Below are 912,557 nucleotides of genomic sequence, written 5' to 3'. Positions count from 1 at the left end.
CTCGACCCGCAGACGCAGAAGTCCGTCCAGAAGTCGATCACCGACCACGTCTACCAGTCCGACCCGGTGGCCACCGCGATCTCGATCGTGCAGCCCGGCACCGGCAAGGTGCTCGGCATGGGCCAGTCGCGCCCGTACGGCTTCGGCGACCACCAGACGCAGATCAACCTCTCGGCCGACAAGAACCGGGGCGGGTCGAACTTCGGCTTCCAGACCGGCTCCACCTTCAAGCCGATCCTGGCGGCGGCCGCCCTGGAAGAGGGCATCTCGCCCAACAAGTCGTACTCGTCGCCCTACCAGATGGCCTACCCGGACGCCGTGGACACGTGCACCGGCACCTGGAAGAACTCCGGCGGCGAGACCGTCAGCAACGAGAACCGGAGCGAGGTCGGCCCGTACGGGATGCGGGAGGCGACCGCCAAGTCGGTCAACACCTACTTCATCCAGATGATCGGTGACATCGGCACCTGCCCGGTGACGAAGATGGCCGCGAAGCTCGGCCTCAAGCCGGCTTCCGGCGCCGACATGGACCAGGTGCCGTCGATCGCGCTCGGTACGCAGGGCATGTCCCCGCTCACCATGGCCGCCGCCTACGCGGCCTTCGCCAACGGCGGCACGTACTGCACGCCCGTCCTGATCAACGCGGCCACCGGTCCGAACGGCAAGAGCCTGCCGGTCCCGAAGAGCAAGTGCTCGCGCGCCATGTCCGAGCAGACCGCCGACACGGTCAACACGCTCCTCAAGGGCGTCGTCGAGGACGGTACGGGCAAGGAGGCCGGTCTGGACGGGCGCGACAGCGCAGGCAAGACCGGCACGACGGACGGCCGCAAGGCCGCCTGGTTCGTCGGCTACACGCCCAACATGGCCGGTGCGGTCTGGGTCGGCGGCCCGGGCAAGGACGTCGAGATGGAGAACATCACCATCGGCGGCCAGTACCACGACAAGGTCTACGGCGGCGACACCCCCGGCCCGATCTGGCGCGACGCGATGTCGGGCGCCCTGGAGGGCAAGGAGGCCCCGACCTTCGACACTGTGGCGGTCGGCGGTGGCGGCGAGCGCGGCGACGGCGGCAAGGGCAGCGGCGGCGGGCGCAAGACCAAGCCGGGCACCGGCGGCAACAAGCAGGGCGGCGGAAACAGCAAGCCGGGCGGCACGGGTAAGACCGGTGGCACCACCGGGCGGCACAGCCAGCCGGGGACGGGCCAGGACGGCGGCCGATGAGCTGCCGGGCAGCATAGGAAGCGCATGAGAAGGGGCGCCCGGACCGAAACGGTCCGGGCGCCCCTTCGTCGTGTTCTCGGCGTCTCCGTGGACGTACCGGCGATCAGCCGGCGAGGAGCCGCTTGACCTCCTTGGCGACGCGGCTGCCCTCGGCCCGGCCGGCGACCTTGGGGTTCACGACCTTCATGACGGCACCCATGGCCTTCGGCCCCTCGGCACCGCCGGCCTTGGCCTCGGCCACGGCCTCGGCGACGATCGCGGCGAGCTCCTCGTCCGACAGCTGCTTCGGCAGGTAGGCGGCGAGCACCTCGCCCTCCGCGCGCTCGCGCTCGGCCTGCTCGGGGCGGCCTCCCTTGTCGAACGCGTCCGCGGCCTCCCGGCGCTTCTTCGCCTCACGGGTGATCACCTTCAGCACCTCGTCGTCGGAGAGCTCACGGGCGGACTTGCCCGCGGTCTCCTCGTAGGCGACGGCGGAGAGGGTGAGCCGGAGGGTGGAGGAGCGCAGCTCGTCACGCGCCTTGATGGCAGCGGTGAGGTCGTCGTGCAGCGTGGACTTGAGCGTGGTCATGCCGCAATCTTCGCATTCGGCGGCGGATGGCGCCCCGCATTAAGGCCGCGGTGCGGCGGGGCAGGCGCAACTCCCGCGGGGCGCCCGCGACATCGGCTCGCGACACGGCCCGCGACACGACCTTCGATACGACCCGCGTCACCGGCGCGGCACCGGTCCGGGTCCGGCCCGAGTGCGGCCCGCATGCCGGCCCGAGCCGCCCGGAAGATATCCACAGCCCGTGACGGGGCGAGGCCGTCGGTCTGCGACCATGTATCCCATGCGCGCTCGATACGGAGTACCTCTGGGAATCGCGGCGGTCGGCGCAGCCGGCCTCGCCTACGCCGCCGGCTTCGAGGTCCGGTCCTTCCGGCTGCGGCGGGTGACGGTGCCCGTGCTGCTGGCCGGGATGCGGCCGCTGCGGGTGCTCCAGGTCTCCGATATCCACATGGTCTCCGGGCAGCGCAAGAAGCAGCGCTGGCTGCAGTCCCTCGCCGGGCTCCGCCCGGACTTCGTGATCAACACCGGTGACAACCTCTCCGACCCGGAGGGCGTGCCCGAGACGCTCGACGCCCTGGGCCCGCTGATGGAGTTCCCTGGCGCCTACGTCTTCGGCTCGAACGACTACTACGGCCCCAAGCTGCGCAACCCCGCCCGCTATCTGCTGGAGCGGGCGAGCGGCAAGCACGGCCTGAACGGCAACGCCCCGGTGGTCGGCGCGATCCACAACCCCTGGGAGGAGCTGCGCGACGGCTTCGACTCGGCGGGCTGGGTCAACCTCACCAACACCCGCGGCGCCCTCAAGGTCGCCGGCTACGACATCGCCCTCACCGGCCTCGACGACCCGCACATCAAGCGCGACCGGTACGCGGAGGTGACCGGCGGCCCCCGCGAGGACGCCGACTTCTCCCTGGCCGTCGTCCACGCCCCCTACCTGCGGGTCCTCGACGCCTTCACCGCCGACCGCTATCCGCTGATCCTCGCCGGGCACACGCACGGCGGCCAGCTGTGCATCCCCTTCTACGGGGCGCTGGTCACCAACTGCGACATCGACCCCGGACGGGTCAAGGGCCTCTCCACCCACAAGGCCGGCGGCCACCGCTCCTACCTGCACGTTTCCGCAGGCTGCGGCACGAACCGCTACACCCCGGTCCGCTTCGCCTGCCCCCCCGAGGCCACCCTCCTCACCCTGACCCCGCGCGCCTGACACCCCCGGGCGGCCCCCTCCGGGCCGCCCACCTGCGGCTCCCCCGGAATCGGATTTCACCTCTGGGCTCCGGTCCGCTAAAGTAGAGCTCGTTGCTCCGGGGGCCTGCGAAAAGCAAGAACCGGTCGCACATCGGGGTGTAGCGCAGCTTGGCAGCGCGCTTCGTTCGGGACGAAGAGGTCGTGGGTTCAAATCCCGCCACCCCGACTGGTGAAACACCAGGTCAGAGCCTTGATCGGCTTAGTCGATCAAGGCTCTGACTCGTTTCCGAGGGCACCTTGGGAGCCGTTTGGGAGCCGATTTCGAAGTCGGCTCCCAAAGAGAACCCCTAGGCAGTACACCCGGCAACCAATTGCGTGACCTCCGACACAGAGAACGGGCTCGGCGGCAGTCCAGCGGCTGTCCGCATGAGGCGCTTGCGCATGCCGGGGCGCGCCGAGAGCGAGCCGTCGATGTGGCCCCTGCGCTCCAGCTCGTAGAGAGCCGCGAACAGACGGCCACCCCCTCGGCACACCGGCCGCCCCCCTTCGGTGAACTCCGCGCCGCCACGCCGCCCATGAGAAGGTTTCGGCCACCCGGGCCTCGAAGTCCGGATCATGCCCCCCACGGAGACACATGATGACCTTTTCGCTCGGGACGCGGCGCACGCGCGTCGCGGCTCCCGTAATCGTCCTGTCCGCCTTGCTCGCCCTGCTCGCCTTGCCGGCCCTGGTCCTCGTCCCCGCCGACCCCGCTCATGGGTCCAACGGAAGCACCTCGGCATGTGCGCTCCAAGGGACGACCGGCTACACCGACGAGGGCCAGCAAACCGACTACACCCGCTTCCAGAAACCGGTGGGCACCAAGCGCGTGGGCGTGATCTATGTGGACTTCCCCGACGCCACCGGGACGTCCCTGCCACTCACGCCCTACTACAACCAGATATCCGGCGCCGCCGACTGGATGTGGAAGGCATCCAACGGCAAGACCTGGCTGGACCTGAGGGCCCCGCACGGCAACTGGGTGCGCATGCCGAAGAACTCCACCGACTACAACTGGGCGCGCGGGTTCTCCTGGGACACGCACCGGGTATATGTGAAGGACGCGCTCACCGGTGCCGCCGACGCAGGCGTCAACATCGCCGACTACGACATGTTCTACATCGTGCCGACCAGCACCGCGGCAGCGATCTCTCACACCCCCACCTGGGTCCAGAACCCCGCCGACCCGACCTGGGTCTGGAACAAGGAGACGAACGCCTGGGTGGCGATCAAGTGGGCGGTGACCTTCGGACAGGACATGTGGCACTGGGGCTACAAGGTCGCCGATCACGAGACCGGCCACACCTTCGGCCTGCCCGACCTCTACGCCTTCAGTGGCGATCAGCACCAGTACGTCGGCGGCTGGGACGTCATGGGCAAGGTCAGCGGCCGGGCCCCGCAGTTCCTCGGCTGGCACTCGTGGAAGTTCGGATGGATCAACGACAGCCAGGTCTCCTGTCTGTCCGCGGCAAAGACGTACTCCACCACCTTGAACGGAGTGGAGTACGGGGGCAGCGGCTACAAGCTGGCAGTGATCAAGACCAGCGCCACTACGGCCTACGTCGCCGAGTCCCGCAAGGCCGCCAACAACGACTCCAACGCCTGCGCCACCGGCGTACTGATCTACAAGGTCGACACCTCCGCCGCCACCGGCAACGGACCGATCCGCGTGGTGAGCAACCCCGACGCCGCCGCACCCACCGGGAACTGCACCACGCTGGACATGCAGACCTGGAAACCCGGCCAGACGTTCCAAGACGACACTGCCCGCATCCGGATCCACGTGAACAGCTCCGACGCGTACAACGACACCGTCTGGACGTACAAGTGGTGACCGCTTAGCACGGGTTGTTTCCGGTCAACGGGCGAGGCCGTTCTCCTCTTATAAAGAGAACGGCCCCGTCCCTCGTGCGTACGTATCCCGGTCTCAGCCGTATCCCGGTCTCAGCTGCCCACGGCCGCGAAGGGGCGGGGCTCCGGGGTGTTGACCGCGTCCGGGACCGGGGTGCCCGTCAGGGCCTGGATTACTGATCTTGCTACCTGGGTTCCCGCCTTTTCCTGGGCCTCGTGGGTGGAGGCGCCCAGGTGGGGGGTGGCGACCACGTTGTCCAGGGCGAGGAGGGGGGAGTCCACGGGGGGCTCGGTCTCGAAGACGTCCAGGGCCGCGCCCGCGATGCGGCCGGCGCGGAGGGCGTCGGCCAGGGCGGTCTCGTCGATGATCCCGCCGCGGGCGACGTTGACGAAGTAGGCGGTGGGCTTGGCCTTCGCCAGTTCCTCCTTGCCGATGAGGCCGATCGTCTCGGGCGTCCTGGGCAGGTGGACGGTGACGAAGTCGGCGCGGGTGAGGAGGTCGTCGAGGCCGGTCGTCTCGATGCCGAGCTCTGCCGCGCGCGCGGGTGTGACGTAGGGGTCGTAGGCGATGATCTCCATGCCGAACGCCGTCATTCGCTCGGCCACCAAGGCGCCGATGCGGCCCAGGCCCACGATGCCGAGCACCTTCCCCGAGAGCTCGGTGCCCGTGAAGCGGCTGCGCTCCCAGGAGCCCTGCTTCAGGGAGTGGCCGGCCTGCGGGACGTTGCGGGCGGCCGCCAGGAGCAGCGCGCAGGTCAGCTCGGCGGCGCTGACGATGTTGGCGGTGGGCGTGTTGACCACGAGGACGCCGGCGCTGGTCGCCGCGCCGACGTCGACGTTGTCGAGGCCGACGCCCGCCCGGCCGATGACCTTGAGACGGGTTCCGGCCGCGATGACCTCGGCGTCGGCGCGGGTGCCGCTGCGGACGAGCAGGGCGTCGGCGTCCCGGACGGCCGCCAGGAGGGCGGCGCGGTCCGTACCGTCGCAGTGGCGGATCTCGACCCCTTCGCCCAGGGCGTCGACTGCTGCGGGTGAGAGCTGGTCGGCTATCAGCACAACGGGGTGGGTCATGAGCGTTCTTTCTGTCGGGTTCTCTCGGGTCTCATTGCCAGAGGACTGCGATGACTCCCGTCGTGAGGAACACGAGGGCGTGCACGGAGAGCACCGTGCGCAGGACCCACCGGGTGTCCACGGGGCGGTCGGCGTCCGTGTCCGTATCCGCGTTTACGGCGGTCTGCACCACCGGGGTGGTCATCGTCCCGGTCGCCGTTCCCGAAGGTGAGGAGGAGGGTGCGGACGTTCCGGCAGGCTCCGGTGCCTTGGGCGGCGCCGCCGGGCCCGGGGCGTTCTGCGCCAGCTGTGCGGCCAGGACCACGCGGGCGCTGGAGGCGCCCGAGGCCAGGGCCGCGCTGACGTTCTGCACGGCGACGAGGTGCCCGGTGGAGTAGCCGAGCGCCTCGGCGGTGTTGGCCTGGCTGGCGGCGAACATCGCGTTGGCGCCGGTGTTGGAGCCGGCGAGGAAGCCGCCGACGGCGCCGATCCAGGGGGCGAGCACGAGGTAGGAGGAGCCGATCGTGGCGCAGGCCTCGGCGAGCTCCCGGCTCATGCCGGTCACGGTGAGCACGGTGCCCAGGGTGAGGAAGACGACGGTCGTCAGGGTCACCTGCCACCAGCGGCCGATGGCGGCGACGGCGGCCGGGCCCAGGACGGGCTCCCCGGCGCCGAGCAGCTTCGGCGTGAGGGCGGCGGTCACCAGGAGCCAGCCGCCGGGGCCGGCGACGACCGTCCACCAGCCTTCCTTGACGCCCGCCGACTCCAGGATCAGCCGGCTCACCAGGAGGCCGGCGACGAGGAAGGCGTACGGGGAGAGCGTGCGGCCGATGGGCTCGCGCTTGCCCTCCGCGCCGTCCCGCTCCAGCATCCGGGAGACCACCAGCAGGACGACCATGGTGACGAGTCCGCCGAGGACGCCGGCGAGCGGCACGCCGATGAAGGTGTTGACGGCCCAGACGGTGCCCCAGAGCGCCGCCACGGCCAGCAGCAGGTCGCCGGCCGAGGCCAGCGCCCGGCGTGCGCCGAGGGCGACGACCAGCGTCGCGGCACCGCAGATGAGGAAGACGGGCGCGGACAGCAGGGCGGAGTCGATGCCCAGCTGCTGGAAGTCGACGTCACCGAGTTCGGCGGCGACGAGGCTGCCCGGTGCCAGGGAGCCCCACGGCACGGTGACCAGGCCCAGCAGGCCGACCACGGCGGCCTTCGCCGGCGGCAGGCCCAGCTGGCGCAGGAGCGGGATGGCGACGATGACGCCGATGCCGAAGCCGGTGAGCGATTCGGCGAACGGCGTCACTCCGAGCATCACCAGCAGTACCGCCCGGCTGGGGGAACTGCAGGCGCTGCCTATCCAGTTGCCCATGCGGGACTGGGCGCCGGTACGGGTCATCAGCTCGCTGAGCAGGATGCCTCCGAAGAGGATCGCGCCCAGTTCGACGATGGTCGGCAGCATGTGCAGCTGGGCGTCGCCGAGATCGCCCAGCGGGGTGCGGAACGAGGTGGCCGTGAGGACCAGTGCGGTCGCCAGGGCCGCCAGGCTTGCGTACAGGGCACGCACGCTCAGGGCGAGGAGCCCCAGCGTGACGAGGATGGGGAGGGTTGCGAGAGCAGCGTTCACGTAGCCACCTTTGCAGATGCCATCTCTGCAGTCGTCAGGGGCAGTTCGGACAGGCTCTGCGCTGCTTCGAGCATGGCGGTGACACTGCGGTGGGCGTCCATCAGGGCCCGTGAGAAGCCGCCCGGCGACGGCACGTAGTGGTTGTAGAAGGTGGTGCCTTCGGACAGCGGGCCGAGCACCCACATGCGCTCGTCCGGCTCGCCGTCGCGGCCGACCGGGTGCAGGCCGCGGGTGAGGTCGACGCCCCGGCTGCTGGCAACGGCGGGACGGTGCCTGCGGATGGTGCCGTTGCGGACCAGGTCCGCGAGCAGCCTGCTGCCGGTGCGCTCGACGTCGGGCTGGCCGGAGGTGGCGTGGCACAGCCAGTCGGCGGTGGCGGTGTACGGCGTGCCCAGCCGCGTGGAGGACAGCCGCCAGCGCTCCTCCTGCGCGTCCCAGGCGAGCTCCGGCTCGGGGCCGAAGGGGACGGCGACGGCGCCTGCCCGGAGCAGGGCGAGCAGTTCCTGGTGGCGGTCCAGCTGCGGACCGGTCACCGACCGGTTCAGGACGGCGGTGAAGGAACCGTAGAACTCCTCGTGGGACTTCTCGTCCAGGCCCGCGAAGTCCACGGCACGGCGGAGCAGTTCGCGACGGTCGCGCAGCACTTCCAGCGCCGCCTTGAGCGGGCTGCCGGACAGGCCCAGCTCCGCCTGCTCCAGGTCTTCGGCGATGCGCCCGGCGTACCAGGCCTGGTAGGCGCCGCTGTCGGGGAGTTCGCCCGTCTCGGGGAAGAGCAGCGCCTCGGGGTCCAGGACGCCGAAGTCCTCCCGGTGCGCGTCGTCGAGCCGGTCCAGCTCGGTCTCCAGCCGTCCTGCCGCGAGGGCCTCGCGCAGGGTGCCGGCCGTCCGCGTCTCGGCCTCGTCGCCGCCGAGCAGCCCGGCGCAGCGCAGGTGGAACGCGATGCGCATCTCGGTGCGGACCAGCGGCAGCAGGTCGCCGTGGAGGCTCATTCCCTCCCCCGGCCCGTCGGCCCGCAGGCGGTCGACGGCCTCCGGGGTGAGCACCAGGGACGTGTACAGCGGGCCCTGGCGGTTGGCCCTGGGGCGGGCGCGGAACGGCAGCCCGGTGCGGGAGTACAGCAGGATGCGGGGCTCCGAGCCGCTGGGGACGTACTGCAGGGTCCCGTCGACGGTGGTGTAGCGACCGCCCCGGCCGAGGGTGAGCGCGGCGAGGGCGTCCATGCCGGACAGTCCCGTACCCCCGAGGGCGACGGTTTGTCCGGGCAGGATGTCCGCGAAACGGTTCTTCGGCGGGTAGATGTCCCGGACCCTGCGGTGCTCCCCCGGGGACCGCTCCGGCGTGGGCGGGGCGGTCGGCGGGGTGTGGCCGGTGGTGAGGAAGACGAACGGTGCCGTCAGTACGCCGCCGTCGTCGAGGACGATGCGGCGGTTGCCGTCGGGCAGGACGGTCAGCTCGGTGGCCTCGCCCGCGTGGAAGCGGATCTCCAGGTGGTCGGGGGCACGGTCCACGACCCGCCGCAGGAACCAGGAGAGGTACTCGCCGAGTATGCGGCGGGGAAGGTAGTCGTCCTCGCGTATCTCGCGGCCTACGGGGCCGAGCGTGTAGCCGTCCTCGGCCAGCCGCAGCCCCCGTTCGCGGACCCACTCGTAGAGGGTGGGTCCGCGGTCGCCGACGGTGTCGCCGACGGTGGCCTCCTCCGGGAACGGCGAGACCTGGTTGCAGGTGGTGTTGAGCAACAGGTAATCGGGCTGGGCCGGATCGTGGATGCCCGTGGCGTCGCACAGCGGGTCGACGACGTCGACCGTGAACGGCCGCTCGCCCCAGGCGGGGGCCGAGGTCAGGGTGACGATCCGCTCCAGGACGCCCAGGCCGCGGGAGCCGAAGCCGATGATGCAGGCACCGAGGTCCATGGCGGCGGGGGCGGGGGCCGAGGCGGAGGTGGAGGATGACGTGGACAAGGTCGGCACAGGAGACGTCACGGCGGAAGCAGAAGAAGAGGGCGAGGAAGGAGGAGAGGTAGGAGGCAGTGTCATCGTCACCACCGCCGGGTCTCGCCGAAGAAGTCCGGGACGTCGACGGTCTCGCCGCTCTCCCGCGCCGTGCGGTAGACGTGCATGCCGACGGCCAGGTCGAGGACGCCCAGACCGAACGGGGAGAAGATCACCGGACGGTCGCGGTCGGGCCGGACCTCGCCGAGGATGACCTCCGCGAGCGTGCCGTCGATGAAGTCGCGGTGCCCGTACTTCTGCTCGGCCAGGTGCGGGGAGGTGTTGGCCGTCATGCAGTGGCCGATGTCGTCGAGGATGTTCTGCGCACCGAGGATGATCTCCGGGCCGATGTCGCGCAGCGAGACGTTCAGCACGACCTGGCCGGCGGTGAAGGTGGCGGCGTCCGTGACGTAGGGCTCGCCGGCCGTCGTGGCGAAGACGATCAGGTCGGAGCCGGTCAGGGCGGCCGTCAGGTCGTCCTCGGTCGTGGTCCGGTAGCCCAGGGACGAGCCGGCGTACTCGGCGAAGGCCTTGCTGTACTCGGGCAGCCGGTCGTGGATGACCAGCTCCTCAACGGCCCACTCCTGGGCGGTGAAGAACTCCAGGATGTTGCGGGCGATGATGCCGGCGCCGACGATGGTCAGCCGCCGGGCGGTGCGCCCGCCGGTCAGCTGCTCCGCGGCCAGGACCGCGGAGGCGGCGGTGCGGGCGGCGCTGATCTGGGAGGCCTCGAGGCAGGCGAAGGGGTAGCCGGTCTCGTAGTCGTTGAGCAGCAGGGCGGCCGAAGCGCGCGGGAAGCTCTTGTTGATGTTGCCCGGGAAGCTGCTGATCCACTTGATGCCGGCCACGTCCGTCTTGCCGCCCAGGTAGGCGGGCAGGGCGATGATGCGGCTGTCGGGCTTGTCGGGGAAGCGCAGGAAGTAGCTGTTGGGGTTGACCGACTCGCCCGCGTGGTGGGTCAGATAGGTCTCGCGCACCTCCGTGACGATCTGCTGCCGCGTGCGGCCGATGATGTCGCGGGCGGTCTTTCCGCCGATGACGCTGAACTCGAACATTGTTATCCCTTCAGGGCCGGCACGCCGGTGCCGGGAATCGGATTCGGTGTGGTGGCAGAGTGACCGCGCTGGTTCGGCACCGTGACGTCGGCGCCGAACCGTTCCTGGACCCATGTGTCGTCGTAGATGGTGCTGAGGTACCGGTCGCCGAAGTCGGGCGCGATGGCCACGACGCGGGCGCCGGCGGGGATCTCGTCCCGCCGGCTTTCGACGGCGGCCAGTACCGACCCGGTCGAGCCGCCCGCCACGATGCCCCTCTGGGCGGCGAGGCGGCGGCACATGCGCACGGCCTCGGCCTCGGGAACCATGACGGTGTGCTCGATCTGCTCCGGGTCGAAGATCTCGGGCCGGCGGCTGGTGCCCAGCCCCGGTATGTACCGCCTGCCGGGCGGGTTCCCGAAGGTGACCGAGCCGACGGTGTCGACGGCGATCACGCGGGTGTGCGGGGAGTGCTCCCGGAAGTACGCGACGCAGCCCATCAGCGTCCCGGTGGTCCCGGCGCCGACGAAGAGGTAGTCGACGTCCAGCCCCTGCTTGACGATGGCGGCCGCCGTGCGCTCGTAGTGCGCCTTGGGGTTGGCGGGGTTCGCGTACTGGTTGGGCCAGACCAGCGCGGGGTCCTCGGCGAGCCGCCGGTGGATGTAGTCGATGCGGGACTGCAGGAAGCCGCCGTTGGCGTCCCGCTGGTCGACCGAGACGACCTGCGCGCCGAAGGCCTTCATCAGCGCGATGCTGAGGGCGGACGTATTGGGGTCGACGACGCAGGTGAAGCGGTAGCCGCGGGCCGCGCACACCGAGCTCAGCGCAATTCCCAGATTGCCGGAGGAGGATTCGATGACGTGGCCTCCGGGGCGCAGGACCCCGCGGCTCTCCGCGTCCTCGAGAAGGCCGACCGCAGCCTTCATCTTGATGGATCCGGCCGGATTGAAGCCCTCCAGCTTGAGCAGGACATCGACCCCCGATATGAAACCGGACAGGTCGAGGAAGACGTCGTCCAGGATCATCTCGTGCGTGCTCTGATAGATCATTGATTGATCGCCTCGTATTTCCGCGGGTGGGCACGGGAAACGACGGCACCCCGACAACTTTCCGGAGCCTTTCCCTTGGGCGCTCGGGGGAAGGGGGTTTCGCGGTGGCAGGCCGGGCCGCCACTCCCTGAGTCCAACTCTGCCCGGGCAGGACTTTGTTGACCATGAGATGTCCATGGCGAGAAGTCGTCGGCGACTTGTCGTCACCCCCGTCGGGCCTGTTTGGTCCTGACAGGGGGCCGGCGGGGGGTGTCAGCGGGCCGGCGGGGGGGCCGACAGGTCAGCGCCGTGGGAGCAGTGCGCTACGAAAATGACCGGCCGCCCAGTGTCTGGCGGCCGGTCACTTCGCTGTGAGCGGCTGGGGTGTGTACGAGAGGGGGGTGCGGGGCCGGTCTGCGTCAGCGTGCAAATCCTGGCGGTGGGCGGCGAGATCGGCGGGTACCTCCGTAGGGATGGTACGGGCATCAAGTCCGAAGGGGAGGTGGAACTCGCGCACCGACGCGGCGGGAGAATGCGCATTGCCGGTAATTCGGCGCAGGGGCGCCCCCGCTTTTCGTTACGGCACGCAGAAACCCGCCCGGCGCGGAGCCGGGCGGGTTTCTGCGGCCGGGAGGCCGGGTTCCGGAAGCGTCCGGGTTCAGGGGCTAGCCGAGCGATCCCTTGACCGGCTCGTGGGTGTGCGACTCGATGTCGCGGGCCGCGTTGTCGAGCAGCTTGTTGGTGAGATCGGAAAGGGCGCGGGCCGCCGCGAGTTCGTCGCCTATGGCGGGGTCGTTCTGGTCGGCCGGATTACACCGGGCGACGCCATGACCCACCAGCCGCCGCTCCCCGCCCTTACCGATCAGCGTGGCATCGGCGGTGACCTTACGGCCCTCTTCGGTGATGTCGATCTGGGCGTTCCACGCCGTTTTGGTCGTCATGGCAAACCTCCTGTACCAGAGCGCAGAGCACACACCTGGGCCCACTGTCCACGCTGGCACCGGTACAGCCCCGCCGCATCTCAGGGCCCTACTCGACCCGCAGATGTTACCCCCTGCTCTCGCCTGGGCACCCTGTGTTTCATGAGTCAACTCTGGTCACGCACGCCGGTGACGCCGGGAGGCAGGCTCGGCCCGGCGGCGCAGCACCCGGGGCGGTGCGACAGCCGGTACCTGCAGCGGCGGAAGATCCTGGTGGAGCGGGCCCGCGGCCACCGCGTGGGCGACCCGTCGCCGACGGTGGACTACACCGAGGACGAGCACGCGACGTGGCGCACGGTCCACGGCGCTCTGGGCAAGGCGCACCGGGCGCACGCCTGCCGGGAGGTGCTGGACGCCGCGGAGGCGGCCCCCGTGCCGGCCGACCACGTACCGCAGCACGCGGAGGTCGGGGCGCGACTGAAGCCGCTGACGGGGTTCGAGTTCACTCTCGCGGGCGGGTTCGTGGAGAACCGGCGCTTCCTCGGCTCGATGGCGCGCGGCTACTTCCACGCCGTGCAGTTCGTCCGCCACCCGTCGGTGCCGCTGTACACGCCCGAACCGGATGTGATCCACGACGTGTTCGGCCACGGCATCCACCTGGCGGCACCCGGGTTCGCCGAGCTCTACCGCATGTTCGGCCGCACGGCGACGCGTCTGACCACGCCCGAGGCCCTCGACGTCATCAGCCGCGTGTACTGGTTCACGCTGGAGTTCGGCGTGATGGCGGAGAAGGGGACCGGGAGCGGGACGGGGGGCGGGACGGGGGGCGGGGTCAAGGCATACGGCGCGGCGCTGCTGTCCTCGTACGGGGAGCTGGAGCGACTGGGCTCGTGCGAGGTCCGGGAGCTGGACGTCCGGGCCATGGTCGCCACGCCCTACCGGGTCTCGGGCTACCAGCCGGTGCTGTTCGGCGCGCGGTGCATGAACCACCTCGCCGACACGCTCGCCGGATTCCTGGAGGACTTCGACGACGAGACGGCCGACCGGCTGGGCCTGCGCCCGGTGCCGGGCGACCGGTCCTGAGCCCGCGCCCGGGCGGAATGGCCTCATCCGGAACGGAGTTATCCACAGGCTGAGGCCGCCCTCGGCACGATGTCCCCGCTCCGGCGCAGAATGGGGCCATGACTGAGAGCAACGGGTCCGAGCAGAAGTCCGGGCAGAAGGACGAGGGGCCCGCCGTCGCCCCGCAGGGCACGGCGGCGGCCATGCCCGATTGGGAGAAGCGCTTCCGGGCGCCGCGCGTCGGGCTGCCGAGATGGGCGAAGGACGCCCCCGACCGCGCACTGTTCGTGTCGAACGTGACGGGCACCTTCGAGGTGTACGCGTGGGACCGCGCCACGGGCGCGCAGCGCCAGGTGACCGACCGGCCGAACGGCACGACGGGCGGGGTGCTGCCGCCCGACGGCGAGTGGATCTGGTGGTTCGCCGACAAGGACGGGGACGAGTTCGGCGTGTGGATGCGCCAGCCCTTCCACGGCGGCGCCGACGAGCCCGCCGTGCCCGGCCTCGAGCCCTCCTACCCGGCAGGCCTGGCCCTGGGCCGGGACGGCACGGCCGTGGTCGGCCGCTCCACGGACGAGGGCGGGTCGACGGTCCACGTGGCGCGGCCCGGCGCCGGGCCCGTGGAGATCTACCGGCACGCCGAGTCCGCGGGGGTCGGCGGCATGTCGTACGACGGCACGCTGATCGCGATCGAGCACACCGAGCACGGCGATGCGATGCACTCGGCGGTCCGCATCGTGCGGCCGGACGGCAGCACCGTCGCCGAGCTGGACGACACCCGCGGCGGCACCGAGGAGCTGGGCCTGGCGGTCATGGGCTTCGCGCCGGTGCCCGGGGACTGCCGGCTGCTCGTGGGGCACCAGCGGCGGGGCCGCTGGGAGCCGATGCTGTGGGACGCCTCCACGGGCGAGGAGACGGCTCTCGCCGTCGACCTGCCGGGCGACCTGGACGCCGGCTGGTATCCGGACGGCTCCGCGCTGCTCATCGAGCACAGCCACCAGGCCCGCAGCGAGCTGTGGCGCTACGACCTGGCCGATGCCTCGCTGACCCGCCTGGACACCCCCGTGGGCACGGTGTCGGGCGCTCTGCCGCGGCCGGACGGCAGTGTGGAGTTCCTGTGGTCCTCGGCGGCCGAGCCGTCGGTCGTGCGGTCCACGAGCGGGCAGGTCGTGCTGGATCCGCCTGCGCTGCCGGGCGGGGTCGGCCGGGCCCCGCGGTCCGTGCCGGTCCGGGACGTCTGGGTGGACGGGCCGGGCGGCAAGGTGCACGCCCTGATCCAGGTGCCGGAGGGCACCGGTCCCTTCCCCGCGGTCTTCGACGTCCACGGCGGACCGACCTGGCACGACAGCGACGCCTTCGCCGCAGGCCCCGCCGCCTGGGTCGACCACGGCTACGCGGTCGTCCGGATCAACTACCGGGGCTCGACGGGCTACGGCCGCGCCTGGACGGACGCGCTCAAGCACCGGGTGGGTCTCATCGAGCTGGAGGACATCGCGGCGGTCCGGGACTGGACGGTCTCCGCGGGCATCGCCGACCCCGAGCGGCTGGTGCTGGCCGGCGGGTCGTGGGGCGGCTATCTGACGCTGCTCGGCCTGGGCACCCAGCCGGACGCCTGGGCGCTGGGCCTGGCCGGCGTGCCCGTCGCGGACTACGTGACGGCCTATCACGACGAGATGGAGGCCCTGAAGGCCCTGGACCGCACGCTGCTGGGCGGCACCCCGGAGGAGGTGCCGGAGCGCTACGCGGCGTCCTCCCCGCTGACGTACGTCGACGAGGTGCGGGCGCCGGTCTACATCTCCGCCGGCATGAACGACCCGCGGTGCCCGATCCGGCAGATCGAGAACTACGTGGAGCGGCTGGAGGGCCGCGGCCACCCCCTGGAGGTCTACCGCTACGACGCCGGGCACGGCTCCCTGGTGGTGGAGGAGCGGATCAAGCAGCTCCGGCTGGAGATCGCTTTTGCTGAGCGTCATCTGGGCCGTCCCGCCCCGGACCTTCCGGAGCCTGTCCCGGGCCGTCCGGAGCCTGCTCCGGAGTGATGCCGAGGGCCAGGTCGCGCGCGGCCTCCGCCTCCCGGCGGAAGAGCCTGGCCCACATGAAGAGCACGAAGCCGGCGAAGACGAACCACTCACCGGTGTAGCCGAGGTTCTGGAAGGCCTTGAGGTCCAGGCCGCTGCCCGGGGCGGCGGCCGGGGGCACCGGGGTCATGGCCCCGTCCGCCTCGGTGGCGGTGATCCACGCGTCGTACACCCCGTACGGCACGAGGTTGACCAGTGAGGCGGCGCTGATCACGCCGACCTGGCCCTCGGGCAGGCCGCCGCCCGAGTGCACGCCCTTGGAGCCGGGGCTCTCCGAGGACTGCAGGGCGCCGGTGACCGTCACGCGGCCGGCCGGCGGGGCGGGCACCCCGGCGGTGTCGGCCTTGGAGTCCGCGTCGCCGGGCAGCCAGCCCCGGACGACAGGGAGGGCCTTGCCGTCGTCGGTGCGCAGCAGGGTCAGCACGTAGAAGCCCTGGCGATCGTCCAGGCTCCGCTCCGGCACGAGCAGCTGGTGCCCGGTGTCGTAGCGGCCGGAGGCCGTCGCCCGGCGACCGGAGGTCTCCGTCGTCACCGGGAGGAGGTCGCGCAGGGGCTCGGCCTCGGCCTTCCGGGCGTCGTCGGCATGCGTCTGCTGCTCGCGGTGCGAGTCGACGCGCGTTTCGAAGCGGCCGAGCTGCCAGCTGCCCATGAAGAGACAGAAGGGGATGGCCACCACGGTGAAGACGTTGATCGCCCACCAGCGGGGAGTCAGCAGGAACCGATACACACCACCACGGTACGGGCACGCCCGCGGGGGCGGTCACCGCCCCCTGCCGGGGGCACCGCCACCACCGCCACCACCGTCGGCACAGGCGTCACGGCAGGCGTCACAGCAGGCGTCGGACCGGCCTTCACGGCAAGCATCAGGCAAGTGGTCACAGCAGGCATCAGGCGGGTCGTCACGGCAGCCGTCAGGACGGTCGTCACAGCGGCCGTTACGGCCCGCCCCGGCGCCGTCAGCTCGCGGTGGCGATCGGGCCCGTCCGGTAGACGGTGCCGGCACACGCGTCGTCGATCTTGGCGTCGGCTATGGCCGGCTCGCCGACGTCGGGGGTGTGGCTGAGCACGACGCTCGGCGGCGGCGTGGGCGGGGGCGAATCCGGCACGCTCGGCTGCTGGGCGGCGGCCGCGGTGCCGGTGGCCGGGGAGGCACTGGCCCCGCCGCCCGCGGAAGGCTCCGGAGAGGCCCCGCCGGTGTTCTTGGCGCAGCTGTTGCGCGCGCCGTCGGCCGTCGGGATCCAGGCGAACTTCACCTCGTACGCCTGCCCGGGCTGGAGGATGACCTCGCTGGGCTCGGTCGTGGGGTCGGGCAGGCCGGTCGCGGCGTCGCCCGGCGTGTGGTCGACGACGGAGACGCGCCCGCTCTCGGCGCTGCCCCGCGGGCTCGCGGCGACGGTCCCGGGCCCGCCCACCGTACAGACGGCGCGGGAGACGTTGACCACGCGGAAGGCGCCGTAGACGCGGCCGTCCCGGTCGGCGGGGCCGATGGAGCCGCTGCCCTTGCCGAGCTGGTCGCGGTCACAGATCGGGGAGACGGCGGCGAAGGTGTTCGTGGGCGCGGGGAGGCTGCCCGCGGGGGAGGACGCGGCGGGCTTGGGCTCGTTGCCCTTGCTCCCCTCGTTCTTGCGCTGCTCCCGCTTCTCGTCGTGGTTCCGGGCCTCGCCCTCCTCGGGCCGGCCCCCGCCGTCGCCCACCCCGCCGGACTCGGCGCCCGGCTCCTCGGGGGTGTGCTGGGAGCTGGCCGTATTGGTGTGGCGGTCCTCGACCTCGTCACCGGTGGTGGCGACGTGGACGACCGCGGGCAGGGCCGTACCACCGAGGATCAGCGCGGCCGCGGCGCCCACGAGGGCATGCCTGCGGCGGGTACGCCGGGCCGGCACGGCGCGCCGGATGTGCTCCAGCGCGTCGGGAGCGGGCTCGATGTCCTCGACAGCGCCCTGCAGCAGCTGCCGGAGCGTCTGTTCGTCCATGCCGCCGCCACGCTCGTCGTCGGGACCGGGCCCGTCGTAGGGGGGGCGGGTCATGCCGGAGCCTCCATGGCGACGCGGAGCGCCGCGATCCCCCGCGACCCGTACGCCTTGACCGAGCCGAGCGAGAGGCCCAGGGTCTCGGCGACCTGGGCCTCGGTCATATCGGCGAAGTAGCGGAGGACGAGGACTTCACGCTGCCGGCGTTGCAGTCCGCGCATCGCTTTGATCAATTGGTCGCGCTCCAGCTGTTCGTACGCTCCCTCTTCGGCGCTCGCCATGTCGGGCATCGGCTTGGAGAGCAGCTTCAGCCCGAGGATGCGGCGGCGGAGCGCCGAGCGGGACAGATTGACGACAGTCTGCCTCAGATAGGCGAGGGTCTTCTCCGGGTCCCTGACCCGGCCGCGCGCGGAGTGCACCCGTATGAAGGCCTCCTGGACCACGTCCTCGCAGGAGGCGGTGTCGTCGAGGAGCAGCGCGGCAAGGCCGAGCAGGGAGCGGTAGTGGGCCCTGTAGGTCTCGGTGAGGTGATCGACTGTGGTGCCCGCTGCCATTGCTTCGTCAGCGTCCCCCCGCTGGGGCGGGAGCTGGGCGGCGGTGCGGGCGGCCGGCCAGGGAGCGATCACCGGCATGCCGCCCGACGGGTGGGAACGCGGACGCAGTGCGCTGCCGCCGCGCCTCGGGGCGGTTGCGATGCTGATGACCTCTGCCACGCCTGTTGGACACGCTTCCCCCCGTCAGGGTTGTACACGCGAGGCGCCGCGTCTGACGATGCGCCGCGTGACGATGCGTCATATGCCCTCATGCGTACCAGCTCTTCCTCAATGCCCCGGTTCTGTTGCCGCCCTGAGAGACGGCAGCAAAGACGCCCCCCGGCCGCCGGCGGTTGCAGTGGGCGGGGAGCGCATCGTCGAACACTTCATCTGCCCAGTTCAAGAGGTCTGGACCAACGACTTGATCACAGGACCTTCAAGACCTTCACCAGTTCTCCAGATTAGGGAGTGCTCAGCTCCGCCGCCACGCATTCGGCGACCTGAGCCGTGTTCAACGCCGCTCCCTTGCGCAGATTGTCACCGCATACGAAGAAGTCGAGCGCCTTCGGATCGTCCATCGACCGGCGCACCCGTCCCACCCAGGTCGGGTCCGTGCCCACCGCGTCGGCGGGCGTGGGGAACTCCCCCTCGGCCGGGTCGTCCACCAGCACGACCCCCGGCGCGCTCGCCAGGATCTCGTGCGCCTGCCCGACCGTGACCTCGTTCTCGAAGCGCGCGTGCACGGCCAGCGAGTGCGTGGTGATCACGGGGACCCGTACGCACGTCGCCGCCACCCGCAGGTCCGGCAGCCCCAGGATCTTGCGGGACTCGTCGCGGATCTTGAGCTCCTCGGAGGACCAGCCGTCCTCCCGCAGCGAGCCGGCCCACGGCACCACGTTCAGCGCGAGGGGGGCCGGGAAGGGGCCCAGCGCGTCCCCGACCGCCCGGCGCACGTCGCCGGGCTGCGCCCCGAGGGAGGAGCCGGCCACGGCGGCCAGCTGCGCCCGCAGCGTGTCGACGCCCGCCTTGCCCGCCCCGGAAGCCGCCTGGTACGAGGAGACGACCAGCTCGCCGAGCCCGAACTCGGCGTGCAGCGCGGCCACCGCGACGATCATCGACAGCGTGGTGCAGTTGGGCGTGGCGACGATGCCGCGCGGGCGCACCCGCGCCGCGTGCGCGTTCACCTCGGGCACCACCAGCGGCACGTCCGGATCCATCCGGAAGGCGGCGGAATTGTCGACGACAACCGTGCCCTTGGCCGCCGCGATCGGCGCCCACCGGGCGGAGACCTCGTCCGGCACGTCGAACATGGCGACGTCGACGCCGTCGAAGACCTCCTCGCTCAGCGCGACGACCTCGGTCTCCTCGCCGCGCACGGTCAGCCGGCGCCCGGCCGAGCGCGGGGAGGCGACGAGACGGATCTCGCCCCACACGTCCGCACGCTGCGAAAGGATCTCCAGCATGACCGTGCCGACGGCACCGGTGGCGCCGATGACGGCGAGCACCGGCTTACGGCCCGTACCGGCACCCGGGCGGGTGGCGGTACGGGCCGCGGGGCCGGCGGTCATCGCCCGGTGCCTCCGTAGACGACGGCCTCGTCGTTCTCGCTGTCCAGGCCGAAGGCGGAGTGCACCGCCCGGACGGCCTCGTTCACGTCGTCGGCGCGGGTGACGACCGAGATGCGGATCTCGGAGGTCGAGATCAGCTCGATGTTCACCCCGGCGTTCGACAGGGCCTCGAAGAACGTCGCCGTGACGCCCGGGTTGGTCTTCATCCCGGCGCCGACCAGCGAGATCTTCGCGATCTGGTCGTCGTAGCGCAGCGAGTCGAAGCCCACGCGCTCCTTCGTCCGCTCCAGCGCCTCGACGGCCTTGCGGCCCTCGGTCTTCGGGAGGGTGAAGGAGATGTCGGTCAGGCCGGTGGACGCCGCGGAGACGTTCTGCACGACCATGTCGATGTTGATCTCGGCGTCCGCGATCGCCCGGAAGATCGTCGCGGCCTCACCCGGCTTGTCCGGCACACCGACGACCGTGACCTTGGCCTCGGAGGTGTCGTGCGCGACGCCCGAGATGATCGCCTGCTCCATCGGCTGGTCCCCTTGCGGTTCGTTGCTGACCCAGGTGCCCTGGAGCCCCGAGAAGGACGAGCGCACGTGGATCGGGATGTTGTAACGGCGTGCGTACTCGACGCAGCGGTGCAGCAGCACCTTGGAACCGGAGCTCGCGAGCTCCAGCATGTCCTCGAACGAGATCCAGTCGATCTTGCGGGCCTTCTTCACCACCCGCGGGTCGGCCGTGAAGACCCCGTCGACATCGGTGTAGATCTCGCAGACCTCGGCGTTCAGCGCGGCGGCCAGGGCGACGGCGGTGGTGTCCGAGCCGCCGCGGCCCAGGGTCGTGATGTCCTTGCTGTCCTGGGACACGCCCTGGAAACCGGCCACGATCGCGATGTTGCCGGAGTCCACGGACTGCTGGATGCGGCCCGGCGTGACGTCGATGATGCGCGCCTTGCCGTGGACCGCGTCCGTGATGACACCGGCCTGGCTGCCCGTGAAGGACTGCGCCTCGTGGCCGAGGTTTTTGATCGCCATCGCCAGCAGCGCCATGGAGATCCGCTCTCCGGCGGTCAGCAGCATGTCGAACTCACGACCGGCAGGCATCGGCGAAACCTGCTCGGCGAGATCGATCAACTCGTCCGTCGTGTCACCCATCGCGGAAACCACGACGACCACCTGGTGGCCGTTCTTCTTGGCTTCCACGATTCGCTTGGCAACCCGCTTGATGCCTTCGGCATCGGCAACGGAGGAGCCTCCGTACTTCTGCACGACAAGGCCCACGTGCGCTCCTCGCAGCTCTGTGTAATGCGGTCGGCTCAGTCTAACGAGCGGTCGGAATCAGCCATGCCGATATCGCATGGTGAGACGTGTCGACCGCGCCGTTGATCGCGGACGGTGCTCCGTCGGACCGTCCGCGGTCGCTTCTTCCCTCTGCGGCCCGAGCCACTCACTTTGTGAGCTGCACCATACGGGGGTCCGCGCCGCGATGCGCGCCGGCCCCGGCCCTGGTGGCGGGGCGGGCGGCCGCGACGCAGACAGCGCGTGTCGAGCAGGCGGGCGGGCCGTCTCGATGTTCCAGGCCCGCCACGGCGCGCCGGGTGGTGGATGGCCTCCCCGGCAGGGGCTACAGGGACTAGACCGCCGCCGCCTCGATGATCGAGGCGAAGGCCTCCGTGGCGATGACGCGGTTCACCCGGAACCCCGCCTCGCCGAGCAACGCGCGGAACTCCTCCTCCGTACGCTCCCGGCCCCTCAGGCAGGCCAGCATGATGAGGTCCAGCCCCTTGGCGAAGTGCGGGTCGTTGCCCGGCGGCAGGATCGCGTCCACCGCCAGCAGCGTGCCGCCGGGGGCGATCGCCGCGCGGATCGCGCGCAGGATGCGCAGGCAGTCCTCGTCGTTCCAGTCGTGCAGGATGTGCTTCAGCAGGTAGACGTCACCGCCGGGCGTCACCGCCTCGAAGAAGCTCCCGGCGTCCGCACGCCAGCGGCCCGCGGTCTCCTTGACGTCCAAGAGGTGCGCGGCGACGGTCTGTTCCTGGTCGAACAGGACGCCCGACAGCCCGGGGTTGCGGGTGAGCACGGCCCGCAGGAGGCCGCCCCGGCCGCCGCCGACGTCCACCACCGTGCCGGTGGCCGGAAACGTATACGCCTCGGCGACGGCCTCGTCCTCCGGGCCGGACATGGCGGCCATGCCCGTGTCGAACCGGGTCTGCGCCTCCGCGTCGGTGTGCAGGTAGTCGAAGAACGGCATGCCGTACGCCGCGTCGAACGGCGTCTCGCCCGTCCGCAGGGCGTCCTCCAGACCCGCTGCCGAGCGCAGGAAGACCTCCTCGGTGAGCCAGATCATCCCGCTGTGCACCGAGCCGGGCACGTCCGTACGGAGCAGCTCGGCGGACGGGGTGAGGCCGAAGGCGCCGTCCCCGTCCTCCTGGAAGACGCCGCGCGTGGCCAGCAGCCGCAGTAACCGGCGCAGCGTCGGCCCGTGCAGGCCCGCGCGGCGGGCGAGCTCGTCGGGCTGCAGCGGGCCGCCGGCGAGGTGGTCGGCGACGCGGTGGATGGTCACGGCGCGCAGTGCGGAGGCGTGGAAGAGGCCGAAGGCGACCTCGCTCAACTGGCCTGTCAGGTCCGGGCGATTCGTGCCGGGGTGGTCGGCGCCGGGATGGCCGGTGCTGGGAGTGACGTCCATGTCCTCATCCCCTCGTATCGGGTCTGCCCTTGCAGGCTACGAGGGGAGGGAGGACGGGGACGTCAAATTCTCAACTATGGCCGAAGTGCGCTGCGCACAGCCCACTTCGGGTGCCGTGCCGGTGCTGGTGCTGGTGCTGGTGCCGGCGCGTGGCCTGTGCCGTGCCGGTCAGGCGCCGCGCAGGCCCAGCGGGCCCGCGATCTCCGCCTCCATGACGCGGCCCGCCTCCTCGGCGAGCTGCTCCTCCGTGGCCGCGGAGTCCGTGTCGAGGTCACCCAGCTCGTCCAGCGGCTGGTCCAGGCGGACGTGGGCGACCAGGGACTGCAGGGCGCGGAGGGCGGCAGAGGCCGTCGGCCCCCAGTTGGACAGGTAGGAGAACTGCCACCACCACAGGGCCTCGCTGACCCGGCCGTCGCGGTAGTGGGCCATGCCGTGCCGCAGGTCGGTGATGATGTCGGCCAGGTCGTCGGAGATCCGGCAGGCGACGGGGGCGGTGCGCGGCACGTACGGGTCGAAGACCTCCGAGTAGACGTCCACGGGGTCGAGGAGCCGCGCGAAGCGCTCCCGCAGCTCGTCGAGGTCCGGCTCGGGGCCCACGTCGGGCTCGTACCGCTCGTCGGGGAGGAAGTCCTCGTGCGCGCCGAGCCTGCCGCCGGTGAGGAGGAGCTGGGAGACCTCCAGCAGCAGGAAGGGAACGGCGCTGTCGGGCTCATCGCCGCGCGACACCTCGGCGACGGCGACGATGAAGCTCTCGATGGAGTCCGCGACCGAGACCGCGAAGTCGTCGGGGTCGCGCTTGGCGTCGTGCAGCGTTGCGTCAGACATCGAGAAGTCGTCTCCCTTCGAAGGCACGCCCGAGCGTGACCTCGTCGGCATATTCAAGGTCTCCCCCCACGGGGAGGCCGCTGGCCAGCCGCGTGACCTTGAGCCCCATGGGCTTCACCATGCGGGCGAGGTACGTGGCGGTGGCCTCACCTTCCAGATTGGGGTCGGTGGCCAGAATCAGCTCGGTGACGGTGCCGTCCGCGAGCCGGGCGAGCAGCTCGCGGATGCGCAGATCGTCGGGACCGATGCCCTCGATGGGGCTGATCGCCCCGCCGAGCACGTGGTAGCGGCCGCGGAACTCTCTCGTCCGCTCGATGGCGACGACGTCCTTGGACTCCTCCACGACGCAGATCACCGAGGCGTCGCGGCGCGGGTCCTGGCAGACCCGGCACCGCTCCTCCTGGGCGACGTTGCCGCAGACCGCGCAGAAGCGGACCTTGGCCTTGACCTCGGTCAGGGCGTGGGCGAGCCGGCGGACGTCGGCCGGCTCGGCCTGGAGGATGTGGAAGGCGATCCGCTGCGCGCTCTTGGGACCGACGCCGGGCAGCCTGCCCAGCTCGTCGATGAGGTCCTGGACCACGCCTTCATACACGGATCGAATGCTCCTTCTCGGTCTTCTTCAGCTGTGGTGGGTGCGGCGGGTGCGGCCGGGCTGCCGGGCCGCCGGGCCGCCGGGCTGCCGTCGGATGTGGCGGGGGGCCGTCGCCGTCAGAACGGCAGGCCCGGGATGCCGCTGCCGCCGCCCAGGCCCTGGGCGAGCGGGCCGAGCTTCTGCTGCTGCAGCTGCTGCGCGGCGGCGTTGGCGTCACGGACGGCGGCGACGACGAGGTCCGCGAGGGTCTCGGTGTCCTCGGGGTCGACGGCCTTGGGGTCGATCACCAGGGCCTGGAGCTCTCCGGCGCCGGTGACCGTGGCCTTCACCAGGCCGCCGCCCGAGGAGCCCTCGACGGGCGTACGGGCGAGCTCTTCCTGCGCCGCGGCGAGATCCTGCTGCATCTTCTGCGCCTGCTGGAGGAGCTGCTGCATGTTGGGCTGGCCACCACCGGGAATCACGGGTTCGCTCCTGGCTCTCGACGACGTTTGTCTCGGTAGCCCGAGCCTACGTGCTCGCCGCCTCCGGCGCTCCATGCCGGGCGAAGAAGAACGGGGGGCGCCCTGGGGCGCATGCGGCGCACCCAGGGGTTCCCGCCCTGCGCGCTCTACCTGCTCTGCCCGTCCTGCCTACCTGCCCTGCCCTGCCCGTCCTGCCTGTCCTGCTCGCTCTACTCGTCCTACTCGTTCGCGATCTCTTCGATGACCGTAGCGCCCAGTTCGCGGACGATCAGGTCGTGGCCGGTCAGGGCCGTGTCGTCGAGGTCGGGGTCGTCCTCGGCGGGCATGTCGTCCTCGGGGGCGACGGGCGGAGGCTCGGGCTCGCGGTACGCATGGGCCGCCGGAGGCGGCGGAGGCGTGGGCGAAGCGGGCGCCTGCGCCTGGTAGGACTGCTGCGGCTGCTGCGGGGCGGCCGGGGCGGGGGCCGCGGCCGGCCGGGCGGCGGGGGCCGCCGCGGAGGGGGCGTAGCCGCTGCTACTGCCGCCGCCGAAACCACTCCCTCCGCCGAAGCCGCTGCCGCCGCCGTAACCGCCTGCGGGCGCGCCGGGGCCGGTGCCGGTGCCGCCCGCACCGCCTCCGCCGCCTCCCCCGCCGACGACGAGCTCGATCTTCCACTGGACCTGGCCCTGGTAGACGTCGCCGATCGCCTGGCGCAGGACCTCCTCGCTGCCGCTGTTGGCGAAGCTGTCGCGCGCGCCGGCGTTGGCGAAGCCGACCTGGAGGGTGGTGCCGTCGAAGCCGACGACCTCGGCGTTCTGGCTGAGGACGATCCAGGTGAAGCGGCGGCGGTTCTTGACCGCGTCCAGGATGGCAGGCCACATCTGGCGGACCTGGGTGGGGTCGCCGACGGATCCGGCCCCGGACCCGGATCCGGCCCCGGGCCCGCCGGAGGCGGCCGGGGCGGCGGCTGCAGGTGCAGGGGCGGGCGCGGCGGGGGCCGGAGCCGGGGCGGCCGGGCCTCCGCCCGGGGCCGCGGCAGTCGGCCAGGCGCCGGGGCGGGAGGCTGCGGGGGCCTGGCCGCCCGTGGGTGCGCCCTGGGCAGGGGTGCCCTGGCCGGGCGCGGCAGCGGTCGGCCACGCACCGGCGGGGCGTGCGGCGGGGGCTTCCGGGGCGGGGGCCGGAGGGGCCTGCGGAGCCGGAGGGGCCTGATGTGTCGGCGGGGCCGGCTGGGCAACCGGGGCCGGCTGGGCGACCGGGGCGGCAGGGACGGCCGGGGCGGGGGCGGCAGCGGGTGCAGGAGCCCCGGAGACCGCCGCGCGGGCGGCCGCCGGACCCGACAGCCCGGGGGCGGGCGCGGGCTGCCCGTACGCCTGGTCAGGGGCGTGCGCGCCGGGACCCGGCACGTAGCCCGCTGCGGGCGCCATGGGAGCCGTCACGAGCGCGGCCGCACCGCGCTCCAGCTTGTCGAGCCGGGCCCGTACGGACCGCTCGTCGTCGTACGCGGCGGGCAGCAGCACGCGCGCGCAGATCAGCTCCAGCTGCAGCCGCGGCGAGGTCGCCCCGCGCATCTCGGTCAGGCCCTCGTTGACCAGGTCGGCGGCGCGGCTGAGCTCGCCCGGCCCGAAGACGCCGGCCTGGGCCTGCATGCGCTCGACGAGATCGGCGGGGGCGTCCAGGAGGCCCTTCTCGACCGCGTCGGGCACGGCGGCGAGGATCACCAGGTCACGCAGGCGCTCGAGGAGGTCGGCCACGAAGCGGCGGGGGTCGTTGCCGCCCTCGATCACGCGGTCGACGACCTCGAAGGCCGCGGCGCCGTCGTTCGCCGCGAAGGCGTCGACGACGGCATCGAGCAGCGAACCGTCTGTGTAGCCCAGGAGGGACGTCGCCATGGCATACGTCACACCGTCCTCGGCGGCGCCGGCGAGGAGCTGGTCCATCACGGACATGGAGTCACGCACGGAACCGGCACCGGCACGCACGACGAGCGGCAGCACGCCGTCCTCGACGGGGATCTTCTCCTGCTCGCAGACCTCGCCCAGGTAGTCACGCAGTGTGCCGGGCGGGACGAGCCGGAACGGGTAGTGGTGCGTGCGCGACCGGATGGTGCCGATGACCTTCTCGGGCTCCGTGGTCGCGAAGATGAACTTGAGGTGCTCCGGCGGCTCCTCGACCACCTTCAGCAGGGCGTTGAAGCCCGCCGAGGTGACCATGTGGGCCTCATCGATGATGTAGATCTTGTAGCGGCTGGAGGCGGGCCCGAAGAAGGCCTTCTCCCGCAGCTCACGGGCGTCGTCCACACCACCGTGGGAGGCGGCGTCGATCTCGATCACGTCGATCGAACCGCGCCCGTTGCGCGCGAGGTCCTGGCACGACTGGCACTCCCCGCACGGGGTGGGCGTCGGCCCTTGCTCGCAGTTCAGACAGCGGGCGAGGATGCGCGCGCTCGTCGTCTTGCCGCAGCCGCGTGGTCCGCTGAACAGATACGCGTGATTGACCCTGTTGTTCCGCAGCGCCTGCTGCAACGGGGTGGTGACATGCTCCTGCCCGATGACCTCGGCGAAGGACTCGGGACGGTAACGGCGGTAGAGCGCGAGGGACGACACACGTACGACGATATCGGGCCGCACTGACAAGTGGTCTCGATCACATCCACAGACCCCCGCAACACCCGGCACGCCCCCTGGCATGGACTCCGGTGCGGACCCCGGAAAACACAAGGGCCCCCCACGCACCCGCCAGAGCCCACTTACCCTTGCTGCCTTCCGGCCCTGGGGGAGTTCGATGAGATAGCGCCACGTGAGGGGCTTGCCCCCAGCCTAGCGGATCCCGGGCAGTGCCCGTACCCGCTCCCCCACCTCCGGACCAGGCGTTCGCGAGCACCCCTCCGCGTCTTGTATTGTTTGCGGCGGAGGATTCGCCTAGAGGCCTAGGGCGCACGCTTGGAAAGCGTGTTGGGGGCAACCCCTCACGAGTTCGAATCTCGTATCCTCCGCCAGTGCCTCACCGGGCACGAACCGAAGGCCCCGACCGGGAAACCGGCCGGGGCCTTCGGCGTTCCGTGGTTGCAGTTTTGGTTGCAGTTGCCGCTAGCGGCCGTTCAAGACGGCGCGGCAGACGCTGCAGAACATGGCTGCGTCACGCCCGTACCGCCGCCGCGCGGCGGAGGCCGCAGCACGCTCGACCGGCGTGATCAACAGCGGACACGTGACGCCCGGCACGGCCGCCGCCTCGGTTCGGCGCGTAGACCGGCACGCTGTCCCCCGTCGCGCTCGACAGCACCAGGTCTTCCAGCTGCACCGCTTCTTCTCGGGGTGACAGAGCGCGGGCGGGAACCACTCGGAGTGAAGCTGCTCACAATGGCCGGCATCGTCGGTGACGGAACAGACGCGAGGGCTGCTGGGGACGCCCTTCCACGTCTGGAGGTATCGAGACATCGTCTCCGTCACACGCTGACGTGCAGGCTTGCGAAGCAGCGAAGCGCTCCGTCCTCGCGGCGGCGGGGAGGAGCTGCGAGGGTCAGGCCGGGAAGCTCACGGCGCAGCCGGGTGAGAAGGGTGGCCATTTCGATCTTGGCGAGGCCCGCTCCGAGGCAATAGTGGGGGCCGTGGCCGAAGGTGACGGGGGCAGCGTTCTCGGTGCGGCCGGGCAGGAAGCGGTGGGGTTCGGCAAATGCCTCGGGGTCGCGGTTGGCCGCACCGACAAGGACCCGCACGTCGGCCTCGGGTGGTACGAGCACGCCGCTGAGCTCGACGGGCCGGCTGGGCATCCGGGGGGTGCCGGTGGACGAGACAGGGGGGTCATGGCGGAGGCACTCGGTGACGAACGCGTCGGCCTCCTGTGGGGTGCCGTCCAGGAATCGCGCCTGGTCGTGGTGGGTGAGCATGGCGAGTACGCCGGTGTCGATGCCGCCGACGGTGCTTTCGTAGCCGGCCGTCCACAGGATCCACAGGGCCGAGACGGCGTCGCGTTCGGACAGTTGGCCGGCCAGACAGGAGGCCAGGTCCTGCTCCGGGTCACATGCCGGGTCGCCCCGGCGGTGTGCGAGGAGTGCGGCGAAGTACGTCTCGAGCTGAGCGCTGGCGTCGTCGGCCTGCTGAAGCTGCTGTTCGCCGGTGCCCGGGTTGACGGCGGCGATGGCGGGCAGGGCGCAGGCGGCCAGGGCGGGGCGATCGGCCGCCGGGACGCCCACGACGTCGGAGATGACGTTCCAGCTGAAGGGGTAGACCAGGTCGGCGTGGAGGTCGACCGTTTCCCCGTCGCGCAACCGCTCGGCCAGTGGCGGCAGGAGCCGGTCGCAGTGGCGCTCACAGATGGCCCGGAAGTGCTGTGTCCTGCGGGGAGAGAGGTACTGGCTCGTGGCCTTGCGCAGCCGGGTGTGTTCCGGCGGGTTGGTCACGACCATGCTGTCCAGGAAGGACCGCAGTGCCCGGGACGTGCGGTAGCGGGGGAAGCGCTCGACGAGTTCGGCGTGGCTCGGGGCGCGGAACAGCGGGTCGCGCAGCACACGCAGGGCGTCGGCGTGCCGGCTGACGAACCACACTCCGCCGGTGGGGTTGCGGTGGACCGGGGACTGTTCCCGCACACGGTCGAGAAAGGGGTACGGATCCTGCTTGATGACGGGGTCGGTGATCGCGGCGAGCACGTCGGTCTCGCCGGGCCGGATGACGCGCTCGGTGACCGGGGTGTTCATGCGGCTCCTGGGTGATAGGGCGACCAGTAGTACTGGCGGTAGAAGCACTCGGCCAGCTCGACCCACTCGCGAAGCCGTGCCGGACTGTCGAGGAAATACGGGAGACTGACCAGCAGCCAGCTCTGCACCGCCTGGCTGTCCCGGCAGCCGCCGCAGTCCCCGGAGGTGCAGCAGAACTGCACCGTCTCCAGGTCCGGCCGGTATGCGGCGAAACCGGGAAGGACGGGATTGCCGTTGGCCAGCCGATCCGCGTGGGCGGGGTACCGCTCGCTGACCGTGGCGCAGACGTCGTAGCCGAATTCCGCCCAGTGGGACCGGCCGGTGATGGCCGTGCGGATGTAGTACGGATGGCTGGCCACAGTCCCGGGATACTGCTGCCGGACACGTAGCGCCTCGGCCAGCAGGGCATCGCGGCGGTCGGATTCCGGAGGCAGGGGTGTGTCGGTGCCGTAGGCGCTGTAGAAGCTGAAGGTGACCTGGTTGCCGTTGTCGTGGATCCGGTGGACGGTCTTCTCGATGTAGTCGGTGCCGTCTTCGGAGAGCGCGTAGATGAACACCGCACGCGGGTCGTCACGGTAGTTGCTCAGGGCGCTGTCGAACAGCCCACTGAAGCGCGTGCCGTTGGGACGAATGCCGCGCAACTGGTCGTCCAGTGGCCCGCCTCCGAAGACGGAGACGGCGATGTTGACCCGCTCGAACCCCTCGTCTCGGGGCAGCGGACGCAGTCCGTTGGTAACCACGGTGACGTACTCGATGTGCCGTGTGAAGGCGCGGATACGGTCGGGAACCAGCGTGGGTTCGCCGCCGAGGAGCATGGCGTGGCTGATACCGCTGTCGGCGAGCTGCCGGGCGAAGGCGTCGGCGGTGTCCTGTCCGCCCTCGCCGGAGACCTCCGTGACGCCCTGATCCATCTGGTGCCCGAAGTACCAGCAGCCCTCGCAGCGGATGTTGCACGCCTTCGTCAAGAACACCACGTTGGTGCGAACCGTGCGGGAGAAGCGCTGCAGGCATTGCAGGCGCCGCGCCAGCTCGGGGTCCGTGGCTCTGATGTCGCGCAGCCGGTCCCGGATGTAGCGCGCGGTCGGCCGTACCTCTACGGGGACGGTCGGCATGGATCGGTCCTTTCGTCAGCGCGTTCTTCGGAGCCGTCGTGAGCGATGCGACCGAGGGCCCCGCAGTGGCGGACACGGCACACCAGGTCGCCGACCAGTGCCTCGAACCTGCCTGCCGGAGCCGTCAGATCGCACCACATGAGGCGGGTCACCTCTCCGTACAGCGGGTACGGACGCTCCTGGCCCAGATCCCGGCAGCCGTAGTGGGCGAGGAAACGGTCCTGCCCCCGGCCGGTGGCGACGAAGCCCCAGGCACGGCCGCTGCCCAGGGCACGGCCGACCGCGAGGGACAGCGCGACGAGGACGGAGGCAACCGGCCCTCCCCGGCGGTCCGGCGCGACGGCCAGCTTGCCCAGCTCCACACCCGCGCCGCGCGCCGGCTGGCCCATCCGGCACAGCACGTCGGCCCGGGACGCGGCGTCGAGTCCGGCCAGGACCGGACTGGAGGCCGCCACGGCCACCGGAGTGACACGCGCACAGCCGAGCAGTTGTCCCTCTGCGCCTCTGGCCAGACAGTGCCAGGCGGCCCTGTCGTACCGCTCGTCCTCCCCGGCGTCGTCATGGCCGCCGTCGGCCCCGCGGAACCATGGCCGGGCCACCGGTTCGTACCACGCCCTGCCCCGGAACGCCCGGATCTCCGCCACCGCCGCCGCCTGTTCCACGGTGAGCGGCCCAGCAGGGACCCAGCGCAACGACAGTGCGACCTGCGAGACGACGCCGACGGGGACCTCTCCACGCCCCGGGCTCACCCGAAGGTCTGCGAGCTCTGCCGATCCGGGCTCCAGACGGCGACCGCCGCCCCTTGAAGAGTCCGGCTCAGGTCGAGGATCACAGCTCCCTGCGGACTGGTGCACACGTAGCGGTCCGTGTACCGCGAACCATGGTCGGCCACAGCTACCAGCAGTCCCTGCCCCACACACCCGGCATTCACCAGGGGCGGTGCGGTGGCCGCGGCGGCATCAGCGGATCCCGCGAGGAGACCGGTCACCAACGCGACCGCACCCGTCAGGAGAAACGCCGCGCGCCTAGCCACGGTTGACGAAGACGTCACGGTCGACGCTGTGGGGGCTCACGATCCGGGACGCGATGCCCTGCCGCACGTTCGCGGAGTCGAGCAGCACCGCCCCTGTACCGTCGTTGACGAACTTGCGCTCCTGGACGGAGCCGGGGCTCAGGTAAGTACCGGTCCTCCCCTGCATCAAGTTCTTCGTACTGACCAGCGGCTTGCCCCCGTGATCGTCCGCCATCACCGGGGAAGCACCCGCCACCGCCATCCCGGCGACGGCCGCCACCGTGATCAGACGAAGAGGCAGGACACACAGACCGCGCTTCATTACGGCACCTTCCTCGGGAAACGTCGAGAACTCACCCACCCAACCGGCCCAACCAAGATCTGGATGTCGTTTCTGATGAGCATTCGCCTATTCGTGGGATGCGCCGAATCCGGATGACGCGGGCGGCGAGGTGTCGGCGCAAGACGCCAAGCCGACACCGGGAAGGAAGATCGCCGTCCGTGATGGACCGCGGCGACGGGCCCCGCAGGTCACCGGCCTGGTCGCAGTTCTGGTTGCATTCGCCCCTGCCCGGCGCCGTCCACAGCCCGGCCCTCAAGCTGCCTCACCCAGGTCAGAACCACCCCGCACCCACCCGTACCCAAGACGAACAGTTGGAAAGCGTGTTGGGGGCCACCCCTCACGAGTTCGAATCAGTCCGGTCGGGAGGTGGAGTCGATCCGAGCTCGCAGCCGTTCGGCAAACGTGCGCGCCGCCTCCAGGTCAGCGGCGTCGGGGCGCCCCTTCCTGATACCGCCGACAGGCCTGAACGGGAGCCAGGTGTCCCACGCGCGACACGAGAAGGTGTTGACCACCTCGAAGCCCTTCCGCTCGAGAAGGCGCACAAGGGGCCGGGTGAAAGGCCGGAAGCGCGCTTCGGGGAGCCCACTGGTGGCAAACACGAATGCCCTGCGTCGTTCCCCCTCGGGGAGGGACTCGATGAACTGACGCAGCCGTGGATGGAAGGCCGTCGAGAAGACCCCCGAGCCGAATCCCACGAGGTCGCAGGTGGAGAGCTCTGCCATGTCGACCTGCTCAGGGTCGACAACAGGGGCATCCAGGACGTGGCTCATGGCGTCGGCGATCTTCTTCGTGTTGCCGTGCGATACGGAGACACACACGATCAGGGCCTTCATGGCGATGCTCCTTTTTCTACGGGTACCCGTAGGACACCGCCCGCCCCGCGACCGTGACACTGATCGACTATGGCCTCCGCCACTTGTCGGCCGCGGCACCCCGCTCTCCTCCCCCTCTCCCGCATTCACGGCGTCATGTCTGCGTAGCCAAAGGCGGTGGAGAACTCGCGCCCTGTTCGGCGAGGCGCTACTACGATCACCGGTCATGGACTGGCTTGAGCGCACCGCGAAGCTGAGGCAGTGGACCAGAGGCGGGACCCGTGCTCCGCACAAGCCGCTGCTGTTCCTGTACGCGCTCGGCCGGTTTCAGCGGGATGCCGACGGCGAACTGCGATACAGCGCTGTGGAGGAAGACCTGAAGCGGCTGCTGGCCGAGTTCGGTCCGCCCAACAAGACGACACCCGCCTACCCCTTCCACCATCTGGTGAGCGATGGGGTGTGGGAAGTCCGCACCGATCGCGGGACGGGCAGCCCGGGAAGCGGGGTGCGGGAGCTACGAGCGGCCGGTGCCAGCGGACGGCTTACGCCTGAACTGCGGGCGGCGCTGCGGCGAGAGCCATCGCTGCTCGGCCGGATGGCACGGGTACTGCTCGACCTGAACTTCCCGTCCTCGCTCCACGGCGAACTGTGCGAAGCCGTCGGCCTTGAGCTGGAGGCGGCCGAGGCCGGCCGGCTCTCGGCCCTGCGGAGATCACGGGACCCGTGGATGCGGGAGCAGGTGCTGACGGCCTACGAGTACCAGTGCGCCTTCTGCGGCTACGACGGCAGGGTCGGCACGGTGCCGGTCGGGCTGGAGGCCGCGCACGTGCGCTGGTGGGCGTTCGGCGGCCCCGACGACCTCGACAACGGACTGTGCCTCTGCTCGCTGCACCACAAGCTCTTCGACAAAGGCGTCCTCGGGCTCGGCGACGGCCACCGCATCCTGGTCTCGCAGCGCTTCGTCGGCCGCAGCCCCGCCGCCCGAGAACATGTCATAGCGCTCGCGGGCAGGCCGCTCATCGGCCCTCAGCCGGGTGCCCGCCCCGTCGCGGAAGCCCACCGTTCCTGGCACACCAGTCAGGTCTTCCACGGCAGCCCACGCCCCGCAACGGCCGCGTGATCGCCGGATCGTCGATCCCCGAGGATCCGGCAGACGTGGACGACCTGGAGCGGCTGGTCCCGGACTCGATCGTCGTCAAGAAGGTATGACTCGGCACTCCAGTCGAAGGGCCCCACCGTTCGCGGTGGGGCCCTTCGCGTGTCTCCGTTTCCGTTCCGTTTTCGTTCCGTTTCCGTCTCAGGCTGCGGGGGCCGGGTCGGCCGGTGGCGATGGCAGGTCGCGGAGGCGGCGCACGGGGGACAGGACGAGCGTGATCAGTACGGCGGCGGATCCGATCGCCGCCACGGTCAGTGCGTCCTCGGCTCCGATCCGGCCGGACAGCAGGCCCGCGAACAGGCCGCCGAGTGCGCCGCCGCCGAACAGCAGGGTGCGGAAGACCGCCGTCATCCGGCCCATCATCGACTGCGGGGTACTGGCCTGGCGCAGGCTGACGATGATGACGCCGGCGACGCCGAGCCCGAGGTAGGTGGTGAAGAAGGAGAGGACGAACATCCCCACCATCACCGGCCGGGGGCCGGCGGCCAGGGCGATCAGCGTCGGGCCGATGAGAAGGGTCGACTGGGCGACCAGGTAGACGAGACCGAGCCGGAAGCGCCGGATGACCCTGCGGGAGATCGCCGCGCCGATCAGTCCGCCCACGGAGGCGGTGGCGAAGATGCCGCCGAGGGTCGTCGAGGCCAGGTGCAGGTCGCGTGATCCGTACAGCAGGAACATGGTCCACACGCTGATCATGGAGAAGTTGCAGCAGAACCCGATCAGCGCAAGGGACCGCAGGACCGGGTTCTTCAGGACCCAGCGCAGGCCGTCTCGGAGTTCGGTCGGCACGTGGCGTCGTACGGCCGGGGGTCGAGGGCGGGGCTCGGGGGTGCGGATGAGCAGCAGCGAGACCAGGGACACCAGATAGGAGAACGCGTCCACGATCAGCGCCACGGGTGCGGTCAGGGCGCCGATCAGGACACCGGCGAGCCCGGGTCCCGCCACATCGGACGCCGAGGAGCTCACCCCCATCTTGGCGCCGGCTTCGACGTAGTGCTTGGGGTCGCGTACGAGAGTGGGTACGTACGACATCCAGCTCACGTCGAACAGCACGGATGCGACGCCGACGGCACAGGCGATCACCAGCAGCGAGGCCATGCTGAGCGCGTCCGTCCAGTACAGGACGGGCACGAGGGCCAGCAGGAGCATCCGGACGAGGTTGGCGCCGAGCATGATCCGCCGGCGCCGGGCGCGGTCCGCCCACACCCCGAAGACCAGGGCGAGTCCGAGGTACGGGACGAGTTGCAGGAAGCGCAGGACACCGACCTGCTCGTCGGTGGCGTTGAAGGCGGTGATCGCGGTCAGCGGCAGGGCGAGGTTCGTGACCTGGGTGCCGAGGAGCGAGAGCGTTTCGCCGAGCCAGAACCTGAGGAAGTCTCCGTTGCGCCACAGGCTTTCCGGGCGATCCGGCTCCGGAGCCGGGACCGGGTCCGAGGCCGGATCCGGCTCCGGGTCCGGGTCCGGCCCCGTGGCGCGTGTCTGCGCGGCTGTCATCGCCGACCCCGGCCGGCGAGGTCCGCGACCGCGTCGGCGACGTGGTCCACCTCCTCCTCGGTGTTGTAGTAGTGCGGCGACAGGCGCAGACACCAGTCGACGTCCTTGTCCGCGAAGTCGAACTGCGCGAACTCGCGGAAGCTCAGTGCCGAGTTGATGCCGCGGGCGTCCATGGCCGCCTTGAAGGGATGCGGCTGCCAGCCCTGCACGCCGAAGGTGACGAGCGCGGCAAGACGCGGGCCGCGGTCGAGTACGCGCACCCCGGGTACGGGTTCGAGCCGGTCGCGCAGCCGGGCTGCGAGCGCCGGTGTGCGCTGCTCGACGGCCTCGATGCCGACCTCGCGCGCATAGCGCGTCGCGGCGGCGCTGCCGAGCACCGTGGCGTAGGGGAACTCCCACTCCTCGAACCGGGCCGCCGTCCCGACGGGCTCGTAGCCGCCCGGCTCGGTCCAGCGGGCGCCGTGCATGTCGATGAACAGCGGTTCGTAGCCCGCGCGCAGCACGCGATCGGAGACGTAGAGGAACCCGGAGCCGCGCGGGCCACGGAGGAATTTGCGGCAGGTGGCGGTGAGGAGGTCGCAGCCGATCTCTTCCACGTCGATGACGAACTGGCCCACCGACTGGCAGGCGTCGACCAGGTAGAGCAGGTCCATCTCACGGCAGTGGCGGCCGATTTCAGCAATCGGCGAGACGAGCCCCGAGTTGGTGGGGACATGGGTGGCGGACACCAGGCGCGGGCGGTGGGTCCGCATCAGCGCGGCCATCGCCTCCACATCGACCCCGCCCTCGGGTGTGTCGGGCGCGTGGACGATGCGTACGCCGAATCGCTTGCGCAGGGACAGGAAGGCGATCTGGTTGGAGACGAAGTCGTCGCGGGTGGTGAGGATGACGTCGCCTGCCTCGAACGGGATCGACGACAGGGCGTTGGCGTAGGCGTGGGTGGCGCTGCCCGCGAAGGCGATGTTCTCGGGCGTGGTGTTGATGAGGGCGGCGATCTCCGTGTAGAACTCGCGGACTTCGGCCGCTTGGGCGGCCGACGCCTCGTAACCACCGATCCGCGCCTCAAGGTTCAGATGGCTGACCATCGCGTCGAGGACCGGGGCTGCCAGCAGCCCACAGCCCGCGTTGTTGAAGTGGATGACCCGCCGGCACCCGGGGGTGTCGGCCCGCAGAGCGGCGACGTCCAGCCGAAGTGCTTCCGGGGCAAATACAGAAGCGCTACCATGATCTCTCATGAATAACGGTAGCACTTCTGGTGAGTTGGCCGACAGACTTCGTACGCTGCTCTCCCGCCTGTCGCCCGGCGACCGGCTGCCGAGCAGCCGGGACCTGATCAAGGAGTACCGGGTCGGCCCTGCGACCGTCGCGCGGGCCATCGCCGCACTGGCCGCCGAGGGCGCGGTGGTGACCCGTCCGGGCAGTGGGACGTACGTGGCGCAGCGCGCCCGACCGCACGGCGGAGCCACTGCGCCTGACACGGCCTGGCAGACGGTCGCCCTCACCGACCGAGCCGTCGACACCCACTTGGTCGCCGACCCGCTCGGACCGCCACCGGCCGGGACGATCACGATGGACGGCGGCTACGCGCACCGCTCGCTCCAGCCCACCCGGGTCCTGAGCGCCGCGCTGGCTCGGGCGGCGCGTCGTCCGGACGCCTGGGACCGCGCCCCGGCCGGCGGTCTGATGGCGCTGCGCACCGTGTTCGCCCAGGTCGTCGGCGGCAGTGTGGCACCGGAGGACGTGCTCGTCACCGCGGGTGGGCAGAGCGCGCTGTCGATCGCGTTCCGGGCCATCGCCGGGCCCGGCAGCCCGGTCCTGGTGGAATCCCCCACCTATCCCCGGGCGTTGGCCGCAGCCCGCGCCGCGGGACTGCGGCCGGTGCCGGTCCCGCTCGACGCCGACGGCCTGCGGCCCGACCTGCTGGCCGACGCGTTCGCGATGACCGGTGCACGGCTGCTGTACTGCCAGCCGACCTACCAGAACCCGACCGGCGCTGTGCTGGCGCCCGAACGCCGCGGCCAGGTCCTCGACGTGGCGCGCGCTTCGGGCGCGTTCGTGATCGAGGACGATTTCGCGCGGCACCTGGGACACGGCGGCCCGGTGCCGCGGCCACTGGTGGCCGACGACTCCGACGGCACAGTCGTCTACGTGACCTCACTGACCAAGCCCGCGGCACCGAGCCTGCGGATCGGGGCGCTGGTGGCCCGAGGGCCGGTGATGGAGCGCATGCGGGCGGTGCGCCTGGTCGACGACTTCTTCGTCACCCGCCCGCTCCAGGAGGCCGCGCTGGAGGTGCTCAGTTCTCCGTCCTGGGACCGGCACGTCCGGTCTCTCGGCGCGGCACTCAGGGAGCGGTGCGCCGTGCTGACCGCCGCGGTCACCCGGGAGCTCCCCGGCGCGGCCTTGGCCGCGCCGCCGCCTACAGGCGGACTGCACCAGTGGGTTCGCCTGCCGCCCGGCGTGGATGACACCGTCCTGACGAGCGCCGCCCGGCAACGGGGCGTCGCCGTGAGCGCCGGCAGCCGCTGCTTCGCCACCGAGCCGTCCGCGGCTCACCTGCGTATCGGGTTCGCTGCCACGGCTGACCTCGCCGAGCTGACCGAAGGTGTGCGCCGGCTGGGCGCCGCGCTTGCGGATCTCGGCCCTGGGCGGGAGTGACAGGCCGTCTAAATGACAGGCCGTCTATCCGCGGTCTGAATGCGGCTCTGAATGCGGCTTGGTGGTGGCGCCTGGGGTTGTTTCGGGCTTCGTGTGGAGGATGTCGCGGGCCTGTTCTGCGGCGCGGACGATGCTCTCGGAGACGAAGTCGACGAAGCGGGCGATGTTTTCGAGGCGGGCGGCGGCCTGGGTGTCGGGGCCGAGGATGCCGACGCCCTGCCGTGCGATCTCGACGAGCTGGGCGGTGGCGCGGGCGCTGGCCATCATCGATTGGTACCAGACATCGTCGTCGACGACGTAGCGCTCGCGGCGGCGTTCGTCGCGTTCCCTGCGGACGAGGCCCTGGCTCTCGAGGAACGTGATCGCTTTGGAGATGGACGCCGGGCTGACCTGGAGGCGCTGGACGAGTTCGGACGCGGTGAGGCTGCCGGCGTCGGTGAGGGTGAGGCAGGTCAGCACCCGGGACATCATCTTGGGCACACCTGAGGCCATGAGGATGGTGGTGAACGTCTCCTCGTACTCGCGCACGGCCTCGGCGTCGCGTCCGTGGGCCTGCGGGGGCATCTCCGGCCCCTGGGGCGCGGCCTGCTTGCGCCGGTGGGTGCGGCGTTCGGTGGCGCGGTGGGCAAGGTCGGCGCGGTAGGCGGTGGGACCGCCGTTGCGCATCACCTCACGCGTGATCGTCGAGGTCGGACGGTCGAGGCGTCTGGCGATCTCCGCGTAGGCGAGGCCGTCGGCCAGGCCCAGCGCGATCTGCTGGCGGTCCTGCTGAGTGAGCCTGCCTCCCGGCATCGCGGTCTCCTTCGTTCTTGTCGGTGCCTGCCTCCAGAATAGCGTTCACTCTCAATTCATTGCAACGAGTGAGGTCCCTGTCGTTGCGTTAAATTCAGAAGCGTTGCAACGATCTCCTTGCTTCGACCTGCATTTATGGCGTTTTTGCGCAACGGACTTGTTGCGGCGCCTTGGAAAGCAACGTAGCGTTTCCATTGTTCGAAACAATGAGTCGCAGGAGATCATCATGCAGAAGTTCGCCACCCCCGCCCCCGTCGCCGCCGTCCTCGACATCCCCGCCGGACGCATCCGGCTCATCGCCGCCGACCGCACCGACACCACCGTCGAGATCCTCCCCGCGAACACCGCAAAGAGCCGCGACGTGAAGGCGGCCGAGCAGACCACCGTCACGTACGACGACGGCGTCCTGCGGGTCGAAGCCCCGGCGGCCAAGCGGACCCTCGGCAACCCCGGATCCGTCGAGGTGACCATCCAGCTGCCCGCCGGCTCCCGCATCGAGGCGAAGACGGCCAGCGCCGAGTTCCGCGGCGTCGGACGCCTCGGCGACGTCACCCTCGACAGCGCCCACGGCACGGTCAAGCTCGACGAGACCGCAAACGCCCACCTCACCCTCGCCGCCGGCGACATCACCGTCGGCCGCCTCGGCGGCCCCGCGGAGATCAGCACCCAAAAGGGCGACCTCGACATCACCGAGGCCATGCGCGGGACCGTCACCCTGCGCACCGAGGCCGGCGACATCTCGGTCGGCGCCGCCCGCGGAGTCTCCGCCTCCCTCGACGCCGGCACCTCCTACGGCCGGATCCACAACGCCCTCCAGAACACCGAAGGCGCCACCGCCGCCCTGAACATCCACGCCACCACCGCCTACGGCGACATCACCGCCCGCAGCCTCTGACCACAGCCTTTGCCCCGCAACCTCTGAGGAGCAGCATCATGACGAACATGACCCCCGAGATCACCGGGCAGGATCGCCCGGAGCTGCAGAAGGCCATCCAGGAGGTCGTCGATTCCGGTTTCGCCGGGATGCAGCTGCGCGTGCACGATGAGCGGGGTGAGTGGGTCGGCAGCGCCGGGGTGCGCGAGCTGGGCGAGAGCGCCGCGCCACCGGCCGACGGGCGGGTCCGGATCGGCAGCAACACCAAGACCTTCATCGCGACCCTGATGCTGCAGCTGGTGGCCGAGGGAAAGATCGGGCTGGACGACCCGGTGGCCGGCTACCTGCCCGAGTTCGGGCTGGACCGGCGGATCACGGTACGGATGCTGCTGCAGCACACCAGCGGGGTGTTCAACTTCACCGGCGAGTACTACGAGGACGGGACGGTCGCGCCCGGGATCCCCTGGCAGGGCCGGGAGTGGGTGGACAACCGGTTCAAGAACTACCGGCCGGAGGAGCTGGTACGGCTGGCGTTGTCCAAGCCGGCGCGGTTCGAGCCGGGGACGGACTGGAGCTACTCCAACACCAACTACGTGCTGGCCGGACTGCTGATCGAGAAGGTCACCGGCCGCGCGCTCGCCGAGGAGATGCAGCGGCTGATCCTGGGGCCGCTCGGGCTCTCGGGCACCGTGGTGCCGGATACCCGGCAGGAGATCCCCGAGCCGCACGCCCACGCCTACTACCGGTACGAGGACGCCGGGCGGCAGAAGACGGTCGACGTCACCCGCCAGAACCCCTCCTGGATCTCCAGCGGCGGGGACATGATCTCGACCACCCAGGACCTCCACACGTTCATCTCCGCGCTCGTGGGCGGCAAGCTCCTGCCGGCCGCACTGCTGGCCGAGATGTGCAAGCCGCATCCCAAGGCCGGCTACGGCCTGGGGGTGTTCGTGCAGGAGACGGACTGCGGCGGCACCGTCATCACCCACAACGGCGGCATCGCGGGCCATGCGGCGCTGATGTACAGCACGCCCGACGGCAGCAGGACCCTGACCGCCTCGCTGAACTATGTGGACGACGCGGCGATGTCCCTGGCCGAGGCGTTCCAGAAGGCGACGCAGAGGCTCGTCATGGAGGTGTTCTGCGGCGGGCGGGGTGAGGCGGCTGACGAGCCGGCCGACAAAGCCGCTGCCGAGGCGGCTGGCGGGCTCGGGCGGTGAAGCGTGCAGGGCCCGGGTGGGCGGGTGCGGCTCTAGGCGGACGTCCTGGCGTAGGTGAGGACGACGTTCCCGCGCTCGAAGACGCGGCTGTCGGTGAGCCTGAAGGTGCACGGCGAGAAGCCGGCGCGGAAGAGCGGGACGCCGGAACCGGCCACGACCGGGCACTGCTTGACGATCAGTTCGTCGATCTCGGGCAGGAGCCGGCCGGCCAGGTCGCCGCCGCCGCAGAGCCAGATGCCGAGCCCGTCCTCCTGCTTGAGCCGGCGGACCAGCTCCACCGGATCCTCCGTGGTGACCTCGACGGCCGGGTCCGGGCTGGTGGTGAGCGAGCTGGAGAAGACGATCTGCCGCAGGTGGGCGTACGGGCTGGTGAGGCCTTCAGCCTGCCCCGGGGCGTACGTGCCACGGCCCATGAGCACGGTGTCGAAGCGAGTGTTGGGGGCGTCCGCGACTCCGAAAGCGGCACGGGCCGGGGTCGGGAGCGCGTCCGCGTACTCGGCGGCCAGGTGCGGCACGAAGTCCTCGGTGACGTGCGCCATGAGGAAGTCGAAGCCACCGTCAGGGTCGGCGATGAAGCCGTCGATGGAGGCGCCGACGAAGTAGGTGAGCTTGCGCAATGCCAGTCCCTCAGTTCAGACGAATTTTATGACAGACGTAACTTTACGCACAGGCGACTTAGATGATCAAGAGCAATTTTGCCGCAGGGGAAGTTTTTTCTCCGCGGACGCAGCGGAAGGGGACGCCACAGAAGAGGACGCCGCGGCCGGGACCGGATGGCGCCCGTCCTCGGCCGGCGCCCTACCTCAGCGCCCGTCTGAGTACCCCCCTCGTCCTCCCCGCCAGCGCTGTCGCCACGTAGCGGTCCACGCCCGGCAGGCGGGCGGCGCGTAGGGCCAAGCGGCGCGCCCGTAGTTCCGTCTCTGAGCCGGGGAGGAACCAGCGCACGCCCCGCCGGGCCGCCCGCTGCTTCTCCTCGACCACCGGCCGCCACCTCTCCTCGTACCGCCGCAGCGCCGTCCCGACCGACGGCGCCCCGGCCAGCTGCTCGGCGAGCAGGTAGGCGCCGGCCATGCCGAGCGAGGCGCCCTGACCGGCGAGCAGGGACACCGCGTAGCAGGCGTCGCCGACGAGGGTCACCCGCCCCTGGCTCCAGCACGGCACCTCGACCTGGGCGACCAGGTCGTAGTACACCTCGTCGCCGGGCGGGCAGGCGCGCAGCGCCCGCGGGACGACCCAGCCGAGGCCGGCGTATTCGCGGCGCAGCGTCTCCCGCGGGTCGTCCGGCAGCGCGGGGTCGGCGGAGCGGTGGACGGCGAACGCCGCCACGCGGCCGTCGCGCAGGCTGTAGAAGCCCATCTGGCGGTCGGTCGTGTCGGTGAGGACGAAGTTCCTCCGGCCGATGGCGTGGATCTCCGGGTCCTCGAAGACGAACGCCGCGGTGTGGAAGCCGAGGCGGCGCACGTAGCGCTCGTCGTCGCCGAAGGCGAGCCCGCGGACGGCCGAGTGCACGCCGTCCGCGCCGACGACGACGTCCGCCGCGACCTCCGTGCCGTCGGTCAGCGTCGCGGCCGCGCCGTCCGGGTGGTGGGTGACCGCGGTGAGCCCCGTCCCGAACCGCACGTCGACCTTGCCGGGCAGGCTCTCGTACAGCGCCCGTTCGAGGTCCGGCCGCATGATGCTGATCAGGCGTCCGCCGGCGGCCCGGCCGAAGCGCTCGTAGCTCAGACCGGCCCGCGTGCGCCCCTCGCCGTCCACGTAGCGGAGGGCGTCCACCGCGTAGCCGAGCTCCTGCAGCCGGGGCAGCAGGCCCATCTCGCGGGCGGCCGTGTAGCCGGGGCCGAAGAAGTCGATCATGTAGCCCTGGGTGCGGAGGCCGTCGGCCTTCTCCAGGACGACCACCTCCCAGCCGTGGTCGCCGAGGCACCGCGCGAGGGCGAGCCCCGCGATCCCACCGCCGCAGATCAAGGCCTTCATCGCGTGCAGCCTCCCACTCGCGTCGTCCGCCGCCCCCGGAACCCGACATGTGCCCGCGCCGACCGCCGCCACACGTCCGCCGAGCGTCCTCCCACCCCCGTCCCCCGCCCGGCTCACCCGGCCGGGCGTACCGCCCGGTTGTCCCCGGCAGTGACGTCATGGGGTATCCCGTCATGGCGCAGGGCTCGCAGGCCGACCGCGACGCGATGAACGGATGAACGGATGAACGGCAGGTCGCCGGGGGCGGGAGGCGTGCTGAGCAGCACGGGGCCGGGAGGAGTTCCGGGTAACGGGGGAGGGGGACGCGGCTCCTCCCGGCCTCGGCCAGTTTCGCCGGTGACGTGGCGTGGCGGCAGGGCCGTGCGGGCCCCTTTCCCAGGGCCGGGCGGCCCTGTCGTACGCTGCTGGACAGGTACCTGGCCCGGGGAGCAGTCATGACCGAAACCGCAGATCAGACCGGTGATCACATGGCCGGCGGGTTACCGTCGGCCAATCGGATGCGCGGACTCCTCGACGCCGTGATGAGCCTCGGACACGGGCTGGAGCTCCCCCAGGTCCTGCACGGGATCGTCGAGGCCGCGGTCACGCTCACCGATGCCGAGTACGGTGCCCTCGGGATCGTCGGTGACGGGGGGACGCTGTCGGAGTTCCTGCCCGTCGGCATGTCCGAGGAGCTCACCGCGCGCATCGGCCGCACCCCCTGCGGCCGCGGCATCCTCGGGGAGCTCATCCACAACCCCGCCCCGCTCCGGCTCACCGACCTCAACCGGCACCCGCGCAGCTACGGCTTCCCCGAGCACCATCCGCCCATGCGCACCTTCCTGGGCGTGCCGGTGCGCGTCCGCGACGAGGTCTTCGGCAACCTCTACCTCACCGAGAAGCGGGGCGGCGCCGCCTTCGACGCCGACGACGAGGCCGTCCTCACCACGCTCTCCATCGCCGCGGGCGTGGCCATCGACAACGCCCGCATGTACCACGAGAGCCGTCGCCGCGAGCGCTGGCTGCAGGCGCTCGGCGAGATCACCCGCAGCCTGCTGTCCGGCACGGACGCGGACGAGGCGCTCAAGCTGATCGCCGAGCGGGCGCGGGAGGTCGCGGACGCGGACGGCGCCGCCGTCGTGCACGACGGCCAGGACGCCGTCGACTCCGCGCCCGGCGACGGGCCGACCGTCGTCGTCCCCCTGCCGTCCGGCCCCGGCGCGTGCGGCGCGCTGCGGCTGCACCGGCGGCCCGGGCGGCCCCCGTTCGACGACACCGAGGTGAAGCTGATCTCCGGCTTCGCCGACCAGGCCGCGATCGCCCTCGAACTCGCCCAGCGGCGCGCCGAGTCCGAGGAGCTGGCCGTCCTCCACGACCGCGACCGGATCGCCCGCGACCTGCACGACCTGGCCATCCAGCGGCTCTTCGCGACCGGCATGACCCTGCAGAGCGCCACCCGGCTGATCGACCGGCCCGAAGCCGCCGAGCGCGTCGGCCGGGCCGTCGACGACCTCGACACCACGATCCAGATCATCCGGTCGACCATCTTCGGCCTGCGGACGGCCGGCGACGGCCGCGGCGGCGGGCCCAGCCTGCGGCGCGGCATGGCCGAGGCCGTGCAGGCCGCCACGCGGACACTGGGCTTCGCACCCGCCCTGCGCATCGAGGGCCCCGCCGACACCGACGTCCCCGGCGAACTCGCCGAGCACATCCTCGCGGTGGCCGTGGAAGCGCTGAGCAACGCGGCCCGCCACGCCCGCGCCCGCCGCGTGGACGTCGCCCTGGCCGTGGACGCCTCGTCGGCCACGCTGACCGTCACGGACGACGGCGTCGGCGTCGGCTCCGCACCCCGGCGCGGCGGGCTGGCCAACATGAGGTCCCGGGCCGAACTGCACGGCGGGCACCTGTCCGTGGAGTCGCCCGAGGGCGGGGGGACGCAGATCGTGTGGGGCGTGCCGCTGCCGGAGTGAGGGCGGGGCCGGGCCGGGGCGGGGCCGGGGCCGGGGCGGGACCGGGGCGGGACCGGGCCTGGGGCGGGGCCTCGCCGACGCCGTCCGTCCCCTCAGCCGTTCCGCGCCTTCCCCGCGATCACCGCCGCCTGCACCCTCCTCCCCACCCCCAGCTTCGCCAGGATCGACGAGATCCGGTTCTTGACCGTCTTCTCGGCGAGGAACAGCCGGTCCGCGATCTGCCGGTTCGTCAGGCCCTCGCCGATGAGATCGAGGATCTCCCGCTCGCGCGGCGAGAGGCGGTCGAGTTCCGATGCCTCCGGCACCTCCGGCTCGCTCGGCTCGCGCAGGCGGGCCATCACCCGGGACGCCGTGCGCGGGTCGAGCGTCGACTTCCCCGTGGCCACCGTCCGCACCGCGGACACCAGCTCCGAGCCGTTGATCTGCTTGAGGACGTAGCCCGCGGCGCCCGCCATGATGGCGTCGAAGAGGGCCTCGTCGTCGTCGAAGGACGTGAGCATCAGGCAGGCCAGCCCCGGCATCCGGGCGCGCAGTTCGCGGCACACCTCGATGCCGCCGTGGTCTCCGCCCTCCTCGCCCCGCTCGCCGAGGCGTACGTCGAGGACGGCGACGTGCGGGCGGGACGCGGGCACCCGCGAGAGGGCCTCGCGGCCCGTGGCCGCCTCCCCCACGACCTCGATGTCCGGCTCCGCTTCGAGGAGGTCGCGGACGCCGCGGCGGACCACCTCGTGGTCGTCGAGGATGAAGACCCTCAAGGGGTCTGTTTCCGAGGTGACTTGCGGGGCGGTGTCCGTCTCAGTGTCCGTATCGGTGTCCGTATCGGTCCGTTCCATACGAGGCAGTATGTCCGGGCCGGGCGGAGGCGCCACGTCCGGGCCCGGCGGGGGCGCAACGCACGGTGCGGGCGCCCCCGCCGGGGCCCGTTCGCACAGACCCCGCAACCAGCTCACACCGCGCCGCCACCGCCCGGATAGGGCCGAACGGCCCTGCGGACCGGGGCCGGGCGGTCCCGCCGGCCCGTTGCCATACTGGCGCGTCCCAGCCCGCGTGAGGAGCTCAAGGAGCTGCCGACCCGTGAACACCGTCAACGACTCCTACCACTCCCTGCTCGCCCGGCACGACGCGATGCGGCTGCGCCGGCAGTTGCTGTCCCCGGGTGCGCGGCAGGCGGCGGAAGGGTCCGGCGCGCGGGCCGGGGCGCCGCCGCAGCGGCCCTACGACGAGGCCGCCGGCGCCGCCGACCAGCGCGTGATCACCGACCACCTCGAACTCGTCACGCCCTTCAGCGACTTGATCACGCACCTCTATGACGCGATGTTCGCGCACTGGCCCTATCTGCGGCGCCTCTTCCCGGACTCGATGGAGTTCCAGCGCAGGCACCTCGAAGGGATCTTCTGGTACCTGATCGAGAACCTGCACGACCCGGACGAGGTGGCGTCCGTCTTCACCCGGCTCGGCCGCGACCACCGCAAGCTGGGCGTACGGCCCGCGCACTACCGGGCGTTCGAGGCCGCGCTGTGCGAGGCGCTGCGCCGGACGGCGGGCCCGCGGTGGAACGAGGCCATGGAGCAGGCGTGGGTGCGGATGCTGCGGTTCGCGGTGGCGGCCATGGTCCGGGGCGCGGAGGCCGCACTCGGCGAGCCGCCCGCCTGGCAGGCCACGGTCACCGGGCACGAGCTGCGCCGCCCGGACCTGGCCGTCCTGCGCGTGCGGACGCACGAGCCGTACCCGTACCGGGCCGGGCAGCACGCGGCGGTGGCCTCGCCGCTGCTGCCGCAGGCGTGGCGGCAGTACTCGCTGGCCTGCGCGCCGCGGCCGGACGGCGAGCTGGAGTTCCACGTGCGGCTGACCGGCCGCGGCGGGGTCAGCGAGGCCCTCGTGGCCCGCACCCGCCCCGGCGACACGCTGCGGCTCGGCCCGGCGAGCGGGACGATGACGCTCGACGACGACCTCGCGCACGACCTGCTGCTCGTCGCGAGCGGCACGGGGTGGGCGGCGGCGAAGGCGCTGCTGCAGGAGCTGGCCGCCCGCCGCGCCGCCCGCCGGGGCGCGCACCGCGCCGCGCACCTCTTCCTCGGGGTCCGGCACCCGTCCGCGCTCTACGACACCGAGGCGCCGGACGAACTGCGGCGCCGCTACCCGTGGCTGCAGGTCACCCAGGTGGTCGGGGAGGGGCCGGGGCCCGGTGAGCACCACGCGCTGGCGGAGGTCGTCGCGGGGCACGGGGGCTGGGCCCGGCACCTCGCCTACGTCAGCGGGCCGCCGTCCATGGTCGGCACGCTCGTGGCCCGGCTCACGGCGGGCCCGTCGCCGGCGCTCCCGGCCGCCCGCATCCGGCACGATCCGCTGCCGGACCGGGCCTAAGGCCTGTCCGACGGGACTTCGGCTCTGGTTCCGTCGTTGCCGCCTGCGGCGGCGAGCGCCCTGCGGGGGCGTCCTCAAGCGCCGGACGGGCTGATATCGGCTGAGCTCCAGCCAACCAGCCCGTCCGGTGCTTGAAGACATCGCCGCACAGCGGTGGTGCGCGCCCGTGATCCGCCGGACACCCCCTAGGGGCACCCGGGGGCCGGAGGCCGGCCCTGACCCGTCCTGGCCCGCCCTCGCCCAGGGCCGAACGGCCCCTGGTACGCGGTGATCTGCTCGCCTGTACTGGTGGGGTGAGCGACGCCACCGCACCTCCCCGTCACCGGGTCGAACTCAGCCGCGCCGAGTCTCTCCGGCTCCTGGGCAGCGTCTCCCTGGGCCGGGTCGTCTTCACCCGCCGCGCCCTGCCCGCCATCCGGCCGGTCAACCACGTCGTGGACGGCGGAAACGTCGTCATCCGCACCCACGAGGGCGCCGCCCTCGCCGGGCTCGCGGCGCCTCCGGAGCAGACGGGCATCGGCAGCCGCGGCCGGGCGGCCGGGCGGCCCGGCCGGGGTGAGGGTGGCGATGCGGGCCAGGGCGTGGTGGTCGCCTACGAGGCCGACGCCATCGACCCCGAAACCCACCTCGGCTGGAGCGTCGTGGTCACCGGCTACTGCACGCTCGTCACCGACCCGGACGAGCTCGCCCGCTACGAGGCCCTGCTGGAGCCGTGGTGGGACGAGCGGATGGACTGCGCGGTGCGGATTCGTCCGTCGCTCGTCACGGGTGTCCGGCTGACGAACGGACGCGGCGCGGCGCCGACGGCAGCCACCTGACGGCCGTTCCCTGACGGCCGTGCCCCGGTGACGGCCGACCCCCTGACGGCCGTCACCGTGACGGCCGTCCCCCTGACGAACGGCCTCCAGGCGGACAGCCTCCCGGCGGGAGGGCTCCCGGCGGGTGGCCGACTCCTGGCGCACGGCCCCCGGATACACGGCCGTCCCCTAGAGCACGACTCCCAGACGCACGGCCGTCCCCTAGCGCACGGCTCCCGGACACACGGCCGCCTCCCAGCGAGCGGGCTCCGGGCGGGCTCCCGGCAGGCGGCCGGGCTCCTGGCACACAGCCCCCGGATCCACAGCTACCTCCAGCACACGGCCCCCGGACACGGCCGTCGCCTAGCGCACGACTCCCAGACGCACGACCGTCCCCTAGCGCACGGCTCCCGGACACACAGCCGCCTCCCAGCACACGGCCCCCGGACACACAGCCGCCCCCTAGCGCACGACTCCCAGGCGCACGGCCACCTCCTGGCGCACGGCACCCGGACGCACCGCCACCTCCCAGCACACGGCCCCCGGACACACAGCCGTCCCCCAGCACACGACTCCCAGACCCACGGCCACCTCTGGCACAAGGCCCCCGGACACACGGCCGCCTGACGACCGGTTTCCCGTCAGGCGGCCCCACTACGACGCCTCGCGTACGGCCCCCTGCTGCGCGGCCTCCCGCCGTACGGATTCCCACCGTACGGATTCCCGGCGCACCGCCTCCTCGTACCGGCGTACGACGAGCCGTGCTACGGCCTCGTGCGGGCCGAGGGGGGCCGAGACGAGTCGGGGACCGGCCTCCCTGCGTACCGCCTCGCTGAAGTGGCCGGGCGCCGTCAGGTAGGTGGCGACGGACACGTCCTCGTGCCCCTCCGCCCGTAGGGCCGCCACGGCGTCCGCAGGTCTCGTGCCGTACCCGGCCGCGTGCGCGGGCACCACGCGCGTTCCCAGCCTCAGGGCGAGCAGCCGCGCCATGCGGGCGGTGTCCGCCCCCGCCGCGGGGTCGGAGGAGCCCGCGGCGGCGAGTACGACCGGCGCCGGGGACCGCTCCGGCCGGCCCGCCTCGGCCAGTCGCCCGGCGAGCGCCTCGGCGAGCAGCGGGTGCGGGCCGAGCGCGGGGGCGGTGCGGCAGTGCAGCCACGGCGCGGCCGCCACGGCGGCGGGCACGTCGGAGCGCAGGTGGTGGCCGGTGCCGAGGAGCAGCGGTACGAGCACGGCCGCGCCGTCGAGCCCGGCCAGGACCGACTCCAGCGACGGCGACGCGAGGCCGAGGTAGCCGACCCGCACGTCCAGCCCGGGCCGCAGCGCGCGCACGCGCCGCACCAGCGCCTCGGTCACCGCGACCCCGGCCGGGCTGCGGGTGCCGTGGGCGACGGCGACGAGGGCGGGGGCGGGGGCGGGGACTGGCGTAGCCGACCGGAACGAGACCATCCCTCACACCCCTTCCAGCCGGTTCCGGCCCGGCCGGAGGTAGACCGCCCACGTGAGCGCCGCACACAGGGCGTACGTGGCCAGGAAGGCCAGGTACGCCGCGTCGCCGTTGTGCGTGCCCAGGAAGGACTGGCGGAAGGCGAGGTTGACCAGGACGCCGCCGAAGGCGCCCACCGCGCCGGCGACCCCGATCAGCGCCGAGGCGCGGCGGCGGGAGGCCCGTTCGGCATCGTCCGGGTCCGCGCCGACCGCCACCGCGGCCCGCGCCTGCGCGCGGAAGATCGCCGGGATCATCTTGTACGTCGAGCCGTTGCCGATGCCGCTGAAGACGAACAGCGCCACGAACCCGGTGACGAACAGCGGCAGGGAGCCCTGCCGCGACGCCGCCAGGACGGTCACCGCGCCCGCGGCCATCGCCCCGTAGTTCCACAGCGTCACCCGCGCCCCGCCCCAGCGGTCTGCGAGCAGCCCGCCGTACGGGCGTACCAGCGAGCCGAGCAGCGGGCCGAGGAACGTCAGGCCCGCGGCCGCGACCGGCGTCCCGAAGTCCTCCTGGAACTGCACCTGCAGCACCTGTCCGAAGGCGAAGCCGAAGCCGATGAAGGAGCCGAACGTGCCGACGTAGAGCACGGACATGACCCAGGTGTGCGGCTCCCGGCAGATCTCGCGCAGGGCGCGCCTGTCGTTGCGCAGGGCGGTGAGGTTGTCCATGCGCAGCGCGGAGCCGAGGGCCGCGAGGGCGATCAGCGGGATGTAGATCAGCGGCAGCAGGCGCGGGTGGCCGCTGCCCGCGGTGGCGAGGACCAGCAGGCCGAGGAGCTGGACGGCGGGCACGCCGAGGTTGCCGCCGCCGGCGTTGACCCCGAGGGCCCGGCCCTTGAGGTGCTGCGGGTAGAAGGCGTTGATGTTGGCCATGGAGGAGGCGAAGTTGCCGCCGCCGACCCCGGCGACGCAGGCGACGGCGAGCAGGGTCCCGTAGGAGACGCCGGGTTCGAGGACGATGCCCGCCAGCACGGTCGGGACGAGCAGCAGGAGGGCGCTGAACACCGTCCAGTTGCGGCCGCCGAAGCGGGCCACGGCGACGGTGTACGGGAGCCGCAGCACGGCGCCGAGCGCCGTCGGCAGGGCGGTGAGCAGGAACTTCCCGGCGGGGTCGATGCCGTACTCGGGCCCGAGGAAGAGGACCAGGACGGACCACAGGCTCCACACGGAGAAGCCGATGTGCTCGGAGAGCACGGAGAAGACCAGGTTGCGGCGGGCGACGCGGGCGCCCGTCTCCTTCCAGAAGACGGGGTCCTCGGGGCGCCAGTCGGCGATGTCGTGGGGGCGGCGTGGTGGAGGGGGTGGCTGCGCGTCGGCCGGTGCCGCGGGGGCTGACGCGGGTGCCACGGGGGCTGACGCGGGTGCCACGGGTGCCACGGGGGCCGACACGAGGGCCGCGGGGGCCGCGGAGGCCGCAGCAGCTGACGCGGCGCCTGCCCCCGGCAGGCCGTTCCCCCGCCGCACCGGCCACACCCGTACCGTCGCCTCGCTGCCGTCCGGCGCGACCGGCTCGTCCAGGCAGGTGCCCGTCCGCAGGTCGAAGGCCTGCTTGTACATGGGCGAGGCCACCACCGGCACGCCGTCCCGGCTGCCGAGGATGCCGCGCGAGAGGACGTACGCGCCGCTGAACGGGTCGCGGTTGCCGACGGCGTACACCTCCCCGGCCCGGTCGCGGAAGACCGCCACCTGCTGGTCGCCGAGCAGGACGGCGACGCCGCGCCCGGGAACGAGCGCCTCCCAGTCGCACACGGGCTGCCAGCCCGTTCCGTCGTGGATCTCCACGGTCGTCGTCATCGTGCACGCACCTCCAGCCGGGCACCGGCGATCACCGGCGTCGTACGGGCCTGCTCGCGCTCACTCGCACGCTCGTGCTCGTGCTCACGTTCACGTTCACGTTCACGCTCGTGCTCGTGCTCGTGCGGCAGGGCGGGTCGGAACTGGCCCCGTTCGGGGACGAAGCGGATGGTCGGGTCGGGGGTGCCGGGGGCGTTGGCGAAGGAGGCGAAGCGGCGCAGCCGTTCGGGGTCGGCGAGGGTGGCGGCCCACTCGTCCTCGTAGGTCTCGATGTGGCGGCCCATCAGCTCGTCCAGGTCGGCGCAGATGCCGAGGGCGTCGTCCATGACGACGGCGCGCAGGTGGTCGAGGCCGCCTTCGAGGCGTTCGAGCCAGGGGGCGGTGCGCTCCAGCCGGTCGGCGGTGCGGATGTAGAACATCAGGAAGCGGTCGATCGTCCGGATCAGGGTGGGGCGGTCGAGGCCGGAGGCGAGCAGGTCGGCGTGGCGCGGGGTCGCGCCGCCGTTGCCGCCGACGTAGAGGTTCCAGCCGTCGGAGGTGGCGATGACGCCGAAGTCCTTGCTCTGCGCCTCGGCGCACTCGCGGGCGCAGCCGGACACCGCGGCCTTCAGCTTGTGCGGGGCGCGCAGCCCGCGGTAGCGCAGCTCCAGTTCGATGGCGAGGCCTACGGAGTCCTGCACGCCGTAGCGGCACCAGGTCTCCCCCACACAGGACTTCACGGTGCGCAGGGCCTTGCCGTAGGCGTGCCCGGATTCGAAGCCCGCGTCGACGAGCCGCCGCCAGATCTCCGGGAGCTGGTCGACACCGGCGCCGAAGAGGTCGATCCGCTGCCCTCCGGTGATCTTCGTGTAGAGCCCGAAGTCGCGGGCGATCTCGCCGATGACGATGAGGCCCTCGGGGGTGATCTCCCCGCCGGGGACGCGCGGGACGACGGAGTAGGAGCCGTTGCGCTGCAGGTTGGCCAGGAAGTGGTCGTTGGTGTCCTGGAGGGCGGCCTGTTCGCCGTCGAGGATGTGCCCGTTGCCGAGGCTGGCGAGGATCGAGGCGACGACGGGCTTGCAGACGTCGCAGCCCTCGCCGGACCGCCGCGGGTCGGTGCCGTGTTCGTCGACGAGCCGCGAGAAGCTGTCGATGCCCTTGACGCGGATGATCTCGTAGAGCTCGGCGCGGGTGCGGTCGAAGTGCTCGCACAGGCCGCGGGCGACCTCGGCGCCGGTCGCGGCGAGCTCGTCGTTGACGATGGTGCCGAGCATCTTGACGCAACTGCCGCAGCCCGTACCGGCCCTGGTGCACTTCTTGACGTCGGGCACGCTCGTGCAGCCCGTGTCCCGTACCGCCTCCCTGACCGCGCCTTTGGTGACGTGGTGGCAGGAGCACACGACCGCCTCGTCGGGCAGGGCGACCGGCCCGGCGGGCGCCCCGGCGGAGGTGGGCAGCACGAGCTGCTCGGGCGGGGCGGGCAGCGGCGTGCCGCTCGCGGCGAGGGGGCGCAGCAGGCCGTACGCCTCCGCGTCGCCGACCAGGACGCCGCCCAGCAGCGCGCCGTCGGCGCCGATGACCAGCTTCTTGTACACGCCGTCGCGGCTGCTGGAGTACAGCACGTCGAGGGCGCCCGGGGTGGTGCCGTGCGCGTCGCCGAAGCTCGCGACCTCCACGCCGAGGAGCTTGAGTTTGGTGGAGGTGTCGGCGCCGGTGAAGGTGCCCTCGCCGCCGGAGAGGTGGCGCGCGGCGGTCTCCGCCATGGCGTAGCCGGGCGCGACGAGCCCGTACACGCGGCCGTCGGAGGCGAGCGCGCACTCGCCGATGGCGAGGACGGCGGGGTCGGCCGTGCGGCAGCGGTCGTCGACGACGATGCCGCCGCGCTCGCCGACGGGCAGGCCGCAGTCGCGGGCCAGCTGGTCGCGCGGGCGCACCCCGGCGGAGAAGATCACCAGGTCGGCGGCGAGCGCGGTGCCGTCGGAGAGGGTGAGGCCGCGGGTGCGGCCGTCGTCGTCCGTGTCGACCTGCTGGGCTCCGGCGCCGGTGTGCACGGCGACGCCGAGCTCCTCGATCTTCCGGCGCAGGACGGCGCCCCCGCCGTCGTCGACCTGGAGCGCCATCAGCCGGGGCGCGAACTCGACGACGTGGGTCTCCAGCCCCATGGCCTGCAGCGCGCCCGCGGCCTCCAGGCCGAGGAGCCCGCCGCCGATGACCGCACCGGTCCGGGCCGTGCGGGCGCCTTCCCGGATGGCCTCCAGGTCCTCGATGGTGCGGTAGACGTGGCAGCCCGGGGCGTCGTGCCCGGGGACGGGCGGCACGAAGGGGTACGAGCCGGTGGCCAGCACCAGGGCGTCGTAGGGGAAGGTGCGGCCGGAGGCGGTGGTGACGGTCCGCGCGTCCCGGTCGACGGCGGTGGCCGGGTCGCCGAGCCGCAGGTCGATGCCGTGCTCCGCCAGGAACCCCGCGCTGCACAGGGAGAGCTCCTCGGCGGAGGTGCCGGAGAACCAGGAGGTCAGGTGGACGCGGTCGTACGCGGGCCGCGGCTCCTCGGCCAGGACGGTCACCTGCCACTCCGAGGTGCGCTCGGTCAGGGCTTCCAGGAAGCGCTGGCCGACCATGCCGTGGCCGATCAGGACCAGGTGTTTCACCGTCATCAGGAGGCTCCTCGGGCCGTGGGCAGGTGCAGGGGTGGTGCCGTGAGCGGGTGCAGGGGTGGGGGTGAGGGTGCCGTGAGCAGGGCCAGGGGTGGTGGTGCCGTGAGCAGGTCCAGGGGGTCGCCGGGCACGGGCTCGTCGCGCTCGTAGGCGCGGACCAGGGCGGCGGCCGCCGCCGGGTCGCCGAGGAGGATCCCGCCGACGATCCGGTCGCCGCGCAGCAGGAGCTTCTTGTACGAGCCGCGGGTCGCGTCGGCGAGCCGCAGGACGTCGACCCCGGGGGTCTCGGGCCCGGGCGCCTCGGGTCCGCTCTCGCCGAACGCCGCGTACGCCAGGGGCCCGGCCGTCAGCCGGGTGTACGGGCGCGAGCCCGGGTACACGGCGTCCGGGGCGGCGCCGGAGAGCCGGGCGGCCAGCACGTCGGCCTGGTCCCAGGCGGTGCCGGCCGTGCCGTGCGCGGTGCCGCGGTGCTCGGCGCAGTCGCCGATCGCGTACGCGTCGGGGGCGCAGGAGAGCCGGTCGTCGACGACGATCCCGGTGCGGACGGGGAGACCGGCGGCGCGGGCGAGCGCGGTGCGGGGCACGACGCCGCAGGCGATGACGACGAGGCCGGCGTCCAGCACGGAGCCGTCGGCGAGGCGGACGGCGGTGACGCGGCGCGGGGCGCGGGCGCGGGCGCGGGCGGTCAGGGCTGTACGGGACGGTCCGCTCCCGCCCGTACGCCGCCCGCCGCCCGTACGCCCGGCGCCGTCCGTCCACCCGGCACCGTCCGTCCACCCGGCACCGTCCCCGGCGCCCGCTCGGACCGGCTGCTGCGCCACGGTCTCCGGGGCCTCCGTCAGTACCTCTTCCAGCACCTCCTCCGCCACGCTGTCCGTGAGGACTTCGACGCCCAGCTCCATAAGGCCCCGGCGCAGGATGCCGCCCGCCGGGCCGTCCAGGTCGCGTTCGACGAGGTGGCCGGCCCGGTGGACGAGCGTCACCGGCAGGCCCCGCGCCGCCAGGGCGCGGGCCGCGCTCACCCCGAGCACCCCGCCGCCGACCACCACCGCGCGGCGGGCGTGCGCCGCCGCGCCGGTCAGGCCGCGGCAGTCGGCGGCGGTGCGCAGCACGTGCACCCCGGGCCGCGGCCGCCCGTCGGCGCCGCACAGTCCGTCGACGGGCGGCAGGACCGGCTCGGCGCCGGTGGCGAGCACGAGCTCGTCGTAGGGGACGTGCGCGCCGTCCTCCAGCTGCAGGGTGTGCGCGACGGTGTCGAGCCCCGTCACCGCGCAGCCCGTCCGCAGCCGCGCGTCGCCGGACGGCAGCGTGAGGTCGTCCGCGGCGTAGCGCCCCGTGAGGGCGTCGGCGAGCAGAGCCCGGTTGTACGGGGCGCAGGGCTCGGCTCCGTACAGCGTCACTTCCGCGTCCCCGCCGAGGGCCTGGAACCGGTCGGCGAACCGGGCGGCGGCCATGCCCGCGCCCACGACGGCGATCCGGCGCGTCACCGTTCCGCCTCCGTAGCGGCGGAGGCGGAAACGGAGGAGGCCCGCTCGACGCGCACCGCGCACACCTTGAACTCGGGCATGCGCGAGACGGGGTCGAGGGCCGGGTTCGTCAGCGAGTTGGCGCGGCCCGCGCCGCCCCAGTGGAAGGGCATGAAGACGGTGTCGGGCCGGACGGTGTCGGTGACGCGGGCCGGGGCGACCGCCCGCCCGCGCCTGCTGCTGACGGCCAGCAGCTCGCCCTCCTCGACCCCGAGCCGACGGGCGAGGGCGGGGTGGAGCTCTACGAAGGGGCCCGGCGCGGCCTTGTTGAGCTCGTCGACGCGGCGGGTCTGGGCTCCGCTCTGGTACTGGGAGACGACGCGGCCCGTCGTCAGGAACAGCGGGTAGTCGCCGTCCGGCTCCTCCGCGGCGGGCCGGTGCGACACCGCGGCGAACCGCGCCCGCCCGTCGGGGGTGGCGAAGCGGTCCAGGAAGAGGCGGGGCGTGCCGGGGTGGTCCTCGCCGGGGCACGGCCAGAAGACGCCGTCCTCGTCGCGGATGCGGTCGTAGCTGATGCCCGCGTAGTCCGCCTGCCCGCCCGCCGAGGCGCGCCGCAGCTCCTCGAAGACCTCCTCGGGGTCCTCGGGGAACCCCTCGGGCACGCCGAGCCGGGCGGCGAGTCCGTGCAGGACGGCGAGGTCGCTGCGGACGCCCTCCGGGGCGTCGACGGCCTTGCGGCGCAGGATCACCCGCCCCTCCAGGTTCGTCGTCGTGCCGGTCTCCTCCGCCCACTGGGTGGCGGGCAGGACCACGTCGGCGAGCCGGGCCGTCTCGGAGAGGACCACGTCGCTCACGGCGAGGAAGTCCAGCGCGCGGATCCGTTCGGTGACGTGGGCGGCGCGGGGCGCCGAGACCACCGGGTTCGAGCCCATGAGCAGCAGCGCGCGGACGCCGCCGTCGCGGCCGAGGACGTCGAGGAGCTCGTACGCGCTGCGGCCCGGCCCGGGCAGGGCGGCGGGGTCGACGCCCCAGACCGCGGCCACGTGGGCGCGGGCCGCGGGGTCGGTGATCGAGCGGTAGCCGGGCAGCTGGTCCGCCTTCTGGCCGTGTTCCCGGCCGCCCTGGCCGTTGCCCTGGCCGGTGAGGCAGCCGTAGCCGGACCCGGGGCGCCCCGCCTTGCCGGCCGCCAGGCACAGGTTGATCCAGGCGCTGACCGTGTCCGTGCCCTTGCTCTGCTGCTCGGGGCCGCGCGCGGTCAGCACCATGCCCTGCCCGGCCCCGCCGAACATCGCCGCCGCCGCGGACAGTTGCGCCACGGGCACGCCCGTCAGCCGCTCCACGCGCTCCGGCCAGTGCGCCATGGCGGCGGCGCGGGCCTGCGCGAAGCCCGTCGTGCGGCGCGCGATGAAGTCCTCGTCCAGGTGGCCGTCGGCGATCAGCAGGTGCAGCAGCCCGAGCGCGAGCGCGAGGTCCGTTCCGGGGAGCGGCTGCAGGTGCAGGTCGGCCTGCTCGGCGGTGCGCGTGCGGCGCGGGTCGACGACGATCAGCCGGCCGCCGTTCTCGCGCAGCTCACGGAAGTAGCGCAGCGCCGGCGGCATCGTCTCCGCCGGGTTCGCGCCGACCAGGATCACGCAGTCCGTACGGGCGATGTCCGCCACCGGGAACGGCAGGCCGCGGTCGATGCCGAACGCCCGCCGGTGCGCGGCCGCCGCGGACGACATGCAGAAGCGGCCGTTGTAGTCGATGTTCGCGGTGCGCAGGGCGACCCGCGCGAACTTGCCCAGCAGGTACGCCTTCTCGTTCGTCAGCCCGCCGCCGCCGAAGACGCCGACGGCGTCCCGCCCGTACTGCCGCCGGGCCGCCGTCAGGCCGGCGGCCACCCGGTCGAGGGCCTCGTCCCAGGAGGCCGGGCGCAGCGGGCCGCCCCGGGCGTCACGGACCAGGGGCCCGGTCAGCCGGGCACCGGGGCGCAGCACGGCCGCGGCGGAACGGCCCTTGCCGCACAGGGCGCCGAGGTTGACGGGGAAGTCCGGCCGCTCCAGGACCTCGACCGGCTCCGGGCCGCCGGCCGGCAGCGGGCGCAGCCGCATGCCGCACTGCAGGGCGCAGTAGGGGCAGTGGCTGTCGGTGGCCCTGGCGGGGGCGGTGCCGGTCGTCGTCATGGCACCGAGAATCACGCCGCGGCGTTACGCCTCCGCGTCGGCGATGTTGCCCGTGCGGTACATGCTGTTCACACGGCCGCGCAGGCGGCGTCGGGCGTACGACATGCGCCGTAACCTGCCGGACGCCTTCCCTTACCCCTGCGTGACGGGCACGCAACGACCCCGAAACGCCGCCGACCGAACATGCGCAGCATGGGAACCGGCACCTCTCCCCGCACACCCCCCGTCCCCGGCCCGCTCCTCGGCTACGTCGTCGGCGTCACCGCCGACCGGCGGCGCGACGAACTCACGGCCCTGCTCAGGCGCAGGGGCGCCCGCGTCGTCGAAGCGCCGACGATGCGGATCGTCCCGCTCGACGACGACGTGGCCCTGCGCCGCGCCACCGAACGCTGCCTCACCGGCCCCCTCGACTACGTCGTCGCCACCACCGGCGTCGGCTGGCGCGGCTGGATGAGCGCCGCCGAGGGCTGGGGGCACGGCGCCGGGCTCGCCGGGGCCTGCCGGGGCGCGGAAGTCCTCAGCCGGGGCCCCAAGGCGACCGGGGCCGTACGCGCCAGCGGCCTGGCCGAGGCGTACTCGCCCGGCTCCGAAGCGTGCGACGAACTCCTGGCCTGGCTCCTCGCCCGCGACATCGCCGGCCGCCGCATCGCCGTCCAGGAGCACGGTGCGCCCCTGCCGGGCTTCGCGGACGCCCTGCGCCAGCGCGGGGCCGAGGTCATCGAAGTGCCGGTCTACCGCTGGACGCAGCCCGAGGACCCGGGCGCCGCCCGGCGCCTCGTCGAGCAGACCGTACGCCGCGAAGTCCACGCCCTCACCTTCACCAGCGCCCCGGCCATCGACTTCTTCCTGGCCTGCGCGCGCGAGGCCGGCCTGTTTGCGCAGGTCCTCGACGCCCTCCGGGGCCCCGTCTTGCCCGTGTGCGTCGGCTCCGTCTGCGCCCGCCCCCTGGAAGACGCCGGCGTCCCCACCGTCCAGCCCGAACGCGGCCGCCTCGGCGCCCTCGTCCGCACCCTCACCCAGATCCTCCCCACCCGCGACCGCCGCACCCTCCGCAACGGCCCCCGCCCCCTGGTCCTCCAGGGCAACGCCCTCATAGCCGACGACGAAGCCCTCTGGCTCCCCCCGCTCCCCGCCGCGATCCTCCGCACCCTCGCCGAACACCCCGGCTGGGTCCTCAGCCGGGGTGAACTCCTGCGCCGCGTCTGGGCCGACGCCCAGACGGACGAACACGCGGTCGAGGCGGCGGTGGGCCGCCTGCGCAGCGCACTGGGGTCACACGCGGGGTTGATCAGGACGGTGCCGAAGAGGGGGTACCGGTTGGCGGTGGAGGGGTGACGGGCGGGTTGGTGAGCGGGCCGGGTGCGAGGGGGAACGCCGGGTGGGCACGGTAAGTGGTCACTGATGCGCCTCACTGACGTGCTGACGCTGCCGGGCGTCGATCTCCTTGACCGCGCCCGGCCCCTGCCGCAGCGCCGCGGCACGCCTGACCACCAGCACCGTGCATTTCAAGCACGATGTCTGCGAGGACTTGCTTCCCGCCTGCTCGGACTGAGCGGTCACAGCCCACCGCCTGAGGAACGGCGATTGGCGTCGGCAACGCGTGCTGACAGGAGAGACCCGTCGGCGGCGGTCCCACCTGCGAGCAGTTTTCCGATCAGGACATGGAATTCCGCCGCTTCGACGCTACTCAACACGAGTTCGAGCGGACCCTGTTGTCGGTCCAGAAAGAAGAGGGCAAGCGGAACACGAATCTCGCCGGTATGACCGTCGCGCGTCGCCGTGGCCCCTTTCCGAAGAGACGCGTGGCACTGGTCCAAGTCGTGCATGAAAGCCCCTTACTGCAGGTCGCCGGGTAACAGTCGGTGACCATAGGGCGGTCGCCAGGGGGTGAGGGGGACAATCTGTCCCCCTCACAGGGGCCGGCCCTCTAGAGCGCGGCTGTTACGCCGACCGCCTCCGCCAAGCGACCGGCCTCCCCACGCAGAGCACGTGGCGCCGTACGCCACAGGTCTGCCGCGATGCCGCGGGCGGAGGGGGTGTACGCCACCGTCTCGGAGGCGATCCCGTGGGCGAGCTTCATGACGTGCAGAGCCGCTGTCCGGTCACCGCGCAGGAGGTGTCCGCGGGCCACTTCCACCCACAGGCGCGCGCGCCGCTCCATGGACGGCATCACGTCGGGGTCGATGTCATCCGCCAACGACAGCGCTTCCCCGGACGCCCGAAGGTCCGTGGCCACGGAAACGGCGTGGAAATCCACATTGGCCCGTCCGAATACCGTGCTCGGGTGCACGTAGGCAGCGGGCAGCGACTTGGCGATCTGGTCCCCGCGATCCCAGTACCGCCAGGCGTCTCCCTTGCGGCCTTCACGGGCACAGGTCACCGCGGCATGCAACTGCAGCGCTCCGTAGATCCCCCGCCAGTCGTCGGGAGATCCCTCGAGGTGGGGCCGGATGAGGTCCGCGGCCTCTGTTACGACCCTCAGCGCCTCCTCCGGGTACGAGGTCTCACGGAGAATGTTGCCCATGTTCCAGGCCGCGGCGGCGATGGCGGCAGGGTCATCGGCCCGCTGAGCTGCGCCCAGTGCGCGGTCGGCGACGACCCAGGCGAGTTCGGCCGGTGCTACGTAGGCCGTCGCCTGTCCGGTCAGCCGGTACACGTCGGAGAGGGCGACGAGAGCGGTTCGTCGTTGTGCCCCTTCCAGAGTGCGGGCGGCGGTTTCGGCGTCCCGGATGAGCGCGGGCAGCAGCGCTCCCACTTCGGTGCGGTTGCGCCCTGACGTGTGCCACAGACGCCATGTCTGCTCCACCCGGCCCTGCAGACCGTGCACACCTTGCAGGCCCTGCACGTCGACTGCGGCGCTCAGTGGCGCGAGGCTGCGGCTCATCACAGCGGCCCAGATGGCAGGCATGGTGGGGTGGTCGAATCGTCCCAGAGGGACCGGCTGGACGACCTCAGGAGTACCACCGGTCAGGAGCGACAGGTCGGGGATCTGCAGAGCGGCAGCCAGCCTGAGCAGGAGCGAGTGCGAATTGAGCTCCCGCTCTCCCTTCTCGATCTTCTTGAGCCAGTCCGCCTTCCGGGCGCACAGACCTGCGAGGACTTCGCGGCTCATCCCGCGGGATTCCCTGAGAATCCGGATCCGTTCGCCAGTGCTCAACTCTGCAGGAAAGTCCAGGGTGTCCACCGAACCGCCTCCGTACGCCGACGTGTACGGGCAGCGTACGGGCAGCCGACATCGACGGGCAGGGGTCGCCGGCTGCGCGTGGTAGGGGGCGGCCTTCCGGGTCCGGAAATCAACCGCTCAGGGGCAGGGCGCGGCGGCGTACCGTGCAGAAGACGTCCTGCTGCACGCGATCGACGGGAGAGACGTATGGCCGCCGCTCGGTCGCTCTTCGTCCGGTGTGCGGCGGCTCGCAGCCGCCGCACACCGGCCCTCAGACCTCAGACCTCAGACCTCAGTCCGCTCCACCGGGATCCACAGCTCCGCGTCCGCCCGTGTCGCGTCCTGGGACAGGCGGGTGCGGAGGATTTCGGGGCCCGGGCGGCTGCGGTACGGGTTGGACGGGAACCACTGGGTGAAGACGTCCCGCCACAGGTGCTGCAGCGCCTGCGGGAACGGCCCGGAGCTCTCGAAGACGGCCCATGTGCCCGCCGGGACGGTGAGTGCGTCCATGTCCTCGGGGACGGCGGCGGATCCGGTCACCACGCCGTGGTAGTAGTCGAGTTCGGTCCCCTCGGCCCGGCTCGGGTCGAGGTCGTCGCTCACTCCTACGATGCCCTCCGGCTGCTGATCGGACAGGGCGGCGATGCGCCGTATCGTCTCCTGGCCGATGCCCCGGATGAAGTCGGCGATAGCCGGGTTCACCCCCTCGTGGACCAGCGGGACACGGACCTTCCTGCCGACCACGCGGAACTGCTCCTTCTCCACGACCCGGTATCGCATGCTGCTGCTCCCTTCGACGACGAGACGGAAGGACATCCGGGGCTGGGAGTGCAGAGCCGCACCGGCCCGCCGGGCCTCGCCCGGTCCCACGCCGTGCACGGCCCGGAACGCACGCGCGAACGCCTCCCCCGAGCCGTAGCCGTAGCGCACCGCGATCTCCAGCAGCGTCCGCTCCCCGGCGAGCACCTCGGCGCCCGCGACGGTGAGCCGCCTGCGCCGGATGTACTCCGACAGCGGGATCCCCGCCAGCGCGGAGAACATCCGGCGGAAGTGGTACTCCGACGTCACCGCGATCCGGGCCAGCTCGGTCACCTCGATGCGCTGATCGAGGTGCGACTCGATGTGTTCCAGCGCCTTGTTCAGCCGCTCCAGCACCTCGGTCTCCTTCCTTTACGTCCCTCACGTTAGGAAGGCTGCACCCTGTCGGGCCCGACATCCTGTGCCCGGTCCGATCGGGTAGCGGAGCGCCGGGTTCTGGAACAACCCATATGCGGATCTCGCCCAAGGGTGCAAGCATCGCTGGGCCACGTGGAAGGAGACTGACTTGAGTGAGCCCGCGGTTCGGCCGAACGAGACGACGGTGCCCTTGATGCCGTGCGCGTCAGTGGAGGAGACCCTGACGTTCTATGAGGCGCTGGGGTTCGAGGTGACCTACAAGCAGAGCAAGCCCTATGTGTCCCTGATGCTGCGGTGGAGCGGATTCCAGTTGTGTTTCGGCCCGGCACCCAAGGGCCTGGATCCGACCCGGGAGGAGTCCGGATGCTGCCTGATCATGGTCGACGCCGTGGCGCCGTATCACGCGGCGTTCGTCGCGGCGATGCGGCGGGTCTACGGGAAGGTGCTCGGTTCCGGCCTTCCGCGGATCACCCGTTACCGGCCCGGTGCGTCCCGGTTCACGCTGATCGATCCGTCCGGGAATTCGATCATATTCATCCAGCGCGACGAGCCCATGGAACTGGAATACGGCGGCTCGAAGGAGCTGACGGGCTTGGCCAAGGCGCTCGACAACGCCCGGATCCTGCGCGAGTTCAAAAACGATGACCTGCAGGCCTTCCGTGCGCTCAAGTCCGCGGTGCGCAGGCACGGCACGGACTCCTCGGTGGGGGAGCGGGCCATCGCCCTGTGCCACCTTGTCGACTTGGCCATGGTGCTCGATGAGCCCACCGATCCCTGGCTCGCCGATCTGCGTGGTCTGGAGCTCACCGCCGACGACAGGCAGCGCATCGAGTCGGAACTCGGGCATCTCGACGGACTCCAGGAGTGGCTCCCCCACATGTGAAGCGACCGACGGCGGCCTCACCGCTCGTCCGTCAGCTCCGGCATCGTGCCCTTCGTCGTGTTCAGGTCGATGACGGCGAAGGCCGCGCCCTGGGAGTCGGTCAGGGCTGCGAAGCGGCCGAAGGGGCTGTCCATCGGGCCGAAGTGGAGTGCGCCGCCGTGGTCCCTGGCCTTGGCCACTGCCGCGTCGCAGTCGCCCACCGCGAAGAAGATCTGGATGTAGGGAGGGAGCTCCGGCGGGAATTCCTCGCCCATCGCCATGCGGCCGAGCACCGTCTCGCCTCCGAGGCTGAAGAGCTTGAAGTCGATCTGCTCGTCGCCGGCGTCCGCCTCGCCCTCCATGTGCTGCAGCCCGTAGGGGAAGACGGCGGGGAAGAAGGCGTCAGCCTTGCCGGGTTCGCGGGTGAAGACTTCGGCCCAGCAGTACGCGCCGGGCTCGCCGCGCTTCTGGAAGCCCTCGTGGGTGCCGGCCTGCCAGACGCCGAAGGTGACGCCGGAGGGGTCGCGGGCGAGGACCATGGTGCCGAAGTCGCCGACCGTCATCGGTTCCATCAGCAGCTCGCCGCCGGCCTCGCGGATCTTCCCCGCGGTGGCGGCGGCGTCGGGCGAGGCGAAGTACAGGCACCAGGCGGATTTGCCCTCCTGGCCCGGCATGGGGGGTACGACGGCGGCCACGGCTTTTCCGTCGGAGTACGCCTCCGTGTAGTTACCGAACTCCGTCGCGCTCTCGCCGAACGTCCATCCCAGGACGTCACCGTAGAACTCCTTGGCCTTCTCGATGTCCGTGAACATCGCGTCGGCCCAGCACGGCGTGCCCTCTGCTTGCGCGGCCATGGTCCCGGCTCCTTCCCGGCGATCAGCGAGCGATCAGCAAGCGATCCCCAGCGTTCCCCGAGCATTTCCCGAGCGTTCCCCCGATGCCACGCTAGCCACCCGCGACCGCGCCCGCACGGGGAGCGCGCAGCGCGATCAGCCCGACGATCACCGCCGCCGCCACCGCGACGAGCCCGCACGCCAGGATTCCGGCCCTCGCCCCGTAGTGCTGGACCGCCCAGCCCACGACCGGGCCGCCGATGGGCGTCCCGCCCGTGTACACGAGCATGTACAGGCCCATGACGCGGCCACGCATCGCGGGATCGGTGTGGAGCTGGACCAGGGAGTTGGCCGTCGTGGAGAACGTCACACTCAGTAGGCCCACCAGCACCATCAGTGCCCCGAAGAGCCAGACGGACGGTGCGAGCGCCGTCACCGCCTCCAGGACACCGAAGGCGGCCGCCGTGCCGACCAGCACCACCGTGCGGCTGCTGCGCCGCCGCGCCGACATCAGGGCCCCGGCCAGCGCGCCCAGGCCGACCGCGGTCGTGAGGAAGCCGAACTCCTTCGCGCCGCCGTCGAAGACGTTGTACGCGAAGCCCGAGAGCAGGGTGGGGAAGTTGAAGCCGAAGGTGCAGACGAAGCCGACCAGGACGATGGGACGGACGAGCTCGGGATGCTCGCGCACGTGCCGCAGACCCGCCCTGATCTGGCCCTTCTCGCGCCGCTGCGGCGCCGCCGGCCGTAGCTCCGAGGCCCGTACGGCCAGCAGTGAGGCGATCACCGCGACGTAGGACAGCGCGTTGAGGGCGAACGCCCAGCCGCTTCCGATGACGACGATCAGCGGCCCGGCGGCGGCGGGGCCGAGCAGCCGGGCGCTCTGGAAGTTCACCGCGCCCAGGCTGACCGCGTTGGCCACGCGCTCGGGGCCCACCATCTCGGGGACGAACGTCTGGATCGCCGGATTGGCGAAGACGTTCATGAGGCCGAGCAGGAACGCGAAGACGTAGACGTGGGCGACCACGACGACGTCGGTCAGCGTCAGTACGGCGAGCGCCGCGGCGAACAGGCCCATGGCGCCCTGCGTGGTGAGCAGGATCCGCCGCTTCGGGTACCGGTCGGCCACCACGCCGCCGAACAGGCCGAACAGCAGCACCGGCAGGAACTGCAGAGCCGTGGTGACGCCCACCGCGAACGTGCTGCCGGTGAGGTGGAAGACCAGCCAGTCCTGGGCGACGAACTGCATCCACGTACCGGAGTTCGAGATGAACTGGCCGAAGAAGAAGTAGCGGTAGTTGCGGACGGCGAGCGAGGCGAACATGCGGCCGCCCGGCTTCGCGGACGCCGGTGCGGGGGCGGCCGCGGCGGGGCCCCCTCGGGACGGAGCGGTCATCGGAACCAGGCCTTCGGGTACGGGTTACGCGTCGCGGCGGGCAAGGACCAGCAGGTAGGCGAGGCCCGGCAGCTCTCTGCGCACCGTCCGCACGGCGGTCACCGTGAAGCCGGCCCCGGCCAGCAGTTCCGTCGCCTCCCGCTCGTTGAACCACCGCGACAGGCGGCCGTCCTCGGCGCGGTTCAGAACGCCCTCGGCGAGCTCCTCCGCGGTGGTGAAGAGGCTGACGGCCAGCAGCCCGCCGGGGCGCAGCCGCTGCCGCACGTTCGCCAGGTAGGGCGCGTAGTCCTCCGGTGCCTGGTGGTGAAGCACGCCGTTGTCGACGGCGGCGTCGAAGACGCGGTCATCCGCCAGGTCGGCGAAGTTACCGACCTCGAAGGCGGCCGCGGCGCCGTACCGGCGGGCGATGTCCTCCCAGTCGGGCAGCCGTACGAGGTCGACGGCGGTGACCCGGTGGCCCTGGGCGAGCAGGAGCTCCATGTCCCGGCCGCGGCCCGCCCCGATGTCGATGACGGAGCTGCCCGGCGCGAGTTCCGTGCAGAGCAGCGGCACCAGCTCCCGCATGGCCGGCTCCTCGCTCCAAGAGTCCGCGCCGTCCTCGTAGCGCCGGACGAACGCCTCGCGCAGCAGCTCGCGGTAGCCCGTCTGCTCCCCGACATTCGTGTTCGTGTTCGTGTCCGTGCCAGTGCCAGTGCCCGTGCTCACAGACCGCCTCGCTTCCTCTTCGCCGTGGCCTTCGCTGTCACGTTCGCCGCCGTCACGTCCGCCGCCGCTTCCGTGCCGGCCGCCCGCACCACGGCGGGCTTGCCCCTCGGGTGGACCTCGCTCTTCGGCGCCCACACCCTGCTTCCGGCCGGAACGTCGGCCGTCACCAGCGCGTGCGCCCCGACGAGGCTGTCGTCTCCGATGCGCACGGGGCCGAGGACGGAGGCGCCCGCCCCCACCACGACGCGGTCGCCGAGGGTGGGGTGGCGCCGCTCGCCCGGCAGCCGGTGGCGGTCCCGCCACCAGCCGATCGCCCCGATCGTGACCTGGTGGTAGAGGGTGACGTCGTCGCCGATCACGGCGTCCTCGCCGATGATCACGGCCGCGCCGTGGTCGATGAACAGCCGCCGCCCGACGCGCGCACCCGGGTGGATGTCGACCCCGCCGGACAGGAAACGGCCGACGAGCGAGAGCACGCGGGCCGCCACCCGGTGGCCCCGCGCGTGCAGCCCGCTCGCGGACCGGTGCAGCCACAGGGCCGGCAGGAAGGGGGCGAGGAGCGCCTCGCCGCGGCTGCGCACGGCGGGGTCGCGGTCCGCGACGACCTCCAGGTCCTCGCGCAGGAGGCGCAGACAGCGGGGCAGGAGGGACGGGGCCGGGGGCAGGGGCGGGGTCATGCCGCCACCTCCGCGGTGTCCTCCGCGGAGGTGGCGGCAGCGGCCTCGGCGGTGTCCTCGGCAATCGTGCTGCTGTCAGCCGTACCCCGCCGCATCGCCCGCGTGAACGCCGCGAGCTGGTCCGCGAGTTCCACGCAGCGCGCGTGCACCGGGCCCGTCACGTCCAGCCCCCGCTGCCCTCCGGCCGAGGGCGCGAAGTCCGCGGAGACCGTGCTGACCTGCATCGGCACCGCCCAGCCGCCGAGCGCCTTCACGACCTGGCGGAGCTGCTCGCAGGCGGTGGCCGAGCCGCGCGGCCCGCTGGCGTGGGAGACCAGGCCGACCGCCTTGCCCGCGAAGGCGTCGGACGGCAGGAGGTCCACGGCGCTCTTCAGCAGCCCGGAGTACCCGGAGTGGTAGACGGGCGTGCCGAGGACCAGCGCGTCACTGGCGAGCACCGCCTCGATGAACTCGCGCGCCTGGACCACCGGGTGGGGAGCCTCGCTCCAGTAGTGGTCGGGGTGGCTGCGCGGGAGGTCGAGCACGGCGAGGTCGGCGAGCCCGCTGCCGAAGCCGCGCTGTTCCAGGAGGCCGCCGATGTGCCCGACGAGGGCTCGGGTGTGGGAACCGGCGCTCGGGCTCCCGGCGACGCACAGCACGCGCAGGCGGACGGTCACGACGCGTCCTCCGCGGAACCGTGACCCTGGCCGTCGGCGTCGTCGGCGTCGTCGCCGTTCACCGTCACCCTTACGAGGCCGTGCGCCTCTTCCGCCGCCTTGCGCGCCTCGGCGGCCGTCGCCGCCGTGGTGATGAGGAAGCCGAGCCGGTCGAAGTTGTTCCGGGCGGGGCGCACCTCCTGCCCGGGCATGGCCTGCAGCATCACCTCGGCCGTGCCGGGGGCCTGCCGCGCCGCGTCCGCATCGATGCCGGTGAGCACGCCGGACACGGGTGCGGTGATCGCCCGGATGCAGCCCACGCCGTGCACGGGTGAGGGTGACGGGCTGCCGCCGAGGGCGAGTTCGACGACGTCGTGGTAGATGTTCCGCTCCAGGACGTAGTTGATCATCGTGGGGACGTAGCCGCCGATGAGCCGGCCGTTGATCTCGATGATCTGCGGCCCGTCCGGCCCGAGGACCACCTCGGTGTGGGTGTGCGCGCGGCGGATACCGACGGCGGCGAGCGCGTCGGCGCACACGCGCACGACGGCCTCGCGTACGTCGTCGGCCAGCTCGGCGGGGAAGCAGCCGCCCAGCTCGACCGGGTGGGGCGCGGGGGCCAGCATGCGGTCCACGCAGCCGTACGGGGTGCTGACGCCGTCGACGGTCACCATCTCGCAGCTGACGACGGGGCCGGGCACGTACGCCTCCAGCAGCACCACTCCGCTGCCGGCGACCCCGCGCCCGTAGGAGCGCGTGCCGGCGACGGCCTCCGCCAGTGCGGCGACCTCGACGGCGTCGTTCGCGACGCCGACGTGGAGCGAGCCGAAGCCGTCGGCGGGCTTGACCACGACCGGGTAACCGAGCTCCCCGGCCGCGGCGACGGCCTCCGCGACCGTCAGGGCCCGCCGGAAGGCCGGCTGCGGGACGCCCGCGGCGCCCAGGAGCTCGCGCACGGCGTGCTTGTCGCGCAGGCGCCGCATCACCACGGTGCTCTCGAAGGGCAGGCCGAGGGCTTCGGCGACCTCCGCGGTGGCGGGCAGGTGCCCCTCGCTGAGGGCGAGCACGCCGTGCACGGGGTGCTTGCGGTGGAGCGAGCCGATGACGTCGAGGAGGCCGTCCGGGTCCGTGGTGGGGACTCCGGTGAGCAGCCGGGTCGGGGCCTTCAGCGCCTCCTCGCCGCCCTCCGCGGCGAGGTAGGGGTCGAGGGAGTGGGCCACGAAGGTCACTTCGTGGCCGAGCGCGACGGCCTCGCTCACGACCTTGAATCCGGCCGTCGGGGTCGTCTCGACCAGGACGAGGTGAGCCATCTCAGCGCCCCCCGGAAGTCGTTGCGCCTGCTGTGGCGGTCACATTCGTTGCGGCGGCGTGGCGCGTCATCGTCCGAGCTGCTCCCACTCCTCGGGCGTCCCTGCGTCGGGGAGCACGGTGACGACCGTCGCCGAGGGCGGCAGCGCGGCGGCCGTCTCCTTCGCGGCGAGCCAGTTGGCGGCGGCCGAGCTGCCGATGCGCAGACCGGTGAGGTCGTGGAACTCCCCCATGGCGGCGAAGGCGCGCGGATAGGTCACCGTGCGGTGCTCGACCTCGTCGTCGTGGAGCGTTACGAACGGCTGCCGGATGCCGTGCCCCATGCCGCCGGAACCGGCGTACTTCCGCTGCCCGTTGGGCGGCTGCTCGCTTCCGTACGGCAGCTCGGCGGGGGTGACGCCGACGGCCCGGACGGCGGGGAAGCGTGCACGCAGCGCCCGCAGGACGCCGACGAGGGTCCCGCCGGTCCCGATGGAGGCCACCCAGGCGTCCGGGACGCGCCCGCCGAGCTGCGCGGCGAGCTCGGCACCGGTGGTGCGCTCCTGCAGCAGAACGTTGGCGGGGTTGCGGTGCTGGTAGAGCAGGGTCCACTCGGGTTCCTCGGCGGCGATGCGCAGGGCCTCGCGCACCACGTCGAGGAAGCCGCGCTCCTTGTCGACGAGGTCGACGCGCGCGCCGCGCCCGGCGAGGGTGTCGAGGAGGCTGCGGGGGCTGGCCGAGGACAGGACGAAGCGGGAGCGGATGCCCAGTTCCGCGCAGAGGTGGGAGAGGGCGTTCGCGAGATTTCCGCCGGAGTACTCCAGGACGCGGAGCTCGTCGAGCGGGCGGTCGCCGTGCCGCTGCAGGGCGCTGCCGAGCAGGGCGTAGGCGACGCGGTCCTTGATGGAACCGGCCGGGTTCTCCCACTCGCACTTGGCGAGCACGGTCGCGCCGCCCTCCGGGCCCGGCAGTTCGATCAGGGGCGTGTTCCCGAGTTCCTGCCCGAACTTCGCGTAGACCGGGTACCGGTCCTCCAGGGCCGCGTGGTCCACCGTGGCCCCGTCCAGACTGCCGGGCGGGTAGGGCGCTTCCAGTGGTTCGGGACGGGCGGAGAGCAGCAGGGAAGGGGGTGAGGGGGATGAGGGGGGTGCGGGGTTGTTGATGTCGCCGGCCTTATCCACCGTCAGCCTCCCTGAGCGATTAACAAGTAAAGCAATCCACAGTGCAGTTCATTCATAAGCACTTCAGTTCTGCAGCACTGCAGTACTTCAGCACTCCACCGGGCAGCGCGATCACCCTAGGCGGGATGGCGACTTACGCCACGAGGATTGTGATTGCCGTCACATTCACAGGGAAAAGATGGCCGGTTGCTTTCCCCGGGTACGACGGGTAGCAGCAGGTGGCACAGCGAATCGGATGCTCAAGTTCCGCTTCACGTAAGGGCGTTGCGCACACCACCGACTCGGGCGGCAGGCGCCCCCCGAGCGTGATTTCCGGCCACCTTCGGCGCATTCCCATGTTTAGGCCCCGGGTAAGGATCCGAACGATTCAGCCCGCGAAAACCGGCTGATCAGCCGCTTTATGCCCGGCCCGGAACGCGCTCGGGCTCACCCCCCGGACCCGCTTGAACGCCGTGCTGAATCCGAATGGATCGGCATAGCCCACCCGGCGGGCGACGGACGCCAGCGTGGCCCCCGGCTCGCCGAGCAGGTCCACGGCGAGCGTCATCCGCCACTCCGTGAGGTACGCCAGCGGCGGCTCCCCGAGCAGCTCGTGGAAGCGCTTGGCGAACGTGGAGCGCGACACGCCCGCGACCGCCGCCAGCGAGGCCAGCGTCCACGCCCGGTGCGGCGCCTCGTGCATCGCGCGCAGGACGGGGCCCACGACCTCGTCCCCCAGCGCCCGGTACCAGGCGGGCGACGCCGCCTCGGGCCGGTCGAACCAGTCCCGCAGCGTGCACACCAGCAGCCAGTCCAGCAGCCGGTCCACCACGATCTGCCGCCCGGGCAGGCCCGCGGTCAGCTGCGACTCCAGATACCCGCGCATCGACGTGCAGTCGTGGTCGTCCGGGACGACGAGCACGGGCGGCAGCACCTGCAGCAGCCGGCGCGGCACCTCCCCCGGTACGCGGTAGGCGCCCGCCATGAGCACCGTCCGCCCGTCCACGCCGCCGGCCGCGTCCGGGCCGCCGCCCTCCGGCCCGCCGCAGGACACCTCGCGCACCGGGCCGGGGGCGGCACCCTCCGTCGAGGCCGGGTCGTCCGTGAAGACGAACGGCTCCGGGCCGCGCACGATCGCCGTCTCGCCCGCGGCCAGCCGCCGCGGCCCGCCCTCCGCCGGGACGAGCCAGCCCTCGCCGCGCAGCGGTGCGCACAAGGTCAGGAAGGCGCCGTCGGTGAAGCGCAGCGCCCACGGCGGCGACAGCACCGACCCTCCGAAGACGGCGCCGTTGGCACGCACACCCCGCAACAGATCATCGAAAGGGTCCATGGACGGCACGATATGCGGCGCGCCGGACGGCATGCTCAGGCGGCTCGTACGCCCGGACATGCACCCCGGACTGTCGCCCATGGTGGGTGCCGCGGCAGGCGGATTGGCTGTACCCATGACGAACACGGCTTCCAAGAACACCGCCACGAAGACCGCAACACCCCACCACGACATCCTCGTCCTCGGCGGCACCGGCAAGACCGGCCGCCGGGTCGTCCGCGACCTCCGTGCCGCGGGTGTCTCCGTCCGGGCCGCATCCCGCTCCGGCGAGGTCCGCTTCGACTGGACCGAACCCACCACCTGGGCCGCCGCCCTCGAAGGGGCCTCGGCCGTCTACCTCATCGCCCCGGACGAGGGGTACGAGGCCGTTCCCGTCTTCGTCCGGCAGGCCGTCGAGGCGGGCGTGCGCCGCTTCGTGGTCCTCTCCGGCCGCGGGATCGAGCACGTCGGGCCGGACTTCGGGCAGGGCATGGCCGTCGCCGAGGAGGCCGTCCGCGGCTCCGGCGCCGAGTGGGCGATCGTCCGGGCGAGCAACTTCAACCAGAACTTCAGCGAGGACCTGTGGTGGCAGCCGGTCCGCGAGGGGCGTCTCGGGCTGCCCATGGGGGACGTGCCCGAGCCGTTCGTCGACGCGGACGACATCGCCGAGGTGGCGGCGACGCTGCTCACGCGCAGCAGCGCCGAGCACACCGACGACGTGTACGAGGTCTCCGGGCCGCGCGGGCTGACCTTCGGCGAGGCCGTCGCGACGATCGCCCGCGCCGCGGGGCGGGAGATCGCCTACGTGGAGCTGACGCCGGAGGAGTACCGGGCCGAACTGTTCGCGGCGGGCCTGCCCGAGGCGGCGGTGAAGATGTTCGACGCGCTCTTCGCCCTGCACCGCGCGGGCCACACGGCCGAGCCCGCCGACGGGGTGCGGCGCGTCCTGGGCCGCGACGCCGCCGACTTCGGTGCGTACGCCACGAAAATCGCCGCCACGGGGGCGTGGGCCCGGGTTGAATGACCGTGATCACCGGCGGTGGGCGGGGCCACGGTCCGGCCGGCCGCCGGCACCCCACACTCCCGGAGGAGTCGCATGGTCAGCACGCAGGCGCTGGTGGGCATCGCCGCCGTAGAACTCGGCATGGTCCTCACCCCCGGCCCCAACATGATCTACCTGGTGTCCCGTTCGATCACGCAGGGGCGGCGGGCCGGGCTCGTCTCCCTGCTGGGCGTCGCGGTGGGCTTCTTCGTCTACCTGCTGGCCGCCGTCGCCGGCCTCGCCACGCTCTTCAGTCTTGTGCCCGCCGTCTACACGGCCCTCAAACTGGCCGGCGCCGCCTACCTGGCCTACCTCGCGTGGAAGACCCTCAAGCCCGGCGGGGTCTCCGCGTTCGACCCGAAGCCGCTGCCGCCGGACCCGGCGCGCAAGCTCTTCACGATGGGCCTGGTCACCAACCTCCTCAACCCGAAGATCGCCATCCTCTTCATCTCCGTGCTGCCGCAGTTCATCGACCCCGACCGGGGCTCCGTGGCCGGGCAGAGCCTCGTCCTCGGCCTCACCCTGATCGCCGTCGCCGTCACCGGCAACGGCCTGATCGCCATGAGCGCCGGGGCCATAGCCGGCTTCCTGCGCAGCCGGCCGCGGTGGCTGCGGATGCAGCGCTACGTGATGGGCACGGTCCTGGCGGGCATTTCGGTACGGGTCGCGACGACATGACCCGCCCGGCCTGACGGCCTGACCCGGCCTGCCTGCCCGCAGCGCGGGTACCCGGCCACCCCCGCGTGTGGAGACCGTTCACCACCCACGGCCCGAAGTGTGTGCATGCGTCCCCTCCTCCACGGTGGCCCCGCGGCGGCATCGTGACAGTGCAGCCGGCTGCGGCTGCCGTGGTGCGAGGCATAAGGGGGAGTGCCGTGAACAAGGCGGCGATGGTGACGGGGCTGCGGCACGGGGGGCTGTTCCCGGCTGTGGGCGGGGCGGGGGCCGGGCCGATGGCGGGTCCGGGGCCGGGGCCGGGGCCGGGGGTCCCCGACGACCTCGTCGCCGAGATGGCCGAGGTGCTGTTCCGGTCGCTGCGCCGCAGCGACCAGCGCAGCAAGGGCGAGCAGTACCTGCACGGGCTGCTCACCGCGAGCGGCCGCAAGACCATCCAGAACATCGCGGGCGCCGTCGGCGCGCCCGGCGGCCAGCAGAGCCTGCACCACTTCATCTGCAGCTCCACCTGGCGCTGGAACCCCCTGCGCGAGGCCCTCGGCCGCTACGTGGAGAGCATCGCGCCCGCCCGCGCCTGGGTCGTACGGCAGCTGATCATCCCCAAGCGGGGCGAGCACTCGGTCGGCGTGCGCCGGCAGTTCGACCCCGAGCTGGGCGAGACGGTCAACGCGCAGCGCGCGTTCGGGGTGTGGCTGGCCTCCGGCGCGATGACCGTGCCGGTGCACTGGCGGCTCTTCCTGCCCGACGGGGCCGACGGGGCCGACGGGACCGACGAGCAGGGCGCCGGTATCCCGGCGTCGGCGCTGCGCGAGGAGACCGCGGACGAGAGCGCGACGGGCGCGGTCCTCGACGACATGCGGAAGTGGAAGCTGCCGCGCCGCCCCGTCGTGCTGGACGTGCCCACGACGCGGGTCGGGCCCGCGGTGCGGCGCTTCGCCGAGGCGGGCCTGCCGGTGCTGGCCCGCGTGTGCGGCACGGCGCGCCTGGTCGTGGCCGACCCGGCGCTGCCGGGCCACGGCCTGGGGCCGGTTCCCGCCCTGCGGATCCTGCAGGGCGTACGGGGCCTGCGCCGCCGGATCGCGGGGGGCGGGCTGGTGGCGGCGGTCCCGGTGGCGCTGCCCGTGGGGCACGGACGGCTGTCGGCGGGCGGGCAGCGGCCGGGGCTGCTGCTGGGCGAGTGGCGCGACCCGGAGGGGGCGCCCGAGCGGATCTGGCTGACGGACATGGTCCGCATGCCCGTCGGCGAACTGGCGCGGCTGGCCCGCCTCGCCCACGACACGGCGGCGGACTGCGAGGAGGTCGGCGCGCGCGTGGGCCTCCGCGACTTCAAGGGCCGCTCCTTCCCCGGCTGGCACCGCCACATGACCCTGTCCTCGGCGGCGTACGCAGTCGCATCCTTGACCTCGGCCTACGCCCTCACGGGCGAGGCGCTGTACGCCTGACGACGCACACCCCTGCAACGGCGCTCCCCCCCCGGGGTCGGGCGCCGTGCGCCGCCTACGAGTCGTCCGGGCGTCGGCTCAGCAAGTGGCGCGTGCGCTGCAGGCGCAGTGCCAGCTGGATTTCCAGGGCGCGGTCCGGTTTCTGCCAGGTGGGGCCCAGGAGTTCCGTGATGCGTTCCAGGCGCCGGTAGACGGTGTTGGGGTGGACGTGGAGGACGTCCGCGGCGGCCGTCGCGCTGCTGCCGGAGGCGAAGTAGACCTCCAGCGTGTGGGTGAGCTCGGTCAGGCGGAGCATGTCGTACTCGAGGACGGGGCCGAGCGCGGACTGGACGAAGCCGTCGACGTCGTGGTCCTCGGCGAGCAGCACGCCGAGGAAGCCGAGTTCGCCGGGCGAGGCGTAGCCTCCGGTGTCGCCGAGGGCGGTCAGGGCGTCCACGCAGCGCAGGGCTTCCTGGTAGGCCTGGTGGACCGCGCCGTCCCCCGTCACGGGCCCCGCGGCCCCGACCGTCACCGGGTGGTGCAGGAGCGGGGTGAGCTCTTCGGAGACGGCCTTGGCGATGGCACCGGCGTCGCTGCCGGGCAGCAGGAGCACGATGCTGCCGTCGAGCGCGCTCTTGAGGCCGGACATCCGGTAGGCGTACGAGGAGGCCCAGACGACGGCCCGGCCCTGGGGCCCGCCTTCGGGCCGGGCGACAACCACGACGTGCGGCTGGGTGAGGTCGACGGTGAGCCGCCGGGCGCGGTCGGCGAGCCGTGCGGAGAGCCTGCGGCCGGAGAGGAGTTCGTCGAAGAGCTCGTCGCGGACCTGGCCCTCCACGAGGGCGGTGTTGCGCTGGATGAGCAGGAGGGTCGCACAGACCTGGGCGGTCGAGTGCAGCAGCCGCACTTCCTTGTCGGTGGGCGGCTGCGCGGGGACGAGGACGAGTGCGCCGAGGGCCTCGGACCCGGCCGCGGCGGAGGCGACCCAGGCGCGCTCCCCGGCCCGGACGGGTGCCCGCCCGGCGTGGGCGTCGAGGACGGCCTTGGCGATGTCGGCCTCGTCGAGCGCGGACGGGGGCGGGTCGCCGGCGACGGCGAGGGTGCGCCCGTCGGCGTCGCGGACGATCAGCGCGCCGTCGAGGACGGCCGCGGCCTCGGCGGCGACGGTGGGCAGGTCGCAGCCGTCGAGCACGAGGTCGATGAGCCGGCTGCGGACGTCCGCGAGGCGGCGTTCGGTGGTCAGGTAGGTGCGGGCGCGGGAGCTGTCCAGCTCCAGCTCGGTGACCTCGGCGCGGGCGCTGTCGAGGAGCCGTGCCTTCTCGATGGCGACGGCCGCGAGGTCGGCGAGCGAGCGCATCAGCCCGATCTCGTCGGGCGCGAAGTGCCGGATCTTGCGGTTGGCGCCGTAGAGCGTGCCGAAGACGGAGTCGCCGTGCTGCAGGGGCACGGACATGATGGCGTGCAGGCCTTCGGCCCGGACGACCTCGTCGATCTCCTCGGAGTGGGGGATGCGGTCGTCGCCGAGGTAGTCGGCGGTCCAGGAGGGCGCGGCCTTCCCGTGGACGACGCCGCCGAGGCCGAGGCCGCCGGCCACGCGCAGGCCCACGTTGAGGGCGGTGGTGTCGCCGTCGGAGGCGCGGATGCAGGAGCTTTCGCCGTCGGGGTCGAGGAGGCCGATGTAGGCCATGTCGAAGTTGAGGAGGCGGCGCGCCCGGCGCGAGATGACCTTGAGGAGGGTGTCCAGGTCGTAGGGGAGGGTGAGGTCGCGGGCGGTGTCGACGAGGGCGGTGAGCCCGGCCTCGCGCTGCTCGTGCCGGCCGAAGAGCGAGTGGACGCCGAGGGCGAGCTCCGTGGCCTGTTCGAGCTCGGCGAGGGCGGGGCCGGTGAGGCCGCTGCGGCGGGCGTCGCGGACGAGGGCCTCGAAGCGGCTGGGCGCGGCTTCTTCGGCCAGCAGTCTGAGCACGGTCATCGCACTTGCCGTGGTGGAGTGCACGGCGCGAGTCATCTCCGTACCCCCAGAGTTCCCCAGAGTCGTCTCTCAGGACCCCTCAGGCGAAGCGTCCCCCCGCGAGTGAACGTAAGCGGATTGGACTGGACCAGTCAACTTTGCCCGCACTTGGGTGTACACCGTCCACAACCCTCACCATCTCACGCGGTGATCCGTCCACCTTCCCCTGACCTGCGGATTCGGTAAGGGTTGACAACGCGTGGCGCGCGCCGCAGCGAGCGCGCGCCGTTCAACTGGGGGGACGAAATGCAGGAATCAGGGCAGGCGAGACAGGCGCAACTACAGAGTTACACGCGATCGCTCCGGCGCAGCGCGGAGTCGCTGCACCGGCCGGACCGGCCGGACGTCTTCGCCCTGGGCGGCCGGGAGTGGGACCTGCTGGACGGCGTGTTCGCGCCGCCGTTCTCCGCGTCGACGGGCGTGGCCATGGAACTGCTCGCGGCGGAGCAGCTCGCCGCGGCGGGCGCGGCAAGGCAGGCGAGCCAGGGGGGCCAGGCGAGCCAGGGAAGGCAGCGGTCCCTGCTGGAGATCGGCTGCGGCACCGGCGTCATCGCCGTGACCGCCGCCCTGACGGGCCACGACCGGGTGGTCGCCTCCGACATCAGCCCGCAGGCCGCCCGCAACACCGCCCTGAACGCCGCCCGGCACGGGGTCGCCGACCGCGTCCGCACGCTCTGCGGCGACCTGTTCGCCCCGCTCGGCGAACTCGGCGAGGACGAGCGCTTCGACACCGTCTACTGGCACTCCAACTTCGTCAAGGCGCCGGAGCACTACGTCTACGGGTCGATGCACGAGCGCGCCTACGTCGACGCCGGGTACACGGCCCACCGCCGCTACCTGGCCGGCGCGCACGACCACCTGGCGCCGGGCGGACGGGTCCTGCTGCACTTCAGCGACCGCGGGGACGTGCTCGGCCTGCGCCGGACGGCCCGCGAGTGCGGGCGGGGGCTGCGGGTCCTGCGCAGCCGGAGGGTCCGGGAGGGGCGGGAGACGGTCGAGCACATGCTCCTCGAAGTGACCGCGGCGCGAGCGGCCCTCAGACCCGCCGCCTGAGCACCGCGACCTCACCCCGGCACTCTCTTCACGGACTTCATTGTGCGCACTCTGCTCATCGACAACTACGACTCCTTCACCTATAACCTGTTCCACTACCTGGCCCGCGTGAACGGGCGGCCGCCGGAGGTCGTCCGCAACGACGACCCGGACTGGCACCCCGACCGCCTCGCGGAATTCGACAACGTCGTCCTCTCCCCCGGGCCCGGCACCCCGCTGCGCGAGGCCGACTTCGGGATCTGCCGCGCGATCGCCGAGCGCACCGACCTGCCGCTGCTGGGCGTGTGCCTGGGGCACCAGGGCATCGGGATGCTGCACGGCGCGACCGTGGGCCGGGCCCCGCGCCCGCACCACGGCCGCACCTCCCCCGTCCTGCACGACGGCACCGGCCTCTTCGCCGGCCTGCCCTCGCCCTTCGAGGTCGTGCGCTACCACTCCCTCGCCGTCACCGACCTGCCCGGCGTGCTGAAGGCGACGGCCTGGACGCCCGACGGGGTGCTGATGGGCCTGGAGCACCGGGAGCGGCCGCAGTGGGGCGTGCAGTTCCACCCCGAGTCGGCGGGCAGCCACTACGGCATCGAGCTGCTGGCCAACTTCCGCAGGCTGTCGGAGGAGCGCCTGCCCGCGCACCGGCCCTCGGTCGCACTCACCCGGCCGCAGCAGGCACCCCCGGCCCGGCAACCGGCACCACCGGCCGCCGCCCACCCCCGCCGCAGCCTGCGCGTCCTCGCCGAGCAGCTGCCCACTCGCTGGGACGACGAGACCGTCCACGCCCGCCTCTTCGGCGGCGGCGATCCGCACGATCCGCACACGTTCTGGCTGGACAGCAGCCGCCGTGACGGCGAGCTGGGCCGCTTCTCCTTCATGGGGGACGCCTCGGGGCCGCTCGCCCGCGTCGCGAAGGCCGACGTGTGGAGCTCGACGGTCACGGTGCACTCCGCCGGCGGCACGGTCACCGACATCGTCTCGGGCGCGTTCCTGGAGTGGCTCGACCGCGACCTCGCCGCCACCGGCGCGAGCGTCCCGGAGCTGCCGTTCGACTTCGCGCTCGGCTGGGTGGGCTACCTGGGCTACGAGCTGAAGGCCGAGTGCGGCAGCCGGGCCGTGCACCGCTCGGAGGAGCCGGACGCGTACATGGTCTTCGCCGACCGGGCCGTCGTCCTCGACCACGCGACCGGCACCACCTACCTGCTGGCCCTGGCCGAGGACGGGGTGGAGGACGGACGCGGGAACGAGCGCGACGCCCGCGCCTGGCTGGCCGCGACCGCCCGCCGGCTCGACGCCGCGGCCGGCGAGGAGACCCCGTACACCGGTCCCCCGGCGCTCCTGTCGCAGGCCCGCCTGCGCCACGACCGCTCCGCCTACCTGGGCCTGATCGACGAGTGCCTGGAGGAGATCGCGGCGGGCGAGACCTACGAGGTGTGCCTGACGAACATGGCCGAGGCGCACGGCGACCTCGACCCCTGGCAGGGCTACCGGCACCTGCGCCGCTTCAGCCCGGCCCCGTTCGGCGCGCTGCTGCGCTTCGGCGACCTGTCGGTGCTGAGCACCTCGCCCGAGCGGTTCCTGCGCGTCGGCGCGGACGGCACGGCCGAGTCGCGGCCCATCAAGGGCACCCGCCCGCGCGGGGCCACGGAGCAGGAGGACGCGGCGCTGCGCGCCGATCTGCTCGGCCACGAGAAGGACCGCGCCGAGAACCTGATGATCGTCGACCTGGTCCGCAACGACCTGGGCCGCTGCGCCGAGACCGGCAGCGTGGACGCGTCCGGCAGCTTCCGGGTGGAGACGTACGCGACGGTGCACCAGCTGGTGAGCACCGTGCGGGCCGCGCTCCGCCCGGACGTCTCGGCCGTGGACTGCGTCCGCACCGCCTTCCCCGGCGGCTCGATGACCGGCGCACCGAAGCTGCGCACCATGCGCATCATCGACCACCTGGAGAACGGGCCGCGCGGCGTCTACTCGGGCGCCCTCGGGTACTTCTCCCTGACGGGGGCCGCCGACCTGAGCATCGTCATCCGCACGGCCGTGGTCACCCCCGGCCGGGTCCGCTACGGGGTGGGCGGCGCGATCGTCGACCTCTCCGACGCGGCGGAGGAGTTCGAGGAGACCGTGGTGAAGGCGGCACCGCTGCTGGCGCTGACGGCGCCGAGCAGCTCGCTCCAGCGCAGGGACCGCAGCCGCGCGGCGCGCTCGGCGAGCTCGCGCGTGGTGTGCTCGTAGCCGGCGCCCAGGATCTCCAGGGAGTCCAGGACCCGGGCGGCGGCGCGGCCCCGGCCGGTGACGGCGTCGCCGCGCGGGTTGCCGCGCTCGGCGACGGCCTCCAGGGTCGCCGGGCTCATGGTGGTGATGGTGTCCCAGGCGACGAGCTCGTCCACGTAGCGGGTGTCGGGGACGCCCGGGGTCCGTACGGCGGTGTCCGTCCAGCGCATCCGGTGCGGGCGGGCGCCGTGGGAGGCGAGCTCGCGCCAGGCGCGCCCGGCCAGCAGCTGCTCGTGGCGGTGGAAGACGAGCCGCGCCGAGGCCAGCGCGGCCTCCCCGCGCATCACCTGCGCCGCCTCGGACGAGGAGCGGCACAGCTGCTCGTCGAAGGCGGCGTCCACGGGCGCGAGCGGCACCGAGACGACGGCCTGCAGCGCGGAGAGGTCGCGGCCCGCGCGGCGGGCGCGGCGCAGGCCGTCCAGCCAGGCGGCGGACGCCAGGTCGTAGTGCCCGGGCGAGAGCACGGGGCCGACGTCCACGCCGATGCCCTCGGCCAGGCAGTCGGCGGCCGCGGCCAGCCCCTCGGGGCCGGCGGGCAGGGCGACCAGGGCGTTGGGCCGGTCCACGGCCCGCCACAGGCGCAGCGCCGTGGCCGTGTCCGCGGCGGGGCCGACCTCCACCGCGACGTGCCCGTCGCGGCCGCCGGTGCGCTCGTGGACGGGCAGCAGCACGTCGCAGGCGCGCCGGGCCTCGGCGGCGAGCAGCGCCTCGGCGGCCGGACCGGCCTCGCGCAGGGGGCGGCCCGGCCACGGGGTGCGGGTGCGCCGGCGCAGGGAGCGGGTGAGCGGCTCGGGCCCCAGCGCCAGCCCGGTGATCAGCCCGTCGTCGACGAGCCGGGCCAGCCGGCGCGGGTTGGGCTCGTGCCACCCGGCACCGTCCAGCCAGCGCGAGACGCCCTCGTCCGCCAGCAGGCTGATGACGCCTGCGCCGCACACCTTGTCACTCCTTGCCCTGCCGGATTCCCGGCATCATCACATTTCCCGCAGCATCACATTCCCGGCAGCATTCGTGCGAGACCGCGCCGCTCGATGCACGCCGCGGAATCCTCGGCGGAAATGCCGTACCAGTCAAGGAAGCTGAGGGTGCGTCGCGCGTCCTCGTGGCGCAGGTCATCCGGGCCGCCGCCCGCGGGCCCGGCCGGGGTTACCGCCTGCAGCCCGCCGAGCGCACCGAGTGCGTCCTCGGGCACGGCGACGGTCGCGCCCGGTGCCGCGAGTTCCGCGAGCCCGGAGAGAATGTCACTTTCGCCGGAGCGGACGGGCGGACCGCCGAGGGACCAGACAGGGCGGGGCTCCCGCGCACCGGCCGCGGCCAGGGCGCGCCAGCGCGGCGACGCGAGGAAGTCGCGGTGCGCACGGCCGACGAGGCGGGCGGTGGCGAGCCCGGCCCGGCCGCGCAGCGCCGCCGTCTCGTGCCCGCCGACCGCGTCCAGCCGGGCGTCGACGACGGCGTCGATCCGGCGCACGGGCACCGAGGCGGCGGTGTGCAGGCGGGAGAGGTCCAGCCCGGCGGCGCGGGCGCGCTCCAGGCCGGCGCGGAAGGCGTCGAGGACGCGCCCGTAGCGGGCGGCCGAGCCGATCCAGGCCACGTGCACGCCGATGCCCTCGGCCAGCATGTCCGCCACGGCGGGCAGCGCCCGGGGCGCGGCCGGCACGCACACCAGCAGGTCGGGGCGGGCGACGAGCCCGTGCAGGACGCGCGCCTCGCCCAGCAGCTCGGCGGCGTCGCCGGCGCCGCGCACGGTGAGCTCGGCGGAGACCGGGCCGCCGTCCGCGGCGGCCAGCGCGGCGCAGGCCCGGCGCAGCTCCTCCGTGGTGACGTGCGGGCCGCAGGCGAGGCCGGTGACCTGCCGGTCGTGGACGAGCCGCCGCAGCGCGTCGGGGGTGAGCCGGGCTCGGCCGGCGTCCTCGATCCATACGGACACGGCCGGGCGGGCCGGCGCGCCACTGCGGACCGTTCGGTCGAGGGTCGCGGTCAGGGGTCCTGTCATGGACCGGAACTCTGCGGCGCACGCAGCGTCCCCGGCAATTCCGGGGCGCGCAATCGTCAGGAATTCGCGGGAGTGTCACCTTCCCCAATTGCCCTACCTGACAACTCCTTTGCTATCTGACAGCAACGCGATACGGGCTTGGCCGCGCCGCCCGCCGCCTTCCACGATCACTTCCCGAATCACCGCGGAACCGATTCACCGCAAGGACCGAATCACCGCAGGACCGAATCACCGCGGGACCGATTCGCAGCAGGACCGAATCACCGCAGGACACCGAACCCTCGGGGGAGAGAACGTGATGGAAACGCCCATGACGACGCCGGGTCTCGTGACGCGGAGCGACCGCGTGGACGCCTGGAAGGTCAGCGCGTCGATGCCCGTGCACTACGAGATCCAGGTGTGCGCCGACGCCTTCGGCCTCGACAACACCGCGCTGCTCGGCCACGCGGGGCAGCGCCCCGAGCGGATCCGCCGCTTCGTCGTCGTCGACGCCAACGTCCTCGCGCTGCACGGCGACCGCATCCGCAGCTACTTCGAGCACCACGGCGTCGAGTACGCGCTGCACGCCGTACAGGCGGACGAGACCGTCAAGAGCCTGGACACCGCCACGGAGATCGTGCGCGCCCTGGACGCCTTCGGCATCGACCGCCGGCGCGAGCCGATCGTCGTGATCGGCGGCGGCGTGCTCATGGACATCGTGGGCCTGGTCGCCAACCTCTACCGCCGCGGCACGCCCGTCGTCCGCGTCCCCACCACGCTCATCGGCCTCGTGGACGCCGGTGTCGGGGTCAAGACCGGCGTGAACTTCAACAACCACAAGAACCGGCTGGGCACCTACTTCGCGTCCTCCCTCACCCTCCTGGACCGCTCCTTCCTGGTCACCGTCGACCGCCGGCACATCGCCAACGGCCTCGCCGAGATCCTCAAGATGGCCCTGATCAAGGACGCGCGCCTGTTCGACCTGCTGGAGGAGTACGGCCCGCGGCTGCTGGACGAGAAGTTCCAGGGCACCACCCCCGCCCTGGAGCGCGCCGCGACCGAGGTCGTCCAGCGCGCCATCCACGGGATGCTGGAGGAGCTCCAGCCCAACCTGTGGGAGACCGAGCTGGAGCGCGTCGTCGACTACGGCCACACCTTCAGCCCCACCGTCGAGATGCACGCCCTGCCCGCCCTGCTGCACGGCGAGGCGGTGTGCGTCGACATGGCGCTGACGACCGTCCTCGGCTGGCGCCGCGGCCTGGTCGGCACCGGGCAGCGCGACCGCATCCTGGCCGTCATGCAGTCTCTCGAACTGCCCAGCTGGAACGCCCTGCTGGAGCCGGGTCTGCTGGCCGAGGCGCTGGCCGACACCGTGCGCCACCGCGACGGGCAGCAGCGGCTGCCGCTCCCGGCCGGCATCGGCGAGGCGGTCTTCGTCAACGACGTCACCGAGGACGAGCTCGCGGTCGCCGTCGAGGACCTGCGCCGCCTCGGCAGCGCGCAGGAGGCCGTCCGTGTCTGAGGTCACCGCGGCCCCCGCACCCGCATCCGGGGCCGACGTGCCCGCGCCCGCCGCACTCGTCGCCGACGTCTCCGGCGCCGCCGACATCCACGGCGTGCACGGCGCGGCCGGCCTCACCCACTGGAAGTGCCTGGCGACCCGCCGCGACCTGCGCGGCGACTGGGAAGCCGTGGAGTGGGCCAGCATCCCGCCCGGCGGCGTGAGCGGCGAACACCGGCACACCCGTACCGAGGAGATCTACTTCATCCTCTCCGGCCGCGGTGAGTTCCTGCTGAACGGCACCGCGCACCCCGCCCGCCCCGGCTCCCTCCTGCTCACCGGGACCGGCGCCGTGCACGGCCTGCGGAACACCGGCGAGGACCACCTGGACTGGCTCGTCATCGAAATGCTCGCACCCCCCACGGCCGACGCGCTGCGGGGCGACACGCCGCGCGCGGCGGAGGAGAAGACTGTGAACGCCGAACTGCACGACCTGCGCGCCGAGGGCTCGGTCGACCCGGCCCGGGTCTTCACCGGCCCGCTGCGCATCGTCGAGATCGACGCGCTGGAGCCGAGCGCGACGCGCACGCTGCACTCGCACGGCGCCGAGCACACGGTCTTCGTTCTCTCCGGCTCCGGCTGGGCCGCCTCGGGCGGCACGACCGTCGAGCTCACTCCCGGCACCGCCCTGACGCTGCCGCTGGGCACCACCGCCGAGATCGCCGCCAACCACGACGGCATGGAGTTCTTCCACGCCGAACTCGCCGTACCGGCCGCGGCCGCGGCCGCCGGGGAGGCGCGGTGATCGTCCAGCGCGCGGACGCCTCCGCCCGCTTCCTGAACGCCGCGGGCCCCTCGGCCGAGTGGGCCTGCCTGGCCCGGCGCGGCATGCTCCACAGCGAGTGCGAGGCCGTCGACCTGCTGCGGCTCGGCCCGGGCGCGACCGTCACCCACCGCCCCTCCGAGGGCGTCGAGCAGGCCCTGTACGTCCTCGCCGGCGGGGGCGAGGCCGTCTCGGGCGGCACCGTCCGCCCCGTGGGCCCGGGCGAACTGCTGCTCGCGCCGCACGACTGTCACCTGACCGTACGCGCCGCAGAGGCCGGCCTGGAGCTGCTGACCGTACGCGTCCTGCCCGCGCAGACCACCGGCCGGCTGCCCGCGCGGATCCCCGAACTGCCGCAGGAGCAACGGATGGAGTGCGTCCGTTGACCGGCACCGGCACCGGCACCGGCAGCCACACCGACACCGACACCGACAAGAGGAGCGGGAACGTCATGAGCAAGGTGAGCCGGCGGGGCTTCCTCGCCCGGACCGGTGGAGCGGCCGGCGCGGCGGTCGGCGCCGCGGCCGTCCCGGGCCTGCTCGGCAGCGCCACGGCCGTGGCGGCCGACAAGGGCGCGGTGGGCCGCCTGTCCCTGGGCACCGACCTCGTCACCGTCAAGCGCGGCGAGGCCCGCTACGGCGACCTGATCACCGGCTTCAACCAGCGCTGGGTCGGCAAGCCGGACGCCGTGCGGCTGCCCACGACCACCGAGCACGTCGTCAAGGCCGTCCAGGAAGCGGTCGACGGCAAGAAGACGCTCACCGTGCGCGGCGGCGGCCACGGCTTCGAGGACTTCGTCTTCCGGCCCGACGTCGAGGTCGTCCTCGACATGACCCTGATGGACGCCGTCTACTTCGACACCGACCGCAAGGCGTTCGCCGTCGAGGCGGGCGCGACCCTGCTGGACGTCTACGAGACGCTCTACGAGGGCTGGGGCGTCGTCATCCCGGGCGGCGTCTGCTACGCCGTGGGCATCGGCGGGCACGCCTCGGGCGGCGGCTACGGCATGCTCTCCCGCAAGCACGGCCTGGTCGTGGACCACCTGTACGCGGTCGAGGTCGTCACCGTGGACGCCGCGGGCAAGGCCAAGGCGGTCATCGCGACGCGCGAGGAGAACGACCCCGACCGCGACCTGTGGTGGGGCTACTCGGGCGGCGGCGGGGGCAACTTCGGCGTCATCACCCGCTACTGGTTCCGCTCCCCCGGCGCCACCGGCTCCGACCCCTCGAAGCTGCTGCCGAACCCGCCGGCCGAGGTGCTCGTCACGGCCGCCTCCTGGCCCTGGGAGAAGGTCACCCAGCGCGGCTTCACCGACTTCGTGAAGTTCTACGGCGAGTGGCACGAGAAGAACAGCGGCGCGAACTCGCCCTACGCGGGCCTGTGCAGCTGGCTGTTCCTCAACCACAAGTCCTCGGGCGCCCTCGGCATGCTGCTGCAGATGGACGGCAGCGTGCCGGACGCCGAGAAGCTCGTCAACGACTTCCTCAACGGCCTGAACAAGGCCCTCGGCGTCGCGCACCAGGAGCTCGGCGAGCAGGTCGGCGAGCTGCGCGCCATGCCGGAGTTCGCCAGCACCAAGCGGCTCCCGTGGCTCAAGGCCACCCGCTACATCGGCACCAGCAGCGAGCTGCAGACCAACCCCACCTTCCGCGGCGAGCACAAGTCCGCGTACATGAAGAAGGGCTTCCCGGAGAACCAGATCGCCGCGATCTGGAAGCACCTCACCCGCGGCGACTACGCCAACAAGTACGGCGGCCTGGTCGCCACGTCCTTCGGCGGCCGCATCAACGAGGTCGCCCCCGACGCGACCCCCGTCGCCCAGCGCAGCTCGATCCTCAAGCTGCTCTACCAGACGTACTGGACCGACCCGGCGGACGACGCGAAGAACCAGGCGTGGCTGCGCGAGTTCTACCGCGACATGTACGCGGAGACCGGTGGCGTGCCCGTGCCGAACGCGGTCACGGACGGCTGCTACGTCAACTACGCGGACAGCGACATCAGCGATCCGAAGCTCAACACCTCGGACGTCCCCTGGTCCCGCCTCTACTACAAGGACAACTACGCCCGCCTGCAGAAGGTGAAGGCGAAGTACGACCCGAAGAACGTCTTCCGGCACCGCCAGTCGGTCCAGCTCCCCTCCTGATAGGGCATCTCCGTGTCGCAGAAGCCGCACAGCTCCGCGAGCCCACCGGGCTCCCCGTCCGAAACTCCCGGAACCTCCAGACTCCCCTCCCTGACGGGCATGCGGTTCATCGCCGCGATCCTCGTCTTCGTCACCCACGCCGCCGTCGCGAAGCTGTTCGCCGACGACTCCCTCAACGACGTGGTCGTGCAGTACACCAGCCGCGCCGGCTACCTCGGCGTCGGGTTCTTCTTCGTTCTCAGCGGCTTCGTCCTGACCTGGTCGGCGAAGTCCGGGGACAGCCCGCGGCGGTTCTACCGGCGCCGGCTGGCGAAGATCTACCCCAACCACTTCGTGACCTGGCTCGCCGGCATGCTGCTGATGATCTGGGCGGGGACGGCGGTGACGGCCGGCAACACCGTGCCGAGCCTCTTCCTCGTCCAGAGCTGGGTGCCGCAGCTGGACATCCTCGCGGGCACCAACGGCCCCAGCTGGTCGCTCTCCTGCGAGCTGCTGTTCTACCTGTCGTTCCCGCTGCTGCACGGCCTGATCCGCAAGATCCGGCCCGAGCGGCTGTGGATGTGGGTGGGCATCGTGATCGCCGCGTTCGTGGCGGTGCCGCTCGTCGCGCAGCTGCTCCCCGGCAGCCCCGACTCCCCGTGGCAGCCCGTCTCGTGGTGGCGGTACTGGTTCGTCTACTTCCTGCCCGCCACCCGCGTGCTGGACTTCGCCCTCGGCATCCTGATGGCCCGCGTCGTGATGACCGGCCGCTGGATCGGCATGAAGCAGCTGCCCGCCCTGGCCCTCCTGGCCGCCGGTTACGCGCTGATGGTGTTCCTGCCGGACGCGTGGGGACTCGTGGCGCCGACGGCGCTGCCGATCGCCCTGCTGATCGCCGCCGCGGCGGTGGCCGACACCAAGGGCGAGCGGTCGCCGTTCGCGACCCGGCCGATGATCTGGCTGGGCGAGGTGTCCTTCGCCTTCTACATCGTGCACTTCCTGGTGTTCCAGTACGGCCCGATGGGGCTCGCCGCGACCGACTCGTCGGCCGGCAAGACGTGGGACACGCCGGGCGCCCTCGGCATCATGGCCCTGACGTTCGCGCTGGCCCTGCTCTTCGGATGGCTGCTGTACGTGCTGGTGGAGCGGCCCGCGATGCGGCGCTTCGGCCGCCCGCGCCGCCGGCCGGAGTCCGCCGGGCCCGCCGCCGGGCCTGCCGGACCTGCCGGGCCCGCCGGACCTGCCGCGCCCGACTCGCGGCAGCCGGTGGGAGCTGATCAGCGGTGACCGTACAGCCCGGCGTAGAGGTACGGGAGGCCGCCGCCCCGGCGGCCTCCCCGGCCCCCGCCGCCTCTCCCGCCACCGCCCCTCTCTCCCGCTCGCGCCTTCCGTCCCTGACGGGCATGCGGTTCATCGCCGCCCTGCTGGTGTTCCTGTACCACGCGTCGCTGCCGCACGTGGCGACCGATCTGTTCGCCGACGGCGGCGCGGCGGAGACGTACCGGCAGGTGCTGAGCCGGGCGGGCTGGGTGGGGGTGTCGTTCTTCTTCGTCCTCAGCGGCTTCGTGATGACGTGGTCGGCGCGCCCCGGCGACCGCGCGGCCTCCTTCTGGCGCCGCCGCTTCTTCAAGATCTTCCCCAACCACGCGGTGATGTGGGTCCTGGGCCTGCTGCTGATCGCGGCCTCCACCACCGGGGCGGCGCAGGCGGTGCCGAACCTGCTGCTGGTGCAGTCCTGGTTCCACGACATCGACGTGTACTTCAGCGTCAACCCGCCCAGCTGGTCGCTCTCGTGCGAGCTGCTGTTCTATCTGACGTTCCCGTTCTGGGTGCGGCTGGTGCGGCGGATCCGTGCGGACCGGCTGTGGTGGTACGCGGGCGGCACCGTGGCCGCCGTCGCGGCCGTCGCGCTCGCCGCCGACCTGTTCGTCCCCGGCTCGCCGGTGATCGAGGTGCCGTACGCGGTCTCCGAGCCGCAGTTCTGGCTGGTCTACATCCTGCCCGCCACCCGCCTGCTGGACTTCGTGCTCGGCATCCTCATGGCGCGCATCGTCCTCGAAGGCCGCTGGATCCCCCTGGGCCTGCTGCCGGCCGGCCTGCTGACCGTGGCGGCGTACGGCGTCTCCCTGCTCGTCCCGCCGCCGTACGCGATCAACGCGATCACGATCGCGCCGTTCGCCCTGCTGATCCCGGCCGCCGCCGTGGCCGACGTGAACGGCACGCGGTCGCCCTTCCGCGGGCGGGTGATGCTGTGGCTGGGCGAGGTGTCCTTCGCCTTCTACATGGTTCAGCAGGTGCTGCTGGAGTTCGCGCGCGGCCGCATGGGCGCCCGCTGGGCCCTGCCCACGCCGCTCGCCCTGGCCGTCCTCGCCCTGGAGGCCGGCGCCGCCCTGCTCTGCGCCTGGCTGCTCTACGTCTGCGTCGAACGCCCGGCCATGCGCTTCGCGAGGCCGCGGAAACGAACCTGACAAACAGGTCCGGCAGCGTCGCGGGCCTCGCCCGAGCCGCCTAGATTTTTACTTGAAAGTTCAAACGCTCCTGATCGGGGGCAGAGAGGAAGTCCGACGATGCGCACCACCACGCTGGGGAAGAACGGCCCGGAGGTCGGCCGGATCGGTCTGGGGACGATGGGCATGTCCTTCGCCTACGACCCGCAGAACCGGAACGACGACGCCTCCGTCAAGGTCATCCACCGCGCGATCGACCTGGGCGTCACGCTGCTGGACACCGCCGACGTCTACGGCCCGTTCACCAACGAGGAGCTGGTCGGCAAGGCCCTCGCCGGGCGCCGCGACCAGGTCGTGCTCGCCACCAAGGGCGGTCTGGTCCTCGACGAGAACGGCCTGTCCCTCAACGGCCGCCCCGACTACCTGAAGTCGGCCCTGGAGGCGAGCCTCAAGCGCCTCGGCACCGACCACGTCGACGTCTACATGCTGCACCGCATCGACCCGGGCGTCCCGGTCGAGGAGAGCTGGGGCGCGCTCGCCGAGCTCGTCGCCGCCGGCAAGGTCGGCGCGATCGGCCTGTCCGAGGTCGCGCTGGAGGACGTCAAGCGCGCCCAGGCCGTGCACCCGGTGGCCGTCGTCGAGTCCGAGGCGTCGCTGTTCACCCGCGACTCCTTCGGTGAGGTCCTCCCCTACTGCAACGAGCAGGGCATCGCCTTCCTGCCCTACTCGCCGCTGGGCCGCGGCCTGCTCACCGGCCGCTTCAGCAACCCGGCCGACCTCACCGAGGACGACTGGCGCCGCGCCATGCCCCGCTTCACCGAGGAGGCCATGGCCGCCAACAAGGCCATCGTGGACACCGTCGCCACGATCGCCGACCGCCACGGCGTCACCCTCTCGCAGGTCGCCCTGGCGTGGCTCGTGGCCCAGGGCGAGCACGTCGTGCCGATCCCGGGCACCAAGACGCTCACCTACCTGGAGCAGAACGCCGCGGCCGCCGACGTCGAGCTGACCGCCGCCGAGATCGCCGAGCTCGACGCCCTCCCCGCCCCCGTCGGCGCCCGCGAGTAGCGGCCGCCCTCGGCACCCGGACCCGGGCCGGCGGCGCGTGGATCCCCCGCCACGCACCGCCGGCCCGTACTCCTTGCCCCAGCCGCCCCGGTTGCCCCAGCCGCCCCGGCACGTCCCCCGGAGAACCATGCCCCTGCCCATCCTGGCCATGATGCTGTGCACCTTCAGCATCGGCACCGCGGAATCCGTCATCGCGGGCATCCTGCCGCGCATCGCGGACGACCTCGGGGTCTCGCTGTCCGCGGCGGGACTGCTGGTGAGCGTGTACGCGGCCGTCGTGGTCGTCGTCGGCCCGCTGATGACGCTGGCCACCGGCCGGCTGCCGCGCAAGCCCCTCCTCCTGGGCATGCTGGCGCTCTTCACCCTCGGCAACGTGATCGCCGCACTCGCCGCCCCCGCCGGCTCGTACGCCCTCCTCGTCACCGGACGCCTCGTCAGCGCCTTCGCCCACTCCACGGTCTTCGCCCTCTGCCTGACCTCCGCCGGCGAACTCGCCCCGCCCGGCCAGCGCGCCTCCGCCGGCGCCAAAATCACCCTCGGCTTCGGCCTCGCCATGGTCCTCGGCGTGCCGCTGGGCACCTTCGTCGGCCAGCACTTCGGCTGGAGCGCGACCTTCTGGACCATCACGGCCATGAGCCTGGGCTGCCTCGCCCTGCTGGCCCGCTGCTTCCCTTCCGGGCCGCAGCTGCCCGCCGCGGACGGTGGTGCGGCGGGCGGTGGTGCGGCGGGCGGCGGGAGCGCCCTCGCCGAACTGCGCGTCCTGGCCCGCCCCCGGGTCCTGCGCGCCATCGCCATCACCGTCTTCTGCAGCGCCGGCGTCTTCACCGCCTTCACCTACGCGGTGCCCCTGCTCACGGACGTCAGCGGCTTCAGCGAAGAGGCCGTCACGGCGCTGCTGCTCCTCTACGGCGCGGGCGGCGTCGCCGGGAACGCGCTCGGCGGCAAGGCGGCCGACCGCTCCCTCGTACCGTCCCTCACCGTGATCCTCGCCGCCGTGACGGGCGCGCTGCTCCTGCTGGCCGCGGTGGCCTCCGTCCCCTGGCTCACCGCGGGCGCCCTCCTGCTGCTGGGCCTGGCCTACTTCGGCACCGTGCCCGGCCTCAACACGATCATCGTCACCTCCGCCGAGGTCGGCTCACCGACGCTCGCGCTGTCCGTCAACAGCTCGGCCTTCAACATCGGCATCGCCGCGGGCGGCCTGCTCGGCGGCGCGGCGGTCCAGTCCGGCGCGGGCCTGCGCGCGGCGCCGGTCGTGGGCGCGGCCGTCGTGGCCGCAGGACTCGCCGTGTGCGCGTACGAACTGAGGACCCGCCGCCGCCCGGCACCGGCTCGCGCGCTCGCCACCTCGTCCGCAGGAAAGGACTGACCCGTCATGACACACGCCCCGGCCCCCGCCCCGGCCCCCGGCGCCGCAGACAGCAACGCCAACGCCTTCAACCAGCGCATCATCGAGGAGTTCCGCGCCCACGCGGGCCGCGTGGGCGGTGACTTCGAGGGCGTCCCGCTGATCCTCCTCACCACCACCGGCCGCCGCAGCGGCCTCCCCCGCACCACCCCGGCGACATACCTGCGCGACGGCGGCGACTGGGTCGTCTTCGCCGCCAACGGAGGCGACGGCACCGACCCCGCCTGGTGCCGCAACCTGCGCGCGAACCCCGTCGCCACCGTGGAGCACGAGGGCCGCACCCACCACGTGGAGGCCGTCTTCACCGAAGCGGCCGAACGCGACCGCCTCTACGCCGAGCAGGTCGCGATATCGCCGCAGTTCGCGGACTTCGAGAAGCGCACGGACCGGGTCATCCCGGTGGTACGCCTACGCCCCACCGGCACCGCCCGTACCGCCCGCACCGCCTACCGACTCGACCACCACGCCTTCACGGTGACCGACCTCGACGGGGCCGTCGCCTTCTTCACCGACGCCCTCGGCGCGCAACTCCTCTACGAGGAAGGCCCCATCGCCCACGCCAAGGGCGACTGGATGCGCCGCAAGCTCGGCGTCCACCCGCGCGCCGTCGCCCGGATCGCGATGCTGCGCCTCGGCCCGGTCACCCGCATCGAGCTCTTCCAGTACACGGACCCCGATCAGAACCCCACCCCGCCGCCGGCCGGCACCGCGGGCCACCACCGCCTGGCCGTACGCGTCGGCGACCCGGATGCCGCCGCGCGGCACCTGGCCGGCGTCCCCGGCGTCACAGCGGGCGACTTCCACACTCCCTGGGGCCTGACACTGCGCCTGCTGCAGCTCCCGCCGGACGGCCCCGCGGAACCCCACGTGGACCACGTCGCCCACACGGTCGCCGACGTGGACGCCGCCGTCGCCTTCTTCACGGACGTCCTGGGCGCCGAGGAGACCCACCGGACCCCCGAGGGCGACGCCGTCCTGCGCTTCGGCCCCGCCGACCGCATCGTGCTCTCCCCCGGCACCCCGGCCGCCCCGCCGCGCAACAGCGACATCGGCGGCCGGCACCTCGCCTTCGACGTCGACGACGTGGACACCGCCGCCGCACACCTGACCACGGCCCCGGGCGTCACCCTCCTCGGCACCCCGGAGACCATCACGGAAGGCCCCCTGACAGGCGACCGCTGGCTCTACTTCACGACCCCCACCGGAATCCCGATGGAAATCAGACACTGACCACCCACCCCGAAGGCCCCCGGAACCCGTCCGGGAAAAGCAGAACACCCCTCCGTCCGTGTTTCCACGGGCGAAGGGGTGTCGCTGGCGGTAGCGGTGGGATTTGAACCCACGGTGGAGTTGCCCCCACACACGCTTTCGAGGCGTGCTCCTTAGGCCGCTCGGACACGCTACCGAGAGAGAGCTTAGCGGACGGTGGGCCGTGCTCTGAAATCGGTTCGGGGGCGAAGGGGTGTGACGCTCCTCATCAGGGGCGCCGGGGCGCTCAGCGGCCGCGGAAGAAGTCGGTCAGGAGCCCCGCGCACTCCCCCGCGAGGACGCCCTGGATCACCTCGGGGCGGTGGTTGAGCCGGCGGTCGCGCAGGACGTCCCACAGGGAGCCGGCCGCACCGGCCTTCTCGTCGACGGCGCCGTAGACGACGCGGTCGACGCGGGAGAGGACGATCGCGCCCGCACACATCGTGCACGGCTCCAGCGTCACCACCAGCGTGCACCCCGCCAGGCGCCACTCGCCCACGGCCCGCGCCGCCTCGCGCAGGGCGAGGACCTCGGCGTGGGCGGTGGGGTCGCCGGTGGCCTCGCGCTCGTTGCGGCCGCGGCCGATGACGGAGCCGTCCGGACCCAGCACGACGGCGCCGACCGGCACGTCGCCGGTGGCGGGGGCCCGTACGGCCTCGGCCAGTGCGGCCCGCATGGGGCCGAGCCACGGTGCGCGTACGGGGTCGTGCTCCTCCCCGGCCGGAGCGGCGCGGGAGGTACCTGGGTCGCGGACGGCTTCGTTCATGGCACCAGTGTGAGCGAATCAGCCCGGGCGGGCGTCAGCGCACGGCCTCCAGGACGTCCGTGCAGCCGAGGGCGTCGGCGATCTCGCTGAGGGCGTCCCCTTCGAGGGCGAGCAGCTCCTTCCCGCCCACGCCGAGGTCGGAGAGGAGCTCATGGTCACCGAGCGGGCCGTCCGGGCGCGGCTCCGCAGCGTCCGCCCCCTCGGCCTCGTCCTCCACGGGGTCGGGCTCGCCGTCCTCCGTGCCGTCCAGGTCGAGGTCGTCGAGCTCGTCGGCGTCGGTGTCGTCGCGGCCGATCAGCTCGTCGACGAGCATCGCGCCGTACGAGCTGCGGCCCGCGACGACGGCGTTCGAGACGAAGACGCGCGGATCGTCCTCACCGTCGACGCGGACGACGCCGAACCAGGCGCCCTCCTGCTCGATGAGGGCGAGGACCGTGTCGTCCTCGAAGGAGGCCTCCCGGGCCAGGTCGGCGAGGTCGGCCAGGGTTTCCACGTTGTCGAGTTCTGTGTCGCTCGCTTCCCATCCGTCGTCGGTGCGCGCGAGCAGTGCGGCGAAGTACACCGTGACTCTCCCACTGGTCATAGGCGGTGCCGGGCCGGACGGGGACCACCCCGCCCACTCGGAATCGTGGCAGAAACCTCGCCGCTGCGAGAGGTCTTCCGCGCTGCGTCGTGCAGCAGTCCGAAGAGATGTGCCTCACGTGGCGCTGCGGGCACCGCCGTCCGGGCGGCCGCGTCACCAGCGGAAGGTCCTCATCCGCATCTGCTGGCGCATCCGGGCGGCCCGCGCCCGGCGCGGCTGGACGCGGTCTCGGAGCTCTTTCGCCTCGTTGAGCTCGCGCAGGAACTGGGCGCGTCTGCGGCGGCGGTCCGCCTCCTCCTCGTCCCCGGGGCCGGATTCGGCGCCGGCCGGGGGTTCGGGCGCCGGTGCGCCACGCGTCGTGTCGGGCTTCTCGGGGGCGTCTTCAGCCATGGCAGGACCACCTCGTGCCGAGTGCTTCGCCGGCCACGCCCGGAGCGACAGACCGGGCGTACGTGCCCACTTTCCCCCTAAGTGGTGGTTTGATGCCAGTGCGGCGACAGACCGCCGCAGACCTGCGGCGGACGGTCGAACGCCGCACGGCGGCGGCTCGGGGCCGAAAGCTCGGTTAATGTCGATGTCATGCGGATCCACGTCGTCGACCACCCCCTGGTGGCGCACAAGCTCACCACCCTGCGCGACAAGCGCACCGATTCCCCCACCTTCCGGCGTCTCGCCGACGAGCTGGTCACCCTGCTCGCCTACGAGGCCACGCGCGACGTGCGCACCGAGCAGGTGGACATCGAGTCCCCGGTGACGGCGACCACCGGCGTCAAGCTCTCCCACCCGCGCCCGCTCGTGGTGCCGATCCTGCGCGCCGGTCTCGGCATGCTCGACGGCATGGTCCGGCTGCTGCCGACCGCCGAGGTCGGCTTCCTGGGCATGATCCGCAACGAGGAGACCCTCAAGGCGGAGACCTACGCCACGCGCATGCCCGACGACCTCTCGGGCCGCCAGGTCTACGTCCTGGACCCGATGCTGGCGACCGGCGGCACGCTGGTCGCGGCGATCAACGAGCTGATCGAGCGCGGCGCCGACGACGTCACCGCGATCTGCCTGCTGGCCGCCCCGGAGGGCGTCGAGATCATGGAGCGCGAGCTCGCGGGCGCCCCGGTCACCGTGGTCACCGCCTCGGTCGACGAGCGCCTCAACGAGAACGGCTACATCGTCCCGGGCCTGGGCGACGCGGGCGACCGCATGTACGGCACGGCGGGCTAGCCGCCGGCTCCGACGCCCGCGCGGGCCGTCACCGCGCATTCCGCCGGTCTTCCACGACGTGGAAGACCGGCGGTGTCATGCCGGGCCGCAGGTCTCATCCCCTCAGCACTTCGAGGGCTTCGGCGCAGGTGACGCCGCCTTCGAGGGCGACGGAGGCCCCGAGGAAGGCGACTCCGAGGGCGCCTCGCCCGGTTCGACGCCCATGTCGGTCAGGGCCCGGTCGGCGTCCTGCCGCCCCGTGAGCTCCTTGTACTCGTTGCCGATGACCAGGTCGACCTCCTCGTCGACCGTGCGCTGGTCGTTCTTGACCTCGGCCCCGGCCATCTGGGTGCCGACGACTCTCAGCGCCCCCTCCGCGGCCGTCGGGGCACCGATCAGCAGGCCCACCTGCTCGACCTTCTTGTCGTAGAGGGCGGGCGCATTGCCCACCTTGCCGATCTTGAAGCCGCGGCTCTTGAGTTCATCCGCGGTGATCTTGGCGAGCCCGCCGCGCGGAGTCGCGTTGTAGACGTTGACGGTGATGTCGGAGGGCCGTGGCAGCGGTTTCGACTCCTCGCCCTCGTCCGCCGCCTTGCAGTCGCCGTCCTCAGCCCCCTTCCCGCCCTTCGCGCCCGCGCCGTGGGCCCGGGTCTCGCTCGGGCCCCCGGTGAAGACGTCGACGAGCTGGAAGGTCCCCCATCCGGCCAGGGCGAACGCGGCGGTTGAGGTGACTGCGGCGAGCACGATCCTGCGGCGGTTTCTGGGGCGGCGCATGTGCGGGAATCGCTTGCCCGTAATGCGGTACTTCCTGCCCATGCCGGGAGGGGTGAGCATGCTCATGGGCGCAGCGTAGTGCGGGGCAGGGCCGCTGCCTACTAAATGATCAATGGGTTCGCGCGCCCCAACCCGAAAGGCCGAACAACGGCCGGAAACAGCCTCCGAACGGCCCCGGCTAGCCCAGTTCGAGCACGCGGGCGTGCAGCACCTGGCGCTGCTGGAGCGCGGCACGCACGGCGCGGTGCAGGCCGTCCTCGAGGTAGAGGTCGCCGTGCCACTTGACGACGTGGGCGAAGAGGTCGCCGTAGAAGGTCGAGTCCTCGGCCAGCAGGGTTTCCAGGTCGAGCTGCTGCTTGGTGGTCACCAGCTGGTCGAGCCGCACCGGGCGCGGGGCGACGTCCGCCCACTGCCGGGTGCTCTCCCGGCCGTGGTCGGGGTACGGCCGCCCGTTTCCGATGCGCTTGAAGATCACACGGAAAGCCTACCGGGCGACAGGCTCCCGGCGCAGCCACGGCACGGGAGCGCGAAGGCGACAATCGGCCGCATACCAGGAGCAGCGGGGACCCGTCGGCGCGCCGTCCGGGACATTGCCCACAGCCTGTGGACACAGCCGGAGCGCTCCGGCCGTCCACGCGGGGTCAGCCGTGCGGCGGTACGAGCACCACCCCGGAGTACTCGACTTCCGACTCCGTACGGTTCGCGTAGGAGTGGGGGTGATCGCCCGCCATGCGGAGACCGTACCCCTGCGGAAGGACGACCTCCTGTCCGCCGGCGGTGACGGCGAGGGTGCCGCGCAGGACATGGATGAGTTCCACGGTGCCGAGCACGTGGGCCTCGCTGCGGTGCTCCTCGCCGGGGGCGAGCCGCCAGTGCCACAGCTCGGCGCCCACGGGCGGGGCGGCTCCGGTGACGAGCAGCCCCTTGCCGCCGTCCGGGCCGCTCCACAGGACCGGCTGGCCGTCGGGGGCGGTGGGCTGCAGCAGCGGCGCCGCGGGCTGCTGCAGCAGCTCGGTCAGGGGGACGCCGAAGGCGTCGCAGAGGCGGACCAGGGTGGCGAGGTTGGGGTTGGAGCGGGCGTTCTCCAGGGCGACGAGCATGCCCTTGCTGACCCGGGCCCGGGCGGCGAGGGTGTCCAGGCTCCAGCCCCGGTCCTTGCGCAGGGCCCGCACGCGGGCGGCGACGGCCTCCATGACGGACCTGTCGCCGCCGGGCTCGCCCGCGTCCGCCGTTGCTTCGCTGTTCCCGCTCATGCCGGTCATCTTCGCGCCTCCCGGGATCCGGTCGTTTGATGCTACCGTCGAGCGTATTGAAATGACCGACATGAAACGACTGCAGGACGACTGCAGGAGGGTGGCCCGTCCATGTCCCTGGACCCGGATCTCGAAGCGGCGGCGGCGAGCGTGCACGTCGAGGAGGCCGTCCGCGCGCTGCGGCCCGACTTCGCCGTGCTGGTGATCGCGGCGGACGGGCTGCCCGCCGGCCCCAGCGACCCCTGGTCGCTGGGGCAGCTCGCCGACGCCGCCGCGACCGCCGAGGGCCTCGACGTCACCGCGGAGCCCCACATCGCCGCCTGGCGCTCGGCTTACAGCGCGTTCGGCGCCAAGCCGGGCCGTACGCGCAACAGCGCCGAGGCCCTGATCCGCCGCGCCCCCGCGGGCCTGCCCGAGGTCAACCTCCTGGTCGACGTCTACAACGCCGTGTCCGTCGCGCACCGCCTCCCGGTCGGCGGCGAGGACCTGGCCGCGTACGCCGGCCCGCCGCGCCTGGTGCGGGCCACCGGCAGCGAGCCGTTCGACACGGTGTCCGGCGGCGCGCCGGCGGTCGAGCACCCCGAGCCCGGCGAGGTGATCTGGCGCGACGGCCTCGGCGTCACCTGCCGCCGCTGGAACCACCGCCAGTGCGTCCGCACGCGCATCACCGAGAAGTCCACGAGCGCCCTGTTCCTGCTGGAGCGGCTCGACCCCATGCCGCTCGAGGCGCTGCACGCCGCAGCCGACGACCTCCTCGCCCGGCTGCGCGAGCGCGCGCCGGACCTGCGCGCCGTCTCCCGCCTGATCTGACCGGGAGCGGTCCTGCCGGGAGGCCGGGAGAGGGCGGGCCGGGACAGGCCAGGGTCAGCCCTGCTTCGTCTGCCGCGGGGTCCTCCGGGCGGGCCGGACGGTCGCCTTCTTGGCCGCCCCCTCCTTGGCGGCGCGCTTCATCTCCTGCTTGTGCTCCCGCACCTTGGCCAGCGACTCGGGCCCGGTGATGTCCGCGACCGAACGGTAGGAGCCCTCCTCCCCGTAGGCGCCGGCCGCCTCCCGCCAGCCCTCCGGCGCGACCCCGAGCTGCTTGCCCAGCAGCGCGAGGAAGATGCGGGCCTTCTGCTCGCCGAAGCCGGGCAGCTCCTTGAGCCGCCGGAACAGCTCCTCCCCGGTCGCGACGCCCTCCCACACCGCGCTCGCCTCGCCGCCGTAGTGCTCGACCAGGTACTGGCACAGCTGCTGGACGCGCTTGGCCATCGCGCCCGGGTAGCGGTGCACGGCCGGCTTCTCCGACAGCAGCGCCGCGAACGCCTCCGGGTCGTAGGCGGCGATCTCGTACGCGTCGAGGTCGTCGCGGCCCATCCGCCGGGTGATGGCGTACGGACCGGCGAACGCCCACTCCATGGGGATCTGCTGATCCAGCAGCATCCCCGTCAGCGCGGCGAGCGGGCTGCGGCCGAGCAGGGCGTCGGCCTCGGGCTGCTGGGCGAGGTGAAGGGTCTTGTCCATGCGTCGATGATCGCCCCGTATCGCCCGCGCGGGAGGGAGCCGGGATCCCGGGGTGTCACCCTTTCCCGCCCACTGTACGAACGGGTGAACCAGGAAGAGGCGGTCTTGCGGACGGTGCGCCGCGGCGGCTGTCATGGACGGACGGACTGCGGCCGGACCCACCGGGGTGCCCGAGTGGCACGTCCGAGCGAGGGAGGCCCGGCATGGCGCGAGTCCGCGTGCGCGGCGCAGAGCTCTTCCACGAGGTCGTGGGCGAGGGCGAGCCGCTGGTGCTCGTCCACGGCGGGCTGACCGACCACTACACCTGGCAGGCGGTCGTCCCGCCCCTCGCGGAGTCCTTCCGCGTCCTCGTCTACGACCGGCGCGGGCACAGCGCCAGCACCAGCGGTGCCGGCCGCGGCACCCGCAGGGAGCACGAGGACGACCTCGCCGCGCTGCTGCAGACGCTCGGCTTCGCCCCGGCCCACGTCGTCGGCAACTCCTTCGGCGCGTCCACCGCCCTGGGCCTGGCCGTCCGCCGCCCCGACCTCCTGCGTACCGTCATCGCCCACGAGCCCCCGCTGCTGGGCGTCATCCGCGGCGACGATCCCGTCCACGTGCTGATGCGGGCCGCGCAGAACGGCATCGACGCGGCGGTGGCCTTGATCCTCGCCGGGGAGGCGGGCGAGGGGGTGCGCCGCTTCACGGAGGAGGTCGCCCTCGGCCCGGGCTCCTGGGAGGCCCTGCCCGACCGGGTGCGCGCGACCCTCGTCGCCAACAGCCGCGCGTTCGCGGCCGAGCAGTCCGATCCGGGCTGGGCGAGCCTCGACCTCACCCGGCTGTCCGCCTGCACCGGGTCGGCGCTGCTGACGTACGGGACGGAGAGCCCGCCGTGGCTGCCGCCGGTCACGGTCGAGCTCTCGCGGACGATGCGGAGGGCGGAGCTGAGGGGTCTGCAAGGTGTGGGCCACATTCCGCATGTGTCGCACCCGGAGGTGTTCGCGCAGATGGTGCGGAGATTCATCGAGGCGGCATGACGCGGCGTGACCGCCGTCCGGGCGCGCACCCCGGTACCTGAGCGTCCGCGCGCCGCGCGCCCCTGCACCCGCTCCGGGGCGCCGCTCCAGCGCGTCAGCACCCTCTGTGCGGGAGCGGCGGGAGTGCCCGACCGTGGAGGGGTCGGACACAGTGCCCTGCGGAAAGAGGGACCGCAATGGAGAGCACGCACGCCACCGACCGGCCGGTGCCGGAGGACCCGCCCGCGGCCAAGCGCCCCTACGTGGAGCCGCGGATCGACGAGCTCGGCACAGTCGAACAGCTGACCGCCCATGGCGGGTTCCCCGCAACTGAAGCCCTTCTCTGAGCAGCGAACGTCAGCAGCGAGCGTCGTCGGAAGGCCGCAGGCGGCAGGACGGCCGTCTGAAGGCCCGGAACCCCGGAAGCCACGGAAGGCCCGGAAGGGAAGCCATGGAGCCCGTCGCTGTACCCGTCGGTGACTACCTGGGCTGCTACGGACGCGTCCCGTTCGGCGGCGGCCCGTCCCGCATCTCGTACGTGACCGCCGCCTTCGGGCGGCGCCCGGCCTGGTCCGACCCCGGGCGCCACCTCGTCCAGTGGGCGGCGCCGGGGACGCCCAGGGTGCCGTTCCCCTCCGAGCGGGAGAGACTCCTGCTGACCGGCGTCGTCCGCGGCCCGGTCACGCCCGCGTGGGTCGGGCGGCTCGTGTCCGCCCTCAAGGAGGGCCGCCACGCGGAACTGGCCCGCATGCCCGGCGAACTGGCCGGTGCGCTGGTCACCGACCACCGGGTGTTCCTCTTCCGCAGCGCCGCGGGCGAGGAGGGCCTGCACTACCGGGCCTCCGCGGACCTGCTGCGGTTCTCCACCGACCCGGCCGACCTGCTCGACGGCCCCGGGGAGTTCGACCCGGAGGCCGTCCGGCGCTCCTGCCGCGGCGAGGCGGTCTTCGTCTACCCCGGCCTCACCCCCGTCCCGCCCGGCCGGATCGTCACCGTCGAGCGCGGGGCGGTGACCACGGCCGTGTACGACCCGGTGACCCCGCTGGAGCTGCCCGCGCGCACCACGATGGCGGAGTACGCCGAGACCGCCTGGGACCTCCTGCTGGAATCCGTACGGCCGTACGCCGGCCGCGGCCGCACCGGCATCCTGCTCAGCGGCGGCCTGGACTCCGCGGCCGTGCTCGCGGCCCTGGCGGCGGCCGGCGCCGACGTCGTCGCCTACCACCGGGCCACCCGGGACCCCCTCGCGGACGAGTCCGGATACGCCCGGGCGGTCTGCGACCACCTGGGGGTGCCGTTCGTGCCGGTCGTGACGGACCACGGCGCCGGATACCTGGACGAGCGGTGGGAGTTCCCCCACCCGTACAACCACACGGCCTACCGGTGGCTGGAACAGACCGCCGAGCGCGTCGCCCGGGACGGGATCACCTTCCTCGCCTGGGGCCGCGAGGGCGACCGGATCTTCGGCCCGGCGCGCTACGGGCTGCACGGCGTGCTCACCGGCGACCTGCCCGCGCGCGAGAAGGCCGTCCTGTGCCGGGGACTGCTCACCTCGCGCTGGGAGCTCCCCCGCATCCTGCGCAGCGCCTCGCCCGGCTCCTCCCTGCTCGACGACGGCGCGCCCGGATACGGCGGTGCGCGGCCCGCGGACTTCCTCACTCCGTTCGCCGCCGACCGGGACGGCGCTCCCGCCGCCGCGGGCGCCCCGCAGGAGCACCCCGGTCTCACACCGCAGGAGCACTGCGCGAACCTGACCCTCTGGCGGCCCCGCGGCATCCAGCTGTGCAACCCCCTGGGCAGCAAGAGCCTGCGGCGGCTCTCCGCCCGCATGCCGGACGCCTACCGGCTCCTGCCGCACCAGGGACGGCTGATCACCAAGCCGGTGCTCCGGCTGATGCTCTCCAGCCGGTTCCCCGCGGCCGTCTGGCGGCGGCACGGCCGGCTGTGGCCCGGCTCCCCGCACAAGGACTACGTCCTCGGCCACCGCCACGTCCTCGCCGCCCTCATCGGCGGGCCGGAGGCGCACCTCGTCCGCATGGGCATCGTCGACCCGCTCCGGCTCGCGGACGTCCTGGCCGAGCCGGCGCGGCTGCGCCTCAACGCGGACACCCTGCTCTGCACCGCCATGACCGAGCTGTTCCTGCGCAGCGACGCGCGGCGCACGCCCGCGAACCGGAGGGGATTCACCCGATGCCTCTGATCGGCCTGGCCGAGCACGCCGTCTTCGACGACACCGACGACGCCGGCCTCATCCTCGACACCCGCCGCGGTGTCTGCCTGACCCTCAACTCCACGGCCACCTACATGCTGCGCACCGCCCTGGCGTGCGACTCGGTGCCGGCGGCCGTCGCCCGGCTGCGCGAGGACTTCGACGCGGACGACGCGACGCTGGCCGCCGGGCTGGCCGGGCTCGCCGACCGGCTGGGCGAGCGGTCGCTGCTGCTCGGGGGCGGCGGGTGCCCGCCGCGCAGGCGCCGCCTGCGGAGGGCGGAGCGGTGACCGCGGACTGGGAGTTCTTCCTGGACGGCCCCCGGGAGGGCCCGCCACCGCCGGCGGTCCCGCTTCGCCTGCGGGCCGTCGCCGTCGCCCGCACGGCCCGGGCCCTGTGGCTGTACCGGCGGCGCGGCTGGCGCGGGGCGTACCCCTACCTGTGCCGGGCCCGGCCCGCCCGGGGCTCGGCGGCCCTGTCCGGCCTGTCCCCGGGCACGGCGGTGCGGCTGGCCCGCCGGGAGATCCTCGGCGCCCAGCTGGTGCTCCGGGCGATACTGCCCAACGGCCCGTGTCTGCCGCGGTCGTTGGCCCTGACCACCTATCTGTGCACGCTCGGCCTGCCCGCACGCATGACGGTGGCCCGAGGCCGCGCCGCGCCCTCCCCGGCCCAGGCCTTCCACTCGTGGGCCGAACTCCACGACACGGTCCTGACCGACAACCCGGACGTCCGGCTGGGCTACACGGTGCTGCAACGGGTCCCGTAGCGAAGGCCCTTGCCGCGGGCGATCACTTGTTCTAGCGTGATGCGAACAAGGTGCACGATCTTGGTGGCGTCCGGGAGATCGGGGACAGCGGCATGAACGGCGGCATGAACGGCGGTACGAACAGCAGGGGCGCGCAAGGCGGCCAGGGGGCGGAGACGGCGGCCTGGAGCCGTACGGTCGTGGCGGGCTGGATGGTGGCACTGGGGGCGGTGTCCGCCGTGGCGTTCGTGGCGGTCGCCGTTCTGGCGCCCGGCCTGCGGTCCGTCTTCCTGATCCTGCTGACGGCTTCGGCGGCCCTGCTGGCCACGGGCGCCGTCCGGGTCACGGTCACGCCCCACGGGGTGGCCGTCCGCTCCGTTCTCCTCCCTTTCCTGCAGCGCCGGATACGGCTGTCCCGGATCCGGCATGCGTCGGCGAGACCGACCCGGCCGGGCGAGCTCGGCGGGTGGGGATACCGCTGGCTGCCCGGGCAGACCGCGGTCTCGCTGCGGGCGGGCGACGCCCTGTGGCTGGAGCTGACGTCCGGGAAGCACTTCGTCGTCACCGTCGACGACGCCGCCAACGCGGCGGCGCGGGTGAACAGTTCCCTGGCCGCGGTGAAAGAGTGACGGGAGAGGCCAGGACGACGGACGACGACAGGAGCGCACCGGCATGACCGTGGAGACCGGCGTGACACGGACCCTCGCCCGCACCGCGACCGGCAAGGCCGTGGACGTCTACGCAAGGCCCGGTGCCGGGAGCGCACCCGCCGTCCTGCTCTGGCACGGCATGGGGCCGGACGAGCGGGAGATCGTGCGGCCCGTCGCGGAGGCGGCGGCAGCGCAGGGCGTCGTGGTCTTCGCCGCGGACTGGCGTTCCGACGCTCCCGACCGCGGCATGGCGCACCTGCTGGACTCCCTGTCGTTCGTACGGGAGCGCGCGGCGGAGTCCGGCGGCGACCCGGGCCGGGTGGTGGTCGCGGGGTGGTCGGCCGGCGCGGGGGCGGCGGTGGCCACCGCGCTGCGAGCGGAGCTGTTCGGCGGTTGGCGCCCGGCCGCCGTCGTGGGCCTGGCCGGCCGCTACGACGTGCCCGCCCGCACCACCGCCTCGGTCCCCCTGAAGGACCTCGCGGACCTCCCGGACCTCCCGGACCTCCCGGCCGGGGCCGCCCCCGTGCCGGTGCGGCTCGTGCACGGCACGGTGGACGACCAGGTGGACATCCGCTTCTCGCGGGAGTGCGCCGCCGCGCTCCAGGGGCACGGGTGGCCGGTGCGGCTCGACGAGCCGCGGACGGACCACGCCGGGGTCCTCGGAAGCGAGTTCGACCCGGCGCTGGGCCGCCTCCGCCCGAGCACGGCCGAACACGCCCTGGAGGGCTGCCGGATCACGGCCCGCGCCCTGGTGGAGGCGGCGGGGATCACGGCCTGACGAGCCGGCGCGGGGCGGCGCGGGGCGGCGCGGGGGCGGCAGGGCGCGCGCCGAGCACGCGCCGGCGCGCCGCCGGGGCCGGCCCGCGTCCGCGGCTGCGCCCCCGGCCGTGTCGCCGACCGCGCCCCCGGCTGTGTCACCGCTCAGGCGACGCTGCCGTCCTGCGGACCCGCCTCCTCCGTCCGTACGGACGGAAACGCGTCCACGATGGTGAAGGCGCCCTCCACTCCGGCCACGCGCATCACCCGCGACACGCGCGCCACGCCCCGCACCACCCGCAGCCGGCCACCGCGGCAGAGCATGCGGTGCCGGGCTCTGATCAGCAGCCGGAGTCCGCTCGCGTCCAGGAACGTCACGCGACGGAGGTCGATCACGATGTCGGCGCGGCCTCGTTCGGTCAGCGCGTCCATGCGCGGGCCGAGCTCCTGTTCCGCCAAGATGTCCATCTCACCGTGCAGTTCAATGATGATCGCCCCGCACGCCACGCGCTCCCGCATGGCGAAGGCGGGCTCTTCCGCGCCCATGTCGCCCCTCACCGACCTCCCTCGGCCCCTCACCTCCGGCACCGGCGATCCGCCGGCTGCCGGATACCTTTCTGGTGCCCCCGCAGTACGTGAATCTCACCTTTGTCGCAAAGCTGTGATCGCGCCTCCGGATTCGCCCGCGCCGGAGCGCGCGCGGGCGCGGGCGCGGAACGCACGGAAGCCCCGGCTCCGGACCCGGGCGCGATACGGGTCCGGGGCCGGGGCTCCGGAAAAGCAGGTCGGGGGAAGCGGCATCGGGGGGACAGCCGCTTCCCCCGTCGGGGTCACGGCCTCCAAGTCCGGGCCGCAGTCGGGGGGAAGCTCGCGGCCCTGACCCCGCAGTGAGGCCATGTCCCTGGCCCTCCGGATTCCTGCCAGATCCGGTACGGGCTCCCCCTATCCTCCGCCCCGGCGCACGGGCCCCCGTACGGCGAAGGGCCCGGCTTGGCAGGCCTTTGGTCCTTAAAGGTGGCGTGAAGGCGGCATGAAGGCGGCGCGCGGAGAGGGGAAACCACGGGCTCGGTCACATGTGCGGATAGACTCCGCCACCGTAGGAGGCGATCACGGGGGTCGCGGTCGCAGGGATCACCGGGGGAGGAGTGCCTCGTGGCGCAAGCGAAGAAGATCGCGCTCTGGGCTGCCGTCATTTTCGTGTCGTACACGATCATCCACTCCCCCAAGCGGTCGGCGGAGCTCGTCCAGATAGGGTTCGAGGGCATCTCGGACGCCGCCAAGAGCGTCGGCGAGTTTATGACCCAACTGATCAGCTGACAGGCCGCGCCGCCGAGCCGGAGCGGTCCGGTCCGCCCGGCGTGGAGGCAGTGCCGTGATTCGTCACCTCGTCCTGTTCAAGCTCAATGAGGGCGTCCGGCGCGACGACCCGCGCGTCGTCGCCGGGGTACAGGCGTTCGAGGCGCTCGGCGACGCCATTCCGGAGGTGCGCTTCTGGGAGTGCGCCTGGAACATCTCGGACCGGCCGATCGCCTACGACTTCGCCATCAACTCCGCCGTCGACGACGCCGAGGCGCTGCAGCGCTACCTGGACCACCCCGCGCATCAGGCGGGTGTCGCGCAGTGGCGTGAATTCGCCACTTGGGTGATCGCCGACTACCCCTTCTGAGCGCCCGCTGCGCACGGCCCCTCGCCACCTGGGCGAGGGGCCGTTTTTATGGTCAACACGATGTTATGGGGTTCTTGCACACAGTGCACATGTCTTGTGATGCTATGACCGCTTTTGCCGGATGAGTTGACCATGAAGGGTGGCAGAACCGTGTCGGCCCGAACCGTCCCCGAAGCCCCCCTCCAGGAAGCCCCTCCCCAGCGCGACCAGCCGCCCGCGGGTGCCACCGCGCGCCCCCTCGGACCCGACGCCGACCCCGGCGGCACCGGCGGCCCCGAGCTCCTCGAGAACCCCGGCCGGGGCGCCGGTCAGGACGCCGGCACGGCCACCCCCGCCAAGACCGCCGCGAAGGCTGCCGCGGCCCCCGCCGCGGGCACCACCGGGAACGCCGGCACCGGCACCGGCACCGGCACCCGCACCGACGCCGACCCCGACGCCGATCCCAACGGCGACCCCGACGGCGATCCCGACGACGCCGACACCGATCACCCGAGGAGCCGCGGCGCCGACGCCAGGGCCCTCACGCAGGTGCTCTTCAAGGAATTCATCACCCTGGAGCCCGGCACCCCCGAGCACGCCCGTGTGCGGGCCGCCCTCATCGAGGCGAACCTCCCCCTCGTCCGCTACGCCGCCGCCCGCTTCCGCAGCCGCAACGAGCCCATGGAGGACGTGATCCAGGTCGGCACGATCGGCCTGATCAACGCCATCGACCGGTTCGACCCGGACCGCGGGGTGCAGTTCCCGACCTTCGCGATGCCGACCGTGGTCGGCGAGATCAAGCGCTACTTCCGCGACAACGTACGCACCGTGCACGTCCCGCGCCGGCTGCACGAGCTGTGGGTGCAGGTCAACGGCGCCAGCGAGGACCTCACCGTGCTGCACGGCCGCACGCCCACCACCGCCGAGATCGCCGAGCGGCTGCGTATCCCCGAGGACGAGGTGCTGGCCTGCATCGAGGCCGGGCGCTCGTACCACGCCACCTCGCTGGAGGCCGCGCAGGAGGGCGACGGGCTGCCCGGCCTGCTGGACCGGCTGGGCTACGAGGACCCGGCACTCGCCGGGGTCGAACACCGTGACCTCGTGCGCCACCTGCTCGTGCAGCTGCCGGAGCGCGAGCAGCGCATTCTGCTGCTGCGCTATTACAGCAATCTGACGCAGTCCCAGATCAGCGCGGAGCTGGGCGTCTCGCAGATGCACGTATCCCGGCTGCTCTCGCGCAGCTTCGCGCGGCTGCGTTCCGCAAATCGAATCGAAGCCTAACCCTCACGAGTGACCCCCTCCTCATACGAGGCAGCAGATATGTCGACTTGACGCTACAGCGTGTTGCCGACATGTGACATTCTGCAGGAACTGCGTTTGCCACAGCGCGGCCTCCGGTATTCAGGTGGGGGCCGAACCCCTCGTGCGAGGGGCACCGCTGTGACCCGTCCGCGACCTCAAGGGGGTGGCATGTCCGTAGACCTGGGCAGCGCGAAGGTGCTCGCCACCGACGCACCACACGCCGTGCTCGACGACTGCGAATCCATCGACACCCGCACCCTCTCCCGTTCACTCTTCATGCGCCTGGCCGCCCTCGACCGGGACAGCGCGGAGCGTGCCTACGTCCGCGACACCCTGATCGAGCTCAACCTCCCCCTCGTGCGCTACGCGGCCGCCCGCTTCCGCAGCCGCAACGAGCCCATGGAGGACATCGTCCAGGTCGGCACGATCGGTCTGATCAAGGCGATCGACCGGTTCGACTGCGAACGGGGCGTGGAGTTCCCCACCTTCGCGATGCCGACGGTCGTGGGCGAGATCAAGCGGTTCTTCCGGGACACGAGTTGGTCGGTGCGCGTGCCGCGCCGGCTGCAGGAGCTGCGCCTCGCCCTCACCAAGGCCAGCGACGAGCTCGCACAGAAGCTCGACCGCTCGCCCACGGTGCCCGAACTGGCCCTGTGCCTGGGCGTCTCCGAGGACGACGTCGTCGACGGCCTGGCCGTCGGCAATGCCTACACCGCGAGTTCCCTCGACTCCCCCTCCCCGGAGGACGACGGCGGCGAGGGCTCCCTCGCGGACCGGCTCGGCTATGAGGACAGTGCGCTGGAGGGCGTCGAGTACCGTGAGTCCCTCAAACCCCTCCTGGCTAAACTGCCCCCCAGGGAACGGCAGATCATCATGCTGCGCTTCTTCGCCAATATGACGCAGTCGCAGATCGGCGAGGAGGTCGGCATCTCGCAGATGCACGTCTCCCGGCTCCTGACCAGGACGCTTTCGCAGCTCCGCGAGGGCCTCATCGCGGACTAGACGCACCGCCACGGGGGAATCTCACGGGGGAACATCCACCATACGGCGAGTCGCACGGGGGATCGCCGGCCTGTACTTTCCACCTCTGTACTCCTGACTGACCGTCAGCCACACTGGGCCGATGCGACGGAAGACGATCGTCTCCGCATCCGCCTCAGCCGCGGCGGCCGCACTCGCCCTGGGAAGCGTTCTCGCAGGTTGCGGCGGCACCGACCGCGACGCCTACGTCGCCTCCGAGGCGGCAGGCCCCGGCTCGTCCTCCCACCCGGTGGGCGGAGCCGTTCCGCCCGACGAGGGCGTCGAGTTCCACCCCTTGCCCGCAGCGCCGCCTTCCGGCCGCTCTCCGGGCCGGTCACCAGGCTCTTCGGTCCCCGGCTCTTCCCGGCCGCCGGCCTCTTCGCGACCACAGCCACCACAGTCGCCGCAGCCGCCACCGTCGCCACTGCCGCCCTCCAGCGGGATCAGCAGCCCACAGGGCGCCGGAAGCCCTCCGCGCACCGCGAGCCCCGCATCCCCTGCGAAACCGTCGCCGCCGTCGTCACCCTCGCCGCCCTCACGACCCGGGCAGCCCTCGCACACACCCGAAGCGGCCCGGCTGGAGACCGGCGAGCCGCACCGGTCCGCGGACGACGAAGGGCGGCGCTGGTGCGAGAAGGTCACCGTGCCGCTCGCCAACTCCGGTGGCAGCCCCGTCACCACGGGCACCGTCACCTTCGGCAGCCACGTGATCGACCTGCTCGGCCTGGACTGGTCCACGATCACCTCGTCGCAGCCGCTCCCGGTGCCGATCGAGGCGGGCGCGACGGTCGAGGGGGCGTGGACGGTGTGCGTCGACGCCTGGCGCGTGCCGTGGGGCATGCACGTCGAGACGCGCGACGTGAAGGTGGAGTGGGGTTAGCCCGAGCCCGGGCTCAGCCGAACGCGAGCCACACCACGGCCGCGACGACCGCGATGCCCACGATCACGCCGGCGATCAGGCCGACGCGGGGACCGGACGACCGGGCGGGGGCGGGCGCCGCCGCGCGCCTGCCCGAGGGGGCGCCCTGGCCCTCGTCGACGAAGGCGCGGAACATCTGGGTGCTGCCCGCGGGGTCGTAGCTCTCGGGGTTCTGCTGATGGGGGTTGGCCATAGGCCAGGACCCTAGCGAAGGAGGGCCGGATGGCGCGCAGCGCCCCGCTCTACTGAGGCGCTCCGTCCGTTTCCGTTCCGACCTGCGGCTTTACACCCCTCTAGAAATCCTTGGCCCTACCTTTACCCATGGAAACCCCATTTCACTTGCCTGTAGCAACCAACTCCTGGTTACATCGTTGCCCTAAGCAACTGAAGTGGGGAGGGGCGGCGCGTGGCCGAGCAGGAGCAGTACGAAGAGCTCGCCCGGCAGCTCAGCGCCGTCGCCGCCGTCCGGCGCGACCTCGCCCGCGTCCTCCCGGCGGACTGCTCGCCGGCCGCAGCCGTCGTGCTGACGATGCTGCGGCAGTACGGCGAGATGCGCATGGGCAAGCTGGCCGAACTGCTGCTGATCGACATGTCGGTGACCAGCCGGCACGTCGCCTACGCGGAGGCCCGGGGCTGGCTCGAACGGCACCCGGACCCCGCGGACCGGCGGTCCCGGCTGCTGCGCATCAGCCCTGCCGGCGAGGCCCTGCTCCGGCAGGTCTCCGGGCGCTACACCGAGGCGCTCGCGACCTGCCTGCGGGACTGGTCGTCGGAGGACGTCGGCCGGCTGATCGAGCTGCTCGGACGCTTCCGCGAGAGCTTCGACGGCTGCCGGACGACCCGCACCGCGTAGCTCCGCAGGACCGGCAAGACCCGTAGGACCCGCAAAACCCTCAGACGTACACCTCAAGCCACACTCGCACCGCAAAGGAATTTCATGGCTTCGACCGCACCGGCCGGTGTGGGGGGCGGCCACGCCAAGCACGGCGGCCAGGACGCCGGCGCCCCCATGACTCACCGGCAGATCATGGAGGCGCTGTCCGGGCTGCTGCTCGGCATGTTCGTCGCCATCCTGTCCTCGACGATCGTCTCCAACGCACTGCCCGAGATCATCTCCGATCTGCACGGCAGCCAGTCCTCCTACACCTGGGTCGTCACGGCCTCGCTCCTGGCGATGACCGCGTCCACCCCGCTGTGGGGCAAGCTCTCCGACCTGTTCAGCAAGAAGCTGCTGGTCCAGATAGCCCTGATCGTCTACGTCGCGGGCTCGGTCGTGGCCGGCCTCTCGCAGAACACCGGCACGCTCATCGCCTGCCGGGCCGTGCAGGGCATCGGCGTCGGCGGTCTGTCCGCCCTGGCGCAGATCATCATGGCGGCGATGATCTCCCCGCGCGAGCGCGGCCGTTACAGCGGCTACCTCGGTGCGACCTTCGCCGTCGCGACGGTCGGCGGCCCGCTGCTCGGTGGCGTCATCACCGACACCGACTGGCTCGGCTGGCGCTGGTGCTTCTACGTCGGCGTGCCCTTCGCCGTGATCGCGCTGATCGTGCTGCAGAAGACGCTGAAGCTGCCCGTGGTGAAGCGGGACGTGAAGGTCGACTGGCTGGGCGCGTTCTTCATCAGCGCCTCGGTGACGCTGCTGCTGGTGTGGGTGACCCTGGCGGGCAAGAACTACGACTGGATCTCGTGGCAGACCTACGCCATGGTCGGCGGCTCGATCCTGCTCGGTGCGATCTTCGTCTACGTCGAGTCCAAGGCGTCCGAACCGATCATTCCGCTGCGGCTGTTCCGCAATAAGACGATCACCCTGTCGTCGGCGGCGAGCCTCTTCGTCGGTGTCGCGATGTTCAGCGGCACGGTCTTCTTCTCGCAGTACTTCCAGCTGGCGCGCGGCAAGTCGCCGACGATGTCCGGCGTGATGACGATCCCGATGATCGCCGGCCTGTTCCTGTCGTCGACGATCTCCGGGCAGATCATCACCAAGACCGGCCGCTGGAAGGCCTGGCTGGTCAGCGGTGGCGTGCTGCTCACCGCGGGCCTCGGGCTGCTCGGCACCATGCGCTACGACACGCCGTACTGGCACCTGGCCGTCTACATGGCCCTCGTCGGCCTCGGCATGGGCATGATGATGCAGAACCTGGTGCTCTGCACGCAGAACCAGGTCGCACCCAAGGACCTCGGCGCCGCCAGCTCCGTCGTCACCTTCTTCCGCTCCCTCGGCGGCGCGGTGGGCGTCTCCGCGCTCGGCGCGGTGCTCGGCAACCGGGTGACGGACTACGTCAAGGACGGCATCGCCGCGCTCGGCCCGCAGGCCGCGGCCGCCGCGGCCAAGAGCGGCGGCTCCGGCGGCGGCATCCCCAAGCTGGACGCGATGCCCGCGCCGCTGCGGACGGTCGTCGAGAGCGCCTACGGGCACGGGGTGGGCGACGTGTTCCTCTACGCCGCGCCGTGCGCGCTGCTGGCCTTCGTCCTGACCCTGTTCATCAAGGAGGTCGCCCTGCAGGGACGGCCCGGGGCGCCGGCGGCGGGCGCCGGGGAACACAGCGCACAGAACGCAGCACCCGCCCGGCAGGGCGGCTGACAGACCCCGTCGGCCGGGGCGCGGAATCGAGCGGAGACGCGCCCCCGGCGGACGGAGAACCGGGACCGGAACGGCATGAGGGTCCCGGAGACGGGCCCCGGGTGGTGGCGCGCGCACAGGCAGGGGACGGCCTGCGCGCCACCGGCCGGGGCCTTCAGTCGTCGGAGCGGCGGTCCCGCATGACCTCGATGCCGGCGATCACCGTGTCGAGGGCGTACGCGAAGTCGCGCTGCCGCATCTCCGCGACGCTCCCCGCCTTCCCCCAGGTCTCGGCGACCTCGGCGGCCTCCCGGTAGGTCTCCGCCCACTCGGGGGTCGCGGAGACCACGTTCATGACGTCCCGGAAGTACTCGTTCTCGGTGACGCCGGCCGCCCGGCAGCGCTCCTTGTACAGGCCCTCGATCGTGCAGAAGCCGTGGACGAACTGGAAGAGGGCGGCGAGCGCGCCGGTGACGCGCTCCCGGGGAATGCCGCTGCGGCACATCGCGGCGATGGTGGCGTTCGAGAACGCCATGGAGCGGGGGCCGAGGTTGAGGTACCGGCCCACCAGGTGGGAGACCCACGGGTGGGCGGAGAGGCACCTGCGGTAGGCCTCGGCCAGGCTGCGGAGCTGGTCGCGCCAGTCGGCGCCGTCGTCGGACGGGTCCGGGAGGGCCACCTCGGCCCAGATCTCGTCGAGGGCGTACTCGAGGAGGTCGTCCTTGTTGTCGACGTACCAGTAGACCGACATCGCGGTCACACCCAGCTCGGCGGCGAGGCGCCGCATGGAGAACTTCTCCAGGCCCTCGGCGTCGAGCAGGCGGATCGTGGCGGCGACGATGCGCCGCCGGTCGAGGCCCGCGCCCTGGTCGCCCTCGCGCCGTGGGGCGGGGTCGGGCCTCCCGGCCAGCCACACACTGGCCCGCGGACCGCTCGCCGCGCGCTTACCGCCGCCCGCCATCCTGCGCCTCCCTCTCATTTCCCATCCGCACCAAATGCTAGGCCCTGCCCCACAACCCCCGCCCCCCTCCAGAACCCCACGCCCCCACGGATCCGATGGGCCACGCCCATCCCCCCGCCGCGGCGGATCCAGCGGCCGCGAGGCTAATGGCCCGGCCAGGCCCATCAATCCCGCCGCAACGGCGAGCAACCACACCCCACCTGCCCGGCGGTGCCGGACCCACCTCAGCCCGGAACGGCACCGCCGAAACCCACCACGACGGCTCAGCACCGCTGCGGCGGAATACAGGGACCCAGGCCGCCTGCAACCCCACGCCCCCGAAGGCCCGATGGGCCGCGCCCATCGCCCCCGCCCCCACGGGCCCGCCCCGCGAGGGAAGCGTTACTGCGGTGACTCCGAGCGTTCCGCCCTGCGCAGCAGGAGCGCTGCGACCAGGCCGCCCGCCAGGACCGCCGCCGCACCCACCAGCTGACTGGTGTGCACCCCGGTGGCGAACGCGTCCGCGATCGCCACACGGTCCCCGTCCGTGCGGGCCTCCGCCAGCGCCGCCGGAAGGGACCCCGCCCCCGCGGCCACCGCAGGGACCAGCGCCGCGAAGCGCGAGTTCAGCACCGCGCCGAGTACGGCCACGCCGAGCCCGTTGCCGCACTCCTGCAGCGTGCCGTTGAGCCCCGCGCCGACGCCCGCCTTCTCCGGCGGGATCGCGGACATGATCGCCGTGGCCATGGCCGGCATGGACAGTGCGATGCCGGTGCCCATCAGCACGAGCCCGAAGAGCATCCCGCCGTACCCGTCCGCACCGAGGACCGCGATCGCCGCGAGCCCCGCCGCCAGCAGCCCCATGCCGCCCGCGATCGAGACGGGCGTGCCGATCTTCGGCAGGAGCCGCGCCCCGACACCCGTCAGGTTGAGGACGATGATGACCAGCGCCAGCGGCGACATCCGCAGGCCGGTCTGCAGCGGGTCGTAGCCGAGCACGAGCTGCAGGTGCTGCGTGAGCAGGAAGAAGGACCCGCCCATGCCGAAGGCGACGAGGATCGAGCCGGAGACCGCGCCCACGAACCGCCGGTTGCGGAAGAAGTGCATGTCGAGCATCGGGTACGGAGCCCGCCGCTCCCACACGGCGAACGCCGCCAGCACCACCACGCCCACCGCGCCCGAGACGAGCACCCGCGCGGACGTCCACCCGTGCCCGGGCCCGGAGATGATCGCGAAGGTGACGCCGGTCATGCCGATCGTGGACAGCAGCGCACCGAGCAGGTCGGGCCGCTCACCGGCCGGGTTCTTGGACTCCGGCACCCACTTGAGGACGGCCAGCAGGCCGAGCACCGCCACCGGCAGGTTGATCAGGAAGATCGAGCCCCACCAGAAGTGGTTGAGGAGCGCCCCGCCGATCAGCGGCCCGGCGGCGAAGCCGAGCGAGCTGACCGCGCCCCACAGCCCGATCGCCTTGGTGCGCTCCTCCTCGTCGAAGACCTGGACGATCACGGCGAGCGTGGTGGTCATCAGCAGCGCTCCGCCGACGCCCATGCCGGCGCGGGCGGCGATCAGCTGACCGGTGGTCTCCGACAGGCCCGCCGCGAGCGATCCGATGCCGAAGAGGGCGAGGCCGGCGGCGAGCAGCTTCTTGCGCCCGTAGCGGTCGGCGGCGCTGCCCGCGGTGAGCAGCAGTCCGGCCTGGACCAGCGAATAGGCGTTGATCATCCACTGGACGTCGGACGTCGCGGCCCCCATCTCCTCCGTGAGGGAGGGGATGGCGACCGTGAGGACCGTGTTGTCGAGCAGGACCGTGAGCTGGGCGAGGCAGATCACGGCAAGCACCACCCACCGGGTGGGATTGCGCTCCGGCCGCGAGCCGGCGGCGGCGCTTGGTGATTCCGTGGTCGGCGCGGACATGTGAGATCCCCCTTGTACAGCGTATGACTGGGCTGGCGGCGTACACCGTACAAGAGCTCCTCTACGCCGTACAAGGCATTATTTCCGCACCGGCGTCGTCGGGTCGCAGAGCGTCGCCCCACCCACCGTGACCTTGCTGAAGCGCGCCCCCCGCGCGCCGACGCACCGTCCCGCCCGGTCGCGCGGATCGTCACCGAAGGGGCGGCGCAGCCGGTCCAGCGGCAGCGCCTCCGTGGCGAGGGCACGCCCCACGCGCCGCACGCCGCGCAGGTCGTCCACCGGCACCTCGTGGATCCGCAGGCCCGCCCGCTCGGCAACAGGACGTTGTAGGCGCGGGAGATGAACTCCCGCCCGGGCCCGCGCACCACGCGCGAACCACCCGCCGGCCGGGTCCCTATGGCCAGGTCGGAGTGGCCGGACGGCGGTCACGACAGGTGGGTCAGGGCGCCCGATCGCAGGTCCCTACGGTTGCGTAATCCGGTCGCGCAGCCAGGATTCGACGCCGCTCAGCGCCGTCCCGGCCATTGCCGTGGGGTGGCCCGTGAAGCCGTGGGGTGACTCGGGGTAGACCCGGACCTCGACGTCATTGCCGGCGGCTGACAACCGGCCCGCCAACGCCAGGTTGTCCTCCAGCAACACGTCTGCGCTTCCGACGATCAGCAGCGTCGGGGGAAGCCCGCCAAGGTCGCCGTAGATGGGGGAGATATCGGGAAGAGTGCGGTCTTCCACATGGCCGGCGTACGCCTGGATGAAGTATTCGTCCGCGATGGAGCGACCGGCCGGAGTTCGTGCGCTCAAGTCGTAGGTGCCGAATTGGAGTGCAGCACCGGCGAATCGGCCGGCGGCACCTCTGTCTCTCAGCCGGAGCAGGGTCACCAGGGCGAGTGTGGCTCCCGCGGAGCTCCCGCCGATCGCAAGCCGGGACGTTCCGAAGCGAGCATCGGCTTCCTCGGCGAGCCAGAGCGCCGCTGCTTCACAGTCGTCGGGTGCCGCCGGCCAGGGGTGCTCGGGCGCCAGCCGGTAGTCGACGCTGACAACGGCGAGCTGCAGGGCGTCTGCGAGCCCGCGGTTGCGTTCGTCTCCTCGCGCTGCGGAGTCCATGTAGAAGCCGCCGCCGTGTATGTCCAGGTAGACGCCCCGCGGCGGACCGTCGACAGGCGTGAAGATCCTGACAGGGACGCGCGCTTCCGCGGCTTCGACCGTCTCTTCGACGGCAGGCGGCTCGGCGGCACGAGGAGCGGTCCTCCTCGCCCGTGCCTCCTTGAGCTCCTCCGGTGTGCTGGGGCCACGGCCTGCCGCCCTCGACTTGTAGAAGTCACGAGCTTCATCGACCTGCTCCGCGGGCACATCAGCGAACAGTGCGTCCAGCGCGAATCGCACGCGCCCTCCTCATCACTCGGGCCTCGACTCCACGCTATCGCCGGGCGATGACTACCACTCCTGCTGGGCGGCGTCTGCCGCCGCCTGCGCCTCGTACTGCTGCTGGGCAGCGTGCCGGGCGGCATCTGCTGCGGCCTGCTCGTACTGCTGCCGGGCCGCCTCCTCCGCCTCCCTCTTCCGTCGGCGAGCGAATGCGTCGTCGTTGTCGCTCAACTTGCCGGACATAGCAGCTCCTTCGCGGTTGTCGGTTGCATTCCGGGCCGGCATGCTGACACCCATTCATGAACGCCATACCACCGCGGCGGGGTATCAGCGGTGCGGAACCGGCAGCTCCACCGACGGCGACCAGCCGCACGGACGGGAAGCGGACGGGCAGAAAGCAGCCGCGCGGCGCGGCCCCGCAGGCGGCTTACGCCGGCGTGGCCGGCTTGATGAGGTAGCCGACGCCGCGCCGCGTGTGGATCATCGGCGGCCGCCCGGCGTCGATCTTCCGCCGCAGGTAGGAGATGTAGAGCTCCACGACGTTGGCCCGGCCGCCGAAGTCGTACGACCACACCCGGTCGAGGATCAGCGGCTTGCTCAGCACGCGCCGCGGATTGCGCATGAGGAAGCGCAGCAGCTCGAACTCGGTGGCGGTGAGGTGGATGTCCGTGCCGCCGCGGGAGACCTCGTGGCTGTCCTCGTCCAGGACCAGGTCGCCCACGGTGAGGACGGAGCCGGGGCGCGGTGCGGCGGTGCGGGCCCGGCGCAGCAGCCCGCGCAGCCGCGCGACGGCCTCCTCCAGGCTGAAGGGCTTGGTGACGTAGTCGTCGCCGCCGGCGGTGAGGCCGGCGATGCGGTCCTCGACGGCGTCCTTGGCGGTGAGGAAGAGCACCGGCAGCTCGGCGCGTTCGCGGCGCAGCCGCCCCAGCACGGTCAGCCCGTCCATGTCGGGCAGCATCACGTCGAGGACGACGGCGTCCGGCCGGAAGTCCCGCGCGACGCGCACGGCCTCGGCGCCGCCGGCCGCGGTGCGCACGTCCCAGCCCTCGTAGTGCAGGGCGAGCCGCAGCAGCTCGGCCAGGGAGGCCTCGTCGTCCACGACGAGAACCCTGATGGGGCCGCCGTCGTCCCGCAGGAGGGGGGCGGTGGCGGGGGCGGCGGCGGGTGCTGGGGTGAGCGAGGAGTCGGCCGTCATGGGACGAGGGTGCGAGCGGCGCGTGAGAGGTGTCTTTCGGCTCTCTGTGATTCTCCTGAGAATCGCGCGCCCGAGCGGGACGGACGGCTCCGGATACGCCGAAGGCCCGGTACCTGAGGTACCGGGCCTTCGGTCTTAGTAGCGGGGACAGGATTTGAACCTGCGACCTCTGGGTTATGAGCCCAGCGAGCTACCGAGCTGCTCCACCCCGCGACGAACGGGAGAAAAACTCCCGTCAGTGCGCTCGGCAGGATTCGAACCTGCAACCTCTTGATCCGTAGTCAAGTGCTCTATCCGTTAAGCTACGAGCGCTCGGCTTCCCGGCGTTTTCTTGCCGGTCGGCGTTGCGTGGACAACATTACATGAACTCCGCCGCCACGCGAAATCCATTCCCCGCACCCGCTCCGGCCTGCGAAAACGGCCTCCCGAAGCACTTCCGGAGGGCCTCCGGAGCGGCCTCGGCGCGGCCCCGGAGCGACTCCGGCGCCCCCCTGCGGACAAGATCGTCCGACGGCATCGCCGACAGCGCCGACAGCGCCGTCCAGCAACACCGCCCGGCAAATCGCCCGGCAACGCGAAAGCCCCGGCCGTCTCGGGGACGACCGGGGCTTCCGGTGACTGCGGAGGCGGAGGGATTTGAACCCTCGATGGGCTTTAAGACCCAAACCGCATTAGCAGTGCGGCGCCATAGACCGGACTAGGCGACGCCTCCAGCCCACCCACGCATGCGCGAGTGGTGCGATGCAGATGATGGCACAACCTCGCGGCCGCTCACCAATCGCACCCCTACGGTACCGGGCTTTCACCGGCCGGGGCAAAGACGTTTTCCGGAGCGCAACGCGTTGCCGCCCGGCGCGTTAGACGGGTGAAGGGATCGGCCGGGCCCTGCGCGCCCCCCGGTCCGCCTCGCCTGCCCCCTGGACCCTGGAGTCCCGCATGCTGCTCCGCCGCCTCGCCCTCGCCGCCGCCGCGCTCGCTCCGGCGGCCCTGCTCACCCTCCCGTCCGCCTCGGCCGCCGGGCTCCCCATGCCCCCGGCCAACCCCGAGAGCAACGACCACCTCACGGTGACCGTCAGCGACACCGGGAAGTTCGGCACCGGCCTCACCGGCGTACGGACCTTCGAGCTGTACTGCCACCCGGCCGGGGGCACGCACCCGCGCGTCAGAGAGGCGTGCGGCCAGATCGACGGCCAGACGACCTGGGGCAAGGACCCGTTCGCCCCCGTCCCCAAGGATTCGGTGTGCACGATGATCTACGGCGGACCGCAGCGGGCCACGGTCACCGGCCGCTGGGCCGGCCGCCCCGTGAAGGCCGAGTTCACGCGGAAGAACGGGTGCGAGATCGACCGCTGGGACCGCTTCTCCAGCCTGCTCGGCGCGCCCGCGGGTACCCCCCACGTCCACCACAAGGGCTGACACGTAAGACATGTCGGGCCTGCGGCAGGACGCCCCACGGCGCCCGTCCGGCGCGCCTCGCCGCACGCCTCGTCCGCCGCCGCGCCCGCCCCGGCAGCCCGTAGACTGCGCTCCAGTGACACGCCACGGCGCGGCGGACCGCCCGCCCGGCGAGGTCGGCAAGGTGCGGTAACCAGGGAGGAAGCGTCGTCGTGAGCAGCAGGCCATCCCGAGGCGCTGCTCGCCTCGCAGCCATACTCGACGCCCTCCCCGACGCCCTGTTGCTCGTCAACTGCAACGGCACGGTCGTCAACGCCAACCACATAGCTCTCGAGACCTTCGAGGTTCCCGGCACGGGGCTGGTCGGGCGCGGGCTGCTCTCCCTGCTGCCCGACTTCGACTCGCGCCGCATCCCCGGCTCCATGCGCCTGCCCGACAGCGACGACGGCCGCACCAAGCCGACGCGCATGATCGCCCGGCGCACGGACGGTTCGGAGTTCCCCGTCGAGGTGACGAGCGCGAACCTGGAGGACGGCCGCACCCCGTACGCCGACCACCAGCCCTACACGGGCGACGAGCTGCTCATGCTCGTCGTCCGCGACCTGACCGGCACGCTCGACACCGAGGCCGAACTCGCCCGGCAGCAGCGGCAGACCGAGATGATCCTGCGCGCCGCCGCGGAGGGCGTCGTCGGCGTCGACACCGCGGGCAAGGTCGTGCTGGTCAACCCCTCCGCCGCACAGATCCTCGGCTACCGCGCCAGCGACCTCGGCGGCCGGGAGCTCCACCCGCTGATCCACCACTCCCGGCCGGACGGCACGCCGTTCCCGTACGAGGAGTCCCCGATCGCCGACACGCTGCGCTCGGGGCGCAAGCACCGGGTGCGCGGGCAGGCGCTGTGGGCCAAGGACGGCCGGGCGGTCCCCGTCGACCTCACCACCGCGCCCGTGCGCGACGGCGACCAGCTCGTCGGCGCGGTGATGACCTTCACCGACCGCCGGGCGTACGACGCGCTCGCCGCGCGCCACGCCCAGCTGCAGGCCGTCCTGCAGGAGTCCCTGCGCGGCCCGCTGGAGCAACTGCGCGCCGAGCTCGGCACCCTGGCCGCCGACCCGGCCGGCCAGCTGTGGCCCGAGGCCAACCAGATCCTGCACCACCTGTCCGCCGGGTACGCCCGGATGACGACGCTTGTCGACAATGTCCTCGCCTATCAGCAGCTGGACGCCGGCGAGGCCAAGCTGGAGCGGGAGACCGTCCCGCTCGACGAGGTCGTGGCCGCGGGCGTCGAGGGCGCGGTCGAGCTGATCGGCCCCGGGCGGGCACAGTTCGCGGTGCACGCACCCGCCATCGAGGCCGAGGTCGACCCCGAGCGGTTCGCCCACGCCCTGGCGCACCTGATCGCGGACGTCGCGGGCGTCGACGCCACGGGCAACGCGCCCGCGGGCGGCGCGCCGACCGGCGACTCCACGATCGTCGTCGCGGCGGCACAGCGCGGCGAGGTCGTACGGATCGAGGTGCGCGGCCCCTACGCGGGGGGCGACCCCGTCCACGGGCCCCTCGTGCGCGGCATCGTGCGGGCGCACGGCGGCGTGCTGCAGACCCACGACGTGCCGGGCGCGTCGGGCGGCAGCGCGTACGTCCTGGAGGTGCCCGTCTCCGCGAAGGGCGGGCCCGTCAGCCCCGCCGCCACGGAGCGGCGCTCCGCCACGGACACGATGACGGACGCGATGAACGCCACCACCGTCATGCCGGTGCCGTCCCAGCGGGCGCGCGGCACGGCGGAGGCACCCGCGTCCGGTGGCGCCGACGCCTCCGCTGCGGCGGGCGGCGGGCGGCGGGCGCGCCGGGGCGCGGACGGCGACACCACGGGCGACGGCGCCGCGCAGCCGGCGCCGCCCGCGCAGAACGACGACACCCCGCCCACCGGGCGGCGGCGCGCCAAGCCGCGCACCGACGAGGCCCGGCCGCCGGTGCCTGCGGCGGCGGCCGAGAGCGACGGCGCTGCCGCGGGCCGGGCCGCCCGGCACGGGCGCGGCGGGCCCGAAGACGCCTCCGGTACGGGTCAGGGCGGCGGGTCCGGCCCCGGCTCGGCGCCGGGGGCGGAGCCGAAGCCGGCCGGTGACGGCGACGCGAGCGGCCTCGTACCGCCGCAGGGCTCGCCGGCCGGGCCGACGGGCCGGCGCGCGCGCCGGGAACAGCCGCAGCAGGCCGAGGCGCCGCGCACGGCGTTCGCCCTGCCTCCGGCCGAGGCCGACCGCACGCCCGAGTCCGCCGCCGCGGCCGCCCCCACCGGGCGCCGGGCACGCCGGGCCCTCGCGGAGTCCCCCGAGCGCCCGATCCCCGGCCAGACCGCCGCGGAACCGTCCGTCCCGCGCGCGGCCTTCGCCCTTCCCCCGGCCGACGCCGACCGCTCCCGCGAGCCCGGCGGCCTGCCGGGAGCCCCCCGCAAGCCCGCCGACGACGAGGGCCCTGCGGTCCACCCGGACAAGGGCCGCGACCGGAGCGGCGCCGGGCACGGCGAGGGGGAGAACGCGGCCCGGTTCCCGGGCCAGGCCCAGGCGGGACGGGGCGGCACGTCGGCCTTCCTGGACACGAACGGCCCCGCCCCCGCCGGCCCGGGGAACGCCCCCGCGCCCTTCCCGGGCCAGACCGGCCCCTCACCCGCCGACGCGCGGGCGCCCCAGGCACCGTTCCCCGCCCCGAGCGGCGCGGACGGCCCCGGACAGGGCGGCACGTCCGCCTTCCTCGGGACGAACGGCCCCGCCCCCGCCGGCCCGGGGAACACTCCCGCGCCGTTCCCGGGCCAGACCGGGCGCGCCGACGCGAGGACACCCCAGGCACCGCTCCCCGGCCCGGCCGGCACGGACCCTGGGCAGGGCGGCACGTCCGCCTTCCTCGGAACGAACGGCCCCGCCCCCGCCGGTCCGAGGAACGCCCCCGCGCCCTTCCCGGGCCAGACCGGGCCCGCGCGCGCCGACGCGCGGGCGCCCCAAGCAGCGTTCCCCGCCCCGAGCGGCACGGACAGCCCTGGCCAGGGCGGCGGCACGTCCGCCTTCCTGGGCACGAACGGCCCCGCCCCCGCCGGCCCGGGGAACGCCCCCGCGCCCTTCCCGGGCCAGACCGGCCCCTCACCCGCCGACGCGCGGGCGCCCCAGGCACCGTTCCCCGCGCCCGTGGACAAGGGAAGCGCCCCGGCGCCGTTCCCGGGCCAGGGCGGCCCCGACGCCCAGGCCGGGCGAGGCGGCACGTCCGCCTTCCTGGGGACGAACGGCCCCGCACCCACCGGCAGGGGAGGCGCCCCCGCGCCCTTCCCCGGCACCGACGGACCCGCGCCCGCACCCACCGGCCCGGACAACCCCGGGCAGGGCGGCCCGTCCACCTTCCTCGGGTCGAACGGCCCCACCCCCGCGGAGGCGGGAAGCGCACCCGCGCCCTTCCCCGGCGCGGACAGTGCCCACCCCGGACGCGGCGGCGCTCCGGTCCCGTTCCCGGGCCGGAGCGGGCCCGCGCCCGCCGGTGCGGAGAACGCCCCCGCGCCGAACAGTCCCGCACCCGCGGAAGCGGGAAGCGCACCCGCGCCCTTCCCCGGCCCGGGCGGGAGCCCGGCTGCCGAGGCCGTCCACGGCGGGCACGGCCGGACCGCTCCGAGCGGCGGCGGCGCAGCGCCGTTCGCCGGCGGGCCCGCGCCGGAAGGCGCCCCCGCGTCGTACGGCGCCACGGGCGTGCGCGAGACCGACCCGTCCCGCTCGGGCGACCCCGCTGCCGGCACGGAGCAGCAGGCCGCAGCCACCCCCGCCCCGACGGGCCGCCGCCGCGCGCGCCGCGCCCTGGCGGAGGAGCCCGGCGCGGCCGCAGCCGCCGCGGCGCCCGGCACGGACACCTCGGGGCGCCCGATCAGCGTGCGCGCCCTGGGCCAGGCCACGCCGTTCGCCCAGCAGCCCGGCCAGGAGCCGGCGCCGGGCGGTTCGGGCCGCCGCCGGCGGCTCGGAAACCCGGCCGAGGGCGAGCGCGAGCGCGAGCCGCAGGCACCCCCTCAAAGCCAGCCGCAGGCACCGGCGCAGCCGGCGCCGCGCCCGCCCCTGCTCGACGCCCCGTCAGGTCGTGCCTTCGCCATAGGAGCTCCGGACGAGGGTTCGGAGGGGCCCGAGCCCCTCGACGGCCCCAACGGTGCGGTGGAAGTCGTGAACGCGCCGCGCCCGCCGATGGACGACGAGCTGCCCCCCGAGCCGCTGGACAACCCGCGCCGGCTCCTCGTATGGCCCGCTCCGGACGCGTCCACGGAGGCGGCGCTGACCGAGCGCGGCTACCGGCCGGTGCTCGTGCACTCGCGCGAGGAGGTCGACGCGCAGACGTCGGCGTACCCGGCGGCGCTGTTCGTGGACCCGCTGACGGGGCCGATCACGCGCACGGCGCTGCAGTCGCTGCGCGAGGCGGCCGTCGCGGCCGGGGTCCCGGTCCTGGTGACGGCCGGGCTGGGGCAGGCGACGCGGGAGGCGGCCTACGGGGCGGACCCGGCGGTACTGCTGAAGGCACTGGCGCCCCGCGACAGCGAGATGCACCCGCCGCGCGTGCTGCTGATCGAGGAGCACGAGCCGATCGCGAACGCCCTGACGGAGACGTTGGAGCAGCGCGGCATGCAGGTGGGCCGCGCGGCGACGGACGCCGAGGCGGTGACGCTGGCGACGCAGATGCGCCCGAACCTGGTGGTGATGGACCTGATGCAGGTGCGCCGCCGCCGCGCGGGCATCGTCGACTGGCTGCGCGGCAACGGCCTGCTCAAGCGCACGCCGCTGGTCGTCTACACCTCGCCCGAGATCGTCGACCCGACGCAGTTCTCGCGGCTGGCCAACGGGGAGACGGCGCTCTTCCTGGCGGAGCGGTCGACGAGCGCGGAGGTGCAGGGCCGGATCGTGGACCTGCTGTCGAAGGTGGGCACGGACTGACCGGATCAGCCTCGGCTATGCGCCCGGCTGAGTGATCCTGCACGCCGCCGTCCGCACGGACTCGCGCAGCGAGTCCAGGTCCCCGTCCTCCCCGCCGACGAGCAGCCGGCGGAACTGCGGCACGGCCGTGGCCCACCCGGCGAGTGCACTGATCAGGAAGACGAGGTGCCGCGGCGGCAGCCCGGCGTCGACCGTGCCCTTCTCCTGGGCGACGGCGAAGGCCGCGGCCTTGGCGTCGTAGCGGGCGCGCCGCTCGGCCTCGTGCGGGATCTCGCCCTCGCCGTATTCGAGCCCTTCCCACAGGAGCAGCCGCAGCAGCTCGGGGTGGGCCTTGTGGTACTCCATCAGGCGGTCGACGTAGCAGTCGGGGTCGTCGGCGTCGACGGGCACGGCGGAGGCGAGTTCGAGCAGGGCCCGCTGGAGGACCTGGGAGAACAGCTCCGCCTTGTCGCCGAAATAGGCGTAGATGAGCTGCTTGTTCGCCTTGGCTTCGCGGGCGATGCGGTCGATGCGCGCACCGGCGATGCCGTGGGCGGCGAATTCGGCGGTGGCCGCCGCGAAGATGCGCGCCTTGGTGGCTTCTGGATCCCTTACGACTGCCATGCACCCAGAGTAACCAACTATTCGGTTGACAGCATGTTCCGTTTCACGTGAAACTTATAACCAACCAGTTGGTTACGACAGATGACATGCACCGTCCCCGGGGGAGCCCAACCACTCATGCCGACGCCCACGCCGTCACCCACAGCCGTAACCGGACCCGCACCCGCTCCCACCCCAACCCCAACCACCGCCCCCACCCCCGCCCGCGGCGGCAACACCGTCCTCCTCGCGGTCATCGCCCTCTGCACCGCCGTCACCGCCGCCAACATCTACCTCGCGGCCCCGCTCCTCGGCCTCATCGCGCAGGACTTCGGCGCCGCGCCCTCCGCGGCCGGCTGGATCGCCTCCGTGGCCCAGCTCGGTTACGCCCTCGGCCTGCTGGCGTTCGCCCCGCTCGGGGACACCGCCGACCGCCGCCGCCTGGTGGCCGTGCTGTCCGCGGTCGCCGGCGTGGCGCTGGTCGCGGCGGCCCTCGCGCCGGGCCTGCCCGCGCTGGCCGCGGCCGTCCTCGTGGCCTGCGCCGCGACGGTCGTGCCGCAGCTGCTGGTCCCGCTGGTCGCCGAGCGGGCGCCCGCCGACCGGCGCGGGCGGCACGTGGCCGCGGTCGTGGCCGGGCTGTTCACCGGCATCGTCGCGGCCCGCGTCCTCGGCTCCCTGGCCGGGCAGGCGTACGGCTGGCGCGCCGTCTTCTTCGGCGCCGCCGCGCTCACCGTCGCGATCGGCCTGCTGACCGCCGTACTGCTTCCGGCCGAGACCCGGCCGCGCCGCGCCGCCCAGCCGCTCAAGGCCATTGCGGGGCTGCCGGGACTGCTGCGCCGCTCCCCCGAGCTGCGGGCCGCGTGCCTGCGCCAGGCCGGTCTCTTCGGCGCCTGGAGCTCTCTGTGGACGACGCTCGCCCTGCTGCTGACCGCGGACGAGCCGTTCCACATGTCGACGGCGACCGCGGGTCTCTTCGGCCTGTTCGGCCTCGTCTCGACCGCCGTCGCCCCCGTCTCGGGGTCGCTCATCGACCGCTTCGGCGCGACCCGGGTCGTCACCACGTCCTACGTGCTCACGGCGCTCTCCCTCCCGCTGTTCTGGCTCGGCGGGCACCGGCTGTGGGCGCTGTGCGCGGCGGCCGTGCTGATCCACGCGGGCCTGATGGCCGGTCAGGTCGCCAACCAAACGCGGGCACTGGCTTCGACCGGCACGCCCGCCGCGGCCAACACCGCCTACGTCGTCACCGCGTTCGTCGGCGGCGCGAGCGCGTCCGCCCTCGCGGGCCCGGCGTACGCCCACTGGGGCTGGAACGGCGTCTGCGCGATCGCGGCGGCCGCCGTGGCGGTGGGCTGGGCCGGCAGCGCGCTGGTGGGCGGCGAGCGCAAGCGCTGACGGAGCACTGCAGCGGACGGACACCGGCGCCGCGGCGCGACGCCGGGCACACATGCCGACGCCGCGCACACATGCCGACGCCAGGCACACATGCCGACGCCGGGCAGGGGCCCTCATCGGCGGCCCCCTGCCCGGCGTTCCGTGTCATCCGCCCGCGGCGGGTCAGCCGCCCAGGACAGTGACCTCCAGCTCGCCCTCCGCGTACTGCTTGCGGAGCACCTTCTTGTCGAACTTGCCCACCGACGTCTTCGGTACGGTCGCGATCCGCGCCCACCGCTCGGGCAGCTGCCAGCGCGCCACCCGCTCGCCGAGGAACGCCCGCAGCGCCTCGTAGTCGGCGGGCTCGCCGTCCTTGAGGACCACGGCGGCGAGCGGGCGCTCGCCCCACTTGTCGTCCGGGACGGCCACGACGGCCGCCTCCGCGACGTCCGGGTGGGCCATCAGGTGGTTCTCCAGCTCGACGGAGGAGATCCACTCGCCGCCCGACTTGATCACGTCCTTGGCGCGGTCGGTGAGGGTGAGGAAGCCGTCGGACGTGATCGTGCCGACGTCGCCCGTACGCAGCCAGCCGTCGGAGCTGAACTTGTCCTCGGGCCGGACCGGCTCCCCGGCCGCGCCGCCGTAGTACGCGCCCGCGATCCAGGGCCCGCGCACCTCCAGTTCACCGGCCGACCGGCCGTCCCACGGCAGGATCTCCCCACCGGGACCGGCGAGCCGGGCCTCGACGGAGGAGGGCAGCCGGCCCTGGGTGAGGCGGTAGGGCCACTCCTCCTCCTCGCTCAGACCGGCCGGCGGGTAGGCGACCGAGCCCAGCGGCGAGGTCTCCGTCATCCCCCACGCCTGCACGAGCCGCACGCCGTGACGCTCGTAGAAGCCCCGCATCATGGCGGGCGGCGCGGCCGAGCCGCCGCTGATGACCGTACGCAGCGAGGACAGGTCCCGCGGCCGCGCATCGAGCTCGGCGAGCAGGCCCGCCCAGATCGTGGGGACACCGGCGGACACCGTGGGCCGCTCGGTGGCGATCATCTCGGCGAGCGGCGCGGGCTGCAGGAAACGGTCGGGCATCAGCAGGGACGTCCCGGCCATGAAGGCGGCGTGCGGCAGGCCCCAGGCGTTCACGTGAAACATCGGCACGACGGGCAGGCAGGTGTCGGCAGGGGTCAGGCCGAAAGCCGATGCGGCGTTGACCTCCATGGCGTGGAGGTAGACCGAGCGGTGGCTGTAGAGGACGCCCTTGGGCTCGCCGGTGGTGCCGGAGGTGTAGCAGAGGGCGGCGGCCTGCCGTTCGTCGAGCTCCGGCCAGTCGAAGCCGGCCACGGGGCGGCCCGCGAGCAGTTCCTCGTACTCGTGCACACGCGGCCGGCAGCCCTCCAGCGCGGAACGGTCGCCCGGGCCCGAGACGATCACGTGCTCGACGCAGCCGAGGTGCGGCAGGAGCGGGGCGAGCAGCGGCAGCAGCGAGCCGTTGACGATGATCACGCGGTCGGCGGCGTGGTTGACGATCCAGGCGAGCTGCTCGACGGGCAGCCGCAGGTTGAGCGTGTGCAGGACGGCGCCCATGGAGGGGATCGCGAGGTACGCCTCCAGGTGGTCGCTGTTGTTCCACATGAGCGTGGCGACGCGCTGATCGCCGACCACCCCGAGCTCGTCGCGGAGCGCGTGGGCCAGCTGCACGGACCGCTCGGCGACCTCCCGGAAACTGCGCCGCAGCGGCTCACCGTCCCCGGTCCAGGTGGTCACCGTGGCGCCCCCGTGCACGCGCGCCCCATGGGCGAGGATGCGGGTGACGGTGAGCGGTACGTCCTGCATCGTGCTCAGCACGGGGTCCTCCCGAAGACCTGTACGGCGGGTGGTCGTCCGCTGATTGTGCTGGGGTATCTCGCGGTAAGTCACTACCTCGGGGCCCCCGCGGTGAGCACTTTCCGTCACGTCGCCCACGGGCCGCCGGTCACACTCCCGTCACGCGCGCGTCACGCGGCGCAGGAGAGCTCCGGGTCCTCGCGGAGCTTGCCGAGCGCCCGGGAGACGGCACTCTTGACCGTGCCGACGGAGACTCCGAGCAGCTCGGCCGTCTGCACCTCGGTCAGGTCCTCGTAATACCTGAGGACGACCATGGCCCGCTGCCGCACCGGCAGCCGCAGCACGGCCCGCCACATCGCGTCGCGCAGCGCCTGCTGCTCGGCGGGGTCCGCCGAGGGGGCGGCCTCGCGCTCGGGCAGCTCGTCGTAGGGGAACTCCTCGACCTTGCGCTTGCGCCACTGCGAGGTGCGGGTGTTGACCAGGGCCCGGCGCACATAGCCGTCCAGGGCCCGGTGGTCCTCTATCCGCTCCCACGCCAGGTACGTCTTGGTCAGCGCGGTCTGCAGCAGGTCCTCCGCGTCGCACGGGTTCGAGGTCAGAGAGCGGGCGGTGCGCTGCAGCACCGGACCGCGTGCCCGTACGTAGGAGGAGAACGACGGGTACACGGCGGTGGATGCGCTGGTGCACACAGACGTCGTGGTTGCTGTCATGCTTCAACGCTAGGAGCGCACCTGTACCCGGCGGATCGCCCGCAGGTGCCGAAGGACGGTCCGCCTCAGGTCGTACAGGTGGGGCTGGCCCCACCTCCCGGAGGGGGAGAGGAATGGGGGACCCTCCTCCGCGTACGGGCCCGGACCGGGCCCTCAGTCGATGATCGCCACGGGCGCGTCCACCAGATTACGGTCGATGGTCAGCTTCCGTCCCCCGTGCGACTCGGCGACGTTGCCCTGGTACTGGTGGATGCGGCGGTGCGGCTGCCAGGCCGTCCGGCCGATCGACGGCTCGCCGTCCGTCGTGGCCGCGACCCGCCAGCGGGCGAACCAGAGCACGTCGGGCAGCCCGGTCGTGCCCGAGCGGCGGGCCCGGTCCATGTGCCGCACCCCCGACTCGGCGCTGCTGTAGAAGCCCGGCAGGTAGCCGGCGCTGCGCACGGCCGCGCCCCAGCCACGGATGAAGGACAGCGTCGTACGGGCGCAGTCGCCGTCCTTGTCGTCGTACGCCTCCATGTCGAGGTAGAGGGCGCTGCGGGAGACGATGCCGAGCGCGGAGGCCCGGGAGACGGCCTCCTCGCCCTCCGACTGGCCCTGGTCGTAGGGGTAGGACCCGATCAGGAAGCCGCGCTTGTTGCTCGCCCGCACGCAAGGCGACTGCGAGCCCACGTAGATCGGCAGGACGCGCCAGCCCAAGTCGTCGGCGCCCTCCAGCCAGCGCTCGCTGAGGTAGGTCTGGCGCGGGCAGGCGCGGGCCCGCCCCGCGAAGTAGACGCCGACGGCCCGGTAGTCGGACGACTTCCACGCGCTCAGCGTGGTCAGCGCCGGGGCCTGGCAGGTGTCCATGCCCCAGCCCCTGAAGACGGAAGCCCCCTCGTCCCTCGGGTCACCCCGGTCCCCGGCGCCCGCCGGCTCGGCGCCCATCAGCTGGGCCGCCACCGCCATCAGGGCGAGGAGATATCCGATGATCTTCCTTCGTCGGTCCATACCCGGAGTCAAAGGCGCCACCGACCGGCGCCCTTCCGTGACACGCCCTCCGTTCATCCGTCTGCCCCGAGAAGCAGCCCGGACGTGGGAACTCCGGTACCGGCGGTGACCAGCGCCCGGGAGGCGTCCTGCACCTGGTTCACAGCGGTGCCGCGCAGCTGCCGCACCGCCTCGGCGACGCCGTTCATGCCATGCAGGTACGCCTCGCCCAGCTGCCCGCCGTGGGTGTTCAGCGGCAGCGCGTCCGACGCCACGAACGCCGCCCCCTCGCCGGGCCCGCAGAAGCCGAACTCCTCCAGCTGCATCAGCACGTACGGCGTGAAGTGGTCGTAGAGGACGGCCACGTCGACGTCCGCGGGGCCCAGTCCGCTGCCCGCCCACAGCTGCCGGGCGACGACGCCCATTTCGGGGAGGCCGTCGATGTCGTCCCGGTAGTAGCTGGTCATCTGCTCCTGTGCGCGGCCTGCGCCCTGGGCCGCGGCGATGATCACGGCGGGCGGGTGGCGCAGCGTGCGGGCCCGCTCGAGGGAGGTGACGACCAGGGCCTGGCCGCCGTCCGTCTCCTGGCAGCAGTCGAGCAGCCGCAGCGGCTCGGCGATCCAGCGGGAGGCGGCGTGGTCGGCGAGGGTGATCGGGCGGCCGTGGAAGTACGCGGCCGGGTTGGTCGCGGCGTGGCGCCGGTCGGTGACGGCGACGTGCCCGAAGACCTCGGGCTCCAGGCCGTAGGAGTGCAGGTAGCGGCGGGCGCCCATGGCCGCCCAGGACGCCGGCGTGAGCAGCCCGTACGGCAGCCCCCAGCCGAGCGCCACGCCCTCCGCCGACGGCTCGCGCCCCTGCACCCCGGCGCCGAACCGGCGGCCGGAGCGCTCGTTGAAGGCCCGGTAGCAGACGACGACGTCGGCGATGCCGGCCGTGACGGCGAGGGCGGCCTGCTGGACGGTGGCGCAGGCGGCGCCGCCGCCGTAGTGGACGCGGGAGAAGAACGTCAGCTCGCCGATGCCGGCCGCCTGGGCGACGGTGATCTCGGGGCTGGTGTCCATGGTGAAGGTGACCATGCCGTCCACGTCGCCGGGGCCGAGCCCGGCGTCGTCGAGGGCCGCGCGCACGGCCTCCGCGGCCAGGGCGAGCTCGCTGCGGCCGGAGTCCTTGGTGAAGGCGGTGGCGCCGATACCGACGACGGCGGCGGTGCCGCCGATCATCCGTCGGCCCGGGCGCGGAAGGGGTCGGCGGGGCGGGCGGGGTGGACGGGGTGGACGGTCACGACCCGGCCGGTGACATGGCGGCCGAGGCGGTTCGTCCCGACCACGGAGATCTCGGTGGTGCGCTCGTTCACGGAAAGGATCCTTCCGGTCAGCACCAGAACGTCGCCCGGATAACTGGGCACCCCGAGCCGGATCGAAACCTTGCGGAGGACGGCCTCCGGGCCGAGGTGGTCGGTGACGTAACGGCCCACCAGACCATTGGTGGTGAGGATGTTCATGAAGATGTCAGGAGAGCCCTTCGCACGGGCCGCCTCGGCGTCGTGGTGCACATCCTGGTAGTCGCGCGAGACGATGGCACCCGCGATGACGAGCGTACGGGTGATGGGAACGGTGAGGGGCGGGAGTTCGTCGCCGGGCCTCATGCGTCCGCTCCCGCCGCCCGGTCCGCGTGGGCGCGAAACACCGGAAGTTCCCACTCCGCGTCCACTCGTATGAATTCCAGCTCGACGGGCATGCCGATGCGCACGCGGTCGTGCGGGACACCGGTGATGCTGCTGATCATCCGTACGCCTTCGGCCAGTTCGACCAGCGCGACGGCGTAGGGCGGGTCGAAGGCCGGGAACGGCGGGTGGTGCACGACCACGTACGAATGGACCGTGCCGGAACCGGCCGCTTCGACCGTCCCCCACTCGGGAGAACCGCAGCGGCCGCAGCCCGGCAGCCAGGGGAAGCGGAGCGTGCCGCAGGCGGCGCAGCGCTGGATGAGCAGCTTGTGCGCGGCGACGCCTTCCCAGAAGGGGGCGTTGTCACGGTTGATCACGGGGCGGGGGCGGGGGCGTGGGTGGGGGCGGGGGTGCACCGGGGCCGAGCTCGCGGGCGTCGCGGGCGTCGCGGCAGGGGCGTACTTGAGGATCCGGAAACGGTGGGTTCCGACCAGCTCGCCGGCCACCCGCAGCCGCATCATCGTGGTGATGAAGTAGCCCGTCCCGAGCCTGGTGGTCTTGCGGGGGGAGACGGTCTCGATGACCGAATCGAACGTGATCTCGTCGCCGGGCCGCAGCGGGCGTACGTACTCCTGCTCGCAGTCGGTGGCGACGACCGCGGTGTATCCGGCGCCGTCGAGCAGGGCGAAGAGCTCGTCGTGGGCCGGAGCGCGCCGGGCGCGGGCCGTGGAGAGGCCGGGCAGGGTCCACGCCTGGAGCATGGTGGGCGGGGCGATCGGGTCGTCCCCGGCGTAGGCGGGGTTCGTGTCCCCCAGGGCCTCGCACCAGTGCCTGATCATCGGGGCGTTGACGGGGTCCGCGGCGGGTGCGGAGACGGCTGCGGGCCTGCCTTCGAAGGGCTTGAGCAGGTGGTGCACGTCGCCGGGCGGGAGACCGGGCGAAGGGCTGGGCAAGGGCGTGCCGGTGGGAGGTGTGGGCACGGGCACGCGGACCCCTCCTCGCAAGTTTTTCTGACTGTCCGTCAGATTTGCGGAAGGTGTCAAGGGGCCGGACATGGCTGCGCGACGGCACCCGAGTGCCGTCGCGCCACCATCACCAGCCCCAGTCCACGAAAAGCCGGTCACACCGGCAGGCAGCGTCGGTCGGCCGCGTCAGTCGGCCGGCTGTGCCGCCCCACCCCCAGGGGCTACCACATGTTGGTGAAGACCACCGAAACGTTGTCCTGGCGGATGACCGTGCGGGCAGGCCCGCTCACGCTCGCGGTGTTGCTCTGGTTCGAGGCACCGGTGCCGGTGGCCTGCTGCTGGCCCGTCGTGGAGTTCCCGTGGTTGGAGCCCCCGACGCCGCTCCCCACGACCGCCGCAGCAGCCGCGTTGGAACCGCGGTTGGCCACCTGGTTGCCGTTGCCGTCGTCATCGGCGTGGGCGACGCCGGAGAGGAGGACCGCCGCCACAGGCAGAGCGGCAGCAGTGGTGAGGACGCGAGCAGTGCGGGTGCTTGCCATTTCTATTCCTCCAGAACGAGAACGCTGAGCGGAACTACTGCCAGTAGACAGAACTACTGCACAGTGCCGAGCAGTTGGCCGACCGCCCGGCGAGGTTTTCGACGTCGCGCTCCGAGATTTGCCCACCGAATCCCCGGCGAACCACCCGTCCCTTCCTATTCCCTCGCAAGCATGACCACTCCCGAATAAACCCCCGCCACGCCTGCCAGCCCCCGGCCCGCGCCCCTCACAGAGCCCTTAGGACCCATGCACCACATGGGCAGAACCGTTCCGGCGAAATTCGGCCAATTCCGTAAACATGACCAAGCAGCGAACACCACAGAGGGCGTAAACGTGCAGGCAGCCGTCGCGCGGCGGGGCCGGCGGCCGGCAGGCGTGGCGGGGGCCGGGGCCGCGGTCAGCGGCCGCGGTCGGCCGGGGCGCGGTCGGCGGCGCGGTCGGCCGGGGCGCGGGCGGCCGGGTGGGCGCACGCCGCGTCGAGGAGGACTTCCGCCGCAGCCCGCGCATCGTGCCCGGCTGCAGGGTCCCCGTCGATCGCCGTGATCGTCGTGGCGCCCTCGATCAGGATCAGCAGGTGCCGGGCGAGGACCGCCGGCCGCCCGGCCCCCGCCCCGGCGAGCAGTTCCTCGAGCAGTTCGCGGTAGCGCGTCAGGTGGGCGCGGGGCAGCTGCCGCACCGGGCCGTCGAGGTGGCGCGTCTCCACGGCCGCGTTGATCACGGCGCAGCCGCAGTAGCCGTCGCGCGCGTACCAGCGGGTGAGCAGGTCGAAGAGGGCGAGCACGCGCTCGCGGCCGGCGGGCACGCCCTCCAGGTGGGTGGCCAGCCACCGGTGGATGTGCTCGCTGCGGTACTCCAGCACGGCCTCGACGAGGCCTTCCTTGGACCCGAAGTTGCGGTAGATCGTCAGCTTCGAGGCGCCCGCGTGCTGGGCGATCTCGTCCACCCCGACGGTGTGCACCCCGCGCTCGTAGAACAGCTGGACGGCACTGGCCAGCACGCGGGCCCGGGTCGCACGCGGGTCGATGGTCGCTCCCGGCTTCACTGGCATGCCGTCAGTCTAGGGCCGGCGGGCAGGAGACGGTACCGTACGGTACCGTCTCGTTCATGACGCCTCAACTCCGCTTCGCCGTTCCACGGTTAGGGGCCGCCGCATGACGTCCGCACCGCGCATACGTACGTTCCACGAGGGTGAGCGGGCCGTGCAGCGGACCGCCGGGGCCGACGACAGGGCGGCCCGGGTCGCGGGGATCCTCGGCGACCAGCTCTCCCCCGTCGCCGGGCTCTTCCTCTCCACCGTCTCGTGCGTGGCCCTGGGCACGGCCGACGCGGACGGCCGCATGTGGGCCACGGTCCTGACCGGTGAGGCCGGGTTCGTACAGACGGGGCCGAAGGCCGTACGCATCTGCGCCGCGCGCCCCGAAGGCGACCCCTGCGTGCCGGCGGGCCCGCTCGACCAGGTCGCCCTGATCGCCATGGACTTCGTACGCCGCCGCAGGTTCAGGGTCAACGGCCGCGTCCGCCGCTGGGACCCGTCCGTGATCGAAATGGACGTGGACGAGGCGTACGGAAACTGCCCGCGCCACATCCGGCAGCGCCTGGTGGACCCCGCCCCGTTCTCCCAGGGCCCGAAGACCACCCGGCTCACCCGGCTGACCGACTGGGAACACCGGTTCATCGCCCGCAGGGACACCCTGTTCATCGCCACCCGGCACCCCGAGGCCGGAGCCGACGTCTCCCACCGCGGCGGACCGGCGGGCTTCCTCCGGGTGACCGGCCCGGGGCGGGTCGAGCTGCCGGACTACTCGGGCAACGCCCTGTTCAACACGCTCGGCAACCTGTGGAGCCATCCCGGGGTCGGGCTGGTGCTGCCCGACTTCGCGACCGGGCAGACCGTACAGATCAGCGGCCGCGCGACCATCGACCACCGGCCGCCGCCGGAGCGGTGGGGACCGGAGGTCGAGAGGGTGGTGGGGATCGACGTGGAGCGGGTGGTCCGTACGACGACGGACCACCTGGGTTGAGCCGGCTCCCCGCGGGCGGCTTACAGGCTGAGTACGGCGCCGGCCCGCTCGCGCGCGGCCCCGACGCGCGCCGCTCCGGGGGCCTGCTCGGCCTCGGCGTGCGCGGCCCCGGTACGTACGGCCTCAGCGTGCGCGGCCCCGGCATGCGTGATCCGTGCCCGTCCGTCGCCCCCGGGCCTGGTCCCGACGACGACGGTCGCATCCAGCTCGTCGCACTCGACGACCCGCGTCACCAGCCCGCTCCCCACGAACGTCTCGACCGTCCGCGAGGCCTGCCGCTCACTCGTCTCGACCAGCAGGTGGCCGCCCGGCGCGAGCCAGGACGACGCTGCAGCGGCGACCCGCCGCTGTACGTCGAGCCCGTCCGAGCCGCCGTCCAGCGCGACCCGCGCCTCGTGGTCGCGGGCCTCGGTCGGCAGCAGGGCGATGGCTTCGGTGGGCACGTAGGGCGCGTTGGCGACGAGCACGTCTATGCGTCCGCGCAGCTCACCGGGGAGGGGCTCGTAGAGGTCTCCCTCGTAGACGACGCCGCTCGCGCCGATGTTCCGGCGGGCGCACTCCACGGCCGCGGGGTCGATGTCGGCGGCGTAGAGCTCGATGTCCTCCACCGCCGACGCCAGCGCGGCGCCCACCGCCCCGGAGCCGCAGCACAGGTCGACGACGACGGCGCGCGGAGAGCTGAGCGCGAGGGCCTGCCCGACGAGGAACTCCGTACGCCGCCGCGGTACGAAGACGCCTGCGTCCACGGCTATCCGCAGTCCGTAGAACTCCGCCCAGCCGACGACGTGTTCGAGAGGGAGGCCGGATGCGCGCTGCGCCACCATGCCGTCGAGCTCGTCGGCGTTGCGCGCCGCGGAGAGGATGAGCTCGGCCTCGTCCTCGGCGAAGACACAGCCGGCGGCCCGGAGCCTGGAAACGACGAGGGGAAAGGAGGCGGAGAAAGAGAAAGAAGAGGAAGAAGAGAAAGAGTCGTCGAACATGGAGAAGCCTTCCGGATCACCGAAGGGCGCTCTCGCGGCCGGCTAGAGAGAGGAAGCGACCGTACAACCAGGAGAAGAGAGCACCCAGCCTGCAACAGCGGTAATGGGTCTCACCTCCTAGGACGGTTTCCTGCCAACTGCGGCAACAGTACATGATCCGCAGGAGGCCGGGCGGTCCCTGACACCGGCCCTGACATCGGCCCTGACATCGGCCCGGACATCGGCCCGGACATCGGCCCGGACGCCGGGCGGGCTGCCGCGGGGGCAATGGCTCCGTTTTCGGACGTACTGCCGGTAGCGCTTGCGTTCCGGGGGATCGCGCGTGGTGGGATATGGCGATGCGAACCCCCACACGCATACCCTCCCGTCCCCCCAACCCCTATGACGAACTCGCGTCACTGGCCGACCCGGAGCCGGCCCCTGAACCGGCCTCTGATCCGACCTATGCTCCGGCCTCTGGTCCGCTCACCGAAGCGGGCTCCGAAGCAGTCTCCGACGGCCCCTCGCTGACGGACACACAGCCCCTCACGGTCCTGCCCCTCCAGCTCATCCACGGGGATTCCGACGAGGACGAGCCCTGGTCGCCGCCGAACCACCGCCGCGGAAAGCGCGGTCACCGCCGCCGCCGGAGCCCCCTTTCCGCCGCGCCCCGCACCGTCAAGCTGCTGATCACCCTCTCCCTCTGCGCCGGGATCCTGGTCCTGGCGGACCGCTGCGCACAGATGTACGCGGAGAAGAAGGCGCAGCAGAAGCTTCAGCAGGAGCTCCACTTGGCGGCCGCTCCCCAGGTGGACATCCACGGGTTCCCGTTCCTCACCCAGGTCCTGGAGAAGCGCCTCCAGCGCGTGGACGTCACCGTTCCGCACGTGGCCGCCGACCGCGTGTCGCTCGCGAAGGTCCACGCCAGCAGCCGCGACATCCAGCTGACCGGCAGCCTGCCGAGCGACATACGCGGCGCCGTCATCGGCGACCTGGAAGGCGAAGTCCTGCTGTCCTTCGCCGACATGAACCGCGAACTCGCCGCCTCGCAGATCACCTTCACCCGCCGCGCCGACCATACGATCGGCGCCGACGGAAAGCTGACCGTGGGCGGCCGGGAGCTGCGCGTACGGGCTCAGGTGCAGCTGCAGCTGAACGGAAGCCGCGGCCTGTCCACGGAGGTGGACGACATGAGCCTCGACGTGCCGGGCATCGCCACGTACCGCCCCGGCAAGGGCCGAGGGCTGACTCTGCACCGCGAGACGGCCGAGCGCATCAGCCGCGACGCGGCACGGGCGAAGGCGCTGTTCTCGGTTCCGGCGCTGGCGGAGCGGCTGGGCGTGTCGAAGCAGGACGCCGAGGCGGCCCTCAGGAACGAGGAGAAACTGCACCGCCTGACGGGCACCCCCCGCTTCGTCGAGAAGCTGACGCACGTCAATCTCATCGATGCGGCGATGGACAACCCGTGGCTGCTGAAGAAGCTCGGCATCGACCCGAAGCTGATCGGCGGCCTGATCCACATGCGTCCGCCGGAGCTCTCCGACCGGCTGACCTTCTCATTCTCCCTCCCCAAGGAAGCGCGCGACCTTCAACTCCGCGACGTGAGAGTCGAGAAGGACGGAATCCGGGCCACGCTGAGGGGCATGGAACTGCCGCTGGGCCGCACGCTGTAGAGCCGCATCAGCCACACCGGACCCACTCTTCCCGGTGCCCACAGGCTGGTTGACCAGCTGGCGATACAATCCCCGCCCGACGCAAGACAATTGCTCTCCCCGCGCGCTAGGCTTCCTGACGTAACACCCCTCCCAGGCTCCTACCTGGCCCGACCCGGGCCGGCAGCCCCGCCCGCCGGGGCTGAAGTTCCATCCAGGGAGGGTGGGAGTGGAAGAGCGCTCGCCGCCGGCCGGCGGCTTACGCCGATCCAGGATCCGCAGTACGGGGAGAAGTCTGAGGGCGGCTCATCGGGGCGCCCGCAGGTGGTTGGTCTCGCCTTCGGGCAGACGTGCACTCAGGTTCACCGGCGAGCTCTTGAAGTGGTACGCACGCTTCAAGGGGATCGACGTGGAGCTCTGGTGACGATCCCCTTGCAGCGGTGACATCCACACGGCCCGCCCCGACAGATTCCACCCTGGGGGCGGGTTCGTGCTGTTTGCCCGACACACTACGCCCGGGTCCCTCGACCGTCATGCTGCCTGTTTCGTTTCCGAAACAACGCTGGACAGACGGGTCAATGCGACTGCTGGTGTGAGACATTGGGCATTGTCTCGCGGGTTGGGGGGATTATGCCGGAGGAGCCGCGCCGGGCCGGACGCCGCGGCCGTCCATGGGGCCCGCTGCAGGGGGGTACCGCCGAGATCAACGAACTGGCCCGGCTGCTGCGCCACAGGCTCGATGCGGCGGGAGTGACCCTCGGCGAGCTCTACGACCAGCTCACCCCGGACCACTTCTCGATCGGGCACGCTCCACCCGCACGCTCCACGCTGGCCCGTCGGCTGTCCGGTGACGGCCTGGAGCGCGACTGGGAGATCGTCGAAGCGATCATCGACGTCACGTCGAACACCGCGGCGGAGATTGAGGTCGCCCGCCGGCAGGCCCAGCAGCTCTGGGAGGCGGCCCGGCGCAATCCGGCTCCGGCGCCACCGGACGCGGACGCCACCACGAAGGCGGCGGCGGGCGACGAGGTGGATGCACCGGCGGCCGCACCCGTCTCCTTCCAGGGCGCGACGTTCCACGGCGACGTTCACATCACCAACAACCACTACACCGGGGAAGAGACCCGGCAGCAGCAGCCGGACGGCGAAGCGCTCATCGAAGCACAGCGACAAGTCATCGACCTGCAGCGGGAACTGCTCGCATCGCACCGTCGCCTCCTCGAAGTGGCGGACCGGCTGAACCACTCCCACCTCGCGCTCGCCACGGTCATGCGCGTACTCGACGAGGCACCGTCGAGCCGGGTGGTGGACGGGCTGCGCAGGGAGGTGGCGGAGGCCCTGCAGCAATCCGCTCCCGAGGAAGCAGCATCCGCTTTGGAGGCGCTGCACCGAACGGGTGAACAGCCGGCGGGACCGGGCTCGTAGCCCCGGCCGGTGGAGCAGCATTCCGCCATGAACGCTGGTCGGAACGGCCCTCCTCTGGTCAGGTGCCCGCACTGCCGCAACCCCATGTGGTGGGACGTGACGTACCCGTACAAGCCCGCGTGGTACTGCTCGGTGTGCACGTACCCCCCGGACCGGCAGCGAAGTGCCCACGCCGCGCCGCCCCGCTGTCCGGAGGGCTGTGCCAGTGCCGTGATCCAGACCGGGGACGACGGCGCCAAGACGTTCGTCTGCCACCGCAAATAAAAAGTTCGCCCCGTCCGTCACACTCCCCCGTCGCCATCCGTCAGTGCAGTGAAAAGCGATGGTGAAGTCCTAAGGGAGGCAACGATGGAAGCACGTGCGATCACCGCTGAGGTTCCGGCGAGCCCGCGGATGGCCGTGGACCCCCTGGAGCTCGTCCCCGAGCTGGCCGAGGTGTCGGCGGCTCTGTTCAAGGCCACCGGCAACCGCTCGGTGCCGCGGACCACGATCAGCCTGCTCCAGCTGCGTGCCGGCCAGATCGTCGGCAACACGTACCTGACCGTCCTGCACACGGGTTTCCTGCGCAAGGCCGGGGAGTCGGAGGAGCGGATCACCGCGGTGGCGTCCTGGCAGGACGCGCCCTGCTTCACCGCTGCCGAGCGCGCCGCGCTGGCTCTGGTGGAGGCCGTCCTCCAGCCCTCCGCACACGGCGAGCGGGTCTCCGACGAGCTCTACGCCCAAGTGGCCGAGCACTACGAGCCCAAGGCGCTCGCCACCCTGATGATCGCGATCGGCCAGGTCAACTTCTTCATCCCCGTGGCCCTCATCGCCAAGCCCGTCCCCGGCCGGGCGTTCAACGAGCCGTGGAACTGAGGCGGGTCGTGGAACTGAGACGGGCCTGAGGCAGGCCGTGGAACTCAGGCGGGCCGACTAGGCGCGGCCGGGCGTGGCCGATTCCCCATGGCCACGCCCCACCACCCCTATAGTTTGTCCCGTTTCGATCCGCCCCTGCCCACAAGGAAGTCGGCGTCATGCACGTCCTGTTCGTCACCAGCGGCTCCACAGGTGATGTCGCGCCGTTCACCGGCCTCGGGGTCCGTCTGCAGCAGGCGGGCCATGCCGTGACCGTGGCCACCCACGAGCGCTTCGCCGGCCTGATCCGCGCCTGCGGGCTGGGCTTCCGCCGCCTCCCCCTGGACCCCAGGGAGATGCACGAAGCGTGCGCGCAGAGGCTGTCCGGCCGCACGGACGGCCCCCTGGGTACGCTCATGGTCGCCAAACAGGGAACCGCTTACACGGCCGACCTCGCACACGGCATCCTCCAGGCGGTACGGCAGGGCGCGGACGTCGTCGTCGCCTCCGGGCAGACGGCGCTGCTGGCCAAGGCGGTGGCCGACTGCCTGGGCATGCCCAGTACGGGTGCGCTGCTGCAACCCGTCGCCCCGACCGGAGCCTTCGCACCGATGGCGCTCGGGCGTCGCTCCGCCGGGCGCATCGGCAACCGTCTCATCTCCGGTGCTCTCTGGCGGGCGTTCCACCATCAAGCCGCGTCGACCGCCCGGTGGGTGAGGGCGGAGCTCGGACTGCCGCCGCTGAGCCGGACCGCGCGCCGGCGCCCGGCCGGGAACTGGCCGATCTGGTACGGCTTCAGCCCGCACGTCGTCCCGCGCCCGGGCGACTGGTCCCCCGAGCACCGGGTGGCGGGCTACTGGTGGCCCGAAGAGACCAGCGTCTGGCAGCCGGACCCGCGGCTGGCCGACTTCCTCGCCGCCGGGCCGCCGCCGGTCTTCATCGGTTTCGGCAGCACGCCTTCGCCGGACAGCGAGCAACTGTCGGCCGTGTGCACCGAGGCGCTGCGCCGGGCCGGGGTCCGGGGCGTGGTGCAGGCCGGGTGGTCAGGGCTGGCGGCCGAAAGCGACGACATCCTGACCGTGGGAGAGGTGTCCCACCGGTGGCTCTTTCCCCGCACCGCGGCCGTGGTGCACCACGCCGGTGGCGGCACCACGGCGGCCGGCCTGCGCGCCGGCGTGCCGGCGGTCCCGGTGCCCGCCTTCTACGACCAGCCCTTCTGGTCCGCCCGGCTCCGCTCCCTCGGCGTCGCGCCCGGAGTCCTGCCGATGGCGGACCTGACGGCGGACGGCCTCGCAGCCCTCATCACCCGCGCGGTCCGCGAACCGGCCTGGCGCTCGCGGGCCGCCGAACTGCGCACCGCACTCGCCGCCGAGGACGGCACGGCCCCCGTCGTCGAAGCCGTCGAAGCACTGGCCGCCCGGTAAACCCGGCCGGCGCCTCCTCCGGATCTCAGGTCACTCCACGGGCGGCGGCCCGGCTGCCGGGAGGCGCAGCGCCAAGCCGTCGAGCATGGCCTCCAGCCCGTAGACGAACTTTTCGTCGCGCATGCCGACCGGGTCGAACCCCTCGGCTGCGGCTCCGACGGCTCCGACGGCTTCGGCGGTTTCGGCGTAGGCCTCGGTCAGGTTGTCGTGGGCCGCGGCGGCCTGCTGGGCGTCGGGCATGAGGCGGGCGATGAGGCCGGCCTCCGTCTCTCCGGACCGGGCCACCGTGGTCAGCCAGGCCGCCTCGGCGCTGCTCATGCCCATCACGTACGCGATGAGGGTGTCGATCGCCCGGGTGGGTTCGGGGAAGCCCGCCTTGATGAACAGGGCCGCCAGCCGGTTGGAGAAGGACATCAGGTTGGGGCCCAGGTAGGCCAGGCCGGCCTGGCCCAGCACCGAGGACAGCCACGGGTGGCGCAGGGCCGTCGCGCGGAAGGACGCGGCGGCCCGGGCGGCCGCCGTCCGCCAGTCTGCGGAATCGGCGGAGTCGGCGGGCGGTACGACCATCTCCCCGAAGACCTCGTCCACGGCGAGCTCCATCAGCTCGTCCTTGGTGGCGACATGGCGGTACAGGGAGGTCGCCCCGGCGTTCAGCCGGGCGGCCAGCTTCCGCATGCTCAGGGCCTCGATGCCGTCGGCGTCCAGCATCACGATCGCCTCCCGGACGATCGCCTCCTGGGACAGCCCGGGCTGTTCCGCGGTGCGCGGTCGGCGGGTCCAGACGGAGGGAATGGGCTGCGGCTTCTTGTCAGCGGCCATCGGCTCGCTCCTTTGCGTACGTCGTGCGCATTCAGCGTACAGGGTTCATGGGTTGCGAACGGTGTACGCATCAGCGTACGGTGTGCGCAACGCACGGAACAGTGTGCGCATCGCCGGAACGGCGTGCGCAACCCGAAAGGAAAGCCCGATGGCAGCCGCAGTCGCAGGGGCCGAGACCCGTAGTCCGCATCGCTGGTGGATCCTGATCGTGCTGTGCCTCAGCACGCTGGTCCTGGTGGTCGACAGCATGGCGCTGACCGTCGCCGTGCCGGCCATGACCGAGGACCTCGGGGCGAGCCCCCAGCAGATCCAGTGGATCCTCGACTCCTACGTGCTGGTCTTCGCCGGCCTGCTGCTGACCTCGGGAAGCCTCGGTGACCGCTTCGGCCGCCGGAAGGTGATGATCATCGGTCTGCTGCTCTTCGGGGCGGCGTCGCTGGCCGCGGTGTTCTGCACCACTCCGGGTGAGGTCATAGCCGTCCGCGTGGCCATGGGCGTCGGCGGTGCGCTGATCATGCCGTCCACGCTGTCGATCCTGATCACGGTCTTCGACGAGGAGGAGCGCCCTAAGGCGATGGCGGCCTGGGGCTCGGTGTCGATGCTCGGCCTGGTCGGCAGCCCGGTCCTCGGCGGTGTCCTGATCGACCGCTTCTCCTGGCACTCGATCTTCTTCATCAACGTCCCGGTCGTCGTCCTGGCCGTGGTGGCCGCTCTGCTGCTGATGCCCGAGTCCAAGGCCCCCTGGCAGAAGCCCGACCCGCTGGGCGCCGTCCTCTCCGCCGTCGGCATGACCGCCCTGGTCTGGTGGATCGTCGAGATCCCGCAGCACGGCGCCTTCGAGGGCCGCGGGCTGGTCACCCTCGCCGTCGCCGTCGCCTCCCTGGCCGGCTTCGTGGTCTGGGAGAACACCACCGCCTCGCCGATGGTCCCGCTGGTCCTCTTCAAGCACCGCAACTTCACCGGCGGTTCGATCTCACTGGCCCTGGTCCAGATCGGCAACGGCGGCCTGCTCCTGGTCCTCACCCAGTACCTCCAGTCGGTCCTCGGCTACTCCCCGGTCAAGGCCGGCCTGGCGTTCACCCCGCTGGCCGTGGCCGCGCTGATCGGCAACGGCGCCGGCGCCAAGCTCGCCACCAAGGTCGGTTACCGCTGGCTGATCCTGGCCGGCATGCTCCTGATGGCGGCCTCCTTCGGCCTGCTGACCACCGTCACCACCGACAGCGGCTTCACCGTCCCGTCGGTCGCCCTCGGCCTGCTCGGTCTCGGCGCCGGTATGGCCATGCCGGCTGCCGTGGGCGCCCTGATGGCGACCATCCCGGCCGACAAGGCGGGCGTCGGCTCCGCTCTGAACGACACCATCCAGCAGGCCGGCACCGCCCTCGGCATCGCCATCCTCGGCTCGCTGCTCACCAGCACCTTCTCCGCGGAGATGCCGGCGGGCGCCCCCGAACAGGCCAAGCAGTCGATCAACGGTGCGCTGTCCGTCGCTCAGGGCGACGCGGGCCTGGTCCAGGCCGCCAAGGACGCCTTCACCGCCTCGATGTCCACCACTCTCACCTTCAGCGCGATCGGCGTCCTGGCCGCCGCACTGCTCGCCGTGGTGGTCATGCGCAACGACAAGGCCGGGACCCCGGCCGAGGACGCCACCGCCCCCGAGAAGGAAACCGCCCCGGCCGCCTGACCGAACCGCTTCCCCGCCCCTGCACCCCCTGCACGCTGCTGCACACCGCTCCGCGCCACGAGGCCGGCACCCTTTGCGGGTGCCGGCCTGAGCCGCTTCCGCCCCGGTTGCGGCCGGAGCCGAGCAACCGCCATGCGGCTAGGCCCTGTCCGGCGGATCACGTGACCGTTCCAGGCTCGGCTCGTTGGCATGGACATGGGGCGGGGGGATCTGTCGAACTCGGAATGGGCGCGGCTACGCCCGCATCTGCCCTTTGCGGCCGTCCTGTCCGACGCCGACTCGGAGGGCCGTATCGACTGGTCGATGTGAGCGTGGACTCCACCTCCTGCCGGGCCCACCAGCATGCGGCCGGAGCGCGCAGGAGATCGCCGCGGGTGCTGGGAAAAGAGCAACGCCCCGGCAGCACCGCCCCGACGAGGGGCTGGGACGCTCCCGGGGCGGCCTGACCTGCAAGATCCACCTTGCCGGGGAAGGCGGACGCCGGCCCCTGGCACTGCTGGTCACTCCGGGCCAGTGGGGCGATGCCCCGCAGCTCATCCCTGTCATGGAGCGCATCCGGTCGGCCGGGTCGGTGGTGCCATCCCCGAGCCGAAGAGCCGGCGGGCCAACCGCAAGCGCCGCGGCAGCCATGGCGGGCGGCCCACCGGCTTCGACAAGACGATCTACAAGCGCAGGAACGAAGTGGAGCGGACGATCAACGCCCTCAAGTACTTCCGGGCCGTGGCCACGAGATTCGACAAGCGTGCCTACGTCTTCCAGGGCACCGTGACCGTCGCAGCGATCCGGCTCCGGCTCCGGGCATAAATCCATTATCCGGGTCCGGAGAGGCGCCTGTCACCGTTCTCCGGAATGATCTTTACACCTTATTTGCGCCTTTAGGGTTGCGGTCGACGAGCACAACGCACCGACGCAACCAGGAAGTCGAGAGTGGAGCACGACGTTGCCGCACTGGCGGTGGAACTCGCCGACATGGCCGTGGCAGATCACCAGTCCGCAGTCCGCGCGAACAGCGATGACCCGGCCGAGCAGCTGGCGTGGCGGCGGCTGACCGCACGGCACGGCGACCGGCTCGGCGAGATCATGGACGAGTACGGCTGGCCGACGGCAGAAATGGTCGGCGAGGAAGCCGCACGCGCGGCGTGGCTGATCGCCCAGCACGCCGACCGGCAGCTCGACGTCCAGCGGCGCGCCCTCCAGCTGATGGAGCAGGCGGTGTCGGCAGGCTCGGCCAGCCCGCGCGAGCTGGCCTTTCTGCGCGACCGTACGCTGGTCAATGAGGGCCGCAAGCAGGTCTACGGCACTCAGATCGCCGGCGTGAAGGACGGGTCACCCATTCCGTGGCCTTGTGAAGAGCCCGAGCGCATGGACGCACTCCGTGCGGAAGTCGGCATCGAGCCCTTTGACGAGTACGTCGCCAAGTTCGCGATGACCTGACAGCCAATCCCCAGTCGCGGCCGCGGAATCAAACAAGGCTGACCTGCCGTGACAATGATCCGCCGGACAGGCTCTAGGGACTCCTGCGACCCGTCGGACATGGCGGAGATGGAGAAGATGTCCGCGAGGACGCTCGCTGCGAGGAGATCAGGGTCCAGTCCCGGCTGGCACTGATCAAGTACCGGCGGCTCCAGGTGGCGTGCGTGGCCTCGGCCGGAGCTGCGTTTCTGCTTCTCGCGGCGGACCATCTCGCCGCATTGAGCTGACACCCGGCCGGAGACACTCACCGCGACACGTCTGTCACCTCAATCTAGGCTCGAAGGGCATTTCCCCCACGCAAGGAGGAATCGATGGGACTTGTACTCGACCCGAAGATCGTCCACAAGGATGGGCACCTCATCGAGCATGCCGCGCCGGACAAGCACGCCAACGCCCTGAGCGTCCAGGAGGCGTGGGCGGCCTTCACCGCGGCGGTCTCCAAGCTGCCACCGCCGGAGCAGGAGCAGCTCGCCAGCAAGGTGGCGATGAGTGTCCTGGTTTACCTCGGCGGTGTCACGGACAAGGAGAGCTGACCATGCCGATCGCGAAGGCAGGAAATGTCTCGTATTTCGTTCCGGACAGCGTGGCCAAGGACCTGGGCTACAACGACCCCCACCAAGGCGCCGGCAGCGACAACGGCAGCATGAAGGAAGCAGTGGGGCTGTTCAACGCCATCGCCAAGGCGCTTGGCGCGGAGACGATCAAGATGCCGACTCTGGCGGACCTCGCGAGACTCAACCCCATGGGCGAGTCAAGCAAAACGAGTCCGACGTGAGCTCGATCGTGTGAACGTCATGGTCGGGTGACGTACGAGGTCGGGACAGGCCGGAAGGAGAACCATGCGGTCGGCATCCGTCCGTTGTGACCAAATTCGAAGGCGCGGACAGAGCAACCGTTTTACTCCGCACGGGCCTGATCACATACCGAGCTGAAGCGTGTTCCGTGAACCGGTATCGACCCATCGGACACGCCCTAAGTCCTGTCCGGTGGATCATGTGACTGTCTCGCGTTCGGGGCGTTAGGCCCTGCGTGGGGCGGGGTGAATTGACGAATGACGAGTGGGCCCGGCTGCAGCCGCATCTGCCGAAGTCCGGGCAGCGAGGCGGACGCTGGGCCAGCCACCGCAAGGTGATCAACGGGATCCTCTTCCGTGAGCGGGCTGGTGTCCCGTGGCGGGATCTACCGACACGTTTCGGAAGCTGGAAAACCGTCTATGAGCGGCACAGACGCTGGTCGGCGGACGGGACGTGGGACCGGATCCTGCGGGCCGTCCAGAGCGACGCCGACGCGGAAGGCCGGATCGACTGGAGCATGGTGAGCGTGGACTCGACATCCTGCCGTCCGCTGGCCCTCCTGATCACCCCGGGCCAGTGGGGCGATGCCCCGCAGCTCATCCCGGTCATGGAACGCGTCCGCGTCGCCCGTCCCGCTGGCGGGCATCCGCGGACCCGGCCGGACCACCTGGGCGGCGACAAGGCATACAGCTCCCGCCGAAACCGCCGCTACCTGCGCAGACGTCAGATCAAGCACACCATCCCGGAGCCGTAGGACCAGCGGGCCAACCGCAAGCGTCGCGGCAGCAAGGGAGGCCGACCCGCCGGATTCGACAAGGACATGCACAAATGCCGCAATGAAGTCGAGTGGACGATCAACCGCCTCAAGAACTTCCGGGCCGTCGCGACACGCTATGACAAACGCGCCTACGTCTTCCACGGAACCGTCACCGTCGCAGCGAATCCGACTCTGGCTCCGGACATGACCCGCAGGACAGCCTAAGGGACTTCCCTCAGGTAAAGGGCGGCGCAAGAGTGACAGAACGGCTCGCCTTTCGCGGTGCCCCAGGCATCGGATGGCTGAGTGGCGGAGGATGGGTCGAGATCACGGCCGCACATAGCCTCCGTCCCACCCAGCCGGACCATGTGCCAGACCTTCACCGGGGCGTCTGGCTGCCCAGGCGAGAGGCCCTCTGGATATTCAGCCCGCATCTCGTGTTCCATGGCGTTACATCCCCTACTCCCATGACCTGTCTGTCGCCGCCCGGCAGGCTCTGATGCACCATCCGGCTATCCGGGCAGCAAGTAGACCAGACGAACACTCACCTGCCGACGAGAAGCGTTGCGGGCAATGCCCTCAAACCACACGTTCGGTCGACCACGGCGTCGTGATCCGCCGGACAGGACTTAGCAGCCCCGGGACGGCGCGACGGTCAGCCCGTGTGGTGCCGGACGTACTGCCGCCAGGCATGCGCGAGCGTCCGGTATCGGTCGCCGTCCAGCTCGCCCCGCGTGACTCGCTCGGAGATCCGGTCCATGTACGTCCGAATCGTCGGCGCCCGCCACGGCTCCGGCACCACAATGCTGCTCACCCCGCGCTGATAGGTGGTGCCTCGCATGGCGACACGTCCGTCGAGTGACGACATCAGGAACTCGCCGCAGGCCGACCCTTCGCCCATCAGGTCCCACGCGTCGAGCAGCCGTACCCGCCGCCACTCGGTACCGTCTTCCCCGGACGGCAGGGCCAGGAGGAACTCGCGTTCCGGACCGAACACCCCGTGCTCGCAAGCGAGCGCGAACCACCCCGCGTTGGCCGCTTCCACGACCCCAGGGTTCTCTTCGTCCACCCAGCCGTCCACCCAAGCGTCCCGCCGGCCGTCTGCCGGACCACACGATGCGAGCAGACCCACGACGCTCATCGGTGGCGTGCCCGGGGACACACCCCCCGGAAGCACCAACAACCCTGCCCGACGCAACCGCTCCACGGCTCCCAGCTCAACCACCCGCACGAACTCCCCTCCGCCGAACGCGCCGTCAGCGCACAGTGATCTTGCATCACGCGCGCGTGCTCCCACCTTCCGATAAGTGCCGGGGAGCAGGCGGTACGGGGTGAGACAGGCCCCAACACGAAGAGGGTCAGTGAGGGATGCCCTCGATGATGTCCCGGGCGCCTTGCCGCAGCAGCTCGGCGCAGACGCGGGTGCCGAGGGTGGCGGGGTCGTTGTCGCTCTCGCCCCAGATGTGAGCGTGGACGAACTTGGAGCCGTCGCGTGAGAAGACCATCCCGCGCAGGGACAACTGTCCGTCAGGGTCGGTGATGCAGTGACCGGCGATGGGGCTGTTGCAGTGCCCGCGCAGGCCGTGCAGCATCACGCGCTCAGCGGTGATCTCGGTCATGGTCTGCTCGTCGTTGAGCCGGGCCAGCAGTGCCGCCACTGCCGCATCGTCCCGGCGGCACTCCAGCCCGAGCGTGCCAGCGCCCACCGCGGGAAGCATCTCGTCCACGCTGAATACCTGCCGCCCCCGGTGGGCAATCCCGAGCCGCTCCAGCCCGGAGGTGGCGAGGACCATCGCGTCGAGCTTGGCATCCACCTTCCGCTTGCCGTCGAGCTTCTCGACCCGGGAGCCGACCGCTCCACGGACCCGTACGACGCTGAGGTCGGGCCGTACCCGGTTGATCTGTGCCTTGCGCCGCACTGCGGACGTGGCCACGGCGGCACCAGGAGGAAGGTCGGCAAGGGTCTGCCGCTCGGACCCCTCGGGGAAAAGCAGGACGTCCCGTACGTCGTCCCTGTCCAGGTAGGCGGCGAAGATCAGCCCCTGCGGTAGGGGCCGGTCGCCGGGGACGTCTTTGACACAGTGCACGGCCATGTCGACGTCACCGCGCTGGAGCATGGTGTCGATCTCTTTGACGTAGAGCCCTTTGCCGCCGAGCTGGGCCAGGTCGCCCTGCCACTTGTCGGCCTCGGTCGTCACGGGCACCACCTCGATCTTCAGCTCCGGCTCATGCTTCCGCAGCAGAGTGGAGACCTGGTCGACCTGGGCAAGCGCCATCGGGGAACTGCGGGTGCCGATCCGAAGGGTGCGCTCAGGGAAGTCGGTCATGGTGTCGGCTCCTCGGTCCTGGATTCCAGATAGCTGGCGGGCTGGGCCCGGTGGGTACGTAAAGCACGCCCGACGCGTTCGGACATGCGCGGGTGGAGAAGTCCGAGTGCGGAGCCGGTGTACTCCCAGCGCCACGCGTCGACCTCGTCCTGCTGCAGGACAATGCGGCTCTCATCGCCGGAGTACAGCCGCGGACTGGTGAACAAGAACGCCAGACGGTCACGACGCCCCGGGCCGGTGGCCTGCAGCCACTCGACCGCGAGGAAGCGCCACAGGTGGGCGTCGAAGGTGAGGCCGAGTTCTTCACGGACTTCCCGCCGGGCAGCGTCGAGAGGCGATTCCCCCGGTTCAACGATCCCGCCCGGCAGATGCCACGGGGCACCACGCTTCGCCGGGTGAACCAGCAGCAGACGCCCCAGACGGTCCGCGATCAGCACATGTGCCGTGACCGGGAACCCATGCGCCACCGTCACACCCCCGGCGCGCTCGCCGCGCTCCCGGCCGTGCTCGCCGTCCTGGTCCTGGTCGACGTCGGCGTAATCGGTGAAGGTCCGCCGGAACGGCCGGTGACCGGTGTCCCGAGCATGCTCGAACATCCACGTCTCGGCATCGCCGCGGTCCACAAACCGCCCGGAGTGCGCCGCGCACTCCTCCTCGTCACCGGCTACACACTCAGCTGTGTACTCAGGGCACACCGCCGCGTCCTGCGTGATCGTGTACGGCACGAACCGAAAGACCCGGCTCACCGGTGTCCCTCCGCGTGCCTGCGCATCCGGATATCGCAGTCCGTAACGGTCGTATAGTCACCCGCCGTCCGGGCGCCCAACCGGGTGATCGCCAATCTCGCGCAGTCCCCGCAGCCGGGGACCGGATCCGGCCGCTCAAAGGTCGGCAACCCCAAGTGGGGAGCTGGTGACATGGTCGTCCTACGAGTGCTCATCCCCGCTCCTCGCGTCGTCCGAATGACGACACGCTAGGAGCACGAGAGTCCGACCCCCTAGCAAGTTCTACGTTGTTGCACGCGAGTTCTTCACCGGAGCGAGTCGAGTGCTGCAGTCACCACAGCTCGGGCTGACGCCCCGTACACAGCCAGGTCGCGCAGCTCGGAGAACGCTTTGACGTACATCGCGACCTCACCCGGTGCCGTGACGGTCACCTGGGCTGTCAGCAGCTCCACGTGGACCCGCTCGTCATCGAAGATGTTGAAGCCCTCCAGGGTCCACATGCCGCGGCTCTGCGCCGTAAACGGGATGACCCCGACCGAGACAGCGGGGAGCGACATGACCGACAGCAGGTGTCCCAACTGGCCAGCCATCGTCTCGGCATCGCCGATCTGGTACCTCAGTACCGACTCCTCAATCAGCAGGGTGAACCGATGCCCCGCTTCCTGGAGAACGCGCGCCCGAGCCATGCGGGCTTCAACGGCCTCGACCGTGTCGTCCGGGGTGCCATGGAACCGGCGGATGACCGACAGCAACGCGGACGCATAGGCGGGCGTCTGGAACAAGCCTGGCACGACATGTGACGCATAGCCTCGGTGAAGCTTCGTACGCTCGTAGAGCGGGATACGAGATTCCTGCAGGCGCCGCAGGCCAGTGCGCTGCAGACGCCTCCACTCCAGGTACATGGAGTCGGCAGTACGCGACGCCGCAATGATGTCCGCCGCCTCGTCGCCGGCATCACATGCAGCGCACCATGCCCGAATATCCGCATCTGACGGGGGCGTACGCGCATTCTCAATGCGTGAGGACTTGGACTTGTTCCACCCGCAGAGTACGGCCAGCTCATGCCCTGTCAGCCCGGCGTCGAGTCGGACCTCACGCAGCTTCGCCGCCACGGCCTTGCGGGCTGTTTCGACGCTCGATGACTGATACTTGGGCATGAGCTGGCTCGTCCGCTGACGTCGTCAGACAGCGAACTCCGCGTGGGTGGTTGCGCGCTGCCAGACCGCATCGAACGCCTCAGCGCACCGCTTGATCACTGCCGGGTCGTCGCACAGCTCATGCCCCGCGGATGCGCCGTCGCCGCTGAAGTGGCCGAAGCGGATCAGTCGGTCGTCGAACAGCCAGAAGTCCGCACCGGGCAGAGCCAGCGTGGCTGCGTCCCTTCGGGGCAGCCAACGGACCGTCTCCCCGGCCTCGACGTTCAGATGCGTACCGGCGTACTCGTAACGGATGTACTCACTGACAGGCACTGAGACCACCCGAGCTCGACGAATCTCCACACCGCGCGCTACCGCGCTCCGTACCAAGTCGAGCCAGGGACGACGCCGCTCAACCGAATCAGGCGTGATCTCTCCGCAGGCTTGCCACTCGGCGAAGTCGTCGGTCTCCGAAGCGACGCTGTACGTATCCCGCAGCTCCAGGTGAACGGCCGATCGGTGGCACTGCTTGATCAGGTCACTAAACGGTGGAACGCTGTTCGGCCTCATCGCACGCCTTCCTGATCAGCGGCACCATACGCGCCGGAATCCGGATCACTGCTTCCGTGTCGGGGATGTGGCCCACCGTACGGCACTCTTCTTCGGTCTCGTTGTCGGCCTTCCACCCCTGGAACACGAGATCGGCGCTCTTGCCATCCACCCATACCGTCGGGCAGTCATCGCCGTTGGTGTTCGGGTCCTTGCCGAAGAACAGTAGAGCCATGGCCTTGACCCCTGCCTACTCGGTTGCGTCTGGTTGCACAGACGATGGCCGCGCCAGCCCTCCCCGTCAAGGTGCCGTGGTGTTCCCCGGAGCTCCCCGGAGCCCGCAGGCGGCAACACACAGTAGGAGAGCGCAGGATGGGCCGCGGTGTGGAGTCCTGTGCCACAGAAAGTCAGCCACGACGGCGGGGCGGCCGAACGATCGTCCGCCACGTGTGCCACCTATGCCCCTTCCCGGCATCAGCCACTATGCCGATGCTTTCCCCTCGTCACGGCCTGAGCCGCCCACGGGTCAGCGGCGCTAGTGCTGGTACACCTCCCGCAGACGAACGCGGTGCCGCACGCGAAGCGTTCTGCACCACAGAGCATCGGCCCACCACTGGCCTTCGCGGGCGCCGGGAGCCTCGGACAGCGTCCGGTCGGGCCGGGGACGTGGTCCTGATGGTGGTGCTGCTCGAACCCTTCACAATGGTCGGTCGCGGAGTGCTGGCTGTTGTTCGGGGTGCTGGTGCTGTTCCGGGCGGTGCGCGACAGCGGTAATGCGCGCTGAGCGGCCGGGGCCGCCGTGTAGCGGGGCGGAGACAACAGGAGCGGGCGAGCGAGGGCAAGTGGCAGCCGCACACTGAGGTAGAAGAACCGCCCAAGGACGTCACGGCGGCCTTGGCCTGGATGGCGAAGAAGTCCGTCAAGGTGACCGCTCTCAGCAGCCCCGTGCACGTCCGCGCGGCCTTGGAGTCCCTGCAACTGAAGCTGAACGGCGAACTGGCCGCGGCGAACACGGTGAAGCGGAAGGAGACCGTGTTCACCAACGCGCTCCGGTTCGCCATCGAATGCGAACTCCTCCCCACCCTCCCGACGACCAAAGTCGACTGGGAAGCGCCCGAGGCAGACGACGAAGTCGACTTTCGTTTCGTCGCGGGTCCCCGCCTGTCCAGACGGATCACCACCGCCACTGGCGACCAGGGCGACCGCGGACGCCACCTCCTCGCCTTCTTCGGCTGCCTCTACTACGCCGCCGCTCGCCCCGCAGAAATCACCGCGCTGACCCGGGCCGACTGCAACCTGCCCGAGACAGGGTGGGGCGAACTCCTCCTCTCGAAGAGCGCACCCCGCATCGGCTCCGCCTGGACGAACACCGGAGAGTCATTCGACTCCCGCGGGCTGAAGCGGAGGGCACACAACGCCACCCACTCCGTGCCCATCCCACCTGCCCTCGTCCGCATGCTCCTGGACCACATCGCAGAATTCGGCGTCGCCGAGGACGGCCGACTCTTCCGGGCCGCCCGCGGCGGCCACCTGCTCTCCAAGGAGTACGGCGAGATCTGGAAGGCCGCCCGCCTAGCGGTCCTGTCCAGGCCGAGGCCACTGCGCCACTCGCGGCCAAACCGTACTCACTGCGCCACGCGGGCGTCTCCCTCTGGCTGAAGTCAGGCGTTGCCCCCGCCGAAGTCGCCCGCCGTGCCGGGCACAGCATCGCCGTCTTCTTCCGCTTCTACGTCAAGGTCATCCACGGCAGCCAGACGCGTTCCAACGAGCAGATCGAGCGCGCTCTGATGGACGACGACGAGTAGCGCCACAGCGCCAAGAAGCCCTACCCGCCTACAGGCAGGTAGGGCTTTCTGCTGTTCAGAGGGCCGGAGCAACGATCCGTCACGGCCTGGTGGTCCACGGAATCTGGGCCACAAATGGGCCACAGACACTGGTCAACGCCGGGAAGCAGGCGCTACAGGGTGAGACAGCGCCCGCCTATGCGCAAGGGGTGCCCCCGGATCGGGTGCACCCCTTCTGACCTGCGTCAATGCAGGTGTGGCGGAGGCTGAGGGATTTGAACCCTCGGTGACATCGCTGCCACGACGGTTTTCAAGACCGTTCCCTTAGGCCGCTCGGGCAAGCCTCCCCGCACCGCCTGTGCGGCGGCGCGGGGGCCAGCCTATCGCTTCAGCTGTCGCCCTTGCGTTCGCCCAATGTGATCTCTGCCGTGGACTGCTTGCCGTCGCGGGTGTAGGTCACGGTCACCTTGTCGCCCGGCTTGTGGGTCCAGATCTCGCTGATGAGGGTGGGGCCGCTGTCGATGGCGGTGTCGTCGAGCTTGGTGATGACGTCGCCCGGCTTGAGGCCGGCCTTGTCGGCCGGGCCGCCCGGGGCCACGGCCGGGCTGTTGTTGTCACCGGTGGGGGCGATCTTGGCGCCCGCGCCGGCGTCCTTCATGTTCACCGAGGCGGAGATGACCGGGTAGACCGGCTTGCCGGTCTTGATGAGCTGGTCGGCGACGTTCTTCGCCTGGTTGATCGGGATGGCGAAGCCGAGGCCGATGCTGCCGGCCTGCTGCTGGGCGCCGCCGAAGCCACCGCCGTTGTTCGCGGACTGGATGGCGGAGTTGATGCCGATGACCGCGCCCTGGGCGTTGAGGAGCGGGCCGCCGGAGTTGCCCGGGTTGATCGACGCGTCCGTCTGGAGGGCGCTCATGTACGAGGCCTTGCCCATGCCGCCGCCGTCGCTGGAGGCCACGGGGCGCTTCTTGGCGCTGACGATGCCCGTGGTGACCGTGCCGGACAGCCCGAAAGGCGCGCCGATCGCGATCGTGGCGTCACCCACCGCCGTCCTGTCGGAGTTCCCCAGCGGGAGGGGGTTGAGCTTCGTGCCGGAAGGGTTCTTCAGCTTGATGACGGCGACGTCGTAGCCCTGTGCCCGGCCCACGACCTCGGCGTCGTACTGCTTGCCGTCCGAGAACGTGGCCATGAGCTTGCCACCGCCCTGTGCGGCCGAGGCGACGACGTGGTTGTTGGTGAGGATGTGGCCCTGGGTGTCGTAGACGAAGCCGGTGCCCGTACCGCCCTCGCCGCCGCCGCTCTGCGCCTCGATGGTGACGACGCTCGGCAGCGCCTTGTTGGCGATGTCCGCGACGGAACCGGGGGCGCGGCTCTCGGTCTTCGGGTCGCCGGACGACGAGATGGTCGTCGAGCTGCCGGCGTCGTCACGGCTGGCCGCCCAGTAGCCGATCCCGCCGCCGACGCCGCCCGCGACGAGGGTCGCCGCCAGCGCCATCGCCACGAGCCCGCCGCCGCGCTTGCGAGCGGGCGGGTACGCGTCGGGGCCGCCGGCCCACACCCCGGTCGGGCCCACCGGGCCGCCGCCCGCCGGTGCGCCGTACGGGTACGGCCCCGCCTGGGGCTGAGCCTGCGGCGGCTGGTGGGGGTGCTGGGGCTGCTGCTGAGGCTGCTGGGGGTGCTGGGGGTGCTGGGCCTGCGCGTCGTACCAGCCGCCGGCACCCCGGCCCTGCGCCCCCGGCTGGTGCCCGTACCCCGGCTGCGGCGGGGCCGCCGGCGGTACCGGAGCCTGGGGCGGAGCGGCCGGGGCAGCCGGTGCGGCCGGAACAGCCGGAGCGCCCGGAACGGCGCCGGAAGCAGGGTCGACAGGGGCAGCGGGGTCAGCAGGGGCAGCAGCGGGCGCAGCGGCCGCAGGCGTCTCCGTGCGGGCCTGCGAGCCGGGTGCGTCCGCACCAGCCGCACCCGTCGCACCAGCCGCACCCGTCACCGCGGCCCCGGCCGCCTCCGCGCCGTCGCCCTTCTCCATCGAAATGCCCGACGAGCCGCCCGGAACATCCGGAACGCCCTCCGCAGGCGCGACGGCGGCGCCCTCGTTCTCGGTGCTCACAGTTCTCTCCTCATCAGGTGCCACATCAGTTCCTACATGGTGCCTACGCCATGCGCGGTGTGGTGTCCACGTCATCCGCAGGATCCATGCCGCCGGCGTCGTTCCCGCCACCCACGACCAGCCCGGGACAAGCTTTTCCCACCGCACGTCAGACCACCGTAAGCGGACCCTGTGCCCCCACGGCGGCAACGCTGCGCTCCAGGCACTCCATAACAAAAGGGACCGCATGCACGATGGTGCCGGGCGATGGCACGATAACGCGGTGACCAATGCGCACCCGGCCCGGGACCTCCGCCCCGAGCGGCACCCGCTCTCCGTCGTCGCCCACCGCGGGGCCTCCGAGGACGCTCCGGAACACACCCTGGCCGCGTACCGCAAGGCGATCGAGGACGGTGCCGACGCGCTCGAGTGCGATATCCGGCTCACCGCCGACGGCCACCTCGTCTGCGTGCACGACCGCCGCGTCAACCGCACCTCCAACGGCCGCGGCGCCGTCTCCTCCCTGGAGCTCGCCGACCTCGCCACTCTCGACTTCGGCTCCTGGAAGGCCGACGTCTCCGACATGGAGGCCCCGGACCTCGACACGACGTCCGTGCTCACCCTGGAGCGGCTGCTGGAGCTCGTGGCCGACGCGGGGAGGCGCGTCGAGCTCGCCATCGAGACCAAGCACCCGACCCGCTGGGCGGGCCAGGTGGAACAGAAGCTGCTCGAACTCCTGGGCCGCTTCGGACTCGCCGGGCCGCCCGCGGACGACGGCCCCTCGCCGGTACGGGTCATGAGCTTCTCCGCCCGCTCCCTGCACCGCGTCCAGCTGGCCGCGCCGGCGCTGCCGACCGTCTACCTGATGCAGTTCGTCTCGCCCCGTCACCGCGACGGGCGGCTGCCCGCGGGGGTCCGCATCGCCGGCCCGAGCATCCGCATCATCCGCAAGGACCCCGGCTACGTGGCCCGGCTGCACGAAGCGGGCAATGAGGTGCACGTCTGGACGGTGAACGAGCCCGAGGACGTCGAGCTCTGCGCGCGCCTCGGCGTGGACGCGCTGATCACGAACCGGCCCAGGCGGGTGCTCACCCAGCTCGGCCGGTCGTAGTTCCCCTGTATCCAGCCGCGTCCAGCCGCGGGACGCAGCTGCATCAGCTGCATCCAGCCACGTATCCCCATGACGCCCACGCCGTAGTCCCATTACAAGGAGTGCACCGGCGCGTTCGGTGCGTGTTCGAGTCGGTCGAGTGCCCCCGGCGGGTCTCGGATGGCCGGTTTCCGGTCCAGTCCATTGGGGCATCCATCCCCTGACGTGGGGCAAAGGAGGTCTCGGGGGTGGCGTTGGTGGTGGCACAGGAGGTGCCCACGTCGTCGATCATGGCCGTACCCCATGGTCCAACCGGTGTGGGCCAGGCAAGACACCGGATGCGCAAGGATCTGCGCATCATCGGGGTACCGGATTCGGTCATCGACGACGCCGTACTGATCCTTTCGGAGCTGCTCAGCAACGCGTACCGGCACGGACGCCCGCTGAGCCCGGAGGGGGACGGTCGCAGAGACGGGGACGAGGGGGACAAGGACGGGGGGATACGTGCCGCATGGAGAGTGGACGCCCACGGCCGGCTCACGGTCGAGGTGACGGACGGCGGAGGCCCGACCCGGCCGGTTCCGGCCACGCCTTCGGTGACCGCCCGCGGAGGCCGCGGGCTGAACATCATCAGCGCCCTCTCCCAGGACTGGGGGGTCCGTGACACATCGGGCGAGATGACCGTCTGGGCCGCGCTCTCGGTGCACGACAGCTTCGCTACGCGCGTCGCCGCAGGCCCCAGACCCGCATTCGCAGATATCGACGAACTGACATGACGACGGCGTGACGCGCGTAGATCCAGCCGCGAGACGTCGACGAAGCATTCCCGTACGAACCAAGAGAACGAAGAGCAAGCACGCCCGTGCACGGCCGGTGGGCCCCGCACCCGGAGCGCCCGCCAGGGAACACGCTCCGCGGAGAGCGGCACCCCGCCACCGGCCGAGGACCCGCCGACCCGCCTACGCCGAAGCCGAAGCCGAAGCCGACCGACAGCCTCCCCGCACGCCTTCGTACGCGCCTTCGTACACGCCTTCCGCGTGCCTCCCGCCGTCCCCTCCTCCCGACGCCCCCGCGCGTGCCCGTCCCGGCCGCCGCGGCGAGCGCTAGGCTCGCGCCCGTACAAGCCGTACGAGCCGTACGCGCCACGTCGTACGGACCGGACCGTGTCGTACGCAGACCCGTACGCACACCGCCGTGCCCGCCGCGCCGTACGCACCTGCACCGATCGGGAGACACGCACGCCATGGCCAAGAAGCGCCGCCCCCAGACCAAGGGGCCCCAGACGAAGGCCTCATCGCCGCAGGCCGTCGACGGTCGGATCCCCGTCGTCGGCGCCCGCGAGTCCTGCCCGTGCGGCTCGGGCCGGCGCTACAAGGCCTGCCACGGCCGCGCGGCCGTGCAGGCGGCCACCGAGCTCGTCCAGCGGCCCTTCGAGGGCCTGCCCGGCGAGGCGGACTGGGTCGCGCTGCGCGAGCTGGTGCCCGCGGCGACGGTCGAGCTCGCCCTCAAGGGCGGGCTGCCGGAGGGCGTGCCGTCGGTGACACTGGCCACCGTGCTGCCGATGGCCTGGCCCGCCCTGCGCCGCGACAACGGCGCCGTGCTGCTGGGCCTGCAGAACGACACCGCCTCCGGCGACCTCAGCCGCGACCTCGCCGACACCCTTCGGCGCGCGCTGGAGGCCGCCCCGGGCACCCCGGTGACCGCCGGCCGCGCCGAGACCGACGGGCCGCGCCTGCAGGACCTGCTGGACCCTGAGGCTCCGTTCGAGCCGGACGTCCACACCGGCTTCGAGTTCTGGGTCGAGAACGCCGAGAACGCGACCGGCGAGGTCGCCGCCTCCCTGGACCGGGCCAACGCCGCCGCCATCCCCACGGCCCGCCTCTCCGGCGTCGAGGCCGCGTACTGGTGCGAGACCCCCGAGAAGAATCACCTCCGCTGGGTCATGACCCACCCCGAGGAGCAGCTTCTGGACGCTCTGGCCCGGCTGCACGCCGCGGGCACCTCCTCGCTCGGCGAAGGCACCCGCCTGGTCGGGTCGTTCCGGGCGCACGGCCTCACCGTGCCCGTCTGGGACCTGCCGAGCGACATGCGCGCGGAGGACACCGAGAAGCCGGCCGCGGCCTTCGCGGAGCGGCTGGCCACGGCACTCGCCGACACCTCTCCCCTGACGCCCGACGAGCGGCGGGCACGCAGCGGCCTCACCAGTCGTCAGATCACCCTGAACTGAGGCGGGTCCGCCCCCGGAGCGGCCGGGCGTAACGGGTCCCGGGGGCGGACTGTTGGATTCCAGGCAGCGGAGTAGTTGATTCCGGCGGCAAAATGGCCGCCATTCACGTGACTCCTGTCACAACTCCCGCTGTCAGCCCGGAAATACGCGTCCGGAAATCCACGATCGAATTTGCGAACGGCCGATCTCTTGTTACCGTTCTAGGAGCCCGGTCGCTGGTGCATCCCCCGTCGCCAGCGACCGGGCGTTTCCATGCCCGGGAACGCGGATGCGGGCACGGGCACGGGCGCAGGCACGGACGTCGACACGGACCGCCGGCTAATCCCCTCGGTCCTCCGCCGAGTTGCTTCCCGAGCGCAGCAGCAGCTTCCCGTCCGCCGATGCGATCTCCGCGACCGCCTCGTACGGATCTCCGCCGAGCTCGCCTCCGGCAGCATCCCCGGCCCCGGCCCCCGCCGCATTCCCGCCCCCAGCAGCCCTTCCGCTCCCTGCCGCCTGCCCGCTCCCCGCCCCGACCGTCCGCGCGCGAGGCGTCTCGCACCCGTCGGGGTCGTCGGAGGCGGTCGTACGGCAGTGCACCTGGACGGTCCGGCCGTCGGGGCCCATGAGGGTCAGAACGGCCCGCAGAGGGGCGCCTGTCGCGTTGCGGTAGTACGTACGGGCCCAGGTCTCGTTCCCCTGCTCCAGGACGCACGTCTGGGCCTCCACGCCTTCGGGCGAGGTGAGTTCAGGGCCGCAGCGGGCGGACGCCGAGACCGCCGGCCCGGCGGGGCCCGTCAGCGGCGGCGAGGCCGCGGGCCAGCCGCCGTCCGTGCCGCGCCCGCCGCGGGCCGCGTCCCGGCCCGCACCCGGGCCTGGACGCCCTCCCACGCCGAGCCCCTCGCCCAGGTCCTCTCCGAGGTCCGGGCCGAGGCCCCTGCCGAGGTCCTTGCCGAAGTTTTTACCCGGGCCTCCCAGCCCTGCCGACTCGCCACGCAGCCCGTCGCCGGCCCCCGGGTGCTTCCCCGGATGCTCGCCCCGCGCCGACTCCGGGCCCGGCAGGCCCACGGGACCGGCGGTGGCGGCGGCCAAGGGCAGCACGACGGCCAGCGCCACGGCGCTCGCCAGCGCGACCATACGGAGGTTGGCGCCCCGCGGCTCACCGCTCCGGCCGGACTCCGCGGGGGTCCCGCCGGGCTCCGCGAGGGTCTCGTCGGGCTCCACGAAGGTCCCATCGGTCTCCGCAAGGATTCCGTCGGGCTCCGCGGGCACCCTCGACCCACCGGACATCCCGGATGCACCGGACACTTCGGGCACACCGGATGCAGACGCACGCTCCATGGGGACCACCTGAGACTCGCCGCGCGGACGCTGAATGGATCGCGGGGACGGCTGGGACGGGCTCGGGACACCCCGGCCTCGGTTCGACCGGGCCCGGCCGGCATCGCCCGGCACAGGCCCTCACCCCTGAACATAGCGGTCAGGACAAGGCTCGCCCCGGGGCCGCGCGGTGGAATCCCGCAGAACTCGGACGGGCTTACACCCGTACGAGTGAGAGCGCGTGCGTCTCCCGTCCGTACGCGCTCTCCGTGTGCTCGTACCGGCGCTTCTCAAGGCCCTTCAAAGCCCCTCAAGACTCTTCGAGCTCCTCAAGGCTCTTACGAGCCCTCATGGCCGTCTCGAAGCTTCTCGAAGCTTCTCGAGGCCCCTCATGGCCTCTCATGGCTTCTCATGGCCTCTCAAGAGCGCCCTGCCGCATCCCTGCGGTCAGTAGGCCAGCCGGCTGCCGCCGCCCGGCGTGCCCGCGCTCTCCTCGACGAGGACGTCGACCAGAGCGGACACGTCCGGCAGCCACGGCGCGGTGGACCGGGTCGTACCTTCCCTACGCTCCGCGCGCTCGCTTCGATCCCCGCGGAACGTACGGATCCCGCCACCCGAGGCGCCGTTGACAGATCCGGCCGGGCCACTCCGGCCGCCGGGCAGCGGCGCCCGCTCCCAGCGCACCCTGCCCGCCCCCGTGGGCGACGGAGGCAGGGCCACGAAACCGCCCTCCCCGTGGAAGAGCAGCGAACCGGGCACCCAGTCCTGGCGGTGGAGCAGCTCGCCCAGGACCTCCAGCGAGTAGGGCGCCACGAGCAGGGCCCAGCGGGTGGGGGTGGCGACCACGGGGCCCAGGCGGATGCCCGCGCGGTCGAAGGCCGCAAGGGCGCGCGCGCCGGCTACCGCGGGCAGGCTCACCGCGCAGGGCGCACGGCCGCCCGTGGCGAGCACGACGGGTGCGTCGGGCCGGTTGGTCCACCACCAGCGGACCATACGGGCGTCCGTGGTGGCCGCCAGCAGCCCCGGGTCGAAGGGGTGGGCGCCGGGGGCCGCGCAGTCGGGCTGCGGGCAGCCGCACCGGCGTACGCGCCCGCCGTCGGGCCGCAGGCCCACGCCGGGCAGCACGGGCCACTGCCATTCGGTGGCATAGGCCAGGGCCGCGGTGAGCACCGCGGACCGGTCGCCTCGCCTGAGCGAGAGCTTGCGTCGCCTTCCGAGGATCTCGCGCATGAGCGCTCGTTCCTTTCCGTAAACGCCGAAGTCGGGACCCCCGCCGGTGGCAGGGGCCGGATCACGCTGATGGACTGCATGCATGCACTTCTGAACTGCCTTGCGCTGCCTTACGACCGCCTTACGACCGCCTTGCGACCTCCTGGCGACCACCTTGTGACTACCTCACCACTGCCTTGCGACTGCCTGGCGACTGCTCAGCGACTGCCTAGCGGTTTTGCACGGCCGTACGGGTGGTACGGATGGAACTCGCTGCACTGCTGCGCCGAACGGGTCCGCCGGCGCGCCGGAGCAGCCGGCCTGCGCACCGGCGTGCCGCGGAAACCCGTAAGGCGCTGCAGGGTCCTGCACGACCCTGCACAGCCCTGCGCGGTCATTGCACGGCACTGCGGGACTGCCTACTGGAACTGCACCTGAACTGCACTCGGGCCGCGTCCGAACTCCATGGCACTACGGCCCGACATGGCGCGCCGCTCAACACGCCGTGGCTCTTTCCAAGCCGACACACCACGTGGATCACTAGCCACTGCTTGTACAACGCAGCGCATCACGCCACGGGCCGAGCGTGAAACATGGCGGGGGGTGGCGCGCGTATGGCGCTTCGTGCCGAGCCTGTCGCCCCTCGCCTGCGGCATGGGTTTCCCCATCGCCCTCGGGTGCGGGCGCGGCCGTCGCCGGTTAAGACGCTCGGGCCCGCCGCCGGGTTCCGGGGCGGCCCCAACTGCCCCTGCCCTTCTTCGTGTACGTACCCACCGGTGTGGATATGACGCGCTGTCGAGCAACGTCAGTCGACCGCAAATCCATGGCCTCTGGACCATTTTCCGGCCAACTTTGAAACCCCATAGACACCACGAATCCCACCGGTTCAATGCTGGACATCTCCTTGCCCGGGCGTGTACATGTGGAGCACCGATAGCGCGCAACGCGACAGGGGGTTTGCGATGCTATTCATGAGAAAACACAGGTCAAGACGGTGGTCAAGAGGGAGCGGCGAAGCGCCGCGGGCCCTGGTGCACACGAGCGCCCGGCGCACCCCGCCCCCACCCGGTCCGGGTAGCCGACCATGACCACGCCCCACCTGCCGAAAGTGGCCGGAATCAACCCTCCGCTCCCCGCTCCCGCGCAGACTCCCGCCCCCGCATCTGCCGCCTCCTCCGCAGATTCCCTCTCCCCCGCTGCTTCCGGAGCGTCCGGCGCAGATGCATCAGCAGACGCAGGCACCGGCGACGCCGCGGACCCGTCCGCCGCTGCCGCCTCCTCCGGTCCCTCCGGCGCCTCCGGCTCCTCCGGCCCGGCGCTTCTCCCCGGCCCTTCCCTCCCCGCCCCCAACGCCCTCGTCCAGGACCGCCTCGCGGGCTGGATCTCCGACCTCACCACGCTCCAGGAGCTGACCGAGCGGCTCACCCGCACCACCACCCTCGACGCCGCCCTGCACGAGGCTCTGCGGGCGGGCGCGACGCTCGTGGGCGCCCGCCGCGGCCTGGTCACGCTGCACCCGGCCACGGGCCCCGGCCGCGACCACCCCGTCACCGTCGGCTTCGGGCTGGACCAGGCGGACCTCGGCCACATCGAGACCATCCCGCAGGCCGGGGCGGGGTCCGAGGCGTCCGAGGCGTCCGAGGCGTCCGAGGCGACCAAGCCGGCCAAGGCGGCCAAGCCGTCCGGGGCCTCTGAAGACTCCGGACCATCCGGACCATCCGGACCCTCCAGGACCTCCGGGACCTCCAGGCTCCCCGGAACCTCCGGAGCCTCGGGAGCGGAGGCCCCGCAGGAGGCCGCCCCAGGCCCCTTCGGCCGGTTGTTCGACGACCTGCCCCCGACGGGCTCCCGTACGGGCACCGCCCACCCCGACGTCGCCTCCGACGAGGGCCTCGACCCCCGATATCGCGAGGTCGCCGCCCGCCTCGGCTACGGCGCGAGCTACGCCGTCCCCCTGGAGACCGACCACGCGGGCCGGATCGGCGCTGCCGTCTGGCTGTACGACGAACCGGCCGAACCCACCGAGCGACAGCGCCACCTCGTCGGCCTCTACCGCGACCACGCCACCGAACACCTCGCCCGCCAGCTCGAACTGGCCGAGGCCCGGGAGACCGTGGCGACGCTCCGCGAAGAGCTGCTGCCGAGCAGGCTGCCCCGGACGCCTGGCATCCGGCTGGCCGTCCGGCACCGCACCGGTCCGCTCGGCGGCGGCGACTGGTACGACGCGCTGCCGCTGCCCGAGGGCGCGCTCGGCCTGGCCGTGGGCGGGGTAAGCGGTTCCGGTCCCAGCGCCGTGGCGGCCATGGGCCGGCTGCGGGCCTCCCTACGGGCGTACGCCGTCATGGAAGGGGAGGATCCGGTCGCGGTCCTCTCCGACCTCGAGCTCCTGCTGCGACTCACCGAGCCGGCCCGCGCCGCGACGGCGCTCTTCGCGTACTGCGAGCCGGCCGACCGCAAGGTCCTCCTGGCGGGAGCGGGCCACTGCCCGCCGCTGATCATCGGCGACCACCGCGTCGAGTTCGTCGAGACGTCGCTGTCCGCGCCGCTCGGGATGCTCGCCTGCTGGGAAGCGCCCAGCGTCGAGATCGAGCCAGCCCCCGGAGAAACGCTCCTCTTCTACAGCGACGGTCTGCTGCACCGGACCGGACGGCCGATGGACCGGGCCTTCGCGCGGCTGCGCACCGCGGCGGCGGGTGTGCCGAAGGCCGCGCGCCGGGACCCGGAGGCCCTGGTGGAGCACGTGCTGCGCACGATGCTGCCGCAGGAGAGCCACAGCGCCCGGGACGGGAGCGAGGACGTCGTCCTGCTGGCGGCCCACTTCGAGTGACCGGCTCCGTCCGTACGGCCGGCTTCCGTACGGCCAGCCCGCGACGCCCCGGACCGCTCCCCTCCGACCCCGTCCCCTTCCTCGGATTTTCCTCATAGTTTCCTCGCATTTCGGTCGCACATACGATGGAAAGCGCCCCGTCCGAGGAGGAAAGCAGTGACCGAGCAGCAGCCCGCGCCCGAGAACCCCGAAGGCGACGAGCCGATCAAGCAGCGGAAGAACGGCCTTTACCCCGCCGTCTCCGACGAGCTGGCCGCAAACATGAAGACCGGCTGGGCCGACACCGAGCTGCGCGACCTGCAGCCCGTCGAGCAGGCGCCGCACACGGCCCGCCGCCGCGCCGAGCTTTCCGCGCGCTTCCCCGGGGAGCGCCTGGTGATCCCGGCGGGGAACCTCAAGACCCGCTCGAACGACACCGAGTACAGCTTCCGCGCCTCCACGGAGTACGTGTACCTCACCGGTGACCAGACCGGGGACGGCGTGCTCGTCCTGGAGCCGACCGGCGCCGAGGGCCACCGGGCGACGATCTACCTGCTGCCCCGCTCCGACCGCGAGAACGGCGAGTTCTGGCTCGACGGCCAGGGCGAGCTGTGGGTCGGCCGCCGGCACAGCCTCACCGAGGCCGAGCAGCTGCTGGGCCTGCCGGCCAAGGACGTCCGCGAGCTCGCCGACGCCCTGCGCGCGGCCACCGGCCCGGTCCGCGCCGTCCGCGGCCACGACGCCGGCATCGAGGAGGCCCTGGCCGACAAGGTCACCGCCGAGCGCGACGAGGAGCTGCGCGTCTTCATCAGCGAGCAGCGGCTCGTGAAGGACGCCTTCGAGATCGGCGAGCTGCAGAAGGCCGTCGACTCCACCGTGCGCGGCTTCGAGGACGTCGTGAAGGTGCTCGACAAGGCCGAGGCCACCTCGGAGCGCTACATCGAGGGCACGTTCTTCCTGCGCGCCCGCGTCGAGGGCAACGACATCGGCTACGGCTCGATCTGCGCCGCCGGCCCGCACGCCACGACCCTGCACTGGGTGCGCAACGACGGCGCGGTCCGCTCCGGCGAGCTGCTCCTGCTGGACGCGGGCGTGGAGACGCACAGCCTCTACACCGCCGACGTCACCCGCACGCTGCCGATCAACGGCACGTACGACGACCTGCAGCGCAAGATCTACGACGCGGTGTACGAGGCGCAGGAGGCCGGCATCGCGGCGGTCAGGCCGGGCGCGAAGTACCGCGACTTCCACGACGCGGCGCAGCGCGTGCTGGCCGAGAAGCTGGTGGAGTGGGGCCTGGTCGAGGGTCCGGTGGAGCGCGTCCTGGAGCTCGGGCTGCAGCGCCGCTGGACCCTGCACGGCACCGGCCACATGCTCGGCCTGGATGTGCACGACTGCGCGGTCGCCCGTACCGAGACGTACGTGGACGGCGTCCTGGAGCCCGGCATGGTCCTGACCGTCGAGCCCGGCCTGTACTTCCAGGCGGACGACACCACCGTGCCCGAGGAGTACCGCGGCATCGGCGTCCGTATCGAGGACGACATCCTGGTGACCGAGGACGGCAACCGGAACCTGTCGGCGGCGCTGCCCCGGACGTCCGCGGACGTCGAGGCGTGGATGGCGTCCCTGAAGGGCTGAGAAACACCGCCCCCGACGGGGCGGGGAACCGCCGTGCGCGCGAGCCGCAGCCTCCCGGGCTGCGGCTCGCCGCGTTCCTGCGGTGGTCCGCCGCGGCCCCTGGGCGCATCATGGCCACATAGGGCGCACCCAGGGAGGTGTGGGAGCCATGAGCAAGTACATGGACGTCCATCACGGCATGAAGGGCATCACTGCCGAGCAGCTTCAGGAAGCGCACCGCAGGGATCTGGCCATCGAGTCGGAGGAGGGCGTGCACTTCGAGCGGGCCTGGGCGGACCCGAAGTCGGGCACCGTCTACTGCCTGTCCGAAGCGCCCTCGGCGGACGCGGTCAAGCGCGTCCACTCCCAGGCCGGGCACCCGGTCACGGAGGTCCACCCGGTACCACTGACGATCGAGTGACGGCCGGACCATCATCCTGAGTGATCACTGGCGCTCGGCTCAACGGTTGAGCACCCAGTGGACGAGGAGGGCTGCCGCAGAAGAGCCCACCGACCCGGCAGCCCCGTACATCACTCTCACGAGCACACGTCGGCTCACGCATCGCCACGGGGGACGGCCGCACCCCGGTCCTGCCGGCCCTTCCGACCCCTCCATCCCTTCCGCCCCTTCACCACAGTGGCAGCACGAGCGCGGCGGTTCCTCTACGACGTTGATGGCTTCTCCCAGCGATAGGGCTGTGCGCGACGATCAAAACCCTCTGTCGAACAAAACCCTCCGCCGAAGCCCACCTGTTGCGGAAGCAACCACAGTGCTGTCGTTCTCCATGGCAACTCCTCGGCACCTCACTCCCGGCCACCACACGAGTGCGTCACTGTTGCCGGATCACCCGGCAACACGCGATTCGGCCTCTCAAACATGCATCGGAGGCCATAGTGATGCTGGGGCGGGCGGGCGGCCGCCTTCCGTCAATCGTCATCGAGGGGCAAGAGTGCGGGACAAAGGCGTGGCCGGAGCACTGGCTCCGCTCGGCGAGGAGCTCTCCCTCGAGAAGCGAGCCCTCGCGGAAGCGTTACGGAAGCTGTTCCTCGGCCTGGAGACCAGCGTTCGCCGCTACGCAGTACGTCGTCATCGCGATCCGGGCACGCTGTCGCGCTATCTCAACGGCAGCCGCACCCCGCCCTGGGAGTTCGTCACCGATCTCATCACGGACCTCAACGAGCGGGGCCGGCCGATCACTCCCGACGTGGAACAGCTCCTCCGGACGCTCCACCGTGAGGCCCTTTCGTCGACTCCTCACGCCCATGAGCTGCAGAAACTGCAGGATGAGCTGGCCGAGGCCGACAAGGCCTCTCGCCAGGCGGACGTACAGCAGCAAGCTCTGACCGAGCTGCTCCAGGACAGGGAGCGCCGACTCGCCGATCTCCAGAACCAGCTACGCCTCGCCGAGCGGGTACGAGAGGAGGACCGCATCTCCTACGCAGCCTCCCTGACCCACCATCAGGACACCTGTGCGAGGCTGCAGGCGCAGCGCGATCAGCTGCTGGACGAGGTCTGCGGCCTCCGGGAAGCGCTGCACACCGCGAAACTGGCCGCCGATGCAGCCGAACACCGTTGCGACGAGCTGGAGAACGCCCTCAAGTCCGCCGAAAACCAGCTCGGTGAGGCCTCCGCGCCGTACTCCTTGGTGGAAGCGCTGGAAACAGCCGACCGCACCGCCACGGTCCCGCAGCTGATCGATCTGGTGAACCGCCTCGGAACGCCCGCAAGGAGGGCCATGGCCACGGAGCTCGTGGCAGCGGCGGCCAGGGAGCGGCCGGCGCAGGAGGCCGCCGCGCTGATCGAAGCTCTGTACGCGGTCGAACAGCACCAGCACGCGCAGGTGGCATTACAGGCCATGGTGCTCGTACGGCCCATCCACGAGACGGCAGCGCTCCTCGCGGAATTCGCCAGGGCCAGGCTGGACCCCGCCGCAGCGGTCGTCCTGCAGACGGCACTCGACGCCCACTCTCCATACGACATCGCCGTCATAGCCGCGGACCTCCACGCGCGCGGTGTGCCGGAGCTGAAGGAGCACATCACCGTCGTACTGGGGTCCGCCCTGACGATCAAGCCCTTCGACTACGCCGTCGAACTACTGAAGGCACTCGATGCATCGGGTGCCCTCCATCTCGCCGAGCCCGCGGTGGCCGTTTGCGGCCTGCGGCGCTCGGTCTGGGACCTGGCGGAACTGATCAGCATTCTCACGGTGGGCGGTTTCGCCCACCTGGCGAACATCGTCCGGGACTCGGCAGCGGCCCGCCCCGCCAAGGAAGTCGTCGATCTTGTCGACGCGCTGCGCCGGGAAGAGATGGTGTCTCAGGCCGAGCACGTGCTGTCACTGAGCGCGGAGAACGGGGAAACCGGACACGTGGCAGCGCTGGTCGCGGCCCTCAGCACAGAGAACCTGCAGGATCTGGCCGGGCAGGTGCTCTCCCGCGCGATCCGCGAATGGCCCGTGGGCGACATCGCGGAGTTGATCGCCGACTTCTGGCGGGCCGGCGAGGCGGGCCACGCGGTCATCACCCTCTCCGACACCGTGCACATCCTGCCGACCGAGGACTTCTGCACCCTGTTCAAAGCGCTGGATTTCACCACCGCAGGCAACGCGGACACCATCCTCGCCCATGCCTGCGCGGTGGCTCCGCACAACGATCTGGCGGCCCTGATCACCGCCCTGGACAGATCTCAGTTCCACGGCCATGCGGACCGCGCTTTCTGGATGAGCATCGGAAACCGCACGACGGGGCACGCGGCGCTGCTGATCTCGTCGCTGCGCGGCTCGGACTCCCGGCACGTCTCCCAGGACGCACTGCGGGCATACGGAGACACCCGCCCCATCAGCGACGTCGCCGCCCTCAGCGTCGCTCTGGATGCCACGGGGCTGCGCCACGATGTGCACACCTGCGTCTTGGGCGCGGGCCCGCAGGCGCGATTTCGCATACTCACTCTCCTGCCCGCTCTCGACGGGAGGCCGGGCGGCCCGCACCTCGCCGACGATCTCCTGCGGGAGCTCGCGGAACGCTGCTCGACCGAGGAGAACATCGAACTGGCGCTGGCTCTGGACTCGCTGCCGCTCAGGGGCGAGGGGTACCGACGGGTCTTCCACGACGCCGCCTGCGGCGCCGGTGGGCATCTCGGCAGCAAGAAGGATTTCCCCAAAGAGTTGAGAAGGCGCAAAAAGGCGCTGCGCAAGGCGGCGCTGAAGAGCGCGAAACAGAGCCGGGGAAGCCGGAGGAGGACCGTCGACGTCTGACACTCACGACTGACACCCGGTCTGCGGCACCCCCGCCGAGCACGACCGGGCCCTGCTGGACCGCGCGGGCATAGCTGGGCTCGGTGCGGTGCGGGACCGGCGACCGGTGAGCCGGCTGCTCCAGGCGGCCGTGCACCGAGTCGTTCCGCAGCAGGTGAGCCAGGAGGGCGGGGTCGGTGAGGTCGTTAACGGCCGCATTTTCCACGTCTGGCTGGCCTCGGAGACGGGAAGGTCAGGAAGCGGCGGCCCGCTGCTTCGCGGCCCGCCAAGAGGACAGCGCCAGCAGGGCGCCGGCGAAGAACGCCGCGGAGGCGATGACGGCCGCGGTGTGCAGGCCGGGCACGAGGTCGCCCGAGGTCGCGGTGAGGATACTGAAGAGGGCCACGCCCACGGCGTTGCCGATCTGCCGCGCCACGTTGAACACCGCCGACGCCACACCGGCGCTCTCGTCCGGGGCGGCCTGCACGATGGCGGCGGTCGCGGCCGGGACTGTGGTCGGGGTGGCCAGACCGGTGGCGACCAGGGCGAACAGCAGCATCCAGTACGGGGTGTCCGGGCCCGCCGGCAGCCAGCCGAGGAAGCCGACGGCACCGAGCAGCAGGGCTGCGGTCATGGGGACGTACGGTCCGTACCGCGCGGTGAGGCGACCGGAGAGGGGGGCCGCGACGACGGCCATGCACACGGTCGGCAGCAGGGCGATGCCGGCCCCCAGGGCGTCGTACCCGCGCTCGTTCTGCAGGTACAGCGTGGACAGGTAGAGCATGCCGTAGTAACCGAGGTTCAGCAGGACGCCTACGGCCGCAGAGGAGGAGAAGCCGGGGGAGCGGAAGAGCGAGGGGGGCAGCAGCGGGGCCTTCCCGTCCTCGGCGCGGGTCTCGAGACGGCGCTCGACCAGCAGGAACAGGCCCAGCGCGACGACACTGACGGCCAGGGCGCCCAGCACGACCGGCGAGGACCAGCCCTTGGTACCCGCCTCGTTGAGCATGGCGGCCAGCGCAGTCAGGCCAACGATGCCCAGCACCTGGCCGAGCGGGTCCAGGCCACGCACGCCGGTGCGCGTCTTGGGCTTGGGGGCCGGCACGTACTTCAGAGTCAGCCACATGCCGAGGAAGGCGATCGGCACGTTGATCCAGAAGGCGGCGCGCCAGTTCAGGCCGCCCACGAGCAGGCCGCCGACCAGCGGTCCGGCAGCGAAGGCGACACCGGCGACACCGCCCCAGACGCCGATGACCTTGGCGCGCGCGGCCCGCTCCGGGTACGCCGCGGCCAGCAGCGCCAGGGAGGTGGGCACCAGCAGGGCGCCGCCGGCGCCCTGCAGCAGCCGGGAGGCGATCAGCGTGGCGGCGTCGGCGGCCACGCCGCAGCCGACGGAGGCCACGGTGAAGACGCCAAGGCCGGTGAGGAACACCTTGCGGTGGCCCAGGCGATCGCCGAGCCCGCCGCCGAGGAGCAGCAGACCGGCGAAGACGGTGCTGTAGCCGTCCACGACCCAGGCCATGGCGGAGGTGCCGGCTCCGACGGACTCCCGGATGGTGGGAACGGCGACCGTGACGACGGTGACGTCGAGCATCACCAGGAAGTAGCCGAGGCTGAGCGCGATGAGAGGCGGCCAGGACAGCCGCTCCTGCGCGGCCGGCGCGACCGCGACCGGGTCTGTCGTAGTACTCATGGCGACGATGCTCGGCGCCGAATGCTTAGTAACTTGTCAAAGTGTGGACGTAAGCTCCTGATCATGAAGGAAGTGATGCGCGAGCCGGACCTGGCACGGGCCGCCCGGTTGTTCTCCAGCGCCTCCCGGGCCCGGATGCTCAAGGCACTGTGCGATGGCCGTCCGCTGGCAGCGAGCGTGCTGGCGGCCGAGGCCGGCGTCAGCGTGGCGACCGCGAGCGTCCACCTCGGGCAGCTCGTCGAGGCAGGACTCGTCCTGGTCAAACACTCCGGGCGGCACCGCTACTACCGCCTGGCGAGCCCGGAAGTGGCCGTAGCCATGGAAGCGCTTGCCGTCATCGCGCCGACCGACGCGACCCCCGTCACATCCTTGCGCGTCAGCAGCCGGGAGAACGCCCTGCGCCGCTCGCGTACCTGCTACGACCACCTGGCCGGTTCGCTGGGCGTGACACTCATGGGGGCATTCCTCGACCAGGGGCTGCTGACCGGCCGCACGACGGATACAGCTCCGCGCGTCATCGCCGACCGGCCCGCGTCCTACGGTAAGGACGTCGAGTACCGGCTGACCGCGGACGGCGCGGAGCGTTTCCGTGCCTTCGGGGTCGACGTCGACGGGCTGTCCGGCGCCCGGCGCCCGGCGGTGCGGTACTGCGTGGATTGGAGCGAGCAGCGCCATCACCTCGCCGGCGCCCTGGGCGCCGCGGTGACCGCGCGCTTCTTCACGCTGGGCTGGCTGCGCTACGGCGTTTCCCCGCGCGTGGTCCACCTCACTGACAAGGGACGGCGCGGGCTGGTCGAGTCCTTCGCGGTCACCGTGGCCGACTGACGCCCCCGTACGCCGCCGGTACGCACGCGAACGGGGCCCCGTCGCACGACGGGGCCCCGTTGGTGGGAAGCCCGGAAAAGCGGGGAGCCGGGGTCAGGCGGTCTCGCGGGAGACGGTGGGGCGGGGCACATGCCGGAGGCCGCCGTGCCTTCGGGGCTTGCGGGCACCGGCCGGTGCAGAGCGGCGCAGGCTGCCGCACGCCCGCGCCCATGAGACTCGTTTTCGCAGGTCAGGACAACTTATTTGCGCTCAAGACGCCCGCAGCAGCGCCGCAGCTGGAGACCCGCCCTCTCTCCACTTGAGGATCTTGTCGAAGGTGACCACGGCCCCCTGGCGGCCCGGGCGGTTGCGTACGCGGACGTGGTCGGTGAGCGACTCGATAAGGAAGAGGCCCCTGCCGTGCTCGTCCTCGGCGGGGGCCAGGGGGCGCGGCGGCTGCGGGCGCTGCCGGCGGCGTTCGTGCGGGCGGGGCTGCTCCGGGAAGCCCGGGCCGGAATCGGTGACCTCGATCCGGCAGGTGTCGCCGTCGATGAACGCGGTCACGAGATAGCCCGTGGAGGAATCGCCTCCGTGCTCGACGGCGTTCGCACACGCCTCGCTCAGGGCGAGCGAAAGATCATAGGAGATATCGGGGTCGACGCCGGCCGTCTCCATCGCGCCGATCAGCAACCGCCGCGCGAGCGGAACGCTCGCGGCCTCCCGCCGCAGATGGAGTGACCACCAAATGCTCATGCTCAGCCTCCTGGCCGCGGCTCGACATACCGATACGTATAGCCAGCACTGACGCCCCGTAAGCCTCCGGAGCGTGTGAGACCGCTCATTCGGACGACGCGCCCGGCGGGTGCATCGGTGTATGGCAGTGGACGGGAGTGCGCCGGTGCGCCCCCGCCGGGTGGAGATCGAGCGCCCCCTGCTGTAGGGGAGGAGTAAGCCCGGTGGGATGATGGCGCAGCCATGTCTCACCCCGTCGCGCGCGTCGGCGCCGATCTGCGACTGATCCGGGCCGCGGTGTTCACCGCGGTCTGCGTTCTGCTGTCCGCGGGCGGGCACGTACTGGCGTCGTGCGCGAAGGTGCCGCTGTGGACCCTCGCGGCCGGCTTCGTGGCGGTGTTCGCCGTGGCCGTGCCGCTGGCGGGGCGGGAGCGTTCGCTGCCGTCGATCGCCGCGGGTCTGGCGGCCGGGCAGCTCGCACTGCACACGCTCTTCGGCATCGGCCAGCAGGGCGCCGCAGTGGCGGCGCGGCAGACGGCCACCGAAGGCCGGCTGATCACCTTCGCTTCGAAGCTGGTCTGCAACCAGCCGCACCTCATGTCCGCATCCGACGCCCGCCGCGTCATCACCGACGCGGGCCTCGACCCGGCCGTGCATCCCCTGCAGCAGTCGGGGGCGGCGGTCACCGGCGCGGGCTCCGGAATGCACTCCGGGATGCCCTCCGGCTCGCTGCTCGACGCGCTCCCCCTCTCGCTGCCGATGCTGCTCGGCCACCTGCTCGCGGCGCTCGCCGCGGGCTGGCTGCTGCGGCGTGGCGAGGTGGCGCTGTGGCGAGTGGTCGCGCTCTCGGAGCGGTCCGCGCGCGAGGTCGCGGAGACCTCTCTCGTACGGGCGCTGCGCACCGCATTCGCGCTCGTGGGCACCTTGAGGGAGACGGCCGCCGGGCAGCCGCCGGTCGCCGGTCCGCGTTCGTCCGGGGACGAGGAGCGGCCCGCGACGGAGCCGGTGCTCCAGCACTTCGTGATCAGGCGGGGCCCGCCGGCCTTCGCCCTCGCGGCCTGACGACGCGACACCCTTCCCCTCCCCCCTTCCCCCGAGCAGCCGAGCGCCTCCCGCTCTGCAGCGCGCTCGCGCACGCCCGTACACAGGGCGCATCCCGGGCAGGAGGGCGGGTCGCACGGTCGTCGCCGCCGCACGCGTGCCACCCCCCTTCACCGATCCCTCCTGCCCTGGAGTGTCCCCATGAACGCCAAGACCGCTCGCCGCCGCCTCCCCGTCATCGGCGCCGTCGCCGCCGGCACCGTCCTGCTCCTCGCCGGCCCCGCCGCCGCGCACGTGAGCGTGCAGCCCGGCACCGCCGAGAAGGGCGGCTACAGCACCATCGCCTTCAAGGTGCCGAACGAGAAGGACAACGCCTCGACCGTGAAGCTCGAGGTCACCCTCGACCCGAAGCACCCGCTCTCCTCGGTGATGCCCCAGCCGGTCCCCGGCTGGGAGGTGAAGGTCGAGAAGACCAAGCTGGAGAAGCCGCTGCAGACGCACGGCAAGACGATCGAGGAAGCCGTCAGCAAGATCACCTGGACCGGCGGCAAGATCGAGCCGGGCCAGTTCCAGCAGTTCCCGCTGTCCGTCGGCAAGCTGCCCGAGGACGCCGACGAGCTGGTCTTCAAGGCGCTCCAGACGTACTCCGACGACGACGTCGTCCGCTGGATCGACCCGTCCAAGCCGGGCGGCGCCGAGGCCGAGCACCCCGCGCCCACCCTGAAGCTCGTCGCCAAGGCCGCCGCCGACGGCAAGAAGGCGGGCTCCAAGGACGGTACCGGGGACACCGCCAAGGGCGATGACAAGGCCGAGAACGCGTCCGAGAAGTCGGACAAGGGCGACGGCGGTTCCGACACCACCGCCCGCACGCTCGGCATCGTCGGCATCGTCGTGGGCGCGGCGGGCGTCGCCTTCGGCGTGCTCGCCGGGCGCCGCCGCTCGGCGGCCTGACACACGGACCGGCCGGGGCGCCGGGCCCCTCACGGAGGCCGGCGCCCTGCCCCGCACCACCGACCCCTCTCTGGAGAAGAGCTCCATGCGCACCCGCATTCTGGGCGCGGCCCTGGCCACGGCCGCCGCGCTCACGCTGACCGCCTGCGGCGGCGGCTCGGACGACGACGGCGGCGACAAGCCCCTGGCCGACGTCTCCGCGGCGCCGAAGAAGGCCGCGATCACCCTCGACACCCCGAAGACCAAGCCGGACCTGGTCCTCACCGACACGAACGACAAGAAGTACGAGCTGGTCAACGCGACCAAGGGGCGCCCGCTCCTCCTCTACTTCGGCTACACCTACTGCCCCGACGTGTGCTCCACGGTCGTCGCCGACATCGCGGCGGCCGAGAAGACGCTGTCCAAGGAGGACCAGGACAAGCTCCAGGTCGTCTTCGTCACCACCGACCCGGAGCGCGACACGCCCAAGCGCATGCGCGAGTGGCTGGACGCCCAGGGCGGCCAGGACATAGTCGGCCTCACCGGTGACTTCGCCACCATCCAGGCGGCGGCGAAGAGCGTCGGCATCTTCGTGGAGAAGCCGAAGAAGGAGAAGGACGGCTCCATCACCGTCAGCCACGGAGCCGAGGTGGTCGGCTTCTCGCCGAAGGACAACGGCGGGCACTGGATATACACCACCGAAACCAGCAAGGACCAGTACTCCAAGGATCTCCCGAAGATCATCAAGGGGGAGAACCCGTAATGCGCAAGACCACCGCCGCCACCGCCGCCGCCCTGCCGCTCGTCCTCGCCGGAGGGCTCCTGCTGCTCACCGGCTGCCAGTCCGAGAAGAACGCCCTGGCGTCCGACAAGCCGCAGCTCTCGGTCAGCGGCGCCTATCTGCCGCAGCCCGCGATGACCGACATGGCCGCCGCCTACCTCACCGTCAGCAACGACGGCGGCAAGGCCGACCGGCTCACCAAGGTCACCAGCCCGCTCTCCGGTGACATCACCATGCACACCACCGAGGGCTCGCAGATGAAGCACGCGGCCGCGCTCGACGTGCCGGCCAAGGGCGAGCTGAAGCTCGCCCGCGGCGGCACGCACCTGATGCTCGGCAAGCTCGACCACAAGCCGAAGGTCGGCGAGAAGATCGAGTTCACGCTGCACTTCGCCACCGCCGGACCGGTCAAGGTCAAGGTGCCGGTGGAGTCCACGACGTTCCGTCCCAAGGACTGACGTGCGATGAAGACCCTGACCGCCGGACGGCTGCTGCCGGTCCTCGGCACGCTGCTCGCCGCGCTGCTCTGCGCGCTCGGGCCCGGGGCGGGCAGCGCCTCGGCGCACGCCGCGCTGACCTCGACCGACCCGGCCTCCGGGTCGGTGGTGCCCGTCGCGCCCGAGAAGGTGAAGCTCACCTTCTCCGAAGGCGTCCTGCTCAGCGCCGACTCGGTGCGGGTCCTCGACCCGCAGGGCAAGCGCGTCGACGAGGGCAAGCCGGCGCACGTGGACGGCAAGTCGAACACCGCGTCCGTCGGGCTCGCCGGCGGGATCGCCGACGGCACCTACACGGTGGCTTGGCAGGCCGTCTCCGCGGACAGCCACCCGGTGGCCGGGGCCTTCACCTTCTCCATAGGCGCGCCGTCGAAGACGGCGGCGAAAGTGACGACGGCCAAGGCCGACCCGGTCGTCGACGCTCTCTACACCACAGGGCGCTATGCGGCCTATGCCGGTTACCTCCTCCTCGTCGGCGGCTGCGTGTTCGCAGGCGTGTGCCGCTCCTCGCGGCCGGTGCAGCGCATCGCGGTCGGCGGCTGGATCACCCTCTTCGCCGCGACCTCGGCGCTCCTGCTGCTGCGCGGCCCGTACACGGGCGGCAAGGGCCTCGGCGCCGCCTTCGACCTGACCCTCCTCGGTGACGTCCTGGCCACCAAGCCGGGCGCGGCGCTGCTGTCCCGACTGCTGCTGCTGAGCGCCGCCGCGGTCTTCCTCGCCGTCCTGTTCGGCTCGTACGCCCGCGAGGACGGCGACCGCACGGGCATGGAGCGCCGCGACGTCGCCTACGGGCTCGCGATCGGCGGCGCGGTCGTCGCCGCCGGGCTCGCGGCGACCTGGGCCATGGCCGAGCACGCCTCTGCGGGCCTGCAGCCCTGGCTCGCGATGCCGGTCGACGTCCTGCACCTGCTGGGCGTCGCGGTGTGGCTGGGCGGTCTGGCCTCCCTCCTGGCCGTGCTGTGGACGGGAGCGCCCATCCGGCGGGCGGACGTGCAGCGTTTCTCCCGGCTCGCCTTCACCTCGGTGTGCGTGCTGGTGGCGACCGGCCTCTACCAGTCCTGGCGGCAGGTCGGCTCGTGGGGCGCGCTCACCGGCACGGAGTACGGCCGCTGGCTCCTCCTCAAGGTCGCGCTCGTGACGGGCATGCTCGGCCTCGCGTACTTCTCGCGGCGCTGGACGGACCGGCTCACGGACCGGCTCACGGACCGCCGCCCGGCGGCGAAGAAGGCTGCCCCGTCCGCGAAGGCGGTCCAGGCCAAGCCGGTCCAGGCCAAGGCGGCCGGGCAGGCCCGTGGCGCCAAGGCGGCGAGCCCCTCCCCGGAGGACAAGGACACCTCTCCCGAGCGGGCCGCCCAGCTCGCACGCCAGCGGGAGGCCTTGGAGAAGGCCGCGGGGCAGCGGCGGCGCGACGCCGACGAAGGCCGCAGCGGACTGCGGCGCTCCGTCCTCGCCGAGGCCGGGGTCGCCGTCGCCGTGCTCGCCGTCACCACGCTCCTCACCGGCACCCAGCCCGGGCGGGCCGAGACCGAACAGCGGCAGGCCGCCTCTTCCGGCGGCGCCCGGACCACCGCGCCGGACGCCTCCGGCCCGGCCGAGGTGAAGATCCCGTACGACACCGGTGGCACGAACGGGCGGGGCACGGCCGTCGTTCGTATCGACCCGGCGCGCTCGGGCGACAACACCCTCGGCGTCTCCGTGACCGACCCGGCAGGCAAGGCCGTCGACGTACCGGAACTGGAGGTCTCCTTCACCGAGACGCGGAAGAACATCGGCCCGCTGCGCACGTCCCTCAAGCGCGGCCCGGCCGGCCGCTGGCAGGCCTCCGGCTTCCAGCTGCCCATGGCCGGCGAGTGGCAGCTCACCCTGACCGTACGGACCTCCGACATCGACCAGATCACGGAGATCAGGAACGTGAAGATCAACTGATGACTGAACGATCCCAGGACGAAGAGAAGACCTCCCAGGGCCCACAGGCCGGGAAGGCCCCGCAGGCCGCCAAGATCGTGGAGGAAGCCAAGGCCTCCTCCAGGGCGGCGGGAACCGCGGCGGCCACCAAGCCGGCGGGAGGCGCCGGGGCCGCGAAGTCGGGCCCCGGCCGGGGCGATCAGCCCGGCCGGCCCGTGCAGGCCCGCGGCACGAACGGCGTCAGCCGCCGCCGGCTGCTCGGCACGGCCGGCGCCGCGGGCGCGGCCGGGCTCGTCGCGGGCGGCGCGGCCGGAGCGGTCGCCGCCGAGACCGTACGGAAGGACCCGGCCCCGCTGAACGGTGTCGGATCCGCGAGCAGACCCTTCCACGGCGTGCACCAGGCCGGAATCGCCGATCCCGCGCAGACATGCGGCCACATGGCTGCCTTCGACCTCGCGCCGGGCGCCGACCGCAAGGCCGCGGCCGCGCTGCTGCGGCGGTGGTCGGCGACCGCCGCCGACCTCATGGCCGGGCGGACGCCCAAGGGCGACGACTCCGGGGTCGCGCTCGACGCGGGCCCCTGCTCGCTGACCGTCACCTTCGGCTTCGGCCGGACGTTCTTCGACCGGACCGGGCTCGCCTCGAAGCGGCCCGCCGCCCTGGAGCCGCTGCCCGCCTTCACCGCCGACGCGCTCGACCCCAAGCGCAGCGAGGGCGACCTGTGGGTGCAGATCGGCGCCGACGACGCGCTCGTCGCCTTCCATGCGCTGCGGCTGCTCCAGCAGCAGGCCGGGAGCGCGGCACGGCTGCGCTGGCAGATGAACGGCTTCAACCGGACGCCGGGGGCGACAGCGCAGCCGATGACGGCCCGGAATCTGATGGGTCAGGTCGACGGCACCAACAACCCCCGGCCGTCGGACCCCCGCTTCGCGGCCCACGTCTATGTGCCGGAGGACCGCAGCGGCGCGGACGCCTGGATGGCGGGCGGCTCGTACGCGGTGGTGCGGCGCATCCGCATGCTGCTCGACAGCTGGGACCACCTCTCCCTGGAGCGCCAGGAGAAGGTGATCGGCCGCCGCAAGTCGGACGGGGCGCCGCTGTCCGGCGGCACGGAGACGACGCCGGTGGACCTCAACAAGTTCCGCGAGGACGGGTCGCTGGCGATCGCGGGTGATGCGCACATCCGCGTCGCGTCGCCGGCGTCCAACCGGGGCGCGACGATGCTGCGGCGGGCGTTCTCCTACCATGACGGCTTCCTTGATGACGGGGCTCCGGACGCGGGCCTGCTGTTCGTCGCCTGGCAGGCGGACCCGCTGAAGGGTTTCGTGCCGGTGCAGCGGAAGCTGGACCGCGGTGACGGTCTCTCCCGCTTCCTGCGGCACGAGTCGAGCGGCCTCTACGCGGTGCCGGGCGGCTGCGCGCCGGGCGAGTACGTGGGGCAGCGGCTGCTGGAGGGCTGAGGACGGCCGGAGGACTGAGGACCGCAGGGCCCGGCCGTGCTCCTCACCCGCGGGGACGGACCGGGCCTGCGCTCAGTGCGCAGGGCCCGCCACCGGGGCGCTCGGTATCGTGGCGAGCCCCCAGACGATCGAGGAGCCCGCGTGATGTCGGCCAGCCGCTACACCTATCTCGGCCCCGAGGGCACATTCACCGAGGCCGCGCTGCGGACACTGCCGGAGGCGGCGACGCGGGAGCTGGTGCCGATGGTGTCCGTGCCGGCGGCGCTGGACGCCGTGCGGAACGGCGAGGCGGCGGCCGCGCTCGTGCCCATCGAGAACTCGGTGGAGGGCGGAGTCACCGCGACGCTCGACCAGCTCGCCACCGGTGCTCCGCTGATGATCTACCGCGAGGTGCTGCTGCAGATCACCTTCGCGCTGCTCGTGCGCCCCGGGACCGGGCTGGCGGACATCAAGACGGTGACCGGCCATCCCGTGGCGCAGCCGCAGGTGCGCAAGTGGCTCGCCACGCATCTGCCGGACGCGCTCTGGGAGTCGGCGGCCTCCAACGCGGACGGCGCGCGCCTGGTGCAGGAGGGGCGCTTCGACGCCGCGTTCGCCGGGGAGTTCGCGGCGGCCACGTACGGGCTGGAGCCGCTGGTCACCGACATCCACGACGCGCAGAACGCGCAGACCCGGTTCGTGCTGGTGGGCCGCCCGGCGCGGCCCGCGGCGCGGACGGGCGCGGACAAGACGTCCGTCGTGGTGTGGCTGCGCGACGACCACCCCGGCGCTCTGCTGGAGCTGCTGCAGGAGTTCGCGACGCGTGGGGTGAACCTGATGCTCATCCAGTCCCGCCCGACGGGCGAGGGCATCGGCAACTACTGCTTCGCGATCGACGCGGAGGGGCACATCACCGACCGGCGCGTGGGCGAGGCGCTGATGGGTCTGAAGCGGATCTGCCCGCAGGTGCGGTTCCTCGGCTCGTATCCCCGGGCGGGCGTGGAGCCGGCGGAGGTCGGTCCGGCGCGCTACGGCACGTCGGACGAGGAGTTCGTGACGGCGGCGGACTGGCTGGTGCGCTGCCAGGACGGCCGGGCCTGAGCAGGCCGCAACCGGGCCGGCCGCGCGTAAGCGTAAGCGGGAGTCGTTGATGTCCACGTATCGACGGTAGCCGTCGGCGCGGACATCCCCAGAGTTATCCACAGGGGGTTCTCGACCTGGGGATAAGTCGACAGAGCGAGGCGCCTGCACCGCCCTGCGAATCGGTCAAGGTCGACAAATCGCTCTAGCCACAGGGCCGTCATCCACAGCACCTAGGTTCGCTCGATCGGGCTGCGCACAGCCCGCCCGTCAGCGGAATGTCTGTGAATAACCCTTTGGAGCGAGGCAATACCACCCGAATGAGTGGCCGAGCGAGGTTTGACCAAGGAATACAGGGCGCAGGACAGAAGCGGACGGAACGTTCGATTCCGGCGTCCACAGATTTCACGCACAGCCTGTGGACAAAGAAAGCGGAGGGGCACCCTCCTGTGGACAAGGAGCGGGCCAACTCCCGCCGCCCGCAAGCAGATCAGCCGCCCGCACCACCGCTATGCCCCCTTTTCGGCAAAAGCGCAGCCATTCCCCAGGGGTCCGCTCCGACGGCTTTTCAGTGCCTTTCCGATCACCCGCAGCCCTGATTATTCACAGCCTTTTCCAGGCACCCAAAATGGGACAAAACATCACCAAGAGGAATATGCCGTCGAGTGATCGCGTCCGCAACGGTAGCCTGGAGGGGTGATTGACCTTCGCCTGCTTCGTGAGGACCCCGACCGTGTGCGCGCCTCCCAGCGCGCCCGTGGAGAGGATGTCGACGTCGTCGACGCACTGCTCTCCGCCGACGAACGGCGCAGGTCGTCCAGCGTCCGCTTCGACGAACTCCGCTCCGAGCAGAAGGCGCTCGGCAAGCTCATCCCCAAGGCCGCCGGCGACGAGAAGGCCGCGCTGCTGAAGAAGGCGGGCGAGCTGTCCGCCGCCGTCAAGGCCGCCGACGCCGAGCAGGACGAGGCCGCCGCCGAGGCGCAGCGCCTGCTGCTGCAGATCGGCAATCTGGTCCACCCGGACGTGCCGCGCGGCGGCGAGGACGACTTCGTCGTCCTGGACACCGTCGGCACCCCGCGCGACTTCGCCGCGGAGGGCTTCGAGCCCAGGGACCACCTGGAGCTCGGCCAGCTGCTCGGCGCGATCGACGTCGAGCGCGGCGCCAAGGTCTCCGGCTCGCGCTTCTACTACCTGACGGGCGTCGGCGCCCTGCTGGAGCTCGCGCTCGTCAACGCCGCCATCGCCCAGGCCACGGCCGCCGGCTTCACCCCGATGCTGACGCCCGCCCTGGTCAAGCCGCGCGCCATGGAGGGCACGGGCTTCCTCGGCCAGGCCGCGCAGGACGTCTATCACCTGGAGAAGGACGACTTCTACCTGGTGGGCACGTCCGAAGTGCCGCTCGCGGCGTACCACATGGACGAGATCGTCGAGGCCTCGCAGCTCCCGCTGCGCTACGCCGGCTTCTCGCCGTGCTTCCGCCGCGAGGCCGGCACGTACGGCAAGGACACCCGCGGCATCTTCCGCGTCCACCAGTTCGACAAGGTCGAGATGTTCTCGTACGTCGCGCCGGAGGACGCCGAGGCCGAGCACGCGCGCCTGCTGGAGTGGGAGAAGCAGTGGCTGAACAGCCTTGAGCTGCCCTACCAGGTGATCGACGTCGCCACGGGTGACCTGGGCGCGTCCGCCTCGCGCAAGTTCGACTGCGAGGCGTGGATCCCCACCCAGGGCAAGTACCGCGAGCTCACCTCGACCTCCAACTGCGACGAGTTCCAGTCGCGGCGGCTGTCCATCCGCCTGCGCGACGGCAAGACCGTCAAGCCGCTGGCCACCCTCAACGGCACGCTGTGCGCGGTGCCGCGCACGATCGTGGCGCTGCTGGAGAACCACCAGCAGGCTGACGGTTCGGTGCGCGTGCCCGAGGTGCTCCGTCCGTACCTGGGCGGGCGCGAGGTGCTGGAGCCTGTCGCCAAGTGAGTGACGGCAACGGCACCGCCTCCCCGCTGCCCTACCGCCTCGTCGCGACCGACCTCGACGGCACCCTGCTGCGCTCCGACGAGACCGTCTCGGAGCGCACCCGGTCCGCCCTGAAGCTGGCCACGGAGGCGGGTGCCGCGCATATCGTCGTGACCGGCCGGGCCGTCCCGTGGACGCGCCACATCCTTCAGGAGCTGGACTACCAGGGCCTGGCGGTGTGTGCGCAGGGCGCGCAGGTCTACCACGCGGGCGAGCACCGGCTGCTGACGTCGGTGACGCTGGACCGCCGGCTCGCCGGGCTGGCCATCGCCAAGATCGAGGCCGAGACCGGCCCGCTGCACCTCGCCGCGGGCCGCGACGGCCTCGACGGCGAGGTGCTCGTCACCCCCGGCTACCGCATCCAGGAGGGCCCCCTGCCGGCCGTCCCGGCCCACGACCGGGACGAGCTCCTGGCCGAGCCGCTCAACAAGCTCTACCTGCAGCACCCGGAGCTCGACGACGACGCCCTGGCCGAGGCCGCGCGGGCGGCCGCGGGCGACCTGGTCGGCGTGACGATGGCGGGTGCGGGCATCGTCGAGCTGCTGCCCCTGGGGCTGAGCAAGGCCACCGGCCTGTCCCTGGCCGCGCGCCGGCTCGGGATGAAGCCCGCCGACACGATCGCCTTCGGCGACATGCCCAACGACATACCGATGTTCGGCTGGGCGGCCCACGGCGTGGCCATGGCCAACGCCCATCCGGAGCTGCGGGCCGTCGCCGACGAGGTCACCGGGTCGAACGAGGACGACGGGATCGCTACGGTCCTGGAGCGTCTCTTCGGCTGACCGGGCCCGACGTCACGGCCGCGGCCGCCTGTCGCAGGGCTTCGGGCACGCGCGCGAAGTCCCATGCCGGGCGGTCGTGCGTGAACTGCCGGAAGCCCAGGCCGATGGCCACGGCTATCGCGTGCCCCGCGTCGGTGAAGGTGCCGCCCGTGGCGAGCGGGAGGCCGAAGAAGAGCACCACTCCGGCGAGGTAGAGCCACCGCCACGGCCGCGGCATCCGGTAGGTGAGGATCCCGGCGGCGGCCGCGAGCCCGTACGAGACGCCGATGTCGACGACTCTCTTCATCGACCGCGGCAGTGAGTGGTCCTCTATCGACATCAGCACGATCTCCTGGCTGATGAGCGTCGCCGCGATGTGCGCGAAGCCGACGGTGAAGAGCCACCGGGCGGTGCCGATCCAGCGCTCCACGTTCGCGTGCAGCGCCTCGAAGAGCGCGGCGTAGAGCAGGAACGACGAGGGGTTCTCGATCCAGAACCCGCTGATCAGGAGCGACTGCAGCGGGTGCTTGGTGAGCTGGTGGATGTTGCTGCTGGTGCGGTGCAGCAGGAACGTCTCCAGGTCCTGGCTCGCCGCGGCGATGACGAGGCTGGTGATGCCGATGACGAGCAGCCATATGTGCGTCCCCGGCGAGGAGCGGACCCAGGAACGGACGCCGGAGCGGGCCAGGGAAGCGGCGCGGGCGGCGACGGCCGGCCACCGGCCGGGCGTGCCGGAGCCGCGGCACCCTTTCCGTCCACGCACCATTCGACGGTAGCCATCCGGCACCCTGGCCGCCCTTTCGGCGGAGTTGTAGGATGACTGGGCAATCGGGTGAATCATGCGCGGCCGAGGCCGGGACCGGAGGACGAATGGCACTGCGGGCAGCGGGACGGCAGTCCCTCGTGGACACCGTCGTGGATCAGTTGCGCGCCCAGGTCACGGCCGGCGAGTGGAAGATCGGCAGCCGCATCCCGACCGAGCACGCGCTGGCCGAGCAGCTCCAGGTCGGCCGCAACACCGTCCGCGAGGCCGTCCGCGTCCTCGTGCACGCCGGAATGCTGCGCTCGCGGCAGGGCGAGGGCACGTTCGTGGTGTCCATGGCCGACCCGGCCGAGATCATGCGCGGCGTGCAGCGCGCCGGAGTGCGCGACGTACTGGAGCTGCGCATCGCGCTGGAGGCCGAGGCCGCGCGCCTCGCGGCCCTGCGCCACGAGCCCGCCGACCTCGCCCGGATGAAGGCCGCCCTGGAGGCCCAGACGGCGTTCGAGGACCCCGAGGGCCAGCCCGACTCCGGCAACCTGGAGCTCTACGCCGACCACGACGTCGAGTTCCACCGCGCCGTCGTGGAGGCCGCGCACAACAGCGCGCTGACCGCGACCTACGCCTGGTTCAGCAGCTCCGTCCGCGAGGCGCTGGTCACCGCGCTCGGCGACCGCGACATGCCGCGCATCATCCACGGCGACCACCACGCCCTGATGGACGCCATCGCCTCCGGCGACCCCGAGGCCGCGGCGCGGGCCGCCCGGGCCCTCCTGGATCGCCCGAAGCAGGCCGTGGAGAGCCTCCTCTCCGAGAGCTGACCCGCACCACCCCTCACCACCTCACCGCACGTCCCTGGAAAGGCACCCCCATGTCGGAAACGAGGCCGGACACACTCGACCCCCTGATAGACGCGGAAGAGAACCTGGCCCCCACGCCCCCGGTGGCCGCCGCGCGCCGCACCCTGCGCGCCCACCCCGCGCTCGTCATGACCGGCATCGTCCTCGCCTCGCTCAACATGCGGGCCGCACTCGCCGGCGTCTCGCCCCTCATCGGTGAGATCGGTGACCACTTCCACCTGGCGGCCGCGGCGAGCAGCCTTGTGACCACCATCCCGCTGGTCTTCATGGGCCTGGGCTCGATCGTCGCCCCGAAACTCGCCCGGCGCTGGGGCACGGAGAGCGTGTTGTGCGGTGCCCTCCTGCTGCTGTGCGGCGGCATCCTGCTGCGCGTCGCGCCCCCGGTCGTCGCCCTCTTCGTCGGCTGTGCACTCGTCGGCACGGCGATCGCCCTGCTCAACGTGCTGATGCCCGGCCTGGTGAAGCGGGACTTCCCCGACCGCGCCGCAAGCATGACCGCCCTGTACTCGACCACGCTGATCCTCGGCGCCACCGGCTCGGCCGCCCTGTCCGTACCCCTGGAGAACGCCCTGGGCGGCTGGCAGGGCTCCCTCGCCTCCTGGGCGCTGCTCGCCGCCGTGGCGGCCGTCGTGTGGGTCCCGCAGGCCCTCCTCGCGCGGCGCGGCACCCGGCACGGCCGGGCGGCCGCCACGCCCGTACAGACGGCGCAGAGCGGGCCGAAGCTGACCCGGTCGCCCATCGCCTGGCAGGTCACGCTGATGATGGGCACCCAGTCGCTGATCGCCTACGTGTGCATCGCCTGGATGCCGACGGTGTTCACCGACGGCGGCATGAGCAAGAACGAGGCCGGCATGGTCTACGCCTTCTACACGCTGGTGCAGATGGCCGGTTCGTTCGTCGTGCCCATGGTCGCCGGCCGGATGCGCGACCAGCGCCTGCTCGGCGCCGGGGTCGTCGTCCTCATGGCCGCCGGGGTCACCGGCCTGCTGACCGCTCCCGTGGCGGGCGCGTGGGTCTGGGCGACGCTGATGGGCGTCGCGCAGGGCGGTCTGCTCGGCCTCGCCCTGACGCTCATGGTGCTGCGCACGCGCGACGCCCACACCGCGTCCCGCCTGTCGGGCATGGCCCAGACGTGGGGTTACCTGCTCGCCTCCGTCGGCCCGTTCGCGATCGGTGCCGTCCACCAGGCGACCGACAGTTGGACGCTTCCTGTCGCCCTGCTGCTCGTCGCCTGCGCGGCACTGCTGCTTCTCGCCATGGGCGCCGGGCGCGATCGGAAGATCTGAGACGTTGGGTGAACAGGAGGCCCTCCGGGGCCTCCCCACCCGTAGTGAGGAGACCGTCGCCCATGCACGCCGCTCACCGCATCACCGTCCCGGCGGAACTCGCCGGCTTCCACGAGGACTTCGACGGGGAGGCCGGCCGCTCCTGGATCGCCGCGCTGCCGGAGCTCGCCGCCCGCTTCCTCGACCGCTGGGGCCTGCGGATCGACGGGCCGGCCTCGCACGGCATGGTCGCCCTCGTCCTGCCCGTGCTGCGGGAGGACGGCACCCCGGCGGCGCTCAAGCTCCAGCCGGTCACCGACGAGAGCGCCGGGGAGCCGGCCGCGCTGCGTGCCTGGAACGGTGATGCGGCGGTCGCGCTCCTCGACCACGACGCCGCGAGCGGCACGATGCTGCTGGAACGGTTGGACGCCGACCGTTCACTCTTGTCCATACCGGATGCCGAAGCTTCACTGCAGACACTCGCCGAACTGCTGGGGCGTCTCCTGAAGGCTCCCGTGCCCGCCGGACTGCGCTCCCTCGGGGACGTCGCCGGGGCGATGCTGAAGGACGTCCCCACGGCGCTGCCGGAGCTGCGCGACCCGTCGGAGCGCCGCCTGGTCGAGGCGTGCGCCGAGGCCGTCCGGGAGGTCGTCGGCGAGCCGGGCGGCCTGCTGCTGCACTGGGACCTCCACTACGCCAACGTCCTCTCCCCCGTGCCAGGCTCCGCGCGCGAGCCGTGGCTCGCCATCGATCCCAAGCCGCTCGTGGGCGACGCCGGCTTCGAACTGCTGCCCGCTCTGCACGACCGGTGGGACGACATCACCGCGACCGGTGACGTGCAACGGGCGGTGCTGCGCCGCTTCGACCTGATGACCGATGTCCTGGGGCTGGACCGGCGGCGGGCGGCTCGCTGGACGCTGGGCAGGGTGCTGCAGAACGCCCTGTGGGACGTTGAGGACGGCGACGACGCGCTCGCGCCCGAGCAGGTGGAGATCGCCCGGGCGCTGCAGCGTTATGCCGTACGGGATTGACGTTCGGAGGACGAGGCTGAGGGGGAGCCCCGGGAGTGAGCCTCAGGGGACGGGGCTCACTCCTCCCCGGCGAGCGTCAGGGAGCGCAGCTTCTGGCCCGCGAACCACGTCGCTGCCACCGTCACACCGGCGAGCAGGGACAGGGCCAGCGGCAGGCCCACGTCCGAGGAGACGGCGCCCTCCGCACCGATGCGCTGGGCGAGGGCGAGCGACCACTGCTGGACGCTCAGCGTGCGTGCGCCGGGGACGAGGCTGCCGAAGAGCGACTCCCACACCAGGGCGTAGACCAGGCCGGCCACGACGGCGTGCCGGGTGAGGGTGCCCAGCAGCAGGAACATCGCGCTGTAGGCGATGGAAGCGACGACCGCGGCGACGGCGTAGGCGACCGCGATCTGCTGGCTGTTGCCGTTGAGTACGAAGCCGGCGATGAGCGTGGGGACGGCCGAGAAGACGGCGGTGACGCCGATCGCGACGACCAGCTTGGTGAAGATGATCGTGGGGCGCTTGACCGGCTTGGACAGCAGGTAGACCACGGAGCCGTCGTCGATCTCCGGGCCGATCGCGCCGGTGCCGGCGACGACGCCGATGAGCGGGACCATGGTGGCCAGTGCGAGGCCGCCCAGCACGCTGCCCGCGGTGCCGTCGTCGGCGCCGACGAGGATCCGGACCACGACGGAGACGCCGATCAGGAGGGCGGGCAGCCCGAAGAGGATGAAGGCACGGCGGCGGCCCAGGAGGCCCCGGTAGGTGAGCCGTGCGACGGTGGCGTTGTACATGGCGCTGGGCTCCTTTCAGGCCGCGACGAGGTACGAGAAGACCGATTCCAGGGACTCGTCCGAGGGCGAGACCGTCAGGAGCCGGATGCCGTGCTCCCGGGCGACCCGGGGCAGCAGGGCGGTGAAGCGCCCGAAGTCGACGGCCTGGATGCGCAGGGCGCTCTCCTGGACGTCCACTTCGATGCCCGCCGTCGACGGGTCGGCGATCAGGGCGGCGGCGAGCGCGCGGTCGTCGCTGGAGCGCACGAGATAGCGGTGCGGGCGGTCGGTCATCAGCCGGCGGATCTTGCGGAAGTCGCCGGAGGCGGCGTGCCGGCCCGCGACGACGACCTCGATGTGGGTGGCCAGCTGCTCGACCTCCTCCAGGATGTGCGAGGAGAAGAGCACGGTGCGGCCCTCGGCGCCCATCCTGCGCAGGAGCTCCATCAGCTGCATGCGCTGGCGCGGGTCCATGCCGTTGAAGGGCTCGTCCAGCAGCAGCACGGAGGGGTCGTGGACGAGCGCGGAGGCCATCTTCACGCGCTGCCGCATGCCCTTGCTGTACGTGCTGATCGCGCGGTCCTGCGCGTACTCCATCTCGACGGTGGCGAGCGCCCGCTGTGCCTCGGAGGCGCCCAGTCCGTGCAGTTCGGCGTTGGCGCGGACGAACTCCAGGCCGGTGAGGAAGTCGTACATCGCCTCGCGCTCGGGGACGATGCCGATGTGGCGGTAGATCTGCTCGTTGCGCCAGATGGGTGCGTCGTCGAGGGTGACGGTGCCGGTGGAGGGGGCGAGGAAGCCGCCCATCATGTTGATGAGGGTGGACTTGCCGGCGCCGTTGGGGCCCAGGAGGCCGGTGACGCCGGGGCCGACGGTCATGGAGACGTCGTTGACGGCGACGACGTTGCCGAACCAGCGGGAGACGTTGTCGATGCGGATCGAAGTCACAGCCCGACCTTTCGGTAGCGGCTCATCAGCACCCCGTAGGAGCCGGCGATCAGGGCGGCGAGGACGAGCAGGTAGACGAAGCCCGCCGCGGTGCTCGGCCCGTGGCCGTCGGGGAAGGCGGAGGTGGCGGAGAGGAACGCCGTCTGCACGCCGTCGACGAGGGTGATGGGCGAGAACAGGCCCATCCAGCCGATCGCATCGGTGTTGTCGCGCTGCAGGGCGATGCCCTGGACGGTGCTCACCACCCCGTAGGAGATGGTCAGGACGGCGATGACGGCGGCGACGCCGAAGCCACGGCGCGGTGTGAGCGCGGCGACCACCAGGCCGATGCCGGCGAAGAGCAGGGAGAGCAGTGCCACGGAGACCAGTCCTTGGGCGAAGCCCTTCGTCTGCTCCGCGAAGTCGAGCTTGGCGAGCAGGGCGCCGACGTAGAGGATCAGCAGGGGCGTCGCGGTGAGGATGAACAGGGCGGAGAACATCGCGGCGAACTTCGCGGTCACGTAGTCGACGCGTTCGATGGGGCGCGAGAAGTACAGCGGCACGGTCCTGAAGCGCAGGTCGCGCGAGACGGACTGCGGGGCCTGTGCCGCGACGTAGAGGCCGATGACGACCTGCATGATGATCGCGTAGCGCGTGTACTCCACCGGCAGCTTGTTGAGCTTGGTGGCGACCGTGACGGCCACCATGATGGCGGCGGGCAGGCACATCACGCCGAACAGGATCATCGGCAGCACCTTGGACTTCGCCGACCGGCCGAGGCCGTACGCGCCGCGCAGGCTCTGCGAGAAGAGCGAGCGGCGGGCGTAGGAGCGGCCGAGGCGGGCGCCGGAGTAGTTGCGGTAGCCGATGTTGTGGATGACGTCCTGCGCGGGCGCGGAGGCGGTCTCAGGCGGCATCGGTGCTGCCCCTTTCGTGTGCGCTCTGGAAGACCTCCGCGATGCGGTGGCGGCGCTGCTCCATGCGGATGAGGCCGAGGCCGAGGCCGGCGACCGCGTCGCGCACGGTGTCGTAGGTGTCGTCGCCGGTGACGTCCACAAGGAGGACGTGGCCGGACCCGGCCGCCGCGAACTCCCCGCCCTGGCCGACGGGCTGGACGGCGAGGCCGGCCGCGGTGAGCGCGGCGGCGAGGGCCGCCGTGCCGTCCGGGTGGGTGTCGGAGTCGGTGACCTCGACCGCGAGGGAGGCCGTGGCCTGGGTGAAGTCGCTGGTGGAGGAGGAGCGCAGCAGCTTGCCGCCGTCGATGACGACGACGTGGTCGCAGGTGCGCTCCAGCTCGCCGAGCAGGTGTGAGGTGACCAGCACCGAAATGCCGAAGTCGGTGTGGATGCGGCGGATCAGGCCGAGCATCTCGTCGCGGCCCACGGGGTCCAGGCCGTTGGTGGGCTCGTCCAGGAAGACCAGCTGGGGGTCGTGGACGAGGGCCTGGGCCAGCTTGACCCGCTGTTTCATGCCCGTCGAGTAGCCGCCCATGGGGCGGTAGCGCTCCTCGTAGAGGCCCACGTGGCGCAGCGTGTCGGCGGTGCGCTCGCGGGCTGCGGTGACGGGCAGGCCCGACATCCGCGCCATGTGGACGACGAACTCGGTGGCCGACACGTCGGGCGGCAGGCAGTCGTGCTCGGGCATGTACCCGACCCGCTCGCGGATGGCCGCGCCCTCGGTCGCGATGTCGAGGCCGAGCACGCTGGCGCGGCCCTCGGTGGCGGGGGACAACCCGAGCAGGATCTTGATCAGCGTGGACTTGCCGGCTCCGTTGGCGCCCACCAGGCCGGTCACGCCCGGCGTGATGTCGACGGACAGCCGGTCAAGAGCGGTCACCCGGGGGAACCGCTTGCTGAGGCTTTCGGTAGCGATCACAGTCACACCTTCGAAGGTAGTGGCGCGTGCCACACCAGGCGTCAGACCAGATGGCTGGTTCCGTGTAGTCCTCGGGTCTGACGTGCCCGTAGGGGAACGGTCCGGAGGGAGGGGTGGGGCGGGTGCGGCACCCGGAGGAGGGTGCGGGGCGGCGAAGAGGTTTTCCACAGGCCGTGCACGACCCTTGACGCAGCCGCCGGCCATTGTCACATTCGTCAGTGTCACGTTACGGACGCGTACCGGAGTCGGCTCACGGGACGGACGAATGGCCATGACCTCAGCAGTGCCTCGGGAACTCACCGGCGAGTTGCGGGGCTTCAGGGAAGTCCAGCGGCTGGCCTACGACTGCGCGGAGGCGGTGGCCGCACAGCTCGGGCCGGGCGTCACCGAGCGCGAGGCGGCCCGGATGCAGCGGGAGTGGCTGCAGCGGCGCGGCGTGCGGGACTGGTTCCATCTGCCCTTCGCCTGGTTCGGGGACCGCACGGCGTTCGCGGGCTTCCGGGTGCCCCTGCAGTTCTTCCCGACCGGCCGGCGGCTGGAGGCGGGGATGCCCTTCATCCTCGACATGGCCCCGGTCCACCGCGGCTTCACGGCCGACATCGGCTACTCCGGCTGTCTGGGCCCCCATCCGCTGCACGACCGCCTGATGGCCGATCTCGCGGAGCACCGGGAGCTCGTCCTGCGCGAGGTGCGCGAGCGCCGCCCCCTGCGCGAGATATACGAGGACGTGGACCGGCTCATGGTCCGCCAGGGCTATGCCAACCGGCACCGCGCCTATCCGTTCGGGGTGATCGCGCACAAGGTGGGCCGGGTCAGGGAACGCCGCTGGTCGCCGCATGTGTTCGGGTTCGGCACCCAGGCGCTCAAGGGGCTCGCCTCCGACGCCCTCCGCGGGCACCGGGAGGGCTGGTCCCCGCTGTGGAGCCCGCACCGGTTCTCCGACCACCCGCCCCGGCCGGGCCTGTGGGCGGTCGAGCCCCACCTCGGCTTCCGGGGGACGGCCGCGAAGTTCGAGGAGCTCCTGGTGGTCACCGACTCCCGGGACCCCGAGGAGAGCGCGTTCTGGCTGGACGACGATCTGCCGCATGTGCGGCGCACGCAGGAGGAGAGGGCCGCATGAGCGAGAACGCCGGCAACAGCGCGGGGCTCGAGGGCGCGCGGGAGCGCCGGATCCGTACGGGCGGGGTCGAGCTGTGCGTGGCGGAGCTGGGCGATGCCTCGCTGCCCACGATGGTGCTCGTGCACGGCTATCCGGACAGCAAGGAGGTCTGGTCCGAGGTCGCCGAGCGGCTGCGCGACCGCTTCCACGTCGTGCTGTACGACGTGCGCGGCCACGGCCGGTCCTCGGCGCCGAAGCCGCTGCGCGGGGGCTTCACCCTGGAGAAGCTCACGGACGACTTCCTGGCCGTCGCGGATGCGGTGAGCCCGGACGCGCCGGTGCACCTGGTCGGGCACGACTGGGGGTCGGTGCAGGCGTGGGAGTTCGCCACCGTCGCCCGCACCGAGGGGCGCATCGCCTCCTTCACCTCCATCTCCGGCCCCTCCCTCGACCACCTCGCGATGTGGTTCCGCAAGCGCGCGGCGCGGCCCACCCCGCGGCGGACGGCCCAGATCCTCGGCCAGAGCGCCCGGTCCTGGTATGTGTACGCGCTGCACGCCCCCGGGCTGCCGGAGGCCGTCTGGCGCGGACCCCTGGGCAAGCAGTGGCCCAAGTTGATGGCGCGCCTGGAGAAGCTCCCGGTGTCCGGCTATCCGACGCCCTCCCTGCCGTCGGACGCCGCACACGGCGCCTGGCTCTACCGCGACAACATCCGCGCCCGGCTGCGCCGCCCGCGCACCGATGCCTACGCCCACGCGCCCGTGCAGCTGATCACCCCCACCGGCGACGCCTATCTCTCCGAGCGGCTCTACGACGACCTGGAGCAGTGGGCGCCCGGCCTGGTGCGGCGCAATCTGGCCGCCAAGCACTGGGTTCCGCGCACCCGGCCCGATCAAGTGGCGGCGTGGATCGCCGAGTTCGCGCTGTCCCGGCAGGAGAGCGGGCGGCCTGCGGAGACCGCGCCCACCGGCCCGTACGCGCGCTGGTTCGCCGGACGGCTGGTGCTGGTCACGGGGGCGGCCAGCGGCATCGGACGGGCCACCGCGTTCGCGTTCGCCGAGGCGGGCGCCCGGGTCGTCGCCGTGGACCGGGACCCGGAGGGCGCGTCCCGTACGGCCGACATGGCCCGGCTGATCGGCTCCCCCGGCGCCTGGGGCGAGTGCGCCGACGTCTCGGACGAAGCGGCGATGGAGAAGCTGGCCGCGAAGGTCGCCGCCGAGTACGGCGTGGTGGACGTGCTGGTCAACAACGCCGGTATCGGGTTCGCCGGATCCTTCATGGACACCTCGGCCGAGGACTGGCGCAAGGTGCTCGACGTCAATCTGTGGGGCGTCATCCACGGCTGCCGCCTCTTCGGCAAGCAGATGGCCGAGCGCGGCCAGGGCGGCCACATCGTCAACACGGCCTCGGCCGCAGCCTTCCAGCCGTCCAGGACCCTTCCCGCCTACAGCACGTCCAAGGCGGCGGTGCTGATGCTGAGCGAGTGCCTGCGCGCCGAGCTGGCCGGGCAGGGCATCGGCGTCTCCGCCATCTGCCCCGGCATCGTCAACACGCCGATCACCGGCGCCACGCGCTTCGCCGGGGTCTCCGAGGAGGAGCAGCGGCGCATGCGCACCAAGGCGGGCCGGGCCTACGGCCGACGCAACTACCCGCCGGAGAAGGTCGCGGAGGCCGTCCTGCGGGCGGTGATCCGCAATCAGGCGGTCGTGCCGGTCACCCCCGAGGCCCACGGCCTTCAGTTCATGTCCCGCTTCGCACCGTGGGCGCAGCGGGCCCTCGCCCGGATCGAGCCGCCGCTGTAGCGGACGGCGGAGGAGCAGAAATGACCGACGGCCACGCGGGCGGGCACACGATAGCCCCCCGCCGCGTCTCCTTCGACTGGGACGCGACACCCCTGCACTGGATACCCGACGAGCCCACCGCCACTCACGTCATCAACGTCCTGCACCTGCTGCTGCCCGCCGGGGAGCGGTGGTTCGTCAAGGTGTTCAAGGAGGCCCTCCCGCTGGTCGGGGACCCGGCCCTGCTCAAGGACGTCAAGGGGTTCATGGGCCAGGAGGCCACGCACAGCGTGCAGCACGCGTACGTGCTGGGCCACCTCGCCGCACAGGGCCTGGACACCAGCCCGTACACCCGCCACGTCGACTACCTCTTCGACGTCCTGCTCGGTGAGCGGCCGCCGTTCGGCCTGCCGGTGACGGCGCAGGAATGGCTGCGCTTCCGGCTCTCGCTGATCGCCGCCATCGAGCAGTTCACGGCCGTGCTGGGCAATTGGGTGCTGGGGGCCGAGGGCCTCGACCGGACCGCGCCCGACCCGGTGATGCTGGACCTGCTGCGCTGGCACGGCGCCGAGGAGGTCGAACACCGCTCGGTCGCCTTCGACATGTACGAGCACTGCGGCGGGGACGACCCGGGGCGCTATGCCCGCCGCGTCCTGGGCATGGCCGTGACGGCGCCCGTGCTGTTCTACCTGTGGGGTTACGGTGCCCGGTTCCTGATCCGCAACGACCCTCGGCTCGTGGGGCGGATGCGCTATTCGCTGCGCGCGCACAACCGGGCCGTGGAGAAGGATCTGCTGCCGAGCTGGCGGGAGTTGGGCTCGGCGGTGCCCCGCTACCTCCGGCGGTCGTACCATCCCTCGAAGGAGGGGTCGCTGCGCAGGGCCGTTGACTATCTGGCGACCTCACCCGCGGCACGGACCGCGGCGGGCGCGATAGGCCGCGCGGCCCTCTCGTAAGGAGCGACCCACTTGTCCGAGCATCCCGGGCGACCCGAGCCGCCCCGCGAATACCGCATCGAGGACCTCGCCCACCGCAGCGGCGCCACGGTCCGCACGATCCGGGCCTACCAGGACCGCGGGCTGCTGCCCAAGCCGGAGCGGCGCGGGCGCGCCAACGTCTACCGGGACGCGCACCTGGCGCGGCTGCACCAGGTCGCGGGGCTCCTCGACCGCGGTTACACCCTGGCCAGCATCAAGGAGCTGCTGGACGCCTGGGACACCGGCCGCGGCCTGGGCGGGGTCCTCGGGCTGGTCGCCGAGGTGGACGGACCGTGGACGGACGAGGAGACGGGCCGGATCACCCGCGCGGAGCTCGACGCCCGCTTCGGCGGCATCCCCGACGACGACGCCGTGGAGGAGGCCGTGCAGCTCGGTGTCCTCGTGCGCGTACCGGGCTCGCCCGGGGAGTTCCTCGTCCCGAGCCCGCAGGAACTGGCCGTCGCCGCGGAGCTCCACGCCGCGGGGGTGCCCCTGCCCGCCATCACCGGCCACCTGCGCGAACTGCGCACGAGGGTCGAGCACATAGCGGGCCGGTTCCTGGACTTCACCACCGAATACGTCTTCCGGCAGTACTTGGACCACGCGCCCACCGACGAGGAGGCCGCCGAGGCCGCCGCACTGGTGCGCCGTCTGCGCCCCCTGGCCCAGCAGACGGTCGACGCCGAACTCGCCCGTGCCATGCGCGCCATGGCCACGCGCTACCTCCGCGACCATCTGGACGGCGAGGCCGCCGTGGGCGCGGCTTCCGAGGGTGGCGACGCGAGTGCCCCCACCGGAGGGCCTGCGGGCAGCACGGCGGATCCGGTCGGCGGTACGGCGGGCGCTGCTGCAGCCGCTGCCGGCTCGCCGGCGGCCGCCCGCGGAGCGGTCCGGCTCCCCGAGGGGACCGTCCGGGCCGTGGCGGCTCTCGTGGGGCCGGGGAACGTCGCCGCCTTCATCGCCGCTGCCGCGGAGCGCGAGGTCCGGGCCCGCACCATGGATGCGCTGGTCACCCGCCCGGAGACCGAATAGCCCTCGGCGATCGGTTCGGTGATCGGGCCGGGCCGGCGGCGCGGTCGTCGTCATGGCGCGGACCTCCTGTGCGGTGAAGGGGTTTACCGGGCTGCCAGGGCGTAGCGGGCGCGGACGCGCTCGGGATAGCGGGCGGTGAAGACGGCGGGCAGGGCGAAACCCGCGACCTGGACCGGGACGGACACCGCGCTGCCGAGGCCGGCGGCGCTCACGGCGGCCAGCGCGACGGCCGTCACGGTGAAGGCGAGGGCCCAGGCGGAGGTGATCACGACATTGATGCGGAGGAAGACCGGGGTGTCCCACACCTCGGGCGGTGCCTGCGTCTTGGCGATGCCGGTCGTGAACGGACGGCCGGCGGCCAGCGTGGCCCAGGCGGTGAGCGCGAGCCATCCCAGGGACAGGGCACCGCCGAAGTGCCGCAGCCCGCTGTGCGGGAAGGCGAAGGCCGCGACGGTGAGCGCAGCGAAGAAGCAGACCGTGCTGACCTCCAGGATCAGCGCATCCCCCTCGGTACCGGCCTTGCGCTCCTTGACCAGCAGGCCGGCCCCGGCGACGAGCCCGGCCACCGCGCCCCACTGCCAACCGACGGAAGAGACAAGCGCGAAGGCGATCCAGGGAATGAAGCCGCGCACATAGCTCATCGAAGTCTCCTCGGCGGGGGCCGGCCTTCCCGCCGACATTCCAACTCTGACACGTCAAAGATAGAAGCTCCTCACTCGACATGTCAACAGTGGAAGGTAGAGTGAAGGGCATGAGCCTGAGACACGCGATGCTGGGCCTGCTGGCCGACCAGCCCGCCAGCGGGTACGACCTGATGAAGCGGTTCGAGACCTCGCTGAGCAACGCCTGGCCCGCGACCCAGAGCCAGGTCTACGGCGAGCTGGGCAAGCTCACGAAGGCCGGCCTGCTGGAGGTCGCGGCGGAGGGCCCGCGCGGCCGCAAGGAGTACGCGATCACGGACGAGGGCCGCGCCGAGCTGCACCACTGGCTCACCGAGACCCCGCCCGGCACCGTCCGCCGCAGCGAAGCCCTCCTGCGGGTCTTCTTCCTCAACCACCTCACGCCTGTGGAAGCCACCGCCTATCTCATGGGCGAGGCCGAGCGCGCCGCGGGCCGTCACAAGGCGCTGGAAGAAGTCGGGCGTAATGTCGACTGGGGCGACGACGCGCTGTCCGTGAACGGCCGGCTGGCGCTCGAGTACGGTCTGCGCTTCACCGCCATGCGCGAGGAATGGGCCCGCTGGGCCGCCGGGGAACTGAGGAAGGCCCGGGAGCGGTGATGGACGCCCGGCGCGCGACGCGCATCTCGAAGTACCTGGCCAAGCACCTGCGCCACGAGCCGGACCGGATCGGCATCACCCTGGACGCCCAGGGGTGGACGCCCGTGGACGACCTGCTGGCGGCGAGTGCGGCGCACGGCTTCCCCTTCAGCCGGGCCGAGTTGGAAGAGGTCGTCGCCGCAAGCGACAAGCAGCGCTATGCGCTCGACGGCGACCTTATCCGGGCCAACCAGGGCCACTCCGTGCCCGTCGAACTCGGCCTGCCGGTGACCGAACCACCGGCCGTGCTCTTCCACGGCACGGTGTCGCGCTCGGTCGCCGCGATCCGGGCCGGGGGCCTGCTCCCCATGGCCCGGCACGCCGTCCACCTGTCCCCCGACCGCGAGACCGCGACGCGCGTGGGCGCCCGGCGCGGCAAGGCGGTCGTGCTGACCGTGGACGCCCAGGGGATGCACCGCGCAGGGCACGTCTTCCGCGTCAGCGAGAACGGCGTGTGGCTGGTCGAGCGCGTACCGGCCGAGTTCCTGCGCTTCCCCGGCTGAACCCGCGCCCCGGTCGCCGATCCCGGATCGGTGATCCCGGACCACCCGCCCGGACCGCCCATGGGCCCGCCCGCCCCGCTCACAGGCCGGGCGCGCCCCACACGGGGAACCAGCGGGCCAGGTCCTCCTCGACCCGCAGGTCGTCCGCCAGCAGCGCCCGCACCTGCAGTTCCAGGCCGTTGTCCCGCTTGTCCTGCGCCCCCGCCGCCGGCGCGAACGGGTAGAACGTGCCGCGCTTGTAGAGGTAGACCAGGGCCAGCGAGCGCCCGCCGGCGTCGCGGAAGCCCATCAGCGAGCAGAGCAGCTGCGGCCCGAACCCGCCGTCCTGCAGCAGCGTGTTCACCGCGTGCAGGTCATTCACCAGCGCGGCCGTGTCCTCCGGCGGCTGCCGCGCGAGCAGCCAGGTGTAGCCGTACGCGTCCCGGCTGAACTCCACGGGCACTCCGCCGCGCTCCGTGTCGGCGTCCAGCAGGGCCCGTACGTCCTGCTGCAGCTGTTCGAAGGCCCCGCCCTCCACGCTCGCGAAGCAGACCGAGCCCAGCCCGGTCGGGGTGAAGCCCGCGCCCGCCTGGAGGGTGATCGCGGCGGAGGGCAGGGCGAAGAGTTGGTCGAGGTCGGGGCGGACCGGCTTGCTGCGGCCGAGGATGGCGTCCAGGAAGCCCACGGGCGCACGCTCCTTCTGGGCGGGGACGGCGGTCGGGCGTCAGGCGCGGCCGAGCCGGGCCGAGATCCGGCCGAGTTGCTCCAGCCGCTGTTCCAGCGTCGGGTGGGAGGCGAGCAGGCGCCCGAAGCTCTCCTTGGAGAGGGCGGGCGCGAAGTAGAAGGTGTTGAAGGGCTCGGCCTGCCGCAGGTCGCGGGTGGGTATCCGGGCCATCTCACCGGTGATCTTGGTCAGGGCGGCGGCCAGGGCGGAGGGCCGGCCGGTCAGCAGGGCTCCGGCGCGGTCCGCCGACAGCTCCCGGTAGCGCGACAGCAGGCGGGTGAGCAGGAAGCTGATCGCGTAGACGACGGCGCTGATCAGCGGGATCAGCACGACCAGGATGGCCGTATTGCTGTCCCGCCCGCCCACGCGGCGGAAGCCGCCCCACAGGCCGACGCGGGTGATGACCCCGGCCAGGACGCCCAGGAAGGAGGCGATCGTCATGACGGCGACGTCACGGTGGGCCACGTGGGAGAGCTCGTGGGCGAGGACGCCCTCCAGCTCCTCCGGCTCCAGCCTGCGTAGCAGCCCGGTCGTCGCGCAGACCAGCGAGTTCTTCCGGTTGCGCCCGGTGGCGAAGGCGTTGGGCACATCGCTGTCGGCGATCGCCACGCGCGGCTTCGGCATGTCCGCGAGCGCGCACAGGCGGTCGACGGCGCCGTGCAGCTCGGGCGCCTGCTCGGGGGTGACCTCACGCGCGCCCATGCTGAAGGCGGCGATCCGGTCGCTGAACCAGAACTGCGCGACGAACAGGCCGCCCGCGAGGAGCAGGATGACCGGCCAGGCTCCGCGCAGGAGCGCCAGCAGCACGCCCACGAAGACCACGTAGAGCAACCCGATGAAGAACATCGTGCTCACCATGCGGGCGGTGAGCCCCCGGTCGGGGGCGAACCTGGTGCTCGACGAGGGGTGCGAGGAGTGCGAGGAGTGCATGGGGAACCTCCAAGGCCGGCTCTCTGTGGAACGCGCCCCCCGTAGGTGCCTATGCCCCGATTCTCCCTCTCCACCGTCCGCGCCGGAATCCCACAGAAACCGGGCCGGGAGGCCGGCAGCCGCCGGGCCCCGTATCCGTATCCCCGGGTCAGCATCCCCCGGTCAGCGCGAGAGCTGTGCGAGCCCGTCCGTGGCGATCTTCTCGAAGACGGCGACGTCCGCCGCGAAGACCGAGTCCGCGATGGGCCAGTGCACCACGATCTCGTCGATGCCGAGCTCCGCATGCGAACCGGCGAAGTCGACGAAGGCGTCCACGGAGGCCAGCGGCCGGTCCGGGCTGAAGCCCGTCAGCATCGTCTTGCCGAGCTCCGAGACGTCCCGGCCCAGCTCGGCACAGGCTGTGCCCAGCCGCTCGATCTGGCCCGCGATCGCCGCCCGGGACTGCTCGGGCGTGCCGGTCTCGAAGAGCTTCGGGTCGCCCGTGGTCACCCACGCCTGCCCGTGGCGGGCGGCGAGCCGCAGACCGCGCGGGCCCGTGGCCGCGACCGCGAAGGGCAGCCGGGGGCGCTGGACGCAGCCGGGGATGTTGCGCACCTCGAAGGCGGAGTAGTGCTCGCCCTCGTGCGTGACGACACCCTCCGTGAGCAGGCGGTCCAGCAGCGGCACGAACTCGCCGAAGCGGTCGGCCCGCTCCCGCGGCGTCCACGGCTCCTGGCCGGCCTTCAGCAGGGCGGTGGCGTCGAAGCCGGAGCCCCCGGCGCCGATGCCGAGCGTGATGCGGCCGCCCGAGATGTCGTCCAGGGAGATGAGCTCCTTGGCCAGCGTGACGGGGTGCCGGAAGTTCGGGGAGGTGACGAGCGTGCCGAGGCGTATCCGGGAGGTGGCGGCCGCGGCTGCGGTCAGCGTGGGGATCGCGCCGAACCACGGCCCGTCGCGGAAGGTCCGCCACGACAGGTGGTCGTAGGTGTAGGCGGCGTGGAAGCCCAGCTCCTCGGCACGCTGCCAGGCGGCCCGGCCGCCCTCGGACCAGCGGCGGTCGGGAAGGATCACGGTGCTCAGTCGCATGCCACCGAGCCTAAGCGGTGGGACCGGCATGCCCGGGGTGACGACGGGCACACCGGCTTGAAGGCATACGCGGCCTTACGTACACCTGTGCGCCGCATATGCCCGTGGCCCAGAATGGAACCCGTGACTTCAGCTACCGAGCAGCCCGAGACCCCCGCCGCGCAGCGGCCCGCCGCCATGCCCCGGCTGATCGCCACCGACCTGGACGGCACGCTCCTGCGGGACGACAAGACGGTCTCCGAGCGCACTGTGGCGGCGCTCGCCGCGGCCGAGGCGGCGGGCATCGAGGTCTTCTTCGTCACCGGCCGCCCGGCCCGCTGGATGGATGTGGTCAGCGACCACGTGCAGGGTCACGGCCTGGCGATATGCGCCAACGGCGCCGCCGTCGTCGACCTGCGCGACGGCGCCCGCTTCGTCGAGGTCCGCCCGCTGGAGCGCGCCGACGCCCTCGCCGTCGTGCACGCCGTCCGCGCCGCGGCCCCGGGCTCCTCGTTCGCCGTCGAGCGCACCGCCGGCATCCACTACGAGCCCGAGTACCCGCCGTTCTTCCTCGACCCGGGAGCGGTCGTCGCCCCCGCGGAGAAGCTGCTGGCCGAGGACAGCGGATACACCGAGCCGATCCTCAAGCTGCTGGCCAGCCACCCCGACCTGGGGCCGGACGAATTCCTCGCCATCGCCCGCGAGGCGGCCGGCGCGCACGGCTCCTTCACCCGGTCCAGCCCCACCGCCCTGCTGGAGATCAGCGGGCCGGGCGTCAGCAAGGCCAGCACCCTGGCCCGGTGCTGCGCGGAGCGCGGCATCTCCCCCGAGGAGGTCGTGGCGTTCGGCGACATGCCCAACGACTTGGAGATGCTCGACTGGGCCGGCACCGCGTACGCGATGGCCAACGCCCACCCCGAGGTGCTGGCGGTCACCACGCGCCACACCGTCGCCAACACGGAGGACGGCGTCGCGGCCGTCATCGAGCGGATCCTGCGCACCGGCACCGCCTAGCGGTCCGCTCGGCGGCTCGTTCCGACGAACCCATTCCGACGACCCGTTCCGACGACCCGGCCGCCGGTCCGCACGCCTACAGCCGTACGCCGCGGGCGTTCAGCCAGGGCACCGGGTCGATCGCCGACCCGAACTCGGGCGAGGTGCGGATCTCGAAGTGCAGGTGCGGTCCGGTGGAGTTGCCGGTGGTCCCGGACAGTCCGATCCACTGCCCGGCGCGCACCTGCTGCCCGGGCGTCACGAACGTCGCCGCGAGGTGCGCGTACTGCGAGTACCAGCCGTCGTCGTGCTGCACGACGAGGCTGATGCCGAACGCCCCTCCGCACCCGGCCGCGACCACCGTCCCGGCGCCGATCGACCGCACCGGGGTGCCGGAGGGCACCGCGAAGTCCTGACCGCTGTGCGTGCTCGCCCAGTTGGCGCCCACTCCCCCGAAGCCTGCGGTCAGCTGGTACGAGGTGACCGGACGTGTCCAGCGCCCGGGCGCCTGTGCCGCGGCGTTCTCCGCACCCGTTCCCCCGCCGGAGGCGGCGCGCCGGAGCGGGGCGCAGCGACCGTTGTCGACCGCCGCCTGCGCCAAGGTGTTGAGGTCCTCCCGGGCCTCCACCAGGCGGGCCTCGAGCGCGCGCACCTGCTCCCGCAGCCGCTCGCTGTCCTTGTCGAGCGCGGGCCGGGAGAGGGCGAGCTCCTCGCCCTCGGCGACCAGCCTCCGGCTCTTGCGGTCGTCCTCGTCCAGCATCCGTGCGAGGCGCGCCCGGCGGCGGGCGTCGGGCACCTGCAGGGCCATCAGCTCGAAGGGGTCTTCGGCGGCCGATTCGTCGGCGGGGACGGCGGTGAAGCCGCCGGTGCGGTACTGCTCGCGGGCAGCCGACCCCACATCCTCGCGCAGCGTGTCGGCTACGACCCTCCGGCCCTGCAACAGACGGTCTATCTCCCGGGACCGCGCCTTTTTCTCCTTGGCCGCACGCTGCGCCTGCTCGTACTGCCTCCGGGTCTCCTCCGCCTCCTGCCTCAGCCGGAGCACCTCGGAGGTGACCCGGGTCGCGCGGTCCGGCGCGCGGACCGTCTCGGGAGGGGCGGAGGGGAGTGACGGGAAGCCCAGTGCGCACACGGCGCACAGCACGCAGATGACGGAGACGACCGCGGCGCCGGCCCTCGGCAGCAGGCGCGGTCCGCGTATCGGGCGGTACAGGCGTCGCATGGACGCGATCTTGTCGTGTGTCCTGCCCGGGCGCGCCCGCTGAGGTCCGTTCGGAGGAACCGCTGCGGCCGGCCGGGCGATCCGGACGGGGCCGGGTGAGGCCTCCGGGCCCGGCCTGCCGGCTCAGCCTTACGAAGCGGCCTCCACCTGCCGCCTTCCGGCGCGTCTAGAGGGGCGCGTCTAGAGCGGCGCTTCTAGAGAGGCGCTTCCCACACCACCTTGGTGCCGCCCCCGTCCTCCCCGAGCCCGGGCCCGTACGAGCTGGAGCCGCCCAGCGACTCGGCGCGCTTGGCGAGGTTCTTCAGGCCGCTGCGGCGCCCGCCCTCCGGGATGCCGACCCCGTCGTCCGCGACGGTCAGCCGCACCGCCGGCCTGCCGTCCGGGAGATGCACCGTTGCGTCGACGACCACCTCCATGCGCGACGCCCGGGCGTGCCGGAAGGCGTTCGAGAGCGCTTCGCGCAGCGCCGCGATGAGGTTCTTGCCGGTGAGCTCCCCGACCTTCGCGTCGACGGGGCCGATGAAGCTCGCGGAGGGCTGGAAGCCCAGCGGAACGGCGGCCGTGCCCAGCTCGCGCAGGACGCGCGTACGCAACCCCGCGGGCGCCTCGGCGGGCCCCTGCTGCAGCGCGAAGATGGCCGTACGGATCTCCTGGATCGTCACGTCCAGCTCGTCGACGGCCTGGCCGACCTTGAGCTTCACATCGGGCACGACGGCGTTGCGCTGCGCGCTCTCCAGCATCAGCCCGGTGGCGAACAGCCGCTGGATGACCAGGTCGTGCAGGTCGCGGGCGATCCGGTCGCGGTCCTCGAAGACGGCCAGCCGCTCGCGGTCGCGCTGCGCCTCGGCCATCACGAGCGCGAGGGCGGCCTGGGCGGCGAACTGGGCGGCGAGCGTGCGCTCGGCGGGCGTGAACCTGCGGGCGCCGCGCGCCCGCGGGGTCGCGAGCGTCCCCAGCACCCGGTCGCCGCTCTTGAGCGGCAGCAGCATGCTCGGCCCGAAGCGCGGGGCCACCCCCGTGATCATGCGCGGGTCGGTGGCGGAGTCGTCGACGAAGACCGGCTCCCCGGCCAGCAGGTCCGCGACGACCGGGCTGTGCGCCGGCATCACCGTCCCCAGCAGGCCGGCGGGGTCGTCGGCCGAGACGGCCACCATCTCCAGCCCCCCGTCGTCGTCCGGCAGCAGCACGATGCCGGCGGCGGAGTCCGCGAGACGGCGCGCCTGTTCGGCGACGACGGACAGGGCGTCCTCGGCGCCGCCGCGCGACAACAGGGCCGTCGTGACGGCCACAGAGCCGTCGATCCAGCGCATCCGCTGGCGCTCTTCTTCGTGCACGCGCGCGTTGCCGATCGCGATGCCCGCCTCGGTGGCGAGGATCTTCACCATGTTCAGGTCGGCCAGGCTGAACTCGCCGCCGCCGCGCTTCTCGGTGAGGTAGAGGTTGCCGAAGATCTCGGCCCCGACGCGGATGGGCACGCCCAGGAAGGTCCGCATCGGGGGGTGCCCCGGCGGGAACCCGGACGAGCGCGGGTCGGAGGCCAGGTCGGTGAGCATCACGGGCGCGGGCTGGGTGATGAGCGCGCCGAGCAGCCCGTGGCGGCCGTCGGGCAGCGCACCGATGCGCTCGTGCTGCTCCTTGGTCACCCCGTACGTGATGAAGTCGGCCAGCCCCTCGCCGGTGGAGTCGATGATGCCGATGGCGGCGTAGCGGGCGTCGGCGAGCTCGGCGGCGGTCCGGGCGATGCGGTCGAGGGTGGTGTGCAGCTCCAGGCCGGTGCCGACCGAGCGCATCGCCTCCAGCAGCTGCGGCACGCGCGCGGTGAGCTCCGTGGACATGCCCTGGAGGCTGCGGGTGGCTTCCGTGGCGATGGCCAGGGGGTCCATCGGGCCCGGTCCTCTCTTGGACGCCCCTGCGCCCCCTGCGCCCCCGGGGCCGGCGGTGTCCCCGGGGCCCGCGGTGTCCCGCGGGCTGGAGTCGTCTGCCGTGGCTGCCATACCCAAGAGCCTAGTAAGCACCATTTGTCAGGGAAAGGGCTTCAAGGCCGGTGTCCGCCGCCTCTTCGCGCTCCAGCATCCGCCGGAAGGGCCCGTCTGCGGCCGCCAGCGCCTCGTACGAGCCCCTCTGCACCGTCCGGCCCCGCTCCAGCACAATCACTTCGTCGACCGCTTCCAGGCCCGTCAGCCGGTGCGTGATCAGCACGGTCGTACGGCCCTCCGTGGCCGCCAGCAGGTCGGCGGTCAGGGCGTCGGCGGTCGGCAGGTCGAGGTGCTCGGCGGGCTCGTCCAGCACCAGCACGGGGAAGTCGGCGAGCAGCGCACGGGCGAGCGCGAGCCGCTGCCGCTGGCCGCCGGACAGCCGCGCCCCGTGCTCCCCGACCAGGGTGTCGAGCCCCTGCGGGAGCCCGTCGACCCACTCCAGCAGCCGCGCCGACCGCAGGGCGTCCCGCAGGGCGGCCTCACTCGCGTCCGGCCGGGCCAGGCGCAGGTTCTCGCGCAGCGAGCTGTCGAAGATGTGCGCGTCCTGCGCGCACAGGCCGACCAGCCCGCGCACCGCGTCGCCCGCCATCGGCACGGTGTTCCGGCCGGCGAGGGTGTACGTGCCGGCCTCCGCGTCGAGGAAGCGCAGGAGCACCTGGGCGAGCGTCGTCTTGCCCGCGCCGGACCGGCCCACCACGGCCACCCTGCGCCCCGCCGCCAGCTCCAGCCCGAACCCCTCCAGGGCGGGGACGGGCTGTCCGGGGTAGCGCGCCGTCAGGTCCGTCAGCCGCAGCGGGAAGGGCGTTCCGGGCGCGTCGGCCGTCCCTTCCTTCACGGGCAGGGGCGCGTCCAGCACCTCGTACACGCGCTCCGCGGACTTCCGTACGCGCTGCCGGTACTGCACCGCGAGCGGCAGCCCCGACACGGCTTCGAACGCCGCCAGGGGCGTCAGCACGACGACCGCCAGCCACAGCCCGTCCAGCCGACCGTCGTGCACGGCCGTCACTCCCGTCCAGGCGGCAGCGGCCACCGTCAGGCCGCACGCGAGGGCGGACAGGCCGGATCCGAGCGCCGTGGCCGCGGCGGCGCGCCGGGCGATCCGGGTGAGCCTGCCGTCCGCCGCACGCAGCCCGGTCAGCCTCGCCGGCAGGGCACCCGCGACGGTCAACTCGTCGGTACCGGCGAGGACGTCGACCACCTGGACCGACAACTCGCCCCGAGCAGGGGCGATCTGCCGTTCCGCCCGCCGGGCGACCGCACCGGACAGCACCGGCACCGCCGCCCCGGCCACCAGCAGCCCGGCGGCGAGCACCAGGCCGGCCTCCGGGAGCAGCCACGCCGTGAAGCCGACGGCCGCGCCGCCGACGAGGACGGCCGAGCCGAGCGGGAGCAGCCAGCGCAGGAAGTAGTCCTGCAGCGCGTCCACGTCCGCCACCAGCCGGGACAGCAGGTCGCCCCGGTGGGTGTCGCGCAGCCCGGCGGGCGCCAGGCGCTCCAGCCTCCCGTACACGCCCGCCCGCAGGCCCGCAAGGGTCCGCAGGGCGGCATCGTGGGAGACCAGGCGCTCGGCGTAGCGGAAGACGGCGCGCCCGATGCCGAACGCGCGGGTCGCAGTGACGGCGACCATCAGATAGAGCACCGGCGGCTGCTGCGAAGCCCGCGAGATCAGCCAGCCGGACACGGCCATCAGCCCGACGGCACTGCCGAGGGCCAGGGCGCCCAGCAGCAGCGCCAGGGCGAACCGGCCGCGCAGGGGGCGGGCCGCGGCCCGCACGCGCCCGAGGACACCGGTGCCTCCGGGGCCACCGGGTACATCAGATGCACCAGAAACATCGGAAGGCTGAGCTTCAACAGCGGTCGCGGCCGCGGCTGCCTGCCCCTGCGCCTGCGCCTCCGTTCCCGCCGCCGCTTTCGCCTCCGACTCCGCATCCGCCTCCACTCCCCGCCGGGCCGGCATCGCATCGGCGCTGGAAACCGGTCCGGCGAGCCGCACCGTCCGGTCGGCCACGGCCAGGAGCGCGAGCCGGTGCACCACCATGATCACGGTGCGTCCCGCGGCCAGCCGCCGGACCGCCTCGACGACCGACGCCTCGGTCTCGCCGTCCAGGTTCGCCGTCGGCTCGTCCAGGAGAAGAACCGGCCGGTCGGCGAGGAACGCCCGTGCCAACGCGAGGCGTTGGCGCTGTCCTGCGGAGAGCCCGGCTCCGTTCTCGCCGAGGCGAGTGTCAGTGCCGTGGGGCAGCATGGACACGAAGTCGAGCGCACCGGCCGCGTGCAGTGCTTCCCGCACCTGCGCGTCCGTGGCGCCGGGCCGTGCCAGTCGTACGTTCTCTGCGACTGTCCCGGCGAAGAGACGGGGTCGTTGCGGGACCCAGGCCACCTGGTCCCGCCAGCTTTCGGGGGAGAGCGATGCCAGGTCCGTACCGTCCACGAGCACCCGGCCCGCGTCCGGGCGGGCGAAGCCGAGGAGCACGTTCAGCAGAGTCGTCTTGCCGCAGCCGCTCGGCCCCACGAGTGCGACCGTCTCCCCGGGCCGGACCTCGAACGAGGTCTCGGGCAGGGAGGGTTCGGCCCGCCCCGCGTGCCGCACCACCAGCCGGTCGACGGTCAGGGCCGCCTGCCGCGCGTCGGGGGCGGGCGCGGTCCCGGCCGGTGCGGGTTCGGTCTCCAGTACGGCGAAGACCTCGTCGGCAGCGGACAGTCCCTCGGCCGCAGCGTGGTACTGCGCACCCACCTGCCGCAGCGGCAGATAGGCCTCGGGCGCGAGCACCAGGATCATCAGCCCGGTGCAGAGGTCCAGTTCGCCGTGGACGAGCCGCATGCCGATGCCGACGGCGACCAGCGCCACCGACACGGTCGCGAGCAGTTCGAGGGCGAAGGAGGAGAGGAAGGCGAGGCGCAGGGTCCGCAGAGTGGCCCGCCGGTAGTCGGCGGTGATCGCGCGGATCGACTCGGCCTGGGCCTTGGCCCGCCCGAAGACCTTGAGCGTGGGCAGCCCCGCGACGACGTCGAGGAAGTGCCCGGAAAGCCGTGCCAGCAGCCGCCATTGGCGGTCCATCCGCGACTGGGTGGCCCAGCCGATGAGCACCATGAAGAGGGGGATGAGCGGCAGCGTGAGGACGATGATCAGCGCGGAGATCCAGTCCGCGGAGACGATACGGGCGAGGACGGCGACGGGGACGACGACCGCGAGGCCGAGCTGGGGCAGATAGCGGGCGAAGTAGTCGTCCAGCGCGTCGACGCCCCGCGTGGCGAGCGTGGTGAGCTCGCCCGTCCTGCGCGCGTCCAGCAGGCCGGGGCCGAGCCGGGTGGCGTGCGTCAGCAGGCGGTCCCGCAGCTCGGACTTGACCGCCGCACTCGCACGGTGGGCCGCGAGTTCGGTGAGCCAGGAGACGGCGGCGCGGCCGGCGGCGACGGCCGCCAGCAGCGCCAGGGACGGGCCCAGCCCGCCCGCCGTCCGCCCGTGCTGGAAGGCGCCGGTGACGATCTCCGCGATGAGCATCGCCTGGGCGATGACGAGACCGGCGCCCGCCAACCCCAGCACGACGGAGGCGGCGAGGAAGAAGCGTGTCGCGGTGGCGTACCGGAGCAGCCGGGGGTCGACGGGCTTCATGGCGGTCCGTCCTATCCGTCCTGAGGGGCCGGTGTCTTGAGGGCAAGCGTCCTGAGGACAGCTGTCCTCAGGAGCCGGCGGCCCGAAGGGCCTAGTGAGCAGCGGGGGCAGGGATGTGCTGGGTGCCGATCCGCTTGCGGAAGACCCAGTACGTCCACGCCTGGTAGGCGATGATCAGGGGCGTCATGGGCACCGCGACCCACGTCATGATCTTCAGCGTGTACGGGCTGGAGGCGGCGTCCGCGGCGGTCAGGCTCCAGGACGGGTTGGCCGAGGAGGGCATGACGTCCGGGAAGAGCGCGAGGAAGACCAGCGCGAACACCGCCGCGACCGCCACGCCCGAGCAGGCGAAGGCCCAGCCCTCGCGCCCGAAGTGGTTCACGACCAGCGCGGCGGCCAGGGCCACGACGGCGACGATCAGGGCGGCCAGGCTGCGCCCGTTGCCCGACTCGGCCTGCGTCCAGCCGAGGAAGGCCACGGCGAGCACGCCCGAGGTCATCCCCAGCACGGTGGCGCGGGAGCGGGCACGGGAGCGGATGTCGCCCACCGTCTTCAGCGCCGCGAAGACCGCGCCGTGGAAGGTGAAGAGCACGAGGGTCAGGAGGCCGCCCAGGAGCGCGTACGGGCCGAAGAGGTCGGCGAGGGTGCCGGTGAAGTTCTTGTCCGGCCCGATCGGGACCCCGCGGACGATGTTCGCGAAGACGACGCCCCACAGGAAGGCGGGCAGCAGCGAGCACCAGAAGATCGCGTGTTCCCAGTTGCGCTGCCAGCGCTCCCCGCTGCGCTTGTGGCGGTACTCGAAGGCGACGCCGCGCACGATCAGGCACACCAGGATCGCCAGGAGGGGCAGGTAGAAGCCGCTGAAGAGGGTCGCGTACCAGTCGGGGAAGGCCGCGAAGGTGGCACCGGCCGCAGTGATCAGCCAGACCTCGTTGCCGTCCCAGACGGGGCCGATCGTATTGATCAGCACCCGGCGCTCGGTACGGTCCCGGGCGAGCAGCTTGGTCAGCACGCCTATGCCGAAGTCGAACCCTTCGAGGAAGAAGTAGCCCGTCCACAGGACGGCGATCAGCAGGAACCAGAAGTCGTGGAGGTGCATGGTCGGTTCTCCGTTCCGCCGCTTACGCGGGTGAGCGCGTCAGTAGGCGAAGGTCAGCGGCTTGTCGGCGTCCTCGGGGCTCTCGCCCGCGCCGCCGGAGGGCAGCCGCAGCCGGGGGTCCTTCGCGGGCGGCTTCTCGTCGGTGTCCGGTCCGGCCTTGGCGTACTTCACGAGCAGCTTGACCTCGACGACGGCGAGCACCCCGTACAGCAGGGTGAAGACGCCCATGGAGGTGAGCACCTCGCCCTGGCTGACACCGGGCGACACCGCGTCGGCGGTCTTCATCAGGCCGTAGACGCCCCAGGGCTGGCGGCCCATCTCGGTGAAGATCCAGCCGAAGGAGTTGGCGATCAGCGGGAAGCCCATGGTGAGGACGCCGATCCGCCAGGACCAGGCGGTGAAGAAGGGGCTCATCTCGCGGGTCCGGGTCAGCATCAGCCGCGGGACCTCGTTCTCGCCGGTGCGGAACTCGGGCGCGAGCCAGAACTTCTTGCGGGTGGTCCACAGCCCGATCAGTGCGGCGACGAAGGAGGTCATCCCGAAGCCGATCATGAGCCGGAAGCCCCAGAAGGTCATGAAGATGCTGGGGATGTAGTCCTCGGGATCGCCGCCGTAGAGCGCGGCCTCCCGGGCGGCGATGTCGTTGATGCCGGGGACGGCCTCGGTGAAGTTGTTGTGGGCGAGGAAGGAGAGCAGGCCCGGGATCTCTATCTCGACGCTGTTGTGGCCCTTGGAGACGTCGCCGACGGCGAAGACCGAGAACGGCGCCGGCGCCTTGGTCTCCCACAGCGCCTCGGCCGCGGCCATCTTCATCGGCTGCTGCTCGAACATCACCTTGCCGAGCTCGTCGCCGCTGATCGCGGTGCCCAGGCCGGCGATCACCGCGACCGTCAGCCCGACGCGCAGCGAGGCGCGCATCGCACCGACCTGGCTGCGCTGCTTCTCCCCGAGCTCCTCGCCGCGCAGCTGCTTGCGCTTGGCGCGCCACAGGTGGAAGGAGGCGATGCCGACGATGAAGGCGCCGCCGGTGAGGAAGGCCGCGGTGAGGGTGTGGAAGACGACGACGAGCGTGGTGTTCTGGGTCAGCACGGCCCAGATGTCGGTCAGGTGCGCCTTGCCGGTCGCCTTGTCGACGGCGTAGCCGACGGGGTGCTGCATCCAGGAGTTCGCGGCGAGGATGAAGTACGAGGACAGCAGCGTGCCGACGGCGACGATCCAGATGCACGCGCAGTGGATCTTCTTCGGCAGCTTGTCCCAGCCGAAGATCCATAGCCCTATGAAGGTCGACTCGAAGAAGAAGGCCAGCAGGGCCTCCATCGCGAGCGGGGCCCCGAAGACGTCACCGACGAAGCGGGAGTAGTCCGACCAGTTCATGCCGAACTGGAACTCCTGCACGATGCCGGTGACCACGCCCATCGCGATGTTGATGAGGAAGAGCTTTCCCCAGAACTTCGTGGCGTGGAAGTACTTCTCCTTGCCCGTGCGGACCCAGGCGGTCTCCAGCCCGGCGGTGATCGCGGCAAGGCTGATCGTGAGCGGGACGAAGAGAAAGTGGTAGACGGTCGTGATGCCGAACTGCCAGCGGGCCAGCGTCTCAGGAGCCAAAGCCAGATTCACTCGGTCTCTCCTTGCCTCTCGCGTCGCCGGCAACACGGGTCGTCGGCGTTATGCACCTGTATGCCCCAGGTAAAGCAGGACATTAGGGAATGCTTGTGAACGCGTTCACATTCACAAGCATTATGACGCACCGCCTTTTCGGACAAGTGAGGGGGGTACCCCCTTCGGCCCTAGCGCCGGACCGCCCGGACCGCCGGGCGCAGCGCCGGACCCCATGCCCCCACCCCCTCGGACACGCGAACGCCGCGCACCCCGGATCGGGGTGCGCGGCGTCGGAGAAAGACGGTGCCGGAGACAGACGGCACCGGAGACGACCGGGCCGGAAGGCCTCCTCGCTCAGAGCTCCTTGCGGAACTCCTCCGCCACGCGCACGAAGATGTCGTTCGCCTCGGTCTCGCCGATCGTCACCCGCACGCCCTCCCCGGTGAACGGCCGCACGATCACACCGGCCCGCTCGCACGCCGCCGCGAAGTCGAGCGTCCGGTCCCCGAGCCGCAGCCAGACGAAGTTCGCCTGCGTCCGCGCCACCGTCCAGCCCTGGCCGGCCAGCGCCTCGACGACCCGCGCCCGCTCGGCCACCAGCGCGTCCACCCGCTCGCGCAGGGCGTCCTCGCTGCGCAGCGAGGCGACGGCCGCCTCCTGGGCGATCTGGCTCACGCCGAACGGGACGGCCGTCTTGCGCAGCGCCGCCGCCACCGGCTCGTGGGCCACCGCGAAGCCCACCCGGAGGCCCGCCAGGCCGTACGCCTTGGAGAACGTCCGCAGCACGCAGACGTTCGGCCGGTCGCGGTAGAGCTCGAGTCCGTCCGGGAACTCCGGGTCGCGGACGAACTCGATGTACGCCTCGTCGAGCACCACCAGGATGTCGGAGGGCACCCGGTCCAGGAAGGACACCAGCTCGGCCCGGTGCACCACGGTGCCGGTGGGGTTGTTGGGGTTGCAGACGAAGATCAGCCGGGTCCGGTCGGTGATCGCCGCCAGCATCGCCTCCAGGTCGTGGACGTCGTCACCGGTAAGCGGGACCTGCACCGGCGTGGCGCCGGAGACCTGGGTGATGATCGGGTACGCCTCGAAGGACCGCCAGGCGTAGATCACCTCGTCGCCGGGGCCCGCCGTGGCCTGCACCAGCTGCTGGGCCACGCCCACCGAACCGGTGCCGGTGGCCAGGTGGGAGACCGGCACCGAGAAGCGCTCGGCCAGCTCGGCCATCAGGCCGGAGCAGGCCATGTCGGGGTAGCGATTGAAGGAGCCCGCCACGGCGACCGCCTGCTCCAGCACGCCCGGCAGCGGCGGATACGGGTTCTCGTTGGAGGACAGCTTGTACGCGACCGGACCGCCGGCAGCGGCGGGCTTGCCCGGCTTGTAGGTGGGCACGCCGTCCAGCGCGGCGCGCAGCTTCGGGGTCTTCTCGGTCACCGCAGGTCCTCCTCAGACGTCCCGTGCGCTCGCTGCCGTACGGGACGAGCCTCACACGAATAGCGGACATGAATACTGCACACCTTAAGAGGATTCACCGGGTCGGCGTCCAGAGTAGGGGGAGCGCTTCCACAAATGGCGTGCGCCGGTGGCGGGCGCCGTGGCGCGCATCCCCCATGAAGGTGAGTTGAGACCTCTTCGAGACCTGGACCATTCACCAGGTCCGGATATGCCACAGGCCTCCCGCACCCTGCCGTAGCCCGCAACTGGCTGCGTTTCCATGGTCATTGAAGGGAATTCCTCTTGCAGAAACGTGCCTGTCAACAGTCAAATATGCCGCCCTGCCAACGGACCACCCGAGCCCTACTATCGGCTCGCCATGACAGCAGCAGGGAAGCATCAGGTGAGCCGGACGGAACCATCCCGCAGGGGCAGCCGGCATGGACGTGCGGGCATCCGCGACGTGGCCGCCGCCGCCGGGGTTTCGATCACGACCGTCTCCGACGCGCTCAACGGCAAGGGCCGGCTACCGGACGCGACCCGCCGCCATGTCCGCGAGGTCGCCGACCGGCTGGGCTATCGCCCGTCCGCCGCGGCCCGCACCCTCCGTACGGGCAAGTCCGGCCTCATCGGCCTGACGGTGACCACGTACGGGGATGAACCTTTCACCTTCACCGAATTCGCCTACTTCGCCGAAATGGCCCGGGCAGCCACCTCCGCCGCGCTGGCCCGCGGCTACGCCCTGGTCATCCTCCCCGCCACCTCCCGCCACGACGTGTGGTCCAACGTGGCCCTCGACGGCACCGTCGTGATCGACCCCTCCGACCACGACCCCGTGGTCTCCGACCTCGTCCGCCAGGGCATCCCGGTCGTCTCCGACGGGCGCCCCGCCGGCACCCTCCCCGTGACCGCGTGGGTGGACAACGACCACGAGGCCGCCGTCCTCGGCATCCTCGACCACCTCGCCGCCGCCGGAGCCCGCCGCATCGGCCTGCTGACGGGCACCAGCACCGACACGTACACCCGGCTCTCCACCCACGCCTACCTGCACTGGTGCGAGCGGGTCGGCCAGGACCCGGTCTACGAGAAGTACCCCGCCCACGACCCCTGCGCCGGCGCCGTCGCGGCCGACCGGCTGCTCGCCCGCCCGGACCGGCCCGACGCGGTGTACGGCCTGTTCGACCCCAACGGCACCGACCTGCTGGCCGCCGCCCGGCGCTACGGGCTGCGCGTCCCGGACGACCTGCTGCTCGTCTGCTGCAGCGAATCCACGGTCTACGCCACCACCGAGCCGCCCATCACCACGCTCTCACTCAAGCCGCGGCGCATCGGCACCGCGGTGGTCCAGCTCCTCATCGACGCCATCGAGGGGCTGGACAGCGGCCGGCCGGTCGAGCAGGTGATACCGACCGAGCTGATCGTCCGCACCTCCTCGCAGCGCCGTCCGCCCCGCACCACGGTCAGCCCGCCGCGCGGCCCCGCCGGCTGATCCGGAAGCTCCGCATCCGCCACCCGGGCGACATCGGTTCCGGCGGTGGCGGATGCCGGACGGCGGCGGCCGGGACACCCCCGGCCGCCGCCGTCCGCGTCCCGGTCAACGCACCGTTCCCCGTCTCCACCGCCTTCACCGGACCGCCGGGAGGGCGCTCGGGGGGCGCACGGGCCCTGGGCGAATGGCTCAATTGGGGAGAAAAACCCGTCGTGCGCACTCTCCTGCACCGATTCGCGGCCCCTGGTGCGTCACAAGCCGCGACGGTCATTCCTATGATGGGCGCACGACACCACGGACCGCCGTCGACCAGGCAAGGTCCACAAGGTGCACGGCGGCGCGATGGTGGAGGGGTCGATGACTCAGGGGGCCGGTCAAGGACCCGCGGCACGTCACACGGCGGGCATCCCGCCCTTCCCCGGCTACGCCGCGCCTCCTGCGCCTCCCGTGGCCCCGGGCCCCATGGCGCCGTACGCACAGTCCGCGCCCCCCGTGCAGCCGCCCATGGACGCCCCCGACGGCTACACCCCCACCGCGCGGGACCTCCCGGTGATCGGCCGTGGCGCCCCCCAGAGGCCCCCTCAGGACGTCCCGACGGTCGAGCTGACCCCGCTCACCGACCCGCACCCCCCGGCCCCGCAGCACCCCGGCCTGGGCCCGCTCTACGTCGTGGGCGACGTCCACGGCTATCTGGACGAGCTCTACGAGGCGCTGGCCGCGGAGGGCCTGATCGACGCGGCGGGCCACTGGGCCGCGGGCAACGCCCGCCTGTGGTTCCTCGGCGACTTCACCGACCGCGGCCCGGACGGCGTCGGCGTGATCGACCTCGTCATGCGGCTGTCGGCCGAGGCAGCGGCCGCGGGCGGCTACTGCAAGGCCCTCATGGGCAACCACGAGCTGCTGATCATCGGCGCGAAGCGGTTCGCCGACACGCCGGTCAACTCGGGCGCCGGCACGGCCTCCTTCCAGGCGGCCTGGCTGCTCAACGGCGGCCAGCGCAGCGACATGGAGCGCCTGGAGGACCACCACCTGCAGTGGATGTCCCGGCTCGACGCCATGGCGGCGGAGGACGGGCACCTGCTGGTGCACTCCGACACCACCGCCTACCTGGAGTTCGGCGACTCCATCGAGGACGTCAACGACGCGATCACCGAGGCCCTGCAGCGCAACGACCCGGACGAGGTCTGGGACCTCTTCCGGAAGTTCACCAAGCGCTTCGCCTTCCGCGACGAGGACGCCGGCCCGGTGGCCGTGCGCGAGCTGCTGAGCACCTACGGCGGTGGCCGGATCGTGCACGGTCACAGCCCCATCCCGTACCTCCTGGGAGAGGTCGGCACGGAGGAGCCGGACGCCGAGGACGACGGAGCGCCGCTGGTGGACGGCCCGCACCTGTACGCCGGCGGGCTCGCCCTCGCCATGGACGGCGGCGTCACGATGGCCGGAAAACTGCTGGTCGTGCAACTTCCTCTGGCTGACTGAGGGTTCAGCGGGCAGACGGACGGGCAGGTAGGGAGTTCCACCGCCGCGGGGGTAATTCGGGAAACACACTGTCACCGCGCGCCGGTACGGCTCTACCATCGGCTTATCCGTAGCAGGCTCTCCTCCGTTTCCGCCCACTGCCCGGTGTAAGCCGGCACCACGGCCCTACGGAGCATCGGGGGATGCACATGAACAGCGCTCCGCATCTGCTGGCCGAGGACCACCCGGAATTCGAGCGGGTTCTCGACCAGGCGCTGCGTACCGCGAACCATGACCCGGAACTTGCCGCCGCGATAGGACAGCGGCTCAATACAGAACAGCTGCGCGAGATGGCGCTCGACGCCATGCCCGCCATCTCGGCTTGCGCAACGGCCGAATACCAGAACTACGTAAGGGCGCGCGATGCACTGCGCGCGCTCTCCGCGACGGCACGCCCCCAAACCGTAGGCGCCGGGGGCGCATCCGATTCCGAAAGCGCTCCCTCCGGCGCGGCCGCCCCCGCTGCCGCGGACGGAGAGCCGGAGGAGTCCTCGGGTGCGGGTGCCGGAGCGGTGCTCGCCGTCCTGGCCCCGGTCCTCGCCGGCATCGCCGCCCTGATCTTCCTGGCCATCGGCTACGTCCTGCGGTCCGTCGGCTCCAACACGGCCGTCGCGGACCCGATGGTCAACGTCGGCTGGTGGTTCGCGGGCCTCACGGCCGCCGGTGTGTTCATCGCCATGGTCGGCATCCTGCTCACGGCCCTGCGCAACGGCTCCGCCGATGGGAGTGATGCGCGAGGGATGCGCATGAAAGAGGACGCCGACCGGGCCGGAGAGGCGTGGCGGCAGGCCCTGATCCACCGCGGCCTGCTGCCCTTCGTCCGCGAGGCCCTGGCCAACGCCCCCGCCGGTCCCGGCGGGGGCGCCGGGCGGTCCGCCCCGGCCGTCCCCAGGCGCCGCGAGGGCCACGGCCGCACGCCCCACCTGGGGTACTCCCGGCCCGGCTTCACCAGCCCGGACAGCGACTCCGGTTCCGGCACCCGCGCCGGTTACACCAGCCCGGACTTCACCAGCCCCGACTACGGCGGCCCGGACCACCGCCCGGAGTGACTCCGGGCGGTGGTCCGGGTCAGTCCGCGATCGGCAGATAGACGCGGTTGCCCGCCGCCGCGAACTCCTTCGACTTCTCCGCCATCCCGGCCTCGGGGTCGACGGCGAGATCGCCGCCGTGCTCGCGCCGGATGTCCTGCGAGATCTTCATGCTGCAGAACTTCGGACCGCACATCGAACAGAAATGCGCTGTCTTCGCCGGCTCGGCGGGCAGCGTCTCGTCGTGGAAGGCCCGTGCCGTCTCCGGGTCGAGGGCCAGGTTGAACTGATCCTCCCAGCGGAATTCGAACCGGGCGTCCGAGAGCGCGTCGTCCCACTCCTGCGCCCCCGGGTGGCCCTTGGCGAGGTCCGCGGCATGGGCGGCGATCTTGTAGGTGATCACACCGGTCTTGACGTCGTCGCGGTCCGGCAGGCCCAGGTGCTCCTTCGGCGTGACGTAGCAGAGCATGGCCGTGCCCCACCACGCGATCATCGCGGCACCGATGCCGGAGGTGATGTGGTCGTACGCGGGTGCGACGTCCGTCGTCAGCGGGCCGAGGGTGTAGAACGGGGCCTCCTCGCAGATCTCCTGCTGGAGGTCGATGTTCTCCTTGATCTTGTGCATCGGGACGTGGCCCGGGCCCTCGATCATCGTCTGGACGTTGTGGCGCTTGGCGATGGTGTTGAGCTCGCCGAGGGTCTTCAGCTCGGCGAACTGCGCCTCGTCGTTGGCGTCCGCGATGGAGCCGGGGCGCAGGCCGTCGCCGAGCGAGTACGTCACGTCGTAGGCCGCGAGGATCTCGCAGAGCTCCTCGAAGTTCTCGTAGAGGAACGACTCCTTGTGGTGCGCCAGGCACCACGCGGCCATGATCGAACCACCGCGCGAGACGATGCCGGTCTTGCGGCGGGCGGTCAGCGGGACGTAGCGCAGCAGCACGCCCGCGTGCACGGTCATGTAGTCGACGCCCTGTTCGGCCTGCTCGATGACCGTGTCCTTGTAGATCTCCCAGGTGAGCTCCTCGGCCCTGCCGTCGACCTTCTCGAGGGCCTGGTAGAGCGGCACGGTGCCGATCGGCACCGGGGAGTTGCGCAGCACCCACTCGCGCGTGGTGTGGATGTTGCGGCCGGTGGAGAGGTCCATGACGGTGTCGGCGCCCCAGCGGGTGGCCCACGTCATCTTCTCGACCTCCTCCTCGATGGAGGAGGTGACCGCGGAGTTGCCGATGTTGGCGTTGACCTTCACCAGGAACTTCTTGCCGATGATCATCGGCTCGATCTCCGGGTGGTTCACATTGGCCGGGAGGACCGCCCGGCCCGCCGCGATCTCCTCGCGGACGGTCTCGGGAGAGACGTTCTCCCGCAGGGCCACGTACTCCATCTCCTCGGTGATCTCACCGCGGCGGGCGTACGCGAGCTGGGTGACGGCCTGTCCGCCGCGGCCCCGGCGGGGCTGGCGCGGACGGCCCGGGAAGACCGCGTCGAGGTTCTTCAGCCCCCCGCGCGGCGAGGTGTGCTTGATGCCGTCGTCCTCCGGGCGCATCGGGCGCCCGGCGTACTCCTCGGTGTCACCACGGCCGATGATCCAGTTCTCCCGGAGCGGCCGGAGGCCGCGCCGGACGTCCGTCTCGATCGCCGGGTCGGTGTACGGGCCGGAGGTGTCGTACAGCTGGACGTCCTGCCCGTTGGTGAGGTGGACCCGCCGAACCGGCACCCGAAGGTCCGGACGCGAGCCGGTCACGTAGTCCTTGTGCCAGCCGATCTCCCGGCCGGTTTCGGACGTGCGTGCATCCTGCGAGGTCATGAGACCAGAACTCCCTACGCCGGCATTACCCGGTAACAGGTTCGGCGGTCGACGCAGCGGTCATCCGTACGAATCTCCGTACGGAGGTCAGCGCCCTCTCAGCCCGGTGCTCCGAGCTCCCGCGATTGCAAAGGTGCCACCACGCTAGCGCCTCTCCCGTCCGGAGGACCAGGGGGGCTTGCGATGATGCGGGCGTGACCCCCACGGACCATGAATTCCCAGCCCACCCCCACGACCACGGGCGCTCCTCCGCCCAGGACCGGCCCCAAGGCCACGCGCACGCCCAAGACCACGGGCCCGCCGCCCCTGGCCACGGCCACGGCCACAGTCATGGGCACAGCCACTCCCACGGCCCCGCCTCCCCCGTCTCCGCGCACCTGCGCAAGGTGATCGCCGTGGTCCTCATCCCCTTCGCGGCCGCCGTGCTCACCGGCCTGGCCGTGCTGTGGCCCGGCGGTGCACCCCCGCACGAGCACTCCGGGCTCGGCCTCGACCAGAAGACGGAGTCGGGCCGGGTGGTCAAGATCGAGGAGGTCGACTGCACGAAGGGCGGCGCCCAGCCGCAGCAGCAGCCCCCGCCCGGCCAGCAGGGCGGTCCGGGCGGCCCCGGCGGGCCCGCCAAGCCGAAGGGCCCCTGCGAGAAGTCGGAGATCGAGGTGACGTCGGGCCCGGACAAGGGCCGGACGTTCACCGAGCTCGTCCAGCCGAGCGCCTCCCGCCGCTACACGGTCGGCCAGGGGGTCGTCCTCGCGTACGCCCCCAAGGCGCCGAAGAACCTGCAGTACTCGGTCAGCGACGTGGACCGGACGCTGCCCATGGCGATACTGGCGGCGGTGTTCGCGCTGGCCGTCGTGCTCGTCGGCCGGCTGCGCGGGGTCTTCGCCCTGATCGCACTGGTGATCAGCTTCGGGGTGCTGACGATGTTCATCCTCCCCGCGATCCTCCAGGGTTCCGATCCGCTGGTCGTGGCCGTCATCGGTGGCAGCGCGATCATGCTGATCGCGCTGTACATGTGCCACGGCCTGTCCGCCCGCACCTCCGTGGCGGTCATCGGAACGCTCACCTCACTGCTTCTGATCGGCCTGCTCGGCACGCTCTTCACCGGCTGGGCCCATCTGACGGGCAACACCGACGACCAGACCGGGCTCGTGCACAGCCTCTATCCGGAGATCGAAATCCGCGGACTGCTCCTCGCGGGGATCATCATCGGCTCGCTCGGCGTGCTCGACGACGTCACGGTGACGCAGACGTCGGCGGTGTGGGAGCTGAAGGACGCCGATCCGACTGCGAGTTGGCGGAAGCTCTACGGGGCGGCGATGCGCATCGGCCGGGATCACATCGCATCGGTCGTGAACACCCTGGTGCTGGCCTACGCAGGTGCCTCGCTGCCGTTGCTGCTGCTGTTCTCCATCGCCGACAGCGGCGTCGGAACGGTCGCGACCAGCGAAATCGTGGCCGAGGAGATCGTGCGGACGCTCGTGGGCAGCATCGGGTTGGTGGCGTCCGTGCCCGTGACGACCGCGCTGGCGGCCCTCGTTGTCAGTGCCGACCGGCACAATGCGAGTACGGGGCGGGGTGCCGGCCCGGGGACCGGTTCGCGGGCCGGGGGGCGTGCCAGGTCGAAGGGTGGCCGTCGCCGCCGGGCCAAGTGAGCGCACGAGGGGGGAGCTGCCGGTGGTCGGGGAGCAGGGCAGGGTGACGGGCACGGTCGGCCCGGGGCTGGTCGGCGAGGTGATGGTGCGGGTCCGGGGCGGAGCCGAGGCCTTCCTGGCCTATGCGGTGGAGCCGGGCGAGCGCATCGAGCGCGGGACGGTGGTGGTGGTCATGGAGTACCAGCCGCCGCGCACGGTGTACGTGACGGCTGCTTATGCCTGATCCGGTTATGCATGGTCCGGCTGCTTACGGGTGATACGGCCGGGGCAGAAGGGATTTGAGGGGCCCCGTCGTGGGGTCCCGAAGGGGGGCTGCACACATGCTCATCGGCATCGTGGCGGGGATCGTCCTCGTCGCCGTGGCCGTCGTGGTCGGGCTGTTCAAACTGATGTGGCGGGTGGCCGAGCCCAATGAGGCGCTCGTCATCTCCGGTTCCAAGCACCGGACCGAGGGCCTGGAGGAGGGGATGGGGTTCCGGATCGTCACGGGGCGCGGGACCCTTGTGCTGCCCGGGGTGCAGGTGGTCCGGAAGCTGTCGCTCGACCTCAATGAGGCCGATCTCCACGTGGATTGCGTGACCAAGCAGGGCATCCCGCTCCAGGTCCACGGCGTGGTCATATTCAAGGTCGGCGACGACTTCGTGTCGATCGCCAACGCCGCGCGACGCTTCCTGGACCAGCAGAAGTTCATGGGCGACCGGGTGCACAACGTCTTCGCGGGCCATCTGCGCTCGATCGTCGGCGGGCTCACCGTGGAGGACATGATCCGTGACCGCGAGCGGCTGACGGGGGAGACCCGGGCCGCCTCGGGCACCGAGATGGAGAAGCTCGGTCTGATCATCGACTCGCTGCAGATCCACGAGATCCAGGACCCCACGGGCTACATCAAGAACCTGTCGGCGCCGCACGCGGCAGCGGTGCAGCGGGACGCCCGGATCGCCCAGGCCGAGGCCGACCGGCTGGCGACCGAGGCGGAGCAGCAGGCCGCGGCCAGGATGTCGCAGGCGCAGCGCGACTCCGAGATCCTGCAGGCCGGCTATCAGGCGGAGCGGGACAGTGCGGCGGCGAAGGCGCGGCAGGCCGGTCCGCTGGCGGAGGCGGCGGCCCAGCAGGAGGTCGTGGTCCAGGAGACGCGGGTAGCGGAGCTGGCGGCGCACCGGCGGGAGCAGCAGCTCCAGGCGGACGTGCGCAAGCCTGCGGACGCGGCGGCCTACGAGAAGCGCACCCTGGCCGAGGCGGAGCGCGATGCCCGTATCTCCGCGGCGCAGGCGCGGGCCCGGGAGACGGAGCTGGCGGCGGCCGCCGAGGCGACGCGGGTGAAGGCGGCCGCCGGCGCCGAGGCGGAGGCCACCAAGGCGCGCGGCGCCGCGGCGGCCGAGGCGACCCGGGCGACCGGTGAGGCGGAGGCGGCGGCCTCACGGGCGAAGGGACTGGCGACGGCCGAGGCCGCCAAGGCGCGGGGTCTGGCGGAAGCGGAGGCGATCAAGGCACGGGCGGCGGCCCTGGCGGAGAACCAGGAGGCGGTGGTCGCGCAACAACTGGCCGAAAAGTGGCCCGAGATCGTACGTGCTGGGGCTGAAGCCTTCGGAAACGTTGACCACATGGTGCTGCTCAACGGGGCGGACGGGATGTCCGAGATGTTTGCGAAGGCGCTGACGATGGGGGGCACGGGTCTGGGCCTGGCGCGGCAGCTGCTCTCCGCCATGGGCACGGCGGGCACGGCGAGCACAGCGGGCGCGGCGGACGGGTCGGGCGGGAACGGGGCCGGTTCCCCGGGCGCTGCGGGGACCGGCGGGACGCCGGACTCCGGAGAAAACGCCAGCTCAGGGGCGCTGGGGGCCGGGACGGCGCCAAAGGGCGCGCCCCCGCGCACTGAGCGGGTGCCGGTCCGGGACGAGGGCGTGGCCGGCGGAGGCACGCCGGGCCGCTAACCGGCGTTCTGCCCCTCGGTGTTGCCGGCGAGGATGTTGTCGAGCGCGGCGGCGAGGTCGTAGTCGAAGTCGGCGACCGAGCGCTCCTCGCCGAGGGGGGCGATGCGATCGGTCCGGTCGAGGAACGCCACGAGGGGCGCCGCGCCGGCCCGGAACAGGGCCCCTTCGGAGCCCACTTGCAGCCGGATGAAGACGTCCGAGAGGTGCTCGGCGGAGGCGGGGGCGATGTGGACATCGCCCTCGCCGGAGGGCTGGCTGAGCCCGTCGAGCAGCAACTCCCGCGCGAAGGCCCAGGTCACAGGCGCATCGCCGGGAAGGTGAAAGGTGAACTTCACCGCGTAGGGATCGCTGCTGTCGTAGTCCAGTCCCACCGGGATCCGGAAGGACAGCTCCTCGGAGACGAGGAAGGTCATGATCACTTCTGCCTGAACCGTTTCACGCATCGCCCAATGCCCCGTATTCGTCGTTTTGGCCCGGGATTGGCTCCTCGCGCCCCATAGACACCACCGCTCGACGGCATCCATAGATCACCAGGAGTGATTCTTCAGCTACCGATAGAGATCGAGACTGAGCTTACGAGCTCTATGACTCTGGAGCGTAGCGACTCGACTACGGGGCGGAGTCGTTCCGGGGGATTCAGGGCAGAGAAATTGCCAGAGCCGTCAACACCGGTCCCGGCGGCGACCGGCCGGGCGGCTACCAGTCGCCCTTCGACGACGAGGACGACGACGTGAACTTCTTGACGACGAAGATCAGCCCGGCGATGAGCGCGACCAGCAGCAGGGCCTTGAAGACCAGCGCTATGACGAAGCCGAGCACGCTCATGATCAGACTGCCGAACACCACGAGGACGAGGACCGGCACGGCGATCCACCTCACCCACCACGGGAGTCCTGCGAAAATCCCCTTCTCAGCCATGTCGTTCGTCCCTGCTTTCCGCTTCGTGGTCCCGGAGCGCGGGTGCTCCGGCCTTGCTTTCGATGCTAGGGCGGGCAGGGGGTCCGGCGGGGCCTGCGCAGCCCCCGTCGACCCCTGAGCGTCCCCCTACGGGTCGCCGGGGCGGACCCTCAGCTCTCAGGGGGAGAGAAGACCACCAGAACCCTCAGGGCCTCGCTGATGTGGTGGAAGCGGTGGGTCACACCGGCCGGCACGTAGACCACGCTCCCGCGGCCCACCTGGGTCGTCTCCTCCCCCACGGTGATCGACGCGCGGCCGCTCATCACCACGTAGACCTCGTCCTGGGCGTGCGGGGTCTGCGGGTCCATCTGCCCGGCGTCCAGCGCGTAGAGCCCGACCGACATGTTCCGCTCGCCCAGGAACTGCAGGTAGGCGCCGTCGTTCGCGAGGCGCTCCCCTTCCAGTTCATCCAGCCGGAAGGCCTTCATCCGCCGTCCACCCCTTGCCGCTCCTCGGTCGTGGTCCGTCCACATGCTGCGTCTGCAACGATCTCACCATGAAGAATTTCGTAGTCAAGACGATCGCCAACGCGGCGGCCCTGGCGGTCGCCATCTGGCTGCTCAAGGGCATCACGCTCTCCGGTGAGAACACGCTGCGCAAGGTGCTCACGCTGATCCTCGTCGCGCTCGTCTTCGGCGTGGTCAACTTCATCGTCAAGCCCGTGGTGAAGCTGCTGTCCTTCCCGTTGTTCATCCTCACCCTCGGCCTCATCACGCTCGTGATCAACGCGCTGATGCTGTTGCTGACGTCGTTCCTCGCGAAGGAGCTGGGGCTGGCCTTCCACGTCGACGGCTTCTGGAACGCCCTGGTCGGCGGCGTGATCATCTCGGTGGTGGCCTGGGCGATGCACATGATCCTGCCGGACGACAAGGACTGAGAAGGGGCTGAAGAAGAGCCGACAACGACCGAGGAGGTCCGCGCATGACGGGAGACGGCACCCGGGCCGTACGGGCGGGCCTGCCGGAGCCGCGGGCGAACGAGCCCGCGCTCCCCGGCCCGGCCTTCGCCGCCCACTACCACCTGCCGGGCGAGGTCTCCGGCCCGTACACCTACGGGCGCGAGGCCAACCCCACATGGGTCGCCCTGGAGACGGCGATCGCCGCGCTGGAGGCCCCCGGCGACCCCGGCCCGGCGGCGGAGGCCGTCACCTTCCCCTCCGGGATGGCCGCGATCTCCGCCGTGTTCCTCTCGCAGCTGCGGCCCGGCGACACGGCGGTCCTGCCCTCGGACGGGTATCAGCTGCTGCCCGCGCTGCGCGAGCGCCTGGAGGCGTTCGGCATCGCCGTGCGCACCGCTCCGACCGCCGGGGACGCCCAGCTCGCGGCGCTGGAAGGCGCCCGCCTGCTGTGGATCGAATCACCCTCCAACCCGGGCCTCGACGTGTGCGACATCCGCCGCCTCGCCGACGCCGCCCACCGCCGCGGCGCGCTCGTCGCGGTCGACAACACCCTCGCCACACCGCTCGGCCAGCGCCCCCTGGAGCTGGGCGCGGACTTCTCCGTGGCCAGCGGCACCAAGGCCCTCACCGGCCACGGCGATCTCCTCCTGGGCTACGTGGCAGCACGCGACCCACGGCTCACCGCGGCCGTGCGCAACTGGCGCAAGGTCGCCGGCGCGATCCCCGGCCCCATGGAGGCCTGGCTGGCCCACCGCTCCCTGGCGACGCTGCAGCTGCGCGTGGACCGGCAGGCGGCCGGTGCGCTCGCACTCGCCGAGGCCCTGCGCGACCGGCCCGACGTGACCGGGCTGCGCCACCCCGGGCTGCCCTCCGACCCCGCCCACGACCTCGCCCGGCGGCAGATGCGCGGCGGGCGTTTCGGCTGCGTGGTCTCCTTCGTGCTGCCGGACCGGGCGCATGCCGAGCGCTTCCTGGCCGGACTGCGCATCGTCGACGAGGCGACCAGCTTCGGCGGCGTGCGCTCCACGGCCGAGCGGCGCGGGCGGTGGGGAGGCGACGCCGTGCCGGAGGGATTCATCCGCTTCTCGGTGGGCGTCGAGGACACCGAGGATCTCGTCGCGGACGTCCTCGCGGCGCTCGACGGCGCGGCCCGCCCGTAAGGACGGCTCGAGTCTCCCCCCTCTTGACTCGAGCCGTCGTGGCCGGACGCACGAACCACGCACGAATGACCACCCGGTCCAGGCTAGTTGACTCTGCGTCAGTGTCCAATCACACCGGCGACACAGCCCTATCGACTTATTTATAGTTCCCCTACGGCCGGGAGGCACCGAGTCAGGGAGACAGCATGGATCTGGCCCTGTTGCGCACGTTCGTCACGGTGCACCGGGCCGGGTCCTTCACCCGGGCCGCGGCCCTGCTCGGCCTGTCGCAGCCCGCCGTCACCAGCCAGATCCGCACGCTGGAGACGCAGTTGGGCCGCCCCCTCTTCCTGCGCCTGGCCCGCGGGGTGCGCCCCACCACCACCGGCGAGGAGCTCGCCCACAAGATCGCGCCGCACGTCGACGCCCTGCTGGAGATCACCGAAGCCGGCATGGACGACGAGGGATCCCGGAACCGGACCCTCCACCTCGCCGGGCCCCCGGAGTTCACCGACCTGCGCGCGCTCCCGGCTCTCGCTCCCCTCATCGCCCGGGGCCTGGCCGTGCGCGCCGCCCACGGAGCCGCGGACGACCTCTTCGAGAGCCTCGCCGCCGGCCACCACGACCTCGCCATCACCACCTCGCGCCCGCGCGGACGCCTCCTGACCGCCACCCCGCTCTGCGACGAGGAGCACGTGCTCGTCGCGGCGCCGCGCTGGGCGGCCCGCCTGGGCGGCCCGGCCGTCGTGCGCGACAAGGGCGTCGGGGCCCTGGAACACCTGCCCGTGGTCGAGGTCCACGAGACCCTGCCGCTCGTCACGCGCTACTGGAGCGCCGTCTTCGACACCGAGCCCGTCGCCTCCGGCAGCGTCATCGCCCCCGACCTGCGCGCCGTCCTCTCCTGCGTCATCGCGGGCGCCGGGCTCGGCGTGCTGCCCCGCTACCTGTGCGCGGACGCCCTCGACACCGGGGAGCTCGTGGCCCTCCTCGACCCGCCGGTCCCCCCGCTGCGCACCTATTTCCTCGTCGTACGAACCGGAACGCTGGCCCACCCGCACCTCGCACGGGCACACGAGTGGCTCCTGCGCGCCGCCGTTTCCTGGTGAGAAAGGGTTGCCGCCAGGGTTTCACCGGCCGTCCCGCGCGGCAGATGTCCCCTATGACCGAACGTCCAGTGGTCAAGCGCACCGCACGTGCCATCCTGCTCGACAGCGGGGGCGACCCCGGCCCCCACGCCGCCTTCGAGATGGTCCTGATCAAGCGCACCAAGCCCGGCGAGGCACCGTACTGGATCACCCCGGGCGGCGGCATGGAGCCGGAGGACAGCACCGTGGTCGCCGCGCTCCACCGCGAGGTCGACGAGGAGCTCGGCGCCAAGGTCTTCGACGTCGTCCCCGCCTTCGTCGACACCGTCTCCCACTCACTCCACCACGCCGCCCACGGCGTGAAGGTGCAGCACTTCTTCGTCTGCCGGCTCGCGTCCATGGACCTCTCGCAGCGCCACGGCCCCGAGGTGGACGAGCCGCGCGGGACGTACGAGGTGGTGCGGATCCCGTTCACCCGCGAGGGGATCGCCTCGGTGGAGCTGGTGCCCCCGTCACTGCGCGCCTACCTCGACGCGAACATCGAGGGCGTACGGGCGCTGCTGGCGGACGACCTGGGGTGATGCGCCGGGCGCCCGCCCGGGGTGAGGTTCTCTCGCCCTGACGCGCGGCTCGGATCAGCCCGGCGTGGCCGCCATGAGGCCGTCGATCGTGTCGTGTCGTATGCGGTGGGAAGGGATGCCGATGCCCTTCAAGGTGTCCACACCGCTGCGGATCATTCCGGGCGGCCCGGAGAGGTAGGCGTCGTACGCGGGCCAGGGCCCGTACTGGCGCACGATGGCGGGCAGTTGACCGCTCAGTCCGCGGGTGGGGCCGTCGGACACGACCGGCCGGACCGAGAGCCAGTTGTGCGCCCGCTGCAGCTGCAGCATGGTGTCGATGTCGTAGAGGTCGCCGGCGTGGCGCGCACCGTAGAAGACCTCGACCGGGCGGCAGCGCCCGTGCTCGGCGACGTCCTCGACCAGCGCCTTGATCGGCGCGATGCCCGTACCACCGCCCAGGCACAACAGGCCGTTGTCAGTGCTGTGGTCCACAATCATGGAACCGGTGGGGGGACCGAGCCGCAGGACGTCACCCGGGCGGGCGCGGTGGACGAGTGCGCCGGACACCCAGCCGGCGGGCACGGCCTTCACGTGGAAGGAGAGCAGCCCGTCCGGGCGGGGCGCGGCGGAGAAGGAGTACGGCCGCCACACACGCGGCCACCAGGGGGTCTCCAGGTTCGTGTACTGGCCCGCGACGAAGGGGTAGGGCTGGTCGGGCCGTACGGTCACGACGGCGATGTCCGGCGTGCGCAGCTCGTGGTTGACGATCTCGGCCTGCCACCAGGCGGGCGACCGCCGTTCGTCCTCCGCGGCGGCGTCGATCATGATCTGGGAGATCGCCGTGTAGACGCGGACCCAGGCCGCTTCGGTGTGCCCGTTCCAGGTGGCCGGCGCATAGCGGCTGAGGGCGGCGATCAGGCACTCGCCGACCGCCGGGTAGTGCTCGGGCAGGGTGCCGTACTTCCGGTGCCCGCGGCCCAGCCGGGAGAGGTAGGTGGTGAGCGTGGCGGAGTCGTCCGCGTGCTGGGCGGCGGTCAGCAGCGCCCGGAAGAGCCGGTCGCGCTGGGTGTCCATGGCAGCGGGGAAGAGGGCGCGCAGATCGGGGTGCTGTATGAACAGCAGCGCGTAGAAGTACGAGGTCGCCTTGTCGGCCACGGGCTCGATCTCCGCCATGGTGCGGCGGATCAGCAGGGCGTCGGGGGATTGCGCCGCTTCGGGCGCGGGGGCGGCGGGGGCCGCGGGCGTGGGCGTGGGAGCGGGGGGTGCGGCGGGGGCCGGGGCCGGGGCGGCGGGGAGGGGAACGGGCTCCCAGGCGGGGCGGGATCCCCTGTCGGGTGGCAGTTCGGCCGGGCGCTGGTGTTCGTAGGCGTGGGGCGTCTCGTACGAGTGGGGCGCTTCGAACCCGAGCGGCGGCTCGTATGTGTGCGGCGGCTCGTACCTGTGCGGCTGGGGCTGTGGCCTGGCTTGTGGCTGCGGTTGCTGCTGGGTTTGCGGCCGGGGTTGCTGCTGGGCTTGTGGCTGCGGTTGCTGCTGGGCTTGCGGCCGGGGTGGTGGCTGAGCTTGTGTCCGGGGCTTCGGCTGCTCCACCGACCGCACCGCCACCCACTTGCCCGGCCGGGGCGCCGGCCGTGCGGCCTCCGCCTCCGTCCCGCCTTCCGGTGGCCTGCCGTGCCCGTCGCGGGCCCTGTCTCCATCCGGTGGCTGCGTCGGGGTGAACCAGCCCCGGTCACTCCCTCTGCCGTGCGCGCCGCCGTCGGCCGACCTGGTCGGAGCGTCCTTCATCGTCTCGCCTCGAACATCTCTCGGTCCGTCCTCGCACTTCCGTCCTAGCCGGAAAGTGTTCGCAATTCCCCGCTCTGCTCATGGGTCGCTGTTCCAGGCTGCGCAGCATGCCATCTTCTGCGTCGCCTCGCGCAAATCGCGGGAAGTGCGAGTGACAGGGCCCCAGTTGAGGCTAGGCTGAGCCGATTCCCCCAACCCGGGGACAAGCCGCGTCCCGCGAACGGGAGTTGACCCTACCGTTCGGCATGAGCGGGACAACCCCCTTTGGTAGACGCGGGCTTCACGGTTACGGAATCGGCAACGGACTATCGACTACGGGCGGGCTACCGGCCGGAGCCGACGAGTTCGTACGCCTCCCTGAGGTCCCGTCCCGCATAGGAGTGCACGGCGATATCCCGTACGTGGTGGTCGGCGTTCACCGCCACGGAGACCGGAACCGCGGAGAAGAGCAGCGCGTCCGACATCGAGTCCCCGTAGGCCACGCAGTCGGCACGGGTCAGGCCGAATTCCGCGCAGAGCCCGTCCGCGATCCGCACCTTCGCCCCGGCGTCGAGGATGCCCGCCGGGTCCACCGGGTCCCGGAAGGGCACCGTGGGCCAGCGCGAGCCGTGCGCCGCATCGGCGCCCCAGGTCAGCAGGCGTTCGACAAAGAATCCCGGGGACAGCGAGATCACCGCGCAGCGCTCGCCGCGGGCCCGGATCTCCGCCCACACGTCACGTATTCCTGCCAGCCAGGGCGCGCCGTCGAAAGCCGCGGCGACCTGTTCCTCGGTGAGTTCCCGCCACAGCGCGCAGGCGAGTTCGGCGAAGCGCGGCGGTTCGAGTTCGCGGGCCGCGAATGCTCGTTCCAGCTCGGCGATCTCCCGCTCGACCCCGAGCTGCCGGGATATCTCGATCGCCGCCGCGGACCCGTGCATCAGGGTCCCGTCCATGTCGAACAAATGCAGTCTGCTCACGATGCCCGAGCGTATGCGGGTCCGCCGCCGGGCACACACGAATACTCCCTCGTATCCGATATCCGGAACGCGGCATCAGGATCGGGTGCCCGGACCTGTCCTGCCGCGTGTGGAGTCAGCCGTCAGCCGCCCAGGACGGCCTCGATCGCGGTCAGCGCGATGCCGTGATCCTGCTCCGGCGCTCCGCCGCCCACGCCGATCGCGCCGACGAGCCGGCCGTCGCGGTGGAGCGGGACGCCGCCGGCGATGAAGAGCAGCGGGCGGTCGAGGGCGGTCGGCAGGGTGTGGAAGGGGCCGCCGGGCTGGACGGCGTCGACCAGGTCGGCCGTCGGCGCGTCCAGCTGCAGCGCCGTGAACGCCTTGCGGGTGCTCGTCTCCCCCGCGATCAGCACCGCCCGGTCGTCCCGGCGGAAGGCCAGCAGGTGACCGCCGGCGTCGAGGACGGTGACCGCGACCCGTACGTCCTGCTCGTCCGCGGCGCGCCGGGCGGCGGCGAGGAGCGCGTCTGCGTCGTCCGTGGTGAGGGGGAGGACGGGGGTGGTGGTGGCTGCGGGGGTGTTCGCGGGGGCGGTGGTGGGGGCGGTCATGGGAACTCCTGGATGTGCGTGGTGGTGGGGGCGTGGGTTGTGGTGGTGGCGCAGGTGCCACGGGGGCAGCCGTGCGGTTGTGCTTAGTGGTGCTGCTGGGGCGGTCGTGCAGCGCGTTATGGCGCTGCACGTACCGCCGTGGTGGTCGCGCCGGCGCTGCTCAGTTCCGCGTCGCCGCCTCTTCCCGGTCGGCGCGTTCCCCGGTCCCGGTCGCGGCGCGCTCCGGCCGTGCCACGATGCGCCCGGCCCGCGCGCTCGGCGCACCCGCCGCGCCCCGGGCGCCCGTACGCCGCTCCAGTGCTGCCGAGAGGAGGGCCAGGGCGAGGGCGGAGGCGGCCATCGCCGCACCGACCCAGTTGGGCGCCGTGTAGCCGAAGCCGGCGGAGATCACGAGGCCGCCGAGCCAGGCCGCGATCGCGTTGCCAAGGTTGAACGCGCCGATGTTGACGGCGGAGGCGAGGGTGGGTGCGTCCGCGGTCTGGTCGAGGACGCGCTTCTGCAGCGGCGGCACGGTGGCGAAGCCCAGCGCGCCGATCAGCGGGACGACGACCGCCGTGGCGATCTTGTCGTGCGTGGCGAGCGGCAGCAGGGCGAGGGCGATCGCAAGGCCGCCCAGGGCCGTCAGCAGCATGGGCATCAGCGCGCGGTCGGCGAAGCGGCCGCCGACGAGGTTGCCCGCCACCATGCCCAGGCCGAACAGGGCGAGCAGCCAGGTGACGGACGACGAGGCGAAGCCCGCGGCGTCGGTCATCATCGGCGTGAAGTAAGTGGTCATGGTGAAGACGCCGCCGAAGCCGAGGACCGTCATCGCCATGGCGAGCAGGACCTGGGGGTTGCGGAAGGCGGCCAGCTCGCCGCTGATCCGGGTCTGCTCGGGGCGGGGCTGCTGCGGTACGAGCGCGGCGATGCCGAGGACGGCGAGCACGCCCAGGCCGGCGATGAGGAAGAACGTGACGCGCCAGCCGGCGCTCTGGCCGACCATCGTGCCCATCGGCACGCCCACCACGTTGGCCACCGTCAGCCCCGTGAACATCATCGCGATCGCGGCCGCCTTCTTCTGCGGGGCGACCAGGCCTGCGGCCACGATCGCGCCGATGCCGAAGAACGCGCCGTGCGCGAACGAGGCGACGATCCGCCCGGCCAGCATCACTCCGAAGACGGGGGCGGCCGCCGAGAGCACGTTGCCGGCGACGAACAGGCCCATCAAAGCCATGAGCATCTTCTTGCGCGGCACCCGGCTGCCGAGGACGGCCAGGATCGGGGCGCCGATCACGACGCCGAGCGCGTAGCCGGTCGTCAGGTAACCAGCAGTCGGAATGGAGACGCCGAACTCGTCCGCGACCTCCGGGAGCAGGCCCGAAGTGACGAATTCGGTGGTGCCGATACCGAAGGCGCCGATGGCGAGCGCCAGCAGTGCGAGGGGCATGACGAGGGTCCTTCAGGGAGGGGAGGGAGGGGGAGAGGGGGGAGAGATCGGGGGCGGTGAGGCCGGCCCGAAATCGTTGCGATCGACCCTTACCGGCGTAGACAATAATTGCATACGCAGATACTTGCAAGCGCGGGCTATTGCGATGCAGAGATATCCTGGCCCGTGACGACACGCATGTGCGGTCAGAAGGAGGGCCTCATGTCCCGCACCCCGGACCCCGCTCTGCTCGGCCTGGCACAAGGCTGGTGCGCACTGTCCGCCCTGCACGGCCGGATCGAGGCGCACATCGAGCGGGCGCTGCAGGCGGCGCACGGCCTGAGCGTGCGCGAGTTCTCCGTGCTCGACGTGCTCAGCAGGCAGCACAACGGCGAGGGCGGCCACCTGCGCATGAACGAGGTCGCCGAGGCCGTCGTGCTCAGCCAGAGCGCGACGACGCGCCTGGTCAACCGCCTGGAGGACCGCGGCCTGCTGACCCGCTACCTCTGCCTCACCGACCGTCGCGGCATCTACACCGACGTCACGGAGGCGGGCCTCGCCCTCCTCGGAGAGGCCCGCCCGACCAACGACACCGCGCTGCGCGAGGCCCTCCGGGAGGCATCCAAGCGCGAGGAGCTGGCTCCGCTCGTCGCGGCGGTGGAATCGCTCGCGCCGGTGTCGTAAGCCCTCGCCGCAGTCGTAAGCCCTCGCCGCAGGTGTCGTAAGCCTCGCCGCAGTGTCGTAGCCCTCACAACGGATCCGTACACGCAGCAGAATCCGGGCCCCGCCGTAGGGTCCGGTCATGAGCGACATCGAGATCCGTGACACCAAGATCCGTCCCGCCACCGCCGGCGACGTGCCCGCCATCGTGGCGCTGCTCGCCGACGACCCCATCGGGGCGGGGCGCGAGGCCTCCGGTGACCTCGCCCCGTATCGCACGGCCTTCGACCGCGTGGCCGCCGACCCGCATCAGCAGCTGGTGGTCGCCGTGCACGACGGCCGCGTCGTCGGCACGCTCCAGCTCACCGTCGTACCGGGGCTGTCCCGCGCCGGCATGACGCGCGGGCTCATCGAGGGCGTCCGCGTGCACAGCGACGCGCGCGGCAGCGGCCTGGGCAGCCTGCTCGTCGAGTGGGCCCTCGACGCCGCGCGCAGCGCGGGTTGCCGGATGGCCCAGCTCACCTCCGACGCCACGCGCGTGGACGCCCACCGCTTCTACGAGCGGCTGGGCTTCGAGGCCTCACACCTCGGCTTCAAGTACCACCTCTGAATCGCCTACCGGTGAATCGCCTACCGGCCCCGGACCGCCGGTGGCGGTACGGGCGCGGGCCCGCTCCCGGTGCGCCTTCTGCCGGCAGGCCGCACCGCAGTACCGGGCGGGCCGGCCCGTACGGGCGGACGGCACCGGCCCGTCGCACACAGCGCATCCGGTTTCGTTACGGGAGACGGGGGGATTGGGCGGTAGTTTCGTTACACCGCGCCCGGGGCGGAGGCTGTCGCACGCCAGCGCGGTCATCCTCCCCGGCGCGACCCCCGGGCCGCGCCGCTGCTCCATCGACAGGCAGCCCATGAGCAGGGCCATCACGTCCTCGATGGTCACGTCTTTCCGTACGGCGTCGGCCTGTTGGGCGCGGTGCAGCAGGGCGGCGAGCGCCTCGCGGAAGTCCGTTTCGACGCCGGGCGAGGGGTCGAAACGGCTCCCCAGCCCTTCCAGTGCGTCGCACAGCCCCTTGTTCCGCACGGTCAGCCGTATGACCGCGGAAAGGTAGCGGTAGAACACCCCACCGGGGTCGTCCGAATGCGCCAACTCCCGTGCTGTGTCGGTGAAAAGCCTGACCCGGTCGGCGATGGTCGCCCTGAACAGGGCTGTTTTGGACGGGAAATGACGGTAGACGGTGCCGGTGCCGACCCCGGCGCGGCGCGCGATCTCGCCGAGCGGCACCCCCAACCCGGCTTCTGCGAAGGCGGATCGGGCCGCTTGAAGGACCAGCGCGCGGTTGCGGCGGGCATCCGAACGGAGGGAAGCGGATCCCTGCGCAGGCACAGACGGATTCCTGTGTTCTGCCATGCGCGCGTCCCTCCGGGGCCGGGAATCAAAACGGGTTGTGGATTCCGATTTTATCCGGGCGTGTGAGCGAGGCGCTGACGCGCCATACCGGGGCAAAGTCAGCAAAGTTCGCAGGGCGGGCTAAGACAGGCTCGCCGTAAAGAAAAAGCCGCCGCCGGTGCGGAAAGCACCGACGGCGGCCTCACGGGACCGGCGAGAGGTCAGCCGGGGATCACCGCATCCCACGCCTTCCCCGCCGCCTCCAGCGCCTCCGTCTCGTCCGCAACCGGTGCGCCCAGTGCACGCAGCCCCTCGCCGAGCGCCGCCAGCGAGGCCAGGACGACCTCGCGGTCCGCATCCAGGCCGTAGTGGTTGACGCGGATCATCTCCTTGGCGAGCGGGCCGGCCGCCGCCTGCACCGGCACCGAGGCATCGGCGGCCAGGGCGGCCGCCACCACGTCGCGGGCGTCCTTGCCACCGGGGGCGCGCAGGGTGGTCGCGACGGGGGCCGCGTCCTCGTCACGCACGACGTACGGGGACAGGCCGCCGCCCAAAGCCCGTGCTCCTGCGCGCGTGGCGGCGGCAGCGGCGCGGTGGCGGGCCATGACGGCCTCCGGGCCGTCCTCCGCGATGCGGTCGGCGGCCTGCTCCAGAGCCAGCATCTCCAGCTGGGCGGGCGCGTGGGGCAGCGCTGTGCGACCGCCGTCGATCCAGCGCTCCTTCCAGTCGAGCAGGGAGAGGTACGAGCGGCGCGGCGCCTGCTCGTTGGCGGCGATGCGCTCCCAGGCACGGGCGCTGACCGAGACCACGGAGACGCCGGCCGGACCGGCCATCGCCTTCTGCCCGCCGATGACACACAGGTCGACACCCCACTCGTCGGTGAGGAGCGGCTCGGCGGCGACGGACGCGACCGCATCCAGCATCAGCAGCGCGCCGTGCGCGCGCACGACCTCGCCGATCTCGGCCACGGGGTTGGTGTTGCCCGTGGCCGCCTCGGCGTGCACCAGGCTGACGAAGTCGATCGCGGGATTCGCACGCAGGGCCTCGGCGACCTGGTCGGCCCCGACCGCACCGCTGAACGGCGCGGAGACGGTGACCACCTCGGCGCCGCAGGAGCGTAGCCAGCCGCCGAACGTCTCGCCGTACGGGCCGGTGATGATGTTGAGCGCGGTGCTGCCGGGCCGGACGGCCGAGCGGATCGCGGCCTCCAGCGGCAGCAGCGCCTCGCCCTGCATCGTGACGACGGTCTCGCGCGTCCGCATCAGTGCCGCGATCTTGTCCTCGATGCGCGCGAAGTGACCGGCGCCCAGCGGCGCGAGGTCGAGCAGGTCCGGTGCGGTGTTCGCAGTCACGGTGCCAGTGCCTTCCGGGTGTCGCGCCGCGTGTCCGGCGCTCGCCAATCTCCCCCTGACCCTACGTCCGTACCCGGTCCCGCGCCGACCGTCGTCCACAGGACCGGACGGACAATCCGATTACTCGGCCGGCACCCTGGCGGGGCTGCCTTCAGCCGTCCGCCAGCCGCCCGCGTCCACGCCTCCCGGTACCGCGCCCCCCGCCTCGTACGGCTCACGGGTGAAGACGAACGTGCCGAGGTCGAGGTGGCTGACCACGCCCTCCGCCGTCCGGACCGCGGTCAGCGTCTCCCCCGCGTAGTAGTCGTCGAGCCCCGTCCAGGTGCCGTCCTCCTCCAGGCGGAAGCGCGAGCCGCGCCCGCCCGAGCCCAGCGGCGACAGCTCCAGCGCCCCGCCGGCGCACAGCCGCAGCGTGAACGGCGCCGCACCCCAGTACCAGGAACCGGTCAGCTCCAGGTGCCCGTCCTCCACCTCGGAGAGGGGGGTCCAGGGCGCGGGAATCCGCGGTTCGAGCTCGGCGACCGTCGTCAGCAGGTCCACCGCGACGCTCCAGACCTCGAAGCAGGAGGTGCGGTTGGCCAGGACGACGCCCGCGATCCCGTCCTGCGGGCTCGTGATCAGCATCGCCACGAAGCCCGGCATGGTGCCCATGTGGCCCACGAGCGTCCGGCCGTCCCGCTGGATCACCTGCAGGCCGAGTCCGTAGCCGGACTGCCCCGGCGCCTGCGCGCCGCCCTCCGGCGTCCGCATCTCGGCGAGCGTCGCCGCGGACAGCACCCGCTCGTCCCCGTCTGTCAGGAACGCCGCGAAGCGGCACAGGTCGGCGGTCGTGGACCAGAGCTGGCCGGCGGGTGCCATCCGCCCGGTGTCTACCGCGGGCTCCGGGAGAAGGACGTCCGCCCAGGGGTGCACGGCCCAGCCGTCCGCGTGGGGCGCAGCGGGCGCGAGGGTCGTGCGCTCCATGCCGAGCGGTGCGAGCACCTCGCGGCGCAGCACGTCGTACCAGCTCTCCCCGCGGATCCGCTCGACCAGGGCGCCGAGCAGCGCGTAGCCGGGATTGGAGTAGTGGTGCAGCCGCCCCGGGGTGTGGCGCCGGGGGCGGTCGCCGAAGATGTCGTCGAGCTCGGGGCGCAGCGTGCCGTCCGTGCGCTCCCACCACGGCCCGCGCGCCTCCGCCGCGAGCCCCGCGGTGTGCGACAGGAGCTGGGCGATGGTCGCGTCACCGCCCGCCGGGGTGTCGAGGTGCGTGCCGAGCCGGTCGTCCAGCTTCAGCAGCCCCTCGTCGCGCAGCCGCATCACCAGCACGGCGACGAAGGTCTTGGTGATCGAACCGATGCGGTACTGGACGTCCTCGGACCGCGCCCCTCCGGGCAGTTCGCCACGGCCGGAGCTCCACACCAGGTCCCCCTCCCGCATCACCGCCCCCACCATGGAGGGCGCGCGCCCCTGGGACTGACCGGTGGCGAGCCGGTGGAGCAGAGCACGGCGGGTGGCGGGCAGCAGCCCGGCGTCTTCGTACGGGGCATCGATCATGACCGCACCCTAACCAGGGCAGTCCGCACGGTCACCGGCATTTCGGCCGGCCGGCCTGATCAGCGACTCATCAACGACTCATCAGCCTCTGATCAGAGGCTGCTCAGAGGCTGATCAGAGTGTAGGGTCTCGCGGCCCGTGGCACAGGCCGAGATTCTGACCAGCGGCTTTCAAGCTGTCTCACGGCGATGGCACACGGCCCAGTCTCACGAGGCGTGACACATCCTCAGCACGATTGTGCGGACGGCCAGGACCGCGATGCGCTTGTCCTGTTGCGTTGGGTTTGTCTGTGGATCTTGTGCTGAGCTGCGGGGTTGCCATGTCGAGTGAGAACGCTCGGCGTGGGAATCTCAGTGCACCTGGCTTCTGCGGAATTCGGGGGTGGGCTGCGAGCCGAGTCGTCGCAGGACCTTCAGGAGGAACCTGGCCCGCTGGGCGTCTGGAACGCGCGAGCTGTGTAGACGTTCTGGTGGAGCGGGTCCTGCCGGGCCGAGGCTGGTGCAGATCCGCGCGAACCGTCACCTGAGCTCGGCGGTCGTTGCCATCTTGACATCTGACGCCGATGTACGGGTGCCCGTTCTCCCTGTCGCCGGCTGTTCGCTGAAGCGCCGGGTGGCCAGAGTCCCGGGCGACCGTCACCGCGCGCACAGCCGGTCCAGGGATGCGAGGCTCTCCTGGTCCGCGGCGCGGTAGACCAGCAGCCGCAGCTCCGGGTCCTCCAGCGGGAGCAGGACCTCGAAATCGACGGCGATCGCCCCGACAGCCGGGTGCCGCAGCAGCTTGCGGCCGCGGCCGTTCACGCGGACCTCCCGCTCGGCCCACAGGCGCGCGAAATCCTCGTCCTGTGCGATGAATTCGGCGACCAGGCCGGCCAGTGCCCGGTCCTGCGGGTGGGCGGCCCAGGCCGCGCGCAGGTGGGCGACACCGTCGCGCAGCGCGGACTCGCGGTCGGCGTAGAAGCCGCGCATCGGCGGGTGCAGCAGGCAGAGCCACATGGCATTGCGCCGCTCCGGCGGCACGGCGTCGAAGTCCGGTAGAAGCCGGGCCATTTCGGGGTTCCATGCCAGCAGGTCGTAGCGGTGGTCCATCAGTACGGCGGGCAGCGGCGAGAGGTCACCGACCAGGCGGGCCAGCGACGGCGCCGCGCCGGCGGACGGCCCACCGGTGGTGCCGGGGCGGCGGTGTCCGGCCAGGTCGAACAGGTAGTCACGTTCGCCCGGTTCCAGGCACAGGGCCCGGGCCAGCGCCGCCAGCACCTCCGCCGAGGGCCGCAGTCCACGGCCCTGCTCCAGCCGGACCACGTAGTCGGTGCTGACTCCGGCCAGTTCGGCGACCTCCTCTCGGCGCAGTCCGGGCGTCCGCCGGGCCCGCCGGTGCGCGGGCAGGCCCAGCCGCTCCGGGTCCAACCGTTCGCGCCTACTGCGCAGGAAGGCGGCCAGTTCCTCGGTGGTGTCCACGGTTCGTGTCGTCATGACCGGTCCAACCGCCAGGGTGGGACCGGCCTTCCCAGGAAGTTCCCTCCCTTATCCGGGGACGGCCGCCGCCGCAGACTCGGTCCCGGCAACGGAACGCGAGCACACGCGAGCACAGGAGGACCTGATGGCACTGGCATTGGACGACTACCGGCTGCTGGGCCGCTCGGGACTGCGGGTTTCACCGCTGGCCCTGGGCACCGCGACCTTCGGCACCGAATGGGGGTGGGGCGCCGAACGGGCCGAGGCCCGCAAGCTGTTCGACCGCTACGTCGGGCTCGGCGGCAACCTCCTCGACACCGCCGACACCTACACCGAGGGCAGCTCCGAGCGCCTGCTCGGCGAGTTCGCCCACGAGGAGCGCGAACGCCTGGTGCTGGCCACCAAGTACTCGACCCTGCGCCGCCCCGGCGACCCGAACTCCGGGGGCGGGCACCGCAAGGCGCTGTTCGGCTCGGTGGAGGGCAGCCTGCGGCGGTTGGGCACCGACTACCTCGACCTGCTGTACCTGCACGTCTGGGACTTCCGGACGCCGGTGGAGGAGGTGCTACGCGGCCTGGACGACCTGGTCCGGCAGGGCAAGGTGCTGTACGTGGCGATCTCCAACACCCCGGCCTGGCAGGTGTCCCGGATGCAGGCGATCGCCGACCTGCGTGGCTGGTCTCCGCTGGTCGCGCTGCAGGTCGAGTACAGCCTGATCGAACGCACCGCGGAGCGCGACTTGATCCCGATGGCCCTGGAGCTGGGCCTGGGCGTGGTCCCGTACTCGCCGCTCGGCGGCGGGGTGCTCAGCGGCAAGTACAGCCGGCAGGACGTAGGCGCGACGGGCGCCGGCCCCGACGGGAGCACCCGTCGGAGCCACAACCTCGCCCTGGGCACCCTCACCGAACGAAGCCTCGGCGTGGCCGGAGTGGTCCGGGAGTTGGCCGGGGAGCTGGGGCACACCCCGGCCCAGGTGGCGCTGGCCTGGACGCTGCGGAAGCCGGGCGTGACGAGCACGCTGCTCGGCGCCCGCACCCCCGCCCAGTTGGAGGACAACCTGGGCGCTCTGACGGTCGAGCTGACGGGCACCCAGCTGGCCCGGCTCGACGCGGCGGGCGCGATCGACCTCGGCCAGCCGCACGAGCTGCTGGCGAGCGAGCCCATCCGCCGGGTGACCACCGGCGACCTGCGGATCGAGACCCGCCGCTGACGGCCGGCCGTCAGCGGCGGGAGCCGCGGTCTGGAACCGCGGTCGGTTCATCGTCCGGGCGAGCCACGTCCGGTTCGCTACCGCCGTCGGACTCCGTCGAACATGTCCATCGGCCCCTCCGGCCCTCGCGTACCTGCTGCAAACGACCGTGACAGGAACGATGAGAACGCAGCCTACGGCGTGAGACCGAACCACCCGAACGAGGCAAAGACCATGCCCGGCACGCGAGGCACTGCGAATCCGACAACACGGATGAGACCGCGTGAGAATCCGCCATCTGCCGTGCGACAGGACAGCCGCTCGGCACGCGACGCGATGAGAATCCGCCACCGCCAACGAGAACGAGTGGGAATCCGACAGCTTCAGTGCGACGGGACACCAGCGAGTCTCACGAAGACGGCATAAGTGCCACCGATGTGCCATCGAAGCTGAGACTGTGCCGTGAAATCCGAGACCCTACAAGAGACCGGATCACGTCTGCGCCATGTCCACGAAGCGCGAGTAGTGGCCCTGGAAGGCCACCGTGATCGTGGCCGTCGGGCCGTTACGGTGCTTGCCGACGATGATGTCCGCCTCGCCCGCGCGGGGCGACTCCTTCTCGTAGGCGTCCTCGCGGTGGAGCAGGATGACCATGTCGGCGTCCTGCTCGATGGAGCCGGACTCACGCAGGTCGGAGACCATCGGCTTCTTGTCCGTACGCTGCTCGGGGCCACGGTTCAGCTGCGAGAGCGCGATGACCGGCAGCTCCAGCTCCTTGGCCAGCAGCTTGAGGTTTCGGGACATGTCCGAGACCTCCTGCTGGCGGCTCTCGGCACGCTTGGCGCCGCCGGCCTGCATCAGCTGCAGATAGTCGATGATCACGAGCTTGATGCCGCTGCGCTGCTTCAGACGGCGGCACTTGGCGCGGATCTCCATCATCGACAGGTTCGGGGAGTCGTCGATGAAGAGCGGGGCGGCGGAGACGTCGGGCATCCGGCGGGCGAGGCGCGTCCAGTCCTCGTCCGTCATCGAGCCGGAGCGCATGTGGTGCAGGGCCACGCGCGCCTCGGCGGACAGCAGGCGCATCGCGATCTCGTTGCGGCCCATTTCGAGCGAGAAGATCACGCTCGGCATGTTGTGCTTGATCGAGCAGGCGCGGGCGAAGTCCAGCGCGAGGGTGGACTTACCCATGGCGGGACGGGCCGCGATGACGATCATCTGGCCGGGGTGCAGGCCGTTCGTGAGGGAGTCCAGGTCGGTGAAGCCCGTCGGGACGCCGGTCATCTCGCCGCTGCGCGAGCCGATCGCCTCGATCTCGTCGAGCGCGCCCTCCATGATGTCGCCCAGGGGGAGGTAGTCCTCGCTGGTGCGCTGCTCGGTGACGGCGTAGACCTCGGCCTGGGCCTTGTTGACGATGTCGTCGACGTCGCCGTCGGCGGCGTATCCCATCTGGGTGATGCGCGTGCCGGCCTCGACGAGGCGGCGCAGCACGGCGCGCTCGTGGACGATCTCGGCGTAGTACTCGGCGTTGGCCGCGGTGGGGACCGTCTGGACCAGGGAGTGCAGGTAGGGCGCACCGCCGACGCGGGTGATCTCGCCGCGCTTGGTGAGCTCGGCGGCGACGGTGATCGGGTCGGCCGGCTCGCCCTTGGCGTAGAGGTCGAGGATGGCCTGATAGATCGTCTCGTGCGCCGGGCGGTAGAAGTCGTGGCCCTTGAGGACCTCGACGACGTCGGCGATGGCGTCCTTGGACAGCAGCATGCCGCCGAGGACGGACTGTTCGGCGTCCAGGTCCTGGGGAGGCACGCGCTCGAAGGCCGCGGCGCCCTGCTGGCCCTGTCCGCCGCCCTGCGACCAGGAGCCGTCCTCCGCGCCGCGGTCGTGGCGCTCGCCGCGGGAGGGGCCGTCGCCGCGGCGGGGACGGGATACGGGGAGGCGGTCGCCGGGACCTGCATCCGCCCAGGGGTCGTCCATGGGCTCGGGGATGCTCATCCCGCCACCTCCTCCCGTCCGCGGAGCGGACCTTGCCGTGCTGTTCTTTCTTACGGCACGGCTCTGACAAACAGCCCGCCCGACTCCGGTTCCGGCGCGTCGAGTTCAGGGCGGTCCCGTCAGGTCCGTCGGGGCCGGAACAGGCGTCGGCCGCCGGTCCACGGTAGGCCCGCGGGCACCGTCAGCCAATCTGGTTATCCACAGGCCGTGTGGATGACGGGCCCCATCCTGTGGAGAAGTCCGCGCATCCTGTGCACGAGGCGGGGGAAACCGCTGTGGACAAACACACAGCCTCCCCGGGCCCACGCCTCTGACCTGCGGTTTCGCCATCCACCGGCTGTTGAGGAGAAAAACTTTCCCCGTCCGCCGGAGATCGCGACAAACGGCGCAGAGAAGATCGGACCGAGCGACTCAATGTAAGGGTCCCATGATAGTTGCACCAATTACCTGTGGAAGATTAGGTTGGAGGGATGACCCAGGCCCCCGAGCGCGCCCCCGTCACCGCCCGCCGGCACGACCGCGAGATCGTCGCGCTGGCCGTGCCCGCCTTCGGCGCACTCGTCGCGGAGCCCCTCTTCCTCATGGCCGACAGCGCCATCGTCGGCCACCTCGGCACCCCGCAGCTCGCCGGGCTCGGCATAGCCGCCGCCCTGCTCACCACGGCCGTCAGCATCTTCGTCTTCCTCGCCTACGCCACCACCGCGGCGGTCTCCCGGCGCGTGGGCGCGGGCGACCTGCGGGCCGCGATACGCCAGGGCATGGACGGCATATGGCTCGCCGCGCTCCTCGGCGCGGCCCTCGTGGCGGCCGTCCTGCCCACAGCCCCCGCGGTCGTCGAGCTCTTCGGCGCCTCCCCGACCGCCGCCCCGTACGCCACGACATACCTGCGGATCAGTGCCCTCGGCATCCCCGCCATGCTGATCGTCCTCGCCGCCACCGGCGTCCTGCGCGGCCTGCAGGACACCCGCACGCCGCTGGCCGTGGCCATCGGGGGCTTCGCCCTCAACGCCGCCCTCAACGCCGGGCTCGTCTACGGCGCGGACCTCGGCATCGCCGGCTCCGCCTGGGGCACGGTCATCGCCCAGTGGGCCATGACCGCCGCCTATCTCGCCGTGGTCCTCCGCGGCGCCCGGCGCCACGGCGCCTCCCTGCGGCCCGACGCGGCGGGCATCCGGGCCTGCGCCCAGGCCGGCGTGCCGCTCCTGGTCCGTACGCTCTCGCTGCGCGCCGTCCTCATGATCGCCACGGCCGTGGCGGCCCGGCTCGGCGACGCCCAGATCGCCGCCCACCAGATCGTGCTCACGCTGTGGACCCTGCTGGCCTTCGCGCTGGACGCCATAGCCATCGCCGGACAGGCGATCATCGGGCGCTACCTGGGCGCGGGGGATACGGAGGGCGCCCGGGCCGCCTGCCGGCGCATGGTGCAGTGGGGCGTCGTCTCGGGCGCGGTGCTGGGGGTGCTGGTGGTGGCCTCCCGGCCGCTGTTCATCCCCCTGTTCACCTCCGACGGCACCGTACGGGACACGCTGCTGCCGGCCCTGCTGGTGGTGGCCCTCTGCCAGCCCGTTGCAGGCGTGGTCTTCGTCCTGGACGGGGTGCTGATGGGGGCCGGAGACGGCACCTACCTCGCCCGGGCCATGCTGCTGGTCCTCGCCGTCTTCGCCCCTGCGGCCCTGCTCGTCCCCGTGCTCGGAGGCGGTCTGACGGCCCTGTGGTGGGCGATGACGCTGATGATGGCGGCCCGGATGGCGACCCTGTGGATGCGGGCGCGGTCGGGGCGCTGGATCGTCACCGGGGCGACCCGCTGAAGAAACGTATCCCCGAACACGTATCCCCGAACGAAGAAACGCACCCTCGAAAGGTCCCGAAAGGTGATGCGAACGGCAGGAGGGCCGCACCCCCACAGGGGTGCGGCCCTCCTTCAGGCTCTACCGATCACCGGTGGGTGATCAGGCAGCGACGACCTCGATGCCGAGCTTGGCAACGACGTCGGCGTGCAGACGCACGGAGACCTGGTGGGCGCCCAGGGTCTTGATGGGCGAGCCCACCTCGACGCGGCGCTTGTCGACGTCCGGGCCACCGGCAGCCTTGATCGCCGCAGCGACGTCGGCCTGGGTCACGGAGCCGAACAGGCGGCCGGCCTCGCCGGAGCGGGTGGCCAGACGGACCTTGAGGCCCTCGAGCTGACCCTTGATCTCGTTGGCCTGCTCGATCGTGGCGATCTCACGGATCTTGCGACCGCGGCGGATCTGAGCGACGTCCTGCTCGCCACCCTTGGTCCAGCGGATCGCGAAACCGCGCGGGACCAGGTAGTTGCGGGCGTAGCCGTCCTTGACGTCGACGACGTCACCGGCGGTGCCGAGGCCGGAGACCTCGTGGGTGAGGATGATCTTCATTAGTCGGTCACCCTTCCCTTATCGCGCGGACGACGTGTAGGGCAGCAGCGCCATCTCACGGCTGTTCTTCACAGCCGTGGCGACGTCACGCTGGTGCTGGGTGCAGTTGCCGGTCACGCGACGGGCACGGATCTTGCCGCGGTCGGAAATGAACTTCCGCAGCATGTTCGTGTCCTTGTAGTCCACGTAAGCGGTCTTGTCCTTGCAGAAAGCGCAGACCTTCTTCTTAGGCTTGCGCGGCGGGGGCTTCGCCATTGTCTCTCTCCTGTGTGATCAAGAAGTTTGTGTGCTGCTCGCCCTTAGAAGGGCGGCTCGTCCGAGTAGCCGCCGGAGTTGCCGGGGCCGCCGCCCCAGCCGCCTCCGCCGCCGCCCTGCTGGCCGCCGGACGGTGCGCTGGTGGCCCAGGGGTCGTCGGCGGGAGCACCGCCGCCGCCCTGCTGCTGACCGCCGGGGCCACCGCCCCAGCCGCCCTGCTGCTGGCCACCGCCGTAGCCACCCTGGCCACCGCGACCCGCGGTCTTGGTGACCTTCGCCGTGGCGTTCTTCAGGCTGGCGCCGACCTCTTCGACGTCGAGCTCGTAGACCGTGCGCTTGACGCCCTCGCGGTCCTCGTAGGACCGCTGCTTCAGACGGCCCTGCACGATGACGCGCATGCCGCGCTGGAGCGACTCGGCGACGTTCTCCGCCGCCTGACGCCACACCGAGCACGTGAGGAAGAGGCTCTCGCCGTCCTTCCACTCGTTGGTCTGGCGGTCGAAGGTGCGGGGAGTGGACGCGACGCGGAACTTCGCGACCGCCGCACCGGACGGGGTGAAGCGCAGCTCGGGGTCGTCGACGAGATTGCCGACGACCGTGATGACGGTCTCGCCTGCCATGGGTGAACCTCTCGGCGGGTGTGCTGCTGGCTGCTTGCTACTCGTTGAGCTACAGCCCGATTACCTCTGAACCGCTGGGGTTCAGTGGGTCTCGGGACGGAGGACCTTGGTCCGGAGGACCGACTCGTTCAGGTTCATCTGGCGGTCGAGCTCCTTGACGACCGCAGGCGTGGCCTGCAGGTCGATGACCGAGTAGATGCCCTCGGGCTTCTTCTTGATCTCGTACGCGAGACGACGACGGCCCCAGGTGTCGACCTTCTCGACCTTTCCGTTGCCCTCACGGACGACGGAGAGGAAGTTCTCGATCAGCGGGGAGACAGCGCGCTCCTCGAGATCGGGGTCGAGGATGACCATCACCTCGTAGTGACGCATGTGGAACCCACCTCCTTTGGACTCAGCGGCCACGGTCGTTCCGTGGCAGGAGGGTCGTGATGCGTGAACAACGGTATCGGCCGACACTGACAATCAGCGGAAAGTCCCTGGGTTGCCCCAGAGGACCGAAGCTGGTCTGGGCAGACACCGGTGCAGACCGTACAGAGTACCCGCACTCCGGCTTCCGGTTGAAATCCGGCCGCGCGGGCCCGCAATCTGTACGCAACCGGATGTGACCGGCGCAACAATGCGCCGGTCGCCTTCAGGAGGAGGTAGCCCCATGACACAGGCAGTGCGCCAGTCCCGCGGCCCCCGTTCTTTGATCAATGCCGTGCTCAACAGCGACGGAAAACCGCATCCGCTCGAGAACACCTTCGTCGCCGTGACGCTGGTGCTCGGAGTGCTCGCTTTCGTCTCCTCGGCCTTCAACAACCTGCACCTGCTCAGCTCGTGGAGCGGGCTGGCCGGCATCCTCACCGGTGCGTACGGCCAGTACATCTCGGCCACGACGGGCGAGCGCTTCCTGCTGATCATCGGACTGGGAGCGTCCGCCTTCGGCTTCTTCCTGGGCATGGCCCACGGGGGTCCCTTCGGGGGTGTCATCGGATAGCGCGGGGCCCGCCCGGCCGTACACCCGAACGGGCGCCCCAACGGTGTACGTCCCTGTCGCAGTAGGCTTCGCCGCGAGAGCCGGAGCCCCGACCATGGGGACACACCTGCCGAGGAGCGCCCCGCATGAGCCTGACCCTGAGGACAATCAGCCGAGAGCAGCATCTGGCTTATATCCAGAGCCTGCCCGCGGCCAGTCACATGCAGGTGCCGGCGTGGGCCGATGTCAAGGCGGAGTGGCGCTCGGAGAGCCTGGGCTGGTTCGACAAGACCGGGCAGATGGTCGGCGCGGGTCTGGTGCTCTACCGCCAGCTGCCCAAGATCAAGCGTTACCTGGCCTATCTGCCCGAGGGCCCGGTCATCAACTGGTTCTCGCCGAACCTCGCCGACTGGCTGCAGCCCATGCTCGCCCACCTCAAGCAGCAGGGTGCCTTCTCCGTGAAGATGGGCCCGCCGGTCGTCATCCGGCGCTGGGACGCGGGCGCGATCAAGTCCGGCATCTCCGACCCGGACGTCAAGCGCCTGCGCGACGTCGAGGCCACCTTCATCGAGCCGCGCGCCTTCGAGGTCGCCGACCAGCTGCGCCGGATGGGCTGGCAGCAGGGCGAGGACGGCGGCGCCGGCTTCGGTGACGTCCAGCCGCGGTACGTCTTCCAGGTGCCCCTGGCGAACCGCTCGCTCGAGGACGTCCACAAGAACTTCAACCAGCTGTGGCGCCGCAACATCAAGAAGGCCGAGAAGGCCGGCGTCGAGGTGGTCCAGGGCGGCTACGAGGACCTGCCCACCTGGCAGCACCTGTACGAGATCACCGCGGAGCGCGACAAGTTCCGCCCGCGGCCGCTGAGCTACTTCCAGCGCATGTGGACGGCCCTCAACACCGAGGACCCCAACCGCATGCGGCTGTACTTCGCGGTGCACGAGGGCGAGGCCGTCGCCGCCGCGACGATGCTGATCGTCGGCGGGCACGTCTGGTACTCCTACGGCGCCTCCGCCAACCACAAGCGCGAGGTCCGTCCCTCCAACGCCATGCAGTGGCGGATGCTGCGCGACGCCTACGCGCTGGGCGCGAGCGTCTACGACCTGCGCGGCATCGGCGACTCCCTGGACGAGAGCGACCACCTCTTCGGCCTCATCCAGTTCAAGGTCGGCACGGGCGGCCAGGCCGCGGAGTACCTCGGCGAGTGGGACTTCCCGCTCAACAAGCTGCTCCACAAGGCGCTCGACATGTACATGTCTCGTCGCTGACGTTCTCCCGGGGTCCTGCGATCCCGCGCGTTCAGCAAGCACAGCATCCAGCAGGCACAGGGAAAGGTTCCGGGACGGGCCATGGCGCTCACGCTCTACGTCGACACCGCGCGCTGGCGGGCGCACCAGCAAACCATCGTCCAGCAGTTCCCGGGCATCATCCCGGTGTGCAAGGGCAATGGATACGGCTTCGGCAACGAGCGGCTGGCCGACGAAGCGGCGCGCTTCGGCTCGGACGTCCTCGCCGTGGGCACCACCTACGAAGCGGCCCGGATCAAGGACTACTTCAGCGGTGACCTGCTGGTGCTCACCCCCTTCCGGCTGGGCGAGGAGCCCGTGCCGCTGCCGGACCGGGCCATCCGGTCCGTCTCCTCGGTCGAGGGGGTGCGCGGCCTGGTGGGCGCGCGCGTCGTCGTCGAGGTCATGAGCACCATGAAGCGGCACGGCATCAGCGAGGAGGACCTGCCCAAGCTGCACGCGGCCATAGAGGACGTGCGCCTGGAGGGCTTCGCCATCCACCTGCCGCTGGACCGCACGGACGGCTCGGACGCCGTCCAGGAGGTCGCCGAGTGGATGGAGCGGCTGCGCAACGCGCGCCTGCCGCTGCACACCATGTTCGTCAGCCATCTGAAGTCCGAGGAACTCGCGCGGCTGCAGCAGCAGTACCCGCACACCCGCTTCCGCGCCCGCATCGGCACCCGGCTGTGGCTGGGCGACCACGGCGCCACCCACTACAAGGGTGCGGTCCTGGACGTGACGCCCGTGTCCAAGGGCGACCGCTTCGGCTACCGCCAGCAGAAGGTCGGCGCGGACGGCCACCTCGTCGTCGTGGCGGGCGGCACCTCGCACGGTGTGGGCCTGGAGGCGCCGAAGGCGCTGCACGGCATGATGCCGCGGGCCAAGGGCGTCGCCCGGGCCGGCCTCGCGACCATGAACCGCAACCAGTCGCCCTTCTACTGGGCCGACAAGCAGCTCTGGTTCGCGGAGCCCCCGCACATGCAGGTGTCGATCCTCTTCGTGCCGAACGACATGCCGACCCCCCAGGTCGGCGATGAGATGGTGGCCAAGCTGCGGCACACCACCACGACGTTCGACCGTCTCGTCGACCACTGACCCACCCCCTCCCCTCGGGTTGACGGGCCCGGGCGGCCGCCTCCTACGCCGGTGGGCGGCTGCCGGTCCCCCAGCGCACGCTCGTGCCCGCGGACCGCTCGGCGTGCGGCGGCGCGTGCGCGGGGCCCAGGGCGACGACGTCCGGGGCCCCGTCCAGGATGCCGCCGGAGGGGTCGTCGGAGCCGTCCCGGCGGACGACGTCCCGCTCGGGCATGAGGACATCGCGCACGATGACCGCGCACAGGTACAGCGTGCCCAGCAGGTGCAGGGCGATGGCCAGTTGATAGCCCTCCGTGGGCAGGCCCTGGTGCTTGTCACCGCTGCCCGTGTAGGCGAGGTAGGACCAGATGCCGAGGAAGTACAGCACCTCGCAGACCTGCCAGATCAGGAAGTCGCGCCACTTGGGGCGCGCCAGCACGGCGAGCGGGATGAGCCAGAGCACGTACTGCGGTGAATAGACCTTGTTGGTGAGGATGAAGAGCGCCACCACGAGGAAGGCCAGCTGGGCGAAGCGCGGGCGCCTGGGGGCGTAGAGGCCGAGGGCCACCAGGGCCAGGCAGCCCAGGATCATCAGCAGGCTCACGTACGTATTGGCGTCGTCCAGGGGATTGCCGGTCCGCTGGGAGATCAGCAGCCAGATCGAGCCGAAGTCGATCGGGCGCTCCTGGCTGAAGGTGTAGAACTTCGCCCAGCCCTCGCGGATGTGGAAGCCGGCGGCGTCGTGCGTGAGCATCACCGGAAGGTTCACCACCAGCCAGGCGGCCACGGCGGACGCGGTGGTCACGGCGAAGGCCTTCATGCGCCCGGCCCGCAGGCACAGCACGAAGAGCGGGCCGAGGAGCAGCAGCGGATAGAGCTTCGCCGCGGCCGCCAGGCCGATCAGGGCGCCCGCGAGCACCGTCCTGCCGCGGGACCACATCAGCATCGCCGCTGCGGTGAGGGCGACGGCGAACAGGTCCCAGTTGACGGTGGCCGTCAGGGCGAAGGCCGGTGCGAGCGCGATCAGCAGGGCGTCCCAGGGCCGGCGCCGGTGCGTACGGGCCGAGCAGATGGCGATCACGGCGGTGCAGGCCATCAGCATGCCGGCGTTGACCAGCCAGTTGATCTGCTCGCGGTGCTGGATGGTGCCGCCGCCGGGGGTCAGCCAGGCGGCGATCTGCATGAACAGGCCGGTGAGGACCGGATATTCCAGATAGTCCATGCCGCCGGAGACGGCCTGGGGGATGCGGTCGAAGTACGGGATCAGGCCCGCGTCGAAGCCGCGGCCGCTGTAGAGGTGCGGGATGTCGGAATAGCAGGCGTGGGTGTACTGCGTGGTGGCGCCGAAGAACCACCCGTACTCGTAGCAGGGGAGCTTCTGGACCATGCCGAGGGCGAACATCCCGATCGCCACCAGCACGATCACACGGACCGGCGTCCACCAGCCCCCGCCGGGCACGGCCCGCTTGCCCGCGGGCCCGCCGATGAGCTCGCTGCCTGCGGCCGCCACCTCGTCCTCATCGGTGGGCCGCACCTGCCGGTCGTCGTCCCGCGCGCTCCTCATGGGGCCATCCTGCCGTACGTGCCTGTGAGCTGCCGGAGCCTGTGGATAACTTCGAGGGCCGTCTCACGCGAACGCGGGACGGCCCTCGGAGCGGATGCCGGACTCGGGGGTCCGGGCTGGTCAGCCGTTCATGCCACCGAAGAGGCCGCCGCCTCCGGGGCGCCTGCTGGTGTCCGGCGTCGGCGACTCGCCCGGCCCGCCACCGGGGCCACCGCCGGGACCGCCGCCCGGTCCGCCACCGGGGCCACCGGTGCTGCCACCGGTGCTCCCGCCGTGCTTGCAGCGGAAGTCGAACACCGAGCAGGAACGGCTCGCCGACGGGCTCGGCGAGGTGGACTTCGACGGCGTGCCGGACGGGGAGGCGGACGGCGACGCCGGCGGGGGCGCGGAGGGAGGCGCGCTGGGGGAGGGGCTGGCGCCGTCACCGAAGATCTTCTCGCCGAGCGGTTGCGCCGGCTCGAACTGCTCGATCGGCTGGCCCTTGAGCGCGGCGTTCATGTAGTCGGCCCAGATCTCCGCCGGGAACGACGCACCGTGGATGGTCTCCTTGCCGCCCACGCCGCGCATCGACAGGAACTCCTGCTTCTTGGCGTTGGGGTCGACCCGGTACATGCCGATCGCCGTGGACAGCTGCGGCGTGTATCCCGCGAACCAGGCGGAGCGGTTCTCGTCCGTCGTACCCGTCTTGCCAGCGGCCGGACGGCCGCCGGCGAGCTTGGCCGAGGTGCCCGTGCCCTCCTCCACGACGGTCTTGAGGACGTCGGTGATGTTGTTCGCCACGTTCGGCGAGAACGCGGTGTCCGACTTCATCTCGTGCGCGTAGACCGCCCTGCCGTCCCGCTCGACCTTCTCGACCGAGTACGGGTCGATCTGCTTGCCGCTGGCGGCGAACGTGGCGTAGGAACCGGCCAGGCGGATCGCGCTGGGCGCCGATGTGCCGAGCGAGAAGGTGGGCGTGGTGGCGGAGAGCTGGTCCTTGTCCAGGCCGGCCCGCAGGGCGGCCTCCTTGACCAGGTCCGTGCCCACGTCCATGCCGAGCTGGATGAAGGGGGTGTTCACCGAGTACTGCATGGCGGTGCGCAGGGTGACGAGGCCCTTGTCCTCTTCACCGTCGTTCTTCTGGTGCCACTCGCTGCCGTCGTTGTCGTGCCAGATCTTGCCGTTGTACTCCCGCAGCGTCACCTTGTTGTTGCCGTTGTAGATGCTGTCGGGAGAGACGAGCGTGCGCTGGCTGTCGCTCTGCTGCCGGCCCAGGGCCGGGTTGCGCTTGCCGTGCGACATGGCCGCGGCGAGCACGAAGGGCTTGAAGGTCGAGCCCACCTGCACGCCGGTGTAGTCGGCGTTGTTGGTGTAGTGCTCCAGCGCGTTCTCGCCGCCGTAGATGGCGACGATCTTGCCGGTCTTGGGGTCGACGGAGGCCCCGCCGAACTGCACGAACTTGTCGCGCTCCCGCACGTCCGGCTTGATGTTCGCCTTGCGGACGTCCTCGACCGACTTCGCCAGGGCGCCCACCTTGTCCCGGTCGAAGGTCGTGTAGATCTGGTAGCCGCCGCGGTCCAGCTGGGTCTTGCTGATGCCGGAGTGGGCGACGACGTAGTTGTCGGCGAGGTCGGTGAGGTAGCCGATCTGGCCGGCGCGGTTGGTCGCGGGCTTGGGCTTCTGGGGCGTCGGGAAGCCCTTGCCGACCCACATGTCGCGGTCGGCCGCCTTCATGTTGCCCGTCTCGACCTCGCGGTCCAGGGTCCACTTCCAGCGGTCGGTGGCCCGCTTGGTGTTCTTCTCCGCGGTGGCCGCCGGGCCCTGGCCGCCGTACGGGTCGTACAGGTTGGGACCGTTGAGCGTGGCGGCGAGGAACGCGCTCTCGCTCGGCGTGAGGTCCTTGCAGTCCTTGTCGTAGTAAGCGCGTGCCGCGGCCTGGATCCCGTAGGCCCCCCTCCCGTAATAGGCGGTGTTGAGGTACCCCGCAAGGATCTCGTCCTTGTCCTTGGTGGCACCCACCTTTATGGAGATCAGCAGCTCGGTGGCCTTGCGCTTGAGCGTCTGTTCCTGGCTCAGGTACGTGTTCTTCACGAACTGCTGCGTGATGGTCGAACCGCTCTGGGTCTCCCCGCCCTGCGCCATCTTCACGACGGCGCGCGCGATGCCCATCGGGTCGACGCCCCAGTCCTTGTAGAAGCTGGCGTTCTCGGCCGAGATCACCGCTCGCTGCATCGACAGGGGGATCTTGGAGATCGGCACGATCTGGCGGTTGAGCGCACCACCGCCCGCGACCACCATCTGCTTGCCGTCGGCCCAGTAGTAGACGTTCTTCTGCACCTGGGCGGTCCGCTGGGCGGACGGCACCTGGACCACGGCCAGGGCGATGCCCACGGTGCCGAAGATCAGGCCGATGAAGGTGAAGGCCGTCCCGAGGACCAGCTTCCAGGAGGGCAGCCAGCGCTTGGCGCCGTCCTTGCCCGCCCGGGGATAGTCGATGAAGCGCTTCTTGCCGGGGCGCCGGCCGCCGGAGCCTCCTCCTGGATCGCCGCCGCGTCTGCGGCCGCCGGCCGCGGGGCCGCGCTGGGTCGCACGGCGGGCCTCGGCCCGGCTGCCGTGCCGGTCGGACTCGCCGCGGCCGGACCGCGCGGCGGAACTGCTGGTCGGCGCGGCGCGGCGGCCGGGTCCCGGCTGCTGTGCCGCGCGCCTGGCCGCGGCTCGTCCGCCGCCCTGAGGCTGCGGCGGCTTGCGGCGGTGCTCGCTCATCGAACGACTACTCCTCGGGCAGGCGCTATCGCCTGGAAGCGGCAGGTGGCTTGCGTTCCCCCCGATGCGCTGAACGGCTGCCTGAGGCAACCGGGCGCATTGCGTACGGGACGAGGACGCCTGTCGTCGCCACTCGGTTCCCGCTGGTCTGCATGGCGCACAGACTACGCACGGCCAAAACGCTCCTACTACGGATGTTCACTCCAATTCAGGCCGCTTGTGTCCCACGAATCGGTGATGTGACCTCGTTCACCGTGCCCCCTCTTGTCGCATCCAGGGGTGCGTTCTATCGTCTGGATGTATCGAGTCGATACATCAGCTCGGCATAAAGGTCGGCTCGGAGTCGGCATAAGGGACCAATAGGGACTAGGGATCACAAGGACTAGGCTGTGTGCGACAAGGAGGCGAAACATGAGCAGACGCTCCGGCATCCTCGAGTTCGCCGTCCTCGGCCTGCTCCGCGAGTCCCCGATGCACGGCTACGAGCTGCGGAAACGCTTGAACACCTCGCTCGGGGTGTTCCGTGCGTTCAGCTACGGCACCCTCTACCCCTGCCTGAAGGCCCTCGTGGCCAACGGCTGGCTGGTCGAGGAACCCGGGAGCGCTCCGGAGGACGCCCGTGCGGCGTCCCTGGCCGGACGGCGGGCGAAGATTGTCTACCGCCTGACGGCAGAGGGCAAGGAGCACTTCGAGGAGCTGCTCGCCCACACCGGCCCGGATGCGTGGGAGGACGAACACTTCGCCGCCCGCTTCGCGTTCTTCGGGCAGACGTCGCGGGACGTACGGATGCGCGTGCTGGAAGGCCGCCGCAGCCGTCTGGAGGAGCGCCTCGAAAAGATGCGCGCCTCCCTCGCCCGCACCCGGGAACGGCTGGACGACTACACCCTCGAGCTTCAGCGCCACGGCATGGAGTCCGTGGAGCGCGAGGTCCGCTGGCTGAACGAGCTGATCGAGAGCGAGCGGGCCGGGCGTGACAAGCGCACCGGTCCGGACCAGTGAGCCCTGCACTCCTGCAGGGCTTCGTCGAGTACTAACAGGGAGCAACCGGAATGGGTTCGGTTCGCGTAGCCATCGTCGGCGTGGGCAACTGCGCCGCCTCGCTGGTGCAGGGCGTCGAGTACTACAAGGACGCCGACCCGAACGGCCGCGTGCCGGGTCTGATGCACGTGCAGTTCGGCGACTACCACGTCCGTGATGTGGAGTTCGTGGCCGCCTTCGACGTCGACGCGAAGAAGGTCGGTCTCGACCTCGCCGACGCCATCGGCGCCAGCGAGAACAACACCATCAAGATCTGCGACGTGCCGAACAGCGGCGTCACCGTCCAGCGCGGCCACACCCTCGACGGTCTGGGCAAGTACTACCGCGAGACCATCGAGGAGTCCGCCGAGGCTCCCGTCGACGTCGTCCAGGTCCTCAAGGACAAGCAGGTCGACGTTCTCGTCTGCTACCTCCCCGTGGGCTCCGAGGACGCCGCGAAGTTCTACGCGCAGTGCGCCATCGACGCCAAGGTCGCCTTCGTCAACGCCCTCCCGGTCTTCATCGCCGGCACCAAGGAGTGGGCGGACAAGTTCACCGAGGCCGGCGTCCCGATCGTCGGTGACGACATCAAGTCGCAGGTCGGCGCCACCATCACGCACCGCGTGATGGCCAAGCTGTTCGAGGACCGGGGCGTCATCCTGGACCGCACGATGCAGCTGAACGTCGGCGGCAACATGGACTTCAAGAACATGCTCGAGCGCGACCGCCTCGAGTCCAAGAAGATCTCCAAGACGCAGGCCGTCACCTCGCAGATCCCCGACCGCGAGATGGGCGAGAAGAACGTCCACATCGGTCCCTCGGACTACGTGGCCTGGCTGGACGACCGCAAGTGGGCGTACGTGCGCCTCGAGGGCCGCGCCTTCGGTGACGTCCCGCTGAACCTGGAGTACAAGCTCGAGGTCTGGGACTCCCCGAACTCGGCCGGTGTCATCATCGACGCCGTCCGCGCCGCGAAGATCGCCAAGGACCGCGGCATCGGCGGCCCGATCCTCTCCGCCTCCTCGTACTTCATGAAGTCGCCGCCGGTGCAGTACTTCGACGACGAGGCCCGCGAGAACGTCGAGAAGTTCATCAAGGGCGAGGTCGAGCGCTAAGCGTTCCGCTTCTTTCGCCTCCCTCCGCCACAGGTCCCCGGGTCGTCCGCCCGGGGACCTGGGCGTTGTGTGAGGCTGTGGACCATGCCCGTTGTGCGTGATCTTCGCGTCCTGCTCCGCCTTCGCGATTTCCGCCGCCTGCTGGCAGTCCGGCTCCTCTCTCAGGCCGCCGACGGGGTCTACCAGGTCGCCCTCGCCGCCTACGTGGTCTTCTCCCCGGAGAAGCAGGCCTCCCCCACGGCCATCGCCTCGGCCATGGCCGTGCTCCTGCTGCCGTACTCGCTGCTGGGCCCCTTCGCCGGAGTACTGCTGGACCGCTGGCGCCGCCGACAGGTGCTGCTCCACGGCAACCTGCTGCGCGCAGCCCTGGCCACCGTGACCGCCCTGCTCGTCGTCGCACGCGCCCCCGACTGGCTCTTCTACGCCTCCGCCCTGTCGGTCACCGCCGTCAACCGCTTCGTGCTGGCCGGGCTCTCCGCCGCCCTGCCGCGGGTGGTCGACTCCCGCGAGCGGCTGGTCATGGCCAACTCCCTCTCCCCGACCGCCGGGACCCTGGCGGCCACCGTGGGCGGCGGCCTCGCCTTCGCCGTACGCGTGGCCGCTCCCGAGGGGACGGGCTCCGACGCCTGGGTCGTCCTGCTCGGCGCGGCGCTCTACCTGTGCGCCGCCCTGTGCTCCCTGCTGATGCCCATCGGCCTGCTGGGGCCGGACACGCCGGTGGCCCACCGGCTGGGCGCCACCCTGACCGGCACCGCTCGGGGACTGGCCGCGGGGCTGCGCCATCTCGCCGAGCGCCGCACGGCCGCGTACGCGCTCGCCGGCATGACGCTGATGCGCTTTTGCTACGGCGCCCTGACGGTCACCGTGCTGATGCTCTGCCGCTACGCGTGGACGAGCAGCGAGTCCAAGGGGATGGCCCTGCTGGGGCTCGCCGTCGCCATCTCGGGAGCGGGGTTCTTCGCGGCGGCCGTCATCACCCCCTGGGCGGTCTCCCGGCTGGGCAGGCTCGGCTGGATGGTCGCCTGCGCCGCCGCCGCGGCGGTGCTGGAACCCGCCCTCGGCCTGCCGTTCGAGCGCGTCCCCATGCTGATCGCCGCCTTCGTCCTGGGCCTGACCACCCAGGGCGCCAAGATCGCCACGGACACCGTGGTCCAGTCCTCGGTGGACGACGCCTTCCGGGGCCGGGTCTTCTCGCTCTACGACGTCCTCTTCAACGTCGCCTTCGTGGGGGCGGCCGCGGTGGCTGCCCTGATGCTGCCGCCCGACGGCCGCTCGGCCCTACTGGTGTCCGCGATCGCCGTGCTCTACACAGTCGTCGCCGTCGTCCTGGCGGGCTTCCGGAGCCGGGAGGACGCATAGCGCGGCCCCGCGCGTGTTTCACGTGAAACACGCGCGGGGTCTCCGGCCAGGGCCCAAGGTCAGCCCTGCGCCGCCCACCAAACCTTGAGCGCGGCGACCGCCTCGTCGTGGCTCATCGGGCCGTTCTCCAGGCGCAGCTCCAGCATGTGCTTGTACGCCTTGCCGATCTGCGGGCCCGGGCCCACGCCCAGGATCTCCATGATCTGGTTGCCGTCCAGGTCCGGCCGGATCGCGTCCAGCTCCTCCTGCTCCTGCAGCCTGGCGATGCGCTCCTCCAGGCCGTCGTACGCCCGCGAGAGCGCATTGGCCTTGCGCTTGTTGCGCGTGGTGCAGTCGGACCGGGTCAGCTTGTGGAGCCGCTCCAGCATGGGCCCGGCGTCGCGCACGTACCGGCGGACGGCGGAGTCGGTCCACTCGCCGGTGCCGTAGCCGTGGAAGCGCAGGTGCAGCTCCACGAGCTTGGAGACGTCCTTCACCAGCTCGTTGGAGTACTTGAGCTTGGTCATCCGGGACTTGGTCATCTTGGCGCCCACCACCTCGTGGTGGTGGAAGGAGACCCGGCCGTCCTTCTCGAAGCGGCGCGTCCGCGGCTTGCCGATGTCGTGCAGCAGGGCCGCGAGGCGCAGTACCAGGTCGGGGCCGCCGCCGGGCTGATCGCGCGGGGCCTCCAGGGCGACGGCCTGCTCCAGGACGGTGAGCGTGTGCTCGTACACGTCCTTGTGGCGGTGGTGCTCGTCGCGCTCCAGGCGCAGGGCGGGCAGCTCGGGCAGGACGAGCGCGGCGAGCCCGGTGTCGACCAGGAGCCTCAGGCCCTTGCGCGGGTGGTCGGAGAGGATCAGCTTGTTGAGCTCGTCCCGGACCCGCTCGGCGGAGACGATCTCGAGCCGGCCGGACATCTCCGTCATCGCGGTGACGACCTCGGGGGCGACCTCGAAGTCGAGCTGGGCGGCGAAGCGGGCGGCCCGCATCATGCGCAGCGGGTCGTCGGAGAAGGACTCCTCCGGGGTGCCGGGGGTGCGCAGGACCCGGGCGGCCAGGTCCTCCAGGCCGTTGTGCGGGTCGATGAACTCCTTCTCCGGCAGCGCGACGGCCATGGCGTTGACGGTGAAGTCGCGGCGGACGAGGTCTTCCTCGATCGAGTCGCCGTAGGAGACCTCCGGCTTGCGGGAGGTCCGGTCATAGGCTTCCGACCGGTATGTGGTGACTTCAATGTCGAAGTCAGCTTTGCGGCATCCCACGGTGCCGAAGGCGATGCCGACCTCCCAGACCGAGTCCGCCCAGGGCCGGACGATCTTCAGGACGTCCTGCGGGCGGGCGTCCGTAGTGAAGTCGAGGTCGTTGCCGAGCCTGCCGAGCAGCGCGTCCCGTACGGATCCCCCGACCAGGGCAAGCGTGAACCCGGCTTCCTGGAATCGGCGGGCGAGGTCGTCGGCCACGGGGGAGACCCGCAGGAGCTCGCTCACGGCACGGCGCTGCACATGGCTGAGCTCGTTGGTCGACGACTGGGTGAGGCTGTCATTGTTGGCATTCGGCACAACAGAAGAGGGTACGTGGCCGCGCGCCGCAGGGCCTCCCGGTTACGGACGCATGGCGCACCCCACGCAAAGCGGGTGCAGCCGGGACATCGGGCCGGCTGCGCGATCTTGCGGAGCGGTCCGCAGCACTTCGTCACAGCGGGCCTCGTTACCATTCGTGGACGCACAACCGACGACCACTGACGACGACGAGGGACGGACGAGCGCGTGGCCGAGGCGGCAGAGACCCAGGAGACCCCCTCCGCTGCTGCCTGCCGGTGGTCCCGGCACCTTGCGACGCTCCTGACGGGCGTGGCGCTGCTGCTCGGCCTGGTGCAGCTGCCGGCGGCGCCGGCGGCCCGCGCCGAGCCCTCGGGCTCCCGGCCGGTCGACGTCTCCGTCCACACGCTGACGCCCGCCGCGCCGAAGCAGGACGACACGCTCACGGTCTCGGGCACCGTCACCAACACCGGTGGCTCGACGGTCACCGACGCGCACGTCGGCCTGCGGGTGGGCAGCCAGATCAACAGCCGGGTCGACGCCGACGAGACCGGCAGCCGGTCCCCGTCGGGCACCGACGGCTCCGAGATCGGCAAGCACACCCAGAAGATCGACAAGCTCCCTCCGGGGGCCGGCCGCGACTTCAGCATCTCGCTGCCGGTGAAGGACCTGGACCTCAGCCGGGACGGGGTGTACCAGCTCGGCGTCTCGCTGTCGGGGCGCACCGCGGACCAGGGCTACGAGCGGGTGCTGGGGATCACGCAGACGCTGCTGACCTGGCAGCCCTCCGCGATCGAGGGCAAGAAGACGCAGCTCACGTTCCTGTGGCCGCTGATCTCCGCGACGCACCTCACGGCCCGGACCGAGTCCGATCAGCAGCAGACGCCGATCTTCCCCAACGACGACCTGGCCGCGGAGCTGGCCCCGGGCGGCCGGCTGCAGCAGCTGGTGGCGCTGGGCAAGGACCTTCCGATCACCTGGGTGATCGACCCGGATCTGCTCGCCACGGTCGAGGCCATGACCAAGAGCTACCGGGTGGGCGGCCCGGACGGGAGGACCACCCCGGGCCGGGGCCAGGCGGTCGCCAAGCAGTGGCTCAGCCAGCTGCAGACCGCCGTCTCCGGTGACCAGGTGGTGGCGCTGCCGTTCGGCGACCCCGACCTCGCGTCGCTGGCCCACCACGGCAAGGACGTGCCGGGCTCCCTGAGCCACCTGCAGTCCGCCACGGAGCTCGCCTCGACGACCGTGGACACCATCCTCGGCGTGAAGCCGCGCACGGACTTCGCCTGGCCCGTCGACGGCGCCGTCGACTCCTCGATCATCGACGTCGCCACCTCGGCCGGCGCCCACAACGTCATCGCGCGCAGCGACAGCTTCCGCGACCGGACGTCCTACAGCCCCACCGCGGCCCGCCAGATCGGCAGCGGCAACACCGCCGTCGTGGCGGACGCCCGGATGTCCACCGGCTTCCAGGGCGACCTCGTCCGCGCCGGCGAGTACTCGCTCGCCGTGCAGCGGTTCGTCGCCCAGAGCCTCCTGGTGAACCGGCAGGCGCCGGACAACGAGCGCAGCATCGTCGTGGCGCCGCAGCGCATGCCCACCGCGAGCCAGGCCCAGGCGATGGCCGCGGCGATCAAGGCCCTCTCGGACAACCGCTGGACGCAGCCCGTCAACCTGGGCGACGCGGCCGCGGCCAAGCCGGACCCGGACGCGAACCAGCAGGTCCCGGGCACCGGCTCGTACCCCGAGTCGCTGCGCGAGCAGGAGCTGTCCACCAAGGCGTTCCAGGAGATCCAGAAGACCCAGTCCACGCTGGACGGCTTCAAGGTGATCCTGACCTCGCAGGACCGCGTGGTGACGCCCTTCGGCAGCGCGATCATGCGGGAGATGTCGGCCTCGTGGCGCGGCGACCGCAAGGGCGCCGCCGAGTTCCGCGAGGCGGTGCAGTCCTATCTGTACGGGCTCACCCGCCGCGTGGAGCTGATCAAGAAGTCCGACGTCACCCTGTCCGGGCGCAGCGCGACCATCCCCATCACGGTCCACAACGGCCTGCTGCAGGGGATCGAGGGGCTCCACCTGGTGCTGGAATCCAGCCAGACCAACCGTCTGCAGGTCGACCGCTCCCAGCCCGTGAAGATCAACGGCGGGCAGAACCAGTCGGTGAAGTTCGAGACCCGGGCCAATGCCAACGGCCCGGTGCGCGTGACGGCCCGGCTCTACACGGCCGAGGGCCAGCCCTACGGCGACCCGGTCGTCTTCACTGTGCATGTCACGTCCATCACCCCTATGGTTCTCATCGTCATCGCCGGTGGTGTGCTCCTGCTGGTCCTCGCGGGGCTCCGCATCTACATCAAGCGGAAGCGGTCCGCCGCCCGTGCGACCGAGGGCGGAGAGCCCGGGGCGGACGGCGAGGGGCCGGACGACGGAGGCCCGGGGGACGACCGGCCCGCGCGGCCGGGTGACCCGGCTCCGGACACCGGATCGCGTGACACGGAGCCATCCGGCTCGGGTGAGAAAGTGGAACATTGACGCTTAGTGGGGCCGGCCGGCCGCGGACGATGAGGTGGGGTAGCGATGAACGCGCCGTACGACGGTGACCGCGGGCAGGGCGCGGGTGGTGAGCCGCGGGGTCAGTACCCGCCGCCCCCGGCTCCCCCCGGCACGCCCCGCCAGGGCCCGTACGCCCAGGATCCCTACCTGCGGGACGCCTACGCCTCCGAGCCCTACCCCGGGCACGACCCGGCCGCCCAGGACCCCCTGGACGAGGCGCTGTACGACCGCTCCGCCCACCCGGCGCCGCCCGGCACGTACCGCAACACCTACCCGCAGCAGCAGCCGGGCCCCGACACGGGCGCCCGGGCGTGGCCTCCCGCCCGGTCCGGCGGCCCGGGCGGCTTCCCGGCCTACGGTGACGACGACGCCACCAAGCAGTTCGCCGCCGTGGACGGCTTCGCCGACCGCCCCGAGGACGGCGGCCCCCGGCGGGACGCCTTCGCCCACCTCTACCGCGACCAGCAGCAGCCCTACGAGCCGCCGCGGCCGCCGGGGCAGCAGATCCCGGCCCCGGGCCAGTACGGCGCGCAGCCTCCGCAGGGCGTCCCCGGCGTCCCCACGCCCGAGCCCGCTCCGGAGCCGGCCGCCGCTGCCGCTCCCGCGGCGAAGGCGCCGCAGGCCAAGGGCGGCGGCAAGGCCGCGAGCCTGCTGAAGTCGAGCGCGGTGATGGCCGCGGGCACGATGGTCTCCCGCATCCTGGGCTTCGGCCGCAACCTGGTCATGGCGGCGGCGATCGGCGTCGGCACGCTCAACGACGACTACCAGGTCGCCAACGTCCTGCCGACGATGATCTACATCCTGGTGGGCGGCGGCGCCCTGAACGCCGTCTTCATCCCGCAGCTGGTCCGCGCGATGAAGAACGACGAGGACGGCGGCGAGGCTTACGCCAACCGGCTCCTGACGCTCGTGGTCGTGCTGCTGGCAGGCGTCACCACCGTCTGTGTGCTGGGAGCGCCGCTCTTCATCCAGGCGATGTCGCCGACCATCGCCGGCGACCCGGACCGGATGGACGTGGCGGTCGCGTTCGCCCGCTACTGCCTGCCCACGATGTTCTTCATGGGTGTGCACGTCGTCCTGGGGCAGATCCTCAACGCACGTGAGAAGTTCGGCGCGATGATGTGGACCCCGGTCCTCAACAACATCGTCATCATCGCGACCTTCGGCTCCTTCATCTGGGCCTTCGGTCCCTTCACCGACAGCGGGGTCACCGCCGCCACCATCACGCCCGAGGGCGTGCGGCTGCTCGGCATCGGCACGCTGCTGGGCCTGGTCGTCCAGGCCCTGGCGATGCTCCCCTACCTGCGCGATGCGGGATTCAGGATCCGTCCCCGCTTCGACTGGCGCGGCCAGGGCCTCGGCAAGGCCGCGGGCCTCGCCAAGTGGACCTTCTTCTTCGTCCTCGCCAACCAGCTCAGCATGGTCGTGGTCACACAGCTCGCCACCAAGGCGGGCGCCCTGGCCGAGAAGGCCGACCACACCGGTACCGGCATCACGGCCTACAACTACGCACTCCAGCTCTGGCAGATGCCGCAGGCCATCATCACCGTCTCGGTGATGACCGCGGTCCTCCCCCGGATCTCCCGCGCGGCCCACGACGGTGACGCTTCCGCCGTCCGGGACGACCTCTCCCACGGACTGCGGACCTCGGCCGTCGCCATCGTGCCGTGCGCCTTCGCCTTCCTGGCCCTCGGCGTCCCCATGGCGACGCTGATGTTCGCGGGCGGTTCGGGCGTCGGGGGTGCCACCAACATCGGCTACACCCTCATGGCCTTCGGCCTCGGCCTGATTCCGTACTCCGCGCAGTACGTCATCCTCCGGGGCTTCTACGCCTACGAGGACACGCGCACGCCCTTCTACAACACGCTGATCGTCTCCGCGGTCTTCGCGGCGGCCGCCGTGCTGAGCTACCTCGTCCTGCCCGCCCGCTGGGCCGTGGCCGGCATGGCCTTCTCCTACGGCCTCGGCTACGCCGTCGGCGTCGGTGTGGCCTGGCGCCGTCTGCGTACCCGCCTCGGCGGCGACCTGGACGGCTCGCACGTCATCCGGACGTACGCCCGCCTCGCCGGCGCGTGCGTGCCCGCGGCCCTCATCGGCGGGGCCGTCGCTTACGGGATCGGTCAGGTTCTGGGCCGGGGCGTGCTCGGTTCGCTCGCCTCCCTGACCGGCGGTGGTCTGGTCCTGATCGCCGTCTTCTACATCGCGGCGAAGCGGATGCGGATCGAGGAGCTGACGGCCATGGTCGGTATGGTCCGCGGGCGACTCGGACGCTGACGGGAGCACAACCTTCGCCCGCCGCCGTGTGTCGTGCATAGCGCCGGACTGTGGGCACAATTGTCTTGGCTGTGGACAGCGTGCAACGGATGGGGAGGCAGGAACGACGGTGGCAGAACGGAGCACAGCTGCCGTCGACGTGGCAGGCAACAGCGGCGGCAAGCCGCTGACCGCCAAGGCGGGCAAGGCCACGGCCGACGGGGCGGAGGCCGCGATCAAGGCCGGCACCCACAAGGACAGCGGGCGCGCGGACGGCAAGAAGCCCGCCCGCGACGCCCGGACCACGCCCGAACTGCACAGCGGCCACAAGCTCGCCAGGCGGTACCGCCTGGAGGAGTGCGTCACCCGTCTGGAGGGATTCAGCAGCTGGCGTGCGGTGGACGAGAAGCTCCGCCGCGCCGTGGGCGTCCACCTGCTGCCCGCCGACCATCCGCGCGCCCGCCCCGTCCTCGCCGCCGCCCGCTCCGCCGCCCTCCTCGGCGACCCCCGCTTCGTCCAGGTCCTCGACGCCGTCGAGGAGAACGACCTCGTCTACGTCGTCCACGAGTGGCTGCCCGACGCCACCGAGCTGACCAACGTCCTGGCCTCCGGTCCCATGGAGCCGCACGACGCCTACCAGCTCGTCAGCCAGGTGTCCCAGGCCATGGCCGCCGCCCACCGCGAGGGCCTCGCCCACCTGCGCCTCCACCCCGGCTCGGTGCTGCGCACCGGCACCGGGCAGTACCGCATTCGCGGCCTGGCCGTCATGGCGGCGCTCCGCGGCATCACCTCCGACCGCCCCCAGCAGACCGACACCGAGGCCATCGGCGCGCTCCTCTACGCCGCGCTCACCCAGCGCTGGCCCTACGAGGACAGCGCCCACGGGCTGCCCGGCCTGCCCAAGGGCGTCGGCCTCATCGCCCCCGACCAGGTCCGCGCCGGCGTCCACCGCGGCCTTTCCGAGCTCGCCATGCGCGCGCTCGTCCACGACGGCTCCACCTCGTCGCGGCAGGAGAAGCCGTGCACGACCCCGGAGGAGCTGTCCAAGGCCGTCGCCGCCATGCCGCGGATCCGGCCCCCGGAGCCGTCCTTCACCACGCCGCCGGGCGGCTACCCCCGCCCGCACGCCTACGGCCAGCAGCCGCCGCACGGTGGCGCCGCCACGGGCCCCCTGCCGGGGCCCCCGCCGCCTCCGCTGCAGGGCCGCACGGGCCGGGCGCTCAAGTGGAGCGTCGCCGCCCTGCTGATCGCCGCCCTGGGCCTGGCCAGCTGGCAGCTCGCCGACACGCTCCTCAAGGACGGGCAGGAGGACCGCCCGCAGATCTCGGAGTCGACGGGTGACGACGGCTCGAAGCCGACCGGGAAGCCGATCGAGATCCACGACGCGGAGGAGTACGCGCCGAACGGCAATGCGCAGAGCCCGGAGCGGGTGAAGAACACCTACACCAAGTACGACTCGCCCGATCAGGTCTGGCGCTCGCGCACCTACAACGACGGCCCCTCCCTGGCCCAGTACAAGGGCGGCGTCGGCATCGTCTACGACCTCGGCAAGAAGCAGCAGCTCAGCTCCGCGGACATCAAGTTCCTCTACGGGGGCCATTACACCGAGGTCTCGCTCTACGCGGCGAAGTCCCTCTCCGGCACCGCACCGCTGGGCTCGATGAAGAAGCTCACGACCGAGAAGACCGAGACCGATTCGATAAAGCTCTCCCTCAAGGAGCCGGTCAAGACCCAGTACGTCGTCCTGTGGATCACGGCAGCGCCCCACTCCGGCCCTGACGCGACGACCTATGCCGGTGACGGATACAAGCAGGGCATCACCAAGGTGAAGTTCGCCGGCTGACGTTCGGAACGGACCTCAGGGGGGAGGGCTCGACGGTGGATGACGTCCTGCGTAACGGCCTCAGCGATGCCGATCTCCTCGCCCGGCACGTCGCCGGTGACCCCGACGCCTTCGGCGAGATCGTACGCAGACACCGTGACCGTCTCTGGGCCGTCGCCCTGCGCACCCTCGGCGACAGGGAAGAGGCCGCGGACGCCGTGCAGGACGCCCTGGTCTCCGCCTACCGCGCCGCACACACCTTTCGCGGGCAGTCCGCCGTCACCACGTGGCTGCACCGCATCACCGTCAACGCCTGTCTGGACCGGGCGCGCAAGGCCGCGTCGCGGCGCACCGCCCCTCTGGCCGAGACCGAGCGGCTGGAGCAGCTCATAGAGCCCCATGAATCCGCGGCCGCGCCCGCGGAGCGCGGGGACCTGCACCGGGAGCTGCTGCAGGCCCTGGCCACGCTCCCTCCCGATCAGCGCGCCGCCCTCGTCCTGGTGGACATGCAGGGCTATCCCGTCGCCGAGGCGGCCGAGGTGCTGGACGTTCCCGTCGGCACCGTGAAGAGCCGCTGCGCTCGGGGGCGGGCACGGCTTCTGCCGATCCTCACCCATCTGCGTCCCGGTGGCAGGGGTAGCCCACCGCTCGGCGGGGGAAGGAACCGGTCGCAGGGGGCGTCCGTCCCACCACCGGCAGGACAGAGCGACGCAGATCCAGTGAAGGGCGGAGGTGGGCGAGCGTGACTTCGATGACCGGCACGGATGGGCACCCGGAGGTCGCGGAGATCTCCGCGCTCACCGAGGGGGTGCTCTCACCGGCACGCACCGCGGACGTACGGGAGCACCTGGCGGCGTGCGAGCTGTGCGAGGACGTACGCAGCTCCCTGGACGAGATCCGGGGGGCGCTGGGGACCCTGCCCGGCCCGCCCCGTATGCCGTCGGACATCGCGGGCCGCATCGACGCCGCGCTCGCCGCCGAGGCACTGCTGGACTCGACCACACCGCCGTTCGGTGTCCCCGTTTCACGTGCTGCGGCCTCTCGGGGGGCGACCCCCGAACCCCCGGCCGACGGCCCGGTCCCCGTTTCACGTGAAACGGGGACCGGAGGGAAGAGGGAGAAGGGGGAGCAGGGGACGGGAGCCCCGGTTTCACGTGAAACCGTCGGCCGGCCCCACGGCCGCCCCCACGCCTCCACCGGCCCCGGCATGCCGGCACCGCCGTCCCGCAAGCCCCGGCGCTCGCGCGCCCGCCGCTGGCCCACCGTGCTCCTCAGCAGTGCCTGTGTCGCCGCCGTGCTCGGCGTGGGCGGCCTCTTCCTGCGGTCCGGTGGAACGGACGCTCCCACGGCGCCGCCCTCCAAGGACCGCCCGAGCAGTGCGTCGGCGTCTCGTCTCGGCTCCGGTGAGCTCTCGGCGCGGGTGCACGAACTCCTCAGGCCCCTGTCCTTCAGCCCGACCGAGCCCCGGGGGAAGACCGCCGGGGCCGGCGGGGACGCGCCCAACAGGACGCTGAGCGCCTCGGGCGGCACGGCGCCCTTCTGTGTCCGGCAGGGCATCGGCCGCCCGGAGCAGGCCCTGGCCTCCGAGCCGGACACCTATCAGGGTGAGGACGCCTACCTCGTCGTCCTGCCGCACCCTGGTGACACCGCGCTCGTCGACGCCTATGTGGTCTCTGCCACCTGCGTCGACGCGGGCTCCGCGACACCGGGCAAGGTATTGCTGACCAAGACGCTCTCACGCCTCTGAGCTCTCCCGGCCGCAGCAGGCACCCGCGGGAATGCCTGCCCCGTAGGATCCGTTGGGTGGGGTGAACCCCCTCAAGGACCGAGACAGCAGTCGGCAGACAAGGAAGACTCCCGTGAGCGACGTCCGCAACGTGATCATCATCGGCTCCGGGCCCGCGGGCTACACGGCCGCGCTCTACACCGCCCGCGCCTCGCTGAAGCCGCTGGTCTTCGAGGGCGCCGTGACCGCCGGTGGTGCGCTGATGAACACCACCGATGTCGAGAACTTCCCCGGCTTCCGTGAGGGCATCATGGGCCCGGACCTGATGGACAACATGCGGGCGCAGGCCGAGCGCTTCGGTGCCGAGCTGATCCCGGACGACATCATCGCGGTCGACCTGAGCGAAGAGATCAAGACCGTCACGGACTCCGCCGGCACCGTCCACCGCGCCAAGGCCGTGATCGTCACGACCGGCTCGCAGCACCGCAAGCTGGGCCTGCCCCGCGAGGACGAGCTCTCGGGCCGCGGTGTCTCGTGGTGCGCCACCTGCGACGGCTTCTTCTTCAAGGACCAGGACATCGCCGTCATCGGCGGCGGTGACACCGCGATGGAGGAGGCCACCTTCCTCTCGCGGTTCGCCAAGTCCGTCACCGTCGTCCACCGCCGTGACACCCTGCGGGCCAGCAAGGCCATGCAGGAGCGTGCCTTCGCCGACCCGAAGATCTCCTTCGTGTGGGACAGCGAGGTCGCCGAGATCCATGGCGAGAACAAGCTCTCGGGCCTGACCCTGCGCAACCTCAAGAGCGGCGAGACCTCCGAGCTGCCGGTGACCGGCCTGTTCATCGCGATCGGCCACGACCCGCGCACCGAGCTCTTCAAGGGGCAGCTGGAGCTGGACGACGAGGGGTACCTCAAGGTGGACGCCCCCTCCACCCGCACCAACCTGACCGGTGTGTTCGCCGCCGGCGACGTCGTGGACCACACCTACCGCCAGGCCATCACCGCCGCCGGTACCGGCTGCTCCGCGGCGCTGGACGCCGAGCGCTTCCTCGCCTCCCTCTCGCACAGCGACCACGTGCGCGAGCCCGAGAAGACCGCCTGATCCACCCCCCTCCCCCTCCCGCCCCCACGCAGAAGAAATAAGGAGACCTCCGTGGCCCTCAAGACGGTGACCGACAAGTCCTTCGACGAGGACGTCCTCAAGAGCGACAAGCCCGTACTGGTGGACTTCTGGGCCGAGTGGTGCGGTCCGTGCCGCCAGATCGCCCCCTCCCTGGAGGCGATCGCGGCCGAGCACGGCGACAAGATCGAGATCGTCAAGCTCAACATCGACCAGAACCCGACCACCGCTGCGAAGTACGGCGTGATGTCGATCCCGACCCTCAACGTCTACCAGGGTGGAGAGGTCGTCCAGACGATCGTCGGTGCCAAGCCGAAGGCCGCCCTCGAGCGCGAGCTGGACAGCTTCCTCAGCGCGGAGTGAGGCGACCGAGCGCACTGCTCGGTTTCACGTGAAACGGGTCCGTCCCTTCAGGGGACGGACCCGTTCGCATACCCGGTGCTCTGCGCACCGCGAGGTCACAGCGGCCGCAGCGCCGGCTCCTTCTGTACGGCACCCAGCAGGCGGTCCAGCGCGAGCTCGACGTCCTCCTTCCAGGAGAGCGCCGTCCTGAGCTCCAGCCGCAGCCGCGGATAGCGGGGATGCGGGCGCACCGTCTTGAAGCCGACGGCCAGGAGATGATCGGCCGGCAGCACACAGGCCGGTTCCTTCCAGCGCGCGTCGGCGAAGGCCTCGATGGCCTTGAACCCCCGCCGCAGGACGTCCTTCGCGGCGGTCTGCACCATCATCCGGCCCAGCCCCTGGCCCTGGAATCCCGGCGTCAGCCATGCCGTCATCAGCTGGACCGCATCCGCGGCAACAGGGCTGGTGGAGAAGGCGGCGGACCGAGGGACATAGGCGGGCGGCGCGTAGAGCACGAAACCCACCGGGACCTCGTCGACGTAAGCCACCCGGCCGCAGGATCCCCACTCCAGGAGGACCCCGGAGATCCAGGCTTCCTTCTCCAGCTCGGGCCGGCCCGCCTTCAGCGCGGCCTCACCACTGACCGGATCGAGTTCCCAGAAGACGCAGGAGCGACAGCGCTGGGGGAGGTCCGGGAGATTGTCCAGCGTGAGCGGTACGAGCCGACGCCCCATGGAGCCTGTTCCTCACTTCCGTCGCGTGCTGCCATACTCCGGGCGGCGCTCAGCGCACTCCGCTCCTGGAGGAGGCTGCCGACGAATCCGCCGACTGCTCCCAGGCCGAAGCCTGTTGCCATCAGTCCGGTCCGGCTCACCCATCGCATGGCCCCGCCCCTCCGCGAACTGTGTCAACGTGGTTGCGCCATACCCCAACGCATCGTATCCGTGCGTGCATTGAGCGAACAGCAGGACAAGGCAAAGGGCGGGTTGTGTTCCACGTGAAACACAACCCGCCCTTTGCCATCAGCTCCTGCTGTCAGTCCTCGTTCTCGTCCTCGTGGGAGAGCTTCTGCTCCAGCACCCGGCCCTCGCCCGGGGCGAGCGTGCCCAGGATGCGCTCCAGGTCCTCCATCGAGGCGAACTCGACGACGATCTTGCCCTTCTTCTGCCCGAGGTCGACCTTCACCCGGGTCTCGAAGCGGTCCGACAGCCGGGTGGCCAGGTCGGTCAGCGCCGGGGAGACCCGGGCGCCGGCGCGGGGGCCCTTGGACTTGGAGGTGCGGCGCTTCCCCGGGTCCATCGTCTTCACGATCTCTTCGACCGTGCGCACCGACAGCCCCTCGGCCACGATCCGCCCGGCGAGGTTCTCCTGCTCCTCGGGGTCGGTCACCCCGACCAGGGCACGGGCGTGACCGGCCATCAGCACACCGGCAGCGACCTTCTTCTGCACGACCGGCGTCAGCTTCAGCAGCCGCAGCGTGTTGGTCACCATCGGACGCGAGCGCCCGATCCGGTCGGCCAGCTCGTCGTGCGTGCAGTTGAAGTCCTTGAGGAGCTGGTCGTAGGCGGCGGCCTCCTCAAGGGGGTTCAGCTGGGCCCGGTGCAGGTTCTCCAGCAGCGCGTCGAGCAGCAGCTTGTCGTCTTCGGTCGCCCGGACGATGGCGGGGATCCGCTCCAGACCGGCCTTCCGGGACGCCCGCAAGCGCCGCTCTCCCATGATCAGCTCATAGCGCCCGGAGCCCAGAGGCCGGACCACCACGGGCTGGAGCAGGCCCACCTCGCGAATGGAGTGGACCAGCTCCGCGAGGGCGACATCGTCGAAGGCCTTCCGCGGCTGGTGCCGGTTGGGCTTGATCGCATCCAGCGGCAGCTCGGCGAAGTGCGCCCCGGCCACCATCTCCACCGACGCCGAGGCTGCGGCCGCGGCCGCAGCCTCGGCGCGGAGCACCTCCGCATCCGTTTCACGTGAAACGGTGAAGTCCTTCACCGGCAGCGTGGTCACCTTGGAAGCTGCCACCCCCCGCTCCGGCGCGAGTACCGGTACCGCGGTGGGGGACGTGGCATCGGGCCCCCCGGCGGGGCCGGCGCTCTCCGATGCCTTCGGCGCCGCTGGAATCAGGGCACCGAGCCCACGGCCCAGTCCTCTACGTCGATCGCTCACTGCAGCCCCTCCGACATGCTGTGCTGGTCTTGCTGTTGCTGGCGGCCCACCAGGTGAGCCTTACTGCCGTCGTAACGTACGCCGACCCCCCGCAGCGCGATCTCCCGGGCTGCCTCCAGATAGGAGAGCGCTCCGCTGGAGCCCGGGTCGTACGTCAGAACCGTCTGTCCATAGCTGGGCGCCTCGGAGATCCGGACGGAGCGGGGAATGCTGGTCCGCAGCACCTCGTGACCGAAGTGGGTGCGCACTTCATCGGCCACTTGGGAGGCCAGCCGGGTCCGCCCGTCGTACATCGTCAGCAGGATCGTCGAGACGTGGAGCTGGGGGTTGAGGTGCCCGCGCACCAGCTCGACGTTGCGCAGCAGCTGGCCGAGGCCCTCCAGGGCGTAGTACTCGCACTGGATGGGGATCAGCACCTCCGCGCCCGCGACCAGGGCGTTGACCGTCAGCAGGCCGAGCGAGGGCGGGCAGTCGATCAGGATGTAGTCCAGCGGCTGCTCATAGGCCTTGATCGCACGGTCCAGCCGGCTCTCGCGGGCGACGAGCGAGACCAACTCGATCTCGGCGCCCGCCAGGTCGATCGTGGCGGGCGCACAGAAGAGCCCCTCCACGTCGACGACCGGCTGCACCACGTCGGCGAGCTTCTTGCTGTCCACCAGGACGTCGTAGATCGACGGCACCTCGGCGTGGTGGTCGATGCCCAGGGCCGTCGAGGCATTGCCCTGGGGGTCGAGGTCGATGACCAGCACACGGTTGCCGTGGAGCGCCAGCGAGGCCGCCAGGTTCACGGTCGTCGTGGTCTTGCCCACGCCGCCCTTCTGGTTGGCGACCACCATGACCCGGGTCTGATCCGGCCGGGGCATCGGGGGAGGGGGCGTTTCACGTGAAACCGAGCTGAGGGCGTCGGCCGGGGGCTCGGGGGCTACACCCCGAGAATCCGCAGCAGGTGAAACAAGCTCCATCCCAGGTTCGGACTCGGCGGGGCGGGGACCGGGGACCGGGTCGGCCATCGGCCCCGCGATATCGGCGTCGGACCGCAAGGATTCACTCTCCTCGACATCAGGCTCGCAATGGACAGAGCCTGCCATGCTTTCGGGGTTGTGAACCAGCGAGGCCCGTTCTCCTGTGGATGAATCCACGGTTCCTGTGGATACACCGGCATGTTCAGCCGTCCGCTGACCGCGCGGTACGGCCGCGCGGCCCCGGCCGATGATTCCCTGCAGCAAGGAGCGTCGTTTCACGTGAAACACGATGCAGCGCACGCTCTGCGCCGCAGCGGCGACACTCCGCTACGGATAGGTTTGGCAGGTTGTATGGAGCATTGGCCTGCTCCCCAAGGGTGACCTCGGTGAGCAGGCCCTCACGCGCGCGGCCTCAGCGCCGGCGGCGCGACCGCCCCGCCGCCTTGGCCCGCTTGGCGGCGAAGCGCACACCGCCCGGGCTCTCCCCCACCTCGACCCGGACCACGGTGGACGGCGGGTCCACCACGCCCTGGCCGACCTGGAGCACCGAGGTCCGCACGACGCCGAGCTTGCTGAGCGCCGCACGGGCGCCCTTGAGCTCCTCCTCCGCGGTGTCGCCCTTGAGGGCGAGCATCTCGCCGTACGGCCGCAGCAGGGGCACGCCCCAGCCCGCCAGCCGGTCCAGCGGGGCCACAGCCCGGGCGGTGACGACATGCACCGGCTGCACCTTGCCGAGCATCTCCTCGGCGCGGCCACGGACGACGGTGACGTGATCCAGGCCCAGCAGCTCCACGACCTCCTGGAGGAAGGTCGTACGGCGAAGCAGCGGCTCCAGCAGCGTGATCTGGAGGTCCGGCCGGACCAGGGCCAGCGGGATGCCCGGCAGGCCGGCGCCCGAGCCCACGTCGCACACGGAGACGCCGTCCGGGACGGCCTCGGAGAGCACCGCGCAGTTCAGCAGGTGCCGCTCCCACAGCCGCGGAACCTCGCGGGGACCGATGAGACCACGCCGCACGCCCGCGTCCGCGAGCACCTCGGCGTACCGAACGGCCTCCGGCAGGCGGTCACCGAAAACCTCCCGGGCCTCCGGGGGCGCCGGGGGGAGCTCCGCTGCCTCATCCACGGGAAACCGTCCTTCCGTACGACGTCTCTCTGAGAATCACTGAGAATTCAGAGTCTGAATATCAGGCTGACAAGGATCGGCCCCGCCTGCGCGCAGACGGGGCCGGACACACCTAGAAGTGGGATCGAGAAACCGAGAGGGAACCGCTCAGGCAGCTCAGGCGGGGAGGACGACGACGAAGCGCTGGGGCTCCTCGCCCTCGGACTCGCTGCGCAGACCCGCGGCGGCCACGGCGTCGTGGACGACCTTGCGCTCGAAGGGCGTCATCGGGTCCAGCTTGACCGCGGCACCGGTGCTGCGGGCCTCGGCGGCCGCCTGGGCGCCCACCTTCGCCAGCTCCTCGCGCTTGCGGGCACGGAAGCCGGCGATGTCCAGCATGAGGCGGCTGCGGTCGCCGGTCTCCCGGTTCACGGCCAGACGGGTGAGCTCCTGGAGCGCCTCCAGCACCTCGCCGTCGCGGCCGACCAGCTTCTGCAGGTCGCGGCTGGTCGAGTCGCTGATGATCGACACCGCGGCGCGGTCGGCCTCGACATCCATGTCGATGTCGCCGTCGAGGTCGGCGATGTCCAGCAGACCCTCGAGGTAGTCGGCCGCGATCTCGCCCTCCTGCTCCAGGCGGGACAGGGTGTCGGTGCCCTCGGCGGCGACACCGCTGGTCTGGCGCTGCGTGTCCGTCACGGTGGACTCCTTCATTACTTCTTGGAGGGGTGCTTGGGCCGCTGCGGGCCACTCTTGCGCTGCCCGGACTTGGATCCGCCGCCGGCCTGCCCGGGCTTTCCGCCCTTGGCGCCCTTGGCTTCCCCGGCGTCCGTGCCCTGCTTCTTCTCGAGCGAGGGCTTCTGCTCCGTGGAGTCCGTCGTGGCGGTCGTGGCGGTGGTCCCGGCGACCTGGCGCTTGGCCTTGGTCTGGCGCTTGGGCTGCTGGCGGGCGGCGCGCGCGGCCTCGACGGCCTTCTTGGCCTCGACCTCGGCCGGGTCCTCCTTGAGCTTGCCCTTGGCCCGCAGGCGCTCCTGGCGCTGCTTGAAGGCGACGCTGCCCGGAGTCGGGTTACGGCGGATGATGAACATCTGCTGACCCATGGTCCACACGTTGGTGGTCAGCCAGTAGACGAGGACACCGACGGGGAAGTTGATGCCGAGGACGGCGAAGATGATCGGGAAGACGTACATCAGCATCTTCTGCTGCTGCATGAACGGCGTCTTCACCGAGAGGTCGACGTTCTTCGTCATCAGCTGGCGCTGCGTGTAGAACTGCGACAGCGACATCAGAACGATCATGACGACCGTGACGACGCGGACGTCCAGCAGCGTGGCGCCGAAGGACTGGACCTTCTCCGCGGAGGACAGGAAGGTCACCGACAGCGGGGCGCCGAAGATGTGCGCCTCACGCGCGCTGGTCAGCAGCGACTGGTCGATGACACCGACCGTCTTGCCCTGCGCGATGTGGTTCAGGACCTGGTACAGCGAGATGAAGAAGGGCGACTGGGCCAGGATCGGAAGGCAGCTCGAGAGAGGGTTGGTGCCCGTCTCCTTGTAGAGCTTCATCATCTCTTCGGACTGGCGCTGCTTGTCGCTCTTGTAGCGCTCCTGGATCGCCTTCATCTTCGGCTGGAGCGCCTGCATGTTCCGCGTGGCCTTGATCTGCTTCACGAAGAGCGGGATCAGGCAGATACGGATCAGGACCACCAGGGAGACGATGGACAGACCCCACGCCCAGCCGCTGTTCTCGTCGAAGACAAGGCTGTACAGCGAGTGGAACTGGACGATGATCCAGGAAACTGCGTAATAGAGAGGACCGAGGATCGTGTCCACGAATCAGGCTCCTTGGGCGTTGGGCTGAGTCTCGGGCTGTGCGGCAGGCCCCGAGGCGGGGTTCCCGCCCAGTCGGCTCCTCAGCCGCTGGTGCCAGACCGGACGCTTCCGGGGAGGTACGTGGTCGACGCCACCGAGCGACCACGGATTGCAGCGCAGGATGCGCCAGGCCGTGAGCGCCGTTCCTTTGACCGCGCCGTGCACGTCAATGGCGGTGTAGCCATAGTGCGAGCACGACGGGTAGTACTTGCAGACCGGGCCCAGGAGTGGGCTGATGGTCCACTGATAGAGCTTGATCAGCCACAGCAGCGGATACTTCACCGTGCGCTCCCTCCCTGGCTTCGGCCAAGGTCCCGAGGGATGCCCTCGGGGGGATCGGAACGGCGCGGCGCCCCTCCCAACAGCCGCTGCAGTGCGGTGTCAAGATCACGGGCCAGCTCATCGTGGTCCGCCTCGCCCGAGCCGGGCAGGGCCCGTACCACCACCAGGCTACCGGCGGGCAGCTGATCGAGCCGGTCACGCATCAGGTGGCGAAGCCTGCGCTTCACCAGATTGCGGACAACGGCGACGCCGACGGCCTTGCTGACGACGAAACCCGCACGCACCGGGGGAGCATTCTCCCCGGGTGTGTGCGGGTCCGTTGTACCGCTACGGAGGTGGACGACGAGGAGCGGGCGCCCGGCCCTGCGTCCTCGGCGCACCGCGGTCGCAAAGTCCTCGCGCCGCCTCAGCCGATTGTCGGTAGGCAGCACGGCATGGACCTATTGGTCAGGCTGCTCAGGCCGACAGACGGGCGCGACCCTTGCCACGGCGGGACGCGAGAATCGCGCGGCCGGCACGGGTGCGCATGCGCAGGCGGAAGCCGTGGGTCTTCGCGCGGCGGCGGTTGTTCGGCTGGAAGGTGCGCTTGCTCACTCGGGGGCTCCAGAAATGAATCGGTGGTGGCGGGACATCGCCTGGCTGTCACCGTGCGCCCACGAGAAGCTCGCAACGCCCGAGTGCACCGCTTCATAACCGCATCAGAGACTCGACACGATCTTTGCCCATCGGAGGCAGGCGGCAGCAGCCATCGACAACTCGACCTGGTCACGGTACGCGCGGCTACGCCATTCGGTCAAACCGGCAGCGCACCAGGGATACACCGTAGCCCGCCGCGGGCCGGTGGGACGACACGCCCCGCCCCATGGCACATTTGTACACACCCTGTGGACAACGACTTGAACCACGCACCGCGGCCTGACTACCGTGGCTGAACTCCGAATCCTTCCCGCCCGTCCCGAGAACCACACATTCGTGGGACTCACGGGGCGCCCCCAGTGACTGAGAGAGCGTGCCCTGTGGCTGACCTGCCTGCCGATCTTGCCGCAGTGTGGCCGCGCGTGCTCGACCAGCTCCTGGGAGAGGGCCGGGACAAGCGCGGCCAGGGCGTCGAGTCCAAGGACGAGCACTGGATCAAGCGGTGCCAGCCGCTGGCCCTCGTCGCGGACACCGCCCTGCTGGCCGTGCCCAACGAATTCGCCAAGGGCGTGCTGGAGGGCCGGCTGGCCCCGATCGTCAGCGAGACGCTCAGCCGCGAGTGCGGCCGCCCCATCCGGATCGCGATCACCGTCGACGACTCCGCGGGCGAGCCTCCCGCCGAGCGCCCCCAGGCCCCGCAGCAGCCCCGCTACGAGGAGCCCGCGGGCCGGGGCGGCGGCCAGGGCCGCGACGCCTACGAGAGCCGCGACGGCTACGAGGGCTACGACAGCGGCGCCTACGAGGGCCGCGAGAGTTACGGCCGCCAGGCGCCCTCCGACGACCTGCCGTCCGTGCGCCCCGCCTACCCGGACTACCAGCAGCAGCGCCCCGAGCCCGGCGCCTGGCCGCGCCACTCGGCCCCTTCCGGGCCGCCGGTGCCGCCTCCGGGCGACCGCGGGGAGCGTGGCGAGCGTGGCGAGCGCGGTGACCGAGGCGACAGAAACGACTACAGCTGGCAGCAGCAGCGGCTCGGCGGCTTCGCCGAGGGCGAACGCGATCCGTACGCCTCGCAGCACTCGGGCGGCTCCTACGAGCAGCAGCCGTACGACCAGCCCGGCTCGTACGACCAGCAGGGCGCGTACGACCAGGCGTCCGACTACCGGTCGCAGCCGCCCGAGCGCATGCCGTACGAGCAGCAGCGCCGCGATCTGCCCGAGAGCCACCACCCGCGCGGCGGCGAGCGCGGCGAGCGGCCCGTGTCCGGTGGCGCCCCCGGCCCCCTCGCGGCCAAGCCCGCCCCGGCGCCGGGCCCCGGCGAGCCGACCGCCCGGCTGAACCCGAAGTACCTCTTCGACACCTTCGTCATCGGAGCGTCCAACCGCTTCGCGCACGCCGCCGCGGTCGCAGTGGCCGAGGCGCCGGCGAAGGCGTACAACCCCCTCTTCATCTACGGCGAGTCGGGCCTGGGGAAGACCCACCTGCTGCACGCCATCGGGCACTACGCGCGCAGCCTCTACCCGGGCACGCGCGTGCGCTACGTGAGCTCCGAGGAGTTCACCAACGAGTTCATCAACTCCATCCGCGACGGCAAGGCGGACGCGTTCCGCAAGCGCTACCGCGACATGGACATCCTGCTGGTCGACGACATCCAGTTCCTGGCGAGCAAGGAGTCGACGCAGGAGGAGTTCTTCCACACCTTCAACACGCTCCACAACGCCAACAAGCAGATCGTGCTGTCCTCGGACCGGCCGCCCAAGCAGCTGGTGACCCTGGAGGACCGGCTGCGCAACCGCTTCGAGTGGGGCCTGATCACGGACGTCCAGCCGCCGGAGCTGGAGACCCGGATCGCGATCCTGCGCAAGAAGGCGGTGCAGGAGCAGCTCAACGCCCCGCCGGAGGTCCTGGAGTTCATCGCCTCCCGCATCTCGCGCAACATCCGCGAGCTGGAGGGCGCGCTGATCCGGGTGACGGCTTTCGCGAGCCTGAACCGCCAGCCCGTCGACCTGGGCCTGACCGAGATCGTCCTCAAGGACCTGATCCCGGGCGGTGAGGACGCCTCGCCGGAGATCACGGCGCCGGCCATCATGGCGGCGACGGCGGACTACTTCGGGCACACCGTCGAGGACCTGTGCGGGGCCTCGCGCAGCCGCGTGCTGGTGACGGCGCGCCAGATCGCGATGTACCTGTGCCGCGAGCTCACGGACCTGTCGCTGCCGAAGATCGGTGCACAGTTCGGCGGCCGCGACCACACGACGGTGATGCACGCGGACCGGAAGATCCGTGCGCTGATGGCCGAGCGGCGCTCCATCTACAACCAGGTGACCGAGCTGACGAACCGCATCAAGAACGGCTGACAAGAGCGGCTGACGAGACGCGGGAACCGCCTGAGGGCGCTTCGGGACGCTTCCCGGAGCGCCCTTTCGCGGTCCCGGGCGTCCCCAGCCGTGGACGGCTCTGTTCGATTCCGTGCGCCGTACCCGGGGTTCTCCACAGATTCCTTGCCGACCGGCTGTCCACACGTTGGGGACTGCGAAGTTGTCCAGACACTGTCCACAGAGGAGGCTGTTGATAGTCCATCAGGCGAGGTCAGCGGCGTGTGGATTTGTGGCCGACGGGATTCCACAGCCTGTGGACGACGGATTCACCCACAAGGCGGCATGAGCGTTGTCCACCGGCGGCCCACAGGCCGGTGGATGTTGTACACAGCCTTTCCACACCTCTGTCCACTGTTCGGCAACGAAACGCCCGAGGTCACCGCCCCGAGTGAAAGGCGTCACACCAAGGTGCCGGATTGGGCTGTGGGGAACCTGGGTAAAACTGGGGACAGCCCTGGGGAGAAGTGCGCCCTGCCTGTGCACCGGTTGTGCAGAACTTTCCGCGGTCCACAGCACACCCCGCTTATCCACCGCCCCCACCCACAGGCCCGGTGGACAAAAAACCGGCGTTGACCTGGGCAAAGACGGTTGTCCACCGTTTCCACAGGCCCTACTACTACGACCACAGAGATCAAGCGGGGAACTCGTTTCGAAGTGGGTCCTGTGCACAACTCGGCTGCGGACCGCGCCACGCCCTCCGACCCGACTTGACCCCGAGACGCACCAGCTGTCAGCGGTGTGCGTCAGACTGGTCTCCGGCAAGCAGCCGACGAAGACGCCAGCAGGGCGAGCCAGCAACAAGCAGGAGGCGGTTTCCGGTGAAGATCCGGGTGGAGCGCGATGTACTCGCGGAGGCAGTGGCCTGGGCGGCCCGCAGCCTCCCGGCCCGTCCGCCGGTGCCCGTCCTCGCGGGCCTTCTCCTGAAGGCCGAGGAGGGCTCCCTCAGCCTCTCCGGCTTCGACTACGAGGTCTCGGCCCGCGTCTCGGTCGACGCCGATGTGGAGGAGGACGGCACCGTCCTCGTCTCCGGCCGCCTCCTCGCCGACATCTGCCGCGCACTTCCCAACAGGCCTGTGGAAATCTCCACCGACGGTGTGCGCGTCACCGTGGTCTGCGGCTCCTCGCGATTCACACTCCACACCCTGCCTGTGGAGGAGTACCCGGCCCTGCCCCAGATGCCCACGGCCACGGGCACCGTCCCGGCCGAGGTCTTCGCCGCCGCTGCCGCCCAGGTCGCCATCGCCGCCGGCCGTGACGACACCCTGCCGGTGCTCACCGGTGTCCGCATCGAGATCGAGGGCGACACCGTCACCCTGGCCTCCACCGACCGCTACCGCTTCGCGGTCCGCGAGTTCATGTGGAAGCCCGAGACGCCGGACATCTCCGCCGTCGCCCTGGTTCCCGCCAAGACCCTGCTGGACACCGCCAAGTCCCTCAGCGGCGGCGACTCCGTCTCGATCGCCCTGGCCGGCTCCGGCAAGGGCGAGGGCCTGATCGGCTTCGAGGGCGCCGGCCGCCGCACCACCACGCGCCTGCTCGAGGGCGACCTGCCGAAGTACCGCACGCTCTTCCCGACCGAGTTCAACTCCGTCGCCGTGATCGAGACCGCCCCGTTCGTCGAGGCCGTCAAGCGCGTCGCGCTGGTCGCCGAGCGCAACACCCCGGTGCGGCTGAGCTTCGAGCAGGGCGTGCTGATCCTCGAGGCCGGCTCCAGCGACGATGCACAGGCTGTGGAGCGAGTGGACGCCGCGCTCGAGGGTGACGACATCTCGATCGCGTTCAACCCCGGCTTCCTGCTGGAGGGTCTGTCGGCGATCGACTCCCCGGTCGCCCAGCTGTCCTTCACGACGTCGACGAAGCCGGCGCTGCTGAGCGGCAAGCCCGCGCTCGACGCGGAGGCGGACGACGCGTACAAGTACCTGATCATGCCGGTGCGGCTCTCGGGCTGACGCTCCCTTGCGGGACCGGCCCCGGCGGGGGCACTCACCCTTTGAGCGCCCCCGCCCCACAGGTGTGCAGCGCCTGCCCGGCGTAGGCTCAGACCCAGGTACGAACCCACTCAAGGCATAGAGGATCACCCATGGAGCTCGGTCTCGTCGGTCTCGGCAAGATGGGCGGCAACATGCGCGAGCGCATCCGCCGCGCAGGCCACACCGTCATCGGATACGACCGCAACCCGGACCTCGCGGATGTCAGCAGCCTCAAGGAGCTGGTGGACTCCCTCCAGGGGCCGCGCGTCGTATGGGTCATGGTCCCGGCCGGCGCCGCGACGCAGGCCACCATCGACGAGCTCGGCGAGCTGCTCTCCCCGGGCGACGTCGTCGTCGACGGCGGCAACTCCCGCTGGACGGACGACGAGAAGCACGCCGAGGAGCTGGGCGCCAAGGGCATCGGCTTCGTCGACTGCGGCGTCTCCGGCGGCGTCTGGGGCCTGGAGAACGGCTACGCCCTGATGTACGGCGGCGACGCCGCGAACGTCGCCCGCGTCCAGCCGGTCTTCGACGCGCTCAAGCCCGAGGGCGACTTCGGCTCCGTGCACGCGGGCAAGGTCGGCGCCGGCCACTTCGCCAAGATGGTCCACAACGGCATCGAGTACGCCATGATGCAGGCCTACGCCGAGGGCTGGGAGCTGCTGGAGAAGGTCGACTCCGTCACCGACGTGCGCGAGGTCTTCCGCAGCTGGCAGGAGGGCACGGTCATCCGCTCCTGGCTGCTGGACCTGGCGGTCAACGCCCTCGACCAGGACGAGCACCTCGACAAGCTGCGCGGCTACGCGGCCGACTCCGGCGAGGGCCGCTGGACGGTCGAGGCCGCGATCGACAACGCCGTGCCGCTGCCCGCGATCACCGCGTCGCTCTTCGCCCGCTTCGCGTCCCGCCAGGACGACTCCCCGCAGATGAAGATGATCGCGGCGCTGCGCAACCAGTTCGGCGGCCACGCCGTCGAGAGCAAGTAGTCACGAGCAAGTAGTAACCGGCACCACAGCAGTAACAGCATCACCAGCAGGACGAGCAGTACACAGCGGAAGAGGTCGGCGCACCATGCATGTCTCGCATCTGTCGCTGGCCGACTTCCGCTCGTACGCCCGGGTCGAGGTCCCGCTCGACCCGGGCGTCACGGCGTTCGTGGGGCCCAACGGCCAGGGCAAGACCAATCTCGTCGAGGCGATCGGCTATCTGGCCACCCTCGGCAGCCACCGGGTCTCCTCGGACGCCCCCCTGGTCCGGATGGGCGCCGACCGCGCCGTCGTGCGCGCGGCCGTCGTCCAGGGCGAGCGCCAGCAGCTGATAGAGCTGGAGCTCAATCCCGGCAAGGCGAATCGCGCCCGGATCAACCGGTCGTCCCAGGTCAGGCCGCGTGACGTGCTCGGCATCGTGCGGACGGTGCTGTTCGCTCCGGAGGACCTGGCCCTGATCAAGGGCGACCCCGGCGAGCGCCGCCGCTTCCTGGACGAGCTGATCACCGCGCGCTCCCCGCGCATGGCGGGCGTCCGCTCCGACTACGAGCGGGTCCTCAAGCAGCGCAACACCCTCCTCAAGAGCGCGGCGATGGCCCGCCGCCACGGCGGCCGCGGTCTCGACCTGTCCACGCTCGACATCTGGGACCAGCACCTGGCCCGCGCCGGCGCCGAGCTGCTGGCCCGGCGCCTCGACCTGATCGACGAGCTGCGGCCGCTGGCCGACAAGGCCTACGAGCAGCTGGCCCCCGGCGGCGGCCCGGTGTCCTTCGAGTACCGGGGCCCGGCCGCGATCGAGGGCGCGCGCAGCCGCGAGGAGCTCTACGAGGCGCTGCTGGCGGCGCTCGCCGAAGCCCGCAAGCAGGAGATCGAGCGCGGCGTGACGCTGGTCGGCCCGCACCGGGACGACCTCCTCCTCAAGCTCGGCCGGCTGCCCGCCAAGGGGTACGCGAGCCACGGCGAGTCCTGGTCGTACGCGCTGGCGCTGCGCCTGGCCTCGTACGAGCTGCTGCGCTCCGAGGGCAACGAGCCGGTGCTCGTCCTGGACGACGTCTTCGCGGAGCTGGACGCCCGGCGCCGCGAGCGGCTGGCGGAGCTGGTGGCCCACGGCGAGCAGGTCCTGGTGACCGCCGCGGTGGACGACGACGTTCCGGCGGTCCTCACCGGCGCCCGGTACGCGGTCTCGGAAGGCAAGGTCGAGCGCGTATGAGTACGCCCTCCGAGCCGCCGAGGACGCCCGAGCCGTCCGGCGTGGACCTGGCGCGTGTCGCGCTGCGCGCCGCCAAGGAGCAGGCGAAGGCGCGGGGCGCCGCGGCCCAGCAGAAGAAGCACGTCCGCCGCGGCGGGGTACTGCGCTCCGGGGCGCGCGCCGACGGCCGCGACCCGCTGCCGCTGGGCGCCGCCATCAACAGGCTGATCACCGAGCGGGGCTGGGAGAAGCCCGCTGCGGTGGGCGGGGTGATGGGCCGCTGGCCGCAGATCGTGGGCGACACGCTGGCCCTGCACTGCGCGCCGCAGAACTTCGACGAGGACTCCCACGTCCTGACGGTGCAGTGCGACTCGACGGCGTGGGCGACGCAGCTGCGCCTGCTGGCCCCCCAGCTGGTGGCCCGGCTCAACGACGACCTCGGCCACGGCACCGTGCGGACGATCAAGGTGCTGGGCCCGGGCGGCCCGAGCCGCCGCTACGGCTCGCTGCGCGCTCCCGGCAGCACGGGTCCGGGCGACACGTACGGCTGACGCCGGGTGCCCGGCGGGCCCCTTTTCGGACGGCCCGCGCGTGCCTCGGCCGTGCCTCGACCCTGCCCGGCGGGGGGCGGTGACTGCGGGGACGGATGAGGGCCTGTGGTGCTCCCGTGGGAACCGAGCGCCCGGTGATCCGCGTGACCTGGGGTGATCCGGTGCGACGGGGGGTACGCCGGGGCCGGCGCTGAGACCCCGCTCACGGTAGCGGGCGGTTGACAGCCCGAAGCGCTGAGTGCCGCTGTGAGCCTCTTGGAGCCCGGGTCCACATATAGGGAGTCGGCTGATGCCGGTTCAGGGCGGCACGTGCAGGCTCAGGCACCGCCAAACCCCCATTCATGTCAGCGCTACCGGTAGACTGGTGCCAATCCCGCCGGCTCGCGGGACTCGTCGACCAACGCAGAACGACGCAGCCGCTCCTGCCTGCCTCGGGTGGGGTCTCCCCGCCGCAGTCGGGGATGGCCTGTGCTGTGCCAGAAAGGGCGCTTCGTGGCCGATTCCGGCAACCCCAACGAGAACACCACCCCTTCCACGGACGGTGCGGCGGAGACCGCACCCGCGGAGGGCGCACCCGCGTCCTACGACGCCAGTGCGATCACCGTCCTGGAGGGCCTGGACGCCGTCCGCAAGCGGCCCGGCATGTACATCGGCTCGACCGGTGAGCGCGGCCTGCACCACCTCGTGTACGAGGTCGTGGACAACTCCGTCGACGAGGCCCTCGCGGGCCACGCGGACACCATCGACGTGACGATCCTTTCCGACGGCGGCGTGCGCGTCGTCGACAACGGCCGTGGCATCCCGGTGGGCATCGTCCCCTCCGAGGGCAAGCCCGCCGTCGAGGTCGTCCTGACCGTGCTGCACGCGGGCGGCAAGTTCGGCGGCGGCGGCTACGCGGTCTCCGGCGGTCTGCACGGCGTCGGCGTCTCGGTCGTCAACGCGTTGTCGACGCGCGTCGCGGTCGAGGTGAAGACCGACGGCTTCCGCTGGACCCAGGACTACAAGCTCGGTGTCCCCACCGCCCCGCTGCAGCAGAACGAGGCGACCGACGAGCACGGCACCTCGGTCACCTTCTGGGCCGACGGCGACATCTTCGAGACCACCGAGTACTCCTTCGAGACGCTCTCGCGGCGCTTCCAGGAGATGGCGTTCCTGAACAAGGGCCTCACCATCTCGCTGACGGACGAGCGCCCGGCCCACGTGGACGAGGAGGGCAAGCCCCTCAACGTCCGCTACCACTACGAGGGCGGCATCTCCGACTTCGTCCGCTACCTCAACTCGCGCAAGGGCGAGGTCATTCACCCCACGGTGATCGACTTCGAGGCCGAGGACAAGGAGCGGATGCTCTCCCTCGAGGTCGCGATGCAGTGGAACACCCAGTACACCGAGGGTGTCTACAGCTTCGCGAACACCATCCACACCCACGAGGGCGGTACGCACGAGGAGGGCTTCCGCGCGGCGCTCACCGGTCTGATCAACCGCTACGCGCGCGACAAGAAGCTGCTCCGCGAGAAGGACGACAACCTCACGGGCGACGACATCCGCGAGGGTCTGACGGCGATCATCTCCGTCAAGCTGGGCGAGCCGCAGTTCGAGGGCCAGACCAAGACCAAGCTGGGCAACACCGAGGCCAAGACCTTCGTGCAGAAGGTCGTCCACGAGCAGCTGACGGACTGGCTGGACCGCAATCCGAACGAGGCCGCGGACATCATCCGCAAGTCCATCCAGGCGGCCACCGCCCGTGTGGCGGCCCGCAAGGCGCGCGACCTCACCCGTCGCAAGGGACTGCTGGAGACGGCGTCGCTGCCGGGCAAGCTGTCCGACTGCCAGTCGAACGACCCGATCAAGTGCGAGATCTTCATCGTCGAGGGTGACTCCGCCGGCGGCTCGGCCAAGTCCGGCCGGAACCCGCAGTACCAGGCGATCCTCCCGATCCGCGGCAAGATCCTCAACGTGGAGAAGGCGCGGATCGACAAGATCCTGCAGAACCAGGAGATCCAGGCGCTGATCTCCGCCTTCGGCACCGGTGTGCACGAGGACTTCGACATCGCGAAGCTCCGCTACCACAAGATCATCCTGATGGCGGACGCCGACGTCGACGGTCAGCACATCAACACCCTGCTGCTCACCTTCCTCTTCCGCTTTATGCGTCCGCTGGTCGAGGCCGGGCACGTCTACCTCTCCCGTCCCCCGCTCTACAAGATCAAGTGGGGCCGGGACGACTTCGAGTACGCCTACTCCGACCGCGAGCGCGACGCCCTGATCCAGCTCGGCCGCGAGAACGGCAAGCGGATCAAGGACGACTCGGTCCAGCGCTTCAAGGGTCTCGGCGAGATGAACGCCGAGGAGCTGCGCGTGACCACCATGGACGTCGACCACCGCGTCCTCGGCCAGGTCACCCTGGACGACGCCGCGCAGGCGGACGACCTGTTCTCGGTGCTCATGGGCGAGGACGTCGAGGCCCGGCGCTCCTTCATCCAGCGCAACGCCAAGGACGTCCGCTTCCTCGACATCTGAGCCTGTCGGCCCATCCCGAGACAGCCGCAGCGCGAAAGGACTTTGAACAGCAATGGCCGACGAGACCCCTGAGACCCCCACTGCTCCCGTGCCCGAGGTGACCCCCGAGGGCGCGCCCGCCCCGCTGGAGGGTGTGGGCATGCGCGTCGAGCCCGTCGGGCTCGAGACGGAGATGCAGCGCTCCTACCTCGACTACGCGATGAGCGTCATCGTCTCGCGTGCGCTGCCCGACGTGCGCGACGGCCTCAAGCCGGTGCACCGCCGCGTGCTCTACGCGATGTACGACGGCGGCTACCGGCCCGAGAAGGGCTTCTACAAGTGCGCCCGCGTCGTCGGTGACGTCATGGGTACGTACCACCCGCACGGCGACGCCTCCATCTACGACGCCCTGGTCCGCCTCGCCCAGCCCTGGGCCATGCGGATGCCGCTGGTGGACTCCAACGGCAACTTCGGCTCCCCGGGCAACGACCCGGCCGCCGCCATGCGGTACACCGAGTGCAAGATGGCGCCGCTGTCCATGGAGATGGTCCGGGACATCGACGAGGAGACCGTCGACTTCCAGGACAACTACGACGGCCGCAACCAGGAGCCGACGGTCCTGCCGGCGCGCTTCCCCAACCTGCTGGTCAACGGCTCCGCCGGCATCGCCGTCGGCATGGCCACCAACATCCCGCCGCACAACCTGCGCGAGGTGGCCGAGGGCGCCCAGTGGTACCTGGCCAACCCGGAGGCCTCGGCCGAGGAGCTGCTGGACGCCCTCGTCGAGCGCATCAAGGGCCCCGACTTCCCGACCGGCGCCCTCGTGGTGGGCCGCAAGGGCATCGAGGAGGCCTACCGCACGGGCCGCGGCTCGATCACCATGCGGGCCGTCGTCGAGGTCGAGGAGATCCAGAACCGCCAGTGCCTGGTGGTCACCGAGCTGCCCTACCAGGTCAACCCGGACAACCTCGCGCAGAAGATCGCCGACCTGGTGAAGGACGGCCGGATCGGCGGCATCGCCGACGTCCGAGACGAGACCTCCTCCCGTACGGGCCAGCGTCTGGTGATCGTCCTCAAGCGGGACGCGGTCGCCAAGGTCGTGCTGAACAACCTCTACAAGCACACCGACCTCCAGACGAACTTCGGCGCCAACATGCTGGCGCTGGTCGACGGCGTGCCGCGCACCCTCTCCCTGGACGCGTTCATCCGCAACTGGGTGACGCACCAGATCGAGGTCATCGTCCGGCGCACCCGCTTCCGGCTGCGCAAGGCCGAGGAGCGCGCCCACATCCTGCGCGGTCTGCTCAAGGCCCTGGACGCCATCGACGAGGTCATCGCGCTCATCCGGCGCAGCCAGACCGTCGACATCGCCCGCGAGGGCCTGATGGGCCTGCTGGAGATCGATGAGATCCAGGCCAACGCGATCCTGGAGATGCAGCTGCGCCGGCTGGCCGCCCTGGAGCGCCAGAAGATCGTGGCGGAGCACGACGAGCTCCAGGCGAAGATCAACGAGTACAACGCGATCCTCGCCTCGCCCGAGCGCCAGCGCCAGATCATCAGCGAGGAACTCACGGCGATCGTCGAGAAGTTCGGCGAGGACCGGCGCTCGGCGCTGGTGCCCTTCGACGGTGACATGTCCATCGAGGACCTGATCGCCGAGGAGGACATCGTCGTCACGATCACGCGTGGCGGCTATGTGAAGCGCACCAAGACCGACGACTACCGCTCGCAGAAGCGCGGCGGCAAGGGCGTGCGGGGCACGAAGCTCAAGGAAGACGACATCGTCGACCACTTCTTCGTCTCCACCACCCACCACTGGCTGCTGTTCTTCACGAACAAGGGCCGGGTCTACCGCGCCAAGGCCTACGAGCTGCCGGACGCCGGCCGTGACGCCCGCGGCCAGCACGTGGCCAACCTGCTGGCCTTCCAGCCGGACGAGAAGATCGCCCAGATCCTCGCCGTCCGCGACTACGCCGTCGCGCCGTACCTGGTGCTCGCCACCAAGTCGGGCCTGGTGAAGAAGACCCCGCTCAAGGACTACGACTCCCCGCGGTCCGGCGGCGTCATCGCCATCAACCTGCGCGAGACGGACAGCGGCGCCGAGGACGAGCTGATCGGTGCCGAGCTGGTATCCGCCGCGGACGACCTGCTGCTGATCAGCAAGAAGGCCCAGTCGATCCGCTTCACCGCTACGGATGAAGCGCTCCGTCCGATGGGCCGGGCCACCTCCGGCGTCAAGGGCATGAGCTTCCGCGAAGGCGACGAGCTGCTCTCCATGAGCGTCGTGCGCCCGGGGACGTTCGTCTTCACCGCCACCGACGGTGGTTACGCGAAGCGGTCGAACGTGGACGAGTACCGCGTTCAGGGTCGCGGCGGCCTCGGTATCAAGGCGGCCAAGATCGTGGAGGATCGTGGCTCGCTGGTCGGTGCGCTGGTGGTCGAGGAGACCGACGAGATCCTTGCCATTACGCTCGGCGGCGGCGTGATCCGTACCCGGGTCAACGAGGTCAGGGAGACGGGCCGTGACACCATGGGCGTCCAGCTGATCAACTTGGGCAAGCGCGATGCCGTTGTGGGCATCGCACGGAACGCCGAAGCCGGTCGCGAGGCTGAAGAGGTCGATGAGCCGGCCGATGCAGTCGAGGGCGACGGAGCTGAGGGTGCCGAGGGCGCATCCGCCCCGGCAGGGAACATCGAGGAGTAAGTCGTGAGTCGAGCCACGGGCGCCGCGGCAAGCGGTGCAGGTGCCGAGCGCAGCACTACCGCCGCACCTGCTACCGATGAGGCCGGCGCCCGTGGCTCCGGCGCGGACGCCGACTCCCGAGGGGGCACGTTGACGGACACCCGCAAGCCGGAGCCGTACCACCCGCCGAAGGCGTACGAGCCGCCGTCCGGTTCCGCCGGCGCCGAGCCGGCCGGGGCCGGGGAGGCCGCCGGATCCGCCGACGCCGGGAAGCCGGCCAAGGCGGCGAAGGCCGCCAAGGACGGAAAGGCCGCGAGCTCCAAGGCTGCGCAGTCCGCAGACGTGAAGGCCGCCGAGGCCGGGAAGGCTGCATCCGTGGCAGACGAGGCTGAGAGCGTGAAAGCCGGGGAAAACGGGGGCAAGCCGGCGGCGAAGGGCTCGGTGAAGGGCTCGGCGAAGGCCGCTTCGGCCGACCCGCGCAACGCCGTCAAGGCTCCGCCCCGGATCCCCGGCCAGGACGGCTCCAAGGCCCCGGCGGGTGCCCTGAAGAAGGGCGCCCCCGCCAAGGGCTCCCAGGCGCCCCAGGCGGCCCCGCAGGGGGCCGGGAAGCCCGGTGGGGCGGTGGGCTCCGTCCCGCGTCCGGCGGCCCCGCAGGGCGCCGCACGCACCGGTGGTGCGGCAGGCGCCGCGCCGCGCCCCGCGGGCCGTCCGGAGCCGCGTACGCGTACGGCACGGCTGCGGGTGGCCAAGGCCGATCCGTGGTCGGTGATGAAGGTCAGCTTCCTGCTGTCGATCGCGCTGGGCGTGTGCACGATCGTGGCGGCGGCCGTGCTGTGGACGGTCATGGACGCCATGGGTGTCTTCTCGACCGTCGGCGGCACCATCAGCGATGCGACGAGCTCCAGTGACGGCGGCGGCTTCGATCTGCAGTCGTTCCTGTCGCTGCCGCACACCCTGCTCTTCACCTCGGTCATCGCGGTGATCAACGTGGTGCTGGCCACCGCGCTGGCCACGCTGGGGTCCTTCATCTACAACCTCTCGGCGGGTTTCGTGGGCGGCGTGGAGCTCACGCTGGCCGAGGACGAATAGCGCAGGCCGGGGCCCGGTCCGACACGATTTTGGGACTGGGCCCCGAGTGCGCTAATCTTTCGGTGTCGCGCGGGGCTATAGCTCAGACGGTTAGAGCGCTTCCCTGATAAGGAAGAGGCCACAGGTTCAAGTCCTGTTAGCCCCACCGCACGATCGGCCCGGTCGGAGATTTCTCCGCCCGGGCCGATCTGTTTTCGCCGGACGGGCAGTTGGGCCCGCGGCCGGATCGCGGACCGGACACCGCACAGGTCACCGATCGGTATCGGCCGGTGTGTATCATCGGCCACCAGAGGTCCCCTTACGTCAAGGAAAGACGAGGTCGCGCGGTGAAGAAGCTCCTCCTGGTCGCACTGGCCGCCATCGGCGGGCTCCTCGTGTACCGCCAGATCCAGGCGGATCGCGCCGAGCAGGACCTGTGGACGGAGGCGACCGACTCCGTGCCCGCAGGTTCGGGTGTGTGAGACAAAACGAGTCCTGAGCAGGGCCCCGGCCGACACGGCCGGGGCCCTGTTGTTTTCGGCCACCCTGCAGTTTTCAACTGCAAATAATTGGGTTGCGAAAGCAACCTATGCGGCGGTGAGGGCCCAGATGCCGATCCCCAGGCAGAACAGGGCCACGATCAGGACCGGCACGGCCACCTTCGCGGGCGGACCGGGCCGGAGGGCCCGGTGCCGTACGGGCCCCACCGGCGCGTACGCGCGCGTGGCCGGTGGCGGGGGCTGCACGGGCGAGAGTGGTGCCGGCGGGAGCTGCGCCGGAGAGAGCTGGGCCGAAGGCAGGGGCGCCGGCAGGCGGGCCGGCGGAGTGGGGGGATAGGCCGGCAGGGGCGGCGGCACGGGGACGGGCGCGTGCGCCGGGCCCTGCGGCCCGAACCCCGCGGGCAGCGGGCCGAGCTGGTCGAAGACTTCGATGGGCTCCTCGGCCGGGGCGGGGCAGTCCATCATCTCCGCGGTCGCGGCGAGCGCCTTGCGCGCCCCTGTGGCCGTACGGAAGCGCAGCCCCGGCTCGGGCTGCAGGAGGCACGCAATCACCTGCCAGAGGGGCTCGGGGACCTCTTCCGGGGCGCAGGGCGTGCCGTGCTCGGTGAAGCGCTCCATGAGCGCCTCGGCGTCGGGCTTACGGCCGGTGAGGAGGTACAGCGCCGTCAGGCCGACCGCATAGAGGTCGGCCGGGAAATCGGGCTCTTCGCCCAGCATTTGCTCCGGGGCGAAATAACCGGGGGTGCCCATCACGTAGTTGGCGTCGGTGAGGCGCGGTTCGCCCTTGCGCATGGCGATGCCGAAGTCGGAGAGGCGCACGTGGGGCCGGCCGGTGCCGGTGGCCTCCAGCAGGACGTTGGCGGGCTTGATGTCCCGGTGCACCACGCCTTCCGCGTGCACCGCGGCGAGGCCGGAGAGCAGCTGGTCCAGCAGGACGCACACGTAGTGCGGCGGCAAGGGCCCGTAGTCGCCGATGAGATGGGCGAGGGAGCCGCCGCTCACCACGTCCATGGTGAACAGCACCTTGTCGTCGTCGGCCGCCCAGCTCATCGGTGCGACCACGTGGGGGTGGTCGATCCGTAAGCCCTGCTCGCGGACGAACCTCAGCAGGGTGTGGGCGTCGCTCTGCTGGAGGACCTTGGCCGCCACGTAGCGGCGGCGGCGCCGGTCCCAGGCCCGCCAGACGGCCCCCACCCCGCCCCGGCCGATCGGGTCCACCAGCTCGTACCGCCCGGCGAAGAGCTCACCCATCGCGTGCGCGCGGTCAGCTCTGGTGGGCCTCGTAGTGCGCGACCGCCTCGGCGGTCCGCCCGGCGCCGTACACCCGCAGGAATTCGGCCAGTTCGGGGTGGGTGGGGCCGAGGCTCTGCGCGGCCTCGATGATGTCGCCCGCGCCGGCCACGGAGCGCAGCAGCGACTGGATCTCGCGGACCACCCGGCGGACGGTCGGCGCACCGCTGCTGGCCGTCGTCTGCGTGGAGTTCAGGACGGAGCCGCCCGAGCTCTTCTTGACCTCCTCCATCCGGTCCGCGGCCTCCGCGGCGCTCACGGTGCCGTCCGCGACCTGGCTGGAGAGCTCCTGAAGGGCCTGGACCCGCTGGACCACCGCGGGGTTGCCGATCTTCGCGCGCTGGCCGCTCATCAGCTGCGAGAGCATCGGCGCGGACAGGCCGAGCACGGAGGCGAGGCGGGCCTGATTGAGGCCGAGGTCGTCGATGAGCCGGCGGAAGAGCGCCCCCAGAGGCTCTCCGTACCAGCTCCGCTGCAGCTCCCGTGCGCGGGCGGTGGCTTCCTGCTGTGCTGCGTCCATCTCGCTCTCCCCTTCGCTTCGCTGCAGCGAATCTTGCGGTGCATCCTACGGAGAGTGCTGGGCCCCGGCGATACCCGGTCGGAAAAGAGCGTGGGTACCGGGTAGTCTGGTCGGCGACGGGGCCTTAGCTCAGTTGGTAGAGCGCTGTCTTTGCATGGCAGATGTCAGGGGTTCGACTCCCCTAGGCTCCACAAACAATCCCCTCTGACCTGCGGAAACGCGGGACAGGGGGGATTTTTTCACGCGTGGGGCCGGGCAGTGCCGCGGGCATGTGCCGCCCGTCAGTCGTCCAGCAGGCCGGCGCGGCGGGCGTAGCTTCCCGCCTGGAAACGGCTCTGTGCGCCGAGTTCGGTGAGCAGCTCGGTGACGTGCCGCCGGTAGGTGGTGACGGACATCGCGAGCCTGCGGGCCGCCATCTCGTCCTTCATCCCGGACTCCAGGAGTTCGAGGACGGACCGGCGCAGTTCGTCCTTGGCGGAGCCGTCGTCGCTCGCCCCGGTGAACGGCCGCGCGGACTCCCAGGCGCTCTCCCAGGACCGGTAGAGGAAGCGCACCAGCGAGGGGTCCCGGACGGCCAGCGCGCCCTTGCCGTCCTCGGAGGAGCTGCTGTGGTCGGCGAGGACGGCCGTGGTGGCGTCGAAGAAGAGGACCCGGTCGGGCACGTGTCCCATGGTGCGGACCTGGGCGCCGAGCGCCACCATCCTGCTCAGGTGCTGGCGCATGTAGGCGTGGGAGAGCACCGAGTGGGGGTAGACGGTGCGCAGGAGCACGCCGCGGCCGATCGTCTCGGTGGTGCGCTGCAGGCCCTCCTCCAGGGTCGCGGGGGCGGGCAGGTCGGGGTGGGCGGCGGCGACTTCGACGCGGGCGGCGGCGGACAGGCGCGCGAGGGCGGCGCGGACGGCGTCGAGGGTGGTCAGGTACTCGATGGGGGTCCGGGTGAAGTGGCCGTGCCAGGACTCCTCGAAGACCGGCTTCATCGCCCTCACGTGCGTGCTCATCCGCTCGGACTCGCGGTGGAGTTGCTGGATCTGCGACTCGATCGGACCGGTGACGTGGGTGACCGCGACGTCGGGGCTGCGGGGGGCGTACGCGGTGTCGCTGTCGCAGGCCGCCGACCCCGTGGGCCGGGCCGCTTCCGGAGCGTCCTCGGCGGGGTGGAGCAGGTGCAGCCGGGAGAGTTCGTCCACCGCGGCGCAGACCTCGGCTCCGGGTACGTCGAGGTGGAGCGCCGCGTCGCGCGGCCGGAGCCGGCCGTGCTCCAGGGCCATGCGGTAGAGCAGTACATGGAGGTCACCGAGAGGCGAGAGGGGCGCCTCTGTAGCGATTTTGTCCATTTTCTTCTCAATCGTCGGCTCGGTGGAGGGTGAAGAGAACTCGCTGACGACTTCTCGCCATAGGGCGCTTATGGCGCCCGGTCCGGTTTCCGGGGCACCGTGGGGGTAACGGGAAGTGGCGTCCGGAACGCCACTGCATAACCGGGGGGATTTGACGTGAAGTTTAATTTTGCTATTTCTGCATTCAAGGCCGAGGTCGGCATTGCCGGGGGGTTCGGGGGCGGCTCCGTGGCAGGCCAGGACGGCACCGACGACATCATCTGGCAGAGTCAGCCCTGGTAGGCCCGGTGGTTGGGCAGGCTTCGTGCTGCGGAAACAATCCATTCATGGAAATCCGCAGCGCTGTCCCGGTCATCTGATCCGACGTCCCTCCCCAGTCGACCGTTCTTTCGGCCTTCACAGACCCTACCGGTGGCCTTTCCGAAAAGGAATGGGATTCGTCGGCAGGTAACCGTCTCTGCTCTTTGAGTAACCGGCTCCGCTTCTCGGCTTCGCCGGACGGAGCGGGAGGAGGCACTGTGAATCGCACACTCCCCGCGCGTGACGAAGTGCACGTGTGGTTCTGCGACGCGGCCCGCTCGGGCGGGCGCCACGCGGACGCGATCGGCGACATCGCGCTGCTGTCGCGCGAGGAGAAGATCCGGTGCGCCCGCATCACGCGCCCGGCGGAGCGCCGCGGTTTCGCGGCGGCCCGCGCCGGTGCGCGGCGCGTGCTGGCCGACCTCGTGGGGGCCGCTCCGGAGACGATCGACATGTCCGCCGGGATGTGGGTGTCCGCGGGGCGGGGCCTGCAGGAGGACGCACCGGCGGTTTACGCGGGGCCGTGCTCGACGCCCCTGGTCCTGGACCTCGTCTGGTCCGCGGACGCCTGGGTGCTCGGGCTCTCCGCCGGGATCCGGCTCTGTCTGGCGCTCGAGCGGGTCGAAGGCCCCGCGTCCGCGGCGTCCGCCCGGGAGCGGGTCCGGCGGAAAGCGCTGGCCAGGCTCTCCGGCGCCGAACGCACCACTGCGGTGCAGGGGGCGGCGGGTGATTTCTCGGTGTACGACGTGCCGACGCCGGGTTCCGCCGTCGCCGCCGTCGCCGCCGTCGCCTGTTCCGGCCGGCACCGCCGGACCGGTGGGCCGTCCCTCCTTCTGAGAGAGGTGCCCGTTGCCACGTGAATTCCCGGGGACGTGATGAGAAAGGGCTCTCCGCCCGCGCACACCGCGCGGGCGGAGAGCCCTTTTTCACACCCCTGTCAGCCGCAGCTCCAGGTCGGCAGCCGCGGCCGGCCCGTAGGCGTCGGCCGCGCGGCCCACGAGGTCCGCGGGCACGAGCTTGTACTCCTGGGTGCCGGTGGACTCCAGGACGGTGGTGGCCAGGGTGCAGCCGAGCTGGGCGGCCCGTTCGGCCGTCCAGCCCCAGGCGGTTCCGGCGAGGAACCCGGAGCGGAACGCGTCCCCCGCGCCCGTCGGGTCGGCGATCGCGCCCGCCGGGACCGCGGGGACGGGCACGGGGTCTTCGCCGGCCCGGGCGAGCACCGCGCCGTCGGCCCCGAGCGTGGTGATCCACATGCCGACGCGGCCCAGCACCTGCTGCGCGGTCCAGCCCGTCCGCTCCTTGAGCAGAGCGGCCTCGTACTCGTTGGTGAACAGGAAGCGGGCGCCGTCCACGAGGGACCGGGTCTGGTCCGCGTCGAGCCGGGCCAGCTGCTGGGACGGGTCGGCCGCGACCGCGACGCCCAGGCGGTGGGCGGCGGCCGTGTGCCGGAGCATGGCGGCCGGGTCGTCCGCGCCGACGAGGACGAGGTCGAGCCGCCCGGCGCGCCGGGCCACCTCGGCCAGGTCGATCTCGCGGGCCTCGGCCATGGCACCGGCGTAGAAGGTGGCGATCTGGTTCTGGTCGGCGTCCGTGGTGCAGACGAAGCGGGCCGTGTGCAGGGACTCGCTGACCCGGACCGACCCGGTGTCCACGCCACCGGCGCGCAACCAGGCCTCGTACTCGGCGAAGTCGACGCCGGCCGCGCCGACGAGCAGGGGCCGCAGGCCGAGGCGGCCCAGGCCGAAGGAGATGTTGGCCGCCACACCGCCCCTGCGGACTTCGAGGTGGTCGACGAGGAAGGACAGGGACACCTTGTCGAGCTGCTCGGTGATGAGCTGGTCGGCGAAGCGTCCGGGGAAGACCATCAGGTGGTCGGTGGCTATCGAACCGGTGACTGCGATGCGCACGGGAGCTGTCTCCTTGCCTGCGGCTCGGCTGGTCACGCCCCTGCGGCCTTCTTCAGGGCGGCGACGCGGTCGGTGCGTTCCCAGGTGAAGTCCGGGAGTTCACGGCCGAAGTGGCCGTAGGCGGCGGTCTGCGCGTAGATCGGGCGGAGGAGGTCGAGGTCGCGGATGATCGCGGCGGGGCGGAGGTCGAAGACCTCGGCGATCGCGGTCTCGATCTTGTCGGTGTCGATGGTGTTCGTACCGAAGGTCTCGACGAACAGGCCGACGGGCTCGGCCTTGCCGATCGCGTACGCGACCTGGACCTCGCAGCGGGACGCCAGGCCTGCGGCGACGACGTTCTTGGCGACCCAGCGCATCGCGTAGGCGGCCGAGCGGTCGACCTTGGACGGGTCCTTGCCCGAGAACGCACCGCCACCGTGGCGGGCCATGCCGCCGTACGTGTCGATGATGATCTTCCGGCCCGTCAGACCCGCGTCACCCATCGGGCCGCCGATCTCGAAACGACCGGTGGGGTTCACCAGGAGGCGGTAGCCGTCGGTGTCGAGCTTGATGCCGTCCTCCACCAGTTCCTTGAGGACGTGCTCGACGACGAACTTACGGATGTCGGGAGCGAGGAGGGAATCCAGGTCGACGTCGGAGGCGTGCTGCGAGGACACCACGACCGTGTCGAGGCGGACGGCCTTGTCGCCGTCGTACTCGATCGTCACCTGTGTCTTGCCGTCCGGCCGCAGATAGGGAACGGTCCCGTCCTTGCGGACCTCCGACAGACGGCGCGAGAGCCGGTGTGCCAGGTGGATCGGCAGCGGCATCAGCTCGGGCGTCTCGTCGCAGGCGTAGCCGAACATCAGGCCCTGGTCACCGGCGCCCTGACGGTCGAGCTCGTCCTCATCACCCTCGACGCGGGTCTCGTAGGCCGTGTCGACACCCTGAGCGATGTCCGGCGACTGCGCACCGATCGACACCGACACACCGCACGAAGAACCGTCGAAACCCTTCCTGGACGAGTCGTAGCCGATGTCCAGGATCTTCTTGCGGACCAGGCCGGGGATGTCGGCGTAGGCCCTGGTCGTCACCTCGCCGGCGATGTGCACCAGGCCGGTGGTGAGGAGTGTCTCCACGGCTACCCGGGAGCCCGGGTCCTCCTTCAGGAGGGCGTCGAGGATGGTGTCGCTGATCTGGTCGGCGATCTTGTCGGGGTGACCCTCGGTCACGGACTCCGAAGTGAACAGGCGGCGGGACATCCACTCATCCTTTTCTTGAATTCCGGGTCGGTAAGGCGGGCGGCTCACTCAAAGGGGATTCGTTCAGGGGCGGTTCACCCGGATCGGGGGGCGGCGGGGAGCGCCGAGGCCCGTTCGCGCAGCAGGTTCTTCTGCAATTTGCCCGTCGACGTCGTGGGGAGCTGCCCGAAGACGATCCGGCTCGGTGCCTTGAACCGGGCGAGGCGGGCGCGCACGAATGCGATGAGCTCCTCCTCGCCGACGGAGCCTCCGGGGCGGCGGGAGACGAAGGCGACGGGGACCTCGCCCCAGACCGCGTGCGGGCCCGCCACCACGGCTGCTTCGGCCACCTCGGGGTGCGCGGTCAGCGCGTTCTCGACCTCGACCGAGGTGATGTTCTCGCCGCCGGAGATGATGACGTCCTTGGCGCGGTCGCGGATCTCGACGTAGCCGTCGGGGTGGTGCACGGCGAGGTCCCCGGTGCGGAACCACCCTCCGGCCGAGGCCTCGGCGGTGGCCTGCTCGTCGCGGTAGTAGCCCAGCATGACGTTGTTGCCGCGGAGGAGGATCTCGCCGATCGTCTCGCCGTCGGCGGGCACGTCGTCTCCGTTGCGGTCGACGACGCGCGCGGGTTCCCCGACGACGTTGGCGACGCCCTGCCGGCCGGCCTTGCGGACGCGGTCCTCGGGGGCTAGGGCGGTCCATTCGGGCTGCTGGATGCCGAGCAGCGCGTTGCCGAACGTTTCGGTGAGCCCGTAGAAGTGCGTGACGTCCAGGCCCAGTCCGGTCATCCGCGCCAGCAGGGCCGGCCGGGGCGGTGCGCCGCCCGCGAAGATCCGTACGGGGTGCGGGACGGTGGCCGCGTCCGGGTGGTCGGCGAGCATGGTGAGCACGGTCGGGGCCGCGCAGAGGTGGGTGACGCCGTCGGACAGGAGCGCCCGCCAGACCTCGGCGGGGTCGACCTTGCGCAGGCAGTGGTGCACGCCGCCCGCCGCGGTGACCGCCCAGGGGAAACACCATCCGTTGGTGTGGAACATGGGCAGCGTCCACAGGTAGCGCGAGGCCGTGTCCATCCGGGTGTGGAAGGCCATGGCCAGCGCATTGAGGTAGGCGCCCCGGTGGTGGTACATCACGCCTTTCGGGCGCCCGGTGGTGCCGCTGGTGTAGTTGACGGACAGCAGCCCGCGCTCGTCGGTGACCTCGACCCGGTGCGGCGCGGCCGCGGCGACCGCCTCGTCGTAGCGGTCCGAGCCGATCACGGCCGGGCGTTCGGCGAGCAGGCCGAGCGCGTTCTCCAGGCGGGGCAGGAGCTCGGTGTCGGCCAGCACCAGGCGGGCGCCGCTGTGTTCGAGGATGTAGGCGATCTCGGCGGGGGCCAGCCGGGTGTTGAGGGCGACGAGCACCGCACCGGCCAGGGGGACCCCGTAGTGCGCTTCGAGCATCAGGTGGGTGTTCGGGGCGAGGACGCACACCCGGTCGCCCGGCCGGACGCCGTTCTCCGCGAGCAGCCCCGCCAGCCGCTGGGAGCGGTCCCACAGCTGCGCGTACGTGCACCGGAAGTCGCCGTCGACGACGGCGGGGCGGTCGGCGAACACGGCGGCGGCGCGGCGCAGGAAGGAGACCGGCGTCAGCTCGGTGAAGGCGTGACCCGGTGCGCCGGCCGCCGCCGGCACCGTCACGCGCGCCTCGCGACGATGGCGAACATGTCCAGGGAGAGCGGGAGGACGGAGTGCAGGGCGAGGCCGGACTGCGCGAACAGGTCCGCGTACTCCTTCTCGCTGCGCTCGGTGCCGCCGACGAGGACCATCATCTGCAGGTCGAACCAGAGCCCGAGGGAGGATTCGCCGGTCGGCGGGATCGTGCGCTCCAGCACGATGACGGTGCCGTCCGGGTTCATGGCGTCATGGCAGCGCTTGAGCAGGTCGACGCAGGACTCGTCGGAACGGCTGTGCAGGATGCGCGACCACAGGTAGACGTCGCCGCCGGTGGGGAGCGCAGCGGTGTAGTCGCCCTCGGCGTAGGAGACGCGGTCCGTGAGCCCGCGGTCCGCCATGGCGGCCTTCGCGGCCTCGATCACGTGTGCCTGGTCGAAGAGCACGCCCTCGACGTGGGGTGCGGCCTTCAGGACCTCGGAGAGCAGGGCGCCGGTGCCGCCCGCGATGTCGACGACGGTGCGCGCCGACGAGAAGTCGAAGACCTGCGGCAGGTCGCGGAAGAACGCGCCGCCGGCCATGGTGCCGTCGAACCGGCGGGCGGACTCCTGGTTGGCGGTGAAGTACGGGTACATCGAGGCGCCGAAGGTGGCCTCGAACGCGGGCTGGCCCGTCTTGACGTTGTGGAGCAGGTTTCCCCAGGTCTCGTAGAACTCCTCGCCGTACATCAGGGTGAGGTCGCGCAGGGAGTCGGGCGCGTCCTCCTTGAGGAGCTCGCCGGCCGGGGTGAGCGAGAAGCCGCTCTCGTCGTCGCCCTGCAGGATGCCGAGGCCGGTGAGGAAGCGCATGAGCTGGAACAGCGAGCGCTCGTGGGAGCCGGTGGCCTCGGCGAGCTCGCGGCTGGTGGTCAGGCCGCTCTCGATGTGCTCGGGGAGACCCAGCTTGGTGGCCACGTAGACACTCTGCGAGGCCCAGTAGCCGATCATCAGGTCCAGAACCTTGCGGGACGGTGACGCAGTCATTGCATGGCCTTTCGGGGAACGTGCCGGATCACCGGCGGTTTCGCTGCTGTACGGGAGTGGAGCGGTGGGGGCCCGCTGCGAGGCCTGCTACGAGGCCCGCTTCGGGACGTTCTGCAGCCGCAGCTGTCCGCGGGCCAGGAGGGGGCCGGTGCCGCCTGCGGCCGTGATCTCCACGGACCACACCTGCTGGAGCTCGCCCTGGAACACCGGGTGCGCGGTGACGAGGGCCGGGCCGCCGGTCGTCGTGACGAACACGTCCGTCGCGTTGTGCACGCCCACGGCGAAGAGGCCGCGGTCCGCGACGGCCTTCGAGGCGCCGACGCTGGCCGCCCGTTCGACGACGGTGCTGTGGACGCCGCCGTGCACGACGCCCCAGGGGCCGTGGTGCTGCGGGCCGAGCTCGATCCGGCCCCGGACGCCGTCGCCCGCGACCTCGTCGAACTCCAGGCCCAGCGCCACCAGGAAGCGGCTCGCGGTGTCGAGGCTCAGGGCGGGGAATGCGGTCATGCCTGCTCCTGTCCCGTGCCGGCGTCGGTGTTCTGCAGCCGCACCTGGCCGCGGGCGAGGGGCTGTTCGTCGGAGACGGTGACCACCCAGATTTGCTGCGTACGGCCCTGGTGCACGGCTTCGGCGACGACCTCGGCCCGGCCCTCGGTCCGCGAGCGCAGCAGGTCGGTGGAGACGTGCACGGCCACGGCGTGCCGGCCGGGGCCGGCCGCCGCCGACGCCCCGAAGGAGGCCGCGCTCTCGACGGCGGTGGTGTAGACGCCGCCGTTGACGATGCCCCACGGGGTGTGGTGGTCCGGTCCGAGGTCGATGTGGCCGCGGACGCGGGTGGGGCTCACTTCGGTGACGACCAGCCCGGCCGCCGCGACGAAGGCGCTCTCGGGCGGCTGCGTCTGCGGCAGTTGCTGCGGCTTCGTCTGCGGCCACTGGTCAGCGGAAGGCCTGGACACCGGTCACCGCCTTGCCGATGGAGAGCAGGTGCATCTCCTCGGTGCCTTCGTACGTGAGCACCGTCTCCAGGTTCACCATGTGCCGGAACACCGGGTACTCCAGGGTGATCCCGTTGCCGCCCAGGATCGTCCGGGCGCTGCGGGCGATGTCGAGCGCCGCGCGCACGTTGGCCAGCTTGCCCACGCTGATCTGCGCGGGGTCCAGGCGGCCGGCGTCCTTGAGCCGGCCGAGCCGGGCGGCCAGCAGGGACGCCTGGGCGACCTGCACGGCCATCTCCGACAGCTTCCGCTGGGTGAGCTGGAAGCCGGCCAGGGGACGGCCGAACTGCTCGCGCTGGCCGGCGTACTCCAGGGCCGTCTCGTAGCAGGCGCGGGCGGCGCCCACAGCGCCCCAGATGATCCCGAAGCGGGCCTCGCCCAGGCAGCTCAGCGGCCCGGAGAGGCCCTGGGCGCCCGGCAGGACCGCGTCGGCGGGCAGGCGCACCCCGTCGAGGACGAGCTCGCCGGTCACCGAGACGCGCAGCGACAGCTTCCGGGTGATCTTGTTGACGGTGAAGCCGGGCGTGCCGACGGGGACGACGAAGCCGCGGATGCCCTTCGCGCCCCGCTCGGGGTCGGTCTGCGCCCACACCACGGCCACGTCGGCGAACGGGCTGTTGGTGATCCACATCTTCGAGCCGTCGAGCACCCAGTCGTCGCCGTCGCGGCGGGCGCGGGTGCGCATGGCGCTCGGGTCCGAGCCGGCGTCCGGCTCCGTCAGGCCGAAGCAGCCGACGGCCTCGCCCGCGGCCATGGCCGGCAGCCACCGCTGCTTCTGCTCCTCCGAGCCCCACCGGTGGATGGCGTACATGGCCAGCGAGCCCTGGGTGGAGACGAAGGAGCGCAGTCCCGAGTCGACGGCCTCCAGCTCCCGGCAGGCCACCCCGTACGCCGTGGCGCCGGTGCCCGCACAGCCGTAGCCGTCGAGGTGCATGCCGAGCAGCCCCAGCGACCCGAGGTGCTTGACGACCTCGCGCGGCATGGTGTCGGCCTCGAACCACTCGGCGACGTGCGGGGCGAGCTCGGTCCGGGCGAAGGCCCGTACGGTGTCCCTGATGTCCCGCTCGGTCTCGCCGAGCTCGTCGTCGACCGCGAGGATGTCCACGGGGTCCAGTTCCGCGGCGGAAAGCGGACTCATGATGACTTCTTTCTTGTGTCAGGTTTCATCAGGAAAGGCCGAGCACGGCCCGCGCGATCGAGTCGCTGTCGCCCACGGTGATGGAGTTGACGTTGGGACGGATGCCGGTCTCGGTGACCCAGTTCGCCCCTTCCGTCGGCACGCCGAACACATAGCGCCGCGGGTGGACCGACCCGTCGCTCCGGATGACGCGGAAGGGCCGCTCGGTGACGGCCACGCCGCCGGTGATGTATTCGCCGGCCGAAGCGGTCTGCACCGTGAAGTGCTTCACCTGCTGGTGCTTCTTGAGGTGGACGAGGATCGAGTTGTTCGTCCGGGCGAGGTCCACCTGGGGAAGCCGCGCGTCGATGAGGACGGTGCCCGTGCGGACGTCACCGGGGACGGCCGAGCTGCCGACGAAGACGCCGCGCTCGTGATCGCAGTCCACCGTGAAGCGGGGACCGGCGACCTCGACCACACCGGCGTCCATCAGCGCCACGAGCTCCTCGACCCGGCTCCAGGGCGGCCCCAGGGAGAGGAACGCGTGCAGCGAGTTGAACCAGCCCTCGACGTCGTCCTGGTACGAACGCCCCTCGATGCCACCGTTGTTCATCACGTAGCGCATCTCGTTGCGGATGTCGCGCAGGACGTCCAGCGCGGACTTCACGGGGCTGCTGAGGTTTCCCCGGCGCGCCTCGGCGATGTCGTCCACCAGGTAGGACCGCAGGAATCCGGTCCAGGCGCGGGAGGACGCGATGTCGCCGTCGGTCCACGGCCGGGCCACCCGGGCCCAGTCCCAGTACTGCTCCTCCGGGACGTCGAACTTGCGCAGGACGGTGCGCTCGGAGTCGCAGGACCAGGGGAGCAGGCTGTAGAGCGCGCCGAATTCGTCCGCGACCTCCTCCGACTCCCTGATCGCCACCAGGCGCCGGTAGTAGACGGTCTCGACTTCCTTGGCGATCAGCGGCCAGCAGTCGCGCCGGAAGTCCAGGGCCCCGGTGGGCCCGTTGTTCGACCGCAGCTTGTCGATGTGGGCCTCGGTGAGGACCTTCGGCTCGTAGCGCAGGTCGCCCTTTTCGTTGTCCGCCCGGCCGTGCAGCGGCACGCCCCGGCGGGAGCCGCAGACGATGTGCGGCTCGCGTCCGGAGGGCCGGTACGTCAGCCCGTCGCGGGTCCTCACGTACGTGCCGCCGCGGCCCTGGGTGAGCAGGGACATGTAGTCGAAGAAGGACAGTCCGAGCCCGCGGATGAGTACCCGCTGACCGGGGGCGATGCCGCTCAGGTCGGCGTCGGCGGGGTTGGCGGGCGGGAGGAAGAGGCCGCCCGTCGCCGCCGCGAAGCCCCGCAGGGTCTCCTCGTCGGCGGACGGGTGCACGGCCCCGTGCCCCGTGGCCAGCACGAGCTGGCCGACCTCGGCCGACTGCCCGTCGTCCGTGGTCACGAGCTGCCCGCCGGACTCGGTGTCGGTCACCGAGACGACCTTCGCCCGGTGCTCGCGGATGTCGATGCCGTCCGGGCGGTTGCGCAGGATCTCGCCGTAGGCCCATTCGAGGTAGTGCCCGTAGAAGGACCTGCGGCAGTAACTGTTCTCGTGGACCTCCCGGGCCTCGGCCAGGACGGCCTCGGGGTAGCTCCCGGAGATGTCTCCCGCCGCCAGCCGGGCCGACCACTCGTACAGGCTCGGGCCTTTGCGGACCGGGCCGGACATCTTCACGGTCTCGTCCGCGAAGGCGGTGATCTGGGAGGCGACGATGTTCATGATGAGGTCGGGCGACTGATCGGTCCGCCAGACGTCACCGGAACCGAAGTTCCTGGGTTCGAAGAGATGGATGACAAGAGAATCGCCGATACGGTCACGCGCGTTCTCGACGATGCGCTCCAGGACGGACAATCCGCGAGGGCCCACGCCGACTATGCCAACCGTGTGCACTGCCCTAGGTTTCACAGTGGGACTCCGTTGAGGTTTTCCCAGTTCGGGGCGGCTTTGCCAGGTCCGCTGGTCAGGACATCGCGTCGCTGATCTGCTTGATCGACCGCACGGTGTCGATCGCGGCGGGAAACCCGCAGTACACGGCGCACTGGAGGGCGACCTCGACGAGTTCGTCGACCGTGCACCCGTTGCGCAGCGCGCCGCCGATGTGGAGCTCCAGCTCGTGCTTGCGGTTCATCGCCGTGAGGATGGCGACGGTGAGCAGGCTCCGGAACTTCCGGTCGAATGCGGGCCGTTGCCAGACGGTTCCCCAGGCAAGGCGTACGACCAGGTCCTGCAGCTCGGCTGCTCCTGCCCACGTGTCGGATACGCCGTCGACATAAGTGTTTCCCAGGACCTCGCGTCGCAGCGCGTCGCCGGCCGCCCACTCGGATCCAGGCATGCGTCATTCCCCCATGAATTACGTGAACTGCCGCCGCGCCTCTGCGGGACGGCAAGTCCGTGAGGGGAGCTGCCGTAGCGCTCCCTGGGAAAGACCCTGCCAGCGGGCCTGCCTGCTGCGACAGATTCCGGGGGCGTCGTGATTGCGACTGTCGTAAACAGGAGAGTCACAAGACGGGTGTATGGGGCAAGTATCGCCGTTCAGGCGTCGGACGTGGCCGTGTGCGCCGGCGACGGGAACAGGTCCGTCAGGAGCCGGTGGGGCCCGCTGCGCAGGGCCGCGCTGACCCGGTCGTCGCGCAACGTCGCGTCGGCGCCGGGACCTTGGCGGATGAGGAGGTCGGCGGGGGCGGGGACGGTGCCGCACGCGGGGCAGGCGCCGCTGGAGCCGATGTCAGTGCCGCACGCGGCGTGGCTGAAGAGCCGGCGCGAGCCCTCCGGGGCGAGCCAGCGCTCACCCCACTGCGCCAGGGAGAACACGATCGGCCAGAGCTCGAGCCCGCGCTCGGTGAGGACGTAGTCGACCTCGACGCCCGTGGTGTGGGGGCGGCGCTCGACGACGCCCACCGCCGTCAGGGCCTTGAGGCGGTCGGCGAGCACGGCGCGCGGGATGCCGAGGTGGGTGTGGAAGTCGCCGAAGCGCCGCACTCCGTAGAAGCAGTCGCGGAGCACCAGGAGCGTCCACCGCTCCCCGACCACTTCGAGTGCCCGGGCCAGTGAACAGTCCTGGTCTGCGTAGCCACGTCCCAATGCCATGACGAAAGTCTAGCGGTGCAGTCACTGAACTATATGGTTCAATGACTGAACTCCACCGATCTCTTGGGGGTAGTAGTGACGACCGAACCGGTCGAGCGCCGGTCCTCCGCCCGTGCGACTCTCGCGATCTCGTGCGTGGCCACCCTGCTCGTGCTCATCAACTTCACCGCCCCTGTATCGACCGTGCAGACCGTCAGAGCGGCGCTCGGCTCCGGGCCCTCGGGGCAGACCTGGATCCTGGGCAGCATCAGCGTGGGCCTCGCGGCGTGCCTGATGGTGGCGGGCACCCTCGCCGACGACTACGGCCGCAAGCGGATGTTCGTGATCGGCGGGGCGCTGCTGGTGCTCTCCACCGTGGTGTGCGCCGTCGCGCCCGTCACGCTGGTGTTCGTCCTCGGCCGCATCGTCCAGGGCGCGGCGAGCGCCGCGCTCCTGGCGTCCAGCCTCGGCCTCCTGGCCCATGCCTTCGCCCCCGGCCCTGAGCGGGCCCGGGCCACCGGCCTGTGGGGAGCGATGGTGGGCGGCGGCATCGCCATCGGCCCGGTGTTCTCCGCGCTGCTGGGCCGGGCCACCGACTGGCGCGTGACGTACTGGGTCCTCGCGGTGCTCGCCGCGCTGGTCATGCTCTGGGCCGCCCGCTCGCTGGAGGAGTCCCGCAGCGCGCACAAGCGCGCCTTCGACCTTGCCGGGGTGCTCACCCTCGGCGCGGGCATCACGCTGCTGATCGCGGGGCTCACCGAGGGGCGGGGCGGCTGGGGCCGGCCGCACGTCGTGATCTTCCTGGTCGCCGCGGTCGTCCTGCTGGCCGGCTTCGTGGTGGTCGAAAAGCGCGTCACGGAGCCGATGCTGGAGCTCGGCTTCTTCAGGAACCCCGCGTTCGTCGCCTCGGTCGCCGGTGCGCTGGTGACCGGCATGGGCGTGATCGGCCTGATGACGTACGTGCCGACCGCGGCGCAGAGCATGCAGGGGCTCAGCCCCCTGGGCAGCGCCGGCCTGCTCGCGTTCTGGTCCGGTCTGTCCTTCCTGGCCGCGCCGCAGGCCCGCCGGTTCGTCGCCCGCGTCGGCGACCGCCAGCAGGTCGCCGCGGGTCTGGCCCTGTGCGGGATCGGCGAGCTCGCCCTGATCGGGATCGGCGAGGAGTCCTCGTGGTGGCGGTTCGTGCCCGGCCTCGTGCTGGCGGGCCTCGGCAGCGGCGTGGTCAATGCGGCCCTCGCCGGGCTGGCCGTGCGGAGCGTGCCCGCCCACCGTGTGGCGGTCGGCTCCGCGGCGAACAACGCCTCGCGCTACCTGGGCTCGTCCCTGGGCGTCGCGCTGGTCGCGGCGATCCTGGCGCTCGCCCCGCGCGGCGGGGGAGCCGCCCACGAGATGAGCACCGGCATGACCTACGCCGCGGTCGTCTCCGGCTGCCTGGCGATCGCCGGCGCCGTCCTCGTCGCCCTGTGCCGCGAGCGCACGGAGCCGGCGGGCGCCGCCGTGCCGGCCCCGGAGCCGCAGTTGTCGGAGTCGGTGTGAGGAACCCCGGGCCCGGCGGAGGGCCCGGTGGCCCCGGCCGTGCGGACCTCCGCACGGCCGGGGGCCGTTCCGGCGGCGAGCCGTTCCGGCTGTGGAGGGTTCCGGCCGTGGCCGGTCGTTCACATCGTGGCGACCGGACTTCGTCCGCTCAGCAGCTCCTGCTCCCGTAGGAGGAATCCCAGTTGGAGCCGGCTGGAGGCGCCGAGCTGCTGCATGATGTCGGAGACGTGGCGCTGGCAGGTGCGCACCGAGATGCCCAGGGCGCGCGCGGTCGTCCGGTCGTCCGCACCGTCGATCAGGTGCTGGAGGATGGAGCGCTTCGTCTGGTTCGCCAGGTTCTGGACGAACGTCCTCTCGCGTGGTTTGTCGATGGGTTCCCCGGTCGACCAGGCCGCGTTGAACATCTCGGCGGCGAAGGCGATGAGGTCGGCGTCCCGGACCACGAGCGCTCCGCCCGGGCTGCTGCGCAGCGGGACGACGAGCACCTCGCGGTCGAAGATGACGAACCGGGCCAGGTCCCCGGTGACCGTCCTGATCTCGACGCCCGCGCCGATGGCCTCCTCCGTGTGCCGCACCGTCGGCGGGTGGAAGCGCGCGGAGTACTGGTAGAGGGCGCGCAGGTGCACCCCGCGCCCGAGCAGCTGCTGGTAGCGGTAGCGGGCCTCGATCAGCTCCGCGTCGGGGTGGGCGCCGCCCGGCCGGGCGGACAGGACCTCCTCGCGGCAGTCGTCGGCGTACCGCTCGAGGGCCCGGACCACCTCCTCGTGCGATTCGATGCGCTCCAGGTGGGGGCCCTGCAGCGACTGCTGCTGGGTGGCGTAGATGAGGCCGAGCTCGGCGATCTGCCCGCGCATCCACTGCAGGCCCAGCCGGGCGTTCTCCACCCGCTCTTCCCACTGCTCGAGGAGCCGGTCCGACACGCGGGCGGGGTCTACGGCGGCCAGGCAGTCGGCTCCCAGCCGCCGTACCAGACCGGTGGCGATGAGCTTGTCCACGGCCTGGATGCTGACGTCGCCGTGGGCGCCGGACATCAGCTCGTCGATGCGTATGAGCCCTTGCCGGGCGATGTGCCGGTAGGTGACCAATTCGGCGGATGTCAGCTCTATCGACCCGGGGCCGGCGGCTGTGCGTTCTTTAACCATTGTGTCCATGTCAGCACCTCTCTGTTTATGTGTGCCGCAATAGGGCGGAGAGTGGAGAAACAGGAGAACCCGGGAGTCAGCAGGGGCCGGTCTTCGCAGCTTAGATGTGGGAACGGGCGGGCAATCCGGTTAAATCAACCCCAATCACCGGGCACTTTTCCAAAGAATTACCTGTAATCTATTGCACACAACAACTTGTTTGCGGGAGCCCTTTCCCGGATAACACCGAGGCCCCTCGGACCGCGCGGGAAGCGCGGCCCGGGGGGCCTCGGTGAATCCGGTCCGCCGACCGGGCGCCGTCAGAAGGGCCGGTCGTCCGTCCCGCCGTTCTCGGGGGACTCCGCCTCGGCCTGCTTGGCCTGGACCTCGGGGTCGAGCGGCGAGGAGGACTCCGCGGGCCCCGTGCCGTCGACCGAGCTCAGCGGCGGGCGGTCGTGCACCTCGGTGGCCTCGGGCGGCTCGACCAGCCAGTCCGGGTTGGCCTGCCTGTCCCACCACTTCCAGGCGGCGTACGCGCCGCCCGCGATCAGGCCGACCAGAGCGAGGCGCCGGAACGCCCGCCCCGCCCGGCACCGCCGGTCCCGCCGGGCGATCAGCTTCTCGATCTCCTGGGGGCTGACCTGGCCGCGCAGCGCGGCGAAGGCGGCGGCGCTGCGGGCGACGGCCTCGTCCCGGACCGGCTCGACGGCCGTGCGGGCCCGCACGGCGGCCTGGTCGATCTTCGGGGGCAGGGCGCCGCGGGCGTGCTCGATCCGTGGGTGCAGATGTGCGTCGTACTGGCAGCGGGCCTGGTGAGCGGCCTGGTGCGCGGCCTCCGCGACCTTGGGCGCCAGCCGGGACCGGGCCTCGTGCGCGTAGTGCACGGCGGTGTCCTTCGCGGTGCCGGCGTAGGGCGCCATCACTTCCGCGGCGTGCCGGACGCTGTCCTTCGCCGTGCTGGTCGCGGCGCGCACGCTGTCCTTGCGGGTCACGAGAACCTCCTCCTCGGTGGCGTATGTTTTGTCGCCTTTCCACCCAGTGAAAAATCATGCCTGGGGACGGGCGGTCCGGCACGTGCGGGCGGGCATCCGGGTCATCGGGGACGGCGGCGGGCGGGGGCCCGGCTCGACCATGCCACGGTTTCGTGCGGCGCGCGGGTGTTTGCTGGCTACTCGCCGCGAACCCGTCCATGCGAGGATCGGTAGCCGTCAGTGCAGACTATGGAAGGTAGATCGTGGCCGAGCAGCTTTACGCCACCCTGAAGACCAACCGGGGCGACATCGAGATCCGGCTCCTGCCGGACCACGCCCCGAAGACGGTCCAGAACTTCGTCGAGCTCGCGAAGGGCGAGCGCGCGTGGATCAACCCCGAGACGGGCCAGAAGACCACGGACAAGCTGTACGACGGCACGGTCTTCCACCGCGTCATCGAGGGCTTCATGATCCAGGGCGGTGACCCGCTGGGCAACGGCACCGGCGGCCCGGGCTACAAGTTCGCGGACGAGTTCCACCCGGACCTGTCCTTCAACAAGCCCTACCTGCTGGCCATGGCCAACGCCGGCCCGGGCACCAACGGCTCGCAGTTCTTCATCACCGTGTCGCCCACCACGTGGCTGACCGGCAAGCACACCATCTTCGGCGAGGTCACCAGCGAGGCCGGTCAGAAGGTCGTGGACGCCATCGCCACCACCGAGACCAACTCGCGCACCGACCGCCCGGTGAACGACGTGGTCATCGAGTCGGTCGTCATCGAGACCCGCTGACGGCGGACTCCCGCTTCCCTCGTCACGCCCCGAGGGAACCCGGCGCCCCGCTCGTCCGTATGACGGGCGGGGCCGCGCGTCCCGGACAGGCCCGCCCATCACGGCGCAAGGGGAACGCATGAACGACCAGGCCGTCGGCTGTTACCGGCATCCCGACCGGGAGACGGGCATCCGCTGCACCCGCTGCGAGCGGCCCATCTGCCCGGAGTGCATGGTGAGCGCGTCGGTCGGGTTCCAGTGCCCGGCCTGCGTCGCCGCCGGCTCCGGCACGGGGCACTCCCCGCGGGCCACCGCCCCGCGCACGCTCGCGGGCGGCACCCATGCGGCCGACCCCCGGCTGGTCACCAAGATCCTCCTGGGGATCAACGTCGCCCTGTGGATCGCGGTCATGGCCACCGGCGACGGCCTGCTCGACGATCTCGAGCTGTTCGGCCGCGCCGTGCTCGGCGGCGAGCCCCAGGGCGTCGCGGAAGGCCAGTGGTACCGCCTGCTGACGTCGATGTTCCTGCACCAGGCGCCGATGCACATCGCCTTCAACATGCTCTCGCTGTGGTGGATCGGTCCCCCGCTGGAGGCGGCGCTGGGCCGGGCCCGCTATCTGGCGCTGTACATGCTGTCCGGTCTGGGCGGCGCCGCCCTGACCTTCGTCGTCGCCGACCCCCGCCAGCCTTCGCTCGGCGCGTCCGGGGCGGTCTTCGGCCTGCTGGGTGCCACGGCGGTGCTGATGCGGCGGCTCAATTACGACATGCGCCCGGTGGTGGCGCTGCTCGTGCTCAACCTGGTCTTCACCTTCACCTGGAGCAACATCGCCTGGGAGGCCCACATCGGCGGCCTGGTGGTGGGCACCGCCGTGGCCTACGGGATGGTGCACGCGCCCCGGGGGAAGCGGACGCTGGTGCAGGGGCTGACCTGCGGCCTGACACTGCTGCTGATCGTCGCGGCGGTGGTCGTACGGACGGCGACGCTGCCCGCGCTCACCGTCTTCCCCGGCTGAACCGGCCCCGGCTGACCGGCCCTGACCGGCCCCGCCGGGGCGGTGTCCCGGCGGGGTTGTCCACAGCGCGTACAGAATCTTGTGCATGCCGTGGGGAACAGGTGTCCGTCCGTGCACACAGCTGCGTTTCCGCTGGTAGGCAAGGGCGCCACCGGGAGAGCCACACTGGTGATCAGTCACACCGGCGTCAACCCGAGGGAAGTTATCCACAGATCTTCTGAGTTTTTCCCCACTGTGGACGAGGGTGTGGATAACTCCTCGGAAGGCTCCCCGGAAGGCTTGCTACTTCCACTGCGTGGAGACTACGAACCCCGCTGCGATAAAGCCGAAACCGACCACAATGTTCCAGTTGTGGAGGGACTCCACGGGCATGTCACCGCTGGTCACGTAGAAGATGACGATCCACGCCAGCCCGATCAGGAACATCGCCAGCATCAGCGGCGCCACCCAGCCCCGCCCACTGCTGAGCTTGATGGTCTGCTGCTTCGCCGGCGGCGGCGTGAAGTCGTCCTTCTTGCGGATCCGTGACTTCGGCACGAGGAACTCTCCTGTCGATGCGCTGCGTGACCGCGCTGGGGAACAAGGAAAAGGTTACAAAGGGCTGGTCCGAGGCGGCGAGCGGCGGGAACGCCACCTTTTCCCGGGCGTCCGTTAGCGTAGTGCTTCCGTGGCGCCGGAGAGGATAAGGGTACGTTGAGTAATTCTGCGGACTCCACCAGCAGGCCGTCCCGGCGCTTCAAGCCCGTCCGGCTGCTGACCGGGGCCGTCTTCGCGCTGGCCGGTCTCATCTTCTGGATGAGCTTCAACACCGCCCACGGCACCAACATCCGCACCGACGACTCCATGCTCCGGCTCTCCGACCTCATCCAGGAGCGCAGCCGCAAGAACGCCGGTCTGGACGAGAGTGCCGCGGCCGCCCGCGCCCAGGTGGACGCCCTCGCCCGGCGCGACAACGGCAACACCGCCGCCCAGAACAAGAAGCTCGCCGACCTCGCGGAGGCGGCCGGCACCGAGAAGCTCAGCGGATCCGGCCTGACCGTCACCCTCACCGACGCCCCGCCCAACGCCACGGCCAAGATCCCCGGCGTGCCGCAGCCGCAGCCCAACGACCTGGTCATCCACCAGCAGGACCTCCAGGCCGTCGTCAACGCCCTCTGGCAGGGCGGCGCCAAGGGCATCCAGGTCATGGACCAGCGGCTGATCTCCACCAGCGCCGTCCGCTGCGTCGGCAACACCCTGATCCTCCAGGGCCGCGTCTACTCCCCGCCCTACAAGGTGACGGCCGTCGGCGACCGCGGCGCGCTGCGCAAGGCGATCGACGCCTCCCCCGCGATCCAGAACTACCTCCAGTACGTGAACGCCTACGGGCTCGGCTGGAAAGTCGACCAGCAGGACGCGGTGACTCTTCCCGGTTACTCGGGCACAGTGGACCTCCACTACGCCAAGCCCGTGGAGTGACCCGGGAGGGATCCGGCGATGGAGTTACGACTCGTCGTCCGCACGGTCAGCGAGCTGTGCCTGACCATCGGCACCCTGCTCGTCCTCTTCGTCGTCTACGTCCTCTACTGGACGGGAGTGCGCGCCGACGGCGCCATGGACCGGGAGCTCAGCCGCCTCCAGGACCGGTGGTCGAGCGGCGCCGCGGTCACGGCCGGGGCCCCTGAGACGCCTGTGCCGGGAGAGCAGCCCGGAGGGTCGGCGGAACAGCCCGGAGAGCCGCCTGACCAGCCCGCAGCGTCCTCAGCGCCCTCCGCGCCCTCTGCGCAGCCCCAGCCGCCGTCCGGCTCGCACCTCACGCCGGGCCCGGGCGCTGGGCAGGCGGCCCCCGCGCGGCAGCAGTCCGCCCCCGCCCGCCCCGGTGAGGCCTTCGCCGTCATGTACATCCCCCGCTTCGGCGCCGGCTGGGCCAAACCCGTCCTCGAGGGCACGGGCACCGGGCTCCTCAAGAAGGGCCTCGGCCACTACGAGCGGACGGCGCGCCCCGGCGGGACCGGCAACTTCGCGGTCGCCGGCCACCGCCGCACCTACGGCGACCCGTTCAAGGACCTCGACGAACTGCGCCCGGGCGACGCCGTCGTGGTGGGCGACGGCACGACGTGGTTCACGTACCGCGTCGACGGCCGCCCGTACCGCACCCGGCCCGACGACACCGGCGTCATCGACCCCGTCCCCGCCGGCTCCGGCTTCCGCGGGCCCGGCCGCTATCTGACCCTCACCACCTGCGAACCGGAGTGGGGCCACAGCCACCGGCTGATCGTCTGGGCCCGCCTCGACGCGACGTCGCCCGCGGCGCGGGGCCGACCCGGGGCTTTGTCCGGCTGACCCCCTCGGACCCCGCCCGCCCCTTAGTCTGGTGCTGCAATTTCGACTACGTCATCGGCAAGTGGGGACGGCATGTACGGCTGGATCTGGCGGCATCTGCCGGGCAACGCGTGGGTGCGGGCGCTGATCTCGCTGGTTCTCGTACTGGCGGTCGTCTACGTCCTCTTCCAGTACGTCTTCCCCTGGGCGGAACCGCTGCTGCCGTTCAACGACGTGACGGTCGACAACGGAATGGCGGTCAACCAGTGAGTGCACGCATCCTCGTCGTGGACAACTACGACAGCTTCGTCTTCAACCTCGTCCAGTACCTCTACCAGCTAGGCGCCGAGTGCGAGGTGCGGCGCAACGACGAGGTCGAGCTCGGCCACGCCGAGGACGGCTTCGACGGCGTCCTGCTGTCCCCCGGGCCGGGCGCGCCGGAACAGGCGGGCGTGTGCATCGACATGGTGCGGCACTGCGCGCAGCACGGCATCCCCGTCTTCGGGGTCTGCCTGGGGATGCAGTCCATGGCCGTCGCCTACGGCGGTGTGGTCGGGCGGGCGCCCGAGCTGCTGCACGGCAAGACGTCGCTGGTGACGCACGAGGGCGCGGGCGTCTTCCAGGGCCTCCCCTCGCCCTTCACCGCCACCCGCTACCACTCCCTGGCCGTCGAGCGCGAGCGCTGGCCGGACGAGCTGGAGATCACCGCCTGGACCGAGTCGGGCATCGCGATGGGCCTGCGCCACCGCGACCTGCCGGTCGAGGGCGTGCAGTTCCACCCCGAGTCCGTGCTCACCGAGTGGGGCCACCGGATGCTCGCCAACTGGCTGGTCGCCTGCGGTGACACCACGGCGGTGGAGCGATCGGCGGGCCTGGCCCCGGTGGTGGGCAAGGCCGGGGCGTGACGTGACCACGCCCCCGCGGGTCGTATCGCAGCCCCTGCCGCCCGAGGACCGGGCGACCATGGAGCTGCGCAGGGTGGAGGTGCCGTCCCAGGCGGCGCCCCGGCCCGTACGGACCGGGGGGCGTGCCGCGCGGCGGCATGCGGCCCGGCGGGCGCGCAGGGGCAGCCTGGGCGTGCGGCTGTGCCGTTTCACGGGCGAGCTGTTCATCACGGCAGGCCTGGTGCTGCTGCTGTTCGTGGCCTACCAGCTGTGGTGGACGAATGTCCGCGCCCTGCAGCAGGCCGGCGGCGCCGCCCACCACCTGCAGAGCCGCTGGGACGAGGAGGGGCAGGGCGCCGACCGGGACGCCGGGGCGTTCTCGCCCGGCGAGGGCTTCGCGATCATCTACATCCCGGCGCTGGATGTGAAGGCCCCGATCGCCGAGGGCGTCGGCAAGCAGAAGATCCTCGACCGCGGCATGGTCGGCCACTACGGGGAAGGGCCCCTCAAGACCGCGATGCCGTGGGACGAGAAGGGCAACTTCGCCCTCGCGGGGCACCGCAACACCCACGGCGAACCGTTCCGCTACGTCAACCGCCTGAAGCCCGGCGACAAGATCGTGGTGGAGACGCGCAGCGCGTTCTACACGTATGAGATGACGAGCCGTCTGGAGCAGACGCCACCGGCGAACATCGGGGTCATCGCCCCCGTCCCGGCCGGCTCCGGCTTCCGCGGCCCCGGCCGCTACATCACCCTCACCACCTGTACCCCCGAGTTCACCAGTACCTACCGCCTGATCGTGTGGGGCAAGATGGTCGACGAGCGGCCCCGGAGCAAGGGAAAGCCGGACGCGCTCGTTCAGTAACGGCACACGGGAACAGCGAAGCGGGGTACGAACGTCTGTGGCACGGACAGACCGCGTACGGGGGCGCGTCGCCGCCACCGTCAGCGTCATAGGCGAGCTGCTGATCACCGCGGGCGTGATCCTGGCCCTCTTCGTCGTCTACTCCCTGTGGTGGACGAACGTCCTCGCCGACCGCGAGGCCAAGCGCCAGGGCCACGCGGTGCGCGACACCTGGGCGAAGAAGGGCCCGGGCGCCCTCGACACCAAGGACGGCATCGGCTTCCTGCACGTCCCCGCCATGAAGAACGGCGAGGTCCTGGTGAAGAGCGGCACCGCCACCGACGTCCTCAACGAGGGCGTCGCCGGCTTCTACCGCTCCCCGGTGAAGGCCGCCATGCCCTGGGACAAGCAGGGCAACTTCACCCTGGCCGCCCACCGGGACGGGCACGGCGCGAAGTTCCACAACATCCACAAGGTGAAGACCGGCGACCGGGTCGTCTTCGAGACGCGCGACGTCTGGTACGTCTACAAGGTCTACGCGGAGCTGAAGGAGACCTCGAAGTACAACGTCCAGGTCCTCGACCCGGTCCCGAAGGAATCCGGCGCCACCAAGCCGGGCCGCTACCTGACCCTGACGACCTGTACCCCGGTCTACACCTCCGACTACCGCTACATCGTCTGGGCGGAGCTGGAACGCACGGAAAAGGTCGACGCATCCCGCACGAAGCCGAGGGAGCTGCGGTAGCAGCCCGTCCGCGGCCCGGAAAGCCGAGCCTGTTCAGAGCAGGTGGTCGGCCTTGTCGGCCTTGCCGGTGCCTGAGCCTGCCGGGGGTACGGAAAACGGCCCTGTCCCCGGGGGATCCGGGGGCAGGGCCGTCGCGGTGTGCTTAGTGGCGGCGGCCTCCGATGAAGCCGCCTCCGATGAAGCCCGTGTCGCCCGTGGAGCCGTTGTCACCGCCCGGGGTGCCGGTGGTGCCCGTGTCGCCGCCCGGGAGGCCCGCCGTGGTCGTCACGTCGACCGGGGTGTTCTTGGCGACCTGGGTGCCCGGCATCGGGTTGGTGGTCTGCACGACGGCGTTGTCGTCCTGCGGGCCGAAGACGTTGCCGACCTTCAGGCCTGCGGCCTCGATCTCCTTCTTGGCGTCCTTGAGCTTGTGGGTCAGCACGCCCGGCACGGCGACGTTCTGCGAACCCTTGGCCACGGTCAGGGTGACCGTGGAGCCCTGGGCGGCCTGGGTGTTGCCGTCCGGGCTCTGCTTGGTGACCGTGCCCGGAGCCTGCCCGGGGGCGTCCTCCTCGGTCACCGACACCTTGAAGCCGTTGTCCTGCAGCTGCTTCTTCGCGGCCTCGACGTTCTGGCCCACCACGGACGGCACCGTCTTGGTCGGCTTGGACTCCGCGACGGTCAGGGTGACCTCGGAGCCCTTCTCGGCCTTGGTGTCGCCCTTGGGGTTCTGCGAGAGCACCGTGCCCGCGGTGGCGCCGTCCGTCACCTTGGTCTTCGTGCTGACCTGGAAGCCCTTGGCCTCCAGGATCTGCCGGGCGTTCTCCAGCTGCTTCTCGGTGACGTCGGGGACCTCGACCTTCGCCGCGCCCTCGGACATCTTGACCTTGACCTCGCCGCCGCGGTCGATCTTGCCGCCGCCGGTCGGGTCCTGCTCGCAGATCTTGCCCTTGGGCTGCTCGCAGGTCGTCGTGCCGTTCTCGACGACCTTGAAGTCGCCGTTGACGCCCTGCTGCTGAGCGTCCTTCAGCGTCTGCCCGACGAGGTTGGGCACCGACACCTTGGAGGCGTTGCCGCTGCCGCTGAAGAGCGACTTGCCGATGAAGATCGCACCGACCAGCACCAGCACGCCCGCGAGGATCAGCAGGATCGTCGACAGGTTGCTCTTCTTGCCCCCGCCTCCGCCGCGCCGCCGGCCGTGGCCGTCGTCGTAGCCGCCGTACCCGCCGTCGTCGTCACGGACGGGCGGCAGCATGGAGGTCTGGCCCGGGCCCTGCGGGGCCTGGGGGCGGAGCATGGCCGTCGGGGCGTCCGCGCCGTAGCCCACGGCGCCCATGGAGGCCGTGGCGGCTACGGGCTGGCCCTCCAGGGCCGCCTCGATGTCGGCGCGCATCTCGTCGGCCGACTGGTAGCGGTAGTCCGGGTCCTTGGCCAGCGCCTTGAGGACGATGGCGTCCATCTCGGGCGTGATCTCGGGGTCGTGGACGCTCGGCGGGTTCGGCTCTTCCCGGACGTGCTGGTAGGCGACGGCCACGGGGGAGTCGCCGATGAACGGCGGCCGGACCGCCAGCAGCTCGTAGAGCAGGCAGCCGGTGGAGTAGAGGTCGGAACGCGCGTCGACCTGCTCGCCCTTGGCCTGCTCCGGGGAGAGGTACTGGGCGGTGCCGATCACGGCCGCGGTCTGCGTCATCGTCATGCCGGAGTCGCCCATCGCGCGGGCGATGCCGAAGTCCATGACCTTGACCTGGCCGGTGCGGGTCAGCATGACGTTGGCAGGCTTGATGTCGCGGTGGACGATGCCGGCCCGGTGGGAGTACTCCAGCGCCTGCAGGACGCCGATGGTCATCTCCAGCGACCGCTCGGGCAGCAGCTTGCGCCCGGAGTGCAGCAGCTCGCGCAGCGTCGACCCGTCGACGTACTCCATGACGATGTACGGGATCGAGACCCCGTCGACGTAGTCCTCGCCGGTGTCGTAGACGGCGACGATCGACGGGTGGTTGAGCGAGGCGGCCGACTGGGCCTCACGGCGGAACCGGGCCTGGAAGGACGGGTCACGGGCGAGATCCACCCGCAGCGTCTTCACGGCGACGGTGCGGCCGAGCCGGGTGTCGTGGGCGAGGTAGACCTCGGCCATGCCACCGCGGCCGAGCACCGAGCCCAGCTCGTACCGGCCGCCGAGGCGACGCGGCTCTTCCATAGCTCCAGCCCTTCCGTTTTCCTGACCGCACCTTCACTACGTCCGGCGGTGTGCTGTCCGGCATACCGTACCCGGCACCTCGCGCCCCTTCCGGCCGCGACGGCCACCTGATACACGACCGGTACCGTCACCCGCGTCGCCGGACGCGGAGGTGAGCGGCCTCACTTCGAGGTGCTGAGCACCGCCTCCATGACCTTCTTCGCGATCGGCGCGGCGAGCGCGCCACCGGCGATGTCGTCACGCATCGTGTCCGAACCCTCGATCACGACGGCGACCGCGACGGGAGAGCCGTTGGCACCCTTGGCGTAGGAGATGAACCAGGCGTACGGGTTCTCGCTGTTGGCCACGCCGTGCTGAGCGGTTCCGGTCTTGCCGCCGACCGTGACGCCGGAGATCCGGCCGTTCTTGCCGGTGCCCTCGTTGACCACCGTCTCCATGACCGACTGCAGCTTCCGCGCGGTGTCCCGCGACATCGGCTGGGACATCTGCTTCGGCTGGTGCGTCTCGATCACGTTGAGGTTGGGGGCGCGCACCTTGTCGACCATGTACGGCTCCATGAGCTTGCCGTCATTGGCGACCGCGGCGGCCACCATGGCCATCTGCAGCGGCGTGGCGCGGTTGGAGGCCTGACCGATGCCGTCCATGGCGTTCTGCGGACGGTTGTCCTTGGGGTAGATGCTCTGGGCGGCGCGGACGGGCGTGTCGAGCTTGTCGTTGTTGTAGCCGAACTTCTGCGCCTGCTCCATCATCTTCTTGTTGCCGAGGTCGGCGCTGACCTTGCCGAAGACGGTGTTGCAGGACCACTGCATGGCCACCCGCAGCGAGGCGTCCTTGCAGGGGATATCGCCCTCGTTCTTCAGCGGCGTGACCGTGTCCGGCAGCGTCCACGGCAGCGGCGAGTCGGTCTTGGAGTCGACGTCCTTGTACAGCCCGTTCTCCAGGGCCGCAGCAGCCGTCACGACCTTGAACGTCGAACCCGGCGGGTAGGTCTCGCGCAGCGCCCGGTTGAGCATGGGCTTGTTCTTGTCCTGGTCCAGCGACGTCCATTCCTTGCCGTCGTTGGCGCCCGCGATCTTCGACGGGTCGTAGGACGGCGTGGACGCCAGGGCGAGGATCTTGCCGGTGCGCGGGTCGATGGCCGCGACCGCGCCCTTCTTGTCGCCCAGGCCCTCGAACGCGGCCTTCTGAGCCTTGCTGTTCAGGGTGGTGATCACGTCACCGCCCTTCTTCCCCTTGCCCGTGATCATGTCGACGGTGCGGTTGAAGAACAGGCGGTCGTCGTCGCCGATGAGGACGGGGTCGTAGAGCTTCTCCAGCTGGGTGGCGCCGTAGACCTGCGAGGAGCGGCCGGTGACCGGCGCCCACATGGCGCCGTCGTTGTAGGTCCGCTTGTACTTGAAGTCCACGCCGCCGGTCTCCACGGAGCCGGTGATGGCCTGGCCGTCCACGATGATGTTGCCGCGGGGCTGGCTGTAGCGGGCGATGTCGACGCGGCGGTTGTTCTTGTGCGTCTTGAGCTCGTCCGCCTGGACGAACTGCAGCCAGTTGTCCCGCAGCAGCAGGGCCAGAACGAGGAGGCCGCAGAAGATCGCGATCCTGCGTACGGGCTTGTTCACGGGCGGACCACCTGGGTCATCTCGGCGTCTGTGGACGGGGCGGGGGCCGGGGCCGGGCGCCGCGCCGTATCGCTGATCTTCATGAGGATGGCGATCAGCGCCCAGTTGGCGATCACGGACGAACCGCCCTGGGCGAGGAACGGCATGGTCATACCGGTCAGCGGGATGAGACCCATGACACCGCCGGCCACGACGAAGACCTGGATGCCGAAGGCGGCGGCGAGGCCGGTGGCGAGCAGCTTGCCGAAGGGGTCGCGGGCGGCGAGGGCCGTGCGCATGCCGCGCTCGACGATCAGGCCGTAGACCAGCAGCAGCCCCATGGCGCCGGCCAGCCCGAGCTCCTCGCCGAAGGAGGCGAAGATGAAGTCGGAGTTGGCGGCGAACTGGATCAGGTCGGAGGCGCCCTGGCCCCAGCCGGTGCCGAAGACGCCGCCGGAGCCGAAGGCGAACATGGCCTGGGCGATCTGCTCGGTGGTGGCCCAGGAGGGCCGCGGGTTGTCGTAGACCGCGAAGGGGTGCAGCCAGGCCATCACACGGACCTTGACGTGCGGCTCGACCGAGCCGACCACGGCCGCGCCGCCGGCGGACATCAGCAGGCCGAAGACGATCCAGCTGGTGCGCTCGGTGGCCACGTACAGCATGACGACGAACATGCCGAAGAACAGCAGCGAGGAGCCCAGGTCGGTCTCGAAGACGAGGATGACGAGGCTGAGCGCCCAGACGGCGAGGATCGGGCCGAGGTCGCGGCCGCGCGGCAGATACAGGCCCATGAAGCGGCGGCTGGCCAGGGCCAGGGCGTCGCGCTTCACCATCAGGTAGCCGGCGAAGAAGATCGCGAGGATGATCTTCGCGAACTCACCGGGCTGGATGGAGCCGAGGCCCGGCACCGTGATCCAGATCTTGGCGCCGAACTTCCCGGGGAAGAACACCGGGGCGACCAGCAGGATCAGCGCGACCACCATCGAGATGTAGGTGTAGCGCTGCAGGATGCGGTGGTCCTTGAGGAAGATGATCACACCGACGAAGAGCGCGATGCCCATGGCCGAGAACATCAGCTGGTTCGGCGCCGACGCCTGGAAGGTGAAGCCCTGGGCCTTGGCCAGGCGCGCCAGGCGCTCCGACTGGTCCAGCCGCCAGATCATCACGAGGCCGAGCCCGTTGAGCAGGGTGGCCAGCGGCAGCAGCAGCGGGTCGGCGTACTTGGCGAACTTGCGCACCACGAGGTGGCCGACGCCGCCGAGCAGGCCGAGGCCCAGCCCGTAGCCGAGCATGCCGGAGGGCATCTCGCCGTTGAGCGCGAGGCCGACGTTGGCGTAGGCGAAGCACGGCAGGATGACGGCGAACGCGAGCAGGGCGAGCTCGGTGTTGCGCCGGCTGGGCGGGCCCACGGTGCTGATCGTGGTCGTCGCGGTCGTGTTGCTGCCCGCGCTGGATGGCATGGATGGCATGGCTGACATGAGTTGATGGCCCCCTACGGCTTCACTGCTGAGCGCTGCACTGCGGGACCAACTTCTGCTCTTCCTCGGTGAGGGTGGGGACCGGGCTGGGCACCGGACTGGCCTGGGCGGAGAGGCCGGTGGCTCCCGGCTTGGCGTCGGTCTTCGGGTCCTTCGGGTCCTTGGGGTCCTTGGGAAGGTCGCCCACGGCACCGCCGGCCCGGTCGCCGCCCTGCTTCTCCTTCTCCCGCTGCTGCTGCTCGGCCTTGCGCCGCTCGTCTTCCTTCTTGCAGGCGCCGGCGAGCAGGCCGAGGTCCTTGGCCTTCTGCTCCGCCTTCTCGCGGCTGTCGAGCGCAATGGTGTCCTCGACACGGCTGCGCTGGTCGACGGGCAGGTACTTGAGTTCGATCTCGGGGTGGTCCTGGTAGAGCTTGCTCAGGCTGACCCACGCCAGGTCCTGGTTGATGCCCTGGTAGACCGCCACGTGGTTGTTGTCCTTGGCGCCCACGTAGTACTGCGTCTGGGTCCAGCTGTAGCCGCCGTAGAGGCCGCCCGCGACGACGCCGAGGACGACGGCGAGGATCAGCGACCGCTTGAGCCACCGGCCGCGCCCGGGCTCCTTGACGAAGTCCTCGTCCATGAAGGCGCCGAACGATCCGTCCGGGGTGCCGCCCATGCCGCCGTCGCCGCTGCCGGGCGGGCCGAAGGCACCGCCGGGGGCCTGCGGCGGTACGGGCCGGTTGGCGCGGGCGTGCTCGGCGGCGCGCCCGGCCGGGGTCTGCATGGCGCCGTCGACGCCCATCTGCAGCTGGTTCTCGGCGACCGCGCCGACGATCACCGGCGTGTCGTTGAGCTGCTGGGCGAGGGTGTCGCCGCCGTCGACGTCGAGGACGTCGGCGACGATGCAGGTGATGTTGTCGGGACCGCCGCCGCGCAGGGCGAGCTGGATCAGCTCCTGGACCGTCTCGTGGGGGCCCTGGTAGCTGGCGAGGGTCTCCTCCATCGTCTGGTGACTGACGACGCCGGACAGGCCGTCGGAGCAGATCAGATAGCGGTCGCCCGCGCGGACCTCGCGGATCGAGAGGTCGGGCTCGACGTGGTCGCCACTGCCCAGCGCGCGCATCAGCAGGGAGCGCTGCGGGTGGGTGGTGGCCTCCTCCTCGGTGATCCGGCCCTCGTCCACCAGGCGCTGCACCCAGGTGTGGTCCTGGGTGATCTGGGTGAGGACGCCGTCGCGCAGCAGGTACGCGCGGGAGTCGCCGACGTGCACGAGGCCGAGCCGCTGGCCGGTCCACAGCAGGGCGGTCAGGGTCGTGCCCATGCCCTCCAGCTGGGGGTCCTCCTCGACCATCACGCGCAGCTGGTCGTTGGCGCGCTGCACGGCGGTGCCGAGGGAGGTGAGGATGTCCGAGCCGGGGACGTCGTCGTCGAGCTGGACGAGAGTGGAGATCACCTCGGAGCTCGCGACCTCACCCGCGGCCTGGCCGCCCATGCCGTCGGCGATGGCGAGCAGGCGCGGGCCGGCGTAACCGGAGTCCTCGTTGCCCTCCCGGATCATGCCCTTGTGCGATCCGGCGGCGAAGCGCAGTGACAGACTCATGCGCACCTCGCCCGTCGGCTCCGGGTACAGCCCCTTCCCAGCCACGCTGCCCACCCTCCGGTCGTCATGGTCCTACTACTTCCGCAGCTCGATGACGGTCTTGCCGATGCGGATCGGCGCGCCGAGCGGGATCGGGGTCGGGGTGGTCAGCCGCGTGCGGTCGAGATACGTGCCGTTGGTCGAACCCAGGTCCTCGACGATCCACTGGCCGTCGCGGTCGGGGTAGATCCTGGCATGCCGGCTGGAGGCGTAGTCGTCGTCCAGCACGATCGTGGAGTCGTGGGCGCGTCCCAGCGAGATGGTCTGGCCCTGGAGGGCGACCGTGGTGCCCGTGAGGGAGCCCTCGGAGACCACGAGCTTGGTGGGGGCGCCGCGGCGGCCCCGGTCCGCGCGCCGGTCGGCCCGGCGCCCGCCGGCCTGCTGCTGGCGCTGCTGCGGGGGCGCGGCCTGGGCCTGCGCGCGCTGCGGCTGCCGCTCGGGACCGCCCCGGCGGGAGCCACGCTGGGTGACCCGGGTGCCGAAGAGATCACTGCGGATGACCTGAACGGCCACGATCACGAACAGCCACAGTACGGCGAGGAAACCCAACCGCATGACCGTGAGGGTCAGCTCTGACATTGCCCCCGCTTCACCCTTCGGCTTGCCGATAAACGATGGTGGTGCTGCCCACGACGATCCGTGAGCCGTCGCGGAGCGTAGCGCGAGTGGTGTGCTGCCCGTCCACCACGATGCCGTTGGTCGACCCCAGGTCCTGAATGGTCGCGGGGGTGCCGACCCGGATTTCGCAGTGCCGGCGGGAGACGCCGGGGTCGTCGATCCGTACGTCCGCCTCGGTGCTGCGGCCCAGCACGAGGGTGGGGCGGGAGATCTGGTGCCGGGTGCCGTTGATCTCGATCCAGCGCCGGGTCTGGGCTCCGGGCACGCCTGCCGCGGGAGCCTGGCCGCCCGCGCGCGGCGCGGGCCGCCCGGGGGGCGCGGAGGGCGGCGGCGACGCGGGCATGGGCGGCAGCCCGGACGGCGGTGCCGGATAGCCCGCGCCGTGTGTGGCGGGGCCGCCCGGGCGCGCCGGACCGGGGCGTGCGCTCTGCTGGCCTTGGTGCTCCTGCGACTCGCTGGCGGCGAGGGTGCGGCTGCGCACCCGGTACAGCCCGGTGTCGAGGTCGTCCGCCTTCTCCAGGTGGACCTTGATGGTCCCCATGAAGGTGTACCGCTGCTGCTTGGCGTAGTCGCGGACCATGCCGGAGAGCTCATCGCCGAGCTGTCCCGAGTACGGGCTGAGCCGCTCGAAGTCCGGGGTGCTCAGCTCCACGATGAAGTCGTTCGGGACGACGGTGCGGTCACGGTTCCAGATGGTGGCGTTGTTGTCGCACTCGCGCTGCAGGGCGCCGGCGATCTCGACCGGCTGCACCTCGGACTTGAACACCTTGGCGAAGGTGCCGTTCACGAGACCCTCGAGACGCTGCTCGAAGCGCTTCAGTACTCCCACGGGGCACCTCCTTCCCTCAGTGACGTTCCTGATGCTCGGTGTCGTTCCTGATACTGCTTACTGATCGTATCCACGCGTCGGGGAAACGGCCGGTTCCCCTTCGGGGCCAGGAGTGACGAGTGTCGCCCCGGCCTGCCCGGCACGACCCTTCCTGTCCCCTTCATAGGGATCGTAGAGGCGGCCGGGAGCCAGTGTCCCGCAACCGGCGGGGTCCCCACCGGTCCCGGCGGCCCGGCAGGCCTCCCACGGGCCCGCCCCCGGGAGAACGAGTGTGAAGGCACCCGTGAAGGCGTGCTAATGTTCTCGATGTCGGAAGGCGAACGGCGCAGAACCGGAAGGGTAAACCCCCGGGAAAGCTTCGGAAGCCCGAGGACGACACCCATGCGCGGGTGGCGGAATAGGCAGACGCGCTGGATTCAGGTTCCAGTGCCCGAAAGGGCGTGGGGGTTCAACTCCCCCCTCGCGCACAGTGAGACAGACCCCTCAGAGTGACTCATGTCACTCTGAGGGGTCTGTCTCGTTTTGCATGGGCTTGATCTGGAAGAGCTTGGCCGGAACGTGGCACGCCGTAGTGACCGGAGTGGGAACATCATTCTGTAGTCGCACCGGGGCGCTGTGTGATCCGGAGGGGGACGCGGGGTGACTGGTAACCAGACGTCCGTTCTTTCGGAGTGGATCCTGCCCGCCGCCGTCTGCGCGCCCGTGACCTGGGTGTGCCTCGTCCACCGCTTCCGCGGGCAGGGGCGGCTGCTGGGGACGGTCAGGTCGGTGTCCTCGGCGCTCGCCGTGGTGCTGTGGACCTCCGCGATGGCCGCGCTGGCCAGTGGCCTGCTGTTACCGCACGCCTCCAGCGTGCCGCCGGCGGCGGTCGGCGTCGTGGCGGGGGCGGGGCTGGTGCCCAAGAAGAGGACCGAGCAGGCCGAGCATCCGGTGATGGCGATTGTCACACTGGGACATTCGCTGCTGATCAACAGTCTGATGCTGCGCCTGCAGACCGACCGGGCCGAGTGGTGCGCCCGGATGACCGGTGGTTTCGACAACTGCTGGGAGCTCGACGTCTTCGCCGACCGGGTCGCGCGGCACCTGAGGTCCCGCGTGGACGTCCCCGGGCGCTCGCCCAAGGGCAGGAGCGGCCTGGTGACCTCGATCAAGGACCGGTACGAGGAGGTGCGGGCCGCGGTGCAGCAGGCGGACACCCTCGAGACCGAGATCGAGAAGGTCTGCAAGGACGAGCAGCGCGAGCGGACGCCCCAGGAGGCCGGGCGGATGCTGCGGGCCTTCGGCGAGGCCGAGCACCTCTGTGCGTGTCTTCTGGAGCTGGCGCACGCCCACGGCAAGCGCAGCGACGACAAGAAGATCCTCGCACTGCGGCGACAGCCCCTGTACGCAGCTGCCGCCGAGGTCCCGGCGCGCTGAGTCAGTGGTAGGACTTGGCCAACGCGCGGGCTGCCGCAGGCTCCTGGCGCTCGACCGCAGGCGAGTCGGAGAAGGAGATCTCCATCTTCACGTCCAGCGCATCGGCCACCGCAGCCAGCGAACGCATCGTCAGATTTTCGTCGCCGGACAGGATTTGGCTCACCCTGCCCGGGGACACGCCCATGCTGTCCGCCAAGTCCTTGCGCGTCATGCCCCGTTCGGCGAGGAGGCCCGCCAGGGATGCCGTCGCGTGGCGGGCCAGCCGGGCTCCGGTCGCATCGGCCGCCCGTCCTTGATCGTGCCTGTCACGCCACGCCATGGCTACCCCCAGGAACAGAAATCACGGCGCCCGTGGGCGCCTTCCCAGATAAGAGCATGCCACCTTTAGCGCTAACTAAAAGCCCGCTTCCGGCTAAAGATGGCTCAGTCGGCGGAGAGTTCACCCTTTGATCAATCTGTGACCAGGCGTGATACGGCAATCGGTCGATTTCGGCCAGACTTCGGCCCGCCCGCGGAAATGGGGTTGCGGGCGGGCCGGAGGGGCGCTCGTGGCGGGGCGCCGGGCGCTGTCAGCGCGCCGCCGTGCCCTCCTCGTCCGCCGGTTCCTTGGGCGCGGCGGGGGCAGCCGCGGCGGGGGCCGGGGCCTTCAGGAAGAACAGCAGCAGGAACGACAGGACGGCGATGCCGCCGGCGATGCGGAAGCCGGTGGCGATCGACGTCGCGCCGATGACCGGGCCGATCACCAGGGGGGCGGCGAACTGTCCGGTGAAGTTGGCCGTTCCCGACAGGGACGTGGCCTGGCCGCGCAGGGCGGGCGGCGCGGTCTCGCCGATCATCACGGCGAGTGCGGGCACGGACATGCCCATGCCGAGGCCGAACAGCGCCGGGGCCAGGATGATCAGCACCGAGTTGCCCGCGGTCCCGGCGACCAGGAAGGCCGCCACCCACAGGACGACGGCGATCCGCAGCAGGCGGATGTAGCCGAGGCTCGTCTTGATCTTTGCGTAGGCCAGGCCGACCAGGGTGCCGGCGACCGAGGTGCTCGTCGTGTACAGCGCGACCAGGAACGGCGTCTCGACGCCGAGCTGCGCGAGCCGCTGGGGAAGGAAGACGGCGAGGACGTAGAGCAGGAACGAGCTGGTGAGCGACAGGGCGTAGAGACCCAGCAGGCGGGGGCGCGAGCGCAGCAGGGTGAACGTTCCGCCACCACCGCCGGGCCGCTTGGCGTTCAGGCTCTTGGGCAGGGTGAACATCATCGCGATGCCGACCGGGATGCCCAGCAGGTAGATCGCGAAGGGGCCGTGCCAGGAGATCCCGCCGAGCGCGCCGCCCAGCAGCGGCCAGATGATCCCGCCGACGCTGATGGCGACCGAGCGCCACCCCGCCACGCGGTCCCGCTCGGGCCCTTCGTAGAGCGCCAGCAGGGCCACCGTCGTACCGGCGAAGACCGCGGCCGCGCCCACGCCGAACGCGAACCGGCTGATGATCAGCGCCGTGTACGAGGTGGTGAACAGCCCGGCGCCGCCCGCGACGCCGTAGAGCAGGAGCCCGGCCACCAGGGGCGTCTTCAGCCCCCAGCGGTCGATCGTCCAGCCCACGATCGGGCTGGCGATCGCGAGGGACAGGCCGTGGGCGGTGAGGATCAGACCGGCACCGGTGCCGCTGACGCCGAGCTCGCCGCGGATGACTCCTACGACGGGGGTGAGGATCGTGCCCGCCATGACGGTGAGGGTGGACGCAAGGAGGAGTACGGCCAGGGCGGCCCGGCCGCGTGAAGCGGGCCGGGGCGCGGTGGGTGATGACGGGGTGGGTGATGCCATCGGGGGAACCTTAGCTACATAACGGGGGTGGATGGTGCCGGGCGGCTCATGGGACTGCCGTCCCCGGAGTCACCCGCGAAACGGTGGTCACCCTGTCCGGCCGGCGCACGTCCTGCCACTCCTTCAGATGCCGCTCGAGGATCACTCGAGCAGCACTCGAAGGCGGTGGGGCGGATTCCGCCACGCCGTCCGTTCTCAGTCATCGAGCAGCGGCTTCCACCACTGAGGGTTGTCCACGTACCAGCCGACGACCCGCTTCAGGCCCTCGTCGAGCGTCCACTGCGGCGCGTAGCCGAGCTCGGCGCGGATCTTGTCGTCGTTGATCGCGTAGCGGAAGTCGTGGCCCTTGCGGTCCGGGACGTGCTGCACCTTCGACCAGTCGTGGCCGGTCAGGTCGAGCAGCCGCTCGGTCATCTCGCGGTTGGTCAGGGCGGTGGCGCCGCCGATGTTGTACGTCTCGCCCGCGCGGCCGGCCGTGAGGACGAGCTGGATGGCCCGGCAGTGGTCGTCGACGTGCAGCCACTCGCGGACGTTGGTGCCCTCGCCGTAGAGCGGCACCTGCTGTCCCTGCAGGAGGCGGGTGACGAACTGCGGGATGAGCTTCTCGACGTGCTGGTGGGTGCCGTAGTTGTTGGAGCACCGGGTGATGCGCACGTTGAGCTTGTGGGTGCGGTGGTAGGCGCGGGCGAGGAGGTCGCTGCCGGCCTTCGACGCGGAGTAGGGGGAGTTGGGCAGCAGGGGCGACTCCTCGGTCCACGTGCCGGTGGCGATGGATCCGTAGACCTCGTCGGTCGACACGTGCACGACGTTGTCCACACCGGTGTACAGGCAGGCGTCGAGGACGCTCTGGGTGCCCAGGACGTTGCTGTGGACGAAGGCGACCGCGCCGTCGACGGAGCGGTCGACGTGGGACTCGGCCGCGAAGTGGACGACGGCGTCGTGGCCGGGGAGCAGCTGGCGCAGCAGGTCCTGGTTGCAGACGTCGCCGCGGACGAAGGTCAGCCGCGGGTCGTCCATCGGCAGGCTGTCCGTGTTGCCGGCGTACGTGAGCTTGTCGATGACGGTGACGTGGGCGTCCTCGTAGCCGCGGTAGCCGCCGGAGAGCATGGTGCGGACGTAGTGCGAGCCGATGAAGCCGGCGCCGCCGGTGACGAGGACCTTCATGCCATTACCTCCGCGCGCGTGTGGTCACCGATGATCAGCCGGCTGCCCGAGGCCGCCGTGCCGGGCTTCTGGACCCGGGCCCAGCGGCCGATGACGCAGCTCTGCAGGTCGCGGACGTTCTCGATGGCGGCGCCCTCGAGGATGATGGAGTCCTCGACGCCGCTGTCCGTAAGGACGCAGTCGTGTCCCACGGCCGTGTACGGGCCGATGTCGCTGCCGGTGACGACGCTGCCGGCGCCGATCACGAGCGGGCCGGTCAGCCTGGACCGGACGACGCGGGCGCCCGGTCCGAGGACGACGGGCCCCTGCAGAATGCTTTCCGCATCGACTTCGGCGCCCTCGCGGTCGGCGGCGGTGCCGCCGATGCGGTCGAGGATCTCCCGGTTGCACTCCAGCAGGTCGTCGATCTTGCCGGTGTCCTTCCAGTAGCCCTCGTACTCGCGGGCGGTGACCGTCCGGCCCGCGTCCACCAGGTGCTGGATGGCGTCGGTGATCTCCAGTTCGCCGCGGGCGCTGGGCTCGATGGCGCGCACCGCCTCGTGCACGGCGGCGGTGAAGAAGTACACGCCGATGACGGCGAGGTCGCTGCGCGGCGCGCTCGGCTTCTCCACGAGGGCGAGCACGTGGGAGTCCGCGTCGACCTCGGCCACGCCGTACTGGCGCGGGTCCGCCACCTTGGTGACCAGCACCTGGGCGTCGGGGCGGCGCTCGCGGAAGGCGCCTGCGGCCTCGGCGATGCCGTCGGCCAGCACGTTGTCCCCCAGGTACATCACGAAGTCGTCGTCGCCGAGGAAATCGGCGGCGAGGGCCACGCAGTGCGCGAGCCCGAGCGGGGCCTCCTGGCGGATGTAGGTGAGGCGGAGCCCGAGCGAAGAGCCGTCTCCCACCGTGGCCTCGATCTGCGCCGCGTGGCCGCCGACGATGACGCCCACGTCCTCGATGCCGATGTCCCGCAGGTTTTCCAGGCAGTGCACCAGGACGGGTTTGTTCGCCACTGGGACCAGTTGTTTCGCCATCGAGTAGGTGAAGGGCCGCAGGCGCGTACCTTCGCCACCGGACAGGACCAGTGCTTTCATGGGTTCCCCAGAAATTCTCGCAAGGAGACAGGATCGGGGACAACGTGGTCGACCGCGCTCGACTCCGATTCGAGTCACCGTCGAACTAATGTTGACAACTTCTCTCCCCGTTGCGGTCGCTGAGACGAGGAGCTGGAGTCAATGACGCAGGATCAGCAGGCGCAGGCCCTGTCGCCGGACGAGGTCGGCGAGGTCTACGACGAGAAGGGCTGGCTCTGGGAGATCTTCATGGGCCAGAACCTGCACATCGGCTGGTGGGACGACGAGGCCCCGGACGTCGACCCGAAGGACCGGCTCACGGACGTCCTCATCGAGCAGGTCGGGCTGAAGCCCGGGCAGCACCTCCTGGACGTCGGCTGCGGCCAGGGCCGCCCGGCGCTGCGGCTGGCCGAGGCCAGTGGCGGCGAGGTCACCGGCATCACGGTGAGCGCGGAGCAGGTCGCGGCCGGCACGGAGGCGGCGGCCGGGGCGGGCCTCGCGGACCGGGTGCGGTTCGCCCTGGCGGACGTGACGGAACTGCCCTACGCAGACGGTGAGTTCGACGCAGCCTGGGCGATGGAGTCGCTGATGTACCTCGGTGACCGGCCCGCCGCGCTGCGCGAGATCGCGCGGGTGCTCAAGCCCGGCGGGGTGTTCGTGCTGTCCGACTACGTCGAGTCGGCCGAGCTGGACGAGGAGTGGCGCAAGGTCCTGCTGGAGGGCTTCACGGTGGGCTCGCTGCCGACCGCGGACCAGTACGCCGAGATGATCACCGCGGCGGGGCTGACCGTCGAGCGGAACTTCGACGCGACCGCGCACCTGCGGCGCTCCGCGGCGCGGATCGACCAGCTCGTGGCGGACAACTACGACAAGGTCGTGGAGAAGGGCGGGCTGCAGTTCGCCGAGGAGTTCAAGGAGATGATCGGCCGGGTCTCGAAGCTGGAGCGGGACATGCTCGGCTACTCGGTGATCACCGTCCGCAAGCGGGGTGCCTGAGCGGCGCTTTTCCTGATCAGGGCGGGTTCCTGAGCGGTGCTCGGGGGTGGTCCCGGCTTCGGCCGCCGGCCGGCTGTGACCCCGGCTCCTCGAGCCCGGTCGGGCCGGGTTCCCACGCGTCCGTCAGCGCCTCCCGCAGGGACCTCGTCGAGCCGCCGTCGAGCAGGGTTCGAGGCCCGGTTCCAACGATGACCGCATGAAGATTCTCTTTGTTGCGGGAGGCACCTCCGGGGTGATCTTCGGCATCGTCCCGCTGGCCCAGGCCGCCCGCAACGCCGGGCACGAGGTCTTTATGGCCGCCCCCGAGAACATGATGGCGACCATCACGGGCGCCGGGATCCCCGGCGTCCCGGTCTCCGGCGTGCCGATGATGGACCACCTCGTGGACCGGCGCGGCATCCGCGTGCCCATCCCCGAGGATCTTCACGAGCGCTACATCTTCAACGGGCGCACGTTCGGCCGCTACGCCGCCGCCTGCCTGGACGGCCTGCTGTCCCTGGTGGCCGACTGGCGCCCGGACGTCGTCGTGGGCGGGGCGCTCGCCTTCGCCGCGCCGCTGATCGCCGGGCACCTGGGCGTGCCGTACGTGAAGCAGGCCATCGACATGGGCGAGCCGCGCACGATCGACCTCGCGGCCGCCGCCGAGCTGGGCCCGGAGCTGGAGCGGCTCGGCATGTACGAGATGCCGCGCACGGATCTGTTCGTCGACATCTGCCCGCCCAGCCTGCGGCCCTCCGACGCGCTGCCCGCGCAGATGATGCGGTACGTGCCGTTCGCCACCCAGATGCCGGTCGAGCCCTGGATGTACACCAAGGGCGACCGGCCGCGGGTGCTGGTGTCGGCCGGCAGCCGGGTCACCCCGGAGTCCGACTTCGACATCCTCAGCGGCCTCGTCGACAAGGTCGGCAAGCTGGACGTCGAGCTGCTCATCGCCACGCCCGAGGCGGTCGCGGAGAAGCTGCGGCCGCTGCCGGACCATGTGCGGGCCGGCTGGATCCCGCTGCACCTGGTGGCCCCGACCTGCGACCTCGTCGTCCACCACGCGGGCGGCAACACGACGATGGGCTACCTCTCCTACGGCGTCCCCCAGGTGCTGGTGCCCTACCTGCCCTACTGCGTCGACTACTCGACCCGGCTCAGCGCGTACGGGGCCGCGACGATGATCGACCCCGCCGACGACAGCGCCGAGAACATCGCGCGCGTCTGCGCCGAGATGCTGGCCACCCCCTCCTACCGCGAGCGGGCCGCGGAGCTGGCCGCCGAGGTGGCCGCGCTGCCCACGTCCGCCGACGCGGTGCAGGCGATCGAGCGGCTCGCCGCCGCGGCCTGACACCCGTACGCCCGCCACCGCACGCGCCCGCGCCACTGCGCGCCACATCGACTCCCAGGGGGTACCACCAAATGATCAATCTCTTCCAGCCGCAGGTCGGTGACGCCGAACTCGCCGCCGTGGCCGAGGTGTTCGACAGCAAGTGGCTCGGGCACGGGCCGCGCACGAAGGCATTCGAGGCCGCGTTCGCCGAGCGCCTGGGCGTCACCCCGGAGCACGTCCTGTTCGTCAACTCCGGTACGGCCGGGCTGTTCCTGGCGCTGGAGACCCTCGACCTGGCCGAGGGCGACGAGGTCGTCATCCCGTCCATGAGCTTCCTCGCGGCCGCCAACGCCATCGTCTCCACCGGCGCGACACCCGTCTTCTGCGACGTCGACCCGCGGACGATGAACCCCACCTGGGAGCACATCGAGGCCGCGGTCACGCCGCGCACCAAGGCGGTCGTGGTGCTGCACTACGGCGGCTACCCGGGCGACGTCGTGGAGATCGCCGAGCGCTGCCGGGAGCGGGGCCTGGCCCTGGTCGAGGACTCGGCCTGCTCGGTGGACTCCCGCGTGGACGGGCGCGCCGCCGGCTCCTTCGGCGACCTGGCCATGTGGAGCTTCGACGCCGCGAAGGTGCTGGTCACGGGCGACGGCGGGATGCTCTACGTACGGGACGCCGAGCGCGCGCAGCGGGCCCGCCGGCTCGCGTACCACGGGCTCGTGCAGGCCACCGGCCTCGCCTACGCGAAGGTCTCGCACCGCTGGTGGGAGCTGGAGGTCCCCGAGGTGGGCCGGCGCGTCATCGGCAACGACCTGACGGCGGCGATCGGCCTGGTGCAGCTCGGGCGGCTGCCCGAGTTCACCGCCCGGCGCAAGGAGATCGTCGCCCTGTACGACCGCGAACTCGCCGGCATCGAGGGCCTGAAGACGCCCCCGCCGCTGCCGGCCGGGCACGAGTCCTCGCACTACTTCTACTGGGTCCAGATGGACGCGCGGATCCGCGACCAGGTCGCCTCCGACCTGCTGGCCGCCGACATCTACACGACCTTCCGCTACGCGCCGCTGCACAAGGTGCCCACCTACAAGTCCGACGCCCGGCTGCCGGGCACCGAGCAGGCGTCCGGCGAGACCCTGTGCCTGCCGATCCACCCGGGGCTCGGCGACGCGGACGTGCTCACCGTGGTGGCCGAGCTGCGCAAGGCGATCGAGACGCGCACCCGGGACCTGGCCCCGGCCGCGGGCTGAGCGGACGGGAGACCACGTCATGCGAGTGCTGTTCATGTCCCCGCTGGCCAAGAGCCTGCACGAGACGACCATCGGGCTCGACCTCGCGGACCAGCTGGGAGACGCCGGCGTCGTCAGTCACTTCGTGATCGACGCGGACAACGAGGACCAGCTCAAGACCGCCGGATACCCGTACACCGTGATCACGCCCGCCATGGGCGGCCGGGCCCGCGAGGAGGTCGGGCGCGTCGCCCGGGAGTTCCGGCCGGACGCGATCGTCCTCAGCGACTACCTGGCGCACTGGCTGACCCACCTCGTCAGCTACGAGACCGACCCCTGGTACGTCCAGGACTTCGGCGTGCCGGTGATCCCCATCGACCTGCACGACCTGACGAACACCACGCGGGAGCTGGAGGTGCTGGGGAAGACCGTCGTCGCCGACGGCAACCTCCTGGACATGCCCGTACACCTGCACCCCGTGCCGATGGGCCGCCCGGAGGCCCGGGCCGGCGGGCAGGGCCTGCCGTACCGCGCGAACCGGAGCATCGCGCCGCTGACGGAGGCGGCGCGGGCCGGGGTGCGCCGGTCGCTGGGGCTCGGCGGGGCGGAGCGGCTGCTGATGTTCCCGACGCTGCCGTGGCAGGAGATCATGCAGACGCGGGCCGGGCCGCGGACGCGCGAGCTGGCGGTGCGCGTGCCGCAGCTCATCGGGCACTACCTGCGGCAGCTGCCGGACGACACCCATTTCCTCGTCGCCGGGCCGTACCTGGACGGGCTGGGGCTGCCGCCCGAACGCGTCCACGTGGAGCCCTCGTACACCGCGCAGCGCTACCACGCCCTGCTCGGCGCCTCGGACGCCGTGATGTCGGCCTTCCTGACGTCCTACGCGCTCGAACGGGCCGTCCTCGCCGACGTGCCCGGGATGTTCGCCGTCAACACCCACGACATCGGGGAGGCGGCGGGCGACGGCGGGCGGCCGGGGGCCCCGGACGGGCTCTCACCCGCGGTCCGGGCGTGGCTCGCGGACTTCCCCGGCGCCGTCCCCGCGTTCCACATGTGGCCCCTGAGCTGGAACAAGGTGGTCGGACCGCTGCTGGCCGGCAACCCGTTCGCCGACACCACCGTACGCACCGAGCTGTTCGACGAGCAGGCCGTCGTCGAGGGACTGACGGGCATCCTCTACGACCCGCTGGTCCGCGGCCGCCTGGCGGAGGCGCGCGCGGCCTACCGGGACGGCGTCGACCGGCTCCCGGAGACCGCCGAGGTCTTCGCCACCGCGGCGCAGCGCGTGGGCCTGACGCTCTGAGCCCCCTTCGAGCGGCGCTCTAACCGGGTGCCGAATGCTGAAGCAACCGCACATCATGAGGAGGGCTGCCGTGTTCCGGCAGACAAGCGAATTCCACGACTGGTTCGCCGAACAGCGCGCGGCGCAGGACCACCGGGTGACGCCCGCCCCGCTGCGCGAGCTCGACGGCTGGTCGTTCGAGCCGGGGACCGGCGACATCCGGCACCGCAGCGGGCGGTTCTTCAGCATCGAGGGCATCGCGGCGGAGACCGACAACCGCGAGGTCGCCGCCTGGTCGCAGCCGATCATCGTGCAGCCGGAGTCCGGGATCCTGGGCATCCTGGTGAAGGAGTTCGCGGGCGTCCCGCACTTCCTGCTCCAGGTGAAGATGGAGCCGGGCAACATCAACATCCTGCAGCTCTCCCCGACCGTGCAGGCGACGCGGAGCAACTTCACCCGGGTGCACCAGGGGAACGCCGTCCCGTACCTGGAGCACTTCCTGGCGCCGCGCACCGGGCGGGTGATCTTCGACGCGCTGCAGTCGGAGCAGGGGTCGTGGTTCCTGGGCAAGCGCAACCGCAACATGATCGTCGAGGTGGAGGGGGACGTCCCCGTCCGCGACGGCTTCTGCTGGCTCACGCTCGACCAGATCGGCGAGCTGCTCGGCGTCGAGAACCTCGTCAACATGGACACCCGCACCGTGCTGTCGGGCCTCCCCGACGGCTGGGCGGTCCAGGGCCGCACCACCGGCGCCGAGGGCCGGGCCCTGCACGGGACGGCCGCGCTGCTCAGCTGGTTCACCGAGGCCAAGGCCTCGCACCGGCTGGAGCGCCGCCGCATCCCGCTGTCGGAGGTGGCCGGCTGGGCCGAGTCCGACGGGGCCGTGGTGCACGAGAGCGGCCGCTTCTTCAAGGTCATCGGCGTGGACGTCGAGGCCCAGGGCCGCGAGGTCGCCCGCTGGTCGCAGCCCATGATCGCGCCGGTCGGCCGGGGCGTGATCGCCTTCCTCACCCGGCGGATCGAGGGCACCGTCCACCTGCTGGTGAACGCGCGCACCGAGGCGGGCAGCTTCGACGTCCTCGAAATGGGCCCCACCGTGCAGTGCGCGCCCGCCAACTACGAGGGGCTGCCCGCCGGGAGCCGCCCGCGGTTCCTGGACGAGGTGCTCTCGGCCGCCCCCGAGCGGGTCCTGCTGGACGTCGTCCACTCCGAGGAGGGCGGGCGCTTCTACCACGCGGAGAACCGCTACCTCGCGGTCGAGGCGCCTGAGGACTTTCCCCTCGAAGTGGGGCCGGACCACATATGGATGACGCTGCATCAGCTCGGGGCGATGGTCCGGCACTCCCACCACGTGAACGTCGAGGCCCGCAACCTCCTGGCCTGCCTGCGGTTCCTGCGGTGAGCGCCGCGGAGCGGGACCCCGCGGCCGGGACCGTGCGCCTCGGGCTCATGGGCTGCGCCGACATCGCCCTGCGCCGGGTGCTGCCCGCCGTGGCCCGGACCGGGGGCATCGCGCTCACGGCCGTCGCCGCCCGCGACGCCGCCCGGGCCGCGCAGGTCGCGCAGCAGTACGGGGCCGCGGCCGCCGCCGGCTACGCGGAGCTGCTGGAGCGGGACGACGTCGACGCCGTCTACGTGCCGCTGCCCTCGGCGCTGCACGCCGAGTGGACCGAGCGCGCGCTGCTCGCCGGGAAGCACGTCCTGGCCGAGAAGCCGCTGACCCTGGACGCCGCGGAGACGGCCCGGCTCGTGGACCTGGCCCGCTCCCGCGGGCTGGTGCTGATGGAGAACTTCATGTTCGTCCACCACCCGCAGCACCGGCGCGTGCGGCAGCTGCTGGAGGACGGCGCGATCGGCGAGATCCGCACCCTCCACGCCGCCTTCACGATCCCGCCGCGGCCCGACGGCGACATCCGCTACCGGGCCGACCTCGGCGGCGGCGCGCTCTTCGACGTCGGCGTCTACCCGCTGCGGGCCGCCCAGCTGCTGCTCGGGCCCGGCCTGGAGGTGATCGGAGCGGATCTGCGCACCGACCCGGAGCGGGGCGTGGACGTCGCGGGCAGCGTGCTGCTGCGGCGGCACGACGGGGTGACCGCCCACCTCACGTTCGGCATGGAACACCACTACACGTCACGTTACGAAGTGCTCGGCAGCGCGGGCCGGCTCCGCCTCGACCACGTCTTCACACCCCCGGCCGACCACCGCCCGGTGGTCGTCGTCGAGCGGCAGGGCGGCGTCGAGGAGCTGGCGCTGGAGCCGTTCGACCAGGTCACGGCCGCCGTCCGAGCGTTGGTGACGACCATCGGATCCGGCGCCGGTACGACGACCGGCGAGGCGACCGTCCGCCACGCGGAGCTGGTCGCCGACGTCCACCGGGCAGGGCACGCGCGCAGAGGCCGGGCCGGCACTGCCCGACGACTCGCTGAGTACGCCGTAGGAGGCGAAGAGAAATGAACGAAGCCAAGGAAGCCAAGGCCCGCATTCTGGAGCAGGTCCGTGCCTACCACGGCACGGACGAGAAGGAGTTCGTCCCCGGGGAGACCGGCGTGTGGCCGGCCGGTGCCGTCTTCGACGCCGACGACCGCGTGGCGCTGGTCGAGGCCGCGCTGGACATGCGCATCGCCGCCGGTGTGAGCTCCCGCCGCTTCGAGCGTCAGTTCGCCAAGTTCTTCAAGCTGCGCAAGGCCCACCTGACCAACTCGGGCTCCTCGGCCAACCTGCTCGCGCTGTCCGCCTTCACCTCACCGCAGCTGGAGGACCGGCGGCTGCAGCCCGGCGACGAGGTGATCACCGTGGCGGCGGGCTTCCCGACCACCGTCAACCCGATCATCCAGAACGGCCTGGTGCCCGTCTTCATCGACGTCGAGCTCGGCACGTACAACACGACGCCGGAGCGCATCGCCGAGGCCATCGGCCCGCGCACCAAGGCGATCATGATCGCCCACTCGCTGGGCAACCCCTTCGCCGTCGAGGAGGTCGCGAAGCTCGCCGAGGAGCACGACCTCTTCCTCATCGAGGACAACTGCGACGCCGTCGGCTCGCTCTACCGCGGCAAGCCCACCGGCACCTTCGGCGACATCGCCACCACCAGCTTCTACCCCGCGCACCACCTCGCGATGGGCGAGGGCGGCTGCGTGCTGACCGACAACCTCGCGCTCGCGCGCATCGTCGAGTCCATGCGCGACTGGGGCCGGGACTGCTGGTGCGAGCCGGGTGAGGACAACCGCTGCTTCAAGCGGTTCGACTACCAGATGGGCGACCTGCCGCACGGCTACGACCACAAGTACATCTTCTCCCACGTGGGTTACAACCTGAAGGCGACCGATCTCCAGGCGGCCCTCGGCCTCAGCCAGCTCGCCAAGATCGAGGCGTTCGGCGAGGCGCGGCGCGCCAACTGGAAGCGGCTGCGCGAGGGCCTGGACGGGGTGCCGGGGCTGCTCCTGCCGGAGGCCACGCCCGACAGCGACCCCAGCTGGTTCGGCTTCGCCATCACCGTGCGGCCCGAGGCGCGCTACACCCGCAAGGACCTGGTGGCCTTCCTGGAGGACCGGAAGATCGGCACCCGCCGCTTCTTCGCCGGCAACCTCACCCGCCACCCGGCCTACCTGGACCGCCCGCGCCGGATCAGCGGCTCGCTCGCCAACAGTGATCTCGTCGCCGAGCACACCTTCTGGATCGGCGTCTACCCCGGCCTCACCCCCGAGATGATCGACTACTCGGCCGAGTCCATACGGGACTTCGCCGCGAAGAACTCTTGAGGCCGCCGTTGACGCCGGCCTCCGGCATCGACCGCTGAGGCCTGCGCCGGGCCCTGACACCCCGACCGTCCCCGTACCGCACCGCCGCACTTCACAGGAGCACCCACGATGACCACCACGGACACCAGGGAATCCAGGGACACCACAGACGCCGTCGCACCGACCCTGCTCGAAGCGGCCCGCGCGGCCGCCCCGCTCGCCGCCGCGCACGCGGAGGCCGCGGAGGCCGACCGCCGGCTCGCGCAGCCCGTGGTGGACGCGATCGTGGCCGCCGGGTTCTCCAGCCACTTCGCCCCGGCCGCCCAGGGCGGCGCGGCGGGGACGTTCGCCGAACTCCTGGACGCGTCCGCCGCCCTGGGCGAGGGCTGCGCGTCCGCGGCCTGGTTCGCCTCGGTGACCGCCAGCGCCGGGCGGCTGACCGCCTACCTGCCGCAGGAGGGGCGCGAGGGCGTGTGGGCCAAGGGCCCCGAGACCGTGGTCGTCGCGGGCCTGATGCCCTCGGGCACCGCAGAGCCCGCCCCGGGCGGCTGGCGGGTCACCGGCACGTGGAACTACGTCAGCGCGGTCGACTTCTCCGACTGGACGCTGGTCGCCGCCCGGGTGGCCGGGGCGGAGGGTACGGGCGTACGGGTCCTCGCCGTGCCGCGCACGGACTACGCGATCACCGACACCTGGCGCGTGGTGGGCATGCGCGGGACCGGCAGCAACACCGTCGTGCTCGACGAGGTCCTCGTGCCCGACGCGTACACCGTCCCGCTCGACGTCCTGCTCAAGGGCCTCGCGCCCGATGCGGCCGCGGCCTGCCACCGGGTGCCGATGAAGGCCGCCAACGGCGTCACCCTCGGCGGGCCCCTGCTCGGCGCGAGCCGGGGTGCACTGCGCCGCTGGCGCGAGCTCGTAGCCGCCAAGCTGAACGCCCCCGCGGGCGCCATTTCCGGGGGCTCCGACCACGGCACGTTCGAGCAGCTCCTGGCCCGTGCCGAGGGCGAGATCGACGCGGCGGGGCTGCTGCTGGAGCGCGTCGCCCGCACCACCGACACCGGCGCCGTCGACGCGCTCGGCACCGCCCGCAACGGGCGGGACTGCGCGCTCGCCGCGGAGATGCTCGCGACGGTCGCCGACCGGCTGCTGCGCTCGGCCGGCACCCGGGCGCAGGCCGAGGGCGAGGAGCTCCAGCGGCACTGGCGGGACGTGAACTGCGGTGCGGGCCACAGCGGTCTGCAGTTCCCGACGGCGGCGGGCGCGTACGCCCGGCTGCTGAACGACTCCGCCTGATCGACTCCGCCTGACCGCCTTTCCGGTCGTCGGCTTTCCGGTCGCCTTCACGGGAAAGCGCCGGACGGACCCGTCACCCGGGTCCGTCCGGCGCTTCGTGTGCGCGGGCGGGACCGGGGTCAGATGCCCGCGGTCACCAGGCGGCGGTGGTGGTGCTGCGCGGGCACCGTGTCCGCCGGGTTGAGCACGTCCAGCTGCAGCCGCTGCAGCTCGGGGGAGGGTTCGAGGCCCAGCTCGTCGTTGAGGATCCGGCGCAGGCTCTGGTACGCCTGCAGGGCCTCGGCGCGCCGCCCGGAGTGGTTGAGGGCGGAGATCAGCTGGCCGTGGAACCACTCGTTGAGCGGGTAGTCGTTGACCAGCGCGCGCAGCAGCGGGATGGACTCGCGCTGCCGGCCGAGCTGGAGCTCCGCCTCGATGCGCAGCTCCAGGGCCCGGATGCGCAGCTCGTTGAGGTGCACGATGCGGCCGGTGAGGACGTCGCCCGCGGGGATGTTGGAGAGCGCGGGGCCTCGCCAGAGGTCCAGCGCCTGCTCCAGGCGCTGGACGGCGGCTTCGGGCCTGCCGTTCTCCAGCGCCGTCTTCCCCTGCAGCACGAGGCGTTCGAAGATCTTGATGTCGACCTCGTGGTCCTCCACGCGGATGAGGTAGCCGGGCGGCTGGGTGATCAGCAGGGCCCGCTCGGCGGGTACCAGCCGCTCGGCTATGAACATCTTGCGCGCGTGGTAGATGTACGTCTGCAACGTGGTCAGGGCGCTGCGCGGAGGGGACTCGCCCCAGAGCTCCTGGATCAGCGATTCCGAGGTGACGATCTCATTGGGCCTGGTCAGGAGCAGAGCCAGAGTCTGGCAGACCTTCGGCGTGCTGGGCAGGTGTGGTGGTCGTCCGTCTCCGGTGACGATCTCGAACGGGCCGATGAGGTTGAATCGCACTGCACACACTCCTGTACCGGGTGCAAAGATCCCTGTGCCGCGTTGAGCAAGATTTCTGACAACGTAGGTGTCTGCCGCACAAAACCCCCACTCCGGGGCAGTGAGAGTGTCAGGCTACCGACCGGTAGGTTTTCTTTTTTACGAGTCCCGTCACGTGTGCTTCATACCTGTGTCATGCGTGGCACACGGGCAGCCCGCCGTGGTACTCGACCATCTCGGAGAAGAGCAGGCCGATGTCCAGCGGGCGGCCGGGAGGCGCGCCCTTCTCCTCCGCGTACGCGCGGTGGAGGTTGGGCACCAGGCGCTCGGAGTCGAGCAGCTCGGCGTACTCCCCGAGGTCCGCCTCTCGCGCGGCCTCCAGCGGGCCGATCCCCGCGGCGAGGCCGGCCCTCGCGATCTCCTGCACGCGCCGCAGGTACCCCTCCGTGGCGTCCAGCAACTCCGGGCCGCCCACGGGGCCGTGGCCCGCGACGACGGTCACCGGGTCGAGCGCGCGCAGCTGCTCGGTCACGGCCAGGGAGCCGGAGACCGAGCCCATCAGGCAGAACGGCGTGGCCCCGGACATCACCAGGTCGCCGGTGAACAGGACCCGCTGCTCGGGCAGCCAGACGACCGTGTCGTTGGTGGTGTGCGCGATGCCCGGATGCAGCAGCTCGGCCGTGACGTCGCCGATGTGCAGGGTCAGCCGGTCGCGGAAGGTGAGGGTGGGCAGTTCGACGGAGACCTCGCCCCAGCACACCTCGGGCCACAGCCCCGTCAGGTGCAGGCCCACGTCCGCCATCTCGGTGCGGGTGCGCTCGTGGGCGACGACCACCGCGTCGTCCGCGAACAGGTAGTTGCCGAAGGTGTGGTCGCCGTGGGAGTGGGTGTTGACGACGAACTGCGGGGGCCGCGCCGTGAGCGGCGTGACGGCCTCCTTGAGGGCGCGCGCCCGCGCCTCCGTGGCGGCCGTGTCGACCAGGGCGGAGCGGTTGCCGGCCACGATGAGGCCGGCGTTGTTCAGACACCAGCCGCCGTCGGGCTGGACGTAGGCGTGGACGTTCTCCGCCACCTCTTGCAGGCGGGGGGTGTCTTGGGTACGGGTGTTCACGGGACGTTCTCCGTGGGTGGTCGGGGAAGGACCCGTTCACTGTGGCGAGCGGGGATCGAGTGCGGGTCGAGGGGGCGGGGTTGGTTTTCCCCAGCCCCTCCCCTTCCCGTAACCGGGGGCACGCCCCCGGGCCCCCTTGTCGCGCTGAACGCGCTCGTCCTCAAACGCCGGACGGGCTGTTTATTGTGCTGGGTCGTGTCATTGGCGGGTGCCGGGCCGTGCCGAGAGCACCGCCGCCGCCAAGCCCGTGTCCAGGACCGTTCCCGCCGTCGGTCTCCGGGTCGCGCCGAAGACCGCCGGGGCCACCGCCGCGCTCACCGTGTAGCCCGCGTCCAGCGTGTGGGACTCCAGGTGCCAGTCGCCGTCGTCGGCCGGTGAGCCGTCCGAGCGCAGCAGGCGGGCCGTGGCGCCCGACGCGGCCGGGATCGTGAAGCCGAAGGAGGTGAAGGGCAGCCGCAGGCCCAGGCCCAGGGCCTTGCTGTACGCCTCCTTGAGCGTCCACAGCCGGATCATGGACGCGTTGCGCTCCCGCTCCGGCAGCCAGCCCAGCGCGGCCCGCTCGTAGGCGGTGAAGGACTCCTCGGCCAGGCCCGTGCCGTAGATGGGGCGCGCGGAGGACTCCACGTCGACCCCGATCGGGCCGACGTGGCTGAGTCCCACCGCGAGGATGTCCCCCGTGTGGCTCAGGCTCACCTCCAGTTGGCCGCAACCGCGCAGGTAGGGCCTGCCGTTCGGGTTGCGGGCCAGTTCCAGCTCGCGCGGGTCGGCGTCCAGGACGGCGCCCGCCGCGTACTTCAGCAGGAGCCGGGAGGCGGCGAAGCGCCGCCGCGTCTGTTCCTGGCGGATCCCGGCGTGGCGCTGCGCCTCCTGCCCGAGCAGCCTGCCGAGCTCGTCGTCCGGCAGGCCGTGGTCGCCCCAGTCGGCCATCAGCCCGTAGACGAGCGCGAAGCCCCGTTCCTCCATGGCGGTGTCCGCGGCGGTCCACGGGCCGTCCGGGGACGTCACCCGGACCGGCGCCGGACCGGCCAGCCCCCGGGGACCGGATGTGGCCATGTCATCTCCCTTTATACGGTTGTCGGTTACGCGGCAGCCGGACCGCTGCCCAGCTGCACGTCGTACAGGTCGAGGCTGCGGCCCTGCGTGCAGCGCTCCACCGCCGCCGCGAGGAGCGCCTCGCCGCGCCGGCCGTCGGCCGCGGGTTCCGGCAGGCCGAGGCGGAACTGGACCCTGCCGAGCGCCGCGACGAGCCAGGCGGGGTCGGACAGGAAGCCCGGCTCCCGCTCCCGGTCGCCGTGCAGCCACACGCCCAGGCAGGCGGCCGCCGCCGCGAGCAGGGTGTAGCGCTCGGCGAGGGCATAGCCGTGCGGGGTGGCCAGGGCGGCGAGGTCCTGCTCGGGCAGCGCGCGGCACTCCTCGCCGAGCGCCCGCAGCTCCGCGGCCAGCGCCCGCACCTGGGAGCGCAGGGCCTCCCCGTCCGGGCCGGTGACCGGCAGGGCGTCCAGGGTCTCTTCGGCGTGCGGCAGCACCGCCATCAGCGTGTCCCCGCCGGCGGCGAGGTCGAGCCGTCCGGGGTCGAGCGGGGGCAGGGGTGCCGAGGCGGAGAACAGGCCGGGGGGTGGCGGGGCCGCGGTCCACGAGGTCCGGGCGAGGAAGGGGAGTTGGGGAACCAGGGTCGCCAGCGCCGCGGCGGCGCCGATCGGCCCGGGCGGGATCTCCGACAGGTCGCGCAGGTGTTTGCGGAACGTGCCGAAGCCGCCTTCCTCCTGCAGAGCGCGCGGCCCCAGGACGGCGGCGAGGTCGCCCGTGCTCTGCTGCAGCATGCGCACCACCAGGCACATGGCGGCGGCCGTCCACACGCTGGACTCCTCCGGCAGGAGGTGCAGCGAGCGGATCGTGGCCAGCAGCAGGCAGTCGCACACCAGCATGTCCGCGAACGAGGACGTGATCGCCCGCCGCGCGTACCGCGAGGTCAGCGGGCGCACCCCCGGCGCGCGCTCCAGCACGGCATCGACCACCGAGCGCAGCGCGGTGTCGGCGCAGCCGACCGCCATCGACGGCACGAGCGGCCTGCTGACCTGCAGGGACCGCAGCGCGACCGCCGTTCCGTCGCCGGGCGCGCCGAGCACGCTGCCTTCCGGCACGGGCCACCGGTCGAACTCCAGGAATCCCGCAGGCAGTCGGCGCACCGCGGTGGCGCGGTACGGGGACAGCAGCCGCACGGCGTCCGGCGGCAGGTCGGCGCGGTCCAGGAGCAGCGCCGAGTGGGCGCCGTCGCCGTCCGCGTGCCGGGCCAGCAGGACGAAGCCCGCGGCCAGAGGCGCGTTGGCGATCAGCGGAGTGCGGCCGTCCAGGACCCCGCCGCCCTGCGGAGCGGGGGTCAGGGTGAGGTCGCCGCTGCTGAACTCGTTGCCGTAGGACATGTTCTGGAACGCGACGGACAGCCGCCCGCCGTCCAGGAGCAGCCGGGCCGTGCGGGCCTGCTGCTCCGGGGTGCCGTGGCACCAGGCGAACACCGCGGAGACCAGGGAGGCCGAGCCGTGGCCGCGGCCCAGGGCGAAGTCCCGGCGGAACACCGCGCGCAGCAACTGCGTCGCGGTGTCCAGGCCGGTCAGCCGGCCGCCGAGGGGCTGCGGGACGATCTCCTCGCGCAGGCCGAAGGCGTCCAGCAGGGGTTCGCCGCCCAGCGGCAGCTCGCCCCTGCGGTCGGCGGCCAGCACGGCGGCGTGACCCAGCGGGTTGCCCGGGTCGCGGGGGTCGCCCAGCCGGCGCTCCAGTGCGGCCACGCGGTCGGCGGCGACGCGGTCGGCGGCCACGTGCTCGGCGGACGGGACGTCCTCGCTCAGGGAGCCGATGTCAGAAGACCTGGTCATGGGTGATCAGGCGGGACTTCAGCTGCACCTCGCCGCCGTTCACCACCAGCGTGTCGTGCACCGTGCAGCTCGGGTTGATCTCGGGCTTGCCGCCGGGGCGGACGGTCACCACGAGGGCGTACACGGTGGACTTGACGGTGCCGTCGTCCTGCGGGTCCAGGGCGATCTGGTTGAACCAGTGGCGCCGCGTGACCGGGTCGCCGTCGAACTTCTTGTGGAAGTTCACCAGCTCCTCGACGATGCCGGGGCGGCCGACGGCGGGCTCGGCACCCGGCGAGTGCTGGAAGACGCCGTCCTCGGTGAACGTCGCCGCGTACTCCTCGAAGCGGCGGGCGTCGAGGTGGTGCATCTGGTGGGCGTAGAAGTGCTGAACCTGGGAGTGGAGCTCCGTCAGGGACTGGGTGGCGGTCATGGTGCCTCCGGGAGGGAAGAGAGTAGGGGAGGGAAAGGGGTCAGCCGGCCTGTGCGGCGGAGCGCTGCTCGGCGTACGTCGCGGCGTGCGCCATGGTGGCGAGGCTGTTGCGGCCGAGGGCCTCGCGGAGGTACGCGCGCGCGTCGGCGAGCGTGGCGTCCGCGCCCAGGACCTCGGTGACCGCCTCGGGGTTGACCGCCACGGTGTGCCGGGCGGTGGCGACGGCCCCGCCCCCGGGCTTGTCCGCGAAGTGCCACAGGCCGCTGTGGCCGAGCAGCAGCTTCGGCATGACGTGCTGCTTGTAGGCGATCCACTCCGGGCCGCGGCAGATGCGGGTGGAGCGGGTGGTGTGGGCGGAGCCGTCGGCGGTGACGGTGTCCATCTCCAGGTCCTGGATGCCGGGGACGTCCTCGGTCAGCCGGGCCTGGCGGACGTGCGGGAGCCGCTCCGCCCACAGGTCGGCGCGGTTGACGAAGTCGAAGGCGTCGGCGGCCGAACCCGTCAGCTCCACGGTGTCGGTGAAGGAGAACACCACGTCGGACGCTGTGCCGCCGTACTCGGCGATCCGCGCCAGCGCCGCCAGCTCCTCGGGGCTGTTGCGGTCGAGCGCGGCATTGACGGCCGTCACCGTCTCCGGCGCGTCGCCGACGGCCGTGAAGTCGTGGAGCAGCACGACGCGGGTGCCGCCGCCCGGCAGCGCCTCGAAGATCCACTCGCCGCCCATGGAGGCGATGGGGGCCTGGCTGCGCTCCTGCCGGAAGGTCACGCGCAGCGCCTCGGGGTCGAGGGTGCGCCGGGAGGTCCAGGTGCTGACCTTCCCGTTGACCGTGGCCCAGATCTCGAAGCGCTCCTCGCGCTCGCCGCGCTCCAGGTGGTGGACGTGGACGCTCGGCCCGAAGATCGCGGGCCAGGTCGTGACGTCCGCGACCAGGCCGTAGAGCACCTCCGGGGGCGCGGAAACATCCAGGGTGTGCTCGGTGTGGTGCCGGCGCGGTTCCGTCATGTCGTTCGTCTCCTCGGTGCGTACGGGTCCGGGCCCGGGCACGTGGGTCTCCCGTGCCCGGGCCCGGGTGCTGCGGACCGCTCGGTGCGGTGCGCGGCGCGTCAGGCGGCGGCGGCCTCGGTGACCAGGCCGTTGACGAGGTCGATGAGCGCGCGCGGCGTCTCGACCTCGACGAGCTCGTCGTCCGGGACGACGACGCCGAACTCCTGCTTGATCTGGGCGGCGCTCTCCATCAGGGCGAGCGAGTCGTAGCCCAGCTCGTCGAAGGGGCGGTCGGAGATGTCGCCGGTGATGTCGATGCTGTCGTCGACGCCGGCGCACTCGACGAGGATGCGGCGGACGTCGTCAACGGTCATGTGGGCCATGGGAAGTACTCCAAGTGGGGAAGGGAAAGTTGAGGCCGGCGGGCCTCACGCTCGGACGACGACGGCCGAGTTGAAGCCGTGCCGGCCGCGTGCGAGCACCAGGGCGGTGCGGACCCGCTGGTCGCGGGGCGCGCCCTGGACCAGGTCGAGGCCGTAGCCCTCGGGCACCGGGGCGCCCGTGGGGGTCGGCGGGATGACGCCGTCGCGGATCGACAGCAGCGCCGTCGCGACGTCCAGCGGGCCGCCGCCGGAGTAGAGCCGGCCGGTGAGGGCCTTCGGGGCGGTGACGGGCACCGCTCCGGCGCCGAAGAGGCCGCTGATGGCCGCGGCCTCCGCCGCGTCCAGCTCGGGCACGCCGGCGCCGTCGGCGAAGACCACGTCGATGTCGCCGGGGGCGAGGCCCGCGTCGGCCAGGGCGGCCTCCGCGGCGCGGCGCAGGGCCGGGGGACGGCCGGTGCCGGGGGCGGGGTCGAAGGTCGCGGCGTAGCCCGCGAGTTCGCCGTAGACCTGCTGCACGCCGCGGCTGCGGGCGCTCGCCTCGTCCTCGGCGACGAGGATCGCGCCGCCCTCGCCGGGGACGTAGCCCGAGGCGTCGGCGCTGAAGGGCAGGTAGGCGCGGGCGGGGTCGGTGGCGGTGGTGACGCGGCCGCCGGCCAGCTGGGAGACGTAGCCCCACGGGTCGAGGGCGGAGTCGACGCCGCCGGCCACCACGAGCGGGGTGCCGCGGCGGACCGTGCGGCGGGCGTGGCCGAGCGCGTCCAGGCCGCCGGCCTGCTCGCCGACGAGGGCGGCGCTCGGGCCGCGCAGCTTGTGGCGGATGGAGATCTGGCCGGTGTTGACCGCGTAGAACCAGGCGAAGGACTCGTAGACGCTGACGAAGTCCGGGCCCTTGCTCCACAGCTTGTCGAACTCGCGGTGGGTGAAGTCGAAGCCGCCCAGCGCGTTGGAGGTGACGACGCCCATGTCGTAGTCCGGCAGGGTGTCGGGGGAGACGTCGGCGTCGGTGAGGGCCCAGTCGGCGGCGACGAGCGCGAGCCGCGTCGAGGGGTCGGTCTGCGGGAGCAGCCGGCTGTTGAGGTGCTCGGCCGCGTCGAAGTCGTCGATCTGGCCGGCGAGGGAGGCCGCGTAGCGGGAGGCGTCGAAGCGGGTGACGGGGCCGATGCCGGTGTGGCCCGCGAGCACCGCCTTCCAGAAGGCCTCGGTGCCCAGGCCGTTGGGGGCGGTGACGCCGATCCCGGTGATCACGGTCCGCCCGTTGAGGCCGTCCTTGCTGGTCATGCCTTCACTCCTTCCGGGGCGCGCAGGATCATCGCGCTCTGGAAACCGCCGAAGCCGCTGCCGACGGTCAGCACGGAGTCCACCCGCTGCTCGCGCGCGGTCAGCGGGACGTAGTCGAGGTCGCACTCGGGGTCGGGCGTGTGCAGGTTGGCCGTCGGCGGTACGACGTTGTGCTTGATGGCCAGGGCGCAGGCCGCGATCTCGATGGAGCCGATGGCGCCCAGGGAGTGGCCGACCATCGACTTGATGGAGCTGACCGGCACGTCGTAGGCGTGCTGCCCGAGCGCGATCTTGAACGCGGCCGTCTCGTGGCGGTCGTTCTGCTTGGTGCCGGAGCCGTGCGCGTTGACGTAGTCGACGACGGTCGGGTCGACGCGCGACTCGTCGAGCGCCGCGCGGATGGCCTCCGCCATCTCCCGGCCGTCCTTCTTCAGACCGGTCATGTGGTACGCGTTGCAGCGGGTGGCGTAGCCGGTGACCTCGGCGTAGATCTGCGCGCCGCGGGCCTTGGCGGCCTCGTACTCCTCCAGGACGAACATGGCGCTGCCCTCGGCGAGGACGAAGCCGTTGCGGGAGGCGTCGAAGGGCCGGGAGGCGTGCTCGGGGTCGTCGTTGCGCGTGGTGGTGGCCTTGATGGCGTCGAAGCAGGCCAGCACGATCGGGGAGATCGGGGTGTCCGAGGCGCCGGCGATCATCACGTCGGCGGAGCCCTCGCGGATCAGCTGGACGCCGTAGCCCACGGCGTCGAGGCCGGAGGTGCAGCCGTCGGAGACCATGGTCACGGGGCCCTCGGCGCCGGCGGCCCAGGCGACCTCGGCGGGCATGACGCCCGGGCTGAGGTAGTCGAACATGTGCGGCGACAGGTAGTCGGGGTCGACCAGCCACTCGCGGCCCTTGTCGGCCATCACGAGGTACTCGTTCTCCAGGCTGGTCGCGGAGGCGACGGCGCTGCCGAGGCTCACGCCCACGCGGTGCGGGTCCACGCCGGCGAACTCCAGGCCGCTGTCGGCCACGGCCTCCCGGGTGCAGGCGACGGCGAACTGGGTCGCCCGGTCCATCCTGCGGATCTCCCGGGGGGTAAGGCCCTCGGCCTCGGGGAAGAAGTCGGCCTCGGCCGCCACCTGGGACCGGAACGGAGCCGCGTCGAAGAACGAGATCCGCCGGGTGGCGGTGCGGCCCGCGGTGAGCAGGTCCCAGAACTCCTTGGTGCCGGAGCCGCCCGGGGCGCGGACGCCGATACCGGTGATCACCACTCGTCGGGTCATCGCGTGGGCACGCCTTCCTTCGAGCTGAACATCGAGTCACGTTCCTTTCCGCTTGCCCTGCAGCGATGTCCACCGCTGCCTGTCGGGGACAGCGCCGTTGGCAAGGGAAACGGTGCGGCTCCGGCCTCGAACACCACTCGAAGACGGATGGGGCACCCGCACAAGAAACCGGCTGGCCGGTTTCTCTTGGTAATCCGACGTCAGAGTGGCCGTAGGGAGGGCTTCCGGTCGGTTTCCAGCGTGGTTTGAGGCAACGCAGAGGGGGAGGAAAGCGGGCAAGGGTGGGCAGAGTGAATCGCTGGATCAAGGTTTCGAAGAGTAATAGAAACAACGCAGTCGGTTTGGTACGGTCAAATGCGCCGTCGGTAGCCATCACGTGGGGAGAGACGATGGAAGCCAGATCCGTGCAACTCAGCCCTGTGTCCACCGAGGAACCACCCTTCGAGGAACCCCCCTTCGGGGAACCGTCCCCCGCCGCCCCCTGGGACGTGGAACCGGAGCTGTTCTCGTCACTCACGCGCAATGACCAGCGCAGGATGGCGGAGCAGTACGTACGCGGCCTGCTGGAGGCGGAGGGCCGCAAGACCCTGCGCAACGTCGCGGAACAGATCGGCGGGAAGGCGCTCCAGCAGAGCGTCCACCACTTCATCACCGCCTCGTCCTGGAACTGGGGCCCGGTCCGGCGGGCGCTCGCGCGCCGCGCGGAGGAGGAGGTGCGCCCCCAGGCGTGGGTGGTCAAGTCCACCGTCATCCCCAAGGCGGGGGTGCACTCGGTCGGCGTCGACCAGCAGTTCCTCCCCCACCTGGGCCAGACGGTCAACGGCCAGCGGGCGTTCAGCGTCTGGAGCGCCTCCGAGCGGATCAGCGTGCCGTTCAACTGGAGCCTGGTGCTGTCCAGGAGCTGGCTCGAGGACCCGGCCCGGCGCAGCCGCGCCCACATACCCGACGCGAGCCGCGCCATCTCCCTGGAGGAGCACGCCGGCGCCGTGGCCCTGGAGGCCGCCGACTCCTGGGGGCTGCGCAGGCGCCCCGTCGTCGTGGACGTGGAGGGGCTCGACGCGGGCGCGACCGTGCGGCGCTTCGCACGGGCGGGCGTCCCGCTGATCATGCGCATCGACGGCACGACCCCGCTGCGCGTCGACGGCGCCCTGCTGCAGGGCTACAGCGACCGGGAGGTGCCCGCGCAGAACCTGATCGGCTCGATGAAGCGGATGCGCCGGCAGGTCGAGTGGTCCGACACGTCCGGGACGGGCTCGCACCGCGGGGTGGTGAGCGCGATCCCGGTGATCCTGTCGTGTCCCGCGCCCGCGGGCGGGCCCGGGGGCACCCACCACCGGCCCATGCTGCTGATGGGCGACTGGGGCTCCTCCGACCGGTGGCCGTCACGGATGTGGCTCACCGACTCGCGGCGGCTGCCGCTGGTCACCCTGCTGCGCCTGACCCGGCTCACGGGCGTCGTCCAGCGCGACTTCGCGGAGATCTCCGAGCACACCGGGATGCGGGACTTCGCGGGCCGCTCGTTCCGCGGCTGGCACCGCCACGTCACCCTGGCCTCGGTCGCCCACCTCATCGCCGTGCGCGCGGGGGCGCGACGCCTCCCGGCGCAGCGGCGGCGCGCGGCGGGGTCCGTCGCGCCGCTGTGTGCGTGATGGGGGCCTAGTGTGCGCGTGATGGGGGCCTAGCCGGCGGGTCAGCCCGCTGCGCCGGGGCCGGCGATCCCGTGGAAGCCCTTCCGGTAGTACAGGAGGGGCTCTCCCTCGCCGGCCTCGGCGTGCTCCACCTCGCCGAACAGCACGAGGTGGTCACCGGCCGGCACCTGCCGCTCGGTGCGGCACTCCAGCCGGGCGAGTGCGCCCGGCAGCAGGGGCAGCCCGCGCCGGGAGCGGACCGTCCCCGGCCGGGGGAACTTCTCCGCGCCCTTGCGCGCGAAGAGCGCGGCCAGGTCCTGCTGGTCCCGGCCGAGCACGTGGACGACGAACCCTTCGGCGCCGGTGAAGGCGTCGAAGCAGTTGGCCCGCAGGTCCAGGCACACGAGCACCAGGGGCGGTTCGAGGGAGACGGAGGTGAAGGAGCTGGCAGTGAAACCGTGGCTGCGGCCCTGCGCATCCACGGTGGTCACGACCGTGACCCCGCTGGCCCAGCGGGCGAGGGACGTCCGGAACCGTTCGGCGGTGATCGTCTCTGCGAGCATCCCCCCACGCTGCTCAGCCCCGCTTGAGCCGGGATCGAGACGTGGCGGAACCGCCGTCGCGGAATCGCTGAGGCTAAACCGCGGAAGCGCGGCCGCGGAAGTGGAACCACCGTGGCGGAACCCGTGCTTCGACCCCTCTTCGACCGGCCGTCGAGGCCGCGGCGGCACCCTCGGCGCGACCGACGTCATGTCGCCGTCAGTATTCGCAACCAGCTACGGAGGAACGATGGGCACGCAGAACGCCAAGGTCGCACTGGTGACCGGGGCAACCAGTGGCATCGGTCTGGCGATCGCCACCCACCTGGCCCGCAACGGCGCCCGCGTCTACCTGTGCGCCCGGGACGCGGAGAAGCTGGCGGAGACCGTCAAGTCCCTGCAGGACCAGGGCTTCGAGGCCGACGGCACCACCTGTGACGTGACCGACCGCGAGGACGTCAAGCGCTTCGTGGCCGCCGCGGTGGAGCGCTTCGGCACCGTCGACATCCTCGTCAACAACGCGGGCCGCAACGGCGGCGGCGCGATCGCCGAGATGTCCGACGAGCTCTGGTACGACGTGATCAACACCAACCTCAACAGTGTCTTCCTCGTGACGCGCGAGGTGCTGAGCGCCGGCGGCCTGCTCACCAAGGGCTGGGGCCGGATCATCAACATCGCCTCGACGGCCGGCAAGCAGGGCGCCGTCACCGCCGCCCCGTACTCCGCCTCCAAGCACGGCGTGGTCGGCTTCACCAAGGCCCTCGGCCTCGACCTCGCGAAGACCGGCATCACCGTCAACGCCGTCTGCCCCGGCTTCGTCGAGACGCCGATGGCCGAGCGCGTCCGCGGCCACTACGCGGAGATGTACGGGATCACCCTGGAGGAGGCGGCCGAGAAGGTCACCACCCGGGTGCCGATCGGCCGTTACGTCGACGTCGAGGAGGTCGCGGCCATGGTCGACTACCTGGTCGGCGACGGCGCCTCGTCCGTGACCGCGCAGGCCCTCAACGTCTGCGGCGGGCTGGGCAACTACTAGTCGGTCCCGCGGTCGGGCCGGGCGCGGAACACACGTGTCCGGTTCGACCGCCGCTCTAATTCCGCACGAGCCCGTCGCGGCAGCCTGTGCAGGCACCACCCACAGGCAGGCAGGACGACAGGAGCAAGCGGTGACGGATTCCCCCATTTCGCCCATCGGGACACGTATACGTACGGCCGCCGTGATCGGCGTGGGCACCATCGGCCTCGGCTGGGCCGCGCTGTTCGCCTCCGCCGGGCTGACCGTCCGGATCAACAGCCGCCGGCCGGACGCCGAGGCGTACGTCAAGAAGGCGTTCGAGCTGTACGCGGCCTCGCTGCCGGGCGGGCCCGCCGACCCGGCCGAGCTCGCCGCCCGCCTGGAGTTCGAGCCCGACGTGGCCCGCGCCGTCGAGGGCGCCGACGTCGTCCAGGAGAACGCCCCCGAGGACCTGGCCCTCAAGCAGGACCTCTTCGCCCGGATCGGCGCCGCCGCCCCCGCCCACGCGCTGCTGCTGTCGTCCACCTCCACACTGCTCCCCGACGACCTGGGAGCGAAGACGGCGGACCCCGGCAGGCTGCTGGTCGCCCACCCCTTCAACCCGCCGCACATCGTGCCGCTGGTCGAGATCGTCACGGGCGAGCGGACCGACCCGCAGGCCGTCGAGGAGGCCGTGGCGTTCTACCGCGCCCTCGGCAAGACCCCCGTCGTGCTGCGCCGGGCCGTCCCCGGCTTCGTCGCCAACCGGCTGCAGTCCGCGCTGCTGCGCGAGAGCATCCACCTGGTCCGCGAGGGCGTCGTCTCCGTCGCCGAGCTGGACGAGATCGTCACCTCCTCGATCGGCGGCCGCTGGGCGGCGGTCGGCCCGTTCCGCGCCTTCCACCTCGGCGGCGGCCCCGGGGGCCTGCGCCACTGGTTCGAGCACCTCGGCGCCGGCCTGGAGAAGAGCTGGCAGGGGCTCGGCAACCCGCCGGTCGACGAGGAGACCGTCGCCCGGATCCTCGCCCAGGCGGAGGAGGCGTTCGGCGGTCGCTCCTACGAGGAGCTCGCGGCCGAGCGCGACGCGAAGCAGACCCGGGTGATCGCCGCTGCGGCGGAACGGCCGTAGCCGGAGCCGGTCACGGCCGTCCGGCGGACGGTCGGGTTCCGCTCGAAGAGCGCTCGAAGCCGGCTCGAAGCCCACTCGAAGCTCAGTCGAAAAATGCTCGAAGAGTGCTCGAAGAGTGCTCGAAAACCGCGCGAAGCGTCGGTTCCCCCGTTGACCTCAACTCCGGTTGAGGTTGAAAGATAAAGCTCACCAGCCCCACCAGAGTTCACCAGACTTCTTCATCAGAGCTCAGCAGAGAGAAGGACATGCCATGAAGGCGGCAGTTTTCCAGGAGTTCGGCGGCCCCGAGGTGCTCAAGGTCGAGGAGGTCGAGACCCCCCGTCCCGGCGCCGGCGAGATCCGCGTACGCGTCAAGGCCGCCGGTGTGCAGGCGTACGACACGGCCGTCCGCGCCGGCTGGACCCCGCCCGGCATGACCCTCTCCTTCCCGCAGACCGTCGGCAACGACTTCGCGGGCGTCGTCGACGAGCTCGGCGAGGGCGTCACCGAGTTCGCCGTCGGCGACGAGGTTCTGGGCTGGGCCGTGCTCTCCTGCTATGCCGAGTACCTGGTCGTCTCCGCCGAGCAGGTCGTCGCCAAGCCGTCCGGCATGCCGTGGGAGGTGGCCGGCTCGTTCTCCGCCTCGGCGCAGACCGCCCACACCGCGCTCCAGGCGCTGGAGATCGGCGCGGGCGACACCCTGCTCGTGCACGCGGCCGCCGGCGGCGTCGGCACGATCGCCGTACAGCTGGCCCGGGTCATGGGCGCCACGGCCATCGGCACCGCGAGCGAGCGCAACCACGAGTACCTGCGGTCGCTGGGCGCCACCCCCGTCACCTACGGCGAGGGCCTCGCCGGCCGCGTCCGCGAGCTCGCCCCCGCCGGCGTCACCGCGGCCCTCGACGGCATCGGCGGTGACGCCCTCGACGTCTCCGTCGAGCTGGTGAAGGACAAGAACCGCATCGCCACCCTCGTCGACTTCGGCCGCGTCGAGGAGCTGGGCGTCCGCGCGATCTTCAGCCAGCGGGCCAAGGAGCGCCTCGCCGAGCTCACCGCCCTCTACGCCGAGGGCAAGCTGCGCGTGGAGGTCTCCAAGACCTTCCCGCTGGAGCAGGCCGCGGACGCGCACCGCGAGATGGAGACCGGCCACGTGCGCGGGAAGATCGTCATCACCGTCGGCTGAACGATCGATCGAACGATCAACCGAGGAGACCTGCCATGAAGATCGAGATCTACTCCGACGTCCTGTGCCCGTGGTGCTACATCGGCAAGCGCCGGATAGCCGCCGCCCTGGACGGCTTCGCCCACCGCGACGAGCTGGAGATCGTCTGGCGCAGCTTCGAGCTCGCGCCGGGCGAGGGCAGCGAGCCCGGCCCGACGGCGGCCGAGGCCATGGCGCAGTGGACGGCCCCGGACGTGCTGCCGGGCCGGATCGAACTGATCAAGTCCCAGGGCCGGCAGGAGGGTCTGGAGCTCAACCTCCACAAGTCCCGCCCCGTGGGCACCTTCGACGCGCACCGCCTCACCCACTTCGCGGCCGAGCGCGGCCTGCTGGAGCCGGTCATGGAGCGGCTGTTCCACGCGTACCACACCGAGGCGCTCAACGTCGGCGACCGCGAGGTGCTGGTGCAGCTGGCGGGCGAGGCCGGGCTGGACGGGGCCGAGGTCCGCGAGGTGCTGGAGAGCGACCGCTACGCGGACGCCGTGGTCGCCGACGAGAACCGCGCCCGCCAGTTCAACGTGACGGGTGTGCCGTCGGTCGTCATCGACGGCCGCATGCCGGTCTCCGGCGTGCAGGCGCCCGAGAAGCTGCTCACCTTCATCGAGCGCGCGTGGGAGCGGGCGCAGAAGGAGCCGGCGGCGTCCGTCTGAGGTCACGCGCAGGTACGCGCGGTTCGCGTAGGTAGACAGGCAGGTAGGTAAGTAGGTCCGCCCAGGCCGAAACCCGCTGTCACGGCCGGAATTCGATCCGCTCTCCATCGGGACTCCAGCCGCGTTCCGGAGTCTGTTCCCGGCGCTGGAAGTACTCCACGCCGTCTGAGAGAGGAAATGCAGTGCAGCACAAGTGGAAGCTGACGGGCGGACTTGCGGCCTCACTGGGGCTTGCTCTGACGGGGATCATGTCCTCGGCCGGAACGGCGAGTGCCGGCACCGCGACGAAGACGCTCGATTACACCTGCCAGACCCGGTACGACGGCAACTGGATTCCGGTTACCTACGCGCGTGACTTCACGACCACGGCGCCGGCCAAGGTCGCTCCGGGTCAGACCTTCAAGGTCACCTTCGACTCCGCCCCGATCAAGGCCGTGGCGGACTTCAACAAGCTCCTGAACACCGTGAACATCGCGTACAAGGTGCCGGCCAACGCCACGGTCGTCAGCTACAAGCTGACCGGCGGCAGCAACCTCGGCTCCGCGAAGCAGTGGGTCGAGCGCAACGGCAACAACCTCGCCGTCAAGTCCGACGGCGAGTGGGCCGGCGGCGTCGAGTTCGACTTCCCGAACCTGGAGGTCACGCTCAAGGCCCCGAGCACCAACGGCGCCACCCTCACCACCGGCGCGGGCGGCTCCAGCTTCAGCGACCCGGCCTTCTCCTGGAACCGGCTGCAGCCCGTGACCAACCAGTGGGACCCGTTCCAGTGCTACGCCGACCCGGCCAAGCCGGTGTCGTTCTCGACCACCCAGGTCGGTTACTGACCGAGCGGGTGACCGCCCGGGCGCGGCTGCCGGAGTGCCTCCCGGCAGCCACGCGCGGGCGTCCGCCGAAGTCCGCTGAATCGAGAACGGGCACGAGATGAGCAGCGCAGTACAGCCTTCCGGGGGCGGCGTACGGCCTTCCGAGGGCGCCGTGCAGCCTCCCGGGGACGGCTTACGGTCTTCCGGGGACGGAGTACGGCCTTCCGGGGACCGGACCGTCGTCGCCGTCATCGGCGCGGGCACCATCGGGCTCGGCTGGATCGCCCTCTTCCTGGACCAGGGGCTCCGGGTGCGGGTCAACAGCAGACGGCCCGACGCCGAACGGGTGGTCAGGGAGGGCCTCGCCGTCTTCGCCCCCACCCTGCCGGGCGGGGCCGCCGACGTCGATGTGCTCATGGAGCACGTGGAGTTCGAGCCCGACATGGCCCGCGCCGTCCGCGGTGCGGCGGTCGTGCAGGAGAACGCACCCGACGACCTCGCCCTCAAGCAGGAGCTCTTCCGTACGGTCGAGCAGGCCGCTCCCGCGGAAGCCCTCCTCCTGTCCTCCACGTCCAAGCTGCTGCCCGACGACATGGGCGCGCTGATGGATGAGCCGGGACGCGTCGTCGTGGGACACCCCTTCAACCCGCCGCACGTCGTCCCCCTGGTCGAGGTCGTCGGCGGCAGGCTCACTCCCGCCGGGCTGATCGACGAGGTCACGGCCTTCTACCGGGCGGTGGGCAAGGTCCCCGTCGTCGTCCGCAAGCCCGTACCGCGCTTCGTCGCCAACCGCCTGCAGTCCGCACTGCTGAGGGAGAGCGTCCACCTCGTGCAGGAGGGCGTCGTCACGATGGCCGAACTCGACGCCGTCGTCACGCAGTCGATCGGCCTGCGCTGGGCCGTCGTGGGGCCGTTCGAAGCCTTCCACCTGGGCGGCGGCGAGGGCGGCCTGCGCCGCTGGCTGGGCGGCGTGGCCCCCGGCCTGGAGCGTGCCTGGCGCGCCCCCGCCGTCCCGGCTCTGACGCCGGAAGCCGTCGATGCGCTCGGCGCCGAGGCGGACCGGACCTTCGGCACGGACTACGCCGCGCTGTCGCGCGCCCGTGACGAGAAGCAGAACGCCGTGCTCGACGCGCTCGCGCGGATCGACGCCCGGGAAGCCCCGGAGGCCCGGAGGGACCGGGCACCCGAGTCACACAGGGAAGACGAGAACATGGAACCCCAGCCACAGCCCCAGAAGTCTCAGCAGGCTGAATCGCACGTCGTGGACTTCTGGTTCGACCCGCTGTGCCCCTTCGCCTGGATCGCCTCCCGGTGGATCACAGAGGTGGCCGAAAAGGCCCCGGTGACCGTCCGCTGGCGCGAGATGAGCCTGGCCCTGCTCAACAGCGGCAAGGACATGCCCGAGGCGCGGCGCACGATGCTCGACCTCTACTGGGGCCCGGTCCGGGTGCTGGCCGCCGCCCGCGCCGCCCACGGCGACGCCGTCACCGGCCCGCTCTACACGGCGATGGGCTCCCGCTTCCACGGCCCCGGCGGCATCTTCGAGCCCGTCCGCACGGCCCCGGCCGAGGAGTTCCGCGCGGCGATGATCGAGGGGCTGAGCAAGACGCGCCCGGACATCGAGGCGGCCCTGGCCGAGACCGGGCTGCCCGCCGAGCTGGTCGACGCCATGGACGACGACCGCTGGGACGACGACCTGCGCGCCTCGCACGCCCGGGTGCCCTCGGACGGACTCGGCCAGGAGCTGATCGGCGTCCCGACGATCTCCGTGGACGGCGGCGCGGGCCAGTTCGGCCCGGTCCTGTCGGAGATACCGCGCGGCGAGCGGGCCGTGCGGCTCTGGGAGGCCTTCCGGACCCTGGCCGGCGACCCGGCGTTCTTCGAGCTGAAGCAGAGCACGGGGCGCGCCGAGCCCCTGACCCACGGCTGACCACTGACCCACTGACCCACTGATCCGACGATCCGACCGATCAACTGGAGGAATCTCAGATGCGTGTGATCCGTATCCGTGAATTCGGGGGCCCGGAGGTCATGCGGGTCGAGGAGACCCCCGTGCCGCAGCCGGGCCCCGGTGAGGTGCTGATCGCCGCCGAGGCGATCAGCGTGGGCTTCGCGCAGACGCAGATGCGGCGCAACATCTTCCCCGCGCCGATGTGGCGGCCCGAGTTCCCGATCGTGCTCGGCGGCGACGTCATCGGGCGCGTCGCGGGCGTGGGCGCCGGGGTGACGGGTTTCCGGGAGGGCGACCGGGTCGGCGCGTTCACGCTCCACGGGGCGTACGCCGACTACGTGGTCGTCGATGCGGCGACGGTTCTGTCCGTCCCGGAGGGCCTCGACGCCGCGCAGGCCACCGCCCTCCCCTCGCCCGGCCCCATCGGCACCGGCACCCTGGGCACGGCCGCCCTGCGCCCGGGCGAGAGCGTCCTGGTGCACGCCGCGTCCGGCGGCATCGGCCACCTGAGCGTGCAGTGGGCCAAGGCCCACGGCGCCGGCCCGGTCATCGCCACCGCGAGCTCGGCCGAGAAGCTCGACTTCGCCCGCGCCCTCGGCGCCGACGTCGTCGTCGACTACAGCCGCGAGACCTGGGTCGACGAGGTCCGCGAGGCCACCGGCGGCGCCGGCGTCGACATCATCCTCGACAGCATCGGCGGCGACGTCCTCCGCCGGGGCGTCGGCCTGCTGGCCCCCTTCGGCCGCCTGGTCTTCTACGGCTCCGCGGGCGGCGGGCTGGAGATCCCCCGGATCTCGCCCATGGAACTCATCGAGATGAAGTTCATCACCGGCTTCGCCCTGTCCCGCTGGCGCGCCGCCCGCCCCAAGGAGTACCTCGCCAACCACGAAGAGCTGGCCGCCGGCCTCGCCGACGGCACGATCCGGCACGCGGTGCACGCGACGTACCCCCTCGAAGAGGTCGGCCGGGCCCACGAGGAGATCGAGTCCCGGGCCCACATCGGGCGCATCGTGCTGCTGCCGGGCGCGACGGGCTGAGCGGGCGCGATCCGACACCCCTGACGCTCCCCTGTCACCCCTGTCACCCCTGTCCTCCCTGTCACCCCCCCTGCACGGAGATTGGAACCGCCTTGTCGGACACGAGCCCCCAGAGCCCCACCCGCCTCGCCGTGATCGTCGGCAGCACCCGTAAGGACCGCTTCGGTCCGGTCGTCGCCGACTGGTTCACCGCCCACGCCCGTGAGCGCGCCGACCTGGACGTCGACGTCATCGACCTGGCCGAGGCCGACCTGCCGCACGTCCTGGAGGGACCCGGCGAGGACGGCACGTACCCCTCGGCGGCGGTGCGCGCCTTCGCGGAGCGGATCGATCGTGCCGACGTCTTCGCCGTCATCACGCCCGAGTACAACCGCGGTTACCCCGCCTCGCTCAAGCAGGCCATCGACTCGGTGTACACCGAGTTCCACGCCAAGCCGGTCGGCTTCGTCAGCTACTCCGGCGGCGCGACCGGCGGCGTCCGCGCCGTCGAGCAGCTCCGTACGGTCTTCGCCGAGCTGCACACCGTGACCCTGCGGGACGGCGTGACCATCCCCTCCGCCTACACCGCCTTCGACGACGAGGGGCAGCCGCGGGACACCGAAGGCGTCAACGGCGCCGCGAAGAAGCTGCTCGACCAGCTGCTGTGGTGGGCCGTCGCCCTGCGCGAGGCACGGGCCAAGACCCCGTACGCCGCCTGACGGCCGGGCCGCCGCTCGCCCGGCCGACTGGCCGACCGGGAACCGTCCCGAAACGTCCCACGTCCCACGTCCACCGCCCAACGTCCCACGTCCTAGGGAGCGATGTGTCCCGCCGCCTGTTCACTTCGGAGTCCGTGACCGAGGGTCACCCCGACAAGATCGCTGACCAGATCAGCGACACGATCCTCGACGCCCTGCTCAAGGAGGACCCGACCTCCCGCGTGGCCGTCGAGACCCTGATCACCACCGGCCTGGTGCACGTGGCCGGCGAGGTGACGACGAAGGCGTACGCGCCGATCGCCTCGCTCGTGCGCAACAAGATCCTCGAGATCGGCTACGACTCGTCGACGAAGGGTTTCGACGGTTCTTCGTGCGGTGTGTCGGTGTCGATCGGTGCGCAGTCGCCGGACATCGCTCAGGGTGTTGACACGGCCTACGAGTCGCGTGTGGAGGGTGATGAGGACGAGCTCGACCGTCAGGGTGCCGGTGACCAGGGCCTGATGTTCGGCTACGCCTGCGATGAGACGCCCGAGCTGATGCCGCTGCCGATCCACCTGGCACACCGGCTGTCCCGCCGTCTGTCGGAGGTCCGCAAGGACGGGACCGTTCCCTACCTGCGGCCGGACGGCAAGACCCAGGTGACGATCGAGTACGACGGCGACAAGGCCGTCCGCCTCGACACGGTCGTGGTGTCCTCGCAGCACGCGTCGGACGTCGACCTGGACTCTCTTCTGGCTCCCGACATCCGTAAGTTCGTGGTCGAGCACGTCCTCAAGGAGCTGGTGGAGGACGGTATCGCACTGGACACCGACGGCTACCGGCTGCTGGTCAACCCCACCGGTCGTTTCGAGATCGGCGGTCCGATGGGTGACGCGGGTCTGACGGGCCGGAAGATCATCATCGACACGTACGGCGGCATGGCCCGTCACGGTGGCGGTGCGTTCTCGGGCAAGGACCCGTCCAAGGTGGACCGCTCGGCCGCGTACGCGATGCGTTGGGTCGCCAAGAACGTCGTCGCCGCAGGCCTGGCGTCCCGCTGCGAGGTCCAGGTCGCGTACGCGATCGGCAAGGCCGAGCCCGTCGGCCTGTTCGTGGAGACCTTCGGTACGAACACCATCGACACCGACAAGATCGAGACCGCGATCGCCGAGGTCTTCGACCTCCGCCCCGCCGCGATCATCCGCGACCTGGACCTCCTCCGCCCGATCTACGCGCAGACCGCCGCCTACGGCCACTTCGGCCGTGAGCTGGCGGACTTCACGTGGGAGCGCACGGACCGCGTGGAGGCCCTGAAGAAGGCCGCAGGCCTCTAGCCGGACGGGAGGGGGGCGGGGCATGCCGCCCCGCCCTCTGCTCTCCGCCCCCTGCCCCTTGCACCGCAGGACCCACCGCCCCTCGCCCCGAGCCCAGGGAGAGAACCCCGTGCGCATCGCCGTGACCGGTTCGATAGCCACCGACCACCTGATGGTCTATCCCGGACGCTTCACCGAGCAGCTCATCCCCGACCAGCTCGACAAGGTGTCCTTGTCGTTCCTCGCCGACACGCTGGAGATCCGGCGCGGCGGTGTCGCCGCCAACATCGCCTTCGGCATGGGCCGCCTCGGCCTGCGCCCGGTGCTGCTGGGCGCGGCGGGCGCGGACTTCGCCGAGTACGGGCAGTGGCTGAGCGCCAACGGGGCGGACACCGACTCGGTGTACATCAGCGAGTCCCTGCACACGGCCCGCTTCGTCTGCACCACGGACGCCGACCAGAACCAGATCGCCACCTTCTACGCCGGTGCCATGGCCGAGGCCCGCGAGATCGATCTGGCGCCGGTGGCGCGGCGGGTCGGCGGGATCGACCTGGTCGTCGTCGCCCCCAACGACCCCGCCGCGATGCTCCGGCACACGGACGAGTGCCGGGCCACCGGCCTGCCCTTCGCCGCCGACCCCTCGCAGCAGCTCGCCCGGCTGGGCGCGGAGGAGACCCGCCGGCTGGTGGACGGCGCCCGCTTCCTGTTCACCAACGAGTACGAGGCCGCGCTGCTGCAGGAGCGCACCGGCTGGACGGCGGCCGAGGTCCTCGCGCGCATGGGCACCTGGGTGACCACGCTGGGGGAGAACGGCGTGGTGATCACGGAGGCGGGCGGTGCGGAGCTGCGCGTTCCCGCCGTTCCGACCGGTGACATCAAGGACCCGACGGGAGTCGGCGACGCCTTCCGGGCCGGGTTCCTCGCCGGTGTGGTGTGGCAGCAGCCGTACGAGCGCGCCGCGCAACTGGGCTGCGCGCTGGCCACTCTGGTGCTGGAGTCCGTCGGCACACAGGAGTACAAGCCGGCCTGGACCGACCTGCTCGCCCGTATCGAGGAGGCCTACGGGACGCAGGCCGCAGAGGAGATCGCCCCGCATTTGCCGGATCCGTCGACCGCGGGCGGCGCGTCGTGACCACGGCTGCCACCGACGGTGCCACTCGGGCCGCCCGGCTGCGGGAGGCGCTCGCCTCCCGGGTCGTGGTGGCCGATGGCGCGATGGGCACGATGCTTCAGGCGCAGGATCCCAGCATGGAGGACTTCGAGCAGCTGGAGGGCTGCAACGAGGTCCTGAACGTGACCCGCCCCGACATCGTCCGCTCGGTCCACGAGGCCTACTTCGCGGTGGGTGTGGACTGCGTGGAGACCAACACCTTCGGCGCGAACCTGGCGGCGCTGGGCGAGTACGACATCCCCGAGCGGATCTTCGAGCTGTCGGAGGCGGGTGCCCGCATCGCGCGGGAGGTCGCGGACGAGTTCGCAGCCGGGGACGGGCGGACCCGCTGGGTCCTGGGCTCGGTCGGCCCGGGCACGAAGCTGCCGACGCTCGGCCACGCGCCGTACGTGGCGCTGCGGGACGCGTACCAGCAGAACGTCGAGGGCCTGGTGGCCGGCGGCGCGGACGCGATCCTGGTGGAGACGACGCAGGACCTGCTCCAGACCAAGGCGTCGGTGATCGGCGCGCGGCGGGCGATGGCGGCCGCCGGGGCGGATCTGCCGCTGCTGGTGCAGGTCACGGTGGAGACCACCGGCACGATGCTCCTCGGCTCGGAGATCGGGGCGGCCCTGACGGCGCTGGAGCCGCTGGGCATCGACATGATCGGCCTGAACTGTGCGACGGGCCCTGCCGAGATGAGCGAGCACCTGCGCTATCTGTCCCGGCACGCCCGTACGCGCGTCTCGGCGATGCCCAATGCGGGTCTGCCGGTATTGGGGAAGAACGGCGCGCACTACCCCCTGTCGCCCGCCGAGCTGGCGGACGCCCACGAGGCGTTCGTGCGGGAGTACGGGCTGTCGCTGGTGGGCGGCTGCTGCGGTACGACCCCCGAGCACCTGCGGCAGGTCGTGGAGCGGGTGCGGGGTCTCACGCCGGCCGAGAGGGCGCCGCGCCCCGAGCCGGGTGCCGCATCGCTCTACCAGGCCGTCCCCTTCCGCCAGGACACCTCCTACCTCGCGATCGGTGAGCGGACGAACGCCAACGGTTCGAAGAAGTTCCGCGAGGCCATGCTGGAGGGCCGCTGGGACGACTGCGTGGAGATGGCCCGTGACCAGATCCGCGAGGGCGCCCACCTGCTGGACCTGTGCGTCGACTACGTGGGGCGTGACGGCGTCGCCGACATGGCCGAGATCGCGGGCCGCTTCGCCACCGCCTCCACCCTGCCCGTCGTGCTGGACTCCACCGAGGTGGACGTGATCCGCGCGGGCCTGGAGAAGCTCGGCGGCCGGGCCGTCATCAACTCCGTCAACTACGAGGACGGTGACGGCCCCGACTCCCGCTTCGCGAAGGTGACGCGGCTGGCGGTGGAGCACGGCGCGGCGCTGATGGCCCTGACCATCGACGAGGAGGGCCAGGCCCGGACGGTCGAGCACAAGGTGGCCGTCGCCGAGCGGATCATCGCGGATCTGACCGGGAACTGGGGCATCCATGAGTGCGACATCCTCATCGACACCCTGACGTTCACGATCTGCACGGGCCAGGAGGAGTCCCGCAAGGACGGCGTCCACACGATCGAGGCGATCCGCGAGCTCAAGCGCCGCCACCCGGATGTGCAGACGACGCTCGGCCTGTCCAACATCTCCTTCGGCCTGAATCCGGCCGCCCGCCTCGTACTGAACTCCGTCTTCCTGGACGAGTGCGTGAAGGCCGGCCTGGACTCGGCCATCGTCCACGCTTCGAAGATCCTGCCGATCGCCCGCCTGGAGCAGGAGCACGTCGACGTCGCTCTCGATCTGATCTACGACCGGCGGCGGGAGGGCTACGACCCTCTCCAGAGGTTCCTCGAACTGTTCGAGGGTGTGGACACCAAGTCGATGAAGGCCGGGAAGGCCGAGGAGCTGCTCGCCCTGCCGCTCGACGAGCGGCTCCAGCGCCGCATCATCGACGGCGAGAAGAACGGCCTGGAGGCGGACTTGGACGAGGCGCTGGCGGGGCGGCCGGCGCTGGAGATCGTCAATGACACGCTGCTGGAGGGTATGAAGGTCGTCGGTGAGCTGTTCGGGTCGGGGCAGATGCAGTTGCCGTTCGTGCTGCAGTCGGCTGAGGTGATGAAGACGGCGGTGGCGTATCTGGAGCCGCACATGGAGAAGTCGGATGCGGAGGGCAAGGGCACGATCGTGCTGGCCACGGTCCGTGGTGACGTCCATGACATCGGTAAGAACCTGGTCGACATCATCTTGTCCAACAACGGCTACAACGTCGTGAACCTGGGTATCAAGCAGCCCGTCTCGGCGATCCTTGAGGCGGCTGAGGAGCATCGTGCCGATGTGATCGGGATGTCGGGGCTGCTGGTGAAGTCCACGGTGATCATGAAGGAGAACCTGGAGGAGCTCAACCAGCGCAAGCTCGCCGCCCGGTATCCGGTGATCCTGGGGGGTGCGGCCCTGACCCGGGCGTATGTGGAGCAGGATCTGCACGAGATCTATGAGGGTGAAGTCCGTTACGCGCGGGATGCTTTCGAGGGTCTGCGGTTGATGGATGCGCTGATCGCGGTGAAGCGGGGTGTGCCGGGGGCGGTGTTGCCGGAGCTGAAGCAGCGGCGGGTGGCGAAGCGGGATACGGCTGCTGTGCTGGAGGTTCAGGAGCCGGAGGGTTCGGTCCGCTCGGATGTGGCGACGGATAACCGGGTGCCGGAGCCGCCGTTCTGGGGCACGCGGGTGATCAAGGGCATCGGGCTGAAGGACTACGCGTCCTGGCTCGACGAAGGCGCCCTGTTCAAGGGGCAGTGGGGCCTGAAGCAGGCCCGCGCCGGCGGCCCCACCTACGAAGAACTCGTCGAGACCGAAGGCCGCCCGAGGCTCCGCGGCTGGCTGGACAAACTCCACACCGAGAACCTCCTCGAAGCAGCCGTCGTCTACGGCTACTTCCCCTGCTACTCCAAGGGCGACGACCTCATCCTCCTGGGCGAGGACGGCACCGAGCGGACGCGTTTCACGTTCCCGCGGCAGCGGCGCGGGCGGCGGTTGTGTCTGGCGGACTATTTCCGGCCCGAGGAGTCGGGTGAGAAGGACGTCGTGGGCCTGCAGGTCGTCACCGTCGGCTCCCGGATCGGGGAGGCCACGGCCGAGCTGTTCGCCGCCGACGCCTACCGCGACTACCTCGAACTCCACGGCCTGTCCGTCCAGCTCGCCGAAGCCCTCGCCGAGTACTGGCACGCCCGCGTCCGCGCCGAACTCGGCTTCGCCGGCGAAGACCCCGACGACGTCGAGGACATGTTTGCCCTCAAATACCGCGGCGCCCGCTTCTCCCTCGGCTACGGAGCCTGCCCCGACCTCGAAGACCGCGCAAAGATCGCCGACCTCCTCCAGCCGGAGCGGATCGGCGTCCACCTCTCCGAGGAATTCCAGCTCCACCCCGAACAGTCCACCGACGCCATCGTCATCCACCACCCCGACGCCACGTACTTCAACGCGCGCTGAGCCGGCTCGGCCGCGCATCGGCGTATCTCCTGTGCGGAGGCGTATCCCCAGTGCGGAGGCGTATCCCCTGTGAGGAAAGGAAGAGCATGGACGCGGAGGCCACACGGTCCCGAAGCACTCTGCGCGAGGTTCTCGCGAGCGGCGGACGCTCGTACTCCTTCGAATTCTTCCCGCCGAAGACGGCGGACGGCGAACAGACTCTGTGGGATGCCGTCCGCCGCATCGAGGCGGTGGCCCCGACGTTCGTGTCGGTGACCTATGGGGCGGGCGGGTCCTCGCGCGACCGCACCGTGGCCGCCACCGAGCGCATCGCCTCCGAGACCACGCTCCGGCCGGTCGCCCACCTGACGGCGGTCGATCACTCGGTCGCCCAGCTGCGTCACATCATCGGGCAGTACGCCGCCGTCGGCATCAGCGACATCCTCGCCCTGCGCGGGGACCCGCCGGGCGACCCGCAGGGGGAGTGGCGGCGCCACCCCGAAGGCTTCTCCCACGCCCGGGAACTGGTCGAGCTCATCAAGGAGTCGGGCAGCTTCACGGTCGGCGTGGCAGCGTTCCCCGAGCGCCACCCCCGGTCGGCGGACTGGGACGACGACATCCGCCACTTCGTGGCCAAGTGCCGGGCCGGGGCCGATTACGCGATCACGCAGATGTTCTTCCACGTCGAGGACTACCTGCGGCTGCGGGACCGGGTCGCCGCGGCGGGCTGCATCGTCCCCATCATCCCGGCGATCATGCCGGCCACGCACGCGCGGCAGATCCGCCGGTTCGCCGAGCTCAGCAACGCGGCCTTCCCGCAGGACCTGGCCGACCGCCTCACCCGGGCCGCGGACCGCCCGCAGGTCGCGCACCGCATCGGCGTGGACTACGCGACGGACATGGCCCGCAGGCTCCTCGACGAGGGGGCGCCGGGGCTGCACTACATCACCCTCAACCGGTCCACGGCGACGCTGGAGATCCACCAGAACCTGGGCTTGGGGTTGGGCGTGGGCGGGGGCTTGGGCGGGGGCTTGGGCGTGGGGCAGGGCCGGGGGCGACGCCCGGCAGCGGCCTGACGCGATTCCTTTCCCCTTTCCTTCAGTTCGTCTTTCACTCAGTTAAATCAGTTAAATCAGGGAGCTTTCGATGGCACGTCCCGCCGCCCAGGATCCGGTCCAGGACTTCAAGGTCGCGGATCTTTCGCTTGCGGCTTTCGGCCGTAAGGAGATCACGTTGGCCGAGCATGAGATGCCCGGTCTGATGGCGATCCGTAAGGAGTACGCCGAGGCGCAGCCGCTGGCGGGTGCGCGTATCACCGGTTCGTTGCACATGACGGTGCAGACGGCCGTTTTGATCGAGACGCTTGTGGCGCTGGGTGCGCAGGTGCGCTGGGCGTCCTGCAATATCTTCTCGACGCAGGACCATGCGGCCGCCGCCATCGCGGTCGGCCCGAACGGCACCCCGGAGAACCCGCAGGGCATTCCGGTGTTCGCCTGGAAGGGCGAGACGCTGGAGGAGTACTGGTGGTGCACGGAGCAGGCCCTGACCTGGCCCGGCCACGCAGGTCCGAACATGATCCTGGACGACGGCGGCGACGCCACGCTCCTCGTCCACAAGGGCGCCGAGTACGAGAAGGCGGGCGCGGTTCCCGACCCGTCGACGGCCACGGACGAGGAGCACGCCGCTGTGCTGCGCCTCCTGCAGAACAGCGAACTCGACTGGGCTGTTATGGCGTCGGAGATCCGTGGTGTCACGGAGGAGACGACGACGGGTGTGCACCGTCTGTATGAGATGCAGCGGGACGGCACGCTTCTCTTCCCCGCGATCAATGTGAATGACGCGGTGACGAAGTCGAAGTTCGACAACAAGTACGGGTGCCGTCATTCGCTGATCGACGGTATCAACCGGGCCACGGATGTGCTGATCGGTGGCAAGGTCGCGGTGGTGTGCGGTTACGGCGATGTGGGCAAGGGCTGTGCGGAGTCGCTGCGCGGGCAGGGCGCCCGGGTCATCGTCACGGAGATCGACCCGATCAATGCGCTGCAGGCGGCGATGGACGGCTACCAGGTGACGACCCTGGAGGAGGTCGTGGAGAGCGCGGATATTTTCGTGACCACGACGGGTAACAAGGACATCATCATGGCCTCGGACATGGCCCGGATGAAGCACCAGGCCATTGTGGGGAACATCGGCCACTTCGACAACGAGATCGACATGGCGGGTCTGGCGAAGATCCCGGGGGTCGTGAAGGACGAGGTGAAGCCGCAGGTCCACACGTGGACGTTCGAGGACGGCAAGGTCCTGATCGTGCTGTCCGAGGGCCGTCTGCTGAACCTGGGCAACGCGACCGGTCACCCCTCCTTCGTGATGTCGAACTCCTTCGCGGACCAGACGCTGGCGCAGATCGAGCTGTTCACGAAGCCGGAGTCGTACCCCACGGACGTCTACGTCCTGCCGAAGCTGCTGGACGAGAAGGTCGCGCGGCTGCACCTGGACGCGCTGGGTGTGAAGCTGACCGAGCTCCGTCCGGAGCAGGCGTCCTACATTGGTGTCCCGGTCGAGGGTCCGTACAAGCCGGACCACTACCGCTACTGACACCGACTGATACCTACTGATACGTGGTCACTGAACCGGTCGGTCGGCCTTTCCCCTCCTGGTCGGCCGACCGGTCTTTCCGGGTCCCAAGAGTCGGAAAAGTTCGGAAAAGTGCTGGCAATGAAAACCATCTAGTTGGTTTTGTTTTGCTACACTTCTCACACATTGCATACGGGTGACATGTCCCCGTCCACTTCCCACATCCCCGCGTCGGGGCGCCGGGGTTCGAGTTCGTCGCGGGAGTCGTCCATGAGGAAGCAAGAGCGAGCAGAACGCACCCGCCGCGCACTGATCCACTCCGCCGCCGCCGCGTTCGACGAGTACGGGTACGCGAGTTCGCGGGTCTCGGGGATCAGCGCCAGGGCCGGGGTCAGCACCGGCGCGTTCCACTTCCACTTCGAGGACAAGGAGTCGCTGGCCGCGGCCGTGGAGTCCGAGGCGCGCGAGGCCCTCCTCACCATCACGCGCTGCGCGGACAGCAGCGACGAGCCGGCCCTGCAGGTGCTCGCGGACGCCTCCCACGCGATGGTGAGCCGCCTCCGCAGCGACCTCGTCGTCCGCGCCGGATTCCGTCTGAGCTGCGACGTCTCCGATGCGACGAGGCCCGACCTGCGCCGCCAGTGGCAGGACTTCGTACGCCGGCAGCTGGTGCGGGCGGGCAGCGAAGGGGCGCTCGCCGAAGGGGTGGCGCCGCAGGACGCGGCCACGGTCATCACGGCGTCGACGACGGGGCTGGAGGTGCTCGGCCGGGGCGACCAGGCGTGGCTGTCCCGGGAGGCGGTGACGGCCTTCTGGCGGCTGCTGCTGCCCCGGCTCGCCGCGTCGCACATGGTCGGCCGGCTGGACCCGGCGGGATCGGATGTGACGGCGGGGTGCGGCGACGCGGGCCCGCTGGAGGGGTTGCTGGAAAGGCCCTCGAACCGCCCTGGAGGGATGGTCGAGCCCGATTGCATAGCGTGACGAACTACCCCGTACAGCCTTGACATACAAACTGGTCGGTTTGCTACGTTCGCGCTATGCGTCGGGGTGTTCCGCGTGTGCCCTGCCGCTCATCCGCGAGGGCGCCGGCTGCGGTGCCCGTGGCTTCGAGGAGGCGCCGGTGCGAGCGTCGAAGGAAGAGTCGAAGGAAGAGATGACGGGGCCCGCTCTGGGGTCCACTTTCGCGGCCGCCTTGCATGACGGCCTGGCCCGATACGGCTCGCTGAGATCCTGGCGTGAGACGACTGCTGCTCCTGCTCCGCCTGTTGCTCTTGCTGCCCCTGTTGCCCCTGTTGCGCACGCCGCTCCTGCCGCGTCCGTGCCGGATGCGGTGTCCGTCGCCGCGATGCTCGAAGAGGCCTTGCCGCCGTCCGCGCTGGCCGCGGTCGCGGGCGTGCTGCTGGAGTCCACCGCGCGGCAGATGCTGGGGGAGCCCGAAACCGTCGGCGGCGACGAGGCGTTGCGCGCTCTCGGCATAGCCCAGGTGCTGGGCTATGCCACGGCTCGGGAGGCTCGGGAGGAGGCCCGGGAGGCCGCGGGGGCGGGGTCCGTGCCCCCCGCGGCCGTGTCGGCTGCGCTGCGAACGGTCAAACAGTCGCTGGAAGTTGCTGTTGCTGTGGGAGGCGCTACAGGCGCGGGCCGGGCGTGACCTCGTAGGCCAGGTAGGTCGGTGCTCCGGGCATGTTGATCTCGGCCTTGCCGGGCAGGTTCTCCAGTGCCTGCCGGATGGCGGCCATGCGGCCGTCGGTGTCGGAGTTCTCCACGAAGTTGAGGTAGTCGGCCTCGGTGGCCCAGTGGATGAGGTTCACGACGCGGGTGCCGTCCGTGCTGAGGTGGAACTGGGCCGAGCGGTATCCGGGGTAGAAGCGCACCCAGGTCTTCTGGATCTCCGTGAACGCCTTCAGGAGGGCGCGCTGCGTCTCGGGCCCGTCAACGGTGTAGTCGATGATCGAGTAGAAGCCGGATTCCTTGGTCATGCGTTCTCTCGCTCTCTCCCCCGCGTAGCCGGTGCTCGTGACCGCATCATCGAACCTCGACTTTGCTTGAGGTCAAGGGGGCGCGGTGGCGTACGGCAACGATCCGGCCACGCGGTGTGCGGTGCCCGGGGCGGGGGTCCTCGGGGGCCTTTCCTTGGGTAGCTTCTCGGCAGCCGGAAGGGCTACCGCTACCGGGTCGGTTCAGGCGAAGGGGGAGGTGGGTCGCGATGTCGCGACTGCCGTACGTGCCGGGGTTCGCGCATCCGAAGGCGGAGGGCGGGTCGCCCAAGGCCGAGGGGAAGGCGCTGCGGGAGCGGGTGCCGCGGGCCGCGCACGCGGAGTGGACCGCCGGTCCGGGCCAGCCGGACGCGGTCGCCGCGGTGGAGGCGTCGAACGCGGGGCGGCTGCCGGAGCTCACGCCGATACGGGTCGGCCGGATGGCCGCGTCCCCGTTCGCCTTCCTGCGCGGGTCCGCGGGGCTGATGGGCTACGACCTGGCGGACTCGGCCGTGACCGGGGTCGGCGCCCAGATCTGCGGAGACGCCCACGCCGCCAACTTCGGGCTCTACGGGGACGCGCGCGGCGAACTCGTCATCGACCTCAACGACTTCGACGAGACCCTGCACGGGCCGTGGGAGTGGGACGTGAAGCGGCTCGCCGCGTCGCTGGTGCTGGCCGGGCGGGAGGCGGGCGCGGACGAGCCGACCTGCCGGGCGGCGGCGCGGGACGCCGTCGGCTCCTACCGGCACACGATGCGGCTGCTGGCCCGGATGCCGGTCGCGGAGGCCTGGAACGCCATCGCCGACGAGCGGCTCGTCTCCCACGCGGACGCCCGCGAGCTGCTCGGCACGCTGGAGCGGGTCGCGGAGAAGGCCCGGCGGAACACGAGCGCCCGCTTCGCGGCCAAGGCCACGGAGAAGACCGACGACGGGCGGCGCTTCGTGGACGCCCCGCCGGTGCTGCGCCGGCTGCCGGACGGCGAGGCGGCCGCGGTCGCCCTCGCCCTCGGCGGCTACCTCGGCACCCTGCCGGAGGACCTGCTGCCGCTGACGGCCCGGTACGAGGTGCAGGACGTGGCCTTCCGCATCGTCGGCACCGGAAGCGTGGGGCTGCGCTCGTACGTGGTGCTGCTCCTGGACCACCGCGGCGAGCCGCTCGTCCTCCAGGTGAAGGAGGCCCGGCCCTCGGTCCTGCTGCCGTATGCGGAGAAGGCCGGCTTCGCCCTGCCGCCGGACGGGCACGAGGGGCGGCGCGTCGTGCTCGGCCAGAAGCGGATGCAGGTCGTCAGCGACGTGCTGCTGGGCTGGGCGACGGTCGAGGGCCGGGCGTACCAGGTGCGGCAGTTCCGCAACCGCAAGGGCAGCGTCGACCCGGCGGCCCTCACCCCCGACGAACTGGACGACTACGCCCGCCTCACCGGCGCCCTCCTCGCCCGCGCCCACTCCCACACCGCGGACCCCCGCCTGATAGCGGCCTACTGCGGCAAGTCCGCAGCCCTGGACGAGGCCGTGGCCGACTTCGCCCACACCTACGCAAACCGAACAGAGGCGGACCACGAAACCTTGACGAAGGCGATCCGCTCGGGCCGCATCCCCGCCGAGCCACCCGCTTAACGACAACAACCCCACCGCAACGGCGAGCATCGGAGCCGCCCCATGCCGGCGGCGCCGTAGGCCTGGCGCCGGCCGGGCGCCGCCGCATCCCGGCGGCGCCGTACGGCCTGCCGCCGGTCGGGCGGCACCGTCGGATTCCGCTGCGGTGATTGCCTGCCCGCGGCGGCTGCCGCAGCCAAAAACTCCCGCCGCAACGGCGAGCAGCCGAGACGGCGTTTCCCGGCGGTGCCGGACAGCCTGCCGTCGGCCGGGCACCGGCGTGAGCCGGTCGCCCCGGCGACAAGGGCTGGGCCGGGGGGGGGACCGGCGTAGACGGGGCTCGGGCCGAGGGGGCCGGGGAACCCTCCGGGAGGGAACTACGCTGGTCGGGTGATGAATCCGGCAGCAGACACTTCCCGCCTGGAAAAGGCCGTCCGCACGGCCGAGACGGCACTGATCGAGTTCGAGATCGCCGTGGAGACGTTCCGGGTGGAGGTGGAGAACTTCTCCCGCCTGCACCACCAGCGCCTCGGCCCGGTCTACGCCCGGCTCGACGAGCTGGAGGCGCAGATCGCCGAGGCCGTGGCCGCCCGCAGCGGCGACGCCGAGGATCTGCGCCGGGCCCGCGAGGCCCGGGCGCTGGTGCAGCCGCTGCCGGGCGTGGAGGAGCTCTTCAACGGCTGGCTGGATTCGGACGGCCTCTCCCCGGAGGCGCAGGCGATGCTCACGGAGAAGCCGGTCCGCCCGCCGCGCCGGGTGCGCCCGAGCGACGAGGCCCGCAAGGCCTTCCGGGAGCTGGTCCGCGAGGCGCATCCGGACCTGGCGCGGGACGAGGACGAGCGGGTGCGCCGCGAGGCGTTCATCGTGCGGGTCAACGCCGCGTACGCGGACGGCGACGAGGCCCTGCTGCGGGAGCTGGCGGCGGAGTGGGCCGCGGGCCCGCCGCCGGAGCCGCGACCGCTGGACGTCGCGGAGGAGCTCTACGCCCGCCTGGAGTGGCTGGCGCGGCGCAAGGAGATGCTGTCGGAGCTGGCGGCCGAGCTGGAGGGTTCGGCGATCGGCGCGATGCTGCGGATGGCGCCGGAGGACCCGGACGGTCTGCTGGAGGAGATCGCCGAGGGCCTGCGCGCCCAGGTCGCGGAGCGCGAGGCGCATCTGCGGGAGCTGGTCGGGTAGCGTCGTGGGCATGAGCTTTGGTTCCGGTATTCCCGCGGTCGGCGTCGACGCCCTTTCCTCCGAAGACTTTCTGCTGGACGTCCGCGAGGCCGACGAGTGGGCGGCGGGCCACGCGGAGGGCGCGCTGCACATTCCGATGAGTGACTTCGTGGCCCGCTTCGGCGAGCTGACGGAGAAGGCGCCCGACGGTGCCCGGATCAATGTCATCTGCCGTTCCGGCGGCCGGTCCGCGCAGGTCACGGCCTATCTGGTGCAGCAGGGCCTGGACGCGGTGAACGTCGCGGGCGGTATGCAGGACTGGGAGGCCGCGGGCCGCCCGGTCGTGGCCGGCAACGGCGCCCCCGGCACCGTGATCTAGCGGTTCGGGCCTGAGCAGCCCGGTCCGAACAGTCCCGGTCTAGTAGTCGTCGGGCGCGTGGGCGGCCAGCAGGTCGCCGAGCGCCTCCTCGTGGGCCGCGGCGGGGCCGAGGGACAGTTCCAGCTGTTTGGCCCAGGCGTGGTAGCGGTGCAGGGCGTAGTCGGTGTCGGCACCGAAGCCGCCGTGCAGGTGCTGCGCGGTCTGCACCGCGCGGCGCACCCCTTCCGAGGCCCACACCTTGGCGACGGCGAGGTCGGCGGCGGCCGGGAGCGGCCCGCCCGCCCCGGATTCCAGCCGCCAGGCGGCCTGCCAGAGCGTGGCCTCCATCGCCCGCAGGTCGATGTAGCGGTCGGCGGCCTGGACGGCCACCGCCTGGAACGTGGCCAGCGGGAAGCCGAACTGCTCCCGCTTCCCCGTGTACGCACTCGTCATACGGCACACCGCCGTCCCCACGCCGAGCGCGAGCGCGCACGTCCCGACGGTGAGCAGCTCGCGCAGCCGCTCCCAGGCCCCTTCGGCGGTGACGACCTGTGTGGCGTCGAGTCGTACGGAGTCGAGCCGTACTTCGGCGTACCGCTCGCCATTGGTGGACACCTGCCCGGCCAGGCCGACCCCCGGGTGATCGCGGGGAACGAGCCCGAGCACGGAGCGGCCGTCGGACCGGCCGTCGGACCGGCCGTCGGAGCGGCCGTCGCCGTCGCCGTGGCCGTCGCCGTCGCCGTGGCCGTCGCCGTCGCTGTCGCCGTGGCTGTCGGCGCGGTCACCGGCATCACCGTCCGCGATCTGCGCCGGGATCACCAGCACATCGGCGCACGGTGCCCACGGCACCGCCGTCTGGACACCGTCGAGCACCCAGCCTGCCCCGGCCACCGGCCGTGCGCTGACCGCGAGTTCGGCCGCATCGTGCCCCGTGCGCCCGCTGGAGGCGACCGTGGCGACCAGCTCGCCCCGCCCCAGCGCGGGCAGGACCGCCGCCCCGGCCGGGCCGCCGTGCGTGCTGAGCGCGAGCGCCGCCGCACCGGACTCCAGCAGCGGCACCCGGGCGAGCACCTGCCCCGCCTCGCGCAGCACCAGGCACAGGGCGATCGGCCCGAGCCCCGCCCCGCCGTGCTCGCCGGCGACGGTCAGGCTCAGCAGATCGGCGGCGGCCAGCCTGCGCCACAGTGCGCGGTCGAAGTCCTCCGCGACCGGGCCCCGGGAGAGGACCGGGCTGGGCACGCCGTCGGGGGAGACCCCGGAGAGGACGGCCTGCGCCGCTTCCCGGGCCGCCTGCTGTTCCTCGGTGAAGGTGAAGTCCACTGCCGCCGTCCTCCCGCGCCCGCTGTCCGGCCCACCAAATCTGACGGACCGTCAATCTAAGGCGGGCGGCGGTAAATGGGAACGCTCAGCGGTCGAAGTCGAGCTCCACCTCCTCCGTCAGCGGATGCGACTGGCACGCCAGTACATGGCCGCTCTCGATCTCTTCCGGCTCCAGTGCGAAGTTCCGGTCCATCCGCACCTCGCCGCTGACCAGGAACGCCCGGCACGTCCCGCACACCCCGCCCTTGCAGGCGTAGGGCGCGTCCGGCCGGTTCCGCAGGACCGTCTCCAGCAGCGTCTCCCCTTCCCGCACCGGCCAGCTGCCGCCGCGCCCGTCGAGCTGCGCGGTCACCGTGCTGTGCGCAGGCGAGCCGGCGGGAGGGGCCTGGCCGGGCTCCCCGGCGACTGCGGACTCCACGGCGGCCCCGGACTCCACGTGGAAGATCTCCTGGTGGATGCGGTCCCGCCCGACCCCGAGGCCGCGCAGCGCCCGCTCGGCCCCCCGCACCAGGCCGAAGGGCCCGCACAGGAACCAGCCGCCGATCTCCTCCACCGGCACCAGCGCGGGCAGCAGCCGGGCCAGCCGCTCCTCGTCCAGCCGCCCGGACGGCAGCCCGGCCTGCTGCTCCTCGCGGGAGAGCGCGTGCACCAGCTGGAAGCGGTCGGGGAAGCGGTCCTTGAGGTCGGCGACTTCCTCCAGGAACATCGTGGAAGCGGCGGTCCGGTCGCTGCGTATGAGACAGAAGCGGGCCTCGGGCACCCTCGCCAGCAAGGTCGAGGCGATGGACAGCACGGGCGTGATCCCGCTGCCGCCCACGATCGCGGCGAAGTGCCCGGCGCGGGGCTCCAGCACGAACCGCCCGGCCGGTGCCATCACCTCCACGGTGTCCCCGGCGGCCAGCTCCTTGAGGGCGTACGTCGAGAACTCGCCGCCGTCGACCAGCCGCACACCCACCCTCAGCTCCGCGGGGCCCGGCGCCCCGGGGGCGGGTGCGGGGGCGCACAGCGAATACGTACGGCGGATCTCGCCGCCGTCGCGGGTGGGGCGGCGGACGGCGATGTGCTGGCCGGGGGCGTAGCGGTAGGTCTCCCGCAGCTCGGGGGGCACGGCGAAGGCGACGGCCACCGAGTCGTCGGTGAGGGGGTCGACGGAGGCCACTCGCAGGGGGTGGAAGGCGCCGTGGCGGGCCGCTGCCATCTACAGCTCTTTGAAGTGGTCGAACGGCTCCCGGCACGCCTCGCAGCGGCGCAGGGCCTTGCAGGCGGTGGACGAGAAGCGACTGAGCAGTGTGGTCTCGGTGGAGCCGCAGTGCGGGCACCGGATGCCCAGGCCGACCATGACGGGCCCGCCGGCGCCGGGGCCCGTGGGCCGGGGCGGCGCTATGCCGAACTCGGCGAGCTTGCGGCGCCCTTCGGCCGTGATGTCGTCCGTGGACCAGGCGGGGGAGAGCACGGTGCGGACGGACACCTCGGCCTGCCCGTGCTCGTGCAGCACGCGCTCGATGTCCGCGGACATGGCCTCGATCGCGGGGCAGCCGGTGTAGGTGGGGGTGAGCTCGACCTCGACCCGGCCGGGGCCGGTGACGTGCAGGCCGCGCAGCACGCCCAGCTCGGCCAGGGTGAGCACGGGCAGCTCGGGGTCGGGGACGGATCCGGCCAGGGCGCGCAGCTGATCCTCCAGGGCGGTGGGGGCGGTCACCATGACGCCCCCGGGTGGCTGCGGTGCAGATGCTGCATCTCCGCGAGCATCCGCCCGAAGGGCTCGGTGTGGATGCCCTGCCGGCCGGCGCCGGCCGTCCACGCACCGGTCTGCGGGCCGGAGGGCAGGGTGAGCGTGGCGCGCTCGACGACACCGGTCACCGCGGACAGCCAGGCCTCGCGCAGGGTGCTCCAGTCGACCGGCAGCCCCGCGACGGGCTCGAAGAGCTCGCCCGTATACCTCCAGAGGGCGTCCAGGCCGCGCTGCATGCGGGCGTGGCTGTCCTGCGTGCCGTCGCCGAGCCGCAGCGTCCAGTGCTCGGCGTGGTCGCGGTGGTAGGCGACCTCCTTGACGGCCTTGCCTGCCAGGGGTGCGACCGGCCCGCCGGCCGTGGCCAGCTGCTCGTACAGCAGGTGCTGGTAGGTGGAGAAGTACAGCTGGCGGGCGATGGTGCGGGCGAAGTCGCCGTTGGGCTGCTCGACGAGCTGGGCGTTGCGGAACGCACGCTCTTCCCGGAGATAGGCCAGCTCGTCCTCGTCTCCGACGAGGGAGAGCAGGGTGCGGGCCTGGCCGAGCAGGTCGAGGGCGATGTTGGCGAGGGCGACCTCCTCTTCGAGCACCGGGGCGTGCCCGGCCCACTCCCCCAGCCGGTGGGAGAGCACCAGGGCGTCGTCCCCGAGGGCCAGCGCGGCCGCGGCCAGGGGGGTTTCCACAGCGGTCACAGGCTCGCCGTTCACAGGTGCCGCACCCCTTCCGGGATCTCGTAGAAGGTCGGGTGGCGGTAGGGCTTGTCGGCCGCGGGCTCGAAGAAGGGGTCCTTCTCGTCGGGGGAGGAGGCGGTGACGGCGGTGGAGGGCACCACCCAGATCGAGACGCCTTCGGAGCGGCGGGTGTAGAGGTCGCGGGCGTTGCGCAGGGCCATCTCCGCGTCCGGGGCGTGGAGGCTGCCCGCGTGGGTGTGGGCGAGGCCGCGCCTGCTGCGCACGAAGACCTCCCACAGCGGCCAGTCAGCGTTCGTCATGCCGTCGCCTTTCCGTGCTTGGCCGCGTATGCGGCGGCTGCCTCGCGCACCCATGCGCCCTCTTCATGGGCCCGCCGGCGCTGATTGATCCGCTGGTCGTTGCAGGGGCCGTTGCCGCGGAGCACCTCCTGGAACTCCGTCCAGTCGATGGGGCCGAAGTCGTGCTGCCCGCGCTCCTCGTTCCACCGGAGGGCGGGGTCGGGGAGGGTCAGGCCGAGGGAGGCGGCCTGGGGGACGCAGATGTCCACGAACCGCTGGCGCAGCTCGTCGTTGGAGTGCCGCTTGATCTTCCAGGCCATGGACTGGGCCGAATGGGAGGACTCGGCGTCGGGCGGGCCGAACATCATCAGCGAGGGCCACCACCAGCGGTCCACGGCGTCCTGCGCCATGGCGTGCTGGGCCTCGGTGCCGCGGCTCAGGGCGAGCAGGAGCTCATAGCCCTGGCGCTGGTGGAAGGACTCCTCTTTGCAGATGCGGACCATGGCGCGGGCGTAGGGCCCGTAGGAGCAGCGGCACAGCGGGACCTGGTTGGTGATGGCGGCGCCGTCGACGAGCCAGCCGATGGCGCCCACGTCGGCCCAGGTCAGGGTGGGGTAGTTGAAGATCGAGGAGTACTTCTGGCGGCCCGAGTGGAGCTTGTCGAGCAGCTCGTCGCGCCCGGTGCCCAGGGTTTCGGCGGCGCTGTAGAGGTAGAGGCCGTGGCCGGCTTCGTCCTGCACCTTGGCTATGAGGATCGCCTTGCGGCGCAGCGAGGGCGCGCGGGTGATCCAGTTGGCCTCGGGCTGCATGCCGATGATCTCGGAGTGCGCGTGCTGCGCTATCTGGCGGACGAGGGTGGCGCGGTAGGCGTCGGGCATCCAGTCCCGCGGTTCGATGCGCTCGTCGGCCGCCACGGCGGCGTCGAAGGCCGCCTCGTAGCCCGCGGTGTCCTGGGCTCCTGTGTCCGGCGCCATCGTCGTCATGGCATGCCCCCTGCCTCTCCGCCCGCATGCGACCGGCCCGACCGACCGATCGTTCGGTTCAATGGTGGTGCGGCCGCCCAGGGGTGTCAAGCCTGTGGATAACCCCCGGGCGCTGTGCCCCACCGGACGACCTGGGTACCGTTCGGGTGCACAGCACAGGCGGGACGCAGGAACGGGGCGGGGCATGGAGTCGGATGACGGGCACGAGCGGGCCGGCGCCCTCGCGGGGCTGTCCCTGCCCGCGCGCCTCGTCGTCGCGGCGGGCGCAGCGGTGATCGCGGTGACGGCGGGAGTGCACCTGGCGATGGTGTTCCTGCACGTGGCGCCGTCGAACACGGTCACCAAGCAGAACGCGGCGGCGATAGACGACTACATCTATCCGGAGTACGAGCAGAACTGGAAGTTCTTCGCTCCCAACCCGCTCCAGCAGAACGTGGCCGTGCAGGCCCGCGCCGAGCTCGCCGGTCCCGACGGGCGGACCACGGTGACCGGCTGGACCGACCTGACCGCGAAGGACGGCGCCGCCATCCGGCACAACCTCCTCCCCAGCCACACGCAGCAGAACGAGCTGCGCCGAGCCTGGGACTTCTACACCAACTCCCACGACGTCAAAGAAGCCCCCAACGGGCTGCGCGGCGACCTCTCCGAGCAGTACATACGGCGCATCGTCGTCGGCCGCCTCGGTCCCGAGCAGGACGGGCGCAGCATCAGCCGCGTCCAGGTGCGCGCCATGACCACCCTGGTCGCGCCGCCGGTCTGGAGCGACGAGAAGGGCGGGGCCAAGCCCGCCTACCGGGTGCTGGGCTGGTGGCCGGTCACCGCCGCCGACCGTACGGAGGCGAAGAACCGATGAGCACGACCCTGCCGCTCGGCGCCCGGATCTCGCGCGCCGCCGACCGCGTCACGAGCAGCGCCCTCGGCGCCCACCAGACGGCCGTGATACGTATCGGCCTCTCCTTCACGTGGCTGGTCTTCCTGCTGCGCGAATGGCCGAACCGGCACGAGATGTACGGGCCCGACGGGCCCTGGAGCTGGGAGATGGCCCGTCGGCTGACCGCCGACAACCACGCCTTCACCGCCTTGCTGTGGTCCGACGGCGGCCTGTGGTTCGAGGCCGTCTACGCCTTCGCCGTCGTGACCGCCGCCCTGCTGACCCTGGGCTGGCGCACCCGCACCATGACCGTGCTCTCCATGGTCGGCGTGCTGTCGCTGCAGAACCGCAGCGTCTTCCTCGGCGACGGCGGCGACAACGTCATCCACCTCATGGCCCTCTATTTGATCCTCACGCGCTGCGGGCGGGTCTGGTCGCTGGACGCCCGCCGCGCCGCGAAGCAGGCCGGCGCCCCCGCCCGCGCGGACGTGACGGGCATCGTGCTGTGGGCCGCCTGCGGGCTCGCGCTGGCCGCCGCGCAGATCCTCGGCGACACCCGGATGTCCTGGACCGACCACGGCCCGCTCCCCGGCGTCGGCTGGGCCACCGCGCTGTGGGGCCTGTGGCTCGTCCAGGCGCTGTGGTGGCTCGCGGGGCGCTACGCACCCGAACCCCGCGCCGTCCTGGACGTCCTGGCGAACCTGCTGCACAACGCGGGCCTGCTGGTGATCATGGCGGAGGTCTGCCTGATCTACGCCACGGCCGGCTGGTACAAGATCCAGGGCTCGCGCTGGCAGGACGGCACCGCGCTCTACTACCCGCTGCATCTCGACTACTTCTCGCCCTGGCCCGAGCTCTCCCACGCGCTCGCCGGCAGCGGGCTGCTCGTGCTGCTGCTCAGCTACGGCACCGTGGCCGTGCAGGTTGCCTTCCCCTTCACCCTGCTCAATCGGCGGGTGAAGAACGTCCTGCTGGCCGTGATGATGATGGAGCACCTCGGCATCGCCCTGCTGCTCGGGCTGCCGTTCTTCTCCCTCGCGATGATCGTGGCCGACGCGGTCTTCCTCCCCACCTCCTTCCTGCGCCGCCTGGGCCCCCTCGCCGCCCGCGCCCGCGACCGGCTGCTCCCGGCCCGTAAGCAGCCCGTTCCGGCGCAGCGCGAGGGGGACGAAGAGGCGGCCCGGACTCTCGTAGGCTGAGGGCATGACCGAGGACGAAGCCGCTGCCGCCGTGCGGCAGTGGGGCGAGCACGCCCCCGACGCCGTATTGCTCGACGGCTTCCACGCCCTGAAGCACGCCCTGCGCTTCGGCGCGGACGTGCGGCTCGCGGTCACGAGCGACAAGGCGGCGGTGCTGGAGCTCGCCGCCGCGCTGGCCGGCGACCTCACGGGCGTCCTCGCCGAGCGACTGGTGGAGATCCCGGCGCAGGCCCTGCGCGAGCTGGTGCCCAGGATCCACCCCACCGGCGTGGCCGCGCTCGCCGTGCGGCCGGCCCGCAGGGCGAACCTCGACACGCTCTCACGGGCACCCCGGCAGGCGCCCGTCGTCGTCCTGGACAACCCCCGCAACCTCGGCAACGTGGGCGCCGTGATCCGGCTGGCGGCCGGTTTCGGCGCCACGGGCGTCGTCACCACCGGGGACATGGACCCCTGGCACCCCAACGCCGTACGCGCCGGGGCGGGCCTGCACTACGCCACCGCCGTCGAACGGCTGCCCCTGCCCGAGCTTCCGCCCGGGCCGCTGTACGCCCTGGACCCGGAGGGCGACGACATCCGCTCGCTCACCCTCCCCGACGACGCGCTGATCGCCTTCGGCTCCGAGCGCCACGGCATCTCGCCCGAGCTGCGCGAGAGGGCGACCCGGCTGGTCGCCCTCCCCATGCGGCCGCAGGTCTCCAGCTACAACCTCGCCACGAGCGTCGCCATGGCGCTGTTCCACTGGGGAGGCCCGGGCCCGGCCCAGGGCTAGGCCGGGCGGCGCACCTCGACCGTGCGGAAGCGGTTTGCGACGAACGCGCCGTCGCACAGGGCCGCATTGGCGGCCGGGTTGCCGCCGGAGCCGTGGAAGTCGGAGAAGGCAGCCGTCTGGTTCACGAACACCCCGCCCGTCAGGTTGAGCGAGAGCTGGGCGCACTCCTCCAGGCAGGCCTCCTCCACCAGCTGCTCGACCTCGGGCGACGTGGTGTACGCGCCGACGGTCATCGCGCCCTTCTCCCGCACCGTGCGGCGCAGCAGCTCCACGGCGACCGCCGCGGAGTCGACGGCCACGGCGAAGGAGACCGGGCCGAAGCACTCCGAGAAGTAGGCCGCTTCGGCGTCGGGCTTGGCGCCGTCCAGCTTCACGATCACCGGCGTGCGGACGGTGGCGCCGGGGAATTCGGGGTTGGCCACCGTGCGGGAGGCGAGGGCGACTTCGCCGAGCTGGGCGGCGGCGTCGATCCGCTCCTTGACCTGGTCGTTGACGATGGCGCCCAGCAGGGCGTTCGCCCGGGCGTCGTCGCCCAGCAGGCCCTCGACCGCGGCGGCCAGATCGGACACCACCTCGTCGTAGGACTTGTGCCCGGCGTCGGTGGCGATGCCCTCGCGGGGGATCAGGAAGTTCTGCGGGGTGGTGCACATCTGGCCGCTGTAGAGGGACAGCGAGAAGGCCAGGTTGCCGAGGAGGCCCTTGTAGTCGTCGGTGGAGTCGAGGACGACCGTGTTGACGCCGGCCTTTTCCGTATAGACCTGCGCCTGGCGGGCGTTGGCCTCCAGCCAGTCGCCGAAGGCGGTGGAGCCGGTGTAGTCGATGATGCGGATCTCCGGGCGCACGGCCAGGGTCTTCGCGATGCCCTCGCCGTCCCGCTCGGCGGCCAGCGCCACCAGGTCGGGTGAGAAGCCGGCCTCGCGCAGCACCTCGCGCGCGATGCGCACGGTCAGGGCCAGGGGCAGCACCGCGCCCGGGTGCGGCTTGACCAGGACGGCATTGCCCGTGGCGAGCGAGGCGAAGAAGCCGGGGAAGCCGTTCCACGTGGGGAAGGTGTTGCAGCCGATCAGCAGGGAGACGCCGCGCGGGACGGCCGTGAACTCCTTGCGCAGCTCCAGCGGATCGCGCTTGCCCTGCGGCTTGGACCACTGGGCCGAGCCGGGCGTGCGGACCTGCTCCGCATAGGCGTAGGCGACGGCCTCCAGGCCCCGGTCCTGGGCGTGCGGGCCGCCGGCCTGGAAGGCCATCATGAACGCCTGGCCGCTGGTGTGCATGACGGCGTGGGCGAACTCGTGCGAGCGGGCGTTGATCCGCGCGAGGATCTCCAGGCAGACCGCGGCCCGCACCTCCGGCCCCGCCTCGCGCCACTGCGGCATCGCCGCGCGCAGCGCCGTCAGCAGCTCATCGACGGCCGGGTGCGGATACTCGATGCCGAGCTCGATCCCGAACGGCGACACCTCGCCGCCCGCCCAGCCGTCCGTGCCCGGCTGGTCCAGCTCGAAGCGCGTGCCGCGCAGCGCCTCGAAGGCGGCCTGGCCCTCGGCGGCGCTCAGGCTGCCCGGCACGGCGCCCTCCGCGCCGTACGCCTTCGGGTGCTCGGGGAAGGGGGACCAATAGGCGCGCGTGCGGATGGCATCCAGTGCCTGATCCAGGGTGGGGCGGTGCTTCTCGGTCAACTGAGCGGTGGTGAGTCCGGCGGTCACGGCTGACCAACTCCTTGTCGAGCGGGGCTCCGATACGGGGGACCAGACGCACCCCCGGTGGATACAGTAACCGAACGATCGGTCGGGACAAGGGGGCCCGGCAAACCTGTGGAAAAACACTTCGGGGAGGATCACTGCCATGACCGCAATCGACCCGGCCGGCACCGTTGCCGTCGTCGGCGCCGGCACCATGGGCCAGGGCATCGCCCAGGTCGCCCTGGCCGCGGGCCACCCCGTGCGGCTGTACGACGCCGCGCCCGGCCGTGCGCAGGAGGCGGCGCGGGCGATCGCCGCCCGGCTCGGCCGCCTGGTGGACAAGGGCAGGCTCGACGCGGCCGGCCGGGACGCTGCTCTCGCCCGTCTGCAGCCCGCCGCACGGCTCGCCGAACTCGCCGACTCCGCGCTCGTCATCGAGGCGATTGTCGAGCAACTGCACGCCAAACAGAAGCTGTTCGCCGAGCTGGAATCGGTCGTTCCCGACACGTGCCTGCTGGCCACCAACACCTCGTCCCTGTCGGTGACCGCCGTCGCCGGCGGCCTGAGGCTCCCCGGCCGCTTCGTCGGCCTGCACTTCTTCAACCCCGCACCGCTGCTGCCGTTGGTGGAGGTCGTCCGGGGCTTCGCCACGGACGCGGCTGCCGCCGAGCGGGCGGCGGCCACGGCGGCCGCGTGGGGCAAGACCGCGGTGACCTGCGCCGACACCCCCGGATTCATCGTCAACCGCGTCGCCCGGCCCTTCTACGCCGAAGCCTTCCGGCTGTACGAGGAGCGTGCCGCGGACCCCGCCACCCTCGACGCCGTGCTGCGCGAGTGCGGCGGGTTCGCGATGGGGCCCTTCGAGCTCACCGACCTCATCGGCCAGGACGTGAACGAAGCCGTCACCCGTTCGGTCTACGAGTCGTTCTTCCACGACCCGAAGTTCCGGCCGTCGCTGGCCCAGCGCCGGCTGGTGGAGGCGGGACTGCTGGGGCGCAAGAGCGGGCGGGGGTGGTTCGACCACTCCGCGGACGCGCAGCGGCCCCTGCCGCACACCGCGGAGCCGCAGGACGCCCCGGCGGTGGTCCGCGTCACGGGCGGCCTGGGGCCCGCCGCCGCCCTGGTGGAGATGATCCGGGAGGCGGGCATCAAGGTCACCGTGGAGGGGGACGGACCGGCCTCCGGGGGCCACATCAGGCTGCCCGGCGGTGCGTGCCTGGCCCTGACTGACGGCTCCGCCGCCCTGGAGGGCCCTCCGGGAGAGCGCGGCATCTTCTTCGACCTGTCGCTCGACTACCGCGCCGCCACCCGCATCGCCCTGGCCCCGTCCGCGGACGCCGCACCCGGGGACGTCCGGGAGGCCACGGGCCTCCTGCAGGCGCTCGGCAAGGCGGTCAGCGTGATCGACGACGTCCCAGGCCTGATCGTCGGGAGGACCGTCGCGATGATCGTGGACTTCGCCGTCGACGCCGCCGCCCGCGAGGTGGCGACCCCCGAGGACATCGACCAGGCCATGCGGCTGGGCGTGAACTATCCGGGCGGCCCCCTGGAGTGGGCCGACCGCCTCGGCGCGGTCTGGCTGTGGAACTTCCTGTACAACCTGCACGACGAGGGGGCGGGCGAGCGCTATGCGCCGTCGCGGGCCCTGAGGCGCCGTGCGGACCGAGAGGCACGGGTGCTGTAATCGTGACCATGGCCAAGCGCGACACCTACACGCCCGAATCGCTGCTCGCGGTCGCCGTCGAGGTGTTCAACGAGCGGGGCTACGACGGTACGTCCATGGAGCACCTCTCCAAGGCGGCCGGAATCTCCAAGTCCTCCATCTACCACCACGTGAAGGGCAAGGAAGAGCTGCTCCGGCTCGCGATAAGCCGCGCCCTGGACGGGCTCTTCGCCGTGCTGGACGAGCCGGGGGCGACCGGAGGACGCGCCGTCGACCGCCTGCAGTACGTCACCCGGCGCACCGTCGAGGTGCTCATGGCCGAGCTGCCCTACGTGACGCTGCTGCTGCGCGTGCGCGGCAACACCGACACCGAGCGCTGGGCGATGGAGCGCCGCCGCGACTTCGACCACCGCGTCGCCGACCTGCTCAAGCAGGCGGCGGCCGACGGCGACCTGCGGGCGGACGTGGACGCACGGCTGGCCACCCGGCTGCTCTTCGGGATGATCAACTCCGTGGTGGAGTGGTACCGCCCCGGCCACGGCGGGGCGGCGACCAGCGAAGAAGTGGCCGATGCGGTGGTGCTGACGGCTTTCGCGGGCCTGCGCACCCCCGGGCGGGACTAGCCCTTCTCCTCGAGGTCCGTCTCCTCGAAGATCAGCAGCGTGCGGGTGCTGAGCACCTCGTCCATGGACTGGATGCGGGTCAGCACCAGCTCGCGCAGGGCGCGGTTGTCCTTGGTGTGCACCAGCAGGAGCACGTCGAAGTCCCCGCTGACCAGGGCGATGTGCGCGGCCCCCGGCAGCTTCAGGAGCTTGTCGCGGACCGTGCGCCAGGAGTTCTGCACGATCTTCAGCGTGATGTACGCCGACGCGCTCTGCCCCGCCCGCTCCTGGTCGACCCGCGCGCTGAACCCCCGGATCACCCCGTCGTCGATGAGCCGGTTGATCCGGGCGTAGGCGTTGGCGCGCGAGACGTGCACACGCTCGGCGACGGAGCGTATCGACGCGCGGCCGTCGGCCTGGAGCATGCGCAGGATGGCGCGGTCTATCTCGTCCAGCGGCCGCGCCGGTGCCCTGCTCCCGGTGAAGGCCATCTGTTCGTCCGACATGGCGTCCCGCCTCCCCCTCTTGGACGTCCTGGCCATATCTCAGGCTGTGGAGAACCGTTTGTCCACAGGCTCGGGCCGCCTGTAGCCAAAATGTGCCGACGACCGAACAATCGGTAGGGAGGGCGTCGGCGGGATTTCGCCGCACGTCCGGTCAAGCCCGTCCCCACAAAGGAGGTGCTCGTCATGACGGTTCTGGAGCAGCCCGGTTCGTACCGGCCCACCCCGCCCCCCGCCTGGCGGCCCCGCACCGATCCCGCACCCCTGCTTCCCGACGCGGAGCCGTATCGCGTGCTGGGCACCGAGGCGGCGGACGGGCTCGACGCCGGGCTGCTGCTCCGGCTCTACGGCCACCTCGTCCGCGGCCGGAGATACAACACCCAGGCCACCGCGCTCACCCGCCAGGGCCGGCTCGCCGTCTACCCCTCCTCCACCGGGCAGGAGGCGTGCGAGGTCGCCGCCGCGCTCGCCTTGCAGGAGCAGGACTGGCTCTTTCCGAGCTACCGCGACACCCTCGCCGCCGTCGCCCGCGGCCTCGACCCCGTCCAGGCGCTCACGCTCCTGCGCGGCGACTGGCACACCGGATACGACCCCCACGAGCACAGGATCGCACCGCTGTGCACCCCGCTGGCCACCCAGCTGCCGCACGCGGTGGGCCTCGCCCACGCCGCCCGCCTCAAGGGTGACGACGTGGTCGCGCTCGCCATGGTCGGCGACGGCGGCACCAGCGAGGGCGACTTCCACGAGGCGCTGAACTTCGCCGCCGTCTGGCAGGCCCCCGTCGTCTTCCTCGTGCAGAACAACGGCTTCGCGATCTCCGTCCCGCTCGCCAAGCAGACCGCGGCCCCCTCGCTCGCCCACAAGGCCGTCGGCTACGGCATGCCCGGCCGGCTCGTGGACGGCAACGACGCCGCCGCCGTCCACGAGGTCCTCACCGAGGCCGTGCGGCGGGCCCGCGAAGGCGGCGGCCCCACCCTCGTGGAAGCCGTCACCTACCGCATGGACGCCCACACCAACGCCGACGACGCCACCCGCTACCGCAGCGACGCCGAAGTCGAGACCTGGCGGGGCCACGACCCCATCGCCCTGCTGGAACACGAGCTGACCGCACGCAAGCTCCTGGACGAGGCCGGCATGGCCGCCGAGCGGGAGGCGGCCGAGCACATGGCCGCCGATCTGCGCGAGCGCATGAACCAGGACCCCGCACTGGACCCCATGGACCTCTTCACCCACGTCTACGCCGAGCAGACCACCCAACTGCGGGAGCAGGCCGAGCTGCTGCGCGCCGAGCTCGACGCCGCAGCGGAAGCCGCCCCGGACTCCCCGGAAGGGACGCAGCGATGACCACCGCGGCTGTCAGGGCCGGAGCCCGGCCCTCATCCATGGCCCAGGCCCTCAACCGGGCCCTGCGCGACGCCATGGCCGAGGACCCGGCCGTCCACGTCCTCGGAGAGGACGTCGGGGCGCTCGGCGGCGTCTTCCGCGTCACCGACGGCCTCGTGAAGGAGTTCGGCGAGGACCGCTGCACCGACACCCCGCTCGCCGAGGCCGGCATCCTCGGCACGGCCGTCGGCATGGCCATGTACGGGCTGCGGCCCGTGGTGGAGATGCAGTTCGACGCCTTCGCCTACCCCTCGTTCGAGCAGCTCATCAGCCACGTCGCCCGGATGCGCAACCGCACCCGCGGCGCCGTGTCCATGCCGCTCACCGTCCGCGTGCCCTACGGCGGCGGCATCGGCGGCGTCGAGCACCACAGCGACTCCTCCGAGGCGTACTACATGGCCACCCCCGGCCTCCACGTCGTCACCCCCGCCACCGTCGCCGACGCCTACGGGCTGCTGCGCGCGGCGATCGCCTCCGACGACCCCGTCGTCTTCCTGGAGCCCAAGCGGCTCTACTGGTCCAAGGCCGAGTGGGACGCCGAGGCGCCCGAGGCGGTGCCCGCCATAGGGCGCGCCGCCGTCCGCCGCCGCGGCACCTCCGCCACGCTCATCACGTACGGCCCGTCCCTGCCGGTCTGCATGGAGGCGGCCGAGGCGGCCGTCGCCGAAGGCTGGGACCTCGAAGTCGTCGACCTGCGCTCCCTCGTGCCCTTCGACGAGGAGACGGTCTGCGCCTCCGTCCGGCGCACCGGGCGCGCCGTGATCGTCCACGAGTCGACGGGATTCGGCGGCCCCGGCGGGGAGATCGCGGCCCGGATCACCGAGCGCTGCTTCCACCACCTGGAGGCGCCGGTGCTGCGCGTCGCCGGCTTCGACATCCCGTACCCGCCGCCGATGCTGGAGCGGCACCACCTGCCCGGGGTCGACCGGGTGCTGGACGCGGTCGCACGGCTGCAGTGGGAGGCGGAGAGCTGATGCCCGAGGTCAAGGAATTCCGGCTGCCCGATCTCGGCGAGGGGCTCACCGAGGCGGAGATCGTGCGCTGGCTGGTCGAGGTCGGCGAGGTCGTGGCCGTCGACCAGCCGGTCGTGGAGGTCGAGACGGCCAAGGCGATGGTCGAAGTCCCCTGCCCGTACGGGGGCGTGGTGACGGCGCGCTTCGGCGAGGAGGGCGCGGAGCTTCCCGTGGGGGCGCCGCTGCTGACGGTCGCCGTCGGAGCGCCCGCGGAGACGGGGCCGGGCCCCGCGGCGGAGGCCTCCGGCAATGTGCTCGTGGGCTACGGCACGGGGGCGCCTGCGGCGCGGCGCCGCCGTGTCCGGCCGAAGGCCGGTGGGTCCGGGGGCGCCTCCGGTGCGGGGGCCACCTCCGGTGGGGGGTCCACGGGCGGCTCGGCGGCGCCGGGTGCTCCAGAGGCTGCCGGCGACCCTGCTGCCGGGGGGCCGACGAGGCCGGGCGGCGGCCTGGAGGCGGGCGGGCATCGCCCGTCGCGTTCGTACGGGCTGAGCGCTGCTGCGGCGGAGGGGACGGCTGAGGCTTCCGGTGATCCTTCGGGCGGGGGTCCGGCCGGGCGGGACGGCCTGGGGGCAAGTGGGCACCGCCGGTCAGGTTCGTACGGGCCGGGCGCCGCTGGGGCGGAGGGGGTGGCCGGGGCTGCCGGTGACCTTGCAGGCCCGGGGTCGTCTCCGGCCGTGCCCGGAGAGCGGCGTGCGGGCGTGGCCGCGGCCCGGCCACGACCTTCCGGCTCCACCGGCCCCGTTCCCGTCGTCTCCCCCCTCGTCCGGAAGCTGGCCCGTGAACACGGGCTCGACCTGCGGGCCTTGACCGGGACCGGGCGGGACGGGCTGATTCTGCGCGCCGATGTGGAGCGCGCCGTGCGTGCCGCCGGGTCCGTGGGCGTGGCCGCCCCCGAGCCCATCGCGGCGGCCGCCCCCGGCGAGGCGGGCACCGAGCGCATCCCCCTGCGCGGGCTGCGCGGTGCCGTCGCCGAGAAGCTCGGCCGGAGCCGGCGGGAGATCCCCGACGCCACCTGCTGGGTGGACGCCGATGCCACCGAGTTGCTCGCCGCCCGCCGGGCCATGAACGCCGGGGGAGGGCCGAAGATCTCCCTCCTGGCCCTGCTCGCCCGCATCTGCACGGCCGCCCTCGCCCGGTATCCCGACCTCAACGCCACCGTCGACACCGAAGCCCGGGAGATCGTGCGCCTGCCCGGCGTCCACCTCGGCTTCGCCGCCCAGACCGAGCGCGGCCTGGTCGTCCCCGTCGTCCGGGACGCCCACCTGCGCAACGCCGCCGGCCTCTCCGAGGAGATCGCCCGCCTCACCGAGGCCGCGCGGTCCGGCACGCTGACCCCGGCCGAGCTCACCGGCGGCACGTTCACGCTGAACAACTACGGCGTGTTCGGCGTCGACGGCTCCACGCCGATCATCAACCACCCCGAGGCGGCGATGCTCGGCGTCGGCCGGATAGTCCCCAAGCCCTGGGTCCACCAGGGGGAGTTGGCGGTACGGCACGTGGTGCAGCTGTCGTTCACCTTCGACCACCGGGTCTGCGACGGCGGCACGGCGGGAGGCTTCCTGAGGTACGTGGCCGACTGCGTCGAGCAGCCCGCTGTGTTGTTGCGCTCTCTCTGAGCTTTCGGCCCGCCCCGAACGGCCATACTCGTCGGGTGACTGGTTACGACGCCGTAGTGCTCGCCGGTGGCGCGGCCCGCAGACTGGGCGGCGCCGACAAACCCACCCTGCGCGTGGGCGGGCGGACGCTGCTGGACCGGGTGCTGGAGGCGTGCGCGGACGCCGAGGAGACCGTCGTCGTGGGGCCCCGGCGCCCCACCGTGCGGCACGTGCGGTGGGCCCGCGAGGAGCCGCCCGGCGGCGGACCCCTCGCCGGGCTCGCCGCCGGCCTGCGCCAGACGGCCTCCGCGACCACGCTCGTGCTCTCCGCCGACCTGCCGTTCCTGCGGGCCGAGACCGTACGGGCGCTGCTCGCCGCGGCGGCCACCGGCGGTCCGTACGTGGAGGGCGTCCTGCTCACCGACTTCGACGGGCGCGACCAGCCGCTGGTCGCCGCCTACCGCACCGAGCCGCTGCGCCGGGAGCTGGCGCTGCTCGCCGCCGAGCACGGCGGCCTCGCCGGGCTGCCCCTGCGGCTGCTCACCGACGAGCTGACCCTCGGCCGGTTCGCGCACCCGACGGCCTCCTTCGACTGCGACACCTGGGAGGACGTCGCCACCGCCCGCGCGCGCATCAGGGACGATGGGAGCGTGTTGGATGAATGGATCTCCGCGGCCAAGGCCGAACTCGGCATCGACCTCGACGTCGACACCACCGCCCTCCTGGACCTCGCACGCGACGCCGCGCACGGCGTGGCCCGCCCCGCCGCGCCCCTGACGACGTTCCTCGTCGGCTACGCCGCGGGGCGCGCGGGCGGCGGCCCCGAAGCGGTGGCCGAAGCGACCCGCAAGGCCGTGGCGCTCGCCCACCGGTGGGCAGCGGAAGCGGCCACGGGGCCGGCTGCCGCGGGGCCGGCTACCGCCGAAGGGGGCACGCCGGCGAGGCCCGCCGGGGGCGGCACGGGTGCGGCGTCCGCCGAGGACAGCGTGGCCGGGAGGCCCTCCCGGGACGGCCTGGTTGCGGAGTCCGCCGTGGGCGGTGCGGCCGGGAAGCGTGCAGGGCACGGCCTGGCAGACACGTCGGCTGAGGACGGCATGGTCGGGAAGCGTTCCGGGGACGGTCTGGTCGGGGAGTCCGCCGTGGACGGCGTCGCCGGGAAGCGCGCCGTGGGCGGCCTGGCCGGGAAGGCTGCCGACGGCGGTGCGGCCGGGAAGCGCACCGGGGACGGCCTGGCCGGTATATCGGCCGAGGGCAGCGTGGTCGGGAAGTGTGCTGGGGACGGCCTGGCCGGCACGTCGGCCGAGGACGGCGTGGTCGGGAAGCGTTCCGGGGACGGTCCGGTCGGCACGTCGGCTGAGGGCGACGTGGTCGGGAAGTCGTCCCGGGACGGTCTGCTTGCGGAGTCCGCCGTGGACGGCGTCGCCGGGAAGCGCGCCGGGGGCGGCCTGGCCGGGAAGGCTGCCGACGGTGGCGCTGCCGGGAAGCCCGGGGGCCCTGCGGCCGGTGGGTTCGCTGACGGTGGTCCGGTCTGGGAGGGCGGTGACGGACCCGGGGCGTCCTCCGGGGACGGTGTGGACAGGAAGGTCGACGGGGCGCGATGAGTGACGCCGACGCGGATTCCTCGCTCGACCGGGCGACGGACGAGGCACTGGCCCTCTTCGCCGACGACCGGCGGGGCCACCACGCCCGCCCTGCCGAGCGCCGCGCCGAGCGGCCCGCCCCGCGCGGCAGCGCCCAAGCCCCCTTCGCGTACTTCCCGTTCGACGAGATACCCGTCGGGGGCGGCGTGGTCGACGGCGGACGGAGCGCCGGCGCCCCGCACCGCAGGCCCGGTCCCGAGGACGAGACCGCCCCCGCCCCCGCCTTCGACGCCTTCCCCTTCATCGACGTCGCCGAGGACGAAAAGCGGGCCCGCCACATGACGGCCGACGCCACCGCCAACCCCCACGCCACCCCCTGGCCCACGGCCCGTGCCGTCGCCGCCGCGGCGGCCGAAGCCCTCCCCGCCGAGGAGCGGCCCCTTGGCGACGCCCTCGGGCAAGTCCTCGCCGAACCGCTCGTCGCCCTCACCGACCTGCCCTCCTTCGACACCTCCGCCATGGACGGCTGGGCCGTCTCCGGCCCCGGCCCCTGGCGCCTCCCCCCACCCGGCGAACAGGACGTCCTCGCCGGCCGCCCCGGCACGGGCCCGCTGCGCGACGGGCACGCCCTGCGGATCGCCACGGGCGCACGCATCCCGGCCGGGGCGACGGCCGTGCTCCGCAGCGAGCACGGCGAAGTCACCGTGCAGGGCGAGCTGCTGGCCAGCCGGCACGTCAGCCACGGCCAGGACATCCGGCCGCGCGCCGGCGAGTGCCGGCAGGGCGACCGGCTCGTGCCCGCGGGCACGGTCGTCACGCCGCCCCTGCTCGGCCTCGCGGCCGCCGCCGGCTACGACACGCTGACCGTCACCCGCCGCCCCCGCGTCGACGTGCTCGTCCTCGGCGACGAGCTCCTCCAGGAGGGCCTGCCCGAAGGCGGTCTGATCCGGGACGCGCTCGGGCCGATGCTCGGGCCCTGGCTGCGGGCGCTCGGCGCCGAGCCGGGCGAGGCGCTGCGCATCGGCGACGACGCGGACGGGCTGTACGCGGCGCTCGCCGCCTCCACCGCGGACGTGGTCGTCACCACCGGCGGCACCGCCTCCGGGCCCGTGGACCACGTCCACCCCACACTGCACCGCCTGGGCGCCGAGCTGCTGGTCGACGGGGTCGCCGTGCGCCCCGGGCACCCGATGCTGCTCGCCCGGCTCGCGCCCGGGCGCCTCGTCGTCGGGCTGCCCGGGAATCCGCTCGCCGCGGTGGCCGGTCTGCTGACGCTCGCCGAGCCGTTGCTGTGCACGCTCACCGGGCGCGCGGCGGATGAGCCCGTGCGGGCCGTGCCGGTGGAGGCGGTGTCCGGGCATCCCGCCGATACCCGGCTCGTGCCGGTCACGTACGACGGCCGCGGCCGGGTGAGGCCTCTGCGGTTTCACGGGCCCGCCATGCTGCGGGGGCTGGCGGCGGCCGACGCGCTGGCGGTCGTGCCGCCGGGCGGAGCGGGACGGTCCGCGGAGGCGGAGATGGCGGAGGTGGTGGAGGTCCTGGGGCTCCCGTAGTTTCAGGGCTCCCCCCCGGCGAGCTAACCCGCTTCGGGCCCCCCGGCCTGCCTGATCGTGATCACCCTGTCCGCCAGCTGCAGCGTCGCCACCTCCGGGTCCGTGAAGTGCAGGAGCCGGTGCCCACGGACCACCGCCACGACCAGGTCCTCGCAGTCGCGCGGAGAGCGGCCCGCCTCCCGCTTGGTGACCGGGCGTTCGGCCACGTCCAGGCCGTTCCCGTACGTCAGCAGGTCCTCCAGGACCGTGCCGACGTTGGGGCTCATCATCGACATGCCGAGCAGGCGGCCGGCCGAGCTGGAGCTGGTCACGACCGTGTCCGCGCCGCTCTGCCGCAGCAGCGGCACGTTCTCGTCCTCCCGGACGGCGACGACGATCTTGGCCGCCTTGTTCAGCTGCCGGGCCGTCAGGGTGACCAGCGCCGCCGTGTCGTCCCGCTGGGTCGTGATCACGATCTGCGAGGCCCGCGCCAGCTCCGCCCGCAGCAGGGTCTCGGAGCGCGTGGCGTCGCCCAGGACGCCCACCAGGCCCTCGGCCGCCGCGGCGTCGACCACCTTCTTCTGCGGGTCGACCACGACGATCTGACCCTTGGGCTTGCCCTGCCCGAGCAGCGTCTCGACGGCGTGCCGGCCCTTGGTGCCGTAGCCGACGACGACGGTGTGCTCCCGCATCCGGGACCTCCAACGGTGGATGCGCACCTGATGGCGCGTCCGCTCGGTCAACACTTCCAGGGTCGTTCCCACCAAAATGATCAGGAACAGCACGCGCAACGGCGTGATCAACAAGATATTCGTCAGCCGCGCCGCGTCGCCCACCGGCGTGATGTCGCCGTAGCCCGTGGTCGACAGGGTCACGGTCGCGTAGTAGGCGGCGTCCAGGAAGTCGACCCCGCCGTCGGAGTTGTCGTGGTAGCCCTCGCTGTCGGCGTAGACGATCAGCGTGGTGACGGCCAGCACCAGCAGGGCCATGACCAGCCGCTGCAGCACCTGCCGCAGCGGCGCTGCGACGCGCCGGGCGGGCATCACGATCGAACGGCCCGCCTCGGCGTCGTCGTCGGCCTCGCCGCGGGTGCGGTTCCACAGGGTGCGGAACAGCGAGATCCGGTTCATCTTGCGCGTCACCATGGCCCCCATATTCCGTGATCTTCCCGGTGCCCCGGCGGTAGCCTCGCGACCATGTATGCGATCACCATTCCCGAGCCAGGCGGGCCCGAGGCCCTGGTATGGACCGAAGTCCCCGATCCCGTACCCGGTGAGGGCGAGGTTCTGGTCGAGGTCGTGGCCAGCGCGGTCAACCGTGCCGACGTCGTCCAGCGGCAGGGTTTCTACGACCCGCCGCCCGGCGCGTCCTCCTACCCCGGTCTGGAGTGCTCCGGCCGGATCGCGGCGCTCGGCCCCGGGGTCAGCGGCTGGGCGGTCGGCGACGAGGTGTGCGCGCTGCTGGCGGGCGGCGGGTACGCGCAGAAGGTCTGCGTCCCCGCGGGCCAGCTCCTGCCCGTCCCCGACGGCATGGACCTGGTCACGGCGGCCTGTCTGCCGGAGGTGACCGCGACCGTCTGGTCCAACGTGTTCATGGTGGCCCACCTGCGCCCCGGCGAGACCTTCCTGGTCCACGGCGGCGGCAGCGGCATCGGCACCATGGCCGTGCAGCTGGCCAAGGCCGTCGGTGCGCGCGTCGCCGTCACCGCGGGCAGCGGGGACAAGCTGGAGGCCTGCCGCGAGCTGGGGGCGGACATCCTCATCGACTACCGCGAGCAGGACTTCGTCGAGGAGCTGCACAAGGTCACCGGCGGCGTCGGCGCCGACGTCGTCCTCGACATCGTCGGGGCGAAGTACCTCGAGCGGAACGTGGACGCCCTCGCCGTCAACGGCCGCCTGGTGATCATCGGCCTGCAGGGCGGCCGCAAGGCCGAGCTCGACCTCGCCGCGCTCCTCACCAAGCGCGCCGCGGTCATGGGGACCTCCCTGCGCGGCCGCCCGCTGGCCGAGAAGACGGCGATCATCGCGGCCGTGCGGGAACACGTGTGGCCGCTCATCGCCGGCGGACGGGTGCGGCCGGTCGTGGACCGCACGATGCCGATGTCGGAGGCTGCCGAAGCCCACCGCGTCATGGAGCAGAGCGCGCACGTGGGGAAGATCCTCCTCACCGTCTGAACCGATGGATCCGGCCGACCGGTCTGCGGGCGGTCACCCTCCTGAATCACCCACCGTGCCGCCCCGCCCACCCCGTGTGAGGGTGGGTGCGAGCGGCTCCGGCGGAGAGCCGAGGGAGGCGGCGTGGGCATGGGCGGCCGACTGCGGGCGGGTCTTCGGACCGGGTTCATAGCCGGGCCGGTGCTCACGGCCACCGTGCTGGTCGTCGCCGTCGCACCGGGTCTGGAGCCCCCGGATCCGTCTCCCGGACGGCCTCCGCCGGGCCCGGCCGGCACCGCGCCCGGCCCCACGCTCCGTCCCCCGCCCCCGCCCCCGCCCCCGCCGGGCTCCGGTGACGGCCGGCTCGCCGGGACCTCCGCGGGCGAGGGCCGCCTCCATCCCGGCCGGACGGCACCGCCCTCGCCCTCCGGGATATCCGGTCAGTCCGGTCAGTCCGGCCCGTCCGGTCCGCCCGGCGGATCACCGTCCGCAGGCCCCTCCGGCGCCCCCTCCGGCGACACCGGCGAGGCGGCCGGCCCCGTCGAGGACGTGCCCGGGGAGGACGCCCCCGGCATCGGGCCCCCGGCCGCCGACGAGGCGGGCGGCGCCGCCGAGCAGCCGCAGGGCCCCTTCGGGCCGGTGACGCCCGATCCCGTCTCCACCCGCCCCGCCGCCGCCCGCAACGCCAGGACCGCGGCCTACGGCGACCGCGTGCTGCGCGTGCTCCCTCTCGGCACGGGCCTCGCCCTCACCGGCCTCGGCCTCGGGTTCTTCGCCCTGCGCCTGAGGCGGCCGCGGTAGGCCGCAGCCCCCGCGTTGCGGGGCGGCGGCGATAAGGCGATGAGATGCCGTGTGCGAAGCCGCGGAAATGACGAACTGCCCGGGAAGACCGGGGAAAAGGGGCGCGCGGAGTGAAAAAGGGGCGTGCGTCGGAGCGTGTGGCACGGTGGATCAGGCGTGTACGGGGGCATCAACAGGGGGAAATCACATGTGCGAGAGAATGGCGGCATGGATATGCCGAGGAATGAACGGTCGCAGGAGAGCCCGCAGGTCCTGGTCGTAGGCCCGGACGGCATGGCTCTCGGCAGCGCCAGCCCCGGCGGCGGGGAGGGCGACGACGAGTCGCGCGAGGTCCCGGTGACGGAGATGGTCGAACAGCCTGCGAAGGTCATGCGCATCGGCAGCATGATCAAGCAACTGCTGGAGGAAGTACGGGCCGCCCCTCTCGACGAGGCGAGCAGGGTCCGGCTCAAGGAGATCCACCGCAGCTCCGTCAAGGAGCTGGAGGACGGCCTGGCCCCCGAGCTGGTCGAGGAGCTGGAGCGCCTGTCGCTCCCGTTCACCGACGACACGGTGCCCACCGAGGCGGAACTGCGCATTGCGCAGGCCCAGTTGGTCGGCTGGCTGGAAGGCCTGTTCCACGGCATCCAGACCGCGCTGTTCGCCCAGCAGATGGCGGCCCGCGCCCAGCTGGAGCAGATGCGCCGGGCGCTGCCGGCCGGTGTCCTCGGGGAGGACGACGGCGAGGGCCCGCAGCACGGCGGCGCCCGTTCGGGTCCTTACCTCTAAAGTGCGGCGGGGCCCGAAGGCCCCGCCCGGGCTGATCGGGCTGATCGGGCTGATCAGGAGGCCGGGTCGCCCGTCGAGACCGTCAGCACGAACTGGTCCGACGGCGACTTCGGGTCGAACGGGTCGCCCGCGGCCGGCACCTGGTTGAGTACCGTGCCCTTGCCCCACGTGTTCTCGGACGACACGTCGATCCGGTACTTCCAGCCCGCGGCCTGCAGGCACGACTTCACCGAGTCGATGTACATGTACCGGAAGTCGGGAGCGGACTTCTTCGACTTGTCGCTGTAGTACTCGTAGGCCTTGGTGCACTTGGCCGGGTCGATGGTCTTGCTCTTGTCGCCCTCTTTGTGCTTGCTCTGCGAGCCGCCGGTGGTCCCGCCCGCCGTGGTCGTACCGCCGCCGCTGGTGCCGCCACCACCGGTGGTCGTGCCGCCGCCCGGGGTGACGGGCGCCTGGCTCTGCGTGCCGCCGGTGGCGCCGCCGGCGGTGCCCCCGCTGCCGGCCTCTTCCTTCTTCTCGCCGCCGTTCAGCGCGATCGCCGCGATCACACCGATGACCGCGAGGCCCGCGACGACCGCGGAGCCGATGATGACGGGCTTGTTGCTCTTGCCGCCGCCCGACGACGACCCGCCGGAGGCCGACGGCCCGGACGAGGGGCTGATCGAGTAGGGCGGGGGCGTGCTGGGGCCCTGGGCGCCCTGGAAGGGCTGTACGGGCGTCGGGTAGCCCCCGGCGCCCTGGGCGGCCTGCTGAGCGCCCGAGGACGGCCCGTAGCCGCCGTTGTACGGCCCGGGGGCCGCCGGGGGCTGGTAGGGCGTCTGGACGCCCGCCGGGCCCGGTGCAGGGGTCTGCTGGTCGACGGGCGGGAAGACAGCGGAGCTGACGCCCGCGCCGCTGCGCGCCGGAGGGCCGCCCGCGATGATGATCGGCGAGGGCGCGGTCTGCGCCGTGCCCGCCACGCGCGCGCACTCGTCGCGCATGGACTCGGCGCTCGGGAAGCGCTCGTTCGGGTTCTTCTTCAGCGCCCGGGCGACGAGGGCGTCGACGGCCGGCGGGATCGAGCGGTTGATCGAGGAGGGAGCGACCGGCTCCTCCTGGACGTGCGCGTAGGCGATGGCCAGCGGGGAGTCCGCGTCGAACGGCAGCCGCCCGGTCAGCAGCTCGAAGAGCATGATGCCGACCGAGTACAGGTCTGAGCGTGCGTCGACGCCGCGCCCGAGCGCCTGCTCGGGGGAGAGGTACTGGGGGGTGCCGACGACCATGCCGGTCTGCGTCATCGACGTGACGCCGGACTGCATGGCGCGGGCGATGCCGAAGTCCATGACCTTGACCACGCCGCGCTTGGTCATCATCACGTTGCCGGGCTTGATGTCGCGGTGGACCAGGCCCATCTCGTGGCTGACCTCGAGCGCCGCCAGCACATCGGCGGTGATCTTCAGCGCCTTCTCGGTCGGCATGGCGCCGTACTGGTGCACGTCGGCGTCGAGGACGGAGCGCAGAGGCTGACCCTCGACGTACTCCATGACGATGTACGGCATGGTCGACCCGTCGAGGTCGTCCTCGCCCGTATCGAATACCGAGACGATGTTGGTGTGTGTGAGCTTGGCGACGGCCTGCGCCTCGCGCCGGAACCGCTCGCGGAAGGACGCCTCGCGGCCCAGCTCCGTGTGGAGCGTCTTGATGGCGACCTGACGGTCCAGGACGGAGTCGTAGGCCAGGTGGACGGAGGCCATGCCGCCCTCGCCCAGCAGGTCGCGGAGCTGGTAGCGGCCGCCACCGACAGACCGGCCCGCGTAGCGGCCCTGTGCGCCGTCCTGGCTCATCGTTCTACTTCCCCCTTGGGCGCACTGCCTGGCATACGTTCCGGCATTCCGTTCGGCATACGGTTCGGCATGTGATTCGGCATATGGTCCGCCGGTCCGGCGATCCGTACGGTGATCCGTGCGGGCCCGTTCCGTCGGTTCTGTCGATATATCTCGGCCAAGTCTGCCCCAGGCCGCGGGCACGTCAAGCCGCGTGCCCGTTCCGTGACGGGATGCGCGACAAGACGTCACGAGATTTGCCTTGCCCAGGCCCGTACGGGTTTGATAGCGCGTCCATCCCGGACCGGCGCGCCCCGTGGAACCTGTAGCGTGCCTTAGCGGAAGACCGTTTTCCCACCGCAGCGCCTTCCGCGCGACGCGGCCAGACACGACGGCGAGGACTGATGGCACAGACGCAGAGCGCCCAGGGTCCGTCCGACCCTGACGCCAACGAGGGCGGAATGCCCGATGTGCCGGAAATGTGGGGTAACGGAGGGCTCGTCGGGGACGGCCGCTACCGCCTCACGCACAGGCTGGGCCGCGGCGGCATGGCCGAGGTCTTCGCCGCCGAGGACGTACGCCTGGGCCGCACGGTCGCGGTGAAGCTGCTCCGCGCCGACCTCGCCGAGGACCCGGTGTCCAAGGCCCGCTTCACCCGCGAGGCCCAGTCGGTCGCCGGGCTCAACCACCACGCGGTCGTCGCCGTTTACGACTCCGGCGAGGACACCGTCGGCCGCAACGTCGTGCCGTACATCGTCATGGAGTTGGTTGAAGGCCGCACTATCCGCGACCTGTTGCTCAACGCCGAGGCCCCGCCGCCCGAGCAGGCGCTCATCATCGTCTCCGGCGTGCTGGAGGCCCTGGCCTACAGCCACCAGCACGGCATCGTGCACCGTGACATCAAGCCCGCCAACGTGATCATCACCAACAGCGGTGCGGTGAAGGTCATGGACTTCGGCATCGCCCGCGCCCTGCACGGCGCGGCCTCCACCATGACCCAGACCGGCATGGTCATGGGCACCCCGCAGTACCTCTCCCCCGAGCAGGCCCTCGGCAAGACCGTCGACGCCCGCTCGGACCTCTACGCCACCGGCTGCCTGCTCTACGAACTGCTGGCGCTGCGTCCGCCGTTCACCGGCGAGACCCCGCTCTCGGTCGTGTACCAGCACGTCCAGGACATGCCGGTGGCGCCCTCGCAGGTCCTCGGCAGCGTGCCGCCGGAGCTCGACGGCCTGGTCATGCGCTCCCTCGCCAAGGACCCGGACGACCGGTTCCAGAGCGCCGAGGAGATGCGCGGGCTGGTCCAGTACGCCCTGCAGATGCTGCACGACGCGGGCGCCCACACCGGCGCCTGGGACACGGGCCCGATCGACCACATGGGCGGCGCCACGCAGGTGATGGGCGCCGTCGGCGGCCAGCACACCACCGCCATGCAGCACCCGCAGCACGGCGGCAACACCTCCCAGCAGCCGATACTGCCGCCCCGCCACGGCGACGACGGCGGTTTCGACGGCTACGGCGGGGGCGGCGGCCGCGGCGGCGGCAAGGGCAGGATGCTGCTCATCGCCGCCGTGGTGGCGATCGTGCTCGTGGCGGGCGTGGTGTACGCCTTGAAGTCGATGAGCGGGGGCGGCGGCACGGGCGGGCACACGGAGAAGAAGAAGCCCTCCGTCAGCCAGTCCAGCTCCGGTTCCTCCTCGCCGAGCCCCGAGGCCCCGAGCACGCCCTCCGCGGGCCACAACGGCACGACGGGCGACACCGGCCGCCAGCGCGATTCGGACAGCGAGGACGACACCACGGACACCGACGAGGGCACCGGCCGGCGCAAGCCGTCGCACGGGACGTCCGCGCCGCCGTCCAGCGCTCCGCCGTCGACCGACCCGTCGACCCCGCCCAACCCGTCGCCCAACCCCTCGGGCGGCGACAACAAGCCCGGCACCACCACGGGCCAGTCGGGCAGCACCGGCACCACCACCGGTACGACGACCGGCCAGACCGGCACCACCGGCACCACGGCCGGTCAGACCGGCACCACGGGCACGACGCCGGGCAACTAACCCGGCCGGTCCGGCGGACAGCGAGGGCACCCGATGCGTCATCGGGTGCCCTCGGTCGTTGCGGGGCCGCCGCCGTCACTCCGTGAACGCGTCCCGCACCGCCTCGTACGACCGCGTCCACCAGACCGTCAGCGCCGCCGAGGCCGGGAAGCCGGGGTCCGCGCGGTGGTCACCCAGCTGGTAGCGCCAGCGCAGCATCCAGAAGTCGTTCAGCCTCTCCCACCACACGCGGTGGACGGCCGCGCCCAGCTCGGCCGGGTCCGCACCGCTAGCCCGCCGGTACGCGCGCGCGTAGGGCCGTACCTTCGCGAGGTCCAGCGTGCCGTCGGGGCGCAGGAAGAAGATGACGGCCGCGCGGACGGCCTCTTCGGCGCGGGGCTGCACCCCGAGGCGGTCCCAGTCGACGATCGCGGCGGGTTCGCCGCCGCGGTAGAGCAGGTTGAGCGGGTGGAAGTCGCCGTGCACCCAGCCGGGTGCGGTGCCGTCGGCGGGGCGGCGGTGGGCGTGGCGCTCCAGCAGGGCGCGGCGCTCGATCAGCCGGTGCTCGGCGAGTTCGTCGAAGGAGTCGCGGGGCCGGCTGTCCCCGCCGCGGCGTACGAGCCCGAGAAGCTCCTCGATGAGGGCGTACGTGTCCTGGGGGTCCGCCGAGGCGTCCGCGGGCCGCCGGGCTGCTCCCAGGCCCTCACAGGCCCCTCCAGGGCCTTCTGCGGCACCCGCCGGGCCGTCGGGCGGCTCCTCGCGGCAGACCTTGGCCAGGCAGGTGTGGACGTGCCCGAGCAGGGCGCCGAGCTTGCGCGACTGGGTGCGGGTCAGCTCGCCGCCGTCGCGGTGGCGGCCGTCGACCCACGGGTGGAGGGCGTAGCAGCGGCCGCCGAGGACGGTGACGGTGGTGCCGTCCGTGCGGGCCACGGGCGGGGCGACGGGCAGGCCGAGGGCGGCCAGGCGCAGGGTGACGCCGTGCTGGCGGGCGATGGCGGCCTGGTCGCCGTCGAGGTGGTGCTTGAGGAAGAAGTCGCCGCGGGTGGTGGTGAGGCGGTAGCCGCGGTTGAGGAGGCCCTCGGTCAGGGGGATGCAGGAGACGGGCTCGCCGGCCCGGTCGTAGCGGCGCAGCAGGGTGCGCAGGGTGCCGATGCCGGGTCCGATGTCGGGTTTGGCGGTGGGCGGGACATCGGTGACAAGTGAGCGTGGCACGTCCCAAATGTTAGATCACGCTGAGTGCGCGGCCTGTCGCGCGGGGACCCCTTCAAGGTGATGCAGGGTGATGAACTGCGGTTCGATGTACAGGTATTCGGGCCGGAAGGGTGCGGCGTCCGCCGTACGGGGCGGCCGGCCGAAGCGCTCCAGGTCCTCCCCTGAAGGGATGAAGAGGCGTGCCGTGCCGACGAATTGCACGGTCCACACCGCCTCGTCGCCCTCGCGCCGGTCGCTCAGGTTGTCGGCGCCGTAGGCGACGACGTTGCCGTCGCAGGCCTGGGCGTAGCCGAAGTCGCCGTGGAGGCGGAGCAGGACGCTCTCGCCGGAGACGATGTGGCGGGCGACGGTGACGAAGGGGAGTGCGCGCATGCTGACCGAAAGGCGGCCGTAGGGGGTGCGGCCGAGCAGTTCGAGGGCTCGGTATCGGTCGGGCGGCGCGGAGAGCATGGCACCACTGTGCACGCCTGCCCCACCCGCCTCCAGGGACAACCCGCCCCTTTGGCGCGGGCCATAGGTCCCGAATCACCGGTTTACCGTAGATTCACCGGATTCACCGCTTCTCGGCCTGCAGCCGGGCCACGTACGCCGCCGCCTGGGAGCGCCGCTCCATGCCGAGCTTGGAGAGCAGGCTGGAGACGTAGTTCTTGATCGTCTTTTCGGCCAGATGCAGGCGCTCGCCGATCACGCGGTTGGTCAGGCCCTCGCCGATCAGGTCCAGGATCCGGCGCTCCTGGTCGGTCAGGCTCGCGAGCCGGTCGTCGCCCTTGGGCGCCTTGCCGTCGCGCAGCCGCTCCAGCACCCGCGCCGTCGCCACCGGGTCGAGCAGGGATTTTCCGGCCGCCACGTCCCGTACGGCGGCGAGCAGCTCATTGCCGCGAATGGCTTTCAGTACGTAACCGGACGCGCCCGCCATGATCGCGTCGAAGAGTGCCTCGTCATCGGCGAAGGAGGTGAGCATCAGGCATTTGATGTGCTCATCCTGCGAACGGATTTCCCGGCAGACTTCAACCCCGCTGCCATCCGGAAGGCGAACGTCCAGAACAGCGACGTCCGGCCGCGTGGCCGGAATGCGCACCAGTGCGTCGGCGGCCGTACCGGCCTCCCCGACGACCTCGATGTCGGCCTCGACGGAGAGCATCTCGTGCACCCCGCGCCGGACGACCTCGTGGTCGTCGAGCAGAAATACCGTGATTTTTCCTTGTTCGGGCACAGGGCCAGTCTCACACACCGAGTCTTCCCCTGCTCTTGTCCTCCGGGATAACGTGCCGTCGTTCCGGCAGCCCGCACGGGCTGTGCTCACAAGGTCGTGACCAGGAGCGTCGCCCCGCTTTCTCGATTTACTTGGAAATCCAAGCAAAATTGCAGGTCAGGCGGGGTTTCGCAGGAATGCGGCCTTCTGGGTAACGTGCTTATTGCAGGCCTTTCGCCGGGGCGCCTGTCACGCCCGGTTCCGGCCTCGGCACACCCACCCCGTGTGCCGTCGGGGATCGAGCGAGCATTCTCCTGCCTCACGGCGGGGGAACCCCCTCTGGCCGCCGGCGACCCCGGGGGCCGGACAGACGGAGGAGCACACGTGACTGTGGACAGCACTGCCGCGCGCAAGCCGCGCCGCGGCGGCAGCAAGCGCGCCGGCGCCAAGACCGCCGTGGCGGCGGGCGCACCCGAGCTCGTACAGCTGCTGACGCCGGAGGGCGAGCGGGTCGAGCACCCCGACTACTCCATCGACCTGACCGCCGAGGAACTGCGTGGCCTGTACCGCGACATGGTGCTGACCCGCCGGTTCGACGCCGAGGCGACCACGCTGCAGCGCCAGGGCGAACTGGGCCTGTGGGCCTCCCTGCTGGGCCAGGAGGCCGCCCAGATCGGCTCCGGCCGGGCGACCCGCCCCGACGACTACGTCTTCCCGACCTACCGCGAGCACGGCGTGGCCTGGTGCCGCGGGGTCGACCCCACCAACCTGCTCGGCATGTTCCGCGGCGTGAACAACGGCGGCTGGGACCCGAACGAGAACAACTTCCACCTCTACACGATCGTCATCGGCTCGCAGGCGCTGCACGCGACCGGATACGCCATGGGGATCACCAAGGACGGCGCCGACTCCGCCGTCATCGCCTACTTCGGCGACGGCGCCTCCAGCCAGGGCGACGTGGCCGAGGCGTTCACCTTCGCGGCCGTCTACAACGCCCCGGTCGTCTTCTTCTGCCAGAACAACCAGTGGGCCATCTCCGAGCCCACCGAGAAGCAGACCCGCGTCCCGCTCTACCAGCGCGCGCAGGGCTACGGCTTCCCCGGCGTCCGCGTCGACGGCAACGACGTCCTCGCCTGCCTCGCCGTCACCAAGGCCGCCCTCGACCGGGCCCGCACCGGCCAGGGCCCGATGCTGATCGAGGCCTTCACGTACCGCATGGGCGCCCACACCACCTCCGACGACCCGACGCGCTACCGCCGCGACGAGGAGCGCGAGCTGTGGGAGGCCAAGGACCCGATCGCGCGCCTGCGCGCGTACCTGGAGCGCGAGGGCCACGCCGACGAGGCCTTCTTCGCCGCCCTGGAGACCGAGGCCGACGAGCTCGCCAAGCACGTGCGCGACCGCGTCCGCACCATGCCGGACCCCGACGACATGGCGATCTTCGACAACATCTACGCCGACGGCCACGCCCTCGTCGACGAGGAGCGCGCCCAGTTCGCCGCCTACCAGGCTTCGTTCGCCGAGGAGAGCCACTGATGACCGCCCAGAAGCTCTCCATCGTCAAGGCGATCAACGCCTCGCTGCGCACCGCGCTGGAGAACGACCCCAAGGTCCTCGTCATGGGCGAGGACGTCGGCAAGCTCGGCGGCGTCTTCCGCGTCACCGACGGCCTGCAGAAGGACTTCGGCGAGGACCGGGTCATCGACACCCCGCTCGCCGAGTCGGGCATCGTCGGCACCGCGATCGGCCTGGCCCTGCGCGGCTACCGCCCCGTCGTGGAGATCCAGTTCGACGGGTTCGTCTTCCCGGCGTACGACCAGATCGTCACCCAGCTGGCCAAGATGCACGCCCGTGCGCTCGGCAAGATCAAGCTGCCGGTCGTCATCCGCATCCCCTACGGTGGCGCCATCGGTGCCGTCGAGCACCACAGCGAGTCGCCCGAGACGCTGTTCGCCCACGTCGCGGGCCTGAAGGTGGTCTCCCCGTCGAACGCCTCGGACGCCTACTGGATGCTCCAGCAGGCCATCCAGAGCGACGACCCGGTGATCTACTTCGAGCCCAAGCGCCGCTACCACGACAAGTCCGAGCTCGACACGGAGGCCATCCCGGCCCCCCTGCACGCCGCCCGCGTCGCCCGCCCGGGCACGGACCTGACCCTCGCCGCCTACGGGCCGATGGTGAAGACCTGTCTGGAGGCCGCCGCCGCGGCCGAGGAGGAGGGCAAGTCCCTGGAGGTCCTGGACCTGCGCTCGATGTCGCCCATCGACTTCGACGCGATCCAGGCGTCCGTGGAGCGCACCCGCCGCCTGGTCGTCGTCCACGAGGCCCCGGTCTTCCTGGGCACCGGCGCGGAGATCGCCGCCCGGATCACGGAGCGCTGCTTCTACCACCTGGAGGCACCGGTCCTGCGGGTCGGCGGATATCACGCGCCCTACCCGCCGTCCCGGCTCGAGGACGAGTACCTTCCGGGACTGGACCGGGTGCTCGACGCCGTCGACCGCGCGCTGGCGTACTGAGGGTTTGAGGAGAGTCGTGACCATGACTGCAAGGACCGCGAACGACCAGCGCTTCCGCGAGTTCAAGATGCCCGACGTGGGCGAGGGGCTCACCGAGGCCGAGATCCTCAAGTGGTACGTGGCCGTCGGCGACACCGTCGCCGACGGGCAGGTGGTGTGCGAGGTCGAGACGGCGAAGGCCGCCGTGGAGCTGCCGATCCCGTTCGACGGGGTGGTGCACGAGCTGCGGTTCCCCGAGGGGACGACGGTCGACGTCGGCCAGGTGATCATCGCTGTGGACACCCAGCCCGGTGCGGGGCCGGCTGCGCCGGAGCAGGCCGCACCGGCCGCGGCGCCGTCCGCCGCCGAGGAGGCGGAGGAGCCGCAGGGGCGACAGGCCGTGCTCGTCGGTTACGGGGCGGCGCCGTCTTCCACGAAGCGGCGCGCGCGCAAGCAGCCTGCACAGCAGGAGGCTTCCACAGTGGCCGCCGCCGTCCAGGCCGAGCTCAACGGGCGTCCGGCCCCGGGCGTGGCCGGGACCTCTGCGGCCGTGGAACCCGCGCCCATAGCGCCCGGAACGGCGGCCGGAGCGGCGGCCGAAAGGATTTCGCCACAGGGTGCCGGGGCCCCCGCCGCGCAGGCGGGTGTGCGCCCCCTCGCCAAGCCCCCCGTGCGCAAGCTCGCCAAGGACCTCGGGGTCGATCTCGCCGCCGTCGTGCCCTCCGGTGCCGACGGCATCGTGACCCGCGAAGACGTCCACGCCGCAGCCTCGGCCGCGACGGCCCCGGTCGCGGAGGAGCCGGCGGCCGTCGCGGGGGTGCCCGCGGCCGTGACGGACCTCGCCGCGCGCGAGACGCGGATCCCGGTCAAGGGCGTGCGCAAGGCCACCGCCCAGGCGATGGTCGCGAGCGCCTTCACCGCGCCGCACGTCACGGAGTTCGTCACCGTCGACGTGACCCGCACGATGAAGCTCGTGCAGAAGCTCAAGGACGACCCCGACATGGCGGGTCTGCGGGTCAACCCGCTCCTGCTCGTCGCGAAGGCGTTCCTCGTCGCGATCAAGCGGAACCCGGACGTGAACGCGTCCTGGGACGAGGCCGAGCAGGAGATCGTCCGCAAGGACTACGTGAACCTGGGCATCGCGGCGGCCACGCCGCGCGGGCTGATCGTGCCGAACATCAAGGACGCGGGCGTCAAGACGCTCCCCGAGCTGTCCACGGCGCTGTCCGAGCTGGTGGCGACCGCCCGCGAGGGGAAGACGAGCCCGGCGGCGATGTCCGGCGGCACGGTCACCATCACCAACGTGGGCGTCTTCGGCGTCGACACCGGCACGCCCATCCTCAACCCGGGCGAGTCCGCGATCCTGGCCGTCGGTGCGATCAAGCTGCAGCCGTGGGTGCACAAGGGCAAGGTCAAGCCGCGCCAGGTGACCACGCTGGCGCTCTCCTTCGACCACCGCCTGGTGGACGGGGAGCTGGGTTCGAAGGTGCTGGCCGACACGGCCGCCGTGCTCGAGAATCCGCAGCGGCTGATCACCTGGGGATAGCGCCCCGGGGCGGTGCACCGGGCAATGGCCCGGTGCAATAACCATTAGTTGAATCAGGAACGACAAAAGGCCCGGGCGCCTCCCTCCTCACCCCCCTCCAGCGAGGAGAGAGAGCGGCGTCCGGGCCTCTGCCGTCTTGCGGAGCGGCCTCGGGAATCCCACCCAGGTCAGCGGCTGGAATAGCCCGTGCGGCGCAATTTACTTAAGATTGACCAACACTTGCAGTGTCGGAATTGGAGGACGCGTGGACGGCGCCGACCACGTGGACGGTGAATCCATCAGCCGTCTTCTCCGCGCCTGGCGGGCGCGCGTGGACGCACGTACCGTCCCCGAGCTGCGCGGTGTCCTCCCCCGCCCCGGCCGCCGCCTCTCCCAGGCCCACGTGGCCCGGCTCACCGGCGTGAGCGAGGGCTGGTACCGCGCGCTGGAGGCCGGCCGCCGCCAGGACTTCTCCGAGAATTTCCTGCTCCGGGTCGCCCGCGCACTGCGGCTGAGCGAGGCCGAGACGCTCACGCTCTTTCTCGCCGTGTGCGGCCGCCGCCCGCCCGGCGGACTCTCCCGCGAACCGGACGGTGCGGGCGATCTGCCGCACGGCGTCAAAGTCCTGCTGGAACAGCAGGTGTCCTATCCCGCCTATCTCTCCGATGTGGCCTGGAATATCGTCGCGGCGAATTCCCTCATGAGCGAGTGGTTTCCCTGGGTGCGCCGGCCCGGCGCCAATCTCATGCGCTGGGCGCTGCTCGACCCCGAGGCCCGCGAGCAGATGCTCGACTGGGAGGACGCCTGCGCCCGGACGTACCTCGCCATGCTGCGCGTCGCCGCCAACAGCAACCCCGGCAACGCCGAACTGCGCACCCTCGTACGGGACATCCTCGACGCGGACGCCGACTGCCGGCGCATCTGGTCCGAGGAGCACGACGTGGTCGAGCACCGCGACGGCGACGTCTTCCGGCTGCAACTGCCCTTCCACGGTGGCCGGGAGGTGCGTGTGACCAGCCATGTCCTGTTGCCGATACAGCGTCCTGACCTGAGGTTCGTCTTCATCACGCCCGCGGACGGCTGGACGGGGCCGTAAACCGGGACGCCCGTTGTCCGGATCGCGGACCCCCTCTTTCTGCGTATATATGTTGTATCTAAGCTGTGCTCATGCCAACCGCCCCGCCCGTGCCGCTGCAGCGGACCAAGCAGCCCCCCGCCGCCGAACGCGTCTACACGCACGTCAAGGAAGCCGTCCTGCACCGCCGGTACGAAGGCGGCACGCTGCTCACCGAGGGAGACCTGGCCGAGGCCACCGGCGTCTCGCGGACCCCCGTGCGCGAAGCGCTGCTGCGCCTGGAGGCCGAGGGGCTGATCAAGCTCTATCCGAAGAAGGGCGCCCTCGTCCTGCCCGTCTCCGCCCAGGAGATCGCGGACGTGGTCGAGACCCGGCTGCTGGTGGAGAAGTACGCGGCGGCCAAGGCCGTCCCCGCCTCCCCGCTGCTCATCGCCCGCCTGGAGGAACTGCTCGACGACATGGGCCGCCAGGCCGCCGCCGGCGACCTGGCCGCGGTCTCCGTCAGCGACCGCGCCTTCCACGCCGAGATCGTGCGCAGCGCCGGCAATCAGATCCTCTCCCGGCTCTACGACCAGCTGCGCGACCGGCAGCTGCGGATGGGCGTGGCCGTGATGCACGCCCACCCCGACCGCATCGCCAAGAACCACAGCGAGCACACCGAGATCCTCGAAGCCCTGCGCGCCGGTGACGCCGAGGGCGCCGTCACCGTCATCGACCAGCACGTCAGCTGGGTGCGCAACCTGGCCCAGGGCGAGATCCGATGAACGAGCGGGGGGAACACCGATGAGTCAGGGGGCCGCAGCGCTGCCCGGCGACCCACCCGGCGGACGGCGCGCGGTCGCCGTCTGGGGGATCGGCGTCGGGGTGTACTTCGTCGCGATCATCTTCCGCACCAGCCTCGGCGTGGCCGGGATCGACGCCGCCGAGCGCTTCCACATCAACGCCTCCGCGCTGTCCACCTTCTCCATACTCCAGCTGCTCGTCTACGCGGGCATGCAGATACCCGTCGGCCTGATGATCGACCGGCTGGGCACCAAGAAGGTGCTGGCCCTCGGCGCCGTGCTGTTCACCGCCGGGCAGTTCGCCTTCGCGCTCTCCCACTCCTACGGCACGGCCCTGGCCAGCCGGGCCCTGCTCGGCTGCGGCGACGCGATGACGTTCATCAGCGTGCTGCGCCTGGGCGCCCGCTGGTTCCCCGCCCGCCGCGGCCCGCTGATCGCGCAGGTCGCGGCGCTCTTCGGCATGGCGGGCAACCTCGTCTCCACGATGCTCCTGGCCCGGCTGCTGCACTCGGCCGGCTGGACCGCCACCTTCGGCGGCAGCGCGGCCGCGGGCGTGTTCGCCCTCGTCCTGATGCTGCTGTTCCTGAAGGACCACCCGGAGGGCCACGAGCCGCCGGCGACCGCGCCCGCCGGCGGCAAGGGCTTCGTCCGCCGGCAGATCGTCCGGGCGTGGCGCGAGCCCGGCACCCGGCTCGGCATGTGGGTGCACTTCACGACGCAGTTCCCGGCGATGGTCTTCCTGCTGCTGTGGGGCATGCCCTTCCTCGTCGAGGCGGAAGGCCGCTCCCGGGAGACCGCGGGAGCGCTGCTGACCCTGGTCGTGCTCTCCAGCATGGCCGTGGGCCTGGTCTACGGGCAGATCATCGCCCGCCACCACGCGGCCCGGCTGCCGCTCGCGCTCGGCACGGTCGCCGCGACCGCGCTGGTGTGGGCGGCCGTGACCGGCTGGCCCGGCGCGCACGCGCCCATGTGGCTGCTGGTGACCGAGTGCCTCGTGCTCGGCGCGTGCGGCCCCGCCTCGATGATCGGCTTCGACTTCGCCCGCCCCGCGAACCCACCCGAGCGCCAGGGCACCGCCTCCGGCATCGTCAACATGGGCGGCTTCATCGCCTCGATGACGACGCTCCTGGCCGTGGGCGTGCTGCTCGACGCGACCGGGGACGACTACCGCGTCGCCTTCGCCTCCGTCTTCGTCCTGGAAGCGCTGGGACTGTCGCAGATCCTGCGGCTGCGGACGCGGGCGCAGCAGCGCGAGCGCGAGCGGATCGTGGCCTCGAGAGTGGAGACGGTGCACGTACCGGCGTGAGCGGGGCGGGGGCCGGGATCACGCCGGTGCCCGCTAGGGAGTGATCGCGAACTCGCGGAGGACGGCCTCCGCGAGCTCCGCGTCCCCCTCCACCTTGATCCGCCCCGCCGCCGCCTCCGGATGCACCCGGCCGCACGCCAGCCGGGCGTACGTCTCCCAGTCCATCCCGAACGTGACCGTCGGGCCCAGCGACACACTGCTGTCGATCTTCCCCCGGCCCTGTGCGTCGACGCGCACGGTCCGCAGGAACTCCAGCGGGCCGTGCACGTCGAAGACGACCGCGGATCCCGGCGGCGCGCCCGCATCCTTGGCCACGACCTTCGGCAGGGCGCCCAGCAGGAAGTCACGGCAGATGACGGCCGCGGGCGAGTCGAGGTTGCCGGGCATGCCGAGGGCGCGCCGCAGATCCTGCTCGTGCGTCCATACGTCGAAGGCCCGTACCACCAGGGCCCGTTCGAGGGGCTGTTCGTTGCCGGAGCCGAGCGGCCAGCGGATCGCCGTCTGCGGCCCGCGCGATTCGTTGCGCAGCTGCCGGGAGCGGCGGATGACGATGAGCTCCAGCTCGGAGGTCATCTCCAGGGCCGTGTGGCAGCGCCGCACGTCGACCTGCACCTCGTTGTAGCGGGAGAACTCGTCGGTGACGTGGAAGAGGTCGCGCGGCAGCGTGTGCATCGGCCGCGGCTCGCCCAGCATCTCGGTCTCCACGCCGATGACGTGCGAGACGACGTCGCGCACCGACCAACCCGGGCACTCGGTGGCCCGGTTCCAGTCGCTCTCGGCCAGCGGTTTGACCAGGTCGTTGATGGCTTCGATGGAGTGGGTCCAGGCGTCGATGGCCGGCTGAAGATTCGGGTGGACGGTCACGTGATCCCTCGGGCGTGCTGGGCAGCGGGTGCGGGGCAAGTGCTGTCTGGGTGCTCTGCAGTTAAGTTACGCTGCGCACGGGCGACCCGGCAGAGGTTTCGTGTGCTGAGAGTGGTGGGTACTGTGCGCGCTTCCCTGATTCAGATAAACGTCGATCCGCAGGAGCCGGCCGCCGAGCGGCGCGCCCGCGCCGCCGCGCTCGTGCACGAGCAGGCGGGCAGCGATCTCGTCGTCCTGCCGGAGCTGTGGCACGTGGGGGCGTTCGCCTTCGAGTCGTTCGCGGACGCGGCGGAACCGTTGGACGGTCCCACGGCCCGCGCGATGTCCGCCGCGGCGCGCGATACGGGGGTCTGGCTGCACGCCGGCTCCATCGTCGAGAAGGCCCCGGGCGGGGCGCTGTGCAACACCTCCCTCGTCTTCTCACCCTCCGGCGAACTCGTCCGCACCTACCGGAAGATCCACCGCTTCGGCTTCGACAAGGGCGAGGCCGTCCTGATGACCGCCGGCACGGAGCCCGTCACCCTCCCCCTCCCGGACACCACGCTCGGCCTGGCCACCTGCTACGACCTGCGCTTCCCCGAGCTGTTCCGGGCCCTGGTCGACGCCGGGGCGCAAACCTTCGTCGTCCCGGCCGGCTGGCCCGCGAAGCGGCGCGGGCACTGGACGCTGCTGGCCCGCGCACGGGCGGTCGAGAACCTGGCCTACGTCCTCGCCTGCGGCACGGCGGGCACCCACGCGGGCGTCGAGCAGGCCGGCCACAGCATCGTCTTCGACCCCTGGGGCGAGGCCGTCGCGGAGGCGGGCCCCGGCGAGGAGGTCCTCACCGTGGACCTCGACCCGGCGAGAGTCACGAAGGTCCGCGAGGAGTTCCCGGCACTGAAGGACCGCGTGCTCGGGCGCTGACTCCGGCGCCGGCGCGGACGCCCGCGCAGGCGCCGGCACGGCCGTTCGTGAACGGCCCGTGTCATTCCCCGGACGCGGGAATGCCCGCGGCGGGCGATGCGGTTGGATGGGTGTATGGCCCCACGAGCACGCGTCCGCGCCCCCGAACTGATCGGCAAGGGCGGCTGGCTGAACACCGGCAACACCGACCTCTCCCTCGCCGACCTGCGAGGACGCATCGTCATCCTCGACTTCTGGACGTTCTGCTGCGTGAACTGCCTGCACGTCCTGGACGAGCTGCGCGAGCTGGAGGAGAAGCACCGCGACACCGTGGTGATCATCGGTGTGCACTCGCCGAAGTTCGTGCACGAGGCCGAGCACCGGGCCGTCGTCGACGCCGTCGAGCGCTACGAGGTCCACCACCCCGTCCTCGACGACCCCGAGTTGGCCACGTGGAAGCAGTACGCCGTGCGCGCCTGGCCCACGCTCGTCGTGATCGACCCCGAGGGCTACATCGTCGCCCAGCACGCGGGTGAGGGCCACGCGCACGCCCTGGAGAAGCTCGTCGAGGAGCTGGAGGCCGAGCACGCGGCCAAGGGGACGCTGCGCCGCGGCAACGGCCCGTACGTCGCCCCCGAGCCCGTCGCCACCGACCTGCGCTTCCCCGGCAAGGCCGTCGTGCTGCCCGGCGGCGGCTTCCTCGTCTCCGACTCCACGCGCCACCAGCTGGTCGAGCTGGCCGCCGACGGCGAGACGGTCGTCCGGCGCATCGGCAGCGGCGAGCGCGGCTTCGGCGCCGGCTCCTTCAGCGAGCCGCAGGGCCTCGCGCTCCTGCCGGACGGGGACACGGTCGTCGTCGCCGACACCGTCAACCACGCCCTGCGGACGTACGACCTGCGGACGGGCGCCGTCGAGACCGTCGCCGGCACCGGGCGCCAGTGGATGCAGGGACAGCCCACCTCCGGCCCCGCCCGCGAGGTCTCCCTGTCCTCCCCCTGGGACGTCGCCTGGTTCGCCGACCGGCTGTGGATCGCCATGGCCGGCGTGCACCAGCTGTGGACGTACGACCCGCGGACCGGCACCGTCGAGGTGGCGGCCGGCACGACCAACGAGGGGCTCGTCGACGGGCCCGCGCGCGAGGCCTGGTTCGCCCAGCCGTCCGGGCTCGCCTCGGCCGGGGACCGCCTGTGGGTCGCCGACTCCGAGACGTCCGCGCTGCGGTACGTCGAGCGCGACGGGGAAGGATTCGCCGTCCGCACCGCCGTCGGCACCGGCCTGTTCGACTTCGGCCACCGGGACGGGGACGCCGCACAGGCGCTCTTCCAGCACCCCCTCGGCGTCACCGCGCTGCCCGACGGCTCCGTGGCCGTCTCCGACACCTACAACCACGCCCTGCGCCGCTACGACCCCGCGACCGGCGAGGTCACCACCCTCGCGACCGACCTGCGGGAGCCCTCCGCCGCGGTCCTCGCCGGCGACGACATCGTCGTCGTCGAGTCCGCCCGGCACCGGCTCACCCGGCTGCGCCTGCCCGAGGAGGCGGTACGGGTCGAGTCCGTCGCCCACCGCACGCAGCGGGCCGCCACGGACGTCTCCCCCGGGCGGCTGCGGCTGGACGTCGTCTTCCAGGCCCCGGCCGGCCAGAAGCTCGACACGCGCTACGGGCCCTCCACGCGCCTGCTCGTCAGCTCCACCCCGCCGGAGCTCCTCGCGGAAGGCTCGGGACAGGGCACGGACCTCGGCCGGGACCTGGTGCTGGGGGAGAGCGTGACGGAAGGCGTGCTGCACGTCTCCGCCATGGCGGCGTCCTGCGACGACGACCCGGAGAACGAGTACCCGGCGTGCCACATGCACCAGCAGGACTGGGGCGTCCCGGTGCGGATCACCGAGGGCGGCGCGGACCGGCTGCCGCTGGTGCTGGCGGGCCTGGACGGCTGACGGCCGTCACAGCGGGGTCGGGGGGCAGGGGGGTCAGGGGGGTCACCGCATGAAGCGGTGATCCTCCTCGACCTCGACCACGGGCGCGGCCGGGCGCGGTGGCTGCGTCCGGCGGCGCTTGTAGATGCTCACGTACGCGCAGGTGCCGATGATCCCCACCGCCATCAGGATCAGGCCCACCAAGGGGAGGTTCATCCCGTCGACGTGCCAGTCCACCGCGAAGGTGAGGACCGCCCCGATCCCGATCAGACCGATGCACCATCCCATGCCCATGGCTGAAGCCTCCGAATCGATTGGCCGTTCCGGTGCCGGCACGCATGCGCCTACCCCGCACCGGAACGGCCAATCGGCCGGAGCCCTCAGCCCTTGAGCGCGGCGGCCTCGCCGTCCACCCAGTACGTGCCGCGGGCCTGGTCGTCGACGTGCAGCGAGCCGCCCGGCAGGGCCGGCGCCGCCGGGTCGCCCGGCAGCGGGTCGCCGCCCGCCGTCTGGAAGGTCACCGACAGCTTCTTGACGTCGCGTCCGGGACCGCCCGAGCCGTCCGCCGCGGTGGGCGTGATGCCCGCGTACGCCGCCTTCCCGGGCGGGATCTTCACCGGCGCCTTGGGCCTGGTCTCCTCGCCGACGCCCGCCGTCGCCTGGTCCTGGTCGAAGCGCAGGTACGGGAAGCCGTAAGCGGTGCACGGCTTTCCGCCGGTGTTCGCCGCCACCAGCAGGAGACGGCCGCCCGGCGCCTTGCGGGCCTCGACCGTCAGGTCGCCGGGGCCGCAGGCGTCACCCTTGTCCTGCTTGTCCTGCGGCTTGTCGTCGTCCGTGGAGAGCGCCTCGGCGGTGGAAGGGCTCGCTGCCGGCTTGCCGCCGTCCCTGCCGTCCTTGCCGCCGTCGCTGCCGCAGGCCGTGAGGACGAACGCGGCGGCGACGGCCGGTGCCGCGCCCGCGAGGCGCAGCGCACGTCCGTACTCCACGGCCTCAGCCTTCGAGGAAGGCGGTGAGCGCCGCGGCCAGCAGGAACGGGTCGTCCGCGCCGCACAGCTCCCGCGCCGAGTGCATGGACAGGCAGGCCACGCCGATGTCGACGGTGGCGATGCCGTGCCGGGCCGCGGTGATGGGGCCGATGGTGGTGCCGCACGGCATGGAGTTGTTGGAGACGAAGTGCTGCCAGGGCACGCCCGCGCGCTCGCAGGCGGCGGCGAAGACGGCCCGGCCGCTGCCGTCCGTGGCGTAGCGCTGGTTGACGTTCACCTTCAGGATCGGGCCGCCGTTGGGCACCGGGTGGTGGCCGGGCTCGTGGCGCTCGGAGTAGTTGGGGTGGACGGCGTGGCCGGTGTCGGAGGAGAGGCAGATCGTGCCGGCGAAGGCGCGGGCCTTGTCCTCGTACGTCCCGCCGCGGGCGAAGACGGATCGTTCCAGCACGTTTCCGAGCAGCGGGCCCTCGGCGCCGGTGTCGGACTGGCTGCCGTTCTCCTCGTGGTCGAAGGCGGCCAGCACCGGGATGCAGGGCAGCCCCTCGGAGCCGACGGCGGCGATCAGCGCGGCCGTACCGGCGTGCACGGACAGCAGGTTGTCCATGCGCGGGCCGGCGAGGAGCTCCTGGTCGCGGCCGAGGTAGGCCGGGGGCTCGACGCTGTGGACCATCAGGTCCCAGCCGGTGACGTCCTCGGCGGCCAGACCCGCCTCCTGCGCGACGAAGCGGATCAGATCCCCCTCACGCGGCTCGCCCAGGCCCCAGATCGGGGTCATGTGACGCTGCTTGTCGAGCTTGAGGCCGTCCTGGTTGACGCCGCGGTCGAGGTGGATGGCGAGCTGCGGCACGCGCAGCAGCGGCCGGTCCACGTTGACGAGCCGGTGGCCGCCGTCCCGCAGCGAGACCCGGCCGGAGAGACCGAGGTCGCGGTCCAGCCAGGTGTTGAGCAGCGTGCCGCCGTAGAGCTCGACGGCGACCTGGCGCCAGCCCGCCGCACCGGTGTCCGGCAGCGGCTTCACGCGCAGGTTGGGGGAGTCGGTGTGCGCACCGACGATCCGGAAGGGGGTGGCGGGCGTCGAGCCCTCCGGCACGTACCAGGCGATGATCGCGCCACCGCGCGTCACGTACTTGCCGCCGGTCGTGCCGTCCCACGCGTCGGTCTCTGCGACCTGACGGAAGCCCGCCTTCTCCAGCCGCTCCGCGGTGTTGGCCACCGCGTGGTACGGGGAGGGACTGGCGGCGAGGAAGGACATCAGGTCGTCGGTGTGGCCGCGGTCGAAGCGGTGCGCAGAGCTCATGCGACTCAGGATAAGGATCAGGGCAAGAGCCGGGCGCTGGTTTACGCCCGGGCTCTTGCCCCATCGTTCACACGGGCCTCAACAGCCCTGTACCGATCAGAACGCGGCCTCGTCCAGCTCCATCAGGGAGTTGTCGACGGCCTCGGCGAGCGAGCGCTCGACGGAGACGCGCGGCAGGATGTCGGTCGTGAAGAACTTCGCCGCCGCGATCTTGCCGGTGTAGAAGGCCTTGTCCTTGGCGGAGGCGTCGGCGAGCTTCTCGGCGGCCACGGCTGCGCCCTTGAGCAGCAGGTAGGCGACGACGACGTCGCCGGAGGCCAGCAGCAGGCGGGTGGTGTTCAGGCCGACCTTGTAGATGTTCTTGACGTCCTCGCCGGTGGCGGTGAGGTCGGTGATCATCTTGCCGACGATCGCCTCCAGGTCCACCGCGGCCTTGGCGAGCGCACCGCGGGCGCCGGCCAGGTCCTCGCCGCCGGCCTCGGTGGCCAGGAACTTCTTGATCTCCTCGGAGAGGGTGTTCAGGGCCTGGCCCTGGTCACGGACGATCTTCCGGAAGAAGAAGTCCTGGCCCTGGATCGCCGTGGTGCCCTCGTAGAGGGTGTCGATCTTCGCGTCGCGGATGTACTGCTCGATCGGGTACTCCTGCAGGTACCCGGAGCCGCCGAAGGTCTGCAGCGACTGGGCGAGCTGCTCGTAGGACTTCTCGGAGCCGTAGCCCTTGACGATCGGCAGGAGCAGGTCGTTGAGGCCGTGCAGCGCCTTGGAGTCCTCGCCCGCGGCCTCCTTGACCATGATCTCGTCCTGGACGGAGGCGGTGTAGAGCACGAGGGCGCGCATGCCCTCCGCGTACGCCTTCTGCGTCATCAGCGAGCGGCGCACGTCGGGGTGGTGCGTGATGGTGACCTTGGGTGCGGTCTTGTCCATGAAGTCGGCCAGGTCCGGGCCCTGCACGCGCTCCTTGGCGTACTCCAGCGCGTTGAGGTAGCCGGTGGAGAGGGTGGCGATGGCCTTCGTGCCGACCATCATCCGGGCGAACTCGATGATCATGAACATCTGGCGGATGCCGTCGTGCTTCTCGCCGATGAGCCAGCCCTTGGCGGGGTGCTTGTCGCCGAAGGTCATCTCACAGGTGTTGGAGGCCTTCAGGCCCATCTTGTGCTCGACGTTGGTGGCGTAGACGCCGTTGCGCTCGCCCAGTTCACCGGTCTCGAAGTCGAACTCGTACTTCGGCACGAGGAAGAGGGACAGGCCCTTGGTGCCCGGGCCGGCGCCCTCGGGGCGGGCGAGGACGTAGTGGAGGATGTTCTCCGCCATGTCGTGCTCACCCGAGGTGATGAAGCGCTTCACGCCCTCGATGTGCCAGGAGCCGTCCTCCTGCTGCACGGCCTTGGTGCGGCCGGCGCCCACGTCCGAGCCGGCGTCGGGCTCGGTCAGCACCATGGTGGAGCCCCACTGCTTCTCCACCGCGATCTTCGCGATGTGCTTCTGCTGCTCGGTGCCCTCCTCGAAGAGGATGCCGGCGAAGGCCGGGCCCGAGGAGTACATCCAGATGGCCGGGTTGGCACCCAGGATCGACTCGGCGTAGGCCCAGATCAGCGAGCGCGGGGCGGTGGTGCCGCCGATCTCCTCCGGGATGCCGAGGCGCCACCACTCGGCGTCCATGTACGCCTGGTAGCTCTTCTTGAAGGTGTCCGGAATCGGGGCGGTGTTGGTCTCGGGGTCGAAGACCGGGGGGGTGCGGTCGGTGTCGGCGAAGGACTCGGCCAGCTCGTTCTCCGAGAGGCGCGTGATCTCCGACAGGATGTCCTTGGCGGTCTCGACGTCCATCTCCGCGAACGGGCCGGAGCCGTACAGCTTGTCGCGGCCGAGGACCTCGAAGAGGTTGAACTCGATGTCGCGGAGATTCGACTTGTAGTGGCCCATGACAACGGCTCCGTAGTGACTGGGAGGACGAACCCTCAAATACGTACCGGGCAGTAATCTGCATGATGCTACCCACCGGTAATAAGACGCAACCCCTGTCGGACCGACTGTGACCAGTCTCAATCGACGGACCGGGCGCGCCGGGCGCCGGTCCGTGACATCGGCCGCCCGTGCCCCGGACGCGGCGTACGCCGCTACGCTTTGGCGCATGTACGGCTACGACCAGAACGCGGGCACGCAGGGTTACGCGCCGCCGCCACCGCCGCCGCAGCCCGGCGGCCCCGGCGTCTACGGCGAACAGCCGCTCTACCCGGAGCCGTCCCCTCCGTCGCTCGCCGACGCGGTGCGGGCCTTCACCACGGGTTCGATGTCCGCGGAGGACTTCCAGACGGTCTTCTCCACGTCGAAGGTCTACTGCCCGCGCGGCGACAACCCGGGCTTCCTCGCGCTCCACAACACCCAGCAGCCGGTGATCCCGATGTTCACCTCGCTGAAGGAGCTGCGGCGGTACGCGGGCAAGGAGTCGAAGTACTTCGTCATCACGGGCGCGGAGGTGATCGACCTCCTGCCGACGGGCTACGGCTTCGTGCTGGACATCGAGGGCGACCACCGGATGGTGTTCGACGCGAAGGCGGTCGAGCAGATGGTGGACTTCACGATGCGGAGGCTTTACGGCTGAGCCGTGGGTGCCTGCCGGGGGTGGGCCGGCTCAGCCCTTGCCCGTCGCTCTCCGGTAGAGGGACTCGATCCCGTCGCCGAAGTACGAGCTGTACGACGTCTCCTCGTCGCCGCCCTCGTCGTGGCCGCCCACGACCCCGTTGATCGTGCCCAGTCCGGTCGCGGGGTCGACGTCCGTCAGGAACGGGCCGCCGCTGGTGCCGTTGGGCATGTCCGCGCAGTCGAAGCGGAGCTGCGTGGGGCTGTGGGTCTGCGTGCGGTTCTGGCAGGAGACCGGGCGCTCCTCCCCCAGGGGGTAGCCGATCACCCGCGCCGGCCGGTCCGCCGGCGGCCGGAAGCGTATCCGCTCCGCGCCCGTGACCTGCTCGATCGGCGTGCCGTCCCCGTCCGGTCTGCGCACCCGCAGGAACGCCACGTCGTGGTCCGGGTCGCGGTCGGCCGCCCACTCCGGGGCGATGTCCACCGACGTCGGCACCCACACGCCGTACGGGGCGACGCCGTCGCGGTAGCCCGGCACGAAGGCGACGTCGGTGCGGAAGCCGTCCTGGTAGACGCAGTGCGCGGCGGTGACGATCAGGTCGCCCTTGGGGCTGTGCACGACGCTCGCGCTGCAGCCGTGCCCGGGCTCGCCCTGACCCGTGTAGAACAGCGGCCCGACGGCGGGCGAGGCCGGGGCCTCCGCGGCGCGCAGGGGCTCGGAGGCCGGGAGCGGGTCGGTCTTGCCGCTGCTTGCGGGCTTGAGGGGGGCCGTGCCGTGCTCGGTGCGGACGGCCGAGCGCATCGCCTGCGCGGTTTCGTCCCCTTGCGCCTTCGGCTGGGAGAAGTGGCCGGAGGCGTCGCCGTCGGCCACGGGGGAGTCCGTCGCGAGGCCGTGGTTCGCCACGACGACGCCGAGTCCGGCCAGCGCCACGACCGCGGCGACGAAGGCGGTGACGGCGGCCGGGCGGGGGCCGGTGGCGTTCTGGCGCATTGATCCAGTGTCCATGATCCGCCGTGGGATCCGCCGTGGGGATCCGCCGTGGGATCCGCCGTGGGTGGGCTGCGGCCGCGCCGCGGGAATGCGGTGGACCTTGCAGGTTGTTCACCCTTCAACTAACTTGAACGATGAACGAACCGAGGAGGTCGTCATGCCAGCAGTGACCGTCGAGAACCCGCTGACCCTGCCGCGGGTCTCCGCCCCGGCGGGCGCCCCGCAGCGGCCGGTGCTGTACGTCGGCACGGCTCCGGCGGGTTTCGAGGGCGAGGGATTCCCCGTGCGCAGGGCCTTCGCGGGGATCAATTACCAGTACCTCGACCCGTTCATCATGATGGACCAGATGGGCGAGGTGGACTACGCGGCCGGTGAGCCCAAGGGCACCCCGTGGCACCCCCACCGCGGCTTCGAGACCGTCACCTACATCATCGACGGCACGTTCGTGCACCGGGACTCGCACGGCGGCGGTGGCGTCATCACCGACGGCGACACCCAGTGGATGACGGCCGGCTCCGGGCTGCTGCACATCGAGACGCCGCCGGAGGAGCTCGTCACCAGCGGTGGCCTCTTCCACGGGCTCCAGCTGTGGGTGAACCTGCCGCGGGACGACAAGATGATCGCCCCGAAGTACCAGGACATCCGCGGGGGCAGCGTCAAGCTGCTGGCCTCCGAGGACGGCGGGTCGCTGGTCCGGCTGATCGCCGGTGACGTGGCCGGGCACGAGGGGCCCGGCGCGACGCACACGCCCATCACGATGATCCACGCCTCCGTGAGCCCCGGCGCGGAGCTGACCCTGCCCTGGCGCACCGACTTCAACGCCCTGGCCTACGGGCTCGCCGGGCACGGGTCGGCGGGCGCCGAGGGGCGGCCCTTCTCGATGGGGCGGACGGTCGTCTTCGGGCAGGGCGACTCGGTGACCATCCGGGCCGACAAGAAGCAGGAGTCCCGGACGGAGAACTTCGAGGTCGTGCTGCTCGGCGGGCTGCCGATCCGCGAACCGATGCAGCACTACGGGCCGTTCGTGATGAACACTCACGCCGAACTGGCCCAGGCCTTCGACGACTACCAGGCGGGGCGCCTGGGCGTGATCCCGGCGTAGCCCCTGCGGGGGGCGAGCCGGGTACGGGCGGGCGCTCGCGCCCATGAATCCGCCGCGGGGCGCCGGCCGCGCGGCGGGGGCGGTTTGGGCGCTCGCGCCTATGAATCCGCCGCGGCGGCGCTCAGCCCCCGCGGCGGGTTCCGGCGGTGCCGAGCCCGCCTGAGGTACGTACGGCACCGCCGGGTATCTCGTCGGTGGTTGCTCGCCGCTGCGGCGGGGGTGGATTGCCGGTCGGGCAGTGGAGGAGGGCCGCCCCTCGGGCTCGTAGCGGCGCCGCCGGGTACCTCGTCCGTGGTTGCCTGCCCCGCGGCGGGGGTGGATTGCCGGTCCGGCAGTCGAGGAGGGTCCCTCGGCGGGGGTGATCCTCTAGCCGGCCGCAAGGGAGGTCACCCCCGCGCCCTCCTTCTCGTAGAGCTCGAACCAGATGTTCTTGCCCTCGCCGCGCGGGTCCACCCCCCACGCCCCGGCCAGGATCTCCATCAGCACCAGCCCCCGCCCCGACGAGGCCATCTCCCCGGGGTGGCGCCGGTGCGGCAGTTCGTCGCTGCTGTCCGAGACGTCGACGCGGACGCACCGCGCGCCCGGCTCGCCGGTGATCCGGGCGATCAGCACCGCGTCCCCGTCCGTGTGGACGAGGACGTTGGTGACCATCTCCGAGACCATGAGGACGGCGGAGTCGACCTGGTCTCCGTCCGGCCAGTCGTGCATGAGGTCCCGGACCTGCTGCCGCGCCTCGGCGATGCGTTCCGGTTCGGCCTGGGCGATGGTGAGGACGGTGCGCCGCACGGGCCGCGGTACGGTCGCGGGCTCGGCGCCGGCCGCACCGACGGCGCGGGCGAGCAGCAGGACGGCGATGTCGTCCTCGCGGCGGTCCAGGAGCGGGCCGGTGGTGTAGTACGAGGAGGGCCCGTGGACGGCCTGGACGAGGGCGTCTGCGAGCGCCTCCAGGTCGCCGTCGGGCTCGCCGCCGGTGCAGGCCCTTGTCAGGTCCAGGGGCTGTCCTTCGATGACGCCGCGCAGCCGGTCCCACCCGCTGTCCAGGTCGTGGCCGCCGGTCTCGATCAGCCCGTCCGTGCAGACGATCATCGTCTCGCCGGGTTCGAGGACGAGCCGCGTCGTGGGGTAGTCCGTGTCGGGGTCGATGCCGAGCGGCAGCCCGCCGGCGGTGTTGCGGACGAGCATCGTCCCGTCGCCGAGCCGGATGGCCGGGTTGGGGTGGCCGGCCCGGGCGATGTCGAGCCGCCCGCTCTCGGGGTCGACCTCGATGTACAGGCAGGTCGCGAAGCGCGGCTCGGTCTCGTCGCCCTCGGTCTCGGAGGCGTTGATCCCGGCCAGGAAGTGGGAGGCGCGGGAGAGGACCGCGTCGGGGTGGTGCCCTTCGGAGGCGTAGGCGCGCAGGGCGATCCGGAGCTGGCCCATGAGCCCGGCGGCCCGTACGTCGTGTCCTTGGACGTCGCCGATGACGAGGGCGATCCTGCCGAGGGGGAGCGGGATCATGTCGTACCAGTCGCCGCCGACCTCCAGTCCGCCGCCGGTGGGCACGTAGCGCGCGGCGACGGCCATGCCGGGGATGTCCTGCTGCAGGGTGGGCATCATGGACCGCTGCAGGCCGACGGTCAGCTCGCGCTCGGACTCGTGCACGCTGGCCCGGCTCAGGGCCTGGGCGAGCATCCGGGCGACCGTGGTCAGCACCGACCGCTCGTCGGGGGTGAAGGACACCGGCACGCTGAATCCGGCCATCCACGCCCCGATGATCTGTCCCGCGTTGATCAGCGGCAGGAACGCCCAGGACTGCCGCCCGAAGTGCGCGACGTCGTTCCAGGCCTCGGGGAAGCGGCGCTGGTAGTCCTCGGGGGCCGGCAGGTAGATGGCCCGGCCGGTGCGGATGACCTCGGCGGCGGGGTAGGCCGCGTCCATGGGCAGGTCCAGAAACGGTTCTGCGCTCCCGGGTGTGTACCCGTGGTGCCCGATCACCCGGACCCGGCTGCCCTCCCCGCTGAAGACCGCGAGCCCCGACGGCTCGAAGCCCGGCATCGACAGCCCCGCGGCCACCCGCAGCACCTCGGCGGTGGAGCGGGCCTCCGCGAGGGCGCGCCCCGCGTCCAGCAGGAACGCCTCCCGGTTGCGCCGCCAGTCGCCCGTGATCGTCGCCTGCGCCGCCGACGTCCCCGGGTGCGGCTCCGCCACCTCCTGCAGCGTCCCGACCATGGCGAAGTCCAGCCGCCCGGCGGCAGCGGCCCGCAGCTGCGGACGGGCCCGGCTGCGCACCGTCCGCAGGACCCGCCCCTCCTCGTCCACCACCCGCATCCGCGCCTCGGCGAGCGTGCCCTCCGCCACGGCCAGGCTGATCACGCCCATGATCTCCACCCAGTCGACGGCGTGGAAGCGGGCTCTGACGGCGGATTCCGTCAGCTGCGTACGGGCGGCGGGGAGCCCCAGCAGCCGGGCGGCCTCGGCGTCGAAGGTGGCGATGCGCGTGGCGTCGTCCCAGTGCCACAGGCCGGTCGCGGTGGCGGCCAGTACGTCCTCGGTGCGCATTGCCCTACTTTATGCAGGTCTACGCAGGGGGTACCACCGAAGGTACGGTGGGCGGATCTTCACAAGCGCGCAGTACCCTTGCTCCCGTGTTGTATGCACGCCAGCCCTGTGCCGCAGGTATGAGCCCTGTGCCGTAGGCGGGCTGGCCCACGCCCTCGATCACGACTTGGATGAACGATGCATCGGTACCGGTCCCACACCTGCGGCGAGCTCCGTGCGGCTGACGTCGACACCGACGTGCGACTGAGTGGCTGGCTGCACAATCGGCGCGACCTGGGCGGCATCCTCTTCATCGACCTGCGCGACCACCACGGCCTGGTGCAGCTCGTGGCCCGTCCCGGCACCCCCGCCAACGAGGCCCTGAGCCACCTCACCAAGGAGACGGTCGTCCGCATCGACGGCAAGGTCGTCAGCCGCGGTGCCGACAACGTCAACCCCGAGCTCCCCACCGGTGAGATCGAGGTCGAGGTCTCGGCCGTCGAGGTCCTGGGCGCCGCCGAGCCGCTGCCCTTCACCATCAACGCCGAGGACGGGGTGAACGAGGAGCGCCGCCTCGAGTACCGCTTCCTCGACCTGCGCCGCGAGCGCATGCACAGCAACATCATGCTGCGCTCGGCCGTCATCTCCTCCATCCGCGAGAAGATGACCAACCTCGGCTTCAACGAGCTGGCCACCCCGATCCTGTCCGCCACCTCCCCCGAGGGCGCGCGCGACTTCCTGGTGCCGTCCCGTCTGCACGCCGGCAAGTTCTACGCCCTGCCGCAGGCCCCGCAGCAGTTCAAGCAGCTGCTGATGATCGCCGGCTTCGACCGCTACTTCCAGATCGCGCCGTGCTTCCGCGACGAGGACGCCCGCGCCGACCGCTCGCCGGGCGAGTTCTACCAGCTCGACGTGGAGATGTCCTTCGTCGAGCAGGAGGACGTCTTCCAGGTCATCGAGAAGGTCATGACCGACCTCTTCGAGGAGTTCGGCAACGGCCGCCACGTCACCTCCCCCTTCCCGCGGATCCCCTTCCGCGAGGCCATGCTCAAGTACGGCTCCGACAAGCCGGACCTGCGCGCCAAGCTCGAGCTCACCGACGTCTCCGACGTCTTCGAGGGCTCGGAGTTCAAGGCCTTCGCCGGCAAGCACGTCCGCGCGCTGGCCGTCCCGGCCACCGGCGACCAGCCGCGCAAGTTCTTCGACGGCCTCGGCGACTACGCGGTCGAGCAGGGCGCGAAGGGCCTGGCCTGGGTCCGTGTCGGTGAGGGGAACGCCCTCACCGGCCCGATCGCCAAGTTCCTCACCGAGGAGAACGTCAAGGCCCTGGCCGAGCGCCTCGGCCTGGAGCCCGGCCACGCGATCTTCTTCGGCGCGGGCGAGTTCGACGAGGTCTCCAAGATCATGGGCGCCGTGCGCGTCGAGGCCGCCAAGCGCGCCGGCCACTTCGAGGAGAACGTCTTCCGCTTCTGCTGGATCGTCGACTTCCCGATGTTCGAGAAGAACGAGGACACCGGCCAGATCGAGTTCTCGCACAACCCCTTCTCCATGCCGCAGGGCGGCCTGGAGGCGCTGAACACGATGGACCCGCTGGACATCCTGGCCTGGCAGTACGACATCGTCTGCAACGGCACCGAGCTGTCCTCCGGCGCCATCCGTAACCACGAGCCCGACGTCATGTACAAGGCGTTCGAGATCGCCGGTTACAGCAAGGAGGAGGTCGAGAAGGAGTTCGGCGGCATGCTGCGCGCCTTCAAGTTCGGCGCCCCGCCGCACGGCGGCATCGCCCCGGGCGTCGACCGCATCGTGATGCTCCTGGCCGACGAGCCGAACATCCGCGAGACCATCGCCTTCCCGCTCAACGGCAACGCGCAGGACCTGCTGATGGGCGCCCCGAGCGAGGTCGACGAGGCCCGCCTGAAGGAGCTCCACCTGTCGATCCGCAAGCCGGTCGTCAAGTAGTACGCACTTTCAGCGCCGCTACGTGCTGAGCCCCCGCGCCGTCCTCGGCGCGGGGGCTCACGCGTGTCGTCAGTGGCCCGTCTCCCCGTCGGTCCGCTCGCGCAGCAGGTCCGCGTGGCCGTTGTGGCGCGCGTACTCCTCGATCATGTGCAGGTAGATCCACCGCAGGGAGACCTCCTGCCCCCGCACCGTCCCCACCGCGTCCAGCGACAGCGGCGCGCACGCCGACCGGGACCGCGCGATCTGCTCCTGCCACACGGCCACGGCCCTCGCGAGACTCGCGTCCGGCGCGACGGCGAAGCCCCCGTGGGCCTCGTCCAGGAGCTCGGCGGTTCTCGCCTCACCGCCCGCCCCCGGCCCGTACAGCCACGGCACCGCCTCGCGCTGGAGCACTCTGCGGAACCACTGCCGCTCCACCTCGCCCATGTGCTGCACGAGGCCCAGCAGGCTCAGCGCGGACGGCGGCGCCGCCGGTTCCCGCGCTTGCTCGTCGGTCAGTCCGGCCACCTTGCGCGCGAGGGTGGCGCGCTGGAAGTCCAGCCAACTCTCCAGTGTGGTGCGCTCATCGGCCGTCAGGGGTGGGATGGCCCGCTCTGTCGTCACCATGACGGCAGTGTCACATGAGCGCGGTCACCATGGGCAGCTTCGGGCAGCATCCCGCAGCGCTGTGCACGGCTCGCGACAGCTGCCGCCGCGTGATCGCCGGCCGCCACAGCACGGAGCTCACCCCGTACTCCGCCACCGCCATCAGCTCGCTCTCCCCGAGCTCGTCCGCGACCAGCACCACCGGCGCCTCGCCCGCGCGCGCCAGCCGCCGCAGGGTGGCCGCCGCGGCCGGGTCGTCGGCCCCCATGAGGACGAAGTCGACGGCCCCCTCCTCGCCCCGCCGCACCACCTGCACCCCGGGCAGCACGGCCCGCACCTCCCGGGCGAACCGGGCCCGCGCCAGTTCGTCGGTGGCGTGCACGCTGATGGTGATCGGCTTCTTGAACACTGCTCTTCCTCGTCTTCCCGGCTTCCCCCGTACGGTGTGGCTCCCAGCCTGGCCCGCCCGCCTCAACGGACGATTACCGTTCCATCAACGGGCACGCACGGCACGCACGGAGGGCCCGGAACCTCCTCGGTTCCGGGCCCTTCGCCGCTTGGTCTACGGGGTGGCTAGGCCGCCGTCTCCTCGCCGCCGCCGAAGCGCTCGCGGTAGGCCTCCAGGTCGTCCTCGGTGATCTTCGCGAAGAGCACCGGCGGGACGCTGAACGCCGTACCGGCCGGGACGAAGGACAGCGAGCGGGCCTCGTCCTTCGTAACCCACGTCCGCGTGTCGTCGGCGAGGTCGAACGCGAGGCGCAGGGCCGACGCCGACTGCGGGATGAACGGCTCCGAGATCACCGCGTACAGGTGGATCAGGTTCATCGCCGTGCGCAGCGTCAGCGCCGCGGCCTCCGGGTCGGTCTTGATCTGCAGCCAGGGGGCCTTCGTCTCCAGGTAGGAGTTGCCCGCGCTCCACAGCGCGCGCAGGGCCTGCGCGGCCTTGCGGAACTGCATGGCCTCCATGTGCTCCTCGTACTCCTGGAGCAGCTGGGCGATCTCGCGGCCCAGGTTCGTCTCGGCCTCGCCCGCCTCGGAGCCGGCCGGGACCGTCTCGCCGAAGCGCTTCTTGGAGAAGGACAGCACGCGGTTGACGAAGTTGCCGAGGACGTCGGCGAGGTCCTTGTTCACCGTGGCCGAGAACAGCTCCCACGTGAACGACGTGTCGTCCGACTCGGGGGCGTTGGCCATCATGAAGTAGCGCCAGTAGTCGGCGGGCAGCAGCTCCAGTGCGTCGTGCGTGAAGACGCCGCGCTTCTGGGACGTGGAGAACTTGCCGCCGTAGTAGTTGAGCCAGTTGAAGGCCTTGACGTAGTCGACCTTCTTCCACGGCTCGCGGGTGCCCAGCTGGGTGGCCGGGAACATCACCGTGTGGAAGGGGACGTTGTCCTTGCCCATGAACTGGGTGTAGCGGACGTCCGTCGCCTCGTACCACCAGGACTTCCAGTCCCGGTTCTCCGGGTCCTGGCCCGCCCACTCCTTCGTCGCGCCGATGTACTCGATCGGGGCGTCGAACCAGACATAGAAGACCTTGCCCTCGGCCGCCAGCTCCGGCCACGTGTCCGCCGGGACCGGCACGCCCCAGTCCAGGTCACGGGTGATCGCGCGGTCGTTCAGCCCCTCGGTCAGCCACTTGCGGGCGATCGAGGACGCCAGGACCGGCCAGTCCTTGCCGTGCTCGTCGATCCACGCCTCGACCTCGCCCTGCAGGGCCGACTGGAGGAGGAAGAGGTGCTTGGTCTCGCGGACCTCCAGCTCGCTGCTGCCGCTGATCGCCGAGCGCGCGTCGATCAGGTCCGTCGGGTCCAGGACGCGGGTGCAGTTCTCGCACTGGTCGCCGCGGGCCTTGTCGTAGCCGCAGTGCGGGCACGTGCCCACGATGTAGCGGTCGGGCAGGAAGCGGCCGTCCGCCAGGGAGTAGACCTGGCGGATCGAGCGCTCCTCGATGAAGCCGTTCTTCTGCAGCTGCCGCGCGAAGTGCTGGGTGATCTCGTGGTTCTCCGGCGAGGAGCTGCGGCCGAAGTAGTCGAAGGACAGCGCGAAGCCGTCGTAGATCGCCTTCTGCGCGTCGTGCTGCTGAGCACAGAAGTCGGCCACGGGCAGGCCGAGCTCCTTGGCACCCAGCTCGGCCGGGGTCCCGTGCTCGTCGGTGGCACAGATGAACAGCGTCTCGCGACCGGTCTGGCGGAGGTACCGGGCGTACACGTCCGCCGGGAGCATGGACCCCACCATGTTGCCCAGGTGCTTGATCCCGTTGATATACGGAAGGGCGCTGGTGATGAGGTGTCGAGCCATTTCGGCTGCTCCCTGGTCGCGGGCGGTATATGGAGGCCTTTAGCGTATCCGAGCGACCGGGTGTGACCGCGCGCCGTTTCTTCAGGCCATCCAGGCGCGCCAGGGCCGGGTGATCACCTCCCGGTAGGTGTGGTGGGAGGGGTTCCGCCCGGCGTGCCGGAAGGTCCACGCCTGGGCGTCGCCCGGGTCCTCACCCGGCGCGGAGCGCTCCTCGCAGACGGCGCACTGCATGGCGTACGTGACGGGCTCGGCGTCGGGCTCGCGGTCGGGGGTGAGGGTCCAGATGCCGAAGCGGTAGACGCTCCGCGGGGGATTTTCATTACTCACGGCATATTGATGCCCACGGCGGCGTAGCGTGACGGGTCACGGGATGGCTACGGCCGGTGATGTGCGGAATCTCTGGCCAGAGGGTGTGCTGTCTGTAACAGGGAGGGTATGGGCGTGGGCGAGGTTTTCCTTCCGGTCAACCATCGGTATCTCGGAAACCAGTTCATGATGTGGCGCCAGGAGGCCGGGCTGTCACGAGAGGAAGTGGCTGAGGCCGTCGGCTATTCCGCGGAAATGGTGAGGTCCGTGGAACAGGGGCGACGGGCGTGTCCGCCGAGAATGGCGGAGATCGCGGATGAGCTGTTCGGTGCGAGGGGAAAGTTGAAGGCGGGCCTGTCGTATCTGACGCGGGACAAGATCCCCAATCGTTCCCGGGATTTTATGGAGAGCGAGGCCATCGCGATTTCGTGGCGGTCGTTGGAGGGCCTGCTCATCCCAGGGCTGCTGCAGACCGAGGAGTACGCGCGCACGCTCATGGGCGGTGTCTGGCCCCCGGTGCCGCAGGAGAAGGTCGAGGAGAGGCTCTCGGTGCGCCTGGAGCGTCAGAAGCAACTGAGGACCAGGCCTACGGTGCCCTTCGGGTTCGTGGTCTTCGAGGCGGCGTTGCATGTCCCGCTGGGTGGTGCCGAGGCGCAAAAGCGGCAACTGTTGCATCTCGCGGAATCCGCGGAACTGCCGAACGTCACCTTTCAGATCCTGCCCTACGAGCGGGCTGTTCCTAGCGTGCTGAGCGGTGGGATGGTGCTTCTGGAAATGCCGGAGCTCCGTCGGATCGTCTATGTGATGGGGCAGTCCCTGACTGAGCTGGTCACGGAGCCGAAGGATGTCAGCCACTTGGAGCAGAAGTACGCAAGGATTTCTGCTCAGGCTCTCGGCCCCGAGGACTCCGTGAAATTCATCGAGCGGATGGTGGACAGACTGTGAGCTACCAGCTGATGTGGTTCAAGTCCAGCTACAGCGATGAGGAAGGCGACAACTGCGTCGAGGTAGCCAATGGGCCGCGCGTCATACACATACGGGACTCAAAACAAGGGTCGGGCCCTCAAGTCGCCGTAGGCGCCCCCGCCTGGGCGGGGTTCATCGGGTACGTCGCCGCGCCGTAGACGCGTACAGCGGGTGGGGGCCCGTGGTTCAGGTGCGGGTCAGAACGGGCGCGGCTGGGGACCCGCACCCGACCCACGGATCCCCACCCACCCCCCAACCCCCAACCCCCGAACCCCGACCCCCGAGGCTCGGGGCTCCGAATTCGGGGCCGTCGGGCGCCGTTCGCCCCGTACCCGCCCCGTGCCCAGGCGAGCCTCGGGATTCGGGGGTCGGGATTCGAGCGTCCCCTACAAGGAATGGGCGGTGGGTTCTCCCCACCCTCCCACCCAAGCCTCGCGCCGCTCACGCCCGCGCTCGCGCGTAACCACACCTGCATGACTTTCCGCAACCGCGCATACACACCCCGCGCTCAGCGTGTAGCGTGCGCCACAACAAAGCGACCCCGGACCGGTGTTAGCGCACCGAGCCGGGGTCTGACCTCCAAGATCAAGGGAATTTGATCTCGTGGCTGCTGTCCACCTTACCGCTCCCCCCATGGCCGCACCCGGGTACGGCAAACGCACCGCACCCGATCAAGCCCCGCGCTCCCGCGACGACTTCGCCCGCCTCCCCGCCCGCGAGGCGTCCATCGCCTCCCACATCGACCGGCTCCCCGACGGCGCCGCCGTCGACATCAAGACCCTCGCCAAGGAGCTCCCCGCCTACGGGCAGCAGGCCGTGGCCTCCGCCCTCAAGGCCCTCGCCGCAGCCGGCCACCTGCGCCGCATCCGGCGAGTCGCCGGCGAAGGGCGTACCCAGTGGGTGTCCCGCTGGTTCTTCTCCCGCACGCCACGGGACGACGCCTGGTGGGAGGCCTTTCTGGAGAACGCCGAGGGGAAGCCCGCCCTGCCGACGACCCCGGCCACCACCCCGGCCACCACCACGGACGCCGCGGCCACCGCCCCGCCCCAGGCCCCGCCCCGACCCGAGTCCTCCCCCGCCTACATCGCCCTCGCCACCCTCGGCTGCTCCGACCCCCGCCTGATCCTCTCCGCCGCCGAATGCACCGCGCTCGAACCCCTCGCAGCCGAGTGGCTCGCGCGGGGTGTCACGCCTCAGGCCTTCGCGCGGATCCTCAGCAACGGGCTCCCCGGCGTCATCCACTGCCCCGGTGCTTTCACCCGCAAGAGGCTCATCGACAGGCTTCCTCCGGAACCCCCTCCCGCCCCCGCCCCCGCCCCGAGCCGGGAACCGGAATCCCCGAGCCGGGAACCGGAATCGGCACCCCCACCCCGCTGGATCATGGAATGCGCCGACTGCGGCATCCCCGGCCGTCCCGAGGCACTCCCCGGCGGCCTCTGCCGCACCTGCCGCGGCGTCGAACCGCCCCCGGACGGCCAGGACCCGGAGGACGTCCGCGCCCGCGTCTCCCTGCTGCGCGCCATGTCCGCGCAAGCCGCGCGAGGGGCGCCGCCCTCCACGGGCAGGCGGTGACGCGTACAGGCATCCCGGCATCCCGCCCAGCCGCACCCCGCCTCGCCCGCCGAAGTCGGCCAAAGTGCACCTCAGCCGCATTTCGCCTGGTGCCCCCGGAGCACCCTTGACACTCTGCGGCGGTGCTGCGTATTCACTTCACGGACACCGACCTGCTGAACACCCGCGTCGCCACCGCACCGGACGCCGCGTGGGAACTCGTGCTGAGTCTGCGGCACTTACGAAGACGCGTCGTGCCGCCGCGCTACGCCGACTGGCACCGCGACGTCCTCGCGCGGTTCGGGCAGTCGCCGCCGCACCCGCGCCCGCCCGAGGCGTACCGCGAGGTCGCCGTCGAACCGTACTGGGACGACATCCGGTCCAGCGTGGACGGCGACCGCGCCCTGCGGATCCGGGCCCTGCTCGACGGCGGGGTCAACGGCCTGCTCCGCAGCTACCTGCCCACCATGCGGTGGATGCCGCCGACCTTGCACGTCCGCAGTGCCGTGGACAGGGACTACGCCCTCCGCGGCCGCGGGCTGCTGCTCCAGCCGTCGTACTTCTGCCACGGCGTGGCGCACCTGCCCGAGGACCCGGACGCGCCGCCGGTCCTCGTGCACCCGGCGGTTCAGCCGCAATCCGACCCCGCGGGTGACAAGGCGCTGGCCCGGCTGATGGGGGCGACGCGCGCCGGGATCCTCATCGCGGCCGGGACGGCGTGCACCTCCGGGGAGCTCGCCCGCCGCGTAGGCGTCTCCGCTCCTACGGTGAGCCATCACCTGTCGGCACTGCGGGACGCGGGCCTGCTCAGGACCATGCCGCACGGAACGAGCGTGCTGCACGTCCGTACCCGTACGGGTTCCGCACTCGTGAATTCGAGCTGCGAGTTTCGATGAGGATCGAAGGCGCTGTCTTTCCTCCCTCCCGCCGGACAGGATGGCGCACGAAACCGAAACGCTTCCTGCTCCTGCAAACACACGAAACAGGAGGGCTTTGGTATGCGATTCAAGCGTTTGGCCGTGGCCGGGGCGATTGCCGTCGCCACCGCGGGTTCGGGCCTTCTGGCCACTTCGCCGGCATCCGCGGCGACGGACAGTTTCACGCAGAGCTGTTCGACCGGCTATGCGTGCCTGTTCTACTACCAGAACTACACCGGTGCGATCCACAAGCAGGCCCACAACGACGCGAACTACCGGGGCAACACCTTCGTGTCGAGCAGTTCCACGCGGGGCAGCGAGGGATCGAACGCGACGGTGCGGAACAACGCGGCGTCGGTCGACAACTGGGACTTCAACAGCGCCTTCACGGTCTACTCGCTGCCGAACTACCAGGGCGCGCACCAGCGCATCGCGCCCGGTGGCGCCGCGAACCTCAACGACCAGCTGCGGAACAACAACGAGTCGGGCCGTTTCGGGTGACCGAGCACCCCTCGCGTAAAGGGAGCCCCGCCCGTCGTCACGGGCGGGGCGCCTTCGCTGTCGCCCTCGCGGGCGCGCTCCTCGCGCTCGCGGGGTGTTCGGGGTCCTCGTCCGGTGACAAGGTCCCGCAGCCCAGTGCCTTTCCCGCGATGACGTCCGCGGCCTCCCATTCCCTTCCCATCGACCCCTACCTCCTCACCAATGAGCAGGCGGACCGCCTCGATGCCGCACAACGCACCCTCGTAGAACGCTGTATGCGCCGTTTCGAGGTCGCCTATAACCCGCCTGCCCCCTCCACCCCCTTCCGGCCCGAGACCCGTACGCAGTACCGCTACGGCATCACCGATCCCACCGCCGCCGCCCGCCACGGCTTTGCCCCGCCCGGCAGCCCGCGGACGCCGCCCCGGCCGCCCTCGCCGCCGGCGCTCGCCCCCGAGGCGAGCATCGTCCTCACCGGTACGGACGACCCCAGGGCCAAACCGGGCAGCGCGGCTGCGAAGGGAGGGCAGCGGGTCAACGGGCGTACGGTCCCCGCTGGCGGCTGTCTGGGGGAGGCGCGTTCCGCGCTGCGGGCGGACGGCGCCGAGGCCGGGGGAGACGCCCCGGTCGCCGACCGGATCAATTCCGGGAGCTTCGAGCGCTCGCAGCGCGACCCGCGCGTGGTGCGCGTCTTCGCCCAATGGGCGGCCTGCATGAAGAAGCGCGGCTTCGCTTCGTACGACGATCCGCTCAAGGCCGCGGCCGACGCGGCCTGGCGCACGCCCGAGCCGTCCGCGGAGGAGCGGGAGACGGCGGCGGCCGATGCGCGGTGCAAGGGGGAACACAACGTGGTGGGCGTCTGGTTCGCGGTCGACGCGGCGTACCAGCGGCAGGAGATCGACCGGAACGCGAAGGAGCTCGCCGCGGTCAAGGCGGAGCTCGCCACCCGTCAGGAACTGGCCGGGGCTGCCCTGGGCACCCTCCCTCCCCGGCCCTAGGGTGGGCGGCCTGACCCGCACGTTCCGACGTCCGCTCCGTACCCAGGAGGGTTCATGAGCGTCCACGCCACCACCACGTACCTGGTCAGGAACGAGAAAACCGGGCTGTACCTGACGGTCCGGGGCCTCAGCAGGCACGACGCCGCCGATATCGTCCAGGAGCCGCTCCACGACTGGCCGCAGCGCGCGAGCCAGGCGTGGCGCCTGGAGCCCGGGCAGGGCGGTGAGCACGTCTACCGGCTGCAGAACCAGCACAGCGGGCGCTATCTGCAGGTGCGGTACTGCCGCAAGGACCCGGGCGCGCCGGCCGAACAGCGGCACCTGGAGGAGAACGACCCGGCCTACCAGAGTCAGACCTGGGAGATCCGGGACGATGACGACCGCAGGATCGTCAACGTCCACAGCGGGCTCGGGCTGAACGTCCGCGGCCACTCGGCGGCCGCCGGTGCCGTCGTCGAGCAGCAGGCGGGGGACGAGGAGAACAGGGTCTGGCGCTTCGAGGCCGTGGAGCCGCGCGGGGAGGCGAAGCTCTTCCACGCGCTGGCGGGCACGGTCGTCGAGCCGAGTTCGCTCGGGATCCTGGCGACGCTCACCAATGCGCTCAAGGCTTCGCTGGAGGCGTCCGGCGGGATCTTCGGCACGGTGTCGAAGTGGGTGCCGGGGAGCACCACGCCGTACATCGTCTTCGACGGCTTCCGTGGCGAGGAGGTCGTCCGCTTCTCGCAGCGGAACCGGGTGGAGGCCGGGCCGCGGAAGATCAGCGAGCAGTTCCCGCACCTGCCGAAGGAGTTCCACGGCGGCTTCGACTTCGTGACGCGGGCGCCGGGGTGGAGCGAGCACCGGTACGTGGGCGTCAAGGGCGACCTGGCCGTCGAGTTCTCGGACCGGAGCAGCGGCGAGAGCCTGCGCAGCACCGACTTCTACTTTCCGCGCGAGCAGCTGGAGCCGGTGATCGGCGGGGCGGTGAAGGCGGCGGTGCAGGGGACTCCCGACGGCCGGTACCAGCTGGTGTTCGGGGAGAAGGGGGCGACGGCGCTGATCGACGTGCCGCGGGGGCCGGCGGCCGGGAAGCGGGGCGCGGACCGGCGCGACATACGGCCGGTGCGGCTGGACCACCTGCCCGAGCCGTGCAGGCCCGATGCCATCGCTTCGGCGGCGGTGGGCGACGAGATGCACTTCTTCGCGGTCAAGGGCGATCAATACCTCGTCTTCACCTTCCGTGAGGTGATCCACGGGCCGGGGAAGATCCTTGACGCGTATCCGTTCCTGCTGGGGCTGTGGGGCTGAGCGAACGGCCTGGCACGGGCCGTTGTGAGCCGTTGTGACCGGGTGGCGGGGGCTGCCCCTCCCGCCACCCGGTTCCCCTCCCTCTTCAAGGAAGCCTCAGTGGAAGTGGCGACCTCAGTGGAAGTAGGCGGCCTCAGTGGAACCAGGCGGCCTCAGTGGAAGTAGACGACGTCGACCTGGCCGTCCGCCCGGTAGGAGAAGCCGGCTTCGCCGCTGCCTTCTCCGGGCGGGAGGGTGACGAAGTCGACGGCGTCCTGCAGGGATGCGAAGGTGCCCGCGTGGGACGTCTTCACCTCGCCTTCCTCGCTGGGGACGGCTTCGCCGGTAACGGCCATGTGAGAGCTCCTGTATTCCTATGCCGATGCACTGTATCCGCAGAGTGACTCTGCGATTACCAACCGTAGTTGTTCGATCGGCGGACCGTAACCGCGCTCCAGGGGCGCGCGGAGGCATCCCCAGGGGCGCGAACGGCGCGTTCATGTCACCGCTATCCGGTCAATGGAGAGGTTTGCGAAACATGTCCTCCTGTACACCGCATCCTGGGAGGGGATGCGTTGCCGAAGGAGACGGACGAGGACATGCGGGTACTGGTCGCCGAGGACGAAGAGATACTGGCCGAGCTGATCGCCACGGGCCTGCGCCGGGCCGGGTTCGCCGTGGACACCGTCTACAGCGGTGACGCCGCCATCGCCTACCTCTCCCTTCACGACTACGACGTCGTGGTCCTCGACCGCGACCTGCCCCGCGTCCACGGCGACGACGTCGCCCGGCACCTCGTCGCGAACGGCTCCCGCACCCGCATCCTGATGCTCACCGCCGCCGGCTCGATGGAGGACCGGGTGGCCGGGCTGGACCTGGGAGCCGACGACTACCTGCCCAAGCCGTTCGAATTCCCCGAGCTGATCTCGCGGGTGCGCGCGCTGCGGCGGCGCAGCGCCCGCCCGGCGCCGCCGCTGCTGGAGAAGGCCGGGCTGCGGCTCGACACGGTGCGCCGGACGGCCGACCGCGACGGCCGGGACCTCGACCTCTCGCCCAAGGAGTTCGCCATCCTGCAGCTGCTGCTGGAGGCGGACGGCGCGGTCGTCAGCGCGGAGGAGCTGCTGGAGCGCGCGTGGGACGCCCACGCCGACCCGTTCACGGGCGCGGTGCGCGTGGCGATGAGCAAGCTGCGCGGCAAGCTCGGGGATCCGGCGCTGATCCGCACGGTGCAGGGCGTGGGGTACGCGCTGTGAAACCGGTGAGGCGGCCGTTCCTCACGGCCCGTACGCGCATCGCCGTGGCCTTCGGCGGCATCTTCCTCGTGCTCGGCGGGGCCCTCCTGCTCACCGTGAACCTGCTCTCGCGCGCCGGCACCCGGGAGCGGGCGACGACGATCGCGCGGAACGCGGTGCCGGTCGAGATCGTCCGGCCCGGGGAGACGGTGAACACGTGGACGGCGTACCGGATCTCCGGCGACGTCAGCGCCGCCGCCTCCCAGCAGATGATCATGTGGTCGGCGGCGGCCCTGCTCGTGACGGCGCTGCTGGCGGTCGGCGTGGGGTGGTGGACGGCGGGCCGCTGCCTGCGCCCCGTCCAGGGCGCCTTCGAAAGCCAGCGGCGCTTCATCTCCAACGCCTCGCACGAGCTGCGCACGCCGCTGGCCGTGCAGCGCACGGCGATCCAGGTGGGGCTGGACGGGGACCCGTCCCCGGACGAACTGGCCCACGTACGGACCACGCTCCTGGAGGCCAACCGCCGCTCCGAACGGCTCATCGACGGCCTGCTCCTCCTCGCCCGCAGCGACCGCGGCCTGGAGCGCCGCGACCCGCTCGACCTGGCCGAGATCGTCACGGAGGAGACCGGCGCCGTCGCGGGCCGCGCGGAGCGGGCCGGGGTGCGGCTGTCCGTGCGCAGCGAGCGGGCGCCGCTGCGGGGGAACCGGGTGCTGCTGGGGCAGCTGGCCGGGAACCTGCTGCGGAACGCGGTGGAGTACAACCACCGCGGCGGCGACGTGTACGTGCTGGTCGAACCGGGCCGGCTGGTGGTGCGCAACTCCGGCCCGGTCGTGCCCGCGGCGGACATCCCCGCCCTCTTCGAGCCGTTCCGCCGGGGGCGCGGCAAGGAACGGCTCTCCGGCGGCACGGGCCTCGGCCTGTCCATCGTCCAGTCCATCGCCCGCGCCCACGGGGGGCGGGCCTGGGCCGTGCCCAACCGGGGCGGGGGGCTGCGCGTGACCGTGGAGATACCGTCAGCCCTTGTCAGGCCTTGACTCAGCCCGACGCAGTCCGACTCAGTCCGACTCAGTTCTTGACTCAGTCCTTGACGATGCCTGCCGCCCGGGCCTCCTTCAGCCAGTCCGGGAACTCCACCATCAGCTCCGCGTAGAGCCGGGCGGCCGTCAGCGACTTCGGGTCGCGGCCCGCGTGGAAGAACCCCGCGTTGTCGACGACGCGCTTCTCCGGCACGGGGAGGTCGTCCAGCTTGCGCAGGAAGTCGAAGCCCTTGCCCTCCGGGTCGCCGAAGGCGACGAACTGCCAGAAGATCGGCAGGTTCGCGCTCTCGCAGAGGGCGCGTTCCGCGGCCGCCTTGCTGTACGGGCCTCCGTCCGTCTGGAAGATGACGAACGCGGGGGCGGTCGAGCCGGACTTCTTGTAGTGCTCGATCACCGCCTCCATCGCCCAGTGGTAGTTGGTGCGGCCCATGTGGCCCATGGAGGAGTGCAGTTCCCCGATGCGTCCCTCGTAGTTGCCGAGGTCGACCTCGGCCACGCCGTCGACGTCCGTCGAGAAGAAGACGACCGGGACCGTACCGTCGTCGTCCAGGTTGGCGGACAGGCCCAGGGCCTGCTCGGCGAGGTGCTGCACCGTGCCGTTCTTGTAGAACTCGCGCATCGAGCCGGAGCGGTCGAGGACGAGGTAGACGGCTGCGCGCTGCCCGGTCAGGCCCTGCTTCTCCAGGGAGAGGCCGGCGGCCTTGTAGAGGCTCACCAGTCCGGGAGCGGACTTCTCCACCTTCGTCAGGCTGATGGCGGGGGTCTGCGCGGGGGCGGCCTGGGCAGGGATGGCCGGGGCGGGGACGGCCTGTGCGGGGGCGGTCTCCGCCGGGGTCCCGTCGCGCGGCGGCATGGCCGGGGAGGGCTCCGGCACCGGGCCCGGCGCGGGCTCCGGCTTGCGGACCGGGTCCGGGCCGGGGGCCGGCTCGGGCACCGGCTCCGGGTCGACCGGCGGGACGGGCTCCGGCTCGGGGATGGGCTTGGGCGTGGGCACCGGAGTGGGCTGCGGCTCGGGCTCCGGGCTCGGCTCCGGCGGGATCGGTCCCGGGCCCGGGCGCGGGCCGGGGGTGGGTCCGGGCCGCGGCGGCACGTGCGGCTCCAGCGGGCCGGGGTCGGGGATCGTGTCACCGGCCGGCTCGGCGGCCGGCTCTGCGGTCCGGGCTCCGCTGCCGCCCTGCTGCGGCGGCACGGGTGCGCGGAGAGGCTCGGTGACCTTCGGTTCGGTGGTCTCCGGCTCGGCGGACCTCGGTTCGGTGACCTTCGGCTCGGCGGTCCTCGGTTCGGTGGCGGCCGCCGGCTCGGGGGCCGTTGCGGGTGCCGCCGTGGGGGCCGTCTCCTCCGCGGGTGTCCGTGGGCGGGCCACGACCGGATCGGGGCGGGATTCCGTAAGAGACGGGTCACGGGACTCCGTGCGCGCCTCGCCGGAGGCGGCCCGTGGCCCGGGCTCCTGCGAGGGCGCGGGCACGGAAGGCGGCGCGCTCTGCTGGGGCAGGCTCGCGTCGTCTCGCTCGGCCGTCGCTGTCCTGGACCGGCCGAACGCGTTCCGCAGCAGACTCCGAATGCCCATGTGGAGTAGTCCTTCACGTGTCTCGGGAGCTATGAAATGTCCGTGTTGCGGTTATACGTCCCCCGGGGGGACGGTGACGTAAGGCTAGCCGCCCCCCTATTCCCCGCATGCTCAGACCCTCGCGAGGCACTCCCGGCCGCCCCACGCACGGGGGACGGGCCCTACGCCCACTTGGGGCCACGAAAGTTCACGCCGCGTCAGAAACGGGCGCCGCGGACATCGTTTTCACGCCACTCGGAGGGGGAACCTCCGGGTCAGCGGCGCAGCGGCCGGACGAAGACCTCCAGGGCGTCCCCCACGTCCCCCGCCGCGGGCGGGCGCACCTGCCCCGCCCGCTGCCAGCCCCACGCGCGGCGGGCGCCCTCCGCCTCCGGGGCGTGCGCGTCCGAGGGGGCCATGACCAGCGCCGCGAGCGACGCGCCGCTGCCGGACAGCAGCCGGTCGTGCAGCCGCCGGCCGATGCCCTGGCGGCGGTGGCGGGGCGCGACCACGAGCTCGGCGACGGCGAAGACCCGGCCGGCGGCCGTCAGCTCCTCCAGCTCGCCGGGGACGGGGCCGAGGAAGCCCTGCCACCGGACGCTGTCGCGCGCGAGCGGATAGCCGTAGGCGCAGCCCACCGGGCCGCCGGCGTCCGCGACCACCAGGTCGAAGCCCGGCCGCGCGGAGTGCTCGGCGAGCCGCTCACGGAAGCGGTCGCGGCTGTGGAAAGGCTCCACGCGCGGCTCCCTCCCGGGCCCTCCGTGCGGCCCGCCCCGGCCGACGTGCGGTCGTGCGTACGCCGTGACGTGCAGATCCGCGAGCTGGTCGCGGTACTGGTCGGCCTGCCAGCGGCTCAGCCTGCGAAGGAAGACGTCACCCATGCGCCCTTCTTGCCCAGCGGAACCCCTACCCACCCGCCGACGCGCACGGTTTCCGGGGCGAGAACGGCAGGGGGCGGACAGGCCACGGGCGGGACAAGAGCAGGGTAAGAAATCGGTCCAGGGCAACCCTGTCCGCCCATTCCGGCCTCTTCATCGGTGAGTATCGCTTTACCGAACATGAGTACCCACCACAGGGGCAGGGGGCTGAGAGACGCATGGGCCTGACCAGCAGGTCGCTCTTGTACACGGTGGTGTTCGTCGCCGTGCTGTGTGTGGGTCTCACCCTCTGGCTCTGGCCGCGGCTTTCCGGGCGCGGTGTGCTGCCCCTGCTCGGACGGCTCGGCGCGATCCTGGTCACGCAGCTGACGATCATGTCCTCGGTGCTGCTCGCGGTGAACTCCGCCAACAGCTTCTACGGCTCGTGGGGCGAGCTGATCGGCAAGTACGACCGGGCGCCGGGGCAGGTCACCCAGGGCATCGAGAGTGGTGGCCCGAACGCCGCGGCGGTCGACGCGGGCAAGGGCGGGCTCGTGAAGCACACCGGCACGGAGGGGATCGACAAGACCGACATCCCGCAGGGGCCGAAGGACAAGGTCGGCGCGGTGGAGTCGGTGCGGCTCGTCGCCCGCCGCGCGGGTGTCGTGGAGCCGGCGTTCGTCTACCTGCCGCCGCAGTACTTCCAGGAGCAGTACAAGCGACAGCGCTTTCCCGTGATCATCGCCATCAGCGGCTACCCCGGCGGTATCACGAACCTCTCCCACTTCCTGCGGGTGCCGAAGACGGCGAGCGAGCTGATCACCGAGCGCCGGATGCAGCCGACCGTGATCGTGATGGTCCGGCCGACGATCGCGCCGCCGCGCGATACCGAGTGCGTGGACGTCCCCGGCGGCCCGCAAGCGGAGACCTACTTCACCAAAGACGTGCCGGAGGCCCTCAAGAGCGCCTACCGCGTCGGCCACGAAGCCAGCGCGTGGGGCGTCATGGGGTACTCCTCGGGCGGCACGTGCGCGCTGGAACTCGCCATGCGGCAGCCCGGAACGTATCCGGTGGCGGGCGCCCTCTCCGCCGACTACAAGATCAAGAATGATCTGACCACGGGAAACCTCTTCGGTGACGGCGAGGAGGGCGAGAAGAACAAGCGCGAGCACGATCTGATCTGGCGGCTGAAGAACCTGCCGGCCCCGCGCGTCTCGGTGCTCGTCACCAGCAGCAAGGAAGGCGAGAAGAACTTCAAGGAGACGGAGAAGTTCCTCAAGGCGGTCAAGGAGCCGATGACGGCCGCGAAGATCATTCTTCCGTCGGGGAGCCACAACTTCACCACGTGGCGGCGCGAGGTCGGGCCGACGCTGGAGTGGATGGGGAAGCAGATGACGTTTCCGCAAGACGTGAACAACTAGGACGGGGTGGCCTGGCGCCGTGGGCTCAGCGCCCGTCGGCCGTCCCGTCATCCGTCCCGTCGGCCATGCGGTCGGCCTGCGCCGGCTGCTCCGGCCCGTTCAGCTCCTCGCTCAGCCAGGAGAACGCGGCCGGGTACATGGAGATCCAGGTGTGGTAGTTGTGCCCGCCCGCCGGGGCCACCATCGTCCGCAGCCGCACGCCGCTGCCGAGCGCCGCCTGCCGGAACTGCTCGATGAGCGAGGGCGGGCTGGCGCGGTCCTGCCGTGACGTCGCCAGGAACAGCCCGACGCCGGCGTGGTCGGTGTGCGCCACCAGCCACGTCGGGCTGTTGCGCTCGCGCAGCCCGGCGTCGGGCAGCGCGCCCTGCGCACCCGTCAGCGGATCGGGGTCCAGGGCCGCGCCCGCCCCGAAGACCTTCGGGTACTGCAGGGGCAGCTTCGCCGCGCAGTAGCCGCCGGTCGAGATGCCCAGCAGGCCCCACGAGCGGGGGTCCTTCGCGGTGCGGAAGTGATGCCGGATCAGGTCCGGCACATCCCGGGAGAGCCAGGTGGCGACCTTGTGCCCGGGGACGTCGGAGCAGTCCGTGTCCTGCCCGCCGGGGTCGATGACCGGCACGGCCAGGATGAACGGGCGGCTCGCCCCCGCCCGCAGCAGTTTCGCGTAGTCCCCCGGCATGTGGCCCTGCTCCAGCCACGACTGCGGGGAGCCGGGCACGCCGTGCAGCAGCATCACCACCGGAAAGGGGGACCGGCGGAAGCGCGGGTCGTCGTATTGCGGGGGCGTCCACACCATCACCTGGCCCGACAGCGCGGAGTGCGGCCCCCGGACGTACGTCTGCCGCATCCCCGCGTCACCGCGCAGGAAGCGGGCGCGCTCGGGCGGCGGGCCCGGCATCGCCACGGGGCCGCCGCCGGTGCGCCCCAGCAGGTCGTCCCAGGAGGCGTAGAGGCCGTAGCTGGTGTTGATCCAGGCGGCGACGACGCAGATGGCGGTGGCCTGGCAGAGCCCGATCATGGCGACGCGCGACGCCCAGCGGACGGGGGCCGGGCCGGGGATGCGCGCCCAGAGCAGGAGGGTGGCCAGCACGGTGCAGACCGTCGCCGCGGCCAGCGCGGCGAAGAAGGCGGTTCCGGTGAGACTCATCGCCGGCGCGCTCCCTCCGCTCCCTCGGCTCCCTCGCTCCGTCCACAGATCTCGCTCCGTCCATAGATACACGCTGGAGGAGATACGCGTTGGAGGCGCACGTTGGCTTGTTCGCTCTCCTCCCTTGACGCCGGTGTGCTGCATACGCTCGACGCCGCGGGCGCTCCCGGTACCGGCTGCGGCCGCTGGATGCCCAGTCCCGCACCGCGCGCAGCGGTGCGCGGGCCCCATCGACCCGGAGGCGTGCCGTGGCCAAGCAGGACCGTGCGATCAGGACTCGACAGAACATCCTGGAAGCGGCCGCGGTGGTGTTCGACGAACGGGGCTACGACGCCGCCACGATCAACGAGATCCTGGCGCGGGCGGAGGTGACCAAGGGGGCGCTGTACTTCCACTTCCCCTCGAAGGAGGACCTGGCGCACGCCGTCATCGACGCCCAGGCCGAGGCGACGTCCGCGCTGCTGGACCTGCCCGGGGGCTGCCGGATGCAGCGGCTCGTCGACCTCGGGATGGTCTTCTCGCACCAGCTGCTGGTGGACCCCGTGCTGCGCGGGAGCGTACGGCTGACGATGGAGCACGGCTCGCCCGCGCTCCACCGCAGCGGGCCCTTCACGGGGTGGACCGAGCTGCACACCCGGCTCCTGGTGGAGGGCAAGGAGCGGGGGGAGGTGTTACCGGACGTCGTGCCGTGGGAGGTCGCCGAGCTGATCGTCGGGGCGTTCGGGGGCATCAACGCGCTGTCGCAGTCGCTGTCCGACCGCGCGGACCTGGAGCGGCGCGCGATCGTCCTCTACGAGCACCTGATGCCCTCCGTCGCCGTACCCGCGGTCCTGGCCCGGCTGGACATGGCCCCGGGGCGCGGAGCGAGGGCGCTTGCCGCGCTGGAGCCGGTGGGGGTGGCTTAGGGGGCGGCGCCCTCGCGGGGCGACCGCCCGGCCCGGCGGTTCGCCCACGCGGGGTCGGTTGGGCACCGCCGGGGTGCGACGTCGTGGTTGCGCGCCGTTGCGGCGGGGGTTGTGCGGGCTCGGTCCGCGTCGTCAGTCGCCGGCCGGGGCCCGTGCCGGGGGCCGGCCCGTTGTCGGGCCGTGGCCCCGAGCGTGTCAGCCGCCGGCCGTGGACATCGCGTCGGCCGTCGGGGAACGTACCCCCGCCAGGGTGTCCAGGGCCACGTCCAGGAGCGCCTCGCGGCGCTCCTCCGGTGTGCCGCCCAGGGCGTCGGGCGTGAACGCCCCGAAGTGCACCGTCATCACCGCGCTCGCCACGCGCGCGTGGCACCCGAACGCCAGGTCCCCCGCGTGCATCAGCCGCGAGATCGAGGTGACCCGGTCCCGCAGCTCCTGGCCGATCGCCAGGTCCCGCAGCGTCGCCTGGTTCTCCTGCAGGATGTGGTAGATCGGCATCGCCGACCCCAGGGCCACGCTGTACCGCCGCAGCAGCTCCCGCTTGGTCTCCATCGTGGCCGGCTGCTCCTCGGCCCAGGCGATGAGTTCGTCGACCGGCCTGCCCAGATCCCGGGAGATCGCGCTGAGGATGTCCTCCTTCGTCTTGAAGTGGTAGTACAGCGCCGCCTTCGTGACGCCGAGCGCCTCGGCGATCTCCCGTAGCGACGTCTTCTCGTAACCACGCGAGACGAAGAGGTCCAGGGCCGTTTTCTGGATGCGCTCCCGGGTGTCGCTCCTGCGCGCCTGAGGGGTGCTGCCCATGGGTCTCTCCTGCCGTTGTCGTGAACCTGTCGCCCCCCAGCTGAACCTACTTGACGCCCGGTTAGCCGACAGCCTTCCTTCCTGCCGATCCCAACTGACCGGTCCTGCAAGCAAGTGGACGTGCAGGTCCGCCACCGCACACGTCTGGGGGAGTGGAGATCATGCCGCAGAAAGAGCCCCCGGCGGAGGGTGCAGCGGCCGACCGCGACACCACCGACACGCAATACATACATTGTCGTGGTCAGGATGGCCGCGTGGTAGCCAAGTGGCCATAGAGGCGCCCGACATGGGCCGCGTCAGCATCGTTCCCCGGACACCCCGTGAGGCGTGCATCGCCACCCATTCCTTGACATACGTCCTTGACGGCCCACAAGGCGCGTCTTACGTTCTCCCTAGCTAGCCAACCGACCGGCAAGTGTGGTCGGCGGGCATCGGAGGGGGGATCCGAATGGTGAAGGCGGACATGGTCCTGGACGTGATCTGCGTCCACTCCTACATCGGCTACACGCGGCTGGTCCGCGCGGCCGACCGGATGCGCGCCTGCGGGACCGACGTCACGATCACCTTCCGCCCCTACGAGATCGCCCCGGCCGCCTCCGACAGCCCGCAGCCCCTGATGCCCGTACTGGAGCGCATGCTCGGCCCGTACGCCGCGACGCAGGCCGAGATCTTCACCTGGCAGGCCGCCCGCGACGGCCTGGAGCTGCGCTACGACCGGGCCGTCGCCACCGGCAGCTTCCGCGCCCACCTGCTCATCGGCCGCGCCGCGGAGCAGGGCCTGGCCGAGCCCGTGGTCGAACGGCTCTTCCGCGCGCACTTCACCGACGGCCTGCACATCGCAGGCGAGGGGACGCTCCGGGAGATCGCCGAGGAGTGCGGGGTGGACCTCGGGCCGGGCGGGGCGGGCGCGTTGGCGAAAGGGTCGGAAGAAGCCGAGGAATTGCGCGGGGAGTTGCATCGGCTCCGGCGCCACGGCGTTCCGGCGCCGCCGGTGTTCAGGATCGGTGACGGGCCGATCCTGCTGGGTGTCCAGACCGAGCGCTCGCTGTACGAGGCGATGACGACGGCGGCAGCGGAGTCGGGAGCGGGGACGGGGACGGGGGCGGGGGCGGGGGCGGGGGCGGGGGTGGAGCCGGTCGCCGGGTCCGCGGCCGTGCGTTCCGTCGACGCCGCCTTCTGACGGGTGCGCTCCGGTACCGCCCCTATTAACCGGCACGCCGCCTTTTCGTTTGTCGGGCAGTAATTCTTCCGGCTGTCCTACGTGCGGCGTCCCCACTGGCTCGAATGAGTGAAACCCCGGAACCTCTGTATAAGGCCGGAGTTATTCAGAACGCTTTCCCAGTGGGGGCGCTACACGATCGAAAGGCTTAGGACGTGCTCAAGAAGGTAATTGCCACGACCGCCCTCGCGGTGTCCGCGGTCGGCACCATCTCCGGCCCCGCGATGGCTATCGGGAACGACCAGGACGTCGCCAACGGCAACGCCGCGAAGACCGGCTACGGCAACACGCACACCGGCGGCAAGGAAAGCCCGCAGATGAGCCTGATCCAGGGCACGCTGAACAAGCCGTGCATCGGCATCGGCAAGCTCGGAATCCAGTCGGTACTGGCGCTCATCAACATCGGCATCCAGGACGTGCCGATCCTCACGTCGCAGCAGCAGCAGCAGTGCACCGACAACTCCACGATCAGCGACGGGGACGACCCGCTGTCGCACATCCTGTCGGAGATCCCGATCATCTCGGGCAACGGTTCCGGCAACAAGAGCAGCGGCGGCCACGGCGGTCACGGTGGCCACAACGGCCACAACGGCTTCGGTCACGACGGCCACAACGGCTTCGGCCACAACGGCTTCGGTCACGGCGGTCACTGAGCCACCGGTGCGTAAGTCCCCTGCGGCGGGTGTGCGGGCCCCGCTGCAGGGGGCTTTCCCTTTCCTGAATTCCCCCCCCGGGTGCTGGGCCGAAGGGGTGAAGGGGCGGGCCGGGTAATAACCTCACGGAAATTCGCGAGTTAGGCAGAGAGCTCCCGTAATTCGTCGAGCCAGAACGAGGAACCAAGCGTGATCAAGAAAGTAGTGGCCACGACCGCCCTCGTGGCTTCCGCGGCCGGCGTGTCGGCGACCCCCGCGATGGCCGTCGGCGACGGCCAGGACGTTGCGAATGCCAACGGTGCGGGTCAGATGTACGGAAACACCTGGACGGGCGGCTACATGAGCCCGCAGATGGGGCTCATCAACGGCTCGCTGAACAAGCCGTGCATCGGCATCGGCAAGCTCGGCGCCCAGTCGCTGCTCGCCCTGATCAACATCGGCCTCCAGGACATCCCGATCCTCTCCTCGCAGCAGCAGCAGTCCTGCACGGAGAACTCCACGATCAACGACGGGGACGACCCGCTGTCGCACATCCTGGACGAGATCCCGATCATCTCGGGCAACGGCTCCTGGAACAGCGAGCGCCACCACGGCCGTCACCACCGCCACGAGGGCGGTCACGACGACTGGGGCCGTCACGACCACGACCGCCACGACCGTCACGACCACCACGGTTACGGCGGTGGCTACGGTCACCACGACGACGGGCACCACGGCTACGGGCACCACGACGGCGGGCACCACGGCCACTGATCCGGCCTTGGGGCCGGCCCTGAGCCGGCCCGCCCTGACCGCAGTCCCGACGCAGCGGACGCCCCCGGTTCCCCGGGGGCGTCCGTCGCGTGTGTCCGTTGCGTGTGCCTGCCGTCTGTGTCCGGCCCGCGCCGTCAGCGCACGCCCGCGTGCAGCCAGTCGACCTTGTCGTACATCTCGTCCGTGGTGAGGGAGCAGAGCATCCGGTTGCGCGCGCGGGCCGCGTCCCCCGCCGGGTGGTACAGCTGCCGGCCCATCTCCCGGGCCACCAGCTGCGTGCGCGAGGTCCGCTCGCAGCGCGCCGCGTTGTACTTCTCCAGCCGCCGCCCGAGGGAGGCCTCGCCCGGCTCCGCGCCCTGCAGCAGCTCGCCGAGCAGCACCGCGTCCTCCAGCGCCATGCACGCGCCCTGCGCGGCGTACTGCAGCATGGGGTGCGCGGCGTCGCCCAGGAGCGTCACCCGGCCGTCCGTCCAGTCCGGCACCGGGTCGCGGTCGCACAGCACCCACGCCCGCCAGCCCCGGCCCAGCTCCAGCAGCCGCCGCGCGGCGTGGCCCAGCTCGGGGAACTCGGCGATCACGTCCTCGGCCGGCACCGGCAGCCCCGCCACCGGGTCGGTGGCCGCGTCGTCCCGGGTGGCCGCCAGGTTGAGGCACTTGCCGCCCGCGATGGGGTAGTGCACGAAGTGCCACTTCGGCCCGGCCCACAGGGTCACGCTGTTCCAGCGGAGCTCCTGCGGCACCTGCTCCATGGGGATCACCGAGCGGTAGATGGTGTGCCCGGACACCCGCGGTTCGCCGTCGCCGACGAGCTGGCGGCGCACGGCCGAGCGGATCCCGTCGGCACCGATCAGCACGTCGCCGCGGAAGGGGCGCCCGGTGCACGTGACGGCGGTGACGCCCGTCGCGTCCTGCTCGTAGCGCACCACGTAGTGGCCGCCGAGGAGGGTGACGGCGGGGTGGGCGCGGCAGGCGTCGAGCAGCGCCTGGTAGAGGTCGCCGCGGTGCACGACGGCGTACGGATTGCCGAAGCGCTTCCGGTAGGCGCCGGTGAGCGGCATACGGGTGATGCGCTCGCCCGTCGTGCCGTCCATGAACTGCAGCTCGTCGATGAGCACGGCCCGCGCGCGGACCTCGGCGCCCACGCCGAGCCGGTCGAGGGCTTGGAAGGCGTTGGGGCCGAGCTGGATGCCGGCGCCGACCTCGCCGAAGACGTCGCTGCGCTCCAGCACGGTCGCCCGGTGACCCTGGCGGGCCACGGACACGGCGGCCGCGAGACCGCCGATGCCGCCCCCGGCGATAAGGATGTTGGCCATGTCGTCTCTCGCAGTCCTCTCGGTGACGCGGGGCTCCCGGAGTCGGGGCTCCCGGAGCCGTCTCGGAGCGGTCTCGGGGCCGACTCGGGGCCGACTCGGGGCCGACTCGGGGCCGTCAGGCGGCGGTCTTGCGGTCCAGGACCAGGTCGTGGCCGACGACGTAGGACGCCTCGTCCGAGGCGAGCCACAGCACGGTGTCGGCGATCTCCTCCACCTTGGCGCCGCGGCCCAGCGGGCACGGGCTGATCGCATTGATCCGGATGCCCTTGCCGATGTATTCGCGCGCGGCGGTCTGGGTGAGGGTGCTCACCGCGGCCTTCGACGCGGCGTACGCGCCCAGCCCCGGCAGCATGCCCTGGCTGCCGATATTGCTGGCCGTATTCACGATCACGCCGCCGCCGTTGCGCTCCATGTGCGCGATCTCGTGCTTCATGGACAGCCAGACGCCGGTCAGATTGGCGGCCAGGGTCTCGCCCCAGACGCTTTCGCAGATCTCCGCCACCGGCTGGTTCGGGCCGAGTTCGGTGACATTGTTGAAGGCGACGTCCAGCCGGCCGTGCCGTTCGACGACGGCGGCCACGATCGCCTCCGCGTCGGACGCCCCGCCGTCCTCGCCGTGGTGGGTCACGTCGGCAATTCCGCAACTGGCGCTGCCACCCAGTGCTTTGATCTCCTCAACGGTGTCGTGCAGCATTTCCGGGTGCCGGCCGGCGACCACGACGTCGGCGCCCTCACGTGCGAACGCAAAGGCGGCAGCGCGGCCGATGCCCTCGCCGCCCCCGGTGACCAGGACAACTTTGCCTGTGAATCGCTTGGACATCGTGTCTCTCCTGTTTCTGCGACTGCCGGGCCGGATGCCGGATGCCGGATGCCGGATGCCGGGTCGGGTCGGGACCGTGTCAACTGCCTCCAGCATCAGGGGAGTCGGACGCCGGGCGAATATGCGCGTGGCGCACTTCGTCAGGTGGAAAGGGCGCGGTCGGGAGCGGTCCGCGGCACCTGACGCAGTAGCGGGAAGGGCTTTGACCGGGGCCCGGAATGCGGCGAAGACTTCCACTGATCCGCGTGATGGCCGACGCCGACGCCAACGCCTCTGACCGGCGTTTCGCCGAGCCGCTTTCCCCGCCGCCCGCTGCCCGCCGCCTGCAGGAGAACGCATGATTACGCTTTCGTGGACCCGTAAGGTCGACACGGCCGACACGGCCGACACGGCCGACGCTGCCGACACTGGCGATGTCACTGGAACCCCGTGCACCACGCGCGAGCAACTGTGGCGCGTACTGCTGCACAAGGCGGAGAACCCCGTCGGCTATGTGCCCGCCATCAGCGAGTGCCGGGTTCTGGACCGCTACGAGGACGGGTTCCTGCGCGAGGCGCGGCGCGGATCGCGGCTGCTCGTCCAGCGCGTCACGCCGGACGAGGCCGCCGGCCGCATCACCTTCCGGCACGCGGACTCCTCCGACCTCGCGGTGATCACCAACCAGTTGGGCGAGGACGAGGACGGCGATCTCACCCTGACCCTCAGCATCACCCTGACCGAGGCTCCGTCCTCGGCCGTGCTGCGCGAGAACTCCTATCTCCACGAGCTCAACGCCGACTTCGCCGCGACCCTCGACGCCATGACGGCGGTGCTGCGGCGCAACGCCCTGCAGGCGGCCGGCGATGCGTGAGCACGGCACCAGGGCGTACTCCCGCCGCCAGGTCGTCGCCGGTGCCGCCGCCGTGGGTACGGCGGCGGCGCTGGGCGGACCGGCGGCGCACGCCCTGGCCGAGAGCACCGGATCCGGCGCCGAGGCGGGCGCCTTCGGGCCGCTGACCGTCCGGCCCTCCGACCGGCGCTACGCCGACCTGGTCTGGGGCGCCAACCGCCGCTGGGTCGGCACGCCCGACGCCGTACGCCTCGTCGGGTCGGCCGACCACGTGCTCGCGGCCGTCCAGGAGGCCGTCGACACCGGGCGGAAGCCCGCCGTGCGCAGCGGAGGCCACTGCTACGAGAACTTCGTGACCACGGACGACGTACGGCTCGTGATCGACACCGGCTCCATGGACCGCGTCGGCTACGACGCCGGCCGGCGCGCCTTCTTCATCGAGCCCGGCGCCCGCCTGGGGGACGCCTACCGCACTCTCTACCGGGGCTGGGGCGTGACGGTGCCCGGCGGCACCTGCCCCTCGGTGGGCGCGGGCGGGCACATCGTGGGCGGGGGCTACGGTGCGCTGTCCCGGCTGCACGGCCTCGTCGTGGACCACCTGTACGGGATCGAGGCCGTCGTCGTCGACGCGAACGGCACCGCCCGGAAGGTGGTCGCCACGCGGGAGGAGAACGACCCCAACCGTGAGCTGCTGTGGGCGCACACGGGCGCGGGCGGAGGCGCGCTCGGAGTGGTCACGCGGTATCTGATGCGGTCGCCGGGGACCGGCGGGGCGGATCCGGCCGGGCTGCTGCCGCAGCCGCCGTCCGAGGTGCACGTCTCCACGGTCACCTGGCCGTGGGAGGGGATGACCGAGGCGGCGTTCACCACGATCCTGCGGAACTACGGCCGGTGGTGCGAGCGCAACAGCGCGCCCGGCTCCCCGTACGCGAGCCTGTTCAGCCAGCTGAAGCCGACGCACAAGTCCGCCGGATCGTTCTCCATGACGACGCAGATCGACGCGTCCGTACCGAACGCGTCCGGGCTGCTGGGCGCCTTCCTGGCCGCCGTCTCCCAGGGCGCGGGCGTCCGCTACCGGGTGGACGACCGCCGGACGATCTCCTGGCTGCACGCCACCACGTCCTGGCCGGGCTTCACCGCGCCGGACACCACGACCCGGTTCAAGGCCAAGTCCGCTTACATGCGCAAGGGATTCCCGGAGGACCAGCTCAAGGCGTTCTACCGGCACCTGACCCGCGACGACTTCTCCGGGCCGATGTCCGTGGTCATGATCAGCGCGTACGGGGGCCGGGTGAACGCGGCCGGCGCGGCGGAGACGGCCGTGCCGCAGCGCGACTCCGTCATGAAGCTGCACTACATCACCTTCTGGCAGAACGCCGCGGACGACGAGCGGCACCTGACCTGGATCCGCGAGTTCTACCAGGACGTCTACGCGGCGTCCGGGGGCGTGCCCAGGCCGGGCGACGTGACGGACGGCTGCTTCGTGAACTACGCGGACGCCGACCTGAACACGGCGCGGTGGAACGGGTCCGGAGTGCCGTGGCACGAGCTGTACTTCAAGGGGAACTACCGCAGGCTGCAGGCGGTCAAGGCGCGGTGGGACCCGAGGGACGTGTTCCGGCACGAGCAGTCGGTGAGGCTGCCGGGGCAGGGGTGAAGGGTCGTCTATCCGTAAGGGTCTATCCGTAAGGGCCTCTATCCGTACGGACATCCAGGGCAAGCCGTAGAAGTTGCAGAAGCCGTAGAGAGCACGGAAAGAGGGAAGTCATGTCCTCCGGTTACGCACCGGCTCCGGGCGCGGTCGCGCGCACCGGACGCGGTTTCGCCCTGCTGGGCGCCGTGCAGGTCGTTCTGATCCTGGCCATCACGATGCTGTCGCCGGCGCTGCCGGCGATCCAGCACGACCTCGGGTTGTCCGGTGCACAGCTGACGCTGGTCAGCGCCGCGTACGGGCTGTCGTTCAGCGGCCTGCTGATGCTGGGCGGGCGGCTGGCGGATCTCATGGGGCGGCGCCGGGCGCTGGTGGCCGGGGCCGCCGTCTTCGGGCTGGCCTCGGCGGCCGCCGGACTCGGTCCCGGCTTCGCCTTCCTCCTCGGCGGCCGCTTCGTGCAGGGCGTCGGGGCGGCGCTCGCGGCACCCGCCGCGATGTCCCTCGTCCGCTCCCTCTACCCCGACGAGGCCCGGCACGCGCGGGCGCTCGCGGTGTGGGGCGGGCTGGCCGGCTTCGGGGCGACGGCGGGCATGCTGCTGTCCGGGACGGTCTCGACGTGGGTGTCGTGGCGGTGGTCGTTCGTGGCGCCCGTGGCGGTGTCGCTGCTCGCCGTGGTCGCGGCGCGGCGGGTGCTGCCCGCGGGCCCCGATCCGGTGCGGGTGCGGCTGGACGTGCCGGGCGCGGTGCTGGTCACGGCCGGCCTGACCGTCATGAGCTACGGGCTCGTGGAGGCGGGCGAGCGGTCTTGGGGCGCGGGCGTGGTGTGGGGGCCGATCGCGGCCGGGGTCCTGTTGCTCGCCGCGTTCGTGGCGGTCGAGCTGCGGGTGTCGCACCCGCTGGTGCCGCTGGGGTTCCTGGCGCGTCGGCACCGGGCCACGGCCCTGTGGGCCGTCTTCATCGGCTCGGCCGGAATGTCGACGATCTTCTTCCTGCTGTCCCTGTACTTCCAGGAGGTGCGCAACGCCTCCCCGCTGCTGACGTCCGCGGCCTTCCTGCCCTTCAGCGCGGCGCAGGTCGTCACCGGGATGCTGGCCGGGCGGCTGATCGGGCGCTTCGGGGGCCGTGCGGTCATGGTGGGCGGGCTGCTGGTCGCGGCCGCCGGGCTGGTGCTGATCGGGCAGCTGGGCGCGGACACCGCCTACGCGGGCACGCTGCTCGCCGGTCTCATCGTCTTCCCCGTGGGCATCGCGTGCGTCTTCTCCGGGTCGACCGTCGTCGCCCTGGAGGACGTCGAGGACGAGCGCTCCGGGCTCGCGGGTGGCGCCGTCAACACGGCGATGGAGGTCGGCCCCACGGTCGGCCTGGCCGTCCTCGTCTCCCTGGCCACGGCCCACGCGAGCGGCCTGCGGGACGCGGGGGAGGGCATCGGCTCGGCGACGAGCTCCGGGTACGCCTTCGCGCTGCTGATCGCGGCGGCGGTGTTCGCGGCCGGCGCGGTGGTCTCGGCGGTGCTGCTGCGCTCGCCGCGCGGGGCGCGGAGGGGTGGCGGCTCCGCATCTGCTGGTGCGGAAACCGTCCGCAGTGCGGGGCCGTCGGAGGCTGCGGTGGGGGTTGCCCGGGGTGGGGGCGGGGGCGGGGGCGTCTAGGGCCGGGGCTCGTCCGCTTCCTTTCCTTCTGCCGCGACGGCGATCGGCCGTCGCGGCAGACGCGTGCGTGTGTGTTGCCGTGCCCGGGTCCGGGTCTGTTAGGGGCCGTACGAGTCGAGCGCCGTACGTACGAGTCGAGCGCCGTACGGGCGAACCGCCCGCACGGCGCTCGAGGATTCGAGGGCGTGCCGTTCAGACACCCAGCGCCGCACCCCCGTCCACCGTCAGGTCGTGCATCGTGATGTGGGACGCCGCGTCGGAGAGCAGGAACACCACCGCCTGGGCCACATTCTCCGGACGGGCCAGTTTCCGCAGGGGAATTCCCACCCGGTACGAACTCGCGACGCCTTCGATCGACGCCTTGCGCGCCGCGTCCCCGTCCTTCCACATATCACTGAGCATCGGTGTCTCGGTCGAGCCGGGCGCCACCAGATTGCAGCGGATCCCGTGCTTGGCGACCTCCAGGCCCATGCACTTGGTGAACATCGTGGCCGCGGCCTTGGACGCCGAATAGGCCGCCATCTCCACCCGCGCCGTGCCGGCCGCATTCGAGGCGACGGTCACCACCGCTCCCCGGCCGCGCGGCACCATGCGGTTGACGACGGCGCGGGAGACGAAGAAGACGCCGCTGGTATTGACGGCGAAGGTGAACTTCCAGTCCTCGTCCGTCAGCCGGCGCGCTTCGGAGAGCCGGAGCACGCCGGCCGCGTTGACCAGGTAGTCCAGCGGTCCCAGGCGACGCTCGACCGCGTCGACGACCGCCTCCACTTCCGGGCTGGAGGTGACGTCCCCGGGGAATGCCTCCACCAGCAGGCCGTCCGCGGTGAGCTTTTCGACGCAGGCCCGCAGCCGGACCTCGTCCTTGTCGACCGCCGCTACGGCGACTCCCTTCTCTGCCAGCGTCCGGACGACCGATTCTCCTATTCCGCCTGCCGCCCCGGTGACGAGAGCGACTTTTCCTTCCATCGAAACCTCCATACCCGGGAGTTCATGGCACGTCCGTGAACAATTCTCGGCAAAACTGCTTGGCAGGTGAAGCGAGGTTTTCTCACTCCGTCAGGTGACGGTGCGGTTCCATAAAGTGCCGATGGGGGAGGGGAATTGGCGGGTGTGCAAGTGGCCCACGAATCTGCACGCGAAGTGCACCAGAGAACCGGACACCTGACCCCGTAGATTGATCTTCAGAGGGAGCGCCGCACTGCGTCGCGCAGCCCCTCACCGCACCGCGTCATCCGCATCACCGCACTTCAGAGGAGCCCCCCATGTCCGAGTCGCAGAGCCCCGCCCCCTCCCCCTCCCTGGCTCCCGTCCTCGTCCGTGCCGCCGAGGCCACCGTCCTCAGCGACGCCCCCGGCTCCCTGATCACCCTCCTCGCGGACTCGGATACGACCGGCGGTGCGTTCACCAGCAACCGCGCCACGCTCGCCGAGGGCACGGCCGGCGCCCCGGCCCACTTCCACACCCGTGCCACCGAGTTCTTCTTCGTCCTCGACGGCGCGCTGGAGGTGCTGACGGGGGAGACCGTCGTGACGCTGGAGAAGAACGACTTCCTCGCCGTACCGCCCGGCATGCCCCACGCCTTCGCCCCGGCGGCCGGCCGCTCCGCCGACGCCCTGGTCGTCTTCACGCCGGGCATGGGCCGCTTCGACTACTACCGCCTGCTGGACCGCGTGGCCCGGGGCGAGGCGAGCGTCGAGGAGATCAAGGAGTCGGCCGAGCGCTACGACAACCACTACGTGGACAGCCCGGTCTGGCGCGCGCACCGTGCTGCGGCGTGACTGATCGGCGTGACTGATCGGCGTAACTGTCGGATGTACGTCGCCACCCCGGGCGCCCTCCTTGCGTAACACCTTCGCTGCGTAGTCCCCCGCCGCCCGCCTCGAACTCCTGACCTGTCGGACAGAGGTGTTAACGTCGCAGCGATCTGAAGAGATCGCATCAAGCAAGGGACGGGGGTCCACGGCGTGGCAGCGGCGCGCAAAGTGGGACGCAAGTACGAGAGCGGCGGACCCAAGGGCGAGATCGCCCTCGTCAAGGCATCGGCGGTGCTCATCGCCGTCGTCGTCAGCTGGCACCTGGCCGTCTGGGCCACGGCCGAGAACATGGCCCTGTCGAACGTCCTGGCCACGGCGGGTGCTCTCGCGGCGCACGAGCCCCTGGCCGGGCTGGGCGACGGTATCGAGCCGGCGTCCACGAACGTCACCGTCGCGGTCTGGCTGGGCATCCTCCTCGGCCCGATCGCGTCCGTCATGCTGGCCGCACGGGCCCGGCAGCGCCGTATCCGGGGCGCGGGCGGCGAGGGTCTCGCCTCCGCGACCGAGGCCCGGGACATGCTCGGTGTGGAGCGCGCCCGCAAGGCCGCCAAGATGACGCGCGCGACGTCGTTCACCGGCAAGGACGGCAAGTACGACCCCAAGGCCGCCGCGCGCGCGGAGCTGCGCGAGGTCGGCTGGATGCTCGGCACGCAGATCACCACCGGAGAGCCGCTGGTGGCCACGCCGGAGGACTCGGTCGCGGTCATCGCCCCCTCCGGCGGCGGCAAGTCGCGCAACGTGGTCATCCCCGCGTGCCTGGACGCGCCGGGGCCGCTCGTCGTCACCTCCACCCGCGCCGACGTCCTCGACGTCATCGCCGAACCGCGCTCGCGGATGGGACGGGTGTGGGTCTTCGACCCGCTCGACACCGTCGGCTGGCCGCACAAGATGGTCTGGGACCCGGTGGCGGGCTGCCAGGAGGGCGAGACCGCCACGTCGCGCGCCCTGTCGTTCTCCGTCGGCATGGGCGCGGACGACAGCTCCTCCAGCAACGGCAGCTTCTTCCAGCAGACGGCGTCGTCCGCGCTGACGAGGCTCCTCCACGCCGCGGCCCTCGAAGGCAAGACCATCGAGCACGTCATGCGCTGGGCCACCAACCTGGAGAAGGCCAGCGAGCCGCGGGCCATCCTCACCGACCACCCCAACGCCGAGCCCGGTTGGGACGTCCTGCTGCGCTCCGTATCGACCGGCGCCGACGAGACCGTCGCCTCGACCCGGCAGACCCTCGCCGCCCAGATCGAACCGCTCGCCCTGCGCAAGGTGCTGCGCTGCGTCACCCCGCAGCCGGGCGTGCCGACCTTCGACCCGGACGCGTTCGTCGCCTCCCGCGACACCCTGGTCCTCATCAGCGACTCCAACGCCTCGACGAACGTCTCGCCGCTGACGACGATGCTGCTGGGTGAGGTCGTCGACGCGGCGAAGCGCCGGGCGCCGCGGCTGCCCTCGGGCCGGCTCGACCCGTTCCTGCGTCTCGTCCTGGACGAGGTCGCCAACGTGGCCCCGCTGCCGAAGCTGCCGTCGCTGGCCTCCGACGCCCGCGGCTACGGCATCCACATCGTCTACGCGCTGCAGTCGCTGGCCCAGGCCGTGCTCCGGTGGGGTCAGCACGAGGCGGACACGCTCCTCGACAACGCGGCGGCCACCCTCGTCATGGGCGGCCTGAAGGACGTCGAGGCGCTGCGCCGCTTCTCCGAGCTGGTTGGCGAGGCCGAGCTCGTCGAACTGTCGAAGTCGCGCGACACCCAGCGCCTCTTCGGCTACGGCACCAATGAGGTCGAGCGCGAACGCCGCATCCTGCGCCCCGAGGAGATCCGCCAGCTGCCGCACGGCCGGGCGCTCCTCCTCTTCCGCGGCGCGCCGGGCGTCATCGCCGAGCTGCAGCCGTGGGATCAGCGGCGGGACGGACAGGCGCTGCGGGCGGGCGAGCACGCGACGAGGGCGTCGCGGATCGGGCCGCCGCCGGTGGAGAGCGCGGGCGCGTAGGCGAGGAGTGCGTAGGTGGAAGAACAACTGAAGGACGAACAACTGCGGGACGAACAACTGCAGGGCGAGCAACTGCAGGGCGAGCAACTGCGGGACGAACAGCTGCGGGACGAAGTCAGGGCCCTCAAGGAGGAGATCGCAACCCTCCGGGAGTGGCGCACCCAGCTCGAAGCGGCCGTCAAGAACTTCGCGACGGGGATCAAGGCGAACCAGGCCGAGGTCACGGAGGTCGTAGGGGAGGTCATCGACCGGCTGCACGCGGTGGAGGCGGTGACGGCGACGGCGACGGCGTCGCCTTCGCGGTCCTCCGCGCCCGGTGACGACCACCTTCCGTGGTCGCTGCGCGCCACGGAGGACGACTGGCGCCGTCTCTCCGACTGGGTGGACTGGCTCGGCAAGCACTACGCCCCGCAGCTCCGCCTGCGCATCTGGCCGTGCTGGCCGCTGCACGGCGGCGTCACGGAGGAACTGGCCGCCCTGCACGCCTCCTGGCGCGCGGCCACGGAAGCGGACGCCGACCCCTCGCGTGAGGGCAGCGACCTGGCCTACTGGCACCAGATGTGGCTGTGGCCGACGATCGAGCGCATCCGGCAGCACTACATGTTCAGCGAGTGCGAGGACGAGCACTCCCAGGACCGCCCGGGCCGGCCGACGGACGGGACGGCGCTGAAGAAGCGCATGACGGAGGCGGAGACGGAACGCCGCCGCCTGGAGCAGTCGAAGTACGACTACTACGTGAAGACCGGGCCGGACCACCCGGCGGAACGCCCGTCGAGCCTGTGGCGGTGCACGGCGGGGCGCGACGAGGACTGGGAGTACCTGTCGCTGCTGGACTGGCAGTGGCACAAGGCGGCGGAGACCGCCGTACAGCTCCCGCCGCCGGAGGCCGCGCGCCACCCGGTGACGGCCGACCGCGCCGGGGAACTGCAGGCGGACCGGCAGGGCTGGGTCCGCTACTGGGCCCGGTACGCGGACGTGTCCGCCTGGCGGGCCGGTGAGCCACCCGTGTCGGTGGTGCGCCGCCGCCGCAGCCCGGAGCGCATCTACGACGAGGCGTACAAGACCTGGAACGAGTGGGGCCCGACGCAGGCCGTCCACGACTTCTTCGACGCCCGCCCCTCGAACCCGCCGCACCTGGTGGAGATCGACGCGGCGAAGGCGGAACGACTGCTGACGGAACTCCACGGCGCGAAGGGGGCGACGGAACTGTGACGGCAACCGGCATGAACAAGACCGCCACGGCCTGGAAGGACGACGCCACGGCCCCGGGCCGCCGCCTGGAACTGACAGCGGACCAGAACCAGGCGGTGACGGACCGCTGGGAGGCGGCCAGGGCGGCCCACAAGGCCCTGGACGTGGTGATGGAAGGCGTCCAGCAGGCCCTGGCGGACTCCCACGGCGCAAAACTCGAAGGCAAACAGCACCGCCTGAAGGGCCTCAAGGCCTTCCGCCGCAAGGCCGCCATGGAACTGGACGACCGCGTCCCCCTGGAAACGATCGTCCGCAAGGTCCAGGACCTCAACCGCTACACCCTGGTATTCGACGTGAAGTCGTACACCGAAGGCGTCCGCCACACATACGCCCTGCTGCACGAACGCGGCTACGTCATCGTCCCCGATTCGGAGCAGAACACCTGGGAGGATCCCGTCCACAAGGGATTCCGCGCGGTGTGGCAACAGCCCGACGGAACAGTGAAGTTCGAGATCGCCTTCCACACACCCGACAGCTACCGGGTAAAGACGGAGAACCACCTTCTCTACGATCTGTACCGCGAGAGTCACCTCCGCTCCCTGGGCGAGGAGCCGCCGGAGAAGATGGCGGAATCCCACGAGGACGCGGCGAAAATCATCCAGCATCAGCGGTACAGCGGCATTCCTGCGAAGGAGAGCAAGTGATGAACGAGAACTACGAATACTTTGTGAAAGCGGTTCCGACGGTCGACAACCTGTACACGGCGGAGCGTCCGTCGAGTATGTGGCGGCGGCTCGGGGACCAGTGGGAGTACCTGTCGCTGGTCGAATGGGAGTGGCAGAGCGTCAAGGCCACGGGTGTCCTGTACCCGCCCCTCTTGGAATCGCTGATCCCGGTGCCGGCCGAGCGCGCCGCGGCGCTGGAGGCGGACCGGCAGGGCTGGGTGCGGTACTGGGCGCGGTACACGGACGAGCAGGACTGGCGCGAAGGCGAACCGCCCACCACGGTTGTGCGGCGTCGATGCAGTCCTGAAAACGTGCTCGACGAGTCCTACCGAGGCGCGAAGGGGTTCTGGGGACCCACCGAGGCGGTCCTCGACTTCTACGATGCCCGCAAGTCCGACCCGCCGTACCTGATCGCGCTCTCTGTGGATGAAGCCGAGGGGCTGCTGCAGGAGCTGTTCGGCGTCACGGGGGTCACGGAGCTGTGAGCGTGTCCGTGGGGGAATGGAAGGGCGAGGGCTACACGCTCAGTCCTGAACAGAACCGTGTCGTCACTGAGCGGTGGCAGCGTGCCGAAGCGGCGCGTGAGGGCATGGACGCCTTGATGAAGGGCATCCAGCAGGAGACAGCCCAGACGTACGGCAGCAAGCTGGAGGGCCTGGAGTACTCGCTCAAGGCTCCGGACTCGTTCCGCCGCAAGGCGGCCGCGGCCTGGGAGAACGACGGGGATTCGGTCGAGAAGACCGCCAAGAAGGTCAATGACCTGAACCGGTACACGCTGACGTTCGAGCCGGATGCCTATACCGAGGGTGTGAGCCGGACGTACGAGCGGCTCCGGGAAGCGGGATACGAGCCGATACCCGGCAAGGAGAAGAACACCTGGGAAGATCCCGTGTACAAGGGGATCAACACTTCGTGGCAGCACACGGAGTCGGAAGAGAAATTTGAGCTGCAGTTCCACACTCCGGACAGCTTCAAAGCCAAGATGGAGAACCACGAGCTGTACGAGATCTCTCGTGGTAAGAAACTTGACGACCTCAGCGCGCGTGACAAAGTTCCCAAGGCTGACTATCGGAACGCTGCAAACCTTCTGCAGAGTGAACGATACAAGAATGTGCAGATCCCCCCTGGTCAGGAACGGATAGGTCGGCAGGAGATCCGGGACAAGCTCGACCCGGGTGTCGACCCCGCGTACGTTGACGTGATCCGCCGGGAAGAGGCCGAACTTCGTGCGGAGAACCTCGCCAAAGCCCAGGCCAAAGCCGAGGCCCAGGCACGGGAGCAGGCCGAACGGGAAGCCCTCGGGCTCGATGGGCCCGAAGAGGCGCAAACCCAAGGCCTAAGCAACAGGCTGGCCGCCAAGGCCCCGGCGCAAGGAAGTCAGCCCAAGTCCGAAGCCCTGCGCCTCGACCCGGTACCTACGCAGTCCCAAGGCCGTGGCCTCACGATGAGATAGGCCTGCTATGGCCGTTGGATACCCACTTGAGTCCCGTGACCTCCGGACCTCCAATCCGCCCTATCTGACCGAGCTGAACGCTGACGAGGCCGAGGCGTTGTTGCAGGAGTTGTTCGGTCGGACGGGGATGACCGAGTTGTGAGCGGGAGACCGAAGGCCGATGGCTTCGCAACAGGTTGGCTACAGAATCTGTCGCGCAATCGGCCCGGCAGCGTGCCTTGGGGGGTGCAGGTCGGCGCCCGTGGCGGGCGGTTCCCTGACCGTGGTCCGTCGCCAGGGTGACCGAGACCACGAACTCACGAGGGGTCAGCCAGCCGCGCCCGCCTTATCAGGAAATTAAGGGCGCCAGGTCAATCAAGATCGTTCATATCCGAACAGTAACTGGTCATTCGAAGTAATTTGACGATCAGTAACGGTCGACGTACTGTCCAGCCACTCAGGCCTAGCACGGGGGAAGGGTCACCAGGGTTGAGCACGTTCAAGACGGTCATGCGGCGGATTCTGAATCTGCCGGAGCCGCGGAGCGATAAGAGCGGCAAGACTGCGGCGACCCCGCCGGCCGGTGCACCGGTCCAGCAGGCCGCAGCGTCCCCGGCCGCTCCGCAGCAGCAGTCGGCCGCGCCGGCGACCCCGGCCCCCGCGGCCCTCCAGCAGTGGGCCGATGCCGCCGCCCGCCTTCAGGCGCAGACGCCCGAGCCGGCCCGCGCCCAGCAGCAGGCCGCGGCCGCCGGTGGTGTGAAGGGCAAGCAGGAGCGCGACGTCCCCTGGCAGATCGAGGACGAGAAGAGCGGTACCCAGTTCCTGGTCAAGGTCGGCCGTGGCGCGCTCTGGGCCGTCGTCGCGCTGGCCGCGATCACCGGTATCCGCTCCTGGTTCTGGGCCCCGGAGCCGCACAAGACCGGCCCGGTCCAGGTCAACAACGGTCCGACCTACCCCGTGCAGGAGGCCCAGGCCGTCGCCGCCCGCTTCGCACGCTCCTACCTGACCTGGGACGAGGCCGACCCGAAGGCCCGTGCCGAAGCGTTGACGCACGATCTGGCCAAGGGGATGGATCCCACGGTGGGCTGGAACACCAAGGGCAAGCAGGAGGTCCTGGTGGCTCAGCCCGGTCCCGTCTCCGAGGAGAAGGACAAGCGGGCCCGGGTGCGGGTCGACGTCCTGGTGAACGGTCCCGCCTCCGACGACAAGAGCAAGCCGGCGGACAAGGACAAGGACAAGTCCAAGGACAAGAAGGACGACCCGAAGAAGGACGATTCGAAGTCGGACGACAAGGGCAAGGACTCCCGCCAGGTCACCGGACCCAGGTGGCTGGGGCTGGACATCCCGGTCGTCTACACGTCCGGACGGATCGTCGTCACCGGCCAGCCCGGCATGGTGGGCGTGCCGCAGAACGCCCCGTCCGTTCCCGCTCTCACGGTGAAGACCGCCGACAACGACTTCAGCGAGAAGACCCGCAGCGTGGTCGAGGAGTTCTTCACCAAGTACGGCACGGGCGAGGCCGAGTCCGTCGCCGCGCCGGGCGCCTCGGTGGCGGCACTGCCGCCCGGGGTGACCCTCGGCTCGCTCCGCAGCTGGTCGGTCGAGGAAGGCAGCGGAGGCGACCGTACCGGCATCGCCACCGTCACGTGGCAGATCGCCGGAGCCGAACTCGAGCAGACGTACCGGGTCAAGCTGACCCGGGTCGCCTCGGCGAAGGCCGAGCGCTGGCAGGTCGCGGAGATCCACGGCGGAATGTCCTCGTGACCGTGCCGAAGTCCTGACCCGTGCCGAAGCCCTGACCTGTTCCGGTGCCCCGGCCGGCGCCGGACCCTCCGTTCTTATCTCACGCCTTATCGCACGTCTTATCTCAAGCAAGGGGAAACGATGGAAATCGCGCTGTCCAATGGTGAGGAACTCAAGTCCTGGGTCATTGCCGTCGCCGGAAACATCTTCCTGATCGTGCTGGCGGTCAGGGCGATCGGCCACTACGCGAAGCGTGAGTGGGGCGAGCTGCTCGCGCACTTCATGGCGGGTGTCGTCGTGGCCGGTTTCGTCTACGCGTCGGACAGCACCAAGGGCATGCTCACCGCGATCTGGACCAAAGTGGCGGGCGCATGAGGGTTGGGCACACCTTCACCCGCCACTTCGACCTGGAGACGCGCCAGCACGAGCTGCTGGGCCTGGACCTCGGCGAGGGCCCGTCACGACGGGTCCTCGTCACGGGCGCCGTCGTCTACGCGGTCTGGATGGGCGGGCTCTTCCTGATCTTCGGCTGGCCCTCGCAGATCTTCTTCACCCTCTACTTCGCGCCCCCGGCCCTCATCACCTTCTACGGATCCCAGCGGTCGCGGCGCAATGAACGGCGCTGGAACCTCACCCAGTGGGCCCTGACCATCCGCTACCTGACGGTGGGGCACCGCCCGGTCATCAACGGCGGGCGCCGGGCGGCCGACCGGTCCGAGTGGCTCCCGCTGCGGGCGCGCCTGGGGGAGAAGTCCGAGGACGTCCTGGCCCTCCCCGGCATGGGCGCGTTCGAGGGGCTCCTGGGCAGCGAGGAGCCCAAGCGGATGTCCGGCCGCGCCGTGACGCTCGACGCCCGTCCCCGGCTGTACGGGCCGGACCACGTCTACCGCGCGAGGTCGCGCAACCACTCGTCCCAGAAGGCACCGGGTGCACCGGGCGCACCGGGCGGCGGCCGCAAAGGCCGGAAAGGTACGTAAAGGTACGCGATGAAGATCATGAAGGGCATCGCCCGCTTTCTCGGCGTCGACGGAGACCGCTCGGCCCCGCCGCCCCGCTACGTGGGGCTGGCGGACGGGCTGGTCATCACGGAGACCCACGCCGAGGCGTGGTACCTGCTGGGAAGCTCCAACACCGACCTGATGTCGGAGGCGGCCCGGGACGCCGAGCAGGACCAGGCGAGCAGTGCCCTGGCCCGTACCCTGGCCGGCTACGACTGCCACCTGAAGATCCTCTGGTCCCCGCTGAACGCCGAGGACTACCGGACCGAGGCGGAGACGCTGTTCTCGGCGGGCGACTACGCCGCCTGGGCCGACCTGCGCGTAGGTCGCCTGGAGGAGCTGGAGCTCCCCACGCGCATGCTCCTGCTCGGCGTACGGATATCCGAGCGGGCCAACCAGGCCAAGGCGCGCGGCAGCCGGGGCGTCCAGGACGCGCTGGGCATCGGCTCGACCTCGGTGTCGCAGAAGGAGCTCGCCCGGCTCGACGCCCTCGCCCGGCGCCTCGGCCGTCAGCTGGAGACGACGCCGTGGAAGGCGCAGCCGGCCACGGTGGAGCTGCTGGCCTGGATGATCGCGCGCGAACAGCGCCGCGGCACCCCGCTGCCCGCCCCGGACGAGCAGGGGATGATCACGGGCGCCAAGCTCGCCCAGCTGACGCGCGGGCGCGTGCTGCCCTTCCCCGACCACGTCCGGGTCCTCGACCAGCGCGGCGAAACGGCCGGCTGGAGCGCGGTCCTCACGATGGACGGCTTCCCGGAGGAGATGGAGTCGCCGGGGCCGGGCGAGTGGCTGAGATCCGTCGCAGAGATCACGTACGTCCCCGAGCTCACGGACGACGACGAGCCCGGGGACATCTCGGCCCTGCCGGTCAACCCCGAGCCGTCCGTCCGCTTCAAGGTCCTCCACAAGCGTGACGCACTCAAGCAGATCGACGAGATCCGCCGGCTGGCGAAGGAGCAGCGGCAGAGCGCTGCCAAGCACTCCGCCGGCGAGACCGCGCAGGAGATCGAGGAGACCGAGGAGACGATGACGTCCCTCTCGCGCGACATGAAGCGCGAGGACGTCACGCTGCTGGAGGACCACCCGCGCCTGATCGTCAGCAGTGACGTCTCGCTCGAGGACCTGCGCAGCCGCTGCGACGCCGTCATCGGCTTCTACGGCGGCATCGGCATCGAGGTCAGCGTCGCCGCCGAGGAGCAGCGCGAGCTGTGGCTGGAGGCCCAGCCCGGAGACATGCTGCGCGTGCCGGACCTGATGCACACCCGTACGGTCGGTGCCTTCGCCGGTTCCTGGTTCTGGGGCGGCGCCTCGGTCGGTGACGACACCGGCCCGGTGATCGGCTACCTGACCGGCTCGACCCCGGGCGTCGTCCGCAACGACCTCACCGGCGGCTCCGAGCGCGGTGACGCGACGACCACGGCCTTCATCGGCCGAAGCGGCCGCGGCAAGACGACCGCGATGATGCTGTCCCTGCTGGACTCCGGCTTCCGCGGCTCGTTCGTGCTGGCCCTGGACTTCAAGGGCGACATGGGAGGCCTGGTCTCCGCCGGCCAGCGCTACGGGCTCAACGCCCATCTGATCGAGACGGGCTCGCAGTTCGCGGGCGTCGCCGACCTCTTCACCCTGCTCAGCGGTGAGAGCGCCGAGCGCGCCCAGACCGAGGTCCCGGCGCAGCTGGGCATCGCGCTGCCGCAGCACCTGCGGATGCGCGGTGCGGAGACGCCGATCCAGAGCGCCGTCAACGAGATCATCGCCGAGGGCGACCCGGCGACGTGGAAGGTCATCGAGCGGCTGCGCCGGTCGCCCGACGAGCTGACGCGCGAGACGGGCGACGCCCTGTACGAGCTGTCGCTGACGGGCCTGGGCGCCCCCTTCATGGGTAAGCCCGTCGGGGCGTCCCTGATCACGCCGACGCCGGGCATCTGGGTCGTCCAGGTCCCGGGCATCACCCTGCCGTCGCCCGACGACGCCCGCGACGACTGGTCCGTCCACCAGCGCCTGTCGGTGGCGCTCGTCCACTCGCTGCTCGCCTACGGCATCAGCATGGCCGGCCGGAAGGACCTGCGCGGCCTGCGCAAGGTCGTGGCCGTGCCCGAGGTGCACGTCCTCACGGCCACGCGCGAGGGCAGCTCGTTCCTCCAGTACATCGCCCGAGTCGGCCGAGCGCTGCACACCGCGCTCGTCGTCGACACCCAGGACCCGGAGTCGCTGGCGAGCCTCACGGGCCTCGTGGAGCAGATGACGACGGTCTTCGGCTTCCAGCTGACGACCGGCGAACAGCAGGACGCCATGGCGGCCCTGCTCGACCTGCCGAAGGGCCCCCACACGCGCCAGCTGATCCAGGCCATCGGCGTCGACGTGACGCAGGAGATCCGGCACGGCCACTGCATCATGCGCGACCGCCGCTTCAGCAGCGCGACGGTCCAGTTCGACGTGCCCTCGCTGGAGATGCTCCAGCTGCTCAACACGACGCCGAAGGCGGACAGCGGCGGCGTCGGTACGGGGCAGGGCCCGGTGTCCATGAGCAAGCCCGAATACTCCGAATACCAGGAGGCGAACGCGTGAAGAGGCGGGTAGCGGCAGTGGCCGCGACGGCAGCGGCAGCGGTACTGGTCGTTACGGGGTGCTCGTCCTCCTCGAAGGGCAAGGAGGGCGACAAGCCCGGTGAGAAGCCGGGGTCGGCCGGGGAGCGGCAGGCGCAGGAGTACCGGGAGGCGGCGAAGAAGGACCGGGCGAAGATGCTGGAGGTGGCGGTCGCCTATCAGAAGGCGAGGTCCCTTCACGACGGTGACGTGTCCTGCCGAATGCTGACGGAGCAGGGCAGGAGCTTGCGTGGATCGTCGCACGAGGCTTGCGTGAAGTTCCTCAAGCCGCTGGACGGCGATGTTCGTAAGACGGTGGAAGCGGCCTCCTTCAGCGTTACCGGCGACCCGGTCGACGTGCCTCCGATCGGTGACCATCCGGCCGGTACCGGCGTCATGGTCACCGAGGAGTCCAAGCCGGACGGACACACTAGTTATCAACGGACCGCCCTGCGCATGGTGAAGGTCAAGGGGACCTGGCTGGTGGACCAGGACGAAGACGTCCAGGACTCGGAGATGAGGCACTCGAGCCCGGTGTTCAGCGCCCTGATGAGGTCGCATTGAGGATTCCCCGGCTCCGTAATCTGGCCGTCCCGGTCGTGGGCGCCTTCACCACCCTGATGGTGACGGCGTCCGCGGCCGCCGCGGACGACAAGTTCGAGAAGTACAAGCCGGCCGGTATCGGTGCGCTCCTCCCGGCACCGAAGTCCTCCTATTCCGGCGCCGGCACGCTGTACGAGCAGTACGGCAACCCCATGCTCTACGACCTCGACGTCCAGCTGGGCTGGGACGAGTTTGGAGACTGGGCGCTGCAGTTCGTCGCCGTCATCTTCATGGGCCTGACCGTCGTGCTGGCCCTGGCGGCGATCGTCGTCGTGCAGTGGACGTTCAAGTTCACGTCCATCGACAAGCTCGAGGACTCCATCTCGCACGCCATCTCGGGAGCGGCGAGCACGGTGTCGACGACCTTGCTCCCGTCGGCGATGGCCATCGGCGCGGTGATCGCGTACGCGAACCATCGAAGAAACGGTTCGTCCATCAGTCAGCTGGGCTGGGTGGCTGCGACAGCGATCTTGTCGATCTCCCTGCTGACCACACCGAAGGTGTGGATCGAGGGCATCGACTCCATCCGCACCATCGGCAGCAACACGGCGATGCAAGCCGCGTCCGCCGGCATGGGGAACGAGACCAAGGAACCCATCGACATCGGCGACCAGCCGACCTACGGCGGGAACCAGCAGGACAACATGCTGCGCAAGTCCGCCGACGCGATCTGGCGGTCCTACGTCGTCACTCCCTGGTGCGTCGCCGAGTTCGGAAACCTGAACGTCTGCAAGGAGCACGGCAAGGACCTGCTGGACCTGCCGGCGGACGACGACAAGCGTGAGGAGTGGCTGAAGAACAACGTCAGTGACAAGACCGTGGGCGGCGAGGCGGTCAAGTACCGCCAGGGCCACATGGGCCATGCCCGCGTCATGGTCGCCATGGCCTCGGCCGTCTGCGCGGGCCTGTTCGCCATCCTTGCCGTTGCACTGGCCTTCGCCTCCCTCGCGTCACTGATCGGCGCGCTGATGCTGCTGCTGGCCGGTGTCGTCTTCGCGTGCCTGTGGGTCATCCCCGGCAGGCCGCGCCAGTGGGGCGTCCGCTGGTTCGACACCCTCCTCGGGTTCACCCTGCAGTCCTTCGTCAGCACGATGGTGCTGGGATGCGTGCTCGTGTTGAACACGGCGAGCGTGTCCCTGGTCGGTCCCTACGGCTGGTTCGCCTCGGCGGGCGTGAGCATCACCTCCGCGATCGTGGCGTTCAAGTTCCGCGGGATTATGGAGAGCATCGTCGGCGTCACCGGCGCCACCAACTCGTCCTTCAACGCCGGTGCCATGCGGCTCGCCCAGCAGGCCGGTGGCGCAGTCGCGAAGGGGGCCGGAGGCGCCGCCTGGGGGGCTGGCAAGTTCACGGGTAAGGGGGTCGGCAAGGGGGCCTGGTGGGGTACCAAGAAGACCGGAGCAGGCGTCGCCTGGGCGGGCAAGAAGGCCGCCGGCGCTGCCGACGAACGCTTCATCCAGCGCCCCTTCCGGATGGCGACAGCCGCCAAGCAGCTCACTGACAGGCACGCGAACATGGACGCTCTGGGCATCCCCAAGGGCTCCCCGAAGCGGACGAGATACGTCAGTGGTGCAGATCCGGGCGGGCGCAATATGTCCGGTGAGGCAAGTGCCGCCAGCCGTGCCGCGAAGACGGGCAGCTCCGCCCCTCTCTCGGTCAACCGTGCAAGCCGTGCGGGTGATCTGAAGGTGGGCCGGGGGGCTGGTGCCCAAATGCAGGAATCGCGGAAGAACCAGCAGGCAGGCGGACAGAACGCGACTGCCCGGACGGGCCGCCCCGGCACAGCCACGAACGCCTCTGCGGCAGCGCAGAACGCAGCGCGTCGGCAGTCCGCGCCCGGTAAGGCCGGGGGGAGCGCCGGTGAGGGCCGTAACTTCCGGGGCGCCCCGACGCCGGGCAGTGGTGGAGCGCAGCGACGCGTGGCAGATGCCCGCAAGGCTGCCGCGGCTCGCGGCGCTGCTTCCGCTTCCGGTGCCACGACCAACCAAGGTGCCTCCCGCGCGAGGAGACGTACCGCCGTGCGACCTCCCGCGCCTCGCGGACGTCGGTAAGGAGGACAGGTGAGCAAGAACCAGGGCGGGCGCCCGTCCTCCGAGTGGCGGGAGCTGCTCAAAGCGGAGTACGACTACCCCGAGGAGATCGAGAAGGCCGGTAAGCGCCGCGTGCGCCGACGCGCCCGTAAGGCGTACCGGCAGGAGCAGCGCGAGGAGTACAAGCGCCGTCTGGCGGAAGAGCGGCGACGCGAGCCGATCACGGCGGGCGGGGCGATCTTGGTCATGGTCGTCATCCTCGCCGTCGGCGCCGCTGCCACGCACTGGTGGCCGGACCGCACGGGCGCACCGTCGACGGTGGGGCACGCGGGGGACACGGCCAAAAACCGGACCATGGACGCGCCGGACACGGCACCGTCCACGGCCCCCGCCGCACCTCAGGCGCCGCAGCCCTCGCCGTCCGTGAAGGCCGACCTCAGCAAGCCGGAGAAGTCGGCCGAGGGCTGGGCCCGCGCCTACCTCACGCGTAACCCCCCGGTGGACAAGACGCACACCGCGTCCATTGACCGGGCCGCCCCGTGGATGACCGAGGCGCTCGTGGCGAACATGAAGCACTTCGACGACAAGGCGTGGGGCGAACTCGTCTCCAACGGCGGTGTCTCGAAGGTGGACCGGGTCACGGTGGGCCCCGCCGACGACGACCGCGTGCGCAAGCAGGCAGACACGCCGGCCCGGGTCTGGCGCAAGACCAGCGTCGACATCACGGTCCAGGGCTACCGGAAGTACACCGAGACGCGGGTGTACCTGACGGAGATCATGCTCACCTCCGACGGCTGGCGCGTGGGCCGGGTCCTGGGGGTCTGAGCGAGTGGTTTCACGTCAGGCCCTCGCCCTGGCCTCGGGCGGGTTGCGCAAGGGGCTCGCGTTCAAGCTCGGCATACCCGCGATGGGCATCCTCATGGGACTCCTGCTGATCGTGGGAATGCTGGCCGGGGTCGGCGGCGGCCCCTCGGCCGTTGCCGCCGGCTGCTCCAAACCCGGCTCGCCCGGGAACGACGGCCCGTCCGGCAACGGACAGACCGGCGACAACACGGGGGGCGCGAGCAAGAAGCTGCGCGAGGAGCAGGTTGCCAACGCGAAGATCATCGACCAGGTCGCCAAGGACGGGAAGCTGCCGGGCCGGGCCACGCTCATCGCCCTGATGACGGGGCTCGCGGAGTCGCAGCTGTCGAACATCAACTACGGCGACAGGGACTCGCTCGGCATCTTCCAGCAGCGCCCGTCCTCCGGGTGGGGCACCAAGGAGCAGGTCACGGACCCGAAGTACGCCGCCCACATGTTCCTCTTCGGCGGCGACAGCGGCGACCCGCCCGGGCTGGTCGACGTCGCCTGGGAGAGCATGTCGCTCAACGACGCCGCCCAGAAGGTGCAGCGCTCCGGATTCCCCGACGCCTACGGTCCCAAGGAGGCCCAGGCACGGAGCATCGCGAAGGAAGCGGGCATCGACCTGGAGCGGTCAGGGGAGAACCACCCCGGCCAGCAGGGCAGGAATAACCGCTCCAACGGTGGCTCGAACGGCGGCGACAAGGGCGGAAAGGACTCCGGCAAGAAGGCGTCGGAAAAGTGCAACACGTCCGGCAGCAACAACCCCGGCAAGCCCGGCGAGCCCTTCCACGACGGCAAGGCGAACTGGCCCGCCAACGTGAAGAACCCCCGCTCGACGGACGACGCGATCGCCTGGGCCAAGAGGGAAGCCGACAGCCGCCGCTCGGAGTGGTACCAGAGGTGCCTGGCCTTCACGTCCATCGCCTACGGCTGGAGCTTCTCCGGTACGAACTACGCCATCGACCACTACCAGATCGAGATGCCGAAGGACATGCGTCACGACGGCGACCGCAATCCGCCCCCCGGCGCCCTGATGTTCTGGGACACCGGGCACAGGGCGGGCCACGTCGCCGTCTACGTCGGTGACGGCAAGGTCGCGTCCAACGACATCGTGACTCCCGGTGAGATATCGGTCGTCCCCGCCACCGACATCGAAACCAAGTGGAACGCCAAGTACCTGGGCTGGTCACCCCCCTACTACCCCAAGGGCGGATGATCCAGGTCATCATTACCGGGGGACCGCGGCGCCCTGCGCGCCGCGGCCCTCTTGGCCTGCTGACGGCGGCGGTACGTAAGGATTGACCATGCCTGTTGTGACGGACCTCGACTCGGTCCCCCTGACTCCCGTCTACACCATCGTGATCGGCGCAGCGGGTGAAGCGACGATCGAGGGGGAACCGGTCGAGCCGCTGCCCGGACAGGACGGGCGCACTTCCGCGCTCGCGGACATACGGGTGCGGGCCGCCCAGCGCGGGCACCCCATACGCATCGTCGCCAAAGAACCCGACGGTTCGGTCTGGCCGCTGATCGTCGACCACGACGGGGCGGTGACGCCGCTGCCGGGGCCGCACCCGACGCCGCCGCCTGCGGCCGCGCCGGCCCCTGCCCCGGCGCCGGTCCCTGCCCCGGCCCCTGTGCCCGCGCCTACACCCGTGCCCGTGCCGGTGGCGGGGTACCCGGCGCCGCCTGCGCCCGCCCCCGTGGCCCCCGTACCCCCGCCCCACCAGGCCCCTCCCGCGCCTCCCGCCGCACCGGTCCCCGTGCCCACCCCGGCCCCCGCCCCCACCCCCGACTGGTCCGCCCCCCTCCCCCCGCACCACGCCGAGCGCTTCGGGCGGATCGTTGCCGCCGAGTTGCGTGGGGATCTGGTCGGGGCCGCGCTGGCGGCGCGGGAGCTGGAAGGGGTGCTCGACCGGGAGTACGGGCCGTTGCATCCGCACACCGTCGGCGTGCTGGGGACGCGGGCCTGGCTCGCGCTGCTGCTGCAGGAGGACTGGGCCGCGATCATGCGCCTGCACCTGCGGACGGCCGAGCGCCGCCACAACGCCCAGGCCCCCGCCGACGAGACCCGCCGCGTCCTGCGCAACGCCTGGGCCGTGTGGTGGCGGCTCGCCGCCGTCGACCGTGCCGAGGCGGACGAGATCCAGCCCGAGCTGCAGCGCGTATCCGACCTGGTCGAAGGCGTCCTTCCGGAATAATCGCGATCATGCTGCCGCCCACACCGCCGCCCGGCCCGTACGAAGGCGGTCCGCACGGACTGCACCGGCGTCTGCTGCCGGACGTGATGGCGGCGGGCTCCGCGTATCCGCTCGTCCTCAGCGGCTCCTACGCCCGGGAGGCGCACGGTCTCCTCGAACCGGGGGCCGTCCGCAGGGACACCGGCCTGGAGCTGGTCACCGAGGCTCCGGACGCCATGGCCGAGCTCGTGTCCGCCGTCTGCAACGGGTTGCGGGAGCGCGGCTGGCAGGCCGCACCGCTCGAGGCCGGGCTCGTCGTCACCGACGCCGCGAGCGGTGAGCACTGCGCCGTTGGCATCCGCAAGGAGACCCTGTGGCGGCCCCCGGTGCTGGGTCCGTACGGGCCCGTGCCCGCCGTCGAGGACGTGGTCGGCATGGCCGTGCGCGACCTCGCGGACCTCGGGCTCGCCCGGGACCTCGTCGACGTGCGGGCCGCATCCGCCGACTGGTCGCACGTCGAGCTGGAGGAGCTCGGCCGCCGGCACGCCGGCACGGGCGCCGCAGCCTTCGACCTCACCGACCTCCAGGCCCGGCTCGCCGGCGCCGAGTGGATCGCCGACTCCGAGTTCGCCGCCTACGGGCTCGACGACACCGACCGCGCCGAGCTGCTGCGCTGGGCCGAGGTCTGGGTGGACGACATCGCCGAGCGGCTGATGGAGGAGGCCCCGTACGAGGACGACGAGGACGACGGGGACGAAGACAGGGACGAAGACGGGGACGAAGAGAGCTGATCGTTCGTCTTGACCTCAAGCTTGCTTGAGATTCCATCCTTGAGTCATCGCCTCACGCCAAGGGATGGATGGAACGACGATGACGGACACAGCTGCCCCGGGTTCCCCGGGTGAGCCCGGCGCCCCGGTGATCGACCGGCGCCGTATGAGACTGGTCATGGCCGGCCTGATGCTCGGCCTGTTCATGTCGGCGCTCGACCAGACCATCATCTCCGCGGCGCTGCGCACCATCGCCGACGACCTCAACGGCCTCTCGCAGCAGGCCTGGGCCAACACCTCGTACATGATCACCTCGGTGATCACCACGGCCCTCTACGGCAAGCTCTCCGACATCTACGGGCGCCGGCCGCTCTACGTCATCGCCGTGGCCGTCTTCGTCGTCGGCTCGGTGCTGTGCGGGCTCGCCCAGTCCATGGTGATGCTGGCGGTCTTCCGGGGCGTCCAGGGGCTCGGCGCGGGCGGTCTGATGAGCCTCGCGTTCGCCATCCTGGCCGATCTGCTGCCGCCCGCCGAACGCAGCCGCTACCAGGCCTGGTTCGGTGCCGTCTTCGGCGTCTCGGCCGTGGTGGGACCGGTCGTCGGCGGGTTCTTCGCCGGGCTGGACAGCTTCGCCGGTGCCGCCGGCTGGCGCTGGGCCTTCTTCATCAACGTGCCGATCGGCATCGCCGCCGTCCTCATCGTCCTCACCCAGGTGCGCATCCAGAACGACCGCTCGCAGGACAAGCCGGACATCGCCGGGGTCATCACGCTCGTCCTCTTCCTGGTGCCCGTGCTCTTCGCCGTCGAGGAAGGGCCGAAGTGGGGCTGGGGCTCGGCCGGCACGCTGGGGCTGTTCGCTGTGGGGGCCGTGGGGCTCGTGCTGTTCGTGACGGCGCAGCGGCGGGCCGGTGGTGCCGCCCTGCTCCCCACCCCGATGTTCCGTAACCCCGTCTTCACCCTCTACAACGGCGTCAACACCATCGTCGGCGCCGCCGTCTTCGGCTCGCTCGCCGTCCTGCCGCTCTACCTGCAGATCGTCAAGGGCCTCTCGCCGACGGAAGCGGGCCTGATGATGCTGCCGCAGACCTTCGGCATCATCGTCGCCGGCCGGCTGTGCAGCGCCTACGTCACGCGTACCGGCCGCTTCAAGGGCGCCATGCTCACCGGCATCGTGCTCGTCATGGCCGGCACGTTCTGGTTCGCGACGTTCGGCGCCGACACGGCCCTGTGGCAGCCCGCGGTCGCCGCCGCCGTCATGGGCATCGGCATCGGCGTGTGCTGGCAGGTCATGCTGGTCGCCATCCAGCGGGGCCTGGAACCGCGGTACATGGGCGCCGGCATCGGGTCCTTCGCCTTCTTCCGCTCCATCGGCGGCACCGTCGGCATCAGCGTCTTCTTCTCGCTCTTCTTCGGCTCGGTGGGCGGGCGGATCGCCGACGCCTACGCCGGCGCCGGGTCCGACCCGGACTTCAAGGCCGCCCTCGCCGATCCGGCGGTCACCTCCCAGCCGGCCAACCAGACCCTCCTCGCCGGCCGGAACGGCGCCGTCTCCCTGGACGACAGCTCCTTCCTGGCCCACGCCGACGCCCGCCTGGCCCACCCCTTCCTGGAGGGCATGGCCCAGGCCATGCAGACGGTCTACCTGGTGAGCGGCTCCCTGCTGGCCCTGGGCCTGATCCTGGCCCTCATCCCCCGGGACCGCCGCCCGGAGACCGATACCGCAACGGCTCCCTCGGCTCCGTCACCGAAGAAGGTCGCGGCACATCAGTGACGCGCGCGCACTGAAGCGATGTGAGCAGGGCCCGGGTCACCGACCCGGGCCCTGCTCACGTTCCGGCCCGGGCGGCCGGCAGGCCGGTTACGGGCAGCCGCACGGACACCGCGTCCCCTGGGTTGAGAACCATCGACACCTCCGGCGGCAGCCGTTCGAGCAGCGCTCGCCCGGAACGGGAGGCGCTGCAGGCACCGGGGCCGCAGGCACCGGGGCCGCAGGCACCGGCCTGGCGGGCTCCCTCACCCCGTCGGCATCCCCATCGCATTGGCCGCCCGCACGCTTTCCCACATCTCGGCATGCTCCGGCGTAATGGATTCGAGAACACCGCCGCCACGCTCGACCAAGACGAGGGCCACGGAAACGAAGCCGCCGATCAAAGACCTGAATGCGCTGTTGTTGGACTGCTGGTAACTCTTCACCAGGCTGTCGACGAATTTCGTGAACGCGGTGAAGTCGATCTCGCATTCATCTTCGATGACGGGGCCCAGGCCGGATTCCACTCCCATGAGATTCGACAGGTTGCCGGCCTGTTCCAGGAAAAGTCTGGCGACCGAGTTCGATGGATTCCAGATGTCTGTGTCGTTCGCTTGGAAGTAGCAGCTCACTCTGTCCACCTGACCTTTACTTCGGTTCCCGGGTTCCTATTTCCCCATTCTTTTATACCAGACTCCACTGCAGCTCTGAAGGCTGGAGTTGCTCCGGGCTCCGTGAAGTGCAGCCCGAGAGGTGCCTGTTCGTAACCCTCCATATGAGGGCGGGCGCGGACATAGGAATCCAGCTTTTTGAATACGTGCTTGTTGATCCATTTTTCGGTGTTGAATCGAGGGTCCTGTCCGGTGGCCGTCTTCTCCTCCCACAGCGTTCCGTCGCGGATGTTGTCGATGTCGGTTATCGTGTCCGACAGGTTGTTGAGATCGTCCACGACATAGTTTGTGTCCCCTTCCCGGGGCGGTCGCATACGGTTGGAAAGTCCATCCTCGCCGCCTCCTGTCACCCAATCCATTCCGGATTTCGGCAGAAATTCTCCGGAATCGGCGGCATCGCCGGCATCGGAGGCGAGCTCTTCGTCGGGCGGCTCCGGAGCGTCGTCGGGATCCGATTCCGGCGCCTCGACAGCCCTCTCCGGTGGTTGCTCCGCAGTGCCGCTGTCGTGCGGCGCGGAGGGATCGGGGGCTTCGTCCGGATCATCCACGCCCTCGGCGTGCGAGCGCGTTTCCGCTGCTTTCTCCGGCGGCTCTTCCGCCTCAGCTGCCGGTGCGTCCTCGGGTGCGGGCGGTTCCGGCGCGTCGTCGGACTCGGTCCCGGACTCGGTCCCGGACTCGGACTTGGACTCGGGCGACGGCTCAGGCTCGTCGGACTCGGCTGCTTCCGCAGTGCTTTCGGCCGAGGTGTCGGGGGATGCGGACACGTCTGCCGAATCGCCAGGCCCTTCGTCCTCGGGCCGGGATGACTCGTCCGCGTTCTGCAGCCCAGCCGGTTTCTGTGATTCCTCCGGTTCCCTTGCATTCTCGGAGGGTTCCGGGGCGTCCTCCGCGTCCTCCGGCTGTTCCTCCTCTCCCGCATCCGCCGTCTCCGGAGCAGCGTCGGAGGCCTCGCCTCCGTAGGAAGCCTCACCCCCGTCCTTCGGCTCAGCAGATACTTCCGCGGGCTCGGGCGCCTCCTCTGCCCTCTCGGCGTCCTCTGCTTCCGTCGGCTCCGGTGCGTCGTCGGAAGCCTCGGCAGTGTCGGAAGCGTCGCCACCGGATTCGGGCGCCTGCTCGGGCTGCCCGGTCGGCGTCTCGGGGGAGGGGGCAGGCTCCGGCGCGTCCTGCACCTCCGTCGGTTCGGGCGCCTCGTCCGCCCCGGATTCCGGCGGCGGAGCCTGCTCACGCGGCTTATCGGTCTCGGTGGGGCGGTCGCTCATGGTTCAGTTCCAGCTCCCCGGAAGCCTTGGGGAGCTCGTGGACGGTCGATGCCATTACCCATCACCTTCGGCGCCGTCGGCCTCGTTCGAGGTCACGGCCCTCTGCCGGTTGTTTCCGGAGCGCAGCCTGATCCATGTGTCGTCGACCTCGGGGTCGGGATCGAACGCGTCGGAGGCGTCCAGCGCCCCGTCCCCGTCCCCGTCCGTTCGGTTCAGGTCGTCCGGCACGTCACGCGGGCGGCGGCCGCGGGACGGCTGTTCGTCCTGGACCGGGTCCGCGAGGTCCGCTGCGGGAACGTCGTCCTTCGGGGCCTCTGACCCGGTAGTCGGGTCGGGGGCTTCCTCCGGGTTGTCCGGGGATCCGGTCGCCGAGGGCGCCTCGGGCTCCTGTCGGCTTTCCGGCGCACGCCTCGCGTGGGTGTCCTGAGGCTCGGCAGGCTCGGGGGCCTCGTCCGGGTCGTCCGGGGTCTCAGCGCGCGAGGCCGTTTCCGCTGCTCTCTTCGGCGAGCTGGCCTCCGTGGCACCGGCTGGTTCCGGGGCGTCTTCCGGGGACTCGGGTGTGTTCTGCGAGCCTTCCGATGATGCAGCCGGTTCAACCGCGTCAGCTGGTTCAGCTGGTTCAGCCGGCTCGGGCGCCGCCTCGTCCGTATCAAGCGCATCCGCAGGCTCCGGTGCGGTCTCCGTGGGCTCGTCGGCGCCCTCGGGTTCCTCCGGTTCCTCGGGTTCCTCAGGTTCCTCGGGCTCCTCCGGGTCTTCCGGGTCTTCCGGGTCTTCCGGCTCTTCCGGGTCTTCCGGCTCTTCCGGGTCTTCCGGGTCTTCCGGCTCTTCCGGCTCTTCCGGCTCTTCCGGATCCTCGGGGTCCTCGGGGTCCTCTACGTCCCCCGGATCCTCCGGGTCCTCCACGTCCTCTACGTCTTCCGGGTCGTCTGCGTCCTCCGCGTCCTCCGCGTCGTCCGGCTCCTCCGCGCCCTCCAAGTCCTCCGAGTTCTCCGCGTCCTCAGGCTCCTCTGAATCCTCCGGGTCCCCTGGCTCTTCCGCCGCCTCCGGTTCCGCTGCCTTCTCCGTCGCCTCGGCTGGCTCCGTCTTCTCCGTCGCCTCGGCCTGCTCCGTGCCCTCCGTCCCCTCCGTCCCCTCCGGGTCCTCTGCCTCCGTCGGATCCGGTGCGGCGTCGGATGCCTCGCTCCCGTCGGAGGTGGCGTCGGATGCGGGCGACTGCTCGGGCTGCTCAGGTGCGGACGGCTCGGGCGCGTCCTGCGCCTCCGTGGGGTCCGGGGCCTCGTCCGTCCCGGATTCCGGGGACGGCGGTTGCTCGGGGGGCTCTTCTCTCTCGGTGGGGCGGTCGCTCATGACTCAGTTCTCGCACCCGCATCGGCACCCGCATTGCTGCGGTACAGACGCACCCAAGGCAGCGTCTTCCTCTTCCACGCCGCCTGGGCGACGTGGATGAACACACAGGCGCGGTAGTCGTCGACCGCGTCCGCCGCCGCGCCCCGCGGGGCCACGGTGTCGGCGATTTCCGCGACCCAGTCCGCCGTGCGGGACCACCACTCGGCCTGGGCGGCCGAGGTCTTGGGGTAGTCGGCCACGCGCTTCTTCAGCTCGGTCCCGTGCTCCGGCCACACCGCGGTCGCCGCCCGTGAGCGGAACGCGCAGCGGTGCCGGCAGCCCTCGCAGTCGGCGAACGGGGCGAGCGCCGCGTCGACGTCCGGGGTCGCGGCGGCGAAGGCACGGAAGCGGTCGGCCAGTTCCGCGTTGCCGGCGAGCGGCGCCCGCGCGACCCCGCTCTCCGCGGCCGCCTCGGCCCGTACGTTCGGGACCCGGATGAGGGCCGGCCGGTCGATGCCGTCGTGGTGGGCGAAGGCCTGGAACGGCTCCAGGGACGACGCGAACCGCTCCTGGTCGGGGGAGAACCGCATCGTGCCGCCGATCAGCTCCCGGTCCGTGGCGGACGGCAGGCGGTGCATGACCTTCAGGTTGGTGTTCTTGTACGCGTCCTCGATGAGCTTCTCGGGGACCTGCTCGACGATCACCAGGCCTTCGCCGTACTTGCGGTTCTCGGCGAGCGTGTTGGCGAAGGCCTGCGCCGCGCGGGCCTGCGCGTTGCCCTCCTTGCCGTCCCCGCCGGAGGCGACGGGGCGTCCGAGCAGCCGGTGGGCCTCTTCGATGACGGTGACGTGGGCCAGGCCGTCGCCCCGCCGGGTCGCCTTGTAGTGCTCCGTCATGGTCTGCAGGATCAGCGCGGTGACGAGGGACTGTTCCTTCTCGTTGTCGCCGACGCCGGCCAGCTCGATGACGACCGGGCGGTTGAGGAGCTCCTCGACGGGGTACGAGCGCGCGCAGTCCAGCGTGCTGCCGCAGGCGCCCTCCGCGAGGGACTCGGCCCGCAGCCTCGACGCGGCGACGATGTTGTCCTTGACCTCGCCGGAGTACCCGAGCTGATCGCACTCCTTGCGCATCTCGGCGATGAAGTCGCGGAGGGTGGGCCACGCCCCGTCGTGGGCGGGCGTGGAGACGTCGGTGGGGACGATGCCCTTCCGCGCGTACGTGTTGCGCAGGGCCTTGTTGTAGATGGCCGGCAGGGGGTCCCAGAGGCCGAACGCGGCGTCGAAGCAGGCGAGCAGTCCGGCCGTGTGGGTGCTGATCCGGACCCCGTGCGGCACCTCGAAGGGGTTGAGCCGGAACGGCGCCGTGTTCTCGTCGCCGACGGTGAGGACGAGCAGGTCCTCGAAGCCGGGGCGGGTGGCGAGCCAGCGGTAGTCGTCGAGCTCGGAGTTCACCGGCTCCAGCACGAGGAACGGCACCTTGTGGTCCCGCCAGAGCTGCTGGCAGAAGGCCAGGGTCGTGTTGGTCTTGCCCGAGCCGGTCGTCCCGACGAACAGCGCGTGCCGGGAGAGGGACCCCAGCTCCACGCCGAGCGGCCCGGCCGGCGCGCCGTGCACCAGCTGCCGGCCGAGTTCGATGGCCGGTCCTTGCGGCCGGTAATCGGTCTCCAGGGCCATGTCGGGCCTGCGTACGGGGAAGCCCGCCATGTGCCCGTGCACGGCGAGGGGAAGCCGCAGCGCCGCACCCGCCTCCCGCGCGTCGACCAGCTCGGAGAGCAGGCGCAGCGGCGGCGACAGCGGTTCGGGCAGCTGCCAGCGCTGGTCGCCGCCCCAGCGGGCGTGCTCCAGCGTCGTGATCCCGGTCCACGCCGCCGCCAGCTCCGGCGGCGCCGGCCGTACGGTGACGTGGGCCGGGCCGGTGAAGGTCTCGGTCAGGACGGTGCCCTGGCCGGGCCGTTCCTGCGGGGAGACCGTGGCGCCGACCAGTTCCGCGAGGGACTCGGGGAGCGGGTTCGGGGAGGCGAGCGCGATGCGGATGCGGAAGGCGCGGTCGGTGTAGCGGCGCGCGGCGTCCGCGTACACCTTCGCGGCGTCCACGGCGAAGTTGTCGGGGGAGAGCTGGGTCGCCGGGCCCCACAGGCCCTCCGGCAGCTGTCCCGGCGTCCCCAGCCGCCCGTAGTGGGTGGCGATTTGGTGCAGCATCGGCCCGAGGTCGTCGGGCACCCGGTACGGTTCGAGGCCGACCGTCAGCATGAGCGGGTACGGGTGTGCCGTGAACGCCTGCCACAGCGCGTCCCACGGCGGCGCCGCCGCGGTGAACGACTGCGGGGCGAGGTAGTACTGCACGCCCGCGTCGGGCCGGTTGGGCAGGCCCGTCCGGTAGCGCTTGCGGATCTCGGCCAGGCCGGCCGGGTCGGGGGTGAACGGCGTGAGCCACCGCGCCACTTCGGCCGTGTCCTGGACCGGGGCGGCGTGCACGTGGTGCGGCAGGTGCCCCAGCCGGTCGCGGAGCGCGAGCGCCGCGGTCACGGCGGAGTCCTCCGCTGTGACCGCGCCGGCCGCGCCGTCGCCGCGCACCCGGGCCAGCAGAGCGCACGAGATCCTGCGCTCGGCCGGGTCGGTCAGGTAGCGCAGCTCGATGCGTGTGTCGTGGCGGGTGTCCCACTGGCCGGCCAGCCAGGCCGCCTCTGCGGCGACCGCCTTGATCCGGCGCTCGTCCTCGGGGAGGTCGGCGTACTCCCTGGTCTCGGTGAGGTCGGCGGCGGCCTCGATGCGGACGGCCGCCCAGGCCCACACCGACGTCCCGTCGCCGACGGTCAGGACGCCCGGCGGGGGCGTCCTGTCGGTCTGCTGGTTCATGCTGCTCAGCTGGTCCACGGGGAAGCGGGGCCGTGGCCGTTGGGCGCTGCAGGGGGCGCCGGCGGCGCGGCGGGTCCGCCTGCGCCGGGCGGAGCCGGTGGCGCGGGCTGCGGTACGGCCGGGGGGACGGGCTGCGGTACGGGCTGGGGTACGACCCCGGGTACGGCCCGGGGTCCGCCCCCCGGTACGGGCTGGGCCGGCGGCGCGGCGGGCATGACCGGCGGCGCGGGCGGAGCCGGCGGGCCGGCGGGACCCTGGCCGGGCGCGGTCATGATCGGGAGGTCCTGCCCGAAGGTCGAGGCGATGGGCACCTCGATGCCCTGGACCGCGATCTCCACGCCTTCCCGGACCGCCGAGTGCACGGCCTCGCGCATGGCGCGCGGCCGCTCGGTGCGGAGCATCTGGTTGACGTCACCGGTGCGGCCCATGAGCCCGCCGATGAGGTCCTTGAAGTACGTGCCGATGATCACCGCGCCGGGGCGGATGCGCCACATCGTCCAGCCGAGATAGAGGCTGGTGCCGTACTCGAAGACGGATACGTAGGTCACGTACCGGCCGCTGCTGACGACGAGACGGTTGCTGACCGCCTCCGGCTGCAGGATGTCGCTGCGGATACGGGACGGCACGGCCGTCACCGGGATGCGGCGGCGGGACAGCGCGCCGTAGATCGCCGCGTAGGCGGAGGGGGAGGCCTGCGCCTTGTCCTCCAGCAGGGTCCGCCACTCCGAGACGGGCTCGGTGAGGGTGGAGCAGAGCAGGATCAACCAGAAGATGATGAACGACAGGATGGAGCCCACGCTGAAGGCGGTACCGGCCTCTTCGAAGTCCCAGTCGTTCGTCAGCAGGCCGAACAGCCCGCAGATCAGCCACACCACGGTCGCGGTGACGGCCGCGGTCGCCCAGAGGCCGATGACCGTCCGGAGCGTGACCGACTCGTCGAAGGCCAGCTCGACCTGCTGGTACTTCAGCGTCTGGTTCCGGTAGGAGCCGTTGGGGCCTGTGGCTTCCGAGGCCGCCCAGCCGCCCGGTCCGGCGCTGCCGCCGCCCGGATAAGTGCTCATGTCGTACTCCGCATCGGGGTCAGGCGTAGAAAGACCGTTGATCGTTCGGCACGGCAACTTATCGGAATTTCATGCCGGGCAGGTCGGCCGACCGGGAACGGGTGTGCAAAAGCCCCGAAAGGCCGTCAGCGGACGCCGCCGGCCGACACCGTCAGCGGACACCGCGTGTGGACACCATCAGAGGACGCCGTCAGCAGCGGACCGTCTGGCCGCTCTGGCGGATGATGGTGTCGCCCGACATCCAGCCCGCGGTCTTCGTCCCCTCGATGCGGACGTAAATCCACTTGTGGCCGTACGAGTTCTCGACGGAACAGTGGAACCAGACCTTCGTGCCGCTCTTCGCCGCGGCCACGGAACCGCAGACCTTGTAGGGCCCGTTGAGGACGTGGCGATCGCCGGACACGTATCCGTACGTGCCCGGCTTCGGGTCGTGGTGGCTCCAGCCGCTGCAGGTCGTCGGCACCGTGGGCTTGGCCGACGAAGCGCTCGGCTTGACCGACGGGGAGGCCGAGGAAGGCGACGGCGAGGCGGACGGCTTCTTGGAGGCGCTCGCGGACGGCGAGGCGCCCGGGGAGTGCAGGCCGGTGGCCACACCGCCCTCGTTCGGCTGCTCACCGACCGACGGCGAGCCGGCCGCCGCCGGCGCCGCCGCCCGGGGCTCGTCGTCCTTCTTGCCACCGCCGTTGCCGTTGCCGGTCAGGGCGTACGTGACGCCGCCGCCGGCGAGCACGACGAGGGCGGCCGCCGCTGCGATGAGGGTCCGGCTGCGGCGCCGCCCACGGTCGGCGGCGGCGCGGCCGGGGGCGGTGTGACCCGCGACCGGTGCACCGGAGCCGGACTGCGCAGGCTGCGGGGCCTGCGGAGACTGCGGAGACTGCGGAGACTGCGGCGACTGTGCGTGCAGCGGGCCGGGCGCCGGATAACCGGCGTACGGGCTCTGCGGGAAGGGCTGCGGGGAAGGCTGCAGAGGAGACTGCGGCGCAGGTCCCGGCGCAGGTCCCGGCGAAGGCTGCGGTGAAGACTGGGGCGGAGACTGAGAGTAAGGCCCGGTGAACGACGGCGCGGCGCCGAACCCCGGCGGCGGCGCCGGAGCAACGGCCTGCGGGGATGCGGGGGAGGGGGAGGCGGCCGGGGCCTGCGGCATGAGGTTCGCCGTGTTCACCGTGCTCGCCGTGTCCGCCGGGCTCGCCGTCGCGCCCGCGGCGACCCGCTCCAGCATCTCGCGCGCCTGGTCCGCGGTCGGCCGGTGCTCCGGCTCCTTCGCCATCAGCGCCTGGAGCACGGGCGTGAGCGCCCCCGCCCGCCGGGGCTCCGGCAGCGGCTCGGTGACGATCGCCGAGAGCGTGGACCACACGGACGTCCGGCGGAACGGCGACGTGCCCTCCACGGCCGCGTACAGCGTCATGCCCAGCGACCAGATGTCCGAAGCGGGACCCGGCTCCCTGCCCTGCGCGCGCTCCGGCGGCAGGTAGTCGAGGGAGCCGACGAGCTGGCCGCTCTGGGTCAGCTTGGCCATGGCCTCGTCGCCGGAGGCCTCCATGCTGGCGATGCCGAAGTCGGTGAGCACGACCCTCCCCCAGCCTCCGGCCGGGGGGAACCCCTTCTCGCTCCGCTCGCCGTGCTCCAGCAGTACGTTCCCCGGCTTGACGTCCCGGTGCAGCACGCCGGCCCGGTGCGCGGCGTCGAGCGCGTCCATCAGCTTGGCGCCGATCGCCGCCGCCTCGTGCGGCTCCAGCGTGCCGCGCTCGCCCAGCACGTCGTCGAGCGAGGGCCCGTCGACGAGCTCCATGACGATGACCGGCAGGCCCTGCTCCTCGGTCACGTCGTGCACGGTGACGACGCCGCTGTGCCGGATGCGGGCGGCGGCCTGCGCTTCGCGCTGCATCCGGGTCCGCAGGTCGAAGAGTTCGGGCTCGGAGGAGTCGGTGAAGGCCCGCAGGACCTTGACGGCGACCTCCCGGTTGAGCAGTTCGTCCACCGCCCGGGCGACCACTCCCATGCCGCCGCGCCCGATCGCCGCCGTCACCCGGTAACGGCCGCCGAGGACCTTGCCTATCAGCTCGTCGCCGTTCGTTTCCCCCGCCGTCACCACGCGCTCCGTTCCGTCAGTGTTGGCCGCCGCATCCGGCGGCCCAGGGTAAACAAACAAGGCCCAGGTCGTTGACCTGGGCCTTCCTTTAACAGCATCTGCCCTTACGGCAGCTACGTCTTATGGAGCGGGTGACGAGAATCGAACTCGCGCTCTGAGCTTGGGAAGCTCATGTTCTACCATTAAACTACACCCGCGAGGGCGCCTGTTTTACGGGCGCCTCATCTTCGCACACTCTACCCCATCGAAGGCCCCCGGTGCACTCACCGTGCGGGCCTTCGTGCTGTGTGTGGAGAGTGTGGGGCCGGTGGGGATGCGTGCGTGGGTGCCGGGAGTTGGGGCGTACCGTGGGGCGGCGGAAGCCGGTGGGGGACTGCCGGGAGTGCCGCGTAGGAGCGAGTCCTGTACATCCCCTAATGTGGCTTTTGTCTTTCACGTGAATGGGGAAAGGGAGCTCTATGGAGCGCACCGTCGTTCGTTGTGCCGAGGGGCACGTCTTCAGCACCGCTTCGTTCCCGATGCAGCACCTCGGACCCGACCGGATCGGCCCGGGGCGGCTGCTGCGCTGCCCGCGCTGCGCCCGGCTGCGGCATTCCGTCCCGGTGGCCCTGCAGAAGCGCTAGCGAGCGCCGCGCGGACGGTGATCAAGCGGCGCGGGCCCGGTCCGCTCGGACCGGGCCCGCGTTGTCCGTCTTCTCCGCGTATCCTCGACCCGTGCTTCTCTCAGACAAGGACATCCGGACCGAGATCGACGCAGGCCGCGTGCGGATCGACCCGTTCGACGAATCGATGGTGCAGCCGTCGAGCATCGACGTGCGGCTCGACCGCTACTTCCGGGTGTTCGAGAACCACCGGTACCCCCACATCGACCCCGCGGTCGAGCAGGCGGACCTCACCCGCGAGGTGGTGCCGGAGGGCGACGAGGCGTTCATCCTGCACCCCGGTGAGTTCGTGCTCGCCTCGACGTACGAGGTCATCACGCTCCCCGGCGACATCGCCTCGCGACTGGAGGGCAAGTCCAGCCTCGGCCGGCTCGGCCTGCTGACGCACTCGACGGCCGGCTTCATCGACCCGGGCTTCTCCGGGCACGTGACGCTGGAGCTGTCGAACATGGCCACGCTGCCGATCAAGCTGTGGCCGGGGATGAAGATCGGGCAGCTGTGCATGTTCCGCCTGACCTCGCCCGTCGAGCATCCTTACGGGTCCGCGAAGCACGGTTCCCGCTACCAGGGACAGCGTGGGCCCACGCCCTCGCGGTCCTTCCAGAATTTCCATCGCACGCAGGTCTGAGCAGAGCAAAAGGCGAAGAGCAACAGTGAGTGAGATCCGCGAGAACCTGACCTACCCGATCTTCGGGGAGGCCATCCGTGAGCTGGCGCAGACCATCGCGGACGACGGCTACGAGCCGGACATCATCCTGTCCATCGCGCGTGGCGGCGTCTTCGTCGCGGGCGGCCTCGCCTACGCGCTGGACTGCAAGAACATCCACCTGGTGAACGTGGAGTTCTATTCGGGCGTCGGCGAGACGATGGAGATGCCCGTCATGCTCTCCCCCGTCCCCGACAAGATCGACTTCACGAACAAGAAGGTCTTGATCGCCGACGACGTCGCGGACACCGGCAAGACCCTCAAGCTGGTGCACGACTTCTGCAAGGACCACGTGGCCGAGGTCCGCTCCGCAGTGATCTACGAGAAGTCCCACAGCCTCGTGAAGTGCGAATACGTCTGGAAGCGCACCGAGGACTGGATCAACTTCCCGTGGTCCGTCGAGCCGCCGGTCGTGCGCCGTGAGGGCCAGGTCCTCGACGCCTGATCGCCGCGTCTGATCACAGCAGAGCAGCAGAAGAGCCCCGGTTCCCGCCGTCTCGGCGGGAACCGGGGCTCTTCGCATGCGCCCGCCCGGCTACAGCGTGCCCAGCTTGACGATCGACAGCAGGGCGATCAGCTGGATCGCCGAGGCGCCCAGCGCCCGCGGCCACGGGATGTCGTGCGACTTGCTGACCATGGACGTGAAGAGGAAGCCCGCCAGCAGCCACGTCGCCCAGCCGAGCACCTGCACCACCAGGTTGTCGCCGCCGAGGAACATGGCGAAGAGCAGGCGGGGCGCGTCCGTGATCGACATGATCAGCATCGACAGGCCGACCGTCGGCTGCCACATGCCGTCGCCGCCGAGCTGCCGGGCCAGCGTGTGGGTGACCGCGCCCAGCAGCAGCCCGGCGAGCACCATGACCACGCCGGTGATCAGGACCGACGGCAGGCTGTTGGCGAGCGAGGCGTTGAGGACGTCCTCACGGGCCTTGTCGAAGCCGAAGACGGCGAGCAGGCCGTAGATGAACGTGACGATCAGGGCCGGGACCCACACCGCATGGTCGCGCATCTGCCAGAAGGTGGCGGACGGGCGCATCACTATGCCGGTCAGCAGCTGCTTCCACGGCAGGCGCGGGCCCGGGGGCGGCGCGGGGGCGTTGTTGTACGGGTCCTGCCCGGCGTAGGGATCCTGGCCGCCGTACGGGTCCTGGCCGCCGTAGCCGCCCTGGCCGTACGGGTCCTGGCCGCCGCCGTAGGCGTCGGGGGCCTCGCCGATGCTGAACTGCCGGGTGTGGCCGGCGTCGTCGGGGCCTTGACCGTAGTACGGGTCCTGTCCCTGGCCGCCCTGTCCGCCGTGGCCTCCATGGCCTCCCTGGCCGTAGCCGCCCCGGCCGTACGGCTGGTGGTCCGGGCCCGGGCCGTGGCCGTGCCCCTGCGGGCCGCCGCCGGCGCCGAAGTACTCCGGCTCGCCGTACGGCGGGGGCTGCTGCTGCCACTGGCCGCCGCCGCCCGCGCCACTGCCGCCGGCGTAGCCGCCCTGGCCGCCGTGCGGGGCCCGGTACTGTCCCGGGCGCTGTCCTTGCTGCGCGGGGCCGGGGTCGTTCGAGCCCTGTCCGCGTCCCATCCTGAATCCAGCCACGCTTCGAACGTACCCGCTCCCTGAGAGTGCCGAGACGGGCCCGGGAGAACGGGCCCGCCATTGCGGCCGAGCTGTGACATCCCCTAAGGGAAATATCGGGGGTTGGTGAGCCGCTCGGCGTCACGGCCGTACCTGCCGCCTCCGCGGCCTCAGCCGCTCTTCACCGCCTTCACCGCCTCTTCACCGCCGCGTAGATCGGTGAGAAGAGCGGCGAGAAGATCATGCCACCGACGAGGGCCCAGCCGCCCGCCTGCAGGAGGGCCTGTGCGGTGCCCGAGGGGTCCTCTCCGCGCAGCGCCGGCGTGCATCCGTAGGCCGCCAGTACCGCGACGGCGGCGTGCACCGACTGCATGACCGGCGACCACGGCAGCTTGCGCAGGGAGCCGCCCGCGATGCCCAGGGAGAAGAGCAGCACCCAGGGGAGCAGGCACAGCCCGAGGATCAGGGCGATCGCGTTGACGATGCTGCCCTCCAGGTTCGGCTGCCACTTCCCGGCCGCCAGCCGGTGCAGCTTCTCCTCCCTGCCCAGATACGCGCCGAGCGAGGGGTCGTCGGGTGCCCACATGGCCGTGAGCAGGCCGCCCTCGCGGACGGGGTCGTGGTAGGTCGTCCTGCCGGTGGCGAGCTGCGCCGGGCTGCCCGGGACCGTCACCGTCAGCTCGTACACGTACCCCCGGACGAGCTCGGGATTGTCGTCGTCGTACTCCTTCTCCAGCAGGCGCGCCTTCACGACGGTCGCGACGGCGACCTCGGCGCCGGCGTGCTGGATGGCGGTCTGCCGGCTGTCGGAGCCGGGCATGCCGTGCAGGCTCAGGGCGGTCAGGGAGGCCACGAGGGCGAGGGCCGAGACGGACAGCTGCCGGGCCTTGGACAGGGCCGGGGAGGAGAAGGAGTCCGGTACGGGCCGGAAGCGGATCTGCTGGATGCGGCGTGCCGCCCGGCGCCCGCTCTCCTTCTCCAGGACGGTCTTCTCGCCCTCCCGCTCCCTGCGCAGCCCGTCCCAGCGCCGTACCCACAGCAGCACGGCCCGCTGGACCCACGCGCTGGCCGCCGTCCAGACGCAGACGAGGACCCCGGTGTGCGGCGCGGGCTGGTAGTCGATGCCCAGTGCCCAGATGCACGCCGCGACGGCGGCGGCGTAGGTCAGGGCCGCGCTCACGCGCACGGCCTGCGTCAGCGCGTTCTGCATGACACGCGCTCCCCCCTGATTCACTTCCGGTCGGTGTTCCTCGGTGGTCCTCGGTGTTCCCCGTCATCAAGTGGATCATGAAAAGGCAGCGGCCGGTGCCCGCGGACCGTCGCGGGCACCGGCCGTGCGTCCTTGCGGAGAGGCCTACTTCACCGGCTCCGGGTCAGGCTTCGGGTCGGGCTTCGGAGCGCCGGCTGGCTCGCCGTCGCCGCCGTCACCGTTGCCCTCGCCGCCGTTGCCGTCCTCCTCCGGCGCCGCGGGCGTCCTGACCGACTCCAGCAGGAGCTGGGCGACGTCCACGACCTGGATGGACTCCTTGGCCTTGCCGTCGTTTTTCTTGCCGTTGACCGAGTCGGTCAGCATGACGAGGCAGAAGGGGCAGGCGGTGGAGACGATGTCCGGGTTGAGGGACAGCGCCTCGTCGACGCGCTCGTTGTTGATGCGCTTGCCGATCCGCTCCTCCATCCACATGCGCGCGCCGCCGGCGCCGCAGCAGAAGCCGCGCTCCTTGTGGCGGTGCATCTCCTCGTTGCGCAGGCCCGGCACCTTGGCGATGATCTCGCGCGGCGGCGTGTAGACCTTGTTGTGGCGGCCCAGGTAGCAGGGGTCGTGGTACGTGATCAGACCCTCGACCGGGGTGACGGGGATCAGCTTGCCCTCGTCGATGAGGTGCTGCAGCAGCTGCGTGTGGTGGATGACCTCGTACTCGCCGCCGAGCTGCGGGTACTCGTTGGCGATGGTGTTGAAGCAGTGCGGGCAGGTCGCGACGATCTTCTTCTTCGCCTTCTCGACCTTCACGCCCTCTTCCGCGTCCTCACCGAACGCCATGTTCAGCATCTCGACGTTCTGCTGGCCGAGCTGCTGGAAGAGGAACTCGTTGCCCAGGCGGCGGGCGGAGTCACCGGTGCAGGCCTCGTCGCCGCCCATGATGGCGAACTTCACGCCCGCCATGTGCAGCAGCTCCGCGAAGGCCTTCGTGGTCTTCTTGGCGCGGTCCTCCAGGGCGCCGGCGCAGCCGACCCAGTAGAGGTAGTCGACCTCGGTGAGGTCCTCGATGTCCTTGCCGACGACCGGGACCTCGAAGTCGACCTCCTTGGTCCACTGCAGGCGCTGCTTCTTCGCCAGGCCCCAGGGGTTGCCCTTCTTCTCCAGGTTCTTGAGCATCGTGCCCGCCTCGGACGGGAAGGAGCTCTCGATCATCACCTGGTAGCGGCGCATGTCGACGATGTGGTCGACGTGCTCGATGTCGACCGGGCACTGCTCGACGCAGGCGCCGCAGGTGGTGCAGGACCACAGGACGTCCGGGTCGATGACGCCGTTCTCTTCGAGGGTGCCGATCAGCGGGCGCTCGGCCTCGGCGAGGGCGGACGCGGGGACGTCCTTGAGCTGCTCCGCGGACGCCTTCTCCTCGCCCTCGGCGTCCTTGCCGCCGCCTGCGAGCAGGTACGGGGCCTTGGCGTGCGCGTGGTCGCGCAGCGCCATGATGAGCAGCTTCGGGGACAGCGGCTTGCCGGTGTTCCAGGCGGGGCACTGCGACTGGCAGCGGCCGCACTCGGTGCAGGTGGAGAAGTCGAGGAGGCCCTTCCAGGAGAACTCCTCGACCTTCGAGACGCCGAAGACGTCGTCCTCGCCCGGGTCCTCGAAGTCGATCGGCTTGCCGGCGCTCGTCATCGGCTGCAGGGCGCCGAGCGCCACGTCGCCGGAGGCCTCGCGCTTGAACCAGATGTTCGGGAAGGCGAGGAAGCGGTGCCAGGCCACACCCATGTCGGTCTTCAGGGCGACCGTGATCATCCAGATGAAGGACGTCGCGATCTTCAGGCCCGCGAAGAAGTAGGTGAGGTTCTGGAGCGTGGAGAGGTCCATCCCCTCCAGCCACGACACGACCGGGTACGAGATGAAGAACGAGGCCTCGTAGCCGTCCACGTGGTGCTGGGCGCCTTCGAGGGCGTGCAGCATGAAGATGCAGACGCCGACGATGAGGATGACGGCCTCGACGAAGTACGCCTGGCCGGTGTTGGAGCCGGCGAAGCGCGACTTGCGGCCCGGCTTGCCCGGCCGGTTCAGCTGCCGGATGACGATCAGGGTCAGGATGCCGAGCGCGGTCATCGTGCCGAGGAACTCGACGAAGACGTTGTACGGGGCCCAGTCGCCGATGACCGGCAGGATCCAGTCGGCCTTGAAGAGCTGCCCGATGGCGTTGACGATCGTCAGCAGCAGCGAGAAGAAGCCCACCGCCACGAACCAGTGCGCCACGCCGACGATGCCCCAGCGGTTCATCCGGGTGTGGCCCAGGAACTCCTTGGCCACGGTGACGGTGCGCTGCACGGGCTCGCCCGTCCGGCTGCCCGCGGGGACGGGCTGGCCGAGCCGCATGAAGCGGTAGATCTGCAGGATGGCACGGCCGAACAGCGCTACGCCGACCGCGATTAGGACCAGCGACACGATGATCGCGGCGAGTTGCATGGGAACGGCTCCTCGAACCTGCGAGAGCGGGATTACTGTCTAGTAACTTATCCAGTCCGTACGAGACTACTCACTCTCCCGCGCGCGATATAGCCGCATCGCCGGTGATCTGTGTCGCTCAGGGCACCCTCAGTGGAGCTCCGGGAGCACCAGGCGGCGGACCGGATGTGTCCGCAGGCGGACGTCCCGCTCGATGCGGCAGGCGCGCACGTGCAGCACCGTGCAGGCCGCGACGGTGGCCGCCGAGATGCCGGCCGCCCCGATGGGCCCCCAGTGCCCCGCCGTCATGTCGAGGAAATAGACGGGGACGCACAGGAGCATGCCGTAGGTCCGGACGTTCCACAGGCGGCCGCCGCCGCGCGTGATCGTCCGGGGGCTCAGGATGCCGCGGTTGAACCACAGGCTGGACTCCCGGATGCCGCCGTTCGTCAGGAGGTACAACCAGCCGAGGAAGATCTGGGCGACGGCCGCGTTGGGCACGAGGTTCGCCCAGACCCACGGGTGCGTGATGCGCTCCAGGGCGCCCCAGAGGGCGACCCCCGACGCCGCGAGGCACAGCAGCACGATCAGCTGGTAGTGCCAGCTGCGGACGTAGCGGTAGGCCGTGTTCAGGGGGCGCTCCGGCAGGGTGTCCCAGCTTCGCTGGTCGGCGAACTCGGCCAGGGCCAGGCAGATCACCGCCCGCAGCCGCAGCTTGCGGGGCAGGGCGTTCAGGAACCGCACCCGCAGCGCGTTCAGACCCGCCTCGCGGAGCACGGCCAGGGTGGTGGTGAGCAGGGCGTCCTGATCCCGGCTGTTCATGTCGGCCGCGCCGGGGCGCAGGTAGTTGGTCTCCAGGTGGAGGGCGAGCTGGCGGCGGTAGACCGAGGCGTTGTCCTGGGTGAGGACGTAGCGGATGCCGCCCCGCGCCCCGAGCACCTGATGCAGCTCCCGCATCACGTTCCTCTCGACCCGGGGAGCGTGCGCCAGGACCTCGCGGGGGCCGTCCGCGGAGTACTGGACGAGGCTCAGGGCCGCCACGATGCGCGGGTCCGGGGGAAGGGGCTCCGGCAGGGGGAGCGGCAGCGCCGGGTCCCGGACGAATACGGCGGCGATGCGCCCGGCGATCGCGACGAGTGCGTCCCCGGGGCCGTGGGAGAAGGGGCGCCACACCCAGGTCAGGCAGTCGAAGGGGGCCGCCGGTACCGGCGCGGTGCGCAGCTCCGCCTCGATCTCGGCGACGGACAGCAGCTCGCCGAGATAGGCGGCGCACAGGGAGGTCATCTGGCTGCTCGTGTCCGCCCACAGCAGGGCGTTCAGGGCGAGCGCCGCACGCGGCGTGCGGATGGCCCACAGGGCCTCGAGCGCCTGCGGCTCGCCCTGTGCCGCCAGGCGCCGCAGCACGGGTACGGCGATGTCGCCCATGGCGGTGATGGCGGGCCCCGCGGCGTCCCAGGGGATGCCGCCCGCCAGGACGTCCGCCGCCCGGGGGAGGTGCGTGGCCGCCAGGGCGTGGCAGGCCGCGGTCGCGCGGGCGCGGTCGTCGCTGTGGGCGGTCTGCCGCAGGAAGTCGAAGACCTGGACGCCGCGCGGGCGGCGGTCCGCGGCCACGAGGCCGAACGCCGCGATGACGGCCTGGTCGCTGCTGGACTCGCTGCCGAGCCGGTCGCGGAAGTGGCCGATGATCTCGCCGGCCAGGGTGTCGTCCACCATGTGCGCGTCGGCGAGGCACTGGAACGCCAGCAGGGGGTCCTGGGCGTAGACGGTCCGGATGACCTCGGTGCAGTCGCGCTCCTCCACTCCGCACCACAGCCGCACCGTCTCCCGCCAGGTGTGCGGGTCCTTGCCGTAGCGGCGCAGCAGGCCCAGGGGGTCGCCTGCCAGCAGGCCGGCCGCCAGGTACTCCTGGAGCGTGAGGTGGGCGAACTGGTAGCGCTCGCCGTTGTCCACGGCCAGCAGGAGGCCGCTGCGGTCGACGATCTCCTTGAGGACGTCCTTGTCGAGCCCGGCCGGCCTGCCCTTGGCCTCCAGGACGGACCGCACGGTCTCCAGCACGCCGTCCTCGGGGAGGGCGAGCCGGTCGTGGTTGGCCGCGGGGGTGTCCTGGGCGGCCAGTGCCAGGTGGTGCAGGACGGCCTTCTTCAGTGGGTGGGCGAAGGTGGGGCGGCGGCGCTGGTCGATCAGCAGGTTGTCGACGACCTGCTTGTAGAAGTCGGCCCGGGTGTGCGGCAGGACCTGGTCGGTGCCCGCGTACACGTAGCTGTAGAGGTAGGCGATCATCGTCAGCAGCAGCGGGTTGCGCGCCAGGGGCATCAGCTGCGGGGTGTCCCGCAGGGCGGCCATCAGCTGCTCCACCGTCTCGGTCGCGGTGCCCTCGGGCCAGGGCCAGCCGCCCAGGAAGCGGCGTATCAGGTGCTCGTCGAAGTCCTCGACCCGCAGGGTCTGGTGGAACTGCTCGGCGAACTGCGCCTCGTACACCGCGACGCGGCAGGTGACCACGATCCGGCAGGACGCGTACACCTGGGCGAACTCCCTGATCTTCTCGACCGCGGCGTCACGGTGGGCGCTGGTGACCTCGTCGAGCCCGTCGAAGTAGAGCGTGAGGTGGCCCTCCCGCAGGGCGCGCCTGACCCAGTTGTGCGCGCTCGGGAAGTTGTGGCGCTTGAAGTGGTCGACGATGTGCTCTTCGAGCGACCAGTCGAGGTTGTTGTTGAGCCGGTGCAGCTCCAGCAGGACCGGGATGCCGCCGATGTCGCCCAGGTCCACGCGGGGCTGCTTCCCGGGGCGCCGGGCGGGGCGCAGCCGCTGCCGGGCCCACACGAGGATCTCGTGCCGCAGGAGCATCGTCTTGCCGGCGCCCGGCACGCCGAGGACCACGGAGTGCCGGCCCTGCCGCAGGGTGGCGGCCGGCTCGCCGGGCCGCCGGCCGCCGCCGCCCGAGACCCCGGCCGACCCCGCCGTGGCACCGCTGGGGGCCGCGAAGCGCAAGGGGACGTAGACGGACTCCATCGGCAGCTTGAGGTCGTCGTCGGCCTGGAAGGAGACCGCGAACTTGTCGTGCCGGTCGTGCACGGCGCGGATGTAGCGCGCCAGTGCGGTCCGGCGGAGCAGCCGGCTGCCCGCCAGTCTGCTGTACAGGAATTCGGCGAAAGCCTTCAGCTTCGCGCCCAGCCAGCTCTTGGCGACGGCGGCGATGATGCCGAGGACGAAGAGCCCTGCTCCCACGCCCCACTGCTGGATCTGGTCCCACATCTGCGGTCCCCCTCCCCCGAGAATCGCAGGCTAGAACCATTCGCTACGTGAACGCGCCCCCCTTCCCGCACCGGGCTCGGCGAACCGCAGCGGGCCTGTCCCGACGCGCCCTGTGCGTGCTCCCCGCGCGCCCCCGGTTGCAGGTGTACACGCCCACGCTGCGCATAAGACCCGCATAAGACTTGAGCCCCCTCGACTCAGCTCCGTTGACAGGGACGGATCCGTGTTGCACGCTTGAGCCTGTTCCACTCAAGTCAGCTGGAGGAATCGACATGGCACGTGCGGTCGGCATCGACCTGGGTACGACGAACTCCGTCGTCAGTGTTCTCGAAGGCGGTGAGCCCACCGTCATCACCAACGCCGAGGGCGCCAGGACCACGCCGTCCGTCGTCGCCTTCGCGAAGAACGGCGAGGTGCTCGTCGGCGAGGTCGCCAAGCGCCAGGCTGTCACCAACGTCGACCGGACGATCCGCTCCGTCAAGCGCCACATGGGCACTGACTGGAAGATCAACCTGGACGGCAAGGACTTCAACCCGCAGCAGATGAGCGCCTTCATCCTGCAGAAGCTGAAGCGGGACGCCGAGGCGTACCTGGGCGAGAAGGTCACGGACGCGGTCATCACCGTCCCGGCGTACTTCAACGACTCCGAGCGCCAGGCCACCAAGGAGGCCGGCGAGATCGCGGGCCTGAACGTCCTGCGCATCGTCAACGAGCCCACCGCGGCCGCCCTGGCCTACGGTCTCGACAAGGACGACCAGACCATTCTGGTCTTCGACCTCGGTGGCGGCACCTTCGACGTCTCGCTGCTCGAGATCGGCGACGGCGTCGTCGAGGTCAAGGCCACCAACGGTGACAACCACCTCGGTGGTGACGACTGGGACCAGCGCGTCGTCGACTACCTGGTCAAGCAGTTCGCCAACGGTCACGGCGTGGACCTGTCCAAGGACAAGATGGCCCTCCAGCGCCTCCGCGAGGCCGCCGAGAAGGCCAAGATCGAGCTGTCCTCGTCCACCGAGACCACGATCAACCTGCCCTACATCACGGCCTCCGCCGAGGGCCCGCTGCACCTGGACGAGAAGCTCACGCGCGCCCAGTTCCAGCAGCTCACCGCGGACCTGCTGGAGCGCTGCAAGACCCCGTTCCACAACGTCATCAAGGACGCGGGCATCGCTCTCTCCGAGATCGACCACGTGGTCCTCGTCGGCGGCTCCACCCGCATGCCCGCCGTCGCCGAGCTCGTCAAGGAGCTGACCGGCGGCAACGAGGCCAACAAGGGCGTCAACCCGGACGAGGTCGTCGCCATCGGCGCCGCCCTGCAGGCCGGTGTCCTCAAGGGTGAGGTCAAGGACGTCCTGCTCCTCGACGTGACCCCGCTGTCCCTCGGCATCGAGACCAAGGGCGGCATCATGACCAAGCTCATCGAGCGCAACACCACGATCCCGACCAAGCGGTCCGAGATCTTCACGACGGCCGAGGACAACCAGCCGTCCGTGCAGATCCAGGTCTACCAGGGCGAGCGCGAGATCGCGGCGTACAACAAGAAGCTCGGCATGTTCGAGCTGACCGGTCTGCCGCCGGCCCCGCGCGGGGTCCCGCAGATCGAGGTCGCCTTCGACATCGACGCCAACGGCATCATGCACGTGACCGCGAAGGACCTCGGCACGGGCAAGGAGCAGAAGATGACCGTCACCGGTGGCTCCTCGCTGCCGAAGGACGAGGTCAACCGGATGCGCGAAGAGGCCGAGAAGTACGCCGAGGAGGACCACGCGCGCCGTGAGGCCGCCGAGTCCCGCAACCAGGGCGAGCAGCTCGTCTACCAGACCGAGAAGTTCCTCAAGGACAACGAGGACAAGGTCCCGGCGGACGTGAAGACCGAGGTCGAGACCGCCCTCACCGAGCTGAAGGAGAAGCTCAAGGGCGAGGACACGGCCGAGATCCGCACCGCCACGGAGAAGGTCGCCGCCGTCTCCCAGAAGCTGGGCCAGGCCATGTACGCCGACGCCCAGGCCGCCCAGGGTGCCGCCGGCGCCGAGGGCGCGGGCGCCGGTGCCGGCCACGCCAAGGCCGAGGACGACGTCGTCGACGCCGAGATCGTGGACGAGGACAAGCCGAAGGGTGGTGCGGCGTGACGGAGGAGACCCCGGGCTTTGACAACGAGAAGAAGCCTGAAGGCCCCTCCGACGCCGCCGACTCCGAAGAAGCGGCGCAGGGCGCCGGGTCCGCCGACAAGGCGGGCCCGGGCTCTGCCCCCTCCGGCGAAGAGCTGGTGGAGGTGGGCCTGAAGGCCCAGCTGGACCAGGCCCAGGCCGCGCTCAACGAGCGCACTGCGGACCTCCAGCGCCTCCAGGCGGAGTACCAGAACTACCGCCGCCGGGTCGAGCGGGACCGGGTCACGGTCAAGGAGATCGCCGTCGCGAACCTCCTGTCCGAGCTCCTGCCCACGCTCGACGACATCGGCCGCGCCCGTGACCACGGCGAGCTCGTCGGCGGCTTCAAGTCCGTCGCCGAGTCCCTGGAGACGATCGTCGCCAAGATGGGGCTGCAGCAGTTCGGCAAGGAGGGCGAGCCCTTCGACCCGCTGGTGCACGAGGCGCTGATGCACAGCTACGCGCCCGACGTGACCGAGACGACGTGCGTGCAGATTCTGCAGCCGGGGTATCGCATCGGCGAGCGCACGATCCGCCCCGCGCGGGTCGCCGTCGCCGAGCCCCAGCCGGGTGCCCAGGGCGCCAAGGGCGAGGGCGAGGACGCCGGTTCCGGCTCCGACGAGGAGAGCGGTGGCCCGGACAAGGGCTGACGCCGACCGGATGAATCACCGCAGGGAACGGAAGGAGGGACGCCGAGGATGAGCACGAAGGACTTCCTGGAGAAGGACTACTACAAGGTCCTCGGTGTGCCCAAGGACGCCACCGAGGCCGAGATCAAGAAGGCGTACCGGAAGCTCGCCCGCGAGAACCACCCGGACGCCAACAAGAACGACGCCAAGGCCGAGGAGCGCTTCAAGGAGATCTCCGAGGCGAACGACGTCCTGGCCGACCCCAAGCGGCGCAAGGAGTACGACGACGCCCGCGCCCTCTTCGCCAACGGCGGCTTCCGCCCGGGGCCGGGCGGCGCGGGCGGCGGCTCCTTCAACTTCGACCTGGGCGACCTCTTCGGAGGCGCCCAGGGCGGAGGCGGCGGCACCGGCGGCTTCGGCGGCGGCCTCGGCGACGTCTTCGGCGGCCTGTTCAACCGCGGCGGCACGCGCACCCAGCCGCGCCGCGGCCAGGACATCGAGTCCGAGGTGTCGCTGAACTTCACCGAGGCGGTCGACGGGGCCACCGTGCCCCTGCGCATGTCCTCCTCGGCCGCCTGCAAGGCCTGCTCCGGCACGGGCGACAAAAACGGTACGCCTCGTGTCTGCCCGACCTGCGTCGGCACCGGCCAGGTCTCGCACGGCTCCGGCGGCGGCTTCTCCATGACCGACCCGTGCCCCGACTGCAAGGGCCGCGGCCTCATCCCGGAGAACCCCTGCGACGTCTGCCACGGCAGCGGTCGCGCCAAGTCCTCCCGCACCATGCAGGTCCGCATCCCCGCCGGAGTCTCCGACGGCCAGCGGATCCGGCTGCGCGGCAAGGGCGCCCCGGGCGAGCGCGGCGGGCCCAACGGCGACCTCTACGTCGTCGTGCACGTCGGCGCCCACCCCGTCTTCGGCCGCAAGGACGACAACCTCACCGTCACCGTGCCCGTCACCTTCCCGGAGGCGGTCCTCGGCGGCGAGATCAAGGTGCCCACCCTCGGTGGCCCCCCGGTCACCCTCAAGCTGCCGCCCGGCACGCCCAACGGCCGCACCATGCGCGCCCGCGGCAAGGGCGCGGTGCGCAAGGACGGCACCCGCGGCGACCTGCTGGTCACAGTGGAGGTGACCGTGCCCAAGGATCTCGGCGACAAGGCCCGGGAAGCCCTGCAGACCTACCGTGAGGCCACCGCGGACCAGGACCCGCGGGCAGAGCTCTTCCAGGCCGCGAAGGGAGCGTGACCCCATGGAGGGGACCGGCCGACGGCGCAATCCGTACGAGCTGACCGACGAGTCGCCGGTCTATGTCATCTCGGTCGCCGCGCAACTGTCGGGCCTGCACCCGCAGACCCTCCGGCAGTACGACCGGCTCGGCCTGGTCTCACCCGACCGCGCCGCAGGGCGCGGGCGGCGCTACTCCGCGCGGGACATCGAACAGCTGCGGCAGGTGCAGCAGCTGAGCCAGGACGAGGGCATCAACCTCGCCGGCATCAAGCGCATCATCGAGCTGGAGAACCAGGTGGCCGCGCTCAAGGCGCGCGTCGCCGAGCTGCAGGGCGTCGTCGAAGGCGCCGCCGTGGCCCGGCAGCAGGCGGAGGCCGCGGTCCACGCCTCGTACCGCCGCGACCTGGTCCCATACCAGGACGTCCAGCAGACGAGCGCGCTGGTGGTGTGGCGCCCGCGCCGCGATCAGCAGTAGCGAACGTAAACACGTGTCGGCAGGGCCGGATGAGCATGGTGCTCGTCCGGCCCTGCCGGCATAAACCTGCTGGCATAAAGCTGTGTGTCCCCTGCAGCAACCTGACAGGCTTTCCCCGCCGGACGCTCCGCCTCCGCTGGCAGAGTTTTCCCCACGGAACAACGACGTTGGGGGAAACGTGAAGACCGGAAATCTCGCCAAGAAGGCCGCTGCAGTCCTCGTTCCCGGGGTGTCCCTGATGGTCTTCGCACTGCCGGGCACGGCGGCGGCAGCGCCCGCTCCGGCGGAGGTGCGTGCGGTGCACGGCCTGCAGGGCCTGCAGGCCCTGTGCGGGATACCGGCCAAGGTCGTCGACCGTCTGCCGGTCTGTCATCGTGTCAACGGGTGGCAGTGACAAGGAAGTCGGCTTCGGAGCCCCGGTCTGCAATGCGGCAGGCCGGGGCTTCGCCGTGTACGCAATGAGAAGCGAATCGGAGGAGATGGCGTGGCGAGGACGGAGTTCACGGAAGCGGTGGTGGCGCGCGCAGCGCCCACCGCCGCGCCCCCGGAAACGGCCGTGATCAGGCTCGTGGGAGCGCTGCCCGCGGGCTGGGACTGCAGCTGGCGGCTTCAGGAGGACGGGATCCTGCTGAAGGTGCAGCCCGCCGCCGGCGCCGGCCCCGGTGCCGTGGCGCAGTGGCTGGCCGGTGTGCTCGACGCCGGCGGGCTGCGGGGGTGGCGGGCGGTCCGCTAGAACCGGGCCGCCGGGCCCCGGCCCCGGATCCGGGCCGCTAGATCCAGCCGCGCTCCCGCGCCAGCAGCGCGGCGTGCGCCCGGCTGGAGGCGTCGAGGACGCGCAGCAGGTCCGCGACGTGGCGGCGGTAGGTGCGGACGGAGATGCCCAGGTCGCGGGCGCCGATCTCGTCCTTGCCGACGCGGCACATCGACGCCAGGACCCGCTGTTCCACGGCGGAGAGCCCGGCGGCCCCTTCGGCCGGTTCCTCGATCAGTGCGGCGAGGTCGGTGGCCTGGTCCCAGATCTTCTCGAACAGCGCCAGGATGTTGGCGACCAGGCCCGTCTCCTGGGCGATCAGGGCGCCGCGCGAGGTGTCGTCGGGGTCGGCCGGCACCAGCGCGGTGTGCCGGTCGTAGACGAGGATCCGCTCGGAGATGTCGCAGGCGACGCGGATCCGGGCGCCCTGCGCGGTGAGTTCGCGCAGGTAGGCGACGGTCGGCGGGTGGTCGAGCGCCTCCTTGAGCACGACGTTGCGGATCCGTACGCCGCGGCGCAGGCAGCGGGTGTCGAGCGGCCGGGCGTGGTCGATGTTCTCCTGGGTGAGCGCGGTGTAGGGCTCGACGGACAGGATCTCCTCGCGGGCGAAGAAGGCCAGATCGTCGATGCGGTTGCGGATCTGGGACAGGTCCTCCATGCGCTCCACGCCCTTGAGGGCGGGGGCGCGCAGCCCCTGCTCCACGCGCAGCTCCGCGACCAGATGGCGGGCCTGGGTGACCTGTTGCAGCTCGTGGTGGAGCTCGCGCAGCCGCAGATCGGTGAGCCGGTCCACGGCGACCTCCGGGTCGGCCGGGGTGACGGCCCCGTCGCCGGCGCGGCGCAGCAGGCCGAGCCCGTACAGCCGGTCCAGGGCGGTGCGGACGGTGTCCTTCGGTGTGTGGATCCTCAGATGGATGTCCTCGGCAGCAGTGCCGGGATTACGCAGAAAATGCCGGTAGATGCTCTCTTCCGCCGTGTTGAGCCCCAACAGGCCCATGCCCATGCCTGACTTGCTCATGGTTCCCCCGTGTGCGATTGGCCGGCGGTCGGCCCGCGTGGTCAGTCGCGAGCGCGGTGGTGCGTAACCGCCGGTACATCGCCCAAAGCGTAATGCAGTGGTAAAGCCGCTGGCCACGACTGTTCCTCCGGTGGCGACGCAGCAAGCTGTAGCGGGGGTTGCAGGAAGCTGCCTCCGCAGAGCGGGTCCCGGTCCGTATCGCCTTGGCAGGCTGGAGCGTGCCGGAAGGCTGAGACCGACGAGGGGAATCCGGATGAGATCAGCGATTGCCGAGGGACAGCACGACTTCACCACGCTCACGGACCGCGAGGTGGAGGTCCTGCTCCTGCTGGCCTCGGGGGAACAGAACAAGCGACTCGCACGGCGGCTGGGGATTGCGGAGCGGACCGTACGGGCCCACACCGCGAACATCGTGCGCAAGCTCGACCTGCGGTCCAGGTTCGAGGCGGCGATCGTGTCGCACGTCTACGCGGAAGACATCAGGAGCCTGTGCAGCGCGGGCGGCAGGGTAGCTGCGTAGTTCTGAACGCGCTGTGTAGTTCTGAACGCAGAGACAGGCAGGCCCCGTCGGAGACTCTCCGGCGGGGCCTTCGTGATGGTCCGGGCGTGGCGCTCACCCCGGGATCAGTTCGGCGGCGGCCTCGATCGCCATCATCCACATGGGCTGTCCGCCGGTGCCGAACGCCGCGGCGAGCGCGTAGCCGACGGAGGCGTCGGCGGGGGAGACGTCCGCCCCCTCCTTCCACTCGGCCAGCACCCGGCCGTCGCCGTCGGAGGAGAAGTCGCCGATGTGCTTCCCGTCCTTCAGCAGCCGGCTGCCGGCGATGGAGTCCGGCACCAGGCGGTACGCGATGCCGTCGCGGGTGACGTCCACGGCGTACGAGCGGCGCGACAGCTTGCCCTTGCCCGGCGCGAGGCGGACGGCGTCGCCGTCGACGGTCATGGTCAGGTGCTCGCCCTTGCGGGTGCCGATGGGGACGTGGGCGTCGGTCTCCGCCTCGGCGGCGCGGTCCAGCGCGGCCGGGGGTATGGCGTCGCCCAGGACCTCGACCCAGCCCTCCTCGTCGTTCAGCAGGACGGTGATCTCGCCGAAGCGGTCGTCCTGGACGGGGCCGGTGGGCGCCTCGTCCTCGATGGACGACTCGTCCTTGGCGAGGGCCTCGGCGGCGGGGGCCTCGTCGGCGGCTGGGGCCTCGCCCTCGGAGACGGCGGGCTTGCCGCCGGTCGCGTGCGTCATGTGGGGGGTACTCCTTCAGTGTGGTCAGTACTGACGGTCGTGCGGGCCGGTACGGGTCAGTGCGAGACGGCGAGCTGTGTGGCGGCCAGGTCCCGGTAGAGCTCGTCCCGGTCAAGTAGTTCCTCGTGCCGTCCATGGTCACGCACGCGGCCGCCCTCCAGCAGGACGAGCCGGTCGGCGGACGTGACGGTGGAGAGCCGGTGCGCGATGAGCAGCACCGTGCAGTGCTCCGCGGCCTTCTCCACGGTCTGCCGCAGCGCCGTCTCGCTCAGCCCGTCGAGGTGCGCGGTGACCTCGTCGAGCAGCAGCACCTGCGGGCGGCGCAGCAGGGCGCGGGCGATGGCCAGCCGCTGCCGCTGCCCGCCGGAGAGGGCGGTGCCGCGGGTGCCGACGGCGGTGTCCAGCCCGTCGGGCAGCCCCGCGACGTATGTGTCGAGCAGGGTCTGCCGCAGGACCTCCGCGATCTGCTCCTCCGTGGCGTCGGGCGCCGCGTACAGCAGGTTCTCGCGGATCGTGCCGGCGAGCATGGGCGCGTCCTGCTCGACGTAGGCGATGCGGCGGCGCACCTCGGCCCGGCTGAGCGTGGCGATGTCGGTGTCGCCGAGCAGGATCCGGCCGCCGTCCACGTCGTAGAAGCGCTGGAGCAGGGAGAACACGGTGGTCTTGCCGGTGCCCGAGGGGCCTATGACGGCGGTGACCTTGCCGGCCGGGGCGGTGAAGGCGACGCCGTCCAGGACGGGCGTCCGGCCCGGGTAGGCGAAGGTGACGCCGTCGAGGACGACGCGGGGCGGCGGGCCCGTGGGGCGGGCCGGCACGGTGTCGACGTCGTCCTCGGTCTGCATCTGCGTGACCTCCTCGATGCGGGCCAGGGCGCCGAGGCCCTGCTGCAGCGAGGTGGTGCCGCCGACGAGGGAGAGGATCGGCCCGCCGAGGTTGAACAGGTAGAGCAGGAAGGCGATCAGCGCGGCCAGGTCGAGCGCCCCGGTGGCGACCAGGGCGCCGCCGAAGCCGATCACGGCCAGGAAGGAGGCCTGGACGACCATGCCGGTGAGCACCGCGATGATGGCCTGGTAGCGGGCGCCGACCAGGCCGGCGCGGTAGGCGTCCTCGGCGGCGGCCACGGCCCGTGCGGTCTCCGTCGCCTCCCCGCCGTTGGCCTTCACGGTGCGGGCGGCGCCCAGGGCGCGGTCGAGGGCGGCGCCGATGTCGCCCACCGACTCCTGGGAGCGCGTGGTCACCCGGCGGATCCGCGGCATGACCACGCCTACGGAGACGCCCGCCACGATGAGCACGCCCGAGGTGATGCCGAGCAGCGGCAGGCTGGTGATGCCCATCAGCACGATGGTGGCCAGCAGGTGGATGCCGCCGTCCACGAGCTGGATCAGCCCGTTGGTGGCGGCGTGCTGCACCAGCGTGCTGTCGGAGGTGACGCGGGTCGTCAGGCCCCCGGGCTCCACGCGGTCCAGCTCGGCGGTGCGCAGCCGGATCAGACGGGTGATCAGCCCCCGGCGCACGTGCAGGACCACCCGCTCCGCCGTCCGCTCGCTCAGCCAGGACTGGGCCCAGGTGAGCCCGATCGAGACGGCGAGCAGCCCGAACAGCAGCAGGAGGGTGTTCCGCAGGCTGCCGCCGGTCATGAGCGCGGTCAGCGCGTCCTCGATGACCATGGGCTGGGCCAGCCCGGCGGCGCTGCCCCCCAAAGTCAGCAGCAGCACCAGCGCGAGGACGCGGCGGTGCGGGCGCGCGTACGCGAGCAGGGCCCGCAGCGGAGGCCGCGGGGCGGTCGTGGTGTCGTGCGCTTCAGGTGATTTCACCCTCGTAGTTCTAGCTCTCTTACGCGGGCGCGCGAAATTGTCGGTTGCGGCAATGCCGCGCCGGGCAATGCCCCTTGCGGCATGGCCGCTAGTGGCAATAGCGGAGGCTTTCCGGCCCGGGTGAATATCTACCTGTCCGCAGCGGACACCGCAGCGGATACCGGGGCAGAGAGCATCAAGTCCCGCTCCTGGAAACCACTTTGAGAATGTGGAGACATTCATCATGCAGAACGTCACCGAGAAGGACCTGTTCGACGGCTACACCGCCTACACCTCCGCCGAGGAGCTGGGCCTGTACGACGGCAAGGACGCCGCCCCCGCGTTCAGCCCCACCATCCCGTGGGCGATCCGCGCCGGCCTGATCACCGCCCGCTCCTCGCAGCAGTGCGCCGCGGCGATCGGTTCCTTCACCGCTCGCACGATCGAGAGCAAGTGCTGATCACTCCGTGAGCCGCGGGGGCCGGCCGGCCGCGTACACCGCACCGGCCGGCCCCCGGCCCCGGTCCCCAGAGTTTCGCTTTCGCCCCCCAGGCCTACCGAAGGAGGCCCGTGCCATGGAAATTCCCGACGCCGGATTCCGGCGCGTCCTCGTGGTGGGCACGGGAGCGCTCAGCGTCTCCTTCCTGCCCTTCTGGATCAACTGGCTGCAGGATTCCTTTCCGGCGCTGGAGAAACGGATCGCACTGACCCGCTCCGCCCGCCGCTTCGTCTCGCCCGACGCCATTGCGGCCCTTTCCCGCCAGGACGTCTTCACCGACGACTGGGACAGCGCACCGCCCGGCAAGGCCCCGCACGTCGAACTCGCCGCCTGGGCCGACCTCGTCCTCGTGCACCCCGCCACGGTGCACTTCCTGAGCCGGTACGCGCTGGGGCTCGCCGACACCCCCGTGCTGCTGGCCCTCCAGACCACCCGGGCCGTGGTGGGAGTGGCCCCCGCGCTCCCGCCGGCCGCTCAGCACAGCCCGGTGGTCCAGGGCCATCTGGCGGCGCTGCGCGCCCGCCCCGGCGTCGTCGTCGCCCCGACCGTCCCCGCGGAGAGCGCCACGACGGGCGAGCGGGACGACGGGGGTGCGGCGCCCATGCCGGAGCTGTTCAGGCTCTGCGCCGCGTACAAGGCGACATTGCAGCAGCAGGAGCCGCAGCCGCAGCAGGATCCGGAGCCGCAGTCGCAGCCGGAGCAGCAGCAGGAGCCGCAGCCGTGACGCCCCCGGACGACGCCGGCGAGCTCGTGGGCGAATACGTCACCGGCCTCCAGCACACCCGTGTGCACCGCTCGGTGCACGGCGGCTTCGTGTGGTGGCACCGGCCGGGCGCGCTGCGCCCCGGCCCGCTCGCCGCACCCGCGGCGGCGGCCGTACCCGATCTGTCCGCCCTGCCCGGCGCCGCGCTGCTCGTCACCCCCGTCCCCTTCGGCGACGGCCTGCTCCACCGTGCGCCGGGAGCGGTCTCCGCGGTCACCTGGCTGGCGGATCCACGCCCGGGCGCCCGGCAGTTGGCGGCGCACGCGCTCGCCGCCGCGGGCCGCTCCCTGCGCGCGCTGCACGGCACGCCGCTGCCGCCCGGCCTCCCGCCGGGACCGCCGGAGGCCTTGCGGCGGATGCGCGCGTGGGCCGACGGCGCGGACGGGCTCCTGCCCGGCGCCGCGCGCCTGCGCGAGGAGACCCTCGCCGCGTGGGGATCCGCCCGGCTGGAGCGGGTCCGCACCTGGTGGGAGGAGGCGGTCGCGCCGCCGGTCCCCTCACTGATCCACGGCGGGGCCTCCCTCGGAGCGCTCATACCGCCCCTGCACCGGGGCCGGACGGCGCTGCTCACCGGGGAGGACCTCGCCGCCGCGAGCCCCGTGCTCGACCTCGGCTGGCTGCTCGGCGACCTCGCCGAACTCGCCTGGTCCGCAGGGCGGTACGGGGCGCCGGGGCCGTCGGATGCCCCTGGGCCCTCGGATGGCCCTGGACCGTCGGATGGCCCCGGCGGGCCCGACCTGCGGCAGGTGCTGCTGGCCGGCTACGGCCCGGGCGGTCCGGGCGGTCCGGGCGGCCCGGACCCGGCGGCCGTCGCCCGCGCCGCCGTCCTGCGCGTCGTCACCCACATGCAGGACTTCGCCTCCTACTGCGACTGGAGCGACGAACTGCGCGACTACATCGCCTTCACTGCCGAGCTGATCGATGAGGAGGGCCGCCGGGCGGTCCCCGGAGGAACGTCATGACCACCACCACGTCCGACACGGCCGAACAGCCCACGCTGCAGCGGTTCCAGCCCACCGACCTCGACGCGTCCCCCGAGGTGAACGCCCTGCTCGACCGGCTCGGCCTCGGCCGCCTCGCCGCCGAAGGCCTCACCTCCTTCGGCGGCCGCAACGACAACTGGGCCGGCCGCACCAGCGGCGGACACCAGGTGTTCGTGAAGACCGTGGCCCGTACCCCCGAGGGCGGGAGCCCCCAGCTGGAGCGCGCCCTGGCCTTCGAAGGCCTCGCCCGGCGCCTGCCGGCCGTCTCGCCGCTGCGCACGCCCGGCCACCTCGGCTCGGACCGTACGGCCGCCGTCGGCGTCTACCGGCTGCTGCCCGGCGCCCGCTCGGGCTCCGAGCTCGCCCTCGACGACGAGTTCGACGAGGAGCTCTGCCGCGAGGCGGGGCGGGCCGTGGGCGCACTGCACGCGCTCCCCGCGGACGCCGCCGGCAGCCCGGACGTCGTCACCGAGGAGGCGCCGCTCCCGCCCATGCCCTGGCTGGAAGCCCTGCCGTGGAGCACCGTGCAGGAGCGCAGCATGGGCCAGATCGCCGCCTGGCGGCTGGTGCAGGACGACGCCGAGGTCATCGCCGCGCTGCACGCCCTGCGCGCCGCCGAACGCGCCGCACCGCACGCCCCCAGCCACTGCGACCTGCGCTTCGACCAGTTCCTGCGGCACGACGGGACGCTCTACCTCTGCGACTGGGAGGAGTTCCGGCTCGCCGACCCGGCCCGCGACGTCGGCGCCTTCGCCGGCGAGTGGCTCTTCCACGCCACCTACCAGGTGTTCGCCCCGGGCGCCGAACAGGACGGACCCGCCGCCGGGTTCGGCCTCGACCACGCCGAGATCATCGAGCGCGGCGCGGCGAGCCTGCGCCGCCACACTCCCCGGATCACCGCCTTCTGGCAGGGCTACCTCGAACAGCACACCCCCGACCCCGGGCTCGCCGAGCGGGCCGCGGCCTTCGCGGGCTGGCACATGTTCGACCGGCTGCTCGCCACGGCCGAGCTGCACGCGACCCTCAACCCGGTCGCCCGCGCCGCCGCGGGCATCGGCCGGACGCTGCTGCTCAACCCGGCGGGCGCCGTCGCCACCCTCGGATTCACCCAGTCCTCCGGGAGCTCCCGATGACCCTCACCACCATCGCCCCCACTGTCCCGGCGCGGGGCCTCACCCCCGGGCTCGCCGCCGCCCTCGAGACCGTCTCGGTCCGGGACGACGGCTGCCAGGCCACCGTCGCCGGGCGCACCCTCTCCGCCGACAGCCCGCGCGACCTGCGAGGACGCCTCACCAACGCGCTCTACGAGGAGCTGCACGCGGGCCGCGACGGCAAGGCGCGCGACGCGGACACGCCGCCGCGGCGGAGCCTGCGCGACCCCGCCCTGGAGCGCCGCCTGGCCGCCGCCGTCCCCCACGACCGCACGCCCACCCGCGGCCTGCTGATCGAGGTCCTCCGGCGCCCGGACGGCGACGAGCTCGTCGTCCGCCTCCCCGAGGTCACCGCCCGCGTGCCCGCCGACCGGCTGCTCACCCCCGGCGCCCCCGAGCCCGGCGACACCGTCGAACTCGCCCTGGAGGCCGCCCGCCCCGCGCTCTCCCCCGGCTTCTTCTACGTCATGGGCTCGCGGGCGCTGCCCCGCCCCACGGGCGCCGTGCGCCGGATCTTCCTGCACGCGGCCGACGCGGACGGCGCCGTCGTCCTGTGGGGCGCCGCCCTGACCGCCCTGGAGCGGGCGGAGGCCCGCTACCACGCCAAGGTCCTCTCCGACCCGCAGGACTACCCGCGCCGCGACGGCATCGTCGTCTACCTGCACGGCGACCACGTACCCGGCGAGCAGGCCGTCGTCCGGGCCGTGGCGTCGCTCCCCGGGAAGGGCACGGAGACCTCCGTCTTCACCGAGCGGCTCGCACCCGGCGTGGCCGCGTCCTGGGACCCCGAGGACCCGCGCCCCGGCCAGGACGGCATGAGCTTCGGGCAGCACCGGGCCTTCGCCCTGGCCACCGCCCTCATCGACCACGCCCTGAGCCGGGACGCGGCCGCCGGGAGCCGCGAGGACCACATCGTGCGGTCCTTCCTCGAAGCGGGCATCGACCCGTGGCGGCCCGACCGCAACCTGACTTCGCCCTCCTCCGCCCACCACGTCTCCGGGAGCTGAGCCGACATGACCACCGACACCGCAACCATCGACGAGACCGTGGCCGGCGCCGGGCCGGACACCGGAGACGGCATGAGCGGCTTCGCCGTCGCCATGACCGCCGCCTACAGCGACGCCCTCGCCGAGGTCTACGACGACATCTACCCGGGCACCCCCGACCTGGAGGACATCGGCGACTTCCTGCTCTCCCTCACCGAGCCCGGTGCGAGCGTCCTCGAACTCGGCGTCGGCACCGGCCGGGTGGCGCTCCCGCTCGCCGGCAAGGGCTTCGCCGTCCACGGCGTCGACGCCTCCGAGGGCATGCTCGCCCGCCTCGCCGAGAAGGACCCCGAGGGGCGCATCACCCCCGTCCTCGGCGACTTCGCCACGCTCGACCTGGGCCGCACCTTCGACGTCGTCCTCGCCCCGTTCAACGCCCTGTGCTGCGCCGTCACCCCGGCCGAGCAGATCGCCCTCATCCACGCCGTCGCCCGGCACACCGCTCCGGGCGGGCACGTGGTGATCGAGACGTTCGACCCGAGCGACTATCACGTGCAGAAGAAGAACGAGGTGAACACGTACCCGATCAGCACCCGCGGCGCCATGATCGAGTCGGTCGGCGTGCTGCCCGCCTCGCAGAACATGATGATGCAGAACACCCTCTTCCTCGACGGAGAGGCGCCCAAGTCCGCGACCACGGTCATGCGGTACCTGTGGCCCAGCGAGCTGGACCTGCTGGCGGGCCTGGCCCGGCTGGAGCTCGCGGACCGCTACGCGGGCTGGCAGAAGCAGCCCTTCGACGGCGGCGACAGCCGGAAGATGGTCGTCTCCGTCTACCGGCCGCTGTGAGCCGGGCGGTTGAAGGCCTGCCTGCTGTGAGCCGGGCGGTGGGAAGCCCGCCCGCTGTGCGCCCCGCCGTCCTCACCCGCCGGCTGGGCAACGGCCTGCACCTCATCGTCGAGCCCGATCCCGGGCCCGGCCGGGGGCTCGTGGCCGTCGCCCTCACCGTCGCCGCCGGCGGCGACCACGACCCCGCGGGCCGCCACGGCACGGCCCACCTCGTGGAGCACCTGATGTTCCCCCGGGGAACGGACGCCGATCCGGACGGCCACGCCGGCCGCGTCGAGGGCGCGGGCGGCATGTGCAACGCGGAGACCCACCGCGACCACACCGTCTTCCACACCGTCGCCCCGGCGGACGCCCTCCCCGGCATCCTGGAGGGCGAGGCGCGCCGCCTGCTGGAATTCGCCCCGTCCGACGCCGCCGTCCGCACCGAGACGGAGATCATCGGCGAGGAGATCCGGGGCGCGGTCGGCGGCGGCCGCCTGTGGGACACGGCGTACGCCTCGCTCCACCCCGGCAGCCGCGACGCCTACGGCACGGTGGCCGAACTCCGCCACGCCACGGCCGCCGAGGCCCTCGCCTTCCACCGCGCGCACTACACGGCCGGGGCGATGGCGCTGACGGTCGTGGGGGACGTGGACGCCGCGTGGGTCGCGGAGCGGGTGGGGGAGCTGTTCGGGGGCGTGCCATCAGGGCCTGCCGGGTCCGCCGGGCCTACCGGGCCTGCCGGGCTTACCCGGAAGGGCGTGGCGCACACCGCGGCACCGGCAGTCCCGGGCAGCATCCCGTACGCCGCCTCCGGCGTCGCCCTCGCCCACGCCCTCCCGGACGCGGTGCGCGAGCGGCACGCCTACCTCGCGCACGTGGTGCTCGCCGAGTTGATGGGGCGTGGACGGCTCTCCCGTGCCGTACGCGCGGACGCCCGGCACCGGCTCACGGCGGCGAGCATCCACTGCGGCTACTACGGCCAGTGGCTCGCGACGGCCGCACCCGACCTGGCCATGGTCCTGCTGGGGCGGGCGCCCGGCACCGGCACCGGCGAAGCCGTGGACGCCTGGCTGGACGTCCTGCGGGAGACCGCGGAGACCCCGCCCACCGACGTCGAACACCGGCGCGCCGTCAACGCGTTGCTGGTGAACTGCCACCGCCACGCGGACTCCCTCACGGCCCGGGCGGTCGCCCACGGCCGGGCCGCCCTGCTGTTCCCCGGGGACAGCGGTCCGGGCAACGGGTCGGGCGGCGATCCGGGCAACGGTCCGGCCAACGGCCCGGACGCGCTGCCGGGGCAGCTGGCCCGCGTGACTCCGGCGGACGTGGCTGCCGCCGCCCGAAGGCTCCTCACCGCACCGTACGGCGTGACCGAACTCGTAGGAGGCACCCAGTGAAGCGGCCCTCGGCCCGCAGCGTGCTCGGCAACGGCCTGCAAGTGGTCGTCGTCGAGGCGCCCGGCGCGCCCCTGGCCGAGATCCGGCTCGTCGTCCCGTACGCCCTGACGGACCCGCGCGAGGCGCCCGTACGCGAGCTGCTCGCCGCCCGTCTGGGCACCGGCAGTACGACCCGCGACCGGCAGGCCGTCGCCGACCGGACGGCGGACCTCGGTGCGGAACTGTCCACGGTCGTCACCGTGGAGCAGCTGCTGTTGTCGGTGAGCGTGCTGTCCGAGGGGCTGGAGGGGACGCTGGAACTCCTGGGAGACCTCCTCGTCCGCCCGGCCTACCGTGACCTGCCCCCGGCCGCCGCCCCGGCCCCGCGCCCGGCCGGCCCCCGCACCGCCCTGCGCCGCGCCGTCCTGACCCACGCCTTCGGCCCGCACCCGCTGGCCGCCGAGCCCTCGCCCCCGCCCTCGCCCTCGCCCCTGTCACCGTCACCGTCACCGGTGACGACGGACGAGGTGTACGCCCTGCACCGCCGCGCCGTGGTCCCGGCGGGATCGGTGCTCCTGGTGATGACGGGCGCGGCCCCCGGCCACGTCCTGCAGCTGGTCACCGAGCACCTCGGCCCGTGGGCCGGCGGCCCGTCCGGCCTGACCCTGCCGCCCTTCCGGCGCGCGGAGCCCACGCCCGGCCGGCTGGCCCTGCACCACCCCGGCGCCGGGCAGGCCCTCCTCCTGACGGCGGGCCCGGCCGTGCCGTCCACCGACCCCGGCCACGCCGCCCTCCACCTCGCCCGGCTCGTCCTCGGCGGCCACTCCTCCTCCCGGCTCACGCAGCGGCTGCGCGAGCGGCACGCGCTGGCCTACGCGGTCTCCGCCGACCTCCGCGAGAACGCCGCGGGCAGCTGGCTGGAGATCGAGTGCGCGGGCGCCCCGGGCACGGCGGACCGCATGGCGGCCGAGGTCACGGACGTCCTGCGCGAACTCGCCGACGACGGCCCCACGCCCCGCGAGACCGAGCGCGTCCGCCGCTACGCCGCCGGGTTCACCCGCTTCGCCCTCGCGACGCGGGCGGAGGAGGCGAGCGCCCTCGCCGGATTCGTGGCGCGGGGCATGGACGTGGACTGGCTACCGGCGTACGCGGACGTCCTGGGCGCCGTGACCCGGTCCCAAGTGGCCGATGCGGCAGCCCGCTTCCTGAAGCCTTCCCGCACCCTGACGGCCACGATCGACGACGACCAGGAAGGAACGTCCCGGTGAGCCCGGACACGAGCATGAGCGCGAACACGACCCCGGCGGTCCTCTACCCCCTCCAGCCGGACCACCCGGAGCTGGTGGCCCCCTTCGCCGCGCTCGTGCAGCGCTCCGGCGCCCGGCGCCTGTGGCTGTGCCAGTCCTTCAAGGCCGAGCCGCACCAGGTGCTGGCGTACCTCGCCGGAGCCGGGTACGGCGACGTGTCCGTCGGGACGAGCGTCGGCGTGATGCCGCTGCGCCACCCGTACGAGGCGGCGCACCAGGCCCGTTCGCTGGCGCTGCTCACCGGGCGGCCGGTGGTGGCCGGGTACGGCATCGGCACCCCCGACTTCGTGGCCGCGCTCACCGGCGGCCCGTACAAGAGCCCCCGCACGGCCGTCCGCGACTACCTCACCTCCGTACGGGCCCTGCTGGACGGCGAAGCCGTCGACCACGACGGGCCGTACCACCACCTCGACGCGCGGTTGCTGCCGCTGGACCACGAGCCGGTGGAGGTCGGGGCGGGCGTGCTGCGGCCGGGCATGGCCCGCACCGCCGGGGAGGTCGCCGACGTCGCGATCACCTGGATGACGCCGCCCGCGTACGTACGGGACGTCCTCGTCCCGGCGCTGCAGGAGGGCGCCGACGCCGCGGGCCGCCCGGAGCGCCCCCGCGTCGCCACGGCCGTGCACGTCGCGCTGGCCCGCCCCGGCCGCGACCTGCGCCGCACGGCCCTCGCCGGAGCCGGCGAACACCTCAAGGGCCCGCACTACGCCGACATGCTCCGCCGCGCGGGCGTCCCCATCGCCCCGGCGGACGCTTCCGCAACGGCCATGGCCCTCTTGGACCACTCCGTGGTCGTCACCGGCACCCCGCAGGAGATAGCGGAGCGCCTGGCCGAGTACCGCGGCAGCGGCGTCGACGAGATCATGCTGAACCCGGCGGGCGTGATGCTCACGGAGGGCGTCCACGCGGCGGTGGAGGACATGGAGGAGATCATCGCGGCGTGCGGCTGAGCGACAGGGCGACAGGGCGGCGGGACGCCCGGGCAGACAGGCCCGGCCGCCCCGCGCGAATCCGTCCTACTCCTCGTTGAGCGGGCTCACGAACTCCAGGGTGAAGGTCTCCTGGAACTCCGGCTTCGGCTCGACGAGCGTGATCTGCGCACCGCGGTGGCCTGCGCGCCAGGCGTGCTGCTGCTTCTCCGACAGGATCTTGACTCCGCCGATGACCCGCTCGAAAACGAACTTCTCCCATTCGCCGCGCGGGACGGCGTTGACGTAGAGCTTCCCCTCCGGGGTCACAAGGCCGGCCGCCTCGTGATGGGCGAGGTGGATCACGTACCGATACTGCTCGGCGAAAGCGATGCGCCCCGCTGCGTCATATCGTCCACGCCGGGGGCACTCGGCACCCTGATACGCGCGCTGAAGGCGAAACAGGGGCTGAGGTGATCGCCTGGCAGAAGTCGTCGTTCTCCGGATCAGGGCCGGACAACAGTTGCGTGGAGGTCGCCGCGGTCGGCGGCCTGGCGCTGATCCGGGAGAGCGACGAACCCGACACCGTCATAACGACCCCTCCGGGGTCACTCCGCACCCTGATACGCGCTCTGCGTGCGGGCGCGTCGCATGCGGCGGTGGACGTCCGTTTTGGCGGCGGGGTCCAGGGACTCCGGTAGGTCCCGGAAAGATTCCGGCAGGACATCGAGCAGGCTCAGCACCTCCTCCCCGGTCACGACCGTGAGAAGCAACTCGCACCGCCACTGGGGCGAGACCTCGGGCCGGTGCCGGAGCTCGTGGACGAACACGGGGAACAGGTGGTGCGTCGCCGACGGCGCGGCGTGTTCGCGTACCCACTCGACGGGGAGCCGCTGGCTGAAGCCGAGCGCCGCGGCCTCCTCCTCCAGGAGCAGGAGCCGCTCCGTGTTGACGGCCCGGATGGTGCGGGGGAGCGTGGCGGTCATGAAGCCTCCTGAGCCTCCTGCCGGTCGGTGGAGACGTGCGCGGCCTTCCAGCGGGAGACGATCTCGGTGCGGGGTGCGGTGAGTGCGTCCTCGAAGCGGTCCTGGAGGCCGGGGAGGCACAGCCGCCGGCCACTGTGGAGCTGCACCTGCAGGTGGTAGTAGGGGTACCGGCTGTAGCCACCGTGCTTGGTGACCTCGACGGAGGCGATGTCCTGCCAGGGGATGAAGCGGCGGCGGAAGATGCCGCGGGTGCGGACGCCGGCGGGCGTGGTCCACGTGCGCCAGATGAAGGCGAGGGCGGAGAAGGGCGTGAGGCTGAGCAGCAGGATCCCGAAGGCGAGCATGAGGTCGGGACTCGGGTAGTTGGCGACGCTGCCCTGACGGACGCTGCCGTCCCAGTGGCCGAGGTAGTGCCCCCAGCCGATGCCGAAGGTCACCCGGAGCAGGCAGAGGACGCCGCAGAGGGTCATGAGGGCCATCCCCACCCACTGAGCCTTGCTGACGGCGATCCGGTACACGTTGACGTCCACGTATGGAGCGTATGCGGCGATCGGGACGGGATCGCCCGGGGGAGGCGGTAGTTGCGCCGCCTTAACACCCCTTGCACCTCTTAACGCCGCCCCGTGAGCGCCACGGCTGAATTCCGCCAGCAACGTCGGCCCCGGCCGCGGACGCTGGGCGCATGACTGCATTCACCCCCCTCCCCATCCCCGCCGCCGCACTCGACGAGCTCCGGGCCGCCGACGACTCCGGGCGGCCGCTGCAGCCGTACACCGCACGCGAGGACGGCGTGCCCCTGGAGTGCGTGGGCAGCCCGCTGCGCTGCTGCCTGCGGTCCATCGAGCCGGGCGAGCGGGTCGCGCTCGTCTCCTACGCGCCGCTGCGCCGCTGGGCCGCGGCGACGGGCGCCGCGCCCGGGGCGTACGACGAGGCGGGGCCGGTGTTCATCCACGCCGAGGAGTGCGGAGGGCCGCAGGCGATCCGGCGTCAGCCCTTCGCGCGGACGGGGGCGTTGCGTACGATCCGCCGCTACAACGCGGAGGGGCACATCGTCGGGGGACGCCTCTTCGAGATCCCCGAGGACGCCGAGTCCGGCTTCGAGCGGGCCTTCGAGGAGGCGTTCGCCGATCCGGAGGTGGCGCTGGTGCACGTACGGGCGCTGGAGTACGGCTGCTTCCAGTACGAGGTGCGGCGCCCGTAGAGGACTGAAGGAACCCGGACCGGAAGGCCTACGCGTCACGCACCGCCGGACCCCACCAGCCCCAGGGCCTTGGTGACGGTGATCTCGACGAGGACGCGGTCGGGGTTGGGCGCGGGCATCCGCCCGTACCGCTCGGCGTAGCGGTTGACGGCGTCGGCGATCGCGTCGGCCTCCGTACGGACGACCGCGCGGCCCTCCAGCGTGGCCCACTTCCGCTCGCCGACCTGGCAGACGGCGACGCGCGCGCCGTCCGGTCCGGCGGCCAGGATGTTGGCGATCTTGCGACTGTTCTTGTTGGTGATGATGCGCGCGATCCCGGCCTCGGGATCGAAGGTCACCCCTACGGGCACGAGGTGCGGGCTGCCGTCGGGGCGGGTGGTCGTGAGCGTGCAGATGTGCCGCTCGCGCCAGAAGTCGACATAGGCGGGGGAGAGGTCGCGCAGATCGTGGGCCATGCGGGAAGCGTATCCGCGCCCCCGCGCGGCGCTCAGGCGAAGCGGTGCTCAGGCGAAGTCGGCCGTCTCCAGGTCGAAGGCGAAGGGAGGGGGGAGGGGGAGGGGCTTTCCGTACGCCACGGAGTGTCGTTCGGTGTAGCCCTCCGCGGACGGGGCGCTGTGCAGTGTGACGCTTCTCCGCTCGCGGTCCACGAGGAGGTAGAGCGGGATCCCGGCGCGGCCGTAACAGCGACGCTTGGCGATCCGGTCGAGAACCGCTCTGCTGCCGGTCACCTCGGCCACCATGGCCACGCTGTCACAGGCCATCCAGGGCGGGGCGCCCCGGAAGAGGCGCTGCTCGCGCGGTGCGAACGTGGCGTCGGGGATGACGTGGTCCGGCGGGTGGCCGGCCGCACCCGGCATGGTCAGTCCTTTGTGGCCCGAGAGGGACATGCGGGTGGCCGACTGCAGCACCACTTGGCCGAAGAGCTCGCTCAGGCAGTGTTCGTGGTCGCCCTCGGGGGCCGATGACACCGTGATCTCGCCCTCGATGAGTTCGGCCCTGAGGCCCTCGGGGGTCCGGGCTTCGAGCTCCAGGAAGAGCTCCAGCAGGATGTCGTTCTGCACGGACACGAGTCTTGTCCGCCCGTAGGGGGAGCGGAGAGGGTTCCGGGAGCATGCCCCCGAAAGGGCGGTCGTCGAACGCTTTCCCGGCTGTGATCCCGTAGTCGCCCCGCTGTGGAGCGGCGCCGCGGACCTCCCCGGCGGACCATGGATACAGGCCCCGGGAGGCCTCGGGAGGCCGCGCAAGGCCGTGGGGCGCCCCCCGGATCCGGCCGCCCGTACCCGGTGGCGCTGGCGTCGACAAGGTTGAGTGGAATAGGCTCAACTTATCGCATGTTGCCCTGGGCAGGATGGTCGCCGAGACAAGGAGGAACACGCCGTCGTGGATGCCGAGCTGACCAACAGGAGCCGGGAGGCGCTGAGCGCGGCCAGTGAGCGCGCCGTGTCGGCCGGGCATGCCGACATGACGCCCGCGCACCTGCTGCTGGCGCTGCTCGCCGGCCAGGACAACGAGAACATCATGGACCTGCTGGCCGCCGTCGAGGCCGATGCCGCCGCGCTGCGCTCGGGCGCCGAGCGGCAGCTGGCGGCGGAGCCGAGCGTGCAGGGTGCGACCGTCGCGCCGCCGCAGCCCAACCGGGAGCTGCTCGCCGTCATCGCCGACGCGTCGCAGCGCGCCCGCGAGCTGGGCGACACCTACATTTCCACCGAGCACCTGCTGATCGGCCTCGCCGCCAAGGGCGGCCGCACCGGCGAGCTGCTGGAGCAGCAGGGCGCCTCCGCACGGCGTCTGCTGGATGCGTTCGAGACCGCGAGAGGCGGGCAGCGAGTGACCACTGCCGATCCGGAGGGCACGTACAAGGCCCTGGAGAAGTTCGGTGCGGATCTGACCGCGGCCGCCCGCGAGGGCCGGCTCGACCCCGTCATCGGGCGGGACGCCGAGATCCGCCGCGTGGTGCAGGTCCTCTCGCGCCGTACGAAGAACAACCCCGTCCTCATCGGCGAGCCCGGCGTCGGCAAGACCGCCGTCGTCGAGGGCCTCGCGCAGCGGATAGTGAAGGGCGACGTCCCCGAGTCGCTGCGCAACAAGCGCCTGGTCTCCCTCGACCTGGGCGCGATGGTCGCGGGCGCGAAGTACCGCGGTGAGTTCGAGGAGCGGCTGAAGACCGTCCTGGCCGAGATCAAGGCCAGCGAGGGACAGATCATCACCTTCATCGACGAGCTGCACACCGTCGTGGGCGCAGGCGCCGGCGGCGACTCCGCCATGGACGCGGGCAACATGCTCAAGCCCATGCTGGCCCGCGGCGAGCTGCGCATGGTCGGCGCGACGACCCTGGACGAGTACCGCGAGCGGATCGAGAAGGACCCCGCCCTGGAGCGCCGCTTCCAGCAGGTGCTGGTGGCCGAGCCCTCCGTCGAGGATTCGATCGCGATCCTGCGCGGGCTGAAGGGCCGCTACGAGGCCCACCACAAGGTCCAGATCGCCGACTCCGCGCTCGTCGCCGCCGCGACCCTCTCCGACCGCTACATCACCTCCCGCTTCCTGCCCGACAAGGCCATCGACCTCGTCGACGAGGCGGCCTCCCGGCTGCGCATGGAGATCGACTCCTCGCCCGTCGAGATCGACGAGCTCCAGCGCGCCGTGGACCGGCTGAAGATGGAGGAGCTCGCCCTGTCCAAGGAGTCGGACGTGGCCGGCAAGCAGCGCCTGGAGAAGCTGCGCCGCGACCTCGCCGACAAGGAGGAGGAGCTGCGCGGCCTGACCGCCCGCTGGGAGCGCGAGAAGCAGTCCCTGAACCGGGTGGGCGAGCTCAAGGAGCGCCTGGACGAGCTGCGCGGCCAGGCCGAGCGCGCCCAGCGCGACGGCGACTTCGACACCGCCTCCAAGCTGCTCTACGGGGAGATCCCCGGCCTGGAGCGCGAGCTGGAGGCGGCGGCCGAGGCCGAGGCGGAGGCCGAGCAGGAGGCCGCCGCGAAGGACCTCATGGTCAAGGAGGAGGTCGGCCCGGACGACATCGCCGACGTCGTCGCCTCCTGGACCGGCATCCCCGCCGGCCGCCTGCTGGAGGGCGAGACGCAGAAGCTGCTGCGCATGGAGGAGGAGCTGGGCCGGCGGCTCATCGGCCAGGCCGAGGCCGTGCAGGCCGTCTCCGACGCGGTGCGCCGCTCGCGCGCCGGCATCGCCGATCCCGACCGGCCGACCGGCTCGTTCCTCTTCCTCGGCCCGACCGGTGTCGGCAAGACCGAGCTGGCCAAGGCCCTCGCCGACTTCCTCTTCGACGACGAGCGGGCCATGGTCCGCATCGACATGAGCGAGTACAGCGAGAAGCACTCGGTCGCCCGTCTGGTCGGCGCGCCCCCCGGCTACGTCGGCTACGAGGAGGGCGGGCAGCTGACCGAGGCCGTGCGCCGCCGCCCGTACACCGTCGTCCTGCTGGACGAGGTCGAGAAGGCCCACCACGAGGTCTTCGACATCCTCCTGCAGGTGCTGGACGACGGGCGCCTCACCGACGGCCAGGGCCGCACCGTCGACTTCCGCAACACCATCCTCATCCTCACGTCCAACCTGGGATCCACCTATCTGGTGGACCCCCTGCTCAAGGAGGACCAGAAGCGGGAGAAGGTCCTGGAGACCGTACGGGCCTCCTTCCGGCCCGAGTTCCTCAACCGCCTCGACGACCTGGTGGTCTTCCACGCCCTCGGCGTGGACCAGCTGGAGCGCATCGCCGCCCTCCAGATCGGCCACCTCCAGCGCCGCCTCGCCGACCGCCGGCTCACGCTCGACGTCACGCCCGAGGCCGTGCGCTGGCTCGCCACCCTCGGCCACGACCCGTCCGCCCCGGACGGCGCCGCGCCCGACCTCGCCTACGGCGCCCGGCCGCTGCGCCGCCTGGTCCAGACGGCCATCGGCGACCGGCTCGCCAAGGCCATCCTCGGCGGGGAGATCCACGACGGGGACACGGTGCGGGTCGCCACCGCCGCGGACGGTGACGGGCTGACGGTGGTCCCGGTGGGGGCGGAGGAGCTCGCGAAGGCGCCGTGACATCCGTTCGGGCGGGGGTTGCCAGCCCCCGCCCGGGATGGGGGAGGATGGCGTGAGACCGTACGAAGGGAATAACACGGTGAGCATCGACCCGTCCTCGATCCCGAATTTCGGGGGACAGCCCGAACCGCAGCCTGAGGCGGGCCCGACCGGCCCCGTCATCCCCGACCAGGACCTGGTCAAGCAGCTCCTCGACCAGATGGAGCTGAAGTACGTCGTGGACGACGAGGGTGACCTCGCCGCCCCGTGGGAGCAGTTCCGCACGTACTTCATGTTCCGGGGCGAGGAGGAGCAGCAGGTCTTCTCCGTGCGGACGTTCTACGACCGCCCGCACGCCATCGACGAGAAGGCCCGCCTGCTGGAGGCCGTCGACGACTGGAACCGCCGCACGCTGTGGCCGAAGGTCTACACCCACACCAACGACGACGGCACCGTCCGCCTGATCGGCGAGGCGCAGATGCTGATCGGCGTCGGCGTGTCCCTGGAGCACTTCGTCTCCAGCACGGTCAGCTGGGTCCGGGCGTCCATCGAGTTCGACAAGTGGCTCGTCGAGCAGCTGGGCCTGGAGGCGGACGCGGAGTCGGGCGACGACAAGCCGGACGACGAGCCGCCGCACTCCCCGTCCGCGTGATCGCCTCCCGGCGGGGGCCCGTGGCTTCGGCGGCGCCCCACGCCGGACGGCTCTTCGGCTGACGCCGGTTCGGCGCCGCCGGGGTTGTGCCGCGGTGGCTGGATGCTGTCGCGCGGGTTCTTCCTGCCGCCGGGCAGAATCTCCCGCCGCGACGGCGCGCAACCCCCACGGGGGTGCGCGGCGGTGCCGAACAGGCCTGGCGGCCCGTGGTTTCGGTGAACGCCGGTCCGCGGGTTCTTCCTGCCGTCAGGCGGAAACTCCCACCGCGACGGCGTGCAACCCCCACGGGGGCGTCCGGCGGTGCCGAACCGGCCGCAGCCGACGGCACCGCAGTCCCTACATCGGCATCCGCGCCACCGTCAGCAGGTACGTCCCGTAGAAGAACGACAGCCCGGCCATGGCCGTGACCGTCGTCAGGAGGGTGCGGCGCCGCGCGCGCGTCAGTGCCAGGGCCGCCGGGAGCAGCAGGGGAAACGCCGGCATCAGGAACCGCGGCTTGGACGCGAAGTAGCTCGATCCGCCGACCGCGATGACGACGAGCACGACCGTGTAGACCAGCAGCGCCGCGTGCGGCCGCGGCCGCTCCAGGAGCAGCAGGGCCAGCGTGACGAGCGCGACGGCGATGACGGCCACGGTCATGTAGTACGCCATGGCGTCGCGCCCGGTGATCAGGTGCCGGACGAACCGCAGCGCGTCCCGCCCGAAGTCGAACCGCGAGCCCCACAGCCGCTGCACCTCGAAGTAGCCGAACAGGCCCTCGCCGGAGCGGTATCCGGCCCAGACGACGTAGCCGGTCCAGCCGAGCGGGGCGAGGGCGGCGCCCGCCCACACCCGCGGGTTCCTGCGGGCCTGCGGCTGCCGCCACACGGTGAGCGCGGTGACGCAGACGACGGCCGCGGCCACCGCGATCCCGTTGGGCCGGGAGAGCCCGGCGAGCAGGGAGAGCGCCCCGGCCCACAGCGGCCGTCCGGTGACCAGCGCGTAGAGCGCCCACGCCGCGAACGCGGTCATCAGCGGCTCGGTATAGGCCATGGACTGCACGATCGCGTGCGGCAGCAGCCCCCACAGCACGACGAGCAGCGTCGCCGTCGTACGCCCGTACAGGCGCTCGCCGAGCGCGTAGATGCCCCAGGCGGCGAGCCCGGCCGACAGCCAGGCGACGAGCAGGCCCGCGCCGACGACGCTGAGCGGGGTGACGGTGGAGACGGCCCGCACCAGGCCGGGGAAGAGCGGGAAGAACGCGAGGTCGTTGAAGACGACGCCGTGGGTGGTGGGCGAGGGAAGGATCAGGCCGTAGCCGTGCCGGGCGATGCCGGCGTACCAGATGCCGTCCCAGGAGTGGCCGAGCAGCGTGCGCGGGTGGCGGCCGATCCACCAGGCCCAGGCGGCCATCGTCGCCATGCCGGTCAGCCGGGCCGCCGCGTAGAACGCGAGGGCGGGCGCCGCCCTGCGCAGAGCGGCCCGGACCCGCGCGGCACGGCGGACGCGGGCGTTGCCGGACGCGGGGCGCGGCTCCGGCGCCCGGACGGGCACGGCGGTGTCGGCTGACACGGGGGACCTCCGGCATCCTCGGCCTCTCGGCCTCGGCTTCTGGGCCTTCTCGGCACCCGCGACCGGGCCTCGGCGGCACCTGTGACTGGGCCTTGTCGGCACCTCGACCTTGCGGCGCCCGCCTCGCGCGCGCGAGCGGGAGCGCCCGTAAGCGGTGCGCCTTCCACCCGCTCGGCGGGCACGGCGGAGTGTCTGCGCGGCCTGCGCCGCATCGTGTGCTGTGGCGGGCGTGAGCGGGTGCGGCCCCTGTGGCGTGCTCTGTGCCCGCGCGCACCCGCCTGCATATCGTGAGGCCGGCTCAGGAACCGACAGGGAAGCGGGATCGCATGAACAAGGACTGGAGCCCGGCCGCACGGGTGCAGGGCCTCGGCACCTCGGTCTTCACGGAGATGACGGAGCTCGCGCGGCGCACGGGGGCGGTCAACCTCGGCCAGGGCGTGCCGGAGTTGCCGTCTCCGCCCGGTTTGCTGAAGGACGTCTCGGCGGCGGTCCTGGCGGGCAGCAACCAGTACCCGCCGGCCGCCGGTTTCCCCGCGCTGCGCGAGGCGGTCGCGGCGCACCAGTCCCGGCGCTACGGGCTGGAGTACGACCCGCAGGACGAGGTGCTGGTGACGACGGGGGCGACGGAGGCCCTCGCCTCGGCGCTGCTCGCGCTGTGCGACCCGGGCGACGAGGTGCTGGCCTTCGACCCCTGCTACGACGCCTATCCGGCGGGCGCCCGCTTCGCCGGCGCGAAGGTCGTCGGGGTCCCGCTCGCCGAACAGGACGACACCTTCGTGCTGGACGCGGACGCGCTGGCGGCCGCCGTCACCCCGCGCACCCGGGTGCTGATGCTCAACGCCCCGCACAATCCGACGGGCAAGGTCTTCACCTCCGAGGAGCTGGGAGTCATCGCGGCGCTGTGCCGCGAGCACGGGCTGACGGTGGTGACGGACGAGGTGTACGAGCACCTCGTCTACGACGGCGTGCGGCACGAGACGATCGCCGCGCTGGAGGGGATGCGCGAGCGTACGCTGACCATCTCGTCGGCGGGCAAGACGTTCAACGTGACCGGCTGGAAGGTCGGCTGGGTATGCGGGCCGGCGGAGCTCGTCCGGGCGGTCGGCGCCGCCAAGCAGTTCCTCACGTACGCCTCCGGCACGCCCTACCAGGAGGCGCTCGCGCGGATGCTGGGCGGCGTGGAGGAGTGGGCGGCGGAGCTACGGTGCACGCTGCAGCGCAATCGCGACCTGCTGAGCCGGGGGCTGGCGAGCGCCGGATTGCGCCCCTATCGCGCGGAGGCGGGGTATTTCCTCCAGGCGGACATCCGCGCGTGGGGGTACTCGGACGGCGTGCGATTCTGCCGTGAACTCCCGACGCGCGCCGGGGTGGTGGCCATTCCCACGGCCGCCTTCAATCTGCGCCCCGATGCGCCGTCCTATCTCGTGCGTTTCTCGTTCTGCAAGCGTGAGGATTCGGTGATTTCGGCTGTGGAGAAGCTGGTGAACGCCGCCTGAACCAGCCCGGCCCGCGGATTTGCGGTCGTCCCATGCTTGATCGCATATGCGTCCGGCGGGTTCTGCCGAGCCCGCCGGACCGCAAAGATTCTGAACAGTTGAACTGCTCGGCCCTCGCGTGGATGGAAAGCACGATGAGATGGGTAAAAACGCTGTGGGCGCTGCTCATTTCATGATTCCCTCTCATTCAGGGACACGTGTCGGGACGACGACTCCCCGGCAGGCTCCGCCGGAGGCTGCGGGGAATCCCGTAATCACTGTCCCCGGACCCACGGAAACAGCTCATATGTGGGCATGAGCCGGCGCACTCGAAGACTCTGGTCCTCGTCCGAAGACTCTGGTCCTCCCCGGCGGGCCGGCCCACCCTCCACTGCGTGCTTGCGGAGCCGACCCATGCTCACCACCCTCAAGACCACCTACACCGACACCCGTGCCGCCGACCTCGCCTGGTGCCTGGGCAAGGACCCCCTGCCGGCGCTGGCCGTGCTCGACCTGCAGCTCGCCGACTCCCAGGTCCAGCTGCGCCTGCTGGGCGCCTCCCACCAGGTCCTGCTGGAGGAGGGCGACGGCGTCTGCTCGGAGACGGTCGCCTGCCTGCCCGGCAGCGCCACCCCGCTGCCGCTGGGGGTCGCCAAGCGCATCGGGGCCTGGGAGTACGAGTTCGCGGCCCGGATAGAAACGCTCTCGCAGGGCTCCTTCGCGGGCCGTGCGCAGGAGCTTCTCGCCCTGGTCGCGGAGCACCCCTACGGCCTGGCGGGCACCTTCCCGGGCAGCCCGCACGCCTTCACCGCGCTGCTCGCGCAGCGGTGCGACGGCCAGGTCAGCTGGCGCACCTGGCACGCCTACCCCCAGGAGGGGCGGCTGGTCGCGACGCGGACGAGGGTGGGGGCACGGACGGCGGCGGCCCTCTCGTAATTGACCCTTGTGGGTGACAAAGGGTTGCCGTTTCGTAACGTAGCGTTCGCAACATGATCTACCGCCCGGTACCGGCGCGGCTGCCCGTACCGGCCGGGCTCGGCCGCTTCGTGGTGCTGACCACCGTCTTCGTCTGCGCCGCCTGCGGGCTGGTGTACGAGCTGGAGCTGGTCGCGCTGGCCTCGTATCTCATCGGCGACTCCGTCACTCAGGCGTCCGTCGTGCTGTCCGTCATGGTCTTCGCGATGGGCATCGGCTCGCTGCTCGCCAAGCGCCTGCGCGGGCGCGCCGCCCTGGGCTTCGCCGCGGTCGAGGCCGCGCTGGCGCTCATAGGCGGCTTGTCGGCCATGGCGCTCTACGCCTGCTTCGCCTGGTTCGGCCAGGCGCGGCCCGCCCTGGTCGGCTTCTCCCTCGCCATCGGCGTGCTCATCGGGGCCGAAGTGCCCCTGCTGATGACCCTCATCCAGCGCATCCGCCGCCAGGACGCGGGCGGCGCCGTGGCCGATCTCTTCGCCGCCGACTACGTGGGCGCACTCGTCGGCGGCCTGGCCTTCCCCTTCCTCCTCCTGCCCGTGCTCGGGCAGTTGACGGGCGCCCTGCTGACCGGCGGTGTCAACGCCGTCGCCGGCGGCGCCCTCGTCCTGTGGCTCTTCCGCGGTGACCTGAGCGTCCGCACCCGCTGGGCCCTCGTCGCCGCCAACGGCCTCGTCCTCGCGCTCCTCGCCACCTGCTCGGCCCTCAGCGGCCCCTTCGAGCGGGCCGCGCGCCACGCCGTCTACGGAGGCGACGTCCGCGTGGCCGTCCAGTCGGGGGTCCAGGAGGTCGTCCTCACCGGCGGCGGCGCGAGCGGCAAGCCGCTCTCCCTCTTCCTCGACGGCCGCCTGAGAGTCAACAGCAACGACGAATTCCGCTATCACGAAGCCCTCGTCCACCCCGCGATGCACGGCCCGCACCGCAGGATCCTCGTCCTCGGCGGCGGCGACGGCCTCGCCGTCCGCGAGATGCTGCGCTACGGGGACGTCGCCTCGGTGACCGTCGTGGAAATCGACGCGACCGTGCTGCGCCTGGCCCGCACCGACCCCGACCTCGTCGCCCTCAACCACGCCGCCTACCGCGATCCGCGGGTGCGGCTCGTCACGGGCGACGCCTTCGAGTGGCTGCGCTCCCTCCCGCCCGGCGAGGCCTCTTTCGACGTGGTCGTCTCCGACCTCCCCGACCCCGGCATCACCCCCAGCACCAAGCTCTACTCCCAGGAGTTCTACGGCCTGGTGGAGCGGTGGCTGGCCCCCGGCGGGCGGCTCGCCGTCCACGCCGGCACGCTCGGCTCCCGCCCCCGCGCCTTCTGGACGGTCGATGCGACGATCCGCTCGCTCGGGCTGCACAGCAGGCCCTACCGGGTCGAGGGCAGCGGCTTCTCCGGCGGCCCGGACCGCGTCCCCGCGCGCAGCGGCAAGGACGAGGACTGGAGCTTCCTCCTCGCCGCCCGGGAGCCGCTGCCGCTGCAGCTCCCGCCGGTGCGGCCCCCTTTGCTCTCCCTCGACCGCGAAGGCCTGGCGGCGGCCGGGCGGTCGGCCGAGCGCAGCCGCGAGGCGGGGCTGCGGCCGTCGACGCTGATGCATCCGCGGTACGGGGAGTGAGGGCTGTTCGGGGACGGCTAAGGCTGTTCAGGGACGGTTACGCGGTGCCGCGCATGCGGCTGCGGAAGGCGCCCGGTGAACACCCCTCCCGGTGCTGGAAGAACTTGGAGAAGTTCGCCGCGTCGTCGAAGCCGATCCGGCCCGCGATCCGGGCCGCGGGCAGCCCGCTGTGCGCGAGCAGCCGCTTGGCCTCCAGCATCACCCGCCGGTCGATGAACTCCTTGGCGCCGACCCCGGCCGCGGCCGTCGTCGCGCGCGACAGGGTCCGGGAGGAGTAGCCGAGCGCCCGGGCGTAGTCGGCGACCCGGTGGCTGGTGGCGAACTCCCGCTCGATCGCGGCCCGGAAGCGCAGGAAGGCCTCGCCCGGAGTGGGCATCCTGCTGCCGGCGGGGGCCGTCAGGTGCGCGAGCCGCAGCACCAGCACGGACAGCAGGTGGCGCAGGACGTCGGTGTGCACGTCGGCGGGCAGGCCGGCACCCGTGCGGAAGTCCGCTTCGAGGTGGCCCACGGCGCAGAAGACGGCCTCGCGGTCCTGGCCGACCGGCTGCCACACCACCGGCCGGAAGGGGTCGTCCGCCACCGCCGCGACGGGGCTGCCGGGCGGCAGGAAACCGGCCTGGACGAGGACGACCGTGCCCTCGATCCGCTCCGGGTCGCCGAACTGCTGCACCTGCCCGGGGCGCACCCACAGCAGCGAGCCCTCCTCGAGCCAGTGGCCGGTGAAGTCGACGGTGTGCGCGGTCGCGCCGGAGCGGACGGCGACGATCTGGTGGAAGTCCAGGCGCTGCGGGGTGCCCAGGAGGCCCTCGGGGGCACGGGTGCGCAGCTCGGCCACCGACATCACCTCGACGCCGGCGGGCGTGCCGGGCGGGGCCTGGTAGGCGAGCTCGATGATGTCGTGTCGCTTTTTCACCATAGTGAGACGCGAGCTTACCTGTTTATGGGCGAAAAACGCGTTTAGCGTGGTCGTAACGCACAAGACAGTGCGGGCCGTACGCACAAGCAGTGCGGCCGAGAGAAATGCAGGGACGGAAATGGCACGGCAGAAAGACACCGCACAGCAGAAAGACACCGCACGGCACCAGCTCACGTACGCCTTCGACGCCTACTGCGGCTGGTGCTACGGCTTCGGCCCCACCATCCGGGAATTCGCGGAGGCGAATGCCGACCGCATCGAGCTGACGGTGCTCAGCGGCGGGCTGTTCACCGGCCCGCGTGCGCAGCCGGTGTCCGCATATCCCTACATCCCCCAGGCGGACGCCCGGATCGGCGAACTGACCGGCGCGGTCTTCGGCCCGGGCTACGCCGAGGCCTTCGCCGACGGCACGGCCGTCCTGGACTCGGCCGCCGCTGCCGCCGCCCTCGCCGCGCTGCGCGAGCAGGCCCCCGAGCGGACACTGGAGTTCGCGGGTGCACTGCAGCGCGCCTGGTACGTGGACGGGCGGAGCCTGTCCGACCCGGAGACGGTGCGGGCGGTCGCCGCCGGGCTCGGCGGTGTGGACGCCGACGCGGCCGTCGCGGCGTTCGCCGACCCGGCCACGCGGCGCGCGGCGGAGGCGGAGTTCCGGGAGGTCCGGCGGCTGGGTGTCGACAGCTTCCCGACGCTGCTGCTGCACACGCCCGGCGGGCTGCGGCGGCTCGGCGGCCCGACGACCAGCGCCCGCGGGCTCACCCGCGCTCTCGACCAGCACTGATCCCCCCGCTTCACCAGCACCGATCCACCCCCACCCCCCCCACTTCAGCAGACTTCTGCACCTGCACATCTGAGGAGAAGAACCCCATGGCGAAGATCGCCCTCTTCGGCGCCACCGGCACCATCGGCAGCCGCGTCCTGCGCGAGGCCCTCGACCGCGGCCACCAGGTCACGGCCGTCGTCCGCGACCCCGCGAAGGTCACCGAGAAGCACGAGAACCTGTCGGTCGTCACCGGTGACGTCCTCGACCCCGCGTCCGTCCAGGCCGTGGCCGAAGGGCAGGACGTCGTCGTCAGCGCGGTCGGCGGCGGCGACGGCCCCGGGCACGTCGCGACCATCGCGCCCGCGGCGAAGTCCCTGGTGGCCGGCGTGCGCGCCCTCGGCGACACGGCACCGCGGCTGATCACGGTCGGCGGTGCGGGCTCGCTGCGCACCCCGGACGGCAAGCAGGTCTGGGACGCCGAGGGGCTGCCCGAGTTCCTGCTGCAGATCATGCACGCCCACGGTGACGCCCTGGACTACTACCGCACCGTCACCGACGTGCGCTGGACCAACCTCAGCCCCGCGGCTCTCATCGAGCCGGGCGAGCGCACGGGCACGTACCGCACGGCCCTGGACGACCTCGTCGTGGACGGGAACGGCAAGTCGCGGGTCTCCGCCGAGGACTACGCGGTGGCCCTCGTCGACGAGGTCGAGGAGGCGAACCACATCGGCGAGCGCTTCACGGTCGGCGACTGAACGGCGGGCCCTCCGGGCGGTGGTCTCCACGAAAATCCGCCCGGAGAGGCCCTGGTGAGGGGACCGGTGGGTAGGCTCGCTTGATATGGAGCATGAGGTGTTCGTCCCGTTCCCCGTCGAGGCGGTGCGCCGGGTCCTCGCCGACCCGGCGCGGGTGGCCCGGTGCGTTCCCGGCCTGCACCAGGACAGTGCCGATGCCTCCGGTGAGACCGTCGCCGGGCGGCTGAGGCTGCGCATAGGCGGCTCGACCATCACCTACCGGGGCCACCTGCGGCTGACCGAGCGGGAGGGTGCGTACGAGCTCTCCGGCGAGGGCGCCGAGGTGCGCGGCACCGGCACGGTGGCGCTGACGCTGCGCGGCGTGCTGGTGGCGGCGCCCGGCGGCGCGCGGCTGACGTGCGCCGGGGCGGTGACCACCGGCGGCCGGCTGGCGGAGTTCGACGAGAAGACCGCGGAGGCCACCGCACGGCGGCTGCTGGACCGTTTCGCCGCGGCCCTGGTGGAGGAGCTGCGCGAGGACGCCGAGGAGGCGGCCGGCGGCGGCCCCCGGCTGGAGGGCGGCAGCGTCTTCGACACGGCCGTCCCGCCGCCGTCCCTCGACCCGTCGGCGGACGACGACCTCGCGGACGACCTCGCCGACGACGACCTCGACGAGGACGACGTGGATGACGACGAGCCGCCGGCCGAGGCCGCGCACGCCCGCCGCACGATGATCGGCCGCAGCGCCGAGGAGGTCGACCACGCGCCGCCGCGCGGCCGCTACGCCCCCGTCCCGGCACCGGAGGCCGCCTCGGCGACGGCGACCGCCCTGCGGTGGGCGGCCCCCGCCGCGGCCGTGGCGCTGGCCGGGGCGGTCGTGGTGGGCCGGGTACTGCGCCGGCGACGGTAGACGGGGCGAACCCGAGCCGAATCAGCCCGGCTGGACGGCGTGCACCCGACGATCCATCAGGCCACCCCATAGGCTCGGCCCCGTGACCAACGACGCACGTGACGCACGTACAGACGACGGCACCGTCCGTCTCAAGGCCGGCGACGCCGAAGCCACCGTGGACCCGGCGCACGGCTGCCGCCTGACCAGCCTCCGCATCGGCGGGACCGAACTCCTGCGCCAGGGCGACAAGTACGGCTGCTTCCCCATGGTCCCGTGGTGCGGCCGGATCGAGCTGGGGCAGTTCCGCAACGGCGGCGAGCGGCACCAGATGCCCGTCAACCACCCGCCGCACGCCATCCACGGCACCGGCCGGGACACGGCCTGGCGTACGGCCCGGGCGGACGACTCCTCCGCGGCCTTCACCTACGACCTCGCCGCCCCCTGGCCGTACCCCGGCCGGGTCACGCAGCTGGTCGAGCTGGCCCCCGACGCCGTCACCCTCACCATGGGTGTGGAGGCGGCGAGCGACTCCTTCCCGGCGCAGGTCGGCTGGCACCCCTGGTTCCTGCGGAACCTCGGCACCGGTGAGGACGTACGCATCGACTTCACCCCCGGCTGGCAGGAGGAGCGCGGCGACGACCACATCCCCACCGGCCGCCGTATCGACCCCCTCCCCGGCCCCTGGGACGACTGCTTCGGGATGCCCGACGGCGTCGACGTGACCCTGACCTGGCCCGGTGCCCTGGAGCTGAAGGTGGCGAGCCGCACCGAGTGGGTCGTGATCTACGACGAGCAGGAGGCGGCCGTCTGCGTCGAGCCGCAGTCCGGCCCGCCCAACGGCCTGAACACCCTGCCCCGCCTCGTCACGCCGATCGACCCGCTGGAGATCTCCACGACGTGGACCTGGCGGACGCTGGCCTAAGCTCATGGGCATGAGCACGCGTGACGCCCTGCTGCAGCAGATCAAGGACAAGGCCGTGGTCCACGGCAAGGTGACCCTCTCCTCCGGCAAGGAGGCCGACTACTACATCGACCTGCGCCGGATCACCCTGGACGCCGAGGCCGCGCCGCTGGTCGGCCAGGTCATGCTGGACGCCACGGCCGACCTGGACTTCGACGCCGTGGGCGGGCTCACCCTGGGCGCCGACCCGGTGGCCACGTCGATGCTGCACGCCGCCGCCGCGCGCGGCCGCAAGCTGGACGCCTTCGTCGTCCGCAAGGCGCAGAAGACCCACGGCATGCAGCGCCGCATCGAGGGCCCGGACATCAAGGGCCGCCGCGTCCTGGTGGTCGAGGACACCTCGACCACCGGCGGCTCCCCGCTGACCGCCGTCGAGGCGGCGCGCGAGGCGGGCGCGGAGGTCGTCGCCGTCGCGACGATCGTCGACCGCGGGGCCGCTTCCGCGATCGAGGGCGCCGGCCTGCGCTATGTGACGGGCTACTCGCTGGGGGACCTGGGTCTGTCCTGACGCTGTCCTGACCTGCTGTTTCTTTACGGCGTCCAGGTCCGGGGGTGCGGTTTCACGTGAAACCGCACCCCTTGCGCATGCCCGGGCTCATATGAGCGTGGCGGGCCTCATGTGGAGTAATCCGGGGAGTCTGGGAGTATGGGGGCGACGATGACCGTCGCCCCCTAGGTCAGGGCCCCGAATCACGCCCGTACCCGCACATCACAAGGAGCGGACAGATGCCCATCGCAACCCCCGAGGTCTACAACGAGATGCTCGACCGGGCGAAGGCAGGCAAGTTCGCCTACCCGGCCATCAACGTCACCTCGACGCAGACCCTCCACGCCGCGCTGCGCGGTTTCGCCGAGGCGGAGAGCGACGGCATCATCCAGATCTCCACCGGTGGTGCGGAGTTCCTGGGCGGTCAGTACAGCAAGGACATGGTCTCGGGCGCCGTCGCGCTCGCCGAGTTCGCGCACGTCGTCGCCAAGAAGTACCCGGTGAACATCGCGCTGCACACCGACCACTGCCCGAAGGACAAGCTGGACGGCTACGTCCGCCCGCTGCTCGCGATCTCCCAGGAGCGCGTCGCCGCCGGTCAGAACCCGCTCTTCCAGTCCCACATGTGGGACGGCTCCGCCGAGAAGCTCGACGAGAACCTCGCCATCGCGAAGGAGCTCCTCGCCGAGGCCGTGAAGGCGAAGATCATCCTCGAGGTCGAGATCACCCCGACCGGCGGCGAGGAGGACGGCGTCTCCCACGAGATCAACGACGACCTCTACACCACCGTCTCGGACGTGGAGCGCACCGCCGAGGCGCTCGGCCTGGGCGAGAAGGGCCGCTACCTGCTGGCCGCCTCCTTCGGCAACGTCCACGGCGTCTACAAGCCGGGCAACGTCGTGCTCCGCCCCGAGCTGCTCCGTGACCTGCAGGACGGCATCGCCGCCAAGCACGGCAAGGCCGACCCGTTCGACTTCGTCTTCCACGGCGGCTCCGGCTCCACGGAGGAGGAGATCCGCACCGCGCTGGAGAACGGCGTCGTGAAGATGAACCTCGACACCGACACCCAGTACGCCTTCACCCGTCCGGTGGCGGCCCACATGTTCAAGAACTACGACGGTGTCCTGAAGGTCGACGGCGAGGTCGGCGACAAGAAGACCTACGACCCGCGCACCTGGGGCAAGCTGGCCGAGGCGAGCATGGCCGAGCGCGTCACCAAGGCGTGCGCGGACCTGCGCGCCACGGGCACCAAGCTGAAGTAACGGGCACCGGGCCGAAGTAACGGCCGCCCGTACGGCTTCCAGGGCCCGGCCCCGCTCACCGAGCGCGGCCGGGCCCTTCGCGTGGCCGCGCCGGGCCTTCGCGTGGCCGTGTGCGCCCGGCCGGGGGATGATCGCGCCATGAGCGACTCCGCACCGGAACCCGGGCGCGGGCCCGCGGTGCGGCTGGGCACCGCCACGGGGCGCGCGGTGCTGCTGACGGCCGTCCTCGGCTCGGGCATGGCCATGCTCGACAGCACCGTCGTCAACGTCGCCCTGCCGCACATCGGCCGGGACCTCGGCGCGGACCTGGGCGGCCTGCAGTGGACCGTCAACGCCTACATGCTCACCCTCGCCGGCCTGATCCTGCTGGGCGGTGCGCTGGGGGACCGCTTCGGCCGGCGCCGGATCTTCGTCGTCGGCGTGGTGTGGTTCGCGCTGGCCTCGCTCCTGTGCGGGATCGCCCCGACCGCCGGGGTGCTGATCGCAGCGCGCGCCCTGCAGGGCATCGGCGGCGCGCTGCTCACCCCCGGCTCGCTCGCCCTCATCCAGGCCGTCTTCCGGCCCGAGGACCGGGCCGCGGCCGTCGGCGCGTGGTCGGGGCTCGGCGGGGTGGCCTCCGCGATCGGCCCGTTCGTCGGCGGCTGGCTGGTGGACGGACCGGGCTGGCGCTGGGTGTTCCTGATCAACCTGCCGCTGGCGGCGGTGTGCGTACCCGTGGCCGTGAAGTACGTACCGGAGACGCGCGACCCGAACGCGGGCGGCAGGTTCGACGTGCTCGGCGCGACTCTTGGCGCACTCGCCCTCGGTGCGGTGACGTACGCGCTCATCGCCGCCCCCGACAAGGGCGCCTCGCCCTGGGTGATCGGCCCCGCCGTCGCGGGCGTCCTCCTGGGCGTCGCGTTCTGCCGGGTGGAGGCTCGCAGGCCCGACCCCATGCTGCCGCTGGAGATCTTCTCCGTCCGCCTGTTCTCGTCGATCAACGCGGTGACGGTCTTCGTGTACGCGGCCTTCAGCGGCTTCTTCTTCCTCTCCGTGCTGCAGCTGCAGGTCGTGCTGGGCTGGTCGGCGCTCGCGGCGGGCACGGCCCTGCTGCCCACGACGGTGCTGATGCTGCTGCTGTCGGCCCGCTCCGGGGAGACCGCCCAGCGCATCGGCCCGCGCCTGCCCCTCGCGGCCGGGTCCCTGCTGTGCGCCGTCGGCATGGTCCTCATGGTCCGCGTCGACCGCGGCGCCTCGTACTGGGCGGACGTCCTGCCGCCGCTCGTGGTCCTCGGTCTGGGCATGACCGCGCTCGTCGCCCCGCTCACGGCGACGGTCCTGGCCTCCGTGGACGTGGGCCGCGCCGGCCTGGCCAGCGGCATCAACAACGCGGCCGCCCGCGCGGCGGGCCTGGTCGCCGTGGCCGCACTGCCCCTGCTGGTGGGCATGGGCCCGGACGCCTACCGCGACCCCGAGGCGTTCGGGGACACCTTCCGCAAGGCGATGTACTGGTGCGCGGGCTCCCTGGTGCTGGCCGCGCTCCTGGCCTGGTTCACGGTCCGCTCCACGTGCCTGCGCGCCCCCAAGCCCACCGGCGAACGGCCCTGCCACCCGGAGGCCGCCTACCACTGCGGCACGGCCTCGCCGCCCTTGGACCCGGGGGACGCGTGAGCGGGCGCCCCGCAACGCGAAAAGCCCCGGTGCCCGGTAACGCAAAGCGCAGCGGAAGGGCAGACTGGAGCGCATGTCCATTCACGAGAACCTGCTCGGGGGACCGCCCCCGACCCACCTGCCCGACGACCCGGAGCCGCGCGAGCTGCTCGCCTCCGGGGCGGCTCCCGCCGAGGTCGCCGCGAAGTACCCGGCGTCCTCGCTCGCGTGGGCGCAGCTCGCCGACGAGGCGTTCGAGGCCGGCCGGGTCGTGGAGTCCTACGCCTACGCCCGCACCGGCTACCACCGCGGCCTCGACGCACTGCGCCGCAGCGGCTGGAAGGGCCACGGCCCGGTCCCCTTCGAGCACGAGCCGAACCGCGGCTTCCTGCGCGCGCTGCACGCCCTCGCGCGGGCCGCGCAGTCGATCGGCGAGCAGGAGGAGTACGAGCGCTGCTCCACCTTCCTCCGCGACAGCTCGCCCACGGCCGCCAACACCCTGGGCTGACCGACGCGTCGGCACGGGCACGGCACCACCACGGCCGGAACGCCCCGCACCGCGCGGGGCGTTCCGGCTGTCCACCCCGCGGTGTCTCCGGGGCCTCCCCGGGTCCTCTCCGGGCCCTCCCGGGGCCTCCCTGGGTTATCCACAGCCCTTGCCGTGACCGCTTCCCTGACCGCATGATCGCCGCAGTGGCCCGGCGAACCCGGGAGCGACGGCAGGGGAGACGAGATGACTTCCGACCCACAGGACACCGCACCAAACCTGCACTTCACCGGCACCACCCCGTACGAGGACTATGTGCGGGCCTCGGTGCTCAGCAATCTTCAGGAGCCCCTCTCCGAGGATCCTGGGGAGATGGCCTTCCTCGTCACCACCCAGGTGATGGAGCTCTGGTTCACGGTCATCGTGCACGAGTGGGAGACCGCGGCGCGGGCCCTGCGCGATGACGACCTGCCGGTGGCGATGGCCGCCCTGAAGCGGTCCACGTACGAGCTGATGTCGCTCAACGCCTCCTGGGAGCCGCTGGCCCACCTCACCCCGTCCCAGTTCAACGCCTTCCGCTCGGCCTTGGGCGACGCCTCCGGCTTCCAGTCGGCCATGCACCGGCGGCTGGAGTTCCTCCTCGGCGACAAGTCCGCGGCCATGCTCGTGCCGCACCAGGGCGCGCCGCAGGTCCACGCCGAGCTGGAGAAGGCGCTCTACGCACCGAGCCTGTACGACGAGGTGTTGCGCCATCTCGCGCGCCGCGGCCACGAGATACCCGAGGCCGTCCTCGGCCGGGACGTCTCCGAGCGGTATGCCGCCGACCCGGCGGTCGAGGTGGTCTGGGAGCGCATATACGCCGGTGACCAGAGCAGCCCGGAGTGCCGGCTGGGGGAGGCGCTGACGGAGGTCGCGGAGCTCGTCTGGCGCTGGCGCAACGACCATCTGGTCGCCACGCGCAGAGCCATGGGCGCCAAGGTGGGCAGCGGCGGCTCGCCGGGCGTCGCCTGGCTGGAGAAGCGGGCGCGGAAGAGCGTCTTCCCCGAGCTGTGGACGGCGCGCAGCCGTGTCTGAGGCGGTGATGCTCAAGGAGGCCGCGGCGCTCGACGCCGCCGACGGACTGGCCGCCGAGCGCGCCCGGTTCGACCTGGAGGAGGACTGCGTCTATCTGGACGGGAACTCCCTCGGCGCCTTGCCGCGCGGCGTCGCCGGACGGCTCGCCGACGTCGTCGGGCGCGAGTGGGGGCGGCTGCGCATCCGTTCCTGGGAGGAATCGGGCTGGTGGACGGCCCCGGAGCGGGTCGGTGACCGCATCGGCCGCTTGGTCGGAGCCGCCCCCGGACAGGTCGTCGCGGGTGACTCCACGAGTGTCAACGTCTTCAAGGCCGTGGTGGCGGCGATCCGCCTGACGGACACCGGGTCGCGGGACGAAGTGCTCGTCGACGCCGCCACCTTCCCCACCGACGGCTACATCGCCCGCTCCGCCGCCCGCATGACCGGCTGCCGCATCCGTGCCGTCGACGCCGCGGACATGGCCCGCGAAGCCGGCCCCCGCACCGCCGTCGCCCTCGTCAACCACGTCGACTACCGCACCGGCCGCCTCCACGACCTCCCCGCCGTCACCGCGGCCGTCCACGCGGCCGGCGCCCGCACCGTGTGGGACCTGTGCCACAGCGCAGGCGCGCTCCCCGTCCACCTCGACGCCGCCGGGGCGGACTTCGCCGTCGGCTGCACGTACAAGTACCTGAACGGCGGCCCCGGCGCGCCCGCCTTCCTCTACGTGCGCCGTACCCTGCAGGACCGTTTCGACTCCCCGCTCCCCGGCTGGAACTCCCACGCCGACCCCTTCGCCATGGACCCCGCCTACGCGCCCGCCGACGGCGCCGTCCGCGGCCGCGTCGGCACGCCGGAGATCCTCTCCCTCCTCGCCCTCGACGCCGCCCTCGACGTCTGGGACGGCGTGGACCTCGAGGCCGTCCGCGCCAAGAGCCTCGCCCTCACGGATTTCTTCCTGCGCTGCGTCGAGGCGTACGTGCCGCGGGGCCGCGTCGAGTCCGTGACGCCCGAAGCGCACGGGGAGCGGGGCAGCCAGGTGTCGCTGCGCTGCGCCGCGGGCCCCGCAGGGGGCGCCGGTGACGTCATGGCGGAGCTGATCCGCCGCGGTGTCGTCGGCGACTTCCGCCGCCCGGACGTCCTCCGGTTCGGCTTCACGCCCCTGTACACGCGTTTCGCGGACGCCGAGCGGGCTGCGCGGGTGCTGGGGGAGGTCCTGGAAGGGACTCGGCAGCGGTGACGGCCGAAGAGGACGCCCTGTTCGGTCTGGCGTACGTCCCACCCGACGAGACCGTCTCCTACGGCCCCCACCCCGGCCAGGTCGTCGATTTCCACCTGCCGGCCGCCCCCACCGGCGTACGGGTGACGCTGCTGCACGGCGGGTTCTGGCGCGAGGCGTACGACCGCCGTCACCTCGCGCCCCTGGCGGCGGCCCTGGCCGCGCGGGGCGTGGAGGTCGCCCTGGCCGAGTACCGCCGCGTCGGCACGGGCGCGGGCGGAGGCGGCGGCTGGCCGCAGACCCTGGACGACGTCATCCGCGCCGTGGCCGTCCGCCTGCGCCCCGGCCGGCCCTCCCGGCACGTGCTCGCCGGCCACTCGGCGGGCGGGCACCTCGCGCTGTGCGCGGCCAGTGGGTACGTCCCGCTGGCCGGTGTGGACGCCGTCGTCGCCGTGGCACCGGTCGCCGACCTCGCCCGCGCGCGGGAGCTGCGGCTGAGCGGGGGCGCGGTGGACGACTTCCTGGGTGGCGAGGATCACCCGGAGGCGGATCCGGTCCTCCGGGGCCCTGCCCGCGTCCCGGTCACGGTCCTCCACGGCACCGCCGACGCGGACGTCCCGGTCGCCCTCTCCCGGGCCTACGCCGCGGCGGCGATGCGGCACCCCGGGGCGGACGTCACCCTGCAGCTCCTCCCGGGCGTGGGCCACTACGCTCCCGTGACCCCGGACACACCGGCCTACGGCGCGCTGCTGACGGCGCTGGGGCCGGGAGCCGCCGTAGTCCCCCTTCCAGGACGGCGTCCGTCTTAAGGAGGACACCGAGAGATCCCCATTCATGGGGACGTCCTACGAATCGCCGTTGCCTACGGTTGATGGTGTGACCGACACCTATGAGCCCCGCCTGCGCAGTGAGATGCGAATAGTGAGAGGCGCCCTCGACCGGCTCCGCGAGGACCTCTTCCACGACGCCTTCGCCTTCCGGCCGCTGCCGCCGCTCGCCGCGGACCACCGGCTGGTCCGGGTGCTGCCCCGCCGTGCCGCCCGGTACGCCCGGTGGTTCCCGCACGCCGCTCTCGCTGCCTTCACCGGTCTGGTCATGCTCGCCACGGTCTCCCACGAGGGCGGCCCGGTCGGCATCGTCGCGGCGCTGCTCGTCGGCGTGCCGATGCTGATGACGCTCTTCCGGCCGGTCGGCGCCTGGTGGCTGTCCACCGGGGTGATCCTCTGCACCAGCGTCGCGCTCGGTCCGTGGAGCCCGGCGGCGCTCTTCTCCCACCTCTTCGTCATGATGGTCGTCACACTGCGGACCCGCCCCCGCGTGGCGGCCGAGATGTGGCTGCTGACCGCGGCGACGGGGATTTTCACCGGAGTGTTCCTCCAGGCCTTCCACCCGTACTACTCCCTCAGCGGCGACATGTTCCAGATGATGCTGCTCTCCGGGGTGCTGCTCTTCGCCGTCGCCGCGGTCCGCGGCCTGCGCGAGACCAAGCAGCAGGTCGCCGCCCAGGTGGCCGTCACCGAGGTCGAGCGCTCGCGCCGCACCGTGCTGGAGGAGCGCACGACCATCGCCCGGGAGCTGCACGACGTCGTGGCGCACCACATGTCGGTCGTCGCCATCCAGGCCGAGGCCGCCCCGTACCGGGTCCAGCCCACCCCTCCCGAGCTCGCGGCCGCGTTCCAGACGATCCGGGAGAACGCCGTGGCGGCGCTGACCGAGCTGCGCCGGGTCCTCGGCGTCGTGCGCTCGGAGAACCCCGACGCGTTCGCCGACCCGGAGGCCCCGCAGCCCACGCTCGAAGCGCTCCCGGGCCTGATCGAGAACGTCCGCTCCGCGGGTCTGTCCGTCGACCACGTGACGACGGGTGCCGTGCGGCCGCTGCCGCAGGGCGTGGAGCTGTCGGCGTACCGGATCGTCCAGGAGGCGCTCAGCAACGTCCTGCGCCATGCGCCGGGCGCCGGGGCGCGCGTCGAGGTCAGTTACGTCCTGGGCGGGCTCGGCCTGCGCGTGGTCAACGGTCCGCCGAACCGGCTGGCCAAGCCGTCCCCCGGCGCCGGCCACGGCGTCCTCGGGATGCGCGAGCGCGTCGCCATGCTCAGCGGCGAGATGACCGCGGAGGCGACGGACGAGGGCGGCTACGAGGTCGCGGCCTTCCTTCCGGTCGCTCCGGGTGGGCAGGGCGCTGCGGGCGAGGCTGCGGCATGACCATCCGCGTGATGATCGTGGACGATCAGATGATGGTCCGCGAGGGCTTCTCGGTCCTGCTGAACGCCATGCCGGACATCGAGGTCGTCGGCGAGGCCGTCGACGGCAGGCAGGCTGTGGAAAAGGTCGCCACTCTGCGCCCTGACGTCGTCCTGATGGACATCCGGATGCCCGTCCTCAACGGACTGGAGGCCACCCGGGAGATCATCGCCGCCGACGCGGACGCGAAGGTGCTGGTCCTGACCACCTTCGACCTGGACGAGTACGTCTACCAGGCGCTGCGGGCCGGGGCGAGCGGCTTCCTGCTGAAGGACGCCTCGGCGCGGCAGCTCGCGGACGGCGTGCGGGTGGTGGCCGCGGGGGAGGCGTTGCTGGCGCCGACGGTCACCAAGCGCCTCATCCAGGAGTTCTCCCGGCTGGGCGCGCCCAAGCCGCCCACGCAGGAGCGGGTCGGGGAGCTGACCGAGCGGGAGACGGAGGTGCTCGTGCTGGTCGCGCAGGGGCGCTCCAACTCGGAGATCGCCGAGCACCTCGTCGTCGCCGAGTCGACGGTCAAGACGCACGTCAGCCGCATCCTGGTGAAGCTCGGCCTGCGCGACCGCACGCAGGCGGCGGTCTTCGCCTACGAGGCGGGCCTGGTCACGCCGGGCGGCTGACCGCCGCGCGGCCCGTCGGGCCCGCCCCTGCCGGCCCTGCCTTCCGGGGCGGCGCCGGCCCTATCCCCGGGGCAGCACCAGCCGCCACCCCTCCGCGTGCACCGTCCACGTCCGCCTGCGGACCGGGCCTGTGAGGGTGTGGTCCGCCCGGTAGCGGAAGGCCGGGCCGGAGATCGTGATGCGGCGGGCCCGCCGGCGCCAGGGGCGGTCGGCGTCGTGGGTGTGGACGGTGAGTTCCGCGAGGCCGCCGTCCGCGGCCGCCACGGAGACGCGGGTGACCGGCTGGTCGAGGTCGGTGACGAGCACCCCGTCGGCCTCGATCCGCAGCCGGGTGCAGCCGGGCAGCGGGACGCGGCCGGCGGCCGCCGGACCGGTCAGCAGGGTGAGCGCGGAGCGGGCGGTGCGCGCGGCGGGGGACCACCACGGCTGGTGACCTTCGCCACTTCCGCCGACCACGCTTTCCGCGGTGGCGCAACCCGGGCCGGGAGCGGCGTCCACGGGCTCCACGGCCGTCGCGCCGCCCTCGCCCGCCTCCGCGGACCCGTTCGGCCCAGTCACCCCCGCCGGCGTCGCCCCGGCCGGTCCTGCGGGCCCCGCCGGCGCGTCCGTTTCGCCGCCGGGCCCGTAACCGCCCGGGACCCACAGCCCGCCGAGAACCACACCCCCGCCCTCGTCCACCAGTACGTCCAGACGCCGCTCAGTGCCGTCCAGGACGGCCCGGGCGGCGGCGACGGGCCCCAGGGGCACCCCGAGCGTCCGGGCCAGGGAGACGGCCGGCAGGGGCCCCACGGGGACGACGGACACCGGTATGTCGGCCAGCTCGCGGCGGCGCTGCAGGACGTTCACCACGTGCAGCAGGGCGCTGTCGTCGCCGATGACGACCGGCCGCCGCCGGCCGCGCCGGGCCAGGGCGCGCTCGACCTCCTCGGGCCCGTCCGGCAGACAGATTTTGGTCGCTGCGCCGCCGCGGAGCACGTCCCTCGCGATCCGTACGGACTCGCCGTCCACGCGGCGTGCGACCGGGTCGATGACCACGAGCAGAGCCTGCTCGCTGGGGTCTGGAGCCGACACCTCGGTCCTTCCTCAGGTGCTGTTTTTCCCGGGGCACGACCCCCGGGCCCCCGGTCGCGACCCGGGGCCCTGGGTCTTGCTGTTCGTCCCCCGAGCGAAATATTCGGTAATCTCTCGGTGCAAGAGCCCCTGTCGCTGTTGCGCCAGGGGCTTCGTCTATCCGGGGCACCGGTTCGACGGCTCTAGCGGTGGTGTACGCCCTGAGCAAGCGGGGTGACACCACCACGCACGTTGGACATGCCCCGCCCGGAAGGGGTGTACGCCTGTGCCCGCACTTGTGCTGCTCGGTGCTCAGTGGGGTGACGAGGGCAAGGGAAAGGCCACCGACCTCCTCGGTGGATCCGTGGACTATGTGGTGCGCTACCAAGGTGGCAACAACGCCGGCCACACGGTGGTCGTCGGCGACCAGAAATACGCACTGCACCTCCTCCCTTCCGGGATCCTCTCGCCGGGGTGCACCCCGGTCATCGGCAACGGTGTGGTCGTCGACCCGGCGGTCCTGCTCTCCGAGCTGAGCGGGCTGAACGAGCGCGGCGTCGACACGTCCAAGCTGCTGCTCAGCGGTAACGCGCACCTGATCACGCCGTACCACACGACGGTCGACAAGGTGACGGAACGCTTCCTCGGCAAGCGGAAGATCGGCACCACCGGCCGCGGCATCGGCCCGACCTACGCGGACAAGATCAACCGCGTGGGCATCCGCGTCCAGGACCTCTACGACGAGTCGATCCTGGAGCAGAAGGTCGAGGCTGCCCTCGACTTCAAGAACCAGATCCTGGCGAAGCTCTACAACCGCCGCGCGATCGACGCCGCCAAGATCGTCGACGAGCTGCTGGGCTACGCCGAGCAGATCAAGCCGTACGTCGCCGACACGACGCTGATCCTGAACAACGCCATCGACGAGGGCAAGGTCGTCCTCTTCGAGGGCGGCCAGGGCACGCTGCTCGACGTCGACCACGGCACGTACCCCTTCGTCACCTCCTCCAACCCGACCGCGGGCGGCGCCTGCACGGGTGCGGGCGTGGGCCCGACGAAGATCAACCGCGTGATCGGCATCCTGAAGGCCTACACCACGCGCGTCGGCGCCGGTCCGTTCCCGACCGAGCTGTTCGACAAGGACGGCGAGGCGCTGCGCACCATCGGCGGCGAGCGCGGTGTGACCACCGGCCGTGACCGCCGCTGCGGCTGGTTCGACGCGGTCATCGCCCGCTACGCCACCCGCGTCAACGGCCTCACGGACTTCTTCCTCACCAAGCTCGACGTGCTCACCGGCTGGGAGCAGATCCCGGTCTGCGTCGCCTACGAGATCGACGGCAAGCGCGTCGAGGAGCTGCCCTACAGCCAGAGCGACTTCCACCACGCGAAGCCGATCTACGAGATGCTGCCGGGCTGGACCGAGGACATCTCCAAGGCCAAGACCTTCTCGGAGCTGCCGAAGAACGCCCAGGCGTACGTGAAGGCGCTCGAGGAGATGTCGGGCGCACCGATCTCCGCGATCGGCGTCGGCCCGGGCCGCGACGAGACGATCGAGATCAACTCGTTCCTTTCGTAAGCGGTACGCACGCGCGCGTTGACGGCGCCCCGGTGGCCTCGGGCCACCGGGGCGCCGTCGTGTTCAGCCGGTCTTCCGGTAGACCAGCGAAGCGTCCTTCGTGCCCGAGTCGATGAAGTCGCGCCGCATCCTGCCGTCCGGGAGCAGCACCAGGTCCGAGGCGGAGCCGGGCTGGCAGGCGGAGGCGGGGGCGGCCCGGGTGACGCTGGACGGGCCGAGGCGCAGGGGGTCTCCGCCGGTGCCGCCGCCGGTCGCGGTCGTGCGCCACTGGCAGGTGTAGGAGGTGCCGTCGTCGAGGATGCCGCTGCCCTGGATGGTGACGGTGACGACGGTGCCGCGCGCGATGGTGATGGTCCGGCTGTTGGTGCGCGCACCGCTGCCGAAGCCGGACTGCCAGGTGCCCAGGAACGCCTGGGGGCCCGTTCCGGCGCCGGTGCTGTCGTCGCCCGGGCCCGGGCTGGTGGCGGGCGCGGGGGTGGAGCCACCGGTGGACGGAGCGGACGGTGCGCTCGTGCCCGGGGCGGCGGAGTGCGCGGGGCCGCTGCTGCCGGCGTTGTCCTTGGCGGAGTCCTGCTGCTTGAGGAGGAAGACCACGCCCCCTCCGGCGATCAGGCCGGCGGCCACCACGGCGGCGAGGACGACGGGTGTGCGCGAGCGGTGCGGCGCGGGAGGTCCGTAAGGGACGGGCCCGGTGACGTAGGTGCCCGAGTCCCCCGGGCCCGGGCCGTGCGCGGGGGCGTGGCCGTGGCCGTACGGGTGCGCCTGCGGATAGCCGTAGGGGGCGGGCGCGGGCAGGGGCGCGGCCGGCGGGAGGGGCTGCGCGGGCTGCGACGGCGGGCTGCCGGCCGTGACGGTCGGCGGGTCCTGCCGCGCGGGCGGCAGGGCGGCCGGTGCCCCCGCCGGGGATATCGCCGTGGGCGTGTGCCCGGGCTCCTCGCCCTCCGGGGCCCGCACGGGCTCCTCCACGTCCAGCAGCTGGACGGCGTGCCGCCCGAGCTGGGCGACGAGCCCGCCGGGCAGCCAGGGTTCGGCGGACCGCAGGTCGCCGAGCAGCTCCTCGGCGCCGGTGACGTCCAGGACCTGCGCGGGCGTCGGCCGCTCCTGCGGGTCCTTCGCGAGGAACGATGTGATCAGCGGGCGCAGCCCGGCCGGCACCCCGGTCAGGTCCGGCTCCTCCTCCGCGATCCGGAACATCAGGGCGTGGACGCCGCTGTCCGCCGTACCGAAGGGCATGCGGCCGGTGGCCGCGTAGGCCAGCACGGAGCCGAGGCAGAAGACGTCGCTGGCGGGCGTGATCCGGCCGCCGCGCACCTGCTCGGGCGACATGAAGCCGGGGGAGCCGACGGTCGCGCCGGTGCGGGTGAGGCCGCCGCCTTCGGTGACGGTCTCCAGGGCGCGGGCGATGCCGAAGTCGATGACGCGCGGGCCGTCGAGGGTGATCAGCACGTTGGACGGCTTGAGGTCGCGGTGGACGATGCCTGCGGCGTGGACGGCCTGCAGGGCGCGCGCGAGGCCGGCGCCGAGGATGCGCACGGAGCGCTCGGGCAGCGGCCCGAAGTCCCGGTCGACGACCTGGCGCAGGGAGGGCCCGGCGATGTAGCCGGTGGCGACCCAGGGGGTCTGCGCCTCGGTGTCCGCGTCGAGGACGGAGGCGGTCCACTCCCCGCCGACCTGGCGGGCGCTGTGCACCTCCTGGCGGAAACGCCGCCGGAACTCCTCCTGGCCGGCGAGCTCGGGGTGGACGAGCTTGACCGCGACTGTGCGGCCCCGGTCGGAACGGGCGAGGTAGACCCGGCCCATGCCGCCCGCGCCGAGCCGCCCGAGCAGCCGGTACGCGCCGAGTGTGCGTGGATCCTCTGGCCTCAGGCTGTCCATGCGCAGGTCCTCCATGTCCCCCGTGTTTCCTTGCGGAGAATAGCCGGAGCACAAAGAACCGGGACCCCGCACTCGGAAAGTACGTGGCCCCGGTCCGCACCGCCCGGCGCCCGGGCGGTGGCTGGGCGTGCGTCAGGCCGGAATGATGTTCTCCGCCTGAGGGCCCTTCTGGCCCTGGGTGACGTCGAAGGTGACCTTCTGGCCCTCCTGCAGTTCCCGGAAGCCCTGAGTTGCGATGTTCGAGTAGTGGGCGAAGACGTCGGCGCCGCCCCCGTCCTGGGCGATGAACCCGAATCCCTTCTCCGAGTTGAACCACTTCACGATGCCGGTAGCCAAGATGATCTCCTCGATGGCGGCGGTGCCGGAATTCCGGGCACCGCGGAATTACGCGTCGCGGTAAGGCCCTTCGGGCCGACGGCCCGTAAAACACAGCGGCGCCTGAAGGTCGCAGACCTTCAGGCGCGCATATGACTGGGTCCATAACTGCAACGGAAAGTGACCGTAGCATGCGGCTCGCACCATTCGCGGAATTTGCGCATTTCCCTGGTCGTTGCGGCGTGGCGGACCGCCGGTGCACGGTCGGTGGACTGCCGGCACACGGCCGACGGACTGCCGGTACGCGGCCGACGGACCGCCGTTGCACCGCCGTCGCGGCGCGGCCGGGACCGCCCGGCAGTGTGTCGCCGGGCGTGGCAAGAGCCATACACAGTGCCGGTGTCGGGCCGGACCGGGCCTGCCTACGCTGGCCGTTGTCCACCACAGGGGCACCTCCCGGACCGATCCGAGGTAACGACCGTGAGCACGCAGCACCCCACCGCCGACCCCGCAGCCGGCGCCGCAGTCAAGGCCGCCGACCGCGCGCACGTCTTCCACTCCTGGTCCGCGCAGGGCCTCATCGACCCGCTGGCCGTGGCGGGCGCCGAAGGCTCCTACTTCTGGGACTACGACGGCAACCGCTACCTGGACTTCTCCTGCCAGCTGGTCAACACCAACATCGGCCACCAGCACCCCAAGGTCGTCGCCGCGATCCAGGAGCAGGCGGCGCGGATGTGCACGATCGCCCCGGGCTTCGCGGTGGACGTGCGCTCCGAGGCCGCCCGCCTCGTCGCCGAGCGCACCCCCGGCGACCTCGACAAGATCTTCTTCACCAACGGCGGTGCCGAGGCCGTCGAGAACGCCGTCCGGATGGCCCGCCTGCACACCGGCCGCCCCAAGGTGCTGAGCGCCTACCGCTCGTACCACGGTGCGACCGCCGCCGCGATCAACCTCACCGGCGACCCGCGCCGCTGGCCCTCCGACACCGCCTCGGCCGGCGTCGTGCACTTCTGGGCGCCGTTCCTCTACCGCTCGCCGTTCCACTCCGGCAGCGAGCAGCAGGAGTGCGAGCGCGCCCTGGCCCACCTGGAGAACACGATCGTCTTCGAGGGTCCGGCCACCGTCGCCGCGATCATCCTGGAGACCGTGCCCGGCACGGCCGGGATCATGGTCCCGCCGCCCGGCTACCTCGCGGGCGTCCGCGAGATCTGCGACCGTTACGGGATCGTGTTCGTCCTCGACGAGGTCATGGCGGGCTTCGGGCGCACGGGCCGCTGGTTCGCCGCCGATCACTTCGGCGTCACCCCCGACCTGCTGACCTTCGCCAAGGGCGTCAACTCCGGCTACGTGCCCCTGGGCGGCGTCGCGATCTCCGCGGAGATCGCCGCGACCTTCGACGAGCGGCCCTACCCCGGCGGGCTCACCTACTCCGGGCACCCGCTCGCCTGCGCCTCCGCCGTGGCGACGATCAACGCGATGGCCGAGGAGGGCATCGTGGAGAACGCCGCCCGGATCGGCGAGCAGGTCCTCGGCCCCGGCCTGCGGGAGCTCGCCGAGCGCCACCCGAGCGTCGGCGAAGTGCGCGGCATGGGCGTCTTCTGGGCCGTGGAACTGGTCAAGGACCGGGCCACGCGCGAGCCGCTGGTGCCGTACAACGCGGCCGGCGAGGCCAATGCCCCCATGGGGGCGTTCGCCGCGGCCTGCAAGAAGGCGGGCCTGTGGCCGTTCGTGAACATGAACCGCACCCACGTCGTGCCGCCGTGCACCGTCACCGAGGAGGAGGCCAAGGAGGGCCTCGCGATCCTGGACGAGGCACTGACGGTCGCCGACGGCTTCACGGTCTGACGGCTTCACGGTCTGACGGTTTCGCGGCCTGACGGTTTCGCGGTCCGAGGGACTCGACCACCTTGTCGTTGCCGTAGGCAACAAGAATTCGCCGCAGCGGCGCGCAACTACCGCCCTGCCGCCCGGTAATGCCCGCATCACCCCAGCCCGCTCGCAAACGACACAAACCCCATGGGGTACCGTGCCCCGTTCCCGTGCGCACGGCCATATTGGCCGCAACGGCCCTCGCATATCGTTGCGTGGGCCGTCCGCACATGGCGCGCGGCCAGGGAAAGGGGAGACGGAGAACGATGCCGGGCAGCGAGGCTGTCAGACGCACGACGCTGCGCGAGCAGATCGCCGATGCCTTGCGCGACGAGGTCATAGCGGGGCGGCTCCCCGCCGGCCGTCAGTTCACGGTCAAGGAGATCGCCGAGCAGTACGGCGTCTCGGCCACCCCCGTGCGCGAGGCGCTGCTCGACCTGTGCGCGCAGGGCCTGCTCGGCGTGGAGATGCACAAGGGCTACCGCGTGCGCGAATTCACCTACGCCGACTTCCGGGACATGGTCGAGGCCCGCTCCCTGATCGTCGAGGGCATCTTCCGCCGCTCGCCCGACCGCGCGCTGCGCAACGTCACGCCCGCCGCGCTGGCCTCCGTGCGGCGCCGGGCCGAGGAGGCCTCCAGGGCCGCCGCCGCGGGCGACCTGGACATCCTCATCGGCTACGACCTCCGGTTCTGGCGCGAACTCTCCGGAATGGTGGGGAACCCGTACATATCCGACTTCCTCAATACGGTCCGGGTGCAGGGCTGGGTCTTCACCGTCCCGCTGCTGCGCCGGATGCCCTCGCTCCGCGGGCGGCTGTGGCACGGCCACGGCGAACTGGTCGAGGCCGTGGCCCAGCAGAACGCCGCCGAGGCCGAGCGCATCATCACCGCGTACAACCAGCACTCCCTGGCGCTGATCGAGGCCTCCCGCCCGGTATGACAACCGGCCCGGCGGCACTACGCTGGCTCGACCATCGCATCGACGGCCGGTGTGCGTCAGCGGGCAGGTCCCAGGTGGCCGGGGCGCCCGTGCGCACGGAAAGCCGTTGCATCGTCGCGAACGAGAGTGAGTTCACGTGGCCTGTGACCTCTGGCTGGTCCCCCTCGTCGACGTGCTGTGCCACAGCCCCGACAACCCCTTCGCCGAGGAGATCGCCGCGTACGACAAGGCGCTCGGCGAGGCCGGACTGCCGCCCGTCCCCGTCTTCGGCTACATGCCGGGGCTCTCGGGGGACGTCGCGCCCGTCGCGGGCTTCGACTACGACGCGCTGCACTTCCTGCGCCGCGCCCACCTGCTGAACCTGTGCGGCCTCGCCGTCACGCCCGTGGACGAACTGGGCGGGGACTACGAGCAGTTGCTGGAGATGTTCGAGACGACGGCGCAGCAGTCCCACCTGGTGTGGCACTACGACCACGCCGGCGCGTACGTCCCGGTGGACTTCGCGCACCCGCTGACCAACGACGAACTGCTGGAGGGCGGCGGCCCCTTGGGCTCCAGTCAGGGACTGCTGCGCGAACTGCACGCCGTGGCACCGGTGCTGGGTATCGACCCCGCCAACCCGCCCGCCGCACCGGCCGCGCCGGAACGGCCCACGGGGCTGGAGGAGCGGGCGGCGCCCGGACCGCAGGACGACAGCCCCTTCGCCCGGGAGCGGCACGTCTGGCTGGGGCTGCACGCCGCGGCGACGCGCAGCCTGGGCCAGGGATCGATGATCGTCTTCAGCTGAGGCGGATCCGGCTCCGCGTCGTGCGGGGCGCCGCCCGGGGCCGGGTGCATCGTGGATCCGGATCCGGCGCGGGGCCGGGTGCGGCGTGGATCCGGATGCGGCGTGGAGCCGGACTCAGCGCGGGGACTCCGGGGGCCGCTGCCGCGGCATGTTCGGCCGGGTCCCCGGAGGCAGCGGGAAGCGCGGCAGCGGGCCGCCGCCCTCGCCTCGCGGGCCCCAGGACACCAGCGACTGCGTGAGCAGCGGCGTCGGCCCCGCACGGAACTCCACCATCCAGTCGGCCGTCTCCGCCCGTACGAGCTCGGACACGTCCTCGGAGAAGCGCCGCAGCACGCTCAGACAGCGCTCGGCCGCCTCGCTGGCCGTGCCCTCGGTCGGGCCGAGCACCTCGCGGACGCACTCCGACGCCCAGTCGAACTGCAGCGCCTCCAGCCGCCGCTGCACGGCCTGCGCCGTGGCCACGGCCCGCATCCAGCCCGACGTCAGGCCGAAGTAGCGGTCACAGGCGACGCAGGCCACCGAACCGAGCAGCACCAGGAAGCCCCAGGCGCAGCCGGTGCGGACGACGTTCGTCAGCTGGAGCAGCGGCAGGGCCGAGCCCACCACCGCGCAGGCCGCGGCGCCGATGCGCAGCGCCCGCGCCCACCGGCGTTTCCACGCCCGGTCCGCCAGATACCAGTCGACCAGGTACAGGGCACCGTTCTCCACCCAGCGGTACAGCTCATCGAGACGCTCCGCCGGTTCCCCCCAGTCGCCGAGCGGGAAGGTGCGGCCGCGCAGGTCGCCACGGTGCCTCCCACTCTGCTCGCGGGGGAGCCCTTCGGGCTGCATCTCCGGCTGGCTCACCCGTGCACTCCCTCTGCCGCATGCGGATCGCGAGCCACCTTCCTACCGCCGAACGGTCGGTCTTGGAGACAAGATCGCTGCTTTTCCGCCCGTAAGCGCAGACGAATCCGGTATAAGCCGCGGTTCGGCATCACCCGAAAGAGTGGGCGGCCGGGGCGGGCCCGCTGTTCGCCGCTTGTCCCGCGGCCGTACGGGGCCGCTGCAGTGACGTTTCCGTAAGTCGTCATACCGACCCTGGAAAGCGATCAGTCGACGAGGCAATAGGGTGACCGGTGTGAAGGTCCTCGTCATCGGCGGCGGCGCCCGCGAACACGCCCTGTGCCGCTCACTCTCCCTCGATCCCGACGTCACCGCGCTGCACTGCGCCCCCGGCAATGCCGGGATCGCCGAGGTCGCCGAGGTGCACCAGGTGGACGCCCTCGACGGCCGGGCCGTCGCCGGCCTCGCCGCGTCCCTGGGCGCGGACCTGGTGGTCGTCGGCCCCGAAGCCCCGCTGGTCGCGGGCGTCGCAGACGCCCTGCGCGAGCGGGGCTTTCCTGTCTTCGGGCCCTCGGCGCAGGCCGCGGAGCTGGAGGGCTCCAAGGCGTTCGCCAAGGACGTCATGGCCGCGGCCGGCGTCCCCACCGCCCGCGCCTACGTCTGCACCACGCCCGCGGAGATCGACGCCGCGCTCGACGCCTTCGGCGCGCCGTACGTCGTCAAGGACGACGGCCTGGCCGCCGGCAAGGGCGTCGTCGTCACCGGCGACCTCGCCGCCGCCCGCGAGCACGCGCTGGCCTGCGGCCGCGTCGTGATCGAGGAGTTCCTGGACGGCCCCGAGGTCTCCCTCTTCGCCGTCACCGACGGCGAGACGGTCGTCCCCCTCCAGCCCGCCCAGGACTTCAAGCGCGCCCTCGACGGCGACGAGGGGCCGAACACGGGCGGCATGGGCGCGTACTCGCCGCTGCCCTGGGCCGACCCCAAGCTGGTGGACGAGGTCCTGCAGACGGTCCTGCAGCCCACCGTCGACGAGCTGCGCCGCCGCGGCACGCCCTTCTCCGGCCTGCTCTACGCCGGTCTCGCGATCACCTCGCGCGGCGTCCGCGTGATCGAGTTCAACGCCCGCTTCGGCGACCCGGAGACGCAGGTCGTCCTCGCCCGCCTGAAGACGCCCCTGGCGGGGCTGCTGCACGCCGCCGCCACGGGCACGCTCGCGTCGCTGCCCCCGCTGCGCTGGAGCGACGGCGCGGCCGTCACGGTCGTCGTCGCCTCGCACAACTACCCGGGCACCCCGCGCACGGGTGACGTCATCGAGGGCCTGGCGGAGGCCGCGGAGCTCGACGACGCCTACGTCCTGCACGCGGGCACGGCCCACGACGCGGAGGGCCGCGTGGTCAGCGCGGGCGGCCGCGTCCTGTCGGTGACGGCCACGGGCGCGGACCTCGGAACGGCCCGCACGCGCGCGTACGAGGCGGTATCCCGTATCCACCTCCCGGGCTCCCACCACCGCACGGACATCGCTGCGCGGGCGGCGGAGGGTTCGTAGGGGTTTCTCGCGCCGGTGCGGGGCCGTACCCCGTACCCCGTACCGGCAAGTAGGCCACCCCCTATACGTCGAGCCCGCCCGGCAAGGGCGTCGGCTTTGACCAAAGCCATTCCATCGGGTGACCGGTTGGCCAACTAGCTGACGCGCGCCCCACCCCCAACTAGGGTGCGGCGCAAGCGAAGTGCCGGGCGGAGGTGCCGGGCATCAGGCGAGCATCAGGCGACTGGCCCACCGGCATTGCGATGTCAGAGGCCGGTGCCACAGTGGGGGGGAGAGCAACGCCCTCCGGCGTTGCGTCCGCTGTCGCACTGCTCGGTCCGGGGTTCCGACGGAGCACAAACTGGCAACAGGGGGTGATCGGTCTCGTGGCAGGTCCGGAAGCAGGCGTGCTGGTAGCGCGCGCCCAAGCCCTCGCGGTGCTGCGCATCCGCAGTGCCGCGCTGGCCGTCGCCCTGCTGCCGGCGGCGGCCGCCACCGTGCTGGCGGCCGGCATCGCCATGGGCCGCATCCCGGGCGGCGGGGCCTGGTCCACCGCCCGCTGGGTGGTCCTCGGCGCCGCGGTCCTCACCCTGGCCCTGACGGCGGCCGTCGCCGCCGTGGTCGCCCGGGCCAGGCCCGCCCTGAGCCCCACGGTCCCGATCCCGGAGGAGAAGGCGCCCGATCTCTACCGGCTGGTCCGTGATCTCGCCGAGCGCCTGGAGGTCCCGGCCCCCTCGGCCATGGCCCTCACCCCCGACTGCGACAGCTGGCTGGAGGACCGCACCCACCCCGCGCACTGCGCGGGGAGCGGTCCGCCGCGTGCTCGCCGCGCCCTGTTCCGCCCGGGACGGCGCTCCACGGCCGCGCCGGTGCTGGTGATCGGCTCGCCGTTCCTGTGGTGGATGCGCGTCGCCGAGCTGCGGGCCCTGCTGGCACCGGTCGTCGCGGGCACGGGCCCCGCGGCCCACCCCGACATAGCCGCCGCCCGCCGCTTCGTCCGCGGGCTGGACGCCGCCGTGGCGGTCGCGGCGGGCCGGCCCGCCCTGGCGTTCGTCGGCGGTGCTGCCCGGCTGCTGCTGCGCTCCTGCCGGGCGCATGCCGCCGAGATGGAGCGGGGGGTCGCAGCGGCCGCCTCGGAGCGCGCCCAGAGCGTGGACTACGGCCTGAGGATCGTCGCCCAGGAGCAGGTGGGCCTCGCCTACGCCGGCTGGGACCGGCTGCTGAACAGGGTCGCGCTGCCGGCCTGGCGGATGGGCCGCTGGCCCTCCCGGCTCGACGCCGGAGTCGTCTCCGCGCTCACCGAGCTCTCCCGCCGCGACCGCCTCGCGGAAGGCTTCGCCTCCCGCCTGGGCGAGCGCCCGGCCTGCGATCTGCTGGAGGAGCCGGGCGCGATCGACGAGGCCGCCTCCCTGCTGGCGGCGCGGCTTTTCCACGGCGGCCCGCCCGAGTCCGGTCCCGACTGGTCGCCGGTGGCCTGGAGCCGGTATCCGGAGGAGGTCGTGGACCGCAAGTGGCGGCTGGAGGCCGCCCGCCTCCACCGCGTCCTCGACGTCCTGGACGCCGTGCCGGCCCTCACCCCCGTCCCCGCACCCCCGGTCGGCATGGCCGCCGCGCCCACCGTGGCCCGGGTCCTGGAGCGGCTGGCCGGCCCCGCGGCCGACGGCGTCGCGGAGGAGCTCGGGGCCCGGCTCGGCGCCGAGGTGGCCCGGGAGGCCGCCCAGGAGGAGCTCACGGCGCAGCAGAGCGCCTACGGCACGGCGGCCGACCCCTGGGTGGACGGCCTCGCGCCCCTCTTCCCGCTGCAGCCGCCCCGCAGCGGCCGCGAGCTGCTCGCCGACCACGTCACGGCCATGGTCTGCTGCGCCGCCGTGGACACCGCCGGAGCCGCCCCCGGCCTGGACTGGCTGGACGGCCCGGCCCTGCTGGTCGGCGGCGCCCGCCGCCCCGGCCTGGCCCCCACGGTCCTCAGCCTGATCGAGGACGGGGACGACGCACCGCTGCGCGCCTGGCTCGGCGAGGTCGGGGTCCGCCCCGAGAAGCCCGTCCGCCTGGTGTGAGCCCCGTGACGTTCGGTGATCCTTCGCCCTGTCACTTACCGGGGAATTTCGCGACGAGCAGTGACGAGACGGGCGCTTTATGTGATGTGCTGGGGGCCGCCGTGCGCCAGTGACTGCAGTGAGCCACGCCCGGACAGACGGAAATCGGCAGGCGTCGGGGGACGTAGGGGAGGGAGCACGCATGGGGATGGACCAGATCCGCCGCTGGGAGTCGGGGGCACTCGCACACGCCGTGTCCGACCCCTTCGGCCAGGGCCCGCTGCCCTGGCTGCGCGGCAGCGAGCACTATTTCGACGACACGGGCCAGATCATCCCCTGGTACGTGCACCCCGTGCCGGAACGGGGCGGCGGCGGAAGCGGCCCGGGCGGGAACAGATCCGGCGGGGCTCGTATCCCCGCTCCCCGCAACGGCGGCCCGCGCACCGCCGACGACGTCCACCTCCAGATCAAGGGCTTCGCCTCCAACAGCGCGGTCGCCCCCGGCGAGGCCATAGATTTCCGCATCACCGTGGACCCGCCGCAGCAGTTCGGCGTGGACGTCTACCGCATCGGCCACTACGCGGGCGACGGCGCCGCGAAGATCACCACCAGCCCGCGGCTGTCCGGCATCGTCCAGCCGGCGCCGCTCACCGTCGACCGCACGGTCTCCTGTCACCACTGGTGGCTCTCCTGGCGGCTGCAGATCCCCAGCTACTGGAGCCTGGGCGCCTACGTGGCCGTCCTGACCACCGCCGACGGCTACCGCAGCCACATCCCCTTCCTCGTCCGCGACACCCACCCGGCGGACCTCCTCCTCGTCCTGCCCGACATCACCTGGCAGGCCTACAACCTCTACCCCGAGGACGGCCGCACGGGCGCGAGCCTCTACCACGCCTGGGACGAGCACGGCCGGCTGCTGGGCGAGGAGGGCGCGGCGACCACCGTCTCCTTCGACCGTCCCTTCGCGGGCGCGGGCCTGCCGCTGCACGTGGGTCACGCCTACGACTTCATCCGCTGGGCCGAGCGCTACGGCTACGACCTCGCCTACGCCGACACCCGCGATCTCCACGCGGGCCGCGTCGACCCCTCCCGCTACCGCGGCCTGGTCTTCCCCGGCCACGACGAGTACTGGTCCCCGGCCATGCGCCGCTCCGCCGAGCTGGCCCGCGACTCCGGCACGTCACTGGTCTTCCTCTCCGCCAACACCATGTACTGGCAGGTGGAGCTCGCCCCCTCGCCGGCCGGCCCCGACCACCTCCTGACCTGCCGAAAACACCGCGGCCCCGGCCGTTCCGCGCTCTGGCGCGACGTCACGCCCGCCGAGCAGCAGCTGCTGGGCATCCAGTACGCGGGCCGGGTCCCCGAGCCCGCCCCCATGGTCGTGCGCAACGCCGACCACTGGCTGTGGGACGCCACCGGCGCCGGCGAGGGCGACGAGCTGCCCGGCCTCGTCGCCGGCGAGGCCGACCGCTACTACCCCCGAACGGCCCTGCCCGAGCACACCCGCCGCATCCTGCTGGCCCACTCCCCGTACCTGGACGGCGAGGGCGGCAAACGCCACCAGGAGACGTCCCTCTACCGCGCCCCGAGCGGCGCCCTGGTCTTCGCAGCGGGCACCTTCGCCTGGTCGCCCGCCCTGGACCGGCCGGGCCACACCGACGCCCGGATCCAGCGGGCCACGGCCAATCTCCTCGACCGGATCTGCAAGCGCTGCTGACCCTCGCCGGGGCGCGCGCACGGACGTACGGCAGAATCGTGGTGCTTGGACAAACCACCAGGAGGACGCGTGTCCGGATTCGTAGAGAAGCCCGAGCCGATCGAGGTGCCCGGGCTGGTGCATCTGCACACCGGCAAGGTCCGCGACCTCTACCGCGACCCGGACGGCAATCTGGTCATGGTCGCCACCGACCGCATCTCGGCCTACGACTGGGTGCTGCCGACCCCGATCCCCGACAAGGGGCGGATCCTCACCCAGCTGTCCCTGTGGTGGTTCGACCGCCTCACCGACCTGGTCCCGAACCACGTCATCTCCACGGACGTGCCCGCCGGCGCCCCCGCCGACTGGGAGGGCCGCACGATGATCTGCCGCGCGCTGGACATGGTGCCGGTGGAGTGCGTGGCCCGCGGCTATCTGACCGGCTCCGGCCTCGCCGAGTACCGGCAGACGCGCACCGTGTGCGGGCTGGCCCTCCCCGAGGGCCTCACGGACGGCTCCGAGCTGCCCTCCGCGATCTTCACCCCCGCCACGAAGGCGGCGGTCGGCGAGCACGACGAGAACGTGTCGTACGAGGAAGTGGCCCGGCAGGTGGGCGCGGAGACCGCCGCCCTGCTCCGGCAGACGACCCTCGCCGTCTACGGCCGGGCCCGTGACATCGCCCGCGACCGGGGCATCATCCTCGCCGACACCAAGTTCGAGTTCGGGTACGCGGGCGACGAGCTCGTCCTCGCGGACGAGGTGCTCACCCCGGACTCGTCCCGCTTCTGGCCCGCCGAGGCGCGGCAGCCGGGGCGGCCGCAGCCGTCCTTCGACAAGCAGTACGTCCGCGACTGGCTCACGTCCCCGGCCTCCGGCTGGGACCGCAACGGCGAGCTGCCCCCGCCGGAGCTCCCGCAGGACGCGGTGGAGCGCACGCGCGCGAAGTACGTGGAGGCGTACGAGCGCCTCACCGGCACGAAGTGGTCGTGACACACCCGCGGAACCCCCCTGCCGGCGGGGCCGGCACATCGGGCCGGGGACGGCTCGGCACCGCCGGGCTGCCCGGCGGGGGCTGACCACCGCGGCGGCGGAACGAAGGCGCGGCGCCCCGCCCCTTCACCGCCCACGCACATCTCTCCGCCGCGGCGGCGATCAGCCACGGTCTACGCATTCGGCGGTGCCGACCCAGCCGATCTAAGAGCCCTCTAAGAGAGCCCTGCCAAGCTGGGGGTACCCCCACGGGCCCCCGGCTCGCCGGGGCACCCCACCCGTGCCGACCCCGCCGGAGGCGCCATGGCCGAGACGGCCGTTCTCGTCGTCGACGACGACCCCGACGTACGGGCAGCCGTAGTCGACGCCCTGAGCATGGAGGGCTACGAAGTCCGCTCCGCGCCCGACGGCCTGGAGGCACTCTCCTGCGTCGCCGCCGCGCCGCCGGGCGCCATCGTGCTGGACCTGGCCATGCCCGTCCTCGACGGCCTCGCGGTCTGCCGCCGCCTGCGCGCCCTGGGCGACCGCACCCCCGTCCTCGTGCTCACCGCCCGCGACGCCGTCTCCGACCGCGTCGCGGGCCTGGACGCGGGGGCGGACGACTACCTCGTCAAGCCCTTCGCCCTGGACGAGCTCCTGGCCCGCCTCCGGGCCCTCCTGCGGCGCGCCGCCCCCACGGAGCCGGCCGAGCAGGGCGACGGCGCCGCACTGTTCTTCGCCGACCTCACCGTCGACCCGGTCACCCGCACCGGCGACCGCGGCGGCGTCCCCCTCGAATTCACCCGCACCGAATTCGCCCTGCTCGACGTGCTGCTGCGGCACCCGGGCCAGGTGCTGCCCCGCGAGGTGATCCAGGAGCGCGTCTGGGGCACGGACTTCGGCCCGGACTCGAACTCCCTCGCCGTCTACATCGGTTACCTGCGGCGCAAGCTGGAGGCGGGCGGCGCTCCCCGGCTCGTCCACACCGTGCACGGCGTCGGCTACCGGCTGGCGGAGCAGTGAGAGCCCTGCGCAGACGCCTCCTGGGCCGCAGGCCCCTCCGGGCCCGGCTGGCCCTCGTGACGTCCGTGGCCGTGGCCGTCGTCGCCCTCGGCGTCCTGGCCGCCGCCTACGTCGTGATCCGCTACGAACTGGTCCGCCAGCTCGACCTGCAGCTCAAGCAGCAGGCCACCCTCATCGCCAAGCAGAGCCGCGACGAGCCCGCCGGCGCCCTGTACGGCGAGTGCGCCTGGCTCGCCGCGCCCGCCTGCGCGCAGACCGTCCGCGCCGACCCGGCCGCCCCGCGCCAGGAAGGCCTCGTGCTGCCCGTGACCGGGGCCACCCGCCGGGTCGCGGCCGGCACCCTCGGGGAGCACTACAGCGACATCACGCTCGACGGCCACGCCATGCGGATGCTCACCACTCCCGTCAAGGGCGACCGCGCCCTGCAGGTCGCCGTCCGCTCCGACACCGTCGACAAGGGCGTGCGCCAGGCGGGCCTGCTCCTGGGTGCCGTCGGCGGCGGCGGTGTCCTCCTCGCCGCGGGCCTCGGCTACTTCGCCTCCCGCACGTCCCTGCGCCCCGTGACCCGGCTCACGGCGACCGCCGAGCACATCGCCGCCACCCGCGACCCGGCCCACCGCATCGAGCTCGCCCCCTACGAGGCCCGCCGCGACGACGAGATCACCAGCCTCGCCACGAGCTTCAACACCATGCTCGGCGAACTGGAGGAGGCCGTCGCCGCCCAGCGCCGCCTCGTCGCCGACGCCTCCCACGAACTGCGCACCCCGCTGACCGCGCTGCGCACCAACGCCGAGCTCCTCGCCCGCGCCGAACGCCTCACCCCGGCCCAGCGCGAGCGGGCCGCCGGTGCGCTGGGCCGCCAGCTCCGCGAGGTCACCGGCCTGGTCAACGACCTCATCGAGCTGGCCCGCGACGAGGAGCCGCAGCAGTTCGTCGAGGAAGTCCGCCTGGACCGGCTGGCGGAGCGCTGTACGGCCGACGCCCGCGGGCACTGGCCGGGCACGGTCTTCACCGCGGACCTGGCCGGCCCGGAGGGCGTCACCGTCCCCGGCGTACCCGCCCGCCTCGCCCGGCTGCTGTCCAACCTGCTCGACAACGCGGCCAAGTTCAGCCCGCCCGGCGGCCGGGTCGAGGTGCACCTGGCCCGTACGGGCGCCGGACTCGACCTCACGGTGCGCGACCACGGCCCCGGGATCGCCGCCGAGGACTTGCCCTACGTCTTCGACCGCTTCTACCGCTCGCGGCAGGCCCGTGCCCTGCCCGGCTCCGGGCTGGGCCTGGCCATGGCCCGCCAGATCGCGCGCGCCCACGGCGCCGAGCTGACCGCCGAGCAGGCCCCGTCGGGCGGAGCCCTCTTCCGGCTGCGCTTCCCGCTGCCCGGGCCCCCGCCCGGCGAGCCGCCGGCCCGGACATCCGGCCGGTGAAACGCCGAAGGCCCCGGTCGTGATGACCGGGGCCTTCGTACTGGAGCGGACGACGAGACTCGAACTCGCGACATCCACCTTGGCAAGGTGGTGCTCTACCAACTGAGCTACGTCCGCATGCCCCGCGCGTTTCCCGTGCGGTGCGAGAACCACTATAGCCAACCCTGAGCGCGTGCGATGCGCGCGGCCGCGTGACGGTTCTCCGCGCCGAGCTTCGCGACCGCCGCCGAGAGGTAATTGCGGACCGTCCCCTGGGTCAGCGAAGCCCGCTGCGCGATCTCCGCGATGGGCGCCCCGCCCTCCGCGAGTTCGAGCAGTTCGGCCTCCCTGCCGGTCAGCGGGGAGTCACCCGCACTGATCGCATCGGCAGCCAACTCGGGGTCCACATAACGGCTTCCGGCGTGCACCGTCCGGATGATCTCGGCGAGCTTCTGCGCCGAGACGGTCTTCGGTACGAACCCCCGCACACCCACCTCCAGCGCCCGCTTCAGATGCCCGGGGCGCCCGTGACCGGTCACGATCATGGTCCGGCAGGCGGGCAGTTCGGCCCGCAGGGATGTGGCGACCGCCACACCGTCGGCCCCCGGCATCTGCAGGTCGAGCACCGCGACGTCCGGTCGGTGCGCCCGGGCCATCGCCAGCGCCTCCGGACCCGATGCGGCCTCCGCGACGACCCGGAGATCCTCTTCCAGGCCCAGGAGCGCGGCCACTGCGCCACGGATCAAATGCTCGTCATCCGCGAGCATGACCCTGATCGGCGTGACGTTGACGCTCATGCCGTCCCCCCGTTCCCCGTAACCGCGGTGTCTTCCGCATCCCCCGCCCCGGCCAGCGGCACCCGCGCCGTCAGCCGGAACGTCGCATGGGCCTTGTGCTCGTACGTGAGCGTGCCGCCCAGCACCGTGAGCCGCTCTCGCAGGCCCGCCAGCCCGGAGCCGTTCCCGGATCCGGGACCGCCGTCGTGCTCCCGCACCCCGTTGTTCTCCATGATCAGGACGGCTTCCGTGTCCGCGACGACCCGCAGCCGCACGGCACACCGCCGGGCGTCCGCGTGACGCAGCACATTGGTGGTGCCCTCCCGGACCACCCAGGCCAGGACCGACTGCACCGGCGGCGGCAGGGTCTTGCCCGCCGTGTCGTCGATGCGGCAGTCGATGTCGGCCGCGGAGAGCACGCCCCGCGCACCCACCAGCTCGGTGTGCAGATCGGCCTCGCGGTAGCCCCGTACGACCTCGCGGACCTCGCGCTGGGATTCCTGGGCGATGCGCTGGACCTCGGTCATCTGGGTCAGCGCGGCGTCCGAGCCCCGCCGGGCCAACTGGCAGGCGAGCTCGCTCTTGAGCGCGATCACCGCGAGGTTCCTGCCCAGAACGTCGTGGAGATCCCGGCCGAACCGCAGCCGCTCCTCCGCCACCGCCAGCCGCGCCTGCGCTTCCCGCGCGGTCTCCAGCTCCCACATCACGTGCAGCATCCAGCCCGACAGCCGCACCACGTACACGCACCACAGGGTGAGGCCGAGCACCGACCCCGTCAGGGAGGCCGCGGCCTGCCAGCCGGAGCCGAGCGCCAGAACGCCGAGGCCCAGCAGCAGCGCTATGGAGATGCACGCGATCACGAACCTGCGGAGCTTGCGGACCATCAGGATCCACGGGCCGAAGACCGACAGACTGCCGTTCCACAGGAACAGGCCGATCGTGGAGGCGTACTCGTTGCCGTAGGCGCCGAACGAGACCACCATGCAGACCATCGCTGCGACGAACAGCAGCGCTTGCACGCCCAGCGGCCACCAGGGGGCCGGCTTCTTCCACAGATAGTGGTCGAGGGCGCGGCGGAATATGGAGATTCCCAGGATGCCCTGGAAGGTGAAGATCCCGCCCAGCGCCAGGACCCACGGCCGGGTGAGGGCGGAGTCCGCGAGCACCCCGGCCGTGCCGAGCGCGGGGAGGACGACGGGCAGTGCGTAGAGCGTCCACCGCATATAGCTGTCGACCTTGGCGACCCTGCTACGGCTCCGCCACTCCTGCACTCGCGTCCACAGGCCCATGAGCCTCACGCCCCCCTTGCCGTTCCGCGGTCAGCGCCGCGGCTCCCACCGGAACCACCGCCGGGTGCTGTACCCGGCGATTATCGTCCAGGCGATGCCCGTGATGATCGCCCCCACGGCGTCGTGGGCGTCCATCCCGCCCAGCCAGCCGCCGCGCACCAGCTGGATCACCGGGGTCAGCGGCAGCAGCTCGCAGACGCTCGCCACGGTGTCCGGCATGATCTCCAGCGGCACCAGGAGCCCCGAGCCCATCACGGAGATCAGCATCAGCGGGGAGGTCACCAGCTGGGCGCTCTCCACCGTCTTGGCCCAGGACGTGGTCACCGCGGCCAGGGCTATGGACATCGCCAGGCCGAGCAGGAGCCCGGCCGCCATCAGATCGGGCCGCTCGACCGCCCGCAGGTCCAGCCAGGACACGCCCGCGACGACCAGCAGCACGCACTGCGCCAGCGCCACGGCCACGGACGGGAGCGCGGTGCCGGTGAGGATCTCCGCATCCCCGGTCTCGCCGGTGCGCAGCCGCTTGAGGACGAGCTCCTCGCGGCGCGTCACGTAGGCACTGACCAGGTTCTGGTAGACGGCGAACAGCAGGATGTAGCCGAAGGCCCCCGTCAGGGCGACCTCGTTGACGGACATCCCGGCCTTGCCGAGATCGAACTGGCCGATCGCGCGCCGCATCGCCCACACCATGAACACCGGCATGAGCAGGGACACATAGAGCGCCATCTTGTTCCGCCCGAGCAGGGTGAGCTCGGCGCGGCCCAGCGACAGCATCCGCGGTACAGACATCGACATCGCCATCACGCTTTCCTCCCTGCAACGGAATCCACACCGGCACCGGCACCGGGACCGGCCCCCGGACCGACGCCGGCACCGAGACCGGCACCGGCGGACGCCACGGGCCCGTCGGCACCCGCGCCGGCTATCGCCAGGAACGCCTCCTCCAGCGAGGCGGCCCGCGCATCGAGCCCTTCGAGCTCCACGCCCTTGTCCCGGGCCCAGAGCAGCAGCCCCGTCAGCGTCCGCTGCAGCTCCCGGGTCTGCAGCTCTATGCGCCCGCGCTCCTCCTCGTGCCGTATGACGCCCAGTTCGGCCAGCGGCGGCATGTCGCCCACGAACCAGCCCACGGGCATCGCGAAACGGATCCGCGCGGGATAGGAGCCGATCACGGCCTCCGGGGTCCCGGAGGTGACGATCCGGCCTTCGCGCATGATCGCCAGGCGGTCGGCGAGGGCCTCCGCCTCCTCCAGGTAGTGCGTGGTGAGCAGCACGGTCGTGCCTTCGCCGCGCAGCCGGCGCACCAGCTCCCAGGTGTTGTGCCGGGCCTCGGGGTCCAGACCCGTCGTCGGCTCGTCGAGGAAGAGGACCTCGGGGCGGCCGAGGAGGGCGAGCGCGAGGTCGAGGCGGCGCCGCTCCCCGCCGGAGAGCTGCTTGATGCGGACGTCCCGGCGGCCGGCGAGGCCGACGAGCTCCAGGGCCTCCGTCACGGGGCGGGCCCCGGTGGTGCAGCCGGCCCACATCCGGACCGTCTCGGCGACGGTCAGGTCGGAGGGGAAGCCGCCTTCCTGGAGCATGACCCCGATCCGCGGGCGCACGGCGCGGCGCTCCGCGTAGGGGTCGTGGCCGAGCACGCGGACCTTGCCCGCGGTCGGCTTCGCGAGACCCTCCAGCAGCTCGACCGTGGAGGTCTTGCCTGCACCGTTCGTGCCGAGCAGGGCGAACAACTCGCCGTGCCCCACGGTGAAGGAGACGTCCCGCACCGCTTCGAAACCCTTGTCCCCGGCCGGGCCGTAGCGGCGGCGCAGCCCCGAGACGTCGATCACACTGTCCCCGATATCCATGATCCAAGCCTCCTGCCGGATCCGGGCCGGGAGCAGTGCGGCCTGTCATGGCTTCGGATGACGAATGTCATCAGCGCCGCCCGGACGGGTAGGCGGCCGCCGCGCGCCGGAACACGACGAAGGCCCCGGTCGTGATGACCGGGGCCTTCGTTCAGCTGAGCGGACGACGAGACTCGAACTCGCGACATCCACCTTGGCAAGGTGGTGCTCTACCAACTGAGCTACGTCCGCATGCCTCCGACCGGCTTTCACCGGGCGGCGCGAGACATCACTCTACCTGATCCACCGGAGTGGTCGGTAACGTGATGAGAGCGGGTGACAGGAATCGCACACTGCGCCTCCCCCTTGGAAAGGGGGCGCTCTACTACTGAGCTACACCCGCATGGATCGCCGGTCCGGCCCACCGAGGTGGACCGGCAAGCGATCAGAGCGGGTGACAGGAATCGCACACTGCGCCTCCCTCTTGGAAAGAGGGCGCTCTACTACTGAGCTACACCCGCATGATCCGTCCCGCCGGGCCACATGTGTGGCCGGAGGACGTTCAGAGCGGGTGACAGGAATCGCACACTGCGCCTCCCCCTTGGAAAGGGGGCGCTCTACTACTGAGCTACACCCGCGTGACCTGGGGGTTCGTCCGGTTTCCCGGCCGCGCCCCTCGGCGTGATCCAGACTCTAGCTGATCATCCGGGGGGCTTGGCAAATCGGCTCAGTCGGCGGAGTTGAAGGCCTCGTACACGCGCTTGGGGATCCGGCCCCGCGGCGGGACGTCCATGCCGTTCGAACGCGCCCACGCGCGGACCGCCGCCGGGTCGGGGGCGACGGAGGTGCGGCGGTAGACCTTGCCGGAGCGGGACTGCTTGCGGCCGGCCTCCAGGTAAGGCGTGAGGATCGCCCGCAGTTTCTTCGCATTGGCAGTGTTGAGGTCGATCTCGTACGACTTGCCGTCGAGGCCGAAGGTAACCGTCTCCGCGGCTTCCCCGCCGTCGATGTCGTCGGAGAGTGTGACCACTACGCGCTGTGCCACGAATATCGGTCCTTTCAGCGGGCACCGCCGCGATGAACTGCGGAGATGCACAGGTTCCGGATGTTCCGGATCCGTTCCGGGTCAATGGTTATTCATTTGTACAACAAAGGGCATTGCAAAGTGAAGCCCAGTTAATTCGGTCCGAGTGCCTCTTCGCAATCAGGACCGTACGTTTTTCCCGGGATTTTTCCAGGGCGTCCCGGGTGTCGATGCGTAAACGTGACAGGACGCCCACCATATCTATGCGCGTAGATTTTTGGGGACTGTACTCTGGCCGTACCGCTTCAGCTCACGCACCACACACCGGGAGTGCCAGTGGCACGCGTCGTAGTCGACGTCATGCTCAAGCCGGAGATCCTCGACCCGCAGGGCCAGGCGGTGCAGCGCGCGCTGCCTCGCCTGGGTTACGAGGGGATCGCCGACGTCCGTCAGGGCAAGCGCTTTGAACTCGAGGTGGAGGGCCCGGTCGACGACGCCGCCCTCGCCCGAATCCACGAGATGGCGGAAACGTTTCTCGCCAACACCGTGATCGAGAACTTCACCGTGCGGGTCGACTCGTGACCGCACGCGTAGGAGTCGTCACCTTCCCCGGCACCCTCGACGACCGCGACACCCAGCGCGCCGTCCGGATCGCCGGCCTCGAGCCCGTGCCGCTCTGGCACCGCGACAAGGACCTCAAGCAGGTGGACGCCGTGGTCCTGCCCGGCGGTTTCTCCTACGGCGACTATCTGCGGGCGGGTGCCATCTCCCGCTTCTCGCCGGTCATGGAAACCGTCATAGACCAGGCCAAGGGCGGCATGCCCGTCCTCGGCATCTGCAACGGTTTCCAGGTGCTCACCGAGAGCCACCTGCTGCCCGGTGCGATGCTGCGCAACAATCACCTGCACTTCATCTGCCGCGAGCAGAAGCTGCGGGTCGAGAACGCGAACACGGCCTGGACGTCCGACTACGAGGCGGGCCAGGAGATCTCCATCCCGCTGAAGAACATCGACGGCCGCTACGTCGCCGACGAGCACACCCTCGACGAGCTCGAGGCGGAGGGCCGTGTCGCCTTCCGCTACCTCGACGGGAACCCCAACGGCTCGCTCCGCGACATCGCCGGCATCACCAACGAGGCGGGCAACGTCGTCGGCCTCATGCCGCACCCCGAGCACGCCGTCGAACCGCTGGTCGGCACCGGCCGCACCGACGGCCTCGGATTCTTCACCTCGATCCTGAGGAAGCTGGTCAACGCCTCATGACTCTCGACACCGTCAAGCACGCCGACGAGACGCCCGACGTCGAGCAGCCCTGGGCCGAGCTGGGCCTGAAGCAGGACGAGTACGAGCGCATCCGTACGATCCTGGGCCGCCGTCCCACCGGCGCCGAGCTCGCCATGTACTCCGTGATGTGGTCCGAGCACTGCTCCTACAAGAGCAGCAAGGTCCACCTGCGCCAGTTCGGCGAGAAGGCCCCCGAGAACGACGCCCTGCTGGTCGGCATCGGCGAGAACGCCGGTGTCGTCGACGTCGGCCAGGGCTACGCGGTCACCTTCAAGGTCGAGTCGCACAACCACCCGTCGTACATCGAGCCCTACCAGGGCGCGGCCACCGGCGTCGGCGGCATCGTCCGCGACATCCTCGCGATGGGCGCCCGCCCGGTCGCCGTCATGGACCCGCTGCGCTTCGGCGCCGCCGACCACCCCGACACCAAGCGCGTCCTGCCGGGCGTCGTCGCGGGCATCGGCGGCTACGGCAACTGCCTGGGCCTGCCCAACATCGGCGGCGAGGTCGTCTTCGACGCCTGCTACCAGGGCAACCCGCTCGTCAACGCCCTGTGCATCGGCGTGATGAAGCACGAGGACATCCACCTCGCCAAGGCCTCCGGGGCCGGCAACAAGGTCATCCTCTACGGCGCCCGCACCGGCGGCGACGGCATCGGCGGCGTCTCCGTCCTGGCCTCCGAGACGTTCGACGACTCGAAGCCGGCGAAGCGCCCCGCCGTCCAGGTCGGCGACCCCTTCCAGGAGAAGCTCCTCATCGAGTGCACCCTGGAGATCTTCCGCGAGGACCTGGTCGACGGCATCCAGGACCTCGGTGGCGCCGGCCTGTCCTGCGCCACCAGCGAGCTGGCCAGCGCCGGCTCCGGCGGCATGCGCGTCGAGCTGGACCACGTGCCCCTGCGCGACGCGACGCTCTCGCCCGAGGAGATCCTCATGAGCGAGTCGCAGGAGCGCATGTGCGCGATCGTCGAGCCGGGCAAGGTCGACCGCTTCCTCGAGATCTGCGAGAAGTGGGACGTCATCGCCACCGTCATCGGTGAGGTGACCGACGGCGAGCGGCTGGAGATCTTCTGGCACGGCGAGCAGATCGTGGACGTGCCGCCGCGCACCGTCGCCCACGAGGGCCCGGTCTACGAGCGCCCTTACGCCCGCCCGGACTGGCAGGACGCCCTCCAGGCCGACGACGCCGGCAAGCTGGCCCGCCCGGAGACCGCCGAGGAGCTGCGCGAGCAGGTCCTTAAGGTGATCTCCTCGCCGAACCAGGCTTCCAAGGCGTGGATCACCGACCAGTACGACCGGTTCGTGCAGGGCAACACCGTCCTCGCGCAGCCGGAGGACTCCGGCATGGTCCGCGTGGACGAGGACACCGACCTCGGTGTCGCCGTCGCCACGGACGGCAACGGCCGCTACGCCAAGCTCGACCCGTACGCGGGTGCGCAGCTGGCGCTCGCGGAGTCCTACCGCAACGTGGCCGCCTCCGGCGCCCGCCCGCTGGCCATCTCCAACTGCCTGAACTTCGGCTCCCCCGAGGACCCGGCGGTCATGTGGCAGTTCGCGGAGGCCACGCGCGGTCTGGCCGACGGCTGCCTGGAGCTCGGCACCCCGGTCACCGGCGGCAACGTCTCGCTCTACAACCAGACCGGCGAGACCGCCATCCACCCGACCCCCGTGGTCGCGGTGCTCGGCGTCATCGACGACGTCAACCGCCGTACGCCGATGGCCTTCTCCGACGAGGGCCACCTGCTCTACCTGCTGGGTGACACCAAGGAGGAGCTGGGCGGTTCGGCCTGGTCCCAGGTGGTCCACGACCACCTCGGCGGGCTGCCGCCGGCCGTGGACCTGGGCCGGGAGAAGCTCCTGGCGGAGATCCTCATCTCGGCTTCCCGCGACGGCATGGTCGACGCGGCGCACGACCTGTCGGACGGCGGTCTGATCCAGGCCCTCGCCGAGTCGTGCCTGCGGGGCGGCAAGGGCGCCCGGATCGTCGTCCCCGACGGCATCACCCCCTTCGTCTTCCTCTTCTCCGAGTCCGCCGGCCGTGCCGTCGTCGCGGTCCCGCGCAGCGAGGAGCTCCGCTTCACCGACATGTGCGGAGCGCGGGGCCTGCCCGCGACCCGCATCGGTGTAGTCGACGGCGAAGCGATCGACATCCAGGGCCAGTTCAGCATTCCGCTGGCCGAGCTGCGCGAGGCCCACGAGGCCACGATCCCCGCGCTGCTCGCATAGCCGCCGTGCCCGTCCCCGGTGGCCCTGCCGCCGGGGACGGAGCGCCGGGGCCGGGTCGTCGGGGTACGGGCGCCGGGCGGAGCTCCGGTCACCGGACCCGCAGGCGCACCGCCAGCAGCAGGGCCACCACCATCGCTCCGGCCGCACACAGGAACACCGTGTCGACGGAGGAGGTGAAGGCCCGTATCGCCTGGGCGTGGGCCTCGCCGCCGAGCGAGGCTATGCGGCCCGCCGAGCCGCCGGGGCCCTTCGCCTCGTACACCCGGGCCAGCACCGTGCCGAACAGGGAGGCGCCCAGTGCGCCGCCCAGGGCCTGGAAGAAGCGGATTCCCGTGGTGGCCACGCCCAGTTGGCGGGCCGGTGCGTGTTCCTGCGTGAGCTGGATCAGCTGGCCGAGCAGCTGGCCGAACCCCACGCCCAGGAGCAGCAGCGCCGTGCCGACGACCCACAGGCCGGTGTCGGTTCCCAGCGTCGCGAGCAGCCCCATCGCCGCGGCCGAGACGGCCGTTCCGGTGACCACGAACGTCTTCTGAGACCGGCCGCGTGCCGCCAGCTTTGCGGTGACGATGCCCGTGGCGGAGATTCCTGCGGCCATGGGGAGCAGGAACAGGCTCGCGTCCGTGGCGGCGATGCCGCGCACGAGCTGCAGGTAGACGATCACGTAGACGAGCGAGCCCATCAGGGCCATCCCGGTGAGCGCCTGCAGCGCGAACGAGATGCGCAGCACAGGGATCTTGAACAGTGACAGGGGCAGCACGGGCTCGGCCGCCGTCGCCTGCCGCCGGAGGAACAGGCCGAGCAGCAGCACGCTCGCCGCGATCAGTCCGAGAATGGCGGGGGAGCCCCACGCGTACTCCTTGCCGCCCCACTCGGTGACGAGCAGCAGGGCCGTGGAGAAGGCCGCTGCGAGGCCGGCGCCGAGGAAGTCGATCCGGTGGCGCGAGCCGTGGTGGGGCAGCTTGAGGACGACGGCCGCGGCGGCGATCACGGCGATGCCGATGGGCAGGTTCACGTAGAACACCCAGCGCCAGTCGGCGTGATCGGCGAGGACTCCTCCCAGCACGGGCCCGAGCGCCATGCCCGCGCCCGCCACGATGCCGCCTATCCCGGCGCCGCCCCCCTTGCCGCGGCCGCCGGGACCGCCGGCGCTCCCATCCGCGGCCTCGCCCGCCTTGAGCTGGGCGATCACGACCATGGTGACGCTCATCAGCCCTCCGCCGCCGATGCCTTGGACGGCACGGAAGGCGATGAGCTGCTCCATGGACTGCGCGGCCCCGCACAGCGCCGAGCCCGCGAGGAAGGCGGCGACGGCGCCCAGGAACACCCGGCGTGCGCCGTGGGTGTCGCACAGCTTGCCGTAGAGGGGCAGGACGGCGGTCGAGGCGAGGGCGAAGGCGCTGATCAGCCACGGGACCCGGTCGATGCCGTGTGCGGGGTCGAGGTCGCGCACGATCGGGACGGTGACGGCCGAGACGATGTTCTGGTCGAGCACTGCCAGGAGCATCGTCGCCATGCAGACGACGAAGGCGACCTTCCGCCGCCCTGCCGTCATACGAGGCCCGGCCGCCTGATCGCCCGGCGACGGGGCGCCCGCCGCCACCGCCGCGGGCCCTTCCGCAGGCCCTTGCCCCGGGGCCAACTCCCCCGTCGCTGTGGATGAATGCACCCTTCTTCCCCCTCCGGAGCCGGTCGTGGACGCCGACGGAAGCGGCGCGTCCTCACCATGCCCCGGGAGTGTGTACCGAGTCAATTCTTCTAGCGGGTAAGTTTGTCGGCCGGGTCAAAGTTTCATCCTGGTACAGTCGGGGCATGACCGAAGGGCTGAGCCTGCGCGAGCGCAAGAAGATCCAGACCCGGCGCACTCTTTGGAAGACCGCCGCCAAGCTGTTCCTGGAGCGCGGTTACGACCAGGTGTCGGTCGCCGAGGTCGCCCTGGCCGCCGAGGTCTCGAAGATGACGGTCTTCAACTACATGTCCTCCAAGGAGGATCTGGTCCTCGGCCCCATGCAGGAGCACATCGGCGATGCCGCCCGCGCCGTGCGCGACAGACACCCCGGCGAGTCCGCCGTCGCGGCCTTCCGCAGGTACTTCATGGCCGCGCTCAACGCCCACGACGCCTCCGTCGGCATGAGCGACGACCCCTACGTGCTCCAGGTGCGCCGACTGATCCAGGAGACCCCGGCCCTTCTCGTGCGCGCCCACGAGTACGCCCGCCGCGCCCAGACGCTCCTGGCCGATGAGCTGGCCACCGCCGAGGACGGGCCCGATGCCGAGCTCGCTCCCGTGGTCGCGGCCCAGCTGATGAGCGTCCGCTACGCCGTCCACGAGTACAACCACCGGCGCCTGTTCGCGGGCGAGTCGGCGGATGAGGTCCTTCCCGGCGCCGTCGCCCTGGCCGAGCGGGCATTCGCCCTGGTCGAGCACGGGCTCGGGGACTTCGGGTCGCTCCCGGCCGGCGCCGAATAGGGTCGGAGCCATGCCTCCCGCCCAGCGCAAGCCCCGCCCCCGCAGCTACGACCCCGCCAAGGTGCGCGCAGCCGTCACGGCGCAGCTCGCCCACGTACGGGAAGCGGCCGCGGGCCTGGACGAGGCGCAACTGGCCCTGCCGACGCGGCTGGGGGAGTGCACGGTCCGCGAGCTGATCGCCCACATCGCCCTGGGCGTGGGCCTCGTGGCCCGGCTGATCGAGGAACCCGGCCCGCCTGCGCGGGAGATCACCGCCGTGGAGTGGGTGATCACGACCGCCGGTGCCGGAGTCGGTGCCGAGGCCGCCGCCGGTGATGCGGACACCGCCCTGATCCCCCTCCTGGACGGCGTGGCGGACCGTTTCGCCGCCCTGGCCGCCGCCACCCCGCCGGACCGCCTCCTGGCCGCCCCCTCCGGTGCCATCCGGCTCGACGACTTCCTGGTCACCCGCTGCGTTGAGCTGGCCGTCCACACGGACGATCTCGCCGCGGCTCTCGGCACCGAGATCCGTTACGACCGCCAGGCTTTGGCCAATGCCACCCGTCTGCTTGCCGACGCCCTCGCGGCCAAGGCCCCGGGCGGCTCCGTGGAGGTCCGCATCCCGCCCTTCGCGGTCGTCCAGTGCGTGGCGGGGCCCCGGCACACCCGCGGCACCCCGCCCAACGTGGTCGAGACCGATCCGCTCACCTGGCTGCGCCTCGCCACCGGCCGTACGGACTGGGCGACCGCCCTGGACGCCGCGGCGATCAGCGCGAGCGGCGAGCGCGCGGACATCTCCGCGCAACTCCCTTTGGTGGAATGAACAAAAGATCGCCAAGGGGCGATTCGCCATCCCCGAAAGGTGATTCGCTGTGCGCGCCGAGTGGCTGTGCGTGGTGTGAGGCATCACCGGTCGTCCCCGGTTCGGATGAACCTCCTCCCTGCCATAGACTCAAGGTGTGCCTCGTGGTGACGGACGACTCAGCCACGACCTGCTCCCCGGTGAGAAGGGCCCCCAGGACGCATGTGGCGTCTTCGGTGTCTGGGCTCCGGGTGAAGAGGTCGCCAAACTCACCTATTTCGGGCTGTATGCGCTGCAGCACCGTGGACAGGAGTCCGCGGGTATCGCAGTGAGCAACGGCTCCCAGATCCTCGTCTTCAAGGACATGGGACTGGTTTCCCAGGTCTTCGACGAAACCTCCCTCGGCTCTCTCCAGGGCCACATCGCGGTCGGTCACGCCCGCTACTCCACCACCGGAGCCTCGGTGTGGGAGAACGCCCAGCCGACCTTCCGGGCGACCGCCCACGGCTCGATCGCGCTGGGTCACAACGGCAACCTGGTCAACACGGCCGAGCTGGCCGAGATGGTCGCGGCCCTCCCCCGGGAGAACGGCCGTGCCACCCAGGTCGCGGCGACCAACGACACGGACCTGGTCACGGCCCTCCTCGCGGGCCAGACCGACGCCGAGGGCAAGCCGCTGACCATCGAGGAGGCGGCCACCAAGGTCCTTCCCCAGGTCAAGGGCGCCTTCTGCCTCGTCTTCATGAACGAGCACACGCTCTACGCCGCCCGCGACCCGCAGGGCATCCGCCCGCTGGTCCTCGGCCGCCTGGAGCGCGGCTGGGTGGTGGCCTCCGAGACGGCCGCCCTGGACATCTGCGGCGCCACGTTCGTCCGCGAGATCGAGCCCGGCGAGCTCATCGCCATCGACGAGCACGGCCTGCGCACCAGCCGCTTCGCCGAGGCCCGCCCCAAGGGCTGTGTCTTCGAGTACGTGTACCTGGCCCGCCCCGACACCGATATCGCGGGCCGGAACGTCTACCTTTCCCGCGTGGAAATGGGCCGCCGGCTCGCCGCCGAGGCCCCGGTCGACGCCGACCTGGTGATACCGACCCCGGAATCCGGCACCCCCGCCGCCGTCGGTTACGCGGAAGCCAGCGGCATTCCGTACGGCACCGGCCTGGTCAAGAATTCCTACGTCGGCCGGACCTTCATCCAGCCGAGCCAGACCATCCGCCAGCTCGGCATCCGGCTCAAGCTCAATCCGCTCAAGGAAGTCATCAAGGGCAAGCGCCTGGTCGTCGTCGACGATTCCATCGTCCGCGGCAATACCCAGCGCGCACTCGTCCGGATGCTCCGCGAGGCGGGCGCCGCCGAGGTGCACGTGCGGATTTCCTCCCCGCCGGTGAAGTGGCCGTGTTTCTTCGGCATCGATTTCGCCACCCGCGCCGAGCTGATAGCCAATGGCATGAGCGTCGAGGAGATCGGCCGGTCGCTGGGCGCGGATTCCCTCGCGTACATCTCCCTCGACGGCATGATCGAGGCGACCACCATCGCCAAGCCGAACCTCTGCCGCGCCTGCTTCGACGGTGAGTACCCCATGGCGCTCCCCGACCCCGAGCTGCTCGGCAAGCAGCTCCTGGAGACCGAGCTGGCCGGTGGCACGGATGCCGCCGATGCGCTCCGTCGTCCGTAAACGCCTCCGCAGTACCGAACGACACGAAAGTTCTCAAACTCATGTCTGAGACCACCGGTGCCAGCTACGCAGCCGCGGGCGTCGACATCGAAGCGGGCGATCACGCCGTCGAGCTGATGAAGAAGTGGGTCAAGAAGGCCACCCGCCCGGAGGTCGTCGGCGGCCTCGGCGGATTCGCCGGGCTCTTCGACGCCGGCGCGCTCAAGCGGTACGAGCGCCCCCTCCTGGCCTCCGCGACCGACGGCGTCGGCACGAAGGTCGACATCGCCCGCCGCATGGGCGTCTACGACACCATCGGCCACGACCTGGTCGGCATGGTCGTGGACGACCTGGTCGTCTGCGGCGCCGAGCCGCTGTTCATGACCGACTACATCTGTGTCGGCAAGGTCTACCCCGAGCGGGTCGCCGCCATCGTCAAGGGCATCGCCGAGGGCTGTGTGCTCGCGGGCTGCGCGCTGGTCGGCGGCGAGACCGCCGAGCACCCCGGACTGCTCGGGCCGGACGAGTTCGACGTGGCCGGTGCGGGCACCGGTGTGGTCGAGGCCGACCGGGTGCTGGGCGCCGATCGCATCCGTACGGGTGACGTCGTCATCGCGATGGCCTCGTCCGGACTTCACTCGAACGGGTACTCACTGGTCCGCCATGTGCTCTTCGACCGGGCCGGCTGGGAGCTGGACCGTGAGGTTCCGGAGTTCGGCCGGACCCTTGGCGAGGAGCTGCTGGAGCCCACCAGGATCTACTCGCTGGACTGCCTGGCGCTCACCCGTACGGCCGAGGTGCACGCCTTCTCGCACATCACCGGCGGCGGTCTCGCCAGCAACCTGGCCCGGGTCGTCCCGGACCACCTCCACGCCACCGTCGACAGGGCGACCTGGACGCCGGGCGCGGTCTTCGGCACCGTGGGCCGCCTCGGCGGGGTCGAGCGGCTGGAGCTGGAGAAGACGCTGAACATGGGCGTCGGCATGATGGCGGTCGTGCCGCCGGAGTCCGTGGACGTCGCCCTTTCGGTCCTCGCCGACCGGGGCGTGGACGCCTGGGTCGCGGGTGCGATCACCGAGCGCGGCGATCACGCCGAGGCTGTGGCCCTGACCGGTGACTACGCGAGCTGACGCCAACGGCCGCTTGTGGGCAGTCGTGCTGCTGAGGCGGCAGGGGTGTGCACAAGCGGCCCGCACCCGTGCGACGGCTCAGCCGTATGCCGGCACGGTGCACAGCGTCCGGGCAGCACAGAACCCGGTCCGAGGTCGGGCCTCGAACCGGGTCAGTGGGAGTTACAGCGTCAAGCGCGGCGACGGTAAGGAGACTCGGACGGAGCCTGCTCGTCCTCGTCCTCATCGTCGTTGTAACGACTCGCGTACTGAGCGTACGGGTCGTCATCCAGCTCATCGTCCTTGTCGAGCGGCTCGCTGTTCGGCGGCTGCTTCGTCGGCGATGCGCCCAGCTCATTGGCCAGACGTGAGAGGTCGGTCCCGCCGCTGTTGTACTTCAGCTGGCGGGCGACCTTTGTCTGCTTGGCCTTGGCCCGGCCGCGCCCCATGGCTCGACCCCCTCAATGACGGGGCTCGACGGCCCCAGAGTCTTGACACGCGTTCACGTTCATGAGTCAGAGCGGATCCCCGTGGAGGGATCCGGCCTGTAGGGCTTCAACGGTACCTGCTTCCGCGGCCATACGGTACGTCGCCCGCATGACGTGCCACGCAGCACAACCCTAGGGGAGCCCCGTCCCCGCTGGTCAGCTGCGATTTTAACGTGTCTTGTGCCCCGACCCGCCGATGGGTGGTGAGAGATGTCTCGCTCACCACCTCATCGGACGGGCCTGTAGGGACCGCTAGGGGCGCTCGGCCCGTCCGGTCGGCCACGCGGTGTCCGCCGACCGGTCACCCGTCGTGCGTAAAGCGCCCTTACCGGACGGTTCTACCGGGCGGTAAGGGAGGCTCCGGCGGCCGCCCGGGCCTCCGCCATGCGCTGCTCGGCCAGCCGGTCGGCGGCAGCGGCGGGCGGAATGCCGTCCGCCTTGGCCCGATCAAATATGGCCAGAGTCGTATCGAAAATCTGGTTCGCCTTGGCCTTCGCGCGGTCGAAATCAAACCCGTGCAGTTCGTCCGCGACCTGAATCACTCCGCCGGCGTTCACCACATAGTCGGGCGCATAGAGGATGCCGCGGTCCGCGAGGTCCTTCTCGACGCCGGGGTGGGCGAGCTGGTTGTTGGCCGCGCCGCAGACCACGCTCGCGGTCAGAGCCGCCACCGTGTCGTCGTCCAGGGCGCCGCCGAGGGCACAGGGGGCGTAGACGTCGAGCGGGGTGCGGACCAGGACGCCGGCGTCCGTCACTGCGGTGACCTGCGGGTGGCGGGCCAGGATGCGCTCGACGGCCTCCCTCCGGACGTCGGTGATCACGACCTCCGCGCCGTCCTCGACCAGATGCTCCACCAGGTGGTGACCGACCTTCCCGACGCCCGCGACGCCGACCCGGCGCCCGCGCAGCGTCGGCTCGCCCCACTGGGTCCGTGCGGCGGCGCGCATGCCCTGGAAGACGCCGAAGGCGGTGAGCACGGAGGAGTCGCCGGCACCGCCGTTCTCGGGGGAGCGACCGGTGGTCCAGCGGCACTCGCGGGCGACTACGTCCATGTCCTGGACGTAGGTGCCGACGTCGCAGGCGGTGACGTAGCGGCCGCCGAGGGAGGCCACGAAGCGACCGTAGGCAAGCAGGAGCTGTTCGGTCTTGATCTGATGGGGATCGCCGATGATCACGGCCTTTCCGCCACCGTGATCCAGGCCCGCCAGCGCGTTCTTGTAGGACATGCCGCGGGAGAGGTTGAGGGCGTCCAGCACCGCCGCCTCCTCCGAGGCGTACGGGTAGAACCGGGTGCCGCCGAGGGCGTTGCCCAGGGCGGTGGAGTGGATGGCGATCACTGCCTTGAGGCCGCTCTCGCGGTCCTGGCAGAGGACGACCTGCTCGTGGCCGCCCTGATCCGACCGGAACAATGTGTGCAGCACGCCGTCAGCTTCATCGGTTGGACGTACGTCAGTCACTGTGGTGACTCCATATGTCGCGGAGGTCGCCCTCCGGGGGTGGTGGAGGGCCGGTTGGCAAGAGGGTAAGACCTGTCGGCCCGGGGAGCCGGTCCCGTGCAGAGGATCACTCTCCCGGGGACCGGTGCCATGGGACGATTTGCACGGTACGGGGAGGGTTCGGCAACTCCCTGCAGTGTCCTGCGGTTTGAGGGGAGCACGTGTGGGCTCGGCTTCGTCGGTGACTGTCCCGTACGCGGCGTACCTGCGGGTTTACGAGCCGCTGGGCGCATTTCCGGAGCCGGAGCGCACGCACTGGGAGCGCTACGCCCGGCGCGAGGCTCTGCCCTGCGCCCAGGACGAGCTCCGGCGCTCGCTCGCCGACCTCCTGCCCACCCCGCCCGTGCCGGTTCCGGTGCACGAGAGCGGCGACGCCTTCGTGACCCTCCAGGACGGGGTGCTGTGCGTCTGCCCCTGGCGCACCAGGCTGCGCGGCTGGGTGGCGCTGGGGGAGCTGGCCGAGACCCTGCCCGCGCCGGTCCTGGACGCCGCGCTGCCGCCGGTGGTGCGCCGGCAGGCGGAGGCCGACTACGAGCGCTGGCAGGAGCGCAACCCCGACGCCCGGCCGTGGATCCGCACGGCCACCTGGCAGGTGCCGCTGCGCTGGTTCGTGCTCTTCTCGGACGAGGAGCGCGAGTACGGCAAGACGGGCGAGTACGCGGGGGACGGGGAGCCCGGGCGGGCCGGCGGCCAGGCGGGCCGGGAGGGGCTGATCCTGCGCTACCGCACGCCGATGGTGCAGGCCAGACGGCGGGTGGCCCGGGGGCTGCGCACGCTCAAGGACGCCATCGACGAGGGTCCGCTGATCGACGGCCTGGTGGACGTGGGGCGGTGGCTCGAGGAATTCCACCCGCGTTCCCTGGTGGAGCTGGACTACGGCGGTCTGGTGCATATGGTGCCCGAGGCGCAGCTCGCCGAGGATCATTCCGCCGGGGATACGGCGGAGGGGCTCGCGGCGTTGCGCGCGGGGGATGGGGTGCGCGCGGGGAGGGCGTACGAGCGCTTGACGGAGCGCTGGAGCGCCGTACGCAACCGGCAGTACGCCAATTGAAGTCTTGGTGCGAGAAGCCCTGGGACCTAGGTCCCGATCCGGGCCATTGCGGCAACCGTGACCTAACGCACTTTCGTCAGGTCTTGCGCCCATCGCCCATCCGCGTGGCAAAATAGGACAAGGAGTCCGGGAAGGGCTCCTTCCGTCCAACTACGGGCGGATTGATCGGTATTGCACTCCTTGGCGGGTCTGGTGACCCCTGATCCCGCTGTGACTGATCGTCACGGCGGCGTGACTGTCCGCTATGGCATGGTCCATCGGCTTCCGTCGAGGTTGAACACCTGAGAGGGCAATTCCATCGGTTTGGCCGACGTGGCTGGACAGATGGTGTAGTTGTAGTGCCGAGGACAAGCCGTTCGTCCTATAACCGACTCGGCCCGCGTCCGCCATTTCGGGCAACGCGGGTCAAGGTGCAGAATTTAGAGGAAAGAACCGACTCCACGTCAGGTTCTCCCGAGGAGGCCGCTCATGACCGCTCGCACCCCTGATGCCGAGCCGCTGCTGACCCCGGCTGAGGTTGCCACGATGTTCCGCGTGGACCCGAAGACGGTCACCCGTTGGGCCAAGGCTGGCAAGCTCACGTCCATCCGTACGCTCGGAGGACACCGCCGTTACCGCGAAGCGGAGGTCCGCGCCCTGCTGGCGGGCATTCCGCAGCAGCGCAGCGAGGCCTGAACAACCGCATCACCGGGCGTTTTCCGGGGCCCCCAACCCGGCCTGCGCCCAGCTAGCTCCACCTGAAGCACCATCTGGCTACAAGCGACCGGCACCTGCCCCAACAGGTCCGAAGCCCACCGACTTGGGCGAGTCGTCGATCGCGCTGGACTCCGCCGGGTCCAGCGCGATCTTTTTTATGCCCGCACGCCACCTCGAGCGCCCCTCGACGGCCGTGCCCGACTGTGGGCAGCAAGAGCCGGCTACGCACCCGTACGGACCTGCGGGCCCACCCTTTCGGGTGGAGTGCAATTGCACATATTAAATTGACCCGTTGTAGGTCAGGGGTAAGTTCCCTCGGTCGGGAAACTCTTTCGGTGACTCCCATCACAGTGCGACGTGCTTGTCACTCACCGTGCCGCTGCGGTAAAGAGCCCGGTGAGCAACACGCGCATCCGCTCTGCGGCCGACTGCCGCCGGATCAGGCGCCGTTGGTCACCCGGAAGCCGCCCCGGCCTCCCCGGCACCCCTGGGCTCGGACACCGGCCCCGCCGCGGCCTCTTGGGCGAGCCGCAGCAGCCGGTGGCACACGGCGCAGTGGCGGGTCAGGTGGCGATACCCCGAGGCGCCCGAGGCGGCGGACAGATGGGCGCGCAGCAGCGCCCTCGTCTCGTGCCTGATGCTCTCGGTCCGCGTGGCCCGGGTCCGGGTGGCCTGGGTCCGGGTGGTGGTTGTCGTCATGGAGCGCAGCACCTCCACTGTCTGGGTACCCCTGGCACGTGTCCCAGTCAAGGTCGAATGCGAGAAGGCCCGGATCCCTGGGGGATCCGGGCCTTCAATCGATGCGGTCCTGACGGGATTTGAACCCGCGGCCTCCACCTTGACAGGGTGGCGAGCACTCCAAACTGCTCCACAGGACCTTGCTTGCTTGCCGCTCTCGCGTGCTTGCGAAAGAGACTCTACAGCAGGTCAGGGGGTGCGGTCGAACCCGATCACGGAAGCGGCCCCGAACGGGTTCCGCACCGCGGCGCAGGGCCGCCCGCACCCCTGCGCCGCCTAGGGCGCCAGCTGATCGATGGCCTTCACGATCCGCTTGTCCGAGACCGGGTGCGCCGTCCCCAGGGCGTGGGCGAAGTAGCTCACGCGGAGCTCCTCGATCATCCAGCGGATGTCGAGCGCCTCCTGGGGCACCGGCCGCCCCTTGGGGAACTGCTCCAGCAGCCACGCGTACTCGTCCTGCATCTCCTTCACCTTCGCCATCCGGGCGCGGTCCCGGTCGGCGTTGGAAGGCAGCTGGGTGAGCCGCCGGTCGACCGCCACGAGATAACGCAGCAGGTCCGGCAGCCTGCGCACGCCGTGGGCGGTGACGAAGCCGGGCTTGATGAGCCCCGCCAGCTGCTCCTTGACGTCCGACAGGGAGGACATGAGCGACAGGCTCGTGGTGGCCTTCAGCCGGCGCTCGCACGCCTGCCAGGCGGCCAGCACCTCCTGCACCTTGCGGATGGCGTCCAGCGTGGCGTCCACGATGTCCGCCCGTACCGCGTCGAAGAGCTTGCGGAAGGATTCTTCGTCCCAGACGGGCCCGCCGTGCGCCGCCATCAGCTTGTCGGCCGCACCCGAGACGCAGTCCTCGAAGAGCGCCTGGACGGAGCCGTGCGGATTGCGCGACAGGGCGAGCTTCTGCTGATTGCCGAGCTTGTCCTGGGCGAATTTCGCGGGGTTGGACGGCAGGTTCAGCAGGATCAGCCGGCGGGTGCCCCGCCACATGGCCTCGCGCTGCTCCTGCTCGGTGTCGAAGAGCCGCACCGCGACCGAGGAGCCCTCGTCCACCAGCGCCGGGTACGCCTTGACCGGCTGGCCGGCCCGCCGCGTCTCGAAGGTGCGCGGCAGGGTGCCCACCGTCCAGGACGTGAGCCCCGAGCGCTGCTCCGGGGCGCCGCCGCCGGTGCCGCCGCCCTTGGCGGCCCCTGCGGCCTGCTCGAAGGCCTTGGAGATCGCCGCCTGCGTCTTCGGCTTGAGCCGCAGCCGCAGCGCCTCCAGGTCCTTGTCCTCGGCGATCTTGCGGCGCCGCTCGTCGACGACCCGGAAAGTGATCTTCAGGTGCTCGGGGACCTTGCCCGGGTCGAAGTCCTCCGGGTCCAGCCGGACCGCCGTCATCCGGTGCAGCTCGCGCGCCAGCGTGACCGTCAGCGACTCCTGCAGCGGGACGGCACGGTCCAGGAAGGCCTTGGCGAAATTCGGCGCCGGTACGTAATTCCTGCGGATCGGCTTGGGCAGCGAACGGATCAGCTCCGTCACCAGGTCCTCGCGCAGCCCCGGGATCTGCCAGTCGAAGCCCTCGGCCGAGACCTGGTTCAGCACCTGCAGCGGAACGTGGACGGTCACGCCGTCCGCGTCCGCCCCGGGCTCGAACTGGTACGTCACCTTGAACTTCAGCCGGCCCTGCCGCCAGGAATCCGGATAGTCGTCCTTGGTGACGGCCTCGGCGTTCTCGTTGATGAGCATCGACTGCTCGAAGTTCAGCAACTCCGGCTCGTCGCGCCGCTTGTGCTTCCACCACGAGTCGAAGTGGGCGCCCGAGACGATGTGTTCGGGCAGCCGCTGGTCGTAGAAGTCGAAGAGCGTCTCGTCGTCCACCAGGATGTCCCGGCGGCGGGCGCGGTGTTCCAGCTCCTCGACCTCGCCGAGCAGTTTGCGGTTGTCCTGGAAGAACTGGTGGTGCGTCCGCCAGTCGCCCTCGACCAGGGCGTTGCGGATGAACAGCTCGCGGCTGGTCTCCGGGTCGATCCGCCCGTAATTGACCTTCCGCTGGGCGACGATCGGCACGCCGTACAGCGTCACCCGCTCGTACGCCATGACGGCCGCCTGCTTCTGCTCCCAGTGCGGCTCGCTGTAATTGCGCTTCACCAGGTGCTGGGCGAGCGGCTCGATCCACTCCGGCTCCACCTTGGCATTGACCCGCGCCCACAGCCGCGAGGTCTCCACCAGCTCCGCCGACATGATCCAGCGCGGCTGCTTGCGGAACAGCGCCGAGCCCGGGAACACGGCGAACTTCGCACTGCGGGCACCCAGGTAATCGTTCTTCTCGGTGTCCTTGAGGCCGATGTGCGACAGCAGGCCGGCCAGCAGCGACTGGTGCACCCGGTCCGGGGCCGCGTCCTCCTCGGCCATGTGGACGCCCATGGACTTCGCGACCGTCCGCAGCTGCGAGTAGATGTCCTGCCATTCGCGTATGCGCAGGTAGTTCAGGAACTCCGACTTGCACATGCGCCGGAACGCCGACGACGACAGCGCCTTCTGCTGCTCGCGCACATAGCGCCACAGGTTCAGGAAGGCGAGGAAGTCGCTCGTCTCGTCCTTGAAGCGGGCGTGCTGCTGATCGGCCTGCGCCTGCTTCTCCGAGGGTCGCTCGCGCGGATCCTGGATGGACAGCGCGGCCGCGATGACCATGACCTCGCGGACGCAGCCGTTGCGGTCGGCCTCCAGGACCATGCGGGCCAGCCGCGGGTCCACCGGGAGCTGGGCGAGCTTGCGGCCCAGCTGCGTGAGCCGCTTCTTCGGGTCCTTCTGCGCCGGATCCAGCGCCCCCAGCTCGACCAGCAGGTCGACGCCGTCCTTGATGTTGCGGCGGTCCGGCGGGTCGATGAACGGGAACTTCTCGATGTCGCCGAGCCCGGCCGCGGTCATCTGCAGAATGACGGAGGCCAGGTTCGTACGGAGGATCTCCGCGTCCGTGAATTCCGGGCGGGCGAGGAAATCGTCCTCGGAATACAGCCGGATGCAGATGCCGTCCGACGTACGGCCGCAGCGGCCCTTGCGCTGGTTCGCGCTGGCCTGGGAGACCGCCTCGATCGGCAGCCGCTGGACCTTGGTGCGGTGGCTGTAGCGCGAGATCCGGGTGAAACCCGGGTCGATCACGTAGCGGATGCCGGGCACCGTCAGGGACGTCTCCGCGACGTTCGTCGCGAGGACGATCCGGCGGCCCGTGTGGCGCTGGAAGACCCGGTGCTGCTCGGCGTGCGAGAGGCGGGCGTACAGCGGCAGGATCTCGGTGAACCGGAGTTTTTTCTTCTCCAGGGCGTCCGCGGTGTCGCGGATCTCCCGCTCGCCGGAGAGGAAGACCAATATGTCGCCGTCGCCCTCGCGCTGCAGCTCCTCCACCGCATCACAGATCGCCGTGATCTGATCGCGGTCGGAATCGCCGGAATTCTCCTCCAGCAGCGGCCGGTACCGCACCTCCACCGGATAGGTGCGCCCGCTGACCTCGATGATCGGCGCGTCGCCGAAATGGCGCGAGAACCGCTCGGGGTCGATGGTGGCCGAGGTGATGACGACCTTGAGGTCGGGGCGGCGCGGCAGCAGCTGGGCGAGGTAGCCCAGGATGAAGTCGATGTTGAGGCTGCGCTCGTGCGCCTCGTCGATGATGATCGTGTCGTACTGGCGCAGCTCGCGGTCCGTCTGGATCTCGGCCAGCAGGATGCCGTCCGTCATCAGCTTGACCAGCGTGTCCTCGCCGACCTGGTCGGTGAAGCGGACCTTCCAGCCGACCGCCTCGCCCAGCGGGGTGCGCAGCTCCTCCGCGACGCGCTCCGCGACCGTGCGGGCGGCGATCCGGCGGGGCTGGGTGTGCCCGATCAGTCCCCGGACGCCGCGGCCGAGCTCCATGCAGATCTTGGGGATCTGGGTGGTCTTGCCGGAGCCGGTCTCGCCCGCGACGATCACGACCTGGTGGTCGCGGATCGCCGCCAGGATCTCGTCCTTCTTCTGGCTGACGGGGAGCTGCTCGGGATAGGTGACGGCCGGCGCGGCGGCGCGGCGGCTCGCGACGCGCAGCTCGGCCGTGCCGACCTCTGCCGTGATCTCGGCCAGGACGGCCGCACGGGCCTCGGGCTTGCGGATGCGGCGGGCCCCGTCGAGCCGCCGCCCCAGGCGCTGCGCGTCGCGCAGCGTCAGCTCGGGCAGGCGGGCGGCGAGGTCGGCGAAGGCGGCGTGGGCGGCAGGCTGCGTAGACATACGAAGTCCAGGATCGCACCACGCGCCGGGAAGCGGCGAACCCATTTAGGGGCGCGGTGGCGCCCCCGCGGGCCCGGAAAAGCACTGAGCCCCCCGTCGAGGACGGGGGGCTCACTGTGGCTGGGGCCGGGGTCGAACCGGCGACCTTCCGCTTTTCAGGCGGACGCTCGTACCAACTGAGCTACCCAGCCTAGGGGCATCTCCCAGGTCGGAGACCTAGGGGAAGCAAGCACCAGGGTACTTGCAGCGGTCCTGACGGGATTTGAACCCGCGGCCTCCACCTTGACAGGGTGGCGAGCACTCCAAACTGCTCCACAGGACCTTGCTATGTGCGAGCACTAGTCTCGCACACGGTAAAGCGTGCCCCCAACGGGATTCGAACCCGTGCTACCGCCTTGAAAGGGCGGCGTCCTGGGCCACTAGACGATGAGGGCTGATGGCCCACCTGGGCGCTTCGCAGCGCCTCGGGGACGTGAGAAGCATATGGGATGGAGAGGGGGAACGCCAAAACGGTTTCCCGGAGGCCGTGCGACGGGGTGGATGGACGCGGCGCGACGGGGTGGACGGAGGCGGCGCGACGGGCGGGCAGGGGCGGCGCAGGGGCCGTACGGAGGGACGTGCCGGACAATGGCGAGCGTGCTGGAGATGACGCGCGAGGAGTTCGAGGAACTGGTCGCCGAGGCCCTGGACCGGATCCCGCCGGAGCTGACGCGGCTGATGGACAACGTCGCGGTGTTCGTCGAGGACGAGCCGCCGACGGAGGACCCGGAGCTGCTCGGCCTCTACGAGGGGACGCCGCTGACCGAACGCGGCGAGTGGTACGCGGGGGTCCTGCCGGACCGGATCACCATTTACCGCGGGCCGACGCTGCGGCTGTGCTCTTCCAGGGAGGAAGTGGTGGAGGAGACCGAGGTGACGGTGGTTCACGAGGTGGCCCACCACTTCGGCATCGACGACGAGCGGCTGCACGCGCTCGGCTACGGGTGAGCGGGCAATGGTGAGCAGGTAAAGGTGAGCGGGTAAAGGTGAGCGGGGTAAGCGGGTAAAGAGCCGGTCAGGTGACCGCGTGCCGCGCGTGTCCTGTGCGGGGCGGTCTCAGTTGGGCAGGGCGCCTGTTTCATGCGTTGCCGATGCGGTCCGTACGCGTCGCCGATGCGACCCGTAGCCCTAAGGCGGTCCCCGATGCCCCCCACCTCGCCCCGCGCAGCCGTCACCCGGATCGCGGCCGTCGCCGTCGCGGCCCTGGCCCTCGGGGGGTGCATGAGCGTGAGCGACCCGGAGCGGCCCGCTCCGTCGCCGGGTGCGGGCAAGCAGCGCGAGGCGGGGCCGGAGCCGGACGGCGGGGTGCGGCTTCCGGGCGGGCGGCCGGGGCAGGCGGACGCGCGCTCGGCGCGGGGGGCGAGCGGCAGTCCGTCGGCGAAGAGCGCCACCAGCCCGTCCGCGTCGGCGACGCCCTCGGCCTCGCCCGCCGGGGCCTCGCCGGACGCCCGCACCGGCAAGCCGGGCAAGAAGCCGAAGCAGCCGGGCAACGGGGCCGGCACGGTCCCCGCGCCCGGGCGCCCGCCTGCCTCCACCCAGCCGGCGCCCCAGTCGACCACCCCCACGCCGCAGCCGCCCGTCACCCAGCCCCCCGCCTCCTCGGCGCCCCCGTCGCCCCAGCCGGGCCCCCAGGCGGCGGGCCCTGTGGCGTAGGCCATGCGGCCGGACGGGGGCAGCGGGTTGCGTCCGGCGGTGGTGAGTGCGTATGGTGGTAGATCGTTTGATCCCATTTGCCCGGCGCCTAACAGAAGCGCGCCGTGTGGCGCGTTCCTTACCTTGCCGTGGCTGACCGCATCGAGGCGGTCATTTGTGAAGCCGACACGGAGCTTGGGCGCGTGCCGAAACTCCGGAAGGTTTCGCATTTCGCATGTCCATTTCCACTGAGCAGACCGTCATGCCCGCGAGCGACGAGATCGTCGCCGAGGCGGACGCCGTCACCGCGGAGACCACCGCGGATCTCGCCTCCTCCGACACCGCCGCCGAGGCCGTCGACACCGACGCCGCCGCCGAGCCCGCCGAGCCGACGATCACCTTCGGTGACCTCGGCCTGGACGACGCGATCGTCCGCAAGCTCGCGCAGAACGGCGTCACGACCCCCTTCCCGATCCAGGCCGCGACCATCCCGGACGCCCTGGCCGGCAAGGACATCCTCGGCCGCGGCCGCACCGGCTCCGGCAAGACCCTCTCCTTCGGTCTGCCGCTGCTGTCCACCCTGGCCGGCGGCCACACCGAGAAGAAGCGCCCCCGCGGCCTGATCCTCACCCCGACCCGTGAGCTCGCGATGCAGGTCGCGGACGCCCTCCAGCCCTACGGCGACGTGCTCGGCCTGAAGATGAAGGTCGTCTGCGGCGGTACGTCCATGGGCAACCAGATCTACGCCCTGGAGCGCGGCGTCGACATCCTCGTCGCCACCCCGGGCCGTCTGCGCGACATCATCAACCGCGGCGCCGCCTCGCTCGACAAGGTCCAGGTCGCCGTCCTCGACGAGGCCGACCAGATGGCCGACATGGGCTTCCTGCCCGAGGTCACCGAGATCCTCGACCTGGTGCCGGCCGGCGGCCAGCGCCTGCTGTTCTCCGCCACGCTGGAGAACGAGATCGACACCCTCGTCAAGCGCTACCTGGTCAACCCGATCACGCACGAGGTCGACCCCTCCGCCGGTGCCGTCACCACCATGACCCACCACGTCCTGGTCGTGAAGCCGAAGGACAAGGCGCCGGTCACCGCCGCCATCGCCGCCCGCAAGGGCCGCACCATCATCTTCGTCCGCACCCAGCTGGGCGCCGACCGCGTCGCCGAGCAGCTGCTGGACGCCGGCGTCCGTGCCGACGCCCTGCACGGCGGCATGACCCAGGGCGCCCGCAGCCGCGTCCTCGACGACTTCAAGGCCGGCTACGTGAACTGCCTGGTCGCCACCGACGTCGCCGCCCGCGGCATCCACGTCGACGGCATCGACCTGGTCCTCAACGTCGACCCCGCCGGTGACCACAAGGACTACCTGCACCGCTCCGGCCGTACGGCCCGCGCGGGCCAGTCCGGCACGGTCGTCTCCCTGGCCCTGCCGCACCAGCGCAAGCAGATCTTCCGCCTGATGGAGGACGCGGGCGTCGACGCCTCGCGCCACATCGTCGGCGGTGCCGGCGCCTTCGACGAGGACGTCGCCAAGATCACCGGCGCCCGCTCCCTCACCGAGGTGCAGGCCGACTCCGCCGCCAACGCCGCCAAGCAGGCCGAGCGCGACCTGGCCGAGCTGACCCGCCAGCTGGAGCGCGCGCAGCGCCGCGCCTCCGAGCTGCGCGACGAGGCCGACCGCCTCCTGGCGCGCGCCGCCCGCGAGCGCGGCGAGGACCCGGAGGCCGCCGTCGCGGCTGCCGCCGAGGCCGCCGCCACCGAGGCCAAGGCCGAGGAGGAGGCCGCTGCCGCCGCGTCCGTCCCGGCGCAGGCCGCGCCCGCGCGCGACGAGCGGGGCAACTACGAGCGCCGCGACGACCGGGGTGGCTTCCGCCGCGACGACAACCGCTCCGGTGGTTTCCGTCGTGACGAGCGTCGTGATGACCGTCGTGATGACAACCGCTCCGGTGGTTTCCGCCGCGATGACCGTCCGTCCGGTGGTTTCCGTCGCGATGACCGTCGTGATGACAACCGCTCCGGTGGTTTCCGTCGTGACGACCGTCCGTCGGGCGGCTTCCGTCGTGACGAGCGCCGCGATGACCGTCGTGATGACAACCGCTCCGGTGGTTTCCGTCGTGACGACCGTCCGTCCGGTGGTTTCCGTCGCGATGACCGTCGTGATGACAACCGCTCCGGTGGTTTCCGTCGTGACGACCGTCCGTCGGGCGGCTTCCGTCGTGACGAGCGCCGCGATGACCGTCGTGATGACAACCGCTCCGGTGGCTTCCGCCGCGATGACCGTCCGTCCGGTGGCTTCCGCCGCGACGACCGCCCCTCGCACGGCGGCGGCTTCCGCTCCGGCGGCAGCGACCGTCCGTTCAACCGCGACCGTCGTGACGACCGTCCCTCCGGCGGCGGCTTCCGCTCCGGCGGCCACGACCGCCCGACCGGCCGCCGCGACGACCACCGTGGTGGCGCCGGTTCCTTCGGCCGCCGCGACGACAAGCCGCGCTGGAAGCGCAACGGCTGATAACCGCAGGTGATTTGGGGCCCGTACGGCACTTCGGTGGCGTACGGGCCCCGCTGCGTCTGCGCTCCCGTCCGACGCATCGGCCATAACGACTCGGGATAACGCGGTCGGCCGGGCTATGCTGCGGGGTGCGGGCCGTTAGCTCAATTGGCAGAGCAGTGGACTTTTAATCCATTGGTTGTGGGTTCGAGTCCCACACGGCCTACCCGATGCGGGCGAGGGAAACCCCCTCCGACCTGCGAAGGAGCGCCCCGCCCGGTACTTGCCGGGCGGGGCGCTTCCGCATTCCGGCCCCCTTCCGGACCGCCTTCCGCCCCGGCTTCCTGGCTTGATCGTGTTCCTTGTGCGACGTTCCACCGCTTCATAGCGTCGATGTCGCACCTTGCACCCGTACGGCGCCACACGCACCACTCTTCCGCCGCACACGCGGAGCTTCCGCATGTCCCAAGGAGGAACGTCGTATGCCTGAGAACGCCCGGTCGCAGGAGCCCAGCGAACCCACCGAACCCACCGAACCCACCGAGCGCGCCAAGCCCGTAGAGCCCGTCGAGCCGTCCGCGGCCGTCGCGGAGGCGAACCGCGGGGTCATCGAGACCATTCCGCCCAGCACCGGCGACTTCGCCGACGCCACGCGCGGACTGCTGGCCCCGCCGCCGCGAGACCTTCCGGTCATCCTCTCCCGCGACGGCAAGCGCGCCGTGTGGGACTTCGCCGGCTACGAGTTCCTCGAGGACGGCGGGGACGTACCGCCGCCGTCCGTCAACGCGAGCCTGTGGCGGCAGGGCCGGCTCACCGCCGTCGCCGGCCTGTTCCACGTCGCCGCCTCGAAGGGCCGGACCATCTACCAGGTCCGCGGCTACGACCTGTCCAACATGACGATCGTGACGGGCGACCGGGGCATCATCGTCATCGACCCGCTCGCCTGTTACGAGACCGCGCAGCACGCCCTGCGGCTCTACCGCGAGACGTGCAACGACAACCGGCCCGTCACCGCGATCATCTACACCCACAGCCACGTCGACCACTTCGGCGGCTCCCGCGGCCTGTTCAACGACACCAGGGACGTCATCGCGCCCGACCTGAAGGTCTACGCGCCCGAGGGCTTCGTGGAACACGCCGTCAGCGAGAACGTCTACGCGGGCCCGGCCATGAGCCGCCGCTCGGGCTACATGTACGCGGCCGGCCTGGACAAGGGCCCCGACGGGCAGGTGGGCTCCGGCCTCGGACTGACGATCTCCACCGGCGAGGTGACACTCATCCCGCCGACCGACTACGTAGGCGGCTCGCAGCACCAGCCCACTCCGGAGAGCGAGTGGACGCCGCAGGACGTCATCCCGTGGCGGCCCGGCCTGTACCGGCTGTTCGTGGACGGGGTCCGGATCATCTGCCAGCTCACCCCGGGCACCGAGGCCCCGGCGGAGATGAACTTCTACTTCCCCGAGCTGCGCACCCTCTGCATGGCCGAGAATTCGACGCACACCATGCACAACATCCTCAGCCTGCGCGGCGCTCAGGTCCGGGACGCCCACGCGTGGTCGAAGTACCTCACCCAGGCCATCCAGACCTTCGGCGAGGACACCGACGTCGAATTCGCCTCCCACCACTGGCCGCGCTGGGGCAAGGAGAGCATCCTCGAATTCCTCGCGAACCAGCGGGACATGTACGGCTATCTCAACGACCAGACCCTGCGCCTGCTCAATGACGGCTACACCGGGATCGAGATCGCGGAGAAGCTCCGGGAGCTGCCGCCCGGGCTGGGCAACCACTGGTACGACCGGGGCTACTACGGCTCGCTCAGCCACAACCTCAAGGCGGTCTACCAGCGCTACATGGGCTGGTTCGACGGCAACCCCGCCCACCTCTGGGAGCTGCCCCCGGTCGAGGCCGGCGCCCGGTACGTGCGGGCGATGGGCGGCGCGGAGGAGGTCGTACGGACCGCGCGGCAGGCGTACGAGGCGGAGCCGCCGCAGTACCGCTGGGTCCTGGAGCTGCTCAACCACGTCATCTTCGCCTCCGCGGACCCCGCGGATCCGTCCCTCGTCCCCGCCGACGTCCTGGCCGCGGCCAAGGCCCTGCAGGCCGATGCCATGACGCAGCTGGGGTACGGCGCGGAGAACGGCACCTGGCGCAACTTCTACCTCACCGGCGCCGAAGAGCTCCGCAACGGGCCGCAGAAGCCCGTCCCGCACAGCGCCTCGGACCTCGTGAAGAGCATGTCCCTGGAGCAGATCTTCTCGTCGATGGCCAAGAGCGTGGACGGGCCCCGGGCCGCCGCGGAGCAGCGGTCGCCGATCGTGCTGCGCTGGGTGTTCAACGGCACCGGCCGGCAGTGCACCACGACCCTGCGCAACGGCGTGCTCGTATACGTCGACGGGGAGGACCTCTTCGCGGGCAAGCCGCAGGCGACCATCACCCTCTCGCGCGCGGCGCTCGACGAGGTGCTGACGCAGGGCTTCGACTTCAAGAAGAACTTCGATGCGGCGGTCGGGAACGGCATCGAGGTGGACGACCAGGCCGCCGCGGACACCGTCTTCGGCTATCTGACCTACCCGAACCCGGTGTTCCCGATCGTGACGCCGCGGCGGGTGAACGAGTGAACGGGCGATAACGGGTGAACGGGTGATAGGTGCGGGAGCCCTGTAGGGCGCCCTGTAGGGCCCCGCCGGGCGGCCTCACCCGGCCCGCCGGGCCAGGGGGGGCGCACAGCACGCGCACGCCCCACCCCCTGAGCCACCGCTGGACGCCCCCCGCGTGCCCGGGCCTCTGCGCACCCAGTTCCCCCGAACCCCGCCCCGGTCCCGTGTTCGCGCCGCTACGGTAAGTGCGCGGGGTGGGCGCGGCGAGGTCCGGGAGGTCGGAGGCATGGAGAACTCGCGAGCGGGTGAGAACGGCAGCGGAAGCGAGCGAGCAGAGTGGGGGAACCAGAGCCCGGCGTACAGGGCGCACAGGGGGCGCACGGAGCACGGCCAGGGACCGGGCGGGCCGGCGGGAGCCGAGACCTCGCCCATCGAGCATGTGGAGGCGCTGCTGGGGCGGGCGCAGAACGGCTTCGAGATCGACGAGCGGATGCTCGGCCGGCTGCGGACGGCGCTGATGCATCAGGCCGAGCTCCGCTCGTACCGCCAGCGCAATGACGACCGGCGCCCCCTCCGCTGCAATTCGTACCGCCACGTCTTCCTCCTGGCGGACGGCAGCAGCCTGCTTCTGTTCGAGCTGGAGCACAACACCGGGCCGGAGGACGTCTTCCTCTACGAGTTGTACGCGGACGAGGACGTCCTCGACCGGGCCGAGCGGCGCGTGCACGACCGGATCGGCGGCGGGATCGGCCCCGGCAGCGAGACGGAGGAGCTGCCGGCCTGGCTGGCGGAGGAGCTGCTGCTGGCCATGGGGCCGGCGCAGCCCCGCCGGGAGTACGTCTCCGACGCCTCGCCCGACCACGCCCGGCGGCTGCTGCGGCGCGCGGAGAACGAGGACGGGCCGGGCGAGGTGGTGCGCGAGCTGCTCCAGGGGGCGCTCGGCCATCACATCGCGCTGATCACCAAGCCGCGGCGCCGTGGCCCCGGGCGCGATGCCACCTGGTGCCGTTTCTACGAGCACGCCTTCCTGCTGGAGGGCGGCGGCGAGCTCAGCCTGTGGGAGCTGGAGCACAATATGAACGCCGACGGCCGCCTGGTCTGCGAGGTCTATCTGGACGAGGCGGAGGCCGAGGTGGCGGCGGACCGTCACGCCCGTTCCCAGGGCGTGGAGCTGTAGTGGGGCCGTAGCGGGCTGTGGTGGAGCTGTAGCGGCACCGGGCTGCCGCGGGGCTGCGCACCGTCGGCGGGCGGGTGAAACGGGGGCCGCCGACGTGTGCTACGCTTAACTGACGTTTCAGTTGTGGTACCCATGAACTCGTGTGCGCCTGACGGTTATGTGAACCGAGGGCGCATTTTTGTTTTTGCCGGTCTTTGTCCGGTGTGGGGCCCATTTGCATCCACTAAGGAGATAGACATGGCTACTGGCACCGTGAAGTGGTTCAACTCGGAAAAGGGCTTCGGCTTCATCGAGCAGGACGGCGGCGGCCCCGACGTCTTCGCCCACTACTCGAACATCGCCTCCAACGGCTTCCGTGAGCTGTTCGAGGGCCAGAAGGTTTCCTTCGACGTCACGCAGGGCCAGAAGGGCCTGCAGGCCGAGAACATCGTCGCTGCCTGACGATGATGCCCGCCCGGTCCGTCTGACGGCGGTCCCGGGCTCCGCATGAAGCACCAGGCAATGGGGCCCGCACCTCGGGGTGCGGGCCCCATTGCTGCCCCTGCGCCGGCCGGCGCCCGTATGCCGGCCGTCGTCCCGCACCAGCGCGCCCAGGCTTTTCCGCCGTCCGACCGTTCTCGTTCCGGACGGTCTCGCGATGCGAAGTCTCCCTTTCGGGCGTGCCACCCCCATTGAGGGAAGGTCCCACCCGTATGACTCGCTCCGCCCGCCCCGCCCGCCCCCGCGGCCCCCAGCAGAACCGTGGTGCCCAGCAGAACCGCAGCTCCCAGCAGGGCGGCCGCGTCGGCGCCCAGTCGTCGCGCCGCAAGCCCGCCGCCGCCCCCCAGGGCGACTTCGAGACCCCGGTCAGCACCACCCCGGCGCTGCCGCCGGTGGCGTCCTTCGCCGACCTGGACATGCCCGCCGGTCTGCTCTCCACGCTGACCCGCGAGGGCGTCACCGAGCCGTTCCCGATCCAGGCCGCGACGCTGCCGAACTCGCTCACCGGCCGTGACGTCCTCGGCCGCGGCCGCACCGGCTCCGGCAAGACCCTCGCGTTCGGCCTGGCCCTGCTGGCCCGTACGGCCGGCCGCCGCGCCGAGCCCGGCCGCCCGCTCGCCCTCGTGCTCGTCCCCACCCGCGAGCTCGCGCAGCAGGTCACCGACTCGCTCGCCCCGTACGCCACCGCCGTGAACCTGCGGACGGCCACGGTCGTCGGCGGCATGTCCATCGGCCGGCAGGCCCAGACGCTCGCGCGCGGCGCCGAGGTGCTCGTCGCCACCCCCGGGCGGCTCGCGGACCTCATCCAGCGCGGTGACTGCAAGCTCGGCGACGTGCGGATCACGGTCCTGGACGAGGCCGACCAGATGGCCGACATGGGCTTCCTGCCGCAGGTCACCAAGCTGCTGGACCAGGTCGACCCCGAGGGGCAGCGGATGCTGTTCTCCGCGACCCTCGACCGCAACGTCGACCGGCTCGTCCGCCGCTTCCTCTCCGACCCGGTGACGCACTCCGTCGACGCGTCGGTGGGCGCGGTCGTCACGATGGACCACCACCTGCTGCACGTCACCGAGACGGACAAGAAGGACACGGTCACCCGGATCGCCGCCCGCGACGGCCGCGTGATCATGTTCGTGGACACCAAGCGCGGTGCCGACCGCCTGGTGAAGAAGCTGCTGTCCGAGGGCGTGCGCGCCGCCGCCCTGCACGGCGGCAAGAGCCAGCCGCAGCGCAACCGCACCCTGGACCTCTTCCGCACCCAGGAAGTCACCGCGCTGATCGCCACGAACGTGGCCGCGCGCGGCATCCACATCGACGGCCTCGACCTCGTCGTGAACGTCGACCCGCCCATGGACCACAAGGACTACCTGCACCGCGGCGGCCGTACGGCCCGCGCGGGCGAGTCCGGCACGGTCGTCACGCTCGTGCTGCCGGAGCAGCGCCGCGAGATGAGCCGGATGATGGTCACGGCCAAGATCTCCCCGAACGTCGTCACGGTCGGCCCGAAGGACGAGGAGCTCGTCCGCATCACGGGCGCCCAGGAGCCCAGCGGCGTGCCGGTGGTCATCGCGCCGCCGGTGCCGGCCCAGTCGACGCCGCGGAAGCGGTCGGGCGGGGGCGGCGCGAGCGCCGGGTCCGCCGGTGGGGCTGCGGCTGCTGCCGGGTCGCGCGGCTCCCGGGGCACCCGTGGCTCGCGCGGCGGGCGTGGCGGTCGTGGCCGGGTGCGTACGGAGATGTCTTCCGGGGCGTCGTCGTCTTCGTCGTCTTCTTCGTCGTCCTCTGCGTCTTACGGTTCGGGCGGTTCGGGTGGCTCGGGCCGGGGTGCCGGGCGGGCGTCCGGTGGCGCTTCCGGTGCGGCTTCCGGCCGGGGTGCCGGCAGGAGCGGTGCCGGCCGGGGCGCCGGGGGCGCACGGGAGCGCCGCTCCTCGTAAGGCCCTTGCTTCACCTCCTCCGGGGCTTACCTCCCCGGTTGGCCCAGCACCGTTCGCCTGCCGACCTCCCGCCCGGAAGGGTGGGAGGTCGTGACGTGCGGGACTGCCGGTCAGGAGAGAGTGCGGTGGGCAAGCGAGAGAGCCGTTCTGCCCGCCGTGCTGCCGGGGGCGCCGCCGGGGGCATGGGTAGTGGCAGTGGCAGTGGCAGTGGCAGTGGCGCGGGCGGTGGCGCGTCCAGCGGCACCAGTAGGCGCAGCACGTTCCGCCGTACGGCGCGCCCGGCCGTGCGCCGGGCCGTCCGCAGGCTCCCGGCCGTTCTGATCGTCGGCGCCGTACTCTTCGACCTCGGGGCGCCCGCGCACTACACGTGCGCCCCCTTCCTCTCCGCCGCGCCCCTCGTCGCGGCGCCGCTGCACACCCTCCGCGTCACGGTCACGGCCGCCCTGGCCGCCGTGGCGGTCGCGGTCGGCCTCGTGTTCTACCACCGGCCGTCCGACACCGGTGAGGCGCTGGCCGAGATCGCGACCATCGGTGCGGTCTCCCTGGTCGCGCTCGGCATCAACCGCATCGCCCGTCGCAGCGATCAGCAGCTCGCCTCCGCCCGGGGCATCGCGGAGGCGGCCCAGCGCGCCGTCCTGCCCGCGCCCCCGTCCCGGATCGGCGGCCTCCGCGTGGCCGCGCGCTACGTCGCCGCCCAGGCGGACGCCCGGATCGGCGGCGATCTGTACGCGGTCCAGGACACCCCGTACGGCGTACGCGTCATCGTCGGCGACGTCCGCGGCAAGGGCCTGGGTGCGGTCGAGGCAGTCGCCGTGGTGATCGGCGCCTTCCGGGAGGCGGCCGAGCAGGAGCCCACGCTGGAGGGGCTCGCGGGACGGCTGGAGCACGCGCTCCAGCGGGAGGGCGCGCGGCGGGCGAACCTGCGCGCCGACGCCGTGGACCGGTCCGAGGGTTTCACCACGGCCGTACTGGCGGAGCTGCCGCCGGGGGAGCCCGTCTTCCGGCTGCTGAACCGCGGCCACCCCTCACCGCTCCTGCTGCACGCGGACGGCCGCATCGGCGTGGCCGACCCCGCCGTCCCCGCGCTGCCGCTCGGTCTGGGCGAGCTGGGGGTGTGGCCGGACCGGGCGGAGGAGCGGGAGTTCCCCGCGGGGTCGATGCTGCTGCTGATGACGGACGGGGTGACCGAGGCGAGGGACGCCGGCGGTACGTTCTACGATCTCCGGGCCGGGCTGACGGGCTGCCGGTTCAAGAACCCGGAGGCGCTGCTGGACGCCCTGGTCGCGGACGTCGCGCGCCATTCGGAGGGTCAGGCCGCGGACGACATGGCGCTGTTGGCGATCCGGCGCGGCGAGCGGATCGAACAGCATTTCGTAGAAAGTATCGACAGGTTCCGCGGGCGCACATCCCGTGAAGACGTGCCCGAGGGCATCGGTGGATTCGGGCGTTCGGCTTGGAATCCACCCGGCACGTCTATTAACGTTCGATAACGGAGCGCGGTTGTCGCAACGCCGCAAGAGGCGATGCGCCGTGCGCCGTCGCCGAATCCCGCGGGCACAGCACCACCTGATACGCCGGCAAGTTCTGGGAACCGGGGAACCACCACCCTGGGGTGAATCGGGCCGCGCGCGGCCCGTAGGAGACCTTCCTGCTCCGAACCCGTCAGCTAACCCGGTAGGCGAGAAGGAAGGAAAGGAGTGCCTCCGTGGCATCCAACGAGCCTGCCGCGTACGACCCGCCGCTGGTCCCGGCGTACGTACCCCCGTACGACCCGGAGCCCGAGCCCGAGCCCCGGCCGGGGCTGCGGTACGAGACGGGGACCGCGTACGACCCCGAGCCGTCGTCCACCCCCACCTCCTACCGGCCGTCCGTCTACAACGCCTTCGGCACGGGCCGCGGCCGCCACCGCGTCGTGAAGCAGCGCGGCGGCACGATGGCCCGCAGCGGCGCGGTGCTCGGTGTGGGCGTCATCGCGGCGGTCGGCGCGGGCGGCATGGCGCACGCCCAGGACCGCCCGGCGACGTCCATATCCATGCCCGACCTGGCCCAGCTGCCGGGAGTGGGCTCGTTCTTCGCGGGGAGCGCGGCGGGCTCGGTCGATTCCGCCGCCGACGCCGAATTCGCCGGTGAGGAAAGCGCATCGGCCGCAGTGCAGATGGCCGAGAGCGCGGCGACGGCGGGTGAGGCGCTCCGGGCGAGAATCCTGGAGCAGGCCGACCACCAGCAGGGCGTGGCCGTGGCCGAGGCGCAGGCGGCGCAGGTGAGGCAGGCCGCGGAGACGCAGAAGAAGGCGGCGGAGCGGAAGGCGGCGGAGGCGGAGAAGGAGCGGGAGGGGGCCGAGGCGCCCGAGACGTCCGAGGAGCCGCAGGCGCGGGCGGCGGCACCGAAGCAGCAGCAGACGGCGAAGCAAGAGGCACCGCAGCACCAGACGGCGAAGAAGCAGACGCCGAAGAAGCAGACGCCGAAGAAGCAGCGATCCGCTCAGGCTGCCACTCCCGCTCAGGCTCCCGCTCCCGCCCCGGCGGCTCGCCACTCCACCTCCGGCGCGTTCAAGCTCCCCCTCGCCTCGTACACCCTGACGGCCGGCTTCGGCCAGGCGGGGAACATGTGGTCCGCGAACCACACGGGGGAGGACTTCGCAGCCCCGACCGGCACGCCGGTGAGGGCGGTCGGCGGCGGCAAGATCGTTCAAGCCGGCTGGGCGGGGGCGTACGGCTATCGCATCGTCCTGAGGCTCGACGACGGTACGGAGCTGTGGTTCTGCCACCTGTCGTCGATGGTCGTCACGTCGGGGAAGGTCGCTCCGGGCCAGGTCATAGGTCGTGTCGGTGCGACGGGCAACGTCACCGGCCCGCACCTGCACCTGGAGGTGCGGCCGGGCGGGGGCGCGCCGATCGACCCGCTGGGGTGGCTGAGGAACAGGGGCCTGCAGCCGTAGCGGGCGCGGGACCGGCGGGCGGCGTACCGCAGGGGGTGGCGAGGAGCGGAAATGGAATACCCACTCCCGCAAGGACGCTGAAGTGATGCATGGCTGACATTCACAAGAAGATCGGCAACCTCTCCGTCCACCCGCTGGCCCTCGGCGGCAACGTCTTCGGATGGACCGCGGACGAGGCGGAATCCTTCGCCGTCCTCGACGCGTACGCGGCGGCGGGCGGCAATTTCATCGACACCGCCGACGTCTATTCGGCCTGGGTCCCGGGCAACGAGGGCGGCGAGTCGGAAACCGTCATCGGCAATTGGTTCGCTTCGCGCGGCAACCGTGCCGACATCGTCCTCGCCACGAAGGTCGGCGCGGGCGTCCCGGAGCCGCGGGGCCTGCGCGCATCGGTGATCAAGGCGGGCGTGGAGGAATCCCTCCGCCGCCTGCGTACCGACTACATCGACCTCTACTACACGCACTACGACGACCCGTCGGTGCCGGTGGAGGAGTTCATCACCGCTCTCGACGCGCTGGTGAAGGAGGGCAAGGTCCGCGAGATCGCGGCCTCGAACATCACGCCGGAGCGCCTGCAGGAGTCGCTGGAGTTCTCGGAGACGACCGGCCTGGCGAAGTACGTGGCGATTCAGCCCCACTACAACCTGGTCTCGCGCGACACCTACGAGGGCGACCTGGCGGCCGTGGCGGAGAAGCACGGCCTGGCAGCCGTCCCGTACTACGCCCTGGCCTCGGGTTTCCTCACCGGCAAGTACCGCCCGGGCAAGACGGTGGACAGCGCACGCGCGGGGAAGGCCGGCGAGTATCTCGCCTCCGAGCGCGGGCAGCGCGTCCTGACGGCCCTGGACGAGGTGGCAGCGGCCCACGGGGCCGAGCTCGCCACGGTCGCCCTGGCCTGGCTCGCGGCCCGGCCCACCGTGGCGACCCCCTTGGCCAGCGCCCGCACGGTGCAGCAGCTCAAGCCGCTGCTGGCGGTGGCGGACCTGAAGCTGACGGACGCGGAACTGAAGCGCCTGACGGAGGCATCGGCGTAGGCAGCGAGGCAGGGCTTCGGGCGGAAGAACCCCGCCCGAAGCCCTGCCCTGCCCATCAAGCCCGGCTCTCGGCCACCCAAGAGGCCAGGGCCACGGCCCCGGCCACCCCGAACACGGCCGGCCAGGCCCCGACCTTCTTGGCCAGCGGATGCGACCCGGCGAACGCGGCAACGTACAGCCCGGTCAGCGCAGCAGCCTTGGGCGCCCCGACCTTCCCGGCCCACTGCCGAGCAGCCACACCACCGGCCACAGCCAGCGCCACCCCACCGAGCGGCCGCTTCTTCGTCCACCGAGCAACGCCATACCCACCGACAAGCCCACCAGCAGCAACAACAGCCGTAGGAACCTGAGCCATCCCGCACCTCCGCATCAAAGGACAACGACCTCCCCCAAAGCTAACTTCATGGGGCGGCGTGGGCGGAGCGCGGGGCGTAGCCGCGTGGTTGCGCTTCCGCGTACGGCCGGGCGCCCCCGCTTACGGGCCGGGCGTCGCCATGAGCAGTGTCGGCACCATCAGCGGCGCTGCGGCTGAAACGGTCTGAGGCAGGGGTACCCAGGTGAGCCCGGTCATGCGCGGACAGTCGCAGTCCAGGTCGCCGTCGATCCCCAGCCGGGGCTCTCCGTCAGTGACCCGGACGCTGTAACAGGCGGTCCAGCCCGATGGATACGGCACGTCGTAGAGGAATTCCGCCGACAGGGGGTGCAGCCCGACCTCTTCGCGCACTTCTCGCATCGCAGCCTGTTCTGCACTCTCATCGGGCGCGATGCCCCCGCCGGGCAACGTCCAGTACTCCTGTCCGTCATGGCGCCCGGTGGGCCCGATGCCTCGTTCCTTGACCATCAGCAGCTTGCCGTCGCGGATGATGACAGCAGCTGCGCGTTTCCTGTCCGACACAGCTCGATCATGCCGGTCGGCATCCCGCACAGCCACTGCTTTGCGGCGCGGTGGCCGGGATGCCGCCGCCACCGCAAGCACCGGCACCCGGGCCGCGAGAGGCGGCCTGAAACAGGCTTCAGGTACGGCGATGCATGGGGGAGGGCACCATCATCAACAGGCGGCAACTGGCCGCGGTGATGGCCGACTGCGACTGAACGGAGGCGTCGGTCCGTTGAGCGTCCGGCTGAAAACCGGACGGGTGGTTCTGCAGCAAGGAGTCGGTCCCTTGCCATCCGTTGATGGGTAGGAAGGGATACGCAGGGATGGGTAAGCAGAACGGGAACGAGTGCTGGGACCCGCAAGAGAATCAGGGCACTCCCACTGACCCCGATACCCGGGTGTCTCAGGACGGTGATGTCTGGTCCTCGACTGCGGACGATAGGACCGCGAAGGGAAGTGCCCCGTGATCCACGGTGAGCATCTGGCGAAGGACCTGCGGCGTGGTTATGGGTTCATCCACGTGGGACGAACCCGGGACGGACAAGCCCTGATCATGCGTAAGGGCAATCGCTGGACGGTCGTCCCTCTGCGGTTGCTCACCCAGGAAGCCGTGGACACGATCAAAGCTCAGGCTGGGATCAGTCTCGTCTGAGAAGCACGCAGTCTCACCCGCCCATCTCCTCGCGAAGGGGTCGTGTTGGGGCTGCTGGCCGCAGTCGGACGCTCAGCTACGACGGCGGCGAGCTGAGCGGAGCGCCCCCACCGGCCTTAGCCACATCGCGGCAGCAGCCCGCTCCCCCTCAGCCACAACTGGGCGGTGCGGTCTCCTCACGCAGCCGCATCCGTGACGGCGTGAGTACGGCGGCCAGCCTCCCACCGGCCGCACATTTCACCCACCGGCCCAGGCCCCCCCACCTGTCCCCCGCTGCCAGCCTGTTCTGACCCGCACTACAACGGTGATGGCAGACGGCAGACGGCTTGTATGCCGCTGTGCGTGGCCGCCAACCAGAAGCCGACCGTCGGCTTTCGCAGGCACCGTGAGCTTCAGCGTGCCGTCGGGCCGGGGTGCGGCGGTACTCAGCGACCCGCGCGGGACAGTGCGCGCAACTCGTCGACACGGTCGCGGACGGCGGCTGCCCGCGCCTCGTCGAGCGGTTCCGAGGGTGGTACGTCGCCGCGGCAGGAACGGCACAGGCCGCCGGGGAGGGCTTCGGGGCGGCCGGTAACGCCGCAGCCGGTGCACTCCATGAGGCACGGGGGTTCCAGCGCCTCCGCATGTACGGGACGGGGGATCTCGGGTGGCATCCTGTCGTGGAGCCTCTTGCGGGTGAACGCACCCGGGCAGTGGATGACGTCAGGGAGCCCGGCCGTGAGGATCCGTGCGAACTCCAGCGGCGTGATGCCGCGCGCGAACCACCCGGCGGCGAGGTCTTCGAGGGCGGAGCACTCGGCGGCGGAGAGCGTCAGGCGAGCGTCGGAGCAGCCGAGCGTGGCCAGGGCGATGTACGCGGGGGAGTACTCGTTTCGCGCCTTGTCCCGGGGCGCTTCCCGGGTCGAGGGTACGGCCGGCGGGGGCGCGGGCTGGCAGGAGTTGCGGGCGAGAAAGGCCGCCCACCAAGCGTCGCCCCGCGCAGTGCGCGAGAAGTACGAGCGTGACACCCACTGCGTACGGCCTTCGCCGACGACCTCCCTGAAACGGCGCAGGTGCCCGGCTGCAGACAGGGCCTTGAGGGCGGAGGCCACGGCCTGCTGCCCGTAGGCGGGGAGCTCCTTGGCGAGCGTCTTGATGTCGACGGCGGCGCCGTCGGGAAGCCGGTCGATGTGAGCGGCGATGGACGCCTCACGGGCGGGGAGGTGAGCGAAGTCGTCCCGGGAGCGCGGGGCTTGATCGGGTGCGGTCCGCTTGCCGTATCCGGACGCGGCCATGGGGGGAGCGGTAGGGTTGGCGACAGCCACGAGATCAGGCCTTTGATCTAGGTGGTCAAACCCCGGCCAGGTGTTGCGAGCACCGGCCGGGGTTGTTTGTTGTGGCGCACGCTACACATCAACAGCAGGGCGTGGCGACCCAGTTGCGCAAAGTCAGTGCTTGTGGTTACGCGTGTGTACGCGCGAGCTGGGCGGGAGGGTGGGTAAGCCTCACCGCCCATTCCTTGCATGGACCGCTCGGATCCCGACTCCCGAATCTCGGGCCCTCAATCCCCTGGTGTCATGGGCCGACGACGCTCACGCCGCTACCGAACCCCGAGCTTCGGGTGCCCGGCGTCGCCGCTGCATGAGGACTTCAACAACTGAAGCCGCGTGTCGCCTGAGGCGACAGAGTGGGGGAGGGGGGATCTGGCCGTGTCGTGCGGGCGGGAGCCCTCGCCCGCACGACACGAGGGCGAGCCGGCTGCAGGGGGCTGCAGTCAGCCCTTGTTAGGCACCTTCTCCAGTTCGCGCACCGACGCTGCCTTCAGTCCGGCCCCCTTCGTGGAGATCAGGGTGCCATTGGGGCTGCAGGTAACGGTGGCCGAGCCGACACCATCCGTGTCGCACTCCAGCTCCAGGACGACCTCACGAGTCACCGTCATGTGGATGTGGTCCTTTCAGGGAACACCGAAGGAGATTTGATTCTCTTTGTGGCTATATGTCCGACTTCTGGGTCGCGACGCGACTGCTTGAGCGGATAGCTGTTCGGCCGCGCAGGCCCGCCCTGCTCCCCCTCGCGCCCTGTGTTCACCGATCCACAGATGCCGGATCGGGCCGTGGTGGCGTCGACCGAGTCATGATGATCCAACGTGTGTGCGGATGTCCAGCCCATTGGGTGAAGGGCTTTCGTTGTTAGCGGAGTGGACGTTATGCCCCTTTTGCTCTAACTCGATGCCAGGAAAGTAAATTTGATGATGTGTGATTAACCGACTAGGGTGCGCGGTGAGGGAGTAGAGCGACGGGAGGGCGCGGCGTGCCGCAGGATTTTTCGGAGTGGCTCAAGGGGCTGTTGAGGCAACGGGGGATGTCCCAGAAGGACTTGGCCGCCTCGATCGACGTGACTCCCGCAGCAGTGAACGCTTGGGTCAACGGGCGATCCGAGCCCCGCTACGAGAAGATCGCCGCGATCGCCGAGGCCTTGGGGGTCGCTGCCGAGGATGCGATCAGCCGGCGCCGGCCCGGCGCTTCGTCGTCGGAGCTCTCCTGGATCTTCCGTAAAGCTCCCGCCGACGGGGGGCGTGAAGGCGGCAACGCGGCGGCCTTCGCCTTCTCGGCAAACCTGGAGGTGCTTGCCCGAGAAGCCACCCAGAACAGCCTCGACGAACGACTGCCTGGCGGGGAACCCGTTGTCTCCCGATTCGTGCTCCACGAGCTCACGGGATATCACCTCGACGAATTCCTGAAGGCGCTCCGTTGGAACGAGATCGAGAAGCACCTTCACGCCGCGGCCGACCCGGGCCAGAAGGTCGGACGCGTACTCCTCGACGGACTCCAGGAGCTGGAGCGCACTCGACGCCTTGTGCTCCTCAGGGTCGATGACTTCAACGCCACCGGCTTGACCGGCCCCGACTACGCCGACGGGCGCTTCGCCCGGGTCGTGCGCAGAACGCTGGACAGTGGCAAGGCGGGCGCTCAGGGCGGTTCCTACGGCCTGGGTAAGGCCGCGCTCTGGGCGGCTAGTCGGTTCGGGTTGGTGCTCGTCAACAGCACGCTCTCGGAGAGCCAGGACGGAAGGTACGAGCGCCGTATGGCGGGGCGACTCGAACTGCCATGGCATGCTCTGGAGGCGGAGGAATTCGCGGGCCCCGCATGGTTCGGTGTGACGGACCCGGACCGCGTCGACTCCGCCCGCTCCTGGTGGGGCGATCGGGACACGGCTCGAAGCCTGCATCTGGAACGGGACGACACAGCGCCCGGAACGTCTTTCCTCGTGGTTGGGGCCTACGACGGGTCCGGGGACACCGAACAACTGGAGGAAATGCACGAGCGCCTGGTATCGGGCGTAGCCCGTAACTTCTGGGCATCGATGGTGAGGGGCGAGAGCGCGGCTCCGCTCCTTCGGGCCTCCGTGACCTCGTGGCGGAACGGCCGCGTGGCCAGGCCCGAGGAGCGTATCGATCCACACCAGTACGAACCGGCGCGGTCCAGGGCCGTGAAGGCATACCTGGACGGTCGTACCGTCACCGACTTGACGACGCGTGAGGACGTCCTCGCCATGACGGTGCCCCTCAAGCTGCCTCGTCTGAAGGGGAGCGTGACCTCGGACCGTACGCCACCTGCCACGCACGACGCCGTACTGCTCATCACGCCTGCGGGCGACGACGAGTCCGCGCCCGATCACATCTCGTACATGCGGGCCACGCGCATGGTCGTACGCAGCAAGAAGGTCGGTGATCTCCCCCTCGGCCACCGGAGTTTCCAGGCAGTCCTGCTGGCCGGGGCTGCCACGCTCAAGGACACCCCGGATGTGGCGGCGGCCGAGCACCTCCTCCGAGCCTCCGAGCCTCCGGACCACAACGACTGGACCGGTACCGAGGATCTCACCGCGATGTACATGCGCGGTGCACGGCAATGCATCGTCAACTTCAAGCGGCATGCCGAGCAGAGTGTCCGGGAGGCGCTTCAGCCGCACGACGACGGGCAGGGGGACGACGAAGGTCCCGAGGTTCTCAGGGAACTGCTTCGCCTCGACCCTCCTAAGGCACAGCGAACCCAGGGCTTCCCGACGATCCACGCGATCGAGGGCCATGTGGACGAGCAGTCGGCATGGCGGGTGACTGTGACGGTGAAGTGCCCGGAGCGGGAGGACCCTTGGGTGCTGGCCCCCGTGGTTCGGTTCATGGGCCGTGACGGCGGTGGGATCCCCGTCAGGTGGGCCGGCAGGCTGGTTCCGGTCAGGAACTGCGAGCTGACCGAGGAGGGGAACCTTTTGTTCCGTGGGCGTAGGGGCGTATTCAGTGGTGTGACCGACGTTGCGAGTCATCCTGTGTCGGCGGTCATGTCCCGTATCGAAGTGGACGTGCCCCGCGCGAAGGAGACCAAGGCATGAAAGCGGTCTTTCCCTATCCCGTCCTGTCCAGCGAGGTCGTCCTGGCCGCCGACAAGGTCGTAGTCGACAACACGCCCCGCTCACTGGGCGTGATCTCCGACCGCGAGCACGTTGTCGCTCTGCACGAGGTGAAGGGGCGCTGGAACGAGATTCGGATCAAGGTCTCGGTGAGAGCGGATGCCGGTGAGCTGGATGCGGGGCCGTGGACCTCAGTGTCCTGCGTCGCTGTCGTCCGCAACATGAAGACCAGGATTCGGCATACCTTCGAGCTGGCGCGCGCGGATGACGGGTTCTGGCAGGGCGAAGTCGAACTGCGTCGCGGGGAGCAGTGCGACGCCTGCGAGCTCGACGCCTGGATCGTGGCGGATGTCGCTGGAGAGCCGGGTCGCCTGATCGGCAGCGCGAGCGAGCGATGGCGTGTGGACTTCGAGGCGAAGACACCCACGCAACAGCGCTCCATCAAGATGGTCTGGAAGGACTTCACGGACGACACCAACCACGAGCTCACGGAGTTCCGCGATGACCCATGGCTTCTCGACGCGCAGGCAGACGAACCTGTCCTCTACCTGAATTCCTCGGTGGAGGGGCTGCGCGGCGTGCTGGAGAATGCGGCCACTCCCGAGCAGAAGATAGTCCGTGAGGTAATGGCTGCTCAGATAGCTTCCGAGACATGGGCTGCGATGTTCAACGCCGCGGTTTATGCGAGTGGTATGGAGGACGGGCAGGTGCAATGGCCCGGCGGCTGGCACGAGGATGTCCTCAAGAGGATGCTGCCGGATGTCTTCGCGGACCGTTCCCCGGGTGAGGGCCTTACTGACCTGGTTGAGAGGCGTACGGAGGGCCAGAGCGGCGGGGACCTGCAGAGGCGCGTCATGCACGCCGCGACCCTCCAGTCCCGTAAACCGAAGGCCGTGGCAGGCGCGCTCAAGTCGCTCGCCCGGATGGCCAGTGCGAAGGAGACGGTGTGAGAACCGCCGGGTCGGAAACGCCCCAGGAAGAGCAGACAATCGGTCGGCTACCGATCTCCGTGGCCGTCAAGGCCCTTACTGCCGGTGTCCTCGCTGGCTACGAGCCGATGCCCGTGCGGCGTCTGCTCAAGAGCGCCGACTTCTCCGAGGGCGCGGTGCCGAAGAGGCAGGTGAAGTCGATCCGCCTGCTGTGCGACGACGCCATGCGTAGATTCCACGACGAGTCACCGACGGCATCCGATGCCTGGCTTGCTCCCCGCCTGCATTACACCTTGCGGATCACGAGGGCCGAGGCCACGGAAGCCGGTCTTTGGAACTTTCTGGCGATGTGCGTGGCTCCGGATTTCGTGCGGTGGCGGTGGGGTAGGCCTAAGGAGGACGACCGCCGTGCAGTGGGCCAGGCGGCCCGTTACGCCGGCCCCTGGCACTCCCAATGCTTCTCACGGCTGTGGTGGGCGGCAGAGCTCTTCCGGGACGGCCCGGACTACCGGCCGGTAGAGATCGCCTGTGGCAACCAGGACGTCTTGAACACGGTCCTCCGCCAAGAGCTGGTCCTGCACCGTCCAGCCGCGCAGGCAGTCGTCCGCCTTTTGAAGAGCCGGGTGACCAGCACCGGCCGAGAGGTGAACGGACTGGCGAAGGCGGCGTATGCGGCGTCCGCCACGATGATTTACGAGGTTCTGGCGCCGGACGAGCTTCAGGAAGCCGACGAGCTGCAGGACTGGATCAACGCCATCGGGGGCGCTGTGGACACTCCCGACGACCGTCTGCCCGCCGGGCCGGACGACGGGCGGGTCGACGAACGCTCCATAAGCACGCTGGTGGAGTGGTTCGAGCGGCTGGCGGCTGTGGCCCCCGTGCGGGGGAAGGAGACCTTGGAGGAGCTGGCAGTCCCCCGCCCTGAGGGCGTCAGTCTCGCGAAGACCGGTCTCGGACTCTGAGGGCTTCGTAGACCACCGAAGCCAGAGCCTTGGCCAGACCGACGGGTACGGCATTGCCGATCTGCCGGGCAATCTGTGTCTTTGTGCCGTACCACTTGAAGTCCTCAGGGAAGCCCTGGATGAGGGCTGCCTCGAACTGGGTGATGGGACGGTCCTCTGTGGGGTGGAGGTACCGTCCCTTTTCGGGCTTGAAGTGCTCCGTGCGAATGGTCACGGAGGGGCGGTCCGCGTGCATCCGACCCATGACGTCGCCCGAGCCGCTGTTGTGGTTATCCCAGCTCTTTGTCGAGAGGTAGACGCGCTCGCCGTTGATGTAGGCGTGCCGCCCCCGCAAGTCGTGTCGATTGCCGCCGGGCGGAATGGCGGCGTAGCGGGCCAGGGACAGTGGTTCAGGAGTGCGGCGGATGTGCAGTTCATCAGTGAGGTAAAACCCTGGCAGAGAGTGACCCAGGCGGGAAATACTCGGCCGGTCGGGAAGATCCCGGAGTTCTTTGTGCTGGGAGCGAGAAAAGACTGTCGGCCCGACTGCCGCCCAGGGCTCCGGAGGTTCGGTAACGCCCCCCTCACTGAAAGTCGGCTGCCATGCGTGAGTGTTCCGGGCGTGTGTGGGGTGAGGGTGCTCGACAGCCTTCCCCAGGTCCTTGTGTGTGCCGATTACGATGGCCCGACGACGGGCCTGCGGAACTCCGTAGTCTGCCGAATTGAGGATTTGGACGCGCAGAACGTATGCGTCCAGTGGCCCGCCGCGTTCAGTGATCTCCCGCAGCGCTTCGAATTGGCCGGAACGCAGGAACCGGTCGACGTTTTCCATGATGAAAATCTTGGGTGAGACCTTCTGCACTACCTTGATGTATTCCTGCCACAGCAGGTTGCGTGGGTCATCCGGATTCTCGTTGCCGAGCCCTGAGAAGCCCTGGCATGGTGGGCCACCCAAGATCACGTCGGAGCCGATGAACGGTCCGGGATCCCAGGTCTGGATGTCGCCGTCATGTACCTCTGCGTCCGGGAAGTTCTCCGCGTACGTGGACGCCGCAGCCTTGTCGAACTCCACTGCCGCCACGGAGTGAAACGGTGACGACCCATGCCCCTCGGGCGCGTACGCGTGAAACCCCTGAGAGAAGCCCCCGGCTCCCGCGAACAAGTCGATCACCTTGATCGGTTCGACACGGGCGGAGTCGGAGGCAGGGCTGGTCATGGTGGGAAAGTCTAGTCTGCGGAGGATACTGTGCCGAGAGGGCACGGGGCGGCTGTTCACGCCGCCCGGGTCATGGCTCATGCCTCCCCATCCCGTTCGTGGCCGAGCGCGTCGGCTATCGCTCGCCCCACTGCCTCGGCGACCGGCGGCGGTGAGGCGTGACCGATCTGACAGTACCGCGAGGTCTTGTTCCCCCTCAGTTCCCAGCGAGGTGGAAACGCCTGCAGGACAGCGACTTGCGGGATGGTGAGCTTGGGGAGGAGCTTCCGCTCCTCGGCCTCCGGTGGCCAGGGGAAGTCCTGCGCAGGCACCGTGTCCCCGAGCGAATTGCCGTTGACCCCCAGCTTCTCCCACGCAGCCTTGCTGCCGCTCTGCCCGAGGTCGGGCCCGCCCCGGTTCTTTGATCCGCCGACGATCGTCGGTGCAGGTCGTGCTGCGCGCCCCGCCCAGTCCGATGCGTGCGGCCAGCCCCGTTCCGCCATGGAGGCCTTGAGTGCGTCACCCACGGTGGGGGTTTGATCCACCACGGGTTCGGGCCACTGGAATCGGCCCGTGTACCCCTTCCTCAGCGCGACGAAGAAGCCCTGTCTCCGTTCCTGCGGGACACCGAAGTCCACTGCGTCGAGGACCGTGTGATGCAGCTCGTAGCCAAGGTGCTCCAGCTCGTCGCGGACGAAGGCGCGCAGATCGGTGAGGTGCTCGGACTCGACCAGATCCGCGACGTTCTCTATAAGGAGGGCTCGGGGCTGTACCGCATGGACCAGGTAGATCGTCGCCTTCAGGAGCTCACGCGCTTCGAGGTCCTGCGGGAGCTTCTTCCCGCCGGTCACCGACCTCACCCGAGGCGGACCGGCCGCCATGAGATCCACGTCGTAGAGGTACGGATGCTCCGCAGGATCGAAGGTGAGCAGGTCAACCTCCAGAACGTTCCACTCCTCCTTGTTGGCGCGGAGGGTTTCACAGGAGTCCCGGTCGCTATCGATCAGAGCCAAGGGAGCGAATCCTGCCTGTTCCAGCCCGAGAGCCTGCCCTCCGGCGCCGGCACAGATCTCGAGAGACGTGAGGCGAGGCGTCGGCACGGTGGATCTCCTGGAAGGCTCGGGTGGAACAGGCGAGGAAGGTGCTCGAGTCACTGCGAGATGATCGCTTCGTTCTCTCGGGACGAGTCGATCGTGGTGAACCGGACCACCTGGTTGCTCCGGCCACGCGCCGCTGAAGGGGCGACGAAAGCGAAGGCCATCACCACCTTGCCGGGGTCGATGTGCCCGTCCGGAGTGATCGCATCGGCGTTCCGCTTCTCCACGATCGGATACAGCGCAATGACTCCTCGCCGCTCCGTCACGTACTGCTCGGTGACGGCATCCCCGCAGGAAGGCAGTGCCCCGGCGATCCGAAGCAGTGCAGCGCGGTGCCGCGGATTGCTGATCGCGCCGAACAAGGGGTCGCGTCGCCGTTCCACGCCGAACCATGAGAAGGACCGGGCGGAGTCGCCGAGGATGATCTGCTGCCGCCGGGCGGTGTGCTGCGGGGCGACGACGAGCCAGTCGTCGATCTGACCGGAGTGCTTGGTGATCTCCTCCAGGTAAGCCAGGTGGGGTGCGAACTGCTCGCCGGAGTGCCACTTCAGGGCTGACAGAACGCTGAGCACCGCATCTGCGGACACGGCGCCGGCGAGGGCTTCCACACGGTGGCGTCGCGCAACGTCGTCGAACTCATATGTGAAGGTGGCCGGGGCGGTGGGCAGTTGTCCCAGGATCGGGGTCCAGAGCCCGACATTGTGCCGGAGTGCCGTCGGCTGCGTCGGGTAGGCCGTCGGCTCCTGCCATTCGCCCGGGGACCTGACCTCCACCAGCCGGGCGTTGTACATCTTGTTCGGACTGGTCGGCTTCAGCCAGGGCAGGTGCTGGGAGACCAGCGGTGGCACCTGGGCAGGGGTGACCTGGGGGCGGCCGTCGACCAGGACCGAGTACTGGGCGAGCTGGGCCCGGAAGGACTCCTCGTCCCGGCAGATGGCTTCGAATCCTTCGTAGAGGTCGAGCTCCTTGCTGCCTGCCGTTTCGTTCCGGCCGATCCAGAGTCGGATCAGGTCCCGGTAGCCCTCGCGGAATCCGAACCAGCGGCCCATCTGCATCATGGTGGAGGCGTTGCCGGCGCGGCGACGGTAGTACGAGACGGTCAGGCCTTCCACGGTGAAGCCGCGGGACAGCTTCTGTCCGCCCAGCAGGATCTTCCAGATGGAGCGGCGCTCGAAGTCGACCTCGCCGCTCTCGATGTCCTTGTCGCCGTTGACGACGATGACGGGGTTGAGATCGCCGCCGATGCGGGCCGTCGCGGCGCCGATGTAAGGGGCCAGCTTCTCGAACGATTCCGGGACGGCGTAGCCGCCGGCCCGCTCACGGGAGACGGGGAGCAGGTCGGACTCGAAGAGCTCGCGCAGGCGGGCGTGACCGGCCGCGCTCGTGTAGCCGGACTCGTCCCACAGCTTGAGGATGCGGCCCTTGAGCTCCCGGTGGTCCGCGGTGAGCCGGGACTCGTGTACCAGCATGGTGTGGTGCCGGTACGTCTCCGGCGGGACCAAGGGATCCTCGATCTCCCGGAAGATCTTGACCGCGGCGGTGAGGACGAACATGTCCATGGCTCGTCTCAGCGAGAGATCGTCGTCCTCTTCCTCGGAGGCGTCGATGGACCGGACGTACGCCAGCTCGTTGGAATTGGCGACGATGCGCTCGTCCTCCGGAACCAACAGCGGGTCGAGATCGTGGAAGTCCTGGACGCCCATGTAGCCCTTTGGGCGCGAGAGGGAGATCAAGAAGTCCTTGGGGAAGATGTCCGCGGTGTCACTGGGGTCGATGAACACATTGGCGAACGGGGTAGCGGTGTAGCCGACGTACTGGGCACGGGGGAGCAGGCTCAGCAGTTCCGAGAGCTTCTCGTTGATCGCGGTGCGCTCCGCGTTGCCGCTGCGGCGGGGGTTGACGGTGTTGACCGATGCCTCGTCGGATTCGTCATCGATGATCAGGGTGGGGATCTCGCCGAGCAGCCCGCTGATCTTCTTCAGGTCCTTGACGAGCTTGGCCAGCACTGTCTTGTTCTTCTTGACCACCATCAGCCGGGCTGCAGCGTGGTCCAGGTTGCGGGGGTCGTGCAGAGGGAGCGACTTTTCGCGCTTTTCGATCTCCAGAGCACGGATCCCCTGGGCCAGGGACTTGTAGTCGTTCTCCCGGGTGGTGAGGCGCTCGATATCGAAGGCACCCAGTTCGGAGGGAAGCCCGGAGTGCTTGATGAAGCGGTCGCGCAGCCAGTCGCGGTCGTCCGCGTAGTCGGATTCGGTCTCCACCGTCCCGCGCAGGATGTTCTCCCGGCCGACGAGCTCCATGTCGAGCCGCCGCTGGGTCTGGCCGCGCAGCAGGTTCAGAGTCCCGCCGAGCACAATAACCAGTCGGTAACCGGCGTCGACCGCCTTGGCGATGACGCCTGTGAAATTCGCGGTCTTGCCCGACTGGACGTATCCGACGACAAGGCCCTTCGATTGGTATGCCTCGGCCGACGTGGGGTCCGCCAGTCGTTCCACGACGCGTTCGGCAGCATCGCCCAGATCCGCCACCGTCTCGACCGGCCAGCCCTTGACTTCACGCAGGTAGCGCTCGTACGCGGGCCAGTACCAGTCGACACCTCGGGGAGTCCCGATGCCGCGCCACGGCGTGTACTCCTGGCTTATGACGACCGGGCCCGCCTCCGTGGTGACGGGGATCGCGTCGTCGAGGAGTTTGCGCGTCGCGGCTTCCAGGCCGAGGCGGTCGAATACGGCTGTCCGACGCCCCTCGGTCCGGGCCTCGCTGCCCGAGCACCAGGAACGGGCGGAAGCGTCCGTTGCGCGGTCCCAGTAGGTGAGGTGCCTGCGCCACAGCTTCAGCAGGGCGAGCGACTCCTCGGTTTCACGGGTGATGGCGTCCCGGAACGCGGCTTCGGACGAGTCCACGGTGATGCCGTGCACGTCGGCATGGAAGGCGACGATTGTGGACAGGGGCATGGGTTTGCCGGCTGGCATGCCCTCTAGGGCACTCCGGTGCACTTCCAGGAGAGCCTTGTCGTTCTCAGTGGGCGTCATGTGGTTGTTCCTCGGCTTTGCTGCGGGCGGAAGAGTGCTGAGCGATCACTGGGGCAGCCGGAATGGGCCGTGCAGAGCCTCCGGAGGGTTGGGCGACGGGTCCAGCCCGGTGAGATCGATGCGGTAGTCGATGTCCTTGATCCGCTCGGCGGCCTCCTTCGGGAGGCCGTTAAGGACGGAGCGGCTCAGGGAAGGGAAGCGATCAGCGGCCTCCAGCACGAGGGGAGCAGTGCGTATCCTCCACCGCTCGTCGTCCGGGCCGCTCGGCAGACCGAGCCTGCCGAGGAGCAGATCGAGGCGGTCGAGTGCGGTGGGCGCCTCTTCGGCGACCTCGCTGTGGACGGACTCGACGCACTGCGTGAGAGTCCGCCCACCCGCGCCTCCACGGGTGACCTGTACGGAGACGAACCACAGAGGGCGACCGGGCGACGGCGTCAGCTGGCCGAATCCGTGGACTGAATGCTCGCGTTCCTCTGCGGAGGTGGTCTTCACCTCCACGTCGTACGCCTCGGTGCTGAAGTCGTGCTCCTCGTCGAGCGGGCCCTTCCACGAATTGACGGCGCTGCTCCAGCCGTGGGCATCGGCCAGGCTTCCCAGGACCGCCAGCTCACCCATCAGGCCTATTCGCTTCTCCGTGGAGAGCGCGCGCGGCTTTTCGAGCAGAGCTCGCCAGGCACGCACCGTCTCACCGAAGGCTTGCTCAGGAGTCCGGTGTCCCAAGGTCACCCGGTCGGCGACAGCGCAGAGGAGGTCGTGGAAGTCGCGCATCAGAGTGCGCTGCGTCGTACGCAGCCGCGCCATGCGGAGGCCCTGGTAGGCGATCTCCTCCACGCGTATGAGGGGGTGCGGTGACCTGGGAAGCCGTTGTCGTGGGCTCAGTTGGAGGTGGAGCGCTATGTCACGGTCGTCCGAGACCACGTAGTCCACACGGGGAGAGCCGGGGGAGGCCAACGGAAAGGAGACGCTGAGGCCCGACTCCAGATACTCCTCGACCTCGGACCAGGAGGCCCGGCTGTCAGCTGTCATGGTCGGTTACTCGGTCGAGCTCACTGCGGGCGGCCGCCACCAGGATCGACTGCCACATTTGCAGATTGTCCTTCTCCCGGGAGCCGCTGTATTCCTTCTCGAAGACGCGGTGCAGCATCAGGTACATCAGCGACTTCAGGAGCGGGGCATCGTTGAGGCTGCCGTCCCGACCACCCAGGATCGCCCGACGGTAGTGCTGGTTGAGGACGACGAGACGGTTCTCCCGATCCAGTTCGAAGAAGAGATCCGTGTCGAGCTTCTGCCACACCATCGCGATCGGTTCCTCAAGGGGGAGCAGGGGAAGCTCCTCCTCGATGGTGGCCCGCACCTCGGGCGCGAGCCCACGTCCCGGTCCGATCACGGGCTTGCGCACCGTGCCGGAGCGCTTTCGGGCCTCCCGGTAAACGGCGTCCGCATCCGCGAGGTACTGCGTGAACGGACGTCCCCGCATGTCGGTGGCCTTCTCCAACCCCTCGATGAACTCGGGGGACGTGTCGACGCCGGACTTCTTCACTGTCAGCCGGAAGACGTCGTTCGGCACCGAGGGCAGGTCGACGGCGACCCGGGCGAGCGAGAGGTGTTGTTCGGGCTGGCGGAAGTTGTTCCAGCCGCCGGCCTGCACCAGGCGGTCGTTGCGATAGAAGTAGAAACCCTGACGGTCGATCACTGTGCCCACTGCCCGGTACTCGTCGAGGTTCGACTTGGGCGTCCAGACGTGGGCTTCGAGGGAGAGGTCGATCGCCGCCCCCGGAACGGTCGTGGTGAATCGACGCGGATAGTCCGCGCTTCCCGACACCGGGTATCCGAACGGGTCGAGAGGTTCTACGCCGAAGTCCAGGTACACGGTCCGTGTACGGACGTCCTCGACGGCGATCGTGATGTTGAAATCGTTCCGCGCCAGGAAGCGATGCAGGTACAGGCCGAGGTGGAGGCCGAGCTTGTTGATCGTCCGCTGGAGATAGCGGTCGGTCTGGCCACTCCCGCCGTGCTTGGGGAAGTCCTTGACCCCGTCCCAGCGGACAACGGTGCCCTGCCACTGGATGGGGCGGTTGTTGTCGTACCGGTCGATCAGACTCTGCGCGTAGGCGGGGTCGACGATGTCGCACTGGAAGTCCGCTCGCGCATGTTCCATCCGCCACCTCCGGCCGACCGTTCGGGTCCGCTTGGTGGTGCTGACGACGGTAACGGCATCGGCGTGCGACAGCGAGGCGGATTTGAGGCCGGTGCCGAACATGCCCAGGGCGCCCGACGCGTAGTCCCGGCGGCCGCCGACGGTCATGGCGACGTCCAGCGCCTCTTCGTCCATGCCGTGGCCGTCGTCGACCACGAGAAGTGAGACCAACCGGTCGCCGTCCCGGAGGAAGTGGATAACCACGTCCTTGGCGCCCGCGTCGATGGAGTTGTCCACGAGGTCGGCTACGGCGACCTCGAACCCGTATCCCTGGCTGCTCAGAGCCTCGACGTAACGGGGGTCGGGCGGCAGGTGCTTGCTCCCTGTTGTGGGAACGTCGAACTTCCAGTCGGTCATGTTCAGCCTTGGCGTCCAAGTTGTCGGCTCGGGTTACGTGCGGTGACGGAATTTGTACAACTGATAACGACCGTAGTCCACGTATCTGACATCGAGGCCCGATCCATGTAATTGGTTCGGGCCGTAGTGCGCGCGAGGATGGAGCTCAGCGTCGGGACGCCCGTGCCACGGCGACGGCTGCGGCCACGTCGGCCGCCACGGTGGCGGGGTCCTCGTGCTCCCAGAAGCGCAGCACTGTCCAGCCGGCTCCGATCAGCTGCTCTGTGGTCTCCAAGTCGCGGGCGACGTTGCGATCCAGCTTCTGCCGCCACCAGTCGGCGTTGGCCTTCGGGCTGGTGGCGTGCTGCGGGCAACCGTGCCAGAAGCAGCCGTCGAGGAAGACGGCGACTTTGATGCCGGGAAAGGCGATGTCGATGCTGCGCCGCGGCATGCCCGGCACCTTGCTGTGGAGCTGGTAGCGGTGCCCTGACTTGTGGAGGAGGCGCCGCACCGCCATTTCAGGGGTCGTGTTCCGACTCGCCTGGCGACTCATCTCGGCCGACTTACGAGGCGAGGGGGGGATGACAGGCACGTGTCCATTCTGCCGGAGGGCAGCAATCCGGATCGGAAGTTCGGGCCAAGTCCGCAGAGCTTCAGAGTGTGCATGGCAGCCTCGCTTTGGAACTCCAGTTCGATATGTCACTCCTTGGTGCGAAACTGTGGCGTCTGCTCGGATCGCAATGAGGGGGACCATGAACTCCAGCGGTAGACCGTTGACGTCCATCGAGATCTGCGCCGGTGCCGGGGGGCAGGCGCTCGGTCTGCACCAGGCCGGCTTCAGGCACCTTGCGCTCGTGGAGATCGACAAGTTTGCATGCAAGACACTGCGCGCGAATGTGCTGGATCACCCGGAGTGGGCCGGCTGCGAGGTCGTCGAGGGCGACGTGAATGAGATCAACCCCTTCACGCATGAGCAGCTGGCAAAGTTTGAGCTGAAGCCGGGCGAGCTGGACCTGCTGGCAGGTGGTGTGCCTTGCCCGCCGTTCTCCATCGCGGGGAGGCAGCTGGGGGAGGAGGATGAGCGCGACCTCTTCCCCAGGATGCTCGGGCTGGTGGATCAGCTCCGGCCGAAGGCGGTGATGATCGAGAACGTCAAGGGGATCCTGGATGCGAAGTTCAACGACTACCGCGCACGGATCGCTGCAGAGCTGGAGGATTACGGCTATATGTTCTGCGGCTGGCAGCTGATCGAAGCTTGTCGTCATGGGGTTCCACAGCTCCGCCCCCGGGCCGTCCTGGTCGCGATTGCCGCGGGGTACATGACTGATGCGGCCTTCGAGTGGCCGGTGGGCTGCGGGGAGATCGTCACTGTGGCTGAGGCTCTCGAAGGCACCATGCGGGAGCGGTGCGAGCCGTTCGGGGCCGAGGGGAAGGCCGTCTTCGACAAGTGGCTGGCGAAGGCGACAGCGCGTGGCACTGAGGCCCCGACTCTGGTCGGTGGTTCGAAGAAGCACGGCGGGGCCGATCTGGGGCCCAGCCGGGCCAAGGCCGCATGGGCCGAGCTCGGTGTCGATGCGATGGGCGTGGCCAACAACCCTGACCAGTGCGATCCCGACCGCGATCTCTTCAGGGAGAACGGGCCCATGCTTACGGTCGAACAGGCTGCGATCATCCAGGGATTTCCGCGGCACTGGGCGTTTCAGGGAGGGAAGACCGCCCGTTACCGCCAGGTGGGCAACGCCTTCCCGCCCCCGGTCGCAGAGGCCGTGGGCAGGGCGATCGCGGCAGCACTCCGTGCGGACAGGCAGCCGAGCCCGGGCATGGACGGTACCCGCACCGTGATTTCGGCTGCTCGACCGGATACCGGGCTCGGCGCACCGGCTGCGATTCACCCCTCCGTCGGTTCTAAGCCTGTGGAGTCCGGGCAGCTCATGTTCCCGGAAGCGGAACCCGAGCCCGCAGGCCCGAATTTCTGAGCAAGGGCGGCCGGGCACCGTGTCGTCGGAGCGATGAGGCTGCTAACGGCTCGGTCCCGGGCCCTGCCAGGGCCCGGGACGCTGCACCCCCTGCCACGGGGGCGCGGCCCATCCCTGCGGCATCGCCACGAACGGCCGCGGCAACGTCGCCGAAGCCTGGGTCAAGGCCGGTTGGGCTACGTGTTTGCGGTGCCAGAGGTGGTGGAGGAGTTCCTGTTCCCGGGCTGTGAAGTCCGGGCCCGCCGTGCCCCTGTGGGCTCGTTGGCGGAGGAAGGCCAGGGACGTGGCGAAGGAGATGTACTCGGCGACGGTGCGGGCGGCGGCCGGGCCGCCGGTGCGGCGGGCGACGTCGCGGGCTATGCCCCGGGCGCGCATCGAGGAGAGGGCGAGGGGCTCGGGCGGGGTGAGCCAGCCCGCGGCCTGGTAGGCCGGGAGGAAGGTGCGTATGGTGCGCAGCTCGTTCTGGCGGGACCAGATCGCGAGCCAGGTCAGGACGCCGAAGACGGGGACCATGAACAGGGCGTAGACCGCGAGGAAGGCCAGGGGCGAGAGGCTGGCCGAGCCGTTCCAGACCGCGTGCAGGACCATCGCCGTGAGCAGGCCCGCGAAGGGGATGAGGATGCGGGTGATTTTGCGGCGCGGGGCGAGGGTCGCCGCGATGCCGAAGCCCAGGCCCGTCATCGTGGTGAAGAGCGGGTGCGCGAACGGCGACATCAGGACCCGCATGAAGAACGTCGCCACCGTGGCTGCCGGCACCCCGTCGCGGCCGAAGCTCTGGTCGGTCACGAAGGCGTTGCCCAGGTAGAGGATGTTCTCGGTGAACGCGAAGCCGGTGGCCGTGATGCCCGCGATCACCACGCCGTCGACGGTGTTGTTGAAGTCCCGGCGGCGGAAGAGGAAGAGCAGGAGGACCGCGGCCGCCTTGCCGGTCTCCTCCACGACGGGTGCGACGAACGTCGCCCCCCACTTGTCGGCCTCCGGGCGCTGCGCGAGGTCGACGGAGCTGACCAGCCACTCCGTGGCGTAACCGTTCGCGATGATGGCCATCAGGGTGGCCGCGCACGCGCCCCACGTGAAGGCGAAGACCAGATTCCGCCAGGGCTTGGGCTCGACCCGGTCCATCCAGCGGAACGCCGCCACGAGCAGGGGTACGGGCAGCACGGCGAGGCCGAGCCCCACCAGGAACCCCTCGGTGCCCGTCTGCTCCCGCACCAGGGCGAGGATGACCAGGCCGCACAGGGCCAGGAGCAGGATCAGCGCGCCTGCGCGCACCGCCTTGTTGTCCCACAGGGCGCGGCGCGGCTTGTAGCGCCAGCCCGCCGGGGCGGGCATCGCGGAGAAGTTCGGCTGCTGCGCGAAGGCGGGCACCGGCCCGGCCGTCGGCTGCTGGTGGGGTGGGGACTCATGCACCCGATGACCCTAACCAAGGGACGCCGGGGCGGCTCCGGTATTCCGGGGCCGGATTCCGGGGGCCGGATTCCGAGCGTCGGATTCCGGGAGCCGGTACTCCCCACCCTCACCTGCCGGCGTGCGTCAGTGCCTCAGTGCGCCTTGCGGCGGAACAGCAGGTCGTGGACCACGTGCCCCTTGTCCAGGCCCTGGCCCTCGAAGCGCGTCAGCGGACGGAACTCCGGGCGCGGCGCGAAGCCGCCGTCGGCCTGGGTGTTCTCGAAGTCCGGTGCCGCGGAGAGCACCTCCAGCATCTGCTCCGCATACGGCTCCCAGTCCGTCGCACAGTGCAGGAGGGCGCCCGGGGCCAGGCGCGTGGCCGCCAGCGCCAGGAACTCCGGCTGGATCAGCCGGCGCTTGTGGTGCCGCTTCTTGGGCCACGGGTCCGGGAAGTACACGCGCAGGCCGGCGAGCGAGTCCGGAGCGAGCATCTCGCGCAGCAGGATGATCGCGTCGCCGTTGGCGACACGGACGTTGGTCAGGCCGTTCCGCTCGGCGAGACCGAGCAGATTGCCCTGCCCGGGGGTGTGCACGTCGCAGGCGAGGATGCCGGTGCCGGGGTCGGCCGCCGCCATCTCGGCCGTGGCCTCGCCCATGCCGAAGCCGATCTCCAGCACGACGGGCAGCTCGGGGTCGCCGAAGAGCTCACCGAGATCCAGCTTGCTCAGGCCGTCGATGTCCAGACCCCACTTGGGCCACAGGCGGCGCAGGGCCTCGCCCTGGCCGGTCGTGACCCGGCTGCGGCGCGGCTGGAACGAGCGGATGCGCCGCTCGTGGTGCGAGCCCGCCGGGTCCGGCGCCGGACCGTCGGGGAACATCGGCTCGCGACGGCCGCGCGCGGGCTGCGCAGCGGCCGCAGAAGCGACGGCTGCTTCGACGGCTGCTGCAGCGGCTGCTTCGGCGGCCGGAGCACCGGCCTGCTCGTCGGCGGTCACGGGGGCTGAGGGGGAAGCGTGGTTCTCGGACACAGTTCTTCAATTCTACGGGCGTGTCGAAACTGGCCAGGGGATCACGATTTCTGCAGGTCAGGCCGCTTCCATTGCCCGCAGCGCCCTCCTGGCCACCTCCCGCCCGATCGGCAGCGCCGCCGTCGCAGCCGGGGACGGTGCGTTCAGCACGTGCACCACCCGCGGCGACTCCGCGAACAGGAAGTCGTCCACGAGCGTGCCGTCCCGCAGCACCGCCTGCGCCCGGACGCCCGACGGGGCCGGTATCAGATCCTCCGCCGTCACCTCCGGCAGCAGCCGGCGGGCCGCCTCCGTGAAGGCGCGCTTGGACAGCGAACGACGGACCTCACCCGCCCCGTACCGCCAGTGGCGGCGGGCGAGCTGCCAGGAGCCGGGCCAGGCCGCCGTCCCGGCGAGCTCGCCGGGACGCAGCGTCAGGCGGCCGTACCCCTCACGGGCGAGGGCCGGGACCGCATTCGGCCCCAGGTGCACCGTGCCGTCGATGCCGCGCGTGAGATGGACGCCCAGGAACGGGAAGGCCGGGTCCGGCACCGGATAGACCAGGCCGCGCACCAGATCCGTACGCCCCGGGGCCAGCTCGAAGTACTCCCCGCGGAACGGGACGATCCGCACGCCGGGATCATCGCCCGCCAGCCGCGCCACGCGGTCGCTGTGCAGCCCCGCGCAATTGACCAGCGCGCGAGCGCGCAGCACCTCGCCCAGCCCCGTGCGCACCGCGACCGCCGCACCACGCCGCCCGATCACCCGCACCTGCGCCCCGTACCGCACGGAGGCCCCCGCGTCCTCCGCCAGACGGGCCAGGCAGCGCGCCACCGCGCCGTAGTCGCACACGCCCGTCGAACCGACGTGGATGGCCCCCGTGCCGCGCACATGCGGCTCGTACTCGGCTATCTGGGCGGGGCCGAGCTCGCGCACCGGCACGCCGTTCTCCCGGCCGCGCTGGACCAGGGCGTGCAGACGGGGCAGCTCCGCGTGGTCCGCGGCCACGATCAGCTTGCCGGTGATCTCATGCGGCAGGCCGTGCTCGGCGCAGAACTTCACCATCTCCGCCGCGCCCCGCACCGCGAACCGCGCCTTGAACGAACCCGGGCGGTAGTAGATCCCGCTGTGGATCACTCCGCTGTTGCGCCCGGTCTGGTGGAGCGCGGGACCCGGCTCCTTCTCCAGCACCACGACGCGCGTACCCGGCCGGGCGCGCGTGATCGCATAGGCCGTCGACAAGCCCACGATGCCGCCGCCGACCACCAGCACATCGCAGTCGTACGCCCTCACCACGTCACCTCCCCGCGCCTGCCGGCACACCCGCGACCGGGCAACCGGTTCCCCTCGGCGCCTCACCCACGCCCCCCATCATGACCTGCGCCACTGACAACCGGTCGAAACCCAGGTCAGGCAGGGGAGCCCAAGGAAGTGATCACACGCTCACGGTTCAGGCGCGCTCATGCCGGCAGTCGCGCTCATGCCGGCAGTACGGATCCCGCCGCCGGCACCGCTCACGCCAGCGCCGCCGGCACCGCTCACGCCAGCGACACCGGCACCGCTCACGCCAGCGACACCGGCACCGCTCACGCCAGCGACACCGGCACCGCTCACGCCAGCGACACCAGCAGCGGCCGCGCCCGCTCCCGCAGCTCCATCACCCGCGGCTCGTCCCCGTACGGCTCCAGCCGGTGCAGCAGATCGCGGACGTACTCCGTCGTGCGCGCCGAGGAGATCCGGCCCGCCACCTCCACGGCCCGCGTGCCGGCCGCGCAGGCGGCGTCCAGGTTCCCGGACTCCAGCTCGGCGACCGCGGACACCACGAGCCGCAGCCCGTGCGAGCGGACGAACTCCTCCGTCGGCCGGGCCAACGCCTGCTCGGTGAAGCGCTGCACCTGCCGCGGCATGCGCAGGTCGCGATAGCACTCGGCGGCATCCGCCGCGAACCGCTCGTGGCTGTAGAAGTCCAGCCACGACGGGTCCGGATCGCCCGTGCGCGCCCGCTCCAGCCACCCCTCGGCGGCCTTCAGTGCCGCACCGCACGCCGGTGCGTCCCCGGCCTTCGCCTGGGCCCGCGCCTCCACCAGGCGGAAGAAGCTCATGGTGCGGGCGGTGGCCAGGCCGCGGTTGCGCTCGAGGGCGGCCTGCGCCAGGTCGACACCCTCGTCGGCGAAGCCGCGGTAGGTGGCCTGCAGGCTCATCGAGGCCAGCACGTAGCCACCCAGTGGCACGTCGGCGGCCGCACGGGCGAGCCGCAGGGCCTGGATGTAATAGCGCTGCGCGGCCTCCTGCTGGCCGGTGTCGAAGGCCATCCACCCGGCCAGCCGCGTCAGCTCCGCGGTGGCGCCGAACAGCGAACGGCCCACCTCGTCGCTGTACGAACCGAGCAGCAGGGGAGCTGCGTCGACCCGCAGGCACTCGGGGACCATCGACGAACGCCAGTCGCCCCCGCCGTACTTGGAGTCCCAGCGGCGCGCGTCCTCCGCGGCCTCCCGCAGCTTGCTGACGTCACTGTGGCCCACGCGCTGCGGTATGGCCCCGTCCGGGCCGCCCGTGCCCTCGGTCTCCCCGGCCGCCGTGTGGGCCTCGCGCGCCACCGAGCTGTCGGCAGGGGTTATCAGCCACCTGGAGGCGGGCGTGGCATAGGCGCTGACGGAGAAGGATCCGGCCAGGCTCTGCCAGATGCCGCCGCCCCCTCGCCGACCGGCGAGATCCAGCCTGTACAGCTCCGTCGCGGACCGCACGGCCTGGCCGACATCGCGCGGAAAGGAGAGCCCCACCTCCGGGGCGGGGTCCGCATCCGCGAGGCCGATCTCGTGCAGCGGGACCGGCCGTCCGAGCTTGCCGGCGATGGCCGCCGCGATCAGATGGGGCGCCGCTCCCTGGGGCACCATGCCCTTGGAGACCCAGCGCGCGACGGACGTCTTGTCATAGCGAAGCGTCAATCCGCGCTGCGCACCGAGGTCGTTGACCCTGCGCGCGAGACCGGCGTTGCTGATCCCGGCGAGGGCGAGGACGGTGCCGAGCTTCTCGTTCGGCCCGCGTGGCTCCCTGGACATGCGCACCCCTCGACGACGCGACGCCCGCCCCGGCATAGGCGCGGGGCATTCGTAAACCCAGCGTAGTTCCCCGCATCCCGACCGTTAAGAGGTGGTGTCCCGGATGGCGAGATTCTGGTCCGTGCGGACGTGCACCGAGGGGCGCGTGCTCCGGTTGTGTGTGGCTGTGCGCCCGCCGTGCGCTCTGTCCGCGCCATCCGGGGAGCGCTTCCATGGGAGTCGCGTGGGTTGGCCCGCTGCCTGGATCCAGTGGGCTGGGGGAAGCCGCCGCCTCATTCCCCGCGGGCGGCGGACCGGTCCGGGAGGCGGCTGACCGCCTCCCGGGCCGTGACGTGCGGGTCGAAGCACTGGACGAGTGCGCCCCCGTGCAGCCGCTGTCCCGAGTTTGGCCGGATCCTGCCCTCGGGTAGCCGCCCGGCAGTCGTCCGGTAGCCGCCCGGCAGTCGTCCTGTAGCGCCTGACGGCCGCCCTGTAGCGCCTGAAGGCCGCCCCGTAGCGGCCACTTGGCGCGTCGCACGCGCGCGTGGACGTCGCCCGCCTCCGTGCGTGACAGCATGGCGGTTGCGTGCACACGACCGTCCGGCGTGCCACTTCGCCCCGCAATCACGCAAGTTGGGGTGAAAGGCGCGACCAATGGGTTGCCTCTTTCGTGGTGGTCTCGTTGTGGCAACCGGCGACTTCCTGTGCATGATGACTGCGGATGGCAGCACTTGATGGCCGTCCAGCTGGTGCTCGGTCGGTTGTCCACGTCGGTTGTCCACAGCCTGTGGAGGCGGAATGCGCTGGGTGGTGGGGTGGAGCAGCACCACCGAGGGGACCGGGCGGCAACGTTCCCCGTCGCACGACAACTACGGCGGCAGCAGCGTCGGTTACGCCCGGAGCGGCCCCGGTCACGAAGAAGGCCGCGACGGCTTCGAAGGCCCCACCGTCCACCCCGTCGGCGCCCAGCTCCTGTGGGGCGACCCGGCCCCCCTGTGGGCCGTGGGCGACTGGCGCCCCGACGAGGTCCGCGTCGTCCAGCTGGACCCCCTCACCCGCCTCGCCGTCCTCGGCCGCTGCGGCGCCGGAGACGAGCAGCTGCGCGTCGGGCTCGTCGCCGCCCGCGGAGGCGCCCTGCGGCACCTCACGGCCTGGCCCGGCAGCTACACCGCCGTCGCCCAGGTGGGCCGCCGCACCACGGTCGTCGGCGACCTGGCGGGCGCCCGCCCCGTCTTCCACACGGCCTGGGCCGGCGGCACCGCCTACGCCACCGCCGCCCTGCCCCTCGCCGACCTCATCGAAGCCCAGCTCGACATCGGCCACCTCGCCGCCCTCCTCGCCTGCCCGGACTCCCCGGAGGCCCTCGGCGACGGCACGCCCTACAAGGGCGTACGGCGCGTGCCGCCCGGGCACGCCCTCGTGCTGCGCGACGGCACGCGCGACATCATCGGCTACGAACCGACGGCGTCGCTGGCCGTCTCCGCCCCCCAGCTCCAGCCCGAGAAGGCCGTCGAAGGCATAAGAAGCGCGCTCGTCGAGGCCGTACGGACCCGGCTCGCCGCCCCCCGGCACGCCCCCGACCACGGCCTCGGCGGCCTCGACCCCGGCCCCGTGCCCGGCATGGGCCCCGCCCACCGCCGCGCCGCCCGCGGCGGCCCCGCCCCCGGCATCGGCGCCGACCTCTCCGGCGGCAGCGCCTCCGCCACCCTGGCGCTGCTCGCCGCAGGCCTGCCCGGGATGCCCGGCACGCCCCTGGGCCACGGCACCGGCGGCGGCGAACGGCTGCTCGCCGTCACCTTCAACGACCTCGTCACCGACGACAACCGCGTCCGCGAGGCCGAGCTCGAACGGGCCCACGCCATCGCGGCCAACCCCCGGCTGCGGCACATCGTCGTCGCCGCGGGCGAGGAGGCCCTGCCCTACGCGGACCTGGCCGGCGGCCCCCTGACCGACGAACCGGGCCCCGCACTCGTCACCGCCGAGCGCCACCGGCACCGGCTGGCCGTGGGCGGCGCGGACCACCTCGTCGGGCACGGCGCCCGCCAAGTGCTCGACGCCCACCCGGCGCGCCTGGCCGACCTCCTGATGGACCGCCGCCGGCGCCACCTGCTGCGGCCCGTCTCCGCGCTCGCCCGCGCCGACAAGGCCTCCGCGCAGGCCCTCTTCATCCCCTTCACCGTCTACCGGGCGGCCCGCCGGCTGGCCCGTACGTCCTACCGGGAGGGCCTGGAGGCGGCCGCCGGGCAGCTACGGGCCACGGCCTTCCCCGTCGTCGACGACACGCCGGGCCCGGCCCTCCCCGCCGGGGTGGGCGGGGCCGTCGACGCCTCCCTCGCCGCGCTCACCTGGTGCCGGCCCGGCCCGGCCGCCCGCTGGCTCACGGGTGAAGCCCTGGCCGAGGTATCGGTCCGGCTGCAGGCCGCGGCCGTCCGGCCCCAAGGGCTCGCACAGCGCCCCGGCGAACGCCGCGCGGCCGCCGCCCTGGCCCGCCACGCCGCCGACCACCGCGTCTTCGAACAGGCCGCCGAGGTCCGCAGCCAGCGCCTCCACGCACCCTTCCTCGACAACCAGGTCGTACGGGCCTGCCGCGCCCTCCCCGAGGCGCTCCGGGTCCAGCCGGGGGCGCGCGCCTCGGTGCTGCGCGCCGTCCTCGCCGGGGCAGGCGTCCGCGAACTCCCGCCCGGCTGGGGCGCCACCTCGCACGCGGCCCACGCCGCCGCCGTACGGGCGGGGCTACGGGCCTCCGCCGGCCCCCTGCTGGAGCTCTTCGACGCGCCGCTCCTCGCCGACGCCGGGCTCGTCGAAGCCCGGGTCGTCAGAGCGGCCCTGCACGGGGCCGCGAACGGCCGTGCGCTGCCCCTGGACGGCCTCGCGGAGCTCGTCTCCACCGAGGTGTGGCTACGACGGCTGCTGGCCCGCCGCGGCACGTGCTGGACGGGCTCGGCGGCACCGCGCCAGCGGGCGGTGGCGGGCGGAGTGGCACGGGGGCCGGGGCTGTGAGGGGGGGCTGCGCCGTCTCGACCCGCTTCCCCCACCCGCTACCCCGTGACCCGCTACCCGTTACGCGCTACCCGCAGGAGATCCGCGACTGCGCCCAGTCCGACACCGCCACCCACCCCATTCCCTGCCGGGGATGCACCACCAGCCGGACGCTGCGGTACCCGGACAGCGGCACGTGCACCGGCACCGCCGCCTCCCCGCCCTGCAGCACGCCGGACCGCCACAGGGGCACCCCGTCGCCGTAGACGGAGAACCGCGCGGCTCCCAGCCCCATGGACATGTCGTCGACGCCCACGAGGGCGTCGAAGGCCGTGCAGGGCCGGTTGAGGTCGACGGTCACGGCCGAGGGCGCGTGCACGCTCACGCCGTGCCCGTACGCGACCCCGCCGACCCGCTGGCCGTACCGCTGCCACAGCCAGCTGCGCACGCCCAGCCGGACCTCGGGCCCGGTGCCGTCGCCCATGCCCGCGTAGACGAGCTGGTTCAGCTGGTAGACGCGGGGCGGTAGGGGAGGGGGCGAAGGCGTGGGAGAGGGGGAGGGCGACGGGGACGGCGAGGGCGACGGCCTGCGGACCGGGGGCGCGGAAGGCGGCGGCGAGGGCTTGGGGCGCGGCTTCGGCGCAGCGACGTGAACGGGAGGAACGGGCGCGGGGGTGACGCGGACGACCTGTGGTGATGCAGGTGCCTTCGCCCTGGGCGTCGGTTTCGGCTTCGCCGAGGGCGTCGGCGAAGGAGTGGGGGAGTGACGCGGTGACGGCGTCGGCTCCGGCGTTACGCCGGGCGCAGGCGTCAGCGGGGCGGCGCTGGCCTCGGCCTGCGGCGCCCGGTCCGGCGCGGGGGAGTGCCCCATCAGGGCGTACGCCACGGCGGCACCCGCCGCGGCCACCACGCCACCGACGACGGCCAGCTTCGCGGGCGCCCCCAGCCCCTTACTCGCAGCGGCCCCACCGGAGCCCCCACCGGAACCACTGCCGGACGCGCCACCGGAAGCCCCGCCCGCCCCGGCGCCGGCACTGGAGCCGGCCCCGGCCCCGGATCCCGCACTCGCCCCGGCCCCCGAGCTCGCTCCCGAGCCGGCACCGGCACCGGCCCCCGCCGAACCTCCGCTCGCAGCGGCCACCCCCGCCCCCGCGGCCGTCCCCGCCCCGGCCGCACCGGTCGCGAGGCCCGCGGCAGCCTTGGCGGAGAACCCGGCGGCGAACCAGCCGATGACCGCCACCGGCAGCAGCGCCCGCAGCCGCTCATTGACGTCGGCGACCTCCATGGCCGCCGTACGGCACCGGGCGCAGCCCTCCAGGTGCTTGCGCAGCCCCCGCTCGGCCCGCATCCGCAGCCCGCCCCGGGCGTACGCCCCGAGCCGGTCCGCAAAGCGCGCGCAGTCGCCGCCGGCCGTCAGCGAGGTGCTCACATGCGCCTGCAGGTACGCCTGCTTCAGGCCCTCGCGCGCCCGGTGCGCCAGCACCGCCGTCGCATTGGCCGTCAGCCCCAGCAGCGGCGCGACCTCGCTCGGCGACTCCTCCTCGACCGTGGTGTGCCACAGCACCGTCTGCCACCGCGGCGGCAGACTCCGGAACGCCTGCACGGCGAGCGAGTGCTCGGCCTCCTGCATGGCCAGGACGTCCGCGCCCGGCCCGAGCCCCTCCCCGTCCTCCGTGGCAGGCAGCCGCGCGGCCGACGAGGCGAACGCGGCGAAGTCCTCGACCAGCTGCTCGCGCTTGGTGCTCTTCCCCCAGGTGGCCGCGACCCGCCGCACCGTGGTCATCAGATAGGCACGCACCGACGACTCGGGCCCGGCCCCGCCCCGCACGGCCTGCAGGGTGCTCGCGAAGACCTCGTTGGTGAGGTCGTCCGCGGTGTGGTTGTCGCGGCAACAGGTGCGCGCATAGCGGCGCACCGCCGGGGCGTGGCGGCGGTAGAGCTCCTCGTAGGCATCGCTCTCGCCGGCCCGCATCCGGGCCACCAGCTGGGTGTCGGTCAGGGGCGCATCGGCGGCGGCGTCCGTCCGGCGGTGCTTGCGCCTGCGCTGCCGCGGCACGCTCGGACCGGCGCCCCTGACCGGCTCCCCGGCCGGTGCGGAACCGCCTCCCTCATCGGAGGGCCGGGGCAAGGACGGTCTGTCCGCCTTCTCGCTCCCGCTCGGATCTTCCTGCCCGTCAACACCCATAGCGCAGGCCCCTGTACATGCCGGCACACCCGAACACCGGGACAGCGTGGCACAGTGGCGCCCGTCACCAGCTCGGCATGGGCATCAACCACCCGTCCGGGGTGACTTCGGCTGCATGACGCACTGGTTGTCACCCGAACGGGGAAGGAACGCCTGATGGGCTCGTGAGGCGCTTGATGCGCTGCGGATGCGCCCGGCCCGCATGGAGAGCCGGCCGGGCGCGCCCGTCACACAGAAGGCCTACGCGGCGGACGAGAACCCGGACCTACTCGGCGGGCCGGGACCGCAGCCCCTCCAGCAGGATGTCCAGCAGCCGCGAGGACGCCGCCGCCTGCTGCACCGCATCCGGCAGCGACGGCGCGGCCGTCGCTATCACCAGCAGCACATCGGCCACGGTCACGTCCGGACGCAGCTGACCCGCCGCCCGCGCCCGCTCCACGAGCCGGCCGACGACCTCGAGCAGCGCCGCCGCACCCGCGTCGTGCCGCTCCGCGGAGGCGGCCGTCCGCTGCTCGACCAGCCGCAGCTCGTGCAGCTGGCCACCGGTGGCGCCCGGCTGCCGCTGCTGCGGCACCCGCGCCTCGATCTCCTCGGATTCCCCGTCGACGCCGACCCGCAGCACCTGCGGCGGCAGCAGCCGCCCCGCACCCGAGGCCACCGACGTGCGCAGGAAGCGCGACAGAGCCGACCACGGCTCGTCCTCCTGGCCCAGCGCGGTGCGGGCCTGCTCGGTCAGCCGGGCGGTCTCCTCCTCGGCTATCCGCCGGACGAGGACGTCCTTGCTGGGGAAGCGGCGGTAGACCGTCCCCACGCCGACGCGGGCGCGGCGCGCCACGTCCTCCATCGGCGCCCCGTAGCCCAGCTCGCCGAAGACCTCGCGGGCCGCACGCAGAACGTGCTCGAGATTGCGCTGGGCGTCCACGCGCAGAGGCGTGCTGCGGCCACCGCCCGCTTCCGACGGCGCGACAGCGGTGGACCAATGAGAGCCCTGAATATGCATATGTGTTCCCCCGGTTATGACGTCTCCCCCCGGAGACTCCCCGCCCTGACTGCCGGGGCACGTCTCTGACACCCCGACGGAGTACGAACATAGTTGAGCCCAGGTCAAGAAAGAAGGGGTAGTTCCGCACCGGGCACCCCCGATTGGAGTACATGCCCCCTCCACAATGATTCTGCACCACCGCGCAACCCGACCGCAGCCACCCTGACCTGCGCACCTGTCTCTCGAACCGGTGCGCCCCCATGGAGGGATCAGCTCCGCCGCCCGGTCATACATTTCGCACGGCCTGTGGACAAACTCCTGCCGGGGGTGCGTCATGGGGAGGGAGCTGTGCTCGAGGACTGAGGAGTGGCCTTGGCGAAGGAACCGGCGCGCATTCTGGTGGTCGGCGGCGGCTACGTCGGGATGTACACCGCCCTGCGGCTGCAGCGGAAGCTCAAGCGCGGCGAGGCGACCGTCATCGTGGTCGATCCCGAGCCGTACATGACGTACCAGCCCTTCCTCCCCGAGGCCGCGGCCGGCTCCATCTCCCCCCGCCACGTCGTCGTCCCGCTGCGCCGCACCCTCGACAAGTGCCAGGTCGTCATCGGCGAGGTGAAGTCCGTCGACCACGCCAAGCGCACCGCCGCCGTCACCACCCTCGCCTCCCGCGAGGAGGGCACCGGCGCCGTGCAGATCCGCTACGACGAGCTGATCCTCGCGCCGGGCTCCGTCTCCCGCACGCTGCCCGTCCCCGGCCTCGCCGACTACGGCATCGGCTTCAAGACCGTCGAGGAGGCCATCGGCCTGCGCAACCACGTCCTCGAACAGATGGACATCGCCTCCTCCACCCGCGACCCCGCCGTCCGCGACGCGGCCCTCACCTTCGTCTTCGTCGGCGGCGGCTACGCGGGCGTGGAAGCCCTCGCCGAACTGGAGGACATGGCCCGCTACGCCGCGCGGTACTACCACAACCTCGAACCCGACGACCTGAAGTTCGTCCTGGTCGAGGCCACGGGGCGCATCCTCCCCGAGGTCGGCGAGGAGATGGGCGCCTACGCGCTGCGCGAGCTGCGCGGCCGCAACATCGACGTCCGCCTCGACACCCGCCTGGACTCCTGCGCGGACCGCATCGCCGTCCTCAGCGACGGCTCCCGCTTCCCCACTCGAACGCTCGTCTGGACCGCGGGAGTCAAGGCCCACCCGATCCTCGCGGCCACCGACCTCCCCCTCAACGGCCGCGGCCGCCTCAAGTGCACCCCCGCCCTCGCCGTGGACGGCGTCGAACACGCCTGGGGCGCCGGCGACGCGGCGGCCGTCCCCGACCTCACCGCGGACGACCCCGCCACCACCGTCTGCGCCCCCAACGCCCAGCACGCCGTCCGCCAGGCCAAGGTCCTCGCCCACAACGTCCTCGCCTCACTGCGCGGCGAACCGCTCAAGGACTACCGGCACGAGTACGTCGGCTCCGTGGCCTCCCTGGGCCTCCACAAGGGCGTCGCCCACGTCTACGGCAGGAAACTCAAGGGCTACCCCGCCTGGTTCATGCACCGCGCCTACCACCTCAGCCGGATCCCCACCTTCAACCGCAAGGCCCGCGTCCTCGCCGAGTGGACCCTCACCGGGCTCTTCAAACGCGAGATCGTCTCCCTCGGCTCGCTCGAAAACCCCCGGGCCGAATTCGAACTCGCCGCAGACACCGGACGTCACCCGGAAGCGAGTTGAAGCAGGTCATGGGCCCTGTGGCGGAGCCGGGAACTCCCCCGAAGAGGCCGACGTCTGACGGATGTCAGTCCGGTCGGCCACACTGGTCGTGTGACCATGGGTGGGCTCGTACCTGCGAAGAGTAACAATTACGAGGATTCGGACGTTTGCTGCATTCCCCCGGGGGCAGTCCCCCGCACCGACGATCGCGGCCCCGCGCCGGGCACGCGGATCGGCCACACCCCGTCGCCGAGCTGGTCCGGAACGACTCCGCGAGGTAATCCTCAGTGAACTTCACCCGCTGGAGCGCCCGGCTCCCCGGCACACAGCGCCGAGCCGCGGCGCGCGCCGACCGCAAGGACCGCACCGCCGCCCCCGCACAGCCCGCGCCCGCGGCAGGCGGCTCCGTGCCCGCCGCCCGGGCCGAGGCCGCCCCGGCCCCCGCCCCCGCACCGGACGGCCCCGTCCCCACCCTCGACGGGCTCTCCGTCCACGACACGCTCGGCAAGGTCCCGGCCCTCGTCGCCGTCGTCTACGGCCCCGAGCACCGCATCGCCTACGTCAACGACGCCTACGCCGCCCTCTTCGGCGCCCGCAGCCCCGGAGCCCCCGCCCGCGAAGCCCTCCCCGAGCTCACCGAGCTCGGCCTGCTCCCCCTCATGGACCAGGTCCTGCGCAGCGGCAGGCCCCGCACGGTCAAGTCCCGCCGCATCACGGCCGACGTCAACGCCGCGATGAACCTCGCCGCCGCCCCGGGCACCACCCCCGCCGCGAGCGACACCACCCCCGCGGCCGACGTCCCCCACCAGAGCGCCGCCACCGACCCCGACACCCGCCCCCGCAGCGGCTACTACACCTTCACCTGCTCCCCGATCGCAGTCGGCGCCACCGAAGCCAAGCAGCCCGGCGTCCTCGTCTTCGCCGCGGACGTCACCGACCAGATCGAAGCCGCCGAACGGCTGCGCGCCAGCGAGCGCCGCCAGCGCGAGGCCGCCGTCACCCTCCAGCGCAGCCTCCTCCCGCAAGAGCTCGAACAGCCAGACGACCTGCGCGTCGCCGCCACCTACCAGCCCGGCGGCAAGGACACCGCCGTGGGCGGCGACTGGTACGACGTCATCACCCTCGGCGCCGGCCGCACCGCCCTCGTCATCGGCGACGTCATGGGCCGCGGAGTGCGCGCCGCCGCCGTCATGGGCCAGCTCCGCACCGCCGTACGCGCCTACGCCCGCCTCGACCTGCCGCCCCACGAGGTCCTCCAGCTCCTCGACGGCCTCGCCAGCGAAATCGACGCCACACAGATCGCCACCTGCATCTACGCCGTCCACGACCCCAACGAGGGCCGCCTGGTCTATGCCTCCGCAGGCCACCTCCCGATCCTCGTCCGCGACCCCGACGGCACCGTCCGCCGCGCCGCCGAACCCACCGGCCCGCCCCTCGGCACCGGCGGCTGGATGCACACCTCCGGCACCATCCCGCTCGGCCCCGGGTCCAGCGCCGTCCTCTACACCGACGGCCTCGTCGAGCGCCGCACCGAAGACATCGACGAGGGCGTCGCCGCCCTGGAGCGCGCCTTCGCCGGCGCCACCGGCTCGCCCCAGGTCATGTGCGACCGCCTGATCCGCGCCCTCGGCGTGACCGCAGACCACGACGACGACGTCGCCGTCCTCGTCCTCCAGCACCCCGCCCGCACCGGCCACGACGCGGAGCTCTTCCACAACGCCGCCCTGGAGCTCCTCGGCGGCATCGAAGCAGCACCCCGGGCCCGCGCCTTCGCCTCCGGCGTCCTCGTCAGCTGGCGCTTCCCGACCGAGCTGCGCGACCTGGGCGTCCTGGCCGCCAGCGAGCTCGTCGCCAATTCCCTCCAGCACGGCACACCCCCCATGCGCCTGCGTCTGCGCCGCACCGACCGCCGGCTGATCATCGAGGTCACCGACGGCGACGACCACCTCCCGCGGCGCCGCCGCGCCGAGCCCGCCGACGAGGCGGGACGCGGCATCTCGATCATCGCCACGATCGCCTCCTCCTGGGGATCACGGCGCACACCGGGCGGCGGCAAGGCCGTGTGGTGCGAGTTCGCCTTGCCGGCGGGGCACGGGTGACGCGGGAGACGAAAGAGAGGGAGGGCGCCACAGGCGCCCTCCCTCTCCTCTCACTCCTCTTATATGCACCTCTTATACAGAGGCGCGTGTCTCAGGCGTGGACCGCCGTACGCTCCTCCGCCGCCTCGGCGCGGTGCTGCGCGTTCGCCGGCTGCGCCTTCGCCAGCAGCGGGTTGTCCTGCGCCGGGGTGAGCCGGCGGCCCAGCCGCAGCGCCAGGGCGGTGATCCCCAGGGAGCACGCGATCACCATGACGATGTACGCCACGTACAGACCGCCGCCGGCCATCAGACCGCCCACGAACGGGCCGATCGCCAGCGCGAGCTGCTTCACGAGCGCGAACGCCGAGTTGTACTGGCCGACCAGCCGCGCCGGCGCCAGGTCCGCCACCAGCGGGGCGACCGTCGGCGACAACATCGACTCACCGATGCCGAAGAGGGCGTACGTGGAGATCAGCAGCGCGGTCGCCACACCGTGCGCCCCCGGAATAAGACCCGAGACCCCCGCGGCCACCCACGCAACCGTCCAGATGAGACCCACGAGCGCGATGACCCGGCTGCGCCGGTGCCCCTCGACCAGCTTCAGCACGACGAACTGCGCCAGCACGATGGCCGCGGTGTTCGCAGCGAGCGCGATGCCCAGCGTCGCCGGCGAGATCCGGGTGACCTCGACCGCGAAGGCCGCGAGCCCCGACTCGAACTGTCCGTAGCAGGCGAAGAACATCACGAAGCCCAGAACGCACAGCTGCACCATGGCCCGGTCCCCGAGCAGCGTCCGCCAGCCGCCCTTGGCGCCCTCGTCCGTCGGGACCGCGTCCTCGACCTTGGGAGCCTTCGGCAGCCGCACCGTCGCCACGGCGGCACCCAGCACCAGGAACATCACCGACTCGATCGCGAAGAGCCGCACGAAGCTCGACGGGTCCGAGGTGTCCACGATCTGCCCGCCGAGCAGACCACCGACGCCGAGGCCCAGGTTGTTCAGGAAGAACTGCGTGGCGAAGGCGCGCGACCGGGTCGTCGGCGTCGAGCACCAGACGATCATGGTGGCCAGCGTCGGCTGGATCACCGCGATACCCGCACCCAGCGCGGCGGCCGCGGCGAAGACCAGCGGCCCGTCGGCCGCCAGCCCGAGCCCCATCGACCCGGCGGCGGCGGAGACCGTACCGGCGACGGCAACAGGCAGCGGACCCCGCCGGTCGATCACGCGACCGACGAAGGGCAGCACGACGAGCGCGGACACGGCGAACGTCATGAGCACCATGCCTGCGGTGCCCGCTCCGAGATCCCGTACCTGAGACACATAGATGAACAGGAACGGGACGGTGAAGCCGTTGCCGAACGCACTCAGGGCGTTCCCCAGCTGGATCCGGCGCAGAGCTGCGCCCATCGCGGTGGTCACACTCACCTTCCTAGGTCGAGGTTGAGGGGCGGTACTGTCGAGGTCTGAAGACTTCAACAGTAAAGTTCGAAGCTAAAGAGTACATGGCGAAGGGCTTTAGCGCGAATCACTTCGTGTCATACTGCCGGGCATGGCTGACACCCCCGGCCCCGGCGCCTCCGAGCCGAGCCTCGACGAACAGATCGCCGCCTATCAGCGCGAGTTCCAGGACCTCGACCCCCAGGTCGAGAAGGTCGTCTCGGCACTCAGCCGCCTCAACCGGCGGATGAACGTCGCCTACGGACGGCAGACCGCCGAGCTCGGCATCAGCAACGCCGAGTGGGAGGTCCTCAAGGCCCTCGTACTGGCCGGCGACCCCTACCGCCTGGGCCCCGGCGACCTCGCCAAGCGGCTCGGCCTCACCCCCGCCGCCATGACCCACCGCATCGACCGCATGGTCGCGGAGGGCCTGGTGACCCGGGAGCGCGACGAGAACAACCGCGTCCGCGTCATCGTCGGCATCACGGAGGAAGGCCGCAGCAAGTGGCTGGAGGCCATGCGGATGGCCTCGGTCTTCGAGGAGGAACTCCTTCAGGACCTCTCCGGCGAGGAGCGTGGCCGACTGGGCGAGATGCTGACCCGGCTGCTGCGCAGGGTGGAGGACGCCCAGCCGGACGCCGGCGGGCGGCTCAGCGACCTCGACTGAGGGGGCGGTCGAGGACTGCCTCCGGAGCCGTCCGAGGGCGTTTGACACGCCCCTGGCGCATGAGTAGTGTTCTCCGAGTTGTCACGGAGCCATGACGGTTCTGAGACAGCCACTCGAGCCGCACCGGCGGCAATCACCACTGCACGGCCCCTGAACGGGATGGATTTCGGCCTGCCGAAATTCGGACTGTGAAGGCCTCGGACTCCGATTAGGAGTCACCGGGGAAATCCGCTAAAGTAGTGATCACGCCGGAAGGCGCGAAACACACCCCGCTCCAACAGGGGGCCGGAAACGGAATTCGGACCGGAAACGGGCCGGAAAACGGATCTGGTAAGGTTGGAAACAACGAAGGGAAGCGCCCGGAGGAAAGCCCGAGAGGGTGAGTACAAAGGAAGCGTCCGTTCCTTGAGAACTCAACAGCGTGCCAAAAGTCAACGCCAGACTATAAAATACCCCGTCCTCGGTCAGTTTTGACCGGGACGCGGTTCCTTTGAAAGTCCTGCCGGTCCTTCGGGATTGCGCAGGCAACACAGCGAGGACGCTGTGAACGACCGGGATTATTCCTCCTGGTCGTTCCGCTCAACGCGAGTGTCACACCCGATTACGGGTAAACATTCACGGAGAGTTTGATCCTGGCTCAGGACGAACGCTGGCGGCGTGCTTAACACATGCAAGTCGAACGATGAAGCCCTTCGGGGTGGATTAGTGGCGAACGGGTGAGTAACACGTGGGCAATCTGCCCTGCACTCTGGGACAAGCCCTGGAAACGGGGTCTAATACCGGATACGACCTGCCGAGGCATCTCGGCGGGTGGAAAGCTCCGGCGGTGCAGGATGAGCCCGCGGCCTATCAGCTTGTTGGTGGGGTAATGGCCTACCAAGGCGACGACGGGTAGCCGGCCTGAGAGGGCGACCGGCCACACTGGGACTGAGACACGGCCCAGACTCCTACGGGAGGCAGCAGTGGGGAATATTGCACAATGGGCGAAAGCCTGATGCAGCGACGCCGCGTGAGGGATGACGGCCTTCGGGTTGTAAACCTCTTTCAGCAGGGAAGAAGCGAAAGTGACGGTACCTGCAGAAGAAGCGCCGGCTAACTACGTGCCAGCAGCCGCGGTAATACGTAGGGCGCAAGCGTTGTCCGGAATTATTGGGCGTAAAGAGCTCGTAGGCGGCTTGTCACGTCGGATGTGAAAGCCCGGGGCTTAACTCCGGGTCTGCATTCGATACGGGCAGGCTAGAGTTCGGTAGGGGAGATCGGAATTCCTGGTGTAGCGGTGAAATGCGCAGATATCAGGAGGAACACCGGTGGCGAAGGCGGATCTCTGGGCCGATACTGACGCTGAGGAGCGAAAGCGTGGGGAGCGAACAGGATTAGATACCCTGGTAGTCCACGCCGTAAACGTTGGGAACTAGGTGTGGGCGACATTCCACGTCGTCCGTGCCGCAGCTAACGCATTAAGTTCCCCGCCTGGGGAGTACGGCCGCAAGGCTAAAACTCAAAGGAATTGACGGGGGCCCGCACAAGCAGCGGAGCATGTGGCTTAATTCGACGCAACGCGAAGAACCTTACCAAGGCTTGACATACACCGGAAACACCTAGAGATAGGTGCCCCCTTGTGGTCGGTGTACAGGTGGTGCATGGCTGTCGTCAGCTCGTGTCGTGAGATGTTGGGTTAAGTCCCGCAACGAGCGCAACCCTTGTCCTGTGTTGCCAGCATGCCCTTCGGGGTGATGGGGACTCACAGGAGACTGCCGGGGTCAACTCGGAGGAAGGTGGGGACGACGTCAAGTCATCATGCCCCTTATGTCTTGGGCTGCACACGTGCTACAATGGCCGGTACAATGAGCTGCGATACCGCGAGGTGGAGCGAATCTCAAAAAGCCGGTCTCAGTTCGGATTGGGGTCTGCAACTCGACCCCATGAAGTTGGAGTTGCTAGTAATCGCAGATCAGCATTGCTGCGGTGAATACGTTCCCGGGCCTTGTACACACCGCCCGTCACGTCACGAAAGTCGGTAACACCCGAAGCCGGTGGCCCAACCCTTGTGGAGGGAGCCGTCGAAGGTGGGACTGGCGATTGGGACGAAGTCGTAACAAGGTAGCCGTACCGGAAGGTGCGGCTGGATCACCTCCTTTCTAAGGAGCATATGGCCGACTGCGAGCGAATGACTCGCACGGTTGCTCATGGGTGGAACGTTGACTATTCGGCATGATCCGGTGGGATCGCTAGTACTGCTTCGGCGTGGAACGTGAATTCTCATCTGGTCGGGCCGGGCACGCTGTTGGGTATCTGAGGGTACGAGCGTGAGCTCGTCCTTCGCGATGCCGGCCCCAGTGCACTCTGACCGTTTGGTTGGGGGTGATGGGTGGCTGGTCGTTGCTTGAGAACTGCACAGTGGACGCGAGCATCTGTGGCCAAGTTTTTAAGGGCGCACGGTGGATGCCTTGGCACCAGGAACCGATGAAGGACGTGGGAGGCCACGATAGGCCCCGGGGAGCTGTCAACCAAGCTTTGATCCGGGGGTGTCCGAATGGGGAAACCCGGCAGTCGTCATGGGCTGTCACCCGCTGCTGAACACATAGGCAGTGTGGAGGGAACGCGGGGAAGTGAAACATCTCAGTACCCGCAGGAAGAGAAAACAACCGTGATTCCGGGAGTAGTGGCGAGCGAAACCGGATGAGGCCAAACCGTATGCGTGTGATACCCGGCAGGGGTTGCGTATACGGGGTTGTGGGATCTCTTTTTCATAGTCTGCCGGCTGTGAGACGAGTCAGAAACCGTTGGTGTAGGCGAAGGACATGCGAAAGGTCCGGCGTAGAGGGTAAGACCCCCGTAGCTGAAACATCAACGGCTCGTTTAAGAGACACCCAAGTAGCACGGGGCCCGAGAAATCCCGTGTGAATCTGGCGGGACCACCCGTTAAGCCTAAATATTCCCTGGTGACCGATAGCGGATAGTACCGTGAGGGAATGGTGAAAAGTACCGCGGGAGCGGAGTGAAATAGTACCTGAAACCGTGTGCCTACAAGCCGTGGGAGCGTCGCGCATCGAGCTTGCTCGGTGCGTCGTGACTGCGTGCCTTTTGAAGAATGAGCCTGCGAGTTTGCGGTGTGTTGCGAGGTTAACCCGTGTGGGGAAGCCGTAGCGAAAGCGAGTCCGAATAGGGCGATTGAGTAGCGCGCCCAAGACCCGAAGCGGAGTGATCTAGCCATGGGCAGGTTGAAGCGGAGGTAAGACTTCGTGGAGGACCGAACCCACCAGGGTTGAAAACCTGGGGGATGACCTGTGGTTAGGGGTGAAAGGCCAATCAAACTCCGTGATAGCTGGTTCTCCCCGAAATGCATTTAGGTGCAGCGTCGTGTGTTTCTTGCCGGAGGTAGAGCACTGGATAGGCGATGGGCCCTACCGGGTTACTGACCTTAGCCAAACTCCGAATGCCGGTAAGTGAGAGCGCGGCAGTGAGACTGTGGGGGATAAGCTCCATGGTCGAGAGGGAAACAGCCCAGAGCATCGACTAAGGCCCCTAAGCGTACGCTAAGTGGGAAAGGATGTGGAGTCGCAGAGACAACCAGGAGGTTGGCTTAGAAGCAGCCACCCTTGAAAGAGTGCGTAATAGCTCACTGGTCAAGTGATTCCGCGCCGACAATGTAGCGGGGCTCAAGCGTACCGCCGAAGTCGTGTCATTCCAGCATGAGGGCCAACGCCCGCTGGGATGGGTAGGGGAGCGTCGTGTGCCGGGTGAAGCAGCCGCGGAAGCGAGTTGTGGACGGTTCACGAGTGAGAATGCAGGCATGAGTAGCGATACACACGTGGGAAACGTGTGCGCCGATTGACTAAGGGTTCCTGGGTCAAGCTGATCTGCCCAGGGTAAGTCGGGACCTAAGGCGAGGCCGACAGGCGTAGTCGATGGACAACCGGTTGATATTCCGGTACCCGCTTTGAAACGCCCAATATCGAATCCATTAATGCTAAGGCCGTGAAGCCGTCCTGGACCCTTCGGGGAAAGGGGAGTGGTGGAGCCGCTGACCCAAGGTGGTAGTAGGTAAGCGATGGGGTGACGCAGGAAGGTAGTCCAGCCCGGGCGGTGGTTGTCCCGGGGTAAGGGTGTAGGCCGTGTGGTAGGCAAATCCGTCACACGTTAAGGCTGAGACCTGATGCCGAGCCGATTGTGGTGAAGTGGATGATCCTATGCTGTCGAGAAAAGCCTCTAGCGAGTTTCATGGCGGCCCGTACCCTAAACCGACTCAGGTGGTCAGGTAGAGAATACCGAGGCGTTCGGGTGAACTATGGTTAAGGAACTCGGCAAAATGCCCCCGTAACTTCGGGAGAAGGGGGGCCATTTCCGGTGATGGAATTTACTTCCTGAGCTGGGGGTGGCCGCAGAGACCAGCGAGAAGCGACTGTTTACTAAAAACACAGGTCCGTGCGAAGCCGTAAGGCGATGTATACGGACTGACGCCTGCCCGGTGCTGGAACGTTAAGGGGACCGGTTAGCTCCATTTCGGTGGGGCGAAGCTGAGAACTTAAGCGCCAGTAAACGGCGGTGGTAACTATAACCATCCTAAGGTAGCGAAATTCCTTGTCGGGTAAGTTCCGACCTGCACGAATGGCGTAACGACTTCTCGACTGTCTCAACCATAGGCCCGGTGAAATTGCACTACGAGTAAAGATGCTCGTTTCGCGCAGCAGGACGGAAAGACCCCGGGACCTTTACTATAGCTTGATATTGGTGTTCGGTTCGGCTTGTGTAGGATAGGTGGGAGACTGTGAAGCCGTGGCGCCAGCCATGGTGGAGTCGTCGTTGAAATACCACTCTGGTCGTGCTGGATGTCTAACCTCGGTCCGTGATCCGGATCAGGGACAGTGTCTGGTGGGTAGTTTAACTGGGGCGGTTGCCTCCTAAAGAGTAACGGAGGCGCCCAAAGGTTCCCTCAGCCTGGTTGGCAATCAGGTGTTGAGTGTAAGTGCACAAGGGAGCTTGACTGTGAGACCGACGGGTCGAGCAGGGACGAAAGTCGGGACTAGTGATCCGGCGGTGGCTTGTGGAAGCGCCGTCGCTCAACGGATAAAAGGTACCCCGGGGATAACAGGCTGATCTTCCCCAAGAGTCCATATCGACGGGATGGTTTGGCACCTCGATGTCGGCTCGTCGCATCCTGGGGCTGGAGTCGGTCCCAAGGGTTGGGCTGTTCGCCCATTAAAGCGGTACGCGAGCTGGGTTTAGAACGTCGTGAGACAGTTCGGTCCCTATCCGCTGCGCGCGTAGGAGTCTTGAGAAGGGCTGTCCCTAGTACGAGAGGACCGGGACGGACGAACCTCTGGTGTGCCAGTTGTCCTGCCAAGGGCATGGCTGGTTGGCTACGTTCGGGAGGGATAACCGCTGAAAGCATCTAAGCGGGAAGCCTGCTTCGAGATGAGGACTCCCACCCACTTGATGGGGTAAGGCTCCCAGTAGACGACTGGGTTGATAGGCCAGGTGTGGAAGACCGGTAACGGTTGGAGCTGACTGGTACTAATAGGCCGAGGGCTTGTCCTCAGTTGCTCGCGTCCACTGTGTAGGTTCTGAAGTAACGACCTGTGTCAACGCCGGGTTGGTTAACTTCATAGTGTTTCGGTGGTCATAGCGTTAGGGAAACGCCCGGTTACATTCCGAACCCGGAAGCTAAGCCTTTCAGCGCCGATGGTACTGCATGGGGGACCGTGTGGGAGAGTAGGACGCCGCCGAACAATTTTTAGAGAAAGCCCTGGTGGGAACCTTGAGTTCCTGCCGGGGCTTTTTCGCGTTTCCGGGCAGAATCACCGCCGGGCAGAATCACCGCATGGCACCCCTGACTGATTTCGAGAAACACCGCCCACAACTCTGGGCCGTCGCCTACCGCATCACCGGCTCGGTCGCCGATGCCGATGACGCGCTGCAGGAGGCCTGGCTGCGCTGGCAGCTCCTCCCCGACGAGGAGGCGGCCAATCCCGCCGCCTATCTGACGACCGTCGTCAGCCGCATCTGCTTCGACCAGCTCGGCTCCGCCCGCTCCCGCCGCGAAACCTATGTCGGGCCTTGGCTGCCCGAACCGGTCGTCGGCGAAGTACCCGGACCCGAGGACCGGGTCACCCTGGACGAATCCGTCGGGATAGCGCTGCTGACCGTTCTGGAGAAGCTCACGCCGGCCGAGCGGACGGCGTTCATCCTGCACGACGTGTTCTCCGTGCCGTTCACCGAGATCGCGGAAGTCGTAGGCCGGACTCCGACCTCCGTACGGCAGTCGGCATCCCGTGCACGGAAGCGCGTACGGGCCGAATCCCCGCGCTGTTCCGTCGACCGCGGTGAGCACCGCCGTACCGTCGAAGCCTTTCTCGCCGCCGTGATGAACGGCGACTTCGAGACTCTGCTGTCCGTCCTGGACCCGGATGTCGTGTGGCGTTCGGACGGCGGCGGAAGGGTCTCGGCTGCCCGACGCCCTGTCTGCGGCAGGGAGAACGTCGCCCGCTTCGCCCAGGGGATCAGCCGCGGCTTCGATCCGTTGTCGATGCGGGTGGTGGTGCGGGACGTCAATGGCGCACCCGGCATCGTCTCGGTCGATCCGGCCGGGGGCAGGGTCCTGGTCTTCGCGTTCACCGTGCACGAGGGGCGGATCACGGAGGTCTACGCCGTCGCCAATCCGGACAAGCTCCGCCACCTCGATCCGCAGGAACTGGGCCAGGAGCTGTGACTGTCACACTTCGGCCCGCTGCGTCGTCGGGTGGGTATGAACCGTATGAACCGACAGCACCGACACCACGTCATCGTCCTCGGCGCCGGCTACGCAGGCCTCACCGCTGCTCTGCGGCTGGCGCAGAGCCCCGCCGTCAGCGTCACTCTCGTCGACCCCAATGACCGCTTCACCGAGCGCGTCCGACTTCACCAACTCGCCGCCGGGCAACCGGATGTGACGCACCCGCTGTCCTCGTTCCTCCGCGGCACCGGGATCCGGCACGTCGCCGCGCGCGCCGTCGACCTGGACCCGGCTGCCCGCGAGGTGCGTACGGACGACGGCCGCACGCTCTCCTACGACCGGCTCGTCTACACACTCGGCAGCGTCACGGACACGCGCACTGTGGGAGAACGCGCTTACACCGCGGAGTCGGCGGCCGAACTGGGGAAGCGGCTGCTCGACGAGCCGGGGCGGCTCGCCGTCGTCGGCGGCGGGCTCACCGGCGTCGAACTCGCCTCCGAGATCGCCGAATCGCACCCTGCGTGGGACGTCCGCCTCCTCACTGCGGGCAAGCTCGGCGCCGGCCTGTCCGCCAACGGCCGGGCCCACCTCCGTAGGACTCTCGCTGCGATGCGCGTACGGGTGACGGAGGGGGAGCGTGTCACGTCGGTGGACGAAGTCGACGCGGACGCCACCGTCTGGGCGGCGTCGCTTCGGCCGCTGACCGGGCTCGCGGACGCGGCGGGTCTCGAACTCGACGCGGAGGGCCGGATCGTGGTCGACCGTACGCTCCGGTCGGCCACGGATCCGACCGTCTACGTGGCAGGCGACGCGGCGGCCACCTCCCTGCGGATGGCGTGTGCGACCGCGATGCCCACGGGCGCACACGCCGCCGCCTCCGTCCTCGCCGATCTGGAATCCCGGCCGGCGAAGCCGCTCCGCTTCCGTTACGTCGTGCAGTGCATCAGCCTCGGCCGCAACGACGGCCTCATCCAGCCGGTGCACCGCGACGACTCACCGCTCCGGTCCGTCGTGACCGGGCGGCCGGCGGCGTTCGTCAAGGAGCAGGTTGTCCGCTCAACGGTCCGGATCCTGCGTGTGGCGGCGAGCCGGGCGCGGGCCCGGTAGCGACCGGGCCCCGGCATTCGGCGTGGCGTTCCGCCCACGCCGTGAGCACCGAGCGGCACGCGTGGTCCATGTGCCGCAGGCCGCTCAGGTCGAGTTCCACGTTGCGCCCCGAGGGCGGCAGTGAAGCCTCCAACTCGTCGAGGATCCGGGGCAGTCGGAGGAAGTTCGCGTTGCCGAGGATCCGGACGCGGACCGTGCCGTCCTCCGTGGTCTGTGTCTCGACATGGACGTGTGAGGACTCCCATGCGGCCTTGGCGACGGCCATGAGCAGGCCGAGGACGACGCCCTCGAAGAGGTTCGTCACCACGATGGCCCCTGTGGTCACCACGAGCACCACGGCCTCGCCGCGGTGCTCGCGCCAGAGCCGGACGATGTCCTGGAAGGGCAGCAACTTCCACCCCGCGTGCATCAGCACCCCTGCGAGCGCCGCCACCGGGATGAGCTCCAGGGCCCAGGGGACGAGCGAGACGAAGACGAGCAGCCAGACGCCGTGCAGGACGCGCGACGCCTTGGTCTTCGCCCCGGCCCGGACGTTGGCCGAGCTGCGGACGATGACGGCGGTCATCGGGAGGGCACCGAGCGCGCCGCACACCGTATTGCCGGCGCCCTGGGCGATGAGCTCCTTGTCGTAGTCCGTACGGGGGCCTTCGTGCAGCCGGTCGACCGCGGCCGCGCTGAACAGCGTCTCCGCGGAGGCGATGAGCGCGAAGGCCAGCACCGTACCCAGGACGCTCATCTCGCCGAGCAGGGCGAAGTCCGCGCTGCCCGGAGGCTGGATCGCCTCGAGCATCCCGCTCACCTCGATCCGGGCCACGGGCAGGGACAGGCCGCCGACCACGGCCGTCGCCAGCGCGACCGCGGCCAGGGGCGCGGGCACGACCTGCGCCCCCCTCTCCCAGCGCGGCCACAGCACCAGCACGGCGATCGTGCCGACGCCGACGGCGGCGGCGAGCAGGGCCTCGGTCGAGATCAGCGTGTCGACGATCAGGTCGGGAAGTCCCGCGATCTTGGCCGGGCCACCGGCCGGCGGGCCGGCGTCGGCCATGGCGTAGATCTGGCTCGCCATGAGGACCAGGCCGATGCCGGCCAGCATGCCCTGGACGACGGCGACGGAGATCGCCCGGAACCACCGGCCCAGGCGCAGCAGCCCCATCGCGATCTGCAGCAGCCCGGCGGTGAGGACGAGCACGCCGAGCGCGGTGAGCCCGAACTCGCGCACGGCCTCGTAGACGAGCACGGTCAGGCCGGCGGCCGGGCCGCTGACCTGGAGGCTGCTGCCCGGCAGCAGGCCGGTGAGGATGCCGCCGACCACGCCGGTGACCAGGCCCAGTTCGACCGGGACGCCCGAGGCGACGGCGATGCCGACGGAGAGGGGGACGGCGATCAGGAAGACGACGAGGGAAGCGGTGAAGTCGGCGCGGAGATCACGACGCAGGGCGGCCCCGTTGTTGGCACCGTCGTGGGAAGGGTTTGACCGGAGCTTGGTCCTGGCGAGCACCTTGCGGGCAGGGGTGAGGGGTATTTTGTCCATGAGGATTACCTCCGAGCGCGCGGTGTCGCGCAGCGATGTGTTCGTTGCCTGTCGGATGTGGGGTACGGGCAGCGGAGACGTCGGGGTGAGGACCGGCCGGACGGCAGAGGGTGACGGAGCGTGCCGTGGACACCCGCGGTCATTCTGTCCAAGTGGCCAATGCCGGTGGAGTGTTGGCGTGTTACCACGATGTAAACGCAGTGGTGGCGGGCCGGAATGGGCTGTTCCGATCGCTCCGGCGCAGGCCCCTGCGGGCTTACCGGTGAATTGCGCCCGGCGCGCGACGTGCGCGCGGAGTGTAAAGATGGCCGGACACACCCCCCGGTGACGTCCGGCGCCGTCCAGCGTCGACGACAGTGCACTGTGAAAGTCCCGGCTGCACTGTGAAGCCCGGCGTGCAGCCCATCCCCGCGCAGCGAAGAGGTGAGCCCGTGGCACAGGAAGTGGCACAGAACGTGGCACAGAAAGTCGCCGTCCTCGGCACCGGCAAGATCGGCGAAGCGCTGCTCAGCGGCATGATCCGCGCCGGCTGGTCGCCCGATGACCTGCTGGTCACCGCCCGCCGCCCCGAGCGCGCCGAGGCCCTCCGCGCCCGCTACGGCGTCGAGACGGTCACCAACGCCGAGGCTGCGAAGTCCGCGGACACCCTGATCCTGGCCGTCAAGCCGCAGGACATGGCGGCGCTCCTCAGCGAGCTCGCCCCGCACCTGCCCGCCGACCGGCTGGTCATCAGCGCGGCGGCCGGCGTCCCCACGTCCTTCTTCGAGGAGCGGCTGCCGGGCGGCAACCCCGTCGTGCGCGTCATGCCGAACACCCCCGTCCTGGTGGACGAGGGCATGTCGGTGATCTCCGCGGGCACCCACGCCACGGAGGACCACCTCCTCCGCACGGAGGCGATCTTCAAGCCCGTCGGCAAGACGCTCCGGGTGCCCGAGTCCCAGCAGGACGCGGCGACGGCGCTGTCCGGTTCGGGCCCGGCGTACTTCTATTTCCTCGTCGAGGCGATGACCGACGCCGGCATCCTCCTCGGCCTCCCGCGGGACAAGGCCCACGACCTCATCGTCCAGGCCGCCATCGGCGCCGCCGTCATGCTCCGCGACAGCGGCGAGCACCCGGTCAAGCTCCGCGAGGCGGTCACCTCACCGGCCGGCACGACGATCAACGCCATCCGCGAGCTGGAGAAGCACGGGGTACGGCACGCGCTGATCGCCGCCCTGGAGGCCGCCCGCGACCGCAGCCGGGAGCTGGCTTCCGGCGAGGGCTGACGGGGCGGCCCCGGGCCGACCGACCCGATCGGGCCCGATCGGGTCGGTGACCCCTTTATGTATGTGGGTTCAGTACGCGGGCAGCAAGCCAATCGCCCGATAGGCCGCGTCCACTGTCGGCCGGGCGATCCTCCGCGCCCGCTCGGCCCCGTCCCGGAGCACGGCATCCACATAAGCCGGGTCGCCGCACAGTTCGGCATGCCGCTCCCGCACCGGCCGCAGAACTTCCAGCACGGCATCGGCGGTGTCCCGCTTCAGAGTGCCGTACGAGGAATAGCCGCTAGCGAGCTCCGCGGGATTTCCGCCGGTGCACGCGGCGAGGATCTCCAGCAGGTTCGCGATACCGGGCCGCGTCTCCCGGTCGTGGACGACGTCACCGCCGCTGTCGGTCACGGCCCGCATGATCTTCCGGCGTACGGCGTCCGGCTCGTCCAGCAGATAGACGATGCCCGCCGTCTCCCCGTGGGACTTCCCCATCTTCGCCGTCGGATCCTGCAGATCCATGACCCGGGCGGCCACCGCCGGCAGCACCGCCTTCGGGACGGTGAACGTCTGCCCGTACCGCTGGTTGAACCGCACCGCGAGATCCCGCGTCAGCTCGACGTGCTGCGCCTGGTCGTCCCCCACCGGGACCTCGTCCGCCCCGTACGCCAGGATGTCCGCCGCCATCAGCACCGGATACGTCAGCAGCGACAGCCTGACGCCGCCACCCGCCGCCCGCTCCCGCGCCGACTTCTCCTTGTACTGGATCATCCGCCGCATCTCGCCGTCGGATGCCGTGCACTCCAGGACATAGGAGAGCCGGGTGTGCTCGTCGACGTGACTCTGTACGAACACCGTGCACTGCGCCGGATCCAGCCCGGCCGCCAGCAGAAGCGTGGCCGTCTGCCGGCTGAGGCGACGTACCCGTGCCGGATCGTGCTCCACGGTGAGAGCGTGCAGATCCACGACGCAGAACAACGCGTCCGCCTTGTGCTGGTCCACTTCCACCCACTGGCGGACGGCGCCGAGGTAGTTGCCGAGCGTCAGATGGCCGGTGGGCTTGATACCGCTGAAGATCCGGGTGGACATGGGGTGATGCGCTCCCTGTCTGGAGGGGACGCCGCCACGGACAGCAAAAACGGCCGCCGAGGCGGCGGCCGTTGGGTGCATGCGCGAAGCACGGAGTCGGGGCCGCCGTCAGGCGGCCCACCACTGCTGCGTACGCACATGCCGAGTCATGCCGTCGACCGTACGCCCCCGAAAAGTGCTTGCGCCACTGGTTTGATGCGCCCTACGGGGTCGTGTAGAGTTCTTCGAGTTGCCGCGGGGTCCGCAAGGACGGCGGGGCAGTCACTCGAGCCGCACCGGCGGCAATCACCACTGCACGGCCCCTGAACGGGATGGATTTCGGCCTGCCGAAATTCGGACTGTGAAGGCCTCGGACTCCGATTAGGAGTCACCGGGGAAATCCGCTAAAGTAGTGATCACGCCGGAAGGCGCGAAACAACCCCGCTCCAACAGGGGGCCGGAAACGGAATTCGGACCGGAAACGGGCCGGAAAACGGATCTGGTAAGGTTGGAAACAACGAAGGGAAGCGCCCGGAGGAAAGCCCGAGAGGGTGAGTACAAAGGAAGCGTCCGTTCCTTGAGAACTCAACAGCGTGCCAAAAGTCAACGCCAGACTATAAAATACCCCGTCCTCGGTCAGTTTTGACCGGGACGCGGTTCCTTTGAAAGTCCTGCCGGTCCTTCGGGATTGCGCAGGCAACACAGCGAGGACGCTGTGAACGACCGGGATTATTCCTCCTAGTCGTTCCGCTCTCGTGTGTGTGCACCCGATTACGGGTAAACATTCACGGAGAGTTTGATCCTGGCTCAGGACGAACGCTGGCGGCGTGCTTAACACATGCAAGTCGAACGATGAAGCCCTTCGGGGTGGATTAGTGGCGAACGGGTGAGTAACACGTGGGCAATCTGCCCTGCACTCTGGGACAAGCCCTGGAAACGGGGTCTAATACCGGATACGACCGCTGACCGCATGGTTGGTGGTGGAAAGCTCCGGCGGTGCAGGATGAGCCCGCGGCCTATCAGCTTGTTGGTGGGGTAATGGCCTACCAAGGCGACGACGGGTAGCCGGCCTGAGAGGGCGACCGGCCACACTGGGACTGAGACACGGCCCAGACTCCTACGGGAGGCAGCAGTGGGGAATATTGCACAATGGGCGAAAGCCTGATGCAGCGACGCCGCGTGAGGGATGACGGCCTTCGGGTTGTAAACCTCTTTCAGCAGGGAAGAAGCGAAAGTGACGGTACCTGCAGAAGAAGCGCCGGCTAACTACGTGCCAGCAGCCGCGGTAATACGTAGGGCGCAAGCGTTGTCCGGAATTATTGGGCGTAAAGAGCTCGTAGGCGGCTTGTCACGTCGGATGTGAAAGCCCGGGGCTTAACCCCGGGTCTGCATTCGATACGGGCAGGCTAGAGTTCGGTAGGGGAGATCGGAATTCCTGGTGTAGCGGTGAAATGCGCAGATATCAGGAGGAACACCGGTGGCGAAGGCGGATCTCTGGGCCGATACTGACGCTGAGGAGCGAAAGCGTGGGGAGCGAACAGGATTAGATACCCTGGTAGTCCACGCCGTAAACGTTGGGAACTAGGTGTGGGCGACATTCCACGTCGTCCGTGCCGCAGCTAACGCATTAAGTTCCCCGCCTGGGGAGTACGGCCGCAAGGCTAAAACTCAAAGGAATTGACGGGGGCCCGCACAAGCAGCGGAGCATGTGGCTTAATTCGACGCAACGCGAAGAACCTTACCAAGGCTTGACATACACCGGAAACACCTAGAGATAGGTGCCCCCTTGTGGTCGGTGTACAGGTGGTGCATGGCTGTCGTCAGCTCGTGTCGTGAGATGTTGGGTTAAGTCCCGCAACGAGCGCAACCCTTGTCCTGTGTTGCCAGCATGCCCTTCGGGGTGATGGGGACTCACAGGAGACTGCCGGGGTCAACTCGGAGGAAGGTGGGGACGACGTCAAGTCATCATGCCCCTTATGTCTTGGGCTGCACACGTGCTACAATGGCCGGTACAATGAGCTGCGATACCGCGAGGTGGAGCGAATCTCAAAAAGCCGGTCTCAGTTCGGATTGGGGTCTGCAACTCGACCCCATGAAGTTGGAGTTGCTAGTAATCGCAGATCAGCATTGCTGCGGTGAATACGTTCCCGGGCCTTGTACACACCGCCCGTCACGTCACGAAAGTCGGTAACACCCGAAGCCGGTGGCCCAACCCTTGTGGAGGGAGCCGTCGAAGGTGGGACTGGCGATTGGGACGAAGTCGTAACAAGGTAGCCGTACCGGAAGGTGCGGCTGGATCACCTCCTTTCTAAGGAGCATATGGCCGACTGCGAGCGAATGACTCGCACGGTTGCTCATGGGTGGAACGTTGACTATTCGGCATGATCCGGTGGGATCGCTAGTACTGCTTCGGCGTGGAACGTGAATTCTCACCTGGTCGGGCCGGGCACGCTGTTGGGTATCTGAGGGTACGGACTTCGGTCCGACCTTCGCGATGCCGGCCCCAGTGAACTGCTGCGCTTGCGTGGTGGGTGATGGGTGGCTGGTCGTTGCTTGAGAACTGCACAGTGGACGCGAGCATCTGTGGCCAAGTTTTTAAGGGCGCACGGTGGATGCCTTGGCACCAGGAACCGATGAAGGACGTGGGAGGCCACGATAGGCCCCGGGGAGCTGTCAACCAAGCTTTGATCCGGGGGTGTCCGAATGGGGAAACCCGGCAGTCGTCATGGGCTGTCACCCGCTGCTGAACACATAGGCAGTGTGGAGGGAACGCGGGGAAGTGAAACATCTCAGTACCCGCAGGAAGAGAAAACAACCGTGATTCCGGGAGTAGTGGCGAGCGAAACCGGATGAGGCCAAACCGTATGCGTGTGATACCCGGCAGGGGTTGCGTATACGGGGTTGTGGGATCTCTTTTTCATAGTCTGCCGGCTGTGAGACGAGTCAGAAACCGTTGGTGTAGGCGAAGGACATGCGAAAGGTCCGGCGTAGAGGGTAAGACCCCCGTAGCTGAAACATCAACGGCTCGTTTAAGAGACACCCAAGTAGCACGGGGCCCGAGAAATCCCGTGTGAATCTGGCGGGACCACCCGTTAAGCCTAAATATTCCCTGGTGACCGATAGCGGATAGTACCGTGAGGGAATGGTGAAAAGTACCGCGGGAGCGGAGTGAAATAGTACCTGAAACCGTGTGCCTACAAGCCGTGGGAGCGTCGCGCATCGAGCTTGCTCGGTGCGTCGTGACTGCGTGCCTTTTGAAGAATGAGCCTGCGAGTTTGCGGTGTGTTGCGAGGTTAACCCGTGTGGGGAAGCCGTAGCGAAAGCGAGTCCGAATAGGGCGATTGAGTAGCGCGCCCAAGACCCGAAGCGGAGTGATCTAGCCATGGGCAGGTTGAAGCGGAGGTAAGACTTCGTGGAGGACCGAACCCACCAGGGTTGAAAACCTGGGGGATGACCTGTGGTTAGGGGTGAAAGGCCAATCAAACTCCGTGATAGCTGGTTCTCCCCGAAATGCATTTAGGTGCAGCGTCGTGTGTTTCTTGCCGGAGGTAGAGCACTGGATAGGCGATGGGCCCTACCGGGTTACTGACCTTAGCCAAACTCCGAATGCCGGTAAGTGAGAGCGCGGCAGTGAGACTGTGGGGGATAAGCTCCATGGTCGAGAGGGAAACAGCCCAGAGCATCGACTAAGGCCCCTAAGCGTACGCTAAGTGGGAAAGGATGTGGAGTCGCAGAGACAACCAGGAGGTTGGCTTAGAAGCAGCCACCCTTGAAAGAGTGCGTAATAGCTCACTGGTCAAGTGATTCCGCGCCGACAATGTAGCGGGGCTCAAGCGTACCGCCGAAGTCGTGTCATTCCAGCATGAGGGCTAACGCCCGCTGGGATGGGTAGGGGAGCGTCGTGTGCCGGGTGAAGCAGCCGCGGAAGCGAGTTGTGGACGGTTCACGAGTGAGAATGCAGGCATGAGTAGCGATACACACGTGGGAAACGTGTGCGCCGATTGACTAAGGGTTCCTGGGTCAAGCTGATCTGCCCAGGGTAAGTCGGGACCTAAGGCGAGGCCGACAGGCGTAGTCGATGGACAACCGGTTGATATTCCGGTACCCGCTTTGAAACGCCCAATATCGAATCCATTAATGCTAAGGCCGTGAAGCCGTCCTGGATCCTTCGGGTGAAGGGGAGTGGTGGAGCCGCTGACCCAAGGTGGTAGTAGGTAAGCGATGGGGTGACGCAGGAAGGTAGTCCAGCCCGGGCGGTGGTTGTCCCGGGGTAAGGGTGTAGGCCGTGTGGTAGGCAAATCCGTCACACGTTAAGGCTGAGACCTGATGCCGAGCCGATTGTGGTGAAGTGGATGATCCTATGCTGTCGAGAAAAGCCTCTAGCGAGTTTCATGGCGGCCCGTACCCTAAACCGACTCAGGTGGTCAGGTAGAGAATACCGAGGCGTTCGGGTGAACTATGGTTAAGGAACTCGGCAAAATGCCCCCGTAACTTCGGGAGAAGGGGGGCCATTTCCGGTGATGGAATTTACTTCCTGAGCTGGGGGTGGCCGCAGAGACCAGCGAGAAGCGACTGTTTACTAAAAACACAGGTCCGTGCGAAGCCGTAAGGCGATGTATACGGACTGACGCCTGCCCGGTGCTGGAACGTTAAGGGGACCGGTTAGCTCCATTTCGGTGGGGCGAAGCTGAGAACTTAAGCGCCAGTAAACGGCGGTGGTAACTATAACCATCCTAAGGTAGCGAAATTCCTTGTCGGGTAAGTTCCGACCTGCACGAATGGCGTAACGACTTCTCGACTGTCTCAACCATAGGCCCGGTGAAATTGCACTACGAGTAAAGATGCTCGTTTCGCGCAGCAGGACGGAAAGACCCCGGGACCTTTACTATAGCTTGATATTGGTGTTCGGTTCGGCTTGTGTAGGATAGGTGGGAGACTGTGAAGCCGTGGCGCCAGCCATGGTGGAGTCGTCGTTGAAATACCACTCTGGTCGTGCTGGATGTCTAACCTCGGTCCGTGATCCGGATCAGGGACAGTGTCTGGTGGGTAGTTTAACTGGGGCGGTTGCCTCCTAAAGAGTAACGGAGGCGCCCAAAGGTTCCCTCAGCCTGGTTGGCAATCAGGTGTTGAGTGTAAGTGCACAAGGGAGCTTGACTGTGAGACCGACGGGTCGAGCAGGGACGAAAGTCGGGACTAGTGATCCGGCGGTGGCTTGTGGAAGCGCCGTCGCTCAACGGATAAAAGGTACCCCGGGGATAACAGGCTGATCTTCCCCAAGAGTCCATATCGACGGGATGGTTTGGCACCTCGATGTCGGCTCGTCGCATCCTGGGGCTGGAGTCGGTCCCAAGGGTTGGGCTGTTCGCCCATTAAAGCGGTACGCGAGCTGGGTTTAGAACGTCGTGAGACAGTTCGGTCCCTATCCGCTGCGCGCGTAGGAGTCTTGAGAAGGGCTGTCCCTAGTACGAGAGGACCGGGACGGACGAACCTCTGGTGTGCCAGTTGTCCTGCCAAGGGCATGGCTGGTTGGCTACGTTCGGGAGGGATAACCGCTGAAAGCATCTAAGCGGGAAGCCTGCTTCGAGATGAGGACTCCCACCCACTTGATGGGGTAAGGCTCCCAGTAGACGACTGGGTTGATAGGCCAGGTGTGGAAGACCGGTAACGGTTGGAGCTGACTGGTACTAATAGGCCGAGGGCTTGTCCTCAGTTGCTCGCGTCCACTGTGTAGGTTCTGAAGTAACGACCTGTGTCATTGCCGGGTTGGTTAACTTCATAGTGTTTCGGTGGTCATAGCGTTAGGGAAACGCCCGGTTACATTCCGAACCCGGAAGCTAAGCCTTTCAGCGCCGATGGTACTGCATGGGGGACCGTGTGGGAGAGTAGGACGCCGCCGAACAATTTTTCAGCCTCAGGCCCTGAGTGTTATCACTCGGGGCCTGAGGCATTTTTGCGTTCCGGGCCTCTAGGGTGACGTCATGATGCGCTATGACCTCGTCATCTTCGACAACGACGGTGTGCTCGTCGACAGCGAACCGATCGCCAACCGGGTCCTCGCCGACTACCTCACCGAACTCGGGCACCCCACCACGTACGAGGAATCCATCCGGGACTACATGGGCTCCGCCGTACATCGCGTCCACGACCTGGTGCAGGAACGCACCGGTCGGCAGCTGCCCGCCGACTTCGACACCACTCTGCACTCCCGCACCTTCGATGCCTTCTACCGTGAGCTGCAGCCCATAAAGGGTGCCGCGGAGGTTCTCGAGTATCTGGTGGCCACCGGCGTTCCGTACTGCGTCGCTTCCTCCGGGACTCATGAGCGGATCCGCGTCGGGCATGGCCGTACCGGGCTGGACGAATGGTTCGAGGAATCCTGGATTTTCAGTGCGGAGGACGTCGGCAGGGGCAAGCCGGCCCCGGACCTCTTTCTCCACGCCGCCCGTTCCATGGGTGTCGAACCCGCCCGCTGTGTCGTCGTCGAGGACAGCCCGCTCGGCGTCCGGGCCGCGCTCGCCGCCGGTATGGATGTCTACGGATACACCGGCATGACCCCCGCCGAGCGGCTGACCGAGGCCGGTGCCAAGGGGGTGTTCGGTGAGATGACCGAACTGGCTCCGCTCCTCATCTGATCCTCCTCGTCTGAACCTCCTCGTCTGAACCTCCTCCGGTTTCCGTCCGGCCCATCCACTACGGTGACGCTCATGAGCGGCCGTGCGCAGTTGATGTGGGACGAGGCGGTAACGGGCTACGACTTCGGGCCCGGCCACCCCATGGATCCGGTGCGGCTCGCGCTCACCATGCGGCTGGTCGAGGCGCTCGGGCTGGACCGTGCCGTGCGCGTCGCCGCCGCCCGGCCCGCGGGGGATTCCACACTGCGGCTGGTGCACCGCGAGGACTACATCGCCGCCGTGCGTGCCGCGTCCGCCGACCCCGGCTCCGCCGACGGCTCGTACGGTCTCGGGACTTCCGACGTCCCGGCCTTCCCGGCCGTGCACGACGCTTCGGCGCTGATCGCCGGGCAGTCGGTGGGCGCCGCGGAATCCGTATGGCGCGGAGAGGCCCTGCACGCGGTGAACTTCGCCGGCGGGCTGCACCATGCGATGCCCGGCGCGGCGTCCGGGTTCTGCGTGTACAACGACGCGGCCCTCGCCGTGGCCCGGCTGCTGGAGCTCGGGGCCGAGCGGGTCGCGTACGTCGACGTGGACGTGCACCACGGCGACGGCGTCCAGGCGGCCTTCTGGGAGGATCCGCGCGTCCTGACCGTCTCCCTGCACGAGCACCCCAGCACGCTCTTCCCGCAGACCGGCTGGCCCCAGGAGACCGGTGGTCCGGGAGCCGAGGGGAGCGCCGTGAACGTGGCGCTGCCGGCGGGGACGGGTGATGCGGGGTGGCTGCGGGCGTTCCACGCCGTGGTGCCGGAGCTGCTGGCGGCCTTCCGTCCGCAGGTGCTGGTGACGCAGCACGGCGCCGACACGCACTTCGAGGATCCGCTGGCCCATCTGGCGGTGTCGTTGGACGCCCAGCGCATGGTGGCCGAGGCCTGTCACGCGCTGGCTCACGAGCATGCGGAGGGGCGGTGGGTCGCCCTGGGCGGTGGCGGGTACGCGGTGGTCGACGTCGTGCCGCGCTCCTGGGCCCATCTGGTGGGGATCGCCGCGGGGGCGCCGGTGGCTCCCGAGAGTGCCGTTCCGGAGGAGTGGCGGGCCGAAGTGTTCCGTCGGACGCGGCAGTTGGGGCCGTACCGGATGACGGACGGGTGCCGGCCGGAGTGGAAGGACTTCACGGATTCGGGGTACGACCCGGGGGACCGGCTCGACCAGTCGATCCTCGCGACGCGGCGGGCGGTGTTCCCGGCCCACGGCCTGCTTCCGTAGGGCGACGCGGACGCGTCACGCAGGGCCTGCCGCGGCGTGCAGGCCGTTAGGCCGACCGTGGGATCCCTGCGCGAATCCCCTTCGCCCCGGGGGCGGTTCCGTCAGCATCGGAACCGTGCTGACCGAGCTCCCCGCCCAGCGCCCCTTTCCCACGCCTCCCTCCCTCCGTAGCCACCTCCTCCGCTCCCGCATCGCCGGTGTCGTATCCACCTCCCGGGAGCGGAGTCTGAGCCGCTATCGGATGTTCGTGGCCGGGGATCCCCGGGCGCTGCTCGGCCTGGAGCCGGAACGGGACTGGCGGCTGGGGGACTTGTTACAACTGATGGGCCGTAAGTGCGGGGTTTCGGCCGATCCCGGTCACACTTCGGGGCAGGATGTCATCGACCCGGACCGTACGATCGTGGCACTGAGTGCCTTTGCGGACCGGCTCGCCGCGGCGGCCGCGACCGCCGCGCCGGTGCTGATCGGCACCGGTCACCCGCACCGGCTCCTGGGCTTCTACGCCGGGTTGGCCGCCGGTCTCTCGGCAGCGGGATGCACTGTCCTCAGCCCGGCGCAGGGTCGAAGTGTCGACATAACGACCCGGTTCGGGGTACGTACCTACAACCTGGACTACGTTCGAGGCGTCGCGCTGGTGCGTGAACCCGGCGCACGTGGGTGTAGAAGTGAGCCCGGCGTACATACGCATTCTCCGCTCCCGCTTCGGGTGGCCCTGGGGGCGGCGATGGACGGTGACGGACCGCTTCCGGCGATGGTCATCGGGGACCACGGCTGGGTCTGCGGGGCAGGTCAGCTGGGTATTGAGGCCCTTGGCCTGGCGGATGCGGACGACCCGGCGCCGTTCGCCGGGCAGGCGGAGGGGCGGGTGTCCGTCGTCGTTCCGCTTGATGACACTGTGCGGTCTGATTACTACCGACCGCTTACTCGCTATGTACTCAATCGAGCGTGTCTGTCACAGTAGGCGGCCGATGGCTGCTCCTCTTCCCCACTCGCATCACCCGCCCCTAACCTGGGGAGTGAGCGCGCAGCGACGAGGAGTCACCGGAGGGGAAGCCGGTGCGCGTCATGTGCGGAAGGTTCAGGTGTGTCATGGCTGCTGACCAGAGGCCTCTCAACGAGGTCGTGTTCCTGACCGTGGCGGAAGTCGCTGCGGTGATGCGAGTGTCCAAGATGACCGTGTACCGCTTGGTGCACAGCGGTCATCTGCCGGCGATCAGGGTGGGCAGGTCGTTCCGGGTCCCGGAGCAAGCGGTGCACGAGTACCTCCGAGAGTCCTACGTGGGGGTGGAAACAGCCTGACGGGGGCCCTGGATTACGCTGATCGCCCGGTGCCGGGTAGGCTGGCCCGATGTAGGTCGTGTGGGCTCGGACGCCCCGCACCGAGTGAATCGATGTAAGCGAGGGTAGTCGTGGGCTCTGTTATCAAGAAGCGGCGTAAGCGGATGGCCAAGAAGAAGCACCGCAAGCTGCTCAAGCGCACGCGCGTTCAGCGTCGCAACAAGAAGTAAGCGGCACGCCGCTGTGCTCGTCCCGCAGCCCTTCCACCGATCATGGTGGAAGGGCTGCGGTGCATTCCGGGCGGGTAGCGGTGAGTGAAGCCTCGGCTACGGCTTGAAATGTAGCTCCGCGCATCGGCCGGTCATCACAGCGCAACACCGACCCGCTACGGTGGCCGCGGCAGCACCACTCATGGGTAGGTCGTGGGCGGATCGTGGGCAGAGGAAGGCGCTGATCTTGGGCAAGGTCGTGCTCGTCACCGGAGTCGCACGGCAGCTGGGGGGCCGGTTCGTCCGCCGCATCCAGCGCGAGCCCGATGTGGACCGGGTGATCGGGGTGGACGCGGTGCCACCCGCACACCATCTGGGCGGGGCCGATTTCCTACGGGCGGACATTCGCCATCCCAGGATCGCGCGGGTTCTGGCCGAACACGCTGTGGACACGGTGGTCCACATGGATGTGAACGGCACGCCGCTGGGCAAGCGCGGCAGCCGGGCGTCCGTCAAGGAGACCAACGTCATCGGCACGATGCAGCTGCTCGGCGCCTGCCAGAAGACACCCTCGGTCAAGCGCCTGGTGGTCAAGTCCAGCACCAATGTCTACGGATCCGCGCCACGCGATCCCGCGATCTTCACCGAGACCACCCCGCCGAAGTCGCTGCCCAGCGGGGGCTTCGCCAAGGACGTGGTGGAGGTCGAGGGGTACGTGCGCGGCTTCGCCCGGCGCCGGCCCGATGTGGCGGTGTGCGTGCTGCGCTTCGCGAACATCCTCGGGCCCTGCGCCGACTCGCCGCTCGCGGAGTACTTCGCGCTGCCCGTGCTGCCCACCGTCCTCGGCTTCGATCCCCGGCTGCAGTTCGTCCACGAGGACGACGTGACCGAGGTGCTGCGGATCGCCTCGGGCGAGCCGCGCAGGGGCACGCTCAACAGCGGCACCTTCAACGTCGCGGGTGACGGGGTGCTGCTGCTCTCGCAGGCGGCCCGCCGCCTCGGGCGTCCCACGCTCCCCTTCTTCCTGCCGACCGTCACCTGGGTCGGCTCCGCACTGCGTTCGGTCGGCGTGACGGACTTCTCGCCCGAGCAGATCCGGCTCCTCACCCACGGGCGGGTCGTCCGGACCACCCAGATGCGCGAGGTCCTCGGCTTCGACCCGCGCTTCACCACCGCGGGGGCCTTCGAGGACTATGCGCGCAGCCGAGGGCCCGGGCTGCTGCCGCCCGAGACCCTTGCCCGTACCGTCGACCGGATCGCTGCGGCACTGCCTGCCGGCCGCGGCCAGAAGTGAGGAGCGCACCCACCATGGCGGACGCGAAGGTCATCCCGTTCGGCGGCGAGGAGCCGCGGTCCAAGCGCAAGGGCAAGCGGACGGGGCGGGCCCGTACGAACCGCGTGTCGTCCCTCGCGCCCGTGCCGCCGCAGCGGGACGTGGACCAGGCCGCGGCGGCCGAGCCCGAGCAGCCGGCGGCCGGGGACGGCAGCGCCCGGGGGCGGGAGCCGGCGGCGGCGCAGGAGGGCGGCTGGGACCGGAAGCTGGCGCACGGGCTGAGCTTCCTGCGGCGGCGGATCACCGGCGAGTACGAGGTCGACGAGTTCGGCTACGACGAGGAGCTGACCGACCAGGTCCTGATGTCCGCGCTGCGGCCCTTCTACGAGAAGTACTTCCGGGTCGAGGTGAAGGGCATCGAGAACATCCCGGAGAAGGGCGCGGCCCTGGTCGTCGCCAACCACTCCGGGACGCTCCCGGTCGACGGGCTGATGCTGCAGGTCGCGGTGCACGACCACCACCCGGCCGACCGGCACATCCGGATGCTCGCCGCGGACCTGGTCTTCATGCTGCCGGGCGTCAACGAGGTCTCCCGGAAGCTCGGGCACACCCTCGCCTGCGCGGAGGACGCGCAGCAGCTCCTGGAGCGGGGCGAGGTGGTCGGGGTGATGCCGGAGGGGTTCAAGGGGATCGGGAAGCCGTTCTCGGAGCGGTACAAGCTCCAGCGCTTCGGCCGGGGTGGCTTCGTGTCGACGGCACTGCGTGCCGGGGCGCCGATCGTGCCGTGCTCGATCGTGGGGGCCGAGGAGATCTATCCGATGCTCGGCAACTCCCGGACGGTCGCGCGGCTGCTGGGGATCCCCTACTTCCCGCTGACGCCCGCGTGGCCCTGGCTGGGGCCGCTGGGGCTGGTGCCGCTGCCGACGAAGTGGACGATCCAGTTCGGGGAGCCGATTCCCACGGACGGGTATCCGGCGGAGGCCGCGGACGACCCGATGCTGATGTTCAACCTGACCGACCAGGTACGAGAAACGATTCAGCACACGTTGTACAAGCTGCTCGTGCAGCGGCGGTCGGTGTTCTTCTGAACCGGCCGGCGGCGGGCGGTGTTCTGCTGAGCCCCGTACGTTCCGGGGCCCGGAGAACACCGACCGCCTGCGGCGCTGTTACCTCGGATCGTCGCCGTGGATGCCCAGGCCCGGGAGGATGTCCGGGAGGACCGGCGGGATCGTGATGCTCGGCTGCTTGGCCGGCTTGCTCTCCTTGCCGCGCGACGTGCCCTCCGGGCTGGCACTGCCGGGCGCCGAGGGGGGCTTCAGCAGCCCCGTACCCCCGAGGAGGCCCTCGTGCTCCTCATGGCCGCCGGGGGCCGCCGGGTGCTGCCGGCCGCCGGCGTGCTTGCCTTCGCCGCTGGACGAGGCCGAGGGCTTGGGCGCGGTGTGGCCCGAGCGGGCGGACGTGCCCGGGGAGGGGGCGTCCGGACGGACGGACGAGCCGTGCTTGCCGTGGTGGGCGGGGAGCAGGGACCGCAGCGGCTCGACCTCGTCGTCTATGGCGGAGAGGACCGAGCTCACTTCGGCGCCCACATCGGCCAGTTGGACCGGGAGCTTCTCGCGCAGCTGGCTCCAGCTCTCGCGGTGCGAGGACGCGAAGCTGGAGAGGCGCTGGATGGGGCCGAGCGAGCGGTCGCGCTTGTAGGCGGTGTGCAGCAGGCGGTGGCCTTCGGAGGCGTCCTGGCGCATGCCCGAGAGCGTCTTGCGGATCTCGCCCAGGACCTCGTGGTCCAGGGAGCTGCCCAGCTTGCCGCGCTCCATCAGGCGGCGCGCCTCCTGCAGGCGGGTGGAGGCCCGGTCGAGCAGCAGGCCGCCGCGGTCGGAGTCGTCGTCGGCCATGCCGAGGCGGAGATCCTCCATGCCGCGCTTGAGCGGATAGAGCGAATCGCCGGGCAGGGCATTGGAACTGGCGGCCGCCACGCCGCCGAACGCACCCGCTGCCACTCCCACGGTCAGGCCGCCCGCGGCGAGCCCCTTCGACCAGCGGGAGCGCGGCCGGAGCCGGCCCAGCGCGCGGTGGGCGCCGCGGCCCGACCGGCGGGCCTTGGGCTCGGGGAGGGCGGCGGAGTCACCCCCTGCGAACTGGGTCTCCATGGCAGCGATGAGCTGCGCCCGCTGCACGGTTTTGGTCTCCGGATCGAGCCCGGGGCGGGGCAGCTCACCGAGCCGGCCCGTGAGGGCCAGCAGCCTGCCCTGCTCCGCGCCTTCGGCCGGCGGATCGGGCTGTGTGGCCGCCGCGTCCTGGACTTCCTGCTGCTCCAGGGACCGGGCGAAGGCGTTCGCCCGCCGGTGCGCCGATACGTTCGCGATCACAGGCGGCACCTCCTCTCGTCATGACGGTCGACTCCTCTGAACACCTGGAGGGTTGCACGCCGTGATGAGCATCCACTCGATCGAGTGAGTGGCTGCGGGCATGGCGTGACCGCAGGGAGTCTGCATCCCGCACAACGACTGGCGCGCCAGCCGGGTTACGCGCCCTGGACGATGTGACCGCTGGTGAGTGAACGGGCGCGCACGGTTAACGCGCGTCGTCGGGAAGGAGGCGGGCCAGGGTGCGGACCGCGCGGTACTGGAGGGTCTTGATGGCGCCCTCGTTCTTGCCCATGACGCGGGCGGTTTCGGCGACCGAAAGCCCCTGCAGGAAGCGCAGGGTGACGCACTCCTGCTGCTGGGGGTTGAGCTTGCGCACCGCCTCCAGCAGCGCGGCGTTGGACAGGGACTCGAGGACGGAGTCCTCCGGGCTGCGCTCGACTTCATTGGCGTCGAGCATCTCGCCGGTGGTCACTTCGAGCCGGAACCTCGACGACTTGAAGTGGTCGGCGACCAGATTGCGGGCGATCGTCACGAGCCAGGCGCCGAAGTCACGGCCCTGCCAGGTGAAGGTGCCGATGCGGCGCAGGGCGCGCAGGAACGTCTCGCTGGTGAGGTCCTCCGCGGTGGCCCGGCCGCCTACCCGGTAGTAGATATAGCGGTAGACCGTATCGGCGTACTGGTCGTAGAGGCGGCCGAAGGCTTCGGCCTCCCCGGCCTGGGCGCGCTCGACCAGGTCGAGCATGCGGGCGCTGTCGCTGTCCGCGCTGGGCCTGCGCGTTGACGTGGCGGAGCCGGAGGGCGCGGCGGACGACGCGGTGGCCGCACCGCCCCGGCGGGCGGCTCGTCTGCCCACCGCCGCGCTGCTCTCGGCGAGGGCGTAGCAGGGGCCGGCGTGGCCGGCACGGCCGCCTCCTGCAGGGGCGAGCGTGGCGAGGGCGGGGACGGCGTACGCGGTGGGGACGAAGCCGCGCAGGCGGTCGAGGACCGTTGCGCGAAGCGTAGCCAGGCCCGAGGCGTCAACCCCGACGTGTGGGTACACGGGACTCCCAGAGGCAGAGCTTCCATCACGTGCAGTACGGAACCGTTCACTCGTCGTAGGGACAAGGGGGTACCGGTTTGCGTCTGAGGAGAATAACGCTTCGTACAGGCAGCACTACACCGAGTTGCTCAAATCATCGTTTCCGTTCGATCTCTTACCGGTTGGGGATCGATCAAATATCGAACTATGAAAGGAGGTTGAACAGATTTGGTCATGGTGTGGCCGAATGGGCGGCGTGTTGTGGCAATCCGGACGCGGAAGGACTGAGGAGGAGGATGTGAGGGTATGAAGACAGGATTGCCTGAGAGTGACGCCCGGCTACGCGCTGTTGCCGAACCTTTGTGGCGACAGCGCGGCGTAGTGGCGTGAAGTGGACGGCGCGGTACGGCGCGCCGCCGCATGAATCCGCCCCGGAGCCGCTAGAGCGGGCCGGGGAGGCCTGGCAGGCCGGGGATCGTGGGCGCGTGCCCGCGTCAGTGCCGGCGCCGGTGCAGGGCCACGGCCGCGGCCGCGCCGCCCGCCAGGGCACCCACGCCGGCCGCCGCCGGGATGCCGACCTTGGCCGCCTTGCGGCCCGTACGGTAGTCGCGCAGCCGCCATCCGCGCTCGCGGGCGTGCTTGCGCAGCCGGCTGTCGGGGTTGACGGCGTAGGGGTGGCCCACGAGCGAGAGCATCGGGATGTCGTTGGCCGAGTCGCTGTAGGCGGCGCAGCGCGAGAGGTCGAGCCCCTCGGCCGCGGCCAGGGCGCGGACGGCCTCGGCCTTCGCCGGGCCGTGCAGCGGCTCGCCGACGAGCTTGCCGGTGTAGACGCCGCCGATCGACTCGGCGACGGTGCCGAGCGCGCCGGTCAGCCCGAGGCGGCGGGCGATGATCGTCGCGGCCTCGACGGGCGCGGCGGTCACGAGCCAGACCTTCTGTCCCGCGTCGAGGTGGGCCTGGGCGAGCGCCCGGGTGCCGGGCCAGATCCGCTCGGCCATGTACTCGTCGTAGATCTCCTCGCCGATGGTCATCAGCTCGGAGACGCGGTGGCCCTTGACGATGGACAGGGCGCTGTCGCGGGCGTCCTGCATGTGCTCGGCGTCCTCGCCGGCCAGCCGGAACCACACCTGCTGCCAGGCGAAGCGGGCGAGCTCGCGCTTTTGGAAGAAGCGCCGCTTGTACAGCCCGCGGCCGAAGTGGAAGAGGGAGGCGCCCTGCATGACCGTGTTGTCGAGGTCGAAGAAGGCGGCGGCGTGCACGTCGCCGACGACGGGGAAGTCCGGCTCGGACGGCTGCTGCGCTGTGCCCTCCGCGCTCTCGGCAGCGCTCTCCTGAGCGGTTTTGCGGGCTGCCTCCGCCGCGGCCTCGCCTGCCAGCACGCTGCGTGCCGTGGCAGAGCGCCTGCGCGGAGTGATCCATCCCAGTGCGGCCATGGCCCGAGCATAGCCAGTTTGTTCGGGGTAACCGGAGTCGGGATGATTCCGGGGCGTGAACTTCCCTTGACGCTCCGGTTACGCCCGGCGGGTCCGCGTGCGCGCGGGCGGGGAAGCGGGCAGGGGAAGCGGGGAAGCGGGCAAGGGGGAGGGGAAGGGGTCAGCCCGCGAGGGCCTTGCGCAGCCGGTCGGGGTCCACGCGCCAGAAGTCGTGCTGGGCGCCGTCGACGAGGATTACCGGGATCTGCTCCCAGTACTTGCGGTGGAGCTCCTCGTCCTCGGTGATGTCCTTCTTCTCCCAGCGGGCGCCGAGTTCGCCGCAGACCTCGGCGATCACGGTCTCGGCGGCGTCGCACAGGTGGCAGCCGGGCTTGCCGATCAGGGTGACCGTGCTGTCGGCGGGGTTCTTGCGGGGGCGGCGGCGCAGCAGGGGGGTCATGTCCGCCATTGTGCCCGCCCCTGGTGCGCCTCCGTGTGCGCCCGTATGCAATGGCGTGCTCCCGGCTCGTTCAAACGTGCTGGATGGGTGCCTGAGTCGACTACCATCATGTGGCGATTTGTTGGTGTCCGGGGTTTTTTCTGGCCGGGTCCGGGGGTGACCTCCCGGAAAGTAGCAGTGAGTCAGGAGTGAGCGCCGTTGTCCCCGTCGACGCTCTCCCGGGTCACGTGTGACAGGTGTGGCTGCTGTTGTAGTGCGGCAGGGCGTCCCCGGAAGGGGCCGAATGGTTCCCGGAGAGGGCCGAAAGGCCGCGTGACCCCGGTCACTTTGACCGGGCAAAACGGACACCATCTTTGTGCACGCGTTCACAAAGGCATAGCCTGCGTTCGACGGGGCGGTCCTGGGACGAGGCGCCGCCCGCAGCCCCGCTCTACCCGCAGGAGCACCGTGGCAACTGGCCGAACTCACCGACCGGCGACCCGAAGCCGAGGGATTCCCGAGGCCACCGTCGCCCGGCTTCCGCTGTACCTGCGCGCCCTGACCGCGCTCTCCGAGCGCTCGGTGCCCACGGTCTCCTCCGAGGAGCTCGCGACCGCGGCGGGGGTCAACTCCGCCAAGCTGCGCAAGGACTTCAGCTACCTCGGCTCCTACGGCACCCGCGGGGTCGGCTACGACGTCGAGTACCTCGTCTACCAGATCTCCCGCGAGCTCGGCCTGACCCAGGACTGGCCGGTCGTCATCGTCGGCATCGGAAACCTGGGCGCGGCCCTCGCCAACTACGGCGGCTTCGCCTCCCGCGGCTTCCGCGTCGCGGCCCTGATCGACGCCGACCCCGCCATGGCCGGCAAGCCGGTCGCCGGGCTGCCCGTACGCCACACCGACGAGCTCGAGTCGATCATCACGGACAACGGCGTCTCCATCGGCGTCATCGCCACCCCGGCCGGCGCCGCCCAGCAGGTCTGCGACCGGCTCGTGGCCGCCGGGGTCACCTCGATCCTCAACTTCGCGCCCACCGTGCTCTCCGTGCCCGAGGGCGTGGACGTGCGCAAGGTCGACCTGTCGATCGAGCTGCAGATCCTCGCCTTCCACGAGCAGCGCAAGGCCGGCGAGGAGACCTCCCCCGCACAGGAGACCGCCGTGGCCGCCACGGCGCAGCCCCGCTCCGGCGCGGGCGTGCGCAGCGCCGCGGGCGGCAGGAAGGGACCGGACGGGGACGTACCCGCCGTGATGCCGGCATGAGTCTTCTCGTCGTCGGACTGAGCCACCGCAGCGCGCCGGTGAGCGTGCTGGAGCGCGCCGCCCTCGCGCGCGAGGCGCAGGCCAAGCTGCTGCAGGACACCCTCGCGGCCGAGCCCGCCACCGAGGCGGCCGTCCTCGCCACCTGCAACCGCATCGAGCTCTACGCCGACGTGGACAAGTTCCACGCCGGTGTGGCCGAGCTGTCCACGCTCCTCGCCCAGCACTCGGGCGTCGGGCTGGAGGAGCTCACTCCGTATCTCTATGTGCACTACGAGGACCGCGCCGTCCACCACCTGTTCTCGGTGGCCTGCGGGCTGGACTCGATGGTCGTCGGCGAGGGCCAGATCCTCGGCCAGATCAAGGACGCCCTCGCCCTCGGTCAGGAGCTGCACACCGCCGGGCGGCTACTGAACGACCTGTTCCAGCAGGCCCTGCGGGTCGGCAAGCGCGCCCACAGCGAGACCGGGATCGACCGGGCCGGCCAGTCCCTGGTCACCTTCGGCCTGGAGCGCCTGGCCGACGGCGTGCCGCTGGGCGACTGGGCCGGCGGCAAGCGGGCCCTCGTCATCGGCGCCGGCTCGATGTCCTCCCTCGCCGCGGCGACGCTGGCGCGAGCGGGCGTCGCCCACGTGGCCGTCGCCAACCGCACGCTCGCGCGCGCGGAGCGCCTGGCGGAGATCCTCCGCGAGCCCGGCGCGGGCCGCGCCGCCGCCGGCTTCACGGCCTCGGCCGTGGAGATGGCCGCGGTGCCGCAGGAGCTCGCGCTCGCGGACGTCGTGGTCAGCTGCACCGGCGCCATGGGCGTCGTGCTGACGGCCGAGGCCATACGCGCCGCGCTGACGTCCCGCACGGACGCGGCCGGCGCCTCCGGGACGGACGGGCGTACGGCGGCCGGACCGTCCGGCACCGCCGCCGCTTCCGGTCGTACGGACATGACCTGCGCCCTCGACGCCGCGTGCGGCGACGCGGCCCGCGCCGGCGTCCGCCTCGCCCTCCTCGACCTCGCCATGCCGCGCGACATCGACGCCGCCGTCCACCGCCTGGAGGGCGCACGGCTCGTCGACATCGAGTCGCTCGCCGAGGCCTCCGCCGACGCGCCCATGGCCGCCGACGTCGACCGGGTGCGCGCCATCGTCTCCGACGAGGTCGCCGCCTTCGGCGCCGCCCAGCGCGCCGCCCACATCACCCCCACCGTGGTCGCCCTGCGCACCATGGCCGCGGACGTCGTCGCGAGCGAGATCGCCCGCCTCGACGGCCGCCTGCCCGACCTGGACGACAAGCAGCGCGCGGAGATCACCCAGACCGTGCGCCGCGTCGTCGACAAGCTCCTCCACGCGCCCACCGTGCGCGTCAAGGAGCTGGCCTCCACCCCCGGCGGCGCCGGCTATGCCGACGCGCTGCGAGAGCTCTTCGACCTCGACCCGCAGGCGGTCGCCGCCGTCAGCCGGGCCGACTCGCAGGCCGGTACGCACAACACGGCACGGGAGCCGGCATGAACGACAACTCTTCGCGGCCGCTGCGCCTCGGCACGCGCCGCAGCAAGCTCGCCATGGCCCAGTCGGGCCAGGTGGCGCAGGCCGTGCAGCAGCTGACCGGCCGCCCGGTGGAGCTGGTGGAGATCACCACCTACGGCGATGTCTCGCGCGAGTCCCTCGCGCAGATCGGCGGCACCGGCGTCTTCGTCTCCGCGCTGCGCGACGCGCTGCTCGCGGGCGGGATCGACTTCGCCGTGCACTCCCTGAAGGACCTGCCCACCAAGCAGCCCGAGGACCTGGCCCTCGCGGCGATCCCGACGCGCGAGGACCCGCGCGACGTGCTGATCGCCCGCGACGGCCTGACCTTCGAGTCCCTCCCTGAGGGTGCCCGCATCGGCACCGGTTCCCCGCGCCGCATGGCCCAGCTCAACGCCTGGGCCCGCGAGCTCGGCAAGGAGATCGAGACCGTGCCCATCCGCGGCAACATCGACACCCGGATCGGCTTCGTCGCCGACGGCGAGTTCGATGCCGTGGTGCTCGCCGCCGCGGGGCTGTCGCGGATCGGCCGCAGCGCCGAGGTCTCGCAGTTCCTGGAGCCCGACGCAGTTTTGCCCGCCCCCGGCCAGGGGGCCCTGGCGATCGAGTGCGCCATGACCAACGCACCCCTCGCCGCGACGCTCGCCGAGCTCGACGACCCGTACACCCGGGTCGCCGTGACGGCCGAGCGTTCCCTGCTCGCCGCCCTGGAGGCCGGCTGCTCCGCACCCGTGGGTGCGCTGGCCGACCTTTCCCCAAGCTCTCGGCTTCGCTCGAGCAGGGGATATCCCGATGCCGATGAGCAGGTTTTCACCGAAATGCGCCTGCGGGGCGTCGTCGGCACGACCGACGGCAAAACGCTGGTGCAGCTGTCCACCACCGGCCCCGTGCCGTCGTCCAGCGAAGAAGCCGTGGCCATGGGCCGCGAGCTCGCCGCAGCGATGCTCGACAAGGGAGCGGCCGGTCTTATGGGGGAGCGAGCACTTTGAACCCCACCGCCCCGAACCACCCCGTGCACGGGCACGTCACCTTCCTCGGTGCCGGCCCCGGAGACCCGGGACTGCTGACGCTCCGCGCCGTGGAGGCGCTTGCGGCCGCGGACGTCCTGATCGCCGATCCGCAGGTGCTCGACGTGGTGCGCACGCATGCGCGCGCCCATGTGGACATGCCTGCCCAGACGGTTACTGACGAGGCATCAAAAACCGCGGACGTCCCCGTCCTTAGGGACACCGCCAATCTTGTCATGACGGCCGCGCGCAGCGGCAAGCGGGTCGTCCGTGCCGTGCACGGCGACCCCGGCCTCGACGGCGACGCCGCCGACGAGATGCTCGCCTGCGCCGCCGAGGGCATCACCTTCGAGGTGGTCCCCGGCGTCGCCACGGCCGTCGGCGTGCCCGCCTACGCCGGTGTGCCGCTGCGTGACGGCAAGGGCGGCGACGTGCGCTTCGTCGACGCCCGCACGGCCTCGGCCACCTGCTGGTCCGAGGTAGGCGCCAGCGAGGTCACCGCCGTCGTCTCCACCACGCTCGACTCCGTCGTCTCCGCCGCCGGCGAACTGGTCTCCGCCGGCCGCGGCCCCGACACGCCGATGACCGTCACGGTCGCCGGCACCACCACCCGCCAGCGCACCTGGACCGCCACCCTCGGCACCCTGGCCCAGGTGCTCAAGGCCGCGAAGGTGCTGCCGTCCGCCGACGGCGCCCAGCCGGTCATAGCCGTGGTCGGCGAGCGCAGCGCTGCCGAGCAGCGCGACCGGCTCTCCTGGTTCGAGTCCAAGCCGCTCTTCGGCTGGAACGTCCTCGTGCCGCGCACCAAGGAGCAGTCCGCCTCGCTCTCCGACCAGCTCCGTTCCTACGGCGCCGTGCCCAGCGAGGTCCCGACCATCGCCGTCGAGCCGCCGCGCACCCCCCAGCAGATGGAGCGCGCGGTCAAGGGCCTGGTCACCGGCCGCTACGAGTGGATCGCCTTCACCTCCGTGAACGCCGTCAAGGCGGTGCGCGAGAAGTTCGAGGAGTACGGGCTCGACGCGCGTGCCTTCGCCGGCATCAAGGTCGCGGCCGTCGGCGAGCAGACCGCCAAGTCGCTGATCGAGTTCGGCGTCAAGCCCGACCTCGTGCCGTCCGGCGAGCAGTCCGCCGCCGGCCTGCTGGAGGACTGGCCGCCCTACGACCCCGTCTTCGACCCGATCGACCGCGTCTTCCTGCCGCGCGCCGACATCGCCACCGAGACCCTGGTGGCCGGCCTGATCGAGCTGGGCTGGGAGGTCGACGACGTCACCGCCTACCGCACCGTCCGGGCCTCGCCGCCGCCGGCCGAGACCCGCGAGGCCATCAAGGGCGGCGGTTTCGACGCCGTGCTCTTCACCTCCTCGAGCACGGTGCGCAACCTCGTCGGCATCGCCGGCAAGCCCCACAATGTCACCGTCATCGCCTGTATCGGCCCGGCCACCGCGAAGACCGCGGAGGAACACGGCCTGCGGGTGGACGTGCTGTCTCCCGAGCCTTCGGTGCTCAAGCTCGCCGAGGCGCTCGCGGAGTTCGGCGCGGCCCGCCGGGACGCCGCCCTGGAGGCCGGCGACCCGGTCACCCGCCCGAGCGAGCGACGGCCCGGATCGCGTAGAAGGGCACGGAGTTGAGCACCACCTACGGCACGTTCCCGGGGTCCCGCCCCCGGCGCCTGCGCACCAGCCCCGCCATACGCCGCATGGTCGCGGAGACCCGCCTGCACCCGGCCGACCTGATCCTTCCCGCCTTCGTGCGGGAGGGCATCGGCACGCCGGTGCCGATCACCTCGATGCCGGGGGTCGTCCAGCACACCCGTGACACCCTGCGCAAGGCGGCCGTCGAGGCGCTGGAGGCCGGCGTCTCCGGGATCATGCTCTTCGGCGTCCCCGAGGAGTCGAAGAAGGACGCCGCCGGCACCGCCGGCACGGACCCGGACGGCATCCTGCAGGTCGCCATCCGCGACGTGAAGGCCGAGGTCGGCGACGACCTCGTCATCATGTCCGACCTGTGCCTGGACGAGTTCACCGACCACGGCCACTGCGGCGTCCTCGACGCCTCCGGCCGAGTCGACAACGACGCCACGCTCGAGCGCTACGCCGAGATGGCACAGGTCCAGGCCGACGCGGGCGTCCACGCCGTCGGCCCCAGCGGCATGATGGACGGCCAGGTCGGCGTCATCCGCGACGCCCTCGACCAGACCGGCCACGAGGACGTCTCCGTCCTGGCCTACACCGCCAAGTACGCCTCCGCGTTCTACGGCCCCTTCCGCGAGGCCGTCGGCTCCTCGCTGCAGGGCGACCGCAAGACCTACCAGCAGGACCCCGCCAACGCCCGCGAATCGATGCGCGAGCTCGCGCTCGACCTCGCCGAGGGCGCGGACATGGTCATGGTCAAGCCGGCCCTGCCGTACCTGGACATCCTCGCCAAGGTCGCCGAGGCCGTCGACGTGCCCGTCGCCGCCTACCAGATCAGCGGCGAGTACGCGATGGTCGAGGCCGCCGCCGCCAACGGCTGGATCGACCGCGACCGCGCGATCATGGAGACCCTGACCAGCGTCAAGCGCGCCGGGGCCAACATGATCCTCACCTACTGGGCGACCGAGGCCGCGCGGCAGCTGCGGTAAAGACCGTCAGCTCCGGTAAAGGCTGTAGACAGCAAGGGCCGGTGCCCGGGGGAATTCCGCCGAAACAGTGGAAAGCCCCCGGGCACCGGCCCTAGCTTGTGGCGCACACCGTTCCCTCTGCGGAGACGCGCCCATGAGCACCGACCCCGAGCTCCCCGAGAGCTGGGAGTACACCCTCCAGGTCCCCTGCGACCCGCTCGCCCCCTGTATCGCCCGCCGCACCCTCCGCACGATCTTCGAAGAGCACGGCTTCGCCCGCGTGGCCGAGACCGCCGAGCTGCTCACCTCGGAGCTGGTCACCAACTCCTACCGGCACTCCGAAGGGCCCGCCTCCGTACGCGTCCGGCGCGAGGGCAAGGGAAAGGGAGTGCGGGTGACCGTATGGGACACCAACCCCGCGCTGCCCGGCCTGCAGGCCACCGCGCTGCCCCGGGAGGACGCCGAGGAGGGCCGCGGGCTCGCGCTCGTGATGCGCTGCGCCGACAGCTGGGGAGGCTTCGCCCTGCGCCGGCAGCCCCAGGGGCTCACCGGCAAGCTGGTGTGGTTCGAACTGGGGGCGGGGTGAGGCACCCCGCCCCCGGTCCGGTGCCTCAGAGCTGCTCGGGCGTCCGGATCCCCAGCAGCGACATGCCCTGACGCAGGGTGCGGGCCGTCAGGTCGCACAGGAAGAGGCGGTTCTCCACCTGCTGCGGCGTCTCCGCCTTCAGGACCGGGCACTCGGCGTAGAACGTCGTGTAGAGCGAGGCCAGCTGGTAGAGGTACCCGGCGAGCTTGTGCGGCTCGTAGGAGGCCGTGACCTCGGCGAGGTTCTCCCCGAACTGGTCCAGGTGCATGCCCAGCGCGCGCTCGGCCGGGGCCAGCGCGAGCTCCGGGTGGGCGGCCGGCCGGGCCTCGCCCGCCTTGCGGAGGATCGACTGGATCCGGGCGAAGGCGTACTGCAGGTAGACGCTGGTGTCGCCGTTGAGGGACACCATCTGGTCCAGGTCGAACTTGTAGTCGCGCGAGACGGACGTCGACAGGTCCGCGTACTTCACCGCGCCGATGCCCACCTGGGCGCCGCGCTCGGCGATCTGCTCCTCCGTCAGGTCCTGGGCCTTCTCCCGGACGACGGCCGTCGCACGGTCGATCGCCTCGTCGAGCAGGTCGACCAGGCGGACCGTCTCGCCCTCACGGGTCTTGAACGGCTTGCCGTCCTTGCCGAGGACCGTGCCGAAACCGAGCTGGACGGCCTTGACCTCGTCGGTCAGCCAGCCGGCCCGGCGCGCGGTCTCGAAGACCATCTTGAAGTGCAGGGACTGCCGGGCGTCCACCACGTACAGCAGGGTGTCGGCCTTCAGGTTCCCCACGCGGTCGCGGATCGCGGACAGGTCCGTGGCCGCGTAGCCGAAGCCGCCGTCGGACTTCTGGACGATCAGCGGCGAGGGCTTGCCGTCCGGGCCCTTGACGTCGTCGAAGAAGACGCAGAGCGCGCCGTTGGAGCGGACCGCGACACCGGACTCCTCCAGCAGACGGCAGGTCTCGGCGAGCATGTCGTTGTAGCCGGACTCGCCGACGATGTCCTCGTCGCGGATCTCCACGTCGAGCTTGTCGAAGACCGAGTAGAAGTAGATCTTCGACTCGTCGACGAACCGCTGCCACAGCGCGAGGGTCTCCTCGTCACCGGCCTGCAGGTCGACGACCCGGCGGCGGGCGCGGGCCTTGAACTCCTCGTCGGAGTCGAAGAGCGTCCGCGACGCCTTGTACAGCCGGTTGAGGGAGGACATGGCCTCCTCGCCGGAGACCTCGCCCTCGTGGTCCAGCTCGTGCGGGTGCTCGATCAGGTACTGGATGAGCATGCCGAACTGGGTGCCCCAGTCGCCGATGTGGTGACGGCGCACGACCTTCTCGCCGGAGAACTCCAGGATCCGCACCACCGCGTCACCGATCACCGAATTGCGCAGGTGACCGACGTGCATCTCCTTGGCCACGTTCGGCTGGGCGTAGTCGATGACCGTGGTGCCCGGGTGCTCCGCGAACGGCACGCCCAGGCGGTCGTCGGCGGCGCGCGCGGCCAGGGTCTTCACGATCGCCTCGTCCGTGATCGTGATGTTCAGGAAGCCGGGGCCCGAGACCTCGACCTCCTTGATCAGATCACCGGCAGGCAGGCCCTCGACGACCTTCGCCGCCAGCTCGCGCGGATTGCCCTTCAGCTTCTTGGCCAGGGCCAGCATCCCGTTGGCCTGGAAATCGGCCCGGTCGCTTCGGCGCAGCAGCGGATCGGCGGCACCGGCCTCCGGCAGGGCTGCCGAGAGCGCGTCCGCGATGCGCTGGTGGAGCGAGGAAGCGAGGGAGGGAACCGAAGCCATGGGAAGGTGCCATTCCGGTAGGCGGCATGTGATGGTCCCCCCGATTATCCCATGCGCCTACCACGGCCCCCGCGGTAATTTCCCCGCAGCCGGGCAACCCCGGAGCCACCCCTCCCGTCTGGGACAATGGTCATGCCAGGACCGTAAGGAAGGAAGTGCCGTGGCTCAGGCTCAGAGCACCGAGGCCGATTGGGTCTCCCGTTTCGCCGACGAGGTCATTGCCGAAGCGGAGCGCCGTGCCCCCGGCAAACCGATCGTCGTCGCCTCCGGCCTGTCCCCCTCCGGCCCGATCCACCTCGGCAACCTGCGCGAGGTCATGACCCCGCACCTCGTCGCCGACGAGATCCGCCGCCGGGGCCACCAGGTCCGCCACGTGCTGTCCTGGGACGACTACGACCGCTACCGCAAGGTGCCCAACGGCGTCCCCGGCATCGACGAGTCCTGGGCCGCCCACATCGGCAAGCCCCTGACCTCCGTCCCGGCCCCCGCCGGCTCGGCGTTCGCGAACTGGGCCGAGCACTTCAAGGCCGCCATGGTCGAGGCGCTCGCCGAGCTCGGCATCGAGTACGACCCGATCAGCCAGACCGAGCAGTACACCTCCGGTGTCTACCGCGAGCAGGTCCTGCACGCGATGAAGCACCGCGCCGACATCGACGCGATCCTCGACCAGTACCGGACGAAGGACAAGGCGACCGGCCAGCCGAAGAAGCAGGGCCAGAAGCAGCAGCAGAAGCCCGTCGACGAGGCCGAGCTGGAGGCCGCCGAGGGCTCCGGCGCCGCCGCCGAGGACGACGGCAGCGCCGGCGGTGCGGGCTACTTCCCGTACAAGCCGTACTGCGGCGCCTGCGAGCGCGACCTCACCACCGTCACCGCCTACGACGACGAGACCACCGAGCTCGCCTACACCTGCGTGTGCGGCCACTCCGAGACCGTCCGCCTCAGCGAGTTCAACCGCGGCAAGCTGGTCTGGAAGGTCGACTGGCCGATGCGCTGGGCCTACGAGGGCGTGATCTTCGAGCCGTCGGGCGTGGACCACTCCTCCCCGGGCTCGTCCTTCGTCGTCGGCGGCCAGATCGTCCGCAAGGTCTTCGGCGGCGAGCAGCCCATCGGCCCGATGTACGCCTTCGTCGGCATCAGCGGCATGGCCAAGATGTCGTCCTCCAAGGGCGGGGTCCCGACCCCCGGCGACGCCCTGAAGATCATGGAAGCGCCGCTGCTGCGCTGGCTGTACGCCCGCCGCAAGCCCAACCAGTCCTTCAAGATCGCCTTCGACCAGGAGATCCAGCGGCTCTACGACGAGTGGGACAAGCTGGAGGCCAAGGTCGCCGACGGCAGCGTGCTGCCCGCCGACGCCGCCGCCCACGCCCGCGCCGCCCGCACGGCCGCCGGCGAGCTGCCCCGCACGCCGCGCCCGCTGCCGTACCGCACGCTCGCCTCGGTCGCCGACATCACCGCCGGCCACGACGAGCAGACCCTGCGCATCCTCAGCGACCTCGACCCGGCCAACCCGGTCACCTCGCTCGACGAGGTCCGCCCGCGCCTGGACAAGGCCGAGCACTGGATCAACACCCAGGTCCCGGCCGAGTCCCGCACCATCGTGCGCTCCGAGCCCGACACCGAGCTCCTCGGCTCACTCGACGAGCAGGGCCGCGAATCGCTGCGCCTGCTCCTGGAAGGCCTGGACGACCACTGGTCGCTCGACGGCCTCACCACGCTCGTCTACGGCGTGCCCAAGGTCCAGGCCGGCCTGGAGCCCGACGCCAAGCCGACCCCCGAGCTCAAGGTCGCCCAGCGGTCCTTCTTCGCCCTGCTCTACCACCTGCTGGTGAGCCGCGACACCGGCCCGCGCCTGCCCACCCTGCTGCTCGCGGTGGGAGCGGACCGGGTCCGCAAGCTGCTCGCTGCATAGTTTCCGGTTACGCAAAGGCGCCGGTGCACTCGAGGGAATCGAGTGCACCGGCGCCTTTACGTAGTACCCCGGTTTGCGTAGTACTCCGGTCAGCTCTTGTTCGCCGCGGCGACCGCGGCCACCGCCTCCTTGGCCGCGTCCTGCGCACCCTTGGCGATCTCGTCCGCCGCCGGGTTCTTCGCGCCCTGGAAACCGGCACCGCTGTACTTCACCGTCACCACGACGTTGCCCGTGCGGGCGACGACGGTCGCATTGCGGTAGTCGTCGTCGTCCTTCTTGGTGTCCGTGGCCACCAGGTTCGCGCCCTCGCCGATGCCCTCGGCCTTCTCCGCCTTCGCGTCCTTGGCACCGTCGGCGGTCGTCGCCTTGGTCACCTGCTGCTCGGCGAACTTCTCGGCGCGCTTCTCGCCCGAGCCCAGCGTCGGGTCGGAGGCCAGCCGCTTGAAGGAGACGGTCAGCGAGCGGAACTGCAGGTCCTTGACGTCCTCGTCGTTCAGGCCGTTCCAGAAGCAGCTCGCCGAGTCGTTCGCGTCGCTGGTGGGGAGGGCCTCGCCCTCCTTCTTCTTCGCCTTCGGCACCAGCTTGTCGATCGTCTTCTCGTCGATGGTCTTGCAGACCTCCGGCGGCAGCTTGGCGAACGTCGCCGCCTTCATCGACGGCGACGCGGTGGGAGCCGGGGCGGAGGGCGAGGGCGACTTCTTCGCGGCGCCGCCGTCGTCGTCCGAGCAGCCGGTGGCGACGAGCATCACCGGTACTGCGGCGCAGGCGAGGAGTCGGGCGAGTCGCGGGGCTGTTCGGTGCATGGGTCCTTCGCTCGTTCGGTGTCGAGGGGCGGAGCGCCTGGGCGCCCTCACCCCGCCTGATCGGCACGGTACGCGGCCGACGCGGGCCGGTGGGGGATTGCCCACCGGCTAATTGTTGAAGTTCCCCGCGTCGAGCTCCCGGGCCAGGGCCTGGGCCTTGCCCTGGAGGTCCTCGCTCCCGGGGACGTGCTGCTTGTCGGCCGACCACTGGTCGTAGGCGATGGTCACGATGACGTTCGCAGACCGGAAGACGATGTTGATGTCCCGGTGCACGCCCGACCCGGCGGTGATCAGCTTGTCGTCGATGAAGGCGTCGTCGCCCAGATCGTCCAGGACGCGCGGGGCCAGCGAGGCGCCGCCCGCCGGCGAACCGGAGGCCGAAGGCGCGCCCGGCCGGGACGCGGAGGGCGCCGGGGAGCCGCTCTGCGCACCGCCCTGCGGGTGCGGGCCCGAGCTCGCGCCCTGCGAGGCCGAAGACGAGGGCGCGGACGGCGAGCCGGAGGAGACCGGGATGTGCGCGGCGGTCGCCCGGCGGGCGTAGAGCTGCTCGGCCCGCTGCTCGTCGCTGACACCCGGCTGGTACGAGACGACGCGCTCGAAGTCGACGGTCAGGTGCCGGGAGCCCTCCGGGGCCTCCAGCTTCCAGCGGCAGCCGACGCGGCGGTCGGTGTCGTAGGTGATGGCGGCCTGGCCCTTGTAGAGCTTCGCGAGGGTGTCGCGGTCGGCCTCGTCGTCACCCGGAGTGGGCAGGAGCCTGCGCAGCGTCTCGCGGTTCACGTAGCCGCAGGGCTCGGGGAGGCTGCGGTACTTGCCGGGCTGCGCGGCGGGCGCGGTGGAGCCCGCCTGGCCGGGCTTGGAGTCGTCGCCGCCGTCGGCGCCCGCCCCGCCGCTGCAGGCGGTGAGCGCTGCGGCCAGCACGGCGGCGGCCAGTGCGGCGGCCGGTGCGTGAGCCCTTCGCTGCACGGTCCGTGGCTCCTTCCACCGAAAACGTGTTGCTGCCGCGGAGGCGGCGGCTGGACAGTATGTCTACCGCACGTGCCGCCGCGTCTGCCGGTTCGCTGTCGCGAATCATGAGATATGTCCGGCTTTTGCGTTATCTTGCTTTTACGGGGTTATGAGGAAAACCATGTCCTACACCGAGGTGCCCGGCGCCCGTGTTCCGATCCGCATGTGGACCGACCCGGCCACGGTCGAGGACGTTGCCATGCAGCAGCTGCGCAACGTCTCCACCCTCCCATGGATCAAGGGACTCGCGGTCATGCCGGACGTCCACTTCGGCAAGGGGGCCACGGTCGGCTCGGTGATCGCCATGCGGGGCGCGGTGTGCCCGGCGGCGGTCGGCGTCGACATCGGCTGCGGGATGTCGGCGGTGAAGACGTCACTGACGGCGAACGACCTGCCCGGTGATCTCTCCCGGCTGCGCTCGAAGATCGAGGAGGTCATTCCGGTGGGCCGCGGGATGCACGACGATCCCGTGGACCCGGGGCGGCTGCACGGGGTCGCGACGGCGGGATGGGATGACTTCTGGGGGCGGTTCGACGGGGTCGCGGACGCGGTCCATTTCCGCCGGGGGCGGGCTGCTCAGCAAATGGGAACGCTTGGCTCCGGGAACCACTTTTGGGAGCTTTGTCTTGATTCGGACGATTCGGTCTGGATTATGTTGCACTCGGGGTCGCGCAACATCGGCAAGGAGCTGGCCGACTATCACATCGGGCAGGCCCAGAAGCTGCCGCACAACCAGGGCCTGATCGACCGTGATCTCGCCGTCTTCGTCGCGGACACTCCGCAGATGGCGGCCTACCGGCACGACCTGTTCTGGGCGCAGGAGTACGCGAAGCACAATCGCGAGATCATGATGGCGCTGTCGCAGGACGTGCTTCGCCGGGAGTTCAAGAAGGCCAAGGTCACCTTCGGCCAGGTCATCTCCTGCCACCACAACTACGTCAGCGAGGAGCGCTACGAGGGCATGGACCTGCTCGTCACCCGCAAGGGCGCGATCCGCGCGGGCGGCGGCGAGTACGGCATCATTCCGGGCTCCATGGGCACCGGCTCGTACATCGTCCGTGGCCTGGGCAACGAGGCCTCCTTCAACTCCGCCTCCCACGGCGCGGGTCGGAGGATGAGCCGCAATGCTGCGAAGAAGCGGTTCACCGCGCGGGACCTGGAAGAACAGACGCGCGGAGTGGAGTGCCGCAAGGACTCCGGCGTGGTCGACGAGATCCCGGCCGCGTACAAGCCGATCGAGCAGGTCATGGACCAGCAGCGGGATCTCGTCGAGATCGTGGCGAAGCTTAAGCAGGTTGTCTGTGTGAAGGGCTGAGTGACTACTTCCGTCGCAGGCGCATTCGGCGTAGCTGGCAAGACTTCTTCGATCTGCCCAATTGCTCCGCCGCCTCGTCGAGGCTGACGGCTGCCAGCAAGATCTGGTCCTCCACCTGTGTCCAGCTGCGTCGCGGTCGGGGTGGGCTCATGTGCGCGGGGCGGACCCATGTGCTCACCTCGGCGGCGGCCGAGCGCTTGCGCTCGAGCGCAAGGCCATCCGGGTGGTACAGATGGTCCGCCAGAGCCGCACCCGCCTCTCGCATGTACATGACGTTGTAGGCGCCGTCGCGAGCGTTCCGGCTGGTCAGCCGCTGGATGTCGAGCGTTACGTTGGTGTAGTGGCACAGGTAGGTGGCGATCGCGGTGCTGGTCGTGGCGAGGCTGACGAACGGCAGGCCCTGGCTCGTGAAGCCCACCGAGCCGTCGGCGTCGATGATTCCGCGCAGGTAGTCCCGGCGGGAGAACGGGACGCGCGGCGGCGTGATCTTCGTGGACTTCTTGCCGTAAGGGATTCCGAGTTCTACGAGGCGGTTTCTGACTTCCAGCGAGTGGACGGTCCAGATCGCGGACCGGTGGTCCTCCGAGAAGTTCGTCGCTCGGGTGCGCTCTCTGATGGCGCTGTTGTACGGGCAGAGTTTCTGGAAGGCCCGGAGTATGCCGATGTCGCGGTAGCTGATCTCGACGGACAGACATCCCCTTTGGCGGGTGTCTGCATGCATGTGCCCGTCAGCCTGCAAGAAGCCGAACATGTAGGCATAGCGAGGATCTTCGAGGTCCATGAAGGTCATGGGCCGATCGTGCGACGCCGCTACCGGACCGTCGGCCGGAACGGCAGGGCGTCACTCGAACTGGCGAGCGCAAAGCGGATGTGGAGTGCCCCTAGGCGCGCACGTCCTGCGGGTACCAGCGCAGCTCGACCGTGTTGCCGTCCGGGTCGAGGACGTAGATCGATTCGGCGTCGCCGCGGGCGCCGTAGCGCTTGCCGGGGCCGTCGACGACGGTGAAGGTGCCCGAGTCGATGACGGTCTGCCAGTCCAGGGGGTCGACGACGAGGCAGATGTGGTCGACGTTGGCGGCGGCTGCGTCGCCGTGTTCGCGCTCCACCAGGTCGATGATCGTGGTGGGGGAGACGCGTACCGACGGGAAGGGTGCCCGGCCTGCGCGCCACTCGTCCACGCGGACGGGGTCGAGGCCGAGCGGGCCGGTGTAGAAGGCGAGGGACCGCTCTGCGTCGGAGACGTTGAGGACGAGGTGGTCGAAGGCGGTGACGCGCATGGGGTTCCCCTGTTCGGTGCGGGCTGTCCGTCCTGCGGGCGGCCGTCCGTACGACGGTAGCCCGGGAGTGATCGTTTCCGCATCGGTCGCGAGTCCCGGGACCGTGGTCCCGGCCGGGGTCAGACCTCGCGGTGGACCTTGTAGTTCGAGGCCTGGGCGCGGGGGCGGACGACGAGCAGGTCGACGTTCACGTGCGGCGGCCGGGTGACGGCCCAGCCGATGGTGTCGGCGACGTCCTCGGCGGTGAGCGGTTCGGCGACGCCCGCGTAGACGGCGTCGGCCTTGGCGCGGTCGCCGCGGAAGCGGGTGAGGGCGAATTCGTCGGTGCGCACCATGCCGGGGGCGATCTCGATGACGCGGACGGGCTGTCCGCACAGCTCCAGGCGGAGGGTTTCGGCGACGGCGTGGGCGCCGTGCTTGGCGGCGGCGTAGCCGCTGCCGCCTTCGTAGGTGCCGAGGGCGGCGGTGGAGGAGAGGATCAGGACGGTTCCGTCGCCGCTCGCGGTGAGGGCGGGGAGCAGGGCCTGGGTCATATGGAGCACGCCGAGGACGTTGACCTCGTACATGGTGCGCCAGTCGGCGGGGTCGGCGGTGGCGACGGGGTCGGCGCCGTGGGCGCCGCCGGCGTTGTTGATGAGGACGTCGACGCGGTCGAGGCCGGCGGCGAAGGCGTCGACGGCGGCGCGGTCGGTGACGTCGAGGGCGTGGGCGCGGGCGCCGGGGAGTTCGTCGGCGAGGGCGGTGATGCGGTCGGCGCGGCGGGCGACGAGGACGACGCGGTAGCCCTCGGCGGCGAGCCGGCGGGCGGTGGCGGCGCCGATGCCGCTGCTGGCGCCGGTGATGACGGCGGTGCGGGTGCTCATGGTGATGCCTCCTGGGGCGCGGCGCGGCCGTTGTGGCGTGGGTGGTCCCCGGGCAGGATATTCAGCGGTTGCGGGGCACGTACATGATGATCGCCACGCCGATGAGGCAGACGAGCGCGCCGAGGACGTCGTAGCGGTCGGGCCGGTAGCCGTCGGCGACCATGCCCCAGGCGAGGGAGCCGGCGACGAAGACTCCGCCGTAGGCGGCGAGGATGCGGCCGAAGTGGGCGTCGGGCTGGAGGGTGGCGACGAAGCCGTAGGCGCCGAGGGCGACGATGCCGGCGCCGATCCAGGCCCAGCCGCGGTGCTCGCGCGCGCCCTGCCAGACGAGCCAGGCGCCGCCGATCTCCAGGAGTGCGGCGAGGAGGAAGAGGGCGATGGAGCGGGCGATGAGCATGGTCGCAGCGTACGGCGGGGAGGGTGGGGCGAGGGGTTACGGCCAGACGAGGCAGTAGGGCTGGTGGCCGTTCTCGTGCAGGCGGTGGGAGAAGTCCTGCCATTCGCGCAGGAGCTGGTAGACGCCGAAGGCGTCGCGGGGGCCGCCGCGGTCGGGGACGGTGGACCAGATGAAGGCGGCGGCGCCGACGGATTCCTCGCCGACGCCGCGCAGGGGGTCGACGACGGTCATGGGGAGCTTGACGACGGCGTAGTCGGGGTGGAGGACGACCAGCTCGAGCGGGGGGACCTTGTGCAGGGGTATGCCTTCGATGCCGGTGAGCACCATGGCGGCCACGGTTTCGGGCTTGATGCGGGTGAACATGCCGCCCATGCCGAGCTCGTCGCCGCCGAGCTGCTCGGGGCGCATGGAGATGGGGACGTTGGCTGCGGCTGCGCTGTTGGGTGCCCCGAAGTACTTGTAGGTCACCCCCACTCGGCCACTCCTGCTTCCCGTGCCTGCCTTGCTGCCCGCGAGGCCGTCCGTGCCGCTCGCGAGGCCGTCCGTGTGGCCCGCGAGGTCTTCTTCGCGCCGGTCGCGCCGGCCCCTGTGGCGCCCCCTGCGGGACTGCCGGGCGCGCTCGGGGCCCAGGTCTCCGGTGCCCTCACCCACTCCGCCACCGCGCTGCATATCTCCACCTGACCGCTTTTTCCTACGCAGCACTGCCCCCGCCGCGCAACCCGATCATCGTCTCAGAGACCTCCCCCGTGAAGGGCATGTGAAACGCCCGGATCGGACTCGTCGCGAGGCTCTGAGACCATGGCTAGCGTGAGCTACCCATACCCCATGCATGCGCCAGTCTCGCAGACACTCTTCGACCGCGCCGCTGTCGTGACGCCCGGCGGCGTGAACTCCCCGGTCCGGGCGTTCCGTGCCGTGGGTGGTACGCCCCGGTTCATGGTGTCCGGTACCGGTCCGTACCTCACCGATGCCGATGGCCGGGAGTACGTCGACCTCGTGTGTTCGTGGGGTCCGATGATCCTCGGGCACGCGCACCCCGAGGTGATCGGGGCCGTCCAGGAGGCGGTGGCCCGCGGTACGTCGTTCGGTACGCCGGGTGAGGGGGAGGTCGCGCTCGCCGAGGAGATCGTCGCGCGCATCGAGCCCGTGGAGCAGGTGCGCCTGGTGTCGTCGGGGACCGAGGCGACGATGTCGGCGATCCGGCTGGCGCGCGGTTTCACCGGCCGGGCCAAGGTGATCAAGTTCGCGGGCTGCTACCACGGCCATGTGGACGCGCTGCTGGCGGCGGCGGGCTCGGGCGTGGCGACGTTCGGGCTGCCGGACACGCCGGGGGTCACGGGCGCGCAGGCCGGGGACACCATCGTGCTGCCGTACAACGACCTGGAGGCGGTGCACGAGGCGTTCCACGCGTTCCCGGGGGAGATCGCCTGTGTGATCACGGAGGCGTCGCCGGGCAACATGGGCGTGGTGCCGCCGCTGCCGGGCTTCAACCAGGGGCTGAAGGACGCGTGTGCGAAGAACGGTGCGCTGTTCATCTCCGACGAGGTGATGACGGGCTTCCGCACGAGCAAGGCGGGCTGGTACGGCGTCGACGGCGTGAAGCCGGACCTGATGACGTTCGGCAAGGTCATGGGCGGCGGTTTCCCGGCGGCGGCGTTCGGCGGCCGGGCCGATGTGATGGCGCACCTGGCTCCGGCGGGCCCGGTGTACCAGGCGGGCACGCTCTCGGGTAACCCGGTGGCGACGGCGGCGGGCCTGGCGCAGTTGCGGCTGCTGGATGACGCGGCGTACGAGAAGGTCGACGCGGTGTCCGCGGAGATCAGCGGTCTGGTGAGCGAGGCGCTGAGCAAGGAGGGCGTGGCGCACCGCCTGCAGACGGCGAGCAACATGTTCTCGGTGTTCTTCACGGGGCGTGAGGTGCGGAACTACGACGACGCGAAGGCGCAGGAGTCGTTCCGTTTCAACGCCTTCTTCCATTCGATGCTGTCGCAGGGCGTGTACCTGCCGCCGTCGGCGTTCGAGTCGTGGTTCGTGTCGACTGCGCACGACGCGGCGGCGGTGGAGCGGATCGCGGCGGCGCTGCCGGCGGCGGCGCGGGCGGCTGCCGGGGCGACCGAGGAGGGGGCCAAGTGAGCTCGGCGAGCGACGCGGAGAAGAAGCAGGACGAGATCACCGTGGTGCACCTGATGCGCCACGGCGAGGTCCACAACCCCGACGGCGTGCTCTACGGGCGCCGGGCGGGCTATCACCTGTCGGACCTGGGCCGCCGGATGGCGGACCGGGTGGCCGAGCACCTGGCGGGGCGGGACGTCACCCATGTGGTGGCTTCGCCGCTGGAGCGTGCGCAGGAGACGGCGACGCCGATCGCCAAGACGCACGGTCTGGACCTGGCGACGGACGAGCGGCTGATCGAGGCGGCGAACGTCTTCGAGGGCAAGACGTTCGGGGTGGGCGACGGTGCGCTGAAGAAGCCGGCGAACTGGAAGCACCTGACGAATCCTTTCCGTCCGTCGTGGGGCGAGCCCTACGTGGAGCAGGTCGTGCGGATGATGGGTGCGCTGGATGCGGCGCGGGATGCGGCGCGGGGCCACGAGGCGGTGTGCGTGAGCCATCAGCTGCCGATCTGGATCGTGCGCAGTTTCGTGGAGCGGCGGCGGCTGTGGCACGACCCGCGAAAGCGCGAGTGCACGCTGGCGAGTCTGACGACGTTCACCTATAGGGGGGACAAAATCGTCTCGGTCGGCTACAGCGAACCGGCCCGGGATCTGGTGCCGGCGCACCTTCTCGCGGGGGCCAAGCCGGTGAAGGGCGGGGCCAAGGCCTTCGGCGCCTGAGGGCCGTTCGGGGGCCGCGGTTGCTCCATTGGGCCGTGGCGACTGCGTAAATGCGGGGCAACTCCCTGAAGAGGGGGGAAACTGCGCAACCGTCGTACTCGACGCGCCCTCTCACGCAATGTCGTTTTATATGGACGACATACGGCGTGGGGCACGGCGAGTACGGACGGAGTCGACATGCGCGACATCAGCCGGCGAGGTCTCCTCGGATGGGGAATGGGAGCGGCCGCGGCGCTGGGCGGCGTCGCCGGCTGCTCGGCGGAAGCGGTTCCCGAGCGGCACGGTCAGGCGGCGAAGGCGGTCGAGCGGGCGAAGGCGAAGCCGATCGGTGACGGCTCGACGGCCGACGCCGGGCCGCAGCCGCATCAGCCGCCGGAGCCGGAGCGGCTGGAGCCGGGACAGAAGCCGCCGCAGTTCGTGATCTTCTCGTGGGACGGGGCGGGGGAGGTCGGCAACGGTCTCTTCCCGCGGTTCCGGAAGCTGGCGCAGAACCACGGGGCGCGGATGACGTTCTTCCTCTCCGGGGTGTACCTGCTGCCGGAGTCGAAGAAGCGGCTGTACAAGCCGCCCAACAACCCGGTCGGCGCCTCCGACATCGGCTATCTCACGGACGAGCACGTCCGGGCGACGCTGGAGAACCTGCGGGAGGCGTGGCTGGAGGGGCACGAGGTCGGCACGCACTTCAACGGCCACTTCTGCTCGGGCGAGGGGTCGGTCGGGAAGTGGGACGGGGACGACTGGGAGTCGGAGATCGAGCAGGCGGTCTCCTTCGTCACGGAGTGGCGGACGAACACGGGGTTCACCGATCTGGACCCGCTGCCGTTCGATTACCGCAAGGAGCTCGTGGGCGCCCGGACGCCGTGTCTGCTGGGGCAGGAGAATCTGCTGCCGACCGCTGCGAAACTGGGCTGGCGCTATGACGCGAGTTCGCCGGGCGGGACGCAGGTGTGGCCGTCGAAGAAACACGGTCTGTGGGATCTGCCGCTGCAGCAGATTCCCTTTCCCGGGCATTCGTTCGAAGTCCTGTCGATGGACTACAACATCCTCGCCAATCAGTCGAAGAACACCACGCGCGGCCCCTCGGTGCATCACCCCCACTGGCGGCGGCAGGCGACCGACGCCTATCTCGCCGGATTCGAGCGGGCGTACGAGACGAATCGCGCGCCGTACTTCATCGGCAACCACTTCGAGGAGTGGAACGGCGGCATTTATATGGATGCGGTGGAGGAAGCTCTCAAACGCATCGCCGACGATCGTCACAAGGATGTGCGCCTGGTCTCCTTCCGGCAGTTCGTCGACTGGCTGGACGCCCAGGACCCGGCCGTCCTGCGCGGCCTGCGCCGGCTCGACGTCGGCGAGAAGTGGCACGCCCGGGCGGCGGACTGAACCGGCGGGCGGCCGCAAGCCGCTCCCGGACGGCCGCCCGGACCCCTGCGAAGGGCCTGCAGGGGGGCGCGGAAGATCCCTAAACGGACCATGCGAAACTTTTCACATGAGTGCCTGCCGCGCCTTTCGACGCCCCGGACCACGCCGGCGTATCACCATGCCGACCATCCTCGCCGCCGCCGCGGCGCTGTCCCTGACCGCCTGCGGCTCGGGTGACAACCCCAAGAGCGGCGGCCAGACCCAGTTCGTGCAGGGCACGGGCGGCGTCAGCGTCGTCAGCGACAAGAGCGGGCGGCAGGATGCACCCGACCTCTCCGGCAAGACGCTGGACGGCAAGGCGCTCGACATCGCCGAGGACTACAAGGGCAAGATCGTCGTCCTTAACGTCTGGGGTTCGTGGTGCGCCCCGTGCCGGGCCGAGGCCAAGAACCTCGTCAACGTCGCCAACGACTACAAGGACAAGGGCGTGCAGTTCGTCGGGCTCAACACCCGCGACTCCGACCCCGCACCGGCGATCAAGTTCGAGAAGGAGTTCGAGGTCCCGTACCCGAGCCTCTACGACTCCGCCGGCAAGCTGCTGCTGCGCTTCCCCGCCGGCAGCCTCAACCCGCAGTCCATCCCCTCCACCGTCTTCATCGACCGCGACGGCAAGATCGCCGCACGCGCGATCAAGGCACTGACCGAGGACGAGCTGCGCAAGACGCTCGACCCGCTGGTCGCGGAGAAGTGACCCGGTGACCCCCACCGCCTCCGCCGCCGTCACCGTCGCCGTCGGCGAGATGAACCAGACCGTGCTCTCCGGGGCGCTGCTGCTGGCCCTGCCCGTCGCCCTGCTCGGTGGACTGGTCTCGTTCTTCTCGCCCTGCGTGCTGCCGCTCGTCCCGGGCTACCTGTCGTACGTGACGGGCGTCAGCGGAGCGGACCTGGCCGAGTCCCGCAAGGGGCGGATGATCGCCGGTTCCACCCTGTTCGTGCTCGGCTTCACCTTCGTCTTCGTCTCCATGGGCACCCTCTTCGGCTGGGTCGGCCGGGCGCTCCTGGTGCACCAGGAGACGATCACCAAGGTGATGGGGTGCCTCACGATCGCGATGGGCCTCGCCTTCATGGGGCTGCTCAGCCGATTCGGGCAGCGAGAATTCCGCTTCCACACCCGGCCCACGATGGGCCTGGTGGGGGCGCCGCTGCTGGGCGCGCTCTTCGGGCTCGGCTGGGCGCCGTGCATCGGCCCCACGCTCGCCTCCGTCCTCTCCCTCTCCTCGACCCAGGCCAGCGCCGGCCGCGGGGCGCTGCTGACCGTGGCCTACTGCCTCGGCCTCGGCCTGCCGTTCATCCTGACCGCGGTGGCCTTCCGGCGCGCGCTCGGCGCGTTCGGCTGGGTCAAGCGGCACTATGCATGGGTGATGCGCGCCGGCGGGCTGATGCTGGTCGCGGTCGGCGTGCTCCTCGTCACGGGGGTGTGGGACAGCCTCATCCGCGAACTGCAGACGTGGTCCAACTCCTTCGTCCCCGAGGTCTGATCAGATGGGCAACACGAACGGCTCCGCCGGCACCGACGGCCGGCCTCCCGGCTCCGGCGCCGCCACGGACATCCCGGCCGCCCGGGCCGCCTCGGCCACGGCCGAGGCCGAGCGCACGGCCGGGACCGGGAGCACGGCCGGGACCGAGGCCGACGCCGCAGGGATGGAGTCCGCGGGTTCCGCGATGTCGACGGCGCCCCGCGAGGACGCCGGCGCCGGCCAGGCCGTGCCCGGCTCCTTCGGCGGCGTCCGCAAGCCCGGCGTGCTCGGGGGAGCGGCCTGGTCCGCCCGTGAGGCGACCGGCTGGGCCCGCTGGTTCTGGCGGCAGCTGACCTCCATGCGGGTCGCCCTGATCCTGCTCTTCCTGCTCTCGCTGGCCACCGTCCCCGGCTCCCTCGTCCCGCAGACCAGCGTGGACGCGGTCAAGGCCGAGGCGTGGCGCACGAGCCACGAGACGCTCGGGCCGCTCTACGACAAGCTCGGCCTCTTCCACGTCTACAGCTCGGTGTGGTTCTCCGCGATCTACATCCTGCTGTTCACGTCCCTGGTCGGCTGCATCATCCCGCGCACCTGGCAGTTCGTCGGCCAGCTGCGCGGCCGCCCGCCGGCCGCCCCGCGCAACCTCAAGCGGCTGCCCGCCCACACCACGTGGCGCACGGACGCCGGGCCCGAGGAGGTCCTGGCCGCGGCCCGCAAGCTGCTGAAGAAGCGGCGCTTTCGCACCCAGGCGACGGGCGACGCGGTGGCCTCCGAGAAGGGCTACCTGCGCGAGGCCGGCAACCTCGTCTTCCACATCGCGCTGATCGTGCTGCTCGTGGCCTTCGCCTCCGGGCAGCTGTGGAAGTCCGAGGGCCAGAAGCTGATCGTCGAGGGCGACGGGTTCGCCAACACGCTCGTCCAGTACGACGACTTCAAGTCCGGCTCGCTCTTCGAGGCCGGCGACCTCAAGCCCTTCAGCTTCTACCTCGACAGCTTCGAGGCCAGCTACGAGCGCACCGGCCCGCAGCGCGGCACCCCGCGGACCTACGAGGCCCACGTCACCTACCACGAGGGCTCCGACGGCCCCGGGCGCAAGGCGACGATCAAGGTCAACGAGCCGCTGCAGACCTCCGGCTCCAAGGTCTACCTGATCGGCCACGGCTACGCCCCGGTCGTCACCGTCCGCGACGGGCAGGGAGACATCTCCTTCCGCGGCGGGATCCCCTCGCTGCCCATCGACAACAACATCACCGAGTCGACCGTCCTGAAGGTGGGCGACTACCGCACCAAGGACGGCAAGAAGGACCAGATCGGCTTCAAGGGCAACTTCGTGCCCACCCTGGACCTGAAGACCGGCACGATGCTGTCCCAGTTCCCCGACCTGGACAACCCGCGGCTCGTCCTGACCGCCTACCACGGCAGCCTGGGCACCGACGCCGGCACGCCGCAGAACGTCTACCAGCTCGACGTGTCCAAGATGAAGCAGTTCAAGGACAAGGACGGCAACCCCTTCGCGCAGGCCCTCAAGGTCGGCGACACCATGACGCTGCCCGACGGCGGCACCCTGAAGTTCGACGGCATCAAGCCCTGGGCCACCTTCCAGGTCTCCCAGCAGCCGGGCAACGCCACCGCCCTCGTCGGAGCGGTCGCCGCCCTCGTCGGCGTGGCGGGCTCCCTGTTCATCCAGCGCCGCCGCGTGTGGGTGCGGGCCGTCCGCGGAGCCGACGGGCACACCGTCGTCGAGGTGGCCGGCCTCGGCCGCAGCGAGTCCGCGAAACTTCCCGAGGAGCTCGCCGACCTCGCCGCCGACCTGCAGGCCGGCGCCCCGCCCGTGACCGCCACGGACGCCCCCGACCCCGCGGAGTCCGCCGAGTCCGCGGATTCCTCCGCAGCATCCGAAGGAGCGCGCGCGTGATCCCCATCGCTGCCGCAGCCAACGAGAACTTGGCCAACATCAGCAATGTGCTGATCTATTCGGCCATGGCCGTCTACACCCTGGCCTTCCTCGCCCACATCGCGGAGTGGGTGTTCGGCAGCCGCAGCGCCGTCGGCCGCACCGCCGCCGCGATCACCACCGAGGCGGCCGCCGCGGGCACCACGGCCGCCGCGAGCGCGCAGGGCGGCGGCACCGCCGTCCTGGAGCGCCCCAAGGTCGTCACCCGCTCCACCGCCGGCAGCCGCGACGTGCCCGACGGCCCGGGCGCCGCGGGCACCAGCGAGAAGGGCGACGTCTACGGCCGCATCGCCGTCTCGCTGACCGTGCTGTCCTTCCTGCTGCACGCCGGCTCGGTGCTCACCCGGGCGCTGTCCGTGGAGCGGGCGCCCTGGGGCAACATGTACGAGTTCTCCACGACCTTCGGCATGACGGTCGTCGGCGTCTACCTCGGCCTGCTGGCCTTCAAGAAGAACGTGCGCTGGCTCGGCCTGCCGCTGACCACCACGATCCTCCTGGACCTCGGCCTCGCCGTCTCCGTGCTCTACACCGAGAGCGACCAGCTCGTTCCGGCCCTGCACTCGTACTGGCTGTGGATCCACGTCTCCTGCGCGATCCTCTCCGGCGCGGCCCTGTGGGTCGGCGCCTGCTCGACCCTGCTCTACCTCTTCCGCGACGGCTACGAGGCCCGCCTGGTCGAGGGCCGCACCGGCGCCGGCCTGCGCAGCCACCTCGCCGAGCTGCCGCAGGGCCGCAAGTACGCCCGCCTGAAGGCCAAGCTCGCGCTGCGCACCGACAACCCCATGTCGCGCCTGCCCTCGGCCGCCACCCTCGACAAGCTGGCCTACCGCATCAACGCGACGGTCTTCCCGCTGTGGACCTTCACGATCGTCGCGGGCGCCATCTGGGCCGAGGCCGCCTGGGGCCGCTACTGGGGCTGGGACCCCAAGGAGGTCTGGTCCTTCATCACCTGGGTCGCCTACGCCTGCTACCTGCACGCCCGCGCGACCGCCGGCTGGAAGGGCCGCAAGGCCGCCTACATCGCGCTCGCCGCGTTCGGCTGCTACATCTTCAACTACTACGGCGTGAACATCTTCGTCACCGGCAAGCACTCCTACGCCGGCGTCTGAGCGGTCACCCGCATCCCGCACAGCAGCCCCCCGTACGGCCCGTTTCCCGCACTCTCCGGAGCGCGGGAGGCGGGCCGTGGTGGTAGAGCTGGACCCATGGAGATCCCCTCCCTCTACGGCAAGTCCGAGCCCCGGGGCGAGGACAGCCACCTGCTGCGCTACGAGCTGTCGCTCCCCTTCCCCCGGGCCGAGGTGTGGCTGGCCATCGCCACCCCGGAGGGCCTGCCGACCTGGCTGGCCGCGGCCGAGCCCTTCGAACAGCGTGAGGGCGGGGCCATCACCCTGCGCTGGCTGAACACGGACGCGGCCGGGCACTCCACGGTCGCCCCCGGCCGCGTCACCGCCTGGCAGCCGCAGCGGCTGGCCGAGTACACCGTCGACATCCACGGCCGGATCCGCTTCGAGCTGGAGGACGCCCCCGCCAGCGTCGGCGGCACCCTGCTGCACTTCACCAACGAGTTCACCGGCCCCGACACCGTCCGTCTGGACTGCCTGGCAGGCTGGCACCACCATTTCGAGTACCTGCTGGAGGCCCTGGCGGGCCGGCCCGCGGACTGGTCGGGGTGGACCCTCGACCGGTGGCGGAAGCTGCGCGCGGAGTACGAGCTGCGTGGCTCCGGCGACCCGGGCGAGCCGCCGGGCGGCGGCACCGGCTGACGCCCGCCCGGGCGCCTGCCGTACCCGGTCAGTTCGGTCGCCTGCGCCGGCTGCCCTTCTCCTGCTCCGGCGGCTGCTGGCGGGCGCCCGGCAGCGTGGGCTTGGGCAGGTGGGCGACCTTCCAGCGGGCCTCGTCGAGCTGCTCCTTGGTGTCCGCGGGCAGCCGCGGCGGCCGCGGGGCCTTGTCCGTGAAGCCGAAGGCCGAGGTCAGGTCGCCGAAGGTGCGGCGGCGCCAGGCGCTGATGTTCGGCTCCCGCACCCCCGTCCACACCTCCAGGAAGCGCAGCACCGAGGTGTGGTCGAAGGCGTCGCCCGCCACCCAGCCGCCCACCGTCCACGGCGAGACGATCAGGCACGGCACCCGGAAGCCGCCGCCGATCGGCAGCTTCCCCACGAACTCGTCCGCCGTGCCCTCCGGGGGGACCGGCGGCGGCACGTGGTCGAAGAGCCCGTCGTTCTCGTCGTAGTTCAGGATGAACGCCGTCTTCGCCCACACCTCGGGGTTGTCGGCGATCGCCTCGAGTTTCTTCGCCACGTAGTCCGCGCCGGCCGCCGGCAGGTAGCGCGGGTGCTCGGACTGCGCGGCGGTCGGGATGATCCAGGAGACGGCCGGCAGCCGGCCGTTGCGGGCGTCGTCCTCGAAGGTGCCCGCGGGCAGCCGGCGCATCCCCCGCTCGTACAGCGGATCGCCCGGCTTGGCGTCCTTGAACTGGGCGAACTGCTCCAGGAGGTTGCAGCCGTAGTTGTCCTCCTCCTGGTAGATACGCCAGCTGACGCCCGCCGCCTGCAGCCGCTCGGCGTAGGTGGTCCAGCGGTAGGGGGAGGGGGCCGTGTTGTTGATGACCGGGCCGCCGCGGGTGGCGCCGGGGTCGATGGTGCCCGTCATCCAGTAGAGCCGGTTGGGCCAGGTGGGGCCGAGGACCGAGCAGAAGTAGTTGTCGCAGAGGGTGAAGGTCTCCGCGAGGGCGAACTGGAAGGGGATGTCCTCGCGCGTGTGGTAGCCCATCACGTACGGGCCGTTCGCGCCGTCGGCCTTGCGGTGCGCCGGCATCCAGCGGTCCATCTTCCCGCCGTTCCACGCCTCGTGCTGGACGGCCCAGGCGTGGCTGGTGGACGGGATGGCCTGGGCGCTCGACTTCTGCGTGTCGAGCCGGAACGGCAGCAGGTAGCCGGCCGGGTTCTTCTCGTCCGGCTGGTGGAAGACGTCGCGGCCACTGGGCAGCTTGACGGCGTCGGGGTCGGCGAAGCCCCGTACGCCCTTGAGGGTGCCGAAGTAGTGGTCGAAGGACCGGTTCTCCTGCATGAGCAGGACCACGTGCTCGATGTCGCGCAACGAGCCGCGCCGGGCCGGTCCGGCGGCGACCGCCCGCCGCACGCTCGGCGGCAGCAGCGACAGTGCCGCGGCGCCGCCCACGGCACCCGCGGCGGAGCCGATGAGTCTGCGTCGGGTCATGTCGGGCATGGCGTGTGCCCCTCTCCCTGGAGTCGCGTGAGGCCTCAGTGTGGCCTGCCGGACTCTCCCGGCACGGGTGTGTCAAAGGCAGGAGAGGGTGCGTGAACGGGGTGCCAAATGGCCGTGAAGAGGGATGAGTTGATCTCTAGGGCGGCCTACGGCGGCCGGGATCGGCTTTTCTTATTACCCGATCGGGCGATGGGCGGCTACGCCGTACGGCGGGTGACTGCCGTGACACCGGGTGACGGCCGGTCGGGCGAATCGTCCGACCGGCCGTCAGCGTGCGGATCCGGGGGGAGCCGGGGGGAGCTGGGGGGAGGAAGAGGCTCAGGCCGCGGGCGGCGGGTCGCCCTGGTCACGCCGGAGCGACTTCAGGAACTCGGGGTTGTCGTCGGGCGCGACCCACTGCCGCTCACCGCCCCGCCCGTAGCCGCGCGGCCGGGCCGCGGCGCGCGGACGCCCCGCGATCAGCCAGGCGACCGGCCCGATCAGCACCTCGCCGAAGAGCAGGATGACGATCACCCAGGCGATCTTCGGCAGGCCGCGGACCTCTTTCTCCGGGGTGTTCAGGCAGTCCACGAAGGCGTAGATCCACAGCGCCAGGATCAGCAGGAACGGCAGATACCTGAGCATGTCGGACGGCTCCCCGGGGACGGCGGTACGGGCCGCTCGGCGGCCCCGATACCGGTCCAGCGTAGTGCGTGCTTGATACTGGAGCGCATGGCTTACGACGACCTTCGCTCGTTCCTCCGGGCGCTGGAGCGCGACGGCGACCTCAAGCGCATCAAGGCGGAAGTCGATCCGTACCTGGAAATCGGCGAGATCACCGACAGGGTGAACAAGGCGGGCGGCCCCGCGCTGCTCTTCGAGAACGTCAAGGGTGCGGACATGCCGCTCGCCATGAACGTCTTCGGGACCGACCGCCGGCTGCTCAAAGCGCTCGGCCTGACGTCCTACGACGAGATCAGCGACAAGATCGGCGGACTGCTCAAGCCCGAGCTGCCGCAGGGCTTCGTCGGCATCCGCGAGGCGTTCGGCAAGCTCGGCGCGATGACGCACGCGCCCCCGCGGAAGATCAAGGACGCTCCGGTGCAGGAGGTCGTCCTCACCGGCGACGACGTCGACCTCGACAAGCTGCCGGCGCTCTTCACCTGGCCCGAGGACGGCGGCTCCTTCTTCAACCTGGGTCTGACCCACACCAAGCACCCGGAGACGGGCGTGCGGAACCTGGGCCTGTACCGCTTGCAGCGCCACGACAAGCGCACCATCGGCATGCACTGGCAGATCCACAAGGACAGCCGCAACCACTACCAGGTCGCCGCCAAGCGGGGTGAGCGGCTGCCGGTCGCCATCGCCTTCGGCTGCCCGCCGGCCGTCACCTACGCCTCCACGGCGCCGCTGCCCGGCGACATCGACGAGTACCTCTTCGCCGGCTTCATCTCCGGCAAGCGCATCGAGATGGTCGACTGCAAGACCGTTCCGCTGCAGGTCCCGGCGAACGCCGAGGTCGTCATCGAGGGCTGGCTGGAGCCGGGCGAGATGCTCCCGGAGGGCCCCTTCGGCGACCACACCGGCTTCTACACGCCGCAGGAGCCGTTTCCCGCGCTGACGATCGACTGCGTGACGATGCGCAAGCGGCCGCTGCTGCAGTCCATCGTGGTCGGCCGCCCGCCGACGGAGGACGGGCCGCTGGGCCGGGCCACGGAGCGCTTCTTCCTGCCCCTGCTGAAGATCATCATTCCGGACATCGTGGACTACCACCTGCCGGAGTCCGGCGGCTTCCACAACTGCGCGATCGTCTCGATCGACAAGAAGTACCCCAAGCACGCGCAGAAGGTCATGCACGCGATCTGGGGCGCGCACATGATGTCGCTGACCAAGCTGATCATCGTGGTGGACGCGGACTGCGACGTGCACGACCTGCACGAGGTGTCCTGGCGGGCCCTCGGCAACACCGACTACGCCCGCGACCTGACGGTCGTCGAGGGCCCGGTCGACCACCTCGACCACGCCTCGTACCAGCAGTTCTGGGGCGGCAAGGCGGGCATCGACGCGACGGCGAAGTGGCCCGAGGAGGGCTACACGCGCGACGGGGGGTGGCCGCAGATGGTCGAGTCCGATCCGGAGACGGCGGCGAAGGTCGACCGCAGGTGGAAGGAGTACGGGCTGTGACGTCCGCTGCCGAGGGGGTCCTCAACCCGGGCCCGGCGCCGTCGAGCGGCAAGGTGAAGGCTTTCCTTCGCCTGGTGATGATCGAGCACTCGGTCTTCGCGCTGCCCTTCGCCTACATCGCCACCCTCACCGCGATGTTCCGCACCTACGGCAACGTCCACTGGACGCGGCTGCTGCTGGTCACCGTCGCGATGGTGGGCCTGCGCACCTTCGCGATGGCCTGCAACCGCATCATCGACCGCGAGATCGATGCCCGGAACCCGCGCACCGCGCACCGCGAGCTGGTCACCGGCGCGGTGTCCGTGCGCTCGGCGTGGACCGGCGCGGGGATCGCCGTCTTCTTCTTCCTGGGCGCGGCGGCCCTGCTGAACCCGCTGTGCCTGGCGCTGGCCCCGATCGCGGTCGTCCCGATGGTGGTCTATCCGTACGGGAAACGATTCACCGACTTCCCGCACGCGATCCTGGGCCTGGCCCAGGCGATGGGCCCGGTGGGCGCGTGGCTCGCGGTGACGGGGGAGTGGTCCTGGGAGGCGGTGGTCCTGGGCCTCGCGGTGGGCGTGTGGATCGGCGGCTTCGACCTGATCTTCGCCTGCCAGGACGTGATGGCGGACCGCGCGCACGGGGTGAAGTCGACGCCGGCCCGCTTCGGCGTCCCGGCGGCGCTGCACGGCGCGCGCGCGTGCCATGTGATCACCACGGGCCTGCTGGCCTGGTACGGGGCGATCACGGATGCGGGGGTGTTCTTCTGGGCGGGCCTGGCCGTCGTGGCCGGGGCGTTCCTCTACGAGCACACGATCGTCAAGCCGCACGACCTGTCCCGCCTGAACAGGGCATTTTTCACGGTCAACGGGTTCATCGGCATTGCGCTTTTCGTGTGCGCCCTGCTGGATCTGGTGGCGCGGGGGCTCGGCGTCTAGCCGGGGCCGCCTCGCGCGGGCGCTCCCGGGCCTGCGGCTAGGCTCGGGGGCGTGGAGCCGTACGAACGAGTAACGCAGCGCCCGGAGCGCCGGCCGTGGGTGGTCGGGGTGTCCGGGGCGTCCGGTACGCCGTACGCCGCCGCCGTGGTGCGGGGGCTGCTGGCGGCCGGGGAGGCCGTCGACCTGGTGGTGAGCCGGGCGTCGCGGCTGACGCTGCTGGACGAGACCGGGATCAAGTTCCGCGACGCGCACTGGCAGGACGACCTGCGCGAGTGGCTGGCGCTGGGGGCCGACGGGAAGCCGCACTTCGGGGAGGCCGTGCTCGACGGCGTCCGGTTCTGGCCCGCCGGGGATCTCGCCGCGGGGCCGTCGTCCGGCTCGTATCCGGCGAAGGGGATGCTGATCGTCCCGGCGAGCACGGCCTGTGTGGCCGGGGTGGCGCTGGGGTTGTCGAAGGACCTGCTGCAGCGGGTCGCGAGCGTGACGCTGAAGGAGCGGCGGCCGCTGGTCGTCGCCGTGCGGGAGACGCCGCTGAGCGGTCAGACGCTGCGGCAGCTGGTGGCGCTCGACGAGGCGGGCGCAGTGGTGCTGCCCGCCTCTCCGGCGTTCTACGCGGGTGCGACGCACATCCAGGATCTGGTGGACTTCGTCGCGGGGCGGGTGCTGGATGCGGCGGGTGTGCCGCACCGGCTGTACCGCCGGTGGAAGGGAGAGCTGGGTGGTGCGCGCTCCCCGGAGGGGGACTAGCGCTTCTTGGCGCGCGCGGCCCGGCTGATGCCGCGGGCGGCCTTGGCCTCGGCGCGGCGCTCGGCGGTCTGGTGGGCACGCGAGCGGTTGGCCAGGTCCTGCATCTCACGCATGCGGGCGTAGGCCATCTCGATCGTGTACACGGTTACGTCACTCCTGAAGGATCGTCGTTGATCTAGCGAGTTGAGCGAAGATTTGCGGGCTCCAAAGCCCCGCATGCCTTAGATTCTACATGAAACGCGGCGAGTTCGCCGATTATTGAAAGGTGCCAGGTTATGGACGCGGTGGACAGGCAGCTCATCCAGGCCCTCCGGGAGAACGGCCGGGCCTCGTACGCGGAGCTGGGCCGGCTCGTGGGCCTCTCCGGGCCGAGCGTCACCGACCGGATCAACCGCCTGGAGGCGGCCGGCGTCATCACGGGGTACCGCGCGACCGTCAACGCCGCGTCGCTCGGCCTCGGCGTCACCGCCCTGATCGGCCTGCAGCTGTCGGACAGCGCCGACCACGAGGACGTGGCGCGCCGGCTGCGCGACCTGGCCGAGATCGAGGACTGCTGGTTCATCGCGGGCGACGACTCGTACATGCTCAAGGTCCGCGTCGGCGACGTGGACGGCCTGGAGCGCACCATCCGCCGGCTCTCCGGCACCAAGGGCGTGGCCCGCACCCGCACCACGATCGTGCTGTCCACGAAGTGGGAGAACCGGGTCGGCGAACTTCCGGACGAGGCGTAGGGATACGCTCGGGAGAGTTGCGTAAAGCGGAAGTATCGGAGAGGCGGACGTCATGGACGCGGGGCTCAAGCGCGAGCTGGAGGAGAAGGTCCTCGCCGGGGAGCGGCTGACCCGTGAGGACGGCATCGCCCTCTACGAGTCCGACGACCTGGCCTGGCTGGGCGGGCTCGCCCACCACGTCCGCACGCAGAAGAACGGCGACGTCGTCCACTTCAACGTCAACCGTCATCTGAACATGACGAACGTGTGCACGGCGTCGTGCGCGTACTGCTCGTTCCAGCGCAAGCCGGGCGAGAAGGACGCGTACACGATGCGCATCGAGGAGGCCGTGCGCCTCGCCAAGGCGATGGAGAGCGAGAACCTCACCGAGCTGCACATCGTCAACGGCCTGCACCCGACGCTGCCCTGGCGCTACTACCCGCGCTCCCTGAAGGCCCTCAAGGAGGCGCTGCCGAACGTCTCGCTGAAGGCCTTCACCGCCACCGAGATCCAGCACTTCGAGAAGATCTCCGGCCTGCCCGCCGACGAGATCCTCGACGAGCTGATCGACGCCGGTCTGGAGTCGCTGACCGGCGGCGGCGCGGAGATCTTCGACTGGGAGGTCCGTCAGCACATCGTCGACCACGACACCCACTGGGAGGACTGGTCGCGCATCCACCGCCTGGCGCACTCCAAGGGCCTCAAGGGCCCGGCGACGATGCTCTACGGCCACATCGAGGAGCCGCGGCACCGCGTCGACCACGTCCTGCGGCTGCGCGAGCTGCAGGACGAGACCGGCGGCTTCCACGTCTTCATCCCGCTGCGCTACCAGCACGACTTCGTGGACATGAAGGACGGCAAGATCCGCAACCGCCTGCAGGCCCGCACCTCGATGGCGACGGGCGCCGAGGCGCTGAAGACCTTCGCGGTCTCGCGGCTGCTGTTCGACAACGTGCCGCACGTCAAGGTGTTCTGGGTGATGCACGGCGTGCAGACCGCGCAGCTCGCGCTGCAGCACGGTGCGGACGACATGGACGGCTCGGTCGTCGAGTACAAGATCACGCACGACGCGGACAACTACGGCACGCCCAACAAGCTGACCCGTGACGATCTGCTGGAGCTGATCCGCGAGGCGGGCTTCCGCCCGGTGGAGCGGAACACCCGCTACGAGATCATCCGCGAGTACCCGGGCCCGGACGCCTCGCTGCGCGAATCGCCGCAGCCGATGCGGGTCTGAGATCCACTTCGGGGCGTGCTGTACTGACTATGTTTGACTGAAACGTCCCCCCCTTCGGCCGTCGTCGAGAAGAAGGTCCGTCCGTGAGTAGCCAGAAGTACGCGTCGCTCCGCTACACCGCCCTGCGATTCGGCCTGCTCATCGGCTGCTTCGCCGTCGTCTACGTGCTCTGCTACGCGCACGTCATCCCGCTGGGCGTGGGCAGTTCGAACCTCATGTGGATGGTGCTGCTCTCGCTGATCCTGTCGGCGCCGCTGAGCTGGGTGCTGCTGCGCAAGCAGCGCGACGCGATGTCCGTGCAGATCGTCGGGCGCGTGGACCGGGCGAAGGAGCGCATCAACTCCAACGCCGCTCAGGAGGACGGGGCGTGACCGACGAGGTGTAACCCTCGTCACGTTTGCCCGATTTTCGCCGGTGCCCCGGCGTGGAGCTTCCCGCTCCACGCCGGGGCATTCGGCGTTTTCCGGGGCCGCAGGCATCCCGCGCACCCAAAGAAGACCTTTGAGCTCCTCAAAGTCCGAGTGTTAACGTATTGGACATGAAGACAGCAGCAGCGCTCCAGTTCCCCACGGGCCCCGTGCTCGTGGCGCGCCTGCACGTCGATCTTTGCCGCTGTGTCTCCGCGGCCTGTTGTCGCCGCTGACGCCATGTCCACCGCGGCCGGAGATCCTGCGCAAACGGATTTCCCCGGCGCCTCACGCCCTTTTTCTTCCGTCTGTAACCGGAGCTTCCGTTGTCATCGACACCCCCGTCCCCCACGGCGTCCCTGCGCGGGCGCATACCCAACGTCCCGTTCTGGGCCCAGATCCTGCTCGGTCTCGTCCTCGGCGCCCTGCTCGGCTGGGCCGCCAAGAGCGGTGACATCTCCTGGCTCTCCACCACGCTGGGCAAGATCGGCGACATCTTCGTCCAGCTGCTGATGCTGGTCATCGCGCCGCTGGTGTTCTTCGCGATCCTGGTGTCGATCACCAACCTGCGGAACGTCTCCAACGCCGCCCGCCTGGCCACCCGCACCCTGATGTGGTTCATGATCACGTCGCTGATCGCGGTCGTCATCGGCCTGGGCATCGGCCTGCTCACGGACCCGGGCGCGGGCACCGGGCTGACCGCCGCCGACGGCGCCGAGCCCAAGAAGCACGGCTCCTGGATCGACTTCCTCACCGGGATCGTCCCGACCGACATCGTCACGCCCTTCACCGAGCTCAAGGTCCTGCAGATCGTCTTCATGGCCGTGGTCGTGGGCGTCGCGATCCTGAAGGTCGGCGAGAAGGCGCAGCCGGTCCTCACCCTCAGCCACTCCGTGCTGGAGCTGCTGCAGAAGGCCCTGTGGTGGGTCATCAAGCTCGCCCCGCTGGGCACGCTCGGCCTGGTCGGCACGGCCATCTCCACGTACGGCTGGAACCTGCTCAGCAAGTACGCGACGTTCACCGCGGACATCTACGTGGGCTGCGCCATCGTGATGTTCGGTGTCTACCCGCTGCTGCTGGCCGGTGTCGCCAAGGTCAACCCGCTGCAGTTCTTCAAGGGCGCCTGGCCGGCCATCCAGCTGGCCTTCGTCTCCCGCTCCTCGGTCGGCACGATGCCGCTGACGCAGAAGGTCACCGAGCGGCTCGGCGTGCCCAAGGAGTACGCGTCCTTCGCGGTGCCCTTCGGCTCGACGACCAAGATGGACGGCTGCGCCTCGATCTACCCGGCCATCGCCGCGATCTTCGTCGCGCAGGTCTTCGACGTGCCGCTGGAGGTCAAGGACTACATCCTGATCGCCTTCGTCTCGGTGATCGGCTCGGCCGCGACCGCCGGCCTGACCGGCGCCACGGTGATGCTGACCCTGACGCTGTCGACGCTGGGCCTGCCGATGGCGGGCGTGGGCCTGCTGCTGGCGATAGACCCGATCGTGGACATGATGCGTACCGCCACCAATGTCGCCGGCCAGTCGGTCGTCCCGATCCTGGTGGCCTCCCGGGAGGGGATCCTGGACCGCGCCGCGTACGCGACGGCCGACGGTTCCCGCCTGGAGGACGGCGGGTCCCGCGTGGACGCGCAGCCCCAGCCCGTGGCGGCCTGACGGGTCCGGTCCGTGGCCGCCTGACGGGATCTTGACTGACTCGTCCGTAGGGAGTGGACCGAACGGCCCTACCCCGCATCCCTCCACCCCGTAACATTACCTGCCGGTAACGTGACGGGGGCGGAGGGATGTTTGTCGTGAATACTGCACAGACCGACGTACTTCAGGCCCAGGGGAAGCCGAAGGCCAGGACGAAGCGCATGCCGCGGGAGGTGCGCGAGCGCCAGATGCTGGACGCCGCCGTGGCCGTGTTCGCGCGCCGCGGGTACCGGGCCGCGTCGATGGACGAGATAGCCGAGCTGGCCGGGGCGTCCAAGCCCCTGGTCTACCTCTACCTGCACTCGAAGGAAGACCTCTTCAGCGCCTGCATCCGGCGCGAGGCGGAGGCGCTCATCGCGGCCGTCCAGGCGTCGGTGGACCCCGGCGCCCCGGCCGACCGGCGGCTGTGGAACGGGCTGCGCGGGTTCTTCGCGCACACCGCCGCCAACCCCGACGGCTGGGCGGTGCTGCACTGCCAGGCGCGCACCCACGGGGAGCCGTTCGCGCTGGAGGTCGCCGCCCTGCGGCAGCGGCTCGTGGACGTCGTCACCCGGCTGATCACGGAGACGGCCGAGGCCGGCGGCTGCACCGAGCCGCTGCCCGAGGTCGAGGTCGCGGGCCTCGCCCACGCCCTGGTGGGCGCGGCCGAGTCGCTCGCCGGGTGGTCCAACGGGCGCGACGGCGACGGCGAAGGCTCCGGCTCCTGCGAGCGGCAGACGGCGGAGACGCTCATGAACTTCGCCTGGACGGGGCTGGAGAACCTGAGGAACGGGCGGCGCTGGGCGCTCGCCCGGTCCTGACGTCAGCGGAGTCCGGGTGCGGGGCCGGCGGCCCGCTCGGCGCTGCACGCCCTTGCGGCGGCGCGCGCTGAGCACGCCGGCCCCGCACCCGGCGAGGCGACCCGGGGGCGCCCGGACACCGGCTGAAAACGGGCGGGCGGCGGGTGGCCGTAAGGACCGGCGGCGGTCTGGAGGAAGTGGCTCCCGAGGCGTAGATTGCCGCCATTTACCGCCCAGTAGGGAGCCGCACGTGTCCGTACCGCACAGCGTCGCCCCACCCCGTGTCACCTTCGTCGAGGGAGTCGTCCGCGAGGCCTCCCTCCCACCGCTCGTCCCGCCCGTCTCCCGCGGGTCCCTCGGCGACCTGCCCTTCGACAATGCCGCCGAGGCCCCCGCCGACCCCGTCCTCAGCCGCAAGCAGCCCGACGGCACCTGGCGCGACGTCAGCGCCGCCACCTTCGCCGCCGAGGTGCTCGCCACCGCCAAGGGCCTGATCGCCCACGGGCTGCGGCCCGGCGACCGGCTCGCCATCATGGCCCGCACCCGCTACGAGTGGACGCTCCTGGACTTCGCCGCCTGGGCCGCCGGGCTGGTCACCGTCCCCGTCTACCCCACCTCCTCCGCCGCGCAGGTCCGCTGGATCCTGCACGACTCCGGGGCCGCCGCCTGCGTCGTCGAGGGGCCGGAGCAGACGCGGCTGGTGGAGGCCGAGCGCGGCGCCCTCCCGGGCCTCGCCCACCTGTGGGAGTTCGACGCGGGCGCCGTCGCCCGGCTGACGGCCGCGGGCCGCGGCCTGCCCGGCACGGCCGTCACCGAGGCCCGTGCCACCCGCGGCCCCGACGACATCGCCACCCTCGTCTACACCTCGGGCACCACGGGCCGTCCCAAGGGCTGTGTCCTCACCCACGCCAACTTCTTCACCGAAGTCGACAATTCCACCGAGCTGCTGCACCCCCTCTTCAAGGCCGCGAGCAAGGTGCCCGCCGCCACGCTCCTCTTCCTCCCCCTCTCGCACGTCTTCGGCCGGACCGTCGCCGTCGGCTGCATGCGCGCCCGCGTCCGCGTGGGCCACGCCCCCTCCCTGCGCACCGAGGACCTGCTCGCGGACCTCGCCGGCTTCCGGCCCACCTTCCTGCTCGTGATCCCCTACGTGCTGGAGAAGGTCTACAACACCGGCCGCGCGACCGCCGAGAAGCTGGGCCGCGCCGCCGCCTTCGACCGCGCCGCCCGTGTCGCCCGGCGCTGGGGGGAGGCGGAGCAGGCCCGCCGGCACGGCACCGGCCCGGGTCCCGGCCCGGCGCTGCGCGCGGCCCGCGCCCTGTACGACCCGCTGGTCTACCGCCGGATCCGCGGCGCCCTGGGCGGGGAGGTGCGCTACGTGCTCAGCGGCGGCTCCCCGCTCGGCGAGCGCCTCGCGGCCTTCTGCACGGGCGCGGGCATCGAGGTGCTCGAGGGCTACGGCCTCACCGAGACCACGGCCGCCGCCACCGTCACCCCGCCGCACCGCCCCCGCCTCGGCACGGTCGGCTGGCCGCTGCCCGGCGGTGCCGTGCGGATCGCGGAGGACGGCGAGGTCCTGCTGCGCGGCGGGCACGTCTTCGCCGGGTACTGGGACGGCGAGCTGGGGAAGGCGGTGCCCGCGGCGCCGGGGGAGTGGTTCCCCACCGGGGACCTGGGCGCGCTCGACGCGGACGGCTACCTCACCATCACCGGCCGCAAGAAGGAGCTGCTCGTCACCTCCGGCGGCAAGAACGTCGCCCCCGCGCCGCTGGAGGACCGGCTGCGCGCGCACCCCCTGGTCGGCCAGTGCATGGCCGTCGGCGACAACCGCCCCTACATCACGGCCCTCCTCACCCTGGAGGCCGACGGCGTCGCCCACTGGTGCCGCATGCACGGCAAGGAGGGCCTGCCGCCGCAGGAGCTGGTGCGGGACGGCGAGCTCCTCGCCGAGCTGCAGACGGCGGTGGACGACGCGAACGCCCTGGTCTCGCGGGCGGAGTCGATACGGCGCTTCGCCGTCCTGCCCGTGGACTTCACGGAGGAGGCCGGCCACCTCACGCCGTCCATGAAGCTCAAGCGGGAGGTCATCGCCCGGGACTTCGCGGAGGAGGTGGAGCGGCTGTACGAGCGCTGAACCGGGGCCCGGTCCAGCGCTCGGCGCGCATCAGCAGTTGCCCGCCGCGGACCTGCCGGCGAACCGGTCGGCGAGCCAGTTCGCCGCCGGGACGGACTCCGCGATCACGCCGACGACGTGCTCGGCCAGCGGCACCGGCTTCCACTGCACGGAGGCCCTCTTCGTGCACCAGGCGGCGCGCAGCTGCTGCGCGCCCGCGTAGGGGATGAGCTCGTCGAGGGTGCCGTGGTAGAGGTAGACGGGCCGGTCGGGGGCGCGGGTGCCGAGGTCGGAGGAGTGCAGCACGCGCTGCCAGTCCGCCTCGTGCAGCGGGTTCCTGACCGTCACGTCGGAGATCCGCTTGAACAGGCCCGCGACGGCGTCGGCGGCCACGCAGTGCTTCTTGAGGAAGTCGACGTACCGCCGGCCCTGGTCGTTGAGGTAGGAGTCGAGGCGCAGCTCGGGGAAGGCCGCGTTCTGCCCGATCGCGCCCATGAGGACCAGGCCGCCGCCGATGCCGCCGTCGTTGTACTCGGCGACCTTGACGAGGTCGGCGGGGACGCCGCCCGCGGCCGTGCCCTTGAGGTTCAGCTCGGGGGCGTACGACGCGTGCAGCTCGGCGGCCCAGCCGGCGGCCTGGCCGCCCTGCGAGTAGCCCATGACGCCGACCGGCGAGCCCTCGGCCAGCCCGGCCTCCGGCAGCCGCAGGGCGGCGCGGGCCGCGTCGAGGACGGCGTGGCCCTCGGCCCGGCCGACGGTGTACGTGTGGTCGCCGGGCGTCCCGAGGCCCTCGTAGTCGGTGACGGCCACCGCCCAGCCGCGCAGCGTGAGCTGCTGGATCAGGTTCGCCTCCACCGTCGTCCCGTACGGGAAGCCGGCCGACGGGGCGCAGTGGTCGGCGAGCCCGATCGTCCCCACGGCGTATGTCACGAGCGGGCGCGGCCCCTTTCTGCCGTCCTGGGGGACGATCACCGTCCCGGAGACGACGTTGGGGGCGCCCTTGGCCGTGGTGGAGCGGTAGGTGACGTGCCAGGCCTTGGTGCCGGTGGGCTGGCCGGGCAGCGGGTGGAAGGAGGTCGGCGCGGAGGTGACGATGTCACCCGGCCCGGCGGCGGGCGCGGGTCCGGCGGCGCCGGCCGTGCCCGCGAGGCCCAGTGAGACGGCCAGTGCGGCGACGGCGGCCCAGGCCTTCGTACGCAGGTGCCTACGCAAGTGCATGCGGCTCTCCCGACAGTGCGGTGGTCAATGGTCACTCATGTCTCGACGCGGATCCCCTCCGCGAAACTCCCCTGTGACGGTGGGAGTCGGGGAGACCGTAGTGACTGACGGGTAGGAAAGAAGCTGACCGGAAAGCTCAGCTTTGCTGACCGCGTTCGCGCCCGCCGAGGAGCCGGTACGCCCCCGGGGTGGTGCCCGTCCAGCGGCGGAAGGCGCGGTGGAAGGCCGTGTCCTGCGAGAAGCCCAGCCGCGCCGCGAGCTCCGCGATCGGCTCCCGCCCCTCCGCCAGCCCGGCCACCGCCGCCTCCCGCAGCACCTGCTCGCGCAGCCGCCGGTAGGACGTGCCCTCCTCCTGCAGCCGCCGCCGCAGCGTCGCCGGGCTGACCGCGAGCCGCGCGGCGAGCTGCGCCACCTCCGGCAGCCGGGCCGCCCGGCGCTGCGGGGCCGCCTCCCGCAGCGCCCGCGCCAGGGCGTGCCGCACCTGCTCGGCGACCGTCGTGCCGTACTCGCGGCGGCTGAGCAGCCCGGCGGGCGCGCGCCGCAGCAGCTCCGCCAGGCCGGCCTCGTCCCGGACGACGGGCGCGGCCAGCCAGCGCGGGTCGAACCCGGCGCGGGTGCGCGGCGCGCCGCAGCGGACCGGGCAGCCGAACAGCAGGCCGTACTCGCCCGCGTACGGCGGCGCCGGGTGTGCGAACTCCGCCCAGCGCAGGGGGATCCGGCGGCCGATCAGCCAGCTCGCCACGCGGTGCCAGACCAGCACCAGGCACTCGGCGACGAAGGGGGCCTCGGCGAGCGCCCGCAGATCGGAGCGCACGGCGAACGCGGCGTCGGGGCCGGTGCTTTCGACGGCGAGGTCGGGGCCGCCGGGGAAGAGGCCGTAGAAGCGGGTGGCGCGGCGCAGGGCCGTGCCGAGGTCGGGGCAGCCGATGCTGGCGTGGCACATCATCGCGAACGTGCCGGGCCGGCTGGGCTGGTGCCCCAGGCCCAGGAACTCGTCGCGGGTGGCCTGCCGGACGGCGGTGACCAGGCGGGCGAACTGCTCGGGTGACACGCGCGCGTGCGCGTCGCCGAGGAGCAGCGGGGGGATGCGGGCGCTCTGCAGGAGCGGCACGGTGTCGATGCCGAGTCGCCGGGGGCCCGTGAGGGTGGCGCGTACGTGATGCACGGTGATCGTGCGACTCGTCATGCGATGACGGTAACTCCGTTGAGCGCCGGGGTCAGTGGGGCCGGCTGTTCGGGTCACCTTCGGGATTCTTGACGGAGATTTCAAGTCCGGCGATCCGTGATCGCCGAACGCTATGTGATCGAAATCAATGCATTGCGCGACAGAAAGTGAAAGAAAATGGTCAACAAGAAGTCGCTAAGGGAGGGTTAACCATCGGCGACGGGTGGGGGAAAGGCAGGAGCCCCGCCCCTCCGCCGAAGCGGGGGAGCAGGGCTCCTTGGGTACAGCGCGTCGACCGCGATCGGCCGAGCCGTCGCACCGGAAGGATCCGAGGATCAGACCGGGGTGACGTTCTCCGCCTGCGGGCCCTTCGGGCCCTGCGTGACGTCAAAGTTGACCTGCTGGTTCTCCTCGAGGGAGCGGAAGCCAGAGGCGTTGATCGCGGAGTAGTGGACGAAGACGTCGGGGCCCCCGCCGTCCTGGGCGATGAAGCCAAAGCCCTTTTCAGCGTTGAACCACTTCACGGTTCCGGTAGCCATAAAGCCCTCCTTGGGCCCAAAGGGTTGCCCTGCTCCAGAACCTGCGAGAAGTCTGAAAACTACAAAAGCCTGCGGGTCACATGCTCCGCAGGCTCTGTACTGCAAGGGAAACCAAACTGCAACTTGCGGCGAGCCTAGCACGCGAGGGTTCTCACGCGGAAGGAGTTGAAGATCACGCTGTCGGATGGTTTTCCCGGTGTTCCTGACGGAAAAGATCCCCAGTCGGGCACCGCCCGGGCGTACCCCGCCCCCGCCGTCCCGGCCGCCCGGGGCTAGCCTCCGGATGTGGACATTTCTGCCTCGGCCGTAGAGACCGACCCCGAAGCCGGCACCCCCCAGCGCAGCCGTCCGCGCGTGGGTCACATCCAGTTCCTGAACTGCCTGCCCCTCTACTGGGGCCTCGCGCGCACCGGCACCCTGCTGGACCTGGACCTGACCAAGGACACCCCGGAGAAGCTCAGCCGGCAGCTGATCGAGGGCGAGCTGGACATCGCCCCGGTCACCCTCGTCGAGTTCCTGCGCAACGCCGGTGACCTGGTCGCCCTGCGTGACATCGCCGTGGGCTGCGACGGTCCGGTCATGTCCTGTGTGATCGTCTCGCAGGTCCCCCTGGACCGGCTGGACGGCGCCCGCGTCGCGCTGGGCTCCACCTCCCGCACCTCCGTGCGCCTGGCGCAGCTGCTGCTGGCCGAGCGGTACGGCGTGCAGCCGGACTACTACACCTGCCCGCCGGACCTGGGCCTGATGATGCGCGAGGCGGACGCTGCGGTGCTGATCGGGGACGCCGCCCTGCGGGCCTCCCTGCACGACGCCCCGCGGCTGGGCCTGGAGGTCCACGACCTCGGGCAGATGTGGAAGGACTGGACGGGGCTGCCGTTCGTCTTCGCGGTGTGGGCCGTGCGCCGGGACTACCTGGCCCGCGAGCCGCACATTGTCTCCGAGGTCCACAAGGCCTTCCTGGCCTCCCGGGACGTCTCCCTGGAGGAGGTGGCGAAGGTGGCCGAGCAGGCGGCGCGCTGGGAGGCCTTCGACGCCGGGCTGCTGGAGCGCTACTTCACGACGCTGGACTTCCGCTTCGGCCCGGACCAGCTCGCGGGCGTCACCGAGTTCGCCCGCCGCACGGGCCCGACGACGGGCTTCCCGGCCGACGTGCGGGTGGAACTGCTGGAGCCCTGACCCCCCGGAGGGGATCAGGGCTCCCGGAACAAGCAGTCAGCCTGGAGGCTACGGGGCGACGGGGCCCACCATGTGCTCACTGATCCACTGCATGCTGCCTGCGTTCATGCCCTCGATGTAGGTCTTGGCGTTGTGCCGACCGCCCTCGATCTTCTGCAGGCGCGTGTGGATCGGGCCCTTGTTGCCGTAGGTCGCGATGAACTTGTCCACGTGCGGGATGACGCTGGCCTCCTTCGTCCCGTACTGGAACGCGAGGTAGACGTCGGTCCCGGGCTTGTTCGCGGCGATCAGGTTCTTCGCGAGGACCTCGGGGTTGTTCTCGGCCTTCTCCTTCTCGTGGCCCTTCCACAGCGGGGAGTCCGGGACGATGTCCGGGCCGGAGGCGATCACGGCCTTGAACTTGTCCGGGTGCTTCAGGACGGCCTTCAGGCCCGAGAAGGCGCCGGAGGAGGAACCCATGAACGCCCAGCCGTCGCGCGACTTCACCGTGCGGAAGTTGGCCTTCACCAGGTCCGGGACGTCCTCGGTCAGCCAGGTGCCCATCTTCGGCTGGCCCGGGATGTCACTGCCGTCCCAGTAGAGGCCGCCGTCGTCCGGCTTCGGGTTGAGGACCGGCATCGCCAGGATGAACGGCTTGCCCTTGCCCTCGTTGTACCACTTGGTGACCGACGACTCGAGGTGCAGGCCTCCGTCGTCCATCCAGTAGTTGTTCGGGAAGCCGGGGCCGCCGGGGAGCGCGATGAGGACCGGGAAGCCGTGGTCCTTGAACTTCGGGTCGTTGTACGCCTTGGGCGCCCAGACCCACACCTTGCCCTTGAAGCCGGACTTCTTGCCGTCCAGGGTCGTCACGGCGACCTGGGTGCCGTCCGACAAGGTGCTGGTGTTCTTGAACTCGGCCTTGGGGCCCGTCGGCATCAGGACCTTGGAGTCCGCCTTCTGCGGGCCGTTCGCACCGCCGGCCTGGCCGCCGGCGGGCTCGTCCTGGCCGAAGCTGACCGGCTTGCCCTTGTCCGAGAACGGCCCGAACTTGAAGTAGTTCATGATGCCGGCGGTTATCAGGCCGACCACGGCTATGGACGCCACGATGATCGTCCATCGTTTGGCGCGGGATGCGCGGCGGTGGCCCTGGGACTGATAGGCCCCGTTCGGTGAGTACGTCATCGCGTCGCTCCGGACGTTGCTGCTGCCCCGAAGGACATGACGGTTTGTTCCGTCCTGGTGGATGGGGAAACCGCCCTGGGGGGTTCCTGGGACACCCCGTGAATTGAGTCATAGGCCGAAAACCGGGGCCCCAGGGCCCCCGCCGGGGGAGGCGAAAGGCCCGATGGAACCCTTGTTGCCGGAGGATCCGCAGGTCATCGGTGCGTACCGGTTGCTGGGCCGGCTCGGGGCCGGCGGCATGGGCCGGGTGTACCTGGGTCGCAGTGCCGGCGGCCGGACCGTCGCGGTCAAGGCCGTTCATCCCCATTTTGCCCTGGATGAGCAGTTTCGCGCACGCTTCCGGCGCGAGGTCGAGGCCGCGCGCAGCGTGGGCGGGGCGTGGACGGCTCCCGTGCTGGACGCGGACCCGGAGGCGGCGGTGCCCTGGGTGGCGACCGGCTACGTGGCCGGCCCGTCCCTCACCGAGGCCGTCCTGGCCGGCGGCCCCCAGCCCGAGCGGACGGTGCGGGCCCTCGGCGCGGGGCTCGCGGAGGCCCTGGCGGCCGTCCACGCGCTCGGCCTCGTGCACCGCGACGTCAAGCCGTCCAACGTGCTGCTCACTCTCGACGGGCCCCGGCTGATCGACTTCGGCATCGCCAGGGCCACGGACGGCACGGCGTCGCTGACGGCCACGGGCGTCTCGGTCGGCTCGCCCGGCTACATGGCCCCGGAACAGATCCTCGGCCACGGGGTGACGGGGGCGGCGGACGTCTTCTCCCTGGGGGCCGTGCTCGCCTACGCGGCCACGGGCGAGCCGCCTTTCGCCGGGGACGGCGCGGCGGTGCTGCTCTACAAGGTCGTCCACGAGGCACCGGTCCTCGGCCCGGGCCTCACCGGGGACCTGCGCTCCCTGACCGGTGAATGCCTGGCCAAGGATCCGGCGGCCCGCCCGGCCCCGGAGGAGGTCGCCCGCCGGCTGGCCCCGGACGGCGCCGGTGCCCTGGTGGGGGCGGGCTGGCTGCCCGGGCCCGTGGTGGAGCGCGTGAGCCGGCGGGCGGTGGAGCTGCTGGACCTGGAAGGGGGAGCGCCCACGGCCCTCGACGCGGGCCCGCTCCGGGCGGCCGCAGCCCCGCTCCCCACCGGTGCCGCCCCGCTCCCCACCGGTGCCGCCTTGTCTCCGGTGGACGCCGTGCCGCTCCCGTGGGGTGCGGGGCCGCCGCCCGCGACGGAGGCCGCGGAGCCCGCCCGGAGCGCCGGTGACGGACGGCGCAGAACGAGGGCCGTGCTCGCCGCGGTCGGTGCGCTCCTGGTCGTCGCGGCCGTCGCCGCGATTCTCGGCTTCGGCCTCCTGCAGGGCGGGGGCGGTGGCAAGGGCGGTGCCGGCGGCACCACGGGCACCGGGGGCGGCCGGGCGAAGTCCGTACCCGAGCAGTTCCTCGGGACCTGGACCGGCCAGGTCGTCCAGAGCGACGGCACCCCCAACGGCACCATGACGGCCGTCATCGCCGACGGTGCCCTCGGCGCCTATGTCGTCCGCACCACCTACTCCGCGCTCAACGTCCTGGAGTGCCGCAGCAAGGGCAAGCTGCTCACCGCCGTCCCCACCCGGCTCACCCTGGAGGAGGCCACCGACGGCACGCCGTCGCTCGGGTGCACGGGCGAGACCGCGCGGATCACGTTCTCCCTGGCCGCCGACGGCAAGCTCATGTACACGTCCGAGGACACCAAGGGCGGCAGCCCCCATGCAACCCTCACCCGCCGGGACGGATGAGGGCTGGCGTAGGCTGACGGTCGTGTCAAACCCCCTCCGAAGGGACGCCCCGGTGAGCGAGAAGGCCGACCTCACGACCATTGATGTCACAGCCGTCCTCGACCGCGCCGCCGCCGGTGGCCGCATCACTCCCGAGGAGGCGCTGGAGCTCTACCGCTCCGCGCCGCTGCATGCGCTGGGCGCGGCGGCCGACGCGGCCCGCCGCAAGCGCTACGCGGGTACCGAGCACATCGCGACGTACATCATCGAGCGCAACATCAACTACACGAACTCGTGCGTCACCGCGTGCAAGTTCTGCGCCTTCTACGCCCCGCCGAAGAGCGACAAGGTCTGGACGCGCCCCCTCGACGACATCCTGCGCCGCTGCGCGGAGACCGTGGAGCTCGGCGGCACACAGATCATGTTCCAGGGCGGCCACCACCCGGACTACGGCGTGGAGTACTACGAGGAGCACTTCTCCGCCATCAAGAAGGAGTTCCCGCAGCTGGTGATCCACTCCCTCGGCGCGTCCGAGGTGGAGCACATGGCGCGGATCTCCGGGGTGAGTGCGGAGGAGGCCATCCGCCGCATCCACGCCGCCGGCCTGGACTCCTTCGCGGGCGCCGGCGCCGAACTCCTGCCCGCCCGGCCCCGCAAGGCCATCGCGCCGCTGAAGGAGTCCGGCGAGCGCTGGCTGGAGATCATGGAGCTCGCCCACACCCTGGGCGTCGAGTCGACCTCCACCATGCTGATGGGCACCGGCGAGACCAACGCCGAGCGGATCGAGCACATCCGGATGATCCGTGACGTGCAGGACCGCACGGGCGGCTTCCGCGCCTTCATCCCGTACACCTACCAGCCGCAGAACAACGTGCTGAAGGGCCGTACGCAGGCGACCGTCTTCGAGTACCTGCGGATGATCGCCATCGCGCGGCTGTTCCTCGACAACGTCGCCCACATCCAGGGCTCCTGGCTGACCGTCGGCAAGGAGGCGGGCCAGCTCTCGCTGCACTACGGCGCGGACGACCTGGGCTCGGTGATGCTGGAGGAGAACGTCGTCTCCTCGGCGGGCGCCAAGCACCGCTCCAACCGCATGGAGCTCATCGACCTCATCCGCAAGGCGGGCCGCGTCCCGGCGCAGCGCGCCACCACGTACGAGCACCTGCTCGTGCACGACGACCCGGCGAACGACCCGGTCGACGACCGCGTCGTCTCGCACCTGTCGTCGACGGCGATCGAGGGCGGCACGGCCCACCCCGAGCTGAAGCTCATCGACGCGAGCTGACGCCCGAGCCGTGCTGACGATCCACACCGCCGGCCTGCTGCTGACCGCCGCCCCCGGCGCCGCTGCGGTGCCCGGCGGCGCCGTGGCGGTGGACGGCGACAGGATCGCGGCGGCCGGCCCGTACGAGGACGTGGCCGCGGCCTGCCCGGGCGCGCGCGTGCGGCGCTGGCCCGGCGTGCTGACGCCCGGTCTGCGCCAGTGGCACGCGGCGTGGCTGCTGGGGAACGCCTATTTCCCGGATCCGCGCGAGTACGACGAGCTGGGGGACCGCCCGCTCACCGGCGAGCGGGCGGCGGCGCTGGAGATGACCGAGACCCGCCGGGCGGGCAGCGTCCGGCGGGGGCTGCAGCAGATGCTGCGGCACGGCACCACGGCGGTGGCCGCGCCGGGCGGCTTCACGGACCCGGTGGTGGCGACGGCGGTCGCCCGGTCGGGGATGAGGGTCGTACCGGCGCGCCTCGCGCCGGGGATCCTGACCGACGCTCCGGACCTCGATCCCCTGCGCGAGGGCCGCGACCTGCCCGGCTCCGTCGAGGCTCCTCTGGCCGTGGGCGGTCCGGCGGACCTCGCCGTATTCGATGTGCCGGACGAGGCGGCGCTCCTGGCTGCGGGCGCGGGGACGTGCGTGGCGACGGTGCTGGGCGGCCGGCTGGTGTACCGGGGGCGCTGAGCGGGGGCCGTGCCCCCCCTCGCAGGCCGGGCGCCGCACACCGGCGTCAACGAGCCGTATGGAGGGCGTCCGCGCACGTCAGGGGCCCGTCAAGGCGGAAGGCCCTGGTCCGTTCCGCGAGGCAGGATGGGCAGCGCGGGGACGGCCGCTACGGACGTCCCGCGGTGCCACTGTGGAGGGCCCTGGCAACGGTTCGTCATGCCGGGCCGCAAGGGCGCGCAACGCCGGGCGGGGGGTCCGGCGGTCCCGGGGAGCGGGGGCTCCCGGGACGGGCGCAGTCGGCACCGCAGGACGGCCGGTCCTTCCCGGGCGCGCCGTCCCCGTCCAACCCTCTGCGTCTCCTCCCGCCCCGGGGGTGAACAATGGGGACGTGACCCGAGCATCCCTGGACAAGCAGCCGCACGAAGTCGCCGCGATGTTCGACGACGTGGCGGCCAAATACGACCTCACCAACGACGTGCTCTCGCTCGGCCAGGCCCGGCTGTGGCGCAAGGCCGTCGCCGGGGCCGTCGACGCCCGTCCGGGGGAGAAGGTGCTGGACCTCGCGGCCGGGACGGGCACCTCCTCGCTGCCGTTCACCATGGCCGGCGCCTACGTCGTGCCGTGTGACTTCTCGGTCGGCATGCTGCGCGAGGGCAAGAAGCGCAACCCGTGGATGCCGCTGACCGCGGGCGACGCCACCCGGCTGCCCTTCGCGGACGGGGTGTTCGACGCGGTCACGATCTCCTTCGGGCTGCGCAACGTGCAGGACACCGGTGCCGCGCTGCGCGAGATGCTGCGCGTGACCCGGCCGGGCGGGCGCGTGGTGATCTGCGAGTTCTCCACGCCCACGTGGGCGCCCTTCCGCACGGTCTACAGCGAGTACCTGATGCGGGCCCTGCCGCCGGTCGCGCGGGCCGTCAGCAGCAGCCCCGACGCGTACGTCTACCTCGCCGAGTCGATCCGCGCCTGGCCCGCCCAGCCGGAGCTCGCCGCGCTGCTGCAGGAGGCGGGCTGGTCGAAGGTCGCGTGGCGCAACCTTACGGGCGGCGTCGTCGCCCTGCACCGGGGCACGAAGCGTCCGGAGTGACGCGTCACGGACGGGCCGGGGCCGGGTCCGGGGCCGCGGGCTGACGGTTTGTCATGGGCAGGGCGCCCCGAGTCGATACGATCAAGCCACCCCCGCCCTCCGAATGACCCGCCCGAGCTCCGGAGCGCTCCATGACCTTGCCCTGCTGCCCCGCCTGCGGTTCCACGCTCCCCGCGGAAGCGCGCTTCTGCATGAAGTGCGGACGGGAACGACCGCAGGAGAGGCAACCGGCGGCGGCGCCGGACGGGACGGAGCCCCTGCCGATTCCGGCTGAGCGGGCCGTGGCGCCGGTTCCGGCCGAGTCGGCCGTGGCGCGGATACCGGCCGAGCGGGCCGCGGAGCCCATACCGGCCGGGTCGGCCGCCCCGCCGATACCGGGCCCGCCGGCCGCGCCGCCTGCGCCGGGTGCGACCCCGGCTTCGGCGGTGCCCGCCCCTGCGGCCCCGAGCACCGCCGCGGCTCCTGCGGCGCCGGCTTCTGGGGCCCCGGCTCCTGCGACCTCCGCTCCCGGGGCCCCGGTTCCCGCGCCCCCGGCGGCGCCTGCTCCCGCGGGCTCTCCCCCCGCAACCACCCCGCCTCCCGGGGCCCCTGCCCCCGTAACCCCGGCTTCGGCAGCCCCGGCCCCCGCGGCCGTGCCCCCCGTTCTCCCGCCACCCCCCGCGCCCTGGGCCGTGCCCGCTACAGCCGGTGCGGCCGCGCCTGCCGCCGGACCGGCGCCGACACCGGCCGGGATGGCCCCCGGCACCGTGCCGGGCCACCCCGCCCCGCCCTTTCCGCCCGCGCCGGAGGCGAACCCGCTGGCCGTTATCGGGCCCACCCCCGAGTTCTTCGTGCTCCCCAAGGCCCGCCGCAGGCTCAACCCCGGCTGGGTGGCCGCCGCGGTGGCCGTCGTGGTGATCGGCGGGGCCGTGGGTGGCGGGATTCTGCTGGCGAAGGGTAAGGACGACGGCAAGAGGGACGCCGCCCGCATCGAGGACACCGGATCCGTGGAGCCGGCGCCGCCCACGGCGGCACCGAGCAGCCCGCCCTCGCCGTCGCCGTCCGCCTCGGCCTCCGCGTCGCCCTCGGCCTCCGCGTCGGCGTCCCCGTCCGCCTCCGAGTCCGCCTCGGCCTCGCCGTCGCCGTCCGGGTCCGCCTCGTCGTCGGCGCCCGCGGCAGGCGGCTCCGCGCCCGCGGGGTACGAGAACGTGTCCGCCCCGCAGGGGTTCTCCCTCGCGGTGCCCCAGGGCTGGCGCCGGGAGGACAAGGGGAGCGGCCAGATCGACTACGCGGGCCGCACCGGCAGCGAGTACCTGCGCATCGGCATCGTGCACGGCACCAAGCAGTCCGCCTACGACCACTTCCAGGACCTGGAGAAGGGCGTGGCTCAGCTGAACGGCTACAAGCGGGTCAAGATGACGCGGAACACCTTCCAGGGCCGCCCGGGCGCCCTGTGGGAGTGGACCTGGGTCGACAAGTCCTCGGGCGGCACCATGCACGGCTACAACCAGGCGTACGTGGACGGTTCGGGCACGGAGTACGCCATCATGTTCCGCGGCCGGGACGGCGGCGGGGACGCGTACCGCAAGCCCTTCGACACGGCCCTCGGCTCCTGGCGGGCCGGGTAGCCGGGCGCGCTCCGGCGCCCCCCCCCGAACGGCCGGGCGGCCCCCGCCCGGCCCCGCTCGGGCGGCTCATAGACTCGGGTGACCAGTCCTCAGCCGAACGGGAGAGCCGACCGTGACCGATACCGAACACTCCGCGGATGTGATCGTCGTCGGGGCCGGCCCGTCCGGGTCGACCACCGCGTACTACCTCGCCAAGGCCGGACTGGACGTCCTCCTGCTGGAGAAGACGGCGTTCCCGCGTGAGAAGGTGTGCGGCGACGGGCTGACCCCCCGTGCCACCAAGCAGCTCGTGGCGATGGGCATCGACATCTCCGAAGAGGCCGGCTGGCTGCGCAACAAGGGCCTGCGCATCATCGGCGGCGGCGTCCGGCTGCAGCTCGACTGGCCGGATCTCGCCTCCTTCCCGGACTACGGACTGGTCCGCAAGCGCGACGACTTCGACGAGCAGCTGGCCCGCAACGCGGTGAAGGCCGGCGCCCGGATGTACGAGCGCTGCAACGTCGGCGCGCCCGTCATCGACGACCGCACGGGCCGGATCGTGGGCGTCGAGGCGAAGCTGGGCGAGGAGAAGACCCCGGTCACCTTCCGCGCCCCGCTCGTCGTCGCGGCCGACGGCAACTCCTCCCGGCTGTCGCTGGGCATGGGCCTGCACCGCCGCGAGGACCGCCCCATGGGCGTGGCCGTGCGCACGTACTTCACCTCCCCGCGCCACGAGGACGACTACCTGGAGTCCTGGCTGGAGCTGTGGGACCGCCGCGGCCCGCAGGACCGGCTGCTGCCCGGCTACGGCTGGATCTTCGGCATGGGCGACGGCACGAGCAACGTCGGTCTCGGCGTGCTCAACACCTCCGAGTCCTTCAAGGAGCTGGACTGGCGCGAGGTCCTCAAGGCCTGGTGCGCCTCGATGCCCGAGGACTGGGGCTACACCCCGGAGAACATGACGGGCCCCATCCGCGGCGCCGCCCTGCCCATGGCCTTCAACCGCCAGCCGCACTACACGCGCGGCCTGCTGCTCGTCGGCGACGCGGGCGGGCTGGTGAACCCGTTCAACGGCGAGGGCATCGCGTACGCCATGGAGTCCGGGCAGATCGCCGCGGACGTCATCGTCCAGGCCCACGCGCGCGCTTCGTACGCCCAGCGCGAGCTGGCCCTGCAGCGCTACCCGAAGGTCCTCAAGGACACCTACGGCGGTTACTACACGCTCGGCCGGGCCTTCGTGAAGCTCATCGGCAACCCGAAGGTGATGAAGATCGGCGCCCAGCACGGCCTGACGCACCCGCTGCTGATGAAGTTCACGCTGAAGATGCTGGCGAACCTGACGGACCCGACGGGCGGGGACGCGATGGACCGCATCATCAACGGCCTGAGCAAGGTTGCCCCGAAGGCGTAACCCGCGGTGCCGTGAAGGGGTTTCACCCCTTCGTGTGACAGTTGTGCCGTTTGGCGGCGCGCCGTTCAGGAAGACATCCGGATGAGTCCGGCGTACCGGACTTGTTGGGTCAGTCTTCGTGAAGGAGCGTTCCCATGACGTACGACACGAACAGACATACCATCCGCCCGGCGCTCCGCCGGGCGGCCCGGGCCGTCGCTCTCGCGGCGGCCCTCTTCCTGCCCGCCGCGGTGCTCGCCGCCCCGGCGCAGGCCGCCTCGTCCTGCACGGTCAACGGCGTGCCGGTGACGAGCACGGTCATCCGGGGCACGGAAGCCGCCGACACCATCGAGTGCTCTTCCGGCGTCGCGGCCGACACGCTCGTCGAGGCCCTCGGGGGCGATGACACGATCACGCTCGCCGGCATCGTCGCGGGCAGGGTCCGCGGCGGCGACGGAGCAGACCGCAGCACCCTCACCAGCGGCGAGCTGACCGGCGACCTCGACGGGCAGATGGGCCGGGACGTCTTCGAGGTCAGAGGGCCGGTCAAGGGCAACATCCGCGGCGGCCAGGACGACGACGACATCCACCTGTACGGGAACGCCCCGGTGGGCCCGGCGGCCGACGTCCGCGGCGCCAAGGGGGCGGACAAGATCACCCTCGACGTCGGCGCCGACGTCGACGGCCTGGTCGAGGGCAACGACGAGCGCGACGAGATTCGTGTGCTCGGGACCGTGAACCCCTCCGGGAAGGTCCACGGGAACGCCGGCCCCGACTTCATCCGCGTCCACATCAACCGGGGCATCGTCGACCCCCGCCCCGGCCCGGGCGACGACTGCATGGTGGACGTGGGCAACCCCTGCGTGCCGGAGTCCTGATGTGAGCCCTCCGGGGCCCTCCGCCCTCACACCACCCCGTTGAGCAGTGCCTGTCCCAGCGGGGTGAGCGTGTGGTGCACGGAGGAACCCGTGCGGGTGGTGCTGAGCAGGCCCGCCTCCCGCAGCACGGTCGCGTGCTCGCTCGCCGAGGCCGGGGAGATACCGGTGCGGCGGGCGAGCTGAGCGGTGCTGCCGCCCTCGGCCGCCGCGTCCAGCACGCGCGCGCGGGTGCGCCCGAGCAGCGCGGTCAGCCGCCCGAGTCCGCCCGGGGCGGCGGGGCGGGAGAGCACCGCCTGGTAGGCGGACAGGTCGAGCGCGACGGGGTAGCACAGGTCGATCGGCGCCTCGTCGTCCGCGCTGTGGGCGCGCGCCGTGGGGTGCGGCCAGAAGAACGAGGGCGTGAGCGTCAGGCCGCGGCCCGCCAGGTGCACGTCGTGGAAGTCCCGGTGGAAGCCCTCGTTGTGCATGCAGGGCACGTGCAGCACGGGTGACTCCCAGCGCACGGTGGGGTGCAGGGTGGCGAGCAGGTGCTCGACGCCCTGTTCCGCGGCGGTGCGGATACGGCGCGTGCGGTCGGCCTGTACGCAGGCGGTGACCTGTGACCAGTACGGCGCGAGGGCCGTCTCCCAGTACGAGCGGAAGGCCTGGTCGACGGTGCGGGCGGCCGGGCGGTCGGCGGTGTGCAGGTCGCCGAACCACCGTGGCACGGGGCGGTGGTCCAGCGCGCACTCCAGCTCGGCCGTCCAGACCTTCCGCGGCAGGGACCACACCGACTCCAGGCTCTCCGCCAGCGAGCAGGCCCCGTCCTCGGCGTGCAGGAACGCCTCGGGGAGGTACTCGCCCATGTTGGCCGGGGCGAGCTCCAGCAGGGGCCGCATGGCGGGGCTCAGGCCGCGCTGGGTGCGGTGCCGCCAGCCGTCCAGGGCGATCCCGCCCATCCACCGGTTCTGCAGCACGGGCAGGCTCAGCGCCGCCTCCGCCAGCGGATCGGGGCCGGGCGCGAGGCGCACCCTGCCGAGATCTTCGGGGCCGAAGTGGATGCGTAGCACGGTGACCGAAGGTAGCGCCCCGGCGGTATCGGCCAACTGTCCAGATCTGGACAACTTTACGGGGAGCCCGGATTCGGTTTCCGCCGAAGGGCTTTGTCCCCGCGGTGACGGTGCTTGCAGACTTCACAAACCGGGACGGGCGCTTCTCATGCGGCTCGGAGCGCCCGCCCCGGTGTCGGGGGAGGCACGGACGTCCTGAGGGCGACGGGGGGTCGCAGGGTGTCCGTGCGGGCAGGCCGCGCCGCGGGCCGTGCGGGGGACATGGCCGCCGGCGGGCATGCCGAAGGGCCGCCGTCCCGAGCGGTGGGACGGCGGCCCTTCGCAAGGTGTGCGAGCCGCTGGGCGGTCCGGCGTCAGAGGACGCGGACGGCACCCGTGGGCGGGGAGTAGCTCATGTCGCGCTCGACGATGCCCGTGCTCGGGTTCTGCGCGCCGATGAACTTGCCGCCGCCGATGTAGACGGCCACGTGGTACGCGCTGCCCGCGGAGCCCCAGTAGAGGATGTCGCCGACCTGCAGGTTCGAGGTCGACACCTGGGTGCCGGCCGTCGACTGGTCCTGCGAGACGCGCGGCAGGTCGATGCCGATCTGGCTGTAGGCGGCCATGACCAGGCCGGAGCAGTCGTAGGAGGACGGGCCGGTGGAGCCCATCACGTACGCCTTGCCGACCTGCGCCCGGAGGAAGGAGACCAGGGAGGCGGTGCTGCCGGTGGCGGTGCTGCTGCCCTTGGCGGAGGGCGAGGCGGCCGTGGCGGCGTCCTCGGAGGTCTGGGCGGCGGACTTGCTGCTCAGGCTCTGGCGCTCGGTGGCGCGGGAGGCGCGGGCCTCCTCCTTCTCGCGCTTCTCCTTGGCCGCGGCGGCCTTGCGCTCGGCCTCCGCCTTGCGCTCGGCCTCGTCGGCGGCCTTCTTGGCGGCGGCCTCGACCTTGCCGGCGGCCTCGTCCTGCTGCGCGCGGTCCTGGTAGTCGAAGGCGGTCTGCTGGGTGGCCGCCGCGCTCTGCGCGATGGACGTGGCCAGGGCCGCGTTGACCGCGGGCATTTCGACGGTCGCCTCGACGGGCTTCTCGGCGGCGGTGGCGGAACCGGCGCCGGCCACGGCCAGGGTGCTGAGGACGCCACCGGCAACACCAGTGCGGACGACCCACGACTGGGTGGCCGTACGACGGGGCTTCCGGTGGCTGGTTATGTGCGCGTTGGGGGACATGGGACAACGGACTATCAGTCCGCGCAGGTTGAGTTCAATAAAGGTGACGTGCGTCACAATTGACGTGCACGCGCCCAGAATTCGGGCATTTGATCACGGGAACATCACGGCGCCTCGCGCCCCGCCGACCCCTATCGGCCGCCTCAGCATGGGGTTTTGGCCATCGCTCATGATCGGCGATGGTCATATCACCATCACGGCTCACGTGTCGAGGCTACCCGCCAAAACCGGCCCTAGACCCGTCCGGCGCGTGGCGCAGCTCACGTCCCGCCCGCCCCGTGCGAGCTCTCGTGAACGGAGGCACCAGCCGTTGCCCGGCGCGGCCTCCGGGGCGACGCCGGATCAGTGGACGGCGCTCCTATATCAGTTGAAGGCATCGGGTGCCAATTTGTGTGCGCGCGGCATCTCTTGATAGAGCGACACCCCTCCGACCAGGCCCTGGGCGTCCGATTGTCACCTCTGGTGATCACTCGGCCGCTTCGTGTATGAAGATCGCCGCTCATCCGACTTGATGATCGTTCGTCAGGTGGTGGAGATCACAAACGCGGGTCTGTACCCCGTGTCGCAGATCACAGACCGGCGGGCATAGGATGCAATCGACCCGGGCTTGTGAACTGCCTCACATATCGGTGATCTTCGCGGTGATCTCCGGTGGTCCTCACCGTGGGCGGTGCGCCCGACCGGGTCCGGTAAGCCGGCAGTCAGCGTCGACTGGAAGGAGCGAGGAGCGGTGAACGCCTACGCGCCCATCCTCGTACTGGGAGCCCTCGGGGCAGGCTTCGCGATCTTCTCCGTGGTCATGGCCTCGCTCATCGGGCCCAAGAGGTACAACCGCGCCAAGCTCGAGGCCTACGAGTGCGGTATCGAGCCCACCCCGCAGCCCGCGGGCGGCGGGCGCTTCCCGATCAAGTACTACCTGACGGCGATGCTCTTCATCGTCTTCGACATCGAGATCGTCTTCCTCTACCCCTGGGCCGTCACCTTCGACGCCCTGGGTCTGTTCGGGCTCGTGGAGATGCTGCTCTTCGTGCTCACCGTCTTCGTCGCCTACGCCTACGTCTGGCGCCGCGGCGGCCTGGAATGGGACTAGGGGGCACCACATGGGACTCGAGGAGAAGCTGCCCAGCGGCTTCGCGCTGACCACCGTCGAGCAGGCCGCCGGCTGGGTCCGCAAGTCGTCCGTCTTCCCGGCGACCTTCGGCCTGGCCTGCTGCGCCATCGAGATGATGACCACCGGCGCCGGCCGCTACGACCTGGCCCGCTTCGGCATGGAGGTCTTCCGCGGCTCGCCCCGCCAGGCCGATCTGATGATCGTCGCCGGCCGGGTCAGCCAGAAGATGGCCCCCGTCCTGCGCCAGGTCTACGACCAGATGCCCAACCCCAAGTGGGTGATCTCCATGGGTGTCTGCGCCTCCAGCGGTGGCATGTTCAACAACTACGCGGTCGTCCAGGGCGTCGACCACATCGTGCCGGTCGACATCTATCTGCCCGGCTGCCCGCCGCGGCCCGAGATGCTCATGGACGCGATCTTGAAGCTGCACCGGAAGATCCAGGGCGAGAAGCTCGGGGTGAACCGCGAGGAGGCCGCCCGCGAGGCGGAGGAGGCGGCCCTCAAAGCCCTGCCGTTGATCGAGATGAAGGGGCTGCTGCGGTGAGCGACGCCAACGCCAACGGCGTGAACCCCGACAAGGACCTCCAGGCCCAGAACCTCCCCGGCCAGCGCCTGGACCACGGCGAGGCCATCCGCGTCCAGCGCGGCATGTTCGGCGCCCGCAACGGCGGCGACACCACCGGCTACGGCGGCCTGGTGCGGACCGTACAGCTGCCCGGCGAGGCCACCCGCCCCTACGGCGGATACTTCGACGAGGTGGCGGACGAGTTCGAGGGCGCCCTGGAGGAACAGGGCCTCCTCCCGGCGAACGTGATCGAGAAGACCGTCGTCGACCGCGGCGAGCTCACGTTCCACATCGCCCGCGAGCACCTTCCCCGTGCCGCCCGCACCCTCCGCGACGACCCCGCGCTCCGCTTCGAGCTGTGCACGGGCGTGAGCGGAGTGCACTTCCCAGGCGCCGCGTCCGATCAGACCGCGTCCGATCAGAACGTGGGCCGCGAGCTGCACGCCGTCTACCACCTGCGCTCGATCACCCACAACCGGCTGATCCGGCTGGAGGTGAGCGCCCCCGACGCCGACCCGCACATCCCGTCGATCGTCGACGTCTACCCCACCAACGACTGGCACGAGCGCGAGACGTACGACTTCTTCGGCATCGTCTTCGACGGCCACCCCGCGCTCACGCGGATCATGATGCCGGACGACTGGCAGGGCTTCCCGCAGCGCAAGGACTACCCCCTCGGCGGCATTCCCGTCGAGTACAAGGGCGCCCGGATCCCGGCTCCGGACGAGCGGAGGTCGTACAGCTGATGAGTGCATCACAAGCAAGCCCGCGCGAGACGACGGAAGGCACCGTCTACACCGTCACCGGCGGCGACTGGGACGAACTCGCGGCCACCGCCCAGCAGGCCGACGACGAGCGCATCATCGTCAACATGGGTCCGCAGCACCCCTCCACCCACGGGGTGCTCCGGCTGATCCTGGAGATCGACGGCGAGACCGTCAAAGAGGCCCGCTGCGGCATCGGCTATCTGCACACCGGCATCGAGAAGAACCTCGAATACCGGACCTGGACCCAGGGCACCACCTTCGTCACGCGCATGGATTACCTGACGCCGTTCTTCAACGAGACGGCGTACTGCCTCGGCGTGGAGAAGCTCCTGGGCATCGAGGACCAGATCCCCGACCGCGCCACGGTCATCCGCGTGCTCCTGATGGAGCTGAACCGAATCTCCTCGCACCTGGTGTGCATCGCCACCGGCGGCATGGAGCTCGGCGCCACCACGATCATGATCTACGGCTTCCGGGACCGCGAGCTCGTCCTCGACGTCTACGAGCTGATCACCGGCCTGCGCATGAACCACGCCTACGTCCGCCCCGGCGGCCTCGCGCAGGACCTGCCGCCCGGCGCCGTGGACCAGGTGCGCGAGTTCGTGAAGAAGATGCGCAAGAACCTGCCGGAGTACGACAAGCTCGCCACCGGCAACCCCATCTTCAAGGGCCGCCTGCAGGGCGTCGGCCACCTCGACCTCGCCGGCTGCATGGCCCTCGGCGCTACCGGCCCCATCCTGCGCGCCACCGGCCTGCCGCACGACCTGCGCAAGTCCCAGCCCTACTGCGGCTACGACACCTACGACTTCGAGGTGCCGACCGCCGACACCTGCGACTCCTACGGGCGCTTCCTGATCCGCCTGGAGGAGATGCACCAGTCCCTGCGGATCATCGAGCAGTGCCTGGACCGGCTGGCCCCCGGCCCGGTCATGGTCGCGGACAAGAAGATCGCCTGGCCCGCCCAGCTGGCCCTGGGCCCCGACGGCCTCGGCAACTCCCTCGACCACATCAAGAAGATCATGGGCACCTCCATGGAGGCCCTGATCCACCACTTCAAGCTGGTGACGGAGGGCTTCCGGGTCCCGCCCGGACAGGTGTACGCCGCGGTCGAGTCGCCCAAGGGCGAGCTGGGCGTCCACGTCGTCAGCGACGGCGGCACCCGCCCCTACCGCGTCCACTTCCGCGACCCGTCCTTCACCAACCTGCAGTCCATGGCGGCGATGTGCGAGGGCGGCCAGGTGGCCGACGTGATCGTCGCGGTGGCGTCCATCGATCCCGTGATGGGAGGCGTCGACCGGTGACTCATGACGTACAGCTCGGGATGCCTCGGCTTCCCGCGCCCGACTATCCCGCCGACGTACGGGAGCGGCTCGCGGCCGACGCCCAGGAGGTGATCGACCGCTACCCCGACAGCCGCAGCGCCCTGCTGCCGCTGCTGCACCTCGTGCAGGCCGAAGAGGGCCACGTCACCCGCACCGGCCTGCAGTTCTGCGCCGAGGTGCTCGGCCTGACCACCGCCGAGGTCACCGCGGTCGCCACCTTCTACACCATGTACCGGCGCGAGCCCGGCGGCGAGTACCAGGTGGGGGTGTGCACCAACACCCTGTGCGCCGTCATGGGCGGCGACGCCATCTTCGAGGGCCTGCGCCGCCACCTCGGCATCGGCAACGGCGACACCACCCCCGACGGCAAGATCACCCTCGAGCACGTCGAGTGCAACGCCGCCTGCGACTTCGCGCCCGTCGTGATGGTCAACTGGGAGTTCTTCGACAACCAGACGGTCGAGAGCGCCAAGGCCCTCGTGGACGACCTGCGCGCCGGCCGCGGCGCCGAGCCGACCCGCGGCGCCCCGCTGTGCACCTTCCGGGAGACCTCCCGGATCCTCGCCGGCTTCCCCGACCCCCGCCCGGACGCGGTCGAGGCGAGCGGCGGCGCGGGCCCGGCCTCCCTGGCGGGGCTCCGGCTGGCCAAGGGCGAGAGCACCGGCCCGGCCCGGGTGGGCCCGCCCCGCGGCGCCCCGCCCTCCACCGGGCACCAGCAGCACCCCGGCGAGCACCTCAGCTCCCACGACGCGCCGCAGCAGACATCCGCCTCGGACCCCGACCACCCCGCCGGGCCCGTCACCGAGGAGGGGGAGGGATGACCATGGCACCAGCAATGGGGGAGACGAGCCCGGAAAAGCTGCTCGCTCCCGTGCTGAGCGCCTTCTGGGACGAGCCGCGCTCCTGGACGCTGGAGACCTACCTGCGCCACGACGGCTACCAGGGCGCGCGCAAGGCGCTCGCGATGGCCCCCGACGACGTCATCGGCTACGTCAAGGACTCGGGCCTGCGCGGCCGCGGCGGCGCAGGCTTCCCCACCGGGATGAAGTGGCAGTTCATCCCGCAGGGCGACGGCAAGCCGCACTACCTCGTGGTCAACGCGGACGAATCCGAGCCCGGGGCCTGCAAGGACATCCCGCTGCTCTTCGCCGCCCCGCACACCCTCATCGAGGGCATCGTGATCGCCTGCCACGCGATCCGCTCCGAGCGGGCCTTCATCTATCTGCGCGGAGAGGTCGTGCCGGTGCTGCGCCGGCTGCACGAGGCCGTGCGCGAGGCCTACGCCGCGGGCTACCTCGGCAAGAACGTCCTCGGCTCCGGGATGGACCTGGAGCTGACCGTGCACGCGGGCGCGGGCGCGTACATCTGCGGCGAGGAGACCGCCCTCCTCGACTCCCTGGAGGGGCGCCGCGGCCAGCCCCGGCTCCGGCCGCCCTTCCCGGCCGTCGCGGGCCTCTACGCCTGCCCCACCGTGGTGAACAACGTCGAGTCCATCGCGTCGGTTCCCGCGATCCTCAACAAGGGCAAGGAGTGGTTCCGTTCGATGGGCACCGACAAGTGCCCCGGATTCACGCTCTATTCGCTCTCGGGCCACGTCGCGAACCCCGGCCAGTACGAAGGGCCCATGGGTATCACCCTGCGCCAGCTGTTCGACATGAGCGGCGGCATGCGCCCCGGCCACCGGCTGAAGTTCTGGACGCCGGGCGGCTCCTCCAGCCCCATGTTCACCGCCGAACACCTCGACGTGCCGCTGGACTTCGACAGCGTGGGTGCCGCCGGCTCCCTGCTGGGCACCAAGTCGCTGCAGTGCTTCGACGAGACGACGTGCGTGGTGCGCGCGGTCACCCGCTGGACGGAGTTCTACGCGCACGAGTCGTGCGGCAAGTGCACCCCCTGCCGCGAGGGCACCTACTGGCTGGTCCAGCTGCTGCGTGACATCGAGGCCGGCAAGGGCCGCAAGTCCGACCTCGACAAGCTCGCCGACATCTCCGACAACATCAACGGCAAGTCCTTCTGCGCCCTCGGCGACGGCGCCGCGGCGCCCATCCTCTCCTCGCTGCAGCACTTCCGCGCGGAGTACGAGCAGCACATCACGGGCCGCGGCTGCCCCTTCGACCCGTCGAAGTCGACCCTGTGGGCCGACGGCCCGCAGAACTCCCACCTGGAGGTGAACGCGTGACGGTCACGACGTCTGCCCCCTCCGGAGGAGGGGGCGCGGAGCCGCCGCCGGAGGACCTCGTCTCCCTCACGATCGACGGCGCGGCGATCTCCGTCCCCAAGGGGACGCTGGTCATCCGTGCCGCGGAGCTGCTGGGCATCGAGATCCCCCGCTTCTGCGACCACCCGCTGCTCGACCCCGCGGGGGCCTGCCGGCAGTGCATCGTGGAGGTCGAGGGCCAGCGCAAGCCGATGGCCTCCTGCACCATCACGTGCACGGACGGCATGGTCGTCAGGACGCAGCTGACCTCGCCCGTGGCCGAGAAGGCACAGCGCGGCGTGATGGAGCTGCTGCTGATCAACCACCCGCTGGACTGCCCCGTCTGCGACAAGGGCGGCGAGTGCCCCCTGCAGAACCAGGCGATGACGGCGGGGCAGGCCGACACCCGCTTCGAGGGCCGCAAGCGCACCTTCGAGAAGCCGGTGCCTATCTCCCCGCAGGTGCTGCTGGACCGCGAGCGGTGCGTGCTGTGCGCGCGCTGCACCCGCTTCTCCCAGCAGATCGCGGGCGACCCCATGATCGAGCTGCTGGAGCGCGGGGCGCTGCAGCAGGTCGGCACCGGCGAGGGCGCGCCCTTCGAGTCGTACTTCTCCGGCAACACCATCCAGATCTGCCCGGTGGGCGCGCTCACCTCGGCGGCGTACCGCTTCCGCTCGCGCCCCTTCGACCTGGTGTCGTCGCCGTCGGTGTGCGAGCACTGCGCGGGCGGCTGCGCGCTGCGGACGGACCACCGGCGCGGCAAGGTGATGCGCCGCCTCGCCGCCGACGACCCCGAGGTCAACGAGGAGTGGGTGTGCGACAAGGGCCGCTTCGCGTTCCGCTACGCGCAGCGGCCGGAGCGCTTCACCCACCCGCTCGTGCGGAACGCGGAAGGCGTCCTGGAACCGGCGAGCTGGCCGGAGGCCCTGGAGGCCGCGGGGCGCGGGCTGGCAGCTGCGCGCGGCAGGGCGGGCGTCCTGACCGGCGGCCGGCTGACGGTCGAGGACGCGTACGCGTACGCCAAGTTCGCGCGGGTGGCGCTCGACACGCACGACGTCGACTTCCGGGCCCGGGTGCACAGCGGTGAGGAGGCCGATTTCCTGGCCGCCCGCGTCGCGGGCCGTGGCCGGGATCTCGACGGCAGTGGGGTGACGTATGCGGCGCTGGAGAAGGCGCCCGCGGTCCTGCTGGTGGGCTTCGAGGCCGAGGAGGAGGCGCCCGGCGTCTTCCTGCGGCTGCGCAAGGCCTGGCGCAAGCACGGGCAGCGCGTCTTCGCGCTCGCCACGCACGCCAGCCGCGGCCTGGAGAAGGCCGGTGGCACGCTGCTGCCCGCCGCGCCCGGCACCGAGACCGAGTGGCTGCGGGCGCTGGCCGACGCTGCCGCCCCGGACGCCCCGGGGCGGGCCGCGGCCGACGCTCTGCGCGCCGACGGGGCCGTGATCGTCGTCGGCGAGCGGCTGGCGGGCGTGCCCGGCGCGCTGACGGCCGCCGTCGCGGCCGCCGCGACGACCGGGGCGCAGCTGGTGTGGATCCCGCGCCGGGCGGGGGAGCGGGGCGCGATCGAGGCGGGGGCCCTGCCGGGGCTGCTGCCCGGCGGCCGCCCGGCCACCGACCCGCGGGCGCGTGAGGAGACCGCGGCCGCCTGGGGCGTGTCCGACCTGCCGCGCAGCCCCGGCCGGGACACCGGCCAGATCGTGGAGGCGGCGGCCAGGGGCGAGCTGGGCGCCCTGCTGGTGGGCGGCGTCGAGGTCGCGGACCTGCCCGATCCGGCACGCGCGCGTGAAGCGCTCGATGCCGTCGGCTTCCTGGTCAGCCTGGAGCAGCGGCCCGGCGAGGTGTCGGACCGGGCGGACGTCGTCCTGCCGGTGGCGGCCGTGGCGGAGAAGGCGGGCACGTTCCTCAACTGGGAGGGCCGGGCCCGCCCGTTCGAGGTCGCGATCAAGCCCGATCAGCTGCCGCGCCGCCACGTGCCGGCGGACGCCCGCGTGCTGCACATGCTGGCGGACGCCATGGGTATCGGGCTCGGCCTGCCGGACGTCGACGCCGTTCGCGCGGAGCTGCGCCGCCTCGGCCCCTGGGACGGGGCGCACGCCGCGGACCCGGTGGAGGCCGCCCGGCCGCTGCCGCTGCCGCAGCCGGCCGCCGGAGAGGCGGTGCTCGCGGGCCACCGGATGCTGCTGGACCAGGGCCGTCTGCAGGACGGTGACGACGCCCTCGCCGGTACGCGGCACGCGGCGCTCGCCCGGCTGTCCGCGGCGACCGCCGTCGAGGCGGGCGTGCGCGACGGCGAGCTGCTGGCGGTGACGGGCCAGGCCGGGACGGTGCGGCTGCCGCTGCGCGTGACGGCCATGCCGGACCGCGTGGTGTGGCTGCCGCTGAACTCGGCCGGCGGCGGCGTCGCCGGGGACACCGGCGCGCGCCCCGGCGAGCTCGTACGGATCGGGGCGGATTCCGGTGAGGGCACCGGGACCGGGACACCGGAGGCGCGGTAGTGAACGCTGTGGAAGCTGTGCAGGCTCACCGACTGACCGGACTGGCCACCGAGGACCTGTCGATGTTCGGCCGGGACCCGTGGTGGCTGATCGTCGTCAAGGCGGTCTTCTGCTTCGCGTTCGTCATGCTGACGGTGCTGTTCTCGATCGTCTGGGAGCGCAAGGTCGTCGCGTGGATGCAGCTGCGCATCGGCCCCAACCGGCACGGCCCGTGGGGGATGCTGCAGTCCCTCGCGGACGGCATCAAGCTGATGCTGAAAGAGGACGTGATCGTCAAGCGGGCGGACAAGGCGGTCTATCTGCTCGCCCCGGTCGTGGCGGCCGTGCCCGCGTTCATGGCGATCGCCGTGATCCCCTTCGGCCCGGCCGGCAATGAGATCTCGGTCTTCGGGCACCGCACCACGATGCAGCTGACCGACCTGCCGATCGGCGTGCTCTACATCCTCGCCACGGCCTCGGTGGGCATCTACGGCATCGTGCTCGCGGGCTGGTCGTCCGGCTCGACGTATCCGCTGCTCGGCGGCCTGCGCTCGTGCGCGCAGATGATCTCCTACGAGATCGCGATGGGCGTCTCCTTCGCGGCCGTCTTCCTCTACTCCGGGTCGATGTCGACCTCGGCGATCGTGGAGGCCCAGCACGACCGCTGGTACGTGCTGCTGCTGCCGGTGTCCTTCCTGGTCTACATCGTGGCGATGGTGGGGGAGACCAACCGGGCCCCGTTCGACCTGCCGGAGTCCGAGGGCGACCTGGTCGGCGGCTTCAACACCGAGTACTCCTCCATCAAGTTCGCGATGTTCATGCTGGCCGAGTACGTCAACATGGTCACCGTCTCGGCGGTGGCGGTGACGCTGTTCCTGGGCGGCTGGCGGGCCCCGTACCCGGTCTCGGCGTTCTGGGAGGGCGCGAACCACGGGTGGTGGCCGCTGCTGTGGTTCGTGATCAAGCTGCAGCTGCTGCTGTTCTTCTTCATCTGGCTGCGCGGGACGCTGCCGCGGCTGCGCTACGACCAGTTCATGAAGCTGGGGTGGAAGGTCCTCATCCCGGTCTCGATGGTGTGGCTGATGCTCGTCGCCTCCGTACGGGCCCTGCGGAACGAGAACTACGACTTCCAGCAGATCGTGCTGTACGTCGGCGGCGCCGTCGTCGCGGTCCTGCTGCTGTCGTTCGTGGCGGACATCTTCCGCAAGGGCGAGCGCGGCCAGGGCGACGGAGAGGCCGCACCGGAGCGGGAGTTCGACCCGACGGGCGGCGGATACCCCGTGCCGCCGCTGCCCGGGCAGACCCTTCCGCCGGTGCCGCGCCGCAGGCCGCGCCGTGACGGAGAGCTCATTGTCAGTGGTGGGCCCGATACTGTGCGTGACGGAAAGGAGGGCTGACGGCAGTGGCTACCGAACCCGCGCGGGGCGATGATCCCCGTGACACCCCGCGCAACCCCGTGGCCGGCTTCGGCGTGACCTTCAAGGCCATGTTCAAGAAGCGGCTGACCGAGCAGTACCCGGAGTACAAGAAGCCCACGGCCCCCCGCTTCCACGGCCGCCACCAGCTCAACCGGCACCCGGACGGCCTGGAGAAGTGCATCGGCTGCGAGCTGTGCGCCTGGGCCTGCCCCGCCGACGCCATCTACGTGGAGGGCGCGGACAACAGTGACGAGGAGCGCTATTCGCCGGGCGAGCGCTACGGCCGCGTCTACCAGATCAACTACCTCCGCTGCATCCTGTGCGGCCTGTGCGTCGAGGCGTGCCCGACCCGCGCCCTCACCATGACCAACGACTACGAACTGGCCGACAGCAGCCGCGAGTCGCTCATCTATACGAAGGAGGAGCTGCTCGCGGGCCTGGAGGAGGGCATGGTCGACAGCCCGCACGCGATCTTCCCCGGCATGACCGAACAGGACTACTACCGCGGCCTGGTGACGGAGGCCGCGCCCGGCACGGTCCGCCAGGTCGCGGCCACCAAGGGCGAGAAGCCGTACGAGGAAGGGGCCGACGCGTGAACGCCTCTTCTCCGGCCGTCTCCTCCCTGGCCGCCTCGGCCGCCTCCACCACCTCGACGGGTGAGGCGGTCCAGTTCTGGATCCTGGCGGTGGTCGCCGTCCTCGGGGCGCTGGGCGCCGTCTTCATGAAGAAGGCCGTGCACAGCGCCCTCTCGCTCGCCGGCACCATGATCGTCCTGGCGGTCTTCTACCTCGCCAACGGCGCCTACTTCCTGGGCGTCGTCCAGATCGTCGTCTACACCGGCGCGATCATGATGCTGTTCCTCTTCGTCGTCATGCTCGTGGGCGTCACCGCCGCCGACTCCCTCAAGGAGACGATCAAGGGCCAGCGGTGGCTCGCCGCCCTGTGCGTGCTCGGCTTCGGCATCCTCCTCATGGCCGGCATCGCCAACGCCTCCTTGAAGGAGTTCAACGGCATCGGCCGGGCCAACGCCGGAGGCAATGTGGAGGGCATCGCCGCCCTCCTGTTCACCAAGTACGTCTTCGCGTTCGAGCTCACCGGCGCGCTGCTGATCACCGCGGCCGTCGGTGCGATGGTGCTCACCCACCGCGAGCGCACCGAGCGCGCCGCCACCCAGCGCGAGCTCGCCGATCGGCGCATCCGCGAGGGCAAGCAGATCACCCCGCTGCCCGCCCCGGGCGTCTACGCCCGGCACAACGCCGTCGACATCCCGGGCCTCCTCCCGGACGGCACCCCGTCCGACCTCACCGTCAGCCCCACCCTGCGGGCCCGCGGCCAGGTCCGTGACGTCTCGGGCGAGGCCCTGGAGGACCTGGCGGCCCTGGAACAGCGCTCGGGCGACTGGCAGGAGCGCGGCCGCAGCGAGGACGCAGGCGCGAAGGGGGCGAACAAGTGAACCCGGTCAACTACCTCTACCTGGCGGCCCTCCTGTTCACCATCGGGGCGGCCGGCGTGCTCATCCGGCGGAACGCGATCGTCATCTTCATGTGCGTCGAGCTGATGCTGAACGCCTGCAACCTGGCGTTCGTCACCTTCTCCCGGCTGCACGGCAATCTCGACGGCCAGATCATCGCCTTCTTCACGATGGTCGTGGCCGCGGCCGAGGTCGTGGTGGGCCTCGCCATCATCGTGACGATCTTCCGCTCCCGGCACTCGGCCTCGGTGGACGACGCCGGCCTGCTGAAGCTGTAAGGGGACGCTGACGTGGAGAACCTCATCGGATTGCTCGTCGTGGCACCGCTGCTGGGCGCGGCCGTGCTGCTGTGCGGCGGGCGCAGGCTCGACCGCGGCGGGCCCTGGATCGGCACGCTGTTCGCGGCGGTGTCCTTCGCGATCGGCGTGGTGCTCTTCGCCGCGCTGCTCGGCCGCGACGCCGACGACCGCACGCTGGACGCCACGGCCTTCAGCTGGGTGCCCGTCGGCGGCTTCCGCGCGGACGTCGGCTTCCACCTCGACCAGCTGTCGATGACCTTCGTCCTGCTGATCACGGGCGTGGGCACGCTCATCCACCTCTACTCCGTGGGCTACATGGCGCACGACGAGCGGCGGCGGCGCTTCTTCGGCTATCTCAACCTCTTCCTCGCCGCGATGCTCCTGCTCGTCGTCGCCGACAACTACCTCCTGCTGTACGTCGGCTGGGAGGGCGTCGGCCTCGCCTCGTACCTGCTGATCGGCTTCTGGCAGCACAAGCCGAGCGCGGCCACCGCCGCCAAGAAGGCGTTCCTCGTCAACCGCGTCGGCGACATGGGCCTGTCCATCGCGATCATGCTGATGTTCACCACGTTCGGCACCTTCGCGTTCGGCCCCGTCCTGGAGCGGGCCACGGAGGCGGGCGAGGGCAAGCTGACGGCCGTCGGGCTGATGCTGCTGCTCGCCGCCTGCGGCAAGTCCGCCCAGGTGCCGCTGCAGTCCTGGCTCGGGGATGCGATGGAGGGCCCGACCCCGGTCTCGGCCCTCATCCACGCGGCCACGATGGTGACCGCCGGCGTCTATCTGATCACCCGCTCCGGCGCGATCTTCAATGCGGCGCCGGACGCACAGACCGCGGTGGTCACGGTCGGCGCCGTCACGCTCCTCTTCGGTGCGATCGTCGGTTGCGCCAAGGGCGACATCAAGAAGGCCCTGGCCGGCTCCACCATGTCCCAGATCGGGTACATGATCCTGGCCGCCGGGCTGGGACCGGTCGGCTACGTCTTCGCGATCATGCACCTGGTGACGCACGGCTTCTTCAAGGCCGGGCTCTTCCTCGGCGCCGGCTCCGTCATGCACGGCATGAACGACGAGGTCGACATGCGCCGCTACGGCGGCCTGCGGAAGTACATGCCGGTCACGTTCGTCACCTTCGGCCTCGGCTACCTCGCCATCATCGGCTTCCCCGGGCTGTCCGGCTTCTTCTCCAAGGACAAGATCATCGAGGCCGCCTTCGCCAAGGGCGGCACCGAGGGCTGGATCCTGGGCGGCGCGGCCCTGCTGGGCGCGGCCATCACCGCGTACTACATGACGAGGGTGATGCTGCTGACCTTCTTCGGGGAGAAGCGCTGGCAGCCCGATGCCGAAGGCAACCTCCCGCACCCCCACGAGTCTCCGCGCACGATGACCGTCCCGATGGTCGTGCTCGCCTTCGGATCGGTCTTCGCCGGCGGCCTGTTCAGCATCAACGACACCTTCCTGAAGTGGCTGGAGCCGGTCACGGGCCACGCGCACGGCCACTCGCCCGTCAGCGCCCTGACCGTCACCGCGGCCACCATGGTCGTGCTCGTGATCGGCGTGGCGCTCGCCTGGGCGCAGTACGGGCGCCGGCCCGTCCCCGTCACGGCTCCCCGCGGCAGCCTGCTCACCCGGGCCGCCCGGCGCGACCTCCTGCAGGACGACTTCAACCACGTCGTGCTGGTCCGCGGAGGCGAGCACCTCACCCGCAGCCTGGTCTACGTCGACCACACCCTGGTCGACGGCGTCGTCAACGGCACCGCCGCCTCCGTGGGCGGCCTGTCGGGCCGGATGCGCAAACTGCAGAACGGCTACGCCCGTTCGTACGCGGTCTCGATGTTCGGCGGTGCGGCGGTGCTCATCGCCGCCACCTTGCTGATGAGGGCGGTTTAGCCATGTCCTTTCCCCTGCTGACGCTCACGGCCGCGGTCCCCGCCGTCGGCGCGGTTGCCACCGCGGCCGTGCCGGCCGGGCGCCGCACCGCCGCCAAGTGGCTCGCGCTCGCCTTCTCGCTCGCGACGCTCGCCCTGGCGGCCGTGCAGCTCGTGCGCTTCGACCCCGACGCGAAGGGGCCCTTCCAGCTCACCGAGTCGCACGCCTGGATCAAGGACTTCGGGGTCCGCTACGAACTGGGCGTGGACGGCATCGCGGTCGTCCTGATCGCCCTGGCCGCGCTGCTGATCCCGTTCATCATGCTGGCCGGCTGGCACGACGCCGACCCTCAGGAGAGTGGTTCCTCGCGCTGGCGCCCCACCCAGGGCTTCTTCGCGCTGATCCTCATGGTCGAGGCGATGGTGGTGATCTCCTTCGAGGCCACCGACGTCTTCCTCTTCTACATCTTCTTCGAAGCCATGCTCATCCCGATGTACTTCCTCATCGGCGGCTTCGGGGACCGCGCGGGCGAGCGCACCGAGGGGGACGCCGCCGCCCAGCGCTCGTACGCCGCGGTGAAGTTCCTCCTCTACAACCTCGCCGGCGGGCTGATCATGCTGGCCGCCGTCATCGGGCTGTACGCGGTCACCGCCGACCAGCTCGGCACGGGCACCTTCTCCCTCCAGGAGATCGTCCAGGCGCGCGCCGCCGGCAAGCTGGACTTCGCGACCACCACCGAACGGGCCCTGTTCCTCGGCTTCTTCTTCGCCTTCGCCGTGAAGGCCCCGCTGTGGCCGCTGCACACCTGGCTGCCCAACGCCATGGGCGAGGCCACGGCGCCCGTCGCCGTGCTGATCACCGCCGTGGTCGACAAGGTCGGCACCTTCGCGATGCTCCGCTTCTGCCTCCAGCTCTTCCCGGAGGCCTCGAAGTGGGCCACCCCCGTCATCGTCGTCCTGTCGCTGATCAGCATCCTTTACGGGGCGCTGCTCGCGGTCGGGCAGCGCGACATCAAGCGGCTGGTCGCCTACGCCTCGATCTCCCACTTCGGCTTCATCGTGCTCGGCATCTTCGCGATGACCAGCCAGGGCCAGAGCGGCGCGGCGCTCTACATGGTCAACCACGGCATCTCCACGGCCGCGCTGATGCTCGTCGCCGGCTTCCTGATCTCCCGCCGCGGCTCGCGGCTCATCGCCGACTACGGCGGCGTGCAGAAGGTCGCCCCGGTCCTCGCCGGCACCTTCCTCGTCGGCGGCCTCGCGACGCTGTCGCTGCCGGGCCTCGCGCCGTTCGTCTCCGAATTCCTCGTCCTGGTCGGCACGTTCAGCCGCTATCCGGCCGCCGGTGTGGTGGCCACCCTCGGCATCGTGCTCGCCGCCCTCTACGTCCTCGTGCTCTACCAGCGCACCATGACCGGGCCGGTGAAGGAGGAGGTGCGGGGCATGCCCGACCTCAGGGCGCGCGAGCTGGCCGTCGTCGCCCCGCTGATCGCCCTGCTGCTCTTCCTCGGCGTCTACCCCAAGCCGGTGACCGAGATCCTCGACCCGGCCGTCCGGCACACGATGTCGCAGGTGCACGAGGCCGACCCCCAGCCCGACGTGAACGATGTGGAGGCCGCGAAGTGAGCCACGCAGCATCCGTCCACAGCCTGTGGACGATGTCGGCCGCCGCGCCGCAGAAGATCCCGGCGCCGCACATCGAGTACGCCCAGCTGTCACCGACGCTGATCGTGCTCGGCGCCGCGGTGCTCGGCATCCTCGTGGAGGCGTTCCTCCCGCGGCGCGCCCGCTACCACGCGCAACTGCTGCTGTCCTGCGTCGCCCTGGCCGCGGCCTTCGCCGCCGTCGTCGCCCTGGCCGCCGGAGGCTACGCCACCGGCAAGGCGCACGCCGCCGCCATGGGCGCCATTGCCGTCGACGGCCCGGCGCTGTTCCTGCAGGGGACCATTCTCCTCGTCTCCCTGGTGGCCGTGTTCACCTTCGCCGAGCGGCGCCTGGACCCGGCGGCGCACGGCAAGCCCGTCGACTCCTTCGCCGCCCAGGGCGCGGCCGTGCCCGGCGGCAAGGCGGAGCAGGACGCGGTGAAGGCCGGTTTCACCACCACCGAGGTCTTCCCCCTCGTGCTCTTCGCGGTGGGCGGCATGCTCGTTTTCCCCGCCGCGGACGACCTGCTGACGCTCTTCGTCGCGCTGGAGGTCTTCTCCCTCCCGCTGTACATCCTGTGCGCGCTGGCCCGCCGCAAGCGGCTGCTGTCGCAGGAGTCGGCCGTGAAGTACTTCCTGCTCGGCGCCTTCTCCTCGGCCTTCCTGCTGTTCGGCGTGGCCCTGCTCTACGGCTACGCCGGCACGGTCACCTACTCCGGCATCGCCGACGTGGTGAACGGTTCCGTCCGGACGCTCGACCCGGCCCTCGCCGCCACCACCGGCAACGACGCCCTGCTGCTGATCGGCGGCGCGCTCGTGCTGATGGGCCTGCTGTTCAAGGTCGGTGCGGTGCCCTTCCACATGTGGACGCCGGACGTCTACCAGGGCGCCCCCACGCCCGTCACGGGCTACATGGCCGCGGCCACCAAGGTCGCCGGCTTCGGCGCGCTGCTGCGGCTGCTGTACGTGGTCCTGCCGGGGCTGCGCTGGGACTGGCGGCCGGTGATGTGGGGCGTCGCGATCATCACGATGCTGGTCGGCGCGATCGTGGCCGTCACGCAGACCGACGTGAAGCGCCTGCTGGCCTACTCCTCCATCGCGCACGCGGGCTTCATCCTCGCGGGTGTCATCGCGACGACCCCCGACGGCGTGTCCTCCGTGCTGTTCTACCTGGGCGCGTACTCCTTCGTCACCCTCGGCGCGTTCGCGGTCGTGACGCTCGTGCGCGACGCGGGCGGGGAGGCCACGCACCTGTCCAAGTGGGCAGGCCTGGGCCGCCGTTCGCCGCTGACGGCCGCCACCTTCGCGGTCTTCCTGCTGGCGTTCGCCGGCATTCCGCTGACGAGCGGCTTCGCGGGCAAGTTCGCCGTGTTCAAGGCGGCGGCGCAGGGCGGGGCGGGGGCGCTGGTCATCGTCGGTGTGGTGTCCTCGGCGATCGCCGCGTTCTTCTACGTCCGGGTGATCGTGCTGATGTTCTTCAGCGAGCCGAAGGCGGACGGGCCGACGGTGGCGGTGCCGAGCGCTCTGACTTCGTCGGCCATCGCGATCGGGGTTGCCGTCACCCTGGTGCTGGGCGTTGCGCCCCAGTACTTCCTGGATTTGGCCGGCCAGGCAGGGGTGTTCGTGCGGTAGCAGGAGGACTCACGGCTCGGCCCCGGACCCTCGAGGGGGTCCGGGGCCGAGCCGTGTACGGAGTCAGCTCGCCGGCTTCGCGGGCAGGCCGCCCGGGAGGCCGGCCGGCTTGCCGTCGCCGCCCACGGCCTTGCTCATCTTGTCCTGCTTGCCGGAGGCCCAGGCCACGGTGAAGGACTTGCCGTCGAAGTCCTTGATGGTGCCCGTGCTGTAGTCCGTGCTGCCGTCCTGGCAGTGCTTGATGGTGATCGTCGCCGGCTGGGAGTTGTCGACGAGCGTGCCCGAGCAGGCGGTCTTCCCGCTGAGCATCACCGTGTTCTGGGCGAACGACAGGATGACGATGCTCTTGTCGGTGAGCTTGCCGCCGTTGGACCAGCCGCCCGCGAGCTCGGCCGCCGTCACGCGCTTGCCGTCGGCGGCGGGTGCCGACGGCTGCTCCGCCGGGGCCTGGGAGGCCGGCGTGGTGCCACCGGCCTTCTTGTCGTCCTTGCCGCCGTCGCTCTCGCTGCTGCAACCGGTCATCAGCACAGCGGCGCAGAGCGCCGCCCCCGTGATCTGTACTGCCTTGCGCACGTGTCTCCTCCGAGTCGTTCTGGACACGACAAATTAGCAGCCCTGATCCGGCCGTCCGGAAGTCCGCACTCCACGGCGGAGGTTCGGCGGTATCACCCGCCTCCGCCGTCCGCGCTGTCGCTCATCACGTTCTTGTGCACGGCCCGCGCCGCCCAGTCCGTACGGATGAGCCGGCGCATGGCCTGCCGCTCGGTCCGGCGCCCCCAGCCGGGGCAGAGCGCCCCCGATATGCCGATGGCGGACGCCAGCGCGGCGAGTGCGCGGGCGCGCGGGTCGGCGAAGCCGCCGCGACGGGCGAGCTCGAAGCGCTCCCGCGCCGCCGTCGTCAGGTTCACCGGGCCCAGGGAAGAGTGCTGGTACGGGATGAGGCCGAGGAAGCGGCGGGTCTCCATGCGCAGCGCACCCTGCTCCGCCAGCCGGGCCAGACAGGCCTCTTCGAGGCGCCGCGACGCGCTCCGCACCCAGCGGGCCGTCCGCGGCCCGCCGCGTTTCGCGTCCTGGCCGGGCTGCTGCAGGCTCGCCACCGCCGTGGCCAGCAGCGGGTCGTCCGGCGGCAGCGGGTTCGTCACCTGCACCCGGCCGCGCTCCTCCACGACCCTCCCGGCCAGCCGCAGTTCGGCCAGCACCGCCCCGGCCACGCCGTACGCCGAGGCGTGGCCGGTGCGCATCAGCTTGCGCCCGCTGACCGGGTCGAAGCAGAGCAGCAGCAGTTCCTCGGGGAGCGTGGGGTGCGGGGCGCCGGCCGTCATGGCGTCGCGCCGCCGTGGGCGGGGACGTCGCGGGCCGGGAGGATGCGGCCGGTGACCTCGCCGAGGCCGATCCGGGCGCCGTCCGGGCCCGGCGCCCAGGCCGTGAGGGTGACCTCGTCGCCGTCCTCCAGCCACGGGCCCTTGCCGGCGGTGAGTTCGAGGAGGCAGCCGAGCTGGTCGGGCTCGGGGCCGCTGACCGTACCGGAGGCGAAGAGGTCACCGGTGCGCAGCGTCGCGCCGTTGACCGTCATGTGCGCGAGCTGCTGGGCGGCGGTCCAGTACATGGCGGAGAACGGCGGCCGGGAGACCGTCGCGCCGTTGACCGTCACCTCGATGCGCAGGTCGATGCCGCCGGGCTCGGCCGTGGAGTCGTCGAGGTAGGGCAGGAGCGGGTGTGTGCGCTCCGGCGGCGCCGTGCGGGCCTCGTCGAAGGCGTCGAGCGGGGTGATCCAGGCCGAGACGGAAGTGGCGAAGGACTTGCCGAGGAACGGGCCGAGGGGGACGTACTCCCAGGCCTGCAGGTCGCGCGCGGACCAGTCGTTGACGAGGCAGACGCCGAAGACGTGCTCGCGGAAGTCGGCGAGGCCCACGGGCGCGCCGGCGGGGGTGCCGACGACGAAGCCGACCTCGGCCTCGATGTCGAGGCGGCGCGAGGGGCCGAAGGACGGGGACGGCTCGGAGGGCGCCTTGTGCTGGCCCTGGGGCCGCACGACGTCGGTGCCGCTGACCACGACCGTTCCGGCGCGCCCGTGGTAACCGATGGGCAGGTGCTTCCAGTTGGGCGTGAGGGGCTCGCCGTCGGGGCGGAAGATGCGGCCGACGTTGGTGGCGTGGTGCTCGCTGGAGTAGAAGTCGACATAGTCGGCGACCTGGAAGGGCAGGTGCAGCGTCACGTCGGCGAGCGGGTGGAAGGGCCCGTCGGCCAGCCAGGTGCGGACCTCGGCGCGCACGGCCTGCCAGACGGCCCGGCCGGCGGCCAGGAGAGGGTTGAGCGTGGGCTGCTCCAGCAGGGCGGTGTGCGCGGAGCCGTGGGCCGCCGCCGCGGCCGCCGCGTCGAGGACGGAGGTTCCGTAGCGGACGCCGATGCGGGGCCGGTCCGGGGCGTCGGCGGTGGTGAAGACGCCGTACGGGAGGGTGGCCGCACCGAAGGGGTCGCCTTCGGCAAGCTCGCGGGGGCTGTGCTGGGGCATGGGACGCTGCCTCGCTCTCTCCTGGACGCTCCGGGAAGCCGGTGGGCCCCGCCGGGGCCCGCGGCCCCACATTACGTGCTGGTGGCCGGCAGGCAAGGGGTGTCAGGAGGGGGTCTCGCGGCGGGCTCCTCCCGTGCGCCCGGGCGGTCCTTCGGGCGCCTTCCGAACGGCTGCCCGCAGATCGTCCGAACCACTGTCCGAGCTCCGGCTAAAGAGCACCCAATATCCCGTAATTCCTTGCTGGAAGCGGCTATTCCGAAGTAGCGTCCTTAATCGGGCCAGGCACAGTGGGGGGCCGCTGCGGCTGAGGGGCCGAGGGGGATGCTGGTGGCGAGCAGGAGCACGCCCATCGCGGCGGACCGGTCCGTTCCAGGACTGATCGTGAAGATCGGTGACTATCCCCTGCACCACGGCGGGGTGGGCGCGATCCGCAGCCTCGGCAGACTCGGCATCCCCATGTACGCCATCACGGAGGACCGCTGGACGCCCGCCGCCGTCTCGCGCTATCTGCGCGGCGGCTTCGTCTGGCGCACCACGGGCACCGAGTGCCCCGGGGAGCTGGTCGAGGGCCTGCTGCGGATCGGCCGCGAGATCGGCCGCCCCGCGGTCCTGCTGCCCACCGACGAAGAGGCCGCGGTGCTCATCGCCGAGCACACCGGGGAGCTCTCCGGCAGCTTCCTCTTCCCGCCCGTGGAGCCCGAGCTGCCGCGCAGGCTGGCGAGCAAGCAGGGGCTGCACGAGCTGTGCGTGGAGCACGGGGTGCCGTCCCCGGAGGCCCTGTTCCCGGCCTCGTTCGAGGAGATCGAGGAGTTCGCGGAGCGCGCCCGCTTCCCCCTCGTCGCCAAGAACAGGGAGGCGTTCGAGCGCCGCCGCAAGCCCGCCGTGCACGGCACCACCCGCATCCGCGGGCCGCGCGAGCTGCTGCAGCTGGCGCGCGGCTGGGGCCCGTCCCCGGGCGTCATCCTCCAGGAGTACCTGCCCCGCGAGCAGGCCGAGGACTGGATCGTGCACGCCTACTTCGACGCCGAGTGCACCCCGCTCGCGATGTTCACGGGCGTGAAGGTGCGCTCGTGGCCGCCGCACGCGGGCATGACCGCCAACGCCTACGTCGTGGACAATCCCGAACTGGCCGACATGACCGCCCAGTTCATCAAGCAGATCGGCTTCTGCGGGATCGTCGACCTGGACTGGCGGTTCGACCGCCGCGACGGCCGGTACAAGCTGCTGGACTTCAACCCCCGCATGGGCGCACAGTTCCGGCTCTTCGAGAGCGAGGCCGGCATCGACGTCGTCCGGGCCCAGCACCTGGACCTGACCGGGCGCAGAGTCCCGGAGGGCGAGCAGCCCGCCGGGCGCCGGTTCATCGTGGAGAACATCGACCTGCCCGCCCTGGCCGCCTACCGCCGCAGCGGCTACAGCACCCCGCATGCCCCGCCGCGCCCCACCGGCACGGAGCTGGCCTGGCTCGCGCGCGACGACATGAAGCCCTTCTTCACCATGCTCGCCCGGTTCGTACGACCGGGTGTGCGGCACCTGTGGCAGATGTGGCGCTCCAGGCGCGCCGCCGCGTCCGTCGCCGAATAGCTGCTGTCGAAACCAACCGCTGCCGAACGAACTGCTGTCGAACCAACCGTCGCCGAATAACCGTCGCCGAGTGTCCGCCGTCATCAACGAGTACCGGTCATGCATAGCGAGTAACGCCCTGGGAGGGGACTCGTGACACTTCCCGTAGCAGTCATCGGGGCCGGCCCGTACGGTCTGTCGACCGCCGCCCACCTGCGGGCCCGTGGGATAGCGACCCGCGTCTTCGGCTCGCCGATGGTGAGCTGGCGCGAGCACATGCCCGCCGGGATGATCCTGAAATCCACCCCTTCGGCCTCCAGCATCGACGCGCCGCAGCCCGGCCACACCCTGCTCGACTTCTGCCGGGAGACCGGCGAGCGGCGCTTCGAGTCGGACTGGGACACCATCCCGGTCGAGACGTTCTCGCGCTACGGCCTGTGGTTCCAGGAGCGCCTGGTGCCCGAGCTGGAGCAGGTGCGCGTGGTGTCCGTGGACCGCAGGGCCGCGGACTTCGAGCTGAAGCTGGACTCCGGGGAGCAGTTCGCCGCCCGCGCGGTGGTGATCGCCACGGGCCTGAGCGGGCTGGCGCAGCTGCCGCCCGAGCTGGCCGCGGCCGTCCCCGACGGGCCGTCCGTCTCGGGGCCGGTCTCGCACAGCTCCCAGCACCGGGACCTGTCGCGGTTCGCCGGGCGCGAGGTGGTCGTCATCGGCGCCGGGCAGTCGGCGCTGGAGACGGCGGTGCTGCTGGCGGACGCCGGGGCGGCGTCGGTGCGGGTGGTCGCCCGCCGCAAGGGTGCCGTCCGCTTCGGCGCGGCGCCGGACGGCCAGCCGCGGCTGAAGCCTGACACCCCTTTCGGCCGTGCCTGGTCGCTCTACGCGTTCTCGTACCACGCCGATGGTTTCCGCCATCTTCCGGCGCCCGCCCGCCGGTTCCTCGTGCAGCGCGTGCTCGGCCCGCTCGGCGCCTGGTGGCTGCGCGAGCGCTTCATCGGCCGGGTCCACGTCTCGGAGGGCAAGCGGATCACCTCGGCCCGCGTCGAGGAGGGCCGCCCCGTCCTCGGCCTCGCCGGCCCGGACGGGGCGAGCGCGGGGGAGCTCGCCGCCGACCACGTCATCGCGGCGACGGGCTACCGGGTCGACCTCGCGGCCATGGACTTCCTCGGCCACGGCCTGCGCACCAGGCTCGCCGTCGGGGCGGGCGGCCCCCGGCTCGGCCCCGGCTACCGCGCCTCGGTACCGGGGCTGTTCTTCACGGGCCTGCCGGCCGCGGCCAGCTACGGCCCGGTCATGCGGTTCGTCTGCGGTACGGAGTACGCCTCGCCGCGGCTGGCGCGGGCGGTGGGGGTGCTGCCGTAGGCCGTGGCACCTGCCGTAACCCGGGTTACGGCCGTAATCCTTAGTACTGCCGTAACCCGTAGGGGTAAGGCAGAGGGCGCGCACCGCCCCCGGCCCGGGCCGCGGGGCGGCACGCGCCTTCTGCCCGCCCGAGGGGCGTCCGCCGTTCCGCGGGGCCCGCCAGGGGCCGGCAGGGCGCCGCCGGACACGAAGCAGGGGGCTGACCGCCGTTGCGGCGGGGTGAGGGCCCCGGCCCCGCCCTTTCACCGTTTCCCGGGGGCAAGCCCCCGGTCCCCCGAGGGCCCGGGGCGGCGCCCCGGTTGCGGGCCGAACCTGCCCGAGCCCGGGCCGTGTCCGCCCCGGTGGCCGAAACCCACGACTTCAGGCCCGCCCGGCAGGGCCCCTCGCGGGGTGACCAAGGGCCGCGCGGGGCACATGTCAGGTCGCACCCACGTCGCACCCACGTTGCGTACCAGCACGCGCATCGGGTCGCGGAGGACGCCGGACACCGGCCGGGACGAGGGTCCGTGAAGGGCCCGGGACAGCACAACCCGGACGGGCGGCCACGGTGATCCACAGCCGACCGGATACGCTGACTTTCGGTGGAGACAGCGACACATCGACAAACCCCGTGTTCGCAGGCAGACAGGAGTACCCCTCGTGACCGTCGTCGGGCCTTTCGGGCTGAGCGTGCGGGACCAGGCTCTTGAAGCCGATGTCCAGGCGGGACTGGCCGCTGTCGAGGAGGGACTCCTCGAGGCCACCAAGAGCGACGTGCCCTTCATCACCGAGGCCGCACAGCACCTCGTGCGCGCCGGAGGCAAGCGTTTCCGGCCACTGCTGGTGATGCTCGCCGCCCAGTTCGGCGACCCCTACGCCCCGGGCGTCGTCCCCTCCGCCGTCGTCGTCGAGCTCACGCACCTGGCCACCCTCTACCACGACGACGTCATGGACGAGGCCGAGAAGCGTCGCGGCGTGGACAGCGCCAACGTCCGCTGGGGCAACTCCCTGGCCGTCCTCACCGGCGACTTCCTCTTCGCCCGCGCCTCCCAGATCCTCGCGGACCTCGGCCCCGAGGCCGTCCGCATCCAGGCCGAGGCGTTCGAGCGGCTGGTCACCGGTCAGATCCTGGAGACCGCGGGCCCCCGTGACGGCCGCGACCCCATCGAGCACTACCTCGACGTCCTCGCCGGCAAGACCGGCTCGCTGGTCGCCGTCTCCGGGCGGTACGGCGCGATGATGTCCGGCGCCGACGAGCGCACGATCGACGTCCTCACCCACTACGGCGAGCGCCTCGGCATGGCCTTCCAGCTCGCCGACGACGTCCTCGACATCGCCAGCGACTCCCACGAGTCCGGCAAGACCCCCGGCACCGACCTGCGCGAGGGCATCGCCACCCTCCCCGTCCTCCACCTGCGCGCCCGGGCCGCCGCCACCGGCTCGCCCGCCGACCTCGAACTGTGCGAGATGCTCGACGGCGACCTCGCCGACGACGCCCTCCACGCCGAGGTGCTGCGCCGCCTGCGTGTCCACCCCGCCCTGGAGCAGGCCCGCCGCGACACCGTGCGCTACGCCGAGGAGGCGCGGTCCACGCTGGCCCCGCTGCCCGACTGCTTCGCCAAGGCCGCCCTGGAGAACCTCTGCGACGCCGTGGTGCACCGCGCGGGCTAGCGCCCGCGGGCGGGCTTCTTCCGCCGCGGCGGTGCGCCGCAGGGCCCGCGGCCTCCCCCTCACAGGCGGCCGCCCGTAGGGGGTCGTCCTACCCGAGGCGTACACGGACTTGATCCCGTCGTCTGATGACCCGGCAGGCCGTCTCTGGTGGAATCGAAGTGTCTCGAGGCGAGGGAAGAGACCGGGGAAATGCCCCGGAATCCCCGCTCCACCACCGAGCGGCCGGGCTCACAATGAGCTCAGGGGGTGGCGAGTGCACGACACGTCGAGACCGCCGCCGACGACGGAGGTAGAGGACATGGCACGCAACGAACCGACCCACGGCACCGACGGGGCGGCCGGCGCCGGGGAAAGCGCCGGGCGGGCGCCGGGCCGCCGCAAGGCCGTCCGCTACGCCGTCCCGGTTGCGGTGGCCGGCATCGCCGCGGCATCGATCGGGATCGGCACGGCGCTCGCGAGCAGCGGCGACCCCGACCTGCCCGGGATCAGCGCGCAGGACCTCATAGCCAAAATGGCGAAGTCGGACACGCAGCAGCTGTCCGGCACCGTCAAGGTCACGACCGACCTCGGCCTGCCCTCGATGCCCGAGGGCCTCTCGCTCGGTGACGGCCCGGGCGGCAAGGCGGGCCACGGCCCGGCCGGCAAGGGCGAAGGGGAGGACGCCGCCTCGCCGCAGGCCAAGCTCACCGAGCTCGCCTCCGGTACGCACACCCTGCGCGTCGCCGCCGACGGCCCGGACAAGCAGCGGCTGTCGATCGTGGAGCGCGCCGCGGAGTACAGCCTGATCCGCAACGGCGACCAGGTCTGGGCGTACGACAGCAAGAGCAACACCGTCCACCGCTCGACGGCCCCCAAGGACGCGAAGGGCGGCAAGGAGGCCCCCGAGGAGCTGCGCGGGGCCTCGCCGCAGGACCTCGCCAAGAAGACGCTGGCCGCCGTGGACGACTCCACGTCGGTGTCGGTGGACGGTACGGCCAAGGTCGCCGGCCGGGACGCCTACCAGCTGGTCATCAAGCCCAAGCAGGCCGAGTCGACGGTCGGCGCGGTCCGTATCGCGGTGGACGCGAAGAACGGCGTGCCGCTGAAGTTCACGCTCGCTCCGAAGGGCGGCGGCAAGGCCGTCGTCGAGGCGGCCTTCACCAAGGTCGACTTCGCGAAGCCGGCCGCGGACACCTTCGCCTTCACCCCGCCGAAGGGCGCCAAGATCACCGAGGACCGGGACGGCAAGGACGGCAAGGGCGGCGGCAAGGCCGGTGCGGACGACCGGAAGAAGGGCCTGGACGAGTCCGGTCTGTCCGGCATGAACGTGATCGGCAAGAGCTGGACGTCGATCGCCGAGTTCAAGACGCCCGGCGGCGTGGGGCCGGGCGCGGGTGCCAAGGGTGCCAAGGGCGGCAAGGACGCCGGCCCGGCCGGTGCCCTGCTGGACGGCCTCGGCAGCAAGGTCTCGGGCTCCTTCGGCTCGGGCCACGTCTTCAGCACCCGCCTGGTCAACGCCCTGGTCACGGACGACGGCAAGGTCTACGTGGGCGCCGTCACCAAGGACGCGCTGGTCAAGGCCGCGTCGAAGTAGCACGTACAGCAAAGTGGCACGTAGGGCGCAGTAGTACGTACTGCTGTACGTACAGCAGTACGTACAGCGGATCGCAGGCAGGGAGGCCCCATGGAGGAGCTGTCCGCCGCCGGGGAACCGGCGATAGCCACCCACGCGCTCACCAAGCGCTACCGGGGCGGGCAGCTCGCCGTCGACCGGCTCGACCTCGTCGTGCCGCGCGGCAGCGTCTTCGGCTTCCTGGGCCCCAACGGCTCCGGCAAGACGACCACCATCCGGATGCTCATGGGGCTGATCGAGCCGACCTCCGGCGTCGCCCGCGTCCTCGGCGAGGAGATGCCGCGGGCCGGGCGGCGCGTGCTGCCCCGGGTGGGGGCGCTGATCGAGGGACCCGCCCTCTACGGCTTCCTCAGCGGCCGCGACAACCTCGTGCGGTTCGACGCCGCCGATCCCACGGCCGACCCGCGCACCCGCAAGGCCCGGGTGGACGCCGCCCTGGACCGGGTCGGGCTGGTCGCCGCGGCGGCCAAGAAGGCCCGCGCGTACTCCCTGGGCATGAAGCAGCGCCTGGGCCTGGCCGCGGCCCTCCTGCAGCCGCGCGAGCTGCTGGTCCTGGACGAGCCGACCAACGGCCTCGACCCGCAGGGCATGCGCGAGATCCGCACCCTGGTGCGCGGCCTCGCCTCCGAGGGCACCACGGTCTTCCTCTCCTCGCACCTGCTCGACGAGATCGAGCAGGTGTGCACCCACGCCGCCGTGATGGCCCAGGGCCGCCTCCTGACCCAGGGCACGGTCGCCGCACTGGCCTCCTCCGCGCGCGGCAGGCTGGCCGTCACCACCCCCGACACGGCGGAGGCCGTCCGCGTGCTCAAGGAACACGGCGTGAACGACCTCACCGTCGACGACGACCGCGTCACCGGCGAACTGCCCGCCGTGGCCCGGGAGCTCGCGGACCTCAACGCCGCGCTCGTCCGCGCGGACGTCCGCGTGCGCTCCTTCGGCACCGAACGCGCCTCCCTGGAGGACGCCTTCGTCGCACTCACCGGAGAGGGATTCGATGTCGCAGGCTGAGGCCGTTCCGGCCGTTCCGGCCGCCGCGGGGAGGCGCGCCCCCCGCCCGCTGTGGGCGCTGTCGCTCTTCCGCAGCGAGGTGGCGACGGTGTTCCGGCGGTGGCGCACGCTCGCGCTGCTGGGCGTGCTCGCGGCCGTACCCGTGCTGGTGGGCATCGCCGTGAAGATCGAGACGCAGGACGGCGGCTCGGCCGGCCAGGGGGGAGCGGGCCCGGCGTTCATCAGCCAGGTCACCAACAACGGCCTCTTCCTGGTCTTCACCTCGCTGGCCGCGACCCTGCCCTTCTTCCTGCCGATGGCCATCGGCGTGATCGCGGGCGACTCCGTCGCGGGCGAGGCGAGCTCGGGCACGCTGCGCTACCTGCTGGTCGCGCCCGCGGGCCGGACCCGGCTGCTGCTCGTCAAGTACGCGGCGACGCTGACGTTCTGCTGCGCGGCGACGCTGACCGTCGCGGCCTCCGCGCTCGCCGTCGGGGCGTTGCTCTTCCCGCTGGGGGACGTGACGCTGATCAGCGGGGTGACGGTGTCCTTCGGGGAAGGGCTGCTGCGGGCGCTGGCGGTCGCGGGGGCGGTGGCGCTGTCGCTTGTGGGCATCGCGGCGCTCGGGCTGTTCGTCTCCACGCTCACCGGCAGCGGGATCGCGGCGATGGCCACCACCGTGGGCCTGCTGATCACGGCGCAGATCCTCGACCAGTTCCCGCAGCTGCACGCGATCCAGCCGTACCTCTTCCCGCACTACTGGCTGAGCTTCGCGGACCTGCTGCGCGCCCCGGTCTACTGGGACCAGCTGCTGGACAACCTCGGGCTGCAGGCGCTGTACGCGGCCGTGTTCGGCTCGGCGGCGTGGGCGCGGTTCACGACGAAGGACATCACGGCCTGAGGGGCCGGTGCAGGGCCGTGCGGGGCCCGGGCCGCCCGTGGTGAGGGGTGCGGGCCCGGGAGGCGTGTGACGGCCTCCCGGGCCCGCGTGCGGGGTTGTGCCCTCAGTGGTCTGTGCCGGACCGGGCGGGCCGGCCGGTCCGGGTGGACGGGCTCAGAAGGTGAGCTTCCAGCCGTCGATGCGCCCGGTGTCCTGCGCGGCGATGTCCTGGACGCGGAGCTTCCACGTCCCGTTCGCCGTCTCCCCGGATGCGTCGACGGTGTACGTGGCGACGACGTCGTCCGCGGAGTCGTTGCCGCTGGAGTCCTTCAGCCGGTACGCCTTCCCGCTCGGCCCGACGAGGTCGACGACCAGGTCGCCGCGCCAGGTGTGCTTGATGTCGACGGAGGCCTTCAGGGCGGACGGCGCGTTGCCCGTGAGGCCGGAGACCGTCAGGGGCGACTCGACGGCCGCTCCTGCGTCGGGGACGGCGAGCTGCGACTTGCTCTCGAAGATCTTCCCCTCGGACGGGTTGGTGGTGCCGCCGCTCAGCGTCCACACCGCGCTCGCGATGGCGTCGGTGTTGGTGTCGAGCGCCTTGTCGCCGATGTTCGCCGAGGTGTCGCAGGACGAGTGGTAGCAGCGGTCGAAGGGCTGGCCGGCGGTGCCGCCCCACTTCTGGGCCTGAGCGGCGGTCTTGCGGTAGTCGGCGCCGCTGAAGAGGCCGCCGACGGGGATGCCGACCCGCTGGAAGGGAGCGTGGTCGGAGCGGCCGTCGCCCTCGGTGTCGATCTCGGTGGCGATGTTCTTCGCGGCGAACCAGTTCTCGAAGAGGGCCTTGAGGTTCTGGTCGTAGCCGTAGACGAAGTAGCCGGGGTTGGGCGAGCCGATCATGTCGAAGTTGAGGTACGCGTCGATCTTCCCGCGCTCGCCGGCCGGGAGCTGGTTGACGTAGTGGCTCGAACCGCGCATGCCGAGCTCCTCCGCGCCCCACCAGCCGAACCGCAGGTGCTTGGCGGGCTTGTAGCCCTCGCGGGCCACGGCGAGCGCGGTTTCGAGGACGCCGGCCGAACCGGAGGCGTTGTCGTTGATGCCCGGCCCGGCGGAGACGGAGTCCAGGTGGGCACCGGCGAAGACGACGTGGTTCGCGTCGCCGCCGGGCCAGTCGGCGATGAGGTTGTAGCCGGTGGCGCCGCCGGTGGTGAACTGCTGCACGGTGGTGGTGAAGCCGGCCGCGTCCAGCTTGGACTTCACGTAGTCGACCGACGCCTTGTAGCCGGGGCGGCCGTGGGCGCGGTTGCCGCCGTTGGCGGTGGCTATGGACTGCAGTTGGGCGAGGTGCGCCTTGACGTTGGCGACGGGTATGTCGGGTCCGGCGGCGGCGACCGGACGGGCCGTGGCGGCGGTGGGAACCGCCAGGGCCGGGCCGGAGGCGGCGCCGAGCAGGGTGGCCGCGAGAGCCGCACCGGTGGCCAGGAGGGCGCCGGTGCGGGATCTTCGGGGGCGTGGGGGCGGCAGGGTGGGACCGCTGAGTTCAAGCATGGGGGGCTCCCAACTCATTTTGACGTGGGCATGATGTTGAGGGCGCCCCGAAAGAGCGTCAAGGGCGGATTTCGGACAGGGGACACCGGTTTCCGGATATCGGGCGGGTCCCGACGGGCCCTTACTGGCCCTGAGCTGTGACTTCTGGTGCCTGTGGGGCAGTTGTGACTTCTGTGTTACGAATGGCGGTGGCGCCCGCCGCGCCCGTCCCCGTCGCCCCGACCGCGGCGGCCCGCGCCGTCCGCAGCTCGGCCCGTGCCCTGCGCGTCGTCCGCAGCGCGTCCCACGTCAGCACGGCCAGCGCGAGCCACACGAGCCCGAAGCCCGCCCAGCGCTCGGCCGGCATCCCCTCGTGGAACACCAGCAGCCCCAGGGCGAACTGGAACGTCGGCGCCAGGTACTGCACCATCCCCACCACCGACAGCGGCAGCCGCACCGCGGCCGTGCCGAACAGGATGAGCGGCACCGCGGTGATCGCCCCCGAGCACATCAGCAGCGCGGTGTGCCCCGCGCCCTCGCTCACGAACGTGCTGTCCCCCGTCGCCCCGAGGAACACCAGGAATCCCAGCGCCGGAAGGAACTGCACGGCCGTCTCCGCCGCCAGCGACTCCAGCCCGTCCAGTCCCACCTGCTTCTTGATCAGGCTGTACGTACCGAACGACGCCGCGATCGCGAGGGCGATCCACGGCGGCTTGCCGTAGGCCACCGCCAGCACGAGGACCGCGGCCACGCCGACACCGACCGCCGCCCACTGCGCGGCCCGCAGCCGCTCCCGCAGGACCACCACGCCGAAGGCGATGCTGACGAGGGGGTTGATGAAGTACCCCAGCGACGTCTCCACGACATGCCCGGAATTGACGCCCCAGATGTAGATCCCCCAGTTTACGGAGATCGTCGCCGCGCCCAGCGCGATCATGCCGATCCGGCGGGGCTGCCGCAGCAGCGGGCGTATCCACGCCCAGCGCCGGGTCACGAGGAGCACGACCACCACGGCGGCCAGCGACCACACCATGCGGTGCGCCAGGATCTCGACGGGCCCGGCCGCGTCCAGGAGCGGCCAGTACAGGGGGAAGAGCCCCCAGATGCCGTACGCGGCGAAGCTGCAGATCAGGCCCGTGCGGGTTTCGTTACGGGGTTCACTGCGTGATGGCGGTGCGGGTGCGTTCATGGTCCCCTCCGGAGCGTGGTGCGACCTTGCGAAGGTAACCGAGGAGGATCCGGCACCGGCGCACCCGGCGGTGGCGGGCTCAGCGCAGTGCCGAGGTGCGCAGGCGTGCCATCGCCGCGGTCACATCGAACGGCACCACCGTCACCGCCACGTTCGGCAAATGCTGCAGCGTCTTCGCGAGCTCGTCCCCGGAGTCGGTGTGCAGCACCGCGGCGAGCGGCCGGGCGTACGTCCGGCGGGGGACGAGGAGCGTCAGGGCGGTCGTCCCGTCGGCCGTGTCGCGCGCGGCGAGCGCGGCGACGGCGTGCCGCAGCCGCCGGTCCGGGCAGTCGACGAGTTCCAGCGGCACATCCGTCCCGGGCAGTTCCTCCCACCGCGCGGCCAGCCGCCGCGCCCGCGCCTCGTCGATGACGAAGTGCACGGCCCGCACCTCGTCGGGCCGCAGCTCGTGCGCGTACCGCAGCGCCTTGACGGCGGCGAGGTCGAGCACGTCGAGGAGCACGTACACGAGGTGCCGCCGCCAGCGCGGCTCGGCGGCTTCGGTGAGGGGCGGCATGGTCTCCAGGGCGGCGGCTTCCTCGCGGTACTCGCGGTTGATGCGGATGAGCGCCCACACGCCGATCGGGAAGACCACGACGACCAGCCACGCGCCCTCGGTGAACTTCGTGATCGCGAAGACCACGACGACCAGGGCCGAGACCACGGCCGCCACGAGGTTCACCCCCGTCCTCCAGCCGCGTTCCCGCCGCCGCCAGTAGTGGGCCGTCATCCCGGCGGCGGCCATCGTGAAGCCCGTGAAGACGCCGATCGCGTACAGGGCGACCAGCTTGTCGACGTTGGCGCCGGTGACCAGCAGCAGCGCGAGGGCGACGACGGTCAGGGAGATGATCCCGCTGGAGAACGCCAGCCGGTGGCCGCGCCGCGTCAGCTTCCGGGGCAGGAAGCGGTCCTCGGCGACGAAGCTGGCGAGGAAGGGGAAGCCGGTGAAGGGCGTGTTGGCGCCGGTGTAGAGGATGAGCGCGGTCGCCAGCTGTACGAACGCCAGCCCGGCCGTGCCCACCCGGCCGTCACCGAAGACGAGGTGGGCCTCCTGGGCGACGACGGTCGGGTTGCCGTCCACGTAGGGGACGGCGTGCGTGTAGTGGGCGAGGGCGGAGACACCCAGCACCATGATGCCGAGGACGCAGCTCATGACGGTCAGCGTCCGCCGCGCGTTGACGCCCTGGGGCGGGCGGAAGGCGGAGACGCCGTTGGAGATGGCCTCCAGTCCCGTCAGCGAGGAACCGCCGTTGGCGAACGCGCGCAGGACCATGAAGAGGGAGGCGCCGTAGAGCCAGCCGTCCCCCTCCCGGCCGAGCGGCACGACGCCCGGGGCGTGCAGGTCGGCGTGCGGGAGCCCGCCGTCCAGCGCCCGTACGAGGCCGACGACCAGCAGGAGCGCCACGGCGAGCATGAAGAGGTACGCGGGCGCCGCGAACGCCCGCCCCGCCTCACGGATCCCCCGCAGATTCCCGTACATCAGCAGCACCACCACGGCCGCGGTGATGGGCAGCTTGAGGTGGTCGATGCCCGTGTACCCCTCGCCCGTGAGGTGGGCCAGGGAGATCAGCGCGTCGGTGCCGGCCGCGGTCTGGACGGCGACCGTGACGATGTAGTCGACGAGGAGCGCGACGGCGGCGATCTGGGCGATGCGCGGCCCGAAGTTCTCGCGCGCGACGACGTACGACCCGCCCGCGCGCGTGTACACGGACACCACGTCGCGGTACGAGAGCGTCAGGAGCAGCAGGACGAGCAGGATCGCGCCGGTCACCGGCATCAGCAGGGTGAACGCGGCGGCCCCGGCGACGGGCACGAGGATGCGCAGCATCTCCTCGCTGCCGTACGCGGTGGAGGAGATGCAGTCGGAGGCCAGCACCCCGAGCGCCATGGGGTTGCTGAGCTTCTCCTGGGAGAGCTGCTCGGTGACCAGGGGCGGCCCGAGCAGCCGGCACTTCACGCGGTAGGCGAGCCGGTCGCGGATGGGGGGAGAGAGGGTGGCATCGGGGTCGGCCATGGCTCCCATGAGAGCGGGCGAGTGGGGGAGGAGGCGTCAGACGCCCCCGGACGGGCCGGAAATCAGCCCGTCCGAGCACCTCGGCTCACCTGTCCGGTGATCTACGCGATGGCCTGCCGAAGCCTGCCGATGACCTGTCCGACGGCTTATCCGACGGCCTATCCGACGACCGTCCACGTGTCGTTCCCGGCGAGGAGCGCCGTCAGGTCGCCCTTGCCCTTCTCTTCGATCGCCGCTTCGAGCTGATCGGCCATCTGGGTGTCGTAGACCGGCCGCTCGACACTGCGGAAGACACCGATCGGCGTCCGGTGGAGGGTGTCGGGGTCGGCGAGGCGGGAGAGGGCGAAGGCCGTCGTGGGCGACGCGGAGTGGGCGTCGTGGACGAGGACGTCGGCCTCGTTCTCCGGCGTGATCTGAACGACCTGCAGGTCGCCGGTGGCCGCGTTGCGCACGACCCCCTTGTCGTTCTCCGCACCGAAGCGGATGGGCCGGCCGTGTTCCAGGCGGATGACGGCTTCCTTGGCCTGGTCGCGGTCCTTCAGCGGCTCGAAGGCGCCGTCGTTGAAGATGTTGCAGTTCTGGTAGATCTCGACCAGGGCGGTGCCGGGGTGCTCGGCGGCCTGCTGCAGCACTTCGGTGAGGTGCTTGCGGTCGGAGTCCACGGTCCGCGCCACGAACGACGCTTCGGCGCCGAGGGCCAGGGAGACCGGGTTGAAGGGCGCGTCCAGCGACCCCATGGGCGTGGACTTGGTGATCTTGCCGGTCTCGGACGTGGGGGAGTACTGCCCCTTGGTCAGTCCGTAGATGCGGTTGTTGAAGAGGAGGATCTTGAGGTTGACGTTGCGGCGGAGGGCGTGGATGAGGTGGTTGCCGCCGATGGAGAGGGCGTCGCCGTCGCCGGTGACGACCCAGACGGAGAGGTCGCGGCGGCTGGTGGCGAGGCCGGTGGCGATGGCCGGGGCGCGTCCGTGGATGGAGTGCATCCCGTAGGTGTTCATGTAGTACGGGAAGCGGGAGGAGCAGCCGATGCCGGAGACGAAGACGATGTTCTCTTTGGCGAGGCCGAGTTGGGGCATGAAGCCCTGGACGGCCGCGAGGATGGCGTAGTCGCCGCAGCCGGGGCACCAGCGCACTTCCTGATCGGACTTGAAGTCCTTCATGGACTGCTGGGCTTCGGCCTTGGGCACCAGCTTCAGTGCCTCAGTCATCGATGGCCTCCTTGAGCACGGTGGCGAGCTGCTCGGCCTTGAACGGCATGCCGCTGACCTGGGTGTAGGAGCGGACGTCGACCAGATAGCGGGCCCGCAGGAGTGTGGCCAGCTGGCCGAGGTTCATCTCCGGCACGACGACGGTGTCGTAGGTCGCGAGCACGTCCCCGAGATCGGCAGGGAAAGGGTTGAGATGGCGCAGGTGCGCCTGCGCGACGCGGCCGCCTTCCGCGCGGACGCGGCGGACGGCTGCGGTGATCGGTCCGTAGGTCGAGCCCCAGCCCAGGACGAGGGTGCGGGCCTGCCCGGAGGGGTCGTCGACGGTGAGGTCCGGCACCGCGACACCGTCGGTCTTGGCCTGGCGGGTGCGGACCATGAAGTCGTGGTTGGCGGGGTCGTAGGAGATGTTGCCCGTGCCGTCCTGCTTCTCGATCCCGCCGATGCGGTGCTCCAGCCCCGGCGTGCCCGGCACCGCCCACGGCCGGGCCAGGGTCTGCGGATCACGCTTGTACGGCCAGAACACCTCCGTGCCGTCCGCCAGCGCGTGATTCGGGCCGGTGGCGAACTGCACCCGCAGGTCGGGGAGTTCGTCGGGCTCGGGGATCCGCCAGGGCTCGGAGCCGTTGGCGAGGTAGCCGTCGGAGAGCAGGAAGACCGGGGTGCGGTAGGTCAGCGCGATCCGCGCCGCATCCAGCGCCGCGTCGAAGCAGTCCGCCGGGGTCTTCGGGGCGACGATGGGCACCGGCGCCTCGCCGTTGCGCCCGTACATGGCCTGCAGCAGATCCGCTTGCTCGGTCTTGGTGGGCAGGCCGGTGGAGGGGCCGCCGCGCTGGATGTCGACGATCAGCAGCGGCAGCTCCAGCGAGACCGCCAGTCCGATCGTCTCCGACTTCAGTGCCACACCCGGCCCCGAGGTCGTCGTCACCGCCAGCGCGCCACCGAAGGCCGCACCCAGGGCGGCGCCGATGCCGGCGATCTCGTCCTCGGCCTGGAAGGTCCGCACGCCGAAGTTCTTGTGCCGCGACAGCTCATGGAGGATGTCGGAGGCCGGGGTGATCGGGTACGAGCCGAGGTAGAGCGGCAGGTCCGCTTGCCGGGCGGCGGCGATCAGGCCGTAGGACAGGGCCAGGTTCCCGGAGATGTTGCGGTACGTACCGGCGGGGAAGGCCGCCGTCGCCGGGGCGACCTCGTACGAGACGGCGAAGTCCTCCGTCGTCTCGCCGAAGTTCCAGCCGGCGCGGAAGGCGGCCACGTTCGCCTCGGCGATCTGCGGCTTCTTCGCGAACTTCTTCCGCAGGAACGCCTCGGTGCCCTCGGTCGGGCGGTGGTACATCCACGACAGCAGACCGAGGGCGAACATGTTCTTGCTGCGCTCGGCCTCCTTCCGCGACAGCCCGAAGTCCTTCAGCGCCTCGATCGTCAGCGTCGTCAGCGGCACGGGGTGGACGTTGTAGGCATCCAGCGTGCCGTCGTCCAGGGGGCTGGTGTCGTAGCCGACCTTGGCCATGGCGCGCTTGGCGAATTCGTCGGTGTTGACGATGATCTCGCCGCCCCGCGGCACGTCCGCGAGGTTCGCCTTCAGTGCGGCGGGGTTCATCGCCACCAGCACATCGGGTGCATCGCCCGGCGTGAGGATGTCGTGGTCGGCGAAGTGCAGCTGGAACGAGGAGACACCCGGCAGGGTCCCGGCGGGGGCGCGGATCTCGGCGGGGAAGTTCGGCAGGGTCGACAGGTCGTTGCCGAACGAGGCGGTCTCGGAAGTGAAACGGTCACCCGTCAGCTGCATGCCGTCCCCGGAGTCACCCGCGAAACGGATGATCACCCTGTCCAGCCGGCGCACCTCCTTGGAGGAGGCGGCCCCTTCGGCGGGGTCGCGCTGCGCGGTGAGGGGCGACGGCGCCTGTCCCGCGCTCGGCGGGGCGGCGGCCCCGCCCGGCTGCTCGGCTGGTTCGGCCTGTTCGGCCGGGCTGCTGACCTGGCTGGTCACTGCTTCGGACCTCCCTCTGGCGGCGGCGCGCACACGGTGGTGCCCGACCGGCGTTCCCACGGGCCATCGTACGTGGGTAAGGGCTGCCTACCTGGGATGGATCACAAGAAGAAGCGGGGCATACAGCTTCCGCTTGTCCGGATATGGGGCGGTTTCGTCGTCCCCCGGGCGCCGCCCGTCCCGTGCCCGCTCTCTAGGTCTTTGGTGCTAGGTCCTCGCGCGGCCGCCCCCTCTCACCAGGGCGGCTGTCCATTGCTGACGGTGTGTCAGATGATCAGGACCGGAGGTAGGTCAGCACGGCCAGCACGCGCCGGTGATCCCCATCACTAGGGGAAAGCCCAAGCTTCAGGAAGATGTTGCTGACGTGCTTCTCGACGGCTCCGTCGCTCACCACCAGCTGCTTGGCAATGGCCGAATTCGTACGCCCCTCCGCCATCAGGCCGAGGACCTCCCGCTCGCGCGGAGTGAGCCCCGCGAGCACGTCCTGCTTCCGGCTGCGGCCCAGCAGCTGGGCGACGACCTCGGGGTCCAGCGCGGTGCCGCCGCGCGCCACCCGCACCACCGCGTCCACGAACTCGCGGACCTCGGCCACCCGGTCCTTGAGCAGATAGCCCACGCCCGTGCTGCTGCCCGCCAGCAGCTCCGTCGCGTACTGCTCCTCCACGTACTGCGACAGGACCAGCACACCCAGGCCCGGGTGCTCCTTGCGCAGCTGCACCGCGGCGCGCACGCCTTCGTCCGTATGGGTGGGCGGCATCCGTACGTCCGCCACGACCACGTCCGGCAGGGCGCCCTCGTCGGCGAGCTCCCGGATGGCCTTGATCAGCGCCTCGCCGTCGCCGACGCCCGCCACGACGTCGTGGCCCCGGTCGGTCAGCAGCCGGGTCAGGCCCTCCCGGAGGAGCACCGAATCCTCGGCGATGACGACTCGCACCCTGTCCTCCACGACCTGTGGTCCCCCCGCTCCGGCAGCATGTGACGCGCTAAGCATGTCACGCAGGGAGCCGGCCCCGCCGCTGCACGACGGGGCCGGTGTACGGCGGGGCCGCTGTACGAGGAGGCCGGTTTACGACGGGGCCCGGCGGGGGTCCGGCGGCTCAGCCGCGCCAGGGCAGCTCCGCGGTGACCGCCGTCGGCCCGCCCTCCGGCGAGTCGACCACCAGCAGGCCGTCCACCGAGCCCAGCCGCTCCGCGAGCCCGGCCAGCCCGCTGCCCCGGGCCGTGGACGCCCCGCCGCGGCCGTCGTCCCACACCTGGAGCAGCAGGCGGCCCGCCGAGTGCCACACGTCCACGCGGGCGCTGCGGGCGCCGCTGTGCTTGCTGATGTTCTGCAGGAGCTCGGAGACCGTGAAGTACGCGATGCCCTCGATGGCGGGTGCGGGCCGTGCCGGAAGGTCCACCTCGGCCTGCACCGGCACCGTGCAGCGGGCCGCCAGCGCGGACAGGGCCGGGCCGAGGCCCCGGTCGGTGAGGATCGCCGGGTGGATGCCGCGGGCCAGGTCGCGCAGCTCCTGCAGGGCGAGCTTCACTTCGCCGTGCGCGTCGTCGACCATCCGGGCAGCCGCCTCCGGGTCCTCCTCCAGCTTCTCCTTGGCCAGGCCCAGGTCCATGGCCAGGGCGACGAGGCGGGCCTGGGCGCCGTCGTGCAGGTCGCGTTCGATGCGGCGCAGGTCGGCGGCCGCGGTGTCGACGACCACGCCGCGGTCCTCCTCCAGCTCCCACACCCGCTCCGCGAGCCGCGAGGGGCCGAGCAGGCCGCTCACCAGCAGCCGGTCGACGGAGGCGAGGCCCCGGATCACCCACGGGGTGGCCAGCACCACGAGCAGGCCGGCGGCGCAGGTCACGGCGATCTCGAAGGGGTTGTCGACGAAGAGGCCCGCGCCGTGCCCGGAGTCGCCGCCGATCTGCATGCCGGGCTGGCCCCCCCACCTCGGGTACATCCACCAGTACGCCGGATAGAGGAACAGCAGCCAGCCGACCGACCACATCACGACCGAGACGGTGAACGCCCCGACCGCCCACGGCAGGTGCAGCACCGCGTAGAGCAGGTGCCGCCAGGACACGCCGCTCTTGAGGAGCCCCCCGACCCACGGCATGAGCCCGCGGCGGCCGTTCCGCGGCCGCACCGGCTCGGGCTCGCTGATCTCCAGCTTCAGCAGGCCCCGGGCACGGGCCCGCTCGACGGCGCCCAGCGCCCGTACGCCGACGAGCGCTGCGGCCAGCACGGGCACGCCCACGAAGGTGATCAGCAGGCCCATGCCCGCCGCCGTCATCGTCACCGCGTACGAGAAGGTGAGGACCGCCATCGGCAGGCTGAGCAGGAGGTAGAGGAACTCGCGCCAGGTGCGGCCCTCCAGGGGCGCGCGCAGTACGGCGGGCACCCGGTGGGCCCGGCGCGCCTCCGCCCGGCCGTAGTCCCTGTAGTCCATCGCCATGTCGTCGTCCGATCTCCTGGTCGCGGTGGTTGCTCCGTACCTCAAGGCTCGCTGAGGGCGGAGCCCCGGACCATGGAGCGAGTGGGTGTTCCGGGGGTGGGGCTGTCCCTACCCCCGGCCTGCGGGAACAGGGCGCAGGCCTGCGGGGACGGGGGCCGGCCCGTGCGGTTCAGCCCGCCGTGCGCTTGTCAGCCCGCTGTGCGCTCGCGCCACGGCAGCTCCGCCGTGACGACGGTCGGGCCGCCGGGCGGCGAGTCCACCTCGAAGAGGCCGTCGACCGAGCCCAGCCGCTCCGCGAGCCCGGCCAGCCCGCTGCCCGAGTCCGTCGAGGCGCCGCCGCGGCCGTCGTCGCGCACCTGGATCAGCAGCCGCCGGTCCTTGCGCCACAGCTCGACCCGGGCCGTCCGCGCCCGGCTGTGCTTGCTGATGTTCTGCAGGAGCTCGGAGACCGTGAAGTACGCGATGCCCTCGATGGCGGGTGCGGGCCGCTCGGCCAGGTCGACGGAGACGGACACCGGGACGGTGCAGCGCGCCGCCACCGACGACAGGGCCGCATCCAGGCCGCGGTCCGTGAGGACGGCCGGGTGGATGCCGCGGGCCAGGTCGCGCAGCTCCTGCAGGGCGAGCTTCACCTCGCCGTGCGCCTCGCCGACCATCCGCGCCGCCGCCTCCGGGTCCTCCAGCACCTTCTCCTTGGCCAGGCCCAGCCCCATCGCGAGCGCGACGAGACGGGCCTGGGCGCCGTCGTGCAGGTCGCGTTCGATACGGCGCAGGTCGGCGGCCGCGGTGTCCACGACCACGCCGCGGTCCTGCTCCAGCTCGGCGATGCGGCGCTCCAGCTCGCTGGAGGGGCTGAGCAGGCCGCGCACCATGGCCCGGTCCAGGTTCGTCATGCCGCGCGCGGCGTGGCCGAGGAGCGGCCAGCCGACGAAGAGCAGGCACAGCGTGAGGACGAAGGTGAGCAGGCCCCAGGGCAGCCGGATGAAGCCGTAGAGGGTGGTGCGCCAGGCGACCGGGTCCTTCAGCGTCGTCCACAGCCAGGGGAAGAAGCCCCGGTCCCGCCGCTGCCGGGAGAGCCGGCTCGGCTCCTCGATCCGCAGCCCCAGCAGCGCCCGCGCCCGCCGGCGCTCCAGCCGGCCGAGCGCCCGCGCGCCCATCAGGCCCACCGCGAGCAGGGGCAGGCCGATCACCGTGAGGGACGTCAGGACGCCGGCGTAGAGCCACAGGGACACGTAGACGAAGCCGGCGAGCGCCTCCGGCAGGTTGAGCAGGAGGTGCGCGACCTCCTTCCACGTCCGGGCGTCGAAGGCGAAGCGGGCAGGGGGAAGCCGGTCACCGCCGTCGGCCTCGTCCCTGTACGCGGTGTTTCCAGTAATATGTGATGTTTGTGGTGTGCGCGATGTATGCGATGTGTTCGACGTGCTGTCGGGCGTGCTGTTCGACGTGCTTCTCGCGGCACTGCTGGCGGTCATAAGCCCAAGCCTGCACGGCTTCCAGGGGCCTTCGCCATGGGGGCCGTGGGTGGGGAAGGGTGGGGATAACCCCACCAGGGCCTAGACTCCCGTGCGTACAGAACGTCGAACACGCAGGACAGGGAGCGAGGGGCGGACGTGCCGGAGGCGACCGTGCGCAGTAGTGCCGATGCCCATGCCGCGCTCCCCCTGGCTGCGGACTACTTCCACAGCTATTCCGTGGTGGGGTTGCTCGCAGTCGTCGGGGTGCTCTTCGTCGCCGTGGCCTTCGGGGCCGGGCGGCTGCTGCGGCCCGTCGTGCCGACGCCCGAGAAGCTGCTGACGTACGAGTGCGGCGTCGACCCCGTCGGCGAGGGCTGGGCCCACACCCGGATCCGCTACTACGTCTACGCCTTCCTGTACGTGATCTTCGCGGTGGACTCGATCTTCCTGTTCCCCTGGGCGACGGTGTTCGCCGCACCGGGCTTCGGCGGAGCCACGCTCGTGGAGATGTTCATCTTCCTCGGCTTCCTCGCCGTGGGCTTGTTGTACGCATGGAAGAAGGGCGTCCTGGAGTGGACGTGACACCGGTGGACCTTCCCGAGCCCCGTCGGCTCGGCCCGCTGGCCAGGCTGGCCCCGGAGCCGATGAAGGTCGTCCTGAACTGGGGACGCCGCTACAGCCTGTGGGTCTTCAACTTCGGGCTCGCCTGCTGCGCGATCGAATTCATCGCCGCGTCCATGGCGCGGCACGACTTCATCCGGCTCGGCGTGATCCCCTTCGCGCCCGGCCCGCGCCAGGCCGACCTGATGATCGTCTCCGGCACGGTGACGGACAAGATGGCGCCCGCCGTCAAGCGGCTCTACGAGCAGATGCCCGAGCCCAAGTACGTGATCTCCTTCGGCGCCTGCTCGAACTGCGGCGGCCCCTACTGGGACTCGTACTCGGTCACCAAGGGCGTCGACCAGATCATCCCGGTCGACGTCTACGTGCCCGGCTGCCCGCCGCGGCCGGAAGCGCTGCTGCAGGGGATCCTGAAGCTGCAGGAGAAGATCGCGCGGGAGTCGCTCGGCGAGCGGTACGGCTCCGCCGGGGGTGCGGGGGCGTCCGCCGCCGCGCTGCGCAGCGGGCTGGTGACGCCGCCGGCGGCGCCGGCGTCGGCGCCGGCCGCCACGCCGGAGGAGACGGACCGATGACCGAGCCGACGCCTGAGTCCGTGCCCGAGTCCGTGCCCGAGTCCGTTTCCGACACGGCTGTCGGCTGGCTGCCGGCCGGCGTGGTCTCCCTCTTCGGGGAAGGCGCGACGGCGGAGGAGACGTACGACCTGCTCACGGTCGACGTCCCGGCCGAGCGGTGGATCACCGCCCTCGAAACGGCCCGGGACCGGCTGGGCTGCACTTTCTTCGACTGGCTGAGCGCCGTGGACGAACCCGGTACGGGCTTCCGCGTCTGCGCGCACCTGGCCGCGCTGCCGGGTGCCCTGCCGGGTGTCCTGCCGGGTGTCCTGCCGGGCGGGGGCGAGGGCATGCGCCGCCTGCTCCTGCGCACCACCGTGCCGCACGATGCGCCTGCGCTGGCCACCGCTGTCGGCGTCTATGCGGGCGCGGCGTGGCACGAACGCGAAACCCACGAAATGTTCGGCATCGACTTCCCGGGCCACCCGCACTTGGCCCCGCTCCTCCTCCCCGAAGCCTTCGAGGGCCACCCGCTGCGCAAGGACTTCGTCCTGGCGGCGCGGGTGGTCAAGGCCTGGCCGGGCGCCAAGGAACCGGGGGAGGGGGCGGAAGGCGGCCCCAAGCGGCGCCAGATGCTTCCCCCGGGCGTCCCCGACCCCAACGAGTGGGGCCCCCTCAAGGGCCAGCTCCCCCCTGCCCCCGCCCGCCCGGCCCGCACCCCCCGAGCCGCAGGCGACCGCCCGGCCCGCCGCACCCGCACCACAACGGAGGGCTCGGCCGCCCAGACGGAGCCGACGGCCGCCCCGCGGCGTACCCGCAGCGCGACGGAGGGCTCGGCAAGCCAGACGGATGCGGCGGCCGCCCCGCGGCGTACCCGCAGTGCGGCGGACGGCTCGGCCAGCCAGGCGGAGCCTGCAGCTCCGCGGCGCGCGCGCAGTGCATCCGACGGCCCGGCGAGCCGGACGCAGGCCGGGCGCCCCGCCGACACGGGGGAGAAGCCGCCCGCCCGCTCCTCCGACGCCCCCTGGCACCACGCCCGCCCAGCCTTCGAGGAAACCCCGAAGCCCGAACCCGACCAGCACCGTGACCCGGCGGCGCCGGCCCATCCCACCGACGAGCCGCCCCTCGGCGCAGCCGAGAAGGCCCCGGGCACTCCCGGACCCGGACTCGAGGGCGAGCCCCGCACTCCCTCCCGCCGCGACGGTGCCCAGCCCGAACGTCGGGATCCGGCGGTGCCGGACCGTCCTGCCGACGAGGCGCCCCCTGGCGTAGCCGAGGAGGCCCCCGTCCCCGAAGCTGAGCCAGGCACTCCCTCCCGCCGCGACGGCGCCCAGCCCGAACGTCGTGACCCGGCGGTGCCGGACCGTCCTGCCGACGAGGCGCCCCCTGGCGTAGCCGAGGAGGCCCCCGTCCCCGAGGCTGAGCCAGGCACTCCCTCCCGCCGCGACGGCGCCCAGCCCGAACGTCGTGACCCGGCGGTGCCGGACCGTCCCGCCGGCCAGGCGACCCCCGGCGCAGCCGAGCCGCCCGAATCCGCCGAGGCCGGCGCAGCTGGAGGCGTCCGGGACGGCGAGCCCAAGAACGACACGAACCCCGCCGGAGGCGACCCCGCATGAGCGACACACTCGACGTCGTCCTGCGCCTCCTCGCCGTCTTCGTCGCCTTCCTCGTGCTGCCCCTGGTCGTCGGCCAGACCGAGCACAAGGTGATGGCGCACATGCAGGGCCGCCTCGGCCCCATGTACGCCGGCGGTTTCCACGGCTGGGCCCAGCTCGTCGCGGACGGCGTGAAGTTCGCGCAGAAGGAGGACGTCGTCCCCGCGGGCGCGGACCGGCGGATCTTCCAGCTGGCGCCGGCCGTCGCCCTCCTCCCGTACCTCCTGGTGCTGGTGGCGATCCCGGTCGGGCCGGGCAACGCCGTGGGCCAGGCGGTGGACGCGGGCATCTTCTTCGTCCTGGCCGTGATGGGCGTGGGCGTCCTGGGTTCGCTGATGGCGGGCTGGGCGTCCGCCAACAAGTTCTCGCTGCTGGGCGGCCTGCGCACCGCGGGCCAGCTGATGGCGTACGAGCTGCCGATGCTGCTGACCGCGGCGAGCGTCGCCATGGCGGCGGGCACGGTCTCGCTGTCCGGGATCGTGGACGCGTTCCAGTGGTGGTGGGTGCCGTGGCAGATCGTCGGCGCGGTGGTCTTCTTCGTGGCGGGCCTGGCCGAGCTGCAGCGTCCGCCGTTCGACATGCCGGTGGCCGACTCCGAGATCATCTTCGGCGCGTACACCGAGTACACGGGCCTGCGCTTCGCGCTGTTCCTGCTGTCCGAGTACGCGGGCATCGTCGTCCTGTGCGGTCTGACCACGGTCCTGTTCCTCGGTGGCTGGCACGGCCCGTTCGGCGCCGACGGCATGGGCTGGCTGTGGACGCTGCTCAAGACGGCCGTCCTGGCCTTCGTCGTGATCTGGCTGCGGGTGACCTACCCGCGCCTGCGCGAGGACCAGCTGCAGAAGCTGGCCTGGACCGTCCTCATCCCCCTCGCCCTGGCGCAGATCGCGCTGACGGGCGTCGTCAAGGTGGTGACCCAGTAATGGGCCTTCCCGGTTCCGGCCTCGCCAAGGGCCTGGCCGTCACGCTCCGTACGATGACGCGCCGCGCGCACACCGCGCAGTACCCGGACGCGCAGCCCGAGCTTCCGCCGCGCACCCGCGGCGTGATCGGGCTGTTCGAGGAGAACTGCACGGTCTGCATGCTGTGCGCCCGGGAGTGCCCGGACTGGTGCATCTACATCGACTCCCACAAGGAGACGGTGCCCGCGGCCGTCCCGGGCGGCCGCGAGCGCAGCCGCAACGTCCTCGACCGCTTCGCGATCGACTTCTCGCTGTGCATGTACTGCGGCATCTGCATCGAGGTGTGTCCCTTCGACGCGCTGTTCTGGTCGCCGGAGTTCGAGTACGCCGAGACCGACATCCAGGACCTCGTCCACGAGCGCGACAAGCTCCGCGAGTGGATGTGGACCGTGCCGGAGCCGCCCGCGCTGGACCCGGCGGCCGAGGAGCCGAAGGAGATCGCGGCGGCCCGCAAGACGGCGGAGAAGCTGGCCGCGCAGGCGGAGCAGGAGCTGCACGAGAAAGAGCAGCAGCAGGAGAAGGAGGGAGACGCATGACCGGCGCAATGACGCTCGCCGCGAGCCTCGCCGCGCGTACGGACGCGCACGGCTTCCTCTCCCCGACCGGCGTCGAGATCGTCTTCCTTCTCGTCGGCCTCGTCACCCTCGGCGCGGCCGTCATCACCGTCACCACCAGACAGCTCGTGCACGCCGCCCTGTGGCTGGTCGTCGCCCTCGGCGGCCTGGCCGTGGAGTACCTGCTGCTGACGGCGGAGTTCATCGCCTGGGTACAGGTCCTGATCTACGTCGGCTCGGTGGTCGTCCTGCTTCTCTTCGGCCTGATGCTCACCAGGGCACCGATCGGCCGTTCCCCGGACGCCGACTCCGGCAACCGCTGGATCGCCCTCGGAGTCGCCGTGGCCGCGGCCGCCGCCCTCGTATGGGTGGTCGCCGACGCCTTCCGCACGACCTGGATCGGCCTGGACGGCAACGCCCCCCAGGGCACGACGAAGATCTCGGGCGAGATCCTCTTCCGGCACTGGGTGCTGCCCTTCGAGGCCCTGTCCGTCCTGCTGCTCGCCGCACTCGTCGGCGCAGTGGTCCTCTCCCGCAGGAAGAGCCGGGAAGGGGCGCAGCGCTGATGCATCTCGTCTACCCCGCCGTCCTGGCCGCCCTCCTCTTCTGCACCGGCCTGTACGGCGTCCTCGCCCGGCGCAACGCGATCCTCGTCCTGATGTCCGTCGAGCTGATGCTCAACGCCGTCAACCTCAACCTCGTCGCGTTCGACGTGTGGCTGCGCGACGAGCTGCACGCCGGTCAGGCGCTGACCCTCTTCACCATCGCCATCGCCGCCGCGGAGATCGGCATCGGCCTGGCGATCGTGCTGCAGGTCCACCGCAACCGCGGCACCTCCGATGTCGACCGCCTGCGCGACCTGCGCGACGACGCACCCGACACCGGACCCGACACCGATCGCCCAGACCGCGAGGAGAAGGCCGAGGCCGCCGCGTGAGCACCACGACCACCGCCGTTCTCGTCCCCCTGCTGCCCTTCCTCGGCGCCCTCGCGGGCCTGCTGACCGGCCGCCGCGCGCCCGGCTTCGTCCGCCCCCTGGCCGTCCTGCCGACCGCGGCCGCCGCCGTCCTGGCCGTCGTCGTCGCCTGGCGGCAGGGCGGTGGCGAAGCGCTCGACGCCGCCACCCGGCTCACCCCGACCGGCTCCGTGCCGATCGACCTCGCCCTGCACCTCGACGGCTTCGCCGTCCTCGTCGCGGTCCTGGTCGGCGTCGTCGCCACCTGTGTCCAGGCCTACTCGACGGCCTACCTGCGCGACGACCCCCGCTACCCCTCCTACGCCGCCCTCGTCTCCCTCTTCACCGCCGCCATGCTGCTCGTCGTCTACTCCGGCGACCTCATGGTGCTGCTGGTCGGCTGGGAGATCATGGGCATCTGCTCGTACTTCCTGGTCGGGCACTACTGGGAGACCGAGGCCGCCCGCACGGCCTCCCTCAAGGCGTTCCTGGTCACCAAGCTGGGCGACGTCCCCTTCCTGATCGGCATCCTCGCGCTGGCCGCCGACGCCGGGACGTTCCGGATCAACGGCATCCTCACCGCCGTCGCCTCCGGGGGCATCGACCACCCCACGCTGATCGCGCTGCTGCTCCTCGCCGGCGTCGCGGGCAAGTCCGCGCAGTTCCCGCTGCACACGTGGCTGCCCGACGCGATGGCCGGCCCCACGCCGGTCTCCGCGCTGATCCACGCCGCGACGATGGTCGCGGCCGGCGTCTACTTCATCGCCCGGCTCCTCCCGCTCTTCACGGCCTCCGCGGCCGCGCTCGTCGTGCTCGCCGTGATGGCCGCGGTCACGATGGTCTGCTCCGCGCTCGCCGCCCTCGCCCAGGACGACATCAAACGCGTCCTCGCCTACTCGACCGTGGGCCAGCTCGGCTACATGACCGGCGCCCTCGCCGTCGGCAACCGGGGCGCGGCCGTCTTCCACCTCGTCTCGCACGGCGCGTTCAAGGCGCTCCTGTTCCTCGGGGCGGGCGTGATCATCCACGCCGCCGGCACGAACTCACTGGCCGCCATGGCCCGCATGAGCGGCCTCGCCAAACGCATCCCCGACGCGTACTGGACGATGACCGTCGCCCTCCTCGCGCTCGCCGCGATCCCCCCGTTCAGCGGCTTCTTCTCCAAGGAGGCCGTCCTCGGCGCGGCCGAGCACGCCGCCGAAGGCGACGCCACGGGCATCCCCGGCGCGGCCGGCTGGCTCGTCCTCACCGCGGGGCTCCTCACGGCGCTCCTCACCGCCGCCTACGCGTGCCGGCTGTGGCTGATGGCCTTCCGCGGCAAGGGCCCCGACGCCGCCGACCACGGCAGGCAGCCCGCCGCCATGAACACCGTCCTGTGGATCCTGTTCCTCCCCACCCTCGGGCTCGGCCTCGCCGCCGGAAAGCTCCCCGACTGGTTCGACGGCGGATCGCTCACCCCGACGCTCACCACCTCCGTCCTCTCCACCGGCTGCGCCCTCGCCGGCGCGATCGTGATGTACGCGGCCTGGCGCCGCACCGTCGCCCTCGCCGCCCGCACCCCCCTCGGTGCCGTCGCCGCCGACCCGGACGCGGCCCCCTACGTCTCCGAGGAGGAGACCATCGCCACCCACGAGGCCGCTTACGGCGACATCGCGGCGGCACCCGACCCGGCCGACCCCGCCCGGGCCCTCCTCGGCCCCCTGCACCGCCACGCCGCATCCGGCTTCCACCTGGACGCCGTATACACGGCGCTGTTCGTCCGGCCCACGCGCGCGGCCGCCCGCCTCGCCCACTTCCTCGACCGCGAAGTCGTCGACGCCTACGTCCGCGGAGCGGGCACCGCACCCCGCCTGCTCGGCGCGGCCGTCCGCCGCGCCCAGACCGGCAACGTGCAGACCTACCTCAGCGCCCTGCTCGCCGGCTCCGTCGTCCTGGCCGTCGCCGCGGTCCTCTTCGCCACGGGCACGGGAGCCTGACCCATGACTGCACCTCTTCAGACCGGCACCGCCATGCAGTACCTCCTCGCTGCCGTCGTCGTTCTTCCCCTGGTCGGCGCCGCCGCCGCGCTGCTGCCGGCCCCGCCCGGCCTCAAGGGCAGGAACCCCGGGCAGGCCGTCCTCCGCCACGGCGTCACCGTCACCGGCGCCGTCCTCGCACTGACCGTCGCCCTCGCCGCCGGCTTCGACCACGACAACCCGGCCCGCATGCAGGCGACCACCGACATCAGCTGGATCCCGGCCCTGAACATCCGGATCCACCTGGGCGTCGACGGCATCTCGCTCCCCCTCCTCGTCCTGACGGCGCTGCTGACCTTCCTCTGCGCGCTGTACAGCTACTTCAAAATGCCAACGGGCCCGTCTCCCAAGGCATTCGTCGCGCTGCTCCTCGTCCTGGAGTCCGGCACCCTCGCAACCTTCGCCGTCCTCGACCTGATGCTGTTCTTCCTGGCCTTCGAGATGGTGCTCATCCCGATGTACTTCCTCATCGCCCGCTGGGGCGGCGAGGGCAGGGAGCGCGCCGCCTGGCGCTTCATCCTCTACACGCTGCTCGGCTCCGTCGTGATGCTGCTCGGCCTCCTCCTGGTCGGGATCAAGGGCGGCACGTTCGACATGGTGGCACTCGCCACTGACAACGGGTCCTCGCTCGGCCACACCACGCAGCTGATCGCCGTCCTCGCCATCGGCATCGGACTGGCCGTCAAGGCACCCATGTGGCCCCTGCACAGCTGGCTGCCCGACGCCCACACCGCCGCCCCGACCGTCGGCTCCGTGCTCCTGGCGGGCGTGCTGCTGAAGATGGGCACGTACGGCTTCGTACGCATCGTCCTGCCGATCGCACCCGACGGCGCGCACACCTTCGCGCCGTACCTCGCCGCCTTCGCGGCCGTCGGCATCATCTACGGCTCGCTGGTCTGCCTGGCGCTGGCCCGGTCGGGCGCGAAGGGCGACCTCAAGCGCCTCATCGCGTACTCCTCCGTCGGCCACATGGGCTTCGTCCTGCTCGGCATCGCCACGCTCACCCCCACCGGGGTCAACGGCGCCCTGTTCGCCAACATCGCCCACGGCCTCATCACCGGCCTCCTCTTCTTCCTGGTCGGCGCGGTCAAGGACCGCTACGGCACCAGCGACCTCGACGCCCTCTCCGGCCGCACCGGCGCCGCCCTCTACGGCAAGGCCCCCCGCCTCGGCGGGCTCCTCGCCTTCGGCGCGATCGCCTCCCTCGGCCTGCCCGGCCTCGCCGGCTTCTGGGGCGAGATGCTCGCGATGTTCGGCGCCTTCCGCCCGGCGGAGGGGCTCAGCCGCCCGGCGTTCCTGACGTTCATGGCCCTGGCCGGCCTCGGCACGCTCCTGACGGCCGCCTACATGCTCGTCGTCGTCCGCCGCGTGTGCATGGGCGGCGACGGCGGCAGCACCCGGCCGCAGACCACCGGCACCGCGCAGGACGCACCCGCCGACGTGCGGTCCTACGAGTTCGCCGCCTGGACCCCCCTCGTCGCCCTCACCGTCCTCGCCGGACTCTGGCCCGCGGCCCTCCTCGGCCTCACCGACCCGGCCGTTCAGCAGCTCCTCCGAGGAGGCAACTGATGGGCTCCCTGATCCAGTCCGTCGACTGGCTCGCCATCGCACCGCCCACCGTCACCGCCGTCGTGGCGCTGGCCGTCCTGGTCGCCGACCTCTTCCTCCCCGAGGCCCGCAAGCCGCTCCTCGGATGGTTCTCCGTCGCCGGACTGGTGCTCGCGGGAGTCTCCCTGCTGCCGCTCCTCGGCGGCGACCGCTCCACGTTCTGCCTCACCGGCACCTCCGCCGGCCGCCACGCCTGCAGCTACACCGCCGACCACTTCACGCTCGTCATCCAGCTCCTGGTGCTCGGCGGCGCCCTCCTGACGGCCCTGCTGTCCATGAGCGCCGTCCGCGACGAGGAACTCCCCGAAGGGGAGTTCTGGTTCCTGCTGCTGTCCTCCGCCGCGGGCGCCGCCCTGCTGCCCGCCTCCCGGGACCTCGCGACCCTCGTCGTGGCCCTCGAAGTGGCCTCCCTGCCGGCCTTCGCCCTCGTCGGCCTGCGCCGCGGCGACCGCCGCTCCTCCGAGGCGGCCCTGAAGTTCTTCCTCTCCTCGGTCACCGCGACCGCCGTCACCCTCCTGGGCGTCAGCTTCGTCTACGCGGCCACCGGCACCCTGCACCTCACCGAGGTCGCCGCCGAGCTCGGCCGCGTCGACCCCCGCCTCGGCACCCTCGCGCAGACCGGCGTCGCCCTCACCCTCGTCGGCTTCGCCTTCAAGACCGCGGCCGCCCCCTTCCACTTCTGGGTGCCCGACACCTACGTGGGCGCGCCGCTGCCCGTCGCCGCCTACCTGTCGGTCATCGGCAAGGCCGTCGGCTTCACCGGCCTCATCCTCGTCGCCGTCGTCGCCTTCCCCGCGTACTCCGGCGTCTGGGGCCCGGCCCTCGCCGTGCTCGCCGCCGTCACCATGACCGCCGGCAACGTCGCCGCGCTGCGCCAGCGCCCGGAGCGCGCCCACAGCGCCGTCCGCCTCCTGGCCTGGTCCTCCGTGGGCCAGGCGGGCTACCTGCTCGTGCCCATCGCCGCCGCCGGCTACGCCGACGACCCCGCGCACGCCATCGGCTCCACCGTCGCGTACGCCCTGATGTACGCCGCCGTGAACCTCGGCGCCTTCGCCGTCGCCGCCCTGGTGGCCCGTACGAGCCCGCAGAACCGGATCACGGACTACCGGGGCCTCTACGCCCGCCGCCCGCTCGCAGCGCTCGCCCTGGGCTTCTTCCTGCTCTGCCTGGCGGGCCTGCCGCCGGGCGTCATCGGCCTCTTCGCCAAGGTCACGGTCTTCACCGCGGCCGTCGACGCGGGCCTGGGCTGGCTGGCGGTCGTCATGGCCCTCAACGTCGTGATCGCCCTGTACTACTACCTGCAGTGGACGGCGGTGCTCTTCCGGCCGGCGGAGGAGGCCGCGGAGGGGACGCCGTCCGGGACGGCGTCCGTACGGATCCCGCTCCCGCTGGGCGCCGCCATCGCCCTCACCGCCGTGGCCGGCATCGCCCTGTCGGGCGCCCCGCAGCTCGTCCTGCGCTTCGCCTCGGGCGCGCTCCTCTAGAGCGGGGCCCGGCGGAACACGCCGCCGGGCGAACCGTCGCGCACCCGGCGAACCCACCCGGAGGGTCACCCGTACGGACCGGCGCCGCCCGCGGGCACAAGGGAACCAGGGGCCTTCGCCTGGCGTTGACCGGTCAGGAAGGTTCCACTGGAGATTCCACCGCGAGTGGAAGCACGACAGCGCGAAGGGTTCCCCTGCCGCACCACTTGGAGGGCGTACCGTGCACCGCCGGCACAACGGGCTCAGGACCGCAGTCCTTCTCGGGGGGCTGTCCGCACTCATCATCGTCATCGGCAGCCTCTTCGGGCGTACGGGCCTGATCGTCGCCGTCCTGGTGGCGCTCGGCACCAACGCCTACGCCTACTGGAACAGCGACAAGCTGGCCCTGCGGGCCATGCGCGCCCGCCCCGTCAGCGAATTCGAGGCGCCCCAGCTCTACCGCATGGTCCGCGAGCTCTCCACGGCCGCACGCCAGCCCATGCCCCGGCTGTACATCTCGCCGACCGAGGCCCCCAACGCCTTCGCGACCGGCCGCAATCCCCGCAACGCGGCCGTCTGCTGCACTGACGGCATCCTCCGCCTGCTCGACGAGCGCGAGCTGCGCGGCGTCATCGGCCACGAGCTCAGCCACGTCTACAACCGCGACATCCTCATCTCCTCGATCGCGGGCGCGCTCGCCTCAGTGGTGATGTTCCTGGTGAACTTCGCCTGGCTGATCCCGTTCGGCAGATCGGACGACGACGAGGGCCCCGGCATCGTCGGCATGATCATGATCATGCTGCTGGGCCCGATCGCGGCGTCCGTCATCCAGCTCGCCGTCAGCCGCTCCCGCGAATACGAGGCCGACGCCTCCGGCGCCCGCCTCACCGGCGACCCCCTCGCCCTGGCCTCGGCCCTCCGCAAACTCGAAGCGGGCACGCAGCGCCTGCCCCTGCCACCCGAGCCCCGCATCGAAACGGCCAGCCACATGATGATCGCGAACCCGTTCCGCGCGGGCGGCGGCATGACCAAGCTGTTCTCCACCCACCCGCCGATGGGGGAGCGCATCGCCCGCCTGGAGCAGATGGCGGGCTAATCCTGATCCTGATCTACGCGTGGATCGAACCGGTCTTCAACCCGCATAGGCGGCAGCAGGCCAACCGTCGGCAGGGGGACGCGAGTGATGTCGGCCAGGACCTCGTTGACCCGCGCCCAGGTGCCGTCTTTCACCCACCTGCTGAAGTACGCCGAGGCAGTTCTCTGCGAGCCGTACTCATCCGGCAAGGTGGACCAGGAAATGCCGGACCGAGCCTTGTAGAGAAGAGCGTTGACGCAACGCCGCACCGCAGCCCGCTTCCCCTTGCGCTCCGGCGGCAGCAGAGGCGCAATCTGCGCCCACTCCGCGTCCGACAAGTCAGCAGCCGGGACATCCAGGCCGGCTGAGCGGTACCAGGCCTGCACGGTGCATGGGACGCCGCCCGTCCTCACGGGTACCGGCCCCTCGAAGATCACCTTGAGGTCGAGAAGGCTGATGATCTCGGCCTGATCTTCAGGCTCCATCTCGGCCGGCTCGCGGCGGGCCCGCTGAGCGAGCTGCTGCAGCGACTTTGCTCGCTCGTCCGCCTCTTCCTTCTCCACCAGCCAGGCCGCAGCATCCTCGCGCATTTCCTTGAGCTGGGCCAGCTCGCCGTTCAGCGCCGCAGTCGCTGCAGTGACGGCATCCGCGATGCCTCCGGGAACTGCGCCACTGTCGACGTGTTGGTTCGCCGTGGCGACGATCACGGCAGAGATCGCGGAATTCATCGATGCGATCTGCTTGTCGAGTTCTGCGATCCGCTCGGTGTGGGCTGTTTGGTCATCGGCCGCCATGCCTACCCATTCGCCGACCAGCTCTCCGAGCCGGTCAGAGTTGCCCAGGAGCTTGACGACTTCTGCCCAGACGCGGCTCTCGAGCAGTGGGGCCTCGACGTATGAGCAGCCGCAAACCTCTGCGCCGGGGACTTCTTCCTTCTTCCCATTACACCGGTAAAACCGGTCGCATCCTTGGACTGCCTCACGGCTGATCCCTGTGTAGGGAGCGCCGCAGAGACCGATGATGCGACCGGTGAGCGGGTAGAACGCGCGGTTGGGGCCGGAGCGCCTCCGGTAACCGCGCACCGACTTACGCAGCGCACTCGCTTCCTCGGGCGTCAGGATGCGCGGCAGCTGGATCCTCACGGTCTCTCCCCAGATGGGGTTGCCGTCGGCGTCCTTCTTCGCGTGGTCGCCGCGGAACACCAGTTCGCCGTTGAGGACGGGACCTGAAAGGATCCGATCCCGCAGGTTCGGATAGGTCCACTGCTTTCCGGACCTGGTTGTGGATTTCTTTGCGGACAGCCGGATGGCTGCATCGCGGAAGCTGACTCCGTGCTCAACAACCCAGGTGTAGACGAGTCGGACTACTGTGGCTTCCACCTCGTCGATGACCAGGCGAGAGAGGCCGAGCTTGCCCTGATCCCGGATGCGGTACCCGAAGGGTGGCTTCCCCCCGATGTGGGGAGCCCCTCCGACCTCCGCCTTCTCCTGCAGGCCGCCTTGTGTCCGACTGCGGATGGCTTCCCATTCGGTCTCGGCGTAGTCGGCCTGGCGTCGCATCTCGCGACGGCCCTCGGGAGTGGTGTTGTCCACGTCACCGTCCACGATGGCGACGAAGATGCCGAGATCTTCCAGGGCCCAGACCCAGCGCCAGAAGGCACGCCCGACACGGCCGATGCCCCGGCCTTCCGGCACCACGACGACGTCGAACTGATCGTTGCGGGCGTCCTCCATCAGCCGGATCAGATCCGGGCGATCCTGCATCTCCAGGCTGCCGCTGATGCCTTCGTCGGCGTACGTCGCGACGTGGTTCCACCTCTTGCGGCCGATGTGCCGTCTCGTTTTCTTGCCTTGGGCGGCCACACCAAAGCCCTTCTTCTGCTCCTCAGTCGAGACGCGCAGGTAGTCCACGGCTCGCAGGACGCGGCCTGCCTCTGAGCGTGAAACTACCTCGATCGAGCCTGGTGAGGTTGTGCTTCTATTGACCATGTCGACTCCATGTCAGTCGGCTGGCCCTGGGGCGGTGGCAGCCGCTGCCAGGGCCGTTTTGTTTAGAAAAGCCTATCGGGATGACATCCAACTTGTAGGCTTTTAGGGAAAGTTGTGACGCGTTGCGCCTGTCTCCCGAATATGAGGCGGAGAAGTCGGGCGCGTTCGGTGCGTAGTGCTGTGTTGACGTACGCGAGTGCATCGCAGCCGCGTACGTCGGATCCGAGCGGGCCGTGGGGCACGTGCGGGACTTCCAGGCGGAGCTCACCCCATACAGCCGACAGCCCGAGGTCGCCGCCTCCATCCGTTGCCCGAGTAGCCGGTCGCGAGCAGGCCGCCGTCACCTTGGGTTGTCGATATGCAGGCTCTGGCAACCGTCGGTAGCCGCCTGGGCGTCCCAGTCGCTAGAGGGCAGGTCGAGTGGGAGGCTGTGTTTTATGAAGTTCATCCTGAACATCATCTGGTTGGTGCTCTGTGGCTTCTGGATGGCGATCGGGTACGTTGTTGCGGCTCTGATCTGCTTTATCTTGATCATTACCATTCCATTCGGCATCGCCTCGCTGCGTATCGCGAGCTTCGCCCTGTGGCCGTTCGGCCGGACGGCAGTCGAGCGGCGGGACGCCGGTGCGGGTTCGCTGATCGGGAACGTGATCTGGTTCGTCTTCGCCGGGTGGTGGCTGGCCTTGGGGCACATCGTCACCGGCATCGCCCTGTGCATCACCATCATCGGGATCCCGCTGGGCATCGCGAACTTCAAGCTGATCCCGGTCTCGCTGATGCCTCTGGGCCGCGAGATCGTCCCGACGGACCAGGCGTTCGCCGGGCGCTGGTAGGAAACCGCCGGCTCCCGCCGGGGGTCGCCCTTGAGGCCGGGTACGCCGAAGGCGCGCCGGAGGGGGATCCCTCCGGCGCGCCCCGGATGTGACTGCTGCCGACTACCGCTGATTTACCGGTAGTTGACGAACTGGATCGCGAAGTCCAGGTCCTTGCCCTTGAGGAGGGCCTGGACGGCCTGGAGGTCGTCGCGGCTCTTGGAGCTGACGCGCAGCTCGTCGCCCTGGACCTGCGCCTTGACGCCCTTCGGGCCCTCGTCGCGAATGATCTTGGCGACCTTCTTCGCGTTCTCCTGCGAGATCCCCTCCTCGATCGAGGCGAAGATCTTGTACTCCTTGCCGGAGGCCTGCGGCTCGCCCGCGTCGAGCGACTTCAGCGAGATCCCGCGCTTGACCAGCTTGGTCTCGAAGATGTCGAGGACGGCCTTGACCCGCTCCTCGGCATTGGCGCGCATCTCGATCTTGTCGCCGGACCATGCGATCGAGGCGCCGACGCCCTTGAAGTCGTAACGCTGGGAGATCTCCTTGGCGGCCTGGTTGAGGGCGTTGTCGACCTCCTGCCGCTCGACCTTCGAGACGATGTCGAAACTGGAGTCGGCCATATTGAGTTGGCTCCTCGTACGTAGATCCATCGGGGGGTGCGGCTCGGTGCTCCGCCGGCCCGGGGGCCGGTGGAGGAGCGCCCCGTCAGCCTAGCCACCCCGGGCCCGTTCGCACGGGCGATGAACCGAGTGGCGGACCACCCCAGGTCATCGGGTATGGTTTACGTCGTTGCCCCGGAGCGAATCGAAAGAGAGCCCGAGGCGACAGCCCATGGCGGTGTGCCCGAGTGGCCAATGGGAGCGGACTGTAAATCCGTCGGCTTAGCCTACCCAGGTTCGAATCCTGGCGCCGCCACGGAACGGGGCCCCTGACCTGAAAAGGTCAGGGGCTTCTTTCGTTTCCGGGCCGCCTTTCAGCCGCCCGCCGCCGCCTTCACCGCCTCCGTCACCGGCGTGTCGCCGCCGATCAGCTCCAGCGTCCGCCCCGCCGTGCCCGGCTCGTCCAGCAGTGCCGCGAGGACCGCCGCGACGTCGTCCCGGGTCACCTCGCCCCGGCCCGTGGACTCCCCGAGCGTCACCAGCCCCGTACCGGCGTCGTCCGTGAGCCGCCCGGGCCGCAGGATCGTCCAGTCCAGGCCCGCCCTGGCCCGTACGTCCGCGTCCGCCGCCCCCTTCGCGCGCAGGTACGCGGCGAAGACCGGATCGGTGCCCTCCGGGGGCTCGCGGTCGGCGCCCATGGAGGAGACCACGAGGAAACGGCGGACCCCCGCCGCCTCGGCCGCGTCCGCGAAGAGGGCCGCCGCCGCGCGGTCCACGGAGTCCTTGCGGGCGATGCCGCTGCCCGGCCCCGCGCCGGCCGCGAAGACGGCGGCGTCGGCGGACTCCAGATGCTTCACCAGATCGCCCACGGAGGCCGACTCCAGGTCGCACACGACCGGTTCGGCACCGGCCGCCAGGAGGGCGCCGGCCTGCTCGGGCCTGCGGACGATGCCCGCGATCTCGTCTCCGCGCGCGTGCAGCAGCCGCTCCAGCCGCAGCGCGATCTGACCATGTCCACCAGCGATGACAATGCGCATGATCCGACCGTACGCCGATCACCGGAATCCGACAGAGGGCCTCGCCGGACCCGCCCCGGCCCCGCGTCAGGACGGCTCGCCACCGCCGCGCGAGGACTGCCGGGGCAGCTCCAGGGCCGCGGCGGCCGACCCGTCGCAGTACTCCCGCACGGCGCTCGTACGGGCCACCACGCGGCCCTTGTGCACCACGAGGCGGCTGTAGGCCATCGAGAGCACGCCCTCGATGCGCTCGCCGCGGACGGCCAGCAGCTCGGCCGGGAAGCCCGCCTCCACCCGCACCCGCGGCAGCCCCATGGCCGCCCGCGCCCACCCGCTGACCGCCTCGTACGCCTCCTCGGGCCGCAGCTCGCCGTGCGAGGCCAGCAGGAACGCGGCCTCCAGGGGATCGCCGCGCCCGACCGGATTGGCCGCGTCGCGCAGCGCGCCGCTGCCGGCCGCCACCCGCACCCCCGCCGCCCGCAGGAGCCGCACCGGGGCGCAGCGCGAGACGCGTGCGCCGCGCTGCTCCAGTGTCCCGCAGTCGCCCTGCGGCAAGCAGACGACGGTGACCCCGGCGGCGGCGAGCTGCCCGGCCGCCCGGACGGCCAGGTCGCGGGGGAGCCGGGCGAGGCCGCCGCAGGGGCCGAGGGTGACGCCGGGGCGCAGGCCGCCGGCCATGGCGGCCAGCCGGGCGAGCCGGGCCGGGTCGGAGCCGTCGGTGTGCAGGTCGACCGGGCAGCCGGACTCGGCGGCGAGGTCGAGGGCGGCCTCGGCGAAGCCGGTGGGGTCGGGGTCGAGGTCGGGGCAGCCGCCCACGGCGGCGCCCATCTTCACGGCGTCCCGCAGCAGGGCCAGCCCGTCGGCTCCGGCGGCCCCGGTCAGCAGCCGGGGCACGGCGACGGCGGTGAGGTCGGTCAGCCCGCGCAGCGCCCGCCGGGCCTGCAGGACGGCCTCCAGCGAGCGCAGTCCCTGCACGTCGCCGATCCGCACGTGGCAGCGCAGGGCGGTGGCCCCGTGCCCGAGCTGGAGCAGCGCGGCCTCGGTGGCGCGGCGCTGGACGTCCTCGGGGGCGTACGAGACGGGGCCGTCGGCCTCGGCGGTGAGCGCGGTGGCGCCGTGCCCGTGCGGTTCGGCGGGCGCGGGCAGCAGCAGATAGCCGCTGAGGTCCACGCGGGGGCCGGGCGCCAGGCTGCCGGCGGTGCCCACCGCCTCGATGTGCCCGCCGCTGAGCCGCACGTCGACGGTGCGGCCGTCGGCGAGCCGGGCGCCGCAGAGGACGAGGGCGCCGTCGCCGGGCACGACGGCGGGAGGGGTGGCATCGCCGCCGGGGTTCGCCGGGGGCTGCGGCTGGCTGTCGGGCATCGCGCTCCTCCGGGGGCCGGGGCGTGCATGATCACGCAGCACGTCCGAGCGTAGGGCGCGTCAGGAACGGCTTCGAGCAAGCGACGAATAGTCGTACTGGTGTGGTGCGGGAAGGCTTCCGTGGCACCGTCGCGGGCCTCGCTCGGATACGGATTTCACCTTCGGCGGCCAACCGTGTAATGTCTTCCTCGCTCGCCCCAATAGCTCAGTCGGCAGAGCGTCTCCATGGTAAGGAGAAGGTCAACGGTTCGATTCCGTTTTGGGGCTCTGGTGTGAGAGGTTCCTCGCCTTCGGGCGGGGAGTCCCTCCCGCATCAAAGCGGTGTAGCTCAGTCGGTAGAGCAAGCGGCTCATAATCGCTGTGTCACCGGTTCAAGTCCGGTCACCGCTACACGTAGTAGCCGATTGTGGGGTCGGTCCTCCGGTCGGCTACTCTTGTCTGCGTTCATCCGTCCATTCCGTCAAGGAGCACTCACGTGGCTGCCACCGACGTCCGCCCGAAGATCACGCTGGCCTGCGTGGAGTGCAAGGAGCGGAACTACATCACCAAGAAGAACCGGCGTAACGACCCGGACCGTCTTGAGATGAAGAAGCACTGCCCCCGTTGCAACTCGCACACCGCGCACCGCGAGACGCGATAACAACAGGCTCGTTCATGAGGCCGTCCCCATTGCTTGGGGGCGGCCTCGTGGCGTATCCGCCACCGTAACCACCCAGGAGGTGCCGAGCCCATGGCGCTCGACCAGTCCTTCGTAGGGCGGACCTATCCGGCCACCGAACCGTACGAGGTCGGCCGGGAGAAGATCCGCGAATTCGCCGAGGCCATCGGCGACACCAATCCGGTGTACACCGACCCCGAGGCCGCCAAGGCGCTGGGGCATCAGGATGTGATCGCCCCGCCGACTTTCGTCTTCTCCGTCACGTACCGGGCCGCCGGCGCGGTCGTGAACGACCCGCAGCTGGGCCTGGACTATTCGCGCGTCGTGCACGGCGACCAGAAGTTCGCCTACGCCCGCCCCGTGCGGGCCGGTGACCGCCTCTCGGTCGTCTCCACGATCGAGTCGATCAAGTCCCTGGCGGGCAACGACGTCCTGTCGGTCCGCGGCGACGTCCGGGACGAGCACGGCGAGCACGTGGTGACCGCGCACACGACGCTGGTGGCCCGCGCGGCCGAGGAGGCGTGATGGCTGCCCGTATCTCCTACGACGAGGTCGAGATCGGCGCCGAGCTGCCGGCCCGCTCCTTCCCGGTGACGCGCGCGGACCTGGTCCGCTACGCGGGCGCCTCGGGCGACTTCAACCCGATCCACTGGAACGAGAAGTTCGCCAGGGAAGTCGGCCTGCCGGACGTGATCGCGCACGGCATGTTCACCATGGCCGAGGCGGGCCGCGTCGTCACCGACTGGGTGGGCGACCCGGGCGCCGTCGCCGAGTACGGCGTGCGCTTCACCCGCCCGGTCGTCGTGCCGAACGACGACAAGGGCGCGGTGATCGAGGTCACGGCCAAGGTCGCGGCCAAGGACGACGAGCGCCGGACGGTCCGGGTGGACCTGGTGGTCAAGAGCGAGGGCCAGAAGGTCCTGGGGATGTCGCGAGCGGTAGTACGCCTCGCCTGACGCCGGGGGCGCCGCGGCCGAGCGGCGCCCTCCCCCTTTGACATCACAGGTAAGTGACCAATAACTTACTCCTCATGGTCAGGATGAGCGCGGAGGAGCGCCGCGAGAGTGTGATCCGCGCCGCGATCACGGAGTTCGCGCGCGCCGGCTACAAGGGCACGTCCACGGAGGCGATCGCGCGCCGCGTGGGCGTCTCGCAGCCGTATCTGTTCCGGCTCTTCCCCACCAAGGAAGCGATCTTCCTGGCGGCGGCCCACCGCTGCCTGGAGGAGACCCGGGAGGTCTTCCGGAAGGCGGTCGAGGGCGCGCCGCCCCGCGGGGCGCTGCAGGCCATGGCCGCCGCCTACGACCACCTCATCGCCGAGGACCCCGAGAAGCTGCAGATGCAGATGCAGATCTACGTCGCGGTGGCCTCGGCCGAGGCGGCGGGGGACCACGAGTTCGGGAGCGCGATCCGGGCGGCGTGGCTGGAGCTGTGGGACGGGGCGCACCTGGCGCTCGGCGGGGACCCGGCGGAGACGACGAGGTTCCTGGCCAAGGGGATGCTGATCAACACGCTGGTGTCCCTGGGCTTCCCGCCGGACCACAGGGTGTGGAGCGGTTTCTGAGGATCCCCAAGGCCTGCGCCTCCGCACACCCACCAAAGTTAGTGACCAATTACTAATCAAGCAGCCAACAGGGGGAAGCATGCAGCCCAAAGCGATCTGGGCCCTGATCATCACCGGCGTGGCCGGCTTCATGGCGGCCTTGGACAACCTGGTCGTCACCACCGCCCTCCCGTCCATCCGCAAGGACCTCGGCGGGGCGCTGGAAGACCTCGAATGGACCGTCAACGCCTACACGCTGACCTTCGCGGTCCTGCTCATGTTCGGCGCGGCCCTGGGCGACCGCTTCGGCCGCCGCAAGCTCTTCGTCACCGGCCTGGTGATCTTCACGGCCGCCTCCGCCGCGGCCGCCCTCGCGCCCGGCATCGAGGTCCTGATCGCCGCCCGGGCCGTCCAGGGCGTGGGCGCCGCCATCACCATGCCGCTGACGCTCACCCTGCTCACCGCGGCCGTCCCCGCCGACCGCCGGGGCCTGGCGTACGGCATCAAGGGGGCCGTGGACGGCCTGGCGGTCGCCGGCGGCCCGCTCATCGGCGGCGCGCTCACCGAGCACATCTCCTGGCAGTGGATCTTCTGGCTCAACGTGCCGCTGGGCCTGGCCCTCATCCCGCTGGCCCGCCTCCGCCTGGACGAGTCGCGCGCCGAGAACGCCCGCCTCGACCTCCCCGGCACGCTCCTCGTCAGCGGCGGCCTCTTCGGCGTCGTCTACGGGCTGATCAACGCCGACGCGCACGGCTGGACGAGCCCCCGGGTCCTGATCGCCCTCATCGCGGGCAGCGTCCTCATAGGAGGCTTCATCGGCCACGGCCTCCGCGCCGAGCGGCCCATGCTCCCCATGCGCCTCTTCAAGAACCGCGCCTTCGCAGGCGTCAACGCCGCGAGCGTCTTCATGTTCGTGGGCATGTTCGGCGCGATCTTCCTGCTCAGCCAGTTCCTCCAGAACGTCCTCGGCTACTCGCCCACCGAGGCCGGGCTGCGCATGCTCCCCTGGACCGGAATGCCCATGATCGCGGCGCCGCTCTCCGGCTACCTCGCCGACCGCATCGGCAGCCGCCCCGTCGTCGTCACCGCCCTGGCCCTCCAGGCGCTCGGCCTCGCCCACTTCGCCCTGGTCATGAGCCCGGACGTCTCCTACGCGGCCCAGCTCCCCGGGCTGATCGTCAGCGGCATCGGCATGGGCCTGTTCTTCGCCCCCGCCGCGAAGCTCGTCATGTCCAGCGTCCGCCCGGCGGAGCAGGGCATCGCCTCCGGTGCGAACAACGCTCTGCGGGAGGTGGGCGGGGCGCTGGGCATCGCCGTCCTGGCCTCCCTCTTCTCCGCACAGGGCGGCTACGGGTCGCCCCAGCGCTTCCTGGACGGCCTGACGCCTGCGCTGTGGGCGGGGGCGGCGGCGGTGGCGCTCGGGGCGCTGGCGGCGACCCTGATCCCGCCCCGGCGTGACGCCGCCCACGGGGCCGGGGCCCCTGCGGCGAGCCCGGCCACCGCGCCCTGACGGCCCGACCCCGCCGCTGCGCGGCGGGGCCACTCCCACCCACCCGCCCGTTACTGAAAGTGCGTGCTGCACCAGACAAGCGCGACGCGCTCAAGCGGCGACGCGCTGAGGAGGAACCGACTACGGGAGGGGGACGGGGGCGCAGGGGGTGTTTCGGAATGCTGCCGGATATTTGTGGGCGGCGCGCCGGGTGCCCGGTCCGGCAGACGGTTCCGCCCGTAAAATATCCGATTCCGAAACACCCCCGGAGCCCCCGGCCCCCGGCCCCGGACCACCGTGCCCGACCCACCCGTACCCTGGTCTGGTGCAGGAACGACACGACGCCCCCCTCGCCCCCCTGACCACCTTCAGGCTCGGCGGCCCGGCCACCCGCCTGATCACGGCCACCACCGACGCCGAGGTGATCGCCGCCGTCCGCGAGGCCGACGAGACCGCCACCCCGCTGCTGATCATCGGCGGCGGCAGCAACCTCGTCATCTCCGACAAGGGCTTCGAGGGCACCGCCCTGCGCATCGCGACCACCGGCTTCACCCTGAACGGCACCAGCCTCGAACTGGCCGCCGGCGAGAACTGGTCCGACGCCGTCGCCCGCACCGTCGAAGCCGGCCTCGCCGGCATCGAATGCCTCGCCGGCATCCCCGGCTCCGCCGGCGCCACCCCCATCCAGAACGTCGGCGCCTACGGCCAGGACGTCGCCCAGACGATCACCGAGGTCGTCGCCTACGACCGCCGTACCGGCGAGACGGTGACGCTCACCGACGCCGAGTGCGCCTTCTCCTACCGCCACAGCCGTTTCAAGCAGGACTCCGCCCGCTACGTCGTCCTCCGCGTCCGCTTCGAGCTGGAGGACGCGGACGGCATGTCCGCCCCCATCCGCTACCCGGAGACCGCCCGCGCCCTCGGCGTCGAGGCCGGCGACCGCGTCCCCGCGGACCAGGCCCGCGAGACGGTCCTCAAGCTGCGCGCGGGCAAGGGCATGGTCCTCGACCCGGAGGACCACGACACGTGGTCGGCGGGCTCGTTCTTCTGCAACCCGATCCTGACCGAGGCGGAGCACGCGGCGTTCCTGGACCGCGTGGCGGACCGGCTCGGCCCGGACGTGGCGCCTCCGGCGTACCCGGCGGGGGAGGGGTTCATGAAGACCTCGGCGGCCTGGCTGATCGACAAGGCGGGCTTCACGAAGGGGTACGGGGCGGGCCCGGCGCGCATCAGCACGAAGCACACGCTCGCTCTGACGAACCGGGGCGAGGCCACGACCGAAGACCTCCTGGCCCTGGCCCGCGAGGTCCGAGCCGGCGTCCACGAGGCGTTCGGGGTGACCCTGGTGAACGAGCCGGTCACGGTCGGCGTGGCACTGTAAGAGCGGCCTTTTGAATGGCGAGCCGCGTCAGCCGGCGAGCCAGTCCTCGATCCCCCGCAGCAACCCCGCCCGCACAGCCTCCGGCGCAGCCGACCCCCGTACCGACTGCCGCGCCAGCTCCGCCAGCTCGGCATCGGTGAAGCCGTGGTGCTCCCGCACCAGCTCGTACTGCGCGGCGAGCCGCGAGCCGAAGAGCAGGGGGTCGTCCGCGCCGAGAGCTATCGGCACGCCGGCGTCCCACAGGGCGCGCAGGGGCACGTCGCCCGGCTTCTCGTAGACGCCGAGGGCGACGTTCGACGACGGGCACACCTCGCACGTCACCCCCCGCTCGGCGAGCTTCCGCAGAAGCCGCGGATCCTCCGCGGCCCGCACCCCGTGCCCGACGCGCGACGCGTGCAGGTCGTCGAGGCAGTCCCGCACGCTGCTCGGGCCCGCCAGCTCGCCCCCGTGGGGCGCGGCCAGCAGCCCGCCTTCACGGGCGATCTCGAAGGCGCGGTCGAAGTCGCGCGCGAGGCCGCGCCGCTCGTCGTTGGAGAGCCCGAACCCGACCACGCCCCGGTCGGCGAACCGCACGGCGAGCCGCGCGAGCGTCCGCGCATCCAGCGGGTGCTTCATGCGATTGGCGGCGACGAGCACCCGCATGCCCAGGCCGGTCTCCTTCGAAGCGGTCTCGACCGCGTCGAGGATGATTTCCAGAGCGGGGATGAGCCCGCCCAGCCGCGGCGCGTACGACGTCGGATCGACCTGGATCTCCAGCCACCCGGCCCCGTCCCGGACGTCCTCCTCCGCGGCTTCCCGCACGAGCCGCTGAATGTCCTCCGGGGCCCGCAGGCACGACCGCGCGATGTCGTACAGCCGCTGGAACCGGAACCAGCCCCGCTCGTCCGTCGCCCGCAGCTTCGGGGGCTCACCGCTGCTCAGTGCTTCCGGGAGGTGCACCCCGTACTTGTCGGCGAGCTCCAGCAGGGTGTCGGACCGCATCGACCCGGTGAAGTGCAGGTGCAGATGGGCCTTCGGCAGCAATCGGACGTCACGAACACTCTCCATTCGCAGATCCTGCCGCATGCACAGGCCAACCGGAAGGGAGTTTGTCTCAACGGCCCCCTTAACGGGCGCCGCCCCGAAAACGAATACGGGCCCCCGGCACCAGCCGGGAGCCCGTATGCACGAAAGCCAAGCCCAAGCCCAAGCCCAAGGCCAAGCCCAAGACCTAGGCCCTGGCCTCCGCCAGGAGCTTCTGGATCCGCGAGACGCCCTCGACGAGGTCCTCGTCGCCCAGCGCGTAGGACAGCCGCAGGTACCCCGGCGTGCCGAAGGCCTCGCCCGGCACCACCGCGACCTCGACCTCTTCCAGGATCAGCGCGGCGAGCTCCACGGACGTGGCGGGCCGCTTGCCGCGGATCTCCTTGCCCAGGAGCTCCTTGACCGACGGGTACGCGTAGAAGGCACCCTCCGGCTCGGGGCAGAAGACGCCGTCGATCTCGTTGAGCATGCGCACGATCGTGCGGCGGCGCCGGTCGAAGGCGAGCTTCATCTCGTCGACGGCGGACAGGTCACCCGCGACCGCGGCGATCGCGGCCCGCTGTGCGACGTTGGACACATTCGACGTGGCGTGCGACTGCAGGTTCGTCGCGGCCTTGATCACGTCCTGCGGGGCGATGACCCACCCGACCCGCCATCCGGTCATGGCGTACGTCTTGGCGACGCCGTTGACGACGATGCACTTGTCGCGGAGCTCCGGCACCACGACCGGCAGCGACGAGAACTCGGCGTCGCCGTAGACGAGGTGCTCGTAGATCTCGTCCGTCAGCACCCACAGCCCGTGCTCCGCGGCCCAGCGGCCGACGGCCTCCACCTGCTCGCGCGAGTACACAGCGCCGGTCGGGTTCGACGGGGAGACGAAGAGCAGCACCTTCGTCCGCTCGGTGCGGGCGGCCTCCAGCTGCTCCACCGAGACGCGGTAGCCGGTGGTCTCGTCGGCGACGACGTCGACGGGGACGCCGCCGGCCAGCCGGATGGACTCGGGGTACGTGGTCCAGTACGGCGCCGGGACGATGACCTCGTCGCCCGGGTCGAGGATCGCGGCGAAGGCCTCGTAGATGGCCTGCTTGCCGCCGTTGGTGACCAGCACCTGCGAGGCCTCGACCTGGTAGCCGGAGTCGCGCAGCGTCTTGGCGGCGATGGCGGCCTTCAGCTCGGGCAGGCCGCCGGCGGGCGTGTAGCGGTGGTTCTTCGGGTCGCGGCAGGCCTCCACCGCGGCCTCGACGATGTAGCCGGGGGTCGGGAAGTCGGGCTCGCCTGCACCGAAGCCGATCACCGGGCGGCCGGCGGCCTTGAGGGCCTTGGCCTTGGCGTCGACGGCGAGCGTCGCGGACTCGGAGATCGACCCGATGCGGGTCGACACCCGGCGCTCGGTGGGGGACTGGACGGAGGGCTCGGAAGGAGGAGTCGCAGCGGTCATGGGGGCATCGTTGCAGACGGGGGACGAAGCGGGAGCACCCGTTTCCCATATGGCTTCGCGTACGGTCCACGTACGGTCCACGTACGGTCCACAAGCCCCGGAAGAAGCCATTCCGGCAGGGCTCCGCGACCCGTCGCGGCACAAGCTGTTCGACGCACGCCCCAGGACCACGTACACTCACTCGTCGTTGGCCCTCACCGGCCGCAATCCGGCTCCGCACACACCGTGCGAACGCTCGGATGCGGTACGTTGGGGAAACCACAAAGGGTCGTAGCTCAATTGGTAGAGCACTGGTCTCCAAAACCAGCGGTTGGGGGTTCAAGTCCCTTCGGCCCTGCTACACGCATCGTCACCAGGGTGCGTGCGTGCGTACGTACTGAAATGCACCGCCGTGCGGCTCAACCGGGCGCGGCACGGCTCACGACCCGGATTCAGGTGAGGACGTAGTGACGGAAGCCCTTGGCTCCACCGCGACGCCTGAGAGCGGTCGTCCCGAGGACGAGGTGGCCGCCAAGAAGGGCCGCCGTGGCGGGAAGCGCGGGAAGAAGGGCCCCTTCGGCCGCCTCGCGCTGTTCTACCGCCAGATCGTCGCCGAGCTCCGCAAGGTCGTCTGGCCCACCCGGGGCCAGCTGTCGACGTACACCACTGTGGTGATCGTCTTTGTCGTCATCGTCATTGGCCTGGTCACCGTGATTGACTATGGATTCACCAACGCCGTCAAGTACGTCTTCGGCTGAATCCGCGGGTAGGGCGGCTGCCGTGAGGCGGGCCGCCCCTTTCGCACGTTCCACCCCTTGTAGCCAGGAAGAAGCAGCCACGTGTCTGACCCGAACCTGAACGACGCCGTCGAGCCCGTCGAGGCGGCAGAGGCCGACGTGGATGCCGCCGCCTCGGCAGAGGTCGAGGGCGACGACACCGCGCAGGAGATCGTCGAGGGCGCCGACGCCGCCGACGAGCTCGACGCCGAGGAAGCCGCTGCGGGCGAGCCGGCCGAGGAGGCCGCTCTCCACGTCGAGTCCGACGAGGCCGCCGAGGACGAGGCCGAAGAGGCCGCCGAGGAAGAGCCCGCCGTCGACCCCATCGCGGCCCTGCGCGAAGAGCTCCGCGGCCTGCCCGGCGAGTGGTACGTCATCCACACCTACGCCGGTTACGAGAACCGCGTGAAGACCAACCTCGAGCAGCGCGCCGTCTCGCTGAACGTCGAGGACTACATCTTCCAGGCCGAGGTGCCGCAGGAAGAGGTCGTCCAGATCAAGAACGGCGACCGCCGCACCGTCCGCCAGAACAAGCTCCCGGGCTACGTCCTGGTGCGCATGGACCTGACGAACGAGTCCTGGGGCGTCGTCCGCAACACCCCGGGCGTCACCGGCTTCGTCGGCAACGCCTACGACCCCTACCCGCTGACGCTGGACGAGATCGTCAAGATGCTCGCCCCGGAGGCCGAGGAGAAGGCCGCCCGCGAGGCCGCCGAGGCCGAGGGCAAGCCGGCGCCGCAGCGCAAGGTCGAGGTCCAGGTGCTGGACTTCGAGGTGGGCGACTCGGTCACCGTCACCGACGGTCCGTTCGCGACCCTGCAGGCCACGATCAACGAGATCAACGCCGACTCGAAGAAGGTCAAGGGCCTCGTCGAGATCTTCGGTCGCGAGACCCCGGTCGAGCTCAGCTTCGACCAGATCCAGAAGAACTGACACTTCTGAACAAACGCCTCCGAACAGGTCAGACGGGCTGATAAAGCCCGTCTGACCTGCTCGGTTTTTGGCCGCAGCATGTTACCCGTTATCGTGGTGCGGTATGCCTGCGCGCACTGTGCGCAGGCAAAAAACTCTCACTAGGACCCGGAGAGAGCAATGCCTCCCAAGAAGAAGAAGGTCACGGGGCTTATCAAGCTCCAGATCAGCGCCGGTGCCGCGAACCCGGCTCCGCCGGTCGGCCCCGCGCTGGGCCAGCACGGCGTCAACATCATGGAGTTCTGCAAGGCCTACAACGCCGCGACCGAGTCGCAGCGTGGCATGGTCGTGCCGGTGGAGATCACGGTCTACGAGGACCGTTCCTTCACCTTCGTGACCAAGACTCCGCCGGCCGCGAAGCTGATCCTCAAGGCCGCGGGCGTGGACAAGGGCTCGGGCGAGCCGCACAAGACCAAGGTCGCCAAGATCACCGAGGCGCAGGTCCGTGAGATCGCCACGACCAAGATGCCCGACCTGAACGCCAACGACCTGGACGCCGCGTCGAAGATCATCGCCGGCACCGCCCGTTCCATGGGCATCACGGTCGAGGGCTGACCTCCACCCCCCTGGCAGCACCCCGTGGAAGGGCCAGCGCCGGCCCGTACCACGACTCCAATCACCACTGAGGAGTTTCAGTGAAGCGCAGCAAGACTCTTCGCAACGTGGACGCGAAGATCGACCGGGAGCGTCTGTACGCCCCGCTCGAGGCCGTCCGCCTGGCGAAGGACACCTCCGCCACCAAGTTCGACGCGACCGTCGAGGTTGCCATGCGTCTGGGCGTCGACCCGCGCAAGGCCGACCAGATGGTCCGCGGCACCGTGAACCTTCCGCACGGCACCGGTAAGACCGCCCGGGTCCTGGTCTTCGCGACCGGCGACCGTGCCGAGGCCGCGCGTGCCGCGGGCGCCGACATCGTCGGCGCCGACGAGCTCATCGACGAGGTCGCGAAGGGCCGTCTGGACTTCGACGCCGTCGTCGCCACCCCGGACCTCATGGGCAAGGTCGGCCGCCTCGGCCGCGTGCTCGGTCCGCGTGGTCTGATGCCGAACCCGAAGACCGGCACGGTCACCCCGGACGTGGCGAAGGCTGTCACGGACATCAAGGGCGGCAAGATCGAGTTCCGCGTCGACAAGCACTCGAACCTGCACTTCATCATCGGCAAGGTCTCCTTCGACGAGACCAAGCTGGTGGAGAACTACGCCGCGGCGCTCGAGGAGATCACCCGCCTCAAGCCGTCCGCCGCGAAGGGCCGCTACATCAAGAAGGCGACCCTGACCACCACCATGGGCGCCGGCATCCCGCTGGACCCGAACCGCACCCGCAACCTCCTCGTCGAGGACGAGGCCGTCTGATCCTGACCGGATCACGACGCCTCTGCGCGTAAGCGAACGAGCAGGCCCCGCATCTCCTGTGAGATGCGGGGCCTGCTCGCGTTTTTAACGTCTTCGATGCGGTTGTCCGGGGTATCCGCCGGTGAGGTGAACTAACGTTCACATTGATCGCTTTTGAGTAGAGGGGGGCAAGGACATGCACGAGTCCACCTGGAAGCGCCTGGGCCTGTCCGTGACGGCCGTGGCCCTGCTGGCCGGCGTCACGGCCTGCGGCGGCGGCGAGAAGGACGACAAGGGCGCCTCAGGGGCCTCCACCAAGGCGGAGAAGCCTGCGGCGGCGGGGGTGGCGGCCGAGGCCGTCAACGCGGCCTTCAGGAAGACGCAGTCGGTGAAGTCCGCCAAGTTCAAAATGACCATGAAGGTGCCGGGTCTGGGCGATCAGCCCGTGACCCTGGAGTCCTCCGGTGTCATGGGGTGGGACCCCGCCGTCGTGGACCAGCGCGTGGCCGGGCTGCCCGGGAAGGACGGCGCTGCCGCCGAGAGCCGGGTCATCACGATCGGCAGCGTCACCTACACGGACGTGGGCCCGGAGGCCGCTGCCAAGAACGACGGCAAGCGCTGGCTCAAGATGGACGTCGCGGAGATGGCCAAGGAGTCCGGCGGCGACTCGAAGGCCCTCCAGCAGCTCATGGGCGGCGGGCAGGGGCAGAGCCAGGACCCGGCCAAGCAGATGGCGCTGCTCAAGGAGTCGCCCAACGTCAAGCTGGTCGGCGAGGAGACGGTCGAGGGGAAGCAGGCCCGGCACTACAAGGGCACGCTCACCGCGGACGAGGCCGTGAAGTCCAACAAGAGCCTCGAGGGCCTCGACGAGAAGGACCGGCAGCAGTTGCTGGACTCGATCAAGCAGGCCGGCATCACGCAGTACGACATGGACGTCTGGGTGAACTCCGACGACCTCCCCGTGAAGCTGGTCATGAACATGGACACCGTCAAGGGCCGGATGGAGATCACCCAGAACCTCTCCGACTTCGGGGCCAAGGCCGACGTCCAGGCGCCTCCGGCGGAGCAGACCGTCGACCTGCTGGAGAAGATCAAGAAGATGAAGGAGACCGGCGACACCCCGTCGCTGTCCTCCTGACCTGCGGGGAAACCGCCGCCCGGGGGCCGATTTGCCTCCGGGCACCCCCTTCGCGTACCTTCTTGCAGAAGCCAAAGACCGCTGGTCGTTGCTGTGCCTCTGCAAAGAGGTGTGGTGGCCGAAGGATCCGCTAGCTGCGGGCGACCTGCGCAGGTGATTTGAGGATGCACTCCCGCGACGACTTCGGGTCGAAGCGGTCGAGTTACGCCCCGAGCGCCTGCGCCGGGGCGTTTCGTTTTGCCCAAGTCCCTTCGCATAGCGGTCCCGAATCACCCGGAAGGAGGCCGAGGCTCATGGCGACGTCCGCCAAGGCTGCTGCGGTTGCCGAGCTGACGGACAAGTTCCGTAGCTCGAATGCCGCTGTGCTGACCGAGTACCGCGGTCTCACCGTGGCGCAGCTCAAGACGCTGCGCCGTTCGCTCGGTGAGAACGCGCAGTACGCCGTGGTGAAGAACACGCTCACCCAGATCGCGGCCCGTGAGGCCGGGATCACGCTGGAGGACCAGCTCTTCGCTGGCCCGACGGCGGTTGCCTTCGTCACCGGTGACCCGGTGGAGTCGGCGAAGGGTCTTCGTGACTTCGCCAAGGAGAACCCCAACCTCATCATCAAGGGCGGTGTCCTTGACGGTAAGGCGCTGTCCGCCGATGAGATCAAGAAGCTTGCGGACCTCGAGTCCCGCGAGGTTCTGCTCAGCAAGCTGGCCGGTGCCATGAAGGGCAAGCAGTCTCAGGCTGCCTCGCTCTTCCAGGCGCTGCCGACGAAGCTCGTCCGCACTGCGGACGCGCTGCGCGCCAAGCTCGCCGAGCAGGGCGGTGCCGAGTAATTCGGCTCGCGCATTGATCGGTGCCGCACAAGGGCGGCATTGATCGCAGCGGGCCGCACGCCCGCCGACATGTACATCCGGCACCTGCCGATTTAGTGGAAGGACCCGCCACCATGGCGAAGCTGACCCAGGACGAGCTGCTCGCGCAGTTCGAGGAGATGACCCTCATCGAGCTCGCGGCCTTCGTGTCCGCGTTCGAGGAGAAGTTCGACGTCACCGCCGCCGCTGCCGCGCCGGTCATGGTCGCCGGTGCCGCCGGTGGCGCCGCTGCCGCCGAGGTCGAGGAGAAGGACGAGTTCGACGTCATCCTCACCGCCGCCGGTGACAAGAAGATCCAGGTCATCAAGGTCGTCCGTGAGCTGACCTCCCTGGGCCTGAAGGAGGCCAAGGACCTCGTCGACGGCACCCCGAAGCCGGTCCTCGAGAAGGTCGCCAAGGACGCCGCGGAGAAGGCCGCCGAGGCCCTCAAGGGCGCCGGCGCCTCCGTCGAGGTCAAGTAAGGCCTCTGGTCCATGCGCCTTCGGGCGCATGGCGCGAGTCGTCTGACTCTTTCCGCCGGCGGTAGCCGGTAGTCGAAGGGCGATCACCCATGCGGGTGGTCGCCCTTCGGCGTTTCCCCGGACGGCTGCGCCGAGCACGTCCCGGGGGCGAGTATGGTGATCTTCGTTGCCCTCCCGGAGGGGTCGTGGGCCTTGACGAACGCGACGGGGCGCGCAATTCTCAGGACGCGTCGCCACATCGGTCCACCGTCCGAGGCATGGATCGAAGGCGAACTGGGAAGTCTTGCGTCAGGCGATGCCTGCAGGCGTCCGCCGCACAGCGAGGGACAACAGGATCCCGGAGGGAGAGATTGGTATCGCACCGGTCTCCGCATATCCGCTCTGGACATCAGTGGGCCAAGTGGCTACACTGACCCTTTGCGCTGCCTGTTAGCTGCTCCCTGCCCGTCACCAGGGGCATGCCCACTGTCGAGCACTGCTGATGGAAACCCGCTGACCTGGGATTTCTTATCGATGCACGGAGTGGGGCCGGTACGCGCGTAGTGAGTCCGAGCCCTCGGAAGGACCCCCTCTTGGCCGCCTCGCGCAACGCCTCGACTGCCAATACGAACAACGGCGCCAGCACCGCCCCGCTGCGCATCTCTTTTGCGAAGATCAAGGAGCCCCTCGAGGTTCCGAACCTCCTTGCGCTGCAGACCGAGAGCTTCGACTGGCTGCTCGGCAATGCCGCCTGGAAGGCTCGCGTCGAGGCTGCGCTGGAGTCTGGTCAGGACGTCCCCACCAAGTCCGGTCTGGAGGAGATCTTCGAGGAGATCTCCCCGATCGAGGACTTCTCCGGGTCGATGTCGCTGACCTTCCGCGACCACCGTTTCGAGCCCCCGAAGAACTCGATCGACGAGTGCAAGGAGCGCGACTTCACGTACGCGGCCCCGCTCTTCGTCACCGCCGAGTTCACGAACAACGAGACCGGTGAGATCAAGTCTCAGACGGTCTTCATGGGCGACTTCCCGCTCATGACCAACAAGGGCACCTTCTGCATCAACGGCACCGAGCGTGTCGTCGTCTCGCAGCTGGTCCGCTCGCCCGGCGTCTACTTCGACTCCTCCATCGACAAGACGTCCGACAAGGACATCTTCACGGCCAAGATCATCCCGTCCCGGGGTGCCTGGCTGGAGATGGAGGTCGACAAGCGCGACATGGTCGGTGTCCGCATCGACCGCAAGCGCAAGCAGTCCGTTACCGTCCTCCTGAAGGCTCTCGGCTGGACCACCGAGCAGATCCTCGAGGAGTTCGGCGAGTACGAGTCCATGCGCGCCACCCTGGAGAAGGACCACACCCAGGGCCAGGACGACGCGCTGCTCGACATCTACCGCAAGCTGCGCCCGGGCGAGCCCCCGACGCGTGAGGCCGCGCAGACGCTGCTCGAGAACCTCTACTTCAACCCCAAGCGCTACGACCTCGCGAAGGTCGGCCGCTACAAGGTCAACAAGAAGCTCGGCGCGGAGGCCCCCCTCGACGCCGGTGTGCTGACCACGGACGACGTCATCGCGACGATCAAGTACCTGGTCAAGCTGCACGCCGGTGAGCTGGAGACGGTCGGCGAGAACGGCACCTCGATCGTCGTCGAGACCGACGACATCGACCACTTCGGCAACCGTCGTCTGCGCAACGTCGGCGAGCTCATCCAGAACCAGGTCCGCACGGGTCTGGCTCGTATGGAGCGCGTCGTCCGCGAGCGTATGACCACCCAGGACGTCGAGGCGATCACGCCGCAGACCCTGATCAACATCCGGCCGGTCGTCGCCTCCATCAAGGAGTTCTTCGGCACCAGCCAGCTGTCCCAGTTCATGGACCAGACCAACCCGCTGTCGGGTCTGACCCACAAGCGCCGTCTGTCGGCGCTGGGCCCGGGTGGTCTCTCCCGTGAGCGGGCCGGCTTCGAGGTCCGTGACGTTCACCCGTCGCACTACGGCCGCATGTGCCCGATCGAGACGCCCGAAGGCCCGAACATCGGTCTGATCGGCTCGCTCGCCTCCTACGGCCGCGTCAACGCGTTCGGCTTCGTCGAGACCCCGTACCGCAAGGTCGTCGAGGGCGTCGTCACGGACGAGGTCGACTACCTGACTGCCGACGAGGAAGACCGCTTCGTCATCGCCCAGGCGAACGCCGCCCTCACCGAGGACATGCGCTTCGCCGAGGCCCGCGTGCTGGTCCGCCGCCGTGGCGGCGAGATCGACTACATCGCCGGCGACGACGTCGACTACATGGACGTCTCCCCGCGCCAGATGGTGTCGGTCGCGACCGCCATGATCCCGTTCCTCGAGCACGACGACGCCAACCGCGCGCTCATGGGATCGAACATGATGCGCCAGGCCGTTCCGCTGATCAAGGCCGAGGCGCCGCTGGTCGGCACCGGCATGGAGTACCGCTGCGCGGTCGACGCCGGTGACGTCATCAAGGCCGAGAAGGACGGTGTCGTCCAGGAGGTCTCCGCCGACTACGTCACGGTGGCCAACGACGACGGCACGTACAACACCTACCGGGTCGCGAAGTTCTCGCGCTCCAACCAGGGCACGTCCTTCAACCAGAAGGTCGTCGTCGACGAGGGCGCCCGCGTCATCGCCGGCCAGGTGCTCGCCGACGGCCCGTCCACGGACGAGGGCGAGATGGCCCTCGGCAAGAACCTGCTCGTGGCCTTCATGCCGTGGGAGGGTCACAACTACGAGGACGCGATCATCCTGTCGCAGCGCCTCGTCCAGGACGACGTCCTCTCCTCGATCCACATCGAGGAGCACGAGGTCGACGCCCGTGACACCAAGCTCGGCCCGGAGGAGATCACCCGGGACATCCCGAACGTCTCCGAGGAGGTCCTCGCCGACCTCGACGAGCGCGGCATCATCCGCATCGGTGCCGAGGTCGTCGCCGGCGACATCCTGGTCGGCAAGGTCACCCCGAAGGGTGAGACCGAGCTGACCCCGGAGGAGCGCCTGCTCCGCGCGATCTTCGGTGAGAAGGCCCGTGAGGTCCGTGACACCTCGCTGAAGGTCCCGCACGGCGAGATCGGCAAGGTCATCGGCGTCCGCGTCTTCGACCGCGAGGAGGGGGACGAGCTTCCCCCGGGCGTGAACCAGCTGGTCCGCGTCTACGTCGCCCAGAAGCGCAAGATCACCGACGGTGACAAGCTCGCCGGCCGTCACGGCAACAAGGGTGTCATCTCCAAGATCCTCCCGGTCGAGGACATGCCGTTCCTCGAGGACGGCACCCCGGTCGACATCATCCTCAACCCGCTCGGTGTCCCGTCCCGAATGAACCCGGGCCAGGTCCTCGAGATCCACCTCGGCTGGCTCGCCAGCCGCGGCTGGAAGGTCGAGGGCGACGAGGACTGGATGAAGCGCCTGCAGGCCATCGGCGCCGACGACGTCGCGCCGGGCACCAACGTCGCGACCCCGGTCTTCGACGGCGCCCGCGAGGACGAGATCGCCGGTCTCTTCGAGTCCACGATCCCGAACCGCGACGGCGAGCGCATGGTGCTCCCGTCCGGCAAGGCCCGGATGTTCGACGGCCGCTCCGGCGAGCCGTTCCCGGACCCGATCTCCGTCGGGTACATGTACATCCTCAAGCTGCACCACCTGGTCGACGACAAGCTGCACGCCCGTTCGACCGGCCCGTACTCCATGATCACCCAGCAGCCGCTGGGTGGTAAGGCTCAGTTCGGTGGCCAGCGCTTCGGTGAGATGGAGGTGTGGGCGCTGGAGGCATACGGCGCCGCGTACGCCCTCCAGGAGCTGCTGACCATCAAGTCCGACGACGTCACCGGCCGCGTGAAGGTCTACGAGGCCATCGTCAAGGGCGAGAACATCCCCGAGCCCGGCATTCCCGAGTCCTTCAAGGTGCTCATCAAGGAAATGCAGTCCCTCTGCCTCAACGTGGAGGTGCTGTCCTCGGACGGCATGTCCATCGAGATGCGCGACACGGACGAGGACGTCTTCCGCGCTGCGGAAGAGCTCGGTATCGACCTGTCCCGGCGCGAGCCGAGCAGCGTCGAAGAGGTCTGACGGGTCTGACGGGGGGCTCGCCACGAGCCCCCCGTCGTCCCCGGACCCCCTCAGACCACTGATGAAGACACGACCCTGAAAGAGGGATTGACGAACAGTGCTCGACGTCAACTTCTTCGACGAGCTGCGGATCGGCCTGGCGACCGCGGACGACATCCGAACCTGGTCCCACGGCGAGGTCAAGAAGCCGGAGACCATCAACTACCGCACCCTCAAGCCCGAAAAGGACGGACTCTTCTGCGAGAAGATCTTCGGTCCGACCCGGGACTGGGAGTGCTACTGCGGCAAGTACAAGCGTGTCCGCTTCAAGGGCATCATCTGTGAGCGCTGTGGCGTCGAGGTCACCCGCGCCAAGGTGCGCCGTGAGCGGATGGGCCACATCGAGCTGGCCGCTCCCGTCACCCACATCTGGTACTTCAAGGGCGTTCCGTCGCGTCTGGGCTACCTGCTCGACCTCGCCCCGAAGGACCTCGAGAAGGTCATCTACTTCGCCGCCTACATGATCACGTGGGTGGACGAGGAGCGCCGTACGCGCGACCTGCCCTCGCTGGAGGCCCACGTCTCCGTCGAGCGCCAGCAGATCGAGCAGCGCCGCGACGCCGACCTCGAGGCCCGTGCCAAGAAGCTCGAGGCCGACCTGGCCGAGCTGGAGGCCGAGGGTGCCAAGGCCGACGTGCGCCGCAAGGTGCGCGAGGGCGCCGAGCGTGAGATGAAGCAGCTGCGCGACCGTGCGCAGCGCGAGATCGACCGTCTGGACGAGGTCTGGAACCGCTTCAAGAACCTCAAGGTCCAGGACCTCGAGGGCGACGAGCTGCTCTACCGCGAGCTGCGCGACCGCTTCGGCACCTACTTCATGGGTGCGATGGGCGCCGCCGCGCTGCAGAAGCGCCTGGAGTCCTTCGACCTCGACGAGGAGGCCGAGCGCCTCCGCGAGATCATCCGGACCGGCAAGGGCCAGAAGAAGACCCGTGCGCTCAAGCGCCTCAAGGTCGTCTCCGCCTTCCTGCAGACCCGCAACAGCCCCAGCGGCATGGTGCTGGACTGCATCCCCGTGATCCCGCCGGACCTGCGTCCGATGGTGCAGCTGGACGGTGGCCGCTTCGCGACCTCCGACCTGAACGACCTGTACCGCCGTGTGATCAACCGCAACAACCGCCTCAAGCGTCTCCTTGACCTCGGTGCCCCCGAGATCATCGTGAACAACGAGAAGCGGATGCTGCAGGAGGCCGTCGACGCGCTGTTCGACAACGGCCGCCGCGGTCGCCCGGTCACCGGTCCCGGTAACCGCCCGCTGAAGTCCCTCAGCGACATGCTGAAGGGCAAGCAGGGTCGATTCCGTCAGAACCTGCTCGGTAAGCGAGTCGACTACTCGGCCCGTTCCGTCATCGTCGTCGGTCCGCAGCTGAAGCTGCACCAGTGCGGTCTGCCCAAGGCCATGGCGCTGGAGCTCTTCAAGCCGTTCGTGATGAAGCGCCTGGTCGACCTGAACCACGCGCAGAACATCAAGTCGGCCAAGCGCATGGTCGAGCGCGGCCGCACCGTGGTGTACGACGTCCTCGAAGAGGTCATCGCCGAGCACCCGGTGCTGCTGAACCGTGCGCCCACCCTGCACCGCCTCGGCATCCAGGCCTTCGAGCCGCAGCTGGTCGAGGGCAAGGCCATCCAGATCCACCCGCTCGTCTGCACCGCGTTCAACGCGGACTTCGACGGTGACCAGATGGCCGTCCACCTGCCGCTCTCCGCGGAGGCGCAGGCCGAGGCCCGCATCCTGATGCTGTCCTCGAACAACATCCTCAAGCCGGCCGACGGCCGTCCGGTCACCATGCCGACCCAGGACATGGTGCTCGGTCTGTTCTTCCTCACCACCGACGAGGAAGAGCGCAAGGTCATCGGTGAGGGCCGGTCCTTCGGCTCGGTCGCCGAGGCGATCATGGCGTTCGACGCCCGTGAGCTCTCGCTCCAGGCGAAGGTCGACATCCGCTTCCCGATCGGCACCGTTCCCCCGCGCGGCTGGGTTCCCCCGGTCGCCGAGGAGGGCGAGCCGGAGTGGCAGCAGGGCGACAGCTTCCGCCTGCGCACCACCCTGGGCCGCGCGCTCTTCAACGAGCTGCTGCCCGAGGACTACCCGTTCGTCGACTACTCGGTGGGCAAGAAGCAGCTCTCCGAGATCGTCAACGACCTGGCCGAGCGCTACCCCAAGGTCATCGTGGCGGCGACGCTCGACAACCTGAAGGCGGCCGGCTTCCACTGGGCGACCCGTTCCGGCGTCACCGTCGCGGTTTCCGACATCGTCGTGCCGGAGGCCAAGAAGGAGATCGTCAAGGGCTACGAGGCCCAGGACGAGAAGGTCCAGAAGCAGTACGAGCGCGGTCTGATCACCAAGGACGAGCGCACGCAGGAGCTCATCGCGATCTGGACCAAGGCGACCAACGAGGTCGCCGAGGCGATGAACGCGAACTTCCCCAAGACGAACCCCATCTTCATGATGGTTGACTCGGGTGCCCGAGGAAACATGATGCAGATGCGGCAGATCGCCGGTATGCGTGGTCTGGTGTCGAACGCGAAGAACGAGACCATTCCGCGACCCATTAAGGCGTCGTTCCGTGAGGGTCTCTCCGTGCTGGAGTACTTCATCTCCACCCACGGTGCCCGTAAGGGTCTCGCGGACACCGCCCTGCGTACCGCCGACTCGGGTTACCTGACCCGTCGTCTCGTGGACGTCTCGCAGGACGTCATCATCCGCGAGGAGGACTGCGGCACCGAGCGCGGCCTCAAGCTGCAGATCGCGTCCCGCGGTGCCGACGGCGTGCTGCGCAAGGCCGAGGACGTCGAGACCAGCGTCTACGCCCGCATGCTGGCCGAGGACGTCGTCATCGACGGCAAGGTCATCGCGCCGGCCAACGTCGACCTCGGTGACGTGCTCATCGACCAGCTCGTCGCCAACGGCGTCGAGACGGTCAAGACCCGTTCGGTCCTCACCTGTGAGTCCGCGGTCGGCACCTGTGCCTTCTGCTACGGCCGCTCGCTGGCGACCGGCAAGCTGGTGGACATCGGTGAGGCGGTCGGCATCATCGCCGCCCAGTCCATCGGTGAGCCCGGTACCCAGCTGACGATGCGTACCTTCCACACCGGTGGTGTGGCCGGTGACGACATCACCCAGGGTCTGCCCCGTGTCGTCGAGCTCTTCGAGGCCCGTACGCCCAAGGGTGTCGCCCCGATCTCGGAGGCGGCCGGCCGCATCCGCATCGAGGAGACCGAGAAGACCAAGAAGCTCATCGTCACCCCGGACGACGGCAGCGAGGAGACGGCGTTCCCGATCTCCAAGCGTGCCCGTCTGCTGGTCAGCGAGGGTGAGCACGTCGAGGTGGGCCAGAAGCTCACCGTGGGTGCCACCAACCCGCACGACGTGCTGCGCATCCTGGGTCAGCGCGCCGTCCAGGTCCACCTGGTCGGCGAGGTCCAGAAGGTCTACAACTCGCAGGGCGTGTCGATCCACGACAAGCACATCGAGATCATCATCCGGCAGATGCTGCGCCGCGTGACCATCATCGAGTCCGGCGACGCGGAGCTGCTGCCGGGCGAGCTCGTGGAGCGCTCGCGCTTCGAGGGCGAGAACCGTCGTGTGGTCACCGAGGGCGGTCACCCCGCCTCCGGCCGTCCGCAGCTGATGGGTATCACCAAGGCTTCGCTCGCCACCGAGTCGTGGCTGTCGGCGGCGTCCTTCCAGGAGACGACCCGGGTGCTCACCGACGCGGCGATCAACGCCAAGTCGGACTCCCTGATCGGCCTCAAGGAGAACGTCATCATCGGTAAGCTCATCCCGGCCGGTACGGGCCTGTCCCGCTACCGCAACATCCGGGTGGAGCCCACCGAGGAGGCCAAGGCCGCGATGTACTCGGCCGTCGGTTACGACGACATCGACTACTCGCCCTTCGGCACCGGCTCCGGCCAGGCGGTCCCGCTGGAGGACTACGACTACGGTCCGTACAACCAGTAAGTCGCAAGCGGTACGTCCACAGGGCGGTCACCCCACCGGGGTGGCCGCCCTGCGGCGTACCGGGGACGTGCCCGGGGGAGCGCCGGCCGCGTGATTTCACCCATACGCGCGACACGGACCTCCCGCAGACCCGGGAAACCCCCACATATGCAGCACATCGGGGTGTCCTCCGCGTGTGCATTTGTTTTGACCGCAGCCCATGCGCTAGGTAGGCTCTGACCTTGTGCCTGGGGTGTCCCTGGGCTCTCGTGCGTGCCCACAGTCCGCGCGGGAGACCGGACCTCTCGGATCTTTTCGGTCCGATGCGGTCGAAGACACCGAAATCTGCGCCCTTCCGTACACCGGCAGGGGTCTGCGGCCTTCGACACGCCCGACCGCGTGGGTCGGCGGGTTCCAGGTTAGTTTTATCGTGATCGGCACACAGAAACCGGAGAAACGGTGCCTACGATCCAGCAGCTGGTCCGGAAGGGCCGGCAGGACAAGGTCGAGAAGAACAAGACGCCCGCACTCGAGGGTTCGCCCCAGCGCCGCGGCGTCTGCACGCGTGTTTTCACGACCACCCCGAAGAAGCCGAACTCGGCGCTCCGTAAGGTCGCGCGTGTGCGTCTGACCTCCGGCATCGAGGTCACCGCTTACATTCCGGGTGAGGGCCACAACCTGCAGGAGCACTCCATCGTGCTCGTGCGCGGTGGCCGTGTGAAGGACCTTCCGGGTGTTCGCTACAAGATCATCCGCGGTTCCCTCGACACGCAGGGCGTCAAGAACCGTAAGCAGGCTCGCAGCCGCTACGGCGCCAAGAAGGAGAAGTAAGAATGCCTCGTAAGGGCCCCGCCCCGAAGCGCCCGGTCATCATCGACCCGGTTTACGGCTCCCCTCTGGTGACGTCGCTGATCAACAAGATCCTCCTGCACGGCAAGCGCTCCACCGCCGAGCGCATCGTGTACGGCGCCATGGAGGGTCTGCGCGAGAAGACCGGTAACGACCCGGTCATCACCCTCAAGCGCGCTCTCGAGAACGTGAAGCCGGCTCTCGAGGTCAAGTCCCGCCGCGTCGGTGGCGCCACCTACCAGGTGCCGGTCGAGGTCCGTCCGGGCCGCGCCTCCACCCTGGCGCTGCGCTGGCTGGTCGGGTACTCCCGCGCCCGTCGCGAGAAGACCATGACCGAGCGCCTCATGAACGAGCTGCTGGACGCCTCGAACGGCCTCGGCGCTTCGGTCAAGAAGCGTGAGGACACGCACAAGATGGCCGAGTCCAACAAGGCCTTCGCGCACTACCGCTGGTAGTCGCTACCCCCATCGAGAACCGAGAGAAGACTGAGCCATATGGCCACCACTTCGCTTGACCTGGCCAAGGTCCGCAACATCGGGATCATGGCCCACATCGACGCGGGCAAGACGACCACCACCGAGCGGATCCTGTTCTACACCGGTGTTTCGTACAAGATCGGTGAGGTCCACGACGGCGCTGCCACGATGGACTGGATGGAGCAGGAGCAGGAGCGTGGCATCACGATCACGTCCGCTGCCACCACCTGCCACTGGCCGCTCGACAACGTCGACCACACCATCAACATCATCGACACCCCGGGTCACGTCGACTTCACCGTCGAGGTGGAGCGCTCCCTGCGCGTGCTCGACGGTGCCGTGACGGTGTTCGACGGCGTTGCCGGTGTCGAGCCCCAGTCCGAGACCGTTTGGCGTCAGGCGGACCGCTACGGCGTGCCGCGCATCTGCTTCGTCAACAAGCTGGACCGTACGGGTGCCGAGTTCCACCGCTGCGTCGACATGATCGTCGACCGCCTGGGCGCGGTTCCGCTGGTCATGCAGCTGCCGATCGGCACCGAGGCCGACTTCAAGGGCGTGGTCGACCTCGTCCAGATGAAGGCGCTGGTCTGGTCCGCCGAGGCCGCCAAGGGCGAGATGTACGACGTCGTCGACATCCCGGACACCCACATCGAGGCTGCCGAGGAATGGCGCGGCAAGCTCCTCGAGGGCGTCGCCGAGAACGACGAAGAGATGATGGAGCTCTTCCTCGAGGGCCAGGAGCCCACCGAGGAGCAGCTGATGGCGGCCATCCGCCGCATCACCCTCGCGTCGAAGGGCGGCGGCGACTCCGTCACCGTCACCCCGGTGTTCTGTGGTACCGCGTTCAAGAACAAGGGCGTTCAGCCCCTGCTCGACGCCGTGGTCCGCTACCTGCCGTCGCCGCTGGACATCGAGGCCGTTGAGGGCCACGCGGTCAACAACGCCGACGAGGTCGTGAAGCGCAAGCCGTCCGACGAAGAGCCCTTCGCCGGCCTTGCCTTCAAGATCATGAGCGACCCGCACCTCGGCAAGCTCACCTTCGTCCGGGTTTACTCGGGCCGCATGACGGCGGGCACCCAGGTGCAGAACTCCGTCAAGGGCAAGAAGGAGCGCATCGGCAAGATCTACCGGATGCACGCGAACAAGCGTGAGGAGATCGAGTCGGTGGGTGCCGGTGACATCGTCGCCGTCATGGGTCTGAAGCAGACCACCACCGGTGAGACCCTCTGCGACTCCGCGAACCCGGTGATCCTCGAGTCGATGGACTTCCCGGCCCCGGTCATCCAGGTCGCCATCGAGCCCAAGTCCAAGGGCGACCAGGAGAAGCTCGGCGTCGCGATCCAGCGTCTCGCCGAGGAGGACCCGTCCTTCCAGGTCCACACGGACGAGGAGACGGGCCAGACCATCATCGCGGGTATGGGCGAGCTGCACCTCGACGTGCTGGTCGACCGTATGAAGCGTGAGTTCAAGGTCGAGGCCAACGTCGGCAAGCCGCAGGTCGCGTACCGCGAGACGATCCGCAAGGCCGTCGAGCGCATCGACTACACGCACAAGAAGCAGACTGGTGGTTCCGGCCAGTTCGCCAAGGTGCAGATGGCGATCGAGCCCCTCGAGGGCGACGGTTACGAGTTCGAGAACAAGGTCACCGGTGGCCGCATCCCGCGGGAGTACATCCCGTCCGTGGACGCCGGCTGCCAGGAGGCCATGGAGTTCGGTGTTCTGGCCGGCTACCCGCTGACCGGCGTCAAGGTGACGCTGCTCGACGGTGCCTACCACGACGTCGACTCCTCCGAGCTGGCGTTCAAGATCGCCGGTTCCATGGCGTTCAAGGAGGGTGCTCGTAAGGCGTCCCCGGCTCTGCTCGAGCCGATGATGTCCGTCGAGGTCACCACCCCCGAGGACTACATGGGTGATGTCATCGGTGACATCAACTCCCGCCGTGGCCAGATCCAGGCCATGGAGGACCGTCACGGCGCCAAGCTCGTCAAGGGCCTGGTTCCGCTGTCGGAGATGTTCGGCTACGTCGGAGACCTCCGCAGCAAGACTTCGGGTCGCGCAAGCTACTCGATGCAGTTCGACTCCTACGCCGAGGTTCCGCGGAACGTCGCCGAGGAGATCATCGCGAAGGCCAAGGGCGAGTAATCAGCTCCGTCTCCACAGACGAAGCTCACGCTTTAGGCTTGACACCGACTGTCGGGGCATACCACCGCAAACCGTGGCGGTGTGCCCCGGCGGACGGCACCCCAGCAAAGATCCCTGGCGCCGACCCAATCCAGGCGTACAGAACCACTCCCCAGGAGGACCCCAGTGGCGAAGGCGAAGTTCGAGCGGACTAAGCCGCACGTCAACATCGGCACCATCGGTCACGTCGACCACGGTAAGACCACTCTTACCGCGGCGATCACCAAGGTGCTGCACGACGCGTACCCGGACCTGAACCCCTTCACGCCTTTCGACGAGATCGACAAGGCCCCGGAGGAGCGTCAGCGCGGTATCACCATCTCGATCGCGCACGTCGAGTACCAGACCGAGTCGCGTCACTACGCCCACGTTGACTGCCCGGGTCACGCGGACTACATCAAGAACATGATCACCGGTGCCGCCCAGATGGACGGCGCGATCCTCGTGGTCGCCGCGACCGACGGTCCGATGCCGCAGACCAAGGAGCACGTGCTCCTGGCCCGCCAGTCCGGCGTTCCGTACATCGTTGTCGCCCTGAACAAGGCCGACATGGTGGACGACGAGGAGATCCTGGAGCTCGTCGAGCTCGAGGTCCGTGAGCTCCTCAACGAGTACGAGTTCGACGGCGACAACGCTCCGGTCGTCCAGGTCTCGGCGCTCAAGGCGCTCGAGGGCGACAAGGAGTGGGGCGAGAAGCTCCTCGGCCTGATGAAGGCTGTCGACGAGAACATCCCGCAGCCCGAGCGTGACGTCGACAAGCCGTTCCTGATGCCGATCGAGGACGTCTTCACGATCACCGGTCGTGGCACCGTCGTCACCGGTCGTATCGAGCGTGGTGTCCTGAAGGTCAACGAGACCGTCGACATCATCGGCATCAAGACCGAGAAGACCACCACCACGGTCACCGGCATCGAGATGTTCCGCAAGCTGCTCGACGAGGGCCAGGCCGGTGAGAACGTCGGTCTGCTCCTCCGTGGCATCAAGCGCGAGGACGTCGAGCGCGGCCAGTGCATCATCAAGCCGGGTTCGGTCACCCCGCACACCGAGTTCGAGGCCACGGCCTACATCCTGTCGAAGGACGAGGGTGGCCGCCACACCCCGTTCTTCAACAACTACCGTCCGCAGTTCTACTTCCGTACGACTGACGTGACCGGTGTTGTGACCCTCGCCGAGGGCACCGAGATGGTCATGCCCGGCGACAACGCCGAGATGTCCGTCTCCCTGATCCAGCCCGTCGCGATGGAGGAGGGCCTGCGCTTCACCATCCGTGAGGGCGGCCGCACCGTCGGCGCCGGCCAGGTCACCAAGATCAACAAGTAAGCTTTCCCTTACTTGAAGGTCTGAGAAGGCCCCGCACATCCTCGGATGTGCGGGGCCTTCTCGCATGCGCCCGTACGGGCGAAATCAGCTGTACGGGTGAACGCCGTACAGCCGTATCAGGTGTGCGGGAGCTCCGGGCGCCAGATCCACGGCCGCGCGTCCGGGCTCATCCCGGCGACGCACAGCCGGTGGCCGGCGTCCGTGGTCATCGCGGAGGTACCCACGGGCACGAGCTTCGCGTCGGAGCGCACGGGCTCGGAGTCGCCCGAGCCGTCGATGAGCTGTATCTCGCCGTTCACCGCCCGCCCGAGCACCATCACCGCGTCCTGCCCGCCCCGGACGGGCAGGGTGTGCGCGGAGAGCGGCCCGTAGCCCGCGAAGTCCGGCAGCTCGGCGGTGCGGATCTCCTCGGAGCCCGGCGTGAAGGTGTGGACCACCGGCTCGACGGCCGCGGGGGAGCGGTAGACGAGGGCCAGGGCGCCCTCGGGGCCGAGCGCCGCACCAGGGAGCCCGCCCGGCTGCGGCAGGCCCTTCAGGGGCGCGTAGCGGACCGGCTTGCCCGGCGCGTCCTGCGTCCAGTGGTGGACGGTGTCGCGGCCGGTGCCGAAGACGTGGACGCGCTCCTCCCCGTCCAGCACGGCGGTGAGCCCGTCCTGGATCTCCTGCCCGTGCAGGCTCTGCCACTTCCCCCAGGTGCCGTCGGCCTCGCGCACCCGGCCGGAGACGCCCTTGCCCGCGTTGCGGACGAAGAGGTGCACGCGCCCGTCGGGGGTGGCGACGGCGGCCGGCACGCCCACGCGGCGGCCGCGGTCGGGGCGCTGCTCGGGGTTGCCGAGGCCGGTCCAGGCCTTGAAGGGGCCGCCGGGGGAGCGCTGCTCCAGGACGACGATCTCGCGGGTGTCGGGGCGGCCCTGCCCGGTGAGGGCGGAGAACCGCAGGGCGAACAGCAGCCGGCGCCCCTGGGAGTCCTGCACGGCCGCGAGGGCGGGCGCGAGGGGCCCGCCGCCGAGGTTCTGCGGCTCGCTCCAGCGGCCGCTGCCGGAGGAGGTCTCCTGCCAGCGCACGGCCTGGGTGCCCAGCACGCCGAAGGCCTCCAGGCGGCCGGCCTTGTCGGTGCCCAGCGCGGTGGTGGGGCCCTGGTAGCGGTAGTGGGTGGAGCGGATCCAGCCCTTGCGGTTCTTCATGGGGCGGTCGCCGCCCTGGCCGTAGTCGCCGCAGCCGGCGGGGTTGCCGCACTCCCACGCGGGGTCGCCGCCGTACGCCTCGACCAGGCGGTGCTTCTGCTCTATGACCTCGGGCGGGAGGTTGTGCGGCCAGCGCTGGTTGTAGTACCCGCGGAAGGCCGTGGTCACGAAGCGGGGCGGGTGGCCCTCGCGCTTGGTGGTGTCGGCCACCCACTGGGAGAGCGCCTTCCAGGTGAAGAGCGCGGTCGGGGTGTGGTCGCGGTGGTCGGAGCAGGCCCCGTAGTCGTTGTCCTTGGGGTGGGTGGCGTCGTGGACCTGGTAGTCGGGGTCCGGGTCCATGGTGTGGACCACGGTGGGCCGGAACCGGTCCATGATCGTGGCGAGGGCATCCACCAGCGTGCCGTGCCGGTAGGTGCTGGAGGACGTGCACGGCGAGCCGGTGGCGACGAGCGACTGCATCTCGCCCTCGGGCCGCTCCCACAGCAGGGGCAGCCGCATCTCGCCGGCCGAGAGCATGGCGATGTTGAGGAAGATCAGCTGGGCCTTGCGCCTGCCGTTGGTGAGCTCGTTCGTCTCGGCCAGGGCGCCGCCGCCCAGGTCCAAGACGGACTTCTTCCAGGCCGTGAACCGGTCCAGGCCGATCATCTCGGCGTACGCCTGGCGCAGGCCCTGGTGGCGCGCGGAGGAGTAGGCCGCCTTGTCGGGTCTGGTCTTGGGCATGCCCTCGATCCAGTTCTGCCCCACGGCCTCACCGGCCGTGACGTAGACCGAGACGACGGGGACCCCGGCCCGCACGATGTGCTCGGCGTCGGGGCTCATGAAATACAGGTCGTCGTCGGGGTGCGCCATGACCTGCAGCAGCAGGGAGTTTCCGGCGTTGGTGAAGGACTGGGTGGCGCTGGGGTCCACAGCTCTTATGGGGTCGGGGGAGGCCTTGGGCTTCTTGCCGCCCCCTCCGCTGCACCCCGCCGCGACGGCCGCCGTGGCGGCGGCCAGGCCGGCGAGCGCGGTCCGGCGGGATATCACCATGTGCTGTGAGATGTTCAACTACATGACTCCGTCCCGTTGTGCAGCACGCGGTCCCCTGCCGCCCCGGCGTGTTAGGGGACGGCGGGGGGAGCGCGGCGGTTGCCCGGGGCCGCGGCAAACCCCGGCAAAATGCGGATTTCCCGGAGTCCGGGCAGGCGTGGAGCAGGTGACCTGCGGGACCCGAGCGGCGGTCGAGGTGTAAGAGCCATAGTGTCCCGTATGTCGGCGAGGTGGTTTGACAACTGAGCCGGTCGGGGTACCGTCTTCGGCCGCGATTGGCGCCTCTTCGGGCACGTATGGCACACTGTTCAGGTTGCTCGGTTGAGTGCCGATGCTGCGCGCCTCCCGCCGGGAGGACTGGAAGCGAGTCCCGCAGTACTCGTCGCCTCATGCTTTACATCGAAAGGTGTAGGGGCGGAAGTACGGGAATCTTCCGGGAAGTGTCAGCGGGGCCCCAGCCAGGCGCTCGGTGGGTGTCTTTCCCCCACAACCCCCTTCACCAGGGAATTTCCTTAGGGAAATCTGCTGGAAGGGGCGCGACACGCCCGACCGCGTGGGTCGGAGGTGGAGTGGGGAGAGACCGCGTTCGGAAGTGATTCCGGGCGCAGCCGGCCGAGTCCCAGAGCGTTACGAGAGACAGGACTACTGAGTAGCCATGGCGGGACAGAAGATCCGCATCCGGCTCAAGGCCTACGACCACGAGGTCATCGACTCCTCGGCGAAGAAGATCGTCGAGACGGTGACCCGCACTGGTGCGTCGGTCGCGGGCCCGGTGCCGCTGCCCACTGAGAAGAACGTGTACTGCGTCATCAAGTCGCCGCACAAGTACAAGGACTCGCGCGAGCACTTCGAGATGCGCACGCACAAGCGCCTCATCGACATCCTCGACCCCACGCCGAAGACGGTTGACTCGCTTATGCGTCTCGACCTGCCGGCGGGCGTCGACATCGAGATCAAGCTCTGAGGTGACGCGCGAGATGGCTAAGAACATTAAGGGCGTCCTGGGCGAGAAGCTCGGCATGACCCAGGTCTGGGACGAGAACAACCGGGTCGTCCCGGTGACCGTCGTCAAGGCCGGGCCCTGCGTCGTCACCCAGGTCCGCACCAACGACAGCGACGGCTACGAGTCGGTCCAGATCGCCTTCGGCGAGATCGACCCGCGCAAGGTGAACAAGCCCCTCAAGGGCCACTTCGCCAAGGCCGACGTCACCCCGCGCCGCCACCTGGTGGAGCTGCGTACCGCTGACGCCAGCGAGTACACGCTCGGCCAGGAGATCACCGCTGCCGTGTTCGAGTCGGGCGTCAAGGTCGACGTCACCGGCAAGAGCAAGGGCAAGGGCTTCGCCGGTGTCATGAAGCGCCACAACTTCCGTGGTCTCGGCGCTGGTCACGGCACGCAGCGCAAGCACCGCTCCCCCGGTTCCATCGGTGGCTGCGCCACCCCGGGCCGTGTGTTCAAGGGCCTCCGCATGGCGGGCCGTATGGGCAACGAGCGGGTCACCACCCAGAACCTGACCGTCCACGCCGTTGACGCGGAGAAGGGCCTGCTCCTGATCAAGGGCGCGGTTCCTGGTCCGAACGGCGGCCTCGTCCTGGTCCGTACCGCGGCCAAGGGGGCCTGAGGTAACGATGAGCACCATTGACATCCTTTCGCCGGCAGGCGACAAGGCCGGGACCGTCGAGCTCCCCTCGGAGATCTTCGACGCGAAGGTCAGCGTTCCGCTGATCCACCAGGTCGTCGTCGCGCAGCTGGCCGCTGCCCGTCAGGGCACGCACAAGACCAAGACCCGTGGCGAGGTCCGCGGCGGTGGCAAGAAGCCGTACCGCCAGAAGGGCACCGGTCGCGCCCGTCAGGGTTCGACCCGCGCGCCGCAGTTCGCCGGTGGTGGCGTCGTGCACGGTCCCGTGCCGCGTGACTACTCGCAGCGCACCCCGAAGAAGATGAAGGCCGCCGCCCTGCGCGGTGCCCTCTCGGACCGCGCGCGTCACTCCCGCATCCACGTCGTCTCCGACGTGGTCGAGGGTGCGGCGTCCACCAAGGCCGCCAAGAGCCTGTTCGGCAAGATCAGCGAGCGGAAGAACCTGCTCCTGGTCGTCGAGCGCGCCAACGAGGCCGCGTGGCTGTCCGCCCGCAACCTGCCCCAGGTTCACATCCTGGAGCCGGGCCAGCTGAACACGTACGACGTGCTCGTCTCCGACGACGTGGTCTTCACCCAGGCCGCCTTCGAGTCCTTCGTGTCTGGCCCCAAGGCCGTTGAGACCGAAGGGAGCGAGGCCTGATGACTGAGGCCGTCGTCACCAGCAAGACGTTCTCGGACCCGCGCGACCTCCTGGTCAAGCCGGTTGTCTCCGAGAAGAGCTACGCGCTGCTGGACGAGAACAAGTACACGTTCATCGTCGACCCGCGCGCCAACAAGACCCAGATCAAGCAGGCCGTCGAGGCGGTCTTCTCGGTCAAGGTCACCGGGGTCAACACGATCAACCGTCAGGGTAAGCGCAAGCGCACCAAGACCGGTTTCGGCAAGCGCGCCAACACCAAGCGCGCCATCGTGACCCTCGCCGAGGGCGACCGTATCGACATCTTCGGCGGCCCGGTCTCCTAACCAGGAGTCCGAGTCGTCCGGAATCGGACGAGGACTGAGAAATGGGTATCCGCAAGTACAAGCCGACGACCCCGGGCCGTCGTGGCTCCAGCGTCGCCGACTTTGTCGAGATCACGCGGTCCACGCCGGAGAAGTCGCTGGTCCGCCCGCTGCACAGCAAGGGCGGCCGTAACAACGCCGGTCGTGTGACCGTTCGCCACCAGGGCGGTGGCCACAAGCGCGCCTACCGTGTGATCGACTTCCGTCGTCACGACAAGGACGGCGTGCCGGCCAAGGTCGCTCACATCGAGTACGACCCGAACCGCACCGCTCGCATCGCGCTGCTGCACTACGCAGACGGCGAGAAGCGCTACATCATCGCCCCGGCCAAGCTGAACCAGGGCGACCGGATTGAGAACGGCCCCGGCGCCGACATCAAGCCGGGCAACAACCTCCCGCTCCGCAACATCCCGGTCGGTACCACGATCCACGCGATCGAGCTCCGTCCCGGTGGTGGCGCCAAGTTCGCCCGCTCTGCCGGTTCCTCCGTGCAGCTGCTGGCGAAGGAGGGCCAGTACGCCCACCTGCGTATGCCGTCGGGCGAGGTCCGCCTGGTCGACGTCCGCTGCCGCGCCACGGTCGGCGAGGTCGGCAACGCCGAGCAGTCGAACATCAACTGGGGCAAGGCCGGCCGCATGCGCTGGAAGGGCGTTCGCCCGACCGTCCGCGGTGTCGCGATGAACCCGGTTGACCACCCGCACGGTGGTGGTGAGGGCAAGACCTCCGGTGGTCGCCACCCGGTCTCCCCGTGGGGTCAGAAGGAGGGTCGTACTCGTTCTCCCAAGAAGGCGAGCAACAAGTACATCGTCCGCCGCCGCAAGACGAACAAGAAGCGCTAGGAGCGGGTTTAGATGCCGCGTAGTCTCAAGAAGGGACCCTTCGTCGACGGACACCTCATCAAGAAGGTGGACGCTCAGAACGAGGCTGGTACCAAGAACGTCATCAAGACCTGGTCCCGTCGCTCCATGATCGTGCCGGCCATGCTCGGCCACACGCTCGCGGTGCACAACGGCAAGACGCACGTCCCGGTGTTCGTCACCGAGTCGATGGTCGGCCACAAGCTCGGCGAGTTCTCGCCGACCCGCACCTTCCGCGGCCACGTCAAGGACGACCGCAAGTCGAAGCGCCGCTAAGCGGGGTGCGAACGACTATGACTGACACCGAAGGGACAACCATGGAAGCCAGGGCCCAGGCGCGGTACATCCGCGTCACGCCCATGAAGGCCCGCCGCGTGGTGGACCTCATCCGTGGCATGGACGCCACGGAGGCTCAGGCGGTCCTGCGTTTCGCCCCGCAGGCCGCGAGCGTGCCGGTGGGCAAGGTGCTGGACAGCGCCATTGCCAACGCCGCGCACAACTACGACCACACGGACGCTTCGTCGCTGTACATCAGCGAGGCGTTCGTGGACGAGGGCCCGACCCTGAAGCGGTTCCGTCCGCGCGCCCAGGGCCGTGCCTACCGGATCCGCAAGCGGACCAGCCACATCACCGTGGTCGTCAGCAGCAAGGAAGGAACCCGGTAATGGGCCAGAAGGTTAACCCGCACGGGTTCCGGCTCGGCATCACCACGGACTTCAAGTCCCGCTGGTACGCCGACAAGCTGTACAAGGACTACGTCAAGGAAGACGTTGCCATTCGTCGCATGATGACGAAGGGCATGGAGCGCGCCGGTATCTCGAAGGTTGAGATCGAGCGCACCCGCGACCGCGTCCGCGTTGACATCCACACCGCTCGCCCGGGCATCGTCATCGGCCGCCGCGGCGCCGAGGCCGACCGTATCCGCGGTGAGCTGGAGAAGCTGACCGGCAAGCAGGTCCAGCTGAACATCCTCGAGGTCAAGAACCCCGAGGTCGACGCTCAGCTGGTGGCCCAGGCCGTCGCCGAGCAGCTGTCCTCCCGCGTCTCCTTCCGTCGCGCCATGCGTAAGAGCATGCAGTCGACGATGAAGGCCGGCGCCAAGGGCATCAAGATCCAGTGCGGTGGCCGTCTCGGCGGCGCCGAGATGTCCCGCTCGGAGTTCTACCGCGAGGGCCGTGTGCCCCTGCACACGCTCCGCGCGAACGTCGACTACGGCTTCTTCGAGGCCAAGACCACCTTCGGTCGCATCGGCGTGAAGGTCTGGATCTACAAGGGCGACGTCAAGAACATCGCCGAGGTCCGCGCCGAGAACGCCGCTGCGCGTGCGGGCAACCGCCCGTCCCGTGGCGCCGGCGAGCGCCCGGCCCGTGGTGGCCGTGGCGGCGAGCGTGGCGGCCGCGGCCGCAAGCCGCAGCAGAACGCCGCTGCCGAGGCCCCCAAGGCCGAGGTCGCTGCCGCTGCTCCGGCTGAGTCCACCGGAACGGAGGCCTGACCGACATGCTGATCCCTCGCAGGGTCAAGCACCGCAAGCAGCACCACCCCAAGCGGAACGGCATGGCCAAGGGTGGCACCGAGCTCGCCTTCGGTGAGTACGGCATCCAGGCCCTGACCCCGGCCTACGTGACGAACCGTCAGATCGAGTCCGCTCGTATCGCCATGACGCGTCACATCAAGCGTGGCGGCAAGGTGTGGATCAACATCTACCCGGACCGTCCGCTGACCAAGAAGCCGGCCGAGACCCGCATGGGTTCCGGTAAGGGTTCTCCGGAGTGGTGGATCGCGAACGTCAAGCCCGGTCGGGTGATGTTCGAGCTGTCTTTCCCGAACGAAAAGGTCGCTAAGGAGGCGCTCACCCGCGCCGCCCACAAGCTTCCGATGAAGTGCCGCATTGTTCGGCGCGAGGCAGGTGAGTCGTGATGGCCGCTGGTATCAAGGCGACCGAGCTGCGTGAGCTGAACGACGAGGACCTCGTCGCGAAGCTCCGTGAGGCCAAGGAAGAGCTGTTCAACCTCCGCTTCCAGGCGGCGACCGGGCAGCTTGAGAACCACGGTCGGCTCAAGTCCGTCCGTAAGGACATCGCCCGGATCTACACCCTGATGCGCGAGCGTGAGCTGGGCATCGAGACGGTGGAGAGCGCCTGATGAGCGAGAAGAATGTGACTGAGACGAACGAGCGCGGTTTCCGCAAGACCCGCGAGGGTCTCGTCGTCAGCGACAAGATGGACAAGACCGTCGTCGTCGCCGTCGAGGACCGTGTCAAGCACGCGCTGTACGGCAAGGTCATCCGCCGTACGAACAAGCTCAAGGCGCACGACGAGCAGAACGCTGCCGGTGTCGGCGACCGCGTCCTCCTGATGGAGACCCGGCCGCTGTCCGCCACCAAGCGCTGGCGCGTCGTCGAGATCCTCGAGAAGGCCAAGTAGGTAATTCCCGCAAGGGAATTCCAATGCAATCTGTCTGAGGGGTTTCCCTCAGATAAGTTCCGCCAGGCTCGGCAGGGGCTCCCCGGAGCCCCTGCCGGGAACCGGCAGACGATCAGGAGATAGACGTGATCCAGCAGGAGTCGCGACTTCGGGTCGCCGACAACACTGGTGCCAAGGAGATCCTTTGCATCCGTGTTCTCGGTGGTTCGGGTCGCCGCTACGCGGGCATCGGTGACGTCATCGTCGCCACCGTCAAGGACGCGATCCCCGGTGGCAACGTGAAGAAGGGTGACGTCATCAAGGCCGTCATCGTTCGCACCGTCAAGGAGCGCCGCCGTCCGGATGGCTCGTACATCCGTTTCGACGAGAACGCCGCTGTCGTTCTCAAGAACGACGGTGACCCCCGCGGCACCCGTATCTTCGGCCCCGTGGGCCGAGAGCTGCGCGAGAAGAAGTTCATGAAGATCGTCTCGCTCGCGCCGGAGGTGCTGTAACCGATGAAGATCAAGAAGGGCGACCTGGTCCAGGTCATCACCGGTAAGGACAAGGGCAAGCAGGGCAAGGTCATCCAGGCCTTCCCCGCTGAGGACCGTGTTCTCGTCGAGGGTGTCAACCGGGTCAAGAAGCACACCAAGGCCGGCCAGACCGCCCGTGGTTCCAAGACCGGTGGCATTGTCACGACCGAGGCCCCGATCCACGTGAGCAACGTTCAGCTCATCGTGGAGAAGGACGGCAAGAAGGTCGTCACCCGCGTCGGTTACCGCTTCGACGACAACGGCAACAAGATCCGCGTTGCCAAGCGCACCGGTGAGGACATCTGATGACTGCCACCACCAACGCGCCGCGTCTCAAGCTGCGCTACCGCGAAGAGATCGTCGGCAAGCTGCGTGAGGAGTTCTCGTACGAGAACGTCATGCAGGTTCCCGGCCTCACCAAGATCGTGGTCAACATGGGTGTGGGCGACGCCGCCCGCGACTCCAAGCTGATCGAGGGCGCCATCCGCGACCTCACCACGATCACGGGCCAGAAGCCCGCCGTCACCAAGGCTCGCAAGTCCATCGCGCAGTTCAAGCTGCGTGAGGGCCAGCCGATCGGCGCCCACGTCACCCTCCGTGGTGACCGCATGTGGGAGTTCCTGGACCGCACCCTGTCGCTCGCGCTCCCGCGCATCCGCGACTTCCGTGGTCTGTCCCCGAAGCAGTTCGATGGTCGGGGCAACTACACCTTCGGTCTCACGGAGCAGGTCATGTTCCACGAGATCGACCAGGACAAGATCGACCGCGTCCGGGGTATGGACATCACCGTGGTGACCACGGCGACCAACGACGACGAGGGCCGCGCCCTCCTTCGTCACCTCGGCTTCCCGTTCAAGGAGGCGTAAGCGAGATGGCGAAGAAGTCTCTTATTGCCAAGGCTGCTCGCAAGCCCAAGTTCGGTGTGCGCGCGTACACCCGCTGCCAGCGCTGCGGCCGCCCGCACTCCGTGTACCGCAAGTTCGGCCTCTGCCGCGTGTGCCTTCGTGAGATGGCTCACCGTGGCGAGCTGCCGGGCGTGACCAAGAGCTCCTGGTAACAACCCACTTGGGTTGACCAGGGCTCTCGGTAAGCATCAAGGACGGTGGGGCCCGATCCTTCACTCGCGTAGAGTTGAAGGGTTGGGTGCCCGCCGCCCATGACCGTCTTACTACGCCGTAGGTCCCCGCGCCGCACCCGCCCCGACCCAGTTCGGGGAGAGGGATGGCGCACATAGGAAACCCCGGCGAGAGAGGCCGAAGGCCAAACATGACCATGACCGATCCGATCGCAGACATGCTGACCCGTCTGCGGAACGCGAACTCGGCTTACCACGACTCCGTGGCCATGCCCCACAGCAAGATCAAGGCGCACATCGCCGAGATCCTGCAGCAGGAGGGCTACATCGCCGGCTGGAAGGTCGAGGACGCCGAGGTCGGCAAGAGCCTCGTCATCGACCTGAAGTTCGGTCCGAACCGCGAGCGCTCGATCGCCGGGATCAAGCGCATCTCGAAGCCGGGCCTGCGTGTCTACGCAAAGTCCACCAACCTGCCGAAGGTCCTCGGCGGCCTGGGCGTGGCGATCATCTCCACGTCCCACGGTCTCCTGACCGGCCAGCAGGCCAGCAAGAAGGGCGTGGGTGGGGAAGTCCTCGCCTACGTCTGGTAACCAGGGAACGGAGGAATAGCCAATGTCGCGTATTGGACGGCTGCCCATCCAGGTTCCCGCTGGTGTGGACGTCACCATCGATGGCCGTACGGTGCACGTGAAGGGCCCCAAGGGTTCCCTCACGCACGCCGTTGCCGCGCCCATCGAGATCGCTAAGGCCGAGGACGGCACCCTTGTCGTCTCTCGTCCGAACGACGAGCGTCAGAACAAGGCCCTGCACGGCCTGTCCCGCACGCTGGTGGCGAACATGATCACCGGCGTGACCGCGGGCTACAGCAAGGCTCTTGAGATCAGCGGTGTCGGTTACCGCGTCCAGGCGAAGGGCTCCAACCTGGAGTTCTCCCTGGGCTACAGCCACCCGATCCTGATCGAGGCCCCCGAGGGCATCACCTTCAAGGTCGAGTCCCCCACCAAGCTCAGCGTCGAGGGCATCGACAAGCAGAAGGTCGGCGAGGTTGCCGCCAACATCCGCAAGCTTCGCAAGCCCGACCCCTACAAGGCCAAGGGCGTGAAGTACGCGGGTGAGGTCATCCGCCGCAAGGTCGGAAAGGCTGGTAAGTAAGCCATGGCATACGGTGTGAAGATCGCCAAGGGCGATGCTTACAAGCGCGCCGCCAAGCAGCGCCGCCACATCCGCATCCGCAAGAACATGTCGGGTACGGCCGAGCGCCCGCGTCTCGTCGTGACGCGCTCGAACCGTGGCATCACCGCTCAGGTCATCGACGACCTCAAGGGTCACACCCTGGCGTCGGCGTCCCACCTGGACGCTTCGATCCGCGGTGGCGAGGGCGACAAGAGCGCCCAGGCCAAGAAGGTCGGCGCCCTGGTGGCCGAGCGTGCCAAGGCCGCCGGCGTCGAGGCCGTCGTGTTCGACCGCGGTGGCAACCAGTACGCCGGGCGCATTGCCGCTCTGGCGGACGCCGCCCGCGAAGCCGGGCTGAAGTTCTAAGCCCCGGTTCCGGAGCTAGCGGACGTAACAGAGAGAGGTAAATCCAATGGCTGGACCCCAGCGCCGCGGAAGCGGTGCCGGTGGCGGCGAGCGGCGGGACCGGAAGGGTCGCGACGGTGGCGCTGCCGCCGAGAAGACCGCGTACGTTGAGCGCGTAGTCGCGATCAACCGCGTCGCCAAGGTTGTCAAGGGTGGTCGTCGCTTCAGCTTCACCGCGCTCGTCGTGGTGGGTGACGGTGACGGCACCGTGGGTGTCGGTTACGGCAAGGCCAAGGAAGTTCCGGCTGCCATCGCCAAGGGCGTGGAAGAGGCCAAGAAGAACTTCTTCAAGGTCCCCCGTATCCAGGGCACCATCCCGCACCCGATCCAGGGCGAGAAGGCCGCGGGCGTCGTCCTGCTCAAGCCGGCTTCCCCCGGTACCGGTGTTATCGCCGGTGGCCCGGTGCGTGCCGTGCTCGAGTGCGCCGGCGTTCACGACATCCTGTCGAAGTCGCTCGGTTCTTCGAACCCGATCAACATCGTGCACGCCACGGTGACGGCCCTCCAGGGACTCTCCCGTCCCGAGGAGATCGCCGCCCGTCGTGGCCTGCCGCTGGAGGACGTGGCTCCCGCCGCTCTGCTGCGGGCGCGTGCAGGGGCGGGTGCGTAATGGCTCGCCTCAAGGTCACGCAGGTCAAGTCCTACATCGGTAGCAAGCAGAACCACCGCGACACCCTGCGTTCGCTTGGTCTCAAGAAGATCAACGACGTGGTTGTCAAGGAGGACCGTCCCGAGATCCGCGGCATGGTGCAGACCGTCCGCCACCTCGTGACGGTTGAGGAGGTCGACTGACATGGCGGAGCAGAACCCGCTGAAGGTCCACAACCTCCGTCCTGCCCCGGGCGCCAAGACCGCCAAGACCCGTGTCGGTCGTGGTGAGGCGTCCAAGGGTAAGACCGCAGGTCGTGGTACCAAGGGCACCAAGGCCCGTTACCAGGTTCCGCAGCGCTTCGAGGGTGGGCAGATGCCCCTCCACATGCGCCTGCCGAAGCTCAAGGGCTTCAAGAACCCGTTCCGTACCGAGTTCCAGGTCGTGAACCTGGACAAGCTGGCCGCGCTCTACCCGCAGGGTGGCGAGGTCACGGTGGCCGACCTGGTCGCCAAGGGTGCGGTTCGTAAGAACCAGCTCGTCAAGGTCCTGGGCCAGGGCGAGATCTCCGTGGCGCTGCAGGTGACGGTTGACGCCGTCTCCGGCTCCGCCAAGGAGAAGATTGCCGCTGCCGGCGGCACCGTCACCGAGCTCGTCTGAGCTCGTTGAACTGACAACCGGGGATGTCCCAAAAGGGGCATCCCCGGTTGGTCGTTCCAAGGGGGGCACGGTCGCCGGTAAGGTGGCGTGCACTGTTAACCTCCGCGCGGCCTGTGTCCGCGCGGATTTTGACTGATAAGTATTCGTCGATCCTCAAGACCGTCACCTCTCGCGTGGCAACGTGAGAGGCGCAGGAGGCACCGTGCTCACCGCGTTCGCCCGGGCGTTCAAGACGCCCGACCTGCGCAAGAAGCTGCTGTTCACGCTGGGCATCATGGTGCTCTTCCGACTCGGTGCTCATGTGCCGGTGCCGGGAGTCGACTACCGCAATGTCCAGATGTGCATGGACCAGACCAAGAGTGGTCAGGGCCTCTTCGGCCTCGTGAACATGTTCAGTGGTGGCGCGCTGCTGCAGATCACGATCTTTGCGCTCGGGATCATGCCGTACATCACGGCGAGCATCATCCTGCAGCTCCTGACCGTCGTCATTCCACGGCTGGAAGCCCTCAAGAAGGAGGGGCAGTCGGGACAGGCAAAGATCACGCAGTACACGCGCTATCTGACCGTGGCTCTTGCGATCCTTCAGGGCACCGGCCTGGTCGCCACGGCCCGCAGCGGTGCCTTGTTCGGGGGCTGCACCGTCGGGAACCAGATCGTTCCCAACCAGTCGATCTTCACCACCGTCGTCATGGTCATCACCATGACCGCCGGTACCGCGCTGATCATGTGGCTCGGTGAGCTCATCACCGACCGCGGTATCGGCAACGGCATGTCGATCCTGATGTTCACCTCCATCGCCGCCGGCTTCCCGAGCTCCCTGTGGGCGATCAAGCTCCAGGGCAGCCTGATGGGCGGCTGGCTGGAGTTCTCCCTGGTCATCCTGTGCGGCCTCGCGATGGTCGCGCTCGTCGTCTTCGTCGAGCAGGCCCAGCGCCGGATCCCCGTGCAGTACGCCAAGCGCATGATCGGCCGCCGTTCCTACGGCGGTACGTCCACCTACATCCCGCTCAAGGTGAACCAGGCGGGCGTGATTCCCGTCATCTTCGCCTCGTCGCTGCTCTACATCCCGGCGCTGCTCGTGCAGTTCACCGGCTCCAAGGCGGGCTGGGCGAACTGGATCAACGCCAACCTGGTCAAGGGTGACCACCCGATCTACATGGCCACCTACTTCCTGCTGATCGTCTTCTTCGCCTTCTTCTACGTCGCCATCTCCTTCAACCCCGAAGAAGTTGCCGACAACATGAAGAAGTATGGTGGGTTCATCCCGGGCATCCGGGCAGGTCGTCCCACCGCGGAGTACCTGAGCTACGTGCTGAACCGCATCACGTGGCCGGGCTCGCTCTACCTGGGCCTGATCGCCCTGGTGCCCACGGTGGCACTGGTCACACTCAACGCGAACCAGAACTTCCCGTTCGGGGGAACCAGCATCCTGATCATCGTGGGTGTCGGTCTGGAGACTGTGAAGCAGATCGAGAGCCAGCTTCAGCAGCGCAACTACGAAGGGTTCCTCCGCTGATGCGAATCGTCCTCGTCGGGCCGCCCGGCGCCGGCAAGGGTACGCAGGCCGCGTACCTCGCCAAGAACCTCGCGATCCCGCACATCTCGACGGGCGACCTTTTCCGGGCGAACATCAGCCAGGGCACGCCCCTGGGCCAGAAGGCCCAGGAGTACATGCGGGCCGGCCAGCTCGTGCCGGACGAGGTCACCATCGGCATGGCCAAGGACCGCATGGACAAGCCGGACGCCGCCGACGGCTTCCTGCTCGACGGCTTCCCGCGCAACCTGGCCCAGGCCGAGGCGCTGGACACCATCCTCAAGGCCGACGGTCTCAAGCTCGACGCCGTCCTGGACCTGGAGGTCCCGGAGGACGAGGTCGTCAAGCGGATCGCCGGCCGCCGGATGTGCCGCAAGGACAGCAGCCACATCTTCCACGTGATCTACAACCCCCCGAAGACCGAGGGTGTGTGCGACGCGTGCGGTGGCGAGCTGTACCAGCGCGAGGACGACAGCGAGGAGACCGTCCGCCGCCGGCTGGAGGTCTACCACAGCGAGACCGAGCCGATCATCGACTACTACAAGGCCCAGGGCCTCGTGGTGACGATCTCGGCCCTCGGCAAGGTCGTCGAGGTGACGGAGCGGGCGATGGCCGCGCTGGAGCGCGAAGCCGCCTGACATGGCCTGTGCCACGGCCGCGGTGCCCTTCGGGGCACCGCGGCCGTAGTGTTTGTTTGAGCATTTGGACCGCAAGACCCAGGAAGGCATCCCATGGTCGAGATCAAGACCGCCGAGCAGATCGCGAAGATGCGCGAGGCCGGCCTGGTCGTCGCCGCCGTGCACGCGGCCACCCGGGAGGCGGCCGTGCCCGGTGCCACGACCAAGGACCTGGACGACGTCGCCCGCAAGGTGATCGCCGAGCACGGCGCGAAGTCGAACTTCCTCGGGTACGGCGGCTTCCCCGCCACCATCTGCACCTCGGTGAACGAGGTCGTCGTCCACGGCATCCCGGATGCGAAGACCGTCCTCAAGGACGGCGACATCATCTCCATCGACGCCGGCGCCATCATCGACGGCTGGCACGGTGACGCGGCCTTCACGGCCTTCGTGGGCACCGGTCACGCTCCGGAGCTGCTGGAGCTCTCCCGGGTGACCGAGGAGTCCATGTGGGCCGGCATCGCCGCCGTGAAGAACGGCAACCGCCTGGTGGACATCTCCCGGGCCATCGAGACCTACATCCGCCGCCAGCCCCGCCCGGCCTCCGGGAAGTACGGGATCATCGAGGACTACGGCGGCCACGGCATCGGCTCCGAGATGCACATGGACCCGCACCTGCTGAACTACGTCTCGCGCAAGCGCGGCAAGGGCCCCAAGCTCGTCCCGGGCTTCTGCATCGCCATCGAGCCCATGGTGAGCCTCGGCACGGCCCGTACGCACGTCCTGGAGGACGACTGGACGGTCCTCACGGACGACATGTCCTGGTCCTCCCACTGGGAACACTCCGTCGCCCTGACGGAGGAAGGCCCGCTGGTCCTGACAGCGGTCGACGGGGGCAAGGCGAAGCTGGCGGAATACGGGGTCACCGCGGCTCCGGACCCGCTCGCCTGACCTCCGCTTAAGGATCACTGCGGCTGGGCAGTCACCCCTGGATTAGTCTTTCGGGTTGCCCTGACGTAGACTGACGCGTCGGCTCTCGTGTATCCGCATGCCTTCGTACCGATGGCACGCACATACGAGAGTTGATCAAGGTAGCCGATTCGAAAGGCGAAGCGTGGCCAAGAAGCAAGGTGCCATCGAGATCGAGGGCACCGTGATCGAGTCTCTGCCGAACGCAATGTTCAAGGTGGAGCTCCAGAACGGTCACAAGGTCCTCGCGCACATCAGCGGCAAGATGCGGATGCACTACATCCGCATCCTTCCGGATGACCGGGTCGTCGTGGAGCTCTCTCCCTACGACCTGACGCGTGGCCGGATCGTCTACCGCTACAAGTAGATCTTGTCGGCGTCCCGCTCGTACGGGGCGACGGCACTGACCCGGAGAACCTCACACCCATGAAGGTCAAGCCGAGCGTCAAGAAGATCTGCGACAAGTGCAAGGTGATCCGCCGCCACGGCCGGGTCATGGTCATCTGCGACAACCTGCGCCACAAGCAGCGCCAGGGCTGACGCAGAACCTGCACTTCGCAGTTTCTTCGCGCGACGCGAGCAAAAACGTACATACGCAGAACCCGTCCAGTGCTCACTGGCGATACCTCCGGCGGGGGCCGGGGACCCGGAACGTACCTAGTACGGCGGCCGGGATCGGTTCTGTGTCAGACCCCCGAGAACATCTGGAGCCATTGAATGGCACGCGTTTCCGGTGTTGACATCCCGCGCGACAAGCGCGTGGAGGTTGCACTCACCTACGTCTTCGGTATCGGCCGCACCCAGTCGCAGGCGACTCTCGCCGCCACCGGTGTGAACCCGAACACCCGCGTTCGTGACCTTCCCGAAGAGGACCTGGTCAAGATCCGCGAGTACGTGGACGCCAACCTCAAGACCGAGGGTGACCTCCGTCGCGAGATCCAGGCCGACATCCGCCGCAAGGTCGAGATCGGCTGCTACCAGGGTCTGCGTCACCGTCGCGGCCTGCCGGTCCACGGTCAGCGCACCAGCACGAACGCTCGTACCCGCAAGGGCCCGCGTCGCGCCATCGCCGGCAAGAAGAAGCCGGGCAAGAAGTAGTCCACAGCGGACGCTGCGGTGCTCCGGGGGGTAACCCCCGGGTCGGCCGCATTCCAGCGGTCTTCGCTGTAGGACCGACCACCTCCCTCCATCAGGAGTAAGACATGCCCCCCAAGGGTCGTCAGGGCGCTGCCAAGAAGGTGCGCCGCAAGGAAAAGAAGAACGTCGCTCACGGCCACGCGCACATCAAGAGCACGTTCAACAACACGATCGTGTCCATCACGGACCCGACCGGCAACGTGATCTCCTGGGCCTCCGCCGGCCACGTCGGCTTCAAGGGCTCGCGCAAGTCCACCCCGTTCGCCGCGCAGATGGCCGCCGAGTCCGCCGCGCGTCGTGCGCAGGAGCACGGCATGCGTAAGGTCGACGTCTTCGTCAAGGGCCCGGGTTCCGGTCGTGAGACCGCCATCCGTTCGCTCCAGGCGACCGGTCTCGAGGTCGGCTCCATCCAGGACGTCACCCCGACCCCGCACAACGGCTGCCGTCCGCCGAAGCGCCGCCGCGTCTGACGCTGCGCCGTTCGCACGGTTGCTGCCTTGAGAGTGTGGGCGGTACGGCTCCTCGGAGGCGTGCCGCCCGTACCCTTGTAGTACCTCAGGACATCAAATAGTGGGTGTCCATGACTGAAGGATTCATCGCATGCTGATCGCTCAGCGCCCCTCGCTGACCGAAGAGGTCGTCGACGAGTTCCGCTCCCGGTTCGTGATCGAGCCGCTGGAGCCGGGCTTCGGCTACACCCTCGGCAACTCCCTGCGCCGTACGCTCCTCTCCTCGATCCCGGGTGCGGCGGTCACGTCCATCCGCATCGACGGTGTCCTGCACGAGTTCACCACCGTGCCGGGCGTCAAGGAGGACGTCACCGACCTCATCCTGAACATCAAGCAGCTGGTCGTCTCCTCGGAGCACGACGAGCCGGTCGTGATGTACCTGCGCAAGCAGGGCCCGGGTCTGGTCACCGCCGCCGACATCGCCCCGCCGGCCGGTGTCGAGGTGCACAACCCCGACCTGGTCCTGGCGACCCTGAACGCCAAGGGCAAGCTGGAGATGGAGCTGACCGTCGAGCGCGGTCGCGGCTACGTCTCCGCCGTCCAGAACAAGCAGGTGGGCCAGGAGATCGGCCGTATCCCGGTCGACTCCATCTACTCGCCGGTCCTCAAGGTCACCTACAAGGTCGAGGCGACCCGAGTCGAGCAGCGCACCGACTTCGACAAGCTGATCGTCGACGTCGAGACCAAGCAGGCCATGCGCCCGCGCGACGCCATGGCGTCCGCCGGTAAGACCCTGGTCGAGCTGTTCGGTCTGGCCCGCGAGCTCAACATCGACGCCGAGGGCATCGACATGGGCCCGTCCCCGACGGACGCCGCCCTGGCCGCCGACCTGGCGCTGCCGATCGAGGAGCTCGAGCTCACGGTCCGCTCGTACAACTGCCTCAAGCGCGAGGGCATCCACTCCGTGGGTGAGCTCGTCGCCCGCTCCGAGGCCGACCTGCTCGACATCCGCAACTTCGGTGCGAAGTCGATCGACGAGGTCAAGGCGAAGCTGGCCGGCATGGGCCTGGCCCTCAAGGACAGCCCGCCCGGATTCGACCCGACCGCTGCCGCGGACGCCTTCGGCGCGGACGATGACGCGGACGCCGGGTTCGTCGAGACCGAGCAGTACTAAGAGCCGTCCGGCAGGATTGTTCTTTGGCTGCGGGTCCGCTTCGGCTGGTCGCGCAGTTCCCCGCGCCCCTTACGGGGCGCGGCCCTTCCGGGGCGTGCCCCGGATCTCCGACGGGCGACCGCCCGCTCGGATACTGACCTCGGTACCTCATACGGCCGGGGCAGACACCTAGGAGAAACACCATGCCGCGTCCCACCAAGGGTGCCCGTCTGGGCGGCGGTGCCGCGCACGAGAAGCTGATGCTGGCGAACCTCGCCAAGTCGCTCTTCGAGCACGGCCGCATCACGACGACCGAGGCCAAGGCCCGCCGCCTGCGTCCGGTCGCCGAGCGCCTGATCACCAAGGCGAAGAAGGGCGACATCCACAACCGTCGCCAGGTGCTGCAGACGATCACGGACAAGGGCATCGTGCACGTGCTCTTCACCGAGATCGCTCCGCGCTTCGCCGAGCGTCCGGGTGGCTACACCCGTATCACCAAGATCGGCAACCGTCGTGGCGACAACGCCCCGATGGCCGTGATCGAGCTGGTCGAGGGCGAGATCGCCAAGAAGGCGACCGTCGCCGAGGCCGAGGCCGCCACCAAGCGTGCGGTCAAGGAGTCCGAGGCTGCTGCCGAGGCTCCGGCCGAGGAGTCGAAGGACGCCTGACACCGCTGATGCGTGTCAGTGACGGGCCCGCCCCTTTTCCGGGGGCGGGCCCGTCCCGCATTTCTGAGAGGAACCCCTGGTGAGTGACGAGGTGGCACCCGGTTACGTACGGGTGCGGCTGGACCTGTCGTACGACGGCAAGGACTTCTCCGGCTGGGCCAAGCAGCGCGAGGGCCAGCGCACGGTGCAGGGCGAGCTGGAGGACGCGATCCGGACCGTGACGCGGTCCAAGGAGACGTACGAGCTGACGGTCGCGGGCCGTACCGACGCCGGAGTGCACGCCCGGGGCCAGGTGGCGCACGTCGACCTGCCGGCCGAGGTGTGGGCCGAGCACGAGGAGAAGCTGCTGCGCCGGCTGGCGGGGCGGCTGTCGCACGACGTTCGGGTGTGGAAGGTCGCCGAGGCGCCGGCCGGGTTCAACGCGCGCTTCTCCGCGATCTGGCGGCGCTACGCCTACCGGGTGACGGACCATCACGGCGGTGTGGATCCGCTGCTGCGCGGTCATGTGCTGTGGCACGACTGGCCGTTGGACGTCGATGCCATGAACGCGGCCTCGAAGGCGCTGATCGGCGAGCACGACTTCGCCGCCTACTGCAAGCGGCGCGAGGGTGCGACGACCATTCGGACGCTGCAGCAGCTGAGCTGGGAGCGGGACGCCTCCGGCGTCATCACGGCGACCGTGCGGGCGGATGCGTTCTGCCACAACATGGTGCGGTCGCTGGTGGGTGCGCTGCTGTTCGTGGGTGACGGGCACCGGCCGGTGGAGTGGCCGGGCCGCGTGCTGGCCGCCGGGGTGCGGGATTCCGCCGTGCATGTGGTGCGGCCGCACGGGCTCACTCTGGAGGAGGTCGGTTATCCGGCCGACTCCGAGCTGGCGGCTCGTAACCTCGCGGCTCGGAACAAGAGGTCGCTGCCCGGCGCGGGCTGCTGCTAGCGAAAACGGCGGTGGGGCACGGCGAAAAGCCGTGCCCCACCGCCGTTTTCGTATTTAAGCGGGGCAGCTGACCGCCAGGTCGCTGTTGACCGTGAAGTACGGCTTGATGCCGTCGACCTTCGGGTACAGGTCCGTCTTGTTGCGGTCGACGATGTCGCCGACGAGGCGGGCGACCTTGACCGGCTCGCCGTCCGGGGTCAGGCGCAGGGCCAGGTCCCAGACGGTGTTCTCCTCGCCGGTGCCGCGGGCGTGCCGCAGCTCGGCGTAGGGGACGGTCACCCGGAAGGCCGTGCCGCCGACGGCGGTGACCTGCGCGGTGACCGTGTCGGCCGTGTCCGTGCGGGGCGTGGCGACGAGGACCGGCTCGGTGCCGTCGGCGAACTCGGCGCCGTGCAGGGTGCCTTCGACCGTGAGGGCGGTCTCGTCCTGGCGGACGAGGCGGGCCTCGGCGTGGACGGGACGGTTCCAGGCGCGCAGGGCGAGGAAGCCGTCGACCGTCGGGTAGGGCACCCACCAGGTGAAGGGGGCGCCGGGCAGCGGCTCCAGCTCGACCAGGCCGCGGCCCTCGGCGAGGTGGGAGACGACGCGGCGGCGGGCGCCGTCGTCGCCGCGGACGACGTGGAGGTCCCAGCGGCCCTCGCCCAGGCGCAGCTGCTTGCGGTCGAGGACGGCGGTGTACGGGTCCTTCGGGCCGGCCGGTGCCTTCAGGGGCACGGCGACGGGCTTGCCCTCCTTGCGGCGGGTGACCGTGAGGGAGAGCTTCTCGCCGGAGAGGCCCTTGCGGTCGACGGAGACGAGGATGTTGCCGTCGGCGTCGACGCGGCAGGAGGCGGTGCAGCGCAGCGGCTTGCGGACGATCTCCTTGATCGCGGCCTTCACCGGCGGGGTGGAGGGCTTGGCGACGCCGCGGCGCAGCGGGCGGAGGAGCTTGCCGGCGGTGCGGCGCAGCATCTTCGTCAGCGGGACGGGCGCGGGCTTGCGCTCGGCGGGGCCGGAGCCCGCGGGGGCCGCTGCCGGGGCGGAGCCGTCGCGGACCCCGCCGAGGCTCTCGATGAGCTCCTCGTAGCGGCGGGCGATGGCGTCGGGGTGGTAGCGCTCGGCGGAGACACGGGCGGCCTTGCCCATGGCGTGCCGCAGCTCGTCGTCCTCGATGAGCTTGAGGAGGCCCTTGGCGATGGCGTCGCTGTCGAGGTTGGTGACGAGGAGGCCGTCGTGGCCGTCCTTGATGATCTCGCCGGGGCCGTGCGGGCAGTCGGTGGCGACGACGGGGACGCCGCAGTTCATGGCCTCCACGATCGTCATGCCGAAGGACTCCTCGCGGGAGGTGACGGCGGCGATGGAGCCCTTGGCCCACTCGGTCTCGATGGGGGAGTGGGGGCCCATGAGGGTGATGTGCTCGGTGAGGCCGAGCTGGTCGATCTGCTCGCGCAGCTTGGCCTGCTGGGGGCCGCGGCCGTAGATGCGCAGCTTCCAGTCGGGGCGGGCCGCGGCGACGGTGACCCAGGCCTTGACGAGGAGGTCGTAGCGCTTGACGGGGATGAGGCGGCCGGCGGCGACGACGAGCTTGGCGTTGCCGTCGGAGGGCTCGACCTCGGAGGCGGGGACGCCGTTGGGCAGCGCGACGAGCTTGGTCCTGACGCCGGGGAACTGCTCGCGGTGGGTCGCGGCGTCGGCGTCGGAGACGGCGGTGTGCGCGTCGAGGTGCGGGATGGCGCGGTCCTGGGCGGCGCGGATGTTCGGCTCGTGGGTGCCGTAGATCCGGTGCTCCTGGCCGATCCGCAGATAGCGGTCCTGCCCGAATTCGGCCAGGTACATCACGAGGCCGGGGCGGGTGGCGATGACGACGTCGGCGTCGGTGCGGGCGAGGTGCTCGGCAACGCGCTTGTCGGTCAGGGCGTTGAAGTGGGCGCCCTTGGCCTCGACGGGCGGGATGTGGGCGCTGTCCTGCTCCAGGAGCGGGTTGTCCCGGTCGGCGCCGGTCTCGGCGCGGGTGTCGATCAGGTGGACCAGCTTCACCTTGCGGTGCAGGGGGAGCTTGGGTGTGCCACCGGTCCTGTGGATGGACACGATCTCCACGTCGTGCCGGGCGGCGAGCGCGCCGGCGACGTTGAAGGTGGAGCGGATCGTGCCGCCGATGCCGTAGGCGTTCTGCAAAAGGAAAGAGATCTTCATGGCGGTGTGTGCGCGGCGCTACGGGCGGCGCGTCCGTCCTTCCCCCTGGCCTGGGTGTGCGGGTCTCCCCTGTCGGCCGGATGCTTCGGTGGTCCGGTCCGATCCGTCGGTTAAGACCGTTGGGAGGGATTTCGGTTGCCTGTCGAGGCTACATTGTGGCTTGAGTCACGTCGCTTACGTCAAGGGTGAGATCGTTCTCCTCCGCACGTGGAGTCCGTCCGTTTGTTCGGGCGAGCGAACTGTAGGGGTAGTCGCGACGCTTCCGTCAAGCGGTGCATCGAACGGCAGTCCAGAGGGTAACCGGGTGGCCGGGCGTGGCGCGGGGACGGACCTCGCAGGCGCTGGGAGGCTGGGCCCTGTGAAGGCGATGGTGGCGGTCTCCGCGGTCGTGGCCCTCGGGCTGACGGCGGGATGCGGCGGCAGTGGCGGCGACGGCGGACTCGACGGCAACGGTGGCTCCGGCGGAGGAGGCGGCCGCGGCGGCGGCCGCGGCGAGGCCAAGGACACGCGCGGTGCCGTGCGCATACTGAGCTCCGCCCAGCTCAGGCATGTCGAGCTGGGGCCGCGCGAGGTCCCCGGCTTCCAGATCGAACGCGCGGGCAGCTGGGCCGCCGGCGGCGGGCGCCCCGTCGCCGACGACGTCTCCTGCCGGCCCCTCGTCGAGGCCCTCGGCTCCCGGCCCCGGCCCGCGCCGGCCGCGTCCGTCGTCAACACCTTCGCCAAGGCCGGCGAGGACCTCGACTTCGAGGGCCTCATGGGGATGATCCGCGTCTCCACCTACCGCGGCGACGGCGCGGTCTCCACGCTCGACGGGCTGCGGTCCGCCGCGGCCGGCTGCGCGGGCGGCTTCCGCATGCGCACCGGGGAGGGCGAACCCCAGGAGTTCCGGGCGGTCCGGACGCTCACGGCGCCCCGGCTGGGGGACGAGGCGGTCGCCTACCGGCTGGAGAACGCTGCGGAGCGGGCGCCGAGCCTGATCACGGTCGTGCGCTCGGGCGCCACGCTCGCGATGTTCTTCGCCACCAGCCTGTCCGACCCCGAGGACGTCGAAATCCCACCGGAACTCGTCGACGCGCAGATCGCCAAACTGGAACGCGCAGAACAAAAGGCCCCCACGGTGCCGCCGCCCTCCTCACCGATGGCGGTGGGGGAGGGCGGGGAGGCGGGGGACGGGGGCGACGGCGGGTGACCTGCGCCGTCCCGGCAGGTCAGGTGCGCACCCCTTTGCCTTGAATCCGCCGCGCGGGTGCGCTGCACGGCGGTGCCGTACGGGCTGGGGCGGGTTCGGCGCCGCCGGACTGCCCGGCGGGGGCTGAGCGCCGTTGCGGCGGGATTTTCTCTGCCTGCGGCAGGGCGGCGCTGCGCTGGGCCGGCGCCCGCCGGAGCCCCCGGCGGGTGCCTGCCCGCCCGGCTGCCTAGGCCTGCTTCTTGTTCGCCGGGGACGGGGTGGCCGTGGCCACCGATGCCGCCGCCTGGGAGTTCGCCCGGGCCATGATGCGGCGGAAGGTGTAGCCCGCCACGTCGCGGCCCGCCTGCAGGGCGTCCTTGTCGTCGTCGGGGACGGCCTTGCCGTTGAGGTAGCCGGCCACGGTGAAGTACGCGTAGCGCCCCTCCGCATTGGCGGTCAGGCGGCAGGCCGTGGCCCGGCAGAAGGAGGGGCCGTCGCCCGGGAGCGAGGCGATGTTCCCCGTGGACTGCTCCTTGGCCTTGTCGGCCGCGGCCTTCGTGTCGAAGACGGCCACGCCGACCGTCACCGCCACCCCGTCCCGCTTGTACGTCGCCCGCAGCACCTTCCGGCAGCCGTTGTCGGCGAGGACGGAGCCGAGCCCGCCCTGCGTCGCCGAGGCGCAGTCCTCGGTCGTGGCCGTGTCGACGCGGTCGTACTTGCGCTTGTCGAGGGAGGGCTTGCTGTGCGGGAAGAGCGTCTTCGTGCTGAGCGGCGCCTTGTCCTTGTCCGCGCCGGCTATGAAGTCGCGCGGGTTGGGCGGAGGCGGCGGCGCGACCTGCGAGAACGACGGCTCGGGCGAACCGGAGGAGCTCGGCAGCTTCTGCGGCGACGGCAGGCCGGAGGCGGATTTGCCGCCCTTGTGCGAACCGACGACGAGGGCCGCCACGGTGCCGGCGACGGCGACCGTGGCCAGCGCGCCGCCGCCGATCAGCAGCCACTTGCGGCGCCGGCCGCGGGCTGCGGTGGTGTCGGCGAGGGCGTCCCAGTCGGGGGTCTGCGAGGCCTGGCCCGGGGCGGAGGCCCACGGCGCGGGCGGGGCGGGCGGCACGGGCTGCTGGGGCGCCGGCTGCGTCTGCGGCTGCGCCTGCTGAGGCAGGGGGTGCGGCTGCTGCTGCGCGGGCGGCTGCTGCGGCTGCTGCGGCGACAGGTCCGGCGGCGGCCCGAACTGCCCGGCCGGCGGCATCGGCTGCGAGCCCGGCTGTGAGCCCGGCGGCGGCCCCGGGGGCGGACCCGGCTGCTGGTTCGGCTGCTGCGGATCCCCCGGGGGCCCGTACGGCCCTGCCTGCCCAAAGCTCATGGCGTGCATCGTAAACCGCGAAAACGTGTTGGTCGCCCCTTCGGCGAGCAGGGAGAATCCTGCCCATGGGACATGTGGAAGCGGCACATCTGGAGTACTACCTCCCGGACGGGAGGGTGCTCCTCGGCGATGTCTCCTTCCGCGTGGGCGAGGGCGCCGCGGTCGCCCTCGTCGGTGCCAACGGCGCCGGCAAGACCACGCTGCTGCGCCTGATCGCCGGCGAGCTGCAGCCGCACGGCGGCGCGGTCTCCGTCAGCGGCGGCCTCGGCGTGATGCCGCAGTTCGTGGGCTCGGTGCGGGACGAGCGCACGGTCCGTGACCTGCTGGTCTCCGTCGCCCAGCCCCGGATCCGGGAGGCCGCGAAGGCGGTCGACGAGGCCGAGACCGCGATCATGGAGCGTGATGACGAGGCCGCGCAGATGGCCTACGCGCAGGCCCTCTCCGACTGGGCCGAGGCCCGCGGCTACGAGGCCGAGACCGTGTGGGACATGTGCACCATGGCCGCGCTCGGCGTCCCGTACGAGAAGGCGCAGTGGCGCCAGGTGCGCACGCTCTCCGGCGGCGAGCAGAAGCGGCTCGTCCTGGAGTCCCTGCTGCGCGGCACGGACGAGGTCCTGCTGCTCGACGAGCCGGACAACTACCTGGACGTCCCCGGCAAGCGCTGGCTGGAGGAGAAGCTGCGCGAGACGAAGAAGACGGTCCTCTTCGTCTCCCACGACCGCGAGCTGCTGGCCCGCTCCGCCGAGAAGATCATCAGCGTCGAGCCGGGCCCGGCGGGCAGCGACGTCTGGGTGCACGGCGGTGGCTTCGCCACGTACCACGAGGCGCGCAAGGAGCGCTTCGCCCGCTTCGAGGAGCTGCGGCGGCGCTGGGACGAGAAGCACGCCCAGCTGAAGAAGCTGGTGATCACGCTGCGGCAGGCGGCCGCCGTCAGCCACGAGATGGCCTCGCGGTACGCCGCGGCGCAGACCCGGCTGCGGAAGTTCGAGGAGGCGGGCCCGCCGCCGGAGCCGCCCCGCGAGCAGGACATCCGGATGCGGCTGCGCGGCGGCCGTACCGGCGTGCGCGCCCTGACCTGCGCGGACCTGGAGCTGACCGGCCTGATGAAGCCGTTCGGCCTGGAGGTCTTCTACGGCGAGCGGGTGGCGGTGCTGGGCTCGAACGGCTCCGGCAAGTCCCACTTCCTGCGGCTCCTGGCCGGGGAGGACGTGGCGCACACGGGCGAGTGGAAGCTGGGCGCCCGCGTCGTGCCGGGGCACTTCGCGCAGACCCACGCCCACCCGGAGCTGCTGGGGCGCACGCTCGTCGACATCCTGTGGACGGAGCACGCCAAGGACCGCGGCGGGGCGATGTCCGCCCTGCGGCGGTACGAGCTGGAGAAGCAGGGCGACCAGCCCTTCGAGAAGCTCTCGGGCGGCCAGCAGGCTCGCTTCCAGATCCTTCTCCTGGAGCTGGCGGGTACGACGGCCCTGCTCCTGGACGAGCCCACGGACAACCTGGACCTGGAGAGCGCGGAGGCGCTTCAGGAGGGTCTGGAGGCGTACGAGGGGACGGTGCTTTGCGTCACACACGACCGCTGGTTCGCTCGCTCGTTCGATCGTTTCGTGGTCTTCGGCGCGGACGGGCGGGTCCGGGAGGTTCCCGAGCCCGTGTGGGACGAGGGGCGCGTGGCGCGTAGCCGGTAGTGGGCCGGGTGGCCGTGCTCCGGCGCCGGTGAGACCATGTGTTTTGACCCCGCCGGTGGGCGCCCGGTACTCTACGAGTTCGTTATGCGTATTGGCTTGGTCGTTCTCACGCGAGGGGCCCTTACGCTTGCCCACCAGAGTGGCCGCCAGCGGCATGCACCCGGGTTGCGTCCCCGGAGTGCGTCCCTCGCAGGCAGCCGCCTCCGGCGGGCCGTGTCAGGACCCACTCACTGAAGAAGCGAAGGCTACGACCGTGCGTACGTTCAGCCCCAAGCCCGGCGATGTCCAGCGCCAGTGGCACATCATCGACGCGCAGGACGTCGTCCTGGGCCGTCTGGCCTCTCAGGCCGCCAACCTCCTGCGTGGCAAGCACAAGCCTGTGTATGCGCCGCACATGGACATGGGTGACTTCGTCATCATCATCAACGCCGACAAGGTTCACCTGTCCGGCAACAAGAAGACCCAGAAGATGGCCTACCGCCACTCCGGTTTCCCGGGCGGTCTGCGTTCGGTTCGTTACGACGAGCTGCTCGACAAGAACCCGGAGAAGGCCGTCGAGAAGGCCATCAAGGGCATGGTTCCCAAGAACTCCCTGGGCCGTCAGATGCTCTCGAAGCTGAAGGTGTACTCGGGCAGCGAGCACCCGCACGCCGCCCAGCAGCCGGTCCCGTTTGAGATCACCCAGGTCAAGCAGGGCTAGTCCCGGCCACACCGCCGAACCAGACAGAAAGCATCTGAGGAGAATCGTGGCTGAGACCACCGCCGAGACCCCCCTTGAGACCGAGGGCGTCGAGGAGTACACCACCGAGACCGAGGTCGTTGAGTCGGAGTACACCTCCGAGTCCCTCGCGTCCCGCTTCGGCGACCCGCAGCCGGCCGCCGGCCTGGGCCGTCGCAAGAACGCCATCGCCCGCGTCCGGATCGTTCCGGGCTCCGGCAAGTGGAAGATCAACGGTCGCACCCTTGAGGACTACTTCCCCAACAAGGTGCACCAGCAGGAAGTCAACGAGCCCTTCAAGGTGCTCGAGCTCGACGACCGCTACGACGTCATCGCCCGCATCTCGGGTGGCGGCGTCTCCGGCCAGGCCGGCGCCCTGCGCCTCGGCGTGGCCCGCGCGCTGAACGAGGCGGACGTGGACAACAACCGCGGCCCGCTGAAGAAGGCCGGCTTCCTGAGCCGCGACGACCGTGCGGTCGAGCGCAAGAAGGCCGGTCTCAAGAAGGCCCGCAAGGCCCCGCAGTACAGCAAGCGCTAATCACGCGGCTTCGCTGCTTCTGCTCGAACGCCCCGGCGGCACGCTCCGTGCCCGCCGGGGCGTTTCGGCTATCGGTCACCCGGGACGTATCGGCGTATACCTGAAGTCAACGTTCCGGTTCCGGACCCGACACTTTTGTTTGCGGGGCCCGTTCACAGGCAGGCCCCGTATCCGCGCGTTTTTCGGAGGACACCAGTGGGACGACTCTTCGGTACGGACGGTGTGCGCGGCGTCGCCAACGCCGATCTGACGGCCGAGCTCGCACTCGGCCTGTCGGTCGCTGCGGCGCATGTGCTCGCCGAGGCGGGGACGTTCGAGGGCCACCGCCCGGTGGCCGTCGTGGGCCGTGATCCGCGCGCTTCGGGGGAGTTCCTGGAGGCCGCCGTCGTGGCCGGCCTGGCCAGCGCCGGCGTCGACGTGCTGCGGGTGGGCGTGCTGCCCACGCCCGCCGTCGCCTATCTGACGGGCGCCCTCGGCGCGGACCTCGGCGTGATGCTCTCCGCGAGCCACAACGCCATGCCCGACAACGGCATCAAGTTCTTCGCTCGCGGCGGCCACAAGCTCGCCGACGAGCTCGAGGACCGCATCGAGCAGACCTACCGGGCGCACGCCTCCGGCGAGCCCTGGGACCGTCCCACCGGTGCCGGCGTCGGCCGCGTCCGCGAGTACGACCAGGGCTTCGACAACTACGTCGCCCACCTCATCGGCGTCCTCCCCAACCGCATGGACGGGCTGAAGGTCGTCATCGACGGCGCCCACGGCGCCGCGGCCCGCGTCTCCCCGGAGGCGTTCGCCCGCGCCGGTGCCGAGGTCATCACCATCGGCACCGAGCCCGACGGCCTCAACATCAACCACGAGTGCGGCTCCACGCACCTGGACAAGCTGCGTGCCGCCGTCGTCGAGCACGGCGCCGACCTGGGCGTGGCGCACGACGGCGACGCCGACCGCTGCCTGGCCGTGGACCACAAGGGCGACGAGGTCGACGGCGACCAGATCCTCGCCGTCCTGGCCCTCGCGATGCGCGAGGCGGGCTCGCTGCGCAAGAACACCGTCGTCGCGACCGTCATGTCCAACCTGGGCTTCAAGCTGGCCATGGAGCGCGAGGGCGTCGAGCTGGTGCAGACGGCCGTCGGCGACCGCTACGTCCTGGAGGAGATGAAGGCCCACGGCTTCGCCCTCGGCGGCGAGCAGTCCGGGCACGTCATCGTCCTCGACCACGCCACGACCGGCGACGGCACCCTCACCGGCCTGATGCTGGCCGCCCGGGTCGCCGCCACGGGCCGCTCCCTCGCGGACCTGGCCGCCGTCATGGAGCGCCTGCCGCAGATCCTCATCAACGTCCGCGACGTCGACAAGACCCGGGTGAACTCCTCCGAGGAGCTCGCCGCGGCCGTCGCCGACGCCGAGGAGCAGCTGGGCTCCACCGGCCGCGTGCTGCTGCGCTCGTCCGGCACGGAGCCGCTGGTGCGCGTGATGGTGGAGGCAGCCGACATCGAGCAGGCGCGGACCGTCGCGCAGCGGCTCGCCGACGCGGTCAAGTCGGCCCTGGGCTAGGCCGGTATTCCGCCGACGCTCGCCGTTGCTGCGGGCCTTCTCTTCCGCCGCAACGGCGAGCAACCGGGAAGGTGCCTTCTCGGTGCCGGACCGGCCTGTGCCGGCTCGGCACCGCCGGCCTCCACCGCGGTGGCTGCTCGCCGTTGCTGCGGCGGAGGGAAATGCCGGGCGTAGCCCGCATGCGCGGCCTCGTGCCCGGGGCCGTCAGCGTTTCCGGACGGCCTCCGCCGCGGAGCGGTGTCGCGCCCAGAACCACTTCTGGGCGAGCAGCGTGAGCGTCCCGGCCGCGATGATGCCCAGCAGGTTCAGCGCCAGCTGGATGGCCGAGCCGCGAGTCTCCGACCAGTCCCCGTACGACAAGGCGACGGCCGCGTTCGCCGCGGCCGGCACCGTCGTCACCGAGATCGCCACGCCGATCAGCGCCCCCGACTTCGCCGAGGTCAGGGAGAGGATGCCGGCGATGCCGGCCAGGAACGCCACCACGAAGGAGAAGGCGTCCGGCTGCCAGATGAAGGACGTCTGGGGGCGGGGGGCCAGGAACTTCGCCTCGTGGAAGAGCCCCAGCGTGTCCATCAGGAGGCTGAAGCCGCCGGTCAGCGCCATCGCCACGGGGAAGCCCACGAGCAGCGCGCCCATCGACCGCCAGGCCAGCCGGGGCGCCCGCCGCACGATCGCCGTGCACAGCCCGGCCAGCGGGCCGAACTCCGGGCCCACCGCCATCGCGCCCACGATCAGGATCGCACTGTCCATGATCACGCCGCAGGCGGCCAGCATCGTCGCCACCGTCAGGAACGCCAGGAACGTGACGGTGAGCGTCGACTCCTCGTGGGTCTCCTCGACCAGCGACTCCCACACGATCGCGTCCGCGCCCGAGCCGGGCGCGGCCAGCTCGGCGTGGCGCGCGCGCCGGGACAGGCTCAGGTCGATCTCCTCGACCGAGACCGCGCCGACCTCCGGCAGCCCGCTCGCACGCAGCGCGTCCAGCAGCTCGTCGGCCGCCTCGCGCGCCACGTCGCACAGCACGATGTCACCGTGCGGGTCGCGGCTCGCGCCGGGGAAGACGGCCAGATGGGTGGCGCCCACCGTCTTCTCGACGAGGGCGACCACGTCGTCGGTGCGCGCGGGCGGGCAGATCATCCGCAGGTGGAGCATGGCTGTCCCGGTGTGCTCGGTGGCCGTCAGAGCTTGCGCAGCGACAGTCGCTGCACCTTGTGGTCCGGTCCCTTGCGCAGGATCAGGTTCGACCGGCCGCGCGTGGGGGCCACATTCTCCAGCAGGTTGGGCTTGTTGATGGTGCGCCAGTTGCGGCGCGCGTAGTCCAGGGCCTCCTCCTCGGAGACCTGGGTGTAGCGCCGGAAGTAGGAGTCGGGGTCGGTGAAGGCCGTCGCGCGCAGCTTCTTGAAGCGCTCGTAGTACCAGCGCTCGATGTCCTCGGCGCGCGCGTCCACGTACACGCTGAAGTCGAAGAAGTCGGCGAGTCCGACGCGGGTGCGGCCGTCCTTGCCGGGCAGGGCCGGCTGGAGGACGTTGAGGCCCTCGATGATCAGGATGTCGGGGCGGTGCACGGTCAGCTTCTCGCCGGGCACGATGTCGTAGATCAGGTGGGAGTAGACGGGGGCCGAGACCTCGTCCTTGCCCGCCTTCACATCGGCGACGAAGCGGGTCAGGGCGCGCCGGTCGTAGGACTCGGGGAAACCTTTCCGCGACATCAGGCCGCGGCTCTGCAGCTCGGCGTTGGGCAGCAGGAAGCCGTCCGTGGTGACCAGCTCCACGCGCGGGTGCTCGGGCCAGCGGGCCAGCAGCGCCTGCAGGAGGCGCGCGGTCGTCGACTTGCCGACGGCCACGCTGCCCGCGACGCCTATGACGAAGGGCGTGCCGGGCTGGGAGCCGTGCCCGTCGCCCACGTCGCCCAGGAAGGTGTTCAGCGTGCCCCGCAGCCGGCTGGTGGCCTCTACGTACAGGTGCAGCAGCCGGGACAGGGGCAGATAGACCTCCCGCACCTCGTCCAGGTCGATGACGTCCCCGAGGCCGCGCAGCCGCTCGACCTCGTCGGCTGTCAGCGGCAGCGGGGTGTTCTCCCGCAGGGCGCTCCACTCGGCGCGGGTCAGGTCCACGTACGGGGACGAGTCCGCGCGGCGGCGCTGCGGCGGCTGGTCTGTGGTGGTCGGCACGGGCCCATTGTGCGCGGGTCGCGCCCGGCGCTCACTTCCGGGTGGCGGGAGCGGGTGTTCTTGTGGGTTTTGCGTGACTCGTACGGCGGGTAACGGGGCGCAACGGTGGGTGAACTTTCACCGACCTCTATACCTACTGACCGGTCAGGCAATACGTTCCGCTCGCGGGCCGCACGCGTACACGCCCCCCCCACGCGGCCGCATCACGCTAGGGATGCCGTGTTGTCTGTGTTCGCCCTCGCCCTCAGAAACCTGCGCCGGAGAACCGCCGAGGCCGAGCGGGAGGACTTCGCCGCCCGCGTCTGCGCCGAGCTGGCCGACGACCTGCCCGACGAGGACCTCACCCCGGACCTCGGCGACTGCCTCGACCGCTACGAGCTCGGCAGCAAGCCGCGCTGCGAGGAGGTCGAGTACCTGGAGATGGTGCAGGACGCCATCGACAGGATCGAACGGGGCTGCTGAAGGCGGTTGTGCCGTTGCCGCCACGAGCGGGGCCTCCCGCGCCGTACCCTGCTCCGCATGTGCGGAATCGTTGGCTATGTGGGAGGGCAGTCCGCCCTCGACGTCGTATTGGCGGGGCTGCGGCGGCTGGAGTACCGCGGCTATGACTCGGCCGGGGTCGCGGTGCCGGCCGACGGCGGTCTCGCCGCCGCGAAGAAGGCGGGCAAGCTCGCCAACCTGGAGAAGGAGCTGTCCGACCGGCCCCTGCCGTCCGGCCCGACCGGCATCGGTCACACGCGCTGGGCCACGCACGGCGCGCCCAACGACGCCAACGCCCACCCCCACCTGGACAACGCGGGCCGTGTCGCCGTCGTCCACAACGGCATCATCGAGAACTTCGCCGAGCTGCGCGCCGAGCTGGCCGAGCGCGGCCACGCCCTCGTGTCGGACACCGACACCGAGGTCGTCGCGCACCTGCTGTCCGAGTCCTTCTCCTCCTGCGGCGACCTGGCCGAGTCGATGCGTCAGGTCTGCCGCCGGCTGGAGGGCGCGTTCACGCTTGTCGCGGTGCACGCGGACGAGCCGGACGTGGTGGTCGGCGCGCGCCGCAACTCCCCGCTCGTGGTCGGCCTCGGCGACGGCGAGTCCTTCCTCGCCTCCGACGTCGCCGCCTTCATCGCCCACACCCGCGAGGCCGTCGAGCTCGGCCAGGACCAGGTCGTGGAGCTGCGCCGCGACGGCGTGACCGTCACCGGCTTCGACGGGTCGCCCGCGGACGTCCGTCCGTACCACGTCGACTGGGACGCCTCGGCCGCCGAGAAGGGCGGCTACGACTACTTCATGCTCAAGGAGATCGCCGAGCAGCCGAAGGCCGTCGCGGACACCCTCCTGGGCCGCATCGACGCCGCGGGGACGCTGTCGCTGGACGAGGTGCGGATCCCGGCGTCCGCGCTGCGCGAGGCCGACAAGATCGTCATCGTGGCGTGCGGCACGGCGTACCACGCGGGGATGATCGCCAAGTACGCGATCGAGCACTGGACCCGCATCCCCTGCGAGACGGAGCTGGCCAGCGAGTTCCGCTACCGGGACCCGATCCTGGACCAGCGGACGCTGGTGATCGCCATCAGCCAGTCCGGCGAGACCATGGACACCCTGATGGCCCTGCGGCACGCGCGGGAGCAGGGCGCGAAGGTCCTCGCCATCTGCAACACCAACGGCTCGACGATCCCGCGGGAGTCGGACGCGGTCCTGTACACGCACGCGGGCCCGGAGGTGGCCGTCGCGTCGACGAAGGCGTTCCTGACCCAGCTGGTGGCCTGCTACCTGGTCGCGCTGTACCTGGGCCAGGTGCGCGGCACCAAGTGGGGCGACGAGATCGTCTCGGTGATCCGCGAGCTGTCGCAGATCGCGGGGCAGGTGGAGGAAGTCCTGGAGACCATGGAGCCGGTCCGTGAGCTGGCCCGCTCCCTGGCCGACAAGAACACGGTGCTGTTCCTGGGCCGCCACGTGGGCTACCCCGTGGCCCTGGAGGGCGCGCTGAAGCTCAAGGAGCTCGCGTACATGCACGCGGAGGGCTTCGCGGCCGGCGAGCTCAAGCACGGGCCGATCGCGCTGATCGAGCGCGACCTGCCGGTGGTGGTCGTCGTGCCGTCGCCGCGCGGACGGTCCGTCCTCCACGACAAGATCGTGTCGAACATCCAGGAGATCCGGGCGCGCGGCGCACGGACGATCGTGATCGCCGAGCGCGGCGACGAGGCGGTGCGGGCGTACGCCGACCACCTCATCGAGATCCCGGAGACGCCGGTGCTGCTGCAGCCGCTGGTGGCCACGGTGCCCCTGCAGGTCTTCGCGTGCGAGCTCGCCACGGCCCGCGGCAACGAGGTCGACCAGCCGCGCAACCTGGCGAAGTCGGTGACCGTCGAATGATCGTCGGAGTCGGCATCGACGTCGCCGAGATCGACCGCTTCGACGCCGCCCTGAGGCGTACGCCCGGGCTGGCGGCGCGGCTGTTCGCGGACGGGGAGCTGTACCTGCCGAGCGGGGAGCGGCGCGGCATCGCGTCCCTGGCGGTCCGCTTCGCCGCGAAGGAGGCCGTGGCCAAGGCGCTGGGCGCGCCGGGGAACCTGCTGTGGACGGACGCCGAGGTGACGACGGAGAGCAGCGGCCAGCCGCGGCTGGTGGTCAGGGGCACGGTCGCGGCGCGGGCGGAGGAGCTCGGGGTGACGTCGTGGCACGTGTCGCTGAGCCATGACGCGGGGGTCGCTTCCGCTGTGGTGATCGCGGAGAAGTGAAGTAGGGCCGCGGAGAAGTGAGGCCGCGGAGAAGTGAGGCCGGGCCCGCCGGCTTGCCGGGCTCCGGCGGTGTGGAACGGGCATCGGTTCGCTGCGCGCGCATGGCGTGCGAACGGCCCCCGGGACGGGGGCCGTTCGCGGCCTCACTGTCAGAAGGCAGGAGTACGGTTTCCGTGTCACGTCAGAAACGGAGCCACGTATGCCCCCGCGCAATGACGAGCACACCGGCGCGCGCATCGCCCGCGCGCGCAAGGTCCGGCGCCTGACCCAGCGCGAGTTGTCGGACCTGGCCCATGTCTCTTACAGCACCCTGACCAAGGTCGAGCAGGGTGCCCTGCCCGCGAGCCCGTCGGTCATCGGGGCGCTGGCCCGGGCGCTGTCCCTGCCCGTCACCGAACTGACCGGCCAGCCCTACCTCGACGAACTGCGGGCGGACCAGCTGGACGGGCTGATCCAGCCGATCCGCGAGGCGCTGGACGTCTACGACCTCGGGCCCGACCCGGATGTCACGCCCCGCCCCTTGGCGGAGCTGGAGGCGCAAGCCGAGGAGCTGTGCGCCATGGTCCGTGCGACGAACATCAAGCAGGTCGCCGCCGCCCTGCCCGGGCTGATCCACGAGGCCACCACGGCGGCGCACGCCTCTCCCGGCGACCGCAGCTGGCGCGTCCTGGCCAGCACGTACCGGACGGCGTACGACGTGACCACGAAGCTCGGCTTCCTCGACCTCTGCACGGTCGCGCTGGACCGGTTGGAATGGGCTGCGCAGCGCGCCTCGGACCCGGTTCTCGGCGGAATGCGCCAGTACCTGCGCGCCTTGGCCTACCTCCGCGCCAGTGACTACCGCACGGGCAAGCGGCTCGTACAGCTCGGCATGTCCACCTTGGAGCAGGCCGAGGCAGACCGGGTGCGCGACGTCGTCACGGGCCAGCTGCACCTGGGCGCCGCCGTGCTCGCGGGCCGCGACAAGGACGGGGACGCCGCCACGGGCCATCTGGACGAGGCGCGGCGGATCGCTGAGCGCACGGGGGAGGCCGGGAAGGTGCACTGGCTGTCCTTCGGGCCGACCAACGTCGGGGCGCACCACGTGAGTGTTCTCGCCGAACTGGACCGGTACCCGGAGGCCGTGCGCGCGGCCGAGGAGACGGCGATCCCGGACGCCTGGCCGCCGTCCCGCCGGGCACACCACTACACCGAGGTCGCCCGGGCCGAGCTGTGGACCGGCCGCACGGATGCGGCCTTCAGGAACCTGCAGCTGGCCCGGAAGGTGGCACCGCAGCAGACGCGCTACCACCCGACGGTGCGGGAGACGTTCGCAGGGCTGGAGTCGGCGAAGCGGCGGATGCCCGAGACGTTCAGCAACTACGGGGCCTGGCTGGGCAGGTGACGCACGGCGAGGTGATGGCCGGAGCTATCAGCAACCCCTGGTAGTTCCGGCCCTGTTGTGTCGCCACTCTGTGGTGGTCGGAGGACCCCCGCGACCGCGCGAACGGCCCGGGGGCATGGCCAACGCCACCGTAGGAGCGTCGACATGCGCAACGCTATCCGCCGCCTCGCCGCCCGGCTGAGGATCGGTCGCAAACCGGCCGCGCAGGAGCCCGCGGCCTCGGCCCCGGCGGCCTCGGCCGCACTGGACGCCCCGCCTGCCCCGCCCGCACCGGGCACCCCCGTCGCCCCGGCCGTACCCCCGGCCGCCCAGGGGAGGCCCGCCGCGTGCGGCATCTACGTGTGGGCGACGGCCCACGGAATCGACCTCAGGCCCAGGCATTCCCTGCTCACCTGCACGTGTTCGACCCGCGCGGAACGCGCGACGCCCGCCGTCGGGGCGCGCGAAGGTCGCGGAGGCGAACCGCGCGAGTCGGTGGGGGAATGGTGCGGGCTGTGATTAGTGGGATCGGGCCGTGAATGCCGTGCGCATCGGCTTGCTGTTGATGATCAGGACGACGCCGGCCAGGAGGACGCCGCACACGGCCTGCTCCACCTTCAGCCATGCCGGGAACGCGCCCGGCAGCGCGACGATGACGGCGATCGCCACCGTCATGCCCCCCGAGGACAAGCGCAGCCGGAGGTAGGAGCGGCTGTGGCCGCGGGCGGTCCGGGCGGCGAACGAGGCCATGAGCAGTGACGCGGCGACGACGATGCTCGCCCGGACCCAGACGGCGTCGGTCACGAGGTCGTGGTGGTTGCGCAGCAGGACGACGGCGATCAGGGTGCACAGGCTGAGGCCCGCGTAGCAGCCGATGAGCAGTTTGGTGCTGCGTAACGACCGCTGGATACGGGGGTGGTTGAGGCCTTCGACGGAGCTGTGCGTCGCCATGGTGATCCTTTCGCTTCCCTGAGGGGTCGCTATCAGGATCCGTTCCGCTTGCTGTCCGATCATCGTTCACTCGGACGAGACGCGGCCCGCCCGGCCTCGGGGGCCTGCCCGGGGTCGTCCCGTAGGGGGCTCGGCCGGGCCGCGCGGGTGCGGGCGCGCGGCCCGGAGGGGCTAGTCGCTGATGCAGACGTTGCCGGAGGCCGGGTTGAGCAGGCCGACGACGTCGAGGGTCAGGGAGCACAGGTTGATGGGCACGTAGATGGGGATCTGGATCGTGTTGCCCGAGATCACGCCGGGCGACTTGTGCGCGGTGCCGACCGCGACGCTGTCGGCGCTGGCCGCGCCGGCACCCGCGGCGGCGAGGAGCGTGGCGGTGGCGGCCGCGCCGGCGGCGGCCTTGGCGGTGGGTGTCATGGGAACTCCCGGGGATGGGGGGTGATGTGCGGGCAAGTCTCGCGCATACTTCTCCCTTTTTGTCTCATTTGCCGCTTGTGCCGTATTCAACCGCCGGTAAATCCGTTGTTGACTCTTCAGCGACCGGAGACTCCAAGGTGAGGGACATGGACGACGACACCTCGTACTCCCCGCACTCCCCGTATTCCCTGCACTCCCTGCACTCCATCGGGGAACTGGCCCGGCTGACCGGGCTGACGGTCAGGACCATCCGGTTCTGGTCCGACACGGGCGTGGTGCCGCCGACCGACCGCACACCCGCGGGCTACCGCCTCTACGGCCCCGACGCGCTCGCGCGCCTCGGCCTCGTGCGGACGCTGCGCGACCTCGGCGTGGGGCTCCCCGTCATCCGGCAGGTGCTGGAGCGGGAGATCACCGTCTCCGAGGTCGCGGCCGTCCACGCCGAGGCCCTGGACGTGCAGATCCGCACCTTGCGGTTGCGTCAGGCCGTGCTGCGGGCGGTGGCCGGGCGCGGGTCGACACCGGAGGAGATGGAACTCATGCACAAGCTCGCAACCCTGTCCGAACAGGAGCGGCGCCGCCTGATCGACGCATTCATCGACAGCACCTTCGAAGGCCTGGACGTCGACCCGGACTTCCTCGCCTCGATGCGCGACGGCATGCCCCGCCTGCCGGAGGACCCCTCGCAGGAGCAGCTCGACGCCTGGGTGGAACTCGCGGAGCTCGTCCAGGACGAGGACTTCCGGGCAGGAATCCGCCGGGCGGCCGAGGACCAGACGCGCGCCTGGCAGGAGTCCGGGCGGCCCGACGGCGAGCGGACGAAGCACGCCGCGCAAGTGATCAAGGAGCGTACGGCCGAGGCGCGGAAGGCCGGGATCGCCCCGGACAGCCCCGCGGCCCGGCCGTACGTCGACGAGCTCGCCGCCGCCCTCGCGGAGGTGTCGCGCCGCGAGGACGGGCCGGAGTTCCGGGCCTGGCTGCTGGAGCGGCTGGAGACCGGCAACGACCCGCGCTACGGCACATACTGGCGGCTCGTCGCCGTGATCAACGGCTGGGCGCTGCCGGACATGGATCCGGCCACGGAGTGGTTCACGGCTGCGGTCCGGGCGGCGGTACGGGGGTAGGGCAGGCCGCGGCCTGCGTAGGGCACGCCGCGGCCTCGGCGAACTCGTCGAGGCCGCGGCCGCCCGCCCGCACGGGCGCAGGGGTCCCGGAGCTGCCATTCGTACTTGCGCGGAACCTCCTGTCACGACACTCCTCCTGACGTATCGTCGGTTGGCGGAAGCGCGGTCGGAGGAGACAGTGGTGCACCCGGCGAAGGAACGCATTGCAGCGGTGTTCGGACGGAGTCAGGGCAGCGGATACCTCCTCGCCCCGAACCTGGTGCTGACCGCCGCACACGTGGTCGGGGACTGTGCGCACCCACGGGCCGTCGTCCCCGGCGGCGTCGGGCAGGTGCGCTGCAAAGTGGTCTGGGCGCGCGACGACAACCGCCGCTGCGACGTCGCCCTGCTCGTCGGCGAGCGGGACCTCGTCCCCGAGGACGTCGCCGAAGCCTTCGAACCCCTCGTCTGGGGCCGCGCCTACGACCTGAGGATCTGGCCCGGCGCCCAGGCCGTCGGCTTCCCGCACGTCCAGCGGGACGAAGCCGGCGAGCTCGACACCGAGCAGGTCGTCGGCTCCCTCAAGCCGGGCAGCAACCTGCTCAGCGGCCGGCACGTGCTCGACAGCGAATACGGGCCCCCGCAGCCGCCCTCCGACGGCGGTTCGCCGTGGGCCGGGATGTCCGGCGCCGCCGTCTTCGTGGACGGCCTGCTCGCCGGCGTGGTCTGCGCCGACCCGAACGGCTGGCGGCACGGGCGGCTCACGGTCACCCCGTCCGCCACGCTCTGGCAGGACTTCGCGTTCCTCAGCGAGTGCCTGCTCGTGGGCCACAAGCCCGAGTCCCGCTCCCTCGCCTCGCCGCGGCAGCTGGAGATCGAGGCCTTCGAACGGCGCCTGCGCGACTACATCGTCGAGAAGTCCGGCGAACTGACGATCATCGGCCTGACCCTCTCCGACGGCGAGGGCGAGACCTGGCCCCTGGACGCCGCCTACCTGAGCCTGGAGCTGACCGGCGGCGCGGCGCGCGGCGCGGGCGGCGCCGGGGCCAGGGCGATGGCCGAGGCCAGGGCGATGGGGGAGTGGCTCCCCGAGAACTCCACGCCGTCCCCCAAGCGTGCCGAGGAAGCCCTCGCCGGCCGCCGCCGCGTGCTCCTGCGCGGCGCCGCCGGCTCCGGAAAGACGACGCTGCTGCAGTGGCTCGCCACCATCACCGCCCGCGGCGACCTGCCGCCCGGCCTCGGCCACCTCAGCGGCTGCATGCCGCTCACCCTCCCCCTGCGTACGCTCATCCGCCGCGGCGAACTCCCGCAGCCCGAGGAGTTCCTGGCCACGGCCGCCGGCCCGCTCGCCGGGCTGCCCGCCGCCCAGGGCTGGGTGACCCGCAGGCTCACCGAAGGCACCGCGCTGCTGCTGATCGACGGCGTGGACGAGGTTCCCGAAGCCGACCGCCGCCGCACCCTGACCTGGGTGAAGGACCTCCTCGCCGCCTACCCCGACGCCCGCTACGTCATCACCACCCGCCCCTCCGCCGTCCGCGAGGGCTGGCTCGCCGACGCCGGCTTCACCGAGCTCGAACTGCTCCCCATGAGCCGCGGCGACGTCGTCTCGTTCATCGACCGCTGGCACGACGCCGCGGGGGCGCACCACCACGAGCCCCTGCGCGCCTTCCGCGACTCCCTCACCACCGCCGTCGTCACCAAGCGCGACCTCGGCATGCTCGCCACCAACCCCCTGATGTGCGCCCTGATCTGCGCCCTCAACCGCTCCCGCAAGGGCTATCTCCCGCACGGCCGCATGGAGCTCTACCGCGCCGCCCTGGAGCTCCTGCTCGTCCGGCGCGACCGCGAGCGGGGCGTGGTGGTCGGCGAGGACGGACCGGAGCTGGAGCACGCGCAGCAGGTGGCCCTGCTGCAGAAGATCGCCTACTGGCTGATCCGCAACGGCCGTTCGGTCATCGAGTGGCACAAGGCCGTCGAGATCCTCGACCGGGCCCTCCCCGCCATGCCGGCCGTGGCCGCCCGCGGCAGCGCCGAGGACATACTGCGCCACCTCGTCCTGCGCAGCGGCCTCCTGCGCCGCCCCACGAACGAGACCCTCGACTTCATCCACCGCACCTTCCAGGACTACCTCGGCGCCCAGGCCGCCGTGGACGACTGGGACTTCCACGTCCTGGTCCACCACGCCCACGACGACCAGTGGGAGGACGTGCTGCGGATGGCGGTCGGCCACGCGCCGCCGCGGGCTCGTGCGGAGCTTTTGCGCTTGTTGCTGGAGCGGGGCGACAAGGAGCCGGACAACCGCGCCCGCCTCCACCTCCTCGCCGCGGCCTGCCTCGAACATGCGACGGAGGTCGACTGGGAGATCCGGGCGCGGGTCGAGAAGGCGGCGGGGGAGCTCGTACCACCGCGCGACCTGGAGGCGGCGAAGTCGCTCGCCGCGGCGGGGCGGGTGGTCCTGGACCTGCTCCCCGGGCCGGAGGGGCTCTCGGACGACGTCGCGCACGCGGTGGTCGTGGCGGCGACGACGGTGGCTGATGAGAAGGCGGTGCCGCTGCTTTCGCAGTACGTGGATCACCCGCATCAGCAGGTGCGGGCGCAGCTCGCGTGGGCGTGGGACCGCTTCGGGACGGAGGCGTACGCGGAGGCGGTGATCCGGCGGCTGACGTACGAGGACGGTCTCGACTTCGTGGTGAAGTCACGGGAGCACCTGGCCGTGCTGAAGCGGCTGGGAGGACGGCCGGGGGTGCAGATCCGGGGCCGGGAGGCCGCCGAGGACCTGGCCGACCTCGCCACACCGGTGCTGTCGGAGCTGGCCTTCCGGGATGTGGGCGCCGGTGTCGACCTGCGGGTGCTTCGCGACTGCCCGCCGCTGCGGACCCTGCGGGTCATAGGAGCGCCGGGGGTCCGCGCCCTGGATGCGCTGGACGGGAGCGCGCTGCAGAGCCTCCACCTGTGGCTGGACGACTGGCCGGACGGGCTGGGCGTCTTGCGCACCATGACGGAGCTGCGAGATCTGTCGCTGTACTGGGTGGGCGCAGTGGACCGGCCCCCGTCCTTCGAGGTGCCTTTGCCGGCCGGGCTCCGGGACCTCTATCTCGGCCCCGGTGCCTCGGCCTTCGCGGAGCTGCCCGGCCTGGCAGATCACCCCGCGCTCGAACGGCTGGTGTTCCACGACAGCGGCGGCGCCCGCAGGCGCCTTCCCCTGGAGTCCCTGCCCGCGCTGCGGCGCCTGCGAATCTACGAGGAAGACCTGCAGGACCTCGCGGAGGCGGAGCCTCTGCCGCAGGTGAACGAGCTCCACCTGAACGAGGCCTTCGGCTTCGCCGGCCTCGGCCAAGTAGCGCGCGCCTACCCCGGACTCAACAGAATCCATCTCGTCGACCCCGTGCTCGAAGGGGGCGGGTCGCTCGACCTGGCCCCCCTCGCCGACCTGGGCCCGGTGAAGGTGCTCGTCGATCACCCGGGTCCGGTCATCAACCAGGATGCCCTCGCCGCCGGCTCCGAACTGACCCTCATCGCCGATCGGAAGTGAGTACTCCCCTCCAAGCCCCCCGCAACTCCTCCGCCACCCCCATCGCCGTCAGCGGCGCAGCCCCCTGTTCGCGCGCCGCGAGCCCGTGCAGATACGCGCCCACCGCCGCCGCGTCCCACCCCGGCAGCCCCGCCGCCAGCAGCGACCCGGTGAGCCCCGACAGGACGTCGCCGCTTCCGGCCGTGGCCAGCCACGGCGTCCCCGTCGGGTTGACGCGGACCGTGCGGCGGCCGTGGCCGGGGCCGCCCCTGGAGGCGATCAGGGTCGTGGAGCCCTTGAGGAGGGCGGTGGCGCCGTAGTGTCCGGACAGGGCGCGGACGGCCGCCAGGCGCCCGGATTCGACCCGGTCGCGCGAGACGCCCAGCAAGGCCGCCGCCTCCCCGGCGTGCGGGGTCAGGACGGTCTCCGCCGCCCGGCCCCGTACCGCGTCGGCCGGCATCAGCCGCAGCCCGTCCGCGTCCACGAGCACCGGGACGTCGGAGGCCAGCACGTCCTCCAGCGCCTGCCGGGCCTCCGCGCCGTCGCCGAGGCCGGGGCCGACGACCCACGCCTGGACGCGGCCCGCCTTCGACGGGGGGCCCGCCGAGACGAGGGTCTCGGGGAAGCGGGCGATCACGGCGTCCGCGGCCGGGCCGGCGTAGCGTACGGCGCCCGCGCCGCCGTGGAGGGCGCCCGCGACGGCGAGGACGGCCGCGCCGGGATAGCGGGCCGAGCCGGCGACGACGCCGACGACACCGCGCCGGTACTTGTCGCTCTCCGCGGCGGGCTGCGGCAGCAGCGCGGCGACGTCGGCGTGCTGCAGGGACTCGACGTCGGGCCGGGCGGGCAGCTGCAGCCCGATGTCGACGAGCCGGAGGGCGCCGGCGTGCTCACGGGCGGGGTCGACGAGGAGGCCGGGCTTGTACGCGCCGAAGGTGATCGTCGCGTCGGCGCGTACGGCGGTGCCGCGTACCTCCCCGGTGTCGGCGTCGACGCCGCTCGGCAGGTCGACGGAGACGATGATCGCGCCGCCGTCGGCGGCGGCGCGGACGAGCTGGGCGGCGTCGGGGCGCAGGCCGCCCTTGCCACCGATGCCGACGATCCCGTCGAGGACGAGGTCCGCGCCGCGCAGGGCCCGGTCCGCGGCCTCGGCGGAGGCGATGCGGCCCCCGGCCGCCAGCAGGGCGGCGAGCCCGGCGGCGTGCGCCCGTTCGGGCGCGACGAGCACGGCGGTCACTCCGGCGCCGCGCCGGGCGAGCCGGGCCCCGGCGTAGAGGGCGTCGCCACCGTTGTCGCCGCTGCCGACGAGCAGGGCGATCCGTGCCCCGTACACCCGCCTGAGCAGCCCGGCGCAGGAGGCGGCGAGCCCCGCTGCCGCGCGCTGCATCAGGGCGCCGTGGGGGAGCTGTGCCATGAGCGCGCGCTCGGCGGCCCGTACGGTCTCGACGCTGTAGGCAGTCCTCATGCCCTCAGTCTCACCACCGGACGCCCCGCGCGCTCCCGATAAAGACACCCGGAAAGACCCACCGAAATGACCCCCCGAAATGACAGCCTGAGGCCCACCCCTCATCGCCTGCGCGGACGTCCTGAGAGACTGACGGGGATGAACGAGACTCCGATCCGCGTCCGCGAGACCCCGATGCGCGCCCGTGCCCTGATCGACCTGGCCGCTCTGCGGGCCAACGTACGCACGCTCAAGGCCCGCGCGCCCCGGTCGCAGCTGATGGCCGTGGTCAAGGCGAACGCCTACGGCCACGGCGCGGTGCAGTGTGCCCGGGCGGCCCGCGAGGCCGGTGCCGAGTGGGTGGGCACGGCCACGCCGGACGAGGCGCTGGCGCTGCGCGCGGCGGGTGACAGGGGCCGGCTGATGTGCTGGCTGTGGACGCCGGGCGGGCCGTGGCGCGAGGCCGTGGAGGCGGACGTCGACGTGACGGTCAGCGGGCTGTGGGCGCTGGCGGAGGTCGCGGAGGCCGTACGGGCCGCGGGGCGTCCCGCACGCGTCCAGCTGAAGATCGACACCGGTCTGGGGCGCAACGGCTGCCAGCCCGACGACTGGCCGGAACTGATCGCCGCGGCGCGCGAGGCGGAGGAGGCCGGCCTGCTGAAGGTGACCGGCGTCTGGTCGCACTTCGCGTGCGCCGACGAGCCGGGCCACCCCTCCATCCAGGCCCAGCTGAGCGTCTTCCGCGACGCGGTCGCGTACGCGGAGCGGCAGGGCGTCGAGCCCGAGGTGCGGCACATAGCCAACTCCCCGGCGACCCTCACACTCCCCGATACGCACTTCGACCTCGTGCGGACGGGCATCGCGATGTACGGGGTCTCGCCGAGCCCCGAGGTCGGCACGCCGCAGGACCTGGGCCTGAAGCCGGTGATGACGCTGTCGGCGTACTTGGCGTCGGTGAAGCGGGTGCCGGGCGGCCACGGCGTCTCGTACGGGCACCACTACGTCACTCCTGCCCCCACGACCCTCGCGCTCGTCCCCGTGGGCTACGCGGACGGCATCCCGCGCGCGGGCTCCGGTACCGGCCCGGTGCTGGTGGGCGGCAAGTGGCGGACGGTGGCCGGCCGGGTGGCCATGGACCAGTTCGTGGTCGACCTGGGCGGCGATACGGCGCAGGTGGGCGAGGAAGCGGTGCTGTTCGGACCGGGCGACCGGGGTGAGCCGACCGCCGAGGACTGGGCGCGGGCCACCGGAACGATCGCTTACGAGGTGGTCACGCGCATCTCCAACCGCGTGCCCCGCGTCTATGTCGGTGAGAACGTGGACGGGTACACCGAATAGAACCGCATAGACCGGGCGCATGGACCCGGTGGGCGGGCCCGGTGGAAAGACCGGGCGGGCAGGCCGCAGGATTGGGCCCGGCCCGCACGGGCACGAGCACGGGCACGACGAGTACGCGGACGTGGACATGCCGAAAAGCGGGGACACGGGGGGCGCGCGATGAACAGGGACAGCACGGGCGCGGGCACGACGGCAGGCACGGCGGCTGCGGCCGTCGGAGCCTTTGAAGCCGTCGGGGCCGTCGCGGCGGCCGGCGGCATGACGCCGCCGGGAGCGGGCACCGGATGGCGTCGCGGCGCCGGTGTCGCGGGGGCGGCACTGGGCGTCCTGGCCGCGGGAGCCGCGGTCGGCGTGGCGGTCGAGCGGCTGACGGTCGGGCGCGGCATGCGCCGCAACGCCCGGCTGGCCCTGGACTCGTCGGGCCCGTACGGGACGCTGCGCGGAACGCCGGGCTCGGCGGTCGCGGAGGACGGCACGCAGCTGTACTACGAGGTCGATGAGGCCGGCGAGGCGGGCGAGACGCGTGAGGAAGCGGGCGCCTCCGCCTCCCGGCGGCTGTTCGGCGGCCGCCGTACGCCCGCCGCACCGCCCCTCACGGTCGTCTTCAGCCACGGCTACTGTCTCAGCCAGGACTCCTGGCACTTCCAGCGCGCCGCCCTGCGGGCCGCCGGCGTCCGCGCGGTCTTCTGGGACCAGCGCAGCCACGGCCGCTCCGAGCGCAGCCGTACGGGCGCCGTCTCCATCGACCTCTTCGGCCGCGACCTCAAGGCCGTCATCGACGCCGCAGCCCCCGAGGGGCCGCTGGTGCTCGTAGGGCATTCGATGGGCGGCATGACGACGATGGGGCTGGCCGCGCAGTACCCCGGCCTGATCGCCGAGCGCGTCGTCGGCGCGGCCTTCCTCGGCACGTCCTCGGGCGGGCTCGCCGAGAACACCTACGGGCTGCCGGCCGCCGGGATGGCCCTGGTCCGGCGGCTCGTCCTGCCGGGCGCGTTCAAGCTGATGGCCGCCCGGCCCGAGCTGATCGAGAAGGGCCGCCGGGCCACGTCCGACCTGTTCGCGGGCGTCCTCCGGTGGTACTCGTTCGGATCCAAGGACGTGGACCCGGCGGTCGTGCGGTTCGCGGAACGGCTGATCGAGGCCACGCCGGTCGACGTCGTCGCCGCGTTCTACCCGGTCTTCGCCGAACACGAGAAGCGGGAGGCGCTGCGCGCCTTCGACGGCCTGCCGGTGGTCGTCGCGGCGGGCGACAAGGACCTCCTCACGCCGGGCGAGCACAGCGAGGCCATCGCGGAGGCCCTGCCGGGCGCCCGGCTCGTCCTCCTGGAGGACACCGGCCACCTCGTGATGCTGGAGCGGCACGAGGTGATCACCGCCCAGCTGGCCGAGCTGCTCGCCGCGGCGGTCGGCGGGGGAGCCCTGGGGCGCGGGGAGTGCGCGGCGGCGGGGGCGCGCGGCCGCGCCTGAAACGCGCCGGGACCGCCCGGCCCCGTACCATCGGCGGGTATGAGCGCCCAGCCTGACATCACCGCCGCCACCACCGCGACCAGCACAGAGCTCACGGTCAAGACCGCCGACGCCATGCGGGAGGTGGGCCGCCGGCTGGCCGGCCTGCTGCGCCCCGGCGACCTGGTGCTGCTCACCGGCGAGCTCGGCGCGGGCAAGACGACGCTGACCCGCGGGCTCGGCGAGGGCCTCGGCGTCCGCGGCGCGGTCACCTCCCCGACGTTCGTCATCGCGCGCGTCCACCCCCACCTCGGCGGCGGCCCGGCGCTCGTCCACGTCGACGCCTACCGGCTGTCCGGCGGCCTGGACGAGATGGAGGACCTGGACCTCGACGTCTCCCTCCCCGAGTCCGTGATCGTCGTGGAGTGGGGCGACGGCAAGGTCGAGGAGCTCTCGGAGGACCGGCTGCACGTGGTCATCCACCGCGCCGTGGGCGCGAGCGCCGCGGACGCGGCGGACGTGGCCCACGCGGCGGAGGACACGGACGACGTGCGGACCGTCCGGGTGACGGGCGTGGGGGCGCGCTGGGCGGGCGTGGACCTGTCGCCGCTCGGCTGAGCCCGGCCGAAGCCTGCTGAGCCCGGCCGAAGCCCGCTGAGAGCCCGGCCGAGCGCGGCCGGGAAACACGCGCTGTCGTACGCCGCTATACGTTCCGACAAGCCGTCGGCAAGATGTTGCGTCGGCGGCTGCGGGCGTGGTCACATGGTAGGCAGAGACATGGTTAGGTCTACCTAACCTTGCCCAGATGCCCCCCAGGAGGCACCATGCCGGCCCCAGAGCAGCCGCAGCAGCCACAGTCCGGGACCCGCTCGGAAGAGCGGCCTCCGTCGACGTCGATGCGCGACCTGCTGGCTTCCTGCGCGGCGGCGGACGCGGTGTCGAAACCGCCGCGGGCGCCGGGGCCGCCGGAGGCGCCCGGCGACGACGAGCAGGACGCCGCATAAGCGGCTACATAAGCGGCTACATAAGCGGCTAAGCGACCACGACCACCTTCGTGCCGTTCAGGGCGAAGTCCCACATGGCCCGCCCGTCCGCCGGCATCTCCCGCACCGCACCCGTCTTCTTGCCCGTCGCCGCCGGATCCGGCAGCGACCCGTCCACCGCCGCGCTGAAGCCGAAGACGACCCCCGCCGCAGTGCTGTGGAACCGCACCACGTGCTCGATGGCCTTGCCGTCGGACCCCGTGCCCGTGGCATCCCGCGAGGTCACCGCGTAGGACCCCGGCGACGGGTTCACCGCGCTCGGCGCCACCTCGAAGCTGTGCGTCGCCTTGCCGTCCGCGCCGACCAGCCACACCCGCTTCTGCCCGAGCGCGTAGACGACCCGCTTGCCCGCGCCGGAGGCCGCGGGCACGTCCGGAACGGCGGCCTTCGCGCCCTCGTCCTTGCCGGAACCGGTGCCGGTGCCGGAATCCGCCGGCGCGCCGTCCTTGCCCTTGTCCTCGCCCTTGCCGGAGGCGCCCGCGCCCGCAGCGTGCGAGGACCGCGGCTTGTCGGGTGCGGCCTCGGCCTGGACGGCGAGGAAACCGACCCCCGCGAGGGCCGCCGCGGTGAGCGCGGCCACGAAGACCCCCGAGCTGCTGCGTGCCACGGCTGCGCACCCTTCTCAGGACCGCCGGTCCTGGTCCTACGTCTGGTCCTACGTACATATAGATACGGCGTTGCGGCTGACCGTAGCACCCGCCCGCGCCCCCACCGCGCCGTCGGCCCGGCCCACGCGCGGCCCAGGTGCGCACCGTCCGCCCCACGGTGAGCCGTAGTCTGTCAGTGTGCTGCTGCTCGCTCTTGATACCGCCACGCCCGCCGTCACCGTCGCCCTCCACGACGGCGACAAAGTCATCGCCGAATCGCGCCAGGTCGACGCGCGCCGGCACGGTGAGCTGCTGCTTCCCGCCGTCGACCGGGTGCTCGGCGAGGCGGGCTGCAAGCTCGACGCCGTGACGGACATCGTGGTCGGCGTCGGCCCCGGCCCGTATACCGGCCTGCGGGTCGGCATCGTCACCGCCGCCACCTTCGGCGCCGCGCTCGGCGTGCCCGTCCGCGGCCTGTGCTCGCTCGACGGCCTCGCGTACGCGGCCGGGCAGGCGGGGCTGGAGGGCGAGTTCGTCGTGGCGACGGACGCCCGCCGCAAGGAGGTCTACTGGGCGCGGTACGCGGATGCCCGTACCCGCGTCACCGAGCCCGCCGTGGACCGCCCCGGGGACCTCACCGAGAAGCTCGCCGGCCTGACGGTGGTCGGCGCGGGCGCCGTGCTCTACCCCGACTCCTTCACGGACGTGCGGGCCGACATGCCCGAGCACCAGTCCGCGGGCGCCCTGGCCTCCCTCGCCGCGGAGCGCCTGCGCACGGGCGGCGAGTTCCTGCCGGACCAGCCGCTCTACCTGCGCCGCCCCGACGCTCAGGTGCCCGCCAACTACAAGGTGGTCACCCCCAAGTGACCGTGAACGTGCGTGTCCGCGAGATGCGCTGGTGGGACATCGGGCCGGTGCTGGAGCTGGAGCGCGCGCTGTTCCCGGACGACGCCTGGTCCAAGGGCCTGTTCTGGTCCGAGCTGGCGCACGCGCGCGGCGCGGGCGCCACCCGCCGCTACGTCGTCGCCGAGAACGACGAGGGCCGCGTCGTCGGCTACGCGGGCCTCGCCGCGATCGACGGCACCGGCGACGTCCAGACCATAGCCGTCTCCCAGGACCACTGGAGCACGGGCCTCGGCTCCCGCCTCCTCGGCGAGCTCCTGACCGCCGCGACCGACTTCGAGTGCCGCGAGGTGCTCCTCGAAGTGCGCGTCGACAACACCCGGGCGCAGCGCCTGTACGAACGCTTCGGCTTCGAGGCGGTGGGCGTGCGCCGCGGCTACTACCAGCCCGGCAACATCGACGCCCTCGTGATGCGCCTCACCGATCCCCTCTCCGCAGTGCAAGGAATGACCCATGGCTCGCAAGGCTGACGAACCCCTCGTCCTCGGCATCGAGACCTCGTGCGACGAGACCGGCGTCGGCATCGTCCGCGGGCACACGCTGCTCGCCGACGCCGTCGCCTCCAGCGTGGACGAGCACGCCCGCTTCGGCGGCGTCGTCCCGGAGGTGGCGAGCCGCGCCCACCTGGAGGCGATGGTCCCGACCATCCAGCGCGCGCTGAAGGAGGCCGGCGTCTCCGCGAAGGACCTCGACGGCATCGCGGTCACGGCGGGCCCCGGGCTCGCGGGCGCGCTCCTCGTCGGCGTCTCGGCGGCCAAGGCGTACGCGTACGCCCTCGGCAAGCCCCTCTACGGCGTCAACCACCTCGCCTCCCACATCTGCGTCGACCAGCTGGAGCACGGCCCGCTGCCCGAGCCGACCATGGCGCTGCTGGTCAGCGGCGGCCACTCGTCCCTCCTCCTGGCCCCCGACATCACCTCGGACGTCCGCCCCCTCGGCTCGACGATCGACGACGCGGCGGGCGAGGCCTTCGACAAGGTCGCCCGCGTGCTGAACCTCGGCTTCCCCGGCGGCCCGGTCATCGACCGCTACGCCCGGGAGGGCAACCCCGACGCGATCCGCTTCCCACGCGGCCTGACCGGCTCGCGCGACCCGGTCTACGACTTCTCCTTCTCCGGCCTGAAGACGGCCGTGGCCCGCTGGATAGAGGCCAAGCGGGCGGCGGGCGAGGACGTGCCGGTCGCGGACGTCGCCGCGTCGTTCCAGGAGGCCGTCGTGGACGTCCTCACGCGCAAGGCCGTCCGCGCGTGCAAGGACGAGGGCGTCGACCACCTGATGATCGGCGGCGGCGTAGCGGCGAACACGCGGCTGCGGGCGATGGCACAGCGCCGCTGCGAGGACGCGGGCATCACACTGCGCGTGCCGCGTCCGAAGCTGTGCACGGACAACGGGGCGATGGTGGCGGCGCTGGGCGCGGAGATGGTGGCGCGGGGGCGCGGGGCGTCGTCGTGGGACCTGTCGGCGGACTCGTCGCTGCCGGTGACGGAGACGCATGTGCCGGGGGAGGAACATGACCACGGGCATGGTGAGGAACATGCCCATGCCCATGATCACGACCACGTCCACGAGCTGAGCAAGAAGAACCTGTACGAGTCGTAAGGCGGGGAGGCCCACCGCCGCTGGTTCCGCTCCCTCAACCCCCCGGTAGGGCTCGGCGTATTCTGGCGGGGGAGCGGGCAGGGCACGCGGACGCGGAGGCGGAGGTGCCGGCATGGAGTGGCTCTGGTGGGTGCTGATCTTCTTCGGAGTGGGCGGCTTCACCAAGGTCGCCGACACGGCCCGCCAGGCCCTGCGCACTCGCCACGAACGCAAGCTGGAACTCCTGGAGACGGAACGCGCCCGCGAGGCCGCCCTGGAGGCCGCCGCCCGGCCACCCCGCCCGATATGCGGCTGCACCCACCACTTGGCCAAGCACGACAAGCAGGGCAAGTGCCATGAGACGTCGGAGACGCCGGTGTCCTGGGACGCACAGAAGACCCCGACGGCGTACGAACTGAGGCAGTGCAACTGCCAGCAGTACGTGGGCCCGCAGCCGCTGACGACGCTCTACGCGGAGGACCTGACGGATCGAGCGTGAGGGGGGCGGGGCGGCCTTCCGGGCCCGGAAATCAACCGAGGCCGGGGCGTGGGGCGGCGGATAAGTGGTCCGGGAATGCTGGCCAGGTACTTCAACAGCCCCATCAGAGAGCCCCTGCCTCAGAGGCCCCACCAAGGAGCCCGGGTCACAGAAACCCCCACTCAGGGACAGTCGCCCGCCCGGCCACGATGGTGGCGCGCTGAGCGAAGCGCCCACGACGGGCTGCACCACATCGCGGCAGCTGCCAGCTCCCCCTCAGCCACAGACGGAGCGTCCGGTCTCCTTACGCGCGTGCATCCGTGACGGCGCGAGTACGGCGGACCACCTCCCACCGGCCGCACAGCCAAACCACCGGACCCGAGCCCCCCACCCCTCCCCCTGCTGCCAGCCTGTTCTGACCCGCACCCGACCCACGGAACTCAGCTACCCCCCGGTGCTCACACCAGCCTCCGCCGGTTGTTGACCTCGGCGACACGGGCGCGGAGGTAGGCGCGGAGGGTGGTCGCCTGGATCTCGGAGGCCGGGCAGTCCCAACCGGCGCCGCTGCAGGGCGGGTGCAGGTGCACCAAATCCCCGGTGTGCTCGATGACTTGGCCGACCCGGTCGGTCCGTGTGTCGATGACGTACGCCCCGAGCGGCGGAATGTCGTTGCTCACGCTACCTAGGGTTACGTCCGGTCATTACCCTCGGGAGCAACCTTCGCGGTACGGGGTGCGCAGGTACCGTTGATCTTCACCGACCGTGAAACTGACCGTGAATTCGACGAGCGTGCGCTCCGGGCTTCGAGGGTCGGATCCCGAGCGCTTGACGCAGGGCGGGCAGGGCACCGCCGTCATGCGTCATTGCACCCCCAACCGGTTCTCCCGCCCGTTGTCGTCATCCACCTGGAACGCCGTCGGCCCGCGGAAGGCGTTTCCGGATACCTGCCCCGCCGCCTGGGAAGGCGGCCCGTACTCCTTCACGAGAGCCTTCAACTCCCCCGCCGCCGCCTCCCGCTGCCCCGCGGCGAGCCCCTCCAGCCGCGTCTCGAAGCGGTCCTGCCAGACGGCTTCCTGGCGGTCCCGTGCCCGTTCCGTCTCCCGGGAGCGGGCCGCGGTCTCCAGGGCGGCCGCCGTGCGGTCGAGTCGTTCCAGTTCGACGCGCTCGCGCGTCTCGTCGCCGCGTCCGAACCACTGGGCGACCCGTTCCCGTAGCCCGGTCCACGCATCGGTTCCCGCCGCCTGTACGACCGCCGTGCCGCCTGCCGCGGCCGCCGCCGTCAGTGCCTCGCTCAGCATCGTGCCTCGCCCCCCGTCACCCACGTGCCCCGTGCCGGACGCGACGCACGCTAGCGCCGATCAGCCGGCCGCAACCCGGGTTTGCCGGGAAATACGACTGACTGCCCCCGTCAGTCGGAATCGCGTGCGAGTTCGAGCGCCAGGGTCTGCAGGATCTCCTCCGTCGGCGCCTCGGGCGTCGTCTGGTCATAGGCGTCCGCGACCGCTTCGAAAGCCAGCATCAGGCCGCTGATCAGCGCGCTCATGGGCGCGGACAGCTGGTTCAGCACGGCGAGTCCGACCTCGCGCGCTTCCGCGCCGACCGGCACCATGAACTCGTCCGGGATCACCTCGCCGAGGAGGGACGACACGTAGTCCGTCCCCACGCCGCCGCGCAGGGCTGTCAGCGCCGCGATGGCCTTGAGCTTGATCTCGTTCTCGGTCATGGGGTGAGCGTAGGAGGAACGCCCCGGCCTTCCTCGTCGCCCATGCCGAGTTATGCGCGGACTGCTGAAAACGCGAACCGCTTACGCGCGGACGCGGACCTCCCGCCCCAGCAGCATCACCGGCGCTCCCGCCGCCCGCGTCAGCACGATCACGCAGGAGTTCGGTCCGGCGAGCTTCAGCTTCTTGCGGAGGTCTTCCGGCTCCACCGCCGAGCCCCGCTTCTTGATGACGGCGACGCCGATGCCGCGCTCCCGCACCACGGCCTTGAGCTTCTTCAGGTTGAACGGGAGGACGTCCGTGATCTCGTACGCGGACGCGTAGTCCGTCGCCCGCAGCTCGTCGCTCGTCACGTACGCGATCGTCTCGTCGATCAGCCCGCCGTCGCCCAGCGCGGCCGCCACATCCGCCACCAGGTGCGCGCGGATCACGGCGCCGTCCGGCTCGTACACGTACCGCCCCACCGGCCGTACCGCCGGGTCCGGCAGCCCGGCGCCCACCAGCGAGTGCCCGCCCGGCAGCAGTGTCGCCCGCCGCGTGCCCGGCGCCGTGCCGAACCACAGCACGGCCTCCTTCACGTCGCCGCCGTCCGAGATCCACTCGGCCTCGGCGTCGGCCGGGATCGCCTCGTGAGGCACCCCGGGGGCGATCTTGAGGGCCGCGCGCGGGGCCCGCCGGGCGGCCTCGATCGCCCACGACAGCGGCGGCGAGTACGCCTCCGGGTCGAAGATGCGGCCGCGGCCGCCCCGCCGCGCCGGGTCGACGAACACCGCGTCGTAGCCCGTGGTGTCCACGTCGGCGACGTCGGCGCAGCGCACCTCGATGAGGTCGGAAAGGCCCAGCGCTTCGGCGTTCGCGCGGGCGACCTCGCAGGTCAGCGGGTCGCGGTCGACGGCGAGGACGCGGATGCCCAGCCGTGCCAGCGCGATCGCGTCGCCGCCGATGCCGCAGCACAGGTCGGCCACGGAGCGGACGCCGAGCGCGGCGAACCGGCCCGCCCGGTATTCGGCCACGGACCGCCGCGTCGACTGCTCCACGCCGTTCGGCGTGAAGAACATCCGGTACGCGTCCTCCGGTCCGAACTTCGCCACCGCCCGCTGCCGCAGCCGGGCCATGCCGAGCGCCGCCGAGACGAGCTCCGCGGGGTGGTCGCGGCGCAGCCGGGTCGCCGTGGCCAGTTCCCGGGCGGGGTCGTGGTCGCGCAGCCCGGTGAGCAGGCTGCGGCCCTCGTCCGTGAGGAGGGCGCTGAAGGCGGTGACGGCGGCCGTCGACGCGTCCGGCCCGCCCGGCCCGCCCGGGGCATTCGGCTTGTTCGGCTCGTTCGGTTCGTTCTGTGCTGGCACCCGGCCATTCTTGCCCAGCACTCCTCCCCGGCCTTCCGACAGGCCGCCCCTTCCCTCCGGTTCGAACGCATGCACAACAATCGCAGGCGTGAGCTTCCCTATATCCGGCCCGATTCCCGCCCGCGCGGCCACTGCCACCACGCTCCTGCTGGCCCTGCTCCTCAGTGGCTGTTCTTCCAGCTCGTCCGGCGGCGGCGAGGGGGCGGCGTCCGCGTCTGCCGCGCCGCGTACGGACACGGCGTCTTCGCCCCCGGCCTCCGCTGTCCCGGACGCCGCCGCCTACCGCCGCTGGGGTCTGGACAAGCCCCTCGCCGCGCCGCCCGCCCCGCCGGCCGTCAAGCTGACGGACGCGATGAGGGCCGGCGCCTCGCCCAGGGTGATCCGGCGTGTGCCCACCAACGACAAGGTCGTCTTCCTGACCTTCGACGACGGGGCGGAGAAGGACCCGGAATTCGTGAAGATGGCCAAGGACCTGAAGCTGCCCTTCACGATGTTCCTCACCGACGACATCGCCCGCGCGGGCAGCGGCTACGGCTACTTCGAGCAGCTGCAGGGCGAGGGGAACCGCAACGGCATCCACAACCACACCCTCTCCCACCCCAACCTCCGCACCCTCTCCGCCGACGCGCAGCGCCGCGAGGTCTGCGGCCAGCAGGAGGTCCTGGAGAAGCGGTACGGCAGCAAGCCGCCGCTGTTCCGCCCGCCCTACGGCAATTACAACGACGCCACCCTCGCCGCGGCCGGCAGCTGCGGGGTGAAGGCGCTGTTGCTGTGGGAGGCGACGATGCAGATCAACGACATGCGCTACGCGGACGGCGGCAAGCTGCGCTCCGGCGACATCGTCCTCGCCCACTTCCGCGGCCCCTCGGAGCTCAAGGGCACGACCATGACGCAGATGGTCGCCAACATGCTGCGCAGCATCGAGCGGCAGGGGTTCACCGTGGCGCGCCTGGAGGATTACGTATAGGGCCCCCGTGCGCACAGCAGGCCGTGCGACGCCCAGCGGGCCGTGCGCCCAGAGCGCCGTACGCGCCGCATGAGAATCCGGAGGATTACGACCCGCGGCCCGCGGGCAGATCCACCTCCGCGCCGGAACGCCGGAGCGCGCCGCCCCGACCGGCCGGGTGCTTACCCACAGGGGTGAACTGCAAGCTCGCCGCACGGCGAATTGGCACTCCGCTTGACCGAGTGCTAACCGCGTCATAGTCTCGGCTCCGTTGGCACTCTCCACCCGGGAGTGCCAAACACAGCGACGGGCAGAATCCGGCACCCGCGACGACGGATCCTCCTGGTCGCCACCTCAGACAGATAACCCCGTGAATCTCCGAAGGGGGAGGTCGGATCGTGACGACCGCCAGCTCCAAGGTTGCCATCAAGCCGCTCGAGGACCGCATCGTGGTCCAGCCGCTCGACGCCGAGCAGACCACGGCCTCTGGCCTGGTTATTCCGGACACCGCCAAGGAGAAGCCCCAGGAGGGCGTCGTCCTGGCCGTGGGCCCGGGCCGCTTCGAGGACGGCAACCGCCTTCCGCTCGACGTCCAGGTCGGCGACGTCGTGCTGTACAGCAAGTACGGCGGCACCGAGGTGAAGTACAACGGTGACGAGTACCTCGTCCTCTCGGCTCGCGACGTGCTCGCGATCATCGAGAAGTAATTCACCCCGTTTGATGTGATCTGCGCCCCTGGTCCCCGTTTCCGCGACTACCGTCCGGACAACCGGGCGCCGGGGCGCAGTTCGTTTGAGAGGACTTGAAGCAACCATGGCGAAGATCCTGAAGTTCGACGAGGACGCCCGTCGCGCCCTCGAGCGCGGTGTCAACAAGCTGGCGGACACGGTCAAGGTGACGATCGGCCCCAAGGGCCGCAACGTCGTCATCGACAAGAAGTTCGGTGCCCCGACCATCACCAACGACGGCGTCACCATCGCCCGTGAGGTCGAGATCGAGGACCCGTACGAGAACCTCGGCGCCCAGCTCGTCAAGGAGGTGGCGACCAAGACCAACGACATCGCGGGTGACGGCACCACCACCGCGACCGTCCTGGCCCAGGCGCTCGTCCGCGAGGGTCTGCGCAACGTCGCCGCCGGCGCCTCCCCGGCCGCCCTGAAGAAGGGCATCGACGCCGCGGTCAAGGCCGTCTCCGACGAGCTGCTCGCGACCGCCCGCCCGATCGACGACAAGGCCGACATCGCCGCCGTCGCCGCCCTGTCCGCCCAGGACAAGCAGGTCGGCGAGCTCATCGCCGAGGCGATGGACAAGGTCGGCAAGGACGGTGTCATCACCGTCGAGGAGTCGAACACCTTCGGCCTGGAGCTCGACTTCACCGAGGGCATGGCCTTCGACAAGGGTTACCTGTCGCCCTACATGGTCACCGACCAGGAGCGCATGGAGGCCGTCCTCGAGGACCCGTACATCCTCATCCACCAGGGCAAGATCTCCTCGATCCAGGACCTGCTGCCCCTGCTCGAGAAGATCATCCAGGGTGGCTCCTCCAAGCCGCTGCTGATCATCGCCGAGGACGTCGAGGGCGAGGCGCTCTCCACCCTCGTCGTCAACAAGATCCGTGGCACCTTCAACGCCGTGGCCGTCAAGGCCCCGGGCTTCGGTGACCGCCGCAAGGCGATGCTGGGCGACATGGCCACCCTGACCGGCGGCACCGTCGTCGCCGAGGAGGTCGGCCTCAAGCTCGACCAGGTCGGCCTGGACGTGCTGGGCTCCGCCCGCCGCGTGACCATCACCAAGGACGACACCACGATCGTCGACGGTGGCGGCAACACCGAGGACGTCCAGGGCCGCGTCGCCCAGATCAAGGCCGAGATCGACGCCACGGACTCCGACTGGGACCGCGAGAAGCTCCAGGAGCGCCTGGCCAAGCTCGCCGGCGGCGTCTGCGTCATCCGCGTGGGTGCGGCCACCGAGGTCGAGCTCAAGGAGAAGAAGCACCGTCTGGAGGACGCCATCTCCGCGACCCGCGCCGCGGTCGAGGAGGGCATCGTCTCCGGTGGTGGCTCCGCGCTCGTCCACGCCGTCAAGGTGCTCGAGGGCAACCTGGGCAAGGAGGGCGACGAGGCCACCGGTGTCGCCGTCGTCCGCCGCGCCGCCGTCGAGCCGCTGCGCTGGATCGCCGAGAACGCCGGCCTCGAGGGCTACGTCATCACCTCCAAGGTGGCGGAGCTCGACAAGGGCCAGGGCTTCAACGCCGCGACCGGCGAGTACGGCGACCTGGTGAAGGCCGGCGTCATCGACCCGGTCAAGGTCACCCGCTCCGCCCTGGAGAACGCCGCCTCCATCGCCTCCCTGCTGCTCACGACCGAGACCCTGGTCGTCGAGAAGAAGGAGGACGAGGAGGCCGAGGCCGGCCACGGCCACGGTCACTCGCACTGACCCCGCGCCGCACGGCGGCTGCAGTCCGGAGCCCGGCACCCCTGGTGGGGTGCCGGGCTCCGGCCGTTCAAGGGTGTCCGTGATTCACAGCGGTGCCCGTGGTTCACAGCGAGTGCCGCGGTTCACACCGGCCCCGCCTCCAGCTGCCGCATCAGCCGCGGCAGGTCGTAGAACCACCAGCCTTCGGCGATCTTCCCGTCCTGGAAGCGGAAGACGGTGGTGCCCGTCATGACCACTTCCTGCCCGGTGGGCTGGTGGCCCATGAAGTCGCCCTGGTGCGTGCCCCGCCAGGTCCAGCGCGTGGCGACCTCGTCGCCCTCGGCGATCTGGGAGTGGAGGGTGAAGGCGAAGTCGAACGCCTCCCGCCAGCCTTCGACGTCGGAGCGGATGACGTCCCGGCCGGTCGTGTCGGGCTCGGCCTTGCCGATGTCGTGGTCGCGGTGGTCGCCGGTGAAGAGCTCGTCGATCAGGTCGAGGTCACCGTCCCGCGCCACCTCGTCGAAGAAGCGGCGGGCCGTGGCCTTGTTGAGCTGCTCGTCGCGGACCACGTCGAGGTCGGTGAAGGTCGGCGTCTCGTCGCAGAGCGCGACCATCTCGGCGAAGATCCGGTCGGTCTCGGGGAGCTTCGAGTTGCGCATCGCGTCCTCGTAGGAGGGGAACTCCACGATCTCCACGTAGTGGTCGCCCTGCGCGCGGTCCTTGCCCACGATCGAGTGCGTGGCGGTGCGCTTCCCCTCGGTCGCGGCGACCCAGTCGTCCATCAGCCGGTTCATGTCGTCGTACCGGCTCGTCTTGCAGTCGATGATCTGTACGAAAGTCATGGCGCCTCCCGGGTGATATATCCAGGTTAGTCCTGAATGGATCACCCGGGAGGGCGGGATTCTGCGGGATTCCGCGCTCTTCTGCGCTCTACCGGCGCGGGTGCGTCACCGGCGTGTATGCGCAGCGGAGCGTGCGCACTACTTCGGCCCGTACTTGCGACCCGTCGTCGACGACGCCCGCGACACCACCCTGCGCGGCGCCAGCTTCATCAGGCCCGTCATGGCCTTGTACCGCGGGTCGGGCACCGACAGCGTCTTGCCCTGCGACAGGTCCCGCAGCGCGGCCGTCACCACCTTGTCGGCGTCCAGCCAGAGCCAGCCGGGCACGTTGTCCGTGCCCATCCCGGCGCGCTGGTGGAACTCCGTCCGCACGAAACCGGGGCACAGCGCCATCAGCCGCACCCCGCTCCCGGCCAGGTCGCGCGCGGCGCCCTGGGTGAACTGCACGACCCAGGACTTGCTCGCGCCGTACGTGCCGCGCGGGACGAACGCGGCCACCGACGCCACATTGATCACCGCGCCGCGCTTGCGCTCGCGCATCCCCTCGGCCGCCGCGGACGTCAGCCGCAGCACCGCCTCGCAGTGCACTTTGAGCATCTTGAGCTCGTCGGCGAGGGACACCTCCAGATAGCCGCCCTTGTTGCCGAAGCCGGCGTTGTTGACCAGCAGGTGCACCGGGCGCTCGCGGTCGCGCAGGCGCGCCTCGACCGCCTCGATGCCCTCGTCCTCGGAGATGTCCGCGCGGAGGACCTCCACCTCCACGCCGTGCCGGTCGTGGAGCTCGGTCGCATGGCGGCCGAGCCGCTCCTCGTCACGGGCCACGAGTACGAGGTCGTGCCCGTCGCCCGCCAGGCGGCGCGCGAAGGCGGCGCCGATCCCGGCAGTCGCTCCAGTGATCAATACAGTCGTCATACCGGCACGGTAAAGCCCGGCGGACGCGGTGCTTGACGATGCCTTACGGCGTTTTGACGGCGGGTCGGCGCTGATTGACGGTCACGGGGCGGCGGCCGGGGCGCTCCGGACGCCCGGTCAGGGGTGCGGCGCCGCCCGCCCGGCCCGCCGCCGGAGCCGCTCCGGAGACCTCAGAGGCTCGCCTGATACGCCAGCGCCTTCTCGCGCGTACCGGCCGTAAGGGCGTCCCCGGCTGCCAGAACGTCGGGGAGGAGGGCCCGCTCGACGGTGCGGGCGCGGAAGAGGAAGGAGACCGTGACGTGGTGGCCGGGGCGGTGGACGACGGTGACGGGGTCGCCCGCGCGGATCTCGCCCGGCTCTATCACCCGAAGGTAGGCGCCGGGGGCTGCCTCCTGGGTGAACCGCTTGATCCAGCCCGCCTCGCCGAGCCACGTGGCGAACGTCCGGCAGGGGATGCGGGGAGCGCTGACTTCGAGCACCAGATCGGCACCGATGCGCCAGCGCTCGCCTATCAGCGCGCCGTTGACGTCGAGACCGCTGGTGGTGAGGTTCTCGCCGAAGGAGCCGTGGGGCAGGGGGCGGCCGAGCTCCTGCTCCCAGCGGTCGAGATCCTCGCGCGCGAACGCGTACACCGCCTGGTCGTCCCCGCCGTGGTGGCGCAGGCTGACGATCTCGTCGCCCGCGAGGCCGCTGCCGCCTATGCCCTTGGGGCCCGGCGCGGCCACGGCGACCGGCCCCTCGACGGGGCGCTTGTCGATTCCGGTGGCCATGCCGGCCTCGAAGCCGGGCGCGCCTGGGAGGTCCGCCGTACCGGCGCGGCCCACATTCACGGAGAGGAGGTGCATGGACCGAGATTACTCGCTGCAACTCAAAGCCACCAGGGGTCAAGTCGCGACTTCTCCAAGGTTGCCTTATGCTCGCAGCATGATCGAGGCTCGTCATCTGAGGGTGCTGCGCGCGGTGGCCCTGACCGGTTCGTTCTCCGCCGCGGCGCGCGAGCTGGGCTGCACCCAGCCCGCCGTCAGTCAGCAGATGAAGGCGCTGGAGCAGTCCACGGGCACGCCCCTGCTGGTGCGCACGGGCCGCGAGATGCGCCTCACCCAGGCCGGGACGGCCCTCGTCCGGCACGCCTCCGGGATCCTGGCCGGGCTGACCGCCGCCGAGGAGGAGATCGCGGCCATCGCCGGGCTGCGCGCGGGCCGGGTGCGGCTCGTGTCCTTCCCCAGCGGCAGCTCGACGCTCGTGCCCGGCGCGCTCGCGCAGATGCGGGCGGCGCACCCGGGCACCGAGATCTCCCTGGTGGAGGCCGAGCCTCCGCGCTCGGTGGAGATGCTGCGCGACGGCGAGTGCGAGATCACGCTGGCCTTCCGCTACCCCGATGTCCGGGGGTCGGATCCGGCCGCCGGCGCGGAGTGGGAGGACCTCGTCGTCCGCCCGCTGCTGACCGACCGGCTCATCGGCGTGGTCCCGGAGGGGCACCGGCTGGCCGGGGCGGAGCGCATCGGCATCACCGACCTGGCCGAGGAGCCGTGGATCGCGGGCTGCCCGCGCTGCCGGCGGCATCTGGTGGAGGTCTGCGAGAGCGCCGGGTTCACCCCCCGCATCGACTTCGCGACCGACGACTACCCGGCGGTGTTCGGCCTGGTCGGCGCCGGGCTGGGGGTCGCGGTGATGCCGGAGCTGGCGCTGGAGTCCGTACGCCCCAAGGGCGCGCGGGTGGTCCCGGTGGAGCCCGCCGTGCACCGCGAGATCGTGGCCCTGACCCTGCCGGACCTGGCGCGGGTGCCGGCGGTGGACGCGATGCTGGACAAGCTGGCGGGGACGGCCGGGCGCTGAGAGGGGCCCGGCGCCCGGGTGTCAGTTCCGCGCGCCGGGCGGGCGGCGCCCCGGCGCGGGCTTGCGGTCCGGCCGCGGTTTCGGCTCCTTATGAGCCGGCCGCGGCGATTGCTCTGTGTCGCGCGCGGCCCATCAGCTCCTCGCGCTCGTCCTCGGTGAGGCCGCCCCACACGCCGTAGGGCTCCCGCACGGCCAGCGCATGCGCCGCGCATTCGGCGCGTACCGGGCAGCGCATGCACACCTCTTTCGCGGAGGTCTCGCGCGCACTGCGGGCGGCGCCGCGCTCACCCTCCGGGTGGAAGAACAGCGAGCTGTCGACCCCGCGGCAGGCGGCCAGGAGCTGCCAGTCCCACAGGTCGGCGTTGGGACCGGGAAGCCGGGAGAAATCTGCCATTGCTATCCCCTCGAAGCGAACGGTCTGCCGGGTGGATGTAAATATGACTGATTGCGAATCTAGTCATAGACGCCAGCAAATGGGAAGAAAAACTGCTCCGCTTGGGCAAATGGGGCATATCTCAGTTGTGACACGGGCGGGGCGGGGGTGTGACAGGGGTGGTGTGCCGGGCGCCCCCAATGCGCCCTGCTCCGTGTCCGCGCCCTCACGTAGAGTGCCGAACGTGCTCGACCGACCCCGTAACTCTTTCGGGTGACCGTCGTTGAGAGGGCGGAGGCGGTTGACGGATGAAGCAGTCGGGCAGGTGTCCGACCCGGCGCCAGAGTCGTCGATCGCACAGGTGACGATCAGTACCAGCCTGGAGGCTCAAGGTGACGCGCATCAGCTGCGGAGGACGGTCATGACATCCGTCCTCGTCTGCGACGATTCCCCGCTTGCCCGTGAGGCGCTCCGCCGCGCGGTGGCGACCGTGCCCGGCGTCGAGCGTGTGACGACGGCAGCCAACGGCGAGGAAGTCCTCCGCCGCTGGGGAGCCGATCGTTCGGATCTGATTCTGATGGACGTACGCATGCCCGGTCTCGGTGGAGTCGAGACCGTGCGCCGGCTGCTGTCCGCGGACCCCGGGGCCCGCATCATCATGCTCACCGTCGCCGAGGACCTCGACGGTGTCGCGCTCGCGGTCGCCGCCGGAGCGCGGGGCTATCTGCACAAGGACGCCTCGCGCGCCGAGCTGCGGGCCACCGTGACGCAGGCCCTCGCCGACCCGACCTGGCGGCTCGCCCCGCGCCGGCTGCGCTCGGCCGAGATGGGCGCCGCACCCACGCTCACCGCGCGTGAGATCCAGGTGCTCGAAGGCATGAGCCACGGCCGCTCGAACGCGGAGATCGGGCGGGAGCTCTTCCTCTCGGAGGACACCGTCAAGACCCACGCCAGGCGCCTGTTCAAGAAGTTGGGCGCATCGGACCGGGCGCACGCCGTGGCGCTCGGATTCCGCTGGGGCCTGGTCCGCTAGACGGGCCGTGGCGCGTAGCGCAGTGAGATCGCGGTGCGCGTCACCCGGGCCGGTGGCGCGCACCGCGATCTCACCGCTTCGGCGTCTGACGCCGAAACTCCGAGGAATGCCGCATCCTTGGAGTGTGACTCCTCCCCGGCGGAGGCCGAGGCTTCTCACTCGGCCGGCAGAGACCTCATGACGGACAAGCCTTGCCCGGTGCCGTGTGGCACGGGGCACAAGCTATCGGTGGAGTCATGGGCGCGGGGCGGGCATACCCGGAAGGGGGCGACACGAGACGTGAGTGCGAGGACGCCGACACGTAACGGTTCGGCGCACGACGACGAGGGCGATGCCGTGGAACGCCCGGCGTCGAGGCACCATGGAACGATGCGCGACGACGAGACCCCGGTGCCCCCGGCTGCGGCGGCCGCCCCGGGAGAGATCGGCGCCCTTGTCGCCCGCGCTGTCGAGGGTGACCGGCGGGCCACCCACGACCTGCTGGCCCTCGTGCACCCCCTCGCGCTGCGCTACTGCCGCACCCGGCTGTCGCGGCTGCCGGGTGATGCCCGCCACTTCGTGGACGACCTCGCACAGGAGGTCTGTCTCGCCGTGCTCTGCGCCCTGCCCCGCTACCGCGACACCGGGCGCCCCTTCGAAGCCTTCGTCGTGGCCATCGCCGCGCACAAGGTCGCCGACCTCCAGCGGGCCGCCATGCGCCACCCCGGCAGCACGGCCGTGCCCTCCGACGAGATGCCCGAGCAGCCGGACGATTCGCTCGGGCCGGAGGAGCGGGCCCTGCTCAGCAGCGATGCGGAGTGGGCCAAGAAGCTCCTCGCAAGCCTTCCGGAGAACCAGCGCGAGCTGGTCCTGCTGCGCGTCGCCATCGGCATGACCGCCGAGGAGACGGGGCAGATGCTGGGCATGTCGCCGGGTGCGGTGCGGGTCGCGCAGCACCGGGCGCTCAGCAGGCTGCGCGCGCTGGCCGAGCAGTAGGGGCCGGCCGAGCAGTAGGGCCGGCGGGCAGGAGGGCCGGCCGAGCGGGAGACCCAAGGGCCACCGCGGCCCGCCTTCGTACGAATCTCCAAGTGACGCGATCCTCAGCCGTCGTGGAATGGGACACGTGTGGCGGCCGTTAGCATGGGAGTCCGCGCTGGGGCAAGACCATTTGGGAAGGTGTCATGACTGACAACGTCGACGGAATGCCCGGGAAATTCGCGATGCTCGGTCTGACTTACGACGACGTCCTGCTGCTGCCGGGCGCTTCGGAGGTCCTGCCGAACGCCGTCGACACCTCCTCCCGGGTCTCGCGCAACGTCCGGGTGAACATCCCGCTGATGTCGGCGGCGATGGACAAGGTCACCGAGGCACGCATGGCCATCGCCATGGCCCGCCAGGGCGGCGTGGGCGTCCTGCACCGCAATCTCTCCATCGAGGACCAGGCCAACCAGGTCGACCTGGTCAAGCGCTCCGAGTCCGGCATGGTCACCGACCCGATCACGGTCCGCCCGGACGCCACCCTCGCCGACGCGGACGCGCTCTGTGCGCGCTTCCGCATCAGCGGCGTGCCGGTCACCGACCCGGCCGGCAAGCTCCTCGGCATCGTCACCAACCGCGACATGGCCTTCGAGCTCGACCGCAGCCGCCAGGTGCGCGAGGTCATGACGCCGATGCCGCTGGTCACGGGCAAGGTCGGGATCTCCGGCGAGGACGCCATCGAGCTGCTCCGCCGCCACAAGATCGAGAAGCTGCCGCTGGTCGACGACGCCGGTGTGCTCAAGGGCCTCATCACGGTCAAGGACTTCGTCAAGGCCGAGCAGTACCCGAACGCCGCCAAGGACGCCGAGGGCCGCCTGATCGTCGGCGCCGCGGTGGGCGTGGGTGACGAGGCCTACGAGCGCGCCCAGGCCCTCGTCGAGGCCGGTGCCGACTTCCTGGTCGTCGACAGCGCCCACGGCCACAGCCGCGGCATCCTCGACATGATCGCCAAGGTCAAGTCCAACATCAACGTCGATGTCGTCGGCGGCAACGTCGCCACCCGCGACGGCGCCCGGGCGCTCATCGACGCCGGTGTCGACGGCGTCAAGGTCGGCGTCGGCCCGGGCTCGATCTGCACCACCCGCGTCGTCGCCGGCATCGGCGTCCCGCAGGTCACCGCGATCTACGAGGCCGCGCAGGCGTGCCACGCCGCGGGCGTGCCGCTGATCGGCGACGGCGGCCTGCAGTACTCGGGCGACATCGCCAAGGCGATCGCTGCCGGTGCCGACGCGGTGATGCTCGGCTCGCTGCTCGCGGGCTGCGAGGAGTCGCCGGGCGAGATGGTCTTCATCAACGGCAAGCAGTTCAAGTCCTACCGGGGCATGGGCTCGCTGGGCGCCATGCAGTCGCGCGGCCAGGCCCGCTCCTTCTCCAAGGACCGCTACTTCCAGGACAACGTCCTCTCCGAGGACAAGCTCGTCCCCGAGGGCATCGAGGGCCAGGTGCCCTACCGCGGCCCGCTGGGCTCGGTGGCCCACCAGCTCATCGGCGGCCTGCGCGCCTCCATGGGCTATGTCGGCTCCGCCAACATCCAGGAGCTCAAGGACAAGGGCACCTTCGTCCGCATCACGTCGGCGGGCCTCAAGGAGAGCCACCCGCACGACATCCAGATGACGGTGGAGGCGCCGAACTACTCCCGCCGGTAGTAGTACGCGTTTAAAGCATTTTTACGGAGCCCGCGACCGCTCAGGCCGCGGGCTCCGCCGCGTCGGGGATACTGGATGCGGCAGGACGTAGAAGGAAAGGCCACACACGTGACTGAGATCGAGATCGGGCGCGGCAAGCGCGGCCGCCGGGCGTACGCATTCGACGACATCGCCGTCGTCCCGAGTCGCCGTACCCGCGACCCGAAGGAGGTCTCGATCGCCTGGCAGATCGACGCCTACCGCTTCGAGCTGCCGTTCCTGGCCGCCCCGATGGACTCGGTCGTCTCGCCCGAGACCGCCATCCGCATCGGCGAGCTGGGCGGCCTGGGCGTCCTCAACCTCGAGGGCCTGTGGACCCGCTACGAGGACCCGGAGCCGCTGCTCGCCGAGATCGCCGAGCTGGACGAGACCGCCGCGACCAAGCGTCTGCAGGAGGTCTACGCCGAGCCGATCAAGGAAGAGCTGATCGGCCAGCGCATCAAGGAGGTCCGCGACTCCGGTGTCGTGACCGCCGCCGCGCTCTCCCCGCAGCGCACCGCGCAGTTCTCCAAGGCCGTCGTCGACGCCGGCGTGGACATCTTCGTGATCCGCGGCACCACGGTCTCCGCCGAGCACGTCTCCGGCGCCGCCGAGCCGCTGAACCTCAAGCAGTTCATCTACGAGCTCGACGTGCCGGTCATCGTCGGCGGCTGCGCCACGTACACCGCCGCCCTGCACCTGATGCGCACGGGCGCGGCCGGTGTCCTCGTCGGCTTCGGCGGCGGCGCCGCGCACACCACCCGCAACGTCCTGGGCATCCAGGTCCCGATGGCGACCGCCGTGGCCGACGTGGCCGCCGCCCGCCGCGACTACATGGACGAGTCCGGCGGCCGCTACGTGCACGTCATCGCCGACGGCGGCGTGGGCTGGTCCGGCGACCTGCCCAAGGCCATCGCCTGCGGTGCCGACGCGGTCATGATGGGCTCCCCGCTCGCCCGCGCCACCGACGCGCCGGGCCGCGGCTTCCACTGGGGCATGGAGGCCGTCCACGAGGACGTGCCGCGCGGCAAGCGGATGAACCTGGGCACGGTCGGCTCCACCGAGGAGATCCTCACCGGTCCCTCGCACACCCCGGACGGCTCGATGAACATGTTCGGCGCCCTGCGCCGCGCCATGGCCACGACGGGCTACAGCGACCTCAAGGAGTTCCAGCGGGTCGAGGTGACGGTCGCGCCGTCGCAGCACGACCAGCGCTGACACAGAGCAGCTGACGCCCGAAGGGCCCGGACCGCGACGGCGGTCCGGGCCCTTCGGCGTCGTGCCGTGCGGGGCTGCGGGTGTCAGCCGCCCAGCTTGCGGGCGGTCTGGAAGGCGCCCGCGCCGCCGAGTATGAAGAAGAGCGCGTCGATCGGCTCCAGGTACTCCTGCCAGGCCTCGGACAGCGAGTCGAAGTGCTCGAAGATGATCGTGGTGACCGGGACGCGGAAGACGTCGCTCAGCTCCAGGGCGATGCCGAAGATCTGGCCCAGGTAGACGCCGAGGAGCCCGAGGAGAGCACCGACCACCGGCAGGGCGGGGTTGCGGCCGCCGACCTTGCCCAGGGCGGCGCCGATGAGGGCGCCCGTACCGACGGCGAGATAGCCGATCTGGCCGCCGTCGGAGGCCTTGAGGATCCCGCCGTAGACACCGGCTCCGACGAGCATGGCCACGATGCCGAGCACCACGGCGAGGCCGGGGTTGCCCCGGCGGACGGGCGGGGGCGGCGGCGGGAAGCCGCCGGGAGGGCCGTACGGCGGCGGAGGCTGCTGCCCGTAGCCGAAGGGCGGCTGCTGGGGAGGGTGGGGCTGGTGCTGCTGCGGCGGGTACGGCTGGGGCGGCGGCTGGCCGTACGGGTTGTGCTGCGGTGGCTGCTGCGGTTGCTGCGGCTGCTGCCAGGGCTGGCTCATCTGCGATGTCCCCCGAATGTGCTCGGTGTTGAGTAAGGGCCAAAAGGTATCAGCGTGCTACGACAGCAGTCTGTTACCCACAGCGAGCACACGGCTGTGAACACCGTATAAAAGTTCGACCGTAAGGAATAATGGCAACTTATGGCGCAAAGCAAGTCGTTCAGCGGCAGGGACATGGGGATCGACCTCGGCACGGCGAACACGCTGGTGTACGTGCGCGGGAAGGGAGTGGTGCTCAACGAACCGTCAGTCGTCGCCGTGAACGCCGACGACGGCAGCGTGCTCTCGGTCGGCTCCGAGGCCAAGGAGACCATCGGCCGCACCCCCTCGAACATCGTCGCGGTCCGCCCGCTGCGCGACGGCGTCATAGCCGACTTCGAGGTGGCCGAGCGCATGATGCGGCACTTCATCAAGAAGGTCATGGGCAACCGCTTCTTCGCCCGTCCCCGCGTCGTGGTGTGCGTGCCCTCCGGCATCACCGGTGTCGAGCGGCGCGCCGTCATCGAGGCCGCCTCGCGCGCCGGGGCCCGTCAGGTGCACCTCGTCGAGGAGCCCATGGCGGCGGCGATCGGCGCGGGCCTGCCCGTCAGCGAGCCGACCGGCTGCATGGTCGTCGACATCGGCGGCGGTACGACCGAGGTCGCCGTCATATCCCTGGGCGGCATCGTCACCGCCCGCTCCGTGCGCACCGCCGGCGACGCGATGGACGCGGCGATCATCTCGTACGTGAAGAAGGAGTACTCCCTCGCGATCGGCGAACGCACCGCGGAGGAGATCAAGATGAACATCGGCTCCGCCGCGCCGACCGGCTACTGGTCCGCGGCCGGGCTGGCCGCCCTCGCCAAGCAGCTGGAGAAGGACACCGGCCTGGATGCGGTCGGCGGCGACCCGGAGGAGACCCAGGGCCTCAAGCCGCCGGAGCGCTGCACCATCCGCGGCCGCGACCAGGTCAGCGGCCTGCCCAAGACGCGCGAGCTGACGGCCGACGAGATCCGCCACGCGCTGTCGGAGCCCGTCGACGCCATCGTCATGGCGGTCCGCCAGACCCTCGACGAGACCCCGCCGGAGCTCTCCGGCGACATCATGGACCGCGGCATCGTCCTCACGGGCGGCGGCGCGCTGCTGCGCGGCCTCGACGTCCGGCTGAGCAAGGAGCTCGACATCCCGGTCATCATCGCCGACGACCCGCTGGACTGCGTGGCGGTCGGCACGGGCCGCTGTGTGGAGGACTTCGCGGCCCTGAGGACGGTCCTGGACGCGCCGAACAGGGCGCTGGGTCTGGGGCGGCTGTAGCGCCGGGCCCTCCGTGCGGAGCGGCTCCCTGCAGGCTCCCTTACAAGCGATGCCCCGCGCCGGCGGGAGTCGCCCCGCGCGTGTCCAGCAGCAGCTGCGCCTTCACCGCAAGGCCTTGCAGGTCGTAGGTCCGGTGATGCTGCAGCAGCACCGTAAGGTCGGCCGCGGCCGCAGCCTCGTACACGCTGTCGGCCCGCGGCACCGGCCGCCCCATCACCCGCCACTGCGCCACGTGCGGGTCGTGGTAGCTGAGCTGCGCCCCCAGCTCCATCAGCCGTGAGGCGATCTCGCGGGCGGGCGATCCCTGCTGATCGGAGACGTCGGCCTTGTAGCTGACCCCCAGCAGCAGGACGCGGGCCCCGCGCGCGGACTTGCCGTGTTCGTTGAGGAGCGTGGCGCACCGCTGGGTGACGTAGCGCGGCATGCGCCCGTTGACCTCCTGGGCGACTTCCACCATCCGCAGCGGATAGCCGAGGCTGCGGCCCTTGTAGGACAGGTAGTTGGGGTCGATGGGCACGCCGGGGCCGCCGACCCCGGGCCCCGGGCGGAAGGCCTGGAAGCCGAAGGGCTTGGTCTCGGCGCAGCGCACGACGTCCCACAGGTCGACGCCGATGTCGTGGCAGAAGACGGCCATCTCGTTGACGAGCGCGACGTTGACGTACCGGTAGTTGGTCTCGAGGACGCGGACGGCCTCCGCCTCGCGCGGCCCGCGCGCGCGGACGACCTTCTCGCAGACTCGCCCGTAGAAGGCGGCGGCGGCCTCCGTGCACGCCGGGGTGAGGCCGCCGATGACCTTGGGGATGCCGGCGTAGCCGTGGCGCTTGGTGCCCGGGTCCACCCGGGTGGGGGAGTAGGCCAGGTGGAAGTCGTGGCCGGCGCGCAGCCCGGAGCCGGATTCGAGCAGGGGGCGCAGGTATTCCTCCGTGGCGCCGGGGTAGACGGGGGACTCCAGGAGAACAGTGGTGTGCGGGCGCAGCCGTACCGCGAGCGCCCGGGCGGCGGCGCCGATGGCGGAGAGGTCGAGGGCCCTGTCCTCGCCGAGCCGGGTGGGGGCGCAGATCACGGCGGTACGCACCTTGCCGAGCTCGGCGTCGGCGGTCGTGGGGCGGAAGCCGGCGGCGAGCATCCGGCGGACCTCGGCGGCGGTGAGGGAGCCGTCGGCGCACTCCTGGGGGAGCCGCCCGGCGCGCAGCTCGGCGACGGTGTGCGGGTCGGGGTCGTAGCCGATGGTGTCGATGCCGGCGGCGGTCGCGGCCTGGGCGAGGGGGAGTCCGAGGTGGCCGAGTCCGATGACGGCGAGATCTGCGGGCATGGCGAGGCGGTCCTTCCCGGGGAGCCGGGGGTTCGGCACGCGAACGAGTTACATCAGGTTAAGCGGATATATGACTGTTATTCGGGATCAACGCGGCGCGGCTCGCTCCGCTGCGCCGCCGGCGCGGCCAAACCCGCCGATCTGGGGCAGCATCGAAGGGGAAGCGCGGAAGCACGGAAGCGCGGAAGCGCGGAAGCACGGAGCGCAGGGACCAGCGGAGCAACCGGCGGCCGAAACGGAGGCAGCGGTGAGGACAGCGACACTCGGGCCGGACGAGCGCAGTGCGGCACTCGCCCGGATGGCGGAGCAGGAACTGGACGTCCTGGTCGTCGGCGGCGGGGTCGTCGGCGCGGGCACCGCGCTCGACGCGGCCACGCGGGGGCTCACGACGGGACTCGTCGAGGCGCGCGACTGGGCGGCGGGCACCTCCAGTCGTTCCAGCAAGCTCATCCACGGCGGCCTGCGCTACCTGGAGATGCTCGACTTCGCCCTCGTCAGAGAGGCCCTCAAGGAGCGCGGACTGCTGCTGGAGCGGCTCGCCCCGCACCTGGTCAAGCCCGTGCCGTTCCTCTATCCGCTGCAGCACCACGGGTGGGAGCGCCTCTACGCGGGCTCGGGCGTCGCGCTCTACGACGCGATGTCGGTCTCCTCCGGGCACGGCCGCGGACTGCCCACCCACCGTCACCTCACCCGCAAGCGGGCCCTGCGCGTCGCGCCCTGTCTGAAGAAGGACGCGCTGGTGGGCGCGCTGCAGTACTACGACGCCCAGATGGACGACGCCCGCTACGTCGCCACCATCGTGCGCACGGCGGCGGCCTACGGCGCCCACGTCGCCAACCGGGCGCGGGTGACCGGCTTCCTGCGCGAGGGCGAGCGGGTGGTCGGCGCCACGGTGCGCGACCTGGAGCAGGGCGGGGAGTTCGAGGTCCGGGCGCGGCAGATCGTCAACGCCACGGGGGTGTGGACGGACGACACTCAGAAGCTCATCGCCGAGCGCGGCCAGTTCCACGTCAGGGCCTCGAAGGGCATCCACCTGGTGGTGCCGAAGGACCGCATCCACTCCACCACCGGGCTGATCCTGCGCACCGAGAAGAGCGTGCTCTTCGTGATCCCCTGGGGCAGGCACTGGATCATCGGCACGACCGACACGGACTGGGACCTGGACAAGGCCCACCCCGCCGCGTCGAGCGCGGACATCGACTACCTGCTGGAGCACGTCAACGCCGTCCTGGCCGTGCCGCTGACGCGGGACGACGTACAGGGAGTGTACGCGGGGCTGCGTCCCCTGCTGGCCGGTGAGTCGGACGCGACCAGCAAGCTCTCGCGTGAGCACACCGTGGCCCACCCCGTGCCGGGGCTGGTGGTCGTGGCGGGCGGGAAGTACACCACGTACCGCGTGATGGCCAAGGACGCCGTGGACGAGGCGGTCCACGCGCTCGACCGGCGCGTGGCCGAATGCGTCACGGAGGACGTGCCGCTCGTCGGGGCGGAGGGCTACAAGGCGTTGTGGAACGGGCGCGCACGGATCGCCCAGAACACCGGCCTGCATGTGGCGCGCGTGGAGCACCTCCTGAACCGGTACGGCTCGATGGTGGACGAACTGCTGGAGCTCGTCGCGGCCGACCCCTCCCTGGGCGATCCGCTCACCGGCGCCGACGACTACCTCCGGGCCGAGGTCGTCTACGCCGCCTCGCACGAGGGGGCGCGCCACCTCGACGACGTCCTCACCCGGCGGACCCGCATCTCCATCGAGACCTTCGACCGCGGCACGCGCAGCGCCCGCGAGGCCGCCGAGCTGATGGCACCGGTGCTGGGCTGGGACCGGTCGCAGGTGGAGAGGGAGGTCGAGCGCTACGAGAAGCGGGTGGAGGCCGAGCGCGAATCGCAGTTGCAGCCCGACGACCTGACGGCGGATGCGGCGCGGCTGGGGGCGCCGGACGTCCAGCCGATCTGATGCCTTTGAGTCGGTGTCTGTGAGCCGGTGTCTCTGATCAGATATCTGTGAGCAGGTATCTCAGATATCTGTGATCCGATGCCGCCGATGCTCCGTTGGGGCAGTTGTGTCCGGTGAGCTCTGATGAGCGTCATGTGACAGCCTCGACGCGCCGGGAACCGTCCTGTCCGAAACCCGGTCCTGTAAAGGCAACGGACTCGTGCGGCACCCGTGGCCGTCGCCGTGCCGGGCGCCGCCGGGCTCTCGCGGCGCAGGTGGGCCGGGCCGGTGCGGCAGCGGCCGGCGTGCGCCGCGCGGAGGGCGAAGGGCGGCGGTGCGCCCGTATTGTCCGCCGGCCCGCGGACCCTGGCCTTCCGCCGGTCCGCGGATGAGAGACAATGGTGGCTCTGCCAGGGTCGGTTGGTCGCAGAGCTGATTGCCAGAGGGGACGCATGTCGGAGGCGGAGCAGACGCAGGGCACGGCAGGGCGCCTCCTGGCCGGGCGGTACCGCCTCGGGGACGTCCTCGGCCGCGGCGGCATGGGCACGGTCTGGCGTGCCAGTGACGAGACCCTGGGCCGTACGGTCGCCGTGAAGGAACTGCGGTTCCCGGCCAACATTGACGAGGACGAGAAGCGACGCCTCATCACGCGCACGCTGCGCGAGGCGAAGGCCATCGCCCGGATCCGCAGCGCGGGTGCGGTCACCGTCTACGACGTCGTGCACGAGGACGACCGCCCCTGGATCGTCATGGAGCTCATCGAGGGCCGCTCGCTCGCCGATGTCATCCGCGAGGACGGGCCGCTGAAGTGGCGTCGGGCGGCCGAGGTCGGCCTCGCCGTCCTCGACGTGCTGAGCGCGGCCCACCGCCAGGGCATCCTGCACCGCGACGTGAAGCCGTCCAACGTGCTCATCTCGGACGACGGCCGCGTCGTCCTCACCGACTTCGGCATCGCGCAGGTCGAGGGCGACCCCTCCGTCACCTCCACCGGCATGCTCGTCGGCGCCCCCTCGTACATCTCCCCCGAGCGCGCCCGCGGCCACAAGCCCGGCCCGCCCGCGGACCTCTGGTCGCTGGGCGGCCTGCTCTACGCGGCGGTCGAGGGCGTCCCGCCGTACGACAAGGGCTCGGCCATAGCCACCCTCACCGCCGTGATGACCGAGCCGCTCGGCCCGCCGAAGAACGCCGGCCCGCTGGCCGAGGTCATGTACGGGCTGCTCGCCAAGGACCCGGAGAAGCGGCTCGACGAGGCGGGCGCCCGCGCGCTGCTCACCGACGCCGTCAACGCCCCCGACGAGCGCCTGCCCCCCAAGCCGAAGCCGGCCGCACCGGACCTGGACGCCACGCAGGCCATCGCCGTCCCGCCGATACCGGAGTCGGCCGTACCTGCCCGACCGCAGGTCAAGCCCGCCGTGAAGCGGGCGGGCGAGCCCGTGGCCAAGCCTGCGCACGCGCCTTCGCCGCAGGGGCCGCCGCGCGTCGCGCCCCCGGCCCCCGGCACACCGCTCGCCGCGGGCGCCGACTCCACCACCCGTCAGTTCTCCGGTGACGCCCCGGGCGGGCGGGGGAGCGCGGGTGGCAGCCTGCTCGGTACGCGGCAGGGCGGTGGCGTGCGCAAGCCCATCCTGGAGACCGTGCCGCGGCGGACGCTGGTCGTCGCGGCGGTCGTCGTCGTGCTGGCCGTGCTCGGCACGGTCCTCGCCTTCGCGCTGAGCGGCGGTGACGACGAAGGCGGCAAGGAAGGCAAGTCCGCGACCAAGCACGTTCCTTCGGCCGGGGCGTCGGGCAAGGCGGACGCCCAGGGCAAGGGGGGCAAGGACCTCAAGGTCAAGTCCGCTTCCGCCGCCGCTTCCGCCGGCGCTGCCGCGTCCGCCTCCGTCTCCGTCTCCGTCCCGGGCGGTCAGGGCGGCCCGGACATCGCCGGGTTCAAGCGGATCGAGAACGACGAATACCACTTCACGATCGCCGTACCGGAGGGCTGGAAGCAGACCGGCACCGCCGGTGAGCACTCGGGCGCCATCTACAGTGCGTCCGGCGGCTTCCCGCGCGTCCAGGTCGACTTCGGCTCCGACCCGAAGTCGGACGCCGCCAAGGAGTGGCGCGACGCCGATGCGGGCGCCCGGCACAGCATGCCGAACTACAAGGGGCTGTCCGTCCAGGAGATCCGCGGCTGGGAGGGGCACGACTACCCGACCATCGCGGACTGGTCGTTCGAGCGCGACCAGAACGGCAGGCGCGTCCAGGTCCTCAACCGCGGCTTCAAGGTGGACGACGAGCGCGGCTACGCCATCATGATCACGTGCGAGAAGGGCAAGTGGGGCGACGCCGAGTGCCGGGCACTGCGGGACGCGGCGTTCAGGACCTTCACGCCGGAGGACTGACCCACTCCCGCTACCCGGGAGGCTGGAGCCGACCTTTCTGACGGGTGTGGCGCGACGGACGACACCCCGGTCCATCCCCGGTGCCATGTACTGAGCCGTACGCGCCCGAAGGGGCGGGTTCGGCACGTATCGTGAGGTGTCGTGGACGGTACGCAGCCGCAATAGGCGGCAAATTGACCGCTGTTGGCGGTTGTCCGGGCATTCGGGCGAGGTGCGGATCGCGCGCTTGGGGAGGCGTCGTGGACGACTACGCAGGGCGGATCCTGGCCGACCGGTATCGCCTGCCCCTGCCGCCGTCCGACGTCTTCGAGCTCGTCGAGACCCGTGCCTTCGACACCTTGAGCGGGCAGGAGGTCCTCGTCCGGCAGGTCCCGCTGCCGGAGGTCGTGGAAGCCGAGGTGCTGGACGGCGCCCCGGGCGCTGCCCACGCCGGGGCGGGCCGTACGCCTGGTGCTGCTGGTGCGTTCGGGGCCTCCGGTGCCGACAGCGATCCGGCGGTGAGGCGGGCACTGGCCGCCGCCGCGGCCGCCGCGCAGGTCCCCGATCACCCCCGGCTCGACCAGGTCTTCCACGTCTTCGCCGAGGGTGGCAGCCTGTGGGTCGTCAGCGAGCTGCTGCCCGCCCGCCCGCTCGCCGCGCTGCTCGCCGAGCGCCCCCTCTCGCCCCACCGTGCCGCCGAGGTCGCCGCCGACGTCCTCACCGCCCTGCGCGCCCTGCACGCCCACGGCTGGACCCACCGCAACATCACCACGCGCACGGTCCTCATCTGCGACGACGGCCGCGCCATCCTCACCGGCCTGGCCGCCGGCGCCGCCGAGGAAGCCCTCTGCGGCTACAACCCCGTCCCGGACGGCCGGACCCCACCCGCGGACTCCGACGGCCAGGGCGGAGTGCCGATACCACGGGGCCGCGGCGGCTCGGCGGGCCGGGGAGACGGCGCGAGGGGTACGCCGGGAGGCGGACCGGACGGGTGCGGGCCGGGTGGATCTGCTCCGGGTGGAGGCGCGCCGGGCGGATACGGGCCGGGCGGAGGTCCGCTGGACGGACACGGCCCGATCGGAGGCGCGCCGGGCTCAGCCGAGCCGGGCCCGGGGCCCGCGCAGCCTCCGTACCAGGACCAGGGAGCCGCGGGCGGATTCCTGCCGCCGAGCGGCCGGGTAGCACCGGTCAGGCCTTGGCCGCCGGAGGGTTTCCGCCCTCTGACGACGGGCGGGTCGTCAGCGGGCCCGCTGACGACCGGCCGGAGCCCCGGGCACCCGGGGCCGGATGGGCAGGGCTTCGGCCGTCCGGGTGGGCGGAGCGCCGGGCAACCGGGCGGGCAGGACGCCGGCTATCCGGGCGGGCCGAGTGCGGGTCGCCCGGGTGGGCAGGGGGCCGGGTCGTCGGGTGGCCGGGGTTTTGGGTTGTCGGGAGATCAGGCCACCGGGCGTCCGGGCGGGCCGAGTGCGGGTCGCCTGGGTGGGCAGGGTGCCGGGTCGTCGGGTGGCCAGGGCCTTGGGTTGTCGGGGGATCAGGCCTCCGGGCGTCCGGGCGGACAGAGCACGAGCCGCCCCGGTGGGCAGGGCGCCGGGTATCCCGGCGGGCCGGGCGCGGGGGTGCCGGGGCCGGGTGGGCGGAGTGCGGGGCTGCCGGGCGGGCAAGGGGCTGGAGCCGGGCAACCGGTCGGGCAGGGTGCTGGTGATGCCGGGGTGCCGGGCGTGGGATCGGCGGGTGGCCAAGGGGCCGGTCGCCCCGGTGGGCAGGGGCCCGGGCGTCCGAGTGGGCAGGGCGCTGGGCACATGGGCCGGCAGGGTGCCGGTCAGTCGGGCGGCCCGGGTGCCGGGCGTCCGGGCGGGCAGAGTCCTCTCCGGCCGGGTGCGCAAGGCGCCGGGCGGGAAGGTGGGCCTCGGCAGGTGCGGTCTGCGGCTATCGCGGCCTATCGCGAAGGGGCCGCCCGGGCTGCGGCCGCGCGCGCGGCCGGGAGGAACGCGTCGTCCGCGACGCCGACGGGCTCGTCCACGTGGGGCGGCGGCAGCGCCGCCAGCGGCTCCGCCCCGGTGCCGGCGCCCCGGACCGCCGGCCCTCTCCACGGCGCACCCCCCGGCAGGAACCGGTCCCGAGGCCCCGCCGATGGGACGAACGCCGCCCGGCCGGACGTCCCCGAAGTGAAGCTTCCCGGGAAGGCGGACTCCTGGCCCGGCCTCCCCGGCCTGACTCCCGGCCCGCCCCCTCCTCGCCCCGCCGTCACCCCGCCGCGCGCGCCCGCCGATTCCGCCGGAGGCCGGGGTGCTGCACCCGCTCCCCCGCCGCCCCGTCCTGCCGTCAACGCCCCCGATGCCTCGGCCGTCTGGGGGGCTCCCGGGCAGCAGCCCGGGAGCCCCCTCGCCGCCGAGCGTGCCCGGCAGGCCCGGATGGTCGTCGTCGGGGCCGTCACCGAGCGGTGGGCCCCGGAGCAGGCGTGGCCCGTCCAGGAGAGCTGGCAGCTGGCGCCCCCGGTCGGCCCCGCGGCCGACTTGTGGGCGCTCGGGGCCCTGCTCTTCCGCGTCGTGCAGGGGCACGCCCCCTACCCGGAGGACAGCGCGGCCGAGCTGGTGCGGATCGTGTGCGCGGAGCCGCCCGCGTTCGCCGAGGAGTGCGGCGCCCTGCGCCCCGTGGTCGAGTCGCTGATGCGCAAGGACCCGGCCGAGCGCCCGGAGTTCGAGGAGCTCCGCGGCTGGCTGCGCTCCCTGATCCGTTCGGCACCGGAACCGGATCCCGGCGGCCGCACGATCACCGTGCCGCCCGCCGAGCCGGAGGAGCCCCCGGCGGACGGCAGGCACCGGCTCCCGGTCGTCCGGCGCAAGGGAGAGGTCGTGCGCCGCAGGCGCGGCAGCCGTTCCATCACGGCCGTGGACACCGCCCCCGCCGTGCACGGCCGTCACAAGAAGACGGCCAAGGACAACGCTCCTGCCGCCCACCCCGCGGAGCCCCGCACCGGCCACCTGCAGGAGCAGCGCGGGCGCCCCGCCCGCTCGGCCTACGGCCTGGGCCGGTTGCTGCTGGGCCTGGTCCTGCTGCTCCTCACCGGTGCCGTGCTGTACGCGATGCTGTTCATGCCGCGCGCCGAGGAGAGCGCGGGCCAGGCGGGCCGGGCGCCCGCGGACCTCACGGGCACGGCGGGTGCACGCAGCGCTGCGCCCCATGCACCGGCCACTACGGGCAAGTCGGGCGGGAGCAGCCCGCCGGCGACGTCGGCGGCGCCGGTCACGTCAGCTTCGCCGGAAGCGCGGAGCGCCGACTCCGGCGGTCCCGCCGAGGGCTTCGCCTTGCGTCAGGACCCCAAGGGGTTCACCGTGGCTGTCGCCGAGGACTGGCAGCGCCGGGGGGAGAACGACCGCGGGCAGGTCGTCTACGCCGGAGGGGACTATCGGCTCATCGTGGTGCCCGGCCGGGACAAGGTGGCGGAGTTCGGCAGCGACCCGATGGCGTACCAGCAGGAGAAGGAGCCCGAGCTGGCGGCGTACCGCTCCTCGTCGTGGTCCGGGGCCTCCGGGCTGCGCCGTATCGACGTGGGCCGGACGGCGTCCGCGGAGGGCACGTTCAACTGGACGGACAGCAGTGGCCGCCAGGTCTACGTGCGCAACTCCGCCACGATCCTGGGCGGTCGCTATCACCTGCTGCAGGTGATCGGTCCGGTGGACGAGCAGCGCGCGGTGGACCGCTTCTTCGAGCAGGCGGCGGCCGCCTACCGGGCGGACTGACCGGGCTCGCTGCACGCTCCGAAGCGCTCCCGCAGTTTGTACTTGAGTACTTTGCGCAGGGTGTTGTCGCGGGGGAGCAGGGCGACCAGTTCCAGCTGTTCCGGGATCTTGTGTACGGACAGCCCGGCGCCCGTCAGGTGGGAGGCGAGCTCGCCGAGGGTGAGCGGCGCGGCTCCGGGGGGCTGCTGGACGACGGCGCAGACGCGTTCTCCGCGTACGGGGTCGGGCAGTCCGATCACTGCGGCGTCGTCGACGGCGGGGTGGCGCCGCAGCAGCTGTTCGACTTCCTGGGCGGAGATGTTCTCGCCTTTGCGGATGATGACGTCCTTGGCGCGGCCGGTGAGGACGAGGTGGCCTCCGGCGGTGAGGAAGCCGAGGTCGCCGGTGATGAGGAAGCCGTCGGCGTCGAAGGCCTCGGCCGTCTGGGCGGGGTCGAGGTAGCCCCGGCACACGGCTTCGCCGCGCAGCCGTATCCCGCCTTCGGTGCCGGTCGGTACGGGCTCGCCGTGCGCATCGGTCACGCGGATCTCCATGCCCGCGGGCGGTCGGCCTTCCGTGCGGGCGAGGTGTTCCGCCGTGTCCTCCGGGTCCCCCATGGTGATCATCGGGGCTTCGGTCATGCCGTAGCCGTGCGCCAGCCGGCACCCCAGCTCGCGGGCCACCTCGTCGTAGAGCTCCGGCGGCCGGGGCGCGCCGCCGCCCGCCAGGAGCCGGAGGGTGGGGATGATCTTGCGCCTGGGCTGTTTGCGCTGCTCGGCGAGGAACATCGAGTAGAAGGCGGTCGATCCGCCCGCGACGGTGACGCCGTTGCGGCGGTAGGCACCGAGCGAGCCGGGCAGGGAGAAGTGCTCCACGAGGAGGGCGGGGAAGCCGCGCAGGAGGAGCATCACGGTGTAGTCGGGGCCTGCGACGTGTGCGTAGGGGAAGGCCATGGACCCGACGTCCTGCGGGGTGAGCCGCAGTGCGGCGGCCAGGCAGGCGCCGGCGGTGATGAGCCCGCGGTCGGTGTGCAGGACGCCCTTCGGGGCGGAGGTGGTGCCGGAGGTCCAGTAGATCCAGCGGACGGCGGTGCCGTCGGCGGGCGGGGGCGGGAGCGCCGCGGGGTCCCCTTCGGGCAGGCCGGCGTGGGCGGTGAGGACGAGGGGCGGTGCGGGGAGCGCGAGGGCGAGCCGGCACGCCATGACGGAGTGGTCGAAGCCCCGCCATATGCCGGGGACGGCGAAGAACCCGGCCTCTGTGGCCCGTAGCGCGTGGCCGACCTCATGGTCGCGGTAGGAGGGGATGAGGGGCGTCTGTACGGCGCCGAGGCGGGCCAGCGCGAAGGACAGGACGACGGTCTCGGTGCGGGTGGGCAGCTGCCAGGCCACCCGGCTGCCGGGGCGCACTCCGAGCGCGTACAGCCCGGCGGCGGTGCGTTCGGCGCGCGTCCGCAGCTCCCCGAAGGTCGTCGTGCGATCGCCCGCCCCGGGCCCGGCGCCGTCCGGCTCGTCGGCCTGGATGAGGGCCGGTGCGCCGGGGGTCAGCTCCGCGCGGCGGTCGAGCAGCTCCCACAGGGTGCGGGAGGCGGACAGGTCGTCGGCGGCGCGGGTCATGGCGGGCCCTCCCCGTAACTGACTGTGCGTCAGAGAAGTGCCGCGAAGCGTAGGCCGTCACGGCTTGTCGGTCCAGGGGGGCGGGGCTAGCCTCAGAGCTGACTGACCGTCAGATAACGGGAGGGCCCCCGATGGAACTGCCCCGCATCGTCAGCGTCGACGACCACGTCATCGAGCCCGCCCACCTCTTCGAGCGCTGGCTGCCCGCCCGCTACCGCGACCGCGGCCCCCGCCCCCTGACCGCCGGCATCGGCCGGCTCGAGTACACCGGCGGCAAGTACGCCATCTCCATGGACCCCGACGGGCCGCCCGCCGACTGGTGGATCTACGAGGACCTTCGCTTCCCCTACAAGCGCAACATCGCCGCCGTCGGCTTCGACCGCGACGAGATGACCCTGGAGGGCATCACCCGCGCCGAGATGCGCCCCGGCTGCTGGGACCCCGCGGAACGCCTCAAGGACATGGACCTCAACCACGTCGAGGCATCCCTCTGCTTCCCGACCTTCCCGCGCTTTTGCGGCCAGACCTTCGCCGAGGCGCACGACAAGGAGGTCGCCCTCGCGTGCGTACGCGCCTACAACGACTGGATGGTCGAGGAATGGTGCGGCGGCAGCGGCGGGCGGCTCATCCCCCTGTGCCTCATCCCGCTGTGGGACGTGGACCTCGCCGTCGCCGAGATCCACCGCAACGCCGCCCGCGGCGTACGGGCCGTGACCTTCAGCGAGCTCCCCGCCTGCCTCGGCCTCCCCAGCATCCACACCGGCTACTGGGACCCCTTCTTCGCCGCCTGCCAGGAGACCGGCACCGTCGTCAACATGCACATCGGCTCCTCCTCGCAGATGCCCGCCGCATCCCCGGACGCGCCGGCCGCCGTCCAGGCGACCCTGTCCTTCAACAACGCCATGGCCTCGATGGCCGACTTCCTCTTCAGCGGCGTCCTCGTGCGCTACCCCCGCCTCAAACTCGCCTACAGCGAGGGCCAGATGGGGTGGATCCCTTACGCACTGGAGCGCGCCGACGACGTCTGGGAGGAACACCGCGCCTGGGGCGGCGTGCGCGACATCGTCCCCGAGCCGCCCTCCACCTACTACTACCGCCAGATGTTCTGCTGCTTCTTCCGCGACAAGCACGGCGTCGCCTCGCTCGACGTCGTCGGCCGCGACAACGCCACCTTCGAGACCGACTACCCCCACGTCGACTCGACCTTCCCCCACACCAGGCAGGTCGCCCTCGAGCACGTACAGGGACTGGACGACGAGACCGTCCGCAAGCTGATGCGCGGCAACGCCATCCGCATGCTCGGCCTGGACCTCGACCCCATGGGCGGGTGAGGCGCGATGGACCTCACCCTCACCCGGGAAGAGGAGGACTTCCGCCGACGGCTGCGGGCCTGGCTCCACGACACCCTGCCCGGGCTGCCCCCCGAGCCGCCCGCCGACGACTGGCCCGCACGCCGCGCCTACGACTGTGCCTGGCAGCGCGCCCTCCACGACGCCGGCTACGCGGGCCTGCACTGGCCCGCCGAAGCCGGCGGCCGCGGAGCCACCCCCGCCCAGCACCTGATCTTCATCGAGGAGACCGAGCGAGCCGGAGCCCCCTACGTCGGCGCCAACTTCGTCGGGCTCCTGCACGCGGGCCCCACCATCGCCGCCGAGGGCACCGCGGCCCAGCGCGCCCGCTGGCTGCCCCCGATCCTGCGCGGCGAGGAGATCTGGTGCCAGGGCTTCTCGGAACCCGACGCCGGCTCCGACCTGGCCTCCTTGCGCACCCGGGCCGTTCGCGACGGCGACTCCTACGTCATCACCGGCAGCAAGATCTGGACCTCCCACGCCGAGGTGGCCGACTGGTGCGAACTCCTCGTCCGCACCGACCCCGCGGCCCCCCGGCACCACGGCATCTCCTGGCTCGCCCTGCCGATGAACGCCCCCGGCGTCACCGTTCGTCCGCTGCGCACGCTCGCGGGAACCACGGAGTTCGCCGAGGTGTTCCTCGACGAGGTGCGGGTGCCGGCGACCCACCGCGTCGGCCCCGAGAACGACGGCTGGCGCGTCAGCATGGTCACCCTCTCCTACGAGCGCGGCACCGCCTTCGCGGGCGAGGTCGTCGCCTGCCGCCGCACACTCGCCCGGCTCGCCCGCACCGCCCGCGCCAACGGCCGCTGGGACGACGCGGTACTGCGCCGCCGCCTCGGCCGTCTGCACGCCGAGTTCACGGCGCTGTGGCGGCTCGTCCAGTGGAACGTCAGCCAAGCCGCCCACGCCGCGCTCACCGGCGGCGACGGAGTCCCGGGCGCCGGCGGCTCCGTCTTCAAGCTGCGCTACTCCCAGGCCCGCCAGGAGCTCTACGAGGCCGCCGCCGAGGTGCTCGGACCGGAGTCCCTGGACGCCCGCCAGGAGTGGACGGCGCAGCGCCTGTCCTCGCTCTCCTACACGATCGCCGCGGGCACCTCCCAGATCCAGCGCAACATCATCGCCGAGCGCATCCTCGGCCTCCCCAAGGGGCGATGACCATGGACTTCCGCCTCACCGACGACCAACGGGCCCTGCAGGCGGGGATGCGGAGCCTCCTCGCCGCCCGCCATCCCCGCGAGCGGCTGCGAGCCCTGGCCGACTCCCCTTCGCCGGCCGGCCCCCGCGGGCCGGACCGCGCGCTGTGGCGGGCCCTGGGGGAGGCCGGTTTCTTCTCCCTGCGGCTGGCGGAGAAGGACGGCGGCGTGGGGCTCGGGATGCCCGAGGCGGTGCTCCTCTTCGAGGAGGCCGGGCGCGCCCTGCTGCCGGGGCCGCTCGTCGCCACGCACCTGGCCGCGGGCCTCGTCGCGGGGGCGGCCGAGGGCGACTGTGTGGTGACGGCCCTGGATGGTCCAGGAGCGGCCGAGCACCTCGCCTCCGCCGCGGCCGTCCTGCTGCTCGACGGCCCGGCTGCCCGGCTCCTGCACGCGGGCACCGGGGGAGCCCCCCGAGCCCTGCGGGCACGCCCCGTCCGGTGCGTGGACCCGACGACACCCCTCCACCTCGTACGGCAGCTGCCCCAGGAGCAGGGCAGCGCCGTGCCCGACCTGCCCGCCGATGCGGCCCGGATGCGGCGGGAGGCCGCCCTGCTGACCGCCGCGCAGCAACTCGGCAGCGCCTTGCGGACCGTCGAGCTGGCGGTCTCCCACGCCCGGCACCGTTCCCAGTTCGGCCGCCCGGTCGGCGGCTTCCAGGCGGTGCAGCACCTCTGCGCCGAGATGCTCGTGCGCGCCGAGCTCGCGCGTGCCGCGGTCTATGCGGCGTCACTCTCGGTCGAAGCCGATGAACCGGCTGAAATCGCCGCCGCCAAACTGCTTGCTGACAGTGCAGCCGTGCGCAACGCTCGTGACTGTCTGCAAGTGCACGGTGGCCTGGGGTTCACCTGGGAATCCGACGTTCATCTGCACCTCAAACGCGCCTGGCTGAGGCTCCGTCAATGGCAGCCCTCCGCCGATTCCGAGGAATTGCTTGCGAATACCCTGCTTCGCGATGCTTCACACATCCCGGGGCGCGGTCCGGCGAATGATGCAACGGATGTTCTGGACGCAGAGAATGTCACGGCGTAATCGTCATGGGCGAAATGCCGGTCATGTCATGTCGAACTGCTCGCAGCATGTCGATATCAGGCTGTGTCCCGGACGTTACTCGTCACGGGGCGGAGTCGGGTCCGGGCTCGGGTACTCTCCCTTGAATGCGAGAGGTTCAGAAGCGCGGCGGGGCGGAAGTTGCCCATGTGGCGTCGCCGGGCGTGCACATGTCTGATGCTCGTCCCGGAACGGGTCCGAAAGGCCCTCGGTGTTCGAGTCTCCGCAGCACGCGTCGCACAGTATGCAGCAGCCATACTCCTTTGCGCCGGAATATGCCCGAAGCGCTTGTTGGGGTGACTGTGCGTCAACCATGCTGTCTCGGAAGGAGATCACGTTCCGTGATCCCTCGGAGACGCGAGGCGTTGTGTCCGCCGGTACGGATGGTGTGAGCGGTGCAGGTGCTTCAGATGCAGATGGAGGTCCGGGCCGACCCCGCGGAGGTGGGGCGGGCCCGCAGGTGGGCGAGGTCGCGGCTGGCCGGGTCGGGGATAGGCGTCGATGAGCCGCTCGCCGAGACGCTGATCCTGCTGATCTCCGAGCTGGTCACCAACGCCGTGGTCCACACCGGCTGCCCGGCCGTGCTGCGGATGCTCTTCCCGGGCGCCGGCGGCGCCGGGGCCGGCGCCTACGGAGGCACCGTCCGCGTCGAGGTCGCCGACATCAGCGCCCGTCCGCCCCGCCGCAGGTGCGCGGGCGGCGAGGACACCGGCGGCCGCGGCCTGGAGCTGGTCGACGGTCTCGCCGACCGCTGGGGCTGGCAGGCCGAGGGCAGCGGTAAGCGCATCTGGTGCGAGGTCGACCGCACGGGCCCCTCGTGGGTCGGCGCTTTCGATGCACCACGCGCCGTCATAAATCGGGCTTAATCGACAAAGTCCAGACCAGGTGTTGACGTGAAGTGTCCACGTGATCACCCTTGGATGCAGCGATTCGTTGCGAGGGGACGCCGAGAGGCCCACGGTCACCGGGCTGCCTTGGCGAGTACGGGTCGCGGTCCGGCGCAGTTCAGGGCTCCAGCGCCGGAGCCGGTGGCGACGTGCGGTGCCGTGCTCGGGGTGCGCATCGGCACGTCGCCGCCCGCCCACGCCCCTTGGAGTCCGGACCTGCCGGCCCGCCGGTCCACCCCGGCTCAGAGCACGGCGACCGGCGCCACGGGCGCCCCCACCCCGCCCTCGAAGGGCTCGGGTGTCGCCGTCAGCAGGAAGGCGTAGCGCTGCTCCTCCGCACATGCCGCGGAGAGCTCCTCCAGGTTCCAGTTCTGTCCCTGCAGCATCCCCATCTCCACGAGGTGGAGTGCGTGCACCGGCAGCCAGAGGCCTTCGATCTCCGGCGGGAACACCTCGAAGCAGAGGGTGTCGTCGGCGACGGCCGCCACGTCCCGGGTGTGGAACCACTCGGGCGTCCGGATCGACAGTCCGGGCGACGAATGCCCGTACGCCCGCCGGTCGCCCCCCAGATAGTGCTGCATGTGGCCGGTGCGGACGAGCACGATGTCCCCCGGGCTCACGGCGACCGCTCCCATGGTCTGGGCCGCTTCCAGGTCCTCCGGGGTGACCGCGTGGCCGGGCTCCAGGCGGTCCACGCCCCGGGCGCGCGCCACGTCGAGCAGCACCCCGCGCGAGACGACGTGGCGAGCTTTCTCGATGCCGCTGTAGGCGGCGCGCGTGTGTGCGGTCACCGAGTCCGCCGGCCGGCCGTTGTAGATCCTGCCGCCGTGGGAGACGTGCGGCAGTGCGTCCCAGTGCGTGCCTGCCTGGAGGCCCATGGTGATGGCGTCGTCGCTCGTGGCCACTGATCCCGGGCCGTACTGCTGGTTGATGGAGAGCATCGTGTGCAGGGGATTGACTCTGCCGGGGATCAGCCCGGTCTGGATCCCGCGCTGCCGCAGGGGTACGGCCAGGGCCACTCTCCGGCCGGTGAGCACGGTGGCCGCGGCTTCGCGGACGACGGTGTCCGTGATCAGGTTGAGGGTGCCTATCTCATCCCTCTCGCCCCAACGACCCCAGTTGTTGACCCGCTTGGCGATCTCGTAGAACTCCGGCGGCAGCGGCATGGACTCCCTCCCCGGATCGGTCCCTGTGCGGGGCTTGTGCCTTCGCGGGCTCTGCCCAAAAATCTAACGGTCCGTCAGATGGAGCGGGAAGGGGCGTGCGCCATGGGGAGCTTCTTGGCCGGAAAGGCGGTCGCCGTCACCGGCGCGGGCCGCGGCATCGGCCGCGCCGTCGCCCTCGCCTGCGGGGCCGAGGGGGCAAAGGTCGTGGTCAACGACTACGGCGTCTCCGTCGAGGGGAACGAGCCCACGAGCGAGGTCGCCGCCGGAGTGGTCAAGGAGATCGAGGCGGCCGGGGGCGAGGCCGTCGCCGTCGCGGACGACGTGTCGGCCATGTCCGGCGGACAGCGGATCGTGGACACCGCCCTCTCCCGCTACGGGCGGCTCGACGGCGTCGTCTGCGCCGCCGGGATCCTGCGCGAGCGGATGCTGTTCAACATGACCGAGGAGGAGTGGGACCCCGTCATCGCCACCCACCTCAAGGGCACCTTCACGGTCTTCCGCGCCGCCTCCGCAGTCATGCGCCGCCAGAAACGCGGCACCCTCATCGGCTTCACCAGCGGCAACCACCAGGGCAGCGTTGCCCAGGCCAACTACTCCGCCGCCAAGGGCGGCATCATCTCCCTCGTCCGCAGCGCCGCCCTCGGCCTGCACAAATACGGGATCACGGCCAACTGCGTCGCCCCCGTGGCCCGGACCCGGATGTCCGCCGGCGTGCCGATGGAGCTCGAGGAGATCGGCGACCCCGAGGACGTGGCGGCACTCGTCGTCTACCTGCTCGGCGAACAGGCCCGCGAACAGGGCGTCACCGGGCAGGTCTACACGGTGGCCGGACCCAGGATCGCGGTGTGGGCCCAGCCCCGCGAACTGCGCTCCGTCTGCGCGGAAGGCCCCTGGACGCCGGAGCGGATCGCCGGCCTCCTGCCCCGTACCGTCGGCACCGACCCCATGCCGATGCTCGCCCGCCTGGAGGCGATGGCCGAAGCGGCCGCCACCCAAGCCCGCCCCAACGCGTGACGGGGAGCCACCCATGGACTTCTCCTTCGGCCCGGAGGACCGGGCCCTCCGGCAGGAGGCGCGCGCCTGGCTCGCCGAACACCTCGCCGGGGAGCCGCCTCCCGCCGCGGGGCGCGCCTGGGAACGCGAACTGGGCGCCGACGGCTGGATCGGACTCGGCTGGGACCCTGCATCCGGCAGCTACGGCAACCGCACCGCGCCCCTGACCGGACAGGTCGTCTGGGCCGAGGAGTACTCCCGCGCCGGGGCGCCCGCCCGCCTCGGCCACATGGGCGAGCACCTCCTCGCCCCCACCCTCCTCGCCCACGGCGAGCCCGCACAGCGCGCCCGCTTCCTCCCCGCCATCGCCCGTGGCGAGGAGATCTGGTGCCAGGGCTACAGCGAACCCGGCGCAGGCTCCGACCTCGCCGCCGTCCGCACCGCCGCCGTCAGGGACACCGGCGGCCGCACCTACCGCATCACCGGCCAGAAGCTGTGGACCTCCCACGCCCACCAGGCCGACTGGTGCTTTCTGCTCGCCCGCACCACCGCGGGCTCCCACCGGCACCACGGGCTCTCCCTTCTGCTCGTGCCGATGGACCAGCCCGGCCGCATCGAGGTACGCCCGATCCGGCAGCTGACCGGCGACGCCGACTTCAACGAGGTGTTCTTCGACGGCGCCGAGGCCCGCGCCGGCCACGTGCTGGGCGGGGAGGGCAACGGCTGGCGGGTCGCCATGGACCTCCTCGGCCGCGAGCGTGGAGTGGCCACCCTCGCGCAGCAGATCGGCTTCGCCGCCGAGCTCGCCCGCATCGTCCGCCTCGCCCGGGAGACGGGAGCCGCAGCGGAACCGGCGGTGCGCGACCGGATCGTACGGCAGTGGGCCGACTTGAGGACCATGCGGTGGACGGCCCTGCGGACCCTGGGGAGCACGGGCGCTCCCGGTGCGCCCAGCGTCGCCAAGCTGCTCTGGAGCAGCTGGCACCAGCGCCTCGGCGAGCTGGCCATGGACGTGCGAGGTGCGGATGCGGCCCTCGGACCGCACGACTGGAGCGAAGGCCGGCCCTACGAACTCGACGGGCTGCAGCGGACGTTCCTCTTCTCCAGGGCCGACACGATCTACGGAGGCTCGGCCGAGGTGCAGCGCACCGTCATCGCCGAGCGCGTGCTCGGCCTGCCGAAGGAGCCGCGGCCATGAGGACGTACGGGAACTGGATCGGCGGTAGGTGGCGCACGCCCGAAAAAGGTCACTATCCAGTTGTCAATCCGGCGACCGAGCAGGTCGTCGGGGCGGCACCGGAGGCGACCCCCGCCGAGGTCGCCGCCGCCGTGACCGCCGCGCAGGCCGCGCAGGACGGCTGGTCCCGTACGGATCCGCGCGAGCGCGCGGCCGTACTGGACCGGACAGCGGAACTGATCACCGAACACGGAGCGGAGCTCCTGCCCCTGCTCCAGGCCGAGACGGGTGCCACGGCGCGCGTCACCTCGGCCCTGCAACTGCCCCCGGCGGTGGAGCGCTTCCGCCGCTACGCCCGCGGCGCGGTGGAGCCGGCGGTCATCCCGCTGGCGCCGCACCCGGTCCAGGGCAGCCCGCTCGCTCCCGGCGGCCTGATGGGCGCCGCCGCGGTCCGTCGCCCCGTGGGCGTCGTCGCTTGCATCACCTCCTACAACTTCCCGGTCGTCAACCTCGCGGGCAAGCTCGCGCCCGCCCTGGCCATGGGAAACACGGTCGTCGCCAAGCCGGCGCCGCAGGATCCTCTCTGCTGCCTCCGCCTGGGCCCGATCCTCCGGGAGGCCGGCCTCCCGGACGGCGTCTTCAACATCGTCACCGGCTCGGGACCGGGCGCCGGCCGAACGCTCGTGTCCCAACCCGGTGTCGACATGATCAGCTTCACCGGCTCCACCGCGGTCGGAAAACAGATCGCCGAGGCCGCGGGGAGGTCGATGAAGCGCACCCTGCTCGAGCTGGGCGGTAAGGGCGCGGCCATCGTCCTGGGGGATGCCGACGACGCGGTGCTCACGTCGGCGATCGGGGCGGTCGGTTCGGTCTGGTCCTTCCACAGCGGACAGATCTGCACGGCGCCGACCCGAGTGCTCGTGCAGCGGCCGCTGTACGAGAAGGTCGTCACCGGTCTCGAACGTTACGCCCGCGCACTGAAGATCGGGGACCCTGTGGATAACGCCACGATCGTCGGTCCGTTGATCTCCGCCGCCCAGCGCGACCGGGTCGAGGCGTACATCGCCGCCGCCCGTGCGGAAGGCGCCCGGATCATCGTCGGCGGTTCTCGCCCCGACATCAAGCCGGGCTTCTACGTCGCCCCGACCCTCATCACCGGCGTGACGCCCGAAAGCCCGGTCGCCTGCGACGAGTTGTTCGGACCCGTCGTCGTGGCCCTGCCCTTCGAGGATGACGAGGAAGCCGTCCGCATCGCCAACAGCACCTCCTACGGACTCCACGACTACGTCTTCAGCGCCGACTCCGCCCGCGCCTGGGCCCTCGCCGCGCGCCTGCGCAGCGGGAACGTCGGCGTCAACACCGTCCAACGGCACCCCGAGACGCCCTTCGGCGGCTTCAAGGAGAGCGGCGTCGGCAGGGACGGCGGCTCGTTCGGCCTGCACGCGTACAGCGAACTCCAGTCGGTCGTCTGGGCGTCCTGAGCCCGCGCCGCACCCTTCCGAGAGGACCGCAGCCATGCGAGGCGTCATCTTCGACGGAAAGAACTCCCTGGTCGCCGACGATCTGGAAGTCCGCGTACCGGGCCCCGGCGAGGTCCTCGTCGCCGTCGCGGCCGCCGGCCTGTGCCACAGCGACCTCTCCGTGACCGACGGCACCATCCCCTACCCGCTGCCCGTGGTGCTCGGGCACGAGGGCGCGGGCGTGGTCGAAGCCGTCGGGCCCGGCGTCACCCACGTCGTGCCCGGTGATCACGTGGCCCTGTCCACGCTCGCCGCCTGCGGCGCCTGTGGCGAGTGCGACCGGGGCCGGCCGACCATGTGCCGCGAGTCGATCGGCAAACCGGCCCGGCCGTTCACCCGCAGGGGTGAGCGACTTTTCCACTTCGCGTCGTGTTCCGCCTTCGCTGAACGCACCGTCGTCAAAGCCGTCCAGGCGGTCAGGATTCCCACGGGCATACCGCTGACCTCGGCGGCGCTGATCGGCTGCGGCGTTCTCACCGGCGTCGGCGCCGTCCTCAACCGCGCCCGGGTCCGCCCCGGCGCATCGGTCGTCGTCATCGGCGCCGGCGGGATCGGGCTCAACGTCCTCCAGGGCGCCCGGATCGCCGGAGCCTCGGTCGTCGTGGCCGTCGACGCCGACCCGCGCAAGGAAGCGGCGGCCCGGCGGTTCGGAGCCACCCACTTCGTCGACGCCGGCGCGGTCCCCGACAGTTCGGCCGCCGTCCGCGCGATCCTGCCGACGGGTGCCGACCACGCCTTCGAGTGCGTAGGCGACACCGGACTCGTCCGGCAGGCGATCGACCTGCTCGACCGGCACGGCCAGGCGGTGCTGCTCGGCGTGCCGCCGGCAGGGGCCGAGGCCTCCTTCCGCGTCGCATCCCTCTACCTCGACAAAGCGATCCTGGGCTGTCGCTACGGCTCCGCACGCCCGCAGCACGACATCGCCCTCTACGCCCGGCTCTACCAGGAGGGACGCCTCCTCCTGGACGAACTCGTCACCCGGACCTACCCGGTCGAGGACTTCGCGCAGGCCGCGGACGACACCCTGAACGGCCGCGTCTCCCGTGCCGTCCTCACCTTCCGCCGCTGAGCGCGGCCCCACGCCGGACGCCGCCGCCCGGACGCCGCTGTCCGGCCGACTCGGCGCCCGGCCGGATCAGCGCCTGCCGACTCAGCGCCGCGCGGCCCGGGTGACCGCACGGAACGTCCGCCGGTAGGCGGTCGGGGACACCCCGAGCGCCGCCTGCAGGTGCTGCCGCATCGACGCCGCCGTGCCGAACCCGGCGTCCCGCGCGACCTGGTCGACGGAGAGGTCGCTGTCCTCCAGCAGGTGGCGCGCCCGCTCGACGCGCTGCTGCGTCAGCCACTGGCCCGGGCTGATACCCACCTCCTCACGGAAGCGGCGCGTGAACGTCCGTACGCTCATCGCCTCCTGCTCGGCCATGTCCCGCAGCTGGATGGGCCGGTCCAGCCGCCCCAGGGCCCACGCGCGTGCCGCAGTGGTCGTCGCGAGCTGGGGTTCGGGAACCGGCCGCTGGATGTACTGCGCCTGGCCGCCGTCGCGGTGCGGCGGGACGACGCTGCGCCGGGCCACCTCGTTCGCCACGGCCGTGCCGTGGTCGCGCCGCACGATGTGCAGGCACAGGTCGATGCCGGAGGCCACGCCGGCCGACGTCAGCACATCGCCGTCGTCGACGAAGAGCACGTCGGCGTCCACCCGGACGGACGGGAACATCCGCTGGAAGCGCTCCGTGCTGGACCAGTGCGTGGTCGCGGGCCGGCCGTCGAGGAGGCCTGCGGCCGCGAGGATGTACGAGCCGGTGCAGATCGACACCATGCGCGTGCCGGGTCGTATGCGGGCGAAGGCGGTGGACAGGTCGTCGCCGAGGCGGCCCTCGTCGTACGGCAGCCCGAACTCGTAGGAGGCCGGAACGACGATCGTGTCGGCCTCGGCCAGGGCTTCCGGGCCGAGCTCGACATTGATCGAGAAGTCGGCGTCGGTCTGCACCGGCCCGGCCTCCAGGGCGCAGGTCACCACCTCGTACAGCGGATCCCCGGAGGACGTCCTGGCCTTGCCGAAGATCCGGTACGGGATGGCCAGTTCGAACGGGATCACACCGGCCAGGGCGAGCACGGCCACGCGGTGCGGCGGTGCGTCGGGATGCCGGTCGGAGCGAGTGATCCCCGCCGTCTTCTGCGTCATTTCCGTTCGCCCCCAGAAGGCTTCCGTGCTGCCCGGTCCGGCGTGGTGGGAGCCGGCCGGATCGCGTGGCCCGATCCTAACGGATGCTGTCCTTTCGGCCACTCGCCCGGAGGGAAGCGCCTCCTGATGCTGATGACGTGACCCACGCAACCGGACTTCCCACCCCACCGGAGAGCCCTTCCGGGCGGCCGGGACCCTCTGCGCTCCCGGACCCCGCCGCAGGCCCCGGCCGGCGCCGCCGGTGCCTCCACCGCGCCTGGTCCGTGGCCGCCGTCACCTTCGTGACGATCATCGGCGCGGCCGGCTTCGCCTCCCTGCCGGGCCTGCTGATCGAGCCGCTGCACGGCGAGTTCGGATGGTCGCGCGGAACGATCGGCTTCGCGGCTTCCGTCAACCTCGCCCTGTACGGCCTTACGGCGCCGTTCGCCGCCGCCCTGATGGACCGGTTCGGCATCCGCAAGGTCGTCGCCTGCGCCCTGACCGTGATCGCCGCCGGTGCCGGGCTGACGGTCTTCATGACCACCGCATGGCAGCTCGTGCTGTGCTGGGGCGTGCTCGTCGGCCTCGGCAGCGGCTCGATGGCCCTGGCCTTCGCAGCGACCGTCACCAACCGGTGGTTCACGGCCCGGCGGGGACTGGTCACCGGGATCCTCACCGCCGCCGGAGCGTCCGGGCAGCTGGTCTTCCTTCCGCTGCTCTCCTGGATCGTCGAGCACCACGACTGGCGGCCCGCCGCCGTGACCGTCTCCGTCGCCGCCCTCGTCGTCGTGCCGTTCGTGTGGCTGCTGCTGCGCGACCACCCGGCGGACGTCGGCCTCGCCCCGTACGGCAGCGATGTCCCCGTACCGAAGCCGGCCCCCGCGCCCGGTGCGGCGCGGCGTGCGGTCAAGGCGCTGCTCGGTGCGGCCCGCACGGGGCCGTTCTGGCTGCTCGCGGGGACCTTCGCGATCTGCGGCGCTTCCACGAACGGTCTGGTGAAGACACACTTCGTGCCCGCCGCGCACGACCACGGCATGCCGATGACGGCCGCCGCGGGGCTGCTCGCCGTGATCGGCGTCTTCGACGTCGTCGGGACCGTCGCCTCCGGCTGGTTCACCGACCGGTTCGAGGCACGCAGGCTGCTGGCCGTCTACTACGGGCTGCGGGGCCTGTCCCTGATGTTCCTGCCGATGCTGCTGGCGCCCTCCGTTCACCCGCCGATGGTCTTCTTCATCGTCTTCTACGGCCTCGACTGGGTCGCCACCGTGCCGCCCACCATCGCCCTGTGCCGCGAGCACTACGGCGAGGACAGTGCGATCGTCTTCGGCTGGGTGCTCGCCTCCCACCAGGTCGGCGCCGCGGTGGTGGCCTTCCTGGGCGGCGCGGCCCGTGACGCCTTCGGGTCGTACGACGTCGTCTGGTACGCCTCGGGCGCGCTGTGCGCCGTGGCGGCCCTCATGGCCCTGGTCATCCGCAGGCGGCCGCGTGCGACCGGGCGGGTCGCAGTGGATCCCGCGTAAGCCACCGTATCCGGTCAAGTCGGGATTAATCAGTCGGCAAAAGCAACCTCTCAGCCGCTGGGGGAATCTCTTCCTGGGGAGAGGGGCAGTGATGGCACAGCAGACTGAGCCGGACGTGGCACCGGACGCGGCACCGGTCGACGCGGAGGCGGCGGGGACCGAGTCCGAGGAGACCTCTCGGGCGCAGAGGCGCGTGATGCACCCGGACGGGTTCGGCGCGGCGTTCTGCGCGTCGATGGCCGCGCTGTGCGCAGAGGCCGCCGTCGCCGGGACCGCCGGCCTCCTCGTGCTGCTCTCGCGCGAGCATGAAGGCCTGCCGCACGGCCTCCTCGTGATCGCCGGGCTCGTGATCGCCGTCGCCCTGCTCGGCGTCCTCGTCAGCGGGTTCGTCACGGCCGTCGCCGTGATGCCCGCACTGGCGCTCGCCCGTACGCTCACCCGCCACCCGGACCGCCGTGACGGCCCGCTGTGGAACGCGGCCGCGGTGCCCTTCGTGTCGGCCGCCGCGGTGGCCGTGTTCGGCGGAGTGTCGGCCCTCGGCAGCCTCTCCCCGGCGGCCCCGCTGAAGTACCTCCTGTGGTGGGCCGCCCTCACGGCCGCCCTGCTGCCTGCCACCCTGATCGCCGGAGTCGCCGGACGGCGCGTCCGGGAAGGCCGGTCCGTGCGCATGGCCCGCAGGGTCGCGCGTGACGGCGTCATCGCATGGCTCGCCGTGGGGGCCGTCGGGGCCGCCGCCTACGGGACCGGAGTCGTCGAGGTCTACCAGCCGCCCAGGCTCGACTCGGCGCAGCTCGCCGGCGTCTGGACCGACGGCCGCGACGGCACGGTCAAGCTGGCCGCCGACGGCACGGCCGTGGCCGACGGACTCGACAACTACGTGTGGGACGGCACCGGCAAGGACAGGCCGAAGGACTGCGACGGCTCGGGGACGTGGAAGCCGGTCAAGGACAACGGGAAGGTCCAGGGCCTGTCGCTGCGCATCGGCTCGTGCGAGCTCAGGCGCAACTGGAGCGTCAGCGGCACCGGCAAGGAGCCCCGGCTTTTCCATGAAATCGGCAAGCCGGGCTCCGGCAAGCGGTACGTGCTGACGAAGGTGGCCGAGCACGAGAAGTGACCGCCGCGCCGAGGCCCGGCGGTCACAGGTTGAACGCGGTGAACGTTCCGAACGTGCTCCCGTAGAAGATCAGGGGCCCCTCCTGAGTCGCGGCCGCGTCCTCGTCCGCCCCCAGCGCCTCGACGCGCCCCACGACGATGAGGTGATCCCCGCCCGTGTGCACGGCGTGCACCGTGCAGTCGACCCACGCGAGCACGTCCGCGAGCAGGGGTGACCCCGTTGCGGGCGAAGGGCCGTGCCGTACGCCCGTGAACTTGTCCGCAGCCTGCGTGCCGCTCACCGCGAAGGCCTTGCAGAGCGCGCTCTGCCCGGCGCCGAGGACGTTGACGCAGAAGACCCCGGCGCGGGCGATGCGCGGCCAGGTGGTGGACGTGCGGCCGACCATGAAGACCACGAGCGGCGGATCGAGGGACAGCGAGGCGAAGGACTGGCACGCGAAGCCCGCGGGCGGTCCGCCGCCGGCGCCGGGCGCGGTGATCACGGTGATGCCGCCGGCGAACCGGCCCAGGACGCGGCGCAGTTCCCGGGGCGCGGGCGGAGGCTGCTCGTCCGCCCGGACCGCCCGCAGCTCCGGCCGGGGCATCGGGTCGGGTGGCGGCGCCGCGGGGGGCGGTGTGCCGGCAGGGCGCAGATAGCGGACGGCGAGGGCGGCCATGCCTGCGTGTCCCATCATGAAGGGCATTGAATCTGATGACCCGTCAGTTTTGAAGTCTCCGGGCCCGCTAATGCCCCCGGTAGGCGGGGCTGCGGTGTTCGAGGAAGCTCCTGACGCCCTCCCGTGCGTCCTCCGTCGTCATGTTGATCTCCTGAGCGGCGGCCTCCGCGGCGAACGCCGCCGCGCGGTCGCTGTCCAGCGAGGCGTTGACCAGCTGCTTCGTCAGAGCGAGGGCCCGCGTCGGACCCGTGGCCAGCCGCTCGGCCCACGACCGCGCCGTGGCCGTCAGCCCCGCCCCGGCCACGACGCGGTTGACCAGTCCCATCCGCTCCGCCTCGGCGGCGGTGAGCGCGTCGCCGAAGAACATCAGCTCCTTCGCCCGCTGCGGCCCCACCAGCCGCGGCAGCAGATACGCGCCGCCGCCGTCGGGGACGAGGCCGCGGCGCACGAACACCTCGACGAAGGTGGCGGATTCGGCCGCGAGCACGAGGTCGCAGGCCAGCGCGAGATGGGCGCCCAGGCCTGCCGCTGTTCCGTTCACGGCGGCGATCACGGGCTTCTCGCAGTCCAGCACGGCGGCGATCAGCCGCTGGGCGCCCCGGCGGATCGTACGCGCCACGTCACCGGGCAGCCGGCCCGATGCCACGGAGGCCGCCGATACGCCCGGGACGGCCGGGTCCATGGCGCTGGACGGGGTGGCGCGCAGGTCGGCGCCGGCGCAGAACGCCGCGCCCGTGGCCGTGATGACGACGGCCCTGACGGCCGGGTCGGCCGAGGCCCCGGACAGCTGGGAAATCAGGCGTTCCCGCTGCTCGGGGGCTATGGCGTTCATGACCTCGGGACGGTTGAGCGTGATCCACGAGACCCCGTTGTCAGTGGTGTGGAGTATCACTGAGTCATCGGGACCGCCGCGGTCGAGCGGCTTGTCACGGGGGGAGAGGGACATGGGGGTTCTCCTGCTTCCACGCGCTGCCGCGCGCTGTTCAGTGGCAGAAGGCGAGCGCGTCCAGGGCCACGGCGCCCTGACCGCGCTCGAGCACCACCAGGGGGTTGATGTCGAGTTCGGCGAGTGCCCCGCCCAGCTCCAGAGACATGCGCTGGACACGCAGGACGGTCTCCACGAGCGCGTCCACGTCGGCCGGGGGCGCCCCCCGGACGCCGTCCAGCAGGGCGCGTCCGCGCAGCCCTTCGAGCATGGCGCGCGCGTGGTCCTCACCGAAAGGCGGCACGGCCACCGCAGTGTCGTGCAGGACCTCCACCAGCGCCCCGCCCAGGCCGACGGTCACCGTCGGGCCGAAGAGGCTGTCGGGCGCGATGCCGACCACCATCTCGACGCCGCGGCCGACGAGCTGGCAGACGAGGACGCCGTCCAGCGGCAGCCCTTCGTAGCGTGCGATGTCGGTGAGCTCGCGGTAGGCGTCGCGGACCTGGCTGGCCGAAGTCAGAGCGATCTTGACCAGGCCCAGCTCGGTCTTGTGGGCGAGCTGCGGGCCCGAGGCCTTCATCACCACCGGGTAGCCCACGAGCCCGGCCGCCCGTACGGCCGCCGCCGCGCTGGTCACCAGCTGCTCGCGGGGTACGCGTATGCCGTACGCGCGCAGCAGCTGCTTGGCCGCGTGCTCGCTGAGCTGCTCGCCCGGGCGCATGAGTTCCTGCGCCTTGCGTGCCGAGGGGGACGGGGTGCGGGGCGCGGTGTCGAAGGGGGAGCGGTAGGTCGCGGTGAAGCGGTGGTGGCCGAGGTAGGCGCGCACGGCGGTGACGCAGTTGGAGAAGGTGCGGAAGGTGGCCACGCGCGAGGAGCCGAGGAGGGTGGTGCGATAGGCGTCCTCGGTGCCGACGGGGGAGCCCCAGACCACACAGACCAGCTTGTCCGTCTGCTCCGCCGCGTCGACGAGGTCGCGCACGAGCCTGTCGCTCATGGGCGGGAAGGGCCCCGGGACGGGGCAGATGAGCACGCCGATCGAGGGGTCGTTCAGCAGCGCGTCGATGATCTTGCGCCCGCGCGGGTCGCCGACGGGATGGCCGCCGCAGTCCACGGGGTTGGTCACGTTCAGGTACTCCGGGATCCACTGGTGGAGCTCGGCTTGCTTCGCGGCGGAGAGGGCGGGGAGCGCAAGGCCGGCGGCCGTGGCCAGGTCGGCGAAGTGGGCGCCGGTGCCGCCGGATATCGAATAGACGGCGACGCCGGGGGCCCGTGGCGGCCGGGCGCGGGCCAGCAGCGCCGCGGTGTCCTGCAGCTCGTCCAGGCTGTCGACGCGGATCACGCCGAACTGCCGCATGGCCGCGTCCACCACGTCGTCCGCGCCGGTCAGCTTGCCCGTGTGGGAGGCGGCGGTGCGGGCGCCGGCCTCCGTCCGGCCGACCTTGACGGCGACGACGGGCACCTTGTGCCGGGCGGCCCGGTCCGCGGCGAGCAGGAAGGCGCGGCCGTCCTTGAGGCCTTCCACATACGCGGCGATCGCCCCCACCTCGGGCCGGGTGGCGAAGTAGGAGATGAAGTCCGCGCACTCCAGGTCCGCCTCGTTGCCCGTCGGCGCCCAGTGTGAGAGCCGGATGCCGAGCTCCTGGAGGGCGAAGACCGGGCGGCCCTGGTGGCCGGACTGGGTGATCAGGGCGATGGCGGGGCCGTCGAGGTCGTCGCGGAAGCGCTCGAAGGCGTTGAGATTGGTGTTCGGACCGAGGAGGCGGACCCCGGAGCGCCGGGCGGCGTCCGCGAGGGCGGCCTGGGCCGCGGCGCCCGCGGGGCCGGTCTCGGCGAATCCGGCGGCGAAGGCCACGGCGAAGGCGGCCTTGGAGCCGTCCAGCTCCTCCAGGACGGGGAGCGGGTCGCCCACGAGGAGGACGGCGAGGTCGACGCGCTCGGGCAGGTCGTGGACGGACGGATGGCAGGGGAGGCCGAAGACGGACGTACGGGTGGGGTGTACGGGGTGCAGGCGCGCGCCGACCCGCTCGGACCAGGCGATGAGCTGCCGGGTGATGCCGGTGTTGGGGCGGCCCTCGGCGTCCGAGGCGCCGATGACGGCGACGGTCTCGGGGCGGAAGAGCCGGTCCAGGTCGGGTATGTCCGAGCGCAGCGGCCTGCCGCTGACGTCGGTGTCCTCGGTGCCGTCGGCCGTGCCGTGGACGGCGGGGCCCGGACGCTCGCCGCAGGCCACCACGCGGGCCGGACGGGAGGTGGTGGTGAGGGTGCCGTGAGTCGATCCAAGCATCGTGTCTCATCCACTCCTGCTCAATGGCCGACAAGCTGACGTATAGTCAGGCTACCTAGCTGACGTTCTGTCAGGAATGGCGCTGCGGGCAAACAAACGGAGGGCAGGGACGGGAAAACTCCCGGGGAAACGGACGCGGAATACAAGGGGGCCGGTGAATTGCACGCGAATCGTCCGCCGGCGTCACCGGCGCCGCGTTCCGCCGGCCCGTCGGCACCGCGTTTCGACATCCCGGAAGTGGACGCCTTCACCCGCCCCTACTGGGAAGCGGCGGGCCGGGGCCGGTTGCTGATACGCCGCTGCCGCGCGGCCGGCTGCGGGCTGGCCCACCACTACCCCAGGGAGTTCTGCCCGCGCTGCTGGAGCGAGGACGTGGCCTGGGAGACGGCGAGCGGACGGGCCGCGCTCTACACCTGGTCGGTCGTCCACGTGAACGACCTCCCGCCCTTCGGGGGGCGGGTGCCCTACACGGCGGCCGTGGTGGACCTCGCCGAAGGGCCGCGGATGATGACGGAAGTCGTCGGGTGCGAGGAGAGCGGGCTGCGGATCGGCATGGCGCTGACGGTCCGGTTCCGGGAACTGGAGGGGGCGCGGCCGCCGGGCGAACCGCCCTTGTGCATACCGGTGTTCCGCCCTCTCCTCGATGCCGGTCCGGAAGCGGTCAGGGCCAGAGGAGCTCGGTCGTCCAGCCGCCTTCCGCAGGGGGACGGCGGCGGTAGTTGAGGCGTACGTGCCGGCGCCGGGCGTCCCCTTGGAAGAACTCGACCTCCTGCGCCTCCAGGACGTACAGGGTCCAGCTCCCGACGGGGGCGTCGGGCTCGCGGCGGGCCCGCTCCCAGGCCGCGTCCGAGGCGCGCTCCAGCTCCTCATACGACGCCAGCACCTCGCTCTGCCTGCCCACCAGCGCCGCCGCCAGTGCACCCGTGGAGCGCCGGGCCAGGTCCGCCCGGCTCGCCGCGGCGCCCGCGGCCGTCACCGTCCCCTGGATGCGGACCTGACGGCCGACCGCAGCCCAGTAGAAGCCCAGGGCCGCCTCCGGCCGTGCGGCCAGCTCCCGGCCCTTGCGGCTCGTGCGGTGGGTGGCGAAGTGCCAGCCGCGCTCATCGGCGTCGTGGAGCATCAGCGTCCGCACGGAGGGCCGGCCGGTCGCGTCGGCGGTGGCGAGCGTCATCGTGTGCGGCTCCGGTGTCCCGGCCTCGGCGGCCTCGATCAGCCACTGCTGGAAGAGGGGCAAGGGGTCGGCGGGGGCGGAGGCCGGGTCGAAGTGCGGCAGCTCGGTGTCCCAGACGGGCAGGGAACGGAGGAGGTCGTGGAAGTGCTGCCGGCGGGTGGCGTCCGGTTCGTCGCTCATGGGCCCATCCAACACCGGCCCGTCCCGTACGGCTCTGGCCCCTGCGACGCTGCCCCCTGCGGCCCTTCTCGTACGGCTCGGTCCCGTGCGGCCCGGTCAGTCGCGGGCCAGGATCACGGTCCCCGCCGAGCAGAACCAGCCGCCCGTCCCCGATGCGACGGCGATCCGCGGAAGCCCCCCGTCCGGCCTGCGCACCTGGCGGCCCTCCTCGGCCTCGCCGCGCAGCTGCCGCACGGCCTCGACCAGGAGGAACAGGCCCCGCATCCCGGGGTGGCAGGCGGAGAGGCCGCCGCCGTCCGTATTGACCGGCAGCCCCCCGCCCACCGTCAGCCTGCCCTGCTCCGTGAAGGCGCCGCCCTCGCCCTTGGCGCAGAAGCCGAGGTCCTCCAGCGTCACGAGCGTCATATAGGTGAAGGCGTCGTACAGCTCGGCCACGTCCACCTCCGCGGGGGTGACGCCCGCGCGCTCGAAGGCCAGCCGCCCGGAGCGCGCGGCGGGGGAGACGGTGAAGTCCTCCCATTCCGACATCGCCGTGTGGGATACCGCCGCGCCGGCTCCCAGCACCCACACGGGCGGCCGGGCGGCGTCCGCCGCGTACTCCTCGGCCGCCAGCAGGACGGCGCAGCCGCCGTCCGACCGGATGCAGCACTGGAGCTTGGTGAACGGGTCGGCGATCACCGGGCCGCCGAGGACGTCGTCCACGGTGATCGGGTCGCGGTACATGGCGTGGGGGTTGTGGCGGGCGTTGGCACGCGCCTGGACGGCGATGCCGGCGAGCTGTTCCGGCGTGGTGCCGTACTCGTGCATGTGGCGGCGTGCGGCCATGGCGTACTTGGCGATGAGCGTGTGCCCGTAGGGGGCTTCGAACTGCAGCGGGCCCCGGGTGCCGTAGGAGAGGCCGGCGGTCCGGCGGCCCGCCTTGAGGTCGGTGCGTGCGGTGGAGCCGTAGACGAGGAGGACGGCGTTCGCGTGTCCGGCGGCGATGGCGTCGGCCGCGTGGGCCGCCATGACCTCCCACGTGGCGCCGCCGACCGAGGTCGAGTCCACCCAGGTGGGGCGCAGGCCCAGGTGGTCGGCGATCTCCATGGGGGCCAGGGTGCCCAGGCCGGCGGAGGCGAGTCCGTCGACGGCGGACCGGTCGAGCCCGGAGTCGGCCAGGGCGCGGCGGGCCGCTTGTGCGTGGAGGTCGTAGGGGGTGGCGGAGTCGACCCGCCCGCAGTCCGAGAGGGAGATGCCGACGACGGCGACCTTGCGTGCGCGGCGGACGGAGGCCATGAACTGACGCTACATCAGATAAGGGGTGGGAAAGTCGGGTTGCCCGATTTAAGATGACGGCCCGTCAGGTCCGGGAGGGTGTGTTCCCATGGATGCCGCATTCACCGACGAGCAGGGCGAGATCCGGCGCACCCTGCGCGAACTGCTGCTCAAGCGCTGCGGGCCGGACGGGATCCGGGCCGCTGTCCGCACCCCGGCCGGTTACGACGAGCCGCTGTGGCGGCAGCTGGCCGAGCGGCTCGGACTGCCCGGGCTCGCCGTCGAGCGCCGCTACGGAGGGGTGGGATGCGGCCCCACGGAGCTCGCCCTGGCCTGCGAGGAGACGGGCCGCGTGCTGCTGCCGTCCCCGCTGCTGGCCACGGCGGGGCTCGTGGCCCCCTTGGTCGCCGCGCTGGGCACGCACACGCAGCGGACGGAGCTCCTGCCGCGCATCGCCTCCGGCGAGCTGACGGGCGCGCTCGCGCTGCCCCGCGCCCCGCTGTCCGCGGCCCTCGGCCTGACCGGGCCGGGCGACGGCGACTGGGCCGGGGGCGGCAGGGCGGGCGGCGTACAGGCGCGGCCGGGCGGGGACGGGCGGGGCTGGCGCCTGTACGGCGACGCGGCGCCGGTCCTCGACGGGCACAGCGCGGGAGTGCTGCTGGTCGCCGCCCGCACGGGCGGGTACGCCCGCGGCCGCACGCTGCTGTTCGTCCTGCGGCCGGACGTGGTGCGCGGGGTGCGCCGCACGCGGCTGACCGCGCTGGACGAGACGCGTCCGCAGGCCCGGATCGAGCTGCGGGACGCGGAGGCCGACCTCCTCGGCCGCGCGGACGACGAGGTCCCGGCCGCGCTGGGCCGGCTGGGCGCGAGCGTTGCGGCGATGCTCGCCGCGGAGGCCGTCGGTGCGGCGGACCGGGCGCTGGAGCTGACGGTCGAACACGTGCGGACACGTGAGCAGTTCGGGCGGCCCATCGGCTCCTTCCAGGCCGTCAAGCACCGCCTGGCCGATCTGTACGTGTCCGTGCAGGCCGCGCGCTCGGCGGCGTACTACGCGGCGTGGGTGGCAGGGACGGCAGGAGACACAGGAGTGGCGGAAGACGCGAACATGGCAGACACGAGCACGGCAGAAGACGCGAGCATGGCAGAAGCCGCGAGCACGGCCGGAGACGCAGGTGTCGCCCTCGCGCAGGCCCTGGAGACGCTGCGGACGGTGACCGCGGAGGCCGTCCAGCTGCACGGCGGCATGGGGGTGACGTGGGAGCACGACGTGCAGCTGTACTTCAAACGGGCTGCTTCGGACGGCCTGCTCTTCGGTCCCCCGGAGCGGTTGCGCGCCCGGGCGGCGCAGCTCGCCGGGCTGTTTGCCGGGCGCCCGGAGCGGGAAGCGGTGGCTCCGTGAACGGCACCACCGCGGCACAGCGCAAGCAGCGCAAGGGGCGTCTGGAGCGCGTGGTGCAGAAGCTCTCCTCGACCCGTACGTTCGCGCGGATCGCTCCGTACTGCGCGCCGGCACTGGACCGTGCGGTGCACCGGCTGACGGGCGGCAGGACGCTGCTCAGCGCCCGCCTGCTGCCCGGCCTGGTGCTCACGTCGACCGGCGCGCGGACGGGGCAGGTGCGGCGTACGCCGCTCGCCTGCATGACGGAGGGGCCGAAGGGGCGGCCCCCGACTGCGTGGGTGCTGGTGGGGAGCAACTTCGGACGCCCCGGTCACCCTGCCTGGACCGCGAACCTGCTGGCGCACGCGGAGGCGGAGATCAGCTGGAGGGGGCGGGACGTGCCCGTGCGGGCCAGGCTGCTGCGGGGTGCGGAGCGGGAGGCCGCGTGGGAGGCGGTGGTGGCGTTCTGGCCGCCGTATGCGCGGTACCAGGCGCGCGTGGAGCGGGAGATCCGGCTGTTCCGGCTGGAGCCGCGTCCGGGCGGCGAGGAGTGAGGGACTGAGGGGGAGAAATCACTGCGGCGGGCCCCCTCCGGGCCCGGCCGGAGGGGGCCCGCCGCTGCGATGACAGGACGTGCAGACGTGCGAGGTGCCGGAAGCGCTACCTCGTCGGCTTCTTGCCCGTGATGCCCAGGTGCACGAGGAGGGCGAGGTTGGGCTTGAGCTCGGCCTGCTTGACGCCCCAGCTCTGGAAGCCCTTCTGGTGCGAGGCCACCGCGGCGAGCATGGCGACGAGCGACCCGGCGACGGCCGCGGGGTTGACGTCCTTGTCCACCTTGCCCTTGGACTGGAGCTCCTTGACGGAGTCGGTGAGGGAGTTGGTGACGGCGTTGAGGATCTTCATGCGGATCTTGTAGAACCGCTTGTCGCCCTCGGCCGCCCCGAGGTCGACCACCCGCAGGATGGCGTCGTGCTTGCGCCAGAACCCGAGGAAGCCGTCGACGAGCTCTTCGGCGGCCTGCCAGCCGGACTTGCCGACCCAGGAGCGGCCTGCGACCAGGTCGGTCAGGCTGGCGCCCTCCTTGGCCATCTCCTCGGCGATCTCGAGGACCGCGCCCTCGACGTCCGGGAAGTACTGGTAGAAGGTCGCGGGCGAGGTGCCGGCCTTGCGGGCGACGTCGATGACCTTGACGTCTCGGTAGGGAGAGGAGCTGAGCATTTCGCTGAGGCAGTCGAGCAGCTTCTGCCGCGTCGCCTGGCCGCGTCGGCCGGCCACGCGGCCGTCGACGGTGCGTACTTGTCCTGTCATGCCGTCAGCTTACCGAGGGGTGATCGGAGCGCGATTCGGCCGCATGCAAATGGGGGCAGGGGTGTGGAGTGGGGTGTAAGGCCAGCTCAGGGGGGCTGCGGGGGACCGCCGGAAGATCGCACGGGATTGGCCCGTACCGGTGAATCCTCTTATCAACAGGCTGTGGACAACGCTCTCCGGAGACCCTTCGCACGGTTGTCCACAGGTCCCGCGGAAGACCGCGATCCCCCGCTAACGTGGCTGTCGTGACACACCCCGCGGGCCATGGCGGAAGCTCCCGGGGGCGGCGGCGGATCGCGGACGGGAAGCGGGGGTAGGAGGCGCGGGGCGAGGCGTTCCGCATGTGGTGGAGCGAGGGTGAAGCGCGACCCGGGTTCGCCACCGCGTCGTTCGCCAGGAAGAATCAGCATGCGTACCCCGGGATAATTCGCGGTGAGACGCTGCACGGGGCTGAAACCCTTCAAGCCCCGACGGGGAGGTGGCAGGTCAGTGGTGGAGCAGCTTACGCAGCACGACCCGAGACGGATCGGCCCGTTCGAGGTGCTCGGCCGACTCGGTGCCGGTGGCATGGGGCTGGTCTATCTCGCCCGCTCGGCGTCCGGCCGGCGGGTGGCGATCAAGACGGTGCGCACGGAGCTCGCCGAGGACCAGCTCTTCCGGGTCCGCTTCACGCGCGAGGTCGAGGCGGCCCGCGCGGTCAGCGGCTTCTACACCGCCGCCGTCGTCGACGCCGACCCGCGCGCCGCCGTGCCCTGGCTGGCCACCGCGTACGTGCCCGCACCCTCCCTCGAGGAGATCGTCAACGAGTGCGGGCCCCTGCCCGCCCAGGCCGTGCGCTGGCTCGCGGCCGGCATCGCCGAGGCGCTGCAGTCCATCCACGGCGCGGGCCTCGTCCACCGGGACCTGAAGCCCTCCAACGTCCTCGTCGTGGAGGACGGCCCGCGCGTCATCGACTTCGGCATCGCCTCCGGCGTCTCCAACACCCGGCTGACGATGACCAACGTCGCCGTCGGCACCCCCGCCTACATGTCGCCCGAGCAGGCGCGCGACTCCCGCAGCGTCACCGGCTCCAGCGACATCTTCTCCCTCGGCTCCACCCTCGTCTTCGCGGCCACCGGCCACGCCCCCTTCCACGGCGCGAATCCGGTGGAGACGGTCTTCATGCTGCTCCGCGAGGGCCCTGACCTGAGCGGCCTGCCCGACGAGCTGCGGCCCCTGATCGACTCCTGCATGCAGATGGCCGCCGAGCACCGGCCCAGCCCGGCCGACCTGCAGTCCGAGCTGGCCCCGCACCTCTTCGCCTCCGGCGGGGGCGACGACAGCGGCACGGCCTCGGCCTGGCTGCCGGACAACGCCGTCTCGCTCATCGAGCAGCGGCGCGCTGGCCAGCGGCCGGCCGCTGCCGGCGCCGGCAGCCGCGGGCGCGCCCGGGCCGCCGTCCCGCCGCGCCCCGCGCAGCCGCCCACCCCCGCGCCCTCCTACGACCAGTCGCCGGCCCCCGCCGCCCACAGCGGCCCGGCGTGGGGGGACGGGCGCGGCGCGGTCGGCACCGGCCGTTCCCCTGCACCCGTCGGGCACGACCCGCGCGGCGGCCTGAGCACGCCCCCCGACTCCCGCGCAGGCGCCGGCACCGCCCCGCTCGGCGGACCCGGCCGCTACGCCGCGGCGCCCGCGCACGACGGAGCCGTGCGGCTGGCGGGGGCGCAGGTCCCCATCGGCCCCGGCCCGCGCGTCGCCGACGGCCGCGACACCCGCTCCCCGGCGGGCACCGGGCCCGCCACGGGCTGGGTGCGCCCGCCCGCAGGCGTGGCCGGCGGCGGGCCCGCCCCCACGTCCGTCCCCGCCCAGGCGACGGGCGCCGCGGCCGACGGTGCCACCAATGCGCCCGGTGACCAGGGGCGTTGGCGGCCCTGGCGGTTCCGCATGTCCAACGACGTCTGGGGCACGCCCACGGTGGCCGGCGAGCTGCTGTACGTCACCTCCTTCGAGGTGCACGCCCTCGATGTGGCCACCGGGCGGCGGCAGTTCAAGACCCGGGACGTGGCCTGGGCGATGGCCGTCACCGACGGCCGCATCCACGCCTCCGACGGCCCCACCCTCTACGCCCTCGACGCCTCCGACGGCTCGGAGCGCTGGCGCCTCGCCACCGATGGCTGGGTCTACTCCCTGCGGGCCGACCGCGGCACGGTCGTCACGGGCACCCGCGGCGGCGGCGTCCAGGCCTGGGAAGCCGCCAACGGCGAGCTCCTGTGGGAGATGGGCGGCGCCCAGACCGACTTCGAGACGCCCGACTGCGGCCCCCTCGTCCACGACGGCACCGTCTACGTATGGGCAGACGCCCGGCTGCGCGCCCTTGAGGCCCGCACCGGCGCCGAGCGCTGGTCGTACCCCGTGGGCGACACCGCCTCCTGCGGCGGCGTTCCCGTCCGGCTCCTGACCGGCCCCGACGGCGTGGTGTACGTCGCCGCCGGTACGCGCGTGCTCGCCATCGACGTGGCGCGCGGCGACGTGCGCTGGCGTTTCGAGGCGCCCGCCGTCTTCCTCAGCCCGCCGGCCTTCGCCCCGGGCCCCGCGGTCACCGGAGGCGGCGTCTACATCGCCGACTACCTGGGCACCGTCTACGCCCTGGACGCGGCCACCGGCCGTGACCGCTGGCGCATCGCCACGGAGGCCCGGCAGTCCACGGAGCCGGTGCTGGTGGCGGCCGGCTCCATCCACCTGGGCAGCGGAGGGGCGCTCTACACCCTGGACGCGGTCACCGGCACGCCCAAGTGGCGGTTCGCCGCAGGCGGCGATGTGGTGGGCGCTCCCGTCATCGCCGACGGCCGCATCCACTTCGGCTCCGCCGACCACTGTCTGTACACGGTGGACGCGGCGGGCGGGCAGCTGCGCTGGAAGCTCGCCACGGGCGGGGAGATCACGGGCTCGCCGGTGGTGGCGGGCGGCGTGGTGTACGCGTGCAGCAAGGACCGCTGCGTGTACGCGCTGGACGCGGCGAAGGGGACGGGCATGTCCTCACGGCGGTGAGCATCTCCCCTTCGCGCGGCGATTCAGCGCAGGCGGTGTCCCCGCTGGCGTGAGGCGAAGAGCCGTGCCTGCTGCTCCGGCGGCAGGCTGCCGAGGGAGATCAGGTGCGGGGCCAGCGAGAGCGCGCGCTCCAGCGTGGCCTCCTTCGCCGCCCACAAGGCCCGCACCGTGCCCTGCACCGCGTCCGTCGGGCAGGCGGCGATGACGGCGGCCGCGCGCAGGGCGGCGTCGACGGCACCCCCGGGGGCGGTCAGCTCGGAGACCAGGCCGATCTCGTACGCCCGCCGCGCGGAGAGCCGCTCGGCGGTGCCCATCAGGGCCAGGCGGGCCGCCTCGCCGAAGGGCATGCGCTGCGCCATGTGGATCGCCTCGTAGGCGCTGACCATGCCGTAGGTCGTGTGCGGGTCGAAGAACGTGGCGTTCTCGGCGGCCACGACGAACTCCGCCTCGCCGAGCAGGTAGAACGCCCCGCCGCACGCCATTCCGCCGACCGCCGCCACGACCGGCTTCCACAGGTCGCACGATTTGGGGCCGATGGTGCGCAGGGGGTCGTCCAGGGAGTAGGGCGAGCCCGGCTGGGGGACGGTGGCGGAGCGGTCGATGCCGGTGCAGAAGGCCCGGTCCCCGGCGCCGGTCAGCACGACGGCCCGGACGCTGTCGTCGAAGCGGAACCGGCGCCAGACGGCGGTGAGTTCGGCGGCCGCCGCGAGGTCGACGGCGTTGTGGCGCGCGGGCCGGTCGAGGGTGACGAGGGCGACGCCGTCCGCGCGCACCTCCGTACGGACGCCGGCGCCGGCCTCTGCGCGCGCCCGTGCTTCGGCCGCCGCGTCGCTGCTCGCGCCGTCGCCGCTCATGACGCCTCCAGCAGCCACCGCGGCACGACGACGCCGCCGGCGAGCCGTGCGAAGGTGACACGCACGGGCGCGCCGATGCACAGGAGGGCGGGGTCGACGGAGTCGATGTCCGCATCGGGCGCCGCCACGAGGTTGCCGGGGATGCGGAGGTGCGGGGCGTCGGCCAGTTCCACGACCACGACGTTGTACGGGGCTCGCGCCGCGTAGGCGGGCAGGAGCGGCGGGTGGGGCAGGACGTACGACCAGATGCTGCCGCGGCCCGTCATGCGTCGCCATGCGCTGCCGAAGGACCCGCAGCGCGGGCAGCACGGGCGGGGCGGGAACCGCAGCTCACCGCAGCGGGCGCAGGCCTGCATGTGCAGCTCGCCGCGGGCCGCGAACTCCCAGAAGGGCGCGCCGTCGTCGTCGGGCTCGGGCGCCAGCAGGTCGTTGTCAGTGGTGCCCCTCATCATGGAGGACATGAGGTCAACTCCTCAGCAGCAGAGCCGAAGTGGGCACGCCCTCGCCCGCCGTGACCAGGCAGGTCGCGGCGCCGGGCACCTGTGCGGTCGAGGTGCCGCGCAGCTGGCGGACGCCTTCGGTGATGAGGTTGAAGCCGTGGACGTAGGCCTCGCTGAGCCCGCCGCCGCCGGTGTTCACCGGGAGTCTGCCGCCGAGTTCGAGGGCGCCGTCCTCGGTGAAGGCGCCGCCCTCGCCGCGGCCGCAGAAGCCGTAGCCTTCGAGGGAGAGCGGGATGAGCGGGGTGAAGGCGTCGTAGATCTGGGCGACGTCGATGTCGTCCGGGCCGAAGTCGGCCGTCTTCCACAGCTGCCGGGCGGCGGTCCAGGAGGGGCCGGTGAGCGGCTCGTCGTTCCAGTAGTTGACCATGCCGTGGTGCTGGGCGGGGAGCCCCTGGGCGGCGGCGTGCACGTAGACGGGGGAGCGGCGGCAGTCGCGGGCGCGGTCGGCCGAGACGACGACGCAGGCGAGGGCGCCGTCCGTCTCCAGGCAGTTGTCGAAGAGGCAGAGCGGCTCGCTGATCCAGCGGGAGGTCATATAGGTCTCCCGGGTCAGCGGGCGCCCGTGCATGATCGCGGCCGGGTTCCGGCCGGCGTGGTTGCGGCAGGCCAGGGCGACGTTGAAGAAGTGCTCGCGGGTGGCGCCGTACTCGTGCATATAGCGGCGGGCGAGCATGGCGATCTCGTCGACCGGGCGCAGGAGGCCGTACGGGCGGGTCCACTGCGCCGGGGTGGGCAGCTGCCGGCGGGTATCGGTCCAGGGGCGGGGGCCGGAGCCGCGCTTGCGGGAGCGCCAGGCCACGCCGACGGACGCCTGCCCGGTGGCGATCGCCGTGGCGAGGTGGGCGACGGTCGCGCAGGAGGCGCCGCCGCCGAAGCCGGTCCTGGCGAAGAAGGTCACGTCTCCGGCGCCGACGGCCTTGGCGATCTCGACCTCGTCGGTCTCCTCCATGGTGTAGGAGGCGAAGGCGTCGACCTGGGAAGGGGGGATGCCCGCGTCGTCGAGCGCGGCGAGGATCGCGCGGCAGGCCAGCGTCTTTTCCGAAGCATCGAGCCGACGGGCGAAGGGGGTCTGTCCTATGCCGACGATCGCGGTGGCGTCCTTGAGCGCCGTGGAAGCCGTGGAAGCCGTGGACACCGACACCGTGGACGCCGGGGATGCCGTGGATGAATTGGGTGCAGTGGGTGTCAGGGGCGCCGTCGGCGCCGTGGTGGTCGGGTGCGCCGTCGGTGCTGCCGGTGTCGTACGTCTCGCGGCCATCGTCCCCTCCGTCGCGTTCGTGCTCCGGTTGCTCCCCCTGCTACCGCTGCTTCCCCTGCTGACAGCGCGGAAGGCTATCGCTAATCTGACGAACAGTCAGCAGTGGGCGGGCCGGGGCGTCGGGAAGGGCACGCGATGCGCGGAGACCTGGAGTTCATGTCCATACCCCGGCTGGTCCGTACGGCCGCGGCGCGCTACGGCGACCGCGAGGCGGTGGTCGAGGGCCGGACCAGGATCGGTTACGAGCAGCTCGCCACCCGGATCGAGCGGGCCGCCGCCGGTTGCCTCGCGGCGGGCGTCGAGGCCGGCGACCGCGTGGCCGTCTGGGCGCCGAATACGCTCGACTGGATCGTCTCCGCCCTGGGGGCGGTCACGGCCGGCGCGGTTCTCGTCCCGGTCAACACCAGGCTCAGGGGAGCCGAAGCGGTACAGGTGCTCGCGCGCACCCGGGCGAAGCTGCTGTTCGTCACCGGCACGTTCCTCGGGACCTCCTACGTCGCCGCCCTGCGCCGCGCAGCAGGCGCCACGCATGGTGCCGGGGTCGGTGTCGGGGTCGGTGTCGGGGTCGGTGTCGGCGGAGGTGTAGCCGGCGCCGGGGGAAGGCACGGCAAGGGCCGAGGCCGTCGCCCCGGCGTCCCCCTGCCCGGGCTGCCGCACCTGGGGGAGGTCGTGGTGCTGGCCGAGGACGCGCCGTCCGGCTTCCGGACGTGGAAGGAGTTCCTCGCGGCGGGCGATGCGGTGCCGGCCTGGGCCGTACGGGCGCGGGCCAACGCCGTCGGCCCCGACGCGCCGTCGGACATCGTCTTCACCTCCGGGACCACGGGCGAGCCCAAGGGCGTAGTGGTCACTCATGCCCAGAGCCTGCGGACCTTCGCGGCCTGGAGCGATCTGGCCGGGTTACGGAGAGGGGACCGCTATCTGATCGTCAACCCCTTCTCGCACACCTTCGGCTACAAGGCCGGCGTGCTCGCCTGCCTGATGCGCGGCGCGGTGATGGTGCCGCAGGCCGTCTTCGCGGTGGACGCGGTACTGGCCCACCTCGCGGCGGAGCGCATCATGGTGCTGCCCGGCCCGCCCACTCTCCTCCAGGCGCTGCTGGACCACCCGGCCTGTACCGCCGGCGGGCTGTCCTCGCTGCGGCTGGTGGTGACGGGGGCGGCGGACGTCGATCCGCGGCTGGTCGAGCGGCTGCGGGACGAGGCCGGCGTCCCCACGGTGCTGACGGCGTACGGGGTGAGCGAGGCCACCGGCGTCGTCACCATGTGCCGCCGTGACGACCGCGCCGAGGTCGTCGCGGGCACCTCCGGGCGTGCCCTGCCGGACACCGAGGTGAGGGTCGTGGGGGCCGGCGGGAAGGCGCTGCCGCCGGGGCGGCCGGGCGAGGTCCTCGTGCGCGGGTACCAGGTGATGAAGGGCTACTTCGAGGACCCGCGCGCCACGGCAGAGACCGTCGACGTGGACGGCTGGCTGCACACCGGCGACATCGGGGTGCTGGACGGCGAGGGCAATCTGCGGATCACCGATCGGGTCAAGGACATGTTCGTGGCCGGCGGCTTCAACGTCTATCCGGCGGAGGTGGAGCGGACGCTGGCCGGGCACCCGGGCATCGCCGAGGCCGCGGTCGTCGGCGTGCCGGACAAGCGGCTCGGCGAGGTCGGCAAGGCCTTCGTGGTCCGCAGGGGCGGCGGGCCGCCCGTGTCGGCCGAGGAACTGATCGCCTGGGCGCGGCACGAAATGGCCGCGTACAAGGTGCCGCGGGAGGTGGAGTTCGTTCCCGTGCTGCCGCGCAACGCCTCCGGCAAGGTGGTCAAGCGCGGATTGCGGCAAGCAGGCGGAATGACGGCCGAATAACGGGGGAATAGCGGCGCGGTCAGCGGCGCTGAGTGGACCGGGAGACCAAGATGCGATCCGGAAAACCCAGCAGGGCTCTCCCGGAGTCCCCGAATCCGCACGACCGTGAACGAGGTGGATGCGATGCCGCTTTCCGTTGAAGAGCGTGAGAAATTCCTGGTCGGCCCGCACGTTGCGGCGCTTGCCGTCGATTCCGGTGAGGAAGGGCGCGGCCCGGTGAACGTGCCCGTCTGGTACGTCTACCGTCCGGGCGGTGAGGTCGTACTCGTCACCGGCCGCGCCTCCCGTAAAACACAGCTCATTGCCGATGCCGGGCGATTCACGCTCTTGGTGGACCAGACGTCTCCGACGTACCGGTATGTCTCCGTCGAGGGCGAGCTCGTGTCGGTCGAAACGGCGACGAAAGAGCTGGCAAGGGAGATCGCTGCCCGTTACCTGCCGACGGAGTCGGCGGTCGAGGCGCACGTCGAGACGATCATGGCCGACCCGGAAGCGGTCGTGGCGATCAGGATGCGGCCGCGGCACTGGCTCTCGGCCGACCTGGGTGGCGCGAGCTGAGCTGCGCCGCTGCTGAGGCAGCGGCAGCCGTCCCTAGCGGGACGCTCCGGCGGCGTCGAGCCCGGGCACCAGGGTGCTGTGGTCGTCGGACCCGCCCGTGGTGTGGTCGTCGGCGCCACCGGTGGTGTGGTCGTCGAAGCCGCCCGTGGTGTGGTCGTCACCCGGGGCGGCCGCGCCGCCGCCGAGCGAGTGCGCGAGCTGTACGGAGGCGGACGGAGCGCCCTTGGTCGTGTGGTCGTCGGCGCCCGCGGCGGCTGCGGGGCCGGCCGTGGCCAGTGCCCCGGCGGCGGTCAGGGCCGCTATGAGGAGAGCTTTCTTCGTGCGGGTGCGGGTGCTGGTGGCGTTCATTTCCGACCTCTCTGATTCGGGGGGTGTAATGCGGTGGTGTTGTGCATGCCAGCGAACGTAGCGGGTGAGGACGGCCGCGTCCGCGGTTCGGACGGAAGTGTGTGAACTCCGGTCCGTTTGTTTGCAGTTAGGCGCCATGGGCGCATGACCGCAGGGGCCGGCGTCGACGGCTTCCCCTCCGTGCTGCCGACGCCGGCCCCTGACAGTCCCCCGTTGGTGCTTCCGTGTTCAGTTGTTGTGCGTCCCCCGTTCACCTTCTTCAGTTGTTGTGCGTCCCCCGTGGTGTTCCCCCGTGGTTTCCCCCGTGTTTTTCCTGTTGCGATGGCGCCTTTCTTCCCGTCCGACGCCCCCCGTTCCGCTCATGCGCCGGACGACCCCCGTTGAATCCCCCGTGGAAACCGTCGGATCTCCCCGTTGTACGTTTCCCCCCGTACGGCTCCCCCGTCGTACGTTCCCCCGTACGTTTCCCCCGTCGTGCGTCTTCCCCGGGTACGTTCCCTGCGGTACTTCCTCCCCCGGAACGTCCCCGTGTCGTGCTCTCCCCCTGAGGCCCCCCGGCCGGAGGGTTCCTGGCCGCCGATGTCTTCGGTCAGAAACCCCCCGTCCCGGGAGTCCGGTCAGACGAGCCCGGTTTTGGGCTTGTCTCCCGTGGCGTGGTCGTCCATGACGACCCGGTCCTCCGTCGGGATGGGTTTCTTCTTCAGGACGTTCTTATCCTTCAGGACGATCGGTTCACCGATGGTGGCGTGGTCGTCCGGCGGAGGCGCGAACTGCTGCCCCGCCGCGAACGTCCCGCCGGTGGCGTGGTCGTCCTGCGGTGTGGCCACGCCCGGCGTGAGCTTGCGCTCGTCGCTCATAGCGATCAACTCCGATGGGTCGGTGCGAGTCGTTTGGCGTGAGGGGTTGGTGCTGGGATGCAGAACCCGCCCGGCGACTCCCCCGATGGCCGCCGGACGGGGACTGGGGCTGATCACCCCTGAGGTGAGGCCTCACCTACGACCCGTCTGCCCCCCGACGCGACGGATCGACATGACTCAGACTGCCGTGTCGCGATAAACGATCGATGAACGGGCACGTGACAGCGTTTTTCCGGGGCCGTTCGGCCCTTGTGGCCGCTCCCGGAGAGGGGTTCGAGGCGACGTTCAGAGCTGCGAAATCTTCACTTCCGCTCTGTGCGCCGGCTGCACATATCTATCCGCTACCCCGGAGCGCAGAGTTCCACCCTCGCCGAGCGGACTTCCTGCGCTGCCGCCACCCGCCTCGCCCCGCCCCTCGCCGCCCCGCACCGACGACCACTAAGCGGCCGTCGCCACCGACAGCAGATCGCGTACGTCGTCCGCCTCCGACGACCCCAGCTGCTCGTAGATCGCCAGGGCCTCCGTCCAGCAGGCGCGCGCCCGGCCCGGCTGCCCCAGGGCGTCGAGCGAGCGTCCCAGCACGGTCAGGACGTTGCCGCGCCGCCACTCGCCTCCGATGCCGCGCAGCTTCAGCGCCTGCTCGGCGTGGTGGGCGGCGGCGGTCGGCCGTCCGGCCGCCAGGTGGACCTCCGCGAGCCGGTAGTGGGTCATGCCCTCCCAGAGCCGCTGCCGGTTGTCGACGAAGATCGGCATGGCCTCGTTCAGCTGCCGCAGCGCGTCCTCGAACCGGCGGGCGTGCGTGAGCACCAGCCCGTACGTGTACAGGCCGTTCGCCAGCCGCCAGCTGACGTTGACCTCGCGGAAGATGGCGAGCGCCTGCTCGGCCAGCTCGACCGCCGACCGGATGCGCCCGGTGTCGAGACACACGCGCGCGAGATTGCTGAGCGCAGTCGCCTCGCACGGCCGGTTGCCGTCCTCGCGGAAGCACTCCAGGGCCTGCCTGACGTAGGCCTCGGCGTCCTCGTAGCGGTGCTGGTAGATGGCGACGATGCCGCGGTTGTTGGAGGCGTAGCCGCACGGGATGGGGTCCTCCGTGGCGCGGCCGAGGAGGACGGCGTGCCGGGCCTGCTCGTCGGCCTGGTCGAAGCGGCCTGCGAGGCTGTACACGTGCGTGAGCACGGTCCGGGCGCGGCCCTCGGCCCGGGTGTCCCCGGCCGCCTGCGTGGCGGCCAGCAAGGCGCTCGCGGCCTGCTCGTAGAGGCGGATGTCGGCGCCGGACTCGGCGAGGTCCTTGGCGGCCAGCAGCAGGTCGACGGCGCGGCGCAGGGTGTCGCCGGAGGCGGTCGCGTGCTGGCGGACGCAGGCCAGCAGGCACCCGGCCTCGGCGAAGAGCCAGTCGCTCGCCGCGCCCCGGTCGGTGAAGACGAGCCCGGGGTGGGTCGTGGGCGTCAGGTGCACAAGGAGCTGGTCGCCGGGGCGCTCCAGGACGTACACCCCCGCTGCCGTCGCGAGGTAGAAGTCCAGCAGCCGCGAGAGGGCCGCTTCGCGCTCTGCAGGGGGCTGTTCGTCGCGTTCGGCGCATGCACGCGCGTAGAGGCGTACGAGGTCGTGGTAGCGGTACCGGCCGGGTGCGGCGGACTCCAGGAGGGACGTGTCGACCAGCGATTCCAGCAGTTCCTCGGTGGCATCGATGTCGAGGTCCAGGACGGCCGCGGCTGCGGCCAGTGAGATGTCCGGGCCGTCGGCGAGCCCCAGCAGCCGGAAGGCGCGGGCCTGTCCGGGCTCCAGCTGCCCGTAGCCCAGCTCGAAGGTGGCTTTGACGGCGAGGTCGCCGGCGCGCAGCTCGTCCAGGCGGCGGCGTTCGTCGCCGAGCTTGCGTGCGAGTACGGAGACGGTCCAGGTGCGGCGGGCGGCGAGGCGGGAGGCGGCGATGCGGATGGCCAGCGGCAGGAAGCCGCAGGCCGCCACGACGTCCATCGCGGCGTCCCGCTCGGCCTCCACGCGCTCGGCGCCCACGATCCGCGTGAACAGCACCAGCGCCTCGTCCGGGCTCATCACGTCCAGGTCGACCAGGTGGGCCCCGGCCAGGCCCACCATGCGCGTCCGGCTCGTGACGAGCGCCGCGCAGCCTTCCGTGCCGGGCAGCAGCGGGCGGACCTGTGCGGCGTCGCGGGCGTTGTCCAGCAGGGCCAGCACGCGGCGGCCGTCGAGGGTGGAGCGGAAGAGCGCGGACCGCTCCTCGACGCCCTCGGGGATGGCGGAGTCGGGGATTCCGAGTGCGCGCAGGAACGATCCGAGCACTGCCTCCGGCTCGGCGGGCAGCGGGCCCGCGCCTTGCAGGTCGACGTAGAGCTGCCCGTCGGGGAAGTGGTGGCGCGCGGCGTGCGCGACGTGCACCGCGAGCGTCGTCTTGCCGACGCCGCCGATGCCCGCCACCGCGGAGACGGCCATCACCCCGCCGGAGCACGTCGCGAGCTGTTCGCCGAGCTCGTCCACGAAGGCCGCGCGCCCCGTGAAGTCGGAGACCGTCGCGGGCAGCTGGGCGGGCCGGATGAAGGCCGGGCCGGCGCAGGGCCGGTCGTCCGGGACGAAGGGCAGGGCGAGGTCGGCGTCGGCGTTGAGGATGCGCTGCTGGAGCTCGGAGAGCTCGGGACACGGATCGACGCCGAGTTCGTCGGCGAGGAGGCGGCGGGTGTCGGCGTAGACGGCGAGGGCCTCGGCCTGGCGGCCGCTGCGGTAGAGCGCGAGCATCAGCAGTTCGCGCAGGCGCTCGCGCAGCGGGTGGGCGGCGGTCAGGGCCGTCAGCTCCGAAACGGCCTCCGCGTGGCTGCCGACCTCCAGGTCCAGGTCCAGCCGGGTCTCGATGAGCGACAGCCGCCACTCCTCCAGGCGCGTGCGCTGCGTCTCCGCGTACGGCCCGGGCAGGCCGGCGAGCGGCTCGCCGTCCCAGACGCCGAGGGCCTCGTTGATGAGGTCGCGGGCGCGGTGGCGGTCGCCGGAGGCGCGGGTCTTCTCCGCCTCGGCGACGAGGTGTTCGGCCCGGTCGATGTCGAGGCAGCCGAGGCCGATCCGGATCGCGTACCCCCCGGACTCGCTGACCAGGGCGTCGGCGTCGGGCCCGAACGCCTTGCGGAGCCGGGAGGCGTAGGTGCGCAGTGCGGCGAGGGCGGCGTGCGGGGGCTCGTCCCCCCACAGGGCGTCCACCAGCTCGGGCGCGGTCGCGGTGCGGCCGCCGCGCAGCAGCAGGGCGGCGAGGAGCGCCCGCTGCTGGGGCGAGCCGGTGTTCAGCAGTTCTCCGCCGCGGCGGGCCCGCACGGGCCCGAGCACGGTGAATCGGAGCTGCTGCCCGTGCCCTGTGTCGCCGGCCATGGTGACCCCCTGCTTGTCCCGCTCGGTCGCACGGCCAGTCTGCCTTGTCCGGGGGCTCTGCGTCAGCAGGGGTCCGGCCTCTCCACAAGGCCTGCCGGAGACCGCCCCACGGCTCCGCACGCACCTTACTGACGGATCGTCAGATCGTCGCTAACGTGTCAGCCATGGAGAGCATCCCCAGGATCATCTCGGTGGACGATCACACGGTCGAGCCTCCTCACGTCTGGTCGGACCGGCTACCGGCGAAGTTCCGCGACGTCGGGCCGCGGATCGTCCGTGCGCCCGTCAAGGAGTTGACCTTCGTCGGCGGAAGATTCGCTCCCGTCATGGGCGCCCCGGGGGACCCCGGACCGGAGGCGGACTGGTGGATCTATGAGGATTTGCACCGTCCGCTCACGCGGCTGGATACCGCCGTCGGATACTCCAGGGATGAGGTCAGGCTGGAGGGAATCACGTACGAGCAGATGCGGCCCGGCTCCTACAGCGTCCCGGAACGCCTGGCCGATATGGACCGCAACCATGTCCAGTCCGCGCTCTGCTTCCCCACGTTCCCGCGCTTCTGCGGGCAGACCTTCACCGAGGCGCCGGACCGCGAACTCGCCCTCCTGGGAGTGCGCGCGTACAACGACTGGATGGTGGAGGAGTGGTGCGGCCCCGAGGCGCACGGCCGCCTGATCCCGCTCGGCATCGTCCCCCTGTGGGACGCGGAACTCGCCGCCGCCGAAGTCCGCCGCAACGCGGAGCGCGGCGTGCGCGCCGTCTGCTTCTCCGAGATTCCCCCGCACCTCGGCCTCCCCTCCGTCCACACCGACGCCTGGGACCCCTTCCTGCGCGCCTGTGCCGAGACCCGCACCGTCATCGCCATGCACATCGGCTCCTCCTCGCGCATGCCGTCCACCTCGGCGGACGCGCCGCCCGCCGTCGGCTCCGTCATCACCTTCGCCAACTGCTGCTTCTCCCTGGCCGACTGGCTGATGTCCGGCGCCTTCGACCGCTTCCCCGGCCTGCGCATCATGTACGCCGAGGGACAGATCGGCTGGATCCCTTACACCCTGGAGCGCGCGGACGTCGTCTGGGAGCAGAACCGGGGCTGGGGCGGCGTCGCCGACAAGGTCCTGCGGCCGCCCTCCGAACTCTTCGCCGAGCACGTCCACGGCTGCTTCTTCGACGACGCCTTCGGGCTGCGCAGCCTCGACGCGATCGGCGTCGGCAACGTCCTCTACGAGACCGACTACCCGCACTCCGACTCCACCTGGCCCCGCTCCAAGGAGGTCGCCGAGGAGCAGATGGGGCACCTGGCGCCGGACGTGGTGGAGCGGATCGTGCGGGGCAACGCGATCGAGCTGCTGGGGCTCACGGAGGAAGGGCTGTGGGCGCATGCGGCCGGGTGAGGAGCGGGCCGCGGAGCCGCCGCCCGGCGACCCGCAGGCATCCCCCTCCGGCCTGCAGCCGCCGCCCGGCGTCCCGCAGGCGTCACCCTCCGGCCTGCAAGTGCTGCCTGAAGGCCGCCTCTCGTACGGCATGCAGCTGCCCATCACCTCCCTCAGCACCCTCTACGCCGAGCCGTGGGAGGTCGAGGCCGGCCCCGCCGACCTGCGGGAGGTCGCCGCGGCCGCCGACCGGCTCGGCTTCGCCTACCTCGCGACCTGCGACCACGTCGCCGTCCCCGTGCGCCTGACCGCCGCCATGGGCACCGTCTGGTACGACCCGGTGGCCACGCTCGCCCACCTCGCCGCCGTCACCGAGCGCACCCTGCTGCTCAGCCACGTCGCCGTGGCCGCGCTCCGGCACCCGCTCGCGCTCGCCAAGCAGTACGCCACCGTCGACCGGCTCGCCGGGGGCCGGCTGGTCCTCGGCGTCGGCGCCGGGCACGTGCGCGAGGAGTTCCAGGCGCTCGGCGTGGACTTCGGGCGGCGCGGCACGATCCTGGACGAGACGGTCGACGCTCTCAAAGAGGCCCTGGGGCCTTCCGAGTTCCCGCAGTTCAGCGGCCGCCGCTTCGTCTTCCGCGGCCTCGGGCAGGCGCCCCGGCCCGCCCGTACGCCGCGCCCGCCCATCTGGGTGGGCGGCTCCTCGCCCGCGGCGCTGCGCCGGGCGGCGCTGCGGGGCGACGGCTGGCTGTCGCAGGGCGACCGGCGCGATCAGCTGCCGCAGCGCATCGCCACCCTGCGGCGGCTGCGCGAGGAGGCCGGGCGGGGCGGCCTCGGCGGGCCCTTCGCGGTCGGGGCGATCTCCGAGGTCCTCTACGTCGGCACGCCCTCCTGGGACACCGGCGCCCGCACGCTGACCGGCCCTCCGGGCGTGCTCGCAGAGTCGCTGCGGGCGTACGGGGCGATGGGCGTGAACCAGATCCAGGTCCGGTTCCGCTGCCGCGACCTCGGTGAACTGCTCGACCAGATGGAGGCGTTCACGGACGGGGTGGCGCCCCTCCTGGACGACTAGGCCGAGACGTGCCGCACGCGCACACAGCAGCGACTTTTTACACCCGCCCGATGAATGCGACGGAGGTAAAAACACACCATGGGCAAACTCGACGGCCGCGTCGTGCTCATCACGGGTGCGGCGCGCGGGCAAGGCGAGCAGGAAGCACGGCTGTTCGTGGAGGAGGGCGCGAAAGTCGTCCTCACGGACGTCCTGGACGAGCAGGGTAGCGCCGTAGCGAAGGAGTTGGGCCCTGATGCCGCCGCGTACGTCCATCTGGACGTCGGCGAGGAGGCGGACTGGGCCGCGGCCGTGGCCACCGCCAAGGAGACCTTCGGTGCGCTCGACGGGCTCGTCAACAACGCCGGCATCCTGCGCTGCAACCAGCTGACCGACACGCCCCGGCAGGAGTTCGCGGAGGTCTGCCGCGTCAACCAGCTCGGCGCGTTCCTCGGCATGCGTGCGGTCACGCCCGAACTGGCGGCGGCGGGCGGCGGCACCATCGTCAACACCTCCTCGTACGCCGCGCTGGCCGGCATGCCCTTCCTCACCTCCTACGCGGCCTCGAAGGCGGCCGTCCTCGCCATGACCCGGGTGGCCGCCCTGGAGCTGGCTGCCCGGGGGATCCGGGTCAACGCCATGTGCCCGGGCGCGATCGACACCCCCATGACCGACCCGGCGGTCCTCGACCCCACGGCCGACCCGGGCCGCGCGGCGGGGGCGGCGGGCGCGGTGGCCGCGTTCTACCGGAAGGCGGTGCCCATGGGCCGGATCGGACGCCCGGAGGAGGTGGCGAGGCTGGCCCTCTACCTGACCGCGGACGACTCCTCGTACGTCACCGGGCAGCACTTCGTCGTGGACGGCGGGTGGCTGGCGGGGGTTCCGCTGCCGGCGTCTTGACGCTCCCGTGCGCCGGTGCCAGAGTCTCACCCATCGTCCCTATCTGACGTAGCGTCAGAAAATCTCGAGTGAACGAGCGCGCGGACTGACGGACCACGAGCGAGCGAGCGGACGGACGGTGAACCTCCGTGGAATTCGGGATCTTCGTGCAGGGCTACGTTCCGGAGGGCCGGCGGCGGGGTGACCCGCAGGCCGAGCACCACGCGCTGATGGAGGAGAGCGAGTACGTCATCCAGGCGGACAAGTCCGGCTTCAAGTACGCCTGGGCCTCCGAGCACCACTTCCTCGACGAGTACTCGCACCTCTCCGCCAACGACGTCTTCCTCGGCTACCTCGCCCACGCGACCGACCGCATCCACCTCGGCTCCGGCATCTTCAATCCGCTGCCGCAGGTCAACCACCCGGCCAAGGTCGCCGAGAAGGCCGCCATGCTCGACCACCTCTCCCGCGGCCGCTTCGAGTTCGGCACCGGGCGCGGCGCGGGCAGCCACGAGATCCTCGGGTTCCTGCCGGGCATCACCGACATGAACCGCACGAAGGAGATCTGGGAGGAGACGATCGCCGAATTCCCCCGGATGTGGCTGGAGGACGAGTACCCCGGCTTCCAGGGGAAGCACTGGTCGCTGCCGCCGCGCAAGGTGCTGCCCAAGCCGTACGGGCCCGCGCACCCCGCCATGTGGTACGCGGCCGGGTCGCCCTCGTCGTACGCGATGGCCGCCCGCAAGGGCCTCGGCGTCCTCGGCTTCAGCGTGCAGAAGGTCGCCGACATGGAGTGGGTCGTCGACTCGTACAAGACGGCGATCGCGGACGCCGAGCCCGTCGGCGCCTACGTCAACGACAACGTCATGGTCACGTCCACGGCCGTCTGCGCCGAGACGCACGCGAAGGCCGTGAAGATCGCGGCCGCGGGCGGACTGCACTACCTGCAGTCGCTGCTGTTCCGCTACCACGACACCTTCCCCCGCCCCGAGGGCATCCCGCAGTGGCCCGAGCTGCTGCCGGAGTACACCGAGGAGGTCATCGAACTCCTCATCGCCGAGGAGCTGATGATCTGCGGCGACCCGGACGAGGTGTTCCGCCAGTGCAAGCGGTGGGAACAGGCGGGCGCGGACCAGCTGGCGTTCGGGCTGCCGGTCGGGGTGCCGTACGAGGACACGATGCGCACCATCCGGCTGATCGGCGAGCACGTCATCCCGAAGATCGACACGGATCCGGTCCACCGGACGGCGCGGATGCGGCGGGCGGCCTGAGGGCCCCTTTCGCCCGGGCCCCTCCTTCGTGCGCCTCCTTCGTGCACCTCTTCCGCGAACCGGCTCCTCGTGCACCTCTTCCATGAACCGGCTCCTCGTGATCCGGCTCCTCGTGATCCGGCTCCTCGTGATCCGGCTCCCATGTGCACCGGGGCGGCGTCTTCCCGGATCCGCCGCCCCGGCCTCCGGCCGTTCGCCGGCCACGCGCCGCCGCCGCGGCGGACCATTCTCCTGGAGAAGGTGACACCGGCCATGCTCGACCACCTGATCAAGCGCGCCACCGTCGTCGACGGCACCGGAGCCCCCTCCTACGTCGCCGACATCGGCATCCGGGACGGGCGCATCGCCCTGATCGGACGGTCCCCGGCCCGGGTGAAGGCGGGCGGCAGGCTGGGGGAGCGGGCCCGTACCGAAGAGGACGCCACCGGCCTGGTCCTCGCCCCCGGCTTCGTCGACCCGCACACCCACTACGACGCCCAGCTCTTCTGGGACCCCTACGCCACACCGTCCCTCAGCCACGGCGTCACCACCGTCGTCGGCGGCAACTGCGGCTTCAGCCTCGCGCCCCTGAACCCCGCGCGGCCCGCCGACGCCGACTACACGCGGCGCATGATGAGCAAGGTCGAGGGCATGTCGCTGACCGCCCTGGAGCAGGGGGCGCCCTGGGACTGGTCGTCCTTCGGGGAGTACCTGGACGCGCTGGACGGGCGGATCGCCGTCAACGCAGGCTTCATGGCCGGGCACTGCGCCCTGCGCCGGTACGTCATGGGCCCCGGCGCCGTGGGCGGGCAGCCCGACGCCGGGCAGCTGCGGCGCATGACCGCCCTGCTGCACGAGGCGATGGACGCGGGCGCCTGGGGCCTGTCCACCACGCAGTCGTCCACCCACTCCGACGGCGACGGCCGGCCCGTCGCCTCCCGGCACGCACTGCCCGCCGAGCTGCTCGCACTGTCGGCCGCGGTCGGCGAGCACGAGGGCACCCAGATCGAGGCCATCGTCTCCGGCTGCCTCGACCGGTTCGAGGACGCCGAGATCGACCTGCTGACGAAGATGACGGCCGCCGCCGGCCGCCCCCTCAACTGGAACGTCCTCACCATCGACGCCGCCGTCCCCGACCGCGTGCCCCGTCAGCTCGGCGCGAGCGCACGGGCCCGCGCCGCAGGCGGCCGGATCGTGGCGCTCACCATGCCGATCCTCACGCCCATGAACATGTCCCTGGGCACCTTCTGCGCGCTGAACCTCATCCCCGGCTGGGGCGAGATCCTGGACCTGCCCGTCCCCCACCGCATCACGGCCCTGCGCGAGGCCGCCGTCCAGGCCGACATGCTGCGCCGCGCCCGCAGCCCCGAGGCGGGCGTCTTCCGCAGGCTGGCCGACTTCGGACGGTACGTGATCGGCGATACGTACGCGAAGGAGAACGACGGCCTGACCGGGCGCGTCGTGGGCGACATCGCCGCCGAGCGCGGCCTCGACCCGTTCGCGTGCCTGGTGGAGATCTGCGCGGCCGACGAACTGCGCACGGTCCTGTGGCCGATGCCCTCCGACAACGACCCCGCCAGCTGGGAGCTGCGCCGGGACACCTGGGAGCACCCGGACGTACTCCTGGGCGGCTCGGACGCGGGCGCGCACCTGGACCGGATGTGCGGAGCGCCGTACACGACGCGCTTCCTCGGCGACTGCCTGCGCGGCCGCAAGCTGGTGCCGGTCGAGCGGGCGGTTCAGATGCTGACGGACGAGCCGGCGCGCCTGTTCGGCCTGCGCGGGCGCGGCCGGATCGCCGAGGGGTACGCGGCCGACCTGGTCCTCTTCGACCCCGGCCGCATCGACGCCGGACCCGCCGCGCTCGTCCACGACCTGCCGGGCGACGGACCGCGGCTGGACTCGAGGGCGGTGGGCGTGGTGAGCGTACGGGTCAACGGGGTGGAGACGGTGCGGCACGACGTGGTGACGGGTGCGCTGCCGGGGACGGTGCTGCGGTCGGGGCGGGACACGGAGACGGTGGGGACGGCAGGGACGGGAAAATTTTGAATGGGGACAAAAGGGGTGGGGGTGCGGTTCCCGTACCGAGGGGAATGCCTCCTGCGGCCTTAGTGTTACCGGCCGTAACGCATGGAGGGCCTTCGTTTGCCAGGTCAACTGCCCCGTAAAGGACGAAAGTTCTTGGTCCGATTCCTGGACCATAAACCTCCGGTTGCGGAAACAGCACCCCCTACCGTCCTGCCCATGGTTCAGGTACACCCGCGGCCACAGGCCGGAGACACGGTAATGAGCGTCGCCGGCGACGGCCCGGACAGACGCGCAGGTCGGCCCGGCAAGGGCAACGGCAAGGGCCTCGGGCCCGGCAAAGGCAAGGGTCTCGGCGGCAACTCCGTAGGCCTGCTCGGCAGCGCCGTCATCGGGATCTCCACCGTCGCCCCCGTCTACTGCCTGACCTCCACCCTCGGCCCGACCGTCGGCCAGGTCGGCGTGCAGATGCCCGCCGTCTTCCTGGCCGGATTCCTGCCGATGCTGCTGGTCGCCTTCGCCTACCGCGAGCTGAACAAGGCCGTGCCCGACTGCGGCACGTCCTTCACCTGGACGGTGCAGGCGTTCGGGCCGCGCGTCGGCTGGATGTGCGGCTGGGGCCTGGTGATCGCCACGATCATCGTGCTGTCGAACCTCGCGGGCGTGGCCACGTCGTTCTTCTACCTCCTGCTGGGCGAGCTCACCGGCAGCGATGCGGTGGCCGCCCTCGACGGCAACCGCCCCGTGCACGTCGCCACCTGCCTCGCCTTCATCGCCGTGGCGACGGCGATCAGTTACCGCGGCATGACCGCGACGAAGGGCGTGCAGTACGCCCTGGTCTCCCTGCAACTCGCCGTCCTGGCCGTCTTCGCGGTGATGGCCCTGGTCAAGGCCCGCTCGGGTGACCTGCCCGCCTCCATCGACTTCTCCTGGACCTGGCTCGACCCCTTCGCCGTCCAGTCCTTCGCGGCCTTCACCGCCGGGCTCTCCCTCTCGATCTTCATGTTCTGGGGCTGGGACGCGTGCCTGACCGTCAACGAGGAGACGGAGGGCAGCGCGAAGACCCCCGGCCGCGCCGCGCTCCTCGCCATGGCCGTTCTCGTCGGCTCGTACCTGGTCACCGCCGTCGCCGCCCAGATGTTCGCGGGCGTCGGCGAGGAGGGCACCGGCCTCGGCAACCCCGACACCGCCGGCAACGTCTTCGCCGCGCTCGCCGACCCCGTCATGGGCGCGGCGCTGGGCGTGCTGCTGTTCGTGGCGGTCCTGGCCTCGGCGGCCGCCAGCCTCCAGACGACGTTCCTGCCCGTCGCCCGCACGGTCCTGGCCATGAGCGCCTACGAGGCCCTGCCCCCGTCCTTCGCCCGCATCCACCCGCGCTTCAGGTCACCGGGCCGCGCGACGGTCGCGGCGGGCCTCGCCACCGGCGTCTTCTACGCCGCCATGAGCTTCCTCAGCGAGAACGTCCTCATCGACACGATCTACGCGCTGGGTCTGATGATCTGCTTCTACTACTCGATCACGGCGTTCGCCTGCGCCTGGTACTTCCGCGGGGAACTGGGCCGCTCGGTGCGCGACGCGCTCTTCAAGGGCGTCTTCCCGGTCCTGGGCGGCGTGCTCCTCGCCGCCGTCTTCTGCAAGACGCTGTACGACATGTGGGACCCGTCGTACGGCAGCGGGAGCTCCGTCCTGGGCGTCGGCTCGGTCTTCGTGACCGGGGTGGGGCTGCTGCTGGTCGGCGCCGTCCTCATGGAGCTGATGCGGCGGCGCAGCCCGGCGTTCTTCCGCGGCGAGGTGCTGACGCGGTCGACGCCGGCGCTGGTGGTGGAGGAGTAGCGGGGCGTGGCGGGGGAGGGGCGGTGATCCGCTGCTCAGCTGCTGCCGCCGCTGCCGCTGCTGCTGCACCTCGCCCCCCGCAGATGCTCGACGCCCATGCGGTCCGTGGTGTCCGCGGAGCCGCCGAGGCGGTGGACGAGGATCCAGCGGCCGTCCGGGAAGGCGCCGGCGAAGACGGAGGAGTTGCGGGTGGCGCCGTTGTGCCAGACGAGCTCACCGGCCCGCTGCCACGCCGGGGCCGGTGCGCCCAGCACGCGCTCCACCACCAGGCCGGTGAGGATGCGGGCCGCCGCGCGCGGGGTCGCCCACATGCCGCCCGCAGGGAGTATCGCGCCGGTCATCGTCCACGGCCGCAGCCTGCGGCCGAAGAGGCCGGCCGGAACCAGGCTCCGGCCGGGCGGCGGCTGATGCGTGACCTCGCTGCGTATGCCCAGGGGGTCCAGTACGTGCTCCGCCAGCAGATCGGTGTACGGGCCGGCCGCCGCTGCTGACAATGCGGCGCCGAGTACGGCGTAACCGAGGTTGGAATACTCCTCCTTTTCCCCGGGAGGGGAGCCGGCAAGGGCGCCCAGGCCAGCCGCGAGGAGTTCGCGCAGCGCCTGGTCGGTGAAGGGGCGGTACGGGTCCGAGCGGGTCGCGCCCGCCAGCGCGGGAGGCAGACGGGGCAGCCCCGATGTGTGCTCCTGCAGATGCCGCAACGTGATGCCCGTACCCGCAGGCGTCTTCAGCCACCGCTCCACAGGATCGTCCACGGAGACCACGCCCCGCGCAGCCAGTTGCATGAGCAGCGTTCCGGTCAGCACCTTCGTCAGGGAACCGATCTCGACGAAGGCACCGGGGTCGTGACCCCGGTCGGTGTGGGGCGCGCAGAGCCCGGAGCTGCCCAGGACGCACGCAGGCGCGGAGAATTCCATGGCGCCCTATCCTGGCGGAAGAGGTGGAGGGGACTCCTCGGGGGTGGGGGCTTGGGCCTTTCGAGGGGGGTCTTCCCGGGAGGTGTCATGGGCAGCCGCACCAGATGGTTCTTCGAGCCCGGCCACACCGGCGCCGAATTCCGCGCCAGACACATGATGGTCACCTACGTGCGCGGGCAGTTGAAGAATGTGCACGGTTCGCTGGAGGTCGATCCCGGCGACCCGGAGAACGCCCGCGTGGAAGCGGTGATCGACGCGACCGGGGTCTACACCGGCCAGGAACAACGCGACGCCCACCTCCGCAGTGCGGACTTCTTCGACTGCGAGAACCACCCGGAATGGACCTTCACCGGGACGCGCGTCCATCAGGCGAGCGCGACCGAATTCGAGGTCACCGGAGAACTCACCATCCGGGGCGTGACCCGGCCCGTGACGTTCGACGTCACGTACCTGGGGCAGTGGGACACCCCCTGGTGGGAGGACGGTCGCGACGCCGGCCCCAGGCGCAGGGCCGGCTTCACGGCCACCACCAGGATCAACCGCCAGGACTTCGGGGTGAGCTGGAACGACGTGGTCGACCGGGGTGGCGTGGTCGTCGGCGACATGGTCGACGTCACGGTTGACGTCGAGGCGGTACGTGTCGAGGCGGTGCGGGAGGGTGGCGCCGCCGCGGCGGTGCAGTAAGTGGTGCGGAATAAGTGGTGCGGTAAGGGGGCGGCGGACTTACCGACTTACCAGGTCGTCCCGGTGTGGTCGGCCAGCCGCGTGGAGACCTCGGCCAGGGCCGGCGCGGCGCGCTCGGCGTCGGTGAAGAACGGGGCCTCGTGCCAGGCCGCGACCGCCCTGGTGCATGGCCTTGAACTTGAAGAGGTGCTGGATGCCCGTCATGGTGTCGGGCAGGACCTTCGCGGGGTTCTTCATCCGAGCAGTCGTGATCAAATCCTCTGTTGTGTCATGGTGGTCGGGGCGTCCTCCCCGGCCGGTTGTCGACCGTCACTTCACTCACTTCACTGACGGATCGGAACAGGGGGATGTGACAAGTGAGCGAAAAAGATCTTCTTGCGGAGCGGTTCGAAGAGCACCGGCCGCACCTGAAGGCAGTGGCCTACCGGATGCTCGGCTCGCTCGCCGAGGCCGAGGACGCCGTACAGGAGACCTGGTTCAAGCTGAGCCGCTCCGACATCAGCGAGGTCAAAAACCTCGGCGGCTGGCTGACCACCGTCACCGGCCGGGTGTGCCTGGACATGCTGCGCTCGCGCGCCACGCGGCACGAGGAGCCGCTCCACGACCAGGACGGGCAGGTCGTCCGCCTTCCCGACCCGGTCATCAGCGGGGCGGACCGCATCGACCCGGAACAGGAGATTCTCCTGGCCGACTCGGTCGGCATCGCCCTCATGGTCGTCCTGCAGACCCTCGCCCCCGCGGAACGGCTCGCCTTCGTCCTGCACGACATGTTCCACGTGCCCTTCGACGACATCGCCGACGTCATCGACCGCACCCCCGCCGCCACCCGGCAGCTCGCCAGCCGCGCCCGCCGCCGCGTCCAGGGACAGGCCCCGGCGCCCGACACCGACCTGGCCGCCCGGCGCCGCGTCGTCGACGCCTTCCTCGCCGCGGCGCGCGGCGGCGACTTCGACGCCCTCGTCGCCGTCCTCGACCCGGACATCGTGGCCCGCTCGGACGGCGGCACGCTGCGCCCGAGCGCGCTGCGCCGGGGCGCGGCCGCGGTCGCCTCCCAGGCGATCATGTTCGCCCGCTTCGCCGAGGCGGCGCTCCCGGCACTGATCAACGGCACACCCGGCGTGGTCGCCGTAGCGGCGGACGGCCGGCTGATGTCGGTCATGGCCTTCACGATCCAGGGCGACAGGGTCACGGCACTGGACATCCTGACGGACCCGGAGCGGCTGGAGCGGATCGACGTGAGCGCGCTGAGGAAGTAACCGGGTTGCGGCGTGGGGAGCTGGCTGCTGCCGCGGTGTGGTTCCTGCCGTCGTGGGCGCTTCGCTCGGCGGGCCGCCGTTGTGGCTGGGCGGGCGGCTGCCGCTGGGTGGGGGTTGGGGTCAGGGCAGGCTGGCAGCGGGGGGAGGGGTGGGGGGCGGGGGTTTGGTGGTTTGGTTGTGCGGCCGGTGGGTGGTTGGGCGCCGTACTCGCGCCGTCACGGATGCACGCGCGTGAGGAGACCGGTCTGTCCGGTTGTGGCTGAGGGGGAGCTGGCAGCTGCCGCGATGTGGTGCAGCCCGTCGTGGGCGCTTCGCTCAGCGCGCCACCATTGTGGCCGGGCGGGCGGCTGTCCCTGAGTGGGGGTTTCTGTGACCCGGGCTCCCTGGTGGGGCTGCTGAGGCATCGGCCGCCACTCTCAGGCCACTTATCTGCCGCCCTACGGCCCCGGCCGGGAGCCTGCTGAGGTAGCTAGCCGCCGTCCCGGGCCACCGATCCGCTGCCGCTACGGGCCAGGAGCAGGGAGTCGTGAGGCGAGAGGGCTCTGGTGTTGCTGTTGAGGTGCTCGGCCGCCGTCTCGGACCACTTATCCGCCGCCCTACGACCCGGGACGGTTGATTTCCGTCCACAAACGGCCGCCACCCCCACCAACCCGCAGCCGGACGCGCAACCACAACGCTCGCGAGCTGAGCGAAGCGCCCCCACCGGCCTCAACCACACCGCGGCAGCAGCCAGCTCCCCCTCAGCCACCGTCTATGCGCAAGGTCTCCTCACGCGCCCGCATTCGTGACGGCGCGAGTACGGCGGCCCACCTCCCACCGGCCGCACAGCCGACCCACCGAACCCCCGCCCCCCACCCCTCCCCCTGCTGCCAGCCTGTTCTGACGCGAGTTGGGACGTACCTTGCGGTGGCGTGTCACATCTGGGATCCCTGCCGTGTCCTATCCCTGACAGCACAATCGGGCACGGGAGGTACTCCAGCAATGAACAAGCCGATCCTGGTGACCGGCGGCACCGGCACCCTCGGCCGTGTCGTCGTCGCGCGGCTTCTCGCCGACGGCTTGCCCGTACGGGTGATGAGCCGCCGGCCGCGGCGGGAGGGCGACGAGCGGCCGTACGAATGGGCGGTCTGCGACCTCGCCAAGGGCACGGGCCTCGACGCCGCCCTGGCGGACGTACGGGCAGTGGTGCACTGCGCGACCAACGCCCGCAACGACGTGGCGGCGGCCCGGCGGCTGGTCGAAGCGGCGCGGCGGGCCGGGAGCCCGCACCTCGTCTACATCTCGATCGTCGGCATCGACAAGGTGCCGCTCCCGTACTACCGGTCGAAGCGGGAGGCGGAGCGGATCGTCCGGGAATCGGGGCTGCCTTGGACCATCCTGCGGACTACCCAATTCCACGACCTGGTGGCGACGATGACCACCGTGCAGCGCCGGCTGCCGGTGGTGCTGACGCTGAGCGGCGTGCGGGTTCAGCCCGTCGAAGTCGCCGAGGTCGCCGACCGCTTGGCGGAGCTCGTCCAGGGCGCCCCCGCAGGCCGCGTGCCCGACATGGCGGGTCCCGAAGTCCGGGACGCCCGCGACTTGGCGGCCGCCACACTCCGTGCGGCGGGCCTGCGCCGACGCGTCGTACCGCTCCGGCTCCCGGGCAAGATCGCCCGGACCCTGCGCGCGGGCGGCATCCTCGCCCCGGACCGGGCGGTCGGCAAGGTCACGTTCGAGCAGTACCTCGCCGCGCGTACGCCTCCGGCGGGGCGTCGGTGAGCGCTGCGGTCCGGATCGACTGCGCTCTACGCCGGCCAGCGCCCGGACCGCACCTCGTGGATGAACGCGGTCCAGGCTGCGGCCGGGGATATGAAGGCGGGGCCATTGTGTTGTTTGGAGTCACGCACGGCGACGTTGTTGGCCAGTGCCGCGACCGAAACGCAACTGATGCCGTGGTTATCGCCGCTGTAGGAGGACTTGAACCAGGATGATTCATCGGCCGCTTCGAGAGCGGTTATACGGGTACTAGTCGACATCGATCTCTCTCGCCAGTCGGTGGAGGAATTCGGGGGTCTTCACCGGCGCCAGGGCGCCTTCACGCATGGCGTCGAACCGCCTGGTGTAGGCCCCGACTTCGCGTGTCTTGTCAGACAAGGTCGTGCCCAGCGCGCTTTCCAGCATGACCACCGAGTCGAGTTTGGCGTCGAAGTTCAAGAGAACGAAGTTCGCCCCAGACCGGTACGTTACGAGGTTCTGCGGCATGATCTGGACCGTCACGTGGTCGAGCGCGGCTACCCGCTCGATCTCCTTGTACTGCTCACGCATGATCTCCGGACTGCCGATGGCGCGGCGTAGCGCCGCTTCGTCGAGGATGACCCGCAACTCGGGTGGATCTTCCCGGAGCAGGATCTCCTTGCGCTTCATGCGGAGTGCTACGTTCTCCTCAACGAACTCGGTTGTCCTTTCGTCGACGGACTTTGACGTCATGAAAATGGACCGGGCGTAGCTCTCAGTCTGCAGGAGCGCGAAGACGACCTGTGAATGCCATGCTCGGATCGTGGCGGCGTCGGTTTCCAGCCCCGCATACAGCACGGCTCCTGACGGCAGGAAGTTCTGATACGGCCTGTACCAGTCGCTACTGAGCGACTCACGGTGAAGCATCAGCAGGTGGTCGCGGTCGTCGGGGTCGGTGACGCCGTAGAAATCAAGCAGGTCTTCCAGGTCGCGAACGCGCGGCAGCTGGTTGTGACCGGTTTCGACTCTGTTGAGCTTCGCCTCCGAGCTCTCGATGGCTGCGGCGGCTTCCTTGGTGCTGTATCCCTTCCTTTCTCGCAGGCGCCGGAGCTCCTTGCCCAACTCCCTCCGACGGAACGTCGGACCGCGTCGTGCTGCCACTCGTGAGCCTCCTGAAGGTACTTCCTTGGCGCGTCCTTGTTCCCCGTCGGTGCGGACGTGCTGCCTCGCAGTGATGCGCAGTTACCCCTCGCAGCAGCCCTGTTGGGAGTTTCCCACTGCCTGTACCCCATCGGGCAAGCTCTGCCCGAGGTCTGTCATATGCCACTTTTTCTTACAGGGTTGATTGAGCTTGCGACCGAAAGAGTCGCCGCGGGACCGTGGTTCAGCAGCCGCAGCGATGAGCGCGGAGCCCCTCTCGCGTCGCCCCCGAAGGAGCCGTCATGCCCCTATGCCCCTACACCGGTCACACCGGCGGAGGCCTCACCTACGTCCCCCCGCCGACCGCGGCGGCAGGAGCCGGGCCGGACGTGGTGGACGCAGTGATCCGCGACGCCATCGCCATGGACCGCTGGCTCCCCGCCCCCAGTCGCGTGGCCGAGCTGACCGAACGGCTTCGCGCCTACATCGGTGCCGCCGTGCCCGTCGTCGAGGGCGCCGTGCAGGGCAGGCCGGTGGACGATTCCGTCCGTGTGGAGGTCCTCGCCACCGCCGCCGAGGCCCGCCACCGTCTCGGGCTCGGGCCGGGGAACGGCTACGCCTCGGCGATCACGTACGCCAGGAGCCTCGGCCTGGTGGCCAGGGATCTCCTCCGGCTGCAGCAGGGGCTGCGGTGAAGGGCGCGGCGGCCTGGAGATCCCTGCGCGCATGGTGGCGGTGGCGGCGGCCCGCGCGGGTCTTACCGTCGGGTCCGGCCCCGGTGGGCGCCGGAACGAGGCCCGTACCCGTTCCTCACACCGGCGGCCCGCCGACGCTCACGCCCGTGCCGGGCTGTACCTGCCTATGAGACCGGCGTGCTGGTCGTGCAGGCCGTGTCCGTGCTGCCCGAGGGGCAGTTGTTGCCCGCGGTCGTGGAGGTGACCGTGTTGGTCAGGCTGTGGTCGCCCGTCGGCGGGTTGGCCACCCGCACCGAGTAGCTGATCGTCGCCTTGGCGCCGGAGGCCAGGTCGCCCTGCCACTGGAGGGTGGGGGACGAGAACGAGGTCGTGCCCCGGTCGGAGGTGGCGGAGTTGAACGTCGCGTCGTCCACCACGTTCGACAGGTCGTCGGAGATCGCCGCGCCGCTGATGGCGGTCGTGCCGGTGTTGGTCACCGTCACGGTGTAGTTGACCGTGTCACCGGGGTGCGCCGACGTCCGGTCGACGCTCTTGGCGATTCTGATGGACGTCGCCATGGTGTCGAACGGCGCCGTCGGCACCATGGCGGCGCCGGTGATCACCCCCACGCCCACCAGGAAGGCGACGAGGGTCAGAACTCTGGGCAGACGATCAGGCAAGACGGTCCCCTCTCCCTGCGCGCATTCAGTGGGGAGATGGCTTGCACCGGGACATGAGCACTACCCATAAACCGCCCCATGGGGTGAAAGCCCGCTCAGGCCGACAGTCGTTTCACGGCGGCGTTTGAGGAACTCGCCGCGCGCTCGGTGGCGCCCCACTGGCGCCCCCTTCAGCCCAGGAACACCGGATTCGTCAGCGCCACCATCACCCCCGGCACCCCGGGCCCGCCCGTCGCCGCCCGCCGGACCTCGGCTCGTACGTACGCCGCGTGAGAAGGCGTCGTGTGCCACTCGACCGTTCCCGTGCCCGCCGCGGGCAGTGGCGTCTCGTACAGCCGGCCCTGGTCCGTTACGAACGACGCCGTGCAGCCCTCCGGGACGCCCGACACCTCCAGGCGGATCGTCACCGGGGTGGCCCGGTCGACCGGGAGGCGTTCGCCGATGCCGGCGTGCTTTCCGCGGCCGCCCGTCGCCGTGAAGGTCAGGCCCACCGCCGACGACTCCGC

At 71.3% G+C, this 912,557-nt stretch carries 799 protein-coding genes, 25 tRNA genes, 6 rRNA genes, 1 other RNA gene, 15 pseudogenes and 1 riboswitch (2 of these 847 cut by a window edge); of the genes and pseudogenes, 499 read left to right on the top strand and 347 right to left on the bottom strand.

Going from position 1 to position 912,557, the window contains the following annotated elements:
* Positions 1-1,221 carry the 3' portion of a transglycosylase domain-containing protein gene (locus FGW37_RS17665; RefSeq protein ID WP_179081929.1) on the top strand. The gene continues 1,008 nt to the left of window position 1, outside the view, so the window shows 1,221 of its 2,229 coding nt (coding positions 1,009-2,229); its start codon lies off the left edge, out of view; its stop codon occupies positions 1,219-1,221.
* Positions 1,222-1,324: 103 nt separating this feature from the next.
* Here the strand turns inward: FGW37_RS17665 and FGW37_RS17660 are convergent, their stop codons facing one another.
* Positions 1,325-1,789 carry a GatB/YqeY domain-containing protein gene (locus tag FGW37_RS17660; RefSeq protein ID WP_179081928.1) on the bottom strand — a complete coding sequence of 155 codons (465 nt, stop codon included), beginning with the start codon at positions 1,787-1,789 and terminating at the stop codon, positions 1,325-1,327.
* 259 nt (positions 1,790-2,048) lie between these two features.
* Between FGW37_RS17660 and FGW37_RS17655 the strand changes: the two genes are divergently transcribed.
* The 3 genes from FGW37_RS17655 to FGW37_RS17645 all read left to right on the top strand — a co-directional run bounded on the left by FGW37_RS17655 (position 2,049) and on the right by FGW37_RS17645 (position 4,829).
* Positions 2,049-2,975 (top strand): metallophosphoesterase, encoded by a 927-nt coding sequence (locus FGW37_RS17655; protein ID WP_179081927.1) that lies wholly within the window; start codon positions 2,049-2,051, stop codon positions 2,973-2,975.
* Between the two features lie 133 nt (positions 2,976-3,108).
* Positions 3,109-3,182, top strand: a tRNA-Pro gene (locus FGW37_RS17650).
* 411 nt (positions 3,183-3,593) lie between these two features.
* Positions 3,594-4,829 carry a metallopeptidase domain-containing protein gene (locus tag FGW37_RS17645; protein WP_179081926.1) on the top strand — a complete coding sequence of 412 codons (1,236 nt, stop codon included), beginning with the start codon at positions 3,594-3,596 and terminating at the stop codon, positions 4,827-4,829.
* 149 nt (positions 4,830-4,978) lie between these two features.
* On the opposite strand, the pseudogene FGW37_RS17640 reads toward FGW37_RS17645, so the two are convergent.
* The 6 genes and pseudogenes from FGW37_RS17640 to FGW37_RS17615 all read right to left on the bottom strand — a co-directional run.
* Positions 4,979-5,917: pseudogene (locus FGW37_RS17640) on the bottom strand (hydroxyacid dehydrogenase); the annotation flags it as partial.
* A gap of 31 nt (positions 5,918-5,948) precedes the next feature.
* A complete protein-coding gene (locus tag FGW37_RS17635) occupies positions 5,949-7,514 on the bottom strand; it encodes an L-lactate permease (RefSeq protein WP_179081924.1) in 1,566 nt (521 codons plus the stop codon).
* Positions 7,511-9,472 (bottom strand): FAD/NAD(P)-binding protein, encoded by a 1,962-nt coding sequence (locus tag FGW37_RS17630; protein ID WP_179081923.1) that lies wholly within the window; start codon positions 9,470-9,472, stop codon positions 7,511-7,513. Before FGW37_RS17630 ends, FGW37_RS17635 begins: the two co-directional genes overlap by 4 nt.
* A gap of 77 nt (positions 9,473-9,549) precedes the next feature.
* Positions 9,550-10,557, bottom strand: a complete 1,008-nt coding sequence (gene sbnB, locus FGW37_RS17625; RefSeq protein ID WP_179081922.1) for a 2,3-diaminopropionate biosynthesis protein SbnB — start codon at positions 10,555-10,557, stop codon at positions 9,550-9,552.
* Positions 10,558-10,559: 2 nt separating this feature from the next.
* Positions 10,560-11,585, bottom strand: a complete 1,026-nt coding sequence (sbnA, locus tag FGW37_RS17620) for a 2,3-diaminopropionate biosynthesis protein SbnA (RefSeq protein ID WP_179081921.1) — start codon at positions 11,583-11,585, stop codon at positions 10,560-10,562.
* 644 nt (positions 11,586-12,229) lie between these two features.
* On the bottom strand, positions 12,230-12,505 hold the full coding sequence (locus FGW37_RS17615; protein WP_179081920.1) for a DUF1876 domain-containing protein: 276 nt from the start codon (positions 12,503-12,505) through the stop codon (positions 12,230-12,232).
* Between the two features lie 141 nt (positions 12,506-12,646).
* Here FGW37_RS17615 and FGW37_RS17610 point away from each other — a divergent pair, with 141 nt between their 5' ends.
* Together FGW37_RS17610 and FGW37_RS17605 are read left to right on the top strand one after the other, a co-directional pair.
* The gene (locus FGW37_RS17610; RefSeq protein WP_179081919.1) at positions 12,647-13,567 is read left to right on the top strand and encodes a phenylalanine 4-monooxygenase; all 921 of its coding nucleotides are present in this window, start codon (positions 12,647-12,649) and stop codon (positions 13,565-13,567) included.
* A gap of 98 nt (positions 13,568-13,665) precedes the next feature.
* A complete protein-coding gene (locus tag FGW37_RS17605; RefSeq protein WP_179081918.1) occupies positions 13,666-15,585 on the top strand; it encodes a S9 family peptidase in 1,920 nt (639 codons plus the stop codon).
* On the opposite strand, the gene FGW37_RS17600 is transcribed toward FGW37_RS17605, so the two are convergent.
* The 11 genes from FGW37_RS17600 to ffs all read right to left on the bottom strand — a co-directional run bounded on the left by FGW37_RS17600 (position 15,479) and on the right by ffs (position 27,030).
* Complete coding sequence (locus FGW37_RS17600; RefSeq protein ID WP_179081917.1) at positions 15,479-16,351, bottom strand: SURF1 family protein; 873 nt, start codon at positions 16,349-16,351, stop codon at positions 15,479-15,481. The genes FGW37_RS17605 and FGW37_RS17600 overlap by 107 nt on opposite strands.
* Positions 16,352-16,580: 229 nt before the next feature.
* Positions 16,581-17,648, bottom strand: a complete 1,068-nt coding sequence (locus tag FGW37_RS17595) for a hypothetical protein (protein WP_179081916.1) — start codon at positions 17,646-17,648, stop codon at positions 16,581-16,583.
* Positions 17,645-18,304, bottom strand: a complete 660-nt coding sequence (locus tag FGW37_RS17590; protein WP_336004131.1) for a SigE family RNA polymerase sigma factor — start codon at positions 18,302-18,304, stop codon at positions 17,645-17,647. Before FGW37_RS17590 ends, FGW37_RS17595 begins: the two co-directional genes overlap by 4 nt.
* Before the next feature lie 281 nt (positions 18,305-18,585).
* The gene (locus FGW37_RS17585) at positions 18,586-19,692 is read right to left on the bottom strand and encodes an aspartate-semialdehyde dehydrogenase (protein WP_179081915.1); all 1,107 of its coding nucleotides are present in this window, start codon (positions 19,690-19,692) and stop codon (positions 18,586-18,588) included.
* The gene (locus FGW37_RS17580; protein WP_058045511.1) at positions 19,689-20,960 is read right to left on the bottom strand and encodes an aspartate kinase; all 1,272 of its coding nucleotides are present in this window, start codon (positions 20,958-20,960) and stop codon (positions 19,689-19,691) included. Before FGW37_RS17580 ends, FGW37_RS17585 begins: the two co-directional genes overlap by 4 nt.
* Before the next feature lie 352 nt (positions 20,961-21,312).
* Positions 21,313-22,365 carry a methyltransferase gene (locus FGW37_RS17575; protein WP_179081914.1) on the bottom strand — a complete coding sequence of 351 codons (1,053 nt, stop codon included), beginning with the start codon at positions 22,363-22,365 and terminating at the stop codon, positions 21,313-21,315.
* Between the two features lie 168 nt (positions 22,366-22,533).
* The gene (locus FGW37_RS17570; RefSeq protein ID WP_179081913.1) at positions 22,534-23,190 is read right to left on the bottom strand and encodes a DUF5063 domain-containing protein; all 657 of its coding nucleotides are present in this window, start codon (positions 23,188-23,190) and stop codon (positions 22,534-22,536) included.
* Positions 23,183-23,782 carry a recombination mediator RecR gene (recR, locus tag FGW37_RS17565; RefSeq protein ID WP_168095114.1) on the bottom strand — a complete coding sequence of 200 codons (600 nt, stop codon included), beginning with the start codon at positions 23,780-23,782 and terminating at the stop codon, positions 23,183-23,185. Before recR ends, FGW37_RS17570 begins: the two co-directional genes overlap by 8 nt.
* 116 nt (positions 23,783-23,898) lie before the next feature.
* Positions 23,899-24,243, bottom strand: a complete 345-nt coding sequence (locus tag FGW37_RS17560; protein ID WP_179081912.1) for a YbaB/EbfC family nucleoid-associated protein — start codon at positions 24,241-24,243, stop codon at positions 23,899-23,901.
* Positions 24,244-24,461: 218 nt separating this feature from the next.
* Positions 24,462-26,825, bottom strand: coding sequence for a DNA polymerase III subunit gamma and tau (locus FGW37_RS17555; RefSeq protein ID WP_179081911.1), 2,364 nt, complete (start codon positions 26,823-26,825; stop codon positions 24,462-24,464).
* A gap of 110 nt (positions 26,826-26,935) precedes the next feature.
* Positions 26,936-27,030, bottom strand: an RNA gene (gene ffs / locus FGW37_RS17550) — signal recognition particle sRNA small type.
* Between the two features lie 99 nt (positions 27,031-27,129).
* On the opposite strand from ffs, the gene FGW37_RS17545 reads away from it, so the two are divergent.
* Positions 27,130-27,217 (top strand) — tRNA-Ser (locus FGW37_RS17545).
* Positions 27,218-27,348: 131 nt separating this feature from the next.
* On the top strand, positions 27,349-27,537 hold the full coding sequence (locus tag FGW37_RS17540; RefSeq protein ID WP_179081910.1) for a hypothetical protein: 189 nt from the start codon (positions 27,349-27,351) through the stop codon (positions 27,535-27,537).
* A gap of 127 nt (positions 27,538-27,664) precedes the next feature.
* On the opposite strand, the gene FGW37_RS17535 is transcribed toward FGW37_RS17540, so the two are convergent.
* The 5 genes from FGW37_RS17535 to FGW37_RS17515 all read right to left on the bottom strand — a co-directional run bounded on the left by FGW37_RS17535 (position 27,665) and on the right by FGW37_RS17515 (position 32,212).
* The gene (locus FGW37_RS17535) at positions 27,665-28,912 is read right to left on the bottom strand and encodes a cytochrome P450 (RefSeq protein WP_179081909.1); all 1,248 of its coding nucleotides are present in this window, start codon (positions 28,910-28,912) and stop codon (positions 27,665-27,667) included.
* Positions 28,909-30,024 (bottom strand): radical SAM family protein, encoded by a 1,116-nt coding sequence (locus tag FGW37_RS17530; RefSeq protein ID WP_179081908.1) that lies wholly within the window; start codon positions 30,022-30,024, stop codon positions 28,909-28,911. Before FGW37_RS17530 ends, FGW37_RS17535 begins: the two co-directional genes overlap by 4 nt.
* Positions 30,006-30,773, bottom strand: coding sequence for a GNAT family N-acyltransferase (locus tag FGW37_RS17525; protein ID WP_179081907.1), 768 nt, complete (start codon positions 30,771-30,773; stop codon positions 30,006-30,008). Before FGW37_RS17525 ends, FGW37_RS17530 begins: the two co-directional genes overlap by 19 nt.
* A 276-nt stretch (positions 30,774-31,049) precedes the next feature.
* On the bottom strand, positions 31,050-31,358 hold the full coding sequence (locus FGW37_RS17520; protein ID WP_179081906.1) for a hypothetical protein: 309 nt from the start codon (positions 31,356-31,358) through the stop codon (positions 31,050-31,052).
* A 371-nt stretch (positions 31,359-31,729) separates the two neighbouring features.
* The gene (locus tag FGW37_RS17515; protein WP_179081905.1) at positions 31,730-32,212 is read right to left on the bottom strand and encodes a flavodoxin family protein; all 483 of its coding nucleotides are present in this window, start codon (positions 32,210-32,212) and stop codon (positions 31,730-31,732) included.
* Positions 32,213-32,417: 205 nt separating this feature from the next.
* On the opposite strand from FGW37_RS17515, the gene FGW37_RS17510 reads away from it, so the two are divergent.
* Complete coding sequence (locus tag FGW37_RS17510) at positions 32,418-33,311, top strand: phosphorothioated DNA-binding restriction endonuclease (RefSeq protein WP_179081904.1); 894 nt, start codon at positions 32,418-32,420, stop codon at positions 33,309-33,311.
* 177 nt (positions 33,312-33,488) lie between these two features.
* On the opposite strand, the gene FGW37_RS17505 is transcribed toward FGW37_RS17510, so the two are convergent.
* On the bottom strand, positions 33,489-34,841 hold the full coding sequence (locus FGW37_RS17505; RefSeq protein WP_246430427.1) for an MFS transporter: 1,353 nt from the start codon (positions 34,839-34,841) through the stop codon (positions 33,489-33,491).
* Positions 34,838-36,076, bottom strand: a complete 1,239-nt coding sequence (locus tag FGW37_RS17500) for an aminotransferase class V-fold PLP-dependent enzyme (RefSeq protein WP_179081903.1) — start codon at positions 36,074-36,076, stop codon at positions 34,838-34,840. The genes FGW37_RS17505 and FGW37_RS17500 overlap by 4 nt, the downstream gene beginning before the upstream one ends.
* Here FGW37_RS17500 and FGW37_RS17495 point away from each other — a divergent pair.
* Positions 36,075-37,499 (top strand): aminotransferase-like domain-containing protein, encoded by a 1,425-nt coding sequence (locus FGW37_RS17495; RefSeq protein WP_179081902.1) that lies wholly within the window; start codon positions 36,075-36,077, stop codon positions 37,497-37,499. The two genes, FGW37_RS17500 and FGW37_RS17495, sit on opposite strands and share 2 nt — an antisense overlap.
* Before the next feature lie 24 nt (positions 37,500-37,523).
* Here FGW37_RS17495 and FGW37_RS17490 read toward each other — a convergent pair whose 3' ends face one another.
* Complete coding sequence (locus tag FGW37_RS17490; RefSeq protein WP_179081901.1) at positions 37,524-38,291, bottom strand: GbsR/MarR family transcriptional regulator; 768 nt, start codon at positions 38,289-38,291, stop codon at positions 37,524-37,526.
* A 226-nt stretch (positions 38,292-38,517) separates the two neighbouring features.
* Here FGW37_RS17490 and FGW37_RS17485 point away from each other — a divergent pair, with 226 nt between their 5' ends.
* A complete protein-coding gene (locus FGW37_RS17485; RefSeq protein WP_179081900.1) occupies positions 38,518-39,186 on the top strand; it encodes a DUF4097 family beta strand repeat-containing protein in 669 nt (222 codons plus the stop codon).
* A gap of 38 nt (positions 39,187-39,224) precedes the next feature.
* On the top strand, positions 39,225-40,385 hold the full coding sequence (locus FGW37_RS17480) for a serine hydrolase domain-containing protein (RefSeq protein ID WP_246430426.1): 1,161 nt from the start codon (positions 39,225-39,227) through the stop codon (positions 40,383-40,385).
* A 32-nt stretch (positions 40,386-40,417) separates the two neighbouring features.
* Here FGW37_RS17480 and FGW37_RS17475 read toward each other — a convergent pair whose 3' ends face one another.
* Positions 40,418-41,002, bottom strand: coding sequence for a dihydrofolate reductase family protein (locus FGW37_RS17475; RefSeq protein WP_179081899.1), 585 nt, complete (start codon positions 41,000-41,002; stop codon positions 40,418-40,420).
* Positions 41,003-41,183: 181 nt separating this feature from the next.
* Complete coding sequence (locus FGW37_RS17470; protein ID WP_179081898.1) at positions 41,184-42,359, bottom strand: FAD-dependent monooxygenase; 1,176 nt, start codon at positions 42,357-42,359, stop codon at positions 41,184-41,186.
* A gap of 497 nt (positions 42,360-42,856) precedes the next feature.
* Here FGW37_RS17470 and FGW37_RS17465 point away from each other — a divergent pair, with 497 nt between their 5' ends.
* Complete coding sequence (locus tag FGW37_RS17465) at positions 42,857-44,308, top strand: sensor histidine kinase (protein ID WP_179084752.1); 1,452 nt, start codon at positions 42,857-42,859, stop codon at positions 44,306-44,308.
* 92 nt (positions 44,309-44,400) lie between these two features.
* Here the strand turns inward: FGW37_RS17465 and FGW37_RS17460 are convergent, their stop codons facing one another.
* Positions 44,401-45,141: a response regulator gene (locus tag FGW37_RS17460; RefSeq protein WP_179081897.1), complete on the bottom strand. Its 741-nt coding sequence runs from the start codon at positions 45,139-45,141 to the stop codon at positions 44,401-44,403.
* Positions 45,142-45,382: 241 nt separating this feature from the next.
* Here FGW37_RS17460 and FGW37_RS17455 point away from each other — a divergent pair, with 241 nt between their 5' ends.
* Together FGW37_RS17455 and FGW37_RS17450 are read left to right on the top strand one after the other, a co-directional pair.
* Complete coding sequence (locus FGW37_RS17455) at positions 45,383-46,672, top strand: globin domain-containing protein (RefSeq protein ID WP_246430424.1); 1,290 nt, start codon at positions 45,383-45,385, stop codon at positions 46,670-46,672.
* Positions 46,673-46,965: 293 nt separating this feature from the next.
* Entirely contained in the window at positions 46,966-47,490 is a 525-nt protein-coding gene (locus tag FGW37_RS17450; RefSeq protein WP_179081896.1) for a pyridoxamine 5'-phosphate oxidase family protein, read from the top strand.
* Positions 47,491-48,123: 633 nt separating this feature from the next.
* Here FGW37_RS17450 and FGW37_RS17445 read toward each other — a convergent pair.
* The 6 genes and pseudogenes from FGW37_RS17445 to FGW37_RS17425 all read right to left on the bottom strand — a co-directional run bounded on the left by FGW37_RS17445 (position 48,124) and on the right by FGW37_RS17425 (position 57,012).
* A complete protein-coding gene (locus tag FGW37_RS17445; protein WP_179081895.1) occupies positions 48,124-48,915 on the bottom strand; it encodes a sirohydrochlorin chelatase in 792 nt (263 codons plus the stop codon).
* 3 nt (positions 48,916-48,918) lie between these two features.
* The gene (locus FGW37_RS17440; RefSeq protein WP_425506647.1) at positions 48,919-50,325 is read right to left on the bottom strand and encodes a nitrate/nitrite transporter; all 1,407 of its coding nucleotides are present in this window, start codon (positions 50,323-50,325) and stop codon (positions 48,919-48,921) included.
* Between the two features lie 90 nt (positions 50,326-50,415).
* Positions 50,416-50,751 (bottom strand): annotated as a pseudogene (gene nirD / locus FGW37_RS33345) (nitrite reductase small subunit NirD); the annotation flags it as partial.
* Entirely contained in the window at positions 50,748-53,384 is a 2,637-nt protein-coding gene (gene nirB / locus FGW37_RS17435; protein WP_179081894.1) for a nitrite reductase large subunit NirB, read from the bottom strand. The gene nirB and the pseudogene nirD, both read right to left, overlap by 4 nt.
* The gene (locus FGW37_RS17430) at positions 53,384-54,871 is read right to left on the bottom strand and encodes an NAD(P)/FAD-dependent oxidoreductase (protein ID WP_246430423.1); all 1,488 of its coding nucleotides are present in this window, start codon (positions 54,869-54,871) and stop codon (positions 53,384-53,386) included. The genes nirB and FGW37_RS17430 overlap by 1 nt, the downstream gene beginning before the upstream one ends.
* Positions 54,868-57,012, bottom strand: a complete 2,145-nt coding sequence (locus FGW37_RS17425) for a molybdopterin oxidoreductase family protein (RefSeq protein ID WP_179081893.1) — start codon at positions 57,010-57,012, stop codon at positions 54,868-54,870. The genes FGW37_RS17430 and FGW37_RS17425 overlap by 4 nt, the downstream gene beginning before the upstream one ends.
* A 192-nt stretch (positions 57,013-57,204) precedes the next feature.
* Between FGW37_RS17425 and FGW37_RS17420 the strand changes: the two genes are divergently transcribed.
* Positions 57,205-58,347: a uroporphyrinogen-III synthase gene (locus tag FGW37_RS17420; protein WP_179081892.1), complete on the top strand. Its 1,143-nt coding sequence runs from the start codon at positions 57,205-57,207 to the stop codon at positions 58,345-58,347.
* 60 nt (positions 58,348-58,407) lie between these two features.
* Here the strand turns inward: FGW37_RS17420 and FGW37_RS17415 are convergent, their stop codons facing one another.
* The 4 genes from FGW37_RS17415 to FGW37_RS17400 all read right to left on the bottom strand — a co-directional run bounded on the left by FGW37_RS17415 (position 58,408) and on the right by FGW37_RS17400 (position 61,330).
* A complete protein-coding gene (locus tag FGW37_RS17415; protein ID WP_179081891.1) occupies positions 58,408-58,572 on the bottom strand; it encodes a hypothetical protein in 165 nt (54 codons plus the stop codon).
* On the bottom strand, positions 58,569-58,838 hold the full coding sequence (locus tag FGW37_RS17410) for a hypothetical protein (protein WP_179081890.1): 270 nt from the start codon (positions 58,836-58,838) through the stop codon (positions 58,569-58,571). Before FGW37_RS17410 ends, FGW37_RS17415 begins: the two co-directional genes overlap by 4 nt.
* Before the next feature lie 101 nt (positions 58,839-58,939).
* Entirely contained in the window at positions 58,940-60,196 is a 1,257-nt protein-coding gene (locus tag FGW37_RS17405) for a helix-turn-helix domain-containing protein (RefSeq protein ID WP_246430422.1), read from the bottom strand.
* A 264-nt stretch (positions 60,197-60,460) separates the two neighbouring features.
* Positions 60,461-61,330 carry an AraC family transcriptional regulator gene (locus FGW37_RS17400; RefSeq protein WP_179081889.1) on the bottom strand — a complete coding sequence of 290 codons (870 nt, stop codon included), beginning with the start codon at positions 61,328-61,330 and terminating at the stop codon, positions 60,461-60,463.
* A 169-nt stretch (positions 61,331-61,499) separates the two neighbouring features.
* Between FGW37_RS17400 and FGW37_RS17395 the strand changes: the two genes are divergently transcribed.
* Positions 61,500-62,234 carry a VOC family protein gene (locus FGW37_RS17395; protein ID WP_179081888.1) on the top strand — a complete coding sequence of 245 codons (735 nt, stop codon included), beginning with the start codon at positions 61,500-61,502 and terminating at the stop codon, positions 62,232-62,234.
* A 17-nt stretch (positions 62,235-62,251) separates the two neighbouring features.
* On the opposite strand, the gene FGW37_RS17390 is transcribed toward FGW37_RS17395, so the two are convergent.
* The 8 genes from FGW37_RS17390 to FGW37_RS17355 all read right to left on the bottom strand — a co-directional run bounded on the left by FGW37_RS17390 (position 62,252) and on the right by FGW37_RS17355 (position 70,233).
* A complete protein-coding gene (locus FGW37_RS17390) occupies positions 62,252-63,067 on the bottom strand; it encodes a VOC family protein (RefSeq protein ID WP_179081887.1) in 816 nt (271 codons plus the stop codon).
* A 91-nt stretch (positions 63,068-63,158) separates the two neighbouring features.
* Positions 63,159-64,439, bottom strand: coding sequence for an MFS transporter (locus FGW37_RS17385; protein WP_179081886.1), 1,281 nt, complete (start codon positions 64,437-64,439; stop codon positions 63,159-63,161).
* Between the two features lie 24 nt (positions 64,440-64,463).
* The gene (locus FGW37_RS17380; RefSeq protein WP_179081885.1) at positions 64,464-65,144 is read right to left on the bottom strand and encodes a class I SAM-dependent methyltransferase; all 681 of its coding nucleotides are present in this window, start codon (positions 65,142-65,144) and stop codon (positions 64,464-64,466) included.
* Positions 65,141-65,821, bottom strand: a complete 681-nt coding sequence (gene epsC, locus FGW37_RS17375) for a serine O-acetyltransferase EpsC (protein WP_179081884.1) — start codon at positions 65,819-65,821, stop codon at positions 65,141-65,143. The genes FGW37_RS17380 and epsC overlap by 4 nt, the downstream gene beginning before the upstream one ends.
* The gene (locus FGW37_RS17370; RefSeq protein ID WP_179081883.1) at positions 65,818-66,477 is read right to left on the bottom strand and encodes an NADPH-dependent FMN reductase; all 660 of its coding nucleotides are present in this window, start codon (positions 66,475-66,477) and stop codon (positions 65,818-65,820) included. The genes epsC and FGW37_RS17370 overlap by 4 nt, the downstream gene beginning before the upstream one ends.
* The gene (locus FGW37_RS17365; protein ID WP_179081882.1) at positions 66,474-67,766 is read right to left on the bottom strand and encodes an ATP-grasp domain-containing protein; all 1,293 of its coding nucleotides are present in this window, start codon (positions 67,764-67,766) and stop codon (positions 66,474-66,476) included. The genes FGW37_RS17370 and FGW37_RS17365 overlap by 4 nt, the downstream gene beginning before the upstream one ends.
* 66 nt (positions 67,767-67,832) lie before the next feature.
* Positions 67,833-68,924, bottom strand: a complete 1,092-nt coding sequence (locus tag FGW37_RS17360; RefSeq protein ID WP_218650590.1) for a PLP-dependent cysteine synthase family protein — start codon at positions 68,922-68,924, stop codon at positions 67,833-67,835.
* 367 nt (positions 68,925-69,291) lie between these two features.
* On the bottom strand, positions 69,292-70,233 hold the full coding sequence (locus tag FGW37_RS17355; protein ID WP_179081881.1) for an AraC family transcriptional regulator: 942 nt from the start codon (positions 70,231-70,233) through the stop codon (positions 69,292-69,294).
* Positions 70,234-70,348: 115 nt separating this feature from the next.
* On the opposite strand from FGW37_RS17355, the gene FGW37_RS17350 reads away from it, so the two are divergent.
* The 3 genes from FGW37_RS17350 to FGW37_RS17340 all read left to right on the top strand — a co-directional run bounded on the left by FGW37_RS17350 (position 70,349) and on the right by FGW37_RS17340 (position 73,371).
* Positions 70,349-71,236, top strand: a complete 888-nt coding sequence (locus FGW37_RS17350) for an NmrA family NAD(P)-binding protein (RefSeq protein WP_179081880.1) — start codon at positions 70,349-70,351, stop codon at positions 71,234-71,236.
* Positions 71,237-71,308: 72 nt separating this feature from the next.
* The gene (locus FGW37_RS17345) at positions 71,309-71,932 is read left to right on the top strand and encodes a LysE family translocator (protein ID WP_179081879.1); all 624 of its coding nucleotides are present in this window, start codon (positions 71,309-71,311) and stop codon (positions 71,930-71,932) included.
* Between the two features lie 275 nt (positions 71,933-72,207).
* Positions 72,208-73,371 (top strand): IS701 family transposase, encoded by a 1,164-nt coding sequence (locus FGW37_RS17340; protein WP_179084746.1) that lies wholly within the window; start codon positions 72,208-72,210, stop codon positions 73,369-73,371.
* A 55-nt stretch (positions 73,372-73,426) separates the two neighbouring features.
* On the opposite strand, the gene FGW37_RS17335 is transcribed toward FGW37_RS17340, so the two are convergent.
* Positions 73,427-75,319 carry a helix-turn-helix domain-containing protein gene (locus tag FGW37_RS17335; protein ID WP_179081878.1) on the bottom strand — a complete coding sequence of 631 codons (1,893 nt, stop codon included), beginning with the start codon at positions 75,317-75,319 and terminating at the stop codon, positions 73,427-73,429.
* 285 nt (positions 75,320-75,604) lie between these two features.
* On the opposite strand from FGW37_RS17335, the gene FGW37_RS17330 reads away from it, so the two are divergent.
* Both FGW37_RS17330 and pabB read left to right on the top strand, forming a co-directional pair.
* Positions 75,605-76,411: a methyltransferase domain-containing protein gene (locus tag FGW37_RS17330; RefSeq protein ID WP_179081877.1), complete on the top strand. Its 807-nt coding sequence runs from the start codon at positions 75,605-75,607 to the stop codon at positions 76,409-76,411.
* A 42-nt stretch (positions 76,412-76,453) separates the two neighbouring features.
* The gene (gene pabB / locus FGW37_RS17325) at positions 76,454-78,631 is read left to right on the top strand and encodes an aminodeoxychorismate synthase component I (protein ID WP_179081876.1); all 2,178 of its coding nucleotides are present in this window, start codon (positions 76,454-76,456) and stop codon (positions 78,629-78,631) included.
* Here pabB and FGW37_RS33340 read toward each other — a convergent pair.
* Positions 78,619-79,341, bottom strand: a pseudogene (locus FGW37_RS33340) (transaldolase family protein); the annotation flags it as partial. The gene pabB and the pseudogene FGW37_RS33340 sit on opposite strands and share 13 nt — an antisense overlap.
* A gap of 317 nt (positions 79,342-79,658) precedes the next feature.
* Positions 79,659-80,660, bottom strand: a complete 1,002-nt coding sequence (locus FGW37_RS17320; protein WP_179081875.1) for a transaldolase family protein — start codon at positions 80,658-80,660, stop codon at positions 79,659-79,661.
* A 310-nt stretch (positions 80,661-80,970) separates the two neighbouring features.
* Here FGW37_RS17320 and FGW37_RS17315 point away from each other — a divergent pair, with 310 nt between their 5' ends.
* From FGW37_RS17315 to FGW37_RS33335, 9 genes are all read left to right on the top strand, one after another.
* Positions 80,971-82,161 (top strand): sedoheptulose 7-phosphate cyclase, encoded by a 1,191-nt coding sequence (locus tag FGW37_RS17315; protein ID WP_179081874.1) that lies wholly within the window; start codon positions 80,971-80,973, stop codon positions 82,159-82,161.
* Entirely contained in the window at positions 82,154-82,945 is a 792-nt protein-coding gene (locus FGW37_RS17310; protein ID WP_246430420.1) for a cupin domain-containing protein, read from the top strand. The genes FGW37_RS17315 and FGW37_RS17310 overlap by 8 nt, the downstream gene beginning before the upstream one ends.
* Positions 82,942-83,349, top strand: a complete 408-nt coding sequence (locus tag FGW37_RS17305) for a cupin domain-containing protein (RefSeq protein ID WP_218650589.1) — start codon at positions 82,942-82,944, stop codon at positions 83,347-83,349. The genes FGW37_RS17310 and FGW37_RS17305 overlap by 4 nt, the downstream gene beginning before the upstream one ends.
* The gene (locus FGW37_RS17300; protein ID WP_343067119.1) at positions 83,346-85,106 is read left to right on the top strand and encodes an FAD-binding oxidoreductase; all 1,761 of its coding nucleotides are present in this window, start codon (positions 83,346-83,348) and stop codon (positions 85,104-85,106) included. The genes FGW37_RS17305 and FGW37_RS17300 overlap by 4 nt, the downstream gene beginning before the upstream one ends.
* A 99-nt stretch (positions 85,107-85,205) precedes the next feature.
* Positions 85,206-86,372 carry an acyltransferase family protein gene (locus FGW37_RS17295; RefSeq protein WP_179081873.1) on the top strand — a complete coding sequence of 389 codons (1,167 nt, stop codon included), beginning with the start codon at positions 85,206-85,208 and terminating at the stop codon, positions 86,370-86,372.
* Positions 86,369-87,553, top strand: a complete 1,185-nt coding sequence (locus FGW37_RS17290; protein ID WP_246430419.1) for an acyltransferase family protein — start codon at positions 86,369-86,371, stop codon at positions 87,551-87,553. Before FGW37_RS17295 ends, FGW37_RS17290 begins: the two co-directional genes overlap by 4 nt.
* 99 nt (positions 87,554-87,652) lie before the next feature.
* On the top strand, positions 87,653-88,600 hold the full coding sequence (locus tag FGW37_RS17285; RefSeq protein ID WP_179081872.1) for an aldo/keto reductase: 948 nt from the start codon (positions 87,653-87,655) through the stop codon (positions 88,598-88,600).
* Between the two features lie 127 nt (positions 88,601-88,727).
* Positions 88,728-89,966, top strand: coding sequence for an MFS transporter (locus tag FGW37_RS17280; RefSeq protein ID WP_179081871.1), 1,239 nt, complete (start codon positions 88,728-88,730; stop codon positions 89,964-89,966).
* Between the two features lie 6 nt (positions 89,967-89,972).
* Positions 89,973-91,235, top strand: coding sequence for a nitroreductase/quinone reductase family protein (locus FGW37_RS33335; protein WP_246430418.1), 1,263 nt, complete (start codon positions 89,973-89,975; stop codon positions 91,233-91,235).
* 85 nt (positions 91,236-91,320) lie between these two features.
* Here FGW37_RS33335 and FGW37_RS17265 read toward each other — a convergent pair.
* The 4 genes from FGW37_RS17265 to FGW37_RS17250 form a co-directional block, all read right to left on the bottom strand.
* Positions 91,321-91,410: transfer RNA gene (locus FGW37_RS17265), tRNA-Ser, on the bottom strand.
* 90 nt (positions 91,411-91,500) lie between these two features.
* The gene (tadA, locus tag FGW37_RS17260; RefSeq protein ID WP_179081870.1) at positions 91,501-92,019 is read right to left on the bottom strand and encodes a tRNA adenosine(34) deaminase TadA; all 519 of its coding nucleotides are present in this window, start codon (positions 92,017-92,019) and stop codon (positions 91,501-91,503) included.
* Positions 92,020-92,053: 34 nt separating this feature from the next.
* Positions 92,054-92,581 (bottom strand): tRNA adenosine deaminase-associated protein, encoded by a 528-nt coding sequence (locus FGW37_RS17255; protein ID WP_179081869.1) that lies wholly within the window; start codon positions 92,579-92,581, stop codon positions 92,054-92,056.
* A gap of 174 nt (positions 92,582-92,755) precedes the next feature.
* Positions 92,756-92,992, bottom strand: a complete 237-nt coding sequence (locus tag FGW37_RS17250) for a hypothetical protein (protein ID WP_179081868.1) — start codon at positions 92,990-92,992, stop codon at positions 92,756-92,758.
* A 189-nt stretch (positions 92,993-93,181) separates the two neighbouring features.
* Here FGW37_RS17250 and upp point away from each other — a divergent pair, with 189 nt between their 5' ends.
* Positions 93,182-93,817: a uracil phosphoribosyltransferase gene (gene upp, locus FGW37_RS17245; protein WP_179081867.1), complete on the top strand. Its 636-nt coding sequence runs from the start codon at positions 93,182-93,184 to the stop codon at positions 93,815-93,817.
* A 102-nt stretch (positions 93,818-93,919) separates the two neighbouring features.
* Here upp and FGW37_RS17240 read toward each other — a convergent pair whose 3' ends face one another.
* The 3 genes from FGW37_RS17240 to FGW37_RS17230 form a co-directional block, all read right to left on the bottom strand.
* A complete protein-coding gene (locus FGW37_RS17240) occupies positions 93,920-94,636 on the bottom strand; it encodes a LytR C-terminal domain-containing protein (RefSeq protein WP_179081866.1) in 717 nt (238 codons plus the stop codon).
* Between the two features lie 112 nt (positions 94,637-94,748).
* Entirely contained in the window at positions 94,749-95,045 is a 297-nt protein-coding gene (locus tag FGW37_RS17235) for a type II toxin-antitoxin system VapB family antitoxin (RefSeq protein ID WP_030368795.1), read from the bottom strand.
* Between the two features lie 166 nt (positions 95,046-95,211).
* On the bottom strand, positions 95,212-95,823 hold the full coding sequence (locus FGW37_RS17230; protein WP_179081865.1) for a helix-turn-helix domain-containing protein: 612 nt from the start codon (positions 95,821-95,823) through the stop codon (positions 95,212-95,214).
* Positions 95,824-95,934: 111 nt separating this feature from the next.
* On the opposite strand from FGW37_RS17230, the gene FGW37_RS17225 reads away from it, so the two are divergent.
* Positions 95,935-96,633 (top strand): B3/B4 domain-containing protein, encoded by a 699-nt coding sequence (locus FGW37_RS17225; protein ID WP_179081864.1) that lies wholly within the window; start codon positions 95,935-95,937, stop codon positions 96,631-96,633.
* A 54-nt stretch (positions 96,634-96,687) separates the two neighbouring features.
* Here FGW37_RS17225 and FGW37_RS17220 read toward each other — a convergent pair whose 3' ends face one another.
* Positions 96,688-97,326: an HhH-GPD-type base excision DNA repair protein gene (locus tag FGW37_RS17220; RefSeq protein WP_179081863.1), complete on the bottom strand. Its 639-nt coding sequence runs from the start codon at positions 97,324-97,326 to the stop codon at positions 96,688-96,690.
* 203 nt (positions 97,327-97,529) lie between these two features.
* Between FGW37_RS17220 and FGW37_RS17215 the strand changes: the two genes are divergently transcribed.
* From FGW37_RS17215 to FGW37_RS17185, 7 genes are all read left to right on the top strand, one after another.
* Entirely contained in the window at positions 97,530-98,342 is an 813-nt protein-coding gene (locus tag FGW37_RS17215; protein WP_179081862.1) for an alpha/beta fold hydrolase, read from the top strand.
* 176 nt (positions 98,343-98,518) lie between these two features.
* The gene (locus FGW37_RS17210; protein ID WP_179081861.1) at positions 98,519-98,668 is read left to right on the top strand and encodes a hypothetical protein; all 150 of its coding nucleotides are present in this window, start codon (positions 98,519-98,521) and stop codon (positions 98,666-98,668) included.
* A 104-nt stretch (positions 98,669-98,772) separates the two neighbouring features.
* Complete coding sequence (locus FGW37_RS17205; protein WP_179081860.1) at positions 98,773-100,521, top strand: asparagine synthase-related protein; 1,749 nt, start codon at positions 98,773-98,775, stop codon at positions 100,519-100,521.
* Positions 100,512-100,820, top strand: coding sequence for a PqqD family protein (locus tag FGW37_RS17200; protein WP_179081859.1), 309 nt, complete (start codon positions 100,512-100,514; stop codon positions 100,818-100,820). Before FGW37_RS17205 ends, FGW37_RS17200 begins: the two co-directional genes overlap by 10 nt.
* Positions 100,817-101,296, top strand: a complete 480-nt coding sequence (locus FGW37_RS17195) for a lasso peptide biosynthesis protein (protein ID WP_179081858.1) — start codon at positions 100,817-100,819, stop codon at positions 101,294-101,296. The genes FGW37_RS17200 and FGW37_RS17195 overlap by 4 nt, the downstream gene beginning before the upstream one ends.
* A 50-nt stretch (positions 101,297-101,346) precedes the next feature.
* The gene (locus FGW37_RS17190; RefSeq protein ID WP_179081857.1) at positions 101,347-101,904 is read left to right on the top strand and encodes a hypothetical protein; all 558 of its coding nucleotides are present in this window, start codon (positions 101,347-101,349) and stop codon (positions 101,902-101,904) included.
* A gap of 43 nt (positions 101,905-101,947) precedes the next feature.
* Positions 101,948-102,703, top strand: a complete 756-nt coding sequence (locus FGW37_RS17185; protein ID WP_179081856.1) for an alpha/beta hydrolase family protein — start codon at positions 101,948-101,950, stop codon at positions 102,701-102,703.
* Positions 102,704-102,846: 143 nt separating this feature from the next.
* On the opposite strand, the gene FGW37_RS17180 is transcribed toward FGW37_RS17185, so the two are convergent.
* Complete coding sequence (locus FGW37_RS17180; protein ID WP_179081855.1) at positions 102,847-103,227, bottom strand: STAS domain-containing protein; 381 nt, start codon at positions 103,225-103,227, stop codon at positions 102,847-102,849.
* 606 nt (positions 103,228-103,833) lie between these two features.
* On the opposite strand from FGW37_RS17180, the gene FGW37_RS17175 reads away from it, so the two are divergent.
* The 5 genes and pseudogenes from FGW37_RS17175 (at position 103,834) to FGW37_RS32995 (ending at position 107,528) form a co-directional block, all read left to right on the top strand.
* Positions 103,834-103,998, top strand: a complete 165-nt coding sequence (locus FGW37_RS17175) for a hypothetical protein (RefSeq protein WP_168092965.1) — start codon at positions 103,834-103,836, stop codon at positions 103,996-103,998.
* 55 nt (positions 103,999-104,053) lie between these two features.
* Positions 104,054-104,347, top strand: a complete 294-nt coding sequence (locus FGW37_RS17170; RefSeq protein ID WP_179081854.1) for a Dabb family protein — start codon at positions 104,054-104,056, stop codon at positions 104,345-104,347.
* Between the two features lie 492 nt (positions 104,348-104,839).
* Positions 104,840-105,607, top strand: a pseudogene (locus FGW37_RS17165) (RNA polymerase sigma factor SigF); the annotation flags it as partial.
* A 189-nt stretch (positions 105,608-105,796) separates the two neighbouring features.
* Positions 105,797-106,630: an RNA polymerase sigma factor SigF gene (locus FGW37_RS17160; RefSeq protein ID WP_179081853.1), complete on the top strand. Its 834-nt coding sequence runs from the start codon at positions 105,797-105,799 to the stop codon at positions 106,628-106,630.
* 661 nt (positions 106,631-107,291) lie between these two features.
* Positions 107,292-107,528: a hypothetical protein gene (locus FGW37_RS32995; RefSeq protein WP_218650588.1), complete on the top strand. Its 237-nt coding sequence runs from the start codon at positions 107,292-107,294 to the stop codon at positions 107,526-107,528.
* Between the two features lie 13 nt (positions 107,529-107,541).
* On the opposite strand, the gene FGW37_RS17150 is transcribed toward FGW37_RS32995, so the two are convergent.
* Positions 107,542-107,760, bottom strand: a complete 219-nt coding sequence (locus FGW37_RS17150; protein ID WP_179081851.1) for a hypothetical protein — start codon at positions 107,758-107,760, stop codon at positions 107,542-107,544.
* Between the two features lie 213 nt (positions 107,761-107,973).
* Here FGW37_RS17150 and FGW37_RS17145 point away from each other — a divergent pair, with 213 nt between their 5' ends.
* Both FGW37_RS17145 and FGW37_RS17140 read left to right on the top strand, forming a co-directional pair.
* Positions 107,974-108,420 (top strand): MarR family winged helix-turn-helix transcriptional regulator, encoded by a 447-nt coding sequence (locus FGW37_RS17145; protein ID WP_179081850.1) that lies wholly within the window; start codon positions 107,974-107,976, stop codon positions 108,418-108,420.
* A gap of 156 nt (positions 108,421-108,576) precedes the next feature.
* Complete coding sequence (locus FGW37_RS17140) at positions 108,577-110,148, top strand: MDR family MFS transporter (RefSeq protein ID WP_484600435.1); 1,572 nt, start codon at positions 108,577-108,579, stop codon at positions 110,146-110,148.
* 154 nt (positions 110,149-110,302) lie between these two features.
* Here the strand turns inward: FGW37_RS17140 and FGW37_RS17135 are convergent, their stop codons facing one another.
* The 9 genes and pseudogenes from FGW37_RS17135 to FGW37_RS17095 all read right to left on the bottom strand — a co-directional run bounded on the left by FGW37_RS17135 (position 110,303) and on the right by FGW37_RS17095 (position 116,253).
* The gene (locus FGW37_RS17135; protein WP_179081848.1) at positions 110,303-111,088 is read right to left on the bottom strand and encodes a TetR/AcrR family transcriptional regulator; all 786 of its coding nucleotides are present in this window, start codon (positions 111,086-111,088) and stop codon (positions 110,303-110,305) included.
* A gap of 381 nt (positions 111,089-111,469) precedes the next feature.
* Positions 111,470-112,984 carry an MFS transporter gene (locus FGW37_RS17130; RefSeq protein ID WP_179081847.1) on the bottom strand — a complete coding sequence of 505 codons (1,515 nt, stop codon included), beginning with the start codon at positions 112,982-112,984 and terminating at the stop codon, positions 111,470-111,472.
* A gap of 174 nt (positions 112,985-113,158) precedes the next feature.
* Positions 113,159-113,403: pseudogene (locus tag FGW37_RS17125) on the bottom strand (glycosyltransferase family 2 protein); the annotation flags it as partial.
* Between the two features lie 43 nt (positions 113,404-113,446).
* Positions 113,447-114,364 (bottom strand): alpha/beta hydrolase, encoded by a 918-nt coding sequence (locus FGW37_RS17120; RefSeq protein ID WP_179081846.1) that lies wholly within the window; start codon positions 114,362-114,364, stop codon positions 113,447-113,449.
* Positions 114,365-114,415: 51 nt separating this feature from the next.
* The gene (locus tag FGW37_RS17115) at positions 114,416-114,589 is read right to left on the bottom strand and encodes a hypothetical protein (RefSeq protein ID WP_179081845.1); all 174 of its coding nucleotides are present in this window, start codon (positions 114,587-114,589) and stop codon (positions 114,416-114,418) included.
* Between the two features lie 184 nt (positions 114,590-114,773).
* On the bottom strand, positions 114,774-115,541 hold the full coding sequence (locus FGW37_RS17110) for a response regulator transcription factor (protein ID WP_179081844.1): 768 nt from the start codon (positions 115,539-115,541) through the stop codon (positions 114,774-114,776).
* Positions 115,542-115,680: 139 nt separating this feature from the next.
* Positions 115,681-115,754, bottom strand: a tRNA-Met gene (locus tag FGW37_RS17105).
* Between the two features lie 26 nt (positions 115,755-115,780).
* Positions 115,781-115,853, bottom strand: a tRNA-Arg gene (locus FGW37_RS17100).
* A gap of 309 nt (positions 115,854-116,162) precedes the next feature.
* Positions 116,163-116,253: transfer RNA gene (locus FGW37_RS17095), tRNA-Ser, on the bottom strand.
* A gap of 224 nt (positions 116,254-116,477) precedes the next feature.
* Here FGW37_RS17095 and FGW37_RS17090 point away from each other — a divergent pair.
* On the top strand, positions 116,478-116,957 hold the full coding sequence (locus tag FGW37_RS17090) for an SSI family serine proteinase inhibitor (protein ID WP_179081843.1): 480 nt from the start codon (positions 116,478-116,480) through the stop codon (positions 116,955-116,957).
* Between the two features lie 191 nt (positions 116,958-117,148).
* Positions 117,149-121,879 carry a PAS domain-containing protein gene (locus tag FGW37_RS17085; RefSeq protein WP_179081842.1) on the top strand — a complete coding sequence of 1,577 codons (4,731 nt, stop codon included), beginning with the start codon at positions 117,149-117,151 and terminating at the stop codon, positions 121,877-121,879.
* Between the two features lie 15 nt (positions 121,880-121,894).
* Here the strand turns inward: FGW37_RS17085 and FGW37_RS17080 are convergent, their stop codons facing one another.
* Entirely contained in the window at positions 121,895-122,482 is a 588-nt protein-coding gene (locus tag FGW37_RS17080; RefSeq protein ID WP_179081841.1) for a TetR/AcrR family transcriptional regulator, read from the bottom strand.
* A gap of 117 nt (positions 122,483-122,599) precedes the next feature.
* Between FGW37_RS17080 and FGW37_RS17075 the strand changes: the two genes are divergently transcribed.
* Positions 122,600-123,853: an MFS transporter gene (locus tag FGW37_RS17075; RefSeq protein WP_179081840.1), complete on the top strand. Its 1,254-nt coding sequence runs from the start codon at positions 122,600-122,602 to the stop codon at positions 123,851-123,853.
* Between the two features lie 162 nt (positions 123,854-124,015).
* Here FGW37_RS17075 and FGW37_RS17070 read toward each other — a convergent pair whose 3' ends face one another.
* The 8 genes from FGW37_RS17070 to FGW37_RS17035 form a co-directional block, all read right to left on the bottom strand.
* Positions 124,016-125,674 (bottom strand): long-chain fatty acid--CoA ligase, encoded by a 1,659-nt coding sequence (locus FGW37_RS17070; RefSeq protein WP_179081839.1) that lies wholly within the window; start codon positions 125,672-125,674, stop codon positions 124,016-124,018.
* Between the two features lie 149 nt (positions 125,675-125,823).
* Positions 125,824-126,363, bottom strand: coding sequence for a SigE family RNA polymerase sigma factor (locus FGW37_RS17065; protein ID WP_179081838.1), 540 nt, complete (start codon positions 126,361-126,363; stop codon positions 125,824-125,826).
* Between the two features lie 153 nt (positions 126,364-126,516).
* Positions 126,517-127,350 carry a glycoside hydrolase domain-containing protein gene (locus FGW37_RS17060; protein WP_246430416.1) on the bottom strand — a complete coding sequence of 278 codons (834 nt, stop codon included), beginning with the start codon at positions 127,348-127,350 and terminating at the stop codon, positions 126,517-126,519.
* A 53-nt stretch (positions 127,351-127,403) separates the two neighbouring features.
* Positions 127,404-128,549, bottom strand: coding sequence for a lipid-transfer protein (locus FGW37_RS17055; protein ID WP_179081837.1), 1,146 nt, complete (start codon positions 128,547-128,549; stop codon positions 127,404-127,406).
* Positions 128,546-128,974: a MaoC family dehydratase gene (locus FGW37_RS17050; protein WP_179081836.1), complete on the bottom strand. Its 429-nt coding sequence runs from the start codon at positions 128,972-128,974 to the stop codon at positions 128,546-128,548. The genes FGW37_RS17055 and FGW37_RS17050 overlap by 4 nt, the downstream gene beginning before the upstream one ends.
* The gene (locus FGW37_RS17045) at positions 128,971-129,948 is read right to left on the bottom strand and encodes a bifunctional MaoC family dehydratase N-terminal/OB-fold nucleic acid binding domain-containing protein (protein WP_246430801.1); all 978 of its coding nucleotides are present in this window, start codon (positions 129,946-129,948) and stop codon (positions 128,971-128,973) included. Before FGW37_RS17045 ends, FGW37_RS17050 begins: the two co-directional genes overlap by 4 nt.
* Before the next feature lie 233 nt (positions 129,949-130,181).
* On the bottom strand, positions 130,182-130,499 hold the full coding sequence (locus FGW37_RS17040; RefSeq protein ID WP_179081834.1) for a hypothetical protein: 318 nt from the start codon (positions 130,497-130,499) through the stop codon (positions 130,182-130,184).
* Positions 130,500-130,896: 397 nt separating this feature from the next.
* Positions 130,897-131,547, bottom strand: coding sequence for a TetR/AcrR family transcriptional regulator (locus FGW37_RS17035; RefSeq protein WP_179081833.1), 651 nt, complete (start codon positions 131,545-131,547; stop codon positions 130,897-130,899).
* 103 nt (positions 131,548-131,650) lie between these two features.
* Between FGW37_RS17035 and FGW37_RS17030 the strand changes: the two genes are divergently transcribed.
* Positions 131,651-132,520, top strand: a complete 870-nt coding sequence (locus FGW37_RS17030; RefSeq protein ID WP_179081832.1) for a pyridoxamine 5'-phosphate oxidase family protein — start codon at positions 131,651-131,653, stop codon at positions 132,518-132,520.
* A 173-nt stretch (positions 132,521-132,693) separates the two neighbouring features.
* On the opposite strand, the pseudogene FGW37_RS17025 reads toward FGW37_RS17030, so the two are convergent.
* Positions 132,694-133,500: pseudogene (locus FGW37_RS17025) on the bottom strand (putative protein N(5)-glutamine methyltransferase); the annotation flags it as partial.
* A gap of 338 nt (positions 133,501-133,838) precedes the next feature.
* Between FGW37_RS17025 and FGW37_RS17020 the strand changes: the two are divergent.
* The 4 genes from FGW37_RS17020 (at position 133,839) to FGW37_RS17005 (ending at position 138,814) form a co-directional block, all read left to right on the top strand.
* Positions 133,839-135,152 (top strand): LmeA family phospholipid-binding protein, encoded by a 1,314-nt coding sequence (locus FGW37_RS17020; RefSeq protein WP_179081830.1) that lies wholly within the window; start codon positions 133,839-133,841, stop codon positions 135,150-135,152.
* A 609-nt stretch (positions 135,153-135,761) separates the two neighbouring features.
* Positions 135,762-136,556: a hypothetical protein gene (locus FGW37_RS17015; RefSeq protein WP_179081829.1), complete on the top strand. Its 795-nt coding sequence runs from the start codon at positions 135,762-135,764 to the stop codon at positions 136,554-136,556.
* A gap of 348 nt (positions 136,557-136,904) precedes the next feature.
* Complete coding sequence (locus tag FGW37_RS17010; RefSeq protein ID WP_179081828.1) at positions 136,905-137,411, top strand: carboxymuconolactone decarboxylase family protein; 507 nt, start codon at positions 136,905-136,907, stop codon at positions 137,409-137,411.
* Positions 137,412-137,569: 158 nt separating this feature from the next.
* A complete protein-coding gene (locus FGW37_RS17005) occupies positions 137,570-138,814 on the top strand; it encodes a glycosyltransferase (RefSeq protein WP_179081827.1) in 1,245 nt (414 codons plus the stop codon).
* A gap of 30 nt (positions 138,815-138,844) precedes the next feature.
* Here FGW37_RS17005 and FGW37_RS17000 read toward each other — a convergent pair whose 3' ends face one another.
* Entirely contained in the window at positions 138,845-139,633 is a 789-nt protein-coding gene (locus FGW37_RS17000) for a TetR/AcrR family transcriptional regulator (RefSeq protein WP_179081826.1), read from the bottom strand.
* A 148-nt stretch (positions 139,634-139,781) separates the two neighbouring features.
* Here FGW37_RS17000 and FGW37_RS16995 point away from each other — a divergent pair, with 148 nt between their 5' ends.
* The 7 genes and pseudogenes from FGW37_RS16995 to FGW37_RS16970 all read left to right on the top strand — a co-directional run bounded on the left by FGW37_RS16995 (position 139,782) and on the right by FGW37_RS16970 (position 144,546).
* The gene (locus FGW37_RS16995; protein ID WP_179081825.1) at positions 139,782-141,314 is read left to right on the top strand and encodes an MFS transporter; all 1,533 of its coding nucleotides are present in this window, start codon (positions 139,782-139,784) and stop codon (positions 141,312-141,314) included.
* 421 nt (positions 141,315-141,735) lie between these two features.
* Positions 141,736-141,862 (top strand): annotated as a pseudogene (locus FGW37_RS34160) (IS5/IS1182 family transposase); the annotation flags it as partial.
* Positions 141,828-142,118 carry a transposase gene (locus tag FGW37_RS33325; protein WP_246430896.1) on the top strand — a complete coding sequence of 97 codons (291 nt, stop codon included), beginning with the start codon at positions 141,828-141,830 and terminating at the stop codon, positions 142,116-142,118. The pseudogene FGW37_RS34160 and the gene FGW37_RS33325, both read left to right, overlap by 35 nt.
* Before the next feature lie 123 nt (positions 142,119-142,241).
* Complete coding sequence (locus tag FGW37_RS16985) at positions 142,242-142,748, top strand: DUF6624 domain-containing protein (protein WP_179081824.1); 507 nt, start codon at positions 142,242-142,244, stop codon at positions 142,746-142,748.
* Between the two features lie 350 nt (positions 142,749-143,098).
* Positions 143,099-143,320: a hypothetical protein gene (locus FGW37_RS16980; protein ID WP_179081823.1), complete on the top strand. Its 222-nt coding sequence runs from the start codon at positions 143,099-143,101 to the stop codon at positions 143,318-143,320.
* A 2-nt stretch (positions 143,321-143,322) separates the two neighbouring features.
* Positions 143,323-143,562 carry a hypothetical protein gene (locus tag FGW37_RS16975; protein ID WP_179081822.1) on the top strand — a complete coding sequence of 80 codons (240 nt, stop codon included), beginning with the start codon at positions 143,323-143,325 and terminating at the stop codon, positions 143,560-143,562.
* 254 nt (positions 143,563-143,816) lie between these two features.
* Positions 143,817-144,546, top strand: a pseudogene (locus tag FGW37_RS16970) (IS5 family transposase).
* A 13-nt stretch (positions 144,547-144,559) separates the two neighbouring features.
* Here the strand turns inward: FGW37_RS16970 and FGW37_RS33320 are convergent.
* The 7 genes from FGW37_RS33320 to FGW37_RS16940 all read right to left on the bottom strand — a co-directional run bounded on the left by FGW37_RS33320 (position 144,560) and on the right by FGW37_RS16940 (position 149,310).
* On the bottom strand, positions 144,560-144,784 hold the full coding sequence (locus FGW37_RS33320; protein WP_246430415.1) for a hypothetical protein: 225 nt from the start codon (positions 144,782-144,784) through the stop codon (positions 144,560-144,562).
* Between the two features lie 209 nt (positions 144,785-144,993).
* Positions 144,994-145,383, bottom strand: coding sequence for a hypothetical protein (locus FGW37_RS16965; RefSeq protein WP_179081821.1), 390 nt, complete (start codon positions 145,381-145,383; stop codon positions 144,994-144,996).
* Positions 145,384-145,696: 313 nt separating this feature from the next.
* A complete protein-coding gene (gene hemC, locus FGW37_RS16960) occupies positions 145,697-146,665 on the bottom strand; it encodes a hydroxymethylbilane synthase (RefSeq protein WP_179081820.1) in 969 nt (322 codons plus the stop codon).
* Positions 146,662-147,411 carry an NUDIX domain-containing protein gene (locus FGW37_RS16955; protein ID WP_218650587.1) on the bottom strand — a complete coding sequence of 250 codons (750 nt, stop codon included), beginning with the start codon at positions 147,409-147,411 and terminating at the stop codon, positions 146,662-146,664. Before FGW37_RS16955 ends, hemC (FGW37_RS16960) begins: the two co-directional genes overlap by 4 nt.
* 284 nt (positions 147,412-147,695) lie before the next feature.
* Entirely contained in the window at positions 147,696-148,547 is an 852-nt protein-coding gene (locus FGW37_RS16950; RefSeq protein ID WP_179081819.1) for a helix-turn-helix domain-containing protein, read from the bottom strand.
* A 24-nt stretch (positions 148,548-148,571) separates the two neighbouring features.
* Positions 148,572-149,096, bottom strand: a complete 525-nt coding sequence (locus FGW37_RS16945; RefSeq protein ID WP_179081818.1) for a DUF6879 family protein — start codon at positions 149,094-149,096, stop codon at positions 148,572-148,574.
* Positions 149,068-149,310: a hypothetical protein gene (locus tag FGW37_RS16940; protein ID WP_179081817.1), complete on the bottom strand. Its 243-nt coding sequence runs from the start codon at positions 149,308-149,310 to the stop codon at positions 149,068-149,070. The genes FGW37_RS16945 and FGW37_RS16940 overlap by 29 nt, the downstream gene beginning before the upstream one ends.
* A gap of 659 nt (positions 149,311-149,969) precedes the next feature.
* Here FGW37_RS16940 and FGW37_RS16935 point away from each other — a divergent pair.
* Positions 149,970-150,734 (top strand): hypothetical protein, encoded by a 765-nt coding sequence (locus tag FGW37_RS16935; protein WP_179081816.1) that lies wholly within the window; start codon positions 149,970-149,972, stop codon positions 150,732-150,734.
* A 2-nt stretch (positions 150,735-150,736) separates the two neighbouring features.
* Here the strand turns inward: FGW37_RS16935 and FGW37_RS16930 are convergent, their stop codons facing one another.
* The 3 genes from FGW37_RS16930 to FGW37_RS16920 form a co-directional block, all read right to left on the bottom strand.
* On the bottom strand, positions 150,737-150,886 hold the full coding sequence (locus FGW37_RS16930; protein WP_179081815.1) for a hypothetical protein: 150 nt from the start codon (positions 150,884-150,886) through the stop codon (positions 150,737-150,739).
* 230 nt (positions 150,887-151,116) lie between these two features.
* A tRNA-Ser gene (locus tag FGW37_RS16925) sits at positions 151,117-151,206 on the bottom strand.
* Between the two features lie 41 nt (positions 151,207-151,247).
* Complete coding sequence (locus FGW37_RS16920) at positions 151,248-152,963, bottom strand: S1C family serine protease (protein ID WP_425506545.1); 1,716 nt, start codon at positions 152,961-152,963, stop codon at positions 151,248-151,250.
* A 262-nt stretch (positions 152,964-153,225) separates the two neighbouring features.
* Between FGW37_RS16920 and FGW37_RS16915 the strand changes: the two genes are divergently transcribed.
* From FGW37_RS16915 to FGW37_RS16905, 3 genes and pseudogenes are all read left to right on the top strand, one after another.
* Positions 153,226-154,053, top strand: coding sequence for a glycerophosphodiester phosphodiesterase (locus FGW37_RS16915; protein ID WP_246430414.1), 828 nt, complete (start codon positions 153,226-153,228; stop codon positions 154,051-154,053).
* Between the two features lie 122 nt (positions 154,054-154,175).
* A pseudogene (locus FGW37_RS16910) lies at positions 154,176-154,808 on the top strand (ATP-binding protein).
* A 467-nt stretch (positions 154,809-155,275) separates the two neighbouring features.
* Positions 155,276-156,259: a DUF5926 family protein gene (locus FGW37_RS16905; protein ID WP_179081813.1), complete on the top strand. Its 984-nt coding sequence runs from the start codon at positions 155,276-155,278 to the stop codon at positions 156,257-156,259.
* A gap of 318 nt (positions 156,260-156,577) precedes the next feature.
* Here the strand turns inward: FGW37_RS16905 and FGW37_RS16900 are convergent, their stop codons facing one another.
* Positions 156,578-157,462, bottom strand: a complete 885-nt coding sequence (locus FGW37_RS16900; protein WP_343067117.1) for a hypothetical protein — start codon at positions 157,460-157,462, stop codon at positions 156,578-156,580.
* A 543-nt stretch (positions 157,463-158,005) separates the two neighbouring features.
* Positions 158,006-158,788, bottom strand: a complete 783-nt coding sequence (locus tag FGW37_RS16895; RefSeq protein ID WP_179081812.1) for a bifunctional DNA primase/polymerase — start codon at positions 158,786-158,788, stop codon at positions 158,006-158,008.
* A 1,063-nt stretch (positions 158,789-159,851) separates the two neighbouring features.
* On the opposite strand from FGW37_RS16895, the gene FGW37_RS16890 reads away from it, so the two are divergent.
* The 4 genes from FGW37_RS16890 (at position 159,852) to FGW37_RS16875 (ending at position 166,444) form a co-directional block, all read left to right on the top strand.
* Positions 159,852-161,594: a PP2C family protein-serine/threonine phosphatase gene (locus FGW37_RS16890; RefSeq protein ID WP_179081811.1), complete on the top strand. Its 1,743-nt coding sequence runs from the start codon at positions 159,852-159,854 to the stop codon at positions 161,592-161,594.
* A gap of 156 nt (positions 161,595-161,750) precedes the next feature.
* A complete protein-coding gene (locus FGW37_RS16885; protein WP_179081810.1) occupies positions 161,751-163,211 on the top strand; it encodes an aminopeptidase P family protein in 1,461 nt (486 codons plus the stop codon).
* 148 nt (positions 163,212-163,359) lie between these two features.
* Positions 163,360-163,611: an SCO4226 family nickel-binding protein gene (locus FGW37_RS16880; RefSeq protein WP_179081809.1), complete on the top strand. Its 252-nt coding sequence runs from the start codon at positions 163,360-163,362 to the stop codon at positions 163,609-163,611.
* Between the two features lie 544 nt (positions 163,612-164,155).
* A complete protein-coding gene (locus FGW37_RS16875) occupies positions 164,156-166,444 on the top strand; it encodes a coiled-coil domain-containing protein (protein ID WP_179081808.1) in 2,289 nt (762 codons plus the stop codon).
* 232 nt (positions 166,445-166,676) lie between these two features.
* On the opposite strand, the gene FGW37_RS16870 is transcribed toward FGW37_RS16875, so the two are convergent.
* Positions 166,677-168,113: a DHA2 family efflux MFS transporter permease subunit gene (locus FGW37_RS16870; protein ID WP_179081807.1), complete on the bottom strand. Its 1,437-nt coding sequence runs from the start codon at positions 168,111-168,113 to the stop codon at positions 166,677-166,679.
* Positions 168,114-168,176: 63 nt separating this feature from the next.
* Here FGW37_RS16870 and FGW37_RS16865 point away from each other — a divergent pair, with 63 nt between their 5' ends.
* Positions 168,177-168,938: an ArsR/SmtB family transcription factor gene (locus FGW37_RS16865; protein WP_179081806.1), complete on the top strand. Its 762-nt coding sequence runs from the start codon at positions 168,177-168,179 to the stop codon at positions 168,936-168,938.
* Positions 168,939-169,187: 249 nt separating this feature from the next.
* On the opposite strand, the gene FGW37_RS16860 is transcribed toward FGW37_RS16865, so the two are convergent.
* Complete coding sequence (locus FGW37_RS16860) at positions 169,188-169,670, bottom strand: ATP-binding protein (protein ID WP_179081805.1); 483 nt, start codon at positions 169,668-169,670, stop codon at positions 169,188-169,190.
* Positions 169,671-169,892: 222 nt separating this feature from the next.
* Here FGW37_RS16860 and FGW37_RS16855 point away from each other — a divergent pair, with 222 nt between their 5' ends.
* From FGW37_RS16855 to FGW37_RS16815, 9 genes are all read left to right on the top strand, one after another.
* On the top strand, positions 169,893-170,711 hold the full coding sequence (locus FGW37_RS16855; protein WP_179081804.1) for a hypothetical protein: 819 nt from the start codon (positions 169,893-169,895) through the stop codon (positions 170,709-170,711).
* A 180-nt stretch (positions 170,712-170,891) separates the two neighbouring features.
* Complete coding sequence (locus tag FGW37_RS16850) at positions 170,892-171,641, top strand: YcnI family copper-binding membrane protein (protein ID WP_179081803.1); 750 nt, start codon at positions 170,892-170,894, stop codon at positions 171,639-171,641.
* A gap of 85 nt (positions 171,642-171,726) precedes the next feature.
* Positions 171,727-172,383, top strand: coding sequence for an SCO family protein (locus FGW37_RS16845; RefSeq protein ID WP_179081802.1), 657 nt, complete (start codon positions 171,727-171,729; stop codon positions 172,381-172,383).
* Complete coding sequence (locus FGW37_RS16840) at positions 172,383-172,859, top strand: copper chaperone PCu(A)C (RefSeq protein ID WP_179081801.1); 477 nt, start codon at positions 172,383-172,385, stop codon at positions 172,857-172,859. Before FGW37_RS16845 ends, FGW37_RS16840 begins: the two co-directional genes overlap by 1 nt.
* 6 nt (positions 172,860-172,865) lie before the next feature.
* A complete protein-coding gene (locus FGW37_RS16835; protein ID WP_179081800.1) occupies positions 172,866-174,821 on the top strand; it encodes a copper resistance CopC/CopD family protein in 1,956 nt (651 codons plus the stop codon).
* Positions 174,821-176,260, top strand: a complete 1,440-nt coding sequence (efeB, locus tag FGW37_RS16830; protein ID WP_179081799.1) for an iron uptake transporter deferrochelatase/peroxidase subunit — start codon at positions 174,821-174,823, stop codon at positions 176,258-176,260. The genes FGW37_RS16835 and efeB overlap by 1 nt, the downstream gene beginning before the upstream one ends.
* Before the next feature lie 144 nt (positions 176,261-176,404).
* Positions 176,405-177,340, top strand: coding sequence for a prephenate dehydratase (pheA, locus tag FGW37_RS16825; protein ID WP_179084736.1), 936 nt, complete (start codon positions 176,405-176,407; stop codon positions 177,338-177,340).
* Positions 177,341-178,015: 675 nt separating this feature from the next.
* A complete protein-coding gene (gene serS / locus FGW37_RS16820) occupies positions 178,016-179,293 on the top strand; it encodes a serine--tRNA ligase (protein WP_179081798.1) in 1,278 nt (425 codons plus the stop codon).
* Positions 179,290-180,114 (top strand): HAD family hydrolase, encoded by an 825-nt coding sequence (locus FGW37_RS16815; RefSeq protein ID WP_179081797.1) that lies wholly within the window; start codon positions 179,290-179,292, stop codon positions 180,112-180,114. Before serS ends, FGW37_RS16815 begins: the two co-directional genes overlap by 4 nt.
* On the opposite strand, the gene FGW37_RS16810 is transcribed toward FGW37_RS16815, so the two are convergent.
* Entirely contained in the window at positions 180,086-180,781 is a 696-nt protein-coding gene (locus tag FGW37_RS16810) for a rhomboid-like protein (protein ID WP_246430800.1), read from the bottom strand. The two genes, FGW37_RS16815 and FGW37_RS16810, sit on opposite strands and share 29 nt — an antisense overlap.
* Positions 180,782-180,963: 182 nt before the next feature.
* Between FGW37_RS16810 and FGW37_RS16805 the strand changes: the two genes are divergently transcribed.
* The 3 genes from FGW37_RS16805 to FGW37_RS16795 all read left to right on the top strand — a co-directional run bounded on the left by FGW37_RS16805 (position 180,964) and on the right by FGW37_RS16795 (position 184,009).
* Positions 180,964-181,674 carry a FadR/GntR family transcriptional regulator gene (locus tag FGW37_RS16805; RefSeq protein ID WP_179081796.1) on the top strand — a complete coding sequence of 237 codons (711 nt, stop codon included), beginning with the start codon at positions 180,964-180,966 and terminating at the stop codon, positions 181,672-181,674.
* A 50-nt stretch (positions 181,675-181,724) separates the two neighbouring features.
* A complete protein-coding gene (locus FGW37_RS16800; protein ID WP_179081795.1) occupies positions 181,725-182,999 on the top strand; it encodes a CynX/NimT family MFS transporter in 1,275 nt (424 codons plus the stop codon).
* A 62-nt stretch (positions 183,000-183,061) separates the two neighbouring features.
* Positions 183,062-184,009 (top strand): aminoglycoside phosphotransferase family protein, encoded by a 948-nt coding sequence (locus tag FGW37_RS16795; RefSeq protein WP_179081794.1) that lies wholly within the window; start codon positions 183,062-183,064, stop codon positions 184,007-184,009.
* 56 nt (positions 184,010-184,065) lie between these two features.
* Here FGW37_RS16795 and FGW37_RS16790 read toward each other — a convergent pair whose 3' ends face one another.
* The 4 genes from FGW37_RS16790 to FGW37_RS16775 are packed head-to-tail and all read right to left on the bottom strand — an operon-like array spanning position 184,066 to position 187,599.
* Positions 184,066-184,785 carry an ABC transporter permease gene (locus tag FGW37_RS16790; RefSeq protein ID WP_179081793.1) on the bottom strand — a complete coding sequence of 240 codons (720 nt, stop codon included), beginning with the start codon at positions 184,783-184,785 and terminating at the stop codon, positions 184,066-184,068.
* A 15-nt stretch (positions 184,786-184,800) separates the two neighbouring features.
* Positions 184,801-185,712, bottom strand: coding sequence for an ABC transporter ATP-binding protein (locus FGW37_RS16785; protein ID WP_179081792.1), 912 nt, complete (start codon positions 185,710-185,712; stop codon positions 184,801-184,803).
* Complete coding sequence (locus FGW37_RS16780; RefSeq protein WP_179081791.1) at positions 185,709-186,608, bottom strand: ABC transporter permease; 900 nt, start codon at positions 186,606-186,608, stop codon at positions 185,709-185,711. The genes FGW37_RS16785 and FGW37_RS16780 overlap by 4 nt, the downstream gene beginning before the upstream one ends.
* Entirely contained in the window at positions 186,598-187,599 is a 1,002-nt protein-coding gene (locus tag FGW37_RS16775) for an ABC transporter ATP-binding protein (RefSeq protein WP_179081790.1), read from the bottom strand. The genes FGW37_RS16780 and FGW37_RS16775 overlap by 11 nt, the downstream gene beginning before the upstream one ends.
* A 238-nt stretch (positions 187,600-187,837) precedes the next feature.
* Between FGW37_RS16775 and FGW37_RS16770 the strand changes: the two genes are divergently transcribed.
* Genes FGW37_RS16770 through FGW37_RS16755 form a run of 4 tightly spaced genes read left to right on the top strand, consistent with a single transcriptional unit; the run spans position 187,838 to position 192,455 of the window.
* On the top strand, positions 187,838-188,686 hold the full coding sequence (locus tag FGW37_RS16770; RefSeq protein ID WP_179081789.1) for a M24 family metallopeptidase: 849 nt from the start codon (positions 187,838-187,840) through the stop codon (positions 188,684-188,686).
* Positions 188,683-190,467, top strand: a complete 1,785-nt coding sequence (locus FGW37_RS16765; protein ID WP_179081788.1) for an SDR family oxidoreductase — start codon at positions 188,683-188,685, stop codon at positions 190,465-190,467. The genes FGW37_RS16770 and FGW37_RS16765 overlap by 4 nt, the downstream gene beginning before the upstream one ends.
* Positions 190,468-190,487: 20 nt before the next feature.
* Positions 190,488-191,402: a metal-dependent hydrolase gene (locus FGW37_RS16760; RefSeq protein WP_179081787.1), complete on the top strand. Its 915-nt coding sequence runs from the start codon at positions 190,488-190,490 to the stop codon at positions 191,400-191,402.
* A gap of 12 nt (positions 191,403-191,414) precedes the next feature.
* Positions 191,415-192,455, top strand: a complete 1,041-nt coding sequence (locus FGW37_RS16755; RefSeq protein WP_179081786.1) for a MerR family transcriptional regulator — start codon at positions 191,415-191,417, stop codon at positions 192,453-192,455.
* Between the two features lie 83 nt (positions 192,456-192,538).
* Here the strand turns inward: FGW37_RS16755 and FGW37_RS16750 are convergent, their stop codons facing one another.
* Complete coding sequence (locus FGW37_RS16750; RefSeq protein WP_179081785.1) at positions 192,539-193,096, bottom strand: hypothetical protein; 558 nt, start codon at positions 193,094-193,096, stop codon at positions 192,539-192,541.
* A gap of 110 nt (positions 193,097-193,206) precedes the next feature.
* Here FGW37_RS16750 and FGW37_RS16745 point away from each other — a divergent pair, with 110 nt between their 5' ends.
* On the top strand, positions 193,207-193,734 hold the full coding sequence (locus tag FGW37_RS16745) for a PadR family transcriptional regulator (protein ID WP_179081784.1): 528 nt from the start codon (positions 193,207-193,209) through the stop codon (positions 193,732-193,734).
* Positions 193,734-194,276: an RNA 2'-phosphotransferase gene (locus FGW37_RS16740; protein ID WP_179081783.1), complete on the top strand. Its 543-nt coding sequence runs from the start codon at positions 193,734-193,736 to the stop codon at positions 194,274-194,276. Before FGW37_RS16745 ends, FGW37_RS16740 begins: the two co-directional genes overlap by 1 nt.
* 79 nt (positions 194,277-194,355) lie before the next feature.
* Here the strand turns inward: FGW37_RS16740 and pspAB are convergent, their stop codons facing one another.
* From pspAB to FGW37_RS16725, 3 genes are all read right to left on the bottom strand, one after another.
* Complete coding sequence (gene pspAB / locus FGW37_RS16735; RefSeq protein ID WP_179081782.1) at positions 194,356-194,940, bottom strand: PspA-associated protein PspAB; 585 nt, start codon at positions 194,938-194,940, stop codon at positions 194,356-194,358.
* Positions 194,941-194,979: 39 nt separating this feature from the next.
* Complete coding sequence (htpX, locus tag FGW37_RS16730; protein ID WP_179081781.1) at positions 194,980-195,909, bottom strand: zinc metalloprotease HtpX; 930 nt, start codon at positions 195,907-195,909, stop codon at positions 194,980-194,982.
* Between the two features lie 162 nt (positions 195,910-196,071).
* Positions 196,072-196,974, bottom strand: coding sequence for an LLM class flavin-dependent oxidoreductase (locus FGW37_RS16725; protein ID WP_179081780.1), 903 nt, complete (start codon positions 196,972-196,974; stop codon positions 196,072-196,074).
* Positions 196,975-197,088: 114 nt separating this feature from the next.
* Between FGW37_RS16725 and FGW37_RS16720 the strand changes: the two genes are divergently transcribed.
* Positions 197,089-197,967 (top strand): HAD family hydrolase, encoded by an 879-nt coding sequence (locus FGW37_RS16720; RefSeq protein WP_179081779.1) that lies wholly within the window; start codon positions 197,089-197,091, stop codon positions 197,965-197,967.
* Between the two features lie 76 nt (positions 197,968-198,043).
* Here the strand turns inward: FGW37_RS16720 and FGW37_RS16715 are convergent, their stop codons facing one another.
* The 6 genes from FGW37_RS16715 to hisC form a co-directional block, all read right to left on the bottom strand.
* The gene (locus tag FGW37_RS16715; protein ID WP_179081778.1) at positions 198,044-199,168 is read right to left on the bottom strand and encodes a M23 family metallopeptidase; all 1,125 of its coding nucleotides are present in this window, start codon (positions 199,166-199,168) and stop codon (positions 198,044-198,046) included.
* A 194-nt stretch (positions 199,169-199,362) separates the two neighbouring features.
* A complete protein-coding gene (locus tag FGW37_RS16710; RefSeq protein ID WP_179084735.1) occupies positions 199,363-201,051 on the bottom strand; it encodes a sensor histidine kinase in 1,689 nt (562 codons plus the stop codon).
* 121 nt (positions 201,052-201,172) lie between these two features.
* Entirely contained in the window at positions 201,173-204,757 is a 3,585-nt protein-coding gene (gene cydD, locus FGW37_RS16705; protein ID WP_179081777.1) for a thiol reductant ABC exporter subunit CydD, read from the bottom strand.
* A 91-nt stretch (positions 204,758-204,848) separates the two neighbouring features.
* Entirely contained in the window at positions 204,849-205,856 is a 1,008-nt protein-coding gene (cydB, locus tag FGW37_RS16700) for a cytochrome d ubiquinol oxidase subunit II (protein WP_179081776.1), read from the bottom strand.
* A 39-nt stretch (positions 205,857-205,895) separates the two neighbouring features.
* Positions 205,896-207,473 (bottom strand): cytochrome ubiquinol oxidase subunit I, encoded by a 1,578-nt coding sequence (locus FGW37_RS16695; protein ID WP_179081775.1) that lies wholly within the window; start codon positions 207,471-207,473, stop codon positions 205,896-205,898.
* A gap of 336 nt (positions 207,474-207,809) precedes the next feature.
* Positions 207,810-208,889, bottom strand: coding sequence for a histidinol-phosphate transaminase (gene hisC / locus FGW37_RS16690; RefSeq protein ID WP_179081774.1), 1,080 nt, complete (start codon positions 208,887-208,889; stop codon positions 207,810-207,812).
* Positions 208,890-209,268: 379 nt separating this feature from the next.
* Between hisC and FGW37_RS16685 the strand changes: the two genes are divergently transcribed.
* From FGW37_RS16685 to FGW37_RS16675, 3 genes are all read left to right on the top strand, one after another.
* Positions 209,269-210,378: a LacI family DNA-binding transcriptional regulator gene (locus tag FGW37_RS16685; RefSeq protein ID WP_179081773.1), complete on the top strand. Its 1,110-nt coding sequence runs from the start codon at positions 209,269-209,271 to the stop codon at positions 210,376-210,378.
* A 357-nt stretch (positions 210,379-210,735) separates the two neighbouring features.
* Entirely contained in the window at positions 210,736-211,857 is a 1,122-nt protein-coding gene (locus FGW37_RS16680) for a metallophosphoesterase (RefSeq protein ID WP_425506544.1), read from the top strand.
* Between the two features lie 188 nt (positions 211,858-212,045).
* Positions 212,046-212,945, top strand: coding sequence for a hypothetical protein (locus tag FGW37_RS16675; RefSeq protein ID WP_343067116.1), 900 nt, complete (start codon positions 212,046-212,048; stop codon positions 212,943-212,945).
* A 19-nt stretch (positions 212,946-212,964) separates the two neighbouring features.
* On the opposite strand, the gene thiC is transcribed toward FGW37_RS16675, so the two are convergent.
* Positions 212,965-214,725: a phosphomethylpyrimidine synthase ThiC gene (gene thiC / locus FGW37_RS16670; protein ID WP_179081771.1), complete on the bottom strand. Its 1,761-nt coding sequence runs from the start codon at positions 214,723-214,725 to the stop codon at positions 212,965-212,967.
* A 194-nt stretch (positions 214,726-214,919) separates the two neighbouring features.
* Here thiC and FGW37_RS16665 point away from each other — a divergent pair, with 194 nt between their 5' ends.
* The 3 genes from FGW37_RS16665 to FGW37_RS16655 all read left to right on the top strand — a co-directional run bounded on the left by FGW37_RS16665 (position 214,920) and on the right by FGW37_RS16655 (position 218,308).
* The gene (locus tag FGW37_RS16665; RefSeq protein ID WP_179081770.1) at positions 214,920-216,377 is read left to right on the top strand and encodes a YibE/F family protein; all 1,458 of its coding nucleotides are present in this window, start codon (positions 214,920-214,922) and stop codon (positions 216,375-216,377) included.
* Positions 216,378-216,399: 22 nt separating this feature from the next.
* Positions 216,400-216,600 (top strand): hypothetical protein, encoded by a 201-nt coding sequence (locus FGW37_RS16660; protein WP_179081769.1) that lies wholly within the window; start codon positions 216,400-216,402, stop codon positions 216,598-216,600.
* Between the two features lie 97 nt (positions 216,601-216,697).
* A complete protein-coding gene (locus FGW37_RS16655) occupies positions 216,698-218,308 on the top strand; it encodes an SPFH domain-containing protein (protein ID WP_179081768.1) in 1,611 nt (536 codons plus the stop codon).
* On the opposite strand, the gene FGW37_RS16650 is transcribed toward FGW37_RS16655, so the two are convergent.
* The 3 genes from FGW37_RS16650 to FGW37_RS16640 all read right to left on the bottom strand — a co-directional run bounded on the left by FGW37_RS16650 (position 218,305) and on the right by FGW37_RS16640 (position 219,693).
* Positions 218,305-218,751 carry an SsgA family sporulation/cell division regulator gene (locus tag FGW37_RS16650; RefSeq protein ID WP_030366799.1) on the bottom strand — a complete coding sequence of 149 codons (447 nt, stop codon included), beginning with the start codon at positions 218,749-218,751 and terminating at the stop codon, positions 218,305-218,307. The two genes, FGW37_RS16655 and FGW37_RS16650, sit on opposite strands and share 4 nt — an antisense overlap.
* A gap of 253 nt (positions 218,752-219,004) precedes the next feature.
* A complete protein-coding gene (locus tag FGW37_RS16645; RefSeq protein ID WP_179081767.1) occupies positions 219,005-219,226 on the bottom strand; it encodes a DUF5326 family protein in 222 nt (73 codons plus the stop codon).
* Between the two features lie 149 nt (positions 219,227-219,375).
* Positions 219,376-219,693 (bottom strand): cupin domain-containing protein, encoded by a 318-nt coding sequence (locus tag FGW37_RS16640; protein WP_058045357.1) that lies wholly within the window; start codon positions 219,691-219,693, stop codon positions 219,376-219,378.
* Positions 219,694-219,761: 68 nt separating this feature from the next.
* Between FGW37_RS16640 and FGW37_RS16635 the strand changes: the two genes are divergently transcribed.
* The 4 genes from FGW37_RS16635 (at position 219,762) to FGW37_RS16620 (ending at position 222,968) form a co-directional block, all read left to right on the top strand.
* A complete protein-coding gene (locus FGW37_RS16635) occupies positions 219,762-220,142 on the top strand; it encodes a phage holin family protein (protein ID WP_058045356.1) in 381 nt (126 codons plus the stop codon).
* Positions 220,143-220,186: 44 nt separating this feature from the next.
* A complete protein-coding gene (locus FGW37_RS16630; RefSeq protein ID WP_179081766.1) occupies positions 220,187-221,323 on the top strand; it encodes a cystathionine gamma-lyase in 1,137 nt (378 codons plus the stop codon).
* A 185-nt stretch (positions 221,324-221,508) separates the two neighbouring features.
* Entirely contained in the window at positions 221,509-222,408 is a 900-nt protein-coding gene (locus FGW37_RS16625; protein ID WP_179081765.1) for a LysR family transcriptional regulator, read from the top strand.
* A 53-nt stretch (positions 222,409-222,461) separates the two neighbouring features.
* Positions 222,462-222,968: an NUDIX domain-containing protein gene (locus FGW37_RS16620; RefSeq protein WP_179081764.1), complete on the top strand. Its 507-nt coding sequence runs from the start codon at positions 222,462-222,464 to the stop codon at positions 222,966-222,968.
* A 54-nt stretch (positions 222,969-223,022) separates the two neighbouring features.
* Here FGW37_RS16620 and FGW37_RS34155 read toward each other — a convergent pair whose 3' ends face one another.
* The 4 genes from FGW37_RS34155 to FGW37_RS16600 form a co-directional block, all read right to left on the bottom strand.
* Entirely contained in the window at positions 223,023-224,120 is a 1,098-nt protein-coding gene (locus tag FGW37_RS34155) for a globin domain-containing protein (protein ID WP_425506543.1), read from the bottom strand.
* Positions 224,121-225,052: 932 nt separating this feature from the next.
* Positions 225,053-225,685, bottom strand: a complete 633-nt coding sequence (locus tag FGW37_RS16610) for an HAD family hydrolase (protein ID WP_179081762.1) — start codon at positions 225,683-225,685, stop codon at positions 225,053-225,055.
* 122 nt (positions 225,686-225,807) lie between these two features.
* Positions 225,808-226,272 (bottom strand): GlcG/HbpS family heme-binding protein, encoded by a 465-nt coding sequence (locus tag FGW37_RS16605; RefSeq protein ID WP_179081761.1) that lies wholly within the window; start codon positions 226,270-226,272, stop codon positions 225,808-225,810.
* A gap of 160 nt (positions 226,273-226,432) precedes the next feature.
* On the bottom strand, positions 226,433-227,698 hold the full coding sequence (locus FGW37_RS16600; RefSeq protein ID WP_179081760.1) for an MFS transporter: 1,266 nt from the start codon (positions 227,696-227,698) through the stop codon (positions 226,433-226,435).
* 201 nt (positions 227,699-227,899) lie between these two features.
* Between FGW37_RS16600 and FGW37_RS16595 the strand changes: the two genes are divergently transcribed.
* Positions 227,900-228,361 (top strand): MarR family winged helix-turn-helix transcriptional regulator, encoded by a 462-nt coding sequence (locus tag FGW37_RS16595; RefSeq protein ID WP_179081759.1) that lies wholly within the window; start codon positions 227,900-227,902, stop codon positions 228,359-228,361.
* 133 nt (positions 228,362-228,494) lie between these two features.
* A complete protein-coding gene (locus FGW37_RS16590; protein WP_179084733.1) occupies positions 228,495-228,947 on the top strand; it encodes a GNAT family N-acetyltransferase in 453 nt (150 codons plus the stop codon).
* Here the strand turns inward: FGW37_RS16590 and FGW37_RS16585 are convergent.
* From FGW37_RS16585 to FGW37_RS16570, 4 genes are all read right to left on the bottom strand, one after another.
* Entirely contained in the window at positions 228,918-229,745 is an 828-nt protein-coding gene (locus FGW37_RS16585; protein WP_179081758.1) for a TetR/AcrR family transcriptional regulator, read from the bottom strand. The genes FGW37_RS16590 and FGW37_RS16585 overlap by 30 nt on opposite strands.
* Before the next feature lie 200 nt (positions 229,746-229,945).
* Positions 229,946-231,076, bottom strand: a complete 1,131-nt coding sequence (locus tag FGW37_RS16580) for a pyridoxal-phosphate-dependent aminotransferase family protein (RefSeq protein ID WP_179081757.1) — start codon at positions 231,074-231,076, stop codon at positions 229,946-229,948.
* A 120-nt stretch (positions 231,077-231,196) separates the two neighbouring features.
* Positions 231,197-232,609 carry a serine hydrolase domain-containing protein gene (locus FGW37_RS16575; RefSeq protein WP_179081756.1) on the bottom strand — a complete coding sequence of 471 codons (1,413 nt, stop codon included), beginning with the start codon at positions 232,607-232,609 and terminating at the stop codon, positions 231,197-231,199.
* 635 nt (positions 232,610-233,244) lie between these two features.
* Positions 233,245-234,081, bottom strand: coding sequence for a helix-turn-helix domain-containing protein (locus FGW37_RS16570; RefSeq protein ID WP_179081755.1), 837 nt, complete (start codon positions 234,079-234,081; stop codon positions 233,245-233,247).
* Positions 234,082-234,208: 127 nt separating this feature from the next.
* On the opposite strand from FGW37_RS16570, the gene FGW37_RS16565 reads away from it, so the two are divergent.
* A complete protein-coding gene (locus FGW37_RS16565) occupies positions 234,209-235,273 on the top strand; it encodes an aldo/keto reductase (protein ID WP_179081754.1) in 1,065 nt (354 codons plus the stop codon).
* A 471-nt stretch (positions 235,274-235,744) separates the two neighbouring features.
* Here FGW37_RS16565 and dnaB read toward each other — a convergent pair whose 3' ends face one another.
* Positions 235,745-237,244 carry a replicative DNA helicase gene (gene dnaB, locus FGW37_RS16560; protein WP_173864797.1) on the bottom strand — a complete coding sequence of 500 codons (1,500 nt, stop codon included), beginning with the start codon at positions 237,242-237,244 and terminating at the stop codon, positions 235,745-235,747.
* 470 nt (positions 237,245-237,714) lie between these two features.
* On the opposite strand from dnaB, the gene FGW37_RS16555 reads away from it, so the two are divergent.
* The gene (locus FGW37_RS16555; RefSeq protein ID WP_179081753.1) at positions 237,715-239,052 is read left to right on the top strand and encodes an MATE family efflux transporter; all 1,338 of its coding nucleotides are present in this window, start codon (positions 237,715-237,717) and stop codon (positions 239,050-239,052) included.
* Positions 239,053-239,193: 141 nt separating this feature from the next.
* Here FGW37_RS16555 and rplI read toward each other — a convergent pair whose 3' ends face one another.
* The 4 genes from rplI to rpsF form a co-directional block, all read right to left on the bottom strand.
* A complete protein-coding gene (rplI, locus tag FGW37_RS16550) occupies positions 239,194-239,640 on the bottom strand; it encodes a 50S ribosomal protein L9 (protein WP_179081752.1) in 447 nt (148 codons plus the stop codon).
* A gap of 18 nt (positions 239,641-239,658) precedes the next feature.
* A complete protein-coding gene (gene rpsR, locus FGW37_RS16545) occupies positions 239,659-239,895 on the bottom strand; it encodes a 30S ribosomal protein S18 (RefSeq protein WP_004950692.1) in 237 nt (78 codons plus the stop codon).
* Positions 239,896-239,939: 44 nt separating this feature from the next.
* Entirely contained in the window at positions 239,940-240,515 is a 576-nt protein-coding gene (locus FGW37_RS16540) for a single-stranded DNA-binding protein (RefSeq protein WP_179081751.1), read from the bottom strand.
* 81 nt (positions 240,516-240,596) lie between these two features.
* Complete coding sequence (rpsF, locus tag FGW37_RS16535; RefSeq protein WP_030366820.1) at positions 240,597-240,887, bottom strand: 30S ribosomal protein S6; 291 nt, start codon at positions 240,885-240,887, stop codon at positions 240,597-240,599.
* Between the two features lie 280 nt (positions 240,888-241,167).
* On the opposite strand from rpsF, the gene FGW37_RS16530 reads away from it, so the two are divergent.
* The 3 genes from FGW37_RS16530 (at position 241,168) to FGW37_RS16520 (ending at position 243,854) form a co-directional block, all read left to right on the top strand.
* Positions 241,168-241,497 (top strand): hypothetical protein, encoded by a 330-nt coding sequence (locus tag FGW37_RS16530; protein ID WP_179081750.1) that lies wholly within the window; start codon positions 241,168-241,170, stop codon positions 241,495-241,497.
* 125 nt (positions 241,498-241,622) lie between these two features.
* Positions 241,623-242,741: a lipid II:glycine glycyltransferase FemX gene (locus FGW37_RS16525; protein ID WP_179081749.1), complete on the top strand. Its 1,119-nt coding sequence runs from the start codon at positions 241,623-241,625 to the stop codon at positions 242,739-242,741.
* Between the two features lie 81 nt (positions 242,742-242,822).
* A complete protein-coding gene (locus FGW37_RS16520) occupies positions 242,823-243,854 on the top strand; it encodes an alanine racemase (protein WP_179081748.1) in 1,032 nt (343 codons plus the stop codon).
* 43 nt (positions 243,855-243,897) lie between these two features.
* Here FGW37_RS16520 and FGW37_RS16515 read toward each other — a convergent pair whose 3' ends face one another.
* Positions 243,898-245,397, bottom strand: coding sequence for a glycosyltransferase family 87 protein (locus FGW37_RS16515; protein ID WP_179081747.1), 1,500 nt, complete (start codon positions 245,395-245,397; stop codon positions 243,898-243,900).
* Positions 245,398-245,517: 120 nt separating this feature from the next.
* Positions 245,518-248,139 (bottom strand): transglycosylase domain-containing protein, encoded by a 2,622-nt coding sequence (locus FGW37_RS16510; RefSeq protein ID WP_179081746.1) that lies wholly within the window; start codon positions 248,137-248,139, stop codon positions 245,518-245,520.
* A gap of 411 nt (positions 248,140-248,550) precedes the next feature.
* Here FGW37_RS16510 and FGW37_RS16505 point away from each other — a divergent pair, with 411 nt between their 5' ends.
* From FGW37_RS16505 to FGW37_RS16495, 3 genes are all read left to right on the top strand, one after another.
* Positions 248,551-249,138, top strand: a complete 588-nt coding sequence (locus FGW37_RS16505; protein WP_058045335.1) for a PadR family transcriptional regulator — start codon at positions 248,551-248,553, stop codon at positions 249,136-249,138.
* A 50-nt stretch (positions 249,139-249,188) separates the two neighbouring features.
* Entirely contained in the window at positions 249,189-250,271 is a 1,083-nt protein-coding gene (locus FGW37_RS16500) for an inositol-3-phosphate synthase (protein WP_179081745.1), read from the top strand.
* A gap of 84 nt (positions 250,272-250,355) precedes the next feature.
* The gene (locus FGW37_RS16495) at positions 250,356-251,630 is read left to right on the top strand and encodes an MFS transporter (RefSeq protein ID WP_179081744.1); all 1,275 of its coding nucleotides are present in this window, start codon (positions 250,356-250,358) and stop codon (positions 251,628-251,630) included.
* A gap of 59 nt (positions 251,631-251,689) precedes the next feature.
* Here the strand turns inward: FGW37_RS16495 and FGW37_RS16490 are convergent, their stop codons facing one another.
* Positions 251,690-253,165 (bottom strand): CCA tRNA nucleotidyltransferase, encoded by a 1,476-nt coding sequence (locus tag FGW37_RS16490; protein ID WP_179081743.1) that lies wholly within the window; start codon positions 253,163-253,165, stop codon positions 251,690-251,692.
* Between the two features lie 207 nt (positions 253,166-253,372).
* Here FGW37_RS16490 and FGW37_RS16485 point away from each other — a divergent pair, with 207 nt between their 5' ends.
* The 7 genes from FGW37_RS16485 to trxA all read left to right on the top strand — a co-directional run bounded on the left by FGW37_RS16485 (position 253,373) and on the right by trxA (position 262,978).
* The gene (locus tag FGW37_RS16485; RefSeq protein WP_179081742.1) at positions 253,373-255,673 is read left to right on the top strand and encodes a DUF6049 family protein; all 2,301 of its coding nucleotides are present in this window, start codon (positions 253,373-253,375) and stop codon (positions 255,671-255,673) included.
* Between the two features lie 45 nt (positions 255,674-255,718).
* Positions 255,719-257,968, top strand: a complete 2,250-nt coding sequence (murJ, locus tag FGW37_RS16480) for a murein biosynthesis integral membrane protein MurJ (RefSeq protein WP_179081741.1) — start codon at positions 255,719-255,721, stop codon at positions 257,966-257,968.
* A 109-nt stretch (positions 257,969-258,077) separates the two neighbouring features.
* Positions 258,078-259,790: a protein kinase family protein gene (locus tag FGW37_RS16475; protein WP_179081740.1), complete on the top strand. Its 1,713-nt coding sequence runs from the start codon at positions 258,078-258,080 to the stop codon at positions 259,788-259,790.
* A gap of 35 nt (positions 259,791-259,825) precedes the next feature.
* Positions 259,826-260,515, top strand: coding sequence for an RNA polymerase sigma factor SigM (sigM, locus tag FGW37_RS16470; protein ID WP_179081739.1), 690 nt, complete (start codon positions 259,826-259,828; stop codon positions 260,513-260,515).
* Positions 260,512-261,516: an anti-sigma factor gene (locus FGW37_RS16465; protein ID WP_179081738.1), complete on the top strand. Its 1,005-nt coding sequence runs from the start codon at positions 260,512-260,514 to the stop codon at positions 261,514-261,516. The genes sigM and FGW37_RS16465 overlap by 4 nt, the downstream gene beginning before the upstream one ends.
* 112 nt (positions 261,517-261,628) lie before the next feature.
* Complete coding sequence (gene trxB / locus FGW37_RS16460) at positions 261,629-262,597, top strand: thioredoxin-disulfide reductase (protein ID WP_179081737.1); 969 nt, start codon at positions 261,629-261,631, stop codon at positions 262,595-262,597.
* 51 nt (positions 262,598-262,648) lie between these two features.
* On the top strand, positions 262,649-262,978 hold the full coding sequence (gene trxA / locus FGW37_RS16455) for a thioredoxin (RefSeq protein WP_179081736.1): 330 nt from the start codon (positions 262,649-262,651) through the stop codon (positions 262,976-262,978).
* A gap of 95 nt (positions 262,979-263,073) precedes the next feature.
* Here the strand turns inward: trxA and FGW37_RS16450 are convergent, their stop codons facing one another.
* The 9 genes and pseudogenes from FGW37_RS16450 to rpmH all read right to left on the bottom strand — a co-directional run bounded on the left by FGW37_RS16450 (position 263,074) and on the right by rpmH (position 269,928).
* Complete coding sequence (locus FGW37_RS16450) at positions 263,074-263,691, bottom strand: GNAT family N-acetyltransferase (protein WP_058045325.1); 618 nt, start codon at positions 263,689-263,691, stop codon at positions 263,074-263,076.
* A 301-nt stretch (positions 263,692-263,992) separates the two neighbouring features.
* A complete protein-coding gene (locus FGW37_RS16445) occupies positions 263,993-265,117 on the bottom strand; it encodes a ParB/RepB/Spo0J family partition protein (RefSeq protein ID WP_179081735.1) in 1,125 nt (374 codons plus the stop codon).
* On the bottom strand, positions 265,114-266,205 hold the full coding sequence (locus FGW37_RS16440; protein ID WP_179081734.1) for a ParA family protein: 1,092 nt from the start codon (positions 266,203-266,205) through the stop codon (positions 265,114-265,116). The genes FGW37_RS16445 and FGW37_RS16440 overlap by 4 nt, the downstream gene beginning before the upstream one ends.
* Before the next feature lie 286 nt (positions 266,206-266,491).
* The gene (gene rsmG / locus FGW37_RS16435) at positions 266,492-267,202 is read right to left on the bottom strand and encodes a 16S rRNA (guanine(527)-N(7))-methyltransferase RsmG (protein WP_179081733.1); all 711 of its coding nucleotides are present in this window, start codon (positions 267,200-267,202) and stop codon (positions 266,492-266,494) included.
* 156 nt (positions 267,203-267,358) lie between these two features.
* Positions 267,359-267,880: a Jag family protein gene (locus FGW37_RS16430; RefSeq protein WP_246430412.1), complete on the bottom strand. Its 522-nt coding sequence runs from the start codon at positions 267,878-267,880 to the stop codon at positions 267,359-267,361.
* Positions 267,881-267,894: 14 nt separating this feature from the next.
* The gene (yidC, locus tag FGW37_RS16425; RefSeq protein WP_179081732.1) at positions 267,895-269,013 is read right to left on the bottom strand and encodes a membrane protein insertase YidC; all 1,119 of its coding nucleotides are present in this window, start codon (positions 269,011-269,013) and stop codon (positions 267,895-267,897) included.
* 3 nt (positions 269,014-269,016) lie between these two features.
* The gene (yidD, locus tag FGW37_RS16420) at positions 269,017-269,334 is read right to left on the bottom strand and encodes a membrane protein insertion efficiency factor YidD (RefSeq protein ID WP_168097064.1); all 318 of its coding nucleotides are present in this window, start codon (positions 269,332-269,334) and stop codon (positions 269,017-269,019) included.
* Positions 269,335-269,396: 62 nt separating this feature from the next.
* Positions 269,397-269,765 (bottom strand): annotated as a pseudogene (gene rnpA, locus FGW37_RS16415) (ribonuclease P protein component); the annotation flags it as partial.
* 25 nt (positions 269,766-269,790) lie between these two features.
* On the bottom strand, positions 269,791-269,928 hold the full coding sequence (rpmH, locus tag FGW37_RS16410) for a 50S ribosomal protein L34 (RefSeq protein ID WP_003949374.1): 138 nt from the start codon (positions 269,926-269,928) through the stop codon (positions 269,791-269,793).
* Positions 269,929-270,350: 422 nt separating this feature from the next.
* Between rpmH and dnaA the strand changes: the two genes are divergently transcribed.
* The 10 genes from dnaA to FGW37_RS16360 all read left to right on the top strand — a co-directional run bounded on the left by dnaA (position 270,351) and on the right by FGW37_RS16360 (position 283,770).
* Complete coding sequence (gene dnaA / locus FGW37_RS16405) at positions 270,351-272,324, top strand: chromosomal replication initiator protein DnaA (RefSeq protein WP_179081730.1); 1,974 nt, start codon at positions 270,351-270,353, stop codon at positions 272,322-272,324.
* 839 nt (positions 272,325-273,163) lie between these two features.
* On the top strand, positions 273,164-274,294 hold the full coding sequence (dnaN, locus tag FGW37_RS16400; protein ID WP_168097023.1) for a DNA polymerase III subunit beta: 1,131 nt from the start codon (positions 273,164-273,166) through the stop codon (positions 274,292-274,294).
* A 131-nt stretch (positions 274,295-274,425) separates the two neighbouring features.
* A complete protein-coding gene (gnd, locus tag FGW37_RS16395) occupies positions 274,426-275,301 on the top strand; it encodes a phosphogluconate dehydrogenase (NAD(+)-dependent, decarboxylating) (RefSeq protein ID WP_179081729.1) in 876 nt (291 codons plus the stop codon).
* An 85-nt stretch (positions 275,302-275,386) separates the two neighbouring features.
* Complete coding sequence (gene recF, locus FGW37_RS16390; protein ID WP_179081728.1) at positions 275,387-276,511, top strand: DNA replication/repair protein RecF; 1,125 nt, start codon at positions 275,387-275,389, stop codon at positions 276,509-276,511.
* Positions 276,508-277,041 (top strand): DciA family protein, encoded by a 534-nt coding sequence (locus tag FGW37_RS16385; protein WP_179081727.1) that lies wholly within the window; start codon positions 276,508-276,510, stop codon positions 277,039-277,041. Before recF ends, FGW37_RS16385 begins: the two co-directional genes overlap by 4 nt.
* A 468-nt stretch (positions 277,042-277,509) precedes the next feature.
* Complete coding sequence (gene gyrB / locus FGW37_RS16380; protein ID WP_179081726.1) at positions 277,510-279,558, top strand: DNA topoisomerase (ATP-hydrolyzing) subunit B; 2,049 nt, start codon at positions 277,510-277,512, stop codon at positions 279,556-279,558.
* 52 nt (positions 279,559-279,610) lie between these two features.
* On the top strand, positions 279,611-282,241 hold the full coding sequence (gene gyrA / locus FGW37_RS16375; protein WP_179081725.1) for a DNA gyrase subunit A: 2,631 nt from the start codon (positions 279,611-279,613) through the stop codon (positions 282,239-282,241).
* Positions 282,242-282,562: 321 nt separating this feature from the next.
* On the top strand, positions 282,563-283,309 hold the full coding sequence (locus tag FGW37_RS16370; protein WP_425506646.1) for a DUF3566 domain-containing protein: 747 nt from the start codon (positions 282,563-282,565) through the stop codon (positions 283,307-283,309).
* Between the two features lie 71 nt (positions 283,310-283,380).
* A tRNA-Ile gene (locus tag FGW37_RS16365) sits at positions 283,381-283,454 on the top strand.
* 181 nt (positions 283,455-283,635) lie between these two features.
* A complete protein-coding gene (locus FGW37_RS16360) occupies positions 283,636-283,770 on the top strand; it encodes a DLW-39 family protein (protein ID WP_003958712.1) in 135 nt (44 codons plus the stop codon).
* Positions 283,771-283,875: 105 nt separating this feature from the next.
* On the opposite strand, the gene FGW37_RS16355 is transcribed toward FGW37_RS16360, so the two are convergent.
* Positions 283,876-285,039 carry a serine/threonine-protein kinase gene (locus tag FGW37_RS16355; protein ID WP_179081724.1) on the bottom strand — a complete coding sequence of 388 codons (1,164 nt, stop codon included), beginning with the start codon at positions 285,037-285,039 and terminating at the stop codon, positions 283,876-283,878.
* A gap of 13 nt (positions 285,040-285,052) precedes the next feature.
* A complete protein-coding gene (locus FGW37_RS16350; protein WP_179081723.1) occupies positions 285,053-285,598 on the bottom strand; it encodes a helix-turn-helix domain-containing protein in 546 nt (181 codons plus the stop codon).
* Positions 285,599-285,716: 118 nt separating this feature from the next.
* Between FGW37_RS16350 and FGW37_RS16345 the strand changes: the two genes are divergently transcribed.
* A tRNA-Ala gene (locus FGW37_RS16345) sits at positions 285,717-285,789 on the top strand.
* Between the two features lie 90 nt (positions 285,790-285,879).
* Here the strand turns inward: FGW37_RS16345 and FGW37_RS16340 are convergent.
* Entirely contained in the window at positions 285,880-286,932 is a 1,053-nt protein-coding gene (locus tag FGW37_RS16340; RefSeq protein WP_179081722.1) for a helix-turn-helix transcriptional regulator, read from the bottom strand.
* A 518-nt stretch (positions 286,933-287,450) separates the two neighbouring features.
* On the opposite strand from FGW37_RS16340, the gene FGW37_RS16335 reads away from it, so the two are divergent.
* Positions 287,451-288,092, top strand: a complete 642-nt coding sequence (locus FGW37_RS16335) for a hypothetical protein (RefSeq protein WP_179081721.1) — start codon at positions 287,451-287,453, stop codon at positions 288,090-288,092.
* 66 nt (positions 288,093-288,158) lie between these two features.
* On the opposite strand, the gene FGW37_RS16330 is transcribed toward FGW37_RS16335, so the two are convergent.
* The 10 genes from FGW37_RS16330 to FGW37_RS16285 form a co-directional block, all read right to left on the bottom strand.
* The gene (locus FGW37_RS16330; protein ID WP_179081720.1) at positions 288,159-289,139 is read right to left on the bottom strand and encodes a carbohydrate kinase family protein; all 981 of its coding nucleotides are present in this window, start codon (positions 289,137-289,139) and stop codon (positions 288,159-288,161) included.
* Between the two features lie 32 nt (positions 289,140-289,171).
* Positions 289,172-290,380, bottom strand: a complete 1,209-nt coding sequence (metK, locus tag FGW37_RS16325; RefSeq protein ID WP_179081719.1) for a methionine adenosyltransferase — start codon at positions 290,378-290,380, stop codon at positions 289,172-289,174.
* Positions 290,381-290,454: 74 nt separating this feature from the next.
* Positions 290,455-292,038 carry an AMP-binding protein gene (locus FGW37_RS16320; RefSeq protein ID WP_246430411.1) on the bottom strand — a complete coding sequence of 528 codons (1,584 nt, stop codon included), beginning with the start codon at positions 292,036-292,038 and terminating at the stop codon, positions 290,455-290,457.
* Positions 292,035-293,033: a methyltransferase gene (locus tag FGW37_RS16315; protein ID WP_179081718.1), complete on the bottom strand. Its 999-nt coding sequence runs from the start codon at positions 293,031-293,033 to the stop codon at positions 292,035-292,037. Before FGW37_RS16315 ends, FGW37_RS16320 begins: the two co-directional genes overlap by 4 nt.
* A gap of 87 nt (positions 293,034-293,120) precedes the next feature.
* The gene (locus FGW37_RS16310; protein WP_179081717.1) at positions 293,121-293,540 is read right to left on the bottom strand and encodes a PaaI family thioesterase; all 420 of its coding nucleotides are present in this window, start codon (positions 293,538-293,540) and stop codon (positions 293,121-293,123) included.
* Positions 293,537-293,989, bottom strand: a complete 453-nt coding sequence (locus FGW37_RS16305) for a PaaI family thioesterase (protein WP_246430410.1) — start codon at positions 293,987-293,989, stop codon at positions 293,537-293,539. Before FGW37_RS16305 ends, FGW37_RS16310 begins: the two co-directional genes overlap by 4 nt.
* Positions 293,970-295,166 (bottom strand): acyl-CoA dehydrogenase family protein, encoded by a 1,197-nt coding sequence (locus FGW37_RS16300; RefSeq protein ID WP_179081716.1) that lies wholly within the window; start codon positions 295,164-295,166, stop codon positions 293,970-293,972. The genes FGW37_RS16305 and FGW37_RS16300 overlap by 20 nt, the downstream gene beginning before the upstream one ends.
* Before the next feature lie 28 nt (positions 295,167-295,194).
* On the bottom strand, positions 295,195-297,051 hold the full coding sequence (locus FGW37_RS16295; RefSeq protein WP_179081715.1) for an FAD/NAD(P)-binding protein: 1,857 nt from the start codon (positions 297,049-297,051) through the stop codon (positions 295,195-295,197).
* Positions 297,052-297,145: 94 nt separating this feature from the next.
* Positions 297,146-297,517: a carboxymuconolactone decarboxylase family protein gene (locus FGW37_RS16290; RefSeq protein WP_058047339.1), complete on the bottom strand. Its 372-nt coding sequence runs from the start codon at positions 297,515-297,517 to the stop codon at positions 297,146-297,148.
* A gap of 200 nt (positions 297,518-297,717) precedes the next feature.
* Entirely contained in the window at positions 297,718-298,272 is a 555-nt protein-coding gene (locus FGW37_RS16285) for a winged helix-turn-helix transcriptional regulator (protein ID WP_179081714.1), read from the bottom strand.
* Between the two features lie 75 nt (positions 298,273-298,347).
* Here FGW37_RS16285 and FGW37_RS16280 point away from each other — a divergent pair, with 75 nt between their 5' ends.
* Complete coding sequence (locus tag FGW37_RS16280) at positions 298,348-299,784, top strand: MFS transporter (protein WP_246430409.1); 1,437 nt, start codon at positions 298,348-298,350, stop codon at positions 299,782-299,784.
* A 119-nt stretch (positions 299,785-299,903) separates the two neighbouring features.
* On the opposite strand, the gene FGW37_RS16275 is transcribed toward FGW37_RS16280, so the two are convergent.
* Both FGW37_RS16275 and FGW37_RS16270 read right to left on the bottom strand, forming a co-directional pair.
* Entirely contained in the window at positions 299,904-300,935 is a 1,032-nt protein-coding gene (locus tag FGW37_RS16275) for a LuxR C-terminal-related transcriptional regulator (RefSeq protein ID WP_179081713.1), read from the bottom strand.
* Positions 300,936-301,225: 290 nt separating this feature from the next.
* The gene (locus FGW37_RS16270) at positions 301,226-301,897 is read right to left on the bottom strand and encodes a DUF5324 family protein (protein ID WP_179081712.1); all 672 of its coding nucleotides are present in this window, start codon (positions 301,895-301,897) and stop codon (positions 301,226-301,228) included.
* Between the two features lie 242 nt (positions 301,898-302,139).
* Between FGW37_RS16270 and FGW37_RS16265 the strand changes: the two genes are divergently transcribed.
* Together FGW37_RS16265 and FGW37_RS16260 are read left to right on the top strand one after the other, a co-directional pair.
* Entirely contained in the window at positions 302,140-302,667 is a 528-nt protein-coding gene (locus FGW37_RS16265) for a peptidylprolyl isomerase (protein ID WP_179081711.1), read from the top strand.
* Between the two features lie 118 nt (positions 302,668-302,785).
* Entirely contained in the window at positions 302,786-303,661 is an 876-nt protein-coding gene (locus tag FGW37_RS16260) for a rhomboid family intramembrane serine protease (protein WP_179081710.1), read from the top strand.
* Positions 303,662-303,943: 282 nt separating this feature from the next.
* On the opposite strand, the gene crgA is transcribed toward FGW37_RS16260, so the two are convergent.
* Positions 303,944-304,198 (bottom strand): cell division protein CrgA, encoded by a 255-nt coding sequence (crgA, locus tag FGW37_RS16255; protein WP_058047345.1) that lies wholly within the window; start codon positions 304,196-304,198, stop codon positions 303,944-303,946.
* Between the two features lie 156 nt (positions 304,199-304,354).
* On the opposite strand from crgA, the gene FGW37_RS16250 reads away from it, so the two are divergent.
* From FGW37_RS16250 to FGW37_RS16225, 6 genes and pseudogenes are all read left to right on the top strand, one after another.
* On the top strand, positions 304,355-305,119 hold the full coding sequence (locus FGW37_RS16250; RefSeq protein WP_179081709.1) for a DUF881 domain-containing protein: 765 nt from the start codon (positions 304,355-304,357) through the stop codon (positions 305,117-305,119).
* Positions 305,120-305,137: 18 nt separating this feature from the next.
* Positions 305,138-305,983 (top strand): class E sortase, encoded by an 846-nt coding sequence (locus tag FGW37_RS16245; RefSeq protein WP_179081708.1) that lies wholly within the window; start codon positions 305,138-305,140, stop codon positions 305,981-305,983.
* A gap of 72 nt (positions 305,984-306,055) precedes the next feature.
* Complete coding sequence (locus tag FGW37_RS16240) at positions 306,056-306,232, top strand: hypothetical protein (protein WP_179081707.1); 177 nt, start codon at positions 306,056-306,058, stop codon at positions 306,230-306,232.
* Positions 306,229-306,867 carry an aminodeoxychorismate/anthranilate synthase component II gene (locus tag FGW37_RS16235; protein WP_179081706.1) on the top strand — a complete coding sequence of 213 codons (639 nt, stop codon included), beginning with the start codon at positions 306,229-306,231 and terminating at the stop codon, positions 306,865-306,867. Before FGW37_RS16240 ends, FGW37_RS16235 begins: the two co-directional genes overlap by 4 nt.
* 43 nt (positions 306,868-306,910) lie before the next feature.
* Positions 306,911-307,711 (top strand): annotated as a pseudogene (locus FGW37_RS16230) (class E sortase); the annotation flags it as partial.
* A gap of 37 nt (positions 307,712-307,748) precedes the next feature.
* Complete coding sequence (locus FGW37_RS16225; RefSeq protein ID WP_179081705.1) at positions 307,749-308,435, top strand: class E sortase; 687 nt, start codon at positions 307,749-307,751, stop codon at positions 308,433-308,435.
* A 142-nt stretch (positions 308,436-308,577) separates the two neighbouring features.
* Here the strand turns inward: FGW37_RS16225 and pknB are convergent, their stop codons facing one another.
* From pknB to FGW37_RS16195, 6 genes are all read right to left on the bottom strand, one after another.
* Positions 308,578-310,611 (bottom strand): Stk1 family PASTA domain-containing Ser/Thr kinase, encoded by a 2,034-nt coding sequence (pknB, locus tag FGW37_RS16220; protein ID WP_179081704.1) that lies wholly within the window; start codon positions 310,609-310,611, stop codon positions 308,578-308,580.
* Between the two features lie 161 nt (positions 310,612-310,772).
* A complete protein-coding gene (locus FGW37_RS16215) occupies positions 310,773-312,227 on the bottom strand; it encodes a penicillin-binding transpeptidase domain-containing protein (RefSeq protein WP_179081703.1) in 1,455 nt (484 codons plus the stop codon).
* Positions 312,224-313,666, bottom strand: coding sequence for an FtsW/RodA/SpoVE family cell cycle protein (locus FGW37_RS16210; RefSeq protein WP_179081702.1), 1,443 nt, complete (start codon positions 313,664-313,666; stop codon positions 312,224-312,226). The genes FGW37_RS16215 and FGW37_RS16210 overlap by 4 nt, the downstream gene beginning before the upstream one ends.
* Before the next feature lie 40 nt (positions 313,667-313,706).
* On the bottom strand, positions 313,707-315,263 hold the full coding sequence (locus FGW37_RS16205; protein ID WP_179081701.1) for a Stp1/IreP family PP2C-type Ser/Thr phosphatase: 1,557 nt from the start codon (positions 315,261-315,263) through the stop codon (positions 313,707-313,709).
* 75 nt (positions 315,264-315,338) lie between these two features.
* On the bottom strand, positions 315,339-315,881 hold the full coding sequence (locus FGW37_RS16200) for an FHA domain-containing protein FhaB/FipA (RefSeq protein WP_179081700.1): 543 nt from the start codon (positions 315,879-315,881) through the stop codon (positions 315,339-315,341).
* Positions 315,882-315,891: 10 nt separating this feature from the next.
* Entirely contained in the window at positions 315,892-316,749 is an 858-nt protein-coding gene (locus FGW37_RS16195) for an FHA domain-containing protein (RefSeq protein WP_179081699.1), read from the bottom strand.
* Between the two features lie 383 nt (positions 316,750-317,132).
* Here FGW37_RS16195 and FGW37_RS16190 point away from each other — a divergent pair.
* Together FGW37_RS16190 and FGW37_RS16185 are read left to right on the top strand one after the other, a co-directional pair.
* A tRNA-Leu gene (locus FGW37_RS16190) sits at positions 317,133-317,216 on the top strand.
* Positions 317,217-317,388: 172 nt separating this feature from the next.
* On the top strand, positions 317,389-318,165 hold the full coding sequence (locus tag FGW37_RS16185; protein WP_179081698.1) for a hypothetical protein: 777 nt from the start codon (positions 317,389-317,391) through the stop codon (positions 318,163-318,165).
* A gap of 1 nt (position 318,166) precedes the next feature.
* Here the strand turns inward: FGW37_RS16185 and FGW37_RS16180 are convergent, their stop codons facing one another.
* The 4 genes from FGW37_RS16180 to FGW37_RS16165 all read right to left on the bottom strand — a co-directional run bounded on the left by FGW37_RS16180 (position 318,167) and on the right by FGW37_RS16165 (position 322,225).
* On the bottom strand, positions 318,167-318,484 hold the full coding sequence (locus tag FGW37_RS16180; protein WP_179081697.1) for a helix-turn-helix domain-containing protein: 318 nt from the start codon (positions 318,482-318,484) through the stop codon (positions 318,167-318,169).
* Positions 318,485-318,734: 250 nt separating this feature from the next.
* A complete protein-coding gene (locus FGW37_RS16175) occupies positions 318,735-319,985 on the bottom strand; it encodes an MFS transporter (protein ID WP_179081696.1) in 1,251 nt (416 codons plus the stop codon).
* A 195-nt stretch (positions 319,986-320,180) separates the two neighbouring features.
* Positions 320,181-321,149 carry a dTDP-glucose 4,6-dehydratase gene (gene rfbB, locus FGW37_RS16170; RefSeq protein WP_179081695.1) on the bottom strand — a complete coding sequence of 323 codons (969 nt, stop codon included), beginning with the start codon at positions 321,147-321,149 and terminating at the stop codon, positions 320,181-320,183.
* Positions 321,146-322,225, bottom strand: coding sequence for a glucose-1-phosphate thymidylyltransferase (locus tag FGW37_RS16165; RefSeq protein WP_179081694.1), 1,080 nt, complete (start codon positions 322,223-322,225; stop codon positions 321,146-321,148). The genes rfbB and FGW37_RS16165 overlap by 4 nt, the downstream gene beginning before the upstream one ends.
* Positions 322,226-322,366: 141 nt before the next feature.
* Here FGW37_RS16165 and FGW37_RS16160 point away from each other — a divergent pair, with 141 nt between their 5' ends.
* From FGW37_RS16160 to FGW37_RS16125, 8 genes are all read left to right on the top strand, one after another.
* A complete protein-coding gene (locus FGW37_RS16160) occupies positions 322,367-323,200 on the top strand; it encodes a class I SAM-dependent methyltransferase (protein WP_179081693.1) in 834 nt (277 codons plus the stop codon).
* Between the two features lie 196 nt (positions 323,201-323,396).
* Entirely contained in the window at positions 323,397-324,530 is a 1,134-nt protein-coding gene (locus tag FGW37_RS16155; RefSeq protein WP_179081692.1) for a nucleotide disphospho-sugar-binding domain-containing protein, read from the top strand.
* Between the two features lie 71 nt (positions 324,531-324,601).
* Positions 324,602-325,759 carry a DegT/DnrJ/EryC1/StrS family aminotransferase gene (locus tag FGW37_RS16150; RefSeq protein WP_179081691.1) on the top strand — a complete coding sequence of 386 codons (1,158 nt, stop codon included), beginning with the start codon at positions 324,602-324,604 and terminating at the stop codon, positions 325,757-325,759.
* Positions 325,760-325,778: 19 nt separating this feature from the next.
* A complete protein-coding gene (locus FGW37_RS16145; RefSeq protein WP_179081690.1) occupies positions 325,779-327,044 on the top strand; it encodes a DUF6365 family protein in 1,266 nt (421 codons plus the stop codon).
* 70 nt (positions 327,045-327,114) lie between these two features.
* Positions 327,115-328,425 (top strand): NDP-hexose 2,3-dehydratase family protein, encoded by a 1,311-nt coding sequence (locus FGW37_RS16140; protein WP_179081689.1) that lies wholly within the window; start codon positions 327,115-327,117, stop codon positions 328,423-328,425.
* The gene (locus FGW37_RS16135; protein ID WP_246430408.1) at positions 328,422-329,477 is read left to right on the top strand and encodes a Gfo/Idh/MocA family protein; all 1,056 of its coding nucleotides are present in this window, start codon (positions 328,422-328,424) and stop codon (positions 329,475-329,477) included. Before FGW37_RS16140 ends, FGW37_RS16135 begins: the two co-directional genes overlap by 4 nt.
* Positions 329,474-330,781 (top strand): lipopolysaccharide biosynthesis protein RfbH, encoded by a 1,308-nt coding sequence (rfbH, locus tag FGW37_RS16130; protein WP_179081688.1) that lies wholly within the window; start codon positions 329,474-329,476, stop codon positions 330,779-330,781. Before FGW37_RS16135 ends, rfbH begins: the two co-directional genes overlap by 4 nt.
* Positions 330,782-330,889: 108 nt before the next feature.
* Complete coding sequence (locus tag FGW37_RS16125) at positions 330,890-332,056, top strand: acyl-CoA dehydrogenase family protein (RefSeq protein ID WP_179081687.1); 1,167 nt, start codon at positions 330,890-330,892, stop codon at positions 332,054-332,056.
* A 119-nt stretch (positions 332,057-332,175) separates the two neighbouring features.
* Here FGW37_RS16125 and FGW37_RS16120 read toward each other — a convergent pair whose 3' ends face one another.
* The 9 genes from FGW37_RS16120 to FGW37_RS16080 all read right to left on the bottom strand — a co-directional run bounded on the left by FGW37_RS16120 (position 332,176) and on the right by FGW37_RS16080 (position 341,268).
* Positions 332,176-332,985, bottom strand: a complete 810-nt coding sequence (locus tag FGW37_RS16120) for an AfsR/SARP family transcriptional regulator (RefSeq protein WP_179081686.1) — start codon at positions 332,983-332,985, stop codon at positions 332,176-332,178.
* Positions 332,986-333,157: 172 nt separating this feature from the next.
* On the bottom strand, positions 333,158-334,075 hold the full coding sequence (locus FGW37_RS16115; RefSeq protein WP_218650585.1) for an MBL fold metallo-hydrolase: 918 nt from the start codon (positions 334,073-334,075) through the stop codon (positions 333,158-333,160).
* 198 nt (positions 334,076-334,273) lie between these two features.
* The gene (locus FGW37_RS16110; RefSeq protein ID WP_179081685.1) at positions 334,274-335,128 is read right to left on the bottom strand and encodes a 4'-phosphopantetheinyl transferase family protein; all 855 of its coding nucleotides are present in this window, start codon (positions 335,126-335,128) and stop codon (positions 334,274-334,276) included.
* Positions 335,129-335,154: 26 nt separating this feature from the next.
* Positions 335,155-336,945 carry an acyl-CoA dehydrogenase family protein gene (locus tag FGW37_RS16105; RefSeq protein ID WP_179081684.1) on the bottom strand — a complete coding sequence of 597 codons (1,791 nt, stop codon included), beginning with the start codon at positions 336,943-336,945 and terminating at the stop codon, positions 335,155-335,157.
* Positions 336,929-337,357 carry a nuclear transport factor 2 family protein gene (locus FGW37_RS16100; protein ID WP_168092916.1) on the bottom strand — a complete coding sequence of 143 codons (429 nt, stop codon included), beginning with the start codon at positions 337,355-337,357 and terminating at the stop codon, positions 336,929-336,931. The genes FGW37_RS16105 and FGW37_RS16100 overlap by 17 nt, the downstream gene beginning before the upstream one ends.
* 40 nt (positions 337,358-337,397) lie before the next feature.
* The gene (locus tag FGW37_RS16095) at positions 337,398-338,360 is read right to left on the bottom strand and encodes an aromatase/cyclase (RefSeq protein WP_179081683.1); all 963 of its coding nucleotides are present in this window, start codon (positions 338,358-338,360) and stop codon (positions 337,398-337,400) included.
* 101 nt (positions 338,361-338,461) lie between these two features.
* Positions 338,462-338,725, bottom strand: coding sequence for an acyl carrier protein (locus FGW37_RS16090; RefSeq protein WP_058047372.1), 264 nt, complete (start codon positions 338,723-338,725; stop codon positions 338,462-338,464).
* A 45-nt stretch (positions 338,726-338,770) separates the two neighbouring features.
* Complete coding sequence (locus tag FGW37_RS16085) at positions 338,771-340,003, bottom strand: ketosynthase chain-length factor (RefSeq protein ID WP_179081682.1); 1,233 nt, start codon at positions 340,001-340,003, stop codon at positions 338,771-338,773.
* Positions 340,000-341,268, bottom strand: coding sequence for a beta-ketoacyl-[acyl-carrier-protein] synthase family protein (locus FGW37_RS16080; RefSeq protein ID WP_179081681.1), 1,269 nt, complete (start codon positions 341,266-341,268; stop codon positions 340,000-340,002). Before FGW37_RS16080 ends, FGW37_RS16085 begins: the two co-directional genes overlap by 4 nt.
* 389 nt (positions 341,269-341,657) lie before the next feature.
* On the opposite strand from FGW37_RS16080, the gene FGW37_RS16075 reads away from it, so the two are divergent.
* A complete protein-coding gene (locus FGW37_RS16075; RefSeq protein ID WP_179081680.1) occupies positions 341,658-342,917 on the top strand; it encodes an IS701 family transposase in 1,260 nt (419 codons plus the stop codon).
* A 41-nt stretch (positions 342,918-342,958) separates the two neighbouring features.
* On the opposite strand, the gene FGW37_RS16070 is transcribed toward FGW37_RS16075, so the two are convergent.
* Positions 342,959-343,459 carry a flavin reductase family protein gene (locus FGW37_RS16070; RefSeq protein ID WP_179081679.1) on the bottom strand — a complete coding sequence of 167 codons (501 nt, stop codon included), beginning with the start codon at positions 343,457-343,459 and terminating at the stop codon, positions 342,959-342,961.
* Positions 343,460-343,685: 226 nt separating this feature from the next.
* Here FGW37_RS16070 and fabG point away from each other — a divergent pair, with 226 nt between their 5' ends.
* The 15 genes from fabG (at position 343,686) to FGW37_RS15990 (ending at position 362,023) form a co-directional block, all read left to right on the top strand.
* Complete coding sequence (gene fabG / locus FGW37_RS16065; protein WP_179081678.1) at positions 343,686-344,471, top strand: 3-oxoacyl-ACP reductase FabG; 786 nt, start codon at positions 343,686-343,688, stop codon at positions 344,469-344,471.
* A 166-nt stretch (positions 344,472-344,637) separates the two neighbouring features.
* A complete protein-coding gene (locus FGW37_RS16060) occupies positions 344,638-345,558 on the top strand; it encodes a 3-hydroxyacyl-CoA dehydrogenase NAD-binding domain-containing protein (RefSeq protein WP_281394932.1) in 921 nt (306 codons plus the stop codon).
* Between the two features lie 250 nt (positions 345,559-345,808).
* On the top strand, positions 345,809-346,720 hold the full coding sequence (locus FGW37_RS16055) for an NADP-dependent oxidoreductase (protein ID WP_179081676.1): 912 nt from the start codon (positions 345,809-345,811) through the stop codon (positions 346,718-346,720).
* Positions 346,721-346,755: 35 nt separating this feature from the next.
* Positions 346,756-347,409 carry a DsbA family oxidoreductase gene (locus tag FGW37_RS16050; RefSeq protein WP_179081675.1) on the top strand — a complete coding sequence of 218 codons (654 nt, stop codon included), beginning with the start codon at positions 346,756-346,758 and terminating at the stop codon, positions 347,407-347,409.
* Between the two features lie 182 nt (positions 347,410-347,591).
* Positions 347,592-348,233: a hypothetical protein gene (locus FGW37_RS16045; RefSeq protein ID WP_179081674.1), complete on the top strand. Its 642-nt coding sequence runs from the start codon at positions 347,592-347,594 to the stop codon at positions 348,231-348,233.
* Positions 348,234-348,330: 97 nt separating this feature from the next.
* Positions 348,331-350,142, top strand: a complete 1,812-nt coding sequence (locus FGW37_RS33990) for a mycothiol-dependent nitroreductase Rv2466c family protein (protein WP_343067111.1) — start codon at positions 348,331-348,333, stop codon at positions 350,140-350,142.
* A gap of 59 nt (positions 350,143-350,201) precedes the next feature.
* Entirely contained in the window at positions 350,202-351,200 is a 999-nt protein-coding gene (locus FGW37_RS16030; RefSeq protein WP_179081673.1) for a quinone oxidoreductase family protein, read from the top strand.
* Positions 351,201-351,292: 92 nt separating this feature from the next.
* Positions 351,293-351,898, top strand: a complete 606-nt coding sequence (locus FGW37_RS16025; RefSeq protein WP_179081672.1) for an NADPH-dependent FMN reductase — start codon at positions 351,293-351,295, stop codon at positions 351,896-351,898.
* Positions 351,899-352,002: 104 nt separating this feature from the next.
* Positions 352,003-353,211 carry a methionine adenosyltransferase gene (gene metK, locus FGW37_RS16020; protein ID WP_179081671.1) on the top strand — a complete coding sequence of 403 codons (1,209 nt, stop codon included), beginning with the start codon at positions 352,003-352,005 and terminating at the stop codon, positions 353,209-353,211.
* Positions 353,212-353,320: 109 nt separating this feature from the next.
* Positions 353,321-354,322 (top strand): carbohydrate kinase family protein, encoded by a 1,002-nt coding sequence (locus tag FGW37_RS16015; protein WP_179081670.1) that lies wholly within the window; start codon positions 353,321-353,323, stop codon positions 354,320-354,322.
* Positions 354,319-357,822, top strand: a complete 3,504-nt coding sequence (metH, locus tag FGW37_RS16010; protein WP_179081669.1) for a methionine synthase — start codon at positions 354,319-354,321, stop codon at positions 357,820-357,822. Before FGW37_RS16015 ends, metH begins: the two co-directional genes overlap by 4 nt.
* Before the next feature lie 86 nt (positions 357,823-357,908).
* The gene (metF, locus tag FGW37_RS16005; RefSeq protein ID WP_179081668.1) at positions 357,909-358,877 is read left to right on the top strand and encodes a methylenetetrahydrofolate reductase [NAD(P)H]; all 969 of its coding nucleotides are present in this window, start codon (positions 357,909-357,911) and stop codon (positions 358,875-358,877) included.
* A gap of 70 nt (positions 358,878-358,947) precedes the next feature.
* Complete coding sequence (gene ahcY, locus FGW37_RS16000; RefSeq protein ID WP_179081667.1) at positions 358,948-360,396, top strand: adenosylhomocysteinase; 1,449 nt, start codon at positions 358,948-358,950, stop codon at positions 360,394-360,396.
* A gap of 249 nt (positions 360,397-360,645) precedes the next feature.
* Positions 360,646-361,356, top strand: a complete 711-nt coding sequence (locus tag FGW37_RS15995) for a ScbR family autoregulator-binding transcription factor (protein WP_179081666.1) — start codon at positions 360,646-360,648, stop codon at positions 361,354-361,356.
* 139 nt (positions 361,357-361,495) lie between these two features.
* The gene (locus FGW37_RS15990) at positions 361,496-362,023 is read left to right on the top strand and encodes a hypothetical protein (protein ID WP_179081665.1); all 528 of its coding nucleotides are present in this window, start codon (positions 361,496-361,498) and stop codon (positions 362,021-362,023) included.
* Here the strand turns inward: FGW37_RS15990 and FGW37_RS15985 are convergent.
* The gene (locus tag FGW37_RS15985; protein WP_179081664.1) at positions 362,001-362,351 is read right to left on the bottom strand and encodes an antibiotic biosynthesis monooxygenase; all 351 of its coding nucleotides are present in this window, start codon (positions 362,349-362,351) and stop codon (positions 362,001-362,003) included. The two genes, FGW37_RS15990 and FGW37_RS15985, sit on opposite strands and share 23 nt — an antisense overlap.
* 227 nt (positions 362,352-362,578) lie before the next feature.
* On the opposite strand from FGW37_RS15985, the gene FGW37_RS15980 reads away from it, so the two are divergent.
* From FGW37_RS15980 to FGW37_RS15970, 3 genes are all read left to right on the top strand, one after another.
* Positions 362,579-363,964 (top strand): DUF2252 domain-containing protein, encoded by a 1,386-nt coding sequence (locus FGW37_RS15980; protein WP_179081663.1) that lies wholly within the window; start codon positions 362,579-362,581, stop codon positions 363,962-363,964.
* Positions 363,965-364,336: 372 nt separating this feature from the next.
* Complete coding sequence (locus tag FGW37_RS15975) at positions 364,337-365,119, top strand: hypothetical protein (protein ID WP_179081662.1); 783 nt, start codon at positions 364,337-364,339, stop codon at positions 365,117-365,119.
* A 10-nt stretch (positions 365,120-365,129) separates the two neighbouring features.
* A complete protein-coding gene (locus FGW37_RS15970; protein ID WP_179081661.1) occupies positions 365,130-365,477 on the top strand; it encodes a rhodanese-like domain-containing protein in 348 nt (115 codons plus the stop codon).
* 39 nt (positions 365,478-365,516) lie between these two features.
* Here FGW37_RS15970 and FGW37_RS15965 read toward each other — a convergent pair whose 3' ends face one another.
* From FGW37_RS15965 to paaA, 6 genes are all read right to left on the bottom strand, one after another.
* On the bottom strand, positions 365,517-366,776 hold the full coding sequence (locus FGW37_RS15965; protein WP_179081660.1) for an acyl-CoA dehydrogenase family protein: 1,260 nt from the start codon (positions 366,774-366,776) through the stop codon (positions 365,517-365,519).
* 85 nt (positions 366,777-366,861) lie between these two features.
* Positions 366,862-367,974, bottom strand: a complete 1,113-nt coding sequence (locus tag FGW37_RS15960) for a 2Fe-2S iron-sulfur cluster-binding protein (RefSeq protein ID WP_179081659.1) — start codon at positions 367,972-367,974, stop codon at positions 366,862-366,864.
* A complete protein-coding gene (gene paaD / locus FGW37_RS15955) occupies positions 367,975-368,478 on the bottom strand; it encodes a 1,2-phenylacetyl-CoA epoxidase subunit PaaD (RefSeq protein WP_179081658.1) in 504 nt (167 codons plus the stop codon).
* On the bottom strand, positions 368,472-369,197 hold the full coding sequence (paaC, locus tag FGW37_RS15950; RefSeq protein ID WP_179081657.1) for a 1,2-phenylacetyl-CoA epoxidase subunit PaaC: 726 nt from the start codon (positions 369,195-369,197) through the stop codon (positions 368,472-368,474). Before paaC ends, paaD begins: the two co-directional genes overlap by 7 nt.
* An 11-nt stretch (positions 369,198-369,208) precedes the next feature.
* Entirely contained in the window at positions 369,209-369,496 is a 288-nt protein-coding gene (paaB, locus tag FGW37_RS15945) for a 1,2-phenylacetyl-CoA epoxidase subunit PaaB (protein ID WP_179081656.1), read from the bottom strand.
* Entirely contained in the window at positions 369,493-370,458 is a 966-nt protein-coding gene (gene paaA / locus FGW37_RS15940; protein ID WP_179081655.1) for a 1,2-phenylacetyl-CoA epoxidase subunit PaaA, read from the bottom strand. The genes paaB and paaA overlap by 4 nt, the downstream gene beginning before the upstream one ends.
* Positions 370,459-370,642: 184 nt before the next feature.
* On the opposite strand from paaA, the gene FGW37_RS15935 reads away from it, so the two are divergent.
* Genes FGW37_RS15935 through FGW37_RS15925 form a run of 3 tightly spaced genes read left to right on the top strand, consistent with a single transcriptional unit; the run spans position 370,643 to position 373,297 of the window.
* Positions 370,643-371,311 (top strand): DUF5819 family protein, encoded by a 669-nt coding sequence (locus tag FGW37_RS15935; protein ID WP_179081654.1) that lies wholly within the window; start codon positions 370,643-370,645, stop codon positions 371,309-371,311.
* Positions 371,308-372,528, top strand: coding sequence for an HTTM domain-containing protein (locus FGW37_RS15930; protein WP_179081653.1), 1,221 nt, complete (start codon positions 371,308-371,310; stop codon positions 372,526-372,528). Before FGW37_RS15935 ends, FGW37_RS15930 begins: the two co-directional genes overlap by 4 nt.
* A 4-nt stretch (positions 372,529-372,532) precedes the next feature.
* Positions 372,533-373,297, top strand: a complete 765-nt coding sequence (locus FGW37_RS15925; RefSeq protein WP_179081652.1) for a TrmH family RNA methyltransferase — start codon at positions 372,533-372,535, stop codon at positions 373,295-373,297.
* Here the strand turns inward: FGW37_RS15925 and paaN are convergent.
* Positions 373,294-374,997, bottom strand: a complete 1,704-nt coding sequence (paaN, locus tag FGW37_RS15920; protein ID WP_179081651.1) for a phenylacetic acid degradation protein PaaN — start codon at positions 374,995-374,997, stop codon at positions 373,294-373,296. The genes FGW37_RS15925 and paaN overlap by 4 nt on opposite strands.
* A 139-nt stretch (positions 374,998-375,136) precedes the next feature.
* Here paaN and FGW37_RS15915 point away from each other — a divergent pair, with 139 nt between their 5' ends.
* Positions 375,137-376,657, top strand: a complete 1,521-nt coding sequence (locus FGW37_RS15915; protein WP_179081650.1) for a 3-hydroxyacyl-CoA dehydrogenase — start codon at positions 375,137-375,139, stop codon at positions 376,655-376,657.
* Positions 376,658-376,659: 2 nt separating this feature from the next.
* Positions 376,660-377,259: a TetR/AcrR family transcriptional regulator gene (locus tag FGW37_RS15910; protein ID WP_179081649.1), complete on the top strand. Its 600-nt coding sequence runs from the start codon at positions 376,660-376,662 to the stop codon at positions 377,257-377,259.
* Here the strand turns inward: FGW37_RS15910 and FGW37_RS15905 are convergent.
* Positions 377,256-377,744, bottom strand: coding sequence for an Lrp/AsnC family transcriptional regulator (locus FGW37_RS15905; RefSeq protein ID WP_179081648.1), 489 nt, complete (start codon positions 377,742-377,744; stop codon positions 377,256-377,258). The genes FGW37_RS15910 and FGW37_RS15905 overlap by 4 nt on opposite strands.
* 183 nt (positions 377,745-377,927) lie before the next feature.
* On the opposite strand from FGW37_RS15905, the gene pdhA (FGW37_RS15900) reads away from it, so the two are divergent.
* The 5 genes and pseudogenes from pdhA (FGW37_RS15900) (at position 377,928) to FGW37_RS15880 (ending at position 384,865) form a co-directional block, all read left to right on the top strand.
* Positions 377,928-379,085, top strand: a complete 1,158-nt coding sequence (gene pdhA / locus FGW37_RS15900) for a pyruvate dehydrogenase (acetyl-transferring) E1 component subunit alpha (RefSeq protein ID WP_179081647.1) — start codon at positions 377,928-377,930, stop codon at positions 379,083-379,085.
* Complete coding sequence (locus tag FGW37_RS15895; RefSeq protein WP_179081646.1) at positions 379,082-380,098, top strand: alpha-ketoacid dehydrogenase subunit beta; 1,017 nt, start codon at positions 379,082-379,084, stop codon at positions 380,096-380,098. The genes pdhA (FGW37_RS15900) and FGW37_RS15895 overlap by 4 nt, the downstream gene beginning before the upstream one ends.
* Positions 380,098-381,753, top strand: a complete 1,656-nt coding sequence (locus FGW37_RS15890; protein ID WP_179081645.1) for a dihydrolipoamide acetyltransferase family protein — start codon at positions 380,098-380,100, stop codon at positions 381,751-381,753. The genes FGW37_RS15895 and FGW37_RS15890 overlap by 1 nt, the downstream gene beginning before the upstream one ends.
* Positions 381,754-381,788: 35 nt before the next feature.
* Positions 381,789-382,625: pseudogene (locus FGW37_RS15885) on the top strand (NTP transferase domain-containing protein); the annotation flags it as partial.
* 704 nt (positions 382,626-383,329) lie between these two features.
* Positions 383,330-384,865 (top strand): molybdopterin molybdotransferase MoeA, encoded by a 1,536-nt coding sequence (locus tag FGW37_RS15880; protein ID WP_179081644.1) that lies wholly within the window; start codon positions 383,330-383,332, stop codon positions 384,863-384,865.
* A 23-nt stretch (positions 384,866-384,888) separates the two neighbouring features.
* On the opposite strand, the gene FGW37_RS15875 is transcribed toward FGW37_RS15880, so the two are convergent.
* Entirely contained in the window at positions 384,889-385,989 is a 1,101-nt protein-coding gene (locus tag FGW37_RS15875; protein WP_179081643.1) for a potassium channel family protein, read from the bottom strand.
* Positions 385,990-386,040: 51 nt separating this feature from the next.
* Between FGW37_RS15875 and FGW37_RS15870 the strand changes: the two genes are divergently transcribed.
* The 3 genes from FGW37_RS15870 (at position 386,041) to FGW37_RS15860 (ending at position 388,566) form a co-directional block, all read left to right on the top strand.
* Positions 386,041-387,018 carry an NAD(P)H-quinone oxidoreductase gene (locus tag FGW37_RS15870; protein WP_179081642.1) on the top strand — a complete coding sequence of 326 codons (978 nt, stop codon included), beginning with the start codon at positions 386,041-386,043 and terminating at the stop codon, positions 387,016-387,018.
* 129 nt (positions 387,019-387,147) lie between these two features.
* A complete protein-coding gene (locus FGW37_RS15865) occupies positions 387,148-387,798 on the top strand; it encodes a hypothetical protein (protein ID WP_179081641.1) in 651 nt (216 codons plus the stop codon).
* 207 nt (positions 387,799-388,005) lie between these two features.
* Positions 388,006-388,566: a bacterial proteasome activator family protein gene (locus tag FGW37_RS15860; RefSeq protein ID WP_168091711.1), complete on the top strand. Its 561-nt coding sequence runs from the start codon at positions 388,006-388,008 to the stop codon at positions 388,564-388,566.
* Between the two features lie 53 nt (positions 388,567-388,619).
* Here FGW37_RS15860 and FGW37_RS15855 read toward each other — a convergent pair whose 3' ends face one another.
* Positions 388,620-390,389 carry a protein kinase domain-containing protein gene (locus FGW37_RS15855; protein WP_179081640.1) on the bottom strand — a complete coding sequence of 590 codons (1,770 nt, stop codon included), beginning with the start codon at positions 390,387-390,389 and terminating at the stop codon, positions 388,620-388,622.
* Positions 390,390-390,772: 383 nt separating this feature from the next.
* Here FGW37_RS15855 and FGW37_RS15850 point away from each other — a divergent pair, with 383 nt between their 5' ends.
* Complete coding sequence (locus tag FGW37_RS15850) at positions 390,773-392,425, top strand: protein kinase domain-containing protein (protein WP_179081639.1); 1,653 nt, start codon at positions 390,773-390,775, stop codon at positions 392,423-392,425.
* A 75-nt stretch (positions 392,426-392,500) separates the two neighbouring features.
* Here FGW37_RS15850 and FGW37_RS15845 read toward each other — a convergent pair whose 3' ends face one another.
* The 3 genes from FGW37_RS15845 to FGW37_RS15835 form a co-directional block, all read right to left on the bottom strand.
* On the bottom strand, positions 392,501-393,616 hold the full coding sequence (locus tag FGW37_RS15845; protein ID WP_425506539.1) for a phosphotransferase: 1,116 nt from the start codon (positions 393,614-393,616) through the stop codon (positions 392,501-392,503).
* Between the two features lie 15 nt (positions 393,617-393,631).
* On the bottom strand, positions 393,632-394,066 hold the full coding sequence (locus tag FGW37_RS15840; protein ID WP_179081638.1) for a pyridoxamine 5'-phosphate oxidase family protein: 435 nt from the start codon (positions 394,064-394,066) through the stop codon (positions 393,632-393,634).
* Between the two features lie 103 nt (positions 394,067-394,169).
* Complete coding sequence (locus FGW37_RS15835) at positions 394,170-394,829, bottom strand: response regulator (RefSeq protein ID WP_058047412.1); 660 nt, start codon at positions 394,827-394,829, stop codon at positions 394,170-394,172.
* A 363-nt stretch (positions 394,830-395,192) separates the two neighbouring features.
* Here FGW37_RS15835 and pdhA (FGW37_RS15830) point away from each other — a divergent pair, with 363 nt between their 5' ends.
* From pdhA (FGW37_RS15830) to FGW37_RS15805, 6 genes are all read left to right on the top strand, one after another.
* Positions 395,193-396,344 carry a pyruvate dehydrogenase (acetyl-transferring) E1 component subunit alpha gene (gene pdhA / locus FGW37_RS15830; protein ID WP_179081637.1) on the top strand — a complete coding sequence of 384 codons (1,152 nt, stop codon included), beginning with the start codon at positions 395,193-395,195 and terminating at the stop codon, positions 396,342-396,344.
* Positions 396,344-397,324 carry an alpha-ketoacid dehydrogenase subunit beta gene (locus FGW37_RS15825; RefSeq protein WP_179081636.1) on the top strand — a complete coding sequence of 327 codons (981 nt, stop codon included), beginning with the start codon at positions 396,344-396,346 and terminating at the stop codon, positions 397,322-397,324. The genes pdhA (FGW37_RS15830) and FGW37_RS15825 overlap by 1 nt, the downstream gene beginning before the upstream one ends.
* 22 nt (positions 397,325-397,346) lie before the next feature.
* Positions 397,347-398,849: a dihydrolipoamide acetyltransferase family protein gene (locus FGW37_RS15820; RefSeq protein WP_179081635.1), complete on the top strand. Its 1,503-nt coding sequence runs from the start codon at positions 397,347-397,349 to the stop codon at positions 398,847-398,849.
* 244 nt (positions 398,850-399,093) lie between these two features.
* Entirely contained in the window at positions 399,094-399,924 is an 831-nt protein-coding gene (locus FGW37_RS15815; protein WP_179081634.1) for a helix-turn-helix transcriptional regulator, read from the top strand.
* A gap of 71 nt (positions 399,925-399,995) precedes the next feature.
* A complete protein-coding gene (locus FGW37_RS15810; protein WP_179081633.1) occupies positions 399,996-400,667 on the top strand; it encodes a GntR family transcriptional regulator in 672 nt (223 codons plus the stop codon).
* A 19-nt stretch (positions 400,668-400,686) separates the two neighbouring features.
* Positions 400,687-401,991 carry an MFS transporter gene (locus FGW37_RS15805; RefSeq protein WP_179081632.1) on the top strand — a complete coding sequence of 435 codons (1,305 nt, stop codon included), beginning with the start codon at positions 400,687-400,689 and terminating at the stop codon, positions 401,989-401,991.
* A 33-nt stretch (positions 401,992-402,024) separates the two neighbouring features.
* Here FGW37_RS15805 and FGW37_RS15800 read toward each other — a convergent pair whose 3' ends face one another.
* Positions 402,025-402,855, bottom strand: coding sequence for a maleylpyruvate isomerase family mycothiol-dependent enzyme (locus FGW37_RS15800; RefSeq protein ID WP_179081631.1), 831 nt, complete (start codon positions 402,853-402,855; stop codon positions 402,025-402,027).
* A 123-nt stretch (positions 402,856-402,978) separates the two neighbouring features.
* On the opposite strand from FGW37_RS15800, the gene FGW37_RS15795 reads away from it, so the two are divergent.
* Together FGW37_RS15795 and FGW37_RS15790 are read left to right on the top strand one after the other, a co-directional pair.
* Positions 402,979-403,758 carry a carbon-nitrogen family hydrolase gene (locus FGW37_RS15795; protein ID WP_179081630.1) on the top strand — a complete coding sequence of 260 codons (780 nt, stop codon included), beginning with the start codon at positions 402,979-402,981 and terminating at the stop codon, positions 403,756-403,758.
* 114 nt (positions 403,759-403,872) lie between these two features.
* Positions 403,873-405,675, top strand: a complete 1,803-nt coding sequence (locus FGW37_RS15790; protein ID WP_179081629.1) for an NHL domain-containing thioredoxin family protein — start codon at positions 403,873-403,875, stop codon at positions 405,673-405,675.
* Between the two features lie 42 nt (positions 405,676-405,717).
* Here FGW37_RS15790 and FGW37_RS15785 read toward each other — a convergent pair whose 3' ends face one another.
* From FGW37_RS15785 to FGW37_RS15770, 4 genes are all read right to left on the bottom strand, one after another.
* Positions 405,718-405,948 (bottom strand): DUF6458 family protein, encoded by a 231-nt coding sequence (locus FGW37_RS15785; RefSeq protein WP_179081628.1) that lies wholly within the window; start codon positions 405,946-405,948, stop codon positions 405,718-405,720.
* A gap of 86 nt (positions 405,949-406,034) precedes the next feature.
* Positions 406,035-406,640: a DUF4232 domain-containing protein gene (locus FGW37_RS15780; protein ID WP_179081627.1), complete on the bottom strand. Its 606-nt coding sequence runs from the start codon at positions 406,638-406,640 to the stop codon at positions 406,035-406,037.
* A 4-nt stretch (positions 406,641-406,644) separates the two neighbouring features.
* Positions 406,645-407,937, bottom strand: coding sequence for a M18 family aminopeptidase (locus tag FGW37_RS15775; protein WP_179081626.1), 1,293 nt, complete (start codon positions 407,935-407,937; stop codon positions 406,645-406,647).
* Between the two features lie 96 nt (positions 407,938-408,033).
* The gene (locus FGW37_RS15770) at positions 408,034-409,860 is read right to left on the bottom strand and encodes an acyl-CoA dehydrogenase (RefSeq protein WP_179081625.1); all 1,827 of its coding nucleotides are present in this window, start codon (positions 409,858-409,860) and stop codon (positions 408,034-408,036) included.
* A gap of 208 nt (positions 409,861-410,068) precedes the next feature.
* On the opposite strand from FGW37_RS15770, the gene FGW37_RS15765 reads away from it, so the two are divergent.
* Positions 410,069-410,539: an SseB family protein gene (locus FGW37_RS15765; protein ID WP_179081624.1), complete on the top strand. Its 471-nt coding sequence runs from the start codon at positions 410,069-410,071 to the stop codon at positions 410,537-410,539.
* A 30-nt stretch (positions 410,540-410,569) separates the two neighbouring features.
* On the opposite strand, the gene FGW37_RS15760 is transcribed toward FGW37_RS15765, so the two are convergent.
* Positions 410,570-411,508 (bottom strand): trypsin-like serine peptidase, encoded by a 939-nt coding sequence (locus FGW37_RS15760; RefSeq protein WP_179081623.1) that lies wholly within the window; start codon positions 411,506-411,508, stop codon positions 410,570-410,572.
* A 157-nt stretch (positions 411,509-411,665) separates the two neighbouring features.
* On the opposite strand from FGW37_RS15760, the gene FGW37_RS15755 reads away from it, so the two are divergent.
* Positions 411,666-412,610 (top strand): pirin family protein, encoded by a 945-nt coding sequence (locus FGW37_RS15755; protein ID WP_179081622.1) that lies wholly within the window; start codon positions 411,666-411,668, stop codon positions 412,608-412,610.
* Positions 412,611-412,976: 366 nt separating this feature from the next.
* Here FGW37_RS15755 and FGW37_RS15750 read toward each other — a convergent pair whose 3' ends face one another.
* Complete coding sequence (locus tag FGW37_RS15750) at positions 412,977-415,148, bottom strand: ATP-binding SpoIIE family protein phosphatase (protein ID WP_179081621.1); 2,172 nt, start codon at positions 415,146-415,148, stop codon at positions 412,977-412,979.
* 177 nt (positions 415,149-415,325) lie between these two features.
* Between FGW37_RS15750 and aspS the strand changes: the two genes are divergently transcribed.
* Positions 415,326-417,089, top strand: coding sequence for an aspartate--tRNA ligase (gene aspS, locus FGW37_RS15745; protein WP_179081620.1), 1,764 nt, complete (start codon positions 415,326-415,328; stop codon positions 417,087-417,089).
* Between the two features lie 69 nt (positions 417,090-417,158).
* Here the strand turns inward: aspS and FGW37_RS15740 are convergent, their stop codons facing one another.
* From FGW37_RS15740 to FGW37_RS15725, 4 genes are all read right to left on the bottom strand, one after another.
* Positions 417,159-417,695: a DinB family protein gene (locus tag FGW37_RS15740; RefSeq protein ID WP_179081619.1), complete on the bottom strand. Its 537-nt coding sequence runs from the start codon at positions 417,693-417,695 to the stop codon at positions 417,159-417,161.
* A 10-nt stretch (positions 417,696-417,705) separates the two neighbouring features.
* Positions 417,706-418,083: a DNA-binding response regulator gene (locus FGW37_RS15735; protein WP_179081618.1), complete on the bottom strand. Its 378-nt coding sequence runs from the start codon at positions 418,081-418,083 to the stop codon at positions 417,706-417,708.
* Positions 418,084-418,247: 164 nt separating this feature from the next.
* The gene (gene metG / locus FGW37_RS15730; RefSeq protein ID WP_179081617.1) at positions 418,248-419,969 is read right to left on the bottom strand and encodes a methionine--tRNA ligase; all 1,722 of its coding nucleotides are present in this window, start codon (positions 419,967-419,969) and stop codon (positions 418,248-418,250) included.
* An 81-nt stretch (positions 419,970-420,050) separates the two neighbouring features.
* Positions 420,051-420,296, bottom strand: coding sequence for a DUF7848 domain-containing protein (locus tag FGW37_RS15725; protein WP_179081616.1), 246 nt, complete (start codon positions 420,294-420,296; stop codon positions 420,051-420,053).
* Between the two features lie 114 nt (positions 420,297-420,410).
* Between FGW37_RS15725 and FGW37_RS15720 the strand changes: the two genes are divergently transcribed.
* The 7 genes from FGW37_RS15720 (at position 420,411) to FGW37_RS15690 (ending at position 426,474) form a co-directional block, all read left to right on the top strand.
* A complete protein-coding gene (locus tag FGW37_RS15720) occupies positions 420,411-421,220 on the top strand; it encodes a helix-turn-helix domain-containing protein (RefSeq protein ID WP_246430407.1) in 810 nt (269 codons plus the stop codon).
* Positions 421,221-421,231: 11 nt separating this feature from the next.
* Positions 421,232-421,399, top strand: a complete 168-nt coding sequence (locus FGW37_RS15715) for a DUF397 domain-containing protein (protein ID WP_179084723.1) — start codon at positions 421,232-421,234, stop codon at positions 421,397-421,399.
* Between the two features lie 475 nt (positions 421,400-421,874).
* Positions 421,875-422,813, top strand: coding sequence for a MarR family transcriptional regulator (locus FGW37_RS15710; protein WP_179081614.1), 939 nt, complete (start codon positions 421,875-421,877; stop codon positions 422,811-422,813).
* Positions 422,814-422,935: 122 nt separating this feature from the next.
* Entirely contained in the window at positions 422,936-423,688 is a 753-nt protein-coding gene (locus FGW37_RS15705) for an ArsR/SmtB family transcription factor (RefSeq protein ID WP_179081613.1), read from the top strand.
* 102 nt (positions 423,689-423,790) lie between these two features.
* Positions 423,791-424,210 (top strand): peptidase inhibitor family I36 protein, encoded by a 420-nt coding sequence (locus FGW37_RS15700; RefSeq protein ID WP_179081612.1) that lies wholly within the window; start codon positions 423,791-423,793, stop codon positions 424,208-424,210.
* A gap of 149 nt (positions 424,211-424,359) precedes the next feature.
* Positions 424,360-425,187, top strand: a complete 828-nt coding sequence (locus FGW37_RS15695) for a hypothetical protein (protein WP_179081611.1) — start codon at positions 424,360-424,362, stop codon at positions 425,185-425,187.
* A gap of 54 nt (positions 425,188-425,241) precedes the next feature.
* Entirely contained in the window at positions 425,242-426,474 is a 1,233-nt protein-coding gene (locus FGW37_RS15690; RefSeq protein WP_179081610.1) for an RICIN domain-containing protein, read from the top strand.
* A 152-nt stretch (positions 426,475-426,626) separates the two neighbouring features.
* On the opposite strand, the gene FGW37_RS15685 is transcribed toward FGW37_RS15690, so the two are convergent.
* The gene (locus FGW37_RS15685; RefSeq protein ID WP_179081609.1) at positions 426,627-426,809 is read right to left on the bottom strand and encodes a hypothetical protein; all 183 of its coding nucleotides are present in this window, start codon (positions 426,807-426,809) and stop codon (positions 426,627-426,629) included.
* 243 nt (positions 426,810-427,052) lie between these two features.
* Between FGW37_RS15685 and FGW37_RS15680 the strand changes: the two genes are divergently transcribed.
* Both FGW37_RS15680 and FGW37_RS15675 read left to right on the top strand, forming a co-directional pair.
* Positions 427,053-427,706, top strand: a complete 654-nt coding sequence (locus tag FGW37_RS15680; RefSeq protein WP_179084722.1) for a response regulator transcription factor — start codon at positions 427,053-427,055, stop codon at positions 427,704-427,706.
* Positions 427,703-428,722: a sensor histidine kinase gene (locus FGW37_RS15675; protein ID WP_179081608.1), complete on the top strand. Its 1,020-nt coding sequence runs from the start codon at positions 427,703-427,705 to the stop codon at positions 428,720-428,722. Before FGW37_RS15680 ends, FGW37_RS15675 begins: the two co-directional genes overlap by 4 nt.
* 43 nt (positions 428,723-428,765) lie before the next feature.
* Here the strand turns inward: FGW37_RS15675 and FGW37_RS15670 are convergent, their stop codons facing one another.
* Positions 428,766-430,292, bottom strand: coding sequence for a vWA domain-containing protein (locus FGW37_RS15670; protein WP_179081607.1), 1,527 nt, complete (start codon positions 430,290-430,292; stop codon positions 428,766-428,768).
* A 254-nt stretch (positions 430,293-430,546) separates the two neighbouring features.
* Positions 430,547-431,152, bottom strand: coding sequence for a GNAT family N-acetyltransferase (locus FGW37_RS15665; protein WP_179081606.1), 606 nt, complete (start codon positions 431,150-431,152; stop codon positions 430,547-430,549).
* A gap of 215 nt (positions 431,153-431,367) precedes the next feature.
* On the opposite strand from FGW37_RS15665, the gene FGW37_RS15660 reads away from it, so the two are divergent.
* Positions 431,368-432,549: an alpha/beta hydrolase gene (locus FGW37_RS15660; RefSeq protein ID WP_179081605.1), complete on the top strand. Its 1,182-nt coding sequence runs from the start codon at positions 431,368-431,370 to the stop codon at positions 432,547-432,549.
* A 25-nt stretch (positions 432,550-432,574) separates the two neighbouring features.
* On the opposite strand, the gene FGW37_RS15655 is transcribed toward FGW37_RS15660, so the two are convergent.
* Positions 432,575-433,693 (bottom strand): alpha/beta hydrolase, encoded by a 1,119-nt coding sequence (locus FGW37_RS15655; RefSeq protein ID WP_179081604.1) that lies wholly within the window; start codon positions 433,691-433,693, stop codon positions 432,575-432,577.
* A gap of 248 nt (positions 433,694-433,941) precedes the next feature.
* Between FGW37_RS15655 and FGW37_RS15650 the strand changes: the two genes are divergently transcribed.
* The gene (locus tag FGW37_RS15650) at positions 433,942-434,598 is read left to right on the top strand and encodes a ScbR family autoregulator-binding transcription factor (protein ID WP_058047443.1); all 657 of its coding nucleotides are present in this window, start codon (positions 433,942-433,944) and stop codon (positions 434,596-434,598) included.
* A 195-nt stretch (positions 434,599-434,793) separates the two neighbouring features.
* Here the strand turns inward: FGW37_RS15650 and FGW37_RS15645 are convergent, their stop codons facing one another.
* Entirely contained in the window at positions 434,794-435,396 is a 603-nt protein-coding gene (locus tag FGW37_RS15645; RefSeq protein WP_179081603.1) for a TetR/AcrR family transcriptional regulator, read from the bottom strand.
* 448 nt (positions 435,397-435,844) lie between these two features.
* Between FGW37_RS15645 and FGW37_RS15640 the strand changes: the two genes are divergently transcribed.
* The 3 genes and pseudogenes from FGW37_RS15640 (at position 435,845) to FGW37_RS15630 (ending at position 438,021) form a co-directional block, all read left to right on the top strand.
* Positions 435,845-436,576 carry a DsbA family oxidoreductase gene (locus FGW37_RS15640; RefSeq protein ID WP_179081602.1) on the top strand — a complete coding sequence of 244 codons (732 nt, stop codon included), beginning with the start codon at positions 435,845-435,847 and terminating at the stop codon, positions 436,574-436,576.
* A 194-nt stretch (positions 436,577-436,770) separates the two neighbouring features.
* Positions 436,771-437,157: pseudogene (locus FGW37_RS15635) on the top strand (rodlin); the annotation flags it as partial.
* Between the two features lie 300 nt (positions 437,158-437,457).
* Positions 437,458-438,021: a rodlin gene (locus FGW37_RS15630; RefSeq protein WP_425506537.1), complete on the top strand. Its 564-nt coding sequence runs from the start codon at positions 437,458-437,460 to the stop codon at positions 438,019-438,021.
* Between the two features lie 134 nt (positions 438,022-438,155).
* On the opposite strand, the gene FGW37_RS15625 is transcribed toward FGW37_RS15630, so the two are convergent.
* Together FGW37_RS15625 and FGW37_RS15620 are read right to left on the bottom strand one after the other, a co-directional pair.
* Positions 438,156-439,334 (bottom strand): 3-hydroxybenzoate 6-monooxygenase, encoded by a 1,179-nt coding sequence (locus FGW37_RS15625; protein WP_179081601.1) that lies wholly within the window; start codon positions 439,332-439,334, stop codon positions 438,156-438,158.
* Between the two features lie 115 nt (positions 439,335-439,449).
* Positions 439,450-440,154, bottom strand: coding sequence for an SDR family NAD(P)-dependent oxidoreductase (locus FGW37_RS15620; protein ID WP_179084721.1), 705 nt, complete (start codon positions 440,152-440,154; stop codon positions 439,450-439,452).
* 337 nt (positions 440,155-440,491) lie between these two features.
* On the opposite strand from FGW37_RS15620, the gene FGW37_RS15615 reads away from it, so the two are divergent.
* The 3 genes from FGW37_RS15615 (at position 440,492) to FGW37_RS15605 (ending at position 444,280) form a co-directional block, all read left to right on the top strand.
* Positions 440,492-441,004: an AtaL-like protein gene (locus FGW37_RS15615; RefSeq protein WP_179081600.1), complete on the top strand. Its 513-nt coding sequence runs from the start codon at positions 440,492-440,494 to the stop codon at positions 441,002-441,004.
* Entirely contained in the window at positions 440,997-442,640 is a 1,644-nt protein-coding gene (locus FGW37_RS15610) for an FAD-binding oxidoreductase (RefSeq protein ID WP_179081599.1), read from the top strand. The genes FGW37_RS15615 and FGW37_RS15610 overlap by 8 nt, the downstream gene beginning before the upstream one ends.
* Before the next feature lie 110 nt (positions 442,641-442,750).
* Positions 442,751-444,280, top strand: coding sequence for an MFS transporter (locus tag FGW37_RS15605; protein WP_179081598.1), 1,530 nt, complete (start codon positions 442,751-442,753; stop codon positions 444,278-444,280).
* 192 nt (positions 444,281-444,472) lie between these two features.
* Here FGW37_RS15605 and FGW37_RS15600 read toward each other — a convergent pair whose 3' ends face one another.
* Positions 444,473-445,246: a 2,3-dihydro-2,3-dihydroxybenzoate dehydrogenase gene (locus tag FGW37_RS15600; RefSeq protein WP_058047450.1), complete on the bottom strand. Its 774-nt coding sequence runs from the start codon at positions 445,244-445,246 to the stop codon at positions 444,473-444,475.
* Between the two features lie 296 nt (positions 445,247-445,542).
* On the opposite strand from FGW37_RS15600, the gene FGW37_RS15595 reads away from it, so the two are divergent.
* The 17 genes from FGW37_RS15595 (at position 445,543) to FGW37_RS15515 (ending at position 464,945) form a co-directional block, all read left to right on the top strand.
* Positions 445,543-446,058, top strand: a complete 516-nt coding sequence (locus FGW37_RS15595; RefSeq protein ID WP_179081597.1) for a cupin domain-containing protein — start codon at positions 445,543-445,545, stop codon at positions 446,056-446,058.
* A 204-nt stretch (positions 446,059-446,262) separates the two neighbouring features.
* Complete coding sequence (locus FGW37_RS15590) at positions 446,263-448,077, top strand: type IV secretory system conjugative DNA transfer family protein (protein WP_179081596.1); 1,815 nt, start codon at positions 446,263-446,265, stop codon at positions 448,075-448,077.
* A gap of 15 nt (positions 448,078-448,092) precedes the next feature.
* Positions 448,093-449,289 (top strand): hypothetical protein, encoded by a 1,197-nt coding sequence (locus FGW37_RS15585; RefSeq protein WP_179081595.1) that lies wholly within the window; start codon positions 448,093-448,095, stop codon positions 449,287-449,289.
* Positions 449,290-449,300: 11 nt separating this feature from the next.
* A complete protein-coding gene (locus tag FGW37_RS15580; RefSeq protein WP_179081594.1) occupies positions 449,301-449,972 on the top strand; it encodes a hypothetical protein in 672 nt (223 codons plus the stop codon).
* Positions 449,972-450,478, top strand: a complete 507-nt coding sequence (locus tag FGW37_RS15575; protein ID WP_179081593.1) for a hypothetical protein — start codon at positions 449,972-449,974, stop codon at positions 450,476-450,478. Before FGW37_RS15580 ends, FGW37_RS15575 begins: the two co-directional genes overlap by 1 nt.
* Positions 450,475-451,446 (top strand): hypothetical protein, encoded by a 972-nt coding sequence (locus FGW37_RS15570; protein WP_179081592.1) that lies wholly within the window; start codon positions 450,475-450,477, stop codon positions 451,444-451,446. The genes FGW37_RS15575 and FGW37_RS15570 overlap by 4 nt, the downstream gene beginning before the upstream one ends.
* A gap of 468 nt (positions 451,447-451,914) precedes the next feature.
* The gene (locus FGW37_RS15565) at positions 451,915-453,189 is read left to right on the top strand and encodes a conjugal transfer protein (protein ID WP_179081591.1); all 1,275 of its coding nucleotides are present in this window, start codon (positions 451,915-451,917) and stop codon (positions 453,187-453,189) included.
* A 120-nt stretch (positions 453,190-453,309) separates the two neighbouring features.
* Entirely contained in the window at positions 453,310-453,543 is a 234-nt protein-coding gene (locus tag FGW37_RS15560) for a hypothetical protein (RefSeq protein ID WP_179081590.1), read from the top strand.
* Entirely contained in the window at positions 453,540-454,145 is a 606-nt protein-coding gene (locus FGW37_RS15555; protein ID WP_179081589.1) for a hypothetical protein, read from the top strand. The genes FGW37_RS15560 and FGW37_RS15555 overlap by 4 nt, the downstream gene beginning before the upstream one ends.
* 9 nt (positions 454,146-454,154) lie before the next feature.
* Positions 454,155-456,731 (top strand): ATP-binding protein, encoded by a 2,577-nt coding sequence (locus tag FGW37_RS15550; protein WP_179081588.1) that lies wholly within the window; start codon positions 454,155-454,157, stop codon positions 456,729-456,731.
* Positions 456,728-457,312, top strand: coding sequence for a hypothetical protein (locus tag FGW37_RS15545; RefSeq protein WP_179081587.1), 585 nt, complete (start codon positions 456,728-456,730; stop codon positions 457,310-457,312). The genes FGW37_RS15550 and FGW37_RS15545 overlap by 4 nt, the downstream gene beginning before the upstream one ends.
* 35 nt (positions 457,313-457,347) lie before the next feature.
* The gene (locus FGW37_RS15540; protein WP_179081586.1) at positions 457,348-459,402 is read left to right on the top strand and encodes a hypothetical protein; all 2,055 of its coding nucleotides are present in this window, start codon (positions 457,348-457,350) and stop codon (positions 459,400-459,402) included.
* A gap of 9 nt (positions 459,403-459,411) precedes the next feature.
* A complete protein-coding gene (locus FGW37_RS15535) occupies positions 459,412-460,206 on the top strand; it encodes a hypothetical protein (RefSeq protein ID WP_179081585.1) in 795 nt (264 codons plus the stop codon).
* A 4-nt stretch (positions 460,207-460,210) separates the two neighbouring features.
* Positions 460,211-461,443 carry an NlpC/P60 family protein gene (locus FGW37_RS15530; RefSeq protein ID WP_179081584.1) on the top strand — a complete coding sequence of 411 codons (1,233 nt, stop codon included), beginning with the start codon at positions 460,211-460,213 and terminating at the stop codon, positions 461,441-461,443.
* An 88-nt stretch (positions 461,444-461,531) separates the two neighbouring features.
* Entirely contained in the window at positions 461,532-462,425 is an 894-nt protein-coding gene (locus FGW37_RS15525; RefSeq protein ID WP_179081583.1) for a hypothetical protein, read from the top strand.
* Positions 462,426-462,433: 8 nt separating this feature from the next.
* A complete protein-coding gene (locus FGW37_RS15520) occupies positions 462,434-463,195 on the top strand; it encodes a hypothetical protein (protein WP_179081582.1) in 762 nt (253 codons plus the stop codon).
* Positions 463,196-463,274: 79 nt separating this feature from the next.
* Positions 463,275-464,945, top strand: coding sequence for an MDR family MFS transporter (locus FGW37_RS15515; protein WP_179081581.1), 1,671 nt, complete (start codon positions 463,275-463,277; stop codon positions 464,943-464,945).
* Positions 464,946-465,187: 242 nt separating this feature from the next.
* On the opposite strand, the gene FGW37_RS15510 is transcribed toward FGW37_RS15515, so the two are convergent.
* The 7 genes from FGW37_RS15510 to FGW37_RS15480 all read right to left on the bottom strand — a co-directional run bounded on the left by FGW37_RS15510 (position 465,188) and on the right by FGW37_RS15480 (position 474,379).
* The gene (locus tag FGW37_RS15510; protein WP_179081580.1) at positions 465,188-465,553 is read right to left on the bottom strand and encodes a DUF6086 family protein; all 366 of its coding nucleotides are present in this window, start codon (positions 465,551-465,553) and stop codon (positions 465,188-465,190) included.
* Entirely contained in the window at positions 465,550-466,851 is a 1,302-nt protein-coding gene (locus FGW37_RS15505) for a hypothetical protein (RefSeq protein ID WP_179081579.1), read from the bottom strand. Before FGW37_RS15505 ends, FGW37_RS15510 begins: the two co-directional genes overlap by 4 nt.
* 54 nt (positions 466,852-466,905) lie before the next feature.
* Positions 466,906-468,198 carry a hypothetical protein gene (locus FGW37_RS15500; protein WP_179081578.1) on the bottom strand — a complete coding sequence of 431 codons (1,293 nt, stop codon included), beginning with the start codon at positions 468,196-468,198 and terminating at the stop codon, positions 466,906-466,908.
* The gene (locus FGW37_RS15495; protein ID WP_179081577.1) at positions 468,195-471,032 is read right to left on the bottom strand and encodes an ATP-binding protein; all 2,838 of its coding nucleotides are present in this window, start codon (positions 471,030-471,032) and stop codon (positions 468,195-468,197) included. Before FGW37_RS15495 ends, FGW37_RS15500 begins: the two co-directional genes overlap by 4 nt.
* Before the next feature lie 5 nt (positions 471,033-471,037).
* Positions 471,038-472,093: a hypothetical protein gene (locus tag FGW37_RS15490; protein ID WP_218650584.1), complete on the bottom strand. Its 1,056-nt coding sequence runs from the start codon at positions 472,091-472,093 to the stop codon at positions 471,038-471,040.
* 190 nt (positions 472,094-472,283) lie between these two features.
* A complete protein-coding gene (locus FGW37_RS15485) occupies positions 472,284-474,182 on the bottom strand; it encodes a serine/threonine-protein kinase (protein WP_179081576.1) in 1,899 nt (632 codons plus the stop codon).
* 123 nt (positions 474,183-474,305) lie between these two features.
* Positions 474,306-474,379 (bottom strand) — tRNA-Gly (locus FGW37_RS15480).
* 261 nt (positions 474,380-474,640) lie between these two features.
* Here FGW37_RS15480 and FGW37_RS15475 point away from each other — a divergent pair.
* The 3 genes from FGW37_RS15475 (at position 474,641) to FGW37_RS15465 (ending at position 475,995) form a co-directional block, all read left to right on the top strand.
* A complete protein-coding gene (locus tag FGW37_RS15475; protein WP_173864874.1) occupies positions 474,641-474,805 on the top strand; it encodes a hypothetical protein in 165 nt (54 codons plus the stop codon).
* Between the two features lie 91 nt (positions 474,806-474,896).
* A complete protein-coding gene (gene dcd / locus FGW37_RS15470) occupies positions 474,897-475,472 on the top strand; it encodes a dCTP deaminase (protein WP_058047472.1) in 576 nt (191 codons plus the stop codon).
* 25 nt (positions 475,473-475,497) lie between these two features.
* Positions 475,498-475,995: a phosphoribosyltransferase gene (locus tag FGW37_RS15465; protein ID WP_179081575.1), complete on the top strand. Its 498-nt coding sequence runs from the start codon at positions 475,498-475,500 to the stop codon at positions 475,993-475,995.
* Positions 475,996-476,085: 90 nt separating this feature from the next.
* On the opposite strand, the gene FGW37_RS15460 is transcribed toward FGW37_RS15465, so the two are convergent.
* The 4 genes from FGW37_RS15460 to FGW37_RS15445 form a co-directional block, all read right to left on the bottom strand.
* Entirely contained in the window at positions 476,086-477,114 is a 1,029-nt protein-coding gene (locus tag FGW37_RS15460) for a Yip1 family protein (protein ID WP_179081574.1), read from the bottom strand.
* A gap of 184 nt (positions 477,115-477,298) precedes the next feature.
* Positions 477,299-478,318: a hypothetical protein gene (locus tag FGW37_RS15455; protein ID WP_179081573.1), complete on the bottom strand. Its 1,020-nt coding sequence runs from the start codon at positions 478,316-478,318 to the stop codon at positions 477,299-477,301.
* A gap of 144 nt (positions 478,319-478,462) precedes the next feature.
* Positions 478,463-480,781, bottom strand: a complete 2,319-nt coding sequence (locus FGW37_RS15450) for a (Fe-S)-binding protein (RefSeq protein WP_179081572.1) — start codon at positions 480,779-480,781, stop codon at positions 478,463-478,465.
* A 129-nt stretch (positions 480,782-480,910) separates the two neighbouring features.
* Positions 480,911-484,012 carry an NACHT domain-containing protein gene (locus tag FGW37_RS15445; RefSeq protein ID WP_179081571.1) on the bottom strand — a complete coding sequence of 1,034 codons (3,102 nt, stop codon included), beginning with the start codon at positions 484,010-484,012 and terminating at the stop codon, positions 480,911-480,913.
* 272 nt (positions 484,013-484,284) lie between these two features.
* Between FGW37_RS15445 and dnaK the strand changes: the two genes are divergently transcribed.
* From dnaK to FGW37_RS15415, 6 genes are all read left to right on the top strand, one after another.
* Positions 484,285-486,141: a molecular chaperone DnaK gene (gene dnaK, locus FGW37_RS15440; protein WP_058047478.1), complete on the top strand. Its 1,857-nt coding sequence runs from the start codon at positions 484,285-484,287 to the stop codon at positions 486,139-486,141.
* Positions 486,138-486,809 (top strand): nucleotide exchange factor GrpE, encoded by a 672-nt coding sequence (gene grpE / locus FGW37_RS15435; RefSeq protein ID WP_179081570.1) that lies wholly within the window; start codon positions 486,138-486,140, stop codon positions 486,807-486,809. The genes dnaK and grpE overlap by 4 nt, the downstream gene beginning before the upstream one ends.
* Before the next feature lie 48 nt (positions 486,810-486,857).
* Positions 486,858-488,030 carry a molecular chaperone DnaJ gene (gene dnaJ / locus FGW37_RS15430; RefSeq protein WP_179081569.1) on the top strand — a complete coding sequence of 391 codons (1,173 nt, stop codon included), beginning with the start codon at positions 486,858-486,860 and terminating at the stop codon, positions 488,028-488,030.
* 4 nt (positions 488,031-488,034) lie between these two features.
* The gene (locus FGW37_RS15425; RefSeq protein WP_179081568.1) at positions 488,035-488,487 is read left to right on the top strand and encodes a heat shock protein transcriptional repressor HspR; all 453 of its coding nucleotides are present in this window, start codon (positions 488,035-488,037) and stop codon (positions 488,485-488,487) included.
* Positions 488,488-488,665: 178 nt separating this feature from the next.
* Positions 488,666-488,881 (top strand): hypothetical protein, encoded by a 216-nt coding sequence (locus FGW37_RS15420; protein WP_179081567.1) that lies wholly within the window; start codon positions 488,666-488,668, stop codon positions 488,879-488,881.
* Between the two features lie 90 nt (positions 488,882-488,971).
* Positions 488,972-489,220, top strand: a complete 249-nt coding sequence (locus FGW37_RS15415) for a hypothetical protein (RefSeq protein WP_179081566.1) — start codon at positions 488,972-488,974, stop codon at positions 489,218-489,220.
* 37 nt (positions 489,221-489,257) lie between these two features.
* Here FGW37_RS15415 and FGW37_RS15410 read toward each other — a convergent pair whose 3' ends face one another.
* Entirely contained in the window at positions 489,258-490,256 is a 999-nt protein-coding gene (locus FGW37_RS15410) for a helix-turn-helix transcriptional regulator (protein WP_425506535.1), read from the bottom strand.
* A gap of 253 nt (positions 490,257-490,509) precedes the next feature.
* Between FGW37_RS15410 and FGW37_RS15405 the strand changes: the two genes are divergently transcribed.
* The gene (locus FGW37_RS15405) at positions 490,510-490,776 is read left to right on the top strand and encodes a helix-turn-helix domain-containing protein (RefSeq protein ID WP_179081565.1); all 267 of its coding nucleotides are present in this window, start codon (positions 490,510-490,512) and stop codon (positions 490,774-490,776) included.
* A 93-nt stretch (positions 490,777-490,869) separates the two neighbouring features.
* On the opposite strand, the gene FGW37_RS15400 is transcribed toward FGW37_RS15405, so the two are convergent.
* Positions 490,870-491,493, bottom strand: a complete 624-nt coding sequence (locus tag FGW37_RS15400; RefSeq protein WP_246430406.1) for a hypothetical protein — start codon at positions 491,491-491,493, stop codon at positions 490,870-490,872.
* A 56-nt stretch (positions 491,494-491,549) separates the two neighbouring features.
* Positions 491,550-493,307, bottom strand: a complete 1,758-nt coding sequence (locus FGW37_RS15395) for an ABC transporter ATP-binding protein (RefSeq protein ID WP_179081564.1) — start codon at positions 493,305-493,307, stop codon at positions 491,550-491,552.
* A 223-nt stretch (positions 493,308-493,530) separates the two neighbouring features.
* On the opposite strand from FGW37_RS15395, the gene lxmA reads away from it, so the two are divergent.
* The 9 genes from lxmA to lxmJ all read left to right on the top strand — a co-directional run bounded on the left by lxmA (position 493,531) and on the right by lxmJ (position 502,132).
* Entirely contained in the window at positions 493,531-493,746 is a 216-nt protein-coding gene (lxmA, locus tag FGW37_RS15390; RefSeq protein ID WP_179084717.1) for a lexapeptide family class V lantibiotic, read from the top strand.
* Positions 493,747-493,861: 115 nt separating this feature from the next.
* A complete protein-coding gene (lxmD, locus tag FGW37_RS15385) occupies positions 493,862-494,509 on the top strand; it encodes a peptide terminal cysteine decarboxylase LxmD (protein ID WP_179081563.1) in 648 nt (215 codons plus the stop codon).
* Positions 494,506-495,510, top strand: a complete 1,005-nt coding sequence (locus tag FGW37_RS15380; protein WP_179081562.1) for a hypothetical protein — start codon at positions 494,506-494,508, stop codon at positions 495,508-495,510. Before lxmD ends, FGW37_RS15380 begins: the two co-directional genes overlap by 4 nt.
* Positions 495,507-496,664, top strand: coding sequence for a class V lanthionine synthetase subunit LxmK (lxmK, locus tag FGW37_RS15375; protein WP_179081561.1), 1,158 nt, complete (start codon positions 495,507-495,509; stop codon positions 496,662-496,664). The genes FGW37_RS15380 and lxmK overlap by 4 nt, the downstream gene beginning before the upstream one ends.
* Positions 496,661-497,689 (top strand): T3SS effector HopA1 family protein, encoded by a 1,029-nt coding sequence (locus tag FGW37_RS15370; RefSeq protein WP_179081560.1) that lies wholly within the window; start codon positions 496,661-496,663, stop codon positions 497,687-497,689. The genes lxmK and FGW37_RS15370 overlap by 4 nt, the downstream gene beginning before the upstream one ends.
* 6 nt (positions 497,690-497,695) lie before the next feature.
* Positions 497,696-498,517, top strand: a complete 822-nt coding sequence (locus FGW37_RS15365; protein WP_179081559.1) for a class I SAM-dependent methyltransferase — start codon at positions 497,696-497,698, stop codon at positions 498,515-498,517.
* 56 nt (positions 498,518-498,573) lie between these two features.
* On the top strand, positions 498,574-499,896 hold the full coding sequence (locus FGW37_RS15360) for a M16 family metallopeptidase (RefSeq protein ID WP_179081558.1): 1,323 nt from the start codon (positions 498,574-498,576) through the stop codon (positions 499,894-499,896).
* On the top strand, positions 499,893-501,143 hold the full coding sequence (locus FGW37_RS15355; protein ID WP_179081557.1) for a M16 family metallopeptidase: 1,251 nt from the start codon (positions 499,893-499,895) through the stop codon (positions 501,141-501,143). Before FGW37_RS15360 ends, FGW37_RS15355 begins: the two co-directional genes overlap by 4 nt.
* 14 nt (positions 501,144-501,157) lie before the next feature.
* Complete coding sequence (gene lxmJ / locus FGW37_RS15350; RefSeq protein ID WP_179084716.1) at positions 501,158-502,132, top strand: F420-dependent peptide dehydroalanine reductase LxmJ; 975 nt, start codon at positions 501,158-501,160, stop codon at positions 502,130-502,132.
* 66 nt (positions 502,133-502,198) lie between these two features.
* On the opposite strand, the gene FGW37_RS15345 is transcribed toward lxmJ, so the two are convergent.
* The gene (locus FGW37_RS15345) at positions 502,199-502,456 is read right to left on the bottom strand and encodes a hypothetical protein (protein ID WP_246430405.1); all 258 of its coding nucleotides are present in this window, start codon (positions 502,454-502,456) and stop codon (positions 502,199-502,201) included.
* Positions 502,457-502,563: 107 nt separating this feature from the next.
* Here FGW37_RS15345 and FGW37_RS15340 point away from each other — a divergent pair, with 107 nt between their 5' ends.
* A complete protein-coding gene (locus tag FGW37_RS15340) occupies positions 502,564-502,791 on the top strand; it encodes a DUF397 domain-containing protein (RefSeq protein ID WP_179081556.1) in 228 nt (75 codons plus the stop codon).
* On the opposite strand, the gene FGW37_RS15335 is transcribed toward FGW37_RS15340, so the two are convergent.
* Positions 502,699-503,076 (bottom strand): hypothetical protein, encoded by a 378-nt coding sequence (locus FGW37_RS15335; RefSeq protein WP_179081555.1) that lies wholly within the window; start codon positions 503,074-503,076, stop codon positions 502,699-502,701. The genes FGW37_RS15340 and FGW37_RS15335 overlap by 93 nt on opposite strands.
* Positions 503,073-503,606 (bottom strand): PH domain-containing protein, encoded by a 534-nt coding sequence (locus FGW37_RS15330; protein WP_179081554.1) that lies wholly within the window; start codon positions 503,604-503,606, stop codon positions 503,073-503,075. The genes FGW37_RS15335 and FGW37_RS15330 overlap by 4 nt, the downstream gene beginning before the upstream one ends.
* Positions 503,607-503,758: 152 nt before the next feature.
* Between FGW37_RS15330 and FGW37_RS15325 the strand changes: the two genes are divergently transcribed.
* The gene (locus tag FGW37_RS15325) at positions 503,759-504,277 is read left to right on the top strand and encodes a DUF1203 domain-containing protein (RefSeq protein ID WP_179081553.1); all 519 of its coding nucleotides are present in this window, start codon (positions 503,759-503,761) and stop codon (positions 504,275-504,277) included.
* Positions 504,278-504,312: 35 nt separating this feature from the next.
* On the opposite strand, the gene FGW37_RS15320 is transcribed toward FGW37_RS15325, so the two are convergent.
* A complete protein-coding gene (locus FGW37_RS15320; protein ID WP_179081552.1) occupies positions 504,313-504,732 on the bottom strand; it encodes a pyridoxamine 5'-phosphate oxidase family protein in 420 nt (139 codons plus the stop codon).
* A 48-nt stretch (positions 504,733-504,780) separates the two neighbouring features.
* Positions 504,781-505,338 carry a Uma2 family endonuclease gene (locus FGW37_RS15315; RefSeq protein WP_246430404.1) on the bottom strand — a complete coding sequence of 186 codons (558 nt, stop codon included), beginning with the start codon at positions 505,336-505,338 and terminating at the stop codon, positions 504,781-504,783.
* Between the two features lie 319 nt (positions 505,339-505,657).
* Here FGW37_RS15315 and clpB point away from each other — a divergent pair, with 319 nt between their 5' ends.
* The gene (gene clpB, locus FGW37_RS15310; protein WP_179081550.1) at positions 505,658-508,318 is read left to right on the top strand and encodes an ATP-dependent chaperone ClpB; all 2,661 of its coding nucleotides are present in this window, start codon (positions 505,658-505,660) and stop codon (positions 508,316-508,318) included.
* Positions 508,319-508,397: 79 nt separating this feature from the next.
* A complete protein-coding gene (locus FGW37_RS15305; protein WP_246430403.1) occupies positions 508,398-508,949 on the top strand; it encodes a YbjN domain-containing protein in 552 nt (183 codons plus the stop codon).
* Positions 508,950-509,285: 336 nt separating this feature from the next.
* Here FGW37_RS15305 and FGW37_RS15300 read toward each other — a convergent pair whose 3' ends face one another.
* Positions 509,286-510,500, bottom strand: a complete 1,215-nt coding sequence (locus tag FGW37_RS15300; RefSeq protein WP_179081548.1) for a hypothetical protein — start codon at positions 510,498-510,500, stop codon at positions 509,286-509,288.
* A gap of 326 nt (positions 510,501-510,826) precedes the next feature.
* Here FGW37_RS15300 and FGW37_RS15295 point away from each other — a divergent pair, with 326 nt between their 5' ends.
* The 3 genes from FGW37_RS15295 to FGW37_RS15285 all read left to right on the top strand — a co-directional run bounded on the left by FGW37_RS15295 (position 510,827) and on the right by FGW37_RS15285 (position 514,548).
* Positions 510,827-511,996, top strand: coding sequence for an aminotransferase class I/II-fold pyridoxal phosphate-dependent enzyme (locus FGW37_RS15295; RefSeq protein WP_179081547.1), 1,170 nt, complete (start codon positions 510,827-510,829; stop codon positions 511,994-511,996).
* Between the two features lie 393 nt (positions 511,997-512,389).
* The gene (locus FGW37_RS15290) at positions 512,390-512,911 is read left to right on the top strand and encodes a DUF2617 family protein (RefSeq protein WP_179081546.1); all 522 of its coding nucleotides are present in this window, start codon (positions 512,390-512,392) and stop codon (positions 512,909-512,911) included.
* A gap of 53 nt (positions 512,912-512,964) precedes the next feature.
* A complete protein-coding gene (locus FGW37_RS15285; RefSeq protein ID WP_179081545.1) occupies positions 512,965-514,548 on the top strand; it encodes a polyamine aminopropyltransferase in 1,584 nt (527 codons plus the stop codon).
* 37 nt (positions 514,549-514,585) lie between these two features.
* Here FGW37_RS15285 and FGW37_RS15280 read toward each other — a convergent pair whose 3' ends face one another.
* Positions 514,586-515,464 carry a helix-turn-helix domain-containing protein gene (locus FGW37_RS15280; RefSeq protein ID WP_179081544.1) on the bottom strand — a complete coding sequence of 293 codons (879 nt, stop codon included), beginning with the start codon at positions 515,462-515,464 and terminating at the stop codon, positions 514,586-514,588.
* A 118-nt stretch (positions 515,465-515,582) separates the two neighbouring features.
* On the opposite strand from FGW37_RS15280, the gene FGW37_RS15275 reads away from it, so the two are divergent.
* From FGW37_RS15275 to FGW37_RS15215, 13 genes are all read left to right on the top strand, one after another.
* Positions 515,583-516,242 (top strand): DsbA family protein, encoded by a 660-nt coding sequence (locus tag FGW37_RS15275; RefSeq protein WP_179081543.1) that lies wholly within the window; start codon positions 515,583-515,585, stop codon positions 516,240-516,242.
* Positions 516,243-516,328: 86 nt separating this feature from the next.
* Positions 516,329-516,979 carry an NAD(P)-dependent oxidoreductase gene (locus tag FGW37_RS15270; protein ID WP_179081542.1) on the top strand — a complete coding sequence of 217 codons (651 nt, stop codon included), beginning with the start codon at positions 516,329-516,331 and terminating at the stop codon, positions 516,977-516,979.
* Between the two features lie 85 nt (positions 516,980-517,064).
* Entirely contained in the window at positions 517,065-517,868 is an 804-nt protein-coding gene (locus FGW37_RS15265; RefSeq protein WP_179081541.1) for an SRPBCC domain-containing protein, read from the top strand.
* Positions 517,869-517,950: 82 nt separating this feature from the next.
* Positions 517,951-518,772: an aldose epimerase family protein gene (locus tag FGW37_RS15260; protein ID WP_179081540.1), complete on the top strand. Its 822-nt coding sequence runs from the start codon at positions 517,951-517,953 to the stop codon at positions 518,770-518,772.
* 4 nt (positions 518,773-518,776) lie between these two features.
* Positions 518,777-519,319 (top strand): orotate phosphoribosyltransferase, encoded by a 543-nt coding sequence (gene pyrE / locus FGW37_RS15255; protein ID WP_179081539.1) that lies wholly within the window; start codon positions 518,777-518,779, stop codon positions 519,317-519,319.
* 218 nt (positions 519,320-519,537) lie between these two features.
* Entirely contained in the window at positions 519,538-520,560 is a 1,023-nt protein-coding gene (gene fbaA / locus FGW37_RS15250; RefSeq protein WP_179081538.1) for a class II fructose-bisphosphate aldolase, read from the top strand.
* Between the two features lie 138 nt (positions 520,561-520,698).
* Positions 520,699-522,210: an MFS transporter gene (locus FGW37_RS15245; protein WP_179081537.1), complete on the top strand. Its 1,512-nt coding sequence runs from the start codon at positions 520,699-520,701 to the stop codon at positions 522,208-522,210.
* Between the two features lie 73 nt (positions 522,211-522,283).
* A complete protein-coding gene (locus FGW37_RS15240) occupies positions 522,284-522,697 on the top strand; it encodes a DUF3151 domain-containing protein (protein WP_179081536.1) in 414 nt (137 codons plus the stop codon).
* 225 nt (positions 522,698-522,922) lie between these two features.
* Positions 522,923-523,750, top strand: coding sequence for a tryptophan 2,3-dioxygenase family protein (locus tag FGW37_RS15235; protein WP_179081535.1), 828 nt, complete (start codon positions 522,923-522,925; stop codon positions 523,748-523,750).
* A 7-nt stretch (positions 523,751-523,757) separates the two neighbouring features.
* Complete coding sequence (gene kynU / locus FGW37_RS15230) at positions 523,758-524,969, top strand: kynureninase (protein WP_179084715.1); 1,212 nt, start codon at positions 523,758-523,760, stop codon at positions 524,967-524,969.
* A complete protein-coding gene (locus tag FGW37_RS15225; protein ID WP_179081534.1) occupies positions 524,966-525,757 on the top strand; it encodes an alpha/beta hydrolase in 792 nt (263 codons plus the stop codon). The genes kynU and FGW37_RS15225 overlap by 4 nt, the downstream gene beginning before the upstream one ends.
* 67 nt (positions 525,758-525,824) lie before the next feature.
* The gene (locus tag FGW37_RS15220) at positions 525,825-527,150 is read left to right on the top strand and encodes a sensor histidine kinase (protein WP_425506533.1); all 1,326 of its coding nucleotides are present in this window, start codon (positions 525,825-525,827) and stop codon (positions 527,148-527,150) included.
* A complete protein-coding gene (locus FGW37_RS15215) occupies positions 527,147-527,806 on the top strand; it encodes a response regulator (RefSeq protein WP_058047518.1) in 660 nt (219 codons plus the stop codon). Before FGW37_RS15220 ends, FGW37_RS15215 begins: the two co-directional genes overlap by 4 nt.
* 60 nt (positions 527,807-527,866) lie before the next feature.
* Here FGW37_RS15215 and FGW37_RS15210 read toward each other — a convergent pair whose 3' ends face one another.
* On the bottom strand, positions 527,867-528,877 hold the full coding sequence (locus FGW37_RS15210; RefSeq protein ID WP_246430402.1) for a diacylglycerol kinase family protein: 1,011 nt from the start codon (positions 528,875-528,877) through the stop codon (positions 527,867-527,869).
* 265 nt (positions 528,878-529,142) lie between these two features.
* Here FGW37_RS15210 and FGW37_RS15205 point away from each other — a divergent pair, with 265 nt between their 5' ends.
* The gene (locus FGW37_RS15205) at positions 529,143-530,429 is read left to right on the top strand and encodes an adenylosuccinate synthase (protein WP_179081532.1); all 1,287 of its coding nucleotides are present in this window, start codon (positions 529,143-529,145) and stop codon (positions 530,427-530,429) included.
* 63 nt (positions 530,430-530,492) lie between these two features.
* Here the strand turns inward: FGW37_RS15205 and FGW37_RS15200 are convergent, their stop codons facing one another.
* A complete protein-coding gene (locus tag FGW37_RS15200) occupies positions 530,493-532,304 on the bottom strand; it encodes a serine/threonine-protein kinase (RefSeq protein WP_179084713.1) in 1,812 nt (603 codons plus the stop codon).
* Positions 532,305-532,436: 132 nt separating this feature from the next.
* Positions 532,437-532,640 carry a cold-shock protein gene (locus tag FGW37_RS15195; protein ID WP_030367030.1) on the bottom strand — a complete coding sequence of 68 codons (204 nt, stop codon included), beginning with the start codon at positions 532,638-532,640 and terminating at the stop codon, positions 532,437-532,439.
* A gap of 459 nt (positions 532,641-533,099) precedes the next feature.
* On the opposite strand from FGW37_RS15195, the gene FGW37_RS15190 reads away from it, so the two are divergent.
* The 3 genes from FGW37_RS15190 to FGW37_RS15180 all read left to right on the top strand — a co-directional run bounded on the left by FGW37_RS15190 (position 533,100) and on the right by FGW37_RS15180 (position 536,216).
* Positions 533,100-534,464, top strand: a complete 1,365-nt coding sequence (locus FGW37_RS15190) for an aspartate aminotransferase family protein (RefSeq protein WP_179081531.1) — start codon at positions 533,100-533,102, stop codon at positions 534,462-534,464.
* 290 nt (positions 534,465-534,754) lie between these two features.
* Positions 534,755-535,429 carry a GntR family transcriptional regulator gene (locus FGW37_RS15185; RefSeq protein WP_179081530.1) on the top strand — a complete coding sequence of 225 codons (675 nt, stop codon included), beginning with the start codon at positions 534,755-534,757 and terminating at the stop codon, positions 535,427-535,429.
* 136 nt (positions 535,430-535,565) lie between these two features.
* Positions 535,566-536,216: a hypothetical protein gene (locus FGW37_RS15180; RefSeq protein WP_179081529.1), complete on the top strand. Its 651-nt coding sequence runs from the start codon at positions 535,566-535,568 to the stop codon at positions 536,214-536,216.
* 114 nt (positions 536,217-536,330) lie between these two features.
* On the opposite strand, the gene FGW37_RS15175 is transcribed toward FGW37_RS15180, so the two are convergent.
* On the bottom strand, positions 536,331-537,062 hold the full coding sequence (locus FGW37_RS15175) for an SLATT domain-containing protein (protein WP_030367034.1): 732 nt from the start codon (positions 537,060-537,062) through the stop codon (positions 536,331-536,333).
* Positions 537,063-537,336: 274 nt separating this feature from the next.
* On the opposite strand from FGW37_RS15175, the gene purD reads away from it, so the two are divergent.
* The 6 genes from purD to FGW37_RS15145 all read left to right on the top strand — a co-directional run bounded on the left by purD (position 537,337) and on the right by FGW37_RS15145 (position 545,714).
* Positions 537,337-538,587: a phosphoribosylamine--glycine ligase gene (gene purD, locus FGW37_RS15170; RefSeq protein WP_179081528.1), complete on the top strand. Its 1,251-nt coding sequence runs from the start codon at positions 537,337-537,339 to the stop codon at positions 538,585-538,587.
* A gap of 353 nt (positions 538,588-538,940) precedes the next feature.
* A complete protein-coding gene (locus FGW37_RS15165) occupies positions 538,941-540,623 on the top strand; it encodes an ATP-binding protein (RefSeq protein ID WP_179081527.1) in 1,683 nt (560 codons plus the stop codon).
* A gap of 181 nt (positions 540,624-540,804) precedes the next feature.
* The gene (locus tag FGW37_RS15160) at positions 540,805-542,319 is read left to right on the top strand and encodes a N,N-dimethylformamidase beta subunit family domain-containing protein (RefSeq protein WP_179081526.1); all 1,515 of its coding nucleotides are present in this window, start codon (positions 540,805-540,807) and stop codon (positions 542,317-542,319) included.
* A gap of 69 nt (positions 542,320-542,388) precedes the next feature.
* A complete protein-coding gene (locus tag FGW37_RS15155) occupies positions 542,389-543,288 on the top strand; it encodes a phosphoribosylaminoimidazolesuccinocarboxamide synthase (protein ID WP_179081525.1) in 900 nt (299 codons plus the stop codon).
* 303 nt (positions 543,289-543,591) lie between these two features.
* Positions 543,592-544,290: a response regulator transcription factor gene (locus FGW37_RS15150; protein WP_179081524.1), complete on the top strand. Its 699-nt coding sequence runs from the start codon at positions 543,592-543,594 to the stop codon at positions 544,288-544,290.
* Positions 544,287-545,714: a HAMP domain-containing sensor histidine kinase gene (locus tag FGW37_RS15145; RefSeq protein ID WP_246430400.1), complete on the top strand. Its 1,428-nt coding sequence runs from the start codon at positions 544,287-544,289 to the stop codon at positions 545,712-545,714. Before FGW37_RS15150 ends, FGW37_RS15145 begins: the two co-directional genes overlap by 4 nt.
* 41 nt (positions 545,715-545,755) lie before the next feature.
* On the opposite strand, the gene FGW37_RS15140 is transcribed toward FGW37_RS15145, so the two are convergent.
* The 10 genes from FGW37_RS15140 to FGW37_RS15095 all read right to left on the bottom strand — a co-directional run bounded on the left by FGW37_RS15140 (position 545,756) and on the right by FGW37_RS15095 (position 550,623).
* Positions 545,756-545,831: transfer RNA gene (locus FGW37_RS15140), tRNA-Gly, on the bottom strand.
* Positions 545,832-545,866: 35 nt separating this feature from the next.
* Positions 545,867-546,490, bottom strand: coding sequence for a response regulator transcription factor (locus FGW37_RS15135; RefSeq protein ID WP_179081523.1), 624 nt, complete (start codon positions 546,488-546,490; stop codon positions 545,867-545,869).
* On the bottom strand, positions 546,487-547,758 hold the full coding sequence (locus FGW37_RS15130; protein WP_246430793.1) for a sensor histidine kinase: 1,272 nt from the start codon (positions 547,756-547,758) through the stop codon (positions 546,487-546,489). Before FGW37_RS15130 ends, FGW37_RS15135 begins: the two co-directional genes overlap by 4 nt.
* Positions 547,759-547,788: 30 nt before the next feature.
* On the bottom strand, positions 547,789-548,553 hold the full coding sequence (locus tag FGW37_RS15125; protein ID WP_246430399.1) for an ABC transporter permease: 765 nt from the start codon (positions 548,551-548,553) through the stop codon (positions 547,789-547,791).
* 5 nt (positions 548,554-548,558) lie between these two features.
* Positions 548,559-549,599: an ABC transporter ATP-binding protein gene (locus FGW37_RS15120; protein ID WP_179081520.1), complete on the bottom strand. Its 1,041-nt coding sequence runs from the start codon at positions 549,597-549,599 to the stop codon at positions 548,559-548,561.
* A gap of 158 nt (positions 549,600-549,757) precedes the next feature.
* Positions 549,758-549,830: transfer RNA gene (locus tag FGW37_RS15115), tRNA-Gly, on the bottom strand.
* 79 nt (positions 549,831-549,909) lie between these two features.
* Positions 549,910-549,981 (bottom strand) — tRNA-Gly (locus tag FGW37_RS15110).
* 46 nt (positions 549,982-550,027) lie between these two features.
* Positions 550,028-550,099 (bottom strand) — tRNA-Gly (locus tag FGW37_RS15105).
* A gap of 45 nt (positions 550,100-550,144) precedes the next feature.
* Positions 550,145-550,216: transfer RNA gene (locus tag FGW37_RS15100), tRNA-Gly, on the bottom strand.
* Between the two features lie 89 nt (positions 550,217-550,305).
* The gene (locus tag FGW37_RS15095) at positions 550,306-550,623 is read right to left on the bottom strand and encodes a histone-like nucleoid-structuring protein Lsr2 (protein WP_058047532.1); all 318 of its coding nucleotides are present in this window, start codon (positions 550,621-550,623) and stop codon (positions 550,306-550,308) included.
* A gap of 315 nt (positions 550,624-550,938) precedes the next feature.
* Between FGW37_RS15095 and purS the strand changes: the two genes are divergently transcribed.
* From purS to purL, 3 genes are read left to right on the top strand one after another with little or no spacing between them, the layout of a single operon-like run.
* Positions 550,939-551,184, top strand: coding sequence for a phosphoribosylformylglycinamidine synthase subunit PurS (purS, locus tag FGW37_RS15090; RefSeq protein WP_058047533.1), 246 nt, complete (start codon positions 550,939-550,941; stop codon positions 551,182-551,184).
* Positions 551,181-551,864, top strand: a complete 684-nt coding sequence (purQ, locus tag FGW37_RS15085) for a phosphoribosylformylglycinamidine synthase subunit PurQ (RefSeq protein WP_058047534.1) — start codon at positions 551,181-551,183, stop codon at positions 551,862-551,864. Before purS ends, purQ begins: the two co-directional genes overlap by 4 nt.
* Entirely contained in the window at positions 551,861-554,110 is a 2,250-nt protein-coding gene (gene purL / locus FGW37_RS15080; RefSeq protein ID WP_179081519.1) for a phosphoribosylformylglycinamidine synthase subunit PurL, read from the top strand. Before purQ ends, purL begins: the two co-directional genes overlap by 4 nt.
* A gap of 88 nt (positions 554,111-554,198) precedes the next feature.
* Here purL and FGW37_RS15075 read toward each other — a convergent pair whose 3' ends face one another.
* On the bottom strand, positions 554,199-555,662 hold the full coding sequence (locus tag FGW37_RS15075) for an MFS transporter (protein ID WP_179081518.1): 1,464 nt from the start codon (positions 555,660-555,662) through the stop codon (positions 554,199-554,201).
* Between the two features lie 257 nt (positions 555,663-555,919).
* On the opposite strand from FGW37_RS15075, the gene FGW37_RS15070 reads away from it, so the two are divergent.
* From FGW37_RS15070 to purM, 4 genes are all read left to right on the top strand, one after another.
* Positions 555,920-556,576: a TetR/AcrR family transcriptional regulator gene (locus FGW37_RS15070; RefSeq protein WP_179081517.1), complete on the top strand. Its 657-nt coding sequence runs from the start codon at positions 555,920-555,922 to the stop codon at positions 556,574-556,576.
* A 10-nt stretch (positions 556,577-556,586) separates the two neighbouring features.
* Positions 556,587-557,378, top strand: a complete 792-nt coding sequence (locus tag FGW37_RS15065) for a maleylpyruvate isomerase family mycothiol-dependent enzyme (protein WP_179081516.1) — start codon at positions 556,587-556,589, stop codon at positions 557,376-557,378.
* A 136-nt stretch (positions 557,379-557,514) separates the two neighbouring features.
* The gene (purF, locus tag FGW37_RS15060) at positions 557,515-559,032 is read left to right on the top strand and encodes an amidophosphoribosyltransferase (protein ID WP_179081515.1); all 1,518 of its coding nucleotides are present in this window, start codon (positions 557,515-557,517) and stop codon (positions 559,030-559,032) included.
* A gap of 41 nt (positions 559,033-559,073) precedes the next feature.
* Positions 559,074-560,141: a phosphoribosylformylglycinamidine cyclo-ligase gene (gene purM / locus FGW37_RS15055; protein WP_179081514.1), complete on the top strand. Its 1,068-nt coding sequence runs from the start codon at positions 559,074-559,076 to the stop codon at positions 560,139-560,141.
* Between the two features lie 170 nt (positions 560,142-560,311).
* Here purM and FGW37_RS15050 read toward each other — a convergent pair whose 3' ends face one another.
* Positions 560,312-560,569 (bottom strand): DUF3073 domain-containing protein, encoded by a 258-nt coding sequence (locus FGW37_RS15050; RefSeq protein WP_179081513.1) that lies wholly within the window; start codon positions 560,567-560,569, stop codon positions 560,312-560,314.
* Between the two features lie 377 nt (positions 560,570-560,946).
* Positions 560,947-562,065, bottom strand: a complete 1,119-nt coding sequence (locus tag FGW37_RS15045; protein WP_179081512.1) for a Leu/Phe/Val dehydrogenase — start codon at positions 562,063-562,065, stop codon at positions 560,947-560,949.
* Between the two features lie 202 nt (positions 562,066-562,267).
* Between FGW37_RS15045 and FGW37_RS15040 the strand changes: the two genes are divergently transcribed.
* Together FGW37_RS15040 and bldC are read left to right on the top strand one after the other, a co-directional pair.
* Positions 562,268-563,155, top strand: a complete 888-nt coding sequence (locus tag FGW37_RS15040; protein WP_179081511.1) for a DUF8083 family protein — start codon at positions 562,268-562,270, stop codon at positions 563,153-563,155.
* Positions 563,156-563,623: 468 nt separating this feature from the next.
* Positions 563,624-563,830, top strand: a complete 207-nt coding sequence (gene bldC, locus FGW37_RS15035; RefSeq protein ID WP_003949541.1) for a developmental transcriptional regulator BldC — start codon at positions 563,624-563,626, stop codon at positions 563,828-563,830.
* 474 nt (positions 563,831-564,304) lie between these two features.
* On the opposite strand, the gene FGW37_RS15030 is transcribed toward bldC, so the two are convergent.
* The 6 genes from FGW37_RS15030 to FGW37_RS15005 all read right to left on the bottom strand — a co-directional run bounded on the left by FGW37_RS15030 (position 564,305) and on the right by FGW37_RS15005 (position 569,256).
* Entirely contained in the window at positions 564,305-564,550 is a 246-nt protein-coding gene (locus FGW37_RS15030) for a DUF6274 family protein (protein ID WP_179081510.1), read from the bottom strand.
* A 104-nt stretch (positions 564,551-564,654) separates the two neighbouring features.
* A tRNA-Asp gene (locus FGW37_RS15025) sits at positions 564,655-564,729 on the bottom strand.
* A 136-nt stretch (positions 564,730-564,865) separates the two neighbouring features.
* Positions 564,866-568,822, bottom strand: coding sequence for an ATP-dependent RNA helicase HrpA (gene hrpA / locus FGW37_RS15020; RefSeq protein ID WP_179081509.1), 3,957 nt, complete (start codon positions 568,820-568,822; stop codon positions 564,866-564,868).
* A gap of 117 nt (positions 568,823-568,939) precedes the next feature.
* Positions 568,940-569,013, bottom strand: a tRNA-Phe gene (locus tag FGW37_RS15015).
* 56 nt (positions 569,014-569,069) lie between these two features.
* Positions 569,070-569,144: transfer RNA gene (locus tag FGW37_RS15010), tRNA-Asp, on the bottom strand.
* Positions 569,145-569,183: 39 nt separating this feature from the next.
* Positions 569,184-569,256 (bottom strand) — tRNA-Glu (locus tag FGW37_RS15005).
* A 202-nt stretch (positions 569,257-569,458) separates the two neighbouring features.
* Between FGW37_RS15005 and FGW37_RS15000 the strand changes: the two genes are divergently transcribed.
* The 11 genes from FGW37_RS15000 (at position 569,459) to FGW37_RS14950 (ending at position 583,138) form a co-directional block, all read left to right on the top strand.
* Positions 569,459-569,809: a metallopeptidase family protein gene (locus FGW37_RS15000; RefSeq protein ID WP_179081508.1), complete on the top strand. Its 351-nt coding sequence runs from the start codon at positions 569,459-569,461 to the stop codon at positions 569,807-569,809.
* A gap of 195 nt (positions 569,810-570,004) precedes the next feature.
* Positions 570,005-570,514 carry a hypothetical protein gene (locus FGW37_RS14995; protein ID WP_179081507.1) on the top strand — a complete coding sequence of 170 codons (510 nt, stop codon included), beginning with the start codon at positions 570,005-570,007 and terminating at the stop codon, positions 570,512-570,514.
* 214 nt (positions 570,515-570,728) lie between these two features.
* Positions 570,729-573,002 (top strand): DEAD/DEAH box helicase, encoded by a 2,274-nt coding sequence (locus tag FGW37_RS34150; protein WP_425506532.1) that lies wholly within the window; start codon positions 570,729-570,731, stop codon positions 573,000-573,002.
* A gap of 132 nt (positions 573,003-573,134) precedes the next feature.
* A tRNA-Lys gene (locus tag FGW37_RS14985) sits at positions 573,135-573,207 on the top strand.
* A 256-nt stretch (positions 573,208-573,463) separates the two neighbouring features.
* Positions 573,464-575,599, top strand: a complete 2,136-nt coding sequence (locus FGW37_RS14980) for an alkyl/aryl-sulfatase (RefSeq protein ID WP_179081506.1) — start codon at positions 573,464-573,466, stop codon at positions 575,597-575,599.
* Between the two features lie 265 nt (positions 575,600-575,864).
* On the top strand, positions 575,865-576,755 hold the full coding sequence (locus tag FGW37_RS14975) for a DUF6227 family protein (RefSeq protein ID WP_246430397.1): 891 nt from the start codon (positions 575,865-575,867) through the stop codon (positions 576,753-576,755).
* A 237-nt stretch (positions 576,756-576,992) separates the two neighbouring features.
* A complete protein-coding gene (locus FGW37_RS14970; protein ID WP_030367061.1) occupies positions 576,993-577,196 on the top strand; it encodes a cold-shock protein in 204 nt (67 codons plus the stop codon).
* A gap of 251 nt (positions 577,197-577,447) precedes the next feature.
* Positions 577,448-579,166 carry a DEAD/DEAH box helicase gene (locus FGW37_RS14965; RefSeq protein ID WP_179081505.1) on the top strand — a complete coding sequence of 573 codons (1,719 nt, stop codon included), beginning with the start codon at positions 577,448-577,450 and terminating at the stop codon, positions 579,164-579,166.
* A gap of 182 nt (positions 579,167-579,348) precedes the next feature.
* A complete protein-coding gene (locus tag FGW37_RS14960; protein WP_179081504.1) occupies positions 579,349-580,656 on the top strand; it encodes a PP2C family protein-serine/threonine phosphatase in 1,308 nt (435 codons plus the stop codon).
* Between the two features lie 72 nt (positions 580,657-580,728).
* Positions 580,729-580,862, top strand: a riboswitch (cyclic di-AMP (ydaO/yuaA leader).
* 9 nt (positions 580,863-580,871) lie between these two features.
* Positions 580,872-582,104 carry a M23 family metallopeptidase gene (locus tag FGW37_RS14955; protein ID WP_246430396.1) on the top strand — a complete coding sequence of 411 codons (1,233 nt, stop codon included), beginning with the start codon at positions 580,872-580,874 and terminating at the stop codon, positions 582,102-582,104.
* An 89-nt stretch (positions 582,105-582,193) separates the two neighbouring features.
* The gene (locus tag FGW37_RS14950; RefSeq protein WP_179081503.1) at positions 582,194-583,138 is read left to right on the top strand and encodes an aldo/keto reductase; all 945 of its coding nucleotides are present in this window, start codon (positions 582,194-582,196) and stop codon (positions 583,136-583,138) included.
* Between the two features lie 55 nt (positions 583,139-583,193).
* On the opposite strand, the gene FGW37_RS14945 is transcribed toward FGW37_RS14950, so the two are convergent.
* Both FGW37_RS14945 and FGW37_RS14940 read right to left on the bottom strand, forming a co-directional pair.
* Positions 583,194-583,493, bottom strand: a complete 300-nt coding sequence (locus FGW37_RS14945; protein WP_179081502.1) for a hypothetical protein — start codon at positions 583,491-583,493, stop codon at positions 583,194-583,196.
* Positions 583,494-583,613: 120 nt separating this feature from the next.
* Positions 583,614-584,033: an NUDIX hydrolase gene (locus tag FGW37_RS14940; RefSeq protein ID WP_179081501.1), complete on the bottom strand. Its 420-nt coding sequence runs from the start codon at positions 584,031-584,033 to the stop codon at positions 583,614-583,616.
* A gap of 445 nt (positions 584,034-584,478) precedes the next feature.
* On the opposite strand from FGW37_RS14940, the gene FGW37_RS14935 reads away from it, so the two are divergent.
* Positions 584,479-584,667: a hypothetical protein gene (locus FGW37_RS14935; protein WP_179081500.1), complete on the top strand. Its 189-nt coding sequence runs from the start codon at positions 584,479-584,481 to the stop codon at positions 584,665-584,667.
* Positions 584,668-585,092: 425 nt separating this feature from the next.
* Here the strand turns inward: FGW37_RS14935 and FGW37_RS14930 are convergent, their stop codons facing one another.
* Positions 585,093-585,941: a hypothetical protein gene (locus FGW37_RS14930; RefSeq protein WP_179081499.1), complete on the bottom strand. Its 849-nt coding sequence runs from the start codon at positions 585,939-585,941 to the stop codon at positions 585,093-585,095.
* 479 nt (positions 585,942-586,420) lie between these two features.
* A complete protein-coding gene (locus FGW37_RS14925; RefSeq protein WP_179081498.1) occupies positions 586,421-586,585 on the bottom strand; it encodes a hypothetical protein in 165 nt (54 codons plus the stop codon).
* A 371-nt stretch (positions 586,586-586,956) separates the two neighbouring features.
* Here FGW37_RS14925 and FGW37_RS14920 point away from each other — a divergent pair, with 371 nt between their 5' ends.
* From FGW37_RS14920 to FGW37_RS14910, 3 genes are read left to right on the top strand one after another with little or no spacing between them, the layout of a single operon-like run.
* Complete coding sequence (locus FGW37_RS14920; RefSeq protein ID WP_281394835.1) at positions 586,957-589,032, top strand: helix-turn-helix transcriptional regulator; 2,076 nt, start codon at positions 586,957-586,959, stop codon at positions 589,030-589,032.
* Positions 589,029-590,000 carry a hypothetical protein gene (locus FGW37_RS14915; protein ID WP_179081496.1) on the top strand — a complete coding sequence of 324 codons (972 nt, stop codon included), beginning with the start codon at positions 589,029-589,031 and terminating at the stop codon, positions 589,998-590,000. The genes FGW37_RS14920 and FGW37_RS14915 overlap by 4 nt, the downstream gene beginning before the upstream one ends.
* Positions 589,997-590,941: a DUF6339 family protein gene (locus FGW37_RS14910; RefSeq protein WP_246430395.1), complete on the top strand. Its 945-nt coding sequence runs from the start codon at positions 589,997-589,999 to the stop codon at positions 590,939-590,941. The genes FGW37_RS14915 and FGW37_RS14910 overlap by 4 nt, the downstream gene beginning before the upstream one ends.
* On the opposite strand, the gene FGW37_RS14905 is transcribed toward FGW37_RS14910, so the two are convergent.
* The 6 genes from FGW37_RS14905 to FGW37_RS14880 form a co-directional block, all read right to left on the bottom strand.
* Complete coding sequence (locus FGW37_RS14905) at positions 590,910-592,136, bottom strand: DNA cytosine methyltransferase (protein WP_179081495.1); 1,227 nt, start codon at positions 592,134-592,136, stop codon at positions 590,910-590,912. The two genes, FGW37_RS14910 and FGW37_RS14905, sit on opposite strands and share 32 nt — an antisense overlap.
* 77 nt (positions 592,137-592,213) lie before the next feature.
* Entirely contained in the window at positions 592,214-593,215 is a 1,002-nt protein-coding gene (locus tag FGW37_RS14900) for a DNA cytosine methyltransferase (RefSeq protein WP_179081494.1), read from the bottom strand.
* A gap of 50 nt (positions 593,216-593,265) precedes the next feature.
* Positions 593,266-596,166, bottom strand: coding sequence for a Z1 domain-containing protein (locus tag FGW37_RS14895; RefSeq protein WP_246430394.1), 2,901 nt, complete (start codon positions 596,164-596,166; stop codon positions 593,266-593,268).
* A gap of 123 nt (positions 596,167-596,289) precedes the next feature.
* Positions 596,290-597,270, bottom strand: a complete 981-nt coding sequence (locus FGW37_RS14890; protein ID WP_179081492.1) for a PD-(D/E)XK motif protein — start codon at positions 597,268-597,270, stop codon at positions 596,290-596,292.
* Positions 597,260-598,798 (bottom strand): ATP-binding protein, encoded by a 1,539-nt coding sequence (locus tag FGW37_RS14885; RefSeq protein WP_179081491.1) that lies wholly within the window; start codon positions 598,796-598,798, stop codon positions 597,260-597,262. Before FGW37_RS14885 ends, FGW37_RS14890 begins: the two co-directional genes overlap by 11 nt.
* 145 nt (positions 598,799-598,943) lie before the next feature.
* The gene (locus tag FGW37_RS14880) at positions 598,944-599,369 is read right to left on the bottom strand and encodes a very short patch repair endonuclease (protein ID WP_281394834.1); all 426 of its coding nucleotides are present in this window, start codon (positions 599,367-599,369) and stop codon (positions 598,944-598,946) included.
* A gap of 160 nt (positions 599,370-599,529) precedes the next feature.
* Here FGW37_RS14880 and FGW37_RS14875 point away from each other — a divergent pair, with 160 nt between their 5' ends.
* Positions 599,530-600,753, top strand: a complete 1,224-nt coding sequence (locus FGW37_RS14875; protein WP_179081490.1) for a DNA cytosine methyltransferase — start codon at positions 599,530-599,532, stop codon at positions 600,751-600,753.
* A gap of 42 nt (positions 600,754-600,795) precedes the next feature.
* Here FGW37_RS14875 and FGW37_RS14870 read toward each other — a convergent pair whose 3' ends face one another.
* The 4 genes from FGW37_RS14870 to FGW37_RS14855 form a co-directional block, all read right to left on the bottom strand.
* Complete coding sequence (locus tag FGW37_RS14870) at positions 600,796-602,163, bottom strand: PrsW family intramembrane metalloprotease (protein ID WP_246430393.1); 1,368 nt, start codon at positions 602,161-602,163, stop codon at positions 600,796-600,798.
* A gap of 131 nt (positions 602,164-602,294) precedes the next feature.
* Positions 602,295-603,170: a tRNA (guanosine(46)-N7)-methyltransferase TrmB gene (gene trmB / locus FGW37_RS14865; RefSeq protein WP_179081489.1), complete on the bottom strand. Its 876-nt coding sequence runs from the start codon at positions 603,168-603,170 to the stop codon at positions 602,295-602,297.
* 57 nt (positions 603,171-603,227) lie between these two features.
* A complete protein-coding gene (gene lhgO, locus FGW37_RS14860) occupies positions 603,228-604,442 on the bottom strand; it encodes an L-2-hydroxyglutarate oxidase (RefSeq protein WP_179084706.1) in 1,215 nt (404 codons plus the stop codon).
* Positions 604,443-604,759: 317 nt separating this feature from the next.
* On the bottom strand, positions 604,760-606,208 hold the full coding sequence (locus FGW37_RS14855; protein ID WP_179081488.1) for an NsdA family TPR-like regulatory protein: 1,449 nt from the start codon (positions 606,206-606,208) through the stop codon (positions 604,760-604,762).
* Positions 606,209-606,985: 777 nt separating this feature from the next.
* Here FGW37_RS14855 and FGW37_RS14850 point away from each other — a divergent pair.
* Positions 606,986-609,187, top strand: coding sequence for an asparagine synthase-related protein (locus FGW37_RS14850; RefSeq protein WP_179081487.1), 2,202 nt, complete (start codon positions 606,986-606,988; stop codon positions 609,185-609,187).
* A 67-nt stretch (positions 609,188-609,254) separates the two neighbouring features.
* On the opposite strand, the gene FGW37_RS14845 is transcribed toward FGW37_RS14850, so the two are convergent.
* Together FGW37_RS14845 and FGW37_RS14840 are read right to left on the bottom strand one after the other, a co-directional pair.
* The gene (locus FGW37_RS14845) at positions 609,255-611,351 is read right to left on the bottom strand and encodes a sigma-70 family RNA polymerase sigma factor (protein WP_179081486.1); all 2,097 of its coding nucleotides are present in this window, start codon (positions 611,349-611,351) and stop codon (positions 609,255-609,257) included.
* A gap of 265 nt (positions 611,352-611,616) precedes the next feature.
* Positions 611,617-612,351 carry a TetR/AcrR family transcriptional regulator gene (locus tag FGW37_RS14840; RefSeq protein WP_179081485.1) on the bottom strand — a complete coding sequence of 245 codons (735 nt, stop codon included), beginning with the start codon at positions 612,349-612,351 and terminating at the stop codon, positions 611,617-611,619.
* A gap of 354 nt (positions 612,352-612,705) precedes the next feature.
* Here FGW37_RS14840 and FGW37_RS14835 point away from each other — a divergent pair, with 354 nt between their 5' ends.
* Together FGW37_RS14835 and FGW37_RS14830 are read left to right on the top strand one after the other, a co-directional pair.
* Positions 612,706-614,055, top strand: a complete 1,350-nt coding sequence (locus FGW37_RS14835) for an NAD(P)/FAD-dependent oxidoreductase (protein WP_179081484.1) — start codon at positions 612,706-612,708, stop codon at positions 614,053-614,055.
* 266 nt (positions 614,056-614,321) lie between these two features.
* Positions 614,322-616,133, top strand: coding sequence for an ATP-binding SpoIIE family protein phosphatase (locus tag FGW37_RS14830; protein ID WP_179081483.1), 1,812 nt, complete (start codon positions 614,322-614,324; stop codon positions 616,131-616,133).
* Between the two features lie 91 nt (positions 616,134-616,224).
* On the opposite strand, the gene FGW37_RS14825 is transcribed toward FGW37_RS14830, so the two are convergent.
* Positions 616,225-617,529 (bottom strand): MFS transporter, encoded by a 1,305-nt coding sequence (locus FGW37_RS14825; protein ID WP_179081482.1) that lies wholly within the window; start codon positions 617,527-617,529, stop codon positions 616,225-616,227.
* Between the two features lie 130 nt (positions 617,530-617,659).
* On the opposite strand from FGW37_RS14825, the gene FGW37_RS14820 reads away from it, so the two are divergent.
* The 6 genes from FGW37_RS14820 (at position 617,660) to FGW37_RS14795 (ending at position 626,033) form a co-directional block, all read left to right on the top strand.
* On the top strand, positions 617,660-618,214 hold the full coding sequence (locus FGW37_RS14820) for a MarR family winged helix-turn-helix transcriptional regulator (RefSeq protein WP_179081481.1): 555 nt from the start codon (positions 617,660-617,662) through the stop codon (positions 618,212-618,214).
* Between the two features lie 614 nt (positions 618,215-618,828).
* A 16S ribosomal RNA gene (locus FGW37_RS14815) occupies positions 618,829-620,352 on the top strand.
* A 277-nt stretch (positions 620,353-620,629) separates the two neighbouring features.
* Positions 620,630-623,752 (top strand): 23S ribosomal RNA (locus tag FGW37_RS14810).
* A gap of 74 nt (positions 623,753-623,826) precedes the next feature.
* Positions 623,827-623,943: ribosomal RNA gene (gene rrf, locus FGW37_RS14805) — 5S ribosomal RNA — on the top strand.
* Together the 16S, 23S and 5S rRNA genes form the textbook arrangement of a ribosomal RNA operon.
* Positions 623,944-624,035: 92 nt before the next feature.
* On the top strand, positions 624,036-624,923 hold the full coding sequence (locus FGW37_RS14800) for a sigma-70 family RNA polymerase sigma factor (RefSeq protein ID WP_179081480.1): 888 nt from the start codon (positions 624,036-624,038) through the stop codon (positions 624,921-624,923).
* 45 nt (positions 624,924-624,968) lie between these two features.
* Positions 624,969-626,033 carry an NAD(P)/FAD-dependent oxidoreductase gene (locus tag FGW37_RS14795; protein ID WP_179081479.1) on the top strand — a complete coding sequence of 355 codons (1,065 nt, stop codon included), beginning with the start codon at positions 624,969-624,971 and terminating at the stop codon, positions 626,031-626,033.
* On the opposite strand, the gene FGW37_RS14790 is transcribed toward FGW37_RS14795, so the two are convergent.
* The gene (locus FGW37_RS14790) at positions 625,963-627,564 is read right to left on the bottom strand and encodes a SulP family inorganic anion transporter (protein WP_179081478.1); all 1,602 of its coding nucleotides are present in this window, start codon (positions 627,562-627,564) and stop codon (positions 625,963-625,965) included. The two genes, FGW37_RS14795 and FGW37_RS14790, sit on opposite strands and share 71 nt — an antisense overlap.
* A 455-nt stretch (positions 627,565-628,019) precedes the next feature.
* Here FGW37_RS14790 and proC point away from each other — a divergent pair, with 455 nt between their 5' ends.
* Positions 628,020-628,829, top strand: coding sequence for a pyrroline-5-carboxylate reductase (gene proC, locus FGW37_RS14785; RefSeq protein ID WP_179084705.1), 810 nt, complete (start codon positions 628,020-628,022; stop codon positions 628,827-628,829).
* A gap of 69 nt (positions 628,830-628,898) precedes the next feature.
* Here proC and trpS read toward each other — a convergent pair whose 3' ends face one another.
* Positions 628,899-629,900, bottom strand: coding sequence for a tryptophan--tRNA ligase (gene trpS, locus FGW37_RS14780; protein WP_179081477.1), 1,002 nt, complete (start codon positions 629,898-629,900; stop codon positions 628,899-628,901).
* Positions 629,901-630,663: 763 nt separating this feature from the next.
* Between trpS and FGW37_RS14775 the strand changes: the two genes are divergently transcribed.
* From FGW37_RS14775 to FGW37_RS14730, 10 genes are all read left to right on the top strand, one after another.
* Positions 630,664-632,187 (top strand): 16S ribosomal RNA (locus FGW37_RS14775).
* Positions 632,188-632,464: 277 nt separating this feature from the next.
* Positions 632,465-635,587, top strand: a 23S ribosomal RNA gene (locus tag FGW37_RS14770).
* Positions 635,588-635,661: 74 nt separating this feature from the next.
* Positions 635,662-635,778, top strand: a 5S ribosomal RNA gene (gene rrf / locus FGW37_RS14765).
* 82 nt (positions 635,779-635,860) lie between these two features.
* Positions 635,861-636,511, top strand: coding sequence for an HAD family hydrolase (locus tag FGW37_RS14760; protein ID WP_179084704.1), 651 nt, complete (start codon positions 635,861-635,863; stop codon positions 636,509-636,511).
* Between the two features lie 72 nt (positions 636,512-636,583).
* Positions 636,584-637,756 carry an acetoin utilization protein AcuC gene (locus FGW37_RS14755; RefSeq protein WP_179081476.1) on the top strand — a complete coding sequence of 391 codons (1,173 nt, stop codon included), beginning with the start codon at positions 636,584-636,586 and terminating at the stop codon, positions 637,754-637,756.
* A 115-nt stretch (positions 637,757-637,871) separates the two neighbouring features.
* A complete protein-coding gene (locus FGW37_RS14750; protein WP_246430392.1) occupies positions 637,872-638,717 on the top strand; it encodes a phosphatase in 846 nt (281 codons plus the stop codon).
* Between the two features lie 128 nt (positions 638,718-638,845).
* The gene (locus FGW37_RS14745) at positions 638,846-639,055 is read left to right on the top strand and encodes a helix-turn-helix domain-containing protein (protein ID WP_123975194.1); all 210 of its coding nucleotides are present in this window, start codon (positions 638,846-638,848) and stop codon (positions 639,053-639,055) included.
* A gap of 110 nt (positions 639,056-639,165) precedes the next feature.
* Positions 639,166-639,264 carry a 30S ribosomal protein bS22 gene (locus FGW37_RS14740; RefSeq protein ID WP_003948845.1) on the top strand — a complete coding sequence of 33 codons (99 nt, stop codon included), beginning with the start codon at positions 639,166-639,168 and terminating at the stop codon, positions 639,262-639,264.
* 226 nt (positions 639,265-639,490) lie between these two features.
* On the top strand, positions 639,491-640,537 hold the full coding sequence (locus FGW37_RS14735) for an NAD-dependent epimerase/dehydratase family protein (RefSeq protein WP_179081475.1): 1,047 nt from the start codon (positions 639,491-639,493) through the stop codon (positions 640,535-640,537).
* Positions 640,538-640,551: 14 nt separating this feature from the next.
* Entirely contained in the window at positions 640,552-641,604 is a 1,053-nt protein-coding gene (locus tag FGW37_RS14730) for a lysophospholipid acyltransferase family protein (protein WP_179081474.1), read from the top strand.
* Positions 641,605-641,682: 78 nt separating this feature from the next.
* Here FGW37_RS14730 and FGW37_RS14725 read toward each other — a convergent pair whose 3' ends face one another.
* The 4 genes from FGW37_RS14725 to FGW37_RS14710 form a co-directional block, all read right to left on the bottom strand.
* Positions 641,683-642,882 (bottom strand): DUF5667 domain-containing protein, encoded by a 1,200-nt coding sequence (locus FGW37_RS14725; RefSeq protein WP_179081473.1) that lies wholly within the window; start codon positions 642,880-642,882, stop codon positions 641,683-641,685.
* 205 nt (positions 642,883-643,087) lie between these two features.
* Entirely contained in the window at positions 643,088-643,921 is an 834-nt protein-coding gene (locus tag FGW37_RS14720) for an ECF subfamily RNA polymerase sigma factor, BldN family (protein ID WP_058047584.1), read from the bottom strand.
* Positions 643,922-644,394: 473 nt separating this feature from the next.
* Positions 644,395-645,333 carry an HAD family hydrolase gene (locus tag FGW37_RS14715; protein WP_179081472.1) on the bottom strand — a complete coding sequence of 313 codons (939 nt, stop codon included), beginning with the start codon at positions 645,331-645,333 and terminating at the stop codon, positions 644,395-644,397.
* 160 nt (positions 645,334-645,493) lie between these two features.
* Positions 645,494-645,781, bottom strand: a complete 288-nt coding sequence (locus FGW37_RS14710) for a glutaredoxin family protein (RefSeq protein WP_179081471.1) — start codon at positions 645,779-645,781, stop codon at positions 645,494-645,496.
* Between the two features lie 438 nt (positions 645,782-646,219).
* On the opposite strand from FGW37_RS14710, the gene FGW37_RS14705 reads away from it, so the two are divergent.
* The 6 genes from FGW37_RS14705 (at position 646,220) to FGW37_RS14680 (ending at position 652,714) form a co-directional block, all read left to right on the top strand.
* The gene (locus tag FGW37_RS14705; protein WP_058047587.1) at positions 646,220-647,011 is read left to right on the top strand and encodes a redox-sensing transcriptional repressor Rex; all 792 of its coding nucleotides are present in this window, start codon (positions 646,220-646,222) and stop codon (positions 647,009-647,011) included.
* The gene (locus FGW37_RS14700) at positions 647,008-648,507 is read left to right on the top strand and encodes a glutamyl-tRNA reductase (RefSeq protein ID WP_179081470.1); all 1,500 of its coding nucleotides are present in this window, start codon (positions 647,008-647,010) and stop codon (positions 648,505-648,507) included. The genes FGW37_RS14705 and FGW37_RS14700 overlap by 4 nt, the downstream gene beginning before the upstream one ends.
* Positions 648,504-649,511 carry a hydroxymethylbilane synthase gene (gene hemC / locus FGW37_RS14695; protein ID WP_179081469.1) on the top strand — a complete coding sequence of 336 codons (1,008 nt, stop codon included), beginning with the start codon at positions 648,504-648,506 and terminating at the stop codon, positions 649,509-649,511. Before FGW37_RS14700 ends, hemC (FGW37_RS14695) begins: the two co-directional genes overlap by 4 nt.
* Positions 649,508-651,157, top strand: a complete 1,650-nt coding sequence (locus FGW37_RS14690) for a bifunctional uroporphyrinogen-III C-methyltransferase/uroporphyrinogen-III synthase (RefSeq protein WP_179081468.1) — start codon at positions 649,508-649,510, stop codon at positions 651,155-651,157. The genes hemC (FGW37_RS14695) and FGW37_RS14690 overlap by 4 nt, the downstream gene beginning before the upstream one ends.
* A complete protein-coding gene (hemB, locus tag FGW37_RS14685; RefSeq protein WP_179081467.1) occupies positions 651,154-652,149 on the top strand; it encodes a porphobilinogen synthase in 996 nt (331 codons plus the stop codon). The genes FGW37_RS14690 and hemB overlap by 4 nt, the downstream gene beginning before the upstream one ends.
* A gap of 133 nt (positions 652,150-652,282) precedes the next feature.
* Positions 652,283-652,714, top strand: a complete 432-nt coding sequence (locus FGW37_RS14680) for an ATP-binding protein (protein WP_058047592.1) — start codon at positions 652,283-652,285, stop codon at positions 652,712-652,714.
* 25 nt (positions 652,715-652,739) lie between these two features.
* Here the strand turns inward: FGW37_RS14680 and argS are convergent, their stop codons facing one another.
* Complete coding sequence (argS, locus tag FGW37_RS14675) at positions 652,740-654,494, bottom strand: arginine--tRNA ligase (protein ID WP_179081466.1); 1,755 nt, start codon at positions 654,492-654,494, stop codon at positions 652,740-652,742.
* Between the two features lie 160 nt (positions 654,495-654,654).
* Between argS and lysS the strand changes: the two genes are divergently transcribed.
* Complete coding sequence (lysS, locus tag FGW37_RS14670; protein WP_179081465.1) at positions 654,655-656,403, top strand: lysine--tRNA ligase; 1,749 nt, start codon at positions 654,655-654,657, stop codon at positions 656,401-656,403.
* Between the two features lie 89 nt (positions 656,404-656,492).
* Here lysS and FGW37_RS14665 read toward each other — a convergent pair whose 3' ends face one another.
* Positions 656,493-657,206: a hypothetical protein gene (locus tag FGW37_RS14665; RefSeq protein WP_179081464.1), complete on the bottom strand. Its 714-nt coding sequence runs from the start codon at positions 657,204-657,206 to the stop codon at positions 656,493-656,495.
* Between the two features lie 108 nt (positions 657,207-657,314).
* Positions 657,315-658,169 (bottom strand): hypothetical protein, encoded by an 855-nt coding sequence (locus tag FGW37_RS14660; RefSeq protein ID WP_179081463.1) that lies wholly within the window; start codon positions 658,167-658,169, stop codon positions 657,315-657,317.
* Between the two features lie 163 nt (positions 658,170-658,332).
* On the opposite strand from FGW37_RS14660, the gene FGW37_RS14655 reads away from it, so the two are divergent.
* Complete coding sequence (locus tag FGW37_RS14655) at positions 658,333-659,526, top strand: RtcB family protein (RefSeq protein ID WP_179081462.1); 1,194 nt, start codon at positions 658,333-658,335, stop codon at positions 659,524-659,526.
* A gap of 4 nt (positions 659,527-659,530) precedes the next feature.
* On the opposite strand, the gene FGW37_RS14650 is transcribed toward FGW37_RS14655, so the two are convergent.
* The 5 genes from FGW37_RS14650 to FGW37_RS14630 form a co-directional block, all read right to left on the bottom strand.
* Entirely contained in the window at positions 659,531-660,316 is a 786-nt protein-coding gene (locus FGW37_RS14650) for an SANT/Myb-like DNA-binding domain-containing protein (RefSeq protein WP_179081461.1), read from the bottom strand.
* Between the two features lie 91 nt (positions 660,317-660,407).
* Entirely contained in the window at positions 660,408-660,803 is a 396-nt protein-coding gene (locus tag FGW37_RS14645; RefSeq protein ID WP_179081460.1) for a VOC family protein, read from the bottom strand.
* 119 nt (positions 660,804-660,922) lie between these two features.
* Complete coding sequence (locus tag FGW37_RS14640; RefSeq protein WP_179081459.1) at positions 660,923-661,666, bottom strand: SDR family NAD(P)-dependent oxidoreductase; 744 nt, start codon at positions 661,664-661,666, stop codon at positions 660,923-660,925.
* Positions 661,667-661,727: 61 nt separating this feature from the next.
* On the bottom strand, positions 661,728-662,063 hold the full coding sequence (locus FGW37_RS14635; RefSeq protein ID WP_179081458.1) for a YnfA family protein: 336 nt from the start codon (positions 662,061-662,063) through the stop codon (positions 661,728-661,730).
* Positions 662,064-662,099: 36 nt separating this feature from the next.
* The gene (locus FGW37_RS14630; RefSeq protein WP_179081457.1) at positions 662,100-662,732 is read right to left on the bottom strand and encodes a hypothetical protein; all 633 of its coding nucleotides are present in this window, start codon (positions 662,730-662,732) and stop codon (positions 662,100-662,102) included.
* 129 nt (positions 662,733-662,861) lie between these two features.
* On the opposite strand from FGW37_RS14630, the gene hemL reads away from it, so the two are divergent.
* The 8 genes from hemL to FGW37_RS14590 all read left to right on the top strand — a co-directional run bounded on the left by hemL (position 662,862) and on the right by FGW37_RS14590 (position 671,499).
* On the top strand, positions 662,862-664,196 hold the full coding sequence (hemL, locus tag FGW37_RS14625; protein ID WP_179081456.1) for a glutamate-1-semialdehyde 2,1-aminomutase: 1,335 nt from the start codon (positions 662,862-662,864) through the stop codon (positions 664,194-664,196).
* A gap of 53 nt (positions 664,197-664,249) precedes the next feature.
* A complete protein-coding gene (locus tag FGW37_RS14620; RefSeq protein ID WP_179084702.1) occupies positions 664,250-664,897 on the top strand; it encodes a histidine phosphatase family protein in 648 nt (215 codons plus the stop codon).
* A gap of 177 nt (positions 664,898-665,074) precedes the next feature.
* Complete coding sequence (locus FGW37_RS14615; RefSeq protein ID WP_179081455.1) at positions 665,075-666,283, top strand: polysaccharide deacetylase family protein; 1,209 nt, start codon at positions 665,075-665,077, stop codon at positions 666,281-666,283.
* 106 nt (positions 666,284-666,389) lie between these two features.
* Positions 666,390-667,013, top strand: a complete 624-nt coding sequence (locus FGW37_RS14610; protein ID WP_179081454.1) for a TlpA family protein disulfide reductase — start codon at positions 666,390-666,392, stop codon at positions 667,011-667,013.
* 49 nt (positions 667,014-667,062) lie between these two features.
* Positions 667,063-667,800, top strand: a complete 738-nt coding sequence (locus FGW37_RS14605) for a cytochrome c biogenesis CcdA family protein (RefSeq protein WP_179084701.1) — start codon at positions 667,063-667,065, stop codon at positions 667,798-667,800.
* 4 nt (positions 667,801-667,804) lie between these two features.
* Positions 667,805-669,694 carry a cytochrome c biogenesis protein ResB gene (resB, locus tag FGW37_RS14600; RefSeq protein WP_179081453.1) on the top strand — a complete coding sequence of 630 codons (1,890 nt, stop codon included), beginning with the start codon at positions 667,805-667,807 and terminating at the stop codon, positions 669,692-669,694.
* Positions 669,694-670,842, top strand: coding sequence for a c-type cytochrome biogenesis protein CcsB (gene ccsB / locus FGW37_RS14595; protein ID WP_179084700.1), 1,149 nt, complete (start codon positions 669,694-669,696; stop codon positions 670,840-670,842). The genes resB and ccsB overlap by 1 nt, the downstream gene beginning before the upstream one ends.
* 96 nt (positions 670,843-670,938) lie before the next feature.
* Positions 670,939-671,499 carry an SRPBCC domain-containing protein gene (locus FGW37_RS14590; RefSeq protein ID WP_179081452.1) on the top strand — a complete coding sequence of 187 codons (561 nt, stop codon included), beginning with the start codon at positions 670,939-670,941 and terminating at the stop codon, positions 671,497-671,499.
* Between the two features lie 28 nt (positions 671,500-671,527).
* Here FGW37_RS14590 and FGW37_RS14585 read toward each other — a convergent pair whose 3' ends face one another.
* Both FGW37_RS14585 and FGW37_RS14580 read right to left on the bottom strand, forming a co-directional pair.
* Positions 671,528-672,961 (bottom strand): phosphocholine-specific phospholipase C, encoded by a 1,434-nt coding sequence (locus FGW37_RS14585; protein WP_179081451.1) that lies wholly within the window; start codon positions 672,959-672,961, stop codon positions 671,528-671,530.
* A 318-nt stretch (positions 672,962-673,279) separates the two neighbouring features.
* Positions 673,280-673,585 carry a PLD nuclease N-terminal domain-containing protein gene (locus FGW37_RS14580; protein ID WP_179081450.1) on the bottom strand — a complete coding sequence of 102 codons (306 nt, stop codon included), beginning with the start codon at positions 673,583-673,585 and terminating at the stop codon, positions 673,280-673,282.
* 87 nt (positions 673,586-673,672) lie between these two features.
* Between FGW37_RS14580 and FGW37_RS14575 the strand changes: the two genes are divergently transcribed.
* From FGW37_RS14575 to FGW37_RS14565, 3 genes are read left to right on the top strand one after another with little or no spacing between them, the layout of a single operon-like run.
* Entirely contained in the window at positions 673,673-675,124 is a 1,452-nt protein-coding gene (locus FGW37_RS14575) for a menaquinone biosynthesis decarboxylase (RefSeq protein ID WP_179081449.1), read from the top strand.
* Complete coding sequence (mqnP, locus tag FGW37_RS14570; RefSeq protein ID WP_179081448.1) at positions 675,121-676,041, top strand: menaquinone biosynthesis prenyltransferase MqnP; 921 nt, start codon at positions 675,121-675,123, stop codon at positions 676,039-676,041. Before FGW37_RS14575 ends, mqnP begins: the two co-directional genes overlap by 4 nt.
* Before the next feature lie 51 nt (positions 676,042-676,092).
* The gene (locus tag FGW37_RS14565) at positions 676,093-676,788 is read left to right on the top strand and encodes a UbiX family flavin prenyltransferase (RefSeq protein ID WP_179081447.1); all 696 of its coding nucleotides are present in this window, start codon (positions 676,093-676,095) and stop codon (positions 676,786-676,788) included.
* Here the strand turns inward: FGW37_RS14565 and FGW37_RS14560 are convergent.
* Positions 676,785-676,931 carry a hypothetical protein gene (locus tag FGW37_RS14560; RefSeq protein WP_179079114.1) on the bottom strand — a complete coding sequence of 49 codons (147 nt, stop codon included), beginning with the start codon at positions 676,929-676,931 and terminating at the stop codon, positions 676,785-676,787. The two genes, FGW37_RS14565 and FGW37_RS14560, sit on opposite strands and share 4 nt — an antisense overlap.
* Positions 676,932-677,063: 132 nt before the next feature.
* Here FGW37_RS14560 and FGW37_RS14555 point away from each other — a divergent pair, with 132 nt between their 5' ends.
* The 6 genes from FGW37_RS14555 (at position 677,064) to FGW37_RS14530 (ending at position 683,752) form a co-directional block, all read left to right on the top strand.
* Positions 677,064-677,519, top strand: a complete 456-nt coding sequence (locus FGW37_RS14555; RefSeq protein ID WP_179081446.1) for an Lrp/AsnC family transcriptional regulator — start codon at positions 677,064-677,066, stop codon at positions 677,517-677,519.
* 52 nt (positions 677,520-677,571) lie between these two features.
* The gene (gene mqnE / locus FGW37_RS14550) at positions 677,572-678,735 is read left to right on the top strand and encodes an aminofutalosine synthase MqnE (RefSeq protein WP_179081445.1); all 1,164 of its coding nucleotides are present in this window, start codon (positions 677,572-677,574) and stop codon (positions 678,733-678,735) included.
* Between the two features lie 83 nt (positions 678,736-678,818).
* Positions 678,819-679,106, top strand: coding sequence for a DUF4229 domain-containing protein (locus FGW37_RS14545; protein ID WP_179081444.1), 288 nt, complete (start codon positions 678,819-678,821; stop codon positions 679,104-679,106).
* Positions 679,107-679,468: 362 nt separating this feature from the next.
* Positions 679,469-680,800, top strand: a complete 1,332-nt coding sequence (locus FGW37_RS14540) for a dicarboxylate/amino acid:cation symporter (protein WP_179081443.1) — start codon at positions 679,469-679,471, stop codon at positions 680,798-680,800.
* A 200-nt stretch (positions 680,801-681,000) separates the two neighbouring features.
* Positions 681,001-681,639, top strand: coding sequence for a TetR/AcrR family transcriptional regulator (locus tag FGW37_RS14535; protein ID WP_179084699.1), 639 nt, complete (start codon positions 681,001-681,003; stop codon positions 681,637-681,639).
* Positions 681,640-681,868: 229 nt separating this feature from the next.
* Positions 681,869-683,752, top strand: a complete 1,884-nt coding sequence (locus FGW37_RS14530; RefSeq protein WP_179081442.1) for an AMP-dependent synthetase/ligase — start codon at positions 681,869-681,871, stop codon at positions 683,750-683,752.
* A gap of 30 nt (positions 683,753-683,782) precedes the next feature.
* On the opposite strand, the gene FGW37_RS14525 is transcribed toward FGW37_RS14530, so the two are convergent.
* The 3 genes from FGW37_RS14525 to FGW37_RS14515 form a co-directional block, all read right to left on the bottom strand.
* Positions 683,783-684,949 (bottom strand): lipase family protein, encoded by a 1,167-nt coding sequence (locus FGW37_RS14525; protein WP_179081441.1) that lies wholly within the window; start codon positions 684,947-684,949, stop codon positions 683,783-683,785.
* 136 nt (positions 684,950-685,085) lie between these two features.
* On the bottom strand, positions 685,086-686,135 hold the full coding sequence (locus tag FGW37_RS14520) for an AraC family transcriptional regulator (RefSeq protein ID WP_179081440.1): 1,050 nt from the start codon (positions 686,133-686,135) through the stop codon (positions 685,086-685,088).
* 314 nt (positions 686,136-686,449) lie between these two features.
* Positions 686,450-686,653, bottom strand: a complete 204-nt coding sequence (locus tag FGW37_RS14515; RefSeq protein ID WP_003984261.1) for a cold-shock protein — start codon at positions 686,651-686,653, stop codon at positions 686,450-686,452.
* A 285-nt stretch (positions 686,654-686,938) separates the two neighbouring features.
* Between FGW37_RS14515 and FGW37_RS14510 the strand changes: the two genes are divergently transcribed.
* The gene (locus FGW37_RS14510; protein ID WP_179081439.1) at positions 686,939-687,829 is read left to right on the top strand and encodes a menaquinone biosynthetic enzyme MqnA/MqnD family protein; all 891 of its coding nucleotides are present in this window, start codon (positions 686,939-686,941) and stop codon (positions 687,827-687,829) included.
* Between the two features lie 48 nt (positions 687,830-687,877).
* Here the strand turns inward: FGW37_RS14510 and FGW37_RS14505 are convergent, their stop codons facing one another.
* Positions 687,878-688,990 (bottom strand): alpha/beta hydrolase, encoded by a 1,113-nt coding sequence (locus FGW37_RS14505; RefSeq protein ID WP_179081438.1) that lies wholly within the window; start codon positions 688,988-688,990, stop codon positions 687,878-687,880.
* 163 nt (positions 688,991-689,153) lie between these two features.
* Here FGW37_RS14505 and FGW37_RS14500 point away from each other — a divergent pair, with 163 nt between their 5' ends.
* The 8 genes and pseudogenes from FGW37_RS14500 (at position 689,154) to FGW37_RS14470 (ending at position 697,597) form a co-directional block, all read left to right on the top strand.
* Positions 689,154-690,740 carry a protein kinase domain-containing protein gene (locus tag FGW37_RS14500; protein WP_179081437.1) on the top strand — a complete coding sequence of 529 codons (1,587 nt, stop codon included), beginning with the start codon at positions 689,154-689,156 and terminating at the stop codon, positions 690,738-690,740.
* Between the two features lie 52 nt (positions 690,741-690,792).
* Positions 690,793-692,004: a cyclic dehypoxanthinyl futalosine synthase gene (mqnC, locus tag FGW37_RS14495; protein ID WP_058047625.1), complete on the top strand. Its 1,212-nt coding sequence runs from the start codon at positions 690,793-690,795 to the stop codon at positions 692,002-692,004.
* 10 nt (positions 692,005-692,014) lie between these two features.
* A complete protein-coding gene (locus tag FGW37_RS14490) occupies positions 692,015-692,674 on the top strand; it encodes an imidazolonepropionase-like domain-containing protein (protein ID WP_179081436.1) in 660 nt (219 codons plus the stop codon).
* A 370-nt stretch (positions 692,675-693,044) separates the two neighbouring features.
* The gene (locus FGW37_RS14485) at positions 693,045-693,743 is read left to right on the top strand and encodes a demethylmenaquinone methyltransferase (RefSeq protein WP_179081435.1); all 699 of its coding nucleotides are present in this window, start codon (positions 693,045-693,047) and stop codon (positions 693,741-693,743) included.
* Positions 693,744-693,874: 131 nt separating this feature from the next.
* Positions 693,875-693,946: pseudogene (locus FGW37_RS34145) on the top strand (zinc-ribbon domain-containing protein); the annotation flags it as partial.
* Positions 693,947-694,474: 528 nt separating this feature from the next.
* Positions 694,475-695,350 carry a hypothetical protein gene (locus FGW37_RS14480; protein WP_179081434.1) on the top strand — a complete coding sequence of 292 codons (876 nt, stop codon included), beginning with the start codon at positions 694,475-694,477 and terminating at the stop codon, positions 695,348-695,350.
* Between the two features lie 112 nt (positions 695,351-695,462).
* Complete coding sequence (locus FGW37_RS14475) at positions 695,463-696,740, top strand: geranylgeranyl reductase family protein (protein ID WP_179081433.1); 1,278 nt, start codon at positions 695,463-695,465, stop codon at positions 696,738-696,740.
* 134 nt (positions 696,741-696,874) lie between these two features.
* The gene (locus tag FGW37_RS14470; protein WP_179081432.1) at positions 696,875-697,597 is read left to right on the top strand and encodes a hypothetical protein; all 723 of its coding nucleotides are present in this window, start codon (positions 696,875-696,877) and stop codon (positions 697,595-697,597) included.
* A 26-nt stretch (positions 697,598-697,623) separates the two neighbouring features.
* Here the strand turns inward: FGW37_RS14470 and FGW37_RS14465 are convergent, their stop codons facing one another.
* Both FGW37_RS14465 and FGW37_RS14460 read right to left on the bottom strand, forming a co-directional pair.
* Entirely contained in the window at positions 697,624-698,646 is a 1,023-nt protein-coding gene (locus FGW37_RS14465; protein ID WP_179081431.1) for a winged helix-turn-helix domain-containing protein, read from the bottom strand.
* 353 nt (positions 698,647-698,999) lie between these two features.
* Positions 699,000-699,848 (bottom strand): C40 family peptidase, encoded by an 849-nt coding sequence (locus FGW37_RS14460; RefSeq protein ID WP_179081430.1) that lies wholly within the window; start codon positions 699,846-699,848, stop codon positions 699,000-699,002.
* Between the two features lie 730 nt (positions 699,849-700,578).
* Between FGW37_RS14460 and FGW37_RS14455 the strand changes: the two genes are divergently transcribed.
* The 14 genes from FGW37_RS14455 (at position 700,579) to nuoN (ending at position 716,609) form a co-directional block, all read left to right on the top strand.
* The gene (locus FGW37_RS14455) at positions 700,579-700,938 is read left to right on the top strand and encodes an NADH-quinone oxidoreductase subunit A (protein WP_058047631.1); all 360 of its coding nucleotides are present in this window, start codon (positions 700,579-700,581) and stop codon (positions 700,936-700,938) included.
* Positions 700,939-700,948: 10 nt separating this feature from the next.
* Entirely contained in the window at positions 700,949-701,503 is a 555-nt protein-coding gene (locus tag FGW37_RS14450) for a NuoB/complex I 20 kDa subunit family protein (RefSeq protein ID WP_179081429.1), read from the top strand.
* Positions 701,500-702,270, top strand: a complete 771-nt coding sequence (locus tag FGW37_RS14445; RefSeq protein ID WP_179081428.1) for an NADH-quinone oxidoreductase subunit C — start codon at positions 701,500-701,502, stop codon at positions 702,268-702,270. The genes FGW37_RS14450 and FGW37_RS14445 overlap by 4 nt, the downstream gene beginning before the upstream one ends.
* On the top strand, positions 702,270-703,592 hold the full coding sequence (locus tag FGW37_RS14440) for an NADH-quinone oxidoreductase subunit D (protein ID WP_179081427.1): 1,323 nt from the start codon (positions 702,270-702,272) through the stop codon (positions 703,590-703,592). Before FGW37_RS14445 ends, FGW37_RS14440 begins: the two co-directional genes overlap by 1 nt.
* Before the next feature lie 20 nt (positions 703,593-703,612).
* Positions 703,613-704,434, top strand: a complete 822-nt coding sequence (gene nuoE, locus FGW37_RS14435) for an NADH-quinone oxidoreductase subunit NuoE (RefSeq protein WP_179084698.1) — start codon at positions 703,613-703,615, stop codon at positions 704,432-704,434.
* Positions 704,431-705,792, top strand: coding sequence for an NADH-quinone oxidoreductase subunit NuoF (gene nuoF, locus FGW37_RS14430; protein ID WP_179081426.1), 1,362 nt, complete (start codon positions 704,431-704,433; stop codon positions 705,790-705,792). The genes nuoE and nuoF overlap by 4 nt, the downstream gene beginning before the upstream one ends.
* On the top strand, positions 705,789-708,302 hold the full coding sequence (locus FGW37_RS14425) for an NADH-quinone oxidoreductase subunit G (protein ID WP_179081425.1): 2,514 nt from the start codon (positions 705,789-705,791) through the stop codon (positions 708,300-708,302). Before nuoF ends, FGW37_RS14425 begins: the two co-directional genes overlap by 4 nt.
* A 62-nt stretch (positions 708,303-708,364) precedes the next feature.
* Positions 708,365-709,678: an NADH-quinone oxidoreductase subunit NuoH gene (gene nuoH, locus FGW37_RS14420; protein WP_179084697.1), complete on the top strand. Its 1,314-nt coding sequence runs from the start codon at positions 708,365-708,367 to the stop codon at positions 709,676-709,678.
* Positions 709,679-709,767: 89 nt separating this feature from the next.
* Complete coding sequence (gene nuoI / locus FGW37_RS14415; protein WP_246430790.1) at positions 709,768-710,295, top strand: NADH-quinone oxidoreductase subunit NuoI; 528 nt, start codon at positions 709,768-709,770, stop codon at positions 710,293-710,295.
* Positions 710,292-711,152: an NADH-quinone oxidoreductase subunit J gene (locus FGW37_RS14410; protein WP_246430390.1), complete on the top strand. Its 861-nt coding sequence runs from the start codon at positions 710,292-710,294 to the stop codon at positions 711,150-711,152. Before nuoI ends, FGW37_RS14410 begins: the two co-directional genes overlap by 4 nt.
* Positions 711,149-711,448, top strand: coding sequence for an NADH-quinone oxidoreductase subunit NuoK (nuoK, locus tag FGW37_RS14405; RefSeq protein ID WP_058047640.1), 300 nt, complete (start codon positions 711,149-711,151; stop codon positions 711,446-711,448). The genes FGW37_RS14410 and nuoK (FGW37_RS14405) overlap by 4 nt, the downstream gene beginning before the upstream one ends.
* A gap of 12 nt (positions 711,449-711,460) precedes the next feature.
* Positions 711,461-713,356, top strand: a complete 1,896-nt coding sequence (nuoL, locus tag FGW37_RS14400; protein ID WP_179081423.1) for an NADH-quinone oxidoreductase subunit L — start codon at positions 711,461-711,463, stop codon at positions 713,354-713,356.
* A 2-nt stretch (positions 713,357-713,358) separates the two neighbouring features.
* A complete protein-coding gene (locus FGW37_RS14395) occupies positions 713,359-714,960 on the top strand; it encodes an NADH-quinone oxidoreductase subunit M (RefSeq protein WP_179081422.1) in 1,602 nt (533 codons plus the stop codon).
* Positions 714,957-716,609, top strand: coding sequence for an NADH-quinone oxidoreductase subunit NuoN (gene nuoN / locus FGW37_RS14390; protein WP_179081421.1), 1,653 nt, complete (start codon positions 714,957-714,959; stop codon positions 716,607-716,609). The genes FGW37_RS14395 and nuoN overlap by 4 nt, the downstream gene beginning before the upstream one ends.
* 63 nt (positions 716,610-716,672) lie before the next feature.
* Here the strand turns inward: nuoN and FGW37_RS14385 are convergent, their stop codons facing one another.
* The 3 genes from FGW37_RS14385 to fahA all read right to left on the bottom strand — a co-directional run bounded on the left by FGW37_RS14385 (position 716,673) and on the right by fahA (position 719,121).
* Positions 716,673-717,182, bottom strand: coding sequence for a hypothetical protein (locus tag FGW37_RS14385; RefSeq protein WP_179081420.1), 510 nt, complete (start codon positions 717,180-717,182; stop codon positions 716,673-716,675).
* A 92-nt stretch (positions 717,183-717,274) separates the two neighbouring features.
* Positions 717,275-717,931 (bottom strand): GOLPH3/VPS74 family protein, encoded by a 657-nt coding sequence (locus tag FGW37_RS14380; RefSeq protein WP_179081419.1) that lies wholly within the window; start codon positions 717,929-717,931, stop codon positions 717,275-717,277.
* Positions 717,928-719,121: a fumarylacetoacetase gene (fahA, locus tag FGW37_RS14375; protein ID WP_179081418.1), complete on the bottom strand. Its 1,194-nt coding sequence runs from the start codon at positions 719,119-719,121 to the stop codon at positions 717,928-717,930. Before fahA ends, FGW37_RS14380 begins: the two co-directional genes overlap by 4 nt.
* A gap of 321 nt (positions 719,122-719,442) precedes the next feature.
* Here fahA and FGW37_RS14370 point away from each other — a divergent pair, with 321 nt between their 5' ends.
* The 6 genes from FGW37_RS14370 (at position 719,443) to FGW37_RS14345 (ending at position 727,193) form a co-directional block, all read left to right on the top strand.
* Complete coding sequence (locus FGW37_RS14370; RefSeq protein ID WP_179081417.1) at positions 719,443-720,705, top strand: carboxylate--amine ligase; 1,263 nt, start codon at positions 719,443-719,445, stop codon at positions 720,703-720,705.
* 132 nt (positions 720,706-720,837) lie between these two features.
* On the top strand, positions 720,838-722,040 hold the full coding sequence (locus FGW37_RS14365; protein ID WP_179081416.1) for an FAD-dependent oxidoreductase: 1,203 nt from the start codon (positions 720,838-720,840) through the stop codon (positions 722,038-722,040).
* A gap of 639 nt (positions 722,041-722,679) precedes the next feature.
* On the top strand, positions 722,680-723,690 hold the full coding sequence (locus tag FGW37_RS14360) for a polyprenyl synthetase family protein (protein ID WP_179081415.1): 1,011 nt from the start codon (positions 722,680-722,682) through the stop codon (positions 723,688-723,690).
* Positions 723,691-723,988: 298 nt separating this feature from the next.
* Entirely contained in the window at positions 723,989-725,263 is a 1,275-nt protein-coding gene (locus FGW37_RS14355) for a LolA family protein (RefSeq protein ID WP_179081414.1), read from the top strand.
* 90 nt (positions 725,264-725,353) lie between these two features.
* Entirely contained in the window at positions 725,354-726,313 is a 960-nt protein-coding gene (locus tag FGW37_RS14350) for an ABC transporter ATP-binding protein (RefSeq protein WP_179081413.1), read from the top strand.
* The gene (locus tag FGW37_RS14345; RefSeq protein WP_179081412.1) at positions 726,300-727,193 is read left to right on the top strand and encodes an ABC transporter permease; all 894 of its coding nucleotides are present in this window, start codon (positions 726,300-726,302) and stop codon (positions 727,191-727,193) included. Before FGW37_RS14350 ends, FGW37_RS14345 begins: the two co-directional genes overlap by 14 nt.
* 153 nt (positions 727,194-727,346) lie before the next feature.
* Here the strand turns inward: FGW37_RS14345 and FGW37_RS14340 are convergent, their stop codons facing one another.
* From FGW37_RS14340 to FGW37_RS14305, 8 genes are all read right to left on the bottom strand, one after another.
* Complete coding sequence (locus FGW37_RS14340) at positions 727,347-728,714, bottom strand: M28 family metallopeptidase (RefSeq protein ID WP_179081411.1); 1,368 nt, start codon at positions 728,712-728,714, stop codon at positions 727,347-727,349.
* 121 nt (positions 728,715-728,835) lie between these two features.
* Entirely contained in the window at positions 728,836-729,882 is a 1,047-nt protein-coding gene (gene rarD / locus FGW37_RS14335; RefSeq protein WP_179081410.1) for an EamA family transporter RarD, read from the bottom strand.
* Positions 729,883-729,961: 79 nt separating this feature from the next.
* Positions 729,962-731,935 carry an APC family permease gene (locus FGW37_RS14330; protein ID WP_179081409.1) on the bottom strand — a complete coding sequence of 658 codons (1,974 nt, stop codon included), beginning with the start codon at positions 731,933-731,935 and terminating at the stop codon, positions 729,962-729,964.
* A gap of 158 nt (positions 731,936-732,093) precedes the next feature.
* Positions 732,094-733,143, bottom strand: a complete 1,050-nt coding sequence (locus FGW37_RS14325) for a 2-oxoacid:ferredoxin oxidoreductase subunit beta (protein WP_179081408.1) — start codon at positions 733,141-733,143, stop codon at positions 732,094-732,096.
* On the bottom strand, positions 733,136-735,130 hold the full coding sequence (locus FGW37_RS14320; protein WP_179081407.1) for a 2-oxoacid:acceptor oxidoreductase subunit alpha: 1,995 nt from the start codon (positions 735,128-735,130) through the stop codon (positions 733,136-733,138). Before FGW37_RS14320 ends, FGW37_RS14325 begins: the two co-directional genes overlap by 8 nt.
* 274 nt (positions 735,131-735,404) lie before the next feature.
* A complete protein-coding gene (locus FGW37_RS14315) occupies positions 735,405-736,064 on the bottom strand; it encodes a response regulator transcription factor (protein ID WP_281394828.1) in 660 nt (219 codons plus the stop codon).
* Positions 736,065-736,227: 163 nt separating this feature from the next.
* Positions 736,228-737,565, bottom strand: a complete 1,338-nt coding sequence (locus tag FGW37_RS14310; protein ID WP_179081405.1) for a sensor histidine kinase — start codon at positions 737,563-737,565, stop codon at positions 736,228-736,230.
* 188 nt (positions 737,566-737,753) lie between these two features.
* Positions 737,754-739,037 carry a sensor histidine kinase gene (locus FGW37_RS14305; protein WP_179081404.1) on the bottom strand — a complete coding sequence of 428 codons (1,284 nt, stop codon included), beginning with the start codon at positions 739,035-739,037 and terminating at the stop codon, positions 737,754-737,756.
* Between the two features lie 138 nt (positions 739,038-739,175).
* Between FGW37_RS14305 and FGW37_RS14300 the strand changes: the two genes are divergently transcribed.
* From FGW37_RS14300 to htpX (FGW37_RS14250), 11 genes are all read left to right on the top strand, one after another.
* On the top strand, positions 739,176-739,601 hold the full coding sequence (locus FGW37_RS14300) for an NADH-quinone oxidoreductase subunit A (RefSeq protein WP_179081403.1): 426 nt from the start codon (positions 739,176-739,178) through the stop codon (positions 739,599-739,601).
* The gene (locus tag FGW37_RS14295; RefSeq protein WP_484600426.1) at positions 739,592-740,212 is read left to right on the top strand and encodes an NADH-quinone oxidoreductase subunit B; all 621 of its coding nucleotides are present in this window, start codon (positions 739,592-739,594) and stop codon (positions 740,210-740,212) included. The genes FGW37_RS14300 and FGW37_RS14295 overlap by 10 nt, the downstream gene beginning before the upstream one ends.
* Positions 740,209-741,807, top strand: coding sequence for an NADH-quinone oxidoreductase subunit C (locus FGW37_RS14290; protein ID WP_179081401.1), 1,599 nt, complete (start codon positions 740,209-740,211; stop codon positions 741,805-741,807). Before FGW37_RS14295 ends, FGW37_RS14290 begins: the two co-directional genes overlap by 4 nt.
* Positions 741,804-742,769 carry a complex I subunit 1/NuoH family protein gene (locus tag FGW37_RS14285; RefSeq protein WP_179081400.1) on the top strand — a complete coding sequence of 322 codons (966 nt, stop codon included), beginning with the start codon at positions 741,804-741,806 and terminating at the stop codon, positions 742,767-742,769. Before FGW37_RS14290 ends, FGW37_RS14285 begins: the two co-directional genes overlap by 4 nt.
* Positions 742,769-743,344, top strand: a complete 576-nt coding sequence (locus FGW37_RS14280; RefSeq protein WP_179081399.1) for a NuoI/complex I 23 kDa subunit family protein — start codon at positions 742,769-742,771, stop codon at positions 743,342-743,344. The genes FGW37_RS14285 and FGW37_RS14280 overlap by 1 nt, the downstream gene beginning before the upstream one ends.
* Entirely contained in the window at positions 743,341-743,928 is a 588-nt protein-coding gene (locus tag FGW37_RS14275) for an NADH-quinone oxidoreductase subunit J family protein (RefSeq protein ID WP_425506531.1), read from the top strand. The genes FGW37_RS14280 and FGW37_RS14275 overlap by 4 nt, the downstream gene beginning before the upstream one ends.
* On the top strand, positions 743,928-744,299 hold the full coding sequence (gene nuoK, locus FGW37_RS14270; RefSeq protein ID WP_179081398.1) for an NADH-quinone oxidoreductase subunit NuoK: 372 nt from the start codon (positions 743,928-743,930) through the stop codon (positions 744,297-744,299). The genes FGW37_RS14275 and nuoK (FGW37_RS14270) overlap by 1 nt, the downstream gene beginning before the upstream one ends.
* On the top strand, positions 744,296-746,293 hold the full coding sequence (locus FGW37_RS14265) for an NADH-quinone oxidoreductase subunit 5 family protein (RefSeq protein WP_179081397.1): 1,998 nt from the start codon (positions 744,296-744,298) through the stop codon (positions 746,291-746,293). The genes nuoK (FGW37_RS14270) and FGW37_RS14265 overlap by 4 nt, the downstream gene beginning before the upstream one ends.
* Before the next feature lie 33 nt (positions 746,294-746,326).
* Positions 746,327-747,901, top strand: a complete 1,575-nt coding sequence (locus tag FGW37_RS14260) for a complex I subunit 4 family protein (protein ID WP_179084694.1) — start codon at positions 746,327-746,329, stop codon at positions 747,899-747,901.
* Complete coding sequence (locus tag FGW37_RS14255; RefSeq protein WP_179081396.1) at positions 747,901-749,424, top strand: NADH-quinone oxidoreductase subunit N; 1,524 nt, start codon at positions 747,901-747,903, stop codon at positions 749,422-749,424. Before FGW37_RS14260 ends, FGW37_RS14255 begins: the two co-directional genes overlap by 1 nt.
* Before the next feature lie 220 nt (positions 749,425-749,644).
* Entirely contained in the window at positions 749,645-750,499 is an 855-nt protein-coding gene (gene htpX / locus FGW37_RS14250) for a zinc metalloprotease HtpX (RefSeq protein ID WP_179081395.1), read from the top strand.
* Here the strand turns inward: htpX (FGW37_RS14250) and FGW37_RS14245 are convergent.
* Complete coding sequence (locus FGW37_RS14245; protein WP_246430389.1) at positions 750,496-752,388, bottom strand: recombinase family protein; 1,893 nt, start codon at positions 752,386-752,388, stop codon at positions 750,496-750,498. The genes htpX (FGW37_RS14250) and FGW37_RS14245 overlap by 4 nt on opposite strands.
* A gap of 515 nt (positions 752,389-752,903) precedes the next feature.
* Here FGW37_RS14245 and FGW37_RS14240 point away from each other — a divergent pair.
* Positions 752,904-753,299: a YccF domain-containing protein gene (locus FGW37_RS14240; RefSeq protein WP_179081393.1), complete on the top strand. Its 396-nt coding sequence runs from the start codon at positions 752,904-752,906 to the stop codon at positions 753,297-753,299.
* 113 nt (positions 753,300-753,412) lie between these two features.
* On the opposite strand, the gene FGW37_RS14235 is transcribed toward FGW37_RS14240, so the two are convergent.
* Entirely contained in the window at positions 753,413-753,901 is a 489-nt protein-coding gene (locus FGW37_RS14235) for a YajQ family cyclic di-GMP-binding protein (RefSeq protein ID WP_058046849.1), read from the bottom strand.
* A 213-nt stretch (positions 753,902-754,114) separates the two neighbouring features.
* Between FGW37_RS14235 and FGW37_RS14230 the strand changes: the two genes are divergently transcribed.
* Positions 754,115-754,196, top strand: a tRNA-Tyr gene (locus tag FGW37_RS14230).
* A 58-nt stretch (positions 754,197-754,254) separates the two neighbouring features.
* Here the strand turns inward: FGW37_RS14230 and FGW37_RS14225 are convergent.
* Together FGW37_RS14225 and FGW37_RS14220 are read right to left on the bottom strand one after the other, a co-directional pair.
* Positions 754,255-754,917 (bottom strand): NAD(P)H-binding protein, encoded by a 663-nt coding sequence (locus tag FGW37_RS14225; RefSeq protein WP_179081392.1) that lies wholly within the window; start codon positions 754,915-754,917, stop codon positions 754,255-754,257.
* Between the two features lie 66 nt (positions 754,918-754,983).
* On the bottom strand, positions 754,984-756,258 hold the full coding sequence (locus FGW37_RS14220; protein WP_179081391.1) for an amidohydrolase family protein: 1,275 nt from the start codon (positions 756,256-756,258) through the stop codon (positions 754,984-754,986).
* 194 nt (positions 756,259-756,452) lie between these two features.
* On the opposite strand from FGW37_RS14220, the gene FGW37_RS14215 reads away from it, so the two are divergent.
* The 8 genes from FGW37_RS14215 to FGW37_RS14180 all read left to right on the top strand — a co-directional run bounded on the left by FGW37_RS14215 (position 756,453) and on the right by FGW37_RS14180 (position 761,329).
* Positions 756,453-756,525, top strand: a tRNA-Thr gene (locus FGW37_RS14215).
* Positions 756,526-756,575: 50 nt separating this feature from the next.
* Positions 756,576-756,648, top strand: a tRNA-Met gene (locus FGW37_RS14210).
* A gap of 85 nt (positions 756,649-756,733) precedes the next feature.
* On the top strand, positions 756,734-756,898 hold the full coding sequence (gene rpmG / locus FGW37_RS14205) for a 50S ribosomal protein L33 (protein WP_006604855.1): 165 nt from the start codon (positions 756,734-756,736) through the stop codon (positions 756,896-756,898).
* 90 nt (positions 756,899-756,988) lie between these two features.
* Positions 756,989-757,441 carry a MaoC family dehydratase N-terminal domain-containing protein gene (locus FGW37_RS14200; RefSeq protein ID WP_179081390.1) on the top strand — a complete coding sequence of 151 codons (453 nt, stop codon included), beginning with the start codon at positions 756,989-756,991 and terminating at the stop codon, positions 757,439-757,441.
* Positions 757,441-757,872 (top strand): MaoC family dehydratase, encoded by a 432-nt coding sequence (locus FGW37_RS14195; protein ID WP_179081389.1) that lies wholly within the window; start codon positions 757,441-757,443, stop codon positions 757,870-757,872. Before FGW37_RS14200 ends, FGW37_RS14195 begins: the two co-directional genes overlap by 1 nt.
* 74 nt (positions 757,873-757,946) lie before the next feature.
* The gene (locus FGW37_RS14190; protein ID WP_179081388.1) at positions 757,947-758,480 is read left to right on the top strand and encodes a TetR/AcrR family transcriptional regulator; all 534 of its coding nucleotides are present in this window, start codon (positions 757,947-757,949) and stop codon (positions 758,478-758,480) included.
* Positions 758,481-758,559: 79 nt separating this feature from the next.
* Entirely contained in the window at positions 758,560-759,969 is a 1,410-nt protein-coding gene (locus FGW37_RS14185) for a DHA2 family efflux MFS transporter permease subunit (protein WP_179081387.1), read from the top strand.
* Positions 759,970-760,273: 304 nt separating this feature from the next.
* Complete coding sequence (locus tag FGW37_RS14180) at positions 760,274-761,329, top strand: UDP-N-acetylmuramate dehydrogenase (RefSeq protein ID WP_179081386.1); 1,056 nt, start codon at positions 760,274-760,276, stop codon at positions 761,327-761,329.
* Positions 761,330-761,356: 27 nt separating this feature from the next.
* On the opposite strand, the gene FGW37_RS14175 is transcribed toward FGW37_RS14180, so the two are convergent.
* Both FGW37_RS14175 and FGW37_RS14170 read right to left on the bottom strand, forming a co-directional pair.
* Positions 761,357-762,376 carry an adenosine deaminase gene (locus FGW37_RS14175; RefSeq protein WP_246430388.1) on the bottom strand — a complete coding sequence of 340 codons (1,020 nt, stop codon included), beginning with the start codon at positions 762,374-762,376 and terminating at the stop codon, positions 761,357-761,359.
* 163 nt (positions 762,377-762,539) lie between these two features.
* A complete protein-coding gene (locus FGW37_RS14170; RefSeq protein WP_179081384.1) occupies positions 762,540-763,790 on the bottom strand; it encodes a pyridoxal phosphate-dependent aminotransferase in 1,251 nt (416 codons plus the stop codon).
* Between the two features lie 264 nt (positions 763,791-764,054).
* Here FGW37_RS14170 and FGW37_RS14165 point away from each other — a divergent pair.
* The 14 genes from FGW37_RS14165 (at position 764,055) to tuf (ending at position 782,167) form a co-directional block, all read left to right on the top strand.
* Positions 764,055-764,127, top strand: a tRNA-Trp gene (locus tag FGW37_RS14165).
* A gap of 109 nt (positions 764,128-764,236) precedes the next feature.
* A complete protein-coding gene (gene secE / locus FGW37_RS14160) occupies positions 764,237-764,527 on the top strand; it encodes a preprotein translocase subunit SecE (protein ID WP_030368429.1) in 291 nt (96 codons plus the stop codon).
* An 81-nt stretch (positions 764,528-764,608) separates the two neighbouring features.
* Entirely contained in the window at positions 764,609-765,478 is an 870-nt protein-coding gene (nusG, locus tag FGW37_RS14155) for a transcription termination/antitermination protein NusG (protein ID WP_179081383.1), read from the top strand.
* 159 nt (positions 765,479-765,637) lie between these two features.
* The gene (gene rplK / locus FGW37_RS14150; RefSeq protein ID WP_058046838.1) at positions 765,638-766,072 is read left to right on the top strand and encodes a 50S ribosomal protein L11; all 435 of its coding nucleotides are present in this window, start codon (positions 765,638-765,640) and stop codon (positions 766,070-766,072) included.
* A gap of 80 nt (positions 766,073-766,152) precedes the next feature.
* Entirely contained in the window at positions 766,153-766,869 is a 717-nt protein-coding gene (gene rplA, locus FGW37_RS14145; protein ID WP_179081382.1) for a 50S ribosomal protein L1, read from the top strand.
* Positions 766,870-767,044: 175 nt separating this feature from the next.
* A complete protein-coding gene (locus FGW37_RS14140; protein ID WP_179081381.1) occupies positions 767,045-767,986 on the top strand; it encodes an SCO4651 family lipoprotein in 942 nt (313 codons plus the stop codon).
* 293 nt (positions 767,987-768,279) lie between these two features.
* Positions 768,280-768,810, top strand: coding sequence for a 50S ribosomal protein L10 (gene rplJ, locus FGW37_RS14135; protein ID WP_058046835.1), 531 nt, complete (start codon positions 768,280-768,282; stop codon positions 768,808-768,810).
* 113 nt (positions 768,811-768,923) lie between these two features.
* Positions 768,924-769,310 (top strand): 50S ribosomal protein L7/L12, encoded by a 387-nt coding sequence (rplL, locus tag FGW37_RS14130; protein ID WP_058046834.1) that lies wholly within the window; start codon positions 768,924-768,926, stop codon positions 769,308-769,310.
* A 572-nt stretch (positions 769,311-769,882) separates the two neighbouring features.
* The gene (rpoB, locus tag FGW37_RS14125; RefSeq protein WP_179081380.1) at positions 769,883-773,365 is read left to right on the top strand and encodes a DNA-directed RNA polymerase subunit beta; all 3,483 of its coding nucleotides are present in this window, start codon (positions 769,883-769,885) and stop codon (positions 773,363-773,365) included.
* Between the two features lie 97 nt (positions 773,366-773,462).
* Positions 773,463-777,362 carry a DNA-directed RNA polymerase subunit beta' gene (locus FGW37_RS14120; protein ID WP_179081379.1) on the top strand — a complete coding sequence of 1,300 codons (3,900 nt, stop codon included), beginning with the start codon at positions 773,463-773,465 and terminating at the stop codon, positions 777,360-777,362.
* A 438-nt stretch (positions 777,363-777,800) separates the two neighbouring features.
* A complete protein-coding gene (rpsL, locus tag FGW37_RS14115; protein WP_003948652.1) occupies positions 777,801-778,172 on the top strand; it encodes a 30S ribosomal protein S12 in 372 nt (123 codons plus the stop codon).
* A 2-nt stretch (positions 778,173-778,174) separates the two neighbouring features.
* A complete protein-coding gene (gene rpsG, locus FGW37_RS14110; RefSeq protein WP_004950419.1) occupies positions 778,175-778,645 on the top strand; it encodes a 30S ribosomal protein S7 in 471 nt (156 codons plus the stop codon).
* A gap of 39 nt (positions 778,646-778,684) precedes the next feature.
* Positions 778,685-780,808, top strand: coding sequence for an elongation factor G (fusA, locus tag FGW37_RS14105; protein ID WP_179081378.1), 2,124 nt, complete (start codon positions 778,685-778,687; stop codon positions 780,806-780,808).
* Between the two features lie 165 nt (positions 780,809-780,973).
* Positions 780,974-782,167, top strand: a complete 1,194-nt coding sequence (gene tuf / locus FGW37_RS14100) for an elongation factor Tu (RefSeq protein WP_058046830.1) — start codon at positions 780,974-780,976, stop codon at positions 782,165-782,167.
* Positions 782,168-782,283: 116 nt separating this feature from the next.
* Here the strand turns inward: tuf and FGW37_RS14095 are convergent, their stop codons facing one another.
* Positions 782,284-784,398: a PIG-L family deacetylase gene (locus FGW37_RS14095; RefSeq protein ID WP_246430387.1), complete on the bottom strand. Its 2,115-nt coding sequence runs from the start codon at positions 784,396-784,398 to the stop codon at positions 782,284-782,286.
* A gap of 637 nt (positions 784,399-785,035) precedes the next feature.
* On the opposite strand from FGW37_RS14095, the gene rpsJ reads away from it, so the two are divergent.
* The 31 genes from rpsJ to truA all read left to right on the top strand — a co-directional run bounded on the left by rpsJ (position 785,036) and on the right by truA (position 802,179).
* Complete coding sequence (gene rpsJ / locus FGW37_RS14090) at positions 785,036-785,344, top strand: 30S ribosomal protein S10 (protein ID WP_003948644.1); 309 nt, start codon at positions 785,036-785,038, stop codon at positions 785,342-785,344.
* 13 nt (positions 785,345-785,357) lie between these two features.
* Positions 785,358-786,002: a 50S ribosomal protein L3 gene (gene rplC / locus FGW37_RS14085; RefSeq protein WP_030368416.1), complete on the top strand. Its 645-nt coding sequence runs from the start codon at positions 785,358-785,360 to the stop codon at positions 786,000-786,002.
* Between the two features lie 7 nt (positions 786,003-786,009).
* Entirely contained in the window at positions 786,010-786,660 is a 651-nt protein-coding gene (rplD, locus tag FGW37_RS14080; RefSeq protein ID WP_179081377.1) for a 50S ribosomal protein L4, read from the top strand.
* Positions 786,660-786,983 carry a 50S ribosomal protein L23 gene (gene rplW, locus FGW37_RS14075; RefSeq protein WP_058046827.1) on the top strand — a complete coding sequence of 108 codons (324 nt, stop codon included), beginning with the start codon at positions 786,660-786,662 and terminating at the stop codon, positions 786,981-786,983. The genes rplD and rplW overlap by 1 nt, the downstream gene beginning before the upstream one ends.
* A 41-nt stretch (positions 786,984-787,024) precedes the next feature.
* Positions 787,025-787,861, top strand: coding sequence for a 50S ribosomal protein L2 (gene rplB, locus FGW37_RS14070; RefSeq protein WP_120756560.1), 837 nt, complete (start codon positions 787,025-787,027; stop codon positions 787,859-787,861).
* Between the two features lie 12 nt (positions 787,862-787,873).
* A complete protein-coding gene (gene rpsS, locus FGW37_RS14065) occupies positions 787,874-788,155 on the top strand; it encodes a 30S ribosomal protein S19 (RefSeq protein ID WP_004950443.1) in 282 nt (93 codons plus the stop codon).
* Positions 788,156-788,196: 41 nt separating this feature from the next.
* Entirely contained in the window at positions 788,197-788,544 is a 348-nt protein-coding gene (rplV, locus tag FGW37_RS14060) for a 50S ribosomal protein L22 (protein ID WP_031012097.1), read from the top strand.
* Positions 788,544-789,371, top strand: coding sequence for a 30S ribosomal protein S3 (gene rpsC / locus FGW37_RS14055; protein ID WP_179081376.1), 828 nt, complete (start codon positions 788,544-788,546; stop codon positions 789,369-789,371). Before rplV ends, rpsC begins: the two co-directional genes overlap by 1 nt.
* A 5-nt stretch (positions 789,372-789,376) precedes the next feature.
* Positions 789,377-789,796, top strand: a complete 420-nt coding sequence (gene rplP, locus FGW37_RS14050; RefSeq protein WP_030368409.1) for a 50S ribosomal protein L16 — start codon at positions 789,377-789,379, stop codon at positions 789,794-789,796.
* Positions 789,796-790,020 carry a 50S ribosomal protein L29 gene (gene rpmC / locus FGW37_RS14045; protein WP_030368408.1) on the top strand — a complete coding sequence of 75 codons (225 nt, stop codon included), beginning with the start codon at positions 789,796-789,798 and terminating at the stop codon, positions 790,018-790,020. Before rplP ends, rpmC begins: the two co-directional genes overlap by 1 nt.
* Positions 790,020-790,301 (top strand): 30S ribosomal protein S17, encoded by a 282-nt coding sequence (gene rpsQ / locus FGW37_RS14040; RefSeq protein ID WP_019888756.1) that lies wholly within the window; start codon positions 790,020-790,022, stop codon positions 790,299-790,301. The genes rpmC and rpsQ overlap by 1 nt, the downstream gene beginning before the upstream one ends.
* A gap of 125 nt (positions 790,302-790,426) precedes the next feature.
* A complete protein-coding gene (rplN, locus tag FGW37_RS14035) occupies positions 790,427-790,795 on the top strand; it encodes a 50S ribosomal protein L14 (protein ID WP_030368406.1) in 369 nt (122 codons plus the stop codon).
* A 3-nt stretch (positions 790,796-790,798) separates the two neighbouring features.
* The gene (rplX, locus tag FGW37_RS14030; RefSeq protein WP_058046823.1) at positions 790,799-791,122 is read left to right on the top strand and encodes a 50S ribosomal protein L24; all 324 of its coding nucleotides are present in this window, start codon (positions 790,799-790,801) and stop codon (positions 791,120-791,122) included.
* Positions 791,122-791,682, top strand: a complete 561-nt coding sequence (gene rplE / locus FGW37_RS14025; RefSeq protein ID WP_030368404.1) for a 50S ribosomal protein L5 — start codon at positions 791,122-791,124, stop codon at positions 791,680-791,682. Before rplX ends, rplE begins: the two co-directional genes overlap by 1 nt.
* A gap of 5 nt (positions 791,683-791,687) precedes the next feature.
* Positions 791,688-791,873: a type Z 30S ribosomal protein S14 gene (locus tag FGW37_RS14020; RefSeq protein ID WP_030368403.1), complete on the top strand. Its 186-nt coding sequence runs from the start codon at positions 791,688-791,690 to the stop codon at positions 791,871-791,873.
* A 209-nt stretch (positions 791,874-792,082) separates the two neighbouring features.
* Positions 792,083-792,481 carry a 30S ribosomal protein S8 gene (gene rpsH, locus FGW37_RS14015; protein WP_058046822.1) on the top strand — a complete coding sequence of 133 codons (399 nt, stop codon included), beginning with the start codon at positions 792,083-792,085 and terminating at the stop codon, positions 792,479-792,481.
* 22 nt (positions 792,482-792,503) lie between these two features.
* Complete coding sequence (gene rplF / locus FGW37_RS14010) at positions 792,504-793,043, top strand: 50S ribosomal protein L6 (protein WP_030368401.1); 540 nt, start codon at positions 792,504-792,506, stop codon at positions 793,041-793,043.
* A 3-nt stretch (positions 793,044-793,046) separates the two neighbouring features.
* Positions 793,047-793,430: a 50S ribosomal protein L18 gene (rplR, locus tag FGW37_RS14005; RefSeq protein ID WP_179081375.1), complete on the top strand. Its 384-nt coding sequence runs from the start codon at positions 793,047-793,049 to the stop codon at positions 793,428-793,430.
* 46 nt (positions 793,431-793,476) lie between these two features.
* Complete coding sequence (gene rpsE, locus FGW37_RS14000) at positions 793,477-794,079, top strand: 30S ribosomal protein S5 (protein WP_030368399.1); 603 nt, start codon at positions 793,477-793,479, stop codon at positions 794,077-794,079.
* Complete coding sequence (gene rpmD, locus FGW37_RS13995) at positions 794,079-794,261, top strand: 50S ribosomal protein L30 (protein WP_058046820.1); 183 nt, start codon at positions 794,079-794,081, stop codon at positions 794,259-794,261. The genes rpsE and rpmD overlap by 1 nt, the downstream gene beginning before the upstream one ends.
* Position 794,262: 1 nt before the next feature.
* Positions 794,263-794,718 (top strand): 50S ribosomal protein L15, encoded by a 456-nt coding sequence (gene rplO / locus FGW37_RS13990; protein WP_030368397.1) that lies wholly within the window; start codon positions 794,263-794,265, stop codon positions 794,716-794,718.
* 202 nt (positions 794,719-794,920) lie between these two features.
* Positions 794,921-796,234, top strand: coding sequence for a preprotein translocase subunit SecY (gene secY / locus FGW37_RS13985; RefSeq protein ID WP_058046819.1), 1,314 nt, complete (start codon positions 794,921-794,923; stop codon positions 796,232-796,234).
* Positions 796,234-796,890 carry an adenylate kinase gene (locus FGW37_RS13980; RefSeq protein ID WP_179081374.1) on the top strand — a complete coding sequence of 219 codons (657 nt, stop codon included), beginning with the start codon at positions 796,234-796,236 and terminating at the stop codon, positions 796,888-796,890. The genes secY and FGW37_RS13980 overlap by 1 nt, the downstream gene beginning before the upstream one ends.
* A gap of 93 nt (positions 796,891-796,983) precedes the next feature.
* Complete coding sequence (gene map, locus FGW37_RS13975; protein ID WP_179081373.1) at positions 796,984-797,820, top strand: type I methionyl aminopeptidase; 837 nt, start codon at positions 796,984-796,986, stop codon at positions 797,818-797,820.
* A 163-nt stretch (positions 797,821-797,983) separates the two neighbouring features.
* Positions 797,984-798,205 carry a translation initiation factor IF-1 gene (gene infA, locus FGW37_RS13970; RefSeq protein ID WP_003956442.1) on the top strand — a complete coding sequence of 74 codons (222 nt, stop codon included), beginning with the start codon at positions 797,984-797,986 and terminating at the stop codon, positions 798,203-798,205.
* 59 nt (positions 798,206-798,264) lie between these two features.
* Positions 798,265-798,378, top strand: a complete 114-nt coding sequence (gene rpmJ, locus FGW37_RS13965) for a 50S ribosomal protein L36 (protein ID WP_003956441.1) — start codon at positions 798,265-798,267, stop codon at positions 798,376-798,378.
* A gap of 177 nt (positions 798,379-798,555) precedes the next feature.
* Positions 798,556-798,936, top strand: a complete 381-nt coding sequence (gene rpsM, locus FGW37_RS13960; RefSeq protein WP_030368393.1) for a 30S ribosomal protein S13 — start codon at positions 798,556-798,558, stop codon at positions 798,934-798,936.
* Positions 798,937-799,040: 104 nt separating this feature from the next.
* Positions 799,041-799,445 (top strand): 30S ribosomal protein S11, encoded by a 405-nt coding sequence (gene rpsK / locus FGW37_RS13955; RefSeq protein WP_003948617.1) that lies wholly within the window; start codon positions 799,041-799,043, stop codon positions 799,443-799,445.
* A gap of 130 nt (positions 799,446-799,575) precedes the next feature.
* Positions 799,576-800,598: a DNA-directed RNA polymerase subunit alpha gene (locus FGW37_RS13950; RefSeq protein ID WP_004946635.1), complete on the top strand. Its 1,023-nt coding sequence runs from the start codon at positions 799,576-799,578 to the stop codon at positions 800,596-800,598.
* A 182-nt stretch (positions 800,599-800,780) separates the two neighbouring features.
* A complete protein-coding gene (gene rplQ, locus FGW37_RS13945; protein WP_030368392.1) occupies positions 800,781-801,245 on the top strand; it encodes a 50S ribosomal protein L17 in 465 nt (154 codons plus the stop codon).
* Between the two features lie 79 nt (positions 801,246-801,324).
* Positions 801,325-802,179, top strand: coding sequence for a tRNA pseudouridine(38-40) synthase TruA (truA, locus tag FGW37_RS13940; RefSeq protein WP_179081372.1), 855 nt, complete (start codon positions 801,325-801,327; stop codon positions 802,177-802,179).
* A gap of 54 nt (positions 802,180-802,233) precedes the next feature.
* On the opposite strand, the gene FGW37_RS13935 is transcribed toward truA, so the two are convergent.
* Positions 802,234-804,351, bottom strand: a complete 2,118-nt coding sequence (locus FGW37_RS13935; RefSeq protein WP_179081371.1) for a glycosyltransferase family 4 protein — start codon at positions 804,349-804,351, stop codon at positions 802,234-802,236.
* A 358-nt stretch (positions 804,352-804,709) separates the two neighbouring features.
* On the opposite strand from FGW37_RS13935, the gene FGW37_RS13930 reads away from it, so the two are divergent.
* Positions 804,710-805,540, top strand: coding sequence for a hypothetical protein (locus FGW37_RS13930; RefSeq protein ID WP_179081370.1), 831 nt, complete (start codon positions 804,710-804,712; stop codon positions 805,538-805,540).
* A 226-nt stretch (positions 805,541-805,766) separates the two neighbouring features.
* On the opposite strand, the gene FGW37_RS13925 is transcribed toward FGW37_RS13930, so the two are convergent.
* Positions 805,767-806,876 carry a hypothetical protein gene (locus FGW37_RS13925; RefSeq protein ID WP_246430386.1) on the bottom strand — a complete coding sequence of 370 codons (1,110 nt, stop codon included), beginning with the start codon at positions 806,874-806,876 and terminating at the stop codon, positions 805,767-805,769.
* A 65-nt stretch (positions 806,877-806,941) separates the two neighbouring features.
* Between FGW37_RS13925 and FGW37_RS13920 the strand changes: the two genes are divergently transcribed.
* From FGW37_RS13920 to glmM, 4 genes are all read left to right on the top strand, one after another.
* Positions 806,942-808,561, top strand: coding sequence for an ABC-F family ATP-binding cassette domain-containing protein (locus tag FGW37_RS13920; RefSeq protein WP_179081369.1), 1,620 nt, complete (start codon positions 806,942-806,944; stop codon positions 808,559-808,561).
* Between the two features lie 253 nt (positions 808,562-808,814).
* Positions 808,815-809,261, top strand: a complete 447-nt coding sequence (gene rplM / locus FGW37_RS13915) for a 50S ribosomal protein L13 (RefSeq protein WP_030368385.1) — start codon at positions 808,815-808,817, stop codon at positions 809,259-809,261.
* 46 nt (positions 809,262-809,307) lie between these two features.
* On the top strand, positions 809,308-809,817 hold the full coding sequence (rpsI, locus tag FGW37_RS13910) for a 30S ribosomal protein S9 (RefSeq protein WP_058046811.1): 510 nt from the start codon (positions 809,308-809,310) through the stop codon (positions 809,815-809,817).
* 195 nt (positions 809,818-810,012) lie between these two features.
* Entirely contained in the window at positions 810,013-811,371 is a 1,359-nt protein-coding gene (gene glmM, locus FGW37_RS13905) for a phosphoglucosamine mutase (RefSeq protein WP_179081368.1), read from the top strand.
* A 204-nt stretch (positions 811,372-811,575) separates the two neighbouring features.
* Here the strand turns inward: glmM and FGW37_RS13900 are convergent, their stop codons facing one another.
* Positions 811,576-812,523 (bottom strand): DUF389 domain-containing protein, encoded by a 948-nt coding sequence (locus FGW37_RS13900; RefSeq protein WP_179081367.1) that lies wholly within the window; start codon positions 812,521-812,523, stop codon positions 811,576-811,578.
* 26 nt (positions 812,524-812,549) lie between these two features.
* On the bottom strand, positions 812,550-813,542 hold the full coding sequence (gene coaA / locus FGW37_RS13895; RefSeq protein ID WP_179081366.1) for a type I pantothenate kinase: 993 nt from the start codon (positions 813,540-813,542) through the stop codon (positions 812,550-812,552).
* Positions 813,543-813,770: 228 nt separating this feature from the next.
* Between coaA and FGW37_RS13890 the strand changes: the two genes are divergently transcribed.
* The 5 genes from FGW37_RS13890 (at position 813,771) to FGW37_RS32990 (ending at position 818,156) form a co-directional block, all read left to right on the top strand.
* Entirely contained in the window at positions 813,771-814,004 is a 234-nt protein-coding gene (locus tag FGW37_RS13890) for a hypothetical protein (RefSeq protein WP_246430789.1), read from the top strand.
* 57 nt (positions 814,005-814,061) lie between these two features.
* Complete coding sequence (gene glmS, locus FGW37_RS13885; protein ID WP_179081365.1) at positions 814,062-815,909, top strand: glutamine--fructose-6-phosphate transaminase (isomerizing); 1,848 nt, start codon at positions 814,062-814,064, stop codon at positions 815,907-815,909.
* Positions 815,906-816,274 (top strand): holo-ACP synthase, encoded by a 369-nt coding sequence (locus FGW37_RS13880; RefSeq protein WP_179081364.1) that lies wholly within the window; start codon positions 815,906-815,908, stop codon positions 816,272-816,274. The genes glmS and FGW37_RS13880 overlap by 4 nt, the downstream gene beginning before the upstream one ends.
* A 199-nt stretch (positions 816,275-816,473) precedes the next feature.
* Complete coding sequence (locus tag FGW37_RS13875; protein ID WP_179081363.1) at positions 816,474-817,658, top strand: helix-turn-helix domain-containing protein; 1,185 nt, start codon at positions 816,474-816,476, stop codon at positions 817,656-817,658.
* 144 nt (positions 817,659-817,802) lie between these two features.
* The gene (locus tag FGW37_RS32990) at positions 817,803-818,156 is read left to right on the top strand and encodes a hypothetical protein (RefSeq protein WP_218650582.1); all 354 of its coding nucleotides are present in this window, start codon (positions 817,803-817,805) and stop codon (positions 818,154-818,156) included.
* Here the strand turns inward: FGW37_RS32990 and FGW37_RS13865 are convergent, their stop codons facing one another.
* Together FGW37_RS13865 and FGW37_RS13860 are read right to left on the bottom strand one after the other, a co-directional pair.
* Entirely contained in the window at positions 818,157-818,588 is a 432-nt protein-coding gene (locus FGW37_RS13865; protein WP_179081362.1) for a hypothetical protein, read from the bottom strand.
* A 171-nt stretch (positions 818,589-818,759) separates the two neighbouring features.
* Positions 818,760-819,002 carry a chaplin gene (locus FGW37_RS13860; RefSeq protein ID WP_179081361.1) on the bottom strand — a complete coding sequence of 81 codons (243 nt, stop codon included), beginning with the start codon at positions 819,000-819,002 and terminating at the stop codon, positions 818,760-818,762.
* A gap of 146 nt (positions 819,003-819,148) precedes the next feature.
* Here FGW37_RS13860 and FGW37_RS13855 point away from each other — a divergent pair, with 146 nt between their 5' ends.
* Together FGW37_RS13855 and FGW37_RS33860 are read left to right on the top strand one after the other, a co-directional pair.
* Positions 819,149-820,126: a helix-turn-helix domain-containing protein gene (locus FGW37_RS13855; protein ID WP_179081360.1), complete on the top strand. Its 978-nt coding sequence runs from the start codon at positions 819,149-819,151 to the stop codon at positions 820,124-820,126.
* Positions 820,127-820,337: 211 nt separating this feature from the next.
* The gene (locus tag FGW37_RS33860; RefSeq protein ID WP_179081359.1) at positions 820,338-823,637 is read left to right on the top strand and encodes a serine protease; all 3,300 of its coding nucleotides are present in this window, start codon (positions 820,338-820,340) and stop codon (positions 823,635-823,637) included.
* Here the strand turns inward: FGW37_RS33860 and FGW37_RS13845 are convergent.
* Entirely contained in the window at positions 823,618-825,081 is a 1,464-nt protein-coding gene (locus tag FGW37_RS13845) for an NAD(P)H-hydrate dehydratase (RefSeq protein ID WP_179081358.1), read from the bottom strand. The genes FGW37_RS33860 and FGW37_RS13845 overlap by 20 nt on opposite strands.
* Positions 825,082-825,219: 138 nt before the next feature.
* Here FGW37_RS13845 and alr point away from each other — a divergent pair, with 138 nt between their 5' ends.
* The 4 genes from alr to FGW37_RS13825 all read left to right on the top strand — a co-directional run bounded on the left by alr (position 825,220) and on the right by FGW37_RS13825 (position 828,848).
* Positions 825,220-826,398, top strand: a complete 1,179-nt coding sequence (alr, locus tag FGW37_RS13840) for an alanine racemase (RefSeq protein WP_246430385.1) — start codon at positions 825,220-825,222, stop codon at positions 826,396-826,398.
* A 159-nt stretch (positions 826,399-826,557) separates the two neighbouring features.
* Positions 826,558-827,865, top strand: coding sequence for an alpha/beta fold hydrolase (locus FGW37_RS13835; protein ID WP_179081357.1), 1,308 nt, complete (start codon positions 826,558-826,560; stop codon positions 827,863-827,865).
* 39 nt (positions 827,866-827,904) lie between these two features.
* Entirely contained in the window at positions 827,905-828,462 is a 558-nt protein-coding gene (tsaE, locus tag FGW37_RS13830; protein ID WP_246430384.1) for a tRNA (adenosine(37)-N6)-threonylcarbamoyltransferase complex ATPase subunit type 1 TsaE, read from the top strand.
* A 206-nt stretch (positions 828,463-828,668) separates the two neighbouring features.
* Positions 828,669-828,848: a hypothetical protein gene (locus FGW37_RS13825; protein ID WP_179081356.1), complete on the top strand. Its 180-nt coding sequence runs from the start codon at positions 828,669-828,671 to the stop codon at positions 828,846-828,848.
* Positions 828,849-828,876: 28 nt separating this feature from the next.
* Here FGW37_RS13825 and FGW37_RS13820 read toward each other — a convergent pair whose 3' ends face one another.
* Positions 828,877-829,494, bottom strand: coding sequence for a hypothetical protein (locus FGW37_RS13820; RefSeq protein ID WP_179081355.1), 618 nt, complete (start codon positions 829,492-829,494; stop codon positions 828,877-828,879).
* Positions 829,495-829,672: 178 nt separating this feature from the next.
* On the opposite strand from FGW37_RS13820, the gene tsaB reads away from it, so the two are divergent.
* From tsaB to FGW37_RS13800, 4 genes are all read left to right on the top strand, one after another.
* Positions 829,673-830,341, top strand: a complete 669-nt coding sequence (gene tsaB, locus FGW37_RS13815) for a tRNA (adenosine(37)-N6)-threonylcarbamoyltransferase complex dimerization subunit type 1 TsaB (protein WP_179081354.1) — start codon at positions 829,673-829,675, stop codon at positions 830,339-830,341.
* A gap of 23 nt (positions 830,342-830,364) precedes the next feature.
* The gene (gene rimI, locus FGW37_RS13810) at positions 830,365-830,847 is read left to right on the top strand and encodes a ribosomal protein S18-alanine N-acetyltransferase (RefSeq protein ID WP_179084688.1); all 483 of its coding nucleotides are present in this window, start codon (positions 830,365-830,367) and stop codon (positions 830,845-830,847) included.
* Positions 830,831-831,976, top strand: a complete 1,146-nt coding sequence (gene tsaD / locus FGW37_RS13805; RefSeq protein WP_179081353.1) for a tRNA (adenosine(37)-N6)-threonylcarbamoyltransferase complex transferase subunit TsaD — start codon at positions 830,831-830,833, stop codon at positions 831,974-831,976. The genes rimI and tsaD overlap by 17 nt, the downstream gene beginning before the upstream one ends.
* Positions 831,977-832,088: 112 nt before the next feature.
* The gene (locus FGW37_RS13800) at positions 832,089-832,454 is read left to right on the top strand and encodes a hypothetical protein (RefSeq protein ID WP_179081352.1); all 366 of its coding nucleotides are present in this window, start codon (positions 832,089-832,091) and stop codon (positions 832,452-832,454) included.
* A 437-nt stretch (positions 832,455-832,891) separates the two neighbouring features.
* Here FGW37_RS13800 and FGW37_RS13795 read toward each other — a convergent pair whose 3' ends face one another.
* From FGW37_RS13795 to FGW37_RS13780, 4 genes are all read right to left on the bottom strand, one after another.
* Positions 832,892-833,110 (bottom strand): hypothetical protein, encoded by a 219-nt coding sequence (locus FGW37_RS13795; protein WP_179081351.1) that lies wholly within the window; start codon positions 833,108-833,110, stop codon positions 832,892-832,894.
* 183 nt (positions 833,111-833,293) lie between these two features.
* Complete coding sequence (locus tag FGW37_RS13790) at positions 833,294-833,731, bottom strand: hypothetical protein (RefSeq protein WP_179081350.1); 438 nt, start codon at positions 833,729-833,731, stop codon at positions 833,294-833,296.
* A gap of 110 nt (positions 833,732-833,841) precedes the next feature.
* Positions 833,842-834,156 (bottom strand): hypothetical protein, encoded by a 315-nt coding sequence (locus tag FGW37_RS13785; RefSeq protein ID WP_179081349.1) that lies wholly within the window; start codon positions 834,154-834,156, stop codon positions 833,842-833,844.
* Between the two features lie 81 nt (positions 834,157-834,237).
* Positions 834,238-835,371: a class I SAM-dependent methyltransferase gene (locus FGW37_RS13780; RefSeq protein WP_246430788.1), complete on the bottom strand. Its 1,134-nt coding sequence runs from the start codon at positions 835,369-835,371 to the stop codon at positions 834,238-834,240.
* A 214-nt stretch (positions 835,372-835,585) separates the two neighbouring features.
* Between FGW37_RS13780 and FGW37_RS13775 the strand changes: the two genes are divergently transcribed.
* The 3 genes from FGW37_RS13775 (at position 835,586) to groL (ending at position 838,879) form a co-directional block, all read left to right on the top strand.
* Positions 835,586-836,464: a polysaccharide deacetylase family protein gene (locus FGW37_RS13775; RefSeq protein ID WP_246430383.1), complete on the top strand. Its 879-nt coding sequence runs from the start codon at positions 835,586-835,588 to the stop codon at positions 836,462-836,464.
* A 377-nt stretch (positions 836,465-836,841) separates the two neighbouring features.
* Positions 836,842-837,150 (top strand): co-chaperone GroES, encoded by a 309-nt coding sequence (groES, locus tag FGW37_RS13770; RefSeq protein WP_179081347.1) that lies wholly within the window; start codon positions 836,842-836,844, stop codon positions 837,148-837,150.
* A gap of 106 nt (positions 837,151-837,256) precedes the next feature.
* Complete coding sequence (gene groL, locus FGW37_RS13765; RefSeq protein ID WP_179081346.1) at positions 837,257-838,879, top strand: chaperonin GroEL; 1,623 nt, start codon at positions 837,257-837,259, stop codon at positions 838,877-838,879.
* A gap of 122 nt (positions 838,880-839,001) precedes the next feature.
* On the opposite strand, the gene FGW37_RS13760 is transcribed toward groL, so the two are convergent.
* The 3 genes from FGW37_RS13760 to FGW37_RS13750 form a co-directional block, all read right to left on the bottom strand.
* Positions 839,002-839,700, bottom strand: a complete 699-nt coding sequence (locus FGW37_RS13760; RefSeq protein ID WP_179081345.1) for an ester cyclase — start codon at positions 839,698-839,700, stop codon at positions 839,002-839,004.
* Between the two features lie 138 nt (positions 839,701-839,838).
* Positions 839,839-840,612, bottom strand: a complete 774-nt coding sequence (locus tag FGW37_RS13755; RefSeq protein WP_179081344.1) for an SDR family NAD(P)-dependent oxidoreductase — start codon at positions 840,610-840,612, stop codon at positions 839,839-839,841.
* A 170-nt stretch (positions 840,613-840,782) separates the two neighbouring features.
* Complete coding sequence (locus FGW37_RS13750; protein WP_179081343.1) at positions 840,783-841,457, bottom strand: MOSC domain-containing protein; 675 nt, start codon at positions 841,455-841,457, stop codon at positions 840,783-840,785.
* A 79-nt stretch (positions 841,458-841,536) separates the two neighbouring features.
* Here FGW37_RS13750 and FGW37_RS13745 point away from each other — a divergent pair, with 79 nt between their 5' ends.
* Positions 841,537-842,448 (top strand): LysR family transcriptional regulator, encoded by a 912-nt coding sequence (locus FGW37_RS13745; RefSeq protein ID WP_179081342.1) that lies wholly within the window; start codon positions 841,537-841,539, stop codon positions 842,446-842,448.
* Between the two features lie 88 nt (positions 842,449-842,536).
* Here the strand turns inward: FGW37_RS13745 and FGW37_RS13740 are convergent, their stop codons facing one another.
* The gene (locus FGW37_RS13740; protein ID WP_030368345.1) at positions 842,537-842,842 is read right to left on the bottom strand and encodes a WhiB family transcriptional regulator; all 306 of its coding nucleotides are present in this window, start codon (positions 842,840-842,842) and stop codon (positions 842,537-842,539) included.
* Positions 842,843-843,242: 400 nt separating this feature from the next.
* Between FGW37_RS13740 and FGW37_RS13735 the strand changes: the two genes are divergently transcribed.
* The 4 genes from FGW37_RS13735 (at position 843,243) to FGW37_RS13720 (ending at position 847,753) form a co-directional block, all read left to right on the top strand.
* Positions 843,243-843,854 (top strand): response regulator transcription factor, encoded by a 612-nt coding sequence (locus tag FGW37_RS13735; RefSeq protein ID WP_003948568.1) that lies wholly within the window; start codon positions 843,243-843,245, stop codon positions 843,852-843,854.
* A 369-nt stretch (positions 843,855-844,223) separates the two neighbouring features.
* On the top strand, positions 844,224-844,829 hold the full coding sequence (locus FGW37_RS13730; RefSeq protein WP_179081341.1) for a sigma-70 family RNA polymerase sigma factor: 606 nt from the start codon (positions 844,224-844,226) through the stop codon (positions 844,827-844,829).
* A gap of 185 nt (positions 844,830-845,014) precedes the next feature.
* A complete protein-coding gene (gene guaB, locus FGW37_RS13725; RefSeq protein WP_179081340.1) occupies positions 845,015-846,517 on the top strand; it encodes an IMP dehydrogenase in 1,503 nt (500 codons plus the stop codon).
* 108 nt (positions 846,518-846,625) lie between these two features.
* Entirely contained in the window at positions 846,626-847,753 is a 1,128-nt protein-coding gene (locus FGW37_RS13720) for a GuaB3 family IMP dehydrogenase-related protein (protein WP_179081339.1), read from the top strand.
* Positions 847,754-847,836: 83 nt separating this feature from the next.
* On the opposite strand, the gene FGW37_RS13715 is transcribed toward FGW37_RS13720, so the two are convergent.
* The gene (locus FGW37_RS13715) at positions 847,837-848,442 is read right to left on the bottom strand and encodes a hypothetical protein (protein WP_179081338.1); all 606 of its coding nucleotides are present in this window, start codon (positions 848,440-848,442) and stop codon (positions 847,837-847,839) included.
* Positions 848,443-848,583: 141 nt separating this feature from the next.
* Here FGW37_RS13715 and FGW37_RS13710 point away from each other — a divergent pair, with 141 nt between their 5' ends.
* Positions 848,584-849,735, top strand: a complete 1,152-nt coding sequence (locus tag FGW37_RS13710) for a rod shape-determining protein (protein ID WP_179081337.1) — start codon at positions 848,584-848,586, stop codon at positions 849,733-849,735.
* Positions 849,736-849,775: 40 nt separating this feature from the next.
* Here the strand turns inward: FGW37_RS13710 and FGW37_RS13705 are convergent, their stop codons facing one another.
* Positions 849,776-851,047 (bottom strand): nucleotide sugar dehydrogenase, encoded by a 1,272-nt coding sequence (locus tag FGW37_RS13705; protein WP_179081336.1) that lies wholly within the window; start codon positions 851,045-851,047, stop codon positions 849,776-849,778.
* A gap of 247 nt (positions 851,048-851,294) precedes the next feature.
* Between FGW37_RS13705 and FGW37_RS13700 the strand changes: the two genes are divergently transcribed.
* The 4 genes and pseudogenes from FGW37_RS13700 to FGW37_RS33980 all read left to right on the top strand — a co-directional run bounded on the left by FGW37_RS13700 (position 851,295) and on the right by FGW37_RS33980 (position 859,080).
* Complete coding sequence (locus FGW37_RS13700; RefSeq protein ID WP_179081335.1) at positions 851,295-853,001, top strand: glycerol-3-phosphate dehydrogenase/oxidase; 1,707 nt, start codon at positions 851,295-851,297, stop codon at positions 852,999-853,001.
* 431 nt (positions 853,002-853,432) lie between these two features.
* Positions 853,433-855,361 (top strand): serine/threonine-protein kinase, encoded by a 1,929-nt coding sequence (locus FGW37_RS13695; RefSeq protein WP_179081334.1) that lies wholly within the window; start codon positions 853,433-853,435, stop codon positions 855,359-855,361.
* Between the two features lie 44 nt (positions 855,362-855,405).
* A pseudogene (locus tag FGW37_RS33985) lies at positions 855,406-856,131 on the top strand (protein kinase); the annotation flags it as partial.
* Positions 856,132-857,505: 1,374 nt separating this feature from the next.
* On the top strand, positions 857,506-859,080 hold the full coding sequence (locus FGW37_RS33980) for a serine/threonine-protein kinase (protein ID WP_343067232.1): 1,575 nt from the start codon (positions 857,506-857,508) through the stop codon (positions 859,078-859,080).
* On the opposite strand, the gene FGW37_RS13685 is transcribed toward FGW37_RS33980, so the two are convergent.
* Positions 859,065-860,672 carry a class I adenylate-forming enzyme family protein gene (locus FGW37_RS13685; RefSeq protein WP_179081332.1) on the bottom strand — a complete coding sequence of 536 codons (1,608 nt, stop codon included), beginning with the start codon at positions 860,670-860,672 and terminating at the stop codon, positions 859,065-859,067. The genes FGW37_RS33980 and FGW37_RS13685 overlap by 16 nt on opposite strands.
* A 131-nt stretch (positions 860,673-860,803) precedes the next feature.
* Between FGW37_RS13685 and FGW37_RS13680 the strand changes: the two genes are divergently transcribed.
* The 4 genes from FGW37_RS13680 (at position 860,804) to FGW37_RS13665 (ending at position 865,130) form a co-directional block, all read left to right on the top strand.
* Positions 860,804-862,003: an amidohydrolase family protein gene (locus tag FGW37_RS13680; RefSeq protein ID WP_179081331.1), complete on the top strand. Its 1,200-nt coding sequence runs from the start codon at positions 860,804-860,806 to the stop codon at positions 862,001-862,003.
* A gap of 6 nt (positions 862,004-862,009) precedes the next feature.
* Positions 862,010-863,179 (top strand): acyl-CoA dehydrogenase family protein, encoded by a 1,170-nt coding sequence (locus FGW37_RS13675; protein ID WP_179081330.1) that lies wholly within the window; start codon positions 862,010-862,012, stop codon positions 863,177-863,179.
* Positions 863,180-863,181: 2 nt separating this feature from the next.
* Positions 863,182-864,246 carry an acyl-CoA dehydrogenase family protein gene (locus tag FGW37_RS13670; protein WP_179084686.1) on the top strand — a complete coding sequence of 355 codons (1,065 nt, stop codon included), beginning with the start codon at positions 863,182-863,184 and terminating at the stop codon, positions 864,244-864,246.
* 413 nt (positions 864,247-864,659) lie between these two features.
* Positions 864,660-865,130: an ATP-binding protein gene (locus tag FGW37_RS13665; protein WP_179081329.1), complete on the top strand. Its 471-nt coding sequence runs from the start codon at positions 864,660-864,662 to the stop codon at positions 865,128-865,130.
* A gap of 263 nt (positions 865,131-865,393) precedes the next feature.
* Here the strand turns inward: FGW37_RS13665 and FGW37_RS13660 are convergent, their stop codons facing one another.
* On the bottom strand, positions 865,394-866,317 hold the full coding sequence (locus FGW37_RS13660; protein ID WP_179081328.1) for a cyclase family protein: 924 nt from the start codon (positions 866,315-866,317) through the stop codon (positions 865,394-865,396).
* Between the two features lie 102 nt (positions 866,318-866,419).
* On the opposite strand from FGW37_RS13660, the gene FGW37_RS13655 reads away from it, so the two are divergent.
* Genes FGW37_RS13655 through FGW37_RS13640 form a run of 4 tightly spaced genes read left to right on the top strand, consistent with a single transcriptional unit; the run spans position 866,420 to position 871,076 of the window.
* On the top strand, positions 866,420-867,331 hold the full coding sequence (locus FGW37_RS13655) for an SDR family NAD(P)-dependent oxidoreductase (RefSeq protein WP_179081327.1): 912 nt from the start codon (positions 866,420-866,422) through the stop codon (positions 867,329-867,331).
* Positions 867,332-867,344: 13 nt separating this feature from the next.
* Positions 867,345-868,508 (top strand): acyl-CoA dehydrogenase family protein, encoded by a 1,164-nt coding sequence (locus FGW37_RS13650; protein WP_179081326.1) that lies wholly within the window; start codon positions 867,345-867,347, stop codon positions 868,506-868,508.
* A complete protein-coding gene (locus FGW37_RS13645) occupies positions 868,505-869,968 on the top strand; it encodes an aldehyde dehydrogenase family protein (protein ID WP_179081325.1) in 1,464 nt (487 codons plus the stop codon). Before FGW37_RS13650 ends, FGW37_RS13645 begins: the two co-directional genes overlap by 4 nt.
* A 34-nt stretch (positions 869,969-870,002) precedes the next feature.
* Positions 870,003-871,076 (top strand): Zn-dependent alcohol dehydrogenase, encoded by a 1,074-nt coding sequence (locus FGW37_RS13640; protein ID WP_179081324.1) that lies wholly within the window; start codon positions 870,003-870,005, stop codon positions 871,074-871,076.
* A gap of 81 nt (positions 871,077-871,157) precedes the next feature.
* Here the strand turns inward: FGW37_RS13640 and FGW37_RS13635 are convergent, their stop codons facing one another.
* Positions 871,158-872,189, bottom strand: a complete 1,032-nt coding sequence (locus tag FGW37_RS13635) for a GlxA family transcriptional regulator (RefSeq protein WP_179081323.1) — start codon at positions 872,187-872,189, stop codon at positions 871,158-871,160.
* A gap of 137 nt (positions 872,190-872,326) precedes the next feature.
* On the opposite strand from FGW37_RS13635, the gene FGW37_RS13630 reads away from it, so the two are divergent.
* The gene (locus FGW37_RS13630) at positions 872,327-873,688 is read left to right on the top strand and encodes an MFS transporter (RefSeq protein ID WP_425506528.1); all 1,362 of its coding nucleotides are present in this window, start codon (positions 872,327-872,329) and stop codon (positions 873,686-873,688) included.
* 91 nt (positions 873,689-873,779) lie between these two features.
* Positions 873,780-874,802, top strand: a complete 1,023-nt coding sequence (locus FGW37_RS13625) for a hypothetical protein (RefSeq protein WP_179081321.1) — start codon at positions 873,780-873,782, stop codon at positions 874,800-874,802.
* Between the two features lie 22 nt (positions 874,803-874,824).
* Here FGW37_RS13625 and FGW37_RS13620 read toward each other — a convergent pair whose 3' ends face one another.
* The 3 genes from FGW37_RS13620 to FGW37_RS13610 are packed head-to-tail and all read right to left on the bottom strand — an operon-like array spanning position 874,825 to position 878,666.
* The gene (locus FGW37_RS13620) at positions 874,825-875,475 is read right to left on the bottom strand and encodes a flavin reductase family protein (RefSeq protein WP_425506527.1); all 651 of its coding nucleotides are present in this window, start codon (positions 875,473-875,475) and stop codon (positions 874,825-874,827) included.
* Between the two features lie 49 nt (positions 875,476-875,524).
* Entirely contained in the window at positions 875,525-876,403 is an 879-nt protein-coding gene (locus FGW37_RS13615; protein WP_179081320.1) for an enoyl-CoA hydratase/isomerase family protein, read from the bottom strand.
* 37 nt (positions 876,404-876,440) lie between these two features.
* Positions 876,441-878,666: an acetate--CoA ligase family protein gene (locus tag FGW37_RS13610; RefSeq protein ID WP_179081319.1), complete on the bottom strand. Its 2,226-nt coding sequence runs from the start codon at positions 878,664-878,666 to the stop codon at positions 876,441-876,443.
* A gap of 159 nt (positions 878,667-878,825) precedes the next feature.
* Here FGW37_RS13610 and FGW37_RS13605 point away from each other — a divergent pair, with 159 nt between their 5' ends.
* Positions 878,826-879,389, top strand: coding sequence for a Zn-ribbon domain-containing OB-fold protein (locus FGW37_RS13605; RefSeq protein WP_179081318.1), 564 nt, complete (start codon positions 878,826-878,828; stop codon positions 879,387-879,389).
* On the opposite strand, the gene FGW37_RS13600 is transcribed toward FGW37_RS13605, so the two are convergent.
* Positions 879,328-880,017: a pyridoxine/pyridoxamine 5'-phosphate oxidase gene (locus tag FGW37_RS13600; RefSeq protein ID WP_179081317.1), complete on the bottom strand. Its 690-nt coding sequence runs from the start codon at positions 880,015-880,017 to the stop codon at positions 879,328-879,330. The two genes, FGW37_RS13605 and FGW37_RS13600, sit on opposite strands and share 62 nt — an antisense overlap.
* A gap of 96 nt (positions 880,018-880,113) precedes the next feature.
* The gene (locus tag FGW37_RS13595) at positions 880,114-881,292 is read right to left on the bottom strand and encodes a thiolase C-terminal domain-containing protein (RefSeq protein WP_179081316.1); all 1,179 of its coding nucleotides are present in this window, start codon (positions 881,290-881,292) and stop codon (positions 880,114-880,116) included.
* Positions 881,293-881,380: 88 nt separating this feature from the next.
* On the opposite strand from FGW37_RS13595, the gene FGW37_RS13590 reads away from it, so the two are divergent.
* Entirely contained in the window at positions 881,381-882,670 is a 1,290-nt protein-coding gene (locus tag FGW37_RS13590; RefSeq protein ID WP_179081315.1) for an acyl-CoA dehydrogenase family protein, read from the top strand.
* Positions 882,667-883,203, top strand: coding sequence for a nitroreductase family deazaflavin-dependent oxidoreductase (locus FGW37_RS13585; RefSeq protein ID WP_246430381.1), 537 nt, complete (start codon positions 882,667-882,669; stop codon positions 883,201-883,203). Before FGW37_RS13590 ends, FGW37_RS13585 begins: the two co-directional genes overlap by 4 nt.
* A 106-nt stretch (positions 883,204-883,309) precedes the next feature.
* On the opposite strand, the gene FGW37_RS13580 is transcribed toward FGW37_RS13585, so the two are convergent.
* Positions 883,310-883,957 (bottom strand): TetR family transcriptional regulator, encoded by a 648-nt coding sequence (locus FGW37_RS13580; RefSeq protein ID WP_058046754.1) that lies wholly within the window; start codon positions 883,955-883,957, stop codon positions 883,310-883,312.
* 489 nt (positions 883,958-884,446) lie between these two features.
* On the opposite strand from FGW37_RS13580, the gene afsK reads away from it, so the two are divergent.
* On the top strand, positions 884,447-886,984 hold the full coding sequence (gene afsK, locus FGW37_RS13575; protein ID WP_179081314.1) for a protein serine/threonine kinase AfsK: 2,538 nt from the start codon (positions 884,447-884,449) through the stop codon (positions 886,982-886,984).
* 23 nt (positions 886,985-887,007) lie between these two features.
* Here the strand turns inward: afsK and FGW37_RS13570 are convergent, their stop codons facing one another.
* Genes FGW37_RS13570 through FGW37_RS13560 form a run of 3 tightly spaced genes read right to left on the bottom strand, consistent with a single transcriptional unit; the run spans position 887,008 to position 889,473 of the window.
* Positions 887,008-887,838, bottom strand: coding sequence for an enoyl-CoA hydratase/isomerase family protein (locus FGW37_RS13570; protein WP_179081313.1), 831 nt, complete (start codon positions 887,836-887,838; stop codon positions 887,008-887,010).
* Entirely contained in the window at positions 887,835-888,299 is a 465-nt protein-coding gene (locus FGW37_RS13565) for a Zn-ribbon domain-containing OB-fold protein (RefSeq protein WP_179081312.1), read from the bottom strand. Before FGW37_RS13565 ends, FGW37_RS13570 begins: the two co-directional genes overlap by 4 nt.
* Positions 888,300-888,303: 4 nt before the next feature.
* Complete coding sequence (locus FGW37_RS13560) at positions 888,304-889,473, bottom strand: lipid-transfer protein (RefSeq protein ID WP_246430380.1); 1,170 nt, start codon at positions 889,471-889,473, stop codon at positions 888,304-888,306.
* Between the two features lie 258 nt (positions 889,474-889,731).
* Between FGW37_RS13560 and FGW37_RS13555 the strand changes: the two genes are divergently transcribed.
* Both FGW37_RS13555 and FGW37_RS13550 read left to right on the top strand, forming a co-directional pair.
* Positions 889,732-891,447: an AMP-binding protein gene (locus FGW37_RS13555; RefSeq protein WP_179081310.1), complete on the top strand. Its 1,716-nt coding sequence runs from the start codon at positions 889,732-889,734 to the stop codon at positions 891,445-891,447.
* Positions 891,448-891,570: 123 nt separating this feature from the next.
* Positions 891,571-892,005: a pyridoxamine 5'-phosphate oxidase family protein gene (locus FGW37_RS13550; RefSeq protein WP_179084683.1), complete on the top strand. Its 435-nt coding sequence runs from the start codon at positions 891,571-891,573 to the stop codon at positions 892,003-892,005.
* Between the two features lie 33 nt (positions 892,006-892,038).
* Here FGW37_RS13550 and FGW37_RS13545 read toward each other — a convergent pair whose 3' ends face one another.
* The 3 genes from FGW37_RS13545 to afsR all read right to left on the bottom strand — a co-directional run bounded on the left by FGW37_RS13545 (position 892,039) and on the right by afsR (position 896,579).
* A complete protein-coding gene (locus FGW37_RS13545; protein ID WP_179081309.1) occupies positions 892,039-892,353 on the bottom strand; it encodes a hypothetical protein in 315 nt (104 codons plus the stop codon).
* 617 nt (positions 892,354-892,970) lie between these two features.
* The gene (locus FGW37_RS13540) at positions 892,971-893,210 is read right to left on the bottom strand and encodes a hypothetical protein (protein WP_179081308.1); all 240 of its coding nucleotides are present in this window, start codon (positions 893,208-893,210) and stop codon (positions 892,971-892,973) included.
* Between the two features lie 438 nt (positions 893,211-893,648).
* A complete protein-coding gene (gene afsR, locus FGW37_RS13535; RefSeq protein WP_179081307.1) occupies positions 893,649-896,579 on the bottom strand; it encodes an SARP-family global regulator AfsR in 2,931 nt (976 codons plus the stop codon).
* A 164-nt stretch (positions 896,580-896,743) separates the two neighbouring features.
* Here afsR and FGW37_RS13530 point away from each other — a divergent pair, with 164 nt between their 5' ends.
* From FGW37_RS13530 to FGW37_RS13505, 6 genes are all read left to right on the top strand, one after another.
* Positions 896,744-897,970, top strand: a complete 1,227-nt coding sequence (locus FGW37_RS13530) for an amidohydrolase family protein (RefSeq protein ID WP_179081306.1) — start codon at positions 896,744-896,746, stop codon at positions 897,968-897,970.
* A 130-nt stretch (positions 897,971-898,100) separates the two neighbouring features.
* Positions 898,101-899,021, top strand: coding sequence for a TIGR03619 family F420-dependent LLM class oxidoreductase (locus FGW37_RS13525; RefSeq protein ID WP_246430785.1), 921 nt, complete (start codon positions 898,101-898,103; stop codon positions 899,019-899,021).
* Positions 899,022-899,099: 78 nt separating this feature from the next.
* A complete protein-coding gene (locus FGW37_RS13520; RefSeq protein ID WP_179081304.1) occupies positions 899,100-899,900 on the top strand; it encodes an SDR family NAD(P)-dependent oxidoreductase in 801 nt (266 codons plus the stop codon).
* Between the two features lie 128 nt (positions 899,901-900,028).
* Positions 900,029-901,150 (top strand): LLM class flavin-dependent oxidoreductase, encoded by a 1,122-nt coding sequence (locus FGW37_RS13515; RefSeq protein WP_179081303.1) that lies wholly within the window; start codon positions 900,029-900,031, stop codon positions 901,148-901,150.
* A 252-nt stretch (positions 901,151-901,402) separates the two neighbouring features.
* Complete coding sequence (locus tag FGW37_RS13510) at positions 901,403-903,178, top strand: N-acyl-D-amino-acid deacylase family protein (protein WP_179081302.1); 1,776 nt, start codon at positions 901,403-901,405, stop codon at positions 903,176-903,178.
* 195 nt (positions 903,179-903,373) lie between these two features.
* Positions 903,374-904,987 (top strand): APC family permease, encoded by a 1,614-nt coding sequence (locus FGW37_RS13505; RefSeq protein WP_179081301.1) that lies wholly within the window; start codon positions 903,374-903,376, stop codon positions 904,985-904,987.
* 35 nt (positions 904,988-905,022) lie between these two features.
* On the opposite strand, the gene FGW37_RS13500 is transcribed toward FGW37_RS13505, so the two are convergent.
* A complete protein-coding gene (locus tag FGW37_RS13500; RefSeq protein ID WP_179081300.1) occupies positions 905,023-905,901 on the bottom strand; it encodes a serine hydrolase domain-containing protein in 879 nt (292 codons plus the stop codon).
* Between the two features lie 87 nt (positions 905,902-905,988).
* Here FGW37_RS13500 and FGW37_RS13495 point away from each other — a divergent pair, with 87 nt between their 5' ends.
* The 3 genes from FGW37_RS13495 to FGW37_RS13485 all read left to right on the top strand — a co-directional run bounded on the left by FGW37_RS13495 (position 905,989) and on the right by FGW37_RS13485 (position 909,602).
* Complete coding sequence (locus FGW37_RS13495) at positions 905,989-906,585, top strand: YceI family protein (protein ID WP_179081299.1); 597 nt, start codon at positions 905,989-905,991, stop codon at positions 906,583-906,585.
* Between the two features lie 356 nt (positions 906,586-906,941).
* Positions 906,942-907,841, top strand: a complete 900-nt coding sequence (locus FGW37_RS13490) for a sigma-70 family RNA polymerase sigma factor (protein WP_179081298.1) — start codon at positions 906,942-906,944, stop codon at positions 907,839-907,841.
* 981 nt (positions 907,842-908,822) lie between these two features.
* Complete coding sequence (locus FGW37_RS13485) at positions 908,823-909,602, top strand: SDR family oxidoreductase (protein ID WP_179081297.1); 780 nt, start codon at positions 908,823-908,825, stop codon at positions 909,600-909,602.
* A gap of 26 nt (positions 909,603-909,628) precedes the next feature.
* Here the strand turns inward: FGW37_RS13485 and FGW37_RS13480 are convergent, their stop codons facing one another.
* Together FGW37_RS13480 and FGW37_RS13475 are read right to left on the bottom strand one after the other, a co-directional pair.
* Positions 909,629-909,859 (bottom strand): DUF397 domain-containing protein, encoded by a 231-nt coding sequence (locus tag FGW37_RS13480; protein WP_179081296.1) that lies wholly within the window; start codon positions 909,857-909,859, stop codon positions 909,629-909,631.
* Positions 909,849-910,718 (bottom strand): helix-turn-helix domain-containing protein, encoded by an 870-nt coding sequence (locus FGW37_RS13475; protein ID WP_179081295.1) that lies wholly within the window; start codon positions 910,716-910,718, stop codon positions 909,849-909,851. Before FGW37_RS13475 ends, FGW37_RS13480 begins: the two co-directional genes overlap by 11 nt.
* A 281-nt stretch (positions 910,719-910,999) precedes the next feature.
* Between FGW37_RS13475 and FGW37_RS13470 the strand changes: the two genes are divergently transcribed.
* A complete protein-coding gene (locus tag FGW37_RS13470; protein WP_179081294.1) occupies positions 911,000-911,392 on the top strand; it encodes a DUF6415 family natural product biosynthesis protein in 393 nt (130 codons plus the stop codon).
* 164 nt (positions 911,393-911,556) lie between these two features.
* Here FGW37_RS13470 and FGW37_RS13465 read toward each other — a convergent pair whose 3' ends face one another.
* Together FGW37_RS13465 and FGW37_RS13460 are read right to left on the bottom strand one after the other, a co-directional pair.
* The gene (locus FGW37_RS13465) at positions 911,557-912,051 is read right to left on the bottom strand and encodes a DUF7927 domain-containing protein (protein ID WP_179081293.1); all 495 of its coding nucleotides are present in this window, start codon (positions 912,049-912,051) and stop codon (positions 911,557-911,559) included.
* A gap of 170 nt (positions 912,052-912,221) precedes the next feature.
* A protein-coding gene (locus FGW37_RS13460) for a CehA/McbA family metallohydrolase (RefSeq protein ID WP_179081292.1) crosses the window boundary here: on the bottom strand, positions 912,222-912,557 show its 3' portion. Its footprint extends 1,191 nt past the window's final position; only the last 336 of its 1,527 coding nucleotides appear in the window; the start codon falls outside the window, past its right edge — the gene reads right to left on this strand; its stop codon occupies positions 912,222-912,224.

Origin of the sequence: Streptomyces rectiverticillatus, from assembly GCF_013394065.1 — a bacterium.
GTDB classification, from domain to species: domain Bacteria; phylum Actinomycetota; class Actinomycetes; order Streptomycetales; family Streptomycetaceae; genus Streptomyces; species Streptomyces rectiverticillatus.
The sequence above is the reverse complement of the archived record's forward strand: the minus strand, read 5'-3'. Positions and strand labels throughout refer to the sequence as shown.

Excerpts from the sequence above, each read along its gene's own strand:
- FGW37_RS17660 (WP_179081928.1), bottom strand. The coding sequence starts at position 1,789 with ATGACCACGCTCAAGTCCACGCTGCACGACGACCTCACCGCTGCCATC.
- FGW37_RS17655 (WP_179081927.1), top strand. The coding sequence starts at position 2,049 with ATGCGCGCTCGATACGGAGTACCTCTGGGAATCGCGGCGGTCGGCGCA.
- FGW37_RS17645 (WP_179081926.1), top strand. The coding sequence starts at position 3,594 with ATGACCTTTTCGCTCGGGACGCGGCGCACGCGCGTCGCGGCTCCCGTA.
- sbnB (WP_179081922.1), bottom strand. The coding sequence starts at position 10,557 with ATGTTCGAGTTCAGCGTCATCGGCGGAAAGACCGCCCGCGACATCATC.
- sbnA (WP_179081921.1), bottom strand. The coding sequence starts at position 11,585 with ATGATCTATCAGAGCACGCACGAGATGATCCTGGACGACGTCTTCCTC.
- FGW37_RS17615 (WP_179081920.1), bottom strand. The coding sequence starts at position 12,505 with ATGACGACCAAAACGGCGTGGAACGCCCAGATCGACATCACCGAAGAG.
- FGW37_RS17610 (WP_179081919.1), top strand. The coding sequence starts at position 12,647 with ATGAGTCAACTCTGGTCACGCACGCCGGTGACGCCGGGAGGCAGGCTC.
- FGW37_RS17605 (WP_179081918.1), top strand. The coding sequence starts at position 13,666 with ATGACTGAGAGCAACGGGTCCGAGCAGAAGTCCGGGCAGAAGGACGAG.
- FGW37_RS17595 (WP_179081916.1), bottom strand. The coding sequence starts at position 17,648 with ATGACCCGCCCCCCCTACGACGGGCCCGGTCCCGACGACGAGCGTGGC.
- FGW37_RS17585 (WP_179081915.1), bottom strand. The coding sequence starts at position 19,692 with ATGACCGCCGGCCCCGCGGCCCGTACCGCCACCCGCCCGGGTGCCGGT.
- FGW37_RS17575 (WP_179081914.1), bottom strand. The coding sequence starts at position 22,365 with ATGGACGTCACTCCCAGCACCGGCCATCCCGGCGCCGACCACCCCGGC.
- FGW37_RS17570 (WP_179081913.1), bottom strand. The coding sequence starts at position 23,190 with ATGTCTGACGCAACGCTGCACGACGCCAAGCGCGACCCCGACGACTTC.
- FGW37_RS17540 (WP_179081910.1), top strand. The coding sequence starts at position 27,349 with ATGGCTGCGTCACGCCCGTACCGCCGCCGCGCGGCGGAGGCCGCAGCA.
- FGW37_RS17535 (WP_179081909.1), bottom strand. The coding sequence starts at position 28,912 with ATGAACACCCCGGTCACCGAGCGCGTCATCCGGCCCGGCGAGACCGAC.
- FGW37_RS17530 (WP_179081908.1), bottom strand. The coding sequence starts at position 30,024 with ATGCCGACCGTCCCCGTAGAGGTACGGCCGACCGCGCGCTACATCCGG.
- FGW37_RS17520 (WP_179081906.1), bottom strand. The coding sequence starts at position 31,358 with ATGAAGCGCGGTCTGTGTGTCCTGCCTCTTCGTCTGATCACGGTGGCG.
- FGW37_RS17515 (WP_179081905.1), bottom strand. The coding sequence starts at position 32,212 with ATGAAGGCCCTGATCGTGTGTGTCTCCGTATCGCACGGCAACACGAAG.
- FGW37_RS17510 (WP_179081904.1), top strand. The coding sequence starts at position 32,418 with ATGGACTGGCTTGAGCGCACCGCGAAGCTGAGGCAGTGGACCAGAGGC.
- FGW37_RS17505 (WP_246430427.1), bottom strand. The coding sequence starts at position 34,841 with ATGACAGCCGCGCAGACACGCGCCACGGGGCCGGACCCGGACCCGGAG.
- FGW37_RS17495 (WP_179081902.1), top strand. The coding sequence starts at position 36,075 with ATGAATAACGGTAGCACTTCTGGTGAGTTGGCCGACAGACTTCGTACG.
- FGW37_RS17500 (WP_179081903.1), bottom strand. The coding sequence starts at position 36,076 with ATGAGAGATCATGGTAGCGCTTCTGTATTTGCCCCGGAAGCACTTCGG.
- FGW37_RS17490 (WP_179081901.1), bottom strand. The coding sequence starts at position 38,291 with ATGCCGGGAGGCAGGCTCACTCAGCAGGACCGCCAGCAGATCGCGCTG.
- FGW37_RS17485 (WP_179081900.1), top strand. The coding sequence starts at position 38,518 with ATGCAGAAGTTCGCCACCCCCGCCCCCGTCGCCGCCGTCCTCGACATC.
- FGW37_RS17480 (WP_246430426.1), top strand. The coding sequence starts at position 39,225 with ATGACGAACATGACCCCCGAGATCACCGGGCAGGATCGCCCGGAGCTG.
- FGW37_RS17470 (WP_179081898.1), bottom strand. The coding sequence starts at position 42,359 with ATGAAGGCCTTGATCTGCGGCGGTGGGATCGCGGGGCTCGCCCTCGCG.
- FGW37_RS17465 (WP_179084752.1), top strand. The coding sequence starts at position 42,857 with ATGCGCGGACTCCTCGACGCCGTGATGAGCCTCGGACACGGGCTGGAG.
- FGW37_RS17460 (WP_179081897.1), bottom strand. The coding sequence starts at position 45,141 with ATGGAACGGACCGATACGGACACCGATACGGACACTGAGACGGACACC.
- FGW37_RS17445 (WP_179081895.1), bottom strand. The coding sequence starts at position 48,915 with ATGGTCTCGTTCCGGTCGGCTACGCCAGTCCCCGCCCCCGCCCCCGCC.
- nirB (WP_179081894.1), bottom strand. The coding sequence starts at position 53,384 with ATGACGGTGAAACACCTGGTCCTGATCGGCCACGGCATGGTCGGCCAG.
- FGW37_RS17425 (WP_179081893.1), bottom strand. The coding sequence starts at position 57,012 with ATGACGACGACCGGCACCGCCCCCGCCAGGGCCACCGACAGCCACTGC.
- FGW37_RS17420 (WP_179081892.1), top strand. The coding sequence starts at position 57,205 with ATGGGAACCGGCACCTCTCCCCGCACACCCCCCGTCCCCGGCCCGCTC.
- FGW37_RS17410 (WP_179081890.1), bottom strand. The coding sequence starts at position 58,838 with ATGCACGACTTGGACCAGTGCCACGCGTCTCTTCGGAAAGGGGCCACG.
- FGW37_RS17390 (WP_179081887.1), bottom strand. The coding sequence starts at position 63,067 with ATGGCCGCGCAAGCAGAGGGCACGCCGTGCTGGGCCGACGCGATGTTC.
- FGW37_RS17385 (WP_179081886.1), bottom strand. The coding sequence starts at position 64,439 with ATGACCGCTCCGTCCCGAGGGGGCCCCGCCGCGGCCGCCCCCGCACCG.
- epsC (WP_179081884.1), bottom strand. The coding sequence starts at position 65,821 with ATGACCCCGCCCCTGCCCCCGGCCCCGTCCCTCCTGCCCCGCTGTCTG.
- FGW37_RS17365 (WP_179081882.1), bottom strand. The coding sequence starts at position 67,766 with ATGGCTCACCTCGTCCTGGTCGAGACGACCCCGACGGCCGGATTCAAG.
- FGW37_RS17355 (WP_179081881.1), bottom strand. The coding sequence starts at position 70,233 with ATGGACCCTTTCGATGATCTGTTGCGGGGTGTGCGTGCCAACGGCGCC.
- FGW37_RS17350 (WP_179081880.1), top strand. The coding sequence starts at position 70,349 with ATGACGAACACGGCTTCCAAGAACACCGCCACGAAGACCGCAACACCC.
- FGW37_RS17345 (WP_179081879.1), top strand. The coding sequence starts at position 71,309 with ATGGTCAGCACGCAGGCGCTGGTGGGCATCGCCGCCGTAGAACTCGGC.
- FGW37_RS17340 (WP_179084746.1), top strand. The coding sequence starts at position 72,208 with ATGGCGGGTCCGGGGCCGGGGCCGGGGCCGGGGGTCCCCGACGACCTC.
- FGW37_RS17335 (WP_179081878.1), bottom strand. The coding sequence starts at position 75,319 with ATGACCGTGCTCAGACTGCTGGCCGAAGAAGCCGCGCCCAGCCGCTTC.
- FGW37_RS17330 (WP_179081877.1), top strand. The coding sequence starts at position 75,605 with ATGCAGGAATCAGGGCAGGCGAGACAGGCGCAACTACAGAGTTACACG.
- FGW37_RS17320 (WP_179081875.1), bottom strand. The coding sequence starts at position 80,660 with ATGACAGGACCCCTGACCGCGACCCTCGACCGAACGGTCCGCAGTGGC.
- FGW37_RS17315 (WP_179081874.1), top strand. The coding sequence starts at position 80,971 with ATGACGACGCCGGGTCTCGTGACGCGGAGCGACCGCGTGGACGCCTGG.
- FGW37_RS17295 (WP_179081873.1), top strand. The coding sequence starts at position 85,206 with ATGCGGTTCATCGCCGCGATCCTCGTCTTCGTCACCCACGCCGCCGTC.
- FGW37_RS17285 (WP_179081872.1), top strand. The coding sequence starts at position 87,653 with ATGCGCACCACCACGCTGGGGAAGAACGGCCCGGAGGTCGGCCGGATC.
- FGW37_RS17280 (WP_179081871.1), top strand. The coding sequence starts at position 88,728 with ATGCCCCTGCCCATCCTGGCCATGATGCTGTGCACCTTCAGCATCGGC.
- FGW37_RS33335 (WP_246430418.1), top strand. The coding sequence starts at position 89,973 with ATGACACACGCCCCGGCCCCCGCCCCGGCCCCCGGCGCCGCAGACAGC.
- tadA (WP_179081870.1), bottom strand. The coding sequence starts at position 92,019 with ATGAACGAAGCCGTCCGCGACCCAGGTACCTCCCGCGCCGCTCCGGCC.
- FGW37_RS17250 (WP_179081868.1), bottom strand. The coding sequence starts at position 92,992 with ATGGCTGAAGACGCCCCCGAGAAGCCCGACACGACGCGTGGCGCACCG.
- upp (WP_179081867.1), top strand. The coding sequence starts at position 93,182 with ATGCGGATCCACGTCGTCGACCACCCCCTGGTGGCGCACAAGCTCACC.
- FGW37_RS17240 (WP_179081866.1), bottom strand. The coding sequence starts at position 94,636 with ATGAGCATGCTCACCCCTCCCGGCATGGGCAGGAAGTACCGCATTACG.
- FGW37_RS17230 (WP_179081865.1), bottom strand. The coding sequence starts at position 95,823 with ATGAGCGGGAACAGCGAAGCAACGGCGGACGCGGGCGAGCCCGGCGGC.
- FGW37_RS17225 (WP_179081864.1), top strand. The coding sequence starts at position 95,935 with ATGTCCCTGGACCCGGATCTCGAAGCGGCGGCGGCGAGCGTGCACGTC.
- FGW37_RS17220 (WP_179081863.1), bottom strand. The coding sequence starts at position 97,326 with ATGGACAAGACCCTTCACCTCGCCCAGCAGCCCGAGGCCGACGCCCTG.
- FGW37_RS17215 (WP_179081862.1), top strand. The coding sequence starts at position 97,530 with ATGGCGCGAGTCCGCGTGCGCGGCGCAGAGCTCTTCCACGAGGTCGTG.
- FGW37_RS17210 (WP_179081861.1), top strand. The coding sequence starts at position 98,519 with ATGGAGAGCACGCACGCCACCGACCGGCCGGTGCCGGAGGACCCGCCC.
- FGW37_RS17205 (WP_179081860.1), top strand. The coding sequence starts at position 98,773 with ATGGAGCCCGTCGCTGTACCCGTCGGTGACTACCTGGGCTGCTACGGA.
- FGW37_RS17200 (WP_179081859.1), top strand. The coding sequence starts at position 100,512 with ATGCCTCTGATCGGCCTGGCCGAGCACGCCGTCTTCGACGACACCGAC.
- FGW37_RS17185 (WP_179081856.1), top strand. The coding sequence starts at position 101,948 with ATGACCGTGGAGACCGGCGTGACACGGACCCTCGCCCGCACCGCGACC.
- FGW37_RS17180 (WP_179081855.1), bottom strand. The coding sequence starts at position 103,227 with ATGGGCGCGGAAGAGCCCGCCTTCGCCATGCGGGAGCGCGTGGCGTGC.
- FGW37_RS17160 (WP_179081853.1), top strand. The coding sequence starts at position 105,797 with ATGTCCGTAGACCTGGGCAGCGCGAAGGTGCTCGCCACCGACGCACCA.
- FGW37_RS17150 (WP_179081851.1), bottom strand. The coding sequence starts at position 107,760 with ATGGCCAACCCCCATCAGCAGAACCCCGAGAGCTACGACCCCGCGGGC.
- FGW37_RS17140 (WP_484600435.1), top strand. The coding sequence starts at position 108,577 with ATGACTCACCGGCAGATCATGGAGGCGCTGTCCGGGCTGCTGCTCGGC.
- FGW37_RS17135 (WP_179081848.1), bottom strand. The coding sequence starts at position 111,088 with ATGGCGGGCGGCGGTAAGCGCGCGGCGAGCGGTCCGCGGGCCAGTGTG.
- FGW37_RS17130 (WP_179081847.1), bottom strand. The coding sequence starts at position 112,984 with ATGTCCGCGCCGACCACGGAATCACCAAGCGCCGCCGCCGGCTCGCGG.
- FGW37_RS17115 (WP_179081845.1), bottom strand. The coding sequence starts at position 114,589 with ATGTCCGGCAAGTTGAGCGACAACGACGACGCATTCGCTCGCCGACGG.
- FGW37_RS17110 (WP_179081844.1), bottom strand. The coding sequence starts at position 115,541 with ATGACGGCCGACTCCTCGCTCACCCCAGCACCCGCCGCCGCCCCCGCC.
- FGW37_RS17090 (WP_179081843.1), top strand. The coding sequence starts at position 116,478 with ATGCTGCTCCGCCGCCTCGCCCTCGCCGCCGCCGCGCTCGCTCCGGCG.
- FGW37_RS17080 (WP_179081841.1), bottom strand. The coding sequence starts at position 122,482 with ATGGCAGTCGTAAGGGATCCAGAAGCCACCAAGGCGCGCATCTTCGCG.
- FGW37_RS17075 (WP_179081840.1), top strand. The coding sequence starts at position 122,600 with ATGCCGACGCCCACGCCGTCACCCACAGCCGTAACCGGACCCGCACCC.
- FGW37_RS17065 (WP_179081838.1), bottom strand. The coding sequence starts at position 126,363 with ATGACAGCAACCACGACGTCTGTGTGCACCAGCGCATCCACCGCCGTG.
- FGW37_RS17060 (WP_246430416.1), bottom strand. The coding sequence starts at position 127,350 with ATGGACCGACGAAGGAAGATCATCGGATATCTCCTCGCCCTGATGGCG.
- FGW37_RS17055 (WP_179081837.1), bottom strand. The coding sequence starts at position 128,549 with ATGATCGGCGGCACCGCCGCCGTCGTCGGTATCGGCGCCACCGCCTTC.
- FGW37_RS17050 (WP_179081836.1), bottom strand. The coding sequence starts at position 128,974 with ATGAGGCCCGGCGACGAACTCCCGCCCCTCACCGTTCCCATCACCCGT.
- FGW37_RS17040 (WP_179081834.1), bottom strand. The coding sequence starts at position 130,499 with ATGGCAAGCACCCGCACTGCTCGCGTCCTCACCACTGCTGCCGCTCTG.
- FGW37_RS17035 (WP_179081833.1), bottom strand. The coding sequence starts at position 131,547 with ATGCCAGTGAAGCCGGGAGCGACCATCGACCCGCGTGCGACCCGGGCC.
- FGW37_RS17030 (WP_179081832.1), top strand. The coding sequence starts at position 131,651 with ATGACGTCCGCACCGCGCATACGTACGTTCCACGAGGGTGAGCGGGCC.
- FGW37_RS17020 (WP_179081830.1), top strand. The coding sequence starts at position 133,839 with ATGCGAACCCCCACACGCATACCCTCCCGTCCCCCCAACCCCTATGAC.
- FGW37_RS17015 (WP_179081829.1), top strand. The coding sequence starts at position 135,762 with ATGCCGGAGGAGCCGCGCCGGGCCGGACGCCGCGGCCGTCCATGGGGC.
- FGW37_RS17010 (WP_179081828.1), top strand. The coding sequence starts at position 136,905 with ATGGAAGCACGTGCGATCACCGCTGAGGTTCCGGCGAGCCCGCGGATG.
- FGW37_RS17005 (WP_179081827.1), top strand. The coding sequence starts at position 137,570 with ATGCACGTCCTGTTCGTCACCAGCGGCTCCACAGGTGATGTCGCGCCG.
- FGW37_RS17000 (WP_179081826.1), bottom strand. The coding sequence starts at position 139,633 with ATGGCCGCTGACAAGAAGCCGCAGCCCATTCCCTCCGTCTGGACCCGC.
- FGW37_RS16995 (WP_179081825.1), top strand. The coding sequence starts at position 139,782 with ATGGCAGCCGCAGTCGCAGGGGCCGAGACCCGTAGTCCGCATCGCTGG.
- FGW37_RS16980 (WP_179081823.1), top strand. The coding sequence starts at position 143,099 with ATGGGACTTGTACTCGACCCGAAGATCGTCCACAAGGATGGGCACCTC.
- FGW37_RS16975 (WP_179081822.1), top strand. The coding sequence starts at position 143,323 with ATGCCGATCGCGAAGGCAGGAAATGTCTCGTATTTCGTTCCGGACAGC.
- FGW37_RS33320 (WP_246430415.1), bottom strand. The coding sequence starts at position 144,784 with ATGGAACACGAGATGCGGGCTGAATATCCAGAGGGCCTCTCGCCTGGG.
- hemC (WP_179081820.1), bottom strand. The coding sequence starts at position 146,665 with ATGACCGACTTCCCTGAGCGCACCCTTCGGATCGGCACCCGCAGTTCC.
- FGW37_RS16950 (WP_179081819.1), bottom strand. The coding sequence starts at position 148,547 with ATGCCCAAGTATCAGTCATCGAGCGTCGAAACAGCCCGCAAGGCCGTG.
- FGW37_RS16945 (WP_179081818.1), bottom strand. The coding sequence starts at position 149,096 with ATGAGGCCGAACAGCGTTCCACCGTTTAGTGACCTGATCAAGCAGTGC.
- FGW37_RS16940 (WP_179081817.1), bottom strand. The coding sequence starts at position 149,310 with ATGGCTCTACTGTTCTTCGGCAAGGACCCGAACACCAACGGCGATGAC.
- FGW37_RS16905 (WP_179081813.1), top strand. The coding sequence starts at position 155,276 with ATGGCCAAGAAGCGCCGCCCCCAGACCAAGGGGCCCCAGACGAAGGCC.
- FGW37_RS16895 (WP_179081812.1), bottom strand. The coding sequence starts at position 158,788 with ATGCGCGAGATCCTCGGAAGGCGACGCAAGCTCTCGCTCAGGCGAGGC.
- FGW37_RS16890 (WP_179081811.1), top strand. The coding sequence starts at position 159,852 with ATGACCACGCCCCACCTGCCGAAAGTGGCCGGAATCAACCCTCCGCTC.
- FGW37_RS16880 (WP_179081809.1), top strand. The coding sequence starts at position 163,360 with ATGAGCAAGTACATGGACGTCCATCACGGCATGAAGGGCATCACTGCC.
- FGW37_RS16870 (WP_179081807.1), bottom strand. The coding sequence starts at position 168,113 with ATGAGTACTACGACAGACCCGGTCGCGGTCGCGCCGGCCGCGCAGGAG.
- FGW37_RS16865 (WP_179081806.1), top strand. The coding sequence starts at position 168,177 with ATGAAGGAAGTGATGCGCGAGCCGGACCTGGCACGGGCCGCCCGGTTG.
- FGW37_RS16860 (WP_179081805.1), bottom strand. The coding sequence starts at position 169,670 with ATGAGCATTTGGTGGTCACTCCATCTGCGGCGGGAGGCCGCGAGCGTT.
- FGW37_RS16855 (WP_179081804.1), top strand. The coding sequence starts at position 169,893 with ATGTCTCACCCCGTCGCGCGCGTCGGCGCCGATCTGCGACTGATCCGG.
- FGW37_RS16850 (WP_179081803.1), top strand. The coding sequence starts at position 170,892 with ATGAACGCCAAGACCGCTCGCCGCCGCCTCCCCGTCATCGGCGCCGTC.
- FGW37_RS16845 (WP_179081802.1), top strand. The coding sequence starts at position 171,727 with ATGCGCACCCGCATTCTGGGCGCGGCCCTGGCCACGGCCGCCGCGCTC.
- FGW37_RS16840 (WP_179081801.1), top strand. The coding sequence starts at position 172,383 with ATGCGCAAGACCACCGCCGCCACCGCCGCCGCCCTGCCGCTCGTCCTC.
- FGW37_RS16835 (WP_179081800.1), top strand. The coding sequence starts at position 172,866 with ATGAAGACCCTGACCGCCGGACGGCTGCTGCCGGTCCTCGGCACGCTG.
- efeB (WP_179081799.1), top strand. The coding sequence starts at position 174,821 with ATGACTGAACGATCCCAGGACGAAGAGAAGACCTCCCAGGGCCCACAG.
- pheA (WP_179084736.1), top strand. The coding sequence starts at position 176,405 with ATGTCGGCCAGCCGCTACACCTATCTCGGCCCCGAGGGCACATTCACC.
- FGW37_RS16805 (WP_179081796.1), top strand. The coding sequence starts at position 180,964 with ATGGCACTGCGGGCAGCGGGACGGCAGTCCCTCGTGGACACCGTCGTG.
- FGW37_RS16800 (WP_179081795.1), top strand. The coding sequence starts at position 181,725 with ATGTCGGAAACGAGGCCGGACACACTCGACCCCCTGATAGACGCGGAA.
- FGW37_RS16795 (WP_179081794.1), top strand. The coding sequence starts at position 183,062 with ATGCACGCCGCTCACCGCATCACCGTCCCGGCGGAACTCGCCGGCTTC.
- FGW37_RS16790 (WP_179081793.1), bottom strand. The coding sequence starts at position 184,785 with ATGTACAACGCCACCGTCGCACGGCTCACCTACCGGGGCCTCCTGGGC.
- FGW37_RS16780 (WP_179081791.1), bottom strand. The coding sequence starts at position 186,608 with ATGCCGCCTGAGACCGCCTCCGCGCCCGCGCAGGACGTCATCCACAAC.
- FGW37_RS16770 (WP_179081789.1), top strand. The coding sequence starts at position 187,838 with ATGACCTCAGCAGTGCCTCGGGAACTCACCGGCGAGTTGCGGGGCTTC.
- FGW37_RS16765 (WP_179081788.1), top strand. The coding sequence starts at position 188,683 with ATGAGCGAGAACGCCGGCAACAGCGCGGGGCTCGAGGGCGCGCGGGAG.
- FGW37_RS16760 (WP_179081787.1), top strand. The coding sequence starts at position 190,488 with ATGACCGACGGCCACGCGGGCGGGCACACGATAGCCCCCCGCCGCGTC.
- FGW37_RS16750 (WP_179081785.1), bottom strand. The coding sequence starts at position 193,096 with ATGAGCTATGTGCGCGGCTTCATTCCCTGGATCGCCTTCGCGCTTGTC.
- FGW37_RS16745 (WP_179081784.1), top strand. The coding sequence starts at position 193,207 with ATGAGCCTGAGACACGCGATGCTGGGCCTGCTGGCCGACCAGCCCGCC.
- FGW37_RS16740 (WP_179081783.1), top strand. The coding sequence starts at position 193,734 with ATGGACGCCCGGCGCGCGACGCGCATCTCGAAGTACCTGGCCAAGCAC.
- htpX (WP_179081781.1), bottom strand. The coding sequence starts at position 195,909 with ATGCACTCCTCGCACTCCTCGCACCCCTCGTCGAGCACCAGGTTCGCC.
- FGW37_RS16725 (WP_179081780.1), bottom strand. The coding sequence starts at position 196,974 with ATGCGACTGAGCACCGTGATCCTTCCCGACCGCCGCTGGTCCGAGGGC.
- FGW37_RS16720 (WP_179081779.1), top strand. The coding sequence starts at position 197,089 with ATGGAACCCGTGACTTCAGCTACCGAGCAGCCCGAGACCCCCGCCGCG.
- FGW37_RS16715 (WP_179081778.1), bottom strand. The coding sequence starts at position 199,168 with ATGCGACGCCTGTACCGCCCGATACGCGGACCGCGCCTGCTGCCGAGG.
- FGW37_RS16710 (WP_179084735.1), bottom strand. The coding sequence starts at position 201,051 with ATGGACCCCCTGGCCATCGCCACGGAAGCCACCCGCAGCCTCCAGGGC.
- cydD (WP_179081777.1), bottom strand. The coding sequence starts at position 204,757 with ATGAAGCCCGTCGACCCCCGGCTGCTCCGGTACGCCACCGCGACACGC.
- cydB (WP_179081776.1), bottom strand. The coding sequence starts at position 205,856 with ATGCACCTCCACGACTTCTGGTTCCTGCTGATCGCCGTCCTGTGGACG.
- FGW37_RS16685 (WP_179081773.1), top strand. The coding sequence starts at position 209,269 with ATGACAGCAGCAGGGAAGCATCAGGTGAGCCGGACGGAACCATCCCGC.
- FGW37_RS16680 (WP_425506544.1), top strand. The coding sequence starts at position 210,736 with ATGACTCAGGGGGCCGGTCAAGGACCCGCGGCACGTCACACGGCGGGC.
- FGW37_RS16675 (WP_343067116.1), top strand. The coding sequence starts at position 212,046 with ATGAACAGCGCTCCGCATCTGCTGGCCGAGGACCACCCGGAATTCGAG.
- thiC (WP_179081771.1), bottom strand. The coding sequence starts at position 214,725 with ATGACCTCGCAGGATGCACGCACGTCCGAAACCGGCCGGGAGATCGGC.
- FGW37_RS16655 (WP_179081768.1), top strand. The coding sequence starts at position 216,698 with ATGCTCATCGGCATCGTGGCGGGGATCGTCCTCGTCGCCGTGGCCGTC.
- FGW37_RS16650 (WP_030366799.1), bottom strand. The coding sequence starts at position 218,751 with ATGCGTGAAACGGTTCAGGCAGAAGTGATCATGACCTTCCTCGTCTCC.
- FGW37_RS16645 (WP_179081767.1), bottom strand. The coding sequence starts at position 219,226 with ATGGCTGAGAAGGGGATTTTCGCAGGACTCCCGTGGTGGGTGAGGTGG.
- FGW37_RS16640 (WP_058045357.1), bottom strand. The coding sequence starts at position 219,693 with ATGAAGGCCTTCCGGCTGGATGAACTGGAAGGGGAGCGCCTCGCGAAC.
- FGW37_RS16635 (WP_058045356.1), top strand. The coding sequence starts at position 219,762 with ATGAAGAATTTCGTAGTCAAGACGATCGCCAACGCGGCGGCCCTGGCG.
- FGW37_RS16630 (WP_179081766.1), top strand. The coding sequence starts at position 220,187 with ATGACGGGAGACGGCACCCGGGCCGTACGGGCGGGCCTGCCGGAGCCG.
- FGW37_RS16625 (WP_179081765.1), top strand. The coding sequence starts at position 221,509 with ATGGATCTGGCCCTGTTGCGCACGTTCGTCACGGTGCACCGGGCCGGG.
- FGW37_RS16620 (WP_179081764.1), top strand. The coding sequence starts at position 222,462 with ATGACCGAACGTCCAGTGGTCAAGCGCACCGCACGTGCCATCCTGCTC.
- FGW37_RS34155 (WP_425506543.1), bottom strand. The coding sequence starts at position 224,120 with ATGGCGGAGATCGAGCCCGTGGCCGACAAGGCGACCTCGTACTTCTAC.
- FGW37_RS16605 (WP_179081761.1), bottom strand. The coding sequence starts at position 226,272 with ATGACCGCCCCCACCACCGCCCCCGCGAACACCCCCGCAGCCACCACC.
- FGW37_RS16600 (WP_179081760.1), bottom strand. The coding sequence starts at position 227,698 with ATGCCCCTCGCACTGCTGGCGCTCGCCATCGGCGCCTTCGGTATCGGC.
- FGW37_RS16595 (WP_179081759.1), top strand. The coding sequence starts at position 227,900 with ATGTCCCGCACCCCGGACCCCGCTCTGCTCGGCCTGGCACAAGGCTGG.
- FGW37_RS16585 (WP_179081758.1), bottom strand. The coding sequence starts at position 229,745 with ATGGCAGAACACAGGAATCCGTCTGTGCCTGCGCAGGGATCCGCTTCC.
- FGW37_RS16575 (WP_179081756.1), bottom strand. The coding sequence starts at position 232,609 with ATGATCGATGCCCCGTACGAAGACGCCGGGCTGCTGCCCGCCACCCGC.
- FGW37_RS16570 (WP_179081755.1), bottom strand. The coding sequence starts at position 234,081 with ATGACGACACGAACCGTGGACACCACCGAGGAACTGGCCGCCTTCCTG.
- FGW37_RS16565 (WP_179081754.1), top strand. The coding sequence starts at position 234,209 with ATGGCACTGGCATTGGACGACTACCGGCTGCTGGGCCGCTCGGGACTG.
- dnaB (WP_173864797.1), bottom strand. The coding sequence starts at position 237,244 with ATGAGCATCCCCGAGCCCATGGACGACCCCTGGGCGGATGCAGGTCCC.
- FGW37_RS16555 (WP_179081753.1), top strand. The coding sequence starts at position 237,715 with ATGACCCAGGCCCCCGAGCGCGCCCCCGTCACCGCCCGCCGGCACGAC.
- rplI (WP_179081752.1), bottom strand. The coding sequence starts at position 239,640 with ATGAAGATCATCCTCACCCACGAGGTCTCCGGCCTCGGCACCGCCGGT.
- rpsR (WP_004950692.1), bottom strand. The coding sequence starts at position 239,895 with ATGGCGAAGCCCCCGCCGCGCAAGCCTAAGAAGAAGGTCTGCGCTTTC.
- FGW37_RS16540 (WP_179081751.1), bottom strand. The coding sequence starts at position 240,515 with ATGGCAGGCGAGACCGTCATCACGGTCGTCGGCAATCTCGTCGACGAC.
- rpsF (WP_030366820.1), bottom strand. The coding sequence starts at position 240,887 with ATGCGTCACTACGAGGTGATGGTCATCCTCGACCCCGATCTCGAGGAG.
- FGW37_RS16530 (WP_179081750.1), top strand. The coding sequence starts at position 241,168 with ATGACACAGGCAGTGCGCCAGTCCCGCGGCCCCCGTTCTTTGATCAAT.
- FGW37_RS16525 (WP_179081749.1), top strand. The coding sequence starts at position 241,623 with ATGAGCCTGACCCTGAGGACAATCAGCCGAGAGCAGCATCTGGCTTAT.
- FGW37_RS16520 (WP_179081748.1), top strand. The coding sequence starts at position 242,823 with ATGGCGCTCACGCTCTACGTCGACACCGCGCGCTGGCGGGCGCACCAG.
- FGW37_RS16515 (WP_179081747.1), bottom strand. The coding sequence starts at position 245,397 with ATGAGGAGCGCGCGGGACGACGACCGGCAGGTGCGGCCCACCGATGAG.
- FGW37_RS16510 (WP_179081746.1), bottom strand. The coding sequence starts at position 248,139 with ATGAGCGAGCACCGCCGCAAGCCGCCGCAGCCTCAGGGCGGCGGACGA.
- FGW37_RS16505 (WP_058045335.1), top strand. The coding sequence starts at position 248,551 with ATGAGCAGACGCTCCGGCATCCTCGAGTTCGCCGTCCTCGGCCTGCTC.
- FGW37_RS16500 (WP_179081745.1), top strand. The coding sequence starts at position 249,189 with ATGGGTTCGGTTCGCGTAGCCATCGTCGGCGTGGGCAACTGCGCCGCC.
- FGW37_RS16495 (WP_179081744.1), top strand. The coding sequence starts at position 250,356 with ATGCCCGTTGTGCGTGATCTTCGCGTCCTGCTCCGCCTTCGCGATTTC.
- murJ (WP_179081741.1), top strand. The coding sequence starts at position 255,719 with ATGAACGCGCCGTACGACGGTGACCGCGGGCAGGGCGCGGGTGGTGAG.
- FGW37_RS16450 (WP_058045325.1), bottom strand. The coding sequence starts at position 263,691 with ATGGGGCGTCGGCTCGTACCGCTCACGCTGGACAATCTCCCGGACCTC.
- FGW37_RS16440 (WP_179081734.1), bottom strand. The coding sequence starts at position 266,205 with ATGGCAGGCTCTGTCCATTGCGAGCCTGATGTCGAGGAGAGTGAATCC.
- gnd (WP_179081729.1), top strand. The coding sequence starts at position 274,426 with ATGGAGCTCGGTCTCGTCGGTCTCGGCAAGATGGGCGGCAACATGCGC.
- recF (WP_179081728.1), top strand. The coding sequence starts at position 275,387 with ATGCATGTCTCGCATCTGTCGCTGGCCGACTTCCGCTCGTACGCCCGG.
- FGW37_RS16385 (WP_179081727.1), top strand. The coding sequence starts at position 276,508 with ATGAGTACGCCCTCCGAGCCGCCGAGGACGCCCGAGCCGTCCGGCGTG.
- gyrA (WP_179081725.1), top strand. The coding sequence starts at position 279,611 with ATGGCCGACGAGACCCCTGAGACCCCCACTGCTCCCGTGCCCGAGGTG.
- FGW37_RS16355 (WP_179081724.1), bottom strand. The coding sequence starts at position 285,039 with ATGGGTGAGCTCTTCGCCGGGCGGTACGAGCTGGTGGACCCGATCGGC.
- FGW37_RS16350 (WP_179081723.1), bottom strand. The coding sequence starts at position 285,598 with ATGGACGCAGCACAGCAGGAAGCCACCGCCCGCGCACGGGAGCTGCAG.
- FGW37_RS16340 (WP_179081722.1), bottom strand. The coding sequence starts at position 286,932 with ATGGACAAAATCGCTACAGAGGCGCCCCTCTCGCCTCTCGGTGACCTC.
- metK (WP_179081719.1), bottom strand. The coding sequence starts at position 290,380 with ATGTCCCGCCGCCTGTTCACTTCGGAGTCCGTGACCGAGGGTCACCCC.
- FGW37_RS16315 (WP_179081718.1), bottom strand. The coding sequence starts at position 293,033 with ATGACTGCGTCACCGTCCCGCAAGGTTCTGGACCTGATGATCGGCTAC.
- FGW37_RS16310 (WP_179081717.1), bottom strand. The coding sequence starts at position 293,540 with ATGACCGCATTCCCCGCCCTGAGCCTCGACACCGCGAGCCGCTTCCTG.
- FGW37_RS16300 (WP_179081716.1), bottom strand. The coding sequence starts at position 295,166 with ATGAGTCCGCTTTCCGCCGCGGAACTGGACCCCGTGGACATCCTCGCG.
- FGW37_RS16290 (WP_058047339.1), bottom strand. The coding sequence starts at position 297,517 with ATGCCTGGATCCGAGTGGGCGGCCGGCGACGCGCTGCGACGCGAGGTC.
- FGW37_RS16285 (WP_179081714.1), bottom strand. The coding sequence starts at position 298,272 with ATGGCATTGGGACGTGGCTACGCAGACCAGGACTGTTCACTGGCCCGG.
- FGW37_RS16275 (WP_179081713.1), bottom strand. The coding sequence starts at position 300,935 with ATGGACACAATGGTTAAAGAACGCACAGCCGCCGGCCCCGGGTCGATA.
- FGW37_RS16260 (WP_179081710.1), top strand. The coding sequence starts at position 302,786 with ATGAACGACCAGGCCGTCGGCTGTTACCGGCATCCCGACCGGGAGACG.
- FGW37_RS16245 (WP_179081708.1), top strand. The coding sequence starts at position 305,138 with ATGGAGTTACGACTCGTCGTCCGCACGGTCAGCGAGCTGTGCCTGACC.
- FGW37_RS16240 (WP_179081707.1), top strand. The coding sequence starts at position 306,056 with ATGTACGGCTGGATCTGGCGGCATCTGCCGGGCAACGCGTGGGTGCGG.
- pknB (WP_179081704.1), bottom strand. The coding sequence starts at position 310,611 with ATGGAAGAGCCGCGTCGCCTCGGCGGCCGGTACGAGCTGGGCTCGGTG.
- FGW37_RS16210 (WP_179081702.1), bottom strand. The coding sequence starts at position 313,666 with ATGCCATCCAGCGCGGGCAGCAACACGACCGCGACGACCACGATCAGC.
- FGW37_RS16205 (WP_179081701.1), bottom strand. The coding sequence starts at position 315,263 with ATGAGTCTGTCACTGCGCTTCGCCGCCGGATCGCACAAGGGCATGATC.
- FGW37_RS16200 (WP_179081700.1), bottom strand. The coding sequence starts at position 315,881 with ATGTCAGAGCTGACCCTCACGGTCATGCGGTTGGGTTTCCTCGCCGTA.
- FGW37_RS16180 (WP_179081697.1), bottom strand. The coding sequence starts at position 318,484 with ATGGCGTGGCGTGACAGGCACGATCAAGGACGGGCGGCCGATGCGACC.
- FGW37_RS16175 (WP_179081696.1), bottom strand. The coding sequence starts at position 319,985 with ATGGCATCACCCACCCCGTCATCACCCACCGCGCCCCGGCCCGCTTCA.
- rfbB (WP_179081695.1), bottom strand. The coding sequence starts at position 321,149 with ATGAAGGTCCTCGTCACCGGCGGCGCCGGCTTCATCGGCTCGCACTAC.
- FGW37_RS16165 (WP_179081694.1), bottom strand. The coding sequence starts at position 322,225 with ATGAAAGCACTGGTCCTGTCCGGTGGCGAAGGTACGCGCCTGCGGCCC.
- FGW37_RS16160 (WP_179081693.1), top strand. The coding sequence starts at position 322,367 with ATGACGCAGGATCAGCAGGCGCAGGCCCTGTCGCCGGACGAGGTCGGC.
- FGW37_RS16155 (WP_179081692.1), top strand. The coding sequence starts at position 323,397 with ATGAAGATTCTCTTTGTTGCGGGAGGCACCTCCGGGGTGATCTTCGGC.
- FGW37_RS16150 (WP_179081691.1), top strand. The coding sequence starts at position 324,602 with ATGATCAATCTCTTCCAGCCGCAGGTCGGTGACGCCGAACTCGCCGCC.
- FGW37_RS16145 (WP_179081690.1), top strand. The coding sequence starts at position 325,779 with ATGCGAGTGCTGTTCATGTCCCCGCTGGCCAAGAGCCTGCACGAGACG.
- rfbH (WP_179081688.1), top strand. The coding sequence starts at position 329,474 with ATGAACGAAGCCAAGGAAGCCAAGGCCCGCATTCTGGAGCAGGTCCGT.
- FGW37_RS16125 (WP_179081687.1), top strand. The coding sequence starts at position 330,890 with ATGACCACCACGGACACCAGGGAATCCAGGGACACCACAGACGCCGTC.
- FGW37_RS16110 (WP_179081685.1), bottom strand. The coding sequence starts at position 335,128 with ATGGCCACATCCGGTCCCCGGGGGCTGGCCGGTCCGGCGCCGGTCCGG.
- FGW37_RS16105 (WP_179081684.1), bottom strand. The coding sequence starts at position 336,945 with ATGACCAGGTCTTCTGACATCGGCTCCCTGAGCGAGGACGTCCCGTCC.
- FGW37_RS16100 (WP_168092916.1), bottom strand. The coding sequence starts at position 337,357 with ATGACCGCCACCCAGTCCCTGACGGAGCTCCACTCCCAGGTTCAGCAC.
- FGW37_RS16095 (WP_179081683.1), bottom strand. The coding sequence starts at position 338,360 with ATGACGGAACCGCGCCGGCACCACACCGAGCACACCCTGGATGTTTCC.
- FGW37_RS16090 (WP_058047372.1), bottom strand. The coding sequence starts at position 338,725 with ATGGCCCACATGACCGTTGACGACGTCCGCCGCATCCTCGTCGAGTGC.
- FGW37_RS16085 (WP_179081682.1), bottom strand. The coding sequence starts at position 340,003 with ATGACCAGCAAGGACGGCCTCAACGGGCGGACCGTGATCACCGGGATC.
- FGW37_RS16080 (WP_179081681.1), bottom strand. The coding sequence starts at position 341,268 with ATGACCCGACGAGTGGTGATCACCGGTATCGGCGTCCGCGCCCCGGGC.
- FGW37_RS16075 (WP_179081680.1), top strand. The coding sequence starts at position 341,658 with ATGGAAGCCAGATCCGTGCAACTCAGCCCTGTGTCCACCGAGGAACCA.
- FGW37_RS16070 (WP_179081679.1), bottom strand. The coding sequence starts at position 343,459 with ATGCTCGCAGAGACGATCACCGCCGAACGGTTCCGGACGTCCCTCGCC.
- fabG (WP_179081678.1), top strand. The coding sequence starts at position 343,686 with ATGGGCACGCAGAACGCCAAGGTCGCACTGGTGACCGGGGCAACCAGT.
- FGW37_RS16055 (WP_179081676.1), top strand. The coding sequence starts at position 345,809 with ATGAAGGCGGCAGTTTTCCAGGAGTTCGGCGGCCCCGAGGTGCTCAAG.
- FGW37_RS16050 (WP_179081675.1), top strand. The coding sequence starts at position 346,756 with ATGAAGATCGAGATCTACTCCGACGTCCTGTGCCCGTGGTGCTACATC.
- FGW37_RS33990 (WP_343067111.1), top strand. The coding sequence starts at position 348,331 with ATGAGCAGCGCAGTACAGCCTTCCGGGGGCGGCGTACGGCCTTCCGAG.
- FGW37_RS16030 (WP_179081673.1), top strand. The coding sequence starts at position 350,202 with ATGCGTGTGATCCGTATCCGTGAATTCGGGGGCCCGGAGGTCATGCGG.
- metF (WP_179081668.1), top strand. The coding sequence starts at position 357,909 with ATGGACGCGGAGGCCACACGGTCCCGAAGCACTCTGCGCGAGGTTCTC.
- ahcY (WP_179081667.1), top strand. The coding sequence starts at position 358,948 with ATGGCACGTCCCGCCGCCCAGGATCCGGTCCAGGACTTCAAGGTCGCG.
- FGW37_RS15995 (WP_179081666.1), top strand. The coding sequence starts at position 360,646 with ATGAGGAAGCAAGAGCGAGCAGAACGCACCCGCCGCGCACTGATCCAC.
- FGW37_RS15985 (WP_179081664.1), bottom strand. The coding sequence starts at position 362,351 with ATGACCAAGGAATCCGGCTTCTACTCGATCATCGACTACACCGTTGAC.
- FGW37_RS15980 (WP_179081663.1), top strand. The coding sequence starts at position 362,579 with ATGTCGCGACTGCCGTACGTGCCGGGGTTCGCGCATCCGAAGGCGGAG.
- FGW37_RS15975 (WP_179081662.1), top strand. The coding sequence starts at position 364,337 with ATGAATCCGGCAGCAGACACTTCCCGCCTGGAAAAGGCCGTCCGCACG.
- FGW37_RS15970 (WP_179081661.1), top strand. The coding sequence starts at position 365,130 with ATGAGCTTTGGTTCCGGTATTCCCGCGGTCGGCGTCGACGCCCTTTCC.
- FGW37_RS15960 (WP_179081659.1), bottom strand. The coding sequence starts at position 367,974 with ATGGCAGCGGCCCGCCACGGCGCCTTCCACCCCCTGCGAGTGGCCTCC.
- paaD (WP_179081658.1), bottom strand. The coding sequence starts at position 368,478 with ATGGTGACCGCCCCCACCGCCCTGGAGGATCAGCTGCGCGCCCTGGCC.
- paaB (WP_179081656.1), bottom strand. The coding sequence starts at position 369,496 with ATGACGAACGCTGACTGGCCGCTGTGGGAGGTCTTCGTGCGCAGCAGG.
- paaA (WP_179081655.1), bottom strand. The coding sequence starts at position 370,458 with ATGACGACGATGGCGCCGGACACAGGAGCCCAGGACACCGCGGGCTAC.
- FGW37_RS15935 (WP_179081654.1), top strand. The coding sequence starts at position 370,643 with ATGGAGTCGGATGACGGGCACGAGCGGGCCGGCGCCCTCGCGGGGCTG.
- FGW37_RS15930 (WP_179081653.1), top strand. The coding sequence starts at position 371,308 with ATGAGCACGACCCTGCCGCTCGGCGCCCGGATCTCGCGCGCCGCCGAC.
- FGW37_RS15925 (WP_179081652.1), top strand. The coding sequence starts at position 372,533 with ATGACCGAGGACGAAGCCGCTGCCGCCGTGCGGCAGTGGGGCGAGCAC.
- FGW37_RS15915 (WP_179081650.1), top strand. The coding sequence starts at position 375,137 with ATGACCGCAATCGACCCGGCCGGCACCGTTGCCGTCGTCGGCGCCGGC.
- FGW37_RS15905 (WP_179081648.1), bottom strand. The coding sequence starts at position 377,744 with ATGTCGGACGAACAGATGGCCTTCACCGGGAGCAGGGCACCGGCGCGG.
- pdhA (WP_179081647.1), top strand. The coding sequence starts at position 377,928 with ATGACGGTTCTGGAGCAGCCCGGTTCGTACCGGCCCACCCCGCCCCCC.
- FGW37_RS15895 (WP_179081646.1), top strand. The coding sequence starts at position 379,082 with ATGACCACCGCGGCTGTCAGGGCCGGAGCCCGGCCCTCATCCATGGCC.
- FGW37_RS15890 (WP_179081645.1), top strand. The coding sequence starts at position 380,098 with ATGCCCGAGGTCAAGGAATTCCGGCTGCCCGATCTCGGCGAGGGGCTC.
- FGW37_RS15880 (WP_179081644.1), top strand. The coding sequence starts at position 383,330 with ATGAGTGACGCCGACGCGGATTCCTCGCTCGACCGGGCGACGGACGAG.
- FGW37_RS15875 (WP_179081643.1), bottom strand. The coding sequence starts at position 385,989 with ATGGTGACGCGCAAGATGAACCGGATCTCGCTGTTCCGCACCCTGTGG.
- FGW37_RS15870 (WP_179081642.1), top strand. The coding sequence starts at position 386,041 with ATGTATGCGATCACCATTCCCGAGCCAGGCGGGCCCGAGGCCCTGGTA.
- FGW37_RS15865 (WP_179081641.1), top strand. The coding sequence starts at position 387,148 with ATGGGCGGCCGACTGCGGGCGGGTCTTCGGACCGGGTTCATAGCCGGG.
- FGW37_RS15860 (WP_168091711.1), top strand. The coding sequence starts at position 388,006 with ATGGATATGCCGAGGAATGAACGGTCGCAGGAGAGCCCGCAGGTCCTG.
- FGW37_RS15855 (WP_179081640.1), bottom strand. The coding sequence starts at position 390,389 with ATGAGCCAGGACGGCGCACAGGGCCGCTACGCGGGCCGGTCTGTCGGT.
- FGW37_RS15850 (WP_179081639.1), top strand. The coding sequence starts at position 390,773 with ATGGCACAGACGCAGAGCGCCCAGGGTCCGTCCGACCCTGACGCCAAC.
- FGW37_RS15840 (WP_179081638.1), bottom strand. The coding sequence starts at position 394,066 with ATGCTCTCCGCGCCGCCCGACCGATACCGAGCCCTCGAACTGCTCGGC.
- FGW37_RS15825 (WP_179081636.1), top strand. The coding sequence starts at position 396,344 with ATGACCGCCCAGAAGCTCTCCATCGTCAAGGCGATCAACGCCTCGCTG.
- FGW37_RS15820 (WP_179081635.1), top strand. The coding sequence starts at position 397,347 with ATGACTGCAAGGACCGCGAACGACCAGCGCTTCCGCGAGTTCAAGATG.
- FGW37_RS15810 (WP_179081633.1), top strand. The coding sequence starts at position 399,996 with ATGCCAACCGCCCCGCCCGTGCCGCTGCAGCGGACCAAGCAGCCCCCC.
- FGW37_RS15805 (WP_179081632.1), top strand. The coding sequence starts at position 400,687 with ATGAGTCAGGGGGCCGCAGCGCTGCCCGGCGACCCACCCGGCGGACGG.
- FGW37_RS15790 (WP_179081629.1), top strand. The coding sequence starts at position 403,873 with ATGGCCCCACGAGCACGCGTCCGCGCCCCCGAACTGATCGGCAAGGGC.
- FGW37_RS15785 (WP_179081628.1), bottom strand. The coding sequence starts at position 405,948 with ATGGGCATGGGATGGTGCATCGGTCTGATCGGGATCGGGGCGGTCCTC.
- FGW37_RS15775 (WP_179081626.1), bottom strand. The coding sequence starts at position 407,937 with ATGAGCTCTGCGCACCGCTTCGACCGCGGCCACACCGACGACCTGATG.
- FGW37_RS15770 (WP_179081625.1), bottom strand. The coding sequence starts at position 409,860 with ATGGGCCACTACAAGTCGAATCTCCGCGACATCGAGTTCAACCTCTTC.
- FGW37_RS15765 (WP_179081624.1), top strand. The coding sequence starts at position 410,069 with ATGTACGGCTACGACCAGAACGCGGGCACGCAGGGTTACGCGCCGCCG.
- FGW37_RS15760 (WP_179081623.1), bottom strand. The coding sequence starts at position 411,508 with ATGCGCCAGAACGCCACCGGCCCCCGCCCGGCCGCCGTCACCGCCTTC.
- FGW37_RS15755 (WP_179081622.1), top strand. The coding sequence starts at position 411,666 with ATGCCAGCAGTGACCGTCGAGAACCCGCTGACCCTGCCGCGGGTCTCC.
- FGW37_RS15750 (WP_179081621.1), bottom strand. The coding sequence starts at position 415,148 with ATGCGCACCGAGGACGTACTGGCCGCCACCGCGACCGGCCTGTGGCAC.
- aspS (WP_179081620.1), top strand. The coding sequence starts at position 415,326 with ATGCATCGGTACCGGTCCCACACCTGCGGCGAGCTCCGTGCGGCTGAC.
- FGW37_RS15740 (WP_179081619.1), bottom strand. The coding sequence starts at position 417,695 with ATGGTGACGACAGAGCGGGCCATCCCACCCCTGACGGCCGATGAGCGC.
- metG (WP_179081617.1), bottom strand. The coding sequence starts at position 419,969 with ATGGCTCGACACCTCATCACCAGCGCCCTTCCGTATATCAACGGGATC.
- FGW37_RS15715 (WP_179084723.1), top strand. The coding sequence starts at position 421,232 with ATGTGGTTCAAGTCCAGCTACAGCGATGAGGAAGGCGACAACTGCGTC.
- FGW37_RS15710 (WP_179081614.1), top strand. The coding sequence starts at position 421,875 with ATGGCCGCACCCGGGTACGGCAAACGCACCGCACCCGATCAAGCCCCG.
- FGW37_RS15700 (WP_179081612.1), top strand. The coding sequence starts at position 423,791 with ATGCGATTCAAGCGTTTGGCCGTGGCCGGGGCGATTGCCGTCGCCACC.
- FGW37_RS15695 (WP_179081611.1), top strand. The coding sequence starts at position 424,360 with ATGACGTCCGCGGCCTCCCATTCCCTTCCCATCGACCCCTACCTCCTC.
- FGW37_RS15690 (WP_179081610.1), top strand. The coding sequence starts at position 425,242 with ATGAGCGTCCACGCCACCACCACGTACCTGGTCAGGAACGAGAAAACC.
- FGW37_RS15685 (WP_179081609.1), bottom strand. The coding sequence starts at position 426,809 with ATGGCCGTTACCGGCGAAGCCGTCCCCAGCGAGGAAGGCGAGGTGAAG.
- FGW37_RS15680 (WP_179084722.1), top strand. The coding sequence starts at position 427,053 with ATGCGGGTACTGGTCGCCGAGGACGAAGAGATACTGGCCGAGCTGATC.
- FGW37_RS15670 (WP_179081607.1), bottom strand. The coding sequence starts at position 430,292 with ATGGGCATTCGGAGTCTGCTGCGGAACGCGTTCGGCCGGTCCAGGACA.
- FGW37_RS15665 (WP_179081606.1), bottom strand. The coding sequence starts at position 431,152 with ATGGGTGACGTCTTCCTTCGCAGGCTGAGCCGCTGGCAGGCCGACCAG.
- FGW37_RS15660 (WP_179081605.1), top strand. The coding sequence starts at position 431,368 with ATGGGCCTGACCAGCAGGTCGCTCTTGTACACGGTGGTGTTCGTCGCC.
- FGW37_RS15655 (WP_179081604.1), bottom strand. The coding sequence starts at position 433,693 with ATGAGTCTCACCGGAACCGCCTTCTTCGCCGCGCTGGCCGCGGCGACG.
- FGW37_RS15645 (WP_179081603.1), bottom strand. The coding sequence starts at position 435,396 with ATGGGCAGCACCCCTCAGGCGCGCAGGAGCGACACCCGGGAGCGCATC.
- FGW37_RS15640 (WP_179081602.1), top strand. The coding sequence starts at position 435,845 with ATGGTGAAGGCGGACATGGTCCTGGACGTGATCTGCGTCCACTCCTAC.
- FGW37_RS15625 (WP_179081601.1), bottom strand. The coding sequence starts at position 439,334 with ATGGCCAACATCCTTATCGCCGGGGGCGGCATCGGCGGTCTCGCGGCC.
- FGW37_RS15620 (WP_179084721.1), bottom strand. The coding sequence starts at position 440,154 with ATGTCCAAGCGATTCACAGGCAAAGTTGTCCTGGTCACCGGGGGCGGC.
- FGW37_RS15615 (WP_179081600.1), top strand. The coding sequence starts at position 440,492 with ATGATTACGCTTTCGTGGACCCGTAAGGTCGACACGGCCGACACGGCC.
- FGW37_RS15610 (WP_179081599.1), top strand. The coding sequence starts at position 440,997 with ATGCGTGAGCACGGCACCAGGGCGTACTCCCGCCGCCAGGTCGTCGCC.
- FGW37_RS15605 (WP_179081598.1), top strand. The coding sequence starts at position 442,751 with ATGTCCTCCGGTTACGCACCGGCTCCGGGCGCGGTCGCGCGCACCGGA.
- FGW37_RS15600 (WP_058047450.1), bottom strand. The coding sequence starts at position 445,246 with ATGGAAGGAAAAGTCGCTCTCGTCACCGGGGCGGCAGGCGGAATAGGA.
- FGW37_RS15595 (WP_179081597.1), top strand. The coding sequence starts at position 445,543 with ATGTCCGAGTCGCAGAGCCCCGCCCCCTCCCCCTCCCTGGCTCCCGTC.
- FGW37_RS15580 (WP_179081594.1), top strand. The coding sequence starts at position 449,301 with ATGAACAAGACCGCCACGGCCTGGAAGGACGACGCCACGGCCCCGGGC.
- FGW37_RS15575 (WP_179081593.1), top strand. The coding sequence starts at position 449,972 with ATGAACGAGAACTACGAATACTTTGTGAAAGCGGTTCCGACGGTCGAC.
- FGW37_RS15560 (WP_179081590.1), top strand. The coding sequence starts at position 453,310 with ATGGAAATCGCGCTGTCCAATGGTGAGGAACTCAAGTCCTGGGTCATT.
- FGW37_RS15555 (WP_179081589.1), top strand. The coding sequence starts at position 453,540 with ATGAGGGTTGGGCACACCTTCACCCGCCACTTCGACCTGGAGACGCGC.
- FGW37_RS15550 (WP_179081588.1), top strand. The coding sequence starts at position 454,155 with ATGAAGATCATGAAGGGCATCGCCCGCTTTCTCGGCGTCGACGGAGAC.
- FGW37_RS15525 (WP_179081583.1), top strand. The coding sequence starts at position 461,532 with ATGCCTGTTGTGACGGACCTCGACTCGGTCCCCCTGACTCCCGTCTAC.
- FGW37_RS15520 (WP_179081582.1), top strand. The coding sequence starts at position 462,434 with ATGCTGCCGCCCACACCGCCGCCCGGCCCGTACGAAGGCGGTCCGCAC.
- FGW37_RS15515 (WP_179081581.1), top strand. The coding sequence starts at position 463,275 with ATGACGGACACAGCTGCCCCGGGTTCCCCGGGTGAGCCCGGCGCCCCG.
- FGW37_RS15505 (WP_179081579.1), bottom strand. The coding sequence starts at position 466,851 with ATGAGCGACCGCCCCACCGAGACCGATAAGCCGCGTGAGCAGGCTCCG.
- FGW37_RS15500 (WP_179081578.1), bottom strand. The coding sequence starts at position 468,198 with ATGAGCGACCGCCCCACCGAGAGAGAAGAGCCCCCCGAGCAACCGCCG.
- FGW37_RS15495 (WP_179081577.1), bottom strand. The coding sequence starts at position 471,032 with ATGAACCAGCAGACCGACAGGACGCCCCCGCCGGGCGTCCTGACCGTC.
- FGW37_RS15490 (WP_218650584.1), bottom strand. The coding sequence starts at position 472,093 with ATGAGCACTTATCCGGGCGGCGGCAGCGCCGGACCGGGCGGCTGGGCG.
- FGW37_RS15475 (WP_173864874.1), top strand. The coding sequence starts at position 474,641 with ATGGAGCGCACCGTCGTTCGTTGTGCCGAGGGGCACGTCTTCAGCACC.
- FGW37_RS15460 (WP_179081574.1), bottom strand. The coding sequence starts at position 477,114 with ATGGGACGCGGACAGGGCTCGAACGACCCCGGCCCCGCGCAGCAAGGA.
- FGW37_RS15455 (WP_179081573.1), bottom strand. The coding sequence starts at position 478,318 with ATGCAGAACGCGCTGACGCAGGCCGTGCGCGTGAGCGCGGCCCTGACC.
- FGW37_RS15450 (WP_179081572.1), bottom strand. The coding sequence starts at position 480,781 with ATGCAACTCGCCGCGATCATCGTGTCGCTGGTCCTAATCGCGGTCGGC.
- FGW37_RS15445 (WP_179081571.1), bottom strand. The coding sequence starts at position 484,012 with ATGTGGGACCAGATCCAGCAGTGGGGCGTGGGAGCAGGGCTCTTCGTC.
- dnaK (WP_058047478.1), top strand. The coding sequence starts at position 484,285 with ATGGCACGTGCGGTCGGCATCGACCTGGGTACGACGAACTCCGTCGTC.
- dnaJ (WP_179081569.1), top strand. The coding sequence starts at position 486,858 with ATGAGCACGAAGGACTTCCTGGAGAAGGACTACTACAAGGTCCTCGGT.
- FGW37_RS15425 (WP_179081568.1), top strand. The coding sequence starts at position 488,035 with ATGGAGGGGACCGGCCGACGGCGCAATCCGTACGAGCTGACCGACGAG.
- FGW37_RS15410 (WP_425506535.1), bottom strand. The coding sequence starts at position 490,256 with ATGAGCAAGTCAGGCATGGGCATGGGCCTGTTGGGGCTCAACACGGCG.
- FGW37_RS15405 (WP_179081565.1), top strand. The coding sequence starts at position 490,510 with ATGAGATCAGCGATTGCCGAGGGACAGCACGACTTCACCACGCTCACG.
- FGW37_RS15400 (WP_246430406.1), bottom strand. The coding sequence starts at position 491,493 with ATGACGCACGCGACCGGCGGCAAGCCCGCCGTCTCCGAGGGCGAGGCC.
- lxmA (WP_179084717.1), top strand. The coding sequence starts at position 493,531 with ATGCAGAACGTCACCGAGAAGGACCTGTTCGACGGCTACACCGCCTAC.
- lxmD (WP_179081563.1), top strand. The coding sequence starts at position 493,862 with ATGGAAATTCCCGACGCCGGATTCCGGCGCGTCCTCGTGGTGGGCACG.
- lxmK (WP_179081561.1), top strand. The coding sequence starts at position 495,507 with ATGACCACCACCACGTCCGACACGGCCGAACAGCCCACGCTGCAGCGG.
- FGW37_RS15370 (WP_179081560.1), top strand. The coding sequence starts at position 496,661 with ATGACCCTCACCACCATCGCCCCCACTGTCCCGGCGCGGGGCCTCACC.
- FGW37_RS15365 (WP_179081559.1), top strand. The coding sequence starts at position 497,696 with ATGACCACCGACACCGCAACCATCGACGAGACCGTGGCCGGCGCCGGG.
- lxmJ (WP_179084716.1), top strand. The coding sequence starts at position 501,158 with ATGAGCGCGAACACGACCCCGGCGGTCCTCTACCCCCTCCAGCCGGAC.
- FGW37_RS15335 (WP_179081555.1), bottom strand. The coding sequence starts at position 503,076 with ATGACCGCCACGCTCCCCCGCACCATCCGGGCCGTCAACACGGAGCGG.
- FGW37_RS15325 (WP_179081553.1), top strand. The coding sequence starts at position 503,759 with ATGACTGCATTCACCCCCCTCCCCATCCCCGCCGCCGCACTCGACGAG.
- FGW37_RS15320 (WP_179081552.1), bottom strand. The coding sequence starts at position 504,732 with ATGGCCCACGATCTGCGCGACCTCTCCCCCGCCTATGTCGACTTCTGG.
- FGW37_RS15295 (WP_179081547.1), top strand. The coding sequence starts at position 510,827 with ATGAACAAGGACTGGAGCCCGGCCGCACGGGTGCAGGGCCTCGGCACC.
- FGW37_RS15290 (WP_179081546.1), top strand. The coding sequence starts at position 512,390 with ATGCTCACCACCCTCAAGACCACCTACACCGACACCCGTGCCGCCGAC.
- FGW37_RS15285 (WP_179081545.1), top strand. The coding sequence starts at position 512,965 with ATGATCTACCGCCCGGTACCGGCGCGGCTGCCCGTACCGGCCGGGCTC.
- FGW37_RS15280 (WP_179081544.1), bottom strand. The coding sequence starts at position 515,464 with ATGGTGAAAAAGCGACACGACATCATCGAGCTCGCCTACCAGGCCCCG.
- FGW37_RS15275 (WP_179081543.1), top strand. The coding sequence starts at position 515,583 with ATGGCACGGCAGAAAGACACCGCACAGCAGAAAGACACCGCACGGCAC.
- FGW37_RS15270 (WP_179081542.1), top strand. The coding sequence starts at position 516,329 with ATGGCGAAGATCGCCCTCTTCGGCGCCACCGGCACCATCGGCAGCCGC.
- FGW37_RS15265 (WP_179081541.1), top strand. The coding sequence starts at position 517,065 with ATGGAGCATGAGGTGTTCGTCCCGTTCCCCGTCGAGGCGGTGCGCCGG.
- pyrE (WP_179081539.1), top strand. The coding sequence starts at position 518,777 with ATGGGCATGAGCACGCGTGACGCCCTGCTGCAGCAGATCAAGGACAAG.
- fbaA (WP_179081538.1), top strand. The coding sequence starts at position 519,538 with ATGCCCATCGCAACCCCCGAGGTCTACAACGAGATGCTCGACCGGGCG.
- FGW37_RS15245 (WP_179081537.1), top strand. The coding sequence starts at position 520,699 with ATGAGCGACTCCGCACCGGAACCCGGGCGCGGGCCCGCGGTGCGGCTG.
- FGW37_RS15240 (WP_179081536.1), top strand. The coding sequence starts at position 522,284 with ATGTCCATTCACGAGAACCTGCTCGGGGGACCGCCCCCGACCCACCTG.
- FGW37_RS15235 (WP_179081535.1), top strand. The coding sequence starts at position 522,923 with ATGACTTCCGACCCACAGGACACCGCACCAAACCTGCACTTCACCGGC.
- kynU (WP_179084715.1), top strand. The coding sequence starts at position 523,758 with ATGCTCAAGGAGGCCGCGGCGCTCGACGCCGCCGACGGACTGGCCGCC.
- FGW37_RS15215 (WP_058047518.1), top strand. The coding sequence starts at position 527,147 with ATGACCATCCGCGTGATGATCGTGGACGATCAGATGATGGTCCGCGAG.
- FGW37_RS15200 (WP_179084713.1), bottom strand. The coding sequence starts at position 532,304 with ATGGACAGCCTGAGGCCAGAGGATCCACGCACACTCGGCGCGTACCGG.
- FGW37_RS15185 (WP_179081530.1), top strand. The coding sequence starts at position 534,755 with ATGCCGGGCAGCGAGGCTGTCAGACGCACGACGCTGCGCGAGCAGATC.
- FGW37_RS15160 (WP_179081526.1), top strand. The coding sequence starts at position 540,805 with ATGGGGATGGACCAGATCCGCCGCTGGGAGTCGGGGGCACTCGCACAC.
- FGW37_RS15150 (WP_179081524.1), top strand. The coding sequence starts at position 543,592 with ATGGCCGAGACGGCCGTTCTCGTCGTCGACGACGACCCCGACGTACGG.
- FGW37_RS15135 (WP_179081523.1), bottom strand. The coding sequence starts at position 546,490 with ATGAGCGTCAACGTCACGCCGATCAGGGTCATGCTCGCGGATGACGAG.
- FGW37_RS15130 (WP_246430793.1), bottom strand. The coding sequence starts at position 547,758 with ATGGGCCTGTGGACGCGAGTGCAGGAGTGGCGGAGCCGTAGCAGGGTC.
- FGW37_RS15125 (WP_246430399.1), bottom strand. The coding sequence starts at position 548,553 with ATGTCGATGTCTGTACCGCGGATGCTGTCGCTGGGCCGCGCCGAGCTC.
- FGW37_RS15120 (WP_179081520.1), bottom strand. The coding sequence starts at position 549,599 with ATGGATATCGGGGACAGTGTGATCGACGTCTCGGGGCTGCGCCGCCGC.
- purL (WP_179081519.1), top strand. The coding sequence starts at position 551,861 with ATGACTCTCGACACCGTCAAGCACGCCGACGAGACGCCCGACGTCGAG.
- FGW37_RS15075 (WP_179081518.1), bottom strand. The coding sequence starts at position 555,662 with ATGACGGCAGGGCGGCGGAAGGTCGCCTTCGTCGTCTGCATGGCGACG.
- FGW37_RS15070 (WP_179081517.1), top strand. The coding sequence starts at position 555,920 with ATGACCGAAGGGCTGAGCCTGCGCGAGCGCAAGAAGATCCAGACCCGG.
- FGW37_RS15065 (WP_179081516.1), top strand. The coding sequence starts at position 556,587 with ATGCCTCCCGCCCAGCGCAAGCCCCGCCCCCGCAGCTACGACCCCGCC.
- purM (WP_179081514.1), top strand. The coding sequence starts at position 559,074 with ATGTCTGAGACCACCGGTGCCAGCTACGCAGCCGCGGGCGTCGACATC.
- FGW37_RS15050 (WP_179081513.1), bottom strand. The coding sequence starts at position 560,569 with ATGGGGCGCGGCCGGGCCAAGGCCAAGCAGACAAAGGTCGCCCGCCAG.
- bldC (WP_003949541.1), top strand. The coding sequence starts at position 563,624 with ATGACCGCTCGCACCCCTGATGCCGAGCCGCTGCTGACCCCGGCTGAG.
- FGW37_RS15030 (WP_179081510.1), bottom strand. The coding sequence starts at position 564,550 with ATGACGACAACCACCACCCGGACCCAGGCCACCCGGACCCGGGCCACG.
- hrpA (WP_179081509.1), bottom strand. The coding sequence starts at position 568,822 with ATGTCTACGCAGCCTGCCGCCCACGCCGCCTTCGCCGACCTCGCCGCC.
- FGW37_RS14995 (WP_179081507.1), top strand. The coding sequence starts at position 570,005 with ATGCCCCCCACCTCGCCCCGCGCAGCCGTCACCCGGATCGCGGCCGTC.
- FGW37_RS34150 (WP_425506532.1), top strand. The coding sequence starts at position 570,729 with ATGTCCATTTCCACTGAGCAGACCGTCATGCCCGCGAGCGACGAGATC.
- FGW37_RS14980 (WP_179081506.1), top strand. The coding sequence starts at position 573,464 with ATGCCTGAGAACGCCCGGTCGCAGGAGCCCAGCGAACCCACCGAACCC.
- FGW37_RS14975 (WP_246430397.1), top strand. The coding sequence starts at position 575,865 with ATGGAGAACTCGCGAGCGGGTGAGAACGGCAGCGGAAGCGAGCGAGCA.
- FGW37_RS14970 (WP_030367061.1), top strand. The coding sequence starts at position 576,993 with ATGGCTACTGGCACCGTGAAGTGGTTCAACTCGGAAAAGGGCTTCGGC.
- FGW37_RS14965 (WP_179081505.1), top strand. The coding sequence starts at position 577,448 with ATGACTCGCTCCGCCCGCCCCGCCCGCCCCCGCGGCCCCCAGCAGAAC.
- FGW37_RS14960 (WP_179081504.1), top strand. The coding sequence starts at position 579,349 with ATGGGTAGTGGCAGTGGCAGTGGCAGTGGCAGTGGCGCGGGCGGTGGC.
- FGW37_RS14950 (WP_179081503.1), top strand. The coding sequence starts at position 582,194 with ATGGCTGACATTCACAAGAAGATCGGCAACCTCTCCGTCCACCCGCTG.
- FGW37_RS14945 (WP_179081502.1), bottom strand. The coding sequence starts at position 583,493 with ATGGCTCAGGTTCCTACGGCTGTTGTTGCTGCTGGTGGGCTTGTCGGT.
- FGW37_RS14930 (WP_179081499.1), bottom strand. The coding sequence starts at position 585,941 with ATGGCCGCGTCCGGATACGGCAAGCGGACCGCACCCGATCAAGCCCCG.
- FGW37_RS14925 (WP_179081498.1), bottom strand. The coding sequence starts at position 586,585 with ATGACGGTGACTCGTGAGGTCGTCCTGGAGCTGGAGTGCGACACGGAT.
- FGW37_RS14915 (WP_179081496.1), top strand. The coding sequence starts at position 589,029 with ATGAAAGCGGTCTTTCCCTATCCCGTCCTGTCCAGCGAGGTCGTCCTG.
- FGW37_RS14905 (WP_179081495.1), bottom strand. The coding sequence starts at position 592,136 with ATGACCAGCCCTGCCTCCGACTCCGCCCGTGTCGAACCGATCAAGGTG.
- FGW37_RS14895 (WP_246430394.1), bottom strand. The coding sequence starts at position 596,166 with ATGCCCCTGTCCACAATCGTCGCCTTCCATGCCGACGTGCACGGCATC.
- FGW37_RS14890 (WP_179081492.1), bottom strand. The coding sequence starts at position 597,270 with ATGACAGCTGACAGCCGGGCCTCCTGGTCCGAGGTCGAGGAGTATCTG.
- FGW37_RS14885 (WP_179081491.1), bottom strand. The coding sequence starts at position 598,798 with ATGACCGACTGGAAGTTCGACGTTCCCACAACAGGGAGCAAGCACCTG.
- FGW37_RS14875 (WP_179081490.1), top strand. The coding sequence starts at position 599,530 with ATGAACTCCAGCGGTAGACCGTTGACGTCCATCGAGATCTGCGCCGGT.
- FGW37_RS14855 (WP_179081488.1), bottom strand. The coding sequence starts at position 606,208 with ATGTCCAGGGAGCCACGCGGGCCGAACGAGAAGCTCGGCACCGTCCTC.
- FGW37_RS14850 (WP_179081487.1), top strand. The coding sequence starts at position 606,986 with ATGCGCTGGGTGGTGGGGTGGAGCAGCACCACCGAGGGGACCGGGCGG.
- FGW37_RS14845 (WP_179081486.1), bottom strand. The coding sequence starts at position 611,351 with ATGGGTGTTGACGGGCAGGAAGATCCGAGCGGGAGCGAGAAGGCGGAC.
- FGW37_RS14840 (WP_179081485.1), bottom strand. The coding sequence starts at position 612,351 with ATGCATATTCAGGGCTCTCATTGGTCCACCGCTGTCGCGCCGTCGGAA.
- FGW37_RS14820 (WP_179081481.1), top strand. The coding sequence starts at position 617,660 with ATGGCTGACACCCCCGGCCCCGGCGCCTCCGAGCCGAGCCTCGACGAA.
- FGW37_RS14800 (WP_179081480.1), top strand. The coding sequence starts at position 624,036 with ATGGCACCCCTGACTGATTTCGAGAAACACCGCCCACAACTCTGGGCC.
- FGW37_RS14795 (WP_179081479.1), top strand. The coding sequence starts at position 624,969 with ATGAACCGACAGCACCGACACCACGTCATCGTCCTCGGCGCCGGCTAC.
- FGW37_RS14790 (WP_179081478.1), bottom strand. The coding sequence starts at position 627,564 with ATGGACAAAATACCCCTCACCCCTGCCCGCAAGGTGCTCGCCAGGACC.
- trpS (WP_179081477.1), bottom strand. The coding sequence starts at position 629,900 with ATGTCCACCCGGATCTTCAGCGGTATCAAGCCCACCGGCCATCTGACG.
- FGW37_RS14760 (WP_179084704.1), top strand. The coding sequence starts at position 635,861 with ATGCGCTATGACCTCGTCATCTTCGACAACGACGGTGTGCTCGTCGAC.
- FGW37_RS14755 (WP_179081476.1), top strand. The coding sequence starts at position 636,584 with ATGAGCGGCCGTGCGCAGTTGATGTGGGACGAGGCGGTAACGGGCTAC.
- FGW37_RS14745 (WP_123975194.1), top strand. The coding sequence starts at position 638,846 with ATGGCTGCTGACCAGAGGCCTCTCAACGAGGTCGTGTTCCTGACCGTG.
- FGW37_RS14730 (WP_179081474.1), top strand. The coding sequence starts at position 640,552 with ATGGCGGACGCGAAGGTCATCCCGTTCGGCGGCGAGGAGCCGCGGTCC.
- FGW37_RS14715 (WP_179081472.1), bottom strand. The coding sequence starts at position 645,333 with ATGGCCGCACTGGGATGGATCACTCCGCGCAGGCGCTCTGCCACGGCA.
- FGW37_RS14710 (WP_179081471.1), bottom strand. The coding sequence starts at position 645,781 with ATGGCGGACATGACCCCCCTGCTGCGCCGCCGCCCCCGCAAGAACCCC.
- FGW37_RS14700 (WP_179081470.1), top strand. The coding sequence starts at position 647,008 with ATGAGTCTTCTCGTCGTCGGACTGAGCCACCGCAGCGCGCCGGTGAGC.
- hemC (WP_179081469.1), top strand. The coding sequence starts at position 648,504 with ATGAACGACAACTCTTCGCGGCCGCTGCGCCTCGGCACGCGCCGCAGC.
- FGW37_RS14680 (WP_058047592.1), top strand. The coding sequence starts at position 652,283 with ATGAGCACCGACCCCGAGCTCCCCGAGAGCTGGGAGTACACCCTCCAG.
- argS (WP_179081466.1), bottom strand. The coding sequence starts at position 654,494 with ATGGCTTCGGTTCCCTCCCTCGCTTCCTCGCTCCACCAGCGCATCGCG.
- FGW37_RS14665 (WP_179081464.1), bottom strand. The coding sequence starts at position 657,206 with ATGCACCGAACAGCCCCGCGACTCGCCCGACTCCTCGCCTGCGCCGCA.
- FGW37_RS14655 (WP_179081462.1), top strand. The coding sequence starts at position 658,333 with ATGTCCTACACCGAGGTGCCCGGCGCCCGTGTTCCGATCCGCATGTGG.
- FGW37_RS14650 (WP_179081461.1), bottom strand. The coding sequence starts at position 660,316 with ATGACCTTCATGGACCTCGAAGATCCTCGCTATGCCTACATGTTCGGC.
- FGW37_RS14645 (WP_179081460.1), bottom strand. The coding sequence starts at position 660,803 with ATGCGCGTCACCGCCTTCGACCACCTCGTCCTCAACGTCTCCGACGCA.
- FGW37_RS14640 (WP_179081459.1), bottom strand. The coding sequence starts at position 661,666 with ATGAGCACCCGCACCGCCGTCATCACCGGCGCCAGCAGCGGCATCGGC.
- FGW37_RS14635 (WP_179081458.1), bottom strand. The coding sequence starts at position 662,063 with ATGCTCATCGCCCGCTCCATCGCCCTCTTCCTCCTCGCCGCACTCCTG.
- FGW37_RS14630 (WP_179081457.1), bottom strand. The coding sequence starts at position 662,732 with ATGCAGCGCGGTGGCGGAGTGGGTGAGGGCACCGGAGACCTGGGCCCC.
- hemL (WP_179081456.1), top strand. The coding sequence starts at position 662,862 with ATGGCTAGCGTGAGCTACCCATACCCCATGCATGCGCCAGTCTCGCAG.
- FGW37_RS14620 (WP_179084702.1), top strand. The coding sequence starts at position 664,250 with ATGCGCCACGGCGAGGTCCACAACCCCGACGGCGTGCTCTACGGGCGC.
- FGW37_RS14615 (WP_179081455.1), top strand. The coding sequence starts at position 665,075 with ATGCGCGACATCAGCCGGCGAGGTCTCCTCGGATGGGGAATGGGAGCG.
- FGW37_RS14610 (WP_179081454.1), top strand. The coding sequence starts at position 666,390 with ATGAGTGCCTGCCGCGCCTTTCGACGCCCCGGACCACGCCGGCGTATC.
- FGW37_RS14605 (WP_179084701.1), top strand. The coding sequence starts at position 667,063 with ATGAACCAGACCGTGCTCTCCGGGGCGCTGCTGCTGGCCCTGCCCGTC.
- resB (WP_179081453.1), top strand. The coding sequence starts at position 667,805 with ATGGGCAACACGAACGGCTCCGCCGGCACCGACGGCCGGCCTCCCGGC.
- FGW37_RS14590 (WP_179081452.1), top strand. The coding sequence starts at position 670,939 with ATGGAGATCCCCTCCCTCTACGGCAAGTCCGAGCCCCGGGGCGAGGAC.
- FGW37_RS14585 (WP_179081451.1), bottom strand. The coding sequence starts at position 672,961 with ATGCCCGACATGACCCGACGCAGACTCATCGGCTCCGCCGCGGGTGCC.
- FGW37_RS14580 (WP_179081450.1), bottom strand. The coding sequence starts at position 673,585 with ATGCTCAGGTATCTGCCGTTCCTGCTGATCCTGGCGCTGTGGATCTAC.
- FGW37_RS14575 (WP_179081449.1), top strand. The coding sequence starts at position 673,673 with ATGGCTTACGACGACCTTCGCTCGTTCCTCCGGGCGCTGGAGCGCGAC.
- FGW37_RS14555 (WP_179081446.1), top strand. The coding sequence starts at position 677,064 with ATGGACGCGGTGGACAGGCAGCTCATCCAGGCCCTCCGGGAGAACGGC.
- mqnE (WP_179081445.1), top strand. The coding sequence starts at position 677,572 with ATGGACGCGGGGCTCAAGCGCGAGCTGGAGGAGAAGGTCCTCGCCGGG.
- FGW37_RS14535 (WP_179084699.1), top strand. The coding sequence starts at position 681,001 with ATGCCGCGGGAGGTGCGCGAGCGCCAGATGCTGGACGCCGCCGTGGCC.
- FGW37_RS14525 (WP_179081441.1), bottom strand. The coding sequence starts at position 684,949 with ATGCACTTGCGTAGGCACCTGCGTACGAAGGCCTGGGCCGCCGTCGCC.
- FGW37_RS14520 (WP_179081440.1), bottom strand. The coding sequence starts at position 686,135 with ATGACGAGTCGCACGATCACCGTGCATCACGTACGCGCCACCCTCACG.
- FGW37_RS14515 (WP_003984261.1), bottom strand. The coding sequence starts at position 686,653 with ATGGCTACCGGAACCGTGAAGTGGTTCAACGCTGAAAAGGGCTTTGGC.
- FGW37_RS14505 (WP_179081438.1), bottom strand. The coding sequence starts at position 688,990 with ATGACGTACTCACCGAACGGGGCCTATCAGTCCCAGGGCCACCGCCGC.
- FGW37_RS14500 (WP_179081437.1), top strand. The coding sequence starts at position 689,154 with ATGGAACCCTTGTTGCCGGAGGATCCGCAGGTCATCGGTGCGTACCGG.
- FGW37_RS14480 (WP_179081434.1), top strand. The coding sequence starts at position 694,475 with ATGGCCCCCGGCACCGTGCCGGGCCACCCCGCCCCGCCCTTTCCGCCC.
- FGW37_RS14470 (WP_179081432.1), top strand. The coding sequence starts at position 696,875 with ATGACGTACGACACGAACAGACATACCATCCGCCCGGCGCTCCGCCGG.
- FGW37_RS14460 (WP_179081430.1), bottom strand. The coding sequence starts at position 699,848 with ATGTCCCCCAACGCGCACATAACCAGCCACCGGAAGCCCCGTCGTACG.
- FGW37_RS14450 (WP_179081429.1), top strand. The coding sequence starts at position 700,949 with ATGGGACTCGAGGAGAAGCTGCCCAGCGGCTTCGCGCTGACCACCGTC.
- FGW37_RS14440 (WP_179081427.1), top strand. The coding sequence starts at position 702,270 with ATGAGTGCATCACAAGCAAGCCCGCGCGAGACGACGGAAGGCACCGTC.
- nuoE (WP_179084698.1), top strand. The coding sequence starts at position 703,613 with ATGCCTCGGCTTCCCGCGCCCGACTATCCCGCCGACGTACGGGAGCGG.
- nuoF (WP_179081426.1), top strand. The coding sequence starts at position 704,431 with ATGACCATGGCACCAGCAATGGGGGAGACGAGCCCGGAAAAGCTGCTC.
- nuoH (WP_179084697.1), top strand. The coding sequence starts at position 708,365 with ATGTTCGGCCGGGACCCGTGGTGGCTGATCGTCGTCAAGGCGGTCTTC.
- nuoI (WP_246430790.1), top strand. The coding sequence starts at position 709,768 with ATGTTCAAGAAGCGGCTGACCGAGCAGTACCCGGAGTACAAGAAGCCC.
- FGW37_RS14395 (WP_179081422.1), top strand. The coding sequence starts at position 713,359 with ATGTCCTTTCCCCTGCTGACGCTCACGGCCGCGGTCCCCGCCGTCGGC.
- FGW37_RS14380 (WP_179081419.1), bottom strand. The coding sequence starts at position 717,931 with ATGACGGCCGGCGCCCCGCACCCCACGCTCCCCGAGGAACTGCTGCTG.
- fahA (WP_179081418.1), bottom strand. The coding sequence starts at position 719,121 with ATGCCCCAGCACAGCCCCCGCGAGCTTGCCGAAGGCGACCCCTTCGGT.
- FGW37_RS14370 (WP_179081417.1), top strand. The coding sequence starts at position 719,443 with ATGCTGGTGGCGAGCAGGAGCACGCCCATCGCGGCGGACCGGTCCGTT.
- FGW37_RS14355 (WP_179081414.1), top strand. The coding sequence starts at position 723,989 with ATGGCACGCAACGAACCGACCCACGGCACCGACGGGGCGGCCGGCGCC.
- FGW37_RS14350 (WP_179081413.1), top strand. The coding sequence starts at position 725,354 with ATGGAGGAGCTGTCCGCCGCCGGGGAACCGGCGATAGCCACCCACGCG.
- FGW37_RS14345 (WP_179081412.1), top strand. The coding sequence starts at position 726,300 with ATGTCGCAGGCTGAGGCCGTTCCGGCCGTTCCGGCCGCCGCGGGGAGG.
- FGW37_RS14340 (WP_179081411.1), bottom strand. The coding sequence starts at position 728,714 with ATGCTTGAACTCAGCGGTCCCACCCTGCCGCCCCCACGCCCCCGAAGA.
- rarD (WP_179081410.1), bottom strand. The coding sequence starts at position 729,882 with ATGAACGCACCCGCACCGCCATCACGCAGTGAACCCCGTAACGAAACC.
- FGW37_RS14330 (WP_179081409.1), bottom strand. The coding sequence starts at position 731,935 with ATGGCCGACCCCGATGCCACCCTCTCTCCCCCCATCCGCGACCGGCTC.
- FGW37_RS14325 (WP_179081408.1), bottom strand. The coding sequence starts at position 733,143 with ATGACTGAGGCACTGAAGCTGGTGCCCAAGGCCGAAGCCCAGCAGTCC.
- FGW37_RS14310 (WP_179081405.1), bottom strand. The coding sequence starts at position 737,565 with ATGGCGATGGACTACAGGGACTACGGCCGGGCGGAGGCGCGCCGGGCC.
- FGW37_RS14305 (WP_179081404.1), bottom strand. The coding sequence starts at position 739,037 with ATGACCGCCAGCAGTGCCGCGAGAAGCACGTCGAACAGCACGCCCGAC.
- FGW37_RS14290 (WP_179081401.1), top strand. The coding sequence starts at position 740,209 with ATGACCGAGCCGACGCCTGAGTCCGTGCCCGAGTCCGTGCCCGAGTCC.
- FGW37_RS14285 (WP_179081400.1), top strand. The coding sequence starts at position 741,804 with ATGAGCGACACACTCGACGTCGTCCTGCGCCTCCTCGCCGTCTTCGTC.
- FGW37_RS14280 (WP_179081399.1), top strand. The coding sequence starts at position 742,769 with ATGGGCCTTCCCGGTTCCGGCCTCGCCAAGGGCCTGGCCGTCACGCTC.
- FGW37_RS14275 (WP_425506531.1), top strand. The coding sequence starts at position 743,341 with ATGACCGGCGCAATGACGCTCGCCGCGAGCCTCGCCGCGCGTACGGAC.
- nuoK (WP_179081398.1), top strand. The coding sequence starts at position 743,928 with ATGCATCTCGTCTACCCCGCCGTCCTGGCCGCCCTCCTCTTCTGCACC.
- FGW37_RS14260 (WP_179084694.1), top strand. The coding sequence starts at position 746,327 with ATGCAGTACCTCCTCGCTGCCGTCGTCGTTCTTCCCCTGGTCGGCGCC.
- FGW37_RS14255 (WP_179081396.1), top strand. The coding sequence starts at position 747,901 with ATGGGCTCCCTGATCCAGTCCGTCGACTGGCTCGCCATCGCACCGCCC.
- FGW37_RS14240 (WP_179081393.1), top strand. The coding sequence starts at position 752,904 with ATGAAGTTCATCCTGAACATCATCTGGTTGGTGCTCTGTGGCTTCTGG.
- FGW37_RS14235 (WP_058046849.1), bottom strand. The coding sequence starts at position 753,901 with ATGGCCGACTCCAGTTTCGACATCGTCTCGAAGGTCGAGCGGCAGGAG.
- FGW37_RS14225 (WP_179081392.1), bottom strand. The coding sequence starts at position 754,917 with ATGCGCATTGTCATCGCTGGTGGACATGGTCAGATCGCGCTGCGGCTG.
- FGW37_RS14220 (WP_179081391.1), bottom strand. The coding sequence starts at position 756,258 with ATGCCCGACAGCCAGCCGCAGCCCCCGGCGAACCCCGGCGGCGATGCC.
- FGW37_RS14200 (WP_179081390.1), top strand. The coding sequence starts at position 756,989 with ATGGCGCTCGACCAGTCCTTCGTAGGGCGGACCTATCCGGCCACCGAA.
- FGW37_RS14195 (WP_179081389.1), top strand. The coding sequence starts at position 757,441 with ATGGCTGCCCGTATCTCCTACGACGAGGTCGAGATCGGCGCCGAGCTG.
- FGW37_RS14190 (WP_179081388.1), top strand. The coding sequence starts at position 757,947 with ATGGTCAGGATGAGCGCGGAGGAGCGCCGCGAGAGTGTGATCCGCGCC.
- FGW37_RS14185 (WP_179081387.1), top strand. The coding sequence starts at position 758,560 with ATGCAGCCCAAAGCGATCTGGGCCCTGATCATCACCGGCGTGGCCGGC.
- FGW37_RS14175 (WP_246430388.1), bottom strand. The coding sequence starts at position 762,376 with ATGGAGAGTGTTCGTGACGTCCGATTGCTGCCGAAGGCCCATCTGCAC.
- FGW37_RS14170 (WP_179081384.1), bottom strand. The coding sequence starts at position 763,790 with ATGACCGCTGCGACTCCTCCTTCCGAGCCCTCCGTCCAGTCCCCCACC.
- rplK (WP_058046838.1), top strand. The coding sequence starts at position 765,638 with ATGCCTCCCAAGAAGAAGAAGGTCACGGGGCTTATCAAGCTCCAGATC.
- FGW37_RS14140 (WP_179081381.1), top strand. The coding sequence starts at position 767,045 with ATGCACGAGTCCACCTGGAAGCGCCTGGGCCTGTCCGTGACGGCCGTG.
- rplJ (WP_058046835.1), top strand. The coding sequence starts at position 768,280 with ATGGCGACGTCCGCCAAGGCTGCTGCGGTTGCCGAGCTGACGGACAAG.
- rplL (WP_058046834.1), top strand. The coding sequence starts at position 768,924 with ATGGCGAAGCTGACCCAGGACGAGCTGCTCGCGCAGTTCGAGGAGATG.
- rpsG (WP_004950419.1), top strand. The coding sequence starts at position 778,175 with ATGCCTCGTAAGGGCCCCGCCCCGAAGCGCCCGGTCATCATCGACCCG.
- fusA (WP_179081378.1), top strand. The coding sequence starts at position 778,685 with ATGGCCACCACTTCGCTTGACCTGGCCAAGGTCCGCAACATCGGGATC.
- rpsJ (WP_003948644.1), top strand. The coding sequence starts at position 785,036 with ATGGCGGGACAGAAGATCCGCATCCGGCTCAAGGCCTACGACCACGAG.
- rplC (WP_030368416.1), top strand. The coding sequence starts at position 785,358 with ATGGCTAAGAACATTAAGGGCGTCCTGGGCGAGAAGCTCGGCATGACC.
- rplD (WP_179081377.1), top strand. The coding sequence starts at position 786,010 with ATGAGCACCATTGACATCCTTTCGCCGGCAGGCGACAAGGCCGGGACC.
- rplW (WP_058046827.1), top strand. The coding sequence starts at position 786,660 with ATGACTGAGGCCGTCGTCACCAGCAAGACGTTCTCGGACCCGCGCGAC.
- rplB (WP_120756560.1), top strand. The coding sequence starts at position 787,025 with ATGGGTATCCGCAAGTACAAGCCGACGACCCCGGGCCGTCGTGGCTCC.
- rpsS (WP_004950443.1), top strand. The coding sequence starts at position 787,874 with ATGCCGCGTAGTCTCAAGAAGGGACCCTTCGTCGACGGACACCTCATC.
- rplV (WP_031012097.1), top strand. The coding sequence starts at position 788,197 with ATGGAAGCCAGGGCCCAGGCGCGGTACATCCGCGTCACGCCCATGAAG.
- rpsC (WP_179081376.1), top strand. The coding sequence starts at position 788,544 with ATGGGCCAGAAGGTTAACCCGCACGGGTTCCGGCTCGGCATCACCACG.
- rplP (WP_030368409.1), top strand. The coding sequence starts at position 789,377 with ATGCTGATCCCTCGCAGGGTCAAGCACCGCAAGCAGCACCACCCCAAG.
- rpmC (WP_030368408.1), top strand. The coding sequence starts at position 789,796 with ATGGCCGCTGGTATCAAGGCGACCGAGCTGCGTGAGCTGAACGACGAG.
- rpsQ (WP_019888756.1), top strand. The coding sequence starts at position 790,020 with ATGAGCGAGAAGAATGTGACTGAGACGAACGAGCGCGGTTTCCGCAAG.
- rplX (WP_058046823.1), top strand. The coding sequence starts at position 790,799 with ATGAAGATCAAGAAGGGCGACCTGGTCCAGGTCATCACCGGTAAGGAC.
- rplE (WP_030368404.1), top strand. The coding sequence starts at position 791,122 with ATGACTGCCACCACCAACGCGCCGCGTCTCAAGCTGCGCTACCGCGAA.
- FGW37_RS14020 (WP_030368403.1), top strand. The coding sequence starts at position 791,688 with ATGGCGAAGAAGTCTCTTATTGCCAAGGCTGCTCGCAAGCCCAAGTTC.
- rpsH (WP_058046822.1), top strand. The coding sequence starts at position 792,083 with ATGACCATGACCGATCCGATCGCAGACATGCTGACCCGTCTGCGGAAC.
- rplF (WP_030368401.1), top strand. The coding sequence starts at position 792,504 with ATGTCGCGTATTGGACGGCTGCCCATCCAGGTTCCCGCTGGTGTGGAC.
- rplR (WP_179081375.1), top strand. The coding sequence starts at position 793,047 with ATGGCATACGGTGTGAAGATCGCCAAGGGCGATGCTTACAAGCGCGCC.
- rpsE (WP_030368399.1), top strand. The coding sequence starts at position 793,477 with ATGGCTGGACCCCAGCGCCGCGGAAGCGGTGCCGGTGGCGGCGAGCGG.
- rpmD (WP_058046820.1), top strand. The coding sequence starts at position 794,079 with ATGGCTCGCCTCAAGGTCACGCAGGTCAAGTCCTACATCGGTAGCAAG.
- rplO (WP_030368397.1), top strand. The coding sequence starts at position 794,263 with ATGGCGGAGCAGAACCCGCTGAAGGTCCACAACCTCCGTCCTGCCCCG.
- FGW37_RS13980 (WP_179081374.1), top strand. The coding sequence starts at position 796,234 with ATGCGAATCGTCCTCGTCGGGCCGCCCGGCGCCGGCAAGGGTACGCAG.
- map (WP_179081373.1), top strand. The coding sequence starts at position 796,984 with ATGGTCGAGATCAAGACCGCCGAGCAGATCGCGAAGATGCGCGAGGCC.
- rpmJ (WP_003956441.1), top strand. The coding sequence starts at position 798,265 with ATGAAGGTCAAGCCGAGCGTCAAGAAGATCTGCGACAAGTGCAAGGTG.
- rpsM (WP_030368393.1), top strand. The coding sequence starts at position 798,556 with ATGGCACGCGTTTCCGGTGTTGACATCCCGCGCGACAAGCGCGTGGAG.
- rpsK (WP_003948617.1), top strand. The coding sequence starts at position 799,041 with ATGCCCCCCAAGGGTCGTCAGGGCGCTGCCAAGAAGGTGCGCCGCAAG.
- FGW37_RS13950 (WP_004946635.1), top strand. The coding sequence starts at position 799,576 with ATGCTGATCGCTCAGCGCCCCTCGCTGACCGAAGAGGTCGTCGACGAG.
- rplQ (WP_030368392.1), top strand. The coding sequence starts at position 800,781 with ATGCCGCGTCCCACCAAGGGTGCCCGTCTGGGCGGCGGTGCCGCGCAC.
- FGW37_RS13935 (WP_179081371.1), bottom strand. The coding sequence starts at position 804,351 with ATGAAGATCTCTTTCCTTTTGCAGAACGCCTACGGCATCGGCGGCACG.
- FGW37_RS13925 (WP_246430386.1), bottom strand. The coding sequence starts at position 806,876 with ATGAGCTTTGGGCAGGCAGGGCCGTACGGGCCCCCGGGGGATCCGCAG.
- FGW37_RS13920 (WP_179081369.1), top strand. The coding sequence starts at position 806,942 with ATGGGACATGTGGAAGCGGCACATCTGGAGTACTACCTCCCGGACGGG.
- FGW37_RS13900 (WP_179081367.1), bottom strand. The coding sequence starts at position 812,523 with ATGCTCCACCTGCGGATGATCTGCCCGCCCGCGCGCACCGACGACGTG.
- glmS (WP_179081365.1), top strand. The coding sequence starts at position 814,062 with ATGTGCGGAATCGTTGGCTATGTGGGAGGGCAGTCCGCCCTCGACGTC.
- FGW37_RS13880 (WP_179081364.1), top strand. The coding sequence starts at position 815,906 with ATGATCGTCGGAGTCGGCATCGACGTCGCCGAGATCGACCGCTTCGAC.
- FGW37_RS13875 (WP_179081363.1), top strand. The coding sequence starts at position 816,474 with ATGCCCCCGCGCAATGACGAGCACACCGGCGCGCGCATCGCCCGCGCG.
- FGW37_RS32990 (WP_218650582.1), top strand. The coding sequence starts at position 817,803 with ATGCGCAACGCTATCCGCCGCCTCGCCGCCCGGCTGAGGATCGGTCGC.
- FGW37_RS13865 (WP_179081362.1), bottom strand. The coding sequence starts at position 818,588 with ATGGCGACGCACAGCTCCGTCGAAGGCCTCAACCACCCCCGTATCCAG.
- FGW37_RS13860 (WP_179081361.1), bottom strand. The coding sequence starts at position 819,002 with ATGACACCCACCGCCAAGGCCGCCGCCGGCGCGGCCGCCACCGCCACG.
- FGW37_RS13855 (WP_179081360.1), top strand. The coding sequence starts at position 819,149 with ATGGACGACGACACCTCGTACTCCCCGCACTCCCCGTATTCCCTGCAC.
- FGW37_RS13845 (WP_179081358.1), bottom strand. The coding sequence starts at position 825,081 with ATGAGGACTGCCTACAGCGTCGAGACCGTACGGGCCGCCGAGCGCGCG.
- alr (WP_246430385.1), top strand. The coding sequence starts at position 825,220 with ATGAACGAGACTCCGATCCGCGTCCGCGAGACCCCGATGCGCGCCCGT.
- FGW37_RS13835 (WP_179081357.1), top strand. The coding sequence starts at position 826,558 with ATGAACAGGGACAGCACGGGCGCGGGCACGACGGCAGGCACGGCGGCT.
- tsaE (WP_246430384.1), top strand. The coding sequence starts at position 827,905 with ATGAGCGCCCAGCCTGACATCACCGCCGCCACCACCGCGACCAGCACA.
- FGW37_RS13825 (WP_179081356.1), top strand. The coding sequence starts at position 828,669 with ATGCCGGCCCCAGAGCAGCCGCAGCAGCCACAGTCCGGGACCCGCTCG.
- rimI (WP_179084688.1), top strand. The coding sequence starts at position 830,365 with ATGCGCTGGTGGGACATCGGGCCGGTGCTGGAGCTGGAGCGCGCGCTG.
- tsaD (WP_179081353.1), top strand. The coding sequence starts at position 830,831 with ATGGCTCGCAAGGCTGACGAACCCCTCGTCCTCGGCATCGAGACCTCG.
- FGW37_RS13800 (WP_179081352.1), top strand. The coding sequence starts at position 832,089 with ATGGAGTGGCTCTGGTGGGTGCTGATCTTCTTCGGAGTGGGCGGCTTC.
- FGW37_RS13790 (WP_179081350.1), bottom strand. The coding sequence starts at position 833,731 with ATGCTGAGCGAGGCACTGACGGCGGCGGCCGCGGCAGGCGGCACGGCG.
- FGW37_RS13785 (WP_179081349.1), bottom strand. The coding sequence starts at position 834,156 with ATGACCGAGAACGAGATCAAGCTCAAGGCCATCGCGGCGCTGACAGCC.
- groL (WP_179081346.1), top strand. The coding sequence starts at position 837,257 with ATGGCGAAGATCCTGAAGTTCGACGAGGACGCCCGTCGCGCCCTCGAG.
- FGW37_RS13760 (WP_179081345.1), bottom strand. The coding sequence starts at position 839,700 with ATGACTTTCGTACAGATCATCGACTGCAAGACGAGCCGGTACGACGAC.
- FGW37_RS13755 (WP_179081344.1), bottom strand. The coding sequence starts at position 840,612 with ATGACGACTGTATTGATCACTGGAGCGACTGCCGGGATCGGCGCCGCC.
- FGW37_RS13750 (WP_179081343.1), bottom strand. The coding sequence starts at position 841,457 with ATGCACCTCCTCTCCGTGAATGTGGGCCGCGCCGGTACGGCGGACCTC.
- FGW37_RS13745 (WP_179081342.1), top strand. The coding sequence starts at position 841,537 with ATGATCGAGGCTCGTCATCTGAGGGTGCTGCGCGCGGTGGCCCTGACC.
- FGW37_RS13740 (WP_030368345.1), bottom strand. The coding sequence starts at position 842,842 with ATGGCAGATTTCTCCCGGCTTCCCGGTCCCAACGCCGACCTGTGGGAC.
- FGW37_RS13735 (WP_003948568.1), top strand. The coding sequence starts at position 843,243 with ATGACATCCGTCCTCGTCTGCGACGATTCCCCGCTTGCCCGTGAGGCG.
- FGW37_RS13730 (WP_179081341.1), top strand. The coding sequence starts at position 844,224 with ATGCGCGACGACGAGACCCCGGTGCCCCCGGCTGCGGCGGCCGCCCCG.
- guaB (WP_179081340.1), top strand. The coding sequence starts at position 845,015 with ATGACTGACAACGTCGACGGAATGCCCGGGAAATTCGCGATGCTCGGT.
- FGW37_RS13715 (WP_179081338.1), bottom strand. The coding sequence starts at position 848,442 with ATGAGCCAGCCCTGGCAGCAGCCGCAGCAACCGCAGCAGCCACCGCAG.
- FGW37_RS13710 (WP_179081337.1), top strand. The coding sequence starts at position 848,584 with ATGGCGCAAAGCAAGTCGTTCAGCGGCAGGGACATGGGGATCGACCTC.
- FGW37_RS13705 (WP_179081336.1), bottom strand. The coding sequence starts at position 851,047 with ATGCCCGCAGATCTCGCCGTCATCGGACTCGGCCACCTCGGACTCCCC.
- FGW37_RS13695 (WP_179081334.1), top strand. The coding sequence starts at position 853,433 with ATGTCGGAGGCGGAGCAGACGCAGGGCACGGCAGGGCGCCTCCTGGCC.
- FGW37_RS13685 (WP_179081332.1), bottom strand. The coding sequence starts at position 860,672 with ATGACCCGCGCCGCCGACGACCTGTCCGCCTCCCGCACCCTGTGGGAG.
- FGW37_RS13680 (WP_179081331.1), top strand. The coding sequence starts at position 860,804 with ATGGAACTGCCCCGCATCGTCAGCGTCGACGACCACGTCATCGAGCCC.
- FGW37_RS13675 (WP_179081330.1), top strand. The coding sequence starts at position 862,010 with ATGGACCTCACCCTCACCCGGGAAGAGGAGGACTTCCGCCGACGGCTG.
- FGW37_RS13670 (WP_179084686.1), top strand. The coding sequence starts at position 863,182 with ATGGACTTCCGCCTCACCGACGACCAACGGGCCCTGCAGGCGGGGATG.
- FGW37_RS13660 (WP_179081328.1), bottom strand. The coding sequence starts at position 866,317 with ATGCCGCTGCCGCCGGAGTTCTACGAGATCGCCAAGCGGGTCAACAAC.
- FGW37_RS13655 (WP_179081327.1), top strand. The coding sequence starts at position 866,420 with ATGGGGAGCTTCTTGGCCGGAAAGGCGGTCGCCGTCACCGGCGCGGGC.
- FGW37_RS13650 (WP_179081326.1), top strand. The coding sequence starts at position 867,345 with ATGGACTTCTCCTTCGGCCCGGAGGACCGGGCCCTCCGGCAGGAGGCG.
- FGW37_RS13645 (WP_179081325.1), top strand. The coding sequence starts at position 868,505 with ATGAGGACGTACGGGAACTGGATCGGCGGTAGGTGGCGCACGCCCGAA.
- FGW37_RS13640 (WP_179081324.1), top strand. The coding sequence starts at position 870,003 with ATGCGAGGCGTCATCTTCGACGGAAAGAACTCCCTGGTCGCCGACGAT.
- FGW37_RS13635 (WP_179081323.1), bottom strand. The coding sequence starts at position 872,189 with ATGACGCAGAAGACGGCGGGGATCACTCGCTCCGACCGGCATCCCGAC.
- FGW37_RS13625 (WP_179081321.1), top strand. The coding sequence starts at position 873,780 with ATGGCACAGCAGACTGAGCCGGACGTGGCACCGGACGCGGCACCGGTC.
- FGW37_RS13620 (WP_425506527.1), bottom strand. The coding sequence starts at position 875,475 with ATGATGGGACACGCAGGCATGGCCGCCCTCGCCGTCCGCTATCTGCGC.
- FGW37_RS13615 (WP_179081320.1), bottom strand. The coding sequence starts at position 876,403 with ATGTCCCTCTCCCCCCGTGACAAGCCGCTCGACCGCGGCGGTCCCGAT.
- FGW37_RS13610 (WP_179081319.1), bottom strand. The coding sequence starts at position 878,666 with ATGCTTGGATCGACTCACGGCACCCTCACCACCACCTCCCGTCCGGCC.
- FGW37_RS13600 (WP_179081317.1), bottom strand. The coding sequence starts at position 880,017 with ATGAGCGACGAACCGGACGCCACCCGCCGGCAGCACTTCCACGACCTC.
- FGW37_RS13595 (WP_179081316.1), bottom strand. The coding sequence starts at position 881,292 with ATGGCCTCCGTCCGCCGCGCACGCAAGGTCGCCGTCGTCGGCATCTCC.
- FGW37_RS13590 (WP_179081315.1), top strand. The coding sequence starts at position 881,381 with ATGGATGCCGCATTCACCGACGAGCAGGGCGAGATCCGGCGCACCCTG.
- FGW37_RS13580 (WP_058046754.1), bottom strand. The coding sequence starts at position 883,957 with ATGACAGGACAAGTACGCACCGTCGACGGCCGCGTGGCCGGCCGACGC.
- FGW37_RS13570 (WP_179081313.1), bottom strand. The coding sequence starts at position 887,838 with ATGAGCGGCGACGGCGCGAGCAGCGACGCGGCGGCCGAAGCACGGGCG.
- FGW37_RS13565 (WP_179081312.1), bottom strand. The coding sequence starts at position 888,299 with ATGTCCTCCATGATGAGGGGCACCACTGACAACGACCTGCTGGCGCCC.
- FGW37_RS13555 (WP_179081310.1), top strand. The coding sequence starts at position 889,732 with ATGCGCGGAGACCTGGAGTTCATGTCCATACCCCGGCTGGTCCGTACG.
- FGW37_RS13550 (WP_179084683.1), top strand. The coding sequence starts at position 891,571 with ATGCCGCTTTCCGTTGAAGAGCGTGAGAAATTCCTGGTCGGCCCGCAC.
- FGW37_RS13545 (WP_179081309.1), bottom strand. The coding sequence starts at position 892,353 with ATGAACGCCACCAGCACCCGCACCCGCACGAAGAAAGCTCTCCTCATA.
- FGW37_RS13540 (WP_179081308.1), bottom strand. The coding sequence starts at position 893,210 with ATGAGCGACGAGCGCAAGCTCACGCCGGGCGTGGCCACACCGCAGGAC.
- afsR (WP_179081307.1), bottom strand. The coding sequence starts at position 896,579 with ATGGCCGGCGACACAGGGCACGGGCAGCAGCTCCGATTCACCGTGCTC.
- FGW37_RS13530 (WP_179081306.1), top strand. The coding sequence starts at position 896,744 with ATGGAGAGCATCCCCAGGATCATCTCGGTGGACGATCACACGGTCGAG.
- FGW37_RS13525 (WP_246430785.1), top strand. The coding sequence starts at position 898,101 with ATGCAGCTGCCCATCACCTCCCTCAGCACCCTCTACGCCGAGCCGTGG.
- FGW37_RS13520 (WP_179081304.1), top strand. The coding sequence starts at position 899,100 with ATGGGCAAACTCGACGGCCGCGTCGTGCTCATCACGGGTGCGGCGCGC.
- FGW37_RS13510 (WP_179081302.1), top strand. The coding sequence starts at position 901,403 with ATGCTCGACCACCTGATCAAGCGCGCCACCGTCGTCGACGGCACCGGA.
- FGW37_RS13505 (WP_179081301.1), top strand. The coding sequence starts at position 903,374 with ATGGTTCAGGTACACCCGCGGCCACAGGCCGGAGACACGGTAATGAGC.
- FGW37_RS13500 (WP_179081300.1), bottom strand. The coding sequence starts at position 905,901 with ATGGAATTCTCCGCGCCTGCGTGCGTCCTGGGCAGCTCCGGGCTCTGC.
- FGW37_RS13495 (WP_179081299.1), top strand. The coding sequence starts at position 905,989 with ATGGGCAGCCGCACCAGATGGTTCTTCGAGCCCGGCCACACCGGCGCC.
- FGW37_RS13485 (WP_179081297.1), top strand. The coding sequence starts at position 908,823 with ATGAACAAGCCGATCCTGGTGACCGGCGGCACCGGCACCCTCGGCCGT.
- FGW37_RS13480 (WP_179081296.1), bottom strand. The coding sequence starts at position 909,859 with ATGTCGACTAGTACCCGTATAACCGCTCTCGAAGCGGCCGATGAATCA.
- FGW37_RS13470 (WP_179081294.1), top strand. The coding sequence starts at position 911,000 with ATGCCCCTATGCCCCTACACCGGTCACACCGGCGGAGGCCTCACCTAC.